Annotated in this window: 811 protein-coding genes, 15 tRNA genes, 6 rRNA genes, 8 pseudogenes and 2 riboswitches (2 of these 842 cut by a window edge); of the genes and pseudogenes, 382 read left to right on the top strand and 458 right to left on the bottom strand. The window is 68.7% G+C overall.

All coding sequences use genetic code 11. From position 1 onward, the window contains the following. The 4 genes from AC1MLT_RS08875 to AC1MLT_RS08890 all read right to left on the bottom strand — a co-directional run. On the bottom strand, window positions 1–424 hold the beginning of the coding sequence (locus AC1MLT_RS08875; RefSeq protein ID WP_296306081.1) for a replication-associated recombination protein A. The gene continues 881 nt to the left of window position 1, outside the view; only the first 424 of its 1,305 coding nucleotides appear in the window; it begins with the start codon at window positions 422–424; its stop codon lies beyond the left edge, outside the window. A 124-nt stretch (window positions 425–548) separates the two neighbouring features. Continuing rightward, the gene (gene lolA, locus AC1MLT_RS08880) at window positions 549–1,181 is read right to left on the bottom strand and encodes an outer membrane lipoprotein periplasmic chaperone LolA (protein ID WP_296306080.1); all 633 of its coding nucleotides are present in this window, start codon (window positions 1,179–1,181) and stop codon (window positions 549–551) included. Between the two features lie 31 nt (window positions 1,182–1,212). Then, window positions 1,213–3,660, bottom strand: coding sequence for a DNA translocase FtsK (locus AC1MLT_RS08885; RefSeq protein WP_296306079.1), 2,448 nt, complete (start codon window positions 3,658–3,660; stop codon window positions 1,213–1,215). Window positions 3,661–3,768: 108 nt separating this feature from the next. Continuing rightward, on the bottom strand, window positions 3,769–4,443 hold the full coding sequence (locus tag AC1MLT_RS08890) for a Crp/Fnr family transcriptional regulator (protein WP_296306078.1): 675 nt from the start codon (window positions 4,441–4,443) through the stop codon (window positions 3,769–3,771). A gap of 159 nt (window positions 4,444–4,602) precedes the next feature. Between AC1MLT_RS08890 and trxB the strand changes: the two genes are divergently transcribed. The 3 genes from trxB (at window position 4,603) to rpmG (ending at window position 6,127) form a co-directional block, all read left to right on the top strand. After that, on the top strand, window positions 4,603–5,562 hold the full coding sequence (trxB, locus tag AC1MLT_RS08895; RefSeq protein WP_296306077.1) for a thioredoxin-disulfide reductase: 960 nt from the start codon (window positions 4,603–4,605) through the stop codon (window positions 5,560–5,562). Between the two features lie 146 nt (window positions 5,563–5,708). Next, complete coding sequence (rpmB, locus tag AC1MLT_RS08900; protein WP_028251282.1) at window positions 5,709–5,942, top strand: 50S ribosomal protein L28; 234 nt, start codon at window positions 5,709–5,711, stop codon at window positions 5,940–5,942. Window positions 5,943–5,953: 11 nt separating this feature from the next. Further along, entirely contained in the window at window positions 5,954–6,127 is a 174-nt protein-coding gene (rpmG, locus tag AC1MLT_RS08905; RefSeq protein ID WP_296306076.1) for a 50S ribosomal protein L33, read from the top strand. A 199-nt stretch (window positions 6,128–6,326) separates the two neighbouring features. Here the strand turns inward: rpmG and AC1MLT_RS08910 are convergent, their stop codons facing one another. Beyond that, a complete protein-coding gene (locus AC1MLT_RS08910) occupies window positions 6,327–7,541 on the bottom strand; it encodes a DesA family fatty acid desaturase (RefSeq protein WP_296306075.1) in 1,215 nt (404 codons plus the stop codon). Between the two features lie 132 nt (window positions 7,542–7,673). Next, entirely contained in the window at window positions 7,674–8,945 is a 1,272-nt protein-coding gene (locus tag AC1MLT_RS08915) for an RsmB/NOP family class I SAM-dependent RNA methyltransferase (RefSeq protein ID WP_481031935.1), read from the bottom strand. Between the two features lie 71 nt (window positions 8,946–9,016). Here AC1MLT_RS08915 and AC1MLT_RS08920 point away from each other — a divergent pair, with 71 nt between their 5' ends. After that, window positions 9,017–9,253 (top strand): DUF1653 domain-containing protein, encoded by a 237-nt coding sequence (locus AC1MLT_RS08920; RefSeq protein ID WP_481031936.1) that lies wholly within the window; start codon window positions 9,017–9,019, stop codon window positions 9,251–9,253. Between the two features lie 10 nt (window positions 9,254–9,263). Here AC1MLT_RS08920 and purN read toward each other — a convergent pair whose 3' ends face one another. After that, window positions 9,264–9,851 (bottom strand): phosphoribosylglycinamide formyltransferase, encoded by a 588-nt coding sequence (gene purN / locus AC1MLT_RS08925; protein WP_481031937.1) that lies wholly within the window; start codon window positions 9,849–9,851, stop codon window positions 9,264–9,266. A gap of 128 nt (window positions 9,852–9,979) precedes the next feature. On the opposite strand from purN, the gene AC1MLT_RS08930 reads away from it, so the two are divergent. Continuing rightward, entirely contained in the window at window positions 9,980–11,161 is a 1,182-nt protein-coding gene (locus AC1MLT_RS08930; protein ID WP_481031938.1) for an acyl-CoA dehydrogenase family protein, read from the top strand. A 34-nt stretch (window positions 11,162–11,195) separates the two neighbouring features. Then, entirely contained in the window at window positions 11,196–12,311 is a 1,116-nt protein-coding gene (locus AC1MLT_RS08935; protein WP_481031939.1) for an acyl-CoA dehydrogenase family protein, read from the top strand. A gap of 16 nt (window positions 12,312–12,327) precedes the next feature. Here AC1MLT_RS08935 and AC1MLT_RS08940 read toward each other — a convergent pair whose 3' ends face one another. Then, window positions 12,328–12,885 carry an HNH endonuclease gene (locus tag AC1MLT_RS08940; protein ID WP_481031940.1) on the bottom strand — a complete coding sequence of 186 codons (558 nt, stop codon included), beginning with the start codon at window positions 12,883–12,885 and terminating at the stop codon, window positions 12,328–12,330. A 177-nt stretch (window positions 12,886–13,062) separates the two neighbouring features. On the opposite strand from AC1MLT_RS08940, the gene AC1MLT_RS08945 reads away from it, so the two are divergent. The 4 genes from AC1MLT_RS08945 to AC1MLT_RS08960 all read left to right on the top strand — a co-directional run bounded on the left by AC1MLT_RS08945 (window position 13,063) and on the right by AC1MLT_RS08960 (window position 19,437). Continuing rightward, on the top strand, window positions 13,063–14,112 hold the full coding sequence (locus tag AC1MLT_RS08945) for a bifunctional riboflavin kinase/FAD synthetase (RefSeq protein ID WP_481031941.1): 1,050 nt from the start codon (window positions 13,063–13,065) through the stop codon (window positions 14,110–14,112). Window positions 14,113–14,245: 133 nt separating this feature from the next. Continuing rightward, window positions 14,246–17,095 carry an isoleucine--tRNA ligase gene (gene ileS / locus AC1MLT_RS08950; protein WP_481031942.1) on the top strand — a complete coding sequence of 950 codons (2,850 nt, stop codon included), beginning with the start codon at window positions 14,246–14,248 and terminating at the stop codon, window positions 17,093–17,095. Then, window positions 17,095–17,637 (top strand): signal peptidase II, encoded by a 543-nt coding sequence (gene lspA / locus AC1MLT_RS08955; RefSeq protein WP_481031943.1) that lies wholly within the window; start codon window positions 17,095–17,097, stop codon window positions 17,635–17,637. The genes ileS and lspA overlap by 1 nt, the downstream gene beginning before the upstream one ends. Before the next feature lie 138 nt (window positions 17,638–17,775). Further along, on the top strand, window positions 17,776–19,437 hold the full coding sequence (locus tag AC1MLT_RS08960; RefSeq protein WP_481031944.1) for a Na/Pi cotransporter family protein: 1,662 nt from the start codon (window positions 17,776–17,778) through the stop codon (window positions 19,435–19,437). Window positions 19,438–19,458: 21 nt separating this feature from the next. On the opposite strand, the gene AC1MLT_RS08965 is transcribed toward AC1MLT_RS08960, so the two are convergent. Continuing rightward, window positions 19,459–20,532, bottom strand: coding sequence for a bile acid:sodium symporter family protein (locus AC1MLT_RS08965; protein WP_481031945.1), 1,074 nt, complete (start codon window positions 20,530–20,532; stop codon window positions 19,459–19,461). Between the two features lie 70 nt (window positions 20,533–20,602). On the opposite strand from AC1MLT_RS08965, the gene AC1MLT_RS08970 reads away from it, so the two are divergent. Continuing rightward, window positions 20,603–21,541 (top strand): LysR family transcriptional regulator, encoded by a 939-nt coding sequence (locus tag AC1MLT_RS08970; protein ID WP_481031946.1) that lies wholly within the window; start codon window positions 20,603–20,605, stop codon window positions 21,539–21,541. On the opposite strand, the gene AC1MLT_RS08975 is transcribed toward AC1MLT_RS08970, so the two are convergent. After that, entirely contained in the window at window positions 21,531–22,523 is a 993-nt protein-coding gene (locus AC1MLT_RS08975; protein ID WP_481031947.1) for a quinone oxidoreductase family protein, read from the bottom strand. The two genes, AC1MLT_RS08970 and AC1MLT_RS08975, sit on opposite strands and share 11 nt — an antisense overlap. A gap of 92 nt (window positions 22,524–22,615) precedes the next feature. Here AC1MLT_RS08975 and AC1MLT_RS08980 point away from each other — a divergent pair, with 92 nt between their 5' ends. Continuing rightward, window positions 22,616–23,524 carry a DMT family transporter gene (locus tag AC1MLT_RS08980; protein ID WP_481031948.1) on the top strand — a complete coding sequence of 303 codons (909 nt, stop codon included), beginning with the start codon at window positions 22,616–22,618 and terminating at the stop codon, window positions 23,522–23,524. 163 nt (window positions 23,525–23,687) lie between these two features. On the opposite strand, the gene AC1MLT_RS08985 is transcribed toward AC1MLT_RS08980, so the two are convergent. From AC1MLT_RS08985 to AC1MLT_RS09000, 4 genes are all read right to left on the bottom strand, one after another. Next, window positions 23,688–24,512 (bottom strand): SDR family oxidoreductase, encoded by an 825-nt coding sequence (locus tag AC1MLT_RS08985; RefSeq protein WP_481031949.1) that lies wholly within the window; start codon window positions 24,510–24,512, stop codon window positions 23,688–23,690. 19 nt (window positions 24,513–24,531) lie between these two features. Further along, entirely contained in the window at window positions 24,532–25,431 is a 900-nt protein-coding gene (locus AC1MLT_RS08990; protein ID WP_481031950.1) for a DMT family transporter, read from the bottom strand. A gap of 126 nt (window positions 25,432–25,557) precedes the next feature. Beyond that, a complete protein-coding gene (locus tag AC1MLT_RS08995) occupies window positions 25,558–27,171 on the bottom strand; it encodes a gamma-glutamyltransferase family protein (RefSeq protein WP_481031951.1) in 1,614 nt (537 codons plus the stop codon). A 59-nt stretch (window positions 27,172–27,230) separates the two neighbouring features. After that, window positions 27,231–28,202, bottom strand: a complete 972-nt coding sequence (locus tag AC1MLT_RS09000; RefSeq protein WP_481031952.1) for a tripartite tricarboxylate transporter substrate binding protein — start codon at window positions 28,200–28,202, stop codon at window positions 27,231–27,233. Between the two features lie 109 nt (window positions 28,203–28,311). Here AC1MLT_RS09000 and AC1MLT_RS09005 point away from each other — a divergent pair, with 109 nt between their 5' ends. After that, window positions 28,312–29,238: a LysR family transcriptional regulator gene (locus AC1MLT_RS09005; protein ID WP_481031953.1), complete on the top strand. Its 927-nt coding sequence runs from the start codon at window positions 28,312–28,314 to the stop codon at window positions 29,236–29,238. Window positions 29,239–29,254: 16 nt separating this feature from the next. On the opposite strand, the gene AC1MLT_RS09010 is transcribed toward AC1MLT_RS09005, so the two are convergent. The 6 genes from AC1MLT_RS09010 to AC1MLT_RS09035 all read right to left on the bottom strand — a co-directional run bounded on the left by AC1MLT_RS09010 (window position 29,255) and on the right by AC1MLT_RS09035 (window position 35,606). After that, window positions 29,255–30,766, bottom strand: coding sequence for a tripartite tricarboxylate transporter permease (locus AC1MLT_RS09010; protein WP_481031954.1), 1,512 nt, complete (start codon window positions 30,764–30,766; stop codon window positions 29,255–29,257). An 11-nt stretch (window positions 30,767–30,777) separates the two neighbouring features. Further along, a complete protein-coding gene (locus AC1MLT_RS09015) occupies window positions 30,778–31,266 on the bottom strand; it encodes a tripartite tricarboxylate transporter TctB family protein (protein WP_481031955.1) in 489 nt (162 codons plus the stop codon). A gap of 83 nt (window positions 31,267–31,349) precedes the next feature. Then, a complete protein-coding gene (gene tfpB / locus AC1MLT_RS09020; RefSeq protein WP_481031956.1) occupies window positions 31,350–33,173 on the bottom strand; it encodes a type IV pilus assembly ATPase TfpB in 1,824 nt (607 codons plus the stop codon). Window positions 33,174–33,201: 28 nt separating this feature from the next. Beyond that, window positions 33,202–33,960 (bottom strand): class I SAM-dependent methyltransferase, encoded by a 759-nt coding sequence (locus AC1MLT_RS09025; protein WP_481031957.1) that lies wholly within the window; start codon window positions 33,958–33,960, stop codon window positions 33,202–33,204. A gap of 280 nt (window positions 33,961–34,240) precedes the next feature. Further along, window positions 34,241–34,642, bottom strand: a complete 402-nt coding sequence (locus tag AC1MLT_RS09030) for a hypothetical protein (RefSeq protein WP_481031958.1) — start codon at window positions 34,640–34,642, stop codon at window positions 34,241–34,243. A gap of 112 nt (window positions 34,643–34,754) precedes the next feature. Beyond that, window positions 34,755–35,606, bottom strand: a complete 852-nt coding sequence (locus tag AC1MLT_RS09035; RefSeq protein ID WP_481031959.1) for a TatD family hydrolase — start codon at window positions 35,604–35,606, stop codon at window positions 34,755–34,757. Window positions 35,607–35,758: 152 nt separating this feature from the next. Between AC1MLT_RS09035 and AC1MLT_RS09040 the strand changes: the two genes are divergently transcribed. From AC1MLT_RS09040 to AC1MLT_RS09060, 5 genes are all read left to right on the top strand, one after another. Next, window positions 35,759–36,640, top strand: coding sequence for a S1C family serine protease (locus AC1MLT_RS09040; protein ID WP_481031960.1), 882 nt, complete (start codon window positions 35,759–35,761; stop codon window positions 36,638–36,640). Between the two features lie 66 nt (window positions 36,641–36,706). Then, window positions 36,707–37,726: an AAA family ATPase gene (locus AC1MLT_RS09045; RefSeq protein ID WP_481031961.1), complete on the top strand. Its 1,020-nt coding sequence runs from the start codon at window positions 36,707–36,709 to the stop codon at window positions 37,724–37,726. Between the two features lie 127 nt (window positions 37,727–37,853). Next, window positions 37,854–38,873 carry a DUF58 domain-containing protein gene (locus AC1MLT_RS09050; RefSeq protein WP_481031962.1) on the top strand — a complete coding sequence of 340 codons (1,020 nt, stop codon included), beginning with the start codon at window positions 37,854–37,856 and terminating at the stop codon, window positions 38,871–38,873. A gap of 16 nt (window positions 38,874–38,889) precedes the next feature. Next, window positions 38,890–39,930, top strand: coding sequence for a VWA domain-containing protein (locus tag AC1MLT_RS09055; RefSeq protein WP_481031963.1), 1,041 nt, complete (start codon window positions 38,890–38,892; stop codon window positions 39,928–39,930). Next, window positions 39,930–40,742, top strand: coding sequence for an SDR family NAD(P)-dependent oxidoreductase (locus AC1MLT_RS09060; protein ID WP_481031964.1), 813 nt, complete (start codon window positions 39,930–39,932; stop codon window positions 40,740–40,742). Before AC1MLT_RS09055 ends, AC1MLT_RS09060 begins: the two co-directional genes overlap by 1 nt. A gap of 7 nt (window positions 40,743–40,749) precedes the next feature. On the opposite strand, the gene AC1MLT_RS09065 is transcribed toward AC1MLT_RS09060, so the two are convergent. Together AC1MLT_RS09065 and AC1MLT_RS09070 are read right to left on the bottom strand one after the other, a co-directional pair. Beyond that, window positions 40,750–41,415: a DUF4124 domain-containing protein gene (locus AC1MLT_RS09065; RefSeq protein WP_481031965.1), complete on the bottom strand. Its 666-nt coding sequence runs from the start codon at window positions 41,413–41,415 to the stop codon at window positions 40,750–40,752. Between the two features lie 11 nt (window positions 41,416–41,426). Further along, window positions 41,427–42,482, bottom strand: a complete 1,056-nt coding sequence (locus AC1MLT_RS09070; RefSeq protein ID WP_481031966.1) for an adenosine deaminase — start codon at window positions 42,480–42,482, stop codon at window positions 41,427–41,429. A gap of 65 nt (window positions 42,483–42,547) precedes the next feature. Here AC1MLT_RS09070 and AC1MLT_RS09075 point away from each other — a divergent pair, with 65 nt between their 5' ends. After that, window positions 42,548–44,065, top strand: coding sequence for a SulP family inorganic anion transporter (locus AC1MLT_RS09075; protein WP_481031967.1), 1,518 nt, complete (start codon window positions 42,548–42,550; stop codon window positions 44,063–44,065). A gap of 157 nt (window positions 44,066–44,222) precedes the next feature. On the opposite strand, the gene AC1MLT_RS09080 is transcribed toward AC1MLT_RS09075, so the two are convergent. From AC1MLT_RS09080 to xdhA, 7 genes are all read right to left on the bottom strand, one after another. After that, complete coding sequence (locus AC1MLT_RS09080; RefSeq protein WP_481031968.1) at window positions 44,223–45,392, bottom strand: BMP family ABC transporter substrate-binding protein; 1,170 nt, start codon at window positions 45,390–45,392, stop codon at window positions 44,223–44,225. A 77-nt stretch (window positions 45,393–45,469) separates the two neighbouring features. Further along, entirely contained in the window at window positions 45,470–46,390 is a 921-nt protein-coding gene (locus AC1MLT_RS09085) for an ABC transporter permease (RefSeq protein ID WP_481031969.1), read from the bottom strand. Further along, a complete protein-coding gene (locus tag AC1MLT_RS09090) occupies window positions 46,390–47,577 on the bottom strand; it encodes an ABC transporter permease (RefSeq protein WP_481031970.1) in 1,188 nt (395 codons plus the stop codon). The genes AC1MLT_RS09085 and AC1MLT_RS09090 overlap by 1 nt, the downstream gene beginning before the upstream one ends. Further along, on the bottom strand, window positions 47,570–49,150 hold the full coding sequence (locus AC1MLT_RS09095) for an ABC transporter ATP-binding protein (protein WP_481031971.1): 1,581 nt from the start codon (window positions 49,148–49,150) through the stop codon (window positions 47,570–47,572). The genes AC1MLT_RS09090 and AC1MLT_RS09095 overlap by 8 nt, the downstream gene beginning before the upstream one ends. Next, window positions 49,147–50,145, bottom strand: coding sequence for a LysR family transcriptional regulator (locus tag AC1MLT_RS09100; RefSeq protein WP_481031972.1), 999 nt, complete (start codon window positions 50,143–50,145; stop codon window positions 49,147–49,149). The genes AC1MLT_RS09095 and AC1MLT_RS09100 overlap by 4 nt, the downstream gene beginning before the upstream one ends. A gap of 71 nt (window positions 50,146–50,216) precedes the next feature. Further along, complete coding sequence (xdhB, locus tag AC1MLT_RS09105) at window positions 50,217–52,670, bottom strand: xanthine dehydrogenase molybdopterin binding subunit (RefSeq protein ID WP_481031973.1); 2,454 nt, start codon at window positions 52,668–52,670, stop codon at window positions 50,217–50,219. Continuing rightward, entirely contained in the window at window positions 52,667–54,373 is a 1,707-nt protein-coding gene (xdhA, locus tag AC1MLT_RS09110; protein ID WP_481031974.1) for a xanthine dehydrogenase small subunit, read from the bottom strand. The genes xdhB and xdhA overlap by 4 nt, the downstream gene beginning before the upstream one ends. A gap of 298 nt (window positions 54,374–54,671) precedes the next feature. Between xdhA and AC1MLT_RS09115 the strand changes: the two genes are divergently transcribed. Beyond that, a complete protein-coding gene (locus AC1MLT_RS09115; RefSeq protein WP_481031975.1) occupies window positions 54,672–55,289 on the top strand; it encodes a hypothetical protein in 618 nt (205 codons plus the stop codon). A 16-nt stretch (window positions 55,290–55,305) separates the two neighbouring features. Here AC1MLT_RS09115 and AC1MLT_RS09120 read toward each other — a convergent pair whose 3' ends face one another. Then, complete coding sequence (locus AC1MLT_RS09120; protein ID WP_481031976.1) at window positions 55,306–56,559, bottom strand: Nramp family divalent metal transporter; 1,254 nt, start codon at window positions 56,557–56,559, stop codon at window positions 55,306–55,308. 69 nt (window positions 56,560–56,628) lie between these two features. Further along, window positions 56,629–57,987, bottom strand: coding sequence for a glycerate kinase type-2 family protein (locus AC1MLT_RS09125; RefSeq protein WP_481031977.1), 1,359 nt, complete (start codon window positions 57,985–57,987; stop codon window positions 56,629–56,631). Window positions 57,988–58,021: 34 nt separating this feature from the next. Here AC1MLT_RS09125 and AC1MLT_RS09130 point away from each other — a divergent pair, with 34 nt between their 5' ends. From AC1MLT_RS09130 to AC1MLT_RS09140, 3 genes are all read left to right on the top strand, one after another. Beyond that, a complete protein-coding gene (locus tag AC1MLT_RS09130; protein ID WP_481031978.1) occupies window positions 58,022–59,425 on the top strand; it encodes an 8-oxoguanine deaminase in 1,404 nt (467 codons plus the stop codon). 493 nt (window positions 59,426–59,918) lie between these two features. After that, window positions 59,919–60,965 carry a ThuA domain-containing protein gene (locus AC1MLT_RS09135; protein ID WP_481031979.1) on the top strand — a complete coding sequence of 349 codons (1,047 nt, stop codon included), beginning with the start codon at window positions 59,919–59,921 and terminating at the stop codon, window positions 60,963–60,965. A 44-nt stretch (window positions 60,966–61,009) separates the two neighbouring features. After that, window positions 61,010–63,205 (top strand): outer membrane protein assembly factor BamB family protein, encoded by a 2,196-nt coding sequence (locus AC1MLT_RS09140; protein ID WP_481031980.1) that lies wholly within the window; start codon window positions 61,010–61,012, stop codon window positions 63,203–63,205. Window positions 63,206–63,229: 24 nt separating this feature from the next. On the opposite strand, the gene AC1MLT_RS09145 is transcribed toward AC1MLT_RS09140, so the two are convergent. After that, window positions 63,230–64,015 (bottom strand): IclR family transcriptional regulator, encoded by a 786-nt coding sequence (locus tag AC1MLT_RS09145; RefSeq protein ID WP_481031981.1) that lies wholly within the window; start codon window positions 64,013–64,015, stop codon window positions 63,230–63,232. A gap of 166 nt (window positions 64,016–64,181) precedes the next feature. Here AC1MLT_RS09145 and AC1MLT_RS09150 point away from each other — a divergent pair, with 166 nt between their 5' ends. From AC1MLT_RS09150 to AC1MLT_RS09165, 4 genes are read left to right on the top strand one after another with little or no spacing between them, the layout of a single operon-like run. Then, entirely contained in the window at window positions 64,182–65,189 is a 1,008-nt protein-coding gene (locus tag AC1MLT_RS09150; RefSeq protein ID WP_481031982.1) for a TRAP transporter substrate-binding protein, read from the top strand. Window positions 65,190–65,209: 20 nt separating this feature from the next. Continuing rightward, complete coding sequence (locus tag AC1MLT_RS09155) at window positions 65,210–65,653, top strand: type II 3-dehydroquinate dehydratase (protein ID WP_481031983.1); 444 nt, start codon at window positions 65,210–65,212, stop codon at window positions 65,651–65,653. Window positions 65,654–65,675: 22 nt separating this feature from the next. After that, window positions 65,676–66,287 carry a TRAP transporter small permease gene (locus tag AC1MLT_RS09160; protein ID WP_481031984.1) on the top strand — a complete coding sequence of 204 codons (612 nt, stop codon included), beginning with the start codon at window positions 65,676–65,678 and terminating at the stop codon, window positions 66,285–66,287. After that, on the top strand, window positions 66,284–67,564 hold the full coding sequence (locus tag AC1MLT_RS09165) for a TRAP transporter large permease (protein WP_481031985.1): 1,281 nt from the start codon (window positions 66,284–66,286) through the stop codon (window positions 67,562–67,564). Before AC1MLT_RS09160 ends, AC1MLT_RS09165 begins: the two co-directional genes overlap by 4 nt. A gap of 32 nt (window positions 67,565–67,596) precedes the next feature. Here AC1MLT_RS09165 and AC1MLT_RS09170 read toward each other — a convergent pair whose 3' ends face one another. The 12 genes from AC1MLT_RS09170 to xdhC form a co-directional block, all read right to left on the bottom strand. Beyond that, window positions 67,597–68,595 carry an acetamidase/formamidase family protein gene (locus AC1MLT_RS09170; RefSeq protein WP_481031986.1) on the bottom strand — a complete coding sequence of 333 codons (999 nt, stop codon included), beginning with the start codon at window positions 68,593–68,595 and terminating at the stop codon, window positions 67,597–67,599. 25 nt (window positions 68,596–68,620) lie between these two features. Continuing rightward, window positions 68,621–69,358, bottom strand: coding sequence for an ABC transporter ATP-binding protein (locus AC1MLT_RS09175; RefSeq protein ID WP_481031987.1), 738 nt, complete (start codon window positions 69,356–69,358; stop codon window positions 68,621–68,623). After that, on the bottom strand, window positions 69,355–70,080 hold the full coding sequence (locus AC1MLT_RS09180) for an ABC transporter ATP-binding protein (protein WP_481031988.1): 726 nt from the start codon (window positions 70,078–70,080) through the stop codon (window positions 69,355–69,357). The genes AC1MLT_RS09175 and AC1MLT_RS09180 overlap by 4 nt, the downstream gene beginning before the upstream one ends. Next, window positions 70,077–71,150: a branched-chain amino acid ABC transporter permease gene (locus AC1MLT_RS09185; protein WP_481031989.1), complete on the bottom strand. Its 1,074-nt coding sequence runs from the start codon at window positions 71,148–71,150 to the stop codon at window positions 70,077–70,079. Before AC1MLT_RS09185 ends, AC1MLT_RS09180 begins: the two co-directional genes overlap by 4 nt. Window positions 71,151–71,213: 63 nt before the next feature. After that, window positions 71,214–72,080 (bottom strand): ABC transporter permease subunit, encoded by an 867-nt coding sequence (locus AC1MLT_RS09190; RefSeq protein WP_481031990.1) that lies wholly within the window; start codon window positions 72,078–72,080, stop codon window positions 71,214–71,216. 18 nt (window positions 72,081–72,098) lie between these two features. Beyond that, on the bottom strand, window positions 72,099–73,331 hold the full coding sequence (locus tag AC1MLT_RS09195) for an urea ABC transporter substrate-binding protein (RefSeq protein WP_481031991.1): 1,233 nt from the start codon (window positions 73,329–73,331) through the stop codon (window positions 72,099–72,101). Window positions 73,332–73,460: 129 nt separating this feature from the next. After that, window positions 73,461–74,861, bottom strand: coding sequence for an amidase (locus tag AC1MLT_RS09200; protein ID WP_481031992.1), 1,401 nt, complete (start codon window positions 74,859–74,861; stop codon window positions 73,461–73,463). Between the two features lie 80 nt (window positions 74,862–74,941). Next, window positions 74,942–76,417, bottom strand: coding sequence for an amidase (locus AC1MLT_RS09205; protein ID WP_481031993.1), 1,476 nt, complete (start codon window positions 76,415–76,417; stop codon window positions 74,942–74,944). Further along, complete coding sequence (locus AC1MLT_RS09210; protein ID WP_481031994.1) at window positions 76,414–76,683, bottom strand: hypothetical protein; 270 nt, start codon at window positions 76,681–76,683, stop codon at window positions 76,414–76,416. Before AC1MLT_RS09210 ends, AC1MLT_RS09205 begins: the two co-directional genes overlap by 4 nt. A gap of 144 nt (window positions 76,684–76,827) precedes the next feature. After that, the gene (locus AC1MLT_RS09215) at window positions 76,828–77,760 is read right to left on the bottom strand and encodes an AraC-like ligand-binding domain-containing protein (RefSeq protein WP_481031995.1); all 933 of its coding nucleotides are present in this window, start codon (window positions 77,758–77,760) and stop codon (window positions 76,828–76,830) included. Window positions 77,761–77,870: 110 nt separating this feature from the next. Beyond that, complete coding sequence (locus AC1MLT_RS09220; RefSeq protein ID WP_481031996.1) at window positions 77,871–79,076, bottom strand: urate hydroxylase PuuD; 1,206 nt, start codon at window positions 79,074–79,076, stop codon at window positions 77,871–77,873. A gap of 194 nt (window positions 79,077–79,270) precedes the next feature. After that, complete coding sequence (gene xdhC / locus AC1MLT_RS09225) at window positions 79,271–80,089, bottom strand: xanthine dehydrogenase accessory protein XdhC (protein ID WP_481031997.1); 819 nt, start codon at window positions 80,087–80,089, stop codon at window positions 79,271–79,273. Window positions 80,090–80,190: 101 nt separating this feature from the next. Between xdhC and AC1MLT_RS09230 the strand changes: the two genes are divergently transcribed. Continuing rightward, complete coding sequence (locus tag AC1MLT_RS09230) at window positions 80,191–80,706, top strand: hypothetical protein (protein WP_481031998.1); 516 nt, start codon at window positions 80,191–80,193, stop codon at window positions 80,704–80,706. A 49-nt stretch (window positions 80,707–80,755) separates the two neighbouring features. Here AC1MLT_RS09230 and uraH read toward each other — a convergent pair whose 3' ends face one another. After that, window positions 80,756–81,106, bottom strand: a complete 351-nt coding sequence (gene uraH / locus AC1MLT_RS09235) for a hydroxyisourate hydrolase (protein ID WP_481031999.1) — start codon at window positions 81,104–81,106, stop codon at window positions 80,756–80,758. 69 nt (window positions 81,107–81,175) lie between these two features. Here uraH and AC1MLT_RS09240 point away from each other — a divergent pair, with 69 nt between their 5' ends. From AC1MLT_RS09240 to AC1MLT_RS09275, 8 genes are all read left to right on the top strand, one after another. Beyond that, complete coding sequence (locus tag AC1MLT_RS09240) at window positions 81,176–81,841, top strand: GntR family transcriptional regulator (RefSeq protein WP_481032000.1); 666 nt, start codon at window positions 81,176–81,178, stop codon at window positions 81,839–81,841. Window positions 81,842–81,913: 72 nt separating this feature from the next. Further along, on the top strand, window positions 81,914–82,879 hold the full coding sequence (puuE, locus tag AC1MLT_RS09245) for an allantoinase PuuE (RefSeq protein ID WP_481032001.1): 966 nt from the start codon (window positions 81,914–81,916) through the stop codon (window positions 82,877–82,879). Window positions 82,880–82,882: 3 nt separating this feature from the next. Next, a complete protein-coding gene (gene uraD / locus AC1MLT_RS09250) occupies window positions 82,883–84,730 on the top strand; it encodes a 2-oxo-4-hydroxy-4-carboxy-5-ureidoimidazoline decarboxylase (protein ID WP_481032002.1) in 1,848 nt (615 codons plus the stop codon). A 6-nt stretch (window positions 84,731–84,736) separates the two neighbouring features. After that, on the top strand, window positions 84,737–85,969 hold the full coding sequence (locus AC1MLT_RS09255) for a M20 family metallopeptidase (protein ID WP_481032003.1): 1,233 nt from the start codon (window positions 84,737–84,739) through the stop codon (window positions 85,967–85,969). 153 nt (window positions 85,970–86,122) lie between these two features. Continuing rightward, window positions 86,123–86,845 (top strand): DUF6088 family protein, encoded by a 723-nt coding sequence (locus tag AC1MLT_RS09260; protein WP_481032004.1) that lies wholly within the window; start codon window positions 86,123–86,125, stop codon window positions 86,843–86,845. After that, window positions 86,842–87,876, top strand: a complete 1,035-nt coding sequence (locus tag AC1MLT_RS09265; RefSeq protein ID WP_481032005.1) for a nucleotidyl transferase AbiEii/AbiGii toxin family protein — start codon at window positions 86,842–86,844, stop codon at window positions 87,874–87,876. The genes AC1MLT_RS09260 and AC1MLT_RS09265 overlap by 4 nt, the downstream gene beginning before the upstream one ends. 220 nt (window positions 87,877–88,096) lie before the next feature. Beyond that, window positions 88,097–89,620 (top strand): nucleobase:cation symporter-2 family protein, encoded by a 1,524-nt coding sequence (locus AC1MLT_RS09270; RefSeq protein WP_481032006.1) that lies wholly within the window; start codon window positions 88,097–88,099, stop codon window positions 89,618–89,620. A 25-nt stretch (window positions 89,621–89,645) separates the two neighbouring features. Continuing rightward, window positions 89,646–91,091, top strand: coding sequence for an NCS1 family nucleobase:cation symporter-1 (locus AC1MLT_RS09275; protein ID WP_481032007.1), 1,446 nt, complete (start codon window positions 89,646–89,648; stop codon window positions 91,089–91,091). 29 nt (window positions 91,092–91,120) lie between these two features. On the opposite strand, the gene AC1MLT_RS09280 is transcribed toward AC1MLT_RS09275, so the two are convergent. Then, the gene (locus AC1MLT_RS09280) at window positions 91,121–92,203 is read right to left on the bottom strand and encodes an AI-2E family transporter (protein ID WP_481032008.1); all 1,083 of its coding nucleotides are present in this window, start codon (window positions 92,201–92,203) and stop codon (window positions 91,121–91,123) included. Between the two features lie 163 nt (window positions 92,204–92,366). On the opposite strand from AC1MLT_RS09280, the gene AC1MLT_RS09285 reads away from it, so the two are divergent. Continuing rightward, window positions 92,367–93,230: an aldo/keto reductase gene (locus AC1MLT_RS09285; protein ID WP_481032009.1), complete on the top strand. Its 864-nt coding sequence runs from the start codon at window positions 92,367–92,369 to the stop codon at window positions 93,228–93,230. Between the two features lie 26 nt (window positions 93,231–93,256). Here the strand turns inward: AC1MLT_RS09285 and AC1MLT_RS09290 are convergent, their stop codons facing one another. Then, on the bottom strand, window positions 93,257–94,168 hold the full coding sequence (locus AC1MLT_RS09290; protein ID WP_481032010.1) for a LysR family transcriptional regulator: 912 nt from the start codon (window positions 94,166–94,168) through the stop codon (window positions 93,257–93,259). A 129-nt stretch (window positions 94,169–94,297) separates the two neighbouring features. Between AC1MLT_RS09290 and gcl the strand changes: the two genes are divergently transcribed. From gcl to AC1MLT_RS09305, 3 genes are all read left to right on the top strand, one after another. Next, window positions 94,298–96,091, top strand: coding sequence for a glyoxylate carboligase (gene gcl / locus AC1MLT_RS09295; RefSeq protein WP_481032011.1), 1,794 nt, complete (start codon window positions 94,298–94,300; stop codon window positions 96,089–96,091). 61 nt (window positions 96,092–96,152) lie between these two features. Continuing rightward, window positions 96,153–97,001 carry a hydroxypyruvate isomerase gene (gene hyi / locus AC1MLT_RS09300; protein WP_481032012.1) on the top strand — a complete coding sequence of 283 codons (849 nt, stop codon included), beginning with the start codon at window positions 96,153–96,155 and terminating at the stop codon, window positions 96,999–97,001. A gap of 36 nt (window positions 97,002–97,037) precedes the next feature. Continuing rightward, window positions 97,038–99,338, top strand: a complete 2,301-nt coding sequence (locus AC1MLT_RS09305) for an NADP-dependent malic enzyme (protein ID WP_481032013.1) — start codon at window positions 97,038–97,040, stop codon at window positions 99,336–99,338. 48 nt (window positions 99,339–99,386) lie between these two features. On the opposite strand, the gene AC1MLT_RS09310 is transcribed toward AC1MLT_RS09305, so the two are convergent. Next, complete coding sequence (locus tag AC1MLT_RS09310) at window positions 99,387–101,486, bottom strand: hybrid sensor histidine kinase/response regulator (protein ID WP_481032014.1); 2,100 nt, start codon at window positions 101,484–101,486, stop codon at window positions 99,387–99,389. 188 nt (window positions 101,487–101,674) lie between these two features. Here AC1MLT_RS09310 and AC1MLT_RS09315 point away from each other — a divergent pair, with 188 nt between their 5' ends. From AC1MLT_RS09315 to AC1MLT_RS09345, 7 genes are all read left to right on the top strand, one after another. Next, the gene (locus AC1MLT_RS09315) at window positions 101,675–102,703 is read left to right on the top strand and encodes an ABC transporter substrate-binding protein (protein ID WP_481032015.1); all 1,029 of its coding nucleotides are present in this window, start codon (window positions 101,675–101,677) and stop codon (window positions 102,701–102,703) included. Window positions 102,704–102,730: 27 nt separating this feature from the next. Further along, window positions 102,731–103,576 (top strand): ABC transporter ATP-binding protein, encoded by an 846-nt coding sequence (locus AC1MLT_RS09320; RefSeq protein WP_481032016.1) that lies wholly within the window; start codon window positions 102,731–102,733, stop codon window positions 103,574–103,576. 5 nt (window positions 103,577–103,581) lie between these two features. Continuing rightward, window positions 103,582–104,355, top strand: coding sequence for an ABC transporter permease (locus tag AC1MLT_RS09325; protein ID WP_481034952.1), 774 nt, complete (start codon window positions 103,582–103,584; stop codon window positions 104,353–104,355). 5 nt (window positions 104,356–104,360) lie between these two features. Then, window positions 104,361–104,843, top strand: a complete 483-nt coding sequence (locus tag AC1MLT_RS09330; protein WP_481032017.1) for a nucleoside deaminase — start codon at window positions 104,361–104,363, stop codon at window positions 104,841–104,843. A gap of 123 nt (window positions 104,844–104,966) precedes the next feature. After that, entirely contained in the window at window positions 104,967–105,590 is a 624-nt protein-coding gene (locus AC1MLT_RS09335) for a hypothetical protein (RefSeq protein ID WP_481032018.1), read from the top strand. A gap of 91 nt (window positions 105,591–105,681) precedes the next feature. Continuing rightward, window positions 105,682–105,807 (top strand): hypothetical protein, encoded by a 126-nt coding sequence (locus AC1MLT_RS09340; RefSeq protein ID WP_429595568.1) that lies wholly within the window; start codon window positions 105,682–105,684, stop codon window positions 105,805–105,807. An 84-nt stretch (window positions 105,808–105,891) separates the two neighbouring features. After that, complete coding sequence (locus AC1MLT_RS09345) at window positions 105,892–108,078, top strand: NAD(+) synthase (protein ID WP_481032019.1); 2,187 nt, start codon at window positions 105,892–105,894, stop codon at window positions 108,076–108,078. Here the strand turns inward: AC1MLT_RS09345 and AC1MLT_RS09350 are convergent. Beyond that, the gene (locus AC1MLT_RS09350; RefSeq protein WP_481032020.1) at window positions 108,065–109,057 is read right to left on the bottom strand and encodes an isopenicillin N synthase family dioxygenase; all 993 of its coding nucleotides are present in this window, start codon (window positions 109,055–109,057) and stop codon (window positions 108,065–108,067) included. The two genes, AC1MLT_RS09345 and AC1MLT_RS09350, sit on opposite strands and share 14 nt — an antisense overlap. 530 nt (window positions 109,058–109,587) lie before the next feature. Between AC1MLT_RS09350 and AC1MLT_RS09355 the strand changes: the two genes are divergently transcribed. From AC1MLT_RS09355 to AC1MLT_RS09365, 3 genes are all read left to right on the top strand, one after another. Continuing rightward, the gene (locus AC1MLT_RS09355) at window positions 109,588–110,160 is read left to right on the top strand and encodes a nucleoside deaminase (RefSeq protein ID WP_481032021.1); all 573 of its coding nucleotides are present in this window, start codon (window positions 109,588–109,590) and stop codon (window positions 110,158–110,160) included. 247 nt (window positions 110,161–110,407) lie between these two features. After that, window positions 110,408–111,241: an urease accessory protein UreD gene (locus tag AC1MLT_RS09360; protein ID WP_481032022.1), complete on the top strand. Its 834-nt coding sequence runs from the start codon at window positions 110,408–110,410 to the stop codon at window positions 111,239–111,241. Window positions 111,242–111,301: 60 nt separating this feature from the next. After that, window positions 111,302–112,921 carry an OpgD/OpgG family glucan biosynthesis protein gene (locus AC1MLT_RS09365; protein WP_481032023.1) on the top strand — a complete coding sequence of 540 codons (1,620 nt, stop codon included), beginning with the start codon at window positions 111,302–111,304 and terminating at the stop codon, window positions 112,919–112,921. Window positions 112,922–112,964: 43 nt separating this feature from the next. On the opposite strand, the gene AC1MLT_RS09370 is transcribed toward AC1MLT_RS09365, so the two are convergent. Beyond that, entirely contained in the window at window positions 112,965–114,254 is a 1,290-nt protein-coding gene (locus tag AC1MLT_RS09370; RefSeq protein ID WP_481032024.1) for an MFS transporter, read from the bottom strand. 266 nt (window positions 114,255–114,520) lie between these two features. Between AC1MLT_RS09370 and AC1MLT_RS09375 the strand changes: the two genes are divergently transcribed. Next, window positions 114,521–115,591: an NAD(P)-dependent alcohol dehydrogenase gene (locus tag AC1MLT_RS09375; protein ID WP_481032025.1), complete on the top strand. Its 1,071-nt coding sequence runs from the start codon at window positions 114,521–114,523 to the stop codon at window positions 115,589–115,591. A 12-nt stretch (window positions 115,592–115,603) separates the two neighbouring features. Here the strand turns inward: AC1MLT_RS09375 and AC1MLT_RS09380 are convergent, their stop codons facing one another. Then, on the bottom strand, window positions 115,604–116,338 hold the full coding sequence (locus AC1MLT_RS09380) for a maleate cis-trans isomerase family protein (protein WP_481032026.1): 735 nt from the start codon (window positions 116,336–116,338) through the stop codon (window positions 115,604–115,606). Between the two features lie 150 nt (window positions 116,339–116,488). Here AC1MLT_RS09380 and AC1MLT_RS09385 point away from each other — a divergent pair, with 150 nt between their 5' ends. After that, complete coding sequence (locus tag AC1MLT_RS09385) at window positions 116,489–117,247, top strand: GntR family transcriptional regulator (RefSeq protein ID WP_481032027.1); 759 nt, start codon at window positions 116,489–116,491, stop codon at window positions 117,245–117,247. Between the two features lie 18 nt (window positions 117,248–117,265). Here AC1MLT_RS09385 and AC1MLT_RS09390 read toward each other — a convergent pair whose 3' ends face one another. Beyond that, window positions 117,266–118,705 carry an amidase gene (locus AC1MLT_RS09390; protein ID WP_481032028.1) on the bottom strand — a complete coding sequence of 480 codons (1,440 nt, stop codon included), beginning with the start codon at window positions 118,703–118,705 and terminating at the stop codon, window positions 117,266–117,268. 242 nt (window positions 118,706–118,947) lie between these two features. Between AC1MLT_RS09390 and AC1MLT_RS09395 the strand changes: the two genes are divergently transcribed. The 14 genes from AC1MLT_RS09395 to AC1MLT_RS09460 all read left to right on the top strand — a co-directional run bounded on the left by AC1MLT_RS09395 (window position 118,948) and on the right by AC1MLT_RS09460 (window position 134,324). Further along, complete coding sequence (locus AC1MLT_RS09395) at window positions 118,948–120,033, top strand: ABC transporter ATP-binding protein (RefSeq protein WP_481032029.1); 1,086 nt, start codon at window positions 118,948–118,950, stop codon at window positions 120,031–120,033. 105 nt (window positions 120,034–120,138) lie between these two features. Further along, the gene (locus AC1MLT_RS09400) at window positions 120,139–121,182 is read left to right on the top strand and encodes an ABC transporter substrate-binding protein (protein WP_481032030.1); all 1,044 of its coding nucleotides are present in this window, start codon (window positions 120,139–120,141) and stop codon (window positions 121,180–121,182) included. A gap of 19 nt (window positions 121,183–121,201) precedes the next feature. Beyond that, on the top strand, window positions 121,202–122,068 hold the full coding sequence (locus AC1MLT_RS09405) for an ABC transporter permease (protein WP_481032031.1): 867 nt from the start codon (window positions 121,202–121,204) through the stop codon (window positions 122,066–122,068). A 132-nt stretch (window positions 122,069–122,200) separates the two neighbouring features. Further along, window positions 122,201–123,016, top strand: a complete 816-nt coding sequence (locus AC1MLT_RS09410; protein ID WP_481032032.1) for an ABC transporter permease — start codon at window positions 122,201–122,203, stop codon at window positions 123,014–123,016. Further along, the gene (locus AC1MLT_RS09415; protein WP_481032033.1) at window positions 123,013–124,431 is read left to right on the top strand and encodes an amidohydrolase family protein; all 1,419 of its coding nucleotides are present in this window, start codon (window positions 123,013–123,015) and stop codon (window positions 124,429–124,431) included. The genes AC1MLT_RS09410 and AC1MLT_RS09415 overlap by 4 nt, the downstream gene beginning before the upstream one ends. A 188-nt stretch (window positions 124,432–124,619) precedes the next feature. Then, complete coding sequence (locus AC1MLT_RS09420) at window positions 124,620–125,627, top strand: ABC transporter substrate-binding protein (RefSeq protein ID WP_481032034.1); 1,008 nt, start codon at window positions 124,620–124,622, stop codon at window positions 125,625–125,627. A 50-nt stretch (window positions 125,628–125,677) separates the two neighbouring features. Continuing rightward, window positions 125,678–126,502 (top strand): ABC transporter permease, encoded by an 825-nt coding sequence (locus AC1MLT_RS09425; protein WP_481032035.1) that lies wholly within the window; start codon window positions 125,678–125,680, stop codon window positions 126,500–126,502. A 4-nt stretch (window positions 126,503–126,506) separates the two neighbouring features. Then, window positions 126,507–127,274: an ABC transporter ATP-binding protein gene (locus tag AC1MLT_RS09430; protein ID WP_481032036.1), complete on the top strand. Its 768-nt coding sequence runs from the start codon at window positions 126,507–126,509 to the stop codon at window positions 127,272–127,274. A 5-nt stretch (window positions 127,275–127,279) separates the two neighbouring features. Next, window positions 127,280–128,308: an NAD-dependent epimerase/dehydratase family protein gene (locus AC1MLT_RS09435; protein WP_481032037.1), complete on the top strand. Its 1,029-nt coding sequence runs from the start codon at window positions 127,280–127,282 to the stop codon at window positions 128,306–128,308. 6 nt (window positions 128,309–128,314) lie between these two features. Continuing rightward, complete coding sequence (locus tag AC1MLT_RS09440; protein ID WP_481032038.1) at window positions 128,315–129,133, top strand: SDR family NAD(P)-dependent oxidoreductase; 819 nt, start codon at window positions 128,315–128,317, stop codon at window positions 129,131–129,133. Between the two features lie 56 nt (window positions 129,134–129,189). Continuing rightward, a complete protein-coding gene (gene hydA, locus AC1MLT_RS09445; RefSeq protein WP_481032039.1) occupies window positions 129,190–130,605 on the top strand; it encodes a dihydropyrimidinase in 1,416 nt (471 codons plus the stop codon). A 14-nt stretch (window positions 130,606–130,619) separates the two neighbouring features. Next, window positions 130,620–131,378 (top strand): aspartate/glutamate racemase family protein, encoded by a 759-nt coding sequence (locus AC1MLT_RS09450; RefSeq protein WP_481032040.1) that lies wholly within the window; start codon window positions 130,620–130,622, stop codon window positions 131,376–131,378. Next, a complete protein-coding gene (locus tag AC1MLT_RS09455; protein ID WP_481032041.1) occupies window positions 131,375–132,796 on the top strand; it encodes an MFS transporter in 1,422 nt (473 codons plus the stop codon). The genes AC1MLT_RS09450 and AC1MLT_RS09455 overlap by 4 nt, the downstream gene beginning before the upstream one ends. A 10-nt stretch (window positions 132,797–132,806) precedes the next feature. Then, window positions 132,807–134,324: an MFS transporter gene (locus tag AC1MLT_RS09460; protein ID WP_481032042.1), complete on the top strand. Its 1,518-nt coding sequence runs from the start codon at window positions 132,807–132,809 to the stop codon at window positions 134,322–134,324. A gap of 30 nt (window positions 134,325–134,354) precedes the next feature. Here the strand turns inward: AC1MLT_RS09460 and AC1MLT_RS09465 are convergent, their stop codons facing one another. The 11 genes from AC1MLT_RS09465 to ppk2 all read right to left on the bottom strand — a co-directional run bounded on the left by AC1MLT_RS09465 (window position 134,355) and on the right by ppk2 (window position 146,369). Beyond that, on the bottom strand, window positions 134,355–135,632 hold the full coding sequence (locus tag AC1MLT_RS09465; RefSeq protein WP_481032043.1) for an MFS transporter: 1,278 nt from the start codon (window positions 135,630–135,632) through the stop codon (window positions 134,355–134,357). A 178-nt stretch (window positions 135,633–135,810) separates the two neighbouring features. After that, window positions 135,811–136,503 carry an urea ABC transporter ATP-binding subunit UrtE gene (urtE, locus tag AC1MLT_RS09470; protein WP_481032044.1) on the bottom strand — a complete coding sequence of 231 codons (693 nt, stop codon included), beginning with the start codon at window positions 136,501–136,503 and terminating at the stop codon, window positions 135,811–135,813. A 130-nt stretch (window positions 136,504–136,633) separates the two neighbouring features. Then, window positions 136,634–137,512, bottom strand: a complete 879-nt coding sequence (gene urtD / locus AC1MLT_RS09475) for an urea ABC transporter ATP-binding protein UrtD (protein WP_481032045.1) — start codon at window positions 137,510–137,512, stop codon at window positions 136,634–136,636. Next, entirely contained in the window at window positions 137,509–138,756 is a 1,248-nt protein-coding gene (urtC, locus tag AC1MLT_RS09480; protein ID WP_481032046.1) for an urea ABC transporter permease subunit UrtC, read from the bottom strand. The genes urtD and urtC overlap by 4 nt, the downstream gene beginning before the upstream one ends. Further along, on the bottom strand, window positions 138,753–140,333 hold the full coding sequence (gene urtB, locus AC1MLT_RS09485) for an urea ABC transporter permease subunit UrtB (protein WP_481034954.1): 1,581 nt from the start codon (window positions 140,331–140,333) through the stop codon (window positions 138,753–138,755). Before urtB ends, urtC begins: the two co-directional genes overlap by 4 nt. A 220-nt stretch (window positions 140,334–140,553) precedes the next feature. Beyond that, entirely contained in the window at window positions 140,554–141,831 is a 1,278-nt protein-coding gene (gene urtA, locus AC1MLT_RS09490; protein WP_481032047.1) for an urea ABC transporter substrate-binding protein, read from the bottom strand. A gap of 112 nt (window positions 141,832–141,943) precedes the next feature. Next, window positions 141,944–142,921 carry a D-2-hydroxyacid dehydrogenase family protein gene (locus AC1MLT_RS09495; RefSeq protein ID WP_481032048.1) on the bottom strand — a complete coding sequence of 326 codons (978 nt, stop codon included), beginning with the start codon at window positions 142,919–142,921 and terminating at the stop codon, window positions 141,944–141,946. Further along, window positions 142,918–143,301 (bottom strand): hypothetical protein, encoded by a 384-nt coding sequence (locus AC1MLT_RS09500; protein WP_481032049.1) that lies wholly within the window; start codon window positions 143,299–143,301, stop codon window positions 142,918–142,920. The genes AC1MLT_RS09495 and AC1MLT_RS09500 overlap by 4 nt, the downstream gene beginning before the upstream one ends. Window position 143,302: 1 nt before the next feature. Continuing rightward, window positions 143,303–144,274, bottom strand: a complete 972-nt coding sequence (locus AC1MLT_RS09505) for a Bug family tripartite tricarboxylate transporter substrate binding protein (protein WP_481032050.1) — start codon at window positions 144,272–144,274, stop codon at window positions 143,303–143,305. Window positions 144,275–144,314: 40 nt separating this feature from the next. Further along, on the bottom strand, window positions 144,315–145,382 hold the full coding sequence (locus AC1MLT_RS09510) for an extracellular catalytic domain type 1 short-chain-length polyhydroxyalkanoate depolymerase (protein ID WP_481032051.1): 1,068 nt from the start codon (window positions 145,380–145,382) through the stop codon (window positions 144,315–144,317). A gap of 72 nt (window positions 145,383–145,454) precedes the next feature. Beyond that, window positions 145,455–146,369 carry a polyphosphate kinase 2 gene (ppk2, locus tag AC1MLT_RS09515; RefSeq protein ID WP_481032052.1) on the bottom strand — a complete coding sequence of 305 codons (915 nt, stop codon included), beginning with the start codon at window positions 146,367–146,369 and terminating at the stop codon, window positions 145,455–145,457. Between the two features lie 171 nt (window positions 146,370–146,540). On the opposite strand from ppk2, the gene AC1MLT_RS09520 reads away from it, so the two are divergent. The 7 genes from AC1MLT_RS09520 to AC1MLT_RS09550 all read left to right on the top strand — a co-directional run bounded on the left by AC1MLT_RS09520 (window position 146,541) and on the right by AC1MLT_RS09550 (window position 152,938). After that, window positions 146,541–147,605: a transporter gene (locus AC1MLT_RS09520; protein ID WP_481032053.1), complete on the top strand. Its 1,065-nt coding sequence runs from the start codon at window positions 146,541–146,543 to the stop codon at window positions 147,603–147,605. A 111-nt stretch (window positions 147,606–147,716) separates the two neighbouring features. After that, complete coding sequence (locus AC1MLT_RS09525) at window positions 147,717–148,571, top strand: 3',5'-nucleoside bisphosphate phosphatase (RefSeq protein ID WP_481032054.1); 855 nt, start codon at window positions 147,717–147,719, stop codon at window positions 148,569–148,571. Beyond that, the gene (locus AC1MLT_RS09530) at window positions 148,568–149,512 is read left to right on the top strand and encodes a DMT family transporter (RefSeq protein WP_481032055.1); all 945 of its coding nucleotides are present in this window, start codon (window positions 148,568–148,570) and stop codon (window positions 149,510–149,512) included. The genes AC1MLT_RS09525 and AC1MLT_RS09530 overlap by 4 nt, the downstream gene beginning before the upstream one ends. A 17-nt stretch (window positions 149,513–149,529) precedes the next feature. Further along, complete coding sequence (locus tag AC1MLT_RS09535) at window positions 149,530–150,165, top strand: L-threonylcarbamoyladenylate synthase (protein ID WP_481032056.1); 636 nt, start codon at window positions 149,530–149,532, stop codon at window positions 150,163–150,165. Between the two features lie 40 nt (window positions 150,166–150,205). Then, window positions 150,206–150,895 (top strand): site-2 protease family protein, encoded by a 690-nt coding sequence (locus AC1MLT_RS09540; RefSeq protein WP_481032057.1) that lies wholly within the window; start codon window positions 150,206–150,208, stop codon window positions 150,893–150,895. Window positions 150,896–150,934: 39 nt separating this feature from the next. After that, window positions 150,935–152,269 (top strand): tryptophan--tRNA ligase, encoded by a 1,335-nt coding sequence (locus AC1MLT_RS09545; protein WP_481032058.1) that lies wholly within the window; start codon window positions 150,935–150,937, stop codon window positions 152,267–152,269. A 63-nt stretch (window positions 152,270–152,332) separates the two neighbouring features. Further along, a complete protein-coding gene (locus AC1MLT_RS09550; RefSeq protein WP_481032059.1) occupies window positions 152,333–152,938 on the top strand; it encodes a response regulator transcription factor in 606 nt (201 codons plus the stop codon). Window positions 152,939–152,983: 45 nt separating this feature from the next. On the opposite strand, the gene shkS is transcribed toward AC1MLT_RS09550, so the two are convergent. The 7 genes and pseudogenes from shkS to AC1MLT_RS09585 all read right to left on the bottom strand — a co-directional run bounded on the left by shkS (window position 152,984) and on the right by AC1MLT_RS09585 (window position 159,491). Beyond that, a complete protein-coding gene (gene shkS, locus AC1MLT_RS09555; protein ID WP_481032060.1) occupies window positions 152,984–154,420 on the bottom strand; it encodes a surface-behavior sensor histidine kinase ShkS in 1,437 nt (478 codons plus the stop codon). A 369-nt stretch (window positions 154,421–154,789) separates the two neighbouring features. Continuing rightward, window positions 154,790–155,212, bottom strand: coding sequence for an energy transducer TonB (locus tag AC1MLT_RS09560; protein ID WP_481032061.1), 423 nt, complete (start codon window positions 155,210–155,212; stop codon window positions 154,790–154,792). Between the two features lie 292 nt (window positions 155,213–155,504). Beyond that, window positions 155,505–155,594, bottom strand: a tRNA-Ser gene (locus tag AC1MLT_RS09565). A 107-nt stretch (window positions 155,595–155,701) separates the two neighbouring features. Continuing rightward, window positions 155,702–157,033, bottom strand: a complete 1,332-nt coding sequence (gene serS, locus AC1MLT_RS09570; protein ID WP_481032062.1) for a serine--tRNA ligase — start codon at window positions 157,031–157,033, stop codon at window positions 155,702–155,704. Window positions 157,034–157,059: 26 nt separating this feature from the next. Next, window positions 157,060–158,052 carry a threonine/serine dehydratase gene (locus AC1MLT_RS09575; RefSeq protein ID WP_481034955.1) on the bottom strand — a complete coding sequence of 331 codons (993 nt, stop codon included), beginning with the start codon at window positions 158,050–158,052 and terminating at the stop codon, window positions 157,060–157,062. Then, window positions 158,053–159,030, bottom strand: a pseudogene (gene ispH / locus AC1MLT_RS09580) (4-hydroxy-3-methylbut-2-enyl diphosphate reductase); the annotation flags it as partial. Next, complete coding sequence (locus tag AC1MLT_RS09585) at window positions 159,030–159,491, bottom strand: FKBP-type peptidyl-prolyl cis-trans isomerase (protein ID WP_481034957.1); 462 nt, start codon at window positions 159,489–159,491, stop codon at window positions 159,030–159,032. The pseudogene ispH and the gene AC1MLT_RS09585, both read right to left, overlap by 1 nt. Window positions 159,492–159,552: 61 nt before the next feature. Here AC1MLT_RS09585 and radC point away from each other — a divergent pair, with 61 nt between their 5' ends. Further along, window positions 159,553–160,230: a RadC family protein gene (gene radC / locus AC1MLT_RS09590; RefSeq protein WP_481034959.1), complete on the top strand. Its 678-nt coding sequence runs from the start codon at window positions 159,553–159,555 to the stop codon at window positions 160,228–160,230. Further along, window positions 160,230–160,901, top strand: coding sequence for a Smr/MutS family protein (locus AC1MLT_RS09595; protein WP_481032063.1), 672 nt, complete (start codon window positions 160,230–160,232; stop codon window positions 160,899–160,901). The genes radC and AC1MLT_RS09595 overlap by 1 nt, the downstream gene beginning before the upstream one ends. Window positions 160,902–160,923: 22 nt before the next feature. On the opposite strand, the gene AC1MLT_RS09600 is transcribed toward AC1MLT_RS09595, so the two are convergent. Further along, window positions 160,924–161,334: a group II truncated hemoglobin gene (locus tag AC1MLT_RS09600; protein WP_481032064.1), complete on the bottom strand. Its 411-nt coding sequence runs from the start codon at window positions 161,332–161,334 to the stop codon at window positions 160,924–160,926. A gap of 11 nt (window positions 161,335–161,345) precedes the next feature. Continuing rightward, on the bottom strand, window positions 161,346–163,859 hold the full coding sequence (locus AC1MLT_RS09605; RefSeq protein WP_481032065.1) for an ABC transporter permease: 2,514 nt from the start codon (window positions 163,857–163,859) through the stop codon (window positions 161,346–161,348). A gap of 132 nt (window positions 163,860–163,991) precedes the next feature. On the opposite strand from AC1MLT_RS09605, the gene AC1MLT_RS09610 reads away from it, so the two are divergent. From AC1MLT_RS09610 to AC1MLT_RS09645, 8 genes are all read left to right on the top strand, one after another. After that, window positions 163,992–164,357 (top strand): hypothetical protein, encoded by a 366-nt coding sequence (locus tag AC1MLT_RS09610; RefSeq protein ID WP_481032066.1) that lies wholly within the window; start codon window positions 163,992–163,994, stop codon window positions 164,355–164,357. A 103-nt stretch (window positions 164,358–164,460) separates the two neighbouring features. After that, complete coding sequence (gene fdnG / locus AC1MLT_RS09615) at window positions 164,461–167,535, top strand: formate dehydrogenase-N subunit alpha (protein WP_481032067.1); 3,075 nt, start codon at window positions 164,461–164,463, stop codon at window positions 167,533–167,535. Window positions 167,536–167,540: 5 nt separating this feature from the next. After that, a complete protein-coding gene (gene fdxH, locus AC1MLT_RS09620) occupies window positions 167,541–168,548 on the top strand; it encodes a formate dehydrogenase subunit beta (protein WP_481032068.1) in 1,008 nt (335 codons plus the stop codon). A gap of 15 nt (window positions 168,549–168,563) precedes the next feature. After that, window positions 168,564–169,190 carry a formate dehydrogenase subunit gamma gene (locus AC1MLT_RS09625; protein ID WP_481032069.1) on the top strand — a complete coding sequence of 209 codons (627 nt, stop codon included), beginning with the start codon at window positions 168,564–168,566 and terminating at the stop codon, window positions 169,188–169,190. Between the two features lie 7 nt (window positions 169,191–169,197). Next, window positions 169,198–170,271 carry a formate dehydrogenase accessory protein FdhE gene (fdhE, locus tag AC1MLT_RS09630; protein ID WP_481032070.1) on the top strand — a complete coding sequence of 358 codons (1,074 nt, stop codon included), beginning with the start codon at window positions 169,198–169,200 and terminating at the stop codon, window positions 170,269–170,271. After that, window positions 170,271–171,725 (top strand): L-seryl-tRNA(Sec) selenium transferase, encoded by a 1,455-nt coding sequence (gene selA, locus AC1MLT_RS09635; RefSeq protein WP_481032071.1) that lies wholly within the window; start codon window positions 170,271–170,273, stop codon window positions 171,723–171,725. The genes fdhE and selA overlap by 1 nt, the downstream gene beginning before the upstream one ends. Window positions 171,726–171,737: 12 nt before the next feature. Further along, a complete protein-coding gene (gene selB / locus AC1MLT_RS09640; protein WP_481032072.1) occupies window positions 171,738–173,654 on the top strand; it encodes a selenocysteine-specific translation elongation factor in 1,917 nt (638 codons plus the stop codon). A 32-nt stretch (window positions 173,655–173,686) separates the two neighbouring features. Next, a tRNA-Sec gene (locus tag AC1MLT_RS09645) sits at window positions 173,687–173,779 on the top strand. A 22-nt stretch (window positions 173,780–173,801) separates the two neighbouring features. Here the strand turns inward: AC1MLT_RS09645 and AC1MLT_RS09650 are convergent. From AC1MLT_RS09650 to senB, 3 genes are all read right to left on the bottom strand, one after another. Then, the gene (locus tag AC1MLT_RS09650; RefSeq protein WP_481032073.1) at window positions 173,802–176,294 is read right to left on the bottom strand and encodes a PAS domain-containing protein; all 2,493 of its coding nucleotides are present in this window, start codon (window positions 176,292–176,294) and stop codon (window positions 173,802–173,804) included. A 105-nt stretch (window positions 176,295–176,399) separates the two neighbouring features. Beyond that, window positions 176,400–177,497 (bottom strand): selenide, water dikinase SelD, encoded by a 1,098-nt coding sequence (selD, locus tag AC1MLT_RS09655; RefSeq protein WP_481032074.1) that lies wholly within the window; start codon window positions 177,495–177,497, stop codon window positions 176,400–176,402. Further along, the gene (gene senB, locus AC1MLT_RS09660; RefSeq protein WP_481032075.1) at window positions 177,494–178,459 is read right to left on the bottom strand and encodes a selenoneine biosynthesis selenosugar synthase SenB; all 966 of its coding nucleotides are present in this window, start codon (window positions 178,457–178,459) and stop codon (window positions 177,494–177,496) included. Before senB ends, selD begins: the two co-directional genes overlap by 4 nt. Between senB and senA the strand changes: the two genes are divergently transcribed. The 6 genes from senA to mnmH all read left to right on the top strand — a co-directional run bounded on the left by senA (window position 178,437) and on the right by mnmH (window position 184,437). Further along, window positions 178,437–179,726 carry a selenoneine synthase SenA gene (gene senA, locus AC1MLT_RS09665; protein ID WP_481034960.1) on the top strand — a complete coding sequence of 430 codons (1,290 nt, stop codon included), beginning with the start codon at window positions 178,437–178,439 and terminating at the stop codon, window positions 179,724–179,726. The genes senB and senA overlap by 23 nt on opposite strands. 131 nt (window positions 179,727–179,857) lie before the next feature. Then, window positions 179,858–180,730, top strand: a complete 873-nt coding sequence (locus AC1MLT_RS09670) for a putative selenate ABC transporter substrate-binding protein (RefSeq protein ID WP_481032076.1) — start codon at window positions 179,858–179,860, stop codon at window positions 180,728–180,730. A 28-nt stretch (window positions 180,731–180,758) separates the two neighbouring features. Further along, window positions 180,759–181,607, top strand: a complete 849-nt coding sequence (locus tag AC1MLT_RS09675; RefSeq protein WP_481032077.1) for a phosphonate ABC transporter ATP-binding protein — start codon at window positions 180,759–180,761, stop codon at window positions 181,605–181,607. After that, a complete protein-coding gene (locus AC1MLT_RS09680) occupies window positions 181,604–182,461 on the top strand; it encodes a PhnE/PtxC family ABC transporter permease (protein WP_481032078.1) in 858 nt (285 codons plus the stop codon). The genes AC1MLT_RS09675 and AC1MLT_RS09680 overlap by 4 nt, the downstream gene beginning before the upstream one ends. After that, window positions 182,458–183,276, top strand: a complete 819-nt coding sequence (gene phnE / locus AC1MLT_RS09685; protein WP_481032079.1) for a phosphonate ABC transporter, permease protein PhnE — start codon at window positions 182,458–182,460, stop codon at window positions 183,274–183,276. The genes AC1MLT_RS09680 and phnE overlap by 4 nt, the downstream gene beginning before the upstream one ends. A gap of 33 nt (window positions 183,277–183,309) precedes the next feature. Next, window positions 183,310–184,437, top strand: coding sequence for a tRNA 2-selenouridine(34) synthase MnmH (gene mnmH / locus AC1MLT_RS09690; RefSeq protein WP_481032080.1), 1,128 nt, complete (start codon window positions 183,310–183,312; stop codon window positions 184,435–184,437). Here the strand turns inward: mnmH and fdhD are convergent. Then, window positions 184,395–185,291: a formate dehydrogenase accessory sulfurtransferase FdhD gene (gene fdhD, locus AC1MLT_RS09695; protein WP_481032081.1), complete on the bottom strand. Its 897-nt coding sequence runs from the start codon at window positions 185,289–185,291 to the stop codon at window positions 184,395–184,397. The two genes, mnmH and fdhD, sit on opposite strands and share 43 nt — an antisense overlap. Before the next feature lie 94 nt (window positions 185,292–185,385). Here fdhD and AC1MLT_RS09700 point away from each other — a divergent pair, with 94 nt between their 5' ends. Next, window positions 185,386–186,549: an ATP-binding protein gene (locus AC1MLT_RS09700; protein WP_481032082.1), complete on the top strand. Its 1,164-nt coding sequence runs from the start codon at window positions 185,386–185,388 to the stop codon at window positions 186,547–186,549. A gap of 8 nt (window positions 186,550–186,557) precedes the next feature. Here the strand turns inward: AC1MLT_RS09700 and apbC are convergent, their stop codons facing one another. The 3 genes from apbC to AC1MLT_RS09715 all read right to left on the bottom strand — a co-directional run bounded on the left by apbC (window position 186,558) and on the right by AC1MLT_RS09715 (window position 189,536). Next, window positions 186,558–187,649, bottom strand: coding sequence for an iron-sulfur cluster carrier protein ApbC (gene apbC, locus AC1MLT_RS09705; protein ID WP_481032083.1), 1,092 nt, complete (start codon window positions 187,647–187,649; stop codon window positions 186,558–186,560). Window positions 187,650–187,742: 93 nt separating this feature from the next. Continuing rightward, window positions 187,743–188,483: a YceH family protein gene (locus tag AC1MLT_RS09710; RefSeq protein WP_481032084.1), complete on the bottom strand. Its 741-nt coding sequence runs from the start codon at window positions 188,481–188,483 to the stop codon at window positions 187,743–187,745. A 12-nt stretch (window positions 188,484–188,495) separates the two neighbouring features. Continuing rightward, the gene (locus AC1MLT_RS09715; RefSeq protein WP_481032085.1) at window positions 188,496–189,536 is read right to left on the bottom strand and encodes an isocitrate/isopropylmalate dehydrogenase family protein; all 1,041 of its coding nucleotides are present in this window, start codon (window positions 189,534–189,536) and stop codon (window positions 188,496–188,498) included. A gap of 171 nt (window positions 189,537–189,707) precedes the next feature. Here AC1MLT_RS09715 and metG point away from each other — a divergent pair, with 171 nt between their 5' ends. Together metG and AC1MLT_RS09725 are read left to right on the top strand one after the other, a co-directional pair. After that, window positions 189,708–191,897 carry a methionine--tRNA ligase gene (gene metG / locus AC1MLT_RS09720; RefSeq protein ID WP_481032086.1) on the top strand — a complete coding sequence of 730 codons (2,190 nt, stop codon included), beginning with the start codon at window positions 189,708–189,710 and terminating at the stop codon, window positions 191,895–191,897. Window positions 191,898–191,902: 5 nt separating this feature from the next. Further along, complete coding sequence (locus AC1MLT_RS09725; protein ID WP_481032087.1) at window positions 191,903–192,166, top strand: hypothetical protein; 264 nt, start codon at window positions 191,903–191,905, stop codon at window positions 192,164–192,166. An 8-nt stretch (window positions 192,167–192,174) separates the two neighbouring features. On the opposite strand, the gene AC1MLT_RS09730 is transcribed toward AC1MLT_RS09725, so the two are convergent. Beyond that, entirely contained in the window at window positions 192,175–192,690 is a 516-nt protein-coding gene (locus AC1MLT_RS09730) for an outer membrane protein assembly factor BamE (protein WP_481032088.1), read from the bottom strand. Window positions 192,691–192,729: 39 nt separating this feature from the next. Here AC1MLT_RS09730 and AC1MLT_RS09735 point away from each other — a divergent pair, with 39 nt between their 5' ends. Continuing rightward, window positions 192,730–192,939 (top strand): DUF3460 family protein, encoded by a 210-nt coding sequence (locus tag AC1MLT_RS09735; RefSeq protein ID WP_481032089.1) that lies wholly within the window; start codon window positions 192,730–192,732, stop codon window positions 192,937–192,939. Between the two features lie 52 nt (window positions 192,940–192,991). Next, complete coding sequence (locus tag AC1MLT_RS09740; protein ID WP_481034962.1) at window positions 192,992–193,897, top strand: segregation and condensation protein A; 906 nt, start codon at window positions 192,992–192,994, stop codon at window positions 193,895–193,897. On the opposite strand, the gene AC1MLT_RS09745 is transcribed toward AC1MLT_RS09740, so the two are convergent. The 4 genes from AC1MLT_RS09745 to AC1MLT_RS09760 are packed head-to-tail and all read right to left on the bottom strand — an operon-like array spanning window position 193,786 to window position 196,569. Continuing rightward, on the bottom strand, window positions 193,786–194,367 hold the full coding sequence (locus AC1MLT_RS09745; protein ID WP_481032090.1) for a hypothetical protein: 582 nt from the start codon (window positions 194,365–194,367) through the stop codon (window positions 193,786–193,788). The two genes, AC1MLT_RS09740 and AC1MLT_RS09745, sit on opposite strands and share 112 nt — an antisense overlap. Continuing rightward, a complete protein-coding gene (locus AC1MLT_RS09750; protein WP_481032091.1) occupies window positions 194,364–195,203 on the bottom strand; it encodes an FAD:protein FMN transferase in 840 nt (279 codons plus the stop codon). Before AC1MLT_RS09750 ends, AC1MLT_RS09745 begins: the two co-directional genes overlap by 4 nt. 3 nt (window positions 195,204–195,206) lie before the next feature. Then, window positions 195,207–195,464, bottom strand: a complete 258-nt coding sequence (locus AC1MLT_RS09755) for an FMN-binding protein (protein WP_481032092.1) — start codon at window positions 195,462–195,464, stop codon at window positions 195,207–195,209. A gap of 1 nt (window position 195,465) precedes the next feature. Then, a complete protein-coding gene (locus AC1MLT_RS09760; protein ID WP_481032093.1) occupies window positions 195,466–196,569 on the bottom strand; it encodes a DUF6662 family protein in 1,104 nt (367 codons plus the stop codon). Between the two features lie 432 nt (window positions 196,570–197,001). Between AC1MLT_RS09760 and queE the strand changes: the two genes are divergently transcribed. The 3 genes from queE (at window position 197,002) to AC1MLT_RS09775 (ending at window position 198,503) form a co-directional block, all read left to right on the top strand. Then, window positions 197,002–197,646, top strand: coding sequence for a 7-carboxy-7-deazaguanine synthase (gene queE / locus AC1MLT_RS09765; RefSeq protein ID WP_481032094.1), 645 nt, complete (start codon window positions 197,002–197,004; stop codon window positions 197,644–197,646). A 64-nt stretch (window positions 197,647–197,710) separates the two neighbouring features. Further along, window positions 197,711–198,085, top strand: coding sequence for a 6-carboxytetrahydropterin synthase (locus AC1MLT_RS09770; RefSeq protein WP_481032095.1), 375 nt, complete (start codon window positions 197,711–197,713; stop codon window positions 198,083–198,085). 55 nt (window positions 198,086–198,140) lie between these two features. Beyond that, window positions 198,141–198,503, top strand: a complete 363-nt coding sequence (locus AC1MLT_RS09775; protein ID WP_481032096.1) for a 5-carboxymethyl-2-hydroxymuconate Delta-isomerase — start codon at window positions 198,141–198,143, stop codon at window positions 198,501–198,503. Here the strand turns inward: AC1MLT_RS09775 and AC1MLT_RS09780 are convergent. The 4 genes from AC1MLT_RS09780 to AC1MLT_RS09795 form a co-directional block, all read right to left on the bottom strand. Next, window positions 198,500–199,513 (bottom strand): NAD(P)H-dependent glycerol-3-phosphate dehydrogenase, encoded by a 1,014-nt coding sequence (locus tag AC1MLT_RS09780; protein ID WP_481032097.1) that lies wholly within the window; start codon window positions 199,511–199,513, stop codon window positions 198,500–198,502. The genes AC1MLT_RS09775 and AC1MLT_RS09780 overlap by 4 nt on opposite strands. A 67-nt stretch (window positions 199,514–199,580) precedes the next feature. Beyond that, complete coding sequence (secB, locus tag AC1MLT_RS09785) at window positions 199,581–200,039, bottom strand: protein-export chaperone SecB (protein WP_481032098.1); 459 nt, start codon at window positions 200,037–200,039, stop codon at window positions 199,581–199,583. 142 nt (window positions 200,040–200,181) lie between these two features. Then, a complete protein-coding gene (gene grxC / locus AC1MLT_RS09790; RefSeq protein WP_481032099.1) occupies window positions 200,182–200,442 on the bottom strand; it encodes a glutaredoxin 3 in 261 nt (86 codons plus the stop codon). 81 nt (window positions 200,443–200,523) lie between these two features. Then, entirely contained in the window at window positions 200,524–200,931 is a 408-nt protein-coding gene (locus AC1MLT_RS09795) for a rhodanese-like domain-containing protein (protein ID WP_481032100.1), read from the bottom strand. Window positions 200,932–201,012: 81 nt separating this feature from the next. Between AC1MLT_RS09795 and gpmA the strand changes: the two genes are divergently transcribed. The 3 genes from gpmA to AC1MLT_RS09810 all read left to right on the top strand — a co-directional run bounded on the left by gpmA (window position 201,013) and on the right by AC1MLT_RS09810 (window position 204,132). Continuing rightward, window positions 201,013–201,756, top strand: a complete 744-nt coding sequence (gpmA, locus tag AC1MLT_RS09800) for a 2,3-diphosphoglycerate-dependent phosphoglycerate mutase (RefSeq protein WP_481032101.1) — start codon at window positions 201,013–201,015, stop codon at window positions 201,754–201,756. Between the two features lie 100 nt (window positions 201,757–201,856). Next, entirely contained in the window at window positions 201,857–203,302 is a 1,446-nt protein-coding gene (locus AC1MLT_RS09805) for a S41 family peptidase (protein ID WP_481032102.1), read from the top strand. Between the two features lie 62 nt (window positions 203,303–203,364). Continuing rightward, window positions 203,365–204,132: a HesA/MoeB/ThiF family protein gene (locus AC1MLT_RS09810; RefSeq protein ID WP_481032103.1), complete on the top strand. Its 768-nt coding sequence runs from the start codon at window positions 203,365–203,367 to the stop codon at window positions 204,130–204,132. A gap of 18 nt (window positions 204,133–204,150) precedes the next feature. On the opposite strand, the gene AC1MLT_RS09815 is transcribed toward AC1MLT_RS09810, so the two are convergent. Beyond that, complete coding sequence (locus AC1MLT_RS09815) at window positions 204,151–206,154, bottom strand: AsmA family protein (protein ID WP_481032104.1); 2,004 nt, start codon at window positions 206,152–206,154, stop codon at window positions 204,151–204,153. 317 nt (window positions 206,155–206,471) lie between these two features. On the opposite strand from AC1MLT_RS09815, the gene AC1MLT_RS09820 reads away from it, so the two are divergent. Continuing rightward, window positions 206,472–206,870, top strand: coding sequence for a response regulator (locus AC1MLT_RS09820; RefSeq protein ID WP_481034964.1), 399 nt, complete (start codon window positions 206,472–206,474; stop codon window positions 206,868–206,870). Between the two features lie 88 nt (window positions 206,871–206,958). Here AC1MLT_RS09820 and AC1MLT_RS09825 read toward each other — a convergent pair whose 3' ends face one another. After that, window positions 206,959–207,591, bottom strand: coding sequence for a response regulator (locus AC1MLT_RS09825; protein ID WP_296308520.1), 633 nt, complete (start codon window positions 207,589–207,591; stop codon window positions 206,959–206,961). 131 nt (window positions 207,592–207,722) lie between these two features. Here AC1MLT_RS09825 and AC1MLT_RS09830 point away from each other — a divergent pair, with 131 nt between their 5' ends. From AC1MLT_RS09830 to AC1MLT_RS09845, 4 genes are all read left to right on the top strand, one after another. Then, window positions 207,723–209,036 (top strand): CHASE3 domain-containing protein, encoded by a 1,314-nt coding sequence (locus AC1MLT_RS09830; protein ID WP_481032105.1) that lies wholly within the window; start codon window positions 207,723–207,725, stop codon window positions 209,034–209,036. A 205-nt stretch (window positions 209,037–209,241) separates the two neighbouring features. Next, window positions 209,242–209,613: a hypothetical protein gene (locus AC1MLT_RS09835; RefSeq protein ID WP_481032106.1), complete on the top strand. Its 372-nt coding sequence runs from the start codon at window positions 209,242–209,244 to the stop codon at window positions 209,611–209,613. 96 nt (window positions 209,614–209,709) lie between these two features. Continuing rightward, window positions 209,710–210,090: a phage holin family protein gene (locus AC1MLT_RS09840; protein WP_481032107.1), complete on the top strand. Its 381-nt coding sequence runs from the start codon at window positions 209,710–209,712 to the stop codon at window positions 210,088–210,090. After that, complete coding sequence (locus AC1MLT_RS09845) at window positions 210,080–210,568, top strand: hypothetical protein (protein WP_481032108.1); 489 nt, start codon at window positions 210,080–210,082, stop codon at window positions 210,566–210,568. The genes AC1MLT_RS09840 and AC1MLT_RS09845 overlap by 11 nt, the downstream gene beginning before the upstream one ends. 60 nt (window positions 210,569–210,628) lie before the next feature. On the opposite strand, the gene AC1MLT_RS09850 is transcribed toward AC1MLT_RS09845, so the two are convergent. The 5 genes from AC1MLT_RS09850 to nudB all read right to left on the bottom strand — a co-directional run bounded on the left by AC1MLT_RS09850 (window position 210,629) and on the right by nudB (window position 213,464). Next, the gene (locus AC1MLT_RS09850) at window positions 210,629–210,826 is read right to left on the bottom strand and encodes a CsbD family protein (protein WP_481032109.1); all 198 of its coding nucleotides are present in this window, start codon (window positions 210,824–210,826) and stop codon (window positions 210,629–210,631) included. A 178-nt stretch (window positions 210,827–211,004) separates the two neighbouring features. Continuing rightward, window positions 211,005–211,427, bottom strand: coding sequence for a BLUF domain-containing protein (locus tag AC1MLT_RS09855; RefSeq protein WP_481032110.1), 423 nt, complete (start codon window positions 211,425–211,427; stop codon window positions 211,005–211,007). An 8-nt stretch (window positions 211,428–211,435) separates the two neighbouring features. Continuing rightward, complete coding sequence (gene folE / locus AC1MLT_RS09860; protein ID WP_481032111.1) at window positions 211,436–212,167, bottom strand: GTP cyclohydrolase I; 732 nt, start codon at window positions 212,165–212,167, stop codon at window positions 211,436–211,438. 77 nt (window positions 212,168–212,244) lie between these two features. Next, a complete protein-coding gene (locus tag AC1MLT_RS09865; protein ID WP_481032112.1) occupies window positions 212,245–213,006 on the bottom strand; it encodes an endonuclease/exonuclease/phosphatase family protein in 762 nt (253 codons plus the stop codon). Then, the gene (gene nudB / locus AC1MLT_RS09870) at window positions 213,003–213,464 is read right to left on the bottom strand and encodes a dihydroneopterin triphosphate diphosphatase (protein ID WP_481032113.1); all 462 of its coding nucleotides are present in this window, start codon (window positions 213,462–213,464) and stop codon (window positions 213,003–213,005) included. The genes AC1MLT_RS09865 and nudB overlap by 4 nt, the downstream gene beginning before the upstream one ends. A gap of 215 nt (window positions 213,465–213,679) precedes the next feature. On the opposite strand from nudB, the gene mqo reads away from it, so the two are divergent. Continuing rightward, a complete protein-coding gene (gene mqo / locus AC1MLT_RS09875; RefSeq protein ID WP_481032114.1) occupies window positions 213,680–215,368 on the top strand; it encodes a malate dehydrogenase (quinone) in 1,689 nt (562 codons plus the stop codon). A 137-nt stretch (window positions 215,369–215,505) separates the two neighbouring features. Here mqo and aspS read toward each other — a convergent pair whose 3' ends face one another. The 12 genes from aspS to serA all read right to left on the bottom strand — a co-directional run bounded on the left by aspS (window position 215,506) and on the right by serA (window position 230,264). Further along, entirely contained in the window at window positions 215,506–217,311 is a 1,806-nt protein-coding gene (aspS, locus tag AC1MLT_RS09880; protein ID WP_481032115.1) for an aspartate--tRNA ligase, read from the bottom strand. Window positions 217,312–217,348: 37 nt separating this feature from the next. Then, window positions 217,349–217,972: a DUF502 domain-containing protein gene (locus tag AC1MLT_RS09885; protein WP_481032116.1), complete on the bottom strand. Its 624-nt coding sequence runs from the start codon at window positions 217,970–217,972 to the stop codon at window positions 217,349–217,351. Window positions 217,973–217,983: 11 nt separating this feature from the next. Beyond that, window positions 217,984–218,355 (bottom strand): FmdB family zinc ribbon protein, encoded by a 372-nt coding sequence (locus AC1MLT_RS09890; protein WP_481032117.1) that lies wholly within the window; start codon window positions 218,353–218,355, stop codon window positions 217,984–217,986. Window positions 218,356–218,479: 124 nt separating this feature from the next. Continuing rightward, entirely contained in the window at window positions 218,480–219,928 is a 1,449-nt protein-coding gene (locus AC1MLT_RS09895) for a high affinity choline transporter 1 (RefSeq protein ID WP_481032118.1), read from the bottom strand. Between the two features lie 33 nt (window positions 219,929–219,961). Next, a complete protein-coding gene (gene ubiB, locus AC1MLT_RS09900) occupies window positions 219,962–221,527 on the bottom strand; it encodes a ubiquinone biosynthesis regulatory protein kinase UbiB (RefSeq protein ID WP_481032119.1) in 1,566 nt (521 codons plus the stop codon). Then, window positions 221,524–222,096 (bottom strand): hypothetical protein, encoded by a 573-nt coding sequence (locus AC1MLT_RS09905; RefSeq protein WP_481032120.1) that lies wholly within the window; start codon window positions 222,094–222,096, stop codon window positions 221,524–221,526. Before AC1MLT_RS09905 ends, ubiB begins: the two co-directional genes overlap by 4 nt. 67 nt (window positions 222,097–222,163) lie before the next feature. Then, entirely contained in the window at window positions 222,164–223,228 is a 1,065-nt protein-coding gene (locus AC1MLT_RS09910; RefSeq protein ID WP_481032121.1) for a Tim44 domain-containing protein, read from the bottom strand. A 43-nt stretch (window positions 223,229–223,271) separates the two neighbouring features. After that, window positions 223,272–224,003 carry a bifunctional demethylmenaquinone methyltransferase/2-methoxy-6-polyprenyl-1,4-benzoquinol methylase UbiE gene (gene ubiE, locus AC1MLT_RS09915; RefSeq protein WP_481032122.1) on the bottom strand — a complete coding sequence of 244 codons (732 nt, stop codon included), beginning with the start codon at window positions 224,001–224,003 and terminating at the stop codon, window positions 223,272–223,274. Window positions 224,004–224,084: 81 nt separating this feature from the next. Continuing rightward, the gene (locus tag AC1MLT_RS09920) at window positions 224,085–224,507 is read right to left on the bottom strand and encodes a gamma-butyrobetaine hydroxylase family protein (RefSeq protein ID WP_481032123.1); all 423 of its coding nucleotides are present in this window, start codon (window positions 224,505–224,507) and stop codon (window positions 224,085–224,087) included. Between the two features lie 21 nt (window positions 224,508–224,528). Further along, complete coding sequence (locus tag AC1MLT_RS09925) at window positions 224,529–225,008, bottom strand: HIT family protein (RefSeq protein WP_481034965.1); 480 nt, start codon at window positions 225,006–225,008, stop codon at window positions 224,529–224,531. Window positions 225,009–225,013: 5 nt separating this feature from the next. Further along, on the bottom strand, window positions 225,014–228,901 hold the full coding sequence (locus tag AC1MLT_RS09930) for a DUF3683 domain-containing protein (protein WP_481032124.1): 3,888 nt from the start codon (window positions 228,899–228,901) through the stop codon (window positions 225,014–225,016). 133 nt (window positions 228,902–229,034) lie between these two features. Next, entirely contained in the window at window positions 229,035–230,264 is a 1,230-nt protein-coding gene (serA, locus tag AC1MLT_RS09935; RefSeq protein WP_481032125.1) for a phosphoglycerate dehydrogenase, read from the bottom strand. A gap of 280 nt (window positions 230,265–230,544) precedes the next feature. Here serA and ugpB point away from each other — a divergent pair, with 280 nt between their 5' ends. The 6 genes from ugpB to AC1MLT_RS09965 all read left to right on the top strand — a co-directional run bounded on the left by ugpB (window position 230,545) and on the right by AC1MLT_RS09965 (window position 238,358). Further along, complete coding sequence (gene ugpB / locus AC1MLT_RS09940) at window positions 230,545–231,858, top strand: sn-glycerol-3-phosphate ABC transporter substrate-binding protein UgpB (RefSeq protein ID WP_481032126.1); 1,314 nt, start codon at window positions 230,545–230,547, stop codon at window positions 231,856–231,858. A gap of 149 nt (window positions 231,859–232,007) precedes the next feature. After that, complete coding sequence (gene ugpA, locus AC1MLT_RS09945) at window positions 232,008–232,889, top strand: sn-glycerol-3-phosphate ABC transporter permease UgpA (protein ID WP_481032127.1); 882 nt, start codon at window positions 232,008–232,010, stop codon at window positions 232,887–232,889. Window position 232,890: 1 nt separating this feature from the next. Beyond that, entirely contained in the window at window positions 232,891–233,742 is an 852-nt protein-coding gene (ugpE, locus tag AC1MLT_RS09950) for a sn-glycerol-3-phosphate ABC transporter permease UgpE (RefSeq protein ID WP_481032128.1), read from the top strand. Between the two features lie 144 nt (window positions 233,743–233,886). Continuing rightward, entirely contained in the window at window positions 233,887–234,894 is a 1,008-nt protein-coding gene (gene ugpC / locus AC1MLT_RS09955; RefSeq protein WP_481032129.1) for a sn-glycerol-3-phosphate ABC transporter ATP-binding protein UgpC, read from the top strand. A gap of 58 nt (window positions 234,895–234,952) precedes the next feature. Further along, window positions 234,953–235,741 (top strand): glycerophosphodiester phosphodiesterase, encoded by a 789-nt coding sequence (gene ugpQ, locus AC1MLT_RS09960; RefSeq protein ID WP_481032130.1) that lies wholly within the window; start codon window positions 234,953–234,955, stop codon window positions 235,739–235,741. A gap of 37 nt (window positions 235,742–235,778) precedes the next feature. Beyond that, window positions 235,779–238,358: a DUF3772 domain-containing protein gene (locus tag AC1MLT_RS09965; protein ID WP_481032131.1), complete on the top strand. Its 2,580-nt coding sequence runs from the start codon at window positions 235,779–235,781 to the stop codon at window positions 238,356–238,358. A 53-nt stretch (window positions 238,359–238,411) separates the two neighbouring features. Here AC1MLT_RS09965 and AC1MLT_RS09970 read toward each other — a convergent pair whose 3' ends face one another. Then, window positions 238,412–238,690, bottom strand: a complete 279-nt coding sequence (locus tag AC1MLT_RS09970) for a hypothetical protein (RefSeq protein WP_481032132.1) — start codon at window positions 238,688–238,690, stop codon at window positions 238,412–238,414. Between the two features lie 106 nt (window positions 238,691–238,796). On the opposite strand from AC1MLT_RS09970, the gene hemA reads away from it, so the two are divergent. From hemA to paeA, 5 genes are all read left to right on the top strand, one after another. Next, window positions 238,797–240,086 (top strand): glutamyl-tRNA reductase, encoded by a 1,290-nt coding sequence (gene hemA, locus AC1MLT_RS09975; RefSeq protein WP_481032133.1) that lies wholly within the window; start codon window positions 238,797–238,799, stop codon window positions 240,084–240,086. 211 nt (window positions 240,087–240,297) lie between these two features. Next, a complete protein-coding gene (prfA, locus tag AC1MLT_RS09980; RefSeq protein WP_481032134.1) occupies window positions 240,298–241,386 on the top strand; it encodes a peptide chain release factor 1 in 1,089 nt (362 codons plus the stop codon). After that, window positions 241,383–242,327, top strand: coding sequence for a peptide chain release factor N(5)-glutamine methyltransferase (gene prmC / locus AC1MLT_RS09985; protein WP_481032135.1), 945 nt, complete (start codon window positions 241,383–241,385; stop codon window positions 242,325–242,327). Before prfA ends, prmC begins: the two co-directional genes overlap by 4 nt. 37 nt (window positions 242,328–242,364) lie before the next feature. Then, on the top strand, window positions 242,365–242,691 hold the full coding sequence (gene grxD, locus AC1MLT_RS09990; protein WP_481032136.1) for a Grx4 family monothiol glutaredoxin: 327 nt from the start codon (window positions 242,365–242,367) through the stop codon (window positions 242,689–242,691). Between the two features lie 118 nt (window positions 242,692–242,809). Beyond that, window positions 242,810–244,120, top strand: coding sequence for a polyamine export protein PaeA (gene paeA, locus AC1MLT_RS09995; protein WP_481032137.1), 1,311 nt, complete (start codon window positions 242,810–242,812; stop codon window positions 244,118–244,120). 60 nt (window positions 244,121–244,180) lie between these two features. Here the strand turns inward: paeA and AC1MLT_RS10000 are convergent, their stop codons facing one another. After that, complete coding sequence (locus AC1MLT_RS10000) at window positions 244,181–244,828, bottom strand: lytic transglycosylase domain-containing protein (protein WP_481032138.1); 648 nt, start codon at window positions 244,826–244,828, stop codon at window positions 244,181–244,183. Next, the gene (locus tag AC1MLT_RS10005; RefSeq protein WP_481032139.1) at window positions 244,825–246,576 is read right to left on the bottom strand and encodes a proline--tRNA ligase; all 1,752 of its coding nucleotides are present in this window, start codon (window positions 246,574–246,576) and stop codon (window positions 244,825–244,827) included. The genes AC1MLT_RS10000 and AC1MLT_RS10005 overlap by 4 nt, the downstream gene beginning before the upstream one ends. A gap of 191 nt (window positions 246,577–246,767) precedes the next feature. Here AC1MLT_RS10005 and AC1MLT_RS10010 point away from each other — a divergent pair, with 191 nt between their 5' ends. Beyond that, window positions 246,768–247,448, top strand: a complete 681-nt coding sequence (locus tag AC1MLT_RS10010; RefSeq protein ID WP_481032140.1) for an RNA pyrophosphohydrolase — start codon at window positions 246,768–246,770, stop codon at window positions 247,446–247,448. 67 nt (window positions 247,449–247,515) lie between these two features. Further along, window positions 247,516–247,944 carry a CNP1-like family protein gene (locus AC1MLT_RS10015; protein ID WP_481032141.1) on the top strand — a complete coding sequence of 143 codons (429 nt, stop codon included), beginning with the start codon at window positions 247,516–247,518 and terminating at the stop codon, window positions 247,942–247,944. A 49-nt stretch (window positions 247,945–247,993) separates the two neighbouring features. Here the strand turns inward: AC1MLT_RS10015 and proB are convergent, their stop codons facing one another. The 4 genes from proB to rplU form a co-directional block, all read right to left on the bottom strand. Next, a complete protein-coding gene (proB, locus tag AC1MLT_RS10020) occupies window positions 247,994–249,157 on the bottom strand; it encodes a glutamate 5-kinase (protein WP_481032142.1) in 1,164 nt (387 codons plus the stop codon). Continuing rightward, window positions 249,154–250,209 carry an Obg family GTPase CgtA gene (gene cgtA / locus AC1MLT_RS10025; protein ID WP_481032143.1) on the bottom strand — a complete coding sequence of 352 codons (1,056 nt, stop codon included), beginning with the start codon at window positions 250,207–250,209 and terminating at the stop codon, window positions 249,154–249,156. Before cgtA ends, proB begins: the two co-directional genes overlap by 4 nt. Window positions 250,210–250,308: 99 nt before the next feature. Then, window positions 250,309–250,578, bottom strand: a complete 270-nt coding sequence (gene rpmA, locus AC1MLT_RS10030; RefSeq protein ID WP_481032144.1) for a 50S ribosomal protein L27 — start codon at window positions 250,576–250,578, stop codon at window positions 250,309–250,311. A 15-nt stretch (window positions 250,579–250,593) separates the two neighbouring features. Further along, window positions 250,594–250,905 (bottom strand): 50S ribosomal protein L21, encoded by a 312-nt coding sequence (gene rplU / locus AC1MLT_RS10035; protein WP_429595909.1) that lies wholly within the window; start codon window positions 250,903–250,905, stop codon window positions 250,594–250,596. A gap of 249 nt (window positions 250,906–251,154) precedes the next feature. Between rplU and AC1MLT_RS10040 the strand changes: the two genes are divergently transcribed. Both AC1MLT_RS10040 and AC1MLT_RS10045 read left to right on the top strand, forming a co-directional pair. Further along, entirely contained in the window at window positions 251,155–252,084 is a 930-nt protein-coding gene (locus AC1MLT_RS10040) for a polyprenyl synthetase family protein (protein WP_481034967.1), read from the top strand. A 49-nt stretch (window positions 252,085–252,133) separates the two neighbouring features. After that, window positions 252,134–252,210 (top strand) — tRNA-Pro (locus tag AC1MLT_RS10045). Between the two features lie 46 nt (window positions 252,211–252,256). Here the strand turns inward: AC1MLT_RS10045 and AC1MLT_RS10050 are convergent. The 7 genes and pseudogenes from AC1MLT_RS10050 to AC1MLT_RS10080 all read right to left on the bottom strand — a co-directional run. Continuing rightward, window positions 252,257–255,031, bottom strand: a pseudogene (locus tag AC1MLT_RS10050) (hybrid sensor histidine kinase/response regulator); the annotation flags it as partial. 177 nt (window positions 255,032–255,208) lie between these two features. Continuing rightward, window positions 255,209–256,207 (bottom strand): annotated as a pseudogene (locus AC1MLT_RS10055) (Hpt domain-containing protein); the annotation flags it as partial. A 239-nt stretch (window positions 256,208–256,446) separates the two neighbouring features. Then, window positions 256,447–257,469 (bottom strand): annotated as a pseudogene (locus AC1MLT_RS10060) (methyl-accepting chemotaxis protein); the annotation flags it as partial. A gap of 450 nt (window positions 257,470–257,919) precedes the next feature. Continuing rightward, a complete protein-coding gene (locus AC1MLT_RS10065) occupies window positions 257,920–258,510 on the bottom strand; it encodes a chemotaxis protein CheW (RefSeq protein ID WP_481032145.1) in 591 nt (196 codons plus the stop codon). Window positions 258,511–258,571: 61 nt separating this feature from the next. Next, on the bottom strand, window positions 258,572–258,937 hold the full coding sequence (locus AC1MLT_RS10070) for a response regulator transcription factor (protein ID WP_481032146.1): 366 nt from the start codon (window positions 258,935–258,937) through the stop codon (window positions 258,572–258,574). Beyond that, the gene (locus AC1MLT_RS10075; protein ID WP_481032147.1) at window positions 258,937–259,338 is read right to left on the bottom strand and encodes a response regulator; all 402 of its coding nucleotides are present in this window, start codon (window positions 259,336–259,338) and stop codon (window positions 258,937–258,939) included. Before AC1MLT_RS10075 ends, AC1MLT_RS10070 begins: the two co-directional genes overlap by 1 nt. Before the next feature lie 83 nt (window positions 259,339–259,421). After that, on the bottom strand, window positions 259,422–259,592 hold the full coding sequence (locus AC1MLT_RS10080; protein WP_429595921.1) for a rubredoxin: 171 nt from the start codon (window positions 259,590–259,592) through the stop codon (window positions 259,422–259,424). A 97-nt stretch (window positions 259,593–259,689) separates the two neighbouring features. On the opposite strand from AC1MLT_RS10080, the gene thiD reads away from it, so the two are divergent. Together thiD and hemL are read left to right on the top strand one after the other, a co-directional pair. Next, window positions 259,690–260,682: a bifunctional hydroxymethylpyrimidine kinase/phosphomethylpyrimidine kinase gene (gene thiD, locus AC1MLT_RS10085; RefSeq protein ID WP_481032148.1), complete on the top strand. Its 993-nt coding sequence runs from the start codon at window positions 259,690–259,692 to the stop codon at window positions 260,680–260,682. 56 nt (window positions 260,683–260,738) lie between these two features. Further along, window positions 260,739–262,028: a glutamate-1-semialdehyde 2,1-aminomutase gene (hemL, locus tag AC1MLT_RS10090; RefSeq protein ID WP_481032149.1), complete on the top strand. Its 1,290-nt coding sequence runs from the start codon at window positions 260,739–260,741 to the stop codon at window positions 262,026–262,028. A gap of 46 nt (window positions 262,029–262,074) precedes the next feature. Here hemL and AC1MLT_RS10095 read toward each other — a convergent pair whose 3' ends face one another. The 4 genes from AC1MLT_RS10095 to dusB form a co-directional block, all read right to left on the bottom strand. Further along, the gene (locus tag AC1MLT_RS10095; protein WP_481032150.1) at window positions 262,075–262,206 is read right to left on the bottom strand and encodes a hypothetical protein; all 132 of its coding nucleotides are present in this window, start codon (window positions 262,204–262,206) and stop codon (window positions 262,075–262,077) included. 5 nt (window positions 262,207–262,211) lie between these two features. Continuing rightward, entirely contained in the window at window positions 262,212–263,810 is a 1,599-nt protein-coding gene (gene purH, locus AC1MLT_RS10100; RefSeq protein WP_481032151.1) for a bifunctional phosphoribosylaminoimidazolecarboxamide formyltransferase/IMP cyclohydrolase, read from the bottom strand. A 141-nt stretch (window positions 263,811–263,951) separates the two neighbouring features. Continuing rightward, a complete protein-coding gene (locus AC1MLT_RS10105; RefSeq protein WP_429595936.1) occupies window positions 263,952–264,188 on the bottom strand; it encodes a Fis family transcriptional regulator in 237 nt (78 codons plus the stop codon). Window positions 264,189–264,252: 64 nt separating this feature from the next. Beyond that, window positions 264,253–265,323, bottom strand: coding sequence for a tRNA dihydrouridine synthase DusB (gene dusB, locus AC1MLT_RS10110; RefSeq protein ID WP_481032152.1), 1,071 nt, complete (start codon window positions 265,321–265,323; stop codon window positions 264,253–264,255). Window positions 265,324–265,501: 178 nt separating this feature from the next. Here dusB and AC1MLT_RS10115 point away from each other — a divergent pair, with 178 nt between their 5' ends. The 7 genes from AC1MLT_RS10115 (at window position 265,502) to rbsD (ending at window position 272,232) form a co-directional block, all read left to right on the top strand. Beyond that, window positions 265,502–265,972 (top strand): YqaA family protein, encoded by a 471-nt coding sequence (locus AC1MLT_RS10115; protein ID WP_481032153.1) that lies wholly within the window; start codon window positions 265,502–265,504, stop codon window positions 265,970–265,972. Window positions 265,973–266,160: 188 nt separating this feature from the next. Then, window positions 266,161–267,114, top strand: coding sequence for a substrate-binding domain-containing protein (locus tag AC1MLT_RS10120; RefSeq protein WP_481032154.1), 954 nt, complete (start codon window positions 266,161–266,163; stop codon window positions 267,112–267,114). 14 nt (window positions 267,115–267,128) lie between these two features. Next, on the top strand, window positions 267,129–268,778 hold the full coding sequence (locus tag AC1MLT_RS10125; RefSeq protein ID WP_481032155.1) for a sugar ABC transporter ATP-binding protein: 1,650 nt from the start codon (window positions 267,129–267,131) through the stop codon (window positions 268,776–268,778). Beyond that, window positions 268,775–269,794 (top strand): ABC transporter permease, encoded by a 1,020-nt coding sequence (locus AC1MLT_RS10130; RefSeq protein WP_481032156.1) that lies wholly within the window; start codon window positions 268,775–268,777, stop codon window positions 269,792–269,794. The genes AC1MLT_RS10125 and AC1MLT_RS10130 overlap by 4 nt, the downstream gene beginning before the upstream one ends. Before the next feature lie 10 nt (window positions 269,795–269,804). Then, window positions 269,805–270,881, top strand: a complete 1,077-nt coding sequence (locus tag AC1MLT_RS10135; RefSeq protein WP_481032157.1) for a LacI family DNA-binding transcriptional regulator — start codon at window positions 269,805–269,807, stop codon at window positions 270,879–270,881. Further along, a complete protein-coding gene (gene rbsK / locus AC1MLT_RS10140; protein ID WP_481032158.1) occupies window positions 270,878–271,837 on the top strand; it encodes a ribokinase in 960 nt (319 codons plus the stop codon). The genes AC1MLT_RS10135 and rbsK overlap by 4 nt, the downstream gene beginning before the upstream one ends. Next, window positions 271,834–272,232 (top strand): D-ribose pyranase, encoded by a 399-nt coding sequence (gene rbsD / locus AC1MLT_RS10145; protein WP_481032159.1) that lies wholly within the window; start codon window positions 271,834–271,836, stop codon window positions 272,230–272,232. Before rbsK ends, rbsD begins: the two co-directional genes overlap by 4 nt. 13 nt (window positions 272,233–272,245) lie before the next feature. Here the strand turns inward: rbsD and ychF are convergent, their stop codons facing one another. Next, entirely contained in the window at window positions 272,246–273,337 is a 1,092-nt protein-coding gene (gene ychF, locus AC1MLT_RS10150) for a redox-regulated ATPase YchF (protein WP_481032160.1), read from the bottom strand. Window positions 273,338–273,418: 81 nt separating this feature from the next. After that, on the bottom strand, window positions 273,419–274,357 hold the full coding sequence (locus tag AC1MLT_RS10155; protein WP_481032161.1) for an MOSC domain-containing protein: 939 nt from the start codon (window positions 274,355–274,357) through the stop codon (window positions 273,419–273,421). Between the two features lie 92 nt (window positions 274,358–274,449). Here AC1MLT_RS10155 and AC1MLT_RS10160 point away from each other — a divergent pair, with 92 nt between their 5' ends. The 4 genes from AC1MLT_RS10160 to AC1MLT_RS10175 all read left to right on the top strand — a co-directional run bounded on the left by AC1MLT_RS10160 (window position 274,450) and on the right by AC1MLT_RS10175 (window position 279,238). After that, on the top strand, window positions 274,450–275,670 hold the full coding sequence (locus tag AC1MLT_RS10160; protein WP_481032162.1) for an FAD-dependent monooxygenase: 1,221 nt from the start codon (window positions 274,450–274,452) through the stop codon (window positions 275,668–275,670). A 111-nt stretch (window positions 275,671–275,781) separates the two neighbouring features. Further along, on the top strand, window positions 275,782–276,537 hold the full coding sequence (locus tag AC1MLT_RS10165) for a DsbC family protein (protein ID WP_481032163.1): 756 nt from the start codon (window positions 275,782–275,784) through the stop codon (window positions 276,535–276,537). Beyond that, a complete protein-coding gene (locus AC1MLT_RS10170) occupies window positions 276,534–278,384 on the top strand; it encodes a M61 family metallopeptidase (RefSeq protein ID WP_481032164.1) in 1,851 nt (616 codons plus the stop codon). The genes AC1MLT_RS10165 and AC1MLT_RS10170 overlap by 4 nt, the downstream gene beginning before the upstream one ends. A 74-nt stretch (window positions 278,385–278,458) precedes the next feature. Continuing rightward, window positions 278,459–279,238 carry an enoyl-CoA hydratase gene (locus AC1MLT_RS10175; RefSeq protein WP_481032165.1) on the top strand — a complete coding sequence of 260 codons (780 nt, stop codon included), beginning with the start codon at window positions 278,459–278,461 and terminating at the stop codon, window positions 279,236–279,238. A gap of 69 nt (window positions 279,239–279,307) precedes the next feature. Here the strand turns inward: AC1MLT_RS10175 and AC1MLT_RS10180 are convergent, their stop codons facing one another. Then, complete coding sequence (locus AC1MLT_RS10180; RefSeq protein WP_481032166.1) at window positions 279,308–280,651, bottom strand: hypothetical protein; 1,344 nt, start codon at window positions 280,649–280,651, stop codon at window positions 279,308–279,310. After that, window positions 280,648–281,295: a sigma-70 family RNA polymerase sigma factor gene (locus tag AC1MLT_RS10185; protein ID WP_481032167.1), complete on the bottom strand. Its 648-nt coding sequence runs from the start codon at window positions 281,293–281,295 to the stop codon at window positions 280,648–280,650. The genes AC1MLT_RS10180 and AC1MLT_RS10185 overlap by 4 nt, the downstream gene beginning before the upstream one ends. Window positions 281,296–281,565: 270 nt before the next feature. Between AC1MLT_RS10185 and AC1MLT_RS10190 the strand changes: the two genes are divergently transcribed. Beyond that, window positions 281,566–281,642, top strand: a tRNA-Met gene (locus AC1MLT_RS10190). A gap of 70 nt (window positions 281,643–281,712) precedes the next feature. On the opposite strand, the gene dmeF is transcribed toward AC1MLT_RS10190, so the two are convergent. Then, the gene (gene dmeF / locus AC1MLT_RS10195; RefSeq protein WP_481032168.1) at window positions 281,713–282,708 is read right to left on the bottom strand and encodes a CDF family Co(II)/Ni(II) efflux transporter DmeF; all 996 of its coding nucleotides are present in this window, start codon (window positions 282,706–282,708) and stop codon (window positions 281,713–281,715) included. A gap of 36 nt (window positions 282,709–282,744) precedes the next feature. After that, on the bottom strand, window positions 282,745–283,800 hold the full coding sequence (gene ruvB / locus AC1MLT_RS10200) for a Holliday junction branch migration DNA helicase RuvB (RefSeq protein WP_481032169.1): 1,056 nt from the start codon (window positions 283,798–283,800) through the stop codon (window positions 282,745–282,747). A 242-nt stretch (window positions 283,801–284,042) separates the two neighbouring features. Here ruvB and AC1MLT_RS10205 point away from each other — a divergent pair, with 242 nt between their 5' ends. Then, window positions 284,043–285,779, top strand: a complete 1,737-nt coding sequence (locus AC1MLT_RS10205) for an alpha/beta fold hydrolase (RefSeq protein WP_481032170.1) — start codon at window positions 284,043–284,045, stop codon at window positions 285,777–285,779. A 36-nt stretch (window positions 285,780–285,815) separates the two neighbouring features. Beyond that, window positions 285,816–286,250 (top strand): hypothetical protein, encoded by a 435-nt coding sequence (locus tag AC1MLT_RS10210; RefSeq protein ID WP_481032171.1) that lies wholly within the window; start codon window positions 285,816–285,818, stop codon window positions 286,248–286,250. A gap of 46 nt (window positions 286,251–286,296) precedes the next feature. Here the strand turns inward: AC1MLT_RS10210 and ruvA are convergent, their stop codons facing one another. After that, window positions 286,297–286,869 carry a Holliday junction branch migration protein RuvA gene (gene ruvA, locus AC1MLT_RS10215; RefSeq protein WP_481032172.1) on the bottom strand — a complete coding sequence of 191 codons (573 nt, stop codon included), beginning with the start codon at window positions 286,867–286,869 and terminating at the stop codon, window positions 286,297–286,299. Between the two features lie 32 nt (window positions 286,870–286,901). On the opposite strand from ruvA, the gene AC1MLT_RS10220 reads away from it, so the two are divergent. After that, entirely contained in the window at window positions 286,902–287,849 is a 948-nt protein-coding gene (locus AC1MLT_RS10220; RefSeq protein WP_481032173.1) for a PhoH family protein, read from the top strand. A 2-nt stretch (window positions 287,850–287,851) separates the two neighbouring features. Then, window positions 287,852–288,334 (top strand): rRNA maturation RNase YbeY, encoded by a 483-nt coding sequence (ybeY, locus tag AC1MLT_RS10225; RefSeq protein ID WP_481032174.1) that lies wholly within the window; start codon window positions 287,852–287,854, stop codon window positions 288,332–288,334. Window positions 288,335–288,357: 23 nt separating this feature from the next. On the opposite strand, the gene dtd is transcribed toward ybeY, so the two are convergent. From dtd to tyrS, 3 genes are read right to left on the bottom strand one after another with little or no spacing between them, the layout of a single operon-like run. Beyond that, on the bottom strand, window positions 288,358–288,798 hold the full coding sequence (gene dtd, locus AC1MLT_RS10230) for a D-aminoacyl-tRNA deacylase (protein ID WP_481032175.1): 441 nt from the start codon (window positions 288,796–288,798) through the stop codon (window positions 288,358–288,360). Then, complete coding sequence (locus tag AC1MLT_RS10235) at window positions 288,795–289,745, bottom strand: cation diffusion facilitator family transporter (protein ID WP_481032176.1); 951 nt, start codon at window positions 289,743–289,745, stop codon at window positions 288,795–288,797. Before AC1MLT_RS10235 ends, dtd begins: the two co-directional genes overlap by 4 nt. 45 nt (window positions 289,746–289,790) lie before the next feature. Continuing rightward, complete coding sequence (gene tyrS / locus AC1MLT_RS10240; RefSeq protein ID WP_481032177.1) at window positions 289,791–291,023, bottom strand: tyrosine--tRNA ligase; 1,233 nt, start codon at window positions 291,021–291,023, stop codon at window positions 289,791–289,793. A 158-nt stretch (window positions 291,024–291,181) separates the two neighbouring features. On the opposite strand from tyrS, the gene AC1MLT_RS10245 reads away from it, so the two are divergent. Continuing rightward, a complete protein-coding gene (locus AC1MLT_RS10245) occupies window positions 291,182–292,531 on the top strand; it encodes a peptidoglycan DD-metalloendopeptidase family protein (RefSeq protein WP_481032178.1) in 1,350 nt (449 codons plus the stop codon). Window positions 292,532–292,586: 55 nt separating this feature from the next. Continuing rightward, window positions 292,587–293,747, top strand: coding sequence for an anhydro-N-acetylmuramic acid kinase (locus AC1MLT_RS10250; RefSeq protein WP_481034968.1), 1,161 nt, complete (start codon window positions 292,587–292,589; stop codon window positions 293,745–293,747). Window positions 293,748–293,807: 60 nt separating this feature from the next. On the opposite strand, the gene erpA is transcribed toward AC1MLT_RS10250, so the two are convergent. The 4 genes from erpA to AC1MLT_RS10270 form a co-directional block, all read right to left on the bottom strand. Beyond that, entirely contained in the window at window positions 293,808–294,173 is a 366-nt protein-coding gene (gene erpA / locus AC1MLT_RS10255; protein WP_481032179.1) for an iron-sulfur cluster insertion protein ErpA, read from the bottom strand. A 188-nt stretch (window positions 294,174–294,361) separates the two neighbouring features. Further along, a complete protein-coding gene (gene rpsI / locus AC1MLT_RS10260) occupies window positions 294,362–294,754 on the bottom strand; it encodes a 30S ribosomal protein S9 (RefSeq protein ID WP_481032180.1) in 393 nt (130 codons plus the stop codon). A gap of 11 nt (window positions 294,755–294,765) precedes the next feature. After that, window positions 294,766–295,197 (bottom strand): 50S ribosomal protein L13, encoded by a 432-nt coding sequence (rplM, locus tag AC1MLT_RS10265; RefSeq protein WP_286370103.1) that lies wholly within the window; start codon window positions 295,195–295,197, stop codon window positions 294,766–294,768. A gap of 175 nt (window positions 295,198–295,372) precedes the next feature. Continuing rightward, window positions 295,373–296,437: a porin gene (locus AC1MLT_RS10270; RefSeq protein WP_481032181.1), complete on the bottom strand. Its 1,065-nt coding sequence runs from the start codon at window positions 296,435–296,437 to the stop codon at window positions 295,373–295,375. A 211-nt stretch (window positions 296,438–296,648) separates the two neighbouring features. Between AC1MLT_RS10270 and AC1MLT_RS10275 the strand changes: the two genes are divergently transcribed. Next, a complete protein-coding gene (locus AC1MLT_RS10275; protein ID WP_481032182.1) occupies window positions 296,649–297,578 on the top strand; it encodes a 23S rRNA (adenine(2030)-N(6))-methyltransferase RlmJ in 930 nt (309 codons plus the stop codon). Window positions 297,579–297,605: 27 nt separating this feature from the next. Here the strand turns inward: AC1MLT_RS10275 and AC1MLT_RS10280 are convergent, their stop codons facing one another. The 4 genes from AC1MLT_RS10280 to ahcY form a co-directional block, all read right to left on the bottom strand. Then, on the bottom strand, window positions 297,606–298,400 hold the full coding sequence (locus AC1MLT_RS10280) for a septal ring lytic transglycosylase RlpA family protein (RefSeq protein ID WP_481032183.1): 795 nt from the start codon (window positions 298,398–298,400) through the stop codon (window positions 297,606–297,608). After that, on the bottom strand, window positions 298,397–299,230 hold the full coding sequence (gene metF / locus AC1MLT_RS10285; protein ID WP_481032184.1) for a methylenetetrahydrofolate reductase [NAD(P)H]: 834 nt from the start codon (window positions 299,228–299,230) through the stop codon (window positions 298,397–298,399). Before metF ends, AC1MLT_RS10280 begins: the two co-directional genes overlap by 4 nt. Then, window positions 299,208–300,026, bottom strand: a complete 819-nt coding sequence (locus AC1MLT_RS10290; RefSeq protein WP_481032185.1) for a TlyA family RNA methyltransferase — start codon at window positions 300,024–300,026, stop codon at window positions 299,208–299,210. The genes metF and AC1MLT_RS10290 overlap by 23 nt, the downstream gene beginning before the upstream one ends. Window positions 300,027–300,138: 112 nt before the next feature. After that, window positions 300,139–301,614: an adenosylhomocysteinase gene (gene ahcY / locus AC1MLT_RS10295; protein WP_481032186.1), complete on the bottom strand. Its 1,476-nt coding sequence runs from the start codon at window positions 301,612–301,614 to the stop codon at window positions 300,139–300,141. Window positions 301,615–301,698: 84 nt separating this feature from the next. Beyond that, window positions 301,699–301,765, bottom strand: a riboswitch (S-adenosyl-L-homocysteine riboswitch). 156 nt (window positions 301,766–301,921) lie between these two features. Here ahcY and AC1MLT_RS10300 point away from each other — a divergent pair. The 6 genes and pseudogenes from AC1MLT_RS10300 to AC1MLT_RS10325 all read left to right on the top strand — a co-directional run bounded on the left by AC1MLT_RS10300 (window position 301,922) and on the right by AC1MLT_RS10325 (window position 308,201). Then, a complete protein-coding gene (locus tag AC1MLT_RS10300; protein WP_481032187.1) occupies window positions 301,922–302,653 on the top strand; it encodes a hypothetical protein in 732 nt (243 codons plus the stop codon). 40 nt (window positions 302,654–302,693) lie between these two features. Next, window positions 302,694–303,137 (top strand): hypothetical protein, encoded by a 444-nt coding sequence (locus tag AC1MLT_RS10305; RefSeq protein WP_481032188.1) that lies wholly within the window; start codon window positions 302,694–302,696, stop codon window positions 303,135–303,137. A 101-nt stretch (window positions 303,138–303,238) separates the two neighbouring features. Continuing rightward, the gene (locus tag AC1MLT_RS10310; RefSeq protein ID WP_481032189.1) at window positions 303,239–304,876 is read left to right on the top strand and encodes a peptide chain release factor 3; all 1,638 of its coding nucleotides are present in this window, start codon (window positions 303,239–303,241) and stop codon (window positions 304,874–304,876) included. 18 nt (window positions 304,877–304,894) lie between these two features. Then, window positions 304,895–306,829, top strand: coding sequence for an ArnT family glycosyltransferase (locus AC1MLT_RS10315; protein ID WP_481032190.1), 1,935 nt, complete (start codon window positions 304,895–304,897; stop codon window positions 306,827–306,829). A 55-nt stretch (window positions 306,830–306,884) separates the two neighbouring features. Continuing rightward, window positions 306,885–307,277: pseudogene (locus AC1MLT_RS10320) on the top strand (GtrA family protein); the annotation flags it as partial. Window positions 307,278–307,379: 102 nt separating this feature from the next. Then, window positions 307,380–308,201: an HAD hydrolase family protein gene (locus tag AC1MLT_RS10325; RefSeq protein WP_481034970.1), complete on the top strand. Its 822-nt coding sequence runs from the start codon at window positions 307,380–307,382 to the stop codon at window positions 308,199–308,201. A gap of 33 nt (window positions 308,202–308,234) precedes the next feature. On the opposite strand, the gene AC1MLT_RS10330 is transcribed toward AC1MLT_RS10325, so the two are convergent. The 13 genes and pseudogenes from AC1MLT_RS10330 to AC1MLT_RS10390 form a co-directional block, all read right to left on the bottom strand. Then, window positions 308,235–309,215: a tripartite tricarboxylate transporter substrate binding protein gene (locus AC1MLT_RS10330; protein ID WP_481032191.1), complete on the bottom strand. Its 981-nt coding sequence runs from the start codon at window positions 309,213–309,215 to the stop codon at window positions 308,235–308,237. Between the two features lie 128 nt (window positions 309,216–309,343). Further along, window positions 309,344–315,319, bottom strand: coding sequence for an excinuclease ABC subunit UvrA (gene uvrA / locus AC1MLT_RS10335; RefSeq protein WP_481032192.1), 5,976 nt, complete (start codon window positions 315,317–315,319; stop codon window positions 309,344–309,346). Window positions 315,320–315,431: 112 nt separating this feature from the next. Then, window positions 315,432–316,438: pseudogene (locus AC1MLT_RS10340) on the bottom strand (porin). Window positions 316,439–316,630: 192 nt separating this feature from the next. Next, complete coding sequence (locus AC1MLT_RS10345; RefSeq protein WP_481032193.1) at window positions 316,631–317,308, bottom strand: DsbA family protein; 678 nt, start codon at window positions 317,306–317,308, stop codon at window positions 316,631–316,633. 22 nt (window positions 317,309–317,330) lie between these two features. After that, window positions 317,331–317,660 carry a DUF1289 domain-containing protein gene (locus AC1MLT_RS10350; protein ID WP_481032194.1) on the bottom strand — a complete coding sequence of 110 codons (330 nt, stop codon included), beginning with the start codon at window positions 317,658–317,660 and terminating at the stop codon, window positions 317,331–317,333. Beyond that, complete coding sequence (locus AC1MLT_RS10355) at window positions 317,657–318,589, bottom strand: hydroxymethylglutaryl-CoA lyase (RefSeq protein ID WP_481032195.1); 933 nt, start codon at window positions 318,587–318,589, stop codon at window positions 317,657–317,659. The genes AC1MLT_RS10350 and AC1MLT_RS10355 overlap by 4 nt, the downstream gene beginning before the upstream one ends. Window positions 318,590–318,679: 90 nt before the next feature. Continuing rightward, entirely contained in the window at window positions 318,680–319,618 is a 939-nt protein-coding gene (locus AC1MLT_RS10360; protein WP_481032196.1) for a 2-hydroxyacid dehydrogenase, read from the bottom strand. A gap of 21 nt (window positions 319,619–319,639) precedes the next feature. After that, window positions 319,640–321,742, bottom strand: coding sequence for an acetyl/propionyl/methylcrotonyl-CoA carboxylase subunit alpha (locus AC1MLT_RS10365; protein WP_481032197.1), 2,103 nt, complete (start codon window positions 321,740–321,742; stop codon window positions 319,640–319,642). Window position 321,743: 1 nt separating this feature from the next. Further along, window positions 321,744–322,409 (bottom strand): DUF4126 domain-containing protein, encoded by a 666-nt coding sequence (locus AC1MLT_RS10370; RefSeq protein ID WP_481032198.1) that lies wholly within the window; start codon window positions 322,407–322,409, stop codon window positions 321,744–321,746. 10 nt (window positions 322,410–322,419) lie between these two features. Next, window positions 322,420–323,223 (bottom strand): enoyl-CoA hydratase/isomerase family protein, encoded by an 804-nt coding sequence (locus AC1MLT_RS10375; protein ID WP_481032199.1) that lies wholly within the window; start codon window positions 323,221–323,223, stop codon window positions 322,420–322,422. A 74-nt stretch (window positions 323,224–323,297) separates the two neighbouring features. Beyond that, entirely contained in the window at window positions 323,298–324,911 is a 1,614-nt protein-coding gene (locus AC1MLT_RS10380; RefSeq protein ID WP_481032200.1) for a carboxyl transferase domain-containing protein, read from the bottom strand. A 13-nt stretch (window positions 324,912–324,924) separates the two neighbouring features. Further along, the gene (locus tag AC1MLT_RS10385) at window positions 324,925–326,655 is read right to left on the bottom strand and encodes an AMP-binding protein (RefSeq protein ID WP_481032201.1); all 1,731 of its coding nucleotides are present in this window, start codon (window positions 326,653–326,655) and stop codon (window positions 324,925–324,927) included. Between the two features lie 50 nt (window positions 326,656–326,705). Continuing rightward, window positions 326,706–327,887: an isovaleryl-CoA dehydrogenase gene (locus AC1MLT_RS10390; protein WP_481032202.1), complete on the bottom strand. Its 1,182-nt coding sequence runs from the start codon at window positions 327,885–327,887 to the stop codon at window positions 326,706–326,708. Window positions 327,888–328,075: 188 nt separating this feature from the next. Between AC1MLT_RS10390 and AC1MLT_RS10395 the strand changes: the two genes are divergently transcribed. The 5 genes from AC1MLT_RS10395 (at window position 328,076) to AC1MLT_RS10415 (ending at window position 333,705) form a co-directional block, all read left to right on the top strand. Next, window positions 328,076–328,870, top strand: a complete 795-nt coding sequence (locus tag AC1MLT_RS10395) for a TerC family protein (protein ID WP_481032203.1) — start codon at window positions 328,076–328,078, stop codon at window positions 328,868–328,870. 124 nt (window positions 328,871–328,994) lie between these two features. Beyond that, a complete protein-coding gene (locus AC1MLT_RS10400) occupies window positions 328,995–329,984 on the top strand; it encodes an AraC family transcriptional regulator (protein ID WP_481034971.1) in 990 nt (329 codons plus the stop codon). A gap of 176 nt (window positions 329,985–330,160) precedes the next feature. Further along, complete coding sequence (locus AC1MLT_RS10405; protein WP_481032204.1) at window positions 330,161–330,553, top strand: phosphonate transporter; 393 nt, start codon at window positions 330,161–330,163, stop codon at window positions 330,551–330,553. Next, window positions 330,550–331,911, top strand: a complete 1,362-nt coding sequence (locus AC1MLT_RS10410; protein WP_481032205.1) for a sensor domain-containing diguanylate cyclase — start codon at window positions 330,550–330,552, stop codon at window positions 331,909–331,911. The genes AC1MLT_RS10405 and AC1MLT_RS10410 overlap by 4 nt, the downstream gene beginning before the upstream one ends. A 12-nt stretch (window positions 331,912–331,923) precedes the next feature. Then, on the top strand, window positions 331,924–333,705 hold the full coding sequence (locus AC1MLT_RS10415; protein ID WP_481032206.1) for a putative bifunctional diguanylate cyclase/phosphodiesterase: 1,782 nt from the start codon (window positions 331,924–331,926) through the stop codon (window positions 333,703–333,705). Between the two features lie 17 nt (window positions 333,706–333,722). On the opposite strand, the gene AC1MLT_RS10420 is transcribed toward AC1MLT_RS10415, so the two are convergent. From AC1MLT_RS10420 to AC1MLT_RS10455, 8 genes are all read right to left on the bottom strand, one after another. After that, the gene (locus AC1MLT_RS10420) at window positions 333,723–334,439 is read right to left on the bottom strand and encodes an HAD family hydrolase (RefSeq protein ID WP_481032207.1); all 717 of its coding nucleotides are present in this window, start codon (window positions 334,437–334,439) and stop codon (window positions 333,723–333,725) included. 24 nt (window positions 334,440–334,463) lie between these two features. Further along, complete coding sequence (gene thiC / locus AC1MLT_RS10425; RefSeq protein WP_481032208.1) at window positions 334,464–336,365, bottom strand: phosphomethylpyrimidine synthase ThiC; 1,902 nt, start codon at window positions 336,363–336,365, stop codon at window positions 334,464–334,466. Window positions 336,366–336,455: 90 nt separating this feature from the next. Beyond that, a riboswitch (TPP riboswitch) is annotated at window positions 336,456–336,567 on the bottom strand. A 4-nt stretch (window positions 336,568–336,571) separates the two neighbouring features. Further along, window positions 336,572–338,041, bottom strand: a complete 1,470-nt coding sequence (locus tag AC1MLT_RS10430) for an ABC transporter ATP-binding protein (RefSeq protein WP_481032209.1) — start codon at window positions 338,039–338,041, stop codon at window positions 336,572–336,574. Beyond that, entirely contained in the window at window positions 338,038–338,874 is an 837-nt protein-coding gene (locus AC1MLT_RS10435) for an ABC transporter permease (RefSeq protein WP_481032210.1), read from the bottom strand. The genes AC1MLT_RS10430 and AC1MLT_RS10435 overlap by 4 nt, the downstream gene beginning before the upstream one ends. Beyond that, window positions 338,871–339,845: an ABC transporter permease gene (locus AC1MLT_RS10440; protein ID WP_481032211.1), complete on the bottom strand. Its 975-nt coding sequence runs from the start codon at window positions 339,843–339,845 to the stop codon at window positions 338,871–338,873. Before AC1MLT_RS10440 ends, AC1MLT_RS10435 begins: the two co-directional genes overlap by 4 nt. 80 nt (window positions 339,846–339,925) lie before the next feature. Continuing rightward, window positions 339,926–341,536 carry an ABC transporter substrate-binding protein gene (locus AC1MLT_RS10445; RefSeq protein WP_481032212.1) on the bottom strand — a complete coding sequence of 537 codons (1,611 nt, stop codon included), beginning with the start codon at window positions 341,534–341,536 and terminating at the stop codon, window positions 339,926–339,928. Between the two features lie 2 nt (window positions 341,537–341,538). Further along, complete coding sequence (locus tag AC1MLT_RS10450; RefSeq protein ID WP_481032213.1) at window positions 341,539–343,764, bottom strand: TonB-dependent siderophore receptor; 2,226 nt, start codon at window positions 343,762–343,764, stop codon at window positions 341,539–341,541. Between the two features lie 172 nt (window positions 343,765–343,936). Continuing rightward, the gene (locus tag AC1MLT_RS10455) at window positions 343,937–344,440 is read right to left on the bottom strand and encodes a hypothetical protein (RefSeq protein ID WP_481032214.1); all 504 of its coding nucleotides are present in this window, start codon (window positions 344,438–344,440) and stop codon (window positions 343,937–343,939) included. A 101-nt stretch (window positions 344,441–344,541) separates the two neighbouring features. Between AC1MLT_RS10455 and AC1MLT_RS10460 the strand changes: the two genes are divergently transcribed. Beyond that, entirely contained in the window at window positions 344,542–345,585 is a 1,044-nt protein-coding gene (locus AC1MLT_RS10460) for a Bug family tripartite tricarboxylate transporter substrate binding protein (RefSeq protein ID WP_481032215.1), read from the top strand. A gap of 66 nt (window positions 345,586–345,651) precedes the next feature. Here the strand turns inward: AC1MLT_RS10460 and AC1MLT_RS10465 are convergent, their stop codons facing one another. From AC1MLT_RS10465 to AC1MLT_RS10500, 8 genes are all read right to left on the bottom strand, one after another. Further along, on the bottom strand, window positions 345,652–346,089 hold the full coding sequence (locus AC1MLT_RS10465; protein ID WP_481032216.1) for a c-type cytochrome: 438 nt from the start codon (window positions 346,087–346,089) through the stop codon (window positions 345,652–345,654). Beyond that, entirely contained in the window at window positions 346,086–346,547 is a 462-nt protein-coding gene (locus AC1MLT_RS10470) for a YchJ family protein (RefSeq protein ID WP_481032217.1), read from the bottom strand. The genes AC1MLT_RS10465 and AC1MLT_RS10470 overlap by 4 nt, the downstream gene beginning before the upstream one ends. After that, window positions 346,544–347,677, bottom strand: a complete 1,134-nt coding sequence (locus AC1MLT_RS10475) for an acyl-CoA dehydrogenase family protein (protein WP_481032218.1) — start codon at window positions 347,675–347,677, stop codon at window positions 346,544–346,546. Before AC1MLT_RS10475 ends, AC1MLT_RS10470 begins: the two co-directional genes overlap by 4 nt. An 82-nt stretch (window positions 347,678–347,759) precedes the next feature. Further along, entirely contained in the window at window positions 347,760–349,010 is a 1,251-nt protein-coding gene (locus tag AC1MLT_RS10480; RefSeq protein ID WP_481032219.1) for a glutamate carboxypeptidase, read from the bottom strand. A gap of 2 nt (window positions 349,011–349,012) precedes the next feature. Further along, window positions 349,013–350,197: an acetyl-CoA C-acyltransferase gene (locus AC1MLT_RS10485; protein WP_481032220.1), complete on the bottom strand. Its 1,185-nt coding sequence runs from the start codon at window positions 350,195–350,197 to the stop codon at window positions 349,013–349,015. Beyond that, a complete protein-coding gene (gene aceK, locus AC1MLT_RS10490) occupies window positions 350,194–352,050 on the bottom strand; it encodes a bifunctional isocitrate dehydrogenase kinase/phosphatase (RefSeq protein ID WP_481032221.1) in 1,857 nt (618 codons plus the stop codon). Before aceK ends, AC1MLT_RS10485 begins: the two co-directional genes overlap by 4 nt. After that, window positions 352,031–352,840 (bottom strand): carbonate dehydratase, encoded by an 810-nt coding sequence (gene can, locus AC1MLT_RS10495; RefSeq protein ID WP_481032222.1) that lies wholly within the window; start codon window positions 352,838–352,840, stop codon window positions 352,031–352,033. Before can ends, aceK begins: the two co-directional genes overlap by 20 nt. Window positions 352,841–352,914: 74 nt before the next feature. Next, a complete protein-coding gene (locus tag AC1MLT_RS10500) occupies window positions 352,915–353,376 on the bottom strand; it encodes a MerR family transcriptional regulator (RefSeq protein WP_481032223.1) in 462 nt (153 codons plus the stop codon). A 113-nt stretch (window positions 353,377–353,489) separates the two neighbouring features. On the opposite strand from AC1MLT_RS10500, the gene AC1MLT_RS10505 reads away from it, so the two are divergent. The 3 genes from AC1MLT_RS10505 to AC1MLT_RS10515 all read left to right on the top strand — a co-directional run bounded on the left by AC1MLT_RS10505 (window position 353,490) and on the right by AC1MLT_RS10515 (window position 356,982). Then, window positions 353,490–354,572, top strand: a complete 1,083-nt coding sequence (locus AC1MLT_RS10505) for an MBL fold metallo-hydrolase (RefSeq protein WP_481032224.1) — start codon at window positions 353,490–353,492, stop codon at window positions 354,570–354,572. After that, on the top strand, window positions 354,569–355,996 hold the full coding sequence (locus AC1MLT_RS10510) for a leucine-rich repeat-containing protein kinase family protein (protein WP_481032225.1): 1,428 nt from the start codon (window positions 354,569–354,571) through the stop codon (window positions 355,994–355,996). The genes AC1MLT_RS10505 and AC1MLT_RS10510 overlap by 4 nt, the downstream gene beginning before the upstream one ends. 209 nt (window positions 355,997–356,205) lie before the next feature. Next, window positions 356,206–356,982 carry an SDR family oxidoreductase gene (locus tag AC1MLT_RS10515; protein ID WP_481032226.1) on the top strand — a complete coding sequence of 259 codons (777 nt, stop codon included), beginning with the start codon at window positions 356,206–356,208 and terminating at the stop codon, window positions 356,980–356,982. Here AC1MLT_RS10515 and AC1MLT_RS10520 read toward each other — a convergent pair. Both AC1MLT_RS10520 and AC1MLT_RS10525 read right to left on the bottom strand, forming a co-directional pair. Continuing rightward, window positions 356,942–359,059, bottom strand: a complete 2,118-nt coding sequence (locus AC1MLT_RS10520) for an acyltransferase family protein (protein ID WP_481032227.1) — start codon at window positions 359,057–359,059, stop codon at window positions 356,942–356,944. The two genes, AC1MLT_RS10515 and AC1MLT_RS10520, sit on opposite strands and share 41 nt — an antisense overlap. A 142-nt stretch (window positions 359,060–359,201) precedes the next feature. Beyond that, window positions 359,202–360,626: an aminotransferase-like domain-containing protein gene (locus AC1MLT_RS10525; RefSeq protein ID WP_481032228.1), complete on the bottom strand. Its 1,425-nt coding sequence runs from the start codon at window positions 360,624–360,626 to the stop codon at window positions 359,202–359,204. 124 nt (window positions 360,627–360,750) lie between these two features. On the opposite strand from AC1MLT_RS10525, the gene AC1MLT_RS10530 reads away from it, so the two are divergent. From AC1MLT_RS10530 to AC1MLT_RS10560, 7 genes are read left to right on the top strand one after another with little or no spacing between them, the layout of a single operon-like run. Further along, window positions 360,751–361,350, top strand: coding sequence for a LysE family translocator (locus AC1MLT_RS10530; protein WP_481032229.1), 600 nt, complete (start codon window positions 360,751–360,753; stop codon window positions 361,348–361,350). Beyond that, on the top strand, window positions 361,347–362,297 hold the full coding sequence (locus tag AC1MLT_RS10535) for a DMT family transporter (protein ID WP_481032230.1): 951 nt from the start codon (window positions 361,347–361,349) through the stop codon (window positions 362,295–362,297). Before AC1MLT_RS10530 ends, AC1MLT_RS10535 begins: the two co-directional genes overlap by 4 nt. A 59-nt stretch (window positions 362,298–362,356) precedes the next feature. Then, on the top strand, window positions 362,357–363,592 hold the full coding sequence (locus AC1MLT_RS10540; protein WP_481032231.1) for an aminotransferase-like domain-containing protein: 1,236 nt from the start codon (window positions 362,357–362,359) through the stop codon (window positions 363,590–363,592). Between the two features lie 19 nt (window positions 363,593–363,611). Continuing rightward, complete coding sequence (locus AC1MLT_RS10545) at window positions 363,612–364,253, top strand: glutathione S-transferase family protein (protein ID WP_481032232.1); 642 nt, start codon at window positions 363,612–363,614, stop codon at window positions 364,251–364,253. 57 nt (window positions 364,254–364,310) lie between these two features. Next, window positions 364,311–365,312: a PhzF family phenazine biosynthesis protein gene (locus AC1MLT_RS10550; protein ID WP_481032233.1), complete on the top strand. Its 1,002-nt coding sequence runs from the start codon at window positions 364,311–364,313 to the stop codon at window positions 365,310–365,312. A gap of 17 nt (window positions 365,313–365,329) precedes the next feature. After that, the gene (locus AC1MLT_RS10555) at window positions 365,330–366,025 is read left to right on the top strand and encodes a VOC family protein (protein WP_481032234.1); all 696 of its coding nucleotides are present in this window, start codon (window positions 365,330–365,332) and stop codon (window positions 366,023–366,025) included. Window positions 366,026–366,035: 10 nt separating this feature from the next. After that, on the top strand, window positions 366,036–366,677 hold the full coding sequence (locus tag AC1MLT_RS10560) for a LysE family translocator (RefSeq protein WP_481032235.1): 642 nt from the start codon (window positions 366,036–366,038) through the stop codon (window positions 366,675–366,677). Window positions 366,678–366,693: 16 nt separating this feature from the next. Here AC1MLT_RS10560 and AC1MLT_RS10565 read toward each other — a convergent pair whose 3' ends face one another. Continuing rightward, a complete protein-coding gene (locus AC1MLT_RS10565; protein WP_481032236.1) occupies window positions 366,694–370,386 on the bottom strand; it encodes an autotransporter outer membrane beta-barrel domain-containing protein in 3,693 nt (1,230 codons plus the stop codon). A 220-nt stretch (window positions 370,387–370,606) separates the two neighbouring features. Here AC1MLT_RS10565 and AC1MLT_RS10570 point away from each other — a divergent pair, with 220 nt between their 5' ends. The 4 genes from AC1MLT_RS10570 to AC1MLT_RS10585 all read left to right on the top strand — a co-directional run bounded on the left by AC1MLT_RS10570 (window position 370,607) and on the right by AC1MLT_RS10585 (window position 374,779). Continuing rightward, window positions 370,607–371,281: a histidine phosphatase family protein gene (locus AC1MLT_RS10570; RefSeq protein WP_481032237.1), complete on the top strand. Its 675-nt coding sequence runs from the start codon at window positions 370,607–370,609 to the stop codon at window positions 371,279–371,281. A 131-nt stretch (window positions 371,282–371,412) separates the two neighbouring features. Next, the gene (locus AC1MLT_RS10575; RefSeq protein WP_481032238.1) at window positions 371,413–372,591 is read left to right on the top strand and encodes a hypothetical protein; all 1,179 of its coding nucleotides are present in this window, start codon (window positions 371,413–371,415) and stop codon (window positions 372,589–372,591) included. After that, on the top strand, window positions 372,588–373,685 hold the full coding sequence (locus AC1MLT_RS10580) for a hypothetical protein (RefSeq protein WP_481032239.1): 1,098 nt from the start codon (window positions 372,588–372,590) through the stop codon (window positions 373,683–373,685). The genes AC1MLT_RS10575 and AC1MLT_RS10580 overlap by 4 nt, the downstream gene beginning before the upstream one ends. Then, a complete protein-coding gene (locus tag AC1MLT_RS10585; RefSeq protein ID WP_481032240.1) occupies window positions 373,682–374,779 on the top strand; it encodes a type II secretion system protein in 1,098 nt (365 codons plus the stop codon). Before AC1MLT_RS10580 ends, AC1MLT_RS10585 begins: the two co-directional genes overlap by 4 nt. Window positions 374,780–374,830: 51 nt before the next feature. Here the strand turns inward: AC1MLT_RS10585 and AC1MLT_RS10590 are convergent, their stop codons facing one another. From AC1MLT_RS10590 to AC1MLT_RS10600, 3 genes are read right to left on the bottom strand one after another with little or no spacing between them, the layout of a single operon-like run. Continuing rightward, on the bottom strand, window positions 374,831–375,079 hold the full coding sequence (locus tag AC1MLT_RS10590; protein ID WP_481032241.1) for a GlsB/YeaQ/YmgE family stress response membrane protein: 249 nt from the start codon (window positions 375,077–375,079) through the stop codon (window positions 374,831–374,833). Window positions 375,080–375,135: 56 nt separating this feature from the next. Further along, window positions 375,136–376,818: a response regulator gene (locus AC1MLT_RS10595; protein ID WP_481032242.1), complete on the bottom strand. Its 1,683-nt coding sequence runs from the start codon at window positions 376,816–376,818 to the stop codon at window positions 375,136–375,138. 1 nt (window position 376,819) lies between these two features. Then, window positions 376,820–378,346: an ATPase domain-containing protein gene (locus tag AC1MLT_RS10600; protein WP_481032243.1), complete on the bottom strand. Its 1,527-nt coding sequence runs from the start codon at window positions 378,344–378,346 to the stop codon at window positions 376,820–376,822. Between the two features lie 129 nt (window positions 378,347–378,475). On the opposite strand from AC1MLT_RS10600, the gene AC1MLT_RS10605 reads away from it, so the two are divergent. Further along, on the top strand, window positions 378,476–379,105 hold the full coding sequence (locus AC1MLT_RS10605; RefSeq protein ID WP_481032244.1) for a YbhB/YbcL family Raf kinase inhibitor-like protein: 630 nt from the start codon (window positions 378,476–378,478) through the stop codon (window positions 379,103–379,105). 22 nt (window positions 379,106–379,127) lie between these two features. On the opposite strand, the gene AC1MLT_RS10610 is transcribed toward AC1MLT_RS10605, so the two are convergent. Together AC1MLT_RS10610 and AC1MLT_RS10615 are read right to left on the bottom strand one after the other, a co-directional pair. Then, entirely contained in the window at window positions 379,128–379,961 is an 834-nt protein-coding gene (locus AC1MLT_RS10610; RefSeq protein ID WP_481034973.1) for a creatininase family protein, read from the bottom strand. Between the two features lie 136 nt (window positions 379,962–380,097). After that, on the bottom strand, window positions 380,098–380,997 hold the full coding sequence (locus AC1MLT_RS10615) for a LysR family transcriptional regulator (protein ID WP_481032245.1): 900 nt from the start codon (window positions 380,995–380,997) through the stop codon (window positions 380,098–380,100). Window positions 380,998–381,086: 89 nt separating this feature from the next. Here AC1MLT_RS10615 and AC1MLT_RS10620 point away from each other — a divergent pair, with 89 nt between their 5' ends. Beyond that, window positions 381,087–382,097, top strand: coding sequence for a zinc-binding alcohol dehydrogenase family protein (locus AC1MLT_RS10620; protein ID WP_481032246.1), 1,011 nt, complete (start codon window positions 381,087–381,089; stop codon window positions 382,095–382,097). Window positions 382,098–382,125: 28 nt separating this feature from the next. On the opposite strand, the gene AC1MLT_RS10625 is transcribed toward AC1MLT_RS10620, so the two are convergent. Beyond that, the gene (locus AC1MLT_RS10625; protein ID WP_481032247.1) at window positions 382,126–383,457 is read right to left on the bottom strand and encodes a PQQ-dependent sugar dehydrogenase; all 1,332 of its coding nucleotides are present in this window, start codon (window positions 383,455–383,457) and stop codon (window positions 382,126–382,128) included. Between the two features lie 286 nt (window positions 383,458–383,743). Between AC1MLT_RS10625 and AC1MLT_RS10630 the strand changes: the two genes are divergently transcribed. Together AC1MLT_RS10630 and AC1MLT_RS10635 are read left to right on the top strand one after the other, a co-directional pair. After that, the gene (locus AC1MLT_RS10630) at window positions 383,744–385,960 is read left to right on the top strand and encodes a protein-disulfide reductase DsbD family protein (RefSeq protein WP_481034975.1); all 2,217 of its coding nucleotides are present in this window, start codon (window positions 383,744–383,746) and stop codon (window positions 385,958–385,960) included. A 110-nt stretch (window positions 385,961–386,070) separates the two neighbouring features. Beyond that, a complete protein-coding gene (locus AC1MLT_RS10635; RefSeq protein ID WP_481032248.1) occupies window positions 386,071–386,763 on the top strand; it encodes a redoxin domain-containing protein in 693 nt (230 codons plus the stop codon). A 36-nt stretch (window positions 386,764–386,799) separates the two neighbouring features. Here AC1MLT_RS10635 and AC1MLT_RS10640 read toward each other — a convergent pair whose 3' ends face one another. Next, window positions 386,800–387,495, bottom strand: coding sequence for a hypothetical protein (locus tag AC1MLT_RS10640; RefSeq protein ID WP_481032249.1), 696 nt, complete (start codon window positions 387,493–387,495; stop codon window positions 386,800–386,802). A gap of 145 nt (window positions 387,496–387,640) precedes the next feature. Here AC1MLT_RS10640 and hemE point away from each other — a divergent pair, with 145 nt between their 5' ends. Next, on the top strand, window positions 387,641–388,744 hold the full coding sequence (gene hemE, locus AC1MLT_RS10645; RefSeq protein ID WP_481032250.1) for a uroporphyrinogen decarboxylase: 1,104 nt from the start codon (window positions 387,641–387,643) through the stop codon (window positions 388,742–388,744). A 412-nt stretch (window positions 388,745–389,156) separates the two neighbouring features. Next, entirely contained in the window at window positions 389,157–391,295 is a 2,139-nt protein-coding gene (gene priA / locus AC1MLT_RS10650) for a replication restart helicase PriA (RefSeq protein ID WP_481032251.1), read from the top strand. A 250-nt stretch (window positions 391,296–391,545) separates the two neighbouring features. Here the strand turns inward: priA and AC1MLT_RS10655 are convergent, their stop codons facing one another. Then, complete coding sequence (locus AC1MLT_RS10655) at window positions 391,546–392,043, bottom strand: DUF4411 family protein (RefSeq protein WP_481032252.1); 498 nt, start codon at window positions 392,041–392,043, stop codon at window positions 391,546–391,548. Beyond that, window positions 392,040–393,179 carry an ImmA/IrrE family metallo-endopeptidase gene (locus tag AC1MLT_RS10660; protein WP_481032253.1) on the bottom strand — a complete coding sequence of 380 codons (1,140 nt, stop codon included), beginning with the start codon at window positions 393,177–393,179 and terminating at the stop codon, window positions 392,040–392,042. The genes AC1MLT_RS10655 and AC1MLT_RS10660 overlap by 4 nt, the downstream gene beginning before the upstream one ends. A gap of 171 nt (window positions 393,180–393,350) precedes the next feature. On the opposite strand from AC1MLT_RS10660, the gene AC1MLT_RS10665 reads away from it, so the two are divergent. Next, window positions 393,351–394,304, top strand: coding sequence for a hypothetical protein (locus AC1MLT_RS10665; RefSeq protein WP_481032254.1), 954 nt, complete (start codon window positions 393,351–393,353; stop codon window positions 394,302–394,304). A gap of 30 nt (window positions 394,305–394,334) precedes the next feature. Here the strand turns inward: AC1MLT_RS10665 and AC1MLT_RS10670 are convergent, their stop codons facing one another. Then, window positions 394,335–395,363 carry an AEC family transporter gene (locus AC1MLT_RS10670; RefSeq protein WP_481032255.1) on the bottom strand — a complete coding sequence of 343 codons (1,029 nt, stop codon included), beginning with the start codon at window positions 395,361–395,363 and terminating at the stop codon, window positions 394,335–394,337. 64 nt (window positions 395,364–395,427) lie between these two features. Then, window positions 395,428–396,789: a phospholipase D-like domain-containing protein gene (locus AC1MLT_RS10675; protein WP_481032256.1), complete on the bottom strand. Its 1,362-nt coding sequence runs from the start codon at window positions 396,787–396,789 to the stop codon at window positions 395,428–395,430. Window positions 396,790–397,068: 279 nt separating this feature from the next. On the opposite strand from AC1MLT_RS10675, the gene AC1MLT_RS10680 reads away from it, so the two are divergent. The 4 genes from AC1MLT_RS10680 (at window position 397,069) to AC1MLT_RS10695 (ending at window position 401,798) form a co-directional block, all read left to right on the top strand. Then, window positions 397,069–399,174 carry an ATP-dependent helicase gene (locus tag AC1MLT_RS10680; protein ID WP_481032257.1) on the top strand — a complete coding sequence of 702 codons (2,106 nt, stop codon included), beginning with the start codon at window positions 397,069–397,071 and terminating at the stop codon, window positions 399,172–399,174. A gap of 92 nt (window positions 399,175–399,266) precedes the next feature. Next, a complete protein-coding gene (locus tag AC1MLT_RS10685) occupies window positions 399,267–399,806 on the top strand; it encodes a hypothetical protein (protein ID WP_481032258.1) in 540 nt (179 codons plus the stop codon). Beyond that, window positions 399,803–401,104, top strand: coding sequence for a phospholipase A (locus AC1MLT_RS10690; protein WP_481032259.1), 1,302 nt, complete (start codon window positions 399,803–399,805; stop codon window positions 401,102–401,104). Before AC1MLT_RS10685 ends, AC1MLT_RS10690 begins: the two co-directional genes overlap by 4 nt. Before the next feature lie 277 nt (window positions 401,105–401,381). Further along, entirely contained in the window at window positions 401,382–401,798 is a 417-nt protein-coding gene (locus AC1MLT_RS10695) for a CopD family protein (RefSeq protein WP_481032260.1), read from the top strand. A gap of 49 nt (window positions 401,799–401,847) precedes the next feature. Here AC1MLT_RS10695 and AC1MLT_RS10700 read toward each other — a convergent pair whose 3' ends face one another. Further along, window positions 401,848–402,354 carry a DUF2231 domain-containing protein gene (locus AC1MLT_RS10700; protein WP_481032261.1) on the bottom strand — a complete coding sequence of 169 codons (507 nt, stop codon included), beginning with the start codon at window positions 402,352–402,354 and terminating at the stop codon, window positions 401,848–401,850. Window positions 402,355–402,378: 24 nt separating this feature from the next. Here AC1MLT_RS10700 and coxB point away from each other — a divergent pair, with 24 nt between their 5' ends. The 5 genes from coxB to AC1MLT_RS10725 all read left to right on the top strand — a co-directional run bounded on the left by coxB (window position 402,379) and on the right by AC1MLT_RS10725 (window position 409,372). Beyond that, the gene (gene coxB, locus AC1MLT_RS10705) at window positions 402,379–403,116 is read left to right on the top strand and encodes a cytochrome c oxidase subunit II (RefSeq protein ID WP_481032262.1); all 738 of its coding nucleotides are present in this window, start codon (window positions 402,379–402,381) and stop codon (window positions 403,114–403,116) included. Next, window positions 403,113–405,689, top strand: coding sequence for a cytochrome c oxidase subunit I (ctaD, locus tag AC1MLT_RS10710; protein ID WP_481032263.1), 2,577 nt, complete (start codon window positions 403,113–403,115; stop codon window positions 405,687–405,689). The genes coxB and ctaD overlap by 4 nt, the downstream gene beginning before the upstream one ends. Before the next feature lie 61 nt (window positions 405,690–405,750). Then, window positions 405,751–406,182, top strand: coding sequence for a hypothetical protein (locus AC1MLT_RS10715; RefSeq protein ID WP_481032264.1), 432 nt, complete (start codon window positions 405,751–405,753; stop codon window positions 406,180–406,182). Next, window positions 406,167–407,054 (top strand): cytochrome c oxidase assembly protein, encoded by an 888-nt coding sequence (locus AC1MLT_RS10720; protein ID WP_481032265.1) that lies wholly within the window; start codon window positions 406,167–406,169, stop codon window positions 407,052–407,054. Before AC1MLT_RS10715 ends, AC1MLT_RS10720 begins: the two co-directional genes overlap by 16 nt. Beyond that, window positions 407,051–409,372 (top strand): FdhF/YdeP family oxidoreductase, encoded by a 2,322-nt coding sequence (locus AC1MLT_RS10725; protein WP_481032266.1) that lies wholly within the window; start codon window positions 407,051–407,053, stop codon window positions 409,370–409,372. Before AC1MLT_RS10720 ends, AC1MLT_RS10725 begins: the two co-directional genes overlap by 4 nt. Window positions 409,373–409,473: 101 nt before the next feature. On the opposite strand, the gene AC1MLT_RS10730 is transcribed toward AC1MLT_RS10725, so the two are convergent. The 3 genes from AC1MLT_RS10730 to AC1MLT_RS10740 form a co-directional block, all read right to left on the bottom strand. Next, window positions 409,474–417,765, bottom strand: a complete 8,292-nt coding sequence (locus tag AC1MLT_RS10730) for a YDG domain-containing protein (protein WP_481032267.1) — start codon at window positions 417,763–417,765, stop codon at window positions 409,474–409,476. A 136-nt stretch (window positions 417,766–417,901) separates the two neighbouring features. Further along, the gene (locus AC1MLT_RS10735; protein ID WP_481032268.1) at window positions 417,902–419,701 is read right to left on the bottom strand and encodes a ShlB/FhaC/HecB family hemolysin secretion/activation protein; all 1,800 of its coding nucleotides are present in this window, start codon (window positions 419,699–419,701) and stop codon (window positions 417,902–417,904) included. Between the two features lie 468 nt (window positions 419,702–420,169). Beyond that, entirely contained in the window at window positions 420,170–426,277 is a 6,108-nt protein-coding gene (locus tag AC1MLT_RS10740) for a DUF3320 domain-containing protein (protein WP_481032269.1), read from the bottom strand. 176 nt (window positions 426,278–426,453) lie between these two features. Here AC1MLT_RS10740 and AC1MLT_RS10745 point away from each other — a divergent pair, with 176 nt between their 5' ends. Then, window positions 426,454–426,873 (top strand): hypothetical protein, encoded by a 420-nt coding sequence (locus AC1MLT_RS10745; RefSeq protein ID WP_481032270.1) that lies wholly within the window; start codon window positions 426,454–426,456, stop codon window positions 426,871–426,873. Window positions 426,874–426,906: 33 nt separating this feature from the next. Beyond that, entirely contained in the window at window positions 426,907–427,452 is a 546-nt protein-coding gene (locus tag AC1MLT_RS10750) for a DUF6152 family protein (protein WP_481032271.1), read from the top strand. Window positions 427,453–427,459: 7 nt separating this feature from the next. Here AC1MLT_RS10750 and AC1MLT_RS10755 read toward each other — a convergent pair whose 3' ends face one another. Further along, window positions 427,460–428,779 carry an NAD(P)/FAD-dependent oxidoreductase gene (locus tag AC1MLT_RS10755; protein ID WP_481032272.1) on the bottom strand — a complete coding sequence of 440 codons (1,320 nt, stop codon included), beginning with the start codon at window positions 428,777–428,779 and terminating at the stop codon, window positions 427,460–427,462. A 344-nt stretch (window positions 428,780–429,123) separates the two neighbouring features. Then, the gene (locus AC1MLT_RS10760; protein WP_481032273.1) at window positions 429,124–429,528 is read right to left on the bottom strand and encodes a ferric uptake regulation protein; all 405 of its coding nucleotides are present in this window, start codon (window positions 429,526–429,528) and stop codon (window positions 429,124–429,126) included. 349 nt (window positions 429,529–429,877) lie between these two features. Here AC1MLT_RS10760 and AC1MLT_RS10765 point away from each other — a divergent pair, with 349 nt between their 5' ends. Continuing rightward, window positions 429,878–430,564 (top strand): DUF2325 domain-containing protein, encoded by a 687-nt coding sequence (locus AC1MLT_RS10765; RefSeq protein WP_481032274.1) that lies wholly within the window; start codon window positions 429,878–429,880, stop codon window positions 430,562–430,564. A 43-nt stretch (window positions 430,565–430,607) separates the two neighbouring features. On the opposite strand, the gene AC1MLT_RS10770 is transcribed toward AC1MLT_RS10765, so the two are convergent. The 33 genes and pseudogenes from AC1MLT_RS10770 to glyQ form a co-directional block, all read right to left on the bottom strand. Further along, window positions 430,608–431,777, bottom strand: coding sequence for a zinc-binding dehydrogenase (locus AC1MLT_RS10770; protein WP_481032275.1), 1,170 nt, complete (start codon window positions 431,775–431,777; stop codon window positions 430,608–430,610). Between the two features lie 149 nt (window positions 431,778–431,926). Continuing rightward, window positions 431,927–432,002: transfer RNA gene (locus tag AC1MLT_RS10775), tRNA-Phe, on the bottom strand. A gap of 17 nt (window positions 432,003–432,019) precedes the next feature. Next, the gene (locus AC1MLT_RS10780) at window positions 432,020–432,739 is read right to left on the bottom strand and encodes a response regulator (RefSeq protein WP_481032276.1); all 720 of its coding nucleotides are present in this window, start codon (window positions 432,737–432,739) and stop codon (window positions 432,020–432,022) included. Window positions 432,740–432,790: 51 nt separating this feature from the next. Then, on the bottom strand, window positions 432,791–435,139 hold the full coding sequence (locus AC1MLT_RS10785) for a sensor histidine kinase (protein ID WP_481032277.1): 2,349 nt from the start codon (window positions 435,137–435,139) through the stop codon (window positions 432,791–432,793). Next, window positions 435,136–435,828 carry a DUF4390 domain-containing protein gene (locus AC1MLT_RS10790; RefSeq protein ID WP_481032278.1) on the bottom strand — a complete coding sequence of 231 codons (693 nt, stop codon included), beginning with the start codon at window positions 435,826–435,828 and terminating at the stop codon, window positions 435,136–435,138. Before AC1MLT_RS10790 ends, AC1MLT_RS10785 begins: the two co-directional genes overlap by 4 nt. Beyond that, the gene (gene rsmB / locus AC1MLT_RS10795) at window positions 435,779–437,155 is read right to left on the bottom strand and encodes a 16S rRNA (cytosine(967)-C(5))-methyltransferase RsmB (protein WP_481032279.1); all 1,377 of its coding nucleotides are present in this window, start codon (window positions 437,153–437,155) and stop codon (window positions 435,779–435,781) included. Before rsmB ends, AC1MLT_RS10790 begins: the two co-directional genes overlap by 50 nt. A gap of 35 nt (window positions 437,156–437,190) precedes the next feature. After that, complete coding sequence (locus AC1MLT_RS10800; protein ID WP_481032280.1) at window positions 437,191–437,841, bottom strand: LemA family protein; 651 nt, start codon at window positions 437,839–437,841, stop codon at window positions 437,191–437,193. A 108-nt stretch (window positions 437,842–437,949) separates the two neighbouring features. Continuing rightward, window positions 437,950–442,185 (bottom strand): DNA-directed RNA polymerase subunit beta', encoded by a 4,236-nt coding sequence (gene rpoC, locus AC1MLT_RS10805; protein WP_481032281.1) that lies wholly within the window; start codon window positions 442,183–442,185, stop codon window positions 437,950–437,952. A gap of 20 nt (window positions 442,186–442,205) precedes the next feature. After that, window positions 442,206–446,330, bottom strand: a complete 4,125-nt coding sequence (gene rpoB, locus AC1MLT_RS10810) for a DNA-directed RNA polymerase subunit beta (protein ID WP_296313360.1) — start codon at window positions 446,328–446,330, stop codon at window positions 442,206–442,208. 250 nt (window positions 446,331–446,580) lie between these two features. Beyond that, window positions 446,581–446,955 (bottom strand): 50S ribosomal protein L7/L12, encoded by a 375-nt coding sequence (gene rplL / locus AC1MLT_RS10815; RefSeq protein WP_481032282.1) that lies wholly within the window; start codon window positions 446,953–446,955, stop codon window positions 446,581–446,583. Between the two features lie 47 nt (window positions 446,956–447,002). Next, complete coding sequence (rplJ, locus tag AC1MLT_RS10820; RefSeq protein ID WP_481032283.1) at window positions 447,003–447,545, bottom strand: 50S ribosomal protein L10; 543 nt, start codon at window positions 447,543–447,545, stop codon at window positions 447,003–447,005. 261 nt (window positions 447,546–447,806) lie between these two features. Next, the gene (gene rplA / locus AC1MLT_RS10825) at window positions 447,807–448,508 is read right to left on the bottom strand and encodes a 50S ribosomal protein L1 (protein ID WP_481032284.1); all 702 of its coding nucleotides are present in this window, start codon (window positions 448,506–448,508) and stop codon (window positions 447,807–447,809) included. Next, a complete protein-coding gene (gene rplK, locus AC1MLT_RS10830) occupies window positions 448,509–448,940 on the bottom strand; it encodes a 50S ribosomal protein L11 (RefSeq protein ID WP_481032285.1) in 432 nt (143 codons plus the stop codon). It abuts the gene before it with no gap. A 164-nt stretch (window positions 448,941–449,104) separates the two neighbouring features. After that, complete coding sequence (nusG, locus tag AC1MLT_RS10835; protein ID WP_481032286.1) at window positions 449,105–449,713, bottom strand: transcription termination/antitermination protein NusG; 609 nt, start codon at window positions 449,711–449,713, stop codon at window positions 449,105–449,107. Next, entirely contained in the window at window positions 449,713–450,096 is a 384-nt protein-coding gene (gene secE / locus AC1MLT_RS10840; RefSeq protein WP_481032287.1) for a preprotein translocase subunit SecE, read from the bottom strand. The genes nusG and secE overlap by 1 nt, the downstream gene beginning before the upstream one ends. A gap of 105 nt (window positions 450,097–450,201) precedes the next feature. Then, window positions 450,202–450,277, bottom strand: a tRNA-Trp gene (locus tag AC1MLT_RS10845). A gap of 14 nt (window positions 450,278–450,291) precedes the next feature. Further along, the gene (gene tuf, locus AC1MLT_RS10850; RefSeq protein ID WP_296316389.1) at window positions 450,292–451,482 is read right to left on the bottom strand and encodes an elongation factor Tu; all 1,191 of its coding nucleotides are present in this window, start codon (window positions 451,480–451,482) and stop codon (window positions 450,292–450,294) included. Window positions 451,483–451,557: 75 nt separating this feature from the next. Then, a tRNA-Thr gene (locus AC1MLT_RS10855) sits at window positions 451,558–451,632 on the bottom strand. A gap of 43 nt (window positions 451,633–451,675) precedes the next feature. Further along, window positions 451,676–451,749, bottom strand: a tRNA-Gly gene (locus AC1MLT_RS10860). A 77-nt stretch (window positions 451,750–451,826) separates the two neighbouring features. Then, window positions 451,827–451,912 (bottom strand) — tRNA-Tyr (locus tag AC1MLT_RS10865). Window positions 451,913–451,997: 85 nt separating this feature from the next. Next, window positions 451,998–452,705, bottom strand: a complete 708-nt coding sequence (locus AC1MLT_RS10870; protein ID WP_296306706.1) for a uracil-DNA glycosylase — start codon at window positions 452,703–452,705, stop codon at window positions 451,998–452,000. Then, the gene (gene trpC, locus AC1MLT_RS10875; protein WP_296306708.1) at window positions 452,702–453,502 is read right to left on the bottom strand and encodes an indole-3-glycerol phosphate synthase TrpC; all 801 of its coding nucleotides are present in this window, start codon (window positions 453,500–453,502) and stop codon (window positions 452,702–452,704) included. Before trpC ends, AC1MLT_RS10870 begins: the two co-directional genes overlap by 4 nt. 23 nt (window positions 453,503–453,525) lie before the next feature. Then, a complete protein-coding gene (gene trpD, locus AC1MLT_RS10880; RefSeq protein WP_296306710.1) occupies window positions 453,526–454,578 on the bottom strand; it encodes an anthranilate phosphoribosyltransferase in 1,053 nt (350 codons plus the stop codon). A 36-nt stretch (window positions 454,579–454,614) separates the two neighbouring features. Continuing rightward, the gene (gene ltaE / locus AC1MLT_RS10885) at window positions 454,615–455,694 is read right to left on the bottom strand and encodes a low-specificity L-threonine aldolase (protein ID WP_296306712.1); all 1,080 of its coding nucleotides are present in this window, start codon (window positions 455,692–455,694) and stop codon (window positions 454,615–454,617) included. A gap of 12 nt (window positions 455,695–455,706) precedes the next feature. After that, entirely contained in the window at window positions 455,707–456,291 is a 585-nt protein-coding gene (locus AC1MLT_RS10890) for an aminodeoxychorismate/anthranilate synthase component II (RefSeq protein ID WP_296306714.1), read from the bottom strand. Next, window positions 456,288–456,689 (bottom strand): GxxExxY protein, encoded by a 402-nt coding sequence (locus AC1MLT_RS10895; RefSeq protein ID WP_296306716.1) that lies wholly within the window; start codon window positions 456,687–456,689, stop codon window positions 456,288–456,290. Before AC1MLT_RS10895 ends, AC1MLT_RS10890 begins: the two co-directional genes overlap by 4 nt. Beyond that, window positions 456,689–458,191, bottom strand: coding sequence for an anthranilate synthase component I (gene trpE / locus AC1MLT_RS10900; protein ID WP_481032288.1), 1,503 nt, complete (start codon window positions 458,189–458,191; stop codon window positions 456,689–456,691). The genes AC1MLT_RS10895 and trpE overlap by 1 nt, the downstream gene beginning before the upstream one ends. A 222-nt stretch (window positions 458,192–458,413) precedes the next feature. Beyond that, window positions 458,414–459,109 (bottom strand): phosphoglycolate phosphatase, encoded by a 696-nt coding sequence (gph, locus tag AC1MLT_RS10905; RefSeq protein ID WP_296306718.1) that lies wholly within the window; start codon window positions 459,107–459,109, stop codon window positions 458,414–458,416. A gap of 29 nt (window positions 459,110–459,138) precedes the next feature. Beyond that, window positions 459,139–459,960, bottom strand: a complete 822-nt coding sequence (locus tag AC1MLT_RS10910) for a M48 family metallopeptidase (protein WP_481032289.1) — start codon at window positions 459,958–459,960, stop codon at window positions 459,139–459,141. A 13-nt stretch (window positions 459,961–459,973) separates the two neighbouring features. Further along, the gene (locus AC1MLT_RS10915) at window positions 459,974–460,711 is read right to left on the bottom strand and encodes a lysophospholipid acyltransferase family protein (RefSeq protein WP_481034977.1); all 738 of its coding nucleotides are present in this window, start codon (window positions 460,709–460,711) and stop codon (window positions 459,974–459,976) included. A gap of 26 nt (window positions 460,712–460,737) precedes the next feature. Next, window positions 460,738–461,334: a D-glycero-beta-D-manno-heptose 1,7-bisphosphate 7-phosphatase gene (gene gmhB / locus AC1MLT_RS10920; protein WP_296306741.1), complete on the bottom strand. Its 597-nt coding sequence runs from the start codon at window positions 461,332–461,334 to the stop codon at window positions 460,738–460,740. A 46-nt stretch (window positions 461,335–461,380) separates the two neighbouring features. Then, the gene (gene glyS, locus AC1MLT_RS10925; protein WP_481032290.1) at window positions 461,381–463,570 is read right to left on the bottom strand and encodes a glycine--tRNA ligase subunit beta; all 2,190 of its coding nucleotides are present in this window, start codon (window positions 463,568–463,570) and stop codon (window positions 461,381–461,383) included. A gap of 170 nt (window positions 463,571–463,740) precedes the next feature. Beyond that, a pseudogene (gene glyQ / locus AC1MLT_RS10930) lies at window positions 463,741–464,604 on the bottom strand (glycine--tRNA ligase subunit alpha); the annotation flags it as partial. A 195-nt stretch (window positions 464,605–464,799) separates the two neighbouring features. On the opposite strand from glyQ, the gene AC1MLT_RS10935 reads away from it, so the two are divergent. Genes AC1MLT_RS10935 through AC1MLT_RS10945 form a run of 3 tightly spaced genes read left to right on the top strand, consistent with a single transcriptional unit; the run spans window position 464,800 to window position 467,476 of the window. Continuing rightward, the gene (locus AC1MLT_RS10935) at window positions 464,800–465,777 is read left to right on the top strand and encodes a diacylglycerol/lipid kinase family protein (RefSeq protein ID WP_481032291.1); all 978 of its coding nucleotides are present in this window, start codon (window positions 464,800–464,802) and stop codon (window positions 465,775–465,777) included. Beyond that, a complete protein-coding gene (locus tag AC1MLT_RS10940) occupies window positions 465,774–466,664 on the top strand; it encodes a metallophosphoesterase family protein (RefSeq protein ID WP_481032292.1) in 891 nt (296 codons plus the stop codon). The genes AC1MLT_RS10935 and AC1MLT_RS10940 overlap by 4 nt, the downstream gene beginning before the upstream one ends. Beyond that, window positions 466,661–467,476 carry a phosphatase PAP2 family protein gene (locus tag AC1MLT_RS10945; protein WP_296306731.1) on the top strand — a complete coding sequence of 272 codons (816 nt, stop codon included), beginning with the start codon at window positions 466,661–466,663 and terminating at the stop codon, window positions 467,474–467,476. The genes AC1MLT_RS10940 and AC1MLT_RS10945 overlap by 4 nt, the downstream gene beginning before the upstream one ends. A 117-nt stretch (window positions 467,477–467,593) precedes the next feature. Here AC1MLT_RS10945 and AC1MLT_RS10950 read toward each other — a convergent pair whose 3' ends face one another. The 14 genes from AC1MLT_RS10950 to AC1MLT_RS11015 form a co-directional block, all read right to left on the bottom strand. After that, on the bottom strand, window positions 467,594–468,667 hold the full coding sequence (locus tag AC1MLT_RS10950; RefSeq protein WP_481032293.1) for an asparaginase: 1,074 nt from the start codon (window positions 468,665–468,667) through the stop codon (window positions 467,594–467,596). Window positions 468,668–468,810: 143 nt separating this feature from the next. Continuing rightward, window positions 468,811–470,568 carry an apolipoprotein N-acyltransferase gene (gene lnt / locus AC1MLT_RS10955; protein WP_481032294.1) on the bottom strand — a complete coding sequence of 586 codons (1,758 nt, stop codon included), beginning with the start codon at window positions 470,566–470,568 and terminating at the stop codon, window positions 468,811–468,813. Further along, window positions 470,523–471,401 (bottom strand): HlyC/CorC family transporter, encoded by an 879-nt coding sequence (locus tag AC1MLT_RS10960; protein ID WP_296306734.1) that lies wholly within the window; start codon window positions 471,399–471,401, stop codon window positions 470,523–470,525. The genes lnt and AC1MLT_RS10960 overlap by 46 nt, the downstream gene beginning before the upstream one ends. 69 nt (window positions 471,402–471,470) lie before the next feature. Then, the gene (locus AC1MLT_RS10965) at window positions 471,471–472,196 is read right to left on the bottom strand and encodes a GNAT family N-acetyltransferase (protein WP_481032295.1); all 726 of its coding nucleotides are present in this window, start codon (window positions 472,194–472,196) and stop codon (window positions 471,471–471,473) included. 553 nt (window positions 472,197–472,749) lie between these two features. Next, window positions 472,750–472,862, bottom strand: a 5S ribosomal RNA gene (gene rrf / locus AC1MLT_RS10970). Between the two features lie 130 nt (window positions 472,863–472,992). After that, window positions 472,993–475,863: ribosomal RNA gene (locus tag AC1MLT_RS10975) — 23S ribosomal RNA — on the bottom strand. A gap of 323 nt (window positions 475,864–476,186) precedes the next feature. Further along, window positions 476,187–476,262 (bottom strand) — tRNA-Ala (locus AC1MLT_RS10980). Between the two features lie 22 nt (window positions 476,263–476,284). Then, a tRNA-Ile gene (locus AC1MLT_RS10985) sits at window positions 476,285–476,361 on the bottom strand. A 105-nt stretch (window positions 476,362–476,466) separates the two neighbouring features. Further along, window positions 476,467–478,001: ribosomal RNA gene (locus AC1MLT_RS10990) — 16S ribosomal RNA — on the bottom strand. A gap of 534 nt (window positions 478,002–478,535) precedes the next feature. After that, window positions 478,536–478,648: ribosomal RNA gene (gene rrf, locus AC1MLT_RS10995) — 5S ribosomal RNA — on the bottom strand. Between the two features lie 130 nt (window positions 478,649–478,778). Then, window positions 478,779–481,649, bottom strand: a 23S ribosomal RNA gene (locus tag AC1MLT_RS11000). Between the two features lie 323 nt (window positions 481,650–481,972). Further along, window positions 481,973–482,048 (bottom strand) — tRNA-Ala (locus AC1MLT_RS11005). Window positions 482,049–482,070: 22 nt separating this feature from the next. Beyond that, a tRNA-Ile gene (locus AC1MLT_RS11010) sits at window positions 482,071–482,147 on the bottom strand. A gap of 105 nt (window positions 482,148–482,252) precedes the next feature. Then, a 16S ribosomal RNA gene (locus AC1MLT_RS11015) occupies window positions 482,253–483,787 on the bottom strand. The 16S, 23S and 5S rRNA genes sit together here with 4 tRNA genes alongside, the layout of an rRNA operon. A gap of 668 nt (window positions 483,788–484,455) precedes the next feature. Here AC1MLT_RS11015 and AC1MLT_RS11020 point away from each other — a divergent pair. Together AC1MLT_RS11020 and AC1MLT_RS11025 are read left to right on the top strand one after the other, a co-directional pair. Then, entirely contained in the window at window positions 484,456–486,381 is a 1,926-nt protein-coding gene (locus AC1MLT_RS11020; protein WP_481032296.1) for an ATP-binding cassette domain-containing protein, read from the top strand. A 274-nt stretch (window positions 486,382–486,655) separates the two neighbouring features. After that, window positions 486,656–488,455, top strand: a complete 1,800-nt coding sequence (locus AC1MLT_RS11025) for a phospholipase D family protein (protein WP_481032297.1) — start codon at window positions 486,656–486,658, stop codon at window positions 488,453–488,455. Between the two features lie 18 nt (window positions 488,456–488,473). Here AC1MLT_RS11025 and AC1MLT_RS11030 read toward each other — a convergent pair whose 3' ends face one another. Continuing rightward, window positions 488,474–489,697, bottom strand: a complete 1,224-nt coding sequence (locus tag AC1MLT_RS11030; RefSeq protein ID WP_481032298.1) for a DUF445 domain-containing protein — start codon at window positions 489,695–489,697, stop codon at window positions 488,474–488,476. Between the two features lie 117 nt (window positions 489,698–489,814). On the opposite strand from AC1MLT_RS11030, the gene AC1MLT_RS11035 reads away from it, so the two are divergent. Continuing rightward, on the top strand, window positions 489,815–491,020 hold the full coding sequence (locus AC1MLT_RS11035) for a M20 aminoacylase family protein (protein ID WP_481032299.1): 1,206 nt from the start codon (window positions 489,815–489,817) through the stop codon (window positions 491,018–491,020). Between the two features lie 10 nt (window positions 491,021–491,030). Here AC1MLT_RS11035 and AC1MLT_RS11040 read toward each other — a convergent pair whose 3' ends face one another. Then, window positions 491,031–491,819 (bottom strand): type III pantothenate kinase, encoded by a 789-nt coding sequence (locus AC1MLT_RS11040; RefSeq protein WP_481034978.1) that lies wholly within the window; start codon window positions 491,817–491,819, stop codon window positions 491,031–491,033. 210 nt (window positions 491,820–492,029) lie between these two features. Between AC1MLT_RS11040 and lysM the strand changes: the two genes are divergently transcribed. Continuing rightward, window positions 492,030–492,518 carry a peptidoglycan-binding protein LysM gene (lysM, locus tag AC1MLT_RS11045; protein WP_481032300.1) on the top strand — a complete coding sequence of 163 codons (489 nt, stop codon included), beginning with the start codon at window positions 492,030–492,032 and terminating at the stop codon, window positions 492,516–492,518. A gap of 67 nt (window positions 492,519–492,585) precedes the next feature. Here lysM and AC1MLT_RS11050 read toward each other — a convergent pair whose 3' ends face one another. Further along, on the bottom strand, window positions 492,586–493,044 hold the full coding sequence (locus tag AC1MLT_RS11050) for a rhodanese-like domain-containing protein (RefSeq protein ID WP_481032301.1): 459 nt from the start codon (window positions 493,042–493,044) through the stop codon (window positions 492,586–492,588). Window positions 493,045–493,166: 122 nt separating this feature from the next. Here AC1MLT_RS11050 and AC1MLT_RS11055 point away from each other — a divergent pair, with 122 nt between their 5' ends. The 6 genes from AC1MLT_RS11055 to AC1MLT_RS11080 all read left to right on the top strand — a co-directional run bounded on the left by AC1MLT_RS11055 (window position 493,167) and on the right by AC1MLT_RS11080 (window position 499,564). Beyond that, on the top strand, window positions 493,167–493,592 hold the full coding sequence (locus AC1MLT_RS11055) for a CopG family transcriptional regulator (protein WP_481032302.1): 426 nt from the start codon (window positions 493,167–493,169) through the stop codon (window positions 493,590–493,592). Between the two features lie 138 nt (window positions 493,593–493,730). Next, window positions 493,731–494,966, top strand: a complete 1,236-nt coding sequence (locus AC1MLT_RS11060; RefSeq protein ID WP_481032303.1) for an extracellular catalytic domain type 1 short-chain-length polyhydroxyalkanoate depolymerase — start codon at window positions 493,731–493,733, stop codon at window positions 494,964–494,966. A gap of 79 nt (window positions 494,967–495,045) precedes the next feature. Continuing rightward, window positions 495,046–496,425, top strand: a complete 1,380-nt coding sequence (gene gorA / locus AC1MLT_RS11065) for a glutathione-disulfide reductase (protein WP_481032304.1) — start codon at window positions 495,046–495,048, stop codon at window positions 496,423–496,425. 61 nt (window positions 496,426–496,486) lie between these two features. Continuing rightward, on the top strand, window positions 496,487–497,977 hold the full coding sequence (locus tag AC1MLT_RS11070) for an AMP nucleosidase (protein ID WP_481032305.1): 1,491 nt from the start codon (window positions 496,487–496,489) through the stop codon (window positions 497,975–497,977). Window positions 497,978–498,032: 55 nt separating this feature from the next. Next, entirely contained in the window at window positions 498,033–498,269 is a 237-nt protein-coding gene (locus AC1MLT_RS11075) for a DUF3820 family protein (RefSeq protein WP_481032306.1), read from the top strand. A gap of 158 nt (window positions 498,270–498,427) precedes the next feature. After that, window positions 498,428–499,564: an alpha/beta hydrolase gene (locus tag AC1MLT_RS11080; RefSeq protein ID WP_481032307.1), complete on the top strand. Its 1,137-nt coding sequence runs from the start codon at window positions 498,428–498,430 to the stop codon at window positions 499,562–499,564. Between the two features lie 98 nt (window positions 499,565–499,662). Here AC1MLT_RS11080 and AC1MLT_RS11085 read toward each other — a convergent pair whose 3' ends face one another. Further along, the gene (locus AC1MLT_RS11085; RefSeq protein ID WP_481032308.1) at window positions 499,663–500,937 is read right to left on the bottom strand and encodes a DEAD/DEAH box helicase; all 1,275 of its coding nucleotides are present in this window, start codon (window positions 500,935–500,937) and stop codon (window positions 499,663–499,665) included. A gap of 347 nt (window positions 500,938–501,284) precedes the next feature. Here AC1MLT_RS11085 and AC1MLT_RS11090 point away from each other — a divergent pair, with 347 nt between their 5' ends. Continuing rightward, complete coding sequence (locus AC1MLT_RS11090; protein ID WP_481032309.1) at window positions 501,285–501,737, top strand: RNA recognition motif domain-containing protein; 453 nt, start codon at window positions 501,285–501,287, stop codon at window positions 501,735–501,737. A gap of 156 nt (window positions 501,738–501,893) precedes the next feature. Here the strand turns inward: AC1MLT_RS11090 and AC1MLT_RS11095 are convergent, their stop codons facing one another. Together AC1MLT_RS11095 and purT are read right to left on the bottom strand one after the other, a co-directional pair. Then, window positions 501,894–502,856 carry an alpha/beta hydrolase gene (locus tag AC1MLT_RS11095; RefSeq protein WP_481032310.1) on the bottom strand — a complete coding sequence of 321 codons (963 nt, stop codon included), beginning with the start codon at window positions 502,854–502,856 and terminating at the stop codon, window positions 501,894–501,896. Window positions 502,857–502,927: 71 nt separating this feature from the next. Then, complete coding sequence (purT, locus tag AC1MLT_RS11100; RefSeq protein WP_481032311.1) at window positions 502,928–504,136, bottom strand: formate-dependent phosphoribosylglycinamide formyltransferase; 1,209 nt, start codon at window positions 504,134–504,136, stop codon at window positions 502,928–502,930. Window positions 504,137–504,328: 192 nt separating this feature from the next. On the opposite strand from purT, the gene AC1MLT_RS11105 reads away from it, so the two are divergent. The 4 genes from AC1MLT_RS11105 (at window position 504,329) to AC1MLT_RS11120 (ending at window position 507,429) form a co-directional block, all read left to right on the top strand. Further along, complete coding sequence (locus AC1MLT_RS11105; RefSeq protein ID WP_481032312.1) at window positions 504,329–505,177, top strand: 3-hydroxybutyryl-CoA dehydrogenase; 849 nt, start codon at window positions 504,329–504,331, stop codon at window positions 505,175–505,177. A 159-nt stretch (window positions 505,178–505,336) separates the two neighbouring features. After that, complete coding sequence (locus tag AC1MLT_RS11110; RefSeq protein WP_481032313.1) at window positions 505,337–505,789, top strand: MarR family winged helix-turn-helix transcriptional regulator; 453 nt, start codon at window positions 505,337–505,339, stop codon at window positions 505,787–505,789. Between the two features lie 91 nt (window positions 505,790–505,880). Continuing rightward, window positions 505,881–506,306, top strand: coding sequence for an organic hydroperoxide resistance protein (locus tag AC1MLT_RS11115; RefSeq protein WP_481032314.1), 426 nt, complete (start codon window positions 505,881–505,883; stop codon window positions 506,304–506,306). Window positions 506,307–506,382: 76 nt separating this feature from the next. Continuing rightward, the gene (locus AC1MLT_RS11120; protein WP_481032315.1) at window positions 506,383–507,429 is read left to right on the top strand and encodes a serine/threonine protein kinase; all 1,047 of its coding nucleotides are present in this window, start codon (window positions 506,383–506,385) and stop codon (window positions 507,427–507,429) included. Window positions 507,430–507,484: 55 nt separating this feature from the next. On the opposite strand, the gene AC1MLT_RS11125 is transcribed toward AC1MLT_RS11120, so the two are convergent. The 3 genes from AC1MLT_RS11125 to AC1MLT_RS11135 form a co-directional block, all read right to left on the bottom strand. Then, window positions 507,485–507,988, bottom strand: a complete 504-nt coding sequence (locus AC1MLT_RS11125; RefSeq protein ID WP_481032316.1) for a hypothetical protein — start codon at window positions 507,986–507,988, stop codon at window positions 507,485–507,487. A gap of 5 nt (window positions 507,989–507,993) precedes the next feature. After that, window positions 507,994–510,048: a molecular chaperone HtpG gene (htpG, locus tag AC1MLT_RS11130; protein ID WP_481032317.1), complete on the bottom strand. Its 2,055-nt coding sequence runs from the start codon at window positions 510,046–510,048 to the stop codon at window positions 507,994–507,996. Window positions 510,049–510,154: 106 nt separating this feature from the next. Next, on the bottom strand, window positions 510,155–511,102 hold the full coding sequence (locus AC1MLT_RS11135) for a LysR family transcriptional regulator (protein WP_481032318.1): 948 nt from the start codon (window positions 511,100–511,102) through the stop codon (window positions 510,155–510,157). 148 nt (window positions 511,103–511,250) lie between these two features. On the opposite strand from AC1MLT_RS11135, the gene AC1MLT_RS11140 reads away from it, so the two are divergent. The 3 genes from AC1MLT_RS11140 (at window position 511,251) to AC1MLT_RS11150 (ending at window position 514,063) form a co-directional block, all read left to right on the top strand. After that, complete coding sequence (locus AC1MLT_RS11140; protein ID WP_481032319.1) at window positions 511,251–512,096, top strand: ureidoglycolate lyase; 846 nt, start codon at window positions 511,251–511,253, stop codon at window positions 512,094–512,096. 37 nt (window positions 512,097–512,133) lie between these two features. Beyond that, window positions 512,134–512,883, top strand: a complete 750-nt coding sequence (locus AC1MLT_RS11145) for an SDR family NAD(P)-dependent oxidoreductase (RefSeq protein ID WP_481032320.1) — start codon at window positions 512,134–512,136, stop codon at window positions 512,881–512,883. Between the two features lie 202 nt (window positions 512,884–513,085). Beyond that, window positions 513,086–514,063: a tripartite tricarboxylate transporter substrate binding protein gene (locus AC1MLT_RS11150; protein ID WP_481032321.1), complete on the top strand. Its 978-nt coding sequence runs from the start codon at window positions 513,086–513,088 to the stop codon at window positions 514,061–514,063. Window positions 514,064–514,071: 8 nt separating this feature from the next. Here AC1MLT_RS11150 and AC1MLT_RS11155 read toward each other — a convergent pair whose 3' ends face one another. The 7 genes from AC1MLT_RS11155 to AC1MLT_RS11185 form a co-directional block, all read right to left on the bottom strand. Further along, on the bottom strand, window positions 514,072–514,971 hold the full coding sequence (locus AC1MLT_RS11155) for a pseudouridine synthase (RefSeq protein WP_481032322.1): 900 nt from the start codon (window positions 514,969–514,971) through the stop codon (window positions 514,072–514,074). A 61-nt stretch (window positions 514,972–515,032) separates the two neighbouring features. Continuing rightward, a complete protein-coding gene (locus AC1MLT_RS11160; RefSeq protein ID WP_481032323.1) occupies window positions 515,033–515,290 on the bottom strand; it encodes a DUF3606 domain-containing protein in 258 nt (85 codons plus the stop codon). 121 nt (window positions 515,291–515,411) lie between these two features. Then, entirely contained in the window at window positions 515,412–515,936 is a 525-nt protein-coding gene (locus AC1MLT_RS11165) for a DUF4189 domain-containing protein (protein WP_481034980.1), read from the bottom strand. Window positions 515,937–515,986: 50 nt separating this feature from the next. Beyond that, the gene (locus tag AC1MLT_RS11170; RefSeq protein WP_481032324.1) at window positions 515,987–516,697 is read right to left on the bottom strand and encodes a glutathione S-transferase; all 711 of its coding nucleotides are present in this window, start codon (window positions 516,695–516,697) and stop codon (window positions 515,987–515,989) included. 14 nt (window positions 516,698–516,711) lie between these two features. Beyond that, complete coding sequence (locus AC1MLT_RS11175) at window positions 516,712–516,969, bottom strand: hypothetical protein (RefSeq protein ID WP_481032325.1); 258 nt, start codon at window positions 516,967–516,969, stop codon at window positions 516,712–516,714. Window positions 516,970–517,144: 175 nt separating this feature from the next. Further along, window positions 517,145–517,951 carry a hypothetical protein gene (locus AC1MLT_RS11180; RefSeq protein WP_481032326.1) on the bottom strand — a complete coding sequence of 269 codons (807 nt, stop codon included), beginning with the start codon at window positions 517,949–517,951 and terminating at the stop codon, window positions 517,145–517,147. Between the two features lie 56 nt (window positions 517,952–518,007). Then, a complete protein-coding gene (locus AC1MLT_RS11185) occupies window positions 518,008–518,760 on the bottom strand; it encodes a Crp/Fnr family transcriptional regulator (protein ID WP_481032327.1) in 753 nt (250 codons plus the stop codon). A 225-nt stretch (window positions 518,761–518,985) separates the two neighbouring features. Between AC1MLT_RS11185 and AC1MLT_RS11190 the strand changes: the two genes are divergently transcribed. The 7 genes from AC1MLT_RS11190 to AC1MLT_RS11220 all read left to right on the top strand — a co-directional run bounded on the left by AC1MLT_RS11190 (window position 518,986) and on the right by AC1MLT_RS11220 (window position 527,477). Further along, window positions 518,986–520,953, top strand: a complete 1,968-nt coding sequence (locus AC1MLT_RS11190) for an AMP-dependent synthetase/ligase (RefSeq protein ID WP_481034982.1) — start codon at window positions 518,986–518,988, stop codon at window positions 520,951–520,953. Then, window positions 520,950–521,741, top strand: coding sequence for an ABC transporter ATP-binding protein (locus tag AC1MLT_RS11195; RefSeq protein WP_481032328.1), 792 nt, complete (start codon window positions 520,950–520,952; stop codon window positions 521,739–521,741). The genes AC1MLT_RS11190 and AC1MLT_RS11195 overlap by 4 nt, the downstream gene beginning before the upstream one ends. 163 nt (window positions 521,742–521,904) lie before the next feature. Continuing rightward, window positions 521,905–522,834 (top strand): branched-chain amino acid ABC transporter permease, encoded by a 930-nt coding sequence (locus AC1MLT_RS11200; protein ID WP_481032329.1) that lies wholly within the window; start codon window positions 521,905–521,907, stop codon window positions 522,832–522,834. A gap of 13 nt (window positions 522,835–522,847) precedes the next feature. After that, entirely contained in the window at window positions 522,848–523,912 is a 1,065-nt protein-coding gene (locus tag AC1MLT_RS11205) for a branched-chain amino acid ABC transporter permease (protein WP_481032330.1), read from the top strand. A gap of 211 nt (window positions 523,913–524,123) precedes the next feature. Next, entirely contained in the window at window positions 524,124–525,401 is a 1,278-nt protein-coding gene (locus tag AC1MLT_RS11210) for an ABC transporter substrate-binding protein (protein ID WP_481034983.1), read from the top strand. A 22-nt stretch (window positions 525,402–525,423) separates the two neighbouring features. Next, window positions 525,424–526,236 carry an ABC transporter ATP-binding protein gene (locus tag AC1MLT_RS11215; protein WP_481032331.1) on the top strand — a complete coding sequence of 271 codons (813 nt, stop codon included), beginning with the start codon at window positions 525,424–525,426 and terminating at the stop codon, window positions 526,234–526,236. Next, window positions 526,233–527,477, top strand: a complete 1,245-nt coding sequence (locus AC1MLT_RS11220; protein WP_481032332.1) for a phenylacetate--CoA ligase family protein — start codon at window positions 526,233–526,235, stop codon at window positions 527,475–527,477. The genes AC1MLT_RS11215 and AC1MLT_RS11220 overlap by 4 nt, the downstream gene beginning before the upstream one ends. Before the next feature lie 19 nt (window positions 527,478–527,496). Here AC1MLT_RS11220 and AC1MLT_RS11225 read toward each other — a convergent pair whose 3' ends face one another. Beyond that, complete coding sequence (locus tag AC1MLT_RS11225; RefSeq protein WP_296312476.1) at window positions 527,497–528,540, bottom strand: SDR family oxidoreductase; 1,044 nt, start codon at window positions 528,538–528,540, stop codon at window positions 527,497–527,499. Window positions 528,541–528,790: 250 nt separating this feature from the next. On the opposite strand from AC1MLT_RS11225, the gene AC1MLT_RS11230 reads away from it, so the two are divergent. Further along, entirely contained in the window at window positions 528,791–529,771 is a 981-nt protein-coding gene (locus tag AC1MLT_RS11230; protein ID WP_296312473.1) for a tripartite tricarboxylate transporter substrate-binding protein, read from the top strand. A gap of 321 nt (window positions 529,772–530,092) precedes the next feature. Here AC1MLT_RS11230 and AC1MLT_RS11235 read toward each other — a convergent pair whose 3' ends face one another. The 19 genes from AC1MLT_RS11235 to rplN form a co-directional block, all read right to left on the bottom strand. After that, on the bottom strand, window positions 530,093–530,419 hold the full coding sequence (locus AC1MLT_RS11235) for a DUF1840 domain-containing protein (RefSeq protein ID WP_296312469.1): 327 nt from the start codon (window positions 530,417–530,419) through the stop codon (window positions 530,093–530,095). A 272-nt stretch (window positions 530,420–530,691) separates the two neighbouring features. Beyond that, window positions 530,692–530,768 (bottom strand) — tRNA-Met (locus tag AC1MLT_RS11240). Between the two features lie 18 nt (window positions 530,769–530,786). Beyond that, window positions 530,787–531,188, bottom strand: a complete 402-nt coding sequence (gene rplQ / locus AC1MLT_RS11245; RefSeq protein WP_296312467.1) for a 50S ribosomal protein L17 — start codon at window positions 531,186–531,188, stop codon at window positions 530,787–530,789. An 82-nt stretch (window positions 531,189–531,270) separates the two neighbouring features. Continuing rightward, window positions 531,271–532,260 (bottom strand): DNA-directed RNA polymerase subunit alpha, encoded by a 990-nt coding sequence (locus AC1MLT_RS11250; RefSeq protein WP_296312465.1) that lies wholly within the window; start codon window positions 532,258–532,260, stop codon window positions 531,271–531,273. Between the two features lie 131 nt (window positions 532,261–532,391). Next, window positions 532,392–533,015 (bottom strand): 30S ribosomal protein S4, encoded by a 624-nt coding sequence (gene rpsD, locus AC1MLT_RS11255; protein ID WP_296312462.1) that lies wholly within the window; start codon window positions 533,013–533,015, stop codon window positions 532,392–532,394. A 133-nt stretch (window positions 533,016–533,148) separates the two neighbouring features. Further along, window positions 533,149–533,553, bottom strand: coding sequence for a 30S ribosomal protein S11 (rpsK, locus tag AC1MLT_RS11260; protein ID WP_009124825.1), 405 nt, complete (start codon window positions 533,551–533,553; stop codon window positions 533,149–533,151). A 13-nt stretch (window positions 533,554–533,566) separates the two neighbouring features. Further along, on the bottom strand, window positions 533,567–533,932 hold the full coding sequence (gene rpsM / locus AC1MLT_RS11265; protein WP_013544105.1) for a 30S ribosomal protein S13: 366 nt from the start codon (window positions 533,930–533,932) through the stop codon (window positions 533,567–533,569). 23 nt (window positions 533,933–533,955) lie between these two features. Then, complete coding sequence (gene rpmJ / locus AC1MLT_RS11270) at window positions 533,956–534,069, bottom strand: 50S ribosomal protein L36 (protein ID WP_017760906.1); 114 nt, start codon at window positions 534,067–534,069, stop codon at window positions 533,956–533,958. A 69-nt stretch (window positions 534,070–534,138) separates the two neighbouring features. After that, on the bottom strand, window positions 534,139–535,449 hold the full coding sequence (gene secY / locus AC1MLT_RS11275) for a preprotein translocase subunit SecY (RefSeq protein WP_296312458.1): 1,311 nt from the start codon (window positions 535,447–535,449) through the stop codon (window positions 534,139–534,141). Window positions 535,450–535,471: 22 nt separating this feature from the next. Beyond that, window positions 535,472–535,903 (bottom strand): 50S ribosomal protein L15, encoded by a 432-nt coding sequence (gene rplO / locus AC1MLT_RS11280; RefSeq protein WP_296312456.1) that lies wholly within the window; start codon window positions 535,901–535,903, stop codon window positions 535,472–535,474. Between the two features lie 23 nt (window positions 535,904–535,926). Continuing rightward, the gene (gene rpmD, locus AC1MLT_RS11285) at window positions 535,927–536,112 is read right to left on the bottom strand and encodes a 50S ribosomal protein L30 (RefSeq protein ID WP_296312453.1); all 186 of its coding nucleotides are present in this window, start codon (window positions 536,110–536,112) and stop codon (window positions 535,927–535,929) included. A 29-nt stretch (window positions 536,113–536,141) separates the two neighbouring features. Further along, the gene (gene rpsE, locus AC1MLT_RS11290; RefSeq protein ID WP_124959016.1) at window positions 536,142–536,660 is read right to left on the bottom strand and encodes a 30S ribosomal protein S5; all 519 of its coding nucleotides are present in this window, start codon (window positions 536,658–536,660) and stop codon (window positions 536,142–536,144) included. A gap of 18 nt (window positions 536,661–536,678) precedes the next feature. After that, complete coding sequence (rplR, locus tag AC1MLT_RS11295; protein WP_481032333.1) at window positions 536,679–537,050, bottom strand: 50S ribosomal protein L18; 372 nt, start codon at window positions 537,048–537,050, stop codon at window positions 536,679–536,681. 8 nt (window positions 537,051–537,058) lie between these two features. Beyond that, the gene (rplF, locus tag AC1MLT_RS11300) at window positions 537,059–537,592 is read right to left on the bottom strand and encodes a 50S ribosomal protein L6 (protein ID WP_296312446.1); all 534 of its coding nucleotides are present in this window, start codon (window positions 537,590–537,592) and stop codon (window positions 537,059–537,061) included. Between the two features lie 24 nt (window positions 537,593–537,616). Next, window positions 537,617–538,012, bottom strand: a complete 396-nt coding sequence (rpsH, locus tag AC1MLT_RS11305) for a 30S ribosomal protein S8 (RefSeq protein ID WP_296312443.1) — start codon at window positions 538,010–538,012, stop codon at window positions 537,617–537,619. Between the two features lie 20 nt (window positions 538,013–538,032). Further along, a complete protein-coding gene (gene rpsN / locus AC1MLT_RS11310; RefSeq protein ID WP_296312439.1) occupies window positions 538,033–538,338 on the bottom strand; it encodes a 30S ribosomal protein S14 in 306 nt (101 codons plus the stop codon). A gap of 8 nt (window positions 538,339–538,346) precedes the next feature. Further along, the gene (rplE, locus tag AC1MLT_RS11315) at window positions 538,347–538,886 is read right to left on the bottom strand and encodes a 50S ribosomal protein L5 (protein ID WP_296316319.1); all 540 of its coding nucleotides are present in this window, start codon (window positions 538,884–538,886) and stop codon (window positions 538,347–538,349) included. 12 nt (window positions 538,887–538,898) lie between these two features. Next, entirely contained in the window at window positions 538,899–539,216 is a 318-nt protein-coding gene (gene rplX, locus AC1MLT_RS11320; protein ID WP_296316317.1) for a 50S ribosomal protein L24, read from the bottom strand. 13 nt (window positions 539,217–539,229) lie between these two features. Beyond that, window positions 539,230–539,598, bottom strand: coding sequence for a 50S ribosomal protein L14 (gene rplN, locus AC1MLT_RS11325; protein WP_009124801.1), 369 nt, complete (start codon window positions 539,596–539,598; stop codon window positions 539,230–539,232). 253 nt (window positions 539,599–539,851) lie between these two features. Here rplN and proC point away from each other — a divergent pair, with 253 nt between their 5' ends. Beyond that, on the top strand, window positions 539,852–540,703 hold the full coding sequence (proC, locus tag AC1MLT_RS11330) for a pyrroline-5-carboxylate reductase (RefSeq protein WP_481032334.1): 852 nt from the start codon (window positions 539,852–539,854) through the stop codon (window positions 540,701–540,703). A gap of 72 nt (window positions 540,704–540,775) precedes the next feature. On the opposite strand, the gene ubiA is transcribed toward proC, so the two are convergent. The 3 genes from ubiA to AC1MLT_RS11345 form a co-directional block, all read right to left on the bottom strand. Then, the gene (gene ubiA / locus AC1MLT_RS11335) at window positions 540,776–541,666 is read right to left on the bottom strand and encodes a 4-hydroxybenzoate octaprenyltransferase (protein WP_481032335.1); all 891 of its coding nucleotides are present in this window, start codon (window positions 541,664–541,666) and stop codon (window positions 540,776–540,778) included. Between the two features lie 288 nt (window positions 541,667–541,954). Beyond that, window positions 541,955–542,557: a Dps family protein gene (locus AC1MLT_RS11340; RefSeq protein ID WP_481032336.1), complete on the bottom strand. Its 603-nt coding sequence runs from the start codon at window positions 542,555–542,557 to the stop codon at window positions 541,955–541,957. Between the two features lie 139 nt (window positions 542,558–542,696). After that, entirely contained in the window at window positions 542,697–543,665 is a 969-nt protein-coding gene (locus tag AC1MLT_RS11345; protein WP_481032337.1) for a LysR substrate-binding domain-containing protein, read from the bottom strand. 114 nt (window positions 543,666–543,779) lie between these two features. Between AC1MLT_RS11345 and AC1MLT_RS11350 the strand changes: the two genes are divergently transcribed. Further along, window positions 543,780–544,412 (top strand): LysE family translocator, encoded by a 633-nt coding sequence (locus tag AC1MLT_RS11350; RefSeq protein ID WP_481032338.1) that lies wholly within the window; start codon window positions 543,780–543,782, stop codon window positions 544,410–544,412. An 18-nt stretch (window positions 544,413–544,430) separates the two neighbouring features. On the opposite strand, the gene recG is transcribed toward AC1MLT_RS11350, so the two are convergent. Together recG and AC1MLT_RS11360 are read right to left on the bottom strand one after the other, a co-directional pair. After that, on the bottom strand, window positions 544,431–546,551 hold the full coding sequence (gene recG / locus AC1MLT_RS11355) for an ATP-dependent DNA helicase RecG (RefSeq protein WP_481032339.1): 2,121 nt from the start codon (window positions 546,549–546,551) through the stop codon (window positions 544,431–544,433). Between the two features lie 74 nt (window positions 546,552–546,625). Beyond that, window positions 546,626–547,633 (bottom strand): TIGR01777 family oxidoreductase, encoded by a 1,008-nt coding sequence (locus AC1MLT_RS11360; protein ID WP_481032340.1) that lies wholly within the window; start codon window positions 547,631–547,633, stop codon window positions 546,626–546,628. 131 nt (window positions 547,634–547,764) lie between these two features. Between AC1MLT_RS11360 and queA the strand changes: the two genes are divergently transcribed. Beyond that, entirely contained in the window at window positions 547,765–548,805 is a 1,041-nt protein-coding gene (gene queA / locus AC1MLT_RS11365; protein WP_481032341.1) for a tRNA preQ1(34) S-adenosylmethionine ribosyltransferase-isomerase QueA, read from the top strand. A 7-nt stretch (window positions 548,806–548,812) separates the two neighbouring features. Further along, window positions 548,813–549,985: a tRNA guanosine(34) transglycosylase Tgt gene (gene tgt / locus AC1MLT_RS11370; RefSeq protein ID WP_481032342.1), complete on the top strand. Its 1,173-nt coding sequence runs from the start codon at window positions 548,813–548,815 to the stop codon at window positions 549,983–549,985. Here the strand turns inward: tgt and AC1MLT_RS11375 are convergent. From AC1MLT_RS11375 to AC1MLT_RS11395, 5 genes are all read right to left on the bottom strand, one after another. Next, window positions 549,957–551,042 carry a serine endopeptidase gene (locus tag AC1MLT_RS11375; protein WP_481032343.1) on the bottom strand — a complete coding sequence of 362 codons (1,086 nt, stop codon included), beginning with the start codon at window positions 551,040–551,042 and terminating at the stop codon, window positions 549,957–549,959. The two genes, tgt and AC1MLT_RS11375, sit on opposite strands and share 29 nt — an antisense overlap. A 65-nt stretch (window positions 551,043–551,107) precedes the next feature. After that, entirely contained in the window at window positions 551,108–551,866 is a 759-nt protein-coding gene (locus tag AC1MLT_RS11380) for a phosphatase PAP2 family protein (protein WP_481032344.1), read from the bottom strand. Between the two features lie 52 nt (window positions 551,867–551,918). Further along, entirely contained in the window at window positions 551,919–553,931 is a 2,013-nt protein-coding gene (locus tag AC1MLT_RS11385; RefSeq protein ID WP_481034984.1) for an MFS transporter, read from the bottom strand. Window positions 553,932–554,013: 82 nt separating this feature from the next. Next, the gene (locus AC1MLT_RS11390; RefSeq protein WP_481032345.1) at window positions 554,014–555,279 is read right to left on the bottom strand and encodes an FIST signal transduction protein; all 1,266 of its coding nucleotides are present in this window, start codon (window positions 555,277–555,279) and stop codon (window positions 554,014–554,016) included. Between the two features lie 61 nt (window positions 555,280–555,340). Beyond that, window positions 555,341–556,324, bottom strand: a complete 984-nt coding sequence (locus tag AC1MLT_RS11395) for a PhaM family polyhydroxyalkanoate granule multifunctional regulatory protein (RefSeq protein WP_481032346.1) — start codon at window positions 556,322–556,324, stop codon at window positions 555,341–555,343. A 97-nt stretch (window positions 556,325–556,421) separates the two neighbouring features. Here AC1MLT_RS11395 and AC1MLT_RS11400 point away from each other — a divergent pair, with 97 nt between their 5' ends. Beyond that, the gene (locus AC1MLT_RS11400) at window positions 556,422–556,835 is read left to right on the top strand and encodes a VOC family protein (protein ID WP_481032347.1); all 414 of its coding nucleotides are present in this window, start codon (window positions 556,422–556,424) and stop codon (window positions 556,833–556,835) included. A gap of 60 nt (window positions 556,836–556,895) precedes the next feature. Next, window positions 556,896–557,495 carry a MarC family protein gene (locus AC1MLT_RS11405; protein ID WP_481032348.1) on the top strand — a complete coding sequence of 200 codons (600 nt, stop codon included), beginning with the start codon at window positions 556,896–556,898 and terminating at the stop codon, window positions 557,493–557,495. A 23-nt stretch (window positions 557,496–557,518) separates the two neighbouring features. Here the strand turns inward: AC1MLT_RS11405 and AC1MLT_RS11410 are convergent, their stop codons facing one another. Next, window positions 557,519–558,598, bottom strand: coding sequence for a fumarylacetoacetate hydrolase family protein (locus AC1MLT_RS11410; RefSeq protein WP_481032349.1), 1,080 nt, complete (start codon window positions 558,596–558,598; stop codon window positions 557,519–557,521). 166 nt (window positions 558,599–558,764) lie between these two features. Between AC1MLT_RS11410 and AC1MLT_RS11415 the strand changes: the two genes are divergently transcribed. The 3 genes from AC1MLT_RS11415 (at window position 558,765) to AC1MLT_RS11425 (ending at window position 561,410) form a co-directional block, all read left to right on the top strand. Further along, window positions 558,765–560,132 carry a DUF3108 domain-containing protein gene (locus AC1MLT_RS11415; RefSeq protein WP_481032350.1) on the top strand — a complete coding sequence of 456 codons (1,368 nt, stop codon included), beginning with the start codon at window positions 558,765–558,767 and terminating at the stop codon, window positions 560,130–560,132. 95 nt (window positions 560,133–560,227) lie between these two features. Further along, on the top strand, window positions 560,228–560,539 hold the full coding sequence (locus AC1MLT_RS11420) for a BTH_I0359 family protein (protein WP_481032351.1): 312 nt from the start codon (window positions 560,228–560,230) through the stop codon (window positions 560,537–560,539). Between the two features lie 13 nt (window positions 560,540–560,552). Continuing rightward, window positions 560,553–561,410, top strand: coding sequence for a ChaN family lipoprotein (locus tag AC1MLT_RS11425; protein WP_481032352.1), 858 nt, complete (start codon window positions 560,553–560,555; stop codon window positions 561,408–561,410). A gap of 19 nt (window positions 561,411–561,429) precedes the next feature. Here AC1MLT_RS11425 and aptA read toward each other — a convergent pair whose 3' ends face one another. Further along, window positions 561,430–562,761: an omega-aminotransferase AptA gene (gene aptA / locus AC1MLT_RS11430; RefSeq protein WP_481032353.1), complete on the bottom strand. Its 1,332-nt coding sequence runs from the start codon at window positions 562,759–562,761 to the stop codon at window positions 561,430–561,432. Window positions 562,762–562,841: 80 nt separating this feature from the next. On the opposite strand from aptA, the gene purU reads away from it, so the two are divergent. From purU to AC1MLT_RS11460, 6 genes are all read left to right on the top strand, one after another. Continuing rightward, window positions 562,842–563,690 (top strand): formyltetrahydrofolate deformylase, encoded by an 849-nt coding sequence (gene purU, locus AC1MLT_RS11435; RefSeq protein WP_481032354.1) that lies wholly within the window; start codon window positions 562,842–562,844, stop codon window positions 563,688–563,690. 179 nt (window positions 563,691–563,869) lie between these two features. Beyond that, complete coding sequence (locus AC1MLT_RS11440; protein ID WP_481032355.1) at window positions 563,870–565,375, top strand: FAD-linked oxidase C-terminal domain-containing protein; 1,506 nt, start codon at window positions 563,870–563,872, stop codon at window positions 565,373–565,375. A gap of 19 nt (window positions 565,376–565,394) precedes the next feature. Continuing rightward, window positions 565,395–565,802 carry a CidA/LrgA family protein gene (locus AC1MLT_RS11445; protein WP_481032356.1) on the top strand — a complete coding sequence of 136 codons (408 nt, stop codon included), beginning with the start codon at window positions 565,395–565,397 and terminating at the stop codon, window positions 565,800–565,802. 6 nt (window positions 565,803–565,808) lie between these two features. Beyond that, complete coding sequence (locus AC1MLT_RS11450) at window positions 565,809–566,543, top strand: LrgB family protein (RefSeq protein WP_481032357.1); 735 nt, start codon at window positions 565,809–565,811, stop codon at window positions 566,541–566,543. 93 nt (window positions 566,544–566,636) lie between these two features. After that, on the top strand, window positions 566,637–567,548 hold the full coding sequence (gene rocF / locus AC1MLT_RS11455; protein WP_481034985.1) for an arginase: 912 nt from the start codon (window positions 566,637–566,639) through the stop codon (window positions 567,546–567,548). A gap of 74 nt (window positions 567,549–567,622) precedes the next feature. Beyond that, complete coding sequence (locus AC1MLT_RS11460) at window positions 567,623–568,027, top strand: response regulator (protein ID WP_481032358.1); 405 nt, start codon at window positions 567,623–567,625, stop codon at window positions 568,025–568,027. A gap of 10 nt (window positions 568,028–568,037) precedes the next feature. Here AC1MLT_RS11460 and AC1MLT_RS11465 read toward each other — a convergent pair whose 3' ends face one another. From AC1MLT_RS11465 to AC1MLT_RS11475, 3 genes are all read right to left on the bottom strand, one after another. After that, window positions 568,038–568,886 carry a DUF2242 domain-containing protein gene (locus tag AC1MLT_RS11465; RefSeq protein WP_481032359.1) on the bottom strand — a complete coding sequence of 283 codons (849 nt, stop codon included), beginning with the start codon at window positions 568,884–568,886 and terminating at the stop codon, window positions 568,038–568,040. A gap of 174 nt (window positions 568,887–569,060) precedes the next feature. Then, window positions 569,061–570,332, bottom strand: a complete 1,272-nt coding sequence (locus AC1MLT_RS11470; RefSeq protein WP_481032360.1) for a Glu/Leu/Phe/Val family dehydrogenase — start codon at window positions 570,330–570,332, stop codon at window positions 569,061–569,063. Between the two features lie 83 nt (window positions 570,333–570,415). Then, a complete protein-coding gene (locus AC1MLT_RS11475) occupies window positions 570,416–571,132 on the bottom strand; it encodes a YggS family pyridoxal phosphate-dependent enzyme (RefSeq protein WP_481032361.1) in 717 nt (238 codons plus the stop codon). Between the two features lie 38 nt (window positions 571,133–571,170). On the opposite strand from AC1MLT_RS11475, the gene AC1MLT_RS11480 reads away from it, so the two are divergent. The 3 genes from AC1MLT_RS11480 to pdeM all read left to right on the top strand — a co-directional run bounded on the left by AC1MLT_RS11480 (window position 571,171) and on the right by pdeM (window position 574,116). Then, on the top strand, window positions 571,171–572,214 hold the full coding sequence (locus AC1MLT_RS11480; RefSeq protein WP_481032362.1) for a type IV pilus twitching motility protein PilT: 1,044 nt from the start codon (window positions 571,171–571,173) through the stop codon (window positions 572,212–572,214). 67 nt (window positions 572,215–572,281) lie between these two features. Beyond that, on the top strand, window positions 572,282–573,418 hold the full coding sequence (locus tag AC1MLT_RS11485) for a PilT/PilU family type 4a pilus ATPase (RefSeq protein WP_481032363.1): 1,137 nt from the start codon (window positions 572,282–572,284) through the stop codon (window positions 573,416–573,418). Beyond that, window positions 573,418–574,116, top strand: coding sequence for a ligase-associated DNA damage response endonuclease PdeM (gene pdeM, locus AC1MLT_RS11490; RefSeq protein ID WP_481032364.1), 699 nt, complete (start codon window positions 573,418–573,420; stop codon window positions 574,114–574,116). Before AC1MLT_RS11485 ends, pdeM begins: the two co-directional genes overlap by 1 nt. A 10-nt stretch (window positions 574,117–574,126) precedes the next feature. Here pdeM and AC1MLT_RS11495 read toward each other — a convergent pair whose 3' ends face one another. The 3 genes from AC1MLT_RS11495 to AC1MLT_RS11505 are packed head-to-tail and all read right to left on the bottom strand — an operon-like array spanning window position 574,127 to window position 576,221. After that, window positions 574,127–574,654, bottom strand: coding sequence for a TPM domain-containing protein (locus AC1MLT_RS11495; protein ID WP_481032365.1), 528 nt, complete (start codon window positions 574,652–574,654; stop codon window positions 574,127–574,129). Window positions 574,655–574,656: 2 nt separating this feature from the next. Then, complete coding sequence (locus AC1MLT_RS11500; protein ID WP_481032366.1) at window positions 574,657–575,628, bottom strand: TPM domain-containing protein; 972 nt, start codon at window positions 575,626–575,628, stop codon at window positions 574,657–574,659. Beyond that, window positions 575,625–576,221, bottom strand: a complete 597-nt coding sequence (locus AC1MLT_RS11505) for a LemA family protein (RefSeq protein ID WP_481032367.1) — start codon at window positions 576,219–576,221, stop codon at window positions 575,625–575,627. Before AC1MLT_RS11505 ends, AC1MLT_RS11500 begins: the two co-directional genes overlap by 4 nt. 95 nt (window positions 576,222–576,316) lie before the next feature. Here AC1MLT_RS11505 and AC1MLT_RS11510 point away from each other — a divergent pair, with 95 nt between their 5' ends. Both AC1MLT_RS11510 and AC1MLT_RS11515 read left to right on the top strand, forming a co-directional pair. After that, complete coding sequence (locus AC1MLT_RS11510) at window positions 576,317–577,414, top strand: YheT family hydrolase (RefSeq protein ID WP_481032368.1); 1,098 nt, start codon at window positions 576,317–576,319, stop codon at window positions 577,412–577,414. Then, window positions 577,407–577,982: a DUF2946 family protein gene (locus AC1MLT_RS11515; RefSeq protein WP_481032369.1), complete on the top strand. Its 576-nt coding sequence runs from the start codon at window positions 577,407–577,409 to the stop codon at window positions 577,980–577,982. The genes AC1MLT_RS11510 and AC1MLT_RS11515 overlap by 8 nt, the downstream gene beginning before the upstream one ends. Before the next feature lie 69 nt (window positions 577,983–578,051). Here AC1MLT_RS11515 and AC1MLT_RS11520 read toward each other — a convergent pair whose 3' ends face one another. The 4 genes from AC1MLT_RS11520 to AC1MLT_RS11535 all read right to left on the bottom strand — a co-directional run bounded on the left by AC1MLT_RS11520 (window position 578,052) and on the right by AC1MLT_RS11535 (window position 584,804). Next, entirely contained in the window at window positions 578,052–578,795 is a 744-nt protein-coding gene (locus AC1MLT_RS11520) for a c-type cytochrome (protein ID WP_481032370.1), read from the bottom strand. Between the two features lie 136 nt (window positions 578,796–578,931). After that, on the bottom strand, window positions 578,932–580,332 hold the full coding sequence (locus tag AC1MLT_RS11525; RefSeq protein WP_481032371.1) for an efflux transporter outer membrane subunit: 1,401 nt from the start codon (window positions 580,330–580,332) through the stop codon (window positions 578,932–578,934). Window positions 580,333–580,342: 10 nt separating this feature from the next. After that, window positions 580,343–583,498: an efflux RND transporter permease subunit gene (locus AC1MLT_RS11530; RefSeq protein WP_481032372.1), complete on the bottom strand. Its 3,156-nt coding sequence runs from the start codon at window positions 583,496–583,498 to the stop codon at window positions 580,343–580,345. 13 nt (window positions 583,499–583,511) lie between these two features. Further along, on the bottom strand, window positions 583,512–584,804 hold the full coding sequence (locus tag AC1MLT_RS11535; protein ID WP_481032373.1) for an efflux RND transporter periplasmic adaptor subunit: 1,293 nt from the start codon (window positions 584,802–584,804) through the stop codon (window positions 583,512–583,514). A 203-nt stretch (window positions 584,805–585,007) separates the two neighbouring features. Between AC1MLT_RS11535 and AC1MLT_RS11540 the strand changes: the two genes are divergently transcribed. From AC1MLT_RS11540 to AC1MLT_RS11555, 4 genes are all read left to right on the top strand, one after another. Beyond that, window positions 585,008–585,733, top strand: coding sequence for a TetR family transcriptional regulator (locus AC1MLT_RS11540; RefSeq protein ID WP_481032374.1), 726 nt, complete (start codon window positions 585,008–585,010; stop codon window positions 585,731–585,733). A gap of 54 nt (window positions 585,734–585,787) precedes the next feature. Further along, window positions 585,788–585,862, top strand: a tRNA-Arg gene (locus tag AC1MLT_RS11545). A 333-nt stretch (window positions 585,863–586,195) separates the two neighbouring features. Continuing rightward, window positions 586,196–587,254 carry an acyltransferase family protein gene (locus AC1MLT_RS11550; protein WP_481032375.1) on the top strand — a complete coding sequence of 353 codons (1,059 nt, stop codon included), beginning with the start codon at window positions 586,196–586,198 and terminating at the stop codon, window positions 587,252–587,254. Between the two features lie 173 nt (window positions 587,255–587,427). Further along, the gene (locus AC1MLT_RS11555) at window positions 587,428–588,354 is read left to right on the top strand and encodes a YihY/virulence factor BrkB family protein (RefSeq protein WP_481032376.1); all 927 of its coding nucleotides are present in this window, start codon (window positions 587,428–587,430) and stop codon (window positions 588,352–588,354) included. Here AC1MLT_RS11555 and AC1MLT_RS11560 read toward each other — a convergent pair. From AC1MLT_RS11560 to AC1MLT_RS11575, 4 genes are all read right to left on the bottom strand, one after another. Next, entirely contained in the window at window positions 588,351–588,782 is a 432-nt protein-coding gene (locus AC1MLT_RS11560; protein ID WP_481034987.1) for a DoxX family protein, read from the bottom strand. The two genes, AC1MLT_RS11555 and AC1MLT_RS11560, sit on opposite strands and share 4 nt — an antisense overlap. 68 nt (window positions 588,783–588,850) lie before the next feature. Continuing rightward, window positions 588,851–589,696: an HvfC/BufC N-terminal domain-containing protein gene (locus AC1MLT_RS11565; protein ID WP_481032377.1), complete on the bottom strand. Its 846-nt coding sequence runs from the start codon at window positions 589,694–589,696 to the stop codon at window positions 588,851–588,853. Next, window positions 589,693–590,559 (bottom strand): MNIO family bufferin maturase, encoded by an 867-nt coding sequence (gene bufB, locus AC1MLT_RS11570; protein WP_481032378.1) that lies wholly within the window; start codon window positions 590,557–590,559, stop codon window positions 589,693–589,695. The genes AC1MLT_RS11565 and bufB overlap by 4 nt, the downstream gene beginning before the upstream one ends. Before the next feature lie 20 nt (window positions 590,560–590,579). Continuing rightward, entirely contained in the window at window positions 590,580–590,885 is a 306-nt protein-coding gene (locus AC1MLT_RS11575; protein ID WP_481032379.1) for a BufA1 family periplasmic bufferin-type metallophore, read from the bottom strand. Between the two features lie 174 nt (window positions 590,886–591,059). Between AC1MLT_RS11575 and AC1MLT_RS11580 the strand changes: the two genes are divergently transcribed. The 3 genes from AC1MLT_RS11580 to AC1MLT_RS11590 all read left to right on the top strand — a co-directional run bounded on the left by AC1MLT_RS11580 (window position 591,060) and on the right by AC1MLT_RS11590 (window position 593,135). Continuing rightward, entirely contained in the window at window positions 591,060–591,605 is a 546-nt protein-coding gene (locus AC1MLT_RS11580; protein WP_481032380.1) for a sigma-70 family RNA polymerase sigma factor, read from the top strand. Next, window positions 591,602–592,243: an NrsF family protein gene (locus AC1MLT_RS11585; protein ID WP_481032381.1), complete on the top strand. Its 642-nt coding sequence runs from the start codon at window positions 591,602–591,604 to the stop codon at window positions 592,241–592,243. Before AC1MLT_RS11580 ends, AC1MLT_RS11585 begins: the two co-directional genes overlap by 4 nt. A 160-nt stretch (window positions 592,244–592,403) precedes the next feature. After that, complete coding sequence (locus AC1MLT_RS11590) at window positions 592,404–593,135, top strand: glutathione S-transferase (protein ID WP_481032382.1); 732 nt, start codon at window positions 592,404–592,406, stop codon at window positions 593,133–593,135. Here AC1MLT_RS11590 and rsmI read toward each other — a convergent pair. Then, on the bottom strand, window positions 593,132–594,067 hold the full coding sequence (gene rsmI / locus AC1MLT_RS11595; protein WP_481032383.1) for a 16S rRNA (cytidine(1402)-2'-O)-methyltransferase: 936 nt from the start codon (window positions 594,065–594,067) through the stop codon (window positions 593,132–593,134). The two genes, AC1MLT_RS11590 and rsmI, sit on opposite strands and share 4 nt — an antisense overlap. 35 nt (window positions 594,068–594,102) lie before the next feature. Between rsmI and AC1MLT_RS11600 the strand changes: the two genes are divergently transcribed. Genes AC1MLT_RS11600 through AC1MLT_RS11610 form a run of 3 tightly spaced genes read left to right on the top strand, consistent with a single transcriptional unit; the run spans window position 594,103 to window position 595,873 of the window. Beyond that, window positions 594,103–594,489 carry a YraN family protein gene (locus AC1MLT_RS11600; RefSeq protein WP_481032384.1) on the top strand — a complete coding sequence of 129 codons (387 nt, stop codon included), beginning with the start codon at window positions 594,103–594,105 and terminating at the stop codon, window positions 594,487–594,489. A 26-nt stretch (window positions 594,490–594,515) separates the two neighbouring features. After that, complete coding sequence (locus tag AC1MLT_RS11605; RefSeq protein ID WP_481032385.1) at window positions 594,516–595,118, top strand: SIS domain-containing protein; 603 nt, start codon at window positions 594,516–594,518, stop codon at window positions 595,116–595,118. Next, window positions 595,115–595,873: a BON domain-containing protein gene (locus AC1MLT_RS11610; RefSeq protein ID WP_481032386.1), complete on the top strand. Its 759-nt coding sequence runs from the start codon at window positions 595,115–595,117 to the stop codon at window positions 595,871–595,873. Before AC1MLT_RS11605 ends, AC1MLT_RS11610 begins: the two co-directional genes overlap by 4 nt. 106 nt (window positions 595,874–595,979) lie before the next feature. Here AC1MLT_RS11610 and AC1MLT_RS11615 read toward each other — a convergent pair whose 3' ends face one another. From AC1MLT_RS11615 to AC1MLT_RS11630, 4 genes are all read right to left on the bottom strand, one after another. Beyond that, window positions 595,980–596,897: an NAD(P)-dependent oxidoreductase gene (locus AC1MLT_RS11615; protein WP_481032387.1), complete on the bottom strand. Its 918-nt coding sequence runs from the start codon at window positions 596,895–596,897 to the stop codon at window positions 595,980–595,982. 106 nt (window positions 596,898–597,003) lie between these two features. Continuing rightward, entirely contained in the window at window positions 597,004–599,811 is a 2,808-nt protein-coding gene (locus AC1MLT_RS11620; protein ID WP_481032388.1) for a ligase-associated DNA damage response DEXH box helicase, read from the bottom strand. Continuing rightward, window positions 599,808–601,568, bottom strand: a complete 1,761-nt coding sequence (locus tag AC1MLT_RS11625) for an ATP-dependent DNA ligase (RefSeq protein ID WP_481032389.1) — start codon at window positions 601,566–601,568, stop codon at window positions 599,808–599,810. Before AC1MLT_RS11625 ends, AC1MLT_RS11620 begins: the two co-directional genes overlap by 4 nt. Beyond that, entirely contained in the window at window positions 601,565–602,731 is a 1,167-nt protein-coding gene (locus AC1MLT_RS11630; protein WP_481032390.1) for a ligase-associated DNA damage response exonuclease, read from the bottom strand. Before AC1MLT_RS11630 ends, AC1MLT_RS11625 begins: the two co-directional genes overlap by 4 nt. 201 nt (window positions 602,732–602,932) lie before the next feature. On the opposite strand from AC1MLT_RS11630, the gene AC1MLT_RS11635 reads away from it, so the two are divergent. Next, a complete protein-coding gene (locus tag AC1MLT_RS11635) occupies window positions 602,933–605,005 on the top strand; it encodes a sensor domain-containing diguanylate cyclase (RefSeq protein ID WP_481032391.1) in 2,073 nt (690 codons plus the stop codon). 31 nt (window positions 605,006–605,036) lie between these two features. On the opposite strand, the gene AC1MLT_RS11640 is transcribed toward AC1MLT_RS11635, so the two are convergent. From AC1MLT_RS11640 to AC1MLT_RS11685, 10 genes are all read right to left on the bottom strand, one after another. After that, the gene (locus AC1MLT_RS11640) at window positions 605,037–605,285 is read right to left on the bottom strand and encodes a hypothetical protein (protein ID WP_481032392.1); all 249 of its coding nucleotides are present in this window, start codon (window positions 605,283–605,285) and stop codon (window positions 605,037–605,039) included. A 231-nt stretch (window positions 605,286–605,516) separates the two neighbouring features. Then, entirely contained in the window at window positions 605,517–605,936 is a 420-nt protein-coding gene (locus AC1MLT_RS11645) for a F0F1 ATP synthase subunit epsilon (RefSeq protein WP_481032393.1), read from the bottom strand. Continuing rightward, entirely contained in the window at window positions 605,936–607,351 is a 1,416-nt protein-coding gene (gene atpD / locus AC1MLT_RS11650; protein ID WP_481034989.1) for a F0F1 ATP synthase subunit beta, read from the bottom strand. Before atpD ends, AC1MLT_RS11645 begins: the two co-directional genes overlap by 1 nt. Before the next feature lie 46 nt (window positions 607,352–607,397). Further along, window positions 607,398–608,273 (bottom strand): F0F1 ATP synthase subunit gamma, encoded by an 876-nt coding sequence (atpG, locus tag AC1MLT_RS11655; protein WP_481032394.1) that lies wholly within the window; start codon window positions 608,271–608,273, stop codon window positions 607,398–607,400. 53 nt (window positions 608,274–608,326) lie between these two features. Further along, window positions 608,327–609,880 (bottom strand): F0F1 ATP synthase subunit alpha, encoded by a 1,554-nt coding sequence (gene atpA / locus AC1MLT_RS11660; protein WP_481032395.1) that lies wholly within the window; start codon window positions 609,878–609,880, stop codon window positions 608,327–608,329. Window positions 609,881–609,925: 45 nt separating this feature from the next. Next, entirely contained in the window at window positions 609,926–610,456 is a 531-nt protein-coding gene (locus AC1MLT_RS11665) for a F0F1 ATP synthase subunit delta (protein WP_481032396.1), read from the bottom strand. Between the two features lie 7 nt (window positions 610,457–610,463). Next, window positions 610,464–610,934 carry a F0F1 ATP synthase subunit B gene (locus AC1MLT_RS11670; protein WP_481032397.1) on the bottom strand — a complete coding sequence of 157 codons (471 nt, stop codon included), beginning with the start codon at window positions 610,932–610,934 and terminating at the stop codon, window positions 610,464–610,466. Between the two features lie 34 nt (window positions 610,935–610,968). Continuing rightward, window positions 610,969–611,238 (bottom strand): F0F1 ATP synthase subunit C, encoded by a 270-nt coding sequence (atpE, locus tag AC1MLT_RS11675; RefSeq protein WP_296315815.1) that lies wholly within the window; start codon window positions 611,236–611,238, stop codon window positions 610,969–610,971. A gap of 76 nt (window positions 611,239–611,314) precedes the next feature. Continuing rightward, entirely contained in the window at window positions 611,315–612,193 is an 879-nt protein-coding gene (gene atpB, locus AC1MLT_RS11680) for a F0F1 ATP synthase subunit A (protein WP_481032398.1), read from the bottom strand. A gap of 22 nt (window positions 612,194–612,215) precedes the next feature. Further along, entirely contained in the window at window positions 612,216–612,713 is a 498-nt protein-coding gene (locus tag AC1MLT_RS11685; RefSeq protein ID WP_481032399.1) for an ATP synthase subunit I, read from the bottom strand. Window positions 612,714–612,845: 132 nt separating this feature from the next. Here AC1MLT_RS11685 and AC1MLT_RS11690 point away from each other — a divergent pair, with 132 nt between their 5' ends. The 6 genes from AC1MLT_RS11690 to zwf all read left to right on the top strand — a co-directional run bounded on the left by AC1MLT_RS11690 (window position 612,846) and on the right by zwf (window position 619,000). After that, on the top strand, window positions 612,846–613,148 hold the full coding sequence (locus AC1MLT_RS11690) for a YbeD family protein (RefSeq protein ID WP_481032400.1): 303 nt from the start codon (window positions 612,846–612,848) through the stop codon (window positions 613,146–613,148). A gap of 41 nt (window positions 613,149–613,189) precedes the next feature. Continuing rightward, window positions 613,190–613,846 carry a lipoyl(octanoyl) transferase LipB gene (gene lipB, locus AC1MLT_RS11695; RefSeq protein WP_481034990.1) on the top strand — a complete coding sequence of 219 codons (657 nt, stop codon included), beginning with the start codon at window positions 613,190–613,192 and terminating at the stop codon, window positions 613,844–613,846. Between the two features lie 13 nt (window positions 613,847–613,859). Beyond that, window positions 613,860–614,882, top strand: coding sequence for a lipoyl synthase (gene lipA / locus AC1MLT_RS11700; protein WP_481032401.1), 1,023 nt, complete (start codon window positions 613,860–613,862; stop codon window positions 614,880–614,882). 123 nt (window positions 614,883–615,005) lie between these two features. Continuing rightward, window positions 615,006–616,562, top strand: a complete 1,557-nt coding sequence (locus tag AC1MLT_RS11705) for a class I adenylate-forming enzyme family protein (RefSeq protein ID WP_481032402.1) — start codon at window positions 615,006–615,008, stop codon at window positions 616,560–616,562. 63 nt (window positions 616,563–616,625) lie between these two features. Then, on the top strand, window positions 616,626–617,531 hold the full coding sequence (locus tag AC1MLT_RS11710) for a DMT family transporter (protein WP_481032403.1): 906 nt from the start codon (window positions 616,626–616,628) through the stop codon (window positions 617,529–617,531). Between the two features lie 5 nt (window positions 617,532–617,536). Then, the gene (zwf, locus tag AC1MLT_RS11715) at window positions 617,537–619,000 is read left to right on the top strand and encodes a glucose-6-phosphate dehydrogenase (RefSeq protein ID WP_481032404.1); all 1,464 of its coding nucleotides are present in this window, start codon (window positions 617,537–617,539) and stop codon (window positions 618,998–619,000) included. A 45-nt stretch (window positions 619,001–619,045) separates the two neighbouring features. On the opposite strand, the gene ptsP is transcribed toward zwf, so the two are convergent. The 5 genes from ptsP to AC1MLT_RS11740 form a co-directional block, all read right to left on the bottom strand. Beyond that, window positions 619,046–620,875: a phosphoenolpyruvate--protein phosphotransferase gene (ptsP, locus tag AC1MLT_RS11720; protein WP_481032405.1), complete on the bottom strand. Its 1,830-nt coding sequence runs from the start codon at window positions 620,873–620,875 to the stop codon at window positions 619,046–619,048. Window positions 620,876–620,912: 37 nt separating this feature from the next. Continuing rightward, a complete protein-coding gene (locus AC1MLT_RS11725; protein WP_481032406.1) occupies window positions 620,913–621,182 on the bottom strand; it encodes an HPr family phosphocarrier protein in 270 nt (89 codons plus the stop codon). After that, entirely contained in the window at window positions 621,151–621,603 is a 453-nt protein-coding gene (locus AC1MLT_RS11730; RefSeq protein WP_481032407.1) for a PTS sugar transporter subunit IIA, read from the bottom strand. Before AC1MLT_RS11730 ends, AC1MLT_RS11725 begins: the two co-directional genes overlap by 32 nt. A 117-nt stretch (window positions 621,604–621,720) precedes the next feature. After that, on the bottom strand, window positions 621,721–622,278 hold the full coding sequence (locus tag AC1MLT_RS11735) for a hypothetical protein (protein WP_481032408.1): 558 nt from the start codon (window positions 622,276–622,278) through the stop codon (window positions 621,721–621,723). 37 nt (window positions 622,279–622,315) lie between these two features. Continuing rightward, a complete protein-coding gene (locus tag AC1MLT_RS11740; RefSeq protein ID WP_481034992.1) occupies window positions 622,316–623,020 on the bottom strand; it encodes a DUF4197 domain-containing protein in 705 nt (234 codons plus the stop codon). A 13-nt stretch (window positions 623,021–623,033) separates the two neighbouring features. On the opposite strand from AC1MLT_RS11740, the gene AC1MLT_RS11745 reads away from it, so the two are divergent. After that, the gene (locus AC1MLT_RS11745) at window positions 623,034–623,531 is read left to right on the top strand and encodes a TlpA disulfide reductase family protein (RefSeq protein ID WP_481032409.1); all 498 of its coding nucleotides are present in this window, start codon (window positions 623,034–623,036) and stop codon (window positions 623,529–623,531) included. 127 nt (window positions 623,532–623,658) lie between these two features. Beyond that, window positions 623,659–624,225 carry a GNAT family N-acetyltransferase gene (locus AC1MLT_RS11750; RefSeq protein ID WP_481032410.1) on the top strand — a complete coding sequence of 189 codons (567 nt, stop codon included), beginning with the start codon at window positions 623,659–623,661 and terminating at the stop codon, window positions 624,223–624,225. A 61-nt stretch (window positions 624,226–624,286) separates the two neighbouring features. Here AC1MLT_RS11750 and AC1MLT_RS11755 read toward each other — a convergent pair whose 3' ends face one another. The 21 genes from AC1MLT_RS11755 to AC1MLT_RS11855 form a co-directional block, all read right to left on the bottom strand. Then, the gene (locus tag AC1MLT_RS11755; protein ID WP_296316222.1) at window positions 624,287–624,793 is read right to left on the bottom strand and encodes a peroxiredoxin; all 507 of its coding nucleotides are present in this window, start codon (window positions 624,791–624,793) and stop codon (window positions 624,287–624,289) included. Window positions 624,794–624,885: 92 nt separating this feature from the next. Beyond that, a complete protein-coding gene (gene rpsQ / locus AC1MLT_RS11760) occupies window positions 624,886–625,155 on the bottom strand; it encodes a 30S ribosomal protein S17 (protein WP_296316224.1) in 270 nt (89 codons plus the stop codon). A gap of 9 nt (window positions 625,156–625,164) precedes the next feature. Then, entirely contained in the window at window positions 625,165–625,374 is a 210-nt protein-coding gene (gene rpmC / locus AC1MLT_RS11765) for a 50S ribosomal protein L29 (RefSeq protein WP_296316529.1), read from the bottom strand. 60 nt (window positions 625,375–625,434) lie between these two features. Next, on the bottom strand, window positions 625,435–625,851 hold the full coding sequence (rplP, locus tag AC1MLT_RS11770) for a 50S ribosomal protein L16 (RefSeq protein WP_262073157.1): 417 nt from the start codon (window positions 625,849–625,851) through the stop codon (window positions 625,435–625,437). Between the two features lie 28 nt (window positions 625,852–625,879). Further along, on the bottom strand, window positions 625,880–626,794 hold the full coding sequence (rpsC, locus tag AC1MLT_RS11775) for a 30S ribosomal protein S3 (RefSeq protein WP_481032411.1): 915 nt from the start codon (window positions 626,792–626,794) through the stop codon (window positions 625,880–625,882). A gap of 14 nt (window positions 626,795–626,808) precedes the next feature. After that, the gene (gene rplV, locus AC1MLT_RS11780; protein WP_481032412.1) at window positions 626,809–627,141 is read right to left on the bottom strand and encodes a 50S ribosomal protein L22; all 333 of its coding nucleotides are present in this window, start codon (window positions 627,139–627,141) and stop codon (window positions 626,809–626,811) included. A 9-nt stretch (window positions 627,142–627,150) separates the two neighbouring features. Next, on the bottom strand, window positions 627,151–627,429 hold the full coding sequence (gene rpsS / locus AC1MLT_RS11785; RefSeq protein ID WP_296314807.1) for a 30S ribosomal protein S19: 279 nt from the start codon (window positions 627,427–627,429) through the stop codon (window positions 627,151–627,153). A 10-nt stretch (window positions 627,430–627,439) separates the two neighbouring features. After that, complete coding sequence (gene rplB / locus AC1MLT_RS11790) at window positions 627,440–628,264, bottom strand: 50S ribosomal protein L2 (RefSeq protein WP_296314809.1); 825 nt, start codon at window positions 628,262–628,264, stop codon at window positions 627,440–627,442. Window positions 628,265–628,267: 3 nt separating this feature from the next. Further along, complete coding sequence (gene rplW, locus AC1MLT_RS11795; protein WP_429599278.1) at window positions 628,268–628,606, bottom strand: 50S ribosomal protein L23; 339 nt, start codon at window positions 628,604–628,606, stop codon at window positions 628,268–628,270. Beyond that, window positions 628,603–629,223, bottom strand: a complete 621-nt coding sequence (rplD, locus tag AC1MLT_RS11800) for a 50S ribosomal protein L4 (RefSeq protein WP_481032413.1) — start codon at window positions 629,221–629,223, stop codon at window positions 628,603–628,605. The genes rplW and rplD overlap by 4 nt, the downstream gene beginning before the upstream one ends. After that, a complete protein-coding gene (gene rplC, locus AC1MLT_RS11805) occupies window positions 629,223–629,903 on the bottom strand; it encodes a 50S ribosomal protein L3 (RefSeq protein ID WP_296314815.1) in 681 nt (226 codons plus the stop codon). The genes rplD and rplC overlap by 1 nt, the downstream gene beginning before the upstream one ends. Window positions 629,904–630,146: 243 nt before the next feature. Further along, complete coding sequence (gene rpsJ / locus AC1MLT_RS11810) at window positions 630,147–630,461, bottom strand: 30S ribosomal protein S10 (RefSeq protein WP_007838118.1); 315 nt, start codon at window positions 630,459–630,461, stop codon at window positions 630,147–630,149. A gap of 26 nt (window positions 630,462–630,487) precedes the next feature. Beyond that, the gene (gene tuf, locus AC1MLT_RS11815) at window positions 630,488–631,678 is read right to left on the bottom strand and encodes an elongation factor Tu (protein ID WP_296316389.1); all 1,191 of its coding nucleotides are present in this window, start codon (window positions 631,676–631,678) and stop codon (window positions 630,488–630,490) included. A gap of 151 nt (window positions 631,679–631,829) precedes the next feature. Then, window positions 631,830–633,929: an elongation factor G gene (fusA, locus tag AC1MLT_RS11820; protein ID WP_481032414.1), complete on the bottom strand. Its 2,100-nt coding sequence runs from the start codon at window positions 633,927–633,929 to the stop codon at window positions 631,830–631,832. Window positions 633,930–634,013: 84 nt separating this feature from the next. Further along, window positions 634,014–634,487 (bottom strand): 30S ribosomal protein S7, encoded by a 474-nt coding sequence (gene rpsG, locus AC1MLT_RS11825; protein WP_296314662.1) that lies wholly within the window; start codon window positions 634,485–634,487, stop codon window positions 634,014–634,016. A 147-nt stretch (window positions 634,488–634,634) separates the two neighbouring features. Further along, window positions 634,635–635,012 (bottom strand): 30S ribosomal protein S12, encoded by a 378-nt coding sequence (rpsL, locus tag AC1MLT_RS11830; protein ID WP_013543948.1) that lies wholly within the window; start codon window positions 635,010–635,012, stop codon window positions 634,635–634,637. A gap of 140 nt (window positions 635,013–635,152) precedes the next feature. Further along, the gene (locus AC1MLT_RS11835; protein WP_481032415.1) at window positions 635,153–636,331 is read right to left on the bottom strand and encodes a D-alanyl-D-alanine carboxypeptidase family protein; all 1,179 of its coding nucleotides are present in this window, start codon (window positions 636,329–636,331) and stop codon (window positions 635,153–635,155) included. A 25-nt stretch (window positions 636,332–636,356) separates the two neighbouring features. Then, window positions 636,357–636,989: an alpha/beta hydrolase gene (locus AC1MLT_RS11840; RefSeq protein WP_481032416.1), complete on the bottom strand. Its 633-nt coding sequence runs from the start codon at window positions 636,987–636,989 to the stop codon at window positions 636,357–636,359. A 34-nt stretch (window positions 636,990–637,023) separates the two neighbouring features. Then, complete coding sequence (locus AC1MLT_RS11845) at window positions 637,024–637,404, bottom strand: (2Fe-2S) ferredoxin domain-containing protein (protein WP_481032417.1); 381 nt, start codon at window positions 637,402–637,404, stop codon at window positions 637,024–637,026. A gap of 9 nt (window positions 637,405–637,413) precedes the next feature. Beyond that, window positions 637,414–638,529 carry a VanZ family protein gene (locus AC1MLT_RS11850; RefSeq protein WP_481032418.1) on the bottom strand — a complete coding sequence of 372 codons (1,116 nt, stop codon included), beginning with the start codon at window positions 638,527–638,529 and terminating at the stop codon, window positions 637,414–637,416. 54 nt (window positions 638,530–638,583) lie between these two features. Beyond that, on the bottom strand, window positions 638,584–639,012 hold the full coding sequence (locus tag AC1MLT_RS11855) for a CopD family protein (RefSeq protein WP_481032419.1): 429 nt from the start codon (window positions 639,010–639,012) through the stop codon (window positions 638,584–638,586). Between the two features lie 337 nt (window positions 639,013–639,349). Between AC1MLT_RS11855 and hemB the strand changes: the two genes are divergently transcribed. The 3 genes from hemB (at window position 639,350) to AC1MLT_RS11870 (ending at window position 642,527) form a co-directional block, all read left to right on the top strand. Next, window positions 639,350–640,360: a porphobilinogen synthase gene (gene hemB, locus AC1MLT_RS11860; protein WP_481032420.1), complete on the top strand. Its 1,011-nt coding sequence runs from the start codon at window positions 639,350–639,352 to the stop codon at window positions 640,358–640,360. A 69-nt stretch (window positions 640,361–640,429) separates the two neighbouring features. Further along, complete coding sequence (locus AC1MLT_RS11865) at window positions 640,430–641,605, top strand: magnesium transporter CorA family protein (protein WP_481032421.1); 1,176 nt, start codon at window positions 640,430–640,432, stop codon at window positions 641,603–641,605. Between the two features lie 13 nt (window positions 641,606–641,618). Then, window positions 641,619–642,527: a LysR family transcriptional regulator gene (locus AC1MLT_RS11870; protein WP_481032422.1), complete on the top strand. Its 909-nt coding sequence runs from the start codon at window positions 641,619–641,621 to the stop codon at window positions 642,525–642,527. A 93-nt stretch (window positions 642,528–642,620) separates the two neighbouring features. On the opposite strand, the gene AC1MLT_RS11875 is transcribed toward AC1MLT_RS11870, so the two are convergent. The 3 genes from AC1MLT_RS11875 to AC1MLT_RS11885 all read right to left on the bottom strand — a co-directional run bounded on the left by AC1MLT_RS11875 (window position 642,621) and on the right by AC1MLT_RS11885 (window position 644,444). After that, window positions 642,621–642,962 (bottom strand): alpha/beta hydrolase, encoded by a 342-nt coding sequence (locus tag AC1MLT_RS11875; RefSeq protein WP_481032423.1) that lies wholly within the window; start codon window positions 642,960–642,962, stop codon window positions 642,621–642,623. Window positions 642,963–643,073: 111 nt separating this feature from the next. Then, the gene (locus AC1MLT_RS11880) at window positions 643,074–643,766 is read right to left on the bottom strand and encodes a dienelactone hydrolase family protein (protein ID WP_481032424.1); all 693 of its coding nucleotides are present in this window, start codon (window positions 643,764–643,766) and stop codon (window positions 643,074–643,076) included. A 69-nt stretch (window positions 643,767–643,835) separates the two neighbouring features. Beyond that, window positions 643,836–644,444 (bottom strand): DsbA family protein, encoded by a 609-nt coding sequence (locus tag AC1MLT_RS11885; RefSeq protein ID WP_481032425.1) that lies wholly within the window; start codon window positions 644,442–644,444, stop codon window positions 643,836–643,838. 101 nt (window positions 644,445–644,545) lie between these two features. Between AC1MLT_RS11885 and AC1MLT_RS11890 the strand changes: the two genes are divergently transcribed. After that, complete coding sequence (locus tag AC1MLT_RS11890) at window positions 644,546–645,277, top strand: SDR family oxidoreductase (protein ID WP_481034993.1); 732 nt, start codon at window positions 644,546–644,548, stop codon at window positions 645,275–645,277. A 22-nt stretch (window positions 645,278–645,299) separates the two neighbouring features. Next, window positions 645,300–645,944 (top strand): MarC family protein, encoded by a 645-nt coding sequence (locus AC1MLT_RS11895; RefSeq protein WP_481032426.1) that lies wholly within the window; start codon window positions 645,300–645,302, stop codon window positions 645,942–645,944. Window positions 645,945–645,969: 25 nt separating this feature from the next. On the opposite strand, the gene AC1MLT_RS11900 is transcribed toward AC1MLT_RS11895, so the two are convergent. From AC1MLT_RS11900 to AC1MLT_RS11915, 4 genes are read right to left on the bottom strand one after another with little or no spacing between them, the layout of a single operon-like run. Continuing rightward, window positions 645,970–646,638 carry an ABC-type transport auxiliary lipoprotein family protein gene (locus tag AC1MLT_RS11900; protein WP_481032427.1) on the bottom strand — a complete coding sequence of 223 codons (669 nt, stop codon included), beginning with the start codon at window positions 646,636–646,638 and terminating at the stop codon, window positions 645,970–645,972. A 57-nt stretch (window positions 646,639–646,695) separates the two neighbouring features. Beyond that, entirely contained in the window at window positions 646,696–647,676 is a 981-nt protein-coding gene (locus AC1MLT_RS11905; RefSeq protein ID WP_481032428.1) for an MlaD family protein, read from the bottom strand. Window positions 647,677–647,688: 12 nt separating this feature from the next. Then, window positions 647,689–648,528, bottom strand: coding sequence for an ABC transporter ATP-binding protein (locus AC1MLT_RS11910; RefSeq protein ID WP_481032429.1), 840 nt, complete (start codon window positions 648,526–648,528; stop codon window positions 647,689–647,691). Beyond that, the gene (locus tag AC1MLT_RS11915) at window positions 648,525–649,721 is read right to left on the bottom strand and encodes an MlaE family ABC transporter permease (protein WP_481032430.1); all 1,197 of its coding nucleotides are present in this window, start codon (window positions 649,719–649,721) and stop codon (window positions 648,525–648,527) included. Before AC1MLT_RS11915 ends, AC1MLT_RS11910 begins: the two co-directional genes overlap by 4 nt. 389 nt (window positions 649,722–650,110) lie before the next feature. Here AC1MLT_RS11915 and AC1MLT_RS11920 point away from each other — a divergent pair, with 389 nt between their 5' ends. Further along, window positions 650,111–650,869 (top strand): TSUP family transporter, encoded by a 759-nt coding sequence (locus AC1MLT_RS11920; protein WP_481032431.1) that lies wholly within the window; start codon window positions 650,111–650,113, stop codon window positions 650,867–650,869. 25 nt (window positions 650,870–650,894) lie between these two features. On the opposite strand, the gene mrdA is transcribed toward AC1MLT_RS11920, so the two are convergent. From mrdA to AC1MLT_RS11940, 4 genes are all read right to left on the bottom strand, one after another. Further along, window positions 650,895–652,880 carry a penicillin-binding protein 2 gene (mrdA, locus tag AC1MLT_RS11925; RefSeq protein ID WP_481032432.1) on the bottom strand — a complete coding sequence of 662 codons (1,986 nt, stop codon included), beginning with the start codon at window positions 652,878–652,880 and terminating at the stop codon, window positions 650,895–650,897. Between the two features lie 24 nt (window positions 652,881–652,904). Then, window positions 652,905–653,426, bottom strand: coding sequence for a rod shape-determining protein MreD (mreD, locus tag AC1MLT_RS11930; protein WP_481032433.1), 522 nt, complete (start codon window positions 653,424–653,426; stop codon window positions 652,905–652,907). Continuing rightward, complete coding sequence (gene mreC / locus AC1MLT_RS11935) at window positions 653,423–654,571, bottom strand: rod shape-determining protein MreC (RefSeq protein WP_481032434.1); 1,149 nt, start codon at window positions 654,569–654,571, stop codon at window positions 653,423–653,425. The genes mreD and mreC overlap by 4 nt, the downstream gene beginning before the upstream one ends. Window positions 654,572–654,681: 110 nt before the next feature. After that, window positions 654,682–655,725: a rod shape-determining protein gene (locus AC1MLT_RS11940; protein WP_429596246.1), complete on the bottom strand. Its 1,044-nt coding sequence runs from the start codon at window positions 655,723–655,725 to the stop codon at window positions 654,682–654,684. A gap of 293 nt (window positions 655,726–656,018) precedes the next feature. Between AC1MLT_RS11940 and gatC the strand changes: the two genes are divergently transcribed. The 3 genes from gatC to gatB are packed head-to-tail and all read left to right on the top strand — an operon-like array spanning window position 656,019 to window position 659,339. Then, window positions 656,019–656,318, top strand: a complete 300-nt coding sequence (gene gatC / locus AC1MLT_RS11945; protein WP_481032435.1) for an Asp-tRNA(Asn)/Glu-tRNA(Gln) amidotransferase subunit GatC — start codon at window positions 656,019–656,021, stop codon at window positions 656,316–656,318. Continuing rightward, on the top strand, window positions 656,315–657,820 hold the full coding sequence (gene gatA / locus AC1MLT_RS11950; RefSeq protein ID WP_481032436.1) for an Asp-tRNA(Asn)/Glu-tRNA(Gln) amidotransferase subunit GatA: 1,506 nt from the start codon (window positions 656,315–656,317) through the stop codon (window positions 657,818–657,820). Before gatC ends, gatA begins: the two co-directional genes overlap by 4 nt. A 13-nt stretch (window positions 657,821–657,833) precedes the next feature. Next, window positions 657,834–659,339 carry an Asp-tRNA(Asn)/Glu-tRNA(Gln) amidotransferase subunit GatB gene (gatB, locus tag AC1MLT_RS11955; RefSeq protein WP_481032437.1) on the top strand — a complete coding sequence of 502 codons (1,506 nt, stop codon included), beginning with the start codon at window positions 657,834–657,836 and terminating at the stop codon, window positions 659,337–659,339. A gap of 50 nt (window positions 659,340–659,389) precedes the next feature. On the opposite strand, the gene AC1MLT_RS11960 is transcribed toward gatB, so the two are convergent. Both AC1MLT_RS11960 and pyrE read right to left on the bottom strand, forming a co-directional pair. After that, complete coding sequence (locus AC1MLT_RS11960; protein ID WP_481032438.1) at window positions 659,390–660,076, bottom strand: DUF4124 domain-containing protein; 687 nt, start codon at window positions 660,074–660,076, stop codon at window positions 659,390–659,392. 27 nt (window positions 660,077–660,103) lie between these two features. After that, window positions 660,104–660,826: an orotate phosphoribosyltransferase gene (gene pyrE, locus AC1MLT_RS11965; protein ID WP_481032439.1), complete on the bottom strand. Its 723-nt coding sequence runs from the start codon at window positions 660,824–660,826 to the stop codon at window positions 660,104–660,106. A gap of 12 nt (window positions 660,827–660,838) precedes the next feature. Between pyrE and AC1MLT_RS11970 the strand changes: the two genes are divergently transcribed. Next, window positions 660,839–661,642, top strand: coding sequence for an exodeoxyribonuclease III (locus AC1MLT_RS11970; RefSeq protein WP_481032440.1), 804 nt, complete (start codon window positions 660,839–660,841; stop codon window positions 661,640–661,642). Between the two features lie 60 nt (window positions 661,643–661,702). Here AC1MLT_RS11970 and AC1MLT_RS11975 read toward each other — a convergent pair whose 3' ends face one another. Together AC1MLT_RS11975 and AC1MLT_RS11980 are read right to left on the bottom strand one after the other, a co-directional pair. Next, on the bottom strand, window positions 661,703–662,263 hold the full coding sequence (locus AC1MLT_RS11975) for an ATP-dependent Clp protease proteolytic subunit (protein ID WP_481032441.1): 561 nt from the start codon (window positions 662,261–662,263) through the stop codon (window positions 661,703–661,705). 37 nt (window positions 662,264–662,300) lie between these two features. Further along, window positions 662,301–663,152 (bottom strand): M48 family metallopeptidase, encoded by an 852-nt coding sequence (locus AC1MLT_RS11980; protein WP_481032442.1) that lies wholly within the window; start codon window positions 663,150–663,152, stop codon window positions 662,301–662,303. Window positions 663,153–663,351: 199 nt separating this feature from the next. Between AC1MLT_RS11980 and AC1MLT_RS11985 the strand changes: the two genes are divergently transcribed. The 7 genes from AC1MLT_RS11985 to AC1MLT_RS12015 all read left to right on the top strand — a co-directional run bounded on the left by AC1MLT_RS11985 (window position 663,352) and on the right by AC1MLT_RS12015 (window position 671,998). After that, window positions 663,352–664,716 (top strand): AmpG family muropeptide MFS transporter, encoded by a 1,365-nt coding sequence (locus AC1MLT_RS11985; protein WP_481032443.1) that lies wholly within the window; start codon window positions 663,352–663,354, stop codon window positions 664,714–664,716. 95 nt (window positions 664,717–664,811) lie between these two features. Next, window positions 664,812–666,071 (top strand): beta-ketoacyl-[acyl-carrier-protein] synthase family protein, encoded by a 1,260-nt coding sequence (locus AC1MLT_RS11990; RefSeq protein WP_481032444.1) that lies wholly within the window; start codon window positions 664,812–664,814, stop codon window positions 666,069–666,071. Next, window positions 666,068–666,889 (top strand): beta-ketoacyl synthase chain length factor, encoded by an 822-nt coding sequence (locus tag AC1MLT_RS11995; RefSeq protein WP_481032445.1) that lies wholly within the window; start codon window positions 666,068–666,070, stop codon window positions 666,887–666,889. Before AC1MLT_RS11990 ends, AC1MLT_RS11995 begins: the two co-directional genes overlap by 4 nt. Window positions 666,890–666,899: 10 nt before the next feature. Beyond that, on the top strand, window positions 666,900–668,606 hold the full coding sequence (locus AC1MLT_RS12000) for an NAD(P)/FAD-dependent oxidoreductase (RefSeq protein WP_481032446.1): 1,707 nt from the start codon (window positions 666,900–666,902) through the stop codon (window positions 668,604–668,606). A gap of 143 nt (window positions 668,607–668,749) precedes the next feature. Beyond that, the gene (locus AC1MLT_RS12005; protein ID WP_481032447.1) at window positions 668,750–669,490 is read left to right on the top strand and encodes a response regulator; all 741 of its coding nucleotides are present in this window, start codon (window positions 668,750–668,752) and stop codon (window positions 669,488–669,490) included. Next, on the top strand, window positions 669,465–670,682 hold the full coding sequence (locus tag AC1MLT_RS12010; RefSeq protein ID WP_481032448.1) for a sensor histidine kinase: 1,218 nt from the start codon (window positions 669,465–669,467) through the stop codon (window positions 670,680–670,682). The genes AC1MLT_RS12005 and AC1MLT_RS12010 overlap by 26 nt, the downstream gene beginning before the upstream one ends. A gap of 47 nt (window positions 670,683–670,729) precedes the next feature. Continuing rightward, window positions 670,730–671,998 carry an O-antigen ligase family protein gene (locus tag AC1MLT_RS12015; RefSeq protein WP_481032449.1) on the top strand — a complete coding sequence of 423 codons (1,269 nt, stop codon included), beginning with the start codon at window positions 670,730–670,732 and terminating at the stop codon, window positions 671,996–671,998. On the opposite strand, the gene AC1MLT_RS12020 is transcribed toward AC1MLT_RS12015, so the two are convergent. Both AC1MLT_RS12020 and AC1MLT_RS12025 read right to left on the bottom strand, forming a co-directional pair. Continuing rightward, window positions 671,992–672,225, bottom strand: coding sequence for a zinc-finger domain-containing protein (locus AC1MLT_RS12020; protein ID WP_481032450.1), 234 nt, complete (start codon window positions 672,223–672,225; stop codon window positions 671,992–671,994). The genes AC1MLT_RS12015 and AC1MLT_RS12020 overlap by 7 nt on opposite strands. Before the next feature lie 5 nt (window positions 672,226–672,230). Beyond that, window positions 672,231–673,181: a branched-chain amino acid transaminase gene (locus AC1MLT_RS12025; protein WP_481032451.1), complete on the bottom strand. Its 951-nt coding sequence runs from the start codon at window positions 673,179–673,181 to the stop codon at window positions 672,231–672,233. Between the two features lie 143 nt (window positions 673,182–673,324). On the opposite strand from AC1MLT_RS12025, the gene AC1MLT_RS12030 reads away from it, so the two are divergent. Beyond that, entirely contained in the window at window positions 673,325–674,347 is a 1,023-nt protein-coding gene (locus tag AC1MLT_RS12030) for a recombination-associated protein RdgC (RefSeq protein ID WP_481032452.1), read from the top strand. A gap of 22 nt (window positions 674,348–674,369) precedes the next feature. On the opposite strand, the gene AC1MLT_RS12035 is transcribed toward AC1MLT_RS12030, so the two are convergent. Then, complete coding sequence (locus AC1MLT_RS12035; protein WP_481034994.1) at window positions 674,370–674,777, bottom strand: glycerate kinase; 408 nt, start codon at window positions 674,775–674,777, stop codon at window positions 674,370–674,372. Window positions 674,778–674,826: 49 nt separating this feature from the next. Then, the gene (radA, locus tag AC1MLT_RS12040) at window positions 674,827–676,215 is read right to left on the bottom strand and encodes a DNA repair protein RadA (RefSeq protein WP_481032453.1); all 1,389 of its coding nucleotides are present in this window, start codon (window positions 676,213–676,215) and stop codon (window positions 674,827–674,829) included. A gap of 169 nt (window positions 676,216–676,384) precedes the next feature. Here radA and AC1MLT_RS12045 point away from each other — a divergent pair, with 169 nt between their 5' ends. Both AC1MLT_RS12045 and AC1MLT_RS12050 read left to right on the top strand, forming a co-directional pair. Continuing rightward, complete coding sequence (locus AC1MLT_RS12045) at window positions 676,385–677,392, top strand: Bug family tripartite tricarboxylate transporter substrate binding protein (RefSeq protein WP_481032454.1); 1,008 nt, start codon at window positions 676,385–676,387, stop codon at window positions 677,390–677,392. Between the two features lie 7 nt (window positions 677,393–677,399). Then, entirely contained in the window at window positions 677,400–678,410 is a 1,011-nt protein-coding gene (locus AC1MLT_RS12050) for a 2-dehydropantoate 2-reductase (RefSeq protein ID WP_481032455.1), read from the top strand. Between the two features lie 39 nt (window positions 678,411–678,449). Here the strand turns inward: AC1MLT_RS12050 and alr are convergent, their stop codons facing one another. After that, complete coding sequence (alr, locus tag AC1MLT_RS12055; RefSeq protein ID WP_481032456.1) at window positions 678,450–679,571, bottom strand: alanine racemase; 1,122 nt, start codon at window positions 679,569–679,571, stop codon at window positions 678,450–678,452. 202 nt (window positions 679,572–679,773) lie between these two features. Between alr and lplT the strand changes: the two genes are divergently transcribed. Further along, window positions 679,774–681,078, top strand: a complete 1,305-nt coding sequence (gene lplT, locus AC1MLT_RS12060) for a lysophospholipid transporter LplT (protein WP_481032457.1) — start codon at window positions 679,774–679,776, stop codon at window positions 681,076–681,078. Between the two features lie 53 nt (window positions 681,079–681,131). Next, complete coding sequence (locus tag AC1MLT_RS12065; RefSeq protein ID WP_481032458.1) at window positions 681,132–681,644, top strand: glutathione peroxidase; 513 nt, start codon at window positions 681,132–681,134, stop codon at window positions 681,642–681,644. Here AC1MLT_RS12065 and AC1MLT_RS12070 read toward each other — a convergent pair. The 8 genes from AC1MLT_RS12070 to AC1MLT_RS12105 all read right to left on the bottom strand — a co-directional run bounded on the left by AC1MLT_RS12070 (window position 681,641) and on the right by AC1MLT_RS12105 (window position 689,406). Then, window positions 681,641–682,084, bottom strand: a complete 444-nt coding sequence (locus AC1MLT_RS12070; RefSeq protein WP_481032459.1) for a carboxypeptidase regulatory-like domain-containing protein — start codon at window positions 682,082–682,084, stop codon at window positions 681,641–681,643. The genes AC1MLT_RS12065 and AC1MLT_RS12070 overlap by 4 nt on opposite strands. A 97-nt stretch (window positions 682,085–682,181) precedes the next feature. After that, window positions 682,182–683,405, bottom strand: coding sequence for a glycolate oxidase subunit GlcF (gene glcF / locus AC1MLT_RS12075; protein WP_481032460.1), 1,224 nt, complete (start codon window positions 683,403–683,405; stop codon window positions 682,182–682,184). Window positions 683,406–683,466: 61 nt separating this feature from the next. Further along, window positions 683,467–684,381, bottom strand: coding sequence for a YoaK family protein (locus AC1MLT_RS12080; RefSeq protein ID WP_481032461.1), 915 nt, complete (start codon window positions 684,379–684,381; stop codon window positions 683,467–683,469). Between the two features lie 79 nt (window positions 684,382–684,460). Further along, complete coding sequence (gene glcE, locus AC1MLT_RS12085) at window positions 684,461–685,615, bottom strand: glycolate oxidase subunit GlcE (protein WP_481032462.1); 1,155 nt, start codon at window positions 685,613–685,615, stop codon at window positions 684,461–684,463. A gap of 65 nt (window positions 685,616–685,680) precedes the next feature. Continuing rightward, on the bottom strand, window positions 685,681–686,637 hold the full coding sequence (locus AC1MLT_RS12090; RefSeq protein ID WP_481032463.1) for an SMP-30/gluconolactonase/LRE family protein: 957 nt from the start codon (window positions 686,635–686,637) through the stop codon (window positions 685,681–685,683). 183 nt (window positions 686,638–686,820) lie between these two features. Continuing rightward, on the bottom strand, window positions 686,821–688,233 hold the full coding sequence (locus AC1MLT_RS12095; protein WP_481032464.1) for an ammonium transporter: 1,413 nt from the start codon (window positions 688,231–688,233) through the stop codon (window positions 686,821–686,823). A 38-nt stretch (window positions 688,234–688,271) separates the two neighbouring features. Next, entirely contained in the window at window positions 688,272–688,610 is a 339-nt protein-coding gene (gene glnK, locus AC1MLT_RS12100; RefSeq protein ID WP_429596331.1) for a P-II family nitrogen regulator, read from the bottom strand. Between the two features lie 64 nt (window positions 688,611–688,674). Further along, a complete protein-coding gene (locus tag AC1MLT_RS12105; protein WP_481034996.1) occupies window positions 688,675–689,406 on the bottom strand; it encodes a TorF family putative porin in 732 nt (243 codons plus the stop codon). 189 nt (window positions 689,407–689,595) lie between these two features. On the opposite strand from AC1MLT_RS12105, the gene AC1MLT_RS12110 reads away from it, so the two are divergent. Beyond that, on the top strand, window positions 689,596–691,197 hold the full coding sequence (locus tag AC1MLT_RS12110) for a YifB family Mg chelatase-like AAA ATPase (protein WP_481032465.1): 1,602 nt from the start codon (window positions 689,596–689,598) through the stop codon (window positions 691,195–691,197). A gap of 51 nt (window positions 691,198–691,248) precedes the next feature. Here the strand turns inward: AC1MLT_RS12110 and AC1MLT_RS12115 are convergent, their stop codons facing one another. Next, window positions 691,249–692,391 (bottom strand): fumarylacetoacetate hydrolase family protein, encoded by a 1,143-nt coding sequence (locus AC1MLT_RS12115; RefSeq protein ID WP_481034997.1) that lies wholly within the window; start codon window positions 692,389–692,391, stop codon window positions 691,249–691,251. 251 nt (window positions 692,392–692,642) lie between these two features. On the opposite strand from AC1MLT_RS12115, the gene AC1MLT_RS12120 reads away from it, so the two are divergent. Then, window positions 692,643–693,548 carry an acyltransferase gene (locus AC1MLT_RS12120; RefSeq protein WP_481032466.1) on the top strand — a complete coding sequence of 302 codons (906 nt, stop codon included), beginning with the start codon at window positions 692,643–692,645 and terminating at the stop codon, window positions 693,546–693,548. A 121-nt stretch (window positions 693,549–693,669) separates the two neighbouring features. Here the strand turns inward: AC1MLT_RS12120 and pncA are convergent, their stop codons facing one another. The 5 genes from pncA to AC1MLT_RS12145 are packed head-to-tail and all read right to left on the bottom strand — an operon-like array spanning window position 693,670 to window position 699,179. Next, window positions 693,670–694,386, bottom strand: a complete 717-nt coding sequence (gene pncA, locus AC1MLT_RS12125) for a bifunctional nicotinamidase/pyrazinamidase (protein ID WP_481032467.1) — start codon at window positions 694,384–694,386, stop codon at window positions 693,670–693,672. Between the two features lie 55 nt (window positions 694,387–694,441). Further along, window positions 694,442–695,206 carry an ABC transporter ATP-binding protein gene (locus AC1MLT_RS12130; protein ID WP_481032468.1) on the bottom strand — a complete coding sequence of 255 codons (765 nt, stop codon included), beginning with the start codon at window positions 695,204–695,206 and terminating at the stop codon, window positions 694,442–694,444. Further along, on the bottom strand, window positions 695,203–696,024 hold the full coding sequence (locus AC1MLT_RS12135) for an ABC transporter ATP-binding protein (protein ID WP_481032469.1): 822 nt from the start codon (window positions 696,022–696,024) through the stop codon (window positions 695,203–695,205). Before AC1MLT_RS12135 ends, AC1MLT_RS12130 begins: the two co-directional genes overlap by 4 nt. Continuing rightward, window positions 696,021–697,940: an ABC transporter permease gene (locus AC1MLT_RS12140; RefSeq protein WP_481032470.1), complete on the bottom strand. Its 1,920-nt coding sequence runs from the start codon at window positions 697,938–697,940 to the stop codon at window positions 696,021–696,023. The genes AC1MLT_RS12135 and AC1MLT_RS12140 overlap by 4 nt, the downstream gene beginning before the upstream one ends. Window positions 697,941–697,946: 6 nt before the next feature. After that, complete coding sequence (locus tag AC1MLT_RS12145; protein ID WP_481032471.1) at window positions 697,947–699,179, bottom strand: ABC transporter substrate-binding protein; 1,233 nt, start codon at window positions 699,177–699,179, stop codon at window positions 697,947–697,949. 223 nt (window positions 699,180–699,402) lie between these two features. Here AC1MLT_RS12145 and AC1MLT_RS12150 point away from each other — a divergent pair, with 223 nt between their 5' ends. Beyond that, window positions 699,403–700,176, top strand: a complete 774-nt coding sequence (locus AC1MLT_RS12150; protein WP_481032472.1) for a ferredoxin--NADP reductase — start codon at window positions 699,403–699,405, stop codon at window positions 700,174–700,176. Window positions 700,177–700,227: 51 nt separating this feature from the next. On the opposite strand, the gene AC1MLT_RS12155 is transcribed toward AC1MLT_RS12150, so the two are convergent. Further along, window positions 700,228–703,170: a DNA topoisomerase III gene (locus tag AC1MLT_RS12155; RefSeq protein ID WP_481032473.1), complete on the bottom strand. Its 2,943-nt coding sequence runs from the start codon at window positions 703,168–703,170 to the stop codon at window positions 700,228–700,230. Between the two features lie 139 nt (window positions 703,171–703,309). On the opposite strand from AC1MLT_RS12155, the gene AC1MLT_RS12160 reads away from it, so the two are divergent. The 3 genes from AC1MLT_RS12160 to AC1MLT_RS12170 are packed head-to-tail and all read left to right on the top strand — an operon-like array spanning window position 703,310 to window position 705,193. Next, the gene (locus AC1MLT_RS12160; RefSeq protein ID WP_481032474.1) at window positions 703,310–703,984 is read left to right on the top strand and encodes an SET domain-containing protein; all 675 of its coding nucleotides are present in this window, start codon (window positions 703,310–703,312) and stop codon (window positions 703,982–703,984) included. A 1-nt stretch (window position 703,985) separates the two neighbouring features. Further along, a complete protein-coding gene (locus AC1MLT_RS12165) occupies window positions 703,986–704,927 on the top strand; it encodes a biotin--[acetyl-CoA-carboxylase] ligase (protein ID WP_481032475.1) in 942 nt (313 codons plus the stop codon). A gap of 5 nt (window positions 704,928–704,932) precedes the next feature. Continuing rightward, window positions 704,933–705,193: a hypothetical protein gene (locus AC1MLT_RS12170; protein WP_481032476.1), complete on the top strand. Its 261-nt coding sequence runs from the start codon at window positions 704,933–704,935 to the stop codon at window positions 705,191–705,193. A 1-nt stretch (window position 705,194) separates the two neighbouring features. Here AC1MLT_RS12170 and AC1MLT_RS12175 read toward each other — a convergent pair whose 3' ends face one another. Next, window positions 705,195–705,542 (bottom strand): YbaN family protein, encoded by a 348-nt coding sequence (locus AC1MLT_RS12175; RefSeq protein WP_481034999.1) that lies wholly within the window; start codon window positions 705,540–705,542, stop codon window positions 705,195–705,197. Between the two features lie 115 nt (window positions 705,543–705,657). After that, window positions 705,658–706,140 carry a MarR family winged helix-turn-helix transcriptional regulator gene (locus AC1MLT_RS12180; RefSeq protein WP_481032477.1) on the bottom strand — a complete coding sequence of 161 codons (483 nt, stop codon included), beginning with the start codon at window positions 706,138–706,140 and terminating at the stop codon, window positions 705,658–705,660. A 140-nt stretch (window positions 706,141–706,280) separates the two neighbouring features. Here AC1MLT_RS12180 and recA point away from each other — a divergent pair, with 140 nt between their 5' ends. Next, on the top strand, window positions 706,281–707,432 hold the full coding sequence (recA, locus tag AC1MLT_RS12185) for a recombinase RecA (protein WP_481032478.1): 1,152 nt from the start codon (window positions 706,281–706,283) through the stop codon (window positions 707,430–707,432). Between the two features lie 82 nt (window positions 707,433–707,514). After that, window positions 707,515–708,006, top strand: a complete 492-nt coding sequence (recX, locus tag AC1MLT_RS12190) for a recombination regulator RecX (RefSeq protein ID WP_481032479.1) — start codon at window positions 707,515–707,517, stop codon at window positions 708,004–708,006. A 7-nt stretch (window positions 708,007–708,013) separates the two neighbouring features. On the opposite strand, the gene argC is transcribed toward recX, so the two are convergent. After that, window positions 708,014–708,937 carry an N-acetyl-gamma-glutamyl-phosphate reductase gene (argC, locus tag AC1MLT_RS12195; RefSeq protein WP_481032480.1) on the bottom strand — a complete coding sequence of 308 codons (924 nt, stop codon included), beginning with the start codon at window positions 708,935–708,937 and terminating at the stop codon, window positions 708,014–708,016. A gap of 187 nt (window positions 708,938–709,124) precedes the next feature. Here argC and sucC point away from each other — a divergent pair, with 187 nt between their 5' ends. The 9 genes from sucC (at window position 709,125) to AC1MLT_RS12240 (ending at window position 718,040) form a co-directional block, all read left to right on the top strand. Further along, window positions 709,125–710,291 carry an ADP-forming succinate--CoA ligase subunit beta gene (gene sucC / locus AC1MLT_RS12200; protein WP_481032481.1) on the top strand — a complete coding sequence of 389 codons (1,167 nt, stop codon included), beginning with the start codon at window positions 709,125–709,127 and terminating at the stop codon, window positions 710,289–710,291. A gap of 12 nt (window positions 710,292–710,303) precedes the next feature. Continuing rightward, window positions 710,304–711,197, top strand: coding sequence for a succinate--CoA ligase subunit alpha (gene sucD / locus AC1MLT_RS12205; protein WP_481032482.1), 894 nt, complete (start codon window positions 710,304–710,306; stop codon window positions 711,195–711,197). Window positions 711,198–711,341: 144 nt separating this feature from the next. Then, window positions 711,342–712,028, top strand: coding sequence for a TerC family protein (locus AC1MLT_RS12210; protein WP_296313715.1), 687 nt, complete (start codon window positions 711,342–711,344; stop codon window positions 712,026–712,028). A gap of 45 nt (window positions 712,029–712,073) precedes the next feature. After that, a complete protein-coding gene (locus tag AC1MLT_RS12215; RefSeq protein ID WP_296313713.1) occupies window positions 712,074–712,868 on the top strand; it encodes a Stp1/IreP family PP2C-type Ser/Thr phosphatase in 795 nt (264 codons plus the stop codon). Between the two features lie 94 nt (window positions 712,869–712,962). Continuing rightward, window positions 712,963–713,628, top strand: a complete 666-nt coding sequence (locus AC1MLT_RS12220) for an FHA domain-containing protein (protein ID WP_296313711.1) — start codon at window positions 712,963–712,965, stop codon at window positions 713,626–713,628. 144 nt (window positions 713,629–713,772) lie between these two features. After that, complete coding sequence (locus AC1MLT_RS12225; RefSeq protein WP_296313709.1) at window positions 713,773–714,579, top strand: 3',5'-cyclic-nucleotide phosphodiesterase; 807 nt, start codon at window positions 713,773–713,775, stop codon at window positions 714,577–714,579. Between the two features lie 207 nt (window positions 714,580–714,786). Beyond that, on the top strand, window positions 714,787–715,269 hold the full coding sequence (locus AC1MLT_RS12230; RefSeq protein WP_481032483.1) for a pilin: 483 nt from the start codon (window positions 714,787–714,789) through the stop codon (window positions 715,267–715,269). A 285-nt stretch (window positions 715,270–715,554) separates the two neighbouring features. Further along, window positions 715,555–716,826, top strand: coding sequence for a glycosyltransferase (locus AC1MLT_RS12235; protein ID WP_481032484.1), 1,272 nt, complete (start codon window positions 715,555–715,557; stop codon window positions 716,824–716,826). Further along, on the top strand, window positions 716,823–718,040 hold the full coding sequence (locus tag AC1MLT_RS12240) for a glycosyltransferase (protein WP_481032485.1): 1,218 nt from the start codon (window positions 716,823–716,825) through the stop codon (window positions 718,038–718,040). Before AC1MLT_RS12235 ends, AC1MLT_RS12240 begins: the two co-directional genes overlap by 4 nt. 42 nt (window positions 718,041–718,082) lie before the next feature. Here the strand turns inward: AC1MLT_RS12240 and AC1MLT_RS12245 are convergent, their stop codons facing one another. The 6 genes from AC1MLT_RS12245 to pilV form a co-directional block, all read right to left on the bottom strand. Continuing rightward, entirely contained in the window at window positions 718,083–718,682 is a 600-nt protein-coding gene (locus AC1MLT_RS12245; RefSeq protein WP_481032486.1) for a GspH/FimT family pseudopilin, read from the bottom strand. Then, window positions 718,679–719,206 carry a type IV pilin protein gene (locus tag AC1MLT_RS12250; protein WP_481032487.1) on the bottom strand — a complete coding sequence of 176 codons (528 nt, stop codon included), beginning with the start codon at window positions 719,204–719,206 and terminating at the stop codon, window positions 718,679–718,681. Before AC1MLT_RS12250 ends, AC1MLT_RS12245 begins: the two co-directional genes overlap by 4 nt. Next, window positions 719,203–723,555 carry a pilus assembly protein gene (locus tag AC1MLT_RS12255; RefSeq protein ID WP_481032488.1) on the bottom strand — a complete coding sequence of 1,451 codons (4,353 nt, stop codon included), beginning with the start codon at window positions 723,553–723,555 and terminating at the stop codon, window positions 719,203–719,205. Before AC1MLT_RS12255 ends, AC1MLT_RS12250 begins: the two co-directional genes overlap by 4 nt. 73 nt (window positions 723,556–723,628) lie before the next feature. Next, entirely contained in the window at window positions 723,629–724,249 is a 621-nt protein-coding gene (locus tag AC1MLT_RS12260; RefSeq protein ID WP_481032489.1) for a pilus assembly PilX family protein, read from the bottom strand. Then, a complete protein-coding gene (locus tag AC1MLT_RS12265) occupies window positions 724,233–725,306 on the bottom strand; it encodes a PilW family protein (protein ID WP_481032490.1) in 1,074 nt (357 codons plus the stop codon). The genes AC1MLT_RS12260 and AC1MLT_RS12265 overlap by 17 nt, the downstream gene beginning before the upstream one ends. Then, window positions 725,303–725,911, bottom strand: a complete 609-nt coding sequence (gene pilV, locus AC1MLT_RS12270) for a type IV pilus modification protein PilV (RefSeq protein WP_481032491.1) — start codon at window positions 725,909–725,911, stop codon at window positions 725,303–725,305. The genes AC1MLT_RS12265 and pilV overlap by 4 nt, the downstream gene beginning before the upstream one ends. Window positions 725,912–726,089: 178 nt before the next feature. On the opposite strand from pilV, the gene AC1MLT_RS12275 reads away from it, so the two are divergent. Beyond that, window positions 726,090–727,811 (top strand): PglL family O-oligosaccharyltransferase, encoded by a 1,722-nt coding sequence (locus tag AC1MLT_RS12275; RefSeq protein WP_481032492.1) that lies wholly within the window; start codon window positions 726,090–726,092, stop codon window positions 727,809–727,811. A gap of 34 nt (window positions 727,812–727,845) precedes the next feature. Here AC1MLT_RS12275 and AC1MLT_RS12280 read toward each other — a convergent pair whose 3' ends face one another. After that, window positions 727,846–728,541: a DNA-3-methyladenine glycosylase gene (locus AC1MLT_RS12280; protein WP_481032493.1), complete on the bottom strand. Its 696-nt coding sequence runs from the start codon at window positions 728,539–728,541 to the stop codon at window positions 727,846–727,848. A gap of 201 nt (window positions 728,542–728,742) precedes the next feature. Here AC1MLT_RS12280 and AC1MLT_RS12285 point away from each other — a divergent pair, with 201 nt between their 5' ends. Next, entirely contained in the window at window positions 728,743–729,897 is a 1,155-nt protein-coding gene (locus AC1MLT_RS12285) for a pirin family protein (RefSeq protein ID WP_481032494.1), read from the top strand. Between the two features lie 95 nt (window positions 729,898–729,992). Further along, complete coding sequence (locus AC1MLT_RS12290; protein ID WP_481032495.1) at window positions 729,993–730,304, top strand: putative quinol monooxygenase; 312 nt, start codon at window positions 729,993–729,995, stop codon at window positions 730,302–730,304. 41 nt (window positions 730,305–730,345) lie between these two features. Here AC1MLT_RS12290 and AC1MLT_RS12295 read toward each other — a convergent pair whose 3' ends face one another. Then, window positions 730,346–731,143, bottom strand: coding sequence for an NAD(P)H-dependent oxidoreductase (locus AC1MLT_RS12295; RefSeq protein WP_481032496.1), 798 nt, complete (start codon window positions 731,141–731,143; stop codon window positions 730,346–730,348). 101 nt (window positions 731,144–731,244) lie between these two features. On the opposite strand from AC1MLT_RS12295, the gene AC1MLT_RS12300 reads away from it, so the two are divergent. Continuing rightward, entirely contained in the window at window positions 731,245–732,165 is a 921-nt protein-coding gene (locus tag AC1MLT_RS12300) for a LysR family transcriptional regulator (protein ID WP_481032497.1), read from the top strand. 67 nt (window positions 732,166–732,232) lie between these two features. Here AC1MLT_RS12300 and gap read toward each other — a convergent pair whose 3' ends face one another. Both gap and AC1MLT_RS12310 read right to left on the bottom strand, forming a co-directional pair. Beyond that, window positions 732,233–733,234: a type I glyceraldehyde-3-phosphate dehydrogenase gene (gene gap / locus AC1MLT_RS12305; RefSeq protein WP_481032498.1), complete on the bottom strand. Its 1,002-nt coding sequence runs from the start codon at window positions 733,232–733,234 to the stop codon at window positions 732,233–732,235. 53 nt (window positions 733,235–733,287) lie between these two features. Continuing rightward, window positions 733,288–735,405, bottom strand: a complete 2,118-nt coding sequence (locus AC1MLT_RS12310) for a transketolase family protein (protein ID WP_481032499.1) — start codon at window positions 735,403–735,405, stop codon at window positions 733,288–733,290. Window positions 735,406–735,567: 162 nt separating this feature from the next. Between AC1MLT_RS12310 and AC1MLT_RS12315 the strand changes: the two genes are divergently transcribed. Both AC1MLT_RS12315 and AC1MLT_RS12320 read left to right on the top strand, forming a co-directional pair. Next, window positions 735,568–736,302, top strand: coding sequence for a nucleotidyltransferase family protein (locus AC1MLT_RS12315; protein WP_481035000.1), 735 nt, complete (start codon window positions 735,568–735,570; stop codon window positions 736,300–736,302). A gap of 50 nt (window positions 736,303–736,352) precedes the next feature. Beyond that, complete coding sequence (locus AC1MLT_RS12320) at window positions 736,353–737,741, top strand: aminopeptidase P N-terminal domain-containing protein (RefSeq protein WP_481032500.1); 1,389 nt, start codon at window positions 736,353–736,355, stop codon at window positions 737,739–737,741. Window positions 737,742–737,784: 43 nt separating this feature from the next. Here the strand turns inward: AC1MLT_RS12320 and AC1MLT_RS12325 are convergent, their stop codons facing one another. Together AC1MLT_RS12325 and AC1MLT_RS12330 are read right to left on the bottom strand one after the other, a co-directional pair. Continuing rightward, entirely contained in the window at window positions 737,785–739,695 is a 1,911-nt protein-coding gene (locus tag AC1MLT_RS12325) for a peptide transporter (RefSeq protein WP_481032501.1), read from the bottom strand. 38 nt (window positions 739,696–739,733) lie between these two features. Then, window positions 739,734–741,533, bottom strand: a complete 1,800-nt coding sequence (locus tag AC1MLT_RS12330) for a ShlB/FhaC/HecB family hemolysin secretion/activation protein (RefSeq protein WP_481032502.1) — start codon at window positions 741,531–741,533, stop codon at window positions 739,734–739,736. Between the two features lie 393 nt (window positions 741,534–741,926). On the opposite strand from AC1MLT_RS12330, the gene AC1MLT_RS12335 reads away from it, so the two are divergent. The 7 genes from AC1MLT_RS12335 (at window position 741,927) to AC1MLT_RS12365 (ending at window position 749,737) form a co-directional block, all read left to right on the top strand. After that, complete coding sequence (locus tag AC1MLT_RS12335; protein ID WP_481032503.1) at window positions 741,927–744,197, top strand: O-linked N-acetylglucosamine transferase family protein; 2,271 nt, start codon at window positions 741,927–741,929, stop codon at window positions 744,195–744,197. Between the two features lie 7 nt (window positions 744,198–744,204). Then, on the top strand, window positions 744,205–745,116 hold the full coding sequence (locus tag AC1MLT_RS12340) for a DUF5672 family protein (protein WP_481032504.1): 912 nt from the start codon (window positions 744,205–744,207) through the stop codon (window positions 745,114–745,116). Beyond that, window positions 745,113–745,907 (top strand): class I SAM-dependent methyltransferase, encoded by a 795-nt coding sequence (locus AC1MLT_RS12345; protein ID WP_481032505.1) that lies wholly within the window; start codon window positions 745,113–745,115, stop codon window positions 745,905–745,907. Before AC1MLT_RS12340 ends, AC1MLT_RS12345 begins: the two co-directional genes overlap by 4 nt. Before the next feature lie 106 nt (window positions 745,908–746,013). After that, complete coding sequence (locus tag AC1MLT_RS12350; protein WP_481032506.1) at window positions 746,014–748,371, top strand: NADP-dependent malic enzyme; 2,358 nt, start codon at window positions 746,014–746,016, stop codon at window positions 748,369–748,371. Window positions 748,372–748,669: 298 nt separating this feature from the next. Beyond that, window positions 748,670–749,011 carry a guanyl-specific ribonuclease gene (locus tag AC1MLT_RS12355; protein ID WP_481035002.1) on the top strand — a complete coding sequence of 114 codons (342 nt, stop codon included), beginning with the start codon at window positions 748,670–748,672 and terminating at the stop codon, window positions 749,009–749,011. Window positions 749,012–749,117: 106 nt separating this feature from the next. Beyond that, window positions 749,118–749,519, top strand: a complete 402-nt coding sequence (locus AC1MLT_RS12360; RefSeq protein WP_429596469.1) for a barstar family protein — start codon at window positions 749,118–749,120, stop codon at window positions 749,517–749,519. A gap of 65 nt (window positions 749,520–749,584) precedes the next feature. Continuing rightward, window positions 749,585–749,737: a hypothetical protein gene (locus tag AC1MLT_RS12365; protein ID WP_481032507.1), complete on the top strand. Its 153-nt coding sequence runs from the start codon at window positions 749,585–749,587 to the stop codon at window positions 749,735–749,737. Window positions 749,738–749,808: 71 nt separating this feature from the next. On the opposite strand, the gene rsmA is transcribed toward AC1MLT_RS12365, so the two are convergent. The 3 genes from rsmA to AC1MLT_RS12380 are packed head-to-tail and all read right to left on the bottom strand — an operon-like array spanning window position 749,809 to window position 754,576. After that, window positions 749,809–750,681 (bottom strand): 16S rRNA (adenine(1518)-N(6)/adenine(1519)-N(6))-dimethyltransferase RsmA, encoded by an 873-nt coding sequence (gene rsmA, locus AC1MLT_RS12370; RefSeq protein ID WP_481032508.1) that lies wholly within the window; start codon window positions 750,679–750,681, stop codon window positions 749,809–749,811. Beyond that, on the bottom strand, window positions 750,681–752,099 hold the full coding sequence (locus tag AC1MLT_RS12375) for a peptidylprolyl isomerase (protein ID WP_481032509.1): 1,419 nt from the start codon (window positions 752,097–752,099) through the stop codon (window positions 750,681–750,683). Before AC1MLT_RS12375 ends, rsmA begins: the two co-directional genes overlap by 1 nt. Window positions 752,100–752,140: 41 nt before the next feature. Continuing rightward, entirely contained in the window at window positions 752,141–754,576 is a 2,436-nt protein-coding gene (locus AC1MLT_RS12380; RefSeq protein WP_481032510.1) for an LPS-assembly protein LptD, read from the bottom strand. Window positions 754,577–754,680: 104 nt separating this feature from the next. Between AC1MLT_RS12380 and AC1MLT_RS12385 the strand changes: the two genes are divergently transcribed. The 4 genes from AC1MLT_RS12385 (at window position 754,681) to AC1MLT_RS12400 (ending at window position 758,737) form a co-directional block, all read left to right on the top strand. Then, the gene (locus tag AC1MLT_RS12385; RefSeq protein WP_481032511.1) at window positions 754,681–755,853 is read left to right on the top strand and encodes an aminoglycoside phosphotransferase family protein; all 1,173 of its coding nucleotides are present in this window, start codon (window positions 754,681–754,683) and stop codon (window positions 755,851–755,853) included. Between the two features lie 4 nt (window positions 755,854–755,857). Continuing rightward, window positions 755,858–756,601: a 16S rRNA (uracil(1498)-N(3))-methyltransferase gene (locus tag AC1MLT_RS12390; protein WP_481032512.1), complete on the top strand. Its 744-nt coding sequence runs from the start codon at window positions 755,858–755,860 to the stop codon at window positions 756,599–756,601. Further along, window positions 756,598–757,974, top strand: a complete 1,377-nt coding sequence (locus AC1MLT_RS12395; protein WP_481032513.1) for a M20/M25/M40 family metallo-hydrolase — start codon at window positions 756,598–756,600, stop codon at window positions 757,972–757,974. The genes AC1MLT_RS12390 and AC1MLT_RS12395 overlap by 4 nt, the downstream gene beginning before the upstream one ends. A gap of 85 nt (window positions 757,975–758,059) precedes the next feature. Continuing rightward, window positions 758,060–758,737 (top strand): YidB family protein, encoded by a 678-nt coding sequence (locus AC1MLT_RS12400; RefSeq protein ID WP_481032514.1) that lies wholly within the window; start codon window positions 758,060–758,062, stop codon window positions 758,735–758,737. 22 nt (window positions 758,738–758,759) lie between these two features. On the opposite strand, the gene AC1MLT_RS12405 is transcribed toward AC1MLT_RS12400, so the two are convergent. Continuing rightward, on the bottom strand, window positions 758,760–760,271 hold the full coding sequence (locus tag AC1MLT_RS12405; protein ID WP_481032515.1) for a M20 family metallopeptidase: 1,512 nt from the start codon (window positions 760,269–760,271) through the stop codon (window positions 758,760–758,762). Window positions 760,272–760,450: 179 nt separating this feature from the next. Further along, entirely contained in the window at window positions 760,451–760,978 is a 528-nt protein-coding gene (locus AC1MLT_RS12410; protein ID WP_481032516.1) for a bactofilin family protein, read from the bottom strand. A gap of 226 nt (window positions 760,979–761,204) precedes the next feature. Between AC1MLT_RS12410 and AC1MLT_RS12415 the strand changes: the two genes are divergently transcribed. After that, window positions 761,205–762,155, top strand: a complete 951-nt coding sequence (locus AC1MLT_RS12415; RefSeq protein WP_481032517.1) for an ion transporter — start codon at window positions 761,205–761,207, stop codon at window positions 762,153–762,155. Between the two features lie 42 nt (window positions 762,156–762,197). On the opposite strand, the gene AC1MLT_RS12420 is transcribed toward AC1MLT_RS12415, so the two are convergent. The 3 genes from AC1MLT_RS12420 to metX are packed head-to-tail and all read right to left on the bottom strand — an operon-like array spanning window position 762,198 to window position 764,535. Further along, the gene (locus AC1MLT_RS12420) at window positions 762,198–762,782 is read right to left on the bottom strand and encodes an IMPACT family protein (protein ID WP_481032518.1); all 585 of its coding nucleotides are present in this window, start codon (window positions 762,780–762,782) and stop codon (window positions 762,198–762,200) included. Window positions 762,783–762,787: 5 nt separating this feature from the next. Continuing rightward, window positions 762,788–763,372, bottom strand: coding sequence for a methionine biosynthesis protein MetW (metW, locus tag AC1MLT_RS12425; RefSeq protein ID WP_481032519.1), 585 nt, complete (start codon window positions 763,370–763,372; stop codon window positions 762,788–762,790). Then, window positions 763,369–764,535 (bottom strand): homoserine O-succinyltransferase MetX, encoded by a 1,167-nt coding sequence (gene metX, locus AC1MLT_RS12430; RefSeq protein ID WP_481032520.1) that lies wholly within the window; start codon window positions 764,533–764,535, stop codon window positions 763,369–763,371. Before metX ends, metW begins: the two co-directional genes overlap by 4 nt. A gap of 390 nt (window positions 764,536–764,925) precedes the next feature. Between metX and AC1MLT_RS12435 the strand changes: the two genes are divergently transcribed. Next, window positions 764,926–765,525 carry an RNA recognition motif domain-containing protein gene (locus tag AC1MLT_RS12435; RefSeq protein ID WP_481032521.1) on the top strand — a complete coding sequence of 200 codons (600 nt, stop codon included), beginning with the start codon at window positions 764,926–764,928 and terminating at the stop codon, window positions 765,523–765,525. A gap of 74 nt (window positions 765,526–765,599) precedes the next feature. Here the strand turns inward: AC1MLT_RS12435 and AC1MLT_RS12440 are convergent, their stop codons facing one another. Genes AC1MLT_RS12440 through AC1MLT_RS12455 form a run of 4 tightly spaced genes read right to left on the bottom strand, consistent with a single transcriptional unit; the run spans window position 765,600 to window position 768,593 of the window. Beyond that, a complete protein-coding gene (locus tag AC1MLT_RS12440; RefSeq protein WP_481032522.1) occupies window positions 765,600–766,388 on the bottom strand; it encodes an SDR family oxidoreductase in 789 nt (262 codons plus the stop codon). Continuing rightward, window positions 766,388–767,041, bottom strand: a complete 654-nt coding sequence (gene lptC, locus AC1MLT_RS12445; RefSeq protein WP_481032523.1) for an LPS export ABC transporter periplasmic protein LptC — start codon at window positions 767,039–767,041, stop codon at window positions 766,388–766,390. The genes AC1MLT_RS12440 and lptC overlap by 1 nt, the downstream gene beginning before the upstream one ends. Then, the gene (locus tag AC1MLT_RS12450) at window positions 767,038–767,589 is read right to left on the bottom strand and encodes a KdsC family phosphatase (protein ID WP_481032524.1); all 552 of its coding nucleotides are present in this window, start codon (window positions 767,587–767,589) and stop codon (window positions 767,038–767,040) included. The genes lptC and AC1MLT_RS12450 overlap by 4 nt, the downstream gene beginning before the upstream one ends. After that, window positions 767,589–768,593, bottom strand: a complete 1,005-nt coding sequence (locus tag AC1MLT_RS12455; protein WP_481032525.1) for a KpsF/GutQ family sugar-phosphate isomerase — start codon at window positions 768,591–768,593, stop codon at window positions 767,589–767,591. The genes AC1MLT_RS12450 and AC1MLT_RS12455 overlap by 1 nt, the downstream gene beginning before the upstream one ends. 37 nt (window positions 768,594–768,630) lie before the next feature. Between AC1MLT_RS12455 and AC1MLT_RS12460 the strand changes: the two genes are divergently transcribed. Beyond that, window positions 768,631–770,616 (top strand): monovalent cation:proton antiporter family protein, encoded by a 1,986-nt coding sequence (locus tag AC1MLT_RS12460; protein WP_481032526.1) that lies wholly within the window; start codon window positions 768,631–768,633, stop codon window positions 770,614–770,616. A gap of 25 nt (window positions 770,617–770,641) precedes the next feature. On the opposite strand, the gene AC1MLT_RS12465 is transcribed toward AC1MLT_RS12460, so the two are convergent. The 5 genes from AC1MLT_RS12465 to rpmH form a co-directional block, all read right to left on the bottom strand. Further along, window positions 770,642–772,066 carry a tRNA modification GTPase gene (locus AC1MLT_RS12465; RefSeq protein WP_481032527.1) on the bottom strand — a complete coding sequence of 475 codons (1,425 nt, stop codon included), beginning with the start codon at window positions 772,064–772,066 and terminating at the stop codon, window positions 770,642–770,644. A 132-nt stretch (window positions 772,067–772,198) separates the two neighbouring features. Further along, on the bottom strand, window positions 772,199–773,953 hold the full coding sequence (yidC, locus tag AC1MLT_RS12470) for a membrane protein insertase YidC (protein ID WP_481032528.1): 1,755 nt from the start codon (window positions 773,951–773,953) through the stop codon (window positions 772,199–772,201). Further along, a complete protein-coding gene (gene yidD, locus AC1MLT_RS12475; protein WP_296312305.1) occupies window positions 773,950–774,246 on the bottom strand; it encodes a membrane protein insertion efficiency factor YidD in 297 nt (98 codons plus the stop codon). Before yidD ends, yidC begins: the two co-directional genes overlap by 4 nt. Next, the gene (locus tag AC1MLT_RS12480) at window positions 774,246–774,647 is read right to left on the bottom strand and encodes a ribonuclease P protein component (RefSeq protein WP_296312302.1); all 402 of its coding nucleotides are present in this window, start codon (window positions 774,645–774,647) and stop codon (window positions 774,246–774,248) included. Before AC1MLT_RS12480 ends, yidD begins: the two co-directional genes overlap by 1 nt. 80 nt (window positions 774,648–774,727) lie before the next feature. Further along, entirely contained in the window at window positions 774,728–774,862 is a 135-nt protein-coding gene (rpmH, locus tag AC1MLT_RS12485; RefSeq protein WP_007834827.1) for a 50S ribosomal protein L34, read from the bottom strand. A gap of 247 nt (window positions 774,863–775,109) precedes the next feature. Here rpmH and dnaA point away from each other — a divergent pair, with 247 nt between their 5' ends. The 3 genes and pseudogenes from dnaA to gyrB form a co-directional block, all read left to right on the top strand. Next, on the top strand, window positions 775,110–776,489 hold the full coding sequence (dnaA, locus tag AC1MLT_RS12490; protein ID WP_296312299.1) for a chromosomal replication initiator protein DnaA: 1,380 nt from the start codon (window positions 775,110–775,112) through the stop codon (window positions 776,487–776,489). Window positions 776,490–776,630: 141 nt separating this feature from the next. Further along, window positions 776,631–777,737, top strand: coding sequence for a DNA polymerase III subunit beta (gene dnaN, locus AC1MLT_RS12495; RefSeq protein ID WP_296312296.1), 1,107 nt, complete (start codon window positions 776,631–776,633; stop codon window positions 777,735–777,737). Window positions 777,738–778,050: 313 nt separating this feature from the next. Next, a pseudogene (gyrB, locus tag AC1MLT_RS12500) lies at window positions 778,051–780,579 on the top strand (DNA topoisomerase (ATP-hydrolyzing) subunit B); the annotation flags it as partial. A gap of 96 nt (window positions 780,580–780,675) precedes the next feature. Here gyrB and AC1MLT_RS12505 read toward each other — a convergent pair. Together AC1MLT_RS12505 and AC1MLT_RS12510 are read right to left on the bottom strand one after the other, a co-directional pair. Next, entirely contained in the window at window positions 780,676–781,020 is a 345-nt protein-coding gene (locus tag AC1MLT_RS12505) for a hypothetical protein (RefSeq protein WP_481032529.1), read from the bottom strand. Between the two features lie 22 nt (window positions 781,021–781,042). Continuing rightward, a complete protein-coding gene (locus tag AC1MLT_RS12510; RefSeq protein WP_481032530.1) occupies window positions 781,043–781,441 on the bottom strand; it encodes a hypothetical protein in 399 nt (132 codons plus the stop codon). 295 nt (window positions 781,442–781,736) lie between these two features. On the opposite strand from AC1MLT_RS12510, the gene AC1MLT_RS12515 reads away from it, so the two are divergent. The 3 genes from AC1MLT_RS12515 (at window position 781,737) to AC1MLT_RS12525 (ending at window position 783,959) form a co-directional block, all read left to right on the top strand. Further along, the gene (locus AC1MLT_RS12515) at window positions 781,737–782,045 is read left to right on the top strand and encodes a hypothetical protein (RefSeq protein ID WP_481032531.1); all 309 of its coding nucleotides are present in this window, start codon (window positions 781,737–781,739) and stop codon (window positions 782,043–782,045) included. 120 nt (window positions 782,046–782,165) lie between these two features. Continuing rightward, window positions 782,166–782,591, top strand: coding sequence for a surface-adhesin E family protein (locus tag AC1MLT_RS12520; RefSeq protein ID WP_481032532.1), 426 nt, complete (start codon window positions 782,166–782,168; stop codon window positions 782,589–782,591). Window positions 782,592–782,756: 165 nt separating this feature from the next. Further along, window positions 782,757–783,959, top strand: coding sequence for a metallophosphoesterase (locus tag AC1MLT_RS12525; RefSeq protein WP_481032533.1), 1,203 nt, complete (start codon window positions 782,757–782,759; stop codon window positions 783,957–783,959). Window positions 783,960–784,010: 51 nt separating this feature from the next. Here AC1MLT_RS12525 and AC1MLT_RS12530 read toward each other — a convergent pair whose 3' ends face one another. The 6 genes from AC1MLT_RS12530 to AC1MLT_RS12555 all read right to left on the bottom strand — a co-directional run bounded on the left by AC1MLT_RS12530 (window position 784,011) and on the right by AC1MLT_RS12555 (window position 790,635). Then, entirely contained in the window at window positions 784,011–784,508 is a 498-nt protein-coding gene (locus AC1MLT_RS12530) for a polyhydroxyalkanoate granule-associated phasin (RefSeq protein ID WP_481032534.1), read from the bottom strand. Window positions 784,509–784,603: 95 nt separating this feature from the next. Continuing rightward, on the bottom strand, window positions 784,604–786,250 hold the full coding sequence (locus tag AC1MLT_RS12535) for a UdgX family uracil-DNA binding protein (RefSeq protein ID WP_481032535.1): 1,647 nt from the start codon (window positions 786,248–786,250) through the stop codon (window positions 784,604–784,606). 42 nt (window positions 786,251–786,292) lie between these two features. Continuing rightward, on the bottom strand, window positions 786,293–787,585 hold the full coding sequence (locus tag AC1MLT_RS12540) for a putative DNA modification/repair radical SAM protein (RefSeq protein WP_481032536.1): 1,293 nt from the start codon (window positions 787,583–787,585) through the stop codon (window positions 786,293–786,295). Window positions 787,586–787,652: 67 nt separating this feature from the next. Next, window positions 787,653–788,627 carry a lysylphosphatidylglycerol synthase domain-containing protein gene (locus AC1MLT_RS12545; protein WP_481035003.1) on the bottom strand — a complete coding sequence of 325 codons (975 nt, stop codon included), beginning with the start codon at window positions 788,625–788,627 and terminating at the stop codon, window positions 787,653–787,655. Between the two features lie 2 nt (window positions 788,628–788,629). Further along, the gene (clsB, locus tag AC1MLT_RS12550) at window positions 788,630–789,859 is read right to left on the bottom strand and encodes a cardiolipin synthase ClsB (protein ID WP_481032537.1); all 1,230 of its coding nucleotides are present in this window, start codon (window positions 789,857–789,859) and stop codon (window positions 788,630–788,632) included. Then, window positions 789,856–790,635, bottom strand: a complete 780-nt coding sequence (locus tag AC1MLT_RS12555) for an endonuclease/exonuclease/phosphatase family protein (protein WP_481035004.1) — start codon at window positions 790,633–790,635, stop codon at window positions 789,856–789,858. Before AC1MLT_RS12555 ends, clsB begins: the two co-directional genes overlap by 4 nt. A gap of 336 nt (window positions 790,636–790,971) precedes the next feature. Here AC1MLT_RS12555 and AC1MLT_RS12560 point away from each other — a divergent pair, with 336 nt between their 5' ends. Then, window positions 790,972–791,388, top strand: coding sequence for a hypothetical protein (locus tag AC1MLT_RS12560; RefSeq protein ID WP_481032538.1), 417 nt, complete (start codon window positions 790,972–790,974; stop codon window positions 791,386–791,388). Between the two features lie 153 nt (window positions 791,389–791,541). Here AC1MLT_RS12560 and AC1MLT_RS12565 read toward each other — a convergent pair whose 3' ends face one another. Then, window positions 791,542–792,084: a Spy/CpxP family protein refolding chaperone gene (locus tag AC1MLT_RS12565; protein WP_481032539.1), complete on the bottom strand. Its 543-nt coding sequence runs from the start codon at window positions 792,082–792,084 to the stop codon at window positions 791,542–791,544. 216 nt (window positions 792,085–792,300) lie between these two features. Then, complete coding sequence (locus AC1MLT_RS12570; RefSeq protein WP_481032540.1) at window positions 792,301–792,639, bottom strand: thioredoxin family protein; 339 nt, start codon at window positions 792,637–792,639, stop codon at window positions 792,301–792,303. A gap of 674 nt (window positions 792,640–793,313) precedes the next feature. On the opposite strand from AC1MLT_RS12570, the gene AC1MLT_RS12575 reads away from it, so the two are divergent. Further along, a complete protein-coding gene (locus AC1MLT_RS12575) occupies window positions 793,314–794,336 on the top strand; it encodes a YcjF family protein (protein WP_481032541.1) in 1,023 nt (340 codons plus the stop codon). Between the two features lie 22 nt (window positions 794,337–794,358). Here AC1MLT_RS12575 and AC1MLT_RS12580 read toward each other — a convergent pair whose 3' ends face one another. From AC1MLT_RS12580 to AC1MLT_RS12610, 7 genes are all read right to left on the bottom strand, one after another. Next, window positions 794,359–794,556: a heavy-metal-associated domain-containing protein gene (locus tag AC1MLT_RS12580; RefSeq protein WP_481032542.1), complete on the bottom strand. Its 198-nt coding sequence runs from the start codon at window positions 794,554–794,556 to the stop codon at window positions 794,359–794,361. A 115-nt stretch (window positions 794,557–794,671) separates the two neighbouring features. Continuing rightward, a complete protein-coding gene (locus tag AC1MLT_RS12585; RefSeq protein ID WP_481032543.1) occupies window positions 794,672–796,039 on the bottom strand; it encodes a beta-ketoacyl-[acyl-carrier-protein] synthase family protein in 1,368 nt (455 codons plus the stop codon). Continuing rightward, complete coding sequence (locus AC1MLT_RS12590) at window positions 796,032–796,322, bottom strand: acyl carrier protein (protein ID WP_481032544.1); 291 nt, start codon at window positions 796,320–796,322, stop codon at window positions 796,032–796,034. Before AC1MLT_RS12590 ends, AC1MLT_RS12585 begins: the two co-directional genes overlap by 8 nt. Window positions 796,323–796,385: 63 nt before the next feature. Continuing rightward, window positions 796,386–797,219, bottom strand: a complete 834-nt coding sequence (locus AC1MLT_RS12595; protein ID WP_481032545.1) for an alpha/beta hydrolase — start codon at window positions 797,217–797,219, stop codon at window positions 796,386–796,388. Next, a complete protein-coding gene (locus AC1MLT_RS12600) occupies window positions 797,216–800,341 on the bottom strand; it encodes an efflux RND transporter permease subunit (RefSeq protein ID WP_481032546.1) in 3,126 nt (1,041 codons plus the stop codon). The genes AC1MLT_RS12595 and AC1MLT_RS12600 overlap by 4 nt, the downstream gene beginning before the upstream one ends. After that, complete coding sequence (locus AC1MLT_RS12605; protein ID WP_481032547.1) at window positions 800,338–801,594, bottom strand: efflux RND transporter periplasmic adaptor subunit; 1,257 nt, start codon at window positions 801,592–801,594, stop codon at window positions 800,338–800,340. The genes AC1MLT_RS12600 and AC1MLT_RS12605 overlap by 4 nt, the downstream gene beginning before the upstream one ends. Beyond that, window positions 801,591–802,976, bottom strand: a complete 1,386-nt coding sequence (locus tag AC1MLT_RS12610) for a TolC family protein (protein ID WP_481032548.1) — start codon at window positions 802,974–802,976, stop codon at window positions 801,591–801,593. Before AC1MLT_RS12610 ends, AC1MLT_RS12605 begins: the two co-directional genes overlap by 4 nt. A gap of 84 nt (window positions 802,977–803,060) precedes the next feature. On the opposite strand from AC1MLT_RS12610, the gene AC1MLT_RS12615 reads away from it, so the two are divergent. Beyond that, window positions 803,061–803,750 (top strand): response regulator transcription factor, encoded by a 690-nt coding sequence (locus AC1MLT_RS12615; protein WP_481032549.1) that lies wholly within the window; start codon window positions 803,061–803,063, stop codon window positions 803,748–803,750. Between the two features lie 98 nt (window positions 803,751–803,848). After that, the gene (locus tag AC1MLT_RS12620) at window positions 803,849–805,228 is read left to right on the top strand and encodes a sensor histidine kinase (RefSeq protein ID WP_481035006.1); all 1,380 of its coding nucleotides are present in this window, start codon (window positions 803,849–803,851) and stop codon (window positions 805,226–805,228) included. Between the two features lie 43 nt (window positions 805,229–805,271). Here the strand turns inward: AC1MLT_RS12620 and AC1MLT_RS12625 are convergent, their stop codons facing one another. After that, entirely contained in the window at window positions 805,272–806,375 is a 1,104-nt protein-coding gene (locus tag AC1MLT_RS12625; RefSeq protein WP_481032550.1) for an alkene reductase, read from the bottom strand. 176 nt (window positions 806,376–806,551) lie between these two features. Next, the gene (gene gstA / locus AC1MLT_RS12630) at window positions 806,552–807,172 is read right to left on the bottom strand and encodes a glutathione transferase GstA (protein ID WP_481032551.1); all 621 of its coding nucleotides are present in this window, start codon (window positions 807,170–807,172) and stop codon (window positions 806,552–806,554) included. A gap of 204 nt (window positions 807,173–807,376) precedes the next feature. Between gstA and AC1MLT_RS12635 the strand changes: the two genes are divergently transcribed. From AC1MLT_RS12635 to AC1MLT_RS12670, 8 genes are all read left to right on the top strand, one after another. Beyond that, entirely contained in the window at window positions 807,377–807,562 is a 186-nt protein-coding gene (locus AC1MLT_RS12635) for a DUF1328 family protein (RefSeq protein ID WP_429596621.1), read from the top strand. Between the two features lie 157 nt (window positions 807,563–807,719). After that, entirely contained in the window at window positions 807,720–809,690 is a 1,971-nt protein-coding gene (gene mnmG / locus AC1MLT_RS12640; protein ID WP_481032552.1) for a tRNA uridine-5-carboxymethylaminomethyl(34) synthesis enzyme MnmG, read from the top strand. Then, on the top strand, window positions 809,687–810,349 hold the full coding sequence (gene rsmG / locus AC1MLT_RS12645) for a 16S rRNA (guanine(527)-N(7))-methyltransferase RsmG (RefSeq protein WP_481032553.1): 663 nt from the start codon (window positions 809,687–809,689) through the stop codon (window positions 810,347–810,349). Before mnmG ends, rsmG begins: the two co-directional genes overlap by 4 nt. Before the next feature lie 388 nt (window positions 810,350–810,737). Then, window positions 810,738–811,154 (top strand): hypothetical protein, encoded by a 417-nt coding sequence (locus AC1MLT_RS12650; RefSeq protein ID WP_481032554.1) that lies wholly within the window; start codon window positions 810,738–810,740, stop codon window positions 811,152–811,154. Between the two features lie 480 nt (window positions 811,155–811,634). Beyond that, window positions 811,635–812,249: a LysE family transporter gene (locus tag AC1MLT_RS12655; RefSeq protein WP_481032555.1), complete on the top strand. Its 615-nt coding sequence runs from the start codon at window positions 811,635–811,637 to the stop codon at window positions 812,247–812,249. A gap of 79 nt (window positions 812,250–812,328) precedes the next feature. Beyond that, complete coding sequence (locus tag AC1MLT_RS12660; RefSeq protein WP_481032556.1) at window positions 812,329–813,279, top strand: ParA family protein; 951 nt, start codon at window positions 812,329–812,331, stop codon at window positions 813,277–813,279. Window positions 813,280–813,322: 43 nt separating this feature from the next. Further along, window positions 813,323–813,943, top strand: coding sequence for an RBBP9/YdeN family alpha/beta hydrolase (locus tag AC1MLT_RS12665; protein ID WP_481032557.1), 621 nt, complete (start codon window positions 813,323–813,325; stop codon window positions 813,941–813,943). A gap of 5 nt (window positions 813,944–813,948) precedes the next feature. Beyond that, entirely contained in the window at window positions 813,949–814,974 is a 1,026-nt protein-coding gene (locus tag AC1MLT_RS12670; RefSeq protein WP_481032558.1) for a ParB/RepB/Spo0J family partition protein, read from the top strand. A 52-nt stretch (window positions 814,975–815,026) separates the two neighbouring features. On the opposite strand, the gene AC1MLT_RS12675 is transcribed toward AC1MLT_RS12670, so the two are convergent. Continuing rightward, entirely contained in the window at window positions 815,027–816,454 is a 1,428-nt protein-coding gene (locus AC1MLT_RS12675; RefSeq protein WP_481032559.1) for an FAD-binding oxidoreductase, read from the bottom strand. A gap of 83 nt (window positions 816,455–816,537) precedes the next feature. On the opposite strand from AC1MLT_RS12675, the gene AC1MLT_RS12680 reads away from it, so the two are divergent. Together AC1MLT_RS12680 and AC1MLT_RS12685 are read left to right on the top strand one after the other, a co-directional pair. Then, window positions 816,538–817,125, top strand: a complete 588-nt coding sequence (locus tag AC1MLT_RS12680) for a cob(I)yrinic acid a,c-diamide adenosyltransferase (protein WP_481032560.1) — start codon at window positions 816,538–816,540, stop codon at window positions 817,123–817,125. Window positions 817,126–817,270: 145 nt separating this feature from the next. Further along, entirely contained in the window at window positions 817,271–817,738 is a 468-nt protein-coding gene (locus AC1MLT_RS12685; RefSeq protein WP_481032561.1) for an RcnB family protein, read from the top strand. An 88-nt stretch (window positions 817,739–817,826) separates the two neighbouring features. Here the strand turns inward: AC1MLT_RS12685 and AC1MLT_RS12690 are convergent, their stop codons facing one another. Next, window positions 817,827–818,111, bottom strand: coding sequence for a hypothetical protein (locus AC1MLT_RS12690; RefSeq protein WP_481032562.1), 285 nt, complete (start codon window positions 818,109–818,111; stop codon window positions 817,827–817,829). A gap of 282 nt (window positions 818,112–818,393) precedes the next feature. Between AC1MLT_RS12690 and AC1MLT_RS12695 the strand changes: the two genes are divergently transcribed. From AC1MLT_RS12695 to AC1MLT_RS12780, 18 genes are all read left to right on the top strand, one after another. Continuing rightward, complete coding sequence (locus AC1MLT_RS12695; RefSeq protein ID WP_481032563.1) at window positions 818,394–819,173, top strand: hypothetical protein; 780 nt, start codon at window positions 818,394–818,396, stop codon at window positions 819,171–819,173. A 79-nt stretch (window positions 819,174–819,252) separates the two neighbouring features. Then, window positions 819,253–821,715 (top strand): YjbH domain-containing protein, encoded by a 2,463-nt coding sequence (locus tag AC1MLT_RS12700; protein ID WP_481032564.1) that lies wholly within the window; start codon window positions 819,253–819,255, stop codon window positions 821,713–821,715. Between the two features lie 32 nt (window positions 821,716–821,747). After that, window positions 821,748–823,031, top strand: a complete 1,284-nt coding sequence (gene tviB / locus AC1MLT_RS12705) for a Vi polysaccharide biosynthesis UDP-N-acetylglucosamine C-6 dehydrogenase TviB (RefSeq protein WP_481032565.1) — start codon at window positions 821,748–821,750, stop codon at window positions 823,029–823,031. A gap of 30 nt (window positions 823,032–823,061) precedes the next feature. Continuing rightward, window positions 823,062–824,138 carry an NAD-dependent epimerase/dehydratase family protein gene (locus AC1MLT_RS12710; RefSeq protein ID WP_481032566.1) on the top strand — a complete coding sequence of 359 codons (1,077 nt, stop codon included), beginning with the start codon at window positions 823,062–823,064 and terminating at the stop codon, window positions 824,136–824,138. A gap of 68 nt (window positions 824,139–824,206) precedes the next feature. Beyond that, the gene (locus AC1MLT_RS12715; RefSeq protein ID WP_481032567.1) at window positions 824,207–825,445 is read left to right on the top strand and encodes an oligosaccharide flippase family protein; all 1,239 of its coding nucleotides are present in this window, start codon (window positions 824,207–824,209) and stop codon (window positions 825,443–825,445) included. Then, window positions 825,435–826,607, top strand: coding sequence for an O-antigen polymerase (locus AC1MLT_RS12720; protein ID WP_481032568.1), 1,173 nt, complete (start codon window positions 825,435–825,437; stop codon window positions 826,605–826,607). Before AC1MLT_RS12715 ends, AC1MLT_RS12720 begins: the two co-directional genes overlap by 11 nt. Window positions 826,608–826,612: 5 nt before the next feature. Next, entirely contained in the window at window positions 826,613–827,683 is a 1,071-nt protein-coding gene (locus AC1MLT_RS12725; RefSeq protein ID WP_481032569.1) for a glycosyltransferase family 4 protein, read from the top strand. 5 nt (window positions 827,684–827,688) lie between these two features. Continuing rightward, on the top strand, window positions 827,689–829,665 hold the full coding sequence (asnB, locus tag AC1MLT_RS12730; protein ID WP_481035008.1) for an asparagine synthase (glutamine-hydrolyzing): 1,977 nt from the start codon (window positions 827,689–827,691) through the stop codon (window positions 829,663–829,665). Beyond that, window positions 829,662–830,789, top strand: coding sequence for a glycosyltransferase family 4 protein (locus AC1MLT_RS12735; protein WP_481032570.1), 1,128 nt, complete (start codon window positions 829,662–829,664; stop codon window positions 830,787–830,789). The genes asnB and AC1MLT_RS12735 overlap by 4 nt, the downstream gene beginning before the upstream one ends. Then, the gene (locus AC1MLT_RS12740) at window positions 830,786–831,388 is read left to right on the top strand and encodes a sugar transferase (protein ID WP_481032571.1); all 603 of its coding nucleotides are present in this window, start codon (window positions 830,786–830,788) and stop codon (window positions 831,386–831,388) included. The genes AC1MLT_RS12735 and AC1MLT_RS12740 overlap by 4 nt, the downstream gene beginning before the upstream one ends. Next, a complete protein-coding gene (locus AC1MLT_RS12745) occupies window positions 831,388–832,425 on the top strand; it encodes a ketoacyl-ACP synthase III (protein WP_481032572.1) in 1,038 nt (345 codons plus the stop codon). The genes AC1MLT_RS12740 and AC1MLT_RS12745 overlap by 1 nt, the downstream gene beginning before the upstream one ends. After that, window positions 832,418–832,639, top strand: coding sequence for an acyl carrier protein (locus AC1MLT_RS12750; protein WP_481032573.1), 222 nt, complete (start codon window positions 832,418–832,420; stop codon window positions 832,637–832,639). Before AC1MLT_RS12745 ends, AC1MLT_RS12750 begins: the two co-directional genes overlap by 8 nt. Window positions 832,640–832,641: 2 nt before the next feature. Next, window positions 832,642–833,709: a ketoacyl-ACP synthase III gene (locus tag AC1MLT_RS12755; protein ID WP_481032574.1), complete on the top strand. Its 1,068-nt coding sequence runs from the start codon at window positions 832,642–832,644 to the stop codon at window positions 833,707–833,709. After that, window positions 833,706–834,470, top strand: a complete 765-nt coding sequence (locus AC1MLT_RS12760) for an SDR family NAD(P)-dependent oxidoreductase (RefSeq protein WP_481032575.1) — start codon at window positions 833,706–833,708, stop codon at window positions 834,468–834,470. Before AC1MLT_RS12755 ends, AC1MLT_RS12760 begins: the two co-directional genes overlap by 4 nt. Window positions 834,471–834,474: 4 nt before the next feature. Further along, window positions 834,475–835,110 (top strand): acetyltransferase, encoded by a 636-nt coding sequence (locus AC1MLT_RS12765; protein ID WP_481032576.1) that lies wholly within the window; start codon window positions 834,475–834,477, stop codon window positions 835,108–835,110. An 18-nt stretch (window positions 835,111–835,128) separates the two neighbouring features. Beyond that, entirely contained in the window at window positions 835,129–836,325 is a 1,197-nt protein-coding gene (locus AC1MLT_RS12770; RefSeq protein WP_481032577.1) for a DegT/DnrJ/EryC1/StrS family aminotransferase, read from the top strand. A gap of 80 nt (window positions 836,326–836,405) precedes the next feature. Beyond that, a complete protein-coding gene (locus AC1MLT_RS12775; RefSeq protein ID WP_481032578.1) occupies window positions 836,406–836,717 on the top strand; it encodes a VanZ family protein in 312 nt (103 codons plus the stop codon). 133 nt (window positions 836,718–836,850) lie between these two features. Further along, entirely contained in the window at window positions 836,851–838,857 is a 2,007-nt protein-coding gene (locus tag AC1MLT_RS12780) for a polysaccharide biosynthesis protein (protein ID WP_481032579.1), read from the top strand. Window positions 838,858–838,932: 75 nt separating this feature from the next. Here AC1MLT_RS12780 and AC1MLT_RS12785 read toward each other — a convergent pair whose 3' ends face one another. The 11 genes from AC1MLT_RS12785 to AC1MLT_RS12835 all read right to left on the bottom strand — a co-directional run bounded on the left by AC1MLT_RS12785 (window position 838,933) and on the right by AC1MLT_RS12835 (window position 849,524). Further along, the gene (locus tag AC1MLT_RS12785) at window positions 838,933–839,148 is read right to left on the bottom strand and encodes a hypothetical protein (protein ID WP_296315536.1); all 216 of its coding nucleotides are present in this window, start codon (window positions 839,146–839,148) and stop codon (window positions 838,933–838,935) included. Window positions 839,149–839,320: 172 nt separating this feature from the next. Further along, window positions 839,321–839,551 (bottom strand): hypothetical protein, encoded by a 231-nt coding sequence (locus AC1MLT_RS12790; protein WP_481032580.1) that lies wholly within the window; start codon window positions 839,549–839,551, stop codon window positions 839,321–839,323. Window positions 839,552–839,678: 127 nt separating this feature from the next. Next, window positions 839,679–841,943: a polysaccharide biosynthesis tyrosine autokinase gene (locus AC1MLT_RS12795; RefSeq protein ID WP_481032581.1), complete on the bottom strand. Its 2,265-nt coding sequence runs from the start codon at window positions 841,941–841,943 to the stop codon at window positions 839,679–839,681. Further along, a complete protein-coding gene (locus AC1MLT_RS12800) occupies window positions 841,940–842,374 on the bottom strand; it encodes a low molecular weight protein-tyrosine-phosphatase (RefSeq protein WP_481032582.1) in 435 nt (144 codons plus the stop codon). The genes AC1MLT_RS12795 and AC1MLT_RS12800 overlap by 4 nt, the downstream gene beginning before the upstream one ends. Beyond that, window positions 842,371–843,504, bottom strand: coding sequence for a polysaccharide biosynthesis/export family protein (locus AC1MLT_RS12805; RefSeq protein WP_481032583.1), 1,134 nt, complete (start codon window positions 843,502–843,504; stop codon window positions 842,371–842,373). The genes AC1MLT_RS12800 and AC1MLT_RS12805 overlap by 4 nt, the downstream gene beginning before the upstream one ends. A gap of 204 nt (window positions 843,505–843,708) precedes the next feature. After that, entirely contained in the window at window positions 843,709–845,595 is a 1,887-nt protein-coding gene (locus AC1MLT_RS12810; protein WP_481035010.1) for a GspE/PulE family protein, read from the bottom strand. A gap of 125 nt (window positions 845,596–845,720) precedes the next feature. After that, window positions 845,721–845,999 carry a cell division topological specificity factor MinE gene (gene minE / locus AC1MLT_RS12815; RefSeq protein WP_481032584.1) on the bottom strand — a complete coding sequence of 93 codons (279 nt, stop codon included), beginning with the start codon at window positions 845,997–845,999 and terminating at the stop codon, window positions 845,721–845,723. A 3-nt stretch (window positions 846,000–846,002) separates the two neighbouring features. Further along, the gene (minD, locus tag AC1MLT_RS12820) at window positions 846,003–846,818 is read right to left on the bottom strand and encodes a septum site-determining protein MinD (RefSeq protein WP_481032585.1); all 816 of its coding nucleotides are present in this window, start codon (window positions 846,816–846,818) and stop codon (window positions 846,003–846,005) included. Window positions 846,819–846,871: 53 nt separating this feature from the next. After that, entirely contained in the window at window positions 846,872–847,645 is a 774-nt protein-coding gene (gene minC, locus AC1MLT_RS12825; protein WP_481032586.1) for a septum site-determining protein MinC, read from the bottom strand. Between the two features lie 135 nt (window positions 847,646–847,780). Next, entirely contained in the window at window positions 847,781–849,070 is a 1,290-nt protein-coding gene (locus AC1MLT_RS12830; protein ID WP_481032587.1) for a solute carrier family 23 protein, read from the bottom strand. Between the two features lie 22 nt (window positions 849,071–849,092). After that, window positions 849,093–849,524, bottom strand: a complete 432-nt coding sequence (locus tag AC1MLT_RS12835) for a hotdog fold thioesterase (RefSeq protein WP_481032588.1) — start codon at window positions 849,522–849,524, stop codon at window positions 849,093–849,095. Window positions 849,525–849,633: 109 nt separating this feature from the next. Here AC1MLT_RS12835 and AC1MLT_RS12840 point away from each other — a divergent pair, with 109 nt between their 5' ends. From AC1MLT_RS12840 to AC1MLT_RS12865, 6 genes are all read left to right on the top strand, one after another. Continuing rightward, window positions 849,634–850,914: an AsmA family protein gene (locus tag AC1MLT_RS12840; protein WP_481032589.1), complete on the top strand. Its 1,281-nt coding sequence runs from the start codon at window positions 849,634–849,636 to the stop codon at window positions 850,912–850,914. Between the two features lie 127 nt (window positions 850,915–851,041). Continuing rightward, window positions 851,042–853,054, top strand: a complete 2,013-nt coding sequence (locus AC1MLT_RS12845; RefSeq protein ID WP_481032590.1) for an acetoacetate--CoA ligase — start codon at window positions 851,042–851,044, stop codon at window positions 853,052–853,054. A 144-nt stretch (window positions 853,055–853,198) separates the two neighbouring features. Then, window positions 853,199–853,738, top strand: coding sequence for a hypothetical protein (locus AC1MLT_RS12850; RefSeq protein ID WP_481032591.1), 540 nt, complete (start codon window positions 853,199–853,201; stop codon window positions 853,736–853,738). 153 nt (window positions 853,739–853,891) lie between these two features. Continuing rightward, a complete protein-coding gene (locus AC1MLT_RS12855; RefSeq protein WP_481032592.1) occupies window positions 853,892–854,449 on the top strand; it encodes a hypothetical protein in 558 nt (185 codons plus the stop codon). Window positions 854,450–854,593: 144 nt separating this feature from the next. Continuing rightward, on the top strand, window positions 854,594–855,490 hold the full coding sequence (locus AC1MLT_RS12860; protein WP_481032593.1) for a hypothetical protein: 897 nt from the start codon (window positions 854,594–854,596) through the stop codon (window positions 855,488–855,490). A gap of 50 nt (window positions 855,491–855,540) precedes the next feature. Continuing rightward, window positions 855,541–858,321 (top strand): hypothetical protein, encoded by a 2,781-nt coding sequence (locus AC1MLT_RS12865; protein WP_481032594.1) that lies wholly within the window; start codon window positions 855,541–855,543, stop codon window positions 858,319–858,321. A gap of 54 nt (window positions 858,322–858,375) precedes the next feature. Here AC1MLT_RS12865 and AC1MLT_RS12870 read toward each other — a convergent pair whose 3' ends face one another. Next, a complete protein-coding gene (locus AC1MLT_RS12870) occupies window positions 858,376–858,777 on the bottom strand; it encodes a phage holin family protein (RefSeq protein WP_481035011.1) in 402 nt (133 codons plus the stop codon). A gap of 94 nt (window positions 858,778–858,871) precedes the next feature. Continuing rightward, window positions 858,872–859,816 (bottom strand): LysR substrate-binding domain-containing protein, encoded by a 945-nt coding sequence (locus AC1MLT_RS12875; protein ID WP_481032595.1) that lies wholly within the window; start codon window positions 859,814–859,816, stop codon window positions 858,872–858,874. Between the two features lie 186 nt (window positions 859,817–860,002). On the opposite strand from AC1MLT_RS12875, the gene AC1MLT_RS12880 reads away from it, so the two are divergent. Beyond that, a complete protein-coding gene (locus AC1MLT_RS12880; RefSeq protein WP_481032596.1) occupies window positions 860,003–861,202 on the top strand; it encodes an acyl-CoA dehydrogenase in 1,200 nt (399 codons plus the stop codon). Window positions 861,203–861,306: 104 nt separating this feature from the next. Next, a complete protein-coding gene (locus AC1MLT_RS12885) occupies window positions 861,307–862,545 on the top strand; it encodes a CaiB/BaiF CoA transferase family protein (protein ID WP_481032597.1) in 1,239 nt (412 codons plus the stop codon). A 19-nt stretch (window positions 862,546–862,564) separates the two neighbouring features. Here the strand turns inward: AC1MLT_RS12885 and AC1MLT_RS12890 are convergent, their stop codons facing one another. After that, on the bottom strand, window positions 862,565–863,038 hold the full coding sequence (locus tag AC1MLT_RS12890) for a hypothetical protein (protein WP_481032598.1): 474 nt from the start codon (window positions 863,036–863,038) through the stop codon (window positions 862,565–862,567). Here AC1MLT_RS12890 and AC1MLT_RS12895 point away from each other — a divergent pair. Next, window positions 863,037–863,699 (top strand): DUF427 domain-containing protein, encoded by a 663-nt coding sequence (locus tag AC1MLT_RS12895; RefSeq protein WP_481032599.1) that lies wholly within the window; start codon window positions 863,037–863,039, stop codon window positions 863,697–863,699. The two genes, AC1MLT_RS12890 and AC1MLT_RS12895, sit on opposite strands and share 2 nt — an antisense overlap. A gap of 30 nt (window positions 863,700–863,729) precedes the next feature. On the opposite strand, the gene AC1MLT_RS12900 is transcribed toward AC1MLT_RS12895, so the two are convergent. From AC1MLT_RS12900 to AC1MLT_RS12910, 3 genes are read right to left on the bottom strand one after another with little or no spacing between them, the layout of a single operon-like run. Then, window positions 863,730–864,701: a glutaminase gene (locus AC1MLT_RS12900; RefSeq protein WP_481032600.1), complete on the bottom strand. Its 972-nt coding sequence runs from the start codon at window positions 864,699–864,701 to the stop codon at window positions 863,730–863,732. Next, window positions 864,701–865,648, bottom strand: a complete 948-nt coding sequence (locus AC1MLT_RS12905) for a DMT family transporter (protein ID WP_481032601.1) — start codon at window positions 865,646–865,648, stop codon at window positions 864,701–864,703. The genes AC1MLT_RS12900 and AC1MLT_RS12905 overlap by 1 nt, the downstream gene beginning before the upstream one ends. A 10-nt stretch (window positions 865,649–865,658) precedes the next feature. Then, window positions 865,659–866,615 carry a LysR family transcriptional regulator gene (locus AC1MLT_RS12910; RefSeq protein ID WP_481032602.1) on the bottom strand — a complete coding sequence of 319 codons (957 nt, stop codon included), beginning with the start codon at window positions 866,613–866,615 and terminating at the stop codon, window positions 865,659–865,661. 104 nt (window positions 866,616–866,719) lie between these two features. Between AC1MLT_RS12910 and AC1MLT_RS12915 the strand changes: the two genes are divergently transcribed. Genes AC1MLT_RS12915 through AC1MLT_RS12935 form a run of 5 tightly spaced genes read left to right on the top strand, consistent with a single transcriptional unit; the run spans window position 866,720 to window position 871,560 of the window. Beyond that, the gene (locus tag AC1MLT_RS12915; protein WP_481032603.1) at window positions 866,720–867,835 is read left to right on the top strand and encodes an aryl-sulfate sulfotransferase; all 1,116 of its coding nucleotides are present in this window, start codon (window positions 866,720–866,722) and stop codon (window positions 867,833–867,835) included. 46 nt (window positions 867,836–867,881) lie between these two features. Beyond that, complete coding sequence (locus tag AC1MLT_RS12920) at window positions 867,882–868,847, top strand: ABC transporter substrate-binding protein (RefSeq protein ID WP_481032604.1); 966 nt, start codon at window positions 867,882–867,884, stop codon at window positions 868,845–868,847. A gap of 2 nt (window positions 868,848–868,849) precedes the next feature. Beyond that, entirely contained in the window at window positions 868,850–869,602 is a 753-nt protein-coding gene (locus AC1MLT_RS12925) for an ABC transporter ATP-binding protein (protein WP_481032605.1), read from the top strand. Window positions 869,603–869,648: 46 nt separating this feature from the next. Continuing rightward, a complete protein-coding gene (locus AC1MLT_RS12930; RefSeq protein ID WP_481032606.1) occupies window positions 869,649–870,524 on the top strand; it encodes an ABC transporter permease in 876 nt (291 codons plus the stop codon). A 28-nt stretch (window positions 870,525–870,552) separates the two neighbouring features. Then, a complete protein-coding gene (locus AC1MLT_RS12935) occupies window positions 870,553–871,560 on the top strand; it encodes an isopenicillin N synthase family dioxygenase (protein WP_481032607.1) in 1,008 nt (335 codons plus the stop codon). Here the strand turns inward: AC1MLT_RS12935 and AC1MLT_RS12940 are convergent. The 3 genes from AC1MLT_RS12940 to AC1MLT_RS12950 form a co-directional block, all read right to left on the bottom strand. Then, window positions 871,557–872,066 (bottom strand): flavin reductase family protein, encoded by a 510-nt coding sequence (locus tag AC1MLT_RS12940; RefSeq protein ID WP_481032608.1) that lies wholly within the window; start codon window positions 872,064–872,066, stop codon window positions 871,557–871,559. The genes AC1MLT_RS12935 and AC1MLT_RS12940 overlap by 4 nt on opposite strands. An 82-nt stretch (window positions 872,067–872,148) precedes the next feature. Continuing rightward, the gene (locus AC1MLT_RS12945) at window positions 872,149–873,378 is read right to left on the bottom strand and encodes a nucleoside recognition domain-containing protein (protein WP_481032609.1); all 1,230 of its coding nucleotides are present in this window, start codon (window positions 873,376–873,378) and stop codon (window positions 872,149–872,151) included. Window positions 873,379–873,399: 21 nt separating this feature from the next. Continuing rightward, a complete protein-coding gene (locus AC1MLT_RS12950) occupies window positions 873,400–874,206 on the bottom strand; it encodes a metallophosphoesterase (protein WP_481032610.1) in 807 nt (268 codons plus the stop codon). A 206-nt stretch (window positions 874,207–874,412) separates the two neighbouring features. Here AC1MLT_RS12950 and AC1MLT_RS12955 point away from each other — a divergent pair, with 206 nt between their 5' ends. Next, window positions 874,413–874,589 (top strand): hypothetical protein, encoded by a 177-nt coding sequence (locus AC1MLT_RS12955; protein WP_481032611.1) that lies wholly within the window; start codon window positions 874,413–874,415, stop codon window positions 874,587–874,589. 19 nt (window positions 874,590–874,608) lie between these two features. Here the strand turns inward: AC1MLT_RS12955 and AC1MLT_RS12960 are convergent, their stop codons facing one another. Then, on the bottom strand, window positions 874,609–875,598 hold the full coding sequence (locus AC1MLT_RS12960; protein WP_481035013.1) for a LysR family transcriptional regulator: 990 nt from the start codon (window positions 875,596–875,598) through the stop codon (window positions 874,609–874,611). Window positions 875,599–875,711: 113 nt separating this feature from the next. On the opposite strand from AC1MLT_RS12960, the gene AC1MLT_RS12965 reads away from it, so the two are divergent. Further along, the gene (locus AC1MLT_RS12965) at window positions 875,712–876,257 is read left to right on the top strand and encodes a hypothetical protein (RefSeq protein ID WP_481032612.1); all 546 of its coding nucleotides are present in this window, start codon (window positions 875,712–875,714) and stop codon (window positions 876,255–876,257) included. Window positions 876,258–876,381: 124 nt separating this feature from the next. Here AC1MLT_RS12965 and AC1MLT_RS12970 read toward each other — a convergent pair whose 3' ends face one another. From AC1MLT_RS12970 to AC1MLT_RS12980, 3 genes are all read right to left on the bottom strand, one after another. Further along, window positions 876,382–878,232, bottom strand: coding sequence for a phosphoenolpyruvate carboxykinase (GTP) (locus AC1MLT_RS12970; RefSeq protein ID WP_481032613.1), 1,851 nt, complete (start codon window positions 878,230–878,232; stop codon window positions 876,382–876,384). A gap of 256 nt (window positions 878,233–878,488) precedes the next feature. Continuing rightward, window positions 878,489–878,641: a hypothetical protein gene (locus AC1MLT_RS12975; RefSeq protein WP_429596794.1), complete on the bottom strand. Its 153-nt coding sequence runs from the start codon at window positions 878,639–878,641 to the stop codon at window positions 878,489–878,491. A 169-nt stretch (window positions 878,642–878,810) separates the two neighbouring features. Continuing rightward, a complete protein-coding gene (locus AC1MLT_RS12980) occupies window positions 878,811–880,013 on the bottom strand; it encodes a threonine ammonia-lyase (RefSeq protein ID WP_481032614.1) in 1,203 nt (400 codons plus the stop codon). Between the two features lie 113 nt (window positions 880,014–880,126). On the opposite strand from AC1MLT_RS12980, the gene AC1MLT_RS12985 reads away from it, so the two are divergent. Further along, window positions 880,127–882,451: an ATP-binding protein gene (locus AC1MLT_RS12985; RefSeq protein ID WP_481032615.1), complete on the top strand. Its 2,325-nt coding sequence runs from the start codon at window positions 880,127–880,129 to the stop codon at window positions 882,449–882,451. Between the two features lie 26 nt (window positions 882,452–882,477). Here AC1MLT_RS12985 and AC1MLT_RS12990 read toward each other — a convergent pair whose 3' ends face one another. Next, on the bottom strand, window positions 882,478–883,692 hold the full coding sequence (locus tag AC1MLT_RS12990; protein WP_481032616.1) for an NAD(P)/FAD-dependent oxidoreductase: 1,215 nt from the start codon (window positions 883,690–883,692) through the stop codon (window positions 882,478–882,480). Between the two features lie 177 nt (window positions 883,693–883,869). Between AC1MLT_RS12990 and AC1MLT_RS12995 the strand changes: the two genes are divergently transcribed. Beyond that, window positions 883,870–884,766, top strand: a complete 897-nt coding sequence (locus AC1MLT_RS12995; protein ID WP_481032617.1) for an IclR family transcriptional regulator — start codon at window positions 883,870–883,872, stop codon at window positions 884,764–884,766. A gap of 117 nt (window positions 884,767–884,883) precedes the next feature. Here the strand turns inward: AC1MLT_RS12995 and recQ are convergent, their stop codons facing one another. Further along, the gene (recQ, locus tag AC1MLT_RS13000; RefSeq protein ID WP_481032618.1) at window positions 884,884–886,893 is read right to left on the bottom strand and encodes a DNA helicase RecQ; all 2,010 of its coding nucleotides are present in this window, start codon (window positions 886,891–886,893) and stop codon (window positions 884,884–884,886) included. A gap of 48 nt (window positions 886,894–886,941) precedes the next feature. Between recQ and AC1MLT_RS13005 the strand changes: the two genes are divergently transcribed. After that, window positions 886,942–888,045 carry a homocysteine S-methyltransferase family protein gene (locus AC1MLT_RS13005; RefSeq protein WP_481032619.1) on the top strand — a complete coding sequence of 368 codons (1,104 nt, stop codon included), beginning with the start codon at window positions 886,942–886,944 and terminating at the stop codon, window positions 888,043–888,045. A gap of 39 nt (window positions 888,046–888,084) precedes the next feature. Here the strand turns inward: AC1MLT_RS13005 and AC1MLT_RS13010 are convergent, their stop codons facing one another. Beyond that, the gene (locus AC1MLT_RS13010) at window positions 888,085–888,972 is read right to left on the bottom strand and encodes a LysR family transcriptional regulator (protein WP_481032620.1); all 888 of its coding nucleotides are present in this window, start codon (window positions 888,970–888,972) and stop codon (window positions 888,085–888,087) included. A 149-nt stretch (window positions 888,973–889,121) separates the two neighbouring features. Between AC1MLT_RS13010 and AC1MLT_RS13015 the strand changes: the two genes are divergently transcribed. Further along, a complete protein-coding gene (locus AC1MLT_RS13015; protein WP_481032621.1) occupies window positions 889,122–889,556 on the top strand; it encodes a PACE efflux transporter in 435 nt (144 codons plus the stop codon). Between the two features lie 59 nt (window positions 889,557–889,615). Then, on the top strand, window positions 889,616–891,985 hold the full coding sequence (dinG, locus tag AC1MLT_RS13020; protein WP_481032622.1) for an ATP-dependent DNA helicase DinG: 2,370 nt from the start codon (window positions 889,616–889,618) through the stop codon (window positions 891,983–891,985). Between the two features lie 39 nt (window positions 891,986–892,024). Here the strand turns inward: dinG and AC1MLT_RS13025 are convergent, their stop codons facing one another. Continuing rightward, a complete protein-coding gene (locus AC1MLT_RS13025) occupies window positions 892,025–892,924 on the bottom strand; it encodes a LysR family transcriptional regulator (protein ID WP_481032623.1) in 900 nt (299 codons plus the stop codon). A 167-nt stretch (window positions 892,925–893,091) separates the two neighbouring features. Here AC1MLT_RS13025 and AC1MLT_RS13030 point away from each other — a divergent pair, with 167 nt between their 5' ends. From AC1MLT_RS13030 to AC1MLT_RS13070, 9 genes are all read left to right on the top strand, one after another. After that, window positions 893,092–893,973: a cysteine hydrolase family protein gene (locus AC1MLT_RS13030; protein ID WP_481032624.1), complete on the top strand. Its 882-nt coding sequence runs from the start codon at window positions 893,092–893,094 to the stop codon at window positions 893,971–893,973. 3 nt (window positions 893,974–893,976) lie between these two features. Beyond that, window positions 893,977–895,014, top strand: a complete 1,038-nt coding sequence (locus AC1MLT_RS13035) for an ABC transporter substrate-binding protein (RefSeq protein WP_481032625.1) — start codon at window positions 893,977–893,979, stop codon at window positions 895,012–895,014. 31 nt (window positions 895,015–895,045) lie between these two features. Beyond that, window positions 895,046–895,837, top strand: a complete 792-nt coding sequence (locus AC1MLT_RS13040) for an SDR family NAD(P)-dependent oxidoreductase (protein WP_481032626.1) — start codon at window positions 895,046–895,048, stop codon at window positions 895,835–895,837. A 27-nt stretch (window positions 895,838–895,864) separates the two neighbouring features. Then, complete coding sequence (allB, locus tag AC1MLT_RS13045; protein WP_481032627.1) at window positions 895,865–897,325, top strand: allantoinase AllB; 1,461 nt, start codon at window positions 895,865–895,867, stop codon at window positions 897,323–897,325. Then, on the top strand, window positions 897,322–898,491 hold the full coding sequence (atzD, locus tag AC1MLT_RS13050) for a cyanuric acid amidohydrolase (RefSeq protein WP_481032628.1): 1,170 nt from the start codon (window positions 897,322–897,324) through the stop codon (window positions 898,489–898,491). The genes allB and atzD overlap by 4 nt, the downstream gene beginning before the upstream one ends. Window positions 898,492–898,504: 13 nt before the next feature. Then, window positions 898,505–899,395, top strand: a complete 891-nt coding sequence (locus tag AC1MLT_RS13055; protein ID WP_481032629.1) for an ABC transporter ATP-binding protein — start codon at window positions 898,505–898,507, stop codon at window positions 899,393–899,395. Continuing rightward, on the top strand, window positions 899,392–900,174 hold the full coding sequence (locus AC1MLT_RS13060) for an ABC transporter permease (protein WP_481032630.1): 783 nt from the start codon (window positions 899,392–899,394) through the stop codon (window positions 900,172–900,174). The genes AC1MLT_RS13055 and AC1MLT_RS13060 overlap by 4 nt, the downstream gene beginning before the upstream one ends. Window positions 900,175–900,238: 64 nt before the next feature. Beyond that, window positions 900,239–901,285: an ABC transporter substrate-binding protein gene (locus tag AC1MLT_RS13065; protein ID WP_481032631.1), complete on the top strand. Its 1,047-nt coding sequence runs from the start codon at window positions 900,239–900,241 to the stop codon at window positions 901,283–901,285. Continuing rightward, window positions 901,282–901,367: the 5' portion of an amidohydrolase family protein gene (locus AC1MLT_RS13070; protein ID WP_481032632.1), read on the top strand. It continues 1,435 nt past the right edge of the window; 86 of the gene's 1,521 nt are visible here — the first part of the coding sequence; it begins with the start codon at window positions 901,282–901,284; its stop codon lies beyond the right edge, outside the window. Before AC1MLT_RS13065 ends, AC1MLT_RS13070 begins: the two co-directional genes overlap by 4 nt.

Consider the following 901,367-nt stretch of genomic DNA (forward strand, 5'->3'; position numbering starts at 1 on the left):
GATTCTCGGTCGTCGCGCCGACGAAGGTCACGAGGCCGGATTCGACGAAAGGCAGCAATCCGTCCTGCTGGCTCTTGTTGAACCGGTGGATCTCGTCGACGAACAGGATGGTCCTTCGTCCGCGTGCGAGGTTGTGTTCGGCCTGCTCCATGGAGGCACGGATCTCCTTCACACCCGAGAAGACCGCCGAGAGTGCGATGAACTCATAGCCAAAGGCCTGCGCCGTCAATCGCGCCAGAGTCGTCTTGCCGACCCCGGGCGGTCCCCACAGGATCATGGAGTGAGGTTTGCCGGACTCGAACGCCAGACGCAAGGGCCGACCCGGTCCGATCAGGTGCGATTGACCAACGACCTCGTCCAGGCTCGCCGGGCGCAAGGCCTCGGCCAGCGGTGCCGTCGGAGAAACATTGAAAAGATCAGCCATGGGTTTTCATCCACGGGCCGATGACCCGGTGTCTGTACGTGAAAGGCTTCGCCCGGCCGGATAGACCCGGCCCCTGGCGGAACGGACGTGGACCGAGTGACCGAGGTCACGCCGGCATGACGCCTTATTGCTTGAGCACGTCGGCACCCGCGGGTGCCTTGAATGCGAAAGTGGCCGCCGCCAGGGTCGGATTGGTTTCGACCTTGCCGAACTTGAGCACGGAGCGCTGGCCGAAGCTGTCGAGGATCTCGAGCGCCGCGAGCACATTGCCCTGGAAGCCGACCTCGATGCTCTGCAGTTGCCCGTCGCGTGCCAGCGGCGTCGCCTTGACCCACTGCAGACCGTCGCGCGAGGGTGCCGCTTCGAGCTTGAAGTCCGCCTGCAGCATGCGAAGGTCGGGTGCGGCAGCGATCAGCGCGGCTGGCGTGGAACCCAGCGCCTGCGCCTGCGAACGCTGGGTCACCTGGTTCAGGTCGGCATCATGCAGCCAGAGGGTCTGGCCATCGGCGACGATGGTCTGGGTGAAGGGCTTGCGGTAGTCGAACCGGAATTTGCCGGGCCGCTGGAATTCGAACGTGCCGCTCGATGTCTTGACGCGGCCGGGTTGGCCTTCCCGCGATGGCGCGGTGACGGTCTGGACGAAATCGGCACGCCCCGACTTCACATCGCGCACGAACGCCTCCAGGCTCTGCAGCCCGTCGGCCCAGGCGCCGCTGGCGGACATGGCGATCGCCAGTGCGGTCAGGATCTTCTTCATGGTCGATGTTCTCGTGTGTCTTCTCGAAGGTCTATTCGGCACGGGCGGGGACCAGGATCTCGCGCTGGCCGGCACCGCTCATGGCGCTGACCAACCCGGCCTTCTCCATGTCCTCGACCAGCCGCGCAGCGCGGTTGTAGCCGATCTTCAGGTGACGCTGCACGAGCGAGATGCTCGCCTTGCGGTTCTTGAGCACGACTTCGACCGCCTGGTCGTACATCGGATCCTTCTCGCCATCGCCACCATCGCCCAATAGATCACCATCACCGTCGACGGTTCCCCCTTCGAGCACACCTTCGATGTAATCAGGCTCACCCTGCGACTTGAGGTAAGCCACCACGCGATGCACCTCCTCGTCGCTGACGAAGGCTCCGTGCACGCGGATCGGCAAGCCGGTGCCGCTGGGCATGTAGAGCATGTCGCCCATGCCCAGCAATGCCTCCGCCCCCATCTGGTCGAGGATGGTGCGGCTGTCGATCTTGCTCGAGACCTGGAAGGCGATGCGGGTCGGGATGTTCGCCTTGATCAGGCCCGTGATGACGTCCACGCTGGGCCGCTGGGTCGCGAGGATCAGGTGGATGCCCGCCGCGCGCGCCTTCTGCGCCAGCCGGGCGATCAGCTCCTCGATCTTCTTGCCCACCACCATCATCAGGTCGGCGAGTTCGTCGATGACGACCACGATGTGCGGCTCGCGCTTGAGCGGTTCCGGATCGTCCGGCGTCAGGCTGAAGGGGTTGTAGATGAATTCCTCGCGGGCCTTGGCCTCGTCGATCTTGGTGTTGTAGCCCGCCAGATTACGCACGCCCAGCTTGCTCATGAGCTTGTAGCGGCGTTCCATCTCGGCCACGCACCAGTTCAGGCCATGGGCGGCCTGCCGCATGTCGGTGACCACCGGCGCGAGCAGGTGCGGAATGCCCTCGTAGACCGACATCTCCAGCATCTTCGGATCGATCATGAGCAGCCGCACGTCACGCGCCTCGGCCTTGTACAGCAGGCTCAGGATCATGGCGTTGATGCCCACCGACTTGCCCGATCCCGTGGTGCCCGCCACCAGCACGTGCGGCATCTTCGCGAGATCGGCCACCACCGGATTGCCCACGATGTCCTTGCCCAGGCCCATGGTCAGCATGGACTTGCCGTCGTTGTAGATCTGCGAACCGAGGATCTCGCTCAGACGGATCGACTGCCGCTTGGCGTTGGGCAGTTCGAGCGCCATGTAGTTCTTGCCGGGAATCGTCTCGACGACCCGGATCGACACCAGGGACAGCGAACGCGCCAGATCCTTGGCCAGTCCGACGATCTGCGAACCCTTGACCCCGGTGGCGGGCTCGATCTCGTAGCGCGTGATCACCGGACCGGGCGAGGCGAGCACCACCCGCACTTCCACGCCGAAATCCTTGAGCTTCTTCTCGATCATGCGGGAGGTCATCTCCAGCGTGTCGGACGATACGGTCTCCTGACGCAGTTGCGGTGCATCGAGCAGGTCCACGCGCGGCAGCTTGCCCTCGCCGTTCTCGCGGAACAGGGGCTTCTGGTTCTCCTTGACCACGCGCTCGCTCTTGGGAATCTCGGCCACGGCTGGTTGGATCGGTACCGGCGCAGCCGCCGCACGCTTCGTGCTGGCGCGTGGCATGGGCGCCGCCACGGGTGCGGGCGCCTCGGCAGCCATCTTGGGCGCCGATCTCGAAGGCGCGAAATCGTCCATCGTCGGTTCGCTTTCGCGCAGGGTCGGGGATGACAGTTCGGCACCCTCCTCGCGCTCGCGCACGGCGCGGCGGCCCATCGCCAGATCCTCGGCGATCTCGCGCTTCTCGCGACGCGACTCGAACAGCGAGAACACACGCGAGCCGACCCGCTCGGCCACCTGCGCCCACGAGAAACGGAACACCAGGGCCGATCCGATGACCCCAGCGGCAATGGCGATCAACGCCGAACCCGTGAAGCCGATCCATTTCACGCTCAGCGGACCGACGAAATATCCCAGCACGCCGCCGCCGTGACCGGGAAGACGGAACTCGAGCCGATAGAGTCGCGACCACTCGAGCATCGCACTGGCACCCAGCAACAACAGCAGACCGAACCAGAACGCCAGACGGCTTCGATCGAGGCGACCCCAGGGTGGCGTCTCGACCGCAGCCGGTGTTGCCTCACCGCCACGCAGCCAGGCCGCGAGCGACGAGAGCCAGACGCGCGCGCCCGCGATCAGGCACCACCAGATCGAATAGCCGGCCAGGAAATAGCTGCCATCGGCGATCCAGGCACCGATGCGCCCGCCCCAATTCTTGACTTCGCCTCCAGTGCCCGAGGTCGACCACGCCGCATCCGAAGGCGTGAAGCTGAGCATCGAGATCAGCCAGAAGAGAAGAGCCACGAAGCCGGCGATCAATGTGATCTCCTGGGCGAAGCGCATCGCGCGCAGGCGGACCGGGGGTGGCGTGGAAGCGTTGGGAGTCTGGAGTGAGTTCAGCGAGTAAGTCATGAAAACGCGGTATGGCCTGCGACCCAGGCCGTCAACGTACCGAGCCTACAACGGAAAGGGCCCCGCACGGACGGTGGTGTTGCGTCGACCGGCCCTCCTGCAGCAGCCTCAGGTCAGGGAAGAGAGGCGCTCCTTGACGAGCATGGAACCATCGGCCTGGGTCTGGACGAAGCCACGCTCCTCCAGGTCCTTCATCACACGGCTGACCATCTCGCGCGACGCACCCACCATCTTGGCCAGATCCTGGCGCGAGATCTTGTCGCGGATCTTGAGATTGCCCTGGCCATCGTCGATCGCAAATTCGATCAGCGAGCGGGCGACGCGACCATAGACGTCCATGAGCGCCAGCGATTCGATCTTGCGATCCGCCTGACGCAGGCGCTGCACCAATCCTCGCATGATGTTGTACGACATCGATGCGTTTTCCGGCAGGCAGCGGCCGAAGGCTTCGCGCGCCAGCACCAGCACGTCGGTCTGGATCTCGGTGCGGACCGTGGCGGAATGCGGCTCGTCGTCGATCAGGCTCATCTCGCCGAGATAGTCGCCCTGGTTCAGGGTCGCGAGGATGACCTCGCGTCCACGATTGTCCGTACTCATCACACGGGCTCGACCCGTGAGGATGATGTAGAGGGCATCCGATTTCTTGCCCTGCTCGACGATCACTTCGGATCGCTTGAATCGCTTCTTGACGATCGCATCTGCGATGCTCGCCGACTGCGACGGCGTGAGCGCGGAGAACAAGGGAACGCGTCTGAGCAATTCAAGATTGGACAGCATGGACATCTTCGAATCCCGGATAACGCGCCATTGGAGAACTTATTGGTTAATTACAATTGCGCGCATTGAAAACGTCCCTCATCGGGGACGGCCCTGAAGGTGATACTTTGAAGTTCACCCCCGGAAAATGTACACGCTGATACAGCAAATTTTAGGTTTTTAGGAATGTCAAATAAACAACACGCACAGGTTCTGATATTGGGTTCGGGCCCGGCCGGATATACCGCGGCGGTTTACGCCGCCCGTGCCAATCTGAAGCCCTTGCTCATCACGGGCATGGCGCAGGGCGGACAGCTCATGACGACCACCGAAGTCGACAACTGGCCGGCCGATGTGCAAGGCGTCCAGGGCCCGGAGCTCATGCAGCGCTTCCTCGAGCATGCGGAGCGTTTCAACACGCAGGTCGTCTTCGACCACATCAGCCAGGTGGATTTCAGCCAGCGCCCTTTCCTTCTGACCGGCGACAGCGGGAGCTATACCTGCGATGCGCTGATCATCGCCACCGGCGCTTCGGCCAAGTACCTAGGCCTGGAATCGGAGCAGCATTTCATGGGACGCGGCGTCTCGGGTTGCGCGACCTGCGACGGCTTCTTCTATCGCGAGCAGGAGGTCTGCGTGATCGGCGGCGGCAATACGGCGGTGGAAGAAGCACTCTACCTGTCCAACATCGCCAGCAAGGTGACGCTGGTGCACCGGCGCGACCGGTTCAAGGCCGAACCGATCCTGGTCGACAAGCTGCATGAAAAGGTCGCGGAAGGAAAGATCGTCCTGAAGACCCACAACGTGCTCGATGAAGTCCTGGGCGACGATTCCGGCGTCACGGGCATCCGGCTGAAGCATGTCGATACCGGGGCCACGGAGCAGATCGATCTCAAGGGGTGTTTCATCGCCATCGGACATCACCCGAACACCGACATCTTCCAGGGCCAGTTGACGATGAAGGACGGCTACATCGTCACGCGCTCGGGCCTGCAGGGCCTGGCCACCATGACCAGCGTCGAGGGTGTCTTCGCGGCGGGCGACGTGCAGGACAACATCTATCGCCAGGCCATCACCAGTGCCGGTACCGGCTGCATGGCGGCCCTGGACGCGCAGCGTTATCTGGAAACCAACGGCACGCTATAATCGCAGGCTTTGCCGAACAAGGGGCTGTCTCGCAGCTCACGGCAGAGCCGGGGTACCGCCACCCGTTTTCATGGCGAGGTCAAGCTGCAGAACGTCCACACCCACGGTGTTCGGACGCCAGCTGTTCAAAAGAAGAGAGTGTCCACATGGCACGCGTCTGCGAAGTCACGGGCAAGGGCCCGATGGTGGGAAACAACGTTTCCCACGCCAACAACAAAACCAAGCGCCGGTTCCTGCCGAACCTGCAATATCGTCGTTTCTGGGTCGAAACCGAGAACCGTTGGGTTCGCCTGCGGGTTTCCAGCGCTGCCCTGCGCTTGATCGACAAGAACGGCATCGATGCCGTGCTCGCAGACCTGCGCGCACGCGGCCAAGCTTAAGGAGCGCAATCATGGCAACGAGCAAAGGCGGACGCGAGAAGATCAAGCTGGAATCCACTGCGGGTACCGGCCATTTCTACACCACCAGCAAGAACAAGAAGACGACGCCTGAAAAGCTGTCGATCATGAAGTTCGACCCCAAGGCGCGCAAGCACGTCGAATACAAGGAAATCAAGCTGAAGTGATTCAGGCCTGATGTCCCCGAGGTCGAGGTGTTTCGCCTCTTCCTTCCAGAACCCGCTGTGACCCAGCGGGTTTTTTCATGCCCTCTTCCACCATGGCGAGCCAGCCGGGATTCGAGCGCCCATGAAAAAACCGACCTGATGAGGTCGGTTCTTTCAAACTCGCGCAGGCAGGATCAGTCGCCTGCCCTGCCCGCCCCGCTCAGGCCCGGGCCGCGCGCAGTCGTGTGGAGAACTCGCGCAGACCGGCAATGCCGCTGGCTTCCGCGCGATGACACCAGGCTGCCAGATCCGATGCCAGCTGTTCGCGCGACTGCGAGGTGTTGAGCCACATCTGACGCAGCTCCTCGCGCATCGTGACCATCTTGTCGAGCACCGGATGCGCGGCACGCGCCTGGACGAGATGGGTGCGCACCGATGCAGGCACCTTGTCGTCGTCGCGATGCAACCATTGCTTGGCAGCCTTCAACACCGACAAGTCGGCACCCTTGGCCTTGAGCTGGGCCAGTTCGTCGCGCGTCGTGCGACGCATCTCACGCGCGAATCCAGCCATCACCTCGTAACGGTTGGCGATCAGGGCCTCCAGCGTCTTCTCGTCCGCCACGGGCTGGACATCGCCCATCTGCATCTTCGGCGGGAGCTTCTTCACCTTGGCCCAGCCGATCTTCTGCATCATGCTGATATAGACCCAGCCGATGTCGAACTCGTACTTCTTGACGGAGAACTTGGCCGAGGTCGGGTAGGTGTGGTGGTTGTTGTGCAACTCCTCACCGCCGATGATGATGCCCCAGGGAATGAGGTTGGTGCTGGCATCGGTCGCCTCGAAGTTGCGATAGCCCCAGAAGTGACCGATGCCGTTGACGACACCCGCCGCCCAGAACGGGATCCAGACCATCTGCACCGCCCACACCGCCAGACCGATGGCACCGAACATGACCACGTTCAGGACCATCATCAGGCCGACGCCCTGCCAGCTGTAGCGCGAATACAGATTGCGCTCGATCCAGTCGTCCGGCGTGCCATGGCCGAAGCGCTCGACGGTGTCCCGGTTCTTGGACTCCTTGCGATAGAGCTCGGCACCGCGCCACATGACTTCGTCGAAACCCTTGACCTGCGGGCTGTGCGGATCGTCCACGGTCTCGCACTTCGCATGGTGCTTGCGGTGGATGGCGACCCACTCCTTCGTGACCATGCCGGTGCCCAGCCAGAGCCAGAAGCGGAAGAAATGCGAAGGGATGGGACCCAGTTCCATGGCCCGATGCGTCTGCGTGCGGTGCAGGAAGATGGTCACCGCGGAGATCGTGATGTGGGTGGTCACCAGCGTGTAGAGCACGATCTGCCACCACGCGAGGTCCCACATGCCGTGGGCGAGCCAATCGACAGCCGCGTTCAACACGGCAGAGTCAGTAAGGAACATTGAGTCAAATACTCCATCACCGCACGAAGGTGCAGTTCTATAGATAGCTGAGGATTTTAAAGGTTAGCCTTCCGGAGCAAGGCTAAAGCCTTGATCAGCCGGGCCTTTCCCCTTCGTTTTGGAGCGCCGGACCTAGCTGCGGTTCCACACGGCGGCAAAGAAACCATCGGTCGCGTGGCGATGCGGCCACAGTCGCAGATAGCGTCTGCCGTCGTCGCCACCCGCGCAGAGCCGCGCCGCGTCCTCGATCTTCAGGCCATCGAGCAGATCGCCCGCATCCTGGCACACGAAATCGGGATTGGCCGCTGTGAATGCCTCCGCGATGGCTTCGTTCTCCTCCGGCAACACGCTGCAGGTCGCATAGACCAGACGCCCGCCGGATTTGACCAGTCGCGCGGCGCTCTGCAGGATGGCGGTCTGCTTGGCAGTCAGCTCATCGACCGACTTCTGGGACTGCCGCCACTTGAGATCGGGGTTGCGTCGCAGCGTGCCCAGGCCGGAGCAAGGCGCGTCGACCAGCACCCGGTCGATCTTGCCCGACAGCCGCTTGATGCGTTCGTCGCGCTCGTGGGCGATGGCCGCCGGATGCACGTTCGACAGCTGGCTGCGCGCCAGTCGGGGCTTGAGCGCATCGAGCCGGTGCGCCGACGTGTCGAACGCATAGAGGCGACCCGTGTTGCGCATGGTGGCGCCGATCGCCAGCGTCTTGCCGCCCGCGCCGGCACAGAAATCCACCACCATCTCGCCACGCTTGGCGTCCAGCAGCAGGGCCAGCAGCTGGGATCCTTCGTCCTGGACCTCGACAGCGCCGCGGGCGAAGGCATCCAGCTTCGTCAGGGCCGGCTTGCCGTCGATGCGCAAGCCCCAGGGCGAGAACGGCGTGGCGACCGCCTTGATGCCGGCCAGCGACAGTTCCTTTTGCACGTCGGGTCGCTTGTCGTGCAGCGTGTTCACGCGCAGATCGAGCGGCGCGGGCTGCTGCAGGCTATGGACCAGTGGCCAGAATCCGTCGCCGAGCTGCGCCTTGAGCGGCTTGACCAGCCATTCGGGCAGGTTGTGGCGATGGCGTTCCAGCAGGTCGCTCTCGCTGACGCCGTCGCAGTTGTCGAGCCAGCGCTTCTCGACGTCGTTGAGCGCGCTCTTGAGGAAATCGCGCGGGCCGTGGAAGCCCAGGATGGCCATGCGCCGCTCCTTCGAGCCGGTGCCCGAGGGCGACAGGTGATCGAACAGCAGCTTCTTGCGCAACACGGTGTAGACCGTCTCGGCCAGCGTGGCGCGTTCGCGGGGACCGAACTCGCGGTGGTCGCGGAAGAAGCGCGACACCACCTGGTCGGCGGGATGATCGAATTTCAGGACGAGGCCGACCAGATCGGCACTGGCCTCCAACAGGGCTTTGGGATGCATGAGGGGGATTGTCTCAGCCGGCGCCCCCTCTGCTCCGACAATGCCATCCCGACCCGCCCGACCCGCCTCCCATGACCGACGACGACCTGCCACCCCTCATCGAAACCCCGCCGGGTCTCTATCGCCACTACAAGGGAGGCGAATACGAGGTCGTCGGCACCGTGCGCCACAGCGAGACGCTGGAGCCCATGACGCTGTATCGGGCCCTGTATGGCCAGCGTGGACTGTGGGTCCGGCCCGCAGCGATGTTCAACGGGACGGTGGAGATCGACGGCGTGGCGCGGCCGCGCTTCCTGCGTCTGGTCTGAGTCGCCGCCCTCAGCGCCGGGCGGCCAGCCAGCCGGCGATGGCACGCGGGTAGAGGAGATGCTCCTGGCTGAGCACGCGCGTGGCCAGCAGGACCTCGGTATCGCCGGGCAGCACCGGCACGACGGCCTGGTCGAGGATCGGACCGTGATCGAGTTCGGCCGTCACCTGATGGACCGTGACACCGGCGACGCGGCAGCCGGCCTCGATGGCGCGACGATGCGTGTGCAGCCCCGGGAACGCCGGCAGCAGCGACGGGTGGATGTTCAGCAGCCGTCCCTCGTAGCGCTCGACGAAGCCCGGTGTCAGGATGCGCATGAAGCCCGCGAGCACCACCAGCGCGGGATCGTGCCCGTCGATCGCCCGGGCCAGTTCGGCATCGAAATCCTCGCGCGTCGCGAAATCCCCGTGCGGCACCACGGCGGTCGCGATGCCTTGCGCCTGCGCGAAGGCGAGCCCGGCGGCATCGGCCTTGTTGCTGACGACGGCGGCCACGCGGGCGTCGAAGCGCTCCGCCCAGCCGCCGGCGGCGGCGGCGCGCACGATGGCGGCCATGTTGGAGCCGGCACCGGAGATGAGGATGACGATGTTCTTCTTCATGGGAGCGCGGGATTATCCGTGTCGCTGCAAGGACAACGCAGAAGCGCACGACCATGCTAAAACCATCGGCTCCGGAGACACGCCGAATCGCCCGCCCCAGGGCGCGGCAACACCACAGCGAGGCACGCATGGATTTGAGCTTCACCCCCGAAGAGCAGGCGTTTCGAGAAGAGATCCGCGCCTGGGTCAAGGACCACCTTCCGTCCGACATTTCGCACAAGGTGCACAACGCCCTCGAACTCACGCGCGAGGATCACCAGCGCTGGGCCAAGATCCTGGGCGGCAAGGGCTGGCTGGGCTACGGCTGGCCAAAGGAATTCGGCGGACCGGGCTGGACCTCGATCCAGCGCCACCTGTTCGAGGAGGAGACCGCGCTGGCCGGCGCGCCGCGCATCATTCCCTTCGGACCGGTGATGGTGGCGCCCGTGATCCAGGCCTTCGGCAATGCCGAACAGCAGCAGCGCTTCCTGCCGGGCATCGCCAGCGGCGACGTCTGGTGGAGCCAGGGCTACAGCGAACCCGGTTCGGGCTCGGACCTGGCCTCGGTCAAGACCCGGGCCGAACGCCAGGGCGACAAATACATCGTCAACGGCCAGAAGACGTGGACCACGCTCGGCCAGTATGGCGAGTGGATCTTCTGCCTGGTGCGCACCAGCAACGAGGGCAAGCCCCAGACCGGCATCAGCTTCCTGCTGATCGACATGAAGTCGCCCGGCGTCACGGTGCGCCCGATCAAGCTGATGGACGGCAGCGTCGAGGTCAACGAGGTCTGGTTCGACAACGTCGAGGTGCCGGCCGAGAACCTGATCGGCGAGGAGAACAAGGGCTGGACCTACGCCAAGCACCTGCTGAGCCACGAGCGCACCAACATCGCCGATGTCAACCGCGCCAAGCGCGAACTCGAGCGTTTGAAGCGCATCGCCAGGAGCGAGGGCGTCTGGGACGACCTGCGCTTCCGCGACGAGATCGCCAAGCTCGAGGTCGACGTCGTGGCCCTGGAGATGCTGGTGCTGCGCGTGCTGGCGGCGTCGACCTCGGGCAAGAATTCGCTCGACATCGCCGGCCTGCTCAAGATCAAGGGCAGCGAGATCCAGCAGCGCTACAGCGAACTCATGATGCTCGCCGGCGGCCCCTATGCCTTGCCGCTGGTGCGCGAAGCCATGGAGGCCGGCTGGCAGGGCGACTTCCCCGGCGGCAACGCCGGCCTGGCGCCGCTCGCCTCGACCTACTTCAACATGCGCAAGACCACCATCTACGGCGGCTCCAACGAAGTGCAGCGCAACATCGTCGCGCAGACCGTTCTGGGCTGAGTCCCGGCCCCCGCTCAGGAACACGGAGACAACCATGGATTTCGATTTTTCCGACGACCAGGAACAACTGCGCGACGCGGTGCGCAAATGGGTCGACAAGGGCTACGACTTCGAGCGCCGCCGGCGCATCGAGGCCGCTGGCGGCTTCTCGCGCGAGGCCTGGGACGAACTCGCCGGGCTGGGCCTGGGCGGGCTCTACATCGCCGAGGACGACGGCGGACTCGGCATGGGTCCGATGGCCGGCATGGTGGTGATGGAGGAACTCGGACGCGGCATCGTCGCCGAGCCGTTCGCGCAGGCCCTGATCAGCGGCGCGCTGCTGAGCCACCATGCCGACGCCGCCCTGAAGGGCGACTGGCTGGCGCGCATCGCGGGCGGCGAGGCGCTGGTGGTGCTGGCCCATCAGGAACGCAAGGCGCGCTATCGCCTCGACGTGTGCGAGACGCGCGCCGAAGCGGCCGGCGATGGCTGGACGGTCTCGGGCACCAAGAGCCTGGTGCCGGCCGGCGACCAGGCCGATGCCTTCCTGGTGCCCGCGCAGGCCGATGGCGGGATCGCCCTGTTCCTGGTCGAGCGTGGCGCCGCCGGCGTCGCGGCGCGCGGTTACGGCACACAGGACGGGGCCCGTGCGGCGGAGGTGGTGTTCGACCGCGCCGCGGCCCGGCTCGTCACGACCGACGGCCTGGCCGCGCTGGAGCATGGCGTCGACATCGGCATCGCGGCCCTGTGCGCGGAGGCGGTCGGCGTGATGGACAAGACCCTCGCCGTCACGGTCGACTACATGAACACGCGCAAGCAGTTCAACGTCACCATCGCCAGCTTCCAGGCCCTGCGCCATCGCGTGGCCGACATGAAGATGCAGCTCGAACTGGCCCGCTCGATGAGCTACTACGCGAGCCTGAAGCTGGATGCGCCGGCCGACGAGCGCCGCCAGGCGATCGCCCGCGCCAAGTACCAGTTGGGGGTGTCGATGCGCTTCGTGGGACAGCAGGCCGTGCAGCTGCACGGCGGCATCGGCGTGACCGACGAATATGTCGTGAGCCACTACTTCAGGCGCCTGACCCAGATGGAGATGACCTTCGGCGACACCCTGCACCACCTGGGCGAGGTGTCGGCGCGCATGAACGACACCGCGGGCGTCTTCGCCTAGGCGGCGGGCCGGCGCCTCACGGATGGAGCCGCGAACTGAGCGGCAGATGCATCATCAGGAACTCCATCTGGTCGGCCAGGATGCGGCGGTTGCGCAGGATGAAGTCCTCCCACAGGCTGGGCACGTACGGCGCGTAGAGCAGCGGCATGCCCGCCTGCTCGGGCGTCCGGCTGCTCTTGCGGTGGTTGCAGGGCCGGCACGCCGTGACCACGTTCATCCACACGTCGATGCCCTGCTGGGCGAACGGGATGATGTGCTCGCGCGTGAGTTCGTCCTCGTGGAAGTGGTCGCCGCAATAGGCGCAGATGTTGCGGTCGCGGGCGAACAGCTTGCTGTTGGTAAGTCCCGGGCGCTGGGTGAAGGGATTGATGCGCGGCACGCCCTTGGTGCCGATGATGCTGTTGACCGCGATCTGCGACTGCTGGCCGGTCACCGCGTTGTGACCGCCGCGGAACAGCGCCACGTGCGCGCCCGATTCCCAGCGCACCTCGTCGGCGGCGTAGTGAAGGACCGCCTGTTCCAGCGAAATCCAGGATTGCGGCAGCCCCTGTGCCGACAGCTTCAAGACCTTCACGCCACGTCTCCTCGAGAAAAGAAGAACCACGCAGGAATCCGGCGAGCGGCACGGCCCTCGTGAGGACGCCGCCGCCGGGCAGTGCGTCACAATATACCGGCTTTGTGACAAGTTGCCCTTTCACCGTCCGCAAGCCCATCCACCGGGCCTGAGGCGCTATCAAAAACAGATCGATCCATGCAGGTTTTTCGTGGGTTCCGGCATCCCGGCGTGGCGACGGCCTGTGCCCTGACCATCGGCAATTTCGACGGCGTCCATCGCGGCCACCAGGCCATGCTGGCGCTCCTGAACACCGAGGCACGCCAGCGTGGCCTTCCCAGCTGTGTGCTGACCTTCGAGCCGCATCCGCGCGACTACTTCGCCGCCGTCAACAAGCGGCCCGAACTGGCGCCCGCGCGCATCGGCACGCTGCGCGACAAGCTCGGCGAACTCGCCGCGTGCGGCGTGGCGCAGACCATCGTGCTGCCCTTCGACGCGCGATTGGCCGCGCGCACGCCGGAGGACTTCATCGACCACGTGCTGCGCGACGGCCTGGGCGCGCGCTATGTGCTGGTGGGCGACGACTTCCGCTTCGGCGCGCGGCGTGCCGGCGACTACGCCATGCTCGACGAGGCCGGCGCGCGCCACGGCTTCGACGTCGCGCGCATGAACAGCTACGAGGTCCACGGCCTGCGCGTCTCCAGCTCGGCGGTGCGCGAGGCGCTGGTCGAAGGCCGCATGGCCGATGCGCAGCGCCTGCTCGGACGGCCCTATGCGATCTCCGGCCACGTGGTGCACGGACGCAAGCTCGGCCGGGCCCTGGGCGCGTCGGCGCCCGGGCGCGACGACGGCTTCCGCACGCTCAACCTGCGCTTCAAGCACTGGAAGCCGGCCGCCAGCGGCATCTTCGCGGTGCTGGTGCATGGCCTGTCGGCGCGGCCGCTCCAGGGCGTCGCCAACCTCGGCGTGCGGCCGTCGCTCGATGCCAACGACGTCAACGCCGGGCGCGTGCTGCTGGAGACCCATTGCCTGGACTGGCCCGCCGAACTCGGCCGCGAAGGGGCCTACGGTAAAATCGTCCGCGTGGAACTGCTGCACAAACTGCACGACGAATTGCGCTACACCAGCCTCGAGGCCCTCACCGCGGGCATCGCCAGGGATGGCCGCGACGCACGTGCGTTCTTCGCCGCCGCGCCTGCCCAGACGCATGCGGAGACGCACCGGCAGACCACGCGCGATCGAATTTAGCGCCGCACGTCCCGCGCTGCCGCTCCTGGACAAGCTCGGGGCGAACGGCCGTCCCCTTCCCCGCACCGATCCGCACCACTCCGGGATCGAGCCTGTCGAAGCCCTTCTACGCCCTGCCCCGATCCTGCCCACCATGTCCGACGCCGCCCCCCATCCCGACTACCGAGCCACGCTCAACCTGCCCGACACCCCCTTCCCGATGCGTGGCGACATGGCCAAGCGCGAGCCCGGCTGGGTCAAGCAGTGGAACGACGAAGGCCGCTACCACCGGCTGCGCGATGCCCGCCACGGCGCGCCCAAGTTCATCCTGCACGACGGCCCGCCCTATGCCAACGGTCAGATCCACATGGGCCACGCCGTCAACAAGATCCTGAAGGACATGATCACCAAGGCCCGGCAGCTCGAGGGCTTCGATGCCCTGTACGTGCCGGGCTGGGACTGCCATGGCCTGCCGATCGAGAACGCCATCGAGAAGAAATACGGCCGCAACCTCGGGCGCGACGACATGCAGGCCAAGAGCCGCGCCTTCGCCACCGAGCAGATCGCCCAGCAGATGGCCGACTTCCAGCGCCTGGGCGTGCTGGGCGAATGGGACCACCCGTACAAGACGATGGACTTCGCCAACGAGGCCGGCGAGCTGCGCGCCTTCAAGCGCGTGATCGAGCGCGGCTTCGTCTATCGCGGCCTGAAGCCGGTGTACTGGTGCTTCGACTGCGGCTCCTCGCTGGCCGAATTCGAGATCGAGTACGCCGACAAGAAGTCGCAGACGATCGACGTCGCCTTCAAGGCGCACGAGCGCGAGAAGGTGCTGGTGGCCTTCGGCGCCGACCACATGATCCTGGGCGACATCTTCGCCGTCATCTGGACCACCACCGCCTGGACGATCCCCGCCAACCAGGCGATCAACCTGAATCCGGAGATCGAGTATTCGCTGGTCGACACCGAGCGCGGGCTGCTGATCCTGGCCGCCTCGCTGGTCGAGATGTGCATGACCCGCTACGCGCTCGACGGCCAGGTGCTGGCCACGGTCAAGGGCGAGGCGCTGGGGGGCCTCGAGTTCGAGCATCCGCTGTACGACGTCGATGCCGGCTTCCGGCGCCTGTCGCCGGTCTACCTGGCCGACTACGCCACCGCCACCGACGGCACCGGCCTGGTCCATTCGTCCCCCGCCTATGGCGTGGACGACTTCAACTCCTGCGTCGCGCACGGCATGGCCTACGACGACATCCTCAACCCGGTGCAGGGCAACGGCGCCTACGCGGCCGATTTCCCGCTCTTCGGCGGCCTGCACATCTGGAAGGCGGTGCCGGAGATCATCGCCGCGCTGCGCGACGCGCATCGCCTGCTGGCCACCGAGACCATCACCCACAGCTATCCGCACTGCTGGCGCCACAAGACCCCGGTGATCTATCGCGCCGCGGCGCAGTGGTTCATCCGCATGGACGAGGGCGAAGGCGTCTTCACCAGCGACAAGGCCCCGAAGACCCTGCGCCAGACCGCGCTCGAGGCCATCGAGGAGACGCACTTCTATCCGGAGAACGGCAAGGCGCGCCTGCACGACATGATCGCCAACCGGCCCGACTGGTGCATCTCGCGCCAGCGCAGCTGGGGCGTGCCGATCCCGTTCTTCCTGCACAAGGATTCGGGCGAGCTGCATCCGCGCACCATGGAGATCCTCGACCAGGCCGCCGACATCGTCGAGCACGGCGGCATCGAGGCCTGGAGCCGCGTGAGCGTCGAGGACATCCTCGGCGCCGAGGACGCGCCGCACTACACCAAGAGCACCGACATCCTGGAGGTCTGGTTCGACTCCGGCTCGACCTTCTTCCACGTGCTGCGCGGCACGCATCCGAACGTCCACCACGACAGCGGCCCCGAAGCCGACCTCTACCTCGAGGGCCACGACCAGCATCGCGGCTGGTTCCATTCGTCGCTGCTGCTGGCCTCGGCCCTGGAGGGCCGGGCGCCCTATCGCGGCCTGCTCACGCATGGCTTCACGGTCGACAGCCAGGGCCGCAAGATGAGCAAGTCGCTGGGCAACGGCATCGACCCGCAGGAGGTCAGCAAGAAGCTGGGCGCCGAGATCATCCGCCTGTGGGTGGCCGCGAGCGACTATTCCGGCGACATCGCGGGCGACGACAAGATCCTCGCGCGCGTGGTCGACGCCTACCGGCGCATCCGCAACACGCTGCGCTTCCTGCTGGCCAACACCAGCGACTTCGACCGTGCCCGGGACGAGGTGCCGCTCGACCAGCTGCTGGAGATCGACCGCTACGCGCTCGATCGCGCCGCGCAGTTCCAGGCCGAGATCCTGGCCCACTACCAGGTCTACGAATTCCATCCGGTGGTGGCCAAGCTGCAGGTCTACTGCTCCGAGGACCTGGGCGCCTTCTACCTCGACGTGCTGAAGGACCGGCTCTACACCACCGCGCCGGGCTCGCACGCCAGGCGCAGCGCGCAGACCGCGCTGTGGCACATCACGCAGGCGATGCTGCGCTGGATGGCGCCGTTCCTGAGCTTCACGGCCGAGGAGGCCTGGACGCTGGTGGGCACCGCCGCGCCCGGCGAGTCGATCTTCACCCAGGTCTACAGCGACCTCGGCACGCCCGACGGGACCCGCCTGGCCAAGTGGACCCGCATCCGCGAGATCCGCGATGCCGTCAACAAGGACATCGAGGCGGTGCGCACCACCGGCCGGGTCGGCTCCTCGCTGCAGGCCAACGTCGTCCTGACCGCCGCGCCCGACGACCACGCCCTGCTGGCGTCGCTCGGCGACGACCTGAAGTTCGTGTTCATCACGTCGGTCGTCGACCTGGTCGCCGGCGAGATGCTGGCCATCGAGGTCACGCCCAGCGCCGACACCAAGTGCGAACGCTGCTGGCACTGGCGCGACGACGTCGGCCACGACGCGGCGCATCCGACCCTCTGCGGCCGCTGCACCAGCAACCTCTATGGCGCCGGCGAAGCGCGGAGCATCGCCTGATGGCCCGCGGCACCACCCCCTCGCGCGGCCCCGCCTCGAACCGCAGCGGCCGGGCCTCGGCCTTCTCAAGCGACACACCCTGGCCCTGGCTCGGGCTGGCCCTGGTGCTGTTCATCGTCGACCAGTTCACCAAGACCCTGATCCTGGGCTACTACCGGCTGGGCGACGCCACCTACGTCACGAGCTTCTTCAATGTCGTGCGGGCCCATAACACCGGCGCGGCCTTCTCGTTCCTGGCCGACCACTCGGGCTGGCAGCGCTGGCTGTTCACCGGCATCGGCGTGGCCGCGGCGGTGTTCATCGTCTGGATGCTGCGCACCCACGCCGGCCAGAAGCTCTTCAGCTTCGCGATGGCCTGCATCCTGGGCGGCGCCATCGGCAACGTGATCGACCGGCTGATGCACGGCTACGTGGTCGACTTCCTCGACTTCCACTGGGCCGGCACGCACTTCCCGGCCTTCAACGTGGCCGATGCCGCCATCACCATCGGCGCCATCTGCCTGATCTGGGACGAGGTCCGCCGCGTGCGACGCGGGCGCTGAGGACCGCGCGCGCCGCGCCCGCGTGGAAGCCCTGGCGGCGCGGATCGAACGAATGCGGCATTTCTAGGACAGCTGGCCGAACCAATCGTGCCGACAATGAACCTGTCGAACACGCACCGAGAAAGTCCTCCGCCGTCCATGAAACATCTGCTGAACCTGCTGGCGGCCATCGCCCTCCTCGTCTGGGGCACCCACCTCGTACGCACCGGCGTGCTGCGCGTCTTTGGCGCCAACCTGCGCACCCTGCTGGCGAGCGGCATGCGCAACCGCTTCACCGCCGCGCTCTCGGGCATCGGCGTGACGGCGCTGGTGCAGTCGAGCACCGCGACGTCGCTGATGACCTCGTCCTTCGTCGGCCAGGGCCTGATCGCGCTGCCGGCGGCGCTGGCGGTGATGCGCGGCGCCGACATCGGCACGGCCCTGATGTCGGTGCTGTTCTCGACCGACCTGTCGTGGCTGTCCCCGTTGTTCATCTTCGTCGGCGTGGTGCTCTCGATCACGCGGCCGGCCAGCCCGGCCGGGCGCTTCGGGCGCGTGCTGATCGGGCTCGGCCTCATGCTGCTGGCCTTGCGCCTGGTGGTGGAGGCGACCGGGCCCTTGTTCGAGTCGGCCGCGATGCGCGCCGTGCTGGCCTCCATCAGCAGCGACGTGCTGCTCGAGGTCACCATCGGCGCGGCCTTCGCCGTCGTCGCGTATTCGAGCCTGGCGGTGGTGCTGCTGGTCGCGGCGATGGCCAGCTCGGCGGTGGTGCCGCTGGACGTGGCGCTGGGCCTGGTGCTGGGCGCCAACCTCGGCAGCGGCGTGCTGGCCGTGCTCACCACGGCCAAGTCGGAGATCGCGGTGCGGCAGGTCACGGTGGGCAACCTGATCTTCAAGTTGCTGGGCGTGGCGGTGGCGATCCCCTTCATCGACCTGTACCTGGCGCACGCGCGGCCCTACATGGCCGACGCGACGCAGCTGGTGGTGCTCTACCACCTGGCGTTCAACGTGGTGGTCAGCATCGGCTTCATCGGGCTGACCGGCTGGGTCGCCGGGCTGGTCAAGCGCCTGATGCCGGTGCCCAAGCAGTCGTCGTCGACCTCGCGGCCGCAGCACCTGGACCCGTCGGCGCTGTCCACGCCCTCGCTGGCGATCTCCAACGCGGCGCGCGAGGCCCTGCACCAGGCCGACATCGTCGAGACCATGCTGATCGGCATGCTCAACGTCATCCGCCACAACGACCTGCGCCTGGCCGACGAGCTGCGCAAGCTCGACGACACGGTCGACCGGCTCTACTCCGACATCAAGTACTACCTGACCAAGATCTCGCGCGAGGCGCTGGGCGAGGAGGAGAGCAAGCGCTGGACCGACATCATCAGCTTCACCATCAACATGGAGCAGGTCGGCGACATCATCGAGCGCGTGATCATCGACATCGAGGACAAGAAGATCAAGCCGAAGCGCAACTTCTCCCCCGCCGGCATGGCCGAGATCGTCGAGCTGCACGAGCGGCTGGTGGCCAACCTGCGCCTGGGGATGAGCGTGTTCCTCAACGGCAACGTGCGTGACGCCCAGAAGCTGCTGGAGGAGAAGGCGCGCTTCCGCGACCTGGAGCGCGCCTATGCCGGCACCCACCTGAGCCGTCTGATGGACCGCACCACGCCCAGCATGGAGACGAGTTCGCTGCACATCGACCTGATCAGCGACCTCAAGCGCATCAACTCGCACATCTGCTCGATCGCCTACCCGATCCTCGACTCGGCCGGCGCGCTGGCACCCAGCCGCCTGCGCTCCTCGAGGCTGATGCCGCTGGACCCCTGAATCCCGGGGCCGCCGGGTCCGCTAGGTCCGCGTCCGGCCCGGGGCCACGGGCACCGTTGATGCCGATGCCGATGCCGATGCCGGCACGGCCGCCGACGGAGCCGGCAGGACGGCCTCCTCGCCGGCTTCCGGCGGCCGCCGCGCATAGCGCTGCGCCAGCACCGCGCAGACCATCAGCTGCATCTGGTGGAACAGCATCAGCGGCAGCACGATGGTGCCCACCGTGGCGGCCGCGAACAGCACGTGCGCCATCGGGATGCCGCTGGCCAGGCTCTTCTTGGAGCCACAGAACACGATCGTGATCTCGTCGGCCTTGCTGAAGCCGAGCCGGCGCGCGGTCCAGGTGGTCACGGTCAGCGCCAGCGCCAGCAGCACGGCGCACACGCCCAGCAGGCCGACCAGCGCGCTCGGCGGGACCTGCTTCCACAGGCCCTCGATGACGGCGGCGCTGAAGGCGGTGTAGACCACCAGTAGGATCGAGCTGCGGTCGACCAGTGTCAGCACCTTGGCGTGCTTCTTGACCCAGCCGCCGATCAGCGGGCGCAGCAGGTGGCCGGCCACGAACGGCGCCATCAGCTGCAGCAGGATGCTGCCGATCGATTCGAGCGAGGCGGCGGCGCCGGCGCCGTCGGTCGACACCAGCAGCCCGACCAGCAGCGGCGTGATGAACACGCCCAGCACGGTCGAGGCCGACGCGCTGCACACCGCCGCCGGGATGTTGCCGCGCGCCATCGAGGTGAAGGCGATGGCCGACTGCACGGTCGCCGGCAGCACGCACAGGTACATCACGCCGACATAGAGCGCCGGCGTCACCAGCGGCGCGAGCACCGGCCGCAGTAGCAGTCCCAGCAGCGGGAACAGCACGAAGGTGCAGGCGAAGATCAACAGGTGCAGCCGCCAGTGCCCGGCGCCGGCCAGGATGGCCTCGCGCGAGAGCTTGGCGCCGTGCAGGAAGAACAGCAGCCCGATCGCGAAGGTCGTCACGTACTTGGCGTAGACCGCCATGTCGCCGGAGACCGGCAGGAGACTCGCGGCCACCACGGTAGCGACGAGGGCGAGGGTGAAGTTGTCGGGGAGGAAGCGTGAGCGTGCCATGGAGCCGATTGGACCCGGGGCGGGGCCGAAAGGGAAATGGATTTATCTGATGGTTCTATGATTCCAGCGCATGAATGTCACGCTGCGCCAGCTCCGGGTGTTCCGCGCCGCCGCGCAGGAGCGCAATTTCAGCCGGGCCGGCGCCGCCGTCGGACTCACCCAGCCGGCGGTCAGCCGCTCGATCCTCGAACTCGAGTCGCAGCTCGGCCTCAAGCTGCTCGACCGCACCACGCGCGAGGTGGTGCTGACCGAGGCCGGCGCCTCGCTGGCGGCGCGCCTGGACCGCGTGCTCGACGAACTCGACCAGACCCTGCAGGATGTCAGCGGCATGGCCAGCGGCCGGCGCGGCAAGGTGCGCGTGGCCAGCAGCCCGACGTTGTCGGCGCACCTGATGCCCGCCTGCATCGCCGCCTGCGCCCGGCGCGAGCCCGACATCGAGCTGGTGCTGCTCGACCGCGTGCAGCAGGACGTGCTGGACAGCGTGCGGGGCGGCGAGGTGGACTTCGGCGTCGTGATCGAGCCCTCGGCGGCCGACGACCTGCAGAGCGAGACCATCCTGGTCGACCCGTTCGTCCTGGTGGTGGCGCCCGACCACGCCTGGGCGCGACGGCGCGGCGTGCGCTGGCAGGAACTCGCCGACCGGCCGCTGGTGCTGCTCGATCACTCGTCGGGCAGCCGTCGCCTGATCGACGATGCCCTGCGCGCCCATGGCGTGGTGCCGCGCGTGGCGCAGCAGCTGGGCCATCCGACGACCGTCTTCCGCATGATCGAGGCTGGCATCGGCATCGGCGTCATGCCGGCGCTGGCGGCGCCGCCGCGCGGGCTGGCGCCCCTGCGGGTGCTGCCGCTCGCGCCCCGGGTGCAGCGCCGCGTGATGCTGGTGCACCGGCGCAACCGGGTGCCGTCGCCCCTCGCGCAGCGCGTCTGGCGGCTGATCGCCGACGTGGCCCGGGACGGCGATGGCGTCCCGGATCCGGCGGCCGACGACGCGGTGGCGGCTACAGGGTGAGGATGGTGCAGCCGGTGGTCTTGCGCGCCTCGAGGTCGCGATGCGCCTGCTGAATGTCCTCGAGCGCATAGCGCTGGCCGATGGCGATCTCGACGGCGCCGCTCTGCACGACGTCGAACAGGTCGTCGGCCATCGCCTGCGTGGCCTCGCGCGTGGCGATGTGGGTGAACAACGTCGGCCGGGTGACGTAGAGCGAACCCTTGGCGGCCAGCAGGCCCAGGTTGATCGGTGGCACCGGACCGGAGCCGTTGCCGAAGATCGCCAGCAGGCCGAAGGGCCGCAGGCTGTCGACCGAGCCCTCGAAGGTGTCCTTGCCGACCGAGTCGTAGACCACCTTCACGCCCTGGCCGCCGGTGATCTCGCGCACGCGGGCGGCGAAGTCGGGGGTGGTGGTGTAGTTGATGGCGTGGGCCGCGCCGTGCGCCAGCGCCAAGTCGCACTTGGCATCCGAGCCGGCCGTGCCGATGAGCCGCAGGCCCAGGGCCCTGGCCCACTGGCAGGCGATCAGGCCGACGCCGCCGGCGGCGGCGTGGAACAGCACGAAGTCGCCCGGCTGCAGGCCCTCGACCGGCAAGGTCTTCTTCAGCAGGTACTGCGCGGTCAGGCCCTTGAGCATCATGGCCGCGCCGGTCTCGAAGGAGATCGCGTCGGGCAGCCGGCAGACGCACTTGGCGGGCATCACGCGCGCCTCGCAGTAGGCGCCGGGCGGCTGGCTGGCATAGGCGGCGCGATCGCCCTCGCGCAGGTGCGTGACGCCCTCGCCCACCGCCTCGACGATGCCGGCGGCCTCCATGCCCAGGCGCAGCGGCATCGCGAACGGATAGAGGCCGCTGCGCTGGTAGGTGTCGATGAAGTTCAGGCCCACCGCCCGGTGACGGATGCGGATCTCGCCGGGACCGGGATCGCCGACCTCCGCCTCGACGATCTTCAGTTCTTCGGGACCGCCGGCGCGGTCGATCTGGACGGCTCGGGTTGTGCTCATCGGTGCATGCCTCGGGTTGTGGGAAACGGGAAAAGCGTCTCGCATACTGCCACGCGAGCGCTGGTCCCGTCGACCGCTAAAGTCCTGCCCCTATGACCCCGAATCCCACCCGCCTGACGCCCGCCACCGCCCTGCTGCTGACGGTGCCGCCGCTGCTGTGGGCCGGCAACGCGGTGGTCGGCCGCCTGCTGCGCGATGCGATCTCGCCGCTCACCCTCAACTTCGCCCGCTGGGGCCTGGCCCTGGTGCTGCTGCTGCCATTGGCCGCGGTCGTGCTGCGCGGCGCGAGCCCGCTGTGGGCGCACTGGCGGCGCTATGCCATGCTCGGCCTGCTGGGCATCGGGCTCTACAACGCCCTGCAGTACCTGGCCCTGCAGACCTCCTCGGCCCTGAACGTGACCCTCGTCGGCGCCAGCCTGCCGTTCTGGATGCTGGCGGTGGGCACCTTGTGCTTCGGCCAGCGGGTGCGCCCGGCGCAGGTCGCCGGCGCCGTGCTGTCCATGATCGGCGTGCTGCTGGTGCTGGGCCAGGGCGACTGGCGCCACCTGCTGGCGCTGCGACTGGTGCCGGGCGACCTCTACATGATGCTGGCGACGGCCTGCTGGGCCTTCTACAGCTGGCTGCTGGTGGGCACGCGCGAGCCGGCCGGCATCCGCCAGGACTGGGCCGCGTTCCTGCTGGCGCAGGTGGTCTTCGGCGCGGCGTGGTCGGGCGTGTTCGCACTGGGCGAGTGGGGCCTGGGCGCGGGTCGCCTCGAGGCCGGCTGGACGCTCGCCGCCGCCCTCGCCTTCATCGCCATCGGCCCGGCGGTGATCGCCTTCCGCTGCTGGAGCGGCGGCGTGCAGCGCGCCGGCCCGACGGCGGCGGCCTTCTTCATCAACCTCACCCCGCTCTTCGCCGCCCTGCTCTCGGCCGCCTTCCTGCACGAACTCCCGCACTGGTACCACGGCGCCGCCTTCGCCCTGATCGTCGGCGGCATCGTGCTCTCCTCGCGCAAGTAGCCCCCAGCCCTTGCTCTCCTCACCCTCACCCTCACTCCGGCCACCCGTTCACCATCGCGCCCAGGCAAGGGCACCGAAGATCCGGCTCCGCCGGTCTTCCAGTGCCGCCCCCTGCAAGGGGGTGGGCGAAGCGACACGCAGTGCGCGCAGCCTGGGGGTGGGCTCAGTACGTTCCGGGGTAGGCGCCGCCGTCGGCCAGCACGTTCTGGCCGGTGACATAGCCGGCCTGCAGGCTGCACAGGAAGGCGCAGATGGCGCCGAACTCCTCGGCATTGCCGAAGCGGCCGGCCGGGATGGTCTTGCGGCGATTGGCGCGGATCGCCTCGACGTCCTGGCCCGACTTCTTCGCCGCCCCGGCCATGGTGCCCTTCAGGCGATCGGTGTCGAAGGCGCCGGGCAGCAGGTTGTTGATCGTCACGCCCTTGGCGGCGATGGGCGTGCGCGCCACGCCGGCGACGAAGCCGGTCAGGCCGCTGCGCGCGCCATTGGACAAGCCCAGGATGTCGATCGGCGACTTCACCGAGCTCGACGTGATGTTCACGATGCGGCCATAGCCGCGCTCGGCCATGCCGTCGACCGTCGCCTTGATCAGCTCGATCGGCGTCAGCATGTTGGCGTCGACCGCCTTGATCCAGGCCTCGCGGTCCCAGTCGCGGAAGTCGCCCGGCGGCGGACCGCCGGCATTGGTGACGACGATGTCGTAGTCGGCCTGCGCGGCGAAGGCGGCGGCGCGGCCCTCGGGCGTGGTGATGTCGGCGGCGACCTGCCGCACGAAGGGCCGCTCGGCCCCGGCCCTGTCGCGCGTCGCGGCGGCGTATTCGGCGGCGACCATCTCCAGCCGCGCGGCGGCGGTGGCCAATGCCTCGGCGCCGCGCGCCACGATCACCACGTTCACGCCCTCGCGCACCAGCGCCTCGGCGCAACCCAGGCCGAGTCCCTTGCTCGCGCCGCATACCAGGGCCGTGCGGCCCGCGATTCCGAAGTCCATGTGTCGATTCCCGTGGGCGCTAGCGCCCGGTTCTTGTGAAGACGAAGATGCCTGCGATCACCAGCAGCGTGCCGGTGGCGGTCCAGGCGGTGAAAGGTTCGCCGAGTATGACGACGCCCATCAGGATGGTCGATACCGGGCCGACCATGCCGGTCTGCGCCGCCATCGCCGGACCGATGCGCTCGATGGCCATCATCACCGCCAGCACCGGCAGCGCGGTGCAGACGACGGCATTGAGCAGCGACAGCCAGATCACGGCCGGCGCCAGCGTCTGCACGCTGCCGAGCGGCCGCAGCACCAGGAACTGCACGATGCACAGCACGCAGGCCACGCTGGTCGCGAGCCCGACCAGCCGCAGCGAGCCCAGCCGCTTGACGAATTCGCCACTCGCGATCATGTAGACGGCATAGCTCACCGCGCTCAGGAACACCAGCAGCGTGCCCCAGGCCGTCGCCGAGGCCTCGCCGATCCTGACCTCGTGGCCGAACACCACCAGCGCCCCCGCGTAGCTGATCGCCATGCCCAGGGCCTGCCAGCGCGTGATGCGGCGCCGGTAGAGCAGCCAGCCCAGCAGCAGCACCAGCGTCGGGTTGAGATACAGGATCAGGCGCTCCAGGCCGGCCGTGATGTAGGCCAGCCCGGCGAAATCGAGAAAGCTCGACAGGTAGTAGCCCGAGAATCCCAGGCCCGCCACCCCGGCCCAGTCGCGCCGCGTCAAGGCGGGCTTCCCGCGCCCCGCCCACCATGCCATGCCCAGGAACAGCGGCAGCGCGAACAGCATCCGCAGCATGATCAGCGTCACCGCGTCCATCCCGTGCCGGTACGCCAGCTTGACGATGATCGCCTTGCCGCTGAATGCGATCGCCCCCAGCGCCGCCAGCGCCAGCCCGACCCCGCGCCGCTGCTCAGCAGTCCTCACGCCCACCCCTCACCCTCGGCGCACCTCATCCCGGAAACACCGCGGACCTGGCTCCGCCAGTCCGCCAGTGTTGCCCCCGGCAGGGGGTGGGCGGCCACACGAAGTGGGCAAGCCTGGGGGCGAGCATCAGAACCCGGCGGCGACGCCGTCGCGGCGGGGATCGCTGGCGGCCACGTAGCCCTCGACCGCCGGGTCGCCCGCGCGCCAGATGAACTGCCCGGCGCCGAAGTCCTGGTAGGAGTCGTTGATGACATCCATCTCGTGGCCGAGCGCCGCCAGGCCCTGCACCGTCTGCGGATTCATGGCCGCCTCGACATTCAGGTTGAGGCCGGTGTTGAAGCGCCAGCGCGGCGCGTCGCAGGCCGCCTGCGGGCTCTGCCCATGGTCGAGGATGCGCACCAGCGTCTGCATGTGGCCCTGCGGCTGCATGTTGCCGCCCATGACGCCGAAGCTCATGACCGGCTGGCCGTCCTTGGTGAGGAAGGCCGGGATGATGGTATGGAAGGGACGCTTGCCCGGCGCCACGACGTTCGGGCTGTCGGCCTGGAGGCTGAAGCCATGGCCGCGGTTCTGCAGGCTGATGCCGAAGCCGGGTTCGACGCAGCCCGAGCCGAAGCCCATGTAGTTGCTCTGGATGAAGCTGACCATCATGCCGCTCTCGTCGGCCGCCGTGAGGTAGATGGTGCCGCCCTTGACCGGGTTGCCGGCCTGGAAGTCCTGCGCCTTGTTCACGTCGATGAGTCTCGCACGCGAGGCCAGGTAGGCGTCATCGAGCATTTGCGCGGGGGTCAGCGTCATCGACGATGGCTCCGACACATAGCGGTAGACATCGGCGAAGGCCAGCTTCATGGCCTCGATCTGCAGGTGCTGCGACTCGACCGAGTCGACCCGCAGCGACGCCATGTCGAACTTCTCCAGGATGCCCAGCGCGATCAGCGCGGCGATGCCCTGGCCGTTGGGCGGGATCTCGTGCAGCGTGTGGCCGCGATAGTCGCGCGAGATCGGCGTCACCCATTCCGGCTGGTAGGCCGCCAGGTCCTCGACCGTGAGCGCGCCGCCCTGCTCGTCGGAGAACTTCGCCAGCGCGTGGGCGATCTCGCCGCTGTAGAAGGCCTCGCCCTCGGTCTGCGCGATGGCCCGCAGCGCCCGCCCGGCGGCGGCGAAGCGGAACAGCTCGCCCACCTCGGGCGCCCGGCCCCAGGGCAGGAAGGCCTGGGCGAAGCCCGGCTGCGCCTGCAGGATCGGCGTGCCGGCGGCCCACTTCTGCTGCACCACCGGTGGCACCAGGTAGCCGCGCTCGGCGATGTCGATGGCGGGTGCGAACAGGTCGGCGAATGGCAGCTTGCCGAAGCGCTTGCTCAGGGCGACCCAGCCGCGCACGGCGCCCGGCACGGTGACCGAGTCGATGCCGCGCATCGGGGGCGCCAGGACGCCATCGCCATACTTCCTGAGGAAGTACTCGCGCGTCCAGGCCCGGGGCGCCGGACCCGAGGCATTGAGGCCATGGAGTTGCTCGCCGTCCCAGAGGATCGCGAAGGCATCGCTGCCCAGGCCGTTGCTGACCGGCTCGACCAGCGTCATGACGGCCGCCGTGGCGATCGCGGCGTCGACCGCGTTGCCGCCCTGCTGCAGGATGCGCAGGCCGGCCTGCGCGGCCAGCGGGTGCGAGGTCGACACGACGTTGCGCGCAAACACCGGGATGCGGGCGGAGAGATAGGGATTGGCGTGATCGAATTTCATGGTGAGGCTGTCTGTCTCGTTCTTGGAAAGGAGGAAGGGATCGCGGCCGCCGCGTGCGCTCAGTCGCCCTTGATGTGGCGCTCGACGACGGTCTTCTTCCACTTGGCGGCATCGGTGGCCACCATCGTGGCGAGCTGCTGCGGCGTGCTGGTGACCGGCTCGATGCCCAGGCGCGCGAGCTTGTCCTTGACCTCCGGATCGGCCAGGGCCTGGTTGGCGGCGGCATTGACGCGCGCGACGATGTCGCCCGGCAGCGCCTTCGGCCCGTACAGGCCGAACCAGGTGCTCGACTCGAAGCCCGGGAGCGTGTCGGCGATCGGCGGCAGCTCGGGCGCGAGCGGACTGCGCTTCTGCGAGGTCACGCCCAGCGCGCGCAGGCGGCCATCGCGCACGTGCGGCATGCCCGTGGGCAGCGAGTCGAACAGCACGTCGACATTGCCGGCGATGAGGTCGGGAATGGCCAGCGCCGTGCCCTTGTAGGGGATGTGCGTGACGAACACGCCGGCCTGCGCCTTGAACAGCTCGGCGGTGAGCTGCACGATGGTGCCGTTGCCGCTGGAGGCGTAGTTGAGCCGGCCGGGATTCTTCTTCGCGTAGTCGATCCATTCGCGCACCGTCCTGGCCGGCGAGTCGTTGGGCACCAGCATGATGCTCGGCGCGTTGCCCACGTGCGCGATCGGCGTGAAGTCGCGCACCGTGTCGTAGGGCAGCTTCTGGCCCATGGCCGGGCCGATCGAATGCGTGCTGGTGGTGACCAGCAGCAGCGTGTAGCCGTCGGGCGGCGCCTTGGCCGCCAGGTCCGAGCCGATGGCGCCACCGGCGCCGGGCTTGTTGTCGATGACCAGCGACGCGCCCAGGCGCTCGCCCATCTTCTGCGCCAGCGTGCGCGCGAACAGGTCGGTGGCGCCGGCGGCCGGGAACGGCACGATCAGGCGGATCGGCTTGGCCGGCCAGGCCTGCGCCAGGCTGGCCGAGGCGGCGGCGGCGCACAGCGCGAGTGCCATGCCCTGGAGGAACCGGAGTCGCTTCATGAGGGGGTCGATTCTGCGAGATGAGGATGCGGGGACGGGACTCGCCATCCTAGGCAACGCGTTGACATCAAAACAGATAATTCAACTTATTCGACTATGAACGGGATTGATGTCAAGAAAAGCCAATGACGAAGTCTCGATGCAGCAGCTGCGCGCGCTGGCCGCCATCGCCGACACCGGCAGCTTCACGCTGGCGGCCGAGGCGCTGCAGCTGACCCAGCCGGCGGTCAGCCATCTCGTCAAGCGCATGGAGGAGGAGCTCGGCCAGCCGCTGGTGGTGCGCGGGCGGCGCATCCGCCTGACCGGCGCCGGCCGCATGATGGCCGACACCGCGGCGCGCGCGCTGCGCATGGTCGACGACGCGGTGGATGCCTGCCGCTCGCAGTCGCAGCTGCGCGAGGGCCAGGTGGTGCTGGCGGTCGGCCACCTGACGGCCGGCGCGCTGATGCCGGCATTGCTCGGGCGCTTCTCGCGCGCCCATCCGCAGCTCGCCATCACGCTGCTGGACAGCACGGCCGAGCAGATGATGTCGCGCGTGCTGGCGCGCGAGGCCGACCTGGGCTTCGGCTCGGACATCGGCCAGAAGCATTCCGAACTCGCGACCGAGGCCTTGTTCTCCGAGGCGATGGCCCTGTTCCTGCGCGACGACCATCCGCTGGCGCGGCAGTCCGTGGTGGAGGCCGAACAGCTGGAGACCCTGGACTTCATCCACGTGAACCGCGACGCCACGGTCTGGCGCGCCATCAGCGCGCAGCTCGCGGGCGTGGCGCATGTCTATCCGCGGGTGGTGCAGCATGTCTCGATGCTGTCGACCGCCTTCGGCATGGTGCAGTCGGGAGCGGGCGTGGCGTTGTTGCCGCGCTATGTGGAGATCCTGATGCCAGGCAACCTGAGGGCCGTGGCGGTGGCGAATCCGACGCTGGAGTTTCCGGTCGTGGCCATTCGCCTGGCCAAGCATCCGCTCAGTCCGGCCGCCATGGCGTTTCTCGCCATGGCGCGGCAGCACATGAAGCCGCCGCGCAAGGACCGGAGCTGAGGGAGGCGGTCGGGGATCAGTCCTCGACGAAGGCTTCTTCGCGCTTGGACTTCACGGCCGGCAGCAGCACGATCACCAGCAGCAGGGCCGCGGCGGCGAGCAGGCCGAGCGAGATCGGACGCGTGACGAACACGCTCCAGTCGCCGCGCGAGAGCAGCAGCGCGCGACGCAGGTTCTCTTCCATCATTGGGCCCAGGATGAAGCCCAGCAGCAGCGGCGCGGGTTCGCAGCCGAGCTTGAAGAAGGTGTAGCCGACCAGACCGAAGATGCCCACCATCCAGATGTCGAAGGTGTTGTTGTTGGTCGAGTACACGCCGATGGCGCAGAACAGCACGATGGCCGGGAACAGGAACTTGTAGGGCACCGACAGCAGCTTGATCCACATGCCGATCAGCGGCAGGTTCAGGATGACCAGCATCGCGTTGCCGAGCCACATCGAGGCGATCAGGCCCCAGAACAGTTCGGGGTTGCTGGTCATGACCTGCGGACCCGGCTGGATGTTGTGGATCGTCATCGCGCCCACCATCAGCGCCATCACGGCGTTGGGCGGGATGCCCAGCGTCAGCAGCGGGATGAAGGAGGTCTGCGCGCCGGCGTTGTTGGCCGCCTCGGGTGCCGCGACGCCGCGGATGTTGCCCTTGCCGAAGGGCACTTCGCCCGGGTTCAGCTTGGTCTTCTTCTCGATGGTGTAGGCCGCGAAGGCCGCCAGCAGCGCGCCGCCGCCGGGCAGGATGCCCAGGGACGCGCCGAGTGCCGTGCCGCGCAGGACCGCGGGCACCATGCGCTTGAAGTCCTCCTTGGTCGGCATCAGGCCGGAGACCTTGGCCGTGAAGACCTCGCGGTCCTCTTCCGGACGCGACAGGTTGGCGATGATCTCGCCGTAGCCGAACACGCCCATGGCGATGGCCACGAAGCCGATGCCGTCGGTCAGCTCGGGGATGTCGAAGCTGAAGCGGGCGACGCCCGAGTTCACGTCGGTGCCGACCAGGCCCATCAGCAGGCCCAGCACGATCATCGCGATGGCCTTGAGCAGCGAGCCCGAAGCCAGCACCACGGCGCCGATCAGGCCCAGGATCATCAGCGAGAAGTACTCGGCCGGGCCGAACTTGAAGGCGATCTCGGTCAGGGGCGGCGCGAAGGCGGCCAGGATCAGCGTGCCGACGCAGCCGGCGAAGAACGAGCCCAGGCCGGCGGCCGCGAGCGCGGGACCCGCCCGCCCTCGTCGCGCCATCTGGTAGCCGTCGATCACGGTCACGACGGAGGACGATTCACCCGGCAGGTTGACCAGGATGGCGGTGGTGGAGCCGCCGTACTGCGCGCCGTAGTAGATGCCGGCCAGCATGATGAGGGCCGAGACGGGCGGCAGCGCGTAGGTGGCGGGCAGCAGCATCGCGATCGTCGCGACGGGGCCGATGCCGGGCAGCACGCCGATCAGCGTACCCAGGATACAGCCGACCAGGCAGTACAGCAGGTTCGTGAAGGTGAACGCGACGCCGAAGCCCAGCGAGAGGTTGTTGATCAGATCCATTTTTGTATTCCTCAGCCGGTGATGAAGGTCGGCCAGACCTGGATCTGGAGCTTGAGCGCCCAGATGAAGGCGATGTAGCTGCCGATCGCCAGGACGGTCGCGAGGATCAGCACCTTCTTGAGGTCGAACTCGTTGCCCGCCAGGCTGGAGATGAGCACCAGCGCGTAGATGGCGATGATCATTCCCATGGCCGGGACGCCCACGCTCGGCAGGCCGCCCAGCAGGACACCGAAGGCCAGGTTGGCGCCCAGGATGAAGACGACCTGCTTCCAGGCCCACTTCCCGATGTGCTCGCCATCGTTGGTCTCCACGGTCAGGGATGTGAACATGATGCCGGCGCCGATGACCGCCATCAGGATGCCCAGCATCAGCGGGAAGTAGCCCGGGCCCATGCGTGCGCCACTGCCCACGTTGTAGGTCGACGCACCCCACGCGAAGGCGATGCCCACGGCGGTGAACATCAACCCCGAGAAAAAGTCCTTCTGACTTTTGATTTTCACGAACGGTCTCCTCGAATCAATCGAACGGCAGATTCTCAGTGGGGGAGATCAGCCGTTCGATGTGGATTCCACCTAGCCAGCGCCTAGGGATTACCCCGGCCCGGAGCCTGTTCCAGCGGGGGCGTCGCGCTCAGGACCTCCTCGATGGTGGTCAGGCCCTCGGCCACGCGCAGGGCGCCGGCCAGGCGCAGCGGGCGCATGCCATCGGTCACGGCCTGGCGCCGCAGCGCGCCGAGGTCGGGCGTCTTGTCGACCCGGGTCTTGAACTCCTCGCCGATGCTCAGCAGTTCGTAGAGTCCCATGCGGCCCCGGTAGCCGGTCATGCGGCAGTCGACGCAGCCCACCGGCCGGTAGGCCCGCACGGCGCCGCTGATCTGCCAGGGCCGGACGAACTCGGCCAGCCGTTCGCGCGTCATCGTCTCGTCAGGCTGCTTGCAGTGCGGGCACAGCGTGCGCACCAGCCGCTGGGCCAGCACGCCCAGCATCACGGCATTGATGAGATAGGACGGCACGCCCAGCTCCATCATCCGCGTGATCGCGCTCGGCGCGTCGTTGGTGTGCAGGGTGCTGAAGACCAGGTGGCCGGTGAGCGCCGCCTGCACCGCCATCTCGGCCGTCGCCAGGTCGCGGATCTCGCCGACCATGATGATGTCCGGGTCCTGCCGCATCAGCGCGCGCAGACCCTCGGTGAAGCCGAAGTCCAGCTGCGGCTGGACCTGCGTCTGGTTGAAGGAGGCCTCGATCATCTCGATCGGGTCCTCGATGGTGCTGACGTTGACCTGCTCGGTCGCCACCCGCTTCAGGGTCGAGTAGAGCGTCGTCGTCTTGCCCGAGCCGGTCGGCCCGGTCACCAGCACGATGCCATGCGGCCGCGTCACCAGCCGCTCCCAGCGCTGGGCGTCGTGCTGCGAGAAGCCGAGCGCGTCGAGGTCCTTGACCGCCGTGTCGGGGTCGAAGATGCGCATCACCATCTTCTCGCCGAAGGCCGTGGGCAGGGTCGACAGCCGCATCTCGACCTCGTCGCCGCGCATGTTGCGCGTCTTGATGCGGCCGTCGAGCGGGCGCCGCTTCTCCACCACGTCCATGCGTCCGAGCAGTTTGATGCGCGCCACCATCGCGTTCATGACGCCCATGGGCATCTGGTAGGCCGGGTGCAGCACGCCGTCGATGCGGAAGCGGATCACGCCCTGCTCGCGCCGCGGCTCCAGGTGGATGTCGCTGGCGCGCTGGTCGAAGGCGTATTGCCAGAGCCAGTCGACCACCTGCACCACGCTCTGGTCGTTGGCGTCGAGCGGGCGGGTGCTCTTGCCCAGCTCGACGAGCTGCTCGAAGCTGGCGCCGCCGGCGTTGCCACCCGACTTCTGCGCCGCGCGCACCGACTTCGCGAGCGCGAAGAACTCGGCCGTGTAGCGCTGGATGTCGGTCGGGTTGGCCACCACGCGGCGCACCGTGCGCCGCGACTGGCGCTCGACCTCGGCGATCCAGTCGGTCAGGAAGGGCTCGGCCGTCGCCACCACCACCTCGGTCGCCGAGACCTGCACCGGCAGCACCTTGTGGCGCTCGGCATAGGCCGCGCTCATGGTGTCGGCGACCTTGCCGACATCGACCTTGAGCGGATCGATGCGCAGGTAGGCCAGTGCGGCGCGGCCGGCCAGCCACTGGGTGAGCAGCTCCAGGTCGAGCGGCTTGCCATCGGCCTCGCGCGTCATCGCGACATTGGCCAGCCGCACCAGGGGCGCCTGGCGGCTGGCGGCCTGGGCGCAGCGCGCGATGGTGCGCTGCGCCTCGGATGCCGAGATCACGTGGTCCTGGGCCAGCCACTCGATGAGCTGGCGCAGCTCGAGCGGGCCTTCGTGGCGCGGGACCGGTGGCGCGGCGGCCGGCGGGGAGGGATCGCTGGTGGACATCGGTCGGTCGCCGCGGCGGCGGCGCGGTTCAGGGTTGCAGGGGCTTGAAGACCCGCAGCCACTTGGCGGCCGGCAGTCCCCAGCGGGTCTGGATGGCCTCGGCGCGCCCGGCGAGCAGGTCGCGCCTGGGGCGCGTCGGCGTGCGCTGCGCCAGCACCACCGTGTTGCCTTCGCGCGTGGGCTTGAAGGCCCACACCGCCTCGGCGCCGAAGGCGGCGGCGATCTTCTCCAGGCTGTGCTCGTAGCTCGACGAGCGGCCGAAGAGATTGACCGTCATGGCGCCCTCCTCGGTCAGCAGCGCGCGGCAGTCGGCATAGAAGTCGGCGCCGTCGAGCACCGGGGCCGCCGCCTCGTGGTCGTAGAGGTCGACCTGCAGCGCATCGACCGTCGCATGCCAGCGCGGGTCGCGGATCTCGGTGCCGGCATCGGCCAGCACGACGCGCAGCCGGGCGTCGTCGGCCGGCAGCTTGAACCAGCCCCGGCAGGCCGCGATCACCTGCGGATTGATCTCGACGGCGGTGGTGCGCATGCGCAGCTGCTTGCGGCTGAACTTGGTCAGCGTGGCGGCCCCCAGGCCCAGCTGCATCGCATGGCGCTTGGCGACGCTGGCGGGGTCGACGAACAGCAGCCAGGCCATCATGCGCTGCACGTACTCGAGCTCGATCTCGAACGGCGCGTCCATCTTCATGGAGCCCTGGATCCATTCGGTGCCCAGGTGCAGGTAGCGGATGTCGCCCCAGTCGGAGAAGTTGACTTCCGGCAATGCCGGCTTGGACCGGGGCGCCATCAGCGCCGGCCTCGCGCGGTGGCGCGCGCGGCCCGGGCCGCGGGGTGACGGACGTCCGCGGCGGACGGGGAGCGAGGGAACCGGAGGACTGGCAAGGGAAGGAGCATCCGTGAGGGGTTGACGACGAACGGGCATGGTACTGCCCCGTCCGAGCGCGGACCATGCGGACCACGCGGACGAAAAAAAACCCGCCGTGGCGGGTTGCTCCGGATCGATGGCGTGCCGGTCGATCCACCGGCCGGGCGCGCGGCGCTGAGGCCGCCCGCCGGCCGGGGCCGGATCACTTGCCGGTCGCGGCGGCGTTCTGGGCGGTACCGGGGATCTTCTCGCCGATCTTGTCGCCCGCGGCGCGGACGCCGCCGGCCGCGCGGGAGGCCGTGTTGGAGACGACGTTGCCGGTCTTCTTGGCGGCGCGCTTGGTGGCGTTGCCGGCACGCTTGGCCGTGCGCTTGGTCGCGTTGCCGGCGCGCTTGGCGCCATCGACCGCGCGTTCGCCGACGGTGGGCTGGGCCGGAGCCGCCATGGCGGGGGTGGCCGGGCGCATCGGCGCGGCCTGGGGTGCCGTCATCGGTGCCGCGGGTGCGGGACCCGGGGTGGCGGTCTGGGCCACGGCCGAGAAGCCGATGGAAGCGATGCCCAGCGCGAGGATCGCGGGAACGGTACGGATGAAAGACGATGTCATTGCAAAGCTCCAGGGAGTTGTAGTCACGGGTCGCGAACTGCGTCGCGCCGAAGGAACAACGGGCCGCCGACGGGCGCGGATGACACGCCGTCGCCGTCCGCCGCACTTTTTTTCAGGCGCCGCCGACGGCGGGCTCCAGCAGCGCGCCCAGGCGCGGCAGCGCGGCCACGGCGTTGCGCGTGGTGATCTCGGCCAGCATCTCCGGACTGGTGCCCCGCAACCCGGCCAGCACGGCGGCGATGCGCGGCAGTTCCGCCGGTTCGTTGCGCCCCTGCGCCTGCCCGGCCTCGCGCGCCTCGCGCGTCCGGTACAGCCAGTGCGGCTGGATGTCCGGCGCATCGGTCTCCATGACGATGGCCTCCGGCGGCAATGCCGTCGCGAGGCGGCGCACCTGCAGGGCCCGCTCGAAGGTCAGCGTGCCGCCGAAGCCCAGCTTCAGTCCCAGGTCGAGGCAGGCCCGTGCCTGCTGTTCGCTGCCGTTGAAGGCATGCGCGATGCCGCGCCACGGCCGCCCGCCGCCGACCTGGCGCAGGTGCTTGAGCACGCGATCGACCGAGCGCCGCACATGCACGATCACCGGCAGGTCGTGCGCGCGCGCGAGCTGCAGCTGGCCGCGGAAGAAGCGTTGCTGCCGCTCGTCGTCGAGAGCGGCAACGAAGTAGTCCAGGCCGATCTCGCCGATGGCCACCAGCCGGGGATCGTCGCGGCGCGCACGCAGCTCGGCGTCGAGCAGTTCCAGGTCGCCCTCGCGCGCCTCGCCGGTGCACAGGGGATGGATGCCCAGTGCATAGGCATCGCCCTGGCGGTGCGCGAGTTCGCGCACGATGCCGAAGTTGGCGACGGCCACCGCCGGGATCACGCACAGCGACACGCCGGCGGCCGTCGCGCGGGCCCGCACGGCGGGTTGTTCGGTGCCGAACTCCGACGCATCCAGGTGACAGTGGGTATCGATGAAACCAGTCATCGGCCCATGATGCCCGAAGGCATGCAAGGGGGCATAAAGCGTGCTACTGTGATTTACTCCGCGTGCTCGTTAAGGTGTTCTTCTTACTGCAAGAACACAACGACGGTGCATCACATGTCCCCGGTCACACGTCACTTTTGCTGGAGGTGCCGATGCGCAGGCAAGCTTTTCTCGGCTGGCAACCCGGTCGGCGCGCCTTCGCCGTCATGGCGCTGCTGTTCCTGTCCCTGGCCGTCGGCACGGCGGTGCTGTGGCCGCGCCAGGCGCCGCACACGCTGACGCAGAAGGACATCGACGCGGCGGTGCTGCGCACGCTGCAGACCACCTCCCTGCCCTCGCCGGCGGCTCGCGCCGCGGCCACCGTGCGACCGGCGGTCGTGCGCGTCGTCGCCTATGGCCACGAGCGAGCCACGCCCGAGGCCAGGACCCAGAAGCGCGGCCGCAACATGGCGCGCGGCAAGCCGCCAGAGGCCGACGGCCCGCCCGGCGAGGAGGAGGAGCGCGGCGTCGGCACCGGCGTGGTGATCGTCGACAAGGGAATCATCCTGACCAACCTGCATGTCGTGGCCGGCGCGGAGAAGATCAAGGTGACCTTCTTCGACGGCCTCGAATCGATCGCCACCGTCACCGGCACGCAGCCCGAGAACGACCTGGCGGTGCTGCAGGCGCAGAAGATCCCCGACGACCTGATCGCCGCGACGATGCGCTCGACGGCCGACCTGCAGCCGGGCGACCAGGTGGCGGCGGTGGGCTTTCCGTTCGGCATCGGACCCTCGGTCTCGGCCGGCGTGGTGTCGGGACTGCGGCGCTCGTTCCGCTCGCCCGAGGGCAGGCAGGAGCTGGGCAACCTGATCCAGTTCGATGCCGCGGCCAACCCCGGCAATTCGGGCGGTCCGCTGATCAACATGGATGGCGAGGTGCTGGGCATCGTGACGGCCATCCTCAACCCGACCCAGCAGCGCACCTTCATCGGCATCGGTTTCGCGGTGCCGATCGAGAACGCGGCCTCGGCGGCCGGCTCGCCACCGTTCTGAGCCGACGCATCCCGAGACCTATCCACCGATCTTCCCGGTCCCCTCCTTCCTTCAGGAAAGTCCCGCATGAGCATCGCAGAGTCCTCCCCTTCCAGTGCGCCACCGGCTACCGCCGAACTGATGGAGCAGATCCTCTACGAGGTTAAGCGCGTGGTGGTCGGCCAGGACCGCTTCCTGGAGCGCGTGATGGTGGCCATCCTGGCCGGCGGCCACCTGCTGGTCGAGGGCGTTCCCGGCCTGGCCAAGACGCTGACCATCAAGACCCTGGCCGACACCATCCGCGGCCAGTTCAAGCGCATCCAGTTCACGCCCGACCTGGTGCCCTCCGACCTGGTGGGCACGCGCATCTACAACCAGAAGAGCGGCGAGTTCACGACCTCGCTGGGACCGGTGTTCGCCAACCTGCTGCTGGCCGACGAGATCAACCGCGCGCCGGCCAAGGTGCAGAGCGCGCTGCTGGAGGTGATGCAGGAGCGCCAGGTGACCATCGCCGGCGAGACGCACAAGGTGCCGCGCCCGTTCCTGGTGATGGCGACGCAGAACCCGATCGAGACCGAGGGCACCTATCCCTTGCCGGAGGCGCAGGTCGACCGCTTCATGATGAAGGTGATGGTCGACTATCCGAGCGACGAGGAGGAGTTCGTGATCGTCCAGCGCGTGATCGGCCCGCCGGTGGTGGCCAGTCCGGTGGCCGACACGACGCAGCTCGCCGCCCTGCAGGCCGAGGCGCGCCGGGTGTATGTCGATCCGTCGCTGATCCAGTACGCGGTGAAGCTGGTGTCGGCCACGCGCAATCCGGAGAAGCACGGCCTGCGCGACATGAAGCGCTTCATCACCTTCGGCGCCAGCCCGCGCGCCACCATCAACCTGACCGAGGGCGCGCGCGCCCTGGCGCTGCTGCGCGGCCGCAGCTACGCGTTGCCCGAGGACATGACGGCCCTGGTGCCCGACGTGCTGCGCCATCGCGTGACGCTGTCGTACGAGGGATTGTCGGAGGGCCTGACCTCGGACGGCCTGATCGACAAGATCATGCGTGCCGTGCCGGCGCCGCCCAAGCCGCTGGAACACGAGAAGCTGGCGGCCTGACCATGAGCACCCCCAGCATGCGCACCCCCGGTCCTCGCGCACTGCGTGTCGCTGCGCCAACCCCCTTGCGGGGAGCCATGCCGGCGGACCGGCGCGGCCGGATCGACGGCATCCCGGGAGGTCGTTCGTGAAGCTGTGGTGGCGATTGAAGGCGCGTGCGCCGGAAGCGGGGTCGGAGCCGGTCGCGGTGGCGGCCAACGATGCCGGGGCCGGCGGGGCGGAGCGGCTGCTGGCGCGGCTGGAGTGGACCGTGATCCGGCGCCTCGACGGCCTGCTGCAGGGCAACTACCGCACGCTGATGCGCGGCGCCGGGCTGGACCTGGCGGACCTGCGTGAATACCAGTTGCACGACGACGTGCGCCACATCGACTGGAATGTCACGGCGCGGCTGGAGACGCCCCACGTGCGCGTGTTCACCGAGGACCGCGAGATGACGGCCTGGTTCGTGCTCGACCTGAGCCGCTCGGTCGACTTCGGCTCCGGCGTCAAGGCCAAGCGCGAGGTGTCGATCGGCTTCGTCGGCGCGCTGGCGCGACTGCTGACGCGCCATGGCAACCGGGTCGGCGCGCTGGTCTATGGCCACGACATCGAGGCGGTGATCCCGCCGCGCACCGGACGGCGCCACGTGCTGCACCTGCTCCACGCCATGGAACGCCGCGCCGTCGAGGCACCGCCGACGCAGAAGGGCATGACGCGCCTGTCGGACCTGCTCGCCTCCGCCGCCGGCCTGATGCCGCGGCGCTCGACGGTGTTCGTGGTCTCCGATTTCCTGAGCGAGCCCGGCTGGGAGGAGCCGCTCGGCCGGCTGGCATTGCGCCACGAGGTGGTCGCGGTGCGACTGTTCGACCCGCTGGAGCTGGAGCTGCCCGATCTCGGCCTGGTGCCGCTGCGCGATGCCGAGACCGGCGAGCAGCTGTGGGTCGACACGCACGACCCCGGCTTCAGGAAGCGCTTCGCCCGGCTCGCCGCCGAACGCGAGCAGACCCTGCGCGCGGCGCTGGCGAAGGCGCGCGTGGACACGCTCGAACTCTCGACCGCCGACGACCTCGCCGCCGCCATCCTGCGCTTCGCCGACACGCGCAAGCAGCGCATGCGCGCGAGTGGCGGCGCCCATGCGAATTTCACGAAGACGGCTGCGGCCACATGACGCACGCGGAGACGCCATGAATTTCCTCTGGCCCCAGTTCCTCTGGCTGCTGACCCTGCTGCCGATCCTGCTGCTGCTCTACCTGTGGCTGCTGCGCCGCAAGAAGAAGCTGGCCCTGCGCTATGCCAGCCTGTCGCTGGTGCGCGAGGCGATGGGCGGCGGCCAGAGCGTGCGCCGCCACATCCCGCCGCTGCTGTTCCTGCTGGCCATCGCCGCCATGCTGGTGGCCGCGGCGCGGCCGATGGCGGTGGTGGTGCTGCCCTCGAACCAGCAGACCATCATCCTGGCGATGGACGTCTCCGGCAGCATGCGCGCGACCGATGTGCTGCCCAACCGGCTGGTGGCGGCGCAGGAGGCGGCCAAGGCCTTCATCAAGGACCTGCCGCGCACCGTCAAGGTCGGCATCGTCGCCTTCGCCGGCAGCGCCCAGGTGGCGCAGCTGCCCACGGTCAACCACGACGACCTGATGACCGCCATCGACGGCTTCCAGCTGCAGCGGGCCACCGCCACCGGCAATGCCATCGTGGTCTCGCTGGCCACGCTGTTCCCCGACCAGGGCATCGACGTCGCCAACTTCGGCCCGCCCAGCCGCTCGCGCGGCGTGCCGATCGAGCAGGCCGGCCGCGCGCCGCCCAAGGCCTTCGTGCCGGTGGCGCCGGGCTCCTACACCTCGGCCGCGATCATCATGCTGACCGATGGCCAGCGCACCACCGGCGTCGATCCGCTGGATGCCGCCAAGGCCGCCGCCGAGCGCGGCGTGCGGGTCTACACGGTGGGCGTGGGCACGGTCGATGGCGAGACCATCGGCTTCGAGGGCTGGTCGATGCGCGTGCGGCTCGACGAGGACACGCTCAAGGCGGTGGCCAACCAGACGCAGGCCGACTATTTCTATGCCGGCACGGCGGCCGACCTGAAGAAGGTCTACGACACGCTCAGCTCGCGCCTGACGGTCGAGAAGAAGGAGACCGAGGTCTCGGCCCTGTTCGCGCTCGGCGCGGCGCTGCTGGCCCTGCTGTCGGCCGGGCTCTCGCTGTTCTGGTTCAACCGCATCCTCTGATGGCCGAGACCCCGTCCCTCCCCGGCGCGACCATCGACGCGCGCGGCCCGTTCGACCTCGGCGGCCGCGTCGCCCTCGTGACCGGCGGCAATGGCGGCATCGGCCTGGGCATGGCGCTGGGACTGGCCCGCGCCGGCGCCCGCGTGGTGGTGGCGGGGCGCAACGCGGGGAAATCGGCCGCCGCGGTCGCGGCGCTGGTCGAGGCCGGCAGCAGCGACAGCTTCGCCCTGGCGGCCGACGTCACCGACGAGGCCTCCGTGCAATCGATGTTCGACGCGCTGGCCGAGCGCACCGATGGCCGGCTCGACATCCTGGTGAACAACGCCGGCACCACGGTGCGCAAGCCAGTCGACCAGCTCTCGCTCGCCGAATGGCACGCGGTGATGGACACCAACCTCACCAGCGCCTTCCTGTGCTGCCGGGCGGCGCATCCACTGCTGAAGGCGGCGGGCGGCGGCAAGATCATCAACATCGGCTCGATGATGTCGATCTTCGGCGCCGCCTACGCGCCGGCCTATGGCGCGAGCAAGGGCGGCATCGTGCAGCTGACCCGGTCGCTGGCCGCGGCCTGGGCCGCCGACCGCATCCAGGCCAATGCGGTGCTGCCCGGCTGGATCCGGACCGAACTCACCGAGAGCGCGCGCACCCATGTGCCGGGCCTGAACGAACGCGTGATCGCGCGCACCGCCGCCGGACGCTGGGGCGAGCCGCCCGACCTGGCCGGCATCGCGGTGTTCCTGGCCGGTGCGGGATCGGACTTCGTCACCGGCACGGCGATCCCGGTGGACGGCGGCTATTCGATCGCCGCCTGACGCGGCCTCAGCCGCAGACCACCGTCGTGCCCACCGGGCGGCAGGTCCGGCCATCGGGGCGCACATAGCGGTCGAGCCGGCCGGCGCGGTCGTAGTGGTTGCCCTGGGTGTCCTGGCAGCCGGCGCCATCGCAGCCACGCAGCCGTGGACGCAGGTCGGGCAGGGGCGCCGGCGGGCCGCGATGGATGCCGCCATACGCGCCGCCGTAGACGCCCCCATAAGGAACGACGCCATAGGGAACGCCATAGGGAACGCCGTAGGGATCGACCTGGACGTTCGAGCGCGGATCCAGGCGCGCGGCTTCCGCCTGCTCGCGCTGGCGCCGCTGCTCGGCGGCGCGTCGGTTCTGCTCCTCCTGCCAGAGGCGTGGATCGGTGGCCGGCGTCGCGACCGGTGGCCGGTCGGCGCGCGTGACGGCATCGACCGTCTCGCGCTGCAGCCGGCGCGCGCGCTCGACGCCGTCGAGCTGCTGCTGCAGGCGGTCCGGGCCCGGGGCGTCATCGCGCCCGGCATAGGCGCCCGGGTCGAGTCCGAGGTCGACGCGCTGCTCCCCGGCCTTGCAGCCGGTGTCGTTGTAGCTGACCTTGCCGGCGGCATCGCGGCAGCGCACCACCTGGGCGCCGGACGCCGTGGCCAGGGCCAGCAGCAGCGCGAGGACGAGCGGTGCGCGCATGCGGGAGCGACTCAGGCCGGGACCGCGAAGCCGGCGAAGCAGTCGTCGAGCCGGCGCAGGTAGCCGGCCCGCTCGGCCTCGTCGATGAAGCTGCCTTCGAAGCTGTTGGCCGCCAGCTGCCAGGCATGGCGCGCCGTCAGGCCGGTGGCGGCGAAGGTCTGGAGGAAGTTGTCGTTCATGTAGCCGCCGAAGTAGGCCGGATCGTCGGAGTTCACGGTCGCGACGAGGCCGGCGTCGAGCAGCTCGCGCAGGTTGTGCGCGGCCAGGTCGGGAAACACGCACAGCTTCAGGTTCGACAGCGGGCACACCGTCAGCGGGATGCGGTCGCGCGCCAGGCGCCGCATCAGCTCGGGGTCCTTGGGGCTTTGCACGCCATGGTCGATGCGCTCGACGTGGAGCACGTCCAGCGCGCTCCAGACATAGGCCGGCGGGCCCTCCTCGCCCGCGTGCGCCACCAGGTGCAGGCCGAGCTCGCGGCAGCGGGCGAAGACGCGGGCGAACTTCTCCGGCGGATGGCCGACCTCGCTGGAATCCAGTCCGACGCCGATGAAGCGGTCACGCAGCGGCAGCGCGTCCTCCAGCGTGGCGAAGGCGTCCTCCTCGCTCAGGTGGCGCAGGAAGCACAGGATGAGCGAGGCGCTGACGCCCAGCTTCTCGCGCGCCTCGACGCAGGCGCGGTGCAGGCCGTCGATCACGGTGCGCATCGGCACGCCGCGCGCGGTGTGGGTCTGCGGGTCGAAGAACATCTCGGTGTGCACGACGTGGTCGGCGGCGGCGCGCTCCAGGTAGGCCCACGCCATGTCGTGGAAATCCTGCTCGTGCAGCAGCACGCTGGCGCCGGCGTAGTAGATGTCGAGAAAGCTCTGCAGGTCGGTGAAGGCATAGGCGCGACGCAGGGCCTCGACATCGGCGTAGGGCAGCGCGACGCCGTTGCGCCGCGCGAGCGCGAAGATCAGCTCCGGTTCGAGCGAACCCTCGATGTGCATGTGCAGCTCGGCCTTGGGCATGGCGCGCAGCAGGTCCGGCAGGCGGTCGTGGGGGATGGTGTCGAAGTCGGGGCGGGTCATGCGCGTACTCTAAATCTTCCCGCCACCCTCCTGGTGGCGCGGGGGGTCTCGCCTACCATCGGAGGATGCATTTCTCTCGTCTGCGCGCCGAGTGGTGTCCGACCACCATCCCCCGCGAACTGATGGCCGGTGCCGTCGCCACCTTCGCCCTCATCCCCGAAGTCATCGCCTTCTCCTTCGTCGCCGGCGTCGACCCGGCCGTGGGCCTGTTCGCCTCCTTCGTCATCGGCATCGTGATCGCCTTCGCCGGTGGGCGGCCGGCCATGATCTCGGCGGCGGCCGGTTCGGTGGCCCTGGTGGCGGCGCCGCTGGTGCAGTCGCATGGCCTGCGCTATCTGCTGGCGGCGGGCGTGCTGGCCGGACTGATGCAGATCGTCTTCGGACTGCTGCGGCTGGGCGCGCTGATGCGCTTCGTCTCCAGCTCGGTGCGCACCGGCTTCGTCAACGCCCTGGCGATCCTGATCTTCTCGGCGCAGCTGCCGCATCTGATGGGCGCCAGCGCCACCACCTGGGCCGTGCTGGCCGCCGGCCTGGCGATCATCTACCTGCTGCCGCGGCTGACCAGCGCCGTGCCGTCCCCATTGGTGTGCATCGTGGTGCTGACCATCGCCGCCTCCGCCTTCGGCCTGCCGCTCAGGACGGTGGCCGATCTGGGCCAGCTGCCCGACGCGATGCCGGTCTTCACCCTGCTCGACGTGCCCTTCACGCTGGAGACCCTGCGCCTGATCGCCCTGCCCGCGCTGGCCATCGCGATGGTCGGCCTGCTCGAATCGATGATGACCGCCAGCGTGGTCGACGAACTCACCGACACGCCCAGCGACAAGAACCGCGAATGCGCCGGCCTCGGCCTGGCCAACGTGGCGGCCAGCTTCTTCGGCGGCATCGCCGGCTGCGGGATGATCGGCCAGACCGTCAGCAACGTGCGCTATGGCGGGCGCGGACGGCTGTCGACGCTGTTCGCCGGCGTGTTCCTGCTGATCCTGATGGTGGTCCTCAAGCCGTGGGTGTCGCAGGTGCCGGTGGCCGCGCTGGTGGCGATCATGGTGATGGTCTCGGTCTCCACCTTTGACTGGGGCTCGCTGCGCGGCATGGTGCGCCGCCCGCGCATGTCGAGCGCCGTCATGATGGCGACCGTGGCCGTCACGGTCGCCACGCACAACCTGGCCGCCGGCGTGGCCGTGGGCGTGATGCTCAGCGGCGTGTTCTTCACCTTCAAGGTCTCGCGGCTGCTCGACGTCAGCGCGCACGACGACGTCACCATCGACATGGCGGCAGCCGTCGACCGCGACACCACCGACCTCGGCGCGCTGCCCGGCGCCATCCTCGGAGCGCGCACCTACCGCGTGCGCGGCCAGGTCTTCTTCGCCTCGGCCGACCTGTTCATCGATGCCTTCGACACCCGCGACACCGAAGGTCGCCCGGTCCGCATCGACCTCTCCCAGGCCCACTTCTGGGACGTCACCGCCGTCGCCGCCCTCGACAAGGTCGTCGAGCGCCTGCGCAAGCACGGCAGCCCCGTCGAGGTCATCGGCCTCAACACCGCCAGCGAAGTCCTGATCGACCGCCTAGGCCCCAAGGCGTAAAAAAATCCCCTTCCCCCACCCGCCCGCCCCGCGAAGCGACGCGAAGCGAGCAAGCCCCGCCAGAGACACCGTGGATCCGGCTGCGCCGGTCCACCGGTGTCGCCCCCGGACGGGGGTGGGCGCTGCTACACGCAGTGAGCAAGCCTGGGGGCGAACCTCATTTTCCGGGCACCTTGCCCTCGACGCCCTTGACGTAGAACCCCACGCCCGAGAGGAACTGGTCGTCCGCGACCGTGTCCTTGGCGACCAGCTCCTTGCCGTCCTGGCCGACGATCGGGCCCTTCCAGATCGAGAAGCTGCCATCCTTCAGGCCCGCCTTGACGGTCTCGACCTTGGTCCTGATCTCGGCCGGCACGTCCTCGGCGATGGAGACGATGTCGATCGCGCCCTCCTTCACGCCCCACCAGCTGCGCCCGGTGGTCCACTTGCCCTCGAGCGCGTCGCGGGTCGTCTTGATGTAGTACGGGGCCCAGTTGATGACGGCCGAGGCCAGGTGCGCCTTGGGGCCATAGGCGGTCATGTCCGAGTCCCAGCCGAAGGCGCGCTTGCCCTTCTCCTGCGCCGTCTTGAGCACGGCGGGCGAGTCGGTGTTCTGGAACAGCACGTCGGCGCCGCCGTTGATGAGCGCCGTCGCGGCCTCGGTCTCCTTGGGCGGGCTGAACCACTCGTTGACCCACACCACCTTGGTCGTGATCTTCGGGTTCACCGACTGCGCGCCCATGGTGAAGCTGTTGATGTTGCGCAGCACCTCGGGGATCGGCACCGAGCCGACCACGCCCAGCGTGTTCGACTTGGTCATGCCGCCGGCGATGATGCCCGCCAGGTACGCGCCCTCGTAGGTGCGGCTGTCGTAGGTACGCAGGTTCTCGGCCGTCTTGTAGCCGGTGGCGTGCTCGAACCTGACGTCCTTGCTGTCGTTGGCGACCTTCAGGATCGGCTCCATGTAGCCGAAGGTGGTGCCGAAGACCAGCTTGTTGCCCTGGCCGACGAAGTCGCGGAACACGCGCTCGGCATCGGCCGACTCGGGCACGCTCTCGACGAAGGTGGTCTTGATGCGATCGCCGAATTCCTTCTCCAGCGCCTTGCGGCCGTTGTCGTGCGCGAACGACCAGCCGCCGTCGCCGACCGGGCCGACATAGGCGAAGGCGATGTTCAGCGGCGCGGCCGGGGTGGCGGCCGGCGCGGCGGCGGTGGCCGGCGCCGATGTCGCGGGCGCGGCGGCGGCGGCGGGCGCTTCTTCCTTCTTGCCGCAGCCCACCAGGGCGGCGGAGGCGACGGCGGAGAAGGCGGCGAGCTTGAGCAGGGAGCGCTTGTTCAGTTCGGTCATGGGCGGGAGGTCCTCGAGAGAAAGACGGAGAGTGGTTGGAAACAGACGAAACGGAATGGACGGGTCAGGACCGTGGTTCAGGCGCCCGGATGGAACGGCTTGCCGATCGATGCGGGCATGTTGATGCGGATGAACGCCGGGTTGCGCGAGATCAGGGCCAGCACCACGATCGGGGCAATGTACTGCAGCATGCTCAGGAACTGGCTCGGCACGTCGACGCCGGTGCTCTGCAGATGGAAGCCCAGCATCGAGACGCCGCCGAACAGATAGGCGCCCAGCAGCACCCGCACCGGCCGCCAGGTGGCGAAGGTGGTGAGCGCCAGGGCGATCCAGCCGCGCCCGGCGGTCATGCCCTCGACCCACAGCGGCGTGTAGACCGTCGAGAGGTAGGCCCCCGACAGCCCGCACAGCGCGCCGCCGGCCACCACCGCCAGGAAGCGGATGCGCCGCACCGGATAGCCCAGCGCGTGCGACGACTCCGGCGACTCGCCCACCGAGCGCAGCACCAGCCCGGCGCGCGTGCGATAGAGGAACCAGATCAGTCCCGCCGTCAGCGCCACCGCGCCATAGACCATCGGGTGGTGCCGGAACAGCGCCGGCCCGACCAGCGGCAGGTCGCCCAGCACCGGCAGCGCATAAGACACGCTCGCGGGCAGCTTGGCCTGCACGAAGTTGATGCCGACGAAGGCCGAGAAGCCGACCCCGAACAGGCTCAGCGCCAGGCCGGTGGCGTACTGGTTGGTGTTGAGCCAGATCACCAGCACGCCGAAGATCGCCGCCAGCGCCGCGCCGGCGGCCATGCCGGCGACGAAGCCCAGCCAGGGCTGGTGCGTGATCGACACCGTGGCGAAGCCGGCGATGGCCGCGCACAGCATCATGCCCTCGGCGCCGAGATTGACGATGCCGGCCTTCTCGTTGATCAGCAGGCCCAGCGCCGCGAGGGCGAGCACCGTGCCGGCGGCCAGCGACGAGCCCAGGAGGAGTGCGTAGTTGTCCATCAGACGGATCCTTGGGTGGCGGTGGTGGCGGCGATGGCGGTGCCGGCGGCGGCGGGCACGGTCAGGGGCGTGGCGGCCTGCAGCGAGGCGGCACTGGCGGCGGCGGCGGTGTTCGAGCCGGACGCGGCGGCCGGCGCCTTGCGGCGCAGGCGATAGGCGATCAGGGTGTCGCAGGCCAGCAGCGAGAACAGCAGCAGGCCCTGGAACACGCCGGTCAGCGACTTCGGCAGCCCCAGGCGCGACTGCGCGAGTTCGCCGCCGATGTAGAACATGCTCATCAGCACGGCCGAGAAGATCATGCCCACCGGATGCAGCCGTCCGACGAAGGCCACGATGATGGCCGCGAAGCCATAGCCGGCCGGCACGTAGGGCGTGAGCTGCCCGATCGGTCCGGCGACCTCCAGCGCGCCGGCCAGGCCGGCCGCGCCGCCCGAGGTCAGCAGCGCGACCCACACCGCGCGCCGCGCCGAGAAGCCGGCATAGCGCGCCGCCGCCGGCGCCAGGCCACCGACCTGCTGGGCGAAGCCGGCGCGCGTGCGGAACAGGAACACCCACAGCGCCGCCGCCCCGGCCAGCGCGATCAGGAGACCGATGCTGGCGCGCGAGCCCTTGAACAGGCGCGGGATCTGCGTCACGGCATCGAAGGTGCGGGTCTGCGGGAAGTTGTAGCCCATCGGGTCCTTCCAGGGTCCGTAGACCAGCCAGCCCAGCAGCAGCGTCGCCACGTACACCAGCATCAGGCTGACCAGGATCTCGCTGGCGTTGCAGCGGTCGCGCAGGAAGGCGACGATGCCGGCCCAGACCATGCCCCCGGCGATGCCCGCCAGCAGGATCGCCGCGATGATCCACGGCCCGGTGCTCTTGTCGGCCAGCAGCGCCACGCCACCGGCGGCGATGGCGCCGCAGACGAACTGGCCCTCGGCGCCGATGTTCCAGATGTTGGAGCGGAAGCACACCGCCAGCCCGAGCGCGATGATCAGCAGCGGCGTCGCCTTGACCATCAGCTCGCCCAGCGCGTAGCCGCTCTTGATGGGCTCCCAGAAGAACACCAGCAGGCCCTTGACCGGGTCCTTGCCCAGCAGCGCGAACAGCGCCGTGCCGATGGCCACCGTGACGAGCAGCGCCAGCACCGGCGAGGCATAGCTCCAGAAGCGCGAGAGCTGCGGGCGGGGTTCGAGCTTAAGCATGGGCCACCTCCTGGCGAGCGGCTGCCGCCGGGGTGGCGGCGGGTGCGTCCCACAGTCCGCTCATCCATTCGCCGATGCGCGGCACGGTGGCGTCGGCGCGGTCGACCGAGGGCGACAGCCGGCCCTTGGCGATCACGTGCAGCCGGTCGCTGAGGTCGAACAGCTCGTCGAGCTCCTCGCTCACCACCAGCACCGCGCAGCCGGCGTCGCGCAAGGCCAGGATCTCGTTGCGGATCAGGGCCGCCGCGCCGACGTCGACGCCCCAGGTCGGCTGCGAGACGATGAACAGCCTGGGCCGGGCGTCGATCTCGCGCCCGACGATGAACTTCTGCAGGTTGCCGCCCGACAGCGAGCGCGCCGCCGCGTCGGGTCCGCCGGCCTTGACGTTGAAGCGCCGGATGATCTCCCGGGCCTGCGCGGCCAGCGCGCCGGTGCGGATCCAGCCACCGGCGCCGATGGCGTCGCCGCGCGTGAGCAGCAGGTTGTGCGCCAGGCCCAGCGAGGGCACGGCGCCGCGGCCGAGCCGCTCCTCCGGCACGAAATGCACGCCCAGCGCGCGCCGGGCCCGTGGCCGCAGGCGCGCCGCCGGCTGGCCGAAGACCTCGATCATGGCCGGCTCGGCGCGCGTGTCCTCGCCCGAGAGCGCATAGAGCAGTTCCTTCTGGCCGTTGCCCGAGACCCCGGCGATGCCCACCACCTCGCCGGCGCGCACGTCCATCGAGATCCCCTCGAGGTCGACGCCGAACTGGTCCTCGCGCGCCAGCGTCAGGCCGGCCACGCGCAATGCCACCGCGCCGGCCTTCGAGGGCCGGTGCACCAGCGGCGGCGGCTCGGCGCCGATCATCAGGCGCGAGAGCGATTCGTTGCTCTCCTGCTGCGGGTTGCACACGCCCGTCACCTTGCCGCCGCGCAGCACGGTGCAGGCGGTGCACAGCTCGCGGATCTCGTGGAGCTTGTGGCTGATGTAGAGGATGCTGCAGCCCTGCGAGGCCAGCTTCTTGAGCACCACGAACAGCCGCCCCACGGCCTGCGGCGTCAGCACCGAGGTCGGCTCGTCGAGGATCAGCAGCTGCGGATCGGTCAGCAGCGCGCGGATGATCTCCACGCGCTGCATCTCGCCCACCGACAGCGTGTGCACCGGGCGCGACGGATCGATGTCGAGGCCGTACTCGCCGGCCTTGGCCTCGATGCGGCGCGTGACCTCGGCCAGCGCCAGCGACTTGTCCAGGCCGAGCCAGACGTTCTCGGCCACCGTCAGGGTGTCGAACAGGCTGAAGTGCTGGAACACCATGCTGATGCCCAGCGCCCGCGCCTCCTGCGGATTGCGCACGTTGACGGCGCGGCCGTTGAAGCCGACGCTGCCCTCGTCGGGCTTGACGGCGCCGTAGATGATCTTCATCAGCGTCGACTTGCCGGCGCCGTTCTCGCCCAGCACGGCATGCGTCTCGCCCGGGCGGACGATCAGCGAGACGTCGCTGTTGGCCACCACCGACGGGTAGCGCTTGGTGATGTGGTCGAGCTGGAGCCGGTTCGCGGCCGGCATCGGGATCGGGGTCGTGGGAGTGGTGCTCATGCCTGTGCCGCGGCCGGGGTGACCGGCGTCGTTGTCGTCGTTGTTGGAATGGGGGTGTCCGGGGCCTCCGCGCGCAGCGACGCGGCGACCGCCTTGATGCGCTCGCGCAGCCAGCGCGCCGCGGCCGAGGCATGCGTGCGCTCGTGCCACAGCTGGTAGTAGACAAGGCGCGGGAACTCGACCGGGCAGGCGACGATGCGCACCGGCAGCCGGCTGGCGAAGCGCTCGCAGTACTGGCGCCCGGTGGTCAGCACCAGCAGGCTCGCGGCCACCATGTCCGGGATCAGCCCGAAGTGCGCGCAGCGCGCGGCGATGCGGCGCTCCAGCCGCTGCGCGTCGAGCATCTGGTCGATGATGCCGCGCGCCCCCGGATGCGTGGGCGTGGGCGCGACGTGCTCCGAGTCGAGCCACTGCGCCACGGTCCAGCCGCGCCGCGCCGCCGGATGCCCGTGGGCCACCAGCGACACCACCTCGTCCTCGAACAGGCGCGCCATGTGCAGATCGTCGGGCGGCTTCTGCCAGTTGCCCACCACCACGTCGACGTCGCCGATCGCCAGGTTGGCGTGATAGCTGGCCTCCGCCGACAGGGCCTGGATCTCGATGGCGCAGCGCGGCGCCTGCGCCTTCACCTGCGCCACCAGCAGGGGCAGGAACAATGGATCGAGGTAGTCGCTGGCGGCGATGCGGAAGACATGCTCGGTGGTCTGCGGCTCGAAGCCGCGCGCGTCGGAGAACAGCGCCTCGGCCGAGCGCAGGATGCTGGCGGCCGGCTCGATCATGCGCAATGCCGCGTCGGTCGGCGCCATGCCGGCGCCGGAGCGCACCAGCAGCGGATCGCCGGCGAGCTCGCGCAGCCGCTTGAGCGCGGCGGAGACGGCCGGCTGATGCATGCCCAGGCGCAGCGCCGCGCGCGAGACGCTGCGCTCGGTCAGCACCGTGTGCAGCACGCGGATGAGGTGCAGGTCGATCTTGTCGAAGGCAATCTGGTCTCTCATGGCCATCCCCGCATTGTCACGACCCGCGCGGGCTCACGCCACGGGGTGGCCACCGACGACCGGCCGCGTCGTCATTGCACCGCCGCGATGGCGTCGAGGATGGCCTCGGCGGTGGCGGGGGCGCGCAGCGGCGGATCGGCGCGGTGGCCGCCGGCGGCGGAGACGGCATCGCGGATGGCGAAGAAGACCGAGAACGGCAGCAGCAGCGGCGGCTCGCCGACGGCCTTGCTGCGGTGGATCGAATCCTCCGCGTTGGGCCGGTCGAACAGCCGCACGTTGAACACCGGCGGGCAGTCGTTGGCCGTCGGGATCTTGTAGGTGCTGGGGGCGTGCGTGGCGAGCTTGCCGGTCGTCGGATGCCAGACCAGCTCCTCGGTGGTGAGCCAGCCCATGCCCTGGATGAAGGCGCCCTCGACCTGGCCGATGTCGATCGCCGGATTGAGCGAGCGGCCGGCATCCTGCAGGATGTCCGCGCGCAGCAGCTTCCACTCGCCGGTGAGCGTGTCCACCACCACCTCGCTGACCGCCGCGCCATAGGCGAAGTAGTAGAACGGCCGGCCCTTGAGCGTGTCGCGGTCCCAGCTCAGTCCGGGCGTGGCGTAGAAGCCGTCGGACCACAGCTGCACGCGGTCGAGGTAGGCCTCGCCCACCAGCGTGCCGAAGCCCAGCGTGCGGCCGTTGACCTCGACCTTGTCGTTGGCGAAGCGCACGTCCGAGGCCAGTCCGCCATGGCGCGCTGCGGCGCAGGCGGCGAGCCGCTCGCGCACCTGGCGCGCGGCATCCTGCGCCGCCTTGCCGTTGAGGTCGGCGCCGGTGGAGGCCGCCGTGGCCGAGGTGTTGGCGACCTTGGCGGTGTCGGTGGCCGTGACGCGCACGCTCTCGAAGCTCACGCCCAGCTCGTGCGCCACCACCTGCGCCACCTTGGTGTTCAAGCCCTGACCCATCTCGGTGCCGCCATGGTTCACCAGGATCGAGCCGTCGTTGTAGACATGCACCAGCGCGCCGGCCTGGTTGAAGTGCGGCACGTTGAACGAGATGCCGAACTTCAGCGGCGACAGCGCGATGCCGCGCTTGAGCACCGGACTGGCGGCGTTGAAGTCGGCGATGGCGGCGCGGCGCGCGCGATAGTCGCTGGTCGACTCCAGCTCGGCCACCAGCTCGTGGATGATGTTGTCGGTGACCGGCTGGGCATAGGGCGTGACGTTGCGCTCGTCGCGGCCGTAGAAGTTGATGCGCCGGACGTCGAGCGGATCGCGCCCCAGCGCGCGGGCCACGCCATCGAGGATGTTCTCGACCGCGATCGCGCCCTGCGGGCCGCCGAAGCCGCGGAACGCCGTGTTGCTCTGGGTGTGGGTGCGGCCGGAGTAGCCGTGGATCGCCACCTCCGGCAGCCAGTAGGCATTGTCGAAGTGGCACAGCGCCCGGGTCATCACCGGACCGGAGAGATCGGCCGAGTGGCCGGCGCGCGAGACCATCGAGATCTCGGCGCCGAGGATGCGGCCCTCGTCGTCGTGGCCGACCTGGTAGGTGTACCAGAAGCAGTGGCGCCGGCCGGTGATCAGGAAGTCGTCGTCGCGGTCGAGCCGCAACTTGACCGGGCGGCGCAGCCGGCTCGCCGCCACCGCCGCGACGCAGGCGAACAGGCCCGACTGCGACTCCTTGCCACCGAAGCCGCCACCCATGCGCCGGCACTCGACATGCACCTCGTTGGCCTGCAGGTGCAGCGCGTGGGCCACCAGGTGCTGCATCTCGGTGGGATGCTGCGTCGAGCAGTGCACGTGCATGCCGCCGCCCTCCTTCGGGATGGCGTAGCTGATCTGTCCTTCCAGGTAGAACTGCTCCTGGCCACCGACGTCGAAGCTGCCTTCGAGCCGATGCGGCGCGGCGGCGATGGCGGCGCGCACGGCGGCCTCGCCCGGCGCGCGATCGCCGTGGTCGGCGGCATCGCCCAGGCTGGCGCTGCGCACCAGGTGCATCGGCGGCACCACGTACGCGCCGCGCGCATGGGCCTCGCGCGGCGTCAGCACCGGAGGCGCGGCCTCGACCGCGATCACGTCCCGGGCCCGGGCGGCGGCGCGGCGGGCATCGTCGCGCGTGCGGGCGACGACGGCGAACACCGGCTGGCCGAGATAGCGGATGTCGCCGGCGCACAGGATCGGATCGTCGTGGACGATCGAGCCGCAGTCGTTGCTTCCCGGGATGTCGTCGGCCGCCAGCACGTCGACCACGCCGGGCAGCGCCCGGATGAGGTCGAGGTCGAGCCCGGTCACGCGCCCGGCCGCCACCGGCGCCAGGCCCAGCGCGCAATGCAGCGTGCCGGCCAGTTCGGGCAGGTCGTCGACATAGGCCGCCTCGCCCGCGACATGCAGTGCGGCCGACTCGTGCGGCCGGCTGATGCCGACCCGGATGCCGGCGTCGCGCGCGCGCGCCTCGGCGTCCTCGTCTATGCGCGCGGCGGTGTTGGCCCGGTAGTCGGCGAAGGCGGTGACCGGCTGGAGGAAGGCGGTATCGACCGGTTTGTTCATGACGGGCTCCCCGAGGTGGTGGCGGGCGACGCGGCGAGGCCCGGCAAGGCGTGCGGCATCGAATCCCAGACGCTGGTGGCGGACGGCGGCAGCGGATCGTCGGCGCGGGTCTCCAGCCACAGTCGCTGCAGCAGGTTCTGCGCCACCTTCAGCCGATAGGCGGCGGAGGCCCGCAGGTCCGACAGCGGCTCGAAATCCTCGGCCAGCGCGGCCTGCGCGGCGACCACGGACGCCCGCGTCCACGGCCGGCCGACCAGGGCGGCCTCGGCACGGGCGGCGCGGCTCACCGTCGCGGCCATGCCGCCGAAGGCCAGCCGCACGGCCTTGACCACCGGCTCCGGCGTCGCGCCATCGGCGTCGAGCTCGATGGCGAAGCCCGCGCACAGCGCCGAGATGTCGCAGTCGAAGCGCTTGCTGATCTTGTAGGCCCGCACGGTGCGCTCCAGGGCCGCCAGCGGCACGGCGATGGCCTGGACGAACTCGCCCGCCTCGAGCCGGTTCTTCATGTAGCCGAGATAGAACTCGTCGAGCCGCAGGCGCCGCACGCGCGCGCCGCGCCGCAGTTCGACCTCGGCATCGAGCGCCATCAGCACCGGCGGCGCGTCGCCGATCGGCGAGCCGTTGGCGACGTTGCCCCCCAGCGTGCCGGCATGCCGGATCGGTGGCGAGGCGAAGCGCAGCCAGACGTCGGCCAGCGACGGCACGCGCCGCACCAGCGCGCGCCAGGCCTCCTCCAGCGAGGCGCCGGCGCCGATGTGGAGCTCGGCCGAAGCGCCCGTGCCGCGCTCACCGATGATCTTGAGTTCCTCGACGCCGCCGACGAAGACGATGTCGCCCAGGTCGCGGAACTGCTTGTTGACCCACAGGCCGACATCGGTCGAACCGGCCAGCAGCTGCGCGGCCGGCAGCCGTTCGCGCAGCGCGGCCAGTTCGTCGAGCGTGACCGGGGCGTGGAAGGTGTCGACGCGGCCATGGCGCGCCGCCGCATAGCGCAAGCCCGTCCCGCCGGCGGCCGCGCGCGTCGCCTCGTCCTCGGCCCGCAGGCGCGTCAGCGCCGCCACGGCCGGCTGGACGGCATAGGGCGCGGCCGGCAGGTCGAACATGCGCTGGCCGGCATCGAGGATCGGGCGGTAGCCGGTGCAGCGGCAGAGGTTGCCCGACAGGTCGTCGGCGAGCTGCTGGCGCGTGGGCCGCGTGCCGGCATCCAGGTGCCGCTCGTAGGTCGACCACAGCGACATCACGAAGCCCGGCGTGCAGAAGCCGCATTGCGAGCCATGGCACTCGACCATCGCCTGCTGCACCGGATGCAGCCGCCGCACCGGATGCTTCTCGTGCGGCGAATCGCAGCGCGCGACGCCATCCGTGCGGCCGGTCTGCGTCTTCAGGTCCTCGACGGTGAATAGCGCCTTGCCATGGAGCGTCGGCAGGAACTGGATGCAGGCATTGACCGTCTGCAGCCGCAATCCGCCGACCACGTCGTCGGCGGCCCGGCCGTCGATGGCATCCGCGGATGCGAGCTCGCCCACCACCACCGTGCAGGCGCCGCAATCGCCTTCGTTGCAGCCCTCCTTGGTGCCGGTGCAGCGGGCATCCTCGCGCAGCCAGTCGAGCACCGAGCGGGTCGGATGGACATCCGTGACTTCGACGATCCGCCCCTGGTGGAAGAAGCGGACCGGCTGTGTGGAGGCGGCTGAGTGGGTCATCGTGGTGCCAGACGTTCGTTCGAGGTTGCTGCGACAGGACGGGGAATGCTGGAACTTAAGGGTGATGGAGGCACGCACGCATACGGCAGCGGCCATAGCCTGTATGCAGGCACCGGTATGCACGTTCGGCGTGCGCTGCCGCGCATGCAGCAAGTGTCGGGCCAGGGCATCCAACTTTTTTTCGGATCCTGCCTCCCGTATCGCGTCGACGACACGTTTGAATTGTTAAGAGTTTGCCGCATCCCCCCCTTCCTATGATCGCAACTCGTTACAAGTTTCAATCAGGGAGAAACATATCTTGCGCCCCATCATCCGTGCCGCCAGCGGCCTCCTCCTCGGCCTCTGCGCCGCCCAGGCCTTGGCCATCACCCTGACGCCCAACGCCATCGGCGGCGGCAACATCCCCGGCACCTACCCGACGGTGGACTTCCAGACCTGGGACGGCAACTGGGCACCCGTGCTCAGGCTGCCTGCCTCGGCGGCGGGTGGCGCCTCGATCACCTTCCATCCGAACGCGACCTGGTCCTCGAGCCTCGCGACGGACAACACCGACCTCCCCATGCGGGCGCTGACGCTCAACAAGGGCGACACGATCACCTTCACCTGGGATGCCTGGGAGCGCCGCTGGCTCGCCGCCGCGACGGACTACAAGGACTTGCGCACCGTCACGATCGTGCCGAGCCCGACGACCCGGGTGACGCGCGTGTCCATCGACCGCAAGGACATGGTCGAGTCGGTGGTCCTGCCTCCCACGGCAACGCCGAACGCCATCGTGATCGTGCAATCGACCTCCTCGCGGCCGGGACGCGTCGACTCCGCCAACGTGCTGCATCCGACTCCCATGCCCCTGGGCATGAATGTCCGCTACGCCTTCGTCTTCCATCCCCAGCTGCAGAAGTGGTATCTCGCCGAATGAGCCGGGCCGGCATCGCTCAGCGCAGCAGGTCGACCAGCATCATCGCGACCGCGCCGCCCATCAGCGCGGTGCCGCCCCAGCCGAGCCAGCGTGTGCGGCGGCTCGACGTGAAGGACCCCATCACGCTCTCGCGCGCGACCAGCATCATCATGGCCGCCATGATCGGCACGGCCACGACGCCATTGACCACCGCGCTCCAGTAGAGCGCCTTCATCGGATCGACCGGCGTGAAGTCCAGCGCCGTGCCGGCCAGGGTCGCGATGGCGATGATGGCGTAGAACTTCCTGGCCTCGCGCCACCGGTGCTCCAGTCCCTCGGTCCAGCCGAAGGCCTCGGCCACGGCATAGGCGGCCGACGAGGCCAGCACCGGCACGGCCAGCAGGCCGGTGGCGATGATGCCGCCGGCGAACAGCCAGAAGGCGAAGTCGCCGGCCAGCGGACGCAGCGCCTCGGCCGCCTGCGCCGCCGAGGTGACGTCGTGGACGCCGGCCGCGTACAGCGCCGCCGCGCCCACCACCATCACGAAGAAGGCGATGAGGTTGGAGAAGATCATGCCGGTCCAGGTGTCGATCTTGACGCGCCGCAGGGCGCCGCGCACCTGGGCATCGGTGCCGCGCGCCCCGCCCTTCTGGCGCAGTTCCTCGACCTCCTGCGAGGCCTGCCAGAAGAACAGGTAGGGCGAGATCGTGGTGCCCAGCAGGGCCACCACCATCATCCAGTAGTCGCCGCTCCACTGGAACCGCGGCATCACCAGGTCGTGCAGCACCCGACCCCACGGCACCTGCACCGTGAAGACCGCCGCCACATAGGCGAACAGCGTGAGCGTCAGCCACTTGAGCACGTGCGCGAGCCGCCGGTAGGGCACGAACACCTGCAGCAGCACCGTCACCACGCCGAAGACCAGTGAATGGAAGTGCTGGCCGCCCCCGGCGACGAGCTGCAGGGCCTCGCCCATCGCCGCGATGTCGGCGGCGATGTTGATGGTGTTGGCCACCACCAGCAGCCCGACCAGCGCCACCAGCAGCCAGCGCGGCATGTGGTCGCGCAGGTTGGCCGCCACGCCCTTGCCGGTGACGCGGCCGATGCGCGCCGACACCATCTGGATGGCGATCATGAAGGGCAGCGACAGGAACACCGTCCACAGCAGCCCGTAGCCGAACTGCGCCCCGGCCTGCGTGTAGGTGGCGATGCCCGACGGATCGTCGTCGGCCGCGCCGGTGACGACGCCGGGCCCGACGTGCCGCAGGAAGGACGGGATGCGCTTTTTCATGGCCGCCAACTTACCAAGCGCAGCTGACCACCAGCCGACCAGCCCACCGGCCGGACCGCTGCCGCGCGGCTACAGCAGCAGCAGGGCGCGGAAGTCGTTGACGTTGGTGTGCGTGGGGCCGGTCACCAGCAGATCGCCGATCGCCTCGAAGTAGCCGTAGGCGTCGTTGCGGTCGAGGTGGTCGGCGAGCTTGCGGCCGGCGGCCTCGGCGCGCGCGAGCGTGTCGGGCGCGACGAAGGCGCCGGCGTTGTCCTCGATGCCGTCGATGCCGTCGGTGTCGGCGGCCAGCGCCCACACGCCCGGCTGGCCGGCCAGCGCGCCGGCCAGCCCGAGGCAGAACTCGCCCGCGCGCCCGCCCCGGCCCCGGGCCTGGCCGGGCTGGCGCGGCCGGATCGTGACGGTGGTCTCGCCGCCCGAGAGCACCACGCAGGGCCGCTCGAAGGGCGCGCCGCGCCGCGCCACCGCGCGCGCCAGCGCGCCCAGCACCTTGCCGACCTCGCGCGATTCGCCCTCGATCTCGTCGCTCAGCACATGAGCGGCGAGACCGGCGGCGCGCGCGGCCTCGGCGGCGGCCTCGAGCGACTGCTGCGGCGCGGCGATGACATGCGTCTCGTGGCCGGCGAACACGGCATCGCCGGGCTTGGGCGTCTCCAGCGTGCCATCCACGAGCCGGGCGCGGACGGCCGGCGGCACCTCGATGCGATAGCGCTCGAGGATCGCCAGCGCATCGGCGCAGGTGCTGGCGTCGGGCACGGTCGGACCGCTGGCGATGACCGCCGGATCGTCGCCCGGCACGTCGCTGATGGTGAGCGTGACGACCCGCGCGGGCGCGCAGGCCGCCGCCAGCCGTCCGCCCTTGATGCGCGAGAGATGCTTGCGCACGCAGTTCATCTCGCCGATGTGGGCGCCGCTGGCCAGCAGTTCCTTGTTGATGCGCTGCTTGTCGGCGAGCGTCAGGCCCTCGGCCGGCAGGGTCAGCAGCGACGAGCCGCCACCGGAGATCAGGCACAGCACCAGGTCGTCGGCGCCCAGGCCCTCGGTCAGGGCCAGGATGCGCTCGGCGGCGGCCATGCCGGCGGCATCGGGCACCGGATGCGCGGCCTCGACCAGCTCGATGCGCTCGGCCAGCCCCTCGGGGCGCGGCGGGATGTGGCCATAGCGCGTGACCACCAGGCCCGACAGCGGCGCGTCGGCCGGCCACAGCGCCTCCAGCGCCTGCGCCATCGAGCCCCCGGCCTTGCCCGCGCCGAGCACCAGGGTGCGGCCCCTGGGCGGCGGCGGCAGGTGCGCGCCCAGGCTGGCCAGGGGCAGCGCGCGCTCGACGGCGACGCGATAGAGGTGGGTGAGGAAGTCGCGTGGCGCGTCGGAGGGCGCGGCGGCATCAGCGGACCAGGTGGAAGTCGGGGGTGTCGGGTGCTGCGAGGTCATTGGTTTCTTGTCTCCAGTCCCCTATTCTCGCGTCATGCCCACGCTCCTGATCCGTAATGCCCGCCGCCTGGCGACCTTCGACGACGCGCGCACCGAACTGGCCGACGCCTCGATCCTGATCCGCGACCACCGCATCGAAGCCATCGGTCCGGCGGCCGCGCTGCCGACGACGGCCGACGAGGTGATCGACGCCAGCCGGCACCTGGTGGTGCCGGGCCTGGTCAACACGCACCACCACATGTACCAGTCGCTCACGCGCGCCATCCCGGCGGTGCAGGACGCCGAGCTGTTCTCCTGGCTGCGCGGGCTCTATCCGATCTGGGCCGGCCTGACGCCGGAGATGGTGCGGGTGTCGACGCAGGTCGCCATGGCCGAGCTGCTGCTGTCGGGCTGCACCACCAGCAGCGACCATCTCTACATCTATCCCAACGGCGTGCGGCTGGACGACAGCATCGAGGCGGCGCGCGAGATCGGCATGCGCTTCGTCGCCACGCGCGGCAGCATGAGCGTCGGCCGGTCGCAGGGCGGCCTGCCCCCCGATGCCGTGGTGGAGCGCGAGGAGGACATCCTGCGCGACACGCGCCGCCTGATCGAGACCTGGCACGACGCCGCGCCCGGCGCCATGACGCAGGTCGCCGTCGCGCCCTGCTCGCCCTTCAGCGTCAGCCGCGACCTGATGCGCGAATCGGCCGCGCTGGCGCGCTCCTTCAGGGGCCAGGGCGTGCGGCTGCACACGCACCTGGCGGAGAACGACCACGACGTCGCCTACAGCCGAGAGAAGTTCAACCGCACGCCGGCCGAGTACGCGCAGGATCTCGGCTGGGTCGGCCCCGACGTCTGGCACGCGCACTGCGTGAAGCTCGATGCCGATGCCATCGCGCTGTTCGCGCGCACCCGCACCGGCGTCGCGCACTGCCCGTGCAGCAACATGCGGCTGGCCTCGGGCATCGCGCCGATCCGCCGCCTGCTGGACGCGGGCGTGCCGGTCGGTCTGGGCGTGGACGGCAGCGCCAGCAACGACGGCGCGCAGATGGTGGGCGAGGCGCGCCAGGCCCTGCTGCTGGCGCGCGTGGGCCGCGCGCTGGAGCCCTTCGGCTGCGACCACGGCCCCGCCGAGATGACGGCGCGCGACGCGCTGGCCCTGGCCACGCGCGGCGGCGCCGAGGTGCTGGGCCGCGCCGACATCGGCCGGCTCGAGCCCGGCCTGTGCGCCGACCTAGCGCTGTTCGACCTGGACACGCTCGGCTTCGCCGGCGGCGCGGTGCACGACCCCGTCGCCAGCCTGCTGCTGTGCGCGAGCCCGCAGGCGGCGTTCACGGTGGTCCACGGGCGCGTGGTGGTGCGCGAGGGCCGGCTCGCGACCGTCGACCTCGGCCCGCTGGTGGAGCGCCACAACCGCCTGGCGCTGCAGCTGGCGCGCTCCGCCGCGACGGCCTGAGGCCCGGCCGGGCCAGGCCGGCCCCGACCCGTGCCGCGCGCCGGCCGGGAGGGCTGGCGTCGCGCCGGCGCCGGGGCCACCCCGCGCCCCACCGGCCGTTCCGCCCGACCCCCACCCTCCTGCGGCTCAGAGCAGGAAACGCAGCAGCTGCAGCAGGTTGTTGATGAAGTCGAGGATGACCTGCATGGGGCGAGCGTCGTGGGAAGTGCCTGGACGGCAGGGTGGAGGACACCCGAGTGTGCCGGCGAACGATGGCCGGGGCTACCACAGCCCCGCCGGATCACGAACACTTTCGCGCATCTTTTTGGAAGGGATTTCCATAGTGAAAACTCTTTCCACATATTGCTAGGATGGCGGCCGGTCGATCCACCCCGCCGCCGGCGAGTCCGGTGCCGGGCGCCTCCGGCCCAGACGCAGGAAGCGTGCGGCCGTCGTCGCTGGCGGGACACCGATCCTGCGACGAGCGCGCCATCCATTCGCAAAGGAGACTCCCTTGAAACCCGCCCCCACATTCGTCCTGAGACTCGCATCGACCAGCGCCCTGGCGCTGGCGATCGCCGCCTGCGGAGGCGGAGGAGACGACACCGCCAGCGCCACGCCCGGGACCTCGCCGGCGGTGACGCCGCCCGCCACCACCACGCCCGTGACGACGCCGCCCGCGACGACGACGCCGGTCACCGACAAGAGCTTCGACACCTACTACAACGTCTGCCGCGGCACCGATCCGAAGTGCTACAACGAATGGGGCGCGTTCGCCAACACCCCGAACCGGGTGCTGGTGTATTCGCGCACCGCCGGCCCGCGCCACGCCAACCTCGGCACGCCGATGGGACCCGGGCTCAATCCGGTGATGAATCCCGACAACGCCATGCAGGCCGGGCTCAAGCGGATGCTGGAGGCCGCCGGCATCACGGTCGACTGGACCGAAGACGTGGCCGTCCTGGGCAGCCGCATCAACAACTACAAGGCCATCATCTTCGCCAGTTCCAACCGCGACACGCTCTGGAACAGCGAGGTGGCGACCAGCAACGACGCCGCCCGCACGGCATTGCGCAACTACATGCGGCGCGGCGGCGGCTTCGTCGGGCTGCACAACGCCTTCGGCGCCGAATACAACTGGCCCTACTACGAGGGCCTGCTGGGCAACGCCAACTTCTACAACCACGCGCCCAACCGCGCGGGCACGGTCGAACTCATGGGCAAGGACGCCTCGACCGAGGGCGTGCCGGCGCGCTTCGACTTCCAGGACGAGTGGTACAACCTGACGCCGTTCCCGACCAACGTCAAGTTCCTGGCGAAGGTCGACACCGACACCCTGCGCCCGCTGACGGCGGCGCCGCATCCCGGGCATGCCGGCTTCCATCCGGTGGCCTGGTGCCAGTACTACGACGGTGGCCGCGCCTGGCTGTCCACCCTTGGCCACAACACGCATTCGTTCGCCGCCGACCTCAGCGGACCGGGCGCGGAGGCGTTCCAGCGCATGGTCGTCCAGGGCGTGAAGTCCGCGATGGGCCTGATCCCCTTCTGCACCACCGAATGACGCCCGCGCGCGCGTCCGTTCCACCGTCGAACCGAAAGATCTCCATGAAACTCAGACCCCTGGCAGCGCTGCTGACCTGCGGCACGATCGCCGCCCCCCTGCTCCTGTACGGCTGCGGCGGCAGCGACGACAACGGCGCCAGCGCCGGTGGCGGCACCACGCCGCCGGCCACGACCACGCCGACGCCGCAGCCGACGCCGGCCGTGGCGGCCAACCTGAAGGACTGCTGCACCGCCGGCGACAAGGACTTCCCCAAGGTCGGCGGCAACCTGGGCAACCAGAACTACTCCAGCCTCAAGCAGGTCACGCGCGAGCAGGTCGGCCAGCTCGGCGGCGCCTGGGTCAACCGCATCGAGGGCGGCCTGACCACGGGCACCAACCAGAGCACCACGGTGGTGGTCGATGGCGTGATCTACATCGAGTCGGCGCTCGGCAACGTCATCGCCGTCGATGGCAGGACCGGCGTGACGAAATGGAAATGGACGACGCCGCACGGCGTGGTCACCCGGCGCGGCGTGGCCGTCGCCAAGGACCTGGGACTGGTCTACACGCTGGCCGGTGGCAACCGCCTGATCGCGCTGCGCACCGACACCGGCGAGGTCGCGTGGACCAAGCAGTACCCCGGCTCGACCGAGGCCAACTTCGTCGGCGCGGTGCAGAAGGTGGCCCTGGTCTATCACGACAAGCGCCTGTACATCGGCACCAACGACGGCAACCGCGGCGCCGCGTTCTCGGCCGATGCGACCAACGGCAACGTGCTGACGGCGTTCTGGGGCGTGCCGCGTCAGGGCGAGATGGGCTACGAGACCTGGGGCAATGCCTCGGAGGCCAACCGCACCGGCGCGACGCCCTGGATCCATCCGGCCGTCGACCCGGAACTCGGCCTGGTCTACTGGACCTTCGGCAACACGCGCGGCGGCTCGTCGCAGGACGGCTCCTCGCGCCCCGGCCTCAACCTGTTCGCCAACTCGATCGTCGCGCTCGATCTCAAGACCGGTGCCTACAAGTGGCACTTCCAGTCGGTGCACCACGACATCTGGGACATGGACAACGTCATGGCCCCGGTGCTGGCCGACGTCAAGATCCAGGGCCGGGACCGCAAGGTGGTCATCTACGGCAGCAAGACCGGCATGTACTACATCCTCGACCGCAAGGACGGCACCGCGCCGCTGGGCATCGACGAGGTCCCGGTCAAGCAGGACGCCCGCCAGGCGACCTGGCCGACCCAGCCGATCCCGCGCCAGGGCGCCTGGACGGCGACCTGCATGGTCGACCAGCCGCTGGGCACGGCGGCCCCGGGCGACCCGAACCGAGCCGTGCCCAACTACGTCACCGGCTGCCTCTACGACCCGCACTGGGACATCCCGCTGCTGTCGGCGCCCGGCCACGGCGGCGGCGCCAACTGGAACCACCAGTCCTTCAGTCCCGCCACGGGCCTGGTCTACACCGGCACCGGCTATGTCGCGGCGGCGCATTCGCTGACCGAGGCCAGCAACGGCCTGCGCCCGCCCGGCGCCTACATGACGGGTGGCATCGTCGCCGTCGATCCCGGCACCAATCTGGTCAAGTGGAAGAAGGCCATGCCCTACTCCCTGGCGCATGGCAACGGCATCCTGACCACCGCGTCGGGGCTGCTGTTCATCGGCCAGCCCGATGGCAACCTGCTGGCCATGGATGGCGACGACGGCAAGGAACTCTGGCGCTTCCAGACCGGCGCGGCCATCAGCGCCAGCCCGGTGACCTACGAGATCGACGGCCAGCAGTACGTCGCCGTGTATGCCGGCGGCACCAGCATCCCGTACGGCGATTCGGCGAGCCGGGGCGACTACCTGTGGGCCTTCAAGGTCGGCGGCACGGTGCCGCCGGCGGCAACGCCACCGGCGCCGGTGGTGCGGCGCCCGGTCTCGGGCGCGGCCGTCGAAGGCGCCGCCCTGCCGACGCCCTACACGGTGTTCCTGGGACGCGTGCAGACCGCGGCCAACCAGCCCGGCGCGACGGAGTCGACCGCCGTCAACGCCATGACGCCGACCTGGATGCGCGTGCCGGTCAACACCACCGTGACCTTCACCAACCCGGCCGGCAACGCCAACACGCGCTGCGCCACGCAGTTCTTCGAAGGCGAATACAACTTCAAGCTGCTGCCCGGCACCTCGGCCAAGCACACCTTCAACAAACCGGGCGAGTACTTCTACAACGACTGCCACAGCCCCCGGTCGACCGGGAAGATCGTGGTGTACTGAGCGGGCGGGCGCAGCGGCCGGGCCTCAGGAGGCGCGGCGCTTGAGCAGCGTGGAGGCGCCGCTGGCCAGCGCCAGCTGCTCGGTCGCCGCCAGCAGCGCCGGGCCCAGGGCCACCATGCGCTCCTCGGTCAGCCGGGCCAGCGGCCCGGCGATCGTCACCACCCCGATCACCGTGCCGGCACTGTTGCGCACCGGCGCCGCCATGGCCGTCATGGCGGGCGCGAAGACCTCCACGATCATGCTGAAGCCGCGCTGGCGCGTCGCCTTCAGGCAGGCCAGCAGCGCCTTCACCGACGTGATCGCGCGCGGCCCGAACTCCTTGGGCGTGCCGAAGCCCTGGCGCGAGACCAGCTCCAGCGCGCGCTCGTCGCTCATGGTCGAGAGCCAGGCATGGCCGGCGGAACTGCACGACAGGTTGACCGAGAGCCCCATGTCGGGGTCGTAGCGCAGGCCGCGCGTCGCGCCCTGCGCCTTGGCCACGAAGATCAGCTGGTCGCCGTCGACGATGCCCAGGCGCACCAGTTCCTGCGACTCGGCGGCCAGGCGGTCCAGCGGTGGTTGCGCGATGTCGACGATGCCGCTCGCGCTCAGGAAGCTCAGGCCGAGCGAGACCAGCTTGATGGTCAGCATGTAGTCGCTGTGGTTCTGGTGCTGGCGCACGTAGCCGCAGCGCACCAGCTCGGCCAGCAGCCGGTGCGTGGCGCTCAGCGGCATGTCGAGCTCGGAGGCCAATGTCGACAGCGGCACGCCCTCCGGACAGGTGGCGAGGTGTTCGAGGACTTTGAAGCTGCGTTCGAGGATCGTGCTCATCGGGGTGGGTGTGGTTGGTTTCGCCGGGTCCGGGGCCTGAAGCCTGCAGGGACTGTAGCAAAGTCCGCAGAGGGTTTCCACTATGGAAACTTTTTCCACTTATTCATACGATCCACGCCATCGGTGGCATCCGCCGCCGCACTGCCCGACCCGAGAGGACCCATCCGTGAGAACCATCCTTCGTTCACTGGCGATCGCCGGAATTTCGAGCCTGCTGGCCTGGCCCGCGCTCGCGCAGCAACCCCAGGACCGCGTGATCCGCTTCGGCCACCTGAACAATGCCGACCACCCGGTGAGCTTCGGAGTCAAGCGCTTCGCCGAACTGCTCGCGACCAAGAGCGGCGGGCGCATGAAGGTGCAGGAGTTCCCGGCCTCGCAGCTGGGCAACGAGATGCAGCAGCAGTCCGCGCTGCAGGGCGGCGTGCAGCAGATGTCGGCACCGGCGACGACGTCGCTGGCGGGCATCGTCAAGGAGTTCGGCCTGGTCGACTTCCCGTTCGCCGTCAGCACCTTCGAGCAGGCCGACGCCCTGCTCGACGGCCCGCTGGGCCGGGCCCTGATCGCCAAGCTGCCCGAGAAGGGCCTGGTGGCGCTGGGCTACTGGGACCTGGGCTTCCGCAACGTGACCAACAGCAAGCGCCCGATCGCCCGGGCCGAGGACCTCGACGGACTGAAGATCCGCGTCATCCCCAACCCGGTGTTCCTGGACACCTTCCGCACCTTCAAGGCCAACCCGGTGCCGATGCCGTTCGCCGAGCTGTATGGCGCGCTGGAGGCCAAGGCGGTGGACGGCCAGGAGAACCCCTACGCCGTCATCCTGTCGAACAAGTTCTTCGAGGTGCAGAAGTTCGTCAGCGCCACCAACCACGTCTATGCCGCCAACATCGTGCTGGTGAGCAAGAAGTTCTGGGACTCGCTGACGCCGGCCGAGCAGAAGATGATGAACGACTCGGCCGACGAGGCGCGCGGCTACCAGCGCCAGGTCAGCCGGGCGGCGGCGCAGCGCGCGGTCGGCGACCTGCGGGCCAAGGGCATGCAGTACAACGAGGTGGCGCCGGCCGAACAGGCGCGCATGCGCCAGCTCGTCAAGCCGGTGACCGACAAGTTCGCGGCCAGCTACGACCCGTCGCTCGTCAAGCTCTACAACGACGAACTCGCCCGCATCCGCAAGTGAACGGCCCCGGAGACACCCCCATGCGCATCCTCGTCCTCCACGGCCCCAACCTGAACCTGTTCGGCCGCCGCGAACCCCACATCTACGGCCACACGACGCTGGCGGAGATCGACGCCCGGCTGGAGCGGCTGGCGCAGGAGCTCGGCGTCGAGCTGGCCACCCTGCAGTCCAATCACGAAGGCGCGCTGGTCGACTTCCTGCACGAGAACATCGACTCGGCGCATGGCGCGCTGGTCAACCCGGCCGGCCTCACGCAGCATGGCGTGCCCCTGCACGACGCCATCAAGGCGATGCCGTTCCCGACGATCGAGGTGCACATGTCGAACATCGCCGCCCGCGAGGCCTGGCGCGCCCATTCGATCATCTCGCCGGCGGTCAAGGCCACCATCCAGGGCCTGGGACCGGTGTCCTACCTGGCCGCCCTGCGCGCCCTGGTGGAGACGCTCCAGGCCAGCGCCCGCTGAACCCGCCGCCCGAGGAAGACGCATGAATCGATGGGTGGACGGCGCGTGCCGGGTGATCGAGGGCCTCATCGCCCTCATGCTGGCGGTGATGGTGGTGCTGGTGTTCGGCAACGTCGTGCTGCGCTACGGCTTCAACTCGGGCATCACGGTCTCGGAGGAGATCTCGCGCTGGCTCTTCATCTGGATGACCTTCCTGGGCGCCGTCGTGGCCCTCAGGGAACGCGGCCACCTGGGCGTGGACATGGTGGTGCAGCGGCTGCCGCGCTGGGGCAAGAAGGCCTGCCTGGCGATCGGCCACCTGGTGATGCTCTACATCGTGTGGTTGCTGTTCCAGGGCAGCCTGACGCAGGCGCGCATCAACTGGGACGTCGAGGCACCCACGACCGGCGCCTCCATGGCCACGGTCTATGCCGCCGGCGTGGTGTTCGCGGCGCTGGCCGCGCTCATCCTGCTGATCGATCTCTGGCGCATGGCCACCGGCCGGCTCGGCGACGCCGAGCTGGTGATGGTGCAGGAATCGGAGGAAGCCGTGCAGTTGCGGCAGATCCTCGGTGACGCGGCCGATGCGGCCGACGCGTCCGGCGCCGCGCCCGCGCGGCCCGCAGTGAACGGGGTGAACGGGGTGAAGCGATGACCATTCTTGTTTTCGTCGGCGCCCTGCTGCTGGCGATGGCGCTGGGGATCCCCATCGCCTTCTCGCTGCTGGCCAGCGGCGTCGCCCTGATGTGGCACCTGGACCTGTTCGATCCGCAGATCCTGGCGCAGAACGTGATCGGCGGGGCCGACAGCTTTCCGCTGCTGGCCGTGCCGTTCTTCATGCTGGCCGGCGAGATCATGAACGTCGGCGGCCTGTCGCGGCGCATCGTCGACTTCGCGCTGGCGCTGGTCGGGCACGTCAAGGGCGGCCTGGGCTACGTCACGATCATGGCCGGCTGCCTGCTCTCGGCGCTGTCGGGCTCGGCCGTCGCCGACGCCGCCGCGCTGACCGCCCTGCTGCTGCCGATGATGGTGGGCGCCGGCCACGACAAGCCGCGCGCGGCCGGCCTCATCGCGGCCACCGGCGTGATCGGCCCGGTGATCCCGCCCTCCATCGGACTGGTGATCTTCGGCGTCGCGGCCAACGTCTCGATCTCCAAGCTGTTCCTCGCCGCCATCGTGCCCGGCCTGCTGATCGGCGGTGCGCTGTGGGTCACCTGGGCCTGGCTGGTGCGGCGCGAGCACATCGTCGCGCCGCCGCGCAAGTCGGGCGCGGAGGTGATGACGGCCCTGCGCAAGGCGCTGTGGGCGCTGATGCTGCCGGTGATCATCCTGGTTGGCCTGCGCATGGGCGTCTTCACGCCGACCGAGGCGGCCGTGGTGGCCGCCGTCTACGCGCTGTTCGTCTCCACCGTGGTCTACCGCGAACTGACCTGGCGCGACCTGTACGGCGTCTTCGTCGGCGCCGCCAAGACCAGCGCGATCGTGATGTTCCTGATCGCCGCGGCCATGGTCAGCGCCTGGCTCATCACCGTCGCGGACCTGCCCTCGAAGGTGATCGCGCTGCTCCAGCCGGTGATGGACAACAAGATCCTGCTGATGCTGGCCATCATGGTGCTGGTGATGGTGGTCGGCACGGCCATGGACATGACGCCCACCATCCTGATCCTGACGCCGGTGCTGATGCCGGTGGTCAACGCGGCGGGCATCGACCCGGTCTACTTCGGCGTGATGTTCATCATCAACAACTCGATCGGGCTGGTCACGCCGCCGGTCGGCACGGTGCTCAACGTCGTCGCCGGCGTCGGGCGGATGTCGATGGACGACGTGACGCGCGGCGTGCTGCCCTTCATGCTGGCGGAGTTCGCGGTCATGTTCCTGATAGTGCTGTTCCCCTGGCTGGTGATCTGGCCGGCCCGGCTGTTCGCCGGCTGAGATGGCGGCCTGACTGACGGATCGCCCGCCGGTCAGGCCGGCGCCGGCGCCAGGTATTCCTTGGAGATGCCCGCGCCCACGGTGTACTTGGGATCGACGAAGTTGCCCAGGCGCACCTTGCCGCACTGGCTGAGCATCATGTAGGCATCCCAGCGGTCGTAGCCGTACTCGGCCTCCATCCACAGGATCAGCTCCTTGTAGGCGATGCGCGTCGCGTCCTCCAGCGGCCGGGCGCTGCCGATGGCCATGATCATGTGCTCGGTCTCCAGGCGCGGCCAGGACAGCGTCCAGCCCTTGATGAGATCGACGCGGATGGTCGTCAGGCTCGGGTACTCGACCGCCGTGCCGCAGACCTCGCCATCGCCCTGGCAGGCATGCGCGTCGCCGATGAACAGGCGCGCCCCCGGTGTCCACACCGGCAGGTAGGTGATGCTGCCGGGGCCCATGTCGGGCAGGTCCATGTTGCCGCCGTGCTGGTCGGGCGTGAGGCTGTTGATGGAGTCGAGCTGGGGCGAGCAGCTCAGGGTGCCGATGTGCGGCCGGTAGGGCAGCGTGACCCGCTTGCTCCAGTAGACGCCCTCCTCGTCGACGTCGATCTTGCGCACCCGCTCGGGCAGCGACTCGTTGAGCAGCGCGGTGAAGGCGGTGCCGCTCAGGGCGCCGAAGTCCGGGATCATGCAGCAGGTGCCACGCGGGTTGTCGCCGCGCGGGGCCATCGATTCGATGTGCACCGCGACCGTGTCGCCGGGCTCGGCGCCCTCGATCATGATCGGGCCGTTCTGCGGGTTGACGAAGGGCAGTGTCAGCACCTTCGAGGGCAGGTCCTGCTCGGTGCGGATCTTGCCCTCGAAGGCGTCGCGCGTCTCCACCACGATGCGGTCGCCGGGCCTGACCGTCATCACCGGCTGCGAATACGGGCCGATGGTGTAGTGGAAGGTGCCCTGTCGCGCCTCGGTGAGTTCGTGCGTCGTGATGCTGGCGCCGCGGCCCTCGCCGCGCGTGTGCATGATCGATCGGTCGAGCCAGGTCATGGGAAGTCTCTCCTTCGGGGGGTGGTCAGAGCATCAGGTGGCCGCGTACCGTGGCCGCGTCCAGGTGGCCCGGCTCGATGCGCGCGACCACCCGGCCCTTCTCCATGACGTAGGCGCGCTCGCCGACGTCGAGGATGGTGTCGAGGTTCTGCTCGACGAACAGGATCGTGGTGCCCAGATCCTTGCGGATCGCGCGCAGCACGTCGCAGATGAGCTGCACGATCGAGGGCTGGATGCCCTCGGAGGGCTCGTCGAGCAGCATCAGCGCCGGGTTGCCCACCAGCGCGCGGCCGATGGCCAGTTGCTGCTGCTCGCCACCGGACATGGTGCCGGCGAGCTGGTGGCGGCGCTCGGCCAGGCGCGGGAAGTACTGGTAGACCAGGTCGGGCTGCTTCCGGCCCCTGGGGCCGCCCACCAGCTCGCCCACGGCCAGGTTCTCGGCCACCGTCATGCGCGCGAACACCTCGCGGCCCTGCGGCACGTAGCCGATGCCCAGCCGCGCGCGGGCGTCGCTCGACAGCGTGGTGATGTCGCGCCCGAGCAGCGCGATGCCGCCGCCGCGCGCGCGCAGCAGGCCCATCAGGCAGCGCAGGGTGGTGGTCTTGCCAACGCCGTTGCGCCCGATGAGGGCGACGATCTCGCCCCGGCCGACCGTCATGTCGACGCCCTGCAGGATCGGCGTCTCGCCATAGGCGGCGCGCAGGCCCTGGACCTCGAGGACGGGAGTGCCGGAGGCGGCGGAGGCGGCGGAGTCGGCGGTCATTGCGTCTTGCCCAGGTAGATTTCGGCCACCCGCGGGTCGGCCACGATGTCCTCGATCGAGCCCTCGGCGAAGACCTTGCCGAAGTGCAGCACCGTCACGCGCTGCGCGATCTGGCGCACGAAGGCCATGTCGTGCTCCACCGCCAGCACCGTCATGCCCTCGATGTTGAGGCGCCGGATCAGCTCGCCGGTCTTGAAGGTCTCCTCGGGCGACAGACCGGCGGTGGGCTCGTCCATCAGCAGCAATGCCGGACGCAGCGCGATCGCCATGCCGATCTCCAGCCACTGCTGCTGGCCGTGGGCCAGCGCGCCGGCGGGCTTGGCGTGGTCGTGCGCGAGGTCGAGGAGTTCGAGCAGGCGCTCCTCCTCGCGCGCCAGCTCGGCGCCGGCCACGTGGTGCTGCAGCGCGATGTGCAGGTTCTGGCGCACCGGCAGTTCCCTGAACACGCTGGGGGTCTGCATCTTGATGCTCATGCCCTGCTGCACGCGCTGGTAGGGCCGCTCGCGCGTGACGTCGCGGTCGCGGAACTCGATGCGCCCGGCCGATGGCTCGTGCATGCCCACGATCAGCTTGAAGAGCGTGCTCTTGCCGGCGCCGTTGGGGCCGATCAGGCAGTGGATCTCTCCTTGGCCGACCTCGATGCCGACCTCCGAGACCGCCGTGTGGCCGCCGAAGCGCTTGGTCAGGCCGGTGGTCCTGAGCAGGGGGGCCGCGGCGCTCATGCGCGGCCCTCCTCGGCCAGCGCGGCGGCGGCCTCGCGGCGGCGCGGCGCGAGGAAGCCGCGCGCGAGCTGCACCATGCCGATGACGAAGCCCTGCGGCGCCAGCATCACGGTGGCCAGCAGCATGGCGCCCATCAGCAGCAGCGCGGCCTGCTGGCTGTAGACCGTCAGGGTCTGGAACGCCCACAGCACCAGGAACGCGCCGACGGTGGTGGCCGTCAGGTCGCTGCGGCCCGAGAACGCCACCCACACGATCGGCATCGACGCCGCCGGCAGGCCGACGCTGGCCGGCGTGATGAACTGGCCCCACGAGGTGTAGAGCACGCCGCTGAGACCGGCGAGCATGGAGCCGATGACGAAGGTCGCGAGCTGGTACTTGCGCACGTCGTAGCCCAGCAGCTCGGCGCGCTGGGGGTCCTCGCGCATCGCCACCACCACGTTGCCGAAGCGCGAGTTCAGCAGCATGCGCAGGCCCAGGTAGACCACCAGCAGCAGCCCCACCACCAGGTAGTAGAGCGGCACGCCCTCGAAGTAGAGCGGCTCGCCACCGATCCACGGGATGTTCAGCGGCGCCATGTCCTTCATGCCGTTGAAGCCGTTCAGGCGGGCCTCGCCGATGCGCCATTCGGGGCCGGCCGTCTGGCCCAGGAAGAAGGCCAGCACCAGGGTCGAGGACAGCGTGACGATGCCGAAGAAGACCCCGCCGACGCGACCCCAGATCATGAAGTACCCCAGCACGGCGGCCACCACCCCGGAGGCCGCGATCGCCAGCACCAGCGCCAGCACGGTGGTGCCGGACTCGCCGCCCAGGTTGATCGCCAGCACGCCATAGCCATAGCCGCCGATGCCAAAGAACAGGGTCTGGCCGAACGACAGGATGCCGCCATAGCCCCACACCAGGCACAGCCCCATGGCCATGAAGACCCACAGCAGCAGATAGGCCATGTTGCCCACGCTGTAGGCATCGGCGAACAGCGGATAGACCAGCATGGCGGCGACCACCGCCACGAACGGCAGCCAGAACACGCGGGTGGCGCCCAGCGTCTGCGGACCGTTGATGAGCTTCAGCATGAGGGGACTTCCTTGGGTGGAGGGGACCGGGGACGCGCGATGCGGGGGAGCCGTGGCGGGGCGTCAGCGCGTGCGCCGCGCCAGCCAGCCCGACAGGCCCTCGGGCAGCAGGCGGATGACCACGATGACGGCCAGCAGCATGCCGATCTGGCCGATGATCTGGCCGCCCCAGCCATTGAGCGCGGTGCGCACCACCGCCAGCAGCATGCCCGCGGGCGCCGTGCCCAGCAGCACGTTGGCGCCGCCGACCACCACCGTGACGAAGCTCTCGATCAGGAAGGCGGCGCCCATGGTGGGCATCAGGGTCATGGTGGGCGCGTACATCGCGCCGCAGAAGCCCGCCAGCGCCGCGCCCAGGCCGAAGCTCAGCGCGTAGACGCGGCCCACGCGCACGCCGGTGGCCTGCGCGATCGAGGCGTTCTGCATCGTGGCGCGCGCATGGATGCCGAAGCGGGTGCGCATGAAGACGACGTAGATCACCGCCAGCACCGCCAGCGCGCAGCCGAACAGCACCAGGCGGTAGGTCGAGAAGGTATAGGCCCCGATCGAGAAGCTGCCCTGCGGCGTGCCGATGCCCGCGAGCGAGGAGCCGAAGATCAGCAGCATGCCCTGCGTGACGATCAGGCTCAGGCCCCAGGTCGCCAGCAGCGAGTCCAGCGGGCGCTTGTAGAGCTTGCGCACGATGGTCCATTCGACCGCCACGCCCGCCAGCCCGGCCGCCAGCGTGCCCAGCACCTGGGCCGGCACCAGCGGCAGGCCGGCGTGCACCAGCCCCACCGTCACGTAGGCGCCGCACATGATGAACTCGCCATGCGCCATGTTGATCACGCCCATCATCCCGAAGACGATGGCCAGGCCGGCCGCCGCCAGGATCAGGAACGCGAAGACGTCGGCGAACTGGTAGGCGAAGGAGAAGATTTCGGCGAACACGCGGCGCTACCGGTGGCGTCAGGACTTCTTCGGCAGGTCCGAAGGCGTGTACTGCTTCCGGTCGTTCTTCTTCGTCAGGTCGCAGCCGATCTGGCCGAGCCAGTAGGGCTGGATCGTGCCGTAGTCCTTGATCACCTTGACGGCGTGCTTGTCGTCCACCGCGATCAGGCGCATGCGGTGCGAGGTGTGCTGGCTCTTGGGCTCGATGCAGACCTGGCCCTCCGGCGCGGCGATGCAGGCCTGCCCGGTGGCGATGACCTTGCGCAGGTCGGCCAGCTTGGTCGACTTGGCCTTCTCCACCAGGTCCTTGTACATGTAGAGCGCGGTGTAGGCGTTGTAGCCCATGTCGTTGATGTAGGGCTCGTTGGGGAACTTGGCGTGCCAGCGCTTCTTGAAGTCGGTCGCCTCGGGCGTGTCGATCTCCTCGAACCAGTTGGCCGCCGCGTGCATGCGGTTGAGCGCCGGTGGCGCGAAGCGCTTGTGCTCGAAGCCCAGCATGACCTTGATCGACGAGCCCATCGGCAGGTTCAGCTTGGCGGCGGCGGCCTGCTCGAAGAACGAGTCCTGCGCGGCGCCGACGTTGATGGTGAGGATCCAGTCGGGCTTGGCGCGCTGGATGTTCTGGATCGTCTGCGCGAACTGCGAGACACCCAGCGGGATGAACTCCTCGCCCACCACGGTGCCGCCGAGCTCCTTGAGGATGGTGCGGTTCCACTCCGAGGAGATCTGGCCGAAGTTGTAGTCGGCCGCCACCACGTAGACCTTCTTGCCGAACTTCTCGACCATGTAGGGGATGAGCGTGGAGAACTGCTGCTCCGGGATGGCGCCCATGCTGATCATGTTGGCGTCGCACACGCCGCCCTCGTATTGGTTGGTATAGAAGTACGGCGTCTGGGTGCGGTCGACGATCGGCCGCACGGCCTCGCGCGAGGCCGAGGTGATGCCGCCGATGAGGACATCGACCTTGTCCTTGCTCAGCAGGCGGCGGGTGAATTCCTGGTAGCGCGCGTTGTCGCCCTGCGGATCGAGGTGGATCAGCTCCAGCGGCCGGCCCATCACGCCGCCGGCCTTGTTGATCTCCTCCACCGCCAGCTGCGAGCCATGCAGCTTGGGCAGGCCGATGACGGCCAGGTCGCCCGAGATGTCCTCCATCAGGCCGACCTTCAGCGGTTCGGCGGCCGAGGCGGCGACGGCCAGTCCCGCGAGGGCGAGCGCGCAGGCGAGCGGGGCGAGCATGGGGCGCAGTGTCATGGTGAGCTTTCGAATCGGTGGAGTCGGGGGACGGGGTGGGTGGATGCGGAGCGGGAACGGGAGAAACGGAGGACACGCGGAGGACACGCGGGGGACCGGCGACGGCCGGCCGCCGTCGTCGTCACCGCCTCAGAGCGCCGGATGGCGGCGATGCCAGTCGGTGGCCTGCTGGAAGGCCCAGCCGGCGCGCACCAGCAGGTGCTCCTCGAAGTGGCGGCCGATGAGCTGGAAGCCGACCGGCATGCCCGCCTCCGTGAAGCCGCCGGGCAAGGTGATCGTCGGGCTGCCGGTCATGTCGAACGGGCAGGTGTAGCGCAGCACGGCGGAGATCAGCTCGGCGTCCTCGCCCATCCTGGACATGCGATCCATGGTGGGCGAGGCGATGCCCGTGGCCGGGGCGATCAGCAGGTCGATGTCCTCGAACAGGGCCTTCACGCGACCGCTGAAGTCGAGCCGGTGCAGCACGATCTTCTGGTAGTCGAGACCGGTCTGCGCGCGGCCGAGCTCGATCAGGCCGGCCAGCCCGGAGCCATAGTCGGCCTTGCGCGCCGGGTAGGTGGTCTCGTGCACCACCGCGGCCTCCATGCCGCACAGCGGGAACCAGTCCGAGATGACCTGGGCCGCATCGGGGAACACCACCGCGCGCAGCTCGCCGCCGAGCGACTTCACGGTCGCGATCGCGGCATCGAGCACCGCGCGCGTCGGCGCGTCGACGCCCTCGGTGATCCAGCGCGCATCCAGCCCGATGCGCAGGCCGCTCAGGTCCGGCCGCAGTCCGCCCAGGTAGTCGGGCACCGGCAGCAGGCTCGCCGTCGGGTCCTTGGCATCGGCCCCGGCGATGGCGCCGAGCATGGCGCCGGCATCGCCGGCGCTGCGCGTCATCGGGCCGATGTGATCGAGCGTGGCGGCGAGCTCGAAGGCGCCATACCGGCTGACCCGGCCCCAGGTCGGCTTCAGCCCGGTCAGGCCGTTGGCCGCCGACGGGAAGCGGATCGAGCCGCCGGTGTCGGTGCCCAGCGACCCATAGCACAGCCCGGCGGCCGTCGCCACGCCCGAGCCGCTCGACGACACGCCCGGCCAGTGCGCGGCATTCCAGGGATTGCGCGGCGCCGCGATGCTCGGGTGGTGATCGGCATAGGCGCTCTCGGTCATCTGCAACTTGCCCAGGATCACCGCGCCGGCCTCGCGCAGCTTGCGCACCACCGTGGCGTCCTCGGTCGGCTTGAAGTCGGCATGGAGCGTCATGCCGGCGGCGGTGACGACGTCCTTCGTCCAGCACAGGTCCTTGATGCCGATCGGCACGCCATGCAGCGGACCGCGCAATTCCCCGCGCGCGATCTCCTCGTCGGCCCGGCGGGCGTCGGCCAGGGCCTGCTCGCCCAGCACCAGGGCATAGCTGCCGAGCCGGTCGTCGAGCGCCGCGATGCGATCGAGCTGGGCCTGCGTCGCCTCGACGCTGGAGAGCTCCCTGGACTGGACGAGCCTGGAGACGTCCAGCAGTTCGAGGTAGTGCAGTTCGGTGTCGGCCATGGGCGGGAGCTCGCGGTTGGGTGCAATGGGAGGTCGGGACTCGGGCCGGCGGCGTGGGCCACGCAGCCGTCACGGTCACTTTAGGCAGCGCCGCCCGCCATGGCTTGTCCCGCAGCGCCAGCGGATGTGCTGGTCGCGCCATCGCGCAGCACGGGCGCGCGGCGATGGAAATCGGTCGCCTGCTGGAAGGCATGGCCGGCGCGCAGCAGGGTCGCCTCGGCGAACGGCCGGCCGATGATCTGCAGGCCCATGGGCATGCCGTCGGCATCGAAGCCGCAGGGCACGTTGAGCGCCGGCAGCCCCGTCAGGCTGGCCACGCCGGTGAACTGCATGATGGCCGAGAGCATGTCCTCGGGCCGGCCCTCGTCGATGGCGACGGTGGTCTCGCCCAGTCGTGTGGCGGTGAATGGCAGCGTCGGGCAGACGAAGACGTCGACCGAGGTCTCGAACGCCGCCATGAACTCGCCGCGCAGCAGCGTCCGGTAGCGCTGCGCCTGCAGGTAGTGCGTGGCCAGCAGCAGCTCGCCGACGTCGAGCAGCGCGCGCACGTCGTCGCCATAGTCCTGCGGCCGCTCGCGCAGGTCGCGCTGGTGGTAGGCGCTGGGCTCGGCCGACTCGATGGTCAGCTGGGCCGAGATGTTGCCGTGGATGTGCCGGATGTCGACCTCCACGAGCTCGGCGCCGAGCTCGACGAAGGTGTCCAGGGCCTGCTTCAGGCCCGCCAGCACGCTCGGCTGCAGGTGCTCGAAGAAGTAGCCCGGCACGATGCCGATGCGCAGGTGGCGGCAGCCGCCGCCCAGGCGCTGCAGATAGTCGTCGCATGGCCGCTGCGCGCTGCCGGCGTCGCGCGGATCGAAGCCGGCCATGGCGCCGAACATCAGCGCGCAGTCCTCCACCGTGCGGGCCATCGGGCCGACGGTGTCCATGCTCCAGGCCAGCGGCACCACGCCATGGTTGCTCACCCGCCCGTAGGTGGGTCGCAGTCCGGCGATGCCGTTGATGGCCGAGGGCAGGCGGATCGAGCCGCCGGTGTCGGTGCCCACGGCGCCGAAGCACAGCCGCGCCGCCACCGCGACCGCCGAGCCGCCGCTCGAGCCGGCCGGGAAGCGGCTGGTGTCCCACGGATTGCGGACCGCGCCATAGTGCGGATTGGCCGAGGTGCCGCCCCAGGCGAACTCGTGCATGTTGGTCTTGCCGATGAAGATCGCGCCGCTCTGGCGCAGGCGCGTCGTCACCGTGGCGTCGGCCTCCGGATGCCAGTCGGCCAGGATCCTGCTGCCGGCGGTGGTGCGCAGGCCGCGAACGGCGACGTTGTCCTTCAGCGCGATCGGCACGCCATGCAGCGGCCCGAGCTCGTGGCCGGCGGCCGAGAGCATCTCGGCGGCCCGCGCGACCTGCAGCGCCTGCTCCTCGAAGACGGTGATGAACGAGCGCAGCACGTCGTCGTGGGCGCGGATGCGCGCCAATGCCGCCTCGACCAGCTCGACCGGCGAGACCTCGCGCCGGCGCACCCGGCGCGCCGCCTCGGCCAGCGTGAGTTCCAGCAGCCCGCTCATGCGTGGCTCCCGTTGGTGTTGGCGGCGCCGAACGTGCTCGGCGGATCCGCCACGTCAGACTGATCCGGCGCATGCGCGAACACGGTCGCCGGCATCAATGCGCGATGCTCGGGCGCGCTCATCTTGCGGCTGAGCTCGTGCGCCGCCGGCAGCCAGGCCGCCAGGATCGCCGCCGCCGCGGCGGCCCGTTCCGGGCTCAGCGGCAGGGCCGCATGGGTGGCGAGCGGCGCGATCGCGGCGCCGTCGGCGAGAGGGTCGTGGTCCATCGGTGTCTCCAGTCGTTCATGCATGACACGACGATAGGAAACCCCGCCCGCGCGCACTTGGCTGCCATCGCCAACTCGATGGCCTGAGCGCGCCAATCCAAAGACAGCCCTCCGCCCGCGGTGCGCGGGAAGCCCGGGGGCGGGTCAGTGCTTCAGGAGCGTGTGCGGCGTGGTGCCATAGGCCTTCTTGAAGACCCGGCAGAAATGCGAGAGATCGCTGAAGCCGCACTGGAACGCGGCCTGCGTCACCTGCTGCACGCGGCCCTCGGCCAGGGCGCAGTGGCTGGCTTCGAGGCGCTGCTTCCACAACCACTGCATCGGCGTGGTGCCATGGCCGGCGAAGACGCGCGTGAGCGTGCGCGCCGACACATGCTGCGCCGCCGCGATGCGCGCGACATCGAGCTCGCAGTCGTCCAGGTGATCGCCGATGTAGGCGCAGGCGCGCCGGAACAGCGCGTCGTGCGGCGACTGCACCGCCGACGGGCCGTCCTGGCGCATCTGCAGCACCACCGCGAGCATGTCCAGCAGCGAATTCGCCAGCGGTCCCTGGGCGCCCTCGTGGCCGGAGAACTCGAGCACCGCCGCCTCGCGCATCATGCTCGCCAGCAGCATCGCCACCGAGGACCCCTCGCTCAGGGGTGTGGCCGTCAGGCGCTCGGCATCGGGCACCAGCGCCAGCAGCCGCCGGCGCGGAATGCGCAGCAGCAGGAACGATTCGGGCTCGAGCTCGTAGGTGAAGGGACGCGCCGCGTCGTAGAGGGCGATGTCGCCCGCGCGCTGCACCATCCAGCGCCCCGACTGCGACAGGCGTCCCTGCCCGCTGACCATCAGGCTGAGCATGAAGTCGTCGTTCGGACCGGTGCGCAGGTGCTGCGCGGTGCGTTCCCAGGCATGCGCGGGCGAGGACATCCGCGCCAGCGTCAGGCTGCCCAGCGGCCGCACCGACAGGCAGGCATCGAAGTCGTCGCGGCAGGGCACCGTGCTGGCCGCCGGGATGAAATGACTGCAGACCACGTCGCTCCAGTACGCGAAGCGATGCGCGGTGTCGGCAGCATGCGTCGAGAAGTTCAGTTCCATGATCGGCACCCGGCGCGAAACGCGTTGGGGGCACTGTAGTGAGGTCCGTGTCCCCACGCAACTTCCATGCCTCCGGCCGCGCGACGGCATGGTGCCGCGACGGGCCGCGACTACCGCGTCCTGGCGCCCGCCAGGAACCACTTGCCGATCAGCGAACGCTCGTCCTCGGTGATGCCGGTGGCGTTGTTCATCGGCATGATCTTCGTCACCACGGCCTGCTGGTAGACCGCCTGGGCATGCAGGGCGACCTGGTCGGGCGTGTCCAGGCGCACGTTCTTCATCTGCACGGCGGCGCCATGGCACATGTAGCAGCGCTGCTCCAGCACCTTCTGCACCTCGCCGAAGGACACCTGCTGCACGGCCGCGCCCGGCGCCGGCGCGGCCACCGGCTCGGGCTTCATCCAGACGATGGTCAGGCCCAGCACCGCGATGCCGACCATCGCATAGGGCAGCGGGTTGCCGGCGTTGCCCAGCTTGAAGCGGTGGCGCACGACGAAGAACTGCCGGATGGCCGCGCCGCCGAGCATGATCAGCAGCAGCACCACCCAGTTGTACTTGTGGGTGTAGGTGAAGCTGTAGTGGTTGCTCAGCATCGCGAACAGCACCGGCAGCGTGAAGTAGGTGTTGTGCACGCTGCGCTGCTTGCCGCGCTGGCCGTGCACCGGATTGACCGGCTTGCCCTCGCGCAGCAGGCCCACGTTCTCGCGCTGGCCGGGAATGATCCAGAAGAACACGTTGGCGCTCATGGTCGTGGCCATCATGGCGCCCACCAGCAGGAAGGCGGCGCGGCCGGCGAACCACTGGCAGGCCAGCCAGGTCGCGAAGGCGATGAAGATCGCGATCAGCACGCCGACGATGGTGTCGCCGTTCTTGCGGCGGCCGAAGATCTGGCAGATGCCGTCGTAGACGATCCAGAAGACGACGAAGAAGGCCAGCGCCACCGAGATGGCCGCGCCGGGCTGCCAGTCCATCTTCGACTTGTCGATCAGGTAGGTGCTCGCGTTCCACAGGTAGGACATGGTGAACAGCGAGAAGCCGGTGATCCAGGTCGAGTAGCTCTCCCAGTACGACCAGTGCAGGTGCTCCGGCAGCTTCTTCGGCGCCAGGGCGTACTTCTGCATGTTGTAGAAGCCGCCGCCGTGCACGGCCCATTGCTCGCCGCCGACGCCCTTGTCGAGCGATTCGGCGTCCTGCGGTTTCTCCAGGCTGTTGTCCAGCATCACGAAGTAGAACGAGGCGCCGATCCAGGCGATGGCGGTGATGACGTGGACCCAGCGCAGCAGCAGGTTCGCCCAGTCGAGGTAATAGCTTTCCATGGCTTTTTTTCTTTCGCTTTCAGCCGTGCCGGCGCAGCCTTGCGCCGGACGGTGGGTGCCTGCTCACCACTGCGGGCGCTGTAAGCAGAAAGAAGGCCGCGAACGCAGGCTCTGGTGGCCTCGCTCCGCTGCGGCGTGGGGTCGGGAGTGTAAACACGGGTGTCGGGTCGGGTGGGCGGCCTCCGGGAAACTCCTCAGCCGCGCGGGCCGAGCGACTGCAACAACTGTGCCGCCACGCCCACGGCGATCACCTCGGGCTCCTTGCCGGCGATGCCGCCCAGGCCGATCGGGCAGGTGACGCGGTCCATCTCGGCCTCGCCGAAGCCGCGCGCGGCCAGGCGGTGGCGGAAGGTGGCCCATTTCGTCTTGCTGCCGATCAGGCCGACATAAGGGAGGTCGTCGCGCGCGCGCAGGCGCTTCAGGCAGGCGATCACGATGTCGAGGTCCTCGGCGTGGCTGAAGCTCATGATCAGCACGCGCGAGCCCGGCGCCAGACCGGCGACGGCGTCCTGCACCGGCTCGGAATGCTCGGTGGCGATCTGCGCCGGCAGCAGCGGCGCGAAGACGCCCTCGCGGCTGTCGATCCAGCGCACCGCGAACGGCAGCGTCGCCAGCAGCCGGGCCAGCGCGGCGCCGACATGGCCGCCGCCGAACAATGCCACCGGACTCAGGCGCAGGACGAACTCGGCGCGCAATGCCGCCGCGTCCGCCGCGCCGACGCGGCGGTACGACAGCACCACGACGCCGCCGCAGCATTGCCCCAGGGCCGGGCCGAGCGCATGGCGCCGCGGCGCCTCGATGGCCGCGCCGCCGGCGAGCCAGTCGCGCCCGGCCTGCGCGGCCTGGAACTCCAGGTGGCCGCCGCCGATGGTGCCGGTCAGGGTGCCATCGGCCCAGACCGCCATCCAGGTCCCGGCCTCGCGCGGCACCGAGCCCTGGGTGGCATCGACGCGCACCAGGATGGCATCCTCGATGCGCAGGCGCTCCAGCAGCAGGTCGAGCATCGATGTCATGCGAGGCTCCCGCACCCGGGGCGGGTCCGTCCGGCGTGGCCACGCGGCCACCGAAACCTCCGGTTGCGCCCGTCCTGCGGGGGCACGGTATAACCGCGCCGATGACCCATCTCCCGTTCGCGCCGCGCCGCCTCGCCCTCGCCGGCGCCCTCCTCGCCACCGTCTGGCTCGCCGGCTGCGGCAGCAGCCCGACGGCGCCGATCACGCGCCCGGTGCCCGGCCAGCTCACCAGCGCCACGCCCGAGCCGACACCCGGCCGCTCGCCACTGCCGCGCGCCTCCGATGCCGCCACCGCGCGCGACTACCGGCGCGACGCCGCCCGCCACGTCTACGACGCCAACCGCGAGCGCATCTATGGCGGCAGGCTGCCCGCCCTGCTCTACGCCGTCGGCACGCTGCAGGTCAACCTCGATGCCAGCGGCAAGGTGGTCTCGATGCACTGGATGCGTGCGCCCAGGCACGCGCCCGAGGTGGTCGCCGAGATCGAGCGCACCGTGCTGGCGGCCTCGCCCTTCCCGGCGGCCAGCCGCCTGGGCAAGGTCACGTGGACCGACACCTGGCTGTGGGACAAGGGCGGTCATTTCCAGCTCGACACCTTGACCGAGGGGCAGCTGTAACCGCAGCCGCGACCCGGGCACCGGCGGGCGCGAAGCTTGCAAGGCATGCTCAGGAACCGCGGTAGGTCGAATAGCTCCACGGGCTCACCAGCAGCGGCACGTGGTAGTGCTGGTCGGTGCGCGCGACGCCGAAGTCGATCGCCACGCGGTCGAGAAAGTTAGGCTCGGGCAGCTCGACGTGGCGCGACGCGAAGTACGCCGCGACGTCGAACACCAGCCGGTAGGTGCCGGTCTTCAGGGTCTGGTTGTCGTAGAGCGGGCCGTCGCTGCGGCCGTCGGCGTTGAGGACGAAGCGCTTGACCAGCGTCGCCTCGTCGCCCCGCGTGGTGAAGAGCGCGACCGACATGCCGGCGGCGGGCGCGCCGTGCATCGTGTCGAGGACGTGGGTGCTGAGGCCCATGGGAAGCTCCTGATAATTCCGGTGGACAAAAGTGTATACACATTCCCGGTTGCCGCCTATCATGGCCGCATGGAATCCTCCACCACCGCCGCCATCGTCGACGCCCTGACCCGGGCCATCGTCGAGCACCGGCTGCATCCGGGCAGCAAGCTCGCCGAGCAGAAGCTCGCCGACCACTTCGGCGTCTCGCGCACCCTGGTGAGGCAGGCCCTGTTCCAGCTGTCGCAGAACCGGTTGATCCGGCTCGAGCCCGCGCGCGGCGCGTTCGTCGCCTCGCCCTCGGTCGAGGAGGCGCGCGAGGTGTTCGCGGTGCGGCGGATGCTGGAGGTCGAGATGACGCGCAGCTTCGTGCGCGGCGTGACGCCGGCGCGCCTGAAGGCCCTGCGCGAGCACGTGGCGGCCGAGCGGGCCGCCGTCGCCGCCGGTGACGCCACCGGCCGCACCGAGCTGCTGGGCGACTTCCACGTCCGCATGGCCGAGCTGATCGGCAACCGCGTGCTGGCCCAGATGCTGGGCGAGCTGATCTCGCGCTGCGCCCTCATCACGTTGATGTACCAGAGCCCGAGCGCCGCCGCCCATTCCAACGACGAGCACGCCGACATCGTGCGCGCCCTCGCCGCCAAGGACGAGGCGCTGGCCGTGCGCCTGATGAGCGAGCATCTCGACCACGTCGAGGCCAGCCTGACCTTCGACCGCAAGGTGCCCACGCACGACGTCGCGCTGGCGCTGGCCTGACCCCGCCAACCGCCATCCGCTCCCCGCCCCCCGTTCCAACGCCCTCCGCCCACCGCCCCGCCCCGCCCCGCCATGACCGTCTACGACTCGACGCTTCCTTATCCCCGCGACCTGGTCGGCTACGGCCGCAACCCGCCGCACGCGCGCTGGCCCGGCGGTGCCCGCATCGCGGTGCAGTTCGTCCTCAACTACGAGGAAGGCGGCGAGAACAGCGTGCTGCACGGCGATGCTGGCTCGGAGCAGTTCCTCTCGGAGATGTTCAATCCGGCCAGCTACCCCGAGCGCCACATCAGCATGGAAGGCATCTACGAGTACGGCTCGCGCGCCGGCGTCTGGCGCCTGCTGCGCGAGTTCGAGAAGCGCGGCCTGCCGCTGACGGTGTTCGGCGTCGGCATGGCCCTGGAGCGCCATCCCGAGCTCACCGCCGCCTTCGTCGAGCTCGGCCACGAGATCGCCTGCCACGGCTGGCGCTGGATCCACTACCAGGCCATCGACGAGGCGACCGAGCGCGAGCACATGGCGCTGGGCATGGCCGCCATCGAGCGGCTCACCGGCGCGCGCGCGCTCGGCTGGTACACCGGCCGCGACAGCCCGCGCACCCGCCGCCTGGTGGCCGACTGGGGCGGCTTCGAATACGACAGCGACTACTACGGCGACGACCTGCCCTTCTGGATGCGGGTCGAGAAGAGCGATGGCGAGGTGGTGCCGCAGCTCATCGTGCCCTACACGCTCGACTGCAACGACATGCGCTTCGCGCTGCCGCAGGGCTACTCGCACGCCGATCCGTTCTTCCAGTACCTGAAGGACACCTTCGACGCCCTCTACGCCGAGGGCGATCCGGCCGGCGAAGACCGGCCCAGGATGATGAGCGTGGGCATGCACTGCCGCCTGCTCGGCCGGCCCGGACGCATCACGGCGCTGCAGCGCTTTCTCGACCACATCGCCGCCCATGCGGACGTCTGGGTGTGCCGGCGCGTGGACATCGCGCGGCACTGGCGCCAGACCCACCCCTACACGGCCGCAGCCACAGGAGCCTGAACCATGAACGCACCGACCGCGCCACAAGCCCCGCGCGCCACGCTGACCCTCGAGGCCCTCAACGCCGCCACGCCCGAGGCGGCCGTGATGCTGCTCGATGGCACCTACGAGCATTCGCCCTGGGTGGCGCAGGCGGCCCTGGCCGAGCGGCCGTTCCGCTCGCTGCAGCACCTCAAGCACGCGCTGGCGCGGGTCGTCGACGCGGCGCCGGCCGAGCGCCAGCTGTTCCTGATCCGCGCCCACCCGGAACTCGCCGGCAAGGCCATGGAGAGCGGCGCGCTCACGGCCGAGTCGACCCACGAGCAGGGAAAGGCCGGCCTCACGAACTGCACGCCCGACGAGCTCGCGCACATCCGCGCGCTGAACGCCGCCTATGGCGCGAAGTTCGGCTTCCCCTTCATCCTGGCGGTGCGCGGGCCGCGCGGCACCGGGCTGGGCAAGCGCGAGATCGTCCAGACCTTCGAGCGCCGGCTGCACCACCATCCCTCCTTCGAGCGCGGCGAGGCACTGCGCAACATCCACCGCATCGCCGAGATCCGCCTGCACGACAAGTTCGGCGCCCACACCGCGCTGGGCGACGACGTCTGGGACTGGCAGGAGGCATTGGCCGCGCACACCGACCCGGGCTATGCCGAGCTCGGCCAGCTCACCGTCACCTATCTCACCGACGCGCACCGCGCCTGCGCCTCGCAGATCGCCCAGGGCATGCGCGACTGCGGCTTCGACTCGGTGGGCATTGACGCCGTGGGCAACGTGGTGGGCCGCTACGAGGCCGCCACGCCGGGGGCGAAGGCGCTCTTGACCGGCTCGCACTACGACACCGTGCGCAACGGCGGCAAGTACGACGGCCGGCTGGGCATCTTCGTGCCGATGGCCTGCGTGCGCGAACTGCACCGCCAGGGCCGGCGCCTGCCCTTCGCCATCGAGGTGGTCGGCTTCGCGGAGGAGGAGGGCCAGCGCTACAAGGCGACCTTCCTCGGCTCCGGCGCGCTGATCGGGCAGTTCGATCCGGCCTGGCTCGACCAGCGGGACGCCGACGGCGTGACGATGCGCGAGGCGATGCGCCACGCCGGCCTGGACGAGGCCGCCATCGCCGCCATCCGGCGCGACCCGGCGCGCTACCTCGGCTTCGTCGAGGTGCACATCGAGCAGGGTCCGGTGCTGACCGAGCTCGACCTGCCGCTGGGCGTGGTGTCGTCCATCAACGGCAGCGTGCGCTACCTGGGCGAGATCCACGGCATGGCCAGCCACGCCGGCACCACGCCGATGGACCGGCGCCGCGATGCCGCCGCGGCGGTGGCCGAACTCATCCTGTTCGCCGAGCAGCGCGCCGCGCGCGATGGCGACTCGGTCGCCACCGTGGGCATGCTGGAAGTGCCCAACGGCTCGATCAACGTCGTGCCCGGCCTGTGCCGCTTCAGCCTCGACATCCGCGCGCCGGACGACGCGCAGCGCGACGCGGTCGCGCGTGACGTGCTGGCCGCGCTGGCCGCCATCTGCGAGCGCCGTTTCGTCCGCCACACGCTGGAGGAGACCATGCGCGCCGCCGCCGCGCCCAGCGCTCCCGACTGGCAGCGGCGCTGGGAGCGCGCGGTCGAGTCGCTCGGCCTGCCGGTGCATCGCATGCCCAGCGGCGCCGGCCACGACGCCATGAAACTGCACGAGGTGATGCCGCAGGCGATGCTGTTCGTGCGCGGCCTCAATTCGGGCATCAGCCACAACCCGCTCGAGTCGAGCACGTCGGCCGACATCGACCTCTCGGTGCGCGCCTTCCAGTTCCTGCTCGAGGACCTGGCGCGCGACGTGATGACGACCGCGCCCTCGACCCCCCCTTCCACTTCCCTCGCCTGACCCCCCATGACCGACTATCAACGCCTCGACGACTGGATCGACGCCCATTTCGACGAGGAGGTGCGCTTCCTGCAGGAGCTGGTGCGCGTGCCGACCGACACGCCGCCGGGCAACAACGCGCCGCACGCCGAGCGCACCGCCGAGCTGCTGGCCGGCTTCGGCTTCGAGGCCGAGCGCCATGCCGTGCCCGAGCAGACCGTGAGGGACTATGGCCTCGAATCGATCACCAACCTGATCGTGCGCCGCCGCTTCGGCGCCGGCGACGAGGGCCCGACGGTGGCGCTCAATGCCCATGGCGACGTCGTGCCGCCGGGCGAGGGCTGGACGCACGATCCCTATGGCGGCGAGATCGAGGACGGCCGGCTCTATGCCCGCGCCGCCGCCGTCAGCAAGAGCGACTTCGCCAGCTTCACCTTCGCCCTGCGCGCATTGGAGGCCGTGGCCCGGCCGTCGAAGGGCGCGGTCGAATTGCACTTCACCTACGACGAGGAGTTCGGCGGCCTGCTCGGGCCGGGCTGGCTGCTCGCGCAGGGCCTGACGAAGCCCGACCTGATGATCGCCGCCGGCTTCAGCTACGAGGTGGTGACCGCGCACAACGGCTGCCTGCAGATGGAGGTGACCGTGCACGGCAAGATGGCCCACGCGGCGATCCCCGACACCGGCGTCGACGCGCTGCAGGGCGCGGTCCGGATCCTGAACGCGCTCTATGCGCAGAACACCGCCTACAAGCAGGTCCGCTCGGAAGTCGCCGGCATCACCCACCCCTACCTGAACGTCGGGCGCATCGAGGGCGGCACCAACACCAACGTCGTGCCCGGCAAGGTGGTCTTCAAGCTCGACCGCCGCATGATCCCGGAGGAGAATCCGGCCGAGGTCGAGGCCGACATCCGCCAGGTCATCGCCGACGCCGCCACGCCGCTGGTGGGCGTCACGGTCGACATCAAGCGCCTGCTGCTGGCCAACTCCATGAAGCCGCTGGCCGGCAACCAGCCATTGGTCGACGCCATCCAGAAGCACGGCGAGGCGATCTTCGGCGAGCCCATCCCGGCCATGGGCACGCCGCTCTACACCGACGTGCGCCTCTATGGCGAGGCCGGCATCCCCGGCGTGATCTACGGCGCCGGCCCGCGCACCGTGCTGGAGTCGCATGCCAAGCGCGCCGACGAGCGCCTGGTGCTGGAGGACCTGCGCCGGGCGACGAAGGTCGTGGCGCGCACGCTGGCGGATCTGCTGAGCTAGCAGTCGGGGAGCGTCGAGCAGGGACTCATTGACGCTCCATCTCCAAGTCCGTCGCCCAGCAATGGGTTTGTCCGAAATACAGCCACATTTTTCGGACAAATATCATTTCATTGAGTCCGAAAAACGCATACAAATATCGGACATGGAGGTTTCATGTCGGATATCGGTAGCCGCATCGCATCGCTCATCAACGCCGCTGGCCCTGGCATCGTCTGGACACCCTCCGACTTCGCGCCGCTGGGCTCGCGCGACGTGATCGACAAGACGCTTCAGCGCATGGTGACCAAGGCGACGCTGCGCCGTATCGACAGAGGCCTGTACGACCTGCCTGCAGCCAACCGGCTGACCCGGAAGGCAACCACGACCGATTACCGGGCCGTGATCGACGCCATGGCTCGGCGTGACCGGTTGCGTCTGCTCGTGGATGGCATGACCGCCGCCAACGATCTCGGTCTCACCGATGCCGTTCCCGCCCGGGTGACCATTCACACCGATGCGCGCCGCCGATCGATCCGACTCGACAAGTTGTTCATCGAGTTCAAGCAGACCGCGCCCAGCCGCCTCTACTGGGCCGACCGGCCCGCCATGCGCGTCGTGCAGGCGCTGCACTGGCTCAAGGACACCCTGCCCGACGATGGCGATCGGGTTCGTGATCGGCTACACGCCATCCTCGCCGATGCGAAGCATGGAAACGGCATCACGCAGGACCTGATTCAGGGCTTCTCGCATCTGCCCGCCTGGATGCAGGCGTTCCTGCGCACGGTACCGGACTTCGATCCCATCCCGGCACCCACTGTCCCGCGTAACTCCGCGCCTGCGCTCGACAGGACCTCGATACCTGCACGCTCGAACGCTCCCGCGCGTCAGCGGCGATGAACGAGGCCTTGCGGGAAGTCGTCGCGGCCAGCGATGCCGACCGCCGGGATCTGTTTCTCGGCACCGCGGCGCGTCTGGGAACGGCGGTGCAGAACGTCGAAAAGGACTTCTGGGTCTGCCGGGTTCTGGATGTTCTTTTCAATGGCATGGCACCCGACGGCCCACGCCTGCTCTTCAAGGGCGGCACGTCGCTGTCCAAGGCCTTCGGATTGATCTCCCGTTTCTCGGAAGACATCGACATCACGGTCTTTCGGGACGATCTTGGGCAGCACGTCGAGCCCGAAGAGCTGGAGACATTGAGCGGCAAGCAACGCCGCATCCGACTCGATGCCATCCGCACGGCCTGCCGGATATTCATCCAGAGTGATCTGAAGGAACAGTTGCACGCGCATGCCGCCAGATCCATTCCGCAGGGATTCACTCTGGAGCTGGACCCCGACGATGCGGACGGTCAGACTCTGCTGCTGTGGTATCCGGCGGTGACGGCCCGCCCGGGCGACTACGTCCGTTCCGCCGTCAAGATCGAATCCGGCGCGAAATCCGCACTCGATCCCCATGTGACGGCTGTGATCACACCCTACGTTGCCGCCGATCTACCGCATCTTGATTTGCGGGTGGTGAATGTCACGACGGTCCGGCCCGAGCGCACGTTCTGGGACAAGCTCATGATCCTGCATGGCCTGCGCCAATGGCACGAACGGCGCGGAGAACTGCGCCGTGGTGGTCAACGGGTCTCGCGGCACCACTACGACGTGCACCAGCTCCTGCAGAGTGAACAGGCCGCCGGATGGATAGCCAACCGGCCGCTGGCGCAGGACTGTGCACGCCATGCGCGGCTGTTCTTTGGCAATCCGGATCTGGGACTGGAGACGGCCCGGCACGGTACTTTCACGCTGACGCCGACCACAGACATGCACGATGCACTGCGGCGCGACTACGACGCCATGACCGGCATGATCTTCCATGGCATTCCTTCCCTGGACGAGGTACTGGCCAGCGTGGCGTTGATCGAAACCGCCATCAATATCTGAGAAGGCAACCGGGACAGCGCGGCGCTTCGGCGCCGTTTTCTTTTGGCGCGCAACTTGCATCGCGGCATCCGTCCCACCGGAGCGACCACCGACTAAGCGTTTTCCGCAATGCGCGCTGACGTATGTTTTGTATACAGTTTCGCGTACAAAGCGGATGCCGCGTGCCCGCGCGGTGGCCCGTCGCGCTCGTTGCCGTCGTCCTTTCCCCAGGAGCCACGTGATGTCCTCTTCCCCCGCTTCAGCCGTCTCGTCCCCGGACGCCGCTCCAGCCGCCTCCGCCGTCCATCCCGTCGACCAGCGCCTGCCCATGGGCAAGCTCACCGCCCTGGGCCTGCAGCACGTGCTGGTGATGTACGCGGGCGCGGTGGCGGTGCCACTGATCGTGGGGCGGGCGCTGCGCCTGAGCCCGGCCGAGGTGGCGCTGCTGATCTCGGCCGACCTGTTCTGCTGCGGCATCGCCACGCTGATCCAGTCGCTCGGGGCGACGCAGTGGTTCGGCATCAAGCTGCCGGTGATGATGGGCGTGACCTTCGCGTCGGTGGCGCCGATGGTGGCCATCGCCAACGCCAACCCGGGCATCGCCGGGGCGCAGCTGCTGTTCGGCTCGATCATCGGCGCCGGCGTGGTGGCGATCCTGATCGCGCCGATGGTCAGCAGGATGCTGCGCTTCTTCCCGCCGGTGGTGACCGGCACCATCATCGCGGTCATCGGCATCAGCCTGATGCGCGTGGGCATCAACTGGATCTTCGGCAATCCCTTCGGCCCGACCGCTCCGGCCATCGTCGACCCGGTCTACGCCAAGTGGCTGGCCGACGTCACCTCGCCGGGCAGCTCGATCCCGCCGGTGCCCAAGGGCTTCGCCATCCTGCCGACGGTGCCCAATCCGCGCTATGCCGACCTCACGGGCTTCGGCGTCGCCGCCGTCGTGCTGGTGTCGATCCTGCTGATCGTCAAGTACGCCCGGGGCTTCGTCGCCAACATCTCGGTGCTGCTGGGCATCGCCATCGGCGCGGTGGTGGCCTCGGCGATGGGCATCATGACCTACGAGAAGGTCGGCCGCGCGCCCTGGTTCGACCTCGTGCTGCCGTTCCATTTCGGCCTGCCGCAGTTCGATCCGGTGCTGATCCTGACCATGACGCTGATCATGATCGTGGTGATGATCGAGTCGACCGGGATGTTCCTGGCGCTGGGCGAGATGACCGGGCGCAGGATCGACCAGAAGGACCTGGCCAAGGGCCTGCGCACCGACGGCCTGGGCACGCTCATCGGCGGCATCTTCAACACCTTCCCATACACCAGCTTCTCGCAGAACGTCGGCCTGGTGGCCGTGACGGGCGTCAAGAGCCGCTATGTGTGCGTGGCCGGCGGCGTCATCCTGATCGTGCTGGGCCTGCTGCCCAAGATGGCGGCGTTGATCGAGTCGCTGCCCACGGTGGTGCTCGGCGGCGCCGGTCTGGTGATGTTCGGCATGGTGGCGGCCACCGGCATCCGCATCCTCTCGGGCGTCGACTTCAAGACCAACCGCCACAACCCGATGATCGTCGCGGTGTCGATCGGCATCGGCATGATTCCGCTGATCGCGCCCAACTTCAAGCAGTGGATGCCGCACGCCCTGCACTCGCTGATCGAGTCCGGCATCCTGCTCGCGTCCATCACGGCGGTGCTGCTCAACCTGTTCCTCAACGGCGCCCGGCACGACGAGGCCGCCATCATCGCGGCGGCCAAGCAGGCCGAGGCGCACTGATTCCCCCCAGCGAGAGACGACACCCATGCCCACCCCCGCCCTGCACGGCGTCCCCGGATCGGACGAACGCCTCATCAACCACGACCTCGCGCCCGTCACGGGCGAGCGCAAGAACTGGTCCTCGTACAGCATCTTCGCGATGTGGATGTCCGACATCCACAGCGTGGGCGGCTACACCTTCGCGGCCAGCCTGTTCCTGCTCGGGCTGAGCGGCTGGCAGGTGCTGGCGGCGCTGGTGGTGGGCATCGCCATCGTCAACGTGCTGATGAACTGGATCGGCAAGCCCAGCCAGCACCACGGCATCCCCTATCCGGTGATGGCGCGCGTGAGCATGGGCGTGATGGGCGCAAACTTCGCCGCCCTCATCCGCGGCGTCGTCGGCGTGGTCTGGTATGGCGTGCAGACCTACTTCGCCTCCAAGGCGGTGGCCACGCTGGTGCTGGTGTTCGTGCCGGCGGCGGCGGCCTGGCAGTCGAGCAGCTTCCTGCGGCTGGACCTGCTGGGCTGGGCCAGCTTCATGTTCATGTGGATCTTCCAGCTGCTGATCTTCCAGCGTGGCATGGACTCGATCCGCAGGTTCATCGACTTCTGCGGCCCGGCGGTCTACGTGGTGATGTTCCTGCTGGCCGGCTGGATCGTCTGGAAGGCCGGCTGGGACTCGCTGGATCTGTCGCTCAGCGACAAGGTGCTGACCGGCGGCCAATCCTTCGTCGCCATGGGCAGCGCGATCCTGCTGGTGGTGAGCTACTTCGCGGCGCTGCTGCTGAACTTCGGCGACTTCTCGCGCTACGCGCGCACCGAGCGCGACATGAAGGTCGGCAACTTCCTGGGCCTGCCGGTCAACTTCATCCTGTTCGCCGTCATCGTGGTGGTCGTCACGGCCGGCAGCGCCAAGGTGTTCGGCCACATGATCATGGACCCGATCGAGATCGTCTCGAAGATCGACAACAAGTGGGCCGTGGTGCTGGGCAGCGTGACCTTCATCATCGCCACCATGGGCATCAACATCGTCGCCAACTTCGTCTCGCCGGCCTACGACTTCGCCAACCTGTTCCCCAAGCACGTCGACTTCAGGCGCGGCGGCCTCATCACCTCGGTGCTGGCGGTGGCGGTGTGTCCGTGGATCTTCGTCGACAGCCCCAAGGCCATCACGGTGTTCGTCAGCGTGTTCGGCGCCGTGCTGGCGCCGCTCTTCGGCGTCATGGTGGCGGACTTCTACCTGCTCAAGAAGCAGGTGCTGAAGGTCGAGGACCTCTACACCATGGCTCCCGGCGGACGCTACCACTACGACGGCGGCTGGAACCGGGTCGGCGTGACGGCCCTGGTGCTGGCCAGCGTGATCTCGATCGGCTGGGAGCTGTGCACGCAGCTGTTCAAGGTGCTGCCGCAGAACAACTTCGGCTGGGTCATCGGCGCCGTCGCCGGCGCGCTGATCTATGTCGCGATGATGCGCGGCGCCAAGCGCACCTGAGGCGCATCGAGGGCCGTCCCGGACCTACGTCAGATCGGCGTGCCCTTGTCGTTGTGGTGGTCGCCGACGTCGCCGGAGTTGGCGAACAGGCTCCACGCCGCCATGAACAGGGCCGCGATGACCGGGCCGATGACGAAGCCGTTGATGCCGAACAGCGCCATGCCGCCGATGGTGGACATCAGCACGATGTAGTCGGGCATCTGCGTGTCCTTGCCCACCAGGATCGGGCGCAGGATGTTGTCGACCAGGCCGATCACGAAGACGCCGACGAAGATCAGCACCAGGCCCTGCCAGATGCGGCCGGTGGCCAGGAAGTACACCGCCACCGGGCCCCAGATGAGCGCCGCGCCCACCGCCGGCAGTAGCGACAGGAAGGCCATCAGCACGGCCCACAGCAGCGCGCCCTGCACGCCCAGGAACCAGAACGCCAGCCCGCCCAGGGTGCCCTGGGCGATCGCCACCGCCACGTTGCCCTTGATGGTGGCGCGGATCACGGTGGTGAACTTGTTGAGCAGGTAGTGCGTGTGCGGCTTGGCCAATGGCAATGCGTCGCGCACCGTCTTCGACAAGGCGGCGCCGTCGCGCATCAGGAAGTACAGGAGATACAGCATCACGAAGAAGCTGACGAAGAAATCGAAGGTGTTCTGGCCGATGGTCAGGGCCTGGCCGGCGACCACCTGGCTGCCCTGCGCGGCGCCGGCGGTGATGCGGGCCTCCAGCGAGGCCATGTTGCCGAGGTCGAAGCGGTCCAGGATGTTCATGACCCAGCGCGGCATGGCGCCCAGGATCTGCTGGAAGTAGGCGGCGAAGTTGATCTGGCCGGTGCGGATGTCCTGCGTCACCACCGCCACCTGCTGCACCAGCGAGACGCCGATCATGGCCAGCGGCAGGATCACGATCACCAGGCAGATCGCCAGGGTCAGGAGCGCGGCGGTGTTCTTGCGGCCCGGGAACTTACGCAGCAGCCACTTGTAGAGCGGCGTGAAGAGGATGGCCAGCGCGACACCCCAGAGCACGGCGCCGAAGAACGGCATCAGGATCCAGATGAAGGCGACCGTGACGATGGCGAGCAGTGCGAAGAACACGCCGCGCTGGAGTTGGGGGGAATTCATAGGTGACGCAATGTAGTCGAGTGCCCCCGACGGCGCATGTACGTCAGGCGCCGGACTTGGCGCCAGCCAGCCGCCGTCGTGGCGGCCGCGCAACGCTCCAGCCATCCGCACCGGCATCCACCCGGGCGCCGCAAGGGTCGGCGCATGACGCATCATCCAGGGCATGAACACTGTGAAGACCCTCGACCTGCCGGCGGGACCGGCGATGCCCGTGCTCGGCCTGGGCACCTGGCGCCTGGGCGAGGACCCGGCGCGCCGTCCGGCCGAGGTGGCCGCCGTGCGCGCCGCCCTGCGCATGGGCTACCGCCTGATCGACACGGCGGAGATGTATGGCGACGGCGGCTCGGAGGAGGTCGTCGGCCAGGCCATCGCCGAGGCGATCGCTGCCGGCGAGGTGCGGCGCGACGCGCTCTACGTGGTCAGCAAGGTGCTGCCCCACAACGCCAGCCGGCGGGGCACGTCGAGCGCCTGCGCGCGCAGCCTGGCGCGGCTCGGCCTGGAGCGCCTCGACCTCTACCTGCTGCACTGGCGCGGTCCGCACCGGCTGGCCGACACCGTGGCGGCGCTGGAAGCCCTGGTGGCCGAGGGCCGCATCGGCGCCTGGGGCGTGAGCAACTTCGACACCGACGACATGGACGAGCTGGCCGCATTGCCCGGCGGCGGGCATTGCGTGGCCGACCAGGTCTACTACTCGGTCGCCGAGCGCGGCCCCGGATTCAGCCTGGCGCCCTGGCTGCGCGCGCATGGCCAGGCCCTGATGGCCTACAGCCCGATCGACCAGGGCGCGCTGGCATCGGACCAGGGGCTGGCGGCGCTGGCGCGCGCGCGCGGCGTGACGGCGGCGCAGCTGGCGCTGGCGCGGCTGCTGGCCGAGCCGGGCGTGGTCGCGATCCCCAAGGCCACGCAGGAGGCGCACCTGCGCGAGAACCTGGCGGCGGCATCGCTGGCGCTGTCGGCCGAGGACATCGCCGCGATCGACCGGCTGCACCCGCCGCCGCGCCGCAAGACGCCGCTGGCGATGATCTGAGGGGCCGGGCCGGTTCGGCTGCCGCGTCAGGGCGCCGGCGTCTCCCACCAGCGCGCGCCGAAGCGCCCCTGCAGGAAGGCTACGAAGCCGGCGACCCGCCCACCCACCAGCCGGGGTGACGGGAAGACGGCATGGATCTCCTGGCCGGCCAGCGCGTGGTCGGCCAGCACCTCCACCACCCGTCCGGTGGCCAGCGATTCCGCCGCCACGTAGCGCGGCATCAGCGCCACCCCGAGGCCGTCGCGCACCGCCGCCAGCACCGCCGAGACATTGTTCGAGCGCAGCCGCGCCGCCACCGGCACCGACACCGGCTCGCCCCGCGGCGTGCGCAAGTGCCAGACATCGTCGCCCACCACGCTGCTGTAGATGATCGCCACGTGGGCGCTCAGGTCGCTCGCGTGCCGGGGCACGCCATGCCGCGCCAGGTAGTCCGGCGCCGCCACCGCCAGCCACGGATTGAGACCCAGGAAGCGCGCGCCGAGCGAGGAATCGGCCAGCCGGCCCATGCGGATCGCCACGTCGATGCCCTGCGCCACCAGATCGACATAACGGTCCTCGAAGCTGAGGTCGAGCCGCACCTGCGGATGGCGCGCCATGAATTCGAGCGCCAGCGGCACCACCACGCGCCGCCCGAAGGCGACCGAGGTGCCGATGCGCAGCAGTCCCTGCGCCGCCGAGGGCTGCAGGCGCACGCTGGCATCGGCCTCCTCGGCATCGCGCACGAGGGCCTTGCACTTCTCGTAGTACAGCGTCCCCGCCTCGGTCGGGCTGACGCCGCGCGTGTTGCGATGGAGCAGCCGCACCGCCAGCCGCGCCTCGATGGCCGCGACCTGCTTGGTCACGGTCGGCTGGGTGGTGTTGAACTCGCTCGCCGCCCGGGAGAAGCTGCCGGTCTCCACCACCCGCACGAAGATCGCCATCGCCTGCAGTCGGTCCATGCGGGGATGCTAGCCACTCGCGCGCGCCCGGCCATTCCGTGGCGGAATAGTTTTTATGGCGCGGCGGCGCCTTCCGGCCGCGCCGGCCGTTTCCTAGAGTCGGTCCATCGACAACAAGGAGACAGCCACATGACGAAGATGAGCGCCATCGAGGCGGCGGTGCTGGTGCTGGAGAAGGAAGGCGTGACGCAGGCCTTCGGCGTGCCTGGCGCGGCCATCAACCCGCTCTACGCGGCCCTGCGCCGCCACGGCGGCATCGCCCACATCCTGGCGCGCCACGTCGAGGGCGCCTCGCACATGGCCGAGGGCTACACGCGCGCCGTGGCCGGCAACATCGGCGTGTGCATCGGCACCTCGGGGCCGGCCGGCACGGACATGATCACCGGGCTCTACTCGGCCTCGGCCGACTCCATCCCGATCCTGTGCATCACCGGCCAGGCGCCGCGCGCGCGGCTGCACAAGGAGGACTTCCAGGCGGTCGACATCGAGTCGATCGCGCGTCCGGTCACCAAGTGGTCGATCACGGTGCGCGAGCCCGGCCAGGTGCCGCAGGTGTTCCAGCAGGCCTTCCACCTGATGCGCTCGGGCCGACCCGGGCCGGTGCTGATCGACCTGCCCCTGGACGTGCAGATGGCCACCATCGAGTTCGACATCGACCGCTACGCGCCGCTCGCGCCCTGGCGGCCGTGCGCCACGCGCGACCAGATCGGGCACGCGCTGATGCTGCTCGAGGCCGCCGAGCGGCCGGTGATCGTGGCCGGCGGCGGCGTGATCAACGCCGACGCCTGCGCGCTGCTGGTGCGCTTCGCCGAGCTCACCGGCGTGCCGGTGATCCCGACGCTGATGGGCTGGGGCGCGATCCCCGACGACCACCCGCTGATGGCCGGCATGTGCGGGCTGCAGACCAGCCACCGCTATGGCAACGCGACGCTGCTGGCCTCGGACTTCGTGCTGGGCATCGGCAACCGCTGGGCCAACCGCCACACCGGCTCGATCGAGGTCTACACCCGGGGCCGCACCTTCGTGCACGTGGACATCGAACCGACGCAGATCGGCCGCGTCTTCACGCCCGACTTCGGCATCGTCTCGGACGCCGGGGCGGCGCTGGCGCTGTTCGTCGAGGTCGCCGAGGCGCGGCGGGCCGAGGGCCGGCTGCGCGACCGCGCGGCGTGGTCGCAGTCATGCCGCGAACGCAAGCGCACGCTGCTGCGCAAGACGCACTTCGACGACGCGCCGATGAAGCCGCAGCGCGTCTACCAGTGCCTCAACGCGCACTTCGGCCCCGAGACCTGCTATGTCAGCACCATCGGCCTGTCGCAGATCGCGGCGGCGCAGTTCCTGCACGTCTTCCGGCCGCGCCACTGGATCAACTGCGGCCAGGCCGGTCCGCTGGGCTGGACGCTGCCGGCCGCGCTGGGGGTGCGCGCGGCCGATCCGACGCGGCGCATCGTCGCGCTGTCGGGCGACTACGACTTCCAGTTCATGGTCGAGGAGCTGGCCGTGGGCGCGCAGTTCAAGCTGCCCTACCTGCACGTGGTGGTGAACAACAGCTACCTCGGGCTGATTCGCCAGAGCCAGCGCGCGTTCGACATGGACTACTGCGTGCAGCTGGGCTTCGACAACATCAATGCCGGCCCCGACGCCGGCATCGAGGCGGGCTATGGCGTCGATCACGTCAAGGTGGCCGAGGGCCTGGGCTGCAAGGCGATCCGCGTCCAGCGTCCCGAGGAGATGCAGCCGGCGCTCGAACAGGCCGAGCGCCTGATGGCCCGCCACCGCGTGCCGGTGGTGCTGGAGGTGATGCTGGCGCGCGTCACCGACATCGCCATGGGCACCGAGATCGACGCCATCCGCGAGTTCGAACCGCTCGCCGGATCGATCGAGGACGCGCCGACCGCGCTGGCCGCCACCCTGCCGCGCTGAGCGGTCCGCCCTCGCCATCCCCGTCGCCATCCCGATCGCCATCCCGCCAGGAGCCCCGCGCATGCCCCGCCTCGCCGCCAACCTCTCCATGCTGTTCACCGAGCTGCCCTTCATGCGGCGCTTCGAGGCCGCGGCCCGGGCCGGCTTCGAGGCGGTGGAATACCTCTTCCCCTATGCCCTGCCGGCGCGCGAACTCGCCGCCGCCCTGCGCGCCAACGGACTGGCGCAGGTGCTGCACAACCTGCCCGCCGGCCGCTGGGAGGACGGCGAGCGCGGCATCGCCTGCCACCCGGGGCGCGTGGCCGAGTTCCGCGCCGGTGTCGGGCTGGCCATCGGCTATGCGCAGGCCCTGGGCTGCCCGCAGCTCAACTGCCTGGCCGGTCGCGTGCCCGGGGATGCGAGCGCGGCCGACGGTCGCCGCACGCTGGTCGACAACCTGCGCTTCGCCGCCGCGCAACTGCGCGCGGCCGGCATCGGGCTGCTGGTGGAGCCGGTCAACCATTTCGACATCCCCGGCTTCGCGCTGACGACCACCGCGCAGGCACTGGCGCTGATGGACGAGGTCGAGGCGCCCAACCTGCGCCTGCAGTACGACATCTATCACGCGCAGCGCATGGAGGGCGAACTCGGCGCCACGCTGGCGGCGCATCTCGGACGCATCGGCCACATCCAGCTCGCCGACAACCCCGGGCGCGGCGAGCCCGGCAGCGGCGAGATCCACTTCCCCTGGCTGCTGCGGCACATCGACGCCCTGGGCTACGACGGCTGGATCGGCTGCGAGTACCGGCCGCGCGGCGACACCGTCGCCGGCCTCGGATGGCGCGCGGCATGCGGGGTGGACGACCGGCGCGCGGCCCGGGGCCGTGGTTCCCATGAGACGGAAAGTATCGGTTTTGGAGTAGCCTCCTGATCGTTTTCGTCGTTTGAACCCAGGAGACTTCTTTCCATGTCCGCTCCCCTCTCCCCCGCAGAAGAAGCCTTGCGCGAAGCCGCACGCGACTACCACCGCAATCCGGTGCGCGGCAAGATCTCGATCACGCCGACCAAGCCGCTGGTCAACCAGCGCGACCTGTCGCTGGCCTACTCGCCCGGCGTCGCCTATCCCTGCCTGGACATCGAGGCCGACCCGGCCATGGCGGCCGAGTACACCTCGCGCGGCAACCTGGTGGGCGTGGTCACCAACGGCACCGCCGTGCTGGGCCTGGGCAACATCGGCCCGCTGGCCGCCAAGCCGGTGATGGAAGGCAAGGGCTGCCTGTTCAAGAAGTTCGCCGGCATCGACGTCTTCGACATCGAGCTGGCCGAGAACGACCCCGACAAGCTGGTCGAGATCATCGCGGCGCTGGAGCCCACGCTCGGGGGCATCAACCTCGAGGACATCAAGGCGCCCGAGTGCTTCTACATCGAGAAGAAGCTGCGCGAGCGCATGAACATCCCGGTGTTCCACGACGACCAGCACGGCACCGCCATCATCTCGGCCGCCGCGCTGCTCAACGGACTCGAACTCGTCGGCAAGAGGATCGAGGACGTGAAGATCGCCGTCTCCGGCGCCGGCGCCGCCGCGCTGGCCTGCCTGGACGTGATGGTCGGGCTGGGCGCCAAGCCGGCCAACATCTACGCCGTCGACTCCAAGGGCCTGATCTACACCGGCCGCGCCGGCGGCTTCGACGAGTCGAAGGCGCGCTTCGCCCAGCCCGACACCGGCAAGCGCACGCTGGCCGACGTGGTCGACCAGGCCGACGTGTTCCTCGGCTGCTCGGCCCCCGGCGTGCTGACGGCCGACATGGTCAAGACGATGGGCTCGCAGCCGATCATCCTGGCGCTGGCCAACCCAGAGCCCGAGATCCGCCCCGAGCTGGCCAAGGCCGTGCGCCCGGACTGCATCATCGCCACCGGCCGCTCGGACTATCCCAACCAGGTCAACAACGTCCTGTGCTTCCCCTACATCTTCCGCGGCGCGCTCGATTGCGGCGCCAGCAAGATCACCGAGGAGATGAAGCTGGCCTGCGTGCGCGAGATCGCCGACCTGACCAAGGCCGACATCAGCGAGGAGGTGGCCACCGCCTACGAGGGCCAGGAGTTGTCCTTCGGCCCCGACTACCTGATCCCCAAGCCCTTCGACTCGCGCCTGATCCTGCGCATCGCCCCGGCCGTGGCCAAGGCGGCGCAGGAATCGGGCGTCGCGGCGCGCCCGATCGAGGACCTGGAGGCCTATCGCCAGCAGCTCACCCGCTTCGTCTACCAGACCGGCATGTTCATGCGCCCGGTGTTCGCGGCCGCCAAGATCGCCACCGCCAAGCGCGTGGCCTATGCCGAGGGCGAGGACGACCGCGTGCTGCGCGCGGCGCAGCTGGCCATCGACGAGGACCTGGCGCGACCGATCCTGATCGGCCGGCCGGCGGTGATCGAGGCACGCATCAAGAAGGCCGGCCTGCGCCTGCGCCTGGGCGACGACTACGAGGTCGTCGATCCCGAGAACGACACGCGCTTCCGCCAGTACTGGGAGGCCTACCACCGCAGCATGGGCCGCCGCGGCATCTCGCCCGAGGCCTCCAAGGCGATGGTGCGGCGCTCCAACACCACCATCGCCGCGCTGATGGTGCAGCTCGGCGATGCCGACGCCATGCTCTGCGGCCTGGTCGGGCGCTTCGACAGCCACCTGAAGATCCTCGACCAGCTGCTCGGCCCCAAGGAGGGCGCGCCCGCGTTCGCCACGCTCAACGCATTGACGCTGACCAACCACACGCTGTTCATCGCCGACACCAACGTGCACGAGGACCCGAGCGCCGAGCTGCTGGCCAACATCGCCGTCATGGCCGCGCAGGAGGTGCGCCGCTTCGGCCTGCCGCCCAAGGTCGCCTTCCTGTCGCACTCGAACTTCGGCTCGTCCGACCGCGCCTCGGCGCGCAAGATGCGCCAGGCGCGCGACCTGTTCGTGAAGCTGGCGCCGGACATCGAATGCGATGGCGAGATGCATGGCGACTCGGCCCTGTCCGAGGACGTGCGCACGCACGCCCTGCCCGAGACCACCCTCACGGGCTCGGCCAACCTGCTGATCTGCCCCAACCTCGACGCCGCGAACATCCTGTTCAACGTGCTCAAGATCACCGGCGGCAACGGCGTCACGGTCGGCCCGATCCTGCTGGGCGCGGCGCGCTCGGCGCATGTCCTGACGCCTTCGGCGACGGTGCGGCGGCTGGTCAACATGACCGCCCTGGCCGTGGCCCAGGCGGCGATCGAGAAGTAGCCGGACGCGCGGGCGGCGCCGGCGCCATGCGCGTCGGGTTGCCGGTCCTCAGGTGGCGCTCGAGCGGCGGCGCTGGTGCCGCTTGCCGGCCTCCTTGCGCAGCGCCAGCGAGAGCTGGTCGAAGGAATAGGGCTTCTGCAGCAGCTCGAAGTCGCCGGCCCCGCCATGCACCAGCGCGTCGCTGTAGCCCGAGGTCAGCACCACCGGCACGTCCGGATGCCGACGGCTGATCTCGCGCGCCAGCTCGACGCCGTTCATGCCCGGCATCACGACATCGGAGAACACGACGTCGAAGGCCTCGGGCGTGCGGTCGAGCTCGGCCAGCGCCTGCTGCGCATCGACGGCCCAGGCCGTCACGTAGCCCAGTTCGGCCAGGGTCTGCGTCGCCAGGGCGCCGACCTCCACGTTGTCCTCGACCACCAGCACGCGGGTGCCATGCCCGACCAGCAGCGGCTCGGGCACGCCGAGCTCCGGCTCGGCCGGCAGCGCGGTGGCCCACGGCAGGTAGAGCGTGAAGGTGCTGCCGCGCCCCGGCGTGCTGTCGACCTGCACCTCGCCCCCCGACTGCTTGGCGAAGCCATAGACCTGCGACAGTCCCAGCCCCGTGCCCAGGCCGACCGACTTGGTGGTGAAGAAGGGCTCGAAGATCTTCTTCAGGTGGTCGGCCGGGATGCCGGTGCCGGTGTCCTTGAGCGAGACCTCGACATAGGAGCCCTGGCGCACCGGATGCGAACGGATCGCCGGCAGCGACTCGACCCGGCGCACGCGCAAGGTCAGCCGGCCCTCGCCATCCATCGCGTCGCGGGCGTTGACGGCCATGTTGACGATGGCGGTGTCGAACTGGCTGGCATCGGCATGCACGTAGCAGGGATGGGGTGGCAGGTCGATGCGCACCCGGATGCGCGAGCCGGTCAGCGTGTCCATCATCTCGCCCACCAGGCGGATGTTGCGCACGACGTCGAACACCGTGGGCGTGAGCGCCTGGCGGCGCGCGAAGGCCAGCAACTGGCCGGTGAGCTTGGCGGCGCGATCGACGGCGTCGGAGATCGACTGGATGTAGCGTCGGCGTTTGTCGGCGGCCGCCGGATCGACGCGGCGCAGCAGTTCGACCGACGAGCGCACCACCGTCAGCAGGTTATTGAAGTCGTGCGCCACGCCGCCGGTGAGCTGGCCCACGGCCTCGAGCTTCTGCGACTGGCGCAATTGCTCCTGCGATGCCGCCAGTGCGTTGGATTGCGCGAGTTCATCGGTGACGTCACGGCCGACCGCGTTGATGAGCCCGTGGGCCGTGCGGGTCGACCAGCTGATGTGGCGATAAGTGCCGTCCTTGTGGCGATAGCGGTTGTCGAAGCGCGGGAACGACTGGCCTTCGGCCGACGCGCTGGCGCCGGCAATGGTGGCGGGCAGATCGTCGGGATGGATGAGGTCGAACAGCGAGGAGCCGAGCAATTCCGACTCCTCCCAGCCCAGCACGCGCTGCCAGGCAGGATTGATCGCGACCATGCGGCCGTCGAAGCCGCAGCGCAGCATCAGGTCCGACGACAGCTCCCACAGCGCGTTGCGGTCGCGCGTGCGCTCCTCGACCAGCAGCGACAGATGCTCGGTGAGGTCGCGCAGTTCGGCCGCCGAGGCATCGCGCTGCTGTTCGGCCATCACCTGCTGGGTGATCTCGCTGCCCTGATTGAGCAGGCCGGCGATGCGGCCGTCCTCGCCCCGGATCGGCGTGGCGGTGAAGTCCCACCAGCTCTGCTCGCTGCGGCCATGGCGCTCGATCAGGAGCGGGACCTTGCGCCGGATCATGCCGCGGCCGGTGAGCGTCACGCGATGGAAGTCGGCGGCGACGGCGCTCCAGGCGTCGCCCCAGACCTCGGCCACCGGCTGGCCGAGGGCGCCCGGATGGCGCTCGCCCATCGATTCGATATAGGCGTCGTTGTAGAGCATGCGCAACTCCGGCCCCCACAGGATGCAGCACAGCACCGGCGAGTTCAGGCATGCCGAGACCATCGAGCGCAGCGACTGCGGCCACACCACTGGCGGCCCGAGCGGGTGCTCGCGCCAGTCCTTGGTCCGGATGAGTTCGCCCAGCACGCCGCCGTCGCGGAGGAAATCCAGGGCATCCGGGCCAGGTTCGGGAAACGATGAGGTCATGACGGGTGGGGTCTCTCTTCGAGGGGCAAGGCGATCCGGCAGAAGGATGCTGGCACCGGCGCGAGGGCGTCCGTGTCAGTCGGGGACTGCCGCGACCCTTCCGGATTCGCCATGAACGCGGCGCCGATCCGGTGCGGGCACCGTTATTGCTTCCGTTCGAGCCATTCCTTCTCCAGATGCCACCGAAGATGAACAAGCGCCACCTGCTCCAGTCCCTCCTCGCCGTTTCCGCCCTCGCCTTCGGCCTCGCCGGTGGCGCGCAGGCGCAGACGCCCGTCAAGTTCCAGCTCGACTGGCGCTTCGAGGGGCCGGCCGCCCTGTTCCTGCATCCGGCGGCCAAGGGATATTTCAAGAATGCCGGGCTCGACGTGACGATCGATGCCGGCAACGGCTCGGGCGGCACGGTCACGCGGGTGGCCTCGGGCGCCTACGACATGGGCTTCGCCGACCTGGCCGCGCTGATGGAGTTCCACGCCAACAATCCCGATGCGCCCAACAAGCCGGTGGCGGTCATGATGGTCTACAACAACACGCCCGCCTCGGTGATGGCGTTGAAGAAGAGCGGCATCGCCAAGCCGGCCGACCTGGCCGGCAAGAAGCTCGGCGCCCCGGTGTTCGACGCCGGCCGGCGCGCGTTCCCGATCTTCGCCAAGGCCAACAACATCGGCGCGGTGAACTGGACCGCCATGGATCCGTCGCTGCGCGAGACGATGCTGATGCGCGGCGACATCGATGCCATCACCGGCTTCACCTTCACCTCGCTGCTCAACCTGGAGGCGCGCGGCGCCAAGGCGGCCGACGTGGTGGTGCTGCCCTACCCCGACTACGGCGTGAAGCTGTATGGCAACGCGATCATCGTCTCGCCGAAGATGCTCAAGGACAACCCGGCGGCGGTGAAGGCCTTCCTGTCGGCCTTCGCCAAGGGCGCCAGGGAGGTCATCGCCAACCCGGCGGTGGCGATCGAATCGGTCAAGGCGCGCGACGGCATCATCGACAGCAAGCTGGAGACGCGCCGCCTGCAGCTGGCGATCGACACCGTGATCAACAGCGCCGACGCGCGCGCCGAGGGCTTCGGCGCCGCCAATGCCGGCCGCCTGGCGCTGATGGCCTCGCAGGTGTCGGACGCCTTCGCGACCAAGACGCGGGTCGACCCGGCCACGGTCTGGAACGCGTCCCTGCTGCCGCCGGCCGCGGAACTCGCCATCCTCAAGAAGTAGCTCACCCCTGCGCGTCCCATCGAACCCATGTCCGAACCCACCCACTTCGTCGATTTCCAGGATGTCTGGCTGGCCTACAACGAGCAGTTGCTGCGGGAGAACCATTTCGCGGTCGAGGCGATCGACCTGAAGATCCGGCGTGGCGAGTTCATCGCCATCGTCGGGCCCTCGGGCTGCGGCAAGTCGACCTTCATGAAGCTGGCCACCGGCCTGAAGATGCCCTCGATGGGCCGCATCCGCATCGACGGCGCGCCGGTGACCGGGCCGCTGAAGATCTCGGGCATGGCCTTCCAGGCGCCGTCGCTGCTGCCCTGGCGCACCACGGTCGACAACGTGCTGCTGCCGCTGGAGATCGTCGAGCCCTATCGCTCCACCTTCCGCGCCAGGAGGAAGGAGTACGAGGAGCGCGCCCGCCGCCTGCTGCAGAAGGTCGGCCTGGCCGGCTACGAGGACAAGTTCCCGTGGCAGCTCTCCGGCGGCATGCAGCAGCGCGCGAGCATCTGCCGCGCGCTCATCCACGAGCCCAAGATGCTGCTGCTCGACGAGCCCTTCGGCGCGCTCGACGCCTTCACGCGCGAGGAGCTGTGGTGCATCCTGCGCGATCTCTGGACCGAGCAGCGCTTCAACGTCATCCTGGTGACCCACGACCTGCGCGAGAGCGTCTTCCTGGCCGACACGGTCTATGTCATGAGCAAGAGTCCGGGCCGCTTCGTGGTCCGCCGCGAGATCGAGCTGCCGCGCCCGCGCGAGCTCGAAGTCACCTACACCAAGGAGTTCACCGACATCGTGCTGGAACTGCGCGGACACATCGGCGCCATCCGCAACACGGGCATCGGCGCGGCCCGGACCTCGGCCTCGGCGGTGGCGTCATGAGCGCGATGCAGAGGAACGCCAGGCAGATCGAACGCTGGTCGCCCTGGCTGCTGCTGGTGGCCGTGCTGGTGCTGTGGCAGATCGTCTGTTCGGGCTTGGGCATCTCCGAATTCATCTTCCCGAGCCCGCTGCGCATCTGGACCCAGTTCTGGGAGTTCAAGGAGATCATCGCCGGCCATGCCTGGCGCACCTTCTGGGTCACGATGGCGGGCTTCGGGCTGGCCATCGTGGTGGGCGTGCTGCTGGGCTTCGTCGTCGGCAGCTCGCGGCTGGCCTACGCGGCCATGTATCCGCTGATGACGGCCTTCAACGCCCTGCCCAAGGCGGCCTTCGTGCCGATCCTGGTGGTCTGGTTCGGCATCGGCATCGGACCGGCGATCCTGACGGCCTTCCTCATCAGCTTCTTCCCGATCATGGTCAACATCGCCACCGGCCTGGCCACGCTGGAGCCGGAACTGGAGGACGTGCTGCGCGTGCTGGGCGCCAAGCGCTGGGACGTGCTGATGAAGATCGGCCTGCCGCGCTCCATGCCGTACTTCTTCGCCTCGCTCAAGGTCGCCATCACGCTGGCCTTCGTCGGCACCACGGTCTCGGAGATGACGGCGGCCAACGAGGGCATCGGCTACCTGCTGATCTCGGCCGGCTCGGCCATGCAGATGGGCCTGGCCTTCGCCGGCCTGATGGTGGTGGGCGCGATGGCCATGGTCATGTACGAACTCTTCAGCCTGATCGAGAAGCACACCACCGGCTGGGCGCACCGCGGCTCGCAGGGCGGCTGACGCCGATGACGCGCGAACAGATGATCGCCGCCCTGCGGCGCGCCGACCTGGTGGCGCGGCGGGCCATGGCGATGGGGCGGCATCCGTTCGGGGCGCTGCTGGTGGCCCCGGATGGCGAGACGGTGCTGGCCGAGCAGGGCAACATCGACACCGTGCAGCATGCCGAGGCCACCCTGGCGCGCCACGCCTGGCTGAACTACCCGGGCGCCTACCTGCGCCAGTGCACGCTGGTCACCACCTTCGAGCCCTGCGCGATGTGCGCCGGCACCGTGTACTGGGCCGACATCGGCCGGGTCGTCTATGGCGCCGGCGAGGACGCGCTGCTGGCCCTGACCGGCGACCACCCGGAGAACCCGACCCTGGCGCTGCCCTGCCGCGAGGTCTTCGCGCGCGGCCAGAAATCGATCGAGGTGACCGGGCCGGTGCCCGAGGTGGCCGACGAGATGGTCGAGACGCATCGCGGGTTCTGGGCCGCGCGTGGCAGCTAGCCACTGCGCCGGTCCGCCTCCCCTTCTCCCGGCTCCTCCCGCTCCTGCCGTTTTCATCGGCGTCGCCGCCTCGCGCGCGGCGGTTCGCGAGAATGGCCGTCCCGCAGCCGCCCACCTCCCCCCATGACCACCCGCCAATCCCGCCGCAAGCTCATCGTCGTCGTGCTCCTCCTGCTGGCCGTGACGGGCGCGGCGATCCGCCATTTCGCCCCGCCCGGCACCACCACGCGCGACATCGGCACCCTGATGCTGCTGCTGTGGATCCCGGTGATCGGCAATGTCGTGGGCTGGCTGATGGCGCGCCTGAAGCGACCTCCGAAGCCCGCGCCCGCGCCCCTGGCGGAAGCCGCAGCGGCCGCCGGCGCCAGCATCGCGAAGGCGCTGGAGACGCCCTTTCGCGCCCACCTGCGCTGCGACATCACATTGCGCCCCGCCGCCGTGCCGGCCGAGGACCTGCTGATCGCCGAAGGCGAGCACTTCTGCGCCTTCGTGGTCGGCAAGGAAGGCTTCTCCGGGCGCTGGCAGGTGCCCGCGGGGGGCGCCTTCCGGCGCGGCACGACCCAGCGCCTGCCGATCGAACTGCTGTCGCCGGCCGTGGCGCTGCCCCGCCTGACGCCCGGCACGGCCTTCCGCATGCTGGTGGGCGAGGCCTTCATCGGCGATGGCAGGGTCGTCGGCACCCTCGACGAGGAGGCCGGTGCGGTGTCCACGACCGCCGTGCCGGCCGCCGCGACATCGGCTTCCTGAGGCCGCTGTTCCTCGACGCGGGCACCCGTCGCGCACGCGGGATCGGCAATGGCTGACAAGCCGTTACAAAAAGTGACCCAGACTATGTTCCATGGTCAATTTCCTCATCACCGTTGTCATTTCGACGGCTTCTGCTGCGATCTTCATGTTGGCGGTGCCTGCGGATGCGGCCAGCGCTGATTGGGAGATTCCGACAGTGGCGACCTTCGAACGCTGATCGCTGCGGCTCGTGCCGGGTCATCCGGGTGACCTGAGCGATGCGGGAAGTGCTTCCCGCATCGCCAGGACCTAGGATGTGGGCATGCCCACCGATTCATCCATTGCCGATTTCGGCAACCCCTATTCGCACGGCTTCGCCCGCCTGGCCGTGGCCGTGCCGCGCAACCGCGTGGCCGATCCGGCCTTCAACGTCGAGGAGACCCTGCGTCTCTACCGCGAGGCCGCCGCCGAGGGCGTCGCGCTGGTCGCCTTCCCGGAGCTGGGCCTGTCGGCCTATACCTGCGACGACCTGTTCCACCAGAGCGCATTGCTCGACGCCTGCGAGGCCGCCCTCGGGCAGGTGGTGGCGGCCTCGCGCGGGCTGCCCACCATCGCCGTCGTCGGCCTGCCCCTGCGGGTGGACCACCGGCTCTACAACTGCGCGGCGGTGGTCGCCGGCGGCGCCCTGCTGGGCGTGCTGCCCAAGACCTACCTGCCCAACTACGCCGAGTTCTACGAGGGCCGCCAGTTCAGCCCCGCCGACAGCGCCCTGGCCACCGAGATCGAGCTGTGCGGCGCGCGCGTGCCCTTCGGCGCCGAACTGCTGTTCAGGGCGCGCGGCCTGCCGCTGCTGACCTTCCACGTCGAGATCTGCGAGGACGTGTGGGTGCCCATCCCGCCGTCGAGCCAGGCCGCGCTCGCGGGCGCGACGGTGCTGGTCAACCTCTCGGCATCGAACATCACGGTGGGCAAGTCCGACTACCGCCACCAGCTGGTGCGCTCGCAGTCGGCGCGCTGCCTGGCGGCCTACCTGTACTCGTCGGCGGGCATCGGCGAGTCGACCACCGACCTGGCCTGGGACGGCCAGGCGCTGATCTACGAGAACGGCGAGCTGCTCGCCCAGAGCGAGCGCTTCAGCAACCGCTCCCACATGATCGTGGCCGATGCCGACCTGGAGCGCCTGGCCCACGAGCGCATGCGCCAGAACTCCTTCGGCGTCTCGGCCCAGCGCCACAAGGACGCGCTGAGGCACTGGCGCACCGTCGAGTTCGACCTGCCCGGGCTGGGGTGCGCGGCCCCCGGGGCGCTGCGCCGCACGGTGGAGCGCTTCCCCTACGTGCCGGCCGACGCGGCCACGCGCGACGAGCGCTGCCGCGAGGTCTTCAACATCCAGGTGCAGTCGCTGGTCCAGCGGGTGGAGGCCGCGGGCATCGCCAAGCTGGTCATCGGCGTCTCCGGCGGGCTGGACTCGACCCACGCGCTGCTGGTGTGCGCCCAGGCGATGGACCGCCTGGGGCGCCCGCGCAGCGACATCCTGGGCTTCACGATGCCCGGCTACGCCACCACCGGGCGCACCCTGCGCCAGGCGCACGGGCTGATGGCGGCCATCGGCTGCACCGCGCGCGAGATCGACATCCGCCCGAGCTGCCGCCAGATGCTCGCCGACCTGGGCCACCCCTTCGCCGAGGGCGTGGCGCAGTACGACATCACCTTCGAGAACGTGCAGGCCGGCGAGCGCACCAGCCACCTGTTCCGCCTGGCCAACCACCACGGCGGCATCGTCGTGGGCACGGGCGACCTCAGCGAGCTGGCGCTGGGCTGGTGCACCTATGGCGTGGGCGACCACATGTCGCACTACAACGTCAACGCCAGCGTGCCCAAGACGCTGATCAAGCACCTGGTGCGCTGGGTCGCCGGCGCGGGCGTGCTCGACGCGGCCGGCAGCGAGGTGCTGCGCGCCATCGTGGCCACCGAGGTCAGCCCGGAGCTGGTGCCGGTCGACGCGCCGGCGGACGGCGCCCAGGGCCAGGGCCAGGACGAAGGCAAGAGCGAGGCCCGGGACGTCGCCTCGCGCGAGCAGCCCGGCCAGCGCACCGAGGACACCATCGGCCCCTACGAGCTGCAGGACTTCCACCTCTACTACATCACGCGCCACGGCTTCCGCCCCTCGAAGGTGGCGTTCCTCGCGCACGCGGCCTGGAGCGAGCGCGAACGCGGTCCCTGGCCCGAGGCGCTGGAGGGCGAGGAGCGCAATGCCTATGGGCTCGCGGCCATCCGCGCCCACCTGCGCACCTTCGTCTGGCGCTTCTTCAAGACCAGCCAGTTCAAGCGCTCGTGCGTGCCCAACGGGCCGAAGGTGGGTTCGGGCGGCTCGCTCTCGCCGCGCGGCGACTGGCGCGCCCCCAGCGACTCCGAGGCCGAGGTCTGGCTGGCCGAGCTCGATCGGATCCCGCTCGAGGCGCCGGCCCAGGCACCGCTCGCGCCCCCGGCGCCGCTCAGTACGCCTTGAAGTTGGCCGCGATGCGCTGGTTGAGGAAATCGCCGGCGCTGATCGGCGCGTGCGTCCCGCCCGGGCTCTCGATCATCGCGTCGCGATTGGCCTGGGCGAAGAAGGCGATGCTGTAGCGCGAGCCCATGTACTCGCCCGGCAGCGGGTTCTTCACGCGATGAAAGTTGCTCGGCAGGCGGTCGTCGCTCCAGCGCATCAGCATGTCGCCGATGTTGCAGGTGATGGCGTCGCCGTCGGGCGCGATGGGGGTCCATTCCTGCGCGTCCATCTCCTTGCCGGGACACACCTCCAGGCCGCCCTGGCCATGGCGCTGGTAGAGCAGCGTCAGGCAGTCGAAATCGGTGTGCGCGCCGGCGCGCCACAGTTCGAGCCGGTCCTGCGCCTCGGGCGGGATCGCGTAGTAGTGCAGCAGGCGCAGGGTGCTCTGGTAGCTGGGACGCTCCGGATCGTGCGCGCGGGCGAAGAAGTCGCGCTCGAAGCCCAGCTTGGTCGCGAAGCACGACAGCACGCGCATGCCGACCTCCCAGCTCTCGCGCTCGAAGGCGAGCAGGGTCTGGCGCAATCCCGGCAGTTCCTCCTCGGTCGGCCACAGGTCCGCCATGTGCGGGCGGGTGATCTGGTAGCTCTCCTTCTGGTCGGGCGTGCCGGTGGAGGGCCGGACCTGCGCCTTGCTCTCCCAGCCGGCGTTGAGGGCCTTCTTCAGCGGGTACTGCGCCTTGACCGCTTCGGGCAGGGCGAACAGGCGCTCGGCCATACCGAAGGCCTCGCGGATCCTCGACAGCTCGATGCCGTGGTTGACGAGCTGGAAGAAGCCGACGTCGACGGCGGCGTCCCACAGCTCCTGGGCGATGACGTCGCGGCGATGCTCGAAGTCGGAGAGGTCGATGCGGCGGATCTCGCGCGCGGTGGTGGTGCGGCCCGGCGCGCCCATGCGGGTCTCGCGCTGGAGTTCGGTGAGGACGTGGTCGGTGGCGCTCATGGCAATGGATCTCCTGAAGAAAGTCGGAACTCGGGCTTCAAGAGCAATTTCCTGCCAGCCTCAGACGGCTTGCGGCTGGTGAACGCTTCTACTCTGTGCGACCCCGATGATCGCCCAGGGTGGAAGGGAGCGACAAATTCACCGGGACGGTGCCCCCTCGGCGGGGTCGTACTTTTCCGGTGCGCGGCGTGCCGCTTCGTGGTGCATGGCGTGCGCCGGACCGTGCGCCGCCCGGCGCCAGGGGATTTCCGGCGCTCGCCGTGGCATGCCTCCTGCTTGCCGGTGCCCGAGTCCCTGAACCTCCCGGAACCGTCCGGCATTTCGAGCACGAGCCATTGGCCGCCGTCTGAATCCGAAGCGATTTCTCCACCGATGCGCGGAAACCGGAACGAAGATCGTGGCGCTCGCGCGGCTTCGATGTCGAACGACGCGAGCCGGCGGCATGTGCCCGGCTCGCTTTCTCCGGTACGGCGTTCCGTCGCCATCGTGCGGTGGACACAGGCACGAATGCATCAACGAACGATCCGACCATGACTTCTCATTTCTCCTCCTCCTCCTCCTCGTCGTCGTCAGCGACATGGCCGCGCGCCAGCGCCGGTGCCGGCCTGCCGGCCGAGCAGCCGCTCGACGAGCGCGACGGCCGCTACCTGCGCAAGGCGATCTACTGGTCGCACGCGGCGAGCCGGCGCGGCAACCGGCCGTTCGGCGCCATCGTGGTCTCGGCCGCCGGCGACGTCATCGCCGAGGCCTACAACGCCACCGCCGAGAACGGCGACTGCACCTCCCACGCCGAGATGGGCGCCATCCGGGCGCTGGCCGCGCGGCGCCCGACGCGCGAGGAACTCGCCGGCGCCACGCTCTATTCGTCGGCCGAGCCGTGCGTGATGTGCGCCGGCGCGATCTTCTGGTCGAACATCGGACGCGTGGTGTTCGGCATCGACGCCGAGCGCCTGCGCGTCTTCCGTGGCGAGCGCCAGGACCAGCGCGATGCCGAGCTGTCCTGCCGCGATGTCTTCGCCGCCTCGCCCCATCCGATCGAATGCATCGGCCCCGCCCTGATCGACGAGGCCACCGCTCCCCACGAGGGCGCCTGGAGGATTTGACCCACCCCCAGGCTTCGCGCACTTCATGTCGCTTCGCCAACCCCCTTCCAGGGGGCGACACCGGCGGCCCGGCGAAGCCGGTTCCACGGTGTCCTGAGCTCACCCCCAGGCTTCGCGCACTTCGTGTCGCTTCGCCAACCCCCTTCCAGGGGGCGACACCGGCGGCCCGGCGAAGCCGGTTCCACGGTGTCCTCGGCCTACCCCGGGGTTGCGGGCGCGGGGCGGGTTTGGCTTCTAGACTCCACGGATGCCCTGGCACGCCCGACTCGCGCTCGACTACAGCGCCCCGACCCCCTCACGCACCATCGCGCGTTTCCGGCACGATGGCCCGCTGCGCATCCTGCAGAGCCTGTATCCGGAGGGCGACGCGGTCTGCCACAACGTGCTGGTGCATCCACCGGGCGGACTGGTCGGTGGCGACACGCTCGACATCGACGTGAGCGCCGCGCCGGGCAGCCACGGCTTGCTGACCACGCCGGGCGCGACGCGCTTCTATCGCAGCGAGGGCGAGGTCGCGGTGCAGCGCACCACCCTGCGGCTGGCCGCCGGCGCGCGGCTCGAATGGTTGCCGCTGGAGGCGCTCTGCTACAGCGGCTGCCGGGCCGAGAACCGGCTGCGCATCGAGGCCGCGCCCGGCGCCGAGCTGATCGGCTGGGACGTGACCGCGCTCGGCCTGCCCGCCGCCGGCCTACCGTTCGAACGCGGCAGCCTGCTGCAGCACATCGAGGTGCCGGGGATGTGGCTGGAGCGCGGCCGCATCGATGCCGCCGACCACCGGCTGCTCGCCAGTCCGCTCGGGCTGGCGGGGCAGCGCTGCATCGCCTCGCTGTTCCTGGTCGCGGGCACGCCGCTCGCGCGCGCGCGGCGCGAGTCGCTGCTCGAGCTGGCGCGCGGATGGGCCGACGCGCACGAACTGGCGGCGAGCGCCGGCGCCACCAGCCCGCATGGCGGGATCGTGGTGCTGCGCGTGCTGGCGCCGGTGGTCGAGCCCGCCATGCAGCTGCTGCGGCAGGTCTGGCAGGCCTGGCGCGGCGAACTCTGGCAGCGGCCGGCCGGCCTGCCGCGCATCTGGTCGATGTAGGCACGGCGCGCGGGGATTTGGCCAGCAGAGGGTGAACCCGCGCGCCTAGACTGCCGCGCCATGCAGAGAAGAAACTTCCTCGGCGCCGCCGGCGTCCTCGGCCTCGCGGGTTGCGCGAGCGGCGCGCGGCCCCTCGACACGGCGACCCCGGCGATCGCCCCCGCCGCGCGCGCCGCCGGCCTGAAGCCGCTCGGCGGCACGCAGCGCGGCTTCGACTACGCCTGGCTCAAGGGCGCGGCGCGCAACCTCTCCGAACGCGCCTACGAACCGCATGGCCGGCCGTTGCCGGCCGATGTCGCCGCGCTCGACTGGGATGGCTACCAGGCCCTGCGCTTCCGCCCCGAACACGGCCTGTGGGCCGATGCAGGCCTGCGCTTCCAGATCCGGCTGTTCCACCTGGGGCTGTTCTTCAAGCGGCCGGTGCGCATGTTCGACGTCGTCGGCGACGAGGCCCGCCAGCTGGCCTACGACCCGGCGATGTTCGACTACGGCAGGAGCGGACTCGATGGCGCCAGGCAGCCCGACGACCTCGGCTTCGCCGGCTTCCGCGTGCTGGGCGCGCCGGCCTTCCGCAACGACGTGGCGGCGTTCCTGGGCGCGAGCTACTTCCGCGCCGTCGGCGCCGAGGGCCAGTACGGCCTGTCGGCGCGCGGCCTGGCGGTGGACACCGCCCTGCCCCGGCCGGAGGAATTCCCGGACTTCACCGACTTCTACTTCGAGCGCCCGGCGCCGGGCGCCACCACCGTGGTGGTCTACGCGATGCTCGATTCGCCCAGCGTGGCCGGCGCCTACCGCTTCGCCATCACGCCGGGCGAGGTGCTGACGATGGACGTCGACGCCGCGCTCTACCCGCGCCGCGCCATCGAGCGCATCGGCATCGCGCCCTGCACCAGCATGTACCAGACCGGCGAGAACGACCGCCGCCTGGCCAACGACTGGCGCCCCGAGATCCACGACTCCGACGGCCTGCAGCTGCACACCGGCGCCGGCGAATGGATCTGGCGGCCGCTGTCGAACCCGGCGCGGCTGCGCTTCAACGCCTTCGCCGACCGGGGTCCACGCGGCTTCGGGCTGATGCAGCGCGATCGCGACTTCGACCACTACCAGGACGATGGCGTGTTCTACGAGAAGCGGCCCTCGCTGTGGGTCGAACCCCGGGGCGACTGGGGCGAGGGCTCGGTGCAGCTGGTCGAGATCCCGACGCAGGACGAGACCTTCGACAACATCGTCGCCTTCTGGAACCCGGCCACGCCGCCCCGGGCCGGCGAGGAACTGCTGTACGCCTACCGGCTGCACTGGGGCGCACGCGCACCGGTGGCGCCGGCGCAGGCCGGCCTGGCGCATTGCGTGGCCACGCGCACCGGCATCGGCGGCGTCATCGGCCGGCCGCGCACCTACGCGTCGCATCGCTTCGCGCTCGACTTCGCGGGCGGCCGGCTGGCCGCGCTGGCGGCGGCGGGCACGGCGATCGAGCCGGTCGTCGAGGTCTCGCGCGGGCGGGTGGAGATCACGTCGGCACGGCCGCTGGCGGCGGTGCGGGGCATCCGGGCGATGTTCGACCTGGTGGCCGAGGGCGACGAGCCGGTCGCGCTGCGGGTCCACCTGCGCAGCGGCGATGCGGCGGTCAGCGAGACCTGGGTGTACGAGTGGACGCCGCCGCCCGCCGGGCGCGGGGGCTAGGCCGGGTCCCGGCCGCCCGACCGATCGGCGGCGCCGTCGCCGCTCAGGCCGTCCGGGCCACGCGCGCGACGCGGTCGCTCAGGAACAGCAGGCCCGCCGCCAATGCCAGCGTGCCGCCCATCAGGCAGACGCCGCTCCAGCCGTGGAAGGCATAGACCGCCGCCGAGACGCCGGAGGCGACGGCCGCGCACAGGAAGATGAAGGTCATGAACAGGCCGTTGAGTCGTCCGCGCAGTTCCGGCGCCAGCACATAGAGGCTGCGCAGGTTGAGCACCTGGCACAGCTGCACCGCGCCGTCGAGCAGGATGCCGGCGAAGACCAGCCCGGCGAGCGAATGGAAATGCACCGACACCGCGCCGATGACGAAGGACAGCAGGGCCGCGCCGATGGCCGCGCCGGTGGCCGGCCGCGTCAGTCCGCGATCGGCCAGCCGCCCGGCCCAGGGCGCCGCCAGCGCGCCGGCGGCGCCAGCCAGCGCGAACAGCGCGATGCCGCCCTGCCCCATGCCGAACTCGTGCACCAGCAGCAGCGGCACGGCGGTCCAGAAGGCCTGGAAACCGGCGAACAGCATGCCCTGGTAGAAGCCCCGGCGCTGCAGCACCGGCGTGCGCCAGACGATGCCGGGCAGCGACGCCATGGTGCGCGCATAGCCGATGGAGCCGTGCGGCACGCGCTGCGGCAGGGCCCGCCAGAGCACCGCGATCAGCCCCACCATCAGCAGCGCCGAGATGGCGAACACCGCGCGCCAGCCGAAGGCCGATGCCACCAGGCTGGAGAAGGGACGCGCCAGCATGATGCCGGCGATGAGCCCGGCCATGATGTTGCCCACCACCCGGCCCCGGCTGGCCTCCGGCGCCAGATGCGATGCCAGGGGCACCAGCACCTGCGCCGCCACCGCGCACAGGCCGACCACGAACGACGCCGCCAGGAAGGTGGCGGCCGAGTTCGACAGCGCCACGGCCACCAGGCCCAGCACCGCGCCGGCCATCGCCAGCAGGATCAGGCGGCGGTTCTCGACCACGTCGGCCAGCGGCACCAGCAGCAGCAGGCCGGTGCCGTAGCCCAGCTGCGTGAGCGTGACGACCAGGCCCGCCAGCCCGGCATGCAGCCGCAGCGTCTCGGCGATCGGGCCGACCAATGGCTGCGCGAAGTACAGGTTGGCCACGCACAGGCCGCAGGCGATGGCGAACAGCCAGGTCAGGCGCGGCGAGAGACCGGCGGCGGTCGATGCGGTGGCGGTGGCGGTGGCGGCATCGGCCTGGGTGGCCTGGGTGGCGCGCGCGGCGCGCGCGGCGCGCGCGGCGCTCGGGACGGGGGGGTCGGGAAGGGGCACGGGGGACTCGGTGACGGGATCGCGGACCGGGGACGATCCGGGCGGCGGCGACCTTAGCACGCAGCCCGTTCCCGCGCGCACGCGGGGTCGTCGGGGGCGTTGCCGGCCGACAGACGCGCATCGCAGAAGCGGCGTAAGGTCGTGGATCCGCGCCGACCCCCCGCCTGGTGCCCCGATGCCCGGCACCCGCCACCCGGTCGCGCCCTCCGCCTCATGCGCGCCCTCCGCGGGCGCGCCTTCATCCACGCTTTTCGAGGATTCCCGCCATGACCCGACTCACGCACGCCTACGCGGCCCGCTCCGCCACCACGCCGCTGGCACCCTTCACCTTCGAGCGCCGCGACCCGGCCGCGCGCGATGTCGCCATCGACATCCTGCATTGCGGCGTCTGCCATTCCGACCTGCACACCGCGCGCAGTGAATGGGGCCCGGCCACCTACCCCTGCGTGCCCGGCCACGAGATCGTCGGCCGCGTCACCGCCATCGGCGACGGCGTCTCGAAGTTCGCCGTCGGCGACATCGTCGGCGTGGGCTGCATGGTCGACAGCTGCCAGCACTGCCAGCCCTGCGCCGACGGCCTGGAGCAGTACTGCGACAACGGCTTCACCGGCACCTACGACAGCCCCGAGCAGGTCTCGCGCGCCATCACGCTGGGCGGCTATTCCGACCACATCGTGGTGCACGAGAAGTTCGTGCTGAAGGTCAACCACGACGAGGCCGACCTGGCCGCCGTCGCGCCGCTGCTGTGCGCGGGCATCACCACCTACTCGCCCCTGCGCCAGTGGAAGGTCGGTCCGGGCATGAAGGTCGGCATCGTCGGCCTGGGCGGCCTGGGCCACATGGGCGTGAAGATCGCCGCCGCGATGGGCGCGCACGTGGTGCTGTTCACCACCTCGCCCGACAAGCGGGAGGATGCCTTGCGCCTGGGTGCCAGGGAGGTCGTGGTGTCGAGGAACGCCGACGAGATGGCCGCCCACGGCAACAGCTTCGACTTCATCCTCAACACCGTCGCCGCCGCCCACGACCTCGACCCGTTCCTGGCGCTGCTCAAGCTCGACGGCACCATGACGCTGGTCGGCGCGCCGGCCACGCCGCATCCCTCGCCCACCGTCTTCAACCTGATCTTCAAGCGCCGCCGCCTGGCCGGCTCGCTCATCGGCGGCATCGCCGAGACGCAGGAGATGCTGGACTTCTGCGCCGAGCACGGCATCGTCTCGGACATCGAACCGATCCGCATGTCGCAGATCAACGAAGCCTACGAGCGCATGCTCAGGAGCGACGTGAAGTACCGCTTCGTGGTCGACATGTCGACCGTCGAGGAAGGCGCGACGGCCTGAGGCGGCGGCGCCTCAGCGCTCGAACAGGCTGCCCCAGCGCGCCAGCTGGCGCGTGTCCACGCCCGCCAGGCGCAGCGACTTCCACACCACCGTGGCGATGGTGTCGTAGACCGGCACCCCGAACTCGGCCTCGAGCCGCGCGGCCATCGGCGCGCCGCGCAGGTTGGTGCAATAGATGGCGATGGCCTCGGGCCGCGTCTCAACGGGGCCGGACATGACATCGCGCGCCATCGCGTGGAGTTCGTCCTCGGTCACCTGCGAGAACGAGAAGTTGTCCTGCAGGCCCAGATGGCGCTCGGTCGAGCAGTCGATGCCCTCGTGCGCGTAGTTGCGCACGATGGCCGCCTGCACGTCGTCGCGGTAGGGCGACACCAGGCCGAGCCGGCGCACGCCGGTGTCGCGCAGGATCTCGTTGAGCGCCAGGATCGAGGTGCAGGCCAGGGCGCCGGTCGTGTGCTCGATGGCCGTGCACAGCGCGCGGTCCGATTCGAAACCCAGCCAGCCGGCGGCGGTGCCGTTCCAGCCGATCACGTGGCAGCGCGCATGCGAGAGCAGTTCGGCCGCCGCGAGGATCTCGCGGTTGTCGAACTGGGCCAGGGCACCGGCCGACAGGGCGATCTCGGTGACCCGGAAGCGCCCGAAATGGGCGCTGACCCCGGGCAGGTCCGCCAGCATGGCGGCGGTGACGGGTTCAAGGATGGTGTTCGACGAGGGAGTGAGCATCCCGAGCAGCTTGCGATCCGGCATCTTGTCCTTTGGAGCATGAAGGAAGCCGGATCAACGCCAGAAGCGTGCCAGCGCCGTCGACATTGGATACGATCCCGATCGTTCCTGTATCCACCCCTTCCGCCTTTTCGGACTCGAACGCGTGCACGACTCTTGCAACCGCCTGGCCCGATGACCTCCTCCAGATCCCGCACCGCCTCGACCCCGCCAGCCACGCCATCGGCGACGCCGGCGCCGCCCGCCACGCGCAGCGGCGCCAGCCGGGCCGACATCCACCAGAGCATCTACGACGCCATCGTCGAGCACCGGCTGCTGCCGGGCACCAAGCTGTCGGAGGAGCGCGTGGCCGAATTGTTCGCGGTCAGCCGCACGCAGGTGCGCGGCGCGCTGCAGCGGCTGGCGGTGGAGCAGCTGGTGACGCTGATCCCCAATCGCGGCGCCTTCGTGACCAAGCCCAGCGCGGAGGAGGCGCACGACGTGCTCGCGGTGCGCCGCACGCTGGAACCGGCCGCCGTCGCGCGGCTGATCGAGCGCATCGCCGCGGGCAAGGCGCCCACGGCGATCCGGCAGCTGCGCGCGCTGGTGCGGCGCGAGCAGCAGGCCCACGCGCGCGGCGAGCGCCGGCAGGCGGTGCGGCTGTCGGGCGACTTCCACGTGCTGCTGGCCGAGCTCTCGGGCAGCAGCATCCTGGCGCGCCTGATGCGCGAGCTGACCCCCCTGACCTGCCTGGCGATCCTGACCTTCGAGGCGCCCACGGCGGTCGCCTGCCCGAACGACGAGCACGCCTGGCTGATCGACGCCATCGAACGCGGCGACACCGATGGCGCCGCCCGCCTGATGACCGAGCACCTGACGCACATCGAGAGCGCGCTGAAGCTCGATGCGCAGGAGGTCGGCGAGGTGGACCTGGCGGAAGTGCTGTTCGGCTGAAGCCGGCGCGCCGCCGCCTCAATCCATCAACGGCGAGGCAGGGCCGGTACCGAGCACCTGCTCCGCGTGCCACGCCAGCCGCAGCACCAGCGCGTCGGCGAAGCGCGGTCCGGCGATCTGCAGGCCCACCGGCAGGCCGCGCCGCCCGGTGCCGCAGGGCAGCGAGATCGCCGGCACGCCGCCATAGTTGAAGATCGGCGTGAAGGCGGCATGGCCGCGCGGGCCGGCCGGCAGACCGCCGATCTCCGCCGGACCCAGGCTGCCCAGCGGCCATGCCTCGACCGGACTCACCGGGCACAGCAGCGCATCGAAGCCCGCGGTGCCGCCCTCGCCTTCGAACAGGCGCGTGAAGCTGGCGTGGAAGTCCTCGCGCAGCTTCATCAGCTCCATCACCCGCGCGCCCGAGATCGCGAAGCCGAGTTCGATCTGGGCGCCGATGTCGGGGTCGAGCCGCTCGGGCGTCTCGCGCCAGACCCGGCCGAAGCGCTGCGCCAGCGCGGCCTGCTGCAGCGCGATCAGCGGGTACTCGGCGGCCCCGGGCGGCCACACCGGGTCGGCCTCCTCGATGCGCCAGCCGGCCCGGCGCAAGGCCTCGACCGCCTGCTCCAGCGTGGCACGCACGTCGGCATCGACCGGCAGACCGCAACCCAGGTGCGGCGACCACGCCAGGCGCAGCGGCCGCAGCGGCGCCTTCAGCGCGGCCAGCGCGTCGGGCGCGGCGAAGGCCGGCGACGACAGCGTGTCGGCCGGCTCCCAGGCGGTGAGCGCGTCCAGCATCAGGGCCACGTCCTCGACGTCGCGGCCGATCTGCCCGATGACCGACAGCAGGTGGTTGGGATCGTCGAAGCCCCACGGGTTGGGCACCCGGCCGAGCGTGGGCTTCATGCCGACCAGCCCGGTGTGCGCGGCCGGGCGGCGCACCGAGCCGCCGGCATCGGTCGCCAGCGCGATCGGACCCAGCCCGGCCGCGACGGCCGCCACGGCGCCGCCGGAGGAGCCACCGGTGGTGCGCTCCAGGTCCCACGGATTGCGCGTCTCGCCATGCAATGGCGTGGCGGTGATGCCCTTGCAGGCGAATTCGGAACAGTTCGTCACCCCCAGCGGCACCGCGCCCAGCGCGCGCAGGCGGGCCACGCACCACGAGTCGCGCGGCGCGACGAAGTCCTCGAACACCTTCGAGCCGAAGGTGGCGCGCCGGCCGCCCAGCCACAGGTTGTCCTTGACGGTGAAGGGCACGCCGGCGAGCGGCAGGTGCTCGCCGGCGGCCAGCCGCGCATCCACCGCGCGGGCGGCGGCCAGCGGCACGGCGGGATCGAAGTCGGTGAAGGCGTTGAGCCGCGGCTGCAGGCGCTCGACGCGCTCGACCATCCCGCGCGCGATCTCGACGGCGGACAGTTCGCGCTGGTTCACCCGCGCGGCCAGGTGCCGGGCGGTCCAGCGATGCGGTTCAGGAGTCATGGGCGTGGCGTTCCTCGAAAAAGGGGCTCTGGGAGCATTGGAAAAAGGCGGTCGACCGGTTCCGGCCCGATGCGATTGCATGCACCACCGAATCCACTTTGTATCCAATCTGGTGCGGCGGCGCACCGGATTGCGGCATGGACCGGTACGAGGCATCCCCCATGCAAGGACGGTTCCAGGGCGCCGTACCGCAGAAAGATTGGATACAAAAATCTGGCACAGCGATTGCATGGTGGGCCGTCATGGAATCGACCGCCGGACAAAGCCTCACCCTCGACGACATCGTGCACCGCTATGGCGGCTCGGTGGCGGTGGATCACGTCACGCTGGAGGTCGCCGCCGGCGAGCTGGTCGCCCTGCTGGGTCCCAGCGGCTGCGGCAAGACGACCCTGCTGCGCATCATCGCGGGCTTCATCACGCAGACCTCGGGCAAGGTGGTGATCGGCGGGCGCCGCATCGACGAGCTGCCGCCGGCGCGCCGCAACGTCGGCATCGTGTTCCAGAACTACGCCCTGTTCCCGCACATGACGGTGGCCGAGAACGTCGGCTATGGCCTGGCGGCGCGCGGCACCGACCGCGCCGCGGCCGCCAGGCGCACCGCCGACATGCTGGAGATGGTGCAGCTCGGCCACCTCGCCGGGCGCCTGACCAAGCAGCTCTCGGGCGGCCAGCAGCAGCGCGTGGCGCTGGCGCGGGCGCTGGCCATCGAGCCGCGCGTGCTGCTGCTCGACGAGCCCTTCTCGGCCCTGGACAAGAGCCTGCGGCTGGACATGCAGATCGAGATCAAGCGCATCCAGCGCGCCGCCGGCACCACGGCCATCATCGTCACGCACGACCAGGAGGAGGCACTGGGCATGGCCGACCGCGTGGCCGTGCTCAGCCAGGGCCGGCTGGAGCAGTTCGCCGCGCCGTCCCAGGTCTACGACACGCCCGCCACCTATTTCGTCAACCAGTTCGTCGGCACCGCCAACGTGCTGCCCGGCACGCTCGATGCGCTCGCGGCCGATGGCGCCCACGTGCGGCTGGCCGATGGCACCCTGCTGGCCACCCGCGCGCCGGCCGGCCTGGCCGCCGGCAGCCGGGTCGTGGCCTGCGTGCGGCCGGAGAACCTGCGCCTGTGCGAGGCGCCGCAGGGCGCGCTCGAGGGCACGGTCGAGCTGGGCATGCCGCTGGGCGCCACCATCGTCCACGAGATCCGCACGCGCGATGGCGCGCGGCTCAAGCTGTCGGAGCCGCGCGCGCCGGGCACCGTGCCGCGCGAGCCCGGCACGCGGGTCTGGGTGCGGCCGGCCAGCGCCTCGAGCGTGACGGTGTTCGCGGCGCCCTGAGGCCAAGTCCGCGCCATCGCCACCCTGTCCGCTCCCTCTTCAGTCTTGCGTCTTCCGTCTTCTGTTTCCTTCTTCGTTCCCCCACCTTTTTCACGAGGTCCATCCATGCAACTCTCCCGTCGTCAACTGCTCGGCAGCGCGCTCACCCTGGGCGCCATGGAGCTGTTTCCCGGCATCAGCCACGCGCAGGCGCGCAAGCTGGTGTTCGCCACCTTCACCGGCAGCTGGGAGGAAGCCCATCGCGCGGTGCTGGTGCCGGCCTTCAAGAAGGAGACCGGCCAGGACGTGCTGCTCGACGCCATGCTCTCGGTCGACCAGATCGCCAAGGTCTCGGCCGCGCGCGCCAACCCGCCGATCGACGTCATGCTGCACGATCCGGGTCCGGCCCTCACCGCCATCCGCCAGGACCTGGTCGAGCCCTTCCCGGTGGCCACCAGCAAGCACTACAAGGACCTGATCCCCGAGGCGCAGGACCCGATGGGCCCGTCGATGTTCTTCCAGGTCGTGGGCCTCACCTACAACCCGGAGAAGGTCAAGACCCCGCCGACCTCCTGGGCCGACCTGTGGAAGCCCGAGTACAAGGGCCGCGTCGGCATCACCAACCTCAACTCGACCCTGGGCACCGGCTTCCTGGTGGAGATCGCGCGCATGCACGGCGGCAACGAGGGCAACGTCGAGGAAGGCTTCAAGGCCATCGACAGGCTCAAGCCCAACCTGGCGGCCGTGGCGGCCAATCCCGGCGCGCTGGCCGCGCTGTTCCAGCAGGGCCAGATCGACATCAGCCCGGGCAACTTCAACGCCATCCAGATCCTGAAGGCGCGCGGCGTGCCGGTGGAATTCGTGGCGCCCAAGGAAGGCGCCATCGCCTTCAAGACCAGCATCCACATCGTCAAGAACTCGCCCAACAAGGCCCTGGCCGCGCAGCTCATCGACGTCGCGCTGTCGCCCGAGGTGCAGGCCAAGCTGATGCAGGCACCCTACCTGGTGGTGCCGACCAACGCCAAGGTGAAGATGGAGGGCGAGATCGCCCGCGTGCTGGCCAAGGACACGGCCGACATGAAGAAGAAGTTCGTCTTCCAGGACTGGAAGAAGATCAACGAGAACCGCTCGGCCTGGATCGACCGCTTCAACAAAGAGATCAAGGTCTGATCGGAACGGATCGCATCCCATGAGCACCGCCGCCATCAAGGGGCCGCCCGTCACGGGCTACAGCCTGGCCTTCGCGTCGCCCCTGGGGGCGTTCTTCGTGCTGTTCTTCCTGGCGCCGCTGCTGCTGCTGATCGTCATCAGCTTCTACGCCACGCCGGACCTGACGTCCTTCGGACTCGACCAGTACGCCAAGATCGCCGGCGACGGCTTCACGCTGCCGGTGCTGCTCGACACGCTGTGGCTGGGCGTGCAGACCACCCTGCTGTGCCTGCTGCTGGGCTACGCGCTGGCCTGGAGCTATGTGCGCAGCCCGGCGGCGCTGCAGAAGGTGCTGATGCTCATCATCATCCTGCCGCTGCTCACCAGCGTGGTGGTGCGCACCTTCGCCTGGGTCGTGATCCTCGGCCGCCAGGGCATCGTGAACTCGGTGCTCGCGGAGTTCGGCTGGATCGAGTCGCCGCTCAAGCTGCTCTACACGCGCGGCGGCCTGATCGTCGCGCTGGCCAACGTGCAGCTGCCCCTGATGGCGCTGCCGCTCATCACGGCGCTGCAGAAACTCGACCCCAACCTCGAGGACGCCTCCGCCGCCCTGGGCGCCAGCGCGCTGCGCACCTTCTGGCGCATCACGCTGCCGCTGACCCTGCCGGGCATCCTGGCGGGCTGCCTGCTGACCTTCGCGGCCAGCATCACGGCCTTCATCTCGCAGTCGCTCATCGGCGGCGGCCAGATGCTGTTCATGCCGATGTACATCTACCAGCAGGCCTCGTCGCTGCAGAACTGGCCCTTCGCGGCCGCCATCTCGCTGGTCTTCCTGGTCGCGGTGATGGCCTGCGTCACGCTCTTCAACTACCTCGGCCGGCTCAGCCGCGGCCATGTAGCAGCCTGAAATGAAATACACCCCCAGTCTTCGCGCACTGCGTGTCGCTACGCCAACCCCCTTGCAGGGGGCAACACCGGCGGCCCGGCGGAGCCGGTTCCGCGGTGTTTCCCGCCCTGGCCGCGTCCTGGCGAACCGATCATGAGCGCAGGACGCAGACACGAACCCTCCAGCATCGCGCTGACCGCCGTGCTGGGCACCATCGCCACGCTCGCCACCTTGCTGCTGCTCGCGCCCACGGTCGTGGTGATCGTGCTGTCGTTCACCAACGGCTTCTCGCTGAAGTTCCCGCCACCGGGCTACTCGCTGCGCTGGTACGAATCCCTGCCCGATGCCTTCCAGCTGCAGTACGCCGCGCTCAACAGCCTGAAGGTCGCCAGCGCGGCCACGCTGATCGCCGTGGTGCTGGGGGTGGCCGCCGCGATGGCCATCGCCCGCTCGGAGCGCGCCATGGCGCGCGTGCTCGACTCCTTCTTCATGTCGCCCTTGATCCTGCCGGCACTGGCCTTCGGCCTGGCCTCGCTGATCTACTTCTCGCGCATCGGCATCGAGCTGTCGCTCGCCACCTTGGTGGTCGGCCACACGGTCGTCGGCGTGCCCTATGTCATCCGCACCACCGTGGCGGCGCTCTCGCAGATGCCGCCGGCCCTGCTGGAGAGCTCGGCCAGCCTGGGCGCCGACCGCCTCTACACCTTCCGCCGCGTCACGCTGCCGCTGATCGCGCCGGGCATCGCGGCCGGAGCCTTCATCTGCTTCATGTCCTCGTTCGACAACGTGCCGGTGTCGCTGTTCCTGCGCGACGCCTCCACCGACATGCTGCCCATCCGCATGTGGCAGGACCTCGAGGGCCGGCTCGACGTCAGCATCGCCGCCGTCTCCAGCCTGATGGTGCTCGTCACCCTGGTGCTGATGATCGTCATGGAACGCCTGACCGGCATCAGCAAGCGCATCCGATGAACGCGCCGACCGCCACGTCCACGTCCACGTCCACGCCCATGAAGACGCCCGACCCCGCCGATGCCACGCCGCGCCACCACGACTTCGACCTGCTCCTGCTGGAGGCCATCGCGCTGACCGCCGACCCGCGCCGGCCCGAGCTGCGCGACTGCGCCATCGGCATCCGGGACGGCCGCATCGCCTGGCTCGACCGCGCGCCGCCCGAACGCTTCACGGCCGCGCGCACATTGCGCCTGCCGGGCCATTTCGTCACGCCCGGCTTCGTCAACCCGCACACCCACGGCGTGCTGACCATGGTGCGCGGCGTGGCGGCCGACCTCGGCTTCGCGCCCTCCTACACCCCCGGCATCCCCAAGGGCACCGCCGTCACGCCGGCGCAGGCCCGCGCGCTGGCCCGGCTGGGCGCGCTGGAGGCGCTGCTGTTCGGCTCGACCGTCATCGGCGACAACTTCGTGCATGCCGACATCGGCACCGAGGCGATGGTCGAGCTCGGCGCGCGGCTGTGCCCGAGCTGGCGCATCCACGACGTCGACTTCGCGCGCGTGGCGCATGGCGACTGGCACCACGACGCCGCCATCGGCCGCCGCACGCTCGATGCCGGCCTGGCGCTGCGCGAGCGCTGGGCCGGCCACCCGCGCGTGCGCGTGAACCTGGCCGCCCACGCGGTCGACACCTGCTCGAACGACTTCCTGCGCGAGATCGCCGCCGCCGCCCAAGCGCACGACATGGTGGTCAGCACCCACCTCGGCCAGAGCCGGACCGAGGTCGAGCGCGTGAAGGAACGCACCGGCCGCAGCTCGACCGAGGTGCTGGAGGAGACCGGCCTGCTCAACCACCGGCTGATGGGCGGCCACTGCATCTATGTCAGCCAGGGCGATGTCGAACGCATGGCGAAGGCCGGCGCGCATGCCGTGCACATCCCCAAGTGCAACGCCACCTCCGGCCGCCTCGCGCCGACGCCGATGCTGCAGCGCGCGGGCGTCAACATCGCGCTGGCGACCGACACCCAGCATGGCGACATGGTCGAGCTGATGCGCTGGGCGCTGATCACCGCGCGCGTGCAGGAGGGCGGCGTCGACGCGCAATGGCAGCCGCACCACGTCTTCCACATGGCGACCATGGGCGGCGCGCGGGCGCTCGGCCTGGACGACGAGATCGGCAGCATCGAGGTCGGCAAGGCGGCCGACCTGGTGGTCTTCGACGCCAACCGGCCGCACCTGCGCCCGCATGTCAATCCGCTGGGCAACCTGGTGCACACCGGCCAGGGCCGCGACGTGCGCCTGGTGATGGTGGCCGGCGACATCCTGGTCGAGGACGGCCGGCCGACGAAGGTCGACATGGACGCCGTCTGCGCCGAGGCCGAATCGGCCGCGCGCGAACTCTGGGGCGCCGAGGGCAAGGCCTACTGGGCCTGAGCCCCGCCCTTGGTGCGCCATGCACCATCGATGGTCGTTTTGTATCCAATTTGGCGATCTCCAATCTGGCGGATTCCATCGTTTCCCTGGGAAAGATCGAATCCTGATTGGATACAGTTTTTGGCACGGCACTTGCAAGACCCGGTGGAGGCGGCACCCCGTCGTCCATCCAACCTTCCGGGGAATCCATGTTCAGACTCATCGCCCAATTCGTGCTGGCCGCCGCCGCCGTGCTGCCGCTGGCCGGCCCGGCCCAGGCCCAGGCCGTGCCCGAGATCAAGCTCGGCTATGCCAAGTGCGCGCACTGCACGCCGCTGTCGCTCACGCCGCAGAACGCCGCCAACGTCAAGCTCGAGGCCATCGGCTTCAACACCGGTAACGACGTGCTCACCGCCCTGCTCTCCAAGAGCATCGATGTCGCCCAGGTCACCTATCTGCACTACGCCACCGCGCTCGACAAGGGCTTCGACGTCGTCGCCATCTCCGGCCAGGTCAACGGCGGCTCGCAGATCCTGGTGGGCAACGACCTGCCCATCAAGGAGAACGACTGGGCCAGCCTGAAGAAGGTCATCGCCGACTACAAGGCCGCCGGCAAGCCGTTCCGCGTCGCCGCCTCGCGTGGCAACGCCCAGGACATCCACATGCGCGGCGCCTTCGCCAAGCAGGGCATCGACGTCAACAAGGACGTGCAGTTCATCAACATCCCCAATCCGTCGGACCACGTGCAGGCCCTGCGTCGCGGCGAGATCGAGCTGATCTGCTCGGTCGACCCCTTCGCGACCCAGATCCGCCAGCTCAACGCCGCCAAGTTCTTCGCCTATCCCTACGACCAGGCCGCCGGCAAGCTGACCAACCTCATCGTCACGCGCTCCGATGTCATCGCGGGCAAGTCCAAGGGCGTCGAGGAGACGGTGCGCGCGATCGTCAAGGTCAACGACCTGATGACCGCCGACAAGGGCCTGTTCGTCGACACCATCCAGAAGGTCACCGGCCTGGACAAGGCCATCGCCGCCGGCGCGGTCGAGAACCTCTATCCCGACTACCGCATGTACCGCGCCCCGGCCGTGGCCATCGGCGCCATGATGCGCGACCTCAAGTACATCGGCTCCGATGTCTCCGGCGCGGTCGAGAAGAACATGGACTACCGCTTCCTCGAAGCGGCCACGGGCAAGCCGAAGTCGGCGCTGGGCTACTGAGCCCGCGCGACGCCCCCCGAACCCGCCCCTCCCACCCCCCGGACATCGCCATGGCCCGCCGCTCGCCGCTCGCCCGCTTCTACCTCCGCATCGAGCGCGCCATCGTGCCGGTGCTGCTCCTGGTCGGCTGGGAGCTGTTCTCCCGCTCCGGCATCCTGCCGCGCGCGCTGCTGCCGGCGCCCTCGCAGGTGCTCACGGCCTGGGCCGACTGGGTCTTCGCGACCGATGGCAACACCCAGAGCTACAGCGGCCACTGGCTGATGGACACCGCCGCCAGCGCCAGCCGCGTGTTCTCCGGCTTCGCGCTGGCCACCGTGCTGGGCGTGGGCATCGGCATGGCGATCGGCTGGTCGCGCACCGTCGAGAAGCTGATCGAGCCGGTGCTGCAGGTGCTGCGGCCGGTGCCGCCGGTGTCGTGGATCCCGCTGGCCATCATCTGGTTCGGCATCGCCGACAAGCCGGCCATCTTCCTGGTCTTCCTGGGCTCGTTCTTCCCGGTCCTGCTGAGCACCATCCATGGCGTGAAGACGGTCGACCGCAACCTGCTGCGCGCCGGCGCCATGACCGGCGGCACGCCGCACAAGCTGCTGCGCCACATCGTCTTCCCGGCCGCGCTGCCGAGCATCTTCTCGGGCCTGCGCATCGCCATCGGCTCGGCCTGGATGCTGACCGTCACGGCGGAGATGGTGGCCGTCAAGAGCGGCGTCGGCTACGTGCTGTGGGACTCCTACTACTTCCTGCGCTACGACCTGGTGATCGCGGCCATGGCCAGCATCGGCCTGCTCGGCTTCCTCAGCGACTTCGCCATCAAGCGCGTCGCCGCCCACGTGCTGCGCTGGCAGCGCGGCTCCACTTTGCAAGCGAAGGAAGGCTGACGCCATGACGCTCATCACCATCGATCACGTCTCGCGCCTGTTCGAGGACCCCAAGCGCGGCACGCCCGTGAAGGCGCTCGACGACATCAGCCTGAATGTCGGGCGCAACGAGTTCCTGTGCCTGCTGGGTCCCAGCGGCTGCGGCAAGTCGACCCTGCTCAACATGATCGCGGGCTTCGACCATCCCACCAGCGGCACCGTGTCGGTGGGCGGGCAGGTCGTCAGCGAGCCGGGCTCGGATCGCGGCTTCGTGTTCCAGCAGCCGACCCTGATGCCGTGGCTGACGGTGTGGGAGAACGTGGCCTTCCACCTGACCATGCGCGGCATGGACCGGCGCGAGCGCCGCGAGCACGCCCAGCGCTTCATCGACATGGTGCGCCTGACCGGCTTCGAGAACCACTTCCCCAGCGAGCTCTCCGGCGGCATGAACCAGCGCGTGGGCATCGCACGCGCGTTGCTGATGAACCCCGAGGTGATCCTGATGGACGAGCCCTTCGGCGCGCTCGACGAGCAGACCAAGATGGAGATGCACGCCGAGCTGGTGCGCATCTGGCGCGAGAGCCAGGCGACCATCGTCTTCGTGACCCACGGCATCGACGAGTCGCTGGCGCTGGGCACGCACGTGGCCGTGATGTCGGCGCGCCCGGGCCGCATCCGCGAGCTGCTGCCGATCGACCTGGAGCGCCCGCGCGACGCCACCAGCCCGCGCTTCAACGACTACAAGCGCCACATCCTGCAGCTGCTGCGGCCCGAGGCGGCCGTCGCCGCCTGAGCGCGATGACGACGCGCGCCGCCACCGCCGCCACCGTCCTGATCACCGGCGCCAGCGGCTTCGTCGGCCTGGCGCTGGCGGAGCACCTGCTGGCGCGCGGCGACCACGTGGTCGGCTACGACCTGGCGCCGCCGCCGGCCATCGCGCTGCGCGCCTTCGCGGCCCTGCCGGGTCGCTTCGAGGCCGTCCGGGGCGACGTCCGCGACGCGGCGGCGATCGGCCGGGCGCTGCGCGACCACGCGGTCGACCGCGCCGTGCTGCTGGCCGCCCTCACCGCCGATGCCGCGCGCGAACGGGCGACGCCGCAGGCGATCTTCGAGGTCAATGTCGGTGGCGTGCTGGCGGCGCTGGATGCCGCCGCGTCGGCCGGCGTCGCCCGCGTGGTGCTGGGCAGCTCCGGCGCGGTCTATGGCGCCAGCGGCTACGCCACGACGACGCCGCTCGACGAGCTCGACACGCCCCTGCGGCCCGAGGGCCTCTACGGCATCTCCAAGCAGGCCGCCGAGGCCGCCGCCGCGCGGCTGGCGATGCTGCACGGCATCGACCTGCGCATCGGCCGGCTCGGCACCTGCTTCGGCCCGTGGGAAGCCGCCACCGGCGCGCGCGACACCCTGAGCGCGCCCTGGCAGGTGCTGCATCACGCGCGCCAGGGCCGGGCGGTGCGGCTGCCGCGCGACAGCCGGCGCGACTGGCTCTATGTGCGCGATGCCGCCACGGCGCTGGCCGCGCTGCTGGACGCTCCCGCCCTGCCGACGCCGGTGCACCACCTGTCGGCGGGCTTCGAATGGTCGCTCGGCCAATGGTGCGATCGCGTGGCCGACTGGTATCCGGGCTTCGAGTGGCGCATCGACGGGGCCTCCGGCGACGCGGGCGCAGCGACCGATGACGCCGTCCTCGTCGACTGCTATGGACCGCGCGACCGCGCATCGCTGTCGATCCGGCGCCTGTGCGCCGACACCGGCTTCGTCCCGCGTTTCGACCTGCCCCGGGCCGCGGCCGATTTCCATGCCTGGCTGGCGGCGACCGCTGCCTGAGCGACCATGACCGACCTGACCCCCCCGCCCCTCGACCCCGCCGCCCGCCGCATGCGGGACCGCGTCTGCATCGTCACCGGCGCCGCCTCGGGCATCGGCCGCGCCATCGCCCGGCTGCTCGCGCGCCATGGCGCGATGGTGGTCGTGGCCGACCTCGGCGTCGCCGTCATCGAGGGCGGCGCGCCGACCGCCGAGGTGATCGCGGCCGAGGGCGGCCGGGCCGAATTCGTGCGCACCGACGTGGCCGACGGCGCGCAGGTCGAGGCCTTGGTCGCCCACACCGTCGAGCGCCACGGCCGGCTCGACGTGCTGGTCAACAACGCCTGCATCCGCCATGCCCGGCCGCTGCTCGAGCTCGACGAGGCCGACTGGCAACGCGTGCTCGACGTCAATCTCGGCGGCGTCTTCCGCTGCTGCCGTGCGGCGGTGCGGCGGATGGTCGCGCAGATGCCCATGGCGCCCGACGGCGAGGTGCGCGGGCGCATCGTCAACCTGTCGTCGCAGCACGGCATCATCGCCGCGCCCGGCGACCTCGCCTATGGCACCAGCAAGGCCGGCATTGCCTACCTGACGCGCCAGGTGGCGGCCGACTACGCCGCGCAGGGCATCGTCTGCAACGCGGTCGCGCCCGGCAAGATCCAGACCGGCGCCGGCGGCCGCGCCGTCGATCCCGACGTGCTGGCGCGCGCACACCGCCGCACGCCCTGGCCGCGCCTGGGCCACCCCGACGACGTCGCGCGGGCCGTGCTGTTCCTGGCCAGCGACGAGGCCACCTTCCTGACCGGCGCCGAGCTGCTGGTCGATGGCGGCTGGATCGCCGCCTGAGACGCGCCACGCATCCGCCGTCCCCCGTTCCCCCACGCCACCCCCACGAGACACCCATGACCGACTTCGACCTCGTCGTGCGCAACGCGCGCGTCGTCACCGCTTCCGACACCTTCGACTGCGACATCGGCATCGTCGCCGGCCGCATCGCGCAGCTGGGCCGCGGGCTCGGCCCCGGCGCGCGCGAGATCGACGCCGCCGGGCGCACCGTGACGCCCGGCGGCGTCGATGCCCACTGCCACCTGGACCAGCCGATGCCGCCGCCGACGCGCAATGCCGACGACTTCGACAGCGGCACGCGCTCGGCGGCCTGCGGCGGCACCACCACCGTGATCCCGTTCGCCGCGCAGCACAAGGGCCAGTCGCTGCGCGCGGCGGTCGAGGACTATCGCGCGCGCGCGGCCGGCAAGGCGCATGTCGACTACGCCTTCCACCTGATCGTGAGCGACCCGACGCCCGCGGTGCTCAACGACGAGCTGCCCGCGCTCATCGCCGAGGGCTTCACCTCGTTCAAGATCTACATGACCTACGACGACATGAAGCTCGACGACGGCCAGATCCTGGACGTGCTCGACGTCGCGCGCCGCCATGGCGCGATGGCCATGCTGCATGCCGAGAACTCCGACTGCATCGAGTGGCTGACCAAGCGCCTGGAGGCCGCCGGGCGCACCGCGCCGCGCTTCCACGCGCACGCGCGCCCGCTGCTGGTCGAGCGCGAGGCCACGCATCGCGCGATCGCATTGGCCGAGCTGGTGGACGTGCCGATCCTGATCGTCCACGTCTCCGGGCGCGAGGCGGTCGAGCAGATCCGCTGGGCGCGCGCGCATGGCCTCAACGTCTTCGCCGAGACCTGCCCGCAATACCTGTTCCTGACCGCCGAGGACCTGGGGATCGACGACAGCTACAAGGGCGCGCAGTGCGTCTGCAGCCCGCCGCCGCGCGACAAGGCCAACCAGCAGGTGATCTGGGACGGCCTGAACGACGGCCTGTTCTCGGTCTTCTCGTCCGACCACGCGCCCTTCAAGTACGACGCGCCCGAGGGCAAGAAGCCCGGTGGCGAGGAGGTCTCGTTCCGCCACATCCCCAATGGCATCCCGGGCCTGGAGACGCGCATGCCGCTCTTGTGGTCCGAGGGCGTGCTGGCCGGCCGCATGACCGAGAACCGCTTCGTCGAGCTGACCGCCACCGGCCCGGCCAAGGCCTACGGCCTGCATCCGCGCAAGGGCACCATCGCCATCGGCGCCGATGCCGACCTGGTGATCTGGGACGAGCGCGACGTCACGCTGACCAACGCCCTGCTGCACCACGAGGTCGACTACACGCCCTACGAGGGCATGAGGCTCAAGGCCTGGCCCGGCCTCACGTTGAGCCGGGGCGAGGTGGTGTGGGACGGCAGCGAATTCCATCCCCGGCCCGGCCGTGGCGAGCTGCTGGCCTGCGGCCTGCCCACGCTGATGCCGCGCCGGCGCTGAGCGGGAACCATCCCATGCGCCTGCTGGTCATCAACCCCAACATCTCCGAGAGCGTCAGCGCGCTGATCGAGGCCGAGGCCCGGCGCAGCGCCGAGCCCGGCACCGAGATCACGATGAAGACCGCCGCCTTCGGCGTCGCCTACATCGAGACGCGCTTCGAGGCGCTGATCGGCGCCTATGCCACGGCGCAGCTGGCCGCCGAGCACCATGCCGGCCACGACGCGGTGATCGTCGCGGCCTTCGGCGACCCCGGCCTGGCCGGCCTGCGCGAGGCCCTGCCCGTGCCGGTGCTGGGCATGACCGAGTCGGCGCTGGCCACCGCCGCGCTGCTGGGCCACCGCTTCTCCATCATCGCGATCTCGCAGCGCATCCAGGCCTGGTATCGCGAGATGGTCGAGAGCCACGGACTGATCGGCCGGCTGGCCAGCATCCGCGCGCTCGACCGCCCGCTGGCGAGCATCGGCCACGTGCAGGACGAGCATGCCCAGGCGCTGCTCGCGCTGTGCGAGCGCGCGGTGCGCGAGGACGGCGCCGAGGTCATCGTGCTGGCCGGCGCGCCGCTCGCCGGCCTGGCCCGCACGCTGCGCGGGCGCCTGCCGGTGCCGGTGGTCGATGGCGTCTCCAGCGCCGTGCGGCACGCGGCGACCCTGGTGGCGCTGGCGCCGGGCCGGGCCACGGCCGGCAGCTTCGCGCCCCCGCCGGCCAAGCCGCACCAGGGCCTGCCGGAGGCCATCGCCCGCCTGCTGGACGGCCGGGCGGCGCCCCCGGCTTGAAGCCCGGGCCGGGCGCGCGCGCCGGCGCCGACGACCGCGACGGCCGCGCCGGCCGCGCCGGCCGCGACGACCGCGACGACCGCGACGCCCCGGACGCCCTGGACGACCTGCATGGGCCGTCGGATCGCGCGGTCGCGCGCGCCCTGCCGACGCTGACGGCAGTGCAGGCGGTGGTCGCCATGGGCAGCTTCGCACTGTCGGTGCTGGCGCCGCAGCTGGGCGTCGACCTCGGCCGCCTCGGCGGACTGGGCGGGCTGCTGTTCGGCGTCGGCGCGCTGGCCTCGCTGGCCTCGGGCCGGCTGATCCGCTGGCTGGGCGACCTGCGGCTGGCCGCGCTGTGCACCGGCTGCGTGCTGCTGGCCATGGCCGGCCTGGCGGCGGAGGCGATGGCCACCGGCGGCGTGGGCGCGATGCTGTGGCCGGCCGCGCTGCTGCTGGGCCTGGCCTTCGGACCCGAGACCCCGGCCAGCGCCTCGGTGCTGATGCGCGTCACGCCACCGGCCCGCCGGCCCTGGGTGTTCTCGATCCGCCAGACCGGCAACCAGATCGGCGCCATGGCCGGCTCGCTCGGCCTGCCGGCGCTGCTGCCGCTGCATGCGGCGGCGCCGTTCGCGCTGGTCGCGCTGCTGGCGGCGGCGGTCGCCCTGGCCTGCCTGCGGCTGGCGCGCGGCGCCGGCCCCGGCACCCGCCCGGTCGCCGCGCCCGGTCCGACTGCCGCTGCCGATGTTGATGCCGCTGCCGATGCCATGGACGATGCCGCGTCCTCGGCCACGACGACGACACCGGCGTCGTCGTCATCGGCCGCCACGCGCTCCGGCGACCACGCCAGCGGCCTGCGCGAGCTGGCGGCCTCGCCGGCGCTGCGCCTGCTGACCCTGACGATGGTGGTCTTCATGGCCAACCAGGTCTGCCTGAACCTGTTCGTCATGAGCCATGCCGTGCGCCACTGGCGGCTCGACGTGCCGGCGGCCGCCGGCTGGGTGGCGCTGATGCAGGGCGCGGGCCTGGCCGGCCGCCTGCTGTGGGGCCGCGTGGCGCAGCGCCCGGGCGTCTCGACGCGGCGCCTGCTGGGCGGGCTCGGGCTGCTCACGGGCGGCTCGGGGCTGCTGCTGTTCCTGTGGCCGGCGACGCCGCCGGCCGCCGCGCTGGCGCTGCTGATCGCCTTGCTGGGACTGAGCGCGAGCGGCTGGAATGGCGTCATGGTGGCCGAGCTCGCGCGCCTGGCCGGGCCGGCGCGCGCCGGCGCGGTCACCGGCGCGGCCCTGCTGTTCGGCTATGCCGGCCTGGCGCTGGCGCCCCCGGGCTTCGCCGTCCTCGGCGGCGCCCTGGGCACCGCGACGGCCTTCGCCCTGCCGCTGGCGGCGACGGCGGCGCTCGGCGCGCGCCTGCTGTGGGCGGCCGATCGGCGCACCGCATAAAGTGTGGCCGATGACGAATCGCAGCATCGCCTCGCCCCCTTCCGCCCCGCCCACCCCTGCCACTCCTTCCTCCTCGGCCACCGGCCCGCGCCACCGCACCACCGACATCCCGGCCCGCCTCGACCGCCTGCCCTGGTCGCGCTGGCACTGGCGCGTGGTGATCGCGCTGGGCATCGCGTGGGTGCTCGACGGCCTGGAGGTGACGCTGGTCGGCTCGGTCGGCGGCGTGCTGGAGCGCCCGGACACCCTGGGCCTGTCGGCGGCGCAGATCGGCGCCGCCGGTTCGCTCTACATCGGCGGCGCGGTGCTCGGCGCGCTGGTGTTCGGGCGCATGGCCGACCGGCTCGGGCGCAAGAAGCTGTTCCTCATCACGCTCGCGGTCTACACGGCGGCCAGCTTCGCCACCGCGTTCTCGCCCGACTTCCTGTTCTTCGCGGTCTGCCGCTTCATCACCGGCGTGGGCATCGGCGGCGAGTACGCGGCCATCAACTCGGCCATCGACGAGCTGATCCCGGCCCGGGTCCGGGGCCGCGTCAACCTGGCGATCAATGGCAGCTTCTGGCTCGGCGCGGCGCTGGGCGCCGGCCTCAGCCTGGTGCTGCTCGACCCGCGCGTGCTCGGGCCGGTGTGGGGCTGGCGCGTCGGCTTCGGGCTGGGCGCGCTGCTGGCGCTGGCGATTCTGCTGATCCGGCGCGACGTGCCGGAGAGTCCGCGCTGGCTGATGGCGCACGGCCGCGAGGCCGAGGCCCTGGCCGTGATCGAGGCCATCGAGGCCCGGGTCGCCGCCGAGCACGGGCCGCTGCCGCCGGTGCCCGTCGAGCAGCACCATGCCTTCGTCGCCGGCGGCACGGCGCCCTCGCTGCGGCGGGTGGCGCAGGTGCTGTTCCACCGCTATCGCCAGCGCAGCATCGTCGCGCTGGCGCTGATGGTGTCGCAGGCCTTCTTCTACAACGCGATCTTCTTCACCTACGCCCTGGTGCTGACGCGCTTCCACGGCGTGCCGGCCGGTCGCGTGGCGCTCTACATCTTCCCGTTCGCGCTGGGCAACGTGCTCGGGCCGCTGCTGCTCGGGCCGCTGTTCGACCGCGTCGGGCGGCGCCGGATGATCGCGCTGACGTACACCCTGTCGGGGGTCGGCCTGGCGCTCACGGGCGCGGCCTTCATGGCCGGCTGGCTGAACGCGCTGACGCAGGCGCTGTGCTGGTCGGCGGTGTTCTTCCTGGCCTCGGCGGCGGCGAGCTCGGCCTACCTGACGGTCAGCGAGGTGTTCCCGCTGGAGATGCGCGCCCTGGCGATCTCGCTGTTCTACGCCGTCGGCACGGGCGCCGGCGGCTTCGCGGCGCCCTTCCTGTTCGGCCTGCTGATCGAGACCGGCAGCCGGGGCGCGGTGGCGGTGGGCTATGCCATCGGCGCCGTGCTGGTCGTGGCCGCCGGCCTGATCGCGCTGCGCTGGGGGGTGGACGCGGAGCGGCGCTCGCTGGAGGACATCGCGCCGCCGCTGGGCAGCGAGGACGGCGCGCGCGGCTGACGCGCCGGATCGGGCGCCGGGCCTCGGGCGTCAGGCGTGGGCGGCGACGGTCCGCAGCGTGCGCCGCTCGACCGCCAGCGACCACGCGAACATGCCCAGGCCGGCGATGCCCAGCAAGGCGCCGACCCAGCCGGTAGAGGTCCAGCCCAGGCCGGCCGTGATCGCCACGCCGCCGAGCCAGGCGCCCAGGGCATTGGCCATGTTGAAGGCCGAATGGTTGAGCGCGGCGGCCAGGGTCTGCGCCTCGCCCGCCACGTCCATCAGGCGGATCTGCAGCGCCGGGCCGATGGCGACGACGGTGCCGATCAGGAAGGTGCCGAGCGCCGCCGTCACCACGTGGTGCGCCATGAAGACGAAGGCCACCAGCACCACCACCGACCACGCCAGCAGGGTGCCGATGGTCCGCATCAATGCCTTGTCGGCCAGCCGGGCGCCCACCAGGTTGCCCGTGACCATGCCCAGGCCGAACAGCGCCAGCACGAACGGCACGCCGCCCACCGGCATGCCCGCGACCTCCGTCAATGTCGGCTTGATGTAGCTGAAGACCGCGAACATGCCGCCGAAGCCGATCGCCGCGATGCCCAAGGTCAGCCAGACCTGCTTGCGGCGCAGCGCGTCGAGCTCGCGCATCGGGCTGGCGCCCGGTGCCGGCGCCAGGTCGGGCACGCCACGGCGCAGCATGACCATGGCCAGCAACGCGATGGCGCCGACGAAGACGAAGGCCGCGCGCCAGCCGAACTCCTGCCCCAGCCAGGCCGCGATCGGCACGCCCACCAGGGTCGCGCCGGTGAGGCCGAGCATCACCAGCCCGACGGCGCGGGCGCGCTTGCCCGCCGGCGCCAGCGAGGCCGCCACCAGCGCCGCGACGCCGAAGTACGTGCCGTGCGGCAGCCCGGTCAGGAAACGCATCAGGTTGAGCGAGAGATAGCCCGGCGCCAGCGCCGAGGCGAAGTTGCCGATGGCGAACACCGCCATCAGCGCGATGAGCAGCGTGCGCCGGCGCCAGCCCGCCGCCAGCACCGCCAGCAGGGGCGCGCCGAGCACCACGCCGACGGCATAGGCGCTGATCACGTGGCCGGCCTGCGGGATGCTGACGCCGATGTCCTTCGCCACCTCGGGCAGCAGGCCCATGATGACGAACTCGCCGGTGCCCAGGGCGAAGCCGCCGACGCCCAATGCCAGCACGGCGCGCAGCAGCGTGCGGTCGGCGGCGGCGTCGCGCGCGGCGGGCGAGGAGGAGGAGGAGGATGAAGTGGTCGCGGATGCCGGGGCGGCATCGAGGTCGTCGGAGAAGATCGGGGTGGTCATGGGCAGGCAGGCGGGCGCGGGCACGGACGGGATGCGGATGATGCCGAACCACGGCCCGGCACGGCGATCTAGGGGTTAACCCTGGCGCGCGACCTTACCATGCGGGACCGCCGGGAAGCGCCGCGAGGCCGTCGTTCTAGGCATGGCGCCCTCGCCTCGCCCAAGCCTGCGCACGCCCTCAGATCGCGACCAGCTGGCGCACGCCGTGGGCTTCCATGTCCTTGCCCTGGCCGCGCGCGATGACCTCGCCGCGCTCCATCACCAGGTAGTCGTCGGCCAGTTCCTGGGCGAAGTCGTAGTACTGCTCGCACAGCACGATCGCCATGTCGCCGCGATCGGCCAGCATGCGGATGACGCGGCCGATGTCCTTGATGATCGACGGCTGGATGCCCTCGGTGGGTTCGTCCAGGATCAGCAGCTTGGGTCCCGGCGCCAGGGCGCGGGCGATGGCGAGCTGCTGCTGCTGGCCGCCGGAGAGATCGCCGCCGCGCCGGTGCAGCATCTGCTTCAGGACCGGGAACAGGTCGTAGAGCTCGGCCGGGATCGGCGTGCCGCCACTCCTGTAGGCCAGGCCCATGCGCAGGTTCTCCTCCACCGTGAGGCGGGCGAAGATCTCGCGGCCCTGCGGCACGAAGCCCATGCCGGCGCGCGCGCGCTCGTAGGGCGTCCGGCGGTGGATCGGCTGGCCGTCGAGCTCGATGCTGCCGCTCTTGATGGGCACCAGGCCCATGATCGACTTCAGCAGCGTGGTCTTGCCCACGCCGTTGCGCCCGAGCAGCACGCTGACCTTGCCGAGCGTGGCCGTGAAGCTGACGTCGCGCAGGATGTGCGAGCCGCCGTAGTACTGGTGGATGTTCTTTACGGTGAGCATGTCGTGTTCTTCCTTGCTCCCTTTCCCGGAGGAAGAGGGAAAAGAGGGGCCATCGTCCCGGCCACGTGCGAGAAAAGAGGATGTCCCACGACCGCCCGCCGACGCCCCCCGCCCGACGACCTCGACGGCCTCATCGTCCAAGGTAGACCTCGATCACGCGTTCGTCGGCCTGCACTTCGTCGAGGGTGCCCTGCGCCAGCACGGAGCCGTCGCACAGCACGGTGACGATCTCCGAGATGGTGCGGATGAAGCTCATGTCGTGCTCCACCACCATCAGCGAGTGCTTGCCCTTGAGCGTGAGGAAGAGCTCGGCCGTGCGGGCGGTCTCCTCGTCGGTCATGCCCGCGACCGGCTCGTCGAGCAGCAGCAGCCTGGGGTCCTGCATCAGCAGCATGCCGATCTCCAGCCACTGCTTCTGGCCGTGGCTGAGGGTGCCGGCCAGGCGCGAGACGCTGTCGGCCAGGTGGATCGTGCCGATGATCTCGGCCAGCCGGTCGCTCTGCGCCGAATCGAGCCGGAAGCGCATCGAGCGCGCCACGCCCTTGTCGGTCTTGAGCGCCAGCTCCAGGTTCTCGAACACCGTCAGCTGCTCGAACACCGTCGGCTTCTGGAACTTGCGGCCGATGCCCAGCTGGGCGATCTCGGCCTCGCGGTGGCGCAGCAGGTCGATGGTGCTGCCGAAGAAGACGGTGCCGGAGTCGGGCCGCGTCTTGCCGGTGATGATGTCCATCATCGTGGTCTTGCCCGCGCCGTTGGGCCCGATGATGCAGCGCAGCTCGCCCGGGGCGATGTCCAGCGACAGGTTGTTGATGGCCTTGAAGCCGTCGAAGCTGACGCACACGTCCTCCAGGTAGAGGATGCGGCCGTGCGTGACGTCGACCTCGCCCGGCGTGGCGATGCGGCCCGAGCCGGCCTCGCGTCCGCCGGATTCGGTGTTGCCCGTCGCGCCCGCCGGGCCGCCCCGCCGCCCGAGGCGCTGCGCGCCCTGCTCCATCAGATCGGGCGTCATGCGCGCGCTCCCTTCGTCTCGATGCCACCGACGGCGGCGGCCGTCACGCCCACGGGCGGCAGCGCCTCGGGCTCCATGCCCTCGCCGGCGGCCAGGGCGCGCTGCGCCTCGTGCCGGGCATCGTCCGACGCCACGGCGCCGCGATCCCCGGGCGCGAGCCACTTGCGCACCAGCCCGACGATGCCCTGCGGCAGGAACAGCGTCACGGCGATGAACAGCGCGCCCAGGAAGTACAGCCAGTATTCCGGATACGCCACCGTCAGCCAGCTCTTGGCGCCGTTGACGATGAAGGCGCCGACGATCGGCCCGATCAGCGTGGCGCGGCCGCCCACCGCCGTCCAGATCGCGATCTCGATCGAGTTGGCCGCGCTCATCTCGCCGGGATTGATGATGCCCACCTGCGGCACGTACAGCGCGCCGGCCACGCCGCACATCACGGCCGAGATGACCCAGATCGTCAGCTTGTAGGGCAGCGGGTTGTAGCCCGAGAACATGACCCGCGTCTCGGCGTCGCGGATGGCCTGCAGCACGCGGCCGAACTTGCTCGCGATCAGCCAGCGGGCGAACAGGAAGCACCCCAGCAGCACCAGCCCGGTGATCACGAACAGCGTCATGCGCGTGCCTTGGGTGGCGATCGGGATGTCGAGGATGCGCTTGAAGTCGGTGAAGCCGTTGTTGCCGCCGAAACCGGTCTCGTTGCGGAAGAACAGGAGCATCGCCGCGAAGGTCAGGGCCTGCGTGATGATCGAGAAATACACGCCCTTGATGCGCGAGCGGAAGGCGAAGAAGCCGAACACCAGCGCGATCAGGCCCGGCACCGCCACCACCAGGACCAGCGTCATCGCGAAGCTGCCGCTGAAGGTCCAGTGCCAGGGCAGCTCCTTCCAGTCGAGGAACACCATGAAGTCGGGCAGGTCGCTCTTGTAGTTGCCATCGCGCCCGATCTGGCGCATCAGGTACATGCCCATCATGTAGCCGCCGAGCGCGAAGAACAGCCCGTGGCCGAGCGACAGGATGCCGGTGTAGCCCCAGATCAGGTCCATCGCCAGCGCGCAGATGGCGTAGCACATGATCTTGGCCGTCAGCGCGACGGCGTAGTCGCTCATGTGGAAGGGGCTGTCCGGGCTCACCCACAGGTTGAGCGCCGGCGCCACCGCGCACACCGCGATCAGCGCCACGAAGAACGCGGTCCAGCCCTTGCCGCGCAGCAGCGGGCCCTTGGTCGGCAAAGTCACGGCGGTCATGCCTCACGGCCTTTCATTGCGAAGATTCCCTGGGGCCGCTTCTGGATGAACACGATGATGAACACCAGCACCGCGATCTTGGCCAGCACCGCGCCGGCCCAGCCCTCGATGAACTTGTTGAGGATGCCCAGCCCCATCGCCGCGTACACCGTGCCGGCGAGCTGGCCGACGCCACCCATCACCACCACCATGAACGAGTCGACGATGTAGCTCTGGCCCAGGTCGGGGCCGACGTTGCCGATCTGGCTGAGCGCGCAGCCGGCCAGTCCGGCGATGCCCGATCCCAGCGCGAAGGCATAGGTGTCGATGCGCGCGGTGTTCACGCCCATGCACGAGGCGATCGGACGGTTCTGCGTCACGCCGCGCACGAACAGCCCGAGCCGCGTGCGGCCGATCAGCCAGCCCATCGCCAGCAGCACGCCGACCGCGAAGACGATGATGCCGATGCGGTTCCACGGCAGCGACACGTTGCCCAGCATGGTGAAGCCGCCGCTCATCCACGAGGGGTTCTCCACGCCGACGTTCTGGGCGCCGAACAGCGAGCGCACCAGCTGCTGCAGCATCAGGCTGATGCCCCAGGTCGCCAGCAGCGTCTCCAGCGGCCGGCCGTACAGGAAGCGGATCACGCCGCGCTCGAGCACCGCGCCGACCAGCGCCGAGGCCAGGAACGAGACCGGGATGGCGGCGATCAGGTAGCCGCCGAACCAGGCCTCGGGCAGGTAGCGCTGGAACACGCCCTGCATCAGGTAGGTGGCATAGGCGCCGATCATCATCAGCTCGCCGTGCGCCATGTTGATGACGCCCATCAGGCCGTAGGTGATGGCCAGGCCCAGCGCGGCGAGCAGCAGCACCGAGCCCAGGCTGATGCCGCTGAAGACGGCGTTGATGCGGTCGCCCCAGACCAGGCGGTCGTCGATGCGCCGGACGGCGGCGACCAGCGCGGCCTTGACCTCGACGTCGTCCTCCTTGGCCAGGCGCTCGTTGAGCAGCAGCTTGACCTCGGGGCTGCCGCTGCCCGCCAGCGTGCCGGCGGCCTCGATGCGGCGCGCGCGATCGGCGCTGTCGAGCATGCTGGCCGCGCGCACGCGCTCCAGCCGGGCCTTGATGGCGGGCACCCGCTCGGCCGCCAGCGCGCGCTCGATCAGCGGCAGGCGCGATTCGTCGGGCTCGTTCAGGAGCGTCTGCACGGCATCGCCGCGCACCTTCTCGTCGGTGCTGGTGAGCCGGAGCGCGGCCATCGCCGACTCCAGCGTGCTGCGCAGGAGGTTGTTGTTGACGATGTCCTCGGCATCCTCGGGCACCCGGGCCTCGGCGCCGCTGACCGGGTCGAAGCCCTGGTCGTCCTTCATCACGAAGACGCGCCCGGGCGTCGTCTTCACGGCGTCGTCGGCCATGGCCTGGAAGAACTCGGCGGTCCTGGCATCGGCCGTCGGCACGGCCTTGTTGATGGCCGCCACGCGATCGTCGGTCTCGCCGCTCGCCATGGCCCGCGCCTCGTCGGCCGTCAGCGCCTGGGCCGGCCAGGCCACCAGCAGCGCGAGCGCCACCGCGCAGGAATGAAGAAAGCGCATGGTCATGGATGGATGCGACACGGCATGGATGGATGTGAAAACCCGGCAGGAACCGGCGCAGCCGGTCTGCTGTTCATCGCCCCCTCAGGGGGCAGGCCTCGCCCCACGAAGTGGGCGAGCCTGGGGGAATGCCGGAAACACCGCGGAACTGGCTCTGCCAGGCCGCAGGTGTTGCCCCCGGCAGGGGGGTGGGCGAAGCGACACGCAGTGCGCGAAGCCTGGGGGGTTACATGGTCTTTCCAGCGGGCTGGTCGGGCTTCTTGTCGTTGCCTTCGATGAACGGACTCCACGGCTGGGCCTTGATCGGCGCCGGGGTCTTCCACACCACGCCGAACTGGCCGTCGGCCTTGATCTCGCCGATGAACACCGGCTTGTGCAGGTGGTGGTTCTTCGGGTCCATCTCGACCGTGAAGCCGTCCGGTGCCTTGAAGGTCTGGCCGGCCATGGCGGCGATGACCTTGTCGGTGTCGGTCGACTTGGCCTTCTCCACGGCCTGCTTCCACATGTGCATGCCGATGTAGGTGGCTTCCATCGGGTCGTTGGTCAGCGGCTTGTCGGCCTGGCCGGGCAGCTTCTTGGCCTTGGCGTAGTCGCTCCACTGCTTGATGAAGGCCGTGTTGGTCGGGTTCTTGACCGACATGAAGTAGTTCCAGGCGGCCAGGTGGCCCACCAGCGGCTTGGTGTCGACGCCGCGCAGCTCCTCCTCGCCGACCGAGAAGGCGACGACCGGCACGTCCTTGGCCTTCAGGCCGGCATTGCCCAGCTCCTTGTAGAACGGCACGTTGGAGTCGCCGTTGATGGTGGAGATCACGGCCGTCTTGCCGCCCTGGGAGAACTTCTTGATGTCGGCGACGATGGTCTGGTAGTCGCTGTGGCCGAACGGCGTGTACTTCTCGTCGATGTCCGAGTCCTTCACGCCCTTGCTCTTGAGGAAGGCGCGCAGGATCTTGTTGGTGGTGCGCGGGTAGACATAGTCGGTGCCCAGCAGCACGAAGCGCTTGGCGCCGCCGCCGGCCTTGCTCATCAGGTACTCGACCGCCGGGATGGCCTGCTGGTTGGGCGCGGCACCGGTGTAGAACACGTTCTTCGACAGCTCCTCGCCCTCGTACTGGACGGGGTAGAACAGGAGGCCGTTCTGCTCCTCGACCACCGGCAGCACCGACTTGCGCGACACCGAGGTCCAGCAGCCGAAGATGACGGCGACCTTGTCCTGGCCGAGCAGCTGCTTGGTCTTCTCGGCGAACAGCGGCCAGTTGGAGGCCGGGTCGACGATCACGGGTTCGAGCTTCTTGCCCATCACGCCGCCCTTGGCGTTGATCTCCTCGATGGTCATCAGGGCCACGTCCTTGAGCGCGGTCTCGGAGATGGCCATGGTGCCCGAGAGCGAGTGCAGGATGCCGACCTTGATGGTGTCGGCGGCGAAGGCCGGCGCGACGCCGAGCCCGGCGAAGGCGACGGCGGCGGTGATCGCCTTGAGGGTGAAACGGCGTTGCTGCTGCTGCATGATGACTTCTTCCTTCTCGGTGGTGTCTGGATGGAAGGAGTCTGCGCAGCGCGGCGACTTCGGCCAATACGCCGGGTGGCGTACGGCGTCGAGACCGCCCGTTCCCGGGGTGTCAGCCGCCCGGCATCAGGCGCGGCAACGGCGCGCCATCCAGCCAGGCCTGCACACCCTCGGCCGCGTCCCGGTAGAAGCGCTCGAACACCGGTTGCGACACGAACCCCAGGTGCGGCGACAGCAATGCGTTGGGGAGTCCGCGCAGCGGATGCGCGACGGGCAGCGGCTCGCTCGAGTACACATCGAGCGCCGCCGCGCCCGGACGGCCGGCGCGCAGGGCGTCGACCAGCGCGGCCTCGTCGACCAGGCCGGCGCGCGAGGTGTTCACGAACACGGCATCCGGACGCATCCGCGCCAGCCGCCCGGCATCGAACAGGTGGCGCGTCGCCTCGGTCATCACCAGGTGCAGGCTCACGACCTTCGAGGTCGCCACCAGCTCGTCGAGCGACACCGCGTGCGCGCCATGCTCGGCCGCCCGCTCGGCGGTCATGCGCGGGCTCCAGGCCACCACCTCCATGCCGAAGGCCCGGGCCACGCGGGCCATGCGCGCGCCGATCTCGCCCAGACCGACCAGGCCCAGCCGTTCGCCATGCAGCACCTGACCGAGCGGGCCGCCATCGCGCCACCGGCCCTCCCCCATCGCCGCCACGGCCTGTGGCAGGCGCTTGACCGCCGCCAGGATCAGGGCCCATGCGAGTTCGCAGGTGCTCTCCTTGGACGGTCCCCAGGCCGTGTGGCACACCGGCACGCCACGCGCCCGCAGCGCGGCGACATCGAGCGCCGCGTTGCGCGTGCCGGTGAAGGCCAGGTACTTCAGCCTGGGCATGGCCGCGACCAGCGCGGCATCGACCGGCGTCCGGTCGCGCATCAGCACCAGGGCGTCGGCGTCCTTCACGGCATCGAGCAGATCGGCGTCCCGCAGCTGGGCGGTGTGGATGCGCAGGTCGGCGCGCCGTTCGATGGCCGACCAGTCGGCCAGCCGGCGGGCGGCATCTTCGAGGTCGTCGAGCACGACGACGAGGGGGCGGGGATTCATGTCGGGTCGATCAGGAGGCTGGGGTCCAGGGCACGGATGCGCGGGTCGACGTAGTAGCCGCCGTATTCCGTGTAGCGCAGGAACGGTCGGGCACAGTTCACGCAGCGCCAGAGTTCGCAGCGGTTGTAGGGGAAGTGGGCGAGCGAGATGGGGGCATCGGGCGCGTCGTAGCGGGTGCCGTCGGGGTGGAATTCCTCCAGCGTCGGCTCGTCGTAGGCATCGCCCTCGCGCAGGCTGCCGACGCATTCGAGCAGCGCGCCGTCGAAGGTCGCCGGCAGGCTCTCCCAGCCCCGGCACCGCAGCGCCCCGCACGGGCAGGCCGGGTCCGGCGCGTGGCGCGCGGCGGCGGCGCGCAGGTCCGCGATCGTCAGTGCCGCCATGTCAGTCGGGGGTCGCGCCCGAGGTCTTGACGACCTTGGTCCACTTGTCCAGGTCCTTCTGCGCGAAGGCCTGGAAGTCGGCCGACGACATGTTCATCGGCTCGGCGCCGAGGGCGAAGATCCGGGCCTTCATCTCGGTGCTGGCGAGCGCCTCGCGCACGACCTCGTTGAGCTTCCTGGCGATGGCGGGGTCCAGGCCGGCCGGGGCCAGCAGGCCGTACCACGGCTTGGCATCGAAGCCCGGCAGGCCGAGTTCGGCGACCGTCGGGATGTCGGGGAAGGCGGCCGATCGCGTGAGGCCGGTGCTGGCCAGCACCTTGACCTTGCCGGCCTTGACGTGGGGCATCGCCGGCACCGGGTTCTCGAACGACACCGGCACCTGGCCCGCCAGCAGGTCGTTCATGGCCGGACCCGATCCCTTGTACGGGATGTGCTGCATCTTGATGCCGGCGCTCTGGTTGAACATCTCGCCGATGATGTGCTGCGGCGTGCCGGAGCCGGCCGAGGCGAAGTTGATCTTGTCGCCCTTCTTGGCGCGCGCGATCAGGTCCTTGATGGAGGTGATGCCCGAGGCCGGATTGGCCAGCACCACGAAGGCCGCGTTGGCCACCGGCGCAACGAAGGTGAAGTCCGCGATCGGCTGGTAGGGCAGCTTGGCGTAGAGCGACGGCGAGATGACGATCGGTCCGCTCGCCGCCAGCAGCAGCGTGTAGCCGTCGGGCGCGGCCTTGGACACGTAGTCGGTGCCGACGTTGCCGCCGGCGCCGCCCTTGTTCTCCACCACCACGGTCTGGCCGAGCTTCTGCTGGAGCGGAATCGCCAGGAGCCGCGCCATGACGTCCGTGGTGCCGCCCGGGGCGTAGGGCGAGATGATCTTGATGGGCTGCTTCGCGGGCCAGGCCTGCGCCAGCGCGACGGCGGGCAGGAGCGCGGCGGCGAGGAGCGCCGGGACGAAGAGGCGGCGAGGGGTCATGGGAGTCTCCTGATTCTTGGGTGGGGGAACGAGGCGACGTTCATATCACAGGCTTGAACTGCTTCTGCACGAAGGCCCACAGCAGGCGCGAGGCATCCGGGCCGGCCGGGTCGCTGTAGGCGACGCTCTTGAGGCCACCGCTCCAGGCGTGGCCGAGCTTCTCGATCTGGCACAGCGTGACGACGGTGCGGCGGCCGCGCTTGAAGTCGGTGACGCGCATCGGATGGCGCTGGCCGCGCCGCACCAGGCGCTCGGGCGAGGGGCGCGCCGCCGTCGCCGCCGCCCACACCATGGCGGCGCTGTGGGCGTTGCTCGCCGCCACCACATGATCGGCATCGCCATGCAGCACCAGCAGGGGCGGCAGCACCGCGCCCTGCGCGGCCGCGCCGATGGCCTTGCCCACGGCGGTGGTCGGGATGGAGGCGGCGCGGCGGCCATGCATGGCGCTGATGGCGGTGGCGGTGGACTGCGCGGCGCCAGGCGCCACGCCCGAATGCATCACCACCGCCGCGAAGCGGCCGGGCTGGCGGGTCGCCAGCAATGCCGCCATGCCGGCGCCGGCGGACAGGCCCGCCACCGCCACGCGCGCGCGGTCGACCGCGTACAGCAGGCAGACCTGGTCGATGGCGGCCATCAATGTCGCCGCCTCGCGGTCGGCATTGCCCGAGCGGGTGTCATACCAGTTCCAGCAGCCCTGCGGATGGTGCAGACGGTCCTGCTCGGGATAGAGCACCAGGAAGCGCTCGCGCGCCGCCAGCCGGTTCATGCGGGTGCTGGTGGCGAATTCGCGGCCGGTCTGGCCGCAGCCATGCAGCATCACCATCAGCGGCAGCTTCTCGCCGAAGGCCAGCTGGAGGCCCGGCGGCCGATAGAGGTGATAGCCGCGCGTGCCGCCGGGTCCCATGGCGATGCCGCTGATCCAGTCGCCCGGTCCGGGTGGCGGCTTGCGCTGCTCGGCGGCGGCGTCGGCGACCTTCTTCGTCACCTGCCTGGCGATGCGCCGGCCGTTGCCGATCGCGGCCTGGGTGAAGGCCTGGAGGTTGCGCTGGTACGCGCGCGTGAGCGCGGACGTGGCGGAGGAAGCGGAGAAGGAGGAGCGTCGGGCCATGGGAAACAGTGTGACGCCTCGTCCAGGGGTCCGGCGTCGGCCTTTGGCCCAATCCGCCCGGGCCGTCGGCGCTCAGTAGATTTCGGGGACGATCATGTTCGCCGGCACCGGCTGGCGGAAATAGTCCGGGTTGCGCATCCGCGCGGGCAGGCTGATGGGTGGATGCTCGATCTCGTGATAGGGCAGCTGGCCCAGCAGGTGGGCGATGCAGTTCAGGCGCGCCTTCTTCTTGTCGACCGCCTGCACCACCCACCACGGCGCCTCCTCGATGTGGGTGCGCTCCAGCATGATCTCCTTGGCCTTGGTGTATTCCTCCCAGCGGCGGCGGCTCTCCAGGTCCATCGGGCTGAGCTTCCACTGCTTGAGCGGATCGTGGATGCGGCCGAGGAAGCGCAGGTGCTGCTCGTCGTCGGTGATGGAGAACCAGTACTTGATCAGCTTGATGCCCGAGCGCACCAGCATGCGCTCGAAATCCGGCACGCTGCGGAAGAACTCCTCGTACTCGTCGTCGCTGCAGAAGCCCATGACCCGCTCGACGCCGGCGCGGTTGTACCAGCTGCGGTCGAACAGCACGATCTCGCCGGCGGCCGGCAGGTGCGCGACATAGCGCTGGAAATACCACTGCGTGCGTTCGCGGTCGTTGGGCGCGGGCAGCGCCGCCACGCGCGCCACGCGCGGGTTGAGCCGCTGCGTGATGCGCTTGATCACGCCGCCCTTGCCGGCGGCGTCGCGGCCCTCGAACAGGATCACCACCTTCTGCCGGCTGTGCTGCACCCAGTCCTGCAGCTTGACCAGCTCGCCCTGCAGGCGGAACAGCTCCTTGAAGTAGGAAGCCCGCGCGACCCGGTCGACGCCGACCGGATCGCCGGCTTCGTCGACGTGGCGATCCTCGATCTCCAGTTCCAGCTCCTCGTCGTAGCTGTCGACGAGGTCGCGGGCGATGCGCTGCATGAGTTCGTCTGGGTCGGGATGGAAGCTGGCCGGCATGGTGTCGTCGAAGGATGGAGAGGGATGGAAGAAGGACTGCGCAGGAACGCCGCGATGCTGCCGTGGCCCCATGACGGCCGCATGACAGTGTCGCGCCACCGACATCTGCCTGTCACATGCCGGCGCGAACATCCTCGCACCGCTCCCCTCTCCGATGCAACGCGAGTTTCCATGACGCTGCCCGTGCCCGATGCGACGGGTCCGCCGCCCCACCCCGGCGACGACGCCGGCCTGATCTGCGGCTACCTGTTCGCCGCCGCCCCCGGCGTGGACGCCGTGCGGCCGCTGGACATCGGCGAGGCGGCGGCCTGGCTGGGCCGCGACACCGGACCTGGCGACGACGACGGCGATGCCTCCGGCGCCTTCGCCTGGCTGCACTTCAACCTGAGCCACGCCCACGCCGAGCGCTGGATCGAGCGCCACGCCGGCCTCTCCGATGCCTTCTTCGAGGCGCTCAAGGACGGCTCCCATTCGACCCGCATCGAGCGCGACGACGACGCCCTGGTGGCGGTGATCAACGACGTGCACTTCGATTTCGGCTTCGAGCCCTCGGACATCGCGACGCTGTGGGTCAGCGTCGGTCCGCGCCTGGTGGTGACGGCGCGCACGCGCCCGCTGCGCTCGGTGGACGTCCTGCGCACGGCCGTGCGCCGGGGCGACGCGCCGGGCTCCAGCATCGGCCTGCTGGAACAGCTCATGCGCACGCAGGCCGATGGCCTGGTGGGCATCGTGCGCGGCGTGACCACGCGCGTCGACGATGTCGAGGATGCCCTGCTGAGCGGCCGGCTCGACCGCAAGCGTGCGCGGCTGGGCGTGCTGCGCCGGCTGCTGGTGCGGCTGCAGCGCCTGCTGGCGCCCGAGCCGGCGGCCCTGTTCCGCCTGCTGCAGCACCCGCCGGCCTGGGTGCCCGAGGACGACCTGCAGGAACTGCGTGGCGCCAGCGAGGAGTTCTCGGTCGTGCTGCGCGACATGCAGGGCCTGCAGGAGCGCATCAAGCTGCTGCAGGAGGAGATCGCCGCCAGCGTCAACGAGGACAACAACCGCAGCCTGTTCGTGCTGACGGTGGTCACGGTGCTGGCATTGCCGATCAACATCCTCGCCGGCCTGTTCGGCATGAACGTCGGCGGCATCCCGCTGGCCGAGGACGCCCATGGCTTCTGGATCGTGGTGGCGATCGTGCTGGGCTTCACCGCCGTGGCCGGCTGGGTCACCTTGCGGCGCCACCGGGACGGCTGACGAGCGGAGCCGGCCCCGGCCGGGCATGCCGCCCCGGTGTGGCCGAGGCGACGACGGGGGCATGTCGCCGGCGCGCTGCGCGAGGTCGCCCTTCGCGAATAAGATCGGCGGGTGCCTTCCATCCTCAACGCCGACCTGCATTGCCATTCCGTGGTCTCCGATGGCACGCTCACGCCCGAAGCCCTGGCCGAGCGCGCCGCCGCCAATGGCGTCGAGCTCTGGGCCCTGACCGACCACGACGAGGTGGCCGGCCAGCAGCGCGCCCGCGATGCCGCCCACGCGCATGGCATGCGCTACCTGACCGGCGCCGAGATCTCGGTCACCTTCGCCGGCGAGACCGTCCACATCGTCGGCCTGGGCTTCGACGCCGACGACACCCGCATCCGCGACGGCCTGCACGCCACGCGCGGCGGTCGTCAGGCGCGCGCGCAGGAGATGGCCGCCGGACTGGCCAAGGTCGGCATCGCCGGCGCCTACGAGGGCGCCCTGCGCTTCGTCGGCAATCCCGAACTGATCTCGCGCACGCACTTCGCGCGCTTCCTGGTCGAGAGCGGCGTCTGCAAGGACACGCCCGAGGTGTTCCGCAAGTACCTGACCGAGGGCAAGCCCGGCTACGTGCCGCATCGCTGGGCCAGCCTGAAGGACGCGGTGCACTGGATCACCGAGGCCGGCGGCATCGCGGTGGTCGCGCATCCCGGGCGCTATCGCTTCACGGCCAACGAGGAGCACGCGCTCTTCACCGAATTCCAGGCCCACGGCGGCCGCGCCATCGAGGTCGTGACCGGCAGCCACACGCCGGCCGAGTACGTCGAGTACGCCGACAAGGCGCTCGAATACGGCTTCGCCGCCTCGCGCGGCAGCGATTTCCACAGTCCCGACGAAAGCCACACCGATCTCGGCCAACTGCCCTGGCTGCCCGGCACCCTGACGCCGGTCTGGGAACTGCTCGAAGACCGCATCCGGTGAGCGCGCTGCCCGGCGATCGGTCCCCGGGCGAGACCCGACCGACGCGCGACCTCGAATCCGAACGGATCCTCGCCGGCATCGGCCTGCTGATCCTGGCGGTGGCCTGCTTCACCACGCTGGACACCGCGACCAAGATCTCCGTGGCCGGCGTGCCGATCCTGATGGGCGTGTGGTTCCGCTATGCCTTCCAGGCCGTCGCGACCACCCTGTTCCTGCTGCCTCGCCACGGCACGGCGATCCTGCGCACCGCGCACCCCCGCTTCCACGCCTTGCGTGGCGCCCTGCTGCTGAGCACCAGCATCTTCGCGTTCCTGAGCCTGCGCTACATGCCGCTGGCGGAGTTCACGGCGGTGGTGCTGATCGCGCCGCTGGTGGTGACCCTGCTGGCCGCCACGGTGCTCAAGGAGCAGGTGTCGGCGCTGCGCTGGAGTCTGGTGGCCGGCGGCTTCGTCGGCACCCTGGTCATCCTGCGGCCGGGCAGCGGCACCTTCAGCTGGGCCATCCTGCTGCCGCTCGGCCTGGTGCTGACCAATGCCTGCTTCCAGGTCCTCACCAGCCGGCTGGCGCAGACCGAGAGTCCGCTGACGATGCATTTCTACACCGGCTGGGTCGGCACGCTGATCGCCTCGTGCGCCCTGCCGTTCGCCTGGACGGCGCTGCCCTCGTGGCACCTGTGGGGCGTGCTGTGCATCATGGGCGTGATGGGCTCGATCGGACATTTCCTGTTGATCCTGGCCTACCAGCGCGCCCCCGCCTCCACCCTCACACCCTATCTCTATGCGCAGATCGGCTTCGCGACGCTCGGCGGCTGGCTGGTCTTCTCGCACATCCCCGACACCGGGTCGCTGATCGGCATGGGAATGATCGCGGCCTGCGGCGCGGCCGGCGCCTGGCTGACGGTGCGCGAGCGGCGCGTGCCGATCGAACCGGCCGAGACCTGAGCGAAAGGAGCCCGCCAATGGCACAGTTTTTCGAAGTCCACCCCGACAACCCCCAGCAGCGCCTGCTCAAGCAGGCCGTGACCCTGCTCCAGCGCGGCGAAGTCATCGCCGTGCCGACCGATTCGAGCTATGCTTTCGTCTGCCACCTCGACGACAAGGAAGCGGTCGACCGGCTGCGGCGCGTGCGCCAGGTCGACGACAAGCACCACCTCACCCTGCTGTGCCGCGACCTGGGCGAGCTGTCGAACTACGCCCGCGTCGACAACAAGCAGTACCGCCTGCTCAAGGCCGCCACGCCCGGTCCCTACACCTTCATCCTGGAGGCGACCAAGGAGGTGCCGCGGCGCGTCAGCCATCCGCAGCGCAAGACCATCGGCCTGCGCGTGCCCGACCACAAGGTGCTGTGCGAGCTGCTGACATTGCTGGGCGAGCCGCTGCTGGCGACCACCCTGATCCCGCCGGGCGAGACCGAACCGATGAACGACGCGCAGGAGATCCGCGAGCGCTTCGAGAAGCTCATCGGCGCCGTGATCGATGCCGGCGCCTGCGCGTCGGAGCCGACCACGGTGGTCGACCTGACGCCGGTGGGCGACGGCGACGAACCGGTCATCCTGCGCCAGGGCCGGGGCGCGCTGGCGCCGCTCGGGCTGTAGGTCCAGGCTGCGTGCCGGCCCCCTCTGAGACAATCGACCGGTGGACCTTTTCCAGTTTCCCCAGCTCTCCCAGCTCATCCAGACCGTCGCGATCTATGCCCTGCCGGTCATCTTCGCCATCACGGTCCACGAGGCGGCGCACGGTTACGCGGCGCGCCATTTCGGCGACGACACCGCCTATGTCCTGGGCCGCATGACGCTCAATCCGCTGCGCCACATCGACCCGGTCGGCACCATCCTGATGCCGCTGCTGCTGTATTTCGCCACCTCCGGCGCCTTCCTGTTCGGCTACGCCAAGCCGGTGCCGGTGCAGTTCGGCAACCTGCGCCATCCCAAGCGCGACATGATCTGGGTGGCGCTGGCCGGGCCGGCGTCGAACTTCGTCATGGCGATCGGCTGGGCGCTGGTGCTGCTGGCGCTGGTCGCGCTGGGCGTCGACGAGACCTTCTTCATCCGCATGGCGCAGGGCGGCATCATGGTGAACCTGGTGATGTGGGCCTTCAACCTGTTTCCCCTGCCCCCGCTCGACGGCGGCCGCGTGCTGGCCGGCCTGCTGCCGCGCGGGCGCGCCCAGGACGTCCTGATGCGCATCGAGCCCTTCGGCTTTTTCATCGTCCTGGCGCTGGTGCTCGCCGGCGTCGTCGGCACCTGGTGGCTGCAGCCGCTGATGCAATTCGGCCTGAAGGCGATCGGCGTGCTGGTGTCGCCGTTCGAATTCCTGCTGCGCTAGCCGCCCGCCGCACCCCCTTCCATCTTTCCGACCGTTCCCATGACGCCGCCCTCCACGCCGCCCTCCACGCCGCCCTTCACCCGCTACCTCACCGGCATCACGACCACCGGCACGCCACACCTGGGCAACTACGTCGGCTCGGTGCGCCATGCCGTGCGCTTCAGCCGCCGCGCCGATGTGCAGAGCTTCTATTTCCTGGCCGACTACCACTCGCTGATCAAGGTCGACGATCCGGCGCGCATCCAGCGCTCGACCCTGGAGATCGCCGCCACCTGGCTGGCCTGCGGGCTCGACCCCGAGCGCGTGACCTTCTACCGCCAGTCCGACATCCCGGAGATCGCCGAGCTGACCTGGTTCCTGACCTGCGTCACCGGCAAGGGCCTGCTCAACCGAGCCCACGCCTACAAGGCGGCGGTCGACCGCAACACCGCCCGCGCCGAGGACCCCGACGCCGACGTCACCGCCGGCCTGTTCATGTACCCGGTATTGATGGGCGCCGACATCCTGATGTTCAACGCCCACAAGGTGCCGGTCGGCCGCGACCAGGTCCAGCACATCGAGATGGCGCGCGACATGGCGCAGCGCTTCAACCACCTCTACGGCGACCACTTCACGCTGCCCGAGGCCGCGATCGACGAGGCGGTGGCGACCCTGCCCGGCCTCGACGGCCGCAAGATGAGCAAGAGCTACGACAACACGATCCCGCTGTTCACGCCGCGCGCCCAGCTGCAGAAGCTCATCGGCGGCATCGTGACCGACTCGCGCGCGCCGGGCGAACCCAAGGAGACCGAGGGCTCGGCCCTGTTCCAGCTCTACCAGGCCTTCGCCGATGCCGACGAGACCGCCACCCTGCGCCGCTCCTTCGCCGAGGGCATCGGCTGGGGCGACGCCAAGCAAGTGGTGTTCGAGCGCGTCGACCGCGAGATCGCGCCGCTGCGGGCGCAGTACGAGGCCCTGATGGCCGATCCGGCGCACATCGAGCGCGTGCTGCTGGCCGGCGCCGAGAAGGCCCGCGCGATCTCGCGCCCCTTCATCGCCGAGCTGCGCCACGCGGTCGGCCTGCGCCGGCTGGAGCCGGCCCGTCAGCCCGCCGCGGCGAAGGCGGCCAGGGCCGCGCGCCCGAGCTTCAAGCAATATCGCGAGCGCGACGGATCGTTCCGTTTCAAGTTCCTCGATGCCCAGGGCCAGCTGCTGCTGCAGAGCCAGGGTTTCGGGACGCCGCAGGAGGCCGGCCGGGCCATCGCCTTGTTGCAGGAGCAGCGGGGAGAAGCATTGAACACACTCGCCAATCGCCTCGAACCCATCGACAATGAAACAATACGTATAACCATCGAGGCGTTGGAGACGCTGGCTAATACGTCCAGCGGCGTTTGAACAACGGCGAATCGCGTCCCGGAGCCCGCAGGGCCGCCGGGGCATCTACCAAGAGAGCAGACCATGAGTATCTATGTCATTGACGACCACCCCCTGATGCGTGACGCCATCGTCATGGTGTTGAGGCGCCTGCGACCGGCCGAAAGCATCGTGGAGCTGGAGCGCCTCGACAAGCTGACCGGCGCCGTCAAGCAGCATGGCATGCCCGACCTCTTCTGCCTCGACCTCAAGCTGCCCGACACCACGGGCTGCTCGGGCGTGATCGCGGTCAAGGAGGTCTATCCGAACGTGCCGATCGCCGTGTACTCGGCTTCTCCGGCGGCCGACATGGAGGAGGCCTGCATCGAGGCCGGCGCCGACACCTACATCGAGAAGTCGGCCAGCTCGGCCGAACTCACCGCGGCCCTGCGCGGCCTGCTGATGGCCGACAGCGAAGCCGAGGAACCCGTCGCGACCTCCGCCAGCGGCAAGCTCTCGAAGCGCCAGACCCAGCTGATCGCCATGCTCGACAAGGGCATGAGCAACCGCGACATCGCCGCCGAACTCGAGATCAGCGAGCACACCGTGAAGGTGCACCTGTGGCGCCTGTTCCGCCGCCTGGGCGTCAAGAGCCGCACCCAGGCCCTGCATCACGCGCGCAGCCACGGGCTGTTGTCCGGCTCGATGTGATCCGGATACGACAGAACGCTCTGATTCTGTAACCGGCCCCGGGGCTCAGCCGACGGCGCCCGAGATCCGGGTCTGGGCCGTCGACTCGTCGGCGTCGTGCAACGCGACCCTGAAGACACTGCCCCGCCCCAGGCGCGAACGCACGCTCACCGGATGTCCCAATGCATGGGACAGCCGCGCCACGATCGCCAGGCCCAGGCCGAAGCCATCCGACGTGCCGGCGTGGTCGGCCACCTTGTAGAACTCCAGGAACACGTCGCGCAGGTGCTCGCGCGCGATGCCGATGCCGGTGTCCCAGACCTCGACCCGCAGGCCCTCGCGGGTCTGCCGCGCGGCCAGCAGCACGCCGCCCTCGGCGGTGTACTTGATGGCGTTGGCCAGCAGGTTGCCCAGCATGCGGCGCACGCGGATCGGATCGGTCAGGATGACGTCGGAGGTCGTGTGGACGCGGAAGCGCAGGCCCTTGGCCTCGGCCACCGGCCGGTACTGCAGCTCGAGGTCGTGCAGCAGCTGGGCCACGTCGACGCGCTCGATGTGCAGCTTCACCTGGCCGGAGTCGATCCGCGCCAGATCGAACAGCGAGTCGAACAGGGCATTCACCGCGTGCGTCGCGCGCACGATCTTGGGAGCGATCTCCTCCACCAGCTCGGGCTCGTTGCGCAGCCAGTCGGCATAGAGCGACAGGGCCAGCACGGGCTGGCGCATGTCGTGCGCCGCGCTGGCGAGGAAGCGGTTCTTCATGGCCACGGCCGAGACGGCGGCCTGGCGCTGCTGCGTGAGGGAACTGATGAGGATGTGGTTGTGGAACAGCAATTCGAAGCTGTTGCGGGCGGTCTCGTGGATGCGCCGTCCCGAGCGCAGCAGCAGGCCCCAGTGCAGGACCGGCAGCAGCAGGAAACCGTAATGGAAGTGCGGCCGCATGAATTCCAGCTGCACCACCCGATAGGCGACCGCCGACATCATCGTCATGAACAGCATGTTCACGTAGCGCTTGAGCAGCGGCGGATAGAGCGCCAGGCCGTTGAGCGGGAAGGTCGCCACGCCGGCGACGATCAGCCAGCTCATGAACTGGTTCACGATCGGCGTGCGCTCGAAGAAGATCAGGATCGACAGGCCCCAGGCGAAGGCGCTGCCCATCCAGAGGAAGCTGTAGCGGTCGACATATTCCTGCTGCGCCGTCGAATCCTTGTCGGCATAGTCGCGCATGTAGACGCGTTCGCCCCAGACGCGGAAGCTGGTGGCGACGATGCCCAGGAAGAGCCAGAGGAACAGCTGCCAGCGCGGCACGTGACCCCAGCTCAGTCCGACCATGGCGGGCATCAGGGCGGCGGCCAGTAGATAGGAGCCGCGCGCCGCGCGCATCAGACTGCGGATGAGCTCGCCGCGGACCCAGGGTTCGGCTTCGTCGGCCGTGGCCGGCGCGGGCGTCAGGCTCGCGAACGAGGAGTTGCCGAGACCCACGAAAGACGAATTACCCTTCATGACTCACTACCTTTGTCGGCCGGGGAAATTGCATTGGATTCATCGCTCCCAGACGGATGAACTTGCTCGCGGAGGCACCATGGCCGGAGGCGAGAAGCAAAAAAAATGGCGCCTCGATGGGCGCCACTGGAGGAGAGGGAGGCATCATCGGATCGAGCTGCATGGCGGTCTGGACGCCGGTCTTCCGCTCGTCTCGCTGTACCCCGGGTCCCCAATGATTCCCCCAAGCCGAAAGTTGATTCCTGGATTGTCAGTGCCTGCTGCGCCATGCACTTGTAACCATCGAGAAACTTTTCGAAGTGTAGCGCAGCAACAACTTTGGTTCGTGCGACCGAGTTGCCGCGCACTTTCGCTTGCGCCTGCGATGGCTCAGCAGTCGAACGACCTCATGGCCCGGCACTGGGCGAAGGCCTTCACGCTCACCGGCATGAGCGTGGTGACGGCCATCGCCTCGCCGGCCTCCCGATAGGGAACGAACCGCGCGCCGACGAGCGCGCGCTGCGCGGCGCCATCGAGCACCGCGCTGCCGCTGCTGGTCTCGAGCGAGGTCCTGCGCACGATGCCGAGTTCGTCCACATGCACGCGCAGCACGGCGGTGCCGTTGGGCATGGGATCGCCCAGGTTCCGGCGCGGCATCGTGAGGCGCAGGCGTTCCGCGGGTCGAAGCTGGTCCGACGCGACGATCCTGGCGGGCCACGCATGGGCGTCGCCGCCGGTCGCGCATCCCTGGCTGCCGAGCGCGCCACAGAGCGCGAGAGCGAGGGCACAGGTCTTCAGGCGCTGGATCTTCATGATGGCGGCGGCGGGTGGCTGGTCGTGATCGGATTCTGCCCTCGGTGGCGATGCCGATGCATCGCCGCCCTGCGATGGACGCGCACGATCCCTCTTCGTGCCCTCGCCACGGTCGAAGCCGAGAAGACGTGTGACATCACAATGCCGTAACAGCCGGTGTCGTGGAGGTGATCGACCCTCGACGGAAGCATCGACGCGCGACCCCATGCGACCGGACGCAAAAAAGCCCCGGCTGGCGGGGCTTTGATGGGCTTTTCGGTGACACCGCGTGGTGCCATCAGGAAGCCGGTCCTGGAGGAGAGGGAGGGATTCGAACCCTCGGTACGTTCGCACGTACGCCTGATTTCGAGTCAGGTACATTCGACCACTCTGCCACCTCTCCGGTGTCTGTCGAGCCTGCGATTCTAGCAGCAAGTCACATTGTTTCCGGCAGCCCGGCCGCATAAAAAAAGTGCGGCACCCCGGGAATCGCGAGCGCCGGGCGGTCCGTCAGGCCCGCAGCACGTCGAGTCCGCCCAGGTAGGGCCGTAGCGCCACCGGCAGGCGGATCGAACCGTCTTCGTCCTGATGGTTCTCCAGCACCGCCACCAGGGCCCGGCCGACCGCCAGCCCGGAGCCGTTGAGGGTGTGCACCAGCTCGTTCTTGCCCTGGGCGTTCTTGAAGCGCGCCTGCAGCCGGCGGGCCTGGAACGCCTCGCAGTTGGAGATCGAGCTGATCTCGCGATAGGTGTCCTGGGCCGGCAGCCACACTTCGAGGTCGTAGGTCTTGCTCGATGCGAAACCCATGTCGCCGGTGCACAGCAGCACCACCCGATAGGGCAGCTCGAGCGCCTGCAGCACGGCCTCGGCATGGCCGGTCATGGTCTCCAGGGCGTCGTAGCTGTGGTCGGGATGCGTGATCTGCACCATCTCGACCTTGTCGAACTGGTGCTGGCGGATCATGCCGCGCGTGTCGCGTCCGGAGCTGCCGGCCTCGGAGCGGAAGCATGGCGTGTGCGCGGTCAGGCGGATCGGCAGGCGCGATTCGGCCACCACCTCGTCGCGCACGAAGTTGGTCAGCGGCACCTCGCTGGTCGGGATGAGGTAGAGCGCCGAGTGGTCCGGCACCGGCTCGCCCTCCTGGCCGCCCTTCTTGGCGGCGAACAGGTCGCCCTCGAACTTGGGCAGCTGCGCCGTGCCGCGCAGCGAGTCGGCATTGACGATGTAGGGGACATAGCACTCGGTGTAGCCGTGGCGCTCGGTCTGGAAGTCGAGCATGAACTGCGCGAGCGCGCGGTGCAGGCGTGCGATCGGCCCCTTCATGACATTGAAGCGCGCGCCCGCGAGCTTGGCTCCCATCTCGAAGTCCAGGCCCAGCGGCGTGCCGAGGTCGACGTGGTCGCGCGGCGTGAAGCCCAGCGGCGTGGCCGAGGCGCCCGCGCCGCCCTGCGGGCTCCAGCGCCGCACCTCGACATTGCCGCTCTCGTCCTCGCCCAGCGGCACGCTGGCGTGCGGCAGGTTGGGCACGGCCAGCAGCAGCGCCTGCAATTCGGGCTGGATGGCTTCGAGCCGGGCGCCCTGGGATTCCTGCTCGGCCTTGAGGGCGTTGACCTCGGCCATCAGCGCGTCGACCGGCTCGCCCCGGCCCTTGAGCGGGCCGATCTGCTTGTTGAGGGTGTTGCGGCGCGCCTGCAGCTCCTCGGTGCGGGTCTGCAGGATCTTGCGTTCGGCCTCGAGGGCGCCGAAGGCGTTGACGTCGAGGAAGGTCTGGTTCTTCTTGCGCGTTTCGAGACGGGCCACGGCCGAGGCCAGGTCCTTGCGCAGCAGGGTGATATCGAGCATCGGGCGATTTTATGAAGGGTTGCGTGTCAGCCCAGCGTGGCCGGGTCGACGTTGGCGCCGCAGACGATCAGGCAGATCTTCTCGCCCGGGCGTGGCACGTAGGCGCCGGTCTGCAATGCCGCCAGGGGCAGCGCGGCGGCGGGCTCGACCGCCAGCTTGAGTTCGCGCCAGAGCCAGGACTGGGCGGCGCGGATCGCCGCGTCGTCGAGCAGCAGCGCCTCGTGCAGGTGCTGCTGGACGATGTCCCAGGACAGCGCGCCGATGCGCCGCGCGCCGAGCGAATCGGCCGCGATGCCGCCGACCTCGACATCCACCGGCATGCCGGCCTCGCGGGCGCGGAACAGGGTCGGCGCGCGTTCGGGCTCCAGCGCGACCACGCGGCTGCGCCCGGCGAACCAGGCCGCGAGTCCGCCGACCAGACCACCGCCGCCGACGCTGACCAGCACCGAATCGGGCAGGCCGCCCTGCGCCTCGATCTCGCGGCCGAGCGTGCCGGCGCCGGCCACCACCTCGACCTGGTCGTAGGCATGGGTGAGCAGCGCCCCGCTCTCGCGCTGGCGCGCCAGGCAGGCGGCGAGCGCGTCGGCATAGGCATCGCCGGCGACCGTCACCCGGGCGCCGAGGGCGCGCAGGCGCTCGCGCTTGGCTTCCGGCGACAGGCCGGGCACGAACACCTCGCACGGCACGCCCAGGGCGCGCGCGGCGGCGGCGGTGGCGATGCCGGCATTGCCGCCCGAGGCGACGATCACGCCGCTGGCCGGCAGGGCTCCGGCCAGCAGCCGGTTCATCATGCCGCGCGCCTTGAAGCTGCCGCCGGCCTGCAGATGCTCGAGCTTGAGCCAGATCTCAACACCCGAGGCCGCCAGCGTCGCCGGCAGGCCGAAGACCTCGGGCGACAGCTTCCACAGCGGCGTCTCGCGCACGAAGGCGCCCTGGCGCTCGCGCTGGCCTTCCAGCCGCGCGGCGGCCCGCTCGATCTCGGCGTGCCAGTCGATCCGCGGCGCGGCGGCACCGGGCAGACCGACGGCGCCGGGCGCGGGGGCCGATGCCATCGCCGCGCCGGCATCGAGCTTGAGACCCTTGGGCAGCGGGAACTTGAGCGTCTCCTTGACGCCGTCCATGGTCCGCACCGACACCGCGCCGAGCGCCTTCAGGCGGTCGATCACCTCGCGCACCAGCACCTCGGGCGCCGAGGCGCCGGCGGTCAGGCCGACGCGCGTCTTGCCCTCGAACCATTCGGGGCGCAGTTCGTCGGCCGAGTCGACCATGTGGCTCTCGGTGCCCAGGCGCTGCGCCAGCTCGCGCAGCCGGTTGCTGTTGGAGCTGGTCGGGCTGCCCACCACGATCACGATGTCGACCTCCGGGCTCATGAGCTTGACCGCGTCCTGGCGGTTCTGCGTCGCGTAGCAGATGTCCTGGTGCTTGGGCTCGCGCACCATCGGAAAGCGCTGGCGCACGGCCTGGGCGATCTCGGCGGCGTCGTCGACCGACAGCGTGGTCTGCGTCACGACCGCCAGCTTCCGCTCCTGCGCCGGCTGCACGCGCGCCACGTCGGCCACGTCCTCCACCAGGTGGATGCCGCTGGACAGCTGGCCCATGGTGCCCTCGACCTCGGGATGGCCCTTGTGGCCGATCATGATGAATTCGTAGCCCTCGCGCGCCAGCTTGGCGACCTCGACGTGGACCTTGGTGACCAGCGGGCAGGTGGCGTCGAAGATCTCGAAGCCGCGCGCGCGGGCCTCGGCCTGGACCGCCTTGCTCACGCCATGGGCGCTGAAGACCAGGGTCGAGCCGGGCGGCACGTCGGCCAGGTCCTCGATGAAGATCGCGCCCTTGGCCTTGAGGTCGTTGACGACGAAGGTGTTGTGCACGATCTCGTGGCGCACGTAGATCGGCGCGCCGAACTTGGCCAGCGCCCGCTCGACGATCTCGATGGCGCGGTCGACGCCGGCGCAGAAACCGCGCGGCTCGGCCAGCAGGATGTCGTCGATGGCCATCAGAGCACCCCGATCAGTTCGACCTCGAAGGTCACGGGCTGGCCGGCGAGCGGGTGGTTGAAGTCGAACTGCACCGCGCTGTCGTTGGCGGCGACGACCGCTCCCGCGTAGCTGCCCTGGCCGTCGGGCGTCGGGAACTGCACCACGTCGCCCACGGCATAGCGCTCGTCGGGGTCCCCCAGGCGGGCCAGCAGCGTGCGCGCCACCCACTGCAGCATCTCCGGGTTGCGCTCGCCGAAGGCCTCCCCGGCGGGCAGCTCGAAGCGGGTGCGCGTGCCCTCGGCCAGGCCCAGCAGTCGCTGCTCGACCGCCGGCGACAGCTCGCCGGTGCCCAGCGACAGCGTGGCGGGCTTGTCGGCGAAGGTGTTGATGATGTCGCCCGCCGGGCCGGACAGCCGGTAGTGCAGCGTGAGGAAGGAACCGGCGGTGACGACCGCGGAGGTGGAGGGCAAAGACAAGATGGGCGTCCCTATAAACTGAACCGACCGATTTTAGGGAGCCGTCTTCGTGCCTGCCGTCGCAATGACTTTCAAGGACCTGCCGCCGGGCATGCGGCCGCGCGAGAAACTCGTCGCGCGCGGCGCCTCGGCGCTGGGCGATGCCGAACTGCTCGCACTGCTGCTGCGCACCGGCCTGCCGGGCAAGAACGTGCTGCAGCTGGCGCAGGAGGTGCTGGAACGCTTCGGCGGCCTGGCCGGCCTGCTGCGCGCCAGCCTGGACGACCTCAAGGCCGTCAAGGGCCTGGGCGGCACCGCCAAGCGGGCGCAGCTCGCCGCCGTGCTCGAGATCGCGCGCCGCGCGCTGGGCGAGCAGCTCAGGGCGCGCGCCGTCTTCGATTCGCCCGAATCGGTCGGCCAGTACCTGCAGCTGCACCTGGGCGGCCGCCCGCACGAAGTGTTCGCGGTGCTGTTCCTGGACGCGCAGCATCGGCTGATCGCGCTGGAGGAGCTGTTCCGCGGCACCCTGACGCAGACCAGCGTCTACCCGCGCGAGGTCGTGGTGCGCGCCCTGCACCACCATGCCGCCGCCGTGGTGCTGGCGCACAACCATCCGAGCGGCGACGTCACGCCCTCGCGCGCCGACGAGATGCTCACGCGCACGCTCCAGGGCGCGCTGGCGCTGGTCGACGTGCGCGTGCTCGACCATGTCGTCGTCGGCGCCGGCGGCACGCTGTCGATGGCGCAGAAAGGACTGCTCTGATGCCCTCCTCCCCCCGCCCCACCCGACCGACCGGCCTCAAGAGCCTGTCCGACCTGAAGAGCGTGCAGCGCGCCCTGGCCGAGACCCGCGAGCGCGAGGCCGCCGCGACCGCCGCGCGCGCCGAGGCCGAGCGCCGGCAGGCCAACGAGCGCGACCTGTTCAACCGCGCCATCGGCGCCACCCAGCCCCTGCGCCGGGTCGCGTCCGTGCCGCTGGCGCCGGAACGCCCGCCGCCGATCCCGGTGCAGCACCAGCTCGACGAGCAGCGCGTGCTGCGCGAATCGCTCTCCGACGAGTTCGACGTCGAGACCCTGCTCGACGTCGACGACGCCATGAGCTTCCGCCGCCCGGGCATCGGCACCGAGATCACGCGGCGCCTGCGCGCCGGCGAATGGGCCATCCAGCAGCAGCTCGACCTGCACGGCATGCGCAGCGACGAGGCGCGCGAGGCCCTGGGCGCCTTCATCCGCACCGCCAACCGCCAGGGCGTGCGCTGCGTGCGCGTGGTCCATGGCAAGGGCCTGGGCTCGCCGGGCAAGCAGCCGGTGCTCAAGACCAAGACCCAGCGCTGGCTGATCCAGAAGAACGAGGTGCTGGCCTTCGTCCAGGCCAAGCCGGCCGAGGGCGGCGCCGGGGCGCTGGTGGTGCTGCTGGCGCCGGTGAAGCGCTAGGCGCCGGGCGCCGGCGCGGACCTCAGGTCCGCATCCAGTCGGCGGTCTGGAAGAACGAGCCGCGCAGGCGCTCGCGCAATGGCGGATCGACCCCGATGTCGCCCATCGCCTGGTCCATGCAGGCGAGCCATTCGTCGCGCTCGCGGATGCCGATCGAATGGCCGCCGATGCTGCGCGGCAGGTGGCGCGCGCGCAGCATCGGATGGCCGAAGCGGTCGGTGTAGTGCTGCGGCCCGCCGAGCCAGCCGCACAGGAACCAGAACAGTCGCTGGCGCGCGTTCTCCAATGTCGTGCCGTGCACCGCGCGCAACCGGGCGTAGGCCGGCTCCAGCTCCATCAGGTCGTAGAAGCGGTCGACCAGCAGCCGCACCCGCTCCTCGCCGCCGATCCATTCGAAGGGCGTGTCGAAGGGTGGCTTGTCCTGGATCTGCATGGTGTCGCTCCTCATCCCTTGCGCAGGGTCTCGACCACCGGCCGGCGCAGCACGTCGCGCAGGCCCCACCAGCCCGCCGCCAGGGCCAGTCCGGCGCCGGCCAGCGCGCCGGCCAGCGGCACCAGCGGCGACGCCGTCCAGGCAAAGTCGAACACATAGCGCGCCAGGCCCCAGCCGATGGCCGAGGCGGCGATGCTGGCCAGGAAGCCCGCCAGCAGGCCGACGCCGGCCAGTTCGGCGCGCTGCACCTGGCGCAGCAGGCTGGCGCGGGCGCCGACCGCGCGCATCACGGCGAATTCCCGCGCGCGCTCCTCGCGCGTGGCCGTGACGGCGGCGAACAGCACCACCAGCCCGGCCGCCAGCGTGAAGCCGAACAGGAACTCGACCGCGCGAATCACCTGGTCGAGCACGCGCTGGACCTGGCCGATGGTGGCGCTCATGTCGACATTGGTCACGTTCGGGTAGGCGCGCACCAGGGCGTTGTCGAAGCCCCGGGTCGATGGCGCCCGGAAGGCGCCCATGTAGGTCACCGGGATGTCCTCGGCCAGCCGGGCGACGCTGTACATGACGAAGAAGTTGGCGCGCAGCGAGCCCCAGTCGACCTTGCGCAGCGAGGTAATGCGCGCCTCGTTGGTCACGCCGCCGATGTCGAAGCGCAGCATGTCGCCCAGCTTCAGGCCCAGGGTCTCGGCCAGGCCGTCCTCGACGCTGAGCTCGCCGCGCGCGTCGGGCGTCCAGGCGCCGGCGACGATCTGGTTGTGCGCCGGCGCCTCGGCGCTGTTGCTGAGGTTGAACTCGCGGTCGACCAGGCGCCGGGCGCGGTCCTCGGTGTAGTCCTCCGGGTTGACCGGGCGGTCGTTGATGGCCACCAGCCGGCCGCGGATCATCGGATACCAGTCGAAGCCCTTGACGCCGCCATCGCGCAGCGACTGCTGGAACGCCTCGCTCTGGTCGGGCATGACATTGATGACGAAGCGATTGGGCGCGTCCGGTGGCGTCGCGCGACGCCAGCTCGACACCAGGTCGGTGCGCAGCAGCACCAGCAGCACCAGGGCCAGCAGGCCGACGGCCAGCGCGCTGACCTGGACCACCGCATAGGCCGGCCGGGCCGAGATCTGCCGCGTCGCCAGCACCAGCCAGCGCGGCGCGGTGGCCTCGTTGACCACGCGCCGCAGCACCTTCACCGCCAGCCAGCTCAGCAGCGCGAACACCGCCACCGCCGCGGCGAAGCCGCCGACGGCGATCAGGCCCAGTTTCAGGTCGCTGCTGGCCGCCAGCAGCAGCGCGACGAAACCCAGCGCGCCGATGCCCAGCACCGCCAGCGAGGCCGGCTTGAGTCCGCCGACGTCGCGCCGGATGACGCGCAGCGGCGGCACCCGCGCAAGCTGCAGCACCGGCGGCAGGCCGAAGGTGAACAGCAGCGTGAGGCCCATGCCCAGGCCGAACAGGGCCGGCCGGAAGGTCGGCGCCGGCAGCGCGGTCTCGACCAGGCCGGCGAGCAGCAGCACGAAGGCGTAATGCACGGCGAAGCCGATCGCCACGCCCAGCGCGCTGGCGCCCAGCCCGACCAGCGCGAACTCGAAGGCATAGGCGCCGGCGATGGTGCGCTGGCTCTGGCCGAGCACCCGCAGCATGGCGCAGTCGTCGAGGTGGCTGGCGGCGAAGCCGCGCGCCGCCAGCGCCACCGCCACGGCGCTCAGCAGCGCCGCCAGCAATGCCACCAGGTTGAGGAATTTCTCGGCCCGGTCGAGCGTCTGGCGCATCTCCGGGCGGCCGCTCTCGAAGGATTCGAGCCGCGCGCCGCGCAGTCCGCCCTGCTTGAGCCGCGCCTCGGTCGAGCGGGTGAAGGCCAGCACGGCGGCATCCGATCCGGCGACGGCGAAGCGGTAGGTCACGCGGCTGGCCGGCTGCACGAGCGCGGTGCGCGCGACATCGGCCTGGTTGAGCATCACGCGCGGCGAGAAGCTCATGAAGCCGCCGCCGCGATCGGGCTCCAGCACGATCACGCGCGCGATGCGCAGGCTGGCGTCGCCCAGCAGCAATGGATCGCCCACCCGCAGGCCCAGCGCGTCGAGCAGCGAGGCGTCGACCCAGACCTCGCCCGGGCCGGGGACGTCGCGCGTGGTCTGGCCGGCGGTGTCGGGGGCGCTGGCGGTCAGCAGGCTGCCGCGCAGCGGATAGCCGGGCGCGACGGCCTTGAGCGAGACCAGCTTGCTGGCGCCGCCCTGGGCATCGGTGGCACGCGCCATGGTCGGGAAGCCATAGGTCATGGCGCCCTGCAATCCCAGTCTCCCGGCCTCGCCGGTGAAGGCGCCCGGCGTCGCGCTGTCGGTGACCAGCACCGCGTCGCCGCCCAGGAGCTGGCGGGCGTCGCGCTGCAGGCCGCCCTTGAGCCGGTCGGCGAAGAAGCCGACGGCGGTCAATGCCGCCACGGCCAGCAGGACGGCCACGATGAGCAGGCGCAGTTCGCCGGCGCGCAGATCGCGCCACAACGTGCGCCAGCCGAGACGGAGGGAGGATTTCATCGCCGCGACGATAGCCGAGCGCGAAAGGGCCGCGCTGCCCCGGGTTGATCGCAAGACAAGGTTGGAAGGCTGTCGCTAAACTGTTTCAAGACTTGTACGGTGGCCCTCCGGGCCGTACCCAAGGAGAACCCCTTGACCCCACGAAAAACGATCCTCCGAACTCCCGGCGCCCTGCTGGCCGCGCTGTCGCTGGCCGGCCTGGCGTTGCTGGCGGGCTGCGACCGCAAGCCTTCCTCGCCCCCCACGCCCTCGGCCGGCGGCACCACCACGGGACCGACCGCCGCCTCCGGCGGAGCGCCCTCGGCCGAGTATCCGGCCGGCATCAAGGCGGCGCCTTCGGGCGACACGGTGTCCAAGTCCGGCACCCGCGAGGGTCCCGGCGAGGGCGCCACCGCCATCGGCGGCGTCACCCCGAGCGCCAACGTGACGCCTCCGCCGACCGGCAACGCCACCGCCCCGACCGCCGGCGACGGCGCCCCGACCGCGCCCAAGCCCTGAACCGTTTTCCGTCCCCTCGCTCCCTTTCGCCCCTTCGCTTTCACACCCACCCCACAAGAGTCACGATGAAGCATCCCATCCACTGTCCGACGGAGGTGTCCCTATGGACATGAGTCGCCGTCAGTTCTTCCGCGTCAGCGGCGCCGGCCTGGTCGGCTCCAGCATCGCGGCGCTCGGTTTCTCGCCGGCCGCGGCGCTCGCCGAGACACGCAACTTCAAGCTCGCCCGCACCACCGAGACGCGCAACACCTGCCCGTACTGCTCGGTCGGCTGCGGCCTGATCATGTACAGCCTGGGCGACCGGGCCAAGAACGTGGTGCCGGCCATCCTGCACATCGAGGGCGACCCGGACCACCCGGTCAACCGCGGCACGCTCTGCCCCAAGGGCGCCGGCCTGCTCGACTTCGTCCACAGCCCCCACCGCCTGAAGTTCCCCGAGGTCCGCGAGGCGGGCAGCAACGAATGGAAGCGCATCAGCTGGGACAGCGCGCTCGACCGCATCGCCAAGCTGCTCAAGGACGACCGCGACGCCAACTTCCAGCGCACCGGCGCCGATGGCCGCATCGTCAACCGCTGGACCACCACCGGCATGCTGGCCGCGTCGGCCTCCTCCAACGAAACCGGCTACATCACGCACAAGGCATTCCGCTCGCTGGGGATGCTGGTCTTCGACAACCAGGCCCGCGTTTGACACGGACCGACGGTGGCCAGTCTGGCCCCGACGTTCGGCAGAGGCGCGATGACCAACCATTGGCAGGACATCCAGCATGCGGATGTCGTGCTCATCATGGGTGGCAATGCCGCTGAGGCGCATCCGTGCGGCTTCAAGTGGGTGATCGAAGCCAAGAAACACAACAAGGCCCGCCTGGTGGTGGTCGACCCGCGCTTCACGCGGTCGGCGGCCATGGCGGATTACTACGCGCCGGTGCGCGCGGGCTCGGACATCGCGTTCCTGTCGGGGGTGCTCAACTACCTCCTGACGAACGACAAGATCCAGACCGAGTACGTGCGCCACTACACCAACGCGCCGTTCATCGTCGGGCCCGACTACAAGTTCGAGGACGGCCTGTTCAGCGGCTATGACGCGGCCAACCGCAAGTACGACGCCAGGTCCTGGGGCTATGCGCTCGACGAGCAGGGCATGGCCCGGGTCGACATGACGATGCAGGACCCGCAATGCGTGCTGCAGGTCATGAAGCGGCATTTCTCGCGCTACACGCCCGATGTGGTGAGCAGGATCACCGGCACCCCGCAGGACAAGTTCCTGAAGGTCTGCGAATACATCGCCAGCTGCAGCACGCCCGACCGCACCATGACGGTGATGTACGCGCTCGGCTGGACGCAGCACAGCCAGGGCTCGCAGATCATCCGCACCGGCGCGATCATGCAACTGCTCCTGGGCAACATGGGCGTGGCCGGCGGCGGCATGAACGCCCTGCGCGGCCACAGCAACATCCAGGGCCTGACCGACCTGGGTCTGCTGTCGAACTCGCTGCCGGGCTACCTGTCGCTGGCCCGCGAGGGCGAGCAGACGCTGGACGACTACTACAAGACCCGCTCGCTCAAGCCGCTGCGTCCCAACCAGATGAGCTACTGGCAGAACTACCCCAAGTTCTTCGTCAGTCTGCAGAAGGCCTGGTGGGGCAATGCCGCGACGGCGCAGAACGACTGGGCCTTCCACTACCTGCCCAAGCTCGACAAGCTCTACGACGTGCTGCAGGCCTTCGAGCTGATGAACAAGGGCCTGATCAACGGCTACATCTGCCAGGGCTTCAACCCGGTCGCCTCGTTCCCGAACAAGCACAAGACGGTCGCTGGCCTGTCCAAGCTGAAGTTCCTGGTGACCATCGATCCGCTGATGACCGAGACGAGCGAGTTCTGGAAGAACTATGGCGAGTACAACGACGTCAAGACGGCCGACATCCAGACCACCGTGTTCCGCCTGCCGTCGACCTGCTTCGCCGAGGAGGAAGGCTCGCTGACCAACTCCAGCCGCTGGCTGCAGTGGCACTGGAAGGGCGCCGAGCCGCCGGGCGAGGCGATGGGCGACATCGACATCGTCGCGGGCATCTTCAACCGCATCCGCGTGGCCTATGCCAAGGATGGCGGCGCCTTCCCCGATCCGATCGTCAACCTGACCTGGAACTACAAGATCCCGCATTCGCCCTCCGCGCAGGAGCTGGCGATGGAATACAACGGGAAGGCGCTGGTCGATCTGGTCGATCCGAAGGATCCGACCAAGGTGCTGGCCCGGGCCGGCGAACAGCTCTCGGGCTTCGGACTGCTGCGCGACGATGGCAGCACGTCCTCGGGCTGCTGGATCTACTCCGGCGCCTGGACGCAGGCCGGCAACCAGATGGCGCGGCGCGACAACGCCGACCCCTATGGCATCGGCCAGGCGCTGAACTGGTCGTGGGCCTGGCCGGCGAACCGGCGCATCCTCTACAACGCCGCCTCGGTCGACCCGACGACGGGACAGCCGTGGATCGCCCGGCGCATGCTGGTGAAGTGGGACGGCGCCAAGTGGGCCGGCTCGGACATCCCGGACATCCGCCCGGATGCCAATCCGATGGAGGCCGAGGCGGTGCGCCCGTTCATCATGAACGCCGAGGGCGTGGCGCGCCTGTTCGCGCCCAGCGGCATGGCCGAGGGACCGCTGCCGGAGCACTACGAGCCCTTCGAGTCGCCGCTGGTGAACAACCCGATGCACCCGAACAATCCGGTGGCGCGCGCCAACCCGGCCGCGCGGGTGTTCCAGGGCGACCTGGAGATGCTGGGGGTGCCCAAGGACTTTCCGTACGTCGCCACCAGCTACCGGCTCACCGAGCACTTCCACTACTGGACCAAGCACGTCCGCAGCAACGCCATCATCCAGCCGCAGCAGTTCGTCGAGATCGGCGTCGAGCTGGCCGAGGCGAAGGGCATCACCAACGGATCGATGGTCAAGGTCAGCAGCAAGCGCGGCTACATCAAGGCCGTGGCCCTGGTGACACGGCGCATCCAGGCGCTGCAGGTCCAGGGCCAGACCGTCCATACGGTGGGATTGCCCAACCATTGGGGCTTCCTCGGCCTCACCAAGCCGGGCTTCCTGGTGAACACGCTGACGCCCGTCGTCGGCGATGCGAACACCCAGACGCCCGAGTACAAGTCCTTCACGGTCAACATCGAAAAAGCCTGAGCCCCATGTCGTCCCTCCAATCCCTCGACATCGCGGCGCGCTCGGCCACCACCGTGCAGCCGCCCGACATCCGCCACCGCCCGCAGGTGCAGGAAGTCGCCAAGCTGATCGACGTCTCCGCCTGCATCGGCTGCAAGGCCTGCCAGGTGGCGTGCATGCAGTGGAACGACCTGCGCGACGAGGTCGGCGTCACCGGCGGCACCTACGACAACCCGACCGACCTCACGCCGTCGTCCTGGACGGTGATGCGCTACGCGGAGGTCGAGCCCGAGCCCGGCCACCTCGAGTGGCTGATCCGCAAGGACGGCTGCATGCACTGCGAGGACCCGGGCTGCCTGAAGTCGTGTCCGGCGCCCGGCGCCATCGTCAAGTACAGCAACGGCATCGTCGACTTCATCAGCGAGAACTGCGTGGGCTGCGGCAACTGCGTGACCGGCTGCCCGTTCGACGTGCCGCGCATCAGCAAGACCGACAACCGCGCCTACAAGTGCTCGCTGTGCTCGGACCGCGTCACCGTCGGCCTGGAGCCGGCCTGCGTGAAGGTCTGCCCGACCGGCGCCATCCACTTCGGCACCAAGGAAGCCATGCACCAGTACGCCGACGAGCGCATCGTCGACCTCAAGGAGCGCGGCTTCAAGAACGCCGGGACCTACGATCCGGCCGGTGTCGGCGGCACGCACGTCATGTACGTGCTGCAGCATGCCGACCGCCCCGGCCTCTACAGCAACCTGCCCAAGGATCCGCACATCAGTCCGCTGGTGTCGCTCTGGAAGGGCGTGGCCAAGCCGCTGGCGGTGCTGGCGATGGTCGGCACCGTGGTGGGCAGCTTCTTCCACTACATGAAGGTCGGTCCGGTGGAAGCCAAGGAAGGCGCCAGCGACGAGGACGACGACGGCCACGGCGTCAAGGCCGAGATCATCGAGGCGCCACCCGCCCCGGGCGAGTCGCCGCCGTCGTCCGTGCCCCCGGCGCGGACGGTGCACGATCCCGCGTCCCCACCGCCCCGCGTCTGAACCAGGAGCCTCGCGATGACCACCGTCCGCTATCTGCGCCGCTACCGCGACGCCACGCGCATGAACCACTGGTACGTGGTGCTCATGTTCATTGCCGCCGGGCTCTCGGGCCTGGCGTTCTTCCATCCCTCGCTGTTCTTCTTTACCGCCTTCTTCGGCGGCGGCCAGTGGACGCGGATCCTGCACCCCTTCTTCGGATTGGCCATGGTGCTGGGCTTCGCGTTCCTGTTCTTCACCATGTGGCGCGAGAACGTGCTCGACCGCGCCGACCGCGAATGGCTCGCCAAGGCGCCGGAGATGCTCAAGGGCAACAAGGAGGGCATGCCGGCCGTGGGCAAGTACAACGCCGGCCAGAAGCTGGTGTTCTGGGCCTTCGCCGTCAGCCTGCTGCTGCTCCTGGTGACCGGCTTCATGTTCTGGAGTCCGTGGTTCGTGCACTTCTTCCCGATCACGCTGCGGCGCATCGCCGTGGTGGTGCATGCCGCCTCGGCATTCGTGCTGGTGATCTCGGTGATGACGCACATCTATGCCGCCATCTGGATCAAGGGCACCATGCGCGCCATGACGCGCGGCACGGTGACCGAGGGCTGGGCCCGGTTGAATCACCCGCTGTGGCACCGGAAGATGACGCGCGGCGAATAATCGCCGGATGACCCGCAACGACAACGACAGTCCTTCCCCCCAAGACGGTGCCCCGGGCGCCCCGGGTGCACCGCCACCGGCCTACACCACGCGCGTCCTCTCGGTCGAGGAGATCGCGCTGCAGGCCGGGCGGCAGATGCCGTTCCTGCGCCTGCCGCAACGCGCGCTGGTGTTCTCCGACCGCCAGCTGCGCCTGCGCCAGCTCGCCGCGTCGCATGCGATGCGCGACTACCTGCTGTTCGTCGCCGACCTGGCTTCGGCCCAGCACCAGGTGCTGCAGGACTATCCCGAAGTCGCCCTACCCGATGACGACGCCTGCGCCGCCGCCGCCAAGGCCCTCAAGCCACCGGTGCCGGCCTTCGGCTGGCCGCGCGACGCGCTCTGGCGCGACCAGCTCCGGCGGCTGCTGGGCCTGGTGCGTGCGCGGCTGCCCGACGGCCCGGCGCGCGCCATGGTCGACCGCGTGGCCGCCAGCCCCGACGACTGGCTGGAGAGCCAAGCCGACCGCCTGCTCAGGCGCCAGACCCTGGAGCTCGACCTCGGCGCCGCGCCGCTGATCGCCGCCGGCCTGCAGACCTACTGGACCCAGCTGGCCCTGCGGACCACCGACGTGCATGGCGAGCGCGTCTTCGGCCACACCGATCCCGCCACCCAGTGCCCGTGCTGCGGCAGCCCGCCGACCGCCTCGGTCACGCGCATCGGCGCCGACGACGCCGGCTTCCGCTACCTGCATTGCGCGCTGTGCAGCACGCAATGGCACTACGTGCGCATCAAGTGCGCCCACTGCGAGAGCACCAAGGGCATCCACTACGAGACGCTGGAGCCGGCCCACGAGGGCGTGGAGGTCGCCGCCACCGGAGCGCGCCCCGGCGCCGTCAAGGCCGAATGCTGCGATACCTGCGGTCACTATCTCAAGCAGGTCTCGATGGAGAAGGACCACGAGGTCGAGCCGGTGGCCGACGACCTGGCCAGCGTGGCGCTCGACCTGCTGGTGGCCGATGCCGGCTTCGAGCGCAGCGGCCACAACCTGATGCTGCTGTTCGGCGACGCCGAGCCGAGCGGCGACGGCGGGGACGCCTGATGGCGGCGCCCGGAGGGTCCGTGGTCCACGGTCCGAAGGCCCGCCCCCAGGACCTGCCTTCCGTCGACCGCCTGCTGCGCGCCGCCGGTGTGCCCGAGCTGCTGGCCGCGCATGGCCACACGCTCGTCGCCACCGAGGCGCGCGCCCTGCTCGACCTGCTGCGCGCCGGCGCGCTGGCCGGCGACCTGGCGAGCGGGAAGATCGCGCCGGACGCGCTGGCGACGGCCCTGGCCGAACGCATCGAGTTCCGGCTGGCGCCGCGGATGCGGCCGGTGTTCAACCTCACCGGCACCGTCATCCACACCAACCTCGGGCGCGCCGTGCTGGCCGATGCCGCGCTGCAGCGGCTCATGACCCTGATGGCGGCGCCCAACAACCTCGAGTACGACCTCGCCACCGGCGGCCGCGGCGACCGCGATTCGCTGGTCGAGGAACTGCTGTGCACCCTGACCGGCGCCGAGGCCGCGACGGTGGTCAACAACAACGCCGCCGCCGTGCTGCTGACCATCGGCGCGCTGGCGCACGGCCGCGAGGTGATCGTCTCGCGCGGCGAGCTGGTCGAGATCGGCGGCGCCTTCCGCATGCCCGACGTCATGGCCGCCGCCGGCGCGCGCATGGTCGAGGTCGGCACCACCAACCGCACCCACCCGGGCGACTACGAACGCGCCATCGGCAAGCACACGGCGCTGGTGATGAAGGTCCACACCAGCAACTACGAGGTGCAGGGCTTCACCGCCGCCGTCGACGAGGCCGTGCTGGCGCCCATCGCGCGCGCGCGCGGCGTGCCGCTGGCCACCGACCTGGGCAGTGGCTCGCTGGTCGACCTGGCGCGCTACGGCCTGCCGCGCGAGCCGCTGCCGCAGGAGATGATCGCCGCCGGCTGCGATGTCGTGACCTTCTCGGGCGACAAGCTGCTGGGCGGCCCGCAGGCCGGGCTGATCGTGGGCAGCAAGGCGGCCGTCGACCGTATCCGCAAGTACCCGCTCAAGCGCGCGCTGCGCATGAGCAAGCTGCCACTGGCCGCGCTGGAGGCCACGCTGTCGCTCTACCTGCGGCCCGAGCGGCTGGCGCAGGACCTGCCGACGCTGCGCCTGCTGACGCGGCCGACCGAGGCCATCCAGGCCATGGCCGAGGCGCTGCGGCCGCACGTCGCCGCCGCCGTCGCCCCGCATTTCACGGTCGAGGTGGTGCTGCTGCAGGGCCAGATCGGCTCGGGCTCGCTGCCGGTCGAGCGCCTGCCCTCGGCCGGACTGGCGCTGACGCCGGCCGGCACCGCGCGCAAGGGCATGGGCCGGCTGCTCGACGCGCTGGCGACGGCCCTGCGCGCGCTGCCCCGGCCGGTGCTCGGCCGCATCGCCGACGACCGGCTGCTGCTGGACCTGCGCTGCCTGGAAGCGCACGACCGCGCCGCCTTCATGGCCCAGATCGACCTGCTGCGCCAGCGCCTGGGCTGAGGACCGCGCGCCATGATCATCGGCACCGCCGGCCACATCGACCACGGCAAGACCACGCTGGTGCGCGCCCTCACGGGCGTCGACACCGACCGCCTGCCCGAGGAGAAGCGCCGCGGCATCTCCATCGAGCTGGGCTATGCCTACCTGCGCGCGGACGACGGCATCACGCTCGGCTTCGTCGACGTGCCGGGCCACGAGCGCCTGCTGCACACCATGCTCGCCGGCGCCACCGGCATCGACCACGCCCTGCTGGTGGTGGCGGCCGACGATGGCGTGATGCCGCAGACGCGCGAGCACCTGGCGGTGATGGCGCTGCTGGGCCTGGCGCGCGGCAGCGTCGCGCTGACCAAGATCGACCGGATCGACGCCGCCGAGCGCCCGGCCCGGCTGGCGCGCGTGCGCGCCGAGATCGACGCCCTGCTGGCGCCGACGTCGCTGGCCGGCGCGCCGGTCTTCCCGCTGTCGGCGACCAGCGGCGAGGGACTCGACATCCTGCGCGCGCACCTGCTCGATGCGGCGCGCGAGACCCGGATGCGGGACGACGCGCTCGCCTTCCGCATGGCGGTCGACCGCGCCTTCACCCTGGCCGGCGTCGGCACGGTGGTGACCGGCTCGGCGGTGGCCGGCCGGGTCGCCATCGGCGACGAGCTGCTGCTGATGCCGGGCGAGCATCGGGTGCGGGTGCGCGGCATCCACGCGCAGAACGCCCGGACCGACGACGCGCATGCCGGCCAGCGCTGCGCACTGGCATTGGCCGGAGTGGCCAAGGACGAGATCCGGCGCGGCCAGTGGGTCTGCGCGCCCGGCATCGCCCTGGCCACCGCGCGCATCGACGTCGAGCTCGCGCTCTGGCCCGACGAGGCCCGCGCGCTGCGCTCCGGCACCCCGGTGCACGTGCACCTGGGCGCCAGCGACACCCTGGCTTCGGTCGCCCTGCTCGATCGCGATGCCCTGGCGCCGGGCGAGACCGCGCTGGCCCAGCTGGTGCTGCGCGAGCCGGTCGGCGCCTGGCATGGCGACCGCGGCGTGCTGCGCGATGCGTCGGCCAGCCGCACCGTCGCCGGCGTGCGGGTGCTCGATCCCTTCGCGCCGGTGCGTTACCGGCGCACGGCGCAGCGCCTGGCGCAGCTCGCGGCCTGGCGCCACGACGACCGGTCCCGACGCATCGCCGCCCTGCTCGACAGTGCCCCGTCCGGACTCGACACGGCGCAGCTGGCCCGGACCCTGGCCCTGCGCGCCGATGTCGCCCTGCCGCTGCCGGCCGATGCCGTGCGCCTGGAGCGCGCCGCCATCGCCGGCACGCATGCCCAGGCCCTGCGTGGTCACATCGTCGAGCGGCTGGAGGCGTTCCATCGCGCCACGCCCGACGAGGTCGGCCCCGATGCGCGGCGCCTGAAGCGGCTGGCCGGTCCGCGCGTGGACGACGCGCCATGGCGCCACGCCATCGAGACCCTGGTGGAGCGCGGCCTGGTGGCGCGCAGCGGCCACTGGCTGCACCTGCCGGCGCACGCGGCGGTGCTCGGCGCGGTCGAGGAGCGGCTGGCGCAGAAGCTGCTGCCGAAGCTGGCCGATGGCGGTTTCGATCCGCCCTGGGTGCGCGACCTGGCCCGCGACACCGGCGCCACCGAGCCCGTGGTGCGCCAGACGCTCGCCAGCCTGGCGCGACGCGGCCAGACCTTCCAGGTCGTCAAGGATCTCTACTATCCCGCGGGGACGATCGAGCGGCTGGCCGCGCTGGCGCGCGATTGCCTGCAGAATGCGGCGGGCCTGCAGGCCGCGAGTTTTCGCGATGCGACCGGGCTGGGTCGCAAGCGCGCGATCCAGCTGCTCGAGTTCTTCGACCGCATCGGCTACACGCGGCGCGTGCAGGACAGGCACCTGCTGCGGCCCGACACGATGCTGTTCGGCGCCACGCCAGGCAGCCCGTGAGACGCATGCGCGACGACGCGCATGGGATCCGTGGGAGGGAAGCGTCCCTGGTGGGGCGGCCGGGCTTCAAACCCGGTGGGTGGCGCCACGCGTCGCCGGGAGGGTTCGACTCCCTCTCCCTCCCGCCCCGACATCCTCGCGCGCTCCTCAGCGCCGCCCGGTCATGGCGCCGATGCGCGCGGCGAAGGCATCGAGCGTGAACGGCTTGGTCAGCAGGTGGTCGCCCGGGGCGAGCAGGCCCTCGCCGACGACCGCGCTCTCGGCATAGCCGGTGACATACAGCACCTTGAGGTTCGGACGCAGCGGCCGCGCCGCCTCGATCATCTGGCGCCCGTTCATGCCGCCGGGCAGGCCGATGTCGGTCACCACCAGATCGATCACGGCATCCGAGCGCAGGATGCGCAGGCCGGCGATGCCGTCCTCGGCCTCCCGCACCTCCAGCCCCTGCTCGCGCAGCACCTCGGCCATCAGCGACCGCATCGAGGGCTCGTCCTCCACCAGCAGCGCCGTGCCCGCGCGCTCGTTGGCGCCATAGCTCGAGTCGGCTGGCGGCTCCGCGGCCTCGCCCGGGCCGACGTGGCGCGGGAAGTACAGCGCGACGATGGTGCCCCGGCCCGGTCGCGACTCGATGCGCGCCTGGCCGCCCGACTGCCGCGCGAAGCCATAGACCATCGACAGGCCGAGCCCGGTGCCATGCCCCATCGGCTTGGTGGTGAAGAAGGGCTCGAAGGCGCGCGTGCGGGTGTCCTCGGACATGCCGGCGCCGGTGTCGGCGACGCGGACCGACACGTACTCGCCGGGCGGCAGGTCGCGCTCGCGGGCCGCGCGGTCGTCGAACGCGTGATTCGATGCCGCGATGGTGATGGTGCCGCCCTCGGGCATGGCATCGCGCGAATTGATGCACAGGTTGAGGATCGCGTTCTCCAGCTGGTGGCCGTCCAGGCGGGCCGTCCACAGCCCGGGCGCGGCGGGCGTCTCGAGCTCGATCGTCGGCCCGACGGTGCGCTGCACGAGTTCGCGCATGTCGGCGATGCGGGCATCGACGTCGACCGGGCGTGGATCGAGCGGCTGGCGGCGCGAGAAGGCCAGCAGCCGGTGCGTCAGCGAGGCCGCGCGCACGGCCGCGCCGCGCGCGGTGGCGATGTAGCGGCTCTGGGACTCGGCCGAGAGCTGGCCGAGCGCGATACGCCGCTGCATCAGTTCCAGCGCTCCCATGATGCCGGCGAGCAGGTTGTTGAAGTCGTGCGCCAGGCCGCCGGTGAGCTGGCCGACGGCTTCCATCTTCTGCGACTGGCGCAGCTGCTCCTCCAGGTGGTGCCGGGACGCCTCGGCCTCCAGCCGGTCCGTGATGTCGCGCCCCACGGCGTTGAAGCCGTCGCCTTCCGGGTTGGGAGAGAGCGACCAGTCGATGGTGCGCCACGAGCCATCGGCATGCCGCAGGCGGGTCGAGCGCCGGGTCGAGCGGCCCTCGCGCCGCAGGATGCGCATGTTGGCGATCACGCCCTCGACGTCCTCCGGATGGGCCAGCTCCAGGTAGGGCGTCGCCTCCAGGAAGGCCGGGTCGTGGCCCAGCGTGCGGCTCCAGGACGGACTGCGGCGGATGATCGTGCCGTCGAAATCGCCATGCACCAGCAGATCGACGCTGGTGTCCCAGAGCCGGTCGCGCTCGCGCGTGCGCTCGCCGATCTGGTTCTCCAGCGACCGGGCGAGCCGGCGCAGGTCGAGCTCGGCGCGGCGACGCTCGATGTTGAGCCGGGCGCGCTCTGCCACGTTGCGGATGAAGCCGAGCTCCGACGGCGTCCAGTGGCGCACCTGCCGGCACAGCACGAAGAACATCGCCACATAGCGCCCGCCCTCGAGCACCGGCACGTTGACGGCGGCGCGCACGCCCAGGGCCCGCCAGGAGGCGGCGGTGGTGGCCGTGCGGGGGTCGTGCTCGATGTCGTCGACGATGAAGTCATGGCCCCGGCGCAGCAGGTCGGCGAAGTCGCCATAGTCGGACAGCCGGTGGGGCCCGACGATGCTGGGGGCGCCCGGCACGCTCCAGCCGCGCAGCACCTCCAGCGTCTCGTCGTCCTCGAGCATGGTGCCGAAGCCGGTCATCGCGACCTCGAGCGTCTCGCCCACCACCCGCGCGCACAGGGCGGCGATGGTGTCGGGGTCGTCGAGGTCGCGCAGCTGGTCGTCCAGCCGGCCGACGACGTGGCGCAGGTCGGCATCGTCGACGCCGCGCCGCGCGTCGACCAGGCTCACCAGCGTGCGCGAGCGCAGGCTGTCGGTGGTGAGGTCGCGCGCCCGGTGGAAGGCACCGAAGATGGCGCCGCTGGCATCGCGCAGGGGCGCATAGGAGATCTCCCACCGCGGCACGCCCCGATCGGGCTGGCCGAAGGCCTCGACCACCGTGAACGATTCACCGGCGAGCGCGCGCTTCATCAGGCTGCGCATCAGCGTGGCCTGCTCGCCCACGAAGAGATCGGGGAAGACGTCGCCGATGCGCGGACGGAAGCCGTAGATGCGCAGGAACTCGTCGTCGTGGGCCCGGTTGAAGGCGATCAGCCGGTAGCCGGTGTCGAACATGCAGATCGGCTCGGGATCGAGCTGCCCCACCAGTTGCCAGAGATCGAGGTCGTTGGGTTCCATGAGGCCGCCGGGACTGCCGTCGACACGGGTCGCGCGGCTGGTTTCAAGGTCGGGGCGGATTCTGCCATCGGCCCGGCGCCGCGCTCCCGGCGCGCCGAAAACCCTTCAGGCGTCGACCCGCAATCGCGGCGCGCCGGCTTCGGCGCGGCCGATCACGGCGGCCTCGGCGAAGCCCTCGGCGCGGAAGATCGCCAGCACCTCGTCGACGGCCTCGCTCGCGCAGCTCACCAGCAGTCCGCCGGAGGTCTGCGGGTCGGTGAGCAGGTCGCGCGCCGTGGCGGGCAGGCCGTCGGCCAGCATCACCTCGGCGCCATAGCCCTGCCAGTTGCGGTCCGAGGCGCCGGTGACGAAGCCCTCGGCCGCCAGGGCCTCCGCGCCCTCGATCAGCGGCACCCGGGACCATTCGACGACGGCCGTCAGGTCGGCGCCGCGCGCCAGTTCGAGCACATGGCCGGCGAGGCCGAAACCGGTGACGTCGGTCAGGGCGTGCACGCCATCCAGGGCCGCCAGGGCGATGCCGGGCGTGTTCAGGCGGGTGGTGGTCTCGATCATCCGCCGGTAGCCCTCCTGCGGCAGCTGCTCCCGCTTCAGCGCGGCCGAGAGCACGCCCACGCCGATCGGCTTGCCCAGCACCAGCACGTCGCCGGGCCGGGCATCGGCGTTGCGCCGCACGCGATCCGGATGCACCAGGCCGAGCGCGACCAGGCCATAGATCGGCTCGACCGAATCGATGGTGTGGCCGCCCGCGATCGGGATGCCGGCGGCGCGGCAGACCGCCTGGCCGCCGCGCACGATCTCGCCGATCACCTCCACCGGCAGCTGGGCCACCGGCATCGCCACCAGGGCCAGCGCCATGATCGGCCGGCCGCCCATGGCGTAGACGTCGCTGATGGCATTGGTGGCGGCGATGCGGCCGAACTCGTAGGGGTCGTCCACGATCGGCATGAAGAAGTCGGTGGTGGCGATGAGCGCCTGGGTGTCGTTGAGGCGGTAGACGGCGGCATCGTCGGCGGTCTCGATGCCCACCATCAGCTCGGGCGGGATCAGGCCGCCGGCGCTGTTCTTCAGGATCTCGGACAGCACGCCGGGCGCGATCTTGCAGCCGCAGCCGCCGCCATGCGAGAGCGAGGTCAGGCGCGGACCGTGCCATGGCGCGGGCGACGTCGGGTCGGAGGAAACGGGCGGGGTCGAAGAAGGGGTCATGCAGCGGTCTCCAGCATTGCGGCCAGCAGCGCGGACAGGGTCGCGCGCTCGCGGGCGGGGTCGAACAGGGGAGCGCGCAACGCGCATTGCGCACCCAGGCGATCGAGTATCGCCGGGTCGTCCCGGCAGCCTTCGAGCAGGGTCGCGAGACCCCGGGCGTCGCCCGGCTCGAAATAGCCCGCGTAGTCGGCCCCCAGCATGCCGACGTTGCCGGCGACGCGGCTGGCCAGCACGGGCGTGCCGCCGCGCACCGCCTCCATCACGACATGGGCGCCGCCCTCCATCCAGCTCGGATGCACCAGCACGTGGGCGGCCTGGATGCGGCGGCGCGTCTGGGCATGCGGCCGCGCGCCGAGCCAGCGATAGGCGGGATGCTCGTCCTGCAGCGCCCGCGCCTCGCGCCCGAGCGCCGGGTCGAGCGCGGCGCCGATGTGGTCGAGCAGGATGTCCGGGCGGCCGGCCAGCCGGCGCACGGCATCGAAATACGTCTGCGGCGCCTTCTCGGCGCGCAGGTGGCCGACCATCAGGGCGCGCAGGTGGCGGCGGGGCTTGGGCAGGGCGGCGCGCGTGGTGGTCGACTGGAAGCAGACCACGGCCTTGGCGCGGAAGGCCGCCGGCAGGTCGGCGATGGCGCCCTCGTGCAGCACGATCAGCCGGTCGGCCAGCCGCAGCGAGCGCTCGGCGTCGATGTCGTGGCCGATGTCGCGATAGAGGTCGGTGCCGGTGAGCACCACGGCCAGCGGCCGCTGCGGCAGGGCCTCGGACCAGCGCGCGACGGAGTCGGCCGAGCGCCGCGCGTGCAGGGCGATCAGGGCATCGGCCGGGGTGCCGTCCCAGCGGTCGACGACCTCGATCCGATAATGCGCTCCCAGCATCCGGGACCACCGCCGGGCCGTCTGCCAGTTGCCGTTGTTGGCATCGGCCAGGGCCGGCGTGACGATGCAGATCGAGGGACGATTCATGGACGAGCTTATAGCGGAGGACGCGGACCCGCGCGCGGGCGGGGCCGCGGCGGGCCTGTCGATGCGCCACGCCGGGCCGGCCGACCTGGAGGCCGCGCTCGCGGCCGGCCGCGCCCGGCTGCTGGCGCTGTTCGACGGCTTCCGCCGGGCGCTCGGGCCGGACGGGCTGCGCATCGCGCAGGACCCGGCGGTGAACCTGCCGCTGTGGGAACTGGGCCACATCGGCTGGTTCGAGGAGGTCTGGCTGGCGCGCAACACCGGCCGGTCGCGCGGCGCGGACTGCGATCCGCTGGCCGCGCGCATGCCTTCCCTGCTGCCCGATGCCGATGCCTTCTACGACTCGTCGGCGGTGGCGCATGGCACCCGCTGGCGGCTGGCGCTGCCCGACCCCGAGGCCACCCTCGCCTACCTCGATGCGGTGCGCGAGACGACGCTGGCCTTGCTGCGCGCTGGCGACGCCTCCGACCGCGCGCTCTATTTCTTCCGGCTGGTGCTGTTCCACGAATCGATGCATTGCGAGGCCTGGCACTTCATGGCCGCGCGGCTGGGCCTCGACCTGGGACCGGCCCGACTCGGTCCCGCGCCCCGCGCGCGGCCGACCCACCCGGGCGGACTGCGCGTGGCGGCGGGCCGGCGCGTGATCGGCATGACGGCGCCGGGGTTCGCGTTCGACAACGAGCAGGGCGCCCACGAGGTCGAGCTGGCGGCCTTCGACATCGACCGCGCGCCGGTCGCCTGGGGCGCCTTCCTGGCGTTCGTCGAGGCCGGTGGCTATGCCGACGACGCCGCCTGGACCCCGGCCGGACGCGCCTGGCGCCACCGCCAGGGCGCCACGATGCCCCTGCATCTGCGTCGCGCGCCGGGCGGCTGGGAACACGCGGTGTGCGGGCGCTGGGAGCCGCTCGATCCGGCCGCGCCCGCCTGCCACCTGAGCGTGCACGAGGCCGAGGCGTGGTGCCGCTGGGCCGGGCGCCAGCTGCCGACCGAGGCGCAATGGGAGACGGCGGCCCGGGAGGCGACCGAGCCGCGGGAGTTCGCCTGGGGCGAGGTCTGGGAATGGACCGCCAGCGCGTTCGCGCCCTATCCGGGCTTCGCGCCGCATCCCTACCGCGACTACTCGCAGCCCTGGTTCGACGACGGCCGGCGCGTGCTGCGCGGGGCCTCGTTCGCGACCGCGCCATGGCTGCGTCACCCGTGCTATCGCAACTTCTTCCCCGGCGAGCGCACCGATGTCTTCGCCGGCTTCCGGTCCTGCGCCCGATCCTAGGCACCGACCCACGACCCAGGACCCGGCGAGACCCGGCCATCGTGTCGAGCAGGACCCGCTTCCTACAATGCGGGCCCTGTCCGTCGCGTCGCCATGGCGCCGTTCCATCCCTTCTTCCGAGACTTGCCCCGATGCCCTTCGCCCTTCGTTCGTCCTCGCTCGGTCGCCTGGCCGCCGCGCTCACCCTCACGTTCGCCGCCGTCGGTGCCCTGGCCCAGGGCGTGCTGCGCGTCTCGGCCATCCCCGACGAGGCGCCCACCGAGCTGCAGCGCAAGTTCACGCCGCTGGGCGACTACCTGAAGAAGGAGACCGGCATGGACGTGCAGTTCACGCCCGTGACCGACTACGCCGCCGTCGTCGAGGGCCTGGCGACGAACAAGATCGACCTCGCCTGGCTGGGCGGCTTCACCTTCGTGCAGGCGCGCATCCGCACCCAGGGCGGCGCGGTGCCGATCGTCCAGCGCGCCGAGGACAAGGTCTTCACCAGCAAGTTCATCGTGCCGACCGACAGCCCGGCCAAAACGCTGGCCGACCTCAAGGGCAAAACCTTCGCCTTCGGCGCGCCGTCGTCGACCTCCGGCAGCCTGATGCCGCGCTACTTCCTGCTGCAGGCCGGCATCGATCCCGAGAAGGACTTCAAGAGCGTCGCCTTCTCCGGCGCGCACGACGCCACCGTGGCCTTCGTCGCCGCCTCGCGCGCCGAGGCTGGCGTGCTCAACGCATCGGTGTGGGACAAGCTGGTCGAGTCGAAGAACCCCAACGCCGCCAAGGTGCGTGTGCTGGCCACCACGCCGACCTACTACGACTACAACTGGACCGTGCGTCCCGGCATGGACCCGGCGCTGCGCCAGAAGCTGACCGACGCCTTCCTCAAGCTCGACCCGGCCAACCCGGCGCACAAGGAGATCATGGCGCTGCAGCGGGCCAGCAGGTTCATCCCGACGCAGTCGTCGAACTACGACGGCATCGAAGCCGCGGCCAAGTCGGCCGGCCTGGTGAAGTGAGCGGGCCGGACCTGGTTCCAGGCACGCGATGAGCTTCCGGCTCGACGCCGTCGGCGTGGTGCATCCCAATGGCCAGCGCGCGCTGGCCGCGCTGTCGCTGGCGGCGATGGCGGGCGAGCGCGTCGCGGTGATCGGTCCGTCGGGTGCCGGCAAGACGACCCTGCTGCGCGTCCTGGGCGCCGCGCTGCGGCCGGCCGAGGGCGATGTGCGGGTGCTCGACGCGGCGCCCTGGGACTCGTCGGCCGGCGCGCTGAAGGCGCTGCGCGCGCGCATCGGCACCGTGCACCAGGCGCCGCCGATCGCGCCGCGCCTGCGGGTGGTGACGGCGGTGCTGTCGGGGCGGCTGGGCCGCTGGTCGACGGCGCGCGCGCTGCGCTCGCTGCTGCATCCCTCCGACATCGAGGGCGCGCACGAGGTGCTGTCGCGCCTGGCCCTGGAGGACCGCCTGTTCGAGCGCTGCGACCGCCTCTCCGGCGGCCAGTTCCAGCGCGTGGGCGTGGCGCGCGCCCTCTACCAGCGCCCCGACCTGCTGCTGGCCGACGAGCCGGTCTCGGCGCTCGACCCGACCCTGGCCGATGCCACGCTCGGCGCGCTGGTGGTCCAGGGCGAGGCGACGGGCGCGACGCTGGTCGCCTCGCTGCACGCGGTCGACCTGGCCTTGCGCTGGTTCCCGCGCATCGTCGGCCTGCGCGAGGGCCGCGTGGCCTTCGACCGGCCGGCCACCGAAGTCACGCCGGCCCTGCTGCAGGCGCTCTATGCCAGCGAAGGCGGACCGGCCACGCAGGCGCCGCCGCCGCCCGGGAGCGACGCGATGCCCGGGCTGCCCGGGCTGCCCGCCGCGGCCGATGCCCGCGGCCTCCGGTCGGTCTGCCGTTGAACACCGCCACAGCCTCCCGCGAGCGGCGTGTCCCCCGCGCGCCGCGCGTCGATCCGCAGGCGCGGCGCCGGCTGGCGACCACGCTGGCGGCGCTGGTGGTCGCCTGGCCGATGCTGGTGCTGTCGGACTTCCAGCCCTGGCGACTGTTCGATCGCGACAGTCTGGCCGTGCTCGGCGGTTTCCTGGGCGCCTTCCTGCCGCCGGAGACGGCGCCGGACTTCCTGCGCCTGCTGGCGCGCGCCACCCTGGAGACCTTGGCCATGGCCACCGCCGGCACCGCGCTGGCCTTCGCCATCGGCGCGCCGCTGGCGATCCTGGGCACGCGCGCGCTGTCGATCTCGCGCATCGGCCCCGGACCGCTCCGGTGGCGCGGCGCGGCCCTGCGCCAGATGGTGCGCTCGCTGCTGATGGTGCTGCGCGCCATCCCCGAGATCGTCTGGGCCCTGCTGTTCGTGCGCGCACTGGGGCTGGGCCCGGCTGCCGGGGTGCTGGCGCTGGCCATCACCTATGGCGGCATGCTCGGCAAGGTGTATGCCGAGATCCTCGAATCGACCGACACCCGGCCGGCGCGCGCCCTGCTCGAGGGCGGCGGCGGCCGGCTGGCGGCGCTGTGCTACGGCCTGCTGCCCTCGACCGCGCAGGAACTGGTCTCCTACACCGTCTACCGCTGGGAGTGCGCGGTGCGCGCCTCGGTCGTGATGGGCTTCGTCGGCGCCGGCGGCCTGGGCCAGCTGATGGACCAGTCGATGAAGATGCTCAACGGCGGCGAGGCCAGCAGCATCCTGCTGGTGTTCCTGGGCCTGGTGCTGCTGGCCGACCTGCTGAGCACCTTCCTGCGCCGGCTGTTCGCATGAACGCCGAGCGCCGCCCCCTCCCCGCTCTGCCCGCCCGGCCCGCGCCGTGCCTGCGCTGCCGCGTCGTGCTGCTGGCGGTGCTGGCGGCGGTGGTCGCCAGCTTCGTCTACCTGGGCCTGGGCTTCGGCGCGCTGCTGTCGGCGGAATCGCTCGGCCACATGGGGCGTTTCGTGGCCGAGTTCTTCCCCCCCGACCTGGCGCCGGACTTCCTGCGCAAGGTCGGCACGGGCGCGCTGCAGACGCTGGCGGTGTCGGCGCTCGGCACCTTGCTGGCCGCCCTCGCCGGGATGTTGCTGGCGCTGCCGGCCTCGGGCCGCGCCGGCCGGCCGGCCCGCCGGATGGCGCGCTTCACGCTCAACGTGCTGCGCAGCGTGCCCGAGCTGGTGTGGGCCGCCGTGATGGTGCTGGCCGCCGGCATCGGCCCCTTCGCCGGCGCGCTGGCGCTGGCGCTGCACACCACCGGCGTGCTCGGCCGCCTGTTCGGCGAGACCCTGGAGAACGTGCCGCCCGAGCCCGAGAGGGCGCTCGCCGAGTCGGGCGCCGGCCGCGTCGCGGCCTTCGCCTACGCCAGCCTGCCGCTGGCGCTGCCGCAATGGGTCGCCTACACGCTCTATCGCTGGGAGATGAACATCCGGATGGCGGCGGTGCTGGGTTTCGTCGGCGGCGGCGGACTCGGCCAGCTGCTGTACTTCCACCTGTCGATCTTCCAGCAGCCGCAGGCCATGACGGTGCTGCTCGCGATGTTCGCGATCGTCGCCGCAGTGGACGCGGCCAGCGCCCACCTGCGGCGCGGCCTCGGTCCGGCCTATGCCTGAGAACCCTTCGCCCCGACCCCTTCCCAACTCGCCATGAACTCCCATCGCCAACCCGTCCGCGTCGCGGACATCGCCGGCTTCGACACGGTGATCGACGCCCGCTCCCCGGCCGAATTCGCGCTCGACCACATCCCCGGCGCCATCAACTGCCCGGTGCTCAGCGACGAGGAGCGCGTCGTCGTCGGCACGCTCTACAAGCAGCAGGGCGCGTTCGAGGCGCGGCGCGTGGGCGGCGCGATGGTCGCGGCCAACCTGGCGCGGCACCTGCAGACGCAGCTGGCCGACAAGCCAATCAAGTGGCGTCCGCTGGTCTACTGCTGGCGCGGCGGCCTGCGCAGCGGCTCGATGGTGGCCTGGCTGCGGCTGGTCGGCTGGGACGCGCAGCAGCTCGCCGGCGGCTACAAGAGCTTCCGCCATCACGTGCTCGAGCGCATCGACACGCTCGCCCCCCGGCTCGACCTGCGCGTGCTGTGCGGCGCCACCGGCAGCGCCAAGACGCGCGTGCTGCAGGCGCTGGCCGCGCGCGGCGAACAGGTGCTCGACCTGGAGGACTTCGCGCGCCACAAGGGCTCGCTGCTGGGCAACCTGCCGGGCATCCCGCAGCCCTCGCAGAAGGCCTTCGAGACGCGCATCGCGACGGTGCTCGAGGCGCTCGACCCGGCGCGTCCGCTGTATGTCGAGGGCGAGAGCGCGCGCATCGGCCGGCTGTCGGTGCCGGTGCCGCTGGTGGCGCGCATGCGCGAGGCCGCCTGCATCGAGATCGCCGCCACGCCCGCCGCCCGGCTCGACTACCTGCTGCGCGACTACGCCTACCTGGGCGACGACCGCGAGGGCCTGGCCGGGAAGATGGGCGCCCTGAAGGAACTGCAAGGCAAGGAGACGGTCGCGCGCTGGCAGCAGTGGGCGCGCGAGGCCGACCTGCCCCGGCTGTTCGCCGAGCTGATGGCGCTGCACTACGACCCGCACTACGAGAACTCGCAGGCCCGGCACTTCAAGGCCTGGTCGCAGCGCCGCTCGGTGGCGACGGCCGACCTGACCGATGCCGGCATCGACGCCGCCGCCGAGGCGGTGCTGGCGCTGGCATCGGCGCCGCTGCCCGAGGCGCCGGAACCGGTGGCTCAGGCGCGCGGCGCGCTGTCCTCGGACAGGCCGTCGGCATAGAGCACCGCGCGCGGCGCGCGGCACAGGCCCCAGAAGCGCACGCCGGCGAGTTCGGCCATGCGCACGCCCATGGCGGTCGGCGCCGAGATCGTCGCCAGCGCCGCGATGCCCAGGCGCGCGCACTTGCGCACCAGTTCGTGGCTGCCCCGGCTCGACATCACCACGAAACCCGGCTCGGCCAGCCGGCCCGCGCGCGCCAGGCGGCCGAGCAGCTTGTCGAGCGCGTTGTGGCGACCGACGTCCTCCAGCACCTCGACCAGCGCGCCATCGACCGTGGCCCAGCCGGCGGCATGGATGGCGCCGGCCTGCGCGTTGAGCAGCTGGCGCGCCGGCAGGTCGGCGAAGGCGCGCAGCACGGTGGCGGCGTCGATGCGCCCGATCCAGTCGCGCGCGGGCACGCGCTGCGGCGTGATGTCGAGCGCGGCGAAGCTCTCGACGCCGCAGATGCCGCAGCCGGTGCGCCCGGCGATGCTGCGGCGGCGGCCCTTCAGGCGCTCGAAGCTGCGGGTGGAGATCTCCAGGCGCGCCTCGATGGCGGGGATGCCCTCGGGCAGGCCGGCATCGGCGGCGGAGACGGTCCGGACCTCGATGTCGCGGCAGTCGGACGCGGCATCGAGGATGCCCTCGCTGAGCGCGAAGCCGAGGGCGAAGTCCTCGATGTCCTGCGGCGTGGCCATCATGACGGCATGCGAGATGCCGTTGAAGACCAGCGCCACGGGCACCTCGGCGGCCAGCGTGTCGTCGCGCCAGGCGTTCCCGGAGGGCAGGCCGGCCTCTCCCTGCAGCTGCAGCTGAACCTGCACGGGCAGGCGGACGAGCGGGGGCGGGACGGTGGGTGTCGGATCAGCGGACATGGCGGACGGATGGATCGGGTTCGGCCCGTGGTGGATGAAGGAAAAGGCGCATCGTTTCCTTGAATATTGACCACCTCGTGGTCAAAATACAAGGATGATCGAACGCTTTCTGGATGTCGTGCTGCGCGAGCGACTGGGTTTTTATCCTGGCATGGTGTTGTTGGGTCCGCGCCAGGTCGGCAAGACGACGATGGCGCGCGCCATCGCCGCGACCTACCCCCAGGCGCTGATGCTCGATCTGGAGCGGGCGTCCGATCGCGCGCAGCTGGCCGAGCCCGGACTGTTCCTGTCGCAGCATCGCGACAGGCTGGTGGTCCTGGACGAAGTCCAGATGATGCCCGACCTGTTCACCCACCTGCGCCCCGAGATCGATGCCGACCGGCGCCCCGGACGCTTCCTGCTGCTGGGTTCGGCCAGCGGTGCGTTGCTGCGTCAGCGCGCCGAATCGCTGGCCGGCCGCGTCGGCTATCTGGAACTGACGCCACTGACGGCGGCGGAACTGCCTCGGGATCTGTCGACCCTGCAGCGACTGTGGCTGCGCGGCGGCTTTCCGCTGGCCTATCTGGCGCCGAGCGAACGGCTGGCCTTCACCTGGCGGCAGGATTTCATCCAGACGTTCATCCAACGCGATCTCCCGCTGATGGGAACCGGCGTGGCCACCGACTCGCTGCACCGCTTCTGGCGCATGCTGGCCCATCTGCAGGGTCAATTGTTCAATGCGTCCCAACTCGGGCGCTCGCTCGGCGGCGTCAGCCACAACACGACCACACGGTACCTCGACCTGCTGGTCGACACGCTGCTGGTGCGCCGGCTGGAGCCCTTCTTCCCCAACGTGGGCAAGCGCCTCGTCAAGTCTCCCAAGGTGTACCTGCGCGACAGCGGACTGCTGCATGCCTTGCTCGGCATCGCCAACCTGTCGGATCTTCAGGGCCATCCGATCGTCGGCGCATCGTGGGAGGGCTTCGTCGTCGAGCAGGTTGCCGCCCATCTGCCGGAAGGAGGCCAGCTCGGCTTCTACCGCACCGCGGCCGGCACGGAACTGGACATCGTGGTGGAAGCGGGCTCCAGGCGCCTGGGCATCGAGGTCAAGTTCTCCGCCGCTCCCACGGTGAGCAAGGGCTTCTGGCACGCCAGGGACGACCTCGGACTCGCGCGGGCGCTGGTGGTGGCTCCCGTCGAGCGCGCCTATCCGCTGCGCGAAGGCGTGGACGTGGTACCCGTCTGGCAACTGCCCGCGCTGCTGCGCGAGTTCGGTTGAGCGATGCCTCAGGTGTCCTTGCTGACCATGATGGTCGGGAATTTCGACGAGAAGTCCTTCGACTTCTCCGCGATGCTCACCGCCACGCGTCGCGCCACGTCCTTGTAGATGGCGGCGATCTCGCCATCGGGCTCGGCCACCACGGTGGGCGTGCCGCTGTCGGCCTGCAGCCGGATGCCCATGGCCAGCGGCAACGCGCCGAGGTAGTCCATCCGGTATTCGGCCGCCATCTTCTTGCCGCCCTCGGCGCCGAAGATGTGCTCGACGTGGCCGCAGTTCGTGCAGACGTGGACCGCCATGTTCTCGACGATGCCCAGGATCGGCACGCCGACCTTCTCGAACATGCGAATGCCCTTCTTGGCATCCAGCAGGGCGATGTCCTGCGGCGTGGTGACGATCACCGCGCCGGTCATGGGCACGCGCTGGCTCAGCGTGAGCTGGATGTCGCCGGTGCCCGGGGGCATGTCGACGATCAGGTAGTCCAGGTCCTTCCAGGCGGTCTGGCGCAGCAGCTGCTCCAGCGCCTGCGTGGCCATCGGGCCGCGCCAGATCAGCGCCTGGTCGGCATCGACCAGGAAGCCGATCGACATCACCTGCACGCCGTGTCCGATCAGGGGCTGCATGATCTTGCCGTCGGTGCTCTCGGGCTGGCCGGAGACGCCCATCATCATGGGCTGGCTCGGACCGTAGATGTCGGCATCGAGCAGGCCGACGGTGGCGCCCTCGGCGGCCAGCGCCAATGCCAGGTTGGCGGCGGTGGTGCTCTTGCCCACGCCGCCCTTGCCCGAGGCCACGGCGACGATGTTCTTCACGCCCGGCAGCAGCTGCACGCCGCGCTGGACGGCGTGGCTGGCGACCTGGGTGATGATGTTGACCGAGACGTTGTCCACGCCCGGCACGGTGCGCGCCGCGGCGACGAAGGCCCGGCGCAGGGCGGCGTGCTGGCTCTTGGCCGGATAGCCCAGCTCGACGTCGAAGGCGACGTCGCCCTCGTTGATCTGTACGTTCTTGACCGCCCGGCTGGCGACGAAGCCCTTGGACGTGTGGGGATCGAGGACGGACGCCAGCGCGTCCAGGAGTCCCGCTTGCGTGACTGACATGTGTTCAAACTCCAGAGTGGCGCGTAGTCTACGGGCGCGCCCCGGCGGCGGCCGACGGGCGCGGCAATGCCCCCACCGGCACGCCCCGGGACCTCAGGCGTCGACCGCGATGCCCAGCTCCGAGCAGACCCGCTCCAGCACCGAGCGCAGCCGCGCGACCTCGGCCTCCAGGCGCGTCACGTTCGATTTCAGCGCGGCGAGCTCGCCCAGCGCCAGGTCGGCGCCGGCCGCGCCACCACCACCGCCGCCATGGCCGGCGCCGGACTCGGCGCCACGCGCGGGCATCGGGTCCTCGGGCGGCGGGCCGGCCAGCAGCTGGGCCCAGCGCCCCTCGCGCGCGCCGGGCAGGCGCGCGAGCTTGGTCACCAGCGCGCCGGCCGGGCGCTCGGCCATCTCGTCGAGGAAGCCCTCGACGGCCGAGATGTCGGCGAAGTTGTGCATGCGGTCGCAGGCGATGCGCAGTTCGCCGGCCGTCTGCGGGCCACGCAGCATCAGCACCGCCAGCAGGATGGTGGACTGCGAGGGCACGCGCAGCACGCGGTCGAGGTTGTGCGAGTAGCGGAAGGTGCGCCCGCCGCTGGTCTCGCCGACCAGGCTGTAGCCCTTGAGGCTGTCGAGCGCGGCCTGGGCCTCGGCATCGGCGACCTCCAGCACCGGATGGCGGCTGGTCTTCTGGTTGCAGCCCGCGACCAGCGCGTTGAGCGTCAGCGGATAGCTGTCGGGCACGGTGCGCTGCTTCTCGATCAGGACGCCGAGCACGCGCGTCTCCAGCAGCGACAGCGTCGCCAGCGGGGAGCCCAGGGCGGTATGGATGACGGCGGGAGTGGGGTTCATCGGTGGCGCGCCTCAGCCGTTGGCGATGCGGGCCACCAGGGCGCGCGTGAATTCGGCGGTGGTGGCCTTGCCGCGCAGGTCGCCGGTGCGCACCTGGTCGATGTTGAGCGTCTCGTCGATGGCGCGGCGCAGGCGCGTGGCGAGCTCGGGCCGGCGCACGTGGTCGAGCATCAGGGCCGCGGCCAGCAGGATCGCCGTCGGATTGGCGATGCCCTTGCCGGCGATGTCGGGCGCCGAGCCGTGCACGGCCTCGAAGATCGCCGCGTCGGCGCCGATGTTGGCCCCCGGCGCCATGCCCAGGCCGCCCACCAGGCCGGCCACCAGGTCCGAGAGGATGTCGCCGAACAGGTTGGTGGTCACCAGCATGTCGAACTGCCACGGGTCGAGCACCAGCTTCATCGCGCAGGCGTCCACGATGATGGTGTCGAGCTCGAAGCGCCCCTTGTACTTCTCCTCGTAGAGCCGCAGGCCGGTCTCCAGGAACAGGCCGGTCAGCACCTTCATGATGTTCGCCTTGTGCACCAGCGTGACCTTGCGGCGGCCGGTGGCGATGGCGGTCTCGAAGGCGTATTCGAGCAGGCGCCGGCAGCCCTGGCGGGTATTGATGCCGGTGGCCATGCCCACGGCGTGCGGGTCGTCGTCGATGCGCACGTAGTGCTCGTGGCCGATGTAGAGGCCCTCGAGGTTCTCGCGCACCACCATCAGGTCGATCTTCTCGAAGCGCCCGCCGGGGATGATGGTCAGGGCCGGGCGCAGGTTGGCGTAGAGCTGGAACTCCTCGCGCAGCCGCACGTTGGAGGAGCGGTAGCCGCCGCCCGAGGGCGTCTCCAGCGGCCCCTTGAGCGCCAGCCGGGTGCGGCGGATGCTCTCCAGGGTGGCGGCGGGCAGCGGATCGCCGGCCGCCTGCACGCCGCCGAGGCCGGCGATCTGGCGGTCCCAGGCGAAGGGCGCGCCCAGGGCGTCGAGCGCGGCGAGGGTCGCATCGACGATCTCGGGGCCGATGCCGTCGCCGGGGATGAGGGTGGCGGGGATGGGGGTGGTGGAGGTGCTCATGGCTCGCACTCTAATCCGTGCCACCGGTCGTTTCCAGGCGCGCGGCGTCGGAATCCGGCGCCGACCGGAGGCCGCCGCCTAAAATGCCCGACCGCCCCCTCGTCGCTCCGCACCCGCACCGGCGGGGCCGCCTCCCACCCTTCTTCGTCCCGCCCCAGAAAGCGCCCTCCGATGTCTCCGCGCAAGCTCTTCGTCACCACCGCCCTGCCCTATGCCAACGGCAAGTTCCACATCGGCCACATCATGGAATACATCCAGGCCGACATCTGGGTGCGGTTCCAGCGGATGAACGACGCCGAGGTCAACTTCGTCTGCGCCGACGACGCGCACGGCGCGGCCATCACCATCGCGGCGGACAAGGCGGGCATCACGCCGCAGGCCTTCGTCGCCGAGATCGCGGCCGGACGCAAGCCCTACCTCGACGGCTTCCACATCGCCTTCGACAACTGGCACTCCACCGACGCGCCGGAGAACCACGAGCTGGCCCAGGCCATCTACCGCGACCTGCGCGACGTCGCCGGCCTGATCGAGACCCGCAGCGTCGAGCAGTTCTACGATCCCGAGAAGGGCATGTTCCTGGCCGACCGCTTCATCAAGGGCGAGTGCCCCAACTGCCACGCCAAGGACCAGTACGGCGACAACTGCGAGGTCTGCGGCGCGGTCTACGCGCCGACCGAGCTGATCGCTCCCTATTCGGCGCTCTCCGGCGCCCGGCCGGAACTGCGCAGCTCGGAGCATTTCTTCTTCAAGCTCTCCGACCCGCGTTGCGAGGCCTTCCTCAAGGCCTGGACCACCGCCCCCGGCCACGTGCAGCCCGAGGTGCAGAACAAGATCCGCGAATGGCTCGACCGGGACGAGCCCGCCGCCGACGCCGCCGCCCCGGCGGCGGCCACCGAGGGCGCCGCCGCGCCCGCCCCCGCGCGCACCGGCCTGGGCGACTGGGACATCAGCCGCGACGCGCCCTACTTCGGCATCGAGATCCCGGACGCCCCGGGCAAGTACTTCTACGTCTGGCTCGACGCGCCGGTGGGCTACCTGGCGTCGCTGAAGAACCTGCTGGACCGCCGCTCGATCGAGGCCGGCGGCGACGGCATCACCTATGCCGAATACATGGCCGACCCGGCGCTGGAGCAGGTGCACTTCATCGGCAAGGACATCATCACCTTCCACACGCTGTTCTGGCCGGCGATGCTGCATTTCAGCGGCCGCAAGGCGCCCGACGCGATCTACGTGCACGGCCACCTGACCGTCGGCGGCGAGAAGATGAGCAAGAGCCGCGGCACCGGCATCGACCCGCTGCGCTACCTCTCGGTCGGGCTCGACCCCGAGCACCTGCGCTACTACCTCGCGGCCAAGCTCAACGGCCGCAACGAGGACATCGACTTCAACCCCGACGACTTCATCGCCCGCGTCAACAGCGACCTGGTGGGCAAGTACATCAACATCGCCAGCCGCGCGGCCGGCTTCACCGCCAAGCGCTTCGGCGGCCGGCTGGGCGAGGTGTCGGCCGACGGCGCCGCCCTGCTCCAGGAGCTGCGCGAGGCCGGCGCCGGCCTGCGCACCCTGCACGATGCCCGCGACACCGCCCGCGCCATGCGCGACACCATGGCGCTGGCCGACCGCGTGAACGAGTACGTCGATGCCAACAAGCCCTGGGAGCTGGCCAAGAAGGAAGGCGCCGAGGCGCGCCTGCACGATGTCTGCACGACCTGCATCCAGGCCTTCCGCCTGCTGACGATCTACTTGAAGCCGGTGCTGCCGGCGCTGGCCGCCGATGTCGAGCGCTTCCTCAACGTCGCCTCGCTGCGCTGGCGCGACGCCGACACCACGCTGCCGCCCGGCCACGTCATCGCCGACTACCGCCACCTGACCCAGCGCGTCGATCCGAAGCGGATCGACGCGCTGTTCGAGGCCCCGGCACCGGCTCCGGCGGCGGCGCCCGTCGCCGCGCCGCCGGCGGCCACCGCGCCGGAAATGGCCGGCGACGCCACGGCCATGCCCGGTGGCGAGGCCGTCGCGCCGATCATCGGCATCGACGATTTCGCGAAGATCGACCTGCGCATCGCCCGCATCGTGGACTGCGCGCCGGTCGAGGGCTCGACCAAGCTGCTGCGCCTGACGCTCGACGTCGGCGAGGGCCGCATGCGCAACGTCTTCAGCGGCATCGCCTCGGCCTATGCGCCGGCGCAGCTGGTGGGCAAGCTGACCGTCATGGTCGCCAACCTGGCGCCGCGCAAGATGAAGTTCGGCGTCAGCGAGGGCATGGTGCTGGCCGCGAGCCACGCCGACGAGAAGGCCGCGCCGGGCATCCACGTGCTGGAACCCTGGCCGGGCGCGGTGCCCGGCATGCGGGTGCGGTGACCGCCATGCGCGCGCCCGGTTCGTCCCATCGGGGTCGCCGGCGCCATGCCGCCCTCGTCGCGCTGGCCCTCGGCGTGGCCACGACGGCGCTGGGCGGCTGCGCGGTCGTCAGCGTGGCCGGTGCCGCCGTCTCGGTCGCGGGCACGGCGGTCGGCGTCGGAGCCTCGGCGGTCGGGCTGGCGGCCGATGCCGCCATCGGCACCGTGCGCCTGGGCGGCAAGGCGATCGGCGCGGCGGCCGATGCGGTGATCCCGGACGGGAAGCCCTGATCGGGACCTCAGTTCGGCTCGACGGCGCGATCGGCCGACGAGCCGCTGCGCACCACGCGCTGGTCGCTGTCGAGCACGGCGGTGAAGACCATCGGCGTGTTCGGCGGCTGCACCCAGCGCCATTCCCACTCGGTCTCGCGCTTGAGCGCGTAGGGCGTCACCTTGGCCGGCTTGCCCAGCAGCTTGCGCAGGTCCTCCATCGCCATGCCGGGGCGCACGCGGGCGAAGTTCTCGGGTGTGAGCACCTGGCGCAGCGCGCTCATGCGGCCATCCGCGCCGATGGTGATCATGTAGTTCTTCTGGCCCTGCGGCTGGCGGTTGTATTCGAACACCCGGCCGCCCGATGCGCCCGGGGCATCCCAGATGTTCTCCGGCTGGCCGAAGCTCTCGCGCACGTCGGCCTCGGTCGACACGCCCTCCTCCAGCCGCTCGATGCGTTTGGAATCACAGGCCGCCAGCGCCACCAGGGCGGCCAACGCGACCAGAGAAGCCGCAAACCGGTTGCCACCGGATCGTGTTGACATGCCGTCCCCCCGTAAAATCGATGCAAAGGATTCCAGTCTATGTCCATCTTCAATCGCCCCCACTACACCTCCGAGATCACGCAGTTCATCGACGAGCTCAAGCAGAAGCGGCCCCATCTCGAAGCCGACCAGCGCACCGGCCGGGCCCTCCTGTGGGACAAGCAGCCGGTCGACCTCGGCGTACTGAAGGAAGACCTGGACGCCCGGGTCGCGCAACAGCCCTACGTCTACCAGACGCAGGTCAAGTAGGCCGGTGCGTGTCCCGCCGGTCACCGCGCCGGGCGGCACGGACTCCGCCTTCATCGATCTCGCCGCGCCCGGCGACGTCGATCCGGTCGCCCTGGCGCGCCTCTATGGCGAGCCGCTCTTCGCGCTGCCGAACGACCTCTACATCCCGCCCGAGGCCCTGCAGGTCTTCCTCGATGCCTTCGAGGGCCCCCTGGATCTGCTGCTCTACCTGATCCGCAAGCAGAACTTCAACATCCTCGACATCCCGATGGCGGGCCTGACGCGCCAGTACCTCGCCTATGTCGACCAGGTGCGGCGCACGCACCTCGAACTGGCGGCCGAGTACCTGCTGATGGCGGCGATGCTGATCGAGATCAAGTCCCGCATGCTGCTGCCGCCCCGGCGGGTGGCCGATGGCGAGGAAGCCGAGGACCCGCGCGCCGAGCTCGTGCGCCGCCTGCTGGAGTACGAGCAGGCCAAGCTCCAGGCCGCCGCCCTCGGCGCCCAGCCCACCCTGGGACGCGACTACTGGACCGCCCAGGCGCATCTCGAGCAGTCCCGCGCGCCGCGCTTTCCCGATGTCGACCCGATCGACCTGCGCGATGCCTGGGCCGACATCCTGCGGCGCGCGAAGCTGGTCCAGCACCACACCATCTCGCGCGAGGCGCTGAGCGTGCGCGAGCACATGAGCATCGTGCTGCGGCACCTGCAGGGACGGCGCTTCGTCGAGTTCGAGCGGCTCTTCGACGTCGCGCGCGGCGTGCCGGTGCTGGTGGTGACCTTCATCGCGATGCTGGAGCTCGCCAAGGAGACGCTGATCGACATCACGCAGGCCGAGGCCTTCGCGCCGATCTACGTGCGGCTCGCCTATTCGCCGGTGGCGTCCGTCGAGCCGGTGGCGCCGCTCGACGCGCCGCAGACCGACCGCGTCCACCGCCTGCCCCCGGATCCGACGTCCTCGTCGCCAGCGGCGACCTGATCGATCAGGCGGGCCGGCGCGACGGCGGGCCGGCCCCGTGGGCGGTGCCCGCGACCACGCGCGACGTGCCAGGGAAACAGGCACGCGGCTCCCAGGCCCGGCAGCACATGCAGCCAGTGCGCCCAGGCGCGCCCCGCTTCCGGACCATAGAGCAGCGCCAGCGCGGACAGCAGTGCCGCCAGCAGCAGGCCGCCGGCCATGCCTCCGGCCAGGCGGTTGCGGCGACCGCGCCAGCTCACCACGACATGCTGCGGCAGCGCGCTGCCCAGGGCCAGCACGGTGACGAAGCCGGCGACGCCATGCGCGATCCACCAGAACGTCAGCCGTGGCGGCAGCCATCGGCAACCATCCATCAGGACGAACCAGACCACGCCGGACAGTGCGCAGGCACCCAATGCGCCATGGGTGAAGTACCGCTGCCAACGCGGCACGCGACCGATGCGGGAAGACCGATCGGACGGCGACGTCATGAGACATGGCCCCGCGCCCCGAAGTGCGCCAGACACGGCGCGGCGAGGCGGCCGCGCAGCGCCAGGACCTTGGTCAGCCCATCGGCCACGGCGCAGCGCGGAGCGATCACGCTGAAGCTGCATGCGCTGGTGACGCTGCGGCCATCGAGCGGGTCCACCAGGGCGGAGTCGAACGTGCCGTCCGCCCGCGTGGCGCGCGAGAAATAGGCGCCGGACGTGGCGATGGCGCCGTCGGCCAGTTCGCCCAGTGGAACCAGTTCCGACGGCCGTGCCGGGTGGCGGACATGGATCAGGCGCGGGCGCGGGCCCAGGACCCGCAGGTCGCCACCCGCGTTCACCATGGCGTCGCGCACGCCCCGGATCCGGAGCGCCTCGATGGCCCGGTCCACCGCGAAACCCTTGGCGATGCCACCCAGGTCCAGGCACACGCGTGCCCGGAGATGCACGCGGGCGCCGGATCGCGGTTCGATGTCCGCCAGTGTGCTGCGCCCGACGGCTCCGCACGGTCCCGTCGCCGATGCCGGCAGCAGGCCCCGTGCCACCAGACGTGCCGCCACGCCACAGTCGAACGCGCCGTCGGAGACCGCATGCAATGCCAACGCCAAGGCCAGCACTTCGGCGGTCCAGGGGTCGACGTGCAGCGTCGTCCCGGGCCGCGCCGCGTTGATGCGCCCGAGGTCGGAGTCCGCGCGGTGGAAGGACATCAGCGATTCGACGCGGGCGATCGCCCCGTAGGCGGACTCCAGGGCATCCCGCGCGTCGGCATCCCCGGCATCGTCCAGGGCGATGTCGACATAGGTTCCCAGGGCCGGGCGACAGCGGCGCAACGCATTCATCGATCAATGCCCCCGCAGCAGCAGAGCATGCACGGCCAGCACGCGCCTGACGCCATCGCTCAGGTGCTTGGCCGACAGGGTGGCACCCGAGATGGCTTCGACGTCCTGGCCCAGCCTGAGGGGGGCCTGGCGGTCCTTGCCGACGAACTGCCGCAACCACCGGGCCTCCGCCACCTCCTGGCCATAGGACTCCTGGTACTCCATGACCTCGACCCGGCGCACCGCGCCATCGGCATCGATGCCCACCGCGTAGGTGATCATTTCATGCTTCCCGACCACCTCGTCGATGACCAGCCAGCCCCCGTCGGCCGCCTTCCATATCCGGTTGCCCTGGAATGGATGGGACACCGAGGAGGCCTGCCGGACGGCGTCCTGCTGCGCCGGCGTCAACGCGACCGGAAACGCGGTCAGGACCTGGTCGCCGAAGATCGCGTGCTGGGCCTGCGGCACCGACAGGTAGACCCTGGCGGCCGCCACGACCGGGGAGAGCGCCGCGCCGAGCGCGACGAGCGGCCAGATGCCCGCGGGTCTCCATTCCATGCGCGCCCCAATTCAGCAGGAAGCCGACCTTGACCATGAACTGGTCGCGCCCGTGGTTGTCCCACACCCGGCCCAGGGAGCAATCGGCAGTGCCGTCGGCATGGCAATGCCCGCCGATCTGGTGGCGCCAGGCGGCGGTGACCCACCAGTCCTTCTGCGCATAGTGGAGGTTGGGCCCGATGAAGTTGGCGGTCTGGGTCAGCCGGTCGAATCCATAGCCGTCGTGGTCGGTGTGATAGCGGCCTTCCACGCCGGCGGACCACCGGGGCCGGAACCGATAGCTCGCGCCCCACAGCAGGTCGGCCATGGAATTGCGGATGATGCCGCCCGCCGGGTCGTACTTCTCCTTCTCGATCTCGACCAGGAGGTTGGCCGCCAGCACGAGCCGGTCGTCCAGGAAATTCGACTGCATCAGCAGGCGGAACTCCAGCTCGTCCTCCAGACGGCCCCAGGTCGGCTCCAGATACAGGCCGACACCCACGGGCGAAGTGACGGGGTTGCTGAGCCGCCAGATGGCTTCGAGCGAACCGCCATCGGCGCGACGTTTCCGGTAGGGCATCGTCGCGGCCGTGCTGGGCACGCCGAAACCGGCCGTGCAAGGCACGCTGTCGCAGGTCTCGGGACTCAGATAGTTGTCATGGGCCCGAAGGGAGGTGGCATTGACATACGCTCCCAGTTGAAGATCGTCGGTCAGACCGTATTCCAGTTCCGAGCGATAGAGACCGAAGTCGTAGGTTCCGACCGCCTGCCGGTGGGTGACATCCACCTTCTGCTCGAATTCCAGCTTGCCCCTGGGCTGCAGATCGAGCGTATAGACCCAGCCCATGACGCCCTCGCCCGCATGGGCCGAAGGCAGGCACGTACAGGTGGCGCAGGCGAGCACTGCCAACAGCCGACGGACCGGCCCACTCCCTTTTCTTCTCATGAAGACTCCCTTTTTGTATGGTTTTGGAGGACTCAAATGCGACTATATCTCATTCGCATCTTAGAGATCCACCATGCCATGTCGGCCATGCGGCGCCGAACTCCACCGGCATCCGCAGCCCTGCTTTGTCCCCGCGGGGAACGGTCGCTCGCCGACTATGGGAAAATCCGGCCCTCTCCACGTCCGGCGCACCCTGCACGCCCGACCGGCCTTCTCTGCGAAACCAATGTCCGGGTGTGCCCCACCCCGGCCGCCAGGCACCGATGCCCATGACGCCCCGCCCCGCGGCGCGTGGCCACGGGACGATGCCGGCGACATCACGATCACTGCCACATGGCCTACAGCGTCAAGGAAATCTTCTACACCCTGCAAGGCGAAGGCGGACAGGCCGGCATGCCGGCCGTGTTCTGCCGCTTCGCCGGCTGCAACCTCTGGAGCGGCCGGGAAATCGATCGCGAGCGCGCCATCTGCCGGTTCTGCGACACCGATTTCGTCGGCACCGACGGCACGCTCGGTGGCAAGTTCGCCGACGCGCAGCAGTTGGCCGACACCATCGCCGCGCAATGGCCGGCCGATGCCGCCGGCGCCGCCTCGCGCCTGACGGTGCTGACCGGCGGCGAGCCGCTGCTGCAGGTGGACGCCGCGCTGGTCGACGCCCTGCACGAGCGCGGCTTCCGCATCGCCTTGGAGAGCAACGGCACCGTCGTCGCGCCGGCGGGCATCGACTGGCTGTGCATCAGCCCGAAGGCCGGGGCGCCCTGGGTCCAGCGCAGCGGCCAGGAGCTCAAGGTGGTCTGGCCGCAGCCGGGCCTCGACCTGGAGACCCTGCATGCCGAAAGCGATTTCGCCCACCGCTTCCTCCAGCCCATGGATGGCCCGGCGCAGCTGGAGAACACGGCGCTGTGCATCGACACCTGCCTGCGCCATCCGGCCTGGCGCCTGAGCCTGCAGACCCACAAACTGACCGGCATCCGCTGACCGGATGCCCCGTCCCGCTCCGGGATCCAGCCGCGCCACGCGGCCATCGCCCCGCCCATCGACCATGTCCCATCCGCAATTCACCCTCAGCCAGCGTTTCTTCTTCGACGCCGCCCACACCCTCCAGCGCGAGATCGAGGCCGAAGGCAGCCGCCGCATCCATGGCCACACCTACCACGCCGAGGTCGCCGTGCGCGGACCGCGCGACGCGGTCACCGGCATGGTCATCGACCTGGGGCACCTGCGCGCCCGCTGCGAGGCGCTGCGCGAACGGCTCGATCACCACCTGCTCGACGACGTCCCCGGCCTCGGTCCGGCGACCCTGGAGAACCTGTGCGTCTTCATCGCCAAGGACCTGGCCGACCTGCGGCCGCCGGTCAGCCAGGTGCGCGTCTGGCGCGCGGCCGCGGGCGACGCCTGCGTGCTCGATCTGACCTGAAGCGCCTTCCTCCGTCCCCTCCTTCCTCAACCGACCTCCTAGCGAGTCATCCACCATGCCGCATCTGATCATCGAATACAGCAGCAACCTGACGGACTTTCCGCAGACCCGGGTCCTGGACGAGCTCAACGCCGCCGTCACGGCCAGCCCCGAGATCCTGAACGAGGCCGATCTGAAGACGCGCTTCGTGAACGTCGAGCGCTTCGCCATCGGCACCGCGCCCCAGGATCGCGCCTTCGTCCATGCGCAGCTGCGCGTGCTGTCGGGCCGCAACGCCGAGACCAAGCAGGACCTCACCGGCCGCATCGCCGACGTCCTGCGCCGGCTCGTGCCGCGCCCTCAGGGCGTGCTGGTGCAGCTGAGCGTGGAGATCGTGGACATGGACCGCCCCTCCTACGTCAAGGAACGACTGGTCTAGGGTTCGACGCCCGGTTCGCGCCCCATCAGGTCGACCACCGCCTCGTCCGGCCGCATGCGGCCGTCGAGCAGTGCGACCACGCTGCGGGCGATCGGCATGTCAATGCCCAGATGCCGGGCGCGCTGCACCACGGTGCGCGCGCAATAGACGCCCTCGGCCACGTGGCCGAGCGATTCCACCGCCTGCGCCAGAGTCCGGCCCTGCGCCAGCAGCAGGCCGATCTTGCGGTTGCGCGACAGGTCCCCTGTCGCCGTCAGCACCAGGTCGCCCAGCCCGGACAGGCCCATGAAGGTCTCGGCCCGCGCGCCCAGGGCCAGGCCGAAGCGCGTCATCTCGGCCAGGCCCCGCGTGATGAGGGCGGCGCGCGCGTTGAGCCCGAGCGACAGTCCGTCGCACAGCCCGGTGGCGATCGCCAGCACGTTCTTCAGGGCGCCGCCGACCTCGACCCCGACGATGTCGTCGTTGGCATAGACCCGCAATCGGGGACCGTGGAAGGCCTCGACCAGCAGCTGGCGCACGTCGGCGTGGACGCTGGCGGCCACCAGTGCCGTCGGCTGGCCGCGAGCCACCTCCAGCGCGAAGCTCGGACCGCTCAACGCCCCCGCCCGCAGGTCCGGCGCGACCCGCGCCTGGACCTCGTGCGGCAGCAGGCCATGGCCGCCGTCCGTGGCTTCGTCATCACCGGCGGGCATCGGCTCGATGCCCTTGCTCAGCCAGGCGAGCGGGACGCGCAGATCGCGCAGTGCCACCAGCTGCCCGCGCAGGGCGGCCATCGGGGTGGCGACGACGACGAGATCGGCGGCCTGGGCGAGTGAGCGGGCATCGCCGGCGGCGACGCGCAGGGACGTCGGCAGCGCGATGCCGGGCAGATAGCGGGTGTTCTCGCGCGCGGCGGTGATGGCCGCGACCTGGACCGCATCGCGCGCCCACAGCGTCACGTCGTGACGCATGGCGGCATTGACCGCCACCGCCGTGCCCCAGGCACCGGCACCGAGGACGCAGATCCTCATGGGCGGCCTCCGGGCTGCTCGCCTCGACGCCCGACGGCGAACCGCGGCAGCACCGAGACGGGCGGGATCACTGCGTGAGGATCGCGGACGGCTGGCCGGCGGCCTGGGCCTGCTGCTGCTCGAACATGGCCTGGAAGTTGATCTCGGCCAGGTGCACCGGCGGGAAACCGCCGCGCTGGATGACATCGGCCACGTTGCCGCGCAGGTAGGGATAGACGATCTGCGGGCAGGCGATGCCCAGGATCGGGCTCATCTGGTCTTCCGGCAGGTTGCGGATCTCGAAGATGCCGGCCTGCTTGGCCTCGACCAGGAACACGGTCTTGTCGCCGATCTTGGTCTGCACGGTGGCCGACACGGTGACCTCGAACACGCCATCGGCCACCGGCTGGGCGTCGACGCCGAGCTGGATGTCGACGGTCGGCTGTTCCTGCTCGAGCAGGATGCCGGGGGAATTGGGTTGCTCCAGCGACAGGTCTTTCAGGTAGACGCGTTGAATCTGGAACACGGGATCTGGAGTGTCGGCCATGGCTGAGCTTTCGGAGTCAAACGAGGGACCTGCGGTGGAGACGGAAGTCTCGACAACGCGGGCCGGAGGAGAACGAGCCGACGATTATGGCTTGCGCCACGGCCCGTTCCGGGAGGCCCGGGAACGCGGCGCCCGGGCCCGTTCAGGCGCCCTGCAGCAGGGGAACGAGGCCGCCGCGGCTGTCGAGCGCGATCAGGTCGTCGCAGCCGCCGACGTGCGTGTCGCCGATGAAGATCTGCGGCACGGTGCGGCGCCGGGTCGTCTCCATCATGGTGGCGCGGGCCTGCGGGTCGCTGTCGATGCGGATCTCCTCGATCTGCTCGACGCCCTTGGACTTGAGGATCTGCTTGGCGCGAATGCAATAGGGGCAGACGGCCGTCGTGTACATCTTGACGGTTTGCATGGGAAAGGACGTGTCGGGTTGCGGAACGCCGGCCCGGCCGGTCGGCCGGGAACGGCATGGAGAGCGGACGAGCCGTCCGGCTCAGGCCTTCTCGATGGGCAGGTTAGCCTCTTTCCACGACTTGAGCCCGCCCGTCACGACTTGGGCCTGCTCGTAGCCGAGCTTCTTGGCCGTCGCCAGCGCGCGCTGGGCGCGCGTGCCACTGGCGCACATCAGCAGCAGCGGCACCGACTTGTTCTTGACAGTGGTGCCGAGCTTCTGTTCGAGCTGGCCGAAGGGCACGTTGCGCGCGCCGGTCGCATGGCCGGCAGCGAATTCGTCGGGCTCCCGCACATCGACCATGACCGCCCGCTGGCGATTGATGAGCTGCACCGCGCCCTGGGCCGTGAGGGATCCGCCGCGCCCGCCGCTGATCAGCGGCCAGGCCAGCATGCCGCCCGAGCTCAGCGCGATCAGGATCAGCATCCAGTTGTCGACGATGAATTTCACGATGTTCCTTGAATGGCAAACCACGGATTTTAGAATGCTGCCTTTCGCAGTCCGCTGCCTCCGCATTCAAAGGCCCCTCCCATGCACAAACTGGTACTGATCCGCCACGGCGAATCGACCTGGAATCTCGAGAACCGTTTCACCGGCTGGACCGATGTCGATCTGACGCCCACCGGCGTCGAGCAAGCCAAGCAGGCGGGCCGGCTGCTGAAGGCGGAGGGTTACGACTTCGACGTCGCCTACACCAGCGTCCTCAAGCGCGCCACCCGCACGCTCTGGCACACGCTCGACGAGCTCGACCGCACCTGGCTGCCGGTGGTGCACTCCTGGCGCCTCAACGAGCGCCACTATGGCGGGCTGCAGGGCCTCAACAAGGGCGAGACCGCCAAGAAGTACGGCGACGAGCAGGTGCTGGTCTGGCGGCGCAGCTACGACACCCCGCCGCCGCCGCTCGAGCCGGGCGATCCGCGCAGCGAGCGCGGCGACATCCGCTACGCCAAGCTGGACCAGGAACAGATCCCGCTGACGGAATGCCTCAAGGACACCGTCGCGCGCGTGCTGCCGTTCTGGAACGAGTCGATGGCGCCGGCCATCCGCAGCGGCCGCCGCCTGGTGGTCGCGGCGCACGGCAATTCGATCCGCGCCCTGGTCAAGTACCTCGACGGCATCTCCGACAGCGAGATCGTCGGCCTGAACATCCCCAACGGCATTCCCCTGGTCTACGAACTCGACGAACAGCTGAAGCCGCTGCGCCACTACTACCTGGGCGATGCCGAGGCGGTGGCCAAGGCGGCGGCCGCCGTCGCCTCCCAGGGCAAGGCCTGACACGCGCGAACCCGGACGCCGCGCCAGGGGAACCATGGCGCTCCGACCACTTCCAAGCAGCGGGCTGTATATTGATCCGACAGCCGACAAGGAATCACACATGGGCCAGAAACTGAAAATCACCGGCTGGGTCGCCGCCGGCGCCGTTGCCGGTGTGTTGACCACCGTCTCGCTGCAGACCGTCGCGCGCGGTTCGCTGGCGCCGCTGCCCCTGGAGGAGCTGCAGCAGCTCGCCGCCGTCTTCGGCATGGTCAAGAGCGACTATGTCGAGACCGTCGACGAGAAGAAGCTCATCTCCGACGCGATCTCCGGCATGGTGGCCGGGCTCGATCCGCACTCGCAGTATTTCGACAAGAAGTCCTTCAAGGAATTCCGTGAGGGCACCTCCGGACGCTTCGTCGGCGTCGGCATCGAGATCTCGCAGGAGGACGGTCTGATCAAGGTCGTCTCCCCCATCGAAGGCTCGCCCGCGTTCCGCGCCGGCATCAAGCCCAACGACATGATCACCCGCATCGACGACACCGCCGTGCGCGGCCTGTCGCTCAACGACGCGGTCAAGAAGATGCGCGGCGACGCCAACACCAAGGTGCTGCTGACGATCTTCCGCAAGGACGAGAACCGCAGCTTCCCGGTCACCATCACGCGCGAGGAGATCCGCACGCAGTCCGTGCGCGGCAAGATCGTGGAGCCGGGCTATGCCTGGATCCGGCTGTCGCAGTTCCAGGAGCGCACGGTCGAGGACTTCGTGAAGAAGGTCGACGAGATCTACAAGCAGGACCCCAACCTCAAGGGCCTGGTGCTCGACCTGCGCAACGATCCGGGCGGCCTGCTCGACGCGGCCGTGGCGATCTCCACGGCCTTCCTGCCGGCCAATGTCACCGTGGTGTCGACCGATGGCCAGCTCGCCGAGAGCAAGGCGGTCTACAAGGCGGCGCCCGAGTTCTACCAGCGCCGGGCGAGCGACAGCGACGTGCTGCGCAGCCTCCCCGCCGCGCTCAAGACGGTGCCGCTGGTGGTACTGGTGAACGAGGGCTCGGCCTCGGCCAGCGAGATCGTGGCCGGCGCGCTGCAGGACCACAAGCGCGCCACCATCATCGGCAGCCAGACCTTCGGCAAGGGTTCGGTGCAGACCGTGCGTCCGCTCGGTCCGGACACCGGCCTCAAGATCACGACGGCGCGCTACTACACGCCCAATGGCACCTCGATCCAGGCCAAGGGCATCGTGCCGAACGTGCTGGTCGACGAGACCGCCGAGGGCAGCCCCTATGCCGCCCTGCGCATGCGCGAGGCCGACCTGGAGAAGCACCTGGCCAGCGGCCAGGGTCCGGAGCAGAAGGATCCCGAGCGCGAGAAGGCGCGCGACGAGGCACGCAAGCGCCTCGAGGAGGAAGCCAAGAAGCCGCCGCAGGATCGCAAGACGCCCGAATTCGGCAGCGCCGAGGACTTCCCCCTGCGCCAAGCGCTCAACAATCTCAAGGGCGTGCCGGTGATCGCCAGCAAGACCCAGGTCGTGGTCGAGAACAAGGAAGAGAAGAAGGAGAACTGAGACGCTCGCGGGACGTCGTCGCGCACGACGGTCCCATGACGTCTCGGCCGCTCCGGTCTGGCATGGACGACGCCCACCTGCTGCGTTATTCGCGGCACATCATGCTGGAGGAGTTCGGCATCGACGGCCAGGCGCGCGTCGATGCCGCGCACGCGCTGGTGGTCGGCGCGGGCGGACTGGGCTCGCCGGTGGCCCTCTATCTGGCCGCGGCGGGTGTCGGGCGCATCACGCTGGTCGACGACGACCTCGTCGACGTGACCAACCTGCAGCGCCAGATCATCCACACGACCGCGCAGGTGGGCCGCTCCAAGGTGGCATCCGCCGCGGCGGCCATGCGCGCCCTCAATCCCGGCATCGTCGTCGCGACGCACGAGCGGCGCGCCGATCCGGCCTGGCTGGGCGACATGGTCGGCACCGCCGATGTCGTGGTCGACTGCAGCGACAACTTCGCCACCCGGCACGACATCAACCGCGCCTGCATGGCCGCTGGCGTACCGCTGGTCTCGGGCGCGGCCATCCGCTTCGACGGCCAGCTGAGCGTCTACGACCCGAGGGATCCCGCCTCGCCCTGCTATGCCTGCGTCTTCCCGCCCGAGGCGACCTTCGAGGAGACGCGCTGCGCCGTGCTGGGGGCCTTCTCGACCGTCGTCGGCACGATCGGCACCCTGCAGGCCGGCGAAGCGCTCAAGCTGCTGGCGGGCATCGGACCCTCGCTGGCCGGCCGGCTGCTGATCCACGACGGGCGCGATGTCTCGTTCGACACCCTGCGCCTGACACGCGATCCGCAATGCCCGGCGTGCCGGGATCGCGCATCGCCGGCATCCGGCTGAATCGACCGCCGCCCAGGCTCACTGGCCGGCGGTCTTGCCCTTGGCGGCACCCGCCTTGGCGGCGCTGGACTGCGGCGTGCGCGCCTCCTTCAGGATCTCCTGGCAGTCGGCGTTCTCGCCCGGACCGGTCTCCACCGTCGCCGCCAGGGCGAGCAGCGGATTGATCGCGCCCAGCGCCAGCGCCGCCAGGCCTCGCGCCACCAGCGGCGCGGCCTCCACGCCCGCCGTGGGCGAGCCGAGCGTGCCACCGATGACCAGCGGCGTGCGCAGCGACAGGATGCTCATGTCCTTGGGCTGGGGCTTGATGACGAAGTCGAGCGTCTCCTTGCCCAGATTCACATTGCCTTCGGCATGGAACACGGTGTCGGTGGTGTCGAAGACCAGGCTACGACCGGCCATGACGCCCTTGTCGACGTCGAAGGCGACGGCGGCGCAGCGCAGGACGACATTGCGGTCGCCGCGCAGGAAGAACTTGATGATCTCGGCACCGTCGAGGCCCATGAACTCCAGCAGCAGGTTGCTGAACTCGCCCCGACCCGTCAGGGCCGCGATGTCGCCCGATGCGTTGCCCAGCCACGACGCGACCGAGGTGCCGCGTCCGGACAGGTTGATGCGTCCGTCGAGCTTTCCGAAGCTGGTGCGCAAGGTCTCGACCTTGGGGATCAGGCGGTTGATCTGCATCGCGCTGACCTGCAGCGAGGCCCGGATGTCGGCCGGATTCTGGGAGGCATCGATGCGGATGGCACCAGCGACCTTGCCGCCCGCCACGCCCAGATCGAGCGGATCCAGCGTCAGGATCCCGTCCTTGAGCGACACCTGCACGCTGCCGCGATCGAGCGGCACGTCGCGCACGTTGCGGATGCGGTCCGCCGTGTACTTGACGTCGGCATTGACGGCGCGCAGGCGCGTGAAGTCGAGCGTCGAGGTGGGCAGCACCTTGTCCTGTCCGCTGCGTCGCGCCTGCTTGGCCTCGGCCACGCTCTGCGGCGCCGCCACGCCCTCGATGGCCTTGGCCGATCGCTCGGTGGGAGGCAGGCCGATCAGCGGACCCAGGTCGTCCATGTCCATGATCTTGGAGCGCAGCGCGCCGCTCAGTCGAGGGACCTTCTGCGCCTGGTCGAACTGCATCGTGCCTTCGATGTCCGAGAGTCCCAGCTTGCCCTGGAGACCCTGGACCTTCCACAGCGCGGCCTCCTTGATGATGCGACCACTCAACGCATAGGGCGAGGTGTCCGGCAGCGCGACGCCGAGCAGCGAGAACAGTTCGCCCAGGCTCTGTCCCCGCAGCGCGAAATCGGCCTGGATGCCGTCGAGGCCTTCCAGCGCCGCCACCGTGCCCGAGGCCTTCAGCCGGGTCTGGCCGGCGGCGGCATCGATCTCCAGCGGGAACGGCGGCGACGCGGTCTCGGTGGACCTGGTGAGCTGCAGCACGTTGCCCGTGCGGCCCTGGGCGGTCAGCGGCTGGTTCCTGTAGGTGCCCTTGATGCGGTAGTCCAGGGGCATCTCGCCGCGGTTGTTGTCGAAATCGACATCGGCATGCAGATCGACGCCCAGGTGACCGGCCAGGAAATCGATCGACCCCTTGTCGATCTGCACGCGGCCGATCTCGGGAACCGTCTTCTCGTCCGAGCTGCTCTTGTCGAACGCCCAGGTCCGGCGCCCGTCCTGCTCCATCTGCAGTCCCACCGACGGCGACGTCAGCATGATGCGAGGCAGCACGATGCGACTGGCGAGCAGGGGCCAGATGCGGATGTCGATCTCGGCCCGCTCGGCGCGCACCAGATAGGGATCGCGCGCCCAGGCCGGATTCGCGAACTCGATGCCATCGAGCTTCACGGTGGCGGTGCGCAAGCCCAGGCCGACGTCGAGCCGGCGCGTGATCTCGAACTTGCGGCCGGTCTTCTCGCTGACGAATCGATTGACCGGACCCCGCAGCAAGTCCCAGGGAAAGAACACCGCGACGATCACCAGCACCAGCAGCAGAGATGCCAGGACGATGCCGATGCGCTTGAGGAGGAGCATTCGCCGCGACGTGTCAGTGGTTTGCATGAGCTGTTGGCCTCCCGGATCGAACATTGGATGGTCAGATGCCGAACCCCGGCACGCGCACCTGCCGCAGACTTCACCCTAAGGGATCCGATGCCCGTGGACAGGTCGTCTCTGGGCCGGACGGCCTGTGGGGCTTGGCCTACGACCGAACATGCCCGATGTTCAGGTAAGACCCATCCGACAGCCGCAGACCTTCAAGCCTTGCACGGAGGCGGCTTCGGCCACGCCTACCATCCATGCATTCCTGCTTGGCATTCCAGAGCTGGTTCGCACGATCGGATGGCTTCGGTATGGACTCCAGATTGAAAACATTCATCGTCGAAGACAACTCCATGATTCGCGAGAATCTGGTCGGCACGCTGGAGGAACTGACGTGCATCGTGGCCGTGGGCTATGCCGAGGCCGAAGACGAGGCCAGGGATTGGCTCAACCGCAACACGCAGAGTTGGGAACTGGCCATCGTCGACCTGTTCCTCAAGCAGGGCAGCGGTCTGGGTGTGCTCCAGGGCAGCCGGGAGCGGCTGCCGCATCAGAAGATCGTCGTCCTGAGCAACTACGCCACGGCGGACATCCGCAAGCGCTGCCTGCAACTGGGCGCCGATGCCGTCTTCGATAAATCCAACGAGATCGATGCCCTGATCGATTTCTGCGTCGCACAGGCCTCGGCCCGACCGGCGCGCATGACCTGAATCCGGACACGAAAAAAGGGCACTCCACGTCCATCGACGTGCCGTGCCCTTTCCGCTTCGCGACCGCGACGGGCGGCCTGCGGAAGGATCAATCGATCAGCTTGTTCTTCAGGGCGTAGTAGGTCAGATCGCTGTTCGACGAGAGATTCATCTTCTCCATCAAACGGGTGCGATAGGTACTGACCGTCTTGACCGACAACGACAGCGTCTTGGCGATGTCGCCGGCCGTTTCGCCCTTGGCGAGCTTCAGGAAGACCTGGAACTCGCGCTCGGAGAGCTGCTCGTGCGGTGCCGCATCGTCCTTGCGGTCGAGCTGGCGCGCCAGCAGTTCGGCCACCGCCGGCGTGATGTAGCGCCGGCCGAGCGAGATGGTGCGGATCGCGTTGACGATCTCGATCGGATCGCATTCCTTGTTGAGATAGCCGCTGGCGCCCTGACGGATCAGGTTCATCGCGTAATGCTCTTCGGGGTAGCCGCTCAGGATGAGGATGCCCACATCCGGTGCCTTGGCACGGATCATGGCCAGCGCGTCGATGCCGCTTTGGCCGGGCATCGACAGATCCATCACGAGCACATCCAGCTCGGTGGTGCGCACCAGCTCGATGGCTTCGCGTCCCGTACCTGCTTCACCGACCACCCTGAGGTCGACGTGTTCCGAGAAAAACTGGCGCAAACCGGAGCGCACGATGGCGTGGTCGTCCACAATTCCGATCTTGATCATCTTTTACCTTGTTCGTTGTCCTGCGCGGTTGAGCGTCGCAACTTGCTGATTATTGGTCGGCTTCGATTATTCCCGAATTTGAATCACCGACATCTCGCGGAAACCTCATGCGTTGGTTAGCTTTATCGAAGATGGCTCTGGGTCTCACGCTGGCCACGCTGGCCGCGCTGGCCGTGGTGGGCATCAACGAAGCCGGCTACCTGCGATCGGGCAACGCGCTCGAGGCCGTACGCACTGCGCAGAAGGTCCGAACGACGCTGCTGCGACTCCTGCAGAACATCCTGGATGCTGAAACGGGCCAGCGTGGTTATCTGTTGACCGGCGAGCCGAGTTATCGCGAACCTTATGACACGGCCGTCGCGCAGGTCGACGGCCGCCTGGCCGAACTGCGGCAGCTCTACGCAGGCCAGCAGGAGGATATGCGTCGCCTCGAGATCCTGACGCGCCACGTCGCCCGCAAGATGGCGGAGATGGACACCAGCGTCCGGTTGCGTCGCAGTGGCGACGAGCAGGCCTGGAAATTCGTCATGACGACCGACGTCGGACGCGAGGAGATGGTCGCCATCCGCACGCAGACCGAGATGCTCATCGACGCCAGCAACGAAGCCATGCGCCTGGGACAGATGCAGATCGAGAACGCCCTGCGCTTCGGACGCCTGGGCATCCTGGCGATCGTCGTGACCGCCTGGCTCGCCTTCTGGCTGTACCTGCGGCAGTCCCATGCGCTGCGTCGGATCGGGGAACGCCAGCAGAAGGCCCTGCAGCTCGAACGCAACGCGCTCGAACTGCAGGTCCAGGAGCGCACGGCCAACCTGAAGGAGCTCGCCACCCATCTCCAGGAGGTCAGGGAAACCGAGCGTGGCTATCTGGCGCGCGAACTGCACGACGAACTCGGCTCGCTCCTGACCGCGGCCAAGCTCGACGTGGCGCGCCTGAAGTCGCGACTCGCCGATGCGCCCGATGCGATCCAGCGCCTGCAGCACCTGACCGAACTGCTCAACAGCGGCATCGCGCTGAAGCGGCGCATCATCGAGGACCTGCGTCCTTCGTCGCTGTCCAACCTCGGTCTCGTCGCGTCGCTGGAGATCCTGGGCCGCGAGTTCGCCGACCAGTCGGGACTGCAGGTCGAGATGCGCCTGGAGCCGATCGAGACCGACGAGTCGCGCAAGCTCACGATCTATCGCATGGTGCAGGAGAGCCTGACCAACATCGGCAAATACGCCAAGGCGACCGAGGTGACGATCGTGATGCGCAATCACCAGAATCACGTGACCATCGAGGTGGCCGACAACGGCAATGGCTTCGACACCTTCCATGTGCGCGCCTCGACCCATGGCCTGGCGGGCATGCGCCATCGCGTCGAAGCCGCGCGCGGCGAGTTGGAAGTGCAATCGGAGCCTGGAAATGGCACGCGCCTGGTCGCCGTGCTTCCACTGGCGGGCTGAAACGGGAATTATGATTTCGGTCCTATGAAGGACCGCGATACGTCGCTCTCCTACGGCTCTAATCCCATGCTGCTGACAGGAGATTTCGGACCACGGGGTAGATTGCATTTCGCGTCTTTATTTCATGGATTTTGAAGTTCTGGAAATGCTTCACTAACGGAAATTTGGCCGGTATATTCAATGGAACCAAGGAAAGGATTTCTTCATGAACACCAAGTCAGCCACGCAACTCGCCGATGATGCAAACAAGACGGCCAATGACGCCATCGAGAGCACCCGCACCTATGCGCAGAATGCCGTGAACGCGGCGGGCGAGAAGGTCCGCGACCTGCGTCGGGAAGCGGAGCCGGCCGTCGAGCAGATCGCCGCACGGGTCCAGCAGGCGGTCCAGCGTGGTCTCGAAGCCGCTTCCACCACCAGTGCACGCGCCCAGCGCCGCCTCGAACAGGCAGCGGACGTGACCGGCAGGTACATTTCCGACCAGCCGGTGCGCTCGGTCCTGATCGCCGCCGCCGCCGGTGCCGCGATCACCGCCCTCATCGTCCTGGCCAGCCGCAGCGGTCGCGACGAATACTGATTGCTCGAGCGACATGATTCCTCCGGGTGCGCCATGGCATGCCCGGGGGAATCGAATTGATTTTCTTTCGACTTTCGTTCGCGGGCCGCTGATTCCATGTTTCATCCTATTTATTCCACATTGCTGGGGCATCCCGAGCTCGTTGCGGATCATCTGGCCAATTACGGTGCCCTGATCAAGGCCGAAGCGCTGGAAGTCAAACGCAATGCGGTGAAAAGAGCGATTGCCGCTGCCATTGCGGTGGTGGCCGGATTGCTTGGATTGACGTTCACCGGCATCGCCATCATGCTGGGCGGAGTCAATGGATCTTTCCATTGGGTATTGGTACTGGTCCCCGGACTGACCCTGCTGGTTGCGGCGATCGCCGGATCCATTGCGGCACGTTCATCCACTTTCCACGGATTCCAGGACCTGCAGGCGCAATTGGCTGCCGACATGCATGCCTTGCACGTTGCTGGAGCACGCGATGGCCATTGATAATTCGAGTCTCACTCCCCAACAACGCCTGGCCGTCTCGCGCCGCGCGCTCTTCAACCAGATCGAATCCAAGGTCGAGCGTGAGGCCAGGCCGTCGCGCTTCTCCTCGACCCGGGTGGAAACACCCGTCGACGGCACCGCGCCCCTGGTCTCCCCCAGGAAGAAACGCGGTCTGTTCGACAGCCTGCCCTGGCTGAGCGTGGCCCAGAGCTTCGGTGCCCGCTGGTGGCGCAGGCATCCGGCCAATGCCGCCCTGCAACTGGCCCAGCCCCTGCTGCAGCGCTATGCGCGCAAGCAGCCCGGCAAGTTGATCGCCATCGCGGCCGGAACCGGCGCGGTCATCATGCTGGTGAAGCCCTGGCGCCTGCTGTCCGTGACGGCGCTGGTCGCCGCCGTGCTGAAGACTTCGGACGTGGCCGACATGGTGACGACGCTGATGCACAGTCAGCTGGCCGATCAGGACACCGACAGGACCTAAGTCCGGAACGAAAAAAAAGCCTGATTCAACATCAGGCTTTTTTCATTGCGAGCGCAGGACTCAGAGCTTGTCGGCGCCGGACTTCACGGCATCCTTGGCGCTTTCCTTGGTGTCGCCATAGGTGCTCTGGACCTTGCCTGCGGCTTGGTCCACATTGCCCTTGGCTTCCAGTTCCTCGTTGCCGACCACACGGCCAGCGACTTCCTTGATCTTGCCCTTGACTTGATCAACGCGGCCTTCGACTTGGTCCTTGTTCATGGCTTCTCCTAGATGAATGGTGAGAGGGATCGATACATGGCGTTCAAGCCATGGAAGTCATGATGGCCACGTTCCACCCGTCTGTCGTTGGCGGTTGTCCCGAGCGACTGTAGGACCGTCGGCAGACCGATCCGCGACCCCTTGGATGGCTGCCGCGGACCCGATACGAGGAGAGGCGTCAGTTGCGCACGCCCACCGCGGCCGTCGCCATCAGCTCCTCCAGCAGGGCCAGCGACACGCGGCCCGGCACCGCGTAGGGATCGAGCTCCGCGCGCTCGGAGAACCGCATCAGCGTCGAGGCATGCACGCGTGTGAGATGCACCTGGCCCATGGTCCAGCCCCCGAAGCGACGCTCGGCGATCTCCTCGAAATACACCAGTGCCACGTCCTTGTGCCGGGGATCCTTGACGATGTGCCCATAGAGCTCGTTGACCGCCGTGCGGCTGCCCTCGATGGCCTGCAGGATCACGCCATTGCCATAGCAGAGGATGCCCGTGATGCCACAGGCGGTGTTGTGGGCACGTGCCTGGGCCAGGATCGTGTCGATCGCCTTGGGGCTGTCGTCGACGGCGCGGCTGGCATACAAGAGACGGACGAGCATGATTTCCTTCAGCGTTGACGAGGCAGCAGCGACAGAAATTCGCGGCGCAGGTTGGGATCCTTGAGGAAGACGCCACGCATGACGGAGTTGATCATCTTGCTGTCCATCTCCTTCACGCCGCGCCAGGCCATGCAGAAATGCTCCGCCTCCATGACGAGGGCCAGGCCGTCGGGCTGGGTCTTGCGCTGGATCAGGTCGGCGAGCTGCACCACCGCCTCCTCCTGGATCTGCGGGCGTCCCATGATCCATTCGGCCAGGCGTGCGTATTTCGACAGGCCGATCACGTTGGTGTGCTCGTTGGGCATCACGCCGATCCACAGCTTGCCGATGATCGGGCAGAAGTGGTGCGAGCAGGCGCTGCGCACCGTGATGGGCCCGACGATCATGAGTTCGTTCAGATGCTCGGCGTTGGGGAACTCGGTGAGGCTGGGCGCCGGCACGTAGCGTCCCCTGAAGACCTCGTTGAGGTACATCTTGGCCACCCGGCGCGCCGTGTTGTCGGTGTTGTGATCGTTGGTGATGTCGATCACCAGACTCTCGAGCACGGCCTTCATCTTGATCTCGACCTCGTCGAGCAACGCATCCAGGTCGCCGGGTTCGAGGAACTCCGCGATGTTGTCGTTGGCATTGAAGCGCTGCTGGGCGGCCTTCAGGCGTTCGCGAATCTTGACCGAAACCGGCGTGCCCTCGTCCCCGGCGCCATCGACGGGGCTTGGGAGGGCATCGATCATCCTTGACATGTACAAATCCTATCAGCGGAGAAAGCGTGGAGCATCGGCCGGGGACGCCGCGCAGACGGCCTCCCCCCGGCGCGACGCTAGCGCGCGGGGAGCGAGAAATCGGTGAGCAGGGGCAGGTGGTCGGACATGCGGGCCCAGACCGGGCCGCGCGGCACGCTGCAGGACACCGGCGCGATGCGCCGGGCGTAGATGAAGTCCAGCTGCGTGACCGGCAGGCGCGACGGGTAGGTCAGGGTCGGCGGGCCGCGCAGATCGCTGGAGTCGCGCATGCCCATCGCGTTCATGGCGTGGCGCATGCGCGCACCCCAGTCGTTGAAGTCGCCGGCCACGATGACCGCCTCGTCGGCCGGGATCTCGCGCTCGATGAATTCGCGCAACCGGCTGATCTGGCGCACGCGACTGCCCTTGATGAGGCCCAGGTGCACCACGATGGCATGGACCGGCACGCCATCGACGTCGATCAGCACGTGCAGCAGTCCGCGCTGCTCGAAGCGGTGGTCGGAGATGTCCTGGTGGCCCGAGCGGATCACCGGCCAGCGCGTGAGGAGCGCGTTGCCATGCTCGCCGTGGCGCGTGACCGCATTGGTCTCGTAGACCGCCGTGTAGCCTTCGGGCGCCAGGAAGTCGGCCTGGGGCTGCTCGGGCCAGCGCGCGAACCGGCGCGCGCCCATGCGATTCATCTTGCGCACTTCCTGCAGGCAGACGATGTCGGCATCGAGCTGCTCGATGGCATGGCCGAGGTTGTGGATCTCCAGCCTGCGCGCCGGGCCGATGCCCTGCACGCCCTTGTGGATGTTGTAAGTCGCCACCCGCAATGGAGTGCCCGTCGTCGCGTTCATGGCGCGAATTGTGGCAGCAGCAGGATCGCTTCCGCATTGGAAGGCGAAAAGCAGCGGTCCGCGGCCTCGCGGTGGGGCAACCATTGCCACGCCGTGTGTTCGCGCGGCGCCAGCACGGGCTCGATGCGCTGCGGCAGGCACAGACCGAACAGATGCTCGGTGTTGCGGGTCACGCCCGGCGCATAGCGCGAGCGCCATTGCGGATAGATGTCGTACACGTTGCGCAGGCGCCAGTCGCCCAGCCGCGCCGCGAGCGCACTGCCGGGTCCGCAGTCGATGCCGGTCTCCTCCTTCACCTCGCGCGCGGCGGTGAGGGCCAGCGGCTCGTCCTCGGTCTCCCTGCTGCCGGTGACGGATTGCCAGAAATCGGGCGCATCGGCACGACGGATGAGCAGCACGTCGAGCGCTGGCGTGTGGATCACGACCAGCACGGATTGGGGGATCTTGAAGGGTCGCATCGTCGCACCTATAAAATTCGCGATCACGCATCGGTCGCAGTTCCGGGCTCGCCCCGGAAATCCGCGAACACCAAGGAGCCCCGTGGACATTCGACGTCCACCGCGCGAGCCTCCAGCGTCCCGTCACTCCGGTGGCCGGGTCGTCGATGCAGGAGACATGACCATTCTCGAACAGAGGCCCGACCTCGGCCTTGCCGTTTCCGTATCCCGAACCCATGAATCAGATGACGTTGAAGAAGATGTACCCGGCCCTGGCGGGCGTGGCCCTGTCGGTGACGCTGGCCAGCGCCCAAGCGGCCGAACCCAGGAAGGTGGATGTGCTGCTGATCGGCGGTGGCATCATGAGCTCGACCCTGGGCGTGCTGCTGAACGAACTCGAGCCCGGCTGGACGATGGAGATGGTGGAACGCCTCGATGGCGTCGCCCAGGAAAGCTCCAACGGCTGGAACAACGCCGGCACCGGCCATTCGGCGCTGGCCGAGCTCAACTACACCCCGCAGGACAAGACCGGCAAGGTCCAGATCGCCAAGGCGATCGAGATCAACGAGGCGTTCCAGGTCTCGCGCCAGTTCTGGGCCTCCCAGGTCAGGAACAACGTGCTGAAGAATCCGCGCTCGTTCATCAACTCGACCCCGCACATGAGCTTCGTCTGGGGCGACGAGAACGTCGGCTTCCTGAGGAAGCGCTACGACGCGCTGCAGGCCAGCCCGCTGTTCCGCGGCATGCAGTATTCGGAAGATCCCGAGCAGATCAGGAAGTGGGTGCCTCTGATGATGGAGGGCCGCGATGGCACGCAGAAGGTCGCCGCCACGTGGAGCCCGGTCGGCACGGACGTCAACTTCGGCGAGATCACGCGCCAGTTCGTCGGCCATCTGCAGACCCGACCCAACTTCTCGCTCAGACTCTCCAGCGAGGTGCAGGATCTCAAGCGCAACGCCGACGGCAGCTGGCGCGTCGTCTCCAGGAACGTGAAGGACGGCAGCACCACCCAGACCGACGCCAGGTTCGTCTTCGTCGGCGCGGGTGGCGGTGCCCTTCACCTGCTGCAGAAGTCGGGCATCCCGGAAGCCAAGGACTACGCCGGCTTTCCGGTCGGCGGCTCGTTCCTGGTCACGGAGAACCCGGCGGTGGCCGATCGCCACCTGGCGAAGGCCTATGGCAAGGCGTCGGTGGGCTCGCCGCCGATGTCGGTGCCGCACCTCGACACGCGCATGCTCGACGGCAAGCGCGTGATCCTCTTCGGTCCGTTCGCCACCTTCTCGACCAAGTTCCTGAAGGAAGGCTCCTATCTCGACCTGCTCGCCACCACCACGCCGCACAACGTCTGGCCGATGATGAAGGTGGGGGTCGCCGAATATTCGCTGGTCGAGTATCTGGCGGGCCAGGTCATGCTGTCGGACGACGATCGCATGAAGGCACTGCGCGAGTATTTCCCGAACGCGAAGAAGGAGGACTGGCGCCTCTGGCAGGCCGGCCAGCGCGTCCAGATCATCAAGCGCGACAAGGACAAGGGCGGCGTGTTGAAACTGGGCACCGAGATCGTCAGCGCGCGCGACGGCAGCCTCGCGGGCCTGCTGGGTGCCTCGCCGGGCGCCTCGACCGCCGCGCCGATCATGCTGGACCTGATGAAGCAGGTCTTCAAGGACAAGCTGGCCACGCCGGCCTGGCAGACCAGGATCCGCGCCATGGTGCCCAGCTATGGCATGGCGCTCAACGACAGTCCCGAGAAGGTCCAGCAGGAATGGATCGCGACCAGCCAGGTCCTGCAGCTGGCACCGCCGCCGGTGATCGATCTCGCGACCCCGGCACCGGCGCCCACCTCGACCCCCACCTCCCGGCCCGCGCCGAGCGGCCAGCCGTCCATGCGCCAGCCATCCAGGGCCTCGAGCGACATGGCGCTCTGAGACGGGCGCCTCGCCCGCCGGTGGGGCCGATGCAGGCGGGCGACGACGGCCCGCAACGAAAAAGGGGCACCTCGCGGTGCCCCTTTCTTCGTTGCCGTCCCCGTCGCGTGGCGTTCGCCACACGCGGGGGAGGCTGCTCAGGCCTTGGCCTCGACGTTGCGCAGGCGGATGTGCAGCTCGCGCAGCTGCTTCTCGTCGACCGGGCTGGGCGCCTGCGTCAGCAGGTCCTGCGCGCGCTGGGTCTTCGGGAAGGCGATGACATCGCGGATCGACTCGGCGCCGGTCATGAGCATCACCAGGCGGTCCAGGCCGATGGCGATGCCGCCATGCGGGGGGGCGCCGTACTGGAGGGCGTCGAGCAGGAAGCCGAACTTCAGCTGCGCGTCCTCGGCGCTGATCTTGAGCGCGCGGAACACCTTGCTCTGCACCTCCTCGCGGTGGATACGCACCGAACCGCCCCCCATCTCGATGCCGTTGAGCACCATGTCGTAGGCCTTGGCGATGCATTTCTCCGGCGCGGTGTCCATCAGGTTCTCGTGGCCGTCCTTCGGCGCCGTGAACGGATGGTGCACGGCGGACCAGCGCTGGCCCTCCTCGTCGAATTCGAACATCGGGAAGTCGACCACCCACAGCGGTGCCCAGCGATCGTCGAACAGGCCGTTCTTGCGGCCGAACGCGCTGTGGCCGATCTTCACGCGCAGGGCGCCGATCGCGTCGTTGACGACCTTCTCCTTGTCGGCGCCGAAGAACAGGATGTCGCCATTGCGCGCGCCGGTGCGGGCGATGATCTCGGCCAGCACGGCATCGTCGAGGTTCTTGACGATCGGGCTCTGGAGGCCGTCGCGGCCGGCCTGCGCATCGTTGACCTTGATGTAGGCCAGGCCCTTGGCGCCGTAGATCTTCACGAACTCCTGGTAGGCATCGATCTCGCCGCGCGACAGGCCGCCCTCGGCGCCGCCGCCGGGCACGCGCAGGGCGACGACGCGGCCGCCCTTCATGGTCGCGGCATTGGAGAAGACCTTGAACTCGACGCGCTTCATCAGCTCGGTGAGTTCGGTGAACTCCAGCTTGACGCGCAGGTCGGGCTTGTCGGAGCCGTACTTGAACATGGCGTCGCCATACGTCATCGTCGGGAACACCGGCAGGTCGATGCCCGCGGCATTGCGGAAGACGTTGCGGATCATGCCTTCGAACATCTCGCGGATCTCCTCCTCCGCCATGAACGAGGTCTCGATGTCGATCTGCGTGAACTCGGGCTGGCGGTCGGCGCGCAGGTCCTCGTCGCGGAAGCACTTGACGATCTGGTAGTAACGGTCGTAGCCCGCGACCATCAGCAGCTGCTTGAAGAGCTGGGGCGACTGCGGCAGCGCGAAGAAGCTGCCGTCGTGCACGCGGCTGGGCACCAGGTAGTCGCGCGCGCCTTCGGGCGTGGACTTGCCCAGCATCGGCGTCTCGATGTCGATGAAGCCGTTGGCGTCGAGGAACTTGCGCGCCTCCATGGTGACCTTGTAGCGCAGCATCATGTTGCGCTGCATCGCCGGGCGGCGCAGGTCGAGCACGCGGTGCGTGAGACGCGTGGTCTCGCTCAGGTTGTCGTCGTCGAGCAGGAACGGCGGCGTGACCGACGGGTTGAGCACCTTGAGGTCGTGGCACAGCACCTCGATCTTGCCGCTCTTGAGGTTGTCGTTGGTGGTGCCCTCCGGACGCGCCCGCACCAGGCCCGTGACCTGCACGCAGAACTCGTTGCGCAGGTCCTCGGCGATGGCGAACGTGGCGGCGCGATCGGGATCGCACACCACCTGCACGTAGCCTTCACGGTCGCGCACGTCGATGAAGATGACGCCGCCATGGTCGCGGCGGCGGTTGACCCAGCCGCAGAGGGTCACGGTCTGGCCCATCAGGGCTTCGGTCACGAGACCGCAATAGTGGGAACGCATGGTCATGGATCGATTCCGGCGCCAGGGGCGCAATGGGTCTGTCTTATCTGTGGGTCGCGAGGGTCGCAGGGCCGCCGGGGACGACCACGCCCATCGAGACGATGTACTTGAGGGCCTCGTCCACGGTCATCTTGAGCTCGATGCAGTCGCTGCGTCGCAGCATGACGAAGTAGCCGCCGGTCGGATTGGGCGTTGTCGGCACGTAGACGCCCAGGTAGTCGCCGCCGCCGAGCTGCTCGCGCACCTCGTTGCCGGGCGTGCCGGTGACGAAGGCGATGGTCCAGGAGCCCTCGCGCGGCCACTGGATGAGCACGGCGGTGCGGAAGGCGTTGCCGTTCTCGGAGAACAGCGTGTCCGACACCTGCTTGACGCTCGAGTAGATCGAGCGCACCACCGGGATGCGGCGCACCAGGGCATCGCCCCAGCCCAGCAGGCGCTTGCCGACGAAGTTGCTGGCGACGGCGCCGACCACCAGCAGGATGGCCAGCGTGAGCAGCACGCCCAGGCCGCGCACGCGATGGGCATTGAGCCAGTCGGTCCATTCGGTGGGCAGCAGCCACAGCGTCTGGTCGAGCGTGCCGATGATCCAGTTGAGCACCCCCAGCGTGATGACCAGCGGCACGATGACCAGCAGGCCCGAGAGCAGCCATTTGCGCAGCGCATGCATGCCGTCGGCCTTCAATCGCTCTTGGCGGGAGGTGCCGGCGCCGGTGATGGCGCGGGACTGGCCGAGGGCGCGGGAGCCGCCGCGGTCGAGCCGCCACCGGCGGCGGCCGGCTCGGAGGAGGATGAAGGCGAGGCGGCCGGCTTGGCCGTGTCGCCCGCGTCCTTCGAGGTGCTCGATTCGGCCGGCTTCTTGCCACTGCCGCCTTCGCGGAAGTCGGTCACGTACCAGCCGGACCCCTTGAGCTGGAAGCCGGCCGCGGTGACCTGCTTCTCGAATGTGCTCGCGCCGCACGCCGGACACACCGTCAGGGGTGCATCGGACATTTTCTGCAGGGCGTCCTTGGCGAAGCCGCAGGCGCTGCACTTGTAGGCGTAGATGGGCATGGGATTGGGAGTGAGGAAACGCGGCGCGGCGGCCGCTCGCAAAGCCCGCGATTATAGGTCGGCGGGTCCGCGGCCACGACCCTTGCCCGGGCGTGCCGACGGGCCCGGCGGCCCGCCCGCGCCGTCAGGCCGGGTCGACGGCGAGGAGGCGATGCGGCGTGCGCACGTCGGCCAGCCACTGGGGTGCCAGCGAGCCGGCCCCCATGCCCGCGAAGGCCGCCAGCACGCCGGCGAGCTGGGCCGGGAACGCCTCGCCCCAGGGCAGGGCCAGGAACAGCAGCCACACGCCGATGCCCAGCAGCACGGCCGCCACGGCGCCCTGGGTGGTCGCGCGGCGCCAGTAGAGCCCGCACACCAGCGGCACGAAGGCACCCACCAGCGGCACCTGGTAGGCGCCCGAGACCAGCTCGTAGATCGGCGTGCCCTGCATGCGGATCGCATAGACCAGCACGACGATGCTGAACACCAGCACCGTCACGCGCATGGTGCGCAGGTTCTCGCGGTCGGTGCCCGCCGGACGCCACTGGCGCCAGATGTTCTCGGTGAAGGTGACGCTCGGCGCCAGCAGCGTGGCCGACGCGGTCGACTTGATCGCCGACAGCAGCGCGCCGAAGAACAGCACCTGCATCGCGAACGGCATCCGCTCCAGCACCAGCGTCGGCAGCAGCTTCTGCGGATCGTCGTGGAGCAGCGTCTGGGCCTGCTCCGGCATGATCAGCAGCGCGCTCGCCACCAGGAACATGGGGACGAAGGCGAACAGGATGTAGGCCAGGCCGCCGATGACCGGGCCGCGCGTCGCCGAGCGCAGGTTGTTGGCCGACATCACGCGCTGGAACACGTCCTGCTGCGGGATCGAGCCCAGCATCATGGTGATGGCGGCGGCGACGAAGAACACGATGTCGCGCAGGGTCGGTTCCGGCCAGAAGCGGAACAGGTCGCGGCTGAGGGCGAACGCCACCACCCGGTCGGCGCCGCCGGCCATGTGGCCGGCGAACACCGCGATCACGCCCAGGCCCGCCACCAGGATGATCATCTGGATGAAGTCGGTCACCGCCACCGACCACATGCCGCCGAACAGCGTATAGGCCAGGATCGAGACGACGCCGATCACCATGCCCACGGGAATCGTGATGGCGCCGGCCGACAGGACGTTGAAGACCAGCCCCAGCGCCGTCACCTGCGCCGAGACCCAGCCGAGGTAGCTCACCATGATGATGAGCGAGCACGCCACCTCCACGGTGCGGCCGTAGCGCTCGCGGTAGTAGTCGCTGATGGTCAGCAGCGTCATGCGATAGAGCTTGCCGGCGAAGAACAGCCCGACCAGGATCAGGCAGGTCCCGGCGCCGAACGGATCCTCGATGACGCCGTGCAGCCCGCCCTCGATGAACTTGGCCGGGATGCCCAGCACGGTCTCGGAGCCGAACCACGTCGCGAAGGTGGTCGTCACGATCATGAACAGCGGCAGGTGCCGCCCGGCGATGGCGAAATCGGCCGTGTTCTTGACGCGCCGGGCCGCCACCAGGCCGATGGCGATCGTGAGCAGCAGGTAGACGGCGACCAGGGTCAGCAGCACGGGAATCTCTCCGGGAGGAATGCGGGGGGGTGTCTAGAAAACCTTCACGCGCAGCAGCAGCTGCATCGCCAGCAGACCCAGTGCGAAACCCATGCCACCGTAGATCACGGCCTGCAGCAGCCCGATGGTCTTCTTCTGCGCCTGCAGCAGTTCGAGCAGTTCGCGCCGGTGGTCGTCCGGGCGATGCTCCAGGTATTCGTGCAGCAGTCGCGGCAGCTGGGGCAGCAGCTTGGCATAGCGCGGCGCTTCCTCGCGCAATTGGGCGAACAGCTGCTTCGGCCCGATCTGGTCGAGCATCCACTTCTCCAGGAACGGCTTGGCCGTCGCCCAGAGGTCGAGCTCGGGATCGAGCTCGCGGCCCAGGCCCTCGATGTTGAGCAGCGTCTTCTGCAGCAGCACCAGCTGCGGCTGGATCTCGACGTGGAAGCGGCGCGAGGTCTGGAACAGGCGCATGAGCACCATGCCCAGCGAGATCTCCCGCAGCGGCCGGTCGAAGTACGGCTCGCAGACGGTGCGGATCGCCGCCTCGAGCTCGTCGATGCGCGTGCCCACGGGCACCCAGCCGCTCTCCAGGTGCAGCTCGGCGACGCGCTTGTAGTCGCGCCGGAAGAAGGCGACGAAGTTCTGCGCCAGGTATTCCTTGTCCGATTCCGTCAGGGTGCCGACGATGCCGAAGTCGAGCGAGATGTAGCGCCCGAAGGTCGCCTCCTCCAGGCTGACCTGGATATTGCCGGGATGCATGTCGGCATGGAAGAAGCCGTCGCGGAAGACCTGGGTGAAGAAGATCGTGACGCCATCGCGCGCCAGCTTGGGGATGTCGACGCCGGCCGCGCGCAGGCGCTCGAGCTGGCCGATGGGCACGCCGTTCATGCGCTCCATCACCATGACCTCGGGATGGCAGAAGTCCCAGATCATCTCGGGGATCAGCACCAGCTCCAGCTCGGCCATGTTGCGTCGCAGCTGGGCGGCATTGGCGGCCTCGCGCACCAGATCGAGCTCGTCGTGCAGGTACTTGTTGAACTCGGCCACCACCTCGCGCGGCTTCAGGCGCTTGCCATCGGCCGACAGGCTCTCGACCCAGCCGGCCATCATGGCCATCAGCGCCAGGTCCTTCTCCATCACGCGCCGCATGCCGGGGCGCAGCACCTTGACGGCGACGTCACGCACCCGGCCCTGGGCGTTGCGGATGGTGGCGAAGTGCACCTGCGCGATCGAGGCGCTGGCCACCGGCGTCTCGTCGAAGCGCTCGAAGACCTCGCCCACCGGGCGCTTGAAGGCGCGTTCGATGGTGGCGATGGCCACCGCCGAGGGAAACGGCGCCACGCGGTCCTGCAGCCAGGCCAGCTCGTCGGCGATGTCGGGCGGCAGCAGGTCGCGCCGCGTCGAGAGCACCTGGCCGAACTTCACGAAGATGGGACCGAGCCGCTCCAGCGCCTCGCGCAGGCGCTGGCCGCGTGGCGCATCCAGCCGCCGGCCGAACGAGACGATGCGCGCCAGCACGCGCAGCCACGGCTTCTGGAAGCTCGTGAGCACCAGCTCGTCGAGTCCGTAGCGCAGCGCGATCCAGACGATGAACAGACCGCGGGAGAAACGGTTCATTCGTTGCTCGCGCTCCCGGAGGCCGTGCCCGCGCGGCCGCGGCCACCGGCGGCCTTGCCGACGAACTGGCGCAGTGCCGCCGCCACGCGGCGCGCGGCGTTGCCCAGCGTGTGCGCGGGCACGTCGCCGATCACGCGCGCGAGGTCGTCCTCGACATCCCAGCGCACGTGGTCGACCAGCCAGTTGACCTCGGCCGCCAGCTGCACGTCGCCGACGATGCGCACCGTGGGCTTGTCGCCGCGCAGGGTCGCGCCGGCCAGGCGCAGCGGCGAGGTCTCGGTGACGATCAGGGTGAGTTCGGGAACGGCGCCCTCGGGCGCCAGGTCGAGCAGGCCGGCGGGCGTGGCCACCAGCTGCAGTGTGACGAAGCGCCATTCGAAGCGCACCACCCGGCCCTGCTGGCGCGTCAGGCGCTGCTGGGCCTCGGGCTCCTGCTGCAGGACGTGGTTGAGGAACAGCACGGCGCGCTGCTGGATCTCGTGCACCGCCCAGGTCGGGGGTTTGAGGCGGCTGCCGATGCGGTCGAACAGGCCGTCGAGAAAAGAAAATGGGGACGATGGTGTAGCCATGTCCCCATTATCCGGTCCGCCCGCGCTCCGGCCGTCGGCCGGTGCGCCGCGATGACGCCGAGTCAGGTCATTGCAGGGCCTGGACGCCCGCCACCAGCCAGCCGCCCGAGCCGCTCACGGGCTTGGTCATGTTCCAGACTTCGCGGAACGGGCTCGGACCGGCCGAGGCATCCTCGCGGATCATGCCGGAGAACTCGACGCTCGCCATATAGACATCGGGCAGTTCCTCGATGCCCAGCAGCTTGGCGTCGAGCATCACGACCTCGGTCTTGTTGGGCTGGCCGCCGGTGTGCGTCTCGCGCTCGGAGAGCTGCGACTTGATCTCGCTGAGCATGCCGTCGGTCATCATCGAGCGCAGGTTGCCGACATCGGCGCGGTCCCAGGCATCCTGCAGCGTCACGAAGTTGCGCTTGGCGGCGGTCAGGAAGCCGTCGACGTCGAAGCCCGCGGGGATGCCCCAGGACTGCGCGCCGGCCAGGGCCGAGCCGATCATGCTGCCACCGGTGGCGCCCACGGCGCCGGCACCGGCCGCATTGGCCATCGAGGAGATGCCCGACGAGGCGCCGGGGCGCTGCGCGTTGGCGTCGAACGAGGTCGCGCCGGTCTCCCAGGGACGGGCCGAGGCGTCGTTGCCGACCTTGGCGGGGCTGTACTGCGTGGGCGTCGGCGCGTCGGCCGGGCCGCTGCCGGCACCCTGGAACGCGAAGTCGCCATTGCGGGAAGCGCCACCGTTGTTGTTGCGCGAACGGGCGGCGAAGAAACGCCAGGCCATCACGCCGGCCATGACCAGCAGCAGGATCAGCAGGATGTTGCCGAAGCCGGCACCCAGGCCGAGCGAATGCGCCAGCCAGGCCAGTCCCAGGCCGGCGGCCAGACCGCCCAGCATGCCGCCCCAGTTGCGCTTGGGCGCGGCGGCGGCCGGCGCCGCGGCGCCGGGACGCGCGGCCGCGTTGTTGGCGTTCTGTGTCGGCGCGCCGGGCGTCATGGGCGAGGCCGGTGGCGACGCCTCGCGTTGCGTCACGTTGTTCGACTGGCGGCCCATCGACTGTCCGCCCCCCATGCGCTTGGCATCGGCCTCGACGCTCACGAGCACCATGGCGCACATCAGGCATACGGCCAGAAAATTCTTCATCTCATCGTCTCCTCAACGGGAAGGTCCCGGAAAAAGTCAACACTCAACACTTGATTCCAACATGCAGGGCGACGATGCCCCCCGTCATGTTGTGATAGTCCACATGACCGAAACCACCCTCCTTCATGAGGGTCTTGAGTTCATCCTGTGAGGGATGCATGCGGATGGATTCGGCCAGGTACCGATAGCTCGCGTCGTCGCCCGCCACCACCTTGCCCAGGCGCGGCAGCACCTTGAACGAATACCAGTCGTAGGCCTTGCGCAATGGCTGCGCGACCTTGGAGAACTCCAGCACCAGCAGCTTGCCGCGCGGCTTGAGCACCCGGTTCATCTCCTTGAGCGCCAGATCCTTGTGCGTCATGTTGCGCAGGCCGAAGGCGACGGTCACGACATCGAAATGGTCGTCGGGGAACGGCAGCTTCTCGGCGTCGCAGACCATCGTCGGCAGGCTGACGCCGGCGTCGAGCAGGCGCTCGCGGCCGGTGCGCAGCATCGCCTCGTTGATGTCGGTATGGACCACCTGGCCGGACGCCCCCACCTTCTTGGAGAAGGCCAGGGCCAGGTCGCCCGTGCCGCCCGCGATGTCCAGCACGCGGGAGCCCTCGCCGACGTTGGCGACCATCACGGTGTAGGCCTTCCAGGCGCGATGCAGACCGACCGACATCAGGTCGTTCATGAGGTCGTAGCGCGTGGCGACCGAATCGAACACGCCGCGGACGCGACGTGCCTTGTCCTGTTCGTCGACGTTCTCGAAACCGAAATGGGTGGTACTCATGCCCACCATGTTAGGGCGGAAGCCCGGCACTCAAGCCGACGACCCCGCGAGAACGGCGGACATTGACGACCGCCGCGCCCGTCAGTGGCTGCCGCAGGCGTGTCCGCCACCGCCGCCGGAAGCCGCCATCGGCGCATCGCGGTCGACGCCGGCCGCGGCCAGGCGCTGCTCGTAGCGCGCCCACAGCGCGTCCTGCTGCGAGCCGAGTTCGTAGAGCAGGGCCCACGAGAAGATGCCGCTCTCGTGGCCGTCGGTGAAGACCGGCTTGACCGCGTAGTTGCCCACCGGCTCCAGGGACAGCAGGCCGACCTGGCGCTTGCCGGTCTGCAGCACCTCCTGGCCCGGGCCGTGGCCCTGCACCTCGGCCGAGGGCGAGTACACGCGCATCAGCTCGAACGGGATGCGGAAGCTCGCGCCGTCGGAGAAGCCCACCTCCAGCACGCGCGACTGGCCGTGGACGGTGATCGATTGGGGCGTCGGTGCGCCGATGTGCAGGCCTGCCATGGGAATCCTCGGAATGTGTGTTCAGCCGTGATGGGTGAGGCGCAGATGCTCGACGAGCGTGCGTTCGAGCGCCGGCAGCAGCGCGGCGACGGCGGCCTCCCGCGCGGCATCGCGCGGGCGCCGGGCCTCGGCCCAGACGGGGGCGGGAAAGTGGCTGTCGTCCTCGAAGCGGGCGATGACGTGCCAGTGCAGGTGGGGCACCATGTTGCCGAGCGCGGCGAGGTTGATCTTGGCCGGTGCCAGGTGCTCGCGCAGCACGCGCTCGACCGTGGCCACCGCCTCCATGCAGCGGATGCGGGACTCCGCGTCCAGGTCGGAGAACTCGGCCACGTGGTCGCTCCAGACGACCCGGTAGAAGGCGGGGAACCCGGCTTCGTCGGCGTGGATGACGCGGAAGTCCGGACCCTCGAAGACCGGGCGCCCGCCGGCGGCCTCGCACAGCGGGCAGCCGGCGCGGCGCGATGCGGACGACGACGGCCGGGGCGGCGAGGTCGGCACGATGGCGCTCACACCAGCACCCGCTCGATGCCGCCGGCGTTGGCGGCGGCCACGTACTCGGGCAGCCAGTTCTCGCCCAGGATGCGGCGGGCCATCTCGACGACGATGTAGTCGGCCTCCAGCAGGCCGTTGTTCAGGTCGCCGCCATAGCGCGACAGGCCCTGCAGGCAGCTCGGGCAGCTGGTGAGGATCTTGACGTCGCCCTGCGCCGGGACCCGTCCCGTCGCGCGCAGCGCCGCCTCGCCCTTCTTCAGCTCCTCCTCCTTGCGGAAGCGGATCTGCGTCGAGATGTCCGGCCGGCTCACGCCCAGGGTGCCCGACTCGCCGCAGCAGCGGTCGTTCTTCATCACGCCGTCGCCGACCAGCGACTTGACGGTCTTCATCGGGTCCTGCAGCTTCATCGGGCTGTGGCAGGGGTCGTGGTAGAGATAGCCGCCACCGCCCGCGCCATCGATCGAATCCGCCAGCGTGATGCCCTTCTCCAGCAGGTATTCGTGGATGTCGATGATCCGGCAGCCGGGGAAGATCTTGTCGAACTGGTAGCCCTGGAGCTGGTCGTAGCAGGTGCCGCAGCTCACCACCACGGTCTTGATGTCGAGGTAGTTGAGCGTGTTGGCGACGCGGTGGAAGAGCACGCGGTTGTCGGTGATCATCTTCTCGGCCTTGTCGAACTGGCCGCTGCCGCGCTGCGGATAGCCGCAGCACAGATAGCCCGGCGGCAGCACGGTCTGCACGCCGGCGCGCCAGAGCATCGCCTGCGTCGCCAGGCCGACCTGCGAGAACAGGCGTTCCGAGCCGCACCCCGGGAAGTAGAAGACCGCCTCGGTCTCGGCGCTGGTGGCCCTGGGGTCGCGGATGATCGGCACGTAGTCGGCATCCTCGATGTCGAGCAGCGCGCGCGCCGTCTGCTTGGGCAGGCCGCCGGGCATCTTCTTGTTGATGAAGTGGATCACCTGCTCCTTGAGCGGAGCCGGGCCGAGCGTGGCCGGCGGCAGGGCCGTCTGCTTCTTCGCCGGCAGGCGGAGGAAGTCGTGGGCCAGGCGCTGGGCCTTGAAGCCGATGTCCACCATGCCCACGCGCATCGCCTTGATGGTCGACGGGTTGGTGGCGTTGAGGAACATCATGGCCGCCGCGTTGCCGGGGCGGAAGCTCTTCTGGCCCATCTTGCGCAGCAGGTTGCGCATGTTCATGGAGACGTCGCCGAAGTCGATCTTCACCGGGCATGGCGTCAGGCACTTGTGGCAGACCGTGCAATGGTCGGCCACGTCCTCGAACTCCTCCCAGTGCCGCAGGCTGACGCCGCGCCGGGTCTGTTCCTCGTACAGGAAGGCCTCGACCAGCAGCGAGGTGGCGAGGATCTTGTTGCGCGGGCTGTAGAGCAGGTTGGCGCGCGGCACGTGGGTGGCGCACACCGGCTTGCACTTGCCGCAGCGCAGGCAGTCCTTGACCGAATCGGCGATGGCGCCGATGTCGCTCTGCTGCATGATCAGCGACTCGTGGCCCATCAGGCCGAAGCTGGGCGTGTAGGCGTGCGTCAGGTCGGCCTGCAGGCCGTGCGAGGCCTGGCCGTCGCGCAGCAGCTTGCCCTTGTTGAAGCGCCCCTCCGGGTCGACGCGCTGCTTGTATTCGGTGAACGGCCGCAGCTCGTCGTCGGACAGGAATTCGAGCTTGGTGATGCCGATGCCGTGCTCGCCGGAGATCACGCCGTCGAGCGAGCGCGCCAGCGCCATGATGCGCACCACCGCCGCGTGGGCGGTCTGCAGCATCTCGTAGTTGTCGCTGTTGACCGGCAGGTTGGTGTGGACGTTGCCGTCGCCCGCGTGCATGTGCAGCGCGACCCACACGCGGCCCTTGAGCACGCGCTGGTGGATGGCGGCGCACTCGTCCAGGATCGGCGCGAACTCGGCGCCGGAGAAGATCTGCTGCAGCGGCGCGCGGATCTGCGTCTTCCAGCTCGCGCGCAGCGAGTGGTCCTGCAGCCGCGCGAACAGCGCATCGACGTCGCGCAGCCAGCCGCTCCACGTCGCGCGCACCTCGCGCACCAGCGCCAGGGCCTGCGCGACGCGATCCTCCAGCAGCTCGGCCGGCGGGATGTCGTGGGCATCGTCGGTCTTGCCCAGGGGCAGGTTGCCGCGCGCGAGGAATTCCTCCAGCGCATCGGCGAAGGCGATCTTGTTCTGCAGCGACAGCTCGATGTTGATGCGCTCGATGCCATCGGTGTACTCGGCCATGCGCGGCAGCGGGATCACCACGTCCTCGTTGATCTTGAAGGCGTTGGTGTGGCGGCTGATGGCGGCCGTGCGCTTGCGGTCGAGCCAGAACTTCTTGCGCGCCTCGGGGCTGATGGCGACGAAGCCCTCGCCGCTGCGCGAATTGGCGATGCGCACCACCTCCGAGGTGGCGCGCGCCACAGCATCGGCGTCGTCGCCGGCGATGTCGCCGAACAGCACCATCTTCGGCAGCCCGCCGTGCTTCTTCGACTTGGTGGCATAGCCGACCGCCTTGAGGTAGCGGTCGTCCAGGTGCTCCAGGCCGGCGAGCAGCACGCCCGAGCGCTTCTGCTCGGCGAACATGAAATCCTTGATCTCGACGATGCTGGGCACCGCGTCCTTGGCGTTGCCGAAGAATTCGAGGCACACCGTGCGCGTGTGCGAGGGCATGCGATGGACGATCCAGCGGCAGCTGGTGATCAGGCCGTCGCAGCCCTCCTTCTGGATGCCCGGCAGGCCGGAGAGGAACTTGTCCGTGACGTCCTTGCCCAGGCCCTCCTTGCGGAAGGTGCGGCCGGGGATCTCCAGCCGCTCGGCGCGCAGCTTCGTCGTCCCGTCGGCGGCGAAGTACTGCAGCTCGAAGACGGCCGACTCGGCATCGTGGATCTTGCCGAGGTTGTGGCCGATGCGCGTGACCTCCAGCCACTCGGCCTGCGGCGTCACCATGCGCCAGGACGCCAGGTTGTCCAGCGCCGTGCCCCACAGCACGGCCTTCTTGCCGCCGGCGTTCATGGCGACGTTGCCGCCCACGCAGGAGGCCTCGGCCGAGGTCGGGTCGACCGCGAACACGTAGCCCGCGCGCTCGGCGGCATCGGCCACGCGCTGGGTGACCACGCCGGCGCCGGTCCAGATGGTGGGTACCGGCGCATCGAGACCCGGCAGCGCGACCAGCTCCACCTCGGTCATGGCCTCCAGCTTCTCGGTGTTGATGACCGCGCTGTTCCAGGTCAGCGGGATCGCGCCGCCGGTGTAGCCGGTGCCGCCGCCGCGCGGGATGATCGTCAGGCCCAGCTCGATGCAGCCCTTGACCAGCAATGCCATCTCGGCCTCGGTGTCCGGGCACAGCACGACGAAGGGGTACTCCACGCGCCAGTCGGTGGCATCGGTCACGTGCGCCACGCGCGACAGGCCGTCGAACTTGATGTTGTCCTTGGCCGTGAGCCGGCGGAACGCGCGCGTCGCCTTGCGCCGCAGGGCGGCGACGTCGCGGAACATGGCATCGAAGTCGGCGATGGCGCGCGCCACCAGCGTCGACAGCTCGCCCACCAGCGCGTCGCGCTGGGCGTCGAGTTCCGGCGTGCGGCGCTTGCCGACCTCGCCCAGCCGATGGTTCAGCGCCTCGACCAGCTGGCCGCGCCGGCGCGGGTTGTCCAGCAGGTCGTCGACCAGGTAGGGATTGCGCTGCACCACCCAGATGTCGCCTAGCACCTCGTAGAGCATGCGCGCCGAGCGGCCCGTGCGGCGCTCGTCGCGCAGCGACTGCAGCAGCGTCCAGCCGCGCTCGCCCAGGAGGCGCATCACGATCTCCCGGTCGGAGAAGCTGGTGTAGTTGTAGGGGATCTCGCGAAGTCGCGCGGGCTCTGCGGCCTGCGACAACAACGCCGTCAGCGCGGTGGGTGCATTCATCGGGGAAATGGCCTCGGCCGGGCGCTGCGCACCCGCTTGCCGGGGCGGGGATTTTAGGTCAGCCCGGTCGTTCGCATGCCGGCAGGGTCAACCCCCCGCGCCGGCGCGCCGCCGGCGCCGGGCCCGGCTCCCGCTAGAACAGCACCCGGCTGCGGATCGTCCCCGACACCGCCGCGAGCTTCTCCAGCGCCAGGTCCGAGGACGCCGCGTCGATGTCGATCACGACATAGCCCACCTTCTCGTCGGTCTGCAGGTACTGCGAGGCGATGTTGATGTGGTTCTCGGAGAAGATGCGGTTGATCTCCGACAGCACGCCCGGCACGTTCTGGTGGATGTGCAGCAGCCGGTGCTTGCCCGGGTGCGCCGGCAGCGCCACCTCGGGGAAGTTGACCGAGGAGATCGAGGTGCCGTTGTCGCTGTACTTGACCAGCTTCTCGGCCACCTCGCCGCCGATGTTGGCCTGCGCCTCCATCGTCGAGCCACCCACGTGCGGCGTCAGGATCACGTTGTCGAGGCCGCGCAGGGGGGAGACGAACTCCTCGTTGTTGCTGCCCGGCTCGACCGGGAACACGTCGATCGCCGCGCCCCAGAGCTTCTTGGCCTTGAGCGCCGCGGCCAGGGCGTCGATGTCGACCACCTTGCCGCGCGCCGCGTTGATCAGGATGCCGCCGGGCTTCATGGCGGCGATCTCGTCGGGGCCGATCATCCATTGCGTCGAGGGCAGCTCGGGCACGTGCAGCGTCACGATGTCGCTCTGGGCCAGCAGGTCGTGCAGGCGTTGCACCTGGCGCGCGTTGCCCAGCGGCAGCTTGTTGACCACGTCGTAGAACGCGACATGCATGCCCAGGGACTCGGCCAGCACCGACAGCTGCGTGCCGATGGAGCCATAGCCCACGATGCCCAGTGTCTTGCCACGCGCCTCGTGCGAGTGGGTGGCCGACTTCAGCCAGCCGCCCCGGTGCGCCAGCGCGTTCTTCTCCGGCACGCCGCGCAGCAGCAGGATGGCTTCGGCCAGCACCAGTTCGGCCACCGAGCGGGTATTGGAATAAGGCGCGTTGAACACCGCCACGCCGCGCTCGCGCGCCGCCGCCAGGTCGACCTGGTTGGTGCCGATGCAGAAGCAGCCCACGGCCACCAGCTTGGGCGCCGCGGCCAGCACGTCGGCCGTCAGCTGGCTCTGCGAGCGGATGCCGAGGAAATGCACGTCGGCCAGCTTGGCCTTGAGCTCCTCGCCCTGCAGCGCCTTGGGCAGGGTCTCGATCTGCGAATAGCCCGCGCCGCGCAGCACCTCCACGGCCGAGGGATGGATGCCCTCCAGCAACAGGAACCGGATCTTGCTTTTGTCGAGTGAGGTCTTGGTCATGGCGCGTGCCGCTGCTGCGGCTGGTACGCCCCGGTGCGGACCCGGTCGGATCCGGTGCGGGGCCAGCGGAATGCTGGGGAAAAGGGAGGACGATGCTAGCATGGTGCATTGCAGCAAGCAGCTTGTTCGCCGTGGCGCCAGGAGGGTTTCCCCCCTTGGAGAAAACACCGTCCGGCGGCACAAACCGGGGTCGCCGCCGTGTCACGAGCACGGTCTAGCATGCGCGCCTTCCGCGTTCCGGCGCACCCACCCGCGCTTTTCCCTTCAGGAGTCCTCCCTCATGCGATTCAAGACGCTCGCCCTGTGCACGGCACTGGCGGCCACCACCCTCGCCGGCACGGCCCAGGCCCAGACCGAGATCCAGTGGTGGCACTCGATGACCGCCGTCAACAACGAATGGGTCAACGACCTGGCCAAGCAGTTCAACGAAAGCCAGAAGGACTACAAGATCGTCCCGACCTACAAGGGCCAGTACGAGGAGTCGATGACGGCCGCGGTTGCCGCCTTCCGCGCCGGCAACGCGCCGGACATCCTGCAGGTGTTCGAGGTCGGCACCGCCACCATGATGGCCAGCAAGGGCGCCATCGTGCCGGTGGGCAAGGTGATGAAGGACGCCGGCGAGAAGTTCGATCCGGCGGCCTACATCCCCGCCGTCGCCGGCTACTACACGGCACCCAACGGGCAGATGCTCAGCTTCCCCTTCAACAGCTCGACCACGGTCTTTTACTTCAACAAGGACGCCTTCAAGGCGGCCGGCCTGCCCACCGACAAGGCGCCCTCGACCTGGCCGGAGGTGGTCTCCGCCGCCGCCAAGCTCAAGGCCAGCGGCCACAAGTGCCCGTTCACGACGGCCTGGCAGAACTGGACCCAGGTCGAGAGCTTCTCGGCCTGGCACAACGTCGAGTTCGCCAGCAAGAGCAACGGCCTGGCCGGCCTCGACGCGCGCCTGAAGGTCGACTCGCCACTGCACCTGCGCCATGTCGAGAACCTCGCGAGCATGGTCAAGCAGGGCCTGTTCATCTACAAGGGACGCTCCAACATCCCCGAGGCCTCGTTCATCTCCGGCGAGTGCGCCATGATCAACACGTCCTCGGGCTTCTACGGCAACGTCGCCAAGAACGCCAAGTTCGGCTATGGCGTCGCGCCCCTGCCCTACTACCCCGACGTCCCCGGCGCGCCGCAGAACACCGTCATCGGTGGCGCCAGCCTGTGGGTGATGTCGGGCAAGACACCCGAGAAGTACAAGGGCGTCGCCAAGTTCTTCAGCTTCATCTCGACGCCCGAAGTGCAGTCCGCCAGCCACAAGCGCACCGGCTACCTGCCGGTCACCACGGCGGCCTACAAGCTGACCGAGGACTCGGGCTTCTACAAGCAGAACCCCGGCACCGACGTCGCCGTGACGCAGATGATCCGCAAGGTGACCGACAAGAGCCGCGGCATCCGCCTGGGCAACTACGTGCAGATCCGCGCCATCGAGGACGAGGAACTCGAGCAGGTCTGGAACGGCAAGAAGACCGCCAAGGAGGCGCTCGACGCCATCGTCAAGCGCGGCAACGAGCAGCTCGAGCGCTTCCAGAAGGCCAACAAGGGCTGACACGACACCCCCATCTTCCTGAACGCCAAGGCGGCGCGACGACCAGGGATACCGAGGAGCCGGCTTCGCCGGGCCTCAGGTATCGTCCCCTGCAAGGGGGTTGGCGAAAGCGACACGCGGTGCACGAAGACCGGGGGTGGGTTTGAATCATGGAAAAACGAGTCTTCTTCCGTTCCGGCGGCCTGCCATGGCTGCTGCTCGCGCCACAGATGCTGGTCATCCTGGTGTTCTTCTTCTGGCCGGCCGGCCAGGCCCTCTACCAGTCGCTGCAGCAGCAGGACCCCTTCGGGACCTCGATCGAGTTCGTGGGCCTGGACAACTTCCGCCAGCTGTTCGCCGATCCGGGCTATGTCGAATCGTTCAAGACCACGGCGCTGTTCTCCGTGCTGGTCGCGGGCATCGGCATCTCGCTGTCGCTGATGCTGGCCGTCTTCGCCGACCGCATCACGCGCGGCGGCACTTTCTACAAGACCATGCTGATCCTGCCCTACGCGGTGGCGCCGGCGGTGGCGGCGGTGCTGTGGGTGTTCATGTTCTCGCCCTCGCTGGGCGTGGTGGCCTATGCGCTGGGCAAGCTCGGCATCGACTGGAACCACCTCATGAACTCCGGCCACGCCATGACGCTGATCGTGATGGCGGCGATCTGGAAGCAGCTCTCCTACAACTTCCTGTTCTTCCTCGCCGGCCTGCAGTCGATCCCGCGCTCGCTGATCGAGGCCGCCGCGATCGACGGCGCGCGCCCGTGGCGCCGCTTCTGGACGGTTCAGTTCCCGCTGCTGTCGCCCACCACCTTCTTCCTGCTGGTCATCAACGTCGTCTATGCCTTCTTCGACACCTTCGCGATCGTCGATGCCGCCACCCACGGCGGACCGGGCACGGACACCGCCATCCTGGTCTACAAGGTCTACTACGACGGCTTCAAGGCCATGGACCTGGGGGGTTCGGCCGCGCAGTCGGTGGTGCTGATGGGCATCGTGGTGGTCCTCACCGTCATCCAGTTCCGCTACGTCGAGAAGAAAGTGAATTACTGACATGGTCGAGAAACGCGGCACCCAGGGCATCCTGGCGCACGTGATCGTGATGCTGGGCGTGCTGATCGTCGCCTTCCCGCTCTACCTGGCGTTCGTGGCGTCCACCCACACCGCGCAGGAGATCGTGCAGGCGCCCATGCCCCTGCTGCCGGGGTCGCACATGCGCGAGAGCTACACGGCGGCGCTGTTCGGACGCGAGAGCAGCGTCGGCTCCAACGCGCCGGTGGCGCACATGATGTGGGTCAGCCTGGTGACGGCGCTGGTCATCGCCATCGGCAAGATCACGATCTCGCTGCTGTCGGCCTTCGCCATCGTCTACTTCCGCTTCCCGTTCAGGAAGACGGTGTTCTGGGCCATCTTCGTGACGCTGATGCTGCCGGTGGAGGTGCGCATCCTGCCCACCTACGAGGTGCTGGCCAACCTGCACATGCTCAACACCTACGCCGGCCTCACGGTGCCGCTGATCGCCTCGGCGACGGCGACCTTCCTGCTGCGCCAGTTCTTCCTGACGGTGCCCGAGGAGCTGACCGAGGCCTCGCGCATGGATGGCGCGAGCCCGATGCGCTTCTTCTTCGATGTCCTGCTGCCGCTGTCGAAGACCTCGATCGCGGCGCTGTTCGTGATCCAGTTCATCTATGGCTGGAACCAGTATCTCTGGCCCCTGATCGCCACCACCGGCGAGGACATGTACCCGGTCGTGGTGGGCATCAAGCGCATGATCGCCGGCGGCGACGGCCAGAACGAATGGAACGTCGTGATGGCCACCGCCATCCTGGCGATGCTGCCTCCCGCCCTGGTGGTGGTGCTGATGCAGAAGTGGTTCGTCAAGGGACTCGTGGATACCGAGAAGTAGGCTCGCCCCCAGGCTGCGCGCACTTCGTGTCGCTTCGCCTCCCCCCTACCGGGGGCAATACCTGCGGCCCGGCGGAGCCGGTTCCGCGGTATTTCTGGCATTTGAGATTCAGGGCTCCTCTTGCGGGGCCATCAACGGAAAAAAATGGCTGCTCTTTCGTTTCGCAATGTCATCAAGCGCTATGGCGCAGGGCCGAAGGCCAATCAGGTCATCCATGGGGTGAGCGCGGAGATCGGGGATCGGGAATTCGTCGTCATCGTCGGGCCGTCGGGCTGCGGCAAGTCGACGCTGCTGCGCATGGTCGCCGGACTGGAGGAGGTCTCGGCCGGCGAGATCGCCATCGGCGGTCGGGTCGTCAACACGCTCGAGCCCTCGGAACGCGACATCGCGATGGTGTTCCAGAACTACGCGCTCTATCCGCACATGACGGTCTTCGACAACATGGCCTACGGGCTGAAGATCGCCAAGGTGCCGCGGGACGAGATCAAGACGCGCGTGGACAAGGCCGCGCGCATCCTCGAACTCGGCGCCCTGCTCGCGCGCAAGCCGCGCGAGCTCTCCGGCGGCCAGCGCCAGCGCGTGGCGATGGGACGCGCGATCGTGCGCCAGCCGCAGGTCTTCCTGTTCGACGAACCGCTGTCCAACCTCGACGCCAAGCTGCGCGCGCAGACCCGCATCGAGATCCAGAAGCTGCATCGCGAGCTCGGCATCACCTCGCTGTTCGTCACGCACGACCAGGTCGAGGCGATGACGCTGGCGCAGCGCATCATCGTCATGAACGGCGGCGTCATGGACCAGTTCGGCACGCCCGAGGAGGTCTACAACCGCCCCGCCACGACCTTCGTCGCCAGCTTCATCGGCTCGCCGCCGATGAACCTGCTGCGCCACGCGCCGGGCGTGCGGCCGGGACAGATCCTGGGCGTGCGGCCGGAACACCTGAAGCTCGACCCGGCCGGCTGGGTGGTGCAGGTCGAGTACGTCGAGCTGCTGGGCGCCGAGCGCCTGGTGTATGGCCACATCGGCGAGGAGCCGGTGATCGTGCGCATCGACGAGGCCGAGACGCCGCCGCGCGCGGGCGACACCGTGCACGTGGGCGCGCCGCCCGAGCGGCTGCATGCCTTCGACGCCGGTTCGGGCAAACGCGTCGACTGAGCGGCACGGACGCGCCAGCCCCCGACCAGGACCTCCATCGACCCGGGACCTCCCTGCCATGACCTCCACCGTGCCACCGACCACGGCTCCCGCCGCCAGTTCCACCCTGGGCGCGGACTGGCCCTATCCGCGCTGGATCGCGCATCGCGGCGCCGGCCGCCTCGCGCCCGAGAACACGCTGGTGGCGTTCCGCGCCGGCGCCGCCCATGGCTTTCGCATGTTCGAGTGCGACGTGAAGCTCAGCGCCGACGGCGTGCCCTTCCTGCTGCACGACAGCACCCTGGAGCGCACCACCGATGGCCATGGCGATGCCGGGAACCTCGACTGGCACCGGTTGTCGCAGCTCGATGCCGGCGGCTGGCATTCGCGCGCCCATGCCGGCGAGCCCCTGGCGCGGCTGGAGAACGTCGCGCGCTTCTGCCTGCGCAACGGCCATCACCTGAACATCGAGATCAAGCCCGTGCCCGGCACCGAGCGCCGCACCGGCGAGGTGGTGGCGCGGCAGGCCGCGCAGCTCTGGGCCGGCCAGCCGGTGCCACCGCTGCTCACCTCGTTCCAGCCCAAGTCGCTCGAGGGGGCGCGCCACGGCGCCCCGGAGCTGCCTCGCGGCCTGCTGCTCGACACCCTGCCCGAGGGCTGGCTCGAGGAGGCGCTGCGGCTGGGCTGCGTCGCCGTCGTCTGCCACCAGGCGCTGTGGGACACGCGGACGGTGGCGCTCGCGCGCGACGCCGGCCTGCGCATGCTGAGCTACACCGTGAACGACGAATGGGCCGCGCAACGGCTGATCGCGCTCGGCACGGACGGCGTCATCACCGACCGCGTCGATCTCTTCGCTCCGGCAAGCTAGGGGCCTTCTCCCCGCTTCTCCCGCTTCTCCGCCGCCGATGAGACCGATCCTCCGCACGCCCGCCTTCCTCGCCCTCCTCCTCTGGCTGACCCTCGCCCTGGGTGGGCCGGCCATGGCGCAGCAGCCGTCGCCATCGACGCAGCAGCAACAGCAGCAGCAATCGGCGGCGAGCTCCGCCGCCGGCGATCCCGACGCCGCCGACGCGCCCCAGATCACCGTGCCCGCGCTGCGCAAGCGGCTCGACCAGGTGCCCGAGACCGTCGAGGACAGCGCGGAAGTGCCGCGTCTGATCAGCGAGACGCAGGACATCGTCGCGCAGGCGCAGCGTTTCGTGGCCTCGCGCGACGGCCAATTGGCCGACCTGAACGCGCGCCTGGGCGAACTCGGCGCGGCGCCGGCCGCCGGCGCCTCCGAGGCGCCGGACATCACGCGCCAGCGCGCCACCCTGGAGAAGGAACGCAACACGCTCGATGCCGACATCCGCCTGGCGCGCCTGGTCGCCGTGGATGCCCAGCAACGCACCGCCGACCTGCAGGCGCGGCGCCGCGCGCTGTTCGAGGCGCGCGTCCTGGAGCGTGTCGAGTCGCCACTGGGAGCGGCCTTCTGGCGCCGCATCGTGGCCGCCTGGCCGGCCGACCAGGCACGCCTGCGGGCGCTGGGCGACGACATCCGCACCGGGCTGGGCAGCGCCTGGGACGAGCGCGGCCGCAGCCGGTTCATCGCCTCGTTCGCCGGCGCGCTGCTCCTGATCGTGCTGGGCAGCTGGGCCGCCGAGCATGGGCTGATCAAGCTGGCGGTGCGCGTCTTCCCGGTCGGGCGGCTGCGCCGCTCGCTGCTGGCCGTCGCCACCGTCACCTCCACCACCCTCATCACCGCGCTGGGGACCGAATGGGCCTGGCAGACATTGCTGCGCCAGGGCGACTGGTCGCCCGTGGCGCAGGGCCTGGGCGATTCGGCGACCCGGTTCGCCGCCTTCATCGGTTTCGTCATCGGCCTGGGCCGCGCCCTCCTGGCCAACCATCGCACGAGCTGGCGCCTGCCGCCGATGTCCGATGCCATCGCCTCGCGCCTGGCCCCGCTGCCGTGGGTCATGGCCGGCGTCGCCACGCTGATCTGGCTGGTCACGCAGGTCAACACCGCCGTCGCGGCGAGCCTGGCGGCGGTGGTGGCCACGCATGCGCTGACCGCGCTCGCGCTGGCGGCGCTGTCGGCCTGGATGCTGCTGCGGCTGCGGCTGCGCACGTCGAGCGTCGTCGATGCCGCCGGCGGCGCGACGCCCTCAGCGGGCAAGTCCGGCAAGTCCGGCGCCCCGGAGCCGGCGGACGACCGCTCCGAAGCCGGCGTCCCTCCCATCGAGAGTGCCGCCGTGGCGGCCGGCCGGCCGCTCTGGGTCGGCATCGTCACCGGCGTGATGACCGCCCTGCTGATCGCGATCTGCGTGCTGGTCGCGCTGGGCTTCGTCTCGCTCGCGAGCTTCGTGGCCAGCCAGCTCACCTGGGCCGGCATCGTCGCCGCCGCGGCCTACCTGCTGTTCAAGTTCGCCGACGACCTGTTCATGGCCCTGCTGTCGTCGCGCGGCAGCGCCGGCCAGCGCCTGCACAAGAGCTTCAACATCGCGCCGCACACGCTCGACCAGGCCGCCGTGGTGCTGTCGGCGGTCAGCCGCGTCACGCTCTTCTTCTACCTGGTGATCGCCTTGCTGGCGCCGCTGGGCACCACGCCCGACGAGCTGTTCCAGCGCAGCGGCACCATCGGCGCCAGCCTGAAGGTCGGCCAGTTCGAACTCGTGCCCGGCGCGCTGCTGGGCGCCTTCGCGGTGCTGGTGGGGGGCTTCGTCGCCATGCGCGTGGCGCGCTACTGGCTCGACAACAGCTACCTGCCGACGACCACGCTCGAGCCCGGCATGCGCAGTTCGCTGCTGACCCTGCTGGGCTACGTCGGCGGGGCGGTGGTGATCGGCTCGGCGCTGTCGGCGCTGGGCCTGGGCATCGAACGCATCGCATGGGTGGCCAGCGCGCTGTCGGTGGGCATCGGTTTCGGTCTGCAGGCGATCGTGCAGAACTTCATCTCCGGGCTGATCCTGCTGGCCGAGCGGCCCGTGAAGGTGGGCGACTGGGTGGTGCTGGGCAATGCCGAGGGCGACGTGCGGCGCATCAACGTGCGCGCCACCGAGATCCAGCTGGGCGATCGCTCGACCCTGATCGTGCCCAACTCGGAGTTCATCACCAAGACCGTGCGCAACATGACGCTGGTCAACGCCGAGGGCCGGGTGCTGATCCGCCTGCCGATGCCGCTCACCACCGACGCCCACCAGGCGCGCGAGGTGCTGCTCGCGGCCTGCGTCGAGCACCAGGGCGTGCTGGAGACGCCCGCGCCATCGGTCTCGCTCGACGGCATCGAGGGTGGCTTCCTGATCTTCCAGGTGATCGCCTACGTGGCCAGTCCCCGTCTGGCCGGAGGCGTGCGCAGCGAACTGCTCTTCACGATGCTCGACCAGCTGCGCCAGCGCGACCTGCCGCTGGCCGCCTATGCCGCCGCGCCGGCGCCGACGTCGGCGCCGGTGGTGCCGGCCTCGGCCTCCAGCCCGCTGCCCCCGCCCTCCACTCCGGCCGCCTGAACCAGAGCAAGAGCCAGAGCCGGAGCCGGAGGGCGGGAACGCGACCCGGCCGCTCAGTTCCTCCAGCCGCGCGCGGCGGCCCACTGCACGCTGCCGCACACCAGGACCAGGGCGACATAGCTGGCCATCCGCCCGTCGCGGCCGAACAGCCCCAGGCCGATCGCCAGCACCGCCACCCCGGCCGCGAAGTTGAGCGCGACCTGCATCCAGAACCCCGGCGCCGCCGCGTCGCGGCGTAGCATCCAGCGCCCGGCCAGCGCCAGCACCGGCGCCAGGAACAGCGCCGGCGCGACGAAGTTCGACAGGGCATCGAGGAGCTGGAGAAAAGACATGGCGGGAATCCCCGGGAGTGAAAAAGAGTTGCATTCCGCAGGCCCCGAGCGGGACATGCGCCAGCCATGCGGCCAGGGGCGGCGACAAATTTTATAATCGGGGACTATGTCAGTCTGGGCCCTCGGCTTGAACCACACGACCGCGCCGCTCGATCTGCGCGGTCGTTTCGCGTTCGCGGTCGACCAGATCCCGCCGACCCTCAACAGCCTGCGCCAGTCCTTCGGCTCCGGCCGCCACCCCGAGGTCGAGGCGGCGATCATCTCCACCTGCAACCGCACCGAGATCTACTGGGTCTCCGACCACCAGGCCGCGCTCGACCACACGGTCGGCTGGCTGGCCGACAGCGGTGGCGTCAGCCGCGACGTGCTGCGCTCGCACACCTACACCCTGCACGACGACGCCGTCGCGCGCCATGCCTTCCGCGTCGCCAGCGGACTCGACTCGATGGTGCTGGGCGAGGCGCAGATCCTGGGCCAGATGAAGGATGCCGTGCGCGCCGCCGAGACCGCCGGCGCGCTGGGCAGCACGCTCAACCAGCTGTTCCAGCGTTCCTTCGCCGTCGCCAAGGAGGTGCGCACCGCCACCGAGATCGGAGCGCACTCGATCAGCATGGCCGCCGCCGCGGTGCGCCTGGCCGGCCAGTTGTTCGAGGATCTGCGCGAGACCCGCATCCTGTTCGTCGGCGCGGGCGAGATGATCGAGCTGGCCGCGACGCACTTCGCCGCCCGCCAGCCGAAATCGATCACCATCGCCAACCGCACCCCCGAGCGTGGCGAGCAGCTCGCCGCGCGCTTCGGCGGCCAGGCGATGCGGCTGGCCGACCTGCCCGCGCGGCTGGGCGACTTCGACATCGTCGTCAGCTGCACCGCCAGCACGCTGCCGCTGATCGGCCTGGGCGCGGTCGAGCGGGCCCTGCGGCAACGCCGGCACCGTCCGATGTTCATGGTCGACCTGGCGGTGCCGCGCGACATCGAATCCGAGGTCAAGGACCTGGAGGACGTCTATCTCTACACCGTCGACGACCTCGCCGCCGTGGTGCAGCAGGGCCAGGCCAGCCGGCAGGCGGCGGTGGCGCAGGCCGAGGTCATCATCGACGCCGGCGTCGCGAGCTTCATGCACTGGCTCGGCCAGCGCGACACGGTACCGCTGATCCGCCAGCTCAATGCCCAGACCGAGGAATGGCGCGCGCTCGAACTGGCCCGCGCCCGCAAGCTGCTGGCCAAGGGCGAGCCGGTCGAGGCCGTGCTCGAGGCCCTGGCGCGCGGCCTGACGCAGAAGATGCTGCATGGCGCCATGGCCGAGCTCCATGCCGGCGACGCCGAGTCGCGCGAGCAGACCGCGCACACCATCTCGCGCCTGTTCCTGCGCGGCGACGCCGCGCGCAAAGAGCGTTAGCGACGCTCTCTCCCTCCAGCGCCTGCGGTTCGCGCCGGGCGCCGGGGCAGCGGGATGGCCGCCGATCCGTGAGCCAGCCGCATGGTCCGGAACCCACGCCATCCCCGCGAGCGCTTCCGGTGCCGCCATGGGCCCGCGAGCCCGCCGATCCGCACTCCGACGCCCGTTCCAACCGCCCGCCTTTCCTGTTCCCTGTCTTCCGAGGTCCGCCGTGAAACCCTTCCTCCGCCACCAGCTCGAGCGTTATGTCCAGCGACTGGGCGAACTCGACTTCCTGCTCTCGCGCGAGGACATCATGGCCGACATGGCGCAATACCGCGCCATCTCGCGCGAGCATGCCGAAGTCACGCAGATCGCCGGGCGCCATGCCCGCTTCGTGCAGCGCGAAGCCGATCTGGCGGGCGCGCGCGAGATGCTCGCCGACCCCGAGATGGCCGAGATGGCGCGCGAGGAGGTCACCGCCGCCGAGGCCGACCTGCTGCGGCTCGAGGACGAACTGCAGCGCCTGCTGCTGCCCAAGGACCCGGACGACGCGCGCAATGCCTTCCTGGAGATCCGCGCCGGCACCGGCGGCGACGAATCGGCGCTGTTCGCGGGCGACCTGCTGCGCATGTACACGCGCCATTGCGAACGCGCCGGCTGGCGCTGCGAGATCGTCAGCGAGAGCCCGAGCGAGCTCGGCGGCTTCAAGGAGGTCGTGATCCGGGTCGTCGGCGACGATGTCTTCGGCCAGCTGCGCTTCGAGTCCGGCGGCCATCGCGTGCAGCGCGTGCCGGCCACCGAGACGCAGGGCCGCATCCACACCAGCGCCTGCACCGTCGCCGCGCTGGCCGAGCCCGACGAGGCGGTCGCCGTGCAGATCAATCCGGCCGACCTGCGCATCGACACCTATCGCGCCAGCGGCGCCGGCGGGCAGCACATCAACAAGACCGATTCGGCGGTCCGCATCACGCACCTGCCGACCGGCATCGTGGCCGAGTGCCAGGACGATCGCAGCCAGCACCGCAACAAGGCCAAGGCGCTGCAGGTGCTGTCGGCCCGCATCCAGGACAAGGACCGCAGCGAGCGCGCCGCCAAGGATGCCGCCCTGCGCAAGGGCCTGGTGGGCAGCGGCGACCGCAGCGACCGCATCCGCACCTACAACTTCCCGCAGGGCCGCCTCACCGACCACCGCATCAACCTGACGCTCTACAAGCTGCAGTCGATCATGGAGGGCGACCTCGGCGACGTCCTGGCCGCCCTGCGCGGCGCGCGCGAGGCCGAACAGCTGGCCGACCTGGAAGCGAGCCTGCCGGCATGAGCATCGTGCCGGACGGCTCGCCGACGCCCGCCGCGACCCTCGCGCGCGCCCTGCGCGACGCGGCGGCCTGCGGACTCGACCGGCTCGACGCCCAGCTGCTGCTGCTGCACGCGCTCGGACGACCCGCGCATGACCGCGCCTGGCTGCTGGCCCACGACGACGACGCATTGCCCGAGGCGGCCGGCGCATGCTTCGCGCGGCACGTCGCGCGCCGCGTCGCCGGCGAACCCGTGGCCTACCTGCTCGGCGAGAAGGAATTCCACGGCCTCGCCCTGCGGGTCGATGCCCGCGTGCTGGTGCCACGCCCGGACACCGAGACCCTGGTCGAATGGGCATTGGAGATCCTGCGGCGATCCTCCCCCGCGGCCGCCGATGCGCCGCCGCGCGTGCTCGACCTCGGCACCGGCAGCGGCGCCATCGCGCTGGCCCTGCAGCAGGCCCGGCCCGATGCTGATGTCGATGCCGTCGACGCCAGTGCCGGCGCGCTCGACGTGGCGCGCGGCAACGCACTGCGCCTGGGGCTGCCGGTGCGGTTCCGGCAGGCCGACTGGTTGGAGGGCGCGCCGTCCGCGTGCTACGACCTGATCGTCTCCAATCCGCCCTACATCGCAGCCGGCGATCCGCATCTGCCGGCGCTGGCGCACGAACCGGCGGCGGCGCTGGTGGCCGGTGCCGACGGGCTCGACGACCTGCGCCGCATCGTGGCCGACGCCCCGGCCCATCTGCGCGGCGATGGCTGGCTGCTGCTCGAGCATGGCCACGACCAGGCCGTCGCGGTGCGTGCCCTGCTGGCCGCGCATGGGTTCTCCGCAGTGGCCAGTCGCCTGGATCTCGCCGGCATCGAACGCTGCTCCGGGGGCCGGCTGACCATGCCGCGCGGGCTTCCCGGCCAGCGGGATTTGGCATGCGACGCCGGCGCCCCCGGCGCCACGGTGAAATAATCCCCGCAGTCCTTTTTTCCTCCTCAGGAGCGCTCCCATGCCCGATTCCAAGCAACGCATCGACGACCTCGTCAAGACCAACGACATCGTGCTCTTCATGAAGGGCAACGCCAGCTTCCCCATGTGCGGCTTCTCCGGCCGCGCCATCCAGATCCTCAAGGCCATCGGCGTCGACACCAGGTCGCTCAAGACGGTCAACGTGCTCGACGACGCCGAGATCCGCCAGGGCATCAAGGAATACAGCAACTGGCCCACCATCCCCCAGCTCTACGTCAAGGGCGAGTTCATCGGCGGCTCGGACATCATGATGGAGATGTACGAGTCGGGCGAGCTGCAGCAGGTCGTCGCCGGCGGCGCCGTCTGATCCTGATGGGTCGCCCGGCGGATGCCGGGGCCCGGAGCGACCGGCGGCACCACCGCGCCGTGCCGGCTCGCGCAAATTCTCAGTCATCCGCGCATCCTCCGGACTCACACTCGCTGCCATGAGCCTGATCCAGAGCCTGCTGCTCATCCTGGCGCTGATCGTCACCAGCGCCTTCTTCTCCCTGGCCGAGATCACGCTGGCGGCCTCGCGTCGCCTGCGCCTGCGCCAGATGGCCGACGAGGGCGATGCGCGCGCCGAGCGGGTGCTGCGCGTGCAGGAGCAGCCGGGCCACTACTTCACCGTCGTGCAGATCGGCCTCAACGCGGTGGCCATCCTCGGCGGCGTGGTCGGCGAAGGTGCCCTGAGTCCCTACTTCGCCCGGCTCTTCACCCTGTGGCTGAGTCCGGAGACCGCCGCCGGCGCGGCCTTCGCCGCATCCTTCGTCACCATCATCTCGGTCTTCCTGGTCTTCGCCGACCTGTTCCCCAAGCGCCTGGGCATGAGCGAGCCCGAGCGGCTGGCGGTGCGCATGGTGGGGCCGATGCAGGTCCTCATCACCACCTTCAAGCCCTTGGTGTGGCTCTTCACGCGCAGCACCGACGGCCTGTTCAAGCTGATGGGCCTGCCATTGCATCGCGTCGAGCAGATCACCTCGGCCGACATCCTGGCCATGACCGAGGCCGGTGCCCGAGCGGGCGTGCTGGCGCTGCGCGAGCAGCAGGTCATCGCCAATGTCTTCGAGCTCGACACGCGGCTGGTCAGCAGCGTCATGACGCCGCGCGAACGCGTCGCCTGGTTCTTCGACGACGATCCCGAATCGGTACTGCGCGCGCGCATCGTGGCCGAGCCGTTCTCCGCCTACCCGGTGTGCGATGGCGACATCGACCATGTGCTGGGCTATGTCGATGCCAAGGACATGTTCCAGCGCGTGCTCAGCGGCCAGCCGCTGGCGCTCGACCAGGGCGTGCCGCTGCACAAGGCACTGGTGGTGCCCGACCGGCTCTCCCTCACCGAGGTGCTGGAGCAGTTCAGGCAGGCGCGCGAGGACTTCGCCATTGTCGTCAACGAATACAGCCTGGTGGTCGGCGTGATCACGCTGAACGACGTGATGAGCACCGTGATGGGCGATCTGGTCGGCCCGCAGGACGAGGAGCCGCAGATTGTGCGGCGCGACGATCAGTCCTGGCTGATCGATGGCGTGACGCCGATCCAGGATGTGCTGCGGGCGCTGGACATCGACGCCCTGCCCCATCCCGACGAGTACGAGACGCTGGCGGGCTTCCTGATGACGATGCTGCGGCGCGTCCCCAAGCGCACCGACAGCGTGACCTGCGCGGGTCACACCTTCGAGGTGATGGACGTGGACAGCCACCGGATCGACCAGGTCATGGTCACCCGGCTCGACCCCAGGCCGGTCCACTCCGCGTAGCGGCGCCTCCTCTCGCAGGGGCGACACCGGTGGCCCCTGCAGGGTGGCCCACGCGGTGTCTCAGGCGTCGGCGCGGTCCCTGAAGAGCCAGAGGCGCTGGTTGGCGAAGACGGCCTCGGGATAGGGCGCGCGGCCACGGCTGCCGTTGTAGCGTCCGAGGGTCAGGAAGAGATCGCCGCGCTCGCGGTCGAGGTAGTGGCGCAGGATCACGCAACCGAAGCGCAGGTTGGTCTGCATGTGGAACAGCTTGGCCGGGTCGGCGTCGCCGATCACGCGGGTCCAGAACGGCATCACCTGCATGTAGCCGCGCGCGCCGGCGCTGGAGACGGCGAACTTGCGGAAGTTGCTCTCGACCTGCACCAGCCCCAGTACCAGGCTCACGTCGAGCCCGGCGCGCCTGGCCTCGTACCAGACGGTCCGGAGGAATTCGATGCGCGTGGCCGCGTCGGGCAGCCGGTTCTTGAGCCGCTGGCTCATCTCGCCGAGCCAGCGCAGGTGGGCGAGCCGGGCCTCGGTGCTGGCGAATTCCGGGATCGGCGGCGCCTTGTTGTGGACCGCCGAACTCAATGCCGTGCGCACCGAATCGATCAGGGGCTCCTCGACCTGCGCGCCGGCGCGCGCCGGCGTCGGCAGTGTCAGCAGCCAGGGCGCCACGGCCGCGACGGCCGCGCCGCCCAGACACTGGCGCCGCGACAGCCGCAGGCTCATCGTGGCGTCGCGAGCCGTTGCTCGATGAAGCTTGCGATGGCGGCGGCCGGCACCTTGGTGGCCACCGTGTCGCGCCGACCCTGGTACTCGACCTCGCCCTCCTTGAGTCCGCGGTCGGAGAGCACCACGCGATGCGGCACGCCGATGAGTTCCCAGTCGGCGAACATCGCGCCCGGCCGCTCCCCGCGATCGTCGAGCAACACGTCGACACCGGCCGCCAGCAACTGCTCGTGGAGCGACTCGGCGGCGGCCTTGACCTCGGCGCTGCGGTCCATGCCGATCGGGCAGATCACCACGGTGAAGGGCGCGATGGCATCGGGCCAGACGATGCCGCGCTCGTCGTGGTTCTGCTCGATGGCCGCAGCCGGCAGCCGCGTGATGCCGATGCCATAGCAGCCCATCTCCAGGAACTGCGGCTTGCCACCCTCGTCGAGGAAGGTGGCGCCCATGGGCTTGCTGTACTTGGTGCCGAGGTAGAACACGTGGCCGACCTCGATGCCGCGCTCGATCGCCAGAGCGCCCCGGCCGTCGGGCGAGGCATCGCCGGCGACGACATTGCGGATGTCCGCCACCTGGTCCGGCTCGGGCAGATCGCGGCCCCAGTTGACGCCGGTGAGGTGGAAGTCGGGCGCGTTGGCGCCGCAGATCCAGTCGGCCATGACGGCGACGTCGCGGTCGGCCACCACCTTGACCGGCCGGGCGAGACCGATCGGGCCCAGATAGCCGGGCCGGCAGCCGAAGTGGTCCTCGATCTCCGTCGTGGTCGCGAAGCGGAAGCCGCGGTCGAGACCGGCGAGCTTGCCGACCTTGATCTCGTTCATGTCGTGGTCGCCACGCAGCAGCAGCAGCCAGATCTGCGCGCCGGCCACGTTGCCGGCGGCGTCGAGCGTGTCGGTGGCCAGCACCAGCGACTTCACCGTGGTCGCGAGCGGCACGCCCAGCAGTTCGGCGACGTCGGCGCACGTGCTCTTTCCGGGCGTGGGCGTCTTCGCGAGCGATCGCGTGGCCGCGCGGCGCGGTTCGCCCGGCGCGAGCGCCTCGGCCTTTTCCATGTTCGCGGCGTAGTCGCTGTCGGGGCAGTAGACGATGGCGTCCTCGCCGGTCGCGGCGATGACCTGGAATTCCTCGCTCAGATCGCCACCGATCGCGCCGCTGTCGGCCGCCACGGCGCGATAGCGCAGTCCGAAGCGGTCGAAGATGCGACGGTAGGCCTGGGCCATGACCTGGTAGCTCGCCTTGGCGGCATCGGGACTGCGATCGAAGCTGTAGGCATCCTTCATGACGAATTCGCGGCCGCGCATCAGGCCGAAGCGCGGCCGGCGCTCGTCGCGGAATTTGGTCTGGATCTGATAGAAATTCTTCGGCAACTGCTTGTAGCTGCGGAATTCCTGGCGCGCGATGTCGGTGACGACTTCCTCGCTGGTGGGCTGCACGATGAAGTCGCGATCGTGCCGGTCCTTGATGCGCAGCAGCTCCGGGCCCATCGCCTCGAAGCGGCCGGTCTCCTGCCACGGTTCGGCCGGCTGGATCACGGGCATGGTGAGCTCGACGGCACCGGCGCGATTCATCTCCTCGCGCACGATGGCCTCGACCTTGCGGATCACCCGCAGGCCCATGGGCATGTAGGTGTAGATGCCGGCGCCCAGCTTCTTGATCATGCCGGCGCGCATCATGAGGCGATGGCTCGCCACCTCGGCATCGGCCGGCGCTTCCTTCAGGGTGGAGACAAAGAAACGGGAAGCTTTCATCGATCGCGTTCGGAAAAGAAGAGGAAGAAGAGCGTCGTCGCGACCGGACCCCGGGGCCGGCGGCCGGGTGGCGGGAGCCGACCATCCCAGACCGCACCGACAGCGCGACGGTGGGTTCACTGCCGACATGACGAACCCTGAATGTGGTCCGGCATGCATAATCAATGCAGTTTAAAAATTGGGGTTTGATTATGCTCGACCGGGACGGCTTCAGGCCCAACGTCGGCATCATCCTGCTCAACCAGAGAAACCAGGTTTTCTGGGGCAAACGCATCCGCACCCACTCCTGGCAGTTTCCGCAAGGCGGCATCGACCGCGGCGAGAGTCCCGAGCAAGCCATGTTCCGGGAACTGCATGAGGAGGTGGGGCTCCACCCGGAGCACGTGCGGATCATGGCCCGTACCCGCGACTGGTTGCGCTACGAGGTGCCGGACCGATTCATCCGACGCGACGCACGTGGCCATTACAAGGGCCAGAAGCAGATCTGGTATCTGCTCCAGCTGGTCGGCCACGACTGGGATCTCAACCTGCGCGCGACCGACCATCCGGAATTCGATGCCTGGCGCTGGCACGACTACTGGGTGCCGCTCGACGTGGTGGTCGAGTTCAAGCGTGGGGTCTACGAGATGGCCTTGACCGAACTGTCGCGCTACCTGCCGCGTCAGGACTTCCGCAACCGCTTCCTGCGCAGCAATGCCCGTGTCAGGGAATTCGATCGCTCGGCCTCCACGAACGGCCTGGATCCCCATTTCGACCTGCCTCCGGGCGCCACCTTCGACCCGGACCCCAATGCAAGCCTTCCTGCCTCCGCCAGCGACGTCCCGCCTTTCGCCACCTCTGCCGAGATCCCCGGAACCCCGCGCGAGCGCTAGGGCCCGTCGTCTGGCGACCCTGCTGGCCGTCTGCCTGTCGTGCGCGGCCGGTGGCGCGTCGGCACAGGTGTTCGGCGATGCCGAATGGAAGGAGAGCCCCGCGCCCCCGCCCCCGACGCTCAATGTCGAGGGCTTGGTGGCGATCGGCATGCCGGGCTACATGACGCTGAAGTTCGGCATCGATCCCGCCACGATCGTCGTGACCGGCGATGGTGTGGTGCGCTATGTGGTCGTGGCGCGCAATCCCTCGGGTGGCGCGGTGAATGCCTTCTACGAAGGCGTGCGCTGCGCCACGGAACAGATGAAGAGCTATGCGCGCTCGAGCGGCGGACCGTGGGAGATGGCCACCGATGCGCAATGGAAGTCGTTCCGGACCATGAACTCGAGCTACACGAAGGCGATCGCGCAGCAGGCCCTGTGCCAGGGCGGTGCGCCGCGCCAGTCGGTGGGCGAGATGATCAGCCGCCTGAAGAATCCGATCCGCGAGACCGAGTGAGCGCGTCCCGTCGCCACCATCGACTGGCTGGCGATCGGGGACGTCCGACTCAACGCGAAGCGGCTTCCCTCGCCAGCGTCATCAGCACCATGTTGTCGCGGTGCACCATCTCCGGCTCCGCCGAGTAGCCCAGCAGGCGCTCGAACTCGGTCGAGGGCTTGCGACACAGCAACCGGGCCTCGGCGCTCGAGTAGTTCGCCAGGCCACGGGCCAGCTCGCTGCCCTGCGCATCGCGCACCGCGATCACGTCGCCGCGCGAGAACTCGCCCTCGACGCCGGTCATGCCGATCGGCAGCAGGCTCTTGCCCTCGGCACGCACCTTCTCGGCCGCGCCCCCATCGACCGTCACGGAACCGCGCAGCTGCAGGTGGTCGGCCATCCAGCGCTTGCGCGCCTGATATTTGGCGGTCTGCGCCACCAGCAGCGTACCGATCGCCTCGCCACGCATCAGTCGCAGGAGGGCATCCGGCTCGCGCCCCCAGGCGATGACGGTCGATGCCCCCGAGCCGGCGGCACGCTTGGCCGCCAGGATCTTGGTGATCATCCCGCCGCTGCCGATGGCCGAGCCGACACCACCGGCCATCGCCTCCAGCGCCGGATCGCCCGCCATGGCCTCGTGCACGAAACGGGCATCGGGATCGCGCCTCGGATCGGCGGTGAACAGGCCCTTCTGGTCGGTCAGGATGACCAGCGCATCGGCTTCCACCAGGTTGGCGACCAGCGCGCCCAGGGTGTCGTTGTCACCGAACTTGATCTCGTCGTTGACGACCGTGTCGTTCTCGTTGATGACGGGCACCACGCCGAGCTTGAGGAGGGTCAAGAGGGTCGACCGCGCATTCAGATAGCGCTCGCGATCGGCCAGGTCGGCATGCGTGAGCAGCACCTGGGCGCTGCCGGCGCCATGCTCGCGCAGCTTGGTCTCGTAGATGTGCGCGAGACCCATCTGCCCGACGGCGGCGGCGGCCTGGAGCTCGTTGATCTCTTTGGGACGGACGCGCCAACCCAGGCGCTTCATGCCCTCGGCGATGGCGCCGCTCGAGACCATCACCACCTCGCGACCGTCGCGCATCAGTGCGCCGAGCTGGCGACACCATTCGCCGATGGCGACGTCGTCGAGCCCCCGCCCCTCGTTGGTGACCAGGCTGGAGCCGACCTTGACGACGATGCGCCGCGCATGGCGCAGCGTCGTGGAGAGGTTCTGCGGAGCGTTCATGTGAAACGCGGATCGATGTCGACGGGTGGCTGCTCGGCCGTCTGCTGCGCCTTCACGTGCTGGTAGATGGCCTGCACCAGCGGCTCGCAGCCTTCGCGCGTCAATGCGGAGATCTCGAAGACCGGGCCCTTGAAACGCATGCGCTTGACGAAGTCCTTGACGCGTGCGGCGCGTTCGTCGTCGGGGACCATGTCGAGCTTGTTGAGCACCAGCCAGCGTGGCTTGGCATGCAGGCCGGCGTCGTACTTCTTGAGTTCGCCGACGATAGCCTTGGCCTGGGCCACCGGATCCACGCCTTCGTCGAACGGCGCGATGTCGATCACGTGCAGCAGCAATCGCGTGCGCTGCAGGTGGCGAAGGAACAGATGGCCGAGTCCGGCGCCCTCGGACGCGCCCTCGATCAGTCCCGGCAGGTCGGCGACGACGAAGCTCTGCTCCGGCCCGACCCGCACCACGCCCAGGTTCGGATGCAGCGTGGTGAAGGGATAGTCGGCGATGCGTGGCCGGGCATTGGAGATGGCGCTGATCAGCGTCGACTTGCCGGCATTGGGCATGCCCAGCAGGCCGACGTCGGCCAGCACCTTCAGTTCGAGCTTGAGACTCTTCTTGTCGCCCGGCCAGCCAGGCGTCTTCTGGCGTGGCGCACGATTGATGGCGCTCTTGAAGCGCATGTTGCCGAAACCGCCATCGCCACCCTTGGCGATCATGACCATCTCGCCGGGCACCAGCAGCTCGTAGAGCACCTCGCCGGTCTCGGCATCGCTCACGATCGTGCCGACCGGCATCTTGAGCACCACGTCGTCGCCCGCGGCGCCGAACATGTCCGAGCCCATGCCGTGCTGGCCGCGCTTGGCTTCGTGGCGCCGTGAATAGCGGAAGTCGACCAAGGTGTTGAGATTGATGTCGGCCACGGCGAACACATGGCCGCCACGACCACCATCCCCACCGTTGGGACCGCCGAACTCCTTGTACTTCTCATGGCGGAACGACACGCAGCCGTTGCCGCCATCGCCCGCGGCGATGTCGATGAAGGCTTCGTCGACGAACTTCATGATGGACTCAGTCTACAAATGGATGCCGCGACGGAACGCGGCGGAAAACGAAAAAGCCCCGACGAGCGGGGCTTCGAACCGATCGGAACGGCAACGCGCTCAGGCTTGTGCAGCCGCCGGCGTCACGCTGATCGTGTGCTTGTTCAGCGCGCCCTTGAAGCCGAAGGACACGTGTCCGTCGACCAGGGCGAACAGCGTGTGGTCCTTGCCCACGCCGACGTTGGCGCCGGGGTGGAACTGGGTGCCACGCTGGCGCACGATGATCGAGCCAGCGCTGATCAGTTCGCCGCCGAACGCCTTGACGCCGAGCATCTTGGGCTTGGAATCGCGCCCGTTTCGCGTGGAGCCGCCGCCTTTTTTCTGTGCCATGGTGTGGGCTCCTGCTTAACCGGCGATCGCGCCGATTTGCAGTTCCGTGAACTGCTGGCGATGGCCTTGACGTTTCTGATAGTGCTTGCGACGGCGCATCTTGAAGATGTGCACCTTGTCGTGCAAGCCGTGGGACAGCACGGTGGCTGTGACCGTTGCGCCGGACACCAGGGGCGTGCCGATCTTGATGTCCGAGCCGTTGCCGACTGCGAGGATCTGATCGATCACGATTTCCTGGCCTACGTCCGCAGCAATCTGTTCTACTTTAATTTTTTCGCCGGCGGCAACGCGATACTGCTTGCCTCCGGTTTTTATGACCGCGTACATGTTGACCTCTTAGGGAAGATGGCTCCGCGGCGAATTCCGCAGAGCCCAAGATTCTAGCACGGCCCCTGTCACTGGAGCGACCCCATGGGATGGTCCGGGTGCTCGACGCACGGCGCTCTTTATAATCCGCGCGTTCCGGCCACACGCGCCGGCATCCCTCCTTCGCTGTACCCAGGCGCCCTCGTTTTGCCAGTTTCCGATACCGACAACTCCTCCACCGCCGCCATCCTGGGCCTCATCGCCGACGACATGGTGCAGGTCGATCGTGTGATCTCCGAACGGCTCGACACCGGAGTGCCACTGGTCAGCGAGGTGTCGCGCTACATCATCTCGGCCGGTGGCAAGCGCCTGCGCCCGGCGCTGCTGCTGCTCATGAGCGGCGCGCTCGGCTACACGGGAGCGCAGCGCTTCAACATCGCCGCCGTCGTTGAATTCATCCACACGGCATCGCTGCTGCACGACGACGTCGTCGACGAGTCGACCCTGCGCCGCGGGCGGCCCACGGCCAACGAGTCCTTCGGCAATCCGGCCAGCGTGCTGGTGGGCGACTTCCTGCATTCGCGCGCGTTCCAGATGATGGTCGACTGCAACGACATGCGCGTGATGCAGATCCTGGCCGACGCGACCAACGTGATCGCCGAGGGCGAAGTGCTCCAGCTGATGAACATGCACGACGCCTCGCTGAACGAGGAGGCCTATCTTCGCGTGATCCGCTCCAAGACGGCCAAGCTGTTCGAGGCCAGCACCCGCGTGGCCGCCGTGCTGGCCAAGGCGCCGGCGGAGATCGAGGAAGCCTGCGGCATCTACGGCCAGGCGCTCGGCACGGCCTTCCAGGTCATCGACGACGTGCTCGACTATGCCGGCGACGCCAGCGAGACCGGCAAGAACCTCGGCGACGACCTGCGCGAGGGCAAGACCACACTGCCGCTCATCCTGGCGATGCAGCGTGCCGATGCCGAAGCGGGCGCGCTCATCCGCAAGGCCATCGAGGCCGGCGACACGACACAGCTCGAACGCATCGTCGACATCGTCCGTGCCACTGGCGCGCTCGATGCCACGCGTGCCGCCGCCGCCGCCGAGGCGCAACGCGCGATCGATGCATTGATCGATCTGCCGCGGAATTCCTACACGCAAGGTTTGCTACAATTAGCGGCTCAGCTGCTTGAGCGCCGCGCCTGATCCATCTCCCATCCGGGAGTGCGATGCGGCCCTCTCGTCGAGACACCATCGGGGTGTAGCTTAGCCTGGTAGAGCGCTACGTTCGGGACGTAGAGGCCGGAGGTTCGAATCCTCTCACCCCGACCATCAACAATGAATGAAGCCCTGTCGGATCACTCCGACAGGGCTTTTTTCATGTCCGTCCCGATCCCGTGGTTTCGTGGCGGGAGGCACCGATGCTCCGGGATCCATCGGGTCGCATGGCCTCGGGCCCCGAGGCCATGGTGCCGTCCGCGTAGCCACGCACGAGCGCCAGCAGTTCCTCCTCGCCATAGGGCTTGCCGATGTAGTGGTTCACCCCCAGGCGCTGGGCATGCTCGCGATGCTTGGGCGCGATGCGCGAGGTGATCATGATGATCGGCAGTCCGGCGAGCGTCGCGTCCGCGCGGATCTGGCGCGCCAGATCGAAGCCATCCATGCGCGGCATCTCGATGTCGGAGAGCATGACGGCCGGGCGCTCCTGGCGCAGGATCTCCAGGGCCTGCAGGCCATCGGCGGCCAGCGCGACCCGGAAGCCCTCGCGCTGGAGCAGGCGCTGCGTCACGCGGCGCACGGTCAGCGAATCGTCCACCACCAGCACCAGGGGCGTGGTCGGCTGCGACGGGTCCTGGCCCTGACCGGGCACGGCCTGGTCGCCCGACTGCAGGCGCCAGGCGGCCTCGCCATGCACGTCGGCCAGCGCGACCGGGTTGTAGATCAGCGCCACGGCGCCCGAGGACAGCACCGACGCGGCCACCATGCCGGCGAGCCGCGAGAGTTGCGGGCCGAGGTTGCGCACGACGACATCCTGGTTGCCCTGCACCTCGTCGACATGCAGCGCCACGCGTCGCGCGGCGCTGCGCATGACGACGACGAAATGCGTGCGCACCGCGAACTGGTCGCTGCGCGCGGACGATTGCAGCAGCGCGCCGGCCCAGTAGAACGGTACCGACTCGCCTTCGAAGGCATGACGCCGCTCGGCATAGGCGGCGGCCAGGTCGTCGGCGCTGACGCGCTGCACGCGTTCGACCAGGTTCGACGGCACGCCGATGGTCGTGTCGCCGGCGCGCAGCATCACCACGTGGGTGACGGCGGTGGTCAGCGGCAGCACCAGCTTGAAGCACGTGCCCTGCCCCGGCGTGCTGTCGATCTCGATGCGCCCGCCCAGGGCCGCGACGCTGGTGCGCACCACGTCCATGCCGATGCCGCGTCCGGACAGCTCGGAGATCTGTCCGGCGGTGGAGAACCCGGGCGTGAAGATGAAATCGGCTGCCTGCCCGGTCGTGAGCCGGCCCTGGGCGCCGGCGAGGCCGAGCGAGCGAGCGCGCTCGGCGATGCGTTCCACGTCCAGGCCGCCGCCATCGTCGCGGAAGCTCACGGCCACGTCGTTGCCTTCCTGCTGCAGGTCGATGGCGATCAGGCCGGCCGGCGGCTTGCCGGCGCGCTCGCGCAGTCGGCCGTCCTCGATGCCATGGGCGACGCAGTTGCGCAGCAGATGCTCGAAGGCCGGCGTCATGCGTTCGAGGACGCCACGATCGATCTCGATCGAGCCGCCATGGATGTCCAGGCGCACCTGCTTGCCGCTGTCGCGCGAAGCCTGCCGCACGACGCCATAGAGCCGCTCGGCGATGCTCTCGAAATCGACCATGCGCGTGCGCAGCAGGTCGCGCTGCAGTTCGCGCGTCTGGCGCGCCTGCGAGCCCAGGGCGTCCTCGCTGCCCTGCAGGCTCTTCTGCAGGGCGCGCTGCACGGTGGCCACGTCGTCGACCGACTCCGCCATCATCCGCGTCAGTTCCTGCACCCGCGTGAAGCGGTCGAACTCGAGCGGGTCGAAGCCCTGCTGGGAGTCCTTGGCCTGGGCCAGGCGCGACTGCATCTGGCTCTCGGCCTGGAGTTCGACATCGCGCAGCTGCTGACGCAGCCGATCCAGGTTGCCCGTGAGCTCCCCGAGCGACAGGCGCATCTGCGCCAGGCCGGTGACCAGCCGGGAGCGCGTCACCACCACCTCGCCGGCCTGGGCGACCATGCGGTCGAGCAGCTGGGTGCGGATGCGCACGGTCTGGCTGGCCGCGGCGTGCGGGGACGCCGCCTCCGTGGCACTGTCGACCGGTGCGTCGACCCCCTCGGCGGGAGCGCCGCCACCGCCGGCGCGCAGCTGGTCCAGCGCCGACTGCAGCGCATCGAAGCGCTCGAACAGTTCCTCGATCGCCGCCGGCCCGGCCACGCGCTTCTGCCGGACGGCGAGTTCGATGGCCGATTCCATGCGATGCGCGCGCTCGCCCAGGCGCATCGCGCCGGCGAGCCGGGCACCGCCCTTGAGCGTGTGCAGCGTGCGCAGCGCGGAGGCGCGGGGCCCGTCGGCGCCCGGCTGCCGCGCCCATTCGCGCAAGGCGCCGCCGAGCTGGTGCAGCAGTTCCACGGCCTCCTCCTCGAACACCGGAAACAGGTCGGCATCGACCGCATCCGTGGTGTCGAAGGCATCCTCGCCCGGCAGCAGCGGCACCACCGCGCGCGCCGGCGGCGCCTGCGCCAGGACGTCGCCCAGCGCCCGCAGCGTCGCCGGTGCGGGCGCGTCGACGAAGCCGGCGGCGAACCGGTCCAGCAGGCGACGCAGTTCGTCGACCCCGGCGACCACGGCCGCGTCCTGCACCGCCGTGCCGCGTCCCTGGCGCCGCAACTGCTGCAGCACGCGCTCGACGAGACGCGCCAATTCCGACAGGTCGCTCAGGCCGATGGTGGCCGAGCTGCCGATGAGCGCATGCGCGAGGCCGATGGTCGAAGGCGCCACGGGCTGGCGCGGATCGCCGGCCCAGGCGGCGATCTCGGCGACCAGTTCGTTCGACCAGCCGTCGGCCTCGGCCAGATAGACGTCGTGGAGGCGCCGGTCGATGCGCAGGGGTCCGACCACCCGGATGTCGTCGTCGACAGCGGTCTCGACCCGCGACCGCGACGGGCGTTCGCGCGCGGCGCGACGCGGCGTCGCCAGCGCATCGTTCGCGGACGCGTCCGCGCTGTCTCCCTTCAAGGCGTCGGCCGCCCGCCGGAACGGTTCCGAGCGCCAGTCCTGCGCCCGTTGCGCCTCGATGGCGTCGATCCACTGAGCGAATTCCCGCAGGGCCGCGCGGATGGCGTCGAGCAGTTCCGGCGTCGCCGGGCGCTGGTCGGCCAGCCAGGTGTTGAGCAGTTGCTCGAAGGCCGCCGCCGCTTCGCCCAGCGCCGTCAGCGCGACCATGCGCGCGCTGCCCTTGAGCGTGTGGAAGGCCCGGCGCAGCGCGGTCATGCGCGCGGTGTCGGCGGCCTCGGCGGCCAGGGCGGCGACGGCGTCGCCGGCCTGGCGCAGCACCCCGCGCGCCTCGTCCAGGAAGATGGCGCGGAGTTCGGCCTCCTCGTCGTCCTCGACGGCGTCGGCCCGGTCGCCGGTCGTCACGGCGTCACCGCGTCCGGAACCGGCGCCGTCGCCACCGCTCGATGGGGCCGGTGAAGCCGTGGCGGCGACCGGAGTCGTCGCCGGTGGCGCCCGCAGCTCGCCCGTGGCGGCATCGAAGACGAAGGCACGCCGCGCCAGTTCCGGCTGGTAGCCGAGCATGTCCACCAGCAGGCCGAGCGCATCCAGGCTGGCGCCCAGCGCATCGACATCCTGCGGCCGCGGGTCGTCCTGCGCCGCCTCGGCCGTCAGCAGGCGCCGGACGTCGTCGTGCATGCGCCGCGCGGCCCGCGCGCCATCGACCAGGCCGAGCACCGACAGCGCATCGCCCAGGTCGCGCAGCTGCGCCACCACGGCATGCAATGGCGTCCGGGTCTCGGGCCGGCGGTAGAAGCGGTCGAGTCCGCGCCCGATGTCGTCGAGCCGTTCGCGCAGTTCCGCCAGCGCCGGCGCGCCGACCTCGGCGAAGCGCTCGAACAGCGCGAAATGATCGAGGGCGGGCGCGGCGCGGTCCGTGGCCAGCGCTTCCAGGTGCTCGACCAGCAGTCGCCCCGTGCGCTCGATGGCCTCGAGGCCGGCACCGGCGGCCGGCGAGCCGGGTGCTTCGACGCGGTCGATCCAGGCGCGGGCGGCGATTTCCATCGCGGCGACGACGCGGGCCGGCTCCGGCTGCTCGACCATGGTCAGCACGCCGCCGGCCTGGCGCAGGGCCCGCAGCGCCTCCGTCTGCTCGCCGGCCTTGCTGCCAGGAGTCCCGGGGCGCAGCGCAGCGACGACGCCGTCGAGCGCGGCGCGGATCTCGTCGAGCACCCAGCCGAGCGACTCCCGCAGGATGGCGGCCGGGTCGCGGGGACCAGCGGAGGCGGACGGCTGCCGCGACGGGTCTTGGGTCGAATCCACCACCTGAGGCGCTCCCGGCTTCACGCGATCTTGAAGCGCGCGACCGACAGGCGCAGCTCCTCGGCCATGTGGGAGAGTTCGCGCACCTGCTTGGCGGTGGTGCGCGTGCCGTCGCCGGTCTGCTCGGTGACGGCGAAGATGTGCTGGATGTTGGCCGCCACGACGTTGGCCGATGCCGCCTCGTGCGATGCCGAGCGGGTGATCTGCTCGATCAGCTCGGCCAGGCGGCGCGAGACGCGATCGATCTCCGACAGCGCCGTGCCGGCATGGTCGGACAGGCGGGCGCCCTCGACCACGCCCTGCGTGGAGCGCTCCATGGCGCCGACGGCGTCCTGCGTGTCGGTCTGGATGGCACGCACCAGCGCGGCGATCTGGCGCGTGGCGTCGGCCGAGCGTTCGGCCAGGCGCTGCACCTCCTCCGCCACCACCGAGAAGCCGCGCCCGGCCTCGCCGGCCGATGCCGCCTGGATCGCGGCATTCAGGGCGAGCACGTTGGTCTGTTCGGTGATGTCGGAGATCAGCTCGGTGATCTCGCCGATCTCCTGCGACGACTCGCCCAGGCGCTTCAGGCGCTTGGCGGTGTCCTGGATCTGGTCGCGGATCGCGTTCATGCCGCCGATCGCGTCCTCCACCGCGCGCAGGCCGGTCGAGGCGGCCTGCAGCGACTGGCGCGCCACCGTCGCCGATTCCTGCGACTGCGATGCCACCTCGTTGATGCGCTCGGCCATCGTCAGCACCGCCTGGCCGGTCTCGCGGATCTCGCGCAGCTGCTCGGTCGAGGCGGCCAGCAGCTCGGTCGAGGTGCTCTCCACCTGCGAGGTGGTCTCGGCGACGCGGCCGGCCGTGTTCTGCACGTTGCTCACCAGCAGGCGCAGTTCCTCGACGGTGTAGTTGACCGAATCGGCGATGGCGCCGGTGATGTCCTCGGTGACGGTCGCCTGCTGGGTGAGGTCGCCCTCGGCCACCATCTGCAATTCGTTCATGAGGCGCAGGATGGCCGCCTGGTTGGCGGCGTTGACGCGGCTGGCCTCCTCGCCCAGGCGCTCGGCCTCGGAGCGGGTGCGCTCGGTGGTGGCGACGCGTTCACGTCCGGCGCGCGCCTGGGCGAAGCCGGCGACGGCGGCCATCGCCAGCGCCGCCAGCGGCAGCAGGCCCAGGCCGGCGACGGTGGCCAGGTCCAGTCCGGTGCGCGCCGCATGCAGCAGCAGGAAGCCGGTGACCACCAGCAGCAGCGCCACGGCGATGGCCAGGGCGATGGCGAACGGACTGCGCGCGCGCGCCGCGGCGATCTCGGGCCGGGCGTCCTTGCGCTCGGTCGCCGTGGTGTCGGCGTGCATGATGCCCGCCGACAGGATCGGGTCGCCGGCGCTGTCGGTCGCATGAGACGCGGCGGCGGCGGCGGCGTCCGGCGCCGGCGGCTGGGCGGGTGGATGGGAGAGCACGGGATCGGTCGTCGGGTTCACGGTCGGTTCCTTCGGGGACGCGGTCGGTCGTCAGGCGGGTCGGGTGCCGACGTTCAGGAATCGGGGATGGCGCGCGAGCGCCTGCAGGTCCAGGGCCTGCCAGTGCGTGCCGGCCGCGTCGACGAAACGCCGGGCGTGCCAGGCCGGCACGATGCCCGGCTCGGCGGCCGGTTCGGCCCCGGCCTCGGGTACGTGCACGGGCTCGAACAGCTCCCTGCTGCGCAGGCCGAGCACGCGATCGACCTGCAGCGCGCAGTTGACGTCGAAGCGCGCGTGCAGCGCGACCAGGCGCGTGGGCGCGGGCGCCGGGGCTTCGGCCGACCGGCGCATGGCGGCGACGTCGTCGGGATCGGCGTCGGCGGCGACGAAGGCCTCCAGGCGCACCACGCCATAGAGCCCCCCGCGCAGGTTGGCCACTCCCAGGAACCACGCCACGGTGTGCGGCACCGGCTGCGGCAGCGTCCAGGGAAAGATCTCGCCGGTGTCGCCCAGCGCCAGCAGGTAGTGCTGCTGCCCGGCCTCGACGGCCAGCCAGGCGGCGGCGATCTCGCGCGGATCGGCGCCCGGCGCGGGCGTGGCGGCGGGGACGTGGAAGGCGCTGGACGTGTCGCTGGGAACCATGGGCGGGCGGTGGGGAATTCGGGTGGGGTGATGTGGATCGGCGGTCCGGGCGGCGGCGGCCTCAGCCCAGGGCGGCGATCTTGGCCAGCAGGATCGCCGGATCGACCGGCTTGACGATGAAATCGCGCGCTCCCTGGCGCAGTCCCCAGATGCGGTCGGTCTCCTGGTTCTTGCTGGTGCACAGGATGATCGGCACCCCGGCATAGAGCGGATCGCGCGCGAGCGAGCGCGCCAGCTGGAAGCCGTTGCGTCCGGGCATGACGACGTCCAGCAGGATCAGGTCGGGCTGCCGCTGCGCCAGGCAGCCCATGGCGTCGTCGGCGCTGTCGGCCGTCCGCACCGAGAAGCCATGACTCTGGAGCAGGCGGGCGAGCGACAGCGACTCGGTCTTCGAGTCGTCGACGACGAGCACCTCGCGGATCGGCATCAGGCCTCCGGGCCGGCAGGTTCGCCGGTCAGGCGCCGCACCGCATCGAGCAGCTGCTCGCCGGTGAAGGGCTTGACGAGATGCTCGCCACTCCCGTCCATCCGGTCGCGCTGGTCCTCGAAGGCACTCTCGCTGGCCGACAGCAGCACCACCGGCAGGGTGCGGAAGCGCGGATGGCGCCGCACGATGGCGCAGGTGCGCCAGCCGTCCAGGCGCGGCATCTGGAGATCGCAGAAGACGATGTCGGGCCGCTCGCTCGCCACCAGGGCGAGACCCTCGAAGCCGTCGGCGGCCAGCAGCACCTCGCAGCCGCCCTGCGCGAGAAGGATCTCGGCGCTGCGCCGGACGGTGTGGCTGTCGTCGATGACCAGCACCCGCCTGCGCGATCCGTTCGTGCCCATCGTCCGACTCCTTGGTTATCAGAACCAACGCCGGCCGCCGCGCATCCCATCGGGAACCCGGACCGCCGGCGCTGTGCCATGCTTCAGATCTCGACCATCTCGAAATCTTCCTTGCGCGCACCGCATTCAGGACATGTCCAGTTCATCGGCACGTCGGCCCAGGCCGTGTTGGGCGCAATACCATCCTCGGGCACGCCGGCCGACTCGTCATAGATCCATCCACAGATCAGACACATCCAGGTTTTCGTATTCATCGCTACTCAAAGTCCGTATTCTAAAAATGCAACCCATGTATTCAATCGCATCCAGGCTTGCGGCATATCGTTTTCGAGAATCACCTTTGGAAGGCGAATGAAAAACCAATTACTACCAGCAAGTGACAGCGCCGCAGGGTCCGCGGATCTTAACGATCCCCCTGGCGACGACCCCGAAATCGTCGATGGCGTGGAAGTCGAGCTCGACCTCGATCCACCCTGCGTCATGGTCTTCAACGCGAGCGACCCGAGCGGCGCCGGCGGCCTCAATGGCGACGCCCTGGCGATCGCCTCGGTCGGCGCGCACATGCTGCCGGTCGTGACCGGCGCCTACGCGCGCGACACGGCGGAGATCTTCGACCACTTCGCGTTCGACGAGGAAGCCGTGGCCGAGCAGGCGCGTGCCATCCTGGAGGACGTCGAGGTGCAGCTCATCAAGATCGGCTTCGCCGGTTCGCCGGAGAACCTGGCCAGCATCGCCGGCATCGCCACCGACTATCCCGACACGCCCGTCGTCGCCTACATGCCCAACCTCTCGTGGTGGGACGAGAACCGCATCGAGGCCTACCTCGACGCCTTCCGCGAACTGGTGCTGCCGCAGACCACCGTGCTGGTGGGCAACCACAGCACCCTGCGGCGCTGGCTGCTGCCCGACTGGGCCGGCGAGCGGCCGCCCACGGCGCGCGACATCGCCCGCGCCGCCGGCGAGCAGGGCACGCCCTTCACGCTGGTCACTGGCATCGTCCTGCCCGATCAGTATTTCGACAACGTGCTGGCGTCGCCCCAGGCGGTGCTGACCAACGAGAAGTACGAGCGCCTGGAAGCCGTGTTCACCGGCGCCGGCGACACGCTGTCGGCCGCGCTCGCGGCACTGCTGGCGAGCGGCACCGACCTGGTCGCCGCCACCGGCGAGGCCCTGAGCTACATGGACCGCTGCCTCGACGCGGGCTTCCGGCCCGGCATGGGTCACGTGCTGCCCGACCGCCTGTTCTGGGCCCAGCCCGAGGACGAGGACGACGACGAGGAGGACGGCGGCAGTCCACCCGAGCCCTCCGACTTCGGCCTGCCGCCGCACGACACCCGCCACTGAAAGCGCTGGCGCCCTCCTCGATCCCCGATCACCCGATCCCCCGTTCCCGAGTCCCCATGGCCCACACCGATACCAACGACATCCTCTTCGAGCGCGCCCGCGCCGTGATCCCCGGCGGCGTGAATTCGCCCGTGCGCGCCTTCCGCGCGGTGGGCGGCACGCCGCGCTTCGTGCAGCGCGCCCACGGCGCCTACTTCTGGGACGCGAACGACAAGCGCTACATCGACTACATCGGCTCCTGGGGTCCGATGATCCTGGGACATGGCCATCCGGCGGTGGTCGAGGCGGTGCAGAAGGCCGTGCTCGACGGCTTCTCGTTCGGCGCCCCGACCGAGCGCGAGATCGAGCTGGCCGAGGCGATCCTGGGGCTGGTGCCGTCGATGGAGATGGTGCGGCTGGTCAGCTCCGGCACCGAGGCGGCGATGAGCGCCCTGCGGCTGGCGCGCGGCGCCACCGGGCGCAAGATGATCGTCAAGTTCGAGGGCTGCTACCACGGCCACGCCGACGCGCTGCTGGTGAAGGCCGGCTCCGGCCTGGCGACCTTCGGCAACCCGACCTCGGCCGGCGTGCCACCCGAGGTCGTGCAGCACACGCTGGTGCTCGAGTACAACAACCTCGAGCAGCTGGAGGAGGCCTTCGCGCTGCATGGCGCCGACATCGCCTGCCTGATGATCGAGGCCATCGCGGGCAACATGAACTTCATCCGCGCCACGCCCGAGTTCGCGCGGCGCTGCCGCGAGCTGTGCACCCGGCATGGCGCGCTGCTGGTGTTCGACGAGGTCATGACGGGCTTCCGCGTCGGCCTGCACGGCGCCCAGGGGGTGCTGGGCGTGACGCCCGACCTCACGGTGCTGGGCAAGGTCATCGGCGGCGGCATGCCGCTGGCGGCCTTCGGCGGCCCGCGCGCGATCATGGAGCTGCTCGCACCGCTCGGGCCGGTCTACCAGGCCGGCACGCTGTCGGGCAATCCGGTGGCGACGGCCTGCGGCCTGGCGACGCTCAAGGAGATCGCCCGTCCCGGTTTCTACGAGGCGCTGTCGGCGCGCACCCGCTCGCTGGTCGATGGCCTGACGGCGGCCGCGGCGGCCGAGGGCGTGCCGTTCTGCGCCGACAGCGAAGGCGGCATGTTCGGCTTCTTCCTGATGGACGCCCTGCCGCAGAACTACGCCACCGTCATGACCACCGACAACGCGCGGTTCAACACCCTGTTCCACGGCCTGCTCGACCGCGGCGTCTACATCGCGCCAGCGCTCTACGAAGCCGGCTTCGTGAGCTCGGCGCACACCGGCGAGGACATCGCGGCGACCGTCGAGGCCGCGCGCGAGATCTTCCGCACGCTGGACTGAACCGGACGTCCGGGCATCCAGGCGTCCGGATGCCCGGACGGCGGCGCTAGCCGCCCATCAGGCGCCAGCCGATGTTGAGCATGCCGGCCATCACCATCGCCATGACGATGACGATGAGCCAGGCCACCCAGCGGGGCCGGGGCGTGTCGAGGTCCTCGCGCTCGGGTTTCGGGGCCATCGGGTTCAATGCCGGAAGTGGCGCACGCCGGAGAGCACCATCACCACGCCGCGCTCGTCGGCCGCGTCGATCACCTCCTGGTCGCGCATCGAGCCGCCTGGCTGGATGACGCAGCTGGCACCGGCATCGACCACCACGTCCAGGCCATCGCGGAACGGGAAGAAGGCATCGCTCGCGACCGCCGTGTCCTTCAGCGAGAGACCGGCATGCTCGGCCTTGATGCTGGCGATGCGCGCCGAATCGAGCCGGCTCATCTGGCCCGCGCCGACGCCCATCGTCATGCCGCCGGCGCAGAACACGATGGCGTTGCTCTTGACGTACTTGGCGACCTTCCAGGCGAACAGCAGGTCCTGCAGCTGCTCGGGCGTCGGCTGGCGCTTGCTCACGACCTTGAGCTCGCTCTCGGCCAGCACGCGGTTGTCGGCCGTCTGCATCAGCAGACCGGAGCCGACGCGCTTGACGTCCATGGCGTTGCGGCCGTTGTCCCAGTCGGAGGCGCCGAGCGCGGGCAGCGCGATCTCCAGCACGCGCACATTGGCCTTGGCCTTGAACACGGCGAGCGCCTCGGGTGTGAAGGCGGGCGCCATCAGCACCTCGACGAACTGCTTGCTCACGGCCTGCGCGGCGGCCGCGTCGACCGGCCGGTTGAAGGCGATGATGCCGCCGAAGGCCGAGGTCGGATCGGTCCTGAAGGCCTTGCCATAGGCTTCCAGCGCATCGGCTCCGATGGCCACGCCGCACGGATTGGCGTGCTTGACGATGACGCAGGCCGGCACGTCGAAGCTCTTGACGCACTCCCAGGCGGCATCGGCGTCGGCGATGTTGTTGTAGCTCAGTTCCTTGCCCTGCAGCTGCCGGGCGGTGACCAGCGAGCCGGGCGCCGGATGCAGGTCGCGATAGAACGCGGCCTGCTGGTGCGGGTTCTCGCCATAGCGCAGGTCCTGCAGCTTGACGAAGCGGCCGTTGGACTGCGCCGGGAACGCCGCGCGCACCGGCGCGGCCTGGCCGGCGCTGGCCTCGAAGTCGATCGCCGAGAGGTAGTCGCTGATGGCGCCGTCGTAGTCGGCGATGCGGTTGAAGGCGGCCACGGAGAAACCGAACTTGGTGCGCTCGCTCAGGCGGCCGTCGGCCTTCAGCTCGGCCAGGGCGGTGGCGTATTGCGAGGCATCGGTCAGCACGCCGACGTCCTTCCAGTTCTTGGCGGCGCTGCGCACCATGGCCGGGCCGCCGATGTCGATGTTCTCGATCGCGTCCTCCAGCGTGCAGCCGGGCCGGGCGACGGTGGCCTCGAACGGATAGAGATTCACCACCAGCAGGTCGATGGTGTCGATGCCGTGCGCCTCGATGGCGGCGACGTGGGCCGGCAGGTCGCGCCGCGCCAGCAGGCCGCCATGGATCTTGGGATGCAGGGTCTTCACGCGGCCGTCGAGCATCTCGGGGAAGCCGGTGTGGTCGGCCACCTCGGTGACGGGCAGACCGGCATCGGCCAGCAGCTTCGCGGTCCCGCCGGTCGACAGGAGCTTGATGCCCAGCCCGTGCAGCGCCTGGGCGAATTCGAGAATGCCGGTCTTGTCGGAGACGGAGAGGAGTGCGGTCGATGCCATGAAGGGAAGTTCTCGGTTGATGCGATGGAAATGGGGGGCACGAAGGCCAGGGCTGCCGCAGAACCGGCTCTGCCGGGCCGCCGGCAGCGCCCCCTGCAAGGGGGTGGGCGAAGCGACACGCAGTGCGCGCAGCCTGGGGGCTTACTTGATTAATTTGTGGTCGACGAGCTTCTTGCGCAGCGTGTTGCGGTTGAGTCCGAGCCATTGCGCGGCGCGCGACTGGTTGCCTTCGGCGCGCGCCATGACGACCTCCAGCAGGGGTTTCTCCACCACCCGCACCAGCATGTCGTACATGCCGTCGGGTTCGATCCCGTGGAGATCGCGGAAATAGATTTCGAGGCTGTTCCTGACGCACTCGTCGATGTTCTTCTTGCTCATGTGCTCGAGGCCTGTTGTTGGTTCTGTCGTTGTGGTCGGCCCGGTCGGCCGCCGCCCACGACGCTCACTGCGTGGCCGCGGTGGCGGCCTCCTCGTCCGGATCGGTGTCGTCGGCATCCGGTGTCGCGATGTCGCGATGGACCGGGATGCGTTCCATGCGGCGCGCCAGCGTCTCGAAATAATCCGACACCGCCTGCCACTGCGCCTCGCAATCCTCGATGGCGTTCATGGTGGCGCGGAAGTCCTCGCCGCCGGGCAATGCGCGCACGTACCAGCCGATGTGCTTGCGCGCGGTGCGCACGCCGCTGTAGTCGCCATAGAGCGCGTAGTGCTCGCGCAGGTGGTCCAGCAGCAGGCGGCGCACCTCGGCGACGAGCGGCGGCGCAAGGTGCGTGCCGGTCGCGAGGAAATGCGCGATCTCGCGGAAGATCCAGGGCCGACCCTGCGCCGCGCGGCCGATCATCACGGCATCGGCGCCGGTCGCGGCCAGCACGTCGCGCGCCTTCTCGGGCGTCGTGATGTCGCCGTTGGCCACCACCGGCACCCGCACGGCGGCCTTGACGGCGGCGATGGTGTCGTATTCGGCGCTGCCCTTGTAGCCCTGCTCGCGCGTGCGACCATGCACGGTGAGCATCTGCACGCCGGCGGCCTCGAAGTCGCGCGCCAGCTTGACGGCGTTGCGGTGATCGGCGCTCCAGCCGGTGCGCATCTTGAGCGTCACCGGCACGCCGTGCGGGGCGGCGGCGTCGACCACGGCCCGCACGATCTCCAGCGCCAGCGGCTCGTCGCGCATCAGCGCCGAGCCGGCCCACTTGTTGCAGACCTTCTTGGCCGGACAACCCATGTTGATGTCGATGATCTGGGCGCCGCGCTCGATGTTGTAGCGCGCCGCGTCGGCCATCATGTCGGCGTCGGTGCCGGCGATCTGCACCGAGATCGGACCGGGCTCGCCGGCGTGGTCGGCCCGCCGCGAGGTCTTGAGCGTGTGCCAGAGATCGCGGCGCGACGTCACCATCTCGCTGACCGCGTAGCCCGCGCCGAGCGATCGGCACAGGCTGCGGAACGGCCGGTCCGTGACGCCCGCCATGGGCGCGACGAAAAGACGGTTCTCCAGCGCGATGGTGCCGATCTGCATGGTGGGAGGAAGAGGAAAGCGAGCGGGTCGCTGCTGAAAAATGAGGCACGATTCTAACGAGTTCACATTCCGGAGAGTGAAATGATTTGTGCCCCACGGCCTCGGTCGCGCCGCTCCCCGGCAAGCGGCGCGCCCTCCGACGCGGGCGCGGTGGAGGCGTTCCTATACTGCGGCGCACATGCAAGCCTGGCTCGACTCCCTCTTGGCGCTGCTGGCGCTGCCTGAATATGGACTTTCCACCGTCTTCATCGCCGCCTTCGTGTCGGCGACGCTGGTCCCGGTGGGCTCGGAGCCGATCCTCTTCGGCCTCCTCAAGCTCAATCCGGACATGCTGTGGTCGGCCATCGCCATCGCCACCCTGGGCAACACGCTCGGCGGCATGGTGACCTGGTGGATGGGCTATGGCGCCCACCAGGTGGCCGACAAGTACTCCCATTCGAAGCATCACGTGCGCGTGCTCGGCTGGCTCGAGCGGCTCGGCCCCAAGGCCTGTCTGCTGAGCTGGCTGCCGCTGGTGGGTGATCCGCTGTGCGCCGTGGCCGGCTGGCTGAAGATGCCGTTCTGGCGCTGCACCGGCTACATGGCGATCGGCAAGCTGGCGCGCTATGTGACGATGACATTCGCGCTGCTCTACATGTTTCCCGAGTGAGTCCGGACTCCCGCGCGGAGTCCCGTTTTCTCGCGCCACCCGGGTCTCGACCCCCTCCCCGATACCCTGCGGACCTCGCATCCCTCAGGGTAAATGCCGACGCGCAAACGTTTGCGCAAACGTTTGCCTTACTTAGAATCGCCGTCCCGGCCGGTCGCGCCGGTCATTCAATCCCTGACGGAGACGCCATGCCAATCACCCGCCGCACCTTTCGCCATGCCATCGCCCTGACCGTGCTGGGCACCATCGCCGGCTCGCCCGCGCTCGCCCAGGACAAGCCCAAGGTCGCCCTGGTCATGAAATCGCTCGCCAACGAGTTCTTCCGCACCATGGAGGATGGCGCCAAGGCGCATCAGAAGGCCCATGCCGGCGACTACACGCTGGTGGCCAACGGCATCAAGGACGAGACCGACACGGCCGCGCAGATCAAGATGGTCGAGCAGATGGTGGCGCAGCGCATCAACGCGCTCGTCATCGCCCCGGCCGATTCGAAGGCGCTGGTGCCGGTGGTCAAGGCGGCGATCGACAAGGGCATCCTGGTGGTCAACATCGACAACCAGTTCGATGCCGCCGCGCTCAAGGAGAAGAACATCGTCGTGCCCTTCGTCGGCCCGGACAACCGCGCCGGCGCCAAGCTGGTGGGCGACTACCTGGCCAAGGACCTGAAGGCGGGCGACAAGGTCGGCATCATCGAAGGCGTCTCGACCACCTTCAACGCGCAGCAGCGCACCCTGGGCTACCAGGACGCCATGAAGGCCGCCGGCATCACGGTGGTGGGCGTGCAGTCGGGCCAGTGGGAGATCGACAAGGGCAACACGGTGGCCGCCGGCATGCTGCGCGAGCATCCCGACCTGAAGGCGCTGCTGGCGGGCAACGACAGCATGGCGCTGGGCGCGGTCGCGGCGGTCAAGGCGGCCGGCAAGACCGGCAAGGTCCAGGTCGTGGGCTACGACAACATCAACGCCATCAAGCCGATGCTCAAGGACGGCCGCGTGCTCGCCACCGCCGACCAGTTCGCCGCCAAGCAGGCCGTCTTCGGCATCGAGACCGCGCTCAAGGCGATCGCCGAGAAGAAGCCGCAGTCGGCCATGCCCGCGACGGTCAAGACCGACGTGGTGCTGGTCACCAAGGACGCCAAGTAAGGCCTCCGCGGACCATGCCCTCGCACGTCTTCGCCCCTTCCCCGGCCGCCGTCGGCGGGTCCGGCACCGCCACGCCGGTGCTCTCGATCGACAGGGTCGGCAAGGACTACGCGGCGCCGGTGCTCGACGCGGTCACGCTCGACCTGCGCGCGGGCGAGGTGCTGGCGCTCACCGGCGAGAACGGCGCGGGCAAGAGCACGCTGTCGAAGATCGTCTGCGGCCTGGTGCAGGCCACGCGCGGCCAGATGCGGCTCGACGGCCGGCCCTTCGCGCCCGGCTCGCGGCGCGATGCCGAGCGCCAGGGCGTGCGCATGGTGATGCAGGAACTCGGCCTGGTGTCGACCCTGTCGGTGGCCGAGAACCTGCTGCTCGACCGGCTGCCCCACAACGGCGGCTGGCTGCGCCGCAAGGAACTCCACGCCCGCGCCGCCACGCAGCTCGCCAAGATCGGCATGCAGGGCATCGACCCCGGCACGCTGGTCGCCACCCTGGGCATCGGCCAGCAGCAGATGGTGGAGATCGCGCGCAACCTGCAGGACGACACGCGCGTGCTGGTGCTCGACGAGCCGACCGCCATGCTGACGCCGCGCGAGACCACGCACCTGTTCGCGCAGATCGAGCGGCTCAAGTCCCGCGGCGTCGCGATCGTCTATGTCTCGCACCGGCTGGAGGAACTCCAGCGCATCGCCGACCGGGTCGCGGTGCTGCGCGACGGCCGCCTGGTCGACGTGCGGCCGATGGCCGGCGTGCGCGAATCGGAGCTGGTCGAGCGCATGGTCGGACGCGCCGTGCACGAACACGAGGGCCGGCCGCGCCGTGTCGCCGGACCGGTGCTGATGCGCGCGCACGGCATCGGCCGCGCGAACGCGGTGCGCGACGTCGACCTCTCATTGCACGCCGGCGAGGTCATGGGCCTGGCCGGCCTCGTCGGCTCGGGCCGCACGGAGCTGGTGCGCCTGCTGTTCGGCGCCGACCGGGCCGACCGGGGCGCGATCACGCTGCATGCGGCCGGTGCCGCCGACGTCGCGCAGCGCGTGACGCCGAACTGGCGCTCGCCGCTGCAGGCGATCCGCGCCGGCATCGGCCTCGTGACCGAGGACCGCAAGTCGCAGGGCCTGCTGCTGGCGCAGTCGATCCGCGTCAACACCACGCTGAGCGACCTGCGCGCCGTCGCGCGCGCCGGCTGGCTGCGTCCGGCGCTGGAGCGCGGCATCGCCCAGCGGCTGGTCGAGCGGCTGCGCGTGCGCTCGCACAGCATCGAGCAGCCGGTCTCCACGCTGAGCGGCGGTAACCAGCAGAAGGTGGTGTTCGCGCGCTGGCTGCATCGCGAATGCCGCGTCCTGCTGCTCGACGAGCCCACGCGCGGCGTCGACGTCGGCGCGCGCGCCGACCTCTATGCCGAGATCGACCGCATGACCGATGCCGGCAAGGCCGTGCTGATGGTGTCGAGCGACCTGCGCGAACTCATGGCGATGTGCGATCGCATCGGCGTGATGAGCGCCGGCCGCCTGGTAGCGGTGTTTGAGCGCGGCGCCTGGACCGAGCAGTCGCTGCTGGCCGCGGCCTTCAGCGATGCCGCGCCGACCACGGCCGCCGCCGCCCCGGTGTCCGATGTTTCCCCCGTGCCGACGCCCTCGGCCGTCACCCCCTCCCAGACGCCATGACGACGACCGCCCCGCCCCATCCCTCGCCCGACACCGCCGGCGCCACGCCGGCCCGGCGCTCCGCGCTGCGCGGCCAGCTCGGCACCTACCTCGGCCTGGCCGCCGTGCTGATCGGCATGATCGCCCTGTTCGGCAGCCTGAGCGACTACTTCCTCACGCGCGAGACCTTCATCACCATCGCCAACGAGATCCCGGCGCTGGCCGTGATGGCGGTGGGCATGACCTTCGTGCTGGTGATCGCCGGCATCGACCTGTCGGTCGGCTCGGTCCTGGCGCTCAGCGCCGCGGCGACGGCCGCCGCGATCCTGCAGCTGAAGTGGAGCGTGCCGGCCGCCGCCGCGCTCGGGCTGGCCACCGGCCTGGCCTGCGGCGCCGTCACCGGCGCCGTCTCGGTGGCCTGGCGGCTGCCATCCTTCATCGTCTCGCTGGGCATGCTCGAGGCGGTGCGCGGCGGCGCCTACCTGGTGACCGACTCGCGCACGCAGTACGTGGGCGATGCCATCTCCGGCCTGGCCGCGCCCTGGATCGGCGGCATCTCGGTGGCCTTCGTGCTGGCGGTGGCGCTGGTCGTGATCGGCCAGGCGGTGCTCACGCGCACGGTCTTCGGCCGCCATGTCGTGGGCATCGGCACCAACGAGGAAGCGATGCGCCTGGCGGGCGTGGACCCGCGGCCGATCCGCATCATCGTGTTCGCGCTGACCGGCCTGCTCGCCGGACTCGCCGGCCTGATGCAGTCGGCCCGGCTGGAGGCGGCCGACCCGAACGCGGGCGTGGGCATCGAACTGCAGGTGATCGCGGCCGTGGTCATCGGCGGCACCAGCCTGATGGGCGGTCGCGGCTCGGTGGTCAACACCTTCTTCGGCGTGCTGATCATCGCGGTGCTCGAAGCCGGCCTGGCGCAGGTCGGCGCCAGCGAGCCGAGCAAGCGGATCATCACCGGCGCGGTCATCGTGGTGGCCGTGATCATCGACACGCTGCGCCAGCGCCGCGCCGACCGCCGCGCCGGCGGCCACTGACCGGCGGGCCATGGCCACCATCAGGGACGTCGCATCGCGCGCGGGGGTGTCGGTCACCACCGTGTCGCATGTGGTCAACACCACCCGCCCGGTCAGCGCGGCGGTGCGCGCCCGGGTGGACGAGGCGATCCGGACGCTGGGCTACGTGCCCAGCGCCGTGGCGCGCAGCCTCAAGAGCAACACCACCCGCACGCTGGGCATGCTGATCCCCAACAGCTCGAACCCGTATTTCGCCGAGATCGTGCGGGCGGTCGAGGATCGCTGCTTCGCCAGCGGCTATGCGCTGATCCTGTGCAACACCGACGACGCGCCCAAGCGCCAGAGCGTCTACCTGACGGTGCTGGCCGAACGCCGCATCGATGGCCTGATCGTGGTGTCCACCGGCGACGACGATGCCCTCGTGGCCCAGCTCCACGGCCTGAAGATGCCCACCGTGCTGCTCGACCGCGAGATCGGCGATCCCGGCTGCGACATGGTCGAGACCGCGCACAGGGAAGGCGCCCTGCTCGCCGTGCGGCACCTGCTGGCGCTGGGCCACCGGCGCATCGCCTGCATCGCCGGGCCGGCCCACGTGATCGCCGGCGAGCAACGCGTGGAAGGCTGGCGCGAGGCGCTGGCCGCGGCTGGCGTCGCGCCGTCGGCGATCCCGCCGCTGCGGCGCGGCGGCTTCACCAGCCAGGGCGGCTACGAGGCGATGCGCGCCATCCTGGACGACGAGCCCGACGCGATGCGGCGGCCCTCGGCGGTCTTCGTCTGCAACGACCTCATGGCCATCGGCGCCTTGCGCGCCGCGCACGAACGCGCGGTGCGCGTGCCCGAGGACCTCTCGCTCGTCGGCTTCGACGACATCGAACTCGCGGCCTACACCAGCCCGCCGCTGACCACCGTGGCGCAACCCAAGGAGCGCATCGGCGCCCTGGCGGTCGACCTGCTGATCGAGCGCCTGAGCGGCCGACGGCACGAGGCGCGCAAGGTGATGCTGCAGCCCGAACTGCGCGTGCGCGCCTCCACCGCGACCGCGCGCCACGCGGCGGCGGCCAGGGCGGCCGCGCGGACTTCCTCCCCGACCTCCTCCCGCACATCGTGACCCTTCCGACTCCCTCCGCCGACACGCCGCGCATCGTGGTCCTCGGCAGCCTCAACATGGACCTGGTGCTGCGCGTGCCGCACGCGCCAGCGGCCGGCGAGACCCTGCAGGGCCGCTCGATCCACCACATCCCCGGCGGCAAGGGCGGCAACCAGGCCGTCGGCTGCGCGCGCCAGGGCGCCCACGTGCGGCTGGTGGGCTGCGTGGGCGACGACGGCGACGGCCGCGCGCTGCGCGAGGCGCTGACGCGCGACGGCATCGACACCACGGCCGTCGCCATCGACGCCACCGAGCCCACCGGCACCGCGCTGGTGATGGTCGACGATGCCGGGCAGAACCGGATCGTCGTCGTGGCCGGCGCGAACGCCCGGGTGGTGGTCGACGAGGACGCGCTCGCCCGAGCGCTGAGCGACGCGGATTTCCTGATCGCCCAGTTCGAGACGCCGATCGCGCAGGTCGAGCGCGCGCTCCACGCGGCCCGGCGCGGCGGCTGCAAGGTGCTGCTCAATCCGTCGCCGGCGCAACCCGTCGACATCGCCTGGTGGCCGCTGATCGACACGCTGGTGGTCAACGAGGTCGAGGCCGCCATGCTCAGCGGCCTGGCCGCCGATTCCCCCGGAGAGGCCGCCGCCGCCGGACGGGCGCTGCGGCGGCTGGGCGTGGCGCGCGTGGTCGTGACGCTGGGCTCGCGCGGCGCCGTGGCCATCGACGCCAATGGCGCGCGCCATCACACGGCCCCGAAGGTCACCGCCGTCGACACCACCGCCGCTGGCGACACCTTCCTGGGCGCGCTGGCCGTGGCGCTGGCGCGCGACGACGCCGACTTCGATGCCGCCGTGCGCCTGGGCATCCGCGCCGGCGCGCTGTGCGTCACGCGGCCCGGGGCGCAGCCTTCCATCCCGTGGCGCGACGACGTGCTGCGCGGTCCCCTACCCCCCGACTGGATCGTCCTGTGAAACGCACCGCCCTCCTCCACGCCGAACTCTCCCGCACCATCGCCGCACTCGGCCATGGCGACATGGTCGTGATCGGCGATGCCGGCCTGCCGGTGCCCGACGGACCGCTGCGCATCGACCTGGCACTGACGCCGGGCATCCCGCGCGTCGCCGACGTGCTGCGCGTGGTGCTGACGGAGATGCAGGTGGAACGCGCCGTGATCGCGCGCGAGGCGCTCGACGCCACCGGCGGCGCGCTGCCGGCGTGGTGCGAGGGCCAGCTCGGCACCCTGGTGCCCGAGACCCTGCCGCACGACGAGTTCAAGCGCCTGAGCGCGCGCGCCAAGGCGGTCGTCCGCACGGGCGAATGCTCGCCCTACGCCAACATCGTGCTGATCGCCGGCGTGACCTTCTGAGCGGGGCGACCGCTCAGGAACTGAACAGGAAGTTCATCACGTCGCCATCCTTGACGACGTACTCCTTGCCTTCGGCGCGCATCTTGCCGGCGTCCTTGGCACCCTGCTCACCCTTGAAGGCGACGAAGTCGGCATAGGCGATGGTCTGGGCGCGGATGTAGCCCTTCTCGAAATCGGTGTGGATCACGCCGGCCGCCTGCGGACCGGTGTCACCGACGTGGATGGTCCAGGCGCGCACCTCCTTCACGCCGGCGGTGAAGTAGGTCTGCAGGCCCAGGAGCCGGTAGGCCGCGCGGATCAGGCGGTTCAGGCCGGGTTCCTCCTGGCCGATCTCGGCCAGGAACATCGCCTTGTCCTCGTCGTCCATCTCCGAGAGTTCGGCCTCGATCTTGGCGCAGATCGCCACCACGGGCGCGTTCTGCCGGGTGGCGTACTCGGTCAGGCGATCGAGGAAGGGGTTGTTCTCGAAGCCGTCCTCGGCCACGTTGGCGACGAACATCGCCGGCTTGGCCGTGATCAGCGTGAACGACCGGACCAGCGGCTGCTCCTCCTTGGTGAAGGAGAGCGCCCGCACCGGCGTGTTCTCGTTGAGTGCCGCCTGGCAGCGCTCGAGCAGGCCGACCAGCTTCTGCGCCTCCTTGTCGCCCGAGCGGGCCACCTTGGTGTGGCGGTGCAATGCCTTCTCGACCGTGGCCAGGTCGGCCAGGCAGAGCTCGGTCTGGATCACCTCGATGTCGGAGATCGGGTCGACCTTGCCGGCGACGTGGATCACGTTGTCGTCCTCGAAGCAGCGCACCACGTTGACCGTGGCGTCGGTCTCGCGGATGTGGGCGAGGAACTTGTTGCCCAGGCCCTCGCCGGTGCTGGCGCCGGCCACCAGGCCGGCGATGTCGACGAATTCGACGATCGCCGGCACGATGCGCTCGGGCTGGACGATCTCGCTCAGCGCCGCGAGCCGCGGATCGGGCACTTCGACCACGCCGACGTTCGGCTCGATGGTGCAGAACGGATAGTTCTCCGCCGCGATGCCGGCCTTGGTCAGCGCGTTGAACAGGGTTGATTTACCGACGTTGGGCAGGCCGACGATGCCGCACTTCAAGCTCATGGATGTCCTCTGGAATCAACCGGCGATTTTAGGGCGCGGGTGGACGCCGCCGCCGCCCGGTCGCCGAAACCCCTCGCCGGGTCATTCGAAGACATAGTTCGCCCGCACCGCCTGCCCGACCCGCAGCAGGTGGTCGATGCCGGAGACGACGACCGCGTTCATGCCGAAGGTGATCGCGCCGCCGACCCGCGCGTCGCTGCGGTAGCCGCGCAGCGTGTCGCCCACTTCGGGGCTGCTGCGCGCGGTGGCCGGATCGATGTCCGGGACCGGGCAGCGCGAGCAGGGCTTGGCGGGGCGCAGTTCGGCCGGCGCGTCCCGGTCGCCACCGGTCGCGATGCGCAGCAGGTCGAAGCGGTCCTCGTCGTGCGACTCGATGCCGCCGAGCACGATGTTGGGCCGGAAGCGCTCCATGCCGACGGCGGCATGGCCAGCTGCGGCCAGGCGCGCGTTGAGCTCGGCCAGCGATGCCTCGCTCGTCACCAGCACGGCGAAGCCGTCGGAGAACTGGTTCTGCGCCTCCAGGCCGCCGGTCCATTTCGGATTGGACAATCGGCGGTGCGCCGGATCGAAGCGCACCAGCCGCAGGCGCCGCGGCGCGCCGGGTTCGGAGAGGAAGTCGCTGAACCACTGCGCCGCGACATCGCCCATGTCGTAGGCGGCGACCTCGTCCTTCCAGACCCGCACGCGCACCGGCTGCTCGACGCGGTCGAAGGCCACGTGCAGCGCCAGCATGCCGGGCGCGCGCAGCACCATCTCGTAGTGCCTGAGCTGCGGCCGGATCAGCACCATGCGCGGCAGCTCGCGCTGGCTGACGAACACGCCGTCGGCATCGACCACCATCCAGGCGCGGTCGAACTCGAGACCGGTCTCGGTCAGCAGCACCTCGGGCAGGTCGACGCCGGCGCAGGACTTGACCGGATAGACCAGCAGCCGCGCGATGCGGCCGTGGAGATCGAAGGCGGCGGATTCGGAAACATCGGAGACGGCGGAAGCATCGGAGCCGGTGGCGGGGAGAGTCACGCGTGAGCACCTCGGGTGGGAGGAATCGGAGGGTCGAAGGGGCAAGAACGCCGCGATTGTCCCCGCCGGACCCCCCCTCCTACAATGCCCCGATGGCACTATCCCCCGAGGTTTGCATTCGCGGCGGCGGCATCGTCGGCCGCACCCTGGCACTGCTCCTGGCGCGCGAACGCGTGCGCGTGGCGCTGGTGGCACCGACGTCTCCGGCCGCCGGCCACGCCCACGACGACGTGCGTGCCTATGCGCTCAACACGGCGTCCAAGGCACTGCTCGAATCGCTGCGCGCCTGGCCCGATGCGGCGCATGCCACGCCGGTCGGCGGGATGCGGGTGCATGGCGACGACGGCGGCCAGGTGAGCTTCGATGCCGCGCAGCAGCGGGTCGACGCCCTGGCCTGGATCGTCGACGTGCCGGCGCTGGAGCGCCAGCTGACCGACGCGGTGCGTTTCCAGCCGCAGGTCGAGGTGGTCGAGGCACCCGTCGCGGCCGCGCTCACGGTGGTCTGCGAAGGCAAGACCAGCACGACGCGCGACGCCCTGGGCGTGGGCTACGACGTGACGCCCTATCCGCAGCACGCCATCGCCGCGCGCCTGACCGCCCGGCGGCCGCATGGCGGCATCGCGCGCCAGTGGTTCGGCCCGCGTGGCGAGGTGCTGGCGCTGCTGCCGCTCGGCGCGGCGGCCGCGACCGGCGCCCCGGGCGCCGCCGATGCCGGCAGCGACGGCGTCGACGATCCGCTCACCTCCGGCGCGAGCCGCGCGCTGGCCCTGGTGTGGTCGGTCGACCAGTTCCGCGCGCCGATCCTGCTGGCCCAGGGCCCGGAGGAATTCGCCGCCGCCCTGCGCGAGGCCAGCCACGACGCGCTCGGCGAGTTCACGCTCACGAGCGAGCGCGCCGCTTGGCCGCTGCAGCGCGCCATCGCCGACCGCTGGACCGGCCGCTTCGCCACCGATGCCGCCGATCCGGCCGCCGGCAAGGCCTGGGCGCTGGCCGGCGATGCCGCCCACACCGTGCACCCGCTGGCTGGCCAGGGCCTCAACCTCGGCCTCGCCGATGTCGCCATGCTGGCCCGCGTCATCCGCGAGCGCGACTACTGGCGCGGCGTCGGCGATGCGCGCCTGCTGCGCCGCTACGAGCGTTCGCGCCGCACCGACGTGCTGTCGATGAGCCTGGCCACCGACGGCCTCCAGCAGCTCTTCTCGCAGAGCGCCGAGCCGCTGCCGGCGCTGCGCAACTGGGGCATGCGCGGCTTCGACCGCACGCGGCTGGTCAAGCAGTGGATCGCGCGCCAGGCCATGGGCCTGGGGGCCTGACCCCCGCGCCGTCCGCCACGCCTCCACCGCCTTCATCCTCACTCCCCACCCCGAGCATCGGCTCCGGCCCCGCGACCTCCTCACCCGACCCCTTCCCCGACTGGATCCTCGATGAAGCCTTTCCGCCCCCTCCTGCTCCGCTGTCTCCTGACCGTCGCCGCCCTGGGCGCGAGCGGCCTGCTCGCCGCCCATGCGGGCGAAGCCGAGATCCGCAAGAATCTCGCCGCGCAGATCCCGCAGTTCGCCAAGATCGACGAGGTCCGCAAGAGTCCCGTCGAGGGCCTCTACGAGGTGCGCATCAACAACACCGAGATCTACTACGCCGACGAACAGGGCACCTACCTGCTGCAGGGCAACCTGATCGACGTGCAGGCGCGCAAGAACCTCACCGAGGAACGGGTCGAGAAGCTGAGCCAGATCGACTTCGACAAGCTGCCCCTGAAGGATGCCTTCAAGATCGTGCGCGGCAATGGCAAGCGGCAGCTGGCGGTGTTCGAGGATCCGAACTGCGGCTATTGCAAGCAGTTCGAGCGCGACCTGAAGAACGTCGACAACGTCACCGTGCACCTGTTCCTGTATCCGGTGCTCGGCCCGGATTCGACCGCCAAGTCGCGCGACATCTGGTGCAGCAAGGACAAGGGCAAGACCTGGAGCGACTGGATGACCGCCGGCACCCGGCCCGAAGCCGCCGCCGCCGGCTGCGACACCGCCGCCCTGCAGCGCAACATCGAGTTCGGCCGCAAGCACAACATCACCGGCACGCCGACGCTGATCTTCAGCGACGGCACGCGCGCGCCCGGCGCGATCCCGTCGGCGCAGGTCGAGAAGCAGCTGACCGCGGCCGCCGCCGCGGCGCCCAAGCGATGAGCAGGGCCGCCGCGACCGCCGTCGTCGCGCCCGCCGCCCCCTCCGCCGTCCCGGGACTGCGCTATCGCGTCGAATGCGCCGACCGCAACGCGCATCTCTTCGCCGTCACGCTGACCATCGATGCGCCCGCTGCCTCCCAGCGCGTGTCGCTGCCGGTGTGGATCCCGGGCAGCTACCTGGTGCGCGAATTCGCCCGTAACCTGCAGAACCTGCGCGCGATGCAGGGCCGGCGCCCGGCCACCGTCACGCAACTCGACAAGCACAGCTGGACCATCGAGGCGACGCCCGGCAAGCCGCTGGTGCTGCGCTACGAGGTCTGCGCCTACGACCACTCGGTGCGCACCGCCTGGCTCGACGCCGACCGGGGCTTCTTCAACGGCACCAGCCTGTGCCTGCGCGTCGAGGGACGCACCGACATCGCGCATGCGCTGGAGATCGTCGCTCCGCCCACGCCCGCCGGGACGGCGCGCTGGTCGTGCGCCACGGCGCTGGTGCCGCAGCGCCGCGACGCGCAGGGCTTCGGCCACTACCTCGCCACCGACTACGACGAACTGGCCGACAGTCCGGTCGAGATGGGTGCCTTCTGGAGCGGCGACTTCGAGGCCTGCGGCGTGCCGCATCGCTTCGTCGTCGCGGGGGCGCCGCCCTCCTTCGACGGCGCGCGCCTGATCGACGACGCGCGCGCCATCTGCGAGGCGCAGATGCGCTTCTGGCATGGCGCCGACGTCGGCAGGAGCCGCCGGCGCGGCGCGCCCCGACCCCCTCACGACCGCTATGTCTTCATGCTCAACGCCGTCGACGACGGCTATGGGGGCCTCGAGCATCGCCATTCCACCGCCCTGATCTGCACGCGGCGCGACCTGCCGCAGAAGAAGGCCCGCAAGCAGCCCGAGGGCTACACCACGTTGCTGGGTCTCATCAGCCACGAGTATTTCCACACCTGGAACGTCAAGCGCCTGCGACCGGCCGAGTTCGCGCGCTACGACTATGACCGCGAGAACTACACGCATCTGCTGTGGTTCTTCGAGGGCTTCACCAGCTACTACGACGACCTGCTGCTGCGCCGCGCCGGCCGCATCGACGACACGACCTACCTGCGCCTGCTCAACAAGACCATCAACCAGGTCCTGCAGGCACCGGGGCGCCACGTGCAGTCGGTGGCCGACGCCAGCTTCGACGCCTGGGTCAAGTACTACCGTCAGGACGAGCAGACGCCCAACCAGACCATCAGCTACTACACCAAGGGCGCGCTGGTCGCGCTGTGCCTGGACCTGACGCTGCGCCGCGAAGGCCATGGCACGCTCGACGACGTCATGCGGCACCTGTGGCGGCACAGCGGTGGCGGCCCGATCGACGAGGCGGCCATCGCCGCCGCGCTCGAGGCGGTCGGCGGGCGTCCGTATGCGCAGGAGCTCGCGGCCTGGGTCCACGGCACCGGTGAACTGCCGCTGTCGGACCTGCTGCGCGCCCATGGCGTGGCGACACTGGACGATCCGGCGGCACGGGCGCAGGAACTCGGCCTGCGCGTGGCCGAGGCCAATGGCGGCGTGCAGATCAAGGTGGTGTTGCGCGGCGGCGCCGCCGAGCGCGCCGGCTTCAGCACCAACGACGAGTGGATCGGCATCGAGCATCCGGCCGCCAAGGGCCAGCCGGTGCAGGGCTGGCGCCTGACTAAGCTCGACGACCTGGCGCTCTACCTCGGCGAGAGCGAGCGCGTCGTGGCGCTGGTGGCGCGCGACCGGCGCCTGTTGCGGCTGCCACTGACGCTGCCGACCGGCGCCACGACATGGCGCCTGTTCGCGCAGGACGCGGCCCGGCTCGGCACCTGGCTGGCGGCGCCGGCCTGAGTCGGCCCGCGTCGGCCGCGCCCGGTCCCCGCTCCTTCCCCGTTCCCGTTTTCCCCTCACTCCACGGAGACACCATGAGCTACGACAACATCGAAGTGCGCACCGAGGCCGGCAAGGTCGGCATCATCACCCTGAACCGTCCGAAGGCGCTCAACGCCCTGAACGACGCCCTCATGACCGAACTGGGCGCCGCGCTCCAGGCCTTCGATGCCAACGAGGCCATCGGCTGCATCGTCGTCACCGGCAGCGAGCGCGCGTTCGCCGCCGGCGCCGACATCGGCGCCATGGCCGGGTTCAGCTTCGTCGATGCCTACAAGGGCGACTACATCACCCGCAACTGGGAAGTCATCCGCTCGATCCGCAAGCCGGTGATCGCCGCCGTCAGCGGCTTCGCGCTGGGCGGCGGCTGCGAACTGGCCATGATGTGCGACTTCATCATCGCCGCCGACAACGCGAAGTTCGGCCAGCCCGAGATCAAGCTGGGCGTCATTCCCGGCGCCGGCGGCACGCAGCGCCTGCCGCGCGCGGTGGGCAAGAGCAAGGCCATGGACATGGCGCTGACCGGCCGCATGATGGATGCCGCCGAAGCCGAGCGGGCCGGCCTGGTCAGCCGCGTCGTCCCCTTCGAGAAGCTGGCCGACGAGGCGCTCGGTGCCGCCCTGGTGATCGCCGACTTCTCGCGGATCGCCGTCATGGCGGCCAAGGAATCGGTCAACCGCGCCTTCGAGAGCGGCCTGTCCGATGGCGTCATGTTCGAGCGCCGTCTGTTCCATGCGCTGTTCGCGACGGCCGACCAGAAGGAAGGCATGGACGCCTTCGTCAACAAGCGCAAGGCGGCGTTCACGCACAACTGAGCCGGGCCGGGCGCGACGGACCGGCTCCGCTGGACGGCCGGCTCGCCGGGGCCTTCCGGCGCGCGCGGCTCAGCGACCCGCCGTGCTACCGCGCCCCTGGGCCGGCACTTCCACCGGCACCGGCGCGGTCCTGTTGCCGGCCGCCGGCACGGCACTCGTCGCCGCACCCGACGCGGGTTCGTCGAACACGTTCTCCAGCATCTCGCGCACGCTGTCGAGCGATCCTGGCGGCGGCGTGCCGACACCCGGCGCGGCGCCGTTCTCGATCCAGCGAACCTGATTGCCGGCCAGTTCCACCCGCGCGAGCGTCTGCCCGTTGCGTTCCAGGCTAACCCGCCAGTCGACACGGCCCCGGACCGGCTCCGCGCCACCACCGGCCAGCGCCGCCGAACCGAGCAGCGCGCCGAGTTCGCGCGCGTCGGCCTTGGAGCGCCGGCGGGTGCTGCCATCGGCGCGTGTCATCGTGAGTTGGTTCCATTGCGACAGGGCCGTGAAGGTCGGTGGCCCCGGTGGCAGCGCCTCGGGTGCCGGCTTGGCGACCGGACTGCCGCCCGCCGCGCCGAGCGAGGCCGTGACCCGGCCCCCGGGCGGTGTCGTCGTCGGGGACGGCATCGGCGCGCGTCCGGCCGTGGCGCCGGCCGAGGCCTCCGGGACCGGCACCGCCGCGGATGGGAGTGCCGGGACCGGGGTCCTGGAGGACGCCATCGGCGCGGTCGCCGGCTGAGTCGGCGTCGGCGTCGGCGATGCCGATGAAGGCGTGGACGCCAAGGGTGTCGATGGCGTGGCCGGCGTCACGGCCTTGGCCGTCGTCGACGGCGGCGTCGGCGTCGTCGCGGGCAGCGCCGGTGGCTCGCTGGGCGGCAGCGTGACGCGCGGGGCGAACAGGATCTTCTCCGCCTCCGACAGGACCGGTGGCGCGCTGGCAGCGGCCACCGCGGCGGAGGCCGCGGTCTCGGCGGGCGGCGTCGGCGCATTCGCGGCCGAAGCCGTCGGCGCCGCCGATGGCGCGGCCGCCTCGGGTGCCGGGGTGGCGGGCCGCGAGCCGGAAGGCCCCGGCTCGCGATGCCAGGTCACCGCCGCCACGATCACGACCAGCAGCGCGGCGACGACCAGGTTGCGCAGCAGGCGGCTGCGACGCGAGCGCGTGCGTGCTTCCAGGCCCGTGGGGCCCTCCCCGGCACGCCGACTCCGCAGGCCCGCGCGCCCCGAAGGCAGCGACGGCGCGACCGATTCGTGCGCGAAGGACCGGATCGCCTGGCGCAGTTCGTCGGTCGGCTCGTGGCCGCGATCGGGAGCGTGGTCGAGCGCGCGGCGCAAGGCCGGATGGCCGGGATGCACGGTGGGCTCCGCTTCGCCGAAGACCGGGTCGGGATCGAAGGTGGGGTCGAGATCGGGTTGTCGTTCGTCGGTCATGCGGGGTTCTCCATCCGGTCGGCGCCCTGGCCATCGCTGCTGTCGGGGTCCCGCATGCACGCGTGCAGGATCCGGGCGCCATGACGCAGGCCGCTGCGCACGGTGTCGACCGGCAGGCCGAGCGTGTCGACCAGCATCGGCGTGGTGAAGCCGTGGTCGTGGCGCAGCAGCAGCATGGCGCGCTGCTCGGCGGGCAGGCCGTTGAGGCCGTCGAGCAGACGGCGTCCGGCGGCGCGCCACAGGGCGGCATCGTCGAGCGCCGGATAGCGGGCGACGCCGCCATCGGCCGCATCGGTCCTGTCGTCGAGGTCCGGACCCTCGTCAGCGCCGGCGCCTTCGTCGACGGCATCGATGTCGGCATCGTTGCGTGGCGGGAAGAACCTGACCTGGCGGCCGCTCGCGCCCAGGCGGTCGAGCGCCAGCCCACAGACGAAGGCGAAGGCCCAGGTGCGCCAGGCCAGCGACTGCTGCGCGAAGCCCGCCCGTGCCGCGACGACGCGGATCCAGGCTTCCTGGAACACCTCGTCGCTCTCGGCCGCCTGCGCGCCCAGCAGGCGCCGCACGAAGCGATAGAGCGGCATCTCGTGGCGCGCGTACAGGGCATCGAAGGCGCCGATGTCGCCTTCGTTGGCATAGGCGAGCATGAGGGCCTCGTCGGACCGGTCGCCCGCCTCCGTGGAAATCGGAGGCGGTGAAAGTGTGTCGGGAGGTGTGGACATAAGCACGAATTCTCACCTCGGCACGGCTCATCCGGTGTGCCGGGGGTTTCGGTTCGCCTCGCATACGACCGACTTGTGCACTGACACCGGACTTTTTTGGGATGCCAGTGCTCGCCGGAGCCACATCGGGTTGCGTCGAGCTGATCGACGAGACTCTTTCCAAGACGAAAAAGTCCGAGCTATAATCCTAGGCTCGGCTCTTTAGCTCAGTCGGTTAGAGCGATGGAATCATAATCCACAGGTCCGCGGTTCGAATCCGTGAAGAGCCACCACCCACACCGCCTTCGAAATTCCTTCGGAGGCTCGAAAGCCTCAGACAGATCAAACTGCCTGAGGCTTTTCTCATTCCCCTGTGCAACGCTGGATCTCGACCGTCGAATGCACGATCTCCTCGTGCATCGAGAACGTCGCGCGCACCTCGTCGGCCGTGAGCGTGGGCGAATGGGTGACGACCGTGAGCGCGCATGAATAGACATCGCGGCCGACGCGCCAGACGTGCAGGTCGGCCACGCGTGTGTGCGAGTCGGCAAGGCCGTGCTCGATGCCTTCCCGGATCTCGTCGACCACCGGGTGGTCCATCTCGCGATCGAGCAGCGCGCGGCCGGTTTCCTTGAGCAGTCCGCGGGCCCAATGCGCGACCAGCATGGCGCCGACGATGCCCATGGCGGGATCGAGCCAGGACCAGCCCCAGATCCAGCCACCCACCAGCGCGACGATCGCCAGCACCGACGTGGCGGCATCGGCCAGCACGTGGAGGTAGGCGGATTTCAGATTCAGGTCCGTTCCATGGCCATGGCCGTGCGGGTGGCCATGCTCGTGCGGATGCCCATGCACATGCCCATGCCCATGCCCATGACCGTGATGCCCCTCCCCATGCGCGTGGTGTGCCCCTCCCAGCAGGCGCGCGCAGAAGAGATTCACCAGCAGGCCCAGCACCGTCACGGCGATCGCCTCGCGATAGTGGATCGGTTCGGGCGACCACAGCCGCTCCAGCGAACCCACCACCATCAGCGCCGCCACGCCGAGCAGGAACAGCGCGCTCGCGAAACCCGCGAGCACCTCGATCTTCCAGGTGCCGAAGGCGAAGCGGGGATCGCTGGCATGACGTCGCATGGCCGCATAGGCGAAGGCGCTCAGGCCGATCGCGAAGGCGTGCGAGCTCATGTGCCAGCCGTCGGCGAGCAGCGCCATCGAATTGAACCACCAGCCGGCGCCGATCTCGACCAGCATCACCACCGCCGTGATCCACATCACCAGGCGGGTGCCGCGCTCACCGGCGGAGTCGTCGGAGCCGAACTGATGGCTGTGGCGCCAGGCGGAGAGATCGTGTGCGTGCATGTCGCTTGTCGTTTCGTTGGATGCCCGATTCCCGGCTCAGCCGAACAGGCCGCCTTCGGCGCGCTGCGGCGGCGCCACGCCCAGATGGCGATAGGCCGCCAGCGTGGCGATGCGTCCGCGCGGCGTGCGCTGCAGGTAGCCCTGCTGGATCAGATAGGGTTCGATCACGTCCTCGATGGTGCCGGGTTCCTCGCCGATGCTGGCGGCGATGTTGTCCAGGCCGACCGGGCCGCCGTCGAAGCGATGGATGACGGCCTCGAGCATCTTGCGGTCCATGAGGTCGAAGCCCTGCGGATCGACATCCAGCATGGCCAGCGCCCGGTTGGCGATCTCCTGGGTGATGCGGCCCTCGCCCTTGACTTGGGCATAGTCGCGGACCCGGCGCAGCAGCCGGTTGGCGATGCGCGGCGTGCCGCGCGAGCGCCGCGCGATCTCGAAGCCGCCCTCGGCATCGGTGGGCACGTCGAGCAGCCGGGCGCTGCGCGTGACGATGCGCGCGAGTTCCTCGGGCGTGTAGAACTCCAGCCGCGAGACGATGCCGAAGCGGTCGCGCAGCGGGTTGGTGAGCATGCCCGCGCGCGTGGTGGCGCCCACCAGCGTGAATGGCTGCAGGTCGAGCTTGATGCTGCGCGCGGCCGGGCCCTCGCCGATCATGATGTCGATCTGGTAGTCCTCCAGCGCGGGATACAGGATCTCCTCGACGACCGGCGAGAGCCGGTGGATCTCGTCGATGAACAGGACGTCGTTGCGCTCCAGGTTGGTCAGCAGCGCCGCCAGGTCCTTGGGCTTCTCCAGCACCGGGCCGGAGGTCTGGCGCAGGTTCACGCCGAGCTCGGCGGCGATGATGTGCGACAACGTGGTCTTGCCCAGGCCGGGCGGGCCGAACAGCAGGACGTGGTCGAGCGCCTCGGAGCGCTTCTTGGCCGCGCCGATGAAGATCTCCAGCTGCTCGCGCACCTTGGCCTGGCCCACGTACTCGTCGAGCAGCCGGGGGCGCAGGGCGCGCTCGATGGCCTCCTCGTTGGGCGAGGCGGGAGCGGCCGACACCATGCGAGGCGGAGCCGGGGCGAAATCGTCGGTCTGGATGGTCATGGTGCGCAGGGGTTGCCAGACAGTTTAGTAGCCTGCCTCCGATTCCGGGGCAAGTGCGGTTTTCCCGGGAAGGCGCTGGCAGAATGCGCCCCTTGTCACAGAGAGCCGCCGGCATCGCACGCATCGGAGCCCGTCCTTCGTCGTCGATGACCCGCTCCTCGCCCAGCCCGCGACCGACGCGCGAAACCGCCGCGTCGACCTCGACGAGGCACGTCGAGCGTTCCTTGAACCACAGAGATTCCATGACCCAGCCCCGCGTGCCGCAGGAGCACCATTTCCACACCCACGACGGCGTCGCGCTCTTCTACCGCCACTGGCCCGCGACCACGCAGCCCCGGCGTGGTGCCGTCGTCCTGCTGCATCGTCCCCACGAGCATGGCGAGCGCATGGCGCACCTGGCCGACGAACTCGACCTGCCCGACTTCGACGTCTTCGCCTGGGATGCGCGCGGCCATGGCCGCTCCATCGCCGCGCGCTTCGAAGCCATCGAGTTCGCGACCGCTGTGCGCGACCTGCAGACCTTCATCGACCACCTGGCCTTCGCCCATGGGACGCCCGCGCGGGCCATCCACATCGTCGCCGAGGGCGGTGGCGCGGTGGTCGCGGCGACGTGGGCGCACGACCACGCGCCCCGGCTGCGTGGCCTGACGCTGGTGGCGCCCACCTTCGAGAGCCGCCGGCTCCTGCGCCGGCCACGTGCCGGCGAGGCGTCGACCATCGCCGGCCCGGCGGGCGGCGCCGTCAGCCGCGATCCCCGCCGCGCCGCCGATCACGATGCCGATGCGCTGGCGCGCCAGCCGCTCGACGCGCGCTTCCTGCTCGGCCTGCGGGACGCGGCGGTCCGCGTGGTGGCCGATGCCAATGCCATCGTGCTGCCGCTCCAGCTGCTGGTGGCGGGGAGCGACCGCATCGCGCGGGACCGGCCGCAGCACCTGTTCTTCGACCGTCTGGGCAGCGCCCACAAGAGCCGGCTCGAACTGCCGGACGCGGCCCACGACGCCCTGGGCGACAGGGACCGCGAGGCCGCCGTGCAGGCCGTGCGCGCCTTCGTGCTGCGACTCTTCGATGCCACGCCGGCGGAGGTCGACCTGCGCGAGGCCCACCTGCACGGGGAGACGGCCGACGAATCCCATGCGCTGGCCACCGCCTTGCCGCTGCTGTCGCCGCGCGGCCTGCGCTGGATGCTGCTGCGCCTGGGGATCCGCGTCGGCGCGTGGTCCTCGCACGGCCTGAAGCTGGGCCGCGAGACCGGCTTCGATTCGGGTGCCACCCTCGACCACGTCTATCGCAACCAGGCGCAGGGCCGCAACGCCATCGGCCGCCGGGTCGACCGCCACTACCTCGACGCGCTCGGCTGGCGGGCGATCCGCACGCGTCGCCTGCATGTCGAGGAACTGATGCGCGACGCCATGGAGCGGCTGGGCGAGAAGCACCGCGACATCCGCATCCTGGACATCGCCTCGGGCCCCGGGCGCTATGTGCTCGACGCCGTGCGGGCCAGCCCGATCCGCACCAGCTCGATCCTGCTGCGCGACGTCTGCGAGGACAGCGGCCGCGAAGCGCGGGCCCTGATCGAAGAGCGCGAACTCGGGCACGTCGCCCGCTTCGAGACGGGCGACGCGTTCGACCGCCTGGGACTGGCCAACCTGCGGCCGCGGCCGACGCTGGCCGTGGCGTCGGGGCTCTACGAGCTGTATCCGGGCAACGAGATGGTGCGCCGCTCGCTCGCCGGCGTCGGCGATGCCGTGGAGGACGGCGGCTACTTCGTCTACACCAACCAGCCCTGGCATCCGCAGCTCGAACTGATCGCGCGCGCGCTCGTCAGTCGCCGCGAGCACGACGGCGAGCCCTGGGTCATGCGCCGGCGCACGCAGGCCGAGCTCGACCAGCTCGTCGAGGAAGCGGGCTTCAAAAAGATCGCCCAGCGCATCGACGCCCATGGCATCTTCACGGTCTCGCTCGCCATCCGGCGGGAATGAATCCCGCCCCGTCCGTCCGCCCAGGAGGTCCGTGCCATGAACGATCCGGATCGCGCGCTGTGCGCCGCCACCGCGCACCTGCTGCGCGCCGCCGGCGCGCTGGCCACGTGCGGCCTGGCGCTGGGGCTCATCGCCATCGCCGTGCTGGCCCTGACCGGACGCTCGCTCTCGCTGCTGTCGTGCATGGGGTTCGGCGCCGTCGCGGTGATCGGCGTGCTGGAGCGTTATCTGGCCCAGCGCCTGCGCCTGGAGGCCGGTCTGTTCGATGGCCTGGCCGCCGGCGGCATCGCCTCGCTCGCCGTGCTCGACACGGCCTTGGCGCGGCTGGGCCTGCGCTTCGCGTCGAACGCGCCGGGCCAGCTCGACGAGCGGGTCGCCGTCGCGCGTCAGCTGATGCAGCGCCACGTCACCACGGTGGCGTGCCAGGCGGCGATGTTCCTGCTGGCGCTGTTGACGCAGGACCTGCGCTGAGATCCCGGAGCGACGCGGCGCCGCATCGGCGGGAACACCGGGCGGGCTATTTCGCCAATGCGCGCAGTGCCAGCTTGATGCCCTCGCCCACCGTCGCGTCCTTGGGCAGCGCCTTGAGCGACGCGGCGGCCTCCTTGTCGCTGTAGCCGAGCGCGAGCAGCGCCTGGAGGATGTCGGCCTGCGCATCGGTGGCGGCATGGGCCGGCAACGCGATGTCGGCGCCGAGCTTGCCCTTGAGTTCGAGCAGCAGGCGCTCGGCCGTCTTCTTGCCGATGCCCGGGAGCTTCACGAGCCGGCCGGTGTCCTGCAGCGTGACGATCTGGGCCAGTTCGCCCACGCTCAGGCCCGAGAGCACGCCGAGCGCCATGCGTGGGCCGACGCCGGTGATCTTGATGAGATGGCGGAACGCCGCGCGCTCCTGGTGCGTGCCGAAGCCGTAGAGGATCTGCGCGTCCTCGCGCACCACGAAATGCGTCAGCAGCGAGATCCGCTCGCCGATGTGCGGCAGGTTGTAGAACGTGCTCATCGGCACGTCGACCTCGTAGCCGACCCCGTTGCAGTCCACCACCACCTGGGGTGGATTGCGCTCGGCCAGCGTGCCGGTCAATTTGCCTATCATGGGTTCCCTTCCAACGAACCCGGAATTATCCTTTGATCGTCCGCCACACCTTCAAGCCCCTCAACAACGCGCGCCTGGGTCATCTCTGCGGCCCGCTCGACGAGCATCTGCGCCGCATCGAGGAAGCCCTGGGCGTGACGATCGCGCATCGCCACGAGCAGTTCAAGGTCGACGGGCCCAAGGCCATCGCGGACCAGGCGATCGAGGTGCTGCAGGCGCTCTACGAGATCGCCGACCGGCCGATCGATGCCGCCGTGGTCCAGCTCACCCTGGCCAGCGATTCGGGCATGGCCGCCGACGGCCAGGACGGCCCGATGCTGGTCACGCGCCGCGCCGACCTGCGCGCCCGCACGCCGACGCAAGCCGGCTATCTGGCCAACATCGCCGGCCACGACATCACCTTCGGCATCGGTCCGGCGGGCACCGGCAAGACCTATCTCGCGGTCGCCTGCGCGGTCGACGCGCTGGAGCGCAGCGCGGTGCAGCGCATCGTGCTCACGCGTCCGGCGGTCGAGGCCGGCGAGCGGCTGGGCTTCCTGCCGGGCGACCTGTCCCAGAAGGTCGACCCCTACCTGCGCCCGCTCTACGACGCGCTCTACGACCTCATGGGCTACGACAAGGTGCAGAAGGCCTTCGAGCGCAACGCGCTGGAGATCGCGCCACTGGCCTTCATGCGCGGGCGCACGCTCAACAACGCCTTCGTCATCCTCGACGAGGCGCAGAACACCACGCCCGAGCAGATGAAGATGTTCCTCACCCGCATCGGCTTCGGCGCCAAGGCGGTGGTGACGGGCGACGTCAGCCAGATCGACCTGCCCAAGTCGCAACTCTCGGGGCTGGTCGATGCCGAGCGCGTGCTCAAGCGCGTCAAGGGCATCGCCACCACGCGCTTCACCAGCGCCGACGTGGTGCGCCATCCGCTGGTGGCTCGCATCGTCGATGCCTACGATGGCCAGCGCAAGCGCGCCGGCACGGCCTGAGCATGGCGGCGCCCCTGCATCAGTTGTCCCTGTCGCTGCAGTTCGCCCGCTTCGACGGCGCGGCGGCGCATCGTGAGGCCCTGCCCCGGCATCGCGTGGCGCGCTGGATCCGCCATGCCCTGGCGGCCGATGGCGAGATCACGGTGCGCATCGTCGATGCCGAGGAAGGCCAGCGCCTGAACCGCGAATTCCGCGGCAAGGACTACGCCACCAACGTGCTGACCTTCGACTATGCGCAGGAACCGGTCGTGATGGCCGATCTCGTGTTGTGCGCTCCGGTGGTCGCCCGTGAGGCCGCCAAACAGGGCAAGCCGCTGGTCGAGCACTACGCCCACCTGCTGGTGCATGGCGCGTTGCACGCGCAGGGCTGGGACCACGAGACCGGCGATGCCGATGCCGAGGAGATGGAAGCCTACGAGATCGAGATCCTCGCCGGACTGGGCATCCGCAACCCGTACGCGGACGCGGACGGCCTCGCGACCTGAGGCGGGGGCGCCGGTCGCGCGACTCAGTTCATCTGCAGCGGGATCGTCACCGGCCCGTCGTTGACCAGGTGCACCTGCATGTCGGCCGCGAAGACGCCGGTCTCGACCACCGGATGCGCGCCGCGCGCCTGCGCCACGAAACGCTCATAGAGACGCCGGCCCTCGTCGGGCGCGGCGGCCCGGGTGAAGCTCGGCCGGTTGCCGCTGCTGGCATCGGCCGCCAGGGTGAACTGGCTCACGATCAGCAGGCCCCCACCGACGTCCTGCACGCTGCGGTTCATGCGGCCGGCCTCGTCGGAGAAGATGCGCAGCTTGAGGATCTTGGCCAGCAGCCGGTCGCCGATGGCATCGGTGTCCTCGCGCTCGGCGCACAGCAGCACCAGCAGTCCGGTGCCGATCCGGCCGACGACGTTGCCGTCGATCTCGACGCGCGCCTCGCGGACGCGTTGCAGCACGGCCTTCACGCGACGCCCTGCTCTTCGGCGAGCAGCGAGGCGCGCGCCTCCATGTCCAGCGGCAGCAGCTGGATGGTGACGCGCAGCCCCGGCAGCGCATCCATCAGTGCCTGCTCGAGCTCGTCGCGCAGCGCCGCCGCGCGACGCAACGCCCAGTCGCCTGGCACGTGCATGTGCAGGTCGGCGAAACGGCGCTGGCCGGCGCTGCGGGTGGCGATGTCGTCGAAGCGCAGCGTCACGCCGCCGGGCTGGGCCGCGAAGCGCGCCAGCACGGTGTCCAGCGTGGCGCGGGATTCGGCGTCGAACGCCTGGTCCATCAGGCCTTGCGATGAGCGCCACACCAGGTGCACGCCCTCGCGCGCGATGTTGAGCGCCACGCCGATGGCCAGCAGCGGATCGAGCCAGAGCCAGCCGGTGAAATGCACCCCGACGATGCCCACCACCACGGCGGCCGACGTCCACACATCGGTCACGAGATGGCGCGCATCGGCCTCCAGCGCGATCGAGCGGTGTTCACGCCCGGCCTGGAACAGCATCCAGGCCAGGCCGGCATTGAAGCCGGAACTGACGATCGACAGCGCCAGTCCCCAGCCCAGGTCCTCCAGCGGCTGCGGCTCGAGCAGCCGCACGACCGCCGCCGCCCCGATCGCCGCGGACGCGCCCAGGATCAGGATGCCTTCGAAGCCGGAGGAGAAGTACTCGGCCTTGTGGTGGCCATAGGGATGGTCGTCGTCCGGCGGCCGGGTCGCGATGGTCACCATGCCCAGCGCGAAGGTGGCGCTGGCGAGGTTGACGAACGACTCCATGGCATCCGAGATCAGGCCCATCGAATTCGTCACGTACCCGGCCAGGCCCTTGAGCACGATGGTGACCAGGGCCACCACGATCGACAGGCGCAGCAGGGTGCGCGGCTGCATCAGGCGGCGACGCAGGGCGGATCTCGGCGGTGCGGGCATGGGCGTCGTCCGGGCCGGCGGGCGGGGGTGGCGCGTCCGGCCGGCTCAGGCCAGCGTCACGCGCGCGAACTTGCGCTTGCCCACCTGGACGACATAGCGCCCGGCGTCGAGTCTCAGTCCGCGATCGCTCACCACGGCCGAATCGACGCGGACACCGCCACCGTCGATCAGCCGGTTGCCCTCGGAGGTCGACGGTGCGAGACCGGCCTGCTTGAGCAGTTGCGCGATGCCCATCGGCGCGCCGGAGAGCGTCACCTCGGGCATCTCGTCGGGCACCCCGCCCTTGCTGCGGTTGCTGAAATCCTGCTCGGCCGCATCGGCGGCGGCGTGGCTGTGGAAACGCGCCGTGATCTCCCGGGCCAGCGCGACCTTGGCATCCTTGGGATTGCGACCGGCCGCCACCTCGGCCTTCAGCGCCGCGATGTCGGCGAGCGAGCGGAAGCTCAGCAGCGTGTACCAGCGCCACATGAGGTCGTCGGAGATCGACAGCACCTTGGCGAACATGGCATTGGGCTCCTCGGTCACGCCGATGTAGTTGCCCTTGCTCTTGGACATCTTCTCGACGCCATCGAGGCCCTCGAGCAGCGGCATCGTCAGGATGCACTGCGGCTCCTGGCCGTATTCCTGCTGCAGATGGCGGCCCATGAGCAGGTTGAACTTCTGATCGGTGCCGCCGAGCTCGAGGTCCGACCGGAGCGCCACCGAGTCGTAGCCCTGCAGCAGCGGATAGAGGAATTCGTGCACGGAGATCGATTGCCCACCCTTGAAGCGCTTGTCGAAATCGTCGCGCTCCATCATCCGCGCCACCGTGTACTTGGCCGCGAGCTGGATCAGGCCGCGCGCGCCCAACGGATCGTTCCACTCGGAGTTGTAGCGGATCTCGGTCTTCGCCGGGTCGAGCACCAGGCTGGCCTGGCGGTAGTAGGTCTGGGCGTTGACCTCGATCTGTTCGCGCGTGAGCGGCGGCCGGGTGCTGTTGCGGCCCGACGGGTCGCCGATGGTGGTCGTGAAATCGCCGATCAGGAAGATCACGGTATGTCCGAGATCCTGCAGCTGGCGCATCTTGTTGAGCACCACCGTGTGGCCGATGTGGATGTCGGGCGCCGTCGGATCGAGCCCGAGCTTGATGCGCAACGGCTCGCCGGTGGCCTCGGAACGCTGCAGCTTGCGCACCCATTCGGGCTGGGGCAGCAGTTCGTCGGCGCCACGCAAGGAGATTTCGAGCGCGTTTCCTACACGATCGGACACATTTTGGTCTGTAACAGGGACGGCGGTCATGGGGGGTTTGGGCTGTTTTCCGGGTGGCCGAAGCTATACTCACCCCGACTTTTTCTCAGGCGCCGGATTCTAAGCGGCGCTCCCGTCCGTACTGTCCTACCGTCTCGCTTCGCGAGTTCCTGCAGCGCGGATCCGCCGACCCACCTGGAACTCAGACGTTGATCCAAGCCATTCTTGCAGCCGAAGAGCTGATCGCTTCCCGCATTTCCCGGACCCTCCGTACCTATCCCCGGCAGATCACCGCGGTCATCGGTGCCGCACTGCTGTGCGCCGGTGGTGGCGCCTTCGCCGTGGCGTCCCTGGGCGACGACCCCGCCGACATGCCGGTCCATCAGGTGATCGAGGCCGTCAAGCCGTTCGCCGCCACGCCCCAGACCGAGGCTCTGGAGTCGCACGACTTCACGCTCTTCCGGACCGAGATCACGCGCTCCAGCGACACGGCCGAGGCGCTGCTCAAGCGCCTGGGCATCTCCGATCCGGCCGCCGCCGCCTTCGTGCGCGGCAACGCGCAGGCGCGTGGCGCCCTGCTCAGCCGCTCGGGACGCACCATCACCGCCGAGGCCGCACGCGACAACTCGCTGCGCCGCCTGATCGCGCGCTGGATTCCCGATGGCTCGGGCGCCTTCAAGCGCCTCGTGGTGGCACGGGTCGGCAACGGCTTCACCGTGCAGGTCGAGAACGAGCAGCTCGTCGCCGCCAGCAAGCTCGCCAGCGGCATCGTCCGGACCTCGCTGTTCGCCGCCACCGACGACGCCGGCATTCCCGATGCCGTGGCCAGCCAACTGGCCGACGTGTTCGACGGCGCCATCGACTTCCGCTCGCTGCGCAAGGGCGACCGCTTCGCCGTGGTCTACGAGACCTTCGAAGCCGACGGGCAGGCCCTGCGCACCGGCCGTGTGCTCTCCGCCGAGATCGAGAGCGGCAGCAAGACACACCAGGCGATCTGGTTCCAGGAGCCCGGCCAGAAGGGTGCCTACTACCAACCGGACGGCAAGAGCCTGGCCGCCGCCTACCTGGCCTCGCCGGTGGAGTTCTCGCGCATCTCCAGCGGCTTCGCGATGCGCCTGCACCCGATCCTCAACAGCTGGCGCCAGCACAAGGGCACCGACTTCGCCGCACCGACCGGCACGGCCGTGCGCACCGTGGGCGACGGCGTGGTCGAGTTCGCCGGCACGCAGAGCGGCTACGGCAACATGATCGTCATCAAGCACCGCGGCAACCAGGAAACGGCCTATGCCCACCTGAGCCGCATCGACGTGAAGGTCGGCCAGAGCGTGAGCCAGGGTCAGTTCATCGGCGCCGTCGGCTCGACCGGCTGGGCCACCGGACCCCACCTGCACTTCGAGTTCCGCGTCAACGGCGAGCAGGCCGATCCGGCGACCCTGGCCCAGCAGACCGGTGGCACGCCCCTGAGCGCTGCGGCCCGTCCGGCCTTCGAGCGCCTGGCGGTTACGACCCGCATCGAACTCGCCGCTGCCTTCTCCGTCGTCCAGGCCAGCGCCGACTGATCCTCTTTCCGGCGATTCCGAGCCATCTCATGTGTCGCCCGACCTCACGCGCATGATGTCGGGTGATCGCTACATCGGTCTCATGTCGGGCACCTCGCTCGACGGAGTCGATGGCGTCCTGGTCCGGTTCGCCGAAGACGGCCCGGGCCTCGAGGTGCTCCGCCATGCGAGCATCGATCTGCCAGCCACCCTGCGCGCCGAACTGCTAGCCCTCAACACGCCTGGCGACAACGAGATCCATCGGGCGGCATTGGGCGCCAATGCCCTGATGCGTTGCTATGCCGAGGTCGTCATGCAGTTGCTGCCCATGACAGGCGCTGCGGAAGCCGGAGCACCGGGGGTCGTCGCCATTGGCGCCCACGGCCAGACGGTGCGCCACCGGCCGGGCGAGTTCGATGGCATCGGCTATACGCTCCAGCTGAACAACCCGGCCCTGCTCGCCGAACTGACCGGCATCGACGTGATCGGCGACTTCCGCACCCGCGACATCGCCGCCGGCGGTCAGGGCGCGCCCTTGGTGCCGGCCTTCCATCGCGCCATTTTCGGCCGTCCCGATGCCACGGTCGCCGTACTCAACATCGGTGGCATCTCCAACCTGAGCGTGCTGCCGCCCACCGATGGGACTGCCGCCGCTGTCGGGCAGACCGCAGATGGCGTCGTGCTGGGCTTCGATTGCGGCCCCGGCAATGCCTTGATGGACCACTGGTGCCAACTCCACATCGGCCAGCCGTTCGACCGCGCCGGTGGCTGGGCCGCAAGTGGTCAGGTGGTGCCCGAGTTGCTGGACGAGATGCTGCAGGAACCCTATTTCGCCAGGCTCCCACCCAAGAGCACCGGCCGCGACCTGTTCCACCCGGACTGGCTCGACGCGCGACTGCGGGGCCGGACGGTGGCGCCGGCCGACGTGCAGGCCACCCTCACCGAGCTGACCGCGATCGCCTGTGCCGTCGACGTGAGCCGGCATGCGGGCCCGGCACGCGAACTCGTCGTCTGTGGCGGCGGTGCATTCAACGATCACCTGATGGCGCGTCTGGCCGCCCGGCTGCCAGGGATCGACGTCGTGTCGTCGACCGCGCGTGGATTGCCGCCCCAGCAGGTCGAGGCCGCGGCCTTCGCCTGGCTGGCGCGCGCCATGGTGCGACGCGAGAACGGCAATCTCGCCAGCGTCACGGGCGCCCGGGGCGGGCGCGTGCTGGGTGCCCTGTATCCGGCCTGAGAAGACATGAAAAAACCGCCCTGAGGCGGTTTCTTCGTCGGTGCCGGAATCGTCTTCGCTTCAGGCGGAGAAGCTCGATCCGCAACCGCAGGTGCTGGTGGCATTGGGATTCTTGATCACGAACTGCGCGCCTTGCAGATCTTCCTTGTAGTCGATCTCGGCGCCGACCAGATACTGGTAGCTCATGGCATCGATGAGCAGCGAGACACCATGCTTGCTCATGATGGTGTCGTCCTCGTTGGTGATCTCGTCGAACGTGAAACCATACTGGAAGCCCGAGCAACCGCCGCCCTGCACGAACACCCGCAGCTTGAGATCGGGATTGCCCTCCTCCGCGATCAGATCGGCCACCTTGGCGGCCGCGCTGTCGGTGAACAGGATCGGTTCGGGCATCTGGGTCTGGATATCTTCTGCAACTGCGCTCATGAGGAAACTCCGGTAGGGGTGCGTCGAGGCGTCGAGGCGCCGACGCAAGGGAGAAATGCTATCGCAATCGGCCGATTGCAAGACCATCGCCTGAATTTGCCGCTGATCGCAGTGCGGACTCTTGGCAGATGTCGCGCCCAAAGAAAAACCGCCCGAAGGCGGTCTTTCCGTGCCATCGGCAAAACCGATCAGCGCTTGGAGAACTGCTTGCGGCGACGTGCCGAATGCAGACCGACCTTCTTGCGCTCGACTTCGCGCGCGTCACGCGTCACGAAACCAGCCTGGCTCAGGACCGGCTTGAGCGTTGCGTCATAGTCGATCAGCGCGCGGGTGATGCCGTGGCGTGCCGCGCCGGCCTGGCCGGACTCGCCGCCGCCGTTCACGTTGATCATGATGTCGAAGGTCTCGACATTGTTCGTCAGAAACAGCGGCTGCTTCGCGATCATGATGGAGGTCTCGCGGCCGAAATAGGCCTGGATGTCCTTGCCATTGACCGTGATCTTGCCGGTGCCCTTTTTCAGAAACACACGGGCGACGCTGGATTTGCGACGGCCGGTGCCATTGTTCCATTCACCAATCATCTCAAGGCTCCTTACAGTTCCAGCACTTTGGGCTGTTGGGCGGTATGCGGGTGCTCTGCGCCACCGTAGACCTTGAGTTTCTTGATCATGGCGTAACCGAGCGGGCCCTTGGGCAGCATGCCCTTGACGGCCTTTTCCAGGGCGCGGCCCGGGTGCTTGGCTTGCATGTCGCGGAAGTTGGTGGCCGTGATGCCGCCCGGATAGCCCGAGTGACGGTAGTACACCTTGTCGATCGGCTTGGCGCCGGTCACACGGAGTTGCGATGCGTTGATGATGACGATGAAGTCACCGGTATCGACGTGAGGCGTGTAAATGGCCTTGTGTTTGCCGCGCAAACGGAGAGCAACTTCGCTGGCTACTCGTCCGAGGACCTTGTCGGTCGCGTCAATCACAAACCACTCGTGCGTCACGTCAGCGGGCTTGGCGCTGAACGTTTTGGTCATGAGTTTTCTCTGTTGGAGAGGAGGTTTGCGGGGCCCTTTTCCACGGTCGGCGTTCCTCTGACGGGAATCTCTTAGGTGGGAATTTGCACTTCGCCGCGGGGCCGCTCGAACGCTGCGAAGCCCATGATTCTATGCTGGCGGCGAACAGCCGGCAACCCTGACGCCGGGTCGGTCGTCAGAAGCGATGACGCATGCCCACGCCGACGCTGTTGCCACTGTTGCGATCGGTGATGTGATCCCGCATCGCGATGGCGTAGACGTCGGTGCGCTTGGACAGGAAGTAGTCGTAGCCGATGCTGCCGGTCGTGCGCGTGCCATCGTAGGTGCCATCCACCTTGGTGCGGGCGACGGCGCCGATGAGGCTGCCCAGGCCGATCGGCACGCTCAGGCCGAGCGAGGTGGTCCTGGCGTCGTAGTCGGCGATCTCGGTCTTGGCGCCTCCATAGGTCAGGAAGAAGCGCGCGAAGTTGGCGTTGTAGCTGCCGCCGACCATCCAGTCCTTCTTGGTCTCCGGCACGCCCACGCCGTTGATCGTGGTCGTCAGCAGGCCCGTGACGGGATTGTTGACCTGGTCGCGCTCGTAGAAGGCGACCGCGGTCCAGGGGCCGCTGATGTAGAGCACGTTCATGCCGACATTGCGCTTGCTGCCGTTGCCGGTGTCGCTGCCCTGCTCGCCGAACTGGTACTGGACCGTCGCGGCGAGGCCGTTGTAGTTGGGCGTGGTGTAGGCGATCTGGTTGCCCCAGCCCGTGTCCGACGGCGTCGTGCGATAGGCCCAGGCGGCCGTGTTGACGTTGGCGTGCAGCACCAGCGGCGAATAGGCGAAGGAGTCGCCGAACGGATTGGCGAAGATCGTCGGCAGGAAATTGGGTGCCGTCCCGCGACCCAGGCGCACCGAGCCGAACCCGCCGGTCAGGCCGACGTTGGCATCGCGCGAGAAGGACGTGTCACCATTGAAACGTCCATACACACCACTGTCGGCACGGATGAACGACGTCAGGGCATAGGTGGCCTTCAGGCCACCACCCAGGTCCTCGGTGCCGCGAAAGCCGATCCACGAGGTGGTCAGACCGCCCGAGCCGACCTCGGTGACGCGGCCCGGCGCACCCGCCATGCGGGTCGAGGCCACATACACATCCACGAGCCCGGAGATGGCCACACTGGATTGCGCACGGACCGGTGCGGCCAGACCAGCCAGGGCTATGGCGGCAGCGAGGGCACCCAGACGGTGAGAATTCATGACGATATTCCGTTAGAAGTTGAAAATATATGGAGGCGAATGTATCCGTCCCGGCATTCGTATCCAATCTTTTCCTCGAAGCAAGCGTTGTGCCAATCCCTACGTCGGCCGACACGCCGAGTCGTCCGGGTGGCCGATGCCAACTCGAATCGCCGGACAGGTGAAAGGCGATGTCCCCGGCACGCCGGACGGCGACAGTTACCATCGCCGCATGTTCAGTTATCGCCACGCGTTCCATGCCGGCAACCACGCCGACGTGCTCAAGCACACGGTGCTGATTGCCACCCTCGACCACATGCTCGAGAAAGAAGCCGCGCTCACCGTCGTCGACACGCACGCGGGCGCCGGGCTCTACCGGCTCGACGGCGACTATGCCGACACCAGCGGCGAGGCCGCGCAAGGCGTGTTGCGGCTGGTCGGCGCCCCCGCGCCCGCCGATGCCTCGGCGGCCGGCAAGGCGGCCGCCACGCCCGCCGCTCCGGCCGAGGCCATCGCACGCTATCTGGAGGTGGTCGCGGCCTTCAATCCCAAGGGCGGTGCGCGCGTCTATCCGGGCTCGCCCTTCATCGTGCAGCACCTGCTGCGCGACCACGACAAGCTCAAGCTGTTCGAGCTGCATCCGACCGATGCGCGCACGCTCGACGCCAACATCGCCCAGCTCGAGGCCGGACGGCGCATCGCGGTGCTGCGCGAGGACGGCTTCGGCAGCGCAACCAAGTTCCTGCCACCGCCTTCGCGGCGCGCCCTGGTGCTGTGCGATCCGAGCTACGAGATCAAGAGCGACTATGCCCGCGTGCTCGACTTCGTGGCCGAGACGCTCAAGCGTTTCGCCACCGGCACCTACGCGGTCTGGTATCCCATCATTCCCAGGCCCGAGGCGCACGACCTGCCGCGCCGGCTGAAGACGATGGCGACCAAGGCCGGCAAACCCTGGCTGCATGCCACGCTGACGGTGAAGTCGAGCCGCATCGTCACGGCGCCGACCGGCGAGACGCGACGCCCCGGCCTGCCCGCGAGCGGCATGTTCCTGATCAATCCGCCCTACACGCTCAAGGCCAAGCTGGAAGCGGCGCTGCCGCAACTGGTGGAGCGGCTGGCGCAGGACCGCCACGCGACGTTCTCGGTCGACGCCGGCGGCTGAAGTCGCCGACGCCGCGACGCGGTTTCTTCAGCGCCGGCCGCGCGTCCCGGCCGTGCGACGCGAGATGGCCGCCCGGGGCGCGACCTCCTCGCTGCTGCCGCCCTCCGCGCCGGCGGCCAGGGCCGTCAATGCGGCGCGATCGACCGGCGCGCCTGCGCAACGCATGCCGCCGGCCTCCTTGTCCACCACGGTGAGCGCGACCTGCTTGATGCCCAGGCCGACCATGTCGATCGCCTCCGCCGCCGCCCGGCTCAGGTCGATGACGCGACCGGGGCCGAACGGCCCGCGATCGTTGACGCGCACCAGCACTTCGCGACCATTGGTGAGACTGCGCACGCACACCGCCGTGCCGAAGGGCAGGGTGCGATGCGCGGCCGTGAAGGCCGACATGTCGAAACGCTCGCCATTGGCCGTGCGGCGCTGGTGGAACTGGATGCCGTACCAGGAAGCGCCCCCGCGCTGGAAGAACTCGCCCGAGGGCCGGTCGCCCGGAATGCCATCGTCGCCACCGGCGAACGGATCGTCGTTGCCGGCTGTGGACAGGTCGTAATTGACGGTCGCCACCGTGGAACGCGGTGGCGCACCCGAGGGCACGCTGATGCCCCGCAACAGGGGTCGCAGACCGGTGCCCGACGATGGCGCCGTCGCCGTCGCCGTCGCCGTGATCGGGCCGGCCGGCAAGGCGACCGCCCCGTCCCCGGCCATGGGATCGGGCGTGGCGCTGCAGCCGTCGAGCAGGAGCAGCGCGGCGACCGCGCACGCGACGCCGGCCGCGGCGCGGGCGGCGCGTCGCCGCAGGCGACCCGCCGCCGTCATGCTCATGTGCCCCAGCCGAGCCGATCGAGCACGGCCAATGGCGCGGCGGCCTGGTTCATCGTGTAGAAATGCAGCGAGGGCGCCCCGCCGTCGCGCAGGCGCTCGCACAGCGCGGCCACGACGTCGAGGCCGAACGACTTGATGGATTCGACGTCGTCGCCGAAGCCGTTCAGGCGCAGCCGGATCCAGCGCGGGATCTCGGCGCCGCAGGCATCCGAGAAGCGCATCAGCTGGGTCGAGCTGGTGATGGGCATCACGCCCGGCACGATCGGGATGTCGACCCCCAGGCGCCGCGCATCGTCGACGAAGCGGAAATACGCCTCGGCGCTGAAGAAGTACTGCGTGATCGCCGAATCGGCGCCGGCGCGCGCCTTGGTCGCGAAGGCCTGCAGGTCGGCCTCCGGGGAACGCGCCTGCGGATGGATCTCGGGGTAGCAGGCGACCTCGATGTGGAAGTCGCGTCCGGTCTCTTCGCGGATGAAGGTCACCAGATCGCTCGCGTAGTGGAATTCGCCGCCGATGCCATAGCCGCTGGGCAGGTCGCCGCGCAATGCCACCAGGCGGCGCACGCCCATCGCATGCAGTTCGGCCAGCTGGGCGCGCACCGTGGCGCGCGTGGCGCCGATGCACGAGAAGTGGCTCGCCGCGGGGATGCCCTCCTCGACGATCTCGCGCACGGCGGCGAAGGTGCCTTCGTGCGTCGAGCCGCCGGCGCCATAGGTCACCGAGCAGAACTCGGGCCGCGTGGCGTAGAGCTGCCGGCGCACGGCGCGCAGCTTGGCGGCACCCTCGGGCGTCTTGGTCGGGAAGAATTCAAAGCTCAGGGGAATGCGCATGCGCGGCTCCTGGGTCGGGAACGCCGTCGTCGCGCCCGGTGGCGGACACGGCGTGGATGAAGAACTCGCGGTTGCCGTCGCCGCCGGCGATCGGACTGTCGAACCAGCGCGCGACGCGCAGGCCGAGCGCGGCGCAGGCCTCGCGCAGACGCGCCTCGACCACCGCGTAGAGCGCCGCGTCGCGCACGATGCCGCCCTTGCCGACCTGTCCCGGCTGCAGCTCGAACTGGGGCTTGACCAGCATCAGCAGGTCGCCACCGGGCGCGAGGAAGGGCACGACGGCGGGCAGCACCAGCGTCTGCGAGATGAACGACAGGTCGCCCACCACGAGGTCGAACTCGGCGCGTTCGTCCTCCGGCAGATCGGCACGCGTCAGGGCGCGCGCATTGACGCGCTCGATGGCCGTGACGCGCTCGTCCTCGCGGATGCGCGCATGCAGCTGGCCGTGGCCGACGTCGATGCCCACCACATGGGCCGCGCCGTGCTGCAGCAGGCAGTCGGTGAAGCCACCGGTCGACTGCCCGATGTCCAGGCAGTGGCGGCCGCGCGCGTCGATGCCGGCGGTGGCCAGCGCGCCTTCGAGCTTCAGCCCGCCGCGCGAGACGAAACGCGACTCGGCCGCGTCGGCCAGGTCGAGTTCGGCCGTCTCGGGGATGTCGTCGCGGTTCTTGCCGACCGGGCGCCAGGCATCGGTGCTGCCGGCGTCGCGCCAGCGAAGTCCGCCGGCGATCAGCCGCACGGCCTGCGACCGCGACGCCGCCAGTCCACGCTCCACCAACAGTTGATCAGCGCGCATGACAGCTCCTGCCAGCAACACCGCGGAACGGGTTCCGCCCGGCCGCCGGTGTCGCCCCCGGCAGGGGGTTGGCGAAGCGACACGCAGTGCGCGAAGACTGGGGGCGAGCCATTCAGTACCTGTAGGTGTCCGCCTTGTACGGGCCGGCCTTGTCCACGCCGATGTAGGCGGCCTGGGCATCGCTGAGTTCGGTCAGCATCGCGCCGACCTTCTTCAGGTGCAGGCGTGCGACCTTCTCGTCGAGGTGCTTGGGCAGCACGTAGACCTTGCCGGACTCGTAGGCATCGGGCTTGGTGAACAGCTCGATCTGCGCGATCGTCTGGTTGGCGAAGGACGACGACATCACGAAGCTCGGATGGCCGGTGCCGCAGCCCAGGTTCACCAGGCGGCCCTTGGCCAGCAGGATGATGCGCTTGCCGTCGGGGAACTCGACATGGTCGACCTGCGGCTTGATCTCCTCCCACTGGTACTTCTCGATCGACGCGATGTCGATCTCGTTGTCGAAGTGGCCGATGTTGCAGACGATGGCCTGGTCCTTCATGGCGACCATGTGCTCGTGGCGGATGACGTCGCGGTTGCCGGTGGTGGTGACGAAGATGTCGGCCTTGTCGGCGGCGTACTCCATGGTCACGACCTTGTAGCCTTCCATGGCGGCCTGCAGGGCGTTGATGGGGTCGATCTCGGTCACCCAGACCTGGGCCGAGAGGGCGCGCAGCGCCTGCGCCGAGCCCTTGCCCACGTCGCCGTAGCCGGCCACGACGGCCACCTTGCCGGCGATCATCACGTCGGTCGCGCGCTTGATGCCATCGACCAGCGATTCGCGGCAGCCATAGAGGTTGTCGAACTTGCTCTTGGTGACGGAGTCGTTGACGTTGATGGCGCGGAACTTCAGCAGGCCCTTGGCCGACATGTCGTTCAGGCGGTGCACGCCGGTGGTGGTCTCCTCGGTCACGCCGATGATCTCGGCCGACTTGCGGCTGTACCAGGTCGGGTCCTCGGCCAGCTTCTTGCGGATGGCGGCATACAGGATGCGTTCCTCCTCGCTCGAATGCGTGTCGATGAGCGACAGGTCCTGCTCGGCGCGCTGGCCCAGGTGCATGAGCAGCGTGGCGTCGCCGCCATCGTCCAGGATCATGTTGGGGCCTTCGCCCGGCGTGCCCTCGGCACCGAAGTCGAAGATGCGGTGGGTGTAGTCCCAGTAGTCCTCCAGCGACTCGCCCTTGATGGCGAACACCGGCGTGCCGGCCGCGGCGATGGCGGCGGCGGCGTGGTCCTGCGTCGAGAAGATGTTGCAGGAGGCCCAGCGCACCTGGGCACCGAGCGCCTGCAGCGTCTCGATGAGCACCGCCGTCTGGATGGTCATGTGCAGCGAACCGGTGATGCGCGCGCCCTTGAGCGGCTGCGCGGCCGAGAATTCCTCGCGGATGGCCATCAGGCCGGGCATCTCGGTCTCGGCGATGCGGATCTCCTTGCGGCCCCAGGCGGCGAGCGAGATGTCGGTGATGGCCTGGTCGGCGGCCCGGGCGGACGCGGCCGCGGTGGGCAGCACGGGGGAGACGGAAGACGGGGATTCGAGAACGGCGCTCATGAGGAAGACACTCCAAGGCTGATTGCGGATGCCGCTGGATCGAGGGATGTGCGTCTGACGGAGACGGAACTCACCGCGATGGACAGCGGATGAGCGTGGTTGCGATGTGTTCCGAGCCTCACGCCTGATGGCGCTGCAACGCTCCTCGGAGGCGGAATTTTAGCCCAGCACCGGTTTCGCCCTGCCCCGGACCGGCTCGAATCCCTGCATGGGCGACGGTCGCGACGCTCCTAGAGTCGCATCCGACACGCGTTCCGGGGCCATCGCGGCACCCGGCGCGGTCGAATCTTCGACAAGGCCTTCCACCATGACGCGCAAGCACACCACCGCCCTCCTCCGCCCGCTGTTCCGTTCGTTCGCCGCCGCCCCGCTCGCCGCGGCCGGCCTCGTGGCCAGCCTGCTGGTCCTGCCGCAGGCGGCCTGGAGCCAGCCCGCCCGACCGGCCGTCCCCATGGGCGCGATGCCCGCGCCCCCGGCGCCCCCGACCCCGGCGACGCCCACGGTGCGCGTGCGCGGCACGGTCGTCTATGTCGATGCCACCCGGCTGATCGTCAAGGATCGCGGCGGCGAGGTCGTGAGCATGGCGCGGGCGGCCGACCTGCCGGTCTCGGAGGTCTATCCGATCCGGCTGGCCGACATCAAGCAGGGTAGCTATGTCGGCACCGCCGCCATGCCGCAGCCCGACGGCACGCAGCGCGCGCTCGAGGTGCTGGTGTTCCCGGCCGAGGCGCGCGGCACCGGCGAGGGGCATTTCCCCTGGGACCTGGAACCCCGCAGCACCATGACCAACGCCACCGTCGCCGATCTCGCGGCGGCACCGGCTTCGGGCCGTGGCGGTCAGCAGCTGCGCCTGGCCTACAAGGGCGGCGAGAAGACCGTGATCGTGCCGCGCGACGTGCCGGTCGTGACCTTCCGGCCCGCGACCGACGCGCTGCTGACGCCCGGCGCGCGGGTGCTGGTCAATGCGCAGGAACGCAACGGCCAGCCGACCGCCGTGCGCGTGCTGGCCGGCCGCAACGGCTTCGTGCCGCCGATGTGAGAACCGTGGAGGCGGCCCCGGCGACGCGAGAATCAGGGCCATGACGCTGACCGACACGCTCCACATCGCCACGCCCAATCCCGATGGCTCCATCACGCCGCCGCCCAGCGCGGACGAGTTGCGCCAGGCGCTCGAGGCGCGCAACGCGCAGCTGATGGACCGGCTCGGCCAGCTGGAGGAGATCCTGGCCCGGCCGCTCGACCAGATCCTGGCCGAACGCGACCGCTTCAAGGAGGCCGCGGCCGCCTGGGACTCCTTCGGCGCGATGTGGATGCTGTCGCAGCGCGCCATGAAGCGTGTCGCGCTGGACCTCGCCGCGCAACAGGGCGTCGACGAGGCCGAGGTGGTGGCGCGCGCGCTCGACTTCGCCAACGACGTGCTCAATGGCGACGGCGTCGACCTCGGCGGCACCATCGCCGAGGCGCAGCTGGCGCACATCGCGCGCCACCGGCCGTTCCTGCGCAAGCAGTTCCGGCGCGGCTGAGCCGGCACGCCCTGAGGGACAATAGCGGCCATCGCGGCCTCCCGCCCGCCTCCGCCGCCGGCGTCGTGCCGGCCGCCCCCTCCCCCCTTGAATCCTGCCCGATGTCGAACGACAAATTCCTCGAAGAAACCAAGCGTCGCCGCACCTTCGCGATCATCTCCCACCCCGACGCCGGCAAGACCACGCTGACGGAGAAGCTGCTGCTGTTCTCGGGCGCGATCCAGATCGCCGGCTCGGTCAAGGCCCGCAAGGCGACGCGCCACGCCACCTCCGACTGGATGGAGATCGAGAAGCAGCGTGGCATCTCGGTGGCCTCGTCGGTGATGCAGATGCTCTATCGCGAGCACGTCATCAACCTGCTGGACACGCCCGGCCACAAGGACTTTTCCGAGGACACCTACCGCGTGCTGACGGCGGTCGATTCGGCCCTGATGGTGATCGACGCGGCCAACGGCGTGGAAGCGCAGACGCGGCGCCTGATCGAGGTCTGCCGCCAGCGCGACACGCCCATCATCACCTTCGTCAACAAGATGGACCGCGAGGTCCGCGAGCCGCTGGACATCCTCGACGAGATCGAGCGCGAGCTGGGCATGCCCTGCGTGCCGATGACCTGGCCGGTGGGCCAGGGCAAGAGCTTCGGCGGCATCATGAACCTGCGCACGCAGACCATGACGGTGTTCGACTCGGGCAAGGAGCGCCTGCCGCAGGAATTCGAGACCATCGCGCTGGACGACCGCGCCGAGCTCATCCGGCGCTTCGGCGCCGAGTTCGAGAATGCCGAGCAGAGCATGGAGCTGGCCGCCGGCGCCTCGCCGGCCTGGGACCGCGAGGCCTTCCTGGCCGGCCGCCAGACACCGGTGTTCTTCGGCTCCGGCGTCAACAACTTCGGCGTCATGGAGGTGCTCGACGCCCTGGTCGACCTCGCGCCCCCGCCACAGTCGCGCACCAGCACCACGCTGGTCAACCGCCAGCCGGTGGTCAAGGAGATCAGGCCGGAGGACAAGGACTTCGCCGGCGTCGTCTTCAAGGTGCAGGCCAACATGGACCCGGCGCACCGCGACCGCATCGCCTTCGTGCGCATGGCCTCGGGCCGCTACACGCCGGGCATGAAGCTCAAGGTGCAGCGCACGGCCAAGGAACTGCGTCCGACCAGCGTCGTGACCTTCATGAGCCAGCGCCGCGAGGCGGTGGAGGAAGCCTTCGCCGGCGACATCGTGGGCTTCACCACGCACGGTGGCGTGCAGCTGGGCGACACCATCACCGACGGCGCCAACCTGATGTTCACCGGCCTGCCGTTCTTCGCGCCGGAACTCTTCATGACCGTGATCCTGAAGAACCCGCTGCGCACCAAGCAGCTGCAGCAGGGCCTGGCGCAGCTCGGCGAGGAAGGCGCGATCCAGGTGTTCCGCCCCGAGATCGGCGGGCCGATGCTGCTGGGCGCGGTCGGCCAGCTGCAGTTCGAGGTCGTGCAGCACCGCCTGAAGGGCGAGTACGACTGCGACGTGCGGCTCGAGGGCTGCCAGTACACCGGCGCGCGCTGGATCACCGCCGACACGCCGGCCGAACTGCGCGAGTTCGTCAACGCCTATCCGGCGCGCATGGCGCTGGATGCGGCCAATACGCTGGCCTACCTGTGCACCTCGCCCTACGACGTCCGGCTGGCGCAGGAACGCTTTCCCAAGATCCATTTCCACCCGCTGCGCGAACACGCCGGCCTGTCGCTGCAGAACGCGGGTTGACGCCCGACGCCGCCGTCCGTGGCATCGCACCCGCTCGGCTTCGCGCTCGCGCAGTACGCCCTGCTGGGCACCTGGCTGTTCGGTTGCTGGGGCATCGGGCGGTGGCTGCTGGGCGAGCGCCTCGCGGCGCCGGCGCCCACCGCACCGGGCCGGCCCTCGCCCGGATTGCTTCACCCGATCGGCGACCTGACGGGGCCGATCGCGACGACGCTGGGAATCGGCATCTGGATCTGCGTGCTGCAGGTGCTGGGCATCGCCGGTCGACTGGACCGGGCACCGGTGCTGGCACTGGTCGCGACCGGTGTCGGCCTGGGGGCATGGCGGCTGCTGCGGGATGCGGGGCGGCACCCGCCGGGCCCGGCGGCCCCACCCGGCGGGTCGCGCCGCTGGCGCTGGCGCGACGCCTGGTCCTGCGGCACCACCGCCGAGCGCTGGACCCTCGTCGCCGTCGCCCTGCTGATCCTGCCCACGCTGCTGGCGCCGCTGGCGCCGCCGATGGCGTGGGACGAACTGGCCTATCACCTGCCGCACGCCCGCGAATGGGCGCGCACGGGCCGCCTGGTGGTCAGCGACTGGCTGCGCTATCCCTGGTTCCCCTACAACTTCGACCTGCTCTTCGCCGTGCCGCTGCTCTGGGGCGACGATGTGCTGCCCCATCTCGTGCATGCCGCGACGGGCTGGCTGACGGCCTGGCTGATCCATCTGCTGGCCGTGCGCCACCTGCGCGATCGCGTGGTGGCCGGCATGGCGGCGGCGATCTGGCTGCTGCTCTCCAAGGGCCAGTACGACCGCGCCTATGTCGACATGGGCGTGACGCTGTTCGCGACGGTCGCCTTCGCCGCGCTGCACGAATGGCGCAGCGACGCGGCGCGCGGCCGGTGCTGGCTGCTGGTCTGCGCCTTCTGCCTGGGCATCGCGGCCGGCGCCAAGTACCAGGCGCTGGCGCTGCTGCCGTTCTTCGCCTTCGTGCTGGCGCTGCGCGACCGCCGGCCCTCGACCTGGCTGTGGGTCGCGGGCGTGCTGCTGCTGCCGTGCGGCTACTGGTACGCGCGCAACGCCCTCCTCGCCGGCGATCCGTTCAGCCCGCTGGGCGGCAGGTGGTTCGGCTTCACCGACTGGAACCTGGCCGACTACCAGGGCCAGCTGGCCGACCTGCGCGACAAGGCCGGCTGGCCCGACTGGCTGCTCTGGCCGGCGCTGGTGGTGCCCTTCCTGCCACGGGCGCGTCGCGACGCGACGGTGCGCGGCCTGCTGCTGGCGAGCACCTGGATGCTGCTGGTGTGGGTCGCGAGTTCGCGTTACCCGCGCTACCTGATGACGGCCTCGCCATTGCTCGCATTGCTCGCCGCCATTGGCTGGGCGCGGGGCGCGCGGGCCCTGCGCGAACGTTTCGCGCCGCTGCGCACGCCGCGCGCCACGCGCCTCGCCGGCGCGCTGCTGATGGCGAGCATCGGCGTGGCGAGCATCGCCTGGAGCCTGCGCCACGCCCGGTACATCGTGCCCGAGCCGCTGGCGCGCGAGGCGCTGCTGCGCCAGCGCGTCAACGGCCATGGCATGTGGACCTGGCTGCGCGACCACGCGGACGGCTCCGGCATCCGGCGCGTCTACCAGCTGGGCTTCGAGGAGTCGCTCTACTACGCCCCGGTCGCGCTGCTGCCAATCCATGGCGATGCCTTCGGTCCCTGGCGCTACGACGACCTCGTCGACCTGGCGCCACGGGACATGCACCGCCGGCTGGTGGCGCAGGGCTTCGACACCCTGGTGCTCAACGCCGAGCGCTGGCCCGAGCTGGCGCCGCAGGCGGACTTCGAACGCTTCTTCCTGCCGCTGCACGCGGAGGGCACGGCGCGCGTGTATCGCCTGGCGCCCGCTGCTACGTCCGCCTCGCCGATGGTCGATCATCGACCGCCCGAGGCTTCCCGTCCTTCGCTTCCCAACGACGCCCGCCCATGACGCCCATTTCCCACCCGGCCCTCGCGCCGTCTCCCGCCGCATGAAAGAGACATCGATGCCCCTGATCCACCGGCTCCTGCGGGGCCAGTTCCTGCGTTTCGCCGTCGTCGGCGTGGTCGGCCTCGGGGTCGACCTGGCCGTGCTGCACGTGCTGGCGCCCCTGCTGGGCTGGCATGCCGGACGCGTGGTGTCGTTCCTGGCCGCCGCGTCGGCGACCTGGTGGCTCAACCGGCGCTTCACCTTCGCCCGGCGCGCGCGGTCCCATGCGACGGCGCGCTCGATCGGCCGCGAATACGCGCGCTACATCGTGTCGATGCTGGGCGGCGCCGCCATCAATTACGCGATCTATGCCCTGACCCTGCACCTGCTCGATCACCCGCTCGCGCCCACCCTGGGCGTGGCGCTGGGCAGCCTGGGCGGCATGTTCGCCAACTTCGCGGCGGCGCGCTACCTGGTCTTCGGCGTGGCCGGCGGCGACGACGACCTCCCGGCCACGGCGCCGGACGGACGGCCGGGGACTGCCGCCGCTTCGGCATCGCCATCGGCGCGCATGCGCCCGCTGGCGACCTGGCCGGCGGCCGAGCGCGCCGCGCTCACCGGCGTCTTCACCGACATCGACGACACGCTGACCACCGAGGGCGCCATCACGCCCGACGCCCTGCGCGCCCTGGCCGACCTGCGCGCCGCCGGCTTGAAGGTCGTCGCCATCACCGGCCGGCCGGTCGGCTGGAGCCTGCCCTTCATCGCCACCTGGCCGGTCGATGCCATCGTGGCCGAGAACGGCGCCGTGGCACTGCTGCCACCGCCACCCTGGCGGCCCGGCGACAGCCTGCATCCGGTGCCGCCACGACGGTATTTCCTGCGCGACGCCGCGCGGCGGGCCGCCAACTTCGCCCGCATGCAGCGCGTGCTCGAGCGCATCGAGCGCGAGATCCCGGGCGCACGCCGCGCCACCGATTCGGCCGGCCGCGAGACCGACATCGCCATCGACCACAGCGAATTCACGCACCTCGACGAGGCCGCGATCGACGCCGTGGTCGCGCTGATGCGCAGCGAGGGCCTGCACGCCACCGTCAGCAGCATCCATGTCAATGGCTGGCTGGGCGACAACGACAAGCTCGCCGGCGCGCGCTGGATCGTCGACGAGCTGTGGCAGCAGCCGCTCGACACCACCGCCGAGCGCGACCGCTGGGCCTACGTGGGCGACTCCACCAACGACCAGCTCATGTTCGAGGCCTTCGCCCACAGCATCGGCGTGGCCAACGTGGCGCGCTTCGTGCCCAAGCTGACGCACCTGCCGCGCTACGTGACGCAGGGCGAGCGCGGCGCGGGATTCGCGGAAGTGGCGCGGGCGGTGCTGGGGGTGCGGTGAAGGCCTGACGCCCGCGACCGGGACGAGGCCCCCTCACTGCGGCGGCTTCGCCAGTCCCAGCTTCTCGATCACCACCTTCTCCTTGGCCACGGTGTCCTGCGCGAACTGCGTGTACTGGGCGGTGCTCTTGTAGTCCGGCAGCATGTCGTAGCGGCCGAGGGCGGCGACATAGCTGGGCTCCTCCATGGCCTGCTTGAAGGCGTCGTGCAGCTTCTTCACGACGTCGGGCGGGGTGCCCTTGGGCGCGCCGATGCCGAAGGGCGAGTTCTGCACGATGTCGTAGCCCAGCTCCTTCAGCGTGGGCGCGTCGGGGAACTTGGCCAGGCGCTTGTCGCCCCAGGTGTTGAGCACGCGCAGCTTGCCGGCCTCGACCTGCGGCGCGAAGCCGGTGCTGTCGGCCGCCGCCATCAGCTGGCCGCTGACCGTGGCGAGCATCAGGTCGGCGCTGCCCTTGTACGGCACGTGCTGCAGCTGGATGCCGGCGCGCTGGGCCAGGGTCTCCATGGTGAGGTGCGGACTGGTCAGGTTGCCGGTCGAGCCATAGGTCAGGCGGCCCGGGTTGGCCTTGGCGTAGGCGACGAAATCGGCCCAGGTCTTGAACGGGCTGTCGGCCGGCACCACCACGCCGAAGGCATAGCCCGTGACGTTGATGACATAGCTGATGTCCTTGATCGGGTCCCAGTTGAGCTTGGTCGTGTAGCCCAGGCGGAACACGCCCAGCGGAATCTGCGCGATGGTGTAGCCGTCGGCCTGCGAGGTCTGCAGCGCCTGGGCCGGCAGGGTGCCACCGGCGCCGGGCTTGTTGTCGACGATGACGGGCTGGCCGAGGATCCTGGAGGCGTTGTCCGCCAGCTGGCGCATCGTGATGTCGGTCGGCCCGCCGGCCGGGAAGGCGATCACGAGCTTGACGGGCTTGTTGGGAAAGCCCTGGGCCTGCGCGGCGGCGAAGGGCATGGCGGCCGCCGCCGCGGTCACGGAGAAGACGGCGGCGCGGACGAAGAAACGACGAAACATGGATACGGCTCCTGGGCACATGGATACCTCCATTAGAGACGCCCCGGCCGTGCCGGTCATCGGGTCTCACCCGCGTGACGGGTCGCCTGGGCGACTCGCCACCGGGCGGCCGGATCGCGGCCCGCGCCTCAGCCCGCGCGGGCGGCGCGCGCCAGCACCGGCGCCAACGCCACGCCGGTGTGCGTGCCCAGCCGCACCACCTCCTCCGGCGTCGCCGCCGCGACGATGCGGCCGCCGGCGTTGCCGCCCTCCGGCCCCAGGTCGATCAGCCAGTCGGCCTCGGCGATGACGTCGAGGTCGTGCTCGATCACCACCACGCTGTGGCCGCCGTTGACCAGCCGGTGCAGCACGTGGATCAGCTTCTCGACGTCGGCCATGTGCAAGCCCACCGTCGGCTCGTCGAGCACATAGAGCGTGTGCGGCGCCTTCTGGCCCCGGCGCGTGACATCGTCGCGCACCTTGCTCAGCTCGGTCACCAGCTTGATGCGCTGCGCCTCGCCGCCCGACAGCGTCGGCGACGGCTGGCCGAGCGTCAGGTAGCCCAGGCCGACATCCACCAGCAGCTGCAGCGGGTGGCTGATGTGGGGCATGCTGGCGAAGAAGCCGACCGCCTCGTCGACCTCCATCTGCAGCACGTCGCCGATGCTCTTGCCGCGCCAGGTGACGGCCAGCGTCTCGGGGTTGAAGCGCGCGCCGTGGCAGACCTCGCAGGGCACCTTGACGTCCGGCAGGAAGCTCATCTCGATGGTGCGCACGCCCGCGCCATCGCAGCCCGGGCAGCGGCCCTCGCCGGTGTTGAAGCTGAAGCGCGCCGGCGTGTAGCCGCGTGCCTTGGCCTCCAGGGTGTCGGCGAAGAGCTTGCGGATGGTGTCCCAGAAGCCGATGTAGGTCGCCGGGCAGCTGCGCGGCGTCTTGCCGATCGGCGTCTGGTCGACTTCCAGCACGCGGTCGATGACCTCGTAGCCCTCGACCGTGTCGCAACCCGTCCAGGCCGGGCGCTTGCCGGCGGCATCGGCATCGCGGCCGGCCTTGGTCATGCGCTGGATGACGATCGCCTGCACGTTGGCCAGCAGCACGTCGCGCGCCAGCGTCGACTTGCCCGAACCGCTGACACCCGTGATGGCGACCAGCCGGTGCAGGGGCAGCGTCGTCGTGACGTCCTGCAGGTTGTGCAGGTCGGCGCCGCGCACGGTCAGCCAGGCATCGGCATCCTCCGTTTCTTTGGCCTTGGCCTTCGGGGCCGCCACCGGGGGCAGCACATCGCGACGCGCCTGCAGCGGATGGCGGATGGCATCGCGCAGGTAGCGGCCGGTCTGCGAATCGCCGGCGGCCTCGATGTCGGCGACGCTGCCCTCGGCGACCAGCCGGCCGCCACGCTTGCCGGCGCTCGGGCCGATGTCGATGATGTGGTCGGCGCGGCGGATGGTGTCCTCGTCGTGCTCCACCACCACCAGGGTGTTGCCCTTGTCGCCGAGCTTGTGCAGCGCGTCGAGCAGGATGCGGTTGTCGCGCGCGTGCAGGCCGATGGTCGGCTCGTCGAGCACGTAGCACACGCCCTGCAGGTTGCTGCCGAGCTGCGCGGCCAGGCGGATGCGCTGGGCTTCGCCGCCCGAGAGCGTGGGCGCGCCGCGGTCGAGCGTCAGATAGCCCAGGCCGACCTCCTCCAGGAACTCGAGCCGGCTCCTGATCTCGGGCACCAGGTCGCGCGCGATCTCGGCATCGCGGCCGGTCAGGGTCAGGCGCTCGAACCACTGGCGGATGTCGGTCACGCTCAGGCGGGCGATGTCGGTGATGGCGATGCCCAGCCCCTCGCCGTGGCGCTCCTCGTGCGGCACGGGCAGCGCGCCGGCGCCGACGCCGTCGAGCAGCACCGCGCGCGCCACGGCATTGAGCCGCGTGCCATGGCAGGTCGGGCAGACGACATCGCCGACGTCCTCGGCCTCGGGTTCGGCGAAGGTCTGCTCGCGGCCCTTCTGGTCGTCGGCCAGCACCGAGTCGTCGAAGACCTGGCGCTGGTCGCGCGTCAGCTTGACGCCGGTGCCCACGCAGTCGGGGCACCAGCCATGCTTGCTGTTGTAGCTGAACAGGCGCGGATCGAGTTCGGCATAGCTGGTGCTGCAGATCGGGCAGGCGCGCAGGGTCGAGAACACCTGCGTGCGGCCGATGCCGGCGGTGAGCGAGCCATCGGCGAGCGCCTCCTTCAGGCCGTCGAGCTCGCTCATGACGTGCACCACGCCCTTGCCGTGCTCCAGCGCCCGGGTCAGGGCCTCGCGCAGGGCCGGCTCGCCGGCGGCCGAGATGTCCAGGCTGGCGATCGGCAGCTCGATGCTGTGTTCCTTGAAGCGGTCCAGCCGCGGGAACGGCGTCACCGGCAGGAAGCCGCCATCGACCCGCAGGTGCGTGAAGCCGCGCGGGCGCGCCCAGTCGGCCAGCTCGGTGTAGACGCCCTTGCGGTTGCTCACCAGCGGCGCCAGCAGGCCGATGTGCTGGCCATGGAAGCGGCGCATGAGCTGCGCCACGATGCTGTCGGGCGTCTGCGGCTGCACGGCGGCGCCGTCGTGGATGCAGTGCTGGGTGCCGAGCTTGACGTAGAGCAGGCGCAGGAAGTGCCAGACCTCGGTGGTGGTGCCGACCGTGCTCTTGCGCCCGCCGCGCGACAGGCGCTGCTCGATCGCCACCGTCGGCGGGATGCCATAGACGGCGTCGACCTCGGGCCGCCCGGCCGGCTGCACGATGCTGCGCGCATAGGCGTTGAGCGATTCGAGATAGCGGCGCTGGCCTTCGTTGAACAGGATGTCGAAAGCCAGGGTCGACTTGCCCGAGCCGCTGACGCCGGTGACGACGCTGAACTTGCCGCGCGGGATGTCGACCGAGAGGTTCTTCAGGTTGTGCTCGCGGGCATTGACGATCTGGATCGCGCCCTCGCCCCTGGGCGGACGCAACGGCCGCGGGCCGGGCGCCTGGCCCTGGACCGCCGCCCGGGGCGCGGCGCGTTCGGCCACGCGGCGCGACGGGCCGATGGCAAGCTCGTAGTCGCGCAGGGCCTCGCCGGTGAGCGAGTCGGCGCGCTCCCTGACCTGCTCGGGCGTGCCCACCGCCACCACCTGACCACCGGCGTCGCCGCCCTCGGGGCCGAGGTCGATCAGCCAGTCGCTGGCACGGATGACATCCAGGTTGTGCTCGATCACGACCAGCGAATGGCCGGCGTCGAGCAGCTTGCGCAGGGCGCGCATGAGGCGCGCGATGTCGTCGAAGTGCAGTCCGGTGGTGGGCTCGTCGAACAGGAACAGGGTGCCCTTGCGGGCCAGGGCCTGCCGGCTGGCGCTGGCGCTCTTGGCCGACTCGGCCAGGAAGCCCGCCAGCTTGAGCCGCTGCGCCTCGCCGCCCGAGAGCGTGGGCACCGGCTGGCCGAGCTTCACGTAGTCGAGCCCGACGTCGACGATCGGCTGCAGCACGCGCAGCACCTCGCGGTCGCCGGCGAAGGCGTGCGCGGCCTCGGCCACGGTGAGATCGAGCACATCGGCGACGTTCATCGCCACCAGGCGCGCCGCGCCGGCGGCTCCGGTGTCGGCGGTGTCGCCCGGACGCGCCGGCAGCGGACGCTCGATCGTCACCTCCAGGATCTCCGGCCGATAGCGCTGGCCGTCGCAGTCCGGGCAGCGCAGATAGACGTCGGAGAGGAACTGCATCTCGACATGCTCGAAGCCCGAGCCGCCGCAGGTCGGGCAGCGGCCGTCGCCGCTGTTGAAGCTGAACTTGCTGGCCGTGTAGCCGCGCTGGCGCGACAGCGCGGCGGTGGCGAAGATCTCGCGCACCGCGTCCCAGGCGCCGACATAGCTCGCCGGGTTGGAACGCGCGGTCTTGCCGATGGGGGACTGGTCGACGAACACCACGTCGCCCAGGTGGTCGGCGCCCAGCAGGCGGTCGTGCGCGCCGGGCGTCTCCGTGGCCTTGCCGAAATGGCGCATCAGCGCCGGCGCCAGCACGTCCTGCACCAGGGTCGACTTGCCCGAGCCGCTCACGCCGGTGACCACCACCAGGCGCTGCAGCGGGAACTCCACCGACACGTCGCGCAGGTTGTGCTCGCGCGCGCCCTCCAGGATCAGGCGTGGCGTGGCCTCGGTCACGGCGCGCTTGAAGCCCATGCCGATCTGGCGGCGCCCGCCGAGGTAGTCGCCGGTGAGCGTGGCGGCATTGCGCAGGTCGTCGGTGCTGCCGTCGAAGACGATCTGGCCGCCGCGGATGCCGGGCCCGGGGCCCATGTCGATCACGCGGTCGGCCGCCAGCATCACGGCCGGGTCGTGCTCCACCACCACCAGGGTGTTGCCGGCGTCGCGCAGGCGCAGCATGGCCTCGGTGATGCGGTTCATGTCGCGCGGGTGCAGGCCGATGCTGGGCTCGTCGAGCACGAACAGGGTGTTGACCAGCGAGGTGCCCAGCGCCGTCGTCAGGTTGATGCGCTGGACCTCGCCGCCCGACAGCGTGCGGCTCTGGCGATCGAGCGTGAGATAGCCGATGCCGACATCGTGCAGGTAGCGCAGGCGGGTCGTGATCTCCTCGAACAGCAGCTTGAGGGCCTGGGCGTCGCCGTGCCCCGCCTGCGGCGCGGCCGGCTCCCCGGTCGCCGGCAGGCCCGGATGGGCGCCGGCGGCCAGCGCCGGCGCCTGCAGGTCGAAGAACTTCCGCAATCGCTCGATCGGCAGCAGCATCAGGTCGTGCAGGCACAGCCCCGGCAGGGCCTCGAGCTGCTCGCGCGACCAGGTCACCCCGGCGGGCATGAAGCGCTTCTCCGGCGCCAGCACGGCATCGGCGTCGGCTTTGCCGCCGATGCGCCACAGCAGGCTCTCCAGCTTCAGCCGCGCGCCCGCGCAGACCGGGCATTGCGTGTAGCTGCGGTACTTCGACAGCAGCACGCGGATGTGCATCTTGTAGGCCTTGCTCTCCAGGTAGCCGAAGAAGCGCTTGATGCCGAACCACTGCTGGTTCCACTTGCCGTTCCAGTTCGGCGAACCCTCGATGACCCATTCCTTCTGCGCCGCGGAGAGCTTGTTCCAGGGCGTGTCGCGCGGGATGCCGGCGGCCTCGGCATGGCGCATCAGGTCGTCCTGGGCTTCCTTCCAGGCCGGCGTCTGCATCGGCTTGATGGCGCCGGCGCGCAGCGTGAGCCGCTCGTCGGGGATCACCAATCCGAAATCGACGCCGATCACGCGGCCGAAGCCTCGGCAGGTCTCGCAGGCGCCGACGGCCGAGTTGAACGAGAACATCGACGGGATCGGATCGGCATAGCGGATGTCGCTCTCCGGGCAGTGCAGGCCGGTGGAGAAGCGCCAGATCTCCGGCTCCGCCTCGGTCGTCGCGGCGGCGCCCTCGCCGCCCTCGGCTCCGGCACCCGTGGCCGGCAGCACGTACACCCGGAGCCGGCCGGCGCCGCGCTTCAGGCCGGTCTCGATGGCTTCGAGCACGCGCACGCGCTCGGCGCCGGCGATGCGGAAGCGGTCGGCCACGACGTCGAGCACCTTGCGCGCGCCGGTCGGCGTGGCGACCTCGCGCTCGGCCTGCACGCGCGTGAAGCCGCTGGCCGACAGCCACTGCGCGACCTCGTCGGGCGTGGTCGTGGCCGGCAGCTCGACCGGGAAGGTCACCGCCAGGCGCGGATCGCCCGCCGCCGCCGCGCGCTCGGCCAGGGTGGCGTAGATGCTGTCGGGGGAGTCGTGGCGCACCGGCAGCGCGGTCGCGCGATCGAACAGGTTGGCGGCCCGGGCGAACAGCAGCTTCAGGTGGTCGTTGAGCTCGGTCATCGTGCCGACCGTGGAGCGCGAGGAGCGCACCGGGTTGGTCTGGTCGATGGCGATGGCCGGGGGCACGCCCTCGACGCGGTCGACCGCCGGCTTGTCCATGCGATCGAGGAACTGCCGCGCGTAGGCCGAGAAGGTCTCGACATAGCGGCGCTGCCCTTCGGCATACAGGGTGTCGAAGACCAGGCTCGACTTGCCCGAGCCGCTCGGCCCGGTGACCACCGTCATCTCACCGGTGTGGATGTCGAGATCGAGGTTCTGGAGGTTGTGCTGGCGGGCGCCACGGATGCGGATGGAACCTTGTGTCATGCAGGCCTTGGGGGATGGGGCAAGCATTCTAGGAACGGGCTCCGCGGCCCGCGCCGCAGGGCGACATGCCGCACGCGGGAGAGGGTTTTCCCCGCCCGCGCGCGGCCCATCCTCAGAAGTTGTGCCGCACGCCCAGGGCCAGCGACCTGAAGTCCACGCCCGCCAGCCCGCTCTGGTAGGACGCCGCCGCGTGGTTGTTCACGCGCGTGTAGTAGCCATAGACCTTGGTGCGCTTGCTCAGGTTGTAGTTGTAGCCGAGCGTGTATTGCGTGGCGGCGGTGTCGGGCAGGTTGTCGTAGTCGCCGGCGCGCCCGACGTTGAGGTGGAACTCCGAGGCGCCCAGCAGGTAGGCTCCCGACAGGCGCACCGAGTTGCGCTTGCCGCCATTGGCGAAGAAGGCGTTCTCGTCGCGCTGCACATAGCCCCCGAGCAGGAACGGACCGATCGCGTAGAAGGCCCGCAGCGCGAACTGGTCGACCCGGTCGAGCTTGGTGTAGCCGGCGCCCAGCGCCAGGGCGCCGAGCTTGTAGTTGGCCGCGACGTCGTACGAGTTCTTGCCGTCGGCGCCGGCCACCGGGGCGGTGCCGGGGCCGGGGACGGGCGTGCCGGAAGCCTGCTCGTGCAGGCCGACCGAGCCCTCCAGCGTGAAGTCGCGCCAGACCGGCGTGCGGTAGGCCACCTTGTTGGTGTCGCGGCTGACATAGGCATACAGCGCATCGGCCGACGAGCCGGTGTCGTGGTTGTGCAGGCTGACATAGTCGGCGGTCGCGAAATACGACTCGGCGATCCAGCGGCCCAGGCGCAGGCGGCCGAAGTCGCCCGAGAGATCGACCTCGCTGCGGCGGGCGAAGAACGGGCTGGCGGCGACGCCGGTGTCGGAGGCGAAGCCACTCTCGAGCCCGAAGCCGATCTTCAGGCCGCCGCCCAGGTCCTCCACCCCCCTCTGAAGCCGAAGCGCGACGAGTTGTTGAACAGCCCGGTCGTGCGCGCCTCGCCGGTCCTCTGGTTCTCCACCGTGGTGTTGACGCGGCCATAGAGCGTCACGTCGCTCTGCGCCGAAGCGCTCGTGACGGCCAGCAGCGTGCCGGCCGCGGCCAGGGCGCAATGGAACTTCTTCATGTGTAGTCCTTGGAACGACTCCGCAACCGCCCGGAATGGACGGCCCTCTCCTCCGGTCGCTGGGCGACCGGCGCGGGGTCGAGCGCCGACTGTAAGAAGGGGGAACCGGGACGTCGAGCGATTCGTTCACGCTCGTTGCCGGCGCGCCGCACGGACGGGACGGCCGCGCGAGGTCGGTGGGTCGGCGCGCCCTCAGGCGACCGGCTCGGATCCGGTCGTCCGCCGCCCGGCGGCATCGATGGTCGACACCAGGCGGTCGGCGTCGTGCCAGGACGGGCCGTCGAACCAGGCCTCGCCCCGCAGGGCGGCGCGCAGCATCTCCAGCCCCTCGAAACCCCAGAACAGCCGGCCCTCGGCGACGCAGGCCGGCACGCCGAAGACGCCGCTCGCGATGGCCTCGGCCGTGTTGGCGCGCAGTTGCGCCCTGGCCGCCTCGCCCTGGCCATCGCGCACCGCCGGCGGCAGGCGCTGGGCCAGCGCCGCCAACCGCGCCGGATCGACCGCGTCGGCGCCGCCGCCGCGCCAGATGTCGCGGAAGATGGTTTCCGCCACCAGGCGGCTGATGGCGCCATCGCGCGTGGTGGCGAGCGCGAGCCGCAGGTGCGGCAGCGGATCGTACGGATGCGCGGCCGGCAGCTCGATCGGGATGCCATGCGCCTGGCCCAGCCACAGCGCGTGGCGGTAGATCCAGGTGCGCTTGGCCGGCAGCGTCACCGGCGGCGTGTGGCCGTGGTGCCGGAACAGCGCGCCGAGCACGATCGGCTTGTAGGCGACCTCGCAGCTCAGTCCCTCGAGCACCTCGGGCAGGCGCTCGAAGGCCAGGTAGGCATAGGGCGAGACGAAGTCGAGATGGAAGTCGATGTGGGTCATCGGAAGGACTCCAGGGTCGGGCTCAGGACGGTGCGGACGCCGTCGCCGGCATCGGCGAGGACAGCCGGGTGCGCAACTCGATGGCGCGCCAGACGCGGCGCTTGCAGGCGTCCTCCATGCGGCTCCAGCCGGCGATCTCGTCGAGCGTGCGCAGGCAGCCGGTGCACAGTCCGCTCGCCGCGTCCATGCGGCAGACCGAGACGCAGGGCGACGGCACGTCGCGCATCGCGCGCTGCGCCCCGGCGGCCCGCAGCGCGAGCGCGGCGCGTTCGTCGAGCCGGTGGCGCGCGATGTCGTCGGCCGTGGTCGTGGCGGTGGTGGCCTCGCGGCCGTCGTCGGCGAGCGCGCTCATCCGGCGGTTTCCAGCCGCTTGTTGCGGATCGCCTTGGAGGCGCGCGAGTTCGGCTCGCGACCCAGCGCCTGGCTGATGTAGACGCCGGCGTCGATCAGCCGGTCGAGGTCGATGCCGGTCTCGATGCCCATGCCGTGGAGCATGTAGACCACGTCCTCGGTCGCGACGTTGCCGGTCGCGCCCTTGGCATAGGGACAGCCGCCCAGTCCGGCCGACGAGGTGTCGAACTGCCACACGCCCAGCTCCAGGCTGGCCAGCGTGTTGCCCAGCGCCTGGCCATAGGTGTCGTGGAAGTGGCCCGAGACGTCGTCGACCCCGAAGTGGCGCAGGGTCGCCTCGATGGCGCGCTGCACCTTGAGCGGCGTGCCCACGCCGATGGTGTCGGCCACGCCCACGTGCTGCACGCCGATGTCCTTCATCAGCCCGGCCAGCATCGCCACGCGCGACGGGTCGATCTCGCCCTCGTAGGGACAGCCCACCGTGCACGACATCGCCCCGCGCACGTGGATGCCGTGCGCGCGCGCGGCCTCCACCACCGGCGCGAAGCGCTCGATGCTCTCGGCGATGGAGCAGTTGATGTTGCGCTGGCTGAAGGCCTCGCTGGCTGCGCCGAAGACCACGATCTCGTCGGGCCACTCCTCGCGCGGCGCCGCGATGGCGGCCTCGAAACCCTTCATGTTGGGCGTCAGCACCGAATAGCGCACGCCGGGCTTGCGCGCGATGCCATGCATGACCTCGGCGTTGTCGGCCATCTGCGGCACCCACTTCGGACTGACGAAGCTGGTGACCTCGATCTCGCGCAGGCCGGCGTCCTGCAGCCGGTGGACGAGGCCGATCTTGATGTCGGCCGCCACGGGCTGCTTCTCGTTCTGCAGGCCGTCACGCGGGCCGACGTCGACGAGCTTGACGCGGGTGGGAAGGTTGTTCATGGTCATGGCACGGCCTCTTCATCGATTGAATGCTGCATGTTCACAGATCGCGGGGCGCGGCAGGAAGGTCCGCGATCGAGCGGGCACCGCTCAATACCCGCGCCCCACATCCACCACGCCCGCCAGCGTGTCGAAGTCCGCGCCCTCCTCCACGGCGCGGATCTTGCCGGCGATCTGCAGGATCGACTCGTCGCGCAGCGTGCGCGCCGAGGCATGCGGCGTCACCGTGATCCTCGGATGGCGCCAGAACGCATGGCCGGGCGGCAGCGGCTCGGTCTGGAAGACATCCAGCGTGGCGCCGGCGAGGCGGCCGCCATCGAGCAGCGGGATCAGGTCGTCCTCGACCAGATGGGCGCCGCGCGCCACGTTGATGACATAGCCGCCGGGCGCGCCGCCGTTGAGCTTCTCCAGCGTCTCGCGCCGCAGGATGCCGCGCGTGTCGTCGGTCAACGGCAGCAGGCAGACGACGACGCGGCTGGCGGCCAGGAAGTCGTCGAAGCCGGCCGTCCCGGAGAAGGTGCGCACACCCGCGACCTCGCGCGGCGTGCGGCTCCAGCCGTTGACCGGGAACTCGAACTGCGCCACGGCCTTCGCCACGCGCTGGCCGAGCACGCCCAGGCCCATGACGCCGACCGGAAAGTCCTGCCGCAGGCGCGGCCGGCGGAAGCTCCACCGGCCGTCCCGGGCATCGGCCTCGTAGCCGTCGAATTCGCGGAAATGCCGGATCAGCGCGTGGCAGACGTACTCGGCCATCTGCACCGACATGCCGGCGTCGTCGAGCCGCACGATGCGCATCGAGTCGGGGATGCGCAGGGCCAGCAGGGCATCGACGCCGGCGCCGATGTTGAAGATGCCGCGCAGGGTCGGCCGCTGCTCGTCGATGAACCGCTGCGACGGTGCCCAGACCACCGCGTGGTCGGCCGGCGCCGCGCCGGGCGTCCAGGCCTCGACCACGGCATCGGGCAGTTCGCGTTGCAGGCCGGCGATCCAGGCGTCGGGGCGTTCGGGGAGGGAGACGGTGATGCGCATGATGCGGCCGAGCTTATCCACTCAGGCGGCGACGGCGGCCGCGGCGCCCACCGAGATCCGCAGCAGCTCCGCCCCCTCGGCCACCTGGTCGCCGGGCGCGTAGAGCAGCTCGTCGACCGTGCCATCGGCCGGCGCGGCGATGGTGTGCTCCATCTTCATGGCTTCCATCACCGCCAGCGGCTGACCGCGCGTGACGGCATCGCCGGCCTTCACGGCGAAGGACACCACCTTGCCCGGCATCGGCGCGGTCAGGCGGCCGCCTTCGGCCTGCGCCTCGCCGGCATGGGCGAGCCGGTCGACCAGCGTGATGCGCGTGGCGCCGCGCGCGGTGAAGACGTGGCCGGTGCGCAGGCCGTGCCCGCCCTCGACCCAGGCCACCTGCACCACCTCGCGCGTGCCGTCGCTCAGGCGCAGCTCGAAGTCGTCGTCGGCGCCAGTGCCGGCGTCGGGGCCGTCCGGCCCGGCCGTCGTCATCGGGTCGCAGGCCAATGTGGTCTCGACACCGCCGACCGTCAGGCGCAACGTGCCATCGCGCTCGTGGGCGAGCGTGGCGGACTCGGTGGCGCCATGGAACTCGAGCTCGAAGCGGCGCGTGAACCGGCCATGCGAGCGCCAGCCGTCGCGCCGCGCGAACGGGCCGCCCTCGGCCGCCGCGGCGCGGCGCTCGTCGAGCACCACGCGCGCCACCACCGCCGCCGCCGCCAGCGGCAGGCCCAGCGGCTCGCGCTCGAACAGCACCGCGCGCTCGCGCTCGATCAATGCCGTGTCGAGGTCGGGCTTCGAGAACGACGCGGTCGCCAGCACCCCGCGCAGGAACTGCACGTTGGTCGCCAGGCCGACGATGCGGGTGCCCGCCAGGGCCTGGTCGAGCCGCGCCAGCGCCTCGTCGCGCGTGGCGCCATGCACGATCAGCTTGGCGATCATCGAGTCGTAGAAGGGCGAGATCGCGTCGCCCTGGCGCACGCCGTCGTCGATGCGCACCGGGGCGCGGCCGCCATCCGGGGCCAGGCGCTCGAAGGCCGTGGCGGCCGGCTTGCGGTAGACCCGCAGGGTGCCGGTGGCGGGCAGGAAATCGTTGTCCGGGTTCTCGGCGCAGATGCGCGCCTCGATCGCGTGGCCGCTGATGGCGAGCTGGTCCTGGCGCAGCGGCAGCGGCTCGCCCGAGGCGATGCGCAATTGCCACTCCACCAGGTCGAGCCCGGTGATGGCCTCGGTCACCGGATGCTCGACCTGCAGGCGGGTGTTCATCTCCATGAAGAAGAATTCCATCCCGCCGCCGGCGCGCTGCTCGACGATGAATTCCACCGTGCCGGCGCCGACATAGCCCACGGCCCGCGCCGCCGCCACCGCCGCGGCGCCCATGCGCTGGCGCATCGACTCGGTCATACCGGGCGCGGGCGCCTCCTCCAGCACCTTCTGGTGGCGCCGCTGCACCGAGCAGTCGCGCTCGAACAGGTGGACGCAGCCGCCCTGGGCGTCGCCGAAGACCTGGATCTCGATGTGGCGCGGACGCTGGACGTATTTCTCGATCAGCACGGCGTCGTCGCCGAAGCTGTTGATGGCCTCGCGCCGGCACGAGGCCAGCGCGGCGGCGAAGTCGCCGGACCGGTCGACCGCGCGCATGCCCTTGCCGCCGCCGCCAGCGCTGGCCTTGATCAGCACCGGATAGCCGATGCGGTCGGCCTCGCGCCGCAGCAGCTCGGCATCCTGGTCGGCGCCGTGGTAGCCGGGCACCAGCGGCACGCCGGCCGCTTCCATCAGCCGCTTGGATTCGGCCTTCAGCCCCATCGCCTGGATCGCCGAGGGCGGCGGGCCGATGAAGACCAGCCCGGCCTCGGCGCAGGCGCGGGCGAACTCCTCGTTCTCGCTCAGGAAGCCATAGCCCGGGTGGATCGCCTCGGCGCCGGTGGCGCGCGCGGCCTCCAGGATGCGCTCCCAGCGCAGGTAGCTGTCCTTGGGCGCGCTGCCGCCCAGATGCACCGCTTCGTCGCAGGCGCGCACGTGGCGGGCATCGGCATCGGCATCGGAATACACGGCGACGCTGCGCACGCCCAGGCGGCGCGCGGTGGCGGCGACGCGGCAGGCGATCTCGCCACGGTTGGCGATCAGGATCTTCTTGAACATGTCATCGGTCTCCGGGAGGGCTGTGCTTGGAAAGTCGGAAGGCGGGCGCCACGCCCGGGTCGGGCCGGCCGCTGAAGATGCGCGCGACGCGGGCGACCAGTCCGCGCAGGAAGCGCCAGCTGCGCGCGATGAGCCACACGCTCAGTGCCAGCACGGCGGCGAACATCAGCGCGAACACCAGCGGATGCATCACCGCCAGCCACAGGCCGGCGGGCACCATGCCGTCCTCCAGCAGCGACGCGCCGACGTTGGTGAAGGGCTCGGGCGAGGTGTTGAGGGCGGCGCGCGTGGTGGCCTTGGCCGCGTGCGCGGTGGCCGCGAAGCCGCCGCCGACCAGGGCCGCCACCACGGCCATGGCGCCGTGGTCGGCGCCGAAGACGCCGGCCGCCAGGGCCGCGCCGGCCGGGATGCGGATCGCGGTGTGGACCAGGTCCCAGAGCGAGTCCAGCCCCGGGATCTTGTCGGCGCAGAACTCGACGAAGACCATGAAGCCGCTCGCCGCCAGCACCACCGGATGCGCCAGCAGCTGCAGTCCGCCGGGCAATGGCACCCAGCCGAAGTGGCCCGCCAGCCCGGTCAGCAGCACCACCAGATAGAGCCGCACGCCGCTGGCCCAGCCGAGCGCGGCGGCCAGGGCCAGCAGCTGCGGCAGGTCGAGTGCGTTCATCACTGGCGCGTCACTCGCGCGCAGCCAGCCAGGACGGCTTGCGCTTCTGCAGGAAGGCCTGCACGCCCTCGCGACCCTCGGCGCTGGCGCGGATGTCGGCGATGCCCTCGACGGTGCGCTCGATCAGGGCGGCGTCGATCTCGCGCCCGGCGACCTCGGCGACCAGGCGCTTGCAGGTCGCGACGGCGTCCGGGCCGGCGCCACGCAGGGCCTTCAGGAGTTGGTCGACCTGGGCGTCGATGGCCTCGGCGGCATCGACCACCTCGTGCACCAGGCCCAGGCGATGCGCCTCGGCGGCCGTGAAGCGCTCGGCCGTCAGGAACCAGCGCTGCGCCGCGCGCGCGCCCATGGCGCGGATGACATACGGGCTGATGGTGGCGGGGACCAGGCCGATCCTGACCTCGCTCAGGCAGAACCAGGCGGTGTCGACGGCGACGGCCATGTCGCAGGCCGCGACCAGTCCCATGCCACCGGCGTAGACGTCGCCCTGCACGCGCGCGATGGTCGGCTTGGGGCACTCGGCGATGGTGCGCAGCATGGTGGCCAGGGTGCCGGCATCGGCCAGGTTCTGCTCGCGCGTGTAGTCGGCCATGCGGCGCATCCAGTTCAGGTCGGCGCCGGCGCAGAAGGCCGGCCCGCGCGCGCCCAGCACCACGGCGCGCACCGCCGGCATGGCGCCGGCCTCGGCGAAGGCGCGCGTCAGCTCGCCGATGACGACATCGTCGAAGGCATTGCGCGTCGCCGGCCGGTCGAGCCAGATGCGGGCGACGGCGCCATCGGCGTCGAGCGCGAATTCGAGGGTCTCGAAGCTCATCTCATCTCCTTTCCGTGCCCCCGGCGGTCGCGGCGGCGCAGGGCGCGCGGGGACCGGGGACGATTCATGGTCGGTCACATCCGGAAGACGCCGAAGCGCGGCGCCGGGATCGGCGCGTGGCGCGCGGCGGCCAGGCCCAGCGCCAGCACGCGGCGCGTGTCGGCCGGGTCGATGACGCCGTCGTCCCACAGCCGGGCGGTGGCGTAGTAGGGGTGGCCCTGTTCCTCGTACTGGCGCCGCAGCGGCGCCTTGAAGGCCTCCTCCTCCTCGGCGCTCCAGCGCCCGCCCTTGCCCTCGATGCCATCGCGCTTGACGGTCGCCAGCACGCTGGCGGCCTGCTCGCCGCCCATCACGCTGATGCGCGCGTTGGGCCACATCCAGAGGAAGCGCGGCGAGAACGCGCGGCCGCACATGCCGTAGTTGCCGGCGCCGAAGCTGCCGCCGATGATGATCGTGAACTTGGGCACGTTGGCCGTGGCCACGGCCGTCACCATCTTGGCGCCGTGGCGCGCGATGCCCTCGTTCTCGTACTTGCGCCCCACCATGAAACCGGTGATGTTCTGCAGGAACACCAGCGGCGTCCCGCGCTGGCAGCACAGCTCGATGAAGTGCGCGCCCTTCTGGGCCGACTCGGAGAACAGGATGCCGTTGTTGGCGACGATGCCCACCGGCATGCCCTCGATGGTGGCGAAGCCGCACACCAGCGTGGCGCCGAAGCGCGCCTTGAACTCGTGGAACTCGCTGCCGTCGACGATGCGGGCGATGATCTCGCGCACGTCGAAGGGCTTGCGCGTGTCGGTCGGGATGACGCCGTAGAGTTCCTCGGCGGGCAGGGCCGGCGGCGTGCCCGACGGTGCGGCGTCGGCCGGCCGGTTCAGGTTCGCCACCGCCGAGCGCGCCAGCGCCAATGCGTGCAGGTCGTTCTGCGCCAGGTGGTCGGCCACGCCAGACAGCCGCGTGTGCACGTCGCCACCGCCCAGGTCCTCGGCCGTCACCACCTCGCCGGTGGCCGCCTTCACCAGCGGCGGGCCGCCCAGGAAGATGGTGCCCTGGTCCTTGACGATGATCGATTCGTCGCTCATGGCCGGCACGTAGGCGCCGCCGGCCGTGCACGAGCCCATGACCACGGCGATCTGCGCGATGCCCCGGGCGCTCATCTGCGCCTGGTTGTAGAAGATGCGGCCGAAGTGGTCGCGGTCGGGGAAGACCTCGTCCTGGTTGGGCAGGTTGGCGCCGCCGGAGTCGACCAGGTAGATGCACGGCAGATGGTTCTGCTCGGCGATCTCCTGGGCGCGCAGGTGCTTCTTGACGGTCAGCGGGAAGTAGGTGCCGCCCTTCACCGTGGCGTCGTTGCACACGATCATGCAGTCGACGCCGCTGACGCGGCCGATGCCGGCGATCAGGCCGGCGCCGGGCGCGGACTCGGCGCCGGCCGCATCGAGGTACATGCCGCAGGCCGCCAGCGGCGCGATCTCCAGGAACGGCGTGCCGGGGTCGAGCAGCTCGGCCACGCGATCGCGCGGCAGCAGCTTGCCGCGCGCGACGTGCCTGGCGCGCGCGACCTCGCCGCCACCGGCCTCGACCCGGGCGAAGCGCGCCTGCAGGTCGTCGACCAGCGCGCGCATGGCGGTCGCGTTGGCCTGGAAATCCGCGGAGCGGGCATTGAGTCGGGTTTCGATTCTGCTCATGGCTGGGGGTCCTTCATGCGGTCTTCACCTCGTCGAGGCCCAGGCGCTCGCGCATGGTCTCGCGGATCCTGAATTTCTGGATCTTGCCGGTCACGGTCATCGGGAAGGCATCGACGAACAGGATGTACCGGGGCACCTTGTAGTGCGCGATGCGGCCGGCGCAGAAGGCGCGGATGTCGTCCTCGGTCGGCGCCTGGCCGGGGCGCGGGATGATCCAGGCGCACAGCTCCTCGCCATAGCGGACGTCGGGCAGGCCGACCACCTGCACGTCCTGCACCTGCGGATGGCCGTAGAGGAATTCCTCGATCTCGCGCGGATAGATGTTCTCGCCGCCGCGGATCACCATGTCCTTGCTGCGCCCGACGATGTTGACGTACCCCTCGTCGTCCATGGTGGCGAGGTCGCCGGTGTGCATCCAGCCCTCGGCGTCGATGGCCTCGCGCGTGCGCGGCTCGTCGTCCCAGTAGCCGTGCATCACCAGGTAGCCGCGCGCGCACAGCTCGCCCGAGGTGCCGCGCGGCACCGTCCGGCCGGTCTGCGCGTCGATGATCTTCACCTCCACGTGCGGCTGCACCGTGCCGACGGTGGCGACGCGGCGGGCCAATGGCGTGTCGGTCGAGCTCTGGCAGCTCACCGGGCTGGTCTCGGTCATGCCGTAGGCGATGGTGATCTCGCGCAGGTTCATGCGCTCGACCACGCGCTTCATGACCTCGATCGGGCAGGCGGTGCCGGCCATGATGCCGGTGCGCAGGGTCGAGAGATCGAACTCGGCGAAGCGCGGATGGTCGAGCTCGGCGATGAACATCGTCGGCACGCCGTGCAGGCCGGTGCAGCGCTCGGCCTGCACCGTCTCCAGCACCGACAGCGCGTCGAAGCCGTCGTTCGGGAACACGATGGTGCTGCCGTGCGTGAGGCAGGCCAGGCTGCCCAGCACCATGCCGAAGCAGTGGTACATGGGCACCGGGATGCACAGGCGGTCGTCTGGCCCGAGCTTCATGCATTCGCCGATGAAGAAGCCGTTGTTCAGGATGTTGCGGTGCGTCAGCGTGGCACCCTTGGGGAAGCCGGTGGTGCCGCTGGTGAACTGGATGTTGATGGGCTCGTCGGCGCGCAGGCCGCGCTGCGCCTCGGCCACGCGCGGGTCGCGCGCATCGCCGCTGGCGAGCAGCCGCGAGAAGCGCCGCATGCCGGGGACCTCCTCGCCGTCCCCGCCCGGCGCATCGATCCAGACGACGTGGCGCAGCCTGGGCAGCCGCGCGGCATGCAGGGCGGTGGCGCCCTCCACGCCCGCCGCGCCGGCCGCTTCCAGCTCCGGCGCCAGTTCGCGCAGCATGCCGAGGTAGTCGCTGGTCTTGAAGCGCGGCATCGTCACCAGCACCGCGCAGTCGACCTTGTCGAGCGCGTATTCGACCTCGGAGGTGCGATAGGCCGGATTGATGTTCACCAGCACCAGCCCGACCCGGGCCGTGGCGAGCTGCAGCAGCACCCAGGCCGCGTTGTTGTGCGACCAGATGCCCACGCGCTCGCCGGGCGCCAGGCCCAGCCGCAGCAGGGCGCTGGCCAGCTGGCGCGAGGCGTCGCGCAGTTCCTCGTAGGTGTAGCGCAGGCCCTCGTGGCGGCTGACCAGCGCCTCGCGCCCGGGCTGGCGCTGGGCCATGGCATCGAAGAAGTCGCCGATCGTCTGCTCGATCAGCGGGGCGTCGGTGGCGCCCCGGGCATAGCTCGCGCTCGTGTCCATGTGCATGTCTCCTGTCTCTGTGTCCGTGCCGGCGCGCCCGCGCGGGCGCATCCGGCTCAAGCGGTCTCGGCGAACAGCTCGCGGCCGATCAGCATGCGGCGGATCTCGCTGGTGCCGGCGCCGATCTCGTAGAGCTTGGCGTCGCGCCACAGGCGCTCGACCGGGAAATCCTTGGTGTAGCCGACGCCGCCCAAGGCCTGGATCGCCTCGCCGGCCATCCAGGTCGCCTTCTCGGCCGAATACAGGATGGCGCCGGCGGCGTCCTTCCTGAAGCTGCGCGCGTGGTCGTTGCGGTCGCAGGCCTTGCCCACGGCATACACGTAGGCGCGGGTGGCCTGCCAGGTCGAGTACATGTCGGCCAGCTTGCCCTGCATCAGCTGGAACTCGCCGATGCTCTGGCCGAACTGCCGGCGCTCGTGCACGAACGGGATCACCGCGTCCATGCAGGCGGCCATGATGCCCAGCGGCCCGCCCGAGAGCACCGCGCGCTCGTAGTCGAGACCGCTCATCAGCACCTTCGCGCCCTGCCCCTCGCCACCCAGCACGTTCTCCTCGGGCACCTCGCAGTCGTCGAAGAACAGCGGATAGGTGTTGGAGCCGCGCATGCCCAGCTTGTCGAGCTTGGTGCCGGCGGAGAAGCCCTTGAAGCCGCGCTCGACGATGAAGGCGGTCATGCCGCGCGCGCCCATCTCGGGCTCGGTCTTGGCATAGATCACCAGGGTGTCGGCATCGCCGCCGTTGGTGATCCACATCTTGCCGCCGTTGAGCACGTAGCGGTCGCCGCGCTTCTCGGCGCGCAGCTTCATGCTGACCACATCCGAGCCGGCGCCGGGCTCGCTCATGGCCAGCGCGCCGACATGCTCGCCGCTCACCAGCTTCGGCAGGTACTTCGCCTTCTGCGCCGCGCTGCCGTTGCGGTGGATCTGGTTCACGCACAGGTTGGAATGGGCGCCATAGGACAGCCCGACCGAGGCCGAGGCGCGCGAGACCTCCTCCATGGCGACGATGTGGGCCAGGTAGCCCAGCTCGGTGCCGCCGTACTCCTCCTTCACGGTCATGCCGTGCAGGCCGAGCTCGCCAAGCTTCCTCCAGAGGTCATGGGGGAACAGGTTGTCGGCATCGACGGCGGCGGCGCGGGGCGCGATCTCCTCGGCGGCGAAATCGGCGATCGCCTCGCGCAGGGCGTCGACGGTGTCGCCGAGGTCGAAATTCAGTCCGGGCAGGCTGGCTGCGGGCATGGCTTGTCTCCTCCGGTGGGGATGGTCGGGCAAGGCCGCAGCTTACGCCCGGCGCACCCGCATATGGCGCCATCGCGGTTGCAGATCGTGCCAGCCCCCCGCGCAAATCCAGCACCGGCCGATGGTCTTTGACCGCTCCGGCCGGGCTGCTGCATCATCGGCCGATCCCCATCCTCTCCCCTACTCCCATGGACAGTCTGCAAGCCTTGTTCTCCGACCCCACGGCGTGGGCCGCCCTGCTGGCGCTGGTGGTCATGGAGGTCGTGCTGGGCATCGACAACCTGATCTTCATCTCCATCCTGTCCAACAAGCTGCCGGAGCACCAGCGCAAGAACGCCCGGCGCATCGGCATCGGGCTGGCGCTGGTGATGCGGCTCGCGCTGCTGTCGATGATCGCGTGGATCGTCGGCCTGACCGCGCCGGTGTTCGACCTCGGTTGGGCCGGCCCGCCCAACGCCGCCGGACTGCCCAGCTTCGAGACCCAGTTCTCCTGGCGCGACCTGATCCTGATCGTCGGCGGCCTGTTCCTGATCTGGAAGGCGACCAAGGAGATCCACCACGTCGTCGACCCCACGCCCACGGGCGATGTCTTCGACACCGCCGGCAAGAAGGCCACGGTGGCGTTCTCCTCGGTGCTGGTGCAGATCGTGCTGCTGGACATGGTGTTCTCGGTCGACTCGATCCTGACCGCCGTGGGCATGACCGACAACCTGGCGGTGATGGTGATCGCCGTGGTCACCGCCGTCACCGTGATGCTGCTGGCGGCCGAGCCGCTGGCCAATTTCATCAACCGCAATCCGACGGTGGTGATGCTGGCGCTGGGCTTCCTGCTGATGATCGGCGCCGTGCTGATCGCCGACGGCTTCGGCGTCCACGTGCCCAAGGGCTACATCTACGCGGCGATGGCGTTCTCCACGCTGGTCGAGGTGCTCAACATGTTCTCCCGCCGCGCCCAGCAGCGCAAGGCGGCGCGGCCGTCTTGACCGGAGCCCCGGCCGGCGCGCCGGTGGCGGATCGCGCCAGGACGCCGGCGTGACGACCCCGGCGGACGCCGACCGGTCGCCGCGCGCCGCCACGGCATCCCGGCCGCCCCGCGCGGCGACGCCGATGGCCTTCGTGCGCGCCATCGTCGCCGCCTACGCGCAGCGGGGCCTCGATCCGGCCGGCGCCCTGCGCGCCGCCCGGATCGCGCCAGGCGAACTCGCCGATGCGGCCGCCCGCGTGACGGCGCTCCAGTTCGAGGCCCTCAACGCCCATGCGATGCAGGAGCTCGACGACGAGGCGCTCGGCTGGTTCTCGCGCCGCCTGCCCTGGGGCAGCTACGGCATGCTGTGTCGCGCCTCGCTGGGGTCGCCCGACCTGGGCGTGGCCCTCAAGCGCTGGTGCCGCCACCACCGGCTGCTGACCGAGGACATCGTGCTCGACCTGCGGGTGGCCGATGGCGTGGCCAGCGTGCACATCGAGGAGCGGCATCCGCCGGGGCCCGGATTCCGCGAGTTCTGCCTGGTGTCGAGCCTGCGCTTCCTGCTGGGCTATGCCTGCTGGGCCATCGACTCGCAGATCGCGTTGCGCGAGGCGCATTTCGCCTTCGAGGCGCCCTCGCACCACGAGGCCTACGGATTGATGTTCGGCCCCCGCGTCGTCTTCGATCCGCGCCGGGGCACCGGCATCGCCTTCGACGAGCGCTACCTGGCGCTGCCGCTGCGGCGCGACGAGCGCGCGCTGCGCGCCATGCTGCGCCGCGCCCTGCCCCTGACGGTGCTGCAGTACCGGCGCGACCGGCTGCTCGGGCGCCGGGTGCGCGAGCTGCTGCGGGCGCACAGCACCGACGCGGTGACGGCCGAGACCGTCGCCGGCTGGCTGGCGATCTCGCCACGCACCCTGCATCGCCAGCTGCACGACGAGGGCGTCTCGCTGCAGCTGCTCAAGGACGAGGTGCGCCGGACGCGGGCCTGCGAACTGCTGCGGCGCACCACGCGGCCGCTCCGGCAGGTCGCGCTGGCGGTCGGTTTCCGCAACGAGAAGAGCTTCGCGCGCGCCTTCCGCCAGTGGACCGGGACGACGCCGGGCCGCTTCAGGAGCGGCGCGCCCGACTGAGCGGGCGCGCACCCCACCGACGAAAGGGTCAAGTCGGCGCGCGGAGTGCCGATAGAAAAGCCAGAATGACTCCCGATGGCCGCCGGACAACCCGTTCGCGGGCGCCTGCACGGGATGCATGCCGCGCCCGGCGTCCCGCGCCCTCCCCACATCCCTACTTCGACAAAGGTATTTCCATGATCGAGACCCAGGCCCCGGCCTTCGACTCACCCGGACTCGTCGAGCGGCTCGACATCCTGACCGACGCCGAGCTCGACGAACTCGATTTCGGCGTCATCGGTTTCGACGCCGGCGGTGTCGTGCGGCGCTACAACACCTTCGAATCCAGGGCGGCCGGGCTGTCCTCGCCACGCGTGGTCGGCCATGCCCTCTTCACCGTCGTCGCGCCCTGCATGAACAACTACCTCGTGGCCCAGCGCTTCGAGGACACGGCGGCCGAAGGCGGCACCCTCGACGACACCATCGACTACGTGCTCACCCTGCGCATGCGCCCGATCAAGGTCCGGCTGCGACTGCTGGCCGCGCCATCCGCCGCCCATCGCTACGTGCTCGTCCAGCGCTCGGTGTGAACCTCGATCTCATGTCGCAGGCCGACCAGGAAGAGTACGAGGCGCTGCTCCAGTTCCTCTACATCGCGCCCATCGGCCTGGCGCAGATCCGTGCCGACGGCACCATCGTGATGGTCAACCCGCTGTGCGCCCAGCTGCTCATGCCGCTGTCGCGCGATGGCGACCTGGCCAATCTGTTCGTGGCGGTGGAGGACGTGGCGCCCGACCTGCGCCACCGCACGGCCACCTTCACGGCATCGAGCGGGACGATCTGCGATGCCATGCATCTGCACGTCGAGGCCGCGCGCTCCGGGCGCCGGGAGGTGCAGGTGCTGTCGCTGAGCCTGCTCAAGCTCGACGCGGAACGCTTCATGGCCGTCCTCGACGACGTCACGCAGGCCGTGCGCCGCGAGCGCGAACTGCGCCAGAGCCAGGCCTGGATCCACACCATCGTCACCGGCCTGACCGACTACGCGCTGGTGTCGCTGGACGAGCACGGGCGCTGCTGCGACTGGAATCCCGGCATCGAGCGCGTCACCGGTTTCGGCCAGGCCGCCGTCCTCGGCGCCGACTACGCCCTGTTCTATCCACCCGAGGCCCTGGACTCGACCCGCGCGCTCGATCGCCTGCACGAGGCCGACCACAGTGGCTGGAGCCTGGACGAGGGCTGGCGCCGGCGTGCCGATGGCAGCCGCTACTGGGGCAGCTGCCTGATCGCGCCGGTCTACGAGCCGGGCGAGCACGGCGCCGATCCGCATGCCGCCGGTCCGCGCGGCTACAGCCTGATCCTGCGCGATGTCTCCGAGCGCCGCGAGGCGACCGACGCGATGCGCCGCTCGCTGTGGTCGGACCACCTCACCGGGCTGTCCAACCGGCGCGTGCTGTTCGAGGCGATGGAGCTCGAACTCGAGCGCTGGCGCCGCGCGCTGCGCCCGCTGTCGGTGGTGATGATCGACGCCGACCACTTCAAGCTGATCAACGACCGCTTCGGCCATGCCGCCGGCGACGCCGTACTGCGCCACCTGGCCACCGCCATGGTGGCGACCTTCGGCGCCCACGACACCATCGCGCGACTGGGCGGCGAGGAGTTCGTGGCGCTGCTGCCGGGCACCGGCGCCGCCGCCGCGGCCGCCGCCGCCGAGCGCCTGTGCCGCGCCGTCGAGGCCCAGCCCGTGCGGGTCGGCGAGCACGCCATCGCCTACACCGTCAGCGCGGGCGTGGCGGCCATGGAAGCCGCCGTGGCCCATGTCGACGGCCTGCTGCAACGCGCCGACGCGGCCATGTACGCGGCCAAGGCCGGCGGGCGCAACCGCGTCGCGTGCTGGGAACCGGGTTTGCGCGAGGCGCGGCGGCCCGACGCCCGCGCCGGCCGCGCCTAGCCGATCGCCGTGATGTCCGAAGGCTCCGCCACCACGCACGAGGCACTGATCCAGTTTCTCTACCGTGCGCCGATCGGTCTCGTGCAGACCTCGCTCACGGGCGAGATCGCCATGATCAATCCCATGGCGGCGCGACTGCTCATGCCCTTGGTCGCCGGTGGCAACCTGTTCAACCTGTTCGACGTGCTGGATGCGCTCGCGCCGCAGCTGCGATCGCTGGCGCAGCAGCCGCTCGAGGCCGGCGACCTGATCTGCGACGACCTGCACCTGCCGCTGCCCACGGCCGCCAACGCGCCCGATGCCGCGCCGCGCACGCTGGCATTGCAGCTGCTGCGGCTGGACGACGCGACCCTCATGGCCACCCTGAGCGACGCCACGGCCGCGGTCCAGCGCGAGCAGCAGCGGCTCGCCGCCCGCGTGCACGCGGCCACCCGCACCGACGGCCTGACCGCCCTGCCCAACCGCCTGGCGCTGCTGGAGGCCATCGACCTCGCGCTGGAACAACGCTCACGCGACATCGATGCCCGCTGGACCGTGCTGCTGATCAACGCCGACCGCTTCGAGCGCATCAACGTCACGCTCGGGCCGGCCGCCGGCGACGCCGTGCTGCGCCAGATGGCCGCGCGCATCCGCGCGACCATCGGCGCGCGGGTGCCGGGCGCCCTGACGGCGCGCTTCGGCAGCGACGAATTCGCCGTGCTGCTGCGGCTGGATGGCATGCACGGCACGGCCACCGCCACCGCCACCGATGCGGCGTCCGGCGACGACGACCTCGCCATCTGCGAGGTCCTGGCCCAGCGCGTGGTCGACGCCCTGGGCGCGCCCTATGCCGTGGGCGGCACCAGCGTGCATGCGAGCGCCAGCGTCGGCGTGGTGCGCATCGCCACCTCGCACCACCGCGCCGTGACCGTGATGCAGGACGCCGATCTGGCGATGCGCGAGGCCAAGCGTCTGGGTGGCGGCCGCCACGGCCTGTTCACGCCCGCCGTGCGCGCCCAGGCCTGGCAGCGCGGCAGCCTGGAGGCCGACCTGCGCCGCGCCCTGGACGAGGATCAGCTCTTCGTCGTCTACCAGCCCATCGTCGCTCTGGCCGATGGCGCGGTCGTCGGCATGGAGGCGCTGGTGCGCTGGCGGCATCCGCAGCGCGGCGTCGTGCCGCCGGACCGCTTCATCGGCATCGCCGAGGAGACCGGGATGATCGTGGCGCTGGGCGAACGGGTGCTGCGCCAGGCCTGCGACCAGCTCGCCACCTGGCGGCGCACGCTCGGCCCGCTGGCGCCGCGCTCGATGTCGGTCAACCTGTCGCGCGCGCAGGTCCTGGAACCCTCGATCGTGGGCACCGTGGCGCGCGCGCTGGCCGCGAGCGGCCTGGACGCCGGCGCCCTCCAGCTGGAGGTCACGGAGAGCCTGGCGGCGCAGGACGCCATCGTCCAGCAGCGCCTGGGCGAGCTCAAGGCGCTCGGCCTGAGCCTGGCGCTGGACGATTTCGGCACCGGCTATTCCTCGCTGGCCAGCCTGCACCTGCTGCCGGTGGATGTCGTCAAGATCGACCGCTCCTTCGTCGGCCCGTCGGTCAAGAGCGCGCATCACCGGGTGCTGATCGAAGCCGTCTCCAAGGTGGCGCGCAGCCTGGGCATGAGCACCGTGGCCGAGGGCGTGGAGACCCGCGAGCAGGCCGAACTGCTCGCCGCGCTCGACTGCGACAAGGCGCAGGGCTATTTCTATGCGCGGCCGATGCCGGCCGACGATGCTACCGCCTGGCTACAGGCGCAGCTCGAACGCAGCTGCGGCTGAGCCCCCGGCCGGGGCGCTCACGCCGCCGCGCGCCAGGCGGCGAGCACCGCCGGCAGCTCGGCCATGTCGGTGAAGATGCGCGCGACGCCGACCGCGCGCAGGGCCTCGGCGCCGCTGTGGCCCAGGCCGCCCGGGCTGTAGCCGAAGACCGTGGCGCCGGCGGCGACACCGGCCGTGGCGCCGGTCACGGTGTCCTCGATCACGGCGCAGCGCGCCGGCTCGACCCCCAGCGCCGCCGCCGCCGCCAGGTAGACATCGGGAAAGGGCTTGGAGCGCGGCGTCTCGTGACCGCTGAAGATGCGGCCCTCGAAGGCGTCCAGCAGGCCGATCTTGGCCAGTTGCAGCTCGATCTTGCCGCGGTCGGCGCCCGAGGCGCAGGCGATGCGCCCGTCCAGCGCCGCGTGCAGCGCGCGCACCGCGCCCGGCGCGCCGGCGACCTCGACCAGCTCGCGGTCGAGCGCCTCGTTGCGCCGGCGCCAGAAGCCCTGCAGCCACTCGGATGTCACCGGCCGGCCGGTGCGCGCCTCGATCAGCGCGGCCTCGTCCTTGACGGCCTTGCCGACGAACAGGCGCATGCACTCCTCCTTCGTCAGCATCCAGCCGCCCTCCTCGAGCATGTCGCGCAGCACGCCGTTGGTGATGGGCTCGGAGTCGACCAGCACGCCGTCGCAGTCGAACAGCACGGCATCGAAGGGGATCGTCGGGGCGTCGGGGGAGAGCTGCGGAGTCGTCATGCGTCGATCGTAGCAAGGCGCCCCTCAGGACTTCTCCTCGCGGATCGGGATGTAGAGCTCGCCGCCGCCGGCGCGGAACTCGGCCGACTTGTCGGCCATGCCGCCCGACACGGCATCGGCCTCGTCGAGCCCGCGTCGCGCCGCGTACTCGCGCACCTCCTGGGTGATCTTCATGGAGCAGAACTTGGGCCCGCACATGGAGCAGAAGTGCGCGCTCTTGCTGGCGTCCTTGGGCAGGGTCTCGTCGTGGAAGTCGCGCGCGGTGTCGGGGTCGAGGCCGAGGTTGAACTGGTCCTGCCAGCGGAACTCGAAGCGCGCCCTGGACAACGCGTCGTCGCGCGAGCGCGCGCCCGGGTGGCCCTTGGCGACATCGGCCGCGTGGGCGGCGATCTTGTAGGCGATGATGCCCTGCTTGACGTCGTCGCGGTCGGGCAGCCCCAGGTGCTCCTTGGGCGTGACGTAGCACAGCATGGCGGTGCCGGCCCAGCCGATCATGGCCGCGCCGATGGCGCTGGAGATGTGGTCGTAGCCCGGCGCGATGTCGATGGTCAGCGGCCCCAGCGTGTAGAAGGGCGCCTCGTGGCAATGTCTGATCTGCTCGTCCATGTTGGCCTGGATCATGTGCATGGGCACGTGGCCGGGCCCTTCGATCATGGTCTGCACGTCGTGCCGCCAGGCCACCTGCGTGAGCTCGCCCAGCGTGCGCAGCTCGGCGAACTGGGCCTCGTCGTTGGCATCGGCGCCGCTGCCCGGGCGCAGGCCGTCGCCCAGCGAGAAGCTGACGTCGTAGGCCTTCATGATCTCGCAGATCTCCTCGAAGCGCGTGTAGAGGAAGCTCTCGCGGTGGTGCGCGATGCACCACTTGGCCATGATCGAGCCGCCGCGCGAGACGATGCCGGTCATGCGCCCGGCCGTCAGGTGGATGAAGGGCAGGCGCACGCCGGCGTGGATGGTGAAGTAGTCGACGCCCTGCTCGGCCTGCTCGATCAGCGTGTCGCGATAGAGCTCCCAGGTCAGGTCCTCGGCCACGCCGCCGACCTTCTCCAGCGCCTGGTAGATCGGCACCGTGCCGATGGGCACCGGCGAGTTGCGCACGATCCAGTCGCGCGTGGTGTGGATGTTGCGGCCGGTGGACAGGTCCATCACGTTGTCGGCGCCCCAGCGGATCGCCCAGACCAGCTTCTCGACCTCCTCCTCGATGCTCGAGGTGACGGCCGAGTTGCCGATGTTGGCGTTGATCTTGACCTTGAAGTTGCGCCCGATGGCCATCGGCTCGACCTCGGGGTGGTTGATGTTGGCCGGGATGATGGCGCGGCCGCGCGCCACCTCGTCGCGCACGAACTCGGGCGTGATCAGATGCGGGATCGACGCGCCCATGGGATTGCCGCGCACGCGCCGGGCGCGCGCCTCGTCGGCCAGGTACTCGGCCATCCACTCGCGCCGGCCGTTCTCGCGCAGGGCGACGTATTCCATCTCGGGCGTGACGATGCCGCGCCGGGCGTAGTGCATCTGCGTGACGTTGGCGCCGGCACGGGCGCGGCGCGGCGTGCGCTGCAACGCGGCGGCATCGCGGCGCAGGCGCTCGATGCGCTCGCGCTCCTGCGGCGTCAGGGCGTCGCTCTCGTGGCGCGCGCCATCGTCCAGCGCGCGATGCAGCCGGCCCGCGTAGGGCTCGGTGTCGCCGCGCTCGGCGATCCAGGCGCCGCGCACGTCGGGCAGGCCGCGGCGCACGTCGATGTCGACGGCCGGATCGGTATAAGGACCGGAGGTGTCGTAGAGGGAGACGATCTCGCCGTTGGTCAGCGCGACGTCGCGCACCGGCACGCGCAGGTCGGCGCGGCTGCCGGCGATGGCGGTCTTGGTGGAGGCGGGAAAGGGCTCGCGGGTGAGCGAGAGCAGCGGGGCGAACTTGTCGAGGGCGTTCATGGGGCACTCCGTCGGGGATGGATGGGTGCTCCGCGATCGCTCGACGGATCCGTGGCCCGCCCCATGCACGAGACAGGGGGACCACCGGATCAGGGGAACTGCAGCTCTTCTTCCGCCGGTACTAACCGGTTCAAGTTCGCGGGTTCGGCGGATCGGTCGCCATCTCAGCACGCTGTTCGCGCGTGCACCCCGGAGCGCTGCGGATTCTAGGCCGCGTCCGGCGCGCGGCCAAGCGATCCGACCCCGGGGGAACCCCCGAGCCGCAGGAAACGCGTGCCCACCGCCTCGGCGATGTCGTCGTCGTGCGTGACCAGCAGCAGCGCCGTGCCGGCGCCGGCGCCGCCCTCGGCCGCGTCCTCCTCCAGCACGTCGAGCAGCAGCATCAGCGTCTCGCGCTGCGTCGCGGGGTCGAGCCGCGACGTCGGCTCGTCGGCGAACAGCAGCGCCGGCCGGGCCATCAGCACGCGCGCCAGGGCCAGGCGCTGGAGCTCGCCGCCCGACACCTCCGACGGCCGGCGCGACAGCAGCCGCGTCGACAGCCCCAGGCGCTCCAGGCGCTCGACCAGCTTCGGCCATGGATGGCCATGGCGCCGGGCGACGTCGCCCAGGGAGCGCGCCAGGCTGACATGGGGCGCGAACGAGGCGACCGGATCCTGGTAGAGCTTCTGCAGCGCGGTCGGCCCCAGGCCATCGGCGCGCCGCACGCTGCCCCGGTCCGGCGCCAGCAGGCCGAGCAGCACGTTGCCCAGCGTGCTCTTGCCGACGCCGCTGGGGCCGCGCACCACCCAGCGCTCGCCGCGCCGCACGTCGAGGTCGAGGCCGTCGAACAGCACGCCGTCGCCGAAGTCCTTGGAAAGGCCGCGCGCGGTCAGCACCGCGGCGCCGGCCGCCGGCGCCGGGCGCCGGGGCCAGTTCGCCGGCTCGGCCTGGATCAGGCGCTGCGTGAACGCATCGGACGGCCGCGCCAGGATGGCCCGCGTGTCGCCCTGCTCCGTCACCCGGCCCGCGCGCAGCACGATCAGCTGGCCGCCCAGCGCCCGCGCCACCCGCAGGTCGTGCGTGATGACGACCACGCAGCCGCCGGCCTGCCGGACCGCGTCCAGCATCCCGATCGTGCGGTCGCGCCAGTGGGCGTCGAGGCCCTTGGTCGGCTCGTCGGCCAGCAGGATCCGGGCCCCGCCGGCCAACGCCACGGCGGCGGCGGCGCGCTGCGCCATGCCACCCGAGAACTGCCAGGGATAGCGCCGCGCCGCGTCCCCCAGGCCGGCGGCGTCGAGGTCGCGCCGGGCCTCGGCCATGGCCGGGGACGCGCCGACGCCGCGCACCAGCTCGTGGGTGCGGGCCAGTTGCGGCAGCACGCGGATCATGGGATCGAGCGCCAGCGCCGGCTCCTGCGGCAGCAGGGCCAGCGTGCGGCCCCACAGCGGGCGACGCGCGCGCTGGTCCTCCGCCCGCAGCCGCGCGCCACCGACCGTCAGGCCGCCGCCGACCCGCAGCGCGGCCGGCAGGTTGCCCATCACGGCCTGCGCCAGCAGCGACTTGCCCGCGCCGCTCTCGCCGACGACGATCAGCGCCTCGCCCGCGCGCAGTTCGAACGACAGGTCGTGCAGCAGCACCGGGCCGCCATCGACGCGCACCGTCAGCCGCTCGGCCGACAACAGGACGGGACCGCTCATGCGCCCTCCGCGTCGCCGGCGAGCAGCAGCATGCCCAGCACCAGCAGCATCAGCAGCGCCACCGGGGCGCCGATGAGCCAGGGCGCCTCCTCGTAGTGCGGCAGGTATTCGGTCATCATCAATCCCAGTTCCGGCGTGGGCGGTTGCAGCCCGACGCCGACGAAACCCAGCGCGGCCAGCGCCAGCACGGCCTGCGCCGCGCTGAAGGCCAGCAGCGTGCCGGTCACGGGCGCCAGCGCCGGCAGCAGGTGCCAGCGCAGCACGTGGCCGGGTCCGAAGCCCAGCAGCCGCGACGCCTGCACGGCATCGCTGGCCAGCACGGCGCGGCTGGCGGCCCGCGCGACGCGGAAGTACTCGACCCACAGCGACAGCGACAGGCCGACGTAGAGCGCCTCGCCGCGCCCCGGCACCAGCGCCGCGAACAGCAGCACCAGCAGCAGGCCGGGCACCGACAGCACGACATCCGACAGCATCACCAGCGCGCGCTCCACGCCCGCGCCGCGCCAGCTCGCCGCGATGCCCAGCAGCACGCCGGGCACCGCCGCCGTGATGGCCGCCAGCAACGCCAGCCCGAACGACAGCCGCGCCGCGTGCATCAGGCGCGCCAGGACGTCGCGGCCCAGCACGTCGGTGCCCAGGAGGTGCGATCCATCGGGCGCCCGCAGGCTGTCGGCCAGCACCTGCCGCGTCGGATCGACATCCAGCAGCCAGGGGCCGAGCAGCGAGAACAGCGCCAGTCCCAGCAGCACGCCGAGGCCGGCGCGGCGCGAGACCGAGACCCGCCTCGACCTCTCCGGCGCCGCCGGCGGCATGGCCTGCCACGCCGGCTTCATCGCGCACCTCCCGTGCGCCGCCGCGGATCGAGCGCCAGGCAGATCGCGTCGACGCCCAGGTTGAACAGCACGAACAGCAAGCCCATGCACAGCGCCGCGCCCTGGATCATCGGCACGTCGCGCCCGAAGACCGCGTGCACCAGCTCGTGGCCGATGCCCGGCCAGGCGAACAGCGTCTCGACGACCAGCGCGCCCTCGATCAGGAACACCGCCTGCAGGCCCAGGTAGGTGACGACCGGCACCGCCGCCTGCCGCAATCCGTGGTGCACCAGCGCCTGCCGATCCGACAGCCCCTTGGTGCGGGCGAACTCGTACGACGGCGAGCGCGCCACCTCGTGGAGCGCGCCGCGCGTGACGCGCGCCAGCCCGGCCGCCAGGCCGAGCCCGAGCGTGAGGGCCGGCAGCAGCACGCTGCCCGCCGCGTCCCCGCCGGCCACCGGCAACGCGCCCAGGCGCACCGCCACGCCCACCATCAGCAGCACCGCCAGCAGGAACGACGGCAGCGCCCGCAGCGCCACGGCCATGACCAGCACCACGCGGTCGACCCACCCACCCGCGTGCAGGCCCGACCAGATGCCCAGCGGCAATCCCAGTGCGGCGCCGATGGCGAGCGCCACCGCCGAGAGCAGCAGCGTGCGGCCGAGCGCGTGCGCGATCTCCGCCCAGACGGCGGCGCCGGTGACCAGCGACACCCCCAGGTGGAAGCGGGCGATGTCGCCCCACCAGTGCAGCAGCGCCAGGCCGACCGGGCGATCGAGTCCGAGCTCGGCGCGCACGGCATCGGCCGCCGCGTTGCTCACCAGGTCGTAGCCATAGCGGCCGGCGGCGATGCGCGTGGCCATGTCGCCCGGCAGCGCGCGCGCCATGAAGAAGCACACCGTGCCGACCAGCAGGGCCAGCGCGACGAGCTGGAACAGGCGGCGCAGCAGCAGCCGCAGCCAGGGGGAATGCGACAGCGTCGTCGGTTTCATGCGGGTCGCCGGAGGAGGTCCGGATGGGGTCGTGGGGGTTCGGCCCGGCACCGGGCCGGGGCGGGATGCGGTGGTGGCGCTCATGCGCGCCACCGCATGCGGGTGAGCCGGTAGGAGCGCTCCAATGGATCGAGGCTGACGCCATCGATGCGATCGCCGAGCGCCACCTGCTGGCGATACCAGGCCACCGGGATCACCGGCAGGCCCTCCTGCAGGGCCGCCGCCACCCGCTCGCGCAGCACGGCCGCGCGCTCCGGCGTCGGCCGGCCGCGCCGCAGCTCGTCCAGCGCCCGCGTCAGGCCGTCGTCGTGCCAGCCCATGGCGCCCCAGTCGCCGCCCTTCGGCCCGAAGTCCTGCGCCAGCGTGCCGGTCGGGTCGGGCACGGTGGCGTAGTTGCGCGCCGCCAGCGCCAGCTGCAGGCTGCCGTCGCGATGGCCGATCGGCACGTCGCCGGAGTTGCCGATGGCCACCCGCACGGCGATGCCGGCCTCGCGCCACTGGGCCTGGAGCGCGGTCGCGATGACGGGCAGTTCCGGCCGGTCGACGAAGGTGCGCAGGGCCAGCCGCAGCGGCTGGCCATCGGGGTCGAGCAGGCCGTCGGCTCCGGCATGCCAGCCGGCCTCGGTCAGCAGGCGCGCGGCGGCCGCGGGATCGTGGGTCAGGGGCGCCAGGGCCGGATCGTGCCAGCCGGCGAGCGTCGGCGGGAACAGCTGCGTGGCCGCCAGATCGGGGTCGCGCAGCAGCGCCCTGGCGATGCCGGCGCGGTCGATCGACAGGCTCAGCGCGCGCCGCACGCGCACGTCGGCGAGCTGCTTCAGGCCGGCATTGACCTTGACGATCACCGTGCGCGGCAGCGTGACGGCGGCGATGCGCACCCGGCCGCGCCGCCGCAGCCGGGCGAGGCTGACCGGGTCGAGCCCGTAGGCCAGGTCGGCCTGGCCGCTCTCGGCCATCAGGGCGCGGGTCTCGGGGCGGCTGGCGCACAGGTACTCGACGCGCTCGATGGCCGGGCGCGGACCGTCCCAGCCCTCGAACACCACCGTCGCCACCCGCTGCGGGGGCTCCACCACCACCGCGCGGTACGGGCCGCTGCCGACGATGGCGCGCACGCCGCCGTCGGCCGCGTAGCTCGAGGGCGCCAGCACCAGCGTGCTGCTGTGGGCCAGCAGCGACGGCAGGCCGTCGTGCGGCGTGGCCAGGCGGATCGTCACGATGCCGGCGCCGTCGTCGGGCTCGATGGCCACGATGGGCGCCTGGCTCAGCAGCGCCGGTGGCGTGCGCGCCGCGCGCAGGCAGCGCGCGACGGCATCGGCGGTGACCGCCGTGCCATCGTGGAAGCGCGCGCCCGGACGCAGCTCGAAGCGCCACGCCAGGCCGTCGTCGGACACGCGCCAGCGCGCGGCCAGGCCGGGCAGCGGCGTGCCGTCGTCGTGCGCGTCCATCAGGGTCTCGGCGATCTGCAGGCGCGTGAAGACATGGCCGCTGCTGGCCGGCGCGAGTCCGGCGATCTCCCACGGACCGACGATGCGCAATGGCGCGCGCGCCGCCTGGGCGCGCGATGGCGGCGGCGCCAGCACGGCCGCGCCGGCGGCGGCCAGCGACAGGCCGAGCGCCGCGCGGCGCGTCACGGGCCCGGCGGCGATGGGGTCGATGGGGTCGATGTGGTCGATGTGGTCGATGTGGTCGTCCATCCTCAGAACCTCGCCTGCACGCCGAGCGTGACCATGCGCGCGGTGCCCGGCGTCACCCAGACGCGGTTGAAGGCGCTGGCGTAGTAGGTGCGGTCGAACACATTGTCGACATCGAGCGTCAGGCGCAGCCGGGGGTTCAGGCGCCAGTAGCCCACCAGCTTGGCGGTGGTGTAGGCCGGCAGGTCGAACGCCGGCGTGCCGGCGGCGGCCTCGGCCTGCGTGCGGGCCTGGCCCAGGCGCCGGCCGGTGTGCGTGAGGCCGCCGCCGACGCCATAGCGCTGGCCGTTGGCCAGGGCGTCCTCGTACATCGCCAGCATGCTGCCGTTGACCCGGGGCACGTTGAGCAGCCGGCCGCCGATCTCCAGGGTGTTGTCGCGCGTGACCTCGACATCGTTGAGCGCCAGGCTGGCATTGACGCGCCAGCGCCGGCTCAGCTGGCCGGCGAGGTCGAACTCCGCGCCCCGGCTGCGGATCTCGCCGGCGGCCACCGAGAAGCCGGCGTTGGCCGCGTCGGCCGTCAGCACGTTGCGCTTGCGGATGTCGAACAGCGCCGCCGTCGCGCCCAGGCGCCGGTCCGCGCGCTCCCACTTGGCGCCCAGTTCCAGCGCCTTGCCGGACTCCGGCGCGAAGGCCCGCGACGCCACGTCGGAGCCGGCATTGGGGCGGAAGGAGCGCCCGGTGTTGGCATACAGCGTCCATTGCGCATCGGGCAGCCAGCTCAGGCCGAGGCGCGGCGAGGTCGAGGACGGCTGCTGCGTCGTCAGCGCGCCATTGCGGCGGTTCTCCAGCGACTGGTCGTAGCGGTCGCCGCGCAACCCGGCGATCAGGCGCCACTGCGGCGCCAGCTGGATGGCGTCCTGCACGTAGAAGGCGGTGTTGCGCTGGCGTTCCCGGGTGTCGGTGTTGGGCAATGGCGTCGGTCGCGCCTGGCCATAGACCGGGTCGTAGATGTTGATGGCGTAGGGCGCGGCGATGCTCGGATTGACGCGCAGCAGCAGCGTGTCCATGTCGAAGCGATAGCTCTCCAGGCCCAGCAGCAGCTCGTGCGCCACCGCCCCGGTCTTCACCACCCCCTGCAGTTCGGCCTGCAGCGCGATGTCGTCGGAGGCGTAGTCGCGGAAGCGGCGCTGGCGCGTGAGATCGCCATTGGCGCGCAGCGCGGTGGCCTCGCTCGAGAAGCCCTCGATCGCGGCCTCCCGGTACGACAGGCCGATGCGGCTGCGCCAGGCCGGATTCCACTCGTGCGACAGCACCAGCTGGTGCGTCTGGTTGGTCACCGTGGCGGGGCCGTCGGCCGGCTCGCCCAGGAACGTGCGGCGCGAGATCGCGCCCAGGCGGTCGCCGACGGCCACCACGCCACGGTCGAGCGGCGTCTCGTGGCGCAGGTACTCGCCCACGTAGTCGAGCAGCGTGTCGCGCCCGAGCTTCCAGGTGAAGGCCGGCGCGACCACCTGGCGCTTGACGCCCACCCGGTCGCGGAAGCTGTCGCGGTCCTCCACCGCCACGTTCAGGCGGTAGGCGAGGCGCTCGCCCAGCGGGCCGGTGCTGTCGAACGCGCCGCGCCGCATGCCGTGGCTGCCGGCATAGCCCTCGACCGAATGGGCCGCCGTCCACAGCGGCCGCTTGGAGACGATGTTGAGGGTGCCGCCGGGCTCGCTGCTGCCGTAGAGCGCGGCGGCCGGGCCCTTGAGGAATTCGATGCGCTCGACCGCCGCCAGGTCGCGCGGCGCGTTGAAGCCCCGGTTGGACGAGAAGCCGTTGAACAGCGTCGCCATGCCGGTGCTGTCGCTGCCCGGCAGTCCGCGGATGGCGATGTTGTCCCAGAGGCCGCCGAAATTGTTCTGGCGCGACACGCCACCCACGTAGTCGAGCACGTCGTCGAGCCGGGTCGCGCCCAGGTCGTCGATGGCCTGGCGCGTGACGATGCGCACCGACTGCGGCAACTCGCGCAGCGGCAGATCGGTCTTGGCGCCGGCGGCCTCGTCGGCGTGATAGGCGCCCGATTCGGTGCGGCCGACCACCTCGACGGTGGCGAGCTCGGCGGCGGGCGACCCAGCGGCGGCGGCGGTGGCGGTGGCGGCGATGGCGGGGGTGGGAGCGGGCGCGGCGGACTGCGCCAGCGCGGGCGGCGCCGCGAACAACGTGGCAGCGGCCAGCGCCAGCGGCGACCGGTGGGCGCGCGCGAGGACGGCGGGCAGGGAGATTCCGGGGAACTGGATGACGGTCATGGAAGGAGCGATCGGGAGGTCGGGCGCCGGAACGCGCGCGCGCGGCCGGAGCCTGGGGGGACGGACGGGCCGCGCCGCGCGGGACACCCGGCGGGCGGCGGGACGGAACGTGCGGACACGTCCGTGAGCGTTCGACGACGACGGCGACCGGCCCCCCGTGGATCACACCACGCTACGACAGGTCGGAGGACGCGGGTCCGCGACGCGCGAGGGGATCGGTCGGCGGAAGTCCCGGCGGATCGCGGGCGGCGAAGCGCCAGCGGTCGGGCCGGGGGACGAAGGCGACCTCGCGCCGGGGAACGGGTTGCCCGCCCATGGTGGCGCTGGCGAGCGGCGCGGGTGGCGACGCCGCGAGCGCCGATGCGAGCTGCGACAGGGCCGCGCACCACGCGCACAGGGCCTCGGCCGAGCCGCCATGGCCGCTCTGGCCGCCCTGGCCGATGGCCGCGCCATCGAGGACGCCGGTCCGCGCGCCGGCACCGGCATCGGTCTCGAATGCGATGGCTGCGATGTCGATGGCGGGCCATGCCGATGGCGGCGCGCCCTCGGCCGGCAGGGCCACCCGCGCGATGCGCTGCTGGAGCAGGTGCGTCGCCTCGTGCGCGGGCCGGCCCACCACCGTGTGGAAGCACACGGCGAGCAGCAGGAGACGGATCAGGACGCGACGCAGCAACATGGGAGCGGCGCGATCTTACGGGCACAGGAATTGCTGGTCACCGTCGTCGCGTTTCCCCTCCCCCGCGCGCGCCTCCTCCCCTTCCCTCCGGAGCCCCCGACATGACGAAGAACCACACGAAGACAACGACGACGACCACGGCGCTGGCGCCGACCCGGCGCGGCCTCGCCACCCTGGGCCTGGCGCTCGGCACGCTGGCGGCGGCGACCACGCTGCTGAGCCCCCTGACCGCCGGCGCCGCCGACAAGTATCCCGACCATCCCGTCAAGGTGATGGTGGCGCTGCCCGCCGGTGGCGGCGTCGACATGATCGCGCGCCTGGTCGGCCAGAAGCTGGCGACCGAGACCGGCCAGCCCTTCGTGGTGGACAACCGCGCCGGCGCCTCCGGCCGCATCGGCCTGCCGGTGGTGGCCAAGGCGCCGCCGGACGGCTACACGCTGATGGCATCGCCGGCTTCCTTCCTGACCACCAACGTCAGCATCTTCAAGTCGCTGCCCTACGACCCGCAGGCCGACTTCGCGCCCATCACCAAGCTGGCCGACCAGTCGATGGTGCTGGTGATCAAGGACCGGCTGAAGTTCCCGACCGCCGGCGCCGTGCTCGCCGCCGCCCGGGCCAAGCCCGAGGCGCTGACCTATGCCTCCTCGGGCGACGGCAGCCCCCAGCATCTGGCCGGCCTGATGTTCGAGTCGCGCATGAAGGTGCGCATGGTGCACATCCCCTACAAGGGCGGCGCGCTGGCCATCAACGACCTGCTCGGCGGCAATGTCGATCTCCTCTTCGCGCCCCTGCCCGAGGCCCTGCCACACATCAAGTCCGGCAAGCTGACCGCGCTGGCCATCATGAACGACAAGCGCTCGCCGCTGATCGCCGAGACGCCCACCATGAAGGAGGCCGGCATCGACAACATGAACATGGTCACCTGGATCGGCCTGCTGGCGCCGGCCAGGACGCCCCGGCCGCTGATCGACCAGCTCAACCGCCAGGTCCACGCGATCCTGAAGAGCCCCGAGGTCACGGCCCAGCTGCGCGATGCCGGCATGGATGTCATGCCCACCACGCCCGAGCAGTTCCAGAAGACCATCGCGCAGGAGATCAAGCTGCACGCGGAGCTGGTGAAGGCCTCGGGGCTGGTGCCTCAGTGAGCGACGAGGCCGGCCGGACGGCCGACGGAGCGCCGCGAACGCCGTGAACGTCGTGAATGCCCTCGCTCAGGAGCCCGGCCGCGACAGCACCCAGGCCCCGAGCAGCTTGGCCTCCGCCTCCGTCACCTGCGTCTGGCGCGGCATGATGATCCGCCCCCACGTGCCGACGCTGCCGTTGCGGATCTTCTGCGGGATGCGCTCGTCGGCTTCCGGATCGGCGCGATAGCGCGCGGCGATCTGCGCGAAGCCGGGGCCGACGCGCTTGCCATCCGGCGCGTGGCAGGCGGTGCAGCCGCGCTCGCGGCTCAGGGCCTGGCCGCGGGCGTCGAGCTCGGGCGTGGTCGGGCGCTTGACCGCCACGGCGGGCGCCGCCGGGGTGGGGGTGGCGGATGCGGCGCCGGCCGTCGGCGCGCCCTGGGCGGCGGCGGCCAGGGGCCCCATGGCCAGCGCCACGACCATGGCGAGGGCAAGGGCGACCCGGGACGGTCCTCGGCGCGGCGTCATCTCAGCTCGCCATCGACATAGAACCAGCGCCCCACCTCGCCCTGGCTCTCGTCGCCCTCGCGCACGAAGCGGCTGCGCTCGTGCAGCCGGGTGGCGACGCCGGTGGCGTCGCGGCGCCGGGCCACGAACTCGACCTCGGCATGCTCGGCATCCAGCACGGAGCGCGAGCGTACGTCCAGGCCCAGCCACTTCACGCCGGACTCGAACTCGATCGACGCCGGCCGCGTGCTGGCATGCCAGGTGGCGAGCAGGTAGTCGGCGCGCTCGCGCACGAAGGCGCTGTAGCGCGAGCGCATGAGGGCCTCGGCGTCGGGCGCGGGCGTGGCGCCGGTGGCGTCCTCGATGTAGCGACCGCAGCACATCGAATAGGCCATCGGGGCATCGCGCCGGTCGCGGCGGCCGCAGGGGCACGACTCGGGCTTGCCGTTGATGGCGGTGTAGGTGTAGGGGTTCGTCATGCCGTCAACGCCCGCTGGATCAGCAGCTTCTGGATGTCCGAGGTGCCCTCGTAGATCTGGCAGACGCGCACGTCGCGATAGATGCGCTCGAGCGGGAAGTCGTTGACATAGCCATAGCCGCCGAGCGTCTGGATGGCCGCGCTGCAGACCTGCTCGGCCATCTCGCTGGCGAACAGCTTGGCCATGGCGGCCTCCTTCAGGCACGGCAGTCCGGCGTCGCGCAGGCTGGCCGCATGCCAGGTCAGCTGGCGCGCGGCCTCGATGCGGGTGGCGCAGTCGGCCAGCCGGAAGCCCACGGCCTGCTGCTCGAGGATCGGGCCGCCGAAGGCCTGGCGCTCCCTGGCATAGGCCAGCGCGACCTCGAAGGCGCTGCGCGCCATGCCGATGCTCTGCGCGGCGATGCCGATGCGCCCGCCCTCCAGCGCGCCCAGGGCGATGCGATAGCCCTCGCCCTCGGCGCCGAGCCGGTGGGACGCCGGCACGCGGCAGCCGTCGAAGTTGATCTGCGCGGTGTCGCTGCTGTGCTGGCCGAGCTTGTCCTCCAGTCGCGCGACGTGATAGCCGGGCGCGTCGGTGGGCACCAGGAAGGCGCTCATGCCGCGCTTGCCGGCGTCCCGGTCGGTCACGGCGATGACGATGGCGACGTGGCCGTGCTTGCCGCTGGTGATGAACTGCTTGACGCCATCGATGACGTAGTCGTCGCCATCGCGCCGCGCGGTGGTGCGCAGGCTGGAGGCGTCGCTGCCGGCCTGCGGCTCGGTCAGGCAGAAGGCGCCGAGCATGCGGCCCTGCGCCAGCGGCCAGAGCCAGTCCTTCTTCTGCCGCTCGTCGCCGTGGCGCATGAGGATGGCGTTGACCGGGCAGTTGGTGACGCTGATGGCGGTGCTGGTGCCGCCGTCGCCGGCGGCGATCTCCTCGAGCACCAGCGCCAGCGTGAGGTAGTCGAGCCCGGCGCCGCCGTCGGCCTCGGGCACGCAGATGCCATAGGCGCCGAGCTCGGCCAGGCCCTGGTGGGCCTCGCGGGGGAAGTGGTGCTCGCGGTCCCAGCGCGCGGCATGGGGCACGAGTTCGGCCTGGCAGAAGTCGCGCACCGCGTCGCGGATGGCTTCCTGGTCGGGGGTCAGCAGCATGTCGAGAAATCCTTCCGTGTCCGCGCGCGGGCGGACGTGACCATTGTCGATCGTCGTGGGTCGGCGGCGTGGATCCGTGGCGTCACCGGGTGCCGAGGTCCATGATCAGCCGCGTCGCCATGTAGAGCCGGCGCGGGATGGCGTCGATCATCACGTACTCGGCCTTGTCGCTGTGATAGCCAAAACCCGGGAGTCCCAGGCTCTCGATCACCGGCTTGCCCGACAGCGCGGCATAGGCCGCGTCGGTGCCGCCGCCGGTGCGCTCCTCGATCTCGACGGTGCCGCCGGCCTCGCGGTAGAAGGCCACGGCCTTGTCCACCAGCCGGCGCCCGCCCTCGCCGGCGTTGAAGGCCGGGCGGCCGCGCGTGACGGCCACGGCGACCTCGGCGCCGGGCAGCCGCTTCGCCTGGGCGCGCTCCTCCAGCGTCCTGAGCGTGGCCTCCAGGTCCTCGGGGCGCGCATAGCGCAGGTCGGCATTGAGCGTGGCGCTCTCGGGGATCACGTTGGATGCGCTGCCGGCGCGCGCCAGGGTCCAGTTGAAGCGCAGGCCGCGCGCCTTGTCGTCGAGGTCCTGCGTGCGCGCCACCAGGTCGGCGGCTTCCACCAGGGCGTTGACGCCGGTCTCCGGCGCCACGCCGGCATGCGCGGCGCGGCCCTTGATGTCGGCCTGCACGTAGGCGATGCCGGAGGTGCCCAGCACGAAGCTCTCGCGCTCGGCGCTGGTCGGCTCGAAGGACAGCACGTAGTCGGCCGCCAGGGCCTCCTGCTGGATCAGCTCGCGCGAGCCGAAGGAGCCCTTCTCCTCGTCGGTGTTGAACAGCACGGTGATGCTGCCGAAGTCGCGGAAGCCATAGGTGGTGAGCAGCCGGAGCGCGTGCAGGATGACCGCCGCGCCGCCCTTGTCGTCGGCGATGCCGGGGCCGTAGGCGCGCGCGCCCTCGATGCGGAACGGCGTCCGCGCCAGCGTGCCGCGCGGATGCACGGTGTCCATGTGCGAGAGCAGCAGCAGGTGCTTGCCGCCCTTGCCGTCGAGCCGGCCGGCCAGCCGGCCGACGATGTTGTCGCCCACCGCCGGCGCCACCGCCTTGTGGCGCGCGACTTGGAAGCCGAGCGCCCTGAGCTCGGCCTCCAGCAGCTGAGCGGCGGCGGCCATGCCGGCGGCATCGCCGGTCGGCGTCTCGATCGCGACCAGGCGCTCCAGGGTCCGCACCACCGCCGGCTGCTCGGCCGTGGCGGCCTCGAACAGGGCGCTGTCGCGCTTCTGGGCCCAGCCCGCCGTCGCGACGCCGGCCAGCGCGAGCGCCAGCATCGCCATCCGTTGCCTGGCGCGCATGGTCATGCCAGTTCGATGGCCACGGCCGTGCCCTCGCCCCCGCCGATGCACAGCGTGGCCACGCCGCGCTTCAGGCCACGCGCGCGCAGCGCGTGGATCAGCGTGACCATGATGCGGGCCCCGCTGGCGCCGATCGGATGGCCCAGCGCGCAGGCGCCGCCGTGCACGTTGACGATGTCGTGCGACACGCCCAGCTCCTCCATCAAGGCCATCGGCACCACGGCGAAGGCCTCGTTGACCTCCCACAGGTCGACGTCCGCGACGCTCCAGCCGGTCTTGGCGAACAGCTTGTGCACCGCGCCCACCGGCGCGGTGGAGAACCACTCGGGCTGCTGCGCGTGCGTGGCGTGGCCGACGATGCGCGCGAGCGGCGTCACGCCCAGGCGCTCGGCATGCGAGCCGGTGGTCATCACCAGCGCGGCGGCGCCGTCGTTGATCGACGAGCTCGATGCCGCCGTGATGGTGCCGCCATCCTTCCTGAACGCCGGGCGCAGCGTGGCGATCTTGTCGAGCCGGGCCTTGCCCGGGCCCTCGTCGATGGCGACCAAGGTGTCGCCGTTGCGGCCCTTGAGCGTGACCGGCGCGATCTCGGCGGCGAACAGGCCATCGGCGATGGCATGGCGGGCGCGCTCGACGCTGGCCGTGGCGAAGGCATCCTGCTGCTCGCGCGTGAAGCCGTACTTGGCCGCGCAGTCCTCGCCGAAGGTGCCCATCGAGCGGCCCGGCTGGTAGGCGTCCTCCAGGCCGTCGAGCATCATGTGGTCGAACAGGCGGTCGTGGCCCATGCGGTAGCCGCCGCGGCCCTTGAGCATCAGGTAGGGCGCGTTGGTCATGCTCTCCATGCCGCCCGCGACGATGACCTCGTGCGTGCCGGCGAGCAGCAGGTCGTGCGCGAGCATCGCCGCCTTCATGGCCGAGCCGCACATCTTGCTGAGCGTGACGGCCCCGGCGCTGTCGGGCAGGCCGCCTTTGTAGGCCGCCTGGCGCGCCGGCGCCTGGCCCTGGCCGGCCATCAGGCAGTTGCCGAACAGCACCTCGCCGACGGCCGCCGGCGCGATGCCCGAGCGCTCGACGGCCGCACGGATGGCCGCGCCGCCCAGGTCGTGCGCGGCGAGTGACGAGAAATCGCCCTGGAAGGCGCCCATGGGGGTGCGGGCGGCGCCGGCGATGACGATGGATTCGGTCATGGGGAGGTCTCCTGGTTGGGAAAGTGGGATCGGTCCGGGGCGACGGCCGCGTCCTCGCGCGGGAAGCGCCGGGCCTCGTCGTAGGGGAACACGTCGGGCATCTGGCCGGCCTGGATGCGCGCCTTGTGGTGCTGCCAGAACGCCGCGTCGAGCAGGTCGGCGTGGTGCGCCATGAAGGTCTCGCGCACCCGGTCGTTGCCCAGCAGGAAGGGCGCGAAGGTCTCCGGGAACACGTCGCGCGGGCCGACGGCGTACCAGATCTCGCCGCTCATCTCGTCCTCCTCGTTGCGCGGCGCGGGCACCCGGCGGAAGTTGCAGTCGGTGAGGTACTCGATCTCGTCGTAGTCGTAGAACACCACCTTGCCGTTGAGCGTGACGCCGAAGTTCTTCCACAGCATGTCGCCGGGGAAGATGTTGGCCGCGACCATGTCCTTGATGGCGTTGCCGTACTCGACCACCGCGTGCGCGAGCTGCGACTGCGCGCGCTGCGCCTGCGCCGGGCCCTCCGGCCGGGCGATGGCGTCGAACATCTCCTGCAGGTAGAGGTTCAGCGGGATCATGCGGCGCTCGATGTAGACGTGGCGCAGCACCAGCTCCAGCTCGCCGTTGCCGTCGCGGTCGGCGATCTCCAGCTGGCTCGGGGCGAAGGCCTCGATCTCGGCCACCAGCGCGGGATCGAAGCGCGCCAGCGGGAAGCCGACCTCGCTGTACTCCAGCGTGTCGGCCATGCGGCCGACGCGGTCGTGGTGCTTGACCAGCTGGTACTTGGCCTTGATCTGCTCGCGCGAGGTGTCCTTCTGCGGCGGGTAGTGGTCCTTGATGACCTTGAAGACATAGGGGAACGAGGGCAGGTCGAACACCAGCATCACCATGCCCTTGATGCCCGGGGCGATGCGGAAGCGGTCGCTGCTGTAGTTCAGGTGCGAGAGGAAGTCGCGGTAGAACAGCGTCTTGCCCTGCTTGGCCAGGCCGAGCGCGGCGTAGATCTCGGCGCGCGGCTTGCGCGGCATCAGGGCGCGCAGGAAGCGCACATAGGCCGAGGGCACCTCCATGTCGACCATGAAATATGCCCGCGCGAAGCTGAAGAGCATCTGCAGCTCGTCCTCGCCGAAGAGCGCGGCGTCGATGCGCAGGCGACCCTCGTCGTCGTGCAGGAGCGGCAACGCGAAGGGCAGCTCCGTGAAGCCGTTCATGACGCGCCCGACCACGTAGGCGCCCTTGTTGCGATAGAACAGCGAGGCCAGCACCTGGAGCTGGAAGTTGGCGCGCAGGCGCACCTGCTGGAAGCGCCCGCGCAGCGCCTGGGCCACGCGCTCGGCATCGCGGCGCCGGTCGACGAAGCGGCCCTGCAGGGCGTAGTCCTCGAGCATGCGCTCGACGCAGTCGGCCAGGGTCTCGTGGGTCGGGTAGTAGGCGCGGTAGGTCGGCGCGCCGCGCGGCTCGATGTACTCGGTGCTGATGGCCGGGCGCACGAAGATGAAGTCGTTCTGGAAGTACGCCCGGTGCAGGATCTTGGTGGTGACGGAGTTGAAGAAGCTCTCGCCGAGTTCCGGCTGGCGGTGGTCCACCAGCAGGCCGATGAAGTGCAGCTTGACCTGCTGCCAGACCTCCATCGGCTGCTCGCCGGCGCCGAACTCCTTGGTCAGCCGCGCCACCGCCTCGGCCACCCGCAGGTCGTAGAACTCGATGCGCTCGCGCTGGGCGCGCCGCTGGCCGTGCCAGTCGGCGGTCTCGAAGCGGTGCTTGGCGCGCGCCGACTCGGCGCGGAACAGCCGGTAGTGCCGGTCGAAGCCGTCGATCAGCGCCTTGGCGATGTCGTAGGCGAGCGGCGAATCAAGGCGCTGGGGAAACATGGTCCTGGCTGCTGCCGACGGCGGCCGGCGCCTCGAGCGTGGGTTGCGCCGTCGGCGCGGGCGGCGGCGTGCGCACGACGGACTCGGCGCGCGGGCGCGGCGGGATCACCAGCGGCTCGGCGGGCTTGCCCCACTTGTGGCGGATGCGCTGCACGGCGGCCTTGTAGATGGCGTCGAGCGGCTTGCTGCCATCGACCGACAGGCGCAGGTCCTGCAGCAGGCCGTCGTGCACGCCATAGCACCAGCCGTGGATGCGCACCTTCTGGCCGCGGCTCCAGGCATCCACCATGACGGTGCTGACCGCCACGTTGACCACCTGCTCGGCCACGTTGAGCTCGCACAGCGCGTCCACGCGCACCGGCTCGGGCAGGGTGTCGAGCATCACGTGGTGGCGGTCGCGCACGTCCTGGATGTGGCGGATCCAGTTGTCGGCCAGGCCGATGCGCGTGCCGCTGAGCGCCGCCTTGACGCCGGCGCAGCCGTAGTGGCCCACCACCATGATGTGCTCGACCTTCAGGTGCTCGACCGCGAACTGGATCGCCGAGAGCGCGTTGAGATCGGAATGGACCACGATGTTGGCGACGTTGCGATGCACGAACACCTCGCCCGGCTCCAGCCCGGTGATCTGGTTGGCGGGCACCCGGCTGTCGGAGCAGCCGATCCACATGTAGCGCGGCGTCTGCTGCTTGACCAGGCCGGTGAAGAAGCCGGGGCGGTCGCGCTCCATCTGGGCGGCCCAGGCGCGGTTGTGGGCGAACAGGTCTTCGAGGGTGTCTTCGGAATCGGACATGGGTGGAAGGTGGGGAAGTGGGTGGAACGAAGGCGGTGGAGGCGGTGGAGGCGTCCGGTCGGGGCCGTGGCGCGTCAGAGCGGCGCGGCGGCTGCGCGGGGCGTGCGGCGCGGCGGCTTGCGCGGAGGCCCGGGCGGGGCGGCCGGCCCGCGTGCCCGCGCCAGCGCGGCGCGGGCCTGCTCCTCCTGCAGGCGGACGTCGTCGAGGTTGCCCTGCAGCTCGGCCAGCTGGCGCTCGAGCTGCGCGCGGTGCTCGCCCAGCACACCCAGGAACCGCTCCAGCTGCGCCACGGTGTCGCGCGGGCTGTCGTACATGTCGAGGATGTCCTTGACCTCGTTCAGGCTCAGCCCCAGACGCTTGGCGCGCAGGGTCAGCGCGAGCCGGGTGCGGTCGCGCGCGCCATAGACGCGCTGCCGCCCGCCCGGGCCGGTGCGCGCCGGCGCGAGCAGGCCCTTGTCCTCGTAGAAGCGCATGGCCCGGGTCGTGAGCTCGAACTCGCGGGCGAGCTCGCCGATGGTGAAGGTCTGTACGGACATGGAAGGAAGGCACGGGTTGCGGGAGCGACAGGCGGGCGGAGGGGCCGTGCCTACAATGAAAACCCCGCCGCATGACGTTGACGTCAACGTCAACCTCGCCGCCATACTATCCCATGAACCTCCTCGAACGCGAACTCCACTACCCGCTGGGCGACCGCCTGCCGACCCCCGGCGAGGCCATCGACGTGGCGCCCGGCATCCGCTGGATCCGCATGGGCCTGCCCTTCGCGCTCGACCACGTCAACATCTGGCTCCTGCGCGACGAGCAGGACGGCCCCGACGGCCGCGTCGAGGGCTGGACGGTGGTCGACTGCTGCATCGCCAGCGACGCCTCGCGCGCCCAGTGGGAGGAGATCTTCGCCACGCGGCTGGAGGGCCTGCCGATCCTGCGCGTGATCGTCACGCACATGCATCCCGACCACATCGGCCTGGCCGACTGGATCTGCCGCCGCTGGAACGCGCCGCTGTGGATCAGCGCCACCGACTTCCACGTCGCGCGCGGCCTGACCGCCCCCGGCGCGGCGGACAACACCGCCGGCGGCGACGAGGCGGCCGACTTCTTCGCCAGCCACGGGCTGGTCGCGGGCGAGGCCGTGCAGCGCATCCGCGACCGCACCGGCTACTACCGCAACCTGGTGCCGTCGGTGCCGCGCAGCTTCGTGCGGCTGCTCGACGGCGGCGGCGTGACCATCGGCGGGCGCGCCTGGCGCTGCATCGACGGCCACGGCCACGCGCCGGAGCACATCGCCATGTACTGCGAGGAGCTCAACGTGCTGATCGCCGGCGACATGATGCTGCCGCGCATCTCGACCAACGTGAGCGTGCATTCGGACGAACCCGAGGCCGATTCGCTGCGGCTCTTCCTGGAGAGCATCGTCCGCTTCCGCGAGCTGCCGGCCGACGTGCTGGCCCTGCCCTCGCACGGCAAGCCCTTCACCGGCGTGCACCGCCGCATCGAGCAGCTCCAGGAGCATCACCGCGACCGCCTGGCCGACCTGTTCGCGGCCTGCGCCGCGCGGCCGCTGTCGGCGGCCGAGGCGCTGCCGGTGCTGTTCAAGCGCGAGCTCGACGTCCACCAGCTGACCTTCGCGATGGGCGAGACGGTGGCGCACCTGAACCTGCTGTGGCATGCCGGGCAGCTGCAGCGCCGCCAGGGCGCGGACGGCATCCTGCGCTTCGGCATCCGCGCCGCATGAGCGGCCCGTCCGCGCCCGGCGCGCCGGCGAAGGGCGCCGGCGACGAGACCCTGCGCCGCCTGCGCGCCGGCTCACTGGCGGGGGCGCGCCGTGTCGCGCTGGCCTGCGGCCTGACGGAATTCCCGCGCGAACTGTTCGCGCTGGCCGATTCGCTGGAGATCCTCGACCTCTCCGGCAATGCGCTCGACGCCCTGCCCGACGACCTGCACCGGCTGCACCGGCTGCGCGTGCTGTTCTGCTCCGACAACCGTTTCACCACCCTGCCCGCGAGCCTGGGCGCCTGCGCGCGCCTGGAGATGGTCGGCTTCAAGGCCAACCGCATCGACCACGTGCCGGCCGCCGCGCTGCCGCCGCGCCTGCGCTGGCTGATCCTGACCGACAACGCCATCGCCGAGCTGCCCGACGCCCTGGGCGAACGGCCCCGGCTGCAGAAGCTGATGCTGGCGGGCAACCGGCTGGACCATCTGCCCGACACGCTGGCCGATGCCGGACGGCTCGAATTGCTGCGCATCGCGGCCAACCGCTTCGAGCGGCTGCCGCCCTGGCTCGTGCGATTGCCGCGCCTGGCGTGGCTGGCCTTCGGCGGCAATCCGATGTGTCGCGCGCGCGAGGACGCCGCGCTCGCGGCCCACAGCCTGCCGCGCATCGAGGCCGCCGACCTGGTGGTGCAGGAGCATCTGGGCGAAGGCGCCTCGGGCGTGATCCGGCGGGCGCTGTGGCATCGGCGCGATGGCGCTGGCGCTGGCGCTGGCGCTGGCGAAGGCGAAGGCGAAGGCGGGGGCGCGGGCGCTCCGCTCGCCATCGCCGTCAAGCGTTTCAAGGGCGCCATGACCAGCGACGGCACGCCGCGCAGCGAGCGCGCCGCCTGCATCGCCGCCGGCGACCATCCCGGCCTGATCGGCGCGCTGGCCACGGTCGAGGCCGATGCCGCCGGCGAGGGCCTGGCGCTGCGCCTGATCGATCCGGCCTTCGCCGTGCTGGCCGGGCCGCCGAGCCTGGAGTCCTGCACGCGCGATGTCTATGCCGCCGACCTGCGCCTCGCGCCCGCCCGGGCGCTGGGCATCGCGCGCGACATCGCCGCGGCGGCGGCGCACCTGCACGCGCGCGGCCTGCTGCATGGCGATCTCTATGCCCACAACATCCTGTGGCGGCGCGACGCGCCGGGCGGCGACGATGGCACCGCCCTGCTGGGCGATTTCGGCGCCGCCTCGTTCATCGCCGCCGACGCCGATGCCACCGCGCTGGAACGCATCGAGGTGCGCGCCTTCGGCTGCCTGCTGGAGGAACTGGCCGAGCGCTGCGACGAGACGGCGACGGCGACGGCGTTGCGCGACCTCGGCGACAGGTGCCTCGATGCCGATCCTGCGGTGCGTCCCGATTTCGCGCGGATCGACGCCGCGCTGCGCGCCCTGCGCCCGGACTGATCCCGGCGCGCTCGCGGAGCACCGGCGCGGGGACCGCCCGGCGGCACGGGCCGGATCGCCGCTGCTGCTGCCGCCACGGCCGCTGCCGCCGTGGCTGCCGCCACTTCGCCTGGCATTGGCGCCTGCGCGACGCCGCGTGCTCCCCGCCCCTCTTAAGCTGCCCCGGCCCGGTCGCAACGGTGCGCCGGCGCATCACGGAGACACCCCCCATGAACACCACCGACCTCTTCTCGCTCCGGGGCCGCAGCGCCCTCGTCACCGGCGGCTCGCGCGGCATCGGCCGCATGATCGCCGAGGGTTTCCTCGGCCAGGGCGCCCGCGTCTACATCTCCGCGCGCAAGGCCGAGGCCTGCGATCGCGCCGCCGCCGAGATGTCGGCGCTGGGCCCGTGCGTCTCGCTGCCGGCCGATGTCTCGACGCCCGAGGGCGTGAGCGCCCTGGTGGCCGCCTACGCGCGGCACGAGTCCACGCTCGACATCCTGGTCAACAACGCCGGCGCCGCCTGGGGCGCGCCCTTCGACGAGTTTCCCGAGAGCGGCTGGGACAAGGTGGTCGACCTGAACCTGAAGGCGCCCTTCTTCCTCACGCAGGCGCTGGCGCCGATGCTGCGCGCCGCCGCCACCGACCATCTCGCCAAGGTGATCCACATCGCCTCGATCGACGGCCTGTCGGTCAATCCCATGGAGACCTACTCGTATGCCGCGAGCAAGGCCGGCCTGATCCACCTCACGCGCCGCATGGCGCTGCGCCTGGCGCCCGATCGCATCGCGGTCAGCGCCATCGCGCCGGGCGCCTTCGCCTCGGACATGAACCGCACCGCCCGCGACCATGCCGACGCGGTGACGCCGCGCATCCCCGGCGGTCGCATCGGCCGGCCCGAGGACATGGCCGGCGCGGCCATCTACCTGGCCTCGCGCGCCGGCGACTACGTCATGGGGACCACGCTCACAGTGGACGGCGGCTCGTCGCTGGTGCGGCCGGCATAGGCACCGTCGCCTGGGCCATGGTGCGGCCCGGGTCGCCGATGGAGGCATCCGACGGGTCGCCCGGCACGAAGGGCTCGACCGGGGTCGCTGGCGCGGCGGGTGTGGCGGGCGCGCGCTCGGCGCCGAAGACCTCGGCGAACATCGGCACCAGCAGCTTGTTGCCGTACTCGCTCATGTGGTCGTCGTCGAAGTAGATCGGCCGGCCCGCGTGGGCGCCGCGGCAGACGCCATCGGCGCACAGGTAGGGCAGCGGGTCGAGGATCTTCACGCCGCACTGGTCGCGCGCGGCATCCTGCGCGGCCCAGATGAAGTCGTGCCGGCGGTGGTAGCTCGCCAGGGTGATGCCGACCTCCTGCCGCTCGCCCCAGACCATCGCGCGCGCGGTGCTCGGCACGTCGCGGCTCATCTCCGGCACCGGGCGCACCAGGTAGACCGGGTGATCCTTGGCCAGGCGGCAGGCCATGGCGGTCAGGCGATCGGTGTATTCCTTCCTGAAGGCCGGCTCCGGGGTGGCGTAGCGCTGGGTGAAGTAGACCCAGGGCGTGGCGGGATGGTCCTCGTCCACGATGTCGCCGAAGACATACTGGCCATGGCGGTTGATGATGACCACCGGCGTCGTCGCGGGCACCCGCTTCAGCTGCTCCAGCGTCCAGTCGACGAATTCGCTGCAGCGGCGTCCCGAGGCCTCCTGCAGGTGCGCGCCCTCCAGCGTCGGGCAGGCGCTGTAGGACCACTCCATGACGCCCTGCGCCGCCGTCGGCAGCGCGGCGGCCACCGCCGTCACCAGCGCGTTGGCATGGCTGTCGCCGATGACGACGGCATCGATCCGCGGCCCGCCGTACACGCACGAGGGCGAGACGATGCCGGTGTTGAGATTGCACTCCTCGCGACGCGGGTTGAAGTTGCGCGCCTCGGCCGCCACGGCCTCGATCTCCGGCGCGAAGCGGCCGGCGACGCCGTCCCGGGCGACCACGCCCAGCCCCGGCGCCACCACCATGGCGGCGGCGGCGGCCATGGCCAGCGCGCCCCAGCCGCGCGGCAGCCGGCCGAGGCCGACGCGCGCCGGCGTCTCGATCAGGCGATAGGACAGGTCGCCCAGCGCCAGGGTCAGTGCCAGGCCGGCCGCGATGGCCACGGGCTGGGCCAGCCAGCCGGCGTAGTTCAGCGCCACCACGATCGGCCAGTGCCACAGGTAGATCGAATACGAGCGCGTGCCGAGCCACTGGGCCACCGGGTTGCCGGTCCAGGGCGAGGCCGGACGCGCCGCCAGCAGCACCGCCACCGCGCCGGCCACCGGCACCATCGCCCGCCAGCCCGGCCAGGCCGAAGTGGCGTCGAAGGCGGCCAGCGAGACGATCACCAGGCCCAGGCCGACCGCTTCGAGACCGGTGCGCTGGCGCGCCGTGAAGGCCCAGCGGTTGGCCAGCATCCAGGCCAGCCCGCCGGCGAGCATCTCCCAGGCCCGCGTGGGCAGCATGAAGAAGGCGCCGATCGGCTTGAGCGGCGTGCCGACCACCGACAGGGCGAGCGAGCCCAGCAGGCCGATGCCCATCACCCACAGCAGCATGGCGCGGCCGGGACGCAGCTTCCACGCCGCCAGCAGCACCAGCGGCAGCACCAGGTAGAACTGCCACTCCACCGCCAGCGACCAGGTGTGCAGCAGCCACTTGTCGTGCGAGCCGGCGTCGAAGTAGCCGGACTCGCGCCAGTACTTGAAGTTGGACATGAAGGCCACGCTCGACCAGGCATGCGTGCCGAGCGCCTTGTAGTCGATCGGCAGCAGCCAGCGCCAGCCCGCCGCCAGCAGGACCGCGCACAGCACGGCCAGCGCCGGCACGATGCGCCGCGCCCGCGCCAGGTAGAACTCCCAGACCGAGAAGCGGCCGCGCTCCAGCGCCTTGACCACGATGCCGGTCATCAGGAAGCCCGAGATGGCGAAGAACACGTCGACGCCGACGAAGCCGCCACGCAGACCCGGCAGGCCGAAGTGGAAGAGCACGACGGCAGCGACGGCCCAGGCGCGCAAGCCGTTGATGTCGTCCCGGAAACCGGGTGCACCGAGGGTGTGTGAAGTCACGAGACCGTCCTGCTGAGTAGTTACAGGATGTAGTCTTGTGTATATTGTTAATACTTTAAAGTTACTTATTTCACCAAAACGAGCTTTATGACGATTGCGTGAAAAAGTACCGGGCCGGCGTCGCCCGGGATGGCACCGGCCCTCAGCCGCGCCGCAGCCGCGTGAACACCTTCCAGAACGCGGCATCCTGCGCCGTCGCGAAGTTGATCCGCATCAGCGTGCCGGGCGTGCGGGCGGCATGGAACAGCGAGCCGGGCGCCAGCAGGTAGCCCTGGTCGAGCATGCGCTGGGTCAGCGCGTCGGTGTCGACGCCGGTGTCGACCCAGCCGAACAGGCCGGCGGGCTCGGACTCGAAGCGGCAGCCATGCGCGAGCGCCAGCTTGACGGTGCGGGCGCGGGCGCCGTCGAGCCGGGTGCGCACGCGTTCGGCATGCCGGCGCAGCTGGCCCTGGTCGATGCACGAGGCCAGCGCGCGCTCGAACAATGCCGGCGTGGTGAGGGTGGACAGCAGCTTGGTCTCCAGCAGCCGCCCGCTGAGTTCCGGCGAGGCGGCCAGGAAGCCGATGCGCCAGTTGGGCGCCAGGATCTTGGCGAAGCCGCTGACATAGATGGTGCGGCGCAGGCCGTCGAGCGCGCACAGCCGCGTGGCGTGCTCGGGCGCGAGGTGGCTGTAGGTGTCGTCCTCGACGATGTGGAAGTCGTGCTGGGCGGCGAGCTGCAGCACGCGATGCGCGCTGCCGGGCGTGAGGCTGTAGCCGGTCGGGTTGTGCAGCACGCTGACGCTGACGAACAGCTTGGGCGCGTACGTCTCGCAATAGCGCGCCATCACCGCCAGGTCGGGGCCGTCGGCACGCCGGGGCACCGGCAGGATGCGCATGCCCAGCGATTCCAGCCGCGCGAACTCGATCGCCCAGCCGGGCTCCTCCACCATCACCGGATCACCCGCGCGCAGCAGCGTGCGGCTGACGACGTCGAGCGCGTGGGTGGCCCCCACGGTGGTCACGATCTGCTCCGGCGCGGCCGGGACGTCGATGCCCGCGAGCTTCTGCGACAGGCTGCGCCGCAGGGCCGTGTCGCCGGCCGGTTCGCCGTACTGCAGGGAGAGCTCCTGCAGGGCGCGGGTGCCGGTCAGGCGCCGCAATGCCGTCGGCATGAAGGTGGAGTCCATCCAGTCGGGCGGGAACACGCCCATGCCGGGCTGCGGCTTGTCGCTCTGGCGATGGAACATGCCGCGGATCAGCGAGCTGGCATCGGCCGGCAGGCGCCCGGATGGTGGCGCGACGGCCACGCCGGCGGCACGCGCGCCGATGCCGTCGTCCGGGCGCGCCGGCTCGCGCACCGCGTCGCGCACGTAGAAGCCGCGCTGGCGCCGCGCCTCCACCAGGCCCTGGGCGAGCAGTTGGTCGTAGGCCGCGACCACCGTGTGCGGGCTGACGCCCTGCTGCCGCGCGCACTCGCGCACCGAGGGCAGGCGCGCGCCGGGCGCCAGCAGGCGGGTGCGGATGCGCTCGGCGAAACGCTCGGCCAACTGCGAGGTGAGGGACTGGCTGGAGGTGCGGGTGAGCATGGGAGGGGTCGTCCTGGACGGCGTGGCGCCGCGATCTGTGTCTGGCAGCGGCCCCATACAGTCGTCGCCTGTGTGCCGCAAACTGTATTGGTACTGTAATGGTCATGAGTCTAGAGTCCGTGACATGGACTGGCAAGAATTCACCGCGCTGCTGGTGTTGGCCACGGCGATGAGTTTCTCGCCCGGACCCAACACCACCCTCTCCACCGCCCTGGCCGCGAATGGCGGCCTGCCGCGCGCGATGCGCTTCGTGCTGGCCGTGCCGCTGGGCTGGACCCTGCTGCTGGCGCTGTGCGCGGCCGGCCTGGGTTCGCTGCTGGTCGCCGCCCCGGCGCTGCGCTGGGCCGTGAAGGCGGTCGGCATCGGCTATCTGCTGTGGCTGGCGGCCCGGCTCTCGCGCAGCGGCGCGCTCGGCGCCGCCGAGGCCCGCCGGCTCGACGTCGGCTTCACGCAGGGCGTGCTGCTGCAGTTCCTCAACATCAAGGCCTGGCTGCTGGCGCTGACGCTGGTGGCCGGCTGGATCGCCGGGCAGGCCGACGCGCTGCAGCGCTTCGCCGTCGTGGCGCCGGTGATGGCCGCCTTCGCCCTGGCCAGCAACTTCGCGTATGCGCTGGTCGGCGCGCTGCTGCGGGGCTGGCTGGCACGGGGCCGCCGCCTGCTGTGGTTCAACCGGGCGATGGCCCTGCTGCTGGTGCTGACGGCGACCTGGATGGTGCGCGCATGAGACGCGCGGCCCTCGTCGCGACGGCATCGCCCCGCGCCCTCCCCTTCGGCCTGCGGCGCGAGACCCTGGGCCTGTGGCTGGGCCTGCTCGGCGTGGCGATCTTCGCGGTCACCCTGCCGATGACGCGGCTGGCCACCGGCACCGAGGCGGCGCCGCAGCTCTCGCCCTGGTTCGTGACCTTCGCCCGCGCCGTGCTTGCCGGCGTGCTGTCGATCGGCCTGCTGGTGGCCCTGCGCGCGCCGCGCCCGCAGCGCCACGAGTGGCTGCCGCTGGCCTGCGCGGTGCTGGGCAACGCCATCGGCTATCCGCTGCTGCTGGGCCTGGCGCTGCGGGTGGTCACGGCCAGCCACGCGGCCGTGGTCACGGCGCTGCTGCCGCTGGCGACGGCGGCGGTGGCGGCGCTACTGCTGCGCCAGCGCGCGCGGCCGGGCTTCTGGATCTGCGCCGTGGCCGGCAGCGCGCTGGTGGTGGCCTTCTCGCTGCTGCGCGCGCGCGGTGGCGGCCACGGCTTCGGCTTCGGCTTCGAATGGGCCGACCTGCTGCTGGTGGGCGCCGTGCTGGCGGCGGCGCTGGGCTACATCCAGGGCGCGCGCGTGACGCCCTCGCTGGGCGCCGAGCGCGTGATCTGCTGGGTCTGCGTGCTGGCCCTGCCGCTCACGCTGCCGGGCATGCTGCTGACCTGGCCGCGCCAGCCGGTGGAAGCCTCGGCCTGGGCCGCATTGGCCTATGTCGGCGTGTTCTCGATGTGGCTGGGCTTCTTCGCCTGGTATCGCGGCCTGGCCATGGGCGGGGCGCTGCGGGTAAGCCAGCTGCAGCTGCTGCAGCCCTTCCTGTCGATCCTCGCGGCCGTGCCCTTGCTGGGCGAACCCCTGGAGCGCGTCACACTCGGCTTCGCGCTGGCGGTGGTCGCCACGGTGGTCGCCGGCCGGAAGCTGGCCGCGCCGTGAGGCCCGCGCCCGTTTCACCGATCCCGATTCCCATATCCCGACCTTCAAGGAGCTCCCTCATGACAAGCTGGAAACTGGCCCGCCGCGCCGACAAGATGAATCCCTCGGTGCTGCGCGAGATCCTCAAGGTCGCCGACCGCCCGGGCATCATCAGCCTGGCCGGCGGCCTGCCCTCGCCCGCGACCTTCCCGGTCACGGCCTTCGCCGAGGCCTGCGCCCACGTGCTCGCCACCGACGGCCCGGCCGCGCTGCAGTACGCGGCCAGCGAGGGCTACGGCCCGCTGCGCCAGGCGGTGGCCGACATGCTGCCGTGGAACGTCGATCCGGCCCAGGTGCTCATCACCACCGGCTCGCAGCAGGGCCTGGACCTGGTCGCCAAGGTGCTGCTGGACGCCGGCAGCCGGGTGCTGGTGGAGACCCCGACCTACCTCGGCGCGCTGCAGGCCTTCTCGCCGATGGAGCCGGTGCCGGTGGCGGTGGCCAGCGACGCCGGCGGCGTGGTGGTCGAGGACATGGTGGCCCAGGCCCGCGCCACGGCCACCACCGAGGCGGCGCGCTTCATCTACCTGCTGCCCAACTTCCAGAACCCGACCGGGCGCACCATGGACGAGGCGCGCCGCGCCGCCGTCTCGGCCGCCGCCGCGGCGGCGAACCTGCCGATCGTCGAGGACAACCCCTATGGCGACCTCTGGTTCGACGAGGCGCCGCCATTGCCGCTGACCGCGCGCAACCCCGAAGGCTGCATCTACCTGGGCTCGTTCTCCAAGGTGCTGGCGCCCGGCCTGCGCCTGGGCTTCCTGGTGGCGCCCAAGGCGATCTACCCGAAGCTGCTGCAGGCCAAGCAGGCGGTCGACCTGCACACGCCGATCTTCACGCAGCGCATGGTCTGCGAGGTCATCAGGGACGGCTTCCTGGAACGCCACGTGCCCACCATCCGCGCGCTCTACAAGCGCCAGCGCGACGCCATGGTGGCGGCGCTGCGGCGCGAGATGGAGGGCCTGGACGTGAGCTTCGAATTGCCGGTCGGCGGCATGTTCCTGTGGGCGCGCATGCCCGCGGGCATCGACACCACGGCGCTGCTGCCGCTGGCGGTCGAGCGCGGCGTCGCCTTCGTGCCGGGCGCGCCCTTCCATGCCGATGGCCACGGCGACGCGCGCACATTGCGCCTGTCGTTCGTGACGGCCAGCGTCGAGCAGATCGACATCGCCATCGCCGCCCTGGCCGCGACCCTGCGCGAGCAGCTGGCGCACAACGCCGCCGTGCAGGTGCAGCGCGAACTCGCGGCCGCCCACTGAGCCCCGCAGGAGTCGCGCCATGCTCAACATCTGGGGCCGCATCAGCTCGATCAACGTGCGCAAGGTGGTCTGGTGCGCGCAGGAACTGGGGCTCGATTTCCAGCGCACCGAGGCCGGCGGCCGCTTCGGCGTGGTGCGCACGCCCGAGTACCTGGCGCTCAACCCGAACGCGCTGGTGCCGTGCATCGACGACGGCGAGGGCGCGCAGCGCCTGGTGCTGTGGGAGTCGAACGTGATCGTGCGCTACCTGTGCGCCCGCCACGCGCCCGGCACGCTCTACCCCGAGCCACTCGACGCGCGCTTCGACGCCGAGCGCTGGATGGACTGGCAGCAGACCACCCTCAACCCGGCGAGCGGCGGCGCCTTCAGGCAGTGGATCCGCACGCCGGCGGCCGAGCGCGATGCCGATGCGATCGCGCGCTCGGTCGCCGCCACCGAGCCATTGTTCGCGCTGCTCGATGCGCACCTGGCCACGCGGGAGTTCGTGACCGGCGACACCTTCACCATGGCCGACATCCCGCTCGGCTGCGAGGCGCATCGCTGGTTCGGCCTGCCGCCCACCGACTACGCCCGGCCGGCCTGGCCGCACGTCGAGCGCTGGTTCTCCGGATTGCGGGCGCGCTCCGCCGCGCGCGGCGTGCTCGACCTCGCCCTCGAATGACGAGGACCGGCCCATGACCACCTCCACACGACGACGACGAAGAAGAAGATGACGACGATGACGCCCCCGACCAGCTCTCGCCCCTTCCAGCAGATCGACGTCTTCACCGCCGTGCCCTGCCAGGGCAATCCCCTCGCGGTGGTGCTCGACGGCACCGGCCTGGACGACGCGCGGATGCAGCGCTTCGCCCGCTGGACGAACCTGTCGGAAACCGCCTTCGTGCTGCCGCCGACCGATCCGGCGGCCGACTACCGCGTGCGCATCTTCACGCCCGGCGCCGAACTGCCCTTCGCCGGCCATCCGACGCTCGGCACCTGCCATGCCTGGCTGGCCGCCGGTGGCCGGCCGAAGTCGCCCGAGCGCATCGTCCAGCAGTGCGGCATCGGCCTGGTGACATTGCGCCGCGAGGCCGCCGGCGGGGCCCCGGGCGGCGGCCGGCTGGCCTTCGCGGCGCCGCCGCTCGCGCGCAGCGCGCCGAGTCCGAGCCTGCTGGCCAAGGTGGCCCGGGCGCTCGGCCTGGAGGCCACGCAGCTGATCGCCGCGCAGGTGCTCGACAACGGTCCGGTCTGGCTCGGCCTGCTGCTCGACGACGCCGAGACCGTGCTCGCGCTGCAGCCCGACCACCGCGCGCTCAGGACCCTGGGCGTGAAGGTCGGCGTGGCGGGCCTGCACGCCGCCGACGAGACGCCCCTGCTGGCGCGGCGCTCCAACCGCGAGGCGCGCGCCTTCGCCCACGTGGCCGCCGTCTCGGCGAGCGCGGCGTCGGCCGGCGCCCCCTCGGCCCCGGAGGCCGCCACGGCGGCGGCGGAACGGCCGGCGCTGGAGGTGCGCGCCTTCGCCGCTCCGATCGGCGTCGACGAGGACCCGGTCACCGGCAGCCTCAATGCCAGCCTGGCGCAATGGCTCATCGCCGAGGGCCACCTCGACGAGCGCTATGTCGCCGGCCAGGGCCGCTGCCTGGGCCGCGACGGCCGGGTGCACGTCGCGCGCGATGCCCAGGGACAGGTCTGGATCGGCGGCGATTCGGTCACCTGCATCGAGGGTTCGGTGCGCCTCTGAACCTGGGGAGAACCGCCATGCACGCCGCCCGCATCGACCATCTCGTGATCGCCGCCCGCACGCTCGACGAGGGCGTGCGATGGTGCGAGGCCACGCTGGGCGTCGCGCCCGGGCCGGGCGGCACGCATCCGCTGATGGGCACGCACAACCGCCTGCTGTCGATCGCGAGCGACGAATTCGCCCAGGCCTACCTGGAGATCATCGCGATCGACCCGGCGCGGCGTCCCCTGCGCGAGCCGGGCCGGCAGCGCTGGTTCGACCTCGACGACGCGATGCTGCAGGACGGCCTGGCGCGCCACGGACCGCGCCTGATCCATTTCGTCGCCCGCGTCGGCGATGCCCAGGCCGCGCTGCACGCGCTGGCCACCGGTCCCGTGCCGATCGATCGCGGCGCGCTGATCGAGGCCTCGCGCGACTCCGTGGCCGGCCGGCTCGACTGGAAGATCAGCGTGCGCGACGACGGCCAGCGCCTGTTCTATGGCGCCCTGCCCACGGTGATCGAATGGGGGCCGGTGCATCCGGCCGACATGCTGCCGGCGTCGGGCATCGCCCTGCGCTCGCTGCGCGCCCGCCATCCACGGCACGCCGTGCTGCGCGACGCGCTCGACACGCTCGGCCTGGCGGACGTCGTCGTCCAGCCTGGTCCGCCCGACCTGATGGCCGTGCTGGCGACGCCGCGCGGCGTCGTGACGCTCGCATCGGCAGGTCTCTGAGGTCGCGACCATGTTCACCGTCCCCGAACTCGCTTGGTTCGCGTTCGCCTCGCTGCTGCTGGTGCTGACGCCCGGGCCCAACATGATCTATTGCGTGTCGCGCACGCTGTGCCAGGGCCGCCGCGCCGGCGTCGTGTCGCTGGCCGGGGTGCTGGTCGGCTTCCTGGTCCACCTGGTGGCCGCCACCCTGGGCCTGACGGCGCTGCTGGCGGCCGTGCCCTTCGCCTTCGACGCCGTGCGCCTGGCCGGCGCGACCTACCTGCTGTGGCTGGCCTGGCAGGCGGTGCGGCCGGGCGGACAGGCGCCCTTCGCGCCGCGCGCGCTGCCGGCCGATCCACCGGCCCGGCTGTTCCGCATGGGGTTCCTGACCAACGTCCTGAACCCCAAGGTCGCGATGTTCTACCTGTCGTTCTTCCCACAGTTCATCCATCCCGAGCGCGGCCCGGTGCTGTGGCAGAGCGCGACGCTGGGCGCCGTGCAGATCGCGCTGAGCGGCCTGGTCAACCTGCTGCTGGTGCTGGGCGCCGCCTCGATCACCGCGCGGCTCGCGCGCAGCGAGGGCTGGCTGCGCGCGCAGCGCCGGGTGATGGGCAGCGTGCTGGCGCTGCTGGCGCTGCGCATCGCCACCGACACGCGCCGCCCGCAGGCCTGAGCCGCGCGCTCCTGGCCTACCAGCGGGCCTTGACGCCGATCGAGCCCTGCACGCCGCTCTTGATGCGCGTGTCGCCGCCAGCCGAGAAGAGCCGGCCGACCTCGCCATAGACGCTCCAGGTGCGGCCGAGCGCGAGGGTGCTGCCGATGGCGGCCTCGGCCCAGGTGCCGCCGGTGCGCGTGGCGATGTCGGTCGACGCCGCCGGGCCGACGAAGCGGGCGATGTCGGTGCCATGCGTGGCGCCATAGACGTTCACTCGGGCATAGGGCTGCAGCAGACCGGCGCGGGTCGTCATCTCGCCCTTCAGGCGCACGCCGGCGCGGGCGATCCAGCCGTTGTCGGTGTCGTGCCGCACGGTGGCGCCGGAGATGGTGCTGTCGTCGAGGTCGATGCGCTGGTGGATCAGCTGCACCTGCGGCTCGATGCGCCAGCCACCGCCGAGCGCGAACGACTGGCCGGCCTCGATCGACGCCAGCAGGCTGTCGCCGCGCACCGGCGCCGTCGCGTTGCCCAGGGGCTCGACGGTGACGCGGTGGTTGCCGGCCTGCAGCACGGCATCGGCATAGAAGCCCGACGCGTTCATGTAGGTGGCATAGGCGCCGAGGTAGCGCGAGCGCAGGTCGTTGCTGCCCACGCGACCCCAGGTGCCGCCGGCGAAACCGCTGGTGGCGACGCGGCCGTCGAGCTGGCCGACATAGACGCCGGCGCGCCAGTCCTTGCCGGTCAGCAGGTCGGTGCCGACCTGGAAGCCATCGACGCGGCCCCGGCTGGCCGGATCGACGGTGCCCTGCTGGCGGACGTCGATGCGGGTCGAGATGACGCGGCCCCAGGCATTGCGACGGGCGCCGTCGGCGGCGGCGGGCGTGCCGGTGGCGACGGCCATGCCGGCGGGTTCGTCGCCGATGCGCTGGTGCAGGTTGCCCAGCATGGCGAGGTCGGCCTGGCGCAACTGCTGCGGCAGCGCGGCGAACAGCGGCACCTCGGCGCGGTAGTTGGGCACGCCGGCGCTGCCGGCCTGGAGCTCGGGTCGCAGCGTGGCCGACAGCGTGGCTTCCGGCGTCACGCCGGTCGACGGCGTGGTGGGCGTGGTGGGCGTGGTGGCCGGCGTCGTGGGGGTGGTCGCCGGCGTCGTGGGGGTGGTCGCCGGCGTCGTGGGGGTGGTCGCCGGCGTCGTGGTCGGCGTGGTCGGTGTGGTCGGTGTGGTCGGCGTCGTCGTCACGGGTGTGGTCGGCGTCGCGACCGGCGTCGTCGGCGTGGTCACGGGCGTGGTGGGTGTCGTGACCGGCGTCGTCGGCGTCGTGGGGGTGGTCACGGGCGTCGTCGGCGTCGTGACCGGGGTGGTCGGGGTGGTCGGCGTCGTCACGGCCGGCGTGGTCGAGCGCAGGTACCAGCTCTCGCCGGCGCCGCTGGCATCGGCCGCGTGCAGCGTGTAGGCATAGGCACCGGCATCGACGTGGCCGCCGGCCAGCGCGAAGGCGCTGCGCGTGGTCTGCGCGGTGGTGGTGGCGCCGTTGCGCGCCGCGACGATCTCGATGCCGTCGCCGGTGGTCAGCGCACCCAGGCCGCCGAGGTTGGTGACCTGCACCGTGGTGCGGCCGCTGGCGCTGGCGCCGGCGCCGTCGAGCACCAGGCGATCGCTGACGCTGGCGCTGTTGCCCAGGGCGGTGCCCAGGCGCAGCGTGCCGCCATTGCCGACATAGGCGCCGGTCACCGTCAGGTCGGTGCCCGGCGTGGCGCCCAGTACCGAGACGACGCCGCTGTTGGAGAGCGAGGCGACGCGCTGGCTCAGGCCGGCGAGGTCGAGCGTGGCGCCGACGGCCACCGCGTGGGCCGAGGCCGCGCTCAGCGTGTAGCGCGCGCCGGCCTTCAGCGTGCCGGTGTCGATGGTGGTGGCGCCGGTGTGGCTGTTGGCACCCGAGAGCACCAGCGTGCCGCTGCCGCTCTTGACGATGGCGCCGCCGCTGCCGCCGGCCGCGCCGCCGTCCTGGATCACGCCGGAGATGGCGTTGTCGAGGTTCAGGCCGCCCAGCGTCAGGGTGCTGCCGCCCAGGCGCACGTCGCCGGCGCCGTCGAGCGAGCCGATGGCGCTGGCGCCGGTGCGCGAGACGTCGACGAAGCCGGCGTTGGCGACCTTCAGGTCGGCCAGCGTGGCGCCGGCGCCCACGCGCAGGCCGGCATCCGCGCCGACCCGCACGGCGCCGCTGCCCAGCGCGCCGGTGGTCTGCATGTCGATCAGGCCCTGGCGCAGGTCGGTGCCGCCGGAGAAGCCGTTGGCCGTCGTCAGTTCGAGCGTGCCGGCGCCGGTCTTGACCAGGCCCTGGCTGCCGCCGCTCTCGCCGATGGCGCCGGACTGGCGCACGCTGCCGCCGTCGACGTTGAGCGTCGCGGTGCCGGTCAGGGTGATCGCATTGGCGATCTGCGCGACGCGGGTGGTGTCGTAGTCGAGCGTGGTGCCGCCGGCCAGCGCGAGGCCGCCGGTGCCCAGCGCGCTGTCGTGGGCCACGCGCAGCGTGCCGCCCTCGACGGTGGTGCCGCCGGAATGGCTGTTGGCGCCCGACAGCGTGAAGACGCCTGGGCCGTACTTGACGATCCGGCCATCGGCCGCGACGCCCGGCACGCCGGCATCGGAGATGGTGCCGGAGAAATCGCCGGCGCCGGTGCGCAACGTGCTCGAACCCAGCACGATGGTGCCGTCGCCCTGCAGCGCGCCGATGGTCTCGGTCAGGCCGGGGCGCAGGAACAGCATGCCCGGCAGGTGCGTGCGCTCGCCGGTGTAGGGGTTGTCGAGCGCGAAGCCCTGGCTGCGGATGGTGACGGTCGAGCCATCGGCGATCTGCTCGCTCTCCAGGAAGGCGACGCTCGAGGTGCCCTGCACCAGCAGGTCGCCGGCGATGGAGGTGGCGCCGCCGGTGCGCGCCAGGCCCAGCACGGTGCTGCCCTGGACCGTCGTCAGGCCGGTGTAGGTGTTGGACTTGCCGCCGACGAAGTCGAGGTCGCCCCAGTAGCGGTTCGAGGCCGGAGCCTCGATGGTCAGGCCCTGCGTGCCCGAGACCACGCCGCCCATCTCGAGCAGATAGGTCACCGACGAGGGCGGCGCGACGAAGCGGATGGTGGGCGTGGTGGCGGTATCGAGCCTCACGTCGCCGTCGAGCCTGAGACTGCGCTGGGCCGCCGCGGGCGTGCTGTTCTGGTCGAGCGGCGCGACGGTGAAGTCGCCGTTGACGACGATGTCGTTGGCCAGCGTCACGCCACCGCGTAGGGTGCCGCCGTTGATCGTCAACGTGCCGGTGCCCAGCGAGCCGGCGTGCGTCACGGCCAGCGTGCCCTCGTCGAGCACGGTGCCGCCGGTGTGGGTGTTGGCGCTGCTCGCGGCCGGGAAGTCGCGGCCCAGCACCAGCGTGCCCGCGCCCTGCTTGACGATGGTGCCGGCGCCCGAGATCAGGCCGGTCTGGTTGGCTTCGGCGTCCGGCGCCGCGATGCTCAGGACCTGTCGGGTCGACGCGGCGACGTCGATGGCCTCGGCGCGCACCTGGCCGTCGAGGTAATGGATGTCCTGCTGCGCGCTCGCGCCGGTCGCCAGCACCAGCGCTCCGGCCAGCACCAGTGCCGAGCGCACGCCACGACCGTGACCGCATGCACGGTCCACCTCGGAAATCGCGACCCAGGCACCCAGCGCTTGATTCCAAACGCTACGATAAGACTTGTTCATTACATCGACTCCATGGAGTTGGGGTGTCACCCGGACTGGCTTCTGAGAACCAATCCAAATGTATTAATCTGAAAGTATTCATTGTTTCAGAATGAACACATTTTTATTAACTTGGTAACAACTTCCATGGGCGACCGTGCGTTAAGGCACACCCGCTCACGTCTCCGGGTCGTCGCGGCGGCGACCGCCCCCCGATCGCCGCCTGCCCAGAATCGCCGGCATGGGAACCCTCTATCTCGTGCGTCATGGACAGGCCAGCCTCGGCGCGGCCGATTACGACCAGCTGAGCGAACTCGGCCATCGGCAGGCCGTGCGCCTGGGGGCGTACTGGCGGGAACGGGGGCTGCGCTTCGATGCCGTCATCACCGGCACGCTGCGACGCCATCGCCAGACCTGGGAGGGCATCGCCGAGGGCCTGGGACTGTCGACGCGTGACGCGACGCCCTGGCCGGGTCTCGACGAGTACGACAGCGACGCGGTGATCGCCACCCTGCAGGCCGGCCCGCTCGCCAGGCCCGACACGCCCGAGCTGTACAAGCGCCATTTCCGCCTGCTGCGCGAGGGCCTGTCGGGCTGGATGGAGGGCCGCACCGCGCCGGTGGGGATGCCCAGCTACGTGGACTTCCTGGCCGGCGTGACGAGCGCGCTCGACCACGTGCGCCAGCATCACCACGGCGCGCGCGTGCTGGTGGTCTCCAGTGGCGGGCCGATCGGCACGGCGGTGAGCCATGTGCTGGCGGCCGGCACCGCGACGGCCATCGAACTCAACATGCGCCTGCGCAACACCGCCGTGACCGAGCTGGTCTTCACGCCGCGCCGCCAGTCCCTGCTGACCTTCAACACGCTGCCGCACCTCGACGGCCCGGCCTACGAGGACTGGGTGACCTATGCCTGACCGGTCCGCCACCGGCGCCGCATCAAAAATCTGAAGAATGCTGCATCAGATTTTGTAAGCATCGCATCGGGTCGTAAGCTGTCCGCCGCCGTGATTTCCATGGCGACGATGACCGCAGGGAAGCCGACCTCATGATCTCAGCACAGCGTGCGTCCTCCGCGCAATCGGGTGTCCTCGCCCTGGGGCTCGCCCTGCTGATGATCGTCTTCGTCGCCATGTTCGCGGCCCTGGTCTATGTCGGCCCGCACCCCCCGCCACCGGGTACCGACCAGGACGCGATCCTGCAATGGGCCGAGGAGGCGATCGAGGGTTTCGCCACCACCCGGGGCCGGCTGCCGTGTCCGTCCCGGACGCCGGGTGGCGCGGAGGATTGCGGCGCGGCCTTCGCCAAGGGCTGGCTGCCGGTCGCGTCGATCGAGCCCGTCGCGCCCATCCCACCCGTCGCACCGGGCTCGCACGACCGGTCGGCCGCATCCGTGATCTACGTGGTCTATCGCGGGGCCGGCGGCGGCGACCCCGACCTCGCGGAAGCCGGCGATGCCTACCGGCCGACGCAGGATCCCGGCTATCCCTCGATCGGCGGACGCAATGCCGACCTGTGCGGCAAGCTGCGGGCGACCACCCCCCCGCCCGATGGGCGCGCGAGTGTCGTCGACCCGGCCGACGCCGCGGGCGTCACGCGCATCGCCTATGGCATCGCCGTCGCGTTCCAGGGCCAGTCGGTCGCCGACTCGGCCCTCAACGCCGGCCCCGCGCCGCGCCTGGAGAGTCCGTGGCGCCCCGCCGAGGCGACCTATCGCGACCGCGTGCGGGTCCAGGACTTCGACGCCTTCGCACAGGTGATGTCGTGCGGCATCACGCTGGCCTCGCTCGACACCCTGGCCGTGGCCACCACCTGGACGGAGGACTCGACGGCCAAGCGCAAGGACTCGATCGAAGGCAGCTTCGAGATCGTGAAGATCGAGTCCGTGATCATCGCATCGGAGATCGTCGACCTGATCTCCTCGACGATCGACACGGTGGCCAGCATCGTGACCGCGGCACAGGCGCAGGGACTGGTCGTGGTGGCCACGGCCGGACTGCCGTTCACGCTGCCGGTCCTCGTGCTGGCGGAACTCGGCGTCGCCACATCGATCAGCGCCCACGCGATGGCGATCGTCGACACCATCGTCACGGCGTTGGGCCTGACGACCGAAGCGCTCTACAGCCTCTCGTATCTCGACCTGGCCCTCAGGGCCGAGGCCTCGCGCGTCTGGCCCGACGCGTTGCCGCTGCTGGCCGCGGCCGATGCGAAAGGCAGCGCCCCGTGACGACGCGACACCCGGGACGCCGGCGGGGGCCGCACGGCTGGATCCTGATCGAATCCGCCCTGACCCTGAGCCTGGTCGCCGTGCTGACCGTGACGACCTTCACCGCCATCGACAGGATCCAGGGCCGGCTGGCATCGGACCTCGCGCTGCAGGATCTCGAGCGGTCCGAGAACGCCCTCGTGGGTTATGCCCAGGCCCATGCGCGACTGCCCGCGCCCGACGACGGCGCGCCCAGTGCGACGCGCCCGGGCTATGTCGAGGGATGGCTGCCGCTCGATGCCCTGGGCCTGAGCTCGACGCGGCGGATGCGCTACATCGTCGAGGCATCGCTGCTGCACGCGCCGCCACCCTACGACCCCGATCCGCTACGCCTCACGGCCGGCCGCATCGGCGCGCGCGGCACCATCAACGGCCTGGACCTGTGCTGGCAGCTGATGCGGCTCGAACGAGCCGGCACGGCGCTGCCGGGTGGCATGCGGCTCGGATTCGGCATCCAGCAGGCGGTCTGGCCCCACAGCGGCGCGCCGTTCGACGCCTCGCAGATGTGGCTGGAGGACGCCAGCCCGGGCACCCCGCCGGCGGGTGTGCGCCTGGACACGCGAACCCGGGGGCCGGGCGAATTCGCCGCCACGCTGGGCTGCTTCGAACGCTTCTCTCGACTCTCCGCCGGCGTCCGCTCGACGGCCGCCGCCCTCGACCTCCTGCGGCTGGCCCGGCAGGAGATGACGCTGCGCCAACTCAACCTGGACCTCCTCGAGGACTCGCTGCTCAACATGAAATGGCGCCTGATCAACTGGAGCATCGCCATCGAGAAGTTCGTCCTGTCGATGGTGCTGGAGTTCATCGGCATGGAAACGACGCCCATCTCCATCGCCAAGAGCATCCTGAACGTCATCTCGCTGGCGGGCGCCATCGCCGGCACCAGCTGGCTCATCAACACCGACCGCGAGGGCATCGACAAGGGCAACGAGGCACTCGATCAGCTACGGACCCGGCGGGACCACGCGAAAGCCCAGGTCGCGCGGCTCCAGGCCGAGGTCGAGGCCCAGACGCGACGGACCCTGCGGCTGCAGGCCTCGGGGCTGAACCCATGAGCGCACGCCACGGACGCCCGGCGGCGCGCCGGACCCCGGGACAGCGCGGCATCTCGCTGATCGAGATCGCCATCGCCGTGTCGGTGATCGGCGTCTGCGCGGTGCTGCTGTGGAAGGCGGTCGACCACCGGCTCTGGCGCGAGCAGAGCCAGCGGGCCTCGTCGATGATCGGCCGCGCGCACGACGCGCTGCTCGCCTTCGCCTACCTGCACGGACATCTGCCGTGCCCCGCGCCCTCCACCGCGGGCACGGCGACATGCGGCCCGGACGAGGGCTACCTGCCCTACCTCACGCTGGGCCTGCCCGCTCCGGAAGCCGGGCACATCCGCTATCGCGTCTCCACCCACGTGCCCACGCTCGCCACGCGCGCCAGCGCGCCCTATTCGGTGGTCGTGGCGCAGGCGGTGGGCAGGTACGGCGACCTCGAGCCGCGCGACGCGACGCTGGCCGACCTCACGTCCCATGGCCAGGAGGCCCTCTACGACCTGTGCACCGCGCTCGGGGGCGCGCCACTCGGCGAACCGGCCTACGAACTCTCGATGCGCCCCGACGCCGGTTTGATGGACACCGCCACCAACAGCCTCGGCACGGCACCGGCGCGCGTCGGGCGCGCCATGCTCGCCGCGCGGCTCGGCTGCGCGCCCCTGTCGGCAGCCATGCGGTCGCACTTCCATGCGGCGCTCGGCGCCCGGATCATGGCGCGCGCCATGCGCGACTACCGGGACCAGTTCGATCTGGCCTTCCACATGTACCTGGCCGACCTGGCCCAGGGCCTCTTCTTCGCCGCCTCGGCCAGCTATGGCACCAAGCGCGCGGTCACGAAGATGATGGTGGCCAAGGCCGAGGCCGAGGGCACCGCCCTGCTGCACGACGTCCCGTTCGTGAAGGCGATGCTCACCGTGGGCACCAGCGGCATCTATGCAGGAGCCATGGTCTCCAACGTCGCGCGCTTCTCGAAGAACATCGCGACGGCGGTGGTCCGCCTGGGGACCGTCCAGGACCTGGAACGGTCGACCCGGAGCACGGCCGACGACATCGGACGACGCGCCGTCACGAGCGCCCGGCCCGAGTCCTTCGGCGTCACCCGGCCCTAGGCGAAGCGGGGCGACGCGCGCCACGCCGCTGCGTCCGCAGTCCGTGGCGGATCAGCGACGGCCCTTGATCAGTCCCCACAGGACCAGCAGGACGATCGCGCCGACCACCGAGGCGATGAATCCCGCGCCCTGGGCCGCCGTGTACCAGCCCATCGCCTGGCCGACATAGGTCGCGCCGAGCGATCCCAGCACGCCGATCACGGTGGTGACGATGAAACCGGCGGCATCGTTGCCCGGCTTGATGGCACGCGCCACGAGGCCGACGACGAATCCGATCACGATGGTCCAGACGATGCCCATGATGAAGAAACTTCCTGAAAGAATGGTTGAGTGGGTGGGAGGAAACGGATTCCGGCTCACAGCGCCGTGGCGTTCTCGGGCAACGCCTTGATCACCGCGCTGGCCAGCGTGGAGATATCGAAAGGTTTGACGAGGATGGACTGGGTGCCCAGCACCCGGCCGACCTGGGCCATGTCGGCATAGCCGGTCGCCAGGATCACCGGGATGTCGCCCACCAGCTCGCGGGCCCGGGCGATCACTTCGGCGCCATTGAGGCCGGGCATGGCGTAGTCGACGATCAACAGGTCGTGCGTTCCGGCACTCAGGGCCTGCAGGCCGCTGGCGCCGTCGGCCGCCTCCGTGACGACGTAGCCGAGCATGGTCAGGCTCTCGACGATGGCGCGCCGCACCTCGGCGTCGTCCTCGATCACCAGCACCTTGCGGTGCCGGGCGTCGCCGAGACCGGGCTGCGGGCGATCGCAGTCCGCCACGGCGTCGCTGCGCTCGTTCGAGACCGGGAACAGCATGTCGACGGCCGTGCCGACCGACTCCTGGCTGCGCAGCGCCGTCATGCCACCCGACTGGTGCACGAAACCGTACACCTGGCTCAGACCCAGCCCGGTGCCACTGCCCACCGGCTTGGTGGTGAAGAACGGATCGAACACCTTGTTGAGCAGGTGCGGCGCGATGCCCATGCCGGTGTCCGCCACCGACACCACCACGTGCTCGACGGCCGACTGCGCGCCATCGCCGGTGATCTCGCGCAACTGCGTCGACACGGTGAGCGTGCCGCCCGCCGCCATGGCGTCGCGCGCGTTGACCGCGAGATTGAGCACCGCCATCTCCAGCTGGTTGGCATCGAGCACGGCCCAGGCCGGCTCCTCGCACAGCCGCAGGTCGACCCGGATCGCCGGTCCGACGGACACCACCACCAGTTCGCGCATGCCCTCCAGCAGCGCGTTGACGTCGGTCAGGCGCGGCAGCAGCGACTGGTTGCGGGCGAACGACAGCAACTGGCCGGTGAGCTTGGCGCCCCGCCCGACCGCACTCTTGGCGCGCGCCGCGATGCCCAGTACCTTCTCGTCGCGCGCGACGCGCGCCACCAGGTCGAGGTTCATGTTGACGACGTGCAGCAGGTTGTTGAAGTCGTGCGCGATGCCGCCGGTGAGGCGACCGATGGCTTCCATCTTCTGCACCTGGATCAACGCCGCCTGGGCTCGCTCGCGCTCGGCGATCTCGGCCATGAGGCGGTCGTTGGCGCTGGCGAGTTCACGCGTTCGGGCGGCGATGCGTTCCTCGAGCTGGGCGTTGAGCCGCTCGACCTCGGCCCGGGTGTCCTCCAGCTGGTGCAGGTTCAGCCGGGTCGCGTACTGCCGCGAACGCGCGCGCACGGCCGCGTCGACGGCGCGCGCCAGCGTCTCGGTGTGCACCGGCCGCTCCAGCACGAAGGCGTTGCCCAATGTCTGCAGCAGCCGCAAGGCCTGGCGCGAGCGCGTTCCGGCTTCGCGCGAGGCCAGCACGATGAAGGGGAAATCCGACCAGCTGGGCTGCCCGGTGAGCCAGGCGCGCAGTGGCGCCTCGGGCAGCTTCAACAACGATTCCTCGGTCAGGATGGCGGCCGCGGCGCCTTGGTCGAGCTGGATGATCAGCACTTCGGCCGAAGTGCAGATCACCGCCACCAGATTGAGACCCTGGAGCAGTCGCTGGATGACGTCGGCATCGCGGCCGCGCGGTGCGTGGATGAGGACCCGACGTTCCACCTCAGGCTCCGATGCCGGGCGATGCCGGCTCGCCCAGCATCGCGATGTCGCCCCGGTACGACGGCACGCCGCTGAGGACGCCCTCGAAATCGGTCAGTGCCTGGCCGACCTCGATGCCCTGGTCGCACAGGCGGAACTCGCGGATGGTCAGTTCGTGGCGGGTGATACGGCTCTTGACCACCGACACGGCCTTGAGCAGCCGACCGCGAGCCTCGAAGAAACGGAACAGCAGGATGCCATCCGACAGGTAGCTGAGGTCGATGTCGCTGCGCACGTCGCCGACGATGCCATGCTGGCCCAGCACCAGCACCGTGATCACGCCCTGCTGGTTGAGGAAGGTCAGGAGCTCGTGCATCTGCAGCAGCAGGAACTTGGTCCCGGGCATGGCCTGCAGGTAGGCATTGAGGCTGTCGATCACGACGGTGCCGGAACCGCGCTGCTGCACCGCGTCGCGCACCATGTTGGAGAACTGCCCGGCCGACATCTCGGCCGGATCCAGCAGCAGCACTTCGAGCTGGCCGTTGGCGATGTAGTCCTCGAGCGGCAGGCCGAGCGCCGCGCAGCGATGCATCAGCGTGCCCAGACCCTCGTCGAACAGATAGTAGGAGGCCTTCTCGCCCCGGCGCAGGGCCGCCATCACGACCGACATCGCGGTCGTGGTCTTGCCCACGCCCGAGGGGCCGACGAACAGCATGTTGCTGCCGCGCGCGAGACCGCCGCCGAGCAGCTGGTCCATCGCCGTCGTGCCGCTCGAGGCCATCGAGGAGACGAAACCGGTGCGATGCTCCGAGGCCACCAGCCGCGGAAAGACCTGGATGCCGCCGGTGTCGAGCACGACGTCGTGTTCGCCGCCCCGGTAGCGCACGCCGCGCATCTTCACGATGCGCAGGTGCCGCCGGCCGGGACCGTATTCACCCGTCACCTGGTCGAGTCCCAGCACGCCATGGGCGATGCTATGCAGCTGCAGGTCGCCGCCCTGGGTGCTCTTGTCGTCGAGCAGCAGGACGGTGCAGGCGCGCGAAGCGAAGAAATGCTTCAGCGCCAGGATCTGCCGGCGATAGCGCAGCGGGTCCTGGGCCAGCAGGCGCATCTCGGACAGACTGTCGAAGACCAGCCGCGTGGGCGACAGCTGCTCGACCACCGTCATGATGCCGCGCACGGTCTCGCCGAGTTCGACTTCCGACGGGTAGAGGATCGACTGTTCGGCCGAGGCGCTCAGGCCCTCCTCGTTCACCAGTTCGAACAGGTCGATGCCCTCGAGCGACCAGCCATGCGAGGCGGCGACGATGCGCAGTTCGTTCGAGGTCTCCGACAGCGTCACATAGAGGCTGCGCTCGCCCTCGGCGCGACCCTGGAGCAGGAACTGCAGGCCCAGCGTGGTCTTGCCGGCACCGGGCGTGCCTTCCACCAGATAGAGATGGCCACAGGGCAGACCGCCGCCCAGGACGTTGTCGAGGCCATCGATGCCGGTGGCCGCCCGGCGCTGAGGAGGAGAAGGGTTGGGAGGAACGGGGGCGGCGGTGGGCATCGGAACGGGCACTTTCGAGATGAGGAGACGGAATGCTCCCGCAGGCCCGCATTCTGCCGACGCGTCCGGCGGAAGGCTGTCGTGTCGATTCCTACATACGGCAGGACAAAGGCGCGATATACCTCGGAAATGCTTGAAAAACTTCCCGACGCCATCGGCCATGCCCTGCACAACGTTCGCGCCGGTCTCGACGCGATCGTCTTCAACACCCTCGGTCTGCGCCAGGGGATGGCGTCGATCGCCGTCAGCAGTCTCGCCTTCGGCGACCATGCCCCGCTGCCGGCGCGCTATACCGCCGACGGCATCGGCGTCTCGCCGCCGCTGCAGTGGAGCGGCCTGCCCGTGGGCACGGTCTCGGTCGTACTGCTGGTCGAGGATGCCGATTCACCGACGCCCAGCCCGCTGGTGCACGCCATCGTGGTGGGCCTGCCGACCACCGACCACGCGCTGGCCGAGGGCGCGCTGCCCAGTCCGGAGCGCGAGGAGACCGAGTTGCGCGTCGGTCGCAATTCGTACCTGCAGGCGGCCTGGCTGCCACCCGACCCGCCGCCGGGACATGGCATCCACCGCTATGCCTTCCAGGTCTACGCGCTCGACGTCGCGCCGCCGTTCTCCGACACCCCGGGACGCGACGAGGTGGTCGAGGCCCTGCAGGCCCATGCGATCGCCAGCGGCCTGCTGATCGGCACCTGCGAGCGTCCCGACGGTTCGATCAAGATCGAGGACGAGGCTCCCGCCGGCCCGCTCGCCGCGGCCTGAGCCCATCCCGGTCACGGCGGCCTCAGCCGGTCCGGCCGGATGGTCCGGGTCGGGAGCGCGGCGTGCCGATCATGTCGAGCGGCAGGCGCGACACCTCGGCCAGCAGCAGGACCAGCTGCGTCGCCGCCGCCTCGACCAGCGCCCGCCCCCGTCGGGCATCGGCCGCCGCCGCATTGCCGGCCGCGCCATCGACGTTGTAGTCCTCCATGGCCCAGCCCAGCTTGGCGCTGCGGCCATCGCCCAGCAGCGGATAGTGGGTGGAGCGGTCGCGCGATGCCGAGGAGAAATCCCGCGCCAGCGCCAGGTCGACCAGCGTGGGCGCCAGCGCCAGCATCATCGAGGTCTCGATCTCCCCGGCATGGACGCCGAAGCGATGCTCGTCGGCGCTGAAGCCGGCGCCGGCCTCGCCCAGCGGCAGATTGAACCAGCTGACGCCATAGACGATGAGGCCATGCACGGCGCGCAGTTCGCGCGCCACGATGTCCATCGCGCCGACATGGCCGCCATGGGCATTGAAAAGCACCAGCTTGCGCACCCCGGCGCGCGCCACGCCGGCGCCGATGTCCTTCCAGAGCCGGATCAGGGTCTCGGAGGACAGGCTGAGGGTGCCGGGAAAGTTGGCGTGCTCCGGACTCAGGCCGATCACCTGCGTCGGCAGGAACAGGGCCGGCAGGGCCACCGGCAGCAGCGGCAGCGCCGCAGCGACGATGCCGTCGACCAGCATCGAATCCACTCCCAGGGGCAGATGCGGCCCATGCTGCTCGGTGGCGCCCAGCGGCAGCACGGCGACCGTGGTGGCGGGATCGAGCGTGGCGAAATCGGGACTCGACAGCTGCGACCAGAAGCGGCGCGGCATGGCGGCGGCGGAAGCGGTGGTCGGAAGCGAGGCGGAAGCGGAAGCGGCGGTCATGTCCGCGATGGTAGGTTTTCGGGACGCGACGCATGCCGGCCGGGCGCTGAAATCCATCCGCGGCGCATCCTGGCGGCCCGGCTCATGCCTCGGCCTCGAACCGCTCGGCCAGGAAATCGACCAGCGCGCGCACCCGGGCCGGCACGAAGCGCCCGCTCGGCAGCAGCGCGTGCAGCGGATAGGGCTCGGTGTCCCAGTCGGTCAGCAGGCGCACCAGCGCACCGGCCGCCTCGTCCCGGCGCACGTCGAGTTCCGACTTGAAGGTGATGCCGCGACCGTCGAGCGCCCACTGGCGCGCCAGCGACGCATCGTCGACCACGCGATCGCCATCGACCCGCACCTCCGTCCACTGACCCTGGCGCGCGAAGCGCCAGACCCGCTGGCGCCGGCCGCCGCGATGGAAGGTCAGGCAGTTGTGCTGCTGCAGGTCCTGCGGCACGCGTGGCGTCCCGTGCCGCGCCAGGTAGGCGGGCGAGGCCCACAGCCGGGGCCGGTTCAGCGCCAGCGGCCGCGCCACCAGGCCGGAATCGGCCAGGGCGCCATAGCGCAGCGCCACGTCGACCTCGTCGCGCAGCACGTCGAGCGGCCGGTCGCCCACCGACAGCGCGAGCTGCACGCCGGGATGGGCATCGAGGAAGTCGTCGAACCATGGCAGCAGGGTGCCGCGCGTCAGGTCGGAGGGCGAGGCGACGCGCACCGTGCCGACCAGCGCCCCGCCCTCGGCGGCGACCTGCGACTCGCCCTCGGCCAGCAGGTCGAGCGCGCGGGTCGCGTAGTCGAGCAGGGTCTGGCCCTGCGGCGTCAGGCGCATGGCGCGCGTGGAACGCTCGAACAGCCGCGCGCCGAGCCGCGTCTCCAGCCGCTTGAGGGCCGCGCTGGCCGCCGCCGGCGTGAGACCGAGCGCGCGCCCCGCCGCGCTCAGGGTGCCGCCCCGGGCGGTGAGCACGAGCACCCGCAGGTCCACGAGATTGTCAATTTTCATTTGAAGGTGATGGGTATCCGGGCCAGCTTATCAAGCCGCGCCCGAACCTCTAGAGTCATGGCATCCCCATTCCGATCCGAGGACCCGCCATGAAAGCCATCGGCTACCACACCCCCCTGTCCATCGACCATCCCGACGCCCTGCAGGATCTCGAGCTGCCCGATCCCGTGGCCGGCCCGCGCGACCTGCTGGTGCGGGTGGCCGCCGTCTCGGTCAATCCGGTCGACACCAAGGTGCGCCGCAATGCCGCGCCCGAGGCCGGCCAGGCCAAGGTGCTGGGCTGGGACGCAGTCGGTCGCGTCGAGGCGGTCGGCTCCCAGGTCACCGGCTTCCAGGTCGGCGACCGCATCTACTACGCCGGCTCGATCATCCGCCCCGGCGCCAATTCGGAGCTGCATCTGGTCGACGAGCGGATCGCGGCGCGCGCTCCGGCCAGTCTCGACGACGCGCAGGCCGCGGCCCTGCCGCTGACCAGCATCACCGCCTGGGAACTGCTGTTCGACCGCCTCGGCGTGCCGCAGGGCGGCGGCGCCGGACAGACCCTGCTGATCACCGGCGGCGCGGGTGGCGTGGGCTCGATCCTGATCCAGCTGGCCCGCCAACTGACCCAGCTGCGCGTGGTCGCCACCGCATCGCGCCCCGAGACGCGCCAGTGGTGCCTCGACCTGGGCGCGCATGCCGTCATCGATCACTCCAGGCCGCTGGCCGCCGAGCTGAAGGCCGCAGGCATCGGCGAGGTCGACATGGTCGCCAGCCTGACCCAGACCTCGCAGCACTACGCGCAGATCATCGAGAGCCTGAAGCCGCAGGGCAAGATCGGCGTGATCGACGACATGCCCTCGCTCGACGTCATGCCGCTCAAGGGCAAGAGCCTGTCGCTGCACTGGGAACTGATGTTCGTGCGCTCGCGCTTCGAGACGCCCGACATGGCCGAGCAGGGCAGGCTGCTGGCCGAGGTCGCCGCGCTGGTGGACGCCGGCCGCGTGCGCACCACCTTCGGCGAGCATTTCGGCACCATCGATGCCGCCAACCTGCGGCGCGCCCATGCCTTCATGGAGAGCGGGCAGGCGCGCGGCAAGGTCGTGCTGGAGGGCTTCTAGGACCCGTCGCCCTGCTGCGTCCGAAGCCTCACTGCTTCGACACGCGCCAGACCGCGTTGCCGACGTCGTCGGCCACCAGCAGGGCGCCGGACTTGTCCAGCGTCACGCCCACCGGCCGGCCCTGGGCCTTGCCATCGGCGCTCAGGAAGCCCGTGAGCACCTCGACCGGCTTGCCCGCCGGCTTGCCGCCGATGAAGGGCACGAACACCACGTTGTAGCCGGCCATCGGCTTGCGGTTCCAGGAACCATGCTGGCCGACGAAGGCGCCATTGGCGAATTCCGGCGGCATGCCGCGCGGGCTGGAGAAGGTCAGGCCGAGCGCGGCGACGTGCGTGCCCAGGGCGTAGTCGGGCGCGATGGCCTTGGCCACCATGTCAGGGCGCTGCGGCTGCACCCGGGCGTCGACCGTACCGCCGTAGTAGCTCCACGGCCAGCCGTAGAAGCCGCCATCCTTGACCGAGGTCAGGTAGTCGGGCACCAGATCGCTGCCGATCTCGTCGCGTTCGTTGGCCACGGTCCACAGCACGTTGGTGTCGGGCTCCCAGGCCATGCCGTTGGGATTGCGCAGGCCGCTGGCGAACAGGCGCTTCTGGCCGCTTTTCGTGTCGACCTCCCAGATCGCGGCGCGGCCTTCCTCGGCCTGCATGCCGTTCTCGCCGATGTTGCTGTTGGAGCCGACCGTCACATACAGCTTGCTGCCATCGCGGCTGGCGATGACGTTCTTGGTCCAGTGGTGGTTGATGCCCGCGGGCAGGTCGGTCACCCTGACGGGCGCGGCGGTGGCGCTGGTCTGGCCCTCGACATAGGGCACCTTCACCAGCGCGTCGGCGTTGGCGATGAACAGCTCGTTGCCCACCAGCACCACGCCGAAGGGTGAATTCAGGCCCTGGATGAACACGTTGCGCGTCTCGGCCACGCCATCGTTGTTGGCATCGCGCAGCAGGGTGATGCGATTGGCGCTGGGCACCTCGGCGCCGGCGCGCTTCATGACCATGCCCTGGACCACGCCCTTGGCCTTCTGGAACAGGCTCTTCTCGGCCTGCGGCGCGCCCGGTTCCTTGGGTGGCTTGTTGCTCTCGACGACCAGCACGTCGCCGTTGGGCAGCGTGTAGACCCAACGCGGATGGTCAAGCCCGCGGGCCAGCGCCACCACCTTGAAGCCGGCGGCCGCGGTCGGGCCAGCGGTGTCGTTCCAGCCACTGGCCTCGGCGATCTTCAGGGTCGGGATCAATGTCTTGTTGGGCGCGGGCAGCTGGGGATTGGGACCGACGCCGGCTTCGAACGGCAGCTTGGCGGTCTCGCCGCAGGCGACCATCATCAGGGCGGCGAGCGGGATCAGGCAGAGGCGGGGCAGATTCATGGCGGATTTCCTTTCGGGCGGGACGCGGCGAGGGCGCATCCGAATGCCCTCGAGCATCGGCAGACCAGTGAGCGCGCGCTGTCGGTTTCCGACGCTTTGTGTCGTGGGCGATCCGGGCGCGGAAGGCGCCGCTACCATGGGCGCCGCGGTCCGGCCTTCATGTTCAGGACTCCCGGAACCATCCGACCGCCCCACCGCTCCGAGTGCCGGCATGCCAAGCTACCGTTCGTTCCCCTCCTTCGTCCCCCGCGCCCGCGTCGGCGTCGGTCTCGCATCCGTGCTGGCGATGCTGGCCCTGCTGCTCCTCGGCGGCGCGGCGCCGCCCGCCGCAGCCCAGTTCACCCCGACCCCGGGCGCCACCACGGTGTCCTCGGTGGTCACGACGCCGCACGTGCGGGCCGAACTGGTGGCCCAGGCGCCGGATGGCATCGCCCCCGGCGCGCCGGTGCGGCTCGGGCTGCGTCTCGTCCACCAGCCGGAATGGCACACCTACTGGAAGAACGCCGGCGATTCCGGCCTGCCCACCGAGCTGGTCTGGAACCTGCCCGCCGGCCTGGTCGCCGGCGACATCGCCTGGCCGGTGCCCAAGAAGATCCCGATCGGCACGCTGGCCAACTATGGCTACGACGGCACGGTGCTGCTGCCGGTGCCGCTGACCGTGGCGGCGGATTTCACGCCGCCCGCCGCGTTGACCGGGAGCGCGTCGGTCGACGTCCGCCTGCGGGCCTCGTGGCTGGTGTGCCGCCAGGAGTGCATTCCCGAGGAAGGCGAGTTCGCGCTGCGGCTGCCGGTGCGGGGCTCGACGGCGATGGATGCGCCGGCCTTCGACGCCGCCCGCGCCGCGCAACCCGTGGCGCTGGCCGCGCCGGGCCGGATCGCGATCGAGGGCGGGCTGCTGCGCATCCGGCTCGACGGCCTGCCGCCCGAGGCCCGCGGCAGGTCGCTCGAGGTCTTCGCCGAGACCGCCGACGTGATCCGCACGGCCGCCACCCCGGAGCAGTCGTGGGAGGGTGATCGCTGGAGCGCGAGCGTGCCGCTGGCCGACCACCGCAGCGCCAGCCCGGGCGAGATGCCGATCGTGGTGGCGCTGGCCGAGGCCGACCGCCGCGCCGGCGCCCCCGTCGCCTGGCGCGCGGTGGCGCCGGTCGAGGGCGCCTGGCCCGCCACGCCGGCGCCGGCCACGGTGCCACCGGCGCTGCAGGCCGCGCTCGCGGCCAATGCGGCCGATGCCGCCAACGCCGCCACGCCACCGGCGCCGGTGACGCCCGCCGCGCCCGCCGGCTTCATCGCCGCGCTGCTGGGCGCCCTGCTCGGCGGCCTGCTGCTCAACCTGATGCCCTGCGTGTTCCCGGTGCTGGCGATCAAGGTGCTGGGCTTCGCGCGCCATGGCGGCGATCGCGTCAGCCACCGCCGCGCCGGACTGGCCTACACGGCGGGCGTGCTGCTCTCGTTCCTGGCGCTGGGCGCGGCCATGCTGGCCCTGCGCGCGGCCGGCTCGCAACTCGGCTGGGGTTTCCAATTGCAGTCGCCGGCGGTCGTGGCGGCGCTGGCGGCGCTCTTCACGTTGATCGGACTGAATCTCGCGGGAATGTTCGAGGTCCGACTGCCCGGCGTCGCCTCGCTCGGCGGCATGCAGGCGCGGCATCCGCGCGTCAACGACTTCCTCTCGGGCGTGCTGGCGGTCGTCGTCGCCTCGCCCTGCACCGCGCCGTTCATGGGCGCCTCGCTGGGGCTGGCGATCGGCCTGCCGCCGGCGCAGGCGCTGGCGCTGTTCGCGGCGCTGGGTCTCGGACTCGCGCTGCCCTACCTGGCGGCCAGCCTGGTGCCGGCCGTGGCGCGCCGGCTGCCGCGGCCGGGTCCCTGGATGGACACCCTGCGCCGGTTGCTGGCGTTCCCGATGTTCGCCACCGTCGCCTGGCTGGTCTGGGTGCTGGGCCAGCAGAGCGGCATCGACGGCGCCGGCTCGCTGCTGGCCCTGCTGGTGTGCCTGGCCGCCGTGGCCTGGGCCTTCACGCTGCGCGGACGGGCGCGCCTGGGCGTGAGCGGGGCGCTGCTGGCGGTGACGGCGCTGGTCGTGGCGACCCTCGGCGGCAACGTGGTGCAGCCGGTCGCACCGGCATCGTCGGCCGTGGCGGCCGCGCCCGGCACCGGCGGAGCGCCCGGCGAGCGCTGGGAAGCCTGGTCGAGCCGGCGCGTGGCCGACCTGCATGCCCAGGGCCGTCCGGTGTTCGTCGACTTCACGGCCGCCTGGTGCGTCACCTGCCAGTACAACAAGAAGACGACGCTCGCCGATCCGGCGCTGCTGGCCGACTTCGAGGCCCGCCGGGTCGCCCTGCTGCGCGCCGACTGGACGCGCCAGGACCCGGCCATCACCGCCGCCCTGGCCGCGCTGGGCCGCAGCGGCGTGCCGGTCTACGTGCTGCAGGCGCCGGGCCGGGCGCCGGTGGTGCTGACCGAGATCCTGAGCCGGGACGAGGTCCGCGCGGCGCTGTCGGGCCTGTGACCCCGACCCAAGCCCCTGCCCATCGCGCGGCTTGTCGAGCGAGGTCGAGCAAAGCGTTCTAAGCTCTGGCGGCCATTCGATTTTCCTGGTCTCTCCGGAGTCTTCAGATCATGCCTTCCCTGTCCTCGTCCGCCGCGCGCTCGGCGGAGATCGCCCGCAATGCCCAGGCCGCGCTCAGCCGCGCCTCGCGCCGCGCCGTCATGGCCGCCGCCGTCGCCCTGGGCGCGACGCTGCTGAGCGCGACGCCCGCGCTGGCGGTGCCGGCGGTGGGCGAGAAAGCGCCCGATTTCGTCGCCGTCGACACGCGCGGCACCGAGCGAAAGCTCTCGGATTTCGCCGGCAAGTACGTGGTCCTCGAATGGACCAATCCTGGCTGCCCTTTCGTGCGCAAGCACTACGACAGCGGCAACATGCCCGCCACGCAGAAGGCCGCCATCGCCCGGGGCGCCGTCTGGCTGGCGATCAACTCGACCGAGCGCGCCGCCAGCGACCACCTGCTGCCCGCCGCCCTGGACGAATGGATGCGCCAGCGCGCCGCCGCGCCGACCGCCGTGCTGCTCGACGAGGACGGCACCATCGGCCAGGCCTACGGGGCGCGCACCACGCCGCATCTCTTCATCATCGATCCCAAGGGCGTGCTGGTGTACGTGGGCGGCATCGACAGCGTGCCATCGGCGCGCGCCAGCGACATCAAGACCGCGACCAACTACGTCAACCAGGCCCTGGCCGAGGCCTATGGCGGCCAGCCGGTCACGGCGGCGGTGACCAAGCCCTACGGCTGCAGCATCAAGTACAAGAGCTGAAGCCAGGGCCGAAGCCGGATCGGCCGGCGACGGGCCTCAGGGCGGCCGGCAGCGTCCCCGGAGCGCGGCGAGTCCCAGCATGGGCAGGTTCAGCAGGCCCATGTCGTTGCCCTTGAATTCGCCGCGCAGACAGTCGCCCCGGGCCGCCGCCGCCACGCCCGTTTCCAGGCGGGTGTCCACCGAGGGTGGTGGCTTCGTGCCCAGGCGGGGATCGTCCTGCCAGGCGCGCTCCCCGGTCGCCAGCTCGCGCAGGGTCTCGTTGCGCAGGGTGCGCCGCAGCGGGGCGACGGGCGCCGCCGGAGGTGCCTCGTCGGCCGGGGCCGCCGCCGCTGGCGCGTTGGCATCGCGCGGTGCGAGGGTAGCCGCGACCGTCGGTGCCCGGGGTTCCCGGGGTTCCCGGGGTTCCCGGGGTGCCCGGGGTGCCGCCGGCGCGCGGGCGGTGGCCTGGACCGGCGGGCGCTCCGCGGGCCTGGGGGGCCCCGGAGACCTCGGAATCGATGGCGGCGCGATGGGGGCCCGGAGGGCGGGCGCCGGCTCCACCTGCACCATCACCACGCCTGGGCGCGACGGCTCGGGCCTGAGGCGCGGTCCGATGGCGAGGCCCAGCAGCCACAACGCCGCGCCATGCAGCGCCAGCACGCCGACGACCGTACCGATGCGGCGCCGGGATCGACCCGCCGCCAGGGCGCGCGCACCGTCCGGCGCCGGCCCGCGCGAAATGTTCTTCGACAATATGGGACTCCCTGATCCGGCGTTGCATGCGCGTATCGCGTCTTGTGCCGCCACCACATCGCGCCCCACGAGCGGTTCGCCGATGTCGCCGGGATTATGGAAGCGTCCTCCGACGGCCCCGTGGAGGCCGAGCGACAATCCGACGATGCCCTTCGCTCCCCTGCAAAACGACACCTTCCTGCGCGCCTGCTGGCGCCAGGCCACCGACCACACGCCGGTCTGGCTGATGCGCCAGGCCGGTCGCTACCTGCCGGAATATGTCGCCACGCGCGCCCGCGCCGGCAGCTTCATGGGCCTGGCCACCAACGTCGACTACGCCACCGAGGTCACGCTGCAGCCGCTGGAGCGCTTCCCGCTCGACGCCTCGATCCTCTTCTCGGACATCCTGACCGTGCCCGACGCCATGGGCCTGGGCCTGTCGTTCGAGGCCGGCGAGGGCCCGCGCTTCGCCCGGCCGCTGCGCGACGAGGCGGCGGTCATGGCGCTGGAGGTGCCCGACATGGAACGGCTGCGCTATGTCTTCGACGCCGTGGCCTCGATCCGGCGCGCGCTGGCCGGCCGGGTGCCGCTGATCGGCTTCTCGGGCAGCCCCTGGACCCTGGCCTGCTACATGGTCGAGGGCGCGGGCTCCAGCGACTATCGCAAGGTCAAGACGATGCTCTACGGCCGCCCGGACCTCATGCATCGCATCCTGGCGATCAACGCCGATGCGGTGGCCGACTACCTCAATGCCCAGATCGACGCCGGCGCCCAGGCGGTGATGGTGTTCGACAGCTGGGGCGGCGTGCTGGCCGATGGCGCGTTCCAGGAATTCAGCCTCGCCTACACCGCGCGCGTGCTGGCGCGCCTGAAGCGCACGGGCGCCGATGGCACGCCGGTGCCGCGCATCGTCTTCACCAAGGGCGGTGGCCTGTGGCTGGAGGCGATGCGCGAACTCGACTGCGAGGTGCTGGGCCTCGACTGGACCGTCAACCTCGGCGCCGCACGAGCCCGGGTGGGCGAAGGCATCGGCGCCAAGGCGCTGCAGGGCAACATCGATCCCAACGTGCTGTTCGCGCCGCCCGAGCGCATCGAGACCGAGGTGGGCAAGGTGCTGCGGAGCTTCGGACGCCCCCACACCGACCATGCCACCACCGGGCCGACGCACATCTTCAATCTCGGCCACGGCATCAGCCAGTTCACGCCACCCGAGCACGTCGCGACGCTGGTCGAGGCGGTCCATCGGCAATCGCGCGCCCTTCGCGCGTGAGCCCGGGCGGCGGCGGCGACGCCTGCACCAGTCGGGCGCGCCTTGCCCGCCCAAGGTGGGAAAGCCCCCCGTTTTCGGTTTGTCAAGCTTGAAATCATCTCGCGCATCTGACTTATGCACAAAAGATGTGGTACGGCTTTTGGGCATCACCCCTGCTCCAGGCTCCCCGCTCCTAAAGGTATAGCAACGCTAAGTCGTTGATTCATATGGCTTTCGGTTTTTTGAGGCTTTTCCGACGATGGCCTCCAAGCCCTTGATTCATGAGGCTTTTCGGGGTCCGCGAAGCACCTATCAACAAAGTTATCCACAGATGCCCTGGACAACCTGCAAAGCACTGAAAAATCAACTACTTAAGCCATCCTTCTTGCTTTTCATCGCAGCACGCCGTGGTTCCCTCGACTAGATCTCCCGCATGACGCGGCGCCTCGACATCGCCGTCCACACCCCGGCCCATGCGGCGCTGGGTGACCTGCTGAGCTATTCGGCCACGGTCGACCTGCCCGCCGGAACGCTGGTGCGCGTGCCGCTCGGGCGGCGCGAGGTGCTGGGCGTGGTCTGGGCCGGTGCCGAACTGGCCGAGGGCGAAGCCGAGGCGCTCCGGCCCGTGGGCGCGGCGCTGGACGCCCTGGCGCCGCTGGGCGAGGCCTGGCGCGATCTGGTCGTCTTCACGGCGCGCTACTACCAGCGCTCGCTCGGCGAGATCGCGCTGGCGGCCCTGCCGCCGCAGCTGCGCGACCTGAGCGGCGCGCAGCTGGCCCGGCGGCTCAAGCGGCGCGCGGCGGCGACGGGCGCTGTCGCGCCTGCCCCGGTGCTTCCGGTGGCCACGGAGGTCCCGGCGGGCCCGGACGCGACGCCCGAGCAGGCCGACGCGCTGCGCCGCATCGACGCCGAGCCCGGCCCGTTCCTGCTGTTCGGCAGCACCGGCAGCGGCAAGACCGAGGTCTACCTGCGCGCCGTCGATGCGCTGCTCGCGCGCGACGCCACCGCGCAGGCGCTGGTGATGGTGCCGGAGATCAACCTGACGCCCCAGCTGGAGGCCCGCTTCCGCGCCCGTTTCGAGCCTCGCTTCGGCGCCGATGCGGTGGTCTCGATGCACAGCGGCATGACGAATCCGCAGCGCCTGGCGAGCTGGCTGACCGCGCATGCCGGCGCCGCCCGCATCGTGCTGGGCACGCGCATGGCGGTGTTCGCCTCGATGCCGGGATTGCGGCTGATCGTGGTCGACGAAGAGCACGACCCCAGCTACAAGCAGCAGGAGGGCGCGCGCTACTCGGCCCGCGACTTGGCGATCTGGCGCGGACGGCGCGAGGACGCGAAGGTGATCCTCGGCTCGGCCACGCCCTCGCTGGAGAGCTGGTATCGAAGCCGCCCGGCCGAGGGGACCGAGCCGGCCGGCCCCTATGCGCGACTGGCCATGCCCAGCCGCATCGGCGCCGGCGCGCTGCCCAGCGTCCGGCTGGTCGACATGAGCCTGCAGCCGCCCAGGACGGTGCTCTCGGGCGCGCTGCTCGAGGCCATCGGCGCGCGTATCGCGCGTGGCGAGCAGAGCATGGTGTTCCTCAACCGCCGCGGCTACGCGCCGGTGCTGTCGTGCGGCGACTGCGGCTGGAAGAGCGAGTGCCCGCACTGCAGCGCCTACCGCGTCTTCCACAAGATCGACCGCACGCTGCGCTGCCACCACTGCGGCTTCACCGAACGCGTGCCGCGCGCCTGCCCAGCCTGCGGCAATCCGGACATCGCGCCGGTCGGCCGTGGCACCGAGCGGCTGGAGGAGCACCTGGGCGAGCTGTTCGCCTCGATCACGCGGCCCGGTGGCGGGGCGGTGCGTATCGCCCGCATCGATGCCGACAGCACGCGCGCCCAGGGCGCGCTGGAATCGCAGCTCGCCGCCGTGCACGCGGGCGAGGTCGACGTGCTGGTGGGCACGCAGATGATCGCCAAGGGCCACGACTTCCGGCGCATCACGCTGGTGGCGGCGGTCAACCCCGATGGCGCGCTGTTCTCCAGCGACTTCCGCGCGCCCGAGCGGCTGTTCAGCCTGCTGATGCAGTCGGCCGGCCGCGCCGGGCGCGATGCCGCCTACCTGGCGGCGCAGGGCGCGACGGCCGAGATGTGGATCCAGACGCACCACCCGGGCCACGCGCTGTTCCAGGCGCTGCGGCGGCACGACTACCCGGCCTTCGCCGGCCAGGAGCTCGCCGACCGCCGCGCCGCCGGCATGCCGCCCTTCGCCTTCCAGGCGCTGCTGCGCGCCGATGCCCGCACGCAGGAGGCGGCGCAGGCCTTCCTGGAAGCCGCCGCCAGCGCCGCCGACGCGCTCGATGCCGGCACGCCCGAGGCGCCCGAGGTCGCGCGCTATCCGGCGGTGCCACTGACGATCCAGCGCGTGGCCAATGTCGAGCGCGCGCAGATGCTGGTCGAGAGCCATTCGCGCATCGCCCTGCAGCGCCTGCTGGCGGGCTGGCAGCCACTGCTGCAGGAGCTGCGCCGCACCCCCGAGGGCAAGGGCGTGATCCGCTGGCTGATCGACGTCGACCCGGTGCAGATCTAGTACACCCCCAGTCTTCGCGCACTGCGTGTCGCTTCGCCAACCCCCTTGCAGGGGGCGCACCCGGCGGCCTGGCGGAGCCAGATCCGCGGGTGCCTTGCGAAGCTGCTTTGCTAGTTGAATGGTGATCAGCTGGATCGGTGCGCAGGGGGAAGTGAGAAGCAGGCGTTGGACGAACTGGCCCGACTCTCGCAGCACGCCAGGATGAAATTCCGAGGGTGGGCCACCGCACGGGGCTGGCCTTGGAGGCGACTCACGCCTCAAGAACAAAACGGGCGTTCAGTCGATCGAGCATCTCGAAAGTATTGATGCACTCGACGCCGTAGTGCTGGCAGACGTTCGGGATCAAGAACTTGCGTCGATTCCCAGCATTGAGCCGCTCATGGGTCACGACGGTATGGCCCAAGACCCTGGCTTTTGCGATCAGCCATGGGTCGGCTCCTCCAAGAAACTCCTCGAGCGCTCCGATCTTCATGCCGCCAGCCTGGGCTGCCAAATGACCGGCAACTTCTCCAAACGCGGTTTGGGTGTCTTCATCGGACTCTGGCAAGAACAAGTCTGCTTGCTGCATCGCCCATTGCGCGAGTTCGTCCGTACCTCTGCGAATTTCGGCACCGACGCTCTCGACACTGGCGAGCCGGCCGTCCTGCTTACTTCGAGTGAGCCATGTCCAGTACCCTGGACAGAAGCTCATCTGGTAATAGCGATTCTTGGCTTCGATGAGCGTGTTCGCGTCCAATAGATACGTCATATGCCCAGCTGTCCTGCGAACTCGCGAATCTTGCCGGGCTGGACACCCAGCAGACGGCCAGCGTCCCTCAGTAGCAGGCGGCCGCTGAGTGCTTCGGTGACCACCGCTTGCGAAAACCGCAAGCTGTTCTTGGCCCCTGCGGTTCGGAAGAAGTTGCCTCCGCCGCCCTCTTGATTTCTGAACGTTGTCAGAGCCACAAGGTAGTAGTCCGAATAGGTGGCCCGGTCGACAAGATTCAAATCCAGTGCTCGACGCATGATGACGATGCGGCTGACATGGAATCGCGTGGCCAGTGCAGCCACGCGAGTCGTCAACTCTGCGTCGCTGGCATTCCAGAGCGGTAGAAATACTTCGCCCGGAACCAAAAACTCACCCGCAACGGCATTGCAGAAAGTTTCCTCGTGGCGACTGTTGCCAGGAGCAACGTTCGATATTCCGCTGGCGCCAATCCAGACATGTGCCAACTCATGCAGCAGCGTGAATAGTCTCGCGGCTGGGGCGTCAGCGGAGTTGATGAACACGACGGGCGCCAGCGGGTCGACGATGGCGAATCCTCGGAATTCACCCACATCCAGTTTGCGATGGGTGTTGTTGCCTACGACACCGCTGCGCATCACCAGAACTCCTACTCGCTCTGCCGCTTCAATGAGTTCCCGGAAATAGACCTCCCATGTCCGCTGACCTTGCTCGTGCTCGACGGCAAGGACCGCACGGATATCCGCAGCCACGCATCGAGGATCAGCAACCATGGTGAAACGACCGACGAACGGCAACGGCTCGAGGCCGTGGTCGCGTTGGTAATCGAGATACCACTCCTGCCGTTGCAACGCGATGCGCACGGTTTCCATGAGGTCCACACTGGGCCGCCGGACCGGTACGCCGCCAACCGTTCTCAGGTCGGGCAAGGGTAGGGCCTCTTGCGGAGGCGCGTTCAGAAACAGGTAGCCGAACGGTGCGTGGAAGGAATGCGCCAGATTCTGTGCCTGCCGAAACGTGGGTCGACTTTCTCCACTTTCCCAAGCCAAGAGCTGTTCGGGCTTGACGCTGGCGCCTCGGGCAGCATCCTCGATCGTCAACCCACCTCGCTCACGCGCCCAACGCAGTTGCGCAGGATTGATGAGTGCTTGAGTCGCCATGGTCGAAGGATAAGGGAGGATCGAATGCTGCCAGCGCATGCGTGCCACGGATTGGGGCGCTACGTCCCGACCGGTCCCGAGCCTCCAGCGATCCTGGCGAACATCGCGCGGGGCCTGCCGGGGCGCCGTCCTGCAAGGGCTGCTTCGGCCGCGTGCCACGCTTCGCGCACCATGAACATCTCGACCTCGCGCGTGTCCGCGCCCTCCCGTCCGGCCTGGCGCTCGGTGACCCTGGCCGCCCTGCTGTTCGTCGCCCCGCTGGCCGCCCTGGCGCAGTCCTCGGCGGCGGCCGGTGATGGCGGGGACGCCGCAGCGGCCCTGCAGGCCAAGTACCGCAGCCTGCAGCCGCAGCTCCAGCGCAATGCCTTCGACCGGCCATTGGCGCTGACGTCCAACGAAGCCTCCGCCGGGCTGAGCGGCGACATCTACGCGGTGGTCGAGCATCCGATCGCCGACGTGCGGCGCGCCATGGAGTCGCCCGCCGTCTGGTGCGAGGTGCTGATGCTGCACCTCAACACCAAGTACTGCGCGGTGCGCGATGCCGAGGCCGGTGCCGCCGATGGCCGCACCGCCGCCTTGAACGTGGCGGTCGGGCGCAAGTTCGACCAGCCGCTCAAGGACGCCCAGCGGCTCGACTTCGGCTATCGCGTGGCCGCCACCCGCGCCGACTACCTCGACGTGCGCCTGAGCGCGGCGAGCGGTCCGCTGTCGACGCGCGACTACCGCATCGCGCTGGAAGCGGTGCCCATCGACGGCGGCAAGACCTTCATCCACCTGGGCTACTCCTATGCCTATGGCACGGCGGCGCGCCTGGCGATGAAGAGCTACCTGGCGACCATCGGCAGCGACAAGGTCGGCTTCACGACCACCGGCCAGGGGGGCCAGGGCGGTGGCGAATTCATCGGCGGCGTGCGTGGCGTGGTCGAGCGCAACACCATGCGCTACTACCTCGCGATCGATGCCTATCTCGACGCGCCGGGCCCGCAGGGCCGCGAGAAGCGCCTGGGCGACTGGTTCGACGACACCGAGCGCTATGCGCGCCAGCTCCACGAGATGGACCGCGACGACTACCTGGCGATGAAGCGTAACGAGTTCCAGCGCCTGCAGGCCGGAGCCAAGCCCTGAGCACGCGTGCCGGCGCCGCGCCGGCCGCGCTCAGTGCAGCCAGCGCGCGATCAGCGGAAAAGTGAAGAAGGTGCCCACCGTGGTCCACAGGATGATGCGCGCGATGCGGGCGTTGTCGGCGCCGAAGCGCTCGGCCAGCATCGACACGTTGCTCGCGCTCGACAGCGCCGCGACCAGCACGATGGCGACCAGCGCCTCGGGTTCCAGGTCCAGGCCGGCCGCCATGGCCAGCCGCCCGAGGCCCCAGATCAGCAGCGGATGCACCAGCAGCTTGGCGACCACCACCGGCAGCACGTCGCCCATCGGCGCGCGATGTGGGGCGATGCCCTGGCGCGCGGCCAGCACCGCCGGACGCGCCAGCACCGCGCCGATGGTGAAGAGCGCGGCCGGCGAGGCCGCCTCGGCCAGCATGGCGATGGCCTGATCGAGCGGCCCGGGCAGGGTCCGGCCGGTGGCCGAGAGCAGCGCGCCCAGCACGATCGACCAGGGCAGCGGATTCACCACCACGCCCCTGAACGCCTGCCGCAGCGCCGCCAGCGCGGCGCCGCCGCCGGCGGCGGCGGTCCCGGAAGCCGGACCGGCCGTTGCCGCCGTTCCCGGGCGCCGTGTCGTGCCGTCGAGCCGCGACAGCGCGATGCACAGCGAGGAGGTCAGCAGCATGTCGATCGAGATGGTGATCATCACCGGCCCCGCCACGCCCGCGCCCAGCAGGGCCGCCAGCAGCGGCACGCCCATGAAGCCGGTGTTGGGGAAGGACGCGACCAGGGCGCCGAAGGATGCGTCGTTCCAGCCGATGCGCCCGCGCCGCGTCACCGCGATCGTCGCGCCGACCATCAGCAGCGCGCCGATGCCCCAGACCAGGGCCACCGGGCCGTCGAGCAGCTGCGCGATCGGCGTGCGGGCGCCGAAGCGGAACAGCATGCACGGCAGGGCGAAGTAGAGGACGAAGACGTTGAGCCCGGGAATGGCCTCGATCGGCAGCAGCCGCCGGCGCGCCGCGATGTAGCCGGTCGCGACCAGCGCGAAGAACGGCAGCGTGACGGCGAGGATCTGCAGCATGACGCGCGCGGGCGGATCGGAGGACGGGGACGGATCGACGGGATCGCCAGGACGCGCGGCCGGCTCAGAGCTGCCAGGACAGCAGCGACGCCAGGTGCTCCAGCGCCTTCTCGCGCAGCGGCCGGTCGAGCCAGGCCTGGTGCGTGACGCGGCGCGACCGTTTCAGGTCGGCCTCGAAGACGGCGGTCTCCCGCGCGGCGAAGGCGGCATCGTAGATGTTCAGGTTGGCCTCGTCGTTGAGCCGGAAGGAGCGGTTGTCGAAATTGGTCGAACCCACCGACACCAGCAGGCCGTCGACCGTGAAGACCTTGCAGTGGAACATGGTCGGCTGGTACTCGCTGATCTCGGCGCCGGCTTCCAGCAGCGGCCCCCAGCTGGCGCGCGAGGCGCTGCGCACGGTCTCGGTGTCGATGTGCGGCCCCGGGGTGATCACGCGCAGGCGGACGCCGCGCCGCATGGCCGCCACCAGCGCGCGGATGGTCAGGTCGTCGGGCACGAAGTAGGCGCTCGACAGGTCGATCGTCTTGGTGGCCGCCGCGATGGCCATCAGATACATGATGTGCATGCTCTCGCCGCCGCCCGAGGGCGAGCTGCTGAAGACCTGGGCGCGCCCGCCGGCGGCGCCGCCGGTCTCGGGGATCGCGCTCTCGGCCTTCGTCGCCGCCGTCGATCCGCCCAGGGTCGGCACCGCCGGGCCGATGGCCGGGAAGTAGCGCTCGTCGTGCAGCACCTCGCCGGAGGCCTTGATCCAGTTGTCCATGAACACGGCCTGCATCTGCGCCACCACCGGGCCCTCGGCCCGGTAGTGCGAGTCGCGCCAGTGCTCGGGATCCTGCGCGTCGCCGGTCCAGGATGGCGCGATGCCCACGCCGCCGGTGAAGCCGATGTGGCCGTCGACGATCAGGAGCTTGCGGTGGGTGCGGTTGTTCAGGCGCGAGATGCCCCACCAGTCGGGCTTGTGGAACTTGCGGATCTGGACGCCCGAGCGCTCCATCTCGCGCAGGAACTCCTCGTCGATCTTGGCGCTGCCGACCCAGTCGAGCAGCACGTGGACCTGGACGCCGGCGCGGGCGCGCTCGGACAACGCCTCGGCGAAGGCGCGGCCGATGTCGCCCGACCAGTAGATGTAGGTCTCGAAGGTGATGCTGCGCCGGGCGCCACGGATGGCCGCCAGCATGGACGGGAAGATCTCGTCGCCGTTGTACAGGGCCTCGAAGCGGTTGCCGGCCGTGATCGGCGGGCCCAGCAGCACGCCGAGCGCGCGCTGGAACTGGTCGTCCTGCAGGGCATAGGCCCGCTCGACCTGCTCCTCGATGCGTTTCTCGCCACCGGTGAAGTTGACCATCGCGAGCGTCGCCACGAGCGTGACGACGAAGGTGACGAGCACCGCCACGAGGCGGCTTTTCTTGTTGTTGTCTCTGATCATTGGGGATGCGCGAGGGATGGATCGGGAAGCCCGGTGGCGGAGCCACCCGAGGCCCGCGAGGGCGGCGCAACGTAGCATGGCCACCGCCCCCGGCGCTGTAGGCCCAGCCGGTATCATGGCGCCCGTCCCTGGCGTTCCTGGCGTTCTCCGGCATTCCGTCACGGTCGCCCTGGCGGTGCCCGGCGGTCCGACCGCCGCTTCCCGCCGCTCGCGCCCGGATCCGTGTCGCCACCGACGTCTCCGGCGACCCTTCACGCTCCACCGATCGATCCTCGCCGCATGTCCTCCGGTCTCAATCTCGCCCAGCAGGAAGCCGTCAACTACCTGCACGGCCCCTGCCTGGTGCTCGCGGGCGCGGGTTCGGGCAAGACGCGCGTGATCACGCACAAGATCGCGCGGCTGATCCAGTCGGGCATGCCGCCGAAGAAGATCGCCGCCATCACCTTCACCAACAAGGCCGCCGCCGAGATGCGCGAGCGCGCCAAGGGCCTGATCGGGCGCGACGCCAAGCACGTGGTGATCTGCACCTTCCACGCGCTGGGCGTGCGCATGATGCGCGAGGACGGCGCCGTGCTCGGGCTGAAGCCGGCCTTCAGCATCCTCGACAGCGACGACGTCACCAAGATCCTGAAGGACGCCGGCGGCTCGGTCGACGCCGCCACGGCGCGCCTGTGGCAGTGGACCATCAGCCGTTGGAAGAACATGGGCCTGAACGCGGCCCAGGCCGAGGCCGTGGCGGCCGACGACTCCGAGCGCATCACGGCGCAGATCATGGCGCGCTACGAGGAGCGCCTGGCGGCCTACCAGAGCGTCGACTTCGACGACCTGATCGGCATGCCGCTGAAGCTGCTGCGCGAGCACGAAGCGGTGCGCGCCAAATGGCACGAGGCGCTCGGTCACGTGCTGGTCGACGAGTACCAGGACACCAACGCCACGCAATACGAGGTGCTCAAGGCCTTGGTCGGCGAGCGCGGGCGCTTCACCGCCGTGGGCGACGACGACCAGTCGATCTATGGCTGGCGCGGCGCCACGCTGGACAACCTGCGCAAGCTGCCGATCGACTATCCGACGCTCAAGGTGGTCAAGCTGGAGCAGAACTACCGCTCCACCAGCGCCATCCTGCGCGCGGCCAACAACGTGATCGGCCCCAATCCCAAGCTGTTCCCGAAGACGCTGTTCAGCGAGCTCGGCGAAGGCGAGCCGGTGCGCATCGTCGATGCCGACAACGAGGCCCACGAGGCCGAGCGCGCGGTGGCGCGCATCCAGAGCCTGCGCGGCGGCGCCACCGTGACGCAGGGCGAGCAGCACAAGGAGTTCCGCGACTTCGCCATCCTCTACCGCGCCAACCACATGGCGCGGGTCTTCGAGCAGGCCTTGCGCAAGGCGCAGATCCCCTACAAGGTCTCGGGCGGCCAGAGCTTCTTCGATCGCGCCGAGATCAAGGACCTGTGCGGCTGGTTCCGCCTGTGGGTCAACAGCGACGACGATCCGGCCTTCCTGCGCGCGGTGACCACGCCCAAGCGCGGCATCGGCCACACCACGCTGGCCGCGCTGGGCACCTTCGCCAGCCAGTACAAGCTCAGCCTCTTCGGCGCCCTGTTCAGCGCCTCGCTGCCCAGCGTGATCCCGGCGCGCGCCATTGGCGGGCTGCACGAGTTCGGCCGCTATGTGAACGACCTCGAATACAAGGCCCGCCAGACCATGGGCGCCGAGAGCGCGCGTGCCTTCCTGGCCGACTGGCTCAAGGAGATCGACTACGAGCGCCACATCTACGACGGCGAGGACAGCGAGCAGGCGGCAGCCAGTCGCTGGACCAACGTGCTGGAGTTCTGCGACTGGATGGCCGCGCGCTGCGGCGGCGAGGTCGACGACGCCTCCGGCGCCACCTCGGTCGTGAGCGAGCGCAAGAGCATGCTGGAGGTGGCGCAGACCATCTCGCTGCTCTCCACCATCAGCGATCGCGGCGACCAGGACCAGAACGTGGTCACGCTCTCCACCCTGCACGCCGCCAAGGGCCTGGAATGGCCGCACGTGATGCTCATCGGCGTCAACGAGGGCCTGCTGCCCTTCAAGCTCGACGACGACGACGGCCGCCAGCAGAAGGTCAGCGAGGACACGCTCACGCGCCTGCAGGAGGAGCGCCGCCTGATGTACGTGGGCATCACCCGGGCCCAGCGCAGCCTGGCCGTGAGCTGGACCAAGCGGCGCAAGAAGGGCCGCGAGACGGTCGCCGCCCAGCCCAGCCGCTTCATCGCCGAGATGGCGCTCGACCCGACCTCCGCCAAGGAGGACCCGCGCGAGAAGATCCGCGCGCTGCGCGCCGAGTTCGCCCGCCGGGCGCAGGACAGCGCCGCCGCCGCGGCCGCGGCGTCCTCGGCGCCCTGATGACCGCACGGCCGACCGCCCCGTGACCCCGTAGACCCGCACAACCCATGGACCCCCTGATCCCGGCCCCGGTGACCTCCCGGATGCGCGCCATGACGCCCCTCCTCGCGCGCCCCTCCCTCCCACGCTCCCGCGGCCGGTCGGCGCCCGCGCTGGCCGCGACCATGATGCTGGCGCTGCTGCTGGCGGCCCCGGGAGCCGCGCGGGCGCAGTCCGGAGCCGCCGCGTCATCGGCGCCCGCCCCGGTCGCCCAGACGGCCGACTGCCCGCGCAGCGCCGACGAACTGGCGCCCGAATTGCTGTACGGCCGCTGGGAGGCGCGCTTCGACGATGCCCCGGCGGCGTCCGTGCTGCGGCTCGCGCGCCACCCCGAATACGCCGGCAGCGTGCGCGGCACGCTCGCTCGCGCGGCGGGCGCCGGTGCCGGCGTCGACGCGCAGGTGGCCGGCGACATCGACGATGCCGGCGTGCTGACGCTGGACGAATCGGCCGACGGCCGCGCCATCGACGCGGTCTGGTCGGCCGACCTCGAACCCGGCTCGTGCGGCCGGACCTTCCGGGGCACCCGGCGCGACGCGCGCGACGACAGCACACGTACCTTCCTGCTCCACAAGACCGGCGAACTTCCATGACGACGTCCTCCCCTCCTCCCGCATCGCCCCCCGCCGCGCGCAGCGCCCGCGCACGGACGGCCGGCGCGATGCTCGCCGGGCTCGGCCTGGCGCTGGCCGCGCAGGCCCAGGGCCCCACCACCGGCGGCGTGGCCACGCCGGCATCGGCCGCCGCCAGCCTCGACTGGCAGCAATGCCAGCGGCTCGACGACAGCAAGGAGGCGCGCCTGGCCTGCTTCGACCGCTGGGCCCGCGAACAGCAGCAGCAGCAGGCGCCGGCGACGGTGGCGGCCGATGCGCCCGCGCTGGCGCCCTCGCCCACCCGGCCGCTGACGCCGGCCGGCACGCGCTCCGAGGTCGCGGTGACGCCGGCGGCCCCGGCCGGCAATGCCGCCCTGGCCAGCGCGCAGCCCGTGGCCGATCCCGCCGTGCCGGTCAAGCCGGTGATCGTCGTGGCCGCCTCCGAGGGTTGCCGCGACCGCCAGTACTCGTCGTTCTCGCGCTTCTGGGAACTGGAGGAAGGCAGCGACTGCGGCACCTTCGGCTTCCGCGGCTACCGGCCGCTGAGCGTGTCGGTCACCGCCGCCACGCGCCGGCCCGAGACGCCGACCTCGCCCGCGGCCGGCCATACCGGCGACGCCATCGACTACCAGGCCAACGAAATGCGCATCAATCTGTCGGTGCGCACCAAGCTGGCCCAGGGCCTGCTCACGGGCAACGACCCGCAGCGCAAGGACTCGCTGTGGTTCGGCTACACCCAGCAGTCGAGCTGGCAGCTCTTCAACGGCGCGATCTCGCGGCCGTTCCGCGCCACCGACCACGAGCCGGAGATGATGTATGTCTATCCGACCCGGCTCGCCCTGCCGGGCGGCTGGCGCTGGAGCTACCTGGGCGCGGGCATCGCCCACCAGTCGAACGGCCAGACCCTGCCCCTGTCGCGCAGCTGGAACCGCACCTACCTGATGAGCGGCATCGAGCTCGACGACCGCTTCCAGCTCGCGGCGCGCTTCTGGGACCGCATCAAGGAGGATCCGGCGAAGGACGACAACCCCGACATCGCCGACTACATCGGCCGCGCCGAGTTCATCGGGCGCTGGAACTACGACCGCGACAACACCTTCGGCGTCACGCTGCGCAACAACCTGCGCAGCAACGGCCATGGCTCGATCCGCCTCGAATGGCTCAAGGCCATCGGCGATCCGGTCACCAGCAACCTGCGCTTCCACACGCAGCTCTTCCATGGCTATGGCGACACGCTGGTCGACTACAACCGCAAGCGCACGGTGCTGAGCATCGGCCTGAGCCTGGTGGATTTCTAGGCTGGCGCAGCCACTCGCCCCGCCGTCGCGCGGGGCTCAGCGGCGCGTTCCTACAGTCGCGGCGGACGAACTGCGAAACACTGCCGTGACATGACAGGCACGGGACTCGCCCTCCATGCGCTGTCGACGGCCTCCACGAGACCGCTGCGAAACCGGTCCGTCCGCATCGCCCACCTTTCGTCCGACCGGCCATGCCGGTTCCCCGTCCACCGCCTCCCGTTCCGGATTCCGAGCCGCCATGCCTGTCCCACCACCCATCACATCGGCCGCCTGAACCATGCCCTGGCTCAAGCTGCTTCACGTGAGCGCGGTCATCGCCTGGGCCGGATCGCTCTTCTACCTGACCATCGCCCTGGCCCTGGCGAGCCGGGAGACCAGCCCGGCGGTGTTCTCCAACGCCCATCGGCGCACGCTGCTGCGCGGCCTGTTCGTCGGCGTCGCGACGCCGGCGGCCCTGTTGGCCATCGCCTCCGGCACGGCCATCTTCATGCTGTACGGGCCGCTGGCGCCGTGGCTGATCGTCAAGCTCGGCGTCGTCGGGCTGCTGGTGCTGGGCCATGCCTCGTGCGGCATGCTGGTGCTGCGCATCGAGCGCCAGGAGAGCCCCTGGACGAAGCTGGCCTATCTGGTCTGCGGCCTGTCGCTCCTGTGGTTCGCCACCATCGCCTGGCTCGCGCTGCGCAAGCCGTTCTGAAGCCGCAGCCATGACACCGCCCCACTTCCGCTCCCTTCGCCGCCCCGGATCAGTCCGACGTGTCCACGGCCACCGCGTGCTCGTAGACCAGCCGTCCGCCCAGGTAGGCCGCCAGGGCGATGAAGCCCGCCGTCACCAGCGTGATGCCGGCGCCCCAGGGATAGACGTGGGCGCCGGGATCGTCGCCCAGCCGGATCATCCAGTTCATCGAGGCCATCGACAGCATCATCACGGCGATGATCGCGTGGCCCCAGGCCGTGACCAGGCGCCGGATGCGCCCGACGGTGATCAGGTCGACCAGTCCGGCCATGCTGGCGCCCCAGCCACCGAGCGCGCCGACGCCGGCCAGCCACACGCCGACGCGGGCCCAGAACGGATCGCCGTTCCAGATGAATGCCGCATCGGCACCCACCAGGCCGACCAGCGCGGCGACCGGGAAGTGGATCAGCATCGGATGCAGCGGATGGCCGGCGATGGCGGCGCGGCTGAGGATCGGCTCGTTCGACGGCGGAGGGACCACGGGGGTGGTCGGGCGGGAGGGGCTGCTGCTGCTCATGGCCGCATTCTCGTGCCGGCCGCCATGGCCGTTGCCGCCTGGGGACTCGCCGGCTGCGCCGGACCGCAGTCGGTGCTCGATCCGGCCGGCCCGTCGGCGGCGGCGATCGCGATGGTGTGGTGGTGGATGTTCGGCGTCGCGGTGGTGGTGCTCGCGGGCATCTGCGTGATCTGGCTGCTGGCCATGCGGCCGCGCGCCGAGGCCCCCGACGAGGACGCCGCGCGCCGCATCCAGCGGCGCTGGCTGGTGGGCGGCGGACTGGTGCTGCCGGGCGTGAGCATCGTCGCGCTGCTGGTCTTCGGCTCGCCCGCGGGCTTCCACCAGCTGCCGCTGCCCGGCGCCGGTCCGGCGCCGCTGCGCGTCGACGCCATCGGCCACCAGTGGTGGTGGGAGATGCACTACCCGGACAACGGCGTGCGCCTGAAGAACGAGATGCGCGTGCCGGTCGGCCGGGCGGTCGACGTCCATACGCAGAGCTCCGACGTGATCCACTCCTTCTGGGTGCCGCGCCTGGGCGGCAAGCTCGACGCCGTGCCCGGACGCACGCTGGTCGTGCGCCTGCAGGCCGACCGCGCCGGCACCTATCGCGGCCAGTGCGCCGAGTTCTGCGGCACCGGCCACGCCCACATGACGATGACCGTGATCGCGATGGAGCCCGCCGATTTCGACGCCTGGCTGCGTACCGGCCAGGCGCCCGTCCCCCTCCTCACCGACAACGAACCGAAGACCCCCGTGACCCCCCACCCAGGCAGCGCCCGATGATCCCCGGTACCCCCTCCCCGGAGCGCGCCGCGCTGCACGACCAGCTGGAGAAGGTGTGGGGCAACCCGCGCGGCTGGCGCGCGCTGTCGCTGGTGAACCACTCGACCGTCGCCCAGCGCTTCATGGTGACGGGGGGCGTGTTCTTCGTGCTGGCCGGGCTGCTGTCGATGCTCATGCGCGCGCAGCTGGCCCTGCCCAACCACGACTTCATGGGCGCGGAGGCCTACAACCAGGCCTTCACCATGCACGGGACCATCATGATGTTCCTGTTCGCGGTGCCGATCCTGCAGGGCCTCGCGGCCTACCTGCTGCCCAAGATGCTGGGCGCGCGCGACCTGGTATTCCCGCGCCTGTCGTCCTTCGGCTACTGGTGCTACCTCTTCGGCGGCATCATCTTCTGCAGCAGCCTGCTGTTCGGCCTGGCGCCCGACGCCGGCTGGTTCATGTACACGCCGCTGTCGAGCAATGTCTACACGCCCGGGCTCAATTCCGACTTCTGGCTGCTGGGCATCACCTTCGTCGAGATCGCGACCATGGCCGCGGGCATCGAGATCGCGGTGTCGATCCTGCGCACGCGCGCGGCGGGCATGTCGCTCGATCGCATGCCGGTGTTCGCCTGGTCGATGCTGGTGACCTCGCTGATGATCGTGGTGGGTTTCCCGCCGCTGATCCTGGGCTCGATCCTGCTGGAACTCGAACGCGCCGCCGGCTGGGCCTTCTTCGACACCCTGCGCGGCGGCGATCCGCTGCTGTGGGCGCACCTGTTCTGGCTGTTCGGCCATCCGGAGGTCTACATCGTCTTCCTGCCGGCGGCCGGCGTGATCTCGACCATCGTGCCGGTGTTCGCGCGCAGGCCGTTGGTGGGCTATCGCTGGGTGGTGGTCTCGCTCATCAGCATCGGCTTCATCAGCTTCGGACTCTGGGTGCACCACATGTTCACGCTCGGCATCCCGGCGCTGGGCCAGGCCTTCTTCTCGGCCGCCAGCATGCTGGTGGGCATCCCGACCGGCGTGCAGCTGTTCTCCTGGATCGCCACGCTGTGGACCGGCCGGCCGGTGTGGCGCGCGCCGATGCTGTGGGTCGGCGCCTTCCTGACGGTGTTCGTGGCCGGCGGCCTGACGGGCGTGATGCTGGCGTTGGTGCCCTTCAACTGGCAGGTCCACGACACGCATTTCGTGGTGGCGCACTTCCACTACGTGCTGGTGGGCGGCATGCTGTTCCCGCTGCTGGCGGGGGTCTACTACTGGCTGCCGCACTTCAGCGGGCGCATGCCATCGGAGCGGCTGTCGAAGATCGGCTTCTGGGTCACCTTCGTCGGCTTCAACGGCACCTTCCTGGTGATGCACTGGACCGGCCTGCTGGGCATGCCGCGCCGCGTCTACACCTACGACAGCGGCCTGGGCTGGGACCTGCCCAACCTGATCTCCTCGGTCTTCAGCTTCCTGATGGCCTTCGGCGTGGCGACGGTGCTGCTGGACATCGCGCTGCATTTCCGCTTCGGCCGCAAGGCGCCGCCCAATCCGTGGGGCGCCGACACCATGGAGTGGGCCATGACGATGCCACCGCCCTCCTACAACTTCGCCAGCCAGCCGGCGCTGCCGATGCGCCATCCGCTGTGGGACGCGCCCGAGCTGCCCGACACCGTGGCCGAGGGTCGCCACGCGCTGGCCGAGGCCGGGCACGGGCGGCGCGAGACGCTCGGCAGCGACCCGGTCAGCGGCCGGCCGCGCGAGGTGTTCCATCTGCCGGGCAGCTCCTGGCTGCCCCTGATCTCCAGCCTGCTGCTGGCGCTGCTGTGCATCCTGCTGCTGCTCAAGCTGTATGTCGTGGCGCTGGTCACCGGGGTGGTGGTCGCGGCGGTGCTGCTGCGCTGGTCGTGGCTCAACGGCGGCCATCCGTGCATGAGCGGCACCGAGTCCGCCCACCTGCCCGACGGCCTGAAGCTGCACACCCACACCTTCGATGGTCCTGGCCTGTGGGGCATGGGCCTGACGATGCTGGCCGATGCCTCGCTCTATGGCTCGCTGGTGTTCGGCTGGCTGTTCCTGTGGACGGTGGCGCCGTCGTGGCAGCCGCCGGCCGTCTCGCCGATCGGCACCTGGCCCTTGCTCGGCGTGGCGCTGCTGCTGGGCGCCGGGCGCTGGTCGATGCAGGGCGTGGTGAAGCGGTTGCGCGGCTGCCAGGACGCCGGCGATGGTGGCGATGCCGGCGACGGCGCCGCCTCGACCGTCCGGCGCGAAGCGCCCGCCCTGCTCGGCAGCCTGTGGACCGCCGTCGGCTGCGCGCTGGCCGCCGCCGCCGGCCTGGTCGCGCTGCTGCTGATGGCACCGCTCGCGCCCACGCACAGCGCGCACGATGCCATGCTCGCCTTCCTGCTGTCGTTCCTGCTGCTGCACACACTGCTGGCGCTGGTGCTGTCGGTGCTGCAGGCGCTGCGGGTGCGACGCGGCTACGTCGGCATGAAGGCGCCCTACGAGCCGGTGGTGGTGTCGTCGTTCTGGAGCTTCACCGCCGGGGCGGCGGCCGTGGGCTGGCTGGCCTTCGCCCTGCTGCCGCTGGCCTTCGCCCGCTGAGCCGGGTCGCGGTCGGCCCACGCCTGCACTCCTCCACCCTCCACGCACCCCCCCGACGACCATGTCCGCTCCACCGTCTTCGCCGACGACGCCGAAGCCGTCGCCGCCCTCTCCCGGGCGCATCGCCGGCCTGGCGCCGGGCCACCCCTGGCAGCTCGGACTGGGACTGATCGCGTGGTCGGTCTGGTTCGTCGTCGTCTATGGCGGACTGTCGGTCGGCTGCGCCGTCGCCCCGCCGGCGCCGGAGAGCCGGCAGTTCAATGCCATCAACGGCACGCTGCTGCTGGTCACGCTGGTGCTGGTGCTGTGGCTGGTCGGCGCGGCCCGGACCTGCGCCCGCGCCGCGCGGCGCCCGGCCGACGTCGGAGCCGGAGCCGACGCCGCCGCGACGGCGCGCTTCATCGCCCACGCGGCCGCCTGGCTGCATGGCATCGCCGCCGGCGCCGCTGTCTTCGTCGGTCTGCCGCTGCTGGCCCTGTGGCCGTGCGTGTGATGGCGCGGCGCCGGCTCGGTCGCGGGCTGGGGCTGGGGGCAGGACTCGCGGCGCTGCCGCTGGCCGCCCTGGCGCATGGCAACGCCTTCACGGGCGAAGGCGCGCACGCGCCGATCTGGCTGTCGCAGGGCCTGTTCGCGCTGGCCTGGCTGGGCTATGGCGCCGGCGCCATGCGGCGGCGCCCGAGCTTCGCCGGACGACTGTGCTTCCACGGCGCCATGCTGGTCGCCGGCCTGGCGCTGTTCGGCCCGTTCGACGACTGGGCCGAGTCGAGCACCGCGCTGCACATGGTCCAGCACATGCTGCTGATCCTGGTGGTGGCGCCCCTGGCCGTCCTGGCCCGGCCGCTCGCCCAGTGGCGCGCCATCGCCGGGCCGGTGGCCGACGCCCTGTGGCGCCCGCTGCTGCGCCTGACGCGCCATCCCGGGGCCTGCGCGCTGCTGCACGCGGCGGCGATCTGGATCTGGCACGCGCCGGGCCCCTACATGGCGGCGGTGTTCGACAACTGGCTGCACGTGGCGGAGCACCTGTCGTTCCTGCTGACCGGCTGGCTGTTCTGGTGGTCGGTGCTGCGCGGCGGACGCCAGGGCACCTTGGCGGCGGCCTCGGCGCTGCTGTTCACCGCCATGCACACCGGGGCGCTGGGCGCCCTGTTGACCTTTTCCAGCCGGCCCCTGTACTGGCGCGAGTCGCGCGAGCTCTGGGACCAGCAGCTCGCCGGACTGGTCATGTGGGTGCCCGGGGGGTTGGCCTACCTGATCGCGGCCGCATGGGCGGCGTATCGGTGGCTGGCGGCGCGGCAGCATGACCTCCATGCATCCCGCGCCGTGCCGGATGCACCCTTGCCACCGTCCCAGGAGATGCATCCATGACCCGTGAAATCGACCACGAGAGCGGCGCCCCCATCAAGATCGAGGCCTACGACGGTCCGGTCGGTGGCTGGGGATCGGCCACCTCCATCGCCCACCACGTCAAGCACCACGCCGCCTTCGGCGCCCTGCCCGAACTGGTGCGGCAGAACAAGACCGATGGCTTCGCCTGCAGCAGCTGCGCCTGGGCCAAGCCGGCCAAGGCCAGCACGGCGGAATTCTGCGAGAACGGCGCCAAGGCGACCTTCGCCGAACTCACCAGCCTGCGCGCCGGACCCGACTTCTTCGCCCGCCACACCGTGGCCGAGCTGCTGACCTGGCCCGACCACGACCTCGAGCACGAGGGCCGCCTGACCGATCCGCTGCGCTACGACGCCGCCCAGGACCGCTATGTGCCGGTGCCCTGGCACGAAGCCTTCGCCGACATCGGCCAGCGCCTGCGGACCCTGGCGCGCGACGGCGGGCCGGACCAGACGGTCTTCTACGCCTCGGGCCGCGCCTCGCTGGAGACCTCCTACCTCTACCAGCTGTTCGCGCGCCTCTATGGCACCAACAACCTGCCCGACAGCTCCAACATGTGCCACGAGAGCACCTCGGTGGCGCTGAAGGAGGCCATCGGCGTGCCGGTGGGCACGGTGCGGCTGGAGGATTTCGAGCACACCGACTGCCTGTTGTTCTTCGGCCAGAACGTGGGCACCAACAGTCCGCGCATGCTCCATCCGCTGCAGGAGGCGCGCAAGCGCGACGTGCCGGTGATCGTCTTCAATCCATTGCGCGAGCGCGGCCTGGAGGCCTTCACCAACCCGCAGAGCCCGATCGAGATGGCCACGCGTTCGGAGACGCGCATCGCCACGCAGTACCTGCAGGTGCGCGCGGGCGGCGACATCGCCGCCATCGCCGGCATGTGCAAGGCGCTGCTCGACCTCGACGACGCGGCCATCGCCGAGGGCCGGCCGCGCGTCATCGATGTCGACTTCATCACCACCCACACCCACGGCTTCGAGGAGTTCGCGAGCTTCGTGCGCGCGCAGGACTGGGCGCGGCTGGAGACCGAGTCGGGCCTGTCGCGCGTCGCATTGACGGAAGCGGCACGGGTCTACGCCAAGGCCAAGGCGGTCATCGGTGTCTATGGCATGGGCCTCACGCAGCACAAGCTGGGCGTGGACAACGTGCGCATGCTGGTCAACCTGCTGCTGATGGGCGGCCACATCGGCAGGCGCGGCGCCGGCATCTGCCCGGTGCGCGGCCACTCCAACGTGCAGGGCCAGCGCACGGTCGGCATCTCGGAGAAGCCCGAACTGGTGCCGTTGGACAAGCTGGCCGAGCAGTACGGCTTCGAGCCGCCGCGCCACAAGGGCTTCAACACGGTCGAGGCCTGCGAGGCCATGCTCGACGGCCGCGTCAAGGCCTTCGTCGCGCTGGGCGGCAACTTCATCCGCGCCGTGCCCGACCACCACCGCATGGAGCCGGCCTGGCAGGCGCTCGAACTCTCGGTGCAGGTGGCGACCAAGCTCAACCGCAGCCACCTGCTGCATGGCAAGGTGGCCTACCTGCTGCCCTGCCTGGGCCGCATCGAGCGCGACGTGCAGCTCGGCGGCGTGCAGACCCTGACGGTCGAGGACAGCACCGCGCGCATCCACGCCTCGCGCGGCCACCACGCGCCGGCGAGCACGCGGCTGTTGTCGGAGATGCGCATCGTCGCCGGCCTGGCCAAGGCGACGCTCGACCCCAATCCGAAGATCGACTGGGATGCCTGGTGCGCCGACTACGCGCTCGTGCGCGATGCCATCGAGACCACCTACCCGAAGGATTTCAAGGACTTCAACCGGCGCATGCACCAGCCCGGTGGTTTCCCGCGCCCGCTGGCCGCCGCCGAACGCCGTTGGGAGACCCGGAGCGGCAAGGCCGAGTTCAAGGTGCCGCCGGCCCTGCATGCGGCCTTCGAGGGCGATGGCGGCGCCGACGTGATGCGCCTGGTCACCCTGCGCAGCAACGACCAGTTCAACACCACCATCTATGGCTACGACGACCGCCTGCGCGGCATCGACGGCACGCGCGAGGTGCTGCTGCTGAGCGCTTTCGACATCGACCGCCTGGGCCTGGAGAACGGCCAGCGCATCACGCTGGCCAGCGCCGCAGGCGACGGCATCGAGCGCCAGGTGAAGAACCTGCGCGTGACGGTGTACGACCTGCCCCCGGGCACCTGCGCGGCCTATTTCCCGGAATGCAATCCGGTGATCCCGCTCGCGCATCACGCCCAGGAGAGCAAGGTGCCGGCGGCCAAGTCGGTGCCGGTGCGGGTGCTGGCGACGGCGGCCTGACCTGGCGGCGGGCGACGGCGACGGCGACGGCGACGGCTTTCTTTCGCCGCCGCCCGCCACCCGCATCCGAGGCCGGACCAGGCCCGTCCCCGCCCGGGCCTCTACAGGCCCGCGACCCGTGCCGCGTCGTCCGCCGACGCCACGGCGCCCGGCCCGTACTGCACGATCACCGCCTTGATGGCGCTCACCGCGACCCCGAAGCGATCCTTGGCGGTGGCCAGCGCATAGGCCGTCGCCGTCTCGGCATTCAGCGTGGTGCCGCTGTCGGGCACCTGCACGGTCAGGACGCCATCGGGCAGCAGCGCGACACGCAGCGCCAGGGCGCCACCATCGGGCTGCAGCACCGCCGTCTCCGTGGTGCGTGTCCCCGTCGCCGTCACGGCCACCGGCTCGACGCGCGGCGCAGCCGTGCCGACGAGCGCGAGCGAGACATCGGTGCCGCGATCGGTCACCGCGTACTGGCCCTCGGAGCGGGGCGCGGCCTGGCCGGCACGCGCGCTGTAGACCGGCACCGAGCCCTGCACCGGTGCCGTCGCCACGCCGTTCTCCAGCGCCAGGCTCAGGCGGCCGCCGCCGGTGAGCACGGCATCGGCCAGCACCAGGGGGGCCTGGATCTGCGCCGTGGTGGAGCCGGCATTGGCCACCGAGGTCGGCTGCAGCGCCGTCGCGGTGGTCGGGCGACCGGTCACCACGACGGCCAGCGTGGCCTGCGCGGTCGCGTCGGTCGGCGCCGCAACGGGTTCGAGCGTGCGCGTCGAGATCACGGCCGTGCCATTGGCGCCCACCGGCGTGGCGACGAGCGCCGTCGCCGGGCTGGCGTCGTTGCGCAGCGGCACGATGCTCGCGCTGCCGCCGGTCACCGCGCGGTCGAGGGCGTAATTGCCCGCGTCAGGGCCGGCCAGGGAGAGCGCGCCCACCGTCACGACCTTGTCCAGGCCGACATCCGCCGAGGCGAAGCGGCCGGCGCCGCCCTGACCCACGACATCGTCGCCGGCCACCACGCCACCCAGGACCAGGCCGGTGACCTCGGCGAGCGCCGTGCCGTCGTAGAGCTTGTCGCTGACGGTGGCGCCGCTGGCCGTGAGCGTGCGGGGCGTGATGCGGCCGGTGCCGACCACCGCGCCGGTGTCGAGCGCGTAGTTGCCGGCCTCGCTGCCGGTCAGGCCCAGGCCACTGCCCGTCACCGCCTTGTCCGCGCCGACGTTCTTGTCGCCATAGCGGCCGGTGCCGCCCGCGGCCGTCACCCGGCCGACATCGCCGGCCACCACGCCCGCGAGCGTCACGCCGGTGATCTGCGCCAGCGTCGTGCCGTCGTAGACCTTGTCGCCGATGGTGCCGCTGGCCGTCACGGTCCGGGGCGTGATCGTCGCCGTGCCGATGGCGCGCGTGGCATCGATCCGGTAGTTGCGCGCATCGGCGCCGGCCAGCACGATGGCGCCGCCCGTCACGCTCTTGCCCGCGCCGGCGTTCTTGTCGGCGAAGGTGCCGACGCTGCCCGCGCCGCTGGCGAGCGCGTCGCCGGCGACCACGCCCGTGAAGGCGATGTTGCCGATGCTGGCGGTGGTGGTGCCGTCGTAGACCTTGCCGGCGACATCGGCCGTCGCCGTCAGCGTCCTGGGCGTGATCGACGCCGTGCCGATCACCGAGCCGGCATCGAGCGCGTAGTTGCCGGCGTCCGCGCCGGCCAGCACGATGGCGCCGCCCGTCACGTTCTTGCCCGCGCCGGCGTTCTTGTCGCCGAAGGTGCCGATGCTGCCCGCGCCGCTGGTCAGCACGTCGCCGTCGACCACGCCATTGAAGGCGACGTTGCCGAGTGTGGCGATGCGCGTGCCGTCGTAGACCTTGTCGGCCACATCGGCCGTCGCCGTCAGCGTCTTCGGCGTGATGGTGGCGCTGCCGACGGTGGCGGTGGGATCGACCGTGTAGTTGCCGGCGTCCGCGCCGGTCAGCACGATGGCGCCGCCCGTCACGGCCTTGCCCGCGCCGGCGTTCCTGTCGGCGAAGGTGCCGACGCTGCCCGCGCCGCTGGCGAGCGCATCGCCGTCGACCACGCCATTGAAGGCGACATTGCCGATCGTGGCGGTGCGCGTGCCGTCGTAGACCTTGTCGGCCACACTGGCGGTCGCCGTCAGGGTCTTGGGCGTGATGGTCGCCGTGCCGATCACCGAGCCGACGTCGAGCGCGTAATTGCCGGCGTCCATGCCGGCCAGCACGATGCCGGCGCCCGTGACGCTCTTGCCCGCGCCGACGTTCTTGTCGCCGAAGGTGCCGACGCTGCCCGCGCCGCTGGTCAGGGTGTCGCCGGCGACCACGCCATCGAAGGCGACGCTGCCGAGCGCCGCCGTGCGGCTGCCGTCATAGACCTTGTCGGCCACGCTGGCCGTCGCCGTCAGGGTCTTGGGCGTGATGGTGGCGCTGCCGATGGTCGTGGCCGGATCGATCGTGTAGTTGCCCGCGTCGGCGCCGGTCAGCACGATGGCGCCACCGGTGACGGCCTTGCCGGCGCCGGCATTCCTGTCGGCGAAGGTACCGATGCTGCCCGCGCCACTGGCGAGCGCGTCGCCGGCGACCACGCCATTGAAGGCGACATTGCCGATCGTGGCGGTGCGCGTGCCGTCGTAGACCTTGTCGGCCACATTGGCCGTCGCCGTCAGCGTCTTGGGCGTGATCGACGCCGTGCCGATCGCCGAGCCGGCGTCGAGCGTGTAGTTGCCCGCATCGGCACCGGTCAGCACGATGGCGCCGCCCGTCACGGCCTTGCCGGCGCCGGCATTCTTGTCGGCGAAGGTGCCGACGCTGCCCGCGCCGCTGGCGAGCGCATCGCCGGCGACCGCGCCATTGAAGGCGATGTTGCCGATCGTGGCGATGCGGGTGCCGTCGTAGACCTTGTCGGCCACATTGGCCGTCGCCGTGAGCGTCTTCGGCGTGATCGACGCCGTGCCGATCGCCGCGCTGGTGTTGACCACATAGTTGCCCGCGTCCGCGCCGGCCAGCGCGATGCCGCCGCCCGTGACGGTCTTGGCCGTGCCGACGTTCTTGTCGCCGAACAGGCCGACGCTGCCCGCGCCGCTGGTCAGCGTGTCGCCGGCGACCACGCCATTGAAGGCGACGTTGCCGAGCGTCGCCGTGCGGCTGCCGTCGTAGACCTTGTCGGTCACGCTGGCCGTCGCCGTCACGATCCTGGGCGTGATCGACGCGGTGCCGATCGCCGTCGCCGCATCGACCGTGTAGTTGCCCGCGTCCGCCCCGGTCAGCACGATGGCGCCGCCCGTCACGGCCTTGCCGGCGCCGGCATTCTTGTCGGCGAAGGTGCCGACGCTGCCCGCGCCACTGGCGAGCGCGTCGCCGGCGACCACGCCACTGAAGGCGATGTTGCCGATCGTGGCGGTGCGCGTGCCGTCGTAGACCTTGTCGGCCACATTGGCCGTCGCCGTCAGCGTCTTCGGGGTGATCGATGCCGTGCCGATCGCCGCGCGGGTGTCGAGCGTGTAGTTGCCGGCGTCGGCGCCGGCCAGCACGATGCCGCCGCCCGTGACGCTCTTGCCCGCGCCGGCGTTCCTGTCGGCGAAGGTGCCGACGCTGCCCGCGCCGCTGGCGAGCACGTCGCCGGCGACCACGCCATTGAAGGCGATGTTGCCGAGCGTCGCGGTGCGGTTGCCGTCGTAGACCTTGTCGGCCACGCCGGCCGTCGCCGTCAGCGTCCTGGGCGTGATCGACGCCGTGCCGATCGCCGAGTTGGCGTCGACCGTGTAGTTGCCCGCGTCGGCGCCGGCCAGCACGATCGCGCCGCCCGTGACGGTCTTGGCCGTGCCGGCGTTCTTGTCGGCGAAGGTGCCGATGCTGCCCGCGCCGCTGGCGAGCGTGTCGCCGGCGACGACGCCGTTGAAGGCGATGTTGCCGAGCGTCGCCGTCGTGGTGCCGTCGTAGACCTTGTCGGCCACGCCGGCGGTCGCCGTCAGGATCTTCGGCGTGATGTCGGCCGCGCCGATCCGCGCCGCCGTGTCGAAGACATAGTTGCCCGCGCCGCTGCCCGCCAGGGCGACGCCGCTGCCGGTGACGGTCTTGCCGCTGCCGGCGTTCTTGTCGGTGAAGCTGCCGATGGCGCCGGTCGTGCCGACCGCGCCCTGGTCGCCCGCGACGACGCCCACCAGCGCCACGTTGGCGAGCGTCGCCGTCGTAGTGCCGTCGTAGACCTTGCCGGCCACGCTGGCCGTCGCCGTCAGGGTCTTCGGCGTGATCGCCGCCGTGCCGATCACCGACGCCGGATCGACCGTGTAGTTGCCCGCGTCCGCGCCGGCCAGCACGATGGCGCCGCCGGTGACGGTCTTGGCGGTGCCGACGTTCCGGTCGCCGAAGCTGCCGACGCTGCCCGCGCCGCTGGCGAGCGCATCGCCGGCGACCACGCCGGTGAAGGCGATGTTGCCGAGCGTCGCCGTCGTGGTGCCGTCGTAGACCTTGTCGGCCACGCTGGCGGTCGCCGTCAGGGTCTTCGGCGTGATCGATGCGGTGCCGATCGCCGCCGTCGTGTCGACCGTGTAGTTGCCCGCGTCGGCGCCGGTCAGCACGATGGCGCTTCCCGTGACGTTCTTGGCCACGCCGACGTTCCGGTCGACGAAGGTGCCGACGCTGCCCGCGCCACCGGCGAGCGCGTCGCCGGCGACGACGCCGTTGAAGGCGATGTTGCCGATGCTGGCGGTGGTGGTGCCGTCGTAGACCTTGTCGGCCACGCTGGCCGTCGCCGTCAGCGTCCTGGGCGTGATCGACGCGGTGCCGATCGCCGTCGCCGCATCGACCGTGTAGTTGCCCGCGTCGGCGCCCGCCAGCACGATGGCGCCGCCGGTCACGGTCTTGGCCGTGCCGACGTTCTTGTCGGCGAAGGTGCCCACGCTGGCCGTGCCGTTGGCGACCACGTCGCCGGCGACGATGCCCGTGAAGGCGACATTGCCGATCGCGGCCGTGGTGCCGCCGTCGTAGACCTTGTCGGCGACGGTGGCCGTCGCGGCGAGGGTCTTGGGCGTGATGGCCGCGGTCGAGGTCGCGGTGGTGGCCGACAGGTCGTAGTTGCCGGCATCGGCGCCGCTGTACTGGATACCCGAGATCGTCACGGTCTTGCCGGCGCCGACATTGCGGGTGTCGAAGGCGGCGGCCGCCGCCGTGGCCGTCAGGTCGTCGCCGGCCACCTTGTTGGCCAATGTGATGCCGGTCACCGCCGCGGCGGTGCCGCCGTCGTAGACCTTGTCGGCGACCGCGGCCTGCAGGCCCACGCCGCTGCCGGACGCCGTCGTCAGCACGCGCTTGTCGACCTCGCCGACGACGGCGCTGGCGATGGGGTTGAACCGGTAGCCATAGACCCGCACGCCGCCATTGGTGGCCGAATCGATGGTGATGCCCGAGACGTCGACCTGCTTGGTCGCGCCGGCGTTGCGGGTGTCGTAGACGGCCGAGCCGTTGGCGCCCACCGCGAAGGTGACGGCGTCGCCGTCGATCGCGCCGCCGGTGTTGGTCAGGTTCGACGTCGCGACCGTCGCCGTGTTGGTGCCGTCGTATTCCTTGCGCACCGTGCCGGTGAGCGCCACGCCCACGATCGGCGCGATGCGATAGAGGAAGCCGTTGCCGGCGCCCAGCACCGTGTCGGTCGCCGCCGTGCCGCCATAGTTGATGTTGTATTGCTTGAAGTCGTTGACCAGGCCACCGCGCGTGTCGGCGCCCGGCGTGGTCGAGTAGACCAGCCAGCGGCCGTTGGCCGCCGAGATCGCCGAGGCGCTGGTGTTGTTGTCGACGAAGTTGCGGCCGGCCGCCAGCACCACGGCATTGCCGGTGCCCGAGGCGGCGACCGAGCCGGCCGGGGCGATCGTCACGTCGCCCTGCCCGGCCTGCGCCACGATGCGGCCGCTGGCGTTGCTGTTGCGCAGCGCGCCGTCGATGGCGATGGCGCCATTGAGCAGGCGCAGCGTGTCGCTGGCGCTGAAGGCGAAGCCGCCGGTCGGCACGGTGGTGGTGCCGGTGCCGTCGAGGCGGCCGATGGTCAGGTTCTTGATGCCGGAGAGCTTGGTGAAGGTGCTGGCGCGCGCGATGCCGGTGGCCGCGCCATTCAGATCGATGTTGGCGGCGACGTCGTAGGGCTGCAGCACCAGGCTCGCCGTCGAGACGTTGGTCAGCGTCGCGCCGCTGAAGTCGATGTCGGAGCCGCGCAGGGTCAGGGCCCGGGCGCCGGTGTTCAGGGCGACGCTGCTGGTGAACTTGATGTGGCCGTCGGTGAGGATGGATGCGCCACCGTTGACGGTCAGCGGGGTCGTGAAGTCGACGTCGCCGCTCAGGCTGAGCAGGCCGGCGAGCACCTTGGTGCCGGTCGAGGCGCCCAGGGCCTTGGTGCCCATGGCGTCGCCGAAGTAGAGCCGACCGGCGCCCAGGGTGATGTCGCCGGAGAGCGTGGCCGTGTAGCCGCTGCCGCCGAACGAGACATACAGGTTGCCGCCGTTGGTGGTGATGGGCGTCGACAGGGTGATGCTGCCCGCGCCGCCCCGGTCGGAATCGCCCGACAGGCGCACGTAACCGCCGTTGGTCCGCAAAGCGCCGGCGATGGTCAGGCCGTCGGCCCCCAGCAGCGTGATGGTGCCCGCGCCGGGCGTGCCACTGCCGATGGTCGTCACGGTGTGGTCGGGCAGGTTGGCGATCGCCGGGTTGTCTCCGGCGCCCAGAGCCGTGAGGTTGAAGACGTTGGTGATGTAGCCGGTGCCGCCACCGCCGGACTGCATGTAGATGCTGCCCGTGCCCGAGACGACGATGCCGTTGGCCTTGTTGGTGAAATTGATGTTCCCCGTGCCGCCGACGGATTCGGCGCGGAAGCTCACGTTGGGCTGCATCGTGATGACGCCGTCGCCGCCGTTGCCCGTCAGATCGTTGAACGTGATGTTGGTGGTCGCCTGCATCAGCACGTTGGCGGTCTGTGCCTCCAGCGTGCGCTCGTAGACGGTGACATCGCCCGCGGCGGTGCCGGTGTAGGTGCCGCTGGTGCCGGTGCCGCCGCTGACGGTGATGTTGGTCGGGTCGAGCAGCAGGTCGCCGGTGGTGCCGCGGGTGGCGCGGGCGTCGGTCACGCCATCGTAGGCCAGCGTCTGCTTGCCCGAGACCTCGGCCCTGCCGCCGTCGCCGCCCCGCTCACCGCCGCGCACGTCGATCCGGCCGGCGAAGCGCGTCGTGTCGTCGCTCCAGAACACCACCTGGCCGCCGTTGCCGTTGCCCGTCGCGTCGGCGCGCGCGGTCACGCCGGCATCGGCCGTGACGCTGGTGGCGTTGGCGATGGCCGCGTCCTGGCCCTGCCAGCCGCCGCCCACATTGACGGTGCCGCCCCCGGTCGCGCCGCTGGCATCGAGCAGCGCGCCGCCGTCGAGCGCGATGGTCTTGCCCGTCACCACGATGGCGCCGCCCCGGCCATCGGCCGAGGTGGCATCGAGCGTGCCGGCGACATGCGTGGCGCCGTTCGCGGCATCGCCGTCGAGCAGGATGCGGCCGTTGCGCGCGACCAGGCCATGCGCCTCGATCACGCCCGTGTTGTTGACCACGCTGCCGAGCACCGCGTCGGCGCCGCGCGCGCTCAACGTGACCAGGCCGCCCTCGGCGGCGATGCGGCCGCTGTTCTCCACGGCGGCCTCGGCCACGCCGCGCTCCACGCGCACGCTGACCAGGCCGTCGCCCTGGAAGTCCAGGCTGACCGTCTCGCCGGCGGCCAGGGCGGTACTGCCGCCGGGCGTGGCGATGGCGCCGGTGTTGACCACGCGTGGCGCGACCAGGGCCACCACGCCGCCCGAGGCGGTCCGGATCGTGCCGTGGTTGACCACCGCGCCCGCGCCGGCACCGCCGGAGAGTCGGGTGCGGCCGGCGAGGAAGTCGCCATCGGACAGGCCGAGCGACGAGGCCACCAGTCCGCCGACGTTGACCTGCGCGCCGCTGCCGAACACCACGCCGTTCGGGTTCAGCAGCCAGACCTGGCCATTGGCCGACAGGCTGCCGTCGATGGCGCTGGCCGCGCCGCCGCCGGTGACGCGGTTGAGCGCGATGGCGCTGGCGTTGGGCTGGACGAAGCGCACCGCGGCGCCGGCGCCGACATCGAAGGTGTTCCAGTTGGTCACCAGGCGCTGCGTGGCCTGCGTGATGGTCATCTGGGCGCCGCTCTGCGCGATCGAGGCCGAGCCGGCGGCGATGGCCGCCCCGGTGGGCAGGGCCTGCGCCATGGCGGCACCGCCCGCGAACAGCAGCGACGCGGCGACCAGCGCGCCGGCCACGCCGGAGGCGCGCTTGCCGCGCCCGGCGATGTGCTCGGCGACGGCGACATAGGTGTTCGTGGCTTCGTTCCAGACGAGGCGGTAGATGTGGTTGAGCGATGCGCTTTTCATGATGAAAAGTCCTTGAGGCGGGAGAAGGAAGAGGGACGGATGGCAGGCCGTGGCCCGGGGTCGACCCGGCCGCGCCGGGCGGCGGGGGGTCGACGGATCATTCGGTTGGTCGGTCGGTCAGTCGGTCGGCGGCCGGTCAGAACGCGTAGGCGGCCTGGACCCAGCCGCGCCACTTGCTGCTGCGGCCGTCGGCGTCGAGGCCCGCGAGGCTGCGCCCGGGGTTGTCGCCGAGGGTGCGGGCCACCGCCGCGCGCAGCGTCCAGCGTCCGATCCACAGGTTGGCGCCGACACCGGCGCCGGCCAGGCTGTATTCGTTGGTGCCGTCGGCGTTGGTCAGCGAACCCGGCCAGGCGCTCTTGTGCAGGCGCACGCGGCCGGCGTCCACGAAGGCCAGGCCCTGCAGCTTGCGGTCGCCGCCGATGTCGATGTTGCGGCGCAACTCGACCGTGCCCAGCACGCCCTGGTCGCCGGCGGCCTCGCCCACCGGATAGGCGCGCACACCCGAGGGGCCGCCCAGGATGAACTTCTCCGACGAGTCGAGGTTGCCGCTGGCGAGCTGGCCGGTGGCGCCGGCGAACAAGGTCCATTCCGCGCCCGGCGTGCCGCCCAGGTTCTGCAGCCGGTTGGCCCGCAGCACCACCTTCTGGAAGCTGCCGTCGGTGCGCGCGGTCAGGCTGTCGACGATGCGGTCGACGGCATTGCCGCCCAGATCGGCGCGGCCGGCCGTCAGCACGGCCGCGCCGTCCCACAGGCCGCCACCGGCGAAGGTGTCGATGCGGTTGCCCGCGAGCGCGAAGCTCAGCCCTTCGACCTGGCGGGAACGCACGCGCGCGCCCAGCGCGTCGTCGTCGAGCCGGCGCTGCTCGTAGGTGGCGCTGGCCGTGAGGTTGGCATTGCGGGTGCGCAGGACCGGATAGCTCAGGCCGAGCTGGCCCGCCTTGGCCGTGCCGCGCAGGTCGAGCGGCTCGAAGGCCTCCTGGTCGACGTGGTAGCGCAGGTAGGAGGCGCCGGCGTTGAGCCGCAGGCCGGAGGCGGTCAGCGGCACGCTGTAGTTGAACAGCGCCACCGTGCTGCCGGAGGACTTCGACACGCCGAGCGAGGCCGCGTCGCCCAGGCGCAGCGGATCGTTGAGCAGCACCTGCGCACCGACGCGGGCGCTGCCGGTGCTGCGGTTGCCGTAGTTGTCGGTCCAGGCGCTGCCCTGCACCGGCGCGCCCTCAGTGGCATCCACCACCAGGCGGCTGGTGCCGGGCTCGTTGCCGCGTTCGAGCGTCGAGCGCGCCGTGATGCCCGGCACGTCGTTGATCAGCAGCACGGCGCGCTCGAGGTCGTCGCCGCGCACCGGCCGGCCCTCGGGCAGCGCCGCCTCGGCGATGGCGCGCAGGCGCGCGGGATCGATGCGTGTCTGGCCGCGGACGGCGATGCGGTCGGCGCCCGACTGCAGGCGGCCGGCGACGATGGCGATCTCGAGGTCGCCCTCGGTCAGGTCCTGCCGGGGCAGGTAGGCGCGCGCGAGCACGTAACCCCGGGCGCGCAGCTGGCGCGTGGCCGCCTCGGCGATCTGCTGCAATTCGCCATGGCCGAGCGTGCGGCCGATGGAAGGCGCGGCCAGCGCGGCCAGGTTCTCGGACGCGGCGAGCTCGGTGGCGCCGGAAAAACGCACCGAGCGCAGCTGCACGGCCAGACCGGCGCTCTGGGACGCATCGGCGGCGGGCGCGGCGGGCGCGACACCGGTGGTGGGCGGAGCCACCCCGGCCGGCGGCGCCGGCGGCAGCGTGCGCTGCTGTTCGTTGAGCAATTGACCCGCGCTCGGGGGCACCTGCGCGGCCACGTCGGTCATGCCGACCATCAGGCATCCCAGGATCGCGACCGCTCGGCAGATGTCGCTTCGTCGAAGCGATGCGCTGGGGGCGGAGGCGTTGAGAGGGGTCGACATCAATTGCAAATCTCCATCTTTGAAAGCGTCTACAGTTGTTTTAATAATAGAAAAGAATTACTTCTATTGCAGACAACTGTCAAACTAATACTGGGGATGTAAATATATCTTTCGTTACATCCCATTTACTAGCTAATGCTTACAAACTTGGAAAACTGCTTCTATTCGACTGATCAAACGACACTTTTTGGAGACAAAGAATACTTTCTATTTATTAGTTGAAGAAAAAATCCATCCAATAAATAAAACTTTCTATTTATTTATATAAAGCATCTCTGCCTGATTCCGCCAGGCAGGCGACGCCCCATCTGGCTCTGCACAGGAGTGAGCGGATGCTGATGGACGCACGTTCGACCAGGGCGAGCCACCCCCGCCGCGCCGGGTCGAACAAAATTAATTCTTCGTACTTCAGCGGCCATCGGTGCCACCGGACCGCCGGACGCCCGGGAACGAGCGCGGAAGGTCGACTCAGTCGGCCGGCCGCAAGCTGCCGTTCTCGTCGATCAAGGCACCGGCGGCGACGCTGAGATCGATGGCGAGGTCCACGCGACGCGCGGCCTGCATCGTCATGGAGGTCGTGCCGATCAGTTCGCAGACCGACCGCGCCATGTCCGACCGCGTCGCCAGCCCGGCTTCGCGCAGCACGTGGTTGACCAGGTTCGCCAGCTCTTCCAGGCAGACCGCCTCGGCGGCGCGCCGGGAGGATGGCAGCTCGTCGTCGGCCACGCGGGCCACGTCCGACGCCCCGGGATCGGCGCCGGCCGACCAGTAGAAGCGCGTGCCGGGTCCCGCCTCCTCCACGGCCGACTCGGTCGTGCGGGGCACCTCGTCAGGCACCAGCGCGCGCAGGCGGTCGGCCAGGCGCGGGCTGACCCGCTCCAACCCCCAGGCGCGGGCCACGCGGGCGAACAACGTGACCTCGGGCAACGGGCCCTCGGCATCGGCGACCTCGCGCAACTGGGCCGCCAGCACGGGTTCGGACTCCTCGTCGAAGAACGACGCCGGATCGTTGGCGCCTGGCGCGGCCGGCGTGTAGACCGTCAGGCTCGCGGGCGGTGGCGGTGGCGGTGGCGGTGGCGGTGGCGGTGGCGCGGCGGCGTCCGGGGTCGCGGCCTCCTCGGGGAACGTCGATGCCGCCGGGTCGGCGACCGCCATGGCCGGCTCGGCCTGCGCCGGTTCTTCCGGCTGCGTCACCAGTGTCTCCAGCAGCCGGGTGATCTTTCCGATCTCGCCTTCCGGATCGAGCCACCAGTCGGTCGACCAGATGCGGTGGATCCGCCAGCCCAGGCTCTCGAGCACATGCTGGCGCAATCGGTCGCGGTCGCGCGCGGTGGCGCCGGAGTGGTAGGTGCGGCCATCGCACTCGATGCCCACCAGGTAGCGTCCCGGCGCCCGCGGATCGACCACCGCCAGGTCGATGCGGTAGCCCGAGCAGCCGACCTGCGGATGCACCACCCAGCCGCGCGAGCGCAGCATGCCGATCACCGCCACCTCGAACGGGCTGTCGGGGTCGAGCCCGGTGGGCGTGCTCTGCGCGGCCAGCGCGCGCGCGCCGCGGATGGCGAACTCCAGGTAGTGCTTCAAGTCGCGCACGCCGGCCGCGCGCACGCGGGCCAAGTCGATCTGCTCGGGCAGCAGGGTGCTGAAGATCACCACCGCCTCGCGCGCCCGCGAGATCGCCACGTTCAGCCGGCGGTGCCCGCCCTCGCCGTTGAGCGGGCCGAAGTTCATGGTCATCTTGCCGGCCGCGTCGGGGCCGTAGGTGATCGAGAAGAAGATGACGTCGCGCTCGTCGCCCTGCACGTTCTCCAGGTTCTTGATGAACAGCTTCTCCTGGGTGCCCTGCGAACGCGCGGCGATGGCGCGGTCGAGCGCCGGCGCGGCACGGCGCCGGGCGTCGAGCAGGGTCTCGATGAGCGCCTGCTGCGGCTGGTTGAAGGTCACCACGCCGAGCGTCAGGTGCGAGCGTGCGGGGTCGAGGTGGTGCGCCTCGATGGCGGCCACGATGGCATCGGCTTCGGCCCGGTTGGTGCGCGAGCCGCCGCGGTCGTAGACGCCCGCCACGCGCTCGAAGCGCACCGCCACGTCGTCGGTCACGGGCGAGGGGAAGGTCACCAGCCGCGAGTCGTAGTAGGTGACGTTGCTGAAGGTGATGAGGCTCTCGTGGCGGCTGCGGTAGTGCCACTGCAGACTCAGGCGGTTCATGCCGGCGCCCAGGCATTCGTCCAGGATGCTTTCGAGGTCCTGCACCTGCTCCTCGACGGCGACGCCCTCCTCGGGCTCGGCCGACTTGTTGAAGAAGTTGGTCGGCGGCAGCTGCTTGGGGTCGCCCACCACGGCCAGCTGGCGGCCGCGCGCGATCACGCCCACCGCGTCCCACACCGGGATCTGCGAGGCCTCGTCGAACACCACCAGGTCGAACTGCGCATAGCCGGCATCGAGGTACTGCGACACCGACAGTGGCGACATCAGCAGGCAGGGCTTCAGGCGCGGCAGCAGCGTCGGCAGGGCCTGCACCAGCTGGCGCACCGGCATGTGGCCGCGCTGCTTCTGGCGCTCGCGCCGCAGGCGGCCGAGCTCGCTGTCGGCGCTCGCGGCGGCACCGCCGGCGGCCGGGATGCGGCCGGCGAGCGTGGCGGCGATGTAGCGCTCGGTCAGCTTCTGGAAGCGCTGGTCGGCGGCGCGGAATTCGCGGATCTTGCGTTCGTGGTCGGCGCTGGAGAAGCCGCGCAGCACCGGGTCGCGGTCGATGACGCGCTTGAGCCACCAGCTGCGATAGCCGAGCTCGAAGTGCGACTCGACCTCGCCCAGCGCGATGGCGCCCGACTCCAGGTCGCCGACGACGCCCTGCAGGCCGCGCGCGATGGCCGCCTCGCGGGCGCTGCGCCACAGGCACCACGGCTGCAGCAGGCGCCGGGCGCCCTGCCAGGTCTGCATCAGGCCGCGCAGGCGCTCGAGCGCGCCATCGGCGTCCTCGTCGCCCACCAGCGGCGCGACCGGCTGCGCCAGGGCCTCGACGGCCGCCAGATGCTGGCGCAGGTCGAGCCAGGCCTCGCGATAGCCGACCAGCGCGCGGCCGGCGGCGCCGCCCGCCGCCAGCGTGGCGCGATGCTCGGTCACCAGGGGTTGCAGCGCGGCGCGCAGGGCATCGGCGCGCGCGCCGTCGCCGCCGGCCAGGCGCGCGACGGCCTCGGCGAAGCGCGCGGCCCAGGTCTCGTGCGCGGCCAGCGCGTTCCAGTCGGTCTCGGCACCGGCATAGGCGTCGTCGAGCAGCGCCTGCGCATCGGCCTGGGCGGCGCGCAGGAAGGCGTCCTCGTCGTTGATCTCGCCGAGCGGGCCGAGCATGGTGCGCACCTGCTCCGCCGTCGGGCGCCGGCCATCGGCGCGGAAGCCCGAGAGCCGGCCCGTGACGGCGCGCTGGGCGAACCAGGATTTCGGCCACCAGGTCGAGGTCGCGAGCGACCATTCGCCCAGCAGCGCGACGGCATCGAGCTTGGCCAGCGTCGCGCTCCAGCCATCGCCCAGCCGCAGCCAGGCGGCGTTGCGGGCCGCGCCATGGCGCGCCAGCGCCTGCAGCCGGGCGCGCGTGGGCGCGTCGTGCGCCTGGCGCGCCAGGCCGGTGGGCACGCCGGGCGCGGCCAGCAGCAGGTCGGCGAGTTCGTCGAGCAGGCCGTGCGCGCGCAGGCCCATGCCGCTCGCGCCGATGCCGAGTTGCGCGGCCAGGGTGGCGGTGCGCTCGCGCAGGACGGTCGCGGCCCGCTCCAGCGCCTGCGCCGCGCCCATCAGGTCGTCGCCCCAGCCGGGCGACCAGTCGGGCCGCCCGATCAGCGCCAGCGGATGGCCGCGCAGCTCGCCGATGGCGCCGGCGAGCGCCTGGATGCGCCGCGCCGCCTCGCGCAGGGCGTCGAGCGCGGCGCGATCGTGCGTGAGCGGATCGCTCCAGGGCATCGGCGCTGCGCGCTCGCCGGCATGCGCGATGGATGTGCCCATGGCCTCGTAGACCGTCAGGCCGTTGGGATATTCGCGATGCAGCGCATCGACCAGCCCATTGAGTTCCTGGCGCAGCACGGCGAGCCGCTCGGCCTCGCGCGACCAGTCGTCGGCGGTGCGCTGGCCGGCCAGGTCGAGCGAGCCGGCGAGCTGCTGGAGCACCTCCGACTTCTTCGACTTGGACGAGTGCAGCTCCAGGCAGAACGGGCCCAGGCCGATGTCGTTCAGGCGCCGGTGGACGACCGAAAGCGCGGCCATCTTCTCCGACACGAACAGCACCGTCTTGCCGCGCGCGAGCGAATGCGCGATGAGGTTGGTGATGGTCTGCGACTTGCCGGTACCGGGCGGGCCCTCGAGCACCAGGTCGCGTCCGGCGTCGATGGCGCAGATGGCCTTGAGCTGGGACGAGTCGGCCAGCAGCGGCGCCAGGATGTCCTGCGGCCGGTGCGTCTCGTCGAGGTGCTCGAACTCGGCCGGGTCGTGCTGCTCCTGCGCGAAGGCCTCGCCCGGATGGTCGATCAGGTGGCGCACCACGCGGTTGGCCTTGAGCTGCTCGGTGCGGTCCTGCAGGTCGCGCCACATCAGGTACTTGGTGAAGGAGAAGATGCCCAGGTGGGCCTGCTCCAGCACTTCCCACTTCGGGATCTCCGCCACGGCCAGCCGGAAGGCCTGCAGCACGCGCGCGACGTCGACGCCCTTCTCGTCGACCGGGATGGCATCGAGCCCCGTCACGCGCAACTCGAAGTTGGTGCGCAGCAGCTGCAGCAGGGTCGGATTGACGATCGCCTCGTCGTCGTGCCGCGCGAGCCGGAAACCGGCGCGTACCGACTGGCGCTGCAGCGTCACCGGGATCAGCAGGATCGGCGCGCCGTGCACGGTCTCGGCCTTCTCGTCCTCGGTCCACTGCAGCAGGCCCAGCGCCAGGTAGAGCGTGTTGGCGCCGCCCTCCTCGAGCCCGATGCGGGCGGCGGCGTGGATGGCCAGCAGGTGGCCGTCGAGCGCGTCGGGCTGCACGCGCGCCAGCAGCTCGTGCTGCGCCAGCGCATCGAGCGCCATGTCGTCGAGCGGCGCGCGGCCGGTGCCGCGGCTGGCGTGCACCTGCGCCACGCGCGGATCCAGGCCCTCCATCAATGGCGGCAATGCGCGCAGGTGGAAGTCGCGGCCCTCGGCCAGGGCATCCTCCAGCCGCGCCAGATCGGGCGCGACCAGGTGCAGCGTGGCCTTGGTCGGCTTGAAGTTGAGCAGCTTGTTGCGCAGCGTCAGGTCGAGCAGCTTCGACTTCCACTTGGCCAGCCGGCCCTCGGGCGTGTCGTCGGCCGGGCCGTCGAGCGTGACCAGCGTGTCGGCGTCGAGCGCGGGCAGCAGCGGCGTCGGCTCGATCGCCGCGGGCGGTTCCTCGCCCGGCGCGCCGGCCCCGGTGGCGCCCGGCGCGCCGGCGCGCGAGGGCAGCGGCTTGATCTGCAGTTCGCGCGCGCGATGGATGTCGACGGCATAGCGGAAGCCGTCGTCGTCGCGCAGGTGCGCCAGGCCCTGCTCCATCGCCACCCGCAGCGACGGCCGCAGGCTGTGGTGGTGGGCCACGCCGGTGGTCTCGAAGACCAGGAACTCGCCGCTGTCGACGCGCTTGCGCACGGCCTGCACGTCGTCGGTCAGCGGATCGGCGAAGCTCGCCGGATGCAGCCAGACGCCGACCCAGGCATGGCCCTCCTTGATCAGCACCACCGGCCGCAATCCGGCCTGCTCGAAGGCCGAGGCGAACAGCATCGCCAGGTCGAGGCAGGTGGCGACGCGGTGCTCGAGGATGCGATCGGGCGTGCGGATCTTCTGGCCGTCGCTGCCGAAGGAGGCCGGCGGCTCGGCGTACTGCAGGCCCTCGGCGCCGAGCGTGCTGTAGAGCGCCGAGATCTGCTTCCAGACCTGGTCGCGGCTCTTGGACTGGTAGCCGTTCATCGACAGCTCGCTGTGGGTCTCGCGCAGCAGCCGCGAGGCCTTGCCCACCAGGGTGTCGACGGCCGGGTTGTTGGGCATGCAGAAGGCCGCCAGCAGCTCGGGCAGCGCGCGCGTGCCGGCCCATTGGTCATAGGCCAGCACCTCGATGGCGCGCGCCTGCCGGTCGATCTCCAGGCCCTCGGCGCGCACCGTGACCTCGATGGCGGCGAGCACCGATTCCTGCAGCTCGCCGAGCCAGGCGTGGTCGGGTCGCAGGTCCACCGGCGCGATGCGGCGCGACTCGCCCGGCGCCAGCCGGTCGAAGCGCAGGCGGATGCCCTCGGCGAAGGGCGGATTGCATGCGATGCGCACCTCGACATCGACCAGCGCGCGCTCGCCCCGGTGCGTCAGCCGCAGCGAACGCACCACGGGCACGGCGTTCTGGATGGAGGCATAGCCGAGCGTGGCGTCGGCCTCGATCTCGATGTCGATGGCCCTCTGGCTGTCGATCCCGGCCCCGGTGGTGTCGGCGGCGGCCGATGCGGTCGCACCGGAGGCCGTGGCAGGGGCCGAAGCGGCCGGCCTGCCGGGGGACGCGGCGCGCTCGCCTGCCGTCGGAACCGGGTCGCGGCCCGGTTCGTCTTCTTGTTTGTTCATCTATCTGCTTCGGGGATCATTCAAGCGCACCGACCTGGGAGAAAACGTGTCGTGGCCATCGGCGCGCGAACATCTCTTATACCGTCGCCGCCGCCCGAAAACGGTGCGCCTCCACATCGACCCCTGGTTTTTGGCGGTCTCCCATCACCGCCTCGTCCGGGCATCATCGACGGACCATGCCACTCGCCGCGCTGCAATCCAATCCGTGGGCCTATCCGGCGCTCGAAACCCTCCACATCCTCGGCATCGCCCTGCTGCTGGGCAACCTCGTGGCCCTCGAGATCCGCGTCTGGGGCGGGATCGCGGCGCTGCCGGTGGCGCCGCTCGCGCGGCTGTCGCTCGGGCTGGCGCTGGCGGGCTTCGCGCTGGCGGCGGCCAGCGGCCTGCTGATGTTCGCCACGCAGGCGGCCGACCTGCTCGCCCAACGCACCTTCCTCGTCAAGATGGGCCTGCTGACGCTGGCCGGCTGCAACGCCGCCTGGTTCCATGGGCGCGGCTCGCTGCGCAAACTCGACCTGACGGCGCGGCTACAGATGCTGGTGTCCACTGCGCTCTGGCTCGGCGTCCTGATCTGCGGACGCTGGCTGGCCTACTGAATCGATCGACCGTCCCACTCCAGGAGTTCCGCCATGACGCCCTTCCCCTCGGATGCCCCGTTGTCCTCCCCGCTGGCGCGCGCCGGCATCGACGCGTCGCGCCGCCGCCTCGTGCTCGCCGCCGCCGCGGTGGTCGCCACGCCCCTGGCCGGAGGGCCCGCATGGGCGCACCACGGCTGGAGCGGGTTCGACCAGCAGCGACCGATCTACCTCGAAGGCCGCGTCGTCGCCAGCCGGTGGCAGAACCCGCATGCCGAGTTGACGCTCGAGCCGCCGTCCGGACTGGCCGTGCCGGCCGACCTGGCGCGACGCCCGGTGCCGGCGCAGAGCGCCAGCGTCGACGGCCCGGCGCTGCTGGCCCGGGCGGTGGCGCCGCGGCGCACCGATCGACGCTGGACCGTCGAGCTCGCGCCGCTCACGCGCATGTCGGCCTGGAACGTGGCCGAGATCAAGCCCGGCGATCGCATCGCCGCCGTCGGCTTCACGACCCAGGACGAGCAGGGCGAGACCGCGGTGCTGCGGGTCGAATACCTGTTCGCCGGCGGCAAGGTGTACGGGCTGCGGTCGAGCCCGGCCTGAAGCCGCCTCAGTGCAGCTTGACGCGCGGCTCGGTGCGCCGCGTCAGGGCCCGGGACGCGGTGCCCAGGGCCGTCTTCCAGGCGCCGTGGATGGCCACCTCGTGCATCTTGAAGAGCGACTGATACATCATGCGGGCGAAGAATCCCTCGACCCACAGGTTGCCGCCGATCAGGCCGCCCATCAGGTTGCCCACGGGCGAGCGATTGCCCAGCGATACCAGCGAGCCGAAGTCGCGGTACTGCCATTCGCGCACCGGCTGGCCGCGCAGGCGCCGTGCCAGTTCGCGCGCCAGATGCGAGGCCTGCTGGTGCGCGGCCTGGGCCCGTGGCGGCACGTTGCCGCCATGCTTGAGCCAGGGCGCGGCGGCGCAGTCGCCGATGGCGAAGATCGCCTCGTCGCGCGTGGTCTGCAGGGTCGGGCCGACCACCAGCTGATTGAGCTGGTTGGTCTCCAGGCCGGCGAGGTCCTTGAGCCACGGCGCGGCCTTGACGCCCGCCGCCCACACGACCAGCTGGGCGCGCAGGAACCGACCGTCCGCCAGCTGCACGCCATCCGGCATCACCGCCGTGACGCGCGTGCCGACCATCACCCGCACGCCCATGTCCACGAGCAGCTTCGTGGCCGCCTGCGCGATGCGCTCGGACAGCGGCGGCAGGATGCGCGGGCCGGCCTCGATCAGGTGGATGCGGATGTCGGTCTCGGGGTCGATGCTGTCCAGGCCATAGGACACCAGCGTGCGCATCGATCGATGCAGTTCCGCCGCCAGTTCCACGCCCGTGGCACCGGCGCCGATGATGGCGATCTCCACCAGGCGCGATTCGTTCTGCGTGCCACGCACGTGGGCGCTCATGCAGGCGTTGACCAGGCGGCTGTGGAAGCGCTCGGCCTCCTTGGGCGTCTCCAATGCGATGGCGTGCTCGGCGACACCGGGCGTGCCGAAGTCGTTGGTCTGGCTGCCCGCGGCGAGCACCAGCGTGTCGTAGTCGCGCTCGTAGGCCGGCGTGATGGGCAGGCCTTCGTCGTCGTGCGCCGAAGCCACCAGGACCTTGCGGCGCGCGCGGTCCAGGCCGGTGACCTCGCCGATGCGATAGCGGAAGCCATGCCAGTGCGATTGCGCCAGGTAGTTGGTCGCATGCTCGTTGAGGTCGACGCTGCCGGCGGCGATCTCGTGCAGGTGGGGCTTCCAGAAATGGGTGCGTGCCTTGTCGATCAGGGTGATGTGGGCCTTGCCCGGCTTGCCGAGCCTGTTGCCCAGGCGCGTGGCCAGTTCCAGTCCACCGGCGCCTCCGCCGACGATGACGATGCGATGCGGTTGATCGACTTTCAAGAAGGGCCCTTCGGATCGGAAGATGATGGTTCGCTCGATGTCCCGCGGTGGCCATGGGTGGGCGCCGGAGCCGCGCAGCGTAGCGCGGCCGGCGGACCGCGTCCAGCATGCCGCGCGGCGATCGAGGCCGGTCGGAAGAATGCCGAAAGCAGGCCCGCGGACCACCGGAGTTTTGCCCGTGAACTGTGGACAACTTTGTGCACAACCTTGTGGGCTTTTGCCGAAACCGTTGACTGGCGCGGCTTGCGACGCGATGCCCGCGAAATCAGCATGTGGATTGCAGCGCGCCCCGATGGCCGCCGCGCCCGGCCGGACCTGGCGCACCCGCAGGTGGCCGACGCGGTTCAGGCCGGTCGGCCGAAGACGGTCACCACGTAGTCGTCCATCTCGAAGCCCCGCTCGCGCGCGATGGCCGCGAGCCGGGCCTCGATCTGCGGATCGAAGAATTCGTGGACGGCGCCGTCGGCGAGCGACACCAGGTGCCCGTGGTGCTGTTCGCCATCGTTGAGTTCGTAGACGGCCTTGCCGGCGCCCAGCTGGCTCTTCTTGAGCAGTCCGGCCTGCTCGAACTGCGCCAGCACGCGGTAGACCGTGGCCAGGCCCAGGTCGGTGCCCAGCGCCAGCATCTGGCGATAGACATCCTCGGCCGCGAGATGGCGCTGGGCGCTGCGCTCGAAGAGCTCGAGCACCTGCATGCGCGGCAGGGTGGCTTTCAATCCGATGTGCTTGAGTTTGTCCAGGGGCGCCATGCTTTGTCCGAGGGATCGGAAGGGAAACGAGGAAGACGGAAGGACGCTGGCGCGACGAGCGATCGCGCGCTGGCGGTGCGTGGAAAAAATGCATGGCTGGCCGGACGAACCGATGGCTAGCAAAAAACGACCTTGGAGACGTTCGACGGTCTCGGGTCGCCCCACGATGAAACTGGCGAGAGGCGCATCGCGATGCCCCTTTCAAGATCCGAATACTACAACAAATGCGAATCTTTCTCATTTAATATTCCACTTCATCGCGATGCCGGCCTTGCGGCGGTCTCGCCTGCCGCGCGCCGGGCCCGCATCGGGGAACGCGAGCCGCTCCATTCCACCTCCAGGAGGTTCCATGCACCCGGGTCCCAACGACGTCGACGATCTGATCAACGAACATCTCGCGCTGCTGCGGCAGCATGGCCAGGCGCAGACGCGCTGCAGCGATCTGGTCGTGATGCAGTCACGGGAGATCGCACGCCTGCAGGCGCAGGTCGTGCGGCTGCGCGCGGCCGTCATCGTGCGCGATACCGCCCGGGCCTGGCAGGCTCAGCGGCACGCCGGATTCGATGCCGCCCGACACGGATCGCCCCGGCGGCTGGTGCTGGCCGATCGTGCTGGCGTGTTGATCGCACGGGTCCAGGAACTGCTGCGCGAGCGCTGGCACGAGCCGCACCGCGACTCGCCATCGCCAGTGCCATTGCCATTGCCATTGCCGCCGCAGGAGGCGCAGGAGACGGAACACGCGCAGGAGACGCGAGGCGATGCGGCGACCACGCTGCGCGTCGCGTCGACCGCGGATCCGGTCGCGCTGCGGGTGGAGAGCGCGGACGACCTGGCGCGGCTGGAGGACAGCCTCGTGGCCGCCGATCTGGTGATCTGCCAGACCGGCTGCCTGAGTCACGGCGCGTATTGGCGGGTGCGGGACCACTGCAGGCGCACCGGCAAGACCTGCGTGCTGGTCGAGGAACCGGACGCCTTGCGCATCGTGCGCATCCATCCAGCGCCGATGCTGGAAAGCCCGCTCGCGCCGCCGATGTGAGCCGGCCGGCGGACACGGGGCGCCGTGCGCGGCGCCGCCCTCCTCAGAAGCCGGCGGGCGGCGTCAGGTCCCTGCTGGGATTCAGCAGGAATTTCTCGCCCGTGGCGCGCTGGCCGTAGACCGCGATCGCCCCGGGATCCAGCATCTCGGCGAGCGACACCTCACGCGCGTAGTGGCTGGCAAAGGTGGTCCTGAGTTCGCTGGCGACGCGCTGCTTGAGCCGCTGCACCGCCTCGGGGCCGATCTTCTGCAGGAAGGGGAACAGCAGCCAGCCGCCGATGCCCCAGGCCATGCCGAAGTTGACATTGATCTCGGTCACGCCGGTGTCCAGGCGGCCATAGAGATAGACCTGCTTGTGCGTCGTGGAGCCATAGCGGCTGTACTCGGCGGCCGTCCGGTTGAGCGCGGCCTCCATGCAGCCGAGGATCTGGCCCGCGAGCCGGCCGCCCCCGGTGGCGTCGAACGCGAGGGTGGCGCCGGTGGCCACGAGGGCTTCGGTCAGGTCCTGCAGGAAGGTGGGCGCGCTGGCATCGCACACGTGCACCGCGCCGATCGACTTCAGCAGGTCCACCTGCTCCTGCCGGCGCACGATGTTCACCAGGCCGATGCCGTCCTGCCGGCAGATGCGGTTGAGCATCTGGCCGAGGTTGGAAGCGGCCGCCGTGTGGACCAGCGCCGTGTGGCCTTCGCGTCGCATCGTCTCGACCATGCCGAGCGCGGTCAGCGGATTGACGAAGGACGATGCGCCATCGGCGGGCGTCGCGTCCTCGGGCAGCAGCAGGCACTGGTCGGCCGGCAGCGACCGATATTGCGCGTACATGGCGCCACCGAGCACGGCGACGGTCCGGCCCAGCAGCGCCTGGGCCGCGGACGACGCGCCGGCCCGGACCACCCGTCCGGCGCCCTCGTTGCCCACCGGCAGCGACTGGCCCAGCCGCCCCGCCATGGCCTTCATCGCGGCCTCCGGGACGCGGGCGGTGACCATCGGCTGCGCCGGCGTGCCCGCGACCCGCAGCGTGCCCAGGTCGGCCGCGCCGAACAGCAGCCCGAGGTCGGACGGATTGATGGGCGAGGCCTCCAGGCGCACCAGCACCTCGTCGTCGGCGGGGATGGGAATGGGGACCTGGGCGAGCGTCAGCTGGAGCTCGCCCTCGGATGTGATCAGGGAGCGGAGCTGGAGGGCGGTGGGGGTGGTGGTCGTCTCGGTGGTCATCGGATGTTCCTCGGAGTGTCAGATCCAGTTTAGGTCGACGATCCGTGAAGCGCTCCGACAGAGCCGATGAATCCCGCATTCTCGAGGGATGGGGAAGCCCCAATGAGAAAGGCGCTGCGACCTTGGGAGTCGCAGCGCCTTGCTGTGTTTGGTGGCCTGGGTCGGAATCGAACCAACGACACGCGGATTTTCAATCCGCTGCTCTACCAACTGAGCTACCGGGCCATGAGTGCAGCCCGCGATTATACAGCGTTGCGGCGGCCGCGTGACAAATCAACACCGAGTTGCTTGAGCTTTCGGTAGAGATGGGTGCGTTCGAGTCCCGTCTTCTCGGCCACGCGGGTCATCGAACCGCCTTCCATGGCCAGGTGGAATTCGAAATAGGCCTTCTCGAAGCCATCGCGCGCATCGCGCAGGGGACGGTCGAGGTCGAAGCTCTGGCGCGACTGGGGTCCGGCATCGACCACCGCCGTGGCCGAGGCCGCCGGGAAGGCGGCCGCCGATGGCGTGATCAGCGCGCTCTCGCTGCCGAGTGTGGTGACCGGCGCCGTGAAGCCGCTGGCCGCGGGCACCACGCTGGCGGCCGCACGCCGGGCGCTCTCGCGCGCGAGTCCCTGCTCGACCGCCTTGAGCAGCTTCTGCATCGTGATCGGCTTCTCGAGGAAGGCGAAGGCACCGATGCGGGTGGCATCGACCGCCGTATCGATGGTGGCATGACCGCTCATCATGATGACGGGCATGCTCAGCAGACCGGCCGTCGACCACTCCTTGAGCAGCGTGACACCGTCGGTGTCGGGCATCCAGATGTCCAGCAGCACCAGATCGGGCCGGGCACGCTGACGCGCGGCGCGCGCCTCGGCGGCGTTCTCTGCGAGTTCCACATGGTGGCCTTCGTCATTGAGAATTTCGAAGAGCAGGTCCCGGATGCCCAGCTCGTCGTCGACCACGAGAATATTTGCCATGAGTGCTATCGATGCCTGTGCGCGATGTGACGAGCGCCTTGTCGATGGCGCTCAGCCGATGGATGGTCTGGCTTCGTCGGTGTGAGCGGACGCTCCCGGCGGCTCTACGGCCAGGGCAAATGATAGCGAGACTTGCGCCCCCGTCGTCGTGCCATCGGCGACACGGTTGGAAAGCTCGATGCGGGCGCCATGTTCGTCGGCGATCTTCTTGACCACCGCGAGTCCCAGACCGGTGCCCTTCGTCTTGGTCGTGACGTAGGGTTCGAAGGCGCGCTTGAGGATATGTTCGGCGAAGCCGGGACCGGTGTCCTGCACCGTCAGACGCACGCGCCGGCCGGAATCCCCCAGGCGCGTGCGCAGGGTGACTTCGCCAGCCCGGCCGGTGGCGCTCATCGCTGCCTCGGCGGCATCCTGGGCGTTCTGCAGCAGGTTGTGGATGATCTGGCGGATCTGCTGGGCATCGCCGCGCACCGGCGGGCAGCGTTCGTCGAGTTCGCAACGCAGGACCACGGGCAGCGTGTCGGCGCCATACAGCTGCAGGACGTCCGTCACCAGCGCATTCAGATCCACGGGGCGCAGGTCGGCCGCGGGCAGGCGCGCGTAGTCGCGGAATTCGTTGACCAGCCGCTTCATGGCGTCGACCTGGTCGACGATGGTCTTGACCGACTTGGTGAGGACCGCCTGCTCCGAGGGCGCGACCTTGCCCGACAGCTTCATTTCCAGTCGTTCGGCCGACAGCTGGATGGGCGTGAGCGGATTCTTGATCTCGTGCGCGAGGCGCCGCGCGACCTCCCCCCAGGCCTGCGCGCGCTGGGCCGAGGCGATCTCGGAGATGTCGTCGAACACCAGCAGGCGCTCGGCGCTGGGGAGTTCGGCGCCGCGCGCGACCAGGCTGATGACGTCCTGCTCCATGTCGAAGCTGCTCGCGCGCAGTTCGAAGGCGTGCTGCCAGTGGTCGAGCCCGTGATGGATGCGCTCGACCTCGAAGTCGTCGAACTGCTGCTGGACGTTCTGCGCGAAGTCGGCCAGGCCCGGCACGTCGCGCAGCGGACGACCCTCGTAGGCCGCCAGCGGCGCGCGCAGCACGCGGGTCGCGCCCGGATTGGTCGAGAGCACCGTGCCCGCCGCGTCGAGCACGATCACGCCGGAGGTCAGGTTGTCGAGGATGGTCTGCAGGTTGCCACGCGCGGCGTCGAGCTCGCCCACGGTCTTCTCGACGGCCGCGCGGGCATCGGCGAGCTGCTGCGTCATGACGGCGAACGAGCGCGTGAGGCCTCCGAGTTCGTCCTTGCCCTGCAGCACCGCCGTCGGCCGCAGATCGCCGGCGGCGACCTGGCGCACGCCATCGGCGAGCACCAGCAATGGCCGTGCGAGTCCGTTGCCGAACAACACGGCCAGCAGGACGGCGCCGAAGACGGCCAGGAACAGGCACAGCGTGAGCGTGCCGATGTACATGCGCCGCAGGCCTTCGCGAGCGAGCGAGCGTTCCTGGTACTCGCGATTGGCCTCCTGCACCGCCAGCGCATTGGCCACCACGGCCGGCGGCAAGGGCACCGTCACCTGCAGGAAGCGCGGCTCGGTGTTGAATTCGAAGCCCGGGCGCTGCACCAGCGCCAGTGCCCGCACGACGGCCGCCGGCAGCGAAGCGCCCTGCACCGTCGGTGCTTCGTCCAGCCCCTCGATGTGGGCGATGGGTCGCTCGGCGCGCACCTGCCGCAGCTGCTGCTGCGTCGGCCGCTCCGGATTGATCTGGAAGCGCGATGCCCCCGCCCCGGCGACGAGCTGGCCGGTACCGGTCCACAGCACGACGTCGCTGGCGTCGAGCTGGTCGCGGATGCGTTCGAGTGCCAGGCCGGCGCTGGCGTCGGCGACCTGGGAGAGCTGACCGCTCGCCGCGCGCGTCTTGACGGCCAGGTCGTCCGCGAGCGAATCGAGCGTGGCGCGACCGAGGTTGAGACCGGCATCGAGCGCGCCCTCGACCTTGACGTCGAACCAGCTCTCGATCGAGCGCGAGACGAACTGGTAGGAGACGAAATACACCAGCACGCCCGGCACCACTCCCACCAGCGCGAAGATGGCAGCCAGCTTGATCAGCAGCCGGCTGCCGAACTTGCCCTGCCGCAGGCGTCGCACCAGCCGCACGGCGACCCAGCCGATCACCAGCAGCAGGAGCGTGGCGACGACCACGTTGATGCCGAAGAGACGCGTGTAGTTCTCTTCGTAGAACACGCGGTTGTTGGTCGACACCGCGAGCAGGAACATGAGCACCAGGCCGATCGCCGTGACCAGCGCCGCGATCACGCCGATGGCCCAGCGCACCGCCTTGGCACGATGCGCGGCGCGTGGCGCGCCCTCGCCCGTGACGACGGGGCCGGTCGATGCGCCCCGCCCCGGCGTCATGGGCTCTTCTCCATGGCCAGACGCGCGCTGCGCTCGACCGAGATGTCCCAGTCGGCCAGACCCACCACGCCGATCTGGAACGGTCGCGGCAGTTGCGACGTGTCGAGTCTGAAGCGGAACACCACGAGATGCGTCGTGTCCTCGGCGATGTCGCCCACGTCGCCCAGGCGCAGCCGGCCGATGCGCTTGACGCTCTCGAGCGCGTCGTCGAGCGTGTCGAAATTCTGGTTGAGCTGCACGCCCAGTCCCGTGCTGCCGTTGGTCGGCACCACGTTGACGCGCCAGCGGCGCGTGAGGGGCTGGAACGCCACGCGCAACTGGCGCGTGGCATGGGCGACGCGGCGATCGGTCCAGTACCAGCGCTCCCGGAAGACCTCGGCCTCGGCGACGAAATGGATCGCGATGCCCTTGTCGAGCACTTCCTGGATCAGCGTGGGCAGCTGGAAGTCGACATTGGCGTTGAGATAGATGCCATCGTCGCTGCGTTCGAGCCGCATCTGCGTGACGCTGGCGTTGTGGGCCGACTGCGCGCGGGCCGGCACCGGTGCGCCGACGACCGCCGAGGCGGTCCAGACCAGCAGCAGGCCCCGAAGGAAATCACGTCTTCCATGCGCATCGAGGCGCTCCGCCGACAGCGGGTCAGCGGAAGGTCTTTTCGAGCAGTGCGTAGAAGAAGCCGTCGTGGTCACCGAGGGCATTGTCCGGGACGCCGTGGGCATTCGAGCCCGACTGCGGCAGCAAATGGCCTGGCGAAGGCCTCAATCGCGCATCGGTGTTGTGTGCAAGGAACGCCTCGATCTGGTGCGAGCCTTCCTCGCGAAAGACCGAACAGGTGCAATAGAGCAGTCGGCCGCCCGGACGCACCAGCGGCCACAGCGCAGCCAGCAGCATCGCCTGCTGGAGCGCGAGTTGCGCGGTGTCGCTTTCGCGCCGCAACCAGCGGACGTCCGGGTGGCGCCGCACGATGCCCGAGGCCGTGCAGGGCGCATCGAGCAGGATGGCGTCGAAGGGCACGCCGTCCCACCATGAAGCCGGACGACCGGCATCGGCCACCCGCACCCGCGCCTGTGCCTCCAGCCCCAGGCGGGACAGGGTCTCGCCGATCCGCTGGCTGCGCACGGCGTCGACCTCGATCGCCGTCACCTCGATCGGGAGCGAACCACTGGCTTCAAGCAGGTGGGCGGTCTTGCCGCCCGGCGCGGCGCAGGCATCCAGCACACGCAGCGGCGTTCCTTCGATGCCGGGCGTCAGGCCTTTCAGGAGCAGGGGCGCGGCGAGCTGCGCCGCGGCATCCTGTACCGAACTCTCGCCCGCATCGAAGCCCGGCAGCTGATGGACCGGCCGCGCCTGGGCGAGCTGCAGGCCGCTGGCGCCGACCGGTATCGCATCGAGTCCCACCTCGCGCAGGGCATTTAGGTGGTCGGCGACGCTCGTGCGACGCACATTGACGCGCAGCGTCATCGGCGCCTGCCGGTTGCTAGCCTGCAGCACGCGCTGCCATTCGCGCGGGTGGTCGCGCCGGAGCCGCTCGATCCACCAGCGTGGATGATTCCATTGGGCGACCGGCTCGTGCTCGGTGGCCGCGACCAGCTCGTCGCGCTCGCGCAGGAAGCGGCGCAGACAGGCATTGACGAAGCTGGCCTGCGCGCGGGTGGCCGGATTGCGCTTGGCGGCTTCGACCGTCTGGTCGACCAGCGTGAAGGCCTCGTAGGGCGCCGCGTCGGGATCCCAGGCCAATGCGAGGGCGGTGCACAGCAGCGCGTCGGCCTGGGGTGGCGGCGTGCGTTTGGCGAGATGGCGGCGCAAGGCCTCGGCGCGGCCGAGTCGGCGCAGCACCTGGAACCCCAGCGACTGGACACCGGGGCGTAGGGCCGGCTCGACGGCCTCGAAGGCGACCGAACCCGACATGCCACCGCGGATGGCGGCCAGCGCACCTGCGGTCAGCTGGAGCTGGCGCCAGAGCGGTGGCTGCGAAGGAAGAACAGCAGCAGAAGGAGTAGGAAAGTCTTGGGACAAGTTGCGCCGATGGTAAATGAGTCAGGATTAGGCGCTCACCTCAACGGTGCGGCGCGATGCATGCGCATCACCCAGGCGACGAGCACGGCCGGAAATTGCCGGATCGCGCCGTTGTAGTTGGCGACAGCGAGATTGAAGCGGCCGCGTGCCACTTCGGCATCGGGCGAGGGTTCGGGCCAGGCGATGGGCAGGCCGGCCGCCTCCTCGCCGACGGCGGCGGTGGCGAAGCGCACCACCGCATCGGGGTGGAGGGTCTGCCAGACACCCAGCATCACATGCAGCGCGGTATCGAGCGCTGCCATGCGCTGGGGATCGAGCGGACGCAGACGCGTCGCGGCCAGCTGGGTCGACAGCTGGGTCGTGGTGGCCTTGAGGGACACATAGGCCGCCGGGCCCGGGACGGTCGTCGCGGCGGGCGCGGGAGCGCCCTCTTCCGAGGTCCCGTCTGCCGGCCGATCGTCGCCGGACCCTTCGGAAGGCGCGGCCGCATCGGCATGGGCCGCCAGCGTGGCCACGGCCTGGGCCTGGACGAAATCGAGTTGCCGGACCAGGGCGGCGTCCAGCGCCGCATAGGCCTGCAGGGTCGCCGAGCGCAGGCGCACCAGGCGGTTGTAGGCCCCGACGAACCAGAACAGCAACACGGCCAGACCGATCCAGTAGCCGAACGATTCGGGCAAGGCGATCATGGCGCGTGCAGTGGTCGTAGAAACGCCCCCTTTCCGCGGACGGAAAGGGGGCGTGCAAGGCTACCGGTCATGAACCGGTACCCGTGAGTCGAGCGCGAGGCACCGAAGTTACTCGGCCGCCGCGCCTTCGCTCGCATCGACGGTCGTCGCCGTGGCGTCGTCGCTGCCCGAGCCCGCCAGTTCGGCGGCTTCGGAGTCGGCGATCGCGCGGCGCTCGGCCTCGTCCATCAGGTCCTTGGCCTTGCGTGCCTGGTGGTACGCCATGCCGGTGCCCGCGGGGATCAGGCGGCCGACGATGACGTTCTCCTTCAGACCGCGCAGCTCGTCGCGCTTGCCCATGATGGCCGCTTCGGTCAGCACGCGCGTCGTTTCCTGGAACGATGCGGCGGAGATGAACGAGTCGGTCGACAGGGATGCCTTCGTGATACCCAGCAGCAGATTGGTGAACGTCGCGGGGATCTTGCCTTCGGCGCGCAGGGCGTCGTTGGTGTTGAGCATTTCGCTGCGTTCGATCTGTTCGCCGGAGATGTAGGTCGTGTCGCCGATGTTGTCGACCACGACGCGGCGCAGCATCTGGCGAACGATCACCTCGATGTGCTTGTCGTTGATCTTCACACCCTGCAGACGATAGACGTCCTGCACTTCGTCGACGATGTAGCGCGCGAGTTCCTCCGAGCCCAGCAGACGCAGGATGTCCTGCGGATCGGCCGGTCCGTCGACCACGCTCTCGCCCTTGTTCACCACTTGGCCTTCGTGCACCAGGATGTTCTTCTCCTTGGGCACGAGCTCCTCGTAGACGTTGCCTTCGGGGTCGGTGATCTGCAGGCGCAGCTTGCCCTTGGTCTCCTTGCCGAACGACACGGTACCGGTCATCTCGGCCAGCATGCCCTTGTCCTTGGGCGAGCGGGCCTCGAACAGCTCGGCCACGCGAGGCAGACCGCCGGTGATGTCGCGCGTCTTCTGGCCTTCGACCGGAATGCGCGCCAGCACCTCGCCCGGACCCACGTCCTGGCCGTCGCGGATCTGCACCAGGGCGCCGATCGGGAAGCCGATCGTCACCGAGTGGTCGGTGCCGGGGATCTTCACTTCCTGGCCCTGCGCATCCACCAGCTTGACCTGCGGACGCACGACCTTGGCCGCGCCACGACGCTTCGGATCGATCACCACCAGCGTGGACAGACCGGTCACCTCGTCGACCTGCTTGGCCACGGTGAGGCCTTCCTCGACGTTCTCGAACTTCGCCTGACCGGCGAATTCCGTGATGATGGGTCGCGTGAGCGGATCCCAGTTGGCGAGGATGGCGCCGGCCTTGACCTGCTGGTCGGCCTTGACCGACAGCACGGCGCCGTAGGGCACCTTGTGACGTTCGCGCTCGCGGCCATGCTCGTCGTGGATGACGATCTCACCCGAACGCGAGATCACGACCAGCTCGTTCTTGCTGTTCGTCACGTAGCGCATCGTGGCGTTGAAGCCGATCGAGCCGTTCGACTTGGCTTCCACGTTGGACGCGATGGCCGCGCGCGATGCCGCGCCACCGATGTGGAAGGTCCGCATCGTCAGCTGCGTGCCGGGCTCGCCGATCGACTGCGCGGCGATCACGCCGACCGCTTCGCCAATGTTGATCAGGCCACCACGACCCAGGTCGCGGCCATAGCAGGTCGCGCAGATGCCGAAGCGCGTCTCGCAGGTCAGCGCGGTACGCACTTTGACCTCGTCGACGCCATGCGACTCGAGCATCTCGATGTTGTCTTCGTCGAACATCTGGCCGGCATTGAGCAGCACGGCCTGCGTTTCCGGGTGCAGCACGTCGTCGGCGGCGGAGCGGCCCAGGATGCGGTCGCGCAGCGATTCGATGACCTCGCCGCCTTCGACGATGGCGCGCATCAGATAACCGCCGTGCGTGCCGCAGTCCTGCTCGATCACGACCAGATCCTGCGTCACGTCGACCAGGCGACGCGTCAGGTAGCCCGAGTTCGCGGTCTTGAGCGCCGTGTCGGCCAGGCCCTTGCGGGCGCCGTGCGTGGAGATGAAGTACTCCAGCACGTTCAGGCCTTCACGGAAGTTCGCCGTGATGGGCGTCTCGATGATGGAGCCGTCGGGCTTGGCCATCAGACCCCGCATGCCGGCCACCTGGCGGATCTGCGCGGCGGAACCGCGCGCACCCGAGTCGGCCATCATGTAGATGGAGTTGAAGGATTCTTGCTCGACTTCCTTGCCGTGGCGATCGATGACCTTCTGCTTGGACAGCTTGGCCATCATGACCTTCGACACCTCGTCGCCGGCCTTGCCCCAGATGTCCACCACCTTGTTGTAGCGCTCGCCCGAGGTCACGAGACCGGAGACGTACTGCTGCTCGATCTCCTTCACCTCCTTGGCCGAACGATCGATGATGCCGTGCTTCTCCGCCGGCACCAGCATGTCGTCGATGGCGATGGAGATGCCGGCCTTGGTCGCGAGACGGAAGCCGTTCTGAAGCAGCTTGTCCGCGAACACCACGGTCTCCTTCAGGCCGCACTTGCGGAACGAGACGTTGATGAGCTTGGAGATCTCCTTCTTCTTCAGCGCCTTGTTGATGTTCGAGAACGGCAGCCCCTTGGGCAGGATCTCGGACAGCAGGGCACGGCCCACGGTGGTGTAGACCAGGGAGGTCGACGGCGTGAAGTCGCCGGTTTCCTTGTCCTTGGTGTATTCCGTGATGCGCACCGAGATCTTCGCGGTCAGCTCGACCTCGTTGGCGTCGAGCGCGCGCTGCACTTCACCGAGGTCGGAGAAGATCAGGCCCTCGCCCTTGCCGTTGATGCGATCGCGGGTCGTGTAGTACAGACCCAGCACCACGTCCTGCGACGGCACGATCGAGGGTTCGCCCGAAGCCGGGAAGAGCACGTTGTTGGAGGCCAGCATCAGCGTGCGGGCTTCCATCTGCGCTTCCACCGACAGCGGCACGTGGACGGCCATCTGGTCGCCGTCGAAGTCGGCGTTGAACGCCGCGCAGACCAGCGGGTGCAGCTGGATCGCCTTGCCTTCAATCAGGATCGGCTCGAAGGCCTGGATGCCCAGGCGGTGCAGCGTGGGAGCGCGGTTGAGCATCACGGGATGCTCGCGGATCACCTCTTCGAGGATGTCCCACACCACCGGCGTGCCGGATTCGACTTCCTTCTTGGCCGCCTTGATCGTCGTCGCGATGCCCATGGCTTCGAGGCGCGAGAAGATGAACGGCTTGAAGAGCTCGAGCGCCATCAGCTTGGGCAGGCCGCACTGGTGCAGCTTGAGCGTCGGGCCCACCACGATGACCGAACGGCCCGAGTAGTCGACGCGCTTGCCCAGCAGGTTCTGGCGGAAGCGACCGCTCTTGCCCTTGATCATGTCGGCCAGCGACTTCAGCGCACGCTTGTTGGCGCCCGTCATGGCCTTGCCGCGACGGCCGTTGTCCAGCAGCGAGTCGACCGCTTCCTGCAGCATCCGCTTCTCGTTGCGCGCGATGATCTCCGGCGCCTTCAGCTCCAGCAGGCGACGCAGGCGCGAGTTGCGGTTGATGACGCGGCGATACAGGTCGTTCAGGTCGGAGGTCGCGAAACGACCACCGTCCAGGGGCACCAGGGGACGCAGGTCCGGCGGCAGCACGGGCAGCACTTCGAGCACCATCCATTGCGGCTTGATGCCCGACTTGCGGAAGGCCTCGAGCACCTTCAGGCGCTTGGAGTTCTTCTTGACCTTGACTTCGGAGCCGGTCAGGTCGCCACGCAGGCGCTCGATCTCGCTGTCGAGTTCGATGCCTTCGAGCAGATCGCGGATGCCTTCGGCACCCATCTTGGCGACGAACTCGTCGCCGAATTCACGGCGCTTCGTGTCGTAGTCGTCCTCGGACATGATGTCGCGCTTCTTCAGCGGCGTCATGCCAGGGTCGGTGATCACGTAGGCTTCGAAATACAGCACGCGCTCGATGTCGCGCAGCGTCATGTCGAGCACCAGGCCCAGGCGCGACGGCAGCGACTTCAGGAACCAGATGTGCGCGCACGGTGCGGCCAGGTCGATGTGACCCATGCGCTCGCGACGGACCTTGGTCTGCGTGACTTCGACGCCGCACTTCTCGCAGATGACGCCGCGATGCTTCAGGCGCTTGTACTTGCCGCACAGGCATTCGTAGTCCTTGATGGGACCGAAGATCTTGGCGCAGAACAGGCCGTCACGCTCGGGCTTGAAGGTGCGGTAGTTGATCGTCTCGGGCTTCTTCACCTCGCCGAAAGACCACGAACGGATCTTCTCGGGCGATGCCATGCCGATCTTGATCGCATCGAAATGCTCGTCGGGCGTGAATTGCTTGAACAGGTCGAGTAATGACTTCATGTGACTCTTTCCTTGTCTGCTTAAGAACGTTCGAGTTCGATGTCCAGGCCCAAGGAACGGATTTCCTTGACCAGCACATTGAACGATTCCGGCATGCCGGCTTCGATGGAGTGTTCGCCCTTGACGATGCTCTCGTAGACCTTGGTACGGCCCACCACGTCGTCGGACTTCACCGTCAGCATCTCCTGCAGGACATAGGCGGCGCCATAGGCCTCCAGTGCCCACACTTCCATCTCACCGAAGCGCTGACCGCCGAACTGGGCCTTGCCGCCGAGCGGTTGCTGCGTGACCAGCGAGTACGGGCCGGTCGAGCGGGCGTGCATCTTGTCGTCCACCAGGTGGTGCAGCTTCAGGAAGTGCATGTAGCCGACGGTGACCGGACGCTCGAACTGCTCGCCAGTGCGGCCGTCGTACAGGTAGGCCTGCGTGCGGGTCTCGGTCAGGCCCTTGAGCTTGGCGATCTCGTCCGGATACGCGAGCTTCAGCATGCCGCGGATCTCCTCCTCGGAGGCACCATCGAACACCGGGGTCGCGAAGGTCACGCCGCTCGACAGGTTGGACGCCATTTCCAGCACTTCGGTGTCGCTGAGCTGGCTCAGGTCTTCCTTGCGGCCGGAGCCGTTGTAGAGCTGGTCCAGGAACGCGCGCAGTTCGGCGATCTTGGCTTCGGCCTGCAGAAGATCGCCGATGCGCTGGCCGACGCCCTTGCCGGCCCAGCCCAGGTGCACTTCCAGCACCTGTCCGACGTTCATCCGCGAGGGCACGCCCAGCGGGTTCAGGCAGATGTCGCACGGCGTGCCGTCGGCCATGTGAGGCATGTCCTCGACCGGCACGATCTTGGAGACCACACCCTTGTTGCCATGGCGGCCGGCCATCTTGTCGCCGGGCTGCAGGCGCCGCTTGACGGCCAGGTAGACCTTGACCATCTTGAGCACGCCCGCCGGCAGTTCATCGCCCTGCGTGAGCTTCTTGCGCTTTTCCTCGAACGCGAGGTCGAAGCTGTGGCGCGTCTGCTCCAGCGAGTTCTTGATCGATTCGAGCTGCGAAGCCACCTCGTCTTCCGCCGGGCGGATGTCGAACCAATGGAACTTCTCGATCGACGAGAGATAGGCCTTGTCCAGCTTGGTGCCCTTGGCGAGCTTGTTGGGCCCGCCATTGGCGACCTTGCCGCTGAGCAGCTTCTCGATCCGGTCGAACGCGTCGGCTTCGACGATGCGCAGCTGGTCGTTCAGGTCGAGACGGAAGCGCTTGAGCTCGTCGTCGATGATCTGCTGGGCACGCTTGTCGCGCTGGATGCCTTCGCGTGTGAACACCTGGACGTCGATCACGGTGCCTTGCGAGCCCTGATCCACGCGCAGCGAGGTGTCCTTCACATCGGATGCCTTCTCGCCGAAGATCGCGCGCAGCAGCTTTTCCTCGGGCGTCAGCGTGGTCTCGCCCTTGGGCGTGACCTTGCCCACCAGCGTGTCGCCGGGCATGACCTCGGCGCCGACATAGATGATCCCGGACTCGTCCAGGCGGTTGAGCTGCTGCTCGGCCAGGTTCGGAATGTCGCGCGTGATTTCCTCGGCACCCAGCTTGGTGTCGCGGGCCATCACCACCAGTTCCTCGATGTGGATCGAGGTGTAGCGGTCCTCGGCCACGACGCGTTCGGAGATCAGGATCGAGTCTTCGAAGTTGTAGCCGTTCCAGGGCATGAAGCCGATCAGCATGTTCTGGCCGAGGGCCAGTTCGCCCAGGTCGGTCGAGGCGCCGTCGGCCACCACGTCGCCCTTGGCGATCTTGTCGCCACGCTTGACGATCGGACGCTGATGGATGTTGGTGTTCTGGTTCGAACGCTGATACTTGATCAGGTTGTAGATGTCCACGCCGACCTCGCCAGCGGCTGCTTCGGCGTCGTTCACACGCACCACGACACGGGTCGCATCGACATAGTCGACGATGCCGCCGCGCGTTGCCGTGACCACGGTGCCGGAGTCGACCGCGGAGACGCGCTCGATGCCGGTGCCGACGAACGGCTTCTCGGGACGCAGCACCGGCACGGCCTGACGCTGCATGTTGGCACCCATCAGCGCGCGGTTGGCGTCGTCGTGCTCCAGGAACGGCACGAGCGATGCGGCCACCGACACGATCTGTGCCGGAGAGACGTCCATGTACTGGATGCGCTCGGCGCCCACCAGGATCGATTCGCCGGCTTCGCGGGCCGAGACCAGATCACCGGTCAGCACGCCGTCCTTGTCCAGGGCCGCATTGGCCTGGGCGATGACGTACTTGCCTTCCTCGATGGCCGACAGGTAGTCGATGTCCATCGTGACCTTGCCATCGACGACGCGGCGATAGGGCGTCTCGATGAAGCCGTACTCGTTCAGCCGGGCATAGAGCGCCAGCGAGTTGATCAGGCCGATGTTCGGTCCTTCGGGCGTTTCGATCGGGCACACACGGCCGTAATGGGTCACGTGCACGTCGCGGACTTCGAAGCCGGCGCGTTCGCGCGTCAGACCGCCCGGACCCAGGGCCGAGACGCGACGCTTGTGCGTGATTTCGGACAGCGGATTGGTCTGGTCCATGAACTGCGACAGCTGCGAGGCACCAAAGAATTCCTTGAGTGCGGCCGAGATCGGCTTGCTGTTGATCAGGTCGTGCGGCATCAGGGGTTCCTGCTCCGCCTGGCCCAGACGCTCCTTCACGGCCTTCTCGATGCGAGCCAGACCGGTGCGGTACTGGTTCTCGGCGAGCTCGCCGACGCAACGCACGCGTCGGTTGCCCAGGTGGTCGATGTCGTCCACCTCGCCATTGCCGTTGCGCAGGTCGACCAGGATCTTGACGACATGCAGGATGTCCTCGTTGGTCAGGACCATCGGGCCGGTCGATTCGTCGCGACCGACCTTGGCATTGAACTTCATACGGCCCACGCGCGACAGGTCGTACGTGTCCGGGTTGTAGAACAAGCGCTGGAACAGGGCCTGCACCGCGTCTTCCGTCGGCGGCTCACCGGGACGCATCATCCGATAGATGGCCACGCGTGCGGCGAACTCGTCGACCGTCTCGTCGATGCGCAGCGTCTGCGAGATGTAGGCGCCCTGGTCGAGCTCATTCGTGTAGATGACCTGCAGGTCCTGCACGCCAGCCGTACGCAGCTTCTTGAGCAGTGCCTCGGTCAGTTCGTCGTTGGCCTTGGCCAGGATCTCACCCGTGTCACCATCGACGATGTTGCGGGCCACCACGCGGCCGACGAGGAAGTCCTCGGGCACGCTGATGTGCGTGGTGCCGCTCTGCTCCAGTTCGCGCGTATGGCGGGCGGTGATGCGCTTGTCCTTGGCGACGACGACCTTGCCGGCCTTGTCGGTGATGTCGAAACGCGCCACTTCGCCACGCAGGCGCTCGGACACGAACTCCATCTGAGCGCCGCTGTCCATCAGGCGGAAGTTGTCGTTGACGAAGAAGTTCGCCAGGATCGACTCCGGATTCAATCCGATCGCCTTCAACAGGATCGTGACAGGCATCTTGCGACGGCGGTCCACTCGGAAGTACAGCATGTCCTTCGGGTCGAACTCGAAATCGAGCCACGAACCGCGGTAAGGAATGACACGCGCGGAGAACAACAGCTTTCCAGAGCTGTGGGTCTTGCCCTTGTCATGCTCGAAGAATACGCCCGGCGAACGATGCAACTGCGACACGATCACGCGCTCGGTGCCGTTGATGATGAACGAACCCTTCTCGGTCATGAGCGGCACTTCGCCCATGTAGACCTCCTGCTCCTTGACTTCCTTGACTACCTTCGACTGCGATGTCGACGATTCGCGGTCATAGATGATCAGCTGCACCTTGGCGCGCACCGCCGAAGCGAAGGTCAGGCCACGGGTCTGACACTCGCGCACGTCGAAAGCCGGTTTCGCCAGGTTGTATTCGAGAAATTTCATCTCGACGAAACCATTGTGCGAAACGATGGGGAATGCAGCCGTGAATGCGGCCTGGAGACCGTCGATGGTGCGCTTGGTCGGGGCGATGCCGGCTTGCAGGAATGCGGTGTAGGCATCCTTCTGCATTTGCAGCAGGTAGGGAATCTCGACGACGCTGTCGCGATTGCCGAAGTTCTTTCGGATGCGCTTGCGTTCGGTGTAGCTGTAGGAGGACGTTTGGGCCATGAGAGCTCCGGGGCTTGAAATCTTCAGCGACTTAGTCCGATGCTCGCGCACCGTGCTCCTTGGCGGCTGGCCACTACCAGCCGTTGGCGGACGGCGATGCATTGCACATCACCCGAACCAAGGGTTCTTCTGCAGTCGGGGTCAGAAGACACTCGCAAGCCCTGTCGAGCAGGGGCTTGCGGGTGCGCTCTGAAAGCGCCAAAGGCTGGAGGACCTTTTCAGGCACCTCCAGCCTTTTAGAGGGGAAAAATTACTTCAGTTCCACCTTGGCGCCGGCATCTTCCAGCTTCTTCTTGGCAGCTTCGGCGTCAGCCTTGGACAGGCCTTCCTTGACAGCCTTGGGGGCAGCTTCCACCAGATCCTTGGCTTCCTTGAGGCCCAGGCCGGTGATTTCACGCACGGCCTTGATCGCCGAAACCTTGTTCGCGCCGGCTTCCATGAGCATGACGTTGAACTCGGTCTGCTCTTCAGCGACCGGAGCAGCAGCGCCACCACCAGCGGCCGGAGCCGACATGGCGGCTGCGCTCACACCGAACTTCTCTTCGATGGCCTTGACCAGGTCGTTGAGTTCCAGGACCGTCATGCTGTCGAGCGCGGTCAGAAATGCGTCTTTATCGAATGCCATTTTTGTTTCCTAACAATTGGGTTGAATATTCAAGAACGCAAGCCGCCTCAAGCGGGCTGCGCTTCGGCTTCCGCCGGTGCATCGGTAGCTGCTGCCGTCTCACCGCCACCACGTTTCTCGGCCAGCGCCGCGAGCACGCGAGCGGTACGGGAAACAGGCGATTGCATCAGGCCCAGCAACTGGGCCAGCAGCACTTCCTTCGAAGGAATGCTCGCCAGTTGCTTCACACCGTTCACATCCAGGCTCTTGCCGGCGAAGGCGCCACCGCGGATGACCAACTTGTCGTTGGTCTTCGCGAATTCGGACACCACTTTCGCGGCGGCCACGGCGTCGACGGAAAAACCGTAGATCAGCGGACCCGTCATCTGGTCACCGATGACTTCAAAAGCGCTTCCCGCGACAGCACGGCGTGCCAGCGTGTTCTTCAACACGCTGAGCGTCACGCCCTGGCTGCGCGCGGTATTGCGCAATTTGGTCATGTCGGCAACCGTGATGCCACGGTATTCCGCCAGAACGAGCGTTTGAGCTTGGGCGGCGAGGGTGGTCACGTCGGTGATGACCGCTTCTTTCTCACTGCGATTCAGACTCAAGGTCTACTCCTTTTAATGTGTTTCTCGGCCTTGGCCTCGGAACACGCTTCATGCAGCGACCAACTGTTTCGGAAACAAATCCTTGCAGCGGGATCGCCATCTGCGCTGGTGGATGGCTTGGGAAAGTCATCGATTAAGTGCAGTGCATCGCACACCAGCGGTCTTGGATGGCCCGCCGTGGCAAATCTTCCTGAAGAAGAACTCCGCCCCGGTGACCCACCACATCGCCGGATCCCGAAAGGACCCGGCAAATTTCTCAGATCAACCCTGCTGGGCGATCGTCTGGGTATCGACGCGCACGCCCAGACCCATCGTCGACGACACGGCAACCTTGCGCAGGTAAACGCCCTTGCTCGTGGCCGGCTTGGCCTTTACCAGTGCGTCGATCAACGCCGCCAGGTTGCCTTGAAGCTTGTCAGTATCGAACGAACGACGACCAATCGTGCCATGGACGATGCCGGCCTTGTCGACACGGAATTGCACCTGACCAGCCTTGGCATTGCGCACGGCGGTAGCCACGTCGGGCGTCACCGTACCAACCTTCGGGTTGGGCATCAATCCACGCGGACCCAGGATCTGACCCAGGGTACCCACGACGCGCATGGCGTCGGGTGCTGCGATCACGACGTCGAAAGGCATGTCGCCAGCCTTCACCATGGCGGCCAGATCGTCCATGCCGACGATATCAGCGCCGGCAGCCTTGGCTTCCTCAGCCTTGGCGCCCTGAGCGAACACGGCGACGCGCTTGGTCTTGCCGGTGCCATTGGGCAGCACCACGGCGCCACGAACGACCTGGTCGGACTTCTTGGCATCGATGCCGAGCTGAACGGCCACATCGATGGATTCATCGAACTTGGCGGTTGCAGCTTCCTTGACGATGCCGATGGCGTCGACCAAGGGGTACAGCTTGGTGCTGTCGACCTTGCCCTCAAGGGCTTTTTGCTTCTTTGTCAGCTTGGACATTTACACGCCCTCCACATTCACGCCCATCGAACGGGCAGATCCGGCAATAGTGCGAACTGCGGCATCAAGGTCGGCAGCCGTCAGATCCTTCATCTTGGTCTTCGCGATCTCTTCGAGCTGTTCACGTGTGATCTTGCCAACCTTATCGGTATGCGGACGAGCAGAGCCCTTCTCCAGCTTGATCGCCTTCTTGATCAACGTGACCGCAGGCGGGGTCTTGATGATGAATGTGAAGCTCTTGTCCGCGAAGGCTGTGATGACCACCGGCAGCGGCAGACCCGGCTCGACGCCTTGGGTCTGGGCATTGAATGCCTTGCAGAACTCCATGATGTTCAAACCGCGCTGGCCCAGTGCGGGACCGATGGGCGGAGACGGATTGGCCTTGCCAGCTGGCACTTGCAGCTTGATGAAGCCAACGATTTTTTTCGCCATGACTTTACTCCTTGCGGGTGATAACGCTCAGGCAGTTAGCCCAAAGCTCCCCGGGGGTGAATAGCTCTCTAACGCCACATTTGCCGCCGAGCCTGAAAAGCAGCAAATGCCAAAATGCAATCTAAATACTTTAAAGAAGAACTGGATTGTTCTTCTCGAGGAATTCAAGTTTTCTCGACCTGACTGAATTCGAGTTCCACAGGGGTGGCACGGCCGAAAATCATGACCGAGACACGCACCTTGCTCTTTTCATAATTGACTTCTTCGACAGTGCCATTGAAATCAGTAAACGGACCTTCCTTGACCCGCACGAACTCACCCGCCATGAACTCGACCTTATGACGCGGCTTTTCCGTACCCTGCTGCATCTGGCTCACGATATCTTCGACTTCCTTTTGGGAAATCGGAGCTGGCCGGTTCTTCGCACCACCAACGAAGCCCGTCACCTTGTTGGTGTGCTTGACCAAGTGCCAACTCTCGTCGTTCATGATCATCTCGACCAACACATAGCCGGGAAAAAATCGGCGCTCCGTGGTCCGCTTTTGACCGTTCTTGATCTCGACCACTTCTTCGGTCGGAACCAAGATGCGACCGAACATGTTCTGCATGCCAGCACGATTGATCCGTTCAGTGATGTTGCGTTCGACCGCCTTTTCCATCCCCGAATAGGCATGCACTACGTACCAACGCAAATCAGGATTGGCTGGCGGCGCCAGTACCGGAACATCCTCCACCGAATCGTCTGCAACGCTGCTATTGATGTCATCAGTCATTATTTTCTCCAGCCCAGGATCAGGTCGAAAAACACCCATTCCAAGGTTTTGTCGGTTGCCCAAAGAAAAATCGACATGATTGCCACAAAAGCAAATACATAGGCAGTCATCTGCATTGCTTCTTTGCGCGCCGGCCAAACGACCTTCTTAACCTCACGCCACGAATCCCGACCGAATGCCACCAACTGACGGCCATTTTCAGAACTTGCAAACAACGCAACGGCAACAGCCAAACCAACAAGCAATGCCGCCCATTGAGCTACCGACCCCTGCCTAGCCAGCAAATAAAACGCCACAATGGCGCCTATTGCCAGTGCTACGGACCCAGCCAGTTTGGCTTTGTCAGCACCCGTGCTCACGGTTTCGATTTGAGTTGTAGCCATCGTCGGCAAGTTCCTGTGGCCGGATTCCGGCTTTCAATTCGTTGCGCCTCTTTAGACGCCGAAGCCCGTCGGGTTACGACGGGCCTTTTTTCGCCACCTATGTGGTGGCAGGGGCAGTAGGAATCGAACCTACAACCTTCGGTTTTGGAGACCGACGCTCTGCCAATTGAGCTATACCCCTTTAACGATCTAATCTCAGGCGAGGATCTTGGCCACGACGCCCGAGCCGACGGTGCGACCACCTTCACGGATGGCGAAGCGCAGGCCCTCTTCCATGGCGATGGGGTTGATCAGCTTGACGGTGATGCTGACGTTGTCGCCGGGCATGACCATTTCCTTGTCCTGGGGCAGCTCGATCGCGCCGGTCACGTCCGTCGTGCGGAAGTAGAACTGCGGGCGATAGTTGTTGAAGAACGGCGTGTGACGGCCGCCCTCGTCCTTCGACAGCACATACACCTCAGCCGTGAAATGCGTGTGCGGCTTGATCGAACCGGGCTTGCACAGCACTTGACCGCGCTCGACTTCTTCGCGCTTGGTGCCGCGCAGCAGCACACCGACGTTGTCGCCCGCCTGGCCCTGGTCGAGCAGCTTGCGGAACATCTCCACGCCCGTGCAGGTGGTCTTGACCGTCGGACGGATGCCCACGATCTCGATTTCCTCGCCCACCTTGATCACGCCGCGCTCGACCGCGCCGGTGACCACCGTTCCACGACCCGAGATCGAGAACACGTCTTCCACCGGCATCAGGAACGTGCCGTCCACGGCGCGCTCGGGCGTCGGGATGTACGAGTCCAGCGCGTCGGCCAGCTTCATGATGGCTTCCTCACCCAGCTTGCCCTTGTCGCCCTCGAGTGCGAGCTTGGCCGAGCCATGGATGATCGGGGTGTCGTCGCCCGGGAATTCGTACTTGTCGAGCAGCTCGCGCACTTCCATCTCGACGAGCTCGAGCAGTTCGGCATCGTCGACCATGTCGCACTTGTTGAGGAACACGATGATGTAGCCCACACCCACCTGACGCGCCAGCAGGATGTGCTCGCGGGTCTGGGGCATCGGGCCGTCGGCAGCCGAGCACACCAGGATCGCACCGTCCATCTGAGCAGCGCCGGTGATCATGTTCTTCACATAGTCGGCGTGGCCAGGGCAGTCAACGTGTGCGTAGTGGCGGTTGGCCGTCTCGTACTCGACGTGGGCGGTGTTGATCGTGATGCCGCGTGCTTTTTCTTCCGGCGCCGCATCGATCTGGTCATAGGCCTTGGCTTCGCCACCGAACTTCGCCGACAGCACCGTCGCGATCGCCGCCGTCAGCGTCGTCTTGCCGTGGTCCACGTGACCGATCGTGCCCACGTTCACGTGGGGCTTGGTGCGGGTGAATTTACCTTTTGCCATTCTCGACTCCGAAAATTAACTGGTTCAACAACACGTTCATATGAGGCTGCACCGTGCACATTGCAACCTCTCAATTGGTGCCCTTTGCGGGAATCGGACCCGCGACCTCTCCCTTACCAAGGGAGTGCTCTACCACTGAGCCAAAAGGGCGTGGCTTCAAAGCCAAAAAATCTACTACAACCAAACGGACCCTTGGAGCGGGAGACGGGAATCGAACCCGCGTCATTAGCTTGGAAGGCTAGGGTTCTACCATTGAACTACTCCCGCATCTTGACCCTTCGCCCTACCTGGCGTCGGCCTCATGCACTTGCATCCAAAGCGTCCTGAAATCCGTTTTGCTTCGCTGGTGGAGAGGGCTGGATTCGAACCAGCGTACTCGTAAGAGGGCAGATTTACAGTCTGCTGCCATTAACCACTCGGCCACCTCTCCAGCGAATCGCGGAATATAGCATAGTTCTATGAATCCGCGAAATTTTCGATCGTCGACAGGCGCGATTCTACACAGCGATACGCACTCAATAACCGTGTTGCTCGCGCCAGAGCTTGGCCTGCCCAAAGTGGCCGCAACCGATGAATGGCAGGGGCGGACGCAGTGCCGACAGCGGCGATGGATGGTTGGCCACGAGCACCTTGTGGCGCTGCACGTCGATCAGTGCCTTCTTGCTCTGGGCATGCGAGCCCCACAGCATGAAAACCACATCCCTTTCGCCCTCGGCGATGTGGCGGATGACGGCATCCGTCAGCACCTCCCATCCCTTGCCCGCGTGACTGGCGGCCTGGCCCTCCTCCACCGTCAGGCAGGTGTTCAGAAGCAGCACACCGTGCCTCGCCCACTGCACCAGGCTGCCGCCCGGGATGGGGAATCTTGGCGGCGGTGTGCCCAGATCGCGTTGCAGTTCCTTGAAAATGTTCCGTAGCGACGGAGGCAGTGCGACACCCGGCGCCACCGAAAACGCCAGTCCTTCGGCTTGGCCTCGACCGTGGTAAGGGTCCTGTCCGAGGATGACGACCCGTACGTCATCGGGCGGCGTGAGTTCGAGGGCCCGCAGTGGTTGAGGCGGGAAAATGACGGCGCCGGCGTCCAGACGTTCGCTCAGGAACGCCTGCAACCGCATGCCAGCGGGCTCGGCGAAGAAGGCGTCGACGAGCGTCTGCCAGCCAGCCGCCACCGGCCAGTCGGCCGGATCACTGGTGGTGAGTTGCGTGGGCACGGGTGAGGTCATGCGAAGAGTTCCGCCAGCGCGATACCGGGATCCGGAGCCCGCATGAATGTCTCGCCGACCAGGAAACTCTGCACACCGGCCTCGCGCAAGCGGACGACGTCGGCCTGCGTGCCAATGCCTGATTCGGTCACGAGCAGACGATCTGCCGGCACCCGAGGCCGCAGCCCGAGCGTGGTCTCGATCGAGACGTCGAAGGTGTTGAGGTTTCGGTTGTTGATGCCGATCAACGGTGTCCTGAGCTTCAGCGCACGATCGAGTTCGCCGCCGTCATGCACTTCCACCAGGACCGCCATGCCCAGATCGAGAGCGATGGCTTCGAAATCCTCCATCTGCGCATCCTCGAGGCAAGCGGCGATCAGCAGCACGGCATCGGCCCCCATCGCGCGTGATTCGTAGACCTGATAGGCGTCGACCAGAAAATCCTTGCGCAGCACCGGTAGTTCGCACGAGGCGCGAGCCTGTTTCAGGAAGTCGACACTGCCCTGGAAGAATTGCCGATCGGTGAGCACCGAGAGGCAGGCCGCGCTGATGATTCCGTCTCCCTCTGCATAGCTTTGGGCGATGTCCGCTGGCTCGAAGTCCTCGCGCAGCACGCCCTTGCTGGGACTGGCCTTCTTGACTTCGGCAATCACGGCAGCCTGACCGGCGTCGATCCTGCGACGCAGCGCACCCACGAAATCGCGCGTCAGGACCCGGCTCTCGGCATCGGCGCGCATCGCTTCCATGGACCTGCGTCGTCGGGCGGAAGCGACTTCCTCGTGCTTGACGGCAACGATCTTCTTCAGGATGTCGGACATGATTTCGATGTTTCCTTGTTTCTTCAGACTGTACCGACGACTTTCGGGATCGACAGAGCGCGAGTGACTTCGACCAGCCGGGCCAGTCGGGCCCGAGCCGCGCCACTGGCGATGGCTTCGCGTGCCAGCACCACGCCCGTGGCGATGGATTCGGCGACCCCGGCCGCGTACAGGGCAGCCGCCGCGTTGATCACCACGATGTCGTGCGCCGGACCCGGCACGCCATCGAGCACGCCACGCAGCATGGCCATCGATGCCTCGGGCGTCTCCACACGCAGCGCACGGTTGCTCGACATGGCGAGCCCGAAGTCCTCGGGATGCAATTCGTATTCGCGGATCTCACCTCGATGGAGCTCGCCCACCAGCGTGGCGGCGCCCAGGGAGATCTCGTCCATGCCATCGCGGCCATACACCACCAGTGCATGCTCGGCGCCCAGGCGTTGGAGGGCACGGACCTGGATGCCCACCAGATCGGCATGAAAGACACCCATCAGGATATTGGGCGCATCGGCCGGGTTGGTCAGGGGCCCGAGGATGTTGAAGATCGTCTTGATGCCCAGTTCCTTGCGCACCGGCGCGACGTTCTTCATCGCCGGATGATGGTTGGGCGCGAACATGAAACCGATGCCCACCTCGGCGATGCACTGCGCGATGCGTTCCGGAGCGAGATTGATCTCCACGCCCAGGGCCTCCAGCACATCGGCGCTGCCGGACTTGCTGCTCACGCTGCGACCACCGTGCTTGCTGACCTTGGCCCCGGCTGCTGCCGCAACGAACATGGCGCAGGTGGAGATATTGAAGGTGTGCGATCCATCGCCACCCGTACCCACGATGTCCACCAGGTGCCTGCGGTCGGCGACCGGAACCTTGGTCGAGACTTCCCGCATCACCTGCGCCGCGGCCGTGATCTCGCCGATGGTCTCCTTCTTGACACGCAGTCCGGTGATGAGAGCCGCCATCATGACGGGCGAACACTCGCCGCTCATGATCAGCCGGACGATGTGCAGCATTTCGTCGTGGAACACCTCGCGATGCTCGATGGTGCGTTGCAGCGCTTCCTGCGGCGTGATGGGCATGGGTCGTCTCCGGAACAAGAACGGGTTGCGGCGGGCTCAGGCGGTCAGGAAGGTGCGGATGGCTTCCGCGGCCGCATCCACGCCAGCCACGTCGACATCCAGGTGCGTGACGAAGCGCAGGCGATAGAGACCGGTGGCCAGGATGCCGTGCGACTTCAGGAATGCCAGCAGATCACCGGCGCGGGCCTGCGCCGGTCCTTCGAGGTCGACGAACACGATGTTGGTCTGTGGCGCCTGCACGCGCAGGCCTTCGATGCCGGCCAGGCTGTCGGCCAGGCGCTGGGCAAGCGCGTGGTCGTCGGCCAGCCGTGCCACGTGGTGATCGAGGGCGTGGCTGGCGGCGGCAGCCAGCGACCCGGCCTGACGCATGCCGCCGCCAGCCATCTTGCGGATGCGATGGGCGCGGGCAATGAACTCCCTGGAACCGCACAGCGCCGATCCCACCGGTGCGCCCAGGCCCTTGCTGAAGCAGACCGAGACACTGTCGAAGCACTGGGCGATACGACGCGCCTCGACCATCGCGGCCTCGGCGGGCGCGCCACCGGCAGGCAGGCCGATCAATGCCGCCTGCGCCGTGGCGGCGTTGAAGAGCCGGGCACCATCGAGATGGCGTTGCAGGCCCCTGGAGTGGGCCAGGGCGGTCGCGGCGCGCACGTAGTCGAACGGCAGCAGCCGGCCACCCAGCGTGTTCTCCAGGGCCAGCAGACGCGTGCGGGCGAAATGCGCATCGTCGGGCTTGATGGCGGCCTCGATCTGCGCCAGCTGCAGCGTGCCATCGTCGGCGTGGTCGAGCGGCTGGGGCTGCACGCTGCCGAACACTGCGGCACCGCCCCCCTCCCAGCGATAGCAATGCGCCTGCTGGCCGACGATGTACTCGTCACCGCGTCCGCAGTGCGCCAGCACGGCGCAGAGGTTGCTCTGCGTGCCCGTGGGCATGAACAACGCGGCCTCGAAACCGAGCAGCGCGGCGATCTTCTCCTGCAGCGCGTTGACGCTCGGGTCGGCACCGAAGACGTCATCGCCCAGGGGTGCGGTGGCCATCGCGTCGCGCATGGCGGCGGTCGGCTGCGTCACGGTGTCGCTGCGCAGATCGATGGTGGGACTCAGGACGGTCATGCCGGCGCTCTTTCAATCGAGGAAGTTCTTCAGCATGGCGTGACCATGCTCGGTGAGGATGGATTCGGGATGGAACTGCACGCCTTCCACACGTACCTCGTGGGCGAAGCCGGTGTGGCGCACGCCCATGATCTCGCCGTCGTCGGTCCAGGCGGTGATGGTCAGATCGCTCGGCCGGCTGTCGCGCTCGATGGACAGCGAGTGGTAGCGGTTGACGGTGAAACGCTCGGGCAGTCCGGCGAAGACACCTTCTCGCGTGGTGGTGATCTCGCTGGTCTTGCCATGCATGAGCTGCTGAGCGCGCACGATGGTGCCACCGAAAGCCGCGCCGATCGCCTGATGGCCCAGACAGACGCCCAGGATCGGCAGCGTACCGGCGAACTCACGGATGGCCGCCACCGAGATCCCGGCTTCGGCCGGCGAGCAGGGTCCGGGCGACACCACCAGTCGCTGCGTGCCGGCGGCGATGCGTTCGCCGATCTGCGCCAGCGTGACCTCGTCGTTGCGCACCACCTCGACCTCGGCGCCGAGTTCGCCCAGGTACTGGACGATGTTGTAGGTGAAGCTGTCGTAGTTGTCGATCATCAGCAGTTTCATGACTTCGCTCCGATCCGGTGCACGCCCTTGACCACCGGGAACACATTGAAATTGATCAGCAGCCCCAGTCGATGCCCCGACAGGCGCACGGCCGCCTGGGCCTGCGCGCGATGCTGGTCGTCCAGGGCATCGACCGCCCTCACCTGCACTACCATGGCCTGCTCGACCACGAAGTCGGCCCGACAGACTTCACCGAGCGGGCGTCCCTTGTAAGCCGCCATGATCGCCACGTCGCGCGCGAAGCCGATCTCGCGCTCGGCCAGTTCGATGGCCAGTGCCGCGGCATAAGTGGCACCAGGCAGCCCCGTGCCCAGCACACGCTGGACCTCCACGGCGGCACCGATGATGTCGTGCGAGAAATCGTTCGCTGGCATGCCCTGCCGTGTCTCTTCGGCCATCACTCGAGTCCCTCTTCGACCAGTTCGGCGGCCCTCAGCAATGCGCGCGCCTTGGCCTCGGTTTCCTTCCACTCCAGCTCCGGCACCGAATCGGCCACCACGCCAGCGGCGGCCTGCACGTGCAGCACCTGGTCCTTGACGATGCCGGTGCGGATCGTGATGGCCACATCCATGTCGCCTGCGTAGCTGATGTAGCCGCAGGCGCCGCCATAGAGACCGCGCTTGACGGGTTCCAGGCGGTCGATGAGCTCCATCGCGTGCACCTTGGGCGCGCCGGTCAGCGTGCCGGCCGGAAAGGTGGCCTTGAGCACGTCGATCGCGGTCATGCCGTCCTTGAGCGTCCCCTCCACGTTGCTCACGATGTGCATCACGTGGCTGTAGCGCTCGACCGCGAAAGCCTCAGTGACCTTCACGGTGCCGGTCTTGGCGATGCGACCGATGTCGTTGCGCGCCAGATCGATGAGCATCACGTGCTCGGCGCGCTCCTTGGGGTCGTTGACCAGTTCATGCTCGGCCGCCTTGTCGAGTTCGATCGAGGCACCGCGCGGACGCGTGCCGGCGAGTGGGCGGATCGTCACCTTCTGTTCGCCGTCGCTGGTGCGTTCCTGGCGCACCAGGATCTCCGGCGAGGCCGCGACGACATGGAAGTCACCCAGGTCGTAATAGAACATGTAGGGCGACGGATTGAGCGAGCGCAGCGCCCGGTAGAGCGACAGCGGCGACTCCGTGAAACGCTTGCTGATGCGCTGGCCGATCTGCACCTGCATGAAGTCGCCTGCGGCGATCAGCTCCTTGGCGCGCTCGACGGCGGCGATGTAGTCGGCCTTGGCGAACGAACGCTCGGGAGGATGCGATTGCGTCGCCTTGACCTGCGGTGCGCTGACCGAGTACTTCAGCTGTTCGCGCAACTCGCGCAATCGCCGCTTGGCGACCGCATAGGCCTCGGACTGCGACGGATCGGCGTAGACGATCAGGTAGAGCTTGCCCGACAGGTTGTCGATGACGGCCAGTTCCTCGCATTGCAGCAGCAGGATGTCGGGACAGCCGAGCGTGTCGGGCGGGCAGCTGTCTTCCAGCTTCTTCTCGACATAGCGCACCGCGTCGTAGCCAAAATAGCCGGCCAGGCCGCCGCAGAAACGCGGCAGTCCCGGACGCAGCGCGACCTTGAAGCGTTGCTGGTAGGCGGCGATGAAGTCGAGCGGATTGCCTTCGGCGGTCTCGACCACCTGGCCATCGGTGACGACCTCGGTGCGCGCCGCGGCCCCGAAGCCGCTCGCCCGGATGAGCGTGCGCGCGGGCAGGCCGATGAAGCTGTAGCGTCCGAAGCGCTCGCCGCCGACGACGGATTCGAGCAGGAAGCTGTACTTGCCGCCGTCGCGCGCATGCGCGAGCTTGAGATAGAGGGAGAGCGGTGTTTCCAGGTCGGCAAAGGCCTCGACCATCAGCGGAATGCGGTTGTAGCCCTGCGCGCTGAGGCTCTTGAATTCGAGTTCGGTGATCACGGGTGGGGTCTTCCTGGTCCGGCGGGCGCTTCGAAAATGCGGCCGTCGGCGATGTCGTTCGGGGAGATCGGCGCCACTGCGGAGAGGAGCGGAGCCTCGGGCGCACGGCGTGCGCCGTGCTATTCAAGCAAGCAAGGACGATGGCTTGCGCCAGGGCCAGGCTCCCCGGCTGTCTGGGCCTGTCCGAACGACGTGATGTGGCATGCGCATGGAGGAACGAGTTTAGCCGAGCCCTCGAGCGGCGCCAACTGGCGACGTCCACGAATCCAGGCGTGCGAGCGAGTCGAGGAAGCCGTCGGCATCGACCTCCTGCACCGGTTCGCCATGGTTGTAGCCATAGGTCACCAGCACCACCGGACACCCGGCGGCGCGGGCGGCGCGGGCGTCGTTGCTGGAATCCCCGACCATGAGGGTGCGTCCGGGGCGACTGCCGAGTGCCTCGCAGGTCTTCAAGAGCGGCAGCGGATCGGGCTTCTTGCGTTCGAAGGCATCGCCGCCGAAGACTGGATCGAAGAACACGTCGAGGCGCTTGGAGGTCAACAGCTGTCGAGCGAAGTCGGTCGGCTTGTTGGTCAGGCAGGCCAGCCGCAGGCGACGATCGCGCAACAGGCGCAGGCCTTCGACGGCACCCGGATAGACCTTCGAATGCAGTCCGTTGACGACGCCATAGTGACGCTGGTAATCGTCGAAGGCTTGGTCGTAAAGCGCATCGGACGCCCTCAGATGACGCAGCACCGACCGGACGAGATGCTCTGAGCCCTTGCCCACCATCGTCTCGACGACGCCCGCATCGACAGCCGGCAGTGCCAGATCGGCCAGCATGGCGTTGAGGGCGGCCGTGAAGTCGCCCAGGGTATCGACCAGGGTGCCGTCGAGGTCGACGATGACGGCGTCGAAATGTGCAAGATCGAGATTCATGCCCTGGAGAATAGTCGCAGCGTCACCGGTCACCAGCGTGGAACGGTCTCGTCCTTGAGCTGGCGCCGCAGCGCCGGATAGTTGGGCATCACGGCTTCCACCGTGGCCCAGAAGCGCGGGCTGTGGTCCATGGCACGCAGATGACTGAGCTCATGGACGACGACATAGTCGATCACCTCGAGGTGGAAGTGCATCAGTCGCCAGTGCAGACGGATCGCTCCGGTCGAACTGGCGCTGCCCCAGCGCGTCGCCGCATTCGAGAGTGCCAGCTTGTTCCACCGCACGCCGATCCGGGGTGCGAAATGGTCGAGACGCTCGGTGAAGAGCGCACGGGCCTGCCGCGTCATCCAGGCTCGCGCGGTGTCGCGGACGAGTTCGGGCGTGGCACCGTCGGGCAACGCGAGCCTCAGCACGCGGGGCGCCGCGGGATCTTCGGACGAAGGCTCCTCGAGCATCGCACCACCACCGCCGCGTCCGGCACTGCGCACCGGCTCGAATCGCAACATCATGGGTCGACCGAGGAACGGCAGGATCGTGCCGTCATGCCAGTCGATCCGCGCGGCCTCGAGCCTGGCATGACGCTGGCGCGTCTCGGCAAGCTTGCGCAGGATCCAGCCGGCCTTGTCGCGTACCGCCCGGTCGACGTCGTTCAATGCCAGCCAGCGCGGAGCGCGCACCGACAGTCCCTCGATGCCGATCACGAAGCCGATGGTGCGGCGCGGGCCCCGCGTGAATTCGTACGCGACCCGGGCCTCGCCGAGCAGCACCTCGCGTGTGGCGCGCGGATGGAAGAAGTGCGCCGCCTCGTGCGTGTCCGGTGGTGCCGTCAGGATGCCGTGCTCGCTGCCCATCTCTTCATGCTCGTCATGTCGTGTAGGCCTCCGGATCGAGGCGGCGCATCTCGCCCTCGATCCAGGCCTCGACCTCGTTCATCAACTCCTCGGCCCTGCGACCCGTGCTGGGAATGGCCGACCCGATCGACACGTCCACCACGCCCGGATACTTGATGAAGGCCTTGCGCGGCCAGACGCGTGCCGAGGTCACGGCCACGGGAATCACCGGCGCGCCGGTCTGGACGGCCAGTCGCGTGCCACCGTTCTTGTAGACGCCGCGCTGGCCGCGCGGGATGCGCGTGCCCTCGGGGAACATGATGATCCAGATGCCCTGGGCCAGCAGGACCCGGCCCTGTGCCACGACCTTGCTGAAGGCACGCGCGCCCTGCTTGCGGTCGATGTGGATCATGTCGAGCCGCGCCATGGCCCAGCCGAAGAAGGGCACGTAGATCAGTTCCTTCTTGAACACGTAGGCCAGCGGATGCGGCATCAGCGTGGGCATCAGGAAGGTCTCCAGCGTCGACTGGTGCTTGACCAGCAGCACCGCGCCGGCGCGCTGCTCCTGCGGCAGGTTCTCCATGCCGATGACGCGCGTGCGGATGCCCAGGATGACGCGGGCTCCCGCCATGGCCCAGCCCAGCCAGCGTTCGGCCATCCAGTAGAGGGGCTCGCCGCGCCGCCAGATCGACGCGACCACCATGATCAGTCCCCAGGGAATCACGGTGACCAGCATCCACAGCATGTGCACCACGGAACGCACGAACGCCACCAGCGTCGCTACCACGCCAGGGCGCTTCATCGTTCGGCCGCCTGCACCGCGGCGGCATCGGCCGCCTGACGGGCTTCACGCGCCAACAGGAACTCGACGAAGGCCGGCAGATCGGCATGCACCCGCGTCGTGGCCGGGTACTCGGGCGGCAGGGGCTGGACACCGCGCAGCGCAGCCCCCATCCCGGTCAGTAGCAGGTGCGGCTCGCAACCGGCGGCCGCACCGGCCTGGACGTCACGCAGACTGTCGCCGGCGGTGGGCACGTCGGCCAAATCGATGCCGTAACGCTCGCCAATCTGCTGGAACAATCCGGGGCGGGGTTTGCGACAGGCGCAATCCTCGTCGGGGCTGTGCGGGCAGTAGAAGACCGCATCGACGCGTCCGCCGACGGCGGCCAGCATCTTGTGCATCTTGGCGTGCATGGCATTGAGCGTGGCGACATCGAACAGTCCACGCCCGAGGCCGGACTGGTTCGAGGCGATGACCACGTGCCATCCGGCATGGTTGAGTCGGGCGATGGCTTCGAGTGCGCCGGGCATGGGCGTCCACTCGACTTCGCTCTTGACGAAGTCGTCGCGATGCAGGTTGACGCTGCCGTTGCGGTCGAGGATGACGAGTTTCATGGCGGACGTGCTGGCGCGCAGGGGCATGGGTGGATCGGGACGGCCTTCAGGCCGCCAGCCGCTCCAGCTGCGCCACGCGGTTCATCGCCACATGCAGGAACTTGAGAAGACCCAGGCGATTCAGGCGCAGGTCGATCTGCTCGGCGTTGACCATCACGTCGTCGAAGAAGGCATCGACCGGCTCGCGCAGCGCGGCCAATGTCTGGAGCGACTCCGTGTAGTCGCCCTCTTCGAACTGCGCGTCGGCCACCGGCAGGACATGCGCCATGGCGGCGTGCAAGGCCTTCTCCGCTGGCTCCTGTAGCAGGAGCTCGCTCACGTGGGCATCGGCTTCGGGCGACTTCTTCAGGATGTTGCCGATGCGCTTGTTGGCAGCGGCAAGCGCAGGCGCTTCCGGCAGGGCGGCGAAGGCACGCACGGCAGCGAGCAACCTGGATACCCGTCCCAGGCGCTGTGGCCTGGAAGCCAGCACGGCATCGACCTCCTGCGCACTGGCACCCTGCTCGCGCAGGCCACCGGCGAGGCGGTCGTAGATGAAGTTCAGCAGCAGCGCCTGGCGCTCGGCGGCCTGCCCCTCGAAGGGAGCGAACGGCGCGGCATCGCTGGCCGCGCCGGGCAGGTCGATGGCGGGTTGGTCGAACATGCCGAAGGCCAGGCCGATCAACCGGTCGACGTCCAGCGGCAGGTCCTTTTCAGCGAGCATCCGGATCACGCCCAGCGCATGACGGCGCAGCGCGAACGGATCGCGGTCGCCAGTGGGCAGGTTGCCGATGCCGAACATGCCCACCAGCGTCTCCAGCTTGTCGGCCAGCGCCACCACGACCCCGACCTCGCCGCGCGGCAGCGTGTCGCCGGCGAAGCGGGGCTTGTAGTGGTCCTCGATGGCATCGGCGACCTCGGGCGACAGGCCGTCGTGCAGCGCGTAGTAGCGGCCCATCGTGCCCTGCAGTTCGGGAAATTCGCCCACCATGTCGGTCACGAGATCGGCCTTGGCGAGCTGCGCGGCCTGCGCCGCGGCAGTGGCCAGATCCGCGCTGGCGAAGCCCGCGTCGACCAGCTGCCCGGCGATGCCCTGGGCGATGCGCACCACGCGCCCGACTCGCTCGCCCTGCGTTCCCAGCTTGTTGTGATAGACCACCTTGTCCAGAGACTCGACGCGCGCTGCGAGCGTCTTCCTGCGGTCCTGATCGAAGAAGAACTTGGCGTCGGCCAGGCGTGGACGTACCACGCGCTCATTGCCACCGATCACCGCGCTGGCGTCATCGGGCGAGATGTTGCTGACCACCAGGAAGCGATTCGTCAGCCGGTCGGATGCATCGAGCAGCGGGAAGTACTTCTGGTTGGCCTTCATCGTCAGGATGAGGCACTCCTGTGGCACGTCGAGGAATTCGCGCTCGAACTCGCACACCAGCACATTCGGGCGCTCGACCAGCGCCGTGACCTCGTCGAGCAATGCGGCATCGTCGATCGGCCGTACGCCGCCGCCGATGCGCTGCGCGGCGGCATCGAGCTGGCGCGCGATCTCGGCGCGCCGCTCGGCGAAGCCGGCGATGACGGCACCTTCGTCGGCGAGCTGCCTGGCATAGCTGTCGGCGTCGCCGAGCACCACGGGATCGACCTTGGCCTCGAAGCGATGGCCGTGCGTCTCGCGGCCGGACTTCAGACCGAGCGCCTCGACGGCGATGACATCGGCACCATGCAGGGCGACCAGTCCATGGGCCGGACGCACGAAGCTCACGCTGCTCCAGCCCGGCAGTTCGCTGCCCGATTCGGGCTGGTAGCTCATCACCTTGGGAATCGGCAGCTTGGCGATGGCTTCAGCGAGGGCTTTCTGGAGGCCTTCGGCCAGCGTTGCACCCCGTGCCGTGCTGTCGTGGAAGAGCGCCTCGCCCTTGCCATCGGGCGCACGCCGCAAGGCCGGCACGGCCGATGCGTCGGCGCCCAGCGCCGCGAGCCGCTTGAGCAGCGCCGGCGTGGCATTGCCGGCGGCATCGAGCCCCACGGCGACGGGCATCAGCTTCTGCGACACGGCCTTGTCCGCGGCGCGGTCCGCGACCGCGGTGAGATGCACGGCGAGGCGGCGCGGCGACGCATAGGCCGTCGACATGGACTGCGCATCGGCCAGTCCCAGCGAGCGCAGCTGCTCGTACAGCACATCGGCGAATGCCTCGCCCAGCTTGTGCAGTGCCTTGGGCGGCAGTTCTTCGACGAACAGTTCGACAAGCAGACTTTTCACGACGCGACCTTCTTCTTGGCTTCGGATTTTTCAGTGGGAGCGGATGCAGGGGAGTCGACGGCGCCATGCGCGACGTTGCGGGCACGCGCCGAGCGCAGGACATCCTGTCGCCGGGGATCGACCACGGTGTCGATGCCGTCGCCCAGCACGATCGCCGCGATTGCGGGATCGGCCATCGGAAAGCCCAGGCGCTGACGACTGTCGTAGTAACTGCGCGCGACGCTGCGCGCGAGATTGCGGATGCGACCGATGTAGGCGGCGCGTTCGGTCACGCTGATCGCACCACGCGCATCGAGCAGGTTGAAGCTGTGCGCGGCCTTGAGCACCTGCTCGTAGGCAGGGAGGGCCAGCTGGTTCTCCATCAGGTGACGCGCCTGCTTCTCGTGCGCGGCGAAGGCCGTGAACAGGAACTCGGCATCGCTGTGCTCGAAGTTGTAGGTCGACTGTTCGACCTCGTTCTGCTTGTAGACATCGCCATACGAGAGGCCCTGGGTCCAGGTCAGGTCGTAGACGTTGTCCACACCCTGGAGGTACATCGCCAGGCGTTCGAGGCCATAGGTAATCTCGCCCGTGATGGGACGGCAATCGATGCCTCCGACCTGCTGGAAATAGGTGAACTGCGTCACCTCCATGCCATTGAGCCAGACCTCCCATCCCAGTCCCCAGGCGCCCAGCGTCGGGTTCTCCCAGTCGTCCTCGACGAAGCGGATGTCGTTCTTCCTGAGATCGAAGCCGAGGGCCTCCAGCGAACCCAGGTACAGCTCAAGGATGTTGGACGGCGCCGGCTTGAGCACGACCTGGTACTGGTAGTAGTGCTGCAGACGATTGGGATTCTCGCCATAGCGGCCGTCCTTGGGACGACGACTGGGCTGCACATAGCCGGCCTTCCAGGGCTCGGGGCCGAGGGCACGCAGGAAGGTGGCCGTATGGGAAGTGCCGGCACCGACTTCCATGTCGTAGGGCTGCAGCAACGCGCAGCCTTGATCGGCCCAGTACGACTGGAGGGTGAGGATGATTTGCTGGAAGGTCAACATGAGGAGGCAGGCAGGCGCGGGGCCGGGCTTTGGAAGGACAGCAGCGGGACGGATCCGCGAAGGCCGCGATTTTACGGGTCGACTCGCGGCACGGGGCGCCGCTCTCCCACAGAGGCCCGGGACGCCGCCTGCTCCCGATATCCAGGCCGGGGCGGCATAACCGTCCTTCCATCGCGCATCTCAACTAGGCTCATCATGCCCGCTCCCATCCTTCGACCGGACACGCCATTGTTCATCGTGCTCAATGCCGGATCGGGTCGCTCCGATACCGATTCGGTCCGCAGGGAGATCGAGACGATTTGCGAGGCTGCCGGTCGACCCGTCCGGATTCTGCTGATCGACGGACCGAATCGTGCCCAGGCACTGGCTCGAGAAGCGGTGGAGAGCGCCCGCGCGGTCGGTGGCATCGTGGTCGCAGCCGGTGGTGATGGCACCATCAACACGGTAGCGCAAGCCACGCTCGGCAGTGGATGCGCCTTCGGCGTGCTGCCACAGGGCACCTTCAACTATTTCAGCCGCGCCAACGGCATCCCGGCTGAGACCAGCGCGGCACTCGACATACTGTTCACCGAACAGCCGCGCGAAGTACAGGTCGGTTTGGTGAACGACCGCGTCTTTCTGGTGAACGCGAGCATGGGCCTCTATGCCGAACTGCTCGAGGAGCGCGAAGCGGTCAAACGCGAGTACGGCCGTAGCCGCCTCGTCGCATTCGGTGCGGCCCTGATGACGATGCTGCGTGGCCATCGGCAATGGGACCTGCATCTGGCCTTCCATGGTACGGAGCGTGACATCCGGACGCCGACGCTGTTCGTGGGCAACAACCCGTTGCAACTGCGTCAGGTCGGTCTGGCGGAGGCGGAGATGCTGGAGAAAGAACGTCTGCTGGCCGCCGTGGCGCTCAAGCCGGCGGGCATGTTCGGACTCGCAGGCTTGTTGCTGCGCGGCGCGCTCGGCCGGCTGGGTGCGGCCGAGGGCATCACGAGCTTTGCGTTCGAGTCGCTCACGGTCAAGCCGCGTACCCTGTCGTCGAGTCGCAAGCCACGACGTGTCAAGGTCGCCACCGACGGCGAACTGGGCTGGCTCGACATGCCACTGCTGTTTCGCGTGGCTCCCGAGTCCTTGTGGCTGATCCGCCCCGAAGTGGCACCGGAACTGGAGGCAGCCAAGCAATGACCACGGCACCGCTGTTGCTGCAGATCTCGGATCCCCATTTCGGTACCGAGGTGCCGACCGCGGTGCGTGCGCTCGAGCGACTGGCGCGCGAGCATGCGCCCGACGTGGTGGTGTTCTCGGGCGACATCACGCAGCGTGCGACCCGCCAGCAGTTCGACGCCGCACGAGCCTTCGCCGATCGCCTGGGTGCGCGCGACGTGGTGGCGATTCCAGGCAATCACGACATTCCGCTGTTTCAGTTGGGTGCGCGACTGCTGAGTCCCTATGGAAGGTATAGGCGCGCGTTCGGCGACGACCTGGAGCCGGTGTTCGAATCGGATGCATGGCTGGTGATCGGCGTCAACACGACACGCTGGTATCGACATGAGGACGGCGAGGTTTCCACGGAGCAGATCGAACGCGTCGCCGAGCGGCTCTCGCGTGCTCGTCCGGAACAGGTGCGTCTCGTCGTGACTCATCAGCCAGTGTTGGTGACGCGAACCGAGGACGAGAAGAATCGTCTGCATGGACGCGAGGACGCCGTGGCGCGTTGGTCGGCCGCCGGAGCCGATCTGATCCTGGGAGGTCACATCCACCTGCCTTTCGTGCGGCCGTTGCAAGGCGCATTCACGCCCTGCCCTCGCGCGATGTGGGCGGTGCAGGCGGGAACCGCAGTGTCCACGCGCTTGCGGTCGGGGCAGCCGAATTCGGTCAACATCCTGCGACGTGCTTCGAGCATGGGCATGTCCAGACGAAGCTGCACGGTCGAACGCTGGGACTGCGCGATGGGCGATGACCGCTTCGTGAGGGCCGATGTGAAGGAACTGCTGCTGGACGACGCAGCCCTTTCGCCTTCCCTCCTGATGCATTCCTCCTCCATCCCGTCTTTCCGGGGAGCCGATCGATGAATGAGTCCTCGCTGCTCGTCGAGTGGGCACAGCGCATCGGCCCTCAAGCACTGCCGGCCTTCCTTGTCTTGCTGGTGGTGTCGACCACGACGGGCGGCGTGATCCATTCGGTCTGGCGGCGGCGGCGAATGCGTCTGGCCATGCGAGTTGATTCGCAACAGCCCGAACGTCTTCTGGGCGGATTGGCCATTGGCTTCGGCGGCATCGTGATGGCTGCCAGCCTGTTCGCCTGGATCGCATGGCACGTCACTTCCGGCGATTCGTTGGGTCTGGCAGACCAAGCGCTCGCCGATGCCATCGGCGCGCATCTGCCTCCTGCCGCGTTGCGATTCTTCGGTCACTTCACGCACGTGGGTGACCCTTCGGTCTTGATCACCCTGGCCGCGATCGTCGCCATCCTGTTGTGGCGTCGACGACAACGTCTCCTGATGTGGGGATGGCTGTTAGCCCTGGCCGGCAATGCGGTACTCAATCCGTCGCTCAAGCAGATCTTCGAACGGGTCCGGCCGGTTCATGACCATGGCCTCGCACAAGCCACCGGATTCAGTTTCCCGAGTGGACATTCCTCCGGCGCGATGGTGACCTACGGCATGCTCGCATATCTCGCGCTGCGCCTGCTGGCGCCGCGCTGGCACCTCCCCGTGGTGATGATTGCCATCGCGATGGTCATGACCACGGCCTGCAGCCGCATCTTTCTCCAAGTCCATTTCGCCAGCGATGTCGTCGCCGGCCTCCTCTCGGGCGCTGCCTGGCTGAGTGTCTGCGTCATCAGCCTGAGCCATGCGGAGCGTCGAGAGGCAAGGCGCGCCTAGCAGCAAGCCGATCGGGCGTCGCTCGGCGATTCGAAAGGCGCTTCTGTCAGCCCCTTGATCCGGTCCTTGAGTCCAACCGAGGCAAGTGACGCGGAGTCCGACGACATCGAGAGGCGATCAATATTCCCAGAAGATGCGCTGAAGATCCTTGGTGTCGCGTGTCTTGGTCATGGCCACCATCGCCAGGATGCGGGCCTTCTGCGGGCGCAGATCGTGTGCGACGACCCAGTCGTACTTGTCGTCCGGCTGCTCGGCATTGCGGATCACGAATCCATCAGGAACACGTGAGCTGCGAATGACCGCGACGCCGCCGGCACGTACTTTCTGGAGATGCGGCACGATCCGATCGGCCACCGAGCCATTGCCCGTGCCGCCGTGGATCAGCGCCTGGATGCCGCTGGATGCGAGGGCATCGATGGCCGTCGGTGAGACACCTTCGTACCCATAGGCGATCTGCACCGATGGCAGGGAGGTGATGTTGTCGATATCGAATTCGGATTGCATCGTGTGACGCTTGACGGGTGCCCGGAACCAGTAGTTCCGCCCTTCGACCACCATGCCCAATGGTCCCCATTGGCTCTTGAAGGCCTCGGTCTTGATATTGACGGTCTTGCTGACGTCACGTCCGCTCTGGATCTCGTCGTTCATCGTCACGAGTACGCCTTTGCCCCCGGCGTCCTTGCTCGCGGCGACATTGACGGCGTTGTAGAGGTTCAGTGCACCGTCGGCGGACAACGCCGTGCCAGGACGCATCGAACCCACCACGATGATCGGCTTGGACGTGTGCACGGTCAGTGTCAGGAAGTAGGCAGTCTCCTCCAGCGTGTCGGTACCGTGAGTGATGACGATGCCATCCACATCCGCTTGCTTGGAAAGGGCCGAGACGCGCTTGGCCAGCACGAGCAGGTTGTCGTCGGTCAGGCTTTCCGAGGCCACTTGGAATACCTGCTCGCCCTTCACATTGGCAACCTTGGACAACTCCGGCAAGCCGGCGATCAATTTTTCGACCCCGACCTTCGCTGCGGCATAAGTGGCGCTGTTGATGGCCGAGGCGCCCGCGCCAGCGATGGTGCCGCCCGTCGCGAGGATCGTGACGTTGGGCAATGCAGCCTGCTGGGCTTGCACCAATGCGGCCGTCGTGAAGAGTAGTGCGGCGGCAGCGAAGGCGCGGAGATGATGACGAGGATGCATGAGGAACGATCCTTGATATGTGAGGTATTGATGAAGACGATACGTAGTCCGAAGGGCGACGCCTGGGGGTTCCGCGCAGCGTGACGCGAGATTAACCTCGTTCCCGCAAGGTGCTCCCACGGCAGCCCGACGCATCGATGCGATTAGCGTGCCAGGGTCCGGCGATGGATCCATATGCCGAGTGCGACAACCAGCAGCGCCACAGTCCATAACGGAGCCAGTCCATAGCGTGAGACCCATTGCGCGAATGGCGTCAAATTGCCCCGCCCTTCGACGATCGCCGAAAGCACACCCCGCGTGAGCCGGGGCAACTGCTGCGTCACTTGACCTCGATGGTCGATCACAGCCGTTGCTCCGGTATTGGTTGCGCGTACCATGGGCCGCTCGAATTCGAGCGCTCTCATGCGCGAGATGGCCAGATGTTGATCGATGGCGACCGAGTCTCCGAACCAGGCGATATTGCTGACGTTCAGCAGGATCGTGGGCGCCTGGGCGCGATCGAGGAAGTTGGCGCCGATCTCGTCGCCGAACAGGTCTTCGTAGCAGATGTTCGTCGCGATTCGCTGTCCTTTCCATGCGAAGGGTGGCTGCGCAAGTGCACCACGATGGAAGTCGCCCAACGGGATGTTCATGAGATTGGTGAACCACCGGAACATCGACGGAACGAATTCCCCGAATGGCACCAGATGATGCTTCTCGTAGCGATAGGGCGTATCTGCACCAGGCTTGAAACCCAGGACGGCGTTCCGGTAGTCCCCATAGTCGATCGAACCATCGTCTGGAGCTGGTGACGACGACACGTCAGCGCTGCTTCCGCTGCCCTCCAATGGGATTCCGACGATGGCGGCCTGATCGCCGCTCGAATAGCGAGCAGCGACGGCATCGACATAGCCTTCCGGCAATTGCGATGGCAGCAATGGAAATGCGGTCTCCGGAGTGATCACGAGCGATGCCGTCGCGTCACGCAATTGCAGGCCATACCACTCGAGCGCTGTGTCGATCCCGCTGCCCATGACGAATTTTTCGTCTTGCGGGATGTTGCCTTGCAGCAGCTGGACATCCAGGGTTCCTCGTGAATCAGCCGCTTCGTCGGACGCGGTGCGCATCAGGTTGAGTGCCCGAGGGGCCAGCAAGAGCGCAATGGTGCAAGTGCTCAGTACCATCAATGATCGGATACGCCCGGACGTCGCCTGGGCGTGACCAGGAAATGGCGCCCCCTTCGTCGAAGTCGTGTTGAACGCACCCAAGACGACTCGTCCCCAAACCGCCATGACTGCCGCGACGGCACCAATGCCATAGACACCGATCCATGGTGCATAGGCGGCGAGAGGTCCATCCAGGTGCGCATAGCCGCCCGCCCCCCAGGGGAACCCTGTGAACCAACTTCCCCGAAGGAGCTCCCCGAGTGTCCACAACGCGGCAAAAAACAGCGCCGTGCCGATGTGGTTTCTCGCAGGGGCGTACGCCACGAAGATTCCACAGGCGACGGCGTAGTACAAAGAAAGTCCAGCTGCCAGCGCGAGCACTGCAAGCACGGCAAGCGGCGCGGCCAGTCCGCCATAGACGTGCAGTGAGATAAATAGCCACCAGAACGTACCGCACAACCAGGCCGTGGCAAACAACCAGCCTTCCATCGCGGCACGTAACCAGCGCCTGGGTTGGCCAGCGCGCCGCAAGACCTCGAGCCGCCAAACCAAGGCCATCAGCGACAGTATCTGCAGCCACCAGCGCGGCTGCCCATTCCAAGGCGCAGCCAGGGAGATCGCCTGTCCCCACCCCGCCAGAGCAAGAGCGATCAAGGGAAAACAAGTAGATGGAATGGTTGGCCTCGAGCTCCCAACCTTTGCAACGGCGCTCAATCCGCTGCGCCGGTACCGCGCGCGGGCGATACCCTGAACCATCGGACCGCGCCGCCCTTGGTGTGCAACACGACGAAGTCGAAGCCGCCCAAGGCATGGTGCTCGCCCTTCTTGGGCACATGACCCATCTTGTGAGCCACAAGTCCACCAATGGTGTCGAAGTCCTCACTCAAATCATCCGCATCGAGCGTGATGCCGAAAGCCTCGGCAACACGCTCGATCGGCGTATCCCCTGCCACGCGATAAGTGTGATCTGCCAATCCGAAAATGTCGCCCTCGTCCTCACCGATATCGAACTCGTCTTCTATCTCGCCCACGATCTGTTCCAGGACATCCTCGATCGTGATGAGTCCAGCCACACGACCAAACTCATCGATCACGATTGCCAAGTGGTTGCGATTGCCCCGGAATTCACGCAGCAGGTCATTCAGTCCCTTGCTTTCGGGCACGAACGCTGCGGGTCGAAGAAGCGCTCGGATGTTCAGTTCCGGTGCACGTTGAAGCTTGAGGAGATCCTTGGCAAGCAGGATTCCAATGATGTTCTCTTTTTCGCCCTCGTAAACGGGAAAACGGGAGTGCGCTGTATCGATCACTACATGCAGCAGGTCTTCGTACGGCGAATTGATGTCGACAAGATCCATGCGAGGCGCCGCTACCATGACTTCGCCGGCGGTCATGTCTGCCATGCGCAATACTCCCTCGAGCATGACACGAGACTCGGCGCCTATGACATCATTCTCCTCGGCATCAGCGAGCGTTTCGATCAGCTCGTCACGAGAGTCAGGCCCGGGATGAAGAAACTCGGCGAGCTTTTGGAGGAAACTACGTTTGTCTTCCCGTTCGACGGGACTGCGTTCAGGATGAGGGTCGGCCACTGCGTGAGGGCGGAGTTAGGGAGTGGCAAGGATACCGGATTGTGTCCGCAGCACCCATCACCCAGGGTATCAAGCAGAGGATTTTCCGCGTGCCGCGCGTAGTCCACTGCGCATCTCCTGCAAGCCTGCTAAGAAGCTCCAAAACTGCTTGGCTCGAGTTTTCAGCAAGAAATCAACTTCTGCAAAGTGCTCCAAAGCAATCTCGCTGAGATGACTGTCGAACGTAGCGGAAGGCAGCTGCAGATGCGCTTCCGATTCCGATCCACTTCGAACTACTGTCGCGCCCGCTTTGCGTGCAATCTTGAGCATTGCAGCGTTCTCGCTCAACGCATGAATGAACATCATGCCAACACCTTCATTACGCGCAACGACGACAGCACGATCGAACAGACGTGAGCCATAACCTCGGCCACGAGCGCTTGCTGACACCGAAACGCCAAATTCGGCACAATCGCTATGTTGGTGGGGGGGGGCAAATGCCAGATGCGCGATGGCGATCAGATCCAGCCGACGGTTGTAAATACCAAAAAGCTCGTCACGCTCGAAATCAAGCCCGTCAACATATTTGTTTACCTGCTCATCGGACGCAGCGTAACCAAACCGCAGGTAACGATCTGAAGGATTTAGACCCAAAAGATGCCGTCTGACCCTAGAACGCTCTCTGGGCCCGATGGATCGGATAGGTACGATGACCTGCCCGGGCGCTAGAGAAGAAACCTTGGGATCGAGTACATATAACTCATGCACGGTTCGACTCCCAGCAACAAAATTCAAGAGCGACGAGGTGATGGTCATCGCTGGAATATAAGGGTTCCTACCTATAGTGCAAGCTAGCATGTCACCTTGTGGACGATGACGTCTAAGGAAACACTCTAGCTTCATACAAAGCTCACCGCGCATCACTGAACTTAACGCAGAGACCGTTCAGCGCGTACCTGCTCTAGCGAATACAAGGGATGTGCTCTGTCGCCTCTCTGATATCAGACGAGATCAGTAATTCTTGCGCAGAAGCTCAAATTAGCCGAAACAATGCGCACTTACCAACGCCGGCATTACGGCCCACTCATCACACAATTACATGAGGAAGAACACGACGTCAGGACTCATTATTTCCATACCGCCTGCATCCGACGTCATACAAAATTAAATGGTAGACGTAGCTTCTGCGTCAAATTCTGCAATTGACACTGCCGCCTAGTTTCAATAACAGCACTCAAGCAAAACCAAAAAATATAAATGCCGATTTCCACAAGGCCGCATCTAATACATGCATCAATGCATAGAATTTACAAAGCACAAATAAAGAAAGCCCAATTACCGAAGTAATTGGGCTTTCTAGGCTGTAAGAGCCTGACGATGACCTACTTTCACACGGGAACCCGCACTATCATCGGCGCTGACGCGTTTCACTGTCCTGTTCGGGATGGGAAGGAGTGGTACCACGTCGCTATGGTCATCAGGCATAACTGGTTATTCGCTCGATTATGGAATCGAGCGAAAGAATTCATAGAGTTTGGAATCAGCTGTATTGGAGAATTATTATGACTGCGTCAACTTGGCATAACACCTTGATCATATCAATCAAAGTTATAGGGTCAAGCCTCACGAGCAATTAGTATCAGTTAGCTTAACGCATTACTGCGCTTCCACACCTGACCTATCAACGTCCTGGTCTTGAACGACTCTTTAGGGGGCTCAAGGCCCCGGCAGATCTCATCTTGAAACGAGTTTCCCGCTTAGATGCTTTCAGCGGTTATCTCTTCCACACTTAGCTACTCGGCAATGCCACTGGCGTGACAACCGATACACCAGAGGTGTGTCCACTCCGGTCCTCTCGTACTAGGAGCAGGCTTCCTCAAATCTGCAGCGCCCACGGAAGATAGGGACCAAACTGTCTCACGACGTTTTAAACCCAGCTCACGTACCTCTTTAAATGGCGAACAGCCATACCCTTGGGACCGGCTACAGCCCCAGGATGAGATGAGCCGACATCGAGGTGCCAAACACCGCCGTCGATATGAACTCTTGGGCGGTATCAGCCTGTTATCCCCAGAGTACCTTTTATCCGTTGAGCGATGGCCCTTCCATACAGAACCACCGGATCACTATGTCCTGCTTTCGCATCTGCTCGACTTGTCAGTCTCGCAGTTAAGCACGCTTATGCCATTGCACTATCGTCACGATGTCCGACCGTAACTAGCGTACCTTCGAACTCCTCCGTTACACTTTGGGAGGAGACCGCCCCAGTCAAACTGCCTACCATGCACTGTCCCCGATCCAGATAATGGACCTAGGTTAGAACCTCAAACACACCAGGGTGGTATTTCAACGTTGGCTCCACAAGATCTAGCGACCCTGCTTCAAAGCCTCCCACCTATCCTACACAGATCTGTTCAAAGTCCAATACAAAGCTACAGTAAAGGTTCATGGGGTCTTTCCGTCTTTCCGCGGGGAGATTGCATCATCACAAACATTTCAACTTCGCTGAGTCTCAGGAGGAGACAGTGTGGCCATCGTTACGCCATTCGTGCAGGTCGGAACTTACCCGACAAGGAATTTCGCTACCTTAGGACCGTTATAGTTACGGCCGCCGTTTACTGGGACTTCAATCAAGAGCTTGCACCCCATCATTTAATCTTCCAGCACCGGGCAGGCGTCACACCCTATACGTCCACTTTCGTGTTTGCAGAGTGCTGTGTTTTTAATAAACAGTCGCAGCCACCGATTTTTTGCAACCCATTCATGCTTCGTTGTTCACTACACACTAATAGGGCACACCTTCTTCCGAAGTTACGGTGTCAATTTGCCGAGTTCCTTCTCCTGAGTTCTCTCAAGCGCCTTAGAATACTCATCTCGCGCACCAGTGTCGGTTTGCGGTACGGTCGTGTATAGCTGAAGCTTAGTGGCTTTTCCTGGAACCTCGTTCAGTCACTTCACCAGCAAGCTGGCTCGATCATTGGCCTCGGTATATGTACGCCGGATTTGCCTAACGTACGCCTACATCCAATTAAACCGGGATATCCAACACCCGGATGACCTATTAAGATCCGTCCCCACATCGCACTATACATCGGTACAGGAATATTGACCTGTTTCCCATCAGCTACGCATCTCTGCCTCGCCTTAGGGGCCGACTCACTCTACGCCGATGAACGTTGCGTAGAAAACCTTGCGCTTACGGCGAGGGGGCTTTTCACCCCCTTTAACGCTACTCATGTCAGCATTCGCACTTCTGATACCTCCAGCACGCCTTACAACGCACCTTCACAGGCTTACAGAACGCTCTCCTACCACTTGCAATAAATTGCAAATCCGCAGCTTCGGTAACTGGCTTAGCCCCGTTACATCTTCCGCGCAGGACGACTCGATCAGTGAGCTATTACGCTTTCTTTAAATGATGGCTGCTTCTAAGCCAACATCCTGACTGTTTTAGCCTTCCCACTTCGTTTCCCACTTAGCCAATTTTAGGGACCTTAGCTGGCGGTCTGGGTTGTTTCCCTCTTGAGTCCGGACGTTAGCACCCGGTGCTCTGTCTCCCAAGCTGTACTCATCGGTATTCGGAGTTTGCCTTGGTTTGGTAAGTCGCCATGACCCCCTAGCCAAAACAGTGCTCTACCCCCGATGGTAATACTTGAGGCACTACCTAAATAGTTTTCGGAGAGAACCAGCTATTTCCAAGTTTGTTTAGCCTTTCACCCCTATCCACAGCTCATCCGCTAGTTTTGCAACACTAGTCGGTTCGGACCTCCAGTACCTGTTACGGCACCTTCATCCTGGCCATGGATAGATCACTTGGTTTCGGGTCTACACCCAGCGACTGATCGCCCTATTCGGACTCGATTTCTCTACGGCTTCCCTATTCGGTTAACCTTGCCACTGAATGTAAGTCGCTGACCCATTATACAAAAGGTACGCAGTCACCCTTGAGGGCTCCTACTTTTTGTAAGCACGCGGTTTCAGGATCTATTTCACTCCCCTCCCGGGGTTCTTTTCGCCTTTCCCTCACGGTACTAGTTCACTATCGGTCGATGATGAGTATTTAGCCTTGGAGGATGGTCCCCCCATATTCAGACAGGATTTCTCGTGTCCCGCCCTACTTTTCGTTAGCTTAGTACCACACAGGTCTTTTCACGTACGGGGCTATCACCCACTATGGCCAGTCTTTCCAAACTGTTCCGTTAAGTCTTGTGCTATTACTAACAGGCTTTTCCGATTTCGCTCGCCACTACTTTCGGAATCTCGGTTGATGTCTTTTCCTCGAGCTACTGAGATGTTTCAGTTCACCCGGTTCGCCTCGCACAACTATGTATTCATTGTGCGATACCTTTCGGTGGGTTTCCCCATTCGGAAATCTCCGGATCAAAGCTAATTTGCCAGCTCCCCGAAGCTTATCGCAGGCTATCACGTCCTTCGTCGCCTATCATCGCCAAGGCATCCACCACGTGCTCTTATTCACTTGACCCTATAACTTTGATTTCTCGCCAGACTGATCCAACGAAACAAAATTATCACAAGGAATATGTCAGGTCTTTCACCTGACGCGTTATGCCGTTTCATTCAATTCGAATTAACTCGAAATTGAAGTTCATTTGACGCAATCAAAAATTCTATGTTGCTGATGGCACGGTCTACACTAAACCCTTACGAATGTGTAGTTTCCATCAGCAACGCTGATTCGACTCTATGAATTTTTAAAGAACAGCCGATTGATCAAAGGATCTTGACCAACAGCAAAATGGCCTTTAGCAAAGCCACTTTGTTGTTGAACTTAATTATATCAGATATTGGTGGAGGTGACAGGACTCGAACCCGCTACCTACTGCTTGCAAAGCAGCCGCTCTCCCAGCTGAGCTACACCCCCAAATACTTAGGCACTGGATAAATGGTGGGTCGGGTTGGATTCGAACCAACGACCCCCGCCTTATCAAGACGGTGCTCTAACCAACTGAGCTACAGACCCGAATCGATCTCTTTTTACCAGCAGGAATTGTTTACCACGGGTTAAAAGGGACTGTTATCCAACAACCGATAAGTGTGAGCGTTCGAATTAAATTGCTGTTTCCAGAAAGGAGGTGATCCAGCCGCACCTTCCGATACGGCTACCTTGTTACGACTTCACCCCAGTCACGAACCCTGCCGTGGTAATCGCCCTCCTTGCGGTTAGGCTAACTACTTCTGGCAGAACCCGCTCCCATGGTGTGACGGGCGGTGTGTACAAGACCCGGGAACGTATTCACCGTGACATTCTGATCCACGATTACTAGCGATTCCGACTTCACGCAGTCGAGTTGCAGACTGCGATCCGGACTACGACTGGTTTTATGGGATTAGCTCCCCCTCGCGGGTTGGCAACCCTTTGTACCAGCCATTGTATGACGTGTGTAGCCCCACCTATAAGGGCCATGAGGACTTGACGTCATCCCCACCTTCCTCCGGTTTGTCACCGGCAGTCTCATTAGAGTGCCCAACTAAATGTAGCAACTAATGACAAGGGTTGCGCTCGTTGCGGGACTTAACCCAACATCTCACGACACGAGCTGACGACAGCCATGCAGCACCTGTGTTACGGTTCTCTTTCGAGCACTAAACCATCTCTGGTAAATTCCGTACATGTCAAAGGTGGGTAAGGTTTTTCGCGTTGCATCGAATTAAACCACATCATCCACCGCTTGTGCGGGTCCCCGTCAATTCCTTTGAGTTTCAACCTTGCGGCCGTACTCCCCAGGCGGTCAACTTCACGCGTTAGCTTCGTTACTGAGTCAGTGAAGACCCAACAACCAGTTGACATCGTTTAGGGCGTGGACTACCAGGGTATCTAATCCTGTTTGCTCCCCACGCTTTCGTGCATGAGCGTCAGTACAGGTCCAGGGGATTGCCTTCGCCATCGGTGTTCCTCCGCATATCTACGCATTTCACTGCTACACGCGGAATTCCATCCCCCTCTACCGTACTCTAGCTATGCAGTCACAGATGCAATTCCCAGGTTGAGCCCGGGGATTTCACAACTGTCTTACATAACCGCCTGCGCACGCTTTACGCCCAGTAATTCCGATTAACGCTTGCACCCTACGTATTACCGCGGCTGCTGGCACGTAGTTAGCCGGTGCTTATTCTTACGGTACCGTCATTAGCTCTCTTTATTAGAAAGAACCGTTTCGTTCCGTACAAAAGCAGTTTACAACCCGAAGGCCTTCATCCTGCACGCGGCATTGCTGGATCAGGCTTTCGCCCATTGTCCAAAATTCCCCACTGCTGCCTCCCGTAGGAGTCTGGGCCGTGTCTCAGTCCCAGTGTGGCTGGTCGTCCTCTCAGACCAGCTACAGATCGAAGGCTTGGTGAGCCTTTACCTCACCAACTACCTAATCTGCCATCGGCCGCTCCATTCGCGCAAGGCCTTGCGGTCCCCTGCTTTCATCCGTAGATCGTATGCGGTATTAGCACAGCTTTCGCTGCGTTATCCCCCACGATTGGGCACGTTCCGATGTATTACTCACCCGTTCGCCACTCGCCACCAGGATTGCTCCCGTGCTGCCGTTCGACTTGCATGTGTAAGGCATGCCGCCAGCGTTCAATCTGAGCCAGGATCAAACTCTATAGTTCGATCTTGATTTTTTAGCTCTTTCGAGCAACTCATAAATTGGAATTGACATGAACTTCATTTCTGAATTTCACATCTTTTTTACTTCATGAGCGTTTAAAGTCTTGCGACTTTGTTCCGAAGAACTTGGCAATTGCCTTCAAACGCCCACGCTTATCGGCTGTAAATTTTTAACGAACCTGACAAAACTTACCGTTTTGTCTTGCTTTACTGTGATCAGCGAAGCCTTGCATTCTAGCACGACATTTTTGAGTTTGTCAAACTTTTTTCGCTTTTTTTGACGCCGCCTTGGCAGCATCTCATTTCAGCGAAGCCTTCGATTCTAACATGCTTTTTTCAAAACCGTCAACTCGAAAACTGTTTTTGCTTCCGCAAACTGAGCCTGTCAAACAAGCTCACATCACTTCAGCGAAGTCTTCAATTATCACTCGAGAATCAATCTCTTGTCAAGCGCTAGTTGCACTCGCATAATTGATGGCTTACACAAATAAAGAAAGCCCAATTACCGAAGTAATTGGGCTTTCTAGGCTGTAAGAGCCTGACGATGACCTACTTTCACACGGGAACCCGCACTATCATCGGCGCTGACGCGTTTCACTGTCCTGTTCGGGATGGGAAGGAGTGGTACCACGTCGCTATGGTCATCAGGCATAACTGGTTATTCGCTCGATTATGGAATCGAGCGAAAGAATTCATAGAGTTTGGAATCAGCTGTATTGGAGAATTATTATGACTGCGTCAACTTGGCATAACACCTTGATCATATCAATCAAAGTTATAGGGTCAAGCCTCACGAGCAATTAGTATCAGTTAGCTTAACGCATTACTGCGCTTCCACACCTGACCTATCAACGTCCTGGTCTTGAACGACTCTTTAGGGGGCTCAAGGCCCCGGCAGATCTCATCTTGAAACGAGTTTCCCGCTTAGATGCTTTCAGCGGTTATCTCTTCCACACTTAGCTACTCGGCAATGCCACTGGCGTGACAACCGATACACCAGAGGTGTGTCCACTCCGGTCCTCTCGTACTAGGAGCAGGCTTCCTCAAATCTGCAGCGCCCACGGAAGATAGGGACCAAACTGTCTCACGACGTTTTAAACCCAGCTCACGTACCTCTTTAAATGGCGAACAGCCATACCCTTGGGACCGGCTACAGCCCCAGGATGAGATGAGCCGACATCGAGGTGCCAAACACCGCCGTCGATATGAACTCTTGGGCGGTATCAGCCTGTTATCCCCAGAGTACCTTTTATCCGTTGAGCGATGGCCCTTCCATACAGAACCACCGGATCACTATGTCCTGCTTTCGCATCTGCTCGACTTGTCAGTCTCGCAGTTAAGCACGCTTATGCCATTGCACTATCGTCACGATGTCCGACCGTAACTAGCGTACCTTCGAACTCCTCCGTTACACTTTGGGAGGAGACCGCCCCAGTCAAACTGCCTACCATGCACTGTCCCCGATCCAGATAATGGACCTAGGTTAGAACCTCAAACACACCAGGGTGGTATTTCAACGTTGGCTCCACAAGATCTAGCGACCCTGCTTCAAAGCCTCCCACCTATCCTACACAGATCTGTTCAAAGTCCAATACAAAGCTACAGTAAAGGTTCATGGGGTCTTTCCGTCTTTCCGCGGGGAGATTGCATCATCACAAACATTTCAACTTCGCTGAGTCTCAGGAGGAGACAGTGTGGCCATCGTTACGCCATTCGTGCAGGTCGGAACTTACCCGACAAGGAATTTCGCTACCTTAGGACCGTTATAGTTACGGCCGCCGTTTACTGGGACTTCAATCAAGAGCTTGCACCCCATCATTTAATCTTCCAGCACCGGGCAGGCGTCACACCCTATACGTCCACTTTCGTGTTTGCAGAGTGCTGTGTTTTTAATAAACAGTCGCAGCCACCGATTTTTTGCAACCCATTCATGCTTCGTTGTTCACTACACACTAATAGGGCACACCTTCTTCCGAAGTTACGGTGTCAATTTGCCGAGTTCCTTCTCCTGAGTTCTCTCAAGCGCCTTAGAATACTCATCTCGCGCACCAGTGTCGGTTTGCGGTACGGTCGTGTATAGCTGAAGCTTAGTGGCTTTTCCTGGAACCTCGTTCAGTCACTTCACCAGCAAGCTGGCTCGATCATTGGCCTCGGTATATGTACGCCGGATTTGCCTAACGTACGCCTACATCCAATTAAACCGGGATATCCAACACCCGGATGACCTATTAAGATCCGTCCCCACATCGCACTATACATCGGTACAGGAATATTGACCTGTTTCCCATCAGCTACGCATCTCTGCCTCGCCTTAGGGGCCGACTCACTCTACGCCGATGAACGTTGCGTAGAAAACCTTGCGCTTACGGCGAGGGGGCTTTTCACCCCCTTTAACGCTACTCATGTCAGCATTCGCACTTCTGATACCTCCAGCACGCCTTACAACGCACCTTCACAGGCTTACAGAACGCTCTCCTACCACTTGCAATAAATTGCAAATCCGCAGCTTCGGTAACTGGCTTAGCCCCGTTACATCTTCCGCGCAGGACGACTCGATCAGTGAGCTATTACGCTTTCTTTAAATGATGGCTGCTTCTAAGCCAACATCCTGACTGTTTTAGCCTTCCCACTTCGTTTCCCACTTAGCCAATTTTAGGGACCTTAGCTGGCGGTCTGGGTTGTTTCCCTCTTGAGTCCGGACGTTAGCACCCGGTGCTCTGTCTCCCAAGCTGTACTCATCGGTATTCGGAGTTTGCCTTGGTTTGGTAAGTCGCCATGACCCCCTAGCCAAAACAGTGCTCTACCCCCGATGGTAATACTTGAGGCACTACCTAAATAGTTTTCGGAGAGAACCAGCTATTTCCAAGTTTGTTTAGCCTTTCACCCCTATCCACAGCTCATCCGCTAGTTTTGCAACACTAGTCGGTTCGGACCTCCAGTACCTGTTACGGCACCTTCATCCTGGCCATGGATAGATCACTTGGTTTCGGGTCTACACCCAGCGACTGATCGCCCTATTCGGACTCGATTTCTCTACGGCTTCCCTATTCGGTTAACCTTGCCACTGAATGTAAGTCGCTGACCCATTATACAAAAGGTACGCAGTCACCCTTGAGGGCTCCTACTTTTTGTAAGCACGCGGTTTCAGGATCTATTTCACTCCCCTCCCGGGGTTCTTTTCGCCTTTCCCTCACGGTACTAGTTCACTATCGGTCGATGATGAGTATTTAGCCTTGGAGGATGGTCCCCCCATATTCAGACAGGATTTCTCGTGTCCCGCCCTACTTTTCGTTAGCTTAGTACCACACAGGTCTTTTCACGTACGGGGCTATCACCCACTATGGCCAGTCTTTCCAAACTGTTCCGTTAAGTCTTGTGCTATTACTAACAGGCTTTTCCGATTTCGCTCGCCACTACTTTCGGAATCTCGGTTGATGTCTTTTCCTCGAGCTACTGAGATGTTTCAGTTCACCCGGTTCGCCTCGCACAACTATGTATTCATTGTGCGATACCTTTCGGTGGGTTTCCCCATTCGGAAATCTCCGGATCAAAGCTAATTTGCCAGCTCCCCGAAGCTTATCGCAGGCTATCACGTCCTTCGTCGCCTATCATCGCCAAGGCATCCACCACGTGCTCTTATTCACTTGACCCTATAACTTTGATTTCTCGCCAGACTGATCCAACGAAACAAAATTATCACAAGGAATATGTCAGGTCTTTCACCTGACGCGTTATGCCGTTTCATTCAATTCGAATTAACTCGAAATTGAAGTTCATTTGACGCAATCAAAAATTCTATGTTGCTGATGGCACGGTCTACACTAAACCCTTACGAATGTGTAGTTTCCATCAGCAACGCTGATTCGACTCTATGAATTTTTAAAGAACAGCCGATTGATCAAAGGATCTTGACCAACAACAAAATGGCCTTTAGCAAAGCCACTTTGTTGTTGAACTTAATTATATCAGATATTGGTGGAGGTGACAGGACTCGAACCCGCTACCTACTGCTTGCAAAGCAGCCGCTCTCCCAGCTGAGCTACACCCCCAAATACTTAGGCACTGGATAAATGGTGGGTCGGGTTGGATTCGAACCAACGACCCCCGCCTTATCAAGACGGTGCTCTAACCAACTGAGCTACAGACCCGAATCGATCTCTTTTTACCAGCAGGAATTGTTTACCACGGGTTAAAAGGGACTGTTATCCAACAACCGATAAGTGTGAGCGTTCGAATTAAATTGCTGTTTCCAGAAAGGAGGTGATCCAGCCGCACCTTCCGATACGGCTACCTTGTTACGACTTCACCCCAGTCACGAACCCTGCCGTGGTAATCGCCCTCCTTGCGGTTAGGCTAACTACTTCTGGCAGAACCCGCTCCCATGGTGTGACGGGCGGTGTGTACAAGACCCGGGAACGTATTCACCGTGACATTCTGATCCACGATTACTAGCGATTCCGACTTCACGCAGTCGAGTTGCAGACTGCGATCCGGACTACGACTGGTTTTATGGGATTAGCTCCCCCTCGCGGGTTGGCAACCCTTTGTACCAGCCATTGTATGACGTGTGTAGCCCCACCTATAAGGGCCATGAGGACTTGACGTCATCCCCACCTTCCTCCGGTTTGTCACCGGCAGTCTCATTAGAGTGCCCAACTAAATGTAGCAACTAATGACAAGGGTTGCGCTCGTTGCGGGACTTAACCCAACATCTCACGACACGAGCTGACGACAGCCATGCAGCACCTGTGTTACGGTTCTCTTTCGAGCACTAAACCATCTCTGGTAAATTCCGTACATGTCAAAGGTGGGTAAGGTTTTTCGCGTTGCATCGAATTAAACCACATCATCCACCGCTTGTGCGGGTCCCCGTCAATTCCTTTGAGTTTCAACCTTGCGGCCGTACTCCCCAGGCGGTCAACTTCACGCGTTAGCTTCGTTACTGAGTCAGTGAAGACCCAACAACCAGTTGACATCGTTTAGGGCGTGGACTACCAGGGTATCTAATCCTGTTTGCTCCCCACGCTTTCGTGCATGAGCGTCAGTACAGGTCCAGGGGATTGCCTTCGCCATCGGTGTTCCTCCGCATATCTACGCATTTCACTGCTACACGCGGAATTCCATCCCCCTCTACCGTACTCTAGCTATGCAGTCACAGATGCAATTCCCAGGTTGAGCCCGGGGATTTCACAACTGTCTTACATAACCGCCTGCGCACGCTTTACGCCCAGTAATTCCGATTAACGCTTGCACCCTACGTATTACCGCGGCTGCTGGCACGTAGTTAGCCGGTGCTTATTCTTACGGTACCGTCATTAGCTCTCTTTATTAGAAAGAACCGTTTCGTTCCGTACAAAAGCAGTTTACAACCCGAAGGCCTTCATCCTGCACGCGGCATTGCTGGATCAGGCTTTCGCCCATTGTCCAAAATTCCCCACTGCTGCCTCCCGTAGGAGTCTGGGCCGTGTCTCAGTCCCAGTGTGGCTGGTCGTCCTCTCAGACCAGCTACAGATCGAAGGCTTGGTGAGCCTTTACCTCACCAACTACCTAATCTGCCATCGGCCGCTCCATTCGCGCAAGGCCTTGCGGTCCCCTGCTTTCATCCGTAGATCGTATGCGGTATTAGCACAGCTTTCGCTGCGTTATCCCCCACGATTGGGCACGTTCCGATGTATTACTCACCCGTTCGCCACTCGCCACCAGGATTGCTCCCGTGCTGCCGTTCGACTTGCATGTGTAAGGCATGCCGCCAGCGTTCAATCTGAGCCAGGATCAAACTCTATAGTTCGATCTTGATTTTTTAGCTCTTTCGAGCAACTCATAAATTGGAATTGACATGAACTTCATTTCTGAATTTCACATCTTTTTTACTTCATGAGCGTTTAAAGTCTTGCGACTTTGTTCCGAAGAACTTGGCAATTGCCTTCAAACGCCCACGCTTATCGGCTGTAAATTTTTAACGAACCTGACAAAACTTACCGTTTTGTCTTGCTTTACTGTGATCAGCGAAGCCTTGCATTCTAGCACGACATTTTTGAGTTTGTCAAACTTTTTTCGCTTTTTTTGACGCCGCCTTGGCAGCATCTCATTTCAGCGAAGCCTTCGATTCTAACATGCTTTTTTCAAAACCGTCAACTCGAAAACTGTTTTTGCTTCCGCAAACTGAGCCTGTCAAACAAGCTCACATCACTTCAGCGAAGTCTTCAATTATCACTCGAGAATCAATCTCTTGTCAACTTGAAGGTTATTCAACACTCGCATCAGATTGGCAAATCTTATCTGCCGGAACGCGGTGCGTTTTGTGCTGAGCTGCGTAGTATACGCATTCGTTCGCGTCGTGCAAGCAATCTTCGATGGCAACTGTCATCCAGTAGCGTTCAGGATTGAAAGAAGTTGGCGGTTTGCCTGAGGCGCTGCTGGAATGACTTTGATAGGCACTCCCATAATCGGTGCCACATGGCACTCATCACACTTCTTAACGCGCAGCTCGCGTTCGGTCACGTCCCGCTTCTCGATCAAGCGGATTTTTCCTTGCTTTCCGCGGAGCGCGTTGGCTTGATTGGCCGTAATGGCACAGGCAAGTCATCGATGCTGAAGATTTTGGGTGGGATGGAAAAGCCCGATGACGGAACACTGCAGTTGCAGCAAGGAATACGCGTTGCGTACGTCGCACAAGAGCCGATGCTTGACCCGGATGCAGACGTCTTTACTGCAGCGAGTGCAGGTCTCGGAGCAGTCATTGCCGTTCGCGACCTGTATCTATCAGGCGCTCCGGGGTTGGATCTTGACGCGTTGCAGTCTCAGATCGAGGCCTATGACGCCTGGAACTGGGAGCAGCGCGTGGAAGAAACGCTGCAGCGGCTTCATCTAGATGGTTCAGCGCAAGTGGGCGCTTTGTCAGGCGGAACGCGCAAGCGGGTAGCCCTGGCTCAGGCGCTGGTTGCGGCTCCCGACGTGTTACTTCTTGACGAGCCCACCAACCATCTGGATCTCGATTCCATTGAATGGCTGGAACAGTTGCTGATCGACTTCAAAGGCAGTGTCGTCACCATTACCCACGATCGTGCCTTTCTGGACCGCGTCGCGACCCGGATCGTCGAACTCGATCGCGGCAAGCTACGGTCCTATGCAGGAAATTTCGCTCAGTACCTGCTTCAGAAAGAGGAGCAGCTGGCCCAGGAAGCAGTCATCAATGCCAAGGCCGACAAGCTGCTCGCGCAGGAGGAGATATGGGTACGCAAAGGCGTCGAGGCACGCCGTACGCGGAGTCAGAGCCGAATCGGCCGTCTCGAGGCCCTGCGCGACCAACGTCAGAGCCGGCGCAACACCGTTGGCAGTGTCAACATGGATGTTGCCGTCGGAACCGCGACTGGCAAAATCGTTGCCGAACTGACCGAAGCATCGAAGTCGTTCGGTGAGCGCACGATCGTGCGAGGTTTCAGTGCGACCATCCTGCGCGGCGACAAGATCGGGCTGATCGGTCCCAACGGTGCCGGCAAGACGACGTTGCTGAAGTTGATTCTGGGCGACCTGGAACCCGACAGCGGCAAGATTAGGCGCGGGGCCAACCTTGAAGTGGCTTACTTCGACCAGATGCGCGAGATACTGGATCTCGATGCCACGCTGGAGGATTTCATCAGCCCTGGCAGCGAGTGGATCGAGATTGGCAAGCAGCGAAAGCATGTCAAAAGCTATCTGAGTGATTTCCTGTTCTCGCCCGCCCGCGCCAATTCGCCCGTGCGCACCCTCAGTGGTGGCGAGAGGAACCGATTGCTGCTCGCTCGTCTGTTCGCAAGGCCAGCCAACGTGCTGGTGCTCGACGAGCCCACCAACGACCTCGACATCGACACGCTGGAGCTGCTGGAAGATCTGCTGCAGAACTACGACGGAACCGTATTCCTCGTGAGTCACGATCGAACATTCCTCGACAACGTCGTGACCAGCACGATCGCTTTCGAGGGCGATGGTCGCTGGCGTGAATATGAAGGTGGCGTGCAGGACTGGCTGCTGCAGTCGCGACGTGCCAAGGAACTGGCCAGCCAGCGCTCCAGCACGGCGCCATCGACCACGATGACGGAGAACAGGGCGACAGCATCGGTCTCCGTCCTCGATGCTCCTGCAACGCGCAGTCCGACATCCTCCACACCGGTTAAGAAGAAGCCCAGCTACAAGGAGCAGCGCGAACTGGAGGCATTGCCGACGCGCATCGCCGCTCTGGAAGACGAACAGAAGAACATTGCCGACACGCTGGCTTCGAGTGGCGGCGCCATCTATGCGACCGATCCAACCCGCGCCGCAGCACTCGCTGCACGCCACGCGGCAATCGACGACGAACTTCTGGCGGCGCTGGAGCGCTGGGAAGTCCTGGGAACAGGCGGATAAGACAGGAACCGGAGGCGGATTCGCCCGCCTTGGCACATCAGGTCCCGATCCCGTCCGGTCACGCTCGATCCATGCTGCATCGTTCAGTATCCGGAAGTTGAAGGAATCCATCCCAATCCACCGACCTGTCTCGCTTCGACAGTCAGGACTGTGGTTGCCTTCGATTCGATATCAGGCGGAGTCGATCCCCCAACACAAGGCAGGACCGCCCGTACAGGCGTACCCGGTTCGCGCCCCGTGCTCTCCTCTCGCTCGGCTTTCGCCCGATTTCCTCATGAAACTAAGCCCTCTTTCCAGCCGACCGATTTCTCTTGCATTCCATGCACTGGGAGCGCTGGCGATCGTCCTGGCCCTTGTCGGCTGCGCACAACTCCCCATCGATGTCGCCCGACCCGTGTCGACGGCCCTGGCACCAGCGGCCGATAGCCCCCTGGTCGAACTGATGCAGAAACGGCGGCAGGCGGCGAGCGCACGTGCCGACTCCGGTTTCCTGCTGCTGGGTACGCCGCAGAGTGCCTATGGCAGCAGACTGGCGCTGGTCGATGCGGCACGTCGGACGCTCGATCTGCAGTACTACGCGATCCATGCGGATGCCAGTTCAGCACGTCTGTTGGGGGCAGTGCGCGGCGCGGCGCGGCGCGGTGTGCGAGTGCGGATCCTGCTCGACGATTTCCACAGCACCGGCCGTAACGCCTTGGTCATGGGGCTGGCTTTCGAACCCAACATCGAGATGCGGATGTTCAACCCGCTCGCCGGCGCACGGGGCTCCGCCCTGGGACGCCTGTTCAACTCGGTCAGCGACTTCGACCGGGTGCAGCAGCGCATGCACAACAAGTTGTTCATCGCCGATAACGCAATGGCCGTGACCGGTGGCCGCAATCTGGGTGACGCCTACTTCGGCATCGCACGGAACAGCAATTTCATCGATCTGGACATCCTTGCCGCCGGGCCGGTGGTTCGCGACCTGTCAGCCAGCTTCGACAGCTACTGGAACAACGAGCGCGCATATCCCGTGCAATCGCTGGTCTCGCAGGCGGAACTGCGCGAGATCCGCGAGCGCACGGTGGCTGCCCATGTCGATCGCCGGCAAGACGCGTCCCGCGCGGCGGCCGCCGGCGAGGCTGCAGTACCTGCAGGCCAGGAGCCCTCCGGCGGTGCGCCCAAGCTGCCCGATGGCGAACCACGTCCGAGCGACGCCGGGCCGACCGACGCACAGTTCGCCGCGGCTTGGGACCAGCAGCCGATGGACCTGGCCAACGCCGCCTTCGTCTGGGCACCCGCTGCTGTACTGGCCGACAAGCCGACCAAGATCCCTGCCGACACCGACCTGGCTGATCAGGGGCGAACGGATGCCATGGCCACTCCGACGCCCGCGTCGCAGGCGGCCACAGGACCCGCCCCCGAATTGGGAGACCATTCGCCCATGGACGGCGATGGCGTCACGGTCGTCGACGGGTTGCTGCAGCTCATCAGCCAGGCACGGCGCGAGTTGCTTGTCATCTCACCGTACTTCGTGCCTGGCGCGGACATGAAGGCCGCCTTTGCGGCGGCACGTGCGCGAGGTGTACAGGTGCGTGTGCTGACCAATTCGCTGTCCTCGAACGATGCGCCGATCGCTCACGTGGGCTATGCGCGCCACCGTGAGGAACTGCTGGCGATGGGCATCGAACTCCACGAGATGCGCAGCCGGCAGGCTGGCTTCGGCAGTGTGCTGGGATCGTCCGGCAGCGGCGGCAGCGGTGCATCGCGTGCCATGCTGCACTCGAAGGCCCTGGTGGTCGACGGCCGCTTGTTCGTGATCGGCTCCATGAATCTCGATCTGCGCTCCCAACTGCAGAACACCGAGATCGCGCTCCTCATCCGCAGCGCCGAACTCTCCAAGGTCGTCACCGAACGGATCGGCACGGTGATGAGCGAAGGCGCCTGGCGGGTCGAGCGCGAGAACGACCGGCTGGTCTGGCGCGCCCCCCGAGGCAGCGGTCTGTCGGATACGCAGACCGAACCCGACACGAGCGCCGGATTGCGCCTGCTGCTCAGGATCTTCGGCCCCCTGGCACCGGACGCATTGCTCTAGACGACGTGCCGGATGCCACTAGTGGCCGACCCACCGCGTCACGGTGTGGATCAACAGCCCTACCAGGCCGCCCACCAGCGTGCCGTTGATGCGGATGAACTGCAGGTCGCGTCCGATGTTGCGTTCCAGTTCGAGCGTCATCTCGTCGGCGTTCCATTGCCCCACGCGCTCGACGATGTAGCGCCTGATGTCCTCGCGGTAGCGCTCGATGGCGCGTGGCGCGGCCTCGGTGATCTGCTCGTTGATCCAGCGGCGCATCGGCTCGTCCTGCTGAAGACGCTCGCCCAGCGCCCCGGCCATCGTGACGATGCGCTGGCGCACGCTCGAGTCGGCCCGTCCGAGATCGTCGTCGAGCCAGGCACGCAGTTGGCCCCAGAGCCCCCCCAGGTATTCGCCAAGCGCGGGATGTGCCTGCAGATCGGCACGGATGCGTTCTCCGCGCTCGCGGAACGCGGGATCATGCTTGAGCCTGTCGATGAAATCGGTGACGAAGACATCGAAGCGCAAGCGCAACGGATGGCCGGGCTCGTCCGCCAGTTCGCCGATGGTGCGCGCGACGGCGGCAACGATCTTCCGCGTGGCCGCGCGCGCTGCGACCTGATCGAGTCCGACATAGCGCAGCGTCTTGACTTCGCGGGCAATGGCCTCGGTGATTCGCGCCTGCACCTCGTCGCCCTCGACCACCCGTGCGACCTGCGCCAGCACGTCGTCGAGCAGGGCCTGATGACGGCCGTCGGCCGTCAACGCATCCAGCCCCTGGCCGAGGAGGCGGGAGAGGTCGATCTGCGCCAGTCCAGCCGTCGCGCTACGGGCCAGAAAGGCCCGCACGCGTTCATCGTCGAAGGCGGCAAGCCCGTGGCGCGCCATCGCCACCGCGTGGTCGCCCAGTAACGCCGTCCGCGCCGGATCGGACAACCAGCGCGCCAGCCGCGCTGCTGGATCGAACTGCGCGAGCTTGGCGAGCACCTGTTGCGTGCTCAGGAAGTTGTCGACGATGAAACCGGCGAGCTTGGCGCCGATGCGATCCTTGTTGGCCGGAATGATGGCCGTATGCGGGATCGGCAGTCCCAGCGGATGACGAAACAGCGCCACCACCGCGAACCAGTCGGCGATGGCACCCACCATCGCGGCTTCGGCGAAGGCGGCGGCGTAGCCCCAGGCCGGATGACGCGCCTCCAGGATGCTCGCCACACCATAGAGCAGCGCCGCTGCGCCCAGCAGCCCGAGCGCGATGCGCTTCATGGCGTTCAGGGACCGCACCTGGGTTGAAGCGGGAACAGGAGATTCGGGCATGGCAGGCATGGGGCCGCATTCTCGGGGAAGCTCCATGCCCTCGGCGCCCAGCCTAGACTGTGTTGCATGAAACTCATCGATTCGATCCTCACCCAGGCCGCGGGCATCGCATCCATCCGTCGCGATCTCCATGCCCATCCCGAACTCTGCTTCCAGGAGGTGCGCACCGCCGATGTGGTGGCGACACGGCTCGCCGAATGGGGCATCCCGGTCCACCGCGGGCTGGGGAAGACCGGCGTGGTCGGCATCGTGAAGAACGGCAGCAGCCCACGCGCCATCGGATTGCGCGCCGACATGGACGCCCTGCCGGTGACCGAGCTCAACACCTTCGCGCATGCCAGCACGCATCCGGGCAAGATGCACGCCTGCGGCCACGATGGTCATACCGCCATGCTGCTGGCGGCCGCCCAGCACCTGGCCCGACACCGCAACTTCGACGGCACGGTCTACCTGATCTTCCAGCCGGCCGAGGAAGGCGGAGGTGGCGCGCGCGAGATGGTCAAGGAAGGCCTGTTCGAGCAGTTTCCGATGGATGCGGTCTTCGGCATGCACAACTGGCCAGGCATGAAGGCCGGCCAGTTCGCCGTCAGTCCCGGCCCGGCCATGGCATCAAGCAACGAATTCAAGGTGACGGTACGTGGCAAGGGCGGCCACGCGGCACTGCCGCATACCGGCATCGATCCGGTGCCGATCGCCTGCGAGATCGTGCAGGCCTTCCAGACGATCCTCACGCGCAGCAAGAAACCGACCGACGCTGGCGTCGTCTCGGTGACGATGATCCATGCCGGCGAGGCAGTGAACGTCATTCCCGACCGTTGCGAGCTGCGCGGCACGGTGCGCACCTTCTCGCTCGAAGTGCTCGACCTGATCGAATCGCGCATGGCGACCATCGCCGAGCACGTGGCGGCCGCCCATGGCGCCGAGTGCGATTTCCGGTTCGTGCGGAACTACCCGCCGACCATCAATACCGCTGCCGAGGCGAACTTCGCACGCCGCGTCATGGCCGGCATCGTGGGCGAGGAAAACGTGCTGCAGCAGGAAGCCGCCATGACGGCAGAGGATTTCTCCTTCATGCTGCTGGCCAAGCCGGGGGCCTATGCCTTCATCGGCAATGGCGATGGTGCCCATCGCGAGCCGTTGCATGGCGGCGGGCCTTGCACGCTGCACAACGCGAGCTACGACTTCAACGACGATCTGATCCCGCTCGGCGCGACCTGCTGGGTCAGACTGGCCGAGGAATTCCTGAAGCCGGGGGGCCTCGACCTGTCCTGAGAACGCGGGCTCAGCCCAGCACGGCGCCCGAGCGCGCCGCGGCGATCACCAGCAACCCGTCCATGATGAGGCCATCGACCAGTTCGAAGGGGCTGACCATCGACGGCGCCATCTTCCAGCCCGCGCCGCCGGTCATGTAGCAGGCCGGCTCGGCGCCGCAGTGACGCATGACATGCTGGCGCATGCGCTCGACCGCGCCGGCAATGGCGTAGGTGCCACCGCTGGTGAGGGCGTCGCTGGTGTTGGTGGGGAAATCGCAGACCTCGCCCGTCGGCACATGCAGGCCGGCGGTGCCCGACTCCAACGCGCGCAGCATGATGCCGTGACCCGGCAGGATCAGCCCGCCCAGGAATCGACCTTCGCCATCGATGGCCTCCACCGTGACGGCGGTGCCGATCATCACCACCACCATCGGCCGCGCCGGTCCCTGGGACAGCATGCGATGGCGCGCGCCGATCATCGCCACCCAGCGATCCGCCCCCAGACGCGTCGGATGGTCATAGCCATTGACGAGCCCTGCTTCCGACGCGCTCGGCACCACCCAACGCGGCGTGCAGTCGAAGCACTCCTCGATCTGCTCCTCGGCGCGACGGCGCACCGCATCGCCTGCGACCGCGCAGCCGAGCATCGAGGTCGGTGGTGGGAACCTGCTCAGTCCGGCCCATGGGCCCTCGGCCAGCCGCTCGATGTGATCAAGGAATTCCGCGCCATGCGCGAGCACCTCGGCCTCCGGCGCCGGCAGGTCGTAAAGCGCCCATTTGAGGCGGGTATTGCCGATGTCGATGGCCAGGAAAGTCATCATGGGATTATTGCGACGTTACCGATACTTTCGGTCTATTCCGACAAACAGCGTGACGCATCTCGCATATTTCGTCTCAGCCCCCACACAGGCATACGCGCCCACAACCTACGCTGGCATGCAGGCGTCGACCGTACAAGTTGGTACCGACTAGGGCCGAGTCCTCGGTCCTTCGGTCCACCACATCAACCATATCGAAGGAGTGAACCCATGGGATTGCTGAGTTTCATCAAGGAAGCGGGCGAAAAGCTGTTCGGCGGATCCTCCGCGCATGCCGCCGAAGCGGCACCCGGCGCTGCGGTCGACCCGAACGCAGCCAACACGGCCGCGGCCAATGCCATCAAGACCTACATCGAGACCCAGAACCTGGGCCTGACCAATCTGCAAGTTGGCTATGTGGCCACGACCGGAGTCGTCACCCTGTCGGGCAACGCCCCGTCGCAGGAAGCCAGCGAAAAAGCCAGTCTGGCTGCCGGCAACGTCGCCAACGTGACGAGCGTCGACAACAACCTGCAGGCACCCGCTGCGGCCGCCGCCCAGTACCACGACGTCGTGAGCGGTGACACCCTGTCGGCGATTTCGAAGAAGTATTACGGCGACGCCAACAAGTACAACGCGATCTTCGAGGCCAACAAGCCCATGCTCAAGAGCCCGGACAAGATCTATCCAGGTCAGAAGCTGCGCATTCCGGCGCTCTGATCCTCCATCGGGCTTCGGATGGGGTCGGCCAGCTGGCGGATCCTTCCGGAGTCCGATTTTTTTCGGCTCATCCCTGCATCCAGGGAAGACCATGGAAGCGCCACCCACCGATCCTGTTGCGGTGGCCTTCCGAATCGGGGTTGCCTTCGAATCCTTCGAGGATGTTATAGGCCTCGATGCCCAGTTCAGTCGCCCGCCGGGCCGCGGCGATTGAACGAACGCCGCTGCGGCATAGCAGCACCACACGCTTCCCTTCGCGGACAGACGCCTTCAACTGCGCGTCGAAATCCGGGTTGACCGCCATTCCGGGCCATTGCTTCCAGGCCACCGCCACGGCACCGGGCACACGGCCGACCCATTCCCGCTCGGCATCCGTGCGGACGTCGACCAATACCGCTTCGCCATCCTGGACCCAACGGAAGGCCTCCTGGGGAGAGACATCTCCGGCATAGCCCGACGGCCCGGGGGATGGTCCATCGGCTTTCGATGCGGCGGGTGGAGGAAAAGTGGATGCGGGTTCCGACATGAGTGATTCCTTGTGAAGTCCTGACGAATTCTGGCGTCAGGCGTCCTCCTTTGGTTGAAGGCAGAAAAAACATCCAACAACCATCCATTGACCATCCACATGGATGGTAATAAGATGCGGACATGGAAACGAAAACCGCTACCCCCCTGGCACGCATCAAGCCGTCGGACGCCGAGAAGATCACCATCAACCTCGGCTACGTCGACCTGGGTCAGATCGACCTGCTGGTGACCGAGAGCTTCTATTCGAACCGGACCGATTTCATCCGCACCGCGATACGCAACCAACTGGCCGTGCACGGCGACGTGGTGAAGCAGGCCGTGGCTCGCAAGATGCTGGTGCTCGGCCTGCAGCACTTCACCGCCTCCGACCTCGAAGCCGTACGCCGTGCCGGTGACCGACTTGAGATCCGCGTGCTGGGACTGGCCACCATCGCTGCCGACGTGAGCGTCGAACTGGCGCTCGAGACGATCGGCTCGATCACCGTCCTGGGTGCCCTGCACGCCAGCACGGCGGTGAAGGCGGCCCTGGCGTCCCGCATCCGCTAGGCCTCCGGCGGCCAGGCGGCGACCGCGTCTGGCTGCTGCTTTCCATCCCTTCCGTTTCCTCTCCCGCCCTCGTTGTCCCCGATTTCCTTTTCATCGTCACGACCTTCCCATTCACTTCAGCCTCACCGAAAGATCCCCATGAACTCCCTCCTGCAACGCTTGATGACCGACGCCTCCCGGATGACCCAGGATGGCCAGCTGCAAGCCGCGACCGAGGCGATCCAGCGTGCGCTTCGCGCCGCCCACCTCGAGCGTCCGGACGGCGCCGGACCATCGGCCGCCACGGATGCCTTCGATCCGATGGCGCAGTTCGAGTCCTTCATGCAGCGAGCGACCAGCGCGGCCGGTCATGGTGCTTTCGTGCCGGGCGCATTCACGCCGACGTCGCCGGCTTCTTCGGTCGTGCTCGACGGTTGCGTGCGCGTGATCGACGAGGAGACCGCCACACCCACGGCCACGCCGAGCGAACCCGTGGCCGACCGCAGGCCTGCCGATGGCGCCCAGGCCGAACGCTGGACCACGGGCAGCTTCACCCATCAGGGCCGCACCCTCGCCTACAAGCTCTACGTGCCGCCACGCGCCGCCGATGTCGCGACCACGGCTCGCCCCCTGGTGCTCATGCTCCACGGTTGCACCCAGAATCCCGACGATTTCGCTGCCGGAACGCGGATGAACGAACTCGCCCGCCAGGCCGGCGTGGTGGTCGTGTATCCGGCGCAGACGCAACATGCCAACTCGCAGAAATGCTGGAACTGGTTCAAGACCCAGCACCAGCAGCGTGGTCGCGGCGAACCGGCCCTGCTGGCGGCGCTCACGCAATCGATCGTCGCGTCCGAACACGTCGATCCGTCGCGCGTCTATGTCGCGGGTCTGTCGGCCGGCGGCGCCATGGCCGACATCCTCGGCCAGGTCTATCCGGACGTCTTCGCCGCGGTCGGTGTGCATTCGGGCCTGCCCGCGGGCTCGGCCACCGACCTGGTGTCGGCCCTGGCGGCGATGCGTGGCGCCCCCACGGGTGCATCCGTCGCCGTGCGTGCCCGGGATGCGCGCCGGGCGCCGGTGATCGTGTTCCATGGCGATGCCGATGCCACGGTGCATCCGGGCAACGCGGCCGGCGTGGTGAAGGCCGCGCTCGATGGTCGCGCGGCGGTGACGCCCAAGGCGGTCGAGGGCCGCTCGACCCAGGGCCAGTCGTTCGCCCGCACCGATCACGTCGATGCCGACGGCCGGGTCGCGGTCGAATCCTGGCTGCTGCGCGGCGCCGGCCATGCCTGGTCGGGCGGCAGCACGAGCGGCAGCTATACCGATCCGCGCGGCGTCGATGCCAGTGCCGAGATGCTGCGCTTCTTCATGGCGCATCCCCGCCTGGCATAAGCCGGTCCGGGTCCGGGGTCGAAGCCGGCCGACTACCATCCATGGCCCCGAGCGAGCCGCTCTTTCTTTGCCAGGCGCCATGTCCACATTCGACTTCGACCTCTTCGTCATCGGCGGCGGCAGCGGCGGCGTGCGCGCCGCCCGCATGGCCGCCCAGCGCGGCGTGCGCGTCGCCCTCGCCGAAGCGGCTGAACTCGGCGGCACCTGCGTCAACGTCGGCTGCATCCCCAAGAAGCTCTACAGCTACGCGGCGGGTTATGCCGAGTCCTTCGAGGAGGCGCGGGGCTATGGCTGGGACATGGCGGCGGCGCCGAGTTTCGACTGGGAACGCCTGAAGTCCCGCCGTGCCCACGAGATCCATCGCCTCAACGGCGTCTACAAGGGTCTTCTCGACGCCACCGGCGTCACGCTGCTGCGCGGCTGGGCCCAGGTGGCCGATGCCCACACCGTCACCATCGGCGAGCAGCGATACACCGCGCGACACGTGCTGGTGGCCACGGGCGGCATGCCGTTCGTGCCCGACCTGCCGGGCCGCGATCTGGTCGCGGTGTCGGACGACATGTTCGACCTGCCCGCGTTCCCGAAGCGCCTGGTGGTGGTGGGTGGTGGCTACATCGCCTGCGAGTTCGCCTCCATCTTCAACGGACTTGGTGCCAAGGTGACGCTGCTGCAGCGTCAGGCCCACATCCTCAGCAGCTTCGACGAGAACGCGCGCGAGTTCCTGGCGCGCGAGATGGGCAAAGCGGGCGTCGACATCCGCCTCAACGCACGGGTGGCATCGGTGGTCGCTTCGTCCTCCGGAAAGGGCGACGCCGCGCCGTTCGAGGTCGTCCTCGAGAGCGGCGCGCGCATCGAGGCCGACACGGTGCTCTATGCGACCGGACGCCGTCCCTGCACGCAGGGACTGGGACTGGAAGCAGCCGGCGTCGAGCTCGACGAGCACGGGGCCGTGGTGGTCGACCGGAACTATCGCAGCTCGGTGCCGTCGATCCATGCGCTGGGCGACGTCTCCACGCACGTGCAGCTCACGCCGGTGGCGTTGGCCGAGGCCATGGCGCTGGTCGACACGCTGTTCGGGGACGGCCAGCGCAAGGTCGACTACGACTACATCCCGACGGCCGTCTTCACGCACCCCAACCTCGGCACCTGCGGCCTCACGGAGGCCGCCGCGCGCAAGAAGTTCGACGACGACGTGACGGTCTTCGCCAGCGAGTTCAAGACGCTGCGCCACACGCTGTCCGGGCGCGAGGAACGCACGTTCATGAAGCTGCTGGTGCACACGTCGAGCGATCGCGTGGTCGGACTTCACATGGTGGGGCCGGACGCCGGCGAGGTGGTGCAGGGCTTCGCGGTGGCGATGCGCGCGGGTGCGACCAAGGCGCAGTTCGACACCACGATCGGCGTGCATCCGACCGTGGCCGAGGAATTCGTGACGATGCGCGAATCCCTGTCCGCCTGAAAACACGCCGGCGCGCGTCGGCTGCGGGCGTGCCGTCACGACGCCTTGGCACAATGGCCGCATGCCCTACATGCCGCCTTTCGTCGCTCCCGCCCGCTTCAACGACGCCGCCGCGGCGCTGGAACACGTCAAGAAGATCTACCAGGAGGGCCTCGCCCACCTGCGCGAGTCGATGCTGCGCTTCGTCGCCGGCGAGACCCTGCCGGGACGCGTGCGGGCCTGCTATCCCTTCGTGCGCGTGCACACGCACACCGTCTCGCTCTCGCGTCCGACGGCCTCCACCACCACCGGCCTGAGCTATGGCTTCGTGGCCGGGCCCGGCCGCTACGAGACCACGCTCACGCGGCCCGACCTGTTCGATCGCTACTACCTCGAACAATTCCGCCTGCTGCTGGAGAACCACGGCGTCGAGCTCGAGGTGGGCACCGCCAGCCAGCCGATCCCGATCCACTTCTCCTTCGCCGAGAACGACCACATCGAAGGCACCATGAGCGCCGACCGACGCGCCCTGATGCGCGACGTCTTCGATCTGCCCGACCTGGCGGCCATGGACGACGGCATCGCCAACGGCACCCATGTGCCCCGGCCGGGCGAGGCCGAACCGCTCGCGCTCTTCACCGCCGCGCGCGTGGACTACTCCCTGCACCGTCTGCGCCACTACACGGGCACGGCGCCGGAGTGGTTCCAGAACTTCGTGCTGTTCACCAACTACCAGTTCTACATCGACGAATTCATCGCGCTCGGACGCGAAGCGATGGCCGATCCCGACAGCCCCTATGTCGCCTTCATCGAACCGGGCAACGTGACGAGCTACCGGGTCGGTTACGACGGACCCGAAGGCGGTGTCGCCCCGGCGCGCCTGCCGCAGATGCCCGCCTACCATCTGGTGCGTGCCGACCGCAGCGGCATCACGATGGTCAACATCGGCGTTGGCCCCTCGAACGCCAAGACCATCACCGACCACATCGCGGTGCTGCGCCCGCATGCCTGGATGATGCTGGGCCACTGCGCCGGCCTGCGCAACAGCCAGCAGCTCGGCGACTACGTGCTGGCCCATGCCTACGTGCGCGAGGACCACGTGCTCGACGAGGAACTGCCGTTGTGGGTGCCCATCCCGGCCCTGGCCGAGATCCAGCTGGCGCTGGAGAAGGCGGTGGCCGACGTCACCCTGCTCGATGGTCCCGAACTCAAGACCATCATGCGCACCGGCACGGTGGCGAGCACCGACAACCGCAACTGGGAGCTGCTGCCGCAGAACGAGCCCCAGCGTCGTTTCAGCCAGAGCCGTGCCGTGGCGCTGGACATGGAGAGCGCCACCATCGCGGCCAACGGCTTCCGCTTCCGGGTGCCCTATGGCACGCTGCTCTGCGTCTCCGACAAGCCCCTGCATGGTGAGATCAAGCTGCCCGGGATGGCCAACCATTTCTATCGCGAGCGTGTGGAGCAGCATCTGCGCATCGGCATGCGCGCCATCGAGATCCTGCGCGCCGAGGGCTCCAGCCGGCTGCACAGCCGCAAGCTGCGCAGCTTCGCCGAAGTGGCATTCCAGTGACGCGACGACCCTGCGCGCGAACGAAGTTCGGCATTCGTTCCCACAAGCTCAGACGGTGACATCCGAAGACCTGCAACGTCTGGTCACACTGGAGATGCCGTTCGGCAAATACCAGGGCACCCTGATCGCCGACCTGCCGGCGACCTACCTGGCCTGGTTCGCCCGCACGGGTTTTCCCAAAGGAGAGATCGGACGACTGTTGCGACTCATGCACGAGATCGATCACAACGGGCTGTCCGCCCTGCTCGAGCCCCTGCGCGCCACGCGCCGCCCTCCGCGCGACCACGCCTGAAACCCCGTCCGCGGCATGGCGCGACGCGCTGCCGAACCAGGCGCGAGGCGTCGGAGTCGACTGACGCTCCGAGTTGGCATCGGCTGAGCATCCGGCCTCGATATGGCCACGTATCCATCGTTCAAGCCAATTTTTTCAAGCAACGAAGGACCTCTCCCATGCCAGTCAACTTCCCGTCCAGCAAACACATGCACTCGATGCGTGCCCTGACCATCGCGGCAGCGGTCTCCGTCCTCGCACTCTCGGCCCAGGCCCAGACGCAGGCGGCCGACCCCAGCGCGGGCAAGCCGAACCCGGTCACCAACGCCATTTCCAAGGCACTGGGCAAGCTGCGTGCCGATGCCGACATGATGACCGTGCTCGAAGCGCACGCCAGCCTGAACCCCAAGGCGATCGAGAAGCTCGGCGTGCCGGCGGCGCGTGCGCAGCCCACCATCGCCGATGCCGTCAACGTCGTGCTCAAGCAGCAGGGCAAGAGCACCAAGCCGGAGGATCTGGTCCCCGGCGTGACCAGCATGGACACCACCATCCAGGGTGCCGTCGGCAAGCTGCCGGCACGCATCTACACGCCCGATGGTCCGGGCCCGTTTCCGGTCGTGGTGTACTTCCACGGCGGCGGCTGGGTCATCGCCGACAAGCAGGTCTATGACGGTGGCGCGCGCGGCATCGCCAAGGAAGCCAATGCGGTCGTGATCTCCGTCGACTACCGGCGTGCCCCGGAAGCCAAGTTCCCGGCGGCCTGGGACGATGCCCTGGCGTCGTACAAGTGGGCCATCGAGAACGCCGGTCAGCACAAGGGCGACCCCAAGCGCATCGCCCTGGCCGGCGAAAGCGCGGGTGGCAACCTGGCGGTGGCCACGGCCATCGCGGCACGCGACGCGGGCCTGCAGGCACCGGTCCATGTGCTGTCGGTCTATCCGGTGGCGCAGAACAGCCTGAACACCGAGTCGTACATCGAGAACGCCATCGCCAAGCCGCTCAACCGCGCGATGGTGAAGTGGTTCGTCGACAAGGTGACGCGCACGCCGGCCGACCTCAAGGATCCCCGCATCCAGCTGATCGACGCCAAGCTGCAGGGCTTGGCACCGGTCACCATCATCAATGCACGCATCGATCCGCTGCGCAGCGACGGCGCCAAGCTCGAGGACGCCCTCAGGAACGCCAATGTGCCGGTCGAGCGGCGTGAGTACGAGGGCGTGACGCACGAATTCTTCGGCACCGCCGCCGTCGTGGCCAAGGCCAAGGAGGCACAGGCCTATGCCGGCCAGCGCCTGAAGGGTGCCTTCGGCTCCTGAGATCCCGGGGTCGGTCGTGTGTTCGCCCGCGAGCGACCGACCCGCTGATGCAAGCCGGCTTCAACGCCGGCTTTTTTCATGGCTGCGGCGCCCATGCCTCAGTCGTCCTGCGCCTTCCGCGCGGCGCGCAGCTTGTCCTTCTTGCTGGGTCGCCTGCCCTTGATGCCTCCTGTGCCGGGCGTCGCATCGACCGATGGGGCGCCGGCCACCGGCACGCCACCATCCATCGCCTCGCGAGGTTCGAAGCCGGTGATCCGCTCGCGCGCCACCGGCACTCCCTGCCGCTTCTCGATGAGGCGGAAATGCGCCTCGGTCGATGCGCTCACGAAGCTCACGGCCAGTCCGCCTTCTCCGGCGCGACCCGTGCGACCGATGCGATGCACGTGATCGACGGCGGAGCGGGCCAGGTCGTAGTTCACCACCACCGGCAGCGCGATCACGTCGATGCCGCGCGCCGCCAGGTCGGTGGCCACCACCACCTGTACACGCGATGCCTTGAGGTCGGCCAGCACCTGGCTGCGCTTGCCCTGGCTCAGCAGGCCATGGAAGGGCTCGGCCGTCAGTCCGGTCTTGCGCAGCTTGTCGGCCACGATCTCCGCCGCATGCTTGGTCGCCACGAAGACCAGCACACGCGTCCAGCCCTCGTCGCGCACCAGCCGCGCGAGCAGTTGCGTGCGTCGCGGCGGATCGACCTCGATCGCGCGCTGCGCGATGTCGCTCGCCGTGGCGAGATCATCCGCCACCTCGATGCGCACGGCATCGCGCAGCACGAGGCCCGCGAGTTTCTCGATGGCTGGTGGAAAGGTGGCCGAGAACATCACGGTCTGCCGCCGCACCGGCAGCTGCGCCAGGATGCGCTGCAGTTCCTCGTCGAAACCGAGATCGAGCAGGCGGTCGGCCTCGTCGAGAACCAGGATCGACAGGTCGCCCAGGTCGAGCGCCCGGTGCGCCACCAGGTCGAGCAGCCGGCCCGGCGTGGCGACCATGACATCGGCGCCACCACGCAGCGACATCAGCTGGGGATTGATCGACACGCCGCCGAACGCGACGGCGACGCGCACGGGCGTCGGCAATGTCCGGGCGATGCCCCGCATCACTTCGCCGACCTGCGCGGCGAGTTCACGCGTCGGCACCAGGACCAGGGACTGCAAGGACCGCCGGCCCGGCCCCTGCGCGCGCTCGGAGAGTCGCTGCAGCACCGGCAACGCGAAGGCGGCCGTCTTGCCGGAACCGGTGCGCGCCGTGGCCAGCACGTCGCGACCTCCGAGCACGGCTGGAATGGCTTCCTGCTGGATGGCGGTGGGCGTCAGGTAACCGAGATCGGCGAGCGCACGCGTGAGGGACGGGACGAGGCCCAGGCTGGTGAATGACATGCGACGTTCGCTGACGGAAAGGAGGCCGGGACGTGGCTGCTTCGAAGACTCGATCGAAGACGGCGATATCCCGGCGGGGAGAAGGGAAAACCGGACAAGGATAGCCACAGGCGGACCCGCCCCGTCGCAGCTTGGGAAAAACCCTGAAACGATGCGATTTCAGTACGAATGATGAAAGCAATCGCCCCAAAGCCGCCGGAGTGAACGACAATGCGCAAGTGTTTAGGTGGTCTTCCACCTGACACGAATCGGTGATCCGGTAGTTTCGCGCCACAGCGCTCTTCAAGTCAGTTGTGATTCTGGGACTCCATCGCTTTGTTATTTTGGTTTGAATTAGGAGTCCCTCCATGGGCAAGAAACTCTACGTAGGCAACCTGTCCTACTCCATCCGCGACAACGACCTCGAGCAAGCCTTCGGCGAATTCGGCGCCGTGGCCAGCGCCAAGGTCATGATGGAACGTGAAACCGGCCGCTCCAAGGGCTTTGGTTTCGTCGAAATGGGCACCGACGCTGAAGCGCAGGCTGCCATCGAAGGCCTGAACGGCCACACCCTCGACGGCCGTGCCCTCACGGTCAACGAAGCCCGCCCGATGGAACCCCGTCCGGCTGGTGGTGGTTATGGTGGTGGCGGCCGCAGCGGTGGCGGCGGTGGTGGTGGCTACGGCGGTGGCGGCGGCGGCTACGGCGGCGGCGGCAACGGCGGCGGCGGCAACGGTGGTGGCGGCTACGGCGGCGGTGGCCGCAGCGGTGGCGGCGGTGGTGGTGGTTACGGCGGCGGCGGTGGCCGCGGCGGCTACTAAGCCCTCGCCCCCTCACGATCCAGACACTTTTCGCCCAGGCCTCACAAGCGCCCAGGCGAAATGAAAAAAGCTCCTTCGGGAGCTTTTTTCATTTCCGATTCCCCGCTCGGAGTGTCGTGTCGGCCTGGTGTCGACACAGGCCGCCCCTGGCCATGCTCAGAACTGAAGTACCGACCCGTCTGACGCAGCCAGGGCACGCCGCAGCTCGATCGCGCACAACCCGACGGCGGTATGTGCCTCATCCAGCACGCCACCCATCGTGATGAATCCATGGATCTGTCGCTCGAAGCAGACATAGCTCACGCGGTTGCCGGCGTCGGAGAGACGCCGCGCGTAGTCCGCTCCCTCGTCGACCAGGGGATCATGGCCGGCCGTGATCACCAACGCCGGTGGCAGTCCGGCGAAGTCCTCCGCCAGCAGCGGCGAGGCCCGCCAGTCGAGGTCGTGCCGCGGATCGTCGATGTAGTGGTCGTGGTAGTAGGTGAGTGACTCGTGGGTCAACAGGTAACCCTGGCCATTGCGGGCGTGCGAGGCATGCTGGCGACGCATGTCGGTGGCCGGATAGATCAGCAACTGGAAAACGATCGGCGGATCGCCGGCATCGCGCGCGGCGATCGCGACCACGGCGGCGAGATTGCCACCGGCACTGTCTCCGCCCACCGCCAGCCGGCTCGCATCGACACCGAGCGCATCGGCTTCGCGCCCTATCCAGCGCGTGGCCGCCAGCGCATCGTCGATGGCGGCGGGAAAGCGGTGTTCCGGACCCATCCGGTAATCGACCGCGACGACGACGCAACCAGCGCCATTGGCGAGCTCGCGGCACAGCGTGTCATGCGTGTCGAGATCACCGATGGTCCAGCCGCCGCCGTGGAAATACACCAGCACCGGCAGCACGCCCGCGCCACCGCCCGCGGGCCGGTAGAGGCGCAGGGGGATGGGACCGTGCGGTCCTTCGGCTTGGAGATCGCGGACCTCGTGGACGGCGGGGGCCTCGGGCTGCGTGAAATGACGACGCTCGCGATAAGCCTGTCGCGCATCGGCCGGCGACAAGGTATGCGTGGCGGGCAGGCCACGCGCTTCCATCAGGTCGAGCAGGGAGCGGGCTTGGGGATGCAGCATGGTTCTCGGTCCTTGGTTTTCGAGCGGATTTCCCTGTCCTAGGGCGCGATCGACGGATCGGCCCGTGGGCTTCATGCCGCCCGCGGCTTGACGCGCGAGGCGGCTTCCTTGGCGCGATCGCGCGCGGTCTCGACATCCGCCGCGTGGGCCAGCGCGACGCCCATGCGGCGTTTCACGAAGCTCTCGGGTTTGCCGAACAGCCGCACGTCGGTGTCGGGCACGGCCAATGCATCGGCGACGCCATCGAAGACGATGCCGGACGCATCCACGCCGCCATAGATCACCGCGCTCGCGCCCGCGCTCTTGAGCGTGGTGTCCACCGGCAGGCCCAGGATGGCGCGAGCGTGCAGCTCGAACTCGTTCTGCCACTGCGTGGCCATGGTGACCATGCCGGTGTCGTGCGGTCGCGGACTGACCTCGCTGAACCAGACCTCGTCGCCCTTGACGAACAGCTCGACGCCGAAGAGCCCCTGCCCGCCCAGATCGTCGGTGACGGCACGCGCGATCCGGCGGGCCCGCTCCAGTGCCAGCGGCGCCATCGCCTGAGGCTGCCAGCTCTCCACGTAATCGCCGCCGACCTGCACATGGCCGATCGGTTCGCAGAAGCAGGTCTCGATCGCCCCGGAAGCGGCGCGCGCGCGCACGGTCAACAGCGTGATCTCATAGTCGAAGTCGACGAAACCCTCGACGATGATCCGGCCATGGCTCACCCGGCCGCCGGCCATGGCATGGTCCCAGGCGGCCCGTACGTCGCCGGGTCCGTCGATGCGACTCTGGCCCTTGCCGGAACTGCTCATCACCGGCTTGACGATGCATGGATAGCCGATGCCCCCTGCGTCGATGGCCGCCTGCAGCTCGGCGAGCGAATCGCAGAAGACATACGGGCTGGTCGGCAGGCCCAGCGTCTCGGCGGCCAGGCGACGGATGCCTTCGCGATCCATCGTCAATCGTGCGGCGCGGGCGGTCGGTATGACGCGCACCCGCCCGGCGTCCTCCAGCGTCTGGAGCATGCCGGTGGCGATGGCCTCGATCTCGGGCACGACCAGGTCGGGCCGTTCGGCCTCGATCAGCGCCTGCAGCTGCGCCGGGTCGCTCATGGAGATGGTGCGCGCGTGGTGCGCGACCTGCTGACCGGGTGCATGGTCGTAGCGGTCGACCGCGATGGTCTCGACACCCAGGCGCTGCAGGGCGATCAGCACCTCCTTGCCGAGTTCACCCGAGCCCAGGAGCATCACGCGGGTGGCGCGGGGAGACAGCGGAGTGCCGAGGACGGTGGTCATGGGAAACGTGCTTTCAGGGCTGAAACAGGGCACTTTAAATCAGGCCGATCCCCCGCGTGACGCCAGCGTGGCAGGTCGACCGGCCCCGCTGCGCCACAATCTTCGCGATGCGCGGCCGGCGACTCGCGCCGTTCCGCGTCCCGATCCTTCCACCTCATCTCCCCCCCCCCCTCTTCTCCAAGGAGTATTTCCATGAGCATCCAGACCGTCGGCATCATTGGCGCCGGAACGATGGGCAACGGCATTGCCCAGGCCTGCGCGGTCGTCGGCGTGAACGTCGTGATGGTCGACATCTCGCAGGCAGCCGTCGACAAGGGCCTCGGCGCCGTCGGCGCCAGCCTCGACCGGCTGATCAAGAAGGAGAAGCTGACCGGCGCGCAGAAGGACGCGGCGCTCGCGCTGATCAAGGGCTCGACGAACTACGACGACCTCCAGGGCGCGCAGCTGGTCATCGAGGCAGCCACCGAGAACCACGAGCTCAAGGTGAAGATCCTCAAGCAGGTCGACGCCCTGCTGGCGCCGGAGGTCATCATCGCGTCGAACACCTCGTCGATCTCCATCACGCAGCTGGCCGCCGCCACCTCGCGCCCCGACCGCTTCATCGGCATGCACTTCTTCAACCCCGTGCCGATGATGGCGCTGGTGGAGATCATCCGCGGCTACCTCACGAGCGATGCCACGCACGACGCGGTCAAGGCGCTGTCAGAGACCCTGGGCAAGTCGCCCATCACGGTGAAGAACGCGCCGGGCTTCGTGGTCAACCGCATCCTGGTGCCGATGATCAACGAGGCCTTCTTCGTGCTGTCCGAGGGCATCGCCACGGCCGAGGACATCGACGCGGGCATGAAGCTCGGCTGCAACCAGCCCATCGGCCCGCTGGCGCTGGCCGACATGATCGGCCTGGATGTGTGCCTGGCGGTGATGGAGGTGTACCTGCACGAGTTCGGCGACTCCAAATACCGGCCCTGTCCACTGCTGCGCGAGATGGTCGCGGCCGGCCAGCTCGGACGCAAGACGAAACGCGGCGTCTACGCCTACTGAAAAAACGCGCGAGACGATTAAAAACGCTAGGGCAGGAGGTTTCCAGCCATGGTGCCGGAACCCGCCGGGACATCCCGGCACCCTGATCGTCCCGTGCACTTTCAGGGTCATTGTCCAATTCAATCGCACGCAATCGAATTGGGCGCTACATTGGTATCCATGCCTTCCGCCACCGCCATGGACCCACTGCTGCAACTGGACAACCAGCTGTGCTTCGCGGTCTATTCGACCTCGCTGGCGATGACGCGTCTGTACAAGCCCCTGCTGGACCAGCTGGGCCTCACCTATCCGCAATACCTGGTGATGCTGGCTCTCTGGGAGCGGGATGGCGTCACGGTGTCCGAGCTGGGCGAACGGCTCTCGCTCGATTCCGGCACCCTCACTCCCCTGCTCAAGCGGCTGGAGGCGGGCGGACAGCTGACGCGGCTGCGCGACGCCGCCGACGAACGTCGCGTTCGCATCACGCTGACATCGACGGGCCGCAGATTGCGATTGCGCGCGGTCGACGTGCCGGCCTGCATGCTCACGGCCAGCGAGTGCTCGATCGACGAACTCGTGGCACTCACACGCCAGCTCCAGACCCTGCGCGATCGGCTCAGGGCCGCGGCCTGATCCACGGAAGCAGCAACGACCTCTCGAATTTCTCGCCGCCTTCGATCGAAGGCATTCCATCCACCCACCTTTCAACCACCCAAGGAAAACCATGGCCCACTCTCTCGAAAAAGTCCTCTACACCGCCGAAGCCACCGCCATCGGTGGCCGTGAAGGCACCGGCAAGAGCAGCGACGGCGCCCTCGACGTCAAGTTGAGCGCCCCGGGTTCCAACAAGCCCGGCACCAACCCGGAACAGCTCTTCGCCGTCGGCTATGCCGCCTGCTTCGTCGGTGCCCTGAAGGCCGTGAGCTCGAAGATCGGCATCAAGGTGCCCGACGACGTGTCGATCGATTCGAAGGTCTCGCTCGGCCCGATCAAGGGCGGCGCGGCCTATGGCATCGCGGTCAAGCTGGCGGTGAACCTGCCGGGCCTGGACGACGCGCAGAAGAAGCAGCTGGTCGACGCCGCCCACGAGGTGTGCCCGTACTCGAACGCCACCCGCGGCAACATCGACGTCGACCTGTCGATCGTCTGATCGGCCGGCACGCCGCGCGCGTGCCCGGGGATGCGAAACAGGCCGTGACGCGGGCATGGATGGCGACAATGGCCGCATGACCTCCTCTTCCAGCGCGCCACCCGATCCCCATCCCTACGAGAACCTCACGCCGGACGTGGTGCTCGATGCGCTGGCCGCGCTGGGCCTGCACGGCGATGGCCGGCTGACCGCCCTCAACTCCTACGAGAACCGCGTCTACCAGGTCTTCCTGGAAGACGCGGACCCGCATCCGGCCGTGGTCGTCAAGTTCTACCGGCCCGGCCGCTGGAGCGACGCCGAGATCCTCGAGGAGCACGAGTTCGCCCTCGAACTCGCCGTCGCCGAGGTCCCGGCGGTTCCTCCGCTGCGCCTGCAGGACCGGACCCTGCACCACCATGGCGACTTCGCCTTCAGCGTCAGTCCGTATCGCGGCGGCCGTGGTCCGGAGCTGGAGGATTTCGAGGTCCTCGAATGGGTGGGCCGCTTCCTGGCCCGCATCCACACCATCGGCGCCGCGCGACCTTTCGTGCATCGTCCGGCGCTCGACCTGCACACCTTCGGCGTCGCCTCGCGCGACTGGCTGCTGGCCCACGACAAGATTCCGCTCGACGTGCAGCGCGACTGGGAGAGCGCCTGCAACGCGGCCCTCGACCGCATCGCCGCGACGCCACTCGATCCCGTGGCGGCGCGCGGACCGGATGCGCCATCGCGCCGGCTCCGGCTGCATGGCGACGTCCATCCCGGCAACATCCTCTGGACGCCGACCGACCGGCCCCTGGGCGGACCGCATTTCGTCGATCTCGACGACGCGCGCACCGGCTTCGCGGTCCAGGACCTGTGGATGCTGCTGTCGGGCGAGCGCGCGCAGCGCACCGCCCAATTGAGCGGCCTGCTCGACGGCTACGAGCAGTTCCGCGAATTCGACCGCCGCGAACTGGCGCTCATCGAACCGCTGCGCACCCTGCGCCTGATCCACTACAGTGCCTGGCTGGCGCGCCGCTTCGAGGACCCGATCTTTCCGATCAACTTTCCGTGGTTCGGATCGAGCGACTACTGGAAGGGCCAGATCCTGGTGCTGCAGGACCAGTGCGAGCGCATGGACGAGGAGCCGTTGTACGCGTGATGGCGGATGCGCCCGACTTCGCCACGGGCTGGCGGCGGGCGACGGGCCGGCCGGATCAGTAGGGGCTGTCGGGCTGGGCCGGCCCGCCCGACGGACGCGTGGGCCGGGGATAGGACGTGGAAGGCGGGACCGACGACGACGGCACCACCACTCCCTGCTCCACGCCGCGGCTGGGTGGCGGCGACATCGGCGAGCGGGGCGCATTCGGGTCGTACAGCACGGTACCCGTGCCCACCCCGGCACCCAGTCGGGCACCACCACCGATGCCGGTGGAGGCACCGACGCCGGCACCGCCATAGACCTGCCCGCTGCCGTTGACACCGACGCCCACGCCCAGCGGCCCGACGCCGGTTCCCAGGCCGATGCTCGGCCCGCCCGAGCCGACCCCCACGCCCAGCGAGACGCCCGGCACCAGCGGAATCCCGATGCCCACGCCCGCCGCGCAGCCGGCGAGCCCGGCCGCGACCGCGATGACCGCGCCACGCAGCAGTCCGTCGATCGTCCCTTGCAAGGGGGAAGGCGTCGCGACGCGACGCGCGCGAAGGCTGGGGGTGGACATGGGCGCTAGACCAGCAGCGCGTTGACGCGCCGCACATAGGCCGCCGGATCGGCCGGCAGGCCCCCCTCGGCCAGCAGCGCCTGGTCGAACAGGATGTTCGCCAGATCGTCGAAGTGCCCGGTCTCGCCTTCGAGCTTCTTGACCAGCGGATGCTCCGCATTGACTTCCAGCACCGGCTTGAGGTCGGGCGCGGGTTGTCCGGCCTGGCGCAGCATGCGGGCGAGCTGGGTGCTCATGCCGCCGTCCTTGACCACCAGGCAGGCTGGCGAATCGACCAGACGCGTGGTCACGCGCACGTCCTCGGCCTTGTCCTTGAGCGCTTCCTTGAGCCGCTCCAGCACCGGCTTGAAGCTCTCGGCGGCTTCCTCGGCGGCCTTCTTCTCGGCCTCGTCCTGCAGGCCGCCCAGGTCGACCGCGCCCTTCGCCACGCTCTGCAGCGGCGTGCCGTCGAACTCGTTGAGGTAGTTCAGCGCCCACTCGTCGACGCGGTCGGTCATCAGCAGCACCTCGATGCCCTTCTTCTTGAAGAGTTCGAGCTGCGGGCTGTTCTTGGCGGCGGCCAGGGTGTCGGCGGTGATGTAGTAGATCGCCTCCTGGCCTTCCTTCATGCGTGCCTTGTAGTCGGCGAAGCTCACGCTCACGGCATCGCTGGTGGTGGAGGCGAAGCGCAGCAGCTTGGCGATGCGGTCGCGGTTGGCCATGTCCTCGCCCAGGCCTTCCTTGAGGACGGCGCCGAACTCGGCATAGAAGGCCGCGTACTTGCCGGCATCGGCATCGGCCGCGAACTCGGCGGCCGCCTCGGCGGCGGGCGTCGCCTTCTTGTCGGTGACGTCGGTGACGGCGTCGATCGGCTCGGTCGGCTCCGGCGCCGGCACCGATTCGCCCGAACCGACGTCGATCTTGGCGGCGGCGTTCTCGACGGCGGCCTTCTGCTTCCTCACCAGGTCCTCCAGCATCGACAGCACGCGCTTGGTGCTGCCCTCGCGGATCGCCTTGACGTCGCGGCTCTCCTGCAGCAGCTCGCGGCTGACGTTGAGCGGCAGGTCGGCCGAGTCGATCACGCCCTTGACGAAGCGCAGGTAGCTGGGCATCAGCGCCTCGGCGTCGTCCATGATGAAGACGCGCTTCACGTACAGCTTCACGCCGGCGGTCTTGTCGCGGTTGAACAGGTCCATCGGCGCCTTTGACGGGATGAACAGCAATTGCGTGTACTCGGTGCTGCCCTCGACGCGGTTGTGGCTCCAGGTCAGCGGGTCGGCGTAGTCGTGCGAGATGGTCTTGTAGAACTCGGCGTACTGCTCGTCGGTGATGTCCTTTTTCGGACGGGTCCACAGGGCGCTGGCCTTGTTGACGGGCTCCCATTCGCCGGTCTTGACCATGTCGCCGGGCTGGTCGTTCTCGCCTTCCTTCCACTCCTCCTTCTCCATCAGGATAGGCAGGGAGATGTGGTCGGAGTACTTGCCGATGACCGACTTGAGCTTCCAGGCGTTCAGGTACTCCTCGGCGTCCTCGCGCAGATGCAGCGTGACGCTGGTGCCGCGCTGGGGACGCTCGATGTCGTCGACCTCGAAGTCGCCCGCGCCGGTGCTCGTCCAGCGCACGCCCTGGCTGGTGGGCAGGCCGGCGCGGCGCGATTCCACCACGATGCGGTCGGCCACGATGAAGCCCGAATAGAAGCCCACGCCGAACTGGCCGATGAGCTGGGCGTCGGACTTCTGGTCGCCCGAGAGCTTGCTCATGAAGTCCTTGGTGCCGCTCTTGGCGATGGTGCCGAGGTTGTCGATCGCCTCCTGGCGCGACAGGCCGATGCCGTTGTCGGTAAAGGTCAGCGTGCGGGCGGCCTTGTCGAAGGACACGCGCACCTCGAGGTTGGGCGCGTCCTCGTAGAGCGAGGCATCGTTGATGGCCTCGAAGCGCAGCTTGTCGCAGGCGTCCGACGCGTTCGAGATCAGTTCGCGCAGGAAGATTTCCTTGTTCGAATAGAGCGAATGCGTGACGAGGTGCAGCAACTGTGCGACTTCGGCCTGGAAGGGGAGTTTGGTCGATGCGGTAGAGGTCATGGTGATCGTCTGTTCGTTCGTCGATGTCTGGGGACCGCCCCTGCGGCACGGTCGCGGGGCAGATGGCGGCACCCGGCGATTTTTCAATGCCGCCGGCGCGACACGTTCAATCGGCTCGCGCCGGCGCCCTGGCGACCTCGCGCAGGTGGCCCGCCAGCAGCAGCGCCGCCGGCGCGAGCCGGGCGCCGCGGCGCGTGACGATGCCGAAGCCCTCGTGCCGCGCCCCGATCGCGATCGGCAGGCGGCAGGCGATGCGGTGGCGCTCGCAGAAGTCCATCGTGCCCGAGGACATCAGCGCCACGAGCAGCGGATCCTCCTGCAGCATCAGCATGGTCGCGAAGGTGGAGGCGGTCTCGCTCGGATAGGCCGGCAGCGGCAGGCCGGCCTCGCGGAATTCGCGCTCGAGCAGGTGGCGCAGGGGCATGTGGGCCGGATAGCAGAGCCAGCGGAAGCCCGCGAGCTGGGCCAGCGTGACATCCGAGGCGCCGGCCAGCGGATGGCGCGGCCCCACGGCGACGGCGACCTGCTCGTCCATCAGCGGCTCGTAGTCGAACTGCTCGGGCCGCGCGGCGACCGTGGTGCGGCAGACCGCCAGATCCAGCCGCCCCTCGTCGACCAGCGTGAGCAGCTCGATCGAGGTGCTCTCGCGCACCTCGATCGACAACGCCGGCTGCTGCGCGCGCAGACGCGTCAGCGCCCCGACGAGCACCGGGTGCAGCGCCCCGGCGATGGCGCCCACCGCCAGCCGTCCGCCGGTGCCGCGCAGCACGCCATCGATCTCCTCGCGCAGGTGCGCCAGGTCGGCGTCGATCAGTCGCGCATAGCGCACCACGCAGCGTCCGAGCTCGTTGGCGTGCACGCCCTGCGACGAGCGGGTGAAGAGTTCGGTGCCGAAAGTGGTCTCGATCTCGCGCAGCGCCTTGGTCAGCCCCGGTTGCGTCATGCCCATGCGTTCGGCGGCGCGATGCAGCGAGCCATGCTCGTCGAGCGCCACCAGCAGCGACAACTGACGGAAACGCAGGCGCGAGGCGATGGAGGACGAGCTCGGCAGCATGGCTGGATGGGATTCAGGGGATACCCGGAGAGTCCGGGGAGTTATCGGCGGATCAGAAGCTCTCACTATGCAGCACCCCGCCCCCCTCCCACAATGCCGCGGCGATCCACAGACCCCCCGAGACCCAGAGACACCAGGAGATACACGGATGAAATTGCTGCGCTATGGCCCCCCGGGCCAGGAGAAACCCGGCCTGCTCGACGACGGCGGCACGCTGCGCGACCTGTCGGCCCATGTCGCCGACATCGATGGCACGGTGCTGTCGGCCGATGCGCTGGCCACCCTGCGCGCGCTCGATACCGCCACGCTGCCGGCCGTCGAGGGCTCGCCCCGCCTGGGCGCCTGCGTCGGCCGCATCGGCAAGTTCATCTGCATCGGCCTGAACTACGCCGACCACGCGGCCGAGTCGGGCCTGGCCGTGCCCTCGGAGCCGGTGGTGTTCAACAAGTGGCTGTCGGCCGTGGTCGGCCCCAACGACGACGTGCGGATCCCGCGCGGCTCGAAGAAGACCGACTGGGAGGTCGAGCTCGGCGTGGTGATCGGCAAGACTGCCAGCTACATCGAAGAGGCCGATGCCCTGGACCACGTGGCGGGCTATTGCGTCATCAACGACGTCTCCGAACGCGAATACCAGATCGAGCGCGGCGGCACCTGGGACAAGGGCAAGGGCTGCGACACCTTCGGCCCCATCGGCCCCTGGCTGGTGACCGCCGACGAGGTGCCCGACCCGCAGACGCTGGGCCTGTGGCTGGAGGTCGACGGCCACCGCTACCAGGACGGCAACACCCGCACCATGGTCTTCGGGGTGGCGCACCTGGTGGCCTACCTCAGCCGCTTCATGACGCTGCATCCCGGCGACGTGATCTCCACCGGCACGCCGCCGGGCGTCGGCATGGGCTGCAAGCCCGAGCCGGTCTACCTGCGCCCCGGCCAGACCATGCGCCTGGGCATCGACGGCCTGGGCGAGCAGCGCCAGCGCACGGTCGCGGCCTGACGCCTTCGGCTCCTTCCAACGCATCGAACGGAACTCCATGATCCAGTACAACTTCGAGGGCCGCGTGGCGGTCGTCACCGGTGGCGCGCAGGGCATCGGCCTGGCGGTGGTCCAGCGGCTCCTGGCCGGTGGCGCCCGCGTCGCCATCTGGGACGCCAACACCGCGGCGCTTGACGAGGCCCGGACCCTCCTGCGAAGCGACGCCGTGCAGACCGTGCGGGTCGACATCACCTCGCTGGCCGAGGTCGAGGCGGCCGTGCGGGAGACCGAGGGCACGAGCGGCCCGATCGCCATGCTGGTCCACAGCGCCGGCATCGCCGGCGCCAACGCGCCGGTGGCCGACTACGCGCCGGCCGAATGGCAGAAGGTGCTCGACGTCAACCTCACCGGCGCGTTCCACGTCAATCGCGCGGTCGTCGCGGGCATGGTGGCGCGCGACTACGGGCGCATCGTCAACGTGGCCTCCATCGCCGGCAAGGAAGGCAATCCCAACGCCGCCGCCTACAGCGCCTCCAAGGCCGGCGTCATCGCGCTGACCAAGAGCCTGGGCAAGGAGACGGCCGGGCGCAACGTCGCGGTCAACGCCATCACGCCGGCGGCCGCGCGCACCAAGATCTTCGAGCAGATGTCGCAGCAGCACATCGACTACATGCTCTCGAAGATCCCGCGCGGACGCTTCGTCGAGGTCGAGGAGATCGCGGCGATGGTGACCTGGCTGGTGTCGGAGGAGAACTCCTTCACCACCGGGGCCGTGTTCGACCTCTCGGGTGGCCGGGCCACGTATTGAGCGGCTCGCCCCCAGGCTGCGCGCACTGCGTGTCGCTTCGCCAACCCCCTGCCGGGGGCGATACCAGGGGCCCGGCGGAGCCGGTTCCCCGGTATCCCGGCCTTGGGCTGCGCCGGTTTCAGCGGGTGTGGGCGGTGGCGCGTGGCGCCATCGACGGCCCGACAACGACAACGACAACAAGACATCCTCAGGAGACCATCCCATGCATCCCCATCGCCGCCACCTCATCGCCGCCGCCTGCGCCTTCGCGCTGGCCGGGGCCTCCTTCGCCAGCAGCGCTGCCGACTATCCGAACCGGCCGATCGAGATCATCGTGCCGGTGGCGGCGGGGGGCGGCACCGACATGGTGGGCCGCGCCTTCGCCGAGGCGGCCAAGAAGTACCTGCCGCAGCAGCCGATGATCGTCAACAACAAGCCCGGCGCGAGCGGCGCCATCGGCATGGGCGAGCTGGTGGCGGCCAAGCCCGACGGCTACAAGATCGGCATCATCATCGTCGAGCTGACCATCATTCCCAACCTGGGCATCGCCAAGTTCACGGCCGCCGACCTGCGCCCCGTCGCGCGCCTCAACGCCGATCCCTCGGCCATCACCGTGCGCGCCGATGCGCCGTGGAAGACCGTCGAGGAGTTCATGGCCGATTCGCGCGCCCGCAAGGAGCCGATCTCCATCGGCAACGCGGGCATCGGCTCGATCTGGCACATGGCCGCCGCCGCGTTCTCCGACAAGACCGGCATCACCTACAACCACGTTCCGTTCCTCGGGGCCTCGCCGGCCGTGGTGGCGCTGCTGGGCGGCCATGTCGACGCGGTGGCCGTGAGCCCCGGCGAGGTGGCCCAGCACGTGGCCGCCGGCAAGCTGCGCACGCTCGCGGTGATGGCCGACCAGCGCGTGGCCGGTCCGATCTTCGAGAAGGTGCCGACGCTCAAGGAGCGCGGCGTCGACCTGTCGGTGGCCGTCTGGCGCGGCCTGGCGGTGCCCAAGGCGACGCCGCAGGAGATCGTCGACGTGCTGGGCGACGTGGCTCGGAAGGCGGCCGACGACGCCGTCTTCCGCGAGGCCCTCGCCAAGGCCAATCTCGGCTGGTCGTATGCCGACGCACCGACGTTCCAGGCCGTGATCGACAAGGACCGCGCGTTCTACAAGGCGCTGATCCCCAAGCTGGACATGGCGGCCAAGTAGGCCCGCGCTCAGAAGCGCTCGTCGGCCCCCAGATAGCGCCACTGCCCGGCCGGCAGATTGCCCAGCATCACGCGGCCGATGCGGATGCGCTTCAGGCCCACCACCTTCAGCCCGACCTGCTCGCACATGCGGCGGATCTGGCGCTTCTTGCCTTCGGTGAGCACGAAGCGCAGCTGCTCGGGGTTCTGCCAGTCGACCCGGGCCGGCTTGAGCGGCTGGCCGTCCAGGCTCAGTCCATGGCGCAGGCGCGCCAGCATGGCGGGCGGAAAGACGCGCTGCACGTCGGTCGTGACATCGCCCCGCGCGCCCGGGCCGCCGGTCGCGCCGGCCGTGGGCGACCAGGTCACCCGCACCAGGTATTCCTTCTCGATGCCCGAGTCCTCGCCGATCAGCTGGCGCGCCACGCGACCATCCTGCGTCAGCACCAGCAGACCGACCGAGTCGATGTCGAGCCGGCCGGCCGGCGCCAGACCGCGCAGCTGCGGCGGCGAGAAGCGATGCGTGCTGGTGTCCTCGCGCCAGTGGGTGCGCGGGTTGATGAGCATGACGGCGGGTTCGTGGCCATCCTCGGCCTGCCCGCTCACATAGCCCATCGGCTTGTGCAGCAGGATGGTGACCTGCGTCGCCTGCTGGCCCTGCGCCGCCTGGTCGATCTCGACGCGATCGGCGGGCGTCACCTTGACGCCCATCGGTGCCACCTCGCCATTGACCCTGACCCAGCCGCGCTCGATCCAGTCGTCGGCCTCGCGACGCGAGCACAGGCCGAGTTCGGCCATGCGCTTGTTCAGGCGCACCGGTCCGGCCGGCGAAGCGGGCGCGGCGGGCGATGGCACGATCGCCGAAGGCGCTGCGGGAGCGGCGCCGGGGCGCGGACGGGGAGAACGGAAAAAAGGGGGCGGCTGGTTCATCGTGGGTCGATTGTCCCCTCGCGCGCCACCTGGGGCAGGTCGTCCGGCGACCGATGCCCGATCAGGCCTGCTGGCGCTGGATCTGCCCGGTGCGGGGGGCCGATGTCCAGGGGCCGGCGTTCGCGGCCTCGGCCGGGCCGGCCTGGCCGCACAGGTACTGGCGCACCGCCGGGGTGGCATCGCCAGCGGCGCTGACGGCCGAGCGCAGGCGGGCCTCGCTCACGTGCAGGGCCTGGGTCCAGTAACGGACCTCCCTGGGCTCCTCGAGATTGATGCGACCCCGGTCGCGCGGCGCGTGGTTGATCGATACAGGGTCCATGTGAGTCTCCGGTTTGATGAGTCGCGAGCGACTGTGGGGGCAACCCGTCCCGACCGGGCGCCGGCCAGGACCGGGTGGCCCTGCAGGACTCATCCTGCAACGCGACAGGCGGTCGTCACCGTCAGGGCGACGAACAGATGCCCACCGCCACCCGGCAGGGCTCGGTCGGCAGGTGCGCGTCGCACTGCGCCACGGCGGCCCGGGTGGCGACGCCCTGATCGGTGCCGGTGGCCGTACCCCACTCGCCGAAGTTGCCGGTCGCCAGCGCGGCGCAGCCGCGCTGGAACCAGACCCGGATCTCGCAGGTGCCCCGACCTCCCGGTCGGTCCGTCGCCGCCGGCGCGGCGGACGACGTGCCCGCCGGACGCTCGCACTGAGCGCGGGCCACCTGCTCGGCGGCGGCACGCGAAGGCTGATTGAACGCATAGCCATAGCCATCGGCACGCGCGGCGATCGCGCCCCAGGTCGCGCCCGCGCGCGGCGTCTGCGGCACGGCCGCCGGCGCGGCGAGGCCGGCGGCCGCGCCGACCCCCAGCAGCAGGGCCACGAGCCCGGCACGCAGCCCGTGCCAGCGATGCGGCGGTCTCGGGGCACGACCGGTGCCGGACGGGCGGCGCGCCGGGTCGGCGGGCGGGCGGAAAGACATCTTCACGGATTCGTTCATGGTTCGGAAAACAGGCCCGGCACGGCGGGCACTCAGGGAAAGACGACCCCCGGCCCCGCGGCCGCCCGCCAGGGCGCATGGCGGCGCATGAGGATGGCGAAGGCCTCGGAGCCCTCCCAGGCGGCCAGGGCCTGGCGCAGGCGCGGCCAGGGCCGCTCGGCGAACCAGGCGGGATCGACGCCGGCGAACTGCCGCACGAACGGCAGGATGGCGGCATCGGCCAGCGTGGCATGGCCGCCGGCCAGGTACGGGCCGTGCGCGAGCCGGTCCTCGAGGCGGTCCAGGAAGGCGGCCCCCCGGTCCCGGTGGCGGTGCGCCGACGCGCGGGCCGCATCGGCACCGGCGAGCAGGTCGGGCCCCGGCGCGCGCGGATGGCGGTCGGGGTACTTGTAGCGGTCCAGGTCGGCCTTGAAGCCGCTATCGCAGGCATCGACGAGCGACAGCAGGTCCTCCAGCGTGCCGGTCGCGGGCACCAGCCAGTCCAGCGGATCATGGCGGCGCAGGGTCCACAGCATGATGTCCAGGCTGTGCGCGATCACCCGGCCGTCCTCGGCGGGCAGGACCAGCACCGGCACGGTCGCCGCGGGCGAGGCCGCGAGCAGCTCGGGCGGCTTGTCGCGCAGCACGACCTCGCGCAACTCGCAGCGCTGGCCGCTCGCGAGCAGCGCCATGCGCGCCCGCATCGCATAGGGGCAGCGGCGGAACGAATAGAGCACCGGCAACGGCTCAGCGATGGCGGGCATCCGCACGGCGCCTCTCAGTCGGGCACGAACTTCGACTTGAACCTCGCCTCGTCGGCGGCGTCCTCGAAGGTCGCCAGCTGGCCGGCCTTGTTGTCGGCCAGGCGATGGGCCGCGAACAGGCTGTAGCGGCCCTTCAGGTGGTAGCTCGCCATGTCGATGAGCATGTAGGGATGGGGCACGAAGACCTGGTGCGCGAAGACCACGCGGTGGAGGTTGCGCGGCGACGGGAAGAGCTTGTAGTCGGGGGTGGTAAGGGCTTGGGCGAGGGCCATGGGGCGGGGTCGGGAGGGAGGCGAGGGTCGGAGGGTCGATGGGAAGGCCGTGGAGCCGTCGGGAAACATTGTCGGACCGGATGCGGCATGGCGATACGCCCGCCCGGAGAAGCCCGCGCCGCCGCCTCGGCGCGGCTTCTCCGGGCTCCGGGCTCCGGGCTCCGGGCTCCGGGCGCTAGGTGGAGCCGGGATGCTCCGCGACGGCGAGGTCCGCGCCCGCCCCGCCCGCGCGAGATGTCCCGCCCCCAGGAACGACGCCCACGGCGCCGACGCCGGCCGTGCCACCGTCGCCACCGCCACCGCCCTGCCCGCCGCGTCCGCCGCCCGCGCCGGACGCCCGCGCGGCCGGACCGCCCCGTGCTCCCGAACCGGCCACGCGCACCGGCCCCTGCCGGGGAATCGGCAGGTCCGCCGGGATCGCCTCGAGATCGAGCACCTCGCGGATGAAGGCACGCAGCGAGGCCACCAGATCGGCGGTCTCGATGGCGCGGCCGGCCACCATGTCGTTGGCCGCCTGGACGGCCAGCCGCACCTGCTCCCGCGTGCCCAGCAGGATCACGTCGGAGAGCGCCGCCTCGACCGCGTCGCGGATGCGGCGTCGCCGGTCCGAGCCGGTCGCGCCGGGCGCATCGGCCGCAGCAATCCCATCGGCCGCGTCGGCTGGCGGCGGGTCCGCGCCGACGACGGCGTCGAGGCCTGCGTCCGCGACTGCGGCAGCGGCCACCCGGGCCTGCTGACGGCGCTCCCGCAGATGACTCGGGTCGACCGCCAGGTCGCCGGTGAAGGAGCCGCCCAAGGTCTTGTAGGCCGCGATGAGCGTCTTCAGGCGTTCGTTGATCTGGCGGTTCTGGCGCTCGCGACGCTGCTGCACGCTCTGCATCACCAGCAACCGGATGCCGACGGCCACCACGGACACCAGGACGAGCCCCAGCAGGGTGGACAGCACGCCTTGCCAGGAACTGAAATCGAGGGTGTTTCGCATGTCGTCTCAGCCGTCGAGCGCGGCGGCCGGGTCGGTGATCGGGCAAGCGGAGATGGTCATGGGCGGTGCTCCCTGGAGGCGGATGGCGAGGCGATCGCGCTGCTGCGCAGCGCCGCCGGATCGAGCACGCGCAGGCCGCCGTATTCGATGCGGATCGTGTGCTGCGCCTGCAGCATGTGGAGGGCCTGGTTCACGCGCTGACGCGACAGGCCCACGAGATAGGCGAGTTCCTGCTGCGTGATGCGCAGCAGATCGCCCACACCGGGGAACAGCACCGGATTGAACAGCGCCGCGAGGTTGCGCGCCACGCGGATGTCCGGATCGTTGAGCCGATCGGCCTCGCGCGCGGCGATGAACTGCGCCAGCCGCTCGTTGAGCTGATCCATGACGAAGCGGTTGAAGCCGATCGAGTGGTCGAGCAGCCAGTGGAATTCGTCGATCGGCAGTCCGGCCACGACGCTGCGGCGCAGGGCCTGGATGTTGTAGCGATAGGGCTCGCGCTTGAGCACCGTGCCTTCGCCGAACCAGCCGCCCGGGGGCAGGCCGCTGTAGGTCATCGAGGTGCCATCGGCGTTGTCCTTGCTCATCTTCAGCAGGCCCTCGACGACGCCGAACCAGTAGGTCGGCGGACGGCCGACGCGGCAGACCAGGTCGCCCGGCTCGGCCTCGCCGACCACCACCGCCGCCTCGGCGCGCCGGCGCTCGTCCGGCCGCAGGGCATCGAGCCAGGGGATGTTGCGCAGTTCCTCGGGCGAGGCGGGACGCACGCGGTCGCGGATCGAGGAGGTGCGCGAGGGAGCGGATGTCATGACGCGATGGCGGCGAGACGAGACGTGGTGAGGCAGCCTGAGGCGAGTGCGGATGCGGATCGCGGGGGCGGGAAAGTCCGGGGAGTGGTGTCCCTAGGATTGTCGTCGTAACGACAGATGGACGTCAAAGCCGGTCCTACAGTCCATCGCATCGTGACCTCCGACACCGACCGCCCCTCCCCCTCCAGCGCCATGGCCGCGGGCCGTGCCATGGCATCCGCGCCGATGCCGACATCGGGCGACGCCACCTTCCCGCGCCTGCTGCGCGGCCATGCCGCCACCCGGCCCACCGCCCCGGCGGTGCGCGAGAAGGACCTCGGCATCTGGCAGACCTGGACCTGGAGCGACGTCGCCCGGGAAGTGCGCGAGATCGCCTGCGGGCTCGCCAGCCTGGGCTTCGGCGCCGGCGACCACCTGGCCCTCGTGGGCGCCAACCGGCCGCACCTGTACTTCGCGGTGCTCGCAGCGCAGAGCCTGCGCGGCGTGCCGGTGCCGCTCTATCAGGACGCCGTGGCCGCCGAGATGGTCTTCATGCTCGACGACGCGGCGGTCGAGTTCGTGATCGTCGAGGACCAGGAACAGGTCGACAAGCTGCTCGAATGCCGCGAGCTGCAGCGCCAGCGGCAGGGCGGCAGCACGGCCCTGCGGCACCTGGTCTACGACGACCCGCGCGGCCTGCGCCACTACGACACGCCCGGCCTGATCGGCTACGACGCCCTGCGCGCCCTCGGCCGCGACTGGGACGCGGCGCATCCGGGCGCGTTCGAGGCCGGCGTCGAGGCCGGCCGGACCGACGACGTCGGCGTCATCCTCTACACCTCCGGCACCACCGGGCGGCCCAAGGGCGTGTGCCAGACGCATGCGAGCTTCATCGCCTCGGCCCAGGGCGGCGTCGCGACCGACCGGCTCGGCCCGGGCGACGACATCATGAGCTACCTGCCGATGGCCTGGGTCGGCGACCACCTGTTCTCGGTGGCGCAGTGGCTGGTCGGCGGCTTCACGCTCAACTGCCCCGAATCGGCCGCGACGGTGATGAACGACATGCGCGAGATCGGTCCGAGCTACTACTTCGGCCCGCCCCGCACCTTCGAGGGCCTGCTGACCGCGGTGTCGATCCGCATGGAGGACGCGGCGGCGCCCAAGCGCTGGCTGTATGCGAAAGCCATGGCGCTGGCCCGCCGCGTCGGCGCCGACCTGCTCAACGGCGCGCCGGTCGGCGCCCTCGACCGCCTCAAGTACCGCCTGGGCGACCTGCTGGTGTACGGGCCGCTGCGCAACGTGCTGGGCATGAGCCGCATCCGCGTGGCGTACACGGCGGGCGCTGCCATCGGGCCGGACCTGTTCCGCTTCTACCGCTCGATCGGCGTCAACCTGAAGCAGTTCTACGGCCAGACCGAGACCTGCGCCTATGTCTGCCTGCAGCGCGACGGCCACGTCCGGCTGCAGACGGTGGGCACCGCGGCGCCGGGCATCGAGCTGAAGATCGCCGACGATGGCGAGGTGCTGGTACGCGGCGTGTCGGTGCTCCAGGGCTATCACAACCGGCCCGACGCGACCGCCGAGGTGCTCGACGCCGAGGGCTACTTCCACACCGGCGATGCCGGCGTGCTCGACGCCGAGGGCCACCTGCGCATCATCGACCGCGCCAAGGACGTCGGGCGCATGGCCGGCGGCGCGATGTTCGCGCCCAACTACATCGAGAACAAGCTCAAGTTCTTCGCGCAGATCAAGGAGGCGGTGTGCTTCGGCGATGCGCGCTCCGAGGTCTGCGCCTTCGTCAACATCGACTTCGAGGCGGTGGGCAACTGGGCCGAGCGGCGCGGCCTGGCCTATGGCGGCTATGTCGACCTGGCCGGCAAGCCCGAGGTGCTGGCGCTGGTGGCCGAGTGCATCGGCCAGGTCAATGCCGACCTCGCCACCGAGCCCGGCATGGCCGACACCCAGATCGCGCGCTTCATCGTGCTGCACAAGGAGCTCGATCCGGACGACGACGAACTCACCCGCACGCGCAAGGTGCGCCGCGGCTTCATCGCGCAGAAGTACGCGGTGCTGGTCGAGGCCCTCTACGGCGGCCGCGCCGAGCAGTTCATCGAGACGCAGGTGAAGTTCGAGGACGGGCGCACCGGCACCGTGAGCGCGACATTGCGTGTGGTCGAGGCCCGGCGCTTCCCCGCGCTGGAGGCGGCGGCATGAGGCGCCCGGGCGAGGTGATCCTCGACGTGCGCAACATCTCGCTGGGCTTCGGCGGCGTGAAGGCGCTGACCGACATCAGCTTCGATGTCCGCGAGCACGAGGTGCGCGCCATCATCGGCCCGAACGGCGCGGGCAAGAGTTCGATGCTCAACTGCATCAACGGCGTCTATGCGCCGCAGCAGGGCTCGATCACGTTCCGCGGCAAGACCTTCAAGCACATGAACTCGCGCCAGGTCGCCGAGATGGGCGTGGCGCGCACGTTCCAGAACCTGGCCCTGTTCAAGGGCATGAGCGTGCTCGACAACCTCATGACCGGACGCAACCTGAAGATGAGGAGCGGCCTGCTGGCGCAGGCGTTTCGCAATCCGTTCGGCTGGGGCGGCGCCGAGCGCGAGGAGATCGCGCAGCGCGAGGTGGTCGAGCGGATCATCGATTTCCTGGAGATCCAGCCGCAGCGCAAGACGCCGGTGGGCCAGTTGCCCTATGGCCTGCAGAAGCGCGTCGACCTCGGCCGGGCCCTGGCGATGGAGCCCCAGGTGCTGCTGCTCGACGAGCCGATGGCCGGCATGAACGTCGAGGAGAAGCAGGACATGAGCCGCTTCATCCTCGACGTCAACGACGAGTTCGGCACCACCATCGTGCTGATCGAGCACGACATGGGCGTGGTGATGGACATCTCCGACCGCATCGTCGTGCTCGACTACGGCAGGAAGATCGGCGATGGCACCCCTGACGAGGTGCGCAACAACGAGGACGTGATCCGGGCCTATCTCGGAGCGGAGCACTGAATGAAGCTCACCCCCAGTCTTCGCGCACTTCGTGTCGCTTCGCCAACCCCCTTCCAGGGGGCGATGCCAGGGGCCCGGCAAAGCCGGTTCCCCGGCATCCCGGGTTTCGAGATGTGGCGGTTTCATTGGCTGCAGGTGGTGCATCGCGCCAGGGGGCATTGAGATGGGGTTCTTCCTTGAAACCGTCTTCGGCGGGCTGATGGCCGGCATGCTGTACGCGCTGGTGGCGCTGGGCTTCGTGCTGATCTTCAAGGCCTCGGGGGTCTTCAACTTCGCGCAGGGAGCGATGGTGCTGTTCGCGGCGCTGGCGATGGCGCGCTTCGCCGAGTGGATCCCGCGCTGGCTGGGCTTCGACAGCCTGCTGCTGGCCAACCTGCTGGCCTTCGTCGCCGCCGGCGCCTGCATGGTGGCGGTGGCCTGGCTGGTCGAGCGCCTGGCGCTGCGCCACCTGGTCAACCAGGAGGGCATCACGCTGCTGATGGCCACCCTGGGCATCGCGCACGTGCTCGATGGCGCCGGGCAGCTGCTGTTCGGCAGCGCGACCTACAAGATCGACGTCGGCATGCCCAAGGACCCGTTCATCGTGCTGGAGAACACCTTCGAGGGTGGCCTGCTGCTGAGCAAGGAGGATCTCTATGCCGCCGTCGCGGCCGGTGCCCTGGTGGCCCTGCTGACGCTGTTCTTCCAGAAGACGCGCACCGGCCGGGCGCTGCGCGCGGTGGCCGACGACCATCAGGCGGCGCAGTCGATCGGCATCCCGCTCGGACGCATCTGGGTCGTCGTGTGGTCGGTCGGCGGTCTGGTGGCGCTGGTCGCCGGCGTCATCTGGGGCAGCAAGCTGGGCGTGCAGTTCTCGATCTCGCTGGTCGCGCTCAAGGCCTTCCCGGTCGTCATCCTGGGCGGGCTGACCTCGGTGCCCGGCGCGATCCTGGGCGGGCTGATCATCGGCGTGGGCGAGAAGCTCTCGGAGATCTATCTCGGACCGTTCCTGGGCGGCGGCATCGAGAACTGGTTCGCCTACGCGCTGGCCCTGGCGGTGTTGCTGATCCGGCCACAAGGCCTGTTCGGCGACAAGATCATCGACAGAGTCTGAGGAAGAGCCCGTCATGTTCTACCGGGAAAATGGTCAGTTCAAGAGCAGCTACCGGGCCGACCTGGCGCTGTTCCCGATCGCGCAGGATCGATGGGCGATGGTGGCGCTGGCGGTGGTCGCCTTCGTCGCGGTGCCGCTGCTGGCGAGCGACTACGCCTTCCGCGCCGTCCTCATCCCGTTCCTGATCCTGTCGCTGGCGGCCATCGGCCTGAACATCCTTGTGGGCTATTGCGGGCAGATCTCGCTGGGCACGGGCGCGTTCATGGCCATCGGCGCCTATGCGGCCTACAACCTGCAGGTGCGCATCGAGGGCATGCCGCTGCTGCTGTCGATCCTCGGCGGCGGCCTGGCGGCCACGGTGCTGGGCGTGCTGTTCGGCATCCCGAGCCTGCGCATCCGTGGCCTCTACCTGGCGGTGGCGACACTGGCGGCCCAGTTCTTCACCGACTGGTTCACCAACCGCGTGAAGTGGGTGACCAACGATTCCTCCTCGGGCTCGGTGAGCGTGAACTCGCTGCAGATCCTGGGCTATTCGTTCACCTCGCCGGCCGAGCGCTATCTGCTGTGCCTGGCCCTGGTGGTGGTGTTCGGCCTGCTGGCCAAGAACCTGGTGCGCGGCGCCATCGGCCGCGAGTGGATGGCGATCCGCGACATGGACGTGGCCGCCGCCGTGATCGGCATCCGCCCGGTGTACGCCAAGCTGACGGCCTTCGCGGTCAGCAGCTTCATCGTCGGCATCGCCGGGGCGCTGTGGGGCTTCGTGCACCTGGGGGCCTGGGAGCCGGCCGCCTTCGGCATCGACAAGTCGCTGCAACTGCTGTTCATGATCATCATCGGCGGGCTGGGCTCGATCGCCGGCGCGTTCTTCGGCGCCGCCTTCATCGTGCTGCTGCCGCTGCTGCTCAACCACGTGCCGCACTGGCTGGGCCTGCCGCTGTCGACGGCCACGGCATCGCACCTGGAGCACATGATCTTCGGCGCGCTGATCGTGTTCTTCCTGATCGTCGAGCCGCACGGCCTGGCCAAGCTGTGGTCGACGGCGCGCCAAAAGCTGCGCCTCTGGCCCTTTCCCCATTAGACATGGCTCGCCCCCAGTCTTCGCGCACTTCGTGTCGCTGCGCCAACCCCCTGCCGGGGGCAACACCAGCGGACTGGCGGAGCCAGTTCCGCGGTGTTCCCGACAAAGGCGATCACGTCGTCGACCTGCCATTGGCTTTGTGTTTTCCATGATCCGATCAACCGAAGGAGACAAGACAATGAGATTCCAGATGCAATGTGCCGCCGCGGCGATGGCCGTGGCTTCGATCGCGGGTGGCGCCTCGGTGGCGTCGGCCCAGACGGCCGAGCAGTTCGTGCCGCTGCTGGTCTATCGCACCGGCCAGTTCGCGCCGCTGGGCATTCCATGGGCCGATGGCAAGCAGGACTACCTGAAGCTGGTGAACGCGCGCGACGGCGGCGTCAACGGCGTCAAGCTGACGTACGAGGAGTGCGAGACCGCCTACGACGCGGCCAAGGGCGTGGAATGCTACGAGCGCCTCAAGGGCAAGGGCTCGGGCGCCTCGGGCTTCGACACGCAGTCCACCGGCATCACCTTCGCCGTGACCGACAAGGCCTTCGTCGACCGGGTGGTGGTGGAGACGCCCGGCTATGGCCTGTCGCAGTCGGTCGACGGCACGGTGTTCGAATGGAACTTCCCGCTGCTGGGCACCTACTGGACCGCCGCCGACGTGATGATCCAGGACATCACCAAGAAGGAGAAGGGCAGCCTCAAGGGCAAGAAGATCGCGCTGGTCTATCACGACTCGCCCTATGGCAAGGAGCCGATCCCGCTGCTGCAGAAGCGCGCGGCGGCCGATGGCTTCGAGCTGTCGCTGTTCCCGGTCACGCCGCCCGGGGTCGAGCAGAAGTCGACCTGGCTGCAGATCCGCCAGCAGAAGCCCGACTACGTGCTGTTCTGGTCGGCCGGCGTGATGACGCCGGCGGGCATCCGCGAGGCCCAGGCCAGCGGTTATCCGCGCGAGAAGCTCTATGCGATCTGGTGGGCCGGCTCGGACCACGACGTCAAGGACATCGGCGCCGGCGCCAAGGGCTACAACGCCATCACCATCCACAACAGCGCCGCCAAGGACAAGGTCCACGACGACCTGCGCAAGTTCGTCTACGACAAGGGCCAGGGCACCGGCGCGCCCACCGGCATCGGCTCGCTCGCGCACACGCGCGGCATGATGATCTCGATGCTGCAGGTGGAGGCGATCCGCGCCGCGCAGGAGAAGTACGGCAAGGGCAAGGCGCTCACGCCCGAGCAGGTGCGCTGGGGCTTCGAGAACCTCGACCTGAGCGCCGACAAGCTCAAGGCGCTGGGCTTCGGCGAGGTCATGCGGCCGGTCAAGACGTCCTGCGCCAACCACATGGGCGACGACTGGGCGCGCATCGTGCAGTGGGACGGCGGCAAGTGGGAGGTGAAGTCCGACTGGTACCAGTCGGACAAGAAGTTCATCGACCCGCTGGTGAAGGAGTACGCGGCCAAGTACGCCAAGGACAAGAACGTCAAGCCCAGAGCGTGCTGAACGCCCCCACCCTTTCCCTTTCATGAGCACGTCCAAAACCCTCCTCGAAGTCAACGGCATCGAGGTCATCTACAACCACGTGATCCTGGTGCTCAAGGGGGTGTCGCTGTCGGTCCCGGAGGGCGGCATCGTGGCGCTCCTGGGCGGCAACGGCGCGGGCAAGACGACCACGCTGCGCGCGGTGAGCAACCTGCTCGTGGGCGAACGCGGCGCGGTCACCAAGGGCACCATCGAACTGCGCGGCGAACGCATCGAGGCGCTCACGCCCTCGGCGCTGGTGCGGCGCGGACTGGTGCAGGTGATGGAGGGCCGCCATTGCTTCGCCCACCTGAGCATCGAGGACAACCTCCTGACCGGCGCCTACACCCGCACCGATGGCAAGGCGGCCATCGCCCGCACGCTGGAGAAGGTGTATGCCTATTTCCCGCGCCTGAAGACCCGGCGCGCGTCCCAGGCGGCCTACACCTCGGGCGGCGAGCAGCAGATGTGCGCCATCGGCCGCGCGCTGATGGCCAATCCGTCGATGGTGCTGCTCGACGAGCCATCGATGGGCCTGGCGCCGCAGATCGTCGAGGAGGTCTTCGCCATCGTGAAGGACCTCAACGAGAAGGAGCGCGTGACCTTCCTGCTGGCCGAGCAGAACACCGCCATGGCGCTGCGCTTCGCCGACTACGGCTACATCCTGGAGAGCGGCCGCGTGGTGCTCGACGGGCCCGCCGCCGGTCTGCGCGAGAACGAGGACGTGAAGGAGTTCTACCTCGGCGTCGGTGGCGCCGACCGCAAGAGCTTCCGCGACGTCAAGAGCTACAAGCGCAGGAAACGGTGGCTGGCATGAGTGATTTCCACGACGACCTCGAAATCCGCGACCCGGTCGAGCGCGAGGCCGCCCTGATGGCCGCCCTGCCGGCCCAGCTGACGCACGCGCGATCGGCGGCGCCGGCCTTCGCCGAGCTCCTGGCGGGAGTCGACTGCGCCGCCGTCGCCAGCCGCGCGGCGCTGGCCGCCGTGCCGGTGACGCGCAAGTCGGACCTGCTGGAGCGGCAGAAGCGATTGCGCGCGAGCGATCCCTTCGGCGGCTTCAGCGCCATCGCGCGCGGACCGGCGATGCCGCGCGTGTTCGCGAGTCCCGGCACGATCTACGAGCCCGAGGGCACCGGACGCGACCCCTGGCGCACCGCCCGCGCGCTGCATGCCGCGGGCTTTCGCGCCGGCGACCTGGTCCACAACGGCTTCAGCTATCACCTGACGCCCGCCGGCTCGATCATGGAGAGCGGCGCACATGCGCTGGGCTGCACGGTCTTCCCCGGCGGGACCGGACAGACCGAGCAGCAGCTCGAAGCCATCGCCGATCTCCGACCGGCGGGCTACATGGGGACGCCGAGCCTGCTGCGCATCCTGCTCGAGAAAGCGACCGCCGCGAATCTCGCGCTGCCGGGCTTCTCGAAGGCGCTGCTGTCGGGCGAGGCCTTTCCGCCGAGCCTGCGCGACTGGCTGGCCGGGCGCGGCATCACCGCCCTGCAGTGCTATGCCACCGCCGACCTGGGCCTGATCGCCTACGAGACCACCGCCCGGGAGGGCCTGGTGCTCGACGAGGGCGTGCTGCTGGAGATCGTCCGCCCCGGCACCGGCGACCCCGTGCCCGACGGCGAGGTCGGCGAAGTGGTCGTCACCACCTTCAACCGCGCCTATCCACTGGTGCGCTTCGGCACCGGCGACCTGTCGGCCGTGCTGCCGGGCCGCTGCCCGAGCGGGCGGACCAATACGCGCATCCGGGGCTGGCTCGGCCGTGCCGACCAGACCACCAAGGTGCGCGGCATGTTCGTGCATCCGGGCCAGGTCGCCACGGTGCTGCGGCGCTTTCCCGGACTGGCGCGGGCTCGCCTGGTGGTCGAGGGCGAGATGGCCGACGACCGCATGACCCTGAAGGTCGAGGCCGTGCCCGACGCCGCCCTGGCAGCGCGCCTGGCCGAGGCGATGCGCGAGGTCACGCGATTGCGTTGCGCGGTGGAATGCGTTGCGCCCGGCAGTCTGGCCAACGATGGCCGGGTGATCGAGGACGCGCGCAGCTACCAGTGAGCGGCGGCGCGTCCGGCGCTCAGATCGCGCCGATGTCGCCCGTCACCGGCAGCACGATGCCGGTGATGTAGCTGGCGCAGACCGGCGACGCCAGGAAGACGTAGGCCGGCGACAGCTCCTCCGGTTGCGCGACGCGCTTGAAGGCGGTCTCGCGGCCGAACTTCGCGACGTCGGCGGGTTTCTTGTCGGCCGGGTTCAGCGGCGTCCAGACCGGCCCGGGCGCCACGGCGTTGACGCGGATGCCCTTGTCGATCAGGTTGATGGCCAGGGCCTTGGTGAAGGCGTGGATGGCACCCTTGGTAGCCGAATAGTCCAGCAGATTGCGGCTGCCGCTCAGCCCGGTGCGTGATCCGGTGTTGATGATCGAGCTGCCGTTCTTCAGGTGTGGCACCGCCGCCTGCGCCATCCGGATGTAGCCGCCCACGTTGGTCTGCAGTGTGAGGTCGATGCGCTCGTCGGTCAGGTCCTCGATCGAATCGGCATGCATCTGGAAGGCCGCGTTGTTGACCAGGATGTCGAGCTTGCCGAACGCCTTCACGGTGCGCTCGACCGCGCGCCGGCAGAACGCCGAGCGACGCACGTCGCCCTGGATCAGCAGGCAGCGTCGGCCCTCGGCCTCGACCGCGGCGCGGGTGGCCTCGGCATCCGCCTTCTCGTCCAGGTAGACGATGGCGACGTCGGCGCCCTCGCGCGCGAAGAGCACCGCCACCGAGCGGCCGATGCCCGAATCGCCGCCGGTGACGATGGCGCTCATGCCCTGCAGCTTCTGGCTGCCCTGGTAGCCGGGCGCGTTGAAGCGGGGCCGCAGCGACATGTCGCCCTCCTGGCCGGGCTTGCGCAGGTGTTCGGGCGGCAGCTCGACCGGCTGGACGCGGGCGCCGGCCTGCACGGCGCGTCGGCTCTTCTTGACGGGCGCCGCGGACCGGTCCTTGGCATCCTGCCGGCGCTGGATGGCGGTCTCCTTCCCGACCAGCGTCCTGGTGGCGTCGTCACCGGTGGTCGAGGCGGCGGAGCGCGGGGACTTGGAACGGGAAGCGGATGAGGAAGAGGAAGAACGGGCCAAACTGGACTCCTTGGATGAACATCGGCGAATCCGCGCCGCCGGCCATCGCGCGGCGGTGGGCTCCACGTGGTGGAAAGAGCGCGCGAGGCTAGGCCGAACCGGGCCTTTCCGCTGTCGTCCGGGATCGCTGAACGACCGCCGAATCGGGTGTCAGGCCCTACGACGCCAGGGGTCTTCGTAGGGGCTTATCAGGAGCTTCGCAGGGCATCCCGGAATTTAAGATCGCGACCTTTTGATCCTCGGAACCGCCATGAAAAAACTGTTCGCTCTCGCCGTGATCGCCGCCGCCGCCGCGGGTGCCCAGGCTCAGGACTTCCCCGGCAAGGACAAGGTCATCACCATCGTCGTGCCCTTCGCCGCCGGTGGCCCGACCGACCGCGTGGCGCGCGACATGGCCGAAGCCATGCGCAAGCCGCTGGGCGGCATCAGCATCGTGATCGACAACGCGGCTGGCGCCGGCAGCACCATCGGCAATGCCAAGGTCGCCCGCGCGCGCAACGACGGCTACACCCTGCTGTTGACCCACGTCGGCATGGCCACCACGCCGGTGCTCTATCGCAAGCTTCCCTACAACTACGAGACCGATTTCGAATACCTGGGGTTGATCAACGACGTGCCGATGACGCTCATCGGCAAGCCGACGCTCGAAGCCAAGAACATGGCCGAACTGCGCACGTGGATCGGCAAGAACGGCACCAAGGTGAATCTGGGCAATGCCGGCGTCGGATCGGCATCGCACCTGTGCGGCCTGCTGTTCCAGAACGAGCTGAAGACCGAGATGACGACCGTGCCCTACAAGGGAACCGCGCCCGCCATCGCCGACCTGCTCGGTGGGCAGATCGACCTGCTGTGCGACCAGACGACCAACACCACGAGCCAGATCGAGGCCAAGAAGGTCAAGCCCTATGCCGTGACGACGCTCAAGCGTCTGACCACGCCGGCGCTCAAGGACATTCCGACGCTGGACGAATCCGGCATGAAGAATTTCCAGGTCACGATCTGGCATGGCCTGTATGCCCCCAAGGGCACGCCGCCGGCCGTGCTGAAGACCTTGAACGACGCACTCAAGGTGGCCTTGAAGGATCCGGATTTCATCAAGAAGGAAGAAGGCCTGGGCGCGGTCGTCGTGACCGACAAGCGCATGGAACCGGCCGAGCACAAGAAATTCGTGCAGGCCGAGGTCGCGCGTTTCGGCCCGGTGGTGAAGGCTGCCGGCGCTTACGCGGACTGACGCTGGGATCGACCCTCACGTCGCCTCTCGAAGAGACGACGCCAGAAAGAAAAGCCGGCCATGCCGGCTTTTTTCCTTTCTCGGTCCGGTACTGTCCGCACGTGTGAACCACCGCTGCCCGATGTGGACAGCAAGGCACTCTCGATTGCAATTCGCACAGCGTGCAGCGCGCGATCTTGATCCTGCATATCACAGGACCCGGCATGCACGCGAGTCCAAAGCGGGCCGTGGCGCCCTCATGTCTTCGTCCACGGAGCGCATGAGCGGAGACTTGTCGTGAGGCCCCAGGCCCTCGTGGATCTGCTTCCGATCGTCAGCCGCTCAGACTCCCCAGACCACATCGCGCCCTTCGGCATGCGAACGCTTGAGCATGTCGAGAAAAGGCGCGGCACGCTGATGCAGACCGACGTGTTCGCGTTCCGCGACCTCGTCGTGGTCCTCCGCCGCGAGGGCATCGCGATTGTGCTTGCTGCTGTCGAGCTCTCGATGGATCGCCGTCTCCAGCGCCGAGATGGCAGCCGGAATCTGAGCGACGGTGACGATGCCTTGAGCTCCGGGCGTCTTGCCGATCACATCGAGCAATTGGCGGGCATTGGGTTCGAGCATGACCACGTCGGCGGTCGCCTGGGATTTGAATCGGTACAGCATGTCTGATGGCTCTTCGAGGAAAAATCGAGAAACAAGCGTACACGCATTGGTCGCATGTTCATGCAGGTCCATATCCGGACCTGATGACCTACGAAAGACATGCCGGGTATCAGAACGGCCAGGCATCGGCCCTGTTGGCGTACCCCCCTTTCGGGGCTTGCAACCACAGGGATGCGTTGCCGGCATCCTGGACCCGCTGGTCGTCGCCTGAGTCCTGCCGAAAGAAATTGGCCAAAGAAAAAGGGCCCTGTCAAAAAACAGGGCCCTTCAATTGGTTGCGCGAGCAAGATTTGAACTTGCGACCTTTGGGTTATGAGCCCAACGAGCTACCAGGCTGCTCCATCGCGCGGCAAGATGGAATTATATCTTATTCTTCAGACGTTGTCTCATTATTTTGATCTTCCGACACTTCGGGACGATCAACCAGTTCGACGAGCGCCATGGGAGCATTGTCACCCACGCGGAAACCCATCTTCAGGATGCGGGTGTAGCCGCCCGGACGGGCCTGGTAGCGGGGACCGAGTTCGCCGAAGAGCTTGACGACGCTGTCGCGGCTGCGCAGGCGATCGAAAGCGAGCCGCTTGTTGGCGACCGTCGGGTTCTTGGCCAGCGTGATCATCGGCTCGATGACACGGCGCAGTTCCTTGGCCTTGGGAACAGTGGTCTTGATGACTTCATGCTCGATGAGGGAGTTCATCATGTTCTGAAGCATGGCCAGCCGATGCGAGCTGGTGCGATTGAGTTTGCGGAGTCCGTGTCCGTGACGCATGGTGCTTTCCTTTACTTTATAAAACAGGCAGCCGTATCAGGTACTGCCCGATGCACTGCGGCTCCACAGAGCCGCTGGAGAATCAACGCTTGTCGAGGCCGGCCGGCGGCCAGCTTTCGAGCTTCATGCCCAAGGTCAGCCCACGAGATGCGAGCACTTCCTTGATTTCGTTGAGCGACTTGCGACCCAGGTTCGGGGTCTTGAGCAGTTCGTTCTCGGTGCGCTGGATCAGATCACCGATGTAGTAGATGTTTTCGGCCTTCAGGCAGTTGGCCGAACGCACGGTGAGCTCGAGCTCGTCCACCGGACGCAGCAGGATCGGATCGAACTGCTGGGCGCTCCGAGGAGCCGGTGCGTCGAACGCGGCGAGTTCGCCACCTTCGAGCTGCGCGAACACCGCGAGCTGTTCCACCAGGATCTTGGCCGATGCACGCACGGCATCTTCAGCCGTGATGGCACCATTGGTCTCGATCTCGATGAGCAGCTTGTCCAGATCGGTACGCTGCTCGACACGGGCGCTTTCCACGGTGTAGCTCACGCGCTTGACCGGGGAGAACGACGCGTCGAGGACGATGCGACCGATCGATTTCGTCGGCTCGTCGGCATAACGACGCATCGTGCCGGGCACATAGCCGCGGCCCTTCTCGACCTTGATCTGCATGTCGAGCTTGCCACCTTGCGACAGGTGAGCGATCACGTGATCGGGATTGATGATCTCGACATCGTGCGGCGTCTGGATGTCGGAAGCCGTCACGGCGCCCTCACCATCCTTGCGCAGGCTGAGCGTGACTTCATCGCGATTGTGCAACTTGAAGACGACGCCCTTCAGGTTCAGCAGGATGTTGACGACATCTTCCTGCACGCCATCGATCGACGAGTACTCATGGAGCACACCGGCGATGGTCACTTCCGTGGCGGAATAACCCACCATCGACGACAGCAATACACGACGAAGCGCATTGCCGAGCGTGTGTCCATAACCGCGCTCGAACGGCTCCAGCGTCACCTTGGCCTTGTTGGCGGCTAGTTGCTCGACCTGGATGGTCTTGGGTTTCAGCAGGGTGGTTTGCATGCGAACTTCCTCTCAATACCCCCGGTTCGTTACACCGGTAAGGCTGGCGAAGCGCCCGACGCACGCTCGTGTGCGCCAGGAACGAAACAGAAACAAAAAACAAGACGCATCAAAACGATGCGTGCTGCAAATCAACGCGAATACAGTTCGACGATCAACGACTCATTGATGTCGGCACCGAATTCGTCGCGATCCGGGACCTTCTTGAAGGTGCCTTCGCCCTTGTCGGCGTTGACTTCGACCCATGCGGGAATACCGACCTGCTGTGCCAGCTGGAGCGCTTCGACGATGCGGTTCTGCTTCTTCGACTTCTCGCGGACCGCAACGACGTCACCAGTCTTGACCAGATACGACGGAATGTTGACGGACTGGCCATTCACGGTGATGGCCTTGTGCGAGACGAGCTGACGTGCCTCGGCGCGCGTCGAGCCAAAGCCCATGCGGAAGACGACATTGTCCAGACGCGATTCCAGCAGGAACAGCAGATTGGCGCCCGTGTTGCCACGACGACGATCGGCTTCCTCGAAATAACGACGGAACTGCTTTTCGAGCACGCCATACATGCGCTTGACCTTCTGCTTCTCGCGCAGCTGCAGACCGTAATCGGACGTGCGTTGACCGGACGTGCGGCCATGCTGACCAGGCTTCGAATCGAACTTGGCCTTGTCCTGGATCGAGCGACGTGCGCTCTTCAGGAACAGGTCGGTACCTTCGCGACGGGAGAGTTTGGCCTTGGGGCCGAGATAGCGTGCCACTTGATCTTCCTTTTATGTCATCTACCGCAGGTCACCTGCGGGAGCCATCCGATGCGATATCGATGGCGGTGGGCTTGTTGAAAACAAAATGCGCAGCCGCCATGGAAGCGGACTGCGCGTTGCATCTGATGAATTAGATGCGACGACGCTTCTGAGGGCGGCAGCCGTTGTGCGGCACAGGCGTCACGTCGGCGATGGAATTGATCCGAATGCCAAGTGCGGCCAATGCGCGCACCGACGATTCGCGACCAGGACCAGGACCCTTGATCTCGACATCGAGGTTCTTGATGCCTTGCTCGACGGCAGCGCGACCTGCGACTTCCGAAGCGACCTGCGCTGCGAAAGGCGTCGATTTGCGCGAACCCTTGAAGCCCTGACCACCCGACGAAGCCCACGACAGGGCGTTGCCCTGGCGGTCCGTGATCGTGATGATCGTGTTGTTGAACGAGGCGTGCACGTGAGCAATACCGTCCGCGACGTTCTTGCGAACCTTCTTGCGGACGCGCTGTGCGGCGTTGTTGGCAGGAGCTTTAGCCATGCTGTTTCAATCCTTATTTCTTCAGGGACTGCGCAGCCTTGCGCGGTCCCTTGCGGGTGCGGGCATTGGTGCGCGTGCGCTGACCGCGCATCGGCAAGCCGCGGCGATGACGGAAACCGCGATAGCAACCGATGTCCATCAAACGCTTGATGTTCATCGTCGTCTCGCGGCGCAGGTCGCCTTCGATCGTGAAGAGAGCGATCTGGTCGCGAATCTTTTCGAGATCGGCGTCAGTCAGATCCTTGATCTTCTTGGAATATTCGATTCCGCTCGCTTCGCAGATCTGACGGGCGCGGGTGCGACCGATACCGAAGATAGCCGTCAGGCCGATTTCAGCGTGCTTGTGCGGCGGGATGTTGATGCCAGCAATACGTGCCATGTTCGTCCTCTAATACGTCTCAATCAACCCTGGCGCTGTTTGTGGCGCGGGTCGGTGCAAATCACACGCACCACGCCCTTACGACGGATGACCTTGCAATTACGGCAGATGGGTTTGACCGAAGCCGAAACTCTCATTTCATTCTCCTAAAACTGTTTAACGTGGCCGCCTGTCCGCAGCCCTGGAATCAATAACGACAATCAGTCTTACGACGGCTTGAAGTTCGCCTTCTTCAGCAACGACTCGTATTGCTGCGACATCATGTAGTTCTGCACCTGGGCCATGAAGTCCATCGTCACTACCACGATGATCAGCAGGGAGGTCCCACCGAAATAAAACGGCACGTTGTATTTCAGGATCAGGAATTCAGGCAGCAGGCAGACGAAGGTGATGTAAACCGCGCCAGCCAGCGTCAAGCGAACCAGGATCTTGTCGATGTAGCGTGCGGTCTGGTCACCCGGACGAATGCCTGGAATGAACGCACCGCTCTTCTTCAGGTTGTCCGCCGTTTCCTTGCTGTTGAACACGAGTGCCGTGTAGAAGAAGCAGAAGAAGACGATGGCAGCCGCATAGAGCAGAACGTAGATCGGTTGTCCTGGAGTCAATGCGCTTGCGATGTCCTTGATCCAGCGCATGCTCTCGCCGGCACTGAACCAGCCGACGACCGTTGCCGGCAGCAGGATGATCGACGAAGCGAAGATGGGCGGGATCACGCCTGCCATGTTGAGCTTCAGCGGCAGGTGCGACGACTGTCCACCATAGACCTTGTTGCCCACCTGACGACGTGCATAGTTCACCAGGATCTTGCGTTGCCCACGTTCGACGAACACGACGAAGTAGGTCACCAGCACGACCACGACGACGATGAACATCGCCACCAGCACGTTCATGGCACCCGTGCGGACCAACTCCAGCAAACCGCCGATCGCACTGGGAAGTCCGGCCGCGATGCCCGAGAAGATCAGGATCGAGATGCCGTTGCCCAGACCACGCTCGGTGATCTGTTCACCCAGCCACATCAGGAAGATCGAGCCAGCCGTCAAGCTGATCATGGCAGTGATCCGGAAGCCGAAACCCGGGGTGATCACCAGACCTGCCGAAGACTCGAGAGCCACCGCGATGCTGAACGACTGGAAGAGCGCCAGACCCAACGCGCCATAGCGGGTGTATTGCGTGATCTTGCGCCGGCCCGACTCGCCTTCCTTCTTCAGTTGCTCGAAGGTGGGAAGCACATAGGTCATCAATTGCATGATGATCGATGCGGAGATGTACGGCATGATGCCTAACGCGAACACGGTGAAGCGCGACAACGCACCACCCGAGAACATGTTGAACAGGCTCAGAATGCCACCCTGCTGTCCTTGGAACAACTGCGCAAGCTGGTCAGGATTGATTCCAGGCACAGGAATGTGCGCGCCGATCCGATAGACCACGAGCGCGAGCAGCAGGAAAACGAGCCGACGACGGAGATCGCCGAACTTGCCTGTCTTCGCGAGCGTTGCTGCGTTGGTTGCCACGAAAGCGTCTTTCAGTACGACGTCAGGCGACGCTGCCGCCAGCGGCTTCGATCACGGCCTTGGCACCTGCAGTGGCACCGATACCCGTGAGCTTGACCGCTTTCGTCAGTTCGCCGGTCTTGATGATCTTCACGACCTTGGCCATCTGACCCACCAGACCCGCTTGCTTCAATGCCAGCATGTCGACTTCGGCCAAGCCGAGGTTTTCCAGCGATGTCAGCGTGACCTCAGCGTTGTACTTCAGCGTCTGCGACTTGAAACCGCGCTTGGGCAGGCGCCGCTGCAAGGGCATCTGACCGCCTTCGAAACCGACCTTGTGGAAGCCGCCCGAACGCGACTTCTGACCCTTGTGACCACGACCTGCGGTCTTTCCCAGACCCGAGCCGATACCACGACCGACACGGCGCTTTGCGTGCTTCGCGCCGTCTGCCGGCTTGATGCCATTGAGTTCCATATGCGTCTTTCAGGTGACTCTAGTCAGAGCACTTTGACCAGATAACTGATCTTGTTGATCATGCCGCGCACGGCGGGAGTGTCCTGCAGCTCGCTCACGCTGTTGAGCTTGCGCAGGCCCAGGCCGCGCACTGTCGCGCGATGCGACTCCTTGGTGCCGATCGGGCTCTTCACGAGCTGCACCTTGAGCGTTTGTTCTTGCGTCGTCATTTCGATGCTTCCGTGTACTTGATCGCCGATCAGGCGAAGATCTCTTCGACGGTGAGGCCGCGCTTGGCAGCGACTTCGGAAGCCGTCGTCGAGTTCTTCAGTCCGTCGAGCGTGGCGCGGACCATGTTGTAGGGATTCGACGAACCATGGCTCTTGGCCACGATGTCGGTGATGCCCATCACTTCGAAGACGGCACGCATCGGACCACCCGCGATGATGCCGGTACCCTTGGGTGCCGGAATCATGACCACCGAGGCGGCGCCGTGATGGCCCGTGACGCGATGATGCAGCGTGCCGTTCTTGATGGAGATCTTCGCCAGATTGCGGCGTGCTTCTTCCATGGCCTTCTGCACGGCTGCTGGCACTTCCTTCGACTTGCCCTTGCCCATGCCGACACGGCCATCACCATCGCCCACCACCGTCAGTGCCGCGAAACCGAGGATACGGCCACCCTTGACCACCTTGGTGACCCGGTTGATCGCGATCATCTTCTCGCGCAGACCGTCTTCGGGGCCTTCGTTCTGCGTTCTTGCCTGAATCTTTGCCATTTTGTATCTCGTGTCCGGTTAGAACTGCAGGCCAGCTTCGCGAGCCGCATCCGCCAGCGCCTTGACGCGGCCGTGATAGGCGAAACCTGCGCGATCGAAGGCGACCTTCTCAATGCCGGCAGCCTTCGCCTTCTCGGCGATACGCTTGCCCACTGCAGTCGCGGCGGCGGCGTTGCCACCCTTGCCCGAGCCGCCCAGAGAGGTACGCAGTTCGGCCTCGGCGGTCGAAGCCGTCGCGATCACCTTGGTGCCGTCGTCGGAGATGACGGTGGCATAGATGTGCAGATTGGTGCGGTTCACCGTCAGGCGCGCCACGCCCTGCGTCGCGATACGAATGCGGGTCTGACGCGAGCGGCGCAGACGCTGTGCTTTTTTGGTCAACGTTGTCATGGCTGCCCTTATTTCTTCTTGGTCTCTTTGATCACGATCTTCTCGTCCGAGTACCGGATTCCCTTGCCCTTGTAGGGCTCGGGAGGACGAACTGCGCGAATCTCGGCAGCAATCTGCCCGACGCGTTGACGATCCGCACCCTTGATCACGACTTCGGTCGCAGTCGGCGTGGTCACCGTGATGCCTTGGGGCATCTCGATGTTGACCGGATGGGAATATCCCACTTGCAGGTTCAGCTTGGTGCCTTGCGCTGCGGCCTTGTAGCCGACGCCCACGAGGTTGAGCTTCTTCTCGAAGCCCTTCGTGACACCGACCACCATGTTGTTGACAAGCTGACGCAGCGTGCCGCTCATGGCATTCGCTTCGCGCGAATCGTTGGCGGGCTCGAAGCTCAGCTTGCCGTCGCTGTTGACGACCTTGACCAAGCCATTGCGTGCCAGGTTGAGCGTACCGCCCGTTCCCTTGACGCTGATCTGGTCATCCTTGACCGCCACATCCACACCTGCGGGGATGGCGACCGGCATTTTTCCTACTCGGGACATTTCAGTTACTCCTCGATGTCTCGGTTAGGCGACGTAGCACAGCACTTCGCCGCCGACGCCATTAGCGCGAGCTTTGCGATCCGTCATCACGCCCTGGGGCGTGGTGACGATGGCCACGCCAAGTCCGTTCTGAACTTGCGGAATGGTCGTGCTGGACTTGTAGACACGCAGACCGGGACGGCTCACGCGCTCGATGCGTTCGATGACGGGACGACCGGCGTAGTACTTCAGATCGATGACTAGCTCGGACTTGCCTGCTTCGGTCTTGACCTGGAATCCGTCGATGTAGCCTTCGTCCTTCAACACCTGTGCGATCGCGACCTTCACCTTGGAAGAAGGAATCGACACCGTGGGCTTCGCCACCATCTGCGCATTACGGATGCGCGTCAGCAGGTCGGCAATGGGATCACTCATGCTCATGTTTTCTGCTCCTGCCTGGCTTACCAGCTGGCCTTGGTGACACCGGGGATGTCGCCATTGAAAGCCAGTTCGCGGATCTTGGCGCGGGCCAGACCGAACTGACGGAACGTACCGCGCGGGCGGCCCGTGATCTCGCAGCGATTGCGCTGGCGAGTCGGGTTCGCGTTGCGGGGCAGCTTTTGCAGACCGAGGCGTGCCTGGGCGCGCTCTTCATCGCTCTTGCCGGCATCGTTGGCGATGGCCTTGAGTTCGGCATGCTTGGCAGCGTACTTGGCGACGAGCTTGTCGCGCTTGAGTTCGCGCTGGATCAGGGATTGTTTAGCCACGGTTCGCCTCAGTTCTTGAACGGGAAACGGAAGCCGGCGAGAAGCGCCTTGGCTTCTTCGTCGTTCTTGGCCGTCGTCGTGATGCTGATGTTGAGACCGCGCAGGGCATCGACCTTGTCGTATTCGATCTCAGGGAAAATGATCTGCTCTTTGACGCCGATGTTGTAGTTGCCACGACCGTCGAAAGCACGGCCGGAGATACCACGGAAGTCACGCACGCGCGGCAGGGCCACCGTCACGAAACGATCCAGGAATTCATACATCTGAACGCCACGAAGCGTGACCATGCAGCCGATCGGCTGGTTCTCGCGGATCTTGAAACCGGCGATGGCCTTCTTCGACTTGGTGACCACGGGCTTCTGGCCGGCGATCTTGGTGAGGTCGGCGACGGCGTTGTCGAGGACCTTCTTGTCGGCGACTGCTTCGCCCACACCCATGTTGAGCGTGATCTTGGTCAGACGCGGAACCTGCATCGGCGAGGTGTAGCCGAACTTTTCGGTCAGGTCTTTCGCGATTTTCTCGCGGTAGATTTGTTGGAGACGTGCCATATGAGTCTTTCCTTAGGCGGTCTTGATTTCGTCGCCGCTGGACTTGAAGACGCGCACGCGCTTGCCATCCGCGATCTTGATGCCCACGCGATCGGCCTTGCCGGTCGCGGCATTGAAGATGGCCACGTTCGATTGATGGATCGGCATCGTCTTCTCGACGATGCCACCGGTCGTGCCCTTGAGAGGGTTCGGCTTGGTGTGCTTCTTGACGGTGTTGATGCCGTCGACGATCAGGTGCGAATCGTCCTTGCGCAGCGACACAGTGCCGCGCTTGCCCTTGTCGCGGCCGGTCAATACGATGACCTGGTCGCCTTTGCGAATCTTGTTCATGACGGGGGTGTCCTTACAGAACTTCAGGAGCCAGCGAAACGATCTTCATGAACTTCTCGGTACGCAGTTCGCGCGTGACCGGGCCGAAGATGCGGGTGCCGATCGGCTCCAGCTTGGCGTTGAGCAGGACGGCGGCATTGCCATCGAACTTGACGAGCGAACCATCTGCGCGACGGATGCCCTTGGCGGTGCGGACCACCACGGCGCTGTAGATCTCGCCCTTCTTGACGCGACCCCGCGGAGCGGCTTCCTTGATGCTCACCTTGATGACGTCGCCCACGCTGGCATAGCGCCGCTTGGAACCGCCGAGCACCTTGATGCACAGGACGGATTTCGCGCCTGTGTTGTCGGCCACTTCGAGCCTGGATTCAGTTTGGATCATTTCGATTGGTTCCCAACTTGTACCGGTTGGCGCCTGCTGGCATCACCCGATCAGTCTTGGGCCCGTCGTCCGCGCTCCAAACCACTTGGGGCGCTTCCGCTGGGCAGAAGTTTCGCCTTTTTGAAGCGAAGCCCGCGATTGTGGCAGCTCGCGTCGTGGTTGTCAACCGATCTTCCCCGGGCTGTCGAGCAGGATGGGGGTCGAAGCGACAATCGAATCTCGCTTCCGTCCCGATTTTCCAAGGAGCCCTTCCATGTCGTCCCTGCCCACGTCGCCCTCCTCCGCTGCCGCGCTGCCGCCGATCGCCTTCATCGGCGGCGGCAACATGGCCAGCGCCATCCTGGGTGGCCTGATCCGCCAGGGATTGCCGCCCGCGGCCGTCGAGGTCGTGGAGCCGTTCGAGGAAGCCCGGGCCCGCCTCGCTCGGGAGTTCGGCGTTGCGGCGCAGTCGGCGGCGGGCCCGGCACTCTCACGTTGCGCGCTGGTCGTCTGGGCGGTCAAGCCGCAGAGCTTCGCCGAGGCCGCCGCTGCCGTGGGAGCGCAGGCACGCGACTCGCTTCATCTGAGCGTGGCCGCAGGCATTCCCTCGGCGAGCATCGCCCGTTGGCTCGGCACCGAGGCCGTCGTGCGCGCCATGCCCAACACCCCGGCACTGGTCGGCCAGGGCATGACCGGGCTCTTCGCCCGTGCCGGCGTACCGGCCGCGGGACGGGACCTGGTCGAGCGCGTGTTGCGGCCGACCGGCGAGTTGCTGTGGATCGATGCCGAGAAGGCCCTCGATGCCGTGACGGCGCTGTCGGGGTCGGGGCCAGCCTATGTCTTCTACTTCATCGAAGCCATGACCGAGGCGGGCATCGAGATGGGATTGCCGCCGGAACAGGCACAGCGCCTGGCCGTCGGCACCTTCGCGGGCGCCTCGGCCCTGGCGCGGTCGTCCGACGAAGCACCGGCGCTACTGCGTGCCCGCGTCACGTCCAAGGGCGGTACCACCTACGCGGCCCTGCAGTCGATGGAGGCGGCCGAGGTCAAGGTCCGCTTCAAGACGGCGATCCGGGCGGCCGAACAGCGGGCGATGGAACTCGCGGCCGAATTCGGTCGCGGCTGAGGTCGCGGCCGCAACTTCGCCAGGCCCACTCGAACCCGGCGTACTCTCGTGCTCGCGCCGGGCGCTCCAGCGTCAGCGCAGAGCGAAGCCGGCCACGACACCCACGAAGACCGTGCAGCCCAGCCAGTGGTTCAGGCGGAAGGCCTTGAAGCAGCCCTCCCGGGTGCGGTCACGGATCAATTGCCAGTGCCAGAGCGCCTGGGCCGCCGCGCCGACGAGTCCGAGCAGGAACGGCCAGCTCAGGCCGACGCGCAGGCCGCACAGGCCCCAGAGCAGCAGGAAGACGATGTAGCACAGCATCACGGCTGCGACATCGAAGCGGCCGAAGGTGATGGCCGAGGTCTTCATGCCGATCCTCAGGTCGTCGTCGCGGTCGACCATCGCGTATTCGGTGTCGTAGGCCAGTACCCAGGCCAGGTTGCCGGCCAGGAGGGTCCAGCCGTAGGCCGGCACCCGTGCAAGGGCCTCGCCCATCGGAACGTCCGGGCCACCGGAGGCGCAGAACGCCATCGGGATGCCGATCGAGAATGCCACGCCCAGCACCGCCTGGGGCAGCGACACGAAGCGTTTGGCGAAGGGATAGGCCAGCGTCACCAGCAGGCCGACGAAGGACCAGGCGATCACCGCCGCATTGGTCGTCAGCGCCAGCCCGAAAGCCAGCAGCGCCAGCGCGGCACCCAGCCCCAATGCCTGGCGCGTCGAGATGGCGCCGCTGGTGACCGGACGTTGCGCGGTGCGCTTGACGTGCCGGTCGAAATCGCGATCGGCGACATCGTTGACGCAGCAGCCGGCACTGCGCATCAGGATCGTTCCCAGCACGAACACCACCAGCAGGTGCCAGCCCGGCCAGCCGCCGGCGGCGAACCACAGGGCCCCCAACGTCGGCCACAACAGCAGCAGCCATCCAGCCGGCCGATTCCAGCGGATGAGGTCGAGATACAGCGCGACGCGACCGCCAGCCATGGTCGAAGCTCCAGGTGAAAAAGCGGCATTGTGCCGCTGCAGCCCGCCCCGCCACGCCCGCCCCTCCCTGGACCATCGGCACGAAGCGTTCCCCAGGGATGGAGCGCGGCAACCTCGAATCGGTGCCGAAGCGTCGATGCCGGTACCGAATCTTGGTCGTTGGGAGTCAGGTCGCCGGCAAGCCGGCCGCAGTGTTCATGTCACTGGGCCGGCCAGGCAAGGTTCCAGTGACTCTTCGACGGCAGGCGAATGATCGCCAGCAGCCGCCCCGCCCCGGACGACGCCTCCTCACTCCTCGAGGAGCGAGCGCAGCATCCAGGCCGTCTGGTCGTGCACCGTGCAGCGCGCGGTCAGCATGTCGGCCGTCGGATCGTCGCCGGCCTCCTCCGCCACGGGAATGAACTCGCGCGCGATGCGCGACACGGTCTCGTGACCCTTGACCAGGATGCGCACCATTTCCATGGCCCTGGGCGGGTTCTGCGGCACGTCCGGCACGGTGGCGATCTTGCTGAACTCGGCATACGAGCCGGGTGCGTAGTGACCCAGCGCTCGGATGCGCTCGGCGATGACGTCGGTCGAGTTCCAGAGTTCGGTGTACTGATCCATGAACATCGCGTGGAGCGAGTTGAAGTGCGGACCGGTGACGTTCCAGTGGAAGTTGTGGGTCGTGAGGTAGAGCGTGTAGGTGTCGGCCAGCACGCGGCTCAGGCCCTCGGCGATGGCGGCGCGATCCTGGCGCTCGATGCCGATGTTGATGATCGGCGAGTTGCGTCCGCCCGATTCCTGGGAGACCGAGACCTCCCCCCGGGTCGGCACGGTACCTTCACCGGCAGTGGGTGCCTCGAAGGTGGACTTGATTTTCTTGGTGGATTTGCCGGGTTCTTTGGCCATGACGAGAGATCCTTCCGATGAGGGTGGTTGGTGTTGAATCAGGTGGAATCGAAACGGATGCCTTCGGCGGGCAGGCCGGCGGTTTTCGATACCCTGCGATGCATGGTGGCAGCTTCGCGGCGCGCTGCGTGTCGGTCAATCACGAAAGCCGCACCACGCCCGGCAGTTCGCACGCGTAGATCGCATTGCGCAGGGCGGCGATGGCTTCGTAGCGGGTGAAGCTGCGGCGCCAGGCCAGCACGACGCGGCGCGTCGGCGGCGGGCGACCATGGCCATCGTCGACGGCGAGGTAGCGCACCATCGCCGGCTCGGCGTCGTCGCGGCTCCGGGCCTTCGGCTTCAGGGCCTCGGGTGGCACGGACAGCCGGGGCACCAGCGTCACACCCATGCCGGAGGCGACCATGTGCTTGATGGTCTCCAGCGACGAGCCCTCGAAGCTCTTGCGGATCCCTTCGGCATTGCTGGAGAAGCGCGCGAATTCCGGGCACACGTCCAGCACGTGGTCGCGGAAGCAGTGCCCGGTGCCCAGCAGGAGCATGGTCTCGCTCTTGAGTTCGTCGGACGTGATGGACTCGCGCGTCGCCAGCGGGTGGCTCGCGGGCACCACGGCGATGAAGGGTTCGTCGTAGAGCGGGGCCAGCGCCAGGTTGGTGTCGGGAAAGGGTTCCGCCATGATGGCGCAATCGATCTCGCCGCCACGCAGCATCTCCAGCAGCTTGGCGGTGAAGTTCTCCTGCAGCATCAGCGGCATCTGCGGCGTGCGCTCGATGTTGCGCCGCACCAGGTCCGGCAGCAGGTAGGGACCGATGGTGTAGATGATCCCCAGGTTCAATGCGCCGGAGAGCGGATCCTTGCCGCGCTTGGCGATCTCCTTGATGCTGGCGGCCTGTTCGAGCACGCTCTGGGCCTGCTGCACGATCTGGTCGCCCAGCGGGGTGACCGTGACTTCGGTCGCGCTGCGTTCGAAGAGCTTCACCTCCAACTCGTCCTCGAGCTTCTTGATGGCCACCGACAGCGTCGGCTGGGAGACGTGGCAGGCTTCCGCCGCCTTGCCGAAATGCCGCTCCCGGGCGACCGCGACGATGTATTTGAGTTCGGTGAGGGTCATGTCTCGGCAGAATTATGCGCAGTCCGGATCTTTGCACTTCGCGCCGCCCGGATCGGCCCTCATGGCGTCCGCCTATCGGCGCCGCCCGCCTCCCTCCATCCTCGTCGACCCGCCATGACATCGTCCGCCTATCTGCTCTTCCTGCCGGCCTGTTTCGCACTGAACATGGCCTTCGGTCCCAACAATCTGCTGTCGGTCACCCACGGCGCCCGGCATGGCGTGCGGGTCGCGGTGCTGGCGGCGAGTGGTCGGCTGGTCGCCTTCGCGCTCATGATCGCCATCGCCGGGATCGGCATGGGCGCCGTGCTGGCGGCCTCCGAGATCGCCTTCAATGCCATCAAGTGGCTGGGCGCGGCCTACTTGGTGTGGATCGGCGTTCGTCTGCTGCGGGCACCGGCGGCGGCCCTGGGCGACGACGACCTCGCGGACCTGGCGGCGGCGCCATCACGCATGGCCCTGGCCCGGCAGGAGTTCACCGTCGCCATCGGCAATCCGAAGGCGATCCTGATCTTCACCGCCTTCCTGCCCCAGTTCGTCGCGCCCGACGCCTATGCCTTGAGCTACCTGCTGCTGGGCGCGACCTTCCTGGCGCTGGAGACGATCGCGATCGCGCTGTATGCGCTGCTCGGCGCGCGGATGCGCAAGCTGGCCCGGGGCGGCCGGGCAATGCGCTGGTTCAACCGTGCCAGCGGCACCATGATGATCGGCTTCGGACTGCTGCTGGCCGCGGCGCGCAGGCCCGGCTGAGCCCGGCGATCCGTCGCCTCAGGCCTTGAGGTACTGCGATTTGCCGCCGAGCCAGCGCTCGACGTGGCGTCGGGCCAGGTCGGGATGGCGATCGAGCATCCGGGGCGCCAGTTCGCGTGCCCAGTCGAGCAGCAGCGCGTCCTCGTCGAGGTCGGCGAAGCGCAGCAGCGGTGCCCCGGACTGCTTGGCACCCAGGAATTCGCCGGGTCCGCGGATCTCCAGGTCGCGCCGGGCGATCTCGAAGCCGTCGCCGGTCTCGGCCATCGCCTTGAGACGCGCGCGTGCCGTCTCGCCGACGCGGCCGGCCTCGTTGGGCGCATAGAGCAGCACGCAGGCAGATGCCACCGCGCCACGCCCGACGCGCCCACGCAGCTGATGGAGCTGCGACAGCCCGAAGCGCTCCGCATGCTCGATCACCATCAGGGAGGCATTGGGCACATCCACGCCGACCTCGATCACGGTGGTGCTCACCAGCACCTGGATGGTGTTGACGGTGAAGCGCGCCATGACCTCCTGCTTATCGACCGTGGGCATGCGCGAGTGCAGCAGGCCCACCTCGACGCCGGCGCCGAGCATCTCGGCGAGTTCGTCGCGCGTCTCGGTGGCGTTGCGCAGATCGACGGCCTCGCTCTCCTCGATCAGCGGACACACCCAGTAGACCTGCCGGCCCTGGGCGAGCTGCGAGCGGATACGGCCGATGACCTCGTCGCGGCGGTGCTCGGCCACCAGCTTGGTGACGATGGGCGTGCGCCCGGGCGGCAGTTCGTCGAGCGTGGAGACATCGAGATCGGCGTAGTAGCTCATCGCCAGCGTGCGCGGGATCGGGGTCGCGCTCATCATCAGCAGATGCGGCTCCAGCGCGGTGACGGCATCGCCCGCAGCCCGGCCCGGCGCGGGTTCGAGCGCCGCCTTGCCGCGCAGGGCCAGACGCTGGGCGACACCGAAGCGGTGCTGCTCGTCGATGATCGCCAGTCCCAGGCGGTGGAAGCGCGTCTTCTCGGAGATCACCGCGTGGGTGCCGATCACCAGGGCCGCCTCGCCGCACTCGACGGCGGCCGACATGTGGTCGCGCTCCTTCTTCTTCTGGCTGCCGGTGAGCCAGGCGACGCGCTGGCCGCGCGCGGCCAGCAGCGGATCCAGCCAACCGACCAGCTTGCCGAAATGCTGGGCGGCCAGGATCTCGGTCGGCGCCATCAATGCGCACTGGAAGCCCGCGTCGATGGCGCGCGCCGCCGCCAACGCCGCCACCACCGTCTTGCCGGAGCCGACATCGCCTTGCAGCAGCCGGTGCATCGGCACCTCGCGCGCCAGGTCGGTCGTGATCTCGGCGCCGACGCGGCGCTGCGCTCCGGTCAGGCCGAACGGCAGCACGTCCAGCAATCGCGCATGCAGGGACTCCGGAGCCGTCGAAGGTGCCAGCACCGGCGCGCGCTGCGCCGCCCGCTCGCGCCGGGCCTGCATCTGCGAAAGCTGCTGGGCCAACAGCTCCTCGGCCTTCAGGCGCTGCCAGGCCGGATGGCTGCGGTCCTCCAGCGCCGCAATGGAGACGTCGGGTGTCGGATAGTGCAGGAAGTGCAGGGCCTGGCGCAGGTCCCACGCCCCCTCCAGCGCCGCCTCGGCCGGCACCGTCTCGTCGAGCCGGGCGCGTGCCAGGCCGGCGCGCACTTCGCGCCGCAGCATCGGTTGCGCCAGGCCGGCCACCGTCGGATAGACCGGCGTGAGCGCCAGGGGCAGTTCGGTGCCGGCCGCCTTCACGGCCGGATGCATCATCTGCCGCCCCAGGAAACCGCCACGCACCTCGCCGCGCACCCGCACCCGGGCGCCGACGGCGAGCTGGGCCTGCATCGACGGATAGAAGTTGAAGAAGCGCAGCTGGCAGGTGTCGCTGCCGTCGTCCACCATGACGATCAGCTGCCGGCGCGGCCGCCAGCTGACCTCGCTGTGCGTGACCACGGCCTCGATCTGCGCCATGTCGCCGTCGTGCACGTCGGCCAGGCGGACGATGCGCGTCTCGTCCTCGTAGCGCATCGGCAGGTAGAGCGCGAAGTCGATGTCGCGCACCAGGCCGAGCTTGCGCAGCGCGCGCTGCGCCGGGCTCAGACCGGTGCCGGGCGGGGTCGGTCGCGCGGCAGGAGCCACGACCCCCGGGGCGGAAGCGACCGGAGCTTCGGTCGGGGCCGGCGCGCGGGACAGAGCGGAGGTACGCGGCACGTTCAGCAGAGATCCCGCAAGGCGCCACGCACGTCCGGGAAGCGGAAGCGGAAGCCGGTCTGCAGCAGCCGGGCCGGCGCGACGCGCTGGCCTTCCAGCAGGACGTCGGCCTGCTCGCCGAGGGCGAGCCGCATCGGCAGGGCCGGCGTCGGCAGCCAGAACGGCCGCCGCAACACGACCGTGGCGGTGCGCATGAACTCGCCCTGCGACACGGCCCCGGGCGCCGTGAAGTTGTAGGCCTGCGGTGCCACGGGACCGGTCTGAGCGGCGGCCAGGCTCCACACGTGCGCCATGCCGCGCACCACGTCCTCCACGTGCACCCAGGACAAGGTCTGGCGGCCGCCGCCCAGGGGTCCGCCCAGGCCCAGGCGCACCGGCAGCAGCAGCCGGGGCAGCGAGCCCCCGTGGCCGAGCACGAAACCCAGCCGCGTGAGGGCCACCTGCACACCGAGCCGGCTCGCTTCGCCGGCGGCGGCTTCCCAGCGCTGGCACAGGCGCGACATGAAGATCGCCTGGGGCGGACTCGACTCGGTCAGTACCGTCGGATCGCCCTGCCGCTGGACACCGTAGTAGCCGATCGCCGAGCCCGAGATCAGCAGCCACGGCGGCTTCGGCAGCGAGCCCATCCAGGCCACCAGCGTGTTCGTCAGGCCTTCGCGGCTGCGCAGCAGCTCGGCCTTGCGACGCTCGCTCCAGCGCGCCCCCACGATGGGCGCGCCCGCCAGGTTGACGACGACGTCGATGCCCGGCGCCGCCGGCAGGTCCTCCAGCCGCGCCACGCAGCGCACGGCCGGCTCGAAGCGCGCGGCGGCGGCGCGCGGATCGCGCGTCCACACGCTCACCATGTGGCCGTCGGCACGCAGGGCGGCGATGAGCCGGCGCCCGATGAAACCGGTCCCGCCGGTGACCAGCACCTGCTGCGGCCGGGTGCCGAAGCGCGGCGGCGCATCCGGATCCTGCGGCGGGAGGGCCGGCGCGGAAGCCGGAGGGGAATCGGAGGGCGGGCGCATGGACCGATTCTGCCGCCATGGGAGAATCCCGAGCGCTTTTTCCGTCTCTCCCGAACCAGCCGGATCGCAGGTTTCGTCTTTCATCGTTTTCCCCGCCTTCTTGGCACGGGCCCGTCCGGCCCTCAAGCACCATGCGCGACTTCACCCTTTCCGATTTCGACTTCGTCCTGCCGCCCGAACTGGTGGCGCAGCATCCCGCCGCCGAACGCACGTCCTCGCGACTGCTCGACGGCACCCACGACGCGCCGGTCGACCGCATCTTCCGCGACCTCCCGGACCTGCTGCGCGCGGGCGACCTGCTGGTCTTCAACGACACCCGCGTCGTCAAGGCGCGCCTCTTCGGCGAGAAGCCCACCGGTGGCAAGCTCGAGCTGCTGGTCGAACGCGTGCTCGTCGACGGCGAGGTCGTCGCCCACATGAAGGTCAGCAAGAAGCCGCCGGTGGGCACCGTGCTGCGCATGGCCGGGGACTTCACGGCGACGCTGCTGGGCCGCTGGCCGACACCGGACGGCGCCCTGTTCCGGTTCGCCTTCGCCAGTGGCGCAGGCGAGGACGCCTACGCGCTGATGGCGCGCTGCGGCCACGTGCCGTTGCCACCCTACATCGAACACACCGACTCGGCCGACGACGAGCGCCGCTACCAGACCGTGTTCGCGCGCGTGCCCGGCGCCGTGGCCGCCCCCACCGCCGCACTGCATTTCGACGAGGCCCTGCTGGCGCGGCTGGAGGCACGCGGCGTGCAACGCGCCAACGTCACGCTGCACGTGGGCGCGGGCACCTTCCAGCCGGTGAAGACCGAGAACATCGCCGAGCACACGATGCATGCCGAGCGCTACGACGTGCCGCCCGCCACGCAGGACGCCATCGCCGAATGTCGCGCCCGTGGCGGCCGCGTCGTCGCCGTCGGCACCACCACCGTGCGCACGCTGGAGTCGTGGGCGGCGAGCGGTCAGGCCACGGGCGACACCCGCATCTTCATCACGCCGGGCTTCGCGTTTTGCCATGTCGACCTGCTGCTGACCAACTTCCACCTGCCCAAGAGCACGCTGATGATGCTGGTGAGCGCCCTGGCCGGTTACGAGCGCGTGATGGCGCTCTATGCCCACGCGATCGCCCATCGCTACTGGTTCTTCAGCTATGGCGATGCCATGCTGCTGGAACGCACCTCCTGAGACGACCATGCTGCATTTCGACCTTCTCGCCACCGACCCCACCAGCCATGCCCGGCGCGGCACCCTCACGCTCAACCACGGCGTGGTGCAGACGCCGATCTTCATGCCCGTGGGCACCTATGGCACCGTCAAGGGCGTGATGCCGCGGTCGCTCGAGGAGATGGGCGCCCAGATCATCCTGGGCAACACCTTCCATCTCTGGATGCGTCCCGGCCTCGACGTCATGGCCGGCTTCGGCGGCCTGCACGCGTTCGAGAAGTGGAACAAGCCCATCCTCACCGACTCGGGCGGGTTCCAGGTCTGGTCGCTGGGCGCCATGCGCAAGATCAGCGAGGAAGGGGTGAAGTTCGCCTCGCCCGTCAATGGCGACAAGCTGTTCCTGACGCCCGAGGTCTCGATGCAGATCCAGACCATCCTCGACAGCGACATCGTCATGCAGTTCGACGAATGCACGCCCTACGACACGGCCGGCCACATCACCACCGAGGCCGAGGCGCGCACGTCGATGGAACTGAGCCTGCGCTGGGCGAAGCGCTGCCAGGCCGAATTCGCACGGCTGGAGAACCGCAACGCGCTGTTCGGCATCGTCCAGGGCGGCATGTTCGAGCACCTGCGCGACGAATCGCTGGCCCAACTGGTCGAGATGGACTTCCCTGGCTATGCCATCGGCGGCGTCAGCGTGGGCGAGCCCAAGGACGAGATGCTGCGCATCATGGCGCACACGCCGCACCGCCTGCCGGCGCACAAGCCGCGCTACCTGATGGGCGTGGGCACGCCCGAGGACCTGGTGCAGGGCGTGGCCGATGGCGTCGACATGTTCGACTGCGTGATGCCCACCCGCAACGCGCGCAACGGCACGCTGTTCACGCGCTTCGGCGACCTGAAGATGCGCAATGCCCGCCACAAGACCGATCCGCAGCCGATCGATCCGAGCTGCACCTGCCACGCCTGCGCCGGCGCATCCGGCGTCAGCTGGGCCGAGGGTGGCCGCGATGGCTTCAGCCGCGCCTATCTGCATCACCTGGACCGCTGCGGCGAGATGCTCGGACCGATGCTCACCACCATCCACAACCTGCACTACTACCTCAACCTGATGCGCGAGATCCGCGGCGCGCTCGATGCCGGCAGCTTCGCCGACTTCCGCCTGCGGTTCAGGCAGGACCGGGCGCGAGGGGTCTGACGCCCTCCTCCCGCGGCGGCGCAGCCTGGGCGGCGGCGCCGCAGGCATGGCAGAACTTCGAGAAGGCGCTCTTGCGCGTGGCGCAGGCCCGGCAATGGTCGTGCAGGCCGATGCCGCAGTGCGGGCAGAAATCGATCGCCGGGTTCTTCAGGTCGACCGGGCGTTCGCAGCCCGGACACACACCCTGGGACAACCGCACCAGCGCCGTGTCGTAGCTCAAGGCCTCGCGCCGCACCACCTCGGGCCGGGTCTCGGCCAGGCGCTGGCGTTCCAGGTAGCGGTTGAGCGCCACGATGGCATAGCGCCCGACCAGGCCCGTGACCACGATCCCCACCACGTAGCGCACGTAGCCGCCGTAGCTCGGCAGATAGGGCACCAGTTCGACGAAGAAGACGAACAGCGCGAAGAAGATGAAGCCCCATGCGAAGGGCCAGTAGGTGCCACGGCGCTGACGGACGAACAGCCAGCCCGCGATGGCCAGCAGCGGCAGCGTCAGCGCGAGCCGGTAGCCGAACACGCGCAGCTCGACGCGGCGCAATTCCTCGTCGAGCTTCTTCTGGGCCACCCGCTCCAGCACCTCGAGGTCGCTCCGGGCGGCCTCCTGGGCCTGTCGCGCATCCAGCGCGAGCTGGCGCGCCGCCTGGACGCGCCGCTGCGCCTCGTCCTCGGCGCCCTTGAGCGCATCGAGGGCACGGGTGCGCTCGACGAGTTCGGCATCCTGCGCGGGCAGCGCGGTGGCGCGCCGCGTCGCCAGCCAGTTGCCGAAGGTCTCGCGCGCATTGCTGCTGGCCTGGGCGGCAGCGTCGTGGGCGAGCTCGGCCTGTTCCTGCTCGCGCGCCACGCGCTCCAGGGTGGCCTCGGTGTCGTGGAGGGTCCGGCGCAGCGGCGCGGCGGCGGCGGCGTCGACGAAATCGTCGAGCTTGCGCTGATGCTCGACCTGCGGCAGGTCGCCCACCAGGGTGCTCCCCAGGCCGATCAGGAACCCGGCGAAGACCAGGGCCACCAGCCACAGGCCCCGCCGAAACCACTTCTCCGAAAGACGCAAAGACTTGCTCATCGATCACTACCTCCCTGGTTGTCAATGTCGGGATCGATGCGGTCACTCTCGACGAGCTAGCGCACCTAGGGTCGACGCGCCGGTCCCGAAACCGGCGCGTCGAGGCCCCGCACGCCACCGCGCTCGGGACCGAACAGGTCCATGCGCCTGAACGGCCGGTCGATGCCCGCCATGCGCGTCGCGATGCGTTCGAGCAGCTGATGCGTGGGCGCCGGCGCATCCGGCCCGAAGAACGCCAGCGGAACCAGCAGGATCAGCAGCAGCGCCGGGTGCGCGCGCGGTGGCCGCGTCTGGCGCCACGCGACGACCAGGAACACCGTGCTCGTGACGGCTCCGAGCAGGAAGCCCGTCGCCACCTCCGAGAGCGAGTGGGCACGCAGAGCGAGACGCGAGATGCCGATGGCCGCACCCAGCATGAGGCCGGTCAGCGCGGCGGCCAGCCGCAGTCGTCCACTGCCGCCGAGACCGGCCGGCCCGGGTGGCGCGAGACCCGTCCGGGTCGCCAGGATCGGCGGCGGATGACGCCGCTGCCAGGCCGTCGCCAGCAGCCACAATGCGACCGGCCACAGGGCGGTGCCGATGGCCGTATGGCCGCTGAAGCCCGTGAAGTTGAGGCGCGCGCTGCCGATTCCCCAGCCCATGAAGGCCAGCTTCGACACCATGACGGCCAGCCCGCACAGCCCGAACACCAGGCACCACGTCAGCGCCGGGCGGCGCAGGCCATGGCCGACACGCAACAGCACCAATGCGATGAACACCGCGACCGGCAGCAGCAATCCGCTGTCGCCGAGCCACGTCAGGGCCCGCCAGGCACCGACGGGCACGCGGCCCCACATGTTTTGCAGAGAATTCCCCAAACCTATCGATCCTTGCTGGTCATGTCGAGAGCAGGCCGCTCACGCACGCCCGCAACGATTCCGGTTGCACGTCGTCGGCCCGCACGGGCGCCCCGACGTGGAGTCCGACCCGGCTGAAGAAACCGCGCCGGAAGGGTTTCACCATGGCCACGTTCCGGCCACCACGCACCTCGATGCGGCTGAAGTACGAACCCCACAGGTGAGTGAGCGCCATCGGGATCACGGGCACCTCCAGGCCGTCGGCACGCGCCGTCGCCAGGATCTTCATCACCCCGTTCCTGAAGGGCTGCAGGGTGCCATCGGACGTGATGGCGCCTTCCGGGAAGATGGCCAGCAGGTCGCCGTCGCGCAGCACCCGCGCGGCCTGGAGGAAGGCATTCTCGTAGGCCTCGGCATCGTCCTTGCGCGCGGCCACCGGGATGGCCTTGGCCAGCCGGAACAGCGCTCCCAGCACCGGCACGTTGAAGATGCGATGGTCCATGACGAAGCGCACCGGTCGTGGGCTCGCGGCCATCAGCAGCACCGCGTCGACGAAGCTCACGTGGTTGCACACCAGCACGGCCGGCCCCTGCGCCGGGATGTGCTGCGCGCCACGGATGCGGAAGCGGTAGACCAGGCGCGACGCCACCCACGACACGAAGCGAAGCAGGTACTCGGGCACCAGCATGAAGATGTAGAAGGCCACCACCGCGTTGGCGACGCCGGTGAACAGGAACACCTGCGCGATGCCGAAGCCCGCGCCGAGCAGCGCGCCGGCGATCAGCGCGCTGGCGATCATGAACAGCGCGTTGAGGATGTTGTTGGCCGCGATGACGCGGGCCCGGTGCGTCGGCAGGCTGCGCAACTGGATCAGTGCGTACATCGGCACGCTGTAGAGCCCCGCGGACAGCGACAACAGCACCAGGTCGGCCATCACGCGCCAGTGCGCGGGCTCGGCCACGAAGGTGCGCAGGCCGAACGCGCCGGTCGATGGCAGGCCCCGCGAGGCGAGGTAGAGATCGATCGCGAACACGCTCATGCCGATGGCGCCGAGCGGCACCAGACCGATCTCCACCTGCCGGCGGCCCAGTGTCTCGCACAGCAGCGCGCCGGCTCCGATGCCCAGCGAGAACAGCACCAGCAGCAGCGAGGCGACACGCTCGTCGCCATGCAGGACGTCCTTCGCGAAACTGGGGAACTGGCTCAGGAAGACCGCGCCGAAGAACCACATCCAGGAGATGCCCAGCAGCGAGCGGAACACCACCACGTTGGCACGCGCGAGCGCCAGGTTGCGCCAGGTCTCGACGAACGGATTCCAGTTGATCACCAGTGCGGGATCGGTCGCCGCGGTGCGCGGGACGAGCTGCGCCACGGCGCGGCCGGCCAGCGCCAGCAGCACGCATGCCACCGCCACGGCGGCGTGCCCGACCTGCGGCAGCGCCACCAGCAGGCCCCCCGCCACCTGGCCGAGCAGGATGGCGACGAAGGTGCCCATCTCCACCATGCCATTGCCTCCGGTGAGCTCGCGCGGCCCGAGCATCTGCGGCAGGTAGGCGAACTTGACCGGCCCGAAGAGTGCCGAGTGCAGTCCCATCAGGAACACGCAGCCCAGCAGCAGCACCGCATCGGCCCGCAGGAAGCCCCAGGCCGCCAGGGCCATGACCACGATCTCCAGGTCCTTGACGCGATGCATCAGGCGCGTCTTGTCGTATTTGTCGGCGAGCTGGCCGGCGGTGGCGGAAAACAGCAGGAAGGGCAGGATGAACAGGGCGCCGATGACCAGGCCCGCCATGGCGGGTTGCATCCACGAGAGGTGGAGCTGATAGGTCACCATCACGGTGAACGCGAACTTGAACAGGTTGTCGTTGGCCGCGCCGGCGAACTGGGTCCAGAAGAACGGGGCGAAGCGTCGTTGGCGCAGCAGCCCGAACTGGCTCGCATGCGACGACCCGCCGGCTTCCTCCGATGCGCCGGGCACGTCCTGTGGACCGATGCCGGGCGAGGTGGAAGTGGGGAGGGGATTGGAGGTGGCGGAGGACGGGGCGGACGGCATCATGGGCACGGCGTTCCGGAGCATGGGACGGTCCGGCAACGGCATTGACAACCGCTGGATTCTGCCCGCCGCTCCAACGCCTTCAGTCGCCGACGAACACCGTCAGAACGCCCGTGTAGCCATAAATATGATGTCGCGCGATCTCGCCGGCGGCGAAGAAACCGACCAGAGGGACGTCGCCCAGCGCATGGCGCACGATCTGCATCTCGGCATTGGGCGCACCGAAATGCGGTCCGCCACGTCCGGAACAGCTCACGTAGACCGCGCCCGCGATGCGCCGCGCCGGATGCGGTGCCGCCTCGGCCTCGCCAGCGGCGACGGCGCGCGCGGTCGCCAGGGTCTGTTCCTCGGGTTCGAGCTCCTCCCGGATCTCGGCGCAGATGCGCATCAGGTCGGCCCGCGCGGCCTGCGGGCTGCGGCGCACGAAGCTCAGGCGCATGCCGGCCTCGGCGACGTTGGCGATGGCGACGCCGTGCCGCTTCGGATCGAGACCGATGATGTGGCGCACCAGCACGTCGGCGCCCAGGTCGCCGGTGCGGCGGATGCCGTCGCTGCCGGCGTCGACCAGGCCCGCCAATGTCGCGCGTACGGCGTCGACCGCCTGCTGCGGTTCCTCGAGGCTGACGCGCAGGTCGGCCAGCAGCACGTCCAATGCGGGTTCGCCATCGAGCGTGAGCAGCAGATTGCCGTCGGCCTCGGTGATGGTGCGTTCGCGCGAGACCGGCTGGCAGCCCTGCGTCACGCGCGAGATCACGCGCACCTGGTCGCCGAACACCACGCCCGAGAGCCCGCCGGAGAACACCCCGCCAGCCGCGCCATGGCCGCGGATGTTGCCGTTGCCGCCGATGGCGAACTGCAGGGTGTCGCCGCGGCTGGAGGACAGGCCGCCGAACAGGTAGCCGGTGTCCGTGCGCGCGGCCATCTCGCCGACCAGCTCGGCCAGTTCGGGCGTGGCCGGATCCGCATGCACGAGCGCGGTGTGGGCCTCGAAGCCGGCCATCTCGGAATTGCCCAGCGGGGCGACGCCGGAGAACACGCGGTACTGGTCGCTCGGCAGCGCGCACAGCATCAGGGTCAGCGCCGGCTCGTCGAAATACTCGGCGTTGTTGGCGGCCACGCCCACCCCCACGGTCCCCGACCAGTCGGTGATCTCGGGCAGCTCGGCGCCGAGGTGGTCGAGGATCTCCTGCGCATCGGCGGCGTAGTGATCGGTGATGTAGAGCAGGCCCAGCGTCGGCGCCTGGGCATAGTCGGCCAGCGCCATCTGCGCGCGCAGCTGCGCGAGGACGAGGCCGGCGGCCATGCGCCATTGCGGATGGGTGGCGTGGCCGGTGGGGAAAAGCTTCATGCGCGGCGGGTCCGTGGAAAGCCGGGTGGCGGTGGAGGAAGGCGGCCGATGCGCGGCACGGTCAGCCGCGCGATCGACGCGCGGATGCGGGGGCGGCGGCGGACTTGCGTGGCGCGGTCTTGGCGGCGGCGCGGGTGGAGCGGGCGCCGTCCGTCTTGCGGCCGGCGGTGGGGGTGTCACGCGCGGTGCCGGCGGACCGGGCCGCCGGGGCGGACGCCACCCGGGTCCGCGCAGCACCGGCCGGCGCGCGCTGGGTCGACCCGGTGGCCGTCGTGGAGCGCCTGGATCGCGCGGTCTTCGCCGGCTTGTCGGCCGCACCCGACAGGTCCGGCATCTGGGGCATCTGCGGCATCTGGATCTGCGCGGCGTCCTTCATCGCCGATTCGGCGATCTGCTGGAACTGCTGCGTGAGCGCGCCCCACCACTGCAGCGGATCGACCACGCCGGCCTTCGATCCGGCCATGTCCGGTGCATCCGGCGCATCGACCGGCTGCGCGCCGTCCCCGGCGCTCTCGGCCGAGGCCGCGTCGCCATCGCCGTCGTCGTCGGAAACCGGCTCGGCGGCCGATGCGCCGGTCATGCGACCGAAGAACGACGCCATCGGCGTGGCTGGCGCCGGCGCCGCCGTTGGTGCGGGAGACATGGCAGACGCGGAGGACGCGGCGGGTGCCGGCACGGACGCGGGCATCACGGCGGCGGTCGCCGTCTGGGCATGTCGGGTGAAGGCGTTGGCCAGGTCCTCCATCCGCACGTTCATGCCGCGCAGCGTGGAGAGCGTCATCTTCTGGACCTCCAGCGCCTGGATGGTGGCCTTGAGCGCGTGGCCATTCTGTTCCAGCCAGTACTGCACGGTCTTGAGCTCCTGGATGCGCTTGTCGACCTCCTCGACGCTGAGCGTCGGCGCGACCCAGCTCGACAGGCTGGGCAGTCCGGGCACCGAGCCCGCGCCCGGGCCGGGCGCGGCGGCGCCGGCCGCGAGGTTCTTCAGGAAATCGAAGCCAGGGACGAACTGGCTGAAGTCGAAGGCGGGGGTGGCATCGCTCATGGGCATATCTCCATCGGAATTGTCTCGTCAGCTTACTCCAGGGGCGGTCGCTGCGAGAGGGGCATTCCTGCACCGGCGGGGCAGATAATTCGACGCCATGCACAGCCTATTCCACCTCGCCTTCCACGTCCGCGACCTCGACGTCGCCCGCCGCTTCTATGGCGGCACGCTCGGCTGCACCGAAGGACGCAGCACCGACACCTGGGTCGACTTCGATTTCTTCAACCACCAGATCTCGCTGCACCTGGGCGAGCCCTTCGCCACCACGCGCACCGGCCGCGTGGACAACGTCATGGTGCCGATGCCGCACTTCGGCATCGTGCTCGAACTGCCCGACTGGCAGGCCCTGGCCGAGCGCCTGCGCGCCGCCGGCACCGAGTTCCTGCTGGCGCCGCAGGTGCGCTTCGAGGGCCAGCCCGGCGAGCAGTGGACGATGTTCTTCCTCGATCCGTTCGGCAATCCGATCGAGGTCAAGGGCCTGCGCTCCTTCGCCGCCGCCTACGCGACCTGAGCCGGCCCGGCGACACCCGCGCCCCCGGCCCCTCCCGACATGGAAGTGGAGTGAAGTGACGTGACGTACACCTTCGCCTCGGCGACCATCCTGCTGCTGCTCATCTGCGATCCGCTGGGCAACATCCCGATCTTCGCCAACGCGCTGCGCCACGTGGCGCCCGAGCGGCGCGCGCGGGTGATCCTGCGCGAGGTGTCGATCGCCTTCGGCCTGCTGCTGGCCTTCATGTTCGTCGGCGACCGCTTCCTGCGGGTGATGGGACTCTCGGGGCTGTCGCTGCAGATCGCCGGCGCCGTGGTGCTGTTCCTGATCGCGCTGCGCATGATCTTCCCGAATCGCGCGGCCTACCAGAGCGAGGACGAGCGCGAACCATTGATCGTGCCGCTGGCGATCCCGGCGCTGGCCGGCCCCTCGGCGCTGGCGACCGTGATGCTGCTGGTCTCGCAGGCCCCCGAGCGGCGCCTCGAATGGATCGCCGCCCTGAGCGTGACGATGGGGGTCTGCGCGCTGGTGCTGGTGCTGGCCGATCGCATCCAGCGCGTCATCGGCGACCGTGTCGTGCTGGCGCTGGAACGCCTGATGGGGCTGATCCTGGTGGCGGTGTCGGTGGAGATGATGATCCGGGGGGTCAAGTCGCTGGTGTCCGAGCTGGGACGCTAGAGGCTAGAGGCCGGCGGCCGCACTCAGGATTGCGGCGGCAGGAGTCGCTGCGGATCGACCGGCATCCCGCCGACCGCGATCACCTCCTGCTCGATCGCCCCGAACACCGAGCGCCCGTCCGGCCCCTTGGCCTCGATGCGCACCGTGTCGCCGAAATGCATGAACTCGGTCGTGGCGCGGCCGTCGCGCAGGACCTCGGCGGCGCGCCGGTCGGCGATGCTGGCGTGGCCGCGGGGCCAGTCGATGCGCCCGTCCTTGCGCGCGACGCCGGGATGGGCGACGGTGCCGGCGCCGACCAGCGTGCCCGCGCGCACCGGACGCGTCGCCGCCAGGTGCGCCAGGAGTTCGCCGAAATGCAGGCGCATGTCCTCCCCGGTGTCGCATTGGCCCACCTTGCGACCGTTCCAGGTCGTCTGCAGCGCCAGATGCGCGCGACCGCCGCGCCAGGCGCCGCCGAGTTCGTCGGGCGTGACGGCGACCGGACCGAAGGCCGTGGCCGGCAGGCCCTGCAGCGGCGCGGCGCCCCGGCTGCGCTCGGCCGCCAGCACGTGGCGCAGCCGGATGTCGTTGACCAGCAGCAGCAGGCGCACGCCCTCGAGCGCCTGGGCGGGCGTCGCGCCACGCCGCACGTCGCCGCTGACGACCGCGATGCCGGCGCCGAAATCGATGCCGGCGGCTTCGCTCGCGACCGTGATCGGGGTCCGCGGGCCGAGCAGTTCGCCGGCGCGGGGAGCGAGCATCGGCAGCATGCCGCCCCGGTCGCCGCCCTCGCCCTCGCGCTCGTCCTGAGCCTGAGCCTGAGCGTGGGCCTGGGCCGGCACCAACTCGTCGAGCGACGGCCAGGCACGACCCTCGACCCGCTCGAACGCGCGCGGCAGCGGCGCCAGGCACTGCGCCGGATCGAAGGCGAAGGCGTGGCGCGTCCGGCCGGCGTCGAGCCGATCGGACAGTTCCTGAAGTTGGGGGCTGAGGAAGCCCCAGTCGTCGAGCACCTGCTGCAGCCGGTGGGCGATGCCGGTGGCGTAGTGCGCGGCGGCGAGGTCGCGCGAGACGACGACCAGCTGGCCGTCGCGCGAACCGTCCTGGAGGGTGGCGAGTTTCATGCGGAAGGAAGGATGGCGGCGGGAAGCGGAGCCGTGGCGACCGGGCCGTGCCGGGTCGCCGGCCCGGCACCGGCGGCAGGGTTGCCGCTGACTAAACTGGGGGCCGAGGGAACGGGCGGCAGTGTAGCGAGATCGACCCCTGCGGTGCCGTCCCGCCCCCACCACCATGAGCCCCTCCACCCCGCCCCGCCCGCTCGCCGTCCCGCCCCTCGATCCGGCGGCCCTGGCCACGCGCGACCGCACACGCCGCCGGGCATCGTGGAGGACGCTCGCGGTGCTGACACTGGTGGTCGGCGGGGTGCATCTGCTGCTGCTGGACGCGGTGCCGATGACGGGCGGCGCGACGCCCTCGCCGGTCGCGGCGCGCCTCGTCGTGCGCACGATCGCGGCGGCGCCGGAAGCACCACCGGCGGCCGAGCCTCGACCCGCCATCGCGCCGGCGCCGCGTGAGGCGGCGCGGACGGCGCCGACGCGGCCCGCGAAGCCCGCCCCCGCGCCCCGCCCCCGCGCTTCTCCTGCGCCAGCCCTGCCAGCCGCCCCGGTCGTGCCGATCGTGCCGGTCCCGCCACCGGTCACCGCCGCCACGTCGGTGCCCGACCCGGACCCCACGGCACCGGCGCCACCCCTCCTTCCGACGCCGGTGCCCGGACCGGACCGACCGGTCGCGGTGGCGCCGGCCGACCCGGCACCGCCTTCCATGGCGACCGACGCACCCTCCGGAACATCGACCGACGCATCGATCGCCACGGCCGATGCGCCGGCGGGTCCGGCCCCTGCCGAACCGGCGGCGGCTCCCTCCGCCGGACCGCCCGCCGCCACGGGGGCGCCGCCCCCGGCCGCGCCGGCCGCCACCTCCGGCCCCGGTCCCGAGAACGCGCCCTTGAACGTGCCGGCATCGGTGCGGCTGAAGTTCGACGTCACCGGCCAGCAGGGCCCGGTGCCGTTGCAGGGCGTGTTCGGCGAACTGGTGTGGTCCCAGGACGGCCGTGCCTACGACGCCAACCTGACGCTGCGCTTCCTGTTCAAGACCCTGCGCACGCAGCACAGCAGTGGCGTCATCGGTTCGACCGGCATCGAGCCGGCGCGCTTCTCGGACACCCGCAAGACCGAAGTCGCCTCGCATTTCGTGCGTGATCGGGGCGAGGTGGTGTTCAGCAACAACGCGCCGAGCGTGGCGCTGCTGCCCGGCGCGCAGGATCGCCTGAGCGTGATGCTGCAGCTCGGCGCGCTGCTCGCGGGCGATCCGGCGCGTTATCCGCAGGACGGCGCCATCGCGGTGCAGACGGTGGGGCCGCGCGATGCGGACATCTGGCTGTTCAAGGTCGGTCCCGAGGAGACCCTGGCCCTGCCGATGGGCGAGATCGTCGGGCGCCGGCTGACCCGCAACGCCCGCGCGCCCTTCGACGACACGGTCGAACTGTGGCTGGCGCCGAGCCTGGGTTATCTGCCGGTACGGATCAAGTTGACACAGCCCAACGGCGACTTCGCCGACATGCAGTTGCGCGAACCACTGCCAGGCGCCCCTGGTCGCTGAGGCGCAGGTTGAAAGCGTGTCGTTTCCGGCGCGATATCCATCGCGCGACGGCACGGCGCCTTGAAACCGGCGCTTTGATTGCCAACTACACCGTCATGAACGCCATCGACATCCTCACCGGTCCCACCATGAACATGCTCTACGACTCCGATTCGTATGTCGTCGTGCATGTGCAGCCCACCGAGGGCGAAGCCCCGATCCAGCCGCACCTGCCGGTGCTGGCGCGCCACGGCTTCGAGATCGTGGACAAGCGCTCCGGCAAGGAGGTTTATCTCGATGGCTCCTGGGCCGAGTTGTTCCAGCAGCAGATCGCCGCCTGGCAGCTCAACACGCCGACCCAGGAAGAAGTCGAGGACACGCTCGAGGGCTATGCCGAGCTGGCCCAGAACCCGGTGCTGGTCCACTGATCGAGCGCGCCGCGTGTCCACGGGCGCGTCTTCGGCCTGCGCTGCCGTCATCCTGGGGCTGACCCTGGCGCTCGGCGGCTGTGCCGTTTCAACTCCGTCGCCAGGCCATGGCGACATCCGGAACGATGGCGACGCGGCGCAGTTCGCCCGCAGCCTGCCGGGCCTGCTGCCGACCGACGTCCTGCTGATCGGCGAACGGCACGATGCCCCCGAGCACCATGCGCTGGAACGATCGGCCGTGGAGATGCTGTCGGCACGCGGACATCTTGCCGCCCTGCTCGTCGAGATGGCCGAGGAGGGTCGCGACACCTCGGGGCTGGATGCGGCGGCGAGCGAGTCCCAGGTCCGCGCCGCGTTGAACTGGGACGAGACCGCCTGGCCCTGGAGTGCCCATGGTCCGGTCGTGATGGCCGCCGTGCGCGCGGGCGTGCCGGTCGCTGGCGCCAACCTGCCTCGCGCGCGCATGCGGGACGCCATGGCCGATGTCTCGCTGGATGCGCAGTTGCCCGCGGCCGTCCTGCGGACCCAGCAGGATGCCGTGCGCGACGGCCACTGCGGCCTGTTGCCCGAGGCGCGGATCGTGCCCATGACGCGCGTGCAGATCGCGCGCGACCGGGCCATGGCGCAGGCGGTGGTCAAGGCCCGCCGGCCCGGCCGCACGGTGCTGCTGGTCACCGGCGCCGCGCATGCCGACCGGCAGCAGGGCGTGCCGCAGCACCTGCCGGTCGACGTCACGGTGCGCAGCCTGCGCCTGCTCGCCGCGTCCGATGCGAATGGCGACGTCCTGTCCACGACCCGCTACGACGCCACGTGGCGGACCCCGCCACGGCCGGAGAAGGACTTCTGCGCCGAGCTCCGGCCGTCCCGTTGAACGGCCGGCGCGTCGCCGATCAGGCGAACTTGCGGATCGAATCGGCCAGCGTGCCGACCAATGTCTCGATGTGCGACTTCTCGACGATGTAGGGCGGCGCGAGGACGATCACGTCGCCGGCCGGACGCACCAGGGCGCCGCGATGGAAGCAGTCGACGAAGATGTCGTAGGCCCGCTTGCCCGGCGCGCCGGCGATCGGCGCCAGTTCGACCGCCGCCGCCAGGCCCAGGCTGCGGATGCCGATGACATTGGGCAAGCCGGTGAGCGCGCCGTGGAAGGCGTCGCCGAGCACCGGCCCCATCTCGCCGGCGCGCTGGAAGAGCTGCTCCTCCTCGAACAGGTCGAGCGTGGCGATGGCCGCCGCGCAGCCCACCGGATGACCCGAGTAGGTGTAGCCATGGAAGAACTCTACCGCGTGCTCGGGCGCGTCGGTCTTCATCATCGCGTCGTAGAGCTTGTCGCGGCAGATCACGCCACCGAGCGGGAAGACGCCGTTGGTGACGCACTTGGCGAAGTTCAGCATGTCGGGCACGACGCCGTAGAAGTCCGCCGCGAAGGGCGTGCCCATGCGACCGAAGCCGGTGATGACCTCGTCGAAGATCAGCAGGATGCCGTGCTTGTCGCAGATCTCGCGCAGCCGCTTCAGGTAGCCCTGCGGCGGCAGGTACCAGCCGGCCGAGCCGGCCACCGGCTCGACGATGATCGCGGCCACGTTGCTGGGGTCGTGCAGCGGCAGGATGCGGCTCTCCAGCTCGACCAGCGGATCCTCGGCCCAGACCGGTTCCTGGTTGTGGATGTAGGCGTGGTTGACCGGATCGTGGATGAAGCGCATGTGGTCCACGCGCGGCAGGAAGGCCGAGCCGAAGGCCTTGCGGTTGCCCGGGATGCCGCCGACCGACATGCCGCCGAAGCCGACGCCGTGATAGCCACGCTCGCGACCGATGAAGACATTGCGATGGCCCTCGCCGCGCGCGCGGTGATAGGCCAGCGCCACCTTGAGCGAGGTGTCGGCGGCCTCGCTGCCGGAGTTGCAGAACAGCACCTTGTTCAGGTCGCCCGGCGCCAGCGCGGCGATGCGCGCGGCGGCGTCGAAGGCGCGGTCGTTGCTGACCTGGAAGGCGGTGGCGTAGTCGAGCGTGTCGAGCTGACGCTTGATGGCCTCGTTGATCTGCCGCCGGTTGTGGCCCGCGCCCACGCACCAGAGCGACGAGATGCCGTCGATGACCCGGCGGCCGTCGTGGGTGGTGAACTCCATGCCGTCGGCGGCGACGAACACGCGCGGGTCCTTGCGGAAGGCCCGGTTGGGGGTGAAGGGCAACCACTGGTTGTCCAGGTTGAAGTCGTGGGCCATGAGGCGTTCCTCTGGGGATGATGGGTGTCGGGAGGGTCGGACGAACGATCATTCTGGCATCCGCGACAATCGGCGGCGCCATGACATCCGCCTACATCCTGACCCTTTCCTGCCCCGACCGCACGGGCATCGTGCATGCCGTCTCGGGCTTCCTGCTCGAACGCGGCGGCAACATCGAGGAAGCCGCGCAATACAACGACCATGGCACCGGCCTGTTCTTCATGCGCGTGCGCTTCGCCTGCGACGCCCACGACCACGCGCAGTTGTGCGCGCAGATGGCCGAGCTCGGCCGGACCTTCGGCATGGAATGGAAGCTGCACGACGCCGGCCAGCCGATGAAGACGGTGATCCTGGTGAGCCGCGACGGCCACTGCCTGAACGACCTGCTGTTCCGCTGGAAGAGCGGCCTGCTGGCCATCGACGTGCGCGCCATCGTCTCGAACCACCGCGACTTCTACCAGCTCGCCGCCAGCTACAACGTGCCGTTCCACCACATCCCGGTGACGGCGCAGACCAAGCCGCAGGCCGAGGCGCGGCAGCTGGAGATCGTCGAGTCCGAAGGCGCCGAGCTGGTCGTGCTGGCGCGCTACATGCAGGTGCTGAGCAACGACCTGTGCGCGCGGCTGGCCGGGCGCGCGATTAACATCCACCACTCGTTCCTGCCCAGCTTCAAGGGCGCCAAGCCCTACTACCAGGCGCACGACCGCGGCGTGAAGCTGATCGGCGCCACGGCCCACTACGTGACGGCGGATCTCGACGAGGGCCCGATCATCGAGCAGGACGTGGCGCGCGCCGACCACACCGACACGGTGGAGGACCTCACCGCCCGCGGACGCGACACCGAGAGCCAGGTGCTCGCCCGCGCCGTCAAGTGGCACAGCGAGCGGCGCGTGCTCATGAACGGCCACAAGACGGTGGTGTTCAAGTAGACAGGGCTCACCCCCGGTCTTCGCGCACTTCGTGTCGCTGCGCCAACCCCCTTCCGGGGGCGACACCGGCAGCCCGGCGAAGCCGGTTCCGCGGTGTCCCTGGCAGAGTGGCCAAATAAGGCTCCAGGGTGTTTGGCGACGAGGTTCCGCGGATGGCGCGCTTGGCTTAGAGTGGCGCCATGAACGCCCCCGCCACGCCCGACCAGCACGCGCTGCTGCAGCGCTCCGAACGCCAGTCGCAGATCGTCGCCGCCCTGCGACCGCATCTGCCGGCGCACGCCCTCATCTGGCACGAGGAGGACACCACGCCCTATGAGTGCGATGGCCTGACCGCCTACCGGGCGCGGCCGCTGGTGGTGGTGCTGCCCGAGACCGAGGCCCAGGTGGCCGCCGTGCTCGCGACCTGCCATGGCCTGGGCGTGCCGGTGGTGGCGCGCGGCGCGGGCACGGGCCTGTCCGGTGGCGCCATGCCCGACCCGACCGGGGTCACGATGTCGCTGGCCAAGTTCAACCGCATCCTGAAGGTCGACCCCGTCAGCCGCACGGCGGTGGTGCAGTGCGGCGTGCGCAACCTGGCCATCAGCGAGGCGGCCGCGCCGTTCAACCTCTACTACGCGCCCGATCCCTCGAGCCAGATCGCCTGCACCATCGGCGGCAACGTGGCGGAGAACTCCGGCGGCGTGCACTGCCTGAAATACGGCCTGACCCTGCACAACGTGATGCGCGTGCGCGGCTTCACGGCCGAGGGCGAGCCGATCGAATTCGGCGGCGAGGCGCTCGACAGCCCCGGGCTCGACCTGCTGGCGCTGGTGGTCGGCAGCGAGGGCATGCTGGCCGTCACCTTGGAGGTGACGGTGAAGCTGGTGCCCAAGCCGCAGCTCGCGCGCTGCATCATGGCCAGCTTCGACGACGTGCGGAAGGCCGGCGACGCGGTCGCCGCCGTGATCGCCGCGGGCATCATCCCGGCCGGCCTGGAGATGATGGACAAGCCCATGACCGCCGCCGTCGAGGACTTCGTGCGCGCCGGCTACGACCTCACGGCCGCCGCCATCCTGCTGTGCGAATCCGATGGCACGCCCGAGGAGGTCGAGGAGGAGATCGGCCGCATGACCGCCGTGCTGCGCGGCTGCGGCGCGACCGCCATCGCCGTCAGCGAGAGCGAGGACGAGCGCCTGAAGTTCTGGAGCGGGCGCAAAAACGCCTTTCCCGCCTCGGGCCGCATCAGTCCCGACTACATGTGCCTGGACTCGACCATCCCCAGGAAGCGCCTGGCCGACATCCTGCTGGCCATCCAGCAGATGGAGATCAAGTACGACCTGCGCTGCTGCAACGTGTTCCATGCCGGCGACGGCAACCTGCATCCGCTGGTGCTGTTCGATGCCAACGACCCCGACGAGCTGCATCGCTGCGAGCTCTTCGGCGCCGACATCCTGGAGACCAGCGTGGCGATGGGCGGCACGGTCTCGGGCGAGCACGGCGTCGGCGTGGAGAAGCTCAACAGCATGTGCGTACAGTTCACGGCGGCCGAGAACGAGACCATGTTCGGCGTCAAGCGCGCCTTCGATCTGGCCGGGATGCTCAACCCCGGCAAGGTGATCCCCACCCTGCAGCGCTGCGCCGAGTACGGCCGCCAGGTGTTCCGCGCCGGCGCCACCCAGCCGTTCGCCGACCTGCCGCGCTTCTAGGACGCATGCGGGTCGCGGCATGAAGGGACTGCGCGGGCTGGCCTGGCTGCTGATCTTCCAGTCGATCGGCGAACTGGTCTCGCGCGGCTTCTCGCTGCCCCTGCCCGGGCCGGTGGTGGGACTGGTGCTGCTGCTGGTCGCGTTGCGCTTCGCGATCGTGCGCGAGCCGGTGGGCGACTGCGCGCAGTTCCTGCTCTCGCACCTGTCGCTGCTGTTCATCCCGGTGGGCGTCGGCGTGATGACGCACCTGGCGCTGCTGAGCGAATACGGCGGCCGGATGCTGCTGGTGATCGTGCTGTCGACCTGGATCGGCCTGGCCGTGACGGCGCTGGTGCTGTATGGCCTGCCACGCCGCCGCGCCGGGCCGGCCGCGGAAGCGCTTTCGGAATCGGCCGGCGCGACCGGCGCGTCCGACGACACCCGCTGAGGTCCCATGCCGCGCTTCGTCGAACTCTGGATCTATCTCTCCGCCACGCCGCTGTTCGGCCTGACGGCGACGCTGGTGGTCTACATCGTGGCGCAGGCCCTCTACGCGCGGCTGGACAACGCGCCGTGGGCCAATCCGGTGATGTGGTCGGTGGTCGCCATCGCCGGCGGGCTGCTGGCCACCGGGGTCGACTACCCGACCTACTTCGCCGGCGCGCAATTCATCCATTTCCTGCTGGGACCGGCCGTGGTCGCCCTGGCCTGGCCGCTGTGGCTGCGCCGCGCCGAGCTGCGGCGGCGGCTCGCGCGGGTGCTGCTGGCCTCGCTGCTGGGCGGCGCGGCGGCCTCCCTGTCGGCCCTGGGGCTGGCCTGGGCGCTGGGCCTGCCGCACGACGTGGTGCTGTCGCTAGCGCCCAAGTCGGTGACGGCACCGGTGGCGATGGGCATCGCCGAGAAGATCGGCGGCATTCCCGCGCTGTCGGCCGTGTTCGCGGTGCTGACCGGCATGGTCGGCGCGTTGTCGGGCAAGTACCTGTTCGACCTGTTGCGCATCGGCACCACGTCCGAGGGCTGGGCCGCGCGCGGTTTCGCGCTCGGCACGGCGGCGCACGGCATCGGCGCGGCCCGGGCACTGCACGTGAACGCCGACGCCGGCGCCTATGCCGGCCTGGCGCTGGGTCTGCAGGTGGTGCTGGCGGCGCTGCTCATGCCGCTGGTCTTCCGGCTGCTGCAGGCGATCTGAGGCCGGCCGGATTCGGCCCGGAGCATCGCGATCGGCTGGTAGGCTCGACCCATGACGACACCGCCCTCGCCCCTTGCGCCGACCGTGACCGCGATGCCGACCACCCTGGAACTCATCGGCGCGCCGACCGACATCGGCGCCAGCGTGCGCGGCGCCGGCATGGGCCCTGACGCCCTGCGCGTGGCCGACATCGCCGGCACCCTGGCCCGGCTGGGCTTCGGCGTCGTCGATGCCGGCAACCTGGCCGGTCCGGCCACTCCGTGGGCGAAGCCGGCCGCCGGCCTGCGCCACCTCGACGAGACCGTGGCCTGGAACCGCGCGGTGTACGACGCCGTCGACGCGGCACTGGGCGCCGGGCACCTGCCGATCATGATGGGGGGCGATCACTGCCTGGCCGTCGGCTCGATCAGCGCGGTGGCGTGGCATGCGCGCCAGCGCGGCCAGAAGCTGCGCGTGCTGTGGCTCGATGCCCATACCGACGTCAATACCGAGACCACCAGCCCCAGCGGCAACCTGCACGGCATGCCGGTGGCCTGCCTGCTGGGTCACGGCCCGGCGGCGCTGACCGGCTGGAGCGGACCGCGCGCCGCGCTGGCGCCCGACGACATCCGCTTCCTGGGCATCCGCAGCGTCGACGCCGACGAGAAGAAGGCCATCCGCCAGCTCGGCCTGACCGTCTTCGACATGCGCCACATCGACGAGCACGGCATGCGCAACACCATGACCGAGGCCCTGCAGGACATCGACGAGGACACCCACCTGCACGTCAGCTTCGACGTCGACTGCCTGGATCCGGCCGACGCGCCCGGCGTCGGCACCGGCGTGCGCGGCGGACCGACCTACCGCGAGATGCAGCTGTGCATGGAGATGATCGCCGACACCGGGCGGCTGCGCTCGCTCGACGTGGTGGAGGTCAATCCGGCGCTGGACGTGCGCAACCGCACCGGCGAGGTCGCGGTGGAACTGATCGAGAGCATGCTGGGGAAATCGACGCTGCAGCGCTGAACAAGACGGTTCCTACGACCACAGTGGTGCTGGCGGACAGCATCCGGGCACGCGGGCGAGTAGATTCCAGACCCATGCCAACCCTGACCCGTCCCCATCCGCAAGAAGCCCACGAGGATTCACCGGCCCGGGCGCTGCGCGTCCTGGTCGTCGAGGACGATCCGGCCGTGCTCGCAGCCACGGTGGACATGCTGGAGGTCCTCGGTCACTGGGCCGCCGGCGTCAAGAGCGCCGAAGTGGCGCGCGATCGCTTCATCGATGGCGCCTTCGACGTGCTCCTGACCGACATCGGACTGCCGGCCCTGTCGGGCATCGACCTGGTGGAAATCCTGCAGGCCCGGCGCAAGTTGCGCGTGATCTTCGCGACCGGCCGGCCCCGGCCGAGCCAGCCGATGCCCGGCACGCTGTGGCTGCAGAAGCCCTTCGGCCTCGACGAGCTCCGCGACGCGCTCCAGGGGATCGAGCGCGGCGGTACCTGAGGCGGCGTTCTCAGGGCGCCATCGGTCCCGTCGGCACCGTCGGCGCGGCGGGCACCGCCGGCGTGGCGAGCGAGGCGGCGGTCTCCGGCGGGATGGCGGCCGGTGGCGCCTCCAGCGGCCGGGTGATCGGCGCGACGGGAGCCGTCACCGGGGCCGTCACCACGGCGCCGGAGTTCGCCACCAGGGCCGGCGACTCGCGCTGCGGCTCGACGGCCTCGACCACGTCGCTGGCCACGCCGCGCATCAGGAAGCGATCGAGCAGCGCGAAGAAGCGCTCGTAGAAGCGCTCGTCGGTCAGCGTCTCGCTCGCCACCTTGACCATCGCGTCGTCGCTCGAGGAGAACGGCAGCGAGACCGATCCCAATGCGCCGACACCCAGCGTGGCCGAGTTGTTGGTCTTCTTGATGCCATAGCGGTCCTGCAGCGCGGTGACGAAGGCGATCGAGCGCGGCGCCACGCCCTTGCCGCGTCCACCCGCCGCCGATTTCGCCGCGCCGCCCTCGGAGGCGCCCTCGTGCGCGCAGACGACGCGGAACTCGACTTCGACATGCACCTCGGCCGCCGGCTGGAAGTTCTTGCGCCCGGTCACCAGGTCGGCATTGGCCGCGCTGATGAGATAGCCCTGGCTGAGCAGGGCCCGGCGCGCGGCTTCGCAGGTCTGCGCCTCGGTGGCCGCATAGCTGCGTGCGTGGGTGGTGGTGGAATCGAATTCCTCCGGGTCGTAGTTCACGCGCTTGGGCGTGGAGCCGCAACCGGCGAGCGCGAGCGCGAGCACGAGGGCGGCGCAGGCCGGCAACCGGGCCGGCGGACGGCGGAGCGCGGGGGCCGCGGGAGGGAGGGAAACGGAAAGGGAGGCCATCGGCGATGAATGCTATCCGGGTGCGATCGGGAAAAGGCCCGGCGCGGGCCGGGGCCTCTTCGAGCCGGCCGCCGCGCCGATGTTCCCCGGGCGACGCGCGCAAGGCGCGTCGCGCGTTCCCGCTCGATCGTCGACCATGGCCCGGACGCCGAAGCAGAGCCGTGGCCGCGATGCTCAGGGGTACAGGCCGCGCTCGGCCCGCGCCGTCAGGATGCGCTCGCAGGCGACCGCGTAGGTGGCGGTGCGCAGCGAGATCCTGTGCTTGTCGGCGGTGTCCCAGATCTGGTTGAGCGCGTTCATCATGATGCGATCGAGCCGCACGTTGATCTCGTCCTCGTCCCAGAAGAACGACGAGAAGTCCTGCACCCACTCGAAGTAGCTCACCGTCACGCCGCCGGCGTTGCAGATCACGTCGGGCACCACCAGCACGCCGCGCTCGGCCAGGATGTCGTCGGCCGTCGGCACGGTCGGGCCGTTGGCGCCTTCGAGCACCAGGCGCGCCGGCGTGCGTGCCGCGCGCTCGGCGGTGATCTGGCCCTCGAGCGCGGCCGGGATCAGGATGTCGCAGGCGACGTCCCAGAAATCCTCGTTGTCGATCACCTCGCCATCGCTGAAGCCGACGACGCCATCGGTGCGCGACAGCGGGATCAGGGTCTCGAGGTTCAGGCCGTTCTCGTTGACGATGGTGCCGGTGTGGTCCTGCACCGCGACGATCCTCGCGCCCGCCTCGGCGAAGAGTTCGGCCGCCACCGAGCCGACGTTGCCGAAGCCCTGCACCGCCACGCGCGCGCCGCGCAGGTCGAGCCCGAGGCGGCGCGCCGCCTCGCGTCCGGTGACGAAGACGCCGCGCCCGGTGGCCTTCACGCGCCCGAGCGAGCCGCCCAGGTGCAGCGGCTTGCCGGTGACGACGCCGGTGGCGGTGCCGCCGACGTTCATCGAGTAGGTGTCCATCATCCAGGCCATGATCTGGCCGTTGGTGTTGACATCGGGTGCCGGGATGTCCTGCTGCGGGCCGATGATGATGCCGATCTCGCTGGTGTAGCGGCGCGTGATCTTCTCCAGCTCCTTCTGCGACAGCTGCTTGGGGTCGACGCGGATGCCGCCCTTGGCGCCGCCGTAGGGCAGGTTCACCGCCGCGCACTTGACGGTCATCCAGGCCGACAGCGCCATCACCTCCTCCAGCGTGACGTCGGGGTGGAAGCGCACGCCGCCCTTGCCCGGACCGCGCGAGAGGTTGTGCTGCACGCGGTAGCCCTCGTAGTGGGCGATGCGGCCGTCGTCCATCTCGATGGGCACGTCGACGATCAGCGCCCGCTTGGGCCGCTTGAGCGTCTCGGCCCAGCGCGCCAGGTTGCCCAGGTACGGGATGACGCGGTCGACCTGCGACAGGTAGGTCCCCCAAGGGCTGTTGGCGGTGGGGGAGACGAAGGACAGCTTCTCGCTCATGGCGGTGTTCCGGGGTTGTGGTGACCGTGACGATAGCCCCGCCCCGGACCCGGCGCCATCCGTCATGCGCGAGACGTGGGACGTTATGCGCGGGCGGCAACGGGCTCCTTCGGCGGCCGGCCGCCGAAGAGCGCCGTACCCACCCGCACCATGGTGCTGCCCGCCGCGACGGCCGCCTCGAGGTCGGCGCTCATGCCCATCGACAGGGTGTCCAGCGCGATGCCGTCGGCGCGGATGCGCTCGAAGACCGCCGTCGCGCGCAGGAACAGTTCGCGCTGCGCGTCGAAGTCCGATGCTGGCTCGGGGATCGCCATGATCCCGCGCAGCGCGAGCCGCGGCAGCGCCGCCACCGCGCGCGCCAGGTCCGGCGCCTCGTCCACCCCCACGCCCGACTTGTTGGCGCCACCGTCGACGTTGACCTGCAGGCACACCTGGAGCGGCGGCAATCCCGCCGGCCGCTGCTCGGACAGCCGCTGGGCGATCTTGAGGCGGTCGATGCCATGGACCCAGTCGAACTGCTCGGCCACGACGCGCGTCTTGTTGCTCTGCAGCGGACCGATGCAGTGCCACTCCAGCCGGTCGCGCAGGTCGGCCAGCGCCTCGATCTTGGCGACGCCCTCCTGCACGTAGTTCTCGCCGAAAGCCGTGAGGCCGGCCTCGAAAGCCGCGCGCACCGCCGGGGCGTCGAAAGTCTTGGACACTGCCAGCAGGCGCACGGCGCCCTCGGGCCGGCCGGCGGAACGGGCCGCCGCGGCGATGCGAGTGCGAACTTGGTGGAGGTTCTCGGCAATCATCGTCATAATTTGCAAACTCGTATCAAAACGTCACAAGGACTTTCGTGGACATCACCCAGCTGCTGGCTTTCAGCGTGAAGAACAAGGCCTCCGACCTGCACCTGTCGGCCGGGCTGCCGCCGATGATCCGCGTCCATGGCGACGTGCGGCGCATCAATGTCGAGGCGCTGGACCACAAGGCGGTGCACGCCATGGTGTACGACATCATGAGCGACACGCACCGCAAGCATTACGAGGAATTCCTGGAGGTCGATTTCTCCTTCGAGATCGACGGTCTGGCGCGCTTCCGGGTCAATGCCTTCAACCAGGGCCGTGGCGCGGCGGCGGTGTTCCGGACCATCCCGTCGAAGATCCTGACGCTGGAGCAGCTCGGCGCGCCCCGGATCTTCGGCGAACTCGCCCTGCGGCCGCGCGGCCTGGTGCTGGTGACCGGGCCGACCGGCTCGGGCAAGTCGACCACCTTGGCGGCGATGGTCAACTACCTCAACGAGACCGAATACGGCCACATCCTCACGGTGGAGGATCCGATCGAGTTCGTGCACGAGTCCAAGAAGTGCCTGATCAATCAGCGCGAGGTCGGGCCGATGACGCTGTCGTTCGCCGCGGCGCTGCGTTCGGCCCTGCGCGAGGACCCCGATGCGATCCTGGTGGGCGAGATGCGGGACCTGGAGACCATCCGCCTGGCCATGACGGCGGCCGAGACCGGCCACCTGGTCTTCGGCACGCTGCACACCTCCTCGGCGGCCAAGACCATCGACCGGATCATCGACGTGTTCCCGGGCGAGGAGAAGGACATGATCCGGGCCATGCTGTCCGAATCGCTGCAGGCCGTGATCTCCCAGACGCTGTGCAAGACCAAGGACGGCCAGGGCCGCGTGGCCGCCCACGAGATCATGCTGGGCACCGCCGCCATCCGCAACCTGATCCGCGAGGGCAAGGTCGCGCAGATGTACTCGACGATCCAGACCGGCCAGGGCCAGGGCATGCAGACGCTCGACCAGAATCTCGCCGATCTCGTGCGCCGTGGTCTGATATCGGCGGCCGAGGCGCGGGGCAAGGCCAAGACACCGGAAAATTTCCCGGGCTGAACGTCCCGGATTCCGAATCCCGCGATCATTCCCACCCGCATCACCCCGCCCCTCGCCGGAGACCCGCATGGAACGCGATCAAGCCAGCCAGTTCATCAACGACCTGCTGCGTCTCATGGTGAGCCGCAAGGGCAGCGACATGTTCATCACGGCGGACTTCCCGCCCGCCATCAAGGTCGACGGCCGCATCGTGAAGGTGTCGGCGCAGTCGCTCGGCGCCAACCACACGCTGGCCCTGACGCGCGCGATCATGAACGATCGCCAGATGGCCGAGTTCGAGCGCACCAAGGAGTGCAACTTCGCCATCTCGCCCACGGGCATCGGCCGCTTCCGCGTCAATGCCTTCGTCCAGCAGGGCCGAGTCGGCATGGTGCTGCGGACCATCCCGGGCACCATCCCGACGGTCGACGACATGGGCATGCCGCAGGTGCTGAAGGACGTGGCGATGACCAAGCGCGGCCTCGTCATCCTGGCCGGCGCGACCGGCTCGGGCAAGTCCACCACCCTGGCGGCCATGGTCGACTGGCGCAACCAGAACTCGTTCGGCCACATCGTGACGGTCGAGGACCCGATCGAGTTCGTGCATCCGCACAAGAACTGCGTGGTGACGCAGCGCGAGGTCGGCATCGACACCGACAGCTGGGAGGCGGCGCTCAAGAACACGCTGCGCCAGGCACCCGACGTGATCCTGATGGGCGAGATCCGCGATCGCGAGACCATGGAGCATGCCGTCGCCTTCGCCGAGACCGGCCACCTGTGCATGGCCACGCTGCACGCCAACAGTGCCAACCAGGCGCTCGATCGCATCATCAACTTCTTCCCCGAGGAGCGGCGCACGCAATTGCTGATGGACCTGTCGCTCAACCTGCGCTCGATGATCTCGCAGCGCCTGGTCCCGACCGAGGACTGCCTGGGCCGCGTGGCGGCGTTCGAGGTGCTGCTGAACACGCCGCTGATCTCAGACCTGGTCATGAAGGCCGAGGTCGGCGAGATCAAGGAGATCATGAAGAAGAGCCGCAACCTGGGCATGCAGACCTTCGACCAGGCGCTGTTCGACCTGTTCGAGGCCGAGTCGATCTCGCTGGACGAGGCGATCCGCAATGCCGACTCCGCCAACGACCTGCGCCTGCAGGTCAAGCTCAACAGCCGGCGCGCGCGGTCCAAGGACCTGTGCGCGGGCACCGAGCACTTCTCGATCGTCTAGTGGCACCGTCGCCGACACTCGAACGGACCCGGACGGCTCCGCGCGCCTGCCGCGCCGACTGGGCCGGCGAGGCCGTCGACCTGCTGCCCGAGCGGGCGCTGTGGTGGCCGGCGCGCCGGCTGCTGTTCGTGGCCGACCTGCACCTGGGCAAGGCCGCCACGTACCGCGCGCTGGGCCAGCCGGTGCCGGGCGGCACCACGCAGGAGAACCTGGCGCGCCTGGATGCCCTGATCGCGCGCCAAGCGCCCGCGGGCATCGTCTTCCTGGGCGACTTCCTGCATGCCGCGCAGGCGCGCACGCCCCAGGTGCTGGCGGCGCTCGACGACTGGCGCGCGCGCCACGCGATGCTGGCATTGACCTTGGTGCGCGGCAACCACGACAGCCGCGCGGGCGACCCGCCGATGTCGCTGGACATCGAGGTGGTCGACGAGCCGCATCGCATCGGGCCGTTCGCCTGCTGCCACCATCCGCAGACGCACCCGGGCCTGTTCGTGCTCGCCGGCCACGTGCATCCGGTATGCAGCCTGCAGGGTCCGGGCCGGGACCGGATGCGCCTGCCTTGTTTCCTGCAGGAGGGCGACCAGGCGATCCTGCCGGCCTTCGGCGAGTTCACCGGCGGCTGGCACGTGCCGCCCGGCGCCGGCCGCCGCTTCCACGCGGTGGGCGGCGACGCGGTCTGGCGTTTGCCGCCGGGCTGAGCACGACGCCTCAGACCACCACGGGCGCGTCGGGCAGCTCGTTGCGCTCGATCTCGTCGGCGGCACGCGGGAAATGCGCCACCAGCAAGGCCGAGACCTCCTCGAGCGCCTGGGTCAGGCCATCCTCGAAGCGCTCCTCCCTGAAGGCGGCCGCCATGCGCGCGGCCATGGCGGCCCATTCGGCGGCATCGACGTGGCGGTCGATGCCACGGTCGGCCACGATCTCGATCGCATGCTCGGCCAGCATCAGGTAGACCAGCACGCCGTTGTTGTGCTCGGTGTCCCAGACACGCAGCTTGCCGAACATCGACAACGCCCGCTCGCGCACCGGCGCGCCGCGCCACAGGTAGCTCGATGGCAGCGCGGCCTCGACGCAGATGCGGATCTCGCCATGGTGGCGTCGTTCGCTGGCGCCGACGCGACGCCCCAGCCGTTCCAGCGCGGCATCGCTCAGCACGCGTCGCACCGCCGCCTCGTCGGTCCAGCGATGGCGCCAGAGGCGGGCGAGACGGGACCACAGCCCGGAACGGTCGTTCATCGTTACCACCCTCCCGAGGCGCCGCCGCCCCCGAAATTGCCGCCGCCGCCGGACCCGAAGCCTCCGCCACCGCCCGACGAGCCGCCGCCCCAGCCACCGCCGCCGAAGCCGCCGCCGAGTCCGCCCCCCAGGCCACCGCCGAGACCGCCGCCGAAGCCACCGCCCCGGCCACCCCGGCCACCACCGCCCGGAAAGCCCGCCAGGCCGCCCAGCAACGTCACCACCAGCGCCACCACGCCGGCCAGCACGGCGATCACCAGCGTCGCCGTGACCGCCATGGCCAGCGCGCCGGCGCCCACGCCCATCACCACCGGCGCCAGCTTGGCGCCGAAGATGCGGCGCGCGATGGGGGCACCGACCAGCACGCCGAAGAACAGGAAGATCGCCAGGCTCTCCCAGTCGAAACCGAAGCCGCCCTGCGCCCCGCGGGTCGGCCGGGGCGACTCGACCGCCGGCAGCGCCTCGCCACCGATGCGGGCGATCAGCTGGTCGGCCGCGCCATCGAGCCCGCCGGCGAAATCGTTCTCGCGGAAGCGCGGCTTCATGACGTCGTCGATGATGCGCGCCGCCGCCAGGTCGGGCACCGCGCCCTCGAGCGTCTTGGCGACCTCGATGCGCATGCGGCGGTCGTCCTTGGCGACGATCACCAGCACGCCGTCGCCGACCGCCTTGCGTCCGATCTTCCAGTCGTTGGCGACGCGGTTGGCATAGCTCTCGATGTCCTCGGGCTGCGTGGTGGGCACCATCAGCACGACGATCTGGCTGCCCTTCCTCTGCTCGAAGCCGGCCAGCTTGGCCTCCAATGCCTGGCGCTGCGCGGCGTCGAGCGTGGCGGTGGTGTCGATCACCCGGGCGCTGAGCGCGGGCACCGGCAGCAGGCCCTGGGCCCAGGCCATGGCGCCCGCGAGTCCGACCCAGGCCGCCAGCAGCCAGGTGGCCAGCCGGACGGCGCGGGAACGCGACCAGGAACTCATTTCTTGTTGAAGTCGACCGCCGGCGGCGTCGAGATCTGGGCCTCGTTCTGCACGCTGAAGTTCGACTTGGGCGCGTAGCTGAAGATCTTGGCCGTCAGGTTGGTCGGAAAGCTGCGCGCGAGCACGTTGTATTCCTGCACCGTCTGGATGTAGCGGTTGCGCGCCACGGTGATGCGGTTCTCGGTGCCCTCGAGCGTCACGCGCAGATCACGGAAGCCCTGGTTGGCCTGCAGGGTCGGATAGCGCTCGGACACCGCCATCAGCCGGGACAGCGCGCTCGACAGCTCGCCTTGGGCCTGCTGGAACCGGTTGAAGGCCTCGGGGTTGTTGAGCGTCTCGGGCGTGACCTGGATCGAGGTCGCCTTGGCGCGCGCCTCGATCACGCGGGTCAATGTCTCCTGCTCGAAGGCGGCCTCGCCCTTGACCGTGGCGACGATGTTGGGCACCAGGTCGGCGCGACGCTGGTATTGGTTGAGCACCTCGCTCCAGGCCGACTTGCTGGATTCGTCGAGGCGCTGGAAGTCGTTGTAGCCGCAGCCGGTGAGCGCGAGCAGCGAGAAGGACGCGAGGAGCGAGAGGAGCCAGCGTTTCATGATGGATGTATTCCCTTGGTGGACAGATTGCCGGAGGGCAGCATAGCCGGCGTTCCCGGGACCGGGGGAGGCAGAATCCGATTTCCGTGCCGGACATGCCCTCCCCTTCCTTGCCTTCCTCCCCGCTCCAACGCGACATTTCCCCCGACCTGCGCTATGCCGCGCCGCGCTGGCTGCCGGGCGGCCACCTGCAGACGATCTGGCCGGCGCTGTTCTCGCGCCACACCGCCGGCCCTCCGCCGGCATTCCGGCGCGAGCGCTGGACGGCGCCGGATGGCGACTTCATCGATGTCGATTTCCTGTCGCGCGCCCGGGAGGCCGGACCGCCGGCCGCCGGCTCGAGGCCGCTGCTGGTGCTGTTCCACGGCCTGGAGGGCTCCTCGGCCAGCCACTATGCGCAGGCGATGGCCGAGTGGGCCGCGGCACGCGACTGGGACTTCGCGGTGCCGCACTTCCGCGGCTGCAGCGGCGAGATCAACCTTGCGCCGCGGGCCTACCACTCGGGCGACCACGAGGAGATCGGCTGGATCCTGGCCCGCTTCGCGGCGCGGCTGGCGCCCGATGCGGGCGCCTCGGCGCCGCCATTGCGCGCCATGGGCGTGTCGCTGGGCGGCAATGCGCTGCTGCGCTGGGCCGAGGAGGCCGGCACGACGGCGCGCCGGACGGTGCGGGCGCTCGCCGCCGTCTCGGCGCCGCTCGACCTGCTGGCCGGCGGGGCGGCGATGGGACGCGGCTTCAACCGCCAGGTCTACACCCGCATGTTCCTCGCCACCATGAAGCCCAAGGCGCTGGCCAAGCTGGCCCAGCATCCGGGACTGTTCGACCGCCAGCGCCTGCTGGCGGCCCGCGACCTGCGCGACTTCGACAATGTCTTCACCGCGCCGCTGCATGGTTTCCGCGACACCGACGACTACTGGTCGCGCGGCTCGGCCGGGCCGCACCTGCATGCGGTGCGCGTGCCGACGCTGGTCGTCAACGCGGCCAACGACCCCTTCGTGCCGGCGGCGAGCCTGCCGCGGCCGGGCGAGGTCGGCCCGTGCGTCACGCTGTGGCAACCCCGCCATGGCGGCCACGTCGGCTTTCCGCTCGGCCTGCCGCCGGGCCACGTGCGCGGCCTGCCCGAGCGTGTAGGCGACTGGCTCGCCCGGCAGGACGGGCCCGCACGCCTCGCGCACAATGGCCCTCATGGATGACATCGTCAGGCAGGCCCTCGCGAAGTGGCCGAACGTTCCGCATTGCCACGGCTGGCTCGGCCTCGATGCGCGTGGCAACTGGTTCCTACGCGACGACGGAGCGCAGGCCACTGGCCCCTTCCCGGCCTCGAAGGGCTCGATGCTGCGGCATGACAAGCTGATCGAGTTCATCCACCGCAACTACGCGGCCGACGAGGAGGGCCAGTGGTTCTTCCAGAACGGTCCGCAGCGCGTCTATGTCGAGCTCGAGGCCGCGCCCTGGGTCTGGCGCGTGGACGACGACTTCAACCTCGTCTCGCACACCGGCCTGGCGGTCGAGCAGCCGTCAGTCCCGACCGGCGGGGCCCTGACGGCCGACGCGGCGCCGGTGCTGCTCGACGAGACCGGCCGGCTCTATGTCGCGACCGCGCTCGGCCTGGGACTGGTGCACACGCAGGATGTCGGCCTGGCCGCCGATGCCATCGAGCAGGGCCGCTGGCCGGCGCCACGGGAGTCGCGCGCCGGGGACCTGCCGGCGCGTTTCGGGTATGTGCCGAGTCCGGCCGCGCGCCGCCCCGCGGCGTCCTGAAACGACACAGCCGGCATGGAAGCCGGCTGCGGGGAGAGAGGCCCTGGTTGCGATGCCGGAGCGTCGGCCTCAGCGGCCGGCGGCTGGCGCGGGCGTCGCGGCGGTGGTTGGGACCGAGGAGGTCGATGCCGCCGTCGGTGCCGTGCCGGGTGCCGCCGGCACCGGAGCCGCCGCGCCGGGCGCCGCCGCGTCGGTGGCCGTGGCGGCACCGGAAGCGGCACCCTGGGCCGGCATCGCGGCGCCATCGGCGCCGGCTGCGGCCGCCGCCGGACGCTCGGGCACCGTGAACTTGGCGCCACCCGCATTGGCCAGGTAGACCACCGCGCGGCCGATCTCCAGGTCCTCGAAGTCGCCACCACCCTGCGGCGGCATCGCGCCCTTGCCCTTGAGCGCGTGCTCGAGCAGCGTCGCATAGCCCTGGCCGATGCGGGGGGCCCAGGCGGAGGCGTCGTTCAGGTGGGGCGCACCGGGGATGCCCGGACTGCCATGGCAGGCGACGCACTGCGTCTTGAACACGGTCTCGCCAGCGGCGAGGGCACGGTTGGCGTCGCGGATCTCGATGGAGCCCACGCGCTTCAGGCGATCGGCCAGCTCGCGGTCGCGAGCATCCTGCGACACGCCATAGAGCGCCATGTTGTCGCCGGTGGCCGCGCCAGCGGGCTTGTTGCCCGATGTCACGTAGGCGACCAGACCGACGATGATGAGGATGGGAACGATGAACGAGATGCCGACGGCGAGCAGAAGCTGCTTCGGGTTCTTGATCGGGCCGGTGTGGGCTTCTTGTGCGGCCTGGTAGTGCGGTTCTGCGCTCATGGCGTCCTCAAATCAAGCGTGGGGCTGCTGGGCTTTCCGGGTCCAGACTCCTGGGCCGGAAGCACCTTCGAATCGACCGGCGATTATAGGGAGGCCCTCGGCGTCTCCGGGCGCATGGCCGGAGACGCCCGTGCGTTCAGCGACCGTTCCAGCCGCCACCCAGCGCCTGGTAGAGGGCGACCTGGTTCTGCAGCTCCAGCAATCGCGCCTGGACCGCCAGCTGCTGGGCCGAGAACAGCGAGCGCTGCGCGTCGAGCAGGTCGAGCGCGCTCGAGATGCCATTGCGATAGCGCAGATCCTGCAGGCGGAAGCGCGCCGCCTCGGCATCGGACTGGGCCCGCTGCGCGCGCACCTGTTCGCCCAGCGTCTGGCGGCCGGCCAGTGCATTGGCGACATCGCGGAAGGCGGCCTGGATCGACTTCTCGTACTGCGCCACGGCGATGTCGCGCCCGGCGATGGCCGAATCCAGCCCGGCGCGATTGGCGCCGGCGTTGAAGATCGGCAGCACCAGCTGGGGCGCGAAGGTGAACGCGCTGGTGCCGGCCTTGAACAGGCCCGACAGCTCGTTGCTGACCGTGCCCGCCGTCGCGGTGAGCGAGATGCGTGGGAAGAACGCCGCGCGCGCCGCGCCGATGTTGGCGTTGGCGGCGATCAGCTGCTGCTCGGCGGCACGGATGTCGGGTCGCTCCGTCAGCAGGTCGGAGGGCAGGCCCACCGGCAGATCGGGCAGCGCCCGGGCGTTGTCCAGGCGCCCCAGGCCCTGTGGCGCGGCCAGCGCCGAGGACGGCACCGGCGCGCCCAGCAGCAGCGCCAGCGCGTTCTCGTCCTGCAGCCGCGTGCGCTGCTGCTGGGCATAGGAGGCGCGCGCGTTCTCGGCCAGCGAGCTGGCGAGCTGGAAGTCGATCTCCGACGACACGCCGTTCTCCAGCCGCAGCTTCGTCAGCCGCACCGAATCGTCGCGCGTGGCGAGCGTCTGGCGCGTGATCTCCAGCAGTTCGTCGTCGGCCAGCAGCGTGTACCAGCCGGAGGCGACGGCGGCGATCAGGCTGATCTGCGCGCTGCGCTGGGCTTCCTCGGTGGCCAGGTAGCGTGCCAGCGCCTGCTGCTTCAGGCTGTCGAGGCGGCCGAAGAAGTCGAGTTCCCAGGCCGACACGCCCAGGCCGACCTGGAAGGTGTTGTAGAGCTCGCCATTGAGCACCGAAGGCTGGCGGGTCCCCGTCGCGATGCCGTTGAGCGCCGGGAACTGGGCCGAACGGCTGACCTGGAACTGGGCGCGGGCCTGCTCGATGTTGAGCGCCGTGACGCGCAGGTCGCGGTTGTTGGCCAGCGCCGTGCCCAGCAGGCCCTGCAGCCGCGGGTCGGCGAAGAAGTCCTGCCACGGCACGGTCGCGGCGGCCGGCCCGGCGGGCTGCGCCGGATCGCCCGGGAAGGTGGTGGGCACGGGCGCCGCGGGACGCTCGTAGGTCGGGATCAGCGAGCAGCCCGCCAGCGCGAAGCTGGCAGCCAGCGCGCCGAGCGTGGTGCGAAGAGACGTCATCGTTGGCTTCCTAGTCATGGCTTTGCTCGATCCCCGCGGCCTCGGCATGGCGGCGGTTGACTTCCTGCTGCCGCTTGCTGCCCTTGAAGAGACCGCGCACGACGACGAAGAACACCGGCACGAAGAACACGGCCAGCAGCGTGCCGGTGACCATGCCGCCCAGCACGCCGGTGCCGATGGCGCGCTGGCTGGCCGAACCGGCGCCCGAGGCCAGGACCAGCGGCAGCACGCCCAGACCGAAGGCCAGCGAGGTCATGATGATCGGACGGAAGCGCAGGTGCGCCGCTTCCAGCGCCGCCTGCACGACCCCCTTGCCCTGCGCCTGCAGGTCCTTGGCGAACTCGATGATCAGGATCGCGTTCTTCGCCGACAGGCCGATGATGGTGATCAGGCCGACCTGGAAGTACACGTCGTTGGAGTAGGAGCGCAGCATCGTCGCGAGCAGCACGCCCAGCACGCCGCACGGCACCACCAGGATCACCGCCAGCGGGATCGACCAGCTCTCGTAGAGCGCGGCCAGGCACAGGAACACCGCCAGGATGGCGAAGCCGTAGAGGATGATGGCCTGCGAGCCGGCGAGCTTCTCCTCGCGCGACTGGCCGGTCCACTCGTAGCCGAAGCCCGCCGGCAGCTGCGCGGCCAGGCGTTCCATCTCGGCCATCGCGGCGCCCGAGCTGGAGCCCGGAGCGGCCGAGCCCGAGATGCGCACGGCGCCGTAGCCGTTGTAGCGCACCGTCTGCTGCGCACCGGTGATCCAGCGCGTCGACGCGAAGGTCGACAACGGCACCGGAACGCCCTGCGTGTTCATGGCGTTGAGCTTGAGCAGGTCCTGCGGCTGCATGCGCGCCGGCGCGTCGGCCTGCACCACCACCCGCTGCAGGCGACCCTGGTTGGGGAAGTCGTTGATGTAGCTCGAACCCAGCGCCGTCGACAGCGTCGTGTTGATGGCCTCGAAGGTCACGCCCAGGGCGTTGGCCTTGTCGCGGTCGATGTCGATGCGCAGCTGCGGCGCGTCCTCCAGGCCGTCGGGGCGCACCTGCGCGAGCAGCGGGCTCTTGGCGGCCATGCCCAGCAGCTGGTTGCGCGCGGCGATCAGGGCCTCGTGCCCGGCGCCGGCGCGATCCTGCAGCCGGAACGTGAAGCCGCTGGCGTTGCCCAGCTCGGGGATCGGCGGCGGGCTCAGCGGATAGATGAAGGCATCGCGCACGCCGGAGAGCGCGCCGAAGGCCCGCCCCGCCAGCCCTTCGGCATTGCTGCCCGGCTCCTTGCGCTCGTCCCAGTCCTTGAGCGTGACGAAGGCGAGGCCCGCGTTCTGGCCCTGGCCGGAGAAGCTGAAGCCCAGCACGCCGACCATGCTCTGCACTTCGGGCTGCTTCAGGATGAAGCCTTCGACCTGCTGCATGACCGACAGCGTGCGCTCCTGCGTGGCGCCCGGGGGCAGCTGCACGTTGACGATGATGTTGCCCTGGTCCTCCTGCGGCAGGAACGACGTCGGCAGCCCGCGGAACAGCACCACCACCGCGGCGCAGATCGCCACGTAGATGATCAGCCAGCGCGCGGCGCGCTTGAGCATGCGCGAGACGAAGCTCTCGTAGCCCTTGGCCGTGCGCGTGAAGCGGCGGTTGAACCAGCCGAAGAAGCCGCGCTTCTCGTGGTGACCGTCGTCCACCGGCTTGAGCAGCGTGGCGCACAGCGCCGGCGTGAGCGACAGCGCCAGGAAGGCGGAGAAGGCGATCGACGACACCATCACGGCCGAGAACTGGCGATAGATGTTGCCGGTGGAGCCGGCGAAGAAGGCCAGCGGCACGAACACCGAGATCAGCACCACGGTCACGCCGATGATGGCGCCCGAGATCTGCTTCATCGCCTTGCGCGTGGCGTCCAGCGGCGAGAGCTTCTCCTCGACCATGATGCGCTCGACGTTCTCGACCACCACGATCGCGTCGTCCACCACGATGCCGATCACCAGCACCATGCCGAACATCGTCAGCACGTTGATCGAGAAGCCCAGCGCCGACAGCACGGCGAAGGTGCCCAGCAGCGCGATCGGCACCACGATGGTGGGGATGACCGTGTAGCGCCAGTTCTGCAGGAACACGAACATCACGATGAACACCAGCGCCACCGCCTCGAACAGCGTCTTGACCACCTCGGTGATCGAGATCTTCACGAAGCGCGAGCTGTCGTAGGGGATGTCCCATTTGACGCCCTGCGGGAAGTAGCGCGACAGCTCGGTCATCTTGGCGCGCACGGCCTGGGCCGCCTGCAGCGCGTTGCCGGTGGGCGAGAGCTGGACGCCGATGCCCACGGCCGGCTGGCCGTTCAGGCGCGCCGAGGTCGAGTAGGCCTGGCCGCCGAGCTCGATGCGGGCGACGTCCTTCAGACGCACCGACGAACCATCGACGTTGGCGCGCAGCACGATGTTGCCGAACTGCTCGACGCTGCTGAGCTGGCCGGTGACGACCACGGTGGCGGCGATGCTCTGGCCGGTGATGTTGGGCAGGTCGCCGATCGAGCCCGAGGAGACCTGGGCGTTCTGGGCGCGGATCGCCGCGTTGACGTCGGCCGGCGACAGGTTGTAGCCCTGCAGCTTGGCCGGGTCGATCCAGATGCGCATCGCGCTCTCGGTGCCGAACAGCTGGGCCTGGCCGATGCCGGGCACGCGCTGGAGTTCGGGCACGACGTTGCGCGAGGCGTAGTCGCCCAGCTTGATCGTGCTGATCGAGGGATCCTCGGACGACAGGATCGCGAACAGCAGGAAGTTGTTGCGCGACTTGTCCACGCGCACGCCCTGCTGCGTCACGGCGGCCGGCAGGCGCGGGGTGGCGCGCGAGAGCCGGTTCTGCACGTCGACCTGCGCGAGGTCGGGATTGGTGCCGGTCTCGAAGGTCACCGTGATGGTGCCGGTGCCGTCGGCCTGGGCCACCGACTCGACGTAGATGAGACCGGGCGAGCCGTTCATCTCGCGCTCGATCACGGACAGCACGCTGTCCTCCAGCGTCTGCGCCGAGGCGCCTGGATACGCGGTGTTGATGACGATCGCCGGTGGCGCCACCGGCGGATATTGCGCGATGGGCAGCTGGGTGATCGCCAGCCCGCCCATCACGATGATGAACAGCGCGATCACCCACGCGAAGATGGGACGATCGATGAAGAACTTGGCCATGCGGAGGCGCTCCTTACTTGGCGGCCGACGCGGCGGGGGCCGTCGCCGTCGCCGGTGCCGAGGCCGCCGGCGCCGCGGCTGCGGCTGCGGCCGGCGCGGTGCCCGGCTTGGTCCACGGCACGGCCTTCACCGGCGTGCCCGGGGGCATCATCTGCAGCTTCTGGAAGCCGTCGACCATCACCTGCTCGCCGGCCTTCAGGCCTTCGAGCACCACCCACTGGTTGTCCCGGGCGGTGCCGACCTTGACGTTGCGCTTGCTGAGCTTGCCATCGGCGCCGACCACCGTGACGGTGTCGCCCTGCTGCGTGCGCGTGACCGCCTGCTGCGGCAGCGCGATGGCGTCGTTGACCTGGGCCTGCTCGATGCGCACCCGCACGTACAGGCCGGGCAGCAGTTCGCCCTTCGGATTGGGCACCTCGGCGCGCAGCGTGACCTGGCCGGTGGTCGGATCGACCGTGAGATCGGAGAACAGCAGCTTGCCCGGCAACCCGTACTCGGTGCCGCCCTCGAGCACCACGCGCACGCTGGCCGCGTCGCCGCCGCCGGCGCGCATGAGCTTGCCCTCGGACATCGCGCGGCGCAGGGCCAGCGCGTCGTTGGCCGACTGGGTGAAGTTGACGTAGAGCGGATTGATCTGCTGGATGACCGCCAGCTGCGTCGCGTCGCCCTGCCCGACCAGCGCGCCCTCGGTGACGAGCGCGCGGCCGATGCGGCCGGAGATCGGCGCCGTCACGGCGGCATAGCCGAGGTTGATCCGGGCCGTCGCGACGGAGGCGCGACCCACGGCCACGTCGGCCTCGGCGGCCTTCTGCGCGGCCACGGCATTGGCGTATTCCTGCTTGCTCACCGCGTTGGCCTCGACCAGCGGCTTGTAGCGCTCGGCCAGCGCCTTGGCCTGGGCGGCATTGGCCTCGGCCCGCGCCAGGCTGGCCTGGGCGCTCTGCGCGGCGGCGGCATAGGGCGAGGCGTCGATGCGGAACAGCGGCTGGCCGGCCTTGACGTCGCTGCCTTCGCGGAACAGGCGTTCCTGCAGGATGCCGGCGGCGCGGGCGCGCACCTGCGCGATGCGGGAGGCCTCCAGCCGACCGGGCAATTCGGTCACGAGGCCGATGTCGCCGGGCGTGGCGACCACCACGCCGACTTCCGGCGGCGGCGGCGCCGCGCCCGCCGGGGCCGCAGCGGCCTTGTCCGGTCCCTTGCCGCAACCCGCGAGCATGACGGCCACCACCACGGCGGCGAGGACGACGCTGCCGGCGACGCGGCGGGAAGCCGGCGAACGGCCACGAGAGACATGCAGGTGCGGCATGTGATTCCTTAGAAAACGACGGACTCGGAGGCCAGACGTGCGACACGGAACGCCACCGGGGTGGATACGGTCGCAGGGGCCACGGGAAAGGCGGCTAGTTTACATACATTCGTGAATGTATGGCGTTATATTCGGACGACCGCGAATCCGGCACGGGTGCGGATGTGGACGCCGATATCGATACCGACCAGGAGACAAGCACAGTGGCCCGTTCCACGAAACAGGAAGCGCTCGCGACACGCAACCGGCTGCTCGACGCCGCCGAGGTGCTGTTCCAGGCCCAGGGCGTCTCGCAGACCTCGCTGCAGCAGATCGCCCAGCAGGCCGGCGCGACGCGTGGCGCCATCTACTGGCACTTCAAGGACAAGGCCGACCTGTTCAACGCGATGATGGAGCGCGTCACGCTGCCGCTCGAAGCCGCCAGCCAGGCCGCCGGCGCGACGCCGGGCGATCCGCTCGGCGAGATCGTGCACCGGCTGGTCGCCGCCCTCCAGCTGATGACCTCCGACGCCCAGGTCCGGCGCGTGCTGGAAGTGGCGACCCACCAGGTCGAGTACACGCAGGAGATGCAGTCGGTGCGGCAGCGCCACCTGAGCGTGCGCCAGGGCTGCATCACCGATTTCGAGAAGGCGTTCCGGCTCGCCGCGCGGCGCCAGCACCTGCGGCTGCCGATACCGGCGCGCGTGGCGGCCCTGGGCATGCACGCGCTCATCGTCGGCGTGATCCAGAACTGGCTGCTCGATTCGACCGCCTTCGATCTGGTGCGCACGGGACGGCAGGCCTTCGGCGTGTACGTGACGGGGCTGGGCTTCCGCCTCGACGACGCGGCGGATGCGCAGCCGGCCGCCATCGCGACCAGCACCGCCGCGACAACGTCCGACCCGGCCGCCGAGGCCGCCGCCGCGGTCATTGCGGCGGTCGCCTCCTGAAGACGGCCGGATCGGTCATAATCCGAGGCTGCCGGCCTTGCCGGCGTCCCCTCTCTCGCTGTATTTCAACGGATAGAATTCGGCCCTCCGAAGGCTGAGATCCAGGTTCGATTCCTGGCGGCGGGACCAGACACTGCTTCGGGGCATACCTCTCCCCGCCTTCCCCTACTTCTCTTTCCGACCGACCCGCACGCCTTCCCGGCGTGGCGGGTTTTTGCTTTGGCTCCGGCGAGGTCGGTCACCGGGTCGCATCGCCGGCTTGCATGCCAAGTCCAGTCCGTCGATCGCTTCATTTAAGAAGAGGGCTCATGTCTCCATGGCGAGGCCGGACAAATAATAAATTTGTCGTCATCCTCCCCTCTGTTCATCGATTCATCCTGTCGACTCCTGCCAGCGATGGATCCATGGTTCGGTCCGACCTCGACATCTCGCGCGATGCCGCGAACCATGAAAAAGCACGCAATGGAAAATCAACGACTGGATTTCCTGGATTTCTCGCGCGGCATCGCCGCGCTCCTGGTGTTCGTGTCGCATGCCGGAGCGAGCACGGGCTATTTCTCGAAGCTGGGTTACCGGTACGAGTGGGTGGATTTCGGGCAGGCCGGGATCATCACCTTCTTCTTCGTCAGCGGCTTCGTGATCCCATGGAGTCTGGAGCACTCGAAGAGCCTGCGTTCGTTCGCGATCCGCCGCATCTTCAGGCTCTACCCTCTGTTCGTCTGTCTCCTCGGCCTGAGTCTGGTCCTGCAGATGTTCGGCGTCCCCTATCCGATGCCGCTCGGCAACCAACCCATGGCGACCGTGATGTCAAATCTCTTCATGGTGTGGGAGCCCCTGCGACATACCGACCTCGTCCTGGGCTCCTGGACCCTCACCATCGAGATCGTCTGGTATGCCGCATTCGGACTGCTCTTCCACTTCGGCCTGCAGAGGGATCTCCGGGCATTGGCCATCGCGACGGCCACCCTGTTCATCGGCGTCGCCACCGTCTCCCTCGTCATGGACATCCGCCTGCCATTGGGGAGGCTGGGGATGCTGGGGGTCTGTCTCCTGGGCTACTACTGCTACAAGCTCCACATCCGCCAGATCGGTCGACGCGACGCGCTGACCTGGATGGCGCTCCTGGTGGCGAGCATCCTCTTCATGCTCTGGACCGCGTTCTCGCATCACAGGTCCCAGACATCGAACTTCCCAACCGTGCTGATCTCCTGGTCGATCGGCCTCGTGCTGTTCTGCGTGCCCTTGATCTTTCGACAGTACCGGTTCTTCCAGATGCCCGTGTTCATGAGGTTCGGGCGCCACAGCTATTCGATCTATCTGGCCCATCCGCCGATCCTCTTCTTCTGCCGCCACGCCTTCACCGAGCCTGCGGTCAGCCTGCTGTGCAGCATCGTCATGCTGCTGGGCATCTCCGCCCTGCTGTTCAGGTTCGTCGAGGCTCCCGGCATCCAGGCGGGCAAGTTCCTCGATCGGGCGCTGGCATCGCGCCATTCCCTTCGCTATCGGCAGAAGGAGACCTGAGAGGCGACCTGCCGCGCCACGAGGTGAAGGCGACTCGGGCATGCTCACGGGTGCTCGTCCGATCGCGGCGTCCGCCCGGACGCGAATCGGACGAGCGATGGACCCGCAGGCGCCTCGCCTGCGGAAAAGCCGATCCACGGTACCCGCCTCCAGCCCTTCGCCCGTCCCGATCCATGAACTCATTGACCACCGCGTGGCGCGGCGTCAAGCGGAGCGTCCTGACCGCTCCCGGCCTGCGCATCCTCGTGCCGGCCATCCGCAACTACATCCTGCACCAGAGCGCCAACCAGGCCGGCAGCCTGGCGTTTTCCTCGGTGCTCGCCATGTTCCCGTTGCTCCTGCTGTTGTCGGCCGCCGCGGGCTATGTCGGCGAGCCGGGCGACGTCGCGGCGCTCGTGAACCGCGTGATGGCCTATGCGCCGCAGGTGGTGCGCGATGCGGTGCAGCCGGTCATCGACGAGGTCCTGGCCCAGCGCAACCAGGCGCTGCTCACGATCGGCCTGCTGACGACGCTCTGGACCTCGTCCTCGGGCCTGCAGGCGGTGCGCTCGGCGCTCAACCGCGCCTATGGCATCGAGCGCGGCCTGCCGTTCTGGAAGGCGCGCATCAAGGTCACGCTCTTCACGGTCATCGTCGGTGTCGGCGTGATGGCGGTCTTCAGCTCCGTGATCGTGCTGCCCTATGTGTGGCGTTTCCTCGAGACCCATGTCGGCATGGCGCGCGATGCGTTCTGGCTGCGCAACAGCGTGCGCTACGGTTCGGCCTTCGTCACGCTCTTCCCGCTCTATGCGCTGATGTACGGCTGGCTGCCCGATGTCCGCCAGCGTCTCCACACGGTGCTGCCGGGCGCGTTCGTGGGCGCCGTGTTCTGGGTCGGCGCCGCCGCCACGCTGTCCTATACGCTGGGCAGCGTCGGCAAGCTGGCGCTGCTCTACGGCAGCTTCGCCGGCGTGGTGGCGACGCTCGTCTTCCTCTACATCAGCGCCACGACACTGATCTTCGGGGCCGAGGTGAACGGGGTGATCCGGGCGCGCCGCGAGGCGTCGGACGGCGCTGCAGGATCCGTGGACGCGACGGGCTCGAAGGGCGCATCCGCCTAGCGGATCCCGCACCACCGATCGAGCGACAGCCAGCCGCCGCCGCGCCCGATCAGGTAGAGCAGCAGTCCGGCCCAGGACAGGTGCGTCGGCCAGGCCTCGGGATAGACGAAGACCTGGATGACCAGCGTCATGCCCAGCAGGGCCAGGGCCGACAGCCGCGTCAGCAGGCCCAGCACCAGGAGCACCGGGAACACGAGTTCGGCGGTGGCGGCCAGGTGCGCCGCGAGGTCGGGCGGCAGCAGCGGCAGCCGGTACTCGAGGCGGAACAATGCCCGCGCGCCGTCGGTCACGGTGAGCAGGCCTTCGACCTTGGTGCGGCCCGAGAGGAAGAAGATGGCCGCGATGGCGAGTCGCGCGACGCCGGCGACGACATCGTGCGGCAGCAGCCATGCGAGCCGGTCGGCGATGCGGTGCCAGCGCGCGCGCATGCGGCACGGCCTGGGACCCGGGGCCGCCGGCGAGGCGGTCGAGGTCCCGCGCGGGGTCGATGGCGGTGTCATGTGAAGGCGCTCCCGGAGTCATGGCAGGCGAGTGCGTCGGCCTGCAGCAGCTGCGCGAACAGCATCGTCAGGTCGACGTCGCACCGGGCCCGCGCGGCGGCCCGGGCCGCCTCGGCCAGCGACCCGCCGGCGGCGCAGGCGTCGAGGAACGCCACCTCGGCGCGATCGATGGCGTGCCAGGTCACGGTGTCGACGGGGCGCGTCAGCAGGGCGCCTTCACCGTGCCAGGCGAGTTCCGTGCCGCCGTCGTGGCCGTCGCGGTCGTCGCGGTCGTCGCGGTCGTCGGCCATGTCGCATCGATTGCGCCGCCAGATGCTGCGGATCGGCAGGTCGTCGAACCAGGCCCAGCGCGCGGCCGGATGCGGCACGACGCGCAGTGCGCCCAGCGCCCCGGGCGCCAGGCCCGCCAGACGGGCGCCGTCGAGGCAGTCGCCATCGGCCGCGACATGGGACTCGGTCCAGCAGCGATCGAGTCGCGCGACACCGCTCAGGTAGGGCAGCGCCGCCGCCGGCTCGAAGCCGGCCAGGAAGTCGGCGAAGCCGGCGCCATAGCCGAGCAGCCGGCCATCGCGTGGCGGCTCGTTCGCGACATGCAGGGCCGCCGCGGCGCGGAACCATGGCACGCCGACCAGCCGGACCACCGCGGGGTGGTTGGCCTCGAGCGCATCGATGCAGCCCTTGCGCACCGTGTTGCGATGGACCGCGAAGGCGGGTTGCCGGGCCAGGGCCTCGAGCGACGCCGGCACGCCGGAGCCGGCCGGCGCGGCGCCATCGGGTGCCAGCAGCAGCCGGACGAAGCCGGCCTGGAATTCGGCCAGGGCGGGCGATGCCGCGGCGCTCACAATGCCACCGCCTCGGGCATGTCGGCCATGCCGGCCGCATCGACCGCCGCGAGCACGCCGGCGGCGATGGCGGCTTCCGCCAGCAGGACATCGAAGCCGGGGACGTCGCCATCGCGTTCGATCAGCGTGGGACGCGCGCCGATGCGCCCGATCACCCGGCGATACAGGCGCCAGACCTCGGGCGCGACCGGCGTGTCGTGCGAATCGATCCGCAGCGCCGCGCCGAGCGCGGGATCGAGCGTGTGGCCCGCGAGATGGATCTCGGTCACGGCGGCGCCGGGAAAGCGGTCGAGATAGGTCTCGGCGCAGAACCCGAGATTGCCGGCCGAGACATGGACGTTGTTGACATCCAGCAGCAGCCCGCAGCCGGTGCGCCGCACGAGTTCGGCGAGGAAATCGATCTCGTCCCACGCATGCGCGTCGAGTCGCAGGTAGTGCGACGGATTCTCGATCGAGATCGCGCGGCCGAGCACCGTCTGCGTCCGGTCGATGTGGTCGGCGATGCGCCGCAGCGCTTCGGTGGTGCGCGGAAACGGCAGCAGGTCGGGCAGGTGCAGGCCGTTCCAGGCCGTCCATGCCAGATGCTCCGAGACCCGGGCCGGCTGCAGACGCTCGACCAGGGCGGCGAAGCGCCGCAGATGCGCCTCGTCCGGCGGCGCGCTGCCGGCCAGCGACAGCGAGACTCCGTGCAGCGACAGCGGATGGACGGCGCGCACCGCATCGAGCCGACGCAGCCGGGGTCCGCCCTCGACCATGTAGTTCTCCGGATGGACCTCCAACCACAGCCCTTCGACCCGGCAGGCGAGCGCCGCGTCGAAGTGCTGGGGCTTGAGGCCGAGCCCGGCCCCGAGAAGGGAAGGCATGGAAACCGCCGATTCCGGGTTCAGCGCCTGATTTCCATCAACGAACCCATGCCCTGGGGCGTCTTCATCGTGACGCACGTGCCCGCCGGCACATACTTCCAGGCGTTGGGCTGGTAGTCGACCTTCGAGGTGCCGGCGCAGCTGGTGCCGGTGCCCGCGGCGCAGTCGTTCTTGCCGGCCATGGCCACGCCATAGCATTTCTCCATCGCGCCCTTCGCGTCCATGGCGCCCTTCCCGGCCATGGAGGAGGTGTCCTGGGCGATGGCGGCGCCCGCGGCGAGGGCGCTCAGCGCGACGGTGGTGAGGGCGAGTTGACGAGTGAACATGGGAAGCTCCGGAAGTTGAGGATGGCGACCGGCCCGAATGGCGCGGTCCTTCCGGATTCGGGAGCGAACCGCGGCGGGTTACGGCGCGCCACCGCGATGCGTCGAAATAAATTCCTTCCGGCGCTGTAACTTCCGGACCGCCCGGCACGAATCCCGATCAGGAGAGCCACACACTTGAACCCTGCCGAACCCGTGCTGCGCAGTCTGCTGATGCGAGGCCTCGAAGGCGACGGCGCGGCCTACCACGCGTTTCTTCGCCAGCTCGGCGCCCACCTGCGCGCCTATCTGGGCCGGCGCCTGTTCGGCTGGCCCGACGACGTCGAGGATCTTGTCCAGGAATGCCTGATCGCCATGCACAACCAGCGCCACACCTACCAACCCGACCAGCCCTTCACCGCCTGGGCGCATGCCATCGCGCGCTACAAGATGATCGACCTGCTGCGGACCCGCTCCGGCCGCGAGGCGCTGCACGAGCCACTGGACGACGAGATGGCGCTCTTCGCCGACTCGGCCGTCGAGGCCAGCGACGCGCGGCGCGATCTGGGCGGCCTGCTCGATTCCCTGCCCGATCGACAGCGCCTGCCGATCGTCCACGTGAAACTCGAAGGCCTCTCCGTCGCGGAGACGGCGCAGCGCACCGGCATGTCGGTCTCGGCCGTGAAGATCGGCATCCATCGCGGCCTCAAGGCCCTGGCCCTGCGGATCAAGGAGGCGCCATGAGGACGGACGATCTGGTCGCCATGCTCGCCACCGGCATCGAGCCGGTGCGGCCGCATGCCACGCGGCATCGGCTCGCGCGGGCCCTGCTGGTCGGAGCGCCGCTGTCGCTCCTGGCGATGCTCGTCGGCTTCGGCCTGCGGCACGATCTGGCCCAGGTCGTCGCGCTGCCGATGTTCTGGGTCAAGCTGCTGTTTCCCATCAGCATCGCCGCGGCGAGCTTCCTCGTGGTCCAGCGGCTGGCCCGCCCGGGCGTGCGCATCGGCGCTTCGTGGCTGGGCCTCGCCGTGCCGGTCGCCTGCATGGGCGCGCTGGCCGGGCTGGCCTGGTTCGATGCCCCCGTGGAGGCCCGCCTGCCGCTGCTGCTGGGAGCGACCTGGCGCAGCTGCGCCGCCAGCATCGCGTTGCTGGCGCTGCCGATGTTCGTGGCGGCGCTGCTCGCATTGCGCGGACTGGCGCCGACCCGTCCGGCCGTCGCCGGCGCCATGGCCGGCGCGTGGGCCGGCGCGACCGGCGCCACGGTCTATGCCCTGCACTGCCCCGAACTGACGGCGCCTTTCCTCGCGGTCTGGTATGTCGCCGGGATGGCGCTGCCGGCGCTGGCGGGGGCGCTGCTCGGCCCCAGGCTGCTGCGCTGGTGAAGTCACCGGGGCGCTGCTGAGGCGGCGACCCGGACGCCGGCAGGGTCGGCGACTGGCGGTGATCGGCGGCGACGGCACGTCTGCCTAGACTGGTCGTCCGGCGCTCCCGCCCCCCGCCCCCCGCCCCCTGCCCCGTCCTCCACCGCCACCCTCCTGCCGCATGACGACCTACCAGCTCCATTACTGGCCCACCATCCAGGGCCGCGGCGAATTCGTCCGCCTCGCACTGGAGGCGGCCGGCGCCGACTATGTCGACGTCGCGCGCCAGCCGCCCGCCGAGGGCGGTGGCGAGGCGGCGCTCGTCGACCGGCTGGCCGACGCGCGCAACCCGCATCCGCCGTTCGCGCCGCCGTTCCTGGTCGATGGCGATGTCGTCGTCGGCCAGACCGCGGCGATCCTGCTCCACCTCGGCCCGCGCCTGGGCCTGGCGGGCAGCGGCGAGGCCGATGCGCTCTGGACGCACCAGCTCCAGCTCACCGTGGCCGATGCCGTCGCCGAGGCGCACGACACGCACCACCCGATCGCCGTCGAGCGCTACTACGAGGACCAGCGCGAAGCGGCCCTGCAGCGCTCGCGATCCTTCCGCGACGCCCGCATCCCCAAGTTCCTGGGCTGGTTCGAGGACGTCCTGCGACGCAATCCGGCCGGTGACGCGCATCTCGTGGGCGCCACGCTCACCTATGCCGACCTGTCCCTGTTCCAGCTGGTGGCCGGCCTGCGCCATGCGTTCCCGAAGGCCACGGCCCGGGCCCTGGCGGACGCGCCGGCGGTGGTCCGGCTGCATGCCAATGTCGCGCGCCGCCAGCGCGTCCACGACTACCTGCACAGCCCGCGCCGCCTCCCGTTCAACCAGGAAGGCATCTTCCGCCACTATCCCGAGCTCGACGCCTAGGCGTTGCGGATGCGGATGGCGGCGTCGTAGAGCGCGTTGCGCGAGGCGCCGGTGATCTCGGCGGTCAGGCGCACCGCGCCCTTCACCGGCAGGCCCTCGGCCAGCAGCAGGCGCAGCACGCGGTCGGCCTCGGCGCCGTCGTCGGCGCGGGCGGCGACCGGATGCAGCGCCAGCGCGAACTCGCCGCGCGCGCGATCGCGGCCGGCGGCGAACCACTCGGGCAGGGCCCGGGCCTCGACGGTGGCGATCTCCTCGAACTGCTTGGTGAGTTCGCGGCCGATGGTCACGCGCCGCTCGCCCAGCACCGCCAGCGCGCGCGCCAGGGCCTCGATGCGATGCGGCGCCTCCAGCAGCACCACGCTGCGCGGCTCGGCCGCCAGGGCCTGCACGGCGGCATCGCGCTCGCCGGCCTTGCTCGACAGGAACCCGGCGAAGACGAAGGCGCTGCTCTCGTCGCCGGGCGCCGCGACCAGGCCGGCCGCGCCCAGCAGCGTGGTGACGCTGCTCGCGCCCGGCAGCGGCAGCACGCGGTGGCCGGCCTCGCGCGCCACGGCCACCAGCCGGGCGCCGGGATCGCTCACGCCGGGCGTGCCGGCATCGCTCACATAGGCCACGCGCTGACCCTGGGCCAGCCGTGCGACCACCATCTGCGCCGCCTCGGCCTCGTTGTGCTGGTGCACCGCCAGCAGCTGCGCGCCGGGGCGGTCGATGCCATAGGCGCGCAGCAGGCCCTGCGTGTGGCGCGTGTCCTCGCAGGCGACCACGTCGGCCAGCTGCAGCACGTGCAGGGCGCGCAGCGTGATGTCGGCCAGGTTGCCGATCGGCGTCGCCACGACATACAGGGTGGCCTGCGGATAATGCTGCGCGCCCGCGGCATCGCGCGCGGCCGACAGGGCGGCGCCGAAAGCGGCCGGAGCGAGGGTGTGGGACAAGGAGATTCTCCAGTGCGACAGACGGACGGGACGGGATGACGGTGGTGGCGACGACGACCACGACGACCACCAAGCAGCGCGGCGATGCGGCCGAGGACGCGGCACTGGCGCACCTGGAGGCCGCCGGCCTGCGGCTGGTGACGCGCAATTATCGGACGCCCGGACGCGGCGGCGGCGAGATCGATCTGATCCTGCGCGACCCGCGCGACGCCACGCTGGTCTTCGTCGAGGTGCGCCAGCGCGCGAGCGACAGCCATGGCGGCGCGGGCGGCAGCATCACCGGCGTCAAGCGGCGCCGCATCGTCTTCGCCGCCCGCCACTACCTGATGGACCTGCGCGTGCTGCCGCCGTGCCGCTTCGATGTCGTGCTGGTCGAGGCCGGCCGCATCGAATGGCTGCAGGGCGCTTTCGACGCCGCCTGACGCCGGGGCCGTATCATCGCGGGCCCATGCTAGAGCAACGAATCCAGCAGCACTTCATCGACAGTGCCGACCTCAAGTACCAGGCCGGCCCGGCGCTCAGCAAACCGATCTCCCAGGCCATGCAGGCGCTGCTCGCCTGCGTCACCAGCGGCGGCAAGATCCTGGCCTGCGGCGCTGGTGTCTCGGGCCTGCTGGCGCAGCAGTTCGCGGCCCAGTTCGTCGGCCGCTTCGAGCGCGAGCGCCCTGGCCTCGCCGCGCTGGCGCTGCTCGGGGGCGATCCGAGCGATCCGGCCGCCGACACGCCCGAGGCCGCCGATGCCGGCCACTTCGCCCGCCAGGTCCACGCCCTCGGTCAGGCCGGCGACGTGCTGCTGGCGCTGAGCGCGACCGGGCAGTCGGCCGGCGTGCTGGCCGCCATCGAGGCCGCGCACGCGCGCGAGATGACCGTCGTCGCGCTGCTCGGCGCGAGTGGCGGCGCGGCCGGCCGCGCCTTGCGCGAGACCGACGTCCAGGTCCGCGTGCCGCACGAGCGCGCCGTCCGCATCCATGAAGTCCACCTGATCGCGCTGCACTGCCTGTGCGACGGGGTGGACGCCCAGCTACTCGGAGAACAGGAACCCTTCACATGACGACCACCACCACCCCTCTCGCATCCCTGCGCCGCCTGGCGCTGATGCTCACCGCGGGCGCCGCGCTGGCGGGCTCGCTCACCGCCTGCGTGCCGCTGGTGGTCGGCGGCGCGGCCGCGGGCGCCGGCCTGGTCGCGACCGACCGCCGCACCTCGGGCGCGCAGCTCGACGACCAGGGCATCGAACTGCGCGGCGCCGCCCGCATCCGCGACATCGCCAACGACCAGATGTACGTCAGCATCACCAGCTTCAATCGCCAGGTGCTGCTGACCGGCACGGTGGGCGTCGAGGCCGATCGTCGGCGCGTGGAGGAGATCGCGCGCGGCCTGGACAACGTGCGTGGCGTGGTCAACGAGACCGTGGTCGGTCCGGCCAGCAGCTTCCAGCAGCGCTCCAGCGACACCTTCATCACCGGCAAGGTGAAGGCCTCGCTGCTCGATGCCAAGGACATCTTCGCCACCTCGTTCAAGGTGGTGACCGAGCGCAACGTGGTCTACCTGATGGGCCTGGCGACCCGCCGCGAGACCGATCGCGCCACCGACATCACGCGTGGCGTGGCCGGCGTCGACAAGGTGGTGCGGGTGGTCGAGATCGTCAGCGAGGCCGAACTCGCCGGCCAGACGCGCCAGGGCGGCACCAGCCCTTCGCCCAACACCGTCAACAGCGTCGCGCCCGCCGCCCGCTCCAGCGTCCCGCTCCCCCCCATGGACCCCCTGCCCGCCTCCGGCGGCGCCACCGTCACCCCCGTCCGCTGAGGCTCAGCAAAGCCAGGGACACCGCGGAACCGGCTCCGCCGGGCCGCCGGTGTCGCCCCCTGGAAGGGGGTTGGCGAAGCGGCACGCAGTGCGCGAAGACCGGGGGTCAGCTCAATCTCTTGATCAGGCTCGACGTGTCCCAGCGCGCGCCGCCCGCCTGCTGCACGTCGGCATAGAACTGGTCGACCAGTGCCGTCACCGGCAGCCGGGCGCCGTTGCGCCGGGCTTCCTCCAGCACCAGCCCGAGGTCCTTGCGCATCCAGTCGACCGCGAAGCCGAAGTCGAACTTGCCCTCGACCATCGTCTTGCCACGGTTCTCCATCTGCCAGCTCTGCGCCGCGCCCTTGGAGATCACGCCCAGCACGGCATTCATGTCCAGGCCGGCACGCTGCCCGAAGGCGATCGCCTCGCTCAGGCCCTGGACCACGCCGGCGATGCAGATCTGATTGACCATCTTGGCCAGCTGGCCCGAGCCGCTCTCGCCCAGCAGCGTGATGGCGCGCGAGAACGCGGCGGCCACCGGCCGGACGATTTCGAACGTCGCGGCATCGCCGCCGCACATCACGGTCAGGGCGCCGTTCTGCGCACCGGCCTGGCCTCCGGAGACCGGGGCGTCGATGAACTGCAGGCCGCGCTCCAGCGCAAGGGCCGACAGCTCGCGCGCCACGTCGGCCGAGGCGGTCGTGTGGTCGACGAACACCGTGCCCCGCGCCATGCCGGCGAAGGCGCCATCGTCGCCCAGCACCACCGAGCGCAGGTCGTCGTCGTTGCCGACGCAGCAGAAGACGATCTCGGCCCCGGCGGCGGCCTCGCGCGGCGTGGCGGCATGGGCCAGCGTGCCGGCGGCGCCGGCGAACTCGGCCGTCCAGGCCGCCGACTTGGCCGGCGTGCGGTTGTAGACCGTGACGTCGTGCCCGGCCTGGGCCAGGTGACCGGCCATGGGATAGCCCATCACGCCGAGGCCGAGGAAGGCCACCTTGCGGGAGGGAACGGATTCGTAGGTGCGGGAGTTGATGCTGCTCATGGCGGGCAGCTTAAACGACGCCCGGCGCCCCCCGTGTGACGATTCGCAGCCGGTCGATGGCGACGCCGGTGCCGGCCGCTCCATGCGCGGGCCGGCATGCCGCCCCTCACAATGGCGGCAGCGGGCGCGAGGGCTTGCGGTCGCGCCGGCGTGGCCGGCCCCGCGCCGCGCGGGCCGCGGCGGCGGCGGCGGGTGTCCCGGGGGCCGGCGCCGGCTCGTCCGTCGCGTCCTCCGAGGCCGCCCGCCCGCCGCCCTCGCTGCCGCCCTCCTGGCCGAACGCCAGGCCGGCCTTCACTTGATCCATCCGATCCATCCGGTCCGTGCGGTCGGTGGCACCCGTCCCCAGCGCGATCGGAGCCTCCATCGTCACGCGCGAACCGGCATCGCCCACGCCCGCCTCGCCGCCGGCCGCCAGCTCCAGCTGCTCGACCATGCGCGCGATGCGGTCGGCCACGCTCTCGCTGGAGAGCTGCTCGCGGTAGCGCTCGATCATCAGCGGGAAGGCGAACGGCGTCGGTCGCGCCAGCGCATGGAGCGACAGCGTCTGCGCGTTCATGCGCGCCAGGCTGGCGCGTAGGCGGCCGATCTCCAGCTCCTGCGCCAGCAGCTCCTGTTCGGCCTGCAGCAGCAGCCGGTTCTGCGGGTCGTACTTGCGGAACACCTCCCAGAACAGCGACGAGGACGCCTGGAGCTGCTTGTTGCTGCGCCGCTCTCCCGGATAGCCCTGGAAGATCAGGCCGGAGACGCGGGCGATCTCGCGAAAGCGCCGGCGCGCCAGCTCGCCCGCGTTGAGGCTCTCCAGCACCTCGTGCAGCAGCGCCTGGCGCTCGCCGGCCTCGACGTCGGCCTGCGCCAGGGCCTGCTGCGCCTGCGCGTCGTGCCCGGCGTGCAGCATGCGCGGCAGCATGTCGGCCCAGTCGACCTCGGTCGCGCTCAGCAGTTCGAAGCCATAGTCGTTGACCGCGATGGAGAAGGTGCGCGGCGCATGCTGGGCGACGCGCCAGGCCAGCAGGCTGGCCAGCCCCAGGTGCACGTGGCGGCCGGCGAAGGGATAGAGGAACAGATGCCAGCCCTCGCGCGTCTTGAGCGTCTCGGCCAGCAGGGTCCGCGGCGTCGGCAGGGCCGACCAGCGCTGCTGCACCTCCAGCAATGGCCGCACGCAGCGCAGCTCGGGCGTGTCGTAATGGCCGGCCTCGGCCGCGGCCAGCTGATCGAGCACGGCGGCGGCCAGGGTCACCGACAACGGCACGCGGGTGCCGGCCCAGCGCGGCACCGCATGGCGCCGGCCGCTGGCGCGCCGCACCCAGGCCGTCATCTCGCGGATGCGCACCAGCTCCAGCAGCCGGCCGCCGAACAGGAAGCACTCGCCGGGCTTCAGGCGCGCGACGAAGCCCTCGTCGACGTGGCCCACGCGGGCGCCGCCGACGTACTGCACGCTCATGCTGGATTCGCTGACGATGGTGCCGATGTTGATGCGGTGCCGGCGCGCCAGCCGCGCATCGGGCACGTGCCAGACGCCGTGCTCGTCGGGCACGGCGCGGTGGTAGTCCGGATAGGCCTCCAGCGAGCGGCCGCCCTGGCGCACGAAGTCCAGGCACCACTCCCAGCTGTCGCGCGACAGCTGCGCGAAGGCGGCCGTGCCGCGCACCTCGTCGTAGAGCTCGTCGGCGACGAAGCCGCCACCCAGGGCCACCGTGACCAGGTGCTGGACCAGCACGTCGAGCGGCTGGTCGGGCGTGGCGCGCGACTCGATGTGCCCGGCCGCGACCGCCACCCGCGCCGCCGCGCCTTCGACGATCTCCAGGCTGTGCGTGGGCACCAGCGTGATGCGCGAGGGCCGCCCCGGCGCGTGGCCCGAGCGCCCGGCGCGCTGCAGCAGCCGCGCCACGCCCTTGGGCGAGCCGATCTGCAGCACGCGCTCCACCGGCAGGAAGTCCACGCCCAGGTCGAGGCTCGAGGTGCAGACCACGGCGCGCAGCTCGCCGCTCTTGAGGCCGGCCTCGACCCACTCGCGCACCGCACGGTCGAGCGAGCCATGGTGCAGGGCGATCACGCCGGCCCATTCCGGCCGCGCCTCCAGCAGGGCGCGATACCAGATCTCCGACTGCGCGCGGGTGTTGGCGAAGACCAGCGTGGTGGCGCTCGACTCGATCTCGCGCACCACCTGCGGCAGCATCGCCATCCCCAGATGGCCGCCCCACGGGAAACGCTCGGCCCGGCCGGGCAGCAGCGAGTCGACGACCAGGTCCTTCTTCACCTGGCCCTGGACCATGGTGCCGCCATCGTGGCCCAGCAGGGTGCGCATGCCCTCCTCCAGATTGCCCAGCGTGGCCGACATGCCCCAGACGCACAGCGCCGGGTTCCAGCGCCGCAGGCGCGCGAGCGCCAGCTGCACCTGCACGCCGCGCTTGTTGCCCATCAGCTCGTGCCACTCGTCGACCACCACCATACGCACCGTGCCCAGCACCTCGGCCGCGTCGGCGCGCGAGAGCAGCACCGACAGGCTCTCGGGCGTGGTGACCAGCACGGTGGGCAGTTGCCGGTTCTGCGCGCTGCGCTCGGCCGCGACGGTGTCGCCGCTGCGCGCGCCGGCGGTCCAGTCGGGCGCCAGCGCCTCGAGCGGCTGCCGCAGCGCCCGCAGCGTGTCGGCGGCGAGCGCGCGCATGGGCGTGAGCCACAGCACCGTGAGCGGCGGCGGGATCGTCTTCGCGTTGGCGCGCGTGCTCGACAGCGTCGCCTTCAGCGGAAAGGCCTTCAGCGCGCCGAGCCAGACGGCATAGGTCTTGCCCGAACCGGTGGTGGCGTGCAGCAGGCCGGAGCGGCCATCGGCGATGGCCTTCCAGACCTCCTTCTGGAACTTGAACGGCTTCCAGCCGCGCCCGGCGAACCAGTCCGTGAGATCGGCCAGCCTCATGGCACGGCCGGCAGCAGCGCCGCCAGCGTCTCCAGCGAGTCGGCCTCCTCCACCGGCTTGTCCTCGCGCCAGCGCAGCATGCGCGGGAAGCGCACCGCGATGCCGCTCTTGTGGCGCGTGCTGCGGGCAATGCCTTCGAAGCCGAGCTCGAAGACCAAGGTCGGCTTGACGCTGCGCACCGGGCCGAAGCTCTCGATGGTGGTCTTGCGCACCACGGCGTCGACGCGGCCCATCTCGGCGTCGGTGAGGCCGGAGTAGGCCTTGGCGAAGGGCACCAGTCTGCGCTCGGCGCTGCCGGGCGGGCCGTCCCAGACGGCGAAGGTGTAGTCGCTGTAGAGGCTGGCGCGGCGACCATGGCCGCGCTGGGCATAGATCAGCACGGCATCGATCGACAGCGGGTCGATCTTCCATTTCCACCAGGTGCCGACGTCCTTGGTGCGGCCGACGCCATAGTGGGCGTCGCGCTGCTTGAGCATCATCCCTTCCACACCCATCGAGCGCGCCGCCTCGCGCTGGCGCGCCAGGTCGACCCAGGTGGCGCCGGTGAGCATCGGGCTCTCCAGCAGTTGCGGATGACGCAGGTCGAGGATCAGGCGGTCGAGCAGCGCGCGGCGCTCGCGCTGGGGCGTGGCGCGCAGGTCGCGGCCTTCCCATTCGAGCAGGTCGTAGCCCAGCAGCACCACCGGGATCTCGCGCAGCAGCTTGGCACCCAGGGTCTTGCGGCCAAGCCGGCGCTGCAGCTCGGCGAAGGGCTGCACGCGGCCCTCGCCGATGCCTTCCTTCATGTCCTTGTTGAAGTCGGCGCTGGCCTCGTCGAGCGCGCCGATGGCAGCGCCGGGCACCGGGTCGGCGACCGGCGCGTCGCCGCGCCAGACCACGATCTCGCCGTCGATCACGGTGCCGTCGGGCAAGGCCTGGCCCATGGCGGCGAGTTCGGGAAAGCGGTCGGTGACGAGTTCCTCGCCGCGCGACCACACCGACACGGCACCGGCGCGGCGCACGATCTGCGCCCGGATGCCGTCCCACTTCCATTCGATGATCCAGTCCGCCGGCGACCCGAGCACGGCATCGAACTGCTCGAGCGGCAGGGCGAACGGATGGGCGAGGAAGAACGGATAGGGCTGGCCGCTGGTCTTGCGGTCGAGCTCGCCATCGCTCTCGGGCGCGATGAGCGCGGCGTAGTCGGCCGGCGTGGGCTGCCCGGCGATGTGCGTGTAGCCCATGAGCCGCTGTGCCACGCGCTTGGCGTCGACCTCGCCGACGGCCGCCAGCGCCTGCGTCACCTGCAGCCGCGAGACGCCGACGCGGAAGCTGCCGGTCATGAGCTTGAAATACACCAGGCGCTCGTCGGCGGCGAGCTGGCGCCATTGCGCGCGCAGCACGTCGGGCAGGGTCTCGGGCGCGCTCTTGCCGAGAGCCCGCAGCGGCAGCAGGTGCCGCTCGACCCACACCGCCAGGCCGAGCTCGTGCCCTTCGGTGGGCGGCGGCAGCAGCAGCGCCAGGGTCTCGGCCAGGTCGCCGACGGCGTCGTAGCTCTCGTCGAACAGCCATTCGGGCAGGCCGGCGGCCTCCTGGGCCATGGCGCGCAGCAGCTTGGTGGGCACCAGCTGGCGGGGCTTGCCGCCGGCCAGGAAGTAGACCGCCCAGGCGGCATCGGCCGGCGCCGCGGCACGCAGGTAGGCCCGCAGGGCGGACTGCTTGGCGAGGTTGGAGGTGGTGGCGTCGAGTTCGCGATACAGCGCGGCGAAGGCCTTCATGGCGTCGTTCCCGTCGCCGCGTCGGTCGCATCCACCGCATCCGACGCATCCGCCGGAAGGCCGGCGGCGGCGCCGTCGGACGCGCCGGCTTTCCGCGCGCCCGTGGCCTCGTCCGTCGGCATCGCGCGATCGGCCACGTCGTCGTCGCCATACTCGGTCTTGAAGCCCTGCGCCTCCAGTCCGTTCTCGTTGAGCCAGCGCACCAGGATGGCGACGCTGCCGTGCGTGACGAAGATGCGCTCCGCGCCGGTGCCGGCGATGGCCTTCTGCAGGCCGGGCCAGTCGGCATGGTCGGACATCACGAAGCCGCGATCGACGCCGCGCCGGCGTCGCGTGCCGCGCAGCTGCATCCAGCCGCTGGCGAAGGCATCGACATAGTTGCCGAAACGGCGCATCCAGGGCGTGCCCTGCGCCGAGGGCGGCGCCAGCACCAGCGCGCGCTTGAGCATCTGCGCATCGACCCCGGGGTCGCTGACGCGGAAGGTCGGCGGCAGCGCCACGCCGGCGGCGCGATAGACGGCATTGAGCGGCTCGACCGCGCCGTGCACCACGATCGGCCCGATGGAGGCATCGACACCATGCAGGATGCGCTGCGCCTTGCCGAAGGCATAGCACAGCAGCACCGAGGCGCGGCCCTCGTCGGCATTGCGTTGCCACCAGGCGTTGATGTCGACGATCAGTTCGGCCTGGGTCGGCCAGCGGTAGATCGGCAGGCCGAAGGTCGACTCGGTGATGAAGGTGTCGCAGCGCACCGGTTCGAAGGGCGTGCAGGTGCCGTCGGCATCGGTCTTGTAGTCGCCCGAGGCGACCCATACGCGCCCGCCATGCTCCAGCCGCACCTGCGCCGAGCCCAGCACGTGGCCGGCGGGATGCAGCGAGATGCGCACGCCGTTCTGCTCGATCGCCTCGCCATAGCCCAGGGTCTGCAGATCGATGCCGGCGCCCAGGCGGGTGCGCAGGGTGCCTTCGCTGTCGGTATGCGCCAGGTAGTGCGTGTGGCCGGTGCGTGCGTGATCGGAGTGGGCGTGCGTGATGACGGCCCGCTCGACCGGTCGCCAGGGATCGATGTAGAAGTCGCCGGGCGGGCAGTAGAGGCCTTCGGGACGGGCGACGACGAGGTCGCCGGGACGCGACTTGTAGGAGACGGGAGGCGCTTCGGTCATGACCGGACATCCTAGGCCGACCGGGTCCGCGCCATCCGTTGCGGGACCGCGAAGTGCTGTGCGTTCCAGCCTACGCGGGGCTCTCGTAGCCTGTTAGTACTTTAAGGTTCAACTGTAAAAAAGCTTCAGAATGGTGATCCCACCACCCGCCTCGTCGCCAGGCATGCTGCCGATCCACTCGCGTCTTCCCCACGGCTTTCGATGACATCACGGGTTCCCCTGGCTGCGCGACGCTCCCTGTCGGCGCACCCGCTGCGCCATGCCTTCGGTTCGCTCAAGTTGCGCATCACGCTCGGTGGCATCGCCGCGCTCGGCCTGAGCATCGCGCTGACCTCGCTGCTGCTGGTCAATCGCGCCGAACGCGCCACGCTCGCGACCGAGCGCGAACACGAGCTGGCCGAGTCGGTCCGCACGGCGGCGCTGCTCTCGCGTCGCGTGGTGGCGCTCCAGCAGGCCCTGGCGTCGGTGGTGCCGCAACTGGACGCCGCCACGCTGGCGAGCGATGCGGCATTGCGCCGTTTTATCGAGAACCAGCCCTACCTGCGCACGCTGTTCCCGATGATGTTCGTCGCCGATCCGCAGGGCGGCGTGCCCATGTATGCGGACGACAAGGTCATCGGCCCGCAGAACGGAAACCTGGCCGACCGCGGCTATTTCCAGCGCACCCTGGTCGAGCGGCGGTCGCAGATCTCCGGCGTGGTGCGCAACAAGCTCACCGGTGAGCCGGTGGTCGTCTTCACGCAGCCGGTGCTCGAGGCCGGGACCGTGCACGCCGTCGTCGGCGGGATCCTGCGTCTGGCCAACCGCGATCTCATCGATGGTCTGGTCGAGGCGCAGGACGAGAACGCCGCTGCGGCGACGCTGGTCGTGACCGACACCCGGGGCCTGATCCTGGCGCATCCGGATCGCCAGCGCGTGATGGGCAACCTCGCCCAGGACCCTCGACTCGCGCGCGCCTTCGAGGCCTGGCGGGCGATCGGCTCGCCGGTCGAATCGCAGGGACTGGTGATCGAGCAGCCGGACGAGCTGGTCAGCGTCTCGGGCGTGCCCGGACCCGAATGGCTGGTCTGGCGCGTGCGCAGCGCGGCCCTGCTGCTGACGCCGCTGCACGATGCGCGCCAGGATGCGTTGCGTGCCGCGGTCGGGCTGGTGGCGTTGTTCTCGCTCGGCCTGCTGGCGCTGCTGGGCTGGCTGCTGAGGCCGCTGACGCAGCTGCGGGATCGCGCCCGGCATCTCTTCGATGGCACCCTGGCGCCCCAGGAAGGCTGGCCGGTGGCCGGCGGCGAGATCGGCAGCCTGGTCGACGTGCTGCGTCGCGTGGGCACCGAACGCCTGCAGCTGGAGTCGCGCAACGCCGAGGTGCTGGGTCAGCTGCGCTCGGTCATGAGCGCGGCGCCAGCGGGCATCGCCATCGTCCGCGACGGCCGTTTCGAGCTGGTGGGCACGGCCTTCCGCCGCCTGTTCGGGTTCGACACCGATCCGCCGCCGGGCACCGACGATCCCCTGCTGCGCCAGCCGGTCCATCGCATCTTTCCATCACCGCTGGACCCGCCGGTCTTCGCCGCGCTGGAGCAACAGGCGTTCGCGGACCAGCGCACCTACATGGGCGAATGGCAGCTGCAGCGCGGCGACGGCAGCTGCTTCTGGGCCCGTCTGCACAGCAAGCCGGTCGATGCCGACGACCGCTCGCGGGGCACGATCTGGATCGTCGACGACATCGACGAGGCCCATGCCGCGCACGAGCACCTGAAGTGGAGGGCGACGCACGACGTCCTCACCGGCCTGGCCAACCGCAGCGTGTTCGCGCAACGCGCCGGCGAGCTGGTCACGGCGTTGCCCGATGCCCGGCCGGCGGCCATCGTCTTCATCGACCTCGACCATTTCAAGCCGGTCAACGATCTCGCGGGCCACGGCGTGGGCGACCTGATGCTGCTGGCCGTCGCCAAGGCCATGACGTCCTGCGTGCGGGCCAGCGATCTGGTGGCGCGCATGGGTGGGGACGAATTCGCGCTGCTGCTCGACGGCTGCAGTCATGACACGGCGCTGCGCATCGCGCACGACGTGCGCGATGCCATCACCGCGATCGAGATGCCCTGGAACCGGGGTACGCTGACCGTCGGCGCGAGCCTGGGCGTCGCCAGCCTGACGGCGCAGGTCCGCGACACCGCGCAATGGCTGGGCGCGGCCGACGCCGCCTGCTATCTGGCCAAGAACACCGGCCGCGGCATCGTGTGCTCGGCCGTCGAGCCGGTCGTCGACACCCCGCCGGCCTGAGAGCGGGCCACGCGGGCGATCGGACGAGGGCTCAGCCAGCGTCCTTCAAGGCCCGCTTCGCCTTGTCGGCCGAGTTCTGCGACCGGTTCTTGTGATAGCCCGACTTGACGTTGTTGACGGCCTTGCCGACCGGGCCGCTCTTCTTGGCGGCGCTGTCGGCGCGCTTCTCGTCGATCTTGTGCTTGGCGGCATCGGTGGCCTCGGAGGCCGCCTTGCCGATCTGGGCCTGGGCGGACACGACGGCGAACGAAGCGATGAGGAGAGCGAGCATCTTGCGCATGGGATTCTTCCTGTCTGCGGGTGGTGGGCAGGCCGCCATGGTCGCAGCACGCGGTCGGAAGCGCCGTCAGCGGGCGGCGCGACCGGCGTCCCGGCCACTCTGGAGGACGCCACCCCGAGGAAGAAGGAGGCCGGAAGCATCCGGCCATGAAAAAACCGCCCGAAGGCGGTCTTGCAGGAGGGGAGCCGACGCGGTGGCGGACACGACGTCCGCCCCACGCGCCCGCGAACCTCACTTCTTCTGGCGGAACTTGCGCAGCGCGGCCAGCTGGGCGGCCATGACGGCCAGTTCGGACTGCGCCATGGCGATGTCGATGTCGCTCTTGGCGTTCTTCAGGGCTTCCTCGGCGGCGGCCTTGGCCTTGCTGGCCTTCTCGTCGTCGAGGTCCTTGCCGCGGATGGCGGTATCGGACAGCACGGTGACGGCATTGGGCTGCACTTCCAGGATGCCACCGGCCACGAAGACGAATTCCTCGCCGCCGTCGGCCATCTCGATGCGCACGGCACCGGGACGGATGCGCGTGATGAGGGGCGTGTGGCGCGGATAGATACCGAGCTCGCCGGCTTCGCCGGGCAGCGCAACGAATCGGGCCTCGCCGGAGAAGATCGACTCCTCGGCGCTGACCACGTCGACGTGAATGGTGTTGGCCATCAGGCGACCTTCTTGGCCTTCTCGAAGGCTTCGTCGATGGTGCCGACCATGTAGAACGCCTGCTCGGGCAGGTGGTCGGCTTCGCCGTTGACGATCATCTTGAAGCCACGGATGGTCTCGCTCAGCGGCACGTACTTGCCGGGCGAGCCGGTGAAGACCTCGGCGACGTGGAACGGCTGCGACAGGAAACGCTGGATCTTGCGCGCGCGGGCCACGGCCAGCTTGTCGTCGGGAGCCAGTTCGTCCATGCCCAGGATCGCGATGATGTCGCGCAGTTCCTTGTAGCGCTGCAGCGTGTTCTGCACGGAGCGGGCCACGTTGTAGTGCTCTTCGCCGACCACGTTCGGGTCGAGCTGGCGCGAGGTCGAATCCAGCGGGTCCACGGCCGGGTAGATACCGAGCGAGGCGATGTCGCGCGACAGCACCACGGTCGAGTCCAGGTGGGCGAAGGTGGTGGCGGGCGACGGGTCGGTCAGGTCGTCGGCGGGCACGTAGACGGCCTGGATCGAGGTGATCGAGCCGACCTTGGTCGACGTGATGCGTTCCTGCAGGCGGCCCATCTCCTCGGCCAGCGTCGGCTGGTAGCCCACGGCCGAAGGCATGCGGCCCAGCAGCGCGGACACCTCGGTGCCGGCCAGCGTGTAGCGATAGATGTTGTCGACGAAGAACAGCACGTCACGGCCTTCGTCGCGGAACGACTCGGCGATGGTCAGGCCGGTCAGGGCCACGCGCAGACGGTTGCCCGGGGGCTCGTTCATCTGGCCGTAGACCATGGCCACCTTCGAGTCCTCGAGCTTCTCGAGGTTCACGACGCCGGAGTCGGCCATCTCGTGATAGAAGTCGTTGCCTTCGCGGGTCCGCTCGCCCACGCCGGCGAACACCGACAGGCCCGAGTGCGCCTTGGCGATGTTGTTGATGAGTTCCATCATGTTCACGGTCTTGCCGACGCCGGCGCCACCGAACAGGCCCACCTTGCCGCCCTTGGCGAACGGGCACACCAGGTCGATCACCTTGATGCCGGTCTCCAGCAGGTCGGTCGACGGCGAGAGTTCGTCGTAGGCCGGCGCCTTGCGGTGGATCGAAGCGGTCAGCTCCTGGCCGACCGGGCCGCGTTCGTCGATGGGCGCGCCCAGCACGTCCATGATGCGACCCAGCGTCGCCTTGCCCACGGGCACGGTGATGGGGGCCTGGGTGTTGGTGACGATCAGGCCACGGCGCAGGCCGTCGGACGAACCGAGCGCGATGGTGCGCACCACGCCGTCGCCGAGCTGCTGCTGCACCTCGAGCGTCAGCGCGCTGCCTTCGAACTTGAGGGCGTCATAGATCTTGGGCATCCGGTCGCGCGGGAATTCCACGTCGACCACGGCACCGATACATTGAACGATCCTGCCTTGCACTGCATTGTCTTGAGCCATCATCTGCTCCAATTGATTTTTGAATCTGGTTGAGGACGTCTGGGACTCAGACGCCGGCGGCCGCTGCGGCGCCCGAAACGATTTCCGACAGTTCCTTCGTGATGCCGGCCTGACGGGTCTTGTTGTAGACCAGTTTCAACTCGCTGATCACGTTGCCGGCGTTGTCGGTGGCCGACTTCATCGCCACCATGCGCGCCGACTGCTCCGAGGCCATGTTCTCGGCCACGGCCTGGTAGACCAGCGATTCGACATAGCGCACGAGCAGCTCGTCGATCACGCTCGCGGCATCGGGTTCGTAGATGTAGTCCCACGACATCTGGCCGGCCTCGACCTTCATCGAGTCGGCGGCGAGCGGCAACAGCTGCTCGACGACCGATTCCTGCTTCATCGTGTTGATGAACTTCGTGTAGCAGAGATAGACGGCGCTGAGCTTGCCCTCGGCATAGGCGTCGAGCAGCACCTTGACCGGCCCGATGAGCTTGTCGAGGTGCGGCGTGTCGCCCAGCTGCGTGACATGCGACACCACGCGGGCGCCGATGCGGTTGAGGAAGCCCAGGCCCTTGTTGCCGATGGCCACCGCCTCGATGCCCATGCCGTCGGCCTGGTGCTCGCGCAGCTTGGTCGTCAGCGCGCGCAGCACGTTGGTGTTCATGCCGCCGCACAGGCCCTTGTCGGTCGTCACCAGGATGAAGCCCGCGGCCTTGACCTCGTTGGTCTTCATGAAGGCGTGCGTGTACTCGGGATTGGCCTGCCCGAGGTTGGCCGCCACCTGGCGGATCTTCTCGCTGTACGGGCGGGCGGCGCGCATGCGCTCCTGCGCCTTGCGCATCTTCGACGCGGCCACCATTTCCATGGCCTTGGTGATCTTCTTGGTGTTCTCCACCGATTTGATCTTGCCGCGAATTTCCTTGCCGGCTGCCATAGATGCTCCTTAGACGGGGGTGGTCACGAATGCCATCGTCGATGCCGACGGCATCAGGCGAACGACTTCTTGAAGGTCGTGATGGCGGCGGTCAGTTCGGCTTCGGCGTCCTTGTCGAGCGCCTTGGCCTTCTCGATCTTGTCGAGCAGGGCGGCATGGCTGGTCTTCAGGAACTGGTGCAGGCCGTGCTCGAAGGACAGGACCTTCTTGACTTCCAGGTCGTCCATGAAGCCCTTGTTGACCGCGAACAGCGTCGCGCCCATCAGCGAGATCGGCAGCGGGCTGTACTGGGCCTGCTTGAGCAGTTCGGTCACGCGGGCACCGCGGTCGAGCTGCTTGCGGGTGGCTTCGTCCAGGTCCGAGGCGAACTGCGCGAACGCGGCCAGCTCACGGTACTGGGCGAGGTCGGTACGGATACCGCCCGACAGGCTCTTGATGATCTTGGTCTGCGCCGACGAACCCACGCGCGACACCGAGATACCGGCGTTGATGGCGGGCCGGATGCCGGCGTTGAACAGCGAGGTCTCCAGGAAGATCTGGCCGTCGGTGATCGAGATCACGTTGGTGGGCACGAAGGCGGATACGTCGCCGGCCTGCGTCTCGATGATCGGCAGCGCGGTCAGCGAGCCGGTCTTGCCCTTGACCGCACCCTTGGTGAAGGCCTCGACGTAGTCGGCGTTCACGCGCGCGGCGCGCTCCAGCAGGCGGCTGTGGAGATAGAACACGTCGCCGGGATAGGCTTCGCGACCCGGCGGGCGGCGCAGCAGCAGCGAGACCTGGCGATAGGCGACGGCTTGCTTGGACAGGTCGTCATACACGATCAGGGCGTCCTCGCCGCGATCGCGGAAGTACTCGCCCATCGTGCAGCCGGAGTAGGCCGAGACATACTGCATGGCGGCCGACTCGGATGCCGAGGCGGCGACCACGATGGTGTAGTCCATCGCACCGGCCTGCTCCAGCGCGCGCACCACGTTCTTGATCGACGAGGCCTTCTGGCCGATCGCGACATACACGCAGGTGACGCCCTGACCCTTCTGGTTGATGATGGCGTCGATCGCCACGGCGGTCTTGCCGGTCTGGCGGTCGCCGATGATCAGCTCGCGCTGGCCGCGGCCCACGGGCACCATGGAGTCGATCGACTTCAGGCCGGTCTGTAGCGGCTGGTCGACGGACTTCCGGGCGATCACGCCCGGCGCGACCTTCTCGATGACGTCGGTCATCTTGGCGTTGATCGGGCCCTTGCCGTCGATCGGCTGACCCAGGGCGTTGACGACGCGGCCGATGAGCTCGGGGCCCACGGGCACTTCCAGGATGCGGCCCGTGCACTTGACGGTGTCGCCTTCGGAGATGTGCTCGTACTCGCCCAGGATCACGGCGCCGACGGAGTCGCGCTCGAGGTTCAGCGCCAGGCCGTACGACGGCGTGCCGTCGGCGGTGGCGGTGAACTCCAGCATCTCACCCTGCATCGCATCCGACAGGCCATGCACGCGCACGATGCCATCGGTCACGGACACCACGGTGCCCTGGTTGCGAATGTCGGAGCTGACGCCGAGGCCTTCGATGCGGCTCTTGATGAGTTCGGAAATCTCTGCGGGATTGAGTTGCATGACTCTTTCCTTCTTTCAATAAATGGGGCCGACCGCCTCGCCGCATCAAGCGGTGAGCGCTGCTTTCATTTGCTCGAGACGAGCCTTCACGGAGGTGTCGAGGACTTCATCGCCGACGACGACGCGGACGCCGCCGATCAGCGAGGGATCGTTCTCCACGCGCGTCGTCAGCTTGCGGCCGAAGCGGCGCTCGAGCGCGTCGCCGATGTCGCGCAAGGTGGCGTCGTCGATCGGGAAGGCGCTGTGGATGACCGCATCCGACGAGCCGGTCTGCGCGTTCTGGCGCAGGCGGTACTGGGCGGCGACTTCGGGCAGGGCGGCGATCCGGCCGTTGTCGATCACCGTGCGCAGGAAATTCTTGCCGATGTCGGGCAGCACGTGCGACGTGAGGCCGGAGACCAGATCGTAGACCTGCTCGGAGGAGACCTTCGGATCGGACGCGAACTGCAGCAGCTGCGGCGTCGCGGCGATCGTCGCGAGTTGCTCCAGCCAGCCGGCCGTGCCTTCGAGGTCGTTCGCGGACGCCTGGAAGAGCGCATCGGCATACGGACGGGCGATGGTGGCGAGTTCGGCCATGTCGTCCTCAGAGCTCGGTCTTCAGGCGGGCGAGCAGATCGGCATGGACGCCGGCATCGACTTCCTTGCGGAGAATCTGCTCGGCACCCTTGACGGCCAGCGCGGCGACCTGCTCGCGCAGGACCTCGCGGGCACGCACGGACTGCTGCTCGGCTTCGGCATGGGCTGCGGCCACGATCTTCTGGGCTTCCAGCGTGGCACGGCCCTTGGCCTCTTCGACGATCTGCTGGGCGCGGCGCTCGGCATCGGCCAGACGGCTGGTGGTCTCGTTGCGGGACTTCACCAGCTCTTGCTCGACGCGCTGGTTGGCCGAGGCGAGCTCGGCCTTCGCCTTGTCGGAGGCCGCCAGGCCCGCGGCGATCTTTTGTGCGCGTTCGTCCAGCGCCTTCGCGATGGGCGGCCACACGAACTTCATCGTGAACAGCACCAGCAGCAGGAAGACGATGGCCTGAACGAACAGGGTCGCGTTGATACTCACGGCAACACCTTTCTAGAGTGGCGTTGAACGGGGCTTAACGGGGCAGGTTGGCCAGGAAGGTCGCGGCGAACGGGTTGGCGAAAGCGAACAGCAGGGCGATGGCCACACCGATCAGGAACGCGGCGTCGATCAGACCGGCCAAGATGAACATCTTGGTTTGCAGGTCGTTCATGAGTTCGGGCTGACGCGCCGAAGCCTCGAGGAACTTGCCGCCCATCAGTGCGATGCCGATGGAAGCACCGATCGCGCCGAGACCGACGATCAAACCACTAGCCAGAGCGACGAGACCGAGAATGTTTTCCATGATGACTCCTTAGATTACAGATTGAAAGCGAAAGAAAAAACGAAAGCAGGCAAAGGGAACGGGCGAGCAGCGAAGCTCAGTGACCTTCATGCGCCTGGCCCAGATAGATGAGCGTCAGCATCATGAAAATGAACGCCTGAAGCGTGATCACCAGGATGTGGAAGATCGCCCAGACAGTTCCGGCAATGATGTGCCCGATGGGCAGCAGCACTCCCGAGAACGAAGCCGCCATCGCACCGCCCATGAGCGCGATCAGCATGAAGACCAGTTCGCCGGCATACATGTTGCCGAACAGCCGCATGCCGTGCGAGACGGTCTTGGCCAGATATTCGATGACCTGCATCAGGAAGTTGATGGGCCAGAGCACGGGGTGGGCACCGAAGGGCGCCGTGATGAGCTCGTGGCCCCAGCCGCCCAGGCCCTTGATCTTGACGCTGTAGAACAGGCACAGCAGCAGCACGGAGGTCGACAGGCCCAGCGTGGTGGAGAGGTCGGCCGTGGGAACGACGCGCATGTAGGCGTGGCTGGCGTCGCCGCCGGAGGCCTCGTGGAACTTGGCCCACAGCGCCGGCAGCAGGTCGACCGGCAGCATGTCCATGGCGTTCAGCAGGAAGATCCAGACGAACACGGTGAGCGCCAGCGGGGCGATGAACTTGCGGCTCGTGGCGTTGTGGATGTTGGCGCGCGCCTGGTTGTCCACCATCTCGACGAGGATCTCGACGGCGGCCTGGAAGCGTCCGGGCACACCGGCGGTCGCCTTGCGCGCGGCCAGCCACAGCACGAAGCAGCCGATCACGCCGATCACCAGCGCATAGAGCACGGAGTCGAGGTTGATGACATTGAAGTCGACGATCGCCTTCTGGGTGACGGGTTCGAGACCCCAGTTCACCTGCCAGTGCTGCAAATGGTGAACGATGTATTCACTCGCGGTCGGTGCGTGTCCTTCGGCGGCCATCTTTACGCGTCTCTCTAAAGAATCAAATACGGTTCAACAATTTGGGCCGCACCACGAGGGCGACCCAATACATCTTCATGGCAGCCACGACACCGGCCAGCAGCGCCAGCCAGCTCAGGCCGCCGACCACCCAGGGCGCCGCCGCCAGGAAGGCCACGGTGAGCACGAGCTTGGTCATCTCCCAGACGGCGAACCTCAGCATGGCGGCAGCGGGTGCTCCCGCCTGCGAACCTGCCTTCGTTCCCTTGACGAGACCGCGGACGAACAACGCCGCGGGGATCGCCACTGCCAATGCTCCATAGAGTGCCGACGCACCGGCCACCAGCCGACCCGTCCAGACCCAGGCGATTCCCGCCACGACCAATCCTGCGGCCACTTGGGCCACGATCACCCACCAGGGCGACGGTTCAGGATGGGCTTCGCGAAGCTGTTGCGCCTCCTGGGCGCTCAGCGGCTTGAAATCGGAGTCTTCGACATCCACATCAGCATTCGTCCGGTTTTCGAGGGTGCTGGTTGTCATTGGAATGCGCACCGCAGGTTTACAGAGAACTGCTGAATTTTACAAAGCCATTGATTATAAGTAAAAACCCCCGCGATTCGACCATGACCAAGTGGTCCGTGGGGAACTTTATGCCTCCTTGCCCACACTCCCATGACTCAAACTCCTCCCCCGCCCTCTGAAGACGCGACGCCGCCGGCACCCTCGCTGATCGAATATCCCTCGCTTTTTCCCATCAAGGTGATGGGCGAGAAGGTCGATGGCTTCGTGCATGCGGTGACGCAGATCGCCGAGCGCTTCGATCCGGCCTTCGATGCCGGCACGATCGAACTGCGCCCCAGCAAGGGTGGCAAGTACCTCGGCGTGACGATCACCGTGACCGCCACCAGCCGCGAACAGCTCGACGAGCTCTATCGCACGCTGTCCACGCATCCCATGGTCAAGGTGGTGCTTTGACGCAGGAGGCCGGCACGGTGGCGACCGCGCCGATCGTGCGGATGCGCGGCCGGGTCGACTACCTGGCGACCTACGATGCCATGCGCGCCTTCGCTGCCGCCCGCACGCCCGACACGGTCGACGAGCTCTGGCTGTGCGAGCACCCGCCGGTCTATACGCAGGGGCTCGCGGGCAAGCCCGAACACGTGCTGCGAGCCGACGACATTCCCGTGGTGCAGACCGATCGTGGGGGCCAGGTGACCTTCCACGGACCGGGCCAGGTGGTCGCCTATCCCTTGCTGGATCTGCGTCGCGCCGGCTATTTCGTCAAGGAATACGTCTATCGCCTCGAGTCGGCGGTGATCGCCACCCTGGCGCACCTCGGCGTGACGGGCCACCGCGTGCCGGGCTCTCCAGGCATCTACGTGCGGCTCGACGACCCGTTCTCCCATGCGGCCCTGAGCGGGCCATTTCCGGCCCTCGAAACGTTCCGCGGTCTGGGCAAGATCGCCGCGCTCGGCATCAAGGTGGCGCGCCATGGCACCTACCACGGGGTCTCGCTCAATGTCGCCATGGACCTGGAACCCTTCTCGCGCATCAACCCCTGTGGGTATGCGGGCCTGAAAACGGTCGATCTTTCTACAATCGACGTCCATATTCCCTGGGAAGAAGCCGCACGCGTGCTGGGCGACAAGCTCGGCGTGTATCTGGCGCCTTGAAAGTACGAGTTCCATGAACCTCCCCGAAGCCGCCCTCGCGCCCTCTCCCTCCACGGCCACTCCCTCGCCCGTCGTGCGCGAAAGCCAGAGCGCCGAGAACTACAACCCGCTGGCCAAGCAGAAGGCCGCCGCCAAGCTCTCCCGCATCCCGGTGAAGGTGGTGCAGGGCGAGGTGCTGAAGAAGCCCGAATGGATCCGCGTGAAGGCCGGCTCGCCAACCACCCGCTTCTACGAGATCAAGCAGATCCTGCGCGAGAACAACCTGCACACGGTGTGCGAGGAAGCCTCGTGCCCGAACATCGGCGAATGCTTCGGCAAGGGCACGGCGACGTTCATGATCATGGGCGACAAGTGCACGCGGCGCTGCCCGTTCTGTGACGTCGGCCATGGCCGGCCCGACCCGCTCGACAAGGACGAGCCGCTCAACCTGGCGCGCACCATCGCCAAGCTGCGCCTGAAGTACGTGGTGATCACCAGCGTCGACCGCGACGACCTGCGCGACGGCGGCAGCGGCCATTTCGTGGAATGCATCCGCCTCATCCGCGAGCTGTCCCCCGCGACGCAGATCGAGATCCTGGTGCCCGACTTCCGTGGCCGCGACGACCGCGCGCTGGAGATCCTGAAGGCCGCGCCGCCGGATGTGATGAACCACAACCTGGAGACCGCGCCGCGCCTCTACAAGGAGGCGCGTCCCGGCAGCGACTATCAGTTCAGCCTGAACCTGCTGAAGAAGTTCAAGGCGCTGCATCCTCAGGTGCCGACCAAGAGCGGCATCATGGTCGGCCTGGGCGAGACCGACGAGGAGATCCTTCAGGTGATGCGCGACATGCGCGCCCACGACATCGACATGCTGACCATCGGTCAGTACCTGTCGCCTTCGAACTCCCACCTGCCGGTGCGGCGCTACGTGCATCCCGACACCTTCAGGATGTTCGAGGAGGAAGCCTACCGGATGGGGTTCAGCCACGCGGCGGTCGGCGCGATGGTGCGCAGCAGCTACCACGCCGACGAACAGGCGCACGCCGCGGGCGTCTGAGCCCCCCGGGCCGGCGCGGAGGGCACGGGTCAAGCATGTGACCCTCGTCCTGACCGGGGTGCGGCACACTGGCGCGCGGCGCACGCGAAGGCGCCTTTCGTTCCACCTTTCGTCGTCCGTCCCATGACCGCCTCCCTCCCCTCCCTGCAAGACGTGCTGGCACAGGATTTCGGCACGCTCCCCGATCTCGTCCGCATCCACGCGCGCGAGCGGCCGACCCATCCGGCCCTGCGCGATCCGGCCACCTCGCTCGACTACGCCGGGCTCGACGCGGCGATGGACCGCGTCGCGGCGGCCCTGCAGCGCGACGGCCTGGGCATCGGCGACACATTGGCGATCTGCGCGGCTTCGTCCGTGGCCTATGCCGTCGTCTTCCTGGGCGCCCTGCGCGCGGGCGTCGCGGTCGCGCCGCTCGCGCCGGGGTCCACGCCGGCGAGCCTGCGGCGGATGCGCGAGGACGCCGATGCGCGCCTGCTGTTCGTCGATGCGGCGGCGGCGCAGACCTTCGGTCCGACCATCGCGGGCGATCCGCCACGCATCGCACTGGATGCCTCGCCCGCCGGCATCGCGCTCGAGACCTGGCTCGCGGTGCCGGATGCGACGCCCGCCGCGGTCACGCTGACACCGGCCTCGCCCTTCAACATCATCTATTCCTCCGGCACCACGGGCGAGCCCAAGGGCATCGTGCAGGGCCATGGCATGCGCTGGTCGCACGTCAAGCGCGGCGCGCGCTATGGCTACGGCCCCGACACGGTCACGCTGCTGTCGACGCCGCTCTACTCCAACACCACACTGGTGGTGTTCTTCCCGTCGCTGGCGTTCGGCGGCTGCGTGATCCTGATGCCGAAATTCGATGCCGCCGGCTACCTGGCGCTGGCACAGGCGCATCGCGTCACGCACACCATGCTGGTGCCGGTGCAGTACCAGCGGCTGATGGCGCTGCCGGCCTTCGGCATGCACGACCTGACGTCGTTCCGCTTCAAGTTCAGTACCAGCGCGCCGTTCCATGCGGATCTCAAGGCCGACGTGCTGGCGCGCTGGCCGGGCGGACTGGTCGAGTTCTACGGCATGACGGAAGGCGGTGGCACCTGCATCCTGGAGGCGCATCTGCATCCGACCAAGCTGCACACCGTCGGCCGACCGGCCGAGGGCAGCGACATCCGCCTGATCGACGAGGACGGGCGCGAGGTCGCCCCCGGCGGCTCGGGCGAGGTGGTGGGTCACTCGGCCGGCATGATGGTCGGCTACCACCGCCAGCCGGAGAAGACGCGCGAGGCCGAGTGGTTCGCGCCTGATGGCCGGCGCTTCATCCGCACCGGCGATGTCGGCCGCTTCGACGGCGAAGGCTTCCTCACGCTGTTCGACCGCCGCAAGGACCTGATCATCAGTGGCGGTTTCAACATCTATCCGAGCGACCTGGAAGCCGTGCTGCGCGCGCATCCTGGAGTGGCCGACGTGGCGGTGGTGGGTGTGCCGTCGGCCGAATGGGGCGAGACGCCCGTCGCGTTCGTGGTGCCGGTCGCCGGCGACACCATCGCCGGCGAGGCATTGCAGCAGTGGACCAACGCGCAACTCGGCAAGACGCAGCGCCTGGCGCAGCTGCACTTCATCGACGAGCTGCCGCGCAGCGCCATCGGCAAGGTGCTCAAGCGCGAACTGCGCGATCTGCTGCGTCGCTGATCCTCTCCGGCCACCAGCGGCCGGTCGGCTATCTTCGGGACCTCACTTCGACCGGGCCCGCCCATGCCACCCACCCTCTACGCCCTCGCCGCCATCGCACTGTGGGCGACGCTGGCCTCGCTGGGCACCGCCCTCGCGCACGTGCCGCCATTCCTCCTGACCGGCCTGGCGCTGATCGTGGGCAGCGTGCCGAGCTGGCCCCTGGTGCTGCGCGACCGCCGGGCCTGGGCCGTGCCCGCGCGAACGCTGGCGCTCGGCATCTACGGGCTGTTCGGCTTCCATTTCCTGCTCTTCATCGCCCTGCGGCACGCGCCCCCGGTGGAGGCCAACCTGGTGAACTACCTCTGGCCGCTCTTCATGGTGGTCCTCGCGCCATTGCTGCTGCCGGGGGTGTCGCTGCGGCCGCTGCATGTCGCGGCGGCGCTGCTGGGTTTCGCGGGGGCGGCCATCGCCATCCTCGGTGCGCGCGGGACCTCGTCGTCCGGTGGTCAGACGCTGACGGCCGCCTGGGGCTTCGTGCCGGCCCTGGGCTCGGCCTTCATCTGGGCCAGCTATTCGCTGTGGACGAAACGCGTGCCGCGCTTCCCGACCTCCGCCGTCGGTCTGTTCGGACTGGTATCGGGCGCACTGGCGCTGGCCTGCCACGCATTGCTGGAGCCGCGCGCGACCCTGTCGATGCACGATCTCGGACTGATCGCGCTGTGCGGTCTCGGCCCGCTGGGCGCGGCGTTCTTCGTCTGGGACCTGGCGCTCAAGCATGGCGATGCCCGGCAGATCGGCATCCTGAGCTACCTCACGCCGCTGGGCTCGACGGCGCTGCTGCTCATGGTGACCGGCCGCCCCCTGGACGGCACGATCGTGCTGGCGGCACTGCTGATCGTCGCGGCCGCGCTGCTGGGCGCACGCGCCACGGCCACGGCTGGCACCGAAATCGCTTGTCCGGCAAACCCTTCCACTTCCGCACGATGACGACCATGGCAAAGATTCCTCCCGGCGTCGGTCCGCGCTTTCCCCAGGCGGTGGTGCTGGTCGGCGCCACCGGCGATCTGGCGCGGCGCAAGCTGCTGCCCGGCCTGTTCCACCTCTGCAGCACCGGCTTCATCCCGGCCTGCCGGATCATCGGGGTGTCGCTCGACGAACTCGATGCCGACGGCTTCCGCGCCGCCGCGCGTTCGGCGCTCGACGAGTTCGGCAGTCGCAAGGTGGAGCCCGAGGCCTGGGACGCCTTCGCCGCCACGCTCGACTACGTGCCGCTGTCCGGCGGCGCCGACGCCCTGCGCGCCGCGGTCGAGCGGGCCGAGACTTCGCTGGGCACCGAGTGCCGGCGCCTGCACTACCTGAGCGTTCCGCCCAACGCGGCGCTGCCGGTGGTGCGCATGCTGGGCGAGGCCGGGCTGGTGGAGCGCGCGCGCATCGTCATGGAGAAGCCCTTCGGTACCGACCTGGCGAGCGCGGTGCTGCTCAACAGCCGCCTGCACGAGGTGTTCCAGGAAGAGCAGATCTTCCGCATCGATCATTTCCTGGGCAAGGAGGCAGCCCAGAACATCCTAGCCTTCCGCTTCGCCAATGGGCTGTTCGAACCGATCTGGAACCGCAACTTCATCGATCACGTGCAGATCGACGTGCCCGAGACGCTGGGCCTGGGCAAGCGCGCGGGCTTCTACGAGCAGACCGGCGCCTACCGCGACATGGTGGTGACGCACCTGTTCCAGATCCTGGGCTTCATGGCCATGGAGCCGCCCACCTCGCTCGACCCGCAGCCGATCGGCGAAGAGAAGAACAAGGTGTTCCGCAGCATGCTGCCGATCCAGTCGGGCGACGTGGTGCGTGGTCAGTACAGCGGCTATCGCAGCGAGGACGGCGTCGATCCGGATTCGGACGCCGAGACCTTCATCGCGTTGAAGTGCCACATCGACAACTGGCGCTGGGCCGGCGTGCCCTTCTATCTGCGCACCGGCAAGCGCATGGCCGAGGGCCAGCGGATCATCTCGATCGCGTTCCGCGAACCGCCCAAGAGCATGTTCCCGCCCGGCTCCGGGGTCGGAGCGCAGGGACCGGACCATCTGACCTTCGATCTGGCCGATGCCTCGAAGATGTCGCTGTCGTTCTATGGCAAGCGCCCCGGCCCCGGCATGCGGCTGGACAAGCTGAGCCTGCAGTTCGCCATGCACGACACCGGCCTCGCCGGCGAGGTGCTGGAAGCCTACGAACGTCTGATCCTGGATGCGATGCGCGGCGACCGCACGCTCTTCACGACCGCCGAGGGCATCGAGCGGCTGTGGCAGGTGTCCTCGCATCTGCTCGAGGCTCCGCCACCCGTGCGCCTCTATGAACCGGGCTCGTGGGGACCGAAGGCGGTGCACCAGCTGATCGCGCCCCATGCCTGGCGACTGCCCTTCGAACGGGCCTGGCGCTCGCCCAACAAGGTGGGCGGCTGACGGTTCGTCCGGAGCGTCCCGCCGGGGGGCAGCCGCGACCGGACCTCAGGCCTGGACGCTCGGCAGCAGCGCCTCCGCCGGATCATCCGCCACCAGCACGGACTGCGCCCATGGCGCGAGCTTGGACGTGTCGGCGCGCAGTACCTCCTGCTTCACGGCCAGGATGCGCGACGGGTGCATCGAGAAGCTGCGCAGGCCCAGCCCCAGCAGCAGGCGCGTGAAGGTCACGTCGCCGGCCATCTCTCCGCAGACGCTCACGCTCTTGCCCTGACGGCGGCACTCGGCGATGGTGTCGGCCACCAGGCGCAGCACGGCCGGATGCGCGGGGTCGTAGAGGTGCGCCACCGATTCGTCCGTGCGATCGATGGCCAGCGTGTACTGGATCAGGTCGTTGGTGCCGATCGACAGGAAATCGAAATGCTTGAGGAAGGTGGAGACCATCAGGGCGGCCGCCGGGATCTCGATCATGGCGCCCAGCTTCACCGGCCCGTGCGTCACGCCCTGGCGATCGAGCTGCGCCCGCGCCTCCTCGATGAGCACGAGCGTCTGGCGGATCTCGAAGGTGTGCGCCAGCATGGGGATCAGCAGGTGCACGCCGCCATGGGCCGCCGCGCGCAGGATGGCGCGCAGCTGCGTCAGGAACATCGCCGGATCGGCCAGGCTCCAGCGGATCGCTCGCAGGCCCAGCGCCGGATTCAGATGCTCCTGGCGGTTGGACTTGCCGTCGAGCGGCTTGTCGGCACCGATGTCGATGGTGCGGATCGTGACCGGCATGCCCTGCATGCCCTCGATGGCGCGCCGGTAGGCGAGGTACTGCTCCTCCTCGTCGGGCAGCCGGGTGAGGTGCTGCGCCTCCCGCCCCATGAAAAGGAACTCGCTGCGGAACAGGCCGACGCCGGCGGCCCCGGCCTTGACGGCACCGAACGTGTCCTCGGGCAGCTCGATGTTGGCCAGCAATTCGACGCGCTCGCCATCGAGCGTGACGGCGGGCTTGTGGCGCAGGCGCGAGAGCCGGCCGCGCTCGAGATCGCCCTGGCGCTGCTTGAAGCCGTACTCGGCCAGGATGATGGGTGAGGGGTCGACGATCACCACGCCGGCATCGCCGTCGATGATCACCCAGTCGTCCTGGCGCACCAGCTGGCTGGCCGTGCGGGCGCCCACCACCGCCGGGATGTCCATGCTGCGCGCGACGATCGCGGTGTGCGAGGTGCGTCCGCCGACGTCGGTCACGAAGCCGGCGAACACGCTCTTCTTGAACTGCAGCATGTCGGCCGGCGAGAGATCGTGCGCGATCAGCACCAGTGGCACATCGACACCGTCGATCGAGGTCGGGTCGTGCGGCGTGCCGTCGTCGTCGTCCTCGTGCGCGGCGAGGGCGGCGCGCTTGCGGCGCGGGGGTGGCGACGGCGCCAGTACCGCGGCCGTGCCCTTCATGCGATGCAACATGCGCTCGACGACCTGCTCGAGATCGGCCTTGCGCTCGCGCAGGTACTCGTCCTCCATCTCGTCGAACTGGCGCGCGATGACCTCGAGCTGGGTCGTCAACGCCCATTCGGCGTTGTAGAGACGGCCCGTGATCCACTGCTTGACGCCGCCGGCGAGGGCCTCGTCCTGCAGCAGCATCTGGTGCACCTCGAGCAACGCGGCGAGTTCGTGCGGCGCGTCGTTGGGCCCCATCAGGGCGACGTTGGCCTGTAGCCGGGTCAGTTCGTCGGCGACGGCATTGCGCGCGGCGCGCACGCGGTCGATCTCGGCGTCGACTTCCTCGGGCTTGATGAAGTAGTGGGCGACATCGATGCGGCTCGACACCACCAGCACCGCGCGCCCGATGGCGATGCCACGTGCGACCGGGAGACCATGGATGGAGAAGGTCATGCGCGCACCGGTGGCGTGTCCGGACGACGAGCGGCCATCACTCGCCTTCGCCGAACTTGTCGTTGATGAGGGCCACCAGCGCATCCATGGCCTGCTGGGCCTGGTCGCCTTCGGTGTCAAGCTGCACCACGGTCCCGATGCCGGCGGCCAGCATCATGACGCCCATGATGCTCTTGGCATTGACGCGGCGCTCGCCACGCGAGATCCACACCTCGCACGGAAAACTGCCGGCGAGCTTGGTGAGCTTGGCCGACGCACGGGCGTGCAGGCCCAGCTTATTGCTGATGGTCACGGATGTCTTGATCACTGGGTTTTCTCTTCGACTGGTTCTGGGGTGCGGCCGGTGCCACCGTCATGACACCCTCCTTGCCGCCGTAGATCGCACGCTCCACCAGCGTCTCGAGCGCCTCGTCGGGCTTGTTCGCGACGCGCATCAGCATCGGCAGGTTCACGCCGACCACCATGCGCATGTGCTCGCCGACGACCAGCTTCTGCGCCACGTTGCAGGGCGTGGCGCCGAACACGTCGACCAGCACCAGCACGTTGTGATTGGCCGTGCGCTTCATCTGGTCGACCATGATGCGCGCGGAGGCCAGCGTCTCCTCGGGCGATACGTTGGGCAGGACATCGAGCGCGGAGACGATGGAGGTGTCGGGGAAGACATGCAGCGCACATTGCCGCAGGGCGTTGGCCAGCGGCGCATGGGCGATGATGAGGATGCTGTTCATGCAGGACGGGAGAGTGGGAGATCGATTATGCGAGGGCGACCGGGGTGGATTCGGCGTGATCGATCGAATACCTTCATGGCGCGCGGGCGCGTCACCCGCCCGGCGAGGCCTCGAAGCTCATGGCAGCCGCAGCCCCTCGAAGAACGTTTCCAGCGCATCGGGCGCCGACGGCTGACCGATGGCCGTCGCCTGGTACAGCGACACACCGCGCGGATGCTGACGCGCGAACCACAGCACCCGCATGGGCGGGGCCCGTTCCGCGTCCTCGCCAGCCGACGCATCGAGCCGCAGCGGCGTGGGTGAGGCCGCCGCGCGCGGCAGCGATCCCACCCTTTCGGTCACCGAGCGACCGGCGATCCGGGCCCGGGTCGCCGCGCGCCAGGCATCGAGCCAGGCCGACGCCTGGGCCGGCCCCGACGCCTCGGCGTGGGCGATGGCGAACGTGACGCCGCCGGCCTCGCAGCCGGCCATGTCGACGCGCACCGATTCGGCGCCCAGGGGCATCACACGCTCGGCACGGTCGGGCTTGCACGGCAGCAACGCCACCAGGTCACCATCGCCCACCGGCACCTCGCGCCAGTTGAAGACCGGCGTGCAGGCAACGCTCGCCAGGACCGCCATCACGGCGGCGGTCGAAGCGATCCTGGAGCGGAGAAGCTGTCGGGACATCGGCATGGAGGCGGACTTTCGAATTCGCGGGCTGGCGGCCCTCTCAGCGCAGCGCGCCGAAGACCTTCTTCAGGATGGCGCTGCCACTGCCCAGCGGATCCTGTCGGATCTTGCGCTCCTCGTCGCCGATCACCGTATAGAGGCCATCGAGCGATTTGCCTGTGACGTAGCGCTGGATGTTGGCGTCCTCGGTCCTGATCAGACCGAGGCCGGAGGCCTTGCCGGCGATGGCGTTGTACTTGTCGGCCAGCTTCACGCGGGCGGTGGCGGTGGTGACGATCGGCAGGAAACGTTCGGTCAGCGAGGTGCGCGTCTTGCCGACGAAGAACTCCGTGACCGAGGTTTCGCCACCGGTCAGGATGCCCTTCGCATCGGACACGCTCATGCCACGCACTGCCGCGACCAGCAATTCCCTGGAGGCCGGTACCGCCTGTTCGGCGGCACGGTTCATCGCGGTCACGAGCTCGTCGATGCGTCCGCCCTGGCCGACCATCCTGAGCATCTGGGTGGCCTGTTCCAGATAACCCGGCAAGGGGATGCGCACACGCGGATTGCCCAGGAAGCCATCGGGCCGTCCGAGCAGTCCGACCGCCACGGTGGCGCCTTTTTCCAGGGCAGCCTTGACGCCGCTCGTCGCATCACCGCTGCTCAGATCGCTCAGCGAGAGGGCATGGGCCTGCTGCATGACCATCCATGTCAACCCCGTGGGAAGGGCCAGGCAGAGGGAATTAAAATTTCTGCGATTCATCGATCGGTCCTCCATGAAAAAAATCGTTCCTGTCGCCGCTCTCGCGATCGCTCTGGCGGCTGGAGCGGCCGTCTATGTGTCCACCGGCGTCTCGGCGGCACCCGCCTCGACCTTCGTGCTGCTCGACGGCCGCAAGACCTCGACCGAGGATCTCAAGGGCAAGGTCACCCTGGTGAATTTCTGGGCCACCAGCTGCGTGACCTGCGTGGCCGAGATGCCCCGCATTATTGCCACTCACGACAAGTACAAGGCCCGTGGCTATGACACCCTGGCGGTCGCGATGAGCTACGACCCGCCCAGCTATGTGGTGAATTTCGCCGAGACGCGCAAACTGCCTTTCAACGTCGCCATCGACAACACGGGTGCCGTGGCCAAGTCCTGGGGCGACGTGGCCCTTACACCGACCACCTACATCGTCAACAAGCGGGGGCAGATCGTGAAGCGCTATGTCGGCGAGCCCGACTTCGCGGAACTCCATCGGCTGATCGAAAAACTGCTGGCCGAGGCCTGAATGCCTCGCTGCTTGCTTCTTCCCGATCGACCCGCTTCCACGGCGACGCACGACGCGATCGGTCGCGTCGCCCGGGGCTGACGCTGACATGCGTCCTGCGCGTTCCAGTCCGGTGTCCCTGGCCGGCATGCCCATCGTGACGATGTTGCAGCCTACCCAGACCCATGAGCTGCATGCCCTTCGCAGCCTGTTCGTCGACTATGCATCGGCATTGAAGATCGATCTCGGATTCCAGGATTTCGAGGGCGAACTGGCCCGCCTTCCAGGCGACTATGCCGAACCACGCGGCAAGCTGCTGCTGGCATTGGTCGAGACGAGCACAGGCCATGAAAGAGCGGCGCCGTGGCTGCCGGCACAGGATGCGGTCCATCGGCTCCTGCTCGGGGGCAATCGCCAGGCATGGGTCGCAGGATGCTGCGCGTTGCGGCCGCTCGACACGGTGGACTATCCCAATGCGGCGGAAATGAAACGTCTCTACATCCGCCCGGCGTTCCGTGGCTTGGGCCTGGGACGTCAGTTGGCCGAAGCGATCCTGGACGCAGCGCGCCATGCGGGCTATGCCTGCGTCCTTCTCGATACGCTGGACGACATGGAATCAGCCCGCGCGCTCTACGAAGACCTGGGCTTCGAATCGGTGCCGCCCTACTATCACAACCCGATCGCGGGCTCTCACTACCTCAAGGTCGATCTCTGACGCGGGCGTCCGGCAGGGCCTTGCCTCCCATCCAGCCCGACACCGCCAGGACCATCGTCCTTCAGGCCTTGGCCTGCGCCAGCAGCGTCTCGGCGTTGCTGACTTCGAATTTCCCGGGCGACTCGATGTTGAGGGTCGCGACCTTGCCATTCTTCACCAGCATCGAGTAACGGGTGCTGCGAACGCCCATCCCGCGTGCCGAGAGATCCAGCGTCAAGCCCGTCGCGCGCGCGAAGTCGCCACTGCCATCGGCGAGCATGCGCACTTTCGTCCCAGTCTTCTGATCGCGTGCCCAGGCTCCCATGACGAAGGCATCATTCACGCTCAGGCACCAGATCTCATCCACGCCGGCGGCCTTGAAGTCATCGAAATGGTCGACATAGCCGGGTACATGCTTGGCAGAGCACGTGGGCGTGAAGGCCCCCGGCAAGGCGAACAATGCGATCGTCTTGCCTTCAGCTGCCTGCGAGACGTCGACCGGGTTGGGGCCGATGCTGCAACCCTCGCCCTCGACTTCCGAATACTCCTGCAACGTGACGGAAGGAAGGGTGTCGCCGATCTTGATCATGATGTGGTTCCGTGGAGAAGCGATGTCGATGTGGAAATGAAAACGGCCCACATTGTGGGCCGTTTTCAAGAAGACGCGATGCGTCGCGGATATCAGACCAGAACGGCCTTCTCGACCAGACGGGTCACAACCCAGTTCTTGGTCTTGGAGATCGGCCGGCTCTCGGTGATCTCGATCGTATCGCCGAGATGGTATTCACCATTCTCGTCATGCGCGTGGTACTTGCTCGTCTTGGCCACGATCTTGCCGTAGAGCTCGTGTTTCACACGACGCTCGACCAGCACGGTCACGGTCTTGGCGCGCTTGTCGCTGACCACCTTGCCGATCAAGGTGCGCTTGAGGGATTTTTTAGCTTCCGTCATGTTCACTCCTTACTTGGCGGCTTGGGTTTCTTGCTGCTTCTGAGCAAGAATGGTCTTAGCGCGCGCGATGTCGCGACGCGTGACACGCAACGTCGACGTGTTCGTCAACTGTTGCGTGGCCTTCTGCATGCGCAGACCGAAATGGGCCTTTTGCAGATCCTTGATTTCCGTCTGGAGACCGGCGACATCCTTGTCGCGCAGCGTGGCGGCCTTCGACACCTTGGCCGATTGGGCCGGGGCGTCCTTCTTCTTACGTAGTGCCATGAGTGTTCTCCTCGATCAGGTGCCGAGCTGGCGCGCGACGAAGGTGGTGCGCAGCGGTAGCTTGGCAGCCGCCAAGCGGAAAGCCTCGCGAGCGAGTTCCTCGGGGACACCGACGATCTCGAACACGATCTTGCCCGGCTGGATTTCCGCAACGTAGTACTCGGGGTTGCCCTTGCCGTTACCCATCCGGACTTCCGCCGGCTTGGTGGAGATCGGCTTGTCGGGGAACACACGGATCCAGATGCGGCCACCGCGCTTCACGTGACGCGAGATCGCACGGCGTGCAGCCTCGAGCTGTCGTGCCGTCAGACGGCCACGATCAGTACATTTCAGGCCGAAGTCACCGAAGGCGACCGAATTGCCCGTGGTCGCGACACCGGTGTTGCGACCCTTTTGTTCCTTGCGGAACTTTCTGCGTGCAGGTTGCAGCATGTTGTTTACTCCGTAGTTCTAAGACCGATCACTCGGTCTTGGCACCGTCAGCTGCTGCAGCTGGCGCGGCTTTGCGGACGCGCTTAACGGCGGGTTTCGAGTCTGCACCCAGGGCACCGGTGGCTTCGGCGGGCTTGTCGCTGCCGTCGGCCGGGGCATTGTTGCCACCCATGGGTCCGCGGGCACCGGCGCGCGGGCCAGGGCCACGACGGTCCGAGCCCGGACGATCGCCACCGGGGCGACCATCGCGGCGCGGGCCACGGGGACGGCGCTCGTCGTCAGGACGCGGGGTCTCGACGGCCGGCAGGTCGTTGCGACCCAGCGTGTCGCCCTTGTAGACCCACACCTTGACGCCGATCACACCATAGGTGGTCTTGGCTTCCGAGGTGCCATAGTCGATGTCGGCACGCAGGGTGTGCAGTGGCACGCGGCCTTCGCGATACCACTCGGTACGAGCGATCTCGATGCCGTTCAGACGACCGGCCGACATGATCTTGATGCCCTGGGCACCCAGACGCATGGCGTTCTGCATCGCACGCTTCATGGCGCGGCGGAACATGATCCGCTTCTCGAGCTGCTGCGTGATGCTGTCGGCGATCAGCTGAGCATCGATTTCGGGCTTGCGCACTTCCTCGATGTTGACGGCCACCGGCACACCCAGCTGCTTGCCGAGCTCGCGCTTGAGGTTCTCGATGTCTTCGCCTTTCTTGCCGATCACGACGCCCGGGCGTGCCGAGTAGATCGTAATGCGGGCGTTCTTGGCGGGACGCTCGATCAGCACGCGCGAAACCGATGCGTTCTTGAGCTTCTTCTTCAGGTACTCGCGCACCTTGATGTCTTCGGCCAGCATGCCGGCGAAGTCCTTGTTGCTGGCATACCAGCGACTGGACCAGTTACGGCTGACCGCAAGGCGGAAGCCGGTGGGGTGGATTTTCTGTCCCATAGTCTTCCGGCCTCTTAGTTGCCAACCGTCACGTACACATGGCACGTGGGCTTGCTGATGCGGTTGCCGCGGCCCTTGGCACGCGCGGTGAAGCGCTTGAGCGTGGCGCCCTGTTCGACGTAGATGGTCTTGACCTTCAGCTCGTCGATGTCGGCACCGTCGTTGTGCTCGGCATTGGCGATGGCCGATTCGAGCACCTTCTTGATGATCACAGCGGCCTTCTTCTGCGTGAACTGCAGGACGTTGAGCGCGTGATCGACCTTCTTGCCGCGGATCAGATCGGCCACCAGACGACCCTTGTCGACCGACAGACGGACACCGCGGAGGACTGCACGTGTTTCAGACATGGTCGTTCCTTACTTCTTCTGGACTTTCTTGTCCGCGGGGTGCCCCTTGAACGTGCGCGTGAGCGCAAATTCGCCGAGCTTGTGGCCGACCATCTGATCGGTGATGTACACGGGCACGTGCTGCTTGCCGTTGTGGACGGCAATGGTCAGCCCGATGAACTCGGGCAGGACCATCGAGCGACGCGACCAGGTCTTGATCGGCTTCTTGTCCTTGTTCGTCACGGCCTTGTCGGCCTTGGCCACCAGGTGGTAGTCGACGAAGGGACCCTTCTTGAGAGAGCGTGTCATTGGCTATCCCTTATTTCTTGCGACGCGACACGATGAAGATTTGCGTGCGCTTGTTGTTACGGGTGCGATAGCCCTTGGTCAGGTTGCCCCACGGATCGACAGGATGGCGACCTTCGCCGGTCTTGCCTTCGCCACCACCGTGCGGGTGGTCGACCGGGTTCATCACCACACCGCGGACGGTGGGGCGAATGCCCATGTGACGTTTCACACCGGCCTTGCCGAGTTGGCGCAGGCTGTGCTCTTCATTGGCGACTTCGCCGATGGTGGCACGGCATTCGACGTGGATGCGGCGCACTTCACCCGAGCGCATGCGCACCTGGGCATAGACACCTTCACGGGCCAGCAGCGTTGCCGACGTGCCTGCAGAGCGCGCGATCTGCGCGCCCTTGCCGGGTTGCAGCTCGATGCAATGGATCGTGGAGCCGACCGGAATGTTGCGGATGGGCAGCGTGTTGCCAGCGCGGATCGGAGCCTCCGAACCACTCAACAGCGTTGCACCGGCTTCCAGACCGCGTGGCGCGATGATGTAGCGACGCTCGCCATCGGCATAGCAGACCAGCGCGATGTGGGCGGTACGGTTGGGATCGTATTCAATGCGCTCGACCTTGGCCGGAATACCGTCCTTGTTGCGCACGAAGTCGACCACACGGTAATGGTGCTTGTGACCACCGCCCCGATGACGGGTGGTGATGTGACCATTGTTGTTACGGCCGGCCTTCTGGAACTGAGGCTCCAGCAGCGCCGCGTGCGGAGCACCCTTGAACAGGTGATCGCGCGAGACCTTCACCGTGCCGCGTTGGCCTGGCGAGGTGGGTTTCAGCTTGATGACAGCCATGATTTAGGCACCTTCCCCAACGAGGTTGAGCTCCTGGCCCGGCTTCAGAGTGACATAGGCCTTGCGAACGTTGTCGCGACGACCCATGGACTTTCCGAAACGCTTGGCCTTGCCCTTGGTGTTGAGCACCGAGACACCCTGGACCTCGACCTTGAACATCAGTTCAACGGCAGCCTTGATCTCGGGCTTCGTGGCGTCCTGCAGCACCTTGAAGGTGACGGCATTGGACTTTTCACCGACCATCGTGGCCTTCTCGGACACGATCGGTGCGACCAACACGGCCATCAGGCGCCCTTCGGCGAACTGCGAACGGAAGGCCGGAGTCGGATTCATGCGGCTCATGTGAACATCTCCTTGAGCTTGTCGACAGCACCCTTGGTGACGATTACCTTCTTGTAGTGCACCAGCGACACCGGGTCGGCGTAACGCGGTTCGACCACCATGACATTCATCAGGTTGCGCGAGGCGAGATACAGGTTCTCGTCGACTTCTTCGGCGATCACAAGGACGGACTCCAGATTGAGTGCCTTGAACTTGGCTGCCAGCGACTTGGTCTTGGGCGAATCCACCGTGAAGGAATCAACCACAGCCAGACGCCCTTCGCGTGCGAGCTGCGAGAAGATGGACGCCATACCGGCGCGATACATCTTCTTGTTGATCTTCTGCGTGAAGTTTTCGTCAGGCATGTTCGGGAAGATCCGGCCGCCGCCACGCCACAGAGGCGAAGACGTCATACCGGCACGGGCACGGCCCGTTCCCTTTTGCTTGAAAGGCTTCTTGGTCGAGTGATGGACCTGCTCGCGGTCTTTCTGGGCGCGCGTGCCCTGGCGGGCGTTGGCCTGGAAAGCGACGACGATCTGATGAACCAGATCCTCGTTGTAGTCGCGACCGAAGACAGTCTCGGGAGCGTCATATTTGGACGCTGCTTGGCCTTGGTCGTTCAGGAGTTCGAGTTGCATTACTTCGCTCCTTCAGCCGCTTGCGGCTTGGCCTTGACAGCAGGACGAACGGTGACGAAACCGCCCTTCGAACCCGGGATCGCACCCTTGATCAGCAGCAATTGACGTGCTTCGTCAATGCGGAAGACGTCGAGGTTCTGAGTGGTCACGGTGACATCACCCAGATGACCCGTCATCCGCTTGCCCGGGAATACGCGGCCCGGATCTTGCGCCATGCCGATCGAACCCGGCACGTTGTGCGAACGGCTGTTGCCGTGCGATGCACGCTGCGAGCTCATGTTGTGACGCTTGATGGTGCCCGCATAGCCCTTGCCGATGGAAGTGCCTTGCACGTCCACCTTCTGGCCGACCGCGAACACGCTGCCTGCGGCAATCACGCCACCGGCCTTGTGCTGACCAGCCGTATCGGCAGTCACACGGAATTCCTGGATGATTTCGCCAGCCTCGACACCTGCCTTGGCAAGATGTCCCGCCTGCGGCTTGGTCACACGCGAAGCTTTGCGCGAACCGAACGTCACCTGAAGCGCGTCGTAGCCATCGGTTTCTTGCGACTTGATCTGGGTCACACGGTTGTTGGACACATCCACCACCGTGACAGGAACTGCGTCCCCGTCATCGGTGAAGAGACGCATCATCCCCACCTTGCGGCCCAGCAACCCGAGAGAGTTGCTCAGACTCATTTGTTTTCTCCAAAGAATGGAAGACTCCCCTCGCCGCAGCCACTTCAATTGGCGGCCACGTTTGGCATACGAGGAAAGGTTGATTAAGACCCAGTCAAAAAAGCGCCATGAATGGCGCAAATCGGGCTGAGCCCAAGATTATATCGTGCGAGCTTTGGTTCACGCAACCCGTCTAGGAATCGGCCGGCATGGATGCCGACCGACACCAGAACCCAGTGGATCGATGAATCAGCCGCCGACTCTTTACTGCAGCTTGATCTCGACGTCGACGCCAGCCGGCAGATCGAGTTTCATCAATGCATCCACGGTCTTGTCGGTGGGATCGACGATGTCCATCAGGCGCTGATGCGTACGAATTTCCAACTGGTCGCGCGATGTCTTGTTGACGTGCGGCGAACGCAGGATGTCGAAACGTTTCATGCGCGTCGGCAGCGGCACGGGGCCCTTGACAATGGCGCCGGTACGCTTGGCGGTATCGACGATTTCAGCGGCCGACTGGTCGATCAGCTTGTAATCGAAAGCCTTGAGACGAATGCGGATCTTTTGCTTGGTTGCCATGATATGTAAGTCCTTAGCTGTGCGGATCAGGCGAGGATCTTGGCCACGACGCCCGAGCCGACGGTGCGACCACCTTCACGGATGGCGAAGCGCAGGCCCTCTTCCATGGCGATGGGGTTGATCAGCTTGACGGTGATGCTGACGTTGTCGCCGGGCATGACCATTTCCTTGTCCTGGGGCAGCTCGATCGCGCCGGTCACGTCCGTCGTGCGGAAGTAGAACTGCGGGCGATAGTTGTTGAAGAACGGCGTGTGACGGCCGCCCTCGTCCTTCGACAGCACATACACCTCAGCCGTGAAATGCGTGTGCGGCTTGATCGAACCGGGCTTGCACAGCACTTGACCGCGCTCGACTTCTTCGCGCTTGGTGCCGCGCAGCAGCACACCGACGTTGTCGCCCGCCTGGCCCTGGTCGAGCAGCTTGCGGAACATCTCCACGCCCGTGCAGGTGGTCTTGACCGTCGGACGGATGCCCACGATCTCGATTTCCTCGCCCACCTTGATCACGCCGCGCTCGACCGCGCCGGTGACCACCGTTCCACGACCCGAGATCGAGAACACGTCTTCCACCGGCATCAGGAACGTGCCGTCCACGGCGCGCTCGGGCGTCGGGATGTACGAGTCCAGCGCGTCGGCCAGCTTCATGATGGCTTCCTCACCCAGCTTGCCCTTGTCGCCCTCGAGTGCGAGCTTGGCCGAGCCATGGATGATCGGGGTGTCGTCGCCCGGGAATTCGTACTTGTCGAGCAGCTCGCGCACTTCCATCTCGACGAGCTCGAGCAGTTCGGCATCGTCGACCATGTCGCACTTGTTGAGGAACACGATGATGTAGCCCACACCCACCTGACGCGCCAGCAGGATGTGCTCGCGGGTCTGGGGCATCGGGCCGTCGGCAGCCGAGCACACCAGGATCGCACCGTCCATCTGAGCAGCGCCGGTGATCATGTTCTTCACATAGTCGGCGTGGCCAGGGCAGTCAACGTGTGCGTAGTGGCGGTTGGCCGTCTCGTACTCGACGTGGGCGGTGTTGATCGTGATGCCGCGTGCTTTTTCTTCCGGCGCCGCATCGATCTGGTCATAGGCCTTGGCTTCGCCACCGAACTTCGCCGACAGCACCGTCGCGATCGCCGCCGTCAGCGTCGTCTTGCCGTGGTCCACGTGACCGATCGTGCCCACGTTCACGTGGGGCTTGGTGCGGGTGAATTTACCTTTTGCCATTTTTCAAATCCTTGGAAAGAGCATTTCCCGTGTGGTGGTTTTACGTCTGCATCCGGTTGCTGAGTCATCTCGCACGGGAACAAGAGGGCACCGGATCGCAGACAAAAAAGAAAGCCATCCGACGTGCGGACGGCCTGTTGGGACGCAGGTCTTACTTGGCGCGTGCAGCGACGATGGCTTCAGCCACGTTGCGCGGCGCTTCGGCGTAGTGCTTGAATTCCATGGTGTACGTGGCGCGACCTTGCGACATCGAGCGCAGCGTGGTGGAGTAGCCGAACATTTCCGACAGAGGCACCTCGGCCTTGATGGCCTTGCCGCCACCAATCATGTCGTCCATGCCCTGCACCATGCCACGACGGCTGGACAGGTCACCCATCACGTTGCCGGCATAGTCTTCAGGCGTCTCGACTTCCACCGCCATCATCGGCTCCAGGATCACGGGGCTGGCCTTGCGGGCGCCTTCCTTGAAACCGAAGATCGCGGCCATCTTGAACGCCATTTCGTTGGAGTCCACGTCGTGGTACGAACCGAAGTGCAAGGTCACCTTGACGTCGACCACCGGGTAGCCGGCGAGCACGCCTTGACCCAGCGCCTCGATGACGCCCTTTTCCACAGCCGGGATGTATTCGCGTGGCACCACGCCGCCCTTGATGGCATCGACGAATTCGAAACCCTTGCCCATTTCCTGGGGCTCGAGCTTCAGGATCACGTGGCCGTACTGGCCCTTGCCGCCCGACTGACGAACGAACTTGCCTTCGGCTTCCTCAACCGTCTTGCGGATGGTTTCGCGGTAAGCCACCTGCGGCTTGCCGACGTTCGCTTCCACGCCAAATTCGCGCTTCATGCGGTCGACGATGATTTCGAGGTGCAGTTCGCCCATGCCCGAGATGATGGTCTGACCGGATTCCTCGTCGGTCTTCACGCGGAACGACGGATCTTCCTGTGCCAGACGTTGCAGGGCGATACCCATCTTCTCCTGGTCGACCTTCGTCTTGGGTTCGACGGCCTGGGAGATCACCGACTCCGGGAACACCATGCGCTCGAGCGTCACGACAGCCGCCGGATCGCACAGGGTTTCGCCCGTGGTCACTTCCTTCAGGCCCACGCAAGCAGCGATGTCACCAGCCCGGATCTCGCTGACTTCTTCACGGTTGTTGGCATGCATCTGCACGATCCGGCCGATACGCTCCTTCTTTCCACGCACCGGGTTGTAGACGCTGTCACCCTTCGAAAGCACGCCGGAATAGACACGCACGAAGGTCAGCTGGCCCACGAACGGGTCGGTCATGAGCTTGAATGCCAATGCCGAGAACTTCTCGCCATCGTCCGCTTGACGGACCACGGCAACCTCGTCTTCATCGGTGCCGCTGACGGGCGGGATGTCGGTCGGCGCGGGCATGTATTCGATGACCGCATCGAGCATCGCCTGCACGCCCTTGTTCTTGAAGGCCGAACCGCACAGCATGGGCTGGATCTCGCCGGCGATGGTGCGCTGGCGGATGGCGGCCTTGATCTCTTCCTCGATCAGCGTCTCGCCTTCGAGGTACTTGTTCATCAGCTCTTCGCTGGACTCGGCGGCGGCTTCTACCAGCTTCTCGTGATATTCGTTGCAGACATCCACCAGATCGGCGGGAATCTCGCCGTACTGGAACGTCACGCCCTTGTCCTCGTCCCAGATGATGGCCTTCATCTTCACGAGGTCGACGATGCCCTGGAACTTGTCCTCGGCGCCGATCGGGATCTGGATCACGACCGGATTGGCCTTGAGGCGGTCGATCATCATCTGGCGCACGCGCAGGAAATTCGCACCGGTGCGGTCCATCTTGTTGACGAACGCGAGACGCGGCACTTTGTACTTGTTGGCTTGACGCCAGACGGTTTCCGATTGAGGCTGCACGCCGCCGACGGCGTCGTAGACCATCACGGCACCGTCGAGGACCCGCATCGAGCGCTCGACTTCGATGGTGAAGTCGACGTGACCGGGGGTGTCGATGATGTTGATGCGATGCTCGGGGAACGTACCGGCCATGCCCTTCCAGAAACAGGTCGTGGCAGCGGACGTGATCGTGATGCCGCGCTCCTGCTCCTGCTCCATCCAGTCCATGGTGGCCGCGCCGTCATGCACTTCACCGATCTTGTGGTTCACGCCCGTATAGAACAGGATGCGCTCGGTCGTCGTTGTCTTGCCGGCGTCGATGTGCGCCGAGATACCGATATTGCGGTAGCGCTCGATGGGGGTCTTGCGTGCCATGAAATTACTCCGTTGAAAGATGGAAAGCCCGCCCGCCACATGGCGGGTCGGGCTTGCATCCAGTCTGGTTTGAGGGACGTTTCTTTAGAAGCGGAAGTGGCTGAAAGCCTTGTTGGCTTCCGCCATGCGATGCACTTCATCGCGCTTCTTCATGGCACCGCCGCGACCTTCCGTGGCTTCCATGAGTTCATTGGCCAGACGCATGGCCATCGACTTCTCGCCACGCTTGCGGGCGGCTTCCTTGATCCAGCGCATCGACAGCGCCAGACGGCGGACGGGGCGCACCTCGACGGGCACCTGATAGTTCGCACCGCCCACGCGACGCGACTTCACTTCGACCATCGGCTTGACGTTGTTGATCGCCATGGTGAAGGCTTCGACCGGATCCTTGCCCGGATTCTTCTTCTCGATCTGCTCCAGGGCGCCATAGATGATGCGCTCGGCCACAGCCTTCTTGCCGCCTTCCATGATCACGTTCATGAATTTGGACAGCTCGACATTGCCGAACTTCGGGTCCGGCAGGATTTCACGTTTGGGGACTTCGCGACGACGTGGCATGTTACTAACCTCTTTGCTTCAGTTGGCACCCTCTTGGGCACCGCGAGAGACGACATGGATCTCTCACTTACTCGACCCAGGATCGGGTCACTTCGTCCGATGCACCCGCCAAGGCGCGCCGAACACCGCTGATGGAAACAGAAAGCCTTAGGCCTTCTTGGGGCGCTTCGCGCCGTACTTGGAACGCGACTGCTTGCGATCCTTGACGCCTTGCAGATCGAGCGAACCGCGGACGATGTGGTAGCGCACACCGGGCAAGTCCTTGACACGACCGCCACGAACCAGCACGACGCTGTGTTCCTGCAGGTTGTGACCTTCGCCACCGATGTACGAGATGACTTCGAAGCCGTTGGTCAGACGGACCTTGGCGACCTTACGGAGCGCCGAGTTGGGCTTCTTGGGCGTCGTGGTGTAGACGCGGGTGCAGACACCGCGGCGTTGCGGCGAGTTCTGCATGGCAGGGCTCTTCGAGTTGATCTTTTCGACCGTTCGACCCTGACGCACCAGTTGATTGATGGTTGGCATGAATGAATGAATCCCAAAACAATCCCGATCGCGACCCTCACCGTGACATGAGGAACCGGGAAATGACAAAAACGTGAAACCCTTCGGAATTTTTCCGAAAAGCCCGCGAGTATAGCAGGACGAACGAGCGGGGTGCCCGCTTACTTGATCCAGAGACGGATGGCGTCCCAGGCTCGGCCCATGATGCCCGCCTGATCGACGGCGTCGAGCGCCACCAGCGGCACCTCGGTGACCGGCTCTTCACCCAGCATGACCTTCAGGGTGCCTACGGACTGGTTCTTGGCGAATGGGGCAATCAGCGGATCCGGGCGGGCGATCTGCGTCTTGATCCGGGCGGCAGAGCCGGCGGGGACGGCCACGACGATGGCCTCGGGCCGGCCGAGCTTCAGGGTGTCCGCCTTGCCCTTCCAGACGGCTGGCGTCGCCGCAGGCTGCCCGGCTTCGAACAGGCGCACAGCGTCATAGGCGGTATAGCCCCAGTTCAGGAGCTTCTGCGACTCATTGGCACGTGCGTTCTCGCTCGTCGTGCCCAGCACGATGGTCAGCAGGCGGCGCCCACCCGTGCCCAGGTTCGGGAAATCGCGCTTGGCCGTGACGATCATGCAGTAACCGGCAGCATCGGTGTGACCCGTCTTCAGACCGTCGACGGTCGGATCGCGGAACAGCAGCAGATTGCGGTTGGTGTCGTTGGTCGACGGGGTGCCGGGATAGCGGTACTTCTTGATCGAGTAGTAATGGACGTATTCCGGGAAGTCATGCATCAGGCGGGTCGCGAGGATGCTCAGGTCGCGCGCCGTGGTCGTGTGGCCGGGCGCTGTCAGTCCCTCGGGATTCTTGTAGCCCGTGTTCTTCATGCCCAGCACCTTGGCCTGGTCGTTCATGAGCTCGACGAAGCGTTCGACCGAGCCGGCGACGCCTTCGGCCAGTGCCACGGTCGCGTCGTTGCCGGACTGCACGATCAGGCCCTTGATCAGGTCCTCGACCGGGACCTGCATCTTGGGGTCGATGAACATGCGCGAACCGGGCATCTTCCAGGCGCGCTGGCTCACCGGCAGGGTCTGTGCGAGGGTGAGCTTCTTGGCCTTGAGTGCGTCGAACACCAGATAGGCCGACATCAGCTTGGTCAGGGAAGCCGGCTCGACCGGGCTGTCGATGTCCTTCTGGGCCAGCAACTGGTTGGCCGTGACGTCGAGCAGCAGATAACTGCGCGCGGCGACCTCGGGCGGGACGGGCACGGTCTGCGCCTGGACGCCCAGCATGCAGAAGGAAGCGGCAACGGCCAGCATCAGCGCGCGCAGCGCGTTGGAAAAGCGATTCATGGGGGATGCGGGAAAACCGGAAGGACTAGCCCGCGCGAAGATGGCGGGCGACGAGGTTCTTGAGGAGCGGCAATTGTCCGTGAAAGAAATGACCGCCCCCCGGAACGACTGTGACAGGAAGTGACTGTGGCCGTGCCCAGTCCATGAGCGCCGCCAGCGCGACCGTGTCGTCGGCCTCGCCATGCACGACCAGCGTGCGTTCCAGCGCATCGACCGGCAATGCGGGTGGCACCACGCGCGCGACGCTGGCGCCGATCAAGGCCACCTGGCGCACGTCGCGTTCGCTCCACAGGGCCTGCAGCGCATTGATGGCGACGAACGCGCCGAAGGAGAATCCGGCCACGGCGATCGCGCCCTCGGGGGCGAGTTGCGCGACGATGGCGCGATAGTCCTCGGTCTCGCCACGCCCCTCGTCGTGCACGCCTTCGCTGGCACCGACGCCACGGAAGTTGAAGCGCACGGCCGTCCAACCGGTGGAGACGAAAGCCCGCGCCAGGGTCTGGACGACCTTGTTGTCCATCGTGCCACCGAAGAGCGGATGCGGATGGGCGATGACGGCGACACCTCGTGCGGGCACACCGGCCGCCGGGAGGTCGCGCAGGACCTCGATGACGCCGGCCGGACCCGCGAGGCGGAGCTTCTCGGTCTGTGAATTCATGCCATCCGTCTCCCGAACTGCGCTGCCGTTGCCATTAGCGGCCCACGTCCGAGGGCAGCACGAGGCGTTCGACGACACGACCGTTCTTGAGGTGCGACTCGACGATCTCGTCGATGTCCTCCTTGTCGACGAAGGTGTACCAGACCGCCTCCGGATACACCACCGCGACCGGGCCTCCGGCACAGCGGTCCAGGCAACCGGCCTTGTTGACGCGCACCTTGCCCACGCCGGACAGACCGGCTTCCTTGACACGCGACTTGCAGCGGTCGAAGCCCGCCTGGGCGTCATGCAGCGCGCAGGAGTCCTCGCCGCCCTTGCGCTCGTTCAGGCAGAAGAAGATGTGGCGCTCGTAGTAGCCGGGCGCGTCGGCGCCCGGCGTGATGGAGGCGGAAGGAGTGACGGGGGTGCGGGGCATCGATCGATTCTAGGTTTGGCGCGGACGCCGGGACAACGCCGCGAGCACGTATCCCAGCGTCGCAAAGGGCCAGAGCCAACCCACCCATTGCGCGAGACCGTGGAAGCGGATGAAGCGGCCCTGCTCCCAGCTCGCCAGCGTCTCGGCGAAATAGGCGCTCTCGGGTGCCTGGTTGAGCAGGGCCAGATGCAGAGCCAGCGCCAGCACCAGCAGGGCCGCGCAGAGTCGTCGCGGAGCGGCCAGCAGCGTCATGCCCGCGACCACCGCGGCCGCGATCCCGACCTGCACCGGCGAACTCAGCCAGGCCCAGGCATGCTGCGGCCCATAACTCAGCGCCGCCGACAGGGCGCTGGCCGCGACACCGCCGGACAGCGTCAGGACCAGCACGATGGCACGGCGCGGTGCCGAGCGCGTCACCATGAACGCCAGCAGGCACGGCACCAGCGCACCCAGCATGACGCACAGGAGTTCCACACCCGGGACCAGCGGCTCGAGCTCGAACTGGCGCACCGGCAGCCAGTCGATGAATGGCGTGTCGAGCAGCCACTCGGCGATCGCGGTCTCGAGCCGCTCGAAGACCTGGCCCAGGCCGAAGGTGACCGCCGCCGGGAACAGCAACGCGATCGGCCACAACGCCAGCAGCACCAGCGCACCGCTCGCATCGGTGATGAACCACTGCGAACGCACGCGGCTCCAGTGGGCGATGGCGCCGGCGCGTTCCAATGCCGCGGCCAGTGCCGCGCCAGCGAAGGTACCGAGCGCATTGAGCGCCAGATCGACGTTGGAAGGAATGCGCGCCGGCAGGTAGCTCTGCAGCGTCTCCATGGCGAAGGACACGGCGGCGCCGGCCAGGGTCGCCCGCAGCACCGCCCGAGTCACACCGGCTTCCGGCCGCGTGCGCAGCACGGCGAGCGCCGCGAGGAAACCCATCGGCACATAGCCCGCGACGTTGATGCCGAGATCGAAGCCGGTCCAGTACTTGGGCCAGGGCGCCTCGAGATAGGCCCAGGGTGCGATGCCCTGGTCGCGCCAGTCCGCGAACGGATACAGGCTCGCATAGGCGATCAGCACCGCATAGGCGAGCGCCAATGGCAAGGCGGCGGAGACGAGGCGCGGCGACTTCACGCGAGTGGATTCGAAACGGACACGGCATGGCCCCGTGCGGGCATGGGGCTTCCCTCAGAACGGCTTGACGACCACCAGCACGACAATGGCCAGCAGCAGCAGCACCGGCACTTCGTTGTACCAGCGATACCAGCGCTCGCTGCGGCGATTGCTGCCGTTGGAGAAGCGTCGCAACAGCGAACCGCAACTGTGGTGATAGCCGATCACGACCAGCACCAACGCCAGTTTGGCATGCATCCAGCCATTGCCGGGCCCGCGTCCGATGCCATAGACCAGCCACAGCCAGAGGCCGAGTCCGATCGCGGGCACCGCCAGCAGCGTCGTGAATCGCAGCAGTCGGCGCGCCATCAGAAGCAGGCGCGCGCGCTCGGCCACGGAGCCGGCGGGCACCTGCGCCAGATTGACGAAGATGCGCGGGAGATAGAAAAGGCCGGCGAACCAGCTGGCGATGAAAACGATGTGAAGCGACTTGATCCAGAGCATCACGGCAGTTTAAGTGGGTGCCGTGACAGCTCCCGCCAACCGCACGGGCCCGTGCGACGGACAAAAAAAAGCCCGACGTGAAGACGTCGGGCTGGGAAGCCCTTTTGCTGTCACACATCAAGGCACCCGCTCAGGGAGGAAAAGCGGGGAGCGGCAAGCCGCCCGGCGCGGAATTTAACAAATACTTCTGTTTGAATCAACCGTGTTTGTAGCAATTTGTCTTTATCAAATATCGTTTGTGTGCTGCGTTTGAACTTTTCGTCTACGCAATTTTGAGATCACTCCCAGGGCTCCCGCATGCCGCGAGGGACACGTCACATCAGGCACAATTTTCGGCATGACCTTCCATGCACCCTTTCCCGCGGGACGTCCCCGACGCCTGCGTCGCGACACCTTCACGCGCAACCTCGTGCGCGAACACGCGCTGAGCGCGCATGACCTGATCTATCCGGTGTTCGTGCAGGAAGGCGAGCGTCGCCGCGATGCGATCGCCTCCATGCCCGGCGTGGAACGTCTGAGCCTGGACACGCTGCTGCCGGTGGCCGAGGAATGCGTCGCGCTGGGCATCCCGGTGCTGGCGCTGTTCCCGGTCATCGACCCCGGCCTCAAGACCCCGTCCGGCGACGAGGCCTTCAACCCAGACGGCCTGGTCCCGCGCGTGGTCGCGGCGCTCAAGCAGCGTTTCCCGGAACTCGGCGTGCTCACCGACGTCGCGCTCGACCCCTACACCAGCCATGGCCAGGACGGACTGCTCGACGACGACGGCTATGTGATCAACGACGCCACCGTCGAGGTGCTGGCCCGGCAGGCGCTGGCCCAGGCCGCCGCCGGCGTCGACATCGTGGCCCCGAGCGACATGATGGACGGCCGCATCGGTGCCATCCGCGACGCGCTCGAATCCAATGGCGACATCCACACGCGGATCATGGCGTACAGCGCCAAGTACGCGAGTGCCTTCTATGGTCCGTTCCGCGACGCCGTCGGCTCGGCCGCGAATCTCGGGCGCAGCAACAAGAAGGTCTACCAGATGGATCCGGGCAACAGCGACGAAGCCCTGCGCGAGGTCGCCATCGACATCGCCGAAGGCGCCGACATGGTGATGGTCAAGCCCGGCATGCCCTACCTGGACATCGTGCGCCGCGTGAAGGACGAATTCCGCGTGCCGACCTTCGCCTACCAGGTCAGTGGCGAATACGCGATGCTGATGGCGGCGGCGCAGAATGGCTGGCTCGACCGCGAGGCCGTCATGATGGAGAGCCTCCTGGCCTTCAAGCGTGCCGGCGCCGATGGCGTCCTGACCTATTTCGCGCTCGACGCCGCCCGCCTGCTGCGCCAGCAGCAACGCTGACGACGGACGCGGCGCCCACGGTCTCGCTTCCTCCCCGTTCCCGCTTCCTTCCACGATCCCGGTTCATTCGTGCGCATCTTCGAGATCCATGGCTCGCAAGTCGACGAGCACGCCACGCTGGCTCCATTGGCTCGGCCCGACGCCTGCCGTGGCGGCTATCTGTGGCTTTCCCTGACGCGTTCCGAACTGCACGCCGAACTGTCCGCGGTGCAACCGGTGCTGGAGACCCTGTGCGGCACGCAGCTGCTCGACCTGCACGTGAGCGACCTGCTCAACGACCAGCTGCCTTCGCACTACGACTACACCTCGCTCTACGACGTGCTGGTGCTGCGTCGCCTGGCCGCCGGAACCGTGACGGCATCTGCCGGCGGTGCGACAGGGACGGACGGCGGCAGACCCGAGGGCCCGGCCCCCGCCCATGGCGGTGGTCCGCCGGTGCTGCGGCGCGTGGACACGCGGCCGGTCGGCTTCGCCGTCTTCGATCGCGTGCTGCTCTCCGTGCATCCCGAGGATGGCGCGGTGCGCGATGCCTATGCGCAGAAGCTGCTGGCCGCCGTGCGCGGCAACGGCGCGCGCGATGTCACCGAAGCGCCGGCGCTCGACGTCCGCGCGGTCAGCGCCCGCATCCCCACCAGCCCGGCCGACCTGATGCTGCGTCTGGCCAACCAGATCGTCGACGGCTACCTCGACCTCCGACGCCAGCTCACCAGGCAGCTCGACCACTGGCAGGCCGAACTGATCGACCCCAAGAGCCGGTTCACCAACTGGAGCGCCCTGATGGACGCCCGCCAGTCGCTGCACCACCTCGACGAGATCTGCGAGGACCAGCGCGCCGCGCTGCAGGACTGGATCGATGCCCTGGAGACCCTGCCATTGCCCGACTCGCCGACCGAGGCCCGCGAGCGCGAACTGGTGCTGGTGCGCAGCCGCGACGTGCTCGAGCACATCGAGCGCGTGGTGCACCACGTGCGCCGTCTCGAGCAGAACGCCGAGACCGCCGTGCAGATGCACTTCAGCGTCCAGAGCCACCGCACCAACGACATCATGCGGGTGCTCACCGTGCTCACGGCCGTCTTCCTGCCGCTCAACCTGATCGCCGGCATCTTCGGCATGAACTTCGAATTCGTTCCGCTGGTGCACAAGGCCGATGGCTTCTGGATCGCGATGGGCTCGATGGGCGTGACCGCCGTCGCGCTGGTGGCGGTGTTCTGGCGCAAGCGCTACCTGGCGCGCACGGCGCGCTGAACATGCGCGCCGCATGGACACGTTCGAGCTGATCAAGACCTTCCGCGACGTCGCCGAGCAGGGCAGCTTCTCGCGCGCCGCCACCCGCCTGGGGCTGGCCAGGGCCACGGTGAGCAAGTACGTGGCCGAGCTGGAGACCCGCCTGGGCGTGCGCTTGCTCAATCGCTCGACGCGTTCGGTCAGCCTGACCGATGCCGGAGCCCTGCTGCTCGAGCGCAGCGGTCCGGTCATGGAAATGCTGACGCTCACGAAGGCCGAGCTCCAGGCGCATGCGAGCCAGCCGACCGGACGGCTGCGCATCTCGGCGCCGCATGGCATGGGCCAGGGCTATCTGCCCGGACTGCTGGCCCGCTTCATGGGTCACTACCCGGAAGTCCGGCTCAGCCTGCATCTGACCAACCGCATGGTCGACATGGCCGAGGAGGCCGTCGACCTGGCCCTGCGCTTCGGTCCGGTCGCCGACGAGAACCTGATCGTACGCAAGCTCAAGCAGGTGCCGCTGGTGGTGTGCGCCTCGCCTCAGTACTGGAAGAAGCATGGCGTGCCGACGCATCCGGCCGATCTCTCCCGGCACGACGCCCTGACCTACTCGCGCCTCGGCTCGCACCCGCACTGGCGCTTCGAGATCGAGGGACAGGCCGTCGACGTGCCACTGAGGAGCCGCATGGACGCCACCGAACTGGCGCCCCTCATCCAGGTGGCGATGCAAGGGTTCGGGGTGCTCTACGTGCCATCCATGCTGGTGCAGTCGCAGATCGACCATGGGGAACTGGTGCCGGTGCTACAGGGCCATGCACGCAGCGACATCTGGCTGTCGGCCGCCTACCTCCAGCGCCGGCACAACAGCGCCGCCTTGCGCGCGCTGCTGGATTTCCTACAGACCAGTTTCCGCGACCGACCCGGACCGGCCTGCCGGCAATGAGAAGCGAAAAGCCGGGTGACGCTCGATGCGTCACCCGGCTTTTCATGGGAATGCGTCGACCGGACGCCGACGCCCGGTCCGTCCCTCGACCGATCAGAAGGTCGAGAAACCGTTGCCGCGATTGGCCGGAACACGGCTGTTCACGAACGACGACAACTGCAGGTTCTGATAGGGCGCATGCGCGGCGGCCACGGCGCCGGCGTGCACCGCCTGGCGGTCCTGGCCCGAAGCGCGGGCGGGCACCACGCCGGACATGGCGCTCTGGCGATAGCCATCCGCGCTGTGCGCGGCGACCCGGGCCTGCGCGTTCGTCTCCGAGCGCGAGACCACGCTGGTCGACGGGACGTTGGGCACGTAGTCGTAGACATCGGCATGCGCGCCGGCGGCGGCGATCAGGGCGAGTGCGGCGGTGGTGATGATTCGGGCGGTATTCATATCGACTCTCTATTCCTTAGGGTTTCTCAGGCTTGCTTTCAGCGCCAACCTGTGAATGGAATTTTGAGCCTGATCACCGTCGAAAAACGCCTCGCGCCGCGACCACTGTGTTCACGCCGCGCGAACAATGAGCCGGTCGAAGAAGGCCAGCGTGCGCTCCTTGGCCAGCTTCGCGGACTCGGCCTCATAGGAGCCGCGCTGGTCGCAGTTGAAGCCATGATCGGCCGCGTAGACATGCACCTCGACTTCCGGATGGGCGGCCTTGAAGGCTTCGACCGTGTCGACCGGGATCCAGTGATCGCGCTCGCCGAAGTGCGCCAGCACCGGCACCCTGGGCTGGCGGGCCGATTCCTCGGAGGTCGTCATGCCACCACCATAGTAGGGCGCGGCGGCCGCGAGTCCCGACACCATCGCCGCGGCCCGCCAGGTCAGCAGGCCACCCCAGCAGTAGCCCACGATGCCGACCTTGCCGGCGCGCGCCGCGTAGTCGACGGCAGCCTGCACGTCCTGCATCACGCCGGGCGCGGGCAGCGCCTCGACGGCTGCCTTGAGCGCGGATCCGGCCTGCATGTCGTCGCCGGTGTAGCCGAGCTCGACTCCCGGCTTCACGCGATGGAACGTGGCGGGAGCCACGGCCAGATAGCCTTCGGCCGCATAGCCGTCGGCCACCGAACGGATGTGCGAGTTGACGCCGAAGATCTCCTGCAGCACGACGATCGCGCCCTTGGGCTGGCCGGCCGGCTCGGCCACGTAGGCGGGAAATCTGAAGCCGTCCTTGGCGTCGAGGTCGATGAATTGGCCCATGGTCTTTGTCTCCTGAGGATCGAGGGTTGGATGGAAATGGTGGAGGGAAAGGAAGAGGGGCGCCGGCGCTCAGGCCTGCTTGCGGAGGGCCTGCTCGACGAAGTCGAGGCGGTCCTGGCCCCAGAAGATCTCGCCGTCGATCACATAGCTCGGGGCGCCGAACACCTTGGCCTCGATGGCCTGACGGGTGTAGTCGTCGTAGCGCTCCTGCACGGCCTGGCTCTGCGCCTGCTCGGCGCGCCGCCCGTCCAGGCCGCATTCGGCGGCGATGGCTTCGAGCACCCCGGGATCGGCGATGTTGCGCTCCTGGACCCACACGGCGGCGAAGATCGCGCCGCTGAGCGCCATCGCGGCCTCGGTGCCGTCGTGAATGTCGGCGGCGATGATGAGCTTGGCCGCGTCGTCGCCGGCGACCGGGAAGAACTTCGGCTTGGGGTTGAGCGGCAGGCCCAGGTGCCGCGAGAAGCGCGCCATCTCGACCAGCCGGTAGGCCTGGCGCTGGGGCGCGCGCTTGCCCAGCGGCAGGCCGCCGGAGACCGGGAACACGGCACCGAAATCGACCGGCCGCACGCGCACCTCGGCATCGGCGCGGCGCGCCATGGCGGCGAAGCGCGCGTGGCCCAGATAGGTCCACGGGCTCTGGGGCGTGAAGTAGTAGTCGACGATGGTGCGTGTCATGCGATCGCTCCTCGAGTGATGTAATCCGGACGGGTTTTTTAACTGACGCGCAGTTTCTGTGCAGGAGGTGGGCTTTGGAGACTTCGGGACCGAAAGTGCTTCTGGTGACCGGCGCGAGCCGCGGGATCGGCGCCGCGACCGCCCTCCTGGCCGCCCGCCGCGGTTGGGCGGTGGCGGTCAACTATGCCAGCAACTCGCTGGCGGCCGACGAGGTGGTGCGCGCCATCCGCGCCGAGGGCGCGACCGCCATGGCGGTCAAGGCCGACGTCGGCGACGAGGCGCAGGTGATGGCCATGTTCGAGCGCATCGACGCCAAGCTCGGCCGGCTGACGGCACTGGTCAACAACGCCGGCGTGGTCGACCGGACCGCGCGCGTCGATGAGATGGACGTGGCCCGCCTGGAACGCATGCTGCGCATCAACGTGGTCGGCAGCTTCGTCTGCGCACGCGAGGCCGTGCGGCGCATGAGCACGGCGCATGGCGGCGCCGGTGGCTCGATCGTCAACGTGTCGAGCGTCGCGGCACGACTGGGCGCGCCCGGCCAGTATGTCGACTACGCCGCCAGCAAGGGCGCCATCGATACCTTCACGGTCGGTCTGGCCAAGGAGGTGGCCGACGAGGGCATCCGCGTGAATGCGGTGCGCCCCGGCCTCATCGACACCGAGATCCATGCCTCCGGCGGGCTGCCGCGACGCGCCTTCGACCTCGCCCCGACCGTGCCGATGAAGCGCGTCGGCCGCGCCGAGGAGATCGCATCGGCCATCGTCTGGCTGCTCTCGGACGAGGCCAGCTACACCACCGGCGCCCTGCTCGACGTGACCGGGGGCCGCTGAAGGCACGCCGGCGATGGCGACCATGGATCTCATCAAGCCGCTGATCACGCTGCTGGCGATCGTCAATCCGCTGGCCATCGTGCCGTTCTTCATCCACTACACGCAGGGCTATTCGGAGCGCCAGCGACGGCGCACGGCCTGGGTCTCGGCCTTCAGCGCCTTCGTGGTGATCGCGGTCAGCGCCCTGCTCGGCCTGCAGCTGCTGGGCTTCTTCGGCATCACCATCGCCAGCTTCCAGGTGGGCGGCGGCATGCTGCTGCTCATCAGCTCGCTCAACATGCTCAATGCCCAGCCGGCCGAGGCCAAGACCAGCAAGGAGGAGATCCGCGCCACCGAGGTGAAGGCCTCGCTCGGCGCCTCGATCGCGGTGGTGCCGCTGACCATTCCGCTGCTGACCGGCCCGGCGACGATGTCGACCGTGGTGATCTATGCCGAGAAGACGCAGCATGTCTGGCAGCTCGCCCTGCTGGTGGGCTACGGCGTGGTGATCGGGCTGGCCACCGGCGTCGCGTTCTCGCTGGCGGTGCCGATCGCGCGCGTGCTGGGCAAGACCGGCATCAACGTGATGACGCGGCTGATGGGACTGATCCTGGCCGCGCTGGCCGTCGAGGTCATGGCCGACGGCCTGGGCAAGCTGTTCCCGATCCTGGGACGCGGCGTCGTCTGAGGCGGGAGGCGCGCGGCCGCCGCTCCTAGCGCGTGGTCGCGTCGACCCAGCCGACGAGCTCGCCGATCGCGGCCTCGCTCGCCGCGGCCAGGGCCTTGACGCCACCGGCGGCATCGGCGCTCGGCGCGGCGCGACGTGCCGCGAAGACGCGCTGCGCCAGCACGCGCTCGCCCGCCGGCGTGCTCTGGACCAGGGTGGCGCGCAATCGCACCAGCCCCAGGCTGGCCGTAGGCGTCTCGAAGTAGTGGCTGAACTCCTCCAGCGACACGCGCAGCGTGTTCGGCCGCTGGCCCTGCACGCGCGCGAGCGTGGCGCTCTCGCCGGTGGTCAGCACCGTGCGGCTCGCCGCCAGGGCGTCGCGCAGACGATGCTGGACCAGCTGCACCGGCGTCACGCTCCAGCGCGCGTGGCCGTAGGGCCGAAGCTCGTTGGCATCGGCATAGCCGAGCCGATAGAGCACCTGCGTACTCTCCAGGCGCATGCTGGACTCGATGTCGGCCAGCGCGATGGCCGGTGGCGAGGACGGCGCGCTCGACGCCGGCGGGGCGACCGGGCCCGGGCCGAAGTCGTAGAGCACGGCGCGCGCCGGCCGTTCGGGCAATGCGCCGCAGCCGGTCAGCGCCAGCAGCGTGACCAGGCCCCAGGCGCCCGGCACGGCGTGGATCGGAGAGCGAAAGAGAGGGGAGCGTGGCATGGTCGTCGTCACCTTCGTGCGGCTGCGTGCTGCGGGGGGATGCGGGGGAGATGCGTCTCAAGGCGTCGCGGCGGCCGGCGCGACGAAGCCGGGCTCGCCCGGTCCCGCCGCCGTGCCGCCGTTGCCGAACAGCAGCGACTGCGGGTTGTCGTTGATGCCGTCGGCCGCCCGACCCAGGCGGCGCACGGCTCGCGAGGTGTCGTCGGCGACGCGGTTCAGGCGCGGCAGGGTCGCGTTGTTGAATGAATCGACCGCCTGCGCCAGGCCCTGCGTGCCGGTGCCCAGCCGGTCGAGCGGCCCGTCGGCGGCGGTGATGCGGCCGACCGTGGCGTTGAGGTTGTTGGCCACGCGCGAGATGTCGCCCGCGGCGGTGCGCACCACGCCCATCGTGTCGCCGGCGCGCGTCATGAGCGGGGGCAGCGCGGCGAGCGCGGGTTGCACGCCGGTCTTCAGGGTCGAGTCCAGCTGCCGGGTGAGCTGGGCGACATTCGCCGTGGCCTGCGCGACGTTCTCCAGCGCATCGGCGATGCGCTTCTGGTTGTCGTCGCCCAGGAGCGTGTTGGCACGCCGGCTGACCTGCTCGACCTGATCGAGGATGGCCTGGCCGCGGTCCTGCAGCTGCGCCATCATCGAGGCGCGCAGCGGCAGGCGCGGCGGATTGGCTTCGTCGGGCACCAGCGCGACCTGGGACTCGCCCTTGTCGTCCAGGGCGATGAAGGCCAGGCCGGTCACGCCCTGGTAGCTCAGGGTGGCGAAGCTCGACTGCGTCAGCGGCACGCGGCGGTCGACCGTCAGGCGCACGCGCACGTTGCCGCGCACCTTGGGGTCGAAGTCGATCGACGTGACCTTGCCGACGCCGATGCCGCGGAAGCGCACCATCGCCTGCGGCTGCAGGCCGCTGACGGCATCGCGGGTGGAGAGCTCGTAGGTGTCGCGTACCGTGTCGTCGCGCGTGAGCCAGACCACCATCGCGACCAGCACGGCGAGCAGGCCGAGCACGAAGGCGCCGGCGGCGAGGGCATGGGCCTTGTTTTCCATGGCGTCGTTTCCTTAGCGGTGGGGGGTGCCGGCGGATCCCGGCGCGGCCTCGGCGGGCGCATCGTGCAACGCCTCGAGCGCGCGCCGGCCGCGCCCGCCGAGGAAGTATTCGCGGATGAACGGATGCGGATGGGCGATCACCTCGCGCGGGCGACCCGCGATGATCACGCGCCGGTCGGCCAGCACGGCGATGCGCGTGCTCAGGTCGAACAGGGTGTCGAGGTCGTGCGTGACCATCACCACGGTGAGCCCGAGCTCGCGGTGCAGTCCGCGCAGCAGGTCGCAGAAGCCGTCGGAGCTCTCGGGATCGAGACCGGCGGTGGGTTCGTCGAGCAGCAGCAGCGGCGGATCCATGATGAGCGCGCGGGCCAGCGCCACGCGCTTGATCATCCCGCCCGAGAGATCCGACGGCCGCTTGCCGGCATGCTCGGGCCCGAGCCCGACCATCTGCAGCTTGACCAGCGCGGCATCGCGGATGAGGGCATCGGGCAGCAGGCGCAGCTCGCGCAGCGGGAAGGCGATGTTCTCGAGCACGCTGAAGGCCGAGAAGAGCGCGCCGCGCTGGAACAGCATGCCGACCTTCGCCGCCCCGCCGGCGCCGTGCTGGCCGGGCTTCTGGCCGAGCACGCGCACCTCGCCACGGGCCGGGCGCTCCAGGCCCAGGATCTGGCGCAGCAGCACCGTCTTGCCGGTGCCCGAGCCGCCGACGAGCGACAGCACCTCGCCACGACGGATGTCCAGGTCCAGGTCCTGGTGCACCACCTGCTCCTCGCCATCGGGCGACTCGAACACCGTCCACAGGTGGCGGATCTCGACCAGGTGGGGGACATCGGGCGCCGGCGTCTCGATCATCGGAATCCCGTGCCCCGGAACAGCACCGCGAACAGGGCGTCGATCAGGATCACGACCGTGATCGAGGTCACGACCGAGGAGGTGGTGCGGCGCCCCAGGCTCTCGGTGTTGGGCTGCACGCGCATGCCGAAGTGGCAGGCCACCAGCGCGATCATGATGCCGAACACCGCCGACTTCCCCAGCGCCAGCCACAGGTTGGTCATGGCGACCGCGCGCGGCAGCGCCTGCAGGAAGAACGCCGGCGAGATGCCCAGCGAGAGGTCGGCCACGATCATGCCCCCGAGCAGCGCCGACATCGAGGTCCACAGGCTGATCAGCGGCATCGCGATGGCCAGGGCGAGCACGCGCGGCATCACCAGCCGGAAGCCATGCGGGATGCCCATGACGCGCATGGCATCGAGCTCCTCGGTGACGCGCATGACGCCGATCTGCGCCGTGATCGCCGAACCCGAGCGCCCCGCCACCAGCACGGCGGCGAGCACCGGACCCAGCTCGCGCACCAGCGCCAGTCCCAGGATGTTGACGATGAAGGTCTCGGCACCGTACTGGCGCAGCTGCTGCGAGGTCAGGTAGGCCAGCACGACGCCGATCAGCAGTCCCACCAGCGCCGTGATGGGCAGGGCCGTGGCGCCGAACTGATAGAGCTGGCCCGAGAGATCGCGCCAGGGTCCGCGATGCGGCGCGCGGACCAGGGTGCCGATGTCGAGCGCGAACTGGCCGATCAGCCGCACGAAATCGCGCAGCGCGATCGCCAGCCGCGTGCCGAGGTGCGCGAACGTCTTCAAGCGCTCGGCCGTGGTCGGCGGCACCTCGACCGGCAGGCTGCAGGTGAACTGGGCGCACTGGTCGAGCACCGCCTGGTGCGGCGCCTCCAGCACCAGCCGCTTCGGCCAGGCCTGGCCCCAGTGGTTCCAGAGCAGTTGCGCGCCGATGTGGTCGAGTGGCTCGATGTCGCGCAGGTCCCAGCCCAGGTCCTCGCGCGCCGGCATGCCCTGCAGCGCGCCCGACAGCGCGGTCCAGGTCGAGCGCGAGGACAGCGCCATCGCCGTCCAGCGCCCGCTCGCCCTGACCCAGGCGATGCCATCGACGTCGCGCGCCTCGAGCCGCGGCGCGGCCGCCGTCGCCGGCGCACCGGGCGCGCTGGCAGCGGCGCGGATATCGGGCGCGTCGTCGATCGGCGGTGCGGAAGGCATGTCGCGTGAAATCGGGTCGTAAGACGAAAACGTTCATCCTAACGCCCGAATCTTGCGATCCGCAGCGGCGTATCGATGATCCGCCGCTCTGGGCCGGATCACCGCCGGCATGGCGCGCATGGTTCGCGGCGCCTTCGGCCTTCCCCCTTCCACTAAAACCAAAGCTTTCGCCAGCGGGTAATTCCTGATGCACTGCTACGGTGCATCTTTTAAAGTCCTGCCACTCGCAAACGGGCACCTCCCGTCACGCGGGGGGTTCCGAGGAGACACTTCGTCAACCGATCCGAAGAAAAAGATCCAGACACAGGCATCCACCAAGAGATGCCCGGTTTTTTCACAAGGCGCCGCTTCAGTCGGCGCTTTTTTTTTGGCGACGACAATCCCCCGCCATGGAATGGCTGCTTCTCACCCTCGCCTCGGGCTTCGCCGGGTTCATCGACTCCATCGTGGGCGGCGGCGGCCTCATCCTGGTGCCGGTCCTGTTCAGCGTCTTTCCCGGCGCCGCACCAGCGACGCTCTTCGGCACCAACAAGAGTGCTTCGGTCTGGGGCACGGCGGCGGCCACCGTGCAATTCAGCCGCAAGGTGGAGATGCGCTGGCACGCACTGGGCGTGGCCGCGCTGCTGGCCTTCGCCGGCTCGCTCGCCGGCGCCTGGACGGTGACGCGGATCCCCGGCGATTTCCTGCGCCGGCTGCTGCCCTTCATCCTGATCGCCCTGCTCGCCTACACCCTCGCGCGCAAGGACATGGGTCGCCATCACACGCCGCGCTTCTCGGGCCGCGGGGAGATCGCGGCGACCGGCGCCATCGGCCTCGCGCTGGGCTTCTACGACGGTTTCTTCGGTCCCGGCACCGGCAGCTTCTTCGTCTTCCTGTTCGTGCGCTGGCTGGGCTACGACTTCCTCAACGCCTCGGCCTCGGCCAAGCTGCTCAACACCATGACCAACCTGGGGGCGCTGGTGCTGTTCGCCGCCAAGGGCCACGTGTGGTGGCATTTCGGCATCGCGATGGCGGTGGCGAATGTCGCGGGCAGCCTGCTCGGCGCGCGCGTGGCGCTGCGCCATGGCGCGGGCTTCGTGCGCACGGTGTTCATCTTCGTGGTGAGCGCGCTGATCCTGAAGACCGGCTACGACGCGTTCCTGCGCTGAAGGCCGGCACGACGCCCCGACGGCGTCAGGGCGCCGCTGGCGGCGTGACCGCCACGGCCGAGCCCGACGCCGGTCCGGCGATCTCGCTGGCCACGCGCGGCTTGCCGATGGGCGCGGTCGCCTTGCCGACGCGGATGGCGGCCATGTCGGCCTCGCTCGGGTATTGGTCGAGCAGCCAGTAATCCATGACGCGACGCGCGATCGGGGCGGCAGCACCAGCGCCCCAGCCGGCGTTCTCGACGATCACGGCCAGCGCGATCTTCGGCGCGTTGGCCGGCGCGAAGCCCATGAACAGGGCGTGGTCGCGCTGGTGCTCGTCGAGCGCGCGGGCGTTGTAGCGGGTGTTCTGCGCCTGCGTCACGGCCTGCGCGGTGCCGGTCTTGCCGGCGGCGACATAGCCCGCGCCCGCGAACACGCCACGCGCGGTGCCGGCGGCCACCACGCTCATCAGGCCCTCGCGCACCACGGCCACGTTGGCCGGCGAATAGCCCAGGCTTTCGGCCGGCGGCTGCACCACCGACTTCACCTGTCCGCTGACGGTGTCGCGGATCGACAGCGCCACGTGCGGTCGGTGACGCATGCCGACATCGGCGACGATCGAGGTCGCATGGGCGAGCTGCAGCATCGTGAAGGTGTTGTAGCCCTGTCCGATGCCCAGCGAGATGGTCTCGCCCGCGTACCATTTCTTCTGCTCGGGGCGCCGGTAGGCATTGCGCTTCCACTCGGTGCTCGGCAGCACGCCGCGCACCTCGCCGCCCAGGTCGATGCCCGTGATCTGCCCGAAGCCCAGCGGCTTCATGAAGTCGTGGATCTTGTCGACGCCCATCTCGTTGGCCAGCGAGTAGTAGTAGATGTTGCTCGACAGCTGGATCGAGCGGCGCATGTCGACGCCGCCGATGTTGCCCTCGGGACTGCCGAAGCGGTGGCCGCCGAAGTTGAAGTAACCGGGATCGTTGACCACCACGTTCGGACCGCGCGTCCGGGTCTCCAGCGCGCCGAGTGCCATGAAGGGCTTGTAGGTCGAGCCCGGCGGATAGGTGCCGCGCAGCGCCCGGTTCAGCAGCGGCTTGTCCGGCGAGTCGTTGAGCTCCTTCCAGCTCTCCGAGTCGATGCCCTCGACGAACAGGTTGGGATCGAAGGTCGGCTTGCTGACGAAGGCCAGCACCTCGCCGGTGCGCGGATCGATCGCCACCAGGGCGCCGCGCCGATTGCCGAACATGTCCTCGATCAGCTTCTGCAGCTTGATGTCGATCGACAGCATCACGGTGTCGCCGGGCGTGGCCGGATGGCTGGCCAGGCGGCGCACGGCCCGACCGCCGGCGGAGGTCTCCATCTGCTCGACGCCGGTCTGGCCGTGCAGCGTGCGCTCGTAGCTCTGCTCGATGCCGAGCTTGCCGATGTGGTCGGTGCCCTTGTAGTTGGCGATGTCCTCGTCCTCCCACTCCTCCATCGCCGCCTTCTCGCGCTGGCTGATGCGGCCGATGTAGCCCAGCACGTGGCTGGCGGTCTCGCCCAGCGGATAGTTGCGGAACAGCCGGGCCTTGATCTCGATGCCGGGAAAGCGATAGCGCTGGGCGGCGAAGCGGGCCACCTCCTCGTCGCTCAGCCGGGTGCGGATGGGCACCGAGTCGAAGCTGCGCGAATCCTCGCGCAGGCGCTTGAAGCGACGCCGGTCGCGCGGCGTGACATCGACCACGCCCGACAGGGCATCGATCGCCGCATCCACGTCGCCCGCCTTCGATGGCGTGATCTCCAGCGTGTAGGCCGAGTAGTTGGTAGCCAGCACGACGCCGTTGCGGTCGAGGATCAGACCGCGGTTGGGCACCACCGGCACGATCGCCGTGCGATTGCTCTCCGCCTGCTCGGCCAGGTCGGCATGGCGCACCACCTGCAGGTAGACCAGCCGCGAGCACAGCAGGCCGAAGGCGCACAGCACCACCAGTCCGATCACGACCACGCGCCGCTTGAAGCGGGACAGGTCGGCGGCGACGTTGCGCAGTTCGGTCGACATCCTCGGTTCCTCCAGGGCTCGGTGTCAGAGGGGACGGTTGGCGTCGGGGTCGGGAGTGCGCCGTTGCGGCGCCAGCAGCAGCACGCTGGCCAGCGGCCAGAGCGCGGCCTCGAGCGCCGGTGCCACCAGCATTGTCCAGCCGGGGAGGATGCCCCCACCGACCATGCGGATGGCCAGTTCGATGACATGCGAGAGCAGGAAGAGCGGCAGCACCTGGGGCGCCTGCAGCAGGACCGAGTACCAGGTCAGCCGGCGATGCATCATGATCGCCAGGAAGCTCAGGGTGGTGTAGGAGAGCGCATGCTGGCCCAGCAGCGCCGACTGGTGGACATCCATGCACAGGCCGAAGAAGAAGGCCGCGCCCATGCCGACGCGCATGGGCTGGTGCACGCTCCAGAACACGATCACCAGGGCCAGGACGTCGGGCATCCAGGCCGCCCGGCCCAGCGGCAGCATGGCCAGCAGCAGCGCCATGACCAGGCTGGCCCACATGAAGATGGGACTGACGGGCAGCAGGAGCTGCTGCTGGCCGGGACGCATGATCATGGCGTGGCGCGCCGCTCGGGCGTCCTGGGGCGCGCGGCCGGCGCGCTCGGCGCGGGTGCCGCGGGGGTGGGAGAAGCCACCGGTTTGGCCGGCCGGGTGGCGCGTGCCGGCGGCGTGCGCTTCGCGACGGCGCCGGAAGCAGCGGCGGCGGGAGCCACGGCGGCAGTGGTGGCGGACGGGGCGGGTGCTCCAGGCACCACAGTCGCCGCAGCCTTGGGGGTCGTTGCGGCGGACGCGGCGGCGGCGGCCGAGGCGGACGCGGCGGCCGGGTGGGCCGCCGCCGATCCCTGGCCACCCACTGGCGTCAGCACCAGCACATAGCGCGCCGCGTTCACGTCGCCCAGCGGCTGGCAGTAGATGCGGGCGAAGCCGGAATCGGCGCGCCGCTCGATGCGCTCGATGCGCGCCACCGGCAGACCGGCCGGATAGACGCCATCGACGCCGCTGGTGGCGAGCAGATCGCCTTCCTGGACATCCGAGTTCGCCGCCATGAAGCGCAGTTCGAGCCCGCCGCCGTGCGCATTGGCATCGCCGAAGGCCACGCTGCGCGCGCCGGTGCGCATGTTCTGCACCGGGATTGCCTGGTCGCGGTCGATCACGAGGGTGACTTCGCTGGTGAAGGGCTGCACCAGCGTCACCTGGCCGACCACGCCGCTCGGATCGATCACCGGCGAACCGGCGACCACGCCCTGGGCGACGCCCTGGTCGATGACGACCTTGCGGGTATAGGGATCGGCCGAGTCGTACAGCACCTCGGCCGCGCGGCCGGGCGTCGAGGTGGTCTGGCGCAGTTCCAGCAGGGCGCGCAGCCGTGCGTTCTCGCTGGCCAGCACGTCGGCCTGGCCGGCGCGCTCGGACTGCAGGGCCAGCGCGCGACGCGCCTCGGCTTCCTTGCGTTGCGCCAGCTGCAGCTCCTCGAGATAGCGCCCGCCCTCGGCCACCGCCTGCACCGGCTTGAGCGCCAGCCACTGCACCGGGTAGAGCACCGTGCCGATCGCCAGCCGGATCGGCCGCACGACGTTGAAGCGCGCATCCGCCACCATCAGGAACAGCGCCAGCGCGCTGAAGAAGATCAGCTTGCTGAGCGCCGAGGGCCCCTGGTTGAACAGCGGTGGCGTGGAGCGATCGAGCGTGCCCAGCGACATGGATGAAGGCCCGTCAGGAACGAGGAACGAGCGACGCGGGGAGATTCAGTCCCACCGGCCATGGGCGGGCGGAGGCGACATGCCTCGCGTCGCAGCCGGGAGGCGGTCCCTCATTCACTCGTGAAGATGCTGCCCAGTCGGTCCATGCGCTCGAGCGCCATGCCGCAGCCGCGCACCACGCAGGTCAGCGGCTCCTCGGCCACCAGCACCGGCAGGCCGGTCTCCTCGGCCAGCAGGCGGTCGAGATCGCGCAGCAGCGCGCCGCCGCCGGTGAGCATCATGCCGCGATCGGCGATGTCCGCACCGAGCTCGGGCGGCGTCTGTTCGAGCGCGTTCTTCACCGCCGAGACGATGTTGTTGAGCGGGTCGGTCAGGGCTTCGAGCACCTCGTTGCTGCTGATGGTGAAGCTGCGCGGCACGCCTTCGCTCAGGTTGCGGCCCTTGACTTCCATCTCCTTGACCTCGGAGCCCGGGAAGGCCGAGCCGATGGTCTTCTTGATGACCTCGGCCGTCGGCTCGCCGATGAGCATGCCGTAGTTGCGGCGGATGTAGTTGATGATGGCTTCGTCGAAGCGGTCGCCGCCCACCCGCACGCTGCCCTTGTAGACCATGCCGCCGAGCGAGATCACGCCGACCTCGGTGGTGCCGCCGCCGATGTCCACCACCATCGAGCCGCTCGCCTCGCTCACCGGCAGGCCCGCGCCGATGGCCGCCGCCATGGGCTCCTCGATCAGGTAGACCGCCGTCGCGCCGGCGGCCTCGGCCGCATCCTTGATGGCGCGGCGCTCGACCTGGGTCGAACCGCAGGGCACGCAGATGATGATGCGCGGGCTCGGTGCGAGCAGCGAGCGCGGATGCACCATGCGGATGAACTGCTTGATCATCTGCTCGGTGATCACGAAGTCGGCGATCACTCCATCCTTCATGGGGCGGATGGCCTCGATGTTCCCCGGCACCTTGCCGAGCATCGCCTTGGCTTCCCGGCCGACGGCCTGGATCACCTTCTTGCCGTGCGGACCGCCTTCATGACGGATCGCGACGACGGACGGCTCGTCCAGAACGATGCCCTTGTTGCGGGCGAATATCAGGGTGTTGGCGGTGCCGAGATCGATCGCGAGGTCGGTCGAAAAGTACCGACGGAAAGCTCCGAACATGTGGGATTCCTCTGGGGCAAGGCACGCGCTTCGGCATGGCGCCGCCCTCTAATCTGGGTCGTCTGACGGGGTGGATGGGTCGTTTCTGCGGCAAAAACCGGCGCGTTCACCGGCGCGTTCGCGGGGGGTGCGGCAAAGGCGGGATAATACCTGAATCCCCCTGGCGCCCCTGTGCTCCGCCCTCTGAGAACCCGGCCCGGGCGCCTCGCCGGGACCCGGCCGCGGCATGCCGGCCAGCCGGCCTCGAGGTCGTTCCCCAGCTTTTTCCAGACCCTTCCTTCCGCTCCTTTTCCATGCCGCTCCAATCCTCCGATATCACCCGCATCGCCGCGCTCGCGCGACTGCGGCTGGCACCCGACGAAAGCACCCGGATGCTCGGCCAGCTCAACGGATTCTTCGACCTGGTCGAGACGATGCGCGCCGTCGACACCGCCGGTGTCGAGCCCCTGGCGCACCCGGTGGCCGCCATCGGCGACATCGCCCTGCGCCTGCGCGACGACGTCGCGAGCGAGCCCGATGCCCGCGACGCCAACCAGCGCAGCGCCCCGGCCGTCGAGCGCGGCCTGTTCCTGGTGCCGAAGGTGATCGAATGAGCGACCTCCAGAAAACGTCCGAACTGCATTCGATGGGCGTGGCCGGACTGGCCGCGGCGCTGGCCGCGCGCGAGGTCTCGGCGGTCGAGGCGGCCCGGCATTTCCTCGCTCGCATCCATGCCGGCGAGGCGCTGGGCGCGTTCGTGGCGGTCGACGACGAGGCCACGCTGGCGCAGGCGCGTGCCGCCGACGCGCGCATCGCCGCCGGCGACGCCCCGGCGCTCGCGGGCGTGCCCATCGCGCACAAGGACATCTTCGTCACGACCGACTTCCCCACCACCGCCGGCTCGCGCATGCTCGCGGGCTATCGCTCGCCGTTCGACGCCACCGTGGTACGCCGCCTGGCCGAGGCCGGGACCGTGACGCTGGGCAAGCTCAGCTGCGACGAATTCGCCATGGGCTCGGCCAACGAGAACGTGGCGGTGCCGGCCGCCGGCCAGGACCGCGCCGTGCCGGTGCGCAATCCCTGGGACCGCGACCGCATCCCCGGCGGCTCCTCGGGCGGCAGCGCCGCCGCCGTGGCCGCGCGCCTCGCGCCGGCGGCGACCGGCACCGACACCGGCGGCTCGATCCGTCAGCCGGCGTCGTTCTGCGGCATCACCGGCATCAAGCCGACCTACGGGCGCGCCTCGCGCTACGGCATGGTCGCCTTCGCGTCGAGCCTCGACCAGGCTGGCCCGATGGCTCGCTCGGCCGAGGACTGCGCGCTGCTCCTGTCGGCGATGTGCGGACCCGACCCGGACCGCGACTCGACCTCGCTCGACCGCCCGGCCGAGGACTTCTCGCGCACGCTCGGCGACTCGCTCGACGGCCTGCGCATCGGCGTGCCGGCCGAATTCCTCGGCGACGGTGTCGCTCCCGGCGTGCGCGCCGCCGTCGACGCCGCGCTGGCCGAGTACGAGCGCCTGGGCGCGAAGCGCGTGGCCGTCACGCTGCCGCGCACCGAGCTGTCCATCCCGGTCTACTACATCCTGGCCGCGGCCGAGGCGTCGAGCAACCTGAGCCGCTTCGACGGCGTCAAGTTCGGCCACCGCGCCGCGCAGTACAAGGACCTGGCCGACATGTACGCCCGCACGCGCGAAGAGGGCTTCGGCGACGAGGTCAAGCGCCGCATCATGATCGGCACCTACGTGCTGTCCCATGGCTACTACGACGCCTACTACCTGCAGGCGCAGAAGGTGCGGCGCCTGATCGCCGATGACTTCCAGCAGGCCTTCGCGCAGTGCGACGTGATCGCTGGCCCGGTGGCGCCGACGGTCGCCTGGAAGCTGGGCGAACATGGCGACGACCCCGTGGCCGACTACCTGGCCGACATCTTCACCCTGCCCGCCTCGCTCGCCGGCCTGCCCGGCCTGAGCGTCCCGGTGGGCACGGGCGAGCACGGCATGCCCGTGGGCCTGCAGCTCATCGGCAACTATTTCGGCGAGGCGAGGCTGCTGAACGCGGCGCACCGCTTCCAGCAGGCGACCGACTGGCACACCCGCGCGCCGCAAGGCATCTGAGCTCCGAGAACCCATGACCGATTCCGCCAACACCTTTGAAGCGCAGCAGCAGGGGCGTCCGACCGGCCCGCTGGTGCGCGGCTATGAAGTCGTCATCGGCTTCGAGACCCACGCCCAGCTCTCCACCGCCAGCAAGATCTTCAGCCGCGCCTCCACCGCGTTCGGCGCCGAGCCCAACACCCAGGCCTGCGCCGTCGACATGGCGCTGCCGGGCACGCTGCCGGTGATGAACCGGGGCGCGGTCGAGCGCGCGATCCGGCTCGGGCTCGCGCTGGGCTCGACCATCGCGCCGCGCAGCGTCTTCGCGCGCAAGAACTACTTCTATCCCGACCTGCCCAAGGGCTACCAGATCAGCCAGTTCGAGATCCCGGTCGTGCAGGGCGGCTCGGTGAGCTTCCTCGTCGGCGAGGAGCCGCGCACCGTGCGCCTGGTGCGCGCGCATCTGGAGGAGGACGCCGGCAAGTCGCTGCACGAGGATTTCGTCGGCCAGTCGGGCATCGACCTGAACCGCGCCGGCACCCCGCTGCTGGAGATCGTGACCGAGCCCGACATGCGCTCCACCGCCGAGGCCGTGGCCTACGCGCGCGAACTGCACAAGCTGGTGACCTGGATCGGCATCTGCGACGGCAACATGCAGGAGGGCTCGTTCCGCTGCGACGCCAACGTGTCGGTGCGCCGGCCCGGCGAGAAGCTCGGCACGCGCCGCGAGATCAAGAACCTCAACAGCTTCAGGTTCATGCAGCAGGCGATCGACTACGAGATCCGCTGGCAGATCGAGGAGCTCGAGGACGGCCGCGCGATCCAGCAGGCCACCGTGCTGTTCGACCCCGACACCGGCGAGACGCGCGCCATGCGCACCAAGGAGGACGCGGCCGACTACCGCTACTTCCCCGATCCGGACCTGCCGCCGCTGGTGATCGCATCCGACTGGATCGAACGCGTGCGCGGCGAGATGCCCGAACTCCCGCGCGCGATGGCCGAGCGCTATGTGCAGTCGCATGGCCTGTCGACCTACGACGCGACGCAGCTGACGCAGAGCGTCGCGCTGGCGCGCTATTTCGATGCCGCCGTCGATGCCGGCGCGGCCCCCAAGCCGGCGAGCAACTGGATCACCGGCGAGATCGCCCGGCGCCTGAACGCGCAGGACATCGGCATCGAACAGGCGCCCGTGAGCGCCGCCCAGCTGGCCAGGCTGATCGGCCGCATCGCCGACGGCACCATCTCCAACAATGCCGCGCGCCAACTGTTCGACGAGCTGTGGAAGCAGGGCGGTCAAGCCGCACCGGATGCGGTCGATGCGCTGATCGAACGTCTGGGCCTCAAGCAGATGAGCGACAGCGGCGCCCTGGAGGCGATCGTCGACGAGGTGCTGGCGAAGAACGAGAAGAACATCGCCGAGTACCGCTCCGGCAAGGACAAGGCCTTCAATGCGCTGGTCGGGCAGGTGATGAAGGCCAGCCAGGGCAAGGCCAATCCGGCCCAGGTCAACGCCTTGCTGAAGACGCGGCTGGACGGCTGACGGGCCGCACGGCCGACATTCGGCCCCGGGCCGGGGCCACCGGCGGCCGGCTAGCGAGAGGCCGGTGCGCCGGCGCCCGCCGTCGTCGGCCAGAACTGTCGCAGCCGCTCGCGTTCCTCGTCGAAGCGCGCGTTGACGCGCCGCTTCTCCTCCTCCCGCGCGGCCAGGAATTCGGTCTGCACCTGCATGCTGGAACCGTTGTCCTCCAGTTTGCGGCGCAACGCGGGCGGCGCCCGGTTGACATCGCGCCGGTAGAACTCCAGTTCGTCGTCGAGCGCCTTGCGCTCGACATCGAGTTCGGCCATGCGTTTGCGCGTCATGTCGATCACCGCGTCGACCTGGGCGATGGACTGGCCGCGCTCGCGGTCGTGGGAGGTGGCGTTGGGATAGCGCGCGAGCAGCGCGCGATCACGGCGGCGCTCCTCCATCACGCGCGAGGCCTTCAGCGTCGCCTGGCGCGCGCGCTCGTCGCGCTCGGCCTGCTCGTGCGAGGTGTAGCTGGGCTCCACGGTGCGGCGCACGGTTCCGCTGGGGCCGAGTTCGCGCTGCTGGCGGTCGGCGCAATCCGCAATGGGACGGTCGGCGGTGAGGGTGCGGCCACGGGCGTCGGTGCAGGTGAAGATGCCCGCCTCGTTGGCGACCTGCGACCTGGTGGATTGGGCCGCCGTGGTGCAGGCCCATGAAGTGGCCAGGCCGGCGGCGACGATCACGGACCAGTGGTTTCTTCGCAGCGGCATCCGGACTTCCCTCTCGACAATTAGGCTTCAGGTGGCGCCATACCTCGTGCGGTAGGCCATGACCTCGTCGCGATGCACCGCCAGGGCGGCATCCTCGCTCTGGCCGAGATATTGCAACAAATCGTCAAGATTGGCGATGGATGTGACTTCAAGACCCAGCGCGTTCTGGACGTATTGGACCGCGCTGTGGGGCACGTCGGCACCGTTCTCGGTCGCCTTCTCCTGCCGGTCGAGCGCGATCGCCACGGCATGGGGCGTGGCGCCGGCCGCGCGGATGGCCGCGATCGACTCGCGCACGGCGGTGCCGGCGGACATCACGTCGTCGATGATCAGCACGCGCCCGCGCAACGGCGCGCCGACCAGCGTGCCACCTTCGCCATGGTCCTTGGCTTCCTTGCGGTTGTAGGCGAACGGCACGTTGCGCCCGCGCCGCGCGAGCTCGGCCGCGACGGTCGCGCCCAACGGAATGCCCTTGTACGCGGGGCCGAAGATCATGTCGAACTCGATGCCGCCGTCGAGCAGGAGGTCTGCATAGAATTCCGCCAGCCGCATCATGCGCAGGCCATCGTCGAACAGGCCGGCGTTGAAGAAATAGGGACTGGTGCGACCGGCCTTGGTCTGGAACCGACCGAAGCGCAGCACGCCGGCATCGATCGCGAAGCGCACGAAATCCTGCGCGCGCTCACGGTGCCTGCCACTCGCGGCCGATCCATCCGCCCCGCTCCCCGCTTCCCCCGTCACTTCAGCCATCGGAAATTCCTCGTGTTCAAACTGACCAGTCTCAACCTCAACGGCCTGCGCTCGGCCGCCACCAAGGGCGTCGCGGACTGGGTCGCCGAATCGGCGCCGGATTGTATTTGCATGCAGGAGACGCGCGTCCAGGCGAGCGACATCGAGGGCCGCTTCGAACGCATGGCCGACCTGCAGGGTTATTTCCACTTCGCCGAGAAGAAGGGCTACTCCGGCACCGCCATCTACACAAAGCATGCGCCCAGCGCCGTCGTCGTCGGCTGGGGCGATGCCGAATTCGACGCCGAGGGCCGCTATCTCGAACTGCGCTTCGACACCCCGGCGCGCAAGCTGTCGATCATCAGCTGCTACTTCCCGAGCGGCTCGTCCGGCGAGGAGCGCCAGGCCGCCAAGTTCCGCTTCCTGAAGGGCTTCTTCCCGCATCTGCGGGCCCTGAAGCGCGAGCGCGAGTTCGTGCTGTGCGGCGACATCAACATCGCCCACCAGGAGATCGACCTGATGAACTGGAAGGGCAACCGCAAGAACAGCGGCTTCCTGCCCGAGGAGCGGGCCTGGATGACCCACCTGCTCGATGCCGGCGCCGAGGGCGCGGGCCTGGTCGACGTCTACCGCCTGCTCAAGCCCGAGACCACCGGCGAGGCCTACACCTGGTGGAGCAACCGCGGGCAGGCCTATGCGAAGAACGTGGGCTGGCGCTTGGACTACCACCTGGCGACCCCGGCGATCGCCGCCCTGGCGCACAGCGAGCACATCTACAAGACGGTGAAGTTCTCGGATCACGCGCCGATCACGGTGGACTACGACTTCACGCTCTGATCGCGCAGGGCATCGCGCCGGAGCGCCATCGACGCGTTGGCCGGCTCCCTGGCCGTGCCTTCAGAGGATGCCGGCGATCAGCTTCATCTTCAGTGCCTGTGCATCGGAGACATACCAGTCGGACTGGCCGATCCGCTTCATCAGCTCGTCCAGCGTGACGTCCGATCCTGCGACCAGGCACTCGAAGGCCGTGCGCTCCATCTGCAGGGCGCTCTCGATCTCCGCCAGTGTGTCCTTCACCAGGGCCTCCATGCCGCGCATGGCGCCCTTGAGTTCCAGGGTCTTGTTCAGGCGGCGCTCGTGGATGAGCAGCATGCAGTCCCGGGTCAGGAAGCGCTTCGTCGACGGAAAGCCCGACATGATGGACACGCCGGCCGAGTAGACGACGGCCTTGCCCAGGAACACGAGGTCGAGCCCGAGACGCTCGCGCGCCAGGATGACGTCGGTCGCGATGCGGCGGCCGATCTCGGCGTCGCCGCCGGTGGTGGTCAGTTCGAGCAGGACCGGACCGGCGGAGTCGATGGCGGCGGCCATCTGCTCCATGAAGCGATCGAGCATGGCGTCGTCGACCTTGCCATGGAGCCGGATGGTCGGATGCTTGAGGAGTTCGTCGGGGATCATGGCGATGCGTTCGGATGGAGGACGTCGAGCCTGGCGGTCAGCGGGGGCCGGCGGCGGCGCGGTACAGGCCGTCGACCTTGGGCACGTTGGCCTCCAGGATGCGGATGCGGTCGCTGCCGCTCGGGTGGGTCGACAGGAAGCCGATGCCGCCCTGGTTCTTCGAGGCGGTGGCCATCTTGCGCCACAGCGACACCGACGCGCGCGGGTCGTAGCCGGCGCGCGCGGCGAGCTCCAGGCCGACCAGGTCGGCATCGGTCTCGTCGCTGCGGCTGAACTTGAGGGTGATGAGTTCCGTGCCTGCGCGGGCGGCCAGATCGCCGACCTGGCCCAGACCCAGGATCTGCGCGCCGAGCGACAGCGCCGCACCGGTGCCGGCGTTCTTGGCCACACGCGCGCGGGCATGCTCGCGCAGGGCGTGCGCCATCTCGTGGCCCATCACCATCGCGACCTCGTCGTCGCTCAGCTTGAGCTGCTCCAGGATGCCGCTGTAGAAGGCGATCTTGCCGCCGGGCAGGCAGAAGGCGTTGATCTGCGGGCTCTGGATCAGGTTGACCTCCCACTTCCATTGCGCCGCGCGGGAATTCCATTGCGCCGCGAACGGGATCAGACGGGCCGCGATGCCACGCAGGCGCTGCACCTGGGGGTGGTTGTCCGGCAGCAGCAGGCCCTTGCCCTGGGCCTCGGCCGTCAACTGCGTGTATTGCGTGGCGCCGGCCTGCTCGATGTCGTCGGCCGGCACGATGTTGCGTGCCACCGAGGACCGGCCCACGCTGACCTGGGCCAGCGCCGGCGCGGCCGCCAGGGTCGACATCGCGCCCCCCGCGGCCAGCAGCAGGAAGGAACGGCGGCCTTGCCAGGGCCCGGATCGAAGCGCGCAGATGGAACACATGCGGGAATAATAAGCAGTGGATCCGGGACGCGGCGGTCCGGCGCATCCACCGTCTTCGTGCGGGAATGGACGCCGTCGCGGGCATCGTCCGATGCCGTCCGGGGCGTTCCGGCATTACGCTCGCCGGGCACTCCGGATTCCCGCTACGCCGCCTTCCGGTGCCGCCCTCCTTCCGCCACGCCTCCCGCCACGCCCGCCCATGCCCTCCACCCCCCAGGTCGCCGCCGCCTCCACCGCGCCCGCCGATCCCGCCGCCCCGGTCTCCTGGCGCGAGGCGCTGCGCGTCTACCGCGAACCCGCCACCCTGCGCATGCTGGCACTGGGCTTCTCGGCCGGGCTGCCGCTGCTGCTGGTGCTGGGCACCCTGAGCTTCCGGCTGCGCGAGGCCGGCATCGACCGCACCACCATCGGCTACCTGAGCTGGGTCGGCCTGGCCTATGGCTTCAAGTGGGTCTGGGCGCCGCTGGTCGACCGGTTGCCGGTGCCGCCCCTGACCACGCTGCTGGGCCAGCGCCGCGGCTGGCTGCTGCTGTCGCAGGGGCTGGTGGTGGCGGGCCTGGTCGGCATGGCGCTGACCGACCCGGGCGCGGGCGCCGGCCTGGGTCCGATCGTGATCTTCGCGGTGCTGGTGGCCTTCGGTTCGGCGACGCAGGACATCGCGCTGGATGCCTTCCGCATCGAGTCGGCCGAGACGCGCAAGCAGGCCGCGCTGTCCGCCGCCTACCAGACCGGCTACCGGCTGGCCATGATCTGGGCCGGTGCCGGCGTGCTGTGGATCGCCGCCTGGACCGAACTCGCCGGCGCCACCGGCTACCAGAACGCCGGCTGGCGGATCGCCTACCTGGTGATGGCCGGCTCGATGGCGGTCGGCGTGCTGACCGTGCTGCTGTCGGCCGAGCCGGCGCGGCGCACGCTGCCCCACGCACGCGACGCCCTCGAGTGGCTGCGCGACGTGCTGGTCGCGCCCTTCGCCGACTTCATCGCGCGCTATCGCTGGCAGGCCGCGCTGATCCTGGCATTGATCGCCATCTATCGCATCAGCGACGTGGTGATGGGCATCATGGCCAATCCGTTCTACGTCGACATGGGCTTCAGCAAGGAGGAGGTGGCCTCGGTGAGCAAGGTCTTCGGCGTCGTCATGACGCTGGTGGGCGCCTTCGTGGGCGGCGTGCTGTCGATGCGACTGGGCATGATGCGCGTGCTGATGCTCGGCGCCGTGCTCAGCGCGGCGAGCAACCTGCTGTTCGCCCTGCTGGCCACGCGCGGCCACGATCTGACGATGCTGGTGGTGGTGGTCTCGGCCGACAACCTGGCCGGCGGCATCGCCTCGGCGGCCTTCATCGCCTATCTCTCCAGCCTGACCAACATCGCCTACTCGGCCACGCAATACGCCCTGTTCAGCTCCCTGATGATGCTGCTGCCGAAGTTCATCGCCGGCTATTCGGGACGCTTCGTCGATGCCTATGGCTATGTGCCGTTCTTCGTCGGCACCGCCGCGCTGGGCCTGCCGGTGCTGGTGCTGGTGGCGCTCGCCGCGCGCGGCCGGCGGGGCGCGGCGTCCTGAATCCGGACGGGACACCGGTGCGACCGGGTGCGTTCCGCCGGGGCTGCTGGTAGGCTGCGGGACTTTCCACGTCGGATACTTTTCCTCACATCATCGTGCCCCAACGAATCACACCCCTCCGGATCAGCGCCTTCACCGCCACCTCGGCCGTGGGCGTCGGCAAGGCGTCGCTGCTCGCGGCGCTCGAGAGTTCGCGCAGCGGCCTGCGGGCCAACGATTTCGTCGACGAGACGGCCGGACGCACGCCCCCGGCGCCGCTGCCGACCTGGATCGGCCGGGTCGAGGGCCTGGAGGACCTGCGCCTGCCCGAGGCGCTGGCATCCTGGGACTGCCGCAACAACCGGCTGGCCTGGCTGGGACTGGAGGCCGACGGATTCATGGAGGCCGTCGCCGCCGCGCGCGGGAGGTACGGCCCCGCGCGTGTCGCCGTGATCCTGGGGACCTCGACCTCGAGCATCGGCGAGACCGAGGCGGCCTACACCCGGCTCGACGCCGACGGCGCCTTTCCCGCCGACCAGCGCCGGGCGCGCGTGCACACGCCGCACTCGCTGTCGATGTTCGTGCAGGAGGCGCTGGGCCTCGAGGGGCCCAACGAGACCCTCTCCACCGCCTGCTCGTCGAGCGCCAAGGCCTTCGCCTCGGCCGAGCGCATGATCCGGCTCGGACTGGTCGACGCGGCGGTGGTCGGCGGGGTCGACACCCTCTGCGGCAGCGTGCTGTACGGCTTCAACTCGCTCGAACTGGTGTCGCCGCAGCCGTGCCGCCCGTTCGACGCCGCGCGCGATGGCATCAGCCTGGGCGAGGCCGCCGGCTTCGCCCTGCTGGAGCGTGCCGAGGAGGATGGCGCGGGTGACGGCGCGAGGGATGGCGCCGCCGGCGGCCGGCTCCTGCTGCTGGGTTATGGCGAGGCGAGCGACGCGCACCACATGTCGACGCCCCACCCGCAGGGCCTGGGCGCCGAGCGCGCCCTCGACGACGCGCTGGCGCGCGCGGGCGTCGCGCCCGAGGACATCGGCTACATCAACATGCATGGCACGGCCAGCACCAAGAACGACGAGGTCGAGGGTGCCCTGGTCAAGCGCCGCTTCCCGGCCACCACGCACGCCAGCTCGACCAAGGGCTTCACCGGCCACACGCTGGGCGCGGCGGGCATCGTCGAGGCCGTCATCAGCCTGCTGGCGCTGGAGACCGGCCTGCTGCCCGGCACCATCAACACCACCATGCTCGACGCCGACTGCGGACCGCAGATCCGCCTCGAACCCGCCCGCGCCGACGTGCGCCTCGCCCTGTCGAACTCGTTCGGCTTCGGCGGCAACAACTGCTCCCTCATCTTCGGCAAGGACCTCCAGGCATGAGCGCGATCCCGAACCGCACCCCGACGCTCTACATCGAGGGCCCCGCCTTCTGGGCGCCGACCCTGCCGGGCTGGGACATCGCCCGCGCGGCATTCACCGGCCAGGGCGCGCCGGTCGATCCGCCGGCCAAGCGGCCGTCGCCGCAGGTGCTGGCGCCGGCCGAGCGCCGCCGCGCGCCCGACACGGTGGCCCTGTCGCTGGAAGTGGCGGCGCAGGCCATCGCCGCCTCCGGTCGCGAGGCGCGCGACCTGCCGTGCGTGTTCGCCTCGGCCCATGGCGACCTGGGCATCAACGACTACATGTGCGGCACGCTGGCCAACGACCCGACGCTGCTGTCGCCGATCAAGTTCCACAACTCGGTGCACAACGCCGCCGTGGGCTACTGGACCATCGGCACCGGCTGCATGGCCGCGAGCAATTCCCTGGCCGCCTACGAATCGACCTTCGCCGCCGGCCTGCTGGAGACCGCCACGCAATGCGCTGCGGATGGGCAGGCCGTGCTGCTGGTGGGCTACGACATGCCGGCGGTCGGCGCGCTGGCCTCGGTGACGACCAGCCGCGGCCTGCTGGCGGTGGCCCTGGTGGTCTCGCCCGAGCGCACCGAGCGCACCGTGGCCGCCTTCGACTGGTCGCTCGAGCCCGGCGAGGCAGCGACCGCGGCGCCACGCTCGGCCGCCGCGCAGGCCCTGGCCGCCAATGCGATGGCCGATGCGCTGCCCCTGTTCGAGGCCCTGGCGGACACCGACGCGTTCCCGGCGACGGTCACGCTGCCATTGGCGGCCCGCCTTTCGCTGCGGCTGCGACTCCACCGGAATTGAGACGACCTCCATGCTCCATGCTTCCCCGCCGCCCGTCCGCCGCGACGACGACATCGCCACGCACGACGTGGTCATCATGGGCGGCGGCCTCGCCGGCCTGACGCTCGCGCTGCAGCTCAAGCGGCAATTCGGCGACATCGACGTGCTGGTGCTCGAACGCCGGGGGCACCCGGTCCCGCACGCGACGCACAAGGTCGGCGAATCGTCGGTCGAGATCGGCGCGCACTACTTCGACACCGTGCTGGGCCTGAAGCCGCACCTGCAGGGCGAACAGCTGCGCAAGTTCGGCTTCCGCTTCTTCTTCAGCGAGGGCCGGCGCGACATCGACCAGGTGACCGAGGTCGGCGCGAGCCGCTACATGTCGGTGCCCAGCTACCAGATCGATCGCGGCATCTTCGAGAACTACCTCGCCGAGGAAGCCGCGCGACGCGGCGTGAAGTTCGTCGACCATGCCATGGTGCGCCGGCTCGACCTCGCCGACGATGCCCACACGCCGCACCGGCTGAGCTGGACGCAGGATGGCGCGACCCACACCATCGAGGCGCGCTGGGTGATCGATGCCTGCGGCCGCGCCGGCATCATCAAGCGCAAGCTCGGCCTGGCCGAGCCCAACGCGCACGACGTCAACGCGGTGTGGTTTCGCATCGGCCAGCGCATCACCCTCGATGCCTGGAGCGACGATCCGCGGTGGCGCGAGCGCTGCGATCCGCAGGCGCGCTGGCTCTCGACCAACCACCTGGTGGGCGCGGGCTACTGGGTCTGGCTGATCCCGCTGGCATCGGGCTCGCATTCGGTGGGCATCGTGGCCGACCCCAAGTACCACCCGCTGGAGACCATCGACACCTTCGACAAGGCGATGGACTGGCTGCGGACCTACCAGCCGCGCCTGTTCGACGAGCTCGACGGCCAGCGCGACCGGCTCCAGGACTTCGCGTTCTTCCGCAAGTTCTCCTATGGCTGCAAGCAGGTGTTCTCTGGCGACCGCTGGGCCCTCACGGGCGAGGCGGGCCTGTTCCTCGACCCGTTCTACTCGCCCGGCAGCGACTTCATCGCCATCGGCAACACCTACATCTGCGACCTGATCGCCCACGACCGCGCCGGCCATTCGGTGGCGGCGCGCGCGCAGCTCTACGACCAGATCTACCACTCGTTCTACGAGAGCACGCTGGCGCTCTACCAGGACCAGTACGGTCTCTTCGGCGATCCCGAGGTGCTGCCGGTGAAGGTCATCTGGGACTACACCTACTACTGGGCCGTGCTCTCGCGGCTGTTCTTCCACGACCGCCTGACCGACCTCGCCCTGCTGGGCCGCGTCAAGGACGAGATGCAGCAGTGCCAGCAGCTCAACGTGGCCGTGCAGGCGTTCCTGCGCGCGTGGTCGCAGGTCAGCGAGAAGCACAATCCGGCCGTGATGCTGGACCAGTCGGCGCTGCCGTGGTTCGCCGAACTCAACCGCAGCCTGAACGACACGCTGGACGACGAGGCCTTCGTCGAGCGCATGCGCGCCGCGCTCGACCAGCTGCGTGGCCTGGCCGGCGAGATCGTCGAGCGGGCACGGCGCAATCATCCGGACCTGGCCGCCGATGCGCTCGATGCCCTGCTGGACGCCAACGGCGGCCGCGCCGCGCGCCGGGTCCACGGCACCGACGGCGCCAGCGGCGCCGCGCCGGCGCGGCCCATGCTCTTCGGCATGGACGCCATGGCTCCCACGGCCTGATCCAGGGCCTTCGGAGCAGGTTCGGAGGTCCACCCTCCCCGCCGTCCGGACCCCGCTCGCGATCGATCCGCGACGCGGACCGGTCACGCCATTTACCCCATCTTTACGGAGCATTCAAGCCGGCTTGCCGGCCGCCGTCCATCATGGCTCGCATGACGACCCCCCAACTCCTGATGATCGAAGACGACGCCCGCCTGGCGCAGATGGTGAGCGAGTACCTGACCCAATCGGGTTTCGGCTTCGCCCACGCGGCCGATGGCACCACCGGCATCGAACAGCTGCAGGAGCGTGCCCCCGACCTGGTGATCCTCGACCTGATGCTGCCCGACATCGACGGCCTGGAGGTCTGCCGCCGCATCCGGGCCCTGCCCGGCTCGCTGTCGCGCGTGGCGATCCTGATGCTGACGGCCAAGGGCGATCCGATGGACCGCATCATCGGCCTGGAGATCGGGGCCGACGACTACCTGCCCAAGCCCTTCGAGCCGCGCGAACTGCTCGCGCGCATCCGCGCGGTGCTGCGCCGGCGCGGCGAGGGCGGGCTGCACGGCGGCGCCGACGCCGCGGCGGCCGAGAACCTGCTGATGCGCTTCGGTTCGCTGGAGATCGACCGCAACAGCCGCACCGTCACGGTCGGCGGCACCCCGGCCGAGCTCACCTCCTACCAGTTCGACCTGCTGGTGGCCATGGCCGAGCGCGCCGGCCGCGTGCTCACGCGCGACCAGATCATGGAGGCCGTGCGCGGCCGGGAGCTCGAGGCCTTCGACCGCTCCATCGACGTGCACATGGGCCGCATCCGCGCGGCCATCGAGGCCGACGCCAAGAACCCCAAGCGCATCCTGACCGTGCGCGGCGTGGGCTATGTCTTTGCCAAGCAGCAGGACTGAGGCCGTGGTCGGGCTCTTCACGCGGCATCTCTACGTCCGCATCTGGCTGGCGGTGCTCGCCGGCGTGGCCGTGGTCGCGCTGGCGGCGGGCTGGGCCTGGCAGATGGCCGACGAACAGCGCGCGGCGCCCCTGCCGCGCGAAGTCGTGCTGCGCGACGCGCAGGACCGCGTGATCGGCACCGGCGCGTCGCTGCGCACCAGCCGGCCGGGCGAGCCGCTGGAGTTCACCATCACGCTCAAGGACGGGCAGGCCTTCCAGATGCAGTTCGGCCCGCGCCCCGACCGCGGCGGCGGACCGCCGCCCTGGGTACGGCCGCAGACCGGCTTCTTCTGGCTCATGGGCCTGGTCGGGCTGGCGGTGGCGATCGGACTGTTCCCGATCGTGCGCCGCCTCACGCAGCGCCTGGAGACCCTGCAGCGCGGCGTGCAGCGCTGGGGCGAAGGCGACCTCGCCGCGCGCGTGCCGGAGGACGGCCAGGACGAGGTCGCCGATCTGGCGCGCCGCTTCAACGCCGCGGCCGCGCGCATCGAGACCCTGGTGCGTTCGCACAAGTCGCTGCTGGCCAATGCCTCGCACGAACTGCGCTCGCCGCTCACCCGCATCCGCATGGGGCTGGAGCTGATGGGCGGCGGCCGGCCCAACCCCGGGGCGCGCGAGGAGATCGCGCGCAACATCGGCGAGCTCGACCAGCTGATCGACGAGATCCTGCTGTCGAGCCGGCTCGACGCCCGGGAAGCCGACATGGGCACCGTCGAGTCGGTCGACCTGACCGGCCTGGCCGCCGAGGAGTGCGCCCGCACCGAGGCCGAGCTGACGCTGGCCGAAGGCACCGACAACGCCGCGCTGACGGTACCCGGCGTGCCCCGGCTGCTGCGCCGCGCGATCCGCAACCTGCTGGAGAACGCGCGCCGCTATGGCGCGGGCGACATCTCGGTGCGCCTGGACGCCACCGGGCGTTTCGCGCGCATCCATGTCGACGATCGCGGCCCGGGCGTGCCGGTCGCGCTGCGCGAGCGCATCTTCGAGCCGTTCTACCGGCTGCCCGGCGCCAGCGAGCGCGAAGGCGGCGTCGGCCTGGGCCTGGCGCTGGTCAAGTCGATCGTCGAACGCCATGGCGGCACGGTCGCCTGCGAGGACCGGCCGGGCGGCGGCGCCAGCTTCGTGATCGCGCTGCCGCGTCCGGCCGCATGAGCGCCGGTCCGGCGGAGCCCGCCGGCCGCGATGGGAAAATGCACCGCATGAGATCGTCCATCGTCGGCCCCGTGGCCATGTTCTGGGGGCTGGCGGTGTTCGCGCCGGTGGGAGTGAACTACGTCGCCGCGCTGCTGCTGCTGGTCGCGCTGCTGGCGGCGGGCGGGTTGCGCGAGCGTGCCGCCCGGGTGCGGGCCTCGCCGCTGTGGTGGCCGATCGTGGCCTATGTCGCCTGGACGCTCGTGATCCTGGCCATCGGCCCGCACTATCCGCAGACGCCGTCGAACCTCTGGCATGGCATGCGCATCGCGCTGACCATGCTGATGGCGCTGGCGCTCGGGCGCGACGAGGCGATCTGGGCGGTGCGCGGCTTCTTCGTCGCCGCGCTGGCGAGCCTGGCGATGGTGCTGCTCTACCGCACGGTCGGCTTTCCGATCTGGCGGCTGTGGCACGCCACGCTGGAGGTGGACGGCAACAAGTCGATCAACAACGCCCTGCTGTTCACGCTGTTCGGCGCCACCGCCGCCGTCGCCGGGCTGGCGCAGTTCGGCGAGCGCGGCGCGCACCGGCCGGGCCGCGCCCTGGCGGCCTTCGCCCTGACGGCCGTCGCCGGGCTGGTCATCACGGCCTGGCTGACCTCGCGCACGTCCCTGCTGGCCCTGCTGGTGGCCGTGCCGGCGGCCTGCGTCCACCAGTGGCGGCGCCAGCTGCGCACCCTGGCGGTGGCGCTGATGATCGGCACCGCCGTGGCGGGCGTGGCGCTGTGGCAGTCGCCACAGGTGCAGCAGAAGGTGGCGCTGGGCCTCCAGGAGATCGAGGCCGCCCAGGGCGGCGCGGTGTCCGAGGGCAGCTGGGTGGTGCGCTTCTACATGTACCGCGACACCACGCGCATGGTGCTCGACCGGCCCTTCACCGGCTGGGGCATCGGCGGCTGGACCGAGCAGTGGCACGCACGCGGCCCGGCCCTGCTGGCCAACTACAACATGCCGCACAACGACTTCCTGTGGATGGGCGCGCAGGCCGGCTTCCCCGGTGCCCTGGTGCTGCTGGCGATCCTGCTGACGGGACTCTGGCAGGGCTGGCGCCGGCCGGACCTGGCGGGCCGGCTGGGTTTCGTCGCCATGATCGCGATGACCATCGCGACCAGTGTCAATTCGGCCATGCGCGATGCCCAGATCGGCCTGGGCATGCTGTGGGTGACCTTCGTCTACCTGCGCCTGGCGCACGAGCCTGGCGCGCCCTGGGACGACCTGCTGCCGGCGCGGTGGCGGCGCGGTGGCGGCGCCGCTGCGGCCGCCGCCCTCCGCGCTCAGTGACCGTGCGAGGCGACCTCGCCGGCCTTGAGCCGGTAGACGGTGCCGCAGTACGAGCACCGGGCCTCGCCGGTGCGGGCGACGTCGAGGTAGACCTTGGGGTGGGTGTTCCAGAGCTTCATGTCGGCCAGCGGGCTGGGGCAGAACACGCCGCCCTGGTGGTTGAGGTCGCTGGCGCGCACCTCGACGACGGCCACGGGCCGGGGGGTGGGGGAGGAAGGATTGCTCATGGAGTTCAGACCTTCGAGAGCCAGTGAGCGTACTTGGGATTCTTGCCGTTGACGATGTCGAAGAAGGCGTTCTGCACCTTCTCGGTCACCGGGCCGCGCGAGCCGCCGTCGCCACGGTTGCCGATCTCCACGCGGTCGAGTTCGCGGATAGGCGTCACCTCGGCGGCGGTGCCGGTGAAGAAGGCCTCGTCGGCGATGTAGACCTCGTCGCGCGTGATGCGCTTCTGCACCACCTCGATGCCGAGGTCCTTGGCGATGTGCAGGATCGTGTTGCGCGTGATGCCGTTGAGCGCGCCGGCCGAGAGGTCGGGCGTGTAGATGGTGTCGCCCTTGACGATGAACACGTTCTCGCCCGCGCCCTCGGAGACGAAGCCGCTGGCGTCCAGCAGCAGGGCCTCGTCGTAGCCGTCGTCCAGCGCCTCCATGTTGGCCAGGATCGAGTTGCTGTAGTTGCTCACGGCCTTGGCCTGCGTCATGGTGATGTTGACGTGGTGGCGCGTGTAGCTGGAGGTCTTCACGCGGATGCCGCGCCGCAGGCCTTCCTCGCCGAGGTAGGCGCCCCAGGCCCAGGCCGCGACCATCGCGTGGATGGTGTTGCCGCGCGGGCTGACGCCGAGCTTCTCGGAGCCGATCCACACCAGCGGGCGCAGGTAGCAGCTCTCCAGGTGGTTCTCGCGCACGACCTGCTTCTGGGCCTCCATGAGCTCCTCGCGCGAGAACGGCAGCTTCATGCGCAGGATCTTGGCGCTGTTGAAGAGGCGCTCGGTGTGCTCCTCCAGGCGGAAGATGGCGGTGCCGTCGACCGTCTTGTAGGCCCGCACGCCTTCGAAGGCGCCGCAGCCGTAGTGCAGCGTATGGGTGAGGACGTGGATCTTGGCATCGCGCCATTCCACGAGTTGGCCATCCATCCAGATCTTGCCGTCGCGGTCGTCCAGCGAGGGGGGGAGCACGCTCATTTCTTGTCCTTTGGGGGAGGGGCGACGGGGCGTCGCGAAGCGCGCGATTTTAAGGCGCCCCCGCATCGGCGCGCTGGTGCCGGGCCGGGACGCTCGCGACGACAATGGGCCGTTTCGCCCATCGCCAGTAAAGGTTGCATTCCGTGTCCGTATTCAAGAACGTCATCGTCTATCGCATCGAGGCTCCCTGGTCGCAGTCGCTCACGGATGCCGAGGAAGCGCTCGCGGCCCAGCGCTTCGTGCCCTGCACGCCGTCGCAGGAGAAATCGGCCGGCTGGGTCGGCCCGCGCGGCGACGAGCATGGCCTGCTGGTCGAGTCGGTGGGCGGCCAGTGGATCCTGGAATTCATGATCGAGTCCAAGACGCTGCCGGGCTCGGTGGTGCGGCGCAAGGTCGACGAGCGCTGCGCCCAGATCGAGGCCGCCACCGGCCGCAAGCCCGGCAAGAAGGAGAAGAAGGAGCTCAAGGAGGACATCACCCACGAGCTGCTGCCGATGGCCTTCACGCGCCACGCCCGCATCGCGGTGTGGATCGACCCGGCCGAGCGCCGGCTGGTCGTCAACGTCGCCAACCCGGCGCGGGCCGACGAGGTCGTGACCAGCCTGGTGAAGGCCCTCGAGGGCTTCGCGGTGACGCAGATCAACACCCGCGTCGAGCCGGCCGCCGCGATGGCCGGATGGCTCTCGACCCAGGAGCCGCCGGCCGGCTTCACCATCGATCGCGAGTGCGAGCTGCGCGCCACGGACGAGTCGAAGTCGGTGGTGCGCTATGCCAAGCATGCCCTCGACATCGAGGAGGTGCGCCAGCACATCGCCGCCGGCAAGCGCCCGACGCGCCTGGCCATGACCTGGGACGACCGCGTGTCCTTCGAGCTGACCGAGGGGATGCAGATCCGCAAGATCGCCTTCCTGGAGAGCACCGACCGTGCCGCCGACGGCAAGAAGGAGGACAACTTCGACGCCGACGCGGCGATCGCCACCGGCGAGCTCGGCCAGCTGGTGCCGGAACTGCTCGAGGCGCTCGGCGGCGAGGCGGTGCTCGGCCTGTCGGCCGCCGACGCGCCCTCGGCTGGCGCTGCTGCGGATGCGGCCGCGCCGTCCGCGAAGGCAGCAGTCCCCGGCGCCACGACGGACGCCGCGCAGGAAGAGGAAGACGCGCCCTTCTGATGAGGCGGCGGCGCGCCCGGCTTCAGTCGGGCGTGCCGGGACGCACCAGCGTCCACTCGCGCAGCTTGCCGTCGACGAAGATCCCATCGACATACGACTCGCCGCCATCCTGCCAGCGATAGGTCTCGGGCTGCGTGTCGGGGGCCGAGCGCAGCTCGCCGAGCGAGCGCGTCATCGCCACCACGTGCAGCAGCGTCACGCCGGGCTTGAGCTTGGCATTGAGCATCACGGCGCTGGCGACATAGCCGATCGGCCGGCTCGACGCCCGCTTCAGGACTGTCATGGTGCGGGTGAAATGCAGCAGCAGGAACATCAGGAGGGCGCCGCCGACCATCGCCACACCGGCCCAGCCGTATTGACGGTAGGCGAAGCCAAGCACGATGAGGCCGGCCGCCGGAACGAGGATTTTCTGAAAATTCATGGCGCGCATTGTCGGTGCGCCATCCCCGGCGTCGATGAGGGATGCCCACATGCCGGCGCTACGACTGCAGCCGCCGCACCACTTCCATCGCTTCCTCCACCCGCTCCACGGCGTGGATCTCCAGGCCCTCGACGGGCTTCTTGGGCGCATTGGCGCGCGGCACCACGGCGACGCTGAAGCCGAGCTTGGCGGCCTCCTTCAGGCGCTCCTGGCCGCGCGGCGCCGGTCGCACCTCGCCGGCCAGGCCGACCTCGCCGAAGGCGATGAAGCCCTTGGGCAGCGGCTTGCCGCGCAGGCTCGAGGTGATCGCCAGCATCACCGCCAGGTCGGCCGCCGGCTCGGTGATGCGCACGCCGCCCACGGCGTTGACGAACACGTCCTGGTCCATGCAGGCGATGCCGGCATGGCGGTGCAGCACGGCCAGCAGCATCGCCAGGCGGTCGCGGTCCAGGCCCACCGACAGGCGCCGCGGACTGGGCCCGCCGCTGTCCACCAGCGCCTGGATCTCCACCAGCATCGGACGCGTGCCCTCCAGCGTGACCAGCACGACGCTGCCGGGCACCGGCTCGGCATGCTGGCTCAGGAAGATCGCGCTCGGGTTGGCCACGCCCTTGAGCCCGCGCTCGGTCATGGCGAAGACGCCGATCTCGTTGACCGCGCCGAAGCGGTTCTTGATGGCGCGCACCAGGCGGAAGCTCGAATGCGTGTCGCCCTCGAAGTACAGCACCGTGTCGACCATGTGCTCCAGCACGCGCGGCCCGGCCAGGGCGCCCTCCTTGGTGACGTGGCCCACCAGCACGATCGCCGTGCCGCTGGCCTTGGCGAAGCGCGTGAGGTGCGCCGCGCATTCGCGCACCTGCGCCACCGAGCCGGGCGCCGAGGTGAGCTGGTCGGAATAGACCGTCTGGATCGAGTCGATCACCGCGATGGCCGGACGGTTGGCATCGAGCGTGGCGATGATCTTCTCCAGCTGGATCTCCGGGAACACCTGCACCTGCGAGTGGTCCAGTCCGAGCCGCCGCGAGCGCAGCGCGACCTGCGCGCCGCTCTCCTCGCCGGTGACATAGAGCGCGTTCTGCCCGGCGCGCTGCAGCGCGTCGACCGCCTGCAGCAGCAGGGTCGACTTGCCGATGCCCGGATCGCCGCCGATGAGGGTGACGCCACCGGGCACGATGCCGCCGCCGAGCACGCGGTCGAGTTCGTCGATGCCCGTGGGGGTGCGGTCGACGTCGCTGGCCTGGATCTCCGAGAGCACCGCGATCTCGCTGGTGCCGGCCAGCGCCGCGAACGGCGCGCTGAAGCGGTTGTTGGCCGGGCCGCCCCCGGCGGCCTGCGCGACCTGTTCGACGAGGGTGTTCCAGGCGCCGCAATGCGGACACTTGCCCAGCCACTTGGCGCTGGTGCCGCCGCAGGTGCTGCAGACGTAATTGGTTTTTTCCTTGGCCATCGAAGGAGTGTAGGGACCGCGAAAGACCGGCGCAGGACGGGCGCGGGCGCGCCATCGAAGCGGTCCGGACGTGGCGTAAACGCGGGGACGCCGCGTGCCGGCTTGCCGGAAAATGCCCGCCATCGCCCCATTCCCGCGATTTCCACGATTCCAACGGAGACAACCCCCCATGACCTTCACCCGCCGCCAACTGCTGCAGACCACCGGCGCCAGCGGTGCCGCCGCCCTGCTCGCCAGCATCGGCCAGATGGCTTTCGCGCAGCAGCAGCACGCGACCCTCGAGACCGCCAACATCATCACCGGCTTCGCCGCCGGCGGCACCTCCGACAACATCTGCCGGCGCCTGGCGCTCAAGCTCGCGCCCGACTTCGCGAGGACCGTGGTGGTGGAGAACCGCACCGGCGCGGGCGGCCAGATCGCGATCGGCTATGTCAAGGGCCGGCCGGCCGACGGCACGGCGATCCTGCAGACGCCGACGTCGATGCTCACGATCTATCCGCACATCTACAAGAAGCTGCCCTACGACTTCGCGACCGACCTGACGCCGGTCTCGCTGGGCTGCTCGTTCGACTTCGGCTTCGCCGTCGGCCCGTCGGTGCCGGCCAACGTGAAGACGGTGCCGGACTTCCTGGCCTGGGCCAAGGCCAATCCGGCCGGCGCCAACTTCGGCTCGCCGGCCGCGGGTTCGACGCCGCACTTCATCGGCGCGCTGCTGGGCAAGGGCGCCGGCGTCGAGCTCAAGCACGCGGCCTATCGCGGCACGCAGCCGGCGATGCTCGACCTGCTGGGCGGCAACGTCTCGGCGGTCTCCGGTCCGGTCGGCGACATCACGCAGCACCTGGCCAGCGGCAAGGTGCGCATCCTGGGTGTCTCGGGCGAGAAGCGCAGCCGCTTCGCGCCGGACGTGCCGACCTTCGGCGAGCAGGGCATCCCCGACATGGCGCACAGCGAGTGGTTCGCCTTCTTCCTGCCGGCGCGCGCCGCGCCCGAGCTGGTGGCGCGCCTGAATGCCTCGATGCGCGCCGCGCTGGCCTCGAAGGACGTGATCGACGGCCTGGGCACCTTCGGGCTGGAGGCGATGGCGTCCTCGCCCGAGGAACTCATGGCGCTGCTCAAGAAGGACACCGCCAAGTGGGGCCCGATCGTGAAGAAGGTCGGCTTCACCGCCGAGGCGTGAGCCACCCATGAAGGTCTGCATCTACGGCGCCGGCGCCATCGGTGGCTGGATCGGCGTGGCATTGGCGCGCGCCGGCCTGCCGATCGGCGTGGTGGCCCGCGGCGCGACGCTCGGCGCGCTGCGCCACGAGGGCCTGTCGCTGGTGCGCAGGGCGCCCGGTGGGGAAGGTGGCGCGACCGAGGGCGAGACGCGCGAGCGCATCGCGGTCCACGCGGTGGACGACCCGGCCGAACTCGGACCGCAGGATCTGGTCGTGATCGCGGTGAAGGCGCCGGCGCTGCTCGGCGTGGCCGAGCTCATCGCGCCGCTGCTGGGCCCCGACACCCTGGTGCTGACGGCCATGAATGGCGTGCCGTGGTGGTTCCTCGACGGCGGCTTCGGCGGCGCGCTGGCCGGCACGCGGCTGGCGGCGGTCGATCCCGACGGCGTCATCGCGACGGCGATCCCGGCGCGCCACGTGGTCGGCGGCGTGGTGCACGCGAGCTGCTCGCTCGACGCGCCGGGCGTGGTGCGGCATCACTTCGGCAACGGCCTGCTGCTGGGCGAACCCTCCGGCGTGGTGACGCCCCGCGTCGAGCGGCTCGCCGCGCTGCTGACGGCCGGCGGCATCGACGCCCGCGTGTCGCCGCGGATCCAGCAGGACGTCTGGTTCAAGCTGTGGGGCAACATGACCGTCAATCCGGTCAGCGCCCTGACCGGCGCCACCACCGACCGCATCCTGGACGACGACCTCGTGCGCGGCTTCATCTCCAGCGTCATGCGCGAGGCGCGCGAGATCGGCGCGCGCATCGGGCTGCCCATCGCCGACAGCCCGGAGGACCGCCATGCGGTGACGCGCCGGCTCGGCGCCTTCAAGACCTCGATGCTGCAGGACGTGGAAGCCGGCCGCGCCGTCGAACTCGACGCGCTGGTCGGCGCGGTGCGCGAGCTCGGCCGGCTCGCGCAGGTCGAGACGCCGTTCACCGACGCGCTGTTCGGGCTCGCCCGGTTGCAGGCGCGGCAGCGCGGGCTGTACTGATCCGGTCCCGGCCGGGCCGGTGGCGGCGCGTTCCGCGCCTCAGGCGCCGGTCGTCACCGGCACGCGCGGCGCCACGGCGCACATCAGCTCGTAGCCCACCGTGCCCGCGGCATGCGCGACCTCGTCGATGGACAGCACGGTGCCATCGGACGCCCGGCCCCACAGCGTGACCTCGCTGCCGATGCCCGGCGCGCGGGCGGCTCCGATGCCGCCGCGCGCGCGCAGCACCGGTTCGAGGTCGACCGTCACCATGTCCATGCTCACGCGGCCGACGACCCGCGTGCGCACGCCATCGACCAGCACCGGCGTGCCGGTGGGCGCATGGCGCGGGTAGCCGTCCGCATAGCCGATCGCCGCCACGCCGATGGCCATCGCCGCGTCGGCGACGAAGTTGGATCCATAGCCGACCGTCGCGCCGGGCGCGAGCGACTGCACGCCGATGAGCCGCGTCGCGAGCGTCATGCCGGGACGCAGCTGCCAGTGCGCGGCATCGTGGGCCGGGAAATCCGGCGCGCTGCCGTAGAGCACGATGCCCGGGCGCACCCAGTCCGCGCGCGTGCGGTCGGCATGGCGCAGCACGGCGGCGCTGTTGGCGATGGAGCGTTCGCCCGGCAGGTCCTGCGTGACGCGCTCGAAGATGGCCAGCGCCCCGGCCACGCCGCGCTCGTTGTCGGCATCGCTGAAGTGAGTCATGAGGGAGATCTCGTCGACCTGGGGCAGCGCGTTCAGGCGCGTCCAGGCGGCGCGGTAGCGTTCGGGCGCGAAGCCCAGCCGGTTCATGCCCGAGTTCATCTTCAGGAAGACGCGCTGCGGCACCTGCGTCTTGTGCGCGGCGAGCATGTCGATCTGCGCGTCGCAATGCACGGTGTGCCACAGGTCCAGGCGCGAGCAGAGTTCGAGATCGCGGGCCTCGAAGACGCCTTCGAGCAGCAGCACCGGGCCGCGCCAGCCGAGGGCGCGCACGCGCTCGGCCTCGGCCAGATCCAGCAGGGCGAAACCATCGGCGGCCCGGAAGGCATCGAACACGCGCTCGATGCCGTGGCCGTAGGCATCGGCCTTGACCACCGCCCACACGCGGGCATCGAGGGCCGAGCGCCGCGCCCGGTCGAGGTTGTGGCGCAATGCATCGGGATGGACGGTGGCGAGGATGGGACGCGGCACGGGGGATGACCTTTGATTGCAGTGGGCAAAACCCGTGAACTTCGACACACAACACGCAGGTTCGCTGGGGTTTTGCGCCTCATTTTGGCATTTCACCCCATGCTATAACCGCTCACGGCGCCCCAGAACGTGCGTTCTTTTTCTCCTTGGAACGCCTCTTCCACCACCCACCGAGCCAGTCCACTGGCCAGCCAGCCCATCGATGAAGCGCGGTTTCTACACCATCATGTCGGCCCAGTTCTTCTCGTCGCTGGCCGACAACGCGCTTTTCGTCGCCGCCGTCGAACTCATGCGGACCTCGGGGGCACCCGAATGGCAGCGGGCCGCGCTGGTGCCGATCTTCACGCTCTTCTATGTCGCGCTGGCGCCGCTGGTGGGCGCCTTCGCCGACGCCTTCCCCAAGGGCAAGGTCATGTTCGTCAGCAACGCCATCAAGGTGGTGGGCTGCCTGATGATGCTGTTCGGCTCGCATCCGCTGCTGGCCTACGCGGTGGTCGGCCTGGGCGCGGCGGCCTATTCGCCGGCCAAGTACGGCATCCTGACCGAACTGCTGCCGGCCTCGCAGCTGGTCAAGGCCAACGGCTGGATCGAGGGCCTGACCATCGCCTCGATCATCCTGGGCATCGTGCTGGGCGGCCAGCTGGTGGGCCACGCGGTGTCGAGCCAGCTGCTGATGCTGGACTTCCCGGTCATCAGCACCGGCATCGACACCCCGCCCGAAGCCGCGATCTCGATGCTGATCTTCATCTACGCGCTGGCGGCCTGGTTCAACACCCGCATCCCGCACACCGGCGTCGAGATGCGCCCGCTGCGCGCCAACCCGCGGCACGGCATCGCGCGCAACGTCGTCGCCCTGCTGCCGGACTTCTGGCAGTGCAACATGCGTCTGTGGCGCGACAAGCTCGGCCAGATCTCGCTGGCGACGACGACGCTGTTCTGGGGCGCGGGCGGCAACCTCAAGTACATCGTGCTGGCCTGGGCCTCGCTCGCGCTGGGCTACAACACGGCGCAGGCCTCGTCGCTGACCGGCGTGGTGGCCATCGGCACGGCGGTCGGGGCCATCGTGGCCTCGATGCGCATGCGCCTGGACATGGCCACGCGCGTGATCCCGCTGGGCATCGGCATGGGGCTGCTGGTGATCGGCATGAACTTCATCGGCAACATCTGGGTGGCGGTGCCGTTCCTGATCCTGCTGGGCGGTTTCGGCGGTTTCCTGGTGGTGCCGATGAACGCCCTGCTCCAGCATCGCGGCCACAACCTGATGGGCGCGGGCCGCTCGATCGCCGTGCAGAACTTCAACGAGCAGGCCTGCATCCTGGTGCTGGGCGCGTTCTACACGGCCTGCACGGGCCTGGGCCTGTCGGCGTACACGGCGATCACCGCCTTCGGCGTCGTGGTCGCCGGCTTCATGTGGCTGATCCGCCGCTGGCACCAGAACAACCTGAAGCGCTATCCGGAAGAAGTCGAACACCTGCTGGCGATCGCCCGCAGCGACAAGCACCACTGATCCTTCCCGCCCCCCGGCCGGCCCGCGGACCCCGCGCGCCATGGAGCAACGACATGAACGACACATCGACGGCCTACGACTTCGAGGCCGAGGACATCGACGGCCGACCGGTGGCGCTCGAGGCGTTCCGGGGCCGCGTCCTGCTGATCGTCAACACCGCCAGCCGGTGCGGCTTCACGCCCCAGTTCGAGGGCCTGGAGACACTGCATCGCACCTATGACGCGCGCGGCCTGACGGTGCTGGGATTCCCGTCGAACCAGTTCGGCGCGCAGGATCCGGGCAGCGATGCCGAGATCGGCGCCTTCTGCCGCCAGAACCATGGCGTGAGCTTTCCGATGATGCGCAAGGTCGACGTCAACGGCGAGCATGCAACGGCGCTCTATCGCTGGCTGACGCACGAGAAGCCGGGCCTGCTGGGCACCGAAGCCATCAAGTGGAACTTCACCAAGTTCCTGGTCGGCCGCGATGGCCGGGTGATCAAGCGCTATGCGCCGCTGGACAAGCCGGCTTCGCTCGCACACGACATCGAGGCAGCCCTGTCGATGCCCGGCGCGGACCCGACCTAGAAGCGGAAGTCCGCCGTCGCCGGCGTCCGCCCCAGTTCCACCTCGCGCTGCTGCGTCCGGCCATCGGCCATGGCCTCGACGCCATAGCGTCCGGCCGGCAGGTCGACCAGGCAGATCGGTCCGTCGGCGCGCAGTCGCAATGCGGTGGCGCCCTTGGCATCGCGGATCGTGACGCCGACATCGGCCAGGTAGGAACCATCGGCCCGGGCGAACAGCAACGACAGCGGATGCGATTTCATGGCCGCGCGCATCGCGGTCGACTCGTCGGAGCCGATGCCGCCGCAGACATGGCGCGCCGCGCCTTCACCCCGCATCGGTGGCACCTGGGATTGCGCCGAGGCGTGGAAGCCGCCCAGGCCGAGGGCCAGGGCGAGCAGCATGGCGGCGGGACGACGGGCGGCGGTGATCCGGGACGGGATAGGGCGGGTGGTGTGAGGCATGGGGTCGATGCTCGTCGACCCGACGCCCGGCCCGCGTCGCCGATGGCCCGAGACCGCGTAGGACAGCCGAAACCGGCGCCTGGCGATTCCGTCCTGCTCAGGCCAGCGCCGCGTCGAGCACCTCGACCCAGTGCCGCACCGGCGTCGCGCTGCCGCTCTGCAGGTGCGTGATGCAGCCGATGTTGGCCGAGACGATGGTGGTCGGCTGGAGCTGGTTCAGGTGGCCGAGCTTGCGGTCGCGCAGCGGATAGGCGAGTTCGGGCTGCAGCACCGAGTACGTGCCGGCGGAACCGCAGCACAGGTGGGCCTCGTTGCGGGAGACCTGGATGTCGAAGCCCAGCGCGCGCAGGTTCACCTCGACACCGCCGCGCAGCTTCTGGCCGTGCTGCAGCGTGCAGGGGGGGTGATAGGCGACGACGCCCTGCGGCGCCCGCACGCGCGCCTTGAGCACCGGCACCAGGTCGGGCAGCAGTTCGCTCAGGTCGCGCGTGAGTTCGCTGATGCGCCGGGCCTTCTCCGCGTAGGCCGCGTCGTCCTTCAGGATGTGGCCGTAGTCGCGCACCGTGACGCCGCAGCCCGAGGCGTTCATGACGATCGCCTCGACCTCCCCGCGCTCGACGTGGGGCCACCAGGCGTCGATGTTGGCGCGCATGTGCGCCTGGCCGCCGGCATGGTCGTTGAGGTGGAACTTGACCGCGCCGCAGCAGCCGGCCCCGGAGGCGATCACGGTCTGGATGCCGGCCGCGTCGAGCACGCGCGCGGTGGCGCCGTTGATGTTGGGCATCATCGATGGCTGCACGCAGCCGGCGAGCATCAGGACCTTGCGCGCGTGCGTGGCGGTGGGCCAGCGGCCGGCATCCTGGCGCGCCGGCACCTTGGCCTTGAGCTTCTCCGGCAGCAGGCCGCGCACCGACTGGCCCAGCTTCATCGCCGGTCCGAACAGCGGCGAGGTCAATCCCTCCTTGAGCAGCCAGCGCGTGGCCTTCTCGGCCGCCGGGCGCGGCACCTTCTCGTCGACGATCTTGCGGCCGATGTCGACCAGATGGCCGTATTGCACGCCGCTCGGGCAGGTGGTCTCGCAGTTGCGGCAGGTCAGGCAGCGGTCGAGGTGCAGCTGCGTGGCGCGCGTGGGCTGCTTGCCCTCGAGCACCTGCTTCATCAGGTAGATGCGTCCGCGCGGACCGTCGAGCTCGTCGCCGAGCAGCTGGTAGGTCGGGCAGGTGGCGGTGCAGAAGCCGCAGTGCACGCACTTGCGCAGGATGGCCTCGGCTTCGCGGCCCTCGGGCGTGCCCTGGAATTCGGGAGCGAGTTCGGTTTGCATCGTGGTTTGTCTCGTGTGCTTCGGTGGAAAGACGCAAGGATCGCAGCCGCCGTGGTTCCCGTCAGGCGGAGGGGAATGGCGGCGACGGCGGGGGCGGCGGCTTGGAGGGCGACGCGGGAGGCGCGGCGACCGGCGGATCGAAGGAGGGCCCGTCGGCATCCGGCGAGCGCGCCGGCACGGCGGGACGACGACGTCCTGCGACGCGCCGGCCGAGCGAGGCCAGGCGATGGCGCAGGTAGGCCGAGCGGCGCAGGTCGCGCCGCAGCGGGGGCAGCGACAGCGCCAGCAGCAGCGCGGCCAGCGGCATCACCCAGACGAAGCCGACGTACTTGAAGCCGGCCGCGCCGACGACGCCACCGACGATGAACATGCCCAGCAGGCCGCCATGGAAGCGCAATGCCGGACGGCTGGCGCGCACGCGCTCCTCCAGCGGCGTGCCGCGCGGGTTGCGGTAGACCAGCCGTCCCAGCTCGAGGCCCAGGTCGGTGATGTGGCCGGTCATGTGGGTGGTGCGCAGCCGGCCATGCGACATGCTCGAACTCAGCGCGTTCTGCAGTCCCATGATGTAGGACAGCAGCAGCACCGTGAGCGGCACCGAGAACGGCGTCGGCCAGGTCAGCGTGATGGCGCCCAGCAGGCCGAAGACCAGCAGCAGGCCGGCCTCCAGCAGCAGCGGCATGGCATAGGCGCTGCGCAGGTGGTGCCGCTGCGCCCAGTGGACGATCAGTGCCGTGCTGGCGGCGCCGCCCATGAAGGCCAGCAGCGCGCCGACGGCTCCCAGGATCAGCGTGCCGTGGCCCAGCACCAGGCCATCGGCGACCTGCGAGGCGAAGCCCGACATGTGCGAGGTGTACATGTGCACCACCAGCAGTCCGCCGGCATTCACCGCGCCGGCATTGAAAGCCAGCAGCAGGCCCAGCAGGTTGTCGATCGATGCCGTGCGATGCTGGCCGGAGAGATGGAACAGTCGACGCATGGACGTGGGGTGGGCGGTGCGGTGCGGTACGGTGCGGGACGTGGCGGGGACGCGCGCCGGGTGGCGGGCGCCGGCGGCGCTAGGGCGCGCGCGCCGGTCGCGCCGTCGCATCGTCCGCGCGGACGTCGAGGCGACTGCGGTCGAACACGCCGGAGGGGTCGAACTCCTGCTGCAGCGCGCGCTGGATGCGGGCCAGCGCCGGGGACAGGCTGTCGCCATGCTGCACGTCGGCACCGGTGGCAGCGGCGCTGCGGAACAGCGTCGCATGGCCGCCCACCGCCCGCGCCGCCGCGCGCCAGTGGTCGCCCTGGCCCGGCCGCGCGCGATACCAGCGCTGGCCGCCATGCCACTCGATCAGCGGCCCGGCATCGCCGGCACCGGCGCCACCGGCCGGCGGCGCGATCACCGGCGCGGTCTGCGGCACCGACAGCCGCCACAGGTCGAGCGCGTCGCCCGGCGCCAGGAACCATGGCAGGCGCTGGTCGCGGCATCGCGTCCAGTCGGCGCCGGCATCGGGCTGCAGCTCGCCGCCCAGATGCGCGCGGGCCGCCTCCACCGCCGCCACGGCGCCGCGCAGACGCAGGTAGAGCGTGCCCCGGCCGGCATCCTCGACCCAGCAGCTGGCGTTGAGCGGCAAGGGCCGGCCGCCCCAGCCGTTGAGCAGGTCGAGCGCCTCGGCCTGGGTGCATTCGAAGCGCAGCGTGGCCTCCGCCGGCGCCACGGGCAGCACCTTCAGGCTGACCTGGGCGATGACGCCCAGGGTGCCGAAGGAGCCGGCCAGCACGCGCGAGACGTCGTAGCCGGCGACGTTCTTCATGACCTGGCCGCCGAAGCTCAGCACCTCGCCACGCCCGTCGACCAGCATGGCGCCGAGCACGTAGTCGCGCACCGCGCCGACGTTGGCGCGCGCCGGCCCGGACCACCCCGCGGCCACCATGCCGCCCACCGTGCCCCCGGTGCCGAAGTGCGGCGGCTCGAACGGCAGGCACTGCCCCTCGGCGGCCAGCAGGGTCTCGAGCTCGGCCAGCGGCGTGCCGGCGCGCGCGGTCACGACCAGTTCGCTGGGTTCATAGGCGGTGACGCCGGCCAAGGGGCGGAGGTCGAGCGGCGCGACACCGTCGGCGGCGGCGGCGCCATGGAAATCCTTGGTGCCGCCGCCCCGGATGCGCAGCACGGTGGCGTCGGCGGCGGCGGCCCGGATGCGCTCGACGATCTGTTGAAGCTCGAAGTCCATGCGGTCGATGGTACTGCCGGCAGGGCCCCGGACCCTCGTTTCGGAGCGCATGGCGAGGATCTCTTTCAGTCCTCGAAGAACTCCACCGGCAGGCCCGGCGTCGCGACGCGCCGGGCGAGCACGCGACCCGAGTCGGGCCAGCGCGCCAGTTCCTCGGCCGGGCGCCCCTTGGCGGCGGTGGTGACGAACAGCGTGCGCAGGTCGTCGCCTCCGAAGCACGGCATGGTCGGGCACTGCGCGGGCAGCGTGACGGTCTCGATCCGCTCGCCGGTGGCCGACAGGTGCAGCAGCCGGGCGCCCTCGAACATCGCCACCCAGTAGTCGCCCCGGCTGTCGACGGTGGCGCCGTCGGGCCGGCCCTCGTAGGCGACGGGCGAGGCCGGCGTCCAGTCGCCGGGCTTGGCATCGAAGCGGGCGAAGGTGCGCTCGCGCACGAGCGTGTTGCTCGCGGCATCCCAGTCCCAGGCCCGCACGTGATGCGCGGCGGTGTCGGCCCAGTAGACGGTGCGCCGGTCGGGCGAGAAGGCGAGGCCGTTGGCGGTGGTGACGGCCCTGGCCATGACGGCGAAGCGCGGGGCGCCCGCGGGCCGTCCGGGCCGGAGGTCGAGGCAGTGCAGTTCGGCGGTCGCTCCGTCCTTGGCCTCGTTGAGGGTGCCGGCCCAGAAGCGGCCGAGCGCGTCGCACTTGCCGTCGTTGTAGCGCATCGTCCGGGTGTCGTGCACGGCCGGCTCGAGGAGCTCCAGCGCGCCGCCCCAGTCGCGCGCGCGATGGATGCCGTCGCGCAGGGCGATCACCAGGCCGCCGCTGCGCGCGGGCGCCATGCAGCCCGGCTCGCTCGGCAGGGCCCAGCGTTCCACCGCCCGCGCGCGCGGCGGGGCGGCATCGCCGGCGCTCTCGTGCAGCGTCGCGCGCAGCACGGCGCGGCCGGGGATGTCGAGCCAGTAGAGCCGGTGTTCGTGGGGATGCCAGAAGGGCGATTCGCCGAGCTGGCACGCGCTGTCTTCGAGGGGGGTCCAGGTCATGGCACCCATTGTGGGCCCGTGCGGCGCGTGGCGCGCGCCCCAAAAAAACAGCCCGCGGGCGCTGGGCGCCGGCGGGCTGAACATCCAAGGAGACACTCGCGAAAAACTCGGTCCGTCCGGATGGGATCGTGTGGGGGGGGCGGGTCCGGCCCCGCTCCGACAGGAGCGACGCCGGACGTCGGATCAGCGGTTGTAGGCTGTCTCGCCGTGCGACGAGATGTCCAGGCCTTCGCGCTCTTCCTCTTCGGTGACCCGCAGGCCGATGGTGAGGTCGGCGATCTTGAAGGCGATGAACGAGACGACGCCCGACCACACCATCGTGAACAGCACGCTCTTGATCTGGATCCAGACCTGGCCACCCATCGTGAAGGTGTCGGGGGTCAGGCCGCCGGTGCCGCCCAGGCTCTGCGAGGCGAACACGCCCGTCAGGATGGCGCCCAGGATGCCGCCCACGCCGTGCACGCCGAAGACGTCGAACGCGTCGTCCACCTTGAGCATGCGCTTGAGGCCGCTGACGCCCCACAGGCAGACGATGCCGGCCAGCAGGCCCAGCACGATCGAGCCCATCGGACCGACGAAGCCCGCCGCGGGCGTCACGGCCACCAGGCCACCGACCGCGCCGGAAGCGGCGCCGAGCATCGACGCCTTGCCGCGATGCAGGCTCTCGCCCAGGCTCCACGACAGGGTGGCGGCGGCGGTCGCGAGCACGGTGTTGATGAACGCCAGGCCGGCCGAGGCATTGGCCGCGCCGGCCGAACCGGCGTTGAAGCCGAACCAGCCGACCCACAGCAGCGAGGCGCCGACCATGGTGAGCGTCAGCGAGTGCGGCGTGAACGCCTCCTTGCCGAAGCCCAGGCGCTTGCCGACCATGTAGGCGCCCACCAGGCCGGCCACGCCGGCGTTGATGTGCACCACGGTGCCGCCGGCGAAGTCGAGGGCGCCGTCCTTGGCCAGCAGGCCACCGCCCCAGACGATGTGCGCCATCGGCACATAGCTGAAGGTGAACCACAGGATCGAGAACAGGATCACGGCCGAGAACTTGGCGCGCTCGGCGAAGGCGCCCACGATCAGCGCCACGGTGATGGCGGCGAAGGTACCCTGGAACGAGACGAACACGTACTCGGGAATCGTCGTCAGCGCGCCGAAGGTCTCGGTGGTGACGCCCTTGAGGAACATCTTGTCGAGTCCGCCGAAGAAGTTGCCGTCGCCGGAGAACGCCATGCTGTAGCCGTAGAGGGCCCACAGGATGCTGATCAGCGAGAAGATCACGAAGACCTGCATCAGCACCGACAGCATGTTCTTGGAGCGCCCGAGGCCGCCATAGAACAGCGCCAGGCCCGGCAGCACCATCAGGATCACGAGCAGCGTGGAGGTCAGCATCCAGGCGGTGTCGCCGGAATCGATCTTGGGCGCGGGCGCGGCGGCCGGTGCCGAAGCGGCAGCGGCCGGCGCGGCCGAGGCGGCGACGGAGGCCGAGGCGGGTGCCTCGGTCGCGGTCGCCGCGGTGGCCGGTGCCGGAGCGGGCTGCGCGAAACCGGTCACGCCGGCGGTGAGGACGCTCAGACCGAGCGCCAGTGAGACAAGCAGTTTTTTCATTTGATTCGTTCTTTCGTGCCGTGTCGGATCACGTCCCCTCAGAGGGCTTCGCGCCCTGTCTCGCCGGTGCGGATGCGAACGACCTGCTCCAGGTCGTAGACGAAGACCTTGCCGTCGCCGATCTTGCCGGTGCGCGCGGCGCTCTCGACCGCCTCGATGACGCGCTCGACCAGGTCGTCGGAGACGGCCGCCTCGATCTTCACCTTGGGCAGGAAGTCGACGACGTACTCGGCGCCGCGATAGAGCTCGGTGTGGCCCTTCTGGCGTCCGAAACCCTTCACCTCGGTGACCGTGATGCCCTGCACGCCGATGGTCGACAGCGCCTCGCGCACCTCGTCGAGCTTGAAGGGTTTGATGATGGCTGTGACCAGCTTCATGGAAAAATTCTCCTGGGATGGAATGGCGAAGACGCGGCAGCAAGGCCCGCGTCTTCCTGGAGGCTCAGAGTGCCTTGCTCACCGTGACGATGGCGCGCGCCTTGTTGATGTCGCCGAAGTAGCTCTTCTTGGTGGCGCCCTGGACGCCGCCATACAGCGCCAGGCCGTTGCCGAAGTCGTAGGACACGCCCACGGCGTAGTCCACATAGCTGGGCACGCCGATGTCGCGGATGTCGCTCGCGAAGCGCGTGTAGTTGATGGCGCCCTTGAGCGTCAGCGAGGGGGCGATCTCCTGGGCCACGATCAGGCTCAGGTAGCCCGTGCCCGTGCCCTTGAGGCCGGAGTCGTTGCGATAGCCGGCATAGCCGAAGTAGTCCTTGGAGACGGTGGCCGCGTACTTCAGCGTCACCGGGCCATAGGTGCCCGCGCCATACAGCTCGGTCGTGTTGCCGGTGCTGTTGCCGGGGTAGACATAGGTCAGCGCGCCCACGTCCCAGGCGATGCCGCCGGCGGCGAACTTGTAGCCGCCGTAGAAGTCGCTCTCGATGCTGTTGCCCGGCAGCCAGTTGACGCTGGAGTTCCAGTTGCCCACGTACCAGCCCGTCTCACCGAAGGCATAGTCCAGACCGCCCTGGATCGCCGGCTTGAACGCGCGGTTCTTGCTGGTGTCCTGATCCTGGCCACGGAACTTGTAGTTGCTCGTCAGCGCGACGTTGCCCGTGAACTGGGCGGCGGCGAGCATCGGCAACGAGGCCAGGGCGGCGACGGCCAGGGCCTGGGCGGTCTTGCGGTGCATCATCGGGTGACTCCTCGGTAATTTTGAAGGTTGGGAGTTCCTTCAAAGCAGGGAGCGTGCCAAAGGGAACGAGTCGCGTGTCACCGCGATCGCGCTTCCTCCGGCCCGGGCGCACCAAAAGAGCGGCCCGGCGGGCACCGGATGATCGATGCACCATCTTGGTGAGGAAAATGGAAGAGGGAGAAGAAAATGAGTCTGTCTTTGGTGCAGAGCCGGGCACTACTCGGCCTGGAAGCGCCCGCGGTCACCGTCGAGGTGCATCTGGCCAACGGCCTGCCGAGCTTCACGCTGGTCGGCCTGGCCGACGTGGAGGTCAAGGAAGCGCGCGAACGCGTGCGTTCGGCCATCCAGAACGCCGGGCTGGAATTTCCCAACAACAAGCGCATCACGGTCAACCTGGCCCCGGCCGACCTGCCCAAGGACTCGGGTCGCTTCGACCTGCCGATCGCATTGGGCATCCTGGCGGCGAGCGCTCAGATCGAGGGCGCGCGGCTGGCGGGGCACGAATTCGCGGGTGAGCTGTCACTCTCCGGCGAACTGCGACCGGTGCGCGGTGCCCTGGCGATGGCGCTGGCGCTGCTCACGCACCGGGTCGCGACCCGGCTGGTGCTGCCCCCCGACAGTGCGCGGGAGGCCGCGCTGGTGCCCGGCGCCGAGGTCTACGCCGCGCGCCACCTGCTCGACGTGGTGGCCCGCTTCCTGCCGCCATCGGCCGAGGGCACGACTCCGCCCGGGACCACGGTCCCGACGACAGACAAGACAGCAACGACAGCGGCGGCCGTCGAGGACGACGGCTGGGCCCGCCTGTGGCCGGCCGCCGCCGCCAGCGATCTCCCGGCCTATGCCGACCTGGCCGACGTCAAGGGCCATGCCGGCGCCAAGCGGGTGCTGGAGATCGCGGCGGCCGGTGGCCACAGCCTGCTGATGGTCGGCCCACCGGGCTCGGGCAAGTCGATGCTGGCACAGCGCTTCGCCGGCCTGCTGCCGGCCATGACGGTCGACGAGGCGCTGCAGAGCGCGGCCGTCGCCAGCCTGGCCGGCCGCTTCGTGCCGGCGCACTGGATGCGCCGGCCGACCGGCAGCCCGCACCACACCGCCAGCGCCGTCGCGCTGGTGGGCGGGGGCTCGCCGCCGCGCCCGGGCGAGATCTCGCTGGCGCACCACGGGGTCCTGTTCCTCGACGAGTTCCCGGAGTTCTCCCGCGCCGCGCTCGAAGCCCTGCGCGAGCCGCTGGAGACCGGCACCATCACCATCGCGCGCGCCGCCCGCCGCGCCGAGTTCCCGGCCCGCTTCCAGCTCGTCGCGGCCATGAATCCGTGTCCCTGCGGCCACCTGGGCTCGGCGCAGAAGGCCTGCCGCTGCACGCCCGACCAGGTGCTGCGCTACCAGGGCAAGCTCAGCGGCCCGCTGCTCGACCGCATCGACCTGCACATCGAGGTGCCGGCGATCCCGGCGCAGGAACTGCTCGACACCGCCGCCGCCGCGGCCGGCGAATCGACCGCCGTCATCCGAGCGCGCGTGGTCGCCGCGCGCGACCTCGCCATGGCGCGCCAGGGCCGGCCCAACCAGATGCTGCAGGGCGCCGACATCGACCGCCATGCCGCACTCGACCCCGCCGCGCTGAAGTTCATGCACGCCGCCGCCGCCAAGCTGGGCTGGTCGGCGCGCGGCACGCATCGCGCGCTCAAGGTGGCGCGCACCGTGGCCGACCTGGCCGGCGCCGCCGAGGTGCAGGTGGCGCACGTGGCCGAGGCGGTGCAGTACCGCAGGGCCCTGCGCGTGGCGGCGTGAGGCGCCGCGATGCGGTCCCGCGTCACACGCCGGCAGCGCCGTCCGCGCCCCTCAGAGCAGCCCGCGCCCGGCCAGGTTCCTCATCAGCGCCGCGATGCCGAAGGTCCAGCGCGGCGCCTGGTCGGCGTGCGCCACGCGGTTGACCAGCGCGCCGAGCTCGGGCGCGGCGATGCGCACGCGATCACCCACCACGTGGGTGAAGCCCTGGCCGGGGCCATGGCGGTCCTGCGTCGGCGCGAACATGGTGCCCAGGAACAGCATCAGGCCGTCGGGATAGGCGTGGTGCACGCCGATGGCCTGGCCCACCAGGTCGAGCGGATCGCGGCTGATCTTCGACAGCGAGCTCGACCCCTCCATCACGAAGCCCTCCGGCCCGTCGACGCGCAGGCCCACCGTGATGCGGCGCACGTCGTCGATGCCGAAGTCGGCGTCGAACAGGCGGATGAACGGGCCGATGGCGCACGAGGCGTTGTTGTCCTTGGCCTTGCCCAGCAGCAGGGCGCTGCGGCCTTCGAAGTCGCGCAGGTTGACGTCGTTGCCCAGGGCCGCGCCCTTCACGCGGCCCTGGCTGTCGACGGCCAGCACGACCTCCGGCTCGGGGTTGTTCCAGACCGAGCCCGAATGGATGCCGACCTGCGCGCCGGTGCCGACGGCGGCCAGCACCGGCGCCTTGGTGAAGATCTCGGCATCCGGGCCGATGCCCACCTCCAGGTACTGCGACCACGCGCCCTGCGCGATCAGCACCTCCTTCACGCGCGCCGCCTCGGGGGAGCCGGGCACGATGCCGCGCAGGTTGTCGCCCAGCACGTCGCCCAGGGCCGCGCGGGTGGCCTCGGCGCGCGAGGCGTCGCCGCGCGCCTGCTCCTCGATCACGCGCTCCAGCAGGCTCTCGATGAAGGTCACGCCGCTGGCCTTGACGGCCTGCAGGTCGCACGGCGCGAGCAGTCGCAGCGAGCCGTCGTCATCCTCGGCGACGCGATCGGCCGGCCAGGCCGTGGCCAGCACCTCATCGAGCGACGCGATGCGCGGCGCGGCGCCATCGGCCAGCGCGGCGCGCACGGCGCCGGCGGGATCGTCGCCTTCGAGCAGCTGGCTGGCGGTGGGCGCGAGACGCGACAGATCGTGCAGCGCGCCCGCATGCACCGCCACCAGCACCGGCCCGACGCCGGGTTGCCACAGGCGACCGACGAGCATCGCGCGCGCGGCATCGGCGGGCAGCGTGGTGGCCGCGTCGAGCCCGGGGGCGGATGGCGACGAAGCGGAGCGGGAGTCGGCGGACGTGAGGGAAGGCATGAGTCTTGTCTCTGGCTGCGTGGACGTTGGAAAAGCGGGAAGGTGCACGATTCTCGGCCGCTGGCGTGGCCGGACAATGCGCGCTTGCCCTTGCCTGCGTCCCTCCCCTCCTCGCTCCCACTTCCACTCCCCCCTCTCTTCCCCATCCCTCCATGCTCGGCTTCCTTCCCCCCGTCGTCCGCGGCGTCGTCGCGTTCCTGCTGCTGGTGATCAACACCTTGTTCTGGTGCGCATTGCTTTTCGTCTGCGCGCTGGTGAAGCTGGCGCTGCCGTTCGCGGCGGTGCGGCGGCGCATCGATCCGGTGCTCAACGCCATCGCCACGGCCTGGATCGCCTGCAATGGCGCCTGGATGCGGCTGACGCAGCGCACCACGTGGGACGTGCGGGGCGTCGACGCCCTGGCCTACCGGGGCTGGTACCTGGTCAATGCCAACCACCAGTCGTGGGTCGACATCTTCGTGCTCCAGCGCGTGTTCAACCGCCACATCCCGCTGCTGAAGTTCTTCCTCAAGCAGCAGCTGATCTACGTGCCGGTGATCGGCCTGGCGTGGTGGGCGCTCGACTTCCCGTTCATGAAGCGCCATGGCAAGGCCGACCTGCGCCGGAACCCGGCGCTGCGCCAGCAGGACCGCGAGACCACGCGCCGCGCCTGCGCGAAGTTCGCCCTGGTGCCCACCAGCGTGATGAACTTCGCCGAGGGCACGCGCTTCACGCCGCAGAAGCACCGCGCGCAGTCCTCGCCCTATCGCCACCTGCTCAAGCCCAAGGCCGGCGCCCTGGCCCTGGCGCTCGACGCCATGGATGGCAAGTTCCAGTCGCTGGTGGACGTGACCATCGTCTACCCCGATGGCGTGCCGAGCTTCTGGGATTTCCTGTGCGGGCGCACGACGCGGGTGGTCCTGCGCGCCCGCGAGGTGCCGATCCCGGCGGCCTTCGGCCATGGCGACTACGAGGGCGATGCCGCCTATCGCGGCGACTTCCACCGCTGGCTGGGCGAGATCTGGAGCTTCAAGGACGCGCAGATCGAAGGACTGCTGCGATCCGGACCTGACGTCTGATCGCAACCATCACGGCGCCAGGCCGGGGAAACATCGTGGAACCGGCTCTGCCGGGCCACCGGTGTCGCCCCCTGCAAGGGGGTCGGCGAAGCGACACGACGTGCGCGCAGACCGGGGCGGGTCAGCCGATGATGTCCGTCGACCGGATGCGCCTGACGCCATTGGCCGCCATCCGCTTCCAGGCCGCCGCGAGCGAGCCGTTCAGATCGATGGCGCGCGTGGCGTCCTCGATCACATAGGTCTCGAAGCCGGCCTTGCGGGCATCGAGCGCGGTCCAGGCGACGCAGAAGTCGGTCGCCAGGCCGGTGACGAACACCGTCCGGATGCCGCGCTGCTTCAGATAGCCGCCCAGGCCGGTGGAGGTCTTGCGATCGGCCTCCTGGAACGCCGAGTAGCTGTCGACGTCCTTGTGGAAGCCTTTGCGCACGATGACCTGCGCGGTCGGCAGCTGGAGGTCCTTGTGCAGCGCGGCGTCCTCGGTGCCCTGGACGCAGTGGTCGGGCCACAGCACCTGCGCTCCATAGCTCAGCTGCGTGGTCTCGAAGGGCTTCCTGCCGGCATGGCTGGTGGCAAAGGACGCATGGCCGGCCGTGTGCCAGTCCTGGGTGACGACGATGTTCTCGAAGGCGCTGGCGAGCCGGTTGATGACCGGCACGACCTCGGCGCCGCCCTTGACCGGCAGCGTGCCGCCATCGACGAAGCAGTTCTGGACGTCGACCACGATCAGCGCGGCGCGCGCGCCCGGCGTGATCGTGGCGGCGGCGCTGGCGGCGAAATGCGGCGCCAGACCGACGAGTCCGAGCGCGGCGCCGGCGTGGAGGAAGGTTCTGCGATGCATGGGACGACTCCGTGGGAAGGAAGGATGATCGGGGCTGGGCCGGCGGCCGGCGCGCTCACAGGTCGAGGAACTGGCGCCGCACCTCGGCATTCGCGGCCAGCTCGGCCATCGAACCCCGGAAGCGGACCTCGCCCTTCTCCAGCACGCAGGCGCGATCGGCCACCAGCGCCGCGAAATGGGTGTTCTGCTCCGACAGCAGGATGCTCACGCCCTGCGCCTTGAGCGCAAGGATCATGCCGGCCATCTGCTCGACGATGACCGGCGCCACGCCCTCGGACGGTTCGTCGAGCAGCACCACCCAGGGGTTGCCCATCAGCGTGCGCGCCACGGTCAGCATCTTCTGTTCACCGCCGCTCATGCGCCCGCCGGGGCGCCGCGGCATCTCCCCCAGGTTGGGGAACAGGGCGAACAGGCGCTCGGGCGTCCAGGCCGGGGCGGGCGCGGCATCGGCCGCATCGCCCGGCCGGCGCCGGGCGGGCTGGCGGCCGACCTCCAGGTTCTCCAGCACGCTCAGGTCGGTGAAGATGCGGCGATCCTCCGGCACGTAGCCCAGGCCCAGGCGCGCGGCCTCGTGGGGCTCGGCATCGGACAGGTCGTGGCCCAGGAAGCGCACCGCGCCACGCCGCCGGCCCCGCGGACCGAGCAGGCCGATCAGCGCCTTGAGGGTGGTCGACTTGCCCGCGCCATTGCGCCCCATCAGCGCCACCACCTCGCCGGCGCGCACGTCGAGGTCGATGCCATGCAGGATCTGCGCGGCGCCATACCAGGCGCGCAGCCCGCGGGCCTCCAGCAGCACCGGTCCCGGCGCGTCCGGGCTCATGGCGCCGACCCTTCCCCGAACGTGCGTCCGCTGCCGAAGTAGACCTCCCGCACCTTCGGATGGGCCCGGATCTCGGCCGGCGCGCCCTGCGCGATCAACCGGCCACGCGCCAACACGATGATGCGATCGGCATGCGCGAAGACCACGTCCATGCTGTGCTCGGTGAACAGCACCGCCGTGCCGCGCTCGTTGACCAGCCGGCGCGTCAATGCCATCAGCGCGTGGCGCTCGCCCGGCGCCATGCCGGCGGTGGGCTCGTCCATCAGCAGCAGGCGCGGGTCGTGGGCCAGCGCGATGGCGAGCTCGATGCGCTTGACGTCGCCATAGGCGAGCACGCCGGCCGGCCGGTCGGCCTGCGCGCGCATGCCGACCTGCTCGAGCAGCGCCAGCGCGTCGTCGCGCCGGTGGTCGGCGGCACGCTGCCACATCGACCACAGCCGGCGGTCGTGCGAGAGCAGCGCCATCTGCACGTTCTCCACCACGCTGAGCGAGGCGAAGGTCTCGGCGATCTGGAAGGTGCGCCCCACGCCCAGGCGCCAGATCTCGCGCGGCCGGCGCCCCACCAGCTCGACCCCGCCGAGCGCGATGGAGCCGCGATCGGCGCGCAGCTGGCCGTTGAGCATGTTGAAGGTGGTCGACTTGCCGGCGCCGTTGGGACCGATCAGCGCCAGCAGTTCGCCCGGCGCGAGATCGAAGGCGACGTCGTCGACCGCCGTGACGCCGCCGAAGGACTTGCCCAGGCCGGTGACGCGCAGCAGGGGGGACGTCGATGCCGATGCCGATGCCGATGCCGCCGGGGCGCGGGCGACGGTCGTCATGGCGCGTGCTCCGTGCGGTCGGCGCGTCCGATGCGCCGCGCGACCCATTCGGTCAGCTGCTGGGCCGCGCCCGCGATGCCGCGCGGGAACAGCAGCACCAGCCCCAGGATGATGCCGCCCAGCACGGCGCGCCAGTAGTCGGTGTTGCGCGCCACCGTGTCGTGCAGCCAGGTGAAGGTGACGGCGCCGACCACCGGCCCGGCCAGCGTCTGCACGCCGCCGAGCAGCACCATCGCCAGCGCGTCGACCGAGCGGCCGATCGACATCGACTCGGGCGAGATGCTGCCCTTGGAGAAGGCATACAGCGCGCCGGCCAGCCCGGCCACCGTGCCGGCGATGACGAAGGCCATCCACTGCAGGCGCTTGAGGTCGATGCCGATGGCGTCGGCGCGCAGGGGCGAGTCGCGTCCGGCCCGCAGGGCCTGGCCGAAGGGCGAGAACAGCACCCGGCGCAGACCCCAGACGCCCAGCGCCACCAGCATCAGCACCAGCGCGTAGTAGGCGCGCCGGTCGGCCAGCCAGGGCGCCGGCCAGACGCCGGTCAGGCCGTTGCTGCCGCCGGTGAAGGCATCCCACTGGTAGGTGACGGCCCAGGTGATCTGCGCGAAGGCGAGCGTGAGCATCGCCATGTAGACCCCCGAGAGCCGCACCGAGAACCAGCCGAAGACCAGCGCCCCGGTCGCCGCCACCAGCGGCGCGGCCGCCAGCGCCAAGACCATGGGCACGCCGCTCGCGCGCGCCAGCAGGGCCGCGCCGTAGGCTCCGAGTCCGAAATAGGCCGCGTGGCCGAACGAGTTCATGCCCGCCGGTCCCATCAGGAAATGCAGGCTGGCCGCGAACAATGCCGCGATCAGCAGGTCGACCAGCAGCACCAGCGTGTAGGGCGAGTCGGCCGCCAGGAACGGCACCGCCGCCAGCCCCGCCATCAGCAGCCCCACCGCCACCACGTAGGCGCGGTGCGGACGGCGCAGCGGCGTCTCCGGCGTGGCCGCGGCATGCCGGTCGGCTGCCTGCGGCCGGCCCATGAGGCCCCACGGCCGCCACACCAGCACCACGGCCATGACCAGGAAGTCCACCACCAGCGTCAGCTTGGAGAACGACACCGCGACCCCCAGCACCTCCACCACGCCGAGCCAGATGCATACCGCCTTGAGCTCGGCGATGAGCAGGGCCGCCACATAGGCCCCGGGCAGCGAGCCCATGCCACCGACCACCACCACCACGAAGGCGGCGCCGATGACGTTGAGGTCCATCTCCAGCGTGGCGGGCTCGCGCGGCAGCTGCAGCGCGCCGCCCAGCCCGGCGAGCGCCGCGCCCAGGGCGAACACCGCCGTGAACAGCCAGGCCTGGTTCACGCCCAGCGCGCTGACCATGTCGCGGTCCTGCGTGGCCGCGCGCACCAGCGTGCCGAAGCGCGTGCGCGCGAGCAGCAGCCACACCGCCGCCAGCACCAGCGGACCGACCGCGATCAGGAACAGGTCGTACGACGGGAACTGCCGCCCCAGGATCTCGACCGAGCCGCGCAGGCCCGGGGCGCGCGGGCCGAGCAGCTCCTCAGGCCCCCACAGCCACAGCGCCGCGTCCTTGATGACCAGCACCAATGCGAAGGTGGCCAGCAGCTGGAACAGTTCGGGCGCCTTGTAGATGCGCCGCAGCAGCAGCACCTCGACCACCGCGCCCAGCACGCCCACGGCCAGCGCCGCCAGCAGCAGCGCCGGCCAGAAGCCCAGGCTGCCGCCGAAATGCTCGACCAGCGTGTAGGCCGTGTAGATGCCCACCATGTAGAACGAGCCGTGCGCGAAGTTGACGATGCGCGTGACGCCGAAGATCAGCGACAGCCCGGCGGCCACCAGGAACAGCGACGACGCGCCGGCCAGGCCGTTGAGCAGCTGGACGACGAAGCCCGAGAAGCTCATGCGCGCTCAGTCGGGGCTGCGCGACTTCCTGACGTCGTCGGCGCCCGGCTGGAACTTCGCGCCGTCGCGGTAGGCGAAATCGACCATCACGCCCTTGCCGTTGTCGTTCTTGGTCCGGCCGACGAAGGCGCCCATGGTCGACTGGTGGTCCTCGGCGCGGTAGGTGATGCGGCCGAAGGGGGTGTCGACCTGCAGGCCCTTGAACGCCTGCGCGAGCTTCGCGCTGTCGGTGCTCCCGGCCCTGGCGAGGCCGGCGGCAGCCGACTTGATCATCGCGTAGCCGACCACCGAGCCCAGGCGCGGATAGTCCTTGTACTTGTCGTGATAGGCCAGGAAGAAGGCCTTGTGCTCGGGCGTCTGGATGCCGTACCAGGGGTAGCCGGTGACGATCCAGCCGTCGGGCGTCTCGTCCTTGAGGGCGTCGAGGTATTCGGGCTCGCCGGTCAGCACGCTGACCACCGGGCGGTCCTTGAACAGGCCGCGCGTGTTGCCCTCGCGCACGAACTTCGACAGGTCGGCCGCGAACAGCACGTTGAAGATGGCATCGGGCTTGGCATCGGCCAGCGCCTGCACCACGCTGCCGGCATCGACCTTGCCCAGCGGCGGCGCCTGCTCGGCGACGAACTCGACATCGGGCTGCGCCGCCTTCAGGAGCGTCTTGAAGGCCGTCACGGCCGACTGGCCGTATTCGTAGTTGGGATAGACCACCGCCCAGCGCTTCTTCTTCAGCTTGACGGCCTCGGGCACCAGCATCGCCGCCTGCATGTAGGTCCCCGGACGCAGGCGGAACGTGTAGGCGTTGCCGCCCTGCCAGGTCATCTTGTCGGTCAGCGGCTCGCCGGCCAGGAAGAAGAACTTGCGCTGCTTGGCGAAGTCGGCCACGGCCAGGCCGGTGTTGGAGAGGAAGGTGCCGGTGAGCACGTCGACCTTCTCGCGCGACACCAGCTCCTCGGCCACCCGCACGGCATCGCCAGGGTTGGCGTTGTCGTCGCGCGTGACGAGTTCGAGCCGGCGCCCGTTGACGCCGCCGGCGGCGTTGATCTGGGCGACCGCCAGCTCCATGCCCTTCTTGTAGGGCTCCAGGAAGGCCGGCTGGGCCTTGTAGCTGTTGAGTTCGCCGATCTTGATGACCCCCTGCGCGTTGCCCTGGGCGCCCTGGGCCGGCTGCGCGTGCGCGGGGAACAGCGTGGCGGCGGCGAAGGCGGCCGTGGCGACGAGGGCGGAGGGCGGGTGGATCACGGAAAGGCTCCTTGGGTCCTGGAATGGGCGGATGGGCGACGTGTCCCGCAGCGGACACGCGCACGGTGGGCGAGCATAAGGGCATCGGCGTTTGACCCCGCCCGCGATGGCGTCGCCACGGGTCGAAGACAATCGCAGGCCTCCGACCGGTTGACGCCGCCAGCCCTTCCGCCAAGCATTCGTCGCCGCCATCCCGTCAATCCTCCTTCGAGTCTTTTCTCCCATGAGTGCATTCAGCGAAGAACGCGTCCTGTCGGTCCACCACTGGACCGACCGCCTGTTCACCTTCACCACCACGCGCGATCCGGCGCTGCGCTTCTCCAACGGCCACTTCACCATGATCGGGTTGCGGGTCAACGACAAGCCGCTGCTGCGCGCCTATAGCATCGCCAGCCCCAACTACGAGGAATACCTGGAGTTCCTGAGCATCAAGGTCGATGACGGCCCGCTGACCTCGCGGCTGCAGCACATCCAGGTCGGCGACACCATCGTGGTGGGCCGCAAGCCCACCGGCACCTTGCTGATCGACTACACGCTGCCGGGCAAGCGGCTCTACCTGTTCGGCACCGGCACCGGCCTGGCGCCCTTCATGAGCATCATCCGCGACCCGGAGACCTACGAGAAGTTCGAGCAGGTGATCCTGGTGCACGGCGTGCGCCAGATCGACGAGCTGGCCTATCACGATCTGGTCGTCGACCACCTCCCGCGCCACGAGATCCTGGGCGAGATGATCGAGAAGCAGCTGCTGTACTACCCGACCGTGACGCGCGAGGAATACCGCAACATGGGCCGCATCACCGAGCTGGTCGAGAGCAACAAGCTCACCGACGACCTGGGCCTGCCGCCCCTGAACGCCGCCGAGGACCGCGTGATGCTGTGCGGCAGCCCCGGCATGCTGGTCGACCTCAAGCACATGCTGGAGGCGCGCGGCTTCAAGGAAGGCAACACCTCCACGCCCGGCGATTTCGTCGTCGAGCGCGCCTTCGCCGAGAAGTAGGCCCGCGCGCGCCCGGGCCGGGCCGCCACGGGCGACCCGCCCCCCGGGCGCTCAGGCGCTCAGGTGCTTGCCGACGATGCCGGCCAGCTCGAACATCGTCACCTGGTCCTTGCCGAACACCGCCTTGAGCTTGGCGTCGGCATTGATGGCGCGCTTGTTGGCCGCGTCCTGCAGGCCGTGGGCCTTGATGTAGTCCCAGAGCTTCTTGATGACCTCGGTGCGCGCCACGGGCTCGGTGCCGATCACCGCGGCCAGCGCCTCGCTGGGCTTGAGGCCGGTGCCGGCCGTGGTCTTGCGCGGCGCCTTCGGGGCGGCGGCCTTCTTCGCCGCGGCGGTGGTCTTGGCGGCGGCGGTCTTGCCGGCCGCCGTCTTCTTCGCCGCCGGCGCGGCCTTCGCGAAGGTCTTGCGCGGCGGGAACTTGCTGCCGCCTTCGCGCGGCGCGAATTCGAAGATCACCTTGCCCTCGTCCTTGCTCCAGGCCAGGAAGGCCTTGAAGGTGCGCCGCGTGCGCATCGAGACGAACTTGTCCAGCAGGTCGGTCTTGCCGGTGGCCAGCAGCTTCTCCACCTGGTCGCGCTCGACCGGCTGCGTCAGGATGATCTTGCCGGTCTTGAAGGTGCAGCTGGGGGTCGGCTGGTCCTGCGTGGGCACCGACTTCTCGCAGACGTAATTGGCGCCATGCTCGAACACCGGCGCGCCGCACACCGGGCAGGGCCCGAGCGTGTCCTGCTGGCTGAAGTCGACGATCTCGCCGGACTCGGCGTTCTTGTCGTCGCCGAAGTCGAACTCGAGCTTGAAGTTCTTGGCTTCCTCGTCGTACTTGATGACGATCTCGGAGGTGAAGGGCCAGCCGGCCTTGGAGCGGAAGCCCTCGAGCGGGCCGATGCGCCGGTCGGCCAGCAGCTGCTCGGCCTCGGCGACCTCGAAGGTGCGCCCGGCGGGCGACTTGCCGAACGAGAAGCCGCAGCCCTCGGGCGCGCCGGGCTTGCCCACGCAGGTGTAGCGCCGGTAGTTCTCCCGCACCACGCCGCCGCAGTTGGGACAGGGCGACTGCAGCGTCGCATAGTCGCCGGGCACGGTGTCGCGGTCGTACTCCTTGGCCTTGCGCACGATGTGCTGCGTCATCTCGGCGATCTCGCGCATGAAGGTGTCGCGGCTGAGCGCGCCGCGTTCCATCTGCGCGAGCTTGTATTCCCAGTCGCCGGTCAGCTCGGCCTTGGACAGCTCCTCCACGCCCAGCCCGCGCAGCAGGGTCATGAGCTGGAAGGCCTTGGCCGTCGGGATCAGTTCGCGACCTTCGCGCAACATGTACTTCTCGGCGATCAGCCCTTCGATGATGGCGGCGCGCGTGGCGGGCGTGCCCAGGCCCTTCTCCTGCATGGCCTCGCGCAGTTCGTCGTCGTCGATGGTCTTGCCCGCGCCTTCCATGGCGCCCAGCAGCGTGGCCTCGGAGTAGCGCGCCGGCGGCCGCGTCCGGAGCGCCTTGGGATCGGCGGCGATGGTCCTGACGATCTCGCCCGGCTTCACCGGCACCAGGTTCTTGCCGTCCTTCTCGTCGTCGTCGTTCACGGCCTCCTTGCCGTAGATGGCCAGCCAGCCCGGCTTGACCAGCACCTTGCCGTCGCTGCGGAACGGGTATTTCCTGCCGCCCTGCTCGACCGTGCTGATGCGGGTCGTGACCTGGAATTCGGCGCTGGGGAAGAACACCGACAGGAAGCGCCGCACGACGAAGTCGTAGAGCTTCTGCTCGGCCTCCGACAGGCCGCTGGGTGCCTGCAGCGTGGGGATGATGGCGAAGTGGTCCGACACCTTGGCGTTGTCGAAGATGCGCTTGCTCGGCTTGACATAGCCGCCGTCGACGGCCTGCTGCGCGAAGGGCGCGAGATGGCGCATGCCGCTGCTGGCGAGCATGGCCATGGTGTTCTTCACCACCGGCAGGTAGTCCTCGGGCAGCGCGCGCGAGTCGGTCCGGGGATAGGTCAGCGCCTTGTGGCGCTCGTAGAGGCTCTGCGCCAACGCCAGGGTGGTCTTGGCCGAGAAGCCGAAGCGGCCATTGGCCTCGCGCTGCAGCGAGGTCAGGTCGAACAGCAGGGGCGAGGCCTGCGTGGTGGGCTTGCTCTCCTCGGTGACGGTGGCGGGCTTGCCGCGCGCGGCCTCGGCGATCTCGCGCGCCTCGCGCTCGCTCCAGACGCGATCGGCGCGCTGCTCCGGGTCGGCGATGCCGTCCGGGCCCGGCGGCGGCTTCCTGAACTGCGGATCGAACCACTTGCCCGGATAGGCGCCGGCCTGCGCCTCGAAGGTGCCGTGGACCTCCCAGTAGTCGCGCACGACGAATTTGCGGATCTTCTCCTCGCGCTCGACCACCACCGACAGGGTCGGCGTCTGCACGCGGCCCACGGTGGTGAGGAAGAAGCCGCCGTCGCGCGAGTTGAAGGCGGTCATGGCGCGCGTGCCGTTGATGCCGACCAGCCAGTCGGCCTCCGAGCGCGAGCGCGCGGCATCGGCCAGGCCCTGCATCTGCGCCTCGCTGCGCAGGTGCTCGAAGCCGTCGCGGATGGCCTGCGGCGTCATCGACTGCAGCCACAGGCGCCGCACCGGCTTGCCCAGCGGCTTGGCGCCGCCGGCGTACTGCTCGATCAGGCGGAAGATGAGTTCGCCCTCGCGCCCGGCGTCGCAGGCATTGATGATCTGCGTCACGTCCTTGCGCCTGGCCTGCCGGACCACCGCGTTCAGGCGCGTCTTGGTCTTGTCGACCGGCTTGAGGTCGAAGCGCGGCGGGATCACGGGCAGGTTGGCGAAGCTCCACTTGCCGCGCTTGACGTCGAACTCCTCCGGCGCCTGGATCTCGACCAGGTGGCCGACCGCGCTGGTCACGACATAGGTGTCGCTCTCGAAAAATTCGTCGTGCTTCTCGAACTTGCCAGCCGTGGGCGTGAGCGCGCGGACGATGTCCTGCGCCACCGAGGGCTTTTCTGCAATTACCAAAGTCTTCATGGATCCGTCATTCAAGGTGGGGGCGAGGCCGCTGCCAGGACGCCCGGCAAGGCCGGAATCGCGTCCTTACAATGCGCCGCTCTCGCGGGCGCACGCATGCACGCGCATGTGTGCCTATTCAAACTATCAGACTTCGGCGATGCCTTCAAAAACCCCACCGGCCACCGGCCGCCGCATCCAGACCCGCCGATCCGGCGTGCATGGCAAGGGCGTCTTCGCCGTGCGCGACATCGCCGCGGGCGAGACGCTCATCGAATACAAGGGCGAGGTCATCAGCTGGAAGGAAGCGCTGCGCCGCCATCCGCACGATCCCGCGCAGCCCCAGCACACGTTCTACTTCCACATCGACGACAAGCACGTGATCGACGGCCGGGTCGATGGCAACGCATCCCGCTGGATCAACCATGCCTGCGATCCCAACTGCGAGACCGACGAGATCGACGGCCGCATCTTCATCAAGGCGCTGCGCGACATCGCCGCCGGCGAGGAGCTCAACTACGACTACGGGCTGGTGATCGACCTGCCCTACACGCCCGAACTGCTGGCGGAGTTTCCCTGCTGGTGCGGCGCCGAGACCTGCCGCGGCACCCTGCTCGCTCCCAAGCCGGAGCCGGAAAAGAAGAAAAAGAAGAAGAAGAACAGGAAGAAGACGCGTGCCGAAAGCGTCGTATCGGACGATCCCGAGGCCGGAGGCCGGGCCGGATCGAAGGCCAAGGGGAAGTCCAGGGACAAGAAAGGCAAGAAGGACAGGAAGCGCGCGAAGGCGAAGGGCACGGCGCCATCGGAGCGGGCCGGCGATCCGGCCGGGGACTGACATGGCCGGCGCCTGGCACCTGCCCGAACTCTCGGCCGCGCTGGCGCCGCTGCTGCCGCAGTTGCGGATCGAGATCGTGGCGGAGATCGACTCCACCAACACCGAGCTCATGCGCCGCGCGCGCGCCGGCGACACCGCACCGGTGCTGCTGGTGGCGGAGCGCCAGAGCGCCGGGCGTGGTCGGCTCGGCCGGCCCTGGGAGAGCGCCGGGGGCGGCACGGACGCCGCTGCGAAGGCGGCCTCGCCGACGGATCCGGCATCGCGGCGCGGCACCGGGCCGGACCCGCAGGCGATCTCGCTCACCTTCTCCCTCGGCCTGCCGTTCGCGCCCCGCGACTGGTCGGGCCTTTCGCTGGCGGTCGGCGCCAGCGTGGCCGACAGCCTCGACCCCGATGGCGCGGCCGGGGTGCGGTTGAAATGGCCCAACGACCTGTGGCTGTCGGACGACCGCAAGCTCGCCGGCATCCTCATCGAGACCGCCTCGCCGGTGGCCGCCGGGGCATCGACCATCGCCACGGCGGATGTCGCGGGCCGGTCCGCCGGCGGCGTCGCGACGGCGGGGCCGACCGCCCCGGCGCCACGCTATCTCGTGATCGGCATCGGCATCAACGTCGGCCCGCGCGAGGCCGCGGGCCTGCGCGCGCCACCGGCCTGGGTGCGGGAATGGCGGCCCGGGGCCACCGCCGCCGACGTGCTGCGCGACATCGCCCCGCCGCTGGCGCGCGACCTGCTGGCATTCGGCGTTCGCGGCCTGGCGCCGTTCGCCGAGCGCTTCGCCGCGCGCGACGCCCTGCGCGGGCGCGAGGTCGATCTGAGCGACGGCACCAGCGGCTGGTGCGAGGGCATCGGCTGGGGTGGCGAGCTGCGGGTGCGCACCGCCGCCGGGCTGCAGTCGATCACCACCTCGGACCTCAGCGTGCGGCCACGCCGCATCGGGGACTGAGCACCATGGCGCGCGCGGCGGTGATCGTGCTGGCGCTCGCGAACCTCGGGTATTTCGCCTGGAGCCAGGGCGCGCTGGCGATCGTCGGCCTGGTGCCGGCCGACCTCGCCGCCACCGAGCCGCATCGACTCGCCCGCCAGATCAGTCCCGAACGGCTGCGGATCATTCCGCGCGAACAGGAGCGACAGGAACGGGAACAAAGGGAACGGGAACGACGGGAACGGGCGCCGGACGCCGGAGAACCGCCGGCGGCAGCGCCCCCCTAGCCTAGCGACGGTCGGGTTCGGGCCGCAGCCAGAGCCAGACCAGCACCACCGTCATCGTCCCCAGCACCAGGCCCACCACCCAGGCCAGGCGGATGCCATGCCAGACCAGGACGGCGCTCGCGCCCATCGTGAGCGTGGCGATCCACTTCACGCGGCGCGAGACCCTGCCGCCGTCGTCCCAGTCGCGCAGCAGCGGACCGAACAGACGGTGCGCATAGAGCCAGGCGTGCATGCGTGGCGAGCTGCGCGCCGCGGCCCAGGCGGCCATCAGGATGAAGACGGTGGTCGGCATGCCGGGCACGATCACGCCGATCAGGCCGAGCACCACGCACAGCCATGCGAAGGCCATCAGCAGCCAGCGCGCGATCCGTGGCAATGGCTTGCGCGGCGGCGCGGCGACGGCCGGCGTCGGCGGCGGCGTCGATGGTCTTGGCGTCCGGTCCGCGGGGTCCGTGCCGTCGTCCTCAGGAGGCATAGGCTTCCAGGCCGATCGTCACGACGGTGGCGATGTCGTCGCCCACACTGGCGCGGAATTCGGCTTCGGCCTGCGCGACGGCCTTGCGGAAGGCCTCGAGCCAGGCCAGGCCGTCGGCGGTGAACAGCACGCGGCGTGCCCGCGCGTCGAGCGGATCCGGCTCGCGCGTCACCAATCCCCAGGCTTCGCACTGGTCGACCAGCGTGCCCATGGCCTGCTTGGTTATGCCGGCGCGTTCGGCCAGTTCGGTCAGGCGCGAACCGCCACGGGCCAGATGGCGCGTGATGTGGATGTGCGCGGCGCTGACCTGGGCGCGGGCGGCGAGGTTCGACAGGGCCAGCGGGACGTCGATGTCGTGTGCCATCAGCGTCAGGACGCGCTCGTCGAAACGACGCATCGCATGTCCGAGCAGACGCCCCAGATGCGTCTGGCGCCAGTCGTCGGCACTGTCGGAAAGATGTGTTTCGGTCATCGAAAAATAGTCATCCAAACTGACCAAAAATCTCTCTTGTTCTTTGGCACACCGTCTTAAACTACTGTTCAAGCATCCAGCAAGCCACTCGCGAACCCAGGATGCCGACATCACAACCTGTTGATTTTAAAGGATTTCTCATGGACGCACTCGTCAAGGGCAGCAGCATCTCCGTCGCCGGCAGCGAAAAGGCCAAGGCGCTCCAGGCGGCACTCGCGCAGATCGAAAAGCAGTTCGGCAAGGGCACGATCATGCGGCTCGGCGAAGGCGAGGCGCTGGAGGACATCCAGGTCGTCTCGACCGGTTCGCTGGGGCTGGACATCGCGCTGGGCGTCGGCGGCCTGCCGCGCGGCCGCGTGATCGAGATCTATGGCCCGGAATCGTCGGGCAAGACCACGCTCACGCTGCAGGTCATCGCCGAGATGCAGAAGCAGGCCGGCACCTGCGCCTTCGTCGACGCCGAACACGCGCTCGACGTGCAATATGCGCAGAAGCTGGGCGTCAACCTGTCCGATCTGCTGATCAGCCAGCCCGACACCGGCGAACAGGCCCTGGAGATCGTCGATTCGCTGGTGCGTTCCGGCGCGGTCGACCTGATCGTGGTCGACTCGGTCGCCGCGCTCACGCCCAAGGCCGAGATCGAGGGCGAGATGGGCGACTCCCTGCCCGGCCTGCAGGCGCGGCTCATGAGCCAGGCGCTGCGCAAGCTGACCGCCACGATCAAGAAGACCAACTGCATGGTCATCTTCATCAACCAGATCCGCATGAAGATCGGCGTGATGTTCGGTTCGCCCGAAACCACCACCGGTGGCAACGCGCTGAAGTTCTACGCCTCCGTGCGCCTGGACATCCGCCGCATCGGCACCATCAAGAAGGGCGACGAGGCGATCGGCAACGAGACCAAGGTGAAGGTGGTCAAGAACAAGGTCAGCCCGCCCTTCAAGACGGCCGAGTTCGACATCCTGTTCGGCGAAGGCATCAGCCGCGAGGGCGAGATCATCGACATGGGCGTGACCGCCAAGATCGTCGACAAGTCCGGTGCCTGGTATGCCTACATGGGCGAGAAGATCGGCCAGGGCCGCGACAACGCGCGTGAATTCCTGCGCGAGAACCCGCAGCTCTCGCGCGAGATCGAGAACAAGGTGCGCGAGTCGCTGGGCATTCCGATGCTGGCGGCCGAAGCCGGCGCGAGCGATGCGCCGGCCAAGGCGGACAAGGCCGATAAAGCGGACAAGGCCGAGCCGAAGCTCGACGCCAAGGCGCCCAAGCTACCGCCGCAGCAGCAGGGTTGAGCCTCCACCCTGCACCCGGGCGCCCGCGCTTCCAGGCGACGGGCGCCTTTTTCATTTCCAGCCACCGAGGATCGATGACGCCATGGCTTTCGCCGCTCCGTCCCTGAAGGGTCGCGCCCTGCGCCTGCTGAGCCAACGCGAACACTCGCGCTCCGAACTCGCGCGCAAGCTGGCGAAGTACGAGGAGGAACCCGGCACCCTGGCCCAGGCGCTGGACGAACTCGAGGCCAAGGATTTCATCAGCGAGACGCGCGTGGTGCAGTCGGTGGTCCATCAGCGCGCGCCGCGCATGGGAGCGGCGCGCGTGCGCCAGGAACTGCAGAGGAAGGGCATCGCGCCGGAGGCCATCAGCGAGGCGGTGGCCGGCCTGAAGGACAGCGAACTGGCTCGCGCCATCGAGGTCTGGCGCCGCCGTTTCGATGCCCCGGCGACCGATCAGAAAGAACGCGCCAGGCAGGCGCGCTTCCTGATGGCGCGGGGCTTCTCGGGCGCGGTCGTCGCCAAGGTGCTGCGCGGTGCCTTCGATCCGGAGTCCGAGGCCGACGCCGGCGACCGGACCGGCTTCGACGACTGAGCCGCGCTCAGAGCTTCAGCATCAGCTTCAGGTTCTGCACGGCGGCGCCGCTCGCGCCCTTGCCCAGGTTGTCCAGCCGCGCGATCACCACCGCATGGCGGTGATCCTCGTTCGGATACACCCGCAGCTCGAGTTCGTTGGTGTCGTTGAGTGCGGTGGGTTCGAGCTTGCCGTCGGGCGTGGGAGGCAGCACCTTCACGAACTGCTCGGGCGTGTTGCTCTTCTCGTAATGGGCCGCCAGCGCATCGTGCAGGTCGCCGGCCCGGGGCTTGCCCGGCAGGTCGTCGAGATGCAGCGGCAGCTGGACCAGCATGCCCTGCCTGAAGTTGCCCACCGAAGGCACGAACATCGGCCGACGCCGCAGACCGGTGTATTTCATGATCTCCGGGATGTGCTTGTGCTTGAGGCCGAGCGCATAGAGCTCGTAGGGTGCCGCCTCGCCCTTCTCGTAGGCCTCGATCATGGGCCGGCCGCCGCCCGAATAGCCGCTGACGGAGGGCAGCACGAGCGGGAAATCGGCCGGGATCAGCCCGGCATCGATCAACGGCCGCACGATGGCGATGGCACCGGTCGCGTAGCAGCCGGGGTTGGCCACGCGATCGGCCCGCGACACCGCCTCCCAGTGCCCGGCCACCAGCTCCGGGAAGCCGAAGGCCCAGCGCGCATCGGTGCGATGCGCCGTGGAGGCATCGATGATGCGCGGCTTGACGCCGGACAACTGGTCGATGAGCGCCACCGACTCGATCGCCGCGTCGTCATGCAGGCACAGCACCACCAGATCGACACCCGCCATCAGGTCGCGCTTGGCGTTCGTGTCCTTGCGCAATTCCGGCGCGATGCTCACCAGTTCGATCTGCGGCATGGATTGGAGCCGCTCGCGGATCTGCAGGCCGGTGGTACCGGCTTCGCCATCGATGAACACTTTTGGCATGATTGAATGAGTTAAATATGTTGGAAACCTGGGAACCAAGGTCTACGTACCAGCTCGCTTTGGTGCACCGCACCATGATACAGTCCCGAAGTTATTCGCCGCCCCCGTCCGCCAGGCGCCGCGGCCCGCGATCGACGACATCCTTTTTCCATCTCCCGTTCTCAACCTCCGTTCCGAGAGACACCTCATGAAGATTCACGAGTACCAAGGCAAGGAAATTCTTGCCAAGTTCGGCGTGCCCGTGCCGCGCGGCATTGCGGCCTACACGGTCCAGGAGGCGGTCGAAGCCGCCCAGAAACTCGGCGGCCCGGTCTGGGTCGTCAAGGCCCAGATCCATGCCGGTGGCCGTGGCAAGGGTGGCGGCGTCAAGGTCGCCAAGACCATCGACGACGTCAAGCGCATCGCCGGCGAGATCCTGGGCATGCAGCTCAAGACGCACCAGACCGGCCCCGAGGGCCAGAAGGTCCGCCGCCTCTACATCGAGGACGGCGCGGACATCCAGAAGGAATACTACGTCTCGGCCGTGACCGATCGCGCGACGCAGAAGATCGCCTTCATCGCCTCGAGCGAAGGCGGCATGGACATCGAGGAAGTCGCCCACTCCTCGCCCGAGAAGATCATCACGGTCTACGCCGATCCCAAGGACGGCCTGACCGACGCGCAGGCCAAGGAGATCGCCGACGGCATCGGCATGCCGGCCGACTCCACCGCGCAGACGGTCGACATCCTGAAGAAGCTCTACACCTGCTACATGGAGACGGATGCCGCGCTGGTCGAGATCAATCCGCTCAACCGCGACAGCAAGGGCAACGTCATGGCGCTGGACGCCAAGTTCAACTTCGACAGCAACGCGCTGTTCCGCCACCCCGAGATCGTCGCCCTGCGCGACCTCGACGAGGAGGACGCGGCCGAGGTCGAGGCCTCCAAGTTCGACCTCGCCTACATCAGCCTGGACGGCAACATCGGCTGCCTGGTGAACGGCGCTGGCCTGGCCATGGCCACCATGGACACCATCAAGCTGTTCGGCGGCGAGCCGGCCAACTTCCTCGACGTGGGCGGCGGCGCCACCCCCGAGAAGGTGACCGAGGCCTTCAAGATCATGCTGAAGAACAAGAACGTGGAAGCCATCCTCGTCAACATCTTCGGCGGCATCATGAAGTGCGACACCATCGCCACCGGCGTCATCGCCGCATGCAAGGCCGTGAACCTGCAGGTGCCGCTGGTCGTGCGCATGAAGGGCACGAACGAGGTCGAAGGCAAGAAGCTGCTGGCCGATTCGGGCCTGCCCATCATCAGCGCCGACACCATGGCGGACGCGGCCCAGAAGGTCGTCGCAGCGGTCAAGAAGGCCTAAGGAACACAAGTCATGTCGATCTACATCAACAAAGACACCAAAGTCATCACGCAAGGCATCACCGGCAAGACCGGTCAGTTCCACACGGAGAAGTGCCAGGAATATGCGAACGGCAAGAACTGCTTCGTCGCAGGCGTGAATCCGAAGAAGGCCGGCGAGTCGATCTTCAACATCCCGATCTTCGGTTCGGTCAAGGAAGCGGCCAAGGAGACCGGTGCCACCGTCTCCGTGATCTACGTGCCGCCGGCCGGCGCCGCCGCCGCGATCTGGGAAGCCGTCGAGGCCGACCTCGACATGGCGATCTGCATCACCGAAGGCATCCCGGTGCGCGACATGCTCGAAGTGCGCAACCGGATGAAGGCCAAGGAAGCCGCCGGTGGCAAGAAGACGCTGCTGCTGGGCCCCAACTGTCCCGGCCTGATCACCCCCGACGAGATCAAGATCGGCATCATGCCCGGCCACATCCACCGCAAGGGCCGCATCGGCGTGGTCTCGCGCTCGGGTACCCTGACCTATGAAGCCGTGGCCCAGCTCACCGAGATCGGTCTCGGCCAGTCGAGCGCCGTCGGCATCGGTGGCGACCCGATCAACGGCCTGAAGCACATCGACGTGATGAAGGCCTTCAACGACGATCCCGACACCGACGCCGTCATCATGATCGGCGAGATCGGCGGCCCCGACGAAGCCGATGCGGCCCGCTGGTGCAAGGACCACATGAAGAAGCCGGTCGTCGGCTTCATCGCCGGCGTCACGGCGCCTCCGGGCAAGCGCATGGGCCATGCCGGCGCGCTGATCTCGGGCGGTGCCGACACGGCCGATGCCAAGCTCTCCATCATGGAAGAGTGCGGCTTCACCGTGACGCGCAACTTCTCCGAACTGGCGAAGCTGCTCAAGGCACGCATCTAAGGACCTGCCGGCGCATCGCTCCCAAGAGTTCGCGCACGCCCCATCGACGCCGACAGCGCGTTACTTCCAACCACCCCAGAACGAAAAGCGCTCGCAATGTGATCCATTGCGAGCGCTTTTTCATACATAACAACGGGACATCACATGGAATTCCTCAACACCTCCACCTTCTGGATCGGTCTGCTCGAGATCGTCTGGATCAACATCATCCTGTCGGGTGACAACGCGGTCGTGATCGCGCTCGCGGCCCGTTCGTTGCCGCCGGAACAGCAGCGCAAGGCCGTGCTGATCGGCTCCGGCGCCGCCGTCGTGCTGCGGATCGTGCTGACGATCGTTGCCGCCAAGCTGCTCGCCCTGCCCTACCTGCAGATCATCGGCGGCCTGCTGCTGCTGTGGATCGGATTGCAGCTGCTGGGCGAGGAGGAGGAAGGCGACGGCCACGGCAAGCACCACGGCAACATGTTCTCGGCCGTCCGCACGATCCTGATCGCCGATCTGGTGATGAGCCTGGACAACGTCATCGCCGTCGCGGCCGCCGCCCATGGCAATTCGGTCCTGCTCATCCTGGGCCTGGCGATCAGCATCCCGCTGGTGATCTTCGGCAGCACGATCATGATCAAGATGATGGAGCGCTTCCCGATCATCGTGGTCCTCGGCGCGGCCCTCATCGGCTGGGTCGCGGGCGAGACCATCATGAACGACGTGTCACTGCATGGCGCGCTGGAGTCGCGTCCCTGGCTGCACTATGTCGCCCCCGCGGCGGGTGCGGCGTTCGTGCTGCTGGTGGGCAACTGGCTGCGGCATCGTGCGCGCCGCACCGCCGCCGGCTAGGTCGTCGAGCCCGATCGGCACCGGGTGCCGTTATAAACACGTCCCATGACGCACTTCGCCCCCTCGATCGATGATGCAGCCGGCGCGGTGCCGTCATGGACCTTCGCGACATTGACCGACCGGGGCCGGGTGCGCGTCAACAACGAGGACGCCGTGTTCGTCGACCCCCACCAGAAACTGGCGATCCTGGCCGATGGCATGGGCGGCTACAACGGCGGCGAGGTGGCCAGCGGCATGGCCACCGCCCTGCTCTCGGCCAGCTTCGGCCGCTGGCTCGCCCATACCGATCTGTGCGACCAGACCCGCGCCGTGCGCCGGGCTCTGCAGATCGGCACCGACGAGGCCAACCGCGCCATCCTCGAGGCCGGCACCATCGACAAGCAGCTGCTGGGCATGGGCACGACCCTCGTGCTCGCCTTTTGCGGCCCACGACGCATCGTCGTCGGGCACATCGGCGATTCGCGCTGCTACCGGCTGCGCGAACGCCGCCTGGAGCAGCTCACGCGCGATCATTCGCTGCTGCAGGACCAGCTCGACGCCGGGCTGATCACACCAGCGGAGGCCGCCGCATCTCCCCACCGCAATCTGGTCACGCGCGCCCTGGGCATCGAGGCCCGTGTGACCCTGGAGACGAACGACTACCCTGTGCAACCGGGCGACCTGTATCTGCTGTGCTCCGATGGATTAAGTGAAATGGTTTCAGATGCGGATATCTGCACAGTTTTGTTACAAAAGAACGAGCTCGCAGACAAAGCAACACTTTTGGTTTCAATGGCGAATGACAATGGTGGCCGTGACAACATTTCAGTGATATTGGCCAAGGCTGAAACGGCATCTTGATGCCTGCAAACGCACTGGAAGCCGGGCGCATGATGTAGGAACACCCCTTCCTAGGAGCCCGTCGGATTCAACCTCGCAGATTCAGGAGTCGGCCATGCCGAAAATGATCGTTTCGATCGACGGTGTCGTCATCAAGGAAGTCTCCTTGGTCAAGGACCGCACGACCCTCGGGCGTCGGCCCTACAACGACATCGTGATCGACAACCTCGCCATCAGCGGCGAGCACGCCGTGTTCCACATGATCGACGGCGCCGTCTATCTCGAAGACCTCAACAGCACCAACGGCACCTATGTCAACGCGCGTGCCGTCCGCCGCCACATGCTCGAGCACAACGACGTGGTGGAAGTGGGCAAGTACAAGATCCGCTTCCTTGCCGGTCACCAGCCCTTCGTCTCGTCCCGGCCCCTGACGATCCCCGGGGCATTGCAGACGGTGGCACCCGTCGCGCCGCCCCCACCGCCGCCGGTGGTCCATCCGGCTTCCGTGATGCCGGGCGCCAACGTGGCGCCCGCGGCGATCCGCGTGCTGTCGGGCGCGGGAGCCGGACGCGAACTGACGCTGGCCAAGGTCGTCACCACCATCGGCCGCCCTGGCGTGGCCGTCGCCGCCGTCACGCGGCGTCTGCATGGCTACGTGGTTGCGCCGATCGACGGCGGAACCCTGCTCAATGGCGAGCAACTGGGCCAGGAGGCTGTCGCCCTGCAGGATGGCGACGTTCTGGAGTTGGGCGGCACCAAGATGCAATTCGTCCGGGTCTGAAAGTCGCTCGCCCTAGTGCCAAAAAATTCCTTTGCCCGCCAAGGATCGAGCGTTTAGCCTTGATGTCCAGTGCAGCCCGCGATCCGGACGGGAAACGATGTCTCCGGTTCGAACGAGTCCATGCCAATCAAAGGATCCCCGTCAATGCAGGTGCGTGTCCTGGGCTGCTCAGGCGCCATCGCCAAGGATTGCCGCACGACCGCTTTCCTGATCGATGACGATCTGCTGGTCGACGCCGGCACCGGCGTCGGCGACCTCACCCTGGACGAGATGGCCGGCATCGACGACGTGGTGCTCACGCATTCCCACCTCGATCACATCGCCGCGCTGCCCCTGATGATCGATGCCGTGGCCAGCCGCCGCCGGCAACCCCTGCGCGTGCATGCGCTGGCGGCCACCAACCAGGCGCTGCGGGCCCATGTCTTCAACAACGTCGTCTGGCCTGACTTCGCGCGCATCCCCAGTCCGGAACGCCCCTTCGTCTGCTTCCACGACATCGATGTCGGCGCCGTCCTGACGCTGGGCAGCCGCCAGTCCAAGATGATCGAGGTGCTGCCCGCCGTCCATACGGTGCCGGCCTGTGGTTTCGCCATCCGCAATGCCGCCGGCGGACCCCACTGGGCCTTCAGTGGCGACACCGAGCGCAACCCGCCCTTCTGGGATCGCATGAACGCGCTCGATGTCGGCATGCTGGTCATCGAGACGGCCTTCAGCGATCAGGAACAGGCGTTGGCGCAGCGCAGTCTGCATCTGTCGCCCACCACCCTGGCCAACGAACTCGCGTGCATCGATCCCGGCCGCCACTATCCGATCTACATCACGCACACCAAGCCGGCCGAGACCGAGGAGATCATGAGTCAGATCGAGATCCTCGCCTCGGATCGGACCACGAGCCCGCTGCGGTCGCGCGACATCCGGTGGCTGCGCGCCGCGGAAATACTGACGCTTTGAGCATGGCATCGGCCTGATCTGACAGTTTTGTCAGATTCATTGTGCTCACAAGTGCCATTTTTGTCACGCACTGTAAGAATATGTGAGCTATCGATTTACAAACTGGGCTCCGCCAGAGAGCCGAAAACCTTGGCACGCTGGATGCTGAAGGAGAGGGCGCCGGGTCGATGCCCGGACTTTTCACCTGCAACCTCTCTGGAGTAATGAATGAACCGTCGTTCCGTCGCACGCAACGTGCAAAAGGGTTTCACCCTGATCGAATTGATGATCGTCGTGGCGATCATCGGTATTCTTGCTGCCGTGGCATTGCCTGCGTATCAGGATTACACCGTGAGGGCGCGCGTGAGCGAAGCGCTTGTTCAAGCAGCTTCTGCGAAAATCGCAGTTGCTGAAAACGCTGCAAATTCTGCAGCTACCCTTAATGCAGGAATTACTGATATTGCTACAGCAAACGGGTCAAAGAATCTTGACACAATGGCGACCTCTCCCACTACTGGTGTGATTACTGTGGTTACCACAGCTGCAGCGGGCGCAGTAACGATGAGACTCACACCAACTTCTGGCGGTTCTGCTTTGGCAGCCGCCACAATTCCGGCTGGCCCGATCATTTGGACATGTACCACTACTTCTTCTGCCAAGTATAAGTACGTGCCTTCTGAATGCCGTGGTGGCGCCGCTGCTACGCCGTAATACAAACTTTCTTAAATAGCCGCCTTAGGGCGGCTATTTTATTTGTAGCAGCAATTCAGACAGTCGATATCAAAATGGGTGATTGAGAAATCGACCGTAGCTTCATTATTATTTAATTGATTGCCATCTATTAATAATAATTTTTGCAATTAAAATTAATTAATTTTGAAATTATTTACATTCAAAATCCTAATTTGATACTGCTTGCTTCATTATGCTTACGCCTAGTTTGAAATAATCAATTAATTTTCGCTAATGGCAGTAGGTTATCCTCTCAAATTGCCTATGAAACTCCTCCACGTCATCCCCAGCATGGACCCCGCGCAAGGCGGTGTTGCGCAGGCCGTTCGCAACATGGTGCCAGCGCTGGCGCGGCTTGACGTGCACAACGAGGTCCTGAGTTTCGATGCGGCCGATGCCGCGTTCCTGGGGCGCGACGCCTTTCCCGTGCATGCCATCGGTCCGGCCAAGGGGGGCTATGGCTATTGCCCGGCGCTCCAGCCCTGGCTGGCCGACCATCTGCAGAATTTCGACGGCGTGATCGCCCATGGCCTGTGGCAGCATCATTGCGCGGGTACCTGGAGCGCCATTGCGCGATTCCGGCGTTCGCATCCGTCGGCACCGGATTCCCCGCGTTTCTACGTCATGCCGCACGGCATGCTCGACCCCTATTTCCAGAAGGCGCCCGGCCGGCGCCTCAAGGCCCTGCGCAACACGGTGTTCTGGAAGTTCATCGAGGCCCGCCCGGTGAACAACGCCGATGGCGTGCTGTTCACCTGCGCCGAGGAGCTGACCTTGGCATGCCAGCCTTTCACGCCCTACCACCCGCGCCGCGAGCTCGAGGTCGGCCTGGGCATCGAGGCACCGCCGCCACGGCATGCGGACATGGCGCCGGCCTTCGCCGAGCGCTGTCCGCAGGTGGCGGGTCGGCCCTACCTGCTGTTCCTGAGCCGTCTGCACGAGAAGAAGGGCACCGACCTGCTGATCCGCGCCTATCTGCAGCTGCGAGCGCAATGGCAGCGCGACGCCGGGACCCGGAGCGATGGCCGCGAGCTGCCCGCGCTGGTCGTGGCCGGACCGGGCCTGGACACCGACCATGGCCGCTTGCTGCAGCAGCTGGCCGCATCGCAGCCCGATGCGGCGGGCGGCACCAACGACATCCACTTCCCCGGCATGCTGAGCGGCGCGGCCAAGTGGGGCGCGCTGTATGGCTGCTCGGCCTTCGTGCTGCCGAGCCACCAGGAGAACTTCGGCATCGCGGTGGTGGAGGCGATGGCCTGCGGCCGGCCCGTGCTGATCAGCCGGCAGATCAACATCTGGCGCGAATGCGAGCCGGGCGGCATCGTCGCCGACGACACGCAGGAAGGCACCCTGGAACTTCTCACGCGCTGGCTGGCGCTTTCCCCACAACAGCAGGTGATGCTCGGCCATGAGGCCCATGCCGCATATCAGCGACACTTCGAGGTTGGCGAAGCCGCAAGACGCCTGAAGGAAGCACTCCAACCCGGAACACCCCCCGTTTCTGAGAGGCTGCCGACAGCATCGACAGTCTCATGAAACTCGTATTCTTCACGCACCCTCCGTTCCTCGCGATCTCCAGCATGACGCGCTATGCGTCGTGGCTGGTCGACGACATGAAGCGTCGTGGCCACGAAGTGCAGATCTGGACGCCCGCGCCCTTGTTCTATCGCCTGCCGGTGCCGGTGCGCCTGAAGAAGTGGATGGGCTACATCGACCAGTACGTGATGTTTCCGCTGCAGGTGAAGTGGCGCCTGGTGCGCCAACCGCTCGACACGCTCTACGTGTTCGCCGACCATGCGCTCGGTCCCTGGGTTCCCCTGGTCGCGAAGCGTCCCCACGTCGTGCACTGCCACGATTTCCTGGCGCAGGACTCGGCGCTCGGACGCATCCCGCACAACCCCGTGAGCCAGACCGGCCGGCTCTATCAGCGCTACATCCGCAACGGTTTCAGCCAGGCGCGCGCCTTCATCGCCATCTCGCGCAAGACCAGGGAGGACCTGATGCACGTGGTCGATGCCTCGAGCCGCTGCGAGGTGGTCTACAACGGCGTCAATCCGCGCTTCCAGCCGACCGCGGACGTGCCGGCGCAGCGCGAACTGCTCGGCCGCGAGCTCGGCATCGACCTTTCGCGCGGCTTCGTGATGCATGTGGGCGTGAACACCTGGTACAAGAATCGCCAGGGCGTGCTGGCCGCCTACGAGGCCTGGCAGCTGTCGCGCGCCCCGGAAAGCGGCGAGCCCGCGGAAGCCGCCGCGCTGCCGCTGCTGATGATCGGCCCGCCGCCGCCCGAGGGCCTGGCGGATATCCACGCCCGGATGAGCAGCACGGCCGATGTCCATTTCCTGTCCGCCGTGTCCGATGAGCAGCTCGCCGCGCTCTACGGCGCGGCCACGGTGTTCCTGTTCCCGTCCATTGCCGAGGGTTTCGGCTGGCCGATCGTCGAGGCCATGGCATCGGGCTGTCCGGTCATCACGACCGGCGAGGCGCCGATGACCGAAGTGGCCGGCAGCGCGGCGGTGCTGATTCCGGTCTCGACCCTGCAGGACACGGAGGATCCCGCGCCATGGAGCACGCCATGGGCCGCGCGGGCCGGCGCGGCGCTGGCGCAGGTGGCCAACCTGTCGCCGGCGGAGCGCCAGGCGATGGTCGCGCGTGGCCTGGCGCAGGCCCGGCACTTCGATTCGGCCAAGGCGCTGGATCGCATCGAGGCCATCTATGCCTCGCTGCTGGAGCGGATCCGGGCACGCTGAACCGCGCGACGGCGCGGCCTTGCATCGCGGCGGCCCGCCGATTCAATCGGTCGCGGTGGTGGTGCAGGTGGTGTCGGTCGAGGGCCGGCAGGCGCGGGCCCGCCCGGTGCGCGCGACGATGACGCGTCGCGTCTGCTCGGCCTGGTCGGTGCCGGAGAGATCGTTGCGGGCGATGCTCAGCGTCAGGACGCCGAAGTTGCCCGCCTTGGTCTTGCTGTAGCCCGAGGGGTCGAACATCATGTAGGGCGGCGCCGTGGCGGCCGTGCCGGTTCCCGAGACGTTGAAATAGCCCGCCAGCGCGGCCTGCCGCTGCACGACGATGTCGCTGGCGCCGAGCGTGCCGTCGCGCGTCGTACCGGTGTCCACGAAGACCGTCCAGCCATTGCGCCAGTCGGCCGCGTCGGTCGGCACCACCACCGCGTTCACGCCCCGCTTCATGGCTTCGCCGCGTGCCGCGTTGATGCCGGCCACGAGCGCGTTGGCCGCCGCCGTGAGCTCGGAATTGCGCTGCATCGAGACGAAGCTCGGCGCGGCCACCATCAGCAGGATCGAGGCGATGGCGATGGTCACCATCAGCTCGATCAGCGTGAAGCCGGCATTCGCGCGGCGCTGACGGGCGGGGCGAGAGCGGCCGGGCGTCATGGCCAGCAGAGCTTCGGATTCGCCGTGATGGTGGGCGAACCGCTCGTCACGCCATCGCAGCTTCGCGCGCCGGTGCTGGTGAGGGACAGCGCATTGACGACCGGATCGGCACTCTGGGGCGTCGCCGTGAGCTGGATGCATTCGGCGAGCGAGGGCTGTGTGCCGCCGGACGCGGCCGGGCATTGCGCCGCCGACAGCTTGTACTTGGCATTGGCCGCGGTGACCGCGTCGCCCGAGTAGATCTTGAAGATCGCCGCCGCCGCCGGGTTGTCGGCAATGAAGTTCAGGTAGGCGCCGCGCTGCGTCATGTAGCGCTCCTGCTGCTGCATCAGTTCGAGCAGGGCGGTTCGGGCTTCGGCGCGCCGGCCCTTGAGCACCGACTCCCGGTAGGACGGATAGGCGATGGTGGCGAGGATGCCGACGATCGCCACCACGATCATCAGTTCGATCAGCGTGAAGCCGGCTTGCCGCCGCCGGGGCGTCCTTCGCCTCGAGGCGCGTCCTTCAGGGCTGCGATGGGTCATGGCGTGGTGCTCTTCAGGTCCTGGTAGTTGTTGATCTGCCGCCAGCTCAGGCGACCGGCGATGACGTTGCGCCGGGTCGTCGTGACCTGGCTGAAGCCGCTCGACCCCTGGGAGACCACCTGGCTGGTGATGGTGCGCAGGCGCCGGCCGGTGCTGTTGCTGGTCGATTCGGTGGCGTTGGCCAGGTCGAGCACGATGGGCGCGCCCAGGATGCCGACCTTGGAGATGAAGGTATCGCCATCGCCGGTGTCGATGTTGAGCAGGTAGCCCCGCCCGCCGCCGCCGCTCACGCCGCAGACGGCGGCGGCGCCGGCGGAGCCGGGGATCAGGCTGGAGAACGCCAGGATGTCGCCGCTGAGCTGGGCATTGGTGATCTGGCGCTCGCCGCTGCTCGGATAGTCCAGGTACCAGCCCGAACGCTGGGTGGTGTCGGTGTCGCTCGTGGCGCGGCCGGGCGTGAAGGCCGGCACATCGATGCTGCCGTCGCTGGTGGTGGTCGTGGTGGTGCCGGTCGTGCCGGTGGAGGCGGCGGTGAACGTCCCCATGGCCAGGCGGCCGCGCCCGCTGACGGCCGCCGCGCCGTTCCCGCCGTCGAGGGTCGTGGTGGCGTTGTCGTAGATGGCATAGAACGACTGCGGCGCGCTGGAGGCGCGGTCGTCGGCCTCGAGGTACTTGCCGGTGCCGAAGGCCACGTACATCGAGGCGCTGCGCTGGCCGGCGATGATGGAAGGCGACATGGTGATCGGCTGCACGCTGCCCGTGGCACTGCGCGCCGTGAACAGCGGCAGGGGCGTGCCACCCGCGGAGACGAACGACGACAGCTTGGCGAGCGTCCAGTCGGTCGTGCCCCAGGGACGGAAGTCGAGCTTCCACATGTTGCCGTGCAGGTCGCCGGCATAGAGCAGCGTCAGTTCGCGCTGCGCCCCGGCCACGCCCTCGAAGTTCACGATGCCCGGCGCGCTCGCGGCGGCCAGCGTCGCGTTCACCGGGAACGAGATCTTGTAGTAGTTCGCGCCCAGGGTCCAGGCGGTGGAGACGGGCTTGGACAGGTCGAGCAAGAACAGCGCGGGTTGCCCGGTGGTGCTGAAGACACTGTTCTGGCTGACGTAGTTGTTGACGCCGCTGGCGACCACCGCGAACCATTTGTAGGTGGCGGTGGTGGCATTCGCCGCGCTGGTGCGCAGCCTGAGGATCTGCGGGCGGCCGACGACGAAGCCCATGTCCCGGTCGTCGTCCTGGGTGAACTCCCACAGCACCTTCGATGGCCCGAAGGCGGTGGGATCGGTGATGTCCAGGGCGAACACGCCACGCCCGCCCGCGCCGGTGCCGGAGACCAGCACAGTGCGCCAGTCGGCGGCGGTGTTGCCGGTGCCGAGCTGGGCCTCGCCGACCACCGGCGTCGCGTCGACATAGCTCTGGTGGTTGCTCGCATAGGTCGCGCTGGTCAGCGCGGCGAGCTTCGGTCCCATCCAGCTCGGGATGTAGGCGAACAGTTCGCGCCCGGCGGTGGCGACGTCGGTGCCGGCGTCGAACGCATGCAGCATGCCGTCGTTGGCGCCGACGAAGACCGCCGGCTTGCGGGCGATGTTGGCGGCGCGGAAGGCCGCATAGGTGGTGGACGTGATGGTGGCCGGCGGCGTGCCCGAATAGGCCACGCCGGAATTGACGATGTCGCCCAGCAGCCTGTTGTTGCGGCGCCGGAACGGATTGCCCTCGAGGCTGGCGCTGCCGCGCAGGTAGTCGAGCCGGCTGTTGGCCAGGCCATCGGTGGTGCTGGACGTGACCTGCCCGAGCTGGCTCTTGAGCAATGGGGAGATCGTGCCCCAGGTGAACAGCGTGGCCGGTGTCGTGGCGGTGGCACCGGGATTGCCCACGACGATGTTGCGCGTGTCGCCGGCGGCGACCTGCGCGGCGAGCTGGCTGGAGGCGCTCCAGGTCGGGGTGGTCGCCACGCTGGTGTTGCCGCTGGCATCGACGCCGACGGCGAAGGCCTGCAGGTCGCCGCTCCAGTCGGAGGTGTCGAACTGTCCCTGGTAGATGGTGTTGCCCTGCGCGATGCGGCTGCCCTGCAGCGCGGTGCCGGCGATGCTGCTGGCGCGCGTGACGGCGCGGCTGAAGATGTTCTCGAAGGCGTTGAGCACCCCGCGCGCATTGCTCTGCAGGTAATAGGTGCTGGCCTCGCCGGGGTTGGCCGGGTCCTGCCAGACGTTGTTGTCGGCGGTGCCATCCATGCGGCGGAACGGATTGCCGTAGTTGTTGAAGGTCTGCGTCGTGGTGCCGTTGGCGACCGACTCGAAACCGCCGTACTTGGCGGCGGTGAAGAACTGGTTGTTGTAGCGGCGCTGGCTGGCGTCGTTGCCGGTGCCGTACTCGTTGACGTCGAAGATGAAGGTCTTGACGCGCAGGCCGGGGCGCTGCTTGTCGGGCGCCTGCGTCCAGGCGGTGCCGCGGATGTCCTGGGTATGGGCCCAGTACGAGTAGCCGATGATGGCGTCGCCACGCGGCGAGGTGTCGATGTAGCCGCTCGGATTGCTGGTGGTGCGCGTCACGCCCTGGCCGTCGACATAGTTGCGCGTGCCGCCGTTCTCGAAGCTCTGCACGACGCTGGTCCAGGCGCCGCGGTCGGGGAGGTTGGCCGCCGCGTTGGCCGCCGGGAAGGCGTTGAGGTTGTCGTGGGTGTTGATGTCGCCGATCACCACCACGTTGCTCCTGAGGCAGGAGTAGTCGCTGGTGCGCGAGCGCGGCGACGCATAGGGGTCGAGCCCGGTCCAGTCGGTGAAGACCGGAAAGCCGTCGTACATCGCCGTGGTGATGTTGCTGACCGCGGCGGGGCTGGGCTGCAGGCCCTGCATGTAGCGCAATGTCTCGTAGTAGAGCTCGCTGACCGGATCGTAGATCTTGTAGAGGCCCTTGGTGCCGGTGCGGCCGAACCTGTTGAGGTAGTTCACCACGCCGCTGGTGCCGAAGGCGGTGCTGCCATCGGGGTTGGCGAAGAAGACGCCGGTGTCGGCGCTCCACTCGGCCCTGGGATTGCCGGTGGCCGGGGTGTTGTCCTGGCCATAGACGTCGAAGGTCTTGGCGCCGACGTACTTCATGGGCGCCCGCAGCACGCCGCCATAGCGGCCGCCATCGGGACTGCGGGTCTGGTCGAGGAGATAGCCGAAGGCGGCCAGGCGCAGCTGGTCGCTGTACCTCTGGATCACGCCGGTGGGCTTGAAGTTGCCGCTCGGATAGCGGGTGCAGAAGGCGCTGGGATAGTCGCGGTTGTCCGCGAGGGCGACGCCGTTCTTGTCGCAGACCTGCACGCGGGCATAGAAGAATCCATCGGGGTTGAGCGCCGTCGGGTTGCTCGGCGGCACCCAGGGATCGGCGGCGGCGCGGGTGAAGCAGGCCTTGCCGGTGCCGGGGGCGGGGTCGCCGAAGATGGCGTTGTTGCACTGGGTGTTGTTGTTCAGCTTGAGCACCGACCATCGCGTGTCGACGCCGTACCAGACCTCCCGGTCCCCGATGAACTGGCAGTTCTGGTTCTCCGAGGCGCAGCGCACCGCGTCCGATGGCAGGTTCAGCGTCGTGCTGCCGCCCAGCGTGTAGGCCGCGGTGTTGCCGCACGAGCCGGTCCTGGACGTGCCGAAATAGATCCGGTCGAGCGTGTTGGCCACCCAGATGTCGTTGCTGCCGGCCTCCGTGATCATGGCGTTGGGCACGGCGCCCCAGTAGGTGCCCGCGCCACCGCCGTTGCGGGTGAGCTGCTTGGCCGGGAAGCTGCTGGTGTTCCACATGCAGGTCGGATTGCCGTTGGGGATGACGGCGCGCTGCAGGATGGTCAGGTCGGTGGTGTCGACGTAGCGGTCGCCGCCCGACAGCGCCAGGCGCAGCATGTCGATGGCCGAGCTGCTGGCCCAGTTCAGGAAGTTGCCGCTGAAGGCGTTGCTGCAGGACCGCACGGTGGTCGAGGTGGTCGGCCCGATGCGGTCGAAGCGCCGGTAGTCCGACACCGTGAATCCGGCCGCGGGCGTCTCCGTCGGATTCCGGTTGTAGACATAGCAGCTGTTGGCGTCGTAGTAGCCCAGGTATTCGTTGGTGTTGCGGTAGGTGTTGTCGGTGTCGCCGCCCGGGGTGTATTGCGCCCCGACGGTCGGGTACTCGACCGACAGCGAGAGCGCCATCGCCGGCTTGTCGCCCGTCGTGGTGGCATAGAGCGGATCGCTCGCCAGGGCGACGGCCTTGAAGGCCGGTGCCGTGCTCTGCCCGATGGCGCCGAACGAGAGCAGCAGGGCGATGGCGGCGACCGGGAACGCCGCCCAGGCCCAGGCGCGGCGGGGAAGTCTGCGAAGGAGGTTCGTCGTCATGGTCGCCAGAGGGAAATCCGGTGGATCGGTCGGTCGTGTGGTTGGAGGTCGGCGGCGCGTGGGTGCCGGGCGCTCAGTCGCGGTACATCATCTGCGTCATGGCCTGGATGTCGGCACGGGGTCCGAAGCCCATGGCGGTGACGCGGTAGACGAAGGAGGGCGGCTTGCCGGTGCCGGTGCCGAGGTCGCGCTCCAGGACGTCCACGATCGGCTCGATGATGTAGCGTGGCGCCTTGGCCGGCTGCACGCCCAGGGCCGCGCCGCCCGCGCCCACTGCGGCGAAACCGCGGCCGGTGAAGGTCCCCAGGGCGGTCGTCCGGGCGGTGGCGGCATCGACGGTGAAGTCGACCGTCAGCCAGGCCGGCTTGCCGGTCTCGACCAGCGTGCAGAGCCCCTTGGAAGTGCCGCTGGTGCCGCAGCCGGCGACGAACAGGTTGATGTCGCGCATGTCCTTGAACACGCTGCGGCGGTTGCCGGCGGCCGTATTGGGGCCATGGATGTCGAACTCGGCGTCCGTCAGCGCCGCCTCGGCCGATTGCCAGGCGACCTGCATGTCGCGATCGTTGCGCGAGCCGCGTTCGGCCATGGTGGCGATCTGCGCCCCGCCCACGCCCAGCACCGACACCACCACCAGGATCAGCAGGACGACGATCAGCGAGACGCCCCGCTGGGACGGATCAGAGGGTCTGGTCATTGCGCAGGTGGATCGAGAAGGTGACGCCCTGGCGCAGCCGGCCATCGGGCGTGGGAATGAACACGGTGCCGGGATCGCGGGCCTGCGTCGTGGCCAGGGCGGGACTCTGATTGCCCGCCGCATCCTTGAAGGAGCCGAACGGGAAGAAGGTCTGGGTGGCGCGGTCCTGCGTGGCGCCGGGGGGGGTGCGCAGCACCATGCCGATGCGGATGCTGCGCACGCGACGCCAGTTGGCGCGGGTGTCGTTGGCGCTGCCCGGCACGCCCATCTCGTCGGCGCGCAGATAGCGGCTCGGCACGTCGGGGGCATTGGCGGTCACCGCCGCCGTCGGCGCCGTGTTGGGCGTCACGCCGTCGACGCCGTAGAGCACCTGGAAATTCTCCACCCCCTGCACCAGCGGCACGGTGGTCCAGGGCGCCACGCCAGTGGGCGAGAAGGTGCACATGAGCGCCGGCTCGCCGTTGTTGATGGCGACGTGGAAGATGCTGACGATGCGGTTGTCGTACGCCTGCGCCATCTGCGTCGGATCGGTGGATTGGGGATTGGGAACGGTCGCGAGCGTGTTGCCCGCGCAGTCGATCATGGTCTGGTCGGACACCGTCGCCCGCGTGGCGTCGGTCGCGTTGGTGTAGAGCTGCGAGGCCTGGTAGCGCAGGATCAGGATGTCGCTGCCGAAGCCCGTGGAGCCCGCCGCGCGGACGGTGGCGGCCGTCGTGGGCGTCGATTCGTTGAGCAGCGAATTGTTGAAGCCCGCGACGTTCGGCTCGCGCGTCGGGTCGCTCGATGCCGGCCGGGTGACGATGAAGACATCGCGATAGCCGGCCTGCGCGGCCACGCGCTGCAGCAGGTCGGAGGCGAAGCGCCCGTTGTCGCGCAGCTGCGACGCGGCGTCGACGGTCGTGAAGCCGCGCCGCGCCACCGTCAGCGCCGCGACCGATGCCAGCACGATGACCAGGCCGATCACCATGGCCACCATCAGTTCGATCAGCGTCAGCCCGGCCACCCCGGCGCGGTGCGAATGGCGCCGGCGCAGCTCCCGCGATCCGCGCCGGATCACGACGTCCCGCCCGCCATGACCGGCAGCACCACCGACGGCGCGACATCGGACGACACCAGGGCCGAGGCATCGTTGGCGCTGGTCGCGCGCCTGAAGGCCGGGCGCGTCCAGCCGATCTTGATCACCACGCCATCGGTCACTCCCGTCGAAGCGGTGCAGGGCCAGACCGGCAGGCCATTGGCATTGAAGGGCGCGGCATCGGCGCAGATCGTCACCTGCGCGCCGGGCAACTGGTCGTTGACGCGGCCGAGCCATTCAGTCAGCTGCGCACGCGCCACGTCCTCGGCGCTGGCGCAGGTCGCGCCCACGTTGAGGCAGGACGACGGCGTGGCGGCCACCAGCGCGTTCTTCGCGAACGCGCCCAGATAGGGATTGTTGGAGGTGCGGATGGCGATGTTCTTGTTGCCGCGCATCATCTCGGCGAGCTCGCGCGCCAGCAGAATGGCGGTCGATTGCAGACGCGCATCGCGATTGGCCTGGAGCGACGCCGCCTGCAGACCCACCATGCCCAGCAGGCCGAACGACAGCACGACGATCGCCACCAGCACTTCGATCAGGGTGAAGCCTGACTGCCGGGACCCTGTTTGGCCAGACCGAGTGCTCATCGTCGAATGTGCCCAAATATTGCCAAATGTTATGAGGGTGGATACTAACGTTCGACATACATGGCTGCTGACCGCTTATCGCAATATGAATACCGTCAGGCTACAGACTTCACTTTCGAGCGCCATCCCGGGTGCTCCCGCTGCGGGCACGAAGCGCGTCGGCCCGGACCCCGCGACCGTGGCCTGCGCCGCGCTGATCGCCTTTCCCTTCCTCTCGCCCCTCGTCGCCGGACCCTCGGTCAATGTCTGGCAACTGCTGGGCGCCTGGGTCTGCGTGGCGGCGCTGACCTGGATCGGCGGCGTCGCGCGCGATGGCGTTCCGGCACGCGCGCTGCTGTGCTGGCTCGGCGTGGTGCTGGGGGCGCTCGCCTGGCGCCACGGGCGCGAGCCGGCGTGGTTGCTGGGGGCCATCGGGGCGGTCGTGGCGGTCGCGCTGGCCGCCTGCGTGGGCGCGCGCTGGGCGCGGGCCTCGGGGCGCCGCCAGGGCGCGCTGGCCTGGGGCCTGCTGGTGGCCGGCCTCGTGAGCGCCCTGCTGGGCCTGTGCCAGTACTACGGCGCCGCGACCGCCCTGACGCCCTGGACCACCGCCCCGGAGGTCGGCCAGGCCTATGGCAACCTGCGCCAGCGCAACCAGTTCGCCACCCTCGTCAGCATGGCGCTGGCATCAGCGCTGTGGCTGCATGCCACGCGTGCATCGCGCGGCATCGTCGCGATAGGCGCCATCGATGGCGTCCGCGGCTGGCCGGATCGCCTGGCGCCGGTCGCGACCTGGGCGGCGATCGGCCTGCTGACCCTGGCGGCGGCGGCATCGACCTCGCGCACCGGCTTGCTGCAATGGCTGTCGATCAGCGGCGTCGCGGCGGCCCTGGCCTGGGGCGAACGGCGCGCGCCCGGGCCGTACCGGCTGCCGCATCCGATGCTGCTGCTGGGCCTGATCCCGGCCTACTTCATCGCCGCCTGGGCCCTGCCGCTCGCCGCCGGACCCGAGGTCGAAGGCATGCTGCGGCGCCTGCGCGACGGCCTGCCCGAAGGCCATGGCCGGCTGCTCCTGTGGCGCAACGTGGTCGATCTCGTGGCGCAGCATCCATGGGCCGGATGGGGCTGGGGCGAACTCGCCTTCGCGCATTTCGACACGCTCTATGCCGGTCCCCGCTTCGCCGAGATCCTGGACAACGCGCACAACCTGCCGCTGCATCTGGCGGTGGAACTGGGCGTGCCGGCCTCGCTGGCGATCTGTGGCGGGTTCGCCTGGCTGGCGCTGCGCGCGCGGCCCTGGCGCGAGCGCGACCCGACCCGCCTGCTGGCCTGGGCCGCGCTGGGCGCGATCGTGCTGCACAGCCTGCTCGAATATCCGCTCTGGTATGGACCGTTCCAGCTGGTCTTCGGCCTGTGCCTGGGACTGCTGTGGCCGGGCGTCGGCAGGGGCGACGCGGACCGTGGCGCTGCCGCTGCCGACACGGATGCCGCGGCTGCCATGCCGAGCCGGCCATGGACGCTGCTGCTGCCGCGCGCCGTGGCGATGCTGCTGGTGGTCGCCGTCGCCTTCGCCGCCTGGGACTACACGCGCGTCAGCCAGCTCTATGTCGCGCGCGGCGAACGCCTGGCGCCCTGGCGCGACGACACGCTGGCCAAGCTGCGGTCGTCGTGGCTGTTCGCGAGCCAGGTGCGATTCGCCGAACTCTCGATGACGCCGGTGACGCCGGCCAATGCGGCGGATGTGCATGCCCTGGCCGGGCGGATGCTCCACTTCTCGCCCGAGCCGCGCGTGATCGCCCGGCTGATCGACAGCGCCAGGCTGCTGGGCCGCGACGACGAGGCGGCCGCGCTGGCGGCGCGCTTCAAGCTCGCCTTCCCGGACGACCATGCCCGCTGGCTGCGCGGACGGCCGCCGGCCTCCTGAGCTGGAACCGGTGCCGGGCCGGGGCGCTGGCCGATCAGGCACGCCGGGGAAAGGCCCGGCTCAGGAAGCGCGAACCCCGCTCGCCGAAGCGCCAGGGGACGTCGACGGCCTTGGAGATGCCGATCCGGGGCCCGACGTCGATCAGGAGGTCCGACGCGTCGTCCGGCCGGCCGAGCAGCAGGAAGGGCGGCGCATCCAGCGGCAGGCCATCGAAGCCCGCGTCCACCCCCAGCGCCTGGGCGACGCGGCCCGGCCCGGCGCACAGCAGGCGCGGATCCCGCAGGCCGCGCCGCTCGCGCATGCGCTCCAGTCCCACGGTCGGCTCGATGGCGCGGATCAGCACCCCGGCGCCATGCCCGGTTTCGCGGCAGACGACATTCAGGCACCAGTGGATGCCATAGGACCGGTACACATAGGCCCTGCCCGGCGGGCCGAACATGGCGGCATTGCGCGGCGTCGGGCCGTTGAAGCTGTGCGAGGCCGGGTCGTCGCGGTCGTAGGCCTCGGTCTCCACGATCCGGCCGCCGACGCCATCGACCAGCAGCGTGACGCCGATGAGCCACCGCGCGACCTCGTGCGAGGGCGCGCCGAAGTCGATGACCGCGCGGGCGGCGTCACCGGGCACGGCCCCGGTGGCACCGATGGCGGGGGCGACCGGCGCCGACGCGAGCGGGGCGATGGTGATGGAGGACGAAGGGGCGGCGGTGGAGCGGACGGAGGAGCGCGGCATGACTGCCAACTTAGCGCGGAATGCGGCGGTGCCGGGCCGGACGATGCCGCGCGGACCGCGCGCCGGACCGGTTTGTCCCGCCAGCGGAACGCCATGTCGCCGCCGCGCCGCCTTTTGCGCGCCGTCATCGGCCCCATCTGCGACCGATGCCATGCCGGTCGTTGCGTCCGGCCGGCCCCCTCACCGCAAAGGACACCCGCCATGGTCGCCACCACCCGCCCCGCCACGTCGGCATCGACATCGACATCGACATCGACATCGGACGCCATCGTCCGCATCCAGCCCCTGGGCTTTCCGTGGGCGACCATCGATCCGTTCCTGTTCTGCGCCTATCACGACGATGGCTATCCGCGGGCCAACCCCGACCTCGGACCGGCGACGCCGCTCGCGGGCCGCGCCATCGGGCAGGACTTCAGCCGCAAGGACGGCTGGAGCATGTATCACGGCGAGACCGTGCCCGGCTTTCCCGGCCACCCGCATCGCGGCTTCGAGACCGTGACGATCGTGCGCAAGGGCCTGATCGACCATGCCGACTCGCTCGGCGCGGCGGCGCGCTTCGGCGGCGGCGATGTGCAGTGGGTGACGGCCGGACGCGGCATCGTGCATTCGGAGATGTTCCCGCTGCTCGACGAGCAGGCCGGCAATCCGCTGGAGCTGTTCCAGATCTGGCTCAACCTGCCCGCGCGCCACAAGATGGCGGCGCCGCACTTCACGATGTTCTGGGCCGAGGACATCCCGCGGGCCTCGGTGACGGACGAGGCCGGTCGCGCCACCGAGGTGGCCTGCGTGGCCGGCCGCCTGGCACCGGCGACGCCGACGACGGCTTCCGCCACGACGGCCACGACCACCACGCCACTCCAGCCCCTGGCCCCGCCGCCCGACTCCTGGGCCGCGCAGGCCGATGCCGATGTCGCGATCTGGACGCTGCGGATGGCGCCGGGCGCGCGCTTCACATTGCCCCCGGCCATCGGTGCGGACACGCGCCGCAGCCTGTACTTCTTCAAGGGCACCCGGGTGTCGGTGGGCGGCCGGGCCGTGGACGCCCACGCCGCGATCGAGCTGCGCGCCGCGGCGCCGGTGGAACTGGTCAACGAAGGCGGCGAGCCGGCCGAGTTCCTGCTGCTGCAGGGCCGCCCGATCGCCGAGCCGGTGGCGCAGTACGGTCCGTTCGTGATGAACACCCAGGCCGAGATCGCCCAGGCGATGCAGGACTACCGCAGCACCGGCTTCGGCGGCTGGCCGTGGCAGGACGAGGCACCGGTGCATGGCCGCGACCCGGCCCGCTTCGCCCGCCACCCCGATGGTCGCGAGGAACGGCCGGGGACACCGGATGCCGGGATATCGACGACGCCATGACCACGTCTTGTCGCTGACCGGACGCGGCGCCGGGCGCGCCTGCCCGTAGATTCGGGGATGTTCCGTCCACCCGTTGTCGAAGAAAGCCATCCGAAATGATCCACGTCGTCGCCGTCATCACCGCCAAGCCGGGCCTGCGCGCCCAGGTGCTCGAATTCTTCGCCGCCAACCGCCCGGCCGTGCTGGCCGAGGAGGGCTGCATCGAGTACGTCGCCACCGTCGACGCCCAGGGCATGCCGGCCTCCAAGGGCACCTTCGGCGAGGACAGCTTCGTCGTCGTCGAGAAGTGGGCCAGCCTGGACGCCCTGAAGGCCCACGCCGCCGCGCCGCACATGGCGGCCTATGGCGCCAAGACCAAGGAGCTGCTGGCCGACCGCGTGATCCACGTGCTGGAGCCGGTGGGCTGAGGCGGGCGCCGCCGAGGGCGCCGCCGGCGCGGTCGCGCCCTTCAGCATCGCTCCAGGGTGACTGGAGCGACGTGGATGCCGAAACCCGACGCGCCCGGCGCGAGCTCCTCGCGCAATGTCAGCTCGGGAATCCGGTAGTCGCCGGCGTTCTGACGCCGGAACGGGATCGGCGCCGTGGTGAAGAGCGTATCCAGGCGCTCGCCCCATGCCGCGCAGAGGCGCTCGAACGCCATCGCGTCGACCTTGCCGGTGCGATGGATGACGTGCGGTGGCAGCACGTCGAAGCCGGGATAGAACAGGATGCCGTGCTGGATGGGAAACAGCAGATCGTCGATCGGGCCGTTGATGCCACGCGGCGCGTAGTGCGAGTCCCAGCCGCCCGTCGTCACCATCAGCATGGCGCGCTTGCCGGCCAGCAGGCCTTCGCCATAGCGGTCGCCCCAATGGGTGTCCGAATGCTCGCCGACGCCATAGGCGAAGCCGCAGGCGTAGACGCGATCGACCCAGCCCTTGAGGATCGCCGGCATCGAGAACCACCACAGCGGGAACTGCAGGATGACGGCGTCGGCCCGGCGCAGCCTGTCCTGCTCGCGTGCGATGTCGGCGCTCTGCGTGCCCTCGTCGAAGGCCGTCCTGGAATGCATCGACGCATCGAAGCGCGTCTCCGACGGCAGTGCCGGACCGTCGTCGGCATCCAATGCGGCCTTCCACCGCATGGCATACAGGTCGGACACCTCGACGGCGTGGCCGGCCGCCTCCAGGCGTCGCACGGCGAAGTGCTTGAGCGCGCCGTTCAGGGAGCGTGGCTCAGGATGGGCGTGGACGAGAAGGACGTTCATGGTGGGTCGATGCCGCGAGGGGCCGGAGGGAGAAGATGGACCGCACGATAGGTCTCGCCGGGCCATGTGGAAAATGGATTTCCCACATGCCAGGTATTTCCATGAACGATGTCCTGCGACGCCTCGACCTCAATCTGCTGGTCACGCTCGATGCCCTGCTGGCCGAACACCACGTGACCCGTGCCGCGCAGCGCCTGCATCTCTCGCAGCCGACGGTGAGCCTGCAGCTGGCCCGGCTGCGCCAGGTCTTCGGGGATCCGCTGCTGATGCCCGGTCCGCGCGGCATGCGTCCCACGGCCCGGGCCGAGGAGCTGCGCGAACCCTTGCGGCAGTCGCTGGAGGCGCTGCGGTCGGCCATCGCGCCGTCGGCCCCGTTCGATCCCGCACGGGACGGCCGGACCTGGCGCGTCATGGCTTCGGACTATGGCGAATCGACGATCGTGCTGCCGGCGCTCGCCGGATTGCGGGTGGCGTCACCGGCGTCTCGGCTGGCGGTCCTGGAGCTGAATCCGCGCACCCTGTCGCGCCAGGCCGAACAGGGCGGCATCGATCTGGCCTTCCACGTCGCCACGAACGCGCCACCCGATCTGCGGCGGCGCTCCCTGTTCACGGAGCGATACGTGCTCGCCGGGCGCGCCGGCCATCCCCGGCTGAAGCGTCGCCCGACGCTGATGCAGTTCTGCCGGCTCGACCACGTGATCGTCTCGCCCGACGGCGGTGGCTTCCACGGGGCGACCGATGCGGCGCTGGCCGAGCGCGGCATGACGCGGCACGTCGCGCTGTCGGTGCCGCATTTCCTGTTCCTCGAAGCGGTGCTCACGGGCACGGACCTGGTCGCGCTGGTGCCGTCGCGAGTGGTGCGCGACCGCGCCGCGCTGCGGGTGATCGACCCGCCCCTGGAAGTGCCGGGCTTCGAATTGCTGATGCTGTGGCACGAGCGCGTCCATCGCGATCCGGCGCATCGCTGGCTGCGCGAGCACATCGCGCGATCGGTCGGCAGCCACGAGGCGCCGTCGCCATGAAAAAACGCGCCCGGGGGCGCGTTCTCCATGGATCGGGCGGGCGGGCGCCCGATGGGGGTGTCCCGGCTTACTTCGAGACGACCCTGACCATCTCGAGGCACTTGTTCGAGTAGCCCCATTCGTTGTCGTACCAGGAGACGAGCTTGACGAAGGTGCTGTCGAGCGCCAGGCCGGCCTCGGCATCGAAGATCGAGGTGCGCGGATCGCCACGGAAGTCGGTGGCCACCACCTTGTCCTCGGTGTAGCCCAGCACGCCCTTGAGTGCGCCTTCGGACTGGGCCTTCATCTCGGCGCAGATCTCCTTGTAGGTGGCTTCCTTCTCCAGCTCGACCGTCAGGTCGACCACCGAGACGTCGGAGGTCGGCACGCGGAAGCTCATGCCGGTGAGCTTCTTGTTGAGCTCGGGGATCACCACGCCCACCGCCTTGGCCGCGCCGGTGCTGCTGGGGATGATGTTCTCCAGGATGCCGCGGCCGCCGCGCCAGTCCTTGTTGCTCGGGCCGTCGACGGTCTTCTGCGTCGCCGTGGTGGCGTGCACGGTGGTCATCAGGCCGCGCTTGATGCCCCACTTGTCGTTGAGCACCTTGGCCAGGGGCGCCAGGGCGTTGGTGGTGCAGCTGGCGTTGCTGATGATGGCTTCGCCGGCGTACTTGGCGTCGTTCACGCCGTAGACGAACATCGGCGTGTCGTCCTTGCAGGGGGCCGACATGATGACCTTCTTCGCGCCCGCGTCGATGTGCTTCTGGCAGGTTTCCTTGGTCAGGAACAGGCCGGTGGCTTCGAGCACGATGTCGGCGCCGACCTCGTTCCACTTCAGGGCCGCCGGATCGCGTTCCTGCGTCAGGCGGATCTTCTTGCCGTTGACGATCAGCGTGTTGCCGTCGACCGAGACCTCGCCCTTGAAGCGGCCGTGCACCGAGTCGTACTGCAGCATGTAGGCCAGGTAGTCGGGCTCGAGCAGGTCGTTGATGGCGACGATCTCGATGTCGTTCTTGAAGTTCTGGACGGCGGCGCGCAGCACGTTGCGACCGATGCGGCCGAAGCCGTTGATACCGAGTTTGATAGCCATGTGGACTGAGCTCCTGGAGGTTGAGAAAAAGGGCGGGGAAAGGGTGGCCGGGGTCAGCGCTCGAGCGCTTTCTCGACGGTCGCGGCGACGTTCTCCGGCGTGAAGCCGAAGTGCTTGAACAGCACGCCCGCGGGCGCCGACTCGCCGAAGGTGTCGAGGCCGACGACGGCGGCGCAGCCGTACTTCCACCAGCCGTCGGTCGAACCCATCTCGACGGCGATGCGCGGCAGGCCCTTGGGCAGCACGCGCTTCTTGTACGCCAGGTCCTGGCGGTCGAAGGTGGTGGTGGAAGGCATCGAGACCACGCGCACGCCGATCTTGCGCGTCGCCAGCAGCTCCTGGGCGCGCAACGCGAGCTGGACCTCGGAGCCGGTGGCGATGAGGACGGCCTTGACCTTCTTGTTCTTCAGGCCGACGCGCTCCGGCTCGGCCAGCACGTAGGCCCCCCGGCTGATGTCGCCGAGATCTTCCTTGGCGGCGTAGGGCAGGTTCTGGCGCGACAGCAGCAGCGCCGTCGGGCGCGCCTGGTTCTGCAGCGCGACGGCCCAGGCCACGGCCGTCTCGGCCGTGTCGCCCGGACGCCAGACGTCGAGGTTGGGGATCAGGCGCAGGCTGGCCGCGTGCTCGACCGACTGGTGCGTCGGGCCGTCCTCGCCCAGGCCGATCGAGTCGTGCGTGAAGACGTGGATCACGCGGCGCTTCATCAGCGCGGCCATGCGGATGGCGTTGCGGCTGTAGTCGCTGAAGGTCAGGAAGGTGCCGCCATAGGGGATGTAGCCGCCATGCAGCGCCACGCCGTTCATGATCGCGGCCATGCCGAACTCGCGCACGCCATAGTTGATGTGGCGTCCGATCAGGCCATGCGGCACGGTGGCGGCATCGGCGCTGCTGGCGGGCTTGGACTCGTCCTCGGCGCCCTGGGCGGCGGCCTTGGGGGCATCGAGCGCGACGGCGCCGGTGGCGGCGTCGAAGCGCAGCGCCGGGGTGCTCTTGGTATTGGTGAGGTTGGAGCCGGTCAGGTCGGCGCTGCCGCCCAGCAATTCGGGCAGGGCGGCGGTGAAGGCCTCCAGCGCGATCTGCGAGGCCTTGCGGCTGGCCACGGTCTCGGCCTTGGCATGCGCGGCGACGACGGCGTCGAACGCGGTCTGGTGGAAGTTCTTCGGCAGCTCGCCCTTCATGCGGCGCGTGAATTCGCCGGCCAGCTCGGGGAACTGCTGCCCGTAGGCGGCGAAACGCTCGTTCCACTCGGCCTCGGTCCTGGCGCCGGCGGCCTTGGCGTCCCAGGCCTCGTAGACCTCCGCGGGCAGCTCGAACGGGGCGTGCGGCCACTGCAGCGCGTCGCGGGTGAGGGCGATCTCGTCGGCGCCGAGGGGCTCGCCATGCGCCTTGGAGGTGTTGGCGCGGTTCGGGCTGCCCTTGCCGATGTGGGTCTTGCAGACGATCAGCGTCGGGCGGTTGCCGGCGACGCCCTGCAGCTTGGCCTCGGCGATGGCGCGCGAGACGGCGCCGGCGTCGTGGCCGTCGACCGGGCCGATCACGTTCCAGCCACAGGCCTTGAAGCGCGCGGCGGTGTCGTCGATGAACCAGGGATTGACGGGGCCGTCGATGCTGATGCCGTTGTCGTCGTACAGCGCGATCAGCTTGCCCAGGCGCCAGGCGCCGGCGAGGGCGGCGGCTTCGTGGCTGATGCCTTCCATCAGGCAGCCGTCGCCCAGGAAGGCATAGGTGTGGTGGTCGACGATGGCATGGCCGTCGCGGTTGAACTCCGCCGCCAGCAGCTTCTCGGCCAGCGCGAAGCCGACCGCGTTGGTGATGCCCTGGCCGAGCGGGCCGGTGGTGGTCTCCACGCCCGGCGTGACGTCGACCTCGGGATGGCCGGCGGTCTTGCTGTGGAGCTGGCGGAATTTCCTGAGTTCGTCCACCGGCAGGTCGTAGCCCGCCAGATGCAGCACCGCGTAGAGCAGCATCGAGGCATGGCCGTTGGAGAGCACGAAGCGGTCGCGGTCGACCCAGTGCGGATTGGCCGGGTTGTGGCGCAGGTGATCGCCCCAGAGCGCCGTGGCCATGTCGGCCATGCCCATCGGAGCGCCCGGATGACCGGAGTTGGCGAGTTGAACGGCATCCATCGCCAGCGCGCGGATCGCGTTGGCCATCAAGGCTTGGTTGGCCATCTGTACAGGGCTTTCGGGGGAGGGGAAGGGGAAAAGCCAACAATTTTAACGGCCGGGTCCGTCCGGCGTGCTGTCACGCAGGCGCTGCTAGAGTCGCGGCCCATGCAGGGCACGTCCGACAGCACCCATCCTCTTGCGCCGCGCGAGCGCCCGGCCCGCGCCATGATCCTGGCGGCCGGCCGTGGCGAGCGCATGCGACCACTCACCGACCACACGCCCAAGCCACTGCTCGAGGTGCATGGCAAGCCCCTGATGCAATGGCCCCTGGAGGCACTGGCCAGGACCGGTTTCACCGACGTGGTGATCAACACGGCCTGGCTGGGCGAGCTGATCGAGGCCCGCTTCGGCGCCACGCATCGCGCCGCCGATGCCGGCGCCACCACCACGCTCGCCTATTCGCACGAGGGCCGCGACTTCGGCCACGCGCTGGAGACCGCCGGCGGCATCGCGCGAGCGCTGCCGCTGCTCGACGAGGTGTTCTGGGTCGCGGCGGGCGACGTGTACGCGCCGGATTTCGTCTTCTCCCGCGCCGCCTTCGAGCATTTCGCCGCTGGGGACCGTCTGGCGCATCTGTGGCTGGTGCCCAATCCCGCCCACCACCCGCGGGGCGACTTCGGCCTGGCCGAGTCGCGCGACGGCGTGGCCCTGGCGCTGAACGACGCGCCGCCGGGCGGCGAGCGCTTCACGTTCTCCACCATCGCGCTCTACCGGCGGGCCTTCTTCGAGCCGCCGCAGGGTCCGATCCCGCCCGGCAATCCGGCGGGCCTCGGCGCCCCGCTGGCGCCGCTGCTGCGCGCGGCGATCGCCGCCGGCCGGGTGAGCGCCGAACTCCACACCGGCGCCTGGACCGACGTCGGCACGCCCGAGCGCCTGGCCGCCCTCGACGGCCGGCGCTGAAACCGGCCCCCGGCGCCGCGCCGGCGCCCGAGCTGTGGCATCGTGGAGGGATGACCAGCACATCCCTCCATGCGCAGCGCCGCGCGCGGCTCGCGGCGCAACTCGGCAGCGACGGCATCGCCCTCATCCCCACCGCGCCGGAGCGCCCGCGCAACCGCGACAGCGACTTCCCCTACCGGCACGACAGCTACTTCTTCTATCTCACCGGTTTCAGCGAGCCCAATGCCTGGCTGGCGCTCACGGGCGATGGCCGCTCCACGCTCTTCTGCGCGCCCAAGGACCTCGAACGCGAGATCTGGGATGGCTATCGCCTGGGGCCGGAGGCCGCGCCGGCGATGCTCGGCGTCGATGCCGCGCATTCGATCGACGAACTCGACCAGCGCCTGCCGCGCCTGCTGGAGAACCGCGATGCCGTGTGGTATCCGTTCGCCACCCACCAGGGACTGGAGACGCGCGTCGACGGCTGGCTGGCCGCCGTGCGCGCCCGCGTGCGGATGGGCGCGCTGTGCCCCGAGCAGCAGCGCGACCTGTGCGGGCCGCTCGACGAGATGCGCCTGTTCAAGGACGCGCACGAGCAGGACACGATGCGCCGCGCCGCCCGCATCAGCGCCGCCGCCCACGTGCGCGCCATGCGCACCAGCGCCCGCATGCTGCGTGACGGCCAGGACGTGCGCGAGTACCACTTGGAGGCCGAGCTGCTGCACGAGTTCCGCCACGGCGGGTCGCAGTTCCCGGCCTATGGCTCGATCGTCGCGGCCGGCGCCAATGCCTGCGTGCTGCACTATCGCGCCGATGCCGGCGCGGTGCGCGCCGGCGAACTGGTGCTGATCGACGCGGGCTGCGAGCTCGACGGCTATGCGAGCGACATCACGCGCACCTTTCCCGCCGACGGCAGGTTCACCGGACCGCAGCGCGCGCTCTACGACCTGGTGCTCGCGAGCCAGGAGGCCGCCATCGCGGCGACGCGTCCCGGCGCGCGCTTCAGCGATCCGCACGACGCCACCGTGCGCGTGCTCTCGCAGGGCCTGCTCGACCTCGGCCTGCTCGATGCCGCCAAGGTCGGCGGCGTGGACGACGTGATCGAGCGGCGCGCCTACTTCCCGTTCTACATGCATCGCACGGGTCACTGGCTGGGCATGGACGTGCACGATTGCGGCAGCTATGTCGAGCCGACGCAGCGCGGCGAGATCAGCGAGCGCCAGGACCCGCTCTCGGGCGAGACCGTCCGCAGCCGTCCGAGCCGCATCCTGCGGCCCGGCATGGTGCTGACCATCGAGCCCGGCCTCTACGTGCGTCCGGGCGAGGGCGTGCCCGAGGCCTTCCACCACATCGGCATCCGCATCGAGGACGATGCGATCGTCGACGACAGTGGCTGCGAGCTGATCACGCGCGACGTCCCGGTGCGGGGCGACGAGATCGAGGCGCTGATGCGCGACTGAGCGCGGCGGGGTTCCGCTGAGCGGCGACGGCCGGGCCGCGACATCACGCGGGACCCGGGAACCGGGACCCGGGGCATGGCCAGGGCTGCGGCTGCGCGGTGCCGGCCGCCCGTGCCGTCCGCGTGCCGATGGCCTCGTCGGCGAGCGCCAGCAGCCGCTCGCCGAGCAAGGTCGGATCGCCCTGGAAGAACACCTGGACCGCATCGCGCTCCAGCAGGTCGAGACGCAGCGCGCGGCGCTCCCGGTGGCCGTCGACCAGCCGGACGGCGGCCGCCACATAGGCCTCGGTGGAATCGGCGACCAGCCAGCCGGGCAGGCCGAGCCGATGGAACATGCCCGCGTCGATGTGCTCGTGCACCTGCGGCCCGACGCGGCAGACCCCCGCCAGGCCGAGATGCGCCATGTCGACGATGCCATTCATGTTGCCGTAGGGGAACGGGTCGATGAACATGTCGCAGGTCCCGAGCAGCGCCATGTAGTCGGCATAGGCGAGCGTGCCGTGGAAGGTCGCGTTGTCCAGCCAGCCGGCCACGAAGCGCCGGACCTGCATCGCGCCGAGCCCGTTCGAGAGGCCGCAGAAGAAGTCGAAGTGCACCGGCGTGCGCGCCCGGCGCGCGATCTCCCGGCAGGCGCCCATCAGCACGGGATTGAGCTTCATCGGGGTCGCGGCCACCGCGATGCGCACGACGTCCGGCTGCTCCGGGCCCAGGCGCGGCCGGACCGCACGGTGGGCATCCGAGGGCACGTGCGGCATGCCGTGGGGCGGCATCAGGATCAGCCGCTCGGAGAAGGTGGCCGGATCGCCGACGAAATCCTCATCCACCACGAAATGGTCGATGAAGGGCGACATCGAGCTCGCGCCATGCCCCAGTGCCGTCACCTGCACGGGCGCGAGGCGCATGTTGGCCAGGAAGATGGTGAGCGGGAACATGCCGATCGACGGGTAGTAGACGATCGACGGCGCATGCCGCGCGACCGTCGAGCGCACGGTCTCGATCATGTCGGCGAAGCCGCCGCGCAGCGCGACGAACTCGTCCAGCACGGCGCGGCCGGCCGCATCCACGTGCGGCTCGCTGCCCAGGCCGACGACGTGGAAGCGCCGACGCAGTCCGCGCAGCGATGCCGAGTGCGTGCGGAACACCGAGTGCTGCGCGCCGAACCATTCGAGCACCACGACCAGCACCGGCTTGCCGTCGACGCGGCGCGTGCCGGCCGTCGCCAGGTCGGGATCGGTCCAGCCCAGGAGCAGCGTCTCGTTGCGCACCAGCCGGTTGATCTGGCGCTTGATCTCGTGCTTGTCGGGCCGGTCCGCATAGCTGCAATGCATGTACACGTCGTGCAGGATGGCGCGCGGCAGGGTCTCCAGGAACTCGAGCTCGGCGAGCTTGCGCGGCAGCCAGCCCAGCAGCGTCTCCCGCTTGCCATGCGCCGCCCGCGTGCCCAGGAAACGCGGCGACAGCAGCGCCAGCAGCAGGGCGGCGGTGTGACGGGGGTGATGCGCCCAGAGCGCGTCGACGTCGAGCTGCAGCTCCGAATCCGGTGTGTAGAGGAGACAGAACCTGGCCAGATCCGATGGCCGCACCTGCAGCGCACCGTCGGTGCCGCCCAGGTCCATGGTGGCGAGCACGTGATCCGCGTTGCCGAACGGCGTGGCCGCGAACAAGGTGCCGATCCACCGCTGCAGGCCGATCAGCTGGGCGAACCCCAGCTCCGACAGCCGGAACCCGGGATCCGACAGCAGACACGTCAGGGCCGAGGCGAGGCGGGTCGGCAGGTGCGCATCGGGACGCTCGACATCCACCGCCCGCCGCATCGACACGATGCCCTCCAGATCGCCATAGTGCCGATCGAACGACTGCAGCAGGCGCACCAGCTCGCGCACGCCCTGCTCGCGGTCGCGCCGGTAGGCGAAGGACTCGAAGGACTCGACCGGGAAGATCGCCGTGGGGTTCATGTCGTTCCTGCCGGGCTGTGGGGTTGCGGGGGGAGGGATCAGAACTTGACGGCCGCGTTGACCCAGAGCGAATAGCGCGAGAGATCGAGGTCGTAGGCGCGTCCGGTGAACTTGCGCGCGAGGTACATCTCCAGCGTGCCCCAATGCGCCGCCGTGCGCAGACCCATGCCGGCGGAGGCGACATCGGCGCGTGCCAGTTCGCCCACGAGCGCGTGATTGCGCCGCAACGTCCCATAGTCGGCGAAGCCCCAGCCGCGCAGGCTCACCTCGGCCATCTTCAACAGCACCGGCGTGGCCGCCTCCGCGCTCGTCACCAGCGCCCGGTCGCCCAGCAGGCCCGCGTCGCGGAAGCCCCGCACCGCATACGGCCCGGCCACGTTGAGCTGGTCGGCCGCCACCAGCACATCCCCCGTGGTCTGGCCCAGCACGCTGCCGCGCAGCTGCCAGCCCCCGCCCAGCTCCGCCTCCGCCCGCAGCCGCGCGCTCGCCAGCGTGAAGTCCCCCGCCCCCCGGCGCAACGCCCGCAGCCCCGCCTCGTCGGTGCTGCCCAGGCGACCGGCGAAGTTGTGCGCCACGTTCACCGCCCCGCTCACCACCACCGCCAGGCCCAGCCCCGTGGGCCGCACCTCGCCTTCCACCCCCACCGACAGCGGCGCCGTCGCCCCCGGGGCCAGCTGCGACGTCACCTCCTCGAACGCCTGCAGCCCGATGCGCCCGCGTGTGCGGTGGTACAGGTAGCCCGCCGTCAGGCGCAGGTCGGCCGTGGCCTGGCGCGGCAGCAGGTAGCTCCACTTGAGCGAGGCGGCCGTGCCCGCTCCATTGATGCGGAACAGCTCCACGCTGCGCCCGGAGTCCGAGCGCGAGTGCGCCAGGCCCAGCTCCAGGAGCTGGTCGTGGCGGTACAGCGGCAGCGCATAGCTCACGCTCAGCCCGTGCAGGCGCTGGGCGTGCAGCGCGCTCATGGCGTTGAGCGAGAGCACGTCGTCGCGCCCGGTGAGGTTGCCGTCGACATAGCCCGCGCCCAGGCGCGCGCGCGCCCCGCGGGGGCCGAAGTTGTCGGTGCTCGCGAAGCCCAGCGCGCCGCGCTCGGCCCGCGCGGTGACCACCGCCGTGGCCACCCCATCGCCCTGGCGGCCCAGTGCGACGCTGGTGCGCTTGAACGGATTGAGCTCGCCCAGGCGCAGCTGGCGGTCCAGCGCGTTCGCGTCCAGCCGCATGCCCTCGGCCAGCGCGGGCACCGAGGCGCGCACGTTGCGCTCGTCGAAGCCCGGCGCGGCCACGATGCTCAACCGGTCCAGACGCACGTCCTGTCGCGCGAGGAGGACGACCCGGATGCGGCCTTCCTCGAGCGTCTGCTCCGGCACGTTGACGATCAGCGCGCCGGGCTGCGTCTCGTCGAGCAGCGCCTGCGCCGAGATCCTGGCCACGGTCACCTCCGCCAGGGTGCGCGCGGGACCGCGCACGCCATCGAAGATGGCCTGCACCCGGGCCAGCCGCTCGGGCGGGAGTCCGGCCTGGTCGTCCAGCTCGAAGCCGCGGATCTCGAAGCTGCGCGCCGTCGCCGTCGCCGTCGGCATGGCCGGCGTCATCGCTCCTCGCATGTCGTCCGGACCGAACCCATGTGGACGTCCACTGAGCGGCGGCACGCTGTTCTGGGCCTGCGCCGCGGGCGAGCCACCGCCACCGCTCGCGAAGACGGCGCATGTCGCGCAGACGAGCGGGCCCAGGCGCCGCTGCGCACCGGAGGCGCGGCCGCCATCGGCCCGGCGACCGGGGGCCGGTGGCACCAGCAGGCCCAGGGATTGACCGAGGACGAGACGAAGGCGTTGCTTGTTCATCGAGCTCCCTGAAGATTGAAGGCGCGCCCGCTCGGCGGCTGCCGCTCCTGTCTCTGCGGACGCCGAGCACGACGCCCTGCACGCGCATGTCATGCCATGCCATGGCGGCACAGGAGATAAATGATTGAGGGAGTGCCGGATGCCGGCGATTCAGAAGCCCAGGTTATTTAGATTTGCTGCGCAAGTCATTTCCAATTAGGACTGGTCGTTAGGAACGACGAGACAACGCGTCCGACCCTGATTCGACTGTTCCTAAAAGCCGTTCATGGCGCGAAGTGATGCGAGTCGTCGACCCGATTGATGGAAGCATTGCATTCCGGATTCGACGCGACTCACCCTCCATCCATCGACATCGCCTTGGACACTCTTTCCGCCCCTCAGCGAGATCTGGTCATGCGTGTCGCCGCCCATTTCGATCGCCACGGCGAACCCGATCTGGCCTCGACGCTCTACGGGATCGCCTGCTTCGGCGATGCCGCGCCGACGGACGACGGGGATCCGCACGAGCTGCTGCTGGCCGGCTCGCTGCTGCACGGTCGCGGCCAGGTCAGGACGGCCGAGCGCATCTACCGGCACCTCCTCAAGGGGCCCTCGCCGCCAGCGGACGTCTACAGCCTGCTGGGCTATGCGCTGCACCAGCTCGGGCACTCGGTCGAGGGTGCCAGGCAGGCCGCCATGGCGGTCGCGCTGAATCCGCGCCTGCCCAACCACCACAACCATTTCGGCCTGGCGCTCGAAGGGCAGGGGCGGGAACAATGGGACGAGGCGGTGAATGCCTATGGACGAGCACTCGAACTGCAACCCGCCCATCCGGAAGCCCTGGACAACATCATGCGGGTGCTGCTGGCGTCGGACACGCTCCATCCCATGGCCGGCGAGATCGGTCGCTTCCTGGAGGAGGGGCATGCGGCAGGGGTGAAGTGGATCGATCTCGGGCGCGTCTTCGAGAAGCATCGGCGGCACGAGGAAGCGGCGCGGGCCTTCGCCAGGGCGGTGGCGTCGATGCCGGGCGACGTGGCGCCATGGCTGCACCTGGGCGCGCTCCACCAGAACCACAAGCTGCTCGAGGAAGCGGCGGTGGCCTATCGGCGCGTGATCGAGCTCGAGCCCGGGCATGCGCCGGCACGCGAACGGCTGGCCGATTGCCTGTGCGAGATGGGCGAATTCGACCAGGGGATGGCGATCCTGACGGCCCTGCACCAGGAGCATCCATCGCCCGAGCTGCAGGCCCGCATCGATTTCGCCTTTCCCTGCATCCCCGACTCCCTCGCGCAGATCGACCTCTCGCGCCGTCGCCTGGAAGCGGCGCTCGACGCCTACCTCGCCCGCCAGGGGGCGGTGCCGCCGATCCTCTCGCCCGGCTTCTTCTATCTGGCCTACCACGGTCGCAACGACCGCGACCTGCAGCGCAAGGGCGCGCTGCTGGCGCGCAAGTCAATGCCGCAGCTGATCCACGAGGCGCCCTGGGTGGCGGACTACGCGGGGCCGGGCGAGAAGATCAGGATCGGCATCGCATCGTCGCTGTTCCACAACCACAGCATCGGGCGTACCACGCGGGGCATCGTCGAGAAGCTCGATCGGGCGCGCTTCGAGGTCGCGCTGGTGTGCCTGCCGCCGCGCCACGGGGACGCCATGGCGCAGGCCATGCGCGCCAGCGCCGACCGGGTGATCGATCTCTCCGGCGATCTCGCGCCGGACCGCGAGACGCTGGCGACGCAACGCTTCGACGCCATCTTCTATCCGGACATCGGCATGAATCCCTATCAGACCATGCTGGCGCACGCGCGGCTGGCGCCGCTGCAGTGCACGCATTTCGGCCACCCCGAGACCAATGGCATCCCGACGATCGACTGGTGGATCTCCGTCGACGCGCTGGAACCGCCGGATGCCGCCGACCATTACAGCGAGCACCTGCATCTGCTGCGCGACGTGCCGCAGTTCAGCTACTACCACCGGCCGCAACTGCCCACCGTGCTGAAGACGCGCTCGGACTATGGCTTCGACGACGACGACCATCTCCACATCTGCCCGCAATACCTGTTCAAGGTGCATCCGGACTTCGATCCGATCCTGGAGCGCATCCTGCGCGAGGATCCGAAGGCGCGCATCCTCTTTACGCGCTCGCCCGTCGGGCACTGGAGCGAGGTGATATTGCGCCGGCTGGAGCGGCGCATGGGCCGGCTGGTCGAGCGCATCACCTGCCTGCCGGGACTGGCGATGCCCGACCTCATGAACCTCGAACGCGTCTGCGACGGCGTGCTCGACACCATCCACTTCAATGGCTACAACACGACGCTGGAGGCCTGGGCCGCGGGCGCGCCGGTGGTGACGATGGCCGGCCGCTTCCAGCGCGGCATGCACACTGCGGGCATGTACCGCTTCATGGGCATGGAGGACCTGATTGCCACGGATGCCGCCGACTACGTGCGGCTGGTGCGGCGCTTGAGCGAGGATGCCGGGTTCAACCGGGCGATGCGTCGCAGGATCGCCGAATGTTGCGACGTGCTGTTCGAGAACATGGACGTGGTCCGTGCCTACGAGCATTTCTTCGAGGAGAAGCTGCGCGATCGCGACTGGCGCCGTCCGCGCGATGCGCATCCGCTTGCCGAGGTCGCGTCGCCGAAGGCCTTCGCCACCGGCCGGCCGACCGCCGTGGCGGCCTGAATCCGCCATGTCCGGGTTCTCCGACATCACGGTCGTCAGCGTCACGGGATGGCAGCCCGCGGCGGCCGGCGCGGCGCTCTCGGTGCAGCTCAGCGCCCACGAACTCCCCGGCAGCCGTGCGCTGCTGATCAGCCCGGAGCGGCCGGCCCTGCTGCCACCCTGGGTGCGGCACGTGCCGGTGCGGCCCTTCGGCTACATGGAATACAGCGTCTTCATGCTGTATGCGCTGCACCAGTTCATCGACACCGACTACGCATTGGTGGTGCAGGACGATGGCTGGGTGGTCTCGGGCCGGCACTGGCGGCAGGCCTATTTCGACTGCGACTACATCGGTGCGCCGGTCCACCTGGCCCGCGTGCGGCAGAAGTCGGGCGCGGCGCGGTTCGTCGGTGGTTTCGGATGGTGCGCCGAGGCGCTGAAGCCCGACGTGCTGATCGAGCCGGTCTTCAACGGTGGCTTCTCGCTGCGCAGCCAGCGACTGATGCGTGCTCCCCGGGCGCTGGGCCTGTCCCTGGAGATACCGCCACCGCTGGCATGCGATGTCTCGGATCCCGCGATGCAGCTGCAGTGGGAGAACGACGTGGTGCTGGAGGACGTGTGGCTGTGCATCGGCGCGCGCGCGGCACTGGAGGCGCACGGCGTGAGATTCGCGACCCTGGAGACCGCGCGCGGCTTCGCCATCGAGCATGCGAGTCCGTTGCTGCACGATGGCTACCCCCTGCAGACCATCGTCGGCCACCACAGCAAGTTCCGCAAGATCGTGAGCATCGGCGGCGAGATGCCGACCCTGCGCTACACGATCCCGCGCGCCGCCAGCGATTCGATCTTCGGCGAGCACGCCATCCAGCGCATGTTCCGCAGCCATGGCTGGCGCATCCAGTGGCCCGGCGGGATGCCGGGCGCGCGGGGCCTGTCGTGACCCGCTTCCTCTGGCAGGACCGGGAGGCCGACTACGTCTATCCCTTCAGCACCCGGCCCGAATGCATGGCGCTCATCCAGCGGCCGCCCGAGGTCGCCCTCGACATCGGCTGCGGCTCCGGCGGCGTCGGCTACGCGTTGCATCAGCGCTATCCGGCGTGCCAGCTCTGGGGCTGCGAACTCGACGCCTCGGCGGCGGCCCAGGCGAGGCGGCATTTCGACCACGTGATCGAGCAGGACGCGCAGGCGTTCGACTTCTCGAGCCTGGGCCTGGTCCGGCCGTTCGATCTGATCTGTCTGTTCGACGTGCTCGAGCACCTGACCAATCCCTGGAAGCTGCTGCAGGGCCTCCATCGCATCGCGGCCCCGGATGCGCATGTGCTGGTGAGCCTGCCCAACGTGGGCAACATCGCCCTGCTTCACGACGCGCTCAAGGGGCATTGGCGCTATCGCAGCTGGGGACTGCTGGACTTCACGCACCTGCGTTTCTTCACCGACTTCGATGCGCGCGCGATGTTCCACCAGACGGGCTACCGGGTGCTCGATCACCGCATCCACCTGCTGGGAGCCGGGACCGCGCTGCATGCGCAGCATCGCGACCAGTCGTTCCCGCGCCTGATCGCGTTCGGTCACCTGAGCCTGTATGTCGAGACCGTCCAGGCGTTCGATGCGCTGTGCGCCGATCAGAACCTCTACGTGATCACGCCGCGTCGCGACCCGCCGCCGGATGACCGCGACGCGATGCCGTCCGCGCCGGCCGACCCGCCGGTCCTGGCCTACGGCGGCGGCTAGCGCGCCGTCCCGCGACACGGGGCGAGGTCTACAATCGCGCCCCCTACAACACTTGTCGCACAGGCGCCGCTCCGAGTGCGCCAGCGACGGCAGGAGCCCGCCGCCCATGTCCGATTCCGCCTCCCTGAGCACCTCCACGCTGGCCGCGCCGAGCGCCGAAGACAAACGCGCCGAGATGCGCCGCGCCGCGCTCGAATACCACGAGCTCCCGACCCCCGGCAAGATCGCCATCGCGGCGACCAAGCAGATGATCAACCAGCGCGACCTGGCGCTGGCGTACTCGCCCGGCGTCGCCGCGCCGTGCGAGGAGATCGTCAAGGATCCGGTCAACGCGTTCAAGTACACCGCGCGCGGCAATCTGGTGGGCGTCATCTCCAACGGCACCGCCGTGCTGGGCCTGGGCGACATCGGTCCGCTGGCCTCCAAGCCGGTGATGGAGGGCAAGGGCGTGCTGTTCAAGAAGTTCGCCGGCGTCGACGTGTTCGACATCGAGATCGACGAGAAGGACCCGGTCAAGCTCGTCGAGGTCATCGCCGCGCTGGAGCCCACCTTCGGCGCCATCAACCTCGAGGACATCAAGGCACCGGACTGCTTCTACGTCGAGCGCGAGCTGCGCAAGCGCATGAAGATCCCGGTCTTCCACGACGACCAGCACGGCACGGCGATCACGGTCGCGGCGGCGCTGCTCAACGGCCTGAAGGTCGCGGGCAAGGACATCGCGAAGGTCAAGCTCGTGACCTCCGGCGCCGGCGCCGCGGCGCTGGCCTGCCTGAACCTGCTGCTCAAGGTCGGCCTGCAGCGCGAGAACGTGTTCGTCACCGACCTGGCCGGCGTGGTCTACGAGGGCCGCACCGAGCTCATGGACGACGACAAGCGCCAGTACATGCAGAACACCGAGGCCCGCACGCTCACCGACGTCATCGAAGGCGCGGACGTGTTCCTCGGCCTGTCGGCCGGCGGCGTGCTCAAGCCCGCGATGGTCGCCCGGATGGCCGCGCGCCCGGTGATCTTCGCCCTGGCCAACCCCAATCCCGAGATCGCCCCCGAGGACGCCCACGCGGTGCGCGGCGACGTCATCATGGCCACCGGGCGCACCGACTATCCGAACCAGGTCAACAACGTCCTGTGCTTCCCCTACATCTTCCGGGGTGCGCTCGACTGCGGCGCCACCACCATCACCGACGAGATGGAAGTCGCCGCGGTGCATGCCATCGCCGAACTCGCGCAGGCCGAGCAGAGCGAGCGCGTGGCGGCCGCCTATGTGGGCGAGAAGCTCAGCTTCGGTCCGGAATACCTCATTCCCAAGCCCTTCGACCCGCGCCTGATGATGAAGATCGCGCCGGCCGTCGCCAAGGCGGCCGTCGAGAGCGGTGTCGCGCTGCGCCCGATCGCCGACCTCGATGCCTATCGCGACCGGCTCCAGAGCTTCGTCTACGCGTCCGGCACGATCATGAAGCCGATCTTCGATGCCGCCAAGCGCGCCGCCAAGAAGCGCGTCGCCTATGCCGAGGGCGAGGAGGAGCGCGTGCTGCGCGCCGCGCAGATCGTGGTCGACGAGGGCCTGGCGCGCCCGACGCTGATCGGCCGTCCGGCCATCATCGCCCAGCGCATCGAGAAGTTCGGCCTGCGCCTGAAGGAGGAGCTCGACTACGACATCGTCAATGTCGAGCAGGACCACCGCTATCGCGACTTCTGGCAGACCTACCACCGCATGACCGAGCGCAAGGGCACGACGGTGCAGACGGCCAAGATCGAGATGCGCCGCCGGCTCACGCTCATCGGCTCGATGCTGCTGCACAAGGGCGAGGTCGATGGCCTGATCTGCGGCACCTGGGGCACCACCGCCATCCACCTGCACCACATCGATCAGGTGATCGGCAAGCGCCCGGGCGGTTGCGCCAGCACGCAGCAGGACCTCCCGATCTATGCCTGCATGAACGGTCTCCTGTTGCCCGGGCGTCAGGTGTTCCTGGTCGACACCCACGTCAACTACGACCCGACGCCGGAAGAGCTCACCGAGATCACCACGCTGGCGGCCGAGGAGATGGTCCGCTTCGGGCTGAAGCCGAAGGTGGCGCTGCTGTCGCATTCGAATTTCGGCAGCAGCAACGAGGCCAGCGCGCTCAAGATGCGCCGCACGCTCGAACTGCTGCGCGTGCACGCTCCCTGGCTCGAGGTCGATGGCGAGATGCATGGCGACGTGGCCCTCGATGGCAAGCAGCGCGCCGCGGTCATGCCGCACAGCGCGTTGACCGGCGATGCCAATCTGCTGGTATTCCCGGACCTGGATTCGGCCAACATCTCCTACAACCTCCTCAAGACCGCGGCGGGCGGCAACATCGCGATCGGCCCGGTGCTGCTGGGCGCGGCCAAGCCGGTCCACATCCTGACCGCCAGCGCCACGGTGCGGCGCATCGTCAACATGACGGCGCTGACCGTCGCCGACGCCAACGCCGACCGCTGAGGTCGCGACGCGAACGGAAAGGGTGGTTCGACCCCTTTCCAGTGCCATCTCCGGGGCATTCGAAGCCCCTTTGCGCCTGCCCAAAATTTGGGCAGGCGCTTGCTATTTGTGCGCCTCTGATGCACACTGCCCGGCTCGAATTCAAGGGTTAACCCTTCAACACAGTCGATTCGAGCCCCCGCGTCCTTCCTTCTGGTGCCTCATGGCGGCTTACGCCTTTATCACGTCTTTTTCATCCCGATTCGTCATGGCCGGTCTGGTGCTGGCAGGCTGCGGGATGGGAACGACAGGCCCGAGCATGGCGCAGTTCCGCGATGTGGACCGTCCGACGCAGAGCGCCGATGCAACGACATCGTCGATTCCCTTGTCGGAATTGCCGCCGCAAGGCCAGCGGACCTACCGGGCCATCTTCCAGGGCGGTCCTTTCGAACATGACAAAGATGGCACGGTCTTTGGGAACCGCGAGCGCTTATTGCCATCCCAGAGACGGGGTCACTACCGTGAATACACGGTCGACACGCCGGGCGCATCCAACCGGGGCGCGCGTCGCATCGTCTGCGGCGGCGAGCGCAAGACAGCGCCGCTTCTGTGTTGGTACACGGCGGATCACTATGCGAGTTTCAGGCGGATCGTGCCGTGAACGGTGACCGCGACCACACCCCCCGGATCGAGAAAGCACGCTCTTGTGCCCCGGTCCAATGACGACGAAGACAACGACGAAAACAACCATGGAAAGACCAGCGGAGATGACCTTATCCCTTCGTGCCGTGCGCCCCAATATCGTGCAGTCGATCCGCGCTTTCCGCGTGAACGATCTGCAGGAAGCGGCGCAAGAGGCAGGACAGCACTTCCTCTATGCGAACCTGGCCCAGGCTCAGAGCAAGCAGGATGTGCTGGACCTGATCGCGCAGCAATTCACCTTTCCCGCGCACTTCGGCAAGAACTTCGATGCGCTCTACGACTGCATGACGGACCCGCTGCACAAGTCCGGGCCGCAGCCGGGCTTCATCGTCGTGCTCGAGCAGATCCCGGCCAACGGCAAGTTCGACAAGGAAGCGCGCGAGCAGTTGCTCGACATCTTCCGTGACGCCTCCGACTACTGGGGCGATCGGAAGATACCGTTCAGATGCTTCTATTCTTTTCTGTAGCCCGTTCTGCAACCACCAGCCAAGCAGAACGGGCTGTAGAGGCTCAACAGGGAACCGGCCCCGCAGTGCTCAGCACCGCGACTCCGGCAGGCATCGAGATCGCCCCGGGCGATCCGACCGCCGAGAAGATGCCGACGGACAAGCTCCTGGACGTCTCGCCACTGGCGTTGCGCATGAGCAGTCCGTTCAACGCGGAATATTGGCTCGCCACCGCCTGATGCCGGACCGCGTCGCGGTCCGACGGCCCCACGCCTGAAGCCTGTCCTTCCCCGGACAGGCTTTTTTGCTTTCAGGGGGAGGGGGTCCGTTGTGGATCGGCTCCGGCCGGCCCGACGGCCTGGGCCAGTGCCACGTACTCCGCCACCGGCACTTCCTCGGCCCGGCGCTGGATGTCGAACGCGCCATCGAAACCATGCGTCTCGAGCCATCGACCCAGGGTATGGCGAAGGATCTTGCGCCGCTGGCTGAACGCCACCTGCACGAGCTCGCCCAGCAGGGCCGCATCGACCCGTGGTGGTTCGGCCAATGGCACCATGCGCACGACCGCGCTGTCCACGCGGGGCGGTGGCGCGAAGCTCTCCGGCGGCACGAACAGGATGTTCTCCATGTCGTAGCGCCATTGCAGCATCACGCTCAACCGGCTGTAGTCGGAGGTGGACGGTGTCGCGACCATGCGATCGATGACCTCCTTCTGCAGCATGAAGTGCTGATCGATCACCAGATGCGCGGAGCCGAGCAGGTGGAAGAGGATCGGCGTCGAGATGTTGTAGGGCAGGTTGCCGACGACGCGCAGCCGCCGGATCCGGCCTTCTTCGGCGGCGACCTCGACCGGACCATCGCTGCCGGAGCCGGCATCGGTCACGGGCCCACCCAGGCGTCGCGCCAGGGCGGCAAAGTCCACTTTCAGCACATCCGACTCGACGACATCGAGCTGGCCATGGCCACGCAGGCGTTGCGCCAGATCGCGGTCGAGTTCGATGACGGTGAGATGCCCCAGCCGCTCGACCAGGGGCTGCGTCAGCGCGGCGAGTCCGGGCCCGATCTCGACCATGGCATCACCCGGCTGCGGCGCGATGGCGCGCACGATCGCGTCGATGATCCCGCCGTCGCAGAGGAAGTGCTGGCCGAAGCGCTTGCGCGCGACATGGTGTGGCGTGGCCATCAGACCGGCGGCTGACGGAACTCCACATACGCCCGGGCGCGCACTTCCTGTGCCCAGGTTTCGTAGGCCTCGTCCATGCGCTTCTCGCGCAGGGTGGCACGCGCGGCTTCCCGCTGTTCGGCGGGCGTCAGCGGGGCTTCGCGCCGGCCCATGACCTGGATCAGGTGGACGCCGAAGCGCGAGACCACCGGATCGCTGATCTGGCCGGGCTGCAGCCGCGTGATCACCTCCTCGAATTCCGGCACGAACTGGCCGGGCCGGGTCCAGCCCAGGTCGCCGCCATCCTTGGCGCTGCCATCCTGGGAGTTGTCGCGCGCGAGGCCGGCGAAGTCGGCGGTGCCGGCCTGCAGGCGGCGCTTGAATTCGGCCAGTTGCGCGACCGCCTGGGCGGTGCTGCGCTGGGCGTCTGTGCGCAGCAGGATGTGACGGACCTGGGTCTGCGTGGTGGCCGCGTCGGCCGCGCCGGGCTGGGTCTTGGCCAGCACCTTGAGCACGTGGAAGCCCGCGCTCGAACGCACCGGCCCGGCGATGCCGTCGACCGGCGTCGCCTGCGTGGCCTCGACGAAGAGCGTGGGATAGCGCTGCACGCTGCGCAGGCCCATCGCACCGCCGCCGGCACGGTCCGCCGCGTCGGAGCCGTCGCGCGCGAGCGCGGCGAAATCCTCGCCGGCGCGCGCGCGCCGGGCGATCGCCTGGGCCTTCTGCTCCAGCGCGGCGACCTGCGCGTCGTTCGCGTTCTCCGGCACGGCCACCAGCACCTGGGCCAGGTTGATCTGGGTCGGCACCGCGGCATTGCCGCCCTGCTGGTCGCGCAGGTATTGCTCGATCTCGACATCGCTGATCCTCACCCGCGCATTGACCTCGCGTTCGCGCAACCGGGTGAGCAGGAGCTGATTGCGCAGGTCGTTGCGGAATTCGTTCCACGACATGCCCTCGGCGGCGACCCGGCGACGCAGTTCCTCGCGGCTGACCTGGTTCTGCCGTGCCACCGTCTCCTCGGCCTGATCGACCGTCAGGTCGTCGACCCGGATGCCGTTCTCCTTGGCCAGCTGCAGCTGCGCACGCTCCAGGATGATGCGCTCGAGCACCAGGCGCGCGAGTTCGCCGATCGGGGCACGCCGGGCTTCGGCGTTCTCGGCCAGGATGCGATTGACGCGCGTCTGCACCTCGGTGTTGGTGATGGGCTCGGAATTGACCAGGGCGACGATGAACTCGGCCGCACGCTGGCCCTGGACCGGCGCGGCGGCAGCGGGCTCCGCAGGCGCGATGCCGCGCTGCGGGTTGTTCATGATGTCCGTGATGCCGCTGCGCGCGTTGCCGGGTCGCAGGCCCAGTCCTTGCGCCTGGGCGCCGCAGACGGCACCCCCGAACGCGACCAGGCAGGCCAGAGTGAGGGCGGAGGGGGTAGGTGTCTTCATGTCGATGGGGGCGGGGCGGCCGTGGGGCCGGGGACCCGGGTTCAATCGTATTGCGTGTAGCGACTCGGTGGTTCCATCAGACCCGGCTGACGCAGGGGCTGGTAGCGCTGGATGTTCTGTGTCAGGGTCCGGATCGGGCTCGAACCGACGCTGGCGAAGCCGACGAACTCGAGCTGGAACATGATGCGGGTGTTGGCTGTGACCCGTCCGGTCGTCAGACGTTCCAGCACCACGCGGCCGATGTAGCAGCAGCCGTCGTATTCGAAGCCGATCACGCCGTCGGTGAGCTTGCTGTCCTTCAGGCTGTAGTTCATGCGACCGACGGCATACCAGCGGCCGCCGCCCTGGCCGCGGCCGGGGCCCAGGTCGCGGCCCTTGTCGCCCCACAGATCGTTGAGCGGCCACTGGAAACCGACGTCGAGCGACTTGTTGCCCGTCGTGGTGGAGGTGGGGGTGTCGGCCTGGTAGCGGAATGCCGCATTGAGCGTGTGATAGGGCGCCGGGTGGTAGCGGGTGCTCAGGGCCACGCGTTCGGAGCGCTGCGTGTCGGGGTTGTACTGCACCGTGGTGTCCACGCTCAGACGCGGCGTCCAGTTGACCTGCGCGCCCAGCAGCACGTCGCTCAGGCGGTCGGTCGATGGCAGGACGCCGGGCAGCGTGACGTTCTGGTCGGCGAAACGCAGGCGCTGGGCGACGCCGAAGCGCGCGGCCTCGACACCGGTGTTGGGATCGATCAGGCGCGTGCTGACGCCCAGGGTGAGCAGGTTGCTGTCGGAGATCCGGTCGTTGCCCGAGAACGCGTTCTCCGTGTAGACGGTGGCGAAGTTGAAGTCGTTCGCGGCGCTGTCGTAGACCGGCAGCTGGCTCTGGTCGCGATAGGGCGTGCGCACGTAGAAGGCGCGCGGCTCCAGGGTCTGGAGGAAGGCGCGGCCGAAGAAGTTGGCATCGCGCTCGAAGACCATCCCGCTGTCGAGGCTGAACGTCGGCACCGTGCGGCTGGCCGAGGTCTGGCCACCGGCCAGCGGCGAGTCGAACTGGTAGGACGTGGCGTTGAGCATCAGCTTGGGGATCACGAAGGTGCCGGGCGTGAGCCACGGCCGGCTGACCTGCAGGATGCCGAAGGCGCGCTCGCCGTTGGGCTGGACGATGCCGTTGAGGTTCGGCGCGTACTGCCGCTCGGCCCGGAATCGCGTGTAGTCGAGCGAGGTCGAGATGTCGAAGCCGCCGACGTCGTACTTGGTGTTGTTGGCCGTGAGTTGCGGCAGGCGGTCGTAGGGCGGCGTGATCGGCGACAGGTCGTACTGCAGCGTCTGGTAGGACAGCAGGCGCACCTGGCCGCTCCAGTCGCTCTTGCCCCAGTAGAGGGCCGCCTGGCTCTCCAGCAGGCGCGTGGAGAGCGTGGGTGTGCGCGAGAAGTCGCGCCAGTAGTTGTTGTCGCTCACGCGGTTGATGTTGAGCAGGCCGGACAGCGAGTTCAGGCCGAAGGAGGGGGCGTCGAAGACCTGGCGATGCGTCGTCCAGACACCCCAGCGATCGCGGTTGCGCAACTGGTCGGAGGGCATGAGGTCGGCGCGCACCATGCCGTTGTAGGTGCTCTCGAGATAGCGGAACTCGCTGCCCACGTTGATGCCGCGCTTGCTCATGAGCGTCGGATAGAGGGTGGCATCCCGGTTGGGGGCGATGTTCCAGTAGTAGGGCTGGGTGAGCTCGATGCCGTTGACGCTGTCGACGCCGAAGAAGGGCGACAGCAGACCGCTCTTGCGCTTCTCGTCGAGCGGAAAGCTGAACGACGGGAAGGCCGGCGTGCTCACGCCCATGAAGGTCATGCGCGCGTTCGTCGCGATGCCCACGCCTTCCTCGGTGTCGGTGGCCAGCGTGGCCGCGCTCAACAGCCAGGCCGGCATCCAGCCGGGGTAGTCCTCGATGCGGCAGGTGGTGTAGGTGACGCTGCGGGCCACCGAGACGTTGGCATCGACGAAGTCGATGCGTTCGGCCTCGCCATGGCCGCCGTTGACGAGGAAGCGGTAGCGCACGTTGCGGAAGAAGCCCTCGAAGGTCTCCAGCTTGAGCTGGAGTTCCGGGCCCTCGTAGACATTGCCGGCCTGGTTCACGCGCACGTTGCCCGTCGCCGTGGTCAGGTCGTCGGGCTGGTAGTACTCCAGCCGATCGGCATTGATGACGGTGTCGCCGCGGCGCACCGAGGCATTGCCGACGATCACGGTCTCCAGGTCGGGACGTCCGGTGATGCTGTCGCCGGCGACGAAGTTGGGCCGCTGCGAACGCTCGGACTGCGGAATCACCTCCAGCAGCTGGGCCGAGCGCTTCAGCACGAGCGGTGCATCGGCCCAGGAAGCGGCCTGCGGCTGTTGCTGCGCGCCGGCTCCCTGCGCATGCAGCAGCGCCAGCGACAGCAGGGCCAGGGGCAGCGGCGGACGATTCGGCGACCTGCGGGCGCGGAGGCGATTCGGTTCAGACATGGGCAGGAGACGTCACGGGTCGGCGGGAGGGAGACGCCGGCCACTGCGGCTGGCGGCGGGCTGCGCGGCATCCGCAGGCGGCGGATTTGTAGAATCGATTATCCATGACCGCATCCCCGTACACGCCCCCCGGCGGCGCTGCTTCCGCACGGGCCGCCGCCGTGCTCCCCGCCGATGCCGAAACCACGCGGGTTCCCGTGACCTGGGCCGATCCGGCCCGCGCGGCCGCCTTCGAGGCGTGGCTCGCGCGCATCGCGCCGCTCCAGGGTCTCGCGACCGACACGCTGCGCCTGGCCTCGGCCGATGCCAGCTTCCGGCGCTACTTCCGCATCGATGCCGCCGGCCCGGCCGGTCACGACGCGACCACCGTGCGCAGCCGCATCGTGATGGACGCCCCGCCGGTGCAGGAGGACAGCGAGCCCTTCGTGCGGATCGCGCAGCTCCTGCGCGAGGCCGGCGTGCATGCGCCCCAGGTGCTCGACTGGGATCGCGCGCATGGCTTCCTGCTGCTCGACGACCTGGGACGGCGCACGATGCTCGACGCCATCGACGCCCGCGATCCGGCCTCGGCGCTGCCGCTCTACGAAGCCGCCATCGACGAACTGATCCGCTGGCAGCTGGGTTCCAGGCCCGGCGTGCTGCCGCCCTACGACCGGGCGCTGCTCGAGCGCGAGCTGGCGCTGTTCCCCGACTGGTACATCACGCGGCATCGCGGGGTGACGGTCGAAGGCCGGCTGCAGGAACGGCTGGAGCGCAGCTTCCGGCTGATCGTCGAGAACAACCTGTCGGTGCCGGCGGTGTACGTGCATCGCGACTTCATGCCGCGCAACCTGATGCTGGCCGACGACCCGGCCGAGGCCGGCGCCCGCCTGGGCGTGCTGGACTTCCAGGATGCGGTCCATGGTCCCATCACCTACGACATCGCCAGCCTGATGCGCGATGCCTTCCTGAGCTGGGAGGAGGACTTCGTGATCGACGTGACCGTGCGCTACTGGCAGGCCGCGCGCAAGGCCGGATTGCCCGTCGACGCCGATTTCGGTCACTTCTATCGCACCGTCGAATGGATGGGCCTGCAGCGCCACCTGAAGGTCGCGGGCATCTTCGCGCGCCTGACGCTGCGCGACGGCAAGCCCAGGTATCTGGCCGACACGCCACGCTTCATCGCCTACATCCGCGCCACCGCGAGCCGCTACATGGAGCTGACGCCGCTGCTGCGGGTGGTCGACGAGGTGGAAGGCACGCAGGCGCAGTCGGGCTTCGCCTACGGCAGGATCTGACGGCGTGCCGCGCTTCCACTGCGCCACCGCGCTGCACTCCGGCGCCGACCTGCTGCTGCCGGCCGGCGCCGCGCGGCACGTCCAGGTGCTGCGGCTGCAGCCGGGCGATGCGATCGTGCTGTTCGACGGCGCGGGCGGCGAGTACGCCGCCGTCGTCGAGCGCATGGGCCGCAGCGAGGTGGCGGTGCGGGTCGGCGCGCGCGATCCCGTGGAGCGCGAGGCCGGGCAGGCCGTGCACCTGGCCGTCGGCATGCCGGCCAACGAGCGCATGGACTGGCTGGTCGAGAAGGCGACCGAACTGGGCGTCGCCAGCATCCAGCCCCTGATGAGCGCCCACGGCGTGCTCCGACTCCATGGCGAGCGTGCCGACAAGAAGCGCGCCCACTGGGAAGCGATCGCCATCGCGGCGTGCGAACAGTGCGGACGCAATCGCGTTCCCGTGATCCATCCGGTGCGCGGCTTCGGCGACTGGATCGCGGGCCCAGCCGACGGCACCGCGCGAGCGCTGGTGCTGAGCCTGGCGCCGGGCACGCGCGCCATCGCCGACCACGTCGCCGCGCGGCCGGCCCTGACCACGGCGGCCGCCTGGCGCGTGCTCAGCGGCCCCGAGGGTGGCTTGAGCGCCGCCGAGGAACAGCAGGCGCTGCGCGCGGGTTTCGCGCCCGTCACGCTCGGCCCGCGCGTGCTGCGCGCCGAGACCGCCGCCCTCGCGGCGCTGATCGCCCTGGCCGAGGTGCCGCCCGCATGAGTTGCAGCGCCCGTGGCACGGCGATGCTGGCCGGCCTTGCCGGCCTGTGCCTGGTGGGCGCGATGCGGATGGCGCAGGCGCAGGGAGCGGGTCTCGGGTCGTCGCCCTGGCCGGTGAGTCCCCGGGTCGAGCGCACCTACGTGCAGTTGCTCGCGGCACCGGCGGTGCAGGCGGTGCTCGACGCCGTCGCGGCGGATCACGCGCGCTCCATCGAGGATCTGCGCCGGCTGACCGAGATCGAGGCGCCCCCCTTCGGCGAGCAGGCGCGCGCCGCGGCCTTCCTGGCGCGCCTGAAGGCGCTCGGCCTGCCCGACGCCTACATCGACGCCGAGGGCAATGTCATCGGCCTGCGTCGCGGCCGCTCCACCGCCACGGGCCACGAGGTCCCGAAACTGGTGGTCACGGCGCATCTGGATACGGTGTTCCCGGCCGGTACCGATGTGCGGGTGAAGGCGCGCGGCGACCGGCTCTACGCCCCGGGCATCTCCGACGACGTGCGTGGCCTGTCGGTGCTGCTGTCGTGGCTGAAGGTGCTGGAGGACCAGCGGCTGCGCACGGTCGGCGACCTGCTGTTCGTCGGCAGCGTCGGCGAGGAGGAGCTCGGCAACCTGCGTGGCATGCGGCATCTCTTCGAGACCCAGCGCGACATCGATGGCCTCGTCGGACTCGAACCCGCCCCCGATGTCCACCTGATCGTCGCCGGCACCGCCAGCCGGCGCCACGAGATCGTCTTCGAAGGCCCCGGCGGCCACAGCTTCGGTGCCTTCGGCCGCGTCCCGAGCGCGGTGCATGGCATGGGACGCGCCATCGCGCGCATCGCCGACATCCGCACGCCGGCCTATCCACGCACCACCTTCACCGTCGGCACGGCCTCCGGCGGCAGCGCGGTCAACGCCATCGCCGCCGAGGCGCGCATGACGGTCGACATCCGCTCCGACGACAGCGCGGTGCTCGAGCAGGCCGAGCGCCGGGTGCTGGGCGCCGTGAAGGCCGCCATCGCGGCCGAGAACCGACGCTGGGGCGTCGACACGCTCACCGCCTCCGTGCGGCTGATCGGCGATCGGCCGGGCGGGCGCACGCCTTCCGATGCGCCGATGGTGGAGGCCGCCGTGCGAGCCAATACCGCCTATGGCCTGCGCAGCGTGCTGCAGGCGTCCAGCACCGATGCCAACGTGCCGATGTCGCTCGGCATCCCGGCGGTGGTACTGGGCGGCGGTGGCCGAACCGGTGGCTTCCACACCACCGGTGAATGGATCGAACTCGATGGCGCCTGGCTGGGGGCGCAGCGCTCGCTGCTCACCGTGCTGGCGCTCGTCGGCGTCGAGGGCGCGAGCGAGCCCCTGCTGTCGAGGCGCGCTCCGCGCTCACCATGAACGACCGCGGGTCGCCGCGATTGCTTACGCCTTCGCGTGTCCGGTTGCAAAGCCGCCCTGTCGGGGCGCGGGGCGGCATCGCACAATGAAACGCGGCCCGGCATCGCGCGGGCTGCATCTCGATCCACGGATCCATACGTCACAGGGAAGGAACAACATCATGGGATTGCTCGATTTGGTACTCGGCCAGGTGCTCGGCGGCAACAACGCCGCTACCAGCGCGTCTCCCACGGCTGCGGGCCCCGCCGGGGCGAACGCCCAGGACGGCGGACTGGGCGGATTGGGTGGGCTGGGCGGTCTGGCGGGACTGGGTGGCGCCGGGGGCGCAGGCGGCCTGGAGGCCATCTTCGGCAGCCTCCTCGCCAATGATGGCGGCCAGGGCGGCATCGGCGGTCTGGTGTCGAAGTTCGAACGCGCCGGCATGGGCGACGTGATCGGCTCGTGGATCGGCAAGGGCGACAACAAGCCGGTCTCCGAAGGCCAGCTCGGCAACGTGCTGGGCGGCGACGTGGTGTCGGGCCTGGCGCAGAAGCTGGGCATCAACGCCGGCATGCTGCTGCCGTTGCTCGCCTCGGTGCTGCCGATGCTGATCGACAAGCTGACGCCGCAGGGTCAGGTCCCCGCCCAGGGCCTGGGCAACCTCGATCAACTCACGGGTGGGGCCAGCCCTCGGGATGCCATGTCCGGCGTCCCGGGACAGGGTACGGCGAACTCCGAAAACGAGTTGCTCGCCTCGCTCAGCAATCTGCTGCAGAAACGCTGAGCGACGACGTCTCCAGGCGCGCTCAGGCCGAGGCGGCCGCCAGGTGCTCGGCCTGGTGGGCGGCCGGCAGCGCGGCGATCACCTCGGCCACGGCGGCGGTCAGCTTCTTGGCATAGGGCACGTGCAGGAATTCGTTGGGACCGTGCGCGTTGCTCTTGGGGCCGAGCACGCCGCAGACCATCATCTGCGCCTTCGGAAAGCCCTCGCTCAGCATGTTCATCAACGGGATCGTGCCGCCCTGGCCGATGTAGCCGCATGGCGCGCCGAAGTGCGCCAGCGATGCGGCATCGAGCGAGCGCTCGAACCAGGGCGTGATCACCGGTGCGTTCCAGCCGGTGGCGCCACCGCCGCCCTCGAAGGTCACCTTGGCCTGGTAGGGCGCGTTGTCCTCCAGCAGGGCCTTGAGTTCCTGCACCGCCTGGCCGGCATCGACCAGCGGCGGCAGGCGCAGCGAGAGCTTGAAGGCGGTGTAGGGGCGCAGCACGTTGCCGGCGTCCTTGAGCGCCGGGAAGCCGTCGGCGCCGGTCACCGACAGGGTCGGCTTCCAGGTGCGGTTGAGCAGGGCCTCGACCGGATCGGTGGTGGTGGGCAGGGTGAATGTCGTCGAGCCCTCGCAGTCGTAGTGCGCCCACGGGAACCGCTTGTGGATCTCGTCGCCGAGGATGGCGGCCGTGACCCGGGCCTGGGCCAGGCGGTCGGGCGGCACCTCGCAATGGAAGCTCGCGGGCAGCAGGCGGCCGGTGGCGCTGTCCTCCAGGCGGTCGAGCACCTGACGCATGATGCGGAAGCTCGACGGCACCAGCCCGGAGGCATCGCCGGAGTGCACGCCCTCGGTGAGCACCTCGACCTTGAGCAGACCGCCGGCCATGCCGCGCAGGGAGGTGGTGAGCCAGAGCTGGTCGTAGTTGCCGGCGCCCGAATCCAGGCAGATCACCAGGCCGACCTCGCCCAGGCGATCCCGCAGGGCGTTCACATAGGGCAGCAGGTCGTAGGAGCCACTTTCCTCGCAGGTCTCGATCAAGCCGACGATGCGCGGATGCGCCGCGCCCTGGTTCTTCAACGCCTGGACCGCGGCGATGCTGGCATAGACCGCATAGCCGTCGTCGGCGCCGCCACGGCCATAGAGCCGGCCGTCCTCGTACTTTGGCGTCCAGGGGCCGAGGTCCGAGCGCCAGCCGGTGAACTCGGGCTGCTTGTCCAGGTGGCCGTACATCAGCACCGTGTCGGTCATCGGCGTGCCGGTGGCTGCGATCTCGAAGAACAGGACCGGGGTGCGGCCCTCGAGCCGGATGATCTCCAATGTCAGGCCCTCGACCTTCTGGGCCTCGACCCAGGCGGCGGCATTGCGCAGCACGGTGTCGATGTGGCCATGGGCCACCCAGTCCTTGTCGAAGCCGGGCGACTTCGCGGGGATGGCGATGTAGTCGGTGATCTGGCGCACGATGTCGCCGTCCCAGCGGGCGGTGACGTCGGACAGGGCGCGCTGGGCATCGAGCAGGCCAGCGGGCATTTCGCGATGCAGGGGTGCGTTCATGGGGAGGGTTCTCCGCGGAAGGTGATGCGTGGGGTTGCATTCCATTCTGCGCCCGCCGAAGAGGCCGGGTCCACAGGGCGGACTTGGTGCCGCGGAGTCAGCACCCCATGAAAAAAGCACCCGGTTCGCGGGTGCTTCGGGGCGTCGCGGCGGGCCCGCTGACGGAGCCTGGCGCCGGTTCAGGCGGCCTGCAGGGAAGGCTTGCGACCATCCGCGGCGCCGAAGGTGATTTCGCCGGAGAGCTGGCCGCCTTCCTCGATCACGATCTTGCCGTAGCGGATCTTGCCGGTCACGCGGCCGGTGGCGTGGATCACCAGCTTGTCGCGCACGATGAGGTTGCCATCGAACACGCCACGGATCTCGGCGATGTCGATGTGGGCCGATCCCTTGAATTCACCCTGCTCGGAGATCTGGATCACGCGCGAGTCCATCGTCGCCTCGACCAGGCCCTCGACCACGAGCGTGTCGCAATCGGTGATCTCGACGCCCTTGAGCTTGATGTTGGGGCCGACCGTGAGCTTGCTGCCTTCCTTGGGCGCGGGCGCTGCGGCCGGCGCGGCCGTGGCTGCGCCAGCCGACAGGGGAGACGAGGACTGGGCCGGCATGCCGCCCAGGCCGTTGCCGCCGCCCACCAGGGGTGCCGGACGGGAATTGAAATTGTCGGGTTCGCGATCGCGTTTGCCGAAGAAGGGGGACTGTGAAGCCAAGAGATTGCTCCTCTGAAAAACGCCTATCGTATGAACGCGCGACGGTGCCCCGTCACTTGGCCGGAAAAAATTCGTAACCAAATCGGTCGGCCGCCTTGGGGAACGCCTCTTTTCGGACCATCCGCCGGGTCTTCCACGCTACGCGCGGACCCGGGTCGGGTCAGGACGCCGCTCGCGCACCCGAGAATGCGCAGCGCCACTCCCGCGGACCCCGTCCGAGAACGTCATGCCCCATCCGCTCGCCACCCATCCCCTCCCGGACGGCCGCCCCGTCGTGGAGGACACGACCCGCGCCGAGGCCGAGGAGCGCTTCGGCAAGCCCTCGGGTGGCTGGCGGCTGAAGCTGTATGCGGTGATCTTCGAATCGGAGACCCGTGCCGGCCGCGCCTTCGACCTCTCGCTGATCGTCGTCATCCTGCTGAGCGTCGCGGTGGTGGTGCTCGACAGCGTGCAGGCGATCCACGTGCGCTGGGGACCGGTATTCGGCATGCTCGAATGGGGTTTCACCCTCGTCTTCACGATCGAATACGTGGGACGCCTGGCCTGCCTGCGCCGACCGGGACGCTATGCGCGCAGTTTCTACGGCGTCATCGACATGCTCGCCCTGTTGCCGACCTATCTCGCCATCCTGGTGCCCGGCCTGGCGGTGCTGATCGACGTGCGCATCCTGCGCCTGCTGCGCGTGTTCCGCATCTTCAAGATGTCGCGCTACGCCCAGGAGTACCGCACCCTGGCGACGGCCCTGGCGGCCAGCCGGCGCAAGATCATGGTCTTCGTCGGCTTCGTGCTGATGGTCGTGCTGGTGATGGGCACGCTGATGTACGTGGTCGAGGGGCCCCAGCATGGCTTCACCAGCATCCCGGTGGCGGTGTACTGGGCGGTCTCGACCATGACCACGGTCGGCTTCGGCGATCTGGTGCCCAAGACCGGCCTCGGCCGCGCCATCGCCTCGGCCATGATGCTGCTGGGCTGGGGCGTGCTGGCGGTGCCGACGGGCATCGTGTCGGCCGAGATGGTGAAGCACGGGCGCGAGGCCGGTGGCAATGCCCCGCGCGGCGGCGGGACCGCCGCGCCGGCCGCGACCCGAGCGGTCGACTGCGCGGCCTGCGGCAGCGGCGGCCACCAGGCCCGGGCGCGGTTCTGCTGGCGCTGCGGCGCCTCGTTGCCACCGGAATGATCCGTCCCGGCGCCGGCCGCCGGGTGGCCCGGGAGCCGGCGTTCAGTCGACCCAGCCGGCCCGGCCCTGGGTCGCGTCGTCGATGCGCGCGCGCAAGGCCGGCGCGGCGACATCGTCGATGCTGAACGCCAGGCGGACCAGCGAGCCGTGCTCGACCGCCTGCAGGACCGCGCCGGCGGCGGCCAGCTCGCGCCTCAGCAGTCCCTCCAGCGCATAGGGCACGGCACAGGCGAGCGTGCTCAGGCGCCGCAGCGGTCGCTTGTCGGCCCCCAGCAACGCCTGGGCGACGGCATCGGTGTAGGCCCGCACCAGTCCGCCGGCACCCAGCTTCACGCCACCGAAATGGCGCACCACGGTGGCCAGCACCCCTTCGAGATCCTGGTGGCGCAACACCTCCAGCATCGGCCGTCCGGCGGTGCCGCCGGGTTCGCCATCGTCGTGGGCGGCCGACTGCCCCCCGGCCATGAGCGCCCAGCAGACATGCGCGGCGCCGGGATGCGCGCGCCGCAGGCCATCGACGACCTCCAGCGCGGCCGCGCGATCGGCCACGGGCTGGACGCAGCCGATGAAGCGGCTCTTCTTGATGACGAGCTCGCTGTGGACCGCGCCGGCCAGCGTCTGCGCCACCGACGTCAGCCCCGCTCCAGCTTGAAGACCGCCGTGCCGGCGCGCGCGTTGGGCAGCCAGCGCACCTCGCGACCCTGCTGCACGCCGAAGGCGTCGAGCACGCGCAGCCGGTTCTTCCGCGCCAGCACCTCGAAATCCTTGAAGGTGCCCACGCGGATGTTGGGCGTGTCGTACCACTCGTAGGGCAGGCGCCGCGTCACGGGCATGCGTCCGCGCGCGACGCTCAGGCGGTTGGGCCAGTGCGCGAAATTGGGAAAGGCGACGATGCCCAGCCGACCCACCCGCGCCGTCTCGCGCAGCATGACCTCGGCATTGCGCAGGTGCTGGAGCGTGTCGATCTGCAGCACGACGTCGAACGACGCATCGTCGAACATCGCCAGGCCCTCGTCGAGATTGAGCTGCAGCACGTCGACGCCGCGGCGCACGCACTGGAGCACGTTGCCATCGGCGATCTCCACGCCATAGCCGGTGCAGCCGCGCTCGCGCTGCAGCAGGTCGAGCAGCGCGCCGTCGCCGCAGCCCAGGTCGAGCACGCGCGCGCCCTCGGGCACGAGGCGGGCGATGAGCCGCTGGATGCCGGGGTCGCTCATCGCGCGGCTCCGGCGTCGAGTTCCAGGGCCACCCGCTCGAAGTAGGAGCGCACCACGCCCATGTAGCGGACGTCGTCGAGCAGGAAGGCATCGTGGCCGTGCGGCGCGTCGATCTCGGCATAGCTTACGCGGCGCCGGTTGTCGAGCAGCGCCTTCACGATCTCGCGGCTGCGCGCGGGCGAGAAGCGCCAGTCGGTGGTGAAGCTCACCAGCAGGAACTGCGCGGTGGCGCGCGCGAAGGCGGCCGCGAGGCTGCCGCCATGGGCCAGCGCCGGATCGAAGTAGTCGAGCGCGCGGGTGATCAGCAGATAGGTGTTGGCGTCGAAGTACTCGCTGAACTTGTCGCCCTGATGCCGCAGATAGCTCTCGATCTGGAACTCCACGTCCTGGGTCGAATAGCGATAGCCCCGGCCCGCCATCTCGCCGTCGACGGCGCTGCGCAGCTCACGGCCGAACTTCTCGTTCATGACGTCGTCGCTCAGGTAGGTGATGTGGCCGATCATGCGGGCGATGCGCAGGCCGCGCTTGGGCACCACGCCGTGGTCGTAGAAGTGACCGCCATGGAAATCGGGATCGGTGACGATGGCGCGGCGCGCGACCTCGTTGAAGGCGATGTTCTCGGCCGTCAGGTTGGGCGCGCTGGCCACCACCACGGCATGCCGCACGCGCTGCGGGTACTGCAATGTCCACGACAGCGCCTGCATGCCGCCCAGGCTGCCGCCCATCACCGCCGCCAGCGTGCGGATGCCCAGCGCGTCGAGCAGGGCGGCCTGCGCGTCGACCCAGTCCTCGACCGTCACCACCGGGAAATCCGCGCCATAGACGCGGCCCGTCGCCGGATCGACATGCATGGGCCCGGTCGAGCCGAAGCAGGAACCCAGGTTGTTCACGCCGATGACGAAGAAGCGATCGGTGTCGAGGGGCTTGCCCGGGCCGATCATGTTGTCCCACCAGCCCTCCGATCTCGGCTGGCCGGCATAGACCCCGGCCAGGTGGTGCGACGCGTTCAGCGCGTGGCACACCAGCACCGCGTTGGCGGCACTGGCGTCGAGCGTACCGTAGGTCTCGTAGGCCAGCATGTAGTCGCGCAGCACCGCGCCGCTGCGCAGGGCCAGCGGACCGGCGAATGACATCGACTGGGAAACGACCTCGAAGGATGACACGGCGACGCGGGCGATGGTGGGTGGATCGGAGATCGGCCGGGCACCAACGAAAAACCCGGCCTCGCTAAAGGAACGAGCCGGGTGAACGGAAACGTCTTTAGCTGGATTTGTAGAGCGCCCGCAAGCTGAAGCAAATCGGCGCTGCGGCAGTATATCGCCCAGCCTTCCGTCACGCGGCTGTAGGCCACTCGCCTGCTTTTTTTGAGGGCGCCGCCATGCAGAATGAATTCGTTTCTGTGGCCGAGCCATTTCACCCATAATGCGCGAGTCTCCCTTCAAATTTCCGGGAGTCAACTCGGTGATTGGACAGTTTCGCGCAGCCTGGCGATCTCGTCGGGAATGTGCTTTCGGGACTCCATCGCTTTTATTGATGTTTATAGGAGTCCCTCGATGGGCAACAAACTGTACGTCGGCAACCTGCCTTATTCGGTGCGCGACGGTGATCTGGAGCAGGCTTTCGGTCAATTCGGCTCGGTCACGAGCGCCAAGGTCATGATGGAGCGCGACACCGGACGCTCCAAGGGCTTCGGCTTCGTCGAGATGGGCAGCGATGCCGAGGCGCAGGCCGCCATCAATGGCATGAACGGCCAGCCGCTCGGCGGCCGCAGCGTGGTGGTCAACGAGGCGCGCCCCATGGAAGCCCGTCCGCCGCGCAGCGGTGGTGGTGGTGGCGGCTACGGCGGTGGCGGCGGTGGTGGTTACGGCGGCGGTGGCTACGGTGGTGGCAGCGGCGGCGGTGGCGGCTATGGCGGCGGTGGCGGCAACAGTGGCGGTGGCTATGGCGGCGGCGGCAACAGCGGCGGCGGTTATGGCGGTGGTGGCCGCAGCGGCGGTGGCGGCTACGGCGGTGGTGGCGGCGGTCGCAGCGGTGGCGGCGGCGGCGATGGCGGCTTCCGCAGCCCGTATGGCTCCGGTCCCCGTGGCGGTGGTCGCAGCGGTGGCGGCAACGGCGGTGGTGGTGGCAACGGCGGCGGTTACGGCGGCTACTGATCATTCACCTGGTCGATCGCTCCCGGCGGATTCCGATCGATGACGACAGGCTCCTGCGGGAGCCTTCTCTTTTTTCACTCGCCCAGGCGCCGCTTGCGTCCCCGGCCTTGCGCGAGGCGATCGAACACCGCATCGGGCAGGACACGCATCAGGCGCGCGACGATGCCCATCTGCCAGGGAATGACGCGATAGCTGGTGCCGGATTCGATGGCGCGGAAGGCACGCTCGGCGAAGACGTCGGCCGGCATCAGGAACGGCATGGCATAGCGGTTGCCCCGCGTGAGTGGCGTGTCGATGTAGCCCGGACAGATCGTGACCACGCGCACGCCCGTGCCGCGCAACTCCCCGCGCAGGCTCTCGCAGTAGGCGATCGCCCCGGCCTTGCTGGCGCAGTAGGCGCCATGGCCGGGCAGCCCGCGGATGCCCGCCACGCTGCTGATGCCGACCAGCCGGCCGCTGCCGCGCTTGCGCATGGCCGCCACGAAGGGATGGAATGTCGCCACCAGGCCGGTGTTGTTGACGGCCAGCACGCGTGCGAAGACATCGACGTCCCGGCGCTCGGCGGTGTCGATGCCGATGCTGATGCCGGCGTTGGCGATCACCACGTCGGGCACGCCCTGGCGCGCGATGCAGGCGGCGCCGGCGGCGACGATGGCATCGGTGTCGGTCACGTCGGCGCCATGGATGGCGCAGCCGTCGCCATCGATGGCGATGCCCCGCTGCGCCGCCCAGGCCTCGATCTCGCCGGTTCGCCGCGCCACCAGCGCCAGCCTCCAGCCGGCGTCGTGGAACCGTTGCGCCAGTGCCTGGCCGATACCGCTGGAGGCACCGGTGATGAAGACCAGCGGCGCCGCGGCGGCCATCAGCGACGGGCCGCGGCCAGCGCGGCGGGCGAGGGCATCAGCACGCCGCGCACCCGTCCCTGCAGGTTGGCGACCCCGCTGAGGTTGTCGTAGTCCATCGTGTCGGAGGTGAACTGGTCGGCCCCGCGGATGAGCGTGACCGGCTTGTTCGAACGCACGCGTTCGGTGTTGACGAAGGCATGCAGGAATTCACCCCGGAACTCCAGCCGTGGCAGTGGCTGGCCGCTCGGCCCGGTGGCGGCGTCATGCACGATGATGGCATTGCCGAACAGCTGGATCTCGCTGCCATCGCCGTTCGAGAGGCTGCGGTCGGCGGTGGCGCGCGTGACCAGGCCGAGCGGCGATACCGAGCGCATGCGCATCTGGTCGACCTCGAGCGTGTCGGTGTCGGGATAGTGGCGGCCTTCCTTGCCGAACAGCTCGCTGCGCAACTCGCCGGTCGGCAGGAAATTCTTCACCACGAAGTCGCGCATGAAGTAGTCGGGATCGTGCGTGACGGCGCGCGCGACGGTGGGCTCCAGCAGCTTGGGCGCGTTGCGCGCCAGCCAGTAGGTGCCCAGTGCCAGGAGGGCGGTCAGGATGACGGGCAGGTACAGCGTGGCGCGATCGAGCGCGTCGCGCACCATCCGCCCGAGCGGCCGGCGCTGTCTCATGCGAGCGGACCGCGGGCCGCGTCGAGCAGCCGCCGGTAGTGGCCGCCGGCCGTCAGCAGCAGGTCGCAGAACTCGCGCGCCGCGCCGGCGCCACCGTGGGCGGTGGTCACGTGATGGGCGATGGCGCGCACTTCGGCATGCGCATTGGCCGGCGCGGCGGCGAAGGCGGCGCGGCAGAGCACCGGCAGGTCGGGCCAGTCGTCGCCGATCGCCGCGGCCCGGGTCCAGTCGAAGCCGAGCTGGGCGAGCATGGCCTCGGCGGCGGGCAGCTTGTCCTCGGTGCCATAGCGCACGTGCTCGATGCCCAGGGCCTCCAGGCGGACGCGCAATGGCTTGGAGTCGCGCCCGGTGATCACGGCCGGCACGATGCCGGCGACGCGCAGCAGCTTCAGCCCGTAGCCATCGAGGATGCTGAAGCGCTTGAGCGTCTCGCCATGCTCGCTGAAGAAGACGCCGCCATCGGTCAGCACGCCGTCGATGTCGAAGAAGGCGATGCGGATGTCCTGCGCCGCCAGCAAGGTCTCGGGGGGAAAGGAAATGGCGGGCATCAGATGACCTTCGCGCGCATCAGGTCGTTGATGGTCACGGCGCCGCCCAGCCGCCCCTGGGCATCGACCACCAGCAGGCTGTTGATCCGGTGCTGCTCCATGAGCTCGGCGGCCTCGACGCCGAGCGCGTCGGCGCGCACGGTGCGCGGGTCGGCATGCATGACCTCGGCGGCGGTCAGCGCACGCAGGTCGGCACCGGTCTCGACCAGCCGGCGCAGATCGCCATCGGTGAAGATGCCCAGCGCCCGCCCGTCGGGCGAGACGATGGCCGCGGCGCCCAGGCCCTTGATGCTCATCTCGCGCATCAGGTCGCTGAAGGAGGCCGAAGGAGAGATGCGGGGCACCTCGTCGCCGGTGCGCATGAGGTCGCCGACCAGCGTGAGCAGCTTGCGCCCGAGGGCACCGCCCGGATGCGAGCGCGCGAAATCCTCGGCGCCGAAGCCGCGGGCATCGAGCAGCGCGACGGCCAGCGCGTCGCCCATGGCCATCTGGGCGGTGGTGCTGGCGGTGGGAGCGAGGTTGAGCGGACAGGCTTCCTTCTCGACCCCGCTGTCGAGCACGATGTCGGCATGCCGGGCGAGCATGGAGTCGAGGCGGCCGGTGATGGCCACCAGCGGCACGCCCTGGCGCTTGACCACCGGCAGGATGGCGGCGAGTTCGTTGCTCTCGCCGCTGTTGGAGATCGCGATCACCAGGTCGACCGCCTGGATCATGCCGAGGTCGCCGTGGCTGGCCTCGGCCGGATGGACGAACATCGCAGGCGTGCCGGTCGAGGCCAGCGTGGCGGCGATCTTGCGCCCGACGTGGCCGCTCTTGCCCATGCCCATGACGACCACCCGGCCGCGCACGTCGAGGATCCGGCGCACGGCCTCGACGAAGCCCGCGCCGATGCGCGACTTCAGGCCCCGCACGGCATCCGCCTCGATGTCGAAGGTCGCCCGGGCCCGGTTGAGCACGGTCTCGGGATCGGGCGGCGCGACGGCCTGGACGGGGCGGGAGGTCATCGAAAGATTCTAGGTGCGCCAGGCCGTAGCATCAGGCATGTCCTCCCTCGACCTCACGCTGCTCTACCTGCTCGCCGCAGTGATCGGCGTGGTGGCGTGCCGCTTCCTGAAGCTGCCGCCGATGCTGGGCTACCTGTCGGCCGGCGTGCTGATCGGACCCCATGCCCTGGCCCTCGCGCAGAACACCGAGGGCATCCGCCACCTGGGCGAATTCGGCGTGGTGTTCCTGATGTTCGTGATCGGCCTGGAATTCAGCCTGCCCAAGCTGCGCGCCATGCGCCGGCACGTCTTCGGCCTGGGACTGTTGCAGGTGCTGCTCACGATGGGCGTGGCGACGGCCGGGGCGCTGCTGGTCGCGGCCTACCTGCCGGCGGCCTGGCAGCTCGGCTGGCAGACCGCGCTGGCGCTCTCGGGCGCGCTCACCATGAGCAGCACCGCCATCGTGGTCAAGCTGATGGCCGAACGCCTGGAACTCGAGAGCGAGCATGGCCGGCGCGTGATGGGCGTGCTGCTGTTCCAGGACTTGGCGGTGGTGCCCCTGCTGGTGCTGATACCGGCCCTGGGCGCGCCGCCGGAGACGCTGTTCAAGGCCCTGTCGATCGCCCTGCTCAAGGCAGCGTTCCTGGTCGGCGTGCTGCTCTACGGCGGTCCGCGCGTGATGCGCTGGTGGCTGACGCTGGTGGCCCGGCGGCGCAGCGAGGAGCTGTTCATGCTCAACCTGCTGCTGGTCACGCTCGGCCTGGCCTGGCTGACGGAACTCGCCGGGCTGAGTCTGGCGCTGGGTGCCTTCATCGCCGGCATGCTGGTGTCCGAGACCGAATACAAGCATCAGGTGGAGACCGACATACGGCCGTTCCACGACGTGCTGCTGGGCCTGTTCTTCATCACCATCGGCATGTCGCTCGACTGGCACATCGTGGTCGAGCGCTGGCTGCTGGTGGCGGTCCTGCTGGTGCTGCCGCTGGCCTTCAAGCTGCTGCTGGTGACCCTGCTGGCGCGCGGCCTGGGCGCGACGTCCGGGGTGTCGCTGCGCACCGGACTCTATCTGGCGCAGGCCGGCGAGTTCGGTTTCGTGCTGCTGACGCTGGCGCAGGATCGCAGCCTGCTGCCACCCTGGCTGGCCAACCCGGTGCTGGCGTCGATGGTGCTGTCGATGCTGGCGACGCCCTTCATCGTCATGTACAGCAACACCATCGTGCGCCGGCTGGTGGCGAGCGACTGGATGCAGCAGTCGCTGCAGATGACGAGCATCGCCCGCAAGACCATCAACACCTCGCAGCACGTGATCATCTGCGGCTACGGGCGGTGCGGGCAGAACCTGGCGCGCATCCTGGAGCGCGAGGGCATTCCGTACATGGCGCTCGACCTGGACCCCGATCGCGTGCGGCAGGCGGCCGCGGCTGGCGATTCCGTGGTCTTCGGCGATGCCGCGCGCCTGCAGGCCCTGATGGCCGCCGGCCTGGCACGCGCCAGCGCGGTGGTGGTGACCTATCTCGATGTGCAGGGCGCGCTCAAGGTCCTGTCGCACACGCGCTCGCATGCCCCGCAGGTGCCGGTGATCGTGCGCACGCAGGACGACCGCGACCTGGAAAAGCTCCAGGCCGCCGGCGCCACCGAGGTCGTTCCCGAAGCCATCGAAGGTTCGCTGATGCTGGCCAGCCATGCCCTGGCCCTGGTCGGCGTGCCGATGCGGCGCGTCATCCGCGTGGTGCAGGACCAGCGCGATGCGCGCTACAACCTGCTGCGCGGCTATTTCCATGGCGCCGACGACGACACCGCCGATGAGCTCGACAACCAGCGCCTGAACAGTTTCACGCTCGCCGCCGGTGCGCGCGCCATCGGCCAGACGCTCGGCGTCCTGGCGCTGCCCGAACTGGGCGTGCGGGTGGCGGGCCTGCGCCGGCGCGACGGGCAGGCCACGACGCCGGACGACGCCGCACGGCTGGCCGATGGCGACACGCTGGTCCTGTCGGGCCGCCCCGAAGCCCTGGCCGTGGCGATCGACCGCCTGCAGAAGGGTTGAAGGCCGGCGGCCCGCCGATCCGGTCCTACTTGCCGATGCAGAAGCGCGAGAAGATGACGCCGAGCAGTTCGTCGGCGCCGAACTCGCCCGTGATCTCGTTGAGCGCGTTCTGGGCCAGCCGGAGCTCCTCGGCCAGCAGATCGAGCGCCGGCAGGCGCGCGCCCAGCACCTCGACGGCCGTGCCGAGATGCTCCGCCACGCGTCCGAGCGCATGCACGTGACGCTCGCGCGCCAGATACAGACCCTCGGGCATGGCCTGCCAGCCGGCGATCTCGAGCAGGCGCTGGCGCAGGGCATCGATGCCCTGGCCGGTCTTCGCCGAGATCGCGATGCCGGCGGGCGTGCCAGCCCCGGATGGCTCCGCGGCGTCGAGCTTGTTCCAGACGTCGAGCACCGGCACGCCGGCGGGCAGCCGACTCGCGATGGCGGCATCGGCATCGCGCCATTGCGACTCGGCCGTGCGCGTGAGGTCGTGCAGGAACAGCACCGCATCGGCATCGCCGATCTGCCGCCAGGCACGCTCGACGCCGATCCGCTCGATCTCGTCGGCGCTCTCGCGCAGGCCGGCGGTGTCGGCGACGTGCAGCGGCACGCCATGGATCTGGATGGTCTGCGACACGACGTCGCGCGTGGTGCCGGCCACCGCGCTGACGATGGCGAGTTCGGCGCCGGCCAGCGCGTTGAGCAGCGAGCTCTTGCCGGCGTTGGGCTGGCCGGCGATCACGACGCGGATGCCCTCGCGCAGCAGGGCGCCCTGGCGCGCGCGCCGCCGCACGCCGTCGAGTTGCGCGGCCAGCGTCGCGAGCTGGCCGGCGGCATCGGCCTGCTGCAGGAAGTCGATGTCCTCCTCGGGAAAGTCGAGCGTGGCCTCGACCAGCATGCGCAGGTGGATCAGCGCCTCGCGCAGCGCATGGATCTCCTGCGAGAAGGCACCCGCGAGGGAGCGGCTGGCGCTGCGCGCCGCGGCTTCCGTGCTGGCGTCGATCAGGTCGGCGATCGCCTCGGCCTGGGCGAGGTCGATCTTGCCATTGAGGAATGCGCGTCGGCTGAACTCGCCCGGTTCGGCCACCCGCAGGCCGGCCAGGCGAGGCGCTTCGGTCCGGTGCGGGTCGGTGGCCACGCCGGCCGGGCGGGCTTCGCTGGCGGCCTCCAGGCAGCGCGCGACGAGCAGCTGCAGCACGACCGGTCCGCCATGCGCCTGCAGTTCCAGCACGTCCTCGCCGGTGAAGGAGTGGGGCGCGGGGAAGTGGATCGCCAGCCCGTGGTCGATCGGCTGGCCTGTGGCATCGCGGAATGCGAGGTAGGCGGCCTCGCGCGCCTTGAGCCGGCGCCCGCACAGCGCCTCGATCAACGGCCCGAGCGCCTGACCCGAGACCCGCACGATGCCCACGGCGCCACGACCGGGCGCCGTGGCGATGGCGACGATGGGATCGGCGTTGCGGGCGAGCATGGGTCTATTCTTTCATCCGGAGGGCCGCCGGCAGCGACCCGGGAAATGGAAAGGGCCGCTTTCGCGGCCCTCGGCGGGAAGACATCGGCGCGTGGCGTCTGCCGGATGGCAGCGCGCCGCGCGAGGTGGGCGTCACTTGCCCAGGACGCCCAGACGCTTGTTGATGAACCACTGCTGCGCGATCGACAGCACGTTGTTGGTGATCCAGTAGAGCACCAGGCCGGCCGGGAAGAAGATGAACATCACGCTGAAGGCCAGCGGCATGATCCACATCAGCTTGGCCTGCATCGGGTCCGGCGGCGTCGGGTTCAGCCAGGTCTGGAACAGCGAGGTGGCGGTCATGACGATCGGCAGGATGAACCAGGGATCGGGTGCCGAGAGATCCTGGATCCAGCCGATCCAGGGCGCATGGCGCATCTCGACCGACGACAGCAGCACCCAGTAGAGCGCGATGAAGACCGGGATCTGGATCACGATCGGGAAACAGCCACCCATCGGGTTGACCTTCTCGTCCTTGTAGATGCGCATCATCTCCTGCTGCATCTCCTGCGGCTTGTCCTTCAGGCGCGCGCGCATCTCCGTGATCTTCGGATTGATGGCCTTCATCTTGGCCATGCTGGCATAGGCCTTGGCGTTGAGCCAGTAGAAGGCCGCCTTGAGCAGCACGACCAGCGCGACGATCGACCAGCCCCAGTTGCCCAGGATGCCGTGGAGCTGGTTGAGCAGCCAGTAGAGCGGCTTGGAGATGATCGTGAAGATGCCGTAGTCCTTGACCAGCTCCAGGCCGGGAGCCAGGGCTTCGAGCTTCTTCTCTTCCTCGGGGCCGGCGTAGAGGCTGCTGTCGATGCTCTGGCTGGCACCGGGCGCGAGCTTGGGCAGGGGCACGACCATGGCGACCGAGAACAGGTTGTTGCCCAGGTCGGCGACTCTGAACTCGCGCCGCAGGGTGTCGCTGCCCGGGACGTTCAGCAACCAGGCCGACACGAAGTAGTGCTGCACCATGGCGATCCAGCCGTTGTTGGCGGCCGGGGGCAGCTCGGCCTTGTTCTTGGTGATGTCCGCGAACGCGACCTTGTGGAACTTCTTCTCGTCGGTGTAGAGCGCCGGCCCGGTGAACGTGTTGGTGCCGAACATGGTGCTGCTGGGCACCGTGCCATGACGCACGAGTTGCAGGTACAGCTGGGCATCGAGCGGCTGCGCGCTCACGTTGACCACCTGATGGCGGACGCGGATCGTGTAGTCGCCGCGCGTGAACACATAGGTCTTGACGTACTTCAGGCCGCCCACGGGCTGCGACTCGAAACTCACTTCGAGCGTGTTCTGGCCCTCGGCGAGCTCGCGTGGACCGACCACCGGCGTCATGGCCGTCAGATGGTTCGGAAAGCGTTCACCGCTGTCGACGACATTGATGAGACCGGTCTGGGCCACGTAGCGCGTGGCGGGCGAGCCATCGTCCATCAACGTCACGGGCTTGACGAGGTGGGGGGCCGGCGCCTGGCCGGTGAGGTTGTTGAAGGTGTCGAGGAAACCGCCGCTGTACATCTGGTCGAGGTACTGGCGCAGCTGCAGCTCGGACAGCGTGCCGCCCTGGCTGTCGATGACGGCGGTGAAGACGTCGGTCGTGACGCGCACCTTCTCGGCCACCGGCGCCGGCGCCGTCTGGGCCGGCAGCGCCATCGGATTGCCCGGCATCGCCGCGGCGCCCGGCAGGGTGTTGGCCGTTCCGGTCCCCGTGGTCGTGGCGGGCGTGTTGGTCGCCGTCTGCGCCGGCTTCGACGATGGCAGGAAGGTCGGCTTGTTGCCGTTGTGGACCTGCCATTGGTCCCACAGCATCACCAGCGAAAAACCAAAGATCACCAGCAGGATGGTGCGGCGTATATCGTTCATGAAGAAGACTTCTTGTCTGAGGAGGCGTCGGAGGAGAGAAGGGAGGTGAACAGCGTCGTGCCGCTTCGCGACCGCGTGCGCAGATCGGGCACGGGATCATGGCCGCCCTGGCACCAGGGCTGGCAGCGGATGATCCGATAGAGCGTGAGGCCGGTGCCGGCGATCGCCCCGTGACGTTCCAGGGCTTCGATGGCGTAGGCGGAGCAGGTCGGCTCGAACCGGCAGGAGGCGCCCAGCCACGGGCTCAGCAGCAGCCGATAGCCCTTGACCAGGGTGACGAGCACGCGTCGCATCACGAACGTCCGATGCGACCACGCAGCATCAGCTGCTGCAGCTCGGCACGCACGGCGGCCTTGAGCCGCTCGGAGCTCGCACTCACGAATTCCTTGCGGTCGAAACCGGCACGCAGGCGCACCACATGGGCGGCCGGCGGCAGCAGGGTCTCGGAGGCGGCGCCCACGTTGTAGATCTGGCGCTTGATGGCGTTGCGCGTCACGGCTCGACGGGCCCAGCGCTTGGGCACCATCGCGCCCAGCCAGATGCCGGGTTCGCCATCGAACAACGCCTCGTCGCCCGCCATCACGTCGAGCGCGCAACGGTGCAAGGCGAAATGAGGGGTGCGCGCCACGGTGGTTCCGGCCAGGGCGGCCTGGAACTGAGCGCGGGTCTTGAGCCGATGCGGGGATGACGACATCGGCACCGGGGATGGCGTGCCGGGCGCTGTGGACGGCGGCAGGTCCAGCAACGTCGCCGCCAGCGTTGGTTGCGGGACGCTTAGACGGCCAGGCGCTTGCGGCCCTTGGCACGACGCGCGTTGATGACGGCGCGGCCACCGCGGGTCTTCATGCGGACGAGGAAACCGTGGGTGCGGGCGCGGCGGACTTTGGAGGCTTGGTAGGTACGTTTCATGATTCTCTGGGGTGTAGGGTCGAAGAGCGCCCCGAAACACGCAAAGAGTTTTCAGGGAAACCCGCGATTATCACAAAGATTCGCTGAAGCACCAAACCTTCAGCCGGGTCGGGCCTTGCAAGACGCGCCTTCGGATGGTGTGGATAAGGCTTTGACAAGTTAGAATGCGAGCCGCCTTGACAAGGCAAATATCCACAACACGGCACCCGAAAAATGACCGAGGGAAATCTCCCATCCCAGAGCGCCCATGCCGACTGACGGCGCTGGCGACAGCCTCTGGCAAGCCTGTGTCGATCAGCTCGCGCAGGAGCTCTCCGAGCAGCAGTTCAACACCTGGATCAAGCCGCTGACCGCCCAGGTCACCGACGATCTCTCTCGCATGACGGTGTTCGTCGCGAACCGTTTCAAGCTCGACTGGATCCGCGCGCAGTATGCCGGCCGGATCGCCGGCATGGCCGAGAAGATCTATGGCCAGTCGGTGATCGTCGAGCTGGCCCTGGCGCCGCGCGACGCCCCCGTGCGCCCGTCTCCGCTGGCCGTCATGGCCGAGACCGACGTGCCGCGCGACGTGGCCGGCCTCGGCGAGGAGGCATCGACCCATGGCTTCAAGAACCGGCTCAACGCCGGTCTGACCTTCGACACCCTGGTCGAGGGCACGGCCAACCGCATGGCGCGCGCGGCGGCGATGCACGTGGCGGGCATGCCCGGGCATCTCTACAACCCGCTGTTCATCTATGGTGGCGTCGGCCTGGGCAAGACCCACCTGATGCACGCGGTGGGCAACCGCCTCATGGTCGACCGGCCGGAGTCGAAGGTCCTCTACATCCATGCCGAGCAGTTCGTCTCGGATGTGGTCAAGGCCTATCAGCGCAAGACCTTCGACGAGTTCAAGGAGCGCTATCACTCGCTCGACCTGCTGCTGATCGACGACGTGCAGTTCTTCGCCAACAAGGACCGCACGCAGGAGGAATTCTTCAACGCCTTCGAGGCGCTGCTGGCCAAGAAGTCGCACATCGTGATGACCAGCGACACCTATCCGAAGGGACTGGCCGACATCCACGAACGCCTGGTCTCGCGCTTCGACTCCGGCCTGACAGTGGCCATCGAGCCGCCGGAGCTGGAGATGCGCGTGGCCATCCTGATCAACAAGGCGCGTGCCGAAGCAGTCGACATGCCGGAGGAGGTCGCCTTCTTCGTCGCGAAGAACGTGCGCTCCAACGTGCGGGAACTCGAAGGCGCGTTGCGCAAGATCCTGGCGTACTCGCGCTTCAACCAGAAGGAGATCTCGATCGCCCTGGCACGCGAGGCATTGCGTGACCTGCTGTCGATCCAGAACCGGCAGATCTCTGTGGAAAACATCCAGAAGACGGTGGCTGACTACTACAAGATCAAGGTCGCCGACATGTACTCGAAGAAACGTCCGGCCAGCATCGCCCGGCCGCGGCAGATCGCGATGTACCTGGCCAAGGAGCTCACGCAGAAGAGCCTGCCCGAGATCGGCGAACTCTTCGGTGGACGCGACCACACGACGGTGTTGCACGCGGTGCGCAAGATCTCCGGCGAGCGCCAGCAGCTCACCGAGCTCAACCAGCAGCTCCACGTGCTCGAACAGACCTTGAAGGGATGAGGCAAACCTCCGGGCCCGGCATCCGTCGCGCCTCCGCACCCAACCCCGTTGCCCATGGAAATGCCGGCGGACCGGTCGAGCCGGTGCCACGACGTTCCGCGGCTTGAGAACATCCAAACGAATCTGAGGAAGAGATAAGACATGATCGTCCTGAAGGCCCCCCAAGACAAAGTCCTCGCCGCGCTGCAGTCGGTGGCAGGCATCGTGGAACGGCGTCACACGCTGCCCATCCTGGCCAACGTGCTGATCCGCAAGACCGGCGGCCAATTGCAGCTCACCACCAGCGACCTGGAGATCCAGATCCGCACCACGGCCGAGCTCGGTGGCGACGAGGGTGACTTCACGACGACCATCGGCGCGCGCAAGCTGATCGACATCCTGCGCACCATGCCGGCCGATCAGACCGTGAGCCTGGAGTCGAGCGCGAACAAGCTGGTGCTCAAGGGTGGCAAGAGCCGCTTCACGCTGCAATCGCTGCCGGCCGAGGATTTCCCGCTGGTGCAGGAGGCCGCCACCTTCGGGCCAGTGTTCAGCGTCCCGCAGAAGACGCTCAAGAGCCTGCTGCAGCAGGTGTCCTTCGCCATGGCGGTGCACGACATCCGCTACTACCTCAACGGCATCCTGTTCGTGGCCGAGGGCCAGCAGCTGTCGCTGGTGGCGACCGACGGCCACCGGCTGGCCTTCGCCTCGGCGACGCTGGAGGTCGAGGTGCCACGCCAGGAGGTGATCCTGCCGCGCAAGACCGTGATCGAGCTGCAGCGGCTGCTGTCGGATGCCGATGGCGCCATCGATCTGCAGTTCGCCAGCAACCAGGCCAAGTTCGGCTTCGGCGGCATGGAGTTCGTCACCAAGCTGGTCGAGGGTAAGTTCCCCGACTACAACCGCGTGATCCCGAAGAACCACAAGAACAGCGTCACGCTGGGTCGCTCGACCCTCCTGGCCAGCCTGCAACGTACCGCGATCCTGACTTCCGACAAGTTCAAGGGCGTGCGTCTGAACATCGAGCCCGGCACGCTGCGCATCGCATCGAGCAATGCCGAGCAGGAAGAAGCGCAGGACGAGGTCGACATCGACTATGGCGGCGATGCCATCGAGATCGGCTTCAACGTCACCTACCTGATCGATGCCCTCTCCAACATGAGCCAGGACATGGTCACGCTGGAGCTGGCGGATTCGAACAGCTCGGCGCTGTTCACCATTCCCGAGAACGCGTCGTTCAAGTACGTCGTGATGCCCATGCGGATATAGCCCGCCCCCGGGCTTCGCGCATCGTGCGTCGCTCTCGCCTTTCCCTCCAAGGGAACGACACCAGCAGCCCGGCGCAGCCGACTCCGTGGTGTTCCGGGCGGGTGTTCACACGGTGCGAGAGGAGCGGGGCAGGGGCAGGGCGGAAGAGCGCTAGGAAGCGCCGCATCGAGTCGATTCGTGTCGAGTCATCGAGAGAGATTGAGAAAGAGTACCAATGAGCGAAGCAAACAAGCCGGCCGTTCCACACACCGAGCCGGTCTACACCCCCGAGATCGAAAGCGCGATTCCCATCGAGATCACGCCGGCCGATACCTCGTATGGTGAAGGCTCGATCACGATCCTCGAAGGGCTCGAGGCGGTGCGCAAGCGGCCGGGGATGTACATCGGCGACACCTCCGACGGCACCGGCCTGCACCACCTGGTGTTCGAGGTGGTCGACAACTCGATCGACGAGGCGCTGGCGGGCCACTGCGACGACATCGTCGTCACCATCCATTCCGACAACTCGATCTCCGTCACCGACAATGGCCGCGGCATCCCGACGGGTGTCAAGATGGACGACAAGCACGAGCCCAAGCGCTCGGCGGCCGAGATCGCGCTGACCGAACTGCATGCCGGCGGCAAGTTCAACCAGAACAGCTACAAAGTGTCCGGTGGCCTGCACGGGGTGGGCGTCTCGTGCGTGAACGCGCTGAGCGTGACACTGCGCCTGGTGGTGCGGCGCGAGGGCAAGATCCACGAGCTCGAATTCAGCCGTGGTTTCGTGCAGAACCGCCTGCTCGACAACGTCAATGGCTTCGAGGTCTCGCCGATGCGCGTCATCGGAGACACCGACAAGCGCGGCACCGAGGTCCACTTCCTGCCCGACACGGAGATCTTCAAGGAGAACAACGATTTCCACTACGAGATCCTCTCCAAGCGCCTGCGCGAGCTGAGCTTCCTGAACAACGGCGTGCGCATCCGGCTGAAGGACGAGCGCACCGGCAAGGAAGACGATTTCTCCGGTGCCGGCGGCGTCAAGGGCTTCGTCGAGTTCATCAACAAGGGCAAGAACGTCCTGCACCCCAACGTCTTCTACGCCATGGGCGAGAAGCCGGCCGAGACCTATGGCGGCATTCCGGGCACCCACATCGGCGTCGAGGTGGCGATGCAGTGGAACAGCGCCTACAGCGAGCAGGTGCTCTGTTTCACCAACAACATCCCGCAGCGCGACGGCGGCACCCACCTCACCGGATTGCGCGCGGCCATGACGCGCGTCATCAACAAGTACATCGAGGAGAACGAGCTGGCCAAGAAGGCCAAGGTCGAGGTCACCGGCGACGACATGCGCGAGGGCCTGTGCTGCGTGCTGAGCGTGAAGGTGCCCGAACCCAAGTTCTCCAGCCAGACCAAGGACAAGCTCGTCTCCAGCGAAGTGCGCGCGCCGGTGGAGGACATCGTCGGGCGCCTGCTCGCCGACTATCTGCAGGAACGCCCGAACGACGCCAAAACCATCTGCGGCAAGATCATCGAGGCGGCGCGCGCGCGCGAGGCGGCGCGCAAGGCCCGCGAGATGACCCGGCGCAAGGGCGTGCTCGACGGCATGGGCCTGCCGGGCAAGCTGGCCGACTGCCAGGAGAAGGATCCCGCGCTGTGCGAGGTCTACCTGGTGGAGGGCGACTCCGCCGGTGGCTCCGCCAAGCAGGGTCGTGACCGGAAGTTCCAGGCCATCCTGCCCCTGCGCGGCAAGATCCTGAACGTGGAGAAGGCGCGCTACGAGAAGCTGCTGACCAGCAACGAGATCCTGGTGATGATCACCGCGCTGGGCACCGGCATCGGCCGCGCCGGCACGGCCACCTCGGGTGGCGCGGGTGGCGGCGCCGACGACTTCAACGTCGCCAAGCTGCGCTACCACCGCATCATCATCATGACCGACGCCGACGTCGACGGCGCCCACATCCGCACGCTGCTGCTGACGTTCTTCTATCGGCAGATGCCCGAACTGGTCGAGCGCGGCCACATCTACATTGCCCAGCCGCCGCTCTACAAGGTGAAGTTCGGCAAGGAGGAGCAGTACCTGAAGGACGGGCCGGCGCTCGACGTCTTCCTGCTGAAGGTCGCCCTCAAGGATGCGAGCATCGAGACCGGTGGCGCCAACCCGACCACGCTCAGCGGCGACACGCTGGCCGAACTGGCGCGCAAGCACCAGCTCGCCCAGGCCGTCATCGCACGCCTGGGCGTGTTCATGGACGCGGCCGCGTTGCGTGCCATGGCCGATGGCGTGTCGCTCGACCTCGACACTCCGGCCGCCGCCGAGGCCTCGGCCGTGGCGTTGCAGCACAAGCTGCGTGAACTCGACGACGCCGGCGAACCGGCCGAGGTGGCGAGCGAATTCGACGTGCGCACCGACAAGCCGCTGTTGCGCATCAGTCGCCGCCACCATGGCAACGTCAAGAGCAGCGTCATCACGCAGGACTTCGTCCATGGCGCCGACTATGCCGCCCTGGCGACCGCCGCCAGCACCTTCCGCGATCTTCTGGGCGAGGGTGCCATCGTTCGTCGCGGCGAAGGCGAGCGCGCCCGTGAGGAGCGGGTCGCCGACTTCCGCGTCGCCATGAAGTGGCTGATCGGCGAGGCCGAACGCACCACCTCGCGCCAGCGCTACAAGGGCCTGGGCGAGATGAATCCCGAGCAGCTGTGGGAGACCACCATGGACCCCAACGTGCGCCGTCTGCTGCGCGTGCAGATCGACGACGCCATCGAGGCCGACCGCGTCTTCACGATGCTGATGGGCGAGGAGGTCGAGCCGCGGCGCGAGTTCATCGAGCAGAACGCATTGCGGGCCGGGAACATCGACGTCTGAAGTACCGGGTCGCTGGCGTTGCCTGCGCTTCACGGACTGGCCGAGGCCGGCCATCCGGTGAGGCTGGGCGCCATGAGGCTCCTCAACAGGTCATTCTCACCTTGGTTCCGGGTCGCCAGCTGTGGATGAATCGTCATGCCCGGGGTCCCGATGGTCGTGTCCGGGTGTGACATCGGCAACCGCGCGAGCCCGCGCGATCCGCGCATCGATCCAGGCGCGGAACCGCTTCTCGGCCTCCATCCTGAGCTCGTTGCGCATCCGGTTGCATGCGCCATGCGCGAGCCGCCGGTGCTTCTGCTGCCGGATGCCGCCCAGGGTCGCATCGTGCAGGTGCTCGATGGTGGCCGACTCCAGCCGGCCATGCGGTTCATCGAAGTCCATCGGCAGTCCGCACCAATGACACAACGGGCCGAACGTCGACCGCAGGGCACGCACGCTCATGTCGATGCCGATCGGCCTGGCATCAGCGCGATCCGGCCGGTGCCGATGGCGTGACCGGCCGGGGAGTCGCCGACCCCTTGTCGGTCGTGCTCTTGGAAGCGGATTCCGGTGCGGTCAGATTGCGTTGGGTGAGACCACCGGCGGTACCGCCACCCGGAGGTACCGTGCGATTCATGCGCGCGCTGGCGGGACCGCTTTCCGAGGTGAGTCCACCCGACGACGTGGCACCGGTCTGCGTGCCGGCGCCGGCCGGACGAGCGCCCGCTGGGGCTTTCTCGGCCGTGCCCTGTGCCGGTGGGACGCCGGTGCCTTTGGGATTGCCGGTGGCCTGGGCCCAGGCGCCGCCACCGGCCGTCAACAGACAGGCGGCCAGGCAGGCGACTCGGAATCGGCTTGCCGGATCGAGGAAAGAAGACTTCATGGCAGTGACACTCCAGGGTTCGGGGAACGAGCTTCCACCTTCATGCCATCGTGACGACCGGGTGTAGGTTCCGACCCGTTCCAGACGCCAGTCAAATGCAGGTCGATCGATGGCTCGGGCAGGTCTGACCCTCGAGACGAAGCGCAGGCGTTTCACGGGAAGTTCGGTCAGGCTGCGCGCCCGCCTACGTCGAAGCGGAAAGGCCACCGGCGTGACGCGGCTTTGACCACGCCGCACGCTGCCTGTGCGTTCACTTCACTTCGCGGTTCCAACGAATTTTCCAGGAGCATTTCCGATGACCACATCCGCCAACGATCGATCCAGGGCAGCCGCCGATGCCGCGCCCCCACCCGCCACGGGAAGTTCCGATGCATCCGGCACCGAATATGGTGGCCACGAGGCCCGGGTGGGCGATCGTGGCGAGGCATCCGGACGCACGCTCGAGCAAAGCCGAGCCATCGGTCAGGAGGATCCGATCGAGACCGGCAGCCGCATGGGTCGGGAAAGCGACAAGAGTTCCGGCTTTCCAGGTACACCCGACATCGGCACGGATGCCGTGCAGACCGAGGAAGCCGAAGCCATGAAGCGAGCGAAAGATCGATGAATTAATGCTAAAGCTTTCTGTGCTTCATCGATTCCTGCAGGTTGAGATCAAGCAATTTATGATTTTCGAATCTTGCCGTCTTGTCGCATCCTGTGTTGTCTGATGTTGTTTTGGGGAGCTGTGCCTGCCCAGGCCAGCTGGTTCACGATCGCGGGCATTGCCGGCGACGACCGCGCTGACTATGTGCAGGTCGACCCCGCCACCCTGCGCTCCGATGGCGATCGTCGCTGGCTGGCGGTTCGCGTGAGCCGGGTGTCGGAACGCACCAGTACCGAAGGCATCAGATTTCGTTCGTTCGAAAGCATGGCCGAGGTGGATTGTTCGGCCTCCACCGCGCGCTACGTGTCGGCGACCTTCCATGCCGAACCGCACTTCGCCGGACCACCCATCGCCCGACTCGACTATCCGCCCGAGCACCTGCGGCCGATGGTCTTCCGCCAGATAGCAGGCGATTTCTCCACTCGCATCATCAGGGCGGCCTGCGTGGTCGGGCATGGGGACCGCATGCCGCAAGAGACCGACAAGCCAATCGAGGCGACACCCTAGAGGACGAGGATCCGCGCGATATGACGCGGATCGATGTGAACAATATTTTCAACATCAGGCACAGACCTTGAATGTGGTCGTGTCCAGCTTGAAATTGCGCCTTGGCGCGGCATCGACGACGCCCGCTGGTCCCCTGTCCCACTGCCCGCCACACTCCAAATCCCCATGCCGTTTCGATCACTCGTCGTCCTGACTGCCCTGCTGCATGTCTATCTCGGTTTGCGCCTGCTGCCGTCGCTCCATGCCGTCAGCCATCTCGCGTCCGCGGCCCTGTTCCTGGCCTTGCTGCTCTCGGTGGTGTCGATGCCGCTGCCATTCATGGCATTCCGAGGCCATGGGCGGGCGATCGGGCGGGGCTGGCAATGGCTGGGCCTGGTGGCGATGGGCTGGTTCTCGTCCATGGCCGTCACGACGTTGCTACGCGATGTCGCGCTGCTCGTCGTCTGGCTGCTCCGGATGTCGGGACACGTGACGCCGGAACTGATGTCGGATCTGACGCGCTGGAGCGCCATTGCCGTTCCATTGATGGCGACGGCGAGCTCGCTGATCGGATTCTTCAATGCGCGTCGCACGGCGCGCGTGGTCCGCATCGACGTGCCGATCACCGACCTGCCCAAGGCGCTGCGCGGCTTCACCATCGCGCAGTTGAGCGATCTGCACGTGGGCCCGACGATCCGGCATGGCTACATCCAGCGCATCGTCGACCGGGTGAACCGCCTCGAGGCCGATGCGGTCGCCATCACCGGTGATCTGGTGGATGGCGACGTGCCGACCCTGCAACGTCACATCGCGCCACTGACGGGATTGAAGGCGCGCCATGGCACCTTCGTGGTGACCGGCAACCATGAGTACTATGCCGGCGCGACGGCCTGGGTGGCTGAACTGCGCCGGATGGGCCTGCGGGTCCTGCAGAACGAACACGTGCTGCTGGCCGCCCGAGGCAGCCATGGCGACCTGACGGCCCAAGGCGCCCAGACCGACGACGAGGCCGATGCCGCCACGCTGCTGCTCGCTGGCGTGAACGACTTCAACGCCGCCCATTTCGACCAGGCGCAGGCGAGCGATCCGCTGACCGCGCTGTCGGGTGCCCCGCCCGGAGTCACCACCCGCATCCTGCTGGCGCATCAGCCGCGCAGCGCCGCCGCGGCGTCGGCGGCGGGCTTCCAGCTGCAGCTCTCCGGGCACACGCACGGCGGACAGTTCTTCCCCTGGAATTTCTTCGTTCCGCTGCAGCAACCCTATGTCTCGGGCCTGCATCGCCTGGATGCGATGTGGATCTACATCAGCCGGGGTACCGGCTACTGGGGTCCGCCCAAGCGCATCGGCGCGCCATCGGAGATCACATTGGTGCGACTCGTCTCAGCCTGAAGAGCGGGGTGCCGATGCGCGTGCCCCGGCGACCAATGTGAAAGAACGAATTCAGACGTTGACCGACTGCGCCAGACGCCGCGCGTTGGCCGTGGCCTTGGCATGGATCGGCTTCAGGCCCCGCTGCGTCACGCGTGCCGGGACGCTGGTCATCTGGGACACCGTGGCCGCCACCTGCGTTCCCACCTCCAACAGTCGGTCGCCCTGGAGCAGGGCCTGGGCCGGTGTCGCGCTGGCGAGCAGGCCGGTGAGGGCAGCCGCACCACCGAACCACTGGCGGATGGCCCGGTTCAGCAGACCGAGACCGCTGGTCTGGAGCTGGCGGACGATCGCCGCGCTGGACTCTCCCACGGCACTCAGCTTCTCGTTGGCCATCAACTGGAATTCGGCCAGATCGGCCGGACTGGGCGACAGTCCCGCGAGCGCCATGCGCTCGGTGCGCGCCTGAACGACTGAGGCCGACGAGACCCACATCTCCTGCGTCGTCACCGCAACATCCGCCCACAGCATGAGGGGATTGAAAAATCTCGAAGAGGAGGCTTGGGTCATGGAGACACCTGATGAATGACGATGACGCACTATAGGACAAACCACGCTTTTTTGCTGCAGTGCAACAAATCGCCGATTCGACAGGTCGACGCTGATCAGGCCTCCGATCGCATGAAGGCGCTGGCGAGCGACAGATCTTCCAGCCAGCGTGCGTAGGCCTCCTCGTGCTGCGCCGGATCGCCACGCAACAGCGCCGACGGATGCAGGGTCACCAGCACCTGTTCACCATGCGGCCCGGTATGCCACTGGCCACGCTCCTTCATGACGGCCACCGGCCGGCGAAGGAGCGCCCGGGCCGCCGTGGCACCCAGCGCGACGAGGGCCTGCGGCCGCACCTGCCGCATCTCGCTTTCCAGCCAATGCAGGCAGGTCGCGGCCTCCTGCTGGCTGGGCGTCTTGTGGATGCGTCGCTTGCCGCGCAGCTCGAACTTGAAATGCTTGACCGCATTGGTGACATAGATGGCGTCGCGCGTCCAACCCAGATCGGCGACGGCACGGTCGAAGAGCTGGCCCGATGGCCCGACGAAAGGCCGCCCCCGCAGGTCCTCCTGGTCCCCCGGCTGCTCGCCGACGACCATCAGCGCCGAACGCAGCGGGCCCTCGCCGAACACCGCCTGCGTCGCATGCGCCCCGATCGGGCATTCGCGGCAGCGCTGGGTCGCCTCCTTGAGCTGCCTCAGTGCCTGCGCAGGATCGTCGGGCAGCGTCAATGCCATCCCTGCGTCATCGAGTGGAGAGGCCAGACCGGGAAGCGAGAGGTCCTGCAGGTCCTGGCCGGCAGTCGATGGGCGTTTGCGCAGATGGGACACCGGCGCGATGCGGCGTGCCGGCGTGCTGGCCGGGGCTTCGATCATCCGGCCGCTGCGCGCCATCGCCTCCACCGACAGGGGCGTGATCAATTCGGCTTCGGGCAGGTTGCGCCAGTAACGGCGCGGCATCTCCTTCTGCATCATCGCCAGCTTGAGCCGCGCGGGATTGAAGATGTGGCGGTAGTAGGTGAGCCACAGCGCTTCGCCGGCATCCGCGGTGGGTGCGTCCTCGCGTCGGGCGCCAGGACCGAAAGTCAGGGTGCCTTCGGCCGCAGCCGCTGCGGGCTCCCAGCGCAGCGACCGCTCGGGCGTCAGGATGGCCCAGCGCATCTGCGTAAAGCGGCGCACGAAGAAGGGCGCCACCGCCTCCACGATGTGATGGAAGGGTTCGAACCACGCCACGTGCAGCGTCGCTGCGCCATCGGCCTGCTCGATGCTGCGGAAGCGCACGAAGGCCTTCATCTTGTGCATGTCGCGCCGTACCGCCTGGGCCATGTGCTGCGCCCGCACGCGGTCGGCGTCGATCGGATCGTCGCGCAGGCCCGGCTCGTGCACCAGGCGCCACAACAGCCGATAGAGCAGGCCGAAGCGTGCCGGATCCTCGTGCAGCACCACGGTCTCGCACAGGCGCACGAACGCCGGCGGGACCACGGCCGAGGCCGAACCGAGATGCGGGAGCGCCTGCTGCGAGCCGATACTCGATGGAGGGTCGCCCGGCGTGGCCACGGTTGCAGCCGAGGTCGCATCGCCGGCGATCGCTGGCGGCAGGACCGGCGCCTCGTCGAGCGATGCGAACAGATCGAGCTCGGCGCTTTCGCGGGTGTGCCAGACCACATCGTCGGGAGGGACCTGGCCGGCCAGCAACCGACGCGCCTCGCGGCGGAAGCCGGGCCAGTCGGTATCGCCGTCGAGCGTGATGGTCTGGGTTGCCATGATGTCAATCATGTGGCCCGACCCTGGCGATGCTGTAGGCGCTCAGGCGGAAAAGAGCGAAGCCTGTACCGGTACGGGGCGCAATCGCGCGACGAGATCGCTCGCCTCCAGCGCACGACCGGGACGATGGTCGGTGACCTCGACGAAAGCCATGACCTTCTTGATGGGGACGTGAAGGCGCTTGAGGTCGTCGCTGCGCAAGCGGCGCACGCGGCGCGCCATGAGCAGGCGTTCGACCGCCTTCACGCCCAGGCCCGGCACCCGCAGCAGCATCTCGCGCGGCGCGGTGTTGAGGTCGACCGGAAAGCGGTCGCGGTGAGCCAGGGCCCAGGCCAGCTTGGGATCGACATCGAGCGACAGCATGCCGCCGCCGGTGTCGCCGGGCGCGCTCGGCGGCACGATCTCGTCATGCGCGAAGCCATAGAAGCGCATCAGCCAGTCGGCCTGGTAGAGCCGATGCTCGCGCACCATCGGCGGCGCGGCGAGCGGCAGCGACGACGAGGCATCGGGAATGGGACTGAAGGCCGAGTAGTAGACGCGGCGCAGCCGGTAGGCCCCATAGAGATTGGCGCTGGTCGAGAGGATGGTGCGATCGTCGGTGGCATCGGCGCCGACGATCATCTGGGTGCTCTGGCCAGCCGGGGCGAACTTCGGTGCCGCGGCGCGCCGCGGCGTCGAGGTCGGCATCGACATCACCGAGACCGCCGCGGCATCGCGCGCCTCGCCCTTGGCATCGTCGATGTGCACGCGCAGATTGGCCATCGAGCGACGGATGGCGGCGCTGTCCTTCTCGGGCGCCAGCGCCTCGAGGCCCTGGACGGTGGGCAGCTCGACATTGATGCTCAGGCGATCGGCGTAGAGGCCGGCGCGGCGCAGCAGTTCGGGTGCGGCATCGGGGATGGTCTTGAGATGGATGTAGCCGCGGAAGTCGTGCTCCTCGCGCAGCACCCGGGCCACCTCGACGATCTGCTCCATCGTGTAGTCGGGGTTCTGGATGATGCCGCTCGACAGGAACAATCCCTCGATGCAGTTGCGGCGATAGAAGTCCAGGGTCAGCCCGACCACCTCATCGACCGTGAAGCGGGCGCGTGGCACGTTGCTGCTGACGCGGTTGACGCAGTAGAGGCAGTCGTACTGGCAGAAATTGGTCAGCAGGATCTTCAGCAGGGAGATGCAGCGGCCGTCCGGCGCGTAGCTGTGGCAGATGCCCGACCCTTCGGTCGAGCCGATGCCCGTGCCGCCGACCGAACTCCGCTTGCTCGTGCCGCTGGAAGCACAGGAGGCGTCGTACTTGGCGGCGTCAGCGAGGATGGCGAGCTTGCGTTGGATGGTCACTGGATGAATGTACAGTGGACATGACATCCCTGCTGGCGAGTCGGTTTCAGGGATTGCAGGCCGGAGCCTAGGCGGTGCCCGCCTCGCCCGGCCGGGCCGACGCGGCGCCATCCGCGGAGGGCGACAGCTTGCGCGCGCGCAGTTCCATGGCCAGGAAGGCCACCGCCGCGATCGCCAGTGGCGCGATGTAGTAGAGGGCCCGGTAGCCGATCAGCGCCGCCAGGATCTGTCCCTGGGGCATGCGGTGCGCGAGCAGGGCGACGAACACCGCCTCCAGCACTCCCAGGCCCGCCGGCACGTGGGTGATGACGCCGGCCACGGCACCGACCAGCAGCACTGCCAGCACTTCCGGGTAGGGCACCTTCTGCTGCAGCAGCAGCCAGACGATGCCCGCCATCAAGGCCCAGTTGGTGCAGGACATCGCCAGCTGCAGGCCGGCCATGCGCAGCGACGGTGGTGTGAACGCATGGCCCCGCACGTGCCAGGTCCGGTCGCTGGCGAGGGCGCAGACGCCCACGTAGGCCACGGCGATCGCCAGCAGGGCGGCACCCAGCAACCGCAGCCCGCCATTGCCGATCTTCCAGTCGGGCGGCAGGTCGAGCGGCCAGAAGCTGAAGGCGAGCCCCCCCACCACCAGGTAGCCCAGCCAGTTGGTCAGCATGCTGAAGCCGAGCACGCGCGTGATGGTCTCGGTCGCCAGACCGAGGCGCGAATAGAGCCGGTAGCGCGAGGCCACGGCGCCGACCAGCGAACCCAGGTTGAGATTGAAGGCATAGCTCACGAAGGTCACGCCCATCACGGTGCCGGTGCCCAGGGAATGACCGGTGACGCGGCGCCCGAGCAGGTCGTAGGTGCTGTAGACGGCATAGCTCGCCGCCGCCAGCCCACCCGCCATCCACAGGGTCGAGGCCGGCAGGCGCGAGAAGGCATCGAGCACGTCGTCCCAGTCGATCCCGCGCGCCTGCTTGACGATCAACCATGCGACGAGCGCGAAGAACACCCAGGTGCCGATGCGCTTGATCCATGGCCAGGCGGCTTTCATGGTCAAGCGGTGTCCGTCTGCGTCGCGCCGCCATCGCGCGCCGCTGATGCCTGCAGCGGCTTCAGCACCGGCGCATGGCGGGGCAGCCAGGCCATCCACGCCGGATACCAGCGCAGCACGTGGAAGATGAAGAAGCTGCGCACCAGGCGCCAGCCACTCCATTCGGTGAGGTTCTCGGCCTGGATCTGCTTGCAGCTGTTGCGCATGAGATCGTCCAGGCGCTCGTGCAGCGTCGTGTTGAAGGCGCGGTCGCGCACGATGACGTTGGCTTCGAGATTGAGCGACAGGCTCAGCGGATCGAGGTTGCTCGAGCCCACCGTGCTCCAGTGGTCGTCCATCACCGCGACCTTGCCATGCAGGGGCCGCTCGCAATACTCGAAGATGCGCACACCCGCATGCAGCAGGTGGTGGTAGAGCATGCTCGCGGCGGTCTTGACGATCGGCATGTCGGGCTCGCCCTGCAGGATCAGCCGCACGTCGACGCCACGCCGCGCCGCGCGACGCATTTCCTTGATCAGCCGGTAGCCGGGAAAGAAATACGCATTGGCGATCACCACCCGCTGCTGCGCGGTGCGCAGGGCATGGCGGTACTGGCGCTCGATGTCGGTGGTGTGGTGGCGGTTGTCGCGCGTGACGAACTGGATCTCGGCGCCGCCGACGGCGGTGCCGTCGTGCTCCTTGTGCGCTTCCTTCATGCGACGCCGGAACCAGCTGGGGCTCTTGCCGCCGATGGCGATCGCGCGCAGCACGAAACGGTGGATGTCGGAGACGATCGGCCCCTCGAGCTCGACGGCATAGTCCTGCTTGGCCTTGGGCCCGAAGTCCAGCATGTGGTCGGCCGAATAGTTGATGCCGCCGACGAAGGCCCGCACGCCATCGATCACGACGATCTTGCGATGCATGCGCCGGAACACGTTGAGCCGGCGTCCCAGGATGCGTTGCCCCGGGTCGAACACACGCACGTTGACGCCGACCGACACCAGGCCCGAGATGAATTCCTGCGACAGATCGGGCGACCCGAAGCCATCGATCATGAGATCGATCTTGACGCCGCGCAGCGCCGCCTCGCGCATCGCGGCATGCAACGCCTTGCCCACCTTGTCCTCGAACAGGATGAAGGTCTCGATGATGGCCTCGTGGCGGGCGGCGCGGATGGCCTCGAAGACCCGCGGAAAGAACTCCTCGCCGTTCTCCAGCAGCTCGATGCGGTTGCCCGCGAACCACCCGCTCACAGCTCGATCTCCGCGACCAGCGGCGCATGGTCGGACAGGTGCGACCATGGCCGGCGCGGCAGCACCACGGGCGCGTGGACGGCCGCGTTGCGCACGTAGATGCGATCGAGCTGCAGGAGGGGGAAGCGTGCCGGGAATGTCCGGGCGGCCTTCCCATTGGCATGCACGAAGACCTCGCGCAGACCGGCGCCCTGTTCGAGGATGTCGTGGGCCTGGCAGCGCCAGTCGTTGAAGTCGCCCGCCACCACCAGCGGGGCATCGGCGGGCACCTCGTCGCGCACGATGTGGCAGAGCAGTTCGAGCTGCTGCTGGCGATGCGCCTCCGCCAGCCCCAGATGGGCGCAGATCACGTGCACCTCGACGACCCGCCCCGGCACCCGCAAGGCGCAGTGCAGCAGGCCGCGTTTCTCCGGACCCGCGATGGACACGTCGTGGTTGGTGAAAGTGACGATCGGGAACTTCGAGAGCACCGCGTTCCCATGGTGCCCCTTCGGATACACGGCATTGCGGCCATAGGCGAACTGCGGCCACATCGTGTCGGCGAGGAATTCGTAGTGCGGCGCTTCCGGCCAGTTGCTGTGCTTGCGCGCATGCTGGTCGTGCGTGCCCTGGACTTCCTGCAGGAAGACGACATCGGCGCCGACGGTGCGTACCGCCTCTCGCAATTCCGGCAGGATGAACTTGCGGTTGAGCGCCGTGAAGCCCTTGTGGGTGTTGACCGTCATCACCTTGATCGACGTCGATGCCGCGGCCGCCCCGCTCCTGGCGGGCGGCATCGCGGCGGCGGAAGACGGCGTGGACGAAAGAGGCGATTCAGACAGCATGGTGTGGAAGTGAGGTCGACGACATGCCGAAAGTGTGCCGGACCTGTCACGGCACACCCTTCGAATCGCATGTCCGACAGTGTTTTAGGGGGCCTCTCCCACACGCACTGTAGGACGCCCGAGTGTCTTCGCGGGCGGCGCCGCCACGTCCTACAGCGTCCTGTGCCACCGCCTCACACCCCCCTTGACAGACACTCGCTAAGTTATCCTTAGAGTCTCGAAAAAGGGCTCGGATGTCGCAGGCCGCAGGCCCATGGCTTCAATTACTGTCCAGATCAAGGAACCAGCATGAAACGCAATCTTTCCACTTCCCTTCTCTCTTCCGTGTTCGTGGCCGGAATGATCGTCGCAGGCTCCGTGTCTGCACAGCAGGCCACCAAGCCGCTGCCCGCAGGTGACACCGCCACCGGCACGCCGCAGACGCAGCGTCCGGCCGGCACGATGCCCCAGTCGCGCGCCGCGGTGAAGTCCGAGACCCGCGCCGCCGTGCGCACCCCTGATGCCACGCTGCCCGCCGGCAATTCCGAGACCATCGGTGGCCGCAAGATGGACGGCCCCCCGGCCGTCATGAGCGGCAAGTCGCGCGAAGGCGTCAAGGCCGACACGCGTGCCGCCGTCCGTACGCCCAACGCCACGCTGCCCGCCGGCAACTCCGAGACCATCGTCCCCTCGACCCAGCGTCCCCCGGCAGCCGCCGGCAAGTAAACGCCCCGGGGCTCGTCGAGCCCCGTGTCGAATGCTCCCTCGGAGCGGCCCATCCAGGCCGCTCACGGACAAAAGGCCCACCGCGTTCCATCGCGGTGGGCCTTTTGCGTTGTGGGAACGGACTTCGAGGAGTCCGTCTTGAGCATCGCGCGATCAGCTCTTGGCTGGAGCCTCGTGCATGCGCCGGTGCTTCGCGCCCTCATGTCCTTCCATCGACGGATGGGGGCCACGGCGCAGCGTCTGGGCATCGAAGATCTTCTGCTGCTCGGGCTTCAGGGCCGCATACAGCGCCCGGGTGGCATCGTTGCGACAGGCGAACATGGCGGCATGTTCGGTCTGACGCGCCTGCATGCGGTCCAGTCGCTGTGGGGTCGTCATCCGCTCGAACTCGGCGCGATCGGGCCGGGGACCACGCATCGGCGGCTGGGTGGCGGCGACGAAGTTGCTCCAGGCGGCCTGTTGCGAGGCATCGAGCTTGAGCTGCCCCTTGAGTTCCTCCAGGTGCTTGGCACGCCGCTCCTGCAGGCGTTCGAAGGATTTCCCGTCGTGGGCATGGCGGGGATGCTGTTCGGCCGTCACAGAGGCCGCTGGGGCCCCCTGGGGCATGGTGGTAGGCGCGGGTGCCTGGGCGGAAGCGGCGAAGGCGGCCGAAGCCAGCAGCGCGGCTGCGAGGATGCGTTGGCGTGACGTGATCATGGCGATGACTTCCTATGGATTCTCTTGAACGAAGGACCCGGGACACCGACAGGAGATCCTGGACCTTCCCGTTGCGGGTCTGCAGCGGGTAGGAGCAAGTCTGATCCGCCCGCGTATCCGCTTCGCGAGACCCATGTAAGTCCGCCATGTGGGAGCGTAAAGATGAGGTGAACGCGACCGGACCGGGGCCATGCGGCCATGCCGGGCCCGGCGCCCTCAACGCCCGGCGGGACCCGGCGCGCGCAGGCGCTGCAGGGCATCCGCGATCTCGGCGCTGGAACGCGGGCGCACCAGCCGCTCGACTTCCTGTCCATCGCGCAGGAACACCAGGGTCGGCCAGAGCTTGACCCGGAAGGACCGTCCTAGCGGACGTCCGCTGCCATCCTCGACCTTCATGTGCGTGACATCGCCATGGGTCGTGAAGGCCTGTTCGACATGGGGTCGCGCGGCCTGGCAGAAGCCGCACCAGTTGGTGCCGAAATCCAGCACGGCGGGACCGCGCAACGCATCCACGTCGGCGCGGGTCAGGGATTCGGGGGTGTAGGGCGTGGTCATGCCTTCATGGTCACGGGTTCCCGTGGGCTGTTCGTCAGCAAAAAGCTCCTCCCGGCCAAGCCTTTGCCGAATTCTGCAAAGCGTTCACCGGGGTCCTGGGCGGCTTCGCCGCGTTCTCTGCACTCCCTTTGCCGAACAGGCCCGCCAGGGCCCGACGATTTTTGTTCGGCCGAAGCTCTCGCTTCGTTCCTATCTCTTATTTCTCTTATTTAAGTTAGTAGTAGTAGATAAGGATCGCACTCGGCTGTGGATATGCCGTTTTTCTGCTTTCATACCAACGACTTGGATGACCTCAGGAACTGTGTGCAGTCGTGCTTTTGCGTGTTTCTGCAAAAGGTATAACTTGGCGGATGTGGGCCGGCCTGTGGACAAGTGGCTGGTTATGCCGAAAAGCTCCCCAGAGTTGTCCTTTGACAGACCGGTTGGAATCTGGGAAAGGAGCCTCGCGGCGAAAGTCATGCACTGCTCAAAAAAAAGGCAGTGCGTTGTTTCTCCTTTGAAAACAAGGACTTGGCTGACCTCTACAGGGAATTGCCAGTGTTATCCACAGAGTTGCCCCATGATCGTGGGGAGAAGAACGGGTCGCAGGAGCGACGGAAAAAATCCGTCACGCTCGGACCTCCAAAAAATTTTTTGACGCCTCCGGCGTCGTTTCTCCTGAAAGTGAGCTCTCCATGAATGCCGCGGAAAACCAGGCCATCGTCACACTCAGTCTGTTGGCGGCCTTTGCAGACAACGACAAGCACGAGCGCGAACGCGCCGAGATCAAGCGCATCGCCGAGGGCCTGTCGCAAGCCGATGGCGTGCATCTGCCATCGATCTACCAGAACGTGCTGATGAAACGCGTCGCCTTGCCGGACGTGGTCGCGGCTTTGCCGGATCGTGCTACGCGGCAGCTCGCCTATGAGATGGCGGTGTGCGTCTGCGATGCGGATGGAACGCTGTCGGACGCGGAACGCCGTTTTCTGGATGAGGCCCGTCAGGCGTTGGGCCTGGACGCGGGGGAGGCCGGTCGCTTCGCCGACCAGGCCGAGGCACTCGCGGCGGTGCCGCTGTCAACCGCCGCGACGCCGCCAGCCGCACCCGTGGTTCCGTCGGCTGCGACATCGGCGGCCGCCGCGGCCAGCGCCGCCACGACGGCTGCTGTGGGTGGCCACGTCGCCGCCGCGACGTCGAGCGTCGATGCCGCCGAACTCGACCAGGCCATCCTCAACGCCGCCATCCTGAATGGCGCGCTCGAACTGCTGCCGGAGACGCTGTCGACGATGGCCATCATCCCGTTGCAGATGAAGCTGGTCTACCGGATCGGCAAGGCGCATGGCTACGAACTCGACAGCGGCCACATCAAGGATTTCATCGCCACCGTGGGCGTGGGCCTGACGTCGCAATATCTCGAGCAGGCCGGCCGCAAGTTGCTCGGTGGCCTGCTGGGCAAGGTGGGCGGCGGGCTCCTGGGCGGCGTGGGCCGGCAGGCGGTGAGTTCGGGCATGAGCTTCGCGACGACCTATGCCCTGGGCCATGTGGCCAAGCGCTACTACGCCGGGGGCCGGACCCTGTCGACCCAGATGCTCAAGGACGCCTATGCCAGCGTGATCCAGGAAGGGCAGGGTCTGCAGACCCGCTACCTGCCGGCCATCCAGGAGAAGGCCCGTACGATCAACCCGTCGCAGATCCTGTCGATGGTTCGCGCGAGCTGAGGAACGTCGCGCGCGACCGGCTTCAGGCCTGGACCTTGTAGCCCGCGTTCTCGATCGCGGCGGCGATGTCGGCGCGCGGCTGCTCGCTCACCACGTCGACATGGCCGGTCTCGAGATCGACGGTGACCTGGGCTTCCGGGTCGACCACCCGGACCGCGCCCTGGACGACATTCGCGCAATGGCCACAGCTCATGCCCGTGACTTCGAATTTCTGACTCATGGTCCGCTCCTGGGATCTGGTTGAAGGCTCGACGATCGCGCCATCGGGTCCCGCGTCGCGCCGGACTGCGCCGCGCCGCCGCGTCGGGTAGCGGACGCGGTCATCGGTGACGGATTCAGTCCGCGCGCGACGCGATCAGCACGGCATTGGTGCCGCCGAAGGCGAACGAGCTGGACAGGACGTGGCGCAGCGCCGGCGCCGGTCGTGCCTCGCCGCGCACGAAATCCACCGGCCGGGCGTCGAAGGCCGGATCCGGCGTGCGCAGGTGCGCGGTCGGCGGCAGCAGGCCGCGCGCCAGCGCGCGCAGGGCGACGACGAGTTCGAGCGCGCCGCCGCCGCCCAGCACATGGCCATGCACCGCCTTGGTCGAGCTCACGGGCACGACACTGCCGAAGACCTCGTGGATCGATGCCACCTCGGCCGCATCGCCGGCGACGGTGGCCGTGCCATGGGCGTTGACATAGCCGATGTCGGCGGCGCCCAGTCCGGCATCCTTCAGGGCGGCGCGCATCGCGCGCGCCTGACCACCGGCATCCGGGTGGGTCATGTGGACGCTGTCGCAGTTGGTGGCATAGCCCGACAGCATCGCGCCGGGGGTCGCACCGCGTCCCCGCGCGTGGGCTTCGGACTCGATCACCAGCGCCACGGCGCCCTCGCCGAGCGCGAAGCCGGCGCGGTCGGCCGAGAACGGACGGCACGCGGTCCCGGGCGCATCCGGCGGCGGCGGCGCGGTCACGCGCATCGAATGCCAGCCCGCCAGCATGCCGGGAACCAGCATGGCGTCGTGGCCGCCGACGATGGCGACGTCGATCCAGCCACCGCGGATGGCGCGCATCGCCTCGCCGATGGCCACGGCCGACGATGCGCACGCGCAGGCGAAGCCCAGCGCCGCGCCCCGCGCGCCGAAGCGCAGGGCGAGTTCGGCCACGGCGGCATTGGGCATGGTGGTGAGCACGGTGGTCGGCCGCATGCGCCGGTCCTCGCCGTAGAGTCCCTGCAGGGTGGCATCGAGCGTGGCGGCGCCGGCCATGCCGCTGCCCCAGTAGATGCCCAGACGCTCGGCGTCGATGGTGCCGGCATCCAGGCCGGAGCCGGCCCAGGCATCCTGGGCGGCGGCGACCGCCATGGCGGTTCCGCGATCGAGCGGCAGGTTCTGGCAGCCGCGCGCGTCGTGGCTGTCGAAGGCGCAGGGCGCGACGGCCATGCGCATGGCATCGAGCCTGCCGATGGCGAGCGTGCGCTCGACGACCGCCGAACGGCCGGCGAACAGGGCGTCGTCGAACGGCCCGAGCGTGCGACCCAGGGGCGTGACGAAACCCAGGCCCGCGACCGCCACGCGTGCGGCATGCGCGGCACGCGCGAGTGGAGCGGGCACCGGGGGCGCGAAGCGACCGGCCGGCCGGCCGCGACGCCGCGCGATGCCGGCGGTCGGCTCGCGGCCCTTCAGCGGCCCGCCATGCTGGCCCGCCGCGCGGTCATGCATGGGCGGCGCGCGCGATGGCGCCCGTAGCCGGCAGGACGGTGCCCGTCATGCCGTCGATCACGTCGCACAGGTGGGCCAGCGTCAGGCCGGCCGCGCGCGGATCGAGCCGGTCCTCGGGGATGCGCAGGCGGAAGGCGTCCTCGACGGCGAAGACGAATTCCATCAGCGACAGCGAGTCGAGACCGAGTTCGACCAGCGTGCGCTCGGGCGCGATGTGCCCGCGCGTGAGGCGGAAATCCTGTTCCAGGATCTGGGCGATGGTGTTGAAGGTGGGGGTGTTCACGGGAAGCTTCCTCGGACGGGGAGAGTGGAAGGGAGAACGCCGGACGGGTTGGCCGCCGCCGCCTCAGGCGATGCCGTGGCTGACCGTGGTCGCGAACTCCAGGGTCTCGCGGACCACCTGACGGCGGTCGTTGTCGATCGTGATCATGTGGAAGCTGTTGCCCAGCACCACCGAGCGGAACATCGCGCAGCCGAGGCCGCGCGCGAGGATGCCGAGGTTGCCGATCCCCGCCACCTCGTCCTGGCGCGCGTGCAGCGCCAGCACGCTGGGACAGACCACGCGCGCGAGATTGCCGCGCACATGGCGCAGCAGCCGGTCGTGCTCGCGCAGATGGCCCACGCCGATGACGGAGCTGCCGGCGCTGGAGATGCGGCGGGTGCGCAGCTCGCGCTCGATCCAGGCGCGCACGCGCTCGTTCTTCACGCCGTAGGGCGCGCGCTCGCGGTATTTCCAGAACCGCCCGAGCGGCGTGTAGAGCACCAGCGGCAGCAGGAAGCGCCAGCGCGGCACGGCCCAGCCGTCGAAGCGCAGGGTGGTCGACATCAGCACCAGCGCATCGACCCGCGCGCCGCAGCGGATCGCGCTGGCCAGGGCGAGCGAGGCGCCGGCGGAGATGCCCACCAGCATCACGCGATCGTGCGTGGCGCGCAGGGTGTCGATCTCGCGCTCGACGGCGTCGATCCAGCGATCGCAGCCGGTGGCGCGCTGCACCTGCAGCGTCGGGTCGAAGGAATAGCCGGGGATCTCCATCGGCCGCACCGTGCAGCCGAGGTCGCCCAGCGAGACCTCGACCGAGTGCAGCTCGTCGGTGGTGCTGCACAGGCCGTGCAGCAGGATCGCCGCCATGCGCCGGGCTTCGCCAGGCCGCGGGACCGCGGCGCCGGCGCCGCAGGTCATGCGACGTGCTCCACCGGCTCGCCGGCCGGACGGTCCGGCTTCTTCCTCGACTGCGGCGACTTGCCCTCGCGCGGTCCGAACCAGGCCACGTAGAGCGCCGGCAGCACCACCAGCGTGAGCAGGGTGGCCGTGAACAGGCCGCCGATCACCACGATCGCCAGCGGCCGCTGGGTCTCCGAGCCGATCTCGTGCGAGAGCGCCATCGGCAGCAGGCCGAGCGCGGCGAGCATCGCGGTCATCAGCACCGTGCGCAGGCGCTGCATCGAGCCCAGGCGCACCGCCTCGATCACGTCGTGGCCCTCGTTGCGCAGCTGCTGGAACACCGACAGCATCACCACGCCGTTGAGCACCGCCTGCCCCGACAGCGCGATGAAGCCGATGGCCGCCGACACCGACAGCGGGATGCCGAAGACGCCCAGCGCCACGAAGCCGCCGATGAGCGCCAGCGGCACGTTCATCAGGATCAGCGAGGCGATCTTGAGCGACTTGAAGGCATCGAACAGCAGCACGAAGATCAGCAGCAGCGAGATCGGCACGACCACCGCCAGCCGCTTCATCGCGCGCTCCTGGTTCTCGAACTCGCCCGACCAGTTGACCTGGTAGCCCGCGGGCACCTGGACGTTCTGCTCGACGCGCGCCTTCATGTCGGCCACCACCGAGCCCATGTCGCGCCCGGCGATGAAGATGCCGATGGCGGTGGTGCGGCGGCCCGACTCGCGGGCGATGTTCATCGCCCCGGTGGTCTCGCGCACGTTGACCACGTCGCCCAGCGTCACGAAGCCGCCATCGGGCGTGGCGATGGGCGTGCGGCGCAGGTTCGACATCACGCGCTCGTCGGGCGGCAGGCGCACGGCGACGGAGAACTTGCGCTCGCCCTCCCACAGGCTGGTCGCGGCCTTGCCCGCCAGGGCGGCCTCGATCACGTCCTGGATGTCGCCGACGTTGAGGCCGTAGCGCGAGGCCCGGTCGCGGTCGATGTCCAGCAGCAGCTGCGGCACCTGGCCGTCGCGGTCGATCTCGGCGCGCACCACGCCCTGGACCTGCTTGACCTCGCGGGCGATCTGGTCGGTGGTCTGCTTCATCAGCGCCAGGTCGTCGCCGGCGAGCTTGATGACGATCTGGCCCTTGATCTGCGAGATCGACTCGAGCACGTTGTCGCGGATGGGCTGCGAGAACGCCGGGTCGATGCTGGGGATGGCCGACAGCACCCGGTTCATCTCCTCGGTGATCTTGGCCTTCGTCATGCCCTTGCGCCATTCGCCCTCGGGCTTGATGTCGACGAAGATCTCGGCCATCGAGATCGTCTTGGGGTCGGTGCCGTCCTCGGGCTGGCCGGCCTTGGAGACGGTCGTGCGCACCTCGGGGACCGTCAGCAGCGCCTTGCGCGCCATGTGCAGGATGCGCGAGGCCTCCTGCGTCGAGACATTGGGCGAGAGCGTGAAGTTGACCCAGGTCGTGCCCTCGTCGAGCTCGGGCAGGAACTCCGAGCCCAGGCGGGCGGCCACCACCGTGGTCAGGGCGAAGGCGGCCACCGCGATCACCATCACCGTGCGACGGCGGCGCAGCGCCCAGTCCAGGATCGGCGCGTAGAAGTGCTTGGCGCCGCGCACCACGCGGTTGTCGCCATGCGGCAGCTTCTTGCGCAGCATCCAGTAGGCCAGCAGCGGCACCAGCGTGAGCGAGAAGATCAGCGAGCCGATCAGCGCCGAGGTCACCGACAGCGCCATCGGCTGGAAGATCCGGCCCTCGTGGCGCTGCAGCGCGAAGATCGGGATGTGCGCGGCGATGATGATCAGCATCGAGAACAGCGTCGGACGGCCGACCTCGTTGACCGCCTTGACGATCACGGCGCGCCGCTCCTGCGGGTCCATGGTCTCCTTCTTCTCGGCCAGCCGGTGCATGATGTTCTCGATCACGATCACCGCCCCGTCGACGATGATGCCGAAGTCCATGGCGCCGAGCGACAGCAGGTTGGCCGGCACGCCCATGATCTTCAGGCCCATGAAGGTCGACAGCAGCGCCAGCGGGATCACCACCACCACCGCCAGGCTGGCGCGGAAGTTCGACAGGAAGATGTAGAGCACCAGCGAGACCAGCAGCGCGCCTTCGACCAGGTTGCGGAACACCGTCGAGAGCGTCTTCTCCATCAGCCAGGTGCGGTCGTAGAACGGCACGATCTGCACGCCCGGGGGCAGGGCGCGGGCGTTGAGCTCGGCGATCTTGTCCTTCACGCCCTTGAGCACCACGCTCGGGTTCTCGCCCTTCCTCATGATGACGATGCCCGTGACGACGTCGTCGTCGTTGTCCTGGCCGACCACGCCCAGGCGCGGCACGGCGCCGATCTTCACCTGCGCGATGTCGCGGATCAGGATCGGCGTGCCGTTGCGCGCGGCCACCACGATGCGGCCGATGTCGTCGGACGACTGCAGCAGGCCGAGGCCGCGGATGGTGTACTGCTGCGCGCCCTGGCGCACATAGCTGCCGCCGGCGTTGGAGTTGCCGCGGCCCAGCGCGTCGAGCAGGTTCTGGAACGTGACCTTGTACGCGCGCAGCTTGTCGAGGTCGGGCTGGACCTCGTACTGCTTGATGGCGCCGCCCATGGCGACCACGTCGGCCACGCCCGGCACCTGCCGCAGTCCGCGCTCGACGGTCCAGTCCTCCAGCGTGCGCAGCTCGGTGGTCGACAGGCCGTCGCCGCGCAGCCGGTAGCGCATGATCTCGCCCACCGGCGTGGCGTTGGGCGCGATGTCGGCCTCGACGCCCTCGGGCAGGTCGATGCCGCGCAGGCGCTCGGCCACCTGCTGACGCGCCAGGTTGACCTCGGCCTTGTCGTCATAGGTGACGACGGTGAAGGAAAGGCCGAACTGTGTGTGCGAGAAGACCCGGATCGAGTTGGGCAGACCGGCCAGCGCGACCTCGATGGGCAGCGTGACCTGCTTCTCCACTTCCTCGGCGGCGCGGCCGGGGAACAGCGAGATCACCGTGACCTGGGTGTCGGTCACGTCCGGGAAGGCCTCGACCGACAGATTCTTGAACGCGATCACGCCCGCGAGCGCGAACAGCAGCGTGCCCAGGATGATGAACAGCGGCTGGTGGAGGGCGTACTGGACGAGACGCTTCATGGCTTGGTGGTTCCGCTGGCGGCCGGGGTGGCGGCGGCAGCGGCGCTGCCTCCGGCCGGTGTCGAGGGCCTGGCGTCCTCGCGCGCCACGGCGAACTGGCGTGCCAGCAGCAACGCGTTGTCCGCCACCACCTGCTCGCCCACGGCGAGGCCGCTGGAGATGACCACCTCGCGCGTGCCGACGTGGCCGACCTTCACGCGGCGCGGCTCGAAGACGCCGGGCTGGGTCTGCACGTAGACGGTCTGGTTGTTGCCATCGAGCGTGACGGCGCGCGCCGGCACCACGGTGCCCTCCAGCGCTTCGCTGACCAGGGCGGTCACCAGCATCTCGCCCTTCAGGCGGCGATCGGCATTGGCGATGACGCCGCGGATCTTGATGGTGCGGGTGGTCGGGTCGATGAAGTCGGACGCCGCCGCGACGCGGCCGGTGAAGTTCTCGCCCGGATAGGCGGGCACCTGCACCGTGAAGGTGGCACCCTTCTGCAGGCTGCCGATGTCGTTCTCCTTGGCATCGATCTGCACCCACAGCGAAGTCGGATCGGTCACCACGAAGAGCGCCTGCGTGCCGGGGCCCGACTGGTCGGGGCGCAGTTCCTGGCCGGGGTTGAGGTTGCGCTCGACCACCACGCCATTGATGCCCGCGCGGATGCCGAAGCGCTGGTTCACGCCCGTGCCGCCGCCATACATCGTGGTGCGGGCACCGGCGCGCGCGGCTTCGGCCTGCGAGCGGGCGGAATCGGCCTCGGCCTGTTCGAGGTCCTTGCGGGCGATGATGCCGGCCTGGAACAGCTCGCGCTGGCGCTCCAGGTTCTTGCGCGAGAACGAGGCGTCGGCCTGGGCCTTGGCGGTGTCGGCCTGGGCGATGCCGAAGTCCGGCGATGCCAGCTGCGCCAGCAGGTCGCCCGCCTTCACGCTCTGGCCGACGTCGGCCCTGATGTCGGTGACGCGGCCGGCGAAGGGAGCGAACACGCGCTGCGTGCGCTCCTCGTTCCAGACCAGCCGGCCCGGCAGGTCGACGCTCACGCTCTTGGCGGCGGTCGCGGGCACCACGCCCAGCAGCTTCAGCTGCGGATGGTCGGGCGCGAAACGGATCTGGTTGCCCTGCACGATCGGTGCCGGTGGCTCGGTGTTGACCACCGGCGCGTTGTGCTCGCCACAACCCGCGAGCAGCAGCATGGCGGCGCAGGCGATGGCGGCGAATCCGGTGGAGCGCAGCGGCGACGACGGGGTGGACGCGAAGAGTGGGAAGGTCATGGTGTGGGCGAGGTTTGGGTGCGCAGGCGCCAGGCGAGGGCGGCCTTGGCGTGATCGACACGGGCGTTGATGGCATCGAGCTGGGTGGCGCGCAGCGTGCGGCGCGCGTCGAGCAGGTCGGTCAGCGACAGCGCGCCACGGCGGTAGGCGAGCTCGGCGTTGTCGGCGAGCTTCTGCGCGCCGCCGAGGATGTCGCGCTGGAACACCTGCAGGCGGCGCGCGTTGGACTCGGCTTCGGCGCGCAGGCGCTGCAGTTCGAGCCGGGCATCGTTGCGCGCGCGATCCAGGTTCTCCTGGGTCTGGGTGTAGACCGCCAGGGCGCGACCGATCTCGCCCTCGGCGCGGTAGTTCCACAGCAGCGGCACCGAGGCGCGCACCTCGAGCAGGCGGTTCGACGTCGTCGGATAGCGCTCGAGCGACACCCCCACGGTGACATCGGCCGAGCGCTGCGCCTGCGCGTTGTCCAGCGCGGCGCTGGCCGAGGCCACGCGCGCGCGCGCCGCCCGGATGTCGGCGCGGTTCTCGATCAGGGTGTCGAGGTCGACTTCGCTGGCCGTGCCGTATGCGGGCAGGCCGAGCGCCGGCCAGTCGGTGCCGGCGATGCGGCCGCGCACCGGGGCGGCGGCGCCCAGGATCTGCGCCAGCACCAGCTGGGCGCGGTCGCGGTCGAGCTCGGCGGCGCGCAGGTCCACGGCGCTGCGCTGGGCCTCGACCTCGGTGCGGGCGGCTTCCTGCGCCGGCAGGTCGCCGGCCTGCACGCGGCGCGTGGCGGTACCGGCGAGCTGCGAGGCACTGCGCTCGATGGCGTTGATCTCGACGATGCGCTCCTGCGCGCCCAGCAGGTCGTAGAAGGCGCTGCCGGCGACGAGCTGCTGGTCGAGCTGCGCGTCGTCGATGTCGAAGCGCGCGGCATCGGCGGCGCGTTCGGCGGCGGCGGTGCGCGCGGCGCGCTTGCCGCCGCGCTCCCAGGTCCAGTCGACGCCCACCGAGCTGTCCACGCGCTTGCGACCGATGCCGCCGGCGCCGACGCCGTTCTGCAGGTCGATCGACGCCGCCTTGGCGCTCAGCACCGGCACGGGCGCATGGTCGGCCGCGAGGATGTCGGCGCGCGCGGCCGACAGGGCCAGCCGCGCGGCACTGACGTTCGGGTTCTCGCGCGCTGCGCGCAGCACCTCGGCCAGGGTCAGCGGCGCCGGCAGCGCGGCGGCGACCGCCGCGGGCATGGCGGCCCCGGGGATCGTCGGGGTCGACGGCGTCAGGACAGGGGATGGCTGCGCCGTGGCGGGCTGCAGTGCCGTGGGTGGAGTGGGCTGGGCGAGCGCGATGCCGCTCGTCCCCGCGATCCAGAATGCCGCCCATGCGGCTTGCCGTCGTATGCTCATGCCGCGTTTATCGCGCCCCCCTGCTGACTCGTGGCTGACCGCCGCGCGCCGGTGCGAATTCCTTCATCCCTTCCGAGACTTTCCGTGCGAATCCTGCTGGTCGAAGACGATGCCGTGCTGCGCGACGTGATGCTGCGCAGCCTGCGCGATGCGGGCCACCGCGTGGACGTGGCGACCAATGTCGAGGATGCCGACCATCTCTGGCGCATCCAGCCCTTCGATGCCGTGCTGCTCGACCTCACGCTGCCCACGCATGCCGGCGCCACCGGCCCGATGGGCAGCGGGCTGACCGTGCTGCGCCGCGCCCGCGCGCGTGGCGACCGCACGCCGGTGCTGGTGCTGACCGCGCGCGACCGCACCGACGAGCGCATCGCCGGTCTGGACGCCGGCGCGGACGACTACCTCGGCAAGCCCTTCGACCTGGCCGAGGTCGAGGCCCGGCTGCGGGCGCTGGTCCGGCGCGCCCTCGGCACCGACGACATCGCCGTGCTCGGCGCCCTGCGGCTGGACCGCAAGGCGCGGCGCTTCGCGATCGGTGGCGAGCTGCTCGAACTGCCGGCGCGCGAGTTCGAGGTGCTCTGGGAACTGATGAGCCCGCCCGGCCGCACCGTCAGCAAGCGCACCCTGTCCGACAAGCTCTCGACCTTCGACGAGGCCCTCGGCGACAACGCGCTCGAGGCCTTCATCTCGCGCCTGCGCAAGAAGCTCGCCGGCAGCGGCGCCGGCATCCGCACCCTGCGCGGCATCGGCTACCTGCTCGAACCGGCGCCATGAGCGCCACCCAGGACGCCGCCCGCCCGGACGCGCATGCGGATGCGGACGCCGCGGTGGTGCGCTCGCGCCCGGCCTGGGCGCGCTGGCGCCCGCCATCGATGCGTCGGCGCGCGCCCTCGCTCACCGCGCGCGTGCTGCGTGGCGTGCTGCTGCCGCTGGCGCTGACCTGGCTGCTGGGTTCGGCGCTGTCGCTGACGGTGGCCAACTACTTCACCGGCCAGGCCTTCGACCGCGCCATGCTCGACGATGCGTACTCGGTGTCGGCCAACGTGCGCGCCGGCAGCGCGCGGGGGATCGAATTCCTGCTGACGCCGCGCGAGATCACCAGCGTGCTGTTCGACCAGTCCGAGGCGGTGTACTTCGCCGTCATGCGCCCGGATGGCTCGCTGATCGCCGGCCATGCCGGCCTGCAGGCTCCGCCGCCCGTGGCCAACGCCCGCTATCGCTTCTCCGACATCGTCTACCAGGGGCGCTCGCTGCGCGCCGTGGTGCTGGAGAACCCCGAGCAGGACACCTCGTTCCGGATCGTCATCGCGCAGACCACGCGGGCGCGTCGCGCCATGATCGAGCGATTGCTGCTCTACACGCTGGGTCCCGAGATCCTGGTGCTGGCGCTGCTGGCGGCCTGGCTGTGGCGCAGCATCGGGCGCGAGCTGCATCCGCTGCGCGACCTGCAGCGCGCCCTCGATCGGCGCGACGCCAACGACCTGTCGCCGGTACCCGTGGCGCGTACGTCGCGCGAACTGGAGCACCTGGGCGAAGCGGCCAACTCGCTGCTGGAGCGCCTGGACCACAGCGTGCGGGCGCAGCGCGAATTCGCTGGCAACGTCGCGCACGAACTGCGCACGCCGCTCGCCGGCATCCGCGCGCTGGCCGACTACGGCCTCGCGCAGACGACACCCGACATCTGGCGCGAGCAGCTCGAGCGCATCGCGCAGAGCCAGGCGCGCGCCAGCCACCTGATCGACCAGCTGCTGGCGCTGGCGCTGGCCGACGAGGGCCGCGCGACCCTGCGACGCGAGCCGGTGCGCCTGGACCTGCTGGTCGAACAGGCCGTGATGCGGCACTTGGCGCGCGCCGATGCGCAGGGGGTGGACCTGGGCGCGCGTGGTCTCGACGCGCCGGTCACGATGCAGGCCAACACCGCGCTGGTGGAGGGCATCCTGGACAACCTGATCGACAACGCCCTGCGCTATGGCGGCAGCACCATCACGGTCGAACTCGCCGGACCGACGCTGGCGGTCTGCGACGACGGCCCGGGCATCCCCAAGGCGGCGCAGCGCGAACTCGTGCGACGCTGGGCCCAGGGCCCGGCCGGCCACAAGCTGGGGCAGGGCGCCGGCCTGGGGCTGGCGATCATCGCCCGCTATGCCGCCCTGCTCGATGCCCAGCTCAGCTTCGGCACCACGGCCGGCAGTACCGGACTGCGCGTGGACGTGACCTTCGCGCCCTGGGATCGCGCGGAGCCGACCGCCTGAGCCGACCGGCTCCGCGCGATCCGGGGCTCAGGGACCCAGCGACTCAGTCCAGCGTCGGGTAGTCGATGTAGCCGTGCTCGCCACCGCCGTACATCGTGGCCTTGTCGATCTTGTTGAGCGGCGCGTCCTCGCGCAGGCGCCGGACCAGGTCGGGGTTGGCGATGAAGGGCCGACCGAAAGCCACCAGGTCGGCGCCTTCCTCGACGGCCTTCTCGGCGAGCGCCTTGTCGTAGCCGTTGTTCACCATCCAGGCGCCGCGACCGCCGGCCGTGCGATAGGCGGCTTCCAGGGCGTCGTAGTCGAACGGCCGGTCGTCGAGTTCGCGCGCGCCGCCGGTGGCGCCTTCGATCACGTGCACATAGGCCAGGTTGAGCGTGGCGAGTTGCTGCACGAGGTGCGTGAACAGCGGTTGCGGATCGCCGTCGCTGGCGTCGTTGGCGGTCGTCACGGGCGACAGCCGGATGCCGGTCTTGCCGCCGCCGATGGCATCGGTCACGGCGCGCGTGACCTCCAGCGTCAGGCGGGCGCGGTTCTCGATGCTGCCGCCGTAGTCGTCGGTGCGCTGGTTGCTGCCGCTCTTGAGGAACTGGTCGAGCAGGTAGCCATTGGCGGCATGGATCTCGACACCATCGAAGCCGGCGCTCTCGACGGCATTGCGCGCCGCGGCGGCATAGGTGTGGACGATGCCGGGCAGCTCGCCGGCGTCGAGCGCGCGCGGCTCGGAGGTATCGACGAACTGCGCCTGGCCGTCCTTGATCAGCACCGTCTGGGCCTTGGCCCGGATGGCCGAGGGCGCCACCGGGGCGCCGCCATCGGGTTGCAGCTCGGTGTGCGAGATGCGACCGACGTGCCACAGCTGCACCACGATCTTGCCGCCGGCCTCGTGCACGGCCTCGGTCACCTGCTTCCAGCCGTCGAGCTGCTCGGTGCCATAGAGGCCGGGCACGTCGGAGTAGCCCTGGCCCTGGTGGCTGATGGCGGTGGCTTCGCTGACGATCAGGCCGGCCGTGGCGCGCTGCGCGTAGTAGGTGGCGGTGATGTCGCGCGGGATGGCGCCGGGCGAGCGATTGCGCGTGAGCGGCGCCATGACGATGCGGTTGGACAGTTTCAGGTCGCCGACCTGGACGGATTCATAGAGGGAGGACATGGCAGTTGTGGTTCTGGAATGGGGGGAAGCGGGGCGGGGGGAGGAACGATCCTCCCCCCGCGCTGGACGCGGACAGCACCCGATGTGCTGCCCGTGCAGCCTAAGCTCATAGGGCAAACCCTGCCTCGGCGGGGTTGTCGGATTTGTGCCAGCGCGTGCAGCCGTCCTCGCGCCGGCTACTGTGCCGCCGCCTTGGCGGCGGCTTCCGCGGCCATGGCTTCCTTGACCGCCGGCCGCGCGCCGACGCGCGCGTGCCAGGCCTGCACCTGCGGGTAGGGGCCCAGGTCCAGGCCGGTGGGCTTGGCCCAGTTGGTGACGGTGAACAGGTAGGCATCGGCGACGGTGAAGTGATCGCCCGTCACGAACTCCGTGCCGGCGAGCTGCTGCTCGATCCAGGCATAGCGCTGCGCCAGCTTGGCACGGGCCTGCGTCTTGGTCTCCTCGGGCGTGGCCGGATTGAACATCGGACTGAAGCCCTTGTGGATCTCGGTGCCGATGAAGTTGAGCCATTCCTGCAGGCGATAGCGCGGCAGCGTGCCGTTGGCCGGTGCCAGGTTCTTCAGGGGCACCTGGTCGGCGATGTACTGGACGATCACCGGGCCTTCGCGCAGCACGGTGCCGTCGTCGAGTTCCAGCAGTGGCACATAGCCCAGCGGATTGATGGCGTAGTAGTCCGAGCCGTCCGCGAGCTTGTGGCTCTTGGTGCTGGCGAGCACCGGCTCGAAGGCGAGGCCGGCCTCGATCAGGACGATGTGGGGCGACAGCGAGCAGGCGCCTGGAGAGAAATACAGCTTCATTCGATGAACTCCTGGAACGGATGGAAGGCGGGGTCGAAAGACCGGGGGACCTGCATTCTGCAAGCTGAGAACGCCCGATCGGGCGGACCTCAAACCATCGCGTTTTTGTCCTACGGGTGCCCGCGCAGGCCGGACGTGTGGCCTTTCGGCCGCTGTTCTACGCTATGTCCATCCGTGGCATACCGCCGCGCTGAAGGAGTCTCCATGTTGAAGTACGCCATCGTTTTCGCGGTCATTTCGCTGATTGCCGGAGCCCTGGGCTTCGGTGGTGTCGCTGCCGGCGCGGCAGGCATCGCCAAGGTCCTGTTCGGCCTGTTCCTGGTCCTGGCCGTCATCTTCCTGGTGCTGGCCGCCCTGGGGGTCGGCGCGGTGCGCAAGGCGATCGACTGACCGGGCGGGCTCGCGTCGCGATCCGGTCGTGCCTCGCGCGATCGGATCGCCGGCCGAGCCCCTACACAGCGTGACCATGAGGTCGGGCGCTTAAAATTCCGACCCCGTCTCCCACGGAGACTCCACCGCCGCGCACGCGATAGTGCGCTCCCTCCACATGCTTTATCCCGAAGAATTCGACGTCATCGTCGTCGGTGGCGGCCATGCCGGCACCGAGGCGGCACTGGCGTCCGCCCGCATGGGTGCCAAGACCCTGCTGCTCACCCACAACATCGAAACCCTGGGGCAGATGAGCTGCAATCCCTCCATCGGTGGAATCGGCAAGGGCCACCTGGTGCGCGAGGTCGATGCGCTCGGGGGTGCCATGGCCCTGGCGACGGACGAGTCCGGCATCCAGTTCCGCATCCTGAATTCCAGCAAGGGACCGGCCGTGCGGGCGACGCGCGCGCAGGCCGACCGGGTGCTCTACAAGGCCGCCATCCGTCGACGCCTGGAGAACCAGCCCTGCCTGAGCCTGTTCCAGCAGGCGGTGGACGATCTCATGATCGAAGGCGATCGCGTGGTGGGTGCCGTGACGCAGGTCGGCATCGCCTTCCGGGCCCGCACGGTGGTGCTCACGGCGGGCACCTTCCTCGACGGACGCATCCACGTCGGGCTGGACAACTACCAGGCCGGTCGGGCGGGTGATCCGCCGGCGGTCACCTTGTCGGCACGCCTGAAGGAACTGAAGCTGCCGCAGGCGCGACTGAAGACCGGCACGCCGCCGCGACTCGATGGCCGCAGCATCGACTTCTCGCGCTGCGTCGAGCAGCCCGGCGATGGCATGCCCGGTGGCGCCACGGCGGCCATGCCGGTCTTCAGCTTCATGGGCACCGCCGCCATGCATCCGGCACAGATGCCTTGCTGGATCACCAACACCAATGCGCGCACGCACGAGATCATCCGCTCCGGTTTCGATCGCAGCCCGATGTTCACCGGCAAGATCGAAGGCATCGGGCCGCGCTATTGCCCGAGCGTGGAAGACAAGATCAATCGCTTTGCCGACAAGGACAGCCATCAGATCTTCCTGGAACCCGAAGGTCTGACCACCAACGAGTACTACCCCAATGGCATCTCCACCAGCCTGCCGTTCGACATCCAGCTGCAACTGGTGCGTTCGATGGCGGGCCTGGAGAACGCGCACATCCTGCGTCCGGGCTATGCCATCGAGTACGACTACTTCGATCCCCGCGAACTGAAGAGCAATTTCGAGACGCGCGCCATCCAGGGGCTGTTCTTCGCCGGGCAGATCAATGGCACGACGGGCTATGAGGAAGCCGCGGCGCAGGGCCTGTTCGCGGGTGTGAACGCGGCATTGCAATGCCGGGGCGAGGGTCCCTGGTTGCCGCGCCGGGACGAGGCCTACCTGGGTGTGCTGGTCGACGACCTCATCACCAAGGGCGTGACCGAGCCCTATCGCATGTTCACCAGCCGGGCGGAGTTCCGGCTGCAGCTGCGCGAGGACAACGCCGACATGCGCCTGACCGAAGCCGGTCGCCGCCTGGGCCTGGTGGACGATGCGCGATGGGAAGCCTTTTCTCGCAAGCGCGATGCTGTTTCACGTGAAACACAGCGCCTGAAAGCGACCTGGGTGAATCCGCGCAACCTGCCGGCGGCCGAGTCCGAGCGTGTGCTGGGCAAATCGATCGAGCGCGAATACAACCTTGGCGACCTCCTGCGCCGCCCGGACGTGAGCTACGACGCGCTCATGTCGCTCGATGGCGGCCGCTATGCGCCGAAGTCGCCGCTCAATGGGACCGAGGTCGAGCAGGTCGAGATCTCGGCCAAGTATTCCGGCTACATCGATCGCCAGCATGACGAGGTCGAGCGCGCATCGCATTTCGAGAATCTGCGCCTGCCGCCCGACTTCGACTATGCGCAGGTCACGGCATTGAGCTTCGAAGTGCGCCAGAAGCTGGCCCGCCAGCGACCGGAGACGCTCGGCCTCGCTTCGCGCATCTCGGGTGTCACGCCGGCGGCCATCTCACTGCTCATGGTGCATCTGCGAAAGGGCGGCCACCGGGCATTCGCCGTCGATGGCGACGCATCCGCCGTCGCGGTGGCAAAGGCAACGGCGGTGGCCGAATGAGCGACGGCGAGGCCTTGCGTCGTGGCGCGCGAGCACTGGGCATCGACCTGACGGATCGGCAGTGCGAGCGCTTGCTGGCTTATGGCGCCCTGATTCTCAAGTGGAACAAGGTCTACAACCTGACGGCCCTGAGGGACCCGGCGCTGGTCCTCACGCACCATCTGCTGGACAGCCTGTCGATCATCATGCCCTTGCAGCGTGAAAAGCCGCAGCTGATGGGCGGGCAGGGCGTTTCCAGGCAGCGCCTGCTCGATGTCGGTGCGGGCGCTGGTCTGCCGGGCGTCGTCATCGCGATCCTGCGAGACGACATCGATGTCACCTGCCTGGATGCCGTGGCCAAGAAGGCGGCCTTCGTGCAGCAGGTCGCGGTCGAACTGGGATTGACCAACCTGCGCGGCATGCATACGCGGGTCGAGATGCTCACGGGCGCCTACGACATCGTCAGTTGTCGGGCGTTCGCATCCCTGGCGGACTTCTATGGCGGATCCATCCAATTGCTCGGATCGCGAGGTATCTGGATGGCCATGAAGGGCAAGATGCCGGAAGATGAACTGGCCGTATTGCCAGACGACGTGGAAGTGTTTCACGTGGAACCATTGACCGTGCCGGGCCTGGATGCCGAGCGCTGCGTGGTCTGGGCGCGCCGCCGTTCCAGCTGAAGAGGCCTGCGGTAGCGGTCAGTCGTCGGAAGTGATTCCGGTGGGAGGCTGGCGAGCGTGGGAGCTTTCGAGTCGATTGCAGCGTCTGGATCACTGAGGTCGGCGACCTGTTTCACGTGAAACAACAAACTCTGGCATGAGTTCGCGCGATCTGCGGAGGTCCTGCCAAGCCATACCAGCCCAGCAGTGATGGATATCGGATGGATCCGGTGGGTCTGGTGCCGTAGCTCCCTTGGGCCCCAAGATGAGTGCGATGGCGACAAGCCATGTTCTTCGGCTGTAGCCAGAGCTGTACCGACGACATGGCGTCATCGTTTGAATGAAGCCAACCCAGCCATTGCATGGACGCCTTGGCAGTCCATCGCAAATCGCTCCCCGGAAAGGGAAGGTGAGTGATGCCGGGACTGCCCTTGAAGCACTGCAGTGGACTGACGCACAGGTCGACACCATGCCTTGGATATGGCTCGCCATTGCCATCCGTGTGATCCCAATGCAGTCCATCCCATGTCACCCGGTCCAGCAAATGCGCGTCATGGACTCGATGTTTCACGTGAAACCGCCAAGCGGTCGGGCGTTCAAGCGCCAACGTCCGATGCCCTGGGTTGATCGCGAGAACGAGGAATGGGCCGTGTGGGCTTGTCCGCTCGGCTGTGTGGTCGTCCGTCCCATGGGCAGCTGTGAGCTCAATGACCGCCAGATCGCAGTGCTTCTCGCGCGAATTTGCGACGCCACGGTGAATGCATGTCGCCTGCATGGCGGCGTGAGCGTCGTCGCAAGGCTTTCCCATTGCGCGAAAGGAGCGTGAGCTCGCTCCCATCGCTCTGGCGTCGGCGCAGCGAGAACATACGCTGCGACGTGATGCCCTCATCAGGGTTCGATCGCGTGGTCATGCCGATGGCCAGAGGAGGAGGGCAGGCTCGGAACCCTCGGAAAGAGAAAAGTCCGTTCTGACGCCGAAGTCGATGCCGTGCATGTTCCACGTGAAACATCGACACTCCATCAGGGCCATCGATCGGCCTTCCGCCACGGATGTGCTCATCGATGCCAACCTCGGCCACGATGCGTGCCATGACGATGTCGCCAGAAAAGCCACCACCTCGTTTCATCCTGTCCATGTTTCACGTGAAACCATGCTCGGCCCCGAGACTTCGGGCCCATGCCGTGTCCCGCCAATCCCTCGTGAGACCTGACGATTGCATCCGGACACGCATGCGCGCCGGTGCAGGCATCGAGCGTGCCTTAGACTCGGCCTCCCTTCTCCAGCCCGGTCACACAGGAAAATCACATGTTCGGCATTGCTGATTACGGCGCTTTCGTGGCGGCCATCATCGTGTTCCTGCTGATTCCCGGGCCCGGCAATCTCGCTCTGGTCACGTCGACCGGCAAGGGTGGCATCAAGGGCGGACTCGCTGCGACGCTGGGTGTCATCGCTGGCGACCAGGTGCTGATGTGGCTGGCCGTGGCGGGCGTCGCGACCCTGCTGGCGGCCTATCCGACCGCCTTCCACGCGGTGCAGTGGCTGGGTGCCCTGTACCTCGGCTGGCTGGGTCTCAAGATGCTTCGTGCCAAGCCGGGCGATGCGCCCATCCTGCAGATCCGGCCGCGTCAGTTCTTCCGGCAGGCCCTGTTCATCACATTGCTCAATCCGAAAGCCATCGTGTTCTACATGGCGTTCTTTCCGCTGTTCGTCGATCCGGCTCGGCATCAGGGTCTGAAAACCTTCGCCTTCATGGCGCTGACCATCGCCAGCCTGACGTTTCTCTATGGCTTCATTGCCACGCTGCTCACGCATTTCCTGGCCGAGCGCCTGCGTGCCAATCCACGCGTCCAGACCACGCTCGAGAAGCTGGCTGGGGTGTTCCTGATCGCCTTCGGTATCAAGCTCGCCATCAGCCGTTGATTCCCGGCTGCGACCCGCCTTTCGAATTCCGTTTTTTCCATTCTCCTTTTCGCACGCACCGAAAGATATCGAGCAAGCCATGGCCAAGATTTTTTGCATCGCTAACCAAAAAGGCGGTGTCGGCAAGACCACCACCACCGTGAACCTGGCCGCCGGGCTCGCCAAGGTCGGCCAGCGCGTGCTGATGATCGACCTCGACCCGCAGGGCAATGCCACCATGGGCTCGGGCGTCGACAAGCGCCAGCTGGAACTCTCGGTGTATGACGTGCTGCTCGAATCGGCCTCGGTCGCCGAGGCGCGCATCCACTCCGAGAAGTGCGGCTACGACGTGCTCGGCGCCAACCGCGAGCTGGCCGGCGCCGAGGTCGAGATGGTGGCGCTGGACCGCCGCGAGAAGCGTCTGCGCACGGCCCTGGCCGCCGTCGGCGCCGAATACGACTTCATCCTCATCGACTGCCCGCCCAGCCTGAACCTGCTCACGCTCAATGGCCTGTGCGCCGCGCATGGCGTCATCGTGCCGATGCAGTGCGAGTACTTCGCGCTCGAAGGCCTGACCGACCTGGTCAACACCATCAAGCAGGTGCATGCCAATCTCAACAAGAACCTGCAGATCGTGAACCTGGTGCGCGTCATGTTCGACCCGCGCATCACGCTGCAGCAGCAGGTGAGCGAACAGCTCAAGTCCCACTTCGGCGACAAGGTGTTCGACACCGTCATTCCGCGCAACGTGCGCCTGGCCGAAGCTCCGAGCTATGGCCTGCCGGGCGTGGTGTTCGACCCGTCGGCGCGCGGCAGCCAGGCCTTCGTCGCCTTCGCCAGCGAACTGGTCGAGAAGATGCCGCCCGCCAGCATGTTCGCGCCGCTGTCGACCGCGACAGCCGGCAGGTCCGCCAAGACCAGCAAGGCCGACAAGGCCGGCAAGGACGCCGTGAGCGGGCAGGGCGGCGACGCCGACACCGATCCCGCCGGTGGCCCCGCCGCCACCACGGCCGCCAGGAAGCCGGCCGCCTCCACGCCGGAATCGGTATGAGCGCCATGCCATCCACCGATCACCCATCGATGGCTCGCATCGCATGCCTGGCGACCCGGGCCCGCTGACCGTGGCGGCCACCCCTCCCACCATCCTCCTGCTGCCGGGCTGGCAGAACAGCGGTCCCGCGCACTGGCAGAGCCGTTGGGAAGCGCTGCATGGCGACCGGCGCGTCGAGCAGCACGAGTGGGTGCGCCCGCTGCGTGGCGACTGGTCGATGCGGCTGGAAGAGGAAGTGCTGGCGGCCCGGACGCCCGTCGTGCTGGTCGCGCACAGTCTCGGCTGCCTGCTGGTCGCCGCCTGGGCCGCGCATTCGCGCCAGACCGCCAGGGTCCGTGCCGCCATGCTGGTCGCACCTGCCGACCTCGACCGCGACGACCTGCGCCAGACCATCCCGGGCTGGGCGCCCATCGTGCGCCAGCGCCTGCCTTTTCCGTCGCTGCTGGTCGCCGCCGCCGACGACCCGTATTGCGCCGCCGACCGCTCGCGCCAGCTGGCGGTCGATTGGGGCGCGCGCTTCCTCGACGCCGGCGACATCCGTTATGACACCCCTTGCGCGGAGGGCGCCGTTGCCACCCGCGCCGGCCACCTCAATCACGACTCCGGCCTGGGCGACTGGCCCGAAGGCCGTGCCCTGCTGAACGACTTCCTGAAAGAGCACTGAACGCGATGGCTACCAAGAAACTCAAGGGCCTCGGCCGCGGACTCGAAGCCCTCCTGGGTCCGACCTTCAACACCAACGACGGTGCCGACGACGATGGTGACGGCAACGCCGTTTCGACCGGTGGCGCCCGCACCCGGGCCGGCGACGGCCGTCCCGCCGCCAACGGCGCGCGCATCGATCCCTCCGTCCTCAAGCTCGACCAGATGGTCGCCGGCACCTACCAGCCGCGCACCCGCATGGACGAGGGCGCGCTCTACGAGCTGGCAGAGAGCATCAAGGCGCAGGGCATCATGCAGCCCATCCTCGTGAGGCGGCTCGATCCCGACCTGGCTGCCAGCAAGAACGCCGAGTTCGAGATCATCGCCGGCGAGCGCCGTTTCCGCGCCGCCAAGCTCGCCGGCCTGGAGAGCGTGCCGGTGCTGGTGCGCGACGTCGCCAACGAAGCGGCGGCGGCCATGTCGCTGATCGAGAACATCCAGCGCGAGGACCTGAACCCGCTCGAGGAGGCCCAGGGCCTGCAGCGCCTGATCGAGGAGTTCGGACTCACCCATGAGAGCGCCGCCCAGGCCGTCGGCCGCTCGCGCAGCGCGGCCAGCAACCTGCTGCGCCTGCTCAACCTGGCCGAACCGGCCCAGGCGATGCTGATGGCCGGCGACCTCGACATGGGCCATGCCCGGGCCCTGCTGGCGCTCGACCGTGGCGCCCAGGTGACGGCGGCGACGCAGATCGCCGCCCGCAAGATGTCGGTGCGCGAAGCCGAGGCCCTGGTCAAGAAGCTCGCGGCCGACTTCGGCACGCCGACCACTGCCTCGCGTCGCGCCGCCGGGGGTGGGGAGGAGAAATCCGGCGACCTGAAGCAGGTGGAGGAGGAACTGGCCGATCTCCTGACTTCCGCCATCGAGGTGCGCATCAAGAAGCGCACCCGACACCGGGGCGGCCGCGTCGTCGAGAGTGGCGAGCTGGCGATCCACTTCGGCTCCATGGATGCCCTCAACGGCCTCATCGAGCGCCTGCGCAAGCTGCCCGCCTGAGCGAGCACAGGCGCGGTCCGGGGCGGACGCCGCCGCCGCCGCCCGTGGATCCTCAGAGGCTGAAGATCTTCCCCGGGTTCATGATGTTCTTCGGGTCCAGCGCGCGCTTGATCACCCGCATGAGATCGATCGCGCCGGCGCCGGCCTCGGTGACCAGGAAATCCATCTTGTGCAGGCCGATTCCGTGCTCGCCGCTGCAGGTACCTTCCAATGCGATCGCGCGCGTCACCAGCGCGTGATTCAGGGCCTCGGCGCGTGCCCGCTCGGCGGTGTCGTCCGGGTCGATCAGGTAGCCGAAGTGGAAGTTGCCATCGCCCACGTGGCCGACCAGGAAGTAGGGGATGCCGCTGGCATCGGCCTCGGCGACCGATTCGAGCAGGCAGTCGGCCAGGCGCGAGATCGGCACGCAGGTATCGGTGGAGATGGCGCGGCAGCCCGGGCGCGACTGGATGGCCGCGAAGTACGCGTTGTGCCGCGCCGTCCACAGGCGCGTGCGCTCCTCGGGCGTGGTGGCCCATTCGAAGGCATTGCCGCCATGGTCGCTGGCGAGCTCCTGCACCACCTCGGCCTGCTCCTTCACGCCGGAGGGCGAGCCGTGGAATTCCATCAGCAGCATCGGCTCCTCGCGCAGGTTCAGCCTGGCATAGGCGTTCACCATGCGCACCGTGTTGACGTCGATGAGCTCGACGCGCGCGATCGGCACGCCCAGCTGGATGATCTCGATGGTCGTGCGCACCGCCGCCTCGATGCTCGGGAACGAGCAGATGGCGGCCGACACCGCCTCGGGCAGCGGATAGATGCGCAGCGTGATCTCGGTGATCACGCCCAGCGTGCCCTCGCTGCCCACCATCAGGCGCGTCAGGTCGTAGCCGGCCGACGACTTGCGCGCGCGCGTTCCGGTGCGGATCGCCTCGCCGGCGGCCGTCACCACCTCCAGCGCCAGCACGTTCTCGCGCATGGTGCCGTAGCGCACCGCGTTCGTGCCACTGGCGCGCGTCGCCGTCATGCCGCCGATCGAGGCATCGGCGCCGGGGTCGATGGGGAAGAAGAGGCCGGTGCTCTTGAGCTCGTCGTTGAGCTGCTTGCGCGTGACGCCCGGCTGCACCGTCACCGTCAGGTCGTCGGCGTCGATCGACAGCACGCGGTTCATGCGCCCGAGGTCGATGCTGATGCCGCCCTGCACGGCCAGCAGGTGGCCCTCCAGCGACGAGCCGACGCCGAACGGGATCACCGGCACGTCATGCGAGGCCGCCAATGCGACGGCATCGGCCACGTCCTGCGTGCTCTCGGCGAACACCACCGCCGCGGGTGGCGGCAGCTCGAACGACGATTCGTCGCGTCCATGCTGCGTGCGCACGGCGAGGGCGGTCGAGCAACGCTCGGCGAAGCGCGCCTTGAGCGCATCGATCAAGGCGGCCGGCACCTCGCGCTGCGCGGCCACGGGCGGGGTCAGGTGGGAGAGGGCGGCGGGGGCATTCATGGCGGGATTCCTGGCACGCGACGACGGTGCGGGCGGTCTAACATTCTATGAACCGCTTTCCAACCCTTCATCGGAGTCAACCCATGGGCAACCGCCTCACGCAGATCGCCACCCGCACCGGAGACGACGGCAGCACCGGCCTCGGCGACAACACCCGCGTGCCCAAGAGCCACCTCCGCGTGCATGCCATGGGCGACGTCGACGAGCTCAATTCCAACATCGGCGTGCTGCTGTGCGAGCCCATGCCGCAAGCCGTGCGCGAGCTGCTGGTCGACGTGCAGCACCAGCTGTTCAACCTCGGCGGCGAACTCTCCATGCCCGGCTACACCTTGCTCAAGGCCGAGGCGCTGCTGCAGCTCGACGAGGCCCTGGCCGAGCACAACGCGCACCTGCCGCGCCTGGCGGAGTTCATCCTGCCGGCCGGCACCCGTGCCGCTTCGCTGGCGCATGTCTGCCGCACGGTGGCACGCCGCGCCGAACGCGCCGTGGTGGCCCTGGGCGCCGCCGAACCCCTGAACGACGCGCTGCGCCACTACCTCAACCGCCTGAGCGACCTGCTGTTCGTGCTGGCGCGGGTGCTCAACCGCGCGGTCGGAGCCGATGGCACCACCGGCGGCGACGACGTCTACTGGAAGAGCGAACGCATGGCGCGGAGCGAAGCGGCTTCTTGACCGACACGCGCCGGCCGTCCATGGGCGCAGGATACGTCTGCTTACAGCCTTCATCTCGTGCGTACCTGCCGACGGCGCCGTCGATACATGCGGGTCGCACAGTGGAGTTTCCGCATCACGCAGACCACAGAAGGACGTCTCCACCATGAACAGCCTCTCACACGACACCCGCACGACGGCCCATCGCCCGGGCCGGCAGCTGCAACGCCTGGCCGTGGCCGCGCTGGCACTGTGCATGGCCGCGGGTGGCGCCATGGCCCAGGGACGACACGACGACGATCGGCGCGGCCCGCCCGGCCATGGCGAACGCTTTGCCAATGGTCACGACAACCGGCGCAGCGATCGCGACCATCGTCATGATCACTACGACCGCCAGGACTTCCGCGATGGCCGGCATTTCGACCGCCGCGGCTATGAGCCCCGGCCGGCCGAATGGCGACGCGGTGGTCGCCTGCCGCCCGAATATCGCGGCCGCAATTACGTCGTCAACGACTATCGCGTCTATCGCCTGCAACCGCCGCCACGCGGTTATCAATGGGTCGGCGTCGGGGGTGAATTCGCACTCGCCGCCATTGCGACCGGCATCATTGCGCAGATCGTGGTGTCAAGATAATGAGACATTGCAGGACATTGGCGCACGCGCCAATTGAATGAATGAATGAAAGAAAAAAAGCGCCGACATGTCGGCGCTTTTTTCATGGTCAATTGTCGTCGTCGATGAACACCGGGACCGGTGCCACCTGCGCTCGGACATTGCGTCCGGTGATGGTCAGTCTCAGGCCGCCACCATGCCACTCCAGCCAGTTCAACGCCACGTAGGCGTCGATGTCGTTGCTGTCGATCAGGTCGGCCTGGCGCTGCTTCAGGCGCTCCATGGTGAGGGGGAGTCCCTGCCGCAGCCGTTCGCGGGCCAGGGCCGCCATGTCGGCTTTCAGGGAAAGACGGGCCGAGACCTGCTTGCGCGTCTGCATCGTTGCCGGGGCCATGAGAGATCCATTTCCAGAAAGGGATGAAGGTGCGTACCAATGTACGCGTGCTTGCCATACACGCCTATCGATTTGCCGTTACTAAATAGCCACAGTGACGAAAATTGAAATTGCTCCTCTCGAAACTCGGAGTTTTCGTGAATTTGTGCTGATACACTTCCCTTTGAAAACGTTACTAACTGTCAATGTAGTACTGAGGTATTACCGAGATTGAGCAGTTGGGTTACCTGTTCATACCGTTACTGGAGCACCAGATTGATTTCATTCCTCTCGAAATCTGCAATGACCAGGGTCGTTGTTCCTTCGTTGGCCGTCCTGGCACTGACCGCCTGCGGCGGCGGCGGTGGTGGCAGTGACAACGCGGGCGGCAGTGGCACTGGCGTCGGCATCGCGGTCAATGGCACGGTCGCTCGCGGCGCGGCCATCTCCAACGCCACCATCCGTCTGTCCTGCGCCAATGGCGCCGAACTGACCGGCGCATCGGCCGCTGACGGCACCTTCACCACCAACCGCGCCGCCGTCGTCTATCCGTGCATCGGCACGGCCACGGCCGGCAACCTGACCTATCGCGGCGTCCTGTTCACCAACTCGACCGCCAACTTCACGCCCCTGACCGACCTGCTCGTGCAGACCGTGCTGGCCGCGTCGGTGAGCGGCACAGCTTCGCTGACGCTGCAGGAATTCATCACCAAGATCCGTACCGACAGCACCTTCGCCGCCAACGTGTCGACGACCACCATCGTCGCGCGCTTCCGTACGACGGTGCTCAACGTCATCAAGTCGCAGCTGATCGCCTCGGGCAAGACTGAAGCCGAAGCCAGCGCCATCCTGGCGGCGGCCGGCAATTTCGAAGGCCAGAGCTTCATCATCGGCTCCGACCTCGACAAGGTGCTCGACAACCTGGCCACCACGATCCAGAACTCCGACGGCAGCCTGCGCAGCATCATCCTGGCGCTCATCAAGGCGGCCGGCGACCTGCTGGCCCCGCCGGCCAGCGGCACCGCCACCGGCGGTACGGGTGGCACGGGCGGCACCGGCGGTACGGGCGGCACCGGCGGCTGAGCGACACGCTGCCACACACGAGCAACGACTCTCCCAGGGCAGCTTTCAGAGCTGCCCTTTTCATTTGTCCGTTCGTTCCATGTCTCATCCTTGTGAAACCGGTGTGTTCAGGCTCAAGGCGACGGTTGGCGCACTGCTGGTGTGGCCGGGCCTCGTCTGCGTGACCGCGTCGGCGTTCGCCCAGCAATCCGTGCCGTCGTCGACGCAGGTGGCACCGACGCTCGGTGCCAGCGGCGCATCAGGCCTGGCCGTCACGCCGACGGCGCCCTTGCTGCCCTGGGGCAGCCTGGGCATCGCCTACGACAGCCAGGTCGTGGGCGGCCCGGTCAACCGCGTCCATGGCACCGACGGGCACAACCTCGTGGCCGGCTTCGGTCTGCTGCCGAATCTCGAGATCTCCGGCCGCATCGCGGCCAACACGCTCAACACCAACGCCTATACAGAGAACGCCGGCATCCGCGATCTCTCGTTCAACTTCAAGGCCGGCGCGCCGCTGGACCGCGACAACCGCTGGTATGTTGCCGTCGGCGCCACCGACCTGGGCGGGCAGACCGGCAACTTCCGCTCGGTCTACGGGGTGCTCACCCACCGCCCGATCGCATCGGTCGACCTGTCCGCCGGCCTGGCGCGACGCGGTGGCGCCGCCAATGTCAGCACGCCGCTGGACGGCCCCTTCGCCAGCGCCGCGTATCGCCCGCTCTCGTGGCTGCAGACGCATGTCGAATATGCCGACAGCAAGGCCTGGGCCGGTGCCCGCGTCTATGCGCCCGGCAACTGGCTGCCCGCCGGCTGGCAGGCGCACATCGGCGCCAACGTGCGGGTGCATGGCGACGACCGCGTCACCTTTCCCGGCGGCGTCACGCAGGGGTCGGCGCGCGGCTGGGTCAGCGTGGGGCTGAACATTCCGCTCTTCAAGGTGCCGACACCGGTGCTGTCGACCATGGCATCGCGCATGGCGCCCAACGATGGCGCACCGATGGCGGCGACATCGCCGGCACCGCGCATGACGTTCTCGACCCAGGGCCTGCCGGCATCCGACACGCCCCTGGTGGCCGACATGACGCCGCGCGTCGTCGTCGCCAAGGCACCGCCATCGGCCCGGGTCAACATCGCGCCGGCGGGCATCGGCATCAGTTCGGAGGCGCAGGCCGCTGCCGACGCCATGGCCCGCACGGCCGCCGCGCTGCCGCCCGTGGCGCCGGTCGACGATACGCAGCTCGTGGCCCTGGGCGAGGCCCTGCGCGACAAGGGATTCGAGGACATCGCCATCGGCCGCGCGGGCGATGGCGCCGTGGTCGTGAGCCTGAACAACGCCACCTACAACGCCAACACCGCCGATGGCCTGGGCGTGGCGCTGGGCGTCATCGCGCGCCGGCTGGCCGACCAGCGCGCCGGCTACCGGCTGGTGCTCATGCAGCGCCAGCTGGCCATCGTGGGCGTGACGGGCCAGGCGGACTGCCTGGCGCAATGGATCGCCGACGGCCCGCCGCGCTGCACCGCCGGCGAGCTGTACACGCCCGGCACGACCGGCCTGAATGCCTTGCTGACCAACACCCGCTGGGTGGTCGAAGGCCGGGCGCCGAGCTGGGCCACGCCGCGCGTCATCCTGCAGCCGGTGCTGCGCACGGCCGTGGCGACCGAATACGGCGTGCTCGACCATTCACTGGCCTTGCGCGCCATGCTGCAGCAGCCGCTGTGGCGCGGCGCCTGGGCGGAGGTGGCGGGCAACACGCCCCTCCACGATTCCGACGACTACAAGCAAGGCCAGGTCTTCGGCAACAGCCGCTTCGTCAGCCAGACCGACCGCTACATGGTCCACCAGATGTTTCGCGTGCCGGTGGAAAGCATGCTGGGCCAGCTCATCCGCATCACGGGCGGTAGCGAGACCCGCAACCCAGAGAAGATCCGGCAGCTGGCCGAACGCTGGGGCGCCGCCGCCCTGACCGCCCACGTGGCGACCGGCCGCATCGACGCCAATTACCGCGGCCACTATGGCGAACTGCGCTGGGAGCCGGGCGAGGGGCGCCACAAGTTCGGCGTGGAGGCGGGCCGCTTCGACCGCGTGACCTATTACGACCCCAACCTGCCGATCAAGTCGCGCACCGCGCTGGCCAATTACCGATACGCCTTCTCGCCGACCCGCACGTATTTCGAGGCCGCCGCCGGCCAATTCCTCTACAACGACCGGGGCGTGCGGCTGGGCATCAAGCAATGGTTCGACGACGTGGCCATCACGGTGTATGTGCGGCACTCCAAATTCGAATGGGCGGCGCAAGGACGAACATCGGCCGGCATCGAGCTTTCATTGCCATTGACGCCACGCAAGGACATGTCGCCGACCTATCCGGTGCAGGTGGTGGGCAATCCGCGGTGGTCGTATGGCATAGAGACCGTGGTCCGGGAATCGGCCAATGTGCTGAGTACGAATCAAGGTGTGGGCGCTAATGTGTCGATGCTGGACCGGACTTTCAACTTCGATCGCGCCGGGCTGGTGTATTTCGAAGACAACATGCCGCGCATCCGCAGTGCCGCCAGGCAATGACCGATTCTGAGATTCTTTTTCCTAATTCATCCATGAACGACATCAGCCACTCATCGCCCATTGCAATCATCGGACTGGGTTATGTCGGACTGCCATTGGCGGTGGAATTTGGGAAAAAGCGCTCGGTCATCGGGTTCGACATCCATGCCAAGCGAATTGCCGAATTGAAGGCGGGGCACGACCGCACATTGGAAATCTCCACCGAGGAACTGCAAGACGCGTCGAGGCTGTCATTCACGTCGCATGCCGACGACCTGCGCGATTGCAGCGTCTTCATCGTCACCGTGCCGACGCCCATCGACAACGCCAACCGCCCGGACCTCACCCCCTTGGTCAAGGCCAGCGAAACCGTCGGCAGAATCATGCGGCAGGGCGCCATCGTGATCTATGAATCCACGGTGTACCCAGGCGCCACCGAAGAGGTCTGCGTACCGATCCTTGAACGACTGAGCGGCAAGAAATTCAACGTCGACTTCTTCTGCGGCTACAGCCCGGAGCGCATCAACCCGGGCGACAAGGAGCATCGCCTGCCCAGCATCAAGAAGGTGACCAGTGGCAGCACGCCCGAGGTGGCGGAGACCGTAGACAGGCTGTACCGGGAGATCATCACCGCTGGCACTCACAAGGCCAGCAGCATCAAGGTGGCCGAAGCCGCCAAGGTAATCGAGAACACGCAGCGCGACGTGAACATCGCCCTGATGAACGAACTCAGCCTGATCTTCCATCGGTTGGGCATCGACACTCTGGAGGTGCTGCAGGCGGCGGGTACCAAATGGAACTTCCTGCCATTCCGCCCCGGGCTGGTGGGGGGGCATTGCATTGGCGTCGACCCGTATTACCTGACGCACAAGGCGGTGGAGGTGGGTTACCACCCCGAGGTCATCCTTGCTGGCCGCCGCATCAACGACAACATGGCCAGCCACGTGGCCGACCAGGTCGTGAAGCTGATGCTGCGCAAGAACCTGCCCGTGCTGGGCAGCAAGGTCTTGGTACTGGGCCTGACTTTCAAGGAGAACTGCCCCGACGTGCGCAATACGAAGGTGGTGGACATCGTCAGCACTTTGAAGAGCTACAACACGCAGGTCGATATCTACGACCCGTGGATCGACGTGAGCGAAGCGGAGCATGAATATGGCTTGCAATGCCTGAAAGAGCCGCCTTCCACAGGCGCCTATGACGCCGTCATCCTGGCCGTGGGTCATCACCAGTTTGCGACGCTGGGTGAAGCGGGCATCAAATCCTTTGGCAAACCAGACGCCGTGCTGTTCGACGTCAAGAGCATGTTTCCGTTGGGCGCCGCTGACGGCCGCCTGTAATTGCAACAGCCTCAAAATTCGAGACCGCACATGGATTCCGACGAAACGATGGGCCCAACCATCGACAGCACCGATGGCGGTCCGACCGCCTACGATCTTCTCAGGCAACGCCTGCCCAAGGAACCGCATACGTGGCTGGTGACAGGCGTCGCAGGTTTCATTGGCAGCAATCTATTGGAGACGCTGCTGCTGCTCGACCAACGCGTCGTTGGGCTCGACAACTTTGCGACCGGTTTCCAACGCAATCTGGACGAGGTGCAGGGCCTAGTCACTCCAGAGCAGTGGGCTCGCTTCAAGTTCATTGAGGGCGATATCCGCAATATTGACGACTGCAGAAGCGCTTGCGCAAACGTGGAATACGTATTGCATCAAGCCGCTCTGGGGTCAGTTCCTCGTAGCCTCGCAGATCCAATTGCGACCAATGAAACCAACATTGGCGGCTTTCTCAACATCCTGATTGCAGCCAGGGATGCGAAGGTAACGAGCTTTACGTATGCCGCGAGCAGTAGCACTTACGGCGATCACCCGGCATTACCGAAAGTGGAGGACGTCATCGGGAAGCCACTCAGTCCATACGCAGTTACCAAATACGTGAATGAGCTTTATGCAGATGTCTTTTCACGCAATTACGGTTTTCATTGCATCGGTCTAAGGTATTTTAATGTCTTCGGTAGACGGCAGAACCCTAACGGCGCCTACGCTGCAGTGATACCAAAATGGACAGGCTCGCTAATTGAAGGCGAGCCGATCTATATTAACGGCGATGGAGAGACAAGTCGAGATTTCTGTTATATAGAAAACGCAGTGCAAGCAAATCTTCTTGCGGCGACAACGAGAAATGCAAGCATTGGAAGTCAAATATACAACGTCGCCTTAGGTGGCCGCACGACGCTAAATGATTTGTTAGAACTGATAAGAAAAAGCCTCGCGAAGCAAGGTGTAGACAATCAAATTCCACCGATTTATCGCGAACCGCGCGCAGGGGATGTGAAGCACAGTCAAGCAAGCATTGAGAAATCCGAGAAGTTTCTGGGCTATAAGCCGGCTTATTCCATTACCAAGGGAATTCCTGTTGCCGTCGCTTGGTATTTATCGAGTCGAAAATAAGATTGGAACTTCGTTCGCATGAAAAACAATCAATGAGGCTATCGCATATCTCGTGGAATTTCGCGGGCTTGTCATTGCCACTGGTTATGGCCGCCATCGCGGTGCCAAAACTACTAAATTTGATAGGCCAAGAGCGATTTGGAATTCTGACATTGGCGTGGGGTTTAATTGGATACGCTGGTGCACTTGATCTCGGGATTGGTCGAGCGACAACATATGCTATTTCCAATTTAAAGGCCAAGGGTCAAAGCGAAATTGAGCAAATTCCGGTAGTCCTGCTGACCGCAGCGCGTATGACAACCTTCGCTGGGATTTTTGGCGCCATTCTCATGTTAATCGTGCTCTCAATCGGCGCCAAAAAAATTCTGCCGACAACAAGTTTAGAAACGCAAGAGATTTACATATCTGCACTTTTCATATCACTTGCGTTGCCAATGCAAGCGCTAAGCGCAACCTTCCGAGGGGTAAATGAGGCATATCTCAACTTTAAAAGCATCAGCATACTGCGAGTTCTATTGGGAATGGCTAATTTTGGTTTGCCTTTGCTTGCAACCATATTTAGTCAAAAAATTTATTGGTTGATTATGACAATTGTGATCTCTCGTGGCGTTGCATTATTAGCATATAGAGAGCTGGCTCTTCAATGCATATCTTCCAAAGATAGTGTTAAGCCGAGATTTTCTAGAGAAGTCGCAAAAAATTTGGCTGGATTTGGGGGGTGGTTCACTGTAAGCAATACTTTGAATCCTATAATTTCTATTGCAGACCGCTTTATCGTTGTTTCAACGGTGTCGGCAGCAGCAGTGTCTGTATACGTCGTTCCATATGAAATGGTGGTTCAAAGTCTTACGATTGTTGGCGCTATTACTACTGTTGCCTTCCCGTACCTAAGCAAAATCAGGGTATCTGATCCAGAACGTGCCTCATTGGTATTCAAAAAGTCATTGTTAATTATTTTGACTTTGATGTTCTTCGTTTCGGTTGCATATTTTTTCGTTGGCGGCAAAGTTTTAGAGATATGGCTTGGAAGCCAATACTCTTCTCAGCATTCAAGTGTCATAAAAATACTATGCATCGGGTTGGTTTCATACACGTTGGGAACAATGTCGATATCATGGCTTCATGCGCATGGGAAAACAAACACAACCGCTAAATTAAATTTGTTGGAGTTTCCCCTATATTTGGTTCTTGTCTATTTGCTTGTCAAAGCTTATGGCGTTGAAGGTGCTGCGATTGCTTGGGTTGCTCGAGTATCTTTGAATGCGGTCTTTCTTTACTATCTTGTGCTTCGATTAAATGCAAAGTAAAAGAGCTTCTTGGTATCTCATACCGTCCTCCTACGGGGTTTTAATATGGGCGATTCTTTTAATTGTAGTGAATTTCACCGCCGTAAAGGTTCAGCCTGAAGCCTTTGCGCTATTCATATATGTCGTCTTCTGCTTCATATTCTCTAACGTCATCACGGGGCACTTGTTTTCTAAAGTTGACTTCAAAAACTTAGGTTTGGAGGTGAAGGTTAAAAAGTTGGATGTTAATCTTTTCGTGGCTAGTGCGGTAATAGGATTTCTGGGGTTATTTTTATATGCGCGTGATTTTGGCGCTGAGCTAGGTGGCATCGCGGCCTTTTTCTATACATTTTTTGATGCGCCGCTTGAAATCAGGGGTTTGGCCCAAGAAGTGAGGTCTAACGGATTCCAAGTCTCCTACTTCAGTTGGATTTTTATTTTTTACTGCGTCTATTTTTATGGTCTTGGGGTTTTCAAAACTCGCCTGTCGAAATTGCTCGCGATTATTTGCGGCTTCGCTGCATTTTTTCTAAATTTGATGTTCATTGATCGAACTAGGCCGATCACAATATTTGTTGCTTCGGCTTTAATTTTGCTTTTTATCAATCTTTACAAGATAAAAAATGCATCAAAAATAATTTTTTACTTGTTGCTGTCACCTTTTGCCATTTTTATAGCGCAAGCGATCTTCACAAAAAAGTATGACGCTGACGAAGGATTGTTTGGAAATGTTGTGGTTTACGTGTTCGGTGGCTTCGGTTATTTTTCTGCACTTTTGTATGACGTCAATCCAAGTTACGAATTTACTCGGACATTTTTGCCAATCTCAAAAATATTAGAAGGCTTGGGAATTATTGAAAACGTTCCATCACAGGTTCTTGACTTCAAAGATGTTCCGTTTTCGACCAACGTCGGTACATTTCTTGAGCCTCTGTTGTCTGACGGAGGTCCAGTTTACGTAATCTTAATGGCGCCAATATTGATCTTTATGGTGGACTATTGGGCTCTAAGGTCGCTTACCTATAGAACAATATTTGGAGTCATCTTTTGGGCCAACTTGATCCTATTGACTATGTTGAGTTTCTTCGTGCCCAAATATAACGCTACATATATATACCTGTTTGCGATAATATTCTTATTTATGAGAGTTTTTAAGGCTGGTATATCTTTCAGAATCAAATAAGGATCGTGGCTTTGCGAATTTTGATACTTACTCGATATGGCCGCTTGGGAGCATCTTCGCGATTGCGATCGCTTCAGTATTTAAATACTTTTGAAGCAAGCAATATTTCTTGTGTGGTGAGACCCTTTATCTCTGACGAATTGCTTGCAAAAAAATACAGATCTGGCTCTTATGGGATTTTCTCTTTGCTGGGAGTCTATTTTTCTCGTTTCAAAGTTGCATTTTCCTTGAAAGAGTTTGATCTTGTATGGGTTGAAAAAGAAGCATTGCCTTGGATGCCCTGCAGCTTAGAAAAATTTCTGCTGCGAAAAGCTCCTTATATCCTCGACTACGATGATGCAATCTTTCACAATTACGATAAAAACAAAAATTTTCTCATTAGAAAAATTTTTGGTAGGCGTTTGGATTGTTTAATGAATGAAGCGGCTCTTGTCATAGGGGGTAACGGCTATTTGGCCAAGCGCGCTTTGGACGCAGGATCAGCACTGGTAAAAATAATTCCGACTGTAATTGACCTTGACCGATATCCAATACGGGTGAATTTGGAGAAATCTGATTTTCCGCGAATCGTTTGGATTGGCTCTCCTTCAACTGTCAATTATTTGGATCTTCTGCGTGAGCCCTTGAGACTGCTTGCACTCCAAAATTCTTTTGTACTCAGAGTCATTGGTGCCCATGGAATTAGTATACCCGGAGTTGAGGTCGAGTGTATTGATTGGACAGAAGATTCAGAAGTTGACTTAATCTCTTCATGTTCGGTTGGCATCATGCCTTTAGTGGACTCGCCATGGGAGCGCGGCAAGTGTGGCTATAAGCTTATCCAGTACATGGCGTGCAACTTGCCTGTTGTCGCATCCGCTGTAGGTGCAAATGTCGATATTGTTGAGGATGGCGTCAGCGGATTTTTGGTGAGGCGTCCAGACGAATGGATAAGCGTTTTAAATAAATTACTTCATTCGTCGGAATTGCGAGCAATGATGGGAAATGCCGGCCGCGTTAGAGTAGAAGAGAAGTATTGCCTGCAGAAAACAGGGCCTCAGCTTGTCGATTTGATACGCCTTGTTGCGGAGAAATAAAATTTATGTGTGGCTTGGCTGGTTTTTTTGGAGCTCCGTCTTCGTCTGAAGACATGGCGGCGCAACTTGCTCGAATGAGCAACGCGATTGAACATCGGGGTCCGGACGCGGCAGGGCAGTGGATCGATGGCAACGTAGCTGTCGCGTTTGGACATCGAAGACTCGCGATAGTCGAGCTATCTGACGCCGGCTCTCAGCCCATGGTTTCGTTCAGCGGACGTTACGTACTAGCTTTCAACGGTGAGATCTATAACCATTTGGAGTTGCGCGAGGAGCCCGACATTACTGTGCGTTGCATTGCGTGGCGCGGCCACTCCGACACAGAAACTTTGCTCAATAGTTTTGAAGTATGGGGCATAGTTGAGACCGTTCGGCGTGCTGTCGGTATGTTTGCATTTGCTATTTGGGACCGCAAGTTGCGTGTCCTCACGCTCGGCCGCGATCGATTTGGTGAGAAACCGATTTACTACGGACGGCTTGGCACAGGTGCCTCTGCAGTTCTTCTGTTCGGGTCGGAATTAAAGAGTCTGACCGCGTATCGTGGTTTTGAGGGCAAAGTCGACCGGGATTCACTGTGCATGTTCATGCGTCACGGCAACGTCGGCGGCAGTCGCACGATCTATCAAGATGTTTTCAAGTTGCTTCCGGGAACGTTGCTCACTTTGTCGGATGCGGCAACGGAGCCTGTCATCGAGTCTTACTGGTCGATGGCGCAAGCGGCCGAGAATGGGGTTGCCAATCGATTCAAGGGCAGCGCGGCGGATGCACTGCAGCAGTTGGAAGTCATCGCTGCCCGTGCAGTACGCCAGCAGATGGCTTCGGATGTGCCATTAGGGGCTTTTCTTTCCGGAGGAGTCGACTCCTCCATGATCGTCGCGCTGATGCAAGCTCAAAGCACGCGCCGCATCAAGACTTTTTCGATTGGCTTCGACGACGCTACTTATAACGAAGCAGAATATGCGAAGGCAGTCTCGCAGCACCTCGGCACGGACCACACCGAGCTGTATGTGACGCCCTCAGAGGCGATCAGCACGATCAAGCTTCTGCCGCAAATCTATTGTGAACCCTTTGCGGATTCATCCCAGATTCCCACCTACTTGGTGAGTCGGCTGGCCCGGCGTGACGTTACGGTGTCGCTTTCAGGCGATGCAGGCGATGGGGTGTTCGGGGGCTACAACCGCTATCAGTTGACGGCTCGTCTATGGAATAAGCTGTCTGCCGTCCCAGTGCCTCTGCGACGCGCGTTGGCTCATCTACTCTTGCAACTGCCGCCTCATCGAATTGACCAAATTGCATCAAGCGTGCCAGGCTTAGGTCGTTGGCCGGACTTAGGCGGCAAGATTCACAAGGGTGCCCGTGTAATGGGCGCTTCGTCGGCACAAGACCTGTATTTGGGCTTGGTATCGCAATGGAGCGATCCGGCCGAAGTGGTGTTGGGTGGGCAGGAACAGCCATCCTTGCTAACCGGCCGACGGCCCGCGCTCCGGGGTCTGGGCGACGTTGAACGCATGATGGCTTTGGATTCGCTGACTTACTTGCCTGACGACATCCTGACTAAGGTGGACCGCGCGGCCATGAGCGTCGGCCTGGAAACACGAGTACCTTTCCTTGACCATCGCATGGTCGAGTTCGCATGGCAATTGCCGCTGGAATACAAGATTCGGTACGAGAACAATGCACTGACGACCAAATGGATCGTCCGCGAGATGCTGTTCAAGAAGGTGCCTCGCAAGCTCATCGAACGACCCAAGCAAGGTTTTGGCATTCCCATCGGTAGCTGGCTGTGCGGTCCCTTGCGCGCGTGGGCTGAACCGCTGCTCAGTGAGAGCCGGCTGAAGAGGGACGGTTACTTCGATGTCGCGGCTGTGCGCCGCAAATGGACAGAGCATCTGAGCGGACGCAAGAATTGGCAGCATCAACTGTGGTGTGTGCTGATGTTCCAGATTTGGCTGGACGAGAACGTCGGGGCGGTGGTGGCATGAAATTCTTGCTCATTGCTGGACTGGCTGAGTCGGTGCTGAATTTTCGCGGTGCCCTAATCGAGGCGCTGCAGAAGCAGGGCATGGATGTCCACGTAGCTATTCCTTCGGTGACCGGGCTTGCGAAGGGCAATCCGTGTCGACCTGCGCTGGAAGCAGCAGGGCTGGTGGTGCACGAGATCGACATGCAGAGGACCGGTACCAGCCTGTTTGCCGATCTGCGGACGTTGGCTCAGTTGCTCAGCATGATGGCACGGATCAAGCCAGACTACGTTTTGGGTTACACCGTCAAGCCGGTGATCTACGGCATGCTGGCGGCGTGGTTGGCACGCGTGCCACGCCGTTTCGCACTGATTACGGGGTTGGGATATGCATTCCAGGGTGGCGCTGAACGACGCCTGTTGCAGTCGATCGCTCAAACCCTTTATTCGCTTGCGTTGAAGCGAGCAACAGTGGTCTTCTTCCAGAACGATGACGACCGACGATTGTTCGTAGAACGTCGCATCGTGCCCCCATACGGGCGGACCTGTGTGGTCAATGGCTCTGGAGTGAAGCTGGAGGATTTCAGGGTCGCACCGTTGCCTGAAGGCCCGCCAGTATTCCTTTTGATCGCCCGCCTGCTGGGCGACAAGGGTGTACGTGAATATGTTGAGGCGGCACGCGCCATGCGGCGGCGTGCTCCAGGCCTGCGGTTTCAGATGGTCGGTTGGATCGATTCCAACCCTGACGCCGTCAAGCAGGAAGAACTCGATGGCTGGATCGCGGAAGGCTGTATCGAGTATCTGGGTCGGCTGTCGGATGTGCGGCCGGCGATTGCAGCTAGCAGCGTGTATGTATTGCCCTCGTATCGCGAGGGCACGCCGCGCACCGTGCTGGAAGCCATGGCCATGGGTCGCCCCATCGTCACGACGGATGCACCAGGCTGCCGGCAGACTGTCTCTGAAGCCGACAACGGTTTTCTCGTGCCGGTGAAATCGGCATCGGAGTTGGAACGAGCGATGTGGAAGTTCGTCGTCGAGCCAGGACTGGCTGCCCGCATGGGCCAACGCTCGCGCGTGTTGGCCGAGGAGAAATACGACGTCCACAAGGTCAACGAAGCGATGTTGAGAGAGATGGCCATCCAATGATCAAACGTGCTTCTGATGTGGTCTTGGCGGTCGTCAGCCTGCTGATCTTCGCGGTGCCTCTGGCGGTGTTGGCGATCCTCATCCGACGCAAGCTGGGCAATCCGGTGTTGTTCCGCCAGGCGCGTCCAGGCCTCGGTGGGCGCAGTTTCGAGATGATTAAGTTTCGCACCATGACCAACGAACGTGGGGCCGATGGGGCATTGCTTCCAGACGCCCAGCGTCTGACGCGGTTCGGCCGCTTCCTGCGGGCAAGCAGTCTCGATGAGTTGCCTGAGATCTGGAACGTGTTGAAGGGCGACATGAGCTTTGTCGGCCCTCGGCCCCTGCTGGTCGAATACCTGCCGCTGTACTCGGCCGAAGAAGCGAGGCGCCATGAAGTGCGCCCGGGCATCACTGGCTGGGCGCAGGTGAATGGGCGCAACGCGCTCAGCTGGCAGGAGAAATTCAAGCTCGATGTCTGGTACGTCGATCACCAATCGTTGTTCCTTGATCTCAAAATCTTATTTTTCACAGTAAAGAAAGTCTTTGTGCGAGATGGCATTAGCGCAGCGGGCGAAGCAACAATGGCCGCTTTTAAAGGCTCAAAAAAGGAAATCTGATGAGCGCAATAATCCTCGATGTCGAAGAGTATCTGCCGCATGAAACTTTAACAAACGATTCTTTGGCCCAGATATATCCGGAATGGCCAGCAGATAAAATAATCGAAAAAACAGGTATTAGAGTTCGGCATATCGCAAAACCAGACGAAACTGCCGCGGATCTTGCCTGCGAAGCTGCAAAAAACCTTTTTGCAAAAGGTAGGTATTCATCTGACGATGTAGATTTCATAATCTTGGTAACTCAGGCATCAGACTATCTGCTGCCAACTTCTGCTTGTCTGTTGCAAAATAGACTTGGTATAAAAAAAACTGCAGGCGCTATCGATATAAATTTAGGCTGCTCTGGATACGTATATGGACTCGCGGTTGCAAAAGGCTTGCTAGAAACACAGGCTGCGAGCTGTGTCCTTTTGCTTACCGCAGACACTTATTCAAAATACATTCATCACGGCGACAAGAGTGTGCGTACCCTTTTTGGCGACGGCGCTGCTGCAACCCTACTTGGTCTTGACAAAGAATTGCAAGCGCCGGCGATAGGCCCATTTGTATTTGGAACAGATGGAGCTGGCGGGAAAAATCTCATCGTTGAAGCTGGAGGTTTTAGAACGCCAAAAAGCGCTCAAACCAGCATTGAAAAAACTGACGACTCGAACAACACGCGGACTTTGGAAAGCCTTTACATGGATGGCTCTGCCGTCATGTCATTCTCTTTGGCGGAAGTACCCGTGGCTGTGGCCAAACTTTTGACACTTTCAAACGTTGAGAAAAGTGAAATCGATTACTTTGTCTTGCATCAGGCAAATAAATTCATGCTTAATGCGTTACGTAAAAAAATCAAAGTGGAGCCGGACAAGCTTCCTATTTTAATGGAAGATATCGGAAACACCGTGTCTTCATCCATACCGCATGCTTTGATTCGAATGAGAAGACGGCATCTTTTAAATGCCCCTAAAAAACTTATGCTTGTGGGTTTTGGCGTAGGCTACTCTTGGGCAGCTTGTTTGTTAACCATTGATCTAGGAGATTCAAATGAATGAATTCAACGAAGGACTGGCGGAAATTCTCGAAGTTGATGTTGATAAAATTCAGCCAGACTTCATGTTTTCTGATTTGTGGGATTCTTTGGCTGTTGTCTCAACCATTGCGCTTGTTGATGATTGCTATGGTGTGATACTCAGTGGAGACGACTTAAAGAAATGCGAAAAGGTATCGGATGTGCTTAATTTGATTGAAAAATCCAAAAAGGAGTAGTAATGAACAGAAGCGATTCGTCCGCAGGCAAAATTTCAAAGACACGCGGTGCACGAATCGCCGGCGTTGTTTCTTGTGTGCCCACCAAGAAAATAGAAAATAGTTATTTCGATAATAGATTTGAAGCTAATGAAATACAAGCAATTTCAAAGATGACAGGCGTGCAATCTAGGCGTTGGGTTGAAGAAGACCAAACAACACTAGATTTGTGCATGAGTGCAGGATCGCACTTGCTAAAAAATTTGGAGTGGGATCCGGATTCTGTGGATGCGCTGATATTTGTTTCTCAAACTCCAGACTATCGCTTGCCTGCTAGTGCATGTGTTATGCAAGAGAAACTTGGTTTGAGTAGAGGTGTAATTGCTTTTGACGTCAATCTTGGTTGTTCTGCTTATCCATATGCTTTATGGCTTGCTTCTACGCTCATTCAAACAGGTTCAGTCAAAAGAGTGTTATTAGCGGTTGGAGACACCATCAGCAAGGTGGTTGATCCCTCTGATAGATCAACGGCAATGTTATTCGGTGACGCAGGAAGTGTCACAGCTTTAGAGAGCACCGCATCTGATTCGTCTGAAATCTTTTTTATATTGGGTACGGATGGCAAGGGTGCGTCTAACTTACTTATCCCCAACGGGGCGGCGCGATATACCGACGGAAAAAAGGATGGACGACTTGTAGGCCGAAATTTGAGTTGTTTGTACATGGACGGTGGAGAGATATTCAACTTTACTCTTAAGTCTGTACCGCCTTTGGTTAATGCCTTGCTGCAGAGTGCAAAAAAATCGGTAGAAGAATATGACGCTTTTCTGTTCCATCAGGCAAATCTATTTATGTTGAATCATTTGGCAAAAAAATCGAAAATTCCTTCTGATAAAGTTCTTACAAACATTAGCGATTACGGCAACACAAGCTGCGCTTCGATTCCTCTATTAATGACAACTCTTTTGAAAGAGTCTCTGATGAATAAGCCGTTGCAGATCGCATTGCTGGGTTTTGGGGTGGGCTATTCTTGGGGTGGAGCATCTTTGAAAACCGATAAGTTGAATTTTGTGGATTCAATCGAGTTATGAATACATTCTCCAATTCCTGTTTATTGGGAAAGTCGTTTTTGATAACTGGTGCGTCTTCGGGATTGGGTTTTGCGTCTGCAAAGATGATCAGTGAGTGCGGAGGTCGCGTAGTAGCAAGTGGTCGCGACGAGGGCCGTCTAAGCAAATTGATCGAGCAATTAAAGGAGCCGCAGAAGCATGCAATTAGCTGCTTCGATTTAAATGATGCTGATTCCACTGCAGCATGGATGGAAGAACTTGCGAATGAGCATGGCCCATTCGATGGAATTTTTCATTCTGCCGGTATCGAGATGATCAGGCCGATCAGAATGGTTAAGCAAGCGCAGATTGAATCTGTCCTATCTTCGAGTCTTTATCCGGCTTTTGGCATCGCGCGAGCTGCTTTTCGAAAAAGCGTTCTCTTGGATGGCGGGTCTCTAATTTATATGTCTTCGGTGGCAGCGCTCAGAGGGCAACGAGGATTGGCAGCTTATTCGTCGGCAAAAGCCGCAGTCGATGGGATGGTTCGTGCTCTTGTAGAAGAATTTTCTGAACGGCGGATCAGAGTGAATTCGGTTGCTGCAGGAGCTGTTAATACACCGATGCATCAACGAATCGTTGATAAAAGTGGTTCAGATGCTGAAATGGAATATGTAAATTCTCATCCGCTTGGCATTGGAATCACTTCAGATATCGCCCAAGCAGTTATTTTTCTTTTATCTGACGCCTCAAAATGGGTTACTGGGACCTGCCTTGTTGTTGATGGCGGATATTCAGCTTAGGTATATGAATAGTAAATTAATTCTGGTTGGGGCTGGCGGCTTCGGACGCGAAGTATTGGAGTGGGCAAAAAATTCATTTCCAGAAATCGGGCCTTCTCCTGTTTCGGGGTTTTTGGATGATAATCCAAATGCTCTTTCTGATTTCAATATCGATATTCCTTGGCTGGGTGCGATATTAGATTATGTTCCGCAGCATGGCGACTTGTTTCTGTTGAGTGTTGGCGGGCCTGCTGCAAAGCAAAAAATCGCAAATGCACTGAAAGAGAAGAATGCTGTTTTTGTGTCGCTGATCCACCGTACGGCAATCGTTGCTGATTCCGCAAGCTTGGGGAGTGGCGTGATTATTTGTCCATTTTCATTGATTTCAGTTAATTCTAAACTTGGTGATTTCGTTACAGTAAACACCATGTCAAGTGTTGGTCATGATTCGAGGATCGGTTCATTTTCAACGTTGAGCGCACATGTCGATGTCACAGGTCAAGTCGAGATCGGCGAGGGTGTTTTTTTTGGCACAGGTGCCAAGTTGCTTCCCCGAATTTCGATTGGTGACAAGGCTGTGGTTGGCGCAGGATGCACTGTTGTCAGGTCTGTTCGTGCCGGAATGACCGTTTATACGGCTCCAGCAAGACGATTGGGCTAATTCCGTTTTCTTTAAATAATGTTAAATACCTCTTTTTCTTCTTGGCCCAGCTTCACCACCGAAGAAGCCGACGCCGTGCATCGCGTGCTGCTGTCGAACAAGGTCAACTACTGGACTGGCACTGAGGGCCGTGAGTTCGAAAAAGAATTTGCCGCGTGGGCGGGCACCGCCCACTCTGTGGCACTCGGCAATGGCACGCTGGCGCTGGACGTGGCGCTCAAGGCGCTGGGCATCGGCCCGGGCGACGAGGTGATCGTTACGCCGCGTACCTTCATCGCCAGCGTGTCGTGCGTGGTCAGCGCGGGCGCGACGCCGGTCTTCGCGGATGTCGACACTGACAGCGGCAACGTGTCGGCCGCCACTATCGAGCGGGTGATCACGCCGCGCACGCGGGCGGTCATCGCCGTGCACCTCGCCGGCTGGCCCTGCGACATGGATCCGATCATGGCGCTGGCCGACCAGCACAGCTTCAAGGTCATCGAGGATTGCGCGCAAGCGCACGGCGCACGCTACAAGGGGCGCTCGGTCGGGTCCATCGGGCACGTCGGCGCCTGGTCGTTCTGCCAGGACAAGATCATGACGACCGGAGGCGAGGGCGGCATGGTCACCACCAACGACCCGGCACTCTGGCGCGCGATGTGGGAATACAAGGATCACGGCAAGAGCTACGAGGCTGTCTACGAGCGCTCGCATCCGCCGGGCTTCCGCTGGCTGCACGAGAGCTTTGGCACCAACTGGCGGATGCTGGAGATGCAATCGGTCATCGGTCGCCTGCAGCTTCCGCGCATGGCCGAATGGACGGCTCGCCGCACCCGGCATGCCCAAGCCATTCTTGGCGCGGCACGCGCGCATGCCGTCGCCCGCGTGCCGGCATTGCCCGAGGGCAGCGTGCATGCCCACTACAAGGCCTATGTCTATATCGACCGCGATCGGCTGGCGCCGGGCTGGGACCGCGACCGCATCGTCAACGAGATCGCCGCATCGGGCGTGCCGTGCTTCCAGGGTTCGTGCTCCGAGGTCTACTTGGAGAAGGCGTTCGACGGCACCGGCTGGCGGCCGGCCGAGCGTCTGCCGGTGGCGCGCGAACTGGGCGAGACCAGTGTGATGTTCCTCGTCCACCCGACCTTGACCGATGCGGAGATCGACAAGACCTGCACCGCGATCACGCGGGTCTTCGCCGCGGCCACGGCCAGAGAGACAGCGGCGGCGACGTGAAGTCGCCCAAGGCCGGTACGTCCGTTGCCAGACGGGCTGTCGTGAGTCTGCGGGCCTGGCGCATCCTGCTCGCCCTGGCCATGCTGGGCATCCTGGTCCTCAGCGTGCTTCCACCTTCGCCCCATCTCCCATCCACCGGCTGGGACAAGGGCAATCACATGCTCGGCTTCGGCACATTGGGGTTGCTGGGGACTCGCGGCTGGCCGGGCCGCACGTGGGCCGTGATGGCCGCGTTGCTGGCGTATGGCGGCCTGATCGAGGTGTTGCAGTCGCTTACGCCGGATCGCTCCGCCGAATGGGCCGATCTTCTGGCCGATGGCATCGGTCTGGGGATGGGCTGGCTCCTGGCACAGATCAGCCTCTTGCTCATCCCCCGTTCAGGCGATTTATAAAACTAAATGACTATCTAAAATTTCACGAAACTAAAAATGTAGTTATTGGCCTCGAAAGCAACACCTGAAAAGAAGTGTTGCTTCACATTCCGCTGACAATGTCGGTTCTGAACGAAAGCTGAAGGTTGTTTCGTTGATTAATCGACTTGCCGAGAGTCTCGTGGGCTTGCCGCGTCCGTTAAAGCGATCATTGGCCTTGACGGTTGACGCGTTGTTGTGCTGGCTCTGCGTGTGGCTGGCATTGAGCCTGCGCTACGAGACATGGACACCCATTCACGACGAGCAGTGGTTCGCGGTGGTGTTCGCCGTCGCCCTGGCATTGCCCCTCTTCGTCTTCACGGGCCAGTACCGCGCAATCTTCCGGTACACGGATTCGGCCGCCCTGTTGTCGCTGACGCGCGCCTGCGGCGTCTTCATGCTGATCTACATGCTGGTCTTCGGCGTCATGGGCCTGGATTCGGTGCCGCGCAGCCTGGGACTGCTGGTGCCGATGCTGCTGTTCCTTACGGTCGGCCTTTCTCGGCTGGCGGCCCGCTACTGGCTGGGCGGCCTCTACTTGAGCCTGGTGCGGCGCAAGGCGCGCTCGCAGGTGGTGATCTATGGAGCCGGTTCGGCCGGCCGGCAGCTCGCCGCCGCGCTCGTGCACAACCCCGACATGGCCTTGCGCGCCTTCGTCGACGATGCCGTGCAACTTCAGGGCAGCAGCCTGCGTGGTATCAACATCCGTTCGCTGTCGTGGCTCCGGGCGCATGCGACGTCGATGGGCATCACCGATGTGTTGCTGGCCATGCCGTCGAGCAGCCACGTGCGCCGGGCGCAGATCCTCAACGAGCTGCTGCCGCTGGGCCTGCACGTGCGCACGCTGCCCGACATGGCCGACCTCATGCACGGCCGCGTTCGCATGCAGGACCTGCACGAGGTGGACATCGAGGACCTGCTCGGTCGCGATCCCGTGGCGCCCGATGCCGAACTGCTCGGCCGCCACATCCGTGGCCAGGTGGTGCTGGTGACCGGTGCCGGTGGCTCCATCGGCAGCGAGCTGTGCCGCCAGATCGTGCGCCAGCAGCCGGCCACCCTGCTGCTGGTGGAACTGAGCGAGTACGCGCTCTACGCCATCCACCAGGAACTGGAGAAGGCCGGTACCGGCGTGCGTCTGCTGCCCCTGCTGGCTTCGGTCCGCGACGCCGAGCGCATGCGCGAGATCATGAGCACGTGGCGGCCCGACACGGTCTATCACGCGGCGGCCTACAAGCACGTGCCCATGGTCGAGCACAACCCGGTCGAGGGCGTGCGCAACAACGCGCTGGGCACGCTGACGACGGCGCGCATCGCCTTGGAATGCAAGGTGCGCCAGTTCGTGCTGGTGAGCACCGACAAGGCCGTGCGGCCGACCAACATCATGGGCGCCAGCAAGCGCGCGGCCGAGCTGGCATTGCAGGGACTGGCGCAGCGCGCGTCGGGCACGCGCTTTTCGATGGTCCGTTTCGGCAACGTGCTGGGGTCGAGCGGATCGGTGGTGCCGCTGTTCCGCAAGCAGATCGAGGCGGGCGGGCCCATCACGCTCACGCATGCCGACATCACGCGCTATTTCATGACCATCCCCGAGGCGGCCCAGCTGGTGATCCAGGCCGGCGCCATGGCGCGCGGTGGCGACGTCTTTGTGCTCGACATGGGCCAGCCGGTGCGCATCATCGACCTGGCGCGGCGGCTCATCGAGCTGTCGGGCCGCACGGTGCGCGATGCCGATCGTCCCGATGGCGACATCGCCCTTCACATCACGGGCCTGCGTCCGGGCGAGAAGCTCTACGAGGAACTGCTGATCGGCGACAACGCGGAGCCGACGCCGCACCCCCGCGTGATGAAGGCGCACGAGGACTGCCCGTCATGGGCGGAGCTGGGGCGCATGTTCGAGCAGCTCGAAGCCGCGCTGGACCTCAACGACGTGCCCCGCGTCAAGCAGGTGCTCCAGTTCATGCTTCCGGGCTATCAGCCGCACGCCGAGGTGGTCGACTGGGTGCATCTGGAGAAAGCCAGGCGTGCCGCCCTCCGACCCGCGTTCCGCATGGCCGGGCGTCAAGGCCTGGCCCTGACGGACGACCACTCCGCCAATCACGTGAACGACGGCATCGTGCCGATCTGACTCCGGGAAGCGCGGTCTTGTGCGGTGGGTTGGCCACCGTGAGGCGACTCTCCGTCGGTCACGGTCGCCGCTTCCTCAGCGGCTGAACTCGGTCTGGCCGGCGACGGGAAAGTATTCCTTCTTCTGCAGGACGCCCAGGCTGTCGATGACCTGCTTGGAGGCCAGGAAGCCTTGCTGGCACGTCTGGCAGCGATAGGCGCGATAGCCCGCCAGCAGCTTCATCCACGATCGTCGTTCCATGCGGTCCAGCACCATGGGCGTGCAACCGCAGCCCGCTTTCAAAATCTTCATGCCCACTCCTGGCGCGGATGACCTCCATCCACAACTCACGGAAGTGTAGTTCTCATGAATACTTAAGTGCTAAATCGTATGTGTGGTTTTCCCTGCTTCCAGGCCTTTCCATCATCAAGGGAGAGGAAGAAAGGGCCCAGCCTGCCGGGTGTGGTGCTTGTCGCCGCTCGCCTCAGGGCGGAGAAGCCATCGTGATGAACAGCCGCTGTAGTTCGAGAAAGCGCTCCTCGCGCTGCGCGGCCAGCGAGGCCTCGATGATGCTTTTCGAAGCCAGGAACCCTCGTTCGCAATGCCGGCATCGGTAGGCCCGATGGCGCGGCAGCAACAGCCGCATCCAGAAACGGCGCCTGAGACGGTCGACCGCGAGCGGCGCGCAGCCGCATCCTGATTTCAGGATCTTCATTTTTTTCCTCTCCCCTGCAACGCGTCTTCGTTCGGAAGACCCTAGGAAATTCTAGGAAGGTTGCGGAGTGAGGAATTGCTTTTTCCGGGGATTTACACCTGTTCGGATTCGTGTCGAAACGGCTGACTCAGGCCTTGTATTTGTATTCGGTGTAACGGTAGCCGCCGTACTTGTAGCTGCCGTAGTGGCGCCGCGTCATGTCCATGGCGTTGAAGATCACGCCGGATGCGGGTTTGCCGACCTGCGTGAGGCGCTTGGCGCTCTCGTTGAGTTCGCCCAGTTGCGTCTGGTCGGCGCGCGCCACCAGCAGCACCACGCCGGCGAGCACGCTCGCGGCTGCGGCATCCGCGGCCACCAGCACCGGCGGCGTGTCGATGATCACCAGGTCGTACTGCGCCGACAGGGTGTCGAGCAGCTTGGCGAAGGTCTCCGACATCATCATGTCGGCCGCGTTGAGCGGCAGCTTGCCGGTGGTGATGAGGTCCAGGTTGGGGACCAGGCCGCGGCGGATGGCCTGGTCGGTGCCGATCATGCCGGCCAGCAGTTCAGACAACCCGTTCTCGCGCTGGGTGCCGAACTGCTGGTGGATGTGGCCCTTGCGCATGTCGGCGTCCACCAGCACCACGCGCTTGCCGGCGACGGCCATGATGGCGGCGAAGTTGGCCGAGATGAAGCTCTTGCCCACGCCCGGCGTCGCGCCGGTGATCATCACGCGGTTGTTGCCGGACTCCAGCGCCGCGAACTGCAGCGCGATGCGCAGGCTGCGCAGGCTCTCGATCGGCGGGCTCTCCGGGTTGGAGATGGCCAGCAGCTGCATGCCCGGCGTCTTGGCGCTGATGCGCTGCTCGATGGCGAGCTGCTCCGGGGTGAAGGGCACCACCGAATACACGTTCAGGCCGGTATGCGCCTCGATCTCCTGCGGGTTGCGGATGCCGCCCATGAACAGGCTGCGCACGATGGCCAGCGCCACGCCGGCCAGCAGGCCCAGCACCAGGCCCAGCGCGGCCACCAGCGGCTTCTGCGGCTTGACCGGGATCTTCGACGGCACGGCGCGGTCGAGCAGGCGCACGTTGCCGACCTTGCCCTCCTTGACCAGGCGCAGCTGCAGCGAGCTGTTGAGCAGCGACTTGTAGAGCTCGTTGTTCACGCGCACGTCGCGTTCGAGCCGCAGGGCGTCCTGCTCGATGGTCGGCAGCTTGCTGACGCGGTTGTTGAGCGCGCCGATCTCGCGGTTGATGGCGGCGATCTGGCCGTCGACGATCTTCACGCGGGGGTTGATGTCGGTGAACTTGGCGGCCAGCGCCCGGCGTTCCTGCTGGGCTTCGAGCAGCTTGGTCTGCAGCTCGACCGTCTGGCCCAGCACGCCCTTGGCTTCCTCGTCCAGGGCGATGGTGCCGTTCTTGTTGCGAAAGCGCGTGTACAGATCCTCCGAGGCCTCCACCTGCTTCCTGAACTCGGGCAGCTGGCTGTCGAGGAAGCTGATGGTCTTCTCGGCCTCGGCGGCCTTGCGCTCGACGTTCTGGCGCACATAGGCGGCGCCGATGGCATTGAGGGTGGTCGTGAGCCGCGCGCGGTCGCTGTCTTCCAGCGAGACCGTGATGACGTTCGACTGCTTGCCCTGCTCGCCGAGCTGCAGGCGCTTCTGCAGGTCTTCGATGGTGGCCAGGCGCGAGGCGCGCGACACCCTGAATTGGGCGCCGGGACGGCCGTCCAGCTGCGAGACCATCATGCTGATCGGGCCGGTGTCGGCATCGCCGGCGAATTCCAGCGGCTGCCCGACGGTGCCGGTCAGCGGCTGGCGCAGGTCCTCGTGGTCGAGCTGGTAGCGGTTCTCGCCCAGGGCGGTGACGGTGAAGGGCTTGCCGTCCTCGAGCTCGGGCGGCACGTTCAGGCGCTCGACCTCGATGTCCTCGCGGCCGGTGACGTAGCCGTCGAGGCCCAGGAAGCCGGGCGTCGAGAGGTCGTGCGAGCGGCGCGCGAGCCATTCGCCCACGATCGGCAGGTAGCGCGGCTTGGCATCGATGTAGAGCCGGGTGGCGTCCACCGCGTTGCCCAGCACCATGCGCGAGCGCAGGATCTGGATCTCCCCGGTGGCGGGCGTCTTCACCTCGAACAGGCTGGTGGCGTCGCCCAGGAAGCCCTTGGCGTCGGGCGCGGTGTCCTCGACCTGGATCAGCAGGTTCGACTGATAGATGGGCGTGGCCAGCAGCGCATAGGCCACCCCCAATGCCAGGCCCAGCGCCGTGACGCCGGCCACCAGCCACTTGCGGTCGACCAGGATGTCGATGTACTCGGCGAGGTTGATCTCGTCGTCGCGCCCGCCATGGGAGGCGGCGGGCGTGGCTGGTTGGGCGGCGCGCGCCAGGGTCGATGCGGTGGCGGAGGGCGTCATTTGAATTGCTTGATTCGCTCGGCCCAGGCGGTGGCACCGGCATCGATGAGGCGATAGGCGTGGTCGAAGGCGGCCTGCCCGCGGCGGTAGGGGTCGGGCACGTCGAGCTTGAGCGTCTCGGTCAGGCGGAACACCCGGCCGCGCGCGAACGGAAAGCGCGCCTCGATGTAGCGCCGCTGCTCGTTGTCCATGGTCAGGATGAGATCGGCCGACTGGCACATGGCCTGGTTGATCTGGCGCGCGATGTGGCTCTCGATGTCCAGCCCGCGCGCGGTCATGAGCTCGCGCGCGATCGGGTCGGCCTGCTGGCCGATCAGCGCGCCGGTGCCCGCCGAGGTCACTTCGATGCCGGGCGCCGCCGCCGCGAGCAGGGCCTGGCCCATGGGACTGCGGCAGATGTTGCCGATGCAAACGACCAATACGGATTTCATCGCGTCGAGATCTGGCTGCCGGTGTAGAGCACCTGGGCGCTGGGGAGGATGAGGCTGATGATGCGGTTCCACTGCACCAGCGGCACCGGGTCGATGTAGACCACGTCGCGCGGCTTGAGGGCGAAGTTGTCGGCCAGCGCCAGCGCGGCGGGCGAGTTGGCGTCGAGGTGGAACAGCGCCGGGTCGCCCTGGGCGTTGTTGCGGATGACGTAGATCTGCGCGGTGTTGCCGGTCGTGCGGTCCGGGCCGCGCGCCTCGCCCAGCGCCTGGTTGAGCGAGAGGCGGCCGTTGTTCATGGTCAGCGCGGCCGGCACCGTGGCCTCGCCCATCACGTAGACCTTGTTCTCCTCGCGGCTGCGCACGGTGACGATGTCGTCGTTCTGCAGCAGGATGCGGTTGGGGTTGATGCCCAGCTCCTCCAGCGCGATGAGGTCGATGCGCGTGGTGACGTCGCCGCGCGTGAGGTGCACCACCGCGCGGTCACCCAGGGTGGTGATGCCGCCGGCGCGGCTGAGCGCCTGGGGCAATGTCATGGGCACGTCGGTGAAGGGTTGCAGGCCCGGCGTGCGGACCTCGCCCTCGACATAGGCGCGGCGGCTGCGGAACGACACGATGCGCACCGACACCTGTGGCTCGCGGATGTACTTGGTGAGGCGGCGCTCGATGAGGTCGCTGGCCTCGATCTCGGTCAGGCCCGCGACCTTAACGCGGCCGATGTACGGAAAGCTCACCTCGCCGCCCGCGCTGACGATGAAGCCGGGCGCCGAACTGATGCCGGTCGGATCGACCTGCTGGGTGATGACGGCGGAGGCGGCGGGCAGCAGGTCGGGGTTGTCGTAGACCACGATGCCGATGACGTCGCTCGGGCCGATGGTGTAGGGCTTGGGCGTGCCGAACAGGGCCTTGACTTCCGGCGCGACGTCACGCGGGCGCGACAGGCGCTGCGCCTGGACCAGTTCCTTGGTGATCGGGATGATCACGCCCTGCGGCGGGTTGTCCGGGTCGCCGGCCACGTACTGGCCCAGCGGCACGCTGGTGCGCGCGCCCACGTCGGCATAGCCGAAGCCCGGCGCGGTGACCACCGCGCAGCCCTGCAGTCCCCACAGCACCGCCATGCATCCGGCAAGCATCCACCTGCCGCGTCCCGCGCGGCGCTCGTTCAACATGTTGCGATTCAACTCGGATCCTCGGAGTTACCTTGGCGAAATGCACCCGGCACACACACTTACATGGCACTTACAGGCCGTAATTGTGAGTGAAGGTTAACTGATCAGTCACGCGAATTGAAAGGTGATATCGCCACTGTTCGCAAATTCGAGACGCACCGATCGTCGCTACACATTGCTGGTGGCGCGGACTTCGTCGATGGTGGTCACGCCGGCGAGCACCTTGTCGATGCCGTCCTGGCGCAGGGTGCGCATGCCCTGGCGCAGCGCGGTGGCCTGGAGCGCCTCGGCGCGGGCGCCGGTCTGGATGAGATGGCGCAGTTCGCGCGAGATCACCATCAGCTCGTGCAGGCCGGCGCGGCCCTTGAAGCCGGAGTCCTCGCACTCCGCGCAGCCGGGGCTCGAATACATGGGGATCTGGCCGTCGCGGCCATGGCGGCGCGTCCAGGACGCGCGCACGGCGTCGCGCTCGCTGGCGGTGGATTCGCCGCCGAAGGCATGCAGGTAGTCCGACAGCAGCTCGTCGACTTCCTCCGGGGTCGCGGGGCGGCTGGTGCGGCAATGCGGGCACAGCCGCCGCACCAGGCGCTGCGCCAGGATGGCGAGCAGCGAGTCGGCGAAGTTGAACGGGTCCATGCCCATGTCGAGCAGGCGGGTCACGGTCTCCGGCGCGCTGTTGGTGTGCAGCGTGGAGAGCACCAGGTGGCCCGTGAGCGAGGCCTCCACGGCGGTCTTGGCGGTCTCCTCGTCGCGGATCTCGCCGACCATGATCACGTCCGGGTCGGCCCGCAGGAAGGCCCGCAGCGCCTTGGCGAAGGTCCAGTCGATGCGCGGGTTGATCTGCACCTGGCGCAGGCCGGCCTGGGTGATCTCCACCGGGTCCTCGGCGGTCCAGATCTTGCGCTCGGGCTGGTTGATGTGGCTGAGCGCCGAGTGCAGCGTGGTGGTCTTGCCCGAGCCGGTGGGACCGACGCACAGCACCATGCCGTAGGGCCGCTCCACCGCGCGCTTCAGGCGCTCCATGTTGCTCACCGACAGGCCCAGCTTCTCCAGCGGGATGGGCTTGGCCGAGGCCAGGATCCGCATCACCACGTCCTCCAGGCCGTTGTTGGTGGGGATGGTGGCCACGCGCAGCTCGATCTTGTGCTGCGGCGAGAACTTGGCGAAGTTGATCTTGCCGTCCTGCGGCTTGCGCTTCTCGCTGATGTCGAGGTCGCACATGATCTTGATGCGGGCGATCAGCGCGTTGCGGTAGTTGGGCGGCAGCTCCAGGTGGCTGCGCAGCTGGCCGTCCTTGCGGAAGCGGATGCGGATCTTCTCGCGCCCCGGATAGCTCTCGATGTGGATGTCGGAGACGCCGCTCTCGTGGGCGTCGATGATCATGCGGTTGATCATGCGCACCAGCGAGTTGTCCGACTGCTCGATCGACTCGTCCTCGTCGGCGCCGTCCTTGGTGCCTTCCTTCTCCAGCGTGAGCAGCAGGTCCTCGGTGTTGCTGGGCGCGAACTCCAGCGGCTGCAGCGTGGCGTTGCCGAAGCGGTTGTCGGCCAGGGCGCCGATGCGGTCGTAGGCCGCGTGCAGCGCGCGATTGAGGTCGCGGCACTGGGCCAGCACCGGCACGATCTTCATCTGCGCGTTGAACTCGGCCTCGTCGATGGCGCTGTGGCGGTTGGACGGATCGTCCATGGCGATGACCAGCCGGCCCTCGTGCACCAGCAGCGGCATGATCTCCAGCCGCTGCGCCGTGGTGTAGCTGAGCTTGCGCAGGGCCTCGGGCTCGGGCTGGAAGGCATCGACGTCGACCAGCGGATAGCCCATCTTGCGCCGCAGCGCGATCTGGAGCTCGGCGCGCGAGACGGCGCCGCTGTTGACCAGCAGCTCGCCCACCGGCACGCGCCGGTCGAGCTGCTGGCGCGACAGCGCCTCGGTCAGCTGCTCGGGCGTGATCATGCCCAGCGAGACCAGCGCCTCGCCGATGCGCACCATGGGCATGCGCGCCTGGCGCGCGATGGCGCGCAGCAGTTCGTCGGGGGTGGTGACGATGCCCGACGACAGGGCGTTGCCGATGCCCTCGGCGCCCGGGACGGGGGCGGCGGTCACGTTCCGGTCCAGCGATTTCGACTCGCTCATCGATGCACTCCAAGGATTGCGCGACCTGGAGCCGCGAGCAGGGGAAAGGGTCAGCGCGCGGGCGCGGGCACGCTTTCGGGAAGTTCGATCTTGATGTCGAGCACTTCGAGATCGTCCTGCCGCTCCAGATGAACCTTGATGTCCTCGGGGTTGATCGAGACGTACTTGGAGATGACCGCCATCAGCTCGCGCTGGAGATCGGGCAGGTAGTCGGGCCGCTTGGTGCCGCTCAGGCCGGAGCGTTCGTGGGCGAGGATGATCTGCAGCCGCTCCTTGGCGACCGTGGCGGTTTTTTTCTTTTCGCCCAGAAGGAAGGAGAGGAAGGACATGGCTTACTTGCCTCCGAACAGGCGCTTGAAGAAGCCGGGCTTCTCGGCTTCCGTGAAGCGCATCGGGCGATCCTCGCCCAGGAACCGCGCCACCACGTCGGTGTAGGCCTCGGACACGTCGGTGCCCTTGTCGTGGATGGCCGGCACGCCCTGGTTGGAGGCGTTGAGCACGGTCTCGGATTCCGGGATGACGCCGATGAGCTTGATGCGCAGGATGTCCTGGATGTCCTCCAGCGACAGCATCTGGCCGCCGGCCACGCGGTGCGGGTTGTAGCGGGTGATGAGCAGGTGCTCCTTGATCGGCTCGCCGCCGTCCTTGGCGCGCTTGGTCTTGCTGCCGAGCATGCCCAGGATGCGATCGGAGTCGCGCACCGAGGAGACCTCCGGGTTGGTGACGATCAGCGCCTCGTCGGCGAAGTGCATCGCCATCAGGGCGCCGGTCTCGATGCCGGCGGGCGAGTCGCACACGATGTAGTCGAAGTCCATGGCCGACAGCTCCTTGAGCACGCGCTCGACACCATCCTGCGTGAGCGCGTCCTTGTCGCGCGTCTGCGAGGCCGCCAGCACGAACAGGTTGTCGCACTGCTTGTCCTTGATCAGCGCCTGGCTGAGGTTGGCCTCGCCCTGGATGACGTTGATGAGGTCGTACACCACGCGGCGCTCGCAGCCCATGATCAGGTCGAGGTTGCGCAGACCGACGTCGAAATCGATGACCGCCGTCTTCTTTCCGGCCAGCGCCAGTCCTGTCGAGAAGCTGGCGCTCGTGGTCGTCTTGCCGACGCCGCCCTTGCCCGAGGTCACCACCACTATCTTGGCCATCGATTTGTTCCTTGTACGCTTTTTCGGTTGTTGGGTTGTTCTGGGACGGGCCATCAGAGGAGGGCGTCCATCAGGAGCTTCTTGTCGTCCAGATGGATCTGGACCGCCTTGCCCTGCAGGTGCGCGGGCAGGTCGACTTCGGAAGTGCGGTAGATGCCCGCGATGGCCACGAGCTGGGCTTCCATGCAGGTCGTGAAGATGCGGGCGCTGGTGTCGCCCCGGGCGCCGGCGATGGCCTTGCCCCGCAGCGGCGCGTAGACGTGGACGTTGCCGTCGGCGATGACCTCGGCGCCGAAGTTCACCACCGCCAGCACGATGACGTCGCCGCCGCGCGCGTACACCTGCTGGCCGGAGCGCATCGGCTTGTCGATGACCAGGGTGCTGCCGGGCACCGGGACCTCGCGCACGATCTGCACCGGCTCGCTCGCGGGGGCCGGGGCGGGCGCCGGTGCCGGGGCGCGCGAGCCGGGAGCGGGGGCGACGGGCATCGTGGCGATCGACAGGCCGGCGGCGCGCGCCGCGGCGTTGTGGGCCTCGCTGCCGCCGCGCAGGGCGATGGGTTGGGTCTGGTAGCGCGCGAGCAGGTCGCGCAGCGCGCGGAAATCGATGGTGGCGGGCGGTCCGCCGCCCAGGTGCTCGGGCAGTTGCGACAGGTCGATGACGACCGGTTCCTGTTCGAAGAAATCCGGCGAGTCGGCCAGTTGTTCCTCCAGTGCGGAAGCGAGCAGGGGGAGGTCCGCCGTCTTCAAAATCACCGCGATCAGCGGCAGCGTGGCGCTCTTGAATTCGAAAACCGCCTTGGTGCGCGCGGCGGAAGCATCGGCCATGGGATGAATTCGTCCGAAAAGCGGAGAAGTCTAACGGCGCCGGCCGACGGACGATAGCGCCTTGTACGTCGAGCGGCTGGCACCGCGAGGATACGAATCCAATAAATCTAAACTTTAGTAGTCATGTAGACAAGATCACGCGTTCTTCGTCCGGCCCAGCAAGGCCCACAGGATCAGCGCGCCGAAGGTGGCGGTGCCGATGCCGCCCAGAGCGAATTGGCCGAATCTGAGCGTGAAGTCGCCGGTTCCGATGATCAGGGTGATGGCCGCGACGATCAGGTTGCGGTTCTGTGAGAAGTCGACCCGGTTGTCGACCCAGATCTTGGCGCCGGCCACCGCGATCAGGCCGAAGACGACGATGCTCACGCCGCCCATCACCGGCAATGGGATGGCCTGGATCAACGCGCCGAATTTCGGACTGAATCCCAGCAGCAGCGCGATCACGGCCGCCACCACGAACACCGCCGTCGAATAGATGCGCGTGGCCGCCATGACGCCGATGTTCTCGGCATAGGTGGTCACGCCGGTGCCGCCGGCCATGCCGCTGACCACCGTGGCCACGCCATCGCCGATGAAGGCGCGGCCGATCAGCGGGTCGAGGTTGCGGCCGGTCATGGCCGTCACGGCCTTCAGGTGGCCCAGGTTCTCGGCCACCAGCACGATGGCCACCGGCGCGATCAGGAGCATGGCGTTGCCGGTGAAGACCGGCGCCGTGAAGGCCGGCAGGCCGAACCAGGCGGCGTTGGCGATGCCCGCGAGATCGACCGGCTTGCCCAGGCCCAGGCCGTTGGTCAGCACGGCATAGACCGCCGTCGCCAGGGCGAGGCCCACCAGGATCAGCAGGCGCTGCACCATCCCGCGCGCGAACACCGCCACCAGCCCCACGCACAGGAAGGTCATGGCCTGCATCCAGGCGTCGAAGTTGCCCGCGGCCATGTTCTTGATCGGCACGTTCGCCAGGTTCAGCCCGATCACCGCCACCACCGCGCCGGTCACGACCGGGGGCATGAAGCGCTCGATCCAGCCGGTGCCCACGGCCTGCACCAGCGCGCCGATGGCGATGTAGAGCGCGCCGCAGGCGACGATGCCGCCGAGCGCGACGGCGATGTTGGCGTTGGGCCCCGGGCCGGCATAGCCGCTCGCCGCGATCACCACGCCGATGAAGGCGAAGCTCGACCCCAGGTAGCTCGGGACCCGCCCGCCGGTGATGAAGAAGAAGATCAGCGTGCCGATGCCGCTCATCAGGATGGCGATGTTGGGGTTGAACCCCATCAGGATCGGCGCCAGCACGGTGGCGCCGAACATGGCGATCACGTGCTGCACGCCCATCACGGCGGTCTGCGGCCAGGGCAGGCGTTCGTCGGGGGCGACGACGGCGCCGTCGGCGGTCGCGCGGACTTCGCGCCATTGGAAGAGGGAGGTCATGTCGGGGCGGCGGAGGCTCGGTTCACTTGATGTTGCGGGGCAGCAGGATGCTCACCGTCAGGCGCGAGACGCAGGTGAGTTCACCGGCGTCGTTGGTCATGTCGATCTGCCAGACCTGGGTGGTGCGCCCGCGATGCACCGGCCGCGCGGTGCCGGTGACCCAGCCGGCCGTGGCCGCGCGCAGGTGGTTGGCGTTGATGTCCAGGCCGACCGCGCGGTGGCCCTCGGGCGCGGCATGGTAGGCGCCGCTGGAGCCCAGCGTCTCGGCCAGCACCACCGACACGCCGCCATGCAGCAGGCCATAGGGCTGGACCGTGCGTTCGTCGACCGGCACGCGACCGCGCAGGAAATCGTCGCCGATCTCGGTGAATTCGATGCCCAGCCGCGAGATGGCGGTGTTCAGCGCGCCCTGGGCGAGCAGGTCGAGCGAGATCGGTTTTTGCCAGATGGCCATGCGGGCTCCTGAGGGGGGAAGGGGGCGGACGCAAAACTATAGCGAGCGCCGCGGCCGGCGGCGTCGCCGAGGTGCCCATGGGACCGGCGCCAACCCTTAAGCTGTATGGATGACATCACCCGTTCGACGACGACTGGCCCTGGGTGCGCTCACGCTGGCGGTCGCGGCCGGCGGCGCGCTGGGCGTCGTGGTCTGGACATTGCCGGGCGACGACGAGGTCGCCGCGCGCGTGATCCGGGAGTTCGACGAGCGCACCGGCATCGGGCTGAGCATCGGCCGCCTGCACTGGTCGCTCTGGCCGCGTCCGAATGTCGTGGTGGAGGACCTCGCCACGGTCCAGGACGAACCCATCCTCGTGCGCCGCGCCTCGGCCGTGATGCCATGGCGCGCGGTGTTCGCGCGCGAGATCCGCCTCGAGACGGTCGAGGCCGATGGCATCACCCTGCCGCGCGCCTCGGCCCGGGCCTTCCGGGGCAAGGGCGGCGCCGGCCTGTCGGAAGCGACCGGGGCCTGGCGGGTGGCCGACACGCCCGTGCCGCGCGCCCGCGTCACCGACCTGACGTGGATCGACCGCCGGGGCATCGCCCTGCGCTACGACGGCGAAGTCGAATTCGACCCGCACTGGCGGCCGCGCACCGCCGAGATCCGCCGGCGCGAGGTCGAGCCGCCCGCGCGGGCCCGCATCGAGCGCGAGGACCCGCAGAGCGACCGCTGGCGCGTGCTGGTCGACCTGGCCGGCGGCACCTGGAATGGCGCGGCCAGCCTGGAGACGGCGCCCCAGGGCCGCATGAGCCTGACGGGGCGGTTGGAGCCGCGGCAGATCGACCTCGAACTGCTGCTGCAGACCTTCGGGCGCGGCGCCCCGGTCGCGGGCACGCTGCGCGGCGACACCACCTTCGATGCCACCGGCGCCACCGTGCCCGCCCTGTGGCAGAACCTGCACACGCGCACGCGCTTCGACGTCAGTCCGGCCACGCTCACGCGCTTCGATCTGGCGCGCGCCGTCAGGAGCGCCGGCACCACGCGCGGCGGCCGCACGCCGCTCGACCAGCTCACCGGCACGCTCGACACGCAGACCACCGACGACGGCATCGAACTGCGCTACCACGACATGAAGGCGCGCTCGGGCGTGCTGACCGCGACGGGCAGCGCGCACATCCTCAACCGCCGCCTCGATGGCGAGGTGGCGGTGGACATCATCGACGGCGTGGTCGGCGTGCCGCTCAAGCTCGGCGGCACGCTCGACAGTCCCGAGCTGTCGCTCACCGGCGGCGCCCTGGCCGGCGCGGCGGTCGGCACGGCGGTGCTGCCCGGCGTCGGCACCGCGATCGGCGCGCGCATCGGCCAGCAGATCGAGCGCCTGTTCGGGGGTGGCAAGAGCCGCAAGTGAGACGCGCGCCGTCGCGCAGGCGTCAGCGCGGGGCGCGATCCGGGCACATGCCGATGGACAGCCCGGCCGGCCTGCGGTCGACTCGCCCACCGGCGTCCCCGCCGCGTCCTCAATTCCAGCCGATCCCATGACCGCTCCGAACATCCCCCTGATCCGCCTCTACCAGGACTGGCTGCGCGCCACGCGCGGCCTGTCCTTCGACAACTACGACGCCCTGTGGCGCTGGTCGGTCACCGACCTGGAGGGCTTCTGGCGCAGCATCTGGGACTACGCGGACGTGCGGTCGCCGGCGCCGCCCGCGACGGTGCTGGCCGAGCGCCGGATGCCGGGCGCGGTGTGGTTTCCCGGCACGCGGGTGAACTACGCGCGCGAGGTGCTGCGCCACGTCGATGCCGCGCATGCCGCCGGCCAGCCCGCGATCGTCAGCGAGGACGAGCGCGGCACGGTGCGCGAGATGTCCTGGCCCGAGCTGCGGCGTCAGGTCGCCTCGGTCGCGCTCGAACTCAGGGCGCTGGGCGTGCGGCGCGGCGACCGCGTCGCGGCCTACCTGCCCAACGTGCCCGAGACCATCGTCGCCTTCCTGGCCTGCTCCAGCATCGGCGCGGTCTGGAGCGTGTGCGCCCCGGACATGGGCGCCGCCGCCGTGGTCGACCGCTTCCGCCAGATCGAGCCGGTCGTGCTGATCGCCACCGATGGCGTGCACTATGGCGGCCGGCCGCTCGACCGTGGCGCCGTGGTGCGCGAACTGCGCGCCCAGCTGCCCAGCGTGCGCAGCCTGCTGCTGGTGCGCAGCGGCTACGCCACCGGGACGCTCGACGCCGAGGCCGACTGGGCCGCCGCCAGCGCGCGCGACGATGCCGCCGTCGCCGCCTTCGAGCCCGAATGGCTGCCGTTCGACCACCCGATCTGGATCCTCTATTCCAGCGGCACCACCGGCCTGCCCAAGGCCATCGTCCACGGCCAGGGCGGCATCATCCTGACGATGTACGCGTGCGGGCTGCACAACGACATCGGCGCGGCCTACAGCGCCAACAACGCCGGCGAGCGCTACCACTGGTACAGCTCCACCGGCTGGGTGATGTGGAACTCGCAGCTCTCGGGCCTGGCGATGGGCGCGACCATCGCGCTGTACGACGGCCATCCGGCCGGCAGCCGCGAGCAGCCCGACTGGGGCGTGCTGTGGCGCTTCGTGGCGCGCCACCGGGTCACCTTCTTCGGCGCCGGCGCGGCCTACTTCGCCAACTGCATGAAGGCCGGTGTCGACGTCGCCGCCTGCGGCGACCTGTCCCGCGTGCGGGCGCTCGGCAGCACCGGCTCGCCGCTGGCCGAGGACGTGCAGCGCTGGGGCAGCGCGCAGCTCGCGATGGCCGGCGCGCCGGCCGTGTGGTGGTGCAACATCTCCGGCGGCACCGATTTCTGCGGCGCCTTCGTCGGCGGCCACCGCGAGCTGCCCGAGGTGCCCGGCCAGATGCAGTGCCGCCAGCTCGGCGCCGCGGTGGAGGCCTGGGACGAGCAGGGCCGGCCGGTCGTCGGCGAGGTCGGCGAGCTGGTCTGCGTGCAGCCGATCCCGTCGATGCCGCTCTACCTCTGGAACGACCCGGACCGGGCGCGCTACCTGTCGAGCTATTTCGACACCTATCCGGGCATCTGGCGCCACGGCGACTGGATCCGCATCGGCGCCGATGGCGGCTGCGTCATCTACGGCCGCAGCGACGCCACCATCAACCGCCAGGGCCTGCGCATGGGCACCAGCGAGATCTACAGCGCCGTCGAGCGCCTGCCGGAGGTGCTCGACTCGATGGTGGTCGACCTCGAATACCTGGGCTGCGAGAGCTACATGCCGCTGTTCGTCGTGCTGCGCGAGGGCCACGCGCTCGACGACGCCCTGCGCGAGCGCATCGCCCGGGCCATCCGGACCTCGCTGTCGCCGCGCTTCGTGCCCGACGAGGTGTTCCAGGTGGCCGAGATCCCGCGCACGCTGTCGGGCAAGAAGCAGGAGCTGCCGATCAAGAAGCTGTTGCTGGGCCAGCCGATCGAGAAGGTGGTCAACCGTGAAGCCATGGCCAATCCGGGCTGCCTGGACTGGTATGTCGAGCTGGCCGCCCGGCGACGCGCCACGGCGGCCGCGAGCGCGGCCTGAGGTCCGCCCGTCCCGCCGGGTTCGCCAGGCATCGGGGTCGATGGTGATTCGGATCGCTCCGACACCCGACCGACCCATAATTTTCCATGCCCGTTCGCTCTCGATTCATGACACCGATCGTCTCCTCCTGACCTCGCCCGTCCCTTGATCGAATCCCATCCTCCACGCGGCGTCGGATCGCGCTTCCTGCATCCGCTGGCGATCGCCTCGGTCTGCGCGACCTGCGTGACCTGCTTGATCTGCCCGACCGGCGCAACGGCCGCCGGCCTGCAGATCAAGGGCCTGTCCGATCCGCGCGGGCCGGTGGCGGGGCGCTCGCAATCCCGCGCGCCGCTGCGCGTCAGCGACGGTTTCTGCGTGATCTCCGAGGCGCGCGCGGCCGTGCAGCTGGCCTTCAGCAACTCCCACGGGCCGGCGGGCGACGGCCGGAGCTGGATCGCCAGGAACGAGGCCGGGATGCCCTTCAGCTACCTGCAGTTCGTCTCCAATGCCGACCTGACCGACGAGGTCCAGGTCTCGAGCCCGGGCCGGTCGACCTTCGTGGTGACCGCCGGCCATGCCCTGGCCGGCCCCGACTGCGGCCGCGGCAACGTCGTCAAGTCGGTCGTGCCGACCCACGAGGCCGGTCCCGCGGGCAGTGGAAATTTCACGGATGTCGTCACGGTGGTGGCTTCTCCGTTGTGACGCCGACGGCGCGACCGGCCGAGCCCGTCCCGTCGCCGGCCCAGTGATCTCTCCCGACGGTGGTCGCATCGGCGGGTGGGATGGGACGGATGGCCGACGCCATCCGCCTTCGATCGAGCAGGTTTCCTCTTTCCGATTCACAAGGGAGTAGTCATGACAAAACTCAAGATGGCTTTTCTGGCTCTGGCGGCGGTGTCGGGCATGGCGGGCGCGGCGACCCAGGGCACCCTGGGCGCCACGTCGACCGGCACGTTCACCAACACCTTCACCGGGGCCCCGCGCCAGGTGCAGGTCCTCGATCTCAAGGACGCCACGATGACGCCGACCTCGGGCAACGTGACCAATGCCGTGGTCACCGGCAAGCCGGGTGTCACCGACCGGTTCTGCGTCGTCGACACGTATGGCGGGGCGGTCAAGCTGACCCTGACGAGCAATCACGGCCGCGCCAGTGCCCTGGCGCACAACGCGAAGTCGGTGGCCGGCACCACGCTGGTGTTCAACCAGAGCCTCATGATCGATGGCGGCGCGTCGAGCATCACCGACCTGGACACGACGGGCTTCGTGGTCCCGGCGACCAAGGTCGTCCAGTCGGCGGGCGCCTGCGGCTCGGGCAACGTGGCCAAGAGCATCTCCCTCAACAACGGCGCGGCGCTCGCCGTCGGCAGCGACACCTTCACCGCCGTCATCACGGTGCTCGCGTCGCCGAACTGATCCGGTTCTGAAAAGGGCCGCGCGGCACGCGGGTCCGATGGTTCCGGCGCCGATTCGATTCCAGAATCCACGGACCCGATGGCGCCACCGCCATCCGCTCGTGCATTGCCGCCGGACGCCGATCCGGCGTCCCGGAAGGTACCGATGCCCATGTGCCAGGAAGAGCCCGTCCCGCGCGCGCCGCCGCGCCTCGCGCCATCGCATCGCTCGGCCACGATGCGATCCGCGCGGCGGGCCGTGGCCGCCTGCGTGCGGGGTCTCGCGATCGGCGCGCTGCTGCCATCGATTGCCCTGGCGCAGACATCGCCCAACGGCATCGCGACGGCGCCATCCGACACCTGGCATCTCCAGACCAGCATGATGAACATGGATGCCTCGACCCGGTTCACGGCATCGATCGTGCTGAACAATCCCGGCGAATCGATCGTGTACGTGCGCAGCAGCGCCGAGCGGGTCGCCATCGTCGATGGCGAGCGCCGCCGCCTGCCGATCCCGGAGGGCGCCCTGCGCGTCTATCCCGAGGAGTTCGTGCTGCGCCCGGGCGAGGCCTTCACGGCGCGGCTCGTCGCTGACCCCGACCGGATGGCGGGCGTCAGCGCCAGCTACTACGTCAAGTTCGTGGACAGCGCCGACATCCGCGCCGACGAACTCGGCAAGGGCGGCGTGCAGAGCGCCTACCTGCTGGGATTCGAAGCGCTGGTGACCGTCAACCGGACGCCGGTGCCCCGGATCGGCGCGGCGCAGCTGCGGCTCGCGCGCGACGAAGGCGACGATGTCTATGCCCTGACGAATCTCTCGGGTCGTCACCTGTACCTGGATCGCGGTGGTCTCTGTCCACCGTCCCGGCCGATGCTGGTGGATTGCCAGGCCTTCCCCGAGTTTCCGCGCCAGTCGCTCCTGCCCGACGAGACCGTGCGGTTCCCGATCGCTCCGCTGCGGCCCGCCGCCGAGGATCTCGTGGCCGTGATGGTGCATGCCGGTCTGAGCCAGCGCGACCGTGTCGAGGTCGTCTACCTGCCGGCGCGACCGGCCTCCCGATAGGCCGGGGACCGCGATGCGGACCTCCCGCCGCCAGCGCCGCCGCCATGGGCATGCTCGCAGCATCCCCGGTGGTGTCGCGCGGCTTCCGGATCGCTCGGTCCGTGGCCTGGCATGGCGTGCTGCTGCACGTGGCCGTGGCGGCATGCCTGGCCGGCGAGCGGCCACCATCGATCGCGACGACCGCCGAGACCGCGACGACCGTCGAGACCGCGCCGGTGGCGGGCCCGGGGGTCGGGCGCCTGAAGCGCGAGCCGCCGCCGACCTTCGGCCCGGGCACCCTGACGATCGACCGGGTCCTGGTGTGGCGCGGCGAGCGCAAGGGCGCGATCGTCTTCGTCACCCGGCCCGGCGCGCCCGAGGGCGACGCGCGGGCGTCGTACATCCTGGTCCCGTCGGCCACGCGCGCGTTCCGCGACCTCCTGCGTGACCTGGGCTTCGAGCGCGCGGCGGTCGACGCCTATCTGCAGCAGCCGGTGTTCGAACTCGAGCGGGCGACCTGCCTGGCCCTGGCGGCGACGCCGCAGATCTGCATCGACATGCGGCTGCGATCGCGGCACGGCATCGATGCGCAGGGCCAGCGCCAGGAGGAGCTGGTCCTGCTGGCCGACGACACCCGGCGCCAGCTGGTCGAGACCGGCGTGGCGACGACGTCGCCGGCCTGGGTCGGATCCACGAACCTGTCGCTGGGCACGACGCGCAGCGCGGCGGGCGCCAACCCGAGCGGCCCGACCGTCGCCCACCACCTGAACCTCGCCGCGCGCGGCGTGCTGTCGAAGGGCGACGGCCTGCTGCAGTACGACGTCACCGCATCGCACCAGCCCTCCGATACCGCCGCCATCGCCGCCACCGGCGCCGGCGCCAGGCCCCGCAACGGCGCGCACGTCAATCTCCTGGCATGGGGCCGGCGCCTGGGCCTCCAGGCCGGCACCGCCTACGCGGGCGTGTTCCAGAGCGACATCGGCATGGATGGCGGCGGTGGCAGCGGCGCCCACCTGTTCCTCGTCAGTCCGGCCATCGTGGGATTGGCCTGGAAATCCGACGGCGGCGGGATCTCCGCGTTCGGGCGCACGCAGCGCGTGCGGCTGCAGCTGCTGTCGCCATCCCACGTGCGCATCGTCTCCCAGGGGGCCCAGCTGTTCGAGGGCACCCTGCAGCCGGGCGAGCGGATCGTGTCGTTCCCCGGCTATGGCCAGCCGTTCGTGGAGGTGATCGTGCGCGACGCCCTGGGCGTGGAGCGGCGCCAGCGGGTGGAGGTGCTGCCGGCCGACGCCGCCGATGCCCCGGCCTTCGACCCGGTGCGCGACCCGCATGGCTTCTATGTCGACATCGGCCGCCCGCTGTTGCAGGACACCCTGGAAGGCACGCGCCACCGACGCTTCCAGGTGCTCGACCAGACCGTGCTGTCCTTCGGCCATGCCTATGCCGGGACCTGGGGCCGGCTGCGCTCGGGCCTGCAGGGCGGCAGGGGATTCACCCGCATCGCCACGGCGCTGTCCGACCCGACGCTGTCGATCCAGGGTTCGCTGATGCTCGGCACGCATGGCGAGCGGGGCATCGGCGGCAGCCTGCAGCCGGTCCTGGAGAGCGGCTGGCAACCCTCGGTCAGCTTCACCGACTACCGGACCTCGCGCTCCGCGAGTGCCCCGGGCGCGGGCGATGGCGATTGCCGCCTGCTCGTCGACGGTCTGCGGTGCTATGCGCCGACCGACTACCGCTCGACGACCTGGGGACTGGGCCATCGGGATTGGCCGCTGCGCCTGACCTACGTCGAATCGCGTCTGGAGGGTGCCGTGCTGCGGCGCGCCACGCTGCAGGCGAGCCTGGGCGTGCGCATCGCCGGGCGGCAGAGCAGCGTGCTGGCGATGCTCGGCTACGAGCCGGGCACCCGGGCCAGGTCGCTGCTGGTCGTGTGGGTCGTGCCGCTGGAGGCGGGCGGTTCGGTGCTGACCGGCTCGGTATCGACCGACCTGCGCGGCGGCGCCGCGGTCTCGGTCGGGCACTCGCGCTCGCTGGACCCCGCGAGCCACGCGCAGCTGCGCTCCTACTCGCTCAGCGCGAGCGGCTCGCGCAGCCCGGGCGATGGCGCGGCGGAAACGCAGGGCGGGGCCGCGGCGGGCCACATCGACGCCCAGCTCGGTCCGGTGGCCCACACCACGTCGCTGAGCGCGGGGCGCGACACCACCTCGCTGCAGGCCGGCTTCTCGCTCGACCATGCCCTGACCGACGCCGGAGCGGCCTTCACGCGGGAGAACCGCGGCGTGGTCGGCTCGACCCGCCTGTTCGAGCATCCGGGCGCGGCGGGCGTGACCATCGCCAACCGGTCGCAGGAGCCGCAGACCGCGCTGATCGACGGCGCCAGCGTCGACGTGCCCGCGACGACGAATGTCTACGTGCCGGTGGCGGCGGGCTACCTGCGGGGCGTGACGGTGTCGCCGGGACCCGCCCTCGGCGAGGCGCAGGCCGCGGCCGGGCAGTATCTCCACAAGGGCAATGTCAAGTCGGTGGTGATCGCCGACGGTTTCTGGGTCGTGGCGCGTTTCGTGGCGCCGGACGGCACGGCGCTGCCGGTGCGGTTCACGGCCAGGCGCCCGGGCGAGAGGCTCGAACGCCTGTACCTGGATTCACGCCGGCAGACCGTGCTGTTCGAACTGCGCGAGGACGGCCCCACCATCACCCGCTTCGTCGTCACCGAGGGGGTCGATGGCCGGCCGGGCGCCGAATACCGCTGCACCGTGCCGCAGGCCGATGCGCCCCGGCCGGACCAGGTCGCCACCTACCGGCCCTTGCGTTATGACTGCGTGCCCTGGACCCACGAGGCGCCGCCGCGATAGGCCGTCACGGGGACACCGGGCGGAGCGCCCGCCCGCCGGGGCGGCGCCCGGCGCTCACAGCCACAGGCCGTTCTGCGGCATCTGGATCGTCGTCGCCGGATCGCCGCTGCCCAGCAGCGAGCCGATCACCAGGCTCAGCAGCGAGACGAAGATGCTGGCGAACAGGGCGGTCCAGAAGCCCGAGACGCGGAAGCCCCGCACCAATGCCGAGACCCCGAGGATCATCAGCGCGTTGATGACCAGCAGGAACAATCCGAAGGTCAGCAGCGTCAGGGGCAATGTCAGCACGATCAGCAGCGGCTTGACCACGGCGTTGGCGAAGCCCAGGAGCAGGGCCGAGACGGCGAGCGCCCCGGTGGTGTCGAAGCGGATGCCGCGGAACAGGTGGCTGGCGACCCAGAGGGAGAAGGCGATGATGGCCCAGTGGATGAGGAAGGGCGTCAGGGTCTGCAGCATGGTGGCGGGGGTCTGGGCGATCGATGGCGCCGGTGGTCCGGCTGGAATCCCGAGCATGCCGGCGAACGGCGGCCCGGCGTATCGGCGGGCATCCTCAGGCGCCGTCGTCGGCGACCGTCTCGGTCAGCCAGGCGCAGAAATGCGCCAGCACCGGCGGGTCCTGCGCGTGCTCCGGCATCACCAGGTAGTAGCCGCGCTCGCCCTTGAGCGGCCGGTCGCAGGCAACGACGAGGTCGCCGCGCGCGAGTTCCTCCGCGATCAGCAGGGTCGGGATCAGCGCCACGCCCAGGCCGTGCGCGGCGGCGACGGCCAGCATGGAGAACAACTCGTGGCGCGGGCCCGAGCGCGCCAGCGGCGCGTCCACGTCCTGGGCGTCGAACCACTGGCGCCAGCCGTCGGGGCGCGTGCTCTGCTGGAGCAGCGGCATGGTGGCGATGCGCGCCGGGGACAGGCCGCCGTCGTCGCCCTTGCGCCGCGCGCCGGCATGGCGCCGCAGCAGCTCCGGGCTGCAGATCGGCGTCACGTCCTCGTCGAGCAGCCGCACGGCCCGCGTGCCGGGCCAGTTCGCCACCTGGGCCCGCGTGCCGGCATAGAGCGCGGCATCGAACTCGGTGTCGTTGAAGAGGAAGGGGCGGGTGCGGGTCTCGATGTGCACCACCACGTCGGGGCAGCGCCGCGCGAAATCGGGCAGCCGCGGGATCAGCCAGCGCGTGGCGAAGGTCGGCACCGCCGCCAGCGACAGCGCGCCACCGGCGCCGGCCGCGTCGTGGTGGGCCATGGCGTCCAGGGTGTCGCGCTCGATGGCTTCGAGCCGGCCGGCGATCTGGCGGGCATAGGCGCGTCCGCCCGCCGTGAGCGCGACGCCATGGCGCGTGCGGCGGAACAGCGCGACGCCGAGGAAGGACTCCAGCGAACCGATCTGGCGCGACACCGCGCTCTGCGTCAGCGCCAGTTCCTGCGCCGCGCGCGTGTAGCTCTCGTGGCGGGCGGCGGCATCGAAGCACAACAGGGTCTGCAGTGGGGGTATCTTGCGGCGCATGTATGCGTGGAGTGTATGAATGCGGCGCGCCGGGAGGGCCGCCGGCATCGAAGCCACTGCATCCGGTGGGTCATCCAGATATGCGCCGGACGCATGCGGGGGTGAGAAACACTCGTTTGCGCCGGGGCGGGTCGGTCGCTACGATGAGCCCACCACCTTCCACCGCTCGCCGGAGACATACCCGCCATGGCCACCAAAGCTTTCTTCCACTGGGACGACCCGCTGCAGATCGACGCGCAGCTCACCGACGACGAACGCATGATCCGCGACGCCGCCAATGCCTACTGCCAGGAGCGGCTCGCCCCGCGCGTGGTCGAGGGCTTCCGCACCGGCGAGACCGATCCGGCGATCTTCCGCGAGATGGGCGAGCTGGGCCTGCTGGGCCCGACCATCCCCGAGCAGTACGGCGGCCCCGGCCTCAACTACGTCGCCTACGGCCTGATCGCGCGCGAGGTCGAACGCGTCGACTCGGGCTACCGCTCGATGGCCAGCGTGCAGAGCTCGCTGGTGATGGTGCCGATCAACGAGTTCGGCACCGAGGCCCAGAAGCAGAAGTTCCTGCCCAAGCTGGCCACCGGCGAATGGATCGGCTGCTTCGGCCTGACCGAGCCCGACCACGGCTCCGACCCCGGCAGCATGGCGACCCGGGCCAAGAAGGTGCCGGGCGGCTACTCGCTGTCGGGCAGCAAGATGTGGATCAGCAACTCGCCGCTGGCCGATGTCTTCGTGGTGTGGGCCAAGGAGGTCAGCGAGAGCGGCGCCGTCGGACCGATCCGCGGCTTCGTGCTGGAGAAGGGCATGCAGGGCCTCACCGCCCCGGCCATCCACGGCAAGGTCGGCCTGCGCGCCAGCGTCACCGGCGAGATCGTGATGGACGGCGTCTTCTGTCCCGAGGAGAACGCGTTCCCCGAGGTGCAGGGCCTCAAGGGTCCGTTCACCTGCCTCAACAGCGCCCGCTATGGCATCTCCTGGGGCGCCATGGGCGCGGCGGAGGACTGCATGCACCGCGCCCGCCAGTACGTGCTCGACCGCAAGCAGTTCGGCCGGCCGCTGGCGGCCAACCAGCTGATCCAGAAGAAGCTGGCCGACATGCAGACCGAGATCGCGCTGGGCCTGCAGGGCAGCCTGCGCCTGGGCCGCATGAAGGACGAGGGCACGGCCTCGGTCGAGATCACCTCGATCATGAAGCGCAACAACTGCGGCAAGGCGCTCGACATCGCCCGCCTGGCGCGCGACATGATGGGTGGCAATGGCATCAGCGACGAGTTCGGCGTCGCGCGCCACCTGGTCAACCTCGAGGTGGTGAACACCTACGAGGGCACGCACGACATCCACGCGCTGATCCTGGGTCGCGCCATCACGGGCATCGCCGCGTTCGCGAACTGAGGTCCCGGGCGGCGAGCCGCCCGGACCGTCGTCGGGAGAGGGAGCGGGCCGCGCGTCCACCGATCGATCCCTTCCTCCATCCATCCCTCCATCCCCACGCGCTCATGAGCTCTGCACTCGAAGGCATCAAGGTTCTCGATCTCTCCCGCGTGCTCGCGGGCCCGTGGTGCACGCAGATCCTGGCCGATCTGGGTGCCGATGTCGTGAAGATCGAGCGGCCCGGCGTCGGCGACGACACGCGCGCCTGGGGCCCGCCGTTCCTGAAGGACGCCGAGGGCAACGACACCGACCAGGCCACCTACTTCACCGCCTGCAACCGCAACAAGCGCTCGGTCACCGTCGACATGGCGACACCCGAGGGCCGCGACCTGCTGCTGCGCATGGCCGCGCAGAGCGACATCGTGGTGGAGAACTTCAAGACCGGCGGCCTGAAGCAGTACGGCCTCGACCACGAGAGCCTGCGCGCGGCCCACCCGCGCCTCATCTACTGCAGCATCACCGGCTTCGGCCACGACGGCCCGCATGCCAACCGCGCCGGCTACGACCTGATGATCCAGGCCACCAGCGGCATGATGAGCATCACCGGCCGGCCGGACGACGAGCCCGGCGGCGGCCCGTTGCGGGTCGGCGTGGCGCTCACCGACCTGTTCACCGGGGTCTACGCCAGCACGGCCATCCTGGCCGCGCTGGAGGTGCGCCATCGCACCGGCCGCGGCCAGCACATCGACATGGCGCTGCTCGACGTCGGCATGGCGATCCTGGCCAACCAGGCCAGCGCCTTCCTCAACACCGGCGCCGCGCCGCAGCGCCAGGGCAACAGCCATCCCAGCCTCGCGCCGTACCAGGACTTCCCGACCCGCGATGGCGCGATGCTGCTGGCGATCGGCAACAACGGCCAGTTCATGCGCTTCTGCGAGGCCGCCGGCCAGGGCGACTGGGCGCGCGACGAGCGCTTTGCCACCAACACGCTGCGCGTGCGGCATCGCGAGGTGCTGATCCCGCTGATGGCCGCCGTCACGCGCACCCGCAGCACCGCCGAGTGGGTCGCGCTGCTGGAGGACAAGGCCGTGCCGTGCGGGCCGATCAACGACATCGCGCAGGCCTTCGACGATCCGCAGGTGAAGGCGCGCGGCCTGGCCGTGGCGCTGCCGCGCGATGGCCAGGGACTGGGCGACGGCATCGAGCGCATCGTCGGCGTCGCGAGTCCGCTGCGGCTGGCGGACACGCCGCCGGTGCTGCGCCACGCGCCGCCGGCCCTGGGCCAGCACACCGACGAGGTGCTGGCCGAATTCGGACTCGACGCCGCGCAGCGCGCGGCATTGCGCGCCGCCGGCGCGATCTGAGCGCGCCGCGAGGCAGGCGTCAGCGCGGCCGCTCGTAGCCGTTGTCGATCCAGGCGGCGGCGCTGTCGGCCGTCAGCTTGAAGGTCGGCGGCACGCGGATCTCGGCGAGCGTGTCGCCATGCGCGTCCTCGGCGCTCAGCACGGCATGCGGGTTGTCCTCGTCGGGCACGATGCGCAGCGCCACGCGGATGCGCGCCGAGCCGTCGCCGATGTTCACATGCTTGTTGAGCCGCGCGTGCAGCTGCTGCTCGTGGCGGCGCAGCACCTCGTTGGCGGTCTTGACCAGCGTGTGGAAGGCCGGCGCGTCGAGCGGCTTGGGATTCTTCTTGTCGCGGCCCATGGTCCAGGGGCCGACCAGGGCCGGCTCCGGATCGCCGTGGCGCGTCATGGCCACGGCCCAGCCGTCGTCGTCCTCGTTCTTGATGACGCGGGCGGTCCAGACTTCGTCGCGCCAGAGCGTGGGTTCCTGAATGGGTTCGAGTTCTTCGGTCATGGTGCGACCGTACTACGAGCGCGGGCCGATGTCGGTCATGATGGAGCGAAATCCCTCGCAGGAGACCGCCGCCATGACCGCCGATGCATCCGATGCCCGTTCGCCGAGCGACGAAGAGAAGGAGCGCCGCGCCTGGGCCCGTTCGATGTGGACCCACGTCGGCGACGGGCGTCCGCCATTCGCCGTCGCGCCCGGACCCGGGCAGGTCTCGGTCTGGGACTATCCGCGCCCGCCCCACATCGCGCCCGATGCGCGCGAGGTCACCATCCACGCCGGCGATGTCGAGATCGCCCGTACCCGGCGCGCCCTGCGCGTCATGGAGACCGCCAGTCCGCCGACGTGGTACCTGCCGCGCGCCGACGTGCGCGCCGACCTCGTCGTGCCGGCGGCCGGCGAATCGTTCTGCGAATGGAAGGGCACCGCGCGCTACCTGTCGGTGGTGGTGCCGGGCCAGCGCTTCGACCGCGTGGCCTGGTGGTACCCGGCGCCATTGCCGCACTACGCGGCCCTGGCCGGCCACATCGCCTTCTACCCGCAGCCGCTCGACTGCCGTGTCGATGGCATGCGCGTGGAGCCGCAGCCCGGCCGCTTCTACGCCGGCTGGATCACGCCCGAGCTGGTCGGCCCGTTCAAGGGCGCGCCGGGGTCGGAGGGCTGGTGAGCGGCCCGGCGGGCCCTGCGCGGGGCGCGCTCAGAACACCGACAACCCGGTCTTGGCCACGAACAGTTCCAGTGCCTTCAGGCCGAGCAGCGAGTTGCCCGCCGCGTCGAGCGCGGGCGACCAGACGCACAGCGTGAGCCGGTCGGGCACCACGGCGACGATGCCACCGCCCACGCCGCTCTTGCAGGGCAGGCCGATGGAGAAGGCGACGTCGCCGGCGGCGTCGTAGGTGCCGCAGGTCAGCATCAGCGCATTGATGCGGCGCGTCTGGCGATCGCTGACGACGGCACCGGCATCCACATCGGCAGCGCCGGGCCGCGCGCGCCGCAGCGGATGCGCGCCGTCGCGGCACAGGAAGCCGGCGGCGCGCGCCAGCTGGACGCAGCTCATGCGGATCGCGCACTGGTGGAAATACATGTCGAGCACGTCGGCGACGTCGTTGTCGATCTTGCCGAAGCTCTTCATGAAGTTGACCAGGGCGACGTTGCGGAAGCCGGTCGCGGCCTCGGACGCGGCCACCTCGGGATCGAAGGCGACGGGCTCGCCGGCGAGGTCGGTCATCAGCGCCAGGATGTCGTCGCGGGCGTCGCGCGGGCCCGCCCCGCAGGCGGCGGCGCGCGCCTGCGTGACCAGCCGGTCGGCCACCGCCAATGCGCCGGCATTGATGAACGGATTGCGCGGGCGCCCGGCCTCGAACTCCAGCTGCACCAGCGAATTGAACGGATTGCCCGAGGGCTCGCGGCCGATGCGCTCCCACAGGCGCTCGCCCAGGCAGCGCATGGCGAGCGTGAGGGTGAAGAGCTTGGACACGCTCTGGATCGAGAACGGCGCGCGCGCGTCGCCGGCGCAGGCCTCCTCGCCGTCGCGGGTGCGCAGGGCGATGCCGAAGTGCTCGGCCGGCACGCGCGCGAGCGCCGGGATGTAGCTGGCCACGGTGCCGGCCGCGCCCAGCAGCGGGCGGATCTCGGCATCGATCTCGTCGAGGACGGTCTGGAATTCCATCAGGGTTTCCGGGCGGAGGAGGAGGAGGTGGCGACGCGGGGCGCGGGGGCCGGACCGGTGCGGTTGACCAGCACCACGCCCAGGCCCACGCCGGCGAGCGCCAGCAGCAGGTGCGGCGTCACCGGCTCGCCCAGCAGCACGACGCCGAACACCAGCGCGAACACCGGCGTCAGGAAGGTGAAGGAGGCGATGCGCGTGGCCGGGTAATGGCGCAGCAGCCACATCCACGCCAGGTAGCTGGCGAAGGCGCCGATGCCGGTCTGCAGGGCGATCGAGAACCAGGCATAGGCCGAGTACGCCAGGCCACGCGTCTCGCCCAGCCACAGCGACAGCACGGGCGTCACCACGGCGGTGACGGCGATCTGATAGAAGAGCGTCTTCTCGGCGCTGGCCACGGCCAGGCGGGTGGCGCGGATCGCCAATGTCGTCAGGCCCCACAGCACGCCGGCGGCCAGCCCGAGCGCGTCGCCGCGCCACTGTCCGGTGCCCGCGCCATGGCCGAACAGGCTCTCGCCGAAGGCCACGACCACGCCGGCGAAGGCCAGCGTCAGCCCCAGCCACTGGACGCCGCGCAGGCGCTCGCCCGGCACGAAGCGCGGCAGCAGCACGGCCACGACGAAGGGCGCCGTGTAGACGAACACCGTCAGGCGCGAGGCGCTGGTGTGCTGCAGCCCGAGGTAGATGCAGACGAACTCGGCCGCGAACAGCGCCCCCGCCAGCAGGCCGCCGGCCAGCGTGCCGTCGCGCTCGAACAGCGCGATGCCGCGCGAGCGGCACCACAGCACCAGCAGCAGCACCGCGCCGGCCATGCGCAGCGAGGCCTGCCACATCGGCGGCACCTCGGCCACGGTGGTCTTGATGAGGATCTGCTGCAGGCCCCAGAAGGCGCAGCAGGCGACCAGCACGCGGATGGCGACGGTGTCGAGGTGGGGCTTGCGCTCGGTCATGGGAGCAAGCCTACCGCGCGAAGCCGTCCTGGCGCAGCGGCGGTCCCAGGGTGTCGAAGCGCTGGCCGATCGCCATCAGCGCCGCCTCCAGGAACTGCAGGAACATGCCCATCGCCACCGAGGTGGTCTGGCCGCTGCGCTGGTAGAGGCAGCTGAAGGAGCGGGCGCCGGCATCGGCCAGCGCCGTCCACACCAGCCGGCCCTGCGCCACGTCCTCGGCCACGTTCTCGGGGATCAGGAAGCCGATGCCGGTGCCGCCGGCCACCAGTCGCCGCACCATCGCCACCGAGCTGGTCTCCACCAGCGGCCGCGTGGCGCGGTGCTCGCGCAGGTCGATCTGGTCGACCAGCGCGCGCAGCTCGGTGTCGGGCGTGAGCAGGATCAGGGGCTGGTCCAGGCAGTCGCGCAGGCGCGGCAGGCGCCCGGGCGGCGTCAGCAGGGCATGGCCCGGCGCCGTCACCAGGCCGAGCTGCTGCGGAAAGGCGCGCACCTCCTCGACGCCCGGCGGGGGCTTGCGGCGCAGGCAGAAGCCGACATCGGCCTCGCCGTTGGCGACCCACTTGAGGATGCTCTCGCCATTGCCCGAACGCACGCCATAGGTCACGCCGGGATAGCTCTTCATGGCCGCCTCGATCACCTCGGGCACCAGCTGCTCGGCCGACGAATGCGAGACCGCGAGGTTGATGTGGCCGCGCCGCAGCGAGCGCAGGTCCTCGACCTGGGTCAGCGCATGGTCGAAATCGCGCTGGGCGCGGCGGATCGCCGCCACCATGATCTCGCCAGCGGTGGTGAGCTGCATGCCGCGCGGCAGGCGGTCGAACAGCGGCGTGCCGACCTGCTCCTCCAGGTTGAGCACCTGCTGGTGCACGGCGGCGGCGGTGAGGTGCAGCGACTCGGCCGCCTTGCGGATCGAGCCGCGCCGGGCCACCTCGTCGAAGCAGCGGAAGTTCTGGGAAATCGAGCGCATCGGGCACTGTACGGTTTTTGCTGACGCGCCGTTCGAAACAATCAGGTTTTCCGGACGCGGACATCGGCATAGATTCGGTGCTCTTTGCTTACGAGGAGTCCCGCTTGGCCACCACCGTCGACCAGATCACCCAGCGCCGCCGCGGCGTCGGCCTCATCGCCCACGACCCGGCCCTGTCCGCCGGCGGCTACACGCTGATCGCGCCGCAGACGGCCGGCGGCCATGTCTACCTGATCGACATCGAGGGCACCGTGGTGCACGAGTGGAAGATGCCGGTGCGCCCGGGGCGCCACGCCGTCATCCTGGAGAACGGCAACCTGGGCTACAACGGCAACCACCCGGACTCGCCCGACCTCTATGCGGCCTGGTCGATGTGGCATGGCGGCGATTTTTACGAGGTCACCCCCCAGGGCGAAGTGGTCTGGCGCTACCAGGACCCGGCGCACCACCACGATGCCCGCTGGCTGGCCAACGGGCACCTGCTCTATGCCGCCTGCGCTCCGGTGCCGCCCGGTTTCGCCGAGCGCGTGCCCGGTGGCACCGCGCACGGCCCCGACGAGCCGATGTTCGGCGACGTGATCCGCGAGGTGGACCGCGCCGGCGAGCTGGTCTGGGAATGGAAGTCCTGGGAGCATCTCGATCCGGCGGACTTCCCGATCCATCCGGGCTTCGGCCGCTACCACTGGCCGCTGGTCAACGGCCTCGACGTCGATGCCGAGGGCCGCGTGCTGATGAGCCTGCGCACCACGGCCGGCATCATCGGCGTCGACAAGGCCTCGGGCGAGGTGAAGCTGCACATCCCGCCGAGCGTGGTGTCGCACCAGCACGCGCCGGTGGCGCTGCCCGACGGTCGCATCCTGGCCTTCGACAACGGCAACTTCCGCGCCGGCAGCCATGTCGCCTTCTCGCGCGTGCTGGAGATCGATCCGGCGACCCACGAGGTGACCTGGTCGTATGCCGACGAGATGGTCAATGCCTTCTTCACCGCCTTCATGGGCAACGCGCAGCCCCTGCCCAATGGCAACGTGCACATCACCGAGTCGGCCACCGGCCGGCTGTTCGAGGTCACGCGCGCGGGCGAGGTGGTGTGGGAGTACGTGATCCCGTGGTTCGCCGAGTACCCCGACGCCGCCGCCCGCAGGACCGGCCCCGGCCGCCTCAACAGCGTGTTCCAGACCTATCGCTATGGCCGCGAGCAGCTGCCTTGGCTGGCGGCATGAATCCCGCTTGGCCTTACCCGACATCCCCCGTCCCCCGGAGTCCGACATGACCACAGCTCTCTTCCGCCGCACCGCCCTGGCCCTGGCCCTGGCCGCCGTCTCACTGGTCGCGCTGCCGGCGGTGGCGCAGGACGCCCGGCCGGTGCGCATCCTCACCAACTGGTTCGCGCAGCCCGACCAGGCCGGCTACTGGCAGGCGCAGCAGGACAACCTGGGTCGCGACGCCGGCCTGAGGATCACCGTGCTGCAGGGCGGCCCGAAGATCCAGACCATCCCGCAGGTGGCCTCGGGCCAGGCCGAGTTCGGCATCGGCAACGCCGACGACGTGCTGCTGGCGCGATTGCGCGGCGCGCCGGTGCGCGCGGTGTTCGCCCACCTCGACCACGTGCCCTACGCCCTGGTCCATCACGCCGATCCGGCCGTGAAATCCATCGCCGACCTGCAGGGCCGCACCTTCGCGGTCAATGTCGGCAATGCCTACTGGGAATGGACCAAGAAGCAGTACAAGCTCGCCGGCACGCGCGAGATCCCGGTCAGCGGCGACCTCAGCCTGTTCCGCAACGATCCGAAGATGGTGCAGCAGGGCTACTCGCTCTACCTGCCCGCGCGCATGGCCGAGGCCGGCATCGCGGTGCAGTCGATCACGCTGGCCTCGCTGGGCTACCGGCCCTACAACGTGCTGTTCACCACCGACGAGATGATCAGGAAGAACCCGGCGCTGGTGAAGGCGGCGGTCGCGGCGGTGCAGAAGGGCTGGGCCAACTACGTGCGCAATCCCTCCGGCCTGAAGCCGATGTTCGCGGAGATGAACAAGCAGATCTCGCCGGCGGTCTACGACGCGGCCAACAAGGAGATGATCGAGCGGCTGATCTCGCACGACCTCGGCCGCATCGGCTGCATGAGCGACGCGCGCTGGAGCGAGCTCGCGGGCCAGTTGCGCAGCGTGGCCTTCCTGCCGGCGGGCTTCGACGAGAAGCAGGCCTACGACCGCTCCTTCGTGCCGGGATGCTAGACATGGCCCACGGTGCCGACATCCATCTCAAGGGCGTCTCCAAGCGCTTCGACAACGGCCTGCGGGCGCTCGATCGCGTCGACCTGGACCTGCGCGCGGGCGAGTTCGTGTCGATCGTCGGGCCCTCGGGCTGCGGCAAGTCGACCCTGCTGCGCATCGTCGCCGGCCTGGTCGGATCGAGCACCGGGACCTGCGAGCGGCCGGCCGATGTCGAGACCGCCTTCGTGTTCCAGGAGGCCGCGCTGCTGCCCTGGCGCAACGTCGAGCGCAACGCGCAGCTCCTGATGGAGCTCGAGGGCTACGACCCGGCCGAATGCCGCGCGCGGGTCGCCGAGGCGTTGGCGCTGGTCGGGCTCGCGGGCTTCGAGAAGTCGTATCCGCACCATCTCTCCGGGGGCATGCGGATGCGGATGCGGCTGTCGCTGGCCCGCGCGCTGGCGCTGCGCCCGGCGTTGCTGCTGCTCGACGAGCCGCTCGCGGCGGTCGACGAACTCACGCGCGACATCCTGCAGGAGGAGCTCTCGGCGCTGTGGCGCCAGGCCGGCTTCACCGCCGTGCTGGTCACGCACAACGTGCACGAGGCGGTGTTCCTGTCCGACCGCGTGGTGGTGATGTCGCCACGCCCGGGCCGCATCGTCGACGTCATCGACGTGCCGTTCGCCTTCCCGCGCGCGCCCGAACTGCGCGCCAGTCCCGAATTCGCGCGGCTCACCGGCGAGGTCACGGCCGCGCTGCGTCGTCCGCTCCCGGCCTGAGCGCCCCCCCCCCCGATCCCGCCCCGCGTCACGGACTCCCCCCGCCATGTCATCGCCCATCACCGTCATCTCCAGCGCGCGCAAGGGCGCCGACCGCGGCCCCGCCGCCGACGCCGTCGTGCGGCCCCCCTCGCGCGCGGCCGCCTTCACGCAGGCCGCCTGGCCGGTCTGCGCCGTCGCGGTGCTGGCCATCGCGCTGTGGTACCTGCTGACCGCCACCGTCTATCAGGGCAAGGGCTATCTCGTGCCCGCGCCCCAGGAGGTGGCGGCGGCGGTGGCCGAGAACGCCGGCGTGCTGGCGCTCGCCACGCTCACCACCCTCAAGGAGGCGACGCTGGGCTACCTGCTGGCGATCGTGGGCGGCATCGGCCTGGCGGCGCTGATGAGCCAGTCGCGCCTGCTCGAGCGCAGCATCTACCCGTACGCGGTGCTGCTCCAGACGGTGCCGGTGGTGGCGATCGCGCCGCTGATCGTGCTCTGGTTCGGCTACAACGACCTGTCGGTGGTCATCATCAGCTTCATCATGTCGCTGTTCCCGATCGTCAACAACACGCTGCTGGGACTGCGTTCGACCTCGCGCAACCTGACCGAGCTGTTCGCGCTGCACACCACCAGCCGCTTCACCTCCTTCGCCAAGCTGCAGCTGCCCGGCGCGCTGCCGCACATCATCGCGGGCCTGCGCATCTCGGCCGGGCTGTCGGTGATCGGCGCCATCGTGGGCGAATTCATCATCGGCTCGGGCAACGCGCAGGGCGGCCTGGGCGTGCAGATCGTCTTCGCCCAGGGCCGCATGTACACGGCGCTGCTGTTCGCCGAGGTCATCGCCGCGACGCTGCTGGGCTTCCTGTTCTTCATGGTGGTGAGCGGCATCGGGCGGCTGCTGCTGAAGAACTGGCACGAGTCGGCCATCGGCAAGGGATGATGGCGGACCGATCGAAGGACCCGTCGACATGACTTCTGCAGAGCACCCGCCCGCCGCCATCTCCGCCGCCGGCATCCCGCGCATCGACATCGCCGAGCTGGCCGCGCCCGCCGTGGCGGCCCGCCGCGCCGTCGCCGCGCGCATCGGCGCCGCCTGCCGCGATGTCGGCTTCTTCGCCATCGAGGGCCATGGCGTGCCGGCCGCGCTGGTGGATGCGGCATTCGCCGAGAGCGCGCGCCTGTTCGCGCTGCCGCTCGCGGCCAAGCGCGAGATGGCGATCGACCGGCTCGGCAGCAACCGGGGCTATGTCGGCCTGGGCGTCGAGGCGCTCGACGAGACGGCGGCGGCCGACCACAAGGAGGCCTTCAACCTGATCTGGAGCGACGACGGCCGCACGCGGCCGGTCAACGTCTGGCCGCCGCTGCCGGATTTCCGCATCACGCTGCAGGCATATTTCGACGCGCTGCTGGCGGTCGGCACGCGGCTGCACCGGGCCTTCGCGCTCGACCTCGACCTGCCGGAGGACTTCTTCGCCGACCGCATCGACCGCCCGCTCGCCACGCTGCGCCTGCTGCGCTATCCGGCGCCGGCGCCGGCGCCGGTGGCCGCCGACGCGGGGCCGGCGGACGACATCGGCATTCCGGGCGCCGGCGCCGGCACCCACACCGACTATGGCAACGTCACGCTGCTGGCGACCGATGGCGTCGCCGGATTGCAGGTGCGGCGACGCGACGGCACCTGGATCGACGTGCCCGCGCTGCCTGGCGCCTTCGTCTGCAACATCGGCGACTGCCTGATGCGCTGGACCAACGACGTCTATGTCTCGACGCCGCATCGCGTGCGCCGTCCCCTGGCCGAGCGCCGCTCGATCGCCTTCTTCCTCGATCCCAATCCGGACGCGCTGGTGAGCGCGATCCCCTCGTGCGTGGCCGAGGGCGAGGTGCCTCGCCATGCGCCGATCACGACGCACGACTACCTGCAGCAGCGCTTCGCGGCCACCTACGCCCGCCCGCCCGCCGTGCCGGCGCGCGGCTAGATCAGCCGCTCGGTGTAGAAGCGCCCACCGTGATAGAGCAGCGGCGCGGCGTCCTCGCGATGCGTGCAGCGCTCGACCTCGCCGACGAAGATCACGTGGTCGCCCTCGTCGTAGCGGCTGCGGTTGAAGCATTCGAAGGTCGCCGCGCAGCCCGAGATCACCGGCACGCCGCTGGCGCCCTCGGTGAACTCGACGTCGAGCCAGCGATCGGTCTTCTTCTGCGCGAACTGCTCGGCCAGCGCCTTCTGGTCGGCCGCCAGGATGTTGACCGCGTAATGCGATCCCGTGCCGAGCGCCGGCATCGAGCCCGAGCTGCGCGCCAGGCTCCAGAGCACCAGCGGGGGATCCAGCGAGACCGAATTGAAGGAACTGGCGGTCAGTCCGACCAGCACGCCGGCGGCCGTGCGGGTGGTGACGATGGTGACGCCCGTGGCGAACATTCCCAGCGCCTGACGGAATTCGCTGGCCGAGAAGGAGGGCGGCCGGGCCCGGGCGGAAGGTTTCACGAGGATGGGACGGAGGAGGAGCGGGGAGACCCATTTTGGCCGATCCCTCGCGCCCGTCCGTCCATGCGGACATCCATGGCCCTCATCCGAAGAACCAGTAGCACACCGCGATGGCCGCCACCACGCCCGCGAACTCGGCCACCAGCGCGCAGGCCACCGCGTGCCGCGCACGCTGGATGCCCACGGCGCCGAAGTACACCGCCAGCACGTAGAAGGTGGTCTCGGTGCTGCCCTGGATGACGGCCGCGGCGAGCGCCGGGAAGCTGTCCACGCCCTGGCTCTTCATGGTCTCGATGAGCATGGCGCGGGCCGCGCTGCCGGAGAACGGCTTGACCAGGGCGGTCGGCAGCGCGTCGACGAAGCGCGCGTCCCAGCCGGTCTGTCCGACCAGCCAGCGGATGCCGCCGAGCGCGAGGTCCAGCGCGCCCGAGGCCCGCAGCACGCCGATGGCGCACAGCATCGCCACCAGATAGGGCAGCAGGTTGCGGGCGACGTCGAATCCCTCCTTCGCGCCCTCGATGAAGGCATCGTAGACCCGCACCCGCCGCAGAGCCCCGACCACCAGGAAGACGACGATCATCCCGAACAGCGCCAGGTTGCCCAGCAGCGAGGACAGGGCGGCCAGCGCCGTCGCCGAGAGCGTGGCCAGCAGCGCCATGAAGCCGCCCAGCCCGAGCGCCAATGGCAGCAGATAGGCCAGCACCACCGGGTCCCACAGCCGCAGGCGCTGCACCAGCGCCACCGACAGCAGGCCGACCAGCGTCGAGGCGCTGGTCGCCAGCAGGATCGGCAGGAACACCAGCGTCGGGTCGGGGGCGCCCTGCTGGGCGCGATACATGAAGATCGTCACCGGCAGCAATGTCAGCGAGGACGCGTTGAGCACCAGGAACAGGATCTGGGCATTGCTCGCGGTCCCGGGGCGCGGGTTGAGCGTCTGCAGCTCGCGCATCGCCTTCAGGCCGATCGGCGTGGCCGCGTTGTCCAGGCCGAGGGCGTTGGCCGCGAAGTTCATGGTGATCAGGCCCAGCGCCGGATGGCCCGACGGCACCTCCGGCATCAGGCGCCGGAACAGCGGACCGAGCAGCCGCGCCAGCCACGCCACCAGCCCGGCCGCCTCGGCGATGCGCAGCAGGCCCAGCCACAGCGTCAGCGTGCCGAAGAGCAGCACCATGATCTCCACCGCCAGCCGCGCCATCGCGAACAGGCTCTCGACGATGGTGGCGAAGACGGCCGGATCGCCGCCGACCAGCCAGCGGCCGAGCGCGGCCAGGGCGGCGATCAGGAAGAAACCCAGCCAGAGGCCATTGAGCATGCGCGGAACTCCGGACGCGTTTCAGCGCAGTTCGAGGAGGCGGTCGGGCCGGAACGCGTCCTGCTCGCCCTTGGAGGCATAGCCCAGCGGATTGGCGATCACGCGGCAGCCGTCCTTCACGTAGTCGTGGGCGCAGTGCAGATGGCCGTGGAGCCAGAAGTCCGCCAAGGGCAGCAGATCGTCGAGCGAATTGCAGAAGCCCGCCGTGCCGGGCCGCAGGCCGTAGCGCGGATCGGCGCTGGCGAGCGTGGGCGCGAAATGCGTGACGACCACCGTCGTGCCATCGAAGGGGACCGCCAGCGCGTCGCGCAGCCAGGCCTCGCAGACCAGCGCGCGCTCCCGCAGCTGCTCGGCCAGGAACGGCAGGCCGTGGTGGGTCGCGGCGGCCTTCTCCAGATAGAAATTCGCGGCCCGCATCGCCTTGCCGCGCTTCTTCAGGCGCGCGGCAAGGTCCTCGCCCGGCTCGACCAGGGCATCGAAGTCGGCCCACAGCGTGGTGCCGATGAAGCGCACGCCGTCGCGCACCACCGTCGCGCGTTCGAGCCAGGTGATGTCGAGCTCGGCGCACAGCGCGCGCAGGCGCTCGTCGCGCTCGTCGACATCGGCGCCGTCGTATTCGTGATTGCCCGGGACATAGAGCACCGGCGTCGGCCAGCCATGGCGCGGTGAGAAACGCGCCAGGCCGAAGTCCGGCGTCTCCAGGCGCGAACCCTGCTGGTAGGAGCCGATGTCGCCGGCCAGCACGAGCAGGTCGGCGCCCGGCGCGGGCGCGACGAACAGATGGGGATGCGACTCCAGGTGGAGATCGGACAGGAGCTGGACCTTCATGGCCGGCAGTCTAGGGGTTGTGTCGCGCGATGCGGCGGGGCGGGGTCGCTCGGCGCGGCGCCATGGAAACGCCCGCCGGCCGCTCGACGGCATCGGGACATCATCACGTCATGCAATAAATGCATGAAATCAGGGCTTGTGGATTAGGGATAACCCTTAATCTACAAGCTTCATCCACCCCAGCGCAGCCCCGGGCTCGCCGAATCATGTTGTTCCGTCTGATGGCCCAAGCGGCCCGCTTCCTCCACGCCACTCCTGCCGACGTGCCCGCCAGTCCGGCCGCCACGCTGATGGAGAACGCCGATTTCCGTGCCGGGCTCGATGCCCAGCATGCGCAGGAACTGCGCGTCGCCGCCAGCGCCTGGCTCAGCGTCGTGCGCTGAGCCTTCCGGCGCCGCCGCGTCAGGATGGGGCGCCGAATACCTCGTCCGACAGGACCGAGCGCGCGAATGCCGCTGCCGCCGCGCGGATGAGCGCATCGCGCAGCCACTGGTGCGCATGCCCGTGCTGCGCGCGCCGGTGCCAGACCGCATCGACATGCACGAGCGGCTGGTCGAAGGGCAGGTCGCGCAGCATCAGCTGCTCGTCGATGCCGGTGACGCTGACGAAATGGCGCGGCAGCACCGTCAGCAGGTCGGAATTGGCCACCACGCGACCGGCGGTGAAGAACTGGTTCACCGTGACCACGATGCGCCGCTCGCGCCCCAGCGCGCCGAGCGTCTGGTCGATGAAGCCATAGGGCCGGCCGGAAAAGCTCACCAGCAGATGGCGCGCGGCGCAGAAGTCGTCGAGCGTGAGCGGCTGCGCCGCCAGCGGATGGCCACGCCGCATCACGCACACGTACTGGCCCACGTACAGCCGCTGGGTCTCAAACGGCACCGCCAGGCCCGACTGGCCTCGCGCCGTCAGGCTGGCGATCACGGCCGGGAAGTAGCCGATCGCCATGTCGGCGCCCTCGTTCTCCAGCAATTGCCGTGGATCGCGCGTGGTCAGTGGCACCACGCGCACCGAGATCGCGGGTGCCTCGGCCTGGGCGATCTGCACCAGCCCCGGGATCAGTTCAGCCGCCGTGGCGTCGGCCATGGCGAGCACGAAGGTGGTGTCGGCGACGGCGGCGTCGAAGGCATTGGGCGCCAGCGTGTGCTGCAGCTGGAGCAGGGCGTCGCGCACCGCCGGCCACAGCGCCAGCGCGCGCGGCGTGGGCTCCACGCCGGCTCCCGAGCGGCGCAGGAGGTCGTCGCCCAGCACTTCTCGCAATCGGCGCAGCGCATTGCTGACCGCGGGCTGGGTCAGCGAGAGGTTGCGTGCCGCGCGGGTCAGGTTGCGTTCGGCCATGACCTCGTCGAAGACGCGCAGCAGGTTGAGGTCGAGCGTGCGAAAGTTGACGTCCATCATCCTCGTGAATGATATACATCATCAATATAAAGTGGATAGACAGTAGGGTAACCCCTAATATCACCCCATCGGCACTCGCCAACCACTGTCTACTCACCGAAGGACGCACCATGACCAGCTTTGTCCACGTCGACCAACCCACCGAACATCCCGGCGTCAGCCGCGCCGGCGCCGCTTTCTCCGAACTCCGCAACACGCGTCTCGACACCGTCGGCGCGGCCGGCCTCGCGGCACTCCTGCTTTCCATCATCGTCGCGGCCCTGGTGGTCGGTGCCGATCATCTGGCCGACAGCCTCGAGGACGGTGGTCTGCTGACCGCCTGGCTCGTGATGTGGGCGGTGGTCTTCGTCGTGATGGCGCTCGTCGCCAACCGCGTGGGCGCCCTGTTCGTCCGTGCCCGGACCGGCTGGAACGCCTACTCGCAGCGCCGCGCCGCCGCCGCCGCCGATGCCAAGTTCCTGGCCTATGCCCGCTACGATACCCGCGTCATGCACGAACTCCAGGCCGCCACGACGCGCCACGAAGCATCGCAGAGCGCGACCCTGGTGCCGGCCCGTCAACTGGCACGCCAGCTGGTGGCCGAGCGTTCGGCCGCCGCCGAAGTGCCCACGCTCTACGAAGCCATGCGCCGGGTCAATCTGGGCAAGTACTACTGATCCGCATCCGCTCCGAAAAAAAAGCCCCGCATCGCGGGGCTTTTTTCATTTGTCCCGTGCCGGCGCCCGAGGAACGGCACCGGGACGGCAGGGTGGGCGCTGACCGCCATCACCCCGCATCCGCTCAGGCGGCCAGGCGTTCCTCGATGGCGGACTTGGTGGCCGGCAGCTCGGCGGGCAGATGATGCGCGAGCTGATCGAACAGTTCGGCATGCAGCTTGAGTTCGGCTTCCCAGGCAGGACGATCCATGCTGGTGACGGAGTCGAACTGATCCGCGCTGAAGTCGAGGCCGGTCCAGGTCAGGTCCTGGTAGCGCGGCGACACGCCGAAGACGTGGTCGGTGCCCGAGGCCTTGCCCTCGATGCGGTCGATCATCCACTTCAGCACGCGCATGTTCTCGCCATAGCCCGGCCAGACGAACTTGCCGTCGGCGCCCTTCCTGAACCAGTTGGTGGTGTAGATCCGGGGCAGCGTGGCGCCGGAGGCCTCGAGCTTCTTGCCCAGGTCGATCCAGTGCTGGAAGTAGTCGCTCATGTTGTAGCCCATGAACGGCAGCATGGCGAACGGGTCGCGACGCACCACGCCGGCCTGTCCGGTGGCCGCGGCGGTGGTCTCCGAGCCCATGGTCGCCGCCATGTAGACGCCCTCGATCCAGTCACGCGCCTCCGTCACCAGCGGCACGGTGGTGGAGCGGCGGCCACCGAAGATGAAGGCGTCGATCTTGACGCCGGCCGGATCGTCCCAGGCCTCGTCGAGCGCGGGATTGTTGGTGGCGGCGACGGTGAAGCGCGCGTTGGGGTGCGCCGCCTTGGCGCCGGTCTCCTTGGCGATGGCGGGCGTCCAGTCCTTGCCCTGCCAGTCGATGGCATGCGCCGGCGGCTCGCCCATGCCCTCCCACCAGACATCGCCATCGTCGGTCAGCGCGACGTTGGTGAAGATCACGTCGCGGTCCAGGCTGGCCATGCAGTTCGGGTTGGTCTGCGCGTTGGTGCCCGGGGCGACGCCGAAATAACCCGCCTCCGGGTTGATGGCGCGCAGCGAGCCATCGGCCTGGGGCTTGATCCAGGCGATGTCGTCGCCGATGGTGGTGACCTTCCAGCCGTCGAGGCCGGCCGGCGGGATCAGCATGGCGAAGTTGGTCTTGCCGCAGGCGCTCGGGAACGCGGCGGCGACGTGGTACTTGCGGCCTTCGGGATTGGTCACGCCCAGGATCAGCATGTGCTCGGCGAGCCAGCCCTCGTCGCGGCCCATGGTGGAGGCGATGCGCAGCGCGAAGCACTTCTTGCCCAGCAGCGCGTTGCCGCCATAGCCCGAGCCATAGCTCCAGATCTCGCGCGTCTCGGGGTAGTGGACGATGTACTTGGTCTTGTTGCAGGGCCAGGCCACATCCTGCTGGCCCGGCTCGAGCGGCGCGCCCACGGTGTGCACGCAGGGCACGAATTCGCCATCGGCGCCCAGCACGTCATAAACCGCGCGGCCCATGCGCGTCATGATCTTCATGTTGACCGCGACATACGGACTGTCGGAGAGCTCGATGCCGATGTGGGCGATGGGCGAACCCAGCGGACCCATCGAGAACGGCACCACGTACATCGTGCGCCCGCGCATGCAGCCATCGAACAGCGGCTGCAGCGTCGCGCGCATCTGCTCGGGCGCCATCCAGTTGTTGGTCGGGCCGGCATGCTCCTTGTCGGCCGAGCAGATGTAGGTGCGGTCCTCGACGCGGGCGACGTCGCTCGGGTCGGACGAGGCGAGGTAGGAATTCGGGCGTTTGGCCTCGTCGAGCTTCTTGAAGGTGCCGGCTTCGACCAGCTGGGCGCACAGGGCCTCGTATTCCTCGGTGCTGCCATCGCACCAATGGATGTCCTTGGGCTTGCACAGGGCCGCCATGTCGGCCACCCAGGCGATCAGCTTGGCGTTCTTGACATAGGAAGGTGCCTGAATCATCAGGTCCTTCATCACGGTTTCGTTCATCGCAGGAGTCTCCGGAGTTGAAAAATCGTCTTTTTCAGCGGGGCTCGAAGCGATGAGGACACGCGAGGGCCGCTGGAGAAAACGTCTTCCCTCACGGAAAACGAGAACTAAAGATTTGTGTTTTAACGATTTATGACAGATTGGTCACGCACGAAGGCGACGGGAAACCATGCTGTCCGTGCGAAAAGCACGCAATCGGAAGACGTCGGGGCCGCTGGACCGACGGGGGAAGCGCTGGATTCCGCTCGAGGCCGGATCAGGCCAGGAAGACGGCGATGGAAGCGAGCAGCAGCATCAGGACGCCGCCCACGATCGGCAGCACGATCGGCATCAACGGAACGATCGACTCGACCGCGTCTTTCTCGACGATGGCGTCATGGCCGGGTTCGACAGGGGTGGGAGTGGACATCGGGAAGTTTCCTTCGGTTCGCAAGATTCCGAGGCATTCTACGGAGCGATGCCGCCGTGCCGTCTCCGGGTCGGACCCCATGCCGGCACGCGCGGCAGGGTCATGCCGGATCGCGTGGCCCCGGGCAGTCCCGCCATCGCGGCGCCCGGTCGACATCGCTCGAGATGGCTCAATGCTGTTCCTCGGCCACGAAGCCGGCGGCATGCAGGGCGTCCAGCACGCTCGCCAGGTGGGCGCGGCCGCGGGTCTGGAGCACCAGTTCGATCTCCACGTTCTGCGCCGCCAGCATGGTGAAGGCGCGCTGGTGATGCACCTCGTCGATGTTGGCGCCGGCCTCGGCGACGGTGGCGGTGATGCGCGCCAGCATGCCGGGCACGTCGCGCGCGCTCACGCGCAGGCGGGCCAGCCGGCCGGCGCGCACCATGCCGCGCTCGATGATGGCGGCCAGCAGCAGCGGATCGATGTTGCCGCCGGAGAGGACGAGGCCCACGCGCTTGCCCCGGAAGCGCTCCGGATGCCGCAGCAGCGCGGCCAGGCCGGCGGCGCCGGCGCCCTCGACCAGCGTCTTCTCGATCTCCAGCAGCATCAGCACGGCCTGCTCGATGTCGCCCTCGTCGACCAGCAGCAGGTCGTCGACGTGCTGCCGGATGATGGCCAGGGTGCGCTCGCCCGGGGTGCCCACGGCGATGCCCTCGGCGATGGTGCTGGCGCCCAGCACGTGCTGCGTGCCGTGCACGGCGTTCACCATCGCCGGGAAGCGGGTGGTCTGCACGCCGACGATCTCGATGTCGGGACGGAGCGCGCGCGCCGCGATCGCCATGCCCGCGATCAGGCCGCCGCCGCCGACCGAGACCACCAGCATGTCGAGGTCGGGAACGGCATCGAGCATCTCCAGGGCCACGGTGCCCTGTCCGGCGATGATCCCGTCGTCGTCGTAGGGATGCACGAATGCCAGGCCCTCGCGCGCGGCCAATTCGAAGGCATGGGCGCGCGCGGCATCGAGCGTGTCGCCATGCAGCACGACCTCGGCGCCGAAGCCGCGCGTACGCTCGATCTTCACTCCCGGCGTGAAGCGCGGCATGACGATCAGGGCCCGCACGCCCAGGCGCTGGGCGTGATAGGCCACGCCCTGCGCATGGTTGCCGGCCGACATGGCGATGACGCCACGTGTCGGATTCTCGGTCGTCAGTTCGACCAGCTTGTTGCAGGCCCCGCGCTCCTTGAAGGAAGCGGTGAACTGGAGGTTTTCGAACTTCAGGAAGACCTGGGCGCCGACGATGTCGGAGAGCGTGCGCGATTCGACACATGGCGTGGCCAGAATCTGCCCCTGGAGGCGCGCCGCGGCGCGCTCGATGTCTTTGATCTGGATCATCGCGGGCATTGTGGAGGCTTTCGAAACCACGGGCCATGCCGCCGGGGCGTCTTCCCCGAACCCATCGTCTGCGTTATGGTCGCGCTGAATTCCTACTAGCTGGAGGTTGTCCGATGGTCAAGCGTTCCGGGGTCGACATGGCGGCCGTGCCTCTGCGCGGGCAGGCTCTGCCGTCGCCCGGTCTCAAGGAGGCGCCGGTGCTGGAGCTCATGTGCTCGCACTTCGTGCTGACCCTCGCGGCCAAGCAGGGTCCGCGCTTCAACGTGCGGCGCGACCTCAACGGGCTGCTGTCGCTGGCCGGGCGTCATCTGGTGTGGCCGGCCCAGGTGCTGCAGCGGCTGCGCGAATTCCTGGCGCGGCGCTGCGCCGGCAACGAGATCTGGAAGGGCATCGAGGGCCTGGACGGCCGCACGCTGCTGGCGCGCCACGGCGTCTGGCGTGGTCCGTACGAGGAGGGCACCCTGTTCTTCTATCTGGACGAATACGCCAAGGACCAGCCCAAGGATCTGCTGGCCGTGCTCTCGGTCACGCGCGACTGGCTCACGCACGCGCTGCACAAGCAGTCGACCCTGGTCGAGAAGAACATCGACGCGCTCGCCGGCCTGCTGCAGCTCAACAAGGCCGAGCGCGCGCTGCTGCTCTATGGCACCCTGGCGCGCTACCAGCGCGACCTGCGCTCGCTGCTGGTGGAGTTCAAGGTCAACAATGCCCCCGAGGCCTATGCCGCCATCGCCGAGGTGGCGGGCGTGCCCGCCAGCGACGTCGGCGAGGCCCTGCGCGCCGGCTCGCGGCTCGAGCGCATCGGGCTGATCGAGAACCTGATCTCCGAGCACAACATCACCGATCTGGCCGATCTGATGAAGGTCAGCGAGAAACTGCCGCCGGTGCTGATGCGCGAATACCGCGACCAGAGCGAACTGATGGCGGTGTTCACGCGGCCCTCGGCCAAGAGCACGCTCACGCCGGAGGATTTCTCCTTCGCCGCCGAGGACACGCACATGCTCGTCACGCTGCTGCGCGCCGCCGTCGCGCGCAAGGAGCCGGGCGTCAACGTGCTGCTGTATGGGCCGCCGGGCACCGGCAAGACCGAACTGGCCAAGGTGGTGGCGCAGGCCGCCGGACTCGACCTGTTCGAGGTCGAGTACGCCGATCGCGATGGCAATTCGCTCTCCGGGCGCGACCGCTACCGCTCGCTGCAGATCGCGCAGGTGTTCCTGAAGGGCAGCGCGCAGGCGGCACTGCTGTTCGACGAGGTAGAGGACGTGTTCCCGCCCATCAGCACCGAGGCCGCGCAGTTCATGGCGCGCGCCGACCAGGTGCCCTCGCCGCCGAGCGGCAGCGTCAGCGGCAAGGCCTGGGTCAACCAGATCCTGGAATCGAATGCCGTGCCCACGCTGTGGGTCACCAACCGCATCGAGCAGATCGACCCGGCGTTCCGTCGCCGCTTCGCCTACCACCTCGAACTCAAGTCGCCGCCGCCCGGCGCGCGCGAGCAGCTGGTGAGGAAGACGCTCGAGGGCGTCGTCGTGTCCGATGCCTTCACCGCCAAGCTGGCCGGCCGCAAGGGACTGACACCGGCCCAGATCCGCACCGCGGTGCGTTTCGCCGTGCTGGCCCGCACCGACGACGACTCGGTCGAGGACCTCATCGAGCGCCAGCTGCGCAATGCCGACCTCGCGCTGGGCACCGTCGACCGCCAGGCCGGGGTGCGCCGCGCCGTGACCACCTACGACCTCGACATGCTCAACGTCGAGACGCGCTTCGAGATCCCGCGCATCGTCGAGGCGCTGCGCACGCGCGGCCACGGCACGCTGTGCTTCTATGGCGCCCCGGGCACCGGCAAGACGGCACTGGCCGAGCACATCGCGCGCGCCATCGACCGGCCACTGATCGTCAAGCAGGCCAGCGACCTGATGAGCAAGTACGTCGGCGAGACCGAGCAGAACATGGCGGCGATGTTCCGCGAGGCCGAGGCCGAGCGCGCCGTGCTGCTGCTCGACGAGGCCGACAGCTTCCTGCAGGACCGGCGCGGCGCCCAGCGCACCTACGAGGTCACCGAGGTCAACGAGATGCTGCAGGGCATGGAGCGCTTCGACGGCATCTTCGTCTGCACCACCAACCTGCTCGATCGCCTCGACCAGGCGGCGCTGCGCCGCTTCACGTTCAAGATCAAGTTCATGCCGCTGACCGCGCCGCAGCGCGAACGCATGTTCGTCACCGAGGCGCTCGCCGGCGACGCGGCACTCATGACCGGCGAGCTGCGTGCGCGCCTGGCGAAGCTCGACCAGGTCTGTCCCGGCGACTTCGCCGCCGTCAAGCGCCAGACCGAGATCCTGGCGGCCGAGCTCTCCGCGGCCGAGTTCCTCGACCAGCTGGAGGCCGAGCACCGCATCAAGCCGGAAGTGCGGGAGGCGCGCGGGATGGGGTTCGTGCAGTAGCGGGATCGCGGCGCGCGGGCCGGGGCTCATGCGTCCACGGCGCCGCAGATGGCATCGGCGATGCGCTGGGCGGTCGGCAGGGAGTCGGTCAGGCCCAGGTGCCCATGCCCGAGCGCCAGCCACAGTCCCGGCTGCCCCGGCGCCGCGCCGATCACCGGCACCGAGTCCGGCATGCACGGGCGATGTCCCATCCACGTCGTGGCCTGCCGGCCGGCCAGATGCGGAAAACTCTCGATGGCGATGCGCTGGAGCAATGCGGCCCGGCGCGTGTCGGGTGGTCGGCGCAGACCGCCGATCTCCACCGTGCCGCCGAAGCGCAGGCCCTGTTCCATGGGGGTCACGAAGACCTTCCGGTCCGTCAGCACCACCGTGCGCGAGATCAGGTCGGCACCGCCGTCGAACTGCACGTGGTAGCCCCGCTGGCTCTCCAGCGAGATCCTGATGCCCAGCGGATCGAGCAGGGCGCGCGACCAGGCGCCGGCCGCGACGACCACGTGGTCGTGCGCGCGTTGCCGGGCGCCCTGGAGTCTCCAGCCCGATGCGTCGCGGCCGATCGCCGACACGCCGACGCTTTCGAGCTCGCCACCGGCCTCGACGAAGGCCGATGCCATCGCCCTCACGTAGCGACGCGGATCCAGGATGGTGGCGTGATCGTCGAGGAACATGCCGACCCGGTAGCGGGCGGGCGCGGCGGGCTCGAGCCGCTCGATGGCCGCTCGATCGAGCTGCTGCGCGACATGGCCGTGCGCCGTGCGCAGGCGCCAGCCGCCGGCATCCTTCGCCAGCGCCGCTTCGTCCCGGTAGAGATGCAGGTGGCCGCGTGCCCTGAACAGTTGCGGCACGCCCAGTTCCCGGGTGAGCCGGCGATGCATCCCGACCGCGCCCCGGTGGATCGAATCGAGTCGCGCGGCCGCCAGGGCGACCCGGGCGGGACGCGCCGAGGCCACGAAGCGGGCCAGCCAGGGCGTGGCATGCGGCAGATAACCCAGCGGCAGGTGAAGCGGGCTCTCGTCGTCGAGCAGCATGCCCGGCACCGATGCCAGCACCCCGGGCATGGCCAGTGGCGCCACCGACCCCGGGCTGATGGCACCGGAGTTGCCGGCGCTGCATCCGCTGCCCGGCTCGCCCGGATCGAGCAGCACCGTGCGCCTGCCGCGGCGCTGCAGCCAGAGCGCGATGGCCGTGCCCACGACGCCGGCGCCGATGACCGCGACGGTGGAGTCGCCACTGGATTCGTTCATGTTCATGTCCTTCGCGAACCACCCGGGATGCCGCTGCGCCAACCGGTAATGATTGGATTGTATGGAGATACTAGAAAATCGAAATGCGATATCTGGAAGTCGGCGCCGGGGCATCGCGCAGAATGGAGCACTGCTTTCCACCGACTCGCGCGCGCGCCGCAATCCCTTTCCACAGCCATGGCCACCCGCAAAAAGATTCCCGACCGCAGCGCTTCCCCGACGACCCGGCAGCCGGACTCGCTTCCGGCGCAGGCACCCGGTCCCGGGCCCGTGGAGCCGGGACGGGAGAGCGGTCTGTTCGTCGCTTCCGTGGCCAAGGCCTTCGATGTGCTGCGCATCGTCAGCGCCGCCCCGGAGCCGCTCGGCCTGACCGAGGTGGTCCAGCTCACCCACATGGGGCGCAGCGCGGTGCAGCGTTTCCTGCACACGCTCACCACCCTGGGCTACCTGCGCCAGGACCCCAGGACCCGCTGCTACAGCGTGACGCCCTGCGTGCTCGGATTCGCGCAGGGCTTCCTCGGACGCGACGGCGTGCGGAGCAAGGCGTCGGAGCTGCTGCGGGTCGCCAGCCTCGAATGCGGCGAGACCCTGAACTTCACGGTCCTGGAGAAGACCAGCGTGCTCTACCTGGTGCGCCACACCGGCCGGCATGCCGTCAGCGTCGAGCTCTCGGTCGGCTCGCGCCTGCCGGTCTACAGTTCGGCGCCCGGCCGAGCCATGCTGGCCTTCATGGATCCGGCCGAGGCACGACTGGTGCTGGAGCGATCGGAGATGAAGCCGTTCACGCCCTACACCGAGCTGAGCATCGAGAAATTCCTGGCGTCCTTTTCCGCGACCCGGCGCCTGGGCTACTACGTCAGCGACCAGGAAGGATTCATCGGCGACATCTCGATCGCCGCACCGGTGTTCGACCACGGCGGTGGCCTGGCGGGCGCGGTCAATGTCGCGGTGTCGACATCGCGCTGGACGGCCAGGGATGCCGAGGTGGCCCTGGCGCCCGTCGTGCTGCGCGTCGCGGGACGGCTGTCGGCTGCGCTCGGCCATGGGGCACTGGCGTCCACGGTGGTCGACTGAGCGGCCTGTCGCTGCGCTCCTTCAGGTTCTGCCGTGGGTCCTTCGAGGTGGAACGGATGGCCGTGCGGACCGCCGTGCCATTCTTCACCGGCGCCGGACGCCGGCACCGCCCGGCATTCAGATGTCGCCGCAGGCTTTCAATACGCCGGCCCCGTACTTCTCCAGCTTCGTCACCCCGATCCCGCTGACGCCCTGCAGGTCGGCCAGCGTGGCCGGCGCGCGCTGGGCGATGGCGGCCAGGGTGGCGTCGTGGAAGATCACGTAGGCCGGCAGGTTGCCTTCGCGTGCCACCTCGGCGCGCCAGGCCTTGAGGGCGGCGAAGCGCTGCTGGGCGGCGGCGTCGAGTCCGATGGCGGCCGGCGACGGCGCACCGCGCGCGGGTCGTTCGCGGCGGGTGCGGCCGCCCGAGGAGGCGCCGCGCCCGGCCGGCGCCGACACCGATTCGCGCAGGGCGATGCGCATCTCGCCCTTGAGCACGGCGCGCGAGGCGTCGGTCAGCTGCAGGGTGTTGTAGCGCTGGGCATCGACCGCCACCGCGCCGATGGCGATGAGCTGGCGCAGCACGCCGCGCAGCTGCGCCTCGCTGAATTCGGCGCCGATGCCGAAGGTGCTGATCTGCTCGTGGCTGAACTGCTTGACCTTCTCGGTCGCCTTGCCGCGCAGGATGTCCATGACGTGGCCGGCGCCGAAGCTGATGCCGCTGGTCTGCTGCACGCGATAGATGGTGGAGAGCAGCTTGCGCGCGGCATCGGTGGCATCCCAGACCGCCGGCGGCTCCAGGCAGTTGTCGCAGTTGCCGCAGGGCGTGCTGTGCTCGCCGAAATAGCCCAGCAGCCGCACGCGCCGGCAGTCGGTGGCCTCGGCCAGCGCCAGCAGGGCGTCGAGCTTGCCGCGCATGACCTGCTTGAAGTCCTCGCCGGCCGGGCTCTCGTCGATCATGCGGCGCTGGTTGACCACATCCTGCAGGCCATAGGCCATCCAGGCATCGGCCGGCGCGCCGTCGCGTCCGGCGCGGCCGGTCTCCTGGTAGTAGCCCTCGATGTTCTTGGGCATGTCGAGGTGACCGACGAAACGCACGTCGGGCTTGTCGATGCCCATGCCGAAGGCGATGGTGGCGACCATCACGATGCCGTCCTCGCGCAGGAAGCGGTCCTGGTGCTTCTGCCGCACCGCGGCATCCAGGCCGGCGTGATAGGGCAGGGCGTTGAGGCCGGCGTCCGCCAGCGCCACGGCGACTTCCTCCACGCGTTTCCTCGACTGGCAATAGACCACGCCCGCCTCGCCCGGGTGCTCGCGTTCGACGAAGCGCAGCAGCTGGGTGGCCGCGTCCTTCTTCTCGACGATGGTGTAGCGGATGTTGGGGCGGTCGAAGCTGCTGACGAACTGGCGCGCCTCCTCCAGCCGCAGCCGCTCGACGATGTCGGCGCGCGTGAGGTCGTCGGCGGTGGCGGTCAGGGCGATGCGCGGCACGCCCGCGTAGCGCTCGTGCAGCACGGTCAGGGCGCGGTACTCGGGCCGGAAGTCGTGGCCCCACTGGCTCACGCAGTGCGCCTCGTCGATGGCGAACAGGCTGAGCCGGCCGCTCGCGTGCAGGGCGTCGAGCAGCGCCAGGAAGCGCGGCGTGGTCACGCGCTCGGGCGCGGCGTACACCAGGGTGACCGCGCCGCTGGCCATGCGCCGCTCGACCTCCTGCGTCTGCGCCCAGTCGAGCGTCGAATTGAGGAAGGCGGCATCGACGCCGGCCTCGTGCAGCGCGCCGACCTGGTCGTGCATCAGCGCGATCAGGGGCGAGACCACCACCGTCACGCCGTGGCCGGCGCGCTGGCGCGCGATCGCCGGGATCTGGTAGCACAGCGACTTGCCGCCGCCCGTGGGCATCAGCACCAGCGCGTCGCCGCCGCCGGTCACGTGGTCGACGATGGCGGCCTGGGCGCCGCGGAAGCGCTCGTAGCCGAAGACCTCGTGGAGGATGTCGGCCGGAGCCTTCGAGAGCCGGGTCGGGGAGGTGGAGGAGGGGGGTGACGAGGACACCGGACGATTGTCCGCGATCGCCCCGCCCCGCCGGTGTCGTGCCGGGTGCCCCCGATCCGGATCGGGCGATGAACCCCGGCGGGCGAATGGTGCCATCCGTCCGGGGCCTCGACGCAACGGGTGGCTTCCTACAATCGCGATCCTATGAAGCCCGTCGTCTACACCCGCGCCCAGCAACTGCCCGCCATCCTGGCCCGCCGCATCGCCATCCTCGATGGCGCCATGGGCACCATGATCCAGCGCTTCAAGCTCAGCGAGGCGCAGTACCGGGGCCAGGGCTACGACGGTCCGGGCAGCGTCGGCGAGCGTTTCACGGACTTCGGGCGCGACGTCAAGGGCAACAACGAACTGCTCTCGCTGACCCGGCCCGACGTGATCCGCGACATCCACGAGGCCTACCTCGCCGCCGGCGCCGACCTGATCGAGACCAACACCTTCGGCGCCACCACCGTCGCGCAGGAGGACTACCAGATGGCGCACCTGGCGCGCGAGATGAATCTGGTGTCCGCGCAGCTCGCCCGTGCCGCCTGCGACAAGTTCAGCACGCCCGACAAGCCGCGCTTCGTCGCCGGCGCCCTCGGCCCGACGCCCAAGACCGCCAGCATCAGCCCCGACGTCAACGACCCCGGCGCGCGCAACGTCGACTTCGAGACCCTGCGCGCGGCCTACTACGAGCAGACCGAGGCCCTGGTCGAGGGCGGCGCCGACGTCATCCTGGTCGAGACCATCTTCGACACGCTCAATGCCAAGGCGGCGCTGTTCGCGGTCGACGAGTACTTCGAGGCCAGCGGCGAGCGCCTGCCGATCCTCATCAGCGGCACCGTCACCGACGCCTCCGGCCGCATCCTCAGCGGCCAGACCGTGACAGCGTTCTGGCACAGCGTGCGCCACGCCCAGCCGCTGGCCGTGGGCCTGAACTGCGCGCTCGGCGCCGCGCTGATGCGCCCCTACATCCAGGAGCTCGCCCGCGTGGCCGGCGACACCTTCATCAGCTGCTACCCCAACGCCGGCCTGCCCAACCCGATGAGCGACACCGGCTTCGACGAGACGCCCGAGGTCACCTCGCGCCTGCTGCACGAGTTCGCGGCCGATGGCCTGGTCAACATCGTCGGCGGCTGCTGCGGCACCACGCCCGACCACATCGCCGCCATCGGCCAGGGCGTGGCGGCGCTGTCCGGCCGCACGATCGGGCGCGGCGTGTTCTATCGCGAGCCGGACGAGGCGGCGGACCCGGCGGCCGTGGCCTGAAGCGCCGGTCGACGCGTCGGTCCGGTTCTTCCCGTCGCCTCAGTCCTTGCGCCGCGCGATCAGCGCGACGAAGCGCTGCGCGCCCAGTCCCAGCGGCCGCTCGCGCGACCACACCACGTCGACCCACAGGTCGAGCCCGTTGCTCAGGTTCTCGAACGGGATCTCCACCAGCGCGCCGGCGGCGACGTGCGGCTGGGCGAACTTGCGCGGCAGCCAGCCCCAGCCGAGCCCGGCGGTGATCAGGCTCAGCGCCGCCAGCGCGTTGTCGGTGCGCCAGACGTGGCGCGCGAAGACGAAGCGCGGATCGCTGGCGCTCAGGTCGCGCCCGGCGACGACGATCTGGCGCGTGGTCGTCAGGTGCTCCTCCCGCAGGCGGCCGCCGGCGGCGGCGAGCACCGGATGGTCGGGCGCCATCACGGCCACCAGGGTGTCGCTGGCCACCTCCTGGAAACCCTCGCGGCCGTCCAGGCTCGGGCGCTCGAAGACCAGCGCCAGCTGGGCCCGCCCGGCATGCAGCAGCGCCAGCGCATCGCCCTGCGGCGCGGCCAGCACCTCCACCTCCAGCAGGGGATGCTCGCGCGCCAGCGCGGCCAGCGCGTCGCTCCAGGGCGCCGCCAGCAGTTCGGGCGCGATCGCCAGGGTCAGCCGGTGCTCCAGGCCCTGCGTGAGCGACAGCGCCTGCACCTGCAACTGCCGCAGCTGCGCGGCCAGCAGGCGCGCCTGCGGTTCGAGCGAGCGCGCGGCGGCGGTCGGCTTCGGCTCGCGGCCGGCGCGGTCGAACAGCACCAGGTCCAGTTCGGCCTCCAGTCCGGCGATGGTCATGCTGACGGCCGAGGGCACGCGGCGCAGTGCCCGCGCGGCGGCGGAGAAGGAGCCGTGGTCCAGCACGGCCAGGAAGACCTGCACGGTGTCGCTCGTGAAGCTCACGGAACGGGCCTCGTCATTGCCCGCGCGCCAGCGATCTCGTTCATCGGTTGTTCCATCCATCAATAAAACTGAAAGAAGCTGACTTCTTATATCAGTCTGGCACACATAAAGTCCATCCCAACCATCGTCATCCGCCGGGAAGGAAAGTCATGCAAGGGGTCAAGCGCCGCGTCGTCTACATCACGCTCTACGAGGGCATCGCCATCGTCGTGGCCAGCTTCGGCCTGGCGGCGATGTCGGGGCAGGGCGTGGGCCACACGGGCGCGTTGGCGGTGGTCGCCTCCTCCATCGCGGTGGTCTGGAACCTGGTGTTCAACGCGCTGTTCGAGCGCTGGGAAAGCCGGCAGGCGGTGCGCGGGCGCGGCCTGGGGCGGCGCATCGCGCATGCCATCGGCTTCGAGGGCGGCCTGGTGGCCTTCCTGGTGCCGACGATCGCCTGGTGGCTCGACATCAGCCTGTGGCAGGCCCTGCTGATGGACCTGGGACTGGTGGTGTTCTTCCTGGTCTACACCTTCGTCTTCAACTGGGCGTTCGACGCCATCTTCGGACTGCCGGCCTCGGCCGCCGCCGCGCAGCCGGCCTGAGCGATCCACCGGGTGCCCCCACGGCCGGGCCGACCGGCCAGCCGTGCAAGACTCGACGGATGTCCTCGCCGCCCGTCCCGTCCCCCGCCACCGCCTTCCCGCATCCGTCCTCCATTCCCTCCACCGGGCCCGACCTCGATCCCGCCGCCACCGCGCTGGCCGCGACCGCGCTGGAGGCCTTCGACCACGCGGTGCGCGCCGGCAGCGGCCTGCGGGGCCGCGACGGCCAGCGGCGCATGGCCGAGCGGGTGGCCGCCACGCTGGCCACGGCGACACTGGGCAAGCTCGAGGAGCCGGAGGCCGACGCCGACGGCGACACCGCCGATGCCCCCGACCCGGTGCGCGCCATCGCCGTGATCCAGGCCGGCACCGGCGTGGGCAAGTCGCTCGCCTACTGCGCGCCCGCCATCGCGCTGGCGCTGGCGCGCAACACGCGCGTCGTCGTCTCCACCGCCACCGTCGCGCTGCAGGAGCAGCTGGTCGCCAAGGACCTGCCGGCCCTGGCCGCGCTGCTGCCGCAGTCGTTCCGCTTCGCGCTGGCCAAGGGGCGCGGGCGCTATGTCTGCCAGCTCAAGCTGTCGCGGCTGGCCGGCGAGGCCGTCGGGACCGATGGCGACGCCGACGACGCGGACGACCCCACCGCCGACCTGTTCGCCGACGACGAGCCCGCCGCGCGCGCGCCCCGGCCCCAGCACGAGATCGCGGCACGCCTGCAGTTCTATGGCGGCATCGCGCAGGCGCTGGCCAGTGGCGCCTGGGACGGCGACCGCGACACGCTCGACTCGCCCCCCGCGCACGAGGTCTGGTCGGCCATGGCGGCCGACGCGGCCTCCTGCACCGGCCAGCACTGTCCGGCATTCAACGGCTGCGCCTACTACGAGCGCCGCAAGACGCTGGTCGGCGCGCAGGTCATCGTGGTCAACCACGATCTGCTGCTGTCGTCGCTGGGCAACCGGCTGCTGCCCGAGCTGGACAACTGCCTGCTGGTGCTCGACGAGGCGCACCACCTGCCGGCGACGGCGCTGGCGCAGTTCGCCTGCCGCATGGACCTGGGGCACCACGGCTGGATCGAGCGGCTGGCGCAGCGCGCGATCACCGTCGGCGTGCGGCTGGAGGTCGCCGACGTCGCCGACATCCCCACGCATGCCTCGCAGATGCGCCAGGCCATGCAGCAGGTCGAGCGGCTGGTGCTCGATCTCTATGGCGAGACCCTGCGCGCCGGCACCGGCACCGGCACCGGCACCGGAGCCGGTCGCGGCCCGGCCTGCGCCCGCGTGCCGCGCGGCGAACTGCCCGAGGCCCTGTGCGAGCCGCTCGAACGCGTCGCGCAGCATGCCGACGGCTTCCTCGAATGCCTGCGCGCCATCGCCCGCGCCCTGCGCGCCGAGCTGCGCGACAACCCGGGCCAGGCGCGCTCACTGGCGTCGATGTACGCGCAGCTCGGCGCGCTGGCGCCACGGCTGGAGCAGATGCTCGACACCGCGCGGCTGCTGCTGCGCGAGACCGCCGCCGATGCCGTGCCGGCGGCCAAGTGGTTCACCCTGGCGGTCGAGGGCGAGCTGGCGACCCTGCAGGCCCATGCCAGTCCGCTGCTGCCGGGCGCCGCCCTGCGCCAGCACCTGTGGAGCCGGGTGCGCGGCGCGGTGCTGACCTCGGCCACCCTCACGAGCTGCGGCCAGTTCGATTTCTTCCTGCGCGAGTCGGGGCTGCATGGCGACAGCGCGGCCACCACGCTGGAGGTCGCCAGTCCCTTCGACTATGCCGCGCAGGGCCGGCTGGTCGCCGTCGAGACCCGCGCCGATCCGCGCGATGCCGCCGCCTATGTCGCCGAGATGGCGCAGGCCCTGGTGCGCGACCTGGCCACCGTGCGGCATGGCGCGCTGGTGCTGTTCACCTCGCGCGACCAGCTGCGCCAGGCGGTCGAGGCGCTGCCGGCGACCCTGCGCCCGCGCGTGCTCACGCAGACCTCGCTGCCGCGCCAGGCCCTGCTCGCGACGCATCGCCAGCGGGTGGCCGACGGCCAGCCCTCGATCATCTTCGGCATGCAGTCCTTCGGCGAAGGACTCGATCTGCCGGGCCGGCTGTGCGAGGCGGTCTTCATCGCCAAGCTGCCGTTCGCGCCACCGGACGATCCGGTGGGCGAGGCGCGCGCCGAATGGCTGCGCGCCGTCGGGCGCGATCCGTTCTCCGAGCTGGTGGTGCCGGCCACCGCGATCCGCCTGGCGCAGTGGGTCGGACGCGCGATCCGCAGCGAGGATGACCGCGCGAGCGTGTACTGCTACGACCGGCGCCTGGTGCGCACCGCCTATGGCCAGCGGCTGCTGCAGGGCCTGCCGCCGTTCACGCGCACCACCGTGGCGGCGTCGCGCCCGGCCGGCGCCGGCGCCGCCACGACCGCGGACACGGCATCGCGGGCCGTCGCTTCCTGAGTCGCCTGCGGCGCGGGGCGGAGGAGGGCGGCCGCGCCTTCAGCCCAGCGCGGCCAGGCGCTCGCGCACGAACTCGGCGAACGCATAGGCGATGACCGGCAGCTGGCGCCCGCGCAGGCTCGCCAGCACCAGCTCGCCCCGGGGAAAGCCGCGATCCTCGATCTCGCGCGCCACGATGTCGTGATCGGCGGCGGTGACGCCGATCGCCATCTGGAACGACAGCGAACGGCGGTCGTCCAGGCAGCCGCGCAGGAACTCGAAGCTGTTGCTCTCGACCATCGCGTACATCCGGATCGAGCTGCGCGCCAGGAAGCGCTCGATCAGCTGGCGCCCGCCGGTGTCGCGGTTGGGCAGGATCACCGGGTAGTCGACGCAGTCGCGCAGGCGCAGGGCCGGCGCGCCGCCGCGCGCCAGCGGATGTTCGGCGTGCATGATGGCCATCAGCCGCTGCTCGACCACGCTGGCGCGCTCGATGTCGGCCTCGGGCGCCAGGTTGAACACCAGGGCCAGGTCGGTCTCGAAGCCGCGCAGCGCGGCGGCGGCCTGCACGTGGTCGCCGATGCGCACGTCGAAGGCCACCAGCGGATGCGTCTGGCGGAAGTCCCGGATCACCTCGGGCAGGAAGCGCGGCGCCAGCGCCTGGCTGGCCACCACCTGCACCTTGCCGCGCCGCAGGCCCTGCAGCTCCTCGATCTCCGAGCGCACGTGCGCCAGCTCGGCGGCGCGGCCGCGGATGTAGCGCACGAACAGCTCGCCCGCCGCCGTCAGGCGCATGCCGCGCGGCAGGCGCTCGAAGATCGGCGTGCCGAGTTCCTCCTCGATGTCCTGGATGCGGCGGTTGACCGCCGAGGGCGCCACGTGCAGGCGCTCGGCGGCCTGGCGGATCGAGCCGACGCGGGCCACTTCATCGACATAGCGCAGCAGACGCAGGTGGTTCATGGGGCGCGGTCTCGCAACGATCGTGCCGTCCTGGGCGCCTGGGCGACCGTTGCCGTTTCGGCAACGCAGGCAGCGCGATAAAGCGCCCGGAACGGCGCAGCGCTGGCACGGCGGGTGCGTGTGCCGGACGCATGACCGCTCCCCGCCGTTCCAGCCGCCCCAAAACGATGCCCGAGGTGCCGCGGGCGCCCGAAAACGTGGCGTCGTTCGGTCCCGCCGCCCACAACGCCTGGGCATTGCGCGACGGCCGGGTCAGCTTCGTGCGCCGGCCAATCGCGCCCCGGCCCCTGCGGCTGGACGACGCGGCGCCGCAGCCGGTCGAGCTCGACCTGGCGCGCAGCGCGCTGGTGGTGGTCGACATGCAGAACGACTTCTGCCACCCCGAGGGCTGGTTCGCGCAGAAGGGCCTGGGCATCCGCGCCGCGCGCCGGCCGATCGCGATCCTGCGGCGGCTGCTGCCGGCCTGGCGCGATGCCGGCGGCGCGGTGTTGTGGCTCAACTGGGGCATCCGCGCCGACCGGGCCAACCTGGCGCCGACGGTGCATTTCAAGGGCAAGCGCACGGCCGAGGGCGTGGGCTATGCCGAGGTCTCGCCGATCGACCGCGGACCCTCGCTGGTGCAGGGCTCGTGGGGCGCGCGGGTGGTCGAGGAGCTGGTGGTGGCGCCGGACGACCTCACGGTGCACAAGCATCGCCTGAGCGGCTTCTGGGACAACGAGCTCGACACGCTGCTGCGCCAGCGCGGCATCACCACGCTGCTGTTCGCCGGCATCAACACCGACCGCTGCGTCTTCTCGACCCTGCAGGACGCCCATTTCCTCGGCTACGACTGCGTGCTGCTCAAGGACGCCTGCAGCACCCCCTCGCCGGCCTACGTGACCCGGGGCGTGCTCTACATCGTCGAGCTGCTGCATGGCTTCGTCGCCAGCGCGGCGGGGCTGCTGGAGGCCCTCCCGAAGTCCTCCGCGTCCTCCAGGTCCTTCAAGTCCTCCAAGTCCTCCAAGTCCTCCAAGTCCTCCCCCTCTCGTTCCCATCGTCCGGAGTCCTGATCCATGAAGCTTCCCCTGTCCCGTCTGCTGTCCGCCTCCGGCCTCGCGCTGACGCTGGCGCTGGCCGCCGTGCCCGCCGCCGCGCAGGTGCCGGTCAAGCTGGTGCTCAACTGGAAATACGAGGGCCCGCAGGCCTGGTTCTTCCTGGCCCAGGACAAGGGCTACTTCAAGGAGGAGGGCCTCGACGTCGCGATCGACCAGGGCGAGGGCTCGGCCGCGTCGATCCCGAAGGTGGCCGCCGGCGCCTACCAGGCCGGCTTCGGCGACCTCAACGCGCTGGTCGACCTGGCGGCCAAGCGGCCGGCCGACGCACCGGTGGCGGTCTACATGCTCTACAACACGCCGCCGTTCACGGTGGTGGTCAAGAGCGACAGCCCCATCAGGACGCCCAAGGACCTCGAGGGCAGGACCATCGGCGGCCCGGCCAACGACGGCGCGCTCAAGCTGTTCCCGGCCTTCGCCAAGATCGCGAACATCGACGCCTCCAAGGTGACCATCACCAACATGGCGCCCAACCTGCGCGAGCAGATGCTGGTGCGCGGGCAGATCGACGCCGGCTTCGGCTATGTCACGACGGTCAGCTTCAGCGCCCGGGGCATGGGCCTCGATCCGGCCAAGGACCTGCGCTTCATCCGCTACGGCGACCACGGCATGGACCTCTACTCCAACACCGTGTTCTTCTCGAAGAGCTTCGTGAAGGACCACCCGAAGGCGGTGGCCGGCTTCGTCAAGGCACTCAACCGCGCGGTGAAGGAGGTCATCGCCAATCCCGATGCCGGCGTCGACTTCGCCATCCGGCGCGAACCGCTGCTCAAGCGCGACGTCGAGAAGGAAAAGCTGCTCGCCACGCTCAGGAACGACATGAGCCACCCCGAGATCGCGCGCATCGGCCTGGGCGACGTCGACGACGCCCGCCTGAAGAAGGACATCGCCATCGTGGTCGAGGCCAACGCGCTGCCGCGCACGCCCGAGGCCGGCGAGATCTTCGACCGCAGCTTCCTGCCGGCGCGCGCCGAGCGGCCCTCCAGGACTTCCAACTGACCCCACCACCGAACCGGAGACGACCCCCATCATGGATCTGCAACTCAAGGACAAGGTGACCCTGATCACCGGCCCGGCCAAGGGCATGGGCGCCGCCATCACGCTGGCCTTCGCCCGCGAAGGCGCGAAGCTGGTGCTGGCCGGGCGCGACACCGCCGCCATCGAACCCGTGGCCGAGCAGGCCCGCGCCCTGGGCGTGGCGGCCATCGTGGTGCCATGCGACCTCACGGTGGCGGCGCAGACCGAGGCGCTGGCCGCGCGCGCCCTGGAGGCCTTCGGCCGCATCGACGTGCTGGTCAACGTGGCCGGCGGCTCGGGGCCGATCGGCAAGACCGGCTGGGAGACCACGGCGGAGGAATTCAACGAGATCGTGCAGCTCAACATGACCGGCTGCTTCAACACCATCCACGCGGTGCTGCCCTCGATGATCGAACGGCGCAGCGGCAAGATCGTCAACGTCGGCGGCACCTTCGGCCTGCGCGGGCGCGCCGGTCGGATGGCGTACTCGGCCTCCAAGTGGGGCCTGCGCGGCATCACCAAGAGCTTCGCGCTCGAGGCCGGCCCGCACAACATCAACGTCAACAACGTCGCCCCCGGCATGGTGGACGGCCCGCGCTTCCGCGAGAAGGTCTGCGCCGACATGGCCAGGAAGCTGGGCATCACGCTGGAGGAGGCGATGACGCGCCATGCCGCCGACTACGCGCTCAAGCGCGTCTCCACCGACGCCGACATCGCCCACGCCTGCCTCTTCATGGCGAGCGAGCTCTCGCGCCAGATCACCGGCGTCGACCTGCCCGTCGATGGCGGCTGGGCCGCACTCTGAACCCACACGCACGAAAACGGATTTGCCATGACCAAAGAAGTCGACCTCGTCATCCGCGGCGCCCGCGTGGTGTCCCCAGACCAGATCATCGAAGCCTCCGTCGCCATCGCCGGCGAGCACATCGTCGCCGTCGGCCACGACGACACCATGCCCCCCGCGCGCGCCGAGATGCGCGCCGACGGCCTGCACCTGCTGCCCGGCGCGATCGACAGCCACGTGCACTTCCGCGACCCGGGCTATCCGAACAAGGAGACCTGGAAGACCGGCTCGGCGGCCGCCGCGCTGGGCGGCGTGACCACCGTCTTCGAGATGCCCAACACCAACCCGCCCACGGGCACGGTCGAGGCGCTGCGCATCAAGCAGAAGGCCGCCGAGTCGTCGTACTGCGACTTCGGCATCCACGGCCTGCTGGGCGACGAGAGCATCGACCAGCTCGAGGCCCTGCTCGAGGCCGGCGTGACCAGCTTCAAGGCCTTCGTCGGCAACACCTTCGGCAACCTGCCCGCGCCCACCGATGGCGCGCTGCTCGAGGGCTTCGAGATCCTGGCGCCGCTGGGCATCCGCACCGTGGTGCACGCCGAGAACTCGTCGATCCTGTTCCGCCGCCAGAAGCACCTGCTGGACGCCGGCCGCCACGATGCCATGGCGCACCTGGCGGCGCGTCCGGCGGTGGCCGAGATCGAGGCCATCAACCGCGTGCTGACGCTGGCCGAGTGGACCGGCGCGCGCGTCCACATCGCGCACCACAGCGCGGCCGACTCGCTGTTCCTGCTGCGCGAGTTCAAGCGCCGCGGCGTCGACGTCACGGCCGAGACCTGCCCGCAGTACCTGCTGCTCAACACCGACCACATGTTGAAGCTCGGCGGCGTGATGCGGGTCAATCCGCCGATCCGCGAGGCGCGCCACAACCAGCCGCTGTGGGACGCCCTGATGGACGGCACGCTCGACATGATCGCCACCGACCACGCCCCGCACACGCCCGAGGAGAAGACGCGCGAGAGCATCTGGGCCTGCGACTGCGGCTTCCCCGGCGTCGAGACGCAGATGCCATTGATGCTGACCGAGGTCAATCGCGGCCGCGCCTCGCTGATGGACTATGTCCGCTGGAGCGCCGTGGCGCCGGCCAAGGCCTGGGGCCTGTATGGCACCAAGGGCGTGATCGCGCCCGGCGCGCATGCCGACATCGCCTTCGTCGACATGTCGCGCAGCGGCACGCTGTCGCAGAACAAGCTGCAGAGCACATCCAAGATCTCGCCCTGGAACGGCCGCGCGGTGCAGGGCTATCCGCTGCACACCTTGCTGCGCGGGCGCTTCGTGATGCGCGAGGGCCGGCTGGTCGAGGAGGCCGTCGGCTGGGGCCGCTCGGTCAAGGGCATCCAGCGGATGCCGACGGCGAAGCCGCGCAACACCGAGCACTACAGCAGCGCCATCAGGACCGCGCCCGAAGGCATTCCGAGCCACGCCGTGCCGCTGGTGGACGCATTGTGAGCACATCCGCTGACGGCGCCAGGGCGCAGCGGGTCGAGGTCTTCCGGGTGGCTTGCAGCGGGCCGGGCGATCTCTCCGGCGTGCAGGCGCTGGTCGATGCGGGACGGCTCGATCCGCGCACGGTCGTCGCCGTGATGGGCAAGACCGAAGGCAACGGCTGCGTCAACGACCACACGCGCGACTTCGCCGCCACCGCCTGGTGCCACTTCCTCGCACCGCATCTCGACTGCACGGCCGCGCAGGTCCACGCGCGCGTCGCGCTGGTGATGTCGGGCGGCACCGAAGGCGTGCTGTCGCCGCACTTCACGGTCTTCACGCGCCGCTGGATCGCGAGCGGCGCGGATGGCGACGCCGGTGACGGCGGCACCGGAGCGATCCCGCCCGGCGGGAAGCGGCTGGTGATCGGCACCGCGCAGACGCGCGACTTCAGGCCCGAGGAGCTGGGCCGCATGGCGCAGGTCGAGGCCACCGCCGAGGCGGTGCGCGAGGCGATGCGCGAGGCCGGCATCGATGATGCCGCCGATGTCCATTTCGTGCAGGTCAAGTGCCCGCTGCTGACCTCGGCGAAGGTGCTGGACGCGCAGCGGCGTGGCCAGGCCACCGTCACCGGCGACACCTATGCGTCGATGGGCTGGTCGCGCGGCGCCTCGGCGCTGGGCGTCGGCCTGGCGCTCGGCGAGTTCGCCGCCGTGGACGACGCCGCGATCCTGGGCGACGATGCGCTGTACTCGGCGCGCGCCTCCGCCTCGGCCGGCATCGAGCTCGAGGGCAATGTCGTCATCGTGCTGGGCGAGGCGGCGGGCAGCCTGTCGGCCTATCGCATCGCCCATGCGGTGATGCGCGACGCCATCGACGCCCGCAGCGTGCGGCGGATGCTGCAGGAGGCCTTCGGACTCGACGCCGAGCGCGATGCCGAGGCCATCGCCGCGCGGCTCGTGAACCTGCTGGCCAAGGCCGAAGCCAGCCCCGACGGCCTGGTGCGCGGCGCGCGCCACACCATGCTCAACGACTCCGACATCAACGCCACGCGGCATGCCCGCGCGGCGGTGGGCGGCGTGCTGGCCTCGGTGGTGGGCCACGTCGCGCTGTATGTCTCCGGCGGCGCCGAACACCAGGGTCCGCCCGGCGGCGGCCCGGTCGCCGCGATCCTCGCCACCCCTTCCTGAAAGCACCCACGCCATGAGCCCTGCCTTCATCCAGCTGTCGGACGTGATGCTGCGCTATGGCGCCGGCACCGTCGCGCTCGACCACACGACGCTGGGCATCGACGAGGGCGATTTCGTCGCCCTGGTGGGCCCGAGCGGCTGCGGCAAGTCGACCATCCTGAAGCTGGTCGCCGGACTGCTGCGGCCGAGCGCCGGCGCGGTGATCGCCGGCGGACGCGAGGTCGGCGCCGTCGGCACCCGGCCGGCCGCCGGCGCGCATGCCTCGATGGCGCCGCGCCTGCGCATCGGGCTGGCGTTCCAGAACCCGACCATGCTGCCGTGGCTCACGATCCGCGACAACGTCATGATCCCGCTGAAGATCGTCGAGCCGTTCCGCCAGGACTTCAAGCGCAAGCGGCGCGGCGAGTACACCGACCGCGTCGAGGCCCTGCTGGCCCAGGTCGGGCTCAAGGGCTTCGGCGACAAGCGACCCTGGCAGCTCTCCGGCGGCATGCTGCAGCGCGCCTCGCTGTGCCGCGCCCTGGTGCACGAGCCCGAGCTGCTGCTGCTCGACGAGCCTTTCGGCGCGCTCGACCAGTTCACGCGCGAGGAGCTGTGGGACATCATGCAGAAGCTCTGGATGGACCGCCGCCCGACGGTGCTGCTGGTGACGCACGACCTGCGCGAGTCGGCCTACCTGGCCAACCGCATCTGCGTCATGAGCTCGCGCCCCGGCCGCATCCTGGAGACGCGCGATGTCGGCTTCGCCCGGCCGCGCACGCTCGAGAGCAGCTACGCGCCCGAGTTCGCCGCGCTGGTGCAGCAGCTGCGCATGCGCATCGCCGAGGCCCGCCGCGATGGCGACGCGACGCCATCGGCGTCCGCCACGGCGGCCGTCGCCCGGATCGGCGAGGTGGCGGCATGAACCGGCTCTCCCCGCTCGCGCGCCAGCGCCTGCTGTCGGTGGTCGCCTTCGTCGGCTTCTTCGCGCTGTGGGAGCTGGTCTGCATGGCATTCGGCGTCTCCGACCTGATCCTGCCGCGGCCCAGCCAGATCGCCGCCGTGCTGATCGAGAAGATGCCGCTGCTGTGGCCGCACGCGCTGCAGACGCTCTACACGACCTTCCTGGGTTTCGCGCTGGGGGTGCTGGCGGGCATCGTCGTGGGCGTGGGCATCGGCTCCTCGAAGCTGGCCTACGACGTCACCTATCCGCTGCTGGTGGGCTTCTCCAGCATCCCGAAGGTGGCCGTGGTGCCGCTGTTCGTGGTGTGGTTCGGCGCCGGCACGGTGCCGGCGATCCTGACGTCGATGGTGATCAGCATCTTCCCGGTGGTCGTCAACGTGGCGACCGGACTGGCCAGCACCGAGCCGGAGCTGGAGGACGTGCTGCGCGTGCTCGGCGCGCGCAAGCGCGACATCCTGTGGAACGTCGGCCTGCCGCGCGCCATGCCCTATCTCTTCGCCTCGCTCAAGATCGCCATCACGCTGTCCTTCGTCGGCACGGTGCTGGCCGAGACGGTGGCCTCGAACAAGGGCATCGGCACCGTGATGATGATCGCCAGCGGCAACTTCGACGTGCCGATGGTGTTCGCCGGGCTGTTCCTGCTGGCCGCGATGGGCATCGTGCTGTATGCGCTGTCGTCGCTGGTCGAGCAGCGCGTGACCGGCTGGTCGCAGCGCAAGACCGACCTGGCGATGGGCTGACGCCGTGACGATCTCCCCCACGACTTCCCTGATCCCTTGCTCGACCTCCTCGCGAAGAACCGCCATGCACCATCGTCTCTCCCGCCGGGCCGCGGCCCTCACCGTCACACTCGCCGCGCTGGCCACGCTCGGCGTCGTCCCCGCCGCCGCGCAGGCGCCCACGCCGATCAGGTTCGTGCTCGACTGGAAGCTCCAGGGCATCCACGCCTGGTACTACCTGGCCGAGGACAAGGGCTACTTCGCGCAGGAGAAGCTGGCCGTCGCCATCGACCAGGGCGATGGCTCCTCGGCCGTCGTGACCAAGATCATGGCCGGCGCCTACCAGGCCGGCGTCGGCGACGTCAACGCCATCGTGCAGAACGCCTCGGCCAAGCCCGGCGCGGCGCCGGTGATGGTCTACATGCTCTACAACCGAGCGCCGTTCGCGCTGATCGCCAAGGCCGGCGGCCCGATCCGAACGCTCAAGGACCTCGAGGGCCGCACGCTGGGCACGCCCGCCGGCGGCGCCGCCGCGCGCATGTTCCCGGTGATGGCGGCGCGCGCGGGCATCGACGCGCAGAAGGTCAAGTGGACCAACGTGGCGCCCAACCTGCAGGAGCAGCTGCTGCTCAAGGACCACGTCGATGGCGCGGCGGTGTTCTCGGTCACCAGCTACATGAACCTGGTCGCGCAGGGCGTCGACCCCGACAAGGACATCCGCTGGTTCCATTACGCCGACCACGGCGTGGAGCTCTATGGCAACGGCGTGATGGTCTCGCAGCAGCTCGCGCGCGACAACCCGCAGGCCGTCGCCGGCCTGGTGCGCGCCATCAACAAGGCGGTGCGCGACACCGTGGCCGATCCCGACGCGGCCATCGCGGCCCTCATGAAGCGCGAACCGCTGCTCAACCAGGCGATCGAGAAGCGCCGGCTGACGTACGCGCTCAAGACCGTCATGCTGACGCCCGAGGTCGCCGCCGACGGCCTGGGCGATGTCGCCGACGCCCGCTTCGCGCGCTCGTTCCTGCAGCTGCAGCAGGCCTTCGAGATGCCGCGCGTGCCGACCGCCGCCGAGGTGTTCGACCGCCGCTTCCTGCCCCCCGTCGCCGAGCGCCGGATGGCGATGAAATGACCGCGCCCGCCGCGACCACAGCGATCGCCGCCGACATCGACTGCGCCTGGGCCCTGGCCGATCCCGGGGCCGAGCCGGCCCG

This window comes from Variovorax sp. PEI5, from assembly GCF_056679935.1.

Bases quoted from the DNA above. Each gene is read 5' to 3' on its own strand.
- AC1MLT_RS09840 (WP_481032107.1), top strand. From the start codon at position 209,710: ATGTTTCATCCTATTTATTCCACATTGCTGGGGCATCCCGAGCTCGTT.
- AC1MLT_RS10630 (WP_481034975.1), top strand. From the start codon at position 383,744: ATGCTGGCCCTGCTGCTCCTCGGCGGCGCGGCGCCGCCCGCCGCAGCC.
- AC1MLT_RS12530 (WP_481032534.1), bottom strand. From the start codon at position 784,508: ATGACCCAAGCCTCCTCTTCGAGATTTTTCAATCCCCTCATGCTGTGG.
- AC1MLT_RS11120 (WP_481032315.1), top strand. From the start codon at position 506,383: ATGACCTCCTCTTCCAGCGCGCCACCCGATCCCCATCCCTACGAGAAC.
- allB (WP_481032627.1), top strand. From the start codon at position 895,865: ATGACCAAAGAAGTCGACCTCGTCATCCGCGGCGCCCGCGTGGTGTCC.
- AC1MLT_RS12050 (WP_481032455.1), top strand. From the start codon at position 677,400: ATGAAGGTCTGCATCTACGGCGCCGGCGCCATCGGTGGCTGGATCGGC.
- AC1MLT_RS12300 (WP_481032497.1), top strand. From the start codon at position 731,245: ATGAACGATGTCCTGCGACGCCTCGACCTCAATCTGCTGGTCACGCTC.
- AC1MLT_RS10940 (WP_481032292.1), top strand. From the start codon at position 465,774: ATGACCACGGCACCGCTGTTGCTGCAGATCTCGGATCCCCATTTCGGT.
- purN (WP_481031937.1), bottom strand. From the start codon at position 9,851: ATGAAGAAGAACATCGTCATCCTCATCTCCGGTGCCGGCTCCAACATG.
- mqo (WP_481032114.1), top strand. From the start codon at position 213,680: ATGAATCAGATGACGTTGAAGAAGATGTACCCGGCCCTGGCGGGCGTG.
- AC1MLT_RS12215 (WP_296313713.1), top strand. From the start codon at position 712,074: ATGACGCACTTCGCCCCCTCGATCGATGATGCAGCCGGCGCGGTGCCG.
- ybeY (WP_481032174.1), top strand. From the start codon at position 287,852: ATGGCGGCGCCCCTGCATCAGTTGTCCCTGTCGCTGCAGTTCGCCCGC.
- lipB (WP_481034990.1), top strand. From the start codon at position 613,190: ATGCGCGGCCGGGTCGACTACCTGGCGACCTACGATGCCATGCGCGCC.
- AC1MLT_RS11500 (WP_481032366.1), bottom strand. From the start codon at position 575,628: ATGAGTTCCTGGTCGCGTTCCCGCGCCGTCCGGCTGGCCACCTGGCTG.
- AC1MLT_RS12105 (WP_481034996.1), bottom strand. From the start codon at position 689,406: ATGCACCGCAAGACCGCCCAGGCCCTGGCCGTCGCCGCCCTGGCCTCG.
- AC1MLT_RS12575 (WP_481032541.1), top strand. From the start codon at position 793,314: ATGAATGCCGCGGAAAACCAGGCCATCGTCACACTCAGTCTGTTGGCG.
- AC1MLT_RS12045 (WP_481032454.1), top strand. From the start codon at position 676,385: ATGACCTTCACCCGCCGCCAACTGCTGCAGACCACCGGCGCCAGCGGT.
- AC1MLT_RS09395 (WP_481032029.1), top strand. From the start codon at position 118,948: ATGGAATCGACCGCCGGACAAAGCCTCACCCTCGACGACATCGTGCAC.
- AC1MLT_RS12785 (WP_296315536.1), bottom strand. From the start codon at position 839,148: ATGAAGATTTTGAAAGCGGGCTGCGGTTGCACGCCCATGGTGCTGGAC.
- AC1MLT_RS09125 (WP_481031977.1), bottom strand. From the start codon at position 57,987: ATGACCTCGCAGCACCCGACACCCCCGACTTCCACCTGGTCCGCTGAT.
- coxB (WP_481032262.1), top strand. From the start codon at position 402,379: ATGGCCGTTGCCGCCTGGGGACTCGCCGGCTGCGCCGGACCGCAGTCG.
- AC1MLT_RS12510 (WP_481032530.1), bottom strand. From the start codon at position 781,441: ATGAAGTCTTCTTTCCTCGATCCGGCAAGCCGATTCCGAGTCGCCTGC.
- AC1MLT_RS10380 (WP_481032200.1), bottom strand. From the start codon at position 324,911: ATGAGCAGAATCGAAACCCGACTCAATGCCCGCTCCGCGGATTTCCAG.
- AC1MLT_RS12610 (WP_481032548.1), bottom strand. From the start codon at position 802,976: ATGAGCATACGACGGCAAGCCGCATGGGCGGCATTCTGGATCGCGGGG.
- AC1MLT_RS09265 (WP_481032005.1), top strand. From the start codon at position 86,842: ATGAACGAGGCCTTGCGGGAAGTCGTCGCGGCCAGCGATGCCGACCGC.
- rpsM (WP_013544105.1), bottom strand. From the start codon at position 533,932: ATGGCACGTATTGCTGGCATCAACATCCCGCCGCACAAGCACGCTGAA.
- AC1MLT_RS12450 (WP_481032524.1), bottom strand. From the start codon at position 767,589: ATGCCCGCCATTTCCTTTCCCCCCGAGACCTTGCTGGCGGCGCAGGAC.
- AC1MLT_RS10290 (WP_481032185.1), bottom strand. From the start codon at position 300,026: ATGCGCGCTGATCAACTGTTGGTGGAGCGTGGACTGGCGGCGTCGCGG.
- AC1MLT_RS10800 (WP_481032280.1), bottom strand. From the start codon at position 437,841: ATGATCGCCTTGCCCGAATCGTTCGGCTACTGGATCGGTCTGGCCGTG.
- AC1MLT_RS09075 (WP_481031967.1), top strand. From the start codon at position 42,548: ATGCATTTCTCTCGTCTGCGCGCCGAGTGGTGTCCGACCACCATCCCC.
- AC1MLT_RS11710 (WP_481032403.1), top strand. From the start codon at position 616,626: ATGCCACCCACCCTCTACGCCCTCGCCGCCATCGCACTGTGGGCGACG.
- AC1MLT_RS11840 (WP_481032416.1), bottom strand. From the start codon at position 636,989: ATGAATTCACAGACCGAGAAGCTCCGCCTCGCGGGTCCGGCCGGCGTC.
- recX (WP_481032479.1), top strand. From the start codon at position 707,515: ATGGCTTTCGCCGCTCCGTCCCTGAAGGGTCGCGCCCTGCGCCTGCTG.
- glcF (WP_481032460.1), bottom strand. From the start codon at position 683,405: ATGCAAACCGAACTCGCTCCCGAATTCCAGGGCACGCCCGAGGGCCGC.
- AC1MLT_RS11915 (WP_481032430.1), bottom strand. From the start codon at position 649,721: ATGCCTTCCGCACCGCCGATCGACGACGCGCCCGATATCCGCGCCGCT.
- AC1MLT_RS08960 (WP_481031944.1), top strand. From the start codon at position 17,776: ATGAAACATCTGCTGAACCTGCTGGCGGCCATCGCCCTCCTCGTCTGG.
- AC1MLT_RS12385 (WP_481032511.1), top strand. From the start codon at position 754,681: ATGACCGCATCCCCGTACACGCCCCCCGGCGGCGCTGCTTCCGCACGG.
- urtD (WP_481032045.1), bottom strand. From the start codon at position 137,512: ATGACGCCCGATCTGATGGAGCAGGGCGCGCAGCGCCTCGGGCGGCGG.
- AC1MLT_RS12585 (WP_481032543.1), bottom strand. From the start codon at position 796,039: ATGCATGACCGCGCGGCGGGCCAGCATGGCGGGCCGCTGAAGGGCCGC.
- AC1MLT_RS10330 (WP_481032191.1), bottom strand. From the start codon at position 309,215: ATGTTTCGTCGTTTCTTCGTCCGCGCCGCCGTCTTCTCCGTGACCGCG.
- AC1MLT_RS10415 (WP_481032206.1), top strand. From the start codon at position 331,924: ATGTCCGAAGGCTCCGCCACCACGCACGAGGCACTGATCCAGTTTCTC.
- AC1MLT_RS11385 (WP_481034984.1), bottom strand. From the start codon at position 553,931: ATGCCGTCCGCCCCGTCCTCCGCCACCTCCAATCCCCTCCCCACTTCC.
- AC1MLT_RS11030 (WP_481032298.1), bottom strand. From the start codon at position 489,697: ATGAAGCGCATCGCGCTCGGGCTGCTGGGCGCAGCGGCGCTGCTCTAT.
- pncA (WP_481032467.1), bottom strand. From the start codon at position 694,386: ATGCATCGCAGAACCTTCCTCCACGCCGGCGCCGCGCTCGGACTCGTC.
- AC1MLT_RS10670 (WP_481032255.1), bottom strand. From the start codon at position 395,363: ATGCTGCAGATCCTCGCCGTCACGCTGCCGTTCTTCGCGCTGGTCGCG.
- AC1MLT_RS09090 (WP_481031970.1), bottom strand. From the start codon at position 47,577: ATGCTTAAGCTCGAACCCCGCCCGCAGCTCTCGCGCTTCTGGAGCTAT.
- AC1MLT_RS09775 (WP_481032096.1), top strand. From the start codon at position 198,141: ATGCCGCATCTGATCATCGAATACAGCAGCAACCTGACGGACTTTCCG.
- AC1MLT_RS10715 (WP_481032264.1), top strand. From the start codon at position 405,751: ATGTCCGCTCCACCGTCTTCGCCGACGACGCCGAAGCCGTCGCCGCCC.
- AC1MLT_RS09160 (WP_481031984.1), top strand. From the start codon at position 65,676: ATGAATCGATGGGTGGACGGCGCGTGCCGGGTGATCGAGGGCCTCATC.
- AC1MLT_RS11885 (WP_481032425.1), bottom strand. From the start codon at position 644,444: ATGACACGCACCATCGTCGACTACTACTTCACGCCCCAGAGCCCGTGG.
- AC1MLT_RS10385 (WP_481032201.1), bottom strand. From the start codon at position 326,655: ATGCACATGGACACGAGCGCGAGCTATGCCCGGGGCGCCACCGACGCC.
- AC1MLT_RS12210 (WP_296313715.1), top strand. From the start codon at position 711,342: ATGGAATTCCTCAACACCTCCACCTTCTGGATCGGTCTGCTCGAGATC.
- AC1MLT_RS10510 (WP_481032225.1), top strand. From the start codon at position 354,569: ATGAGCGGCCCGTCCGCGCCCGGCGCGCCGGCGAAGGGCGCCGGCGAC.
- rpsE (WP_124959016.1), bottom strand. From the start codon at position 536,660: ATGGCAAAGATTCAGGCAAGAACGCAGAACGAAGGCCCCGAAGACGGT.
- gmhB (WP_296306741.1), bottom strand. From the start codon at position 461,334: ATGAAACTCGTCATCCTCGACCGCAACGGCAGCGTCAACCTGCATCGC.
- folE (WP_481032111.1), bottom strand. From the start codon at position 212,167: ATGTCAAGGATGATCGATGCCCTCCCAAGCCCCGTCGATGGCGCCGGG.
- AC1MLT_RS09390 (WP_481032028.1), bottom strand. From the start codon at position 118,705: ATGACTCCTGAACCGCATCGCTGGACCGCCCGGCACCTGGCCGCGCGG.
- AC1MLT_RS10460 (WP_481032215.1), top strand. From the start codon at position 344,542: ATGACGAAGAACCACACGAAGACAACGACGACGACCACGGCGCTGGCG.
- AC1MLT_RS12230 (WP_481032483.1), top strand. From the start codon at position 714,787: ATGAACCGTCGTTCCGTCGCACGCAACGTGCAAAAGGGTTTCACCCTG.
- AC1MLT_RS09030 (WP_481031958.1), bottom strand. From the start codon at position 34,642: ATGACATCGTCTTTCATCCGTACCGTTCCCGCGATCCTCGCGCTGGGC.
- AC1MLT_RS08945 (WP_481031941.1), top strand. From the start codon at position 13,063: ATGCAGGTTTTTCGTGGGTTCCGGCATCCCGGCGTGGCGACGGCCTGT.
- rplK (WP_481032285.1), bottom strand. From the start codon at position 448,940: ATGGCGAAAAAAATCGTTGGCTTCATCAAGCTGCAAGTGCCAGCTGGC.
- AC1MLT_RS12065 (WP_481032458.1), top strand. From the start codon at position 681,132: ATGAACGACACATCGACGGCCTACGACTTCGAGGCCGAGGACATCGAC.
- AC1MLT_RS09830 (WP_481032105.1), top strand. From the start codon at position 207,723: ATGGCTCTGGGTCTCACGCTGGCCACGCTGGCCGCGCTGGCCGTGGTG.
- AC1MLT_RS09845 (WP_481032108.1), top strand. From the start codon at position 210,080: ATGGCCATTGATAATTCGAGTCTCACTCCCCAACAACGCCTGGCCGTC.
- AC1MLT_RS12175 (WP_481034999.1), bottom strand. From the start codon at position 705,542: ATGGCCTTCGCATGGCTGTGCGTGGTGCTCGGCCTGATCGGCGTGATC.
- ugpE (WP_481032128.1), top strand. From the start codon at position 232,891: ATGGTCGAGAAACGCGGCACCCAGGGCATCCTGGCGCACGTGATCGTG.
- AC1MLT_RS09315 (WP_481032015.1), top strand. From the start codon at position 101,675: ATGAACAAGCGCCACCTGCTCCAGTCCCTCCTCGCCGTTTCCGCCCTC.
- AC1MLT_RS09930 (WP_481032124.1), bottom strand. From the start codon at position 228,901: ATGAATGCACCCACCGCGCTGACGGCGTTGTTGTCGCAGGCCGCAGAG.
- rpsS (WP_296314807.1), bottom strand. From the start codon at position 627,429: ATGACACGCTCTCTCAAGAAGGGTCCCTTCGTCGACTACCACCTGGTG.
- AC1MLT_RS10560 (WP_481032235.1), top strand. From the start codon at position 366,036: ATGTTCACCGTCCCCGAACTCGCTTGGTTCGCGTTCGCCTCGCTGCTG.
- AC1MLT_RS11060 (WP_481032303.1), top strand. From the start codon at position 493,731: ATGAACTCCCTCCTGCAACGCTTGATGACCGACGCCTCCCGGATGACC.
- AC1MLT_RS12635 (WP_429596621.1), top strand. From the start codon at position 807,377: ATGTTGAAGTACGCCATCGTTTTCGCGGTCATTTCGCTGATTGCCGGA.
- AC1MLT_RS12900 (WP_481032600.1), bottom strand. From the start codon at position 864,701: ATGGAATTCCAGACCGTCCTCGACGAGATCGATGCCGAGATCCGCCCG.
- AC1MLT_RS10550 (WP_481032233.1), top strand. From the start codon at position 364,311: ATGACGCCCCCGACCAGCTCTCGCCCCTTCCAGCAGATCGACGTCTTC.
- AC1MLT_RS12545 (WP_481035003.1), bottom strand. From the start codon at position 788,627: ATGAAAGCCGCCTGGCCATGGATCAAGCGCATCGGCACCTGGGTGTTC.
- argC (WP_481032480.1), bottom strand. From the start codon at position 708,937: ATGCCAAAAGTGTTCATCGATGGCGAAGCCGGTACCACCGGCCTGCAG.
- senB (WP_481032075.1), bottom strand. From the start codon at position 178,459: ATGAATCGTCCCTCGATCTGCATCGTCACGCCGGCCCTGGCCGATGCC.
- AC1MLT_RS10620 (WP_481032246.1), top strand. From the start codon at position 381,087: ATGAAAGCCATCGGCTACCACACCCCCCTGTCCATCGACCATCCCGAC.
- AC1MLT_RS12090 (WP_481032463.1), bottom strand. From the start codon at position 686,637: ATGACCTGGACCCCCCTCGAAGACAGCGCGTGCCAGCTCGGCGAATCG.
- AC1MLT_RS12665 (WP_481032557.1), top strand. From the start codon at position 813,323: ATGCCTGGCGACCCGGGCCCGCTGACCGTGGCGGCCACCCCTCCCACC.
- ctaD (WP_481032263.1), top strand. From the start codon at position 403,113: ATGATCCCCGGTACCCCCTCCCCGGAGCGCGCCGCGCTGCACGACCAG.
- AC1MLT_RS10275 (WP_481032182.1), top strand. From the start codon at position 296,649: ATGTTCAGTTATCGCCACGCGTTCCATGCCGGCAACCACGCCGACGTG.
- AC1MLT_RS09770 (WP_481032095.1), top strand. From the start codon at position 197,711: ATGTCCCATCCGCAATTCACCCTCAGCCAGCGTTTCTTCTTCGACGCC.
- AC1MLT_RS10360 (WP_481032196.1), bottom strand. From the start codon at position 319,618: ATGCGCATCACCGTCTCCCTCCCCGAACGCCCCGACGCCTGGATCGCC.
- AC1MLT_RS11940 (WP_429596246.1), bottom strand. From the start codon at position 655,725: ATGTTCGGAGCTTTCCGTCGGTACTTTTCGACCGACCTCGCGATCGAT.
- AC1MLT_RS09450 (WP_481032040.1), top strand. From the start codon at position 130,620: ATGCGCCTGCTGGTCATCAACCCCAACATCTCCGAGAGCGTCAGCGCG.
- AC1MLT_RS12670 (WP_481032558.1), top strand. From the start codon at position 813,949: ATGGCTACCAAGAAACTCAAGGGCCTCGGCCGCGGACTCGAAGCCCTC.
- AC1MLT_RS11150 (WP_481032321.1), top strand. From the start codon at position 513,086: ATGCATCCCCATCGCCGCCACCTCATCGCCGCCGCCTGCGCCTTCGCG.
- AC1MLT_RS10530 (WP_481032229.1), top strand. From the start codon at position 360,751: ATGGACTGGCAAGAATTCACCGCGCTGCTGGTGTTGGCCACGGCGATG.
- serA (WP_481032125.1), bottom strand. From the start codon at position 230,264: ATGACCAAGACCTCACTCGACAAAAGCAAGATCCGGTTCCTGTTGCTG.
- AC1MLT_RS12395 (WP_481032513.1), top strand. From the start codon at position 756,598: ATGAGTTGCAGCGCCCGTGGCACGGCGATGCTGGCCGGCCTTGCCGGC.
- AC1MLT_RS09825 (WP_296308520.1), bottom strand. From the start codon at position 207,591: ATGATCAAGATCGGAATTGTGGACGACCACGCCATCGTGCGCTCCGGT.
- AC1MLT_RS10345 (WP_481032193.1), bottom strand. From the start codon at position 317,308: ATGACCCACATCGACTTCCATCTCGACTTCGTCTCGCCCTATGCCTAC.
- AC1MLT_RS10655 (WP_481032252.1), bottom strand. From the start codon at position 392,043: ATGACGTATCTATTGGACGCGAACACGCTCATCGAAGCCAAGAATCGC.
- ltaE (WP_296306712.1), bottom strand. From the start codon at position 455,694: ATGACCGTCCTGAGTCCCACCATCGATCTGCGCAGCGACACCGTGACG.
- AC1MLT_RS11625 (WP_481032389.1), bottom strand. From the start codon at position 601,568: ATGAAGGCCTTCGCCGCGCTGTATCGCGAACTCGACGCCACCACCTCC.
- AC1MLT_RS12835 (WP_481032588.1), bottom strand. From the start codon at position 849,524: ATGGCCATCTGGCAAAAACCGATCTCGCTCGACCTGCTCGCCCAGGGC.
- purT (WP_481032311.1), bottom strand. From the start codon at position 504,136: ATGACCACCGTCCTCGGCACTCCGCTGTCTCCCCGCGCCACCCGCGTG.
- AC1MLT_RS11180 (WP_481032326.1), bottom strand. From the start codon at position 517,951: ATGCGAAACACCCTCGATTTCAGTTCCTGGCAAGGCGTGCTGTCCACC.
- AC1MLT_RS10395 (WP_481032203.1), top strand. From the start codon at position 328,076: ATGGACAGTCTGCAAGCCTTGTTCTCCGACCCCACGGCGTGGGCCGCC.
- thiC (WP_481032208.1), bottom strand. From the start codon at position 336,365: ATGAACGCCCTCGACAAGTTCGCCCCGCTGCTCTCGCTCACCCGCGAG.
- atpD (WP_481034989.1), bottom strand. From the start codon at position 607,351: ATGGCTCAAGACAATGCAGTGCAAGGCAGGATCGTTCAATGTATCGGT.
- AC1MLT_RS12795 (WP_481032581.1), bottom strand. From the start codon at position 841,943: ATGACGCCCTCCGCCACCGCATCGACCCTGGCGCGCGCCGCCCAACCA.
- AC1MLT_RS12435 (WP_481032521.1), top strand. From the start codon at position 764,926: ATGGGCAACAAACTGTACGTCGGCAACCTGCCTTATTCGGTGCGCGAC.
- rpsL (WP_013543948.1), bottom strand. From the start codon at position 635,012: ATGCCAACCATCAATCAACTGGTGCGTCAGGGTCGAACGGTCGAAAAG.
- mreD (WP_481032433.1), bottom strand. From the start codon at position 653,426: ATGATCATGCGTCCCGGCCAGCAGCAGCTCCTGCTGCCCGTCAGTCCC.
- mrdA (WP_481032432.1), bottom strand. From the start codon at position 652,880: ATGTCGACCGAACTGCGCAACGTCGCCGCCGACCTGTCCCGCTTCAAG.
- AC1MLT_RS12995 (WP_481032617.1), top strand. From the start codon at position 883,870: ATGGCCACCCGCAAAAAGATTCCCGACCGCAGCGCTTCCCCGACGACC.
- rplL (WP_481032282.1), bottom strand. From the start codon at position 446,955: ATGGCATTCGATAAAGACGCATTTCTGACCGCGCTCGACAGCATGACG.
- uraD (WP_481032002.1), top strand. From the start codon at position 82,883: ATGAACGCACCGACCGCGCCACAAGCCCCGCGCGCCACGCTGACCCTC.
- AC1MLT_RS09170 (WP_481031986.1), bottom strand. From the start codon at position 68,595: ATGACCTGGCTCGACCGATCGATCATGCACACGCGCGGCGAGGGCCGC.
- AC1MLT_RS12760 (WP_481032575.1), top strand. From the start codon at position 833,706: ATGAATACATTCTCCAATTCCTGTTTATTGGGAAAGTCGTTTTTGATA.
- AC1MLT_RS09420 (WP_481032034.1), top strand. From the start codon at position 124,620: ATGTTCAGACTCATCGCCCAATTCGTGCTGGCCGCCGCCGCCGTGCTG.
- AC1MLT_RS11900 (WP_481032427.1), bottom strand. From the start codon at position 646,638: ATGCCACGCTCCCCTCTCTTTCGCTCTCCGATCCACGCCGTGCCGGGC.
- AC1MLT_RS11520 (WP_481032370.1), bottom strand. From the start codon at position 578,795: ATGAGCGCAGAACCGCACTACCAGGCCGCACAAGAAGCCCACACCGGC.
- AC1MLT_RS11155 (WP_481032322.1), bottom strand. From the start codon at position 514,971: ATGAACCAGCCGCCCCCTTTTTTCCGTTCTCCCCGTCCGCGCCCCGGC.
- AC1MLT_RS11350 (WP_481032338.1), top strand. From the start codon at position 543,780: ATGACATCGTCCGCCTATCTGCTCTTCCTGCCGGCCTGTTTCGCACTG.
- yidD (WP_296312305.1), bottom strand. From the start codon at position 774,246: ATGCGACGCGTGCTCGTCACCCTGGTCAAGGGCTATCGGCTGCTGCTG.
- AC1MLT_RS09595 (WP_481032063.1), top strand. From the start codon at position 160,230: ATGCCCTCCTCCCCCCGCCCCACCCGACCGACCGGCCTCAAGAGCCTG.
- ptsP (WP_481032405.1), bottom strand. From the start codon at position 620,875: ATGACCTTCTCCATCCATGGTCTCCCGGTCGCACGTGGCATCGCCATC.
- AC1MLT_RS10680 (WP_481032257.1), top strand. From the start codon at position 397,069: ATGTCCTCCGGTCTCAATCTCGCCCAGCAGGAAGCCGTCAACTACCTG.
- AC1MLT_RS12465 (WP_481032527.1), bottom strand. From the start codon at position 772,066: ATGCTCGCCCGCAACGCCGATCCCATCGTCGCCATCGCCACGGCGCCC.
- AC1MLT_RS09755 (WP_481032092.1), bottom strand. From the start codon at position 195,464: ATGATCACCTACGCGGTGGGCATCGATGCCGATGGCGCGGTGCGCCGG.
- AC1MLT_RS12685 (WP_481032561.1), top strand. From the start codon at position 817,271: ATGAACAGCCTCTCACACGACACCCGCACGACGGCCCATCGCCCGGGC.
- AC1MLT_RS10545 (WP_481032232.1), top strand. From the start codon at position 363,612: ATGCTCAACATCTGGGGCCGCATCAGCTCGATCAACGTGCGCAAGGTG.
- AC1MLT_RS11050 (WP_481032301.1), bottom strand. From the start codon at position 493,044: ATGTCGGAACCCGCATCCACTTTTCCTCCACCCGCCGCATCGAAAGCC.
- AC1MLT_RS11250 (WP_296312465.1), bottom strand. From the start codon at position 532,260: ATGCAAACCACCCTGCTGAAACCCAAGACCATCCAGGTCGAGCAACTA.
- atpE (WP_296315815.1), bottom strand. From the start codon at position 611,238: ATGGAAAACATTCTCGGTCTCGTCGCTCTGGCTAGTGGTTTGATCGTC.
- AC1MLT_RS09130 (WP_481031978.1), top strand. From the start codon at position 58,022: ATGCCCACGCTCCTGATCCGTAATGCCCGCCGCCTGGCGACCTTCGAC.
- AC1MLT_RS09215 (WP_481031995.1), bottom strand. From the start codon at position 77,760: ATGGAACTGAACTTCTCGACGCATGCTGCCGACACCGCGCATCGCTTC.
- AC1MLT_RS10005 (WP_481032139.1), bottom strand. From the start codon at position 246,576: ATGAAAGCTTCCCGTTTCTTTGTCTCCACCCTGAAGGAAGCGCCGGCC.
- hemL (WP_481032149.1), top strand. From the start codon at position 260,739: ATGGCCCACACCGATACCAACGACATCCTCTTCGAGCGCGCCCGCGCC.
- AC1MLT_RS10300 (WP_481032187.1), top strand. From the start codon at position 301,922: ATGACGCGCAAGCACACCACCGCCCTCCTCCGCCCGCTGTTCCGTTCG.
- AC1MLT_RS10740 (WP_481032269.1), bottom strand. From the start codon at position 426,277: ATGAACAAACAAGAAGACGAACCGGGCCGCGACCCGGTTCCGACGGCA.
- AC1MLT_RS12560 (WP_481032538.1), top strand. From the start codon at position 790,972: ATGAAACGCAATCTTTCCACTTCCCTTCTCTCTTCCGTGTTCGTGGCC.
- AC1MLT_RS10945 (WP_296306731.1), top strand. From the start codon at position 466,661: ATGAATGAGTCCTCGCTGCTCGTCGAGTGGGCACAGCGCATCGGCCCT.
- AC1MLT_RS09325 (WP_481034952.1), top strand. From the start codon at position 103,582: ATGCAGAGGAACGCCAGGCAGATCGAACGCTGGTCGCCCTGGCTGCTG.
- gph (WP_296306718.1), bottom strand. From the start codon at position 459,109: ATGAATCTCGATCTTGCACATTTCGACGCCGTCATCGTCGACCTCGAC.
- AC1MLT_RS12625 (WP_481032550.1), bottom strand. From the start codon at position 806,375: ATGTCCTCCCTCTATGAATCCGTCCAGGTCGGCGACCTGAAACTGTCC.
- AC1MLT_RS09260 (WP_481032004.1), top strand. From the start codon at position 86,123: ATGTCGGATATCGGTAGCCGCATCGCATCGCTCATCAACGCCGCTGGC.
- AC1MLT_RS09760 (WP_481032093.1), bottom strand. From the start codon at position 196,569: ATGGGCTGGGTCTATACGCTCGATCTGCAGCCCAGGGGCAAGCTGGAA.
- AC1MLT_RS09970 (WP_481032132.1), bottom strand. From the start codon at position 238,690: ATGTCTTTTCTCCAGCTCCTCGATGCCCTGTCGAACTTCGTCGCGCCG.
- rplQ (WP_296312467.1), bottom strand. From the start codon at position 531,188: ATGCGTCACGGACACGGACTCCGCAAACTCAATCGCACCAGCTCGCAT.
- rplR (WP_481032333.1), bottom strand. From the start codon at position 537,050: ATGACAACGTTGACCAAAAAAGCACAGCGTCTGCGCCGCTCGCGTCAG.
- AC1MLT_RS10375 (WP_481032199.1), bottom strand. From the start codon at position 323,223: ATGAGCTTCGAGACCCTCGAATTCGCGCTCGACGCCGATGGCGCCGTC.
- AC1MLT_RS11140 (WP_481032319.1), top strand. From the start codon at position 511,251: ATGAAATTGCTGCGCTATGGCCCCCCGGGCCAGGAGAAACCCGGCCTG.
- AC1MLT_RS10500 (WP_481032223.1), bottom strand. From the start codon at position 353,376: ATGTCCGTACAGACCTTCACCATCGGCGAGCTCGCCCGCGAGTTCGAG.
- AC1MLT_RS09535 (WP_481032056.1), top strand. From the start codon at position 149,530: ATGGCACAGTTTTTCGAAGTCCACCCCGACAACCCCCAGCAGCGCCTG.
- AC1MLT_RS09730 (WP_481032088.1), bottom strand. From the start codon at position 192,690: ATGTCAACACGATCCGGTGGCAACCGGTTTGCGGCTTCTCTGGTCGCG.
- AC1MLT_RS11175 (WP_481032325.1), bottom strand. From the start codon at position 516,969: ATGGCCCTCGCCCAAGCCCTTACCACCCCCGACTACAAGCTCTTCCCG.
- AC1MLT_RS10780 (WP_481032276.1), bottom strand. From the start codon at position 432,739: ATGGCAAATATTCTCGTGGTCGACGACGAGCTGGGCATCCGGGACCTG.
- ugpB (WP_481032126.1), top strand. From the start codon at position 230,545: ATGCGATTCAAGACGCTCGCCCTGTGCACGGCACTGGCGGCCACCACC.
- AC1MLT_RS11160 (WP_481032323.1), bottom strand. From the start codon at position 515,290: ATGGACCCTGTATCGATCAACCACGCGCCGCGCGACCGGGGTCGCATC.
- AC1MLT_RS09885 (WP_481032116.1), bottom strand. From the start codon at position 217,972: ATGCATGCGCTGCGCAAATGGCTGCTCTCGGGCCTGCTGGTCATCGTG.
- ruvB (WP_481032169.1), bottom strand. From the start codon at position 283,800: ATGACCATCCAGACCGACGATTTCGCCCCGGCTCCGCCTCGCATGGTG.
- AC1MLT_RS12020 (WP_481032450.1), bottom strand. From the start codon at position 672,225: ATGAGCAATCCTTCCTCCCCCACCCCCCGGCCCGTGGCCGTCGTCGAG.
- rplP (WP_262073157.1), bottom strand. From the start codon at position 625,851: ATGCTGCAACCTGCACGCAGAAAGTTCCGCAAGGAACAAAAGGGTCGC.
- AC1MLT_RS09035 (WP_481031959.1), bottom strand. From the start codon at position 35,606: ATGACTGGTTTCATCGATACCCACTGTCACCTGGATGCGTCGGAGTTC.
- urtB (WP_481034954.1), bottom strand. From the start codon at position 140,333: ATGACCATGCGCTTTCTTCATTCCTGCGCGGTGGCGCTCGCGCTGCTG.
- AC1MLT_RS12870 (WP_481035011.1), bottom strand. From the start codon at position 858,777: ATGCTGCAGACCCTGACGCCCTTCCTCATCCACTGGGCCATCATCGCC.
- AC1MLT_RS12095 (WP_481032464.1), bottom strand. From the start codon at position 688,233: ATGAAAAAACTGCTTGTCTCACTGGCGCTCGGTCTGAGCGTCCTCACC.
- AC1MLT_RS11110 (WP_481032313.1), top strand. From the start codon at position 505,337: ATGCCTTCCGCCACCGCCATGGACCCACTGCTGCAACTGGACAACCAG.
- hemB (WP_481032420.1), top strand. From the start codon at position 639,350: ATGACCTTCCATGCACCCTTTCCCGCGGGACGTCCCCGACGCCTGCGT.
- AC1MLT_RS11360 (WP_481032340.1), bottom strand. From the start codon at position 547,633: ATGCGCCCGCCCTCCGATTCCCCTCCGGCTTCCGCGCCGGCCCTCCCG.
- grxC (WP_481032099.1), bottom strand. From the start codon at position 200,442: ATGCAAACCGTCAAGATGTACACGACGGCCGTCTGCCCCTATTGCATT.
- AC1MLT_RS09405 (WP_481032031.1), top strand. From the start codon at position 121,202: ATGAGCACCGCCGCCATCAAGGGGCCGCCCGTCACGGGCTACAGCCTG.
- AC1MLT_RS12180 (WP_481032477.1), bottom strand. From the start codon at position 706,140: ATGACCGAAACACATCTTTCCGACAGTGCCGACGACTGGCGCCAGACG.
- rpoB (WP_296313360.1), bottom strand. From the start codon at position 446,330: ATGGCCCAAACGTCCTCCTACAGCTACACCGAACGCAAGCGCATCCGA.
- AC1MLT_RS10770 (WP_481032275.1), bottom strand. From the start codon at position 431,777: ATGACCACCGAGACGACCACCACCCCCACCGCCCTCCAGCTCCGCTCC.
- AC1MLT_RS11920 (WP_481032431.1), top strand. From the start codon at position 650,111: ATGGAATGGCTGCTTCTCACCCTCGCCTCGGGCTTCGCCGGGTTCATC.
- ppk2 (WP_481032052.1), bottom strand. From the start codon at position 146,369: ATGCCGGCCAGCTTCCATCCCGACCCAGACGAACTCATGCAGCGCATC.
- AC1MLT_RS12315 (WP_481035000.1), top strand. From the start codon at position 735,568: ATGATCCTGGCGGCCGGCCGTGGCGAGCGCATGCGACCACTCACCGAC.
- AC1MLT_RS11995 (WP_481032445.1), top strand. From the start codon at position 666,068: ATGAGCGCGATCCCGAACCGCACCCCGACGCTCTACATCGAGGGCCCC.
- AC1MLT_RS10575 (WP_481032238.1), top strand. From the start codon at position 371,413: ATGATCTCAGCACAGCGTGCGTCCTCCGCGCAATCGGGTGTCCTCGCC.
- AC1MLT_RS10555 (WP_481032234.1), top strand. From the start codon at position 365,330: ATGCACGCCGCCCGCATCGACCATCTCGTGATCGCCGCCCGCACGCTC.
- AC1MLT_RS11745 (WP_481032409.1), top strand. From the start codon at position 623,034: ATGAAAAAAATCGTTCCTGTCGCCGCTCTCGCGATCGCTCTGGCGGCT.
- AC1MLT_RS12555 (WP_481035004.1), bottom strand. From the start codon at position 790,635: ATGCCGCCCGCCAGGAGCGGGGCGGCCGCGGCATCGACGTCGATCAAG.
- AC1MLT_RS12320 (WP_481032500.1), top strand. From the start codon at position 736,353: ATGACCAGCACATCCCTCCATGCGCAGCGCCGCGCGCGGCTCGCGGCG.
- lolA (WP_296306080.1), bottom strand. From the start codon at position 1,181: ATGAAGAAGATCCTGACCGCACTGGCGATCGCCATGTCCGCCAGCGGC.
- rpmA (WP_481032144.1), bottom strand. From the start codon at position 250,578: ATGGCACAGAAAAAAGGCGGCGGCTCCACGCGAAACGGGCGCGATTCC.
- AC1MLT_RS08885 (WP_296306079.1), bottom strand. From the start codon at position 3,660: ATGACTTACTCGCTGAACTCACTCCAGACTCCCAACGCTTCCACGCCA.
- AC1MLT_RS11895 (WP_481032426.1), top strand. From the start codon at position 645,300: ATGGATCTCATCAAGCCGCTGATCACGCTGCTGGCGATCGTCAATCCG.
- AC1MLT_RS09505 (WP_481032050.1), bottom strand. From the start codon at position 144,274: ATGACCCCTCGCCGCCTCTTCGTCCCGGCGCTCCTCGCCGCCGCGCTC.
- AC1MLT_RS08965 (WP_481031945.1), bottom strand. From the start codon at position 20,532: ATGGCACGCTCACGCTTCCTCCCCGACAACTTCACCCTCGCCCTCGTC.
- AC1MLT_RS10080 (WP_429595921.1), bottom strand. From the start codon at position 259,592: ATGAATACGAAAACCTGGATGTGTCTGATCTGTGGATGGATCTATGAC.
- rpsG (WP_296314662.1), bottom strand. From the start codon at position 634,487: ATGCCACGTCGTCGCGAAGTCCCCAAACGTGAAATCCTGCCGGACCCG.
- AC1MLT_RS11020 (WP_481032296.1), top strand. From the start codon at position 484,456: ATGGCACTCATCACACTTCTTAACGCGCAGCTCGCGTTCGGTCACGTC.
- AC1MLT_RS10565 (WP_481032236.1), bottom strand. From the start codon at position 370,386: ATGAACAAGTCTTATCGTAGCGTTTGGAATCAAGCGCTGGGTGCCTGG.
- glcE (WP_481032462.1), bottom strand. From the start codon at position 685,615: ATGGACTTCGAGCTTCAACAGATCGTCGAGCGCATCCGGGCCGCCGCC.
- AC1MLT_RS09180 (WP_481031988.1), bottom strand. From the start codon at position 70,080: ATGAGCGCCGCGGCCCCCCTGCTCAGGACCACCGGCCTGACCAAGCGC.
- metG (WP_481032086.1), top strand. From the start codon at position 189,708: ATGTCTCCGCGCAAGCTCTTCGTCACCACCGCCCTGCCCTATGCCAAC.
- AC1MLT_RS12340 (WP_481032504.1), top strand. From the start codon at position 744,205: ATGTCCGGGTTCTCCGACATCACGGTCGTCAGCGTCACGGGATGGCAG.
- AC1MLT_RS11465 (WP_481032359.1), bottom strand. From the start codon at position 568,886: ATGGCCTCCCTTTCCGTTTCCCTCCCTCCCGCGGCCCCCGCGCTCCGC.
- AC1MLT_RS11460 (WP_481032358.1), top strand. From the start codon at position 567,623: ATGCCAACCCTGACCCGTCCCCATCCGCAAGAAGCCCACGAGGATTCA.
- AC1MLT_RS11095 (WP_481032310.1), bottom strand. From the start codon at position 502,856: ATGCTGCATCCCCAAGCCCGCTCCCTGCTCGACCTGATGGAAGCGCGT.
- lspA (WP_481031943.1), top strand. From the start codon at position 17,095: ATGGCCCGCGGCACCACCCCCTCGCGCGGCCCCGCCTCGAACCGCAGC.
- AC1MLT_RS12925 (WP_481032605.1), top strand. From the start codon at position 868,850: ATGGCCCACGGTGCCGACATCCATCTCAAGGGCGTCTCCAAGCGCTTC.
- senA (WP_481034960.1), top strand. From the start codon at position 178,437: ATGCAGATCGAGGGACGATTCATGGACGAGCTTATAGCGGAGGACGCG.
- AC1MLT_RS11630 (WP_481032390.1), bottom strand. From the start codon at position 602,731: ATGACCGAAGCGCCTCCCGTCTCCTACAAGTCGCGTCCCGGCGACCTC.
- AC1MLT_RS10160 (WP_481032162.1), top strand. From the start codon at position 274,450: ATGGCACTATCCCCCGAGGTTTGCATTCGCGGCGGCGGCATCGTCGGC.
- purU (WP_481032354.1), top strand. From the start codon at position 562,842: ATGACATCCGCCTACATCCTGACCCTTTCCTGCCCCGACCGCACGGGC.
- AC1MLT_RS09000 (WP_481031952.1), bottom strand. From the start codon at position 28,202: ATGAAGCGACTCCGGTTCCTCCAGGGCATGGCACTCGCGCTGTGCGCC.
- AC1MLT_RS12310 (WP_481032499.1), bottom strand. From the start codon at position 735,405: ATGGCCAACCAAGCCTTGATGGCCAACGCGATCCGCGCGCTGGCGATG.
- AC1MLT_RS12770 (WP_481032577.1), top strand. From the start codon at position 835,129: ATGTTAAATACCTCTTTTTCTTCTTGGCCCAGCTTCACCACCGAAGAA.
- AC1MLT_RS10610 (WP_481034973.1), bottom strand. From the start codon at position 379,961: ATGCCGCGCCGCTTCTGGTCGCAGCTGTCGAGTCCCGATTTCGCCACG.
- AC1MLT_RS10305 (WP_481032188.1), top strand. From the start codon at position 302,694: ATGACGCTGACCGACACGCTCCACATCGCCACGCCCAATCCCGATGGC.
- AC1MLT_RS12460 (WP_481032526.1), top strand. From the start codon at position 768,631: ATGTCCTCCCTCGACCTCACGCTGCTCTACCTGCTCGCCGCAGTGATC.
- AC1MLT_RS12535 (WP_481032535.1), bottom strand. From the start codon at position 786,250: ATGGCAACCCAGACCATCACGCTCGACGGCGATACCGACTGGCCCGGC.
- AC1MLT_RS09155 (WP_481031983.1), top strand. From the start codon at position 65,210: ATGCGCATCCTCGTCCTCCACGGCCCCAACCTGAACCTGTTCGGCCGC.
- AC1MLT_RS09805 (WP_481032102.1), top strand. From the start codon at position 201,857: ATGGGCCAGAAACTGAAAATCACCGGCTGGGTCGCCGCCGGCGCCGTT.
- AC1MLT_RS09835 (WP_481032106.1), top strand. From the start codon at position 209,242: ATGAACACCAAGTCAGCCACGCAACTCGCCGATGATGCAAACAAGACG.
- AC1MLT_RS10355 (WP_481032195.1), bottom strand. From the start codon at position 318,589: ATGAACAACCTTCCCACCCGCGTCAAGCTCGTCGACGTCGGCCCGCGT.
- AC1MLT_RS09810 (WP_481032103.1), top strand. From the start codon at position 203,365: ATGGACGACGCCCACCTGCTGCGTTATTCGCGGCACATCATGCTGGAG.
- rplX (WP_296316317.1), bottom strand. From the start codon at position 539,216: ATGAACAAGATTCGCAAAGGCGACCAGGTCATCGTATTGACCGGCCGC.
- metF (WP_481032184.1), bottom strand. From the start codon at position 299,230: ATGCGCATTCCCCTGAGCTTTGAATTCTTCCCGACCAAGACGCCCGAG.
- AC1MLT_RS11985 (WP_481032443.1), top strand. From the start codon at position 663,352: ATGCCCTCCACCCCCCAGGTCGCCGCCGCCTCCACCGCGCCCGCCGAT.
- AC1MLT_RS12165 (WP_481032475.1), top strand. From the start codon at position 703,986: ATGGCCGGCGCCTGGCACCTGCCCGAACTCTCGGCCGCGCTGGCGCCG.
- AC1MLT_RS10105 (WP_429595936.1), bottom strand. From the start codon at position 264,188: ATGAGCAAGAAGAACATCGACGAGTGCGTCAGGAACAGCCTCGAAATC.
- atpG (WP_481032394.1), bottom strand. From the start codon at position 608,273: ATGGCAGCCGGCAAGGAAATTCGCGGCAAGATCAAATCGGTGGAGAAC.
- AC1MLT_RS12110 (WP_481032465.1), top strand. From the start codon at position 689,596: ATGAGTCTGTCTTTGGTGCAGAGCCGGGCACTACTCGGCCTGGAAGCG.
- AC1MLT_RS09065 (WP_481031965.1), bottom strand. From the start codon at position 41,415: ATGCGCGCACCGCTCGTCCTCGCGCTGCTGCTGGCCCTGGCCACGGCG.
- AC1MLT_RS10890 (WP_296306714.1), bottom strand. From the start codon at position 456,291: ATGAAACTGCTGATGATCGACAACTACGACAGCTTCACCTACAACATC.
- AC1MLT_RS10895 (WP_296306716.1), bottom strand. From the start codon at position 456,689: ATGGCCGAAGAGACACGGCAGGGCATGCCAGCGAACGATTTCTCGCAC.
- AC1MLT_RS09320 (WP_481032016.1), top strand. From the start codon at position 102,731: ATGTCCGAACCCACCCACTTCGTCGATTTCCAGGATGTCTGGCTGGCC.
- AC1MLT_RS09425 (WP_481032035.1), top strand. From the start codon at position 125,678: ATGGCCCGCCGCTCGCCGCTCGCCCGCTTCTACCTCCGCATCGAGCGC.
- AC1MLT_RS12805 (WP_481032583.1), bottom strand. From the start codon at position 843,504: ATGCTTGCCGGATGCATGGCGGTGCTGTGGGGACTGCAGGGCTGCGCG.
- queA (WP_481032341.1), top strand. From the start codon at position 547,765: ATGCGCGACTTCACCCTTTCCGATTTCGACTTCGTCCTGCCGCCCGAA.
- AC1MLT_RS12120 (WP_481032466.1), top strand. From the start codon at position 692,643: ATGCTCGGCTTCCTTCCCCCCGTCGTCCGCGGCGTCGTCGCGTTCCTG.
- AC1MLT_RS09380 (WP_481032026.1), bottom strand. From the start codon at position 116,338: ATGCCGGATCGCAAGCTGCTCGGGATGCTCACTCCCTCGTCGAACACC.
- hydA (WP_481032039.1), top strand. From the start codon at position 129,190: ATGACCGACTTCGACCTCGTCGTGCGCAACGCGCGCGTCGTCACCGCT.
- AC1MLT_RS09550 (WP_481032059.1), top strand. From the start codon at position 152,333: ATGAGTATCTATGTCATTGACGACCACCCCCTGATGCGTGACGCCATC.
- AC1MLT_RS10180 (WP_481032166.1), bottom strand. From the start codon at position 280,651: ATGACCGACGAACGACAACCCGATCTCGACCCCACCTTCGATCCCGAC.
- AC1MLT_RS11870 (WP_481032422.1), top strand. From the start codon at position 641,619: ATGGACACGTTCGAGCTGATCAAGACCTTCCGCGACGTCGCCGAGCAG.
- AC1MLT_RS10370 (WP_481032198.1), bottom strand. From the start codon at position 322,409: ATGAACGCACTCGACCTGCCGCAGCTGCTGGCCCTGGCCGCCGCGCTC.
- secE (WP_481032287.1), bottom strand. From the start codon at position 450,096: ATGGCTACAACTCAAATCGAAACCGTGAGCACGGGTGCTGACAAAGCC.
- AC1MLT_RS10250 (WP_481034968.1), top strand. From the start codon at position 292,587: ATGTCGGGTGATCGCTACATCGGTCTCATGTCGGGCACCTCGCTCGAC.
- AC1MLT_RS11740 (WP_481034992.1), bottom strand. From the start codon at position 623,020: ATGAATCGCAGAAATTTTAATTCCCTCTGCCTGGCCCTTCCCACGGGG.
- bufB (WP_481032378.1), bottom strand. From the start codon at position 590,559: ATGCCTTCCCTTCTCGGGGCCGGGCTCGGCCTCAAGCCCCAGCACTTC.
- AC1MLT_RS10450 (WP_481032213.1), bottom strand. From the start codon at position 343,764: ATGACCGTCATCCAGTTCCCCGGAATCTCCCTGCCCGCCGTCCTCGCG.
- AC1MLT_RS11090 (WP_481032309.1), top strand. From the start codon at position 501,285: ATGGGCAAGAAACTCTACGTAGGCAACCTGTCCTACTCCATCCGCGAC.
- AC1MLT_RS09815 (WP_481032104.1), bottom strand. From the start codon at position 206,154: ATGCTCCTCCTCAAGCGCATCGGCATCGTCCTGGCATCTCTGCTGCTG.
- AC1MLT_RS12570 (WP_481032540.1), bottom strand. From the start codon at position 792,639: ATGACCACGCCCTACACCCCCGAATCCCTGACCCGCGCCGACGTGGAT.
- AC1MLT_RS11195 (WP_481032328.1), top strand. From the start codon at position 520,950: ATGAGGCGCCCGGGCGAGGTGATCCTCGACGTGCGCAACATCTCGCTG.
- minD (WP_481032585.1), bottom strand. From the start codon at position 846,818: ATGGCCAAGATAGTGGTGGTGACCTCGGGCAAGGGCGGCGTCGGCAAG.
- AC1MLT_RS10365 (WP_481032197.1), bottom strand. From the start codon at position 321,742: ATGTTCAAGAAGATCCTGATCGCCAACCGTGGCGAGATCGCCTGCCGC.
- AC1MLT_RS09100 (WP_481031972.1), bottom strand. From the start codon at position 50,145: ATGAGAGACCAGATTGCCTTCGACAAGATCGACCTGCACCTCATCCGC.
- trpD (WP_296306710.1), bottom strand. From the start codon at position 454,578: ATGCCCATCACGCCGCAGGAAGCGCTGCAACGCACCATCGAGCATCGC.
- AC1MLT_RS11750 (WP_481032410.1), top strand. From the start codon at position 623,659: ATGCCCATCGTGACGATGTTGCAGCCTACCCAGACCCATGAGCTGCAT.
- serS (WP_481032062.1), bottom strand. From the start codon at position 157,033: ATGCTCGATATCACCCTGCTGCGCAAGGACCTGGCCTCGGCCGTGGCC.
- AC1MLT_RS13025 (WP_481032623.1), bottom strand. From the start codon at position 892,924: ATGAACCACCTGCGTCTGCTGCGCTATGTCGATGAAGTGGCCCGCGTC.
- glnK (WP_429596331.1), bottom strand. From the start codon at position 688,610: ATGAAGCTGGTCACAGCCATCATCAAACCCTTCAAGCTCGACGAGGTG.
- AC1MLT_RS11415 (WP_481032350.1), top strand. From the start codon at position 558,765: ATGAGCCCCTCCACCCCGCCCCGCCCGCTCGCCGTCCCGCCCCTCGAT.
- radA (WP_481032453.1), bottom strand. From the start codon at position 676,215: ATGGCCAAGGAAAAAACCAATTACGTCTGCAGCACCTGCGGCGGCACC.
- AC1MLT_RS09500 (WP_481032049.1), bottom strand. From the start codon at position 143,301: ATGGCGGCACTGACGATCGCGGACCTGCGCGCCGCCGCCGCGCGCCAC.
- AC1MLT_RS09365 (WP_481032023.1), top strand. From the start codon at position 111,302: ATGCAGAGAAGAAACTTCCTCGGCGCCGCCGGCGTCCTCGGCCTCGCG.
- AC1MLT_RS12360 (WP_429596469.1), top strand. From the start codon at position 749,118: ATGACCTTATCCCTTCGTGCCGTGCGCCCCAATATCGTGCAGTCGATC.
- AC1MLT_RS10350 (WP_481032194.1), bottom strand. From the start codon at position 317,660: ATGAGCGCGCTCGCCGACGACGGCCGCGAGGCCACCACCGCCACGACC.
- AC1MLT_RS10685 (WP_481032258.1), top strand. From the start codon at position 399,267: ATGACGCCCCTCCTCGCGCGCCCCTCCCTCCCACGCTCCCGCGGCCGG.
- AC1MLT_RS10455 (WP_481032214.1), bottom strand. From the start codon at position 344,440: ATGTTGCTGCGTCGCGTCCTGATCCGTCTCCTGCTGCTCGCCGTGTGC.
- AC1MLT_RS12720 (WP_481032568.1), top strand. From the start codon at position 825,435: ATGCAAAGTAAAAGAGCTTCTTGGTATCTCATACCGTCCTCCTACGGG.
- AC1MLT_RS11505 (WP_481032367.1), bottom strand. From the start codon at position 576,221: ATGAAACGCTGGCTCCTCTCGCTCCTCGCGTCCTTCTCGCTGCTCGCG.
- ubiA (WP_481032335.1), bottom strand. From the start codon at position 541,666: ATGGCTGGCGGTCGCGTCGCGCTGTATCTCGACCTCATCCGCTGGAAT.
- AC1MLT_RS09400 (WP_481032030.1), top strand. From the start codon at position 120,139: ATGCAACTCTCCCGTCGTCAACTGCTCGGCAGCGCGCTCACCCTGGGC.
- dnaN (WP_296312296.1), top strand. From the start codon at position 776,631: ATGATCGTCCTGAAGGCCCCCCAAGACAAAGTCCTCGCCGCGCTGCAG.
- AC1MLT_RS09200 (WP_481031992.1), bottom strand. From the start codon at position 74,861: ATGGCCGACACCGAACTGCACTACCTCGAACTGCTGGACGTCTCCAGG.
- rpmB (WP_028251282.1), top strand. From the start codon at position 5,709: ATGGCACGCGTCTGCGAAGTCACGGGCAAGGGCCCGATGGTGGGAAAC.
- AC1MLT_RS11555 (WP_481032376.1), top strand. From the start codon at position 587,428: ATGAACTCATTGACCACCGCGTGGCGCGGCGTCAAGCGGAGCGTCCTG.
- AC1MLT_RS11635 (WP_481032391.1), top strand. From the start codon at position 602,933: ATGACATCACGGGTTCCCCTGGCTGCGCGACGCTCCCTGTCGGCGCAC.
- AC1MLT_RS11735 (WP_481032408.1), bottom strand. From the start codon at position 622,278: ATGCCGATGTCCCGACAGCTTCTCCGCTCCAGGATCGCTTCGACCGCC.
- AC1MLT_RS09910 (WP_481032121.1), bottom strand. From the start codon at position 223,228: ATGAAGAATTTTCTGGCCGTATGCCTGATGTGCGCCATGGTGCTCGTG.
- rplC (WP_296314815.1), bottom strand. From the start codon at position 629,903: ATGAGTCTGAGCAACTCTCTCGGGTTGCTGGGCCGCAAGGTGGGGATG.
- radC (WP_481034959.1), top strand. From the start codon at position 159,553: ATGACTTTCAAGGACCTGCCGCCGGGCATGCGGCCGCGCGAGAAACTC.
- urtE (WP_481032044.1), bottom strand. From the start codon at position 136,503: ATGCTCACCGTAAAGAACATCCACCAGTACTACGGCGGCTCGCACATC.
- AC1MLT_RS09430 (WP_481032036.1), top strand. From the start codon at position 126,507: ATGACGCTCATCACCATCGATCACGTCTCGCGCCTGTTCGAGGACCCC.
- AC1MLT_RS10870 (WP_296306706.1), bottom strand. From the start codon at position 452,705: ATGACCTCACCCGTGCCCACGCAACTCACCACCAGTGATCCGGCCGAC.
- AC1MLT_RS12290 (WP_481032495.1), top strand. From the start codon at position 729,993: ATGATCCACGTCGTCGCCGTCATCACCGCCAAGCCGGGCCTGCGCGCC.
- AC1MLT_RS11375 (WP_481032343.1), bottom strand. From the start codon at position 551,042: ATGAGCAAGTCTTTGCGTCTTTCGGAGAAGTGGTTTCGGCGGGGCCTG.
- AC1MLT_RS11145 (WP_481032320.1), top strand. From the start codon at position 512,134: ATGATCCAGTACAACTTCGAGGGCCGCGTGGCGGTCGTCACCGGTGGC.
- AC1MLT_RS12405 (WP_481032515.1), bottom strand. From the start codon at position 760,271: ATGAACGCACCCCTGCATCGCGAAATGCCCGCTGGCCTGCTCGATGCC.
- AC1MLT_RS11070 (WP_481032305.1), top strand. From the start codon at position 496,487: ATGCCCTACATGCCGCCTTTCGTCGCTCCCGCCCGCTTCAACGACGCC.
- AC1MLT_RS11665 (WP_481032396.1), bottom strand. From the start codon at position 610,456: ATGGCCGAACTCGCCACCATCGCCCGTCCGTATGCCGATGCGCTCTTC.
- AC1MLT_RS11400 (WP_481032347.1), top strand. From the start codon at position 556,422: ATGCACAGCCTATTCCACCTCGCCTTCCACGTCCGCGACCTCGACGTC.
- AC1MLT_RS10635 (WP_481032248.1), top strand. From the start codon at position 386,071: ATGCCTTCCCTGTCCTCGTCCGCCGCGCGCTCGGCGGAGATCGCCCGC.
- ugpQ (WP_481032130.1), top strand. From the start codon at position 234,953: ATGACCTCCACCGTGCCACCGACCACGGCTCCCGCCGCCAGTTCCACC.
- AC1MLT_RS12375 (WP_481032509.1), bottom strand. From the start codon at position 752,099: ATGAAGACACCTACCCCCTCCGCCCTCACTCTGGCCTGCCTGGTCGCG.
- AC1MLT_RS12440 (WP_481032522.1), bottom strand. From the start codon at position 766,388: ATGGCCGCCGCGGCGCCGCTGGTCTTCATCACCGGTGCCTCCAGCGGT.
- AC1MLT_RS11205 (WP_481032330.1), top strand. From the start codon at position 522,848: ATGTTCTACCGGGAAAATGGTCAGTTCAAGAGCAGCTACCGGGCCGAC.
- AC1MLT_RS12800 (WP_481032582.1), bottom strand. From the start codon at position 842,374: ATGAAATCCGTATTGGTCGTTTGCATCGGCAACATCTGCCGCAGTCCC.
- AC1MLT_RS11105 (WP_481032312.1), top strand. From the start codon at position 504,329: ATGAGCATCCAGACCGTCGGCATCATTGGCGCCGGAACGATGGGCAAC.
- AC1MLT_RS12150 (WP_481032472.1), top strand. From the start codon at position 699,403: ATGAGTGCATTCAGCGAAGAACGCGTCCTGTCGGTCCACCACTGGACC.
- AC1MLT_RS10625 (WP_481032247.1), bottom strand. From the start codon at position 383,457: ATGAATCTGCCCCGCCTCTGCCTGATCCCGCTCGCCGCCCTGATGATG.
- AC1MLT_RS10605 (WP_481032244.1), top strand. From the start codon at position 378,476: ATGCTTGAAAAACTTCCCGACGCCATCGGCCATGCCCTGCACAACGTT.
- AC1MLT_RS09725 (WP_481032087.1), top strand. From the start codon at position 191,903: ATGCGCGCGCCCGGTTCGTCCCATCGGGGTCGCCGGCGCCATGCCGCC.
- AC1MLT_RS12235 (WP_481032484.1), top strand. From the start codon at position 715,555: ATGAAACTCCTCCACGTCATCCCCAGCATGGACCCCGCGCAAGGCGGT.
- AC1MLT_RS12875 (WP_481032595.1), bottom strand. From the start codon at position 859,816: ATGCGCCGCAAGATACCCCCACTGCAGACCCTGTTGTGCTTCGATGCC.
- AC1MLT_RS12455 (WP_481032525.1), bottom strand. From the start codon at position 768,593: ATGACCTCCCGCCCCGTCCAGGCCGTCGCGCCGCCCGATCCCGAGACC.
- rplE (WP_296316319.1), bottom strand. From the start codon at position 538,886: ATGGCACGTCTCCAACAAATCTACCGCGAGAAAATCGCGAAAGACCTG.
- AC1MLT_RS12115 (WP_481034997.1), bottom strand. From the start codon at position 692,391: ATGCTCGTCGGTCGCCTGTGGCAACCCGGCGTCGGGCCGGTGCTGGTG.
- tuf (WP_296316389.1), bottom strand. From the start codon at position 631,678: ATGGCAAAAGGTAAATTCACCCGCACCAAGCCCCACGTGAACGTGGGC.
- AC1MLT_RS11640 (WP_481032392.1), bottom strand. From the start codon at position 605,285: ATGCGCAAGATGCTCGCTCTCCTCATCGCTTCGTTCGCCGTCGTGTCC.
- AC1MLT_RS11040 (WP_481034978.1), bottom strand. From the start codon at position 491,819: ATGACTTTCCTGGCCATCGACATCGGCAATACCCGCCTCAAATGGGCG.
- AC1MLT_RS09710 (WP_481032084.1), bottom strand. From the start codon at position 188,483: ATGAACCCCACTCCCGCCGTCATCCATACCGCCCTGGGCTCCCCGCTG.
- tfpB (WP_481031956.1), bottom strand. From the start codon at position 33,173: ATGTCCACCAGCGATCCCTCCCCGCCGGCCGCCGCGCCACCGGTCCCG.
- AC1MLT_RS11200 (WP_481032329.1), top strand. From the start codon at position 521,905: ATGGGGTTCTTCCTTGAAACCGTCTTCGGCGGGCTGATGGCCGGCATG.
- AC1MLT_RS10205 (WP_481032170.1), top strand. From the start codon at position 284,043: ATGACCCAGCCCCGCGTGCCGCAGGAGCACCATTTCCACACCCACGAC.
- purH (WP_481032151.1), bottom strand. From the start codon at position 263,810: ATGGCATCGACCGCACTCCTCTCCGTCTCCGACAAGACCGGCATTCTC.
- AC1MLT_RS09715 (WP_481032085.1), bottom strand. From the start codon at position 189,536: ATGAGCACCTCCACCACCCCCATCCCCGCCACCCTCATCCCCGGCGAC.
- AC1MLT_RS12660 (WP_481032556.1), top strand. From the start codon at position 812,329: ATGGCCAAGATTTTTTGCATCGCTAACCAAAAAGGCGGTGTCGGCAAG.
- AC1MLT_RS09820 (WP_481034964.1), top strand. From the start codon at position 206,472: ATGGACTCCAGATTGAAAACATTCATCGTCGAAGACAACTCCATGATT.
- AC1MLT_RS09780 (WP_481032097.1), bottom strand. From the start codon at position 199,513: ATGAGGATCTGCGTCCTCGGTGCCGGTGCCTGGGGCACGGCGGTGGCG.
- AC1MLT_RS12880 (WP_481032596.1), top strand. From the start codon at position 860,003: ATGGCCACCAAAGCTTTCTTCCACTGGGACGACCCGCTGCAGATCGAC.
- can (WP_481032222.1), bottom strand. From the start codon at position 352,840: ATGTCCGATTCCGAAGACACCCTCGAAGACCTGTTCGCCCACAACCGC.
- AC1MLT_RS10735 (WP_481032268.1), bottom strand. From the start codon at position 419,701: ATGTCGACCCCTCTCAACGCCTCCGCCCCCAGCGCATCGCTTCGACGA.
- AC1MLT_RS12380 (WP_481032510.1), bottom strand. From the start codon at position 754,576: ATGTCTGAACCGAATCGCCTCCGCGCCCGCAGGTCGCCGAATCGTCCG.
- AC1MLT_RS09140 (WP_481031980.1), top strand. From the start codon at position 61,010: ATGAAACTCAGACCCCTGGCAGCGCTGCTGACCTGCGGCACGATCGCC.
- AC1MLT_RS09055 (WP_481031963.1), top strand. From the start codon at position 38,890: ATGAATTTCCTCTGGCCCCAGTTCCTCTGGCTGCTGACCCTGCTGCCG.
- AC1MLT_RS09210 (WP_481031994.1), bottom strand. From the start codon at position 76,683: ATGGACCACGACCCTCTCGCCGACGGCGCCGCGATCGCGCCGCTCGCC.
- AC1MLT_RS12755 (WP_481032574.1), top strand. From the start codon at position 832,642: ATGAACAGAAGCGATTCGTCCGCAGGCAAAATTTCAAAGACACGCGGT.
- AC1MLT_RS09465 (WP_481032043.1), bottom strand. From the start codon at position 135,632: ATGACCACCCCGATCTTCTCCGACGACCTCGATGCCGCCCCGGCATCC.
- AC1MLT_RS11395 (WP_481032346.1), bottom strand. From the start codon at position 556,324: ATGAGCGATGCCACCCCCGCCTTCGACTTCAGCCAGTTCGTCCCTGGC.
- rplD (WP_481032413.1), bottom strand. From the start codon at position 629,223: ATGCAACTCGAACTCCTGAACGACCAAGGCCAAGCAGCGTCCAAATAT.
- rpoC (WP_481032281.1), bottom strand. From the start codon at position 442,185: ATGAAGTCATTACTCGACCTGTTCAAGCAATTCACGCCCGACGAGCAT.
- AC1MLT_RS10570 (WP_481032237.1), top strand. From the start codon at position 370,607: ATGGGAACCCTCTATCTCGTGCGTCATGGACAGGCCAGCCTCGGCGCG.
- AC1MLT_RS09205 (WP_481031993.1), bottom strand. From the start codon at position 76,417: ATGAGCGGGCTGCTGGAACTCACGCTGGCCGAGGCGGCGCGCCGGGTG.
- AC1MLT_RS10095 (WP_481032150.1), bottom strand. From the start codon at position 262,206: ATGGCCCCGAAACCCGAGCGCGAGGACCTCGACACGCCCCGGCCCCGC.
- shkS (WP_481032060.1), bottom strand. From the start codon at position 154,420: ATGAAGGGTAATTCGTCTTTCGTGGGTCTCGGCAACTCCTCGTTCGCG.
- AC1MLT_RS13065 (WP_481032631.1), top strand. From the start codon at position 900,239: ATGCACCATCGTCTCTCCCGCCGGGCCGCGGCCCTCACCGTCACACTC.
- lptC (WP_481032523.1), bottom strand. From the start codon at position 767,041: ATGAGACAGCGCCGGCCGCTCGGGCGGATGGTGCGCGACGCGCTCGAT.
- AC1MLT_RS10505 (WP_481032224.1), top strand. From the start codon at position 353,490: ATGAACCTCCTCGAACGCGAACTCCACTACCCGCTGGGCGACCGCCTG.
- AC1MLT_RS11960 (WP_481032438.1), bottom strand. From the start codon at position 660,076: ATGCCGCTGCGAAGAAACCACTGGTCCGTGATCGTCGCCGCCGGCCTG.
- AC1MLT_RS10430 (WP_481032209.1), bottom strand. From the start codon at position 338,041: ATGAGCGGTCCCGTCCTGTTGTCGGCCGAGCGGCTGACGGTGCGCGTC.
- AC1MLT_RS12750 (WP_481032573.1), top strand. From the start codon at position 832,418: ATGAATGAATTCAACGAAGGACTGGCGGAAATTCTCGAAGTTGATGTT.
- ugpC (WP_481032129.1), top strand. From the start codon at position 233,887: ATGGCTGCTCTTTCGTTTCGCAATGTCATCAAGCGCTATGGCGCAGGG.
- AC1MLT_RS12990 (WP_481032616.1), bottom strand. From the start codon at position 883,692: ATGAACGAATCCAGTGGCGACTCCACCGTCGCGGTCATCGGCGCCGGC.
- AC1MLT_RS10525 (WP_481032228.1), bottom strand. From the start codon at position 360,626: ATGCTCACCCGCACCTCCAGCCAGTCCCTCACCTCGCAGTTGGCCGAG.
- AC1MLT_RS10540 (WP_481032231.1), top strand. From the start codon at position 362,357: ATGACAAGCTGGAAACTGGCCCGCCGCGCCGACAAGATGAATCCCTCG.
- AC1MLT_RS09495 (WP_481032048.1), bottom strand. From the start codon at position 142,921: ATGAATCCCCGCCCCCTCGTCGTCGTGCTCGACGACCTCGAAGATGCC.
- rpmH (WP_007834827.1), bottom strand. From the start codon at position 774,862: ATGAAACGTACCTACCAAGCCTCCAAAGTCCGCCGCGCCCGCACCCAC.
- AC1MLT_RS10120 (WP_481032154.1), top strand. From the start codon at position 266,161: ATGCCAATCACCCGCCGCACCTTTCGCCATGCCATCGCCCTGACCGTG.
- AC1MLT_RS08980 (WP_481031948.1), top strand. From the start codon at position 22,616: ATGACCCCGAATCCCACCCGCCTGACGCCCGCCACCGCCCTGCTGCTG.
- AC1MLT_RS10485 (WP_481032220.1), bottom strand. From the start codon at position 350,197: ATGACCGAATCCATCGTCATCGCCGGCGCCGCCCGCACCCCCATGGGC.
- AC1MLT_RS11835 (WP_481032415.1), bottom strand. From the start codon at position 636,331: ATGAATCGCTTTTCCAACGCGCTGCGCGCGCTGATGCTGGCCGTTGCC.
- AC1MLT_RS11470 (WP_481032360.1), bottom strand. From the start codon at position 570,332: ATGAGCGAGAAGCTGTCCTTCGTCTCCCCCACCGCCAACAGCCCTTGG.
- AC1MLT_RS11185 (WP_481032327.1), bottom strand. From the start codon at position 518,760: ATGACATCCGCTCCCTCGCGCACCTCCTCGATCCGCGACCGCGTGCGT.
- gcl (WP_481032011.1), top strand. From the start codon at position 94,298: ATGACGAAGATGAGCGCCATCGAGGCGGCGGTGCTGGTGCTGGAGAAG.
- AC1MLT_RS11755 (WP_296316222.1), bottom strand. From the start codon at position 624,793: ATGATCAAGATCGGCGACACCCTTCCTTCCGTCACGTTGCAGGAGTAT.
- AC1MLT_RS12885 (WP_481032597.1), top strand. From the start codon at position 861,307: ATGAGCTCTGCACTCGAAGGCATCAAGGTTCTCGATCTCTCCCGCGTG.
- AC1MLT_RS11560 (WP_481034987.1), bottom strand. From the start codon at position 588,782: ATGCGCGCGCGCTGGCACCGCATCGCCGACCGGCTCGCATGGCTGCTG.
- AC1MLT_RS11690 (WP_481032400.1), top strand. From the start codon at position 612,846: ATGACTCAAACTCCTCCCCCGCCCTCTGAAGACGCGACGCCGCCGGCA.
- AC1MLT_RS11855 (WP_481032419.1), bottom strand. From the start codon at position 639,012: ATGCTCTGGATCAAGTCGCTTCACATCGTTTTCATCGCCAGCTGGTTC.
- AC1MLT_RS12000 (WP_481032446.1), top strand. From the start codon at position 666,900: ATGCTCCATGCTTCCCCGCCGCCCGTCCGCCGCGACGACGACATCGCC.
- AC1MLT_RS12255 (WP_481032488.1), bottom strand. From the start codon at position 723,555: ATGACGACGAACCTCCTTCGCAGACTTCCCCGCCGCGCCTGGGCCTGG.
- AC1MLT_RS12945 (WP_481032609.1), bottom strand. From the start codon at position 873,378: ATGCTCAATGGCCTCTGGCTGGGTTTCTTCCTGATCGCCGCCCTGGCC.
- xdhC (WP_481031997.1), bottom strand. From the start codon at position 80,089: ATGACATCGATGCTCGACCTGCTGCTGGAGCGCCTGCGCATCGAGGAT.
- AC1MLT_RS10010 (WP_481032140.1), top strand. From the start codon at position 246,768: ATGCTCGACCGGGACGGCTTCAGGCCCAACGTCGGCATCATCCTGCTC.
- AC1MLT_RS12895 (WP_481032599.1), top strand. From the start codon at position 863,037: ATGGTGCGACCGTACTACGAGCGCGGGCCGATGTCGGTCATGATGGAG.
- urtC (WP_481032046.1), bottom strand. From the start codon at position 138,756: ATGACCGCCGTGACTTTGCCGACCAAGGGCCCGCTGCTGCGCGGCAAG.
- AC1MLT_RS12350 (WP_481032506.1), top strand. From the start codon at position 746,014: ATGTCCGATTCCGCCTCCCTGAGCACCTCCACGCTGGCCGCGCCGAGC.
- AC1MLT_RS12330 (WP_481032502.1), bottom strand. From the start codon at position 741,533: ATGAACAAGCAACGCCTTCGTCTCGTCCTCGGTCAATCCCTGGGCCTG.
- AC1MLT_RS11135 (WP_481032318.1), bottom strand. From the start codon at position 511,102: ATGCTGCCGAGCTCGTCCTCCATCGCCTCGCGCCTGCGTTTCCGTCAG.
- metW (WP_481032519.1), bottom strand. From the start codon at position 763,372: ATGAGCGACCCCGGCATCCAGCGGCTCATCGCCCGCCTCGTGCCCGAG.
- sucD (WP_481032482.1), top strand. From the start codon at position 710,304: ATGTCGATCTACATCAACAAAGACACCAAAGTCATCACGCAAGGCATC.
- AC1MLT_RS12970 (WP_481032613.1), bottom strand. From the start codon at position 878,232: ATGAACGAAACCGTGATGAAGGACCTGATGATTCAGGCACCTTCCTAT.
- AC1MLT_RS11535 (WP_481032373.1), bottom strand. From the start codon at position 584,804: ATGCCGCACCTGCATGTCTCTCGTGGCCGTTCGCCGGCTTCCCGCCGC.
- AC1MLT_RS09310 (WP_481032014.1), bottom strand. From the start codon at position 101,486: ATGACCTCATCGTTTCCCGAACCTGGCCCGGATGCCCTGGATTTCCTC.
- AC1MLT_RS12280 (WP_481032493.1), bottom strand. From the start codon at position 728,541: ATGCCGCGCTCCTCCGTCCGCTCCACCGCCGCCCCTTCGTCCTCCATC.
- dinG (WP_481032622.1), top strand. From the start codon at position 889,616: ATGTCCTCGCCGCCCGTCCCGTCCCCCGCCACCGCCTTCCCGCATCCG.
- AC1MLT_RS11025 (WP_481032297.1), top strand. From the start codon at position 486,656: ATGAAACTAAGCCCTCTTTCCAGCCGACCGATTTCTCTTGCATTCCAT.
- AC1MLT_RS12285 (WP_481032494.1), top strand. From the start codon at position 728,743: ATGGTCGCCACCACCCGCCCCGCCACGTCGGCATCGACATCGACATCG.
- rpsK (WP_009124825.1), bottom strand. From the start codon at position 533,553: ATGGCTAAAGCTCCTGCCAACAACGCCGCACAGCGCGTCCGCAAGAAG.
- dmeF (WP_481032168.1), bottom strand. From the start codon at position 282,708: ATGCACGCACACGATCTCTCCGCCTGGCGCCACAGCCATCAGTTCGGC.
- AC1MLT_RS09335 (WP_481032018.1), top strand. From the start codon at position 104,967: ATGACCACCCGCCAATCCCGCCGCAAGCTCATCGTCGTCGTGCTCCTC.
- AC1MLT_RS12170 (WP_481032476.1), top strand. From the start codon at position 704,933: ATGGCGCGCGCGGCGGTGATCGTGCTGGCGCTCGCGAACCTCGGGTAT.
- AC1MLT_RS09280 (WP_481032008.1), bottom strand. From the start codon at position 92,203: ATGAATTCCCCCCAACTCCAGCGCGGCGTGTTCTTCGCACTGCTCGCC.
- rplA (WP_481032284.1), bottom strand. From the start codon at position 448,508: ATGTCCAAGCTGACAAAGAAGCAAAAAGCCCTTGAGGGCAAGGTCGAC.
- AC1MLT_RS09360 (WP_481032022.1), top strand. From the start codon at position 110,408: ATGCCCTGGCACGCCCGACTCGCGCTCGACTACAGCGCCCCGACCCCC.
- gstA (WP_481032551.1), bottom strand. From the start codon at position 807,172: ATGAAGCTGTATTTCTCTCCAGGCGCCTGCTCGCTGTCGCCCCACATC.
- AC1MLT_RS12680 (WP_481032560.1), top strand. From the start codon at position 816,538: ATGGGCAACCGCCTCACGCAGATCGCCACCCGCACCGGAGACGACGGC.
- AC1MLT_RS09410 (WP_481032032.1), top strand. From the start codon at position 122,201: ATGAGCGCAGGACGCAGACACGAACCCTCCAGCATCGCGCTGACCGCC.
- AC1MLT_RS11340 (WP_481032336.1), bottom strand. From the start codon at position 542,557: ATGGCCAAAGAACCCGGCAAATCCACCAAGAAAATCAAGTCCACCTTC.
- mnmH (WP_481032080.1), top strand. From the start codon at position 183,310: ATGAACTCCCATCGCCAACCCGTCCGCGTCGCGGACATCGCCGGCTTC.
- AC1MLT_RS10235 (WP_481032176.1), bottom strand. From the start codon at position 289,745: ATGCCCGCACCGCCGAGATCCGCCCTGCGTCGCCGCCTGATGCAGCCG.
- AC1MLT_RS10420 (WP_481032207.1), bottom strand. From the start codon at position 334,439: ATGACGACTCCGCAGCTCTCCCCCGACGCCCCGACGATCCCCTTCGAT.
- AC1MLT_RS11220 (WP_481032332.1), top strand. From the start codon at position 526,233: ATGAGTGATTTCCACGACGACCTCGAAATCCGCGACCCGGTCGAGCGC.
- proC (WP_481032334.1), top strand. From the start codon at position 539,852: ATGTCGTCCCTGCCCACGTCGCCCTCCTCCGCTGCCGCGCTGCCGCCG.
- AC1MLT_RS12845 (WP_481032590.1), top strand. From the start codon at position 851,042: ATGACCGCTCCGAACATCCCCCTGATCCGCCTCTACCAGGACTGGCTG.
- AC1MLT_RS10600 (WP_481032243.1), bottom strand. From the start codon at position 378,346: ATGCCCACCGCCGCCCCCGTTCCTCCCAACCCTTCTCCTCCTCAGCGC.
- dnaA (WP_296312299.1), top strand. From the start codon at position 775,110: ATGCCGACTGACGGCGCTGGCGACAGCCTCTGGCAAGCCTGTGTCGAT.
- AC1MLT_RS12980 (WP_481032614.1), bottom strand. From the start codon at position 880,013: ATGATCCAGATCAAAGACATCGAGCGCGCCGCGGCGCGCCTCCAGGGG.
- AC1MLT_RS09385 (WP_481032027.1), top strand. From the start codon at position 116,489: ATGACCTCCTCCAGATCCCGCACCGCCTCGACCCCGCCAGCCACGCCA.
- AC1MLT_RS12740 (WP_481032571.1), top strand. From the start codon at position 830,786: ATGATCAAACGTGCTTCTGATGTGGTCTTGGCGGTCGTCAGCCTGCTG.
- AC1MLT_RS09060 (WP_481031964.1), top strand. From the start codon at position 39,930: ATGGCCGAGACCCCGTCCCTCCCCGGCGCGACCATCGACGCGCGCGGC.
- apbC (WP_481032083.1), bottom strand. From the start codon at position 187,649: ATGTCAGTCACGCAAGCGGGACTCCTGGACGCGCTGGCGTCCGTCCTC.
- AC1MLT_RS11345 (WP_481032337.1), bottom strand. From the start codon at position 543,665: ATGACCCTCACCGAACTCAAATACATCGTCGCGGTCGCCCGGGAGCGG.
- AC1MLT_RS10950 (WP_481032293.1), bottom strand. From the start codon at position 468,667: ATGCATCCTCGTCATCATCTCCGCGCCTTCGCTGCCGCCGCACTACTC.
- AC1MLT_RS09510 (WP_481032051.1), bottom strand. From the start codon at position 145,382: ATGGCCCGACGCTCCTCCTTCTCCGCTTCCTCCGCCACGTCCGCGCTC.
- grxD (WP_481032136.1), top strand. From the start codon at position 242,365: ATGCCCGATTCCAAGCAACGCATCGACGACCTCGTCAAGACCAACGAC.
- AC1MLT_RS10675 (WP_481032256.1), bottom strand. From the start codon at position 396,789: ATGATCAGAGACAACAACAAGAAAAGCCGCCTCGTGGCGGTGCTCGTC.
- AC1MLT_RS12580 (WP_481032542.1), bottom strand. From the start codon at position 794,556: ATGAGTCAGAAATTCGAAGTCACGGGCATGAGCTGTGGCCATTGCGCG.
- uvrA (WP_481032192.1), bottom strand. From the start codon at position 315,319: ATGACACAAGGTTCCATCCGCATCCGTGGCGCCCGCCAGCACAACCTC.
- rsmA (WP_481032508.1), bottom strand. From the start codon at position 750,681: ATGGCCACGCCACACCATGTCGCGCGCAAGCGCTTCGGCCAGCACTTC.
- AC1MLT_RS11055 (WP_481032302.1), top strand. From the start codon at position 493,167: ATGGAAACGAAAACCGCTACCCCCCTGGCACGCATCAAGCCGTCGGAC.
- AC1MLT_RS09240 (WP_481032000.1), top strand. From the start codon at position 81,176: ATGGAATCCTCCACCACCGCCGCCATCGTCGACGCCCTGACCCGGGCC.
- aceK (WP_481032221.1), bottom strand. From the start codon at position 352,050: ATGTTTCCCCAGCGCCTTGATTCGCCGCTCGCCTACGACATCGCCAAG.
- AC1MLT_RS11730 (WP_481032407.1), bottom strand. From the start codon at position 621,603: ATGAACAGCATCCTCATCATCGCCCATGCGCCGCTGGCCAACGCCCTG.
- AC1MLT_RS11215 (WP_481032331.1), top strand. From the start codon at position 525,424: ATGAGCACGTCCAAAACCCTCCTCGAAGTCAACGGCATCGAGGTCATC.
- AC1MLT_RS09605 (WP_481032065.1), bottom strand. From the start codon at position 163,859: ATGAAATCCTCCCTCCGTCTCGGCTGGCGCACGTTGTGGCGCGATCTG.
- AC1MLT_RS10185 (WP_481032167.1), bottom strand. From the start codon at position 281,295: ATGCTCGCCTATGCCAACGAAGGCGACATCGGCGCCTTCGATGCCCTG.
- nusG (WP_481032286.1), bottom strand. From the start codon at position 449,713: ATGACTGATGACATCAATAGCAGCGTTGCAGACGATTCGGTGGAGGAT.
- AC1MLT_RS09285 (WP_481032009.1), top strand. From the start codon at position 92,367: ATGAACACTGTGAAGACCCTCGACCTGCCGGCGGGACCGGCGATGCCC.
- AC1MLT_RS11230 (WP_296312473.1), top strand. From the start codon at position 528,791: ATGAAAAAACTGTTCGCTCTCGCCGTGATCGCCGCCGCCGCCGCGGGT.
- AC1MLT_RS11610 (WP_481032386.1), top strand. From the start codon at position 595,115: ATGACGACCACCACCACCCCTCTCGCATCCCTGCGCCGCCTGGCGCTG.
- AC1MLT_RS09650 (WP_481032073.1), bottom strand. From the start codon at position 176,294: ATGGAACCCAACGACCTCGATCTCTGGCAACTGGTGGGGCAGCTCGAT.
- ubiE (WP_481032122.1), bottom strand. From the start codon at position 224,003: ATGAGTACCACCCATTTCGGTTTCGAGAACGTCGACGAACAGGACAAG.
- AC1MLT_RS12155 (WP_481032473.1), bottom strand. From the start codon at position 703,170: ATGAAGACTTTGGTAATTGCAGAAAAGCCCTCGGTGGCGCAGGACATC.
- gorA (WP_481032304.1), top strand. From the start codon at position 495,046: ATGTCCACATTCGACTTCGACCTCTTCGTCATCGGCGGCGGCAGCGGC.
- AC1MLT_RS12735 (WP_481032570.1), top strand. From the start codon at position 829,662: ATGAAATTCTTGCTCATTGCTGGACTGGCTGAGTCGGTGCTGAATTTT.
- aspS (WP_481032115.1), bottom strand. From the start codon at position 217,311: ATGACCATGCGTTCCCACTATTGCGGTCTCGTGACCGAAGCCCTGATG.
- AC1MLT_RS12655 (WP_481032555.1), top strand. From the start codon at position 811,635: ATGTTCGGCATTGCTGATTACGGCGCTTTCGTGGCGGCCATCATCGTG.
- nudB (WP_481032113.1), bottom strand. From the start codon at position 213,464: ATGCGACCCTTCAAGATCCCCCAATCCGTGCTGGTCGTGATCCACACG.
- AC1MLT_RS11190 (WP_481034982.1), top strand. From the start codon at position 518,986: ATGCCGACATCGGGCGACGCCACCTTCCCGCGCCTGCTGCGCGGCCAT.
- AC1MLT_RS09305 (WP_481032013.1), top strand. From the start codon at position 97,038: ATGTCCGCTCCCCTCTCCCCCGCAGAAGAAGCCTTGCGCGAAGCCGCA.
- yidC (WP_481032528.1), bottom strand. From the start codon at position 773,953: ATGAACGATATACGCCGCACCATCCTGCTGGTGATCTTTGGTTTTTCG.
- AC1MLT_RS11530 (WP_481032372.1), bottom strand. From the start codon at position 583,498: ATGGCCAAGTTCTTCATCGATCGTCCCATCTTCGCGTGGGTGATCGCG.
- AC1MLT_RS12335 (WP_481032503.1), top strand. From the start codon at position 741,927: ATGCGTGTCGCCGCCCATTTCGATCGCCACGGCGAACCCGATCTGGCC.
- AC1MLT_RS13035 (WP_481032625.1), top strand. From the start codon at position 893,977: ATGAAGCTTCCCCTGTCCCGTCTGCTGTCCGCCTCCGGCCTCGCGCTG.
- hemE (WP_481032250.1), top strand. From the start codon at position 387,641: ATGCCCTTCGCTCCCCTGCAAAACGACACCTTCCTGCGCGCCTGCTGG.
- AC1MLT_RS09290 (WP_481032010.1), bottom strand. From the start codon at position 94,168: ATGGACCGACTGCAGGCGATGGCGATCTTCGTGCGGGTGGTGGAGACC.
- AC1MLT_RS09195 (WP_481031991.1), bottom strand. From the start codon at position 73,331: ATGACACTGCGCCCCATGCTCGCCCCGCTCGCCTGCGCGCTCGCCCTC.
- AC1MLT_RS09520 (WP_481032053.1), top strand. From the start codon at position 146,541: ATGACGCTGCCCGTGCCCGATGCGACGGGTCCGCCGCCCCACCCCGGC.
- urtA (WP_481032047.1), bottom strand. From the start codon at position 141,831: ATGCAGCAGCAGCAACGCCGTTTCACCCTCAAGGCGATCACCGCCGCC.
- AC1MLT_RS09750 (WP_481032091.1), bottom strand. From the start codon at position 195,203: ATGAATGCGTTGCGCCGCTGTCGCCCGGCCCTGGGAACCTATGTCGAC.
- AC1MLT_RS12025 (WP_481032451.1), bottom strand. From the start codon at position 673,181: ATGAGCGTGCTCCCCCCCTCGCTGGACGACCGCGACGGCAAGATCTGG.
- ubiB (WP_481032119.1), bottom strand. From the start codon at position 221,527: ATGAACCGTTTCTCCCGCGGTCTGTTCATCGTCTGGATCGCGCTGCGC.
- atpB (WP_481032398.1), bottom strand. From the start codon at position 612,193: ATGGCCGCCGAAGGACACGCACCGACCGCGAGTGAATACATCGTTCAC.
- AC1MLT_RS10730 (WP_481032267.1), bottom strand. From the start codon at position 417,765: ATGAAAAGCGCATCGCTCAACCACATCTACCGCCTCGTCTGGAACGAA.
- fdhE (WP_481032070.1), top strand. From the start codon at position 169,198: ATGACCCGCAACGACAACGACAGTCCTTCCCCCCAAGACGGTGCCCCG.
- AC1MLT_RS12250 (WP_481032487.1), bottom strand. From the start codon at position 719,206: ATGACCCATCGCAGCCCTGAAGGACGCGCCTCGAGGCGAAGGACGCCC.
- AC1MLT_RS10310 (WP_481032189.1), top strand. From the start codon at position 303,239: ATGTCGAACGACAAATTCCTCGAAGAAACCAAGCGTCGCCGCACCTTC.
- ruvA (WP_481032172.1), bottom strand. From the start codon at position 286,869: ATGATAGGCAAATTGACCGGCACGCTGGCCGAGCGCAATCCACCCCAG.
- sucC (WP_481032481.1), top strand. From the start codon at position 709,125: ATGAAGATTCACGAGTACCAAGGCAAGGAAATTCTTGCCAAGTTCGGC.
- AC1MLT_RS10130 (WP_481032156.1), top strand. From the start codon at position 268,775: ATGACGACGACCGCCCCGCCCCATCCCTCGCCCGACACCGCCGGCGCC.
- AC1MLT_RS09070 (WP_481031966.1), bottom strand. From the start codon at position 42,482: ATGACCCGCCCCGACTTCGACACCATCCCCCACGACCGCCTGCCGGAC.
- AC1MLT_RS11485 (WP_481032363.1), top strand. From the start codon at position 572,282: ATGGAACGCGATCAAGCCAGCCAGTTCATCAACGACCTGCTGCGTCTC.
- AC1MLT_RS09745 (WP_481032090.1), bottom strand. From the start codon at position 194,367: ATGACGTCGCCGTCCGATCGGTCTTCCCGCATCGGTCGCGTGCCGCGT.
- AC1MLT_RS12975 (WP_429596794.1), bottom strand. From the start codon at position 878,641: ATGTCCACTCCCACCCCTGTCGAACCCGGCCATGACGCCATCGTCGAG.
- rpmD (WP_296312453.1), bottom strand. From the start codon at position 536,112: ATGACGACGCAAGAACAAACGCTCAAGGTGCAGCTCGTGAAGAGCCCG.
- AC1MLT_RS11510 (WP_481032368.1), top strand. From the start codon at position 576,317: ATGCCCTCCCCTTCCTTGCCTTCCTCCCCGCTCCAACGCGACATTTCC.
- tyrS (WP_481032177.1), bottom strand. From the start codon at position 291,023: ATGACCGCCGTCCCTGTTACAGACCAAAATGTGTCCGATCGTGTAGGA.
- rocF (WP_481034985.1), top strand. From the start codon at position 566,637: ATGCCGACCACCCTGGAACTCATCGGCGCGCCGACCGACATCGGCGCC.
- selD (WP_481032074.1), bottom strand. From the start codon at position 177,497: ATGACCCCTTCTTCGACCCCGCCCGTTTCCTCCGACCCGACGTCGCCC.
- AC1MLT_RS10745 (WP_481032270.1), top strand. From the start codon at position 426,454: ATGCCACTCGCCGCGCTGCAATCCAATCCGTGGGCCTATCCGGCGCTC.
- AC1MLT_RS11585 (WP_481032381.1), top strand. From the start codon at position 591,602: ATGAGGACGGACGATCTGGTCGCCATGCTCGCCACCGGCATCGAGCCG.
- AC1MLT_RS10445 (WP_481032212.1), bottom strand. From the start codon at position 341,536: ATGGACGACCACATCGACCACATCGACCACATCGACCCCATCGACCCC.
- AC1MLT_RS09040 (WP_481031960.1), top strand. From the start codon at position 35,759: ATGCGCAGGCAAGCTTTTCTCGGCTGGCAACCCGGTCGGCGCGCCTTC.
- AC1MLT_RS12005 (WP_481032447.1), top strand. From the start codon at position 668,750: ATGGCTCGCATGACGACCCCCCAACTCCTGATGATCGAAGACGACGCC.
- AC1MLT_RS09025 (WP_481031957.1), bottom strand. From the start codon at position 33,960: ATGGCGCCCCGGTCCAAGCCGGCATTGCCGGAAGTCAACTTCTCCGAC.
- AC1MLT_RS09965 (WP_481032131.1), top strand. From the start codon at position 235,779: ATGAGACCGATCCTCCGCACGCCCGCCTTCCTCGCCCTCCTCCTCTGG.
- htpG (WP_481032317.1), bottom strand. From the start codon at position 510,048: ATGACCTCTACCGCATCGACCAAACTCCCCTTCCAGGCCGAAGTCGCA.
- AC1MLT_RS09415 (WP_481032033.1), top strand. From the start codon at position 123,013: ATGAACGCGCCGACCGCCACGTCCACGTCCACGTCCACGCCCATGAAG.
- AC1MLT_RS12515 (WP_481032531.1), top strand. From the start codon at position 781,737: ATGACCACATCCGCCAACGATCGATCCAGGGCAGCCGCCGATGCCGCG.
- atpA (WP_481032395.1), bottom strand. From the start codon at position 609,880: ATGCAACTCAATCCCGCAGAGATTTCCGAACTCATCAAGAGCCGCATC.
- recQ (WP_481032618.1), bottom strand. From the start codon at position 886,893: ATGGCACCATTCGCCCGCCGGGGTTCATCGCCCGATCCGGATCGGGGG.
- AC1MLT_RS10615 (WP_481032245.1), bottom strand. From the start codon at position 380,997: ATGAAAATTGACAATCTCGTGGACCTGCGGGTGCTCGTGCTCACCGCC.
- ychF (WP_481032160.1), bottom strand. From the start codon at position 273,337: ATGAGCTTGAAGTGCGGCATCGTCGGCCTGCCCAACGTCGGTAAATCA.
- AC1MLT_RS10280 (WP_481032183.1), bottom strand. From the start codon at position 298,400: ATGAGCATGACGGCGGCGGGTCGCCTGCGGCGACGCGCCGCCCGCGCC.
- tgt (WP_481032342.1), top strand. From the start codon at position 548,813: ATGCTGCATTTCGACCTTCTCGCCACCGACCCCACCAGCCATGCCCGG.
- AC1MLT_RS09080 (WP_481031968.1), bottom strand. From the start codon at position 45,392: ATGACCGAACTGAACAAGCGCTCCCTGCTCAAGCTCGCCGCCTTCTCC.
- AC1MLT_RS12935 (WP_481032607.1), top strand. From the start codon at position 870,553: ATGACTTCTGCAGAGCACCCGCCCGCCGCCATCTCCGCCGCCGGCATC.
- AC1MLT_RS10165 (WP_481032163.1), top strand. From the start codon at position 275,782: ATGAAGCCTTTCCGCCCCCTCCTGCTCCGCTGTCTCCTGACCGTCGCC.
- AC1MLT_RS09085 (WP_481031969.1), bottom strand. From the start codon at position 46,390: ATGGACAACTACGCACTCCTCCTGGGCTCGTCGCTGGCCGCCGGCACG.
- pyrE (WP_481032439.1), bottom strand. From the start codon at position 660,826: ATGGCTGAAGTGACGGGGGAAGCGGGGAGCGGGGCGGATGGATCGGCC.
- rplM (WP_286370103.1), bottom strand. From the start codon at position 295,197: ATGACCAAAACGTTCAGCGCCAAGCCCGCTGACGTGACGCACGAGTGG.
- AC1MLT_RS10435 (WP_481032210.1), bottom strand. From the start codon at position 338,874: ATGAAGCCGGCGTGGCAGGCCATGCCGCCGGCGGCGCCGGAGAGGTCG.
- rplV (WP_481032412.1), bottom strand. From the start codon at position 627,141: ATGTCTGAAACACGTGCAGTCCTCCGCGGTGTCCGTCTGTCGGTCGAC.
- AC1MLT_RS09855 (WP_481032110.1), bottom strand. From the start codon at position 211,427: ATGCTCGTCCGTCTCTTGTATGCCAGCCGCGCCGTCGACGACAGCCCC.
- AC1MLT_RS09920 (WP_481032123.1), bottom strand. From the start codon at position 224,507: ATGGCAGGCCTGCACATCGGCGCACCGACGCCCCAATCGATCACCGTC.
- tuf (WP_296316389.1), bottom strand. From the start codon at position 451,482: ATGGCAAAAGGTAAATTCACCCGCACCAAGCCCCACGTGAACGTGGGC.
- AC1MLT_RS09230 (WP_481031998.1), top strand. From the start codon at position 80,191: ATGACCCATCTCCCGTTCGCGCCGCGCCGCCTCGCCCTCGCCGGCGCC.
- rplB (WP_296314809.1), bottom strand. From the start codon at position 628,264: ATGGCTGTCATCAAGCTGAAACCCACCTCGCCAGGCCAACGCGGCACG.
- AC1MLT_RS09700 (WP_481032082.1), top strand. From the start codon at position 185,386: ATGATCGAACGCTTTCTGGATGTCGTGCTGCGCGAGCGACTGGGTTTT.
- AC1MLT_RS10135 (WP_481032157.1), top strand. From the start codon at position 269,805: ATGGCCACCATCAGGGACGTCGCATCGCGCGCGGGGGTGTCGGTCACC.
- AC1MLT_RS08930 (WP_481031938.1), top strand. From the start codon at position 9,980: ATGGATTTGAGCTTCACCCCCGAAGAGCAGGCGTTTCGAGAAGAGATC.
- AC1MLT_RS10935 (WP_481032291.1), top strand. From the start codon at position 464,800: ATGCCCGCTCCCATCCTTCGACCGGACACGCCATTGTTCATCGTGCTC.
- AC1MLT_RS12160 (WP_481032474.1), top strand. From the start codon at position 703,310: ATGCCTTCAAAAACCCCACCGGCCACCGGCCGCCGCATCCAGACCCGC.
- AC1MLT_RS12960 (WP_481035013.1), bottom strand. From the start codon at position 875,598: ATGGACGTCAACTTTCGCACGCTCGACCTCAACCTGCTGCGCGTCTTC.
- trpC (WP_296306708.1), bottom strand. From the start codon at position 453,502: ATGTCCGACATCCTGAAGAAGATCGTTGCCGTCAAGCACGAGGAAGTC.
- AC1MLT_RS11035 (WP_481032299.1), top strand. From the start codon at position 489,815: ATGAAACTCATCGATTCGATCCTCACCCAGGCCGCGGGCATCGCATCC.
- AC1MLT_RS09185 (WP_481031989.1), bottom strand. From the start codon at position 71,150: ATGCTGAAGCTCATCAACGGTCCGCAGACGCTGGGCGCCACCCGCGTG.
- rplN (WP_009124801.1), bottom strand. From the start codon at position 539,598: ATGATCCAAACTGAATCCAGGCTCGAAGTGGCCGACAACACAGGCGCG.
- AC1MLT_RS12400 (WP_481032514.1), top strand. From the start codon at position 758,060: ATGAAACGCGGCCCGGCATCGCGCGGGCTGCATCTCGATCCACGGATC.
- AC1MLT_RS11575 (WP_481032379.1), bottom strand. From the start codon at position 590,885: ATGTTCACTCGTCAACTCGCCCTCACCACCGTCGCGCTGAGCGCCCTC.
- AC1MLT_RS09275 (WP_481032007.1), top strand. From the start codon at position 89,646: ATGCCCACCCCCGCCCTGCACGGCGTCCCCGGATCGGACGAACGCCTC.
- AC1MLT_RS11495 (WP_481032365.1), bottom strand. From the start codon at position 574,654: ATGAACGACCGTTCCGGGCTGTGGTCCCGTCTCGCCCGCCTCTGGCGC.
- AC1MLT_RS08920 (WP_481031936.1), top strand. From the start codon at position 9,017: ATGACCGACGACGACCTGCCACCCCTCATCGAAACCCCGCCGGGTCTC.
- AC1MLT_RS10075 (WP_481032147.1), bottom strand. From the start codon at position 259,338: ATGGGCACGAACGGATCGCGCAGGCGGGTGCTGGTCATCGACGACAGC.
- AC1MLT_RS12905 (WP_481032601.1), bottom strand. From the start codon at position 865,648: ATGACCGAGCGCAAGCCCCACCTCGACACCGTCGCCATCCGCGTGCTG.
- AC1MLT_RS10175 (WP_481032165.1), top strand. From the start codon at position 278,459: ATGAGCTACGACAACATCGAAGTGCGCACCGAGGCCGGCAAGGTCGGC.
- AC1MLT_RS12710 (WP_481032566.1), top strand. From the start codon at position 823,062: ATGGATTCCGACGAAACGATGGGCCCAACCATCGACAGCACCGATGGC.
- selA (WP_481032071.1), top strand. From the start codon at position 170,271: ATGGCGGCGCCCGGAGGGTCCGTGGTCCACGGTCCGAAGGCCCGCCCC.
- AC1MLT_RS12355 (WP_481035002.1), top strand. From the start codon at position 748,670: ATGGCGCAGTTCCGCGATGTGGACCGTCCGACGCAGAGCGCCGATGCA.
- gatB (WP_481032437.1), top strand. From the start codon at position 657,834: ATGACCGATTCCGCCAACACCTTTGAAGCGCAGCAGCAGGGGCGTCCG.
- AC1MLT_RS10405 (WP_481032204.1), top strand. From the start codon at position 330,161: ATGATCGAGACCCAGGCCCCGGCCTTCGACTCACCCGGACTCGTCGAG.
- AC1MLT_RS11975 (WP_481032441.1), bottom strand. From the start codon at position 662,263: ATGATCCCCGACGAACTCCTCAAGCATCCGACCATCCGGCTCCATGGC.
- AC1MLT_RS13005 (WP_481032619.1), top strand. From the start codon at position 886,942: ATGAAGCCCGTCGTCTACACCCGCGCCCAGCAACTGCCCGCCATCCTG.
- AC1MLT_RS12950 (WP_481032610.1), bottom strand. From the start codon at position 874,206: ATGAAGGTCCAGCTCCTGTCCGATCTCCACCTGGAGTCGCATCCCCAT.
- AC1MLT_RS13040 (WP_481032626.1), top strand. From the start codon at position 895,046: ATGGATCTGCAACTCAAGGACAAGGTGACCCTGATCACCGGCCCGGCC.
- AC1MLT_RS09010 (WP_481031954.1), bottom strand. From the start codon at position 30,766: ATGGATCTGATCAACAACCTCTCGCTGGGCTTCGGCGTCGCGTTCACC.
- hemA (WP_481032133.1), top strand. From the start codon at position 238,797: ATGTCAGTCTGGGCCCTCGGCTTGAACCACACGACCGCGCCGCTCGAT.
- AC1MLT_RS12745 (WP_481032572.1), top strand. From the start codon at position 831,388: ATGAGCGCAATAATCCTCGATGTCGAAGAGTATCTGCCGCATGAAACT.
- AC1MLT_RS10660 (WP_481032253.1), bottom strand. From the start codon at position 393,179: ATGGCGACTCAAGCACTCATCAATCCTGCGCAACTGCGTTGGGCGCGT.
- trxB (WP_296306077.1), top strand. From the start codon at position 4,603: ATGTCAAATAAACAACACGCACAGGTTCTGATATTGGGTTCGGGCCCG.
- pilV (WP_481032491.1), bottom strand. From the start codon at position 725,911: ATGAGCACTCGGTCTGGCCAAACAGGGTCCCGGCAGTCAGGCTTCACC.
- AC1MLT_RS12525 (WP_481032533.1), top strand. From the start codon at position 782,757: ATGCCGTTTCGATCACTCGTCGTCCTGACTGCCCTGCTGCATGTCTAT.
- AC1MLT_RS12240 (WP_481032485.1), top strand. From the start codon at position 716,823: ATGAAACTCGTATTCTTCACGCACCCTCCGTTCCTCGCGATCTCCAGC.
- AC1MLT_RS09435 (WP_481032037.1), top strand. From the start codon at position 127,280: ATGACGACGCGCGCCGCCACCGCCGCCACCGTCCTGATCACCGGCGCC.
- AC1MLT_RS12965 (WP_481032612.1), top strand. From the start codon at position 875,712: ATGACCAGCTTTGTCCACGTCGACCAACCCACCGAACATCCCGGCGTC.
- AC1MLT_RS12600 (WP_481032546.1), bottom strand. From the start codon at position 800,341: ATGAAGCGTCTCGTCCAGTACGCCCTCCACCAGCCGCTGTTCATCATC.
- AC1MLT_RS12130 (WP_481032468.1), bottom strand. From the start codon at position 695,206: ATGAGCCCGGACGCGCCGGGACCGGTGCTGCTGGAGGCCCGCGGGCTG.
- AC1MLT_RS09355 (WP_481032021.1), top strand. From the start codon at position 109,588: ATGACTTCTCATTTCTCCTCCTCCTCCTCCTCGTCGTCGTCAGCGACA.
- AC1MLT_RS12260 (WP_481032489.1), bottom strand. From the start codon at position 724,249: ATGACCAGACCCTCTGATCCGTCCCAGCGGGGCGTCTCGCTGATCGTC.
- mnmG (WP_481032552.1), top strand. From the start codon at position 807,720: ATGCTTTATCCCGAAGAATTCGACGTCATCGTCGTCGGTGGCGGCCAT.
- AC1MLT_RS12860 (WP_481032593.1), top strand. From the start codon at position 854,594: ATGCCCATGTGCCAGGAAGAGCCCGTCCCGCGCGCGCCGCCGCGCCTC.
- AC1MLT_RS12865 (WP_481032594.1), top strand. From the start codon at position 855,541: ATGCTCGCAGCATCCCCGGTGGTGTCGCGCGGCTTCCGGATCGCTCGG.
- AC1MLT_RS10390 (WP_481032202.1), bottom strand. From the start codon at position 327,887: ATGCCCGCAGCCAGCCTGCCCGGACTGAATTTCGACCTCGGCGACACC.
- AC1MLT_RS11705 (WP_481032402.1), top strand. From the start codon at position 615,006: ATGACCGCCTCCCTCCCCTCCCTGCAAGACGTGCTGGCACAGGATTTC.
- AC1MLT_RS10325 (WP_481034970.1), top strand. From the start codon at position 307,380: ATGCGCCCGCTGGCGACCTGGCCGGCGGCCGAGCGCGCCGCGCTCACC.
- AC1MLT_RS11080 (WP_481032307.1), top strand. From the start codon at position 498,428: ATGCCAGTCAACTTCCCGTCCAGCAAACACATGCACTCGATGCGTGCC.
- AC1MLT_RS11085 (WP_481032308.1), bottom strand. From the start codon at position 500,937: ATGTCATTCACCAGCCTGGGCCTCGTCCCGTCCCTCACGCGTGCGCTC.
- gpmA (WP_481032101.1), top strand. From the start codon at position 201,013: ATGCACAAACTGGTACTGATCCGCCACGGCGAATCGACCTGGAATCTC.
- cgtA (WP_481032143.1), bottom strand. From the start codon at position 250,209: ATGAAGTTCGTCGACGAAGCCTTCATCGACATCGCCGCGGGCGATGGC.
- AC1MLT_RS08985 (WP_481031949.1), bottom strand. From the start codon at position 24,512: ATGGACTTCGGAATCGCGGGCCGCACGGCCCTGGTATGCGGCGCGAGC.
- AC1MLT_RS10065 (WP_481032145.1), bottom strand. From the start codon at position 258,510: ATGGTTCCCAGCGACACGTCCAGCGCCTTCCACGTCCCCGCCGCCACG.
- AC1MLT_RS10765 (WP_481032274.1), top strand. From the start codon at position 429,878: ATGCACCCGGGTCCCAACGACGTCGACGATCTGATCAACGAACATCTC.
- rplF (WP_296312446.1), bottom strand. From the start codon at position 537,592: ATGTCCCGAGTAGGAAAAATGCCGGTCGCCATCCCCGCAGGTGTGGAT.
- AC1MLT_RS10965 (WP_481032295.1), bottom strand. From the start codon at position 472,196: ATGACCATCACCTCGTCGCTCTTGAATTTTGTTGCTGGGAGTCGAACC.
- rpsI (WP_481032180.1), bottom strand. From the start codon at position 294,754: ATGATTGGTGAATGGAACAATGGCACCGGCCGTCGCAAATCCAGCGTC.
- AC1MLT_RS09220 (WP_481031996.1), bottom strand. From the start codon at position 79,076: ATGGAAAGCTATTACCTCGACTGGGCGAACCTGCTGCTGCGCTGGGTC.
- AC1MLT_RS12245 (WP_481032486.1), bottom strand. From the start codon at position 718,682: ATGACGCCCGGCCGCTCTCGCCCCGCCCGTCAGCGCCGCGCGAATGCC.
- AC1MLT_RS10695 (WP_481032260.1), top strand. From the start codon at position 401,382: ATGCCCTGGCTCAAGCTGCTTCACGTGAGCGCGGTCATCGCCTGGGCC.
- AC1MLT_RS12220 (WP_296313711.1), top strand. From the start codon at position 712,963: ATGCCGAAAATGATCGTTTCGATCGACGGTGTCGTCATCAAGGAAGTC.
- AC1MLT_RS09440 (WP_481032038.1), top strand. From the start codon at position 128,315: ATGACCGACCTGACCCCCCCGCCCCTCGACCCCGCCGCCCGCCGCATG.
- AC1MLT_RS09675 (WP_481032077.1), top strand. From the start codon at position 180,759: ATGAGCTTCCGGCTCGACGCCGTCGGCGTGGTGCATCCCAATGGCCAG.
- AC1MLT_RS08915 (WP_481031935.1), bottom strand. From the start codon at position 8,945: ATGCATCCCAAAGCCCTGTTGGAGGCCAGTGCCGATCTGGTCGGCCTC.
- AC1MLT_RS11125 (WP_481032316.1), bottom strand. From the start codon at position 507,988: ATGTCCACCCCCAGCCTTCGCGCGCGTCGCGTCGCGACGCCTTCCCCC.
- tviB (WP_481032565.1), top strand. From the start codon at position 821,748: ATGAACGACATCAGCCACTCATCGCCCATTGCAATCATCGGACTGGGT.
- rpsH (WP_296312443.1), bottom strand. From the start codon at position 538,012: ATGAGCATGAGTGATCCCATTGCCGACCTGCTGACGCGCATCCGTAAT.
- mreC (WP_481032434.1), bottom strand. From the start codon at position 654,571: ATGTCGCTGGGCACGCTCGATCGCTCCACGCCACCGCTGTTCAACCAG.
- thiD (WP_481032148.1), top strand. From the start codon at position 259,690: ATGAAAAACCAATTACTACCAGCAAGTGACAGCGCCGCAGGGTCCGCG.
- AC1MLT_RS09345 (WP_481032019.1), top strand. From the start codon at position 105,892: ATGCCCACCGATTCATCCATTGCCGATTTCGGCAACCCCTATTCGCAC.
- AC1MLT_RS13055 (WP_481032629.1), top strand. From the start codon at position 898,505: ATGAGCCCTGCCTTCATCCAGCTGTCGGACGTGATGCTGCGCTATGGC.
- AC1MLT_RS11525 (WP_481032371.1), bottom strand. From the start codon at position 580,332: ATGACGTCTCTTCGCACCACGCTCGGCGCGCTGGCTGCCAGCTTCGCG.
- rpsQ (WP_296316224.1), bottom strand. From the start codon at position 625,155: ATGACGGAAGCTAAAAAATCCCTCAAGCGCACCTTGATCGGCAAGGTG.
- AC1MLT_RS09850 (WP_481032109.1), bottom strand. From the start codon at position 210,826: ATGAACAAGGACCAAGTCGAAGGCCGCGTTGATCAAGTCAAGGGCAAG.
- AC1MLT_RS12955 (WP_481032611.1), top strand. From the start codon at position 874,413: ATGTTGTTCCGTCTGATGGCCCAAGCGGCCCGCTTCCTCCACGCCACT.
- AC1MLT_RS11620 (WP_481032388.1), bottom strand. From the start codon at position 599,811: ATGAGGCTGGCCGATCTCACGGACTGGTTCGCCGGGCGCGGCTGGAAG.
- AC1MLT_RS10590 (WP_481032241.1), bottom strand. From the start codon at position 375,079: ATGGGCATCGTCTGGACCATCGTGATCGGATTCGTCGTCGGCCTCGTG.
- hyi (WP_481032012.1), top strand. From the start codon at position 96,153: ATGCCCCGCCTCGCCGCCAACCTCTCCATGCTGTTCACCGAGCTGCCC.
- AC1MLT_RS12765 (WP_481032576.1), top strand. From the start codon at position 834,475: ATGAATAGTAAATTAATTCTGGTTGGGGCTGGCGGCTTCGGACGCGAA.
- AC1MLT_RS10000 (WP_481032138.1), bottom strand. From the start codon at position 244,828: ATGAGCCTGCGGCTGTCGCGGCGCCAGTGTCTGGGCGGCGCGGCCGTC.
- AC1MLT_RS08970 (WP_481031946.1), top strand. From the start codon at position 20,603: ATGAATGTCACGCTGCGCCAGCTCCGGGTGTTCCGCGCCGCCGCGCAG.
- secB (WP_481032098.1), bottom strand. From the start codon at position 200,039: ATGGCCGACACTCCAGATCCCGTGTTCCAGATTCAACGCGTCTACCTG.
- AC1MLT_RS10125 (WP_481032155.1), top strand. From the start codon at position 267,129: ATGCCCTCGCACGTCTTCGCCCCTTCCCCGGCCGCCGTCGGCGGGTCC.
- AC1MLT_RS11905 (WP_481032428.1), bottom strand. From the start codon at position 647,676: ATGGAAAACAAGGCCCATGCCCTCGCCGCCGGCGCCTTCGTGCTCGGC.
- ileS (WP_481031942.1), top strand. From the start codon at position 14,246: ATGTCCGACGCCGCCCCCCATCCCGACTACCGAGCCACGCTCAACCTG.
- AC1MLT_RS10115 (WP_481032153.1), top strand. From the start codon at position 265,502: ATGCAAGCCTGGCTCGACTCCCTCTTGGCGCTGCTGGCGCTGCCTGAA.
- AC1MLT_RS09545 (WP_481032058.1), top strand. From the start codon at position 150,935: ATGACGCCGCCCTCCACGCCGCCCTCCACGCCGCCCTTCACCCGCTAC.
- AC1MLT_RS08975 (WP_481031947.1), bottom strand. From the start codon at position 22,523: ATGAGCACAACCCGAGCCGTCCAGATCGACCGCGCCGGCGGTCCCGAA.
- AC1MLT_RS10910 (WP_481032289.1), bottom strand. From the start codon at position 459,960: ATGGGCAGCGAGCACGGCATCCTGACGGCACCACCGGACACGCACGAG.
- AC1MLT_RS09560 (WP_481032061.1), bottom strand. From the start codon at position 155,212: ATGAAGATCCAGCGCCTGAAGACCTGTGCCCTCGCTCTCGCGCTCTGT.
- AC1MLT_RS10270 (WP_481032181.1), bottom strand. From the start codon at position 296,437: ATGAATTCTCACCGTCTGGGTGCCCTCGCTGCCGCCATAGCCCTGGCT.
- selB (WP_481032072.1), top strand. From the start codon at position 171,738: ATGATCATCGGCACCGCCGGCCACATCGACCACGGCAAGACCACGCTG.
- AC1MLT_RS12480 (WP_296312302.1), bottom strand. From the start codon at position 774,647: ATGTCGTCATCCCCGCATCGGCTCAAGACCCGCGCTCAGTTCCAGGCC.
- AC1MLT_RS12700 (WP_481032564.1), top strand. From the start codon at position 819,253: ATGTCTCATCCTTGTGAAACCGGTGTGTTCAGGCTCAAGGCGACGGTT.
- AC1MLT_RS09350 (WP_481032020.1), bottom strand. From the start codon at position 109,057: ATGAGCGCCACCGACCACGTCCTCACCGAACTCCAGCGCGAGACCCGC.
- AC1MLT_RS10515 (WP_481032226.1), top strand. From the start codon at position 356,206: ATGAACACCACCGACCTCTTCTCGCTCCGGGGCCGCAGCGCCCTCGTC.
- AC1MLT_RS08910 (WP_296306075.1), bottom strand. From the start codon at position 7,541: ATGTTCCTTACTGACTCTGCCGTGTTGAACGCGGCTGTCGATTGGCTC.
- AC1MLT_RS10690 (WP_481032259.1), top strand. From the start codon at position 399,803: ATGACGACGTCCTCCCCTCCTCCCGCATCGCCCCCCGCCGCGCGCAGC.
- AC1MLT_RS11685 (WP_481032399.1), bottom strand. From the start codon at position 612,713: ATGACAACCAGCACCCTCGAAAACCGGACGAATGCTGATGTGGATGTC.
- AC1MLT_RS10210 (WP_481032171.1), top strand. From the start codon at position 285,816: ATGAACGATCCGGATCGCGCGCTGTGCGCCGCCACCGCGCACCTGCTG.
- AC1MLT_RS12695 (WP_481032563.1), top strand. From the start codon at position 818,394: ATGACCAGGGTCGTTGTTCCTTCGTTGGCCGTCCTGGCACTGACCGCC.
- gatC (WP_481032435.1), top strand. From the start codon at position 656,019: ATGCCGCTCCAATCCTCCGATATCACCCGCATCGCCGCGCTCGCGCGA.
- AC1MLT_RS11845 (WP_481032417.1), bottom strand. From the start codon at position 637,404: ATGCCCCGCACCCCCGTCACTCCTTCCGCCTCCATCACGCCGGGCGCC.
- AC1MLT_RS11420 (WP_481032351.1), top strand. From the start codon at position 560,228: ATGAACGCCATCGACATCCTCACCGGTCCCACCATGAACATGCTCTAC.
- AC1MLT_RS11475 (WP_481032361.1), bottom strand. From the start codon at position 571,132: ATGACGATGATTGCCGAGAACCTCCACCAAGTTCGCACTCGCATCGCC.
- AC1MLT_RS08935 (WP_481031939.1), top strand. From the start codon at position 11,196: ATGGATTTCGATTTTTCCGACGACCAGGAACAACTGCGCGACGCGGTG.
- AC1MLT_RS10440 (WP_481032211.1), bottom strand. From the start codon at position 339,845: ATGAAACCGACGACGCTGTCGCATTCCCCCTGGCTGCGGCTGCTGCTG.
- AC1MLT_RS09670 (WP_481032076.1), top strand. From the start codon at position 179,858: ATGCCCTTCGCCCTTCGTTCGTCCTCGCTCGGTCGCCTGGCCGCCGCG.
- AC1MLT_RS11410 (WP_481032349.1), bottom strand. From the start codon at position 558,598: ATGAAACTCGCCACCCTCCAGGACGGTTCGCGCGACGGCCAGCTGGTC.
- AC1MLT_RS12010 (WP_481032448.1), top strand. From the start codon at position 669,465: ATGTCTTTGCCAAGCAGCAGGACTGAGGCCGTGGTCGGGCTCTTCACG.
- AC1MLT_RS11550 (WP_481032375.1), top strand. From the start codon at position 586,196: ATGGAAAATCAACGACTGGATTTCCTGGATTTCTCGCGCGGCATCGCC.
- AC1MLT_RS10535 (WP_481032230.1), top strand. From the start codon at position 361,347: ATGAGACGCGCGGCCCTCGTCGCGACGGCATCGCCCCGCGCCCTCCCC.
- AC1MLT_RS12295 (WP_481032496.1), bottom strand. From the start codon at position 731,143: ATGAACGTCCTTCTCGTCCACGCCCATCCTGAGCCACGCTCCCTGAAC.
- AC1MLT_RS09735 (WP_481032089.1), top strand. From the start codon at position 192,730: ATGTCCATCTTCAATCGCCCCCACTACACCTCCGAGATCACGCAGTTC.
- AC1MLT_RS12325 (WP_481032501.1), bottom strand. From the start codon at position 739,695: ATGAACCCCACGGCGATCTTCCCGGTCGAGTCCTTCGAGTCCTTCGCC.
- AC1MLT_RS13015 (WP_481032621.1), top strand. From the start codon at position 889,122: ATGCAAGGGGTCAAGCGCCGCGTCGTCTACATCACGCTCTACGAGGGC.
- AC1MLT_RS10700 (WP_481032261.1), bottom strand. From the start codon at position 402,354: ATGAGCAGCAGCAGCCCCTCCCGCCCGACCACCCCCGTGGTCCCTCCG.
- AC1MLT_RS09375 (WP_481032025.1), top strand. From the start codon at position 114,521: ATGACCCGACTCACGCACGCCTACGCGGCCCGCTCCGCCACCACGCCG.
- AC1MLT_RS10585 (WP_481032240.1), top strand. From the start codon at position 373,682: ATGAGCGCACGCCACGGACGCCCGGCGGCGCGCCGGACCCCGGGACAG.
- paeA (WP_481032137.1), top strand. From the start codon at position 242,810: ATGAGCCTGATCCAGAGCCTGCTGCTCATCCTGGCGCTGATCGTCACC.
- AC1MLT_RS11390 (WP_481032345.1), bottom strand. From the start codon at position 555,279: ATGAAGCTTTTCCCCACCGGCCACGCCACCCATCCGCAATGGCGCATG.
- gap (WP_481032498.1), bottom strand. From the start codon at position 733,234: ATGGCTATCAAACTCGGTATCAACGGCTTCGGCCGCATCGGTCGCAAC.
- lipA (WP_481032401.1), top strand. From the start codon at position 613,860: ATGAACCTCCCCGAAGCCGCCCTCGCGCCCTCTCCCTCCACGGCCACT.
- AC1MLT_RS12920 (WP_481032604.1), top strand. From the start codon at position 867,882: ATGACCACAGCTCTCTTCCGCCGCACCGCCCTGGCCCTGGCCCTGGCC.
- AC1MLT_RS11980 (WP_481032442.1), bottom strand. From the start codon at position 663,152: ATGTGTTCCATCTGCGCGCTTCGATCCGGGCCCTGGCAAGGCCGCCGT.
- AC1MLT_RS10470 (WP_481032217.1), bottom strand. From the start codon at position 346,547: ATGACGAACCCCTACACCTACACCGCCATCAACGGCAAGCCCGAGTCG.
- dusB (WP_481032152.1), bottom strand. From the start codon at position 265,323: ATGCAGATCGGCACCATCGCGCTGGAGAACCGTCTTTTCGTCGCGCCC.
- phnE (WP_481032079.1), top strand. From the start codon at position 182,458: ATGAACGCCGAGCGCCGCCCCCTCCCCGCTCTGCCCGCCCGGCCCGCG.
- AC1MLT_RS09905 (WP_481032120.1), bottom strand. From the start codon at position 222,096: ATGGCTACACCATCGTCCCCATTTTCTTTTCTCGACGGCCTGTTCGAC.
- AC1MLT_RS11590 (WP_481032382.1), top strand. From the start codon at position 592,404: ATGACGACCTACCAGCTCCATTACTGGCCCACCATCCAGGGCCGCGGC.
- AC1MLT_RS09165 (WP_481031985.1), top strand. From the start codon at position 66,284: ATGACCATTCTTGTTTTCGTCGGCGCCCTGCTGCTGGCGATGGCGCTG.
- rplU (WP_429595909.1), bottom strand. From the start codon at position 250,905: ATGTACGCGGTCATAAAAACCGGAGGCAAGCAGTATCGCGTTGCCGCC.
- uraH (WP_481031999.1), bottom strand. From the start codon at position 81,106: ATGGGCCTCAGCACCCACGTCCTCGACACGATGCACGGCGCGCCCGCC.
- AC1MLT_RS12565 (WP_481032539.1), bottom strand. From the start codon at position 792,084: ATGATCACGTCACGCCAACGCATCCTCGCAGCCGCGCTGCTGGCTTCG.
- AC1MLT_RS10040 (WP_481034967.1), top strand. From the start codon at position 251,155: ATGGTGCAGGTCGATCGTGTGATCTCCGAACGGCTCGACACCGGAGTG.
- prmC (WP_481032135.1), top strand. From the start codon at position 241,383: ATGAGCATCGTGCCGGACGGCTCGCCGACGCCCGCCGCGACCCTCGCG.
- rpsJ (WP_007838118.1), bottom strand. From the start codon at position 630,461: ATGGCAACCAAGCAAAAGATCCGCATTCGTCTCAAGGCTTTCGATTAC.
- zwf (WP_481032404.1), top strand. From the start codon at position 617,537: ATGGCAAAGATTCCTCCCGGCGTCGGTCCGCGCTTTCCCCAGGCGGTG.
- AC1MLT_RS09005 (WP_481031953.1), top strand. From the start codon at position 28,312: ATGTCAAGAAAAGCCAATGACGAAGTCTCGATGCAGCAGCTGCGCGCG.
- AC1MLT_RS12080 (WP_481032461.1), bottom strand. From the start codon at position 684,381: ATGCGTCGACTGTTCCATCTCTCCGGCCAGCATCGCACGGCATCGATC.
- AC1MLT_RS12830 (WP_481032587.1), bottom strand. From the start codon at position 849,070: ATGACCTCCCTCTTCCAATGGCGCGAAGTCCGCGCGACCGCCGACGGC.
- AC1MLT_RS11600 (WP_481032384.1), top strand. From the start codon at position 594,103: ATGACGGTGGTGGCGACGACGACCACGACGACCACCAAGCAGCGCGGC.
- lnt (WP_481032294.1), bottom strand. From the start codon at position 470,568: ATGGTTCAGGGTATCGCCCGCGCGCGGTACCGGCGCAGCGGATTGAGC.
- AC1MLT_RS10750 (WP_481032271.1), top strand. From the start codon at position 426,907: ATGACGCCCTTCCCCTCGGATGCCCCGTTGTCCTCCCCGCTGGCGCGC.
- asnB (WP_481035008.1), top strand. From the start codon at position 827,689: ATGTGTGGCTTGGCTGGTTTTTTTGGAGCTCCGTCTTCGTCTGAAGAC.
- AC1MLT_RS11880 (WP_481032424.1), bottom strand. From the start codon at position 643,766: ATGGGCCAATTCATCGACCTCGACGCCAAGGACGGCTTCAGATTTCCC.
- AC1MLT_RS09865 (WP_481032112.1), bottom strand. From the start codon at position 213,006: ATGAACGCGACGACGGGCACTCCATTGCGGGTGGCGACTTACAACATC.
- AC1MLT_RS12605 (WP_481032547.1), bottom strand. From the start codon at position 801,594: ATGACCTTCCCACTCTTCGCGTCCACCCCGTCGTCGCCGCTGCGCTCC.
- AC1MLT_RS12415 (WP_481032517.1), top strand. From the start codon at position 761,205: ATGCCCCATCCGCTCGCCACCCATCCCCTCCCGGACGGCCGCCCCGTC.
- priA (WP_481032251.1), top strand. From the start codon at position 389,157: ATGACGCGGCGCCTCGACATCGCCGTCCACACCCCGGCCCATGCGGCG.
- AC1MLT_RS10475 (WP_481032218.1), bottom strand. From the start codon at position 347,677: ATGCTGCTGACCCCCGACCAGGAAGCCATCCGCGACGCGGTGCGCGAC.
- aptA (WP_481032353.1), bottom strand. From the start codon at position 562,761: ATGGCCCACGACTTCAACCTGGACAACCAGTGGTTGCCCTTCACCCCC.
- rpmJ (WP_017760906.1), bottom strand. From the start codon at position 534,069: ATGAGAGTTTCGGCTTCGGTCAAACCCATCTGCCGTAATTGCAAGGTC.
- AC1MLT_RS12890 (WP_481032598.1), bottom strand. From the start codon at position 863,038: ATGACCGAAGAACTCGAACCCATTCAGGAACCCACGCTCTGGCGCGAC.
- AC1MLT_RS12070 (WP_481032459.1), bottom strand. From the start codon at position 682,084: ATGCCTCACACCACCCGCCCTATCCCGTCCCGGATCACCGCCGCCCGT.
- AC1MLT_RS10480 (WP_481032219.1), bottom strand. From the start codon at position 349,010: ATGCGCGCCAGGCAACGGATGGCGATGCTGGCGCTCGCGCTGGCCGGC.
- erpA (WP_481032179.1), bottom strand. From the start codon at position 294,173: ATGAGCGCAGTTGCAGAAGATATCCAGACCCAGATGCCCGAACCGATC.
- AC1MLT_RS11210 (WP_481034983.1), top strand. From the start codon at position 524,124: ATGGCCGTGGCTTCGATCGCGGGTGGCGCCTCGGTGGCGTCGGCCCAG.
- rpsC (WP_481032411.1), bottom strand. From the start codon at position 626,794: ATGGGACAGAAAATCCACCCCACCGGCTTCCGCCTTGCGGTCAGCCGT.
- AC1MLT_RS11875 (WP_481032423.1), bottom strand. From the start codon at position 642,962: ATGAATACCGCCCGAATCATCACCACCGCCGCACTCGCCCTGATCGCC.
- rplO (WP_296312456.1), bottom strand. From the start codon at position 535,903: ATGGAACTCAATGGCATCAAGCCGGCAGACGGCGCGAAGCACGCAAAG.
- AC1MLT_RS11450 (WP_481032357.1), top strand. From the start codon at position 565,809: ATGCCGCGCTTCGTCGAACTCTGGATCTATCTCTCCGCCACGCCGCTG.
- rsmG (WP_481032553.1), top strand. From the start codon at position 809,687: ATGAGCGACGGCGAGGCCTTGCGTCGTGGCGCGCGAGCACTGGGCATC.
- AC1MLT_RS12225 (WP_296313709.1), top strand. From the start codon at position 713,773: ATGCAGGTGCGTGTCCTGGGCTGCTCAGGCGCCATCGCCAAGGATTGC.
- proB (WP_481032142.1), bottom strand. From the start codon at position 249,157: ATGAACGCTCCGCAGAACCTCTCCACGACGCTGCGCCATGCGCGGCGC.
- ugpA (WP_481032127.1), top strand. From the start codon at position 232,008: ATGGAAAAACGAGTCTTCTTCCGTTCCGGCGGCCTGCCATGGCTGCTG.
- AC1MLT_RS10170 (WP_481032164.1), top strand. From the start codon at position 276,534: ATGAGCAGGGCCGCCGCGACCGCCGTCGTCGCGCCCGCCGCCCCCTCC.
- AC1MLT_RS12140 (WP_481032470.1), bottom strand. From the start codon at position 697,940: ATGAGCTTCTCGGGCTTCGTCGTCCAGCTGCTCAACGGCCTGGCCGGC.
- AC1MLT_RS10070 (WP_481032146.1), bottom strand. From the start codon at position 258,937: ATGCCGATCCGCGAGGTGCTCGTCGTCGACGACTCGAAGACCGAGTCG.
- AC1MLT_RS11515 (WP_481032369.1), top strand. From the start codon at position 577,407: ATGGATGACATCGTCAGGCAGGCCCTCGCGAAGTGGCCGAACGTTCCG.
- AC1MLT_RS08890 (WP_296306078.1), bottom strand. From the start codon at position 4,443: ATGTCCATGCTGTCCAATCTTGAATTGCTCAGACGCGTTCCCTTGTTC.
- AC1MLT_RS09330 (WP_481032017.1), top strand. From the start codon at position 104,361: ATGACGCGCGAACAGATGATCGCCGCCCTGCGGCGCGCCGACCTGGTG.
- AC1MLT_RS10465 (WP_481032216.1), bottom strand. From the start codon at position 346,089: ATGACGCCGCGCCGAGGACCGTCCCGGGTCGCCCTTGCCCTCGCCATG.
- AC1MLT_RS12985 (WP_481032615.1), top strand. From the start codon at position 880,127: ATGGTCAAGCGTTCCGGGGTCGACATGGCGGCCGTGCCTCTGCGCGGG.
- AC1MLT_RS09340 (WP_429595568.1), top strand. From the start codon at position 105,682: ATGGTCAATTTCCTCATCACCGTTGTCATTTCGACGGCTTCTGCTGCG.
- AC1MLT_RS12675 (WP_481032559.1), bottom strand. From the start codon at position 816,454: ATGAATGCCCCCGCCGCCCTCTCCCACCTGACCCCGCCCGTGGCCGCG.
- AC1MLT_RS10725 (WP_481032266.1), top strand. From the start codon at position 407,051: ATGACCCGTGAAATCGACCACGAGAGCGGCGCCCCCATCAAGATCGAG.
- AC1MLT_RS12135 (WP_481032469.1), bottom strand. From the start codon at position 696,024: ATGACGACCGTCGCCCGCGCCCCGGCGGCATCGGCATCGGCATCGGCA.
- fdxH (WP_481032068.1), top strand. From the start codon at position 167,541: ATGTCGTCCCTCCAATCCCTCGACATCGCGGCGCGCTCGGCCACCACC.
- AC1MLT_RS12620 (WP_481035006.1), top strand. From the start codon at position 803,849: ATGCGTCGGCGCGCGCCCTCGCTCACCGCGCGCGTGCTGCGTGGCGTG.
- AC1MLT_RS12035 (WP_481034994.1), bottom strand. From the start codon at position 674,777: ATGCGCGCCATGAATTTTCAGAAAATCCTCGTTCCGGCGGCCGGCCTC.
- AC1MLT_RS12595 (WP_481032545.1), bottom strand. From the start codon at position 797,219: ATGACCTGCGGCGCCGGCGCCGCGGTCCCGCGGCCTGGCGAAGCCCGG.
- AC1MLT_RS11910 (WP_481032429.1), bottom strand. From the start codon at position 648,528: ATGATCGAGACGCCGGCGCCCGATGTCCCCCACCTGGTCGAGATCCGC.
- AC1MLT_RS12015 (WP_481032449.1), top strand. From the start codon at position 670,730: ATGAGATCGTCCATCGTCGGCCCCGTGGCCATGTTCTGGGGGCTGGCG.
- xdhB (WP_481031973.1), bottom strand. From the start codon at position 52,670: ATGAACAAACCGGTCGATACCGCCTTCCTCCAGCCGGTCACCGCCTTC.
- AC1MLT_RS11165 (WP_481034980.1), bottom strand. From the start codon at position 515,936: ATGTCTTTCCGCCCGCCCGCCGACCCGGCGCGCCGCCCGTCCGGCACC.
- AC1MLT_RS11440 (WP_481032355.1), top strand. From the start codon at position 563,870: ATGAACGCCCCCGCCACGCCCGACCAGCACGCGCTGCTGCAGCGCTCC.
- AC1MLT_RS12930 (WP_481032606.1), top strand. From the start codon at position 869,649: ATGTCATCGCCCATCACCGTCATCTCCAGCGCGCGCAAGGGCGCCGAC.
- AC1MLT_RS11645 (WP_481032393.1), bottom strand. From the start codon at position 605,936: ATGGCCAACACCATTCACGTCGACGTGGTCAGCGCCGAGGAGTCGATC.
- AC1MLT_RS10785 (WP_481032277.1), bottom strand. From the start codon at position 435,139: ATGACGCCGGGGCGGGGCGCATCGACCGGCCCCGTCGTCACGGGCGAG.
- AC1MLT_RS09600 (WP_481032064.1), bottom strand. From the start codon at position 161,334: ATGCAGATCCAGGACAAGCCACCCTTCGACACGCCCTTCGAATGGATC.
- AC1MLT_RS09045 (WP_481031961.1), top strand. From the start codon at position 36,707: ATGAGCATCGCAGAGTCCTCCCCTTCCAGTGCGCCACCGGCTACCGCC.
- AC1MLT_RS08995 (WP_481031951.1), bottom strand. From the start codon at position 27,171: ATGAAATTCGATCACGCCAATCCCTATCTCTCCGCCCGCATCCCGGTG.
- AC1MLT_RS10760 (WP_481032273.1), bottom strand. From the start codon at position 429,528: ATGGCGCCCCTGGACAAACTCAAGCACATCGGATTGAAAGCCACCCTG.
- fusA (WP_481032414.1), bottom strand. From the start codon at position 633,929: ATGGCACGCAAGACCCCCATCGAGCGCTACCGCAATATCGGTATCTCG.
- AC1MLT_RS11605 (WP_481032385.1), top strand. From the start codon at position 594,516: ATGCTAGAGCAACGAATCCAGCAGCACTTCATCGACAGTGCCGACCTC.
- AC1MLT_RS11445 (WP_481032356.1), top strand. From the start codon at position 565,395: ATGAAGGGACTGCGCGGGCTGGCCTGGCTGCTGATCTTCCAGTCGATC.
- AC1MLT_RS10400 (WP_481034971.1), top strand. From the start codon at position 328,995: ATGGCCTTCGTGCGCGCCATCGTCGCCGCCTACGCGCAGCGGGGCCTC.
- AC1MLT_RS12855 (WP_481032592.1), top strand. From the start codon at position 853,892: ATGACAAAACTCAAGATGGCTTTTCTGGCTCTGGCGGCGGTGTCGGGC.
- queE (WP_481032094.1), top strand. From the start codon at position 197,002: ATGGCCTACAGCGTCAAGGAAATCTTCTACACCCTGCAAGGCGAAGGC.
- minE (WP_481032584.1), bottom strand. From the start codon at position 845,999: ATGTCCTTCCTCTCCTTCCTTCTGGGCGAAAAGAAAAAAACCGCCACG.
- AC1MLT_RS09175 (WP_481031987.1), bottom strand. From the start codon at position 69,358: ATGACCGCCGACTCCGCCGCCTCCGCCGCCTCCGGCACTCCCGTCCTC.
- fdhD (WP_481032081.1), bottom strand. From the start codon at position 185,291: ATGTCCGCTGATCCGACACCCACCGTCCCGCCCCCGCTCGTCCGCCTG.
- recA (WP_481032478.1), top strand. From the start codon at position 706,281: ATGGACGCACTCGTCAAGGGCAGCAGCATCTCCGTCGCCGGCAGCGAA.
- rplW (WP_429599278.1), bottom strand. From the start codon at position 628,606: ATGAGCCGCATGAATCCGACTCCGGCCTTCCGTTCGCAGTTCGCCGAA.
- AC1MLT_RS09120 (WP_481031976.1), bottom strand. From the start codon at position 56,559: ATGAAAAAGCGCATCCCGTCCTTCCTGCGGCACGTCGGGCCCGGCGTC.
- AC1MLT_RS12910 (WP_481032602.1), bottom strand. From the start codon at position 866,615: ATGCGCTCGATTTCCCAGAACTTCCGCTGCTTCGACGAGGTGGCCCGG.
- AC1MLT_RS09270 (WP_481032006.1), top strand. From the start codon at position 88,097: ATGTCCTCTTCCCCCGCTTCAGCCGTCTCGTCCCCGGACGCCGCTCCA.
- AC1MLT_RS12505 (WP_481032529.1), bottom strand. From the start codon at position 781,020: ATGAGCGTGCGTGCCCTGCGGTCGACGTTCGGCCCGTTGTGTCATTGG.
- lysM (WP_481032300.1), top strand. From the start codon at position 492,030: ATGGGATTGCTGAGTTTCATCAAGGAAGCGGGCGAAAAGCTGTTCGGC.
- ahcY (WP_481032186.1), bottom strand. From the start codon at position 301,614: ATGAGCGCCGTTCTCGAATCCCCGTCTTCCGTCTCCCCCGTGCTGCCC.
- AC1MLT_RS13060 (WP_481032630.1), top strand. From the start codon at position 899,392: ATGAACCGGCTCTCCCCGCTCGCGCGCCAGCGCCTGCTGTCGGTGGTC.
- AC1MLT_RS10665 (WP_481032254.1), top strand. From the start codon at position 393,351: ATGAACATCTCGACCTCGCGCGTGTCCGCGCCCTCCCGTCCGGCCTGG.
- AC1MLT_RS12790 (WP_481032580.1), bottom strand. From the start codon at position 839,551: ATGAAGATCCTGAAATCAGGATGCGGCTGCGCGCCGCTCGCGGTCGAC.
- AC1MLT_RS09145 (WP_481031981.1), bottom strand. From the start codon at position 64,015: ATGAGCACGATCCTCGAACGCAGCTTCAAAGTCCTCGAACACCTCGCC.
- AC1MLT_RS09255 (WP_481032003.1), top strand. From the start codon at position 84,737: ATGACCGACTATCAACGCCTCGACGACTGGATCGACGCCCATTTCGAC.
- AC1MLT_RS11615 (WP_481032387.1), bottom strand. From the start codon at position 596,897: ATGAGCAGCATCAACTCCCGCACCTACGAATCCGTTCCCTCCCGCAAG.
- AC1MLT_RS09625 (WP_481032069.1), top strand. From the start codon at position 168,564: ATGACCACCGTCCGCTATCTGCGCCGCTACCGCGACGCCACGCGCATG.
- AC1MLT_RS11235 (WP_296312469.1), bottom strand. From the start codon at position 530,419: ATGCTGTACCGATTCAAATCCCAGGCGACCGCCGACGTGGTCATGCTC.
- AC1MLT_RS09890 (WP_481032117.1), bottom strand. From the start codon at position 218,355: ATGCCCATCTACGCCTACAAGTGCAGCGCCTGCGGCTTCGCCAAGGAC.
- AC1MLT_RS12840 (WP_481032589.1), top strand. From the start codon at position 849,634: ATGACATCACCCGTTCGACGACGACTGGCCCTGGGTGCGCTCACGCTG.
- lplT (WP_481032457.1), top strand. From the start codon at position 679,774: ATGAAGCGCGGTTTCTACACCATCATGTCGGCCCAGTTCTTCTCGTCG.
- minC (WP_481032586.1), bottom strand. From the start codon at position 847,645: ATGGCCGATGCTTCCGCCGCGCGCACCAAGGCGGTTTTCGAATTCAAG.
- puuE (WP_481032001.1), top strand. From the start codon at position 81,914: ATGACCGTCTACGACTCGACGCTTCCTTATCCCCGCGACCTGGTCGGC.
- xdhA (WP_481031974.1), bottom strand. From the start codon at position 54,373: ATGACCCACTCAGCCGCCTCCACACAGCCGGTCCGCTTCTTCCACCAG.
- AC1MLT_RS11115 (WP_481032314.1), top strand. From the start codon at position 505,881: ATGGCCCACTCTCTCGAAAAAGTCCTCTACACCGCCGAAGCCACCGCC.
- rpmG (WP_296306076.1), top strand. From the start codon at position 5,954: ATGGCAACGAGCAAAGGCGGACGCGAGAAGATCAAGCTGGAATCCACT.
- gatA (WP_481032436.1), top strand. From the start codon at position 656,315: ATGAGCGACCTCCAGAAAACGTCCGAACTGCATTCGATGGGCGTGGCC.
- AC1MLT_RS09460 (WP_481032042.1), top strand. From the start codon at position 132,807: ATGACGAATCGCAGCATCGCCTCGCCCCCTTCCGCCCCGCCCACCCCT.
- AC1MLT_RS12690 (WP_481032562.1), bottom strand. From the start codon at position 818,111: ATGGCCCCGGCAACGATGCAGACGCGCAAGCAGGTCTCGGCCCGTCTT.
- AC1MLT_RS11170 (WP_481032324.1), bottom strand. From the start codon at position 516,697: ATGCCCGCCATCGCTGAGCCGTTGCCGGTGCTCTATTCGTTCCGCCGC.
- AC1MLT_RS13030 (WP_481032624.1), top strand. From the start codon at position 893,092: ATGCCCGAGGTGCCGCGGGCGCCCGAAAACGTGGCGTCGTTCGGTCCC.
- AC1MLT_RS12775 (WP_481032578.1), top strand. From the start codon at position 836,406: ATGCTGGGCATCCTGGTCCTCAGCGTGCTTCCACCTTCGCCCCATCTC.
- AC1MLT_RS09095 (WP_481031971.1), bottom strand. From the start codon at position 49,150: ATGAGCACCACTCCCACGACCCCGATCCCGATGCCGGCCGCGAACCGG.